General features: G+C 42.5%; 844 protein-coding genes, 19 tRNA genes, 3 rRNA genes, 2 other RNA genes, 7 pseudogenes and 1 riboswitch (1 of these 876 only partly in view). Of the genes and pseudogenes, 352 read left to right on the forward strand and 523 right to left on the reverse strand.

The window, feature by feature from the left end; translation table 11 throughout:
- A protein-coding gene (ftsH, locus tag AC30SH_RS04120) for an ATP-dependent zinc metalloprotease FtsH (protein ID WP_212510749.1) crosses the window boundary here: on the forward strand, positions 1–481 show its end. It extends 1,454 nt beyond the left edge of the window; only the last 481 of its 1,935 coding nucleotides appear in the window; the start codon falls outside the window, past its left edge; its stop codon occupies positions 479–481.
- An 82-nt stretch (positions 482–563) separates the two neighbouring features.
- Positions 564–1,100 (forward strand): elongation factor P hydroxylase, encoded by a 537-nt coding sequence (locus tag AC30SH_RS04125; protein WP_212509658.1) that lies wholly within the window; start codon positions 564–566, stop codon positions 1,098–1,100.
- Positions 1,101–1,158: 58 nt separating this feature from the next.
- Here AC30SH_RS04125 and queF read toward each other — a convergent pair whose 3' ends face one another.
- Together queF and AC30SH_RS04135 are read right to left on the reverse strand one after the other, a co-directional pair.
- A complete protein-coding gene (gene queF / locus AC30SH_RS04130) occupies positions 1,159–1,998 on the reverse strand; it encodes an NADPH-dependent 7-cyano-7-deazaguanine reductase QueF (protein ID WP_314885657.1) in 840 nt (279 codons plus the stop codon).
- An 8-nt stretch (positions 1,999–2,006) separates the two neighbouring features.
- Positions 2,007–2,789 (reverse strand): Zn-ribbon-containing protein, encoded by a 783-nt coding sequence (locus tag AC30SH_RS04135; RefSeq protein WP_314885658.1) that lies wholly within the window; start codon positions 2,787–2,789, stop codon positions 2,007–2,009.
- Positions 2,790–2,897: 108 nt separating this feature from the next.
- Between AC30SH_RS04135 and AC30SH_RS04140 the strand changes: the two genes are divergently transcribed.
- From AC30SH_RS04140 to cspD, 4 genes are all read left to right on the forward strand, one after another.
- Complete coding sequence (locus AC30SH_RS04140; protein WP_314885660.1) at positions 2,898–3,212, forward strand: YqcC family protein; 315 nt, start codon at positions 2,898–2,900, stop codon at positions 3,210–3,212.
- Positions 3,209–3,922: a tRNA pseudouridine(65) synthase TruC gene (gene truC / locus AC30SH_RS04145; protein WP_314885661.1), complete on the forward strand. Its 714-nt coding sequence runs from the start codon at positions 3,209–3,211 to the stop codon at positions 3,920–3,922. The genes AC30SH_RS04140 and truC overlap by 4 nt, the downstream gene beginning before the upstream one ends.
- A 52-nt stretch (positions 3,923–3,974) precedes the next feature.
- On the forward strand, positions 3,975–4,139 hold the full coding sequence (locus AC30SH_RS04150) for a YoaH family protein (RefSeq protein ID WP_109128630.1): 165 nt from the start codon (positions 3,975–3,977) through the stop codon (positions 4,137–4,139).
- A gap of 204 nt (positions 4,140–4,343) precedes the next feature.
- A complete protein-coding gene (cspD, locus tag AC30SH_RS04155) occupies positions 4,344–4,553 on the forward strand; it encodes a cold shock domain-containing protein CspD (protein ID WP_314885662.1) in 210 nt (69 codons plus the stop codon).
- Between the two features lie 59 nt (positions 4,554–4,612).
- Here the strand turns inward: cspD and matP are convergent, their stop codons facing one another.
- Positions 4,613–5,059, reverse strand: coding sequence for a macrodomain Ter protein MatP (matP, locus tag AC30SH_RS04160; protein ID WP_314885663.1), 447 nt, complete (start codon positions 5,057–5,059; stop codon positions 4,613–4,615).
- Between the two features lie 145 nt (positions 5,060–5,204).
- Here matP and AC30SH_RS04165 point away from each other — a divergent pair, with 145 nt between their 5' ends.
- The 11 genes from AC30SH_RS04165 to truA all read left to right on the forward strand — a co-directional run bounded on the left by AC30SH_RS04165 (position 5,205) and on the right by truA (position 18,084).
- Positions 5,205–6,989: an AAA family ATPase gene (locus AC30SH_RS04165; RefSeq protein WP_314885665.1), complete on the forward strand. Its 1,785-nt coding sequence runs from the start codon at positions 5,205–5,207 to the stop codon at positions 6,987–6,989.
- A gap of 142 nt (positions 6,990–7,131) precedes the next feature.
- Positions 7,132–7,662 carry a bifunctional 3-hydroxydecanoyl-ACP dehydratase/trans-2-decenoyl-ACP isomerase gene (gene fabA / locus AC30SH_RS04170; RefSeq protein WP_006718349.1) on the forward strand — a complete coding sequence of 177 codons (531 nt, stop codon included), beginning with the start codon at positions 7,132–7,134 and terminating at the stop codon, positions 7,660–7,662.
- 184 nt (positions 7,663–7,846) lie between these two features.
- Positions 7,847–7,923 (forward strand) — tRNA-Val (locus AC30SH_RS04175).
- 156 nt (positions 7,924–8,079) lie between these two features.
- Positions 8,080–9,390: an NCS2 family permease gene (locus AC30SH_RS04180; RefSeq protein ID WP_212509651.1), complete on the forward strand. Its 1,311-nt coding sequence runs from the start codon at positions 8,080–8,082 to the stop codon at positions 9,388–9,390.
- 2 nt (positions 9,391–9,392) lie between these two features.
- Positions 9,393–9,749 (forward strand): DsrE/DsrF/TusD sulfur relay family protein, encoded by a 357-nt coding sequence (locus tag AC30SH_RS04185; protein ID WP_212510748.1) that lies wholly within the window; start codon positions 9,393–9,395, stop codon positions 9,747–9,749.
- A gap of 69 nt (positions 9,750–9,818) precedes the next feature.
- Complete coding sequence (gene recB / locus AC30SH_RS04190) at positions 9,819–13,481, forward strand: exodeoxyribonuclease V subunit beta (RefSeq protein ID WP_489582163.1); 3,663 nt, start codon at positions 9,819–9,821, stop codon at positions 13,479–13,481.
- Positions 13,481–15,460, forward strand: coding sequence for an exodeoxyribonuclease V subunit alpha (gene recD, locus AC30SH_RS04195; protein WP_489582164.1), 1,980 nt, complete (start codon positions 13,481–13,483; stop codon positions 15,458–15,460). The genes recB and recD overlap by 1 nt, the downstream gene beginning before the upstream one ends.
- A gap of 12 nt (positions 15,461–15,472) precedes the next feature.
- Positions 15,473–16,069 carry a class I SAM-dependent methyltransferase gene (locus AC30SH_RS04200; RefSeq protein WP_489582165.1) on the forward strand — a complete coding sequence of 199 codons (597 nt, stop codon included), beginning with the start codon at positions 15,473–15,475 and terminating at the stop codon, positions 16,067–16,069.
- A 241-nt stretch (positions 16,070–16,310) separates the two neighbouring features.
- Positions 16,311–16,739, forward strand: a complete 429-nt coding sequence (gene rplM / locus AC30SH_RS04205; RefSeq protein WP_006718336.1) for a 50S ribosomal protein L13 — start codon at positions 16,311–16,313, stop codon at positions 16,737–16,739.
- A gap of 17 nt (positions 16,740–16,756) precedes the next feature.
- Positions 16,757–17,149 carry a 30S ribosomal protein S9 gene (gene rpsI, locus AC30SH_RS04210; protein ID WP_006718334.1) on the forward strand — a complete coding sequence of 131 codons (393 nt, stop codon included), beginning with the start codon at positions 16,757–16,759 and terminating at the stop codon, positions 17,147–17,149.
- 149 nt (positions 17,150–17,298) lie between these two features.
- Entirely contained in the window at positions 17,299–18,084 is a 786-nt protein-coding gene (truA, locus tag AC30SH_RS04215) for a tRNA pseudouridine(38-40) synthase TruA (protein ID WP_489582166.1), read from the forward strand.
- A gap of 100 nt (positions 18,085–18,184) precedes the next feature.
- Here the strand turns inward: truA and AC30SH_RS04220 are convergent, their stop codons facing one another.
- On the reverse strand, positions 18,185–19,642 hold the full coding sequence (locus AC30SH_RS04220; protein ID WP_489582167.1) for a DASS family sodium-coupled anion symporter: 1,458 nt from the start codon (positions 19,640–19,642) through the stop codon (positions 18,185–18,187).
- 209 nt (positions 19,643–19,851) lie between these two features.
- Here AC30SH_RS04220 and AC30SH_RS04225 point away from each other — a divergent pair, with 209 nt between their 5' ends.
- On the forward strand, positions 19,852–20,628 hold the full coding sequence (locus AC30SH_RS04225; protein WP_485861222.1) for an MmcQ/YjbR family DNA-binding protein: 777 nt from the start codon (positions 19,852–19,854) through the stop codon (positions 20,626–20,628).
- A gap of 77 nt (positions 20,629–20,705) precedes the next feature.
- On the opposite strand, the gene AC30SH_RS04230 is transcribed toward AC30SH_RS04225, so the two are convergent.
- The gene (locus AC30SH_RS04230; protein WP_485861223.1) at positions 20,706–22,190 is read right to left on the reverse strand and encodes an aldehyde dehydrogenase family protein; all 1,485 of its coding nucleotides are present in this window, start codon (positions 22,188–22,190) and stop codon (positions 20,706–20,708) included.
- 290 nt (positions 22,191–22,480) lie between these two features.
- Here AC30SH_RS04230 and thiI point away from each other — a divergent pair, with 290 nt between their 5' ends.
- Complete coding sequence (gene thiI, locus AC30SH_RS04235) at positions 22,481–23,929, forward strand: tRNA uracil 4-sulfurtransferase ThiI (protein ID WP_489582168.1); 1,449 nt, start codon at positions 22,481–22,483, stop codon at positions 23,927–23,929.
- A 98-nt stretch (positions 23,930–24,027) separates the two neighbouring features.
- Here the strand turns inward: thiI and pepE are convergent, their stop codons facing one another.
- Both pepE and AC30SH_RS04245 read right to left on the reverse strand, forming a co-directional pair.
- Complete coding sequence (pepE, locus tag AC30SH_RS04240) at positions 24,028–24,732, reverse strand: dipeptidase PepE (protein ID WP_489582169.1); 705 nt, start codon at positions 24,730–24,732, stop codon at positions 24,028–24,030.
- A 140-nt stretch (positions 24,733–24,872) separates the two neighbouring features.
- The gene (locus AC30SH_RS04245; protein WP_489582170.1) at positions 24,873–25,841 is read right to left on the reverse strand and encodes a gluconeogenesis factor YvcK family protein; all 969 of its coding nucleotides are present in this window, start codon (positions 25,839–25,841) and stop codon (positions 24,873–24,875) included.
- A gap of 226 nt (positions 25,842–26,067) precedes the next feature.
- Positions 26,068–26,229: riboswitch (molybdenum cofactor riboswitch) on the forward strand.
- On the opposite strand from AC30SH_RS04245, the gene moaA reads away from it, so the two are divergent.
- The 6 genes from moaA (at position 26,218) to AC30SH_RS04275 (ending at position 29,771) form a co-directional block, all read left to right on the forward strand.
- Positions 26,218–27,231: a GTP 3',8-cyclase MoaA gene (moaA, locus tag AC30SH_RS04250; RefSeq protein WP_489582171.1), complete on the forward strand. Its 1,014-nt coding sequence runs from the start codon at positions 26,218–26,220 to the stop codon at positions 27,229–27,231. (Overlaps the previous riboswitch by 12 nt.)
- A gap of 52 nt (positions 27,232–27,283) precedes the next feature.
- Complete coding sequence (moaC, locus tag AC30SH_RS04255) at positions 27,284–27,766, forward strand: cyclic pyranopterin monophosphate synthase MoaC (protein WP_048750414.1); 483 nt, start codon at positions 27,284–27,286, stop codon at positions 27,764–27,766.
- Positions 27,766–28,011, forward strand: coding sequence for a molybdopterin synthase sulfur carrier subunit (gene moaD / locus AC30SH_RS04260; protein ID WP_489582172.1), 246 nt, complete (start codon positions 27,766–27,768; stop codon positions 28,009–28,011). Before moaC ends, moaD begins: the two co-directional genes overlap by 1 nt.
- Positions 28,012–28,467, forward strand: coding sequence for a molybdopterin synthase catalytic subunit MoaE (gene moaE / locus AC30SH_RS04265; RefSeq protein ID WP_209362232.1), 456 nt, complete (start codon positions 28,012–28,014; stop codon positions 28,465–28,467).
- Between the two features lie 207 nt (positions 28,468–28,674).
- Entirely contained in the window at positions 28,675–29,316 is a 642-nt protein-coding gene (gene sspA, locus AC30SH_RS04270; RefSeq protein ID WP_489582173.1) for a stringent starvation protein SspA, read from the forward strand.
- An 11-nt stretch (positions 29,317–29,327) separates the two neighbouring features.
- On the forward strand, positions 29,328–29,771 hold the full coding sequence (locus tag AC30SH_RS04275; RefSeq protein WP_489582174.1) for a ClpXP protease specificity-enhancing factor: 444 nt from the start codon (positions 29,328–29,330) through the stop codon (positions 29,769–29,771).
- Between the two features lie 161 nt (positions 29,772–29,932).
- Here AC30SH_RS04275 and asnS read toward each other — a convergent pair whose 3' ends face one another.
- Positions 29,933–31,336, reverse strand: coding sequence for an asparagine--tRNA ligase (gene asnS, locus AC30SH_RS04280; protein ID WP_048750409.1), 1,404 nt, complete (start codon positions 31,334–31,336; stop codon positions 29,933–29,935).
- A 196-nt stretch (positions 31,337–31,532) separates the two neighbouring features.
- Here asnS and AC30SH_RS04285 point away from each other — a divergent pair, with 196 nt between their 5' ends.
- Together AC30SH_RS04285 and bioD (AC30SH_RS04290) are read left to right on the forward strand one after the other, a co-directional pair.
- The gene (locus AC30SH_RS04285) at positions 31,533–32,732 is read left to right on the forward strand and encodes an ROK family protein (protein WP_489582175.1); all 1,200 of its coding nucleotides are present in this window, start codon (positions 31,533–31,535) and stop codon (positions 32,730–32,732) included.
- 103 nt (positions 32,733–32,835) lie between these two features.
- Positions 32,836–33,564 (forward strand): dethiobiotin synthase, encoded by a 729-nt coding sequence (bioD, locus tag AC30SH_RS04290; RefSeq protein WP_489582176.1) that lies wholly within the window; start codon positions 32,836–32,838, stop codon positions 33,562–33,564.
- A gap of 132 nt (positions 33,565–33,696) precedes the next feature.
- Here bioD (AC30SH_RS04290) and pyk read toward each other — a convergent pair whose 3' ends face one another.
- From pyk to AC30SH_RS04405, 23 genes and pseudogenes are all read right to left on the reverse strand, one after another.
- Positions 33,697–35,136 carry a pyruvate kinase gene (pyk, locus tag AC30SH_RS04295; protein ID WP_489582177.1) on the reverse strand — a complete coding sequence of 480 codons (1,440 nt, stop codon included), beginning with the start codon at positions 35,134–35,136 and terminating at the stop codon, positions 33,697–33,699.
- A 215-nt stretch (positions 35,137–35,351) separates the two neighbouring features.
- Positions 35,352–36,158, reverse strand: coding sequence for a tryptophan synthase subunit alpha (trpA, locus tag AC30SH_RS04300; RefSeq protein WP_109858824.1), 807 nt, complete (start codon positions 36,156–36,158; stop codon positions 35,352–35,354).
- Positions 36,155–37,354: a tryptophan synthase subunit beta gene (gene trpB / locus AC30SH_RS04305; protein WP_489582178.1), complete on the reverse strand. Its 1,200-nt coding sequence runs from the start codon at positions 37,352–37,354 to the stop codon at positions 36,155–36,157. The genes trpA and trpB overlap by 4 nt, the downstream gene beginning before the upstream one ends.
- Positions 37,355–37,363: 9 nt before the next feature.
- A complete protein-coding gene (locus AC30SH_RS04310) occupies positions 37,364–37,804 on the reverse strand; it encodes a hypothetical protein (protein WP_485862006.1) in 441 nt (146 codons plus the stop codon).
- Positions 37,797–38,552: an SDR family oxidoreductase gene (locus AC30SH_RS04315; protein ID WP_489582179.1), complete on the reverse strand. Its 756-nt coding sequence runs from the start codon at positions 38,550–38,552 to the stop codon at positions 37,797–37,799. The genes AC30SH_RS04310 and AC30SH_RS04315 overlap by 8 nt, the downstream gene beginning before the upstream one ends.
- Before the next feature lie 250 nt (positions 38,553–38,802).
- A complete protein-coding gene (locus AC30SH_RS04320; RefSeq protein ID WP_489582180.1) occupies positions 38,803–40,107 on the reverse strand; it encodes a sodium ion-translocating decarboxylase subunit beta in 1,305 nt (434 codons plus the stop codon).
- Positions 40,108–40,117: 10 nt separating this feature from the next.
- Entirely contained in the window at positions 40,118–41,914 is a 1,797-nt protein-coding gene (oadA, locus tag AC30SH_RS04325; protein WP_489582181.1) for a sodium-extruding oxaloacetate decarboxylase subunit alpha, read from the reverse strand.
- 15 nt (positions 41,915–41,929) lie between these two features.
- Positions 41,930–42,196 carry an oxaloacetate decarboxylase subunit gamma gene (locus tag AC30SH_RS04330; protein WP_311352584.1) on the reverse strand — a complete coding sequence of 89 codons (267 nt, stop codon included), beginning with the start codon at positions 42,194–42,196 and terminating at the stop codon, positions 41,930–41,932.
- Between the two features lie 218 nt (positions 42,197–42,414).
- The gene (locus tag AC30SH_RS04335; RefSeq protein WP_489582398.1) at positions 42,415–42,684 is read right to left on the reverse strand and encodes a YgjV family protein; all 270 of its coding nucleotides are present in this window, start codon (positions 42,682–42,684) and stop codon (positions 42,415–42,417) included.
- Between the two features lie 120 nt (positions 42,685–42,804).
- A complete protein-coding gene (gene hybG, locus AC30SH_RS04340) occupies positions 42,805–43,080 on the reverse strand; it encodes a hydrogenase maturation factor HybG (protein WP_489582182.1) in 276 nt (91 codons plus the stop codon).
- A gap of 29 nt (positions 43,081–43,109) precedes the next feature.
- Positions 43,110–43,619 carry a hydrogenase-2 assembly chaperone gene (gene hybE / locus AC30SH_RS04345; RefSeq protein WP_489582183.1) on the reverse strand — a complete coding sequence of 170 codons (510 nt, stop codon included), beginning with the start codon at positions 43,617–43,619 and terminating at the stop codon, positions 43,110–43,112.
- A gap of 143 nt (positions 43,620–43,762) precedes the next feature.
- The gene (locus AC30SH_RS04350; protein ID WP_489582184.1) at positions 43,763–44,242 is read right to left on the reverse strand and encodes a HyaD/HybD family hydrogenase maturation endopeptidase; all 480 of its coding nucleotides are present in this window, start codon (positions 44,240–44,242) and stop codon (positions 43,763–43,765) included.
- A complete protein-coding gene (gene hybC / locus AC30SH_RS04355; RefSeq protein WP_489582185.1) occupies positions 44,242–45,951 on the reverse strand; it encodes a hydrogenase 2 large subunit in 1,710 nt (569 codons plus the stop codon). The genes AC30SH_RS04350 and hybC overlap by 1 nt, the downstream gene beginning before the upstream one ends.
- Positions 45,951–47,176: pseudogene (hybB, locus tag AC30SH_RS04360) on the reverse strand (Ni/Fe-hydrogenase cytochrome b subunit). Before hybB ends, hybC begins: the two are co-directional and overlap by 1 nt.
- Positions 47,169–48,209 (reverse strand): hydrogenase 2 operon protein HybA, encoded by a 1,041-nt coding sequence (gene hybA / locus AC30SH_RS04365; RefSeq protein ID WP_489582186.1) that lies wholly within the window; start codon positions 48,207–48,209, stop codon positions 47,169–47,171. Before hybA ends, hybB begins: the two are co-directional and overlap by 8 nt.
- Position 48,210: 1 nt before the next feature.
- Positions 48,211–49,359: a hydrogenase 2 small subunit gene (gene hybO / locus AC30SH_RS04370; RefSeq protein ID WP_489582187.1), complete on the reverse strand. Its 1,149-nt coding sequence runs from the start codon at positions 49,357–49,359 to the stop codon at positions 48,211–48,213.
- Positions 49,360–49,668: 309 nt separating this feature from the next.
- On the reverse strand, positions 49,669–51,099 hold the full coding sequence (gene trpCF, locus AC30SH_RS04375; protein ID WP_489582188.1) for a bifunctional indole-3-glycerol-phosphate synthase TrpC/phosphoribosylanthranilate isomerase TrpF: 1,431 nt from the start codon (positions 51,097–51,099) through the stop codon (positions 49,669–49,671).
- A 34-nt stretch (positions 51,100–51,133) separates the two neighbouring features.
- The gene (gene trpD / locus AC30SH_RS04380) at positions 51,134–52,135 is read right to left on the reverse strand and encodes an anthranilate phosphoribosyltransferase (protein ID WP_489582399.1); all 1,002 of its coding nucleotides are present in this window, start codon (positions 52,133–52,135) and stop codon (positions 51,134–51,136) included.
- An 11-nt stretch (positions 52,136–52,146) separates the two neighbouring features.
- The gene (locus tag AC30SH_RS04385) at positions 52,147–52,539 is read right to left on the reverse strand and encodes a tautomerase family protein (protein WP_005703192.1); all 393 of its coding nucleotides are present in this window, start codon (positions 52,537–52,539) and stop codon (positions 52,147–52,149) included.
- 57 nt (positions 52,540–52,596) lie between these two features.
- On the reverse strand, positions 52,597–53,181 hold the full coding sequence (locus AC30SH_RS04390) for an aminodeoxychorismate/anthranilate synthase component II (protein WP_479744331.1): 585 nt from the start codon (positions 53,179–53,181) through the stop codon (positions 52,597–52,599).
- Positions 53,182–53,191: 10 nt separating this feature from the next.
- A complete protein-coding gene (gene trpE, locus AC30SH_RS04395; RefSeq protein ID WP_489582189.1) occupies positions 53,192–54,739 on the reverse strand; it encodes an anthranilate synthase component I in 1,548 nt (515 codons plus the stop codon).
- 178 nt (positions 54,740–54,917) lie between these two features.
- Positions 54,918–55,472 carry a KdsC family phosphatase gene (locus AC30SH_RS04400; RefSeq protein ID WP_489582190.1) on the reverse strand — a complete coding sequence of 185 codons (555 nt, stop codon included), beginning with the start codon at positions 55,470–55,472 and terminating at the stop codon, positions 54,918–54,920.
- Positions 55,472–56,407, reverse strand: a complete 936-nt coding sequence (locus AC30SH_RS04405) for a KpsF/GutQ family sugar isomerase (protein ID WP_489582191.1) — start codon at positions 56,405–56,407, stop codon at positions 55,472–55,474. Before AC30SH_RS04405 ends, AC30SH_RS04400 begins: the two co-directional genes overlap by 1 nt.
- 122 nt (positions 56,408–56,529) lie before the next feature.
- On the opposite strand from AC30SH_RS04405, the gene rnpB reads away from it, so the two are divergent.
- From rnpB to AC30SH_RS04435, 6 genes are all read left to right on the forward strand, one after another.
- Positions 56,530–56,918, forward strand: an RNA gene (gene rnpB, locus AC30SH_RS04410) — RNase P RNA component class A.
- 162 nt (positions 56,919–57,080) lie between these two features.
- Positions 57,081–57,950 (forward strand): protease HtpX, encoded by an 870-nt coding sequence (gene htpX, locus AC30SH_RS04415; RefSeq protein ID WP_489582192.1) that lies wholly within the window; start codon positions 57,081–57,083, stop codon positions 57,948–57,950.
- 246 nt (positions 57,951–58,196) lie between these two features.
- On the forward strand, positions 58,197–59,186 hold the full coding sequence (pheS, locus tag AC30SH_RS04420) for a phenylalanine--tRNA ligase subunit alpha (RefSeq protein ID WP_006718257.1): 990 nt from the start codon (positions 58,197–58,199) through the stop codon (positions 59,184–59,186).
- 19 nt (positions 59,187–59,205) lie between these two features.
- A complete protein-coding gene (pheT, locus tag AC30SH_RS04425) occupies positions 59,206–61,596 on the forward strand; it encodes a phenylalanine--tRNA ligase subunit beta (RefSeq protein WP_489582193.1) in 2,391 nt (796 codons plus the stop codon).
- A gap of 3 nt (positions 61,597–61,599) precedes the next feature.
- Positions 61,600–61,896 (forward strand): integration host factor subunit alpha, encoded by a 297-nt coding sequence (locus tag AC30SH_RS04430; RefSeq protein ID WP_006718254.1) that lies wholly within the window; start codon positions 61,600–61,602, stop codon positions 61,894–61,896.
- A 66-nt stretch (positions 61,897–61,962) separates the two neighbouring features.
- Positions 61,963–62,445: a C40 family peptidase gene (locus AC30SH_RS04435; protein ID WP_048750384.1), complete on the forward strand. Its 483-nt coding sequence runs from the start codon at positions 61,963–61,965 to the stop codon at positions 62,443–62,445.
- Between the two features lie 109 nt (positions 62,446–62,554).
- On the opposite strand, the gene ttcA is transcribed toward AC30SH_RS04435, so the two are convergent.
- Positions 62,555–63,487 (reverse strand): tRNA 2-thiocytidine(32) synthetase TtcA, encoded by a 933-nt coding sequence (gene ttcA, locus AC30SH_RS04440; RefSeq protein ID WP_048750383.1) that lies wholly within the window; start codon positions 63,485–63,487, stop codon positions 62,555–62,557.
- Positions 63,488–63,749: 262 nt separating this feature from the next.
- On the opposite strand from ttcA, the pseudogene AC30SH_RS04445 reads away from it, so the two are divergent.
- Positions 63,750–63,848, forward strand: a pseudogene (locus AC30SH_RS04445) (ABC transporter ATP-binding protein); the annotation flags it as partial.
- Between the two features lie 187 nt (positions 63,849–64,035).
- On the opposite strand, the gene AC30SH_RS04450 reads toward AC30SH_RS04445, so the two are convergent.
- The 4 genes from AC30SH_RS04450 to purE all read right to left on the reverse strand — a co-directional run bounded on the left by AC30SH_RS04450 (position 64,036) and on the right by purE (position 67,506).
- Complete coding sequence (locus tag AC30SH_RS04450; RefSeq protein WP_006718235.1) at positions 64,036–64,245, reverse strand: TOBE domain-containing protein; 210 nt, start codon at positions 64,243–64,245, stop codon at positions 64,036–64,038.
- Between the two features lie 256 nt (positions 64,246–64,501).
- On the reverse strand, positions 64,502–65,692 hold the full coding sequence (locus AC30SH_RS04455; protein ID WP_314886242.1) for an amino acid aminotransferase: 1,191 nt from the start codon (positions 65,690–65,692) through the stop codon (positions 64,502–64,504).
- 89 nt (positions 65,693–65,781) lie between these two features.
- Complete coding sequence (gene purK / locus AC30SH_RS04460; protein ID WP_314886244.1) at positions 65,782–66,870, reverse strand: 5-(carboxyamino)imidazole ribonucleotide synthase; 1,089 nt, start codon at positions 66,868–66,870, stop codon at positions 65,782–65,784.
- A 138-nt stretch (positions 66,871–67,008) separates the two neighbouring features.
- Positions 67,009–67,506 carry a 5-(carboxyamino)imidazole ribonucleotide mutase gene (gene purE, locus AC30SH_RS04465; RefSeq protein WP_314886246.1) on the reverse strand — a complete coding sequence of 166 codons (498 nt, stop codon included), beginning with the start codon at positions 67,504–67,506 and terminating at the stop codon, positions 67,009–67,011.
- A 152-nt stretch (positions 67,507–67,658) separates the two neighbouring features.
- On the opposite strand from purE, the gene pepN reads away from it, so the two are divergent.
- From pepN to AC30SH_RS04480, 3 genes are all read left to right on the forward strand, one after another.
- Positions 67,659–70,268: an aminopeptidase N gene (gene pepN, locus AC30SH_RS04470; RefSeq protein WP_489582194.1), complete on the forward strand. Its 2,610-nt coding sequence runs from the start codon at positions 67,659–67,661 to the stop codon at positions 70,266–70,268.
- Between the two features lie 77 nt (positions 70,269–70,345).
- Positions 70,346–71,365, forward strand: coding sequence for a quinone-dependent dihydroorotate dehydrogenase (pyrD, locus tag AC30SH_RS04475; RefSeq protein WP_314886249.1), 1,020 nt, complete (start codon positions 70,346–70,348; stop codon positions 71,363–71,365).
- 8 nt (positions 71,366–71,373) lie between these two features.
- Positions 71,374–72,210 (forward strand): PHP domain-containing protein, encoded by an 837-nt coding sequence (locus AC30SH_RS04480; protein ID WP_315028081.1) that lies wholly within the window; start codon positions 71,374–71,376, stop codon positions 72,208–72,210.
- Between the two features lie 47 nt (positions 72,211–72,257).
- Here the strand turns inward: AC30SH_RS04480 and AC30SH_RS04485 are convergent, their stop codons facing one another.
- Positions 72,258–73,154 (reverse strand): LysR family transcriptional regulator, encoded by an 897-nt coding sequence (locus tag AC30SH_RS04485; protein ID WP_314886253.1) that lies wholly within the window; start codon positions 73,152–73,154, stop codon positions 72,258–72,260.
- A gap of 98 nt (positions 73,155–73,252) precedes the next feature.
- Between AC30SH_RS04485 and topA the strand changes: the two genes are divergently transcribed.
- Positions 73,253–75,859 carry a type I DNA topoisomerase gene (gene topA, locus AC30SH_RS04490; RefSeq protein WP_489582195.1) on the forward strand — a complete coding sequence of 869 codons (2,607 nt, stop codon included), beginning with the start codon at positions 73,253–73,255 and terminating at the stop codon, positions 75,857–75,859.
- 166 nt (positions 75,860–76,025) lie between these two features.
- Here the strand turns inward: topA and uspE are convergent, their stop codons facing one another.
- Together uspE and fnr are read right to left on the reverse strand one after the other, a co-directional pair.
- A complete protein-coding gene (gene uspE / locus AC30SH_RS04495; protein ID WP_212509613.1) occupies positions 76,026–76,958 on the reverse strand; it encodes a universal stress protein UspE in 933 nt (310 codons plus the stop codon).
- A gap of 112 nt (positions 76,959–77,070) precedes the next feature.
- On the reverse strand, positions 77,071–77,844 hold the full coding sequence (gene fnr, locus AC30SH_RS04500) for a fumarate/nitrate reduction transcriptional regulator Fnr (RefSeq protein ID WP_212509612.1): 774 nt from the start codon (positions 77,842–77,844) through the stop codon (positions 77,071–77,073).
- A 107-nt stretch (positions 77,845–77,951) separates the two neighbouring features.
- On the opposite strand from fnr, the gene AC30SH_RS04505 reads away from it, so the two are divergent.
- Positions 77,952–78,122, forward strand: a complete 171-nt coding sequence (locus AC30SH_RS04505) for a hypothetical protein (protein WP_212509611.1) — start codon at positions 77,952–77,954, stop codon at positions 78,120–78,122.
- 58 nt (positions 78,123–78,180) lie between these two features.
- Here AC30SH_RS04505 and ftnA (AC30SH_RS04510) read toward each other — a convergent pair whose 3' ends face one another.
- From ftnA (AC30SH_RS04510) to rplY, 12 genes are all read right to left on the reverse strand, one after another.
- Positions 78,181–78,678, reverse strand: coding sequence for a non-heme ferritin (ftnA, locus tag AC30SH_RS04510; RefSeq protein ID WP_003686798.1), 498 nt, complete (start codon positions 78,676–78,678; stop codon positions 78,181–78,183).
- A gap of 16 nt (positions 78,679–78,694) precedes the next feature.
- Positions 78,695–79,180, reverse strand: coding sequence for a non-heme ferritin (ftnA, locus tag AC30SH_RS04515; RefSeq protein WP_109858854.1), 486 nt, complete (start codon positions 79,178–79,180; stop codon positions 78,695–78,697).
- Between the two features lie 893 nt (positions 79,181–80,073).
- Positions 80,074–81,498, reverse strand: coding sequence for an exodeoxyribonuclease I (sbcB, locus tag AC30SH_RS04520; RefSeq protein WP_212509610.1), 1,425 nt, complete (start codon positions 81,496–81,498; stop codon positions 80,074–80,076).
- 14 nt (positions 81,499–81,512) lie between these two features.
- Positions 81,513–82,385, reverse strand: a complete 873-nt coding sequence (locus AC30SH_RS04525; RefSeq protein WP_212509609.1) for a DMT family transporter — start codon at positions 82,383–82,385, stop codon at positions 81,513–81,515.
- A gap of 21 nt (positions 82,386–82,406) precedes the next feature.
- On the reverse strand, positions 82,407–83,303 hold the full coding sequence (locus AC30SH_RS04530; RefSeq protein WP_212509608.1) for a restriction endonuclease: 897 nt from the start codon (positions 83,301–83,303) through the stop codon (positions 82,407–82,409).
- 70 nt (positions 83,304–83,373) lie between these two features.
- The gene (mukB, locus tag AC30SH_RS04535; RefSeq protein ID WP_212509607.1) at positions 83,374–87,867 is read right to left on the reverse strand and encodes a chromosome partition protein MukB; all 4,494 of its coding nucleotides are present in this window, start codon (positions 87,865–87,867) and stop codon (positions 83,374–83,376) included.
- A complete protein-coding gene (gene mukE / locus AC30SH_RS04540) occupies positions 87,867–88,607 on the reverse strand; it encodes a chromosome partition protein MukE (protein WP_006718195.1) in 741 nt (246 codons plus the stop codon). The genes mukB and mukE overlap by 1 nt, the downstream gene beginning before the upstream one ends.
- A gap of 93 nt (positions 88,608–88,700) precedes the next feature.
- A complete protein-coding gene (gene mukF, locus AC30SH_RS04545; RefSeq protein ID WP_048750361.1) occupies positions 88,701–90,023 on the reverse strand; it encodes a chromosome partition protein MukF in 1,323 nt (440 codons plus the stop codon).
- 136 nt (positions 90,024–90,159) lie between these two features.
- The gene (locus AC30SH_RS04550) at positions 90,160–91,038 is read right to left on the reverse strand and encodes a D-alanyl-D-alanine carboxypeptidase family protein (protein ID WP_489582196.1); all 879 of its coding nucleotides are present in this window, start codon (positions 91,036–91,038) and stop codon (positions 90,160–90,162) included.
- Between the two features lie 118 nt (positions 91,039–91,156).
- Positions 91,157–93,535, reverse strand: a complete 2,379-nt coding sequence (locus AC30SH_RS04555; protein ID WP_489582197.1) for an autotransporter outer membrane beta-barrel domain-containing protein — start codon at positions 93,533–93,535, stop codon at positions 91,157–91,159.
- Positions 93,536–93,703: 168 nt separating this feature from the next.
- On the reverse strand, positions 93,704–94,285 hold the full coding sequence (locus AC30SH_RS04560; RefSeq protein WP_489582198.1) for a lipoprotein HlpB: 582 nt from the start codon (positions 94,283–94,285) through the stop codon (positions 93,704–93,706).
- 132 nt (positions 94,286–94,417) lie between these two features.
- Entirely contained in the window at positions 94,418–94,705 is a 288-nt protein-coding gene (rplY, locus tag AC30SH_RS04565; protein WP_109128562.1) for a 50S ribosomal protein L25, read from the reverse strand.
- Between the two features lie 213 nt (positions 94,706–94,918).
- Here rplY and AC30SH_RS04570 point away from each other — a divergent pair, with 213 nt between their 5' ends.
- Complete coding sequence (locus tag AC30SH_RS04570) at positions 94,919–95,527, forward strand: DedA family protein (RefSeq protein WP_489582199.1); 609 nt, start codon at positions 94,919–94,921, stop codon at positions 95,525–95,527.
- A gap of 97 nt (positions 95,528–95,624) precedes the next feature.
- Here the strand turns inward: AC30SH_RS04570 and AC30SH_RS04575 are convergent, their stop codons facing one another.
- The 10 genes from AC30SH_RS04575 to AC30SH_RS04620 all read right to left on the reverse strand — a co-directional run bounded on the left by AC30SH_RS04575 (position 95,625) and on the right by AC30SH_RS04620 (position 111,609).
- Positions 95,625–98,090, reverse strand: coding sequence for a glycogen/starch/alpha-glucan phosphorylase (locus AC30SH_RS04575; RefSeq protein WP_489582200.1), 2,466 nt, complete (start codon positions 98,088–98,090; stop codon positions 95,625–95,627).
- Positions 98,091–98,207: 117 nt separating this feature from the next.
- The gene (gene glgA / locus AC30SH_RS04580) at positions 98,208–99,647 is read right to left on the reverse strand and encodes a glycogen synthase GlgA (protein WP_489582201.1); all 1,440 of its coding nucleotides are present in this window, start codon (positions 99,645–99,647) and stop codon (positions 98,208–98,210) included.
- A gap of 102 nt (positions 99,648–99,749) precedes the next feature.
- Positions 99,750–101,048: a glucose-1-phosphate adenylyltransferase gene (glgC, locus tag AC30SH_RS04585; protein WP_489582202.1), complete on the reverse strand. Its 1,299-nt coding sequence runs from the start codon at positions 101,046–101,048 to the stop codon at positions 99,750–99,752.
- 21 nt (positions 101,049–101,069) lie between these two features.
- A complete protein-coding gene (gene glgX, locus AC30SH_RS04590) occupies positions 101,070–103,085 on the reverse strand; it encodes a glycogen debranching protein GlgX (protein ID WP_489582203.1) in 2,016 nt (671 codons plus the stop codon).
- Between the two features lie 3 nt (positions 103,086–103,088).
- Positions 103,089–105,278 (reverse strand): 1,4-alpha-glucan branching protein GlgB, encoded by a 2,190-nt coding sequence (glgB, locus tag AC30SH_RS04595; protein WP_489582204.1) that lies wholly within the window; start codon positions 105,276–105,278, stop codon positions 103,089–103,091.
- A gap of 12 nt (positions 105,279–105,290) precedes the next feature.
- Entirely contained in the window at positions 105,291–107,384 is a 2,094-nt protein-coding gene (gene malQ / locus AC30SH_RS04600) for a 4-alpha-glucanotransferase (RefSeq protein ID WP_489582205.1), read from the reverse strand.
- A gap of 242 nt (positions 107,385–107,626) precedes the next feature.
- Complete coding sequence (locus AC30SH_RS04605; protein WP_212510720.1) at positions 107,627–108,070, reverse strand: YcgN family cysteine cluster protein; 444 nt, start codon at positions 108,068–108,070, stop codon at positions 107,627–107,629.
- A gap of 174 nt (positions 108,071–108,244) precedes the next feature.
- Positions 108,245–109,507, reverse strand: coding sequence for a cytosine deaminase (locus tag AC30SH_RS04610; protein WP_311352213.1), 1,263 nt, complete (start codon positions 109,505–109,507; stop codon positions 108,245–108,247).
- Between the two features lie 9 nt (positions 109,508–109,516).
- A complete protein-coding gene (codB, locus tag AC30SH_RS04615; protein ID WP_489582206.1) occupies positions 109,517–110,743 on the reverse strand; it encodes a cytosine permease in 1,227 nt (408 codons plus the stop codon).
- Positions 110,744–110,904: 161 nt separating this feature from the next.
- Entirely contained in the window at positions 110,905–111,609 is a 705-nt protein-coding gene (locus AC30SH_RS04620; RefSeq protein WP_489582207.1) for a DUF6882 domain-containing protein, read from the reverse strand.
- Positions 111,610–111,809: 200 nt separating this feature from the next.
- Here AC30SH_RS04620 and AC30SH_RS04625 point away from each other — a divergent pair, with 200 nt between their 5' ends.
- The 3 genes from AC30SH_RS04625 to AC30SH_RS04635 are packed head-to-tail and all read left to right on the forward strand — an operon-like array spanning position 111,810 to position 113,567.
- Positions 111,810–112,475, forward strand: coding sequence for a CsgG/HfaB family protein (locus AC30SH_RS04625; RefSeq protein ID WP_204100878.1), 666 nt, complete (start codon positions 111,810–111,812; stop codon positions 112,473–112,475).
- A 10-nt stretch (positions 112,476–112,485) separates the two neighbouring features.
- The gene (locus tag AC30SH_RS04630) at positions 112,486–112,896 is read left to right on the forward strand and encodes a DUF4810 domain-containing protein (RefSeq protein WP_489582208.1); all 411 of its coding nucleotides are present in this window, start codon (positions 112,486–112,488) and stop codon (positions 112,894–112,896) included.
- Complete coding sequence (locus AC30SH_RS04635) at positions 112,893–113,567, forward strand: DUF799 domain-containing protein (RefSeq protein ID WP_489582209.1); 675 nt, start codon at positions 112,893–112,895, stop codon at positions 113,565–113,567. Before AC30SH_RS04630 ends, AC30SH_RS04635 begins: the two co-directional genes overlap by 4 nt.
- A gap of 128 nt (positions 113,568–113,695) precedes the next feature.
- Here the strand turns inward: AC30SH_RS04635 and AC30SH_RS04640 are convergent, their stop codons facing one another.
- The 4 genes from AC30SH_RS04640 to ypfJ form a co-directional block, all read right to left on the reverse strand.
- Positions 113,696–114,259, reverse strand: a complete 564-nt coding sequence (locus AC30SH_RS04640) for an RNA 2'-phosphotransferase (RefSeq protein WP_489582210.1) — start codon at positions 114,257–114,259, stop codon at positions 113,696–113,698.
- Positions 114,243–114,629, reverse strand: coding sequence for an SMI1/KNR4 family protein (locus AC30SH_RS04645; RefSeq protein ID WP_489582211.1), 387 nt, complete (start codon positions 114,627–114,629; stop codon positions 114,243–114,245). The genes AC30SH_RS04640 and AC30SH_RS04645 overlap by 17 nt, the downstream gene beginning before the upstream one ends.
- A 128-nt stretch (positions 114,630–114,757) precedes the next feature.
- Positions 114,758–115,099 carry a stage III sporulation protein AF gene (locus AC30SH_RS04650; RefSeq protein ID WP_489582212.1) on the reverse strand — a complete coding sequence of 114 codons (342 nt, stop codon included), beginning with the start codon at positions 115,097–115,099 and terminating at the stop codon, positions 114,758–114,760.
- Between the two features lie 257 nt (positions 115,100–115,356).
- Positions 115,357–116,184 carry a KPN_02809 family neutral zinc metallopeptidase gene (gene ypfJ, locus AC30SH_RS04655; protein WP_489582400.1) on the reverse strand — a complete coding sequence of 276 codons (828 nt, stop codon included), beginning with the start codon at positions 116,182–116,184 and terminating at the stop codon, positions 115,357–115,359.
- A 137-nt stretch (positions 116,185–116,321) separates the two neighbouring features.
- Here ypfJ and lysM point away from each other — a divergent pair, with 137 nt between their 5' ends.
- Together lysM and AC30SH_RS04665 are read left to right on the forward strand one after the other, a co-directional pair.
- Positions 116,322–116,765, forward strand: coding sequence for a peptidoglycan-binding protein LysM (gene lysM, locus AC30SH_RS04660; RefSeq protein WP_489582213.1), 444 nt, complete (start codon positions 116,322–116,324; stop codon positions 116,763–116,765).
- 494 nt (positions 116,766–117,259) lie between these two features.
- Positions 117,260–117,595: a hypothetical protein gene (locus AC30SH_RS04665; RefSeq protein ID WP_032997866.1), complete on the forward strand. Its 336-nt coding sequence runs from the start codon at positions 117,260–117,262 to the stop codon at positions 117,593–117,595.
- Positions 117,596–118,637: 1,042 nt separating this feature from the next.
- On the opposite strand, the gene AC30SH_RS04670 is transcribed toward AC30SH_RS04665, so the two are convergent.
- The gene (locus AC30SH_RS04670) at positions 118,638–120,368 is read right to left on the reverse strand and encodes a hypothetical protein (protein WP_489582214.1); all 1,731 of its coding nucleotides are present in this window, start codon (positions 120,366–120,368) and stop codon (positions 118,638–118,640) included.
- A gap of 278 nt (positions 120,369–120,646) precedes the next feature.
- Entirely contained in the window at positions 120,647–120,868 is a 222-nt protein-coding gene (locus AC30SH_RS04675; RefSeq protein ID WP_048749478.1) for a hypothetical protein, read from the reverse strand.
- Between the two features lie 72 nt (positions 120,869–120,940).
- Between AC30SH_RS04675 and AC30SH_RS04680 the strand changes: the two genes are divergently transcribed.
- On the forward strand, positions 120,941–121,168 hold the full coding sequence (locus AC30SH_RS04680) for a hypothetical protein (protein WP_162541174.1): 228 nt from the start codon (positions 120,941–120,943) through the stop codon (positions 121,166–121,168).
- 481 nt (positions 121,169–121,649) lie between these two features.
- On the opposite strand, the gene AC30SH_RS04685 is transcribed toward AC30SH_RS04680, so the two are convergent.
- The 8 genes from AC30SH_RS04685 to glnS form a co-directional block, all read right to left on the reverse strand.
- Positions 121,650–122,021, reverse strand: a complete 372-nt coding sequence (locus tag AC30SH_RS04685) for a hypothetical protein (protein ID WP_006718116.1) — start codon at positions 122,019–122,021, stop codon at positions 121,650–121,652.
- Complete coding sequence (locus AC30SH_RS04690; protein WP_032997859.1) at positions 122,021–124,795, reverse strand: deaminase domain-containing protein; 2,775 nt, start codon at positions 124,793–124,795, stop codon at positions 122,021–122,023. Before AC30SH_RS04690 ends, AC30SH_RS04685 begins: the two co-directional genes overlap by 1 nt.
- Positions 124,796–125,009: 214 nt before the next feature.
- Positions 125,010–125,390, reverse strand: coding sequence for a hypothetical protein (locus AC30SH_RS04695; protein WP_006718111.1), 381 nt, complete (start codon positions 125,388–125,390; stop codon positions 125,010–125,012).
- A gap of 83 nt (positions 125,391–125,473) precedes the next feature.
- Positions 125,474–125,674 carry a voltage-gated potassium channel gene (locus AC30SH_RS04700; RefSeq protein ID WP_231957914.1) on the reverse strand — a complete coding sequence of 67 codons (201 nt, stop codon included), beginning with the start codon at positions 125,672–125,674 and terminating at the stop codon, positions 125,474–125,476.
- A gap of 174 nt (positions 125,675–125,848) precedes the next feature.
- Positions 125,849–126,214, reverse strand: coding sequence for a hypothetical protein (locus AC30SH_RS04705; RefSeq protein ID WP_489582215.1), 366 nt, complete (start codon positions 126,212–126,214; stop codon positions 125,849–125,851).
- A gap of 1 nt (position 126,215) precedes the next feature.
- On the reverse strand, positions 126,216–132,953 hold the full coding sequence (locus tag AC30SH_RS04710; RefSeq protein WP_006718105.1) for a two-partner secretion domain-containing protein: 6,738 nt from the start codon (positions 132,951–132,953) through the stop codon (positions 126,216–126,218).
- Between the two features lie 42 nt (positions 132,954–132,995).
- Positions 132,996–134,753: a ShlB/FhaC/HecB family hemolysin secretion/activation protein gene (locus AC30SH_RS04715; protein ID WP_314885714.1), complete on the reverse strand. Its 1,758-nt coding sequence runs from the start codon at positions 134,751–134,753 to the stop codon at positions 132,996–132,998.
- Positions 134,754–134,888: 135 nt separating this feature from the next.
- Positions 134,889–136,559, reverse strand: coding sequence for a glutamine--tRNA ligase (gene glnS, locus AC30SH_RS04720; RefSeq protein WP_314885716.1), 1,671 nt, complete (start codon positions 136,557–136,559; stop codon positions 134,889–134,891).
- A 267-nt stretch (positions 136,560–136,826) separates the two neighbouring features.
- Here glnS and AC30SH_RS04725 point away from each other — a divergent pair, with 267 nt between their 5' ends.
- The 3 genes from AC30SH_RS04725 (at position 136,827) to tdeA (ending at position 141,411) form a co-directional block, all read left to right on the forward strand.
- Positions 136,827–138,002 carry an efflux RND transporter periplasmic adaptor subunit gene (locus AC30SH_RS04725; protein WP_489582216.1) on the forward strand — a complete coding sequence of 392 codons (1,176 nt, stop codon included), beginning with the start codon at positions 136,827–136,829 and terminating at the stop codon, positions 138,000–138,002.
- Between the two features lie 19 nt (positions 138,003–138,021).
- On the forward strand, positions 138,022–139,953 hold the full coding sequence (locus tag AC30SH_RS04730) for a MacB family efflux pump subunit (protein WP_489582217.1): 1,932 nt from the start codon (positions 138,022–138,024) through the stop codon (positions 139,951–139,953).
- An 87-nt stretch (positions 139,954–140,040) separates the two neighbouring features.
- Positions 140,041–141,411, forward strand: a complete 1,371-nt coding sequence (tdeA, locus tag AC30SH_RS04735) for a toxin/drug exporter TdeA (RefSeq protein WP_489582218.1) — start codon at positions 140,041–140,043, stop codon at positions 141,409–141,411.
- A gap of 125 nt (positions 141,412–141,536) precedes the next feature.
- On the opposite strand, the gene AC30SH_RS04740 is transcribed toward tdeA, so the two are convergent.
- From AC30SH_RS04740 to AC30SH_RS04750, 3 genes are all read right to left on the reverse strand, one after another.
- Complete coding sequence (locus AC30SH_RS04740; RefSeq protein WP_314885720.1) at positions 141,537–141,860, reverse strand: zinc ribbon domain-containing protein YjdM; 324 nt, start codon at positions 141,858–141,860, stop codon at positions 141,537–141,539.
- A 73-nt stretch (positions 141,861–141,933) separates the two neighbouring features.
- Positions 141,934–142,815 carry a DMT family transporter gene (locus AC30SH_RS04745; protein WP_314885721.1) on the reverse strand — a complete coding sequence of 294 codons (882 nt, stop codon included), beginning with the start codon at positions 142,813–142,815 and terminating at the stop codon, positions 141,934–141,936.
- A gap of 44 nt (positions 142,816–142,859) precedes the next feature.
- Positions 142,860–143,540, reverse strand: coding sequence for a TIGR01621 family pseudouridine synthase (locus AC30SH_RS04750; RefSeq protein ID WP_212510698.1), 681 nt, complete (start codon positions 143,538–143,540; stop codon positions 142,860–142,862).
- Between the two features lie 139 nt (positions 143,541–143,679).
- On the opposite strand from AC30SH_RS04750, the gene AC30SH_RS04755 reads away from it, so the two are divergent.
- The 3 genes from AC30SH_RS04755 to AC30SH_RS04765 are packed head-to-tail and all read left to right on the forward strand — an operon-like array spanning position 143,680 to position 146,759.
- A complete protein-coding gene (locus AC30SH_RS04755) occupies positions 143,680–144,588 on the forward strand; it encodes a LysO family transporter (protein WP_212510697.1) in 909 nt (302 codons plus the stop codon).
- A 13-nt stretch (positions 144,589–144,601) separates the two neighbouring features.
- Positions 144,602–146,059 (forward strand): cardiolipin synthase, encoded by a 1,458-nt coding sequence (gene cls, locus AC30SH_RS04760; protein ID WP_212510696.1) that lies wholly within the window; start codon positions 144,602–144,604, stop codon positions 146,057–146,059.
- 58 nt (positions 146,060–146,117) lie between these two features.
- Positions 146,118–146,759 (forward strand): histidine phosphatase family protein, encoded by a 642-nt coding sequence (locus AC30SH_RS04765; RefSeq protein ID WP_489582219.1) that lies wholly within the window; start codon positions 146,118–146,120, stop codon positions 146,757–146,759.
- A gap of 62 nt (positions 146,760–146,821) precedes the next feature.
- On the opposite strand, the gene folC is transcribed toward AC30SH_RS04765, so the two are convergent.
- Positions 146,822–148,168, reverse strand: coding sequence for a bifunctional tetrahydrofolate synthase/dihydrofolate synthase (gene folC, locus AC30SH_RS04770; RefSeq protein ID WP_489582220.1), 1,347 nt, complete (start codon positions 148,166–148,168; stop codon positions 146,822–146,824).
- Between the two features lie 2 nt (positions 148,169–148,170).
- Complete coding sequence (gene accD, locus AC30SH_RS04775; RefSeq protein WP_314953539.1) at positions 148,171–149,058, reverse strand: acetyl-CoA carboxylase, carboxyltransferase subunit beta; 888 nt, start codon at positions 149,056–149,058, stop codon at positions 148,171–148,173.
- Between the two features lie 197 nt (positions 149,059–149,255).
- Between accD and AC30SH_RS04780 the strand changes: the two genes are divergently transcribed.
- The 4 genes from AC30SH_RS04780 (at position 149,256) to dxs (ending at position 153,432) form a co-directional block, all read left to right on the forward strand.
- The gene (locus AC30SH_RS04780) at positions 149,256–150,206 is read left to right on the forward strand and encodes an alpha/beta hydrolase (RefSeq protein ID WP_485861949.1); all 951 of its coding nucleotides are present in this window, start codon (positions 149,256–149,258) and stop codon (positions 150,204–150,206) included.
- Between the two features lie 139 nt (positions 150,207–150,345).
- Complete coding sequence (gene xseB, locus AC30SH_RS04785) at positions 150,346–150,591, forward strand: exodeoxyribonuclease VII small subunit (RefSeq protein WP_296026697.1); 246 nt, start codon at positions 150,346–150,348, stop codon at positions 150,589–150,591.
- Positions 150,592–150,601: 10 nt separating this feature from the next.
- Positions 150,602–151,492: a (2E,6E)-farnesyl diphosphate synthase gene (ispA, locus tag AC30SH_RS04790; protein ID WP_489582221.1), complete on the forward strand. Its 891-nt coding sequence runs from the start codon at positions 150,602–150,604 to the stop codon at positions 151,490–151,492.
- 83 nt (positions 151,493–151,575) lie between these two features.
- The gene (gene dxs / locus AC30SH_RS04795; RefSeq protein ID WP_485861947.1) at positions 151,576–153,432 is read left to right on the forward strand and encodes a 1-deoxy-D-xylulose-5-phosphate synthase; all 1,857 of its coding nucleotides are present in this window, start codon (positions 151,576–151,578) and stop codon (positions 153,430–153,432) included.
- A 387-nt stretch (positions 153,433–153,819) separates the two neighbouring features.
- On the opposite strand, the gene rplT is transcribed toward dxs, so the two are convergent.
- The 4 genes from rplT to thrS all read right to left on the reverse strand — a co-directional run bounded on the left by rplT (position 153,820) and on the right by thrS (position 157,412).
- Positions 153,820–154,173 carry a 50S ribosomal protein L20 gene (rplT, locus tag AC30SH_RS04800; protein WP_005596075.1) on the reverse strand — a complete coding sequence of 118 codons (354 nt, stop codon included), beginning with the start codon at positions 154,171–154,173 and terminating at the stop codon, positions 153,820–153,822.
- Positions 154,174–154,228: 55 nt separating this feature from the next.
- Complete coding sequence (gene rpmI / locus AC30SH_RS04805) at positions 154,229–154,426, reverse strand: 50S ribosomal protein L35 (protein ID WP_005542274.1); 198 nt, start codon at positions 154,424–154,426, stop codon at positions 154,229–154,231.
- 208 nt (positions 154,427–154,634) lie between these two features.
- Positions 154,635–155,183 carry a translation initiation factor IF-3 gene (gene infC / locus AC30SH_RS04810; protein ID WP_446053820.1) on the reverse strand — a complete coding sequence of 183 codons (549 nt, stop codon included), beginning with the start codon at positions 155,181–155,183 and terminating at the stop codon, positions 154,635–154,637.
- Between the two features lie 297 nt (positions 155,184–155,480).
- Positions 155,481–157,412, reverse strand: a complete 1,932-nt coding sequence (gene thrS / locus AC30SH_RS04815) for a threonine--tRNA ligase (RefSeq protein WP_212510689.1) — start codon at positions 157,410–157,412, stop codon at positions 155,481–155,483.
- A gap of 239 nt (positions 157,413–157,651) precedes the next feature.
- Between thrS and AC30SH_RS04820 the strand changes: the two genes are divergently transcribed.
- A complete protein-coding gene (locus tag AC30SH_RS04820; RefSeq protein WP_314885727.1) occupies positions 157,652–158,527 on the forward strand; it encodes a fructosamine kinase family protein in 876 nt (291 codons plus the stop codon).
- Between the two features lie 57 nt (positions 158,528–158,584).
- Here the strand turns inward: AC30SH_RS04820 and sohB are convergent, their stop codons facing one another.
- The gene (gene sohB / locus AC30SH_RS04825) at positions 158,585–159,643 is read right to left on the reverse strand and encodes a protease SohB (RefSeq protein ID WP_489582222.1); all 1,059 of its coding nucleotides are present in this window, start codon (positions 159,641–159,643) and stop codon (positions 158,585–158,587) included.
- A gap of 199 nt (positions 159,644–159,842) precedes the next feature.
- Here sohB and AC30SH_RS04830 point away from each other — a divergent pair, with 199 nt between their 5' ends.
- Positions 159,843–160,433, forward strand: a complete 591-nt coding sequence (locus AC30SH_RS04830; protein WP_314885730.1) for an FMN-dependent NADH-azoreductase — start codon at positions 159,843–159,845, stop codon at positions 160,431–160,433.
- Positions 160,434–160,523: 90 nt separating this feature from the next.
- Here the strand turns inward: AC30SH_RS04830 and AC30SH_RS04835 are convergent, their stop codons facing one another.
- Both AC30SH_RS04835 and AC30SH_RS04840 read right to left on the reverse strand, forming a co-directional pair.
- Positions 160,524–161,861, reverse strand: coding sequence for an NAD(P)/FAD-dependent oxidoreductase (locus AC30SH_RS04835; RefSeq protein ID WP_314885731.1), 1,338 nt, complete (start codon positions 161,859–161,861; stop codon positions 160,524–160,526).
- Between the two features lie 250 nt (positions 161,862–162,111).
- Positions 162,112–163,701 (reverse strand): glycerol-3-phosphate dehydrogenase/oxidase, encoded by a 1,590-nt coding sequence (locus AC30SH_RS04840; protein WP_212510687.1) that lies wholly within the window; start codon positions 163,699–163,701, stop codon positions 162,112–162,114.
- Between the two features lie 319 nt (positions 163,702–164,020).
- Here AC30SH_RS04840 and AC30SH_RS04845 point away from each other — a divergent pair, with 319 nt between their 5' ends.
- Both AC30SH_RS04845 and glpK read left to right on the forward strand, forming a co-directional pair.
- Positions 164,021–164,815, forward strand: coding sequence for an MIP/aquaporin family protein (locus AC30SH_RS04845; RefSeq protein WP_212510686.1), 795 nt, complete (start codon positions 164,021–164,023; stop codon positions 164,813–164,815).
- 34 nt (positions 164,816–164,849) lie between these two features.
- Positions 164,850–166,349, forward strand: coding sequence for a glycerol kinase GlpK (gene glpK / locus AC30SH_RS04850; protein WP_212510685.1), 1,500 nt, complete (start codon positions 164,850–164,852; stop codon positions 166,347–166,349).
- Between the two features lie 130 nt (positions 166,350–166,479).
- Here the strand turns inward: glpK and rsmI are convergent, their stop codons facing one another.
- Entirely contained in the window at positions 166,480–167,328 is an 849-nt protein-coding gene (gene rsmI / locus AC30SH_RS04855) for a 16S rRNA (cytidine(1402)-2'-O)-methyltransferase (protein ID WP_212510684.1), read from the reverse strand.
- A gap of 76 nt (positions 167,329–167,404) precedes the next feature.
- On the opposite strand from rsmI, the gene AC30SH_RS04860 reads away from it, so the two are divergent.
- The 4 genes from AC30SH_RS04860 to dolP all read left to right on the forward strand — a co-directional run bounded on the left by AC30SH_RS04860 (position 167,405) and on the right by dolP (position 170,735).
- Positions 167,405–169,123 carry a penicillin-binding protein activator gene (locus AC30SH_RS04860; protein ID WP_212510683.1) on the forward strand — a complete coding sequence of 573 codons (1,719 nt, stop codon included), beginning with the start codon at positions 167,405–167,407 and terminating at the stop codon, positions 169,121–169,123.
- A gap of 9 nt (positions 169,124–169,132) precedes the next feature.
- Positions 169,133–169,492 carry a YraN family protein gene (locus AC30SH_RS04865; RefSeq protein ID WP_006717984.1) on the forward strand — a complete coding sequence of 120 codons (360 nt, stop codon included), beginning with the start codon at positions 169,133–169,135 and terminating at the stop codon, positions 169,490–169,492.
- A 5-nt stretch (positions 169,493–169,497) separates the two neighbouring features.
- Positions 169,498–170,082 (forward strand): D-sedoheptulose-7-phosphate isomerase, encoded by a 585-nt coding sequence (locus AC30SH_RS04870; RefSeq protein ID WP_109432392.1) that lies wholly within the window; start codon positions 169,498–169,500, stop codon positions 170,080–170,082.
- Positions 170,083–170,147: 65 nt separating this feature from the next.
- Complete coding sequence (gene dolP, locus AC30SH_RS04875) at positions 170,148–170,735, forward strand: division/outer membrane stress-associated lipid-binding lipoprotein (RefSeq protein WP_212510682.1); 588 nt, start codon at positions 170,148–170,150, stop codon at positions 170,733–170,735.
- A 93-nt stretch (positions 170,736–170,828) separates the two neighbouring features.
- Here dolP and can read toward each other — a convergent pair whose 3' ends face one another.
- Positions 170,829–171,521, reverse strand: coding sequence for a carbonate dehydratase (gene can, locus AC30SH_RS04880; RefSeq protein ID WP_212510681.1), 693 nt, complete (start codon positions 171,519–171,521; stop codon positions 170,829–170,831).
- 211 nt (positions 171,522–171,732) lie between these two features.
- On the opposite strand from can, the gene msrB reads away from it, so the two are divergent.
- From msrB to AC30SH_RS04895, 3 genes are read left to right on the forward strand one after another with little or no spacing between them, the layout of a single operon-like run.
- Complete coding sequence (gene msrB, locus AC30SH_RS04885) at positions 171,733–172,803, forward strand: peptide-methionine (R)-S-oxide reductase MsrB (protein ID WP_212510680.1); 1,071 nt, start codon at positions 171,733–171,735, stop codon at positions 172,801–172,803.
- A gap of 3 nt (positions 172,804–172,806) precedes the next feature.
- Entirely contained in the window at positions 172,807–173,448 is a 642-nt protein-coding gene (locus tag AC30SH_RS04890; RefSeq protein WP_212510679.1) for a cytochrome c biogenesis protein CcdA, read from the forward strand.
- Positions 173,449–173,463: 15 nt separating this feature from the next.
- Complete coding sequence (locus AC30SH_RS04895) at positions 173,464–173,946, forward strand: redoxin family protein (protein WP_489582223.1); 483 nt, start codon at positions 173,464–173,466, stop codon at positions 173,944–173,946.
- Between the two features lie 73 nt (positions 173,947–174,019).
- On the opposite strand, the gene AC30SH_RS04900 is transcribed toward AC30SH_RS04895, so the two are convergent.
- Together AC30SH_RS04900 and AC30SH_RS04905 are read right to left on the reverse strand one after the other, a co-directional pair.
- Complete coding sequence (locus AC30SH_RS04900; protein ID WP_489582224.1) at positions 174,020–174,649, reverse strand: DUF1919 domain-containing protein; 630 nt, start codon at positions 174,647–174,649, stop codon at positions 174,020–174,022.
- A 58-nt stretch (positions 174,650–174,707) separates the two neighbouring features.
- Positions 174,708–175,667 carry an oxidoreductase gene (locus AC30SH_RS04905; RefSeq protein ID WP_489582225.1) on the reverse strand — a complete coding sequence of 320 codons (960 nt, stop codon included), beginning with the start codon at positions 175,665–175,667 and terminating at the stop codon, positions 174,708–174,710.
- A gap of 60 nt (positions 175,668–175,727) precedes the next feature.
- On the opposite strand from AC30SH_RS04905, the gene ybaK reads away from it, so the two are divergent.
- A complete protein-coding gene (gene ybaK / locus AC30SH_RS04910; protein WP_109103744.1) occupies positions 175,728–176,207 on the forward strand; it encodes a Cys-tRNA(Pro) deacylase in 480 nt (159 codons plus the stop codon).
- Positions 176,208–176,319: 112 nt separating this feature from the next.
- Here ybaK and AC30SH_RS04915 read toward each other — a convergent pair whose 3' ends face one another.
- Entirely contained in the window at positions 176,320–177,717 is a 1,398-nt protein-coding gene (locus tag AC30SH_RS04915) for an MATE family efflux transporter (protein WP_212510675.1), read from the reverse strand.
- 24 nt (positions 177,718–177,741) lie between these two features.
- Here AC30SH_RS04915 and AC30SH_RS04920 point away from each other — a divergent pair, with 24 nt between their 5' ends.
- On the forward strand, positions 177,742–178,356 hold the full coding sequence (locus AC30SH_RS04920; RefSeq protein ID WP_212510674.1) for a riboflavin synthase subunit alpha: 615 nt from the start codon (positions 177,742–177,744) through the stop codon (positions 178,354–178,356).
- A 100-nt stretch (positions 178,357–178,456) separates the two neighbouring features.
- Positions 178,457–178,759: a ribosome assembly RNA-binding protein YhbY gene (gene yhbY, locus AC30SH_RS04925; protein WP_212510673.1), complete on the forward strand. Its 303-nt coding sequence runs from the start codon at positions 178,457–178,459 to the stop codon at positions 178,757–178,759.
- Positions 178,760–178,826: 67 nt separating this feature from the next.
- Here yhbY and greA read toward each other — a convergent pair whose 3' ends face one another.
- Positions 178,827–179,303 carry a transcription elongation factor GreA gene (greA, locus tag AC30SH_RS04930; RefSeq protein WP_109127911.1) on the reverse strand — a complete coding sequence of 159 codons (477 nt, stop codon included), beginning with the start codon at positions 179,301–179,303 and terminating at the stop codon, positions 178,827–178,829.
- A gap of 183 nt (positions 179,304–179,486) precedes the next feature.
- On the opposite strand from greA, the gene dacB reads away from it, so the two are divergent.
- Positions 179,487–180,905: a serine-type D-Ala-D-Ala carboxypeptidase gene (gene dacB, locus AC30SH_RS04935; protein WP_249113894.1), complete on the forward strand. Its 1,419-nt coding sequence runs from the start codon at positions 179,487–179,489 to the stop codon at positions 180,903–180,905.
- A gap of 110 nt (positions 180,906–181,015) precedes the next feature.
- Here dacB and folE read toward each other — a convergent pair whose 3' ends face one another.
- On the reverse strand, positions 181,016–181,672 hold the full coding sequence (folE, locus tag AC30SH_RS04940; protein WP_111294286.1) for a GTP cyclohydrolase I FolE: 657 nt from the start codon (positions 181,670–181,672) through the stop codon (positions 181,016–181,018).
- Between the two features lie 192 nt (positions 181,673–181,864).
- On the opposite strand from folE, the gene moeA reads away from it, so the two are divergent.
- Together moeA and moeB are read left to right on the forward strand one after the other, a co-directional pair.
- Positions 181,865–183,079 (forward strand): molybdopterin molybdotransferase MoeA, encoded by a 1,215-nt coding sequence (gene moeA / locus AC30SH_RS04945; RefSeq protein ID WP_212510671.1) that lies wholly within the window; start codon positions 181,865–181,867, stop codon positions 183,077–183,079.
- 15 nt (positions 183,080–183,094) lie between these two features.
- Complete coding sequence (gene moeB, locus AC30SH_RS04950; protein WP_212510670.1) at positions 183,095–183,823, forward strand: molybdopterin-synthase adenylyltransferase MoeB; 729 nt, start codon at positions 183,095–183,097, stop codon at positions 183,821–183,823.
- A 153-nt stretch (positions 183,824–183,976) separates the two neighbouring features.
- Here moeB and AC30SH_RS04955 read toward each other — a convergent pair.
- The 4 genes and pseudogenes from AC30SH_RS04955 to yfbV form a co-directional block, all read right to left on the reverse strand.
- Positions 183,977–184,939, reverse strand: a pseudogene (locus AC30SH_RS04955) (hypothetical protein).
- A gap of 178 nt (positions 184,940–185,117) precedes the next feature.
- Complete coding sequence (purF, locus tag AC30SH_RS04960) at positions 185,118–186,629, reverse strand: amidophosphoribosyltransferase (RefSeq protein ID WP_212510669.1); 1,512 nt, start codon at positions 186,627–186,629, stop codon at positions 185,118–185,120.
- Between the two features lie 13 nt (positions 186,630–186,642).
- Positions 186,643–187,188 (reverse strand): CvpA family protein, encoded by a 546-nt coding sequence (locus AC30SH_RS04965; RefSeq protein ID WP_109127906.1) that lies wholly within the window; start codon positions 187,186–187,188, stop codon positions 186,643–186,645.
- 177 nt (positions 187,189–187,365) lie between these two features.
- Entirely contained in the window at positions 187,366–187,809 is a 444-nt protein-coding gene (yfbV, locus tag AC30SH_RS04970; protein ID WP_048750943.1) for a terminus macrodomain insulation protein YfbV, read from the reverse strand.
- Positions 187,810–188,102: 293 nt separating this feature from the next.
- Between yfbV and AC30SH_RS04975 the strand changes: the two genes are divergently transcribed.
- A complete protein-coding gene (locus AC30SH_RS04975) occupies positions 188,103–189,305 on the forward strand; it encodes an acetate kinase (RefSeq protein WP_048750944.1) in 1,203 nt (400 codons plus the stop codon).
- A gap of 71 nt (positions 189,306–189,376) precedes the next feature.
- Positions 189,377–191,512, forward strand: a complete 2,136-nt coding sequence (gene pta, locus AC30SH_RS04980; RefSeq protein WP_212510668.1) for a phosphate acetyltransferase — start codon at positions 189,377–189,379, stop codon at positions 191,510–191,512.
- 142 nt (positions 191,513–191,654) lie between these two features.
- On the opposite strand, the gene folK is transcribed toward pta, so the two are convergent.
- From folK to dksA, 3 genes are all read right to left on the reverse strand, one after another.
- The gene (gene folK, locus AC30SH_RS04985; RefSeq protein ID WP_212510667.1) at positions 191,655–192,161 is read right to left on the reverse strand and encodes a 2-amino-4-hydroxy-6-hydroxymethyldihydropteridine diphosphokinase; all 507 of its coding nucleotides are present in this window, start codon (positions 192,159–192,161) and stop codon (positions 191,655–191,657) included.
- Positions 192,154–193,443 carry a polynucleotide adenylyltransferase PcnB gene (pcnB, locus tag AC30SH_RS04990; RefSeq protein WP_390882337.1) on the reverse strand — a complete coding sequence of 430 codons (1,290 nt, stop codon included), beginning with the start codon at positions 193,441–193,443 and terminating at the stop codon, positions 192,154–192,156. Before pcnB ends, folK begins: the two co-directional genes overlap by 8 nt.
- Before the next feature lie 283 nt (positions 193,444–193,726).
- Positions 193,727–194,164: an RNA polymerase-binding protein DksA gene (gene dksA / locus AC30SH_RS04995; protein ID WP_006717934.1), complete on the reverse strand. Its 438-nt coding sequence runs from the start codon at positions 194,162–194,164 to the stop codon at positions 193,727–193,729.
- A gap of 293 nt (positions 194,165–194,457) precedes the next feature.
- Between dksA and AC30SH_RS05000 the strand changes: the two genes are divergently transcribed.
- The 6 genes from AC30SH_RS05000 to uvrC all read left to right on the forward strand — a co-directional run bounded on the left by AC30SH_RS05000 (position 194,458) and on the right by uvrC (position 202,581).
- Positions 194,458–196,887: a DNA internalization-related competence protein ComEC/Rec2 gene (locus tag AC30SH_RS05000; RefSeq protein ID WP_212510665.1), complete on the forward strand. Its 2,430-nt coding sequence runs from the start codon at positions 194,458–194,460 to the stop codon at positions 196,885–196,887.
- Positions 196,888–196,931: 44 nt separating this feature from the next.
- The gene (gene msbA / locus AC30SH_RS05005) at positions 196,932–198,680 is read left to right on the forward strand and encodes a lipid A ABC transporter ATP-binding protein/permease MsbA (protein WP_212510664.1); all 1,749 of its coding nucleotides are present in this window, start codon (positions 196,932–196,934) and stop codon (positions 198,678–198,680) included.
- 18 nt (positions 198,681–198,698) lie between these two features.
- Positions 198,699–199,679, forward strand: a complete 981-nt coding sequence (gene lpxK, locus AC30SH_RS05010; protein WP_314885750.1) for a tetraacyldisaccharide 4'-kinase — start codon at positions 198,699–198,701, stop codon at positions 199,677–199,679.
- A 6-nt stretch (positions 199,680–199,685) separates the two neighbouring features.
- Positions 199,686–199,865 carry a Trm112 family protein gene (locus AC30SH_RS05015; protein WP_006717924.1) on the forward strand — a complete coding sequence of 60 codons (180 nt, stop codon included), beginning with the start codon at positions 199,686–199,688 and terminating at the stop codon, positions 199,863–199,865.
- A gap of 1 nt (position 199,866) precedes the next feature.
- The gene (gene kdsB, locus AC30SH_RS05020) at positions 199,867–200,640 is read left to right on the forward strand and encodes a 3-deoxy-manno-octulosonate cytidylyltransferase (protein WP_006717922.1); all 774 of its coding nucleotides are present in this window, start codon (positions 199,867–199,869) and stop codon (positions 200,638–200,640) included.
- Positions 200,641–200,751: 111 nt separating this feature from the next.
- Positions 200,752–202,581, forward strand: a complete 1,830-nt coding sequence (gene uvrC / locus AC30SH_RS05025; protein ID WP_212510747.1) for an excinuclease ABC subunit UvrC — start codon at positions 200,752–200,754, stop codon at positions 202,579–202,581.
- A gap of 134 nt (positions 202,582–202,715) precedes the next feature.
- On the opposite strand, the gene AC30SH_RS05030 is transcribed toward uvrC, so the two are convergent.
- The 11 genes from AC30SH_RS05030 to AC30SH_RS05080 all read right to left on the reverse strand — a co-directional run bounded on the left by AC30SH_RS05030 (position 202,716) and on the right by AC30SH_RS05080 (position 213,682).
- Positions 202,716–203,807, reverse strand: coding sequence for an extracellular solute-binding protein (locus tag AC30SH_RS05030; RefSeq protein ID WP_212510662.1), 1,092 nt, complete (start codon positions 203,805–203,807; stop codon positions 202,716–202,718).
- 19 nt (positions 203,808–203,826) lie between these two features.
- Entirely contained in the window at positions 203,827–204,678 is an 852-nt protein-coding gene (locus tag AC30SH_RS05035; protein ID WP_109127896.1) for an ABC transporter permease, read from the reverse strand.
- Entirely contained in the window at positions 204,675–205,544 is an 870-nt protein-coding gene (locus AC30SH_RS05040; RefSeq protein WP_109860367.1) for an ABC transporter permease, read from the reverse strand. Before AC30SH_RS05040 ends, AC30SH_RS05035 begins: the two co-directional genes overlap by 4 nt.
- Positions 205,541–206,611, reverse strand: a complete 1,071-nt coding sequence (locus tag AC30SH_RS05045; RefSeq protein ID WP_212510661.1) for an ABC transporter ATP-binding protein — start codon at positions 206,609–206,611, stop codon at positions 205,541–205,543. Before AC30SH_RS05045 ends, AC30SH_RS05040 begins: the two co-directional genes overlap by 4 nt.
- Positions 206,612–206,785: 174 nt before the next feature.
- Positions 206,786–207,547, reverse strand: coding sequence for an ABC transporter ATP-binding protein (locus AC30SH_RS05050; RefSeq protein ID WP_212510660.1), 762 nt, complete (start codon positions 207,545–207,547; stop codon positions 206,786–206,788).
- A 4-nt stretch (positions 207,548–207,551) separates the two neighbouring features.
- Positions 207,552–208,529 carry a FecCD family ABC transporter permease gene (locus tag AC30SH_RS05055; protein ID WP_314885752.1) on the reverse strand — a complete coding sequence of 326 codons (978 nt, stop codon included), beginning with the start codon at positions 208,527–208,529 and terminating at the stop codon, positions 207,552–207,554.
- 72 nt (positions 208,530–208,601) lie between these two features.
- Positions 208,602–209,027, reverse strand: coding sequence for a transposase (locus tag AC30SH_RS05060; RefSeq protein WP_212510658.1), 426 nt, complete (start codon positions 209,025–209,027; stop codon positions 208,602–208,604).
- Positions 209,028–209,121: 94 nt separating this feature from the next.
- Complete coding sequence (locus tag AC30SH_RS05065) at positions 209,122–209,934, reverse strand: substrate-binding domain-containing protein (protein WP_212510657.1); 813 nt, start codon at positions 209,932–209,934, stop codon at positions 209,122–209,124.
- Positions 209,935–210,000: 66 nt separating this feature from the next.
- Positions 210,001–211,929 (reverse strand): TonB-dependent receptor plug domain-containing protein, encoded by a 1,929-nt coding sequence (locus AC30SH_RS05070; RefSeq protein ID WP_212510656.1) that lies wholly within the window; start codon positions 211,927–211,929, stop codon positions 210,001–210,003.
- Between the two features lie 89 nt (positions 211,930–212,018).
- A complete protein-coding gene (locus tag AC30SH_RS05075) occupies positions 212,019–212,963 on the reverse strand; it encodes a 2-hydroxyacid dehydrogenase (protein WP_314885754.1) in 945 nt (314 codons plus the stop codon).
- 152 nt (positions 212,964–213,115) lie between these two features.
- Positions 213,116–213,682 (reverse strand): anthranilate synthase component II, encoded by a 567-nt coding sequence (locus AC30SH_RS05080; protein ID WP_314885755.1) that lies wholly within the window; start codon positions 213,680–213,682, stop codon positions 213,116–213,118.
- Positions 213,683–213,776: 94 nt separating this feature from the next.
- On the opposite strand from AC30SH_RS05080, the gene AC30SH_RS05085 reads away from it, so the two are divergent.
- Together AC30SH_RS05085 and AC30SH_RS05090 are read left to right on the forward strand one after the other, a co-directional pair.
- Positions 213,777–214,769 carry an aminodeoxychorismate synthase component I gene (locus AC30SH_RS05085; RefSeq protein ID WP_314885756.1) on the forward strand — a complete coding sequence of 331 codons (993 nt, stop codon included), beginning with the start codon at positions 213,777–213,779 and terminating at the stop codon, positions 214,767–214,769.
- Positions 214,770–214,771: 2 nt separating this feature from the next.
- Positions 214,772–215,359: an aminotransferase class IV family protein gene (locus AC30SH_RS05090; protein WP_314885759.1), complete on the forward strand. Its 588-nt coding sequence runs from the start codon at positions 214,772–214,774 to the stop codon at positions 215,357–215,359.
- Between the two features lie 74 nt (positions 215,360–215,433).
- Here the strand turns inward: AC30SH_RS05090 and lpdA are convergent, their stop codons facing one another.
- From lpdA to aceE, 3 genes are all read right to left on the reverse strand, one after another.
- Entirely contained in the window at positions 215,434–216,858 is a 1,425-nt protein-coding gene (lpdA, locus tag AC30SH_RS05095; RefSeq protein WP_006717897.1) for a dihydrolipoyl dehydrogenase, read from the reverse strand.
- Positions 216,859–216,957: 99 nt separating this feature from the next.
- On the reverse strand, positions 216,958–218,838 hold the full coding sequence (aceF, locus tag AC30SH_RS05100) for a pyruvate dehydrogenase complex dihydrolipoyllysine-residue acetyltransferase (protein ID WP_489582226.1): 1,881 nt from the start codon (positions 218,836–218,838) through the stop codon (positions 216,958–216,960).
- 73 nt (positions 218,839–218,911) lie between these two features.
- Positions 218,912–221,569, reverse strand: coding sequence for a pyruvate dehydrogenase (acetyl-transferring), homodimeric type (gene aceE, locus AC30SH_RS05105; protein ID WP_109127883.1), 2,658 nt, complete (start codon positions 221,567–221,569; stop codon positions 218,912–218,914).
- Positions 221,570–222,004: 435 nt separating this feature from the next.
- Here aceE and tehB point away from each other — a divergent pair, with 435 nt between their 5' ends.
- On the forward strand, positions 222,005–222,865 hold the full coding sequence (gene tehB, locus AC30SH_RS05110; protein ID WP_212510650.1) for an SAM-dependent methyltransferase TehB: 861 nt from the start codon (positions 222,005–222,007) through the stop codon (positions 222,863–222,865).
- Between the two features lie 72 nt (positions 222,866–222,937).
- Here tehB and dapD read toward each other — a convergent pair whose 3' ends face one another.
- The 6 genes from dapD to sppA form a co-directional block, all read right to left on the reverse strand.
- Entirely contained in the window at positions 222,938–223,765 is an 828-nt protein-coding gene (gene dapD / locus AC30SH_RS05115; protein ID WP_048750968.1) for a 2,3,4,5-tetrahydropyridine-2,6-dicarboxylate N-succinyltransferase, read from the reverse strand.
- Between the two features lie 43 nt (positions 223,766–223,808).
- Positions 223,809–224,780 carry an HTH-type transcriptional regulator CysB gene (gene cysB, locus AC30SH_RS05120; RefSeq protein ID WP_048750969.1) on the reverse strand — a complete coding sequence of 324 codons (972 nt, stop codon included), beginning with the start codon at positions 224,778–224,780 and terminating at the stop codon, positions 223,809–223,811.
- A 34-nt stretch (positions 224,781–224,814) separates the two neighbouring features.
- On the reverse strand, positions 224,815–225,801 hold the full coding sequence (gene rluB / locus AC30SH_RS05125) for a 23S rRNA pseudouridine(2605) synthase RluB (RefSeq protein WP_489582227.1): 987 nt from the start codon (positions 225,799–225,801) through the stop codon (positions 224,815–224,817).
- Positions 225,802–225,846: 45 nt separating this feature from the next.
- The gene (locus AC30SH_RS05130; RefSeq protein ID WP_006717883.1) at positions 225,847–226,470 is read right to left on the reverse strand and encodes an L-threonylcarbamoyladenylate synthase; all 624 of its coding nucleotides are present in this window, start codon (positions 226,468–226,470) and stop codon (positions 225,847–225,849) included.
- A gap of 79 nt (positions 226,471–226,549) precedes the next feature.
- Positions 226,550–227,674: a bifunctional chorismate mutase/prephenate dehydrogenase gene (gene tyrA / locus AC30SH_RS05135; RefSeq protein WP_489582228.1), complete on the reverse strand. Its 1,125-nt coding sequence runs from the start codon at positions 227,672–227,674 to the stop codon at positions 226,550–226,552.
- 40 nt (positions 227,675–227,714) lie between these two features.
- On the reverse strand, positions 227,715–229,601 hold the full coding sequence (gene sppA / locus AC30SH_RS05140; protein ID WP_489582229.1) for a signal peptide peptidase SppA: 1,887 nt from the start codon (positions 229,599–229,601) through the stop codon (positions 227,715–227,717).
- A gap of 135 nt (positions 229,602–229,736) precedes the next feature.
- Between sppA and AC30SH_RS05145 the strand changes: the two genes are divergently transcribed.
- From AC30SH_RS05145 to AC30SH_RS05160, 4 genes are all read left to right on the forward strand, one after another.
- Complete coding sequence (locus AC30SH_RS05145; RefSeq protein WP_489582230.1) at positions 229,737–230,291, forward strand: NAD(P)H nitroreductase; 555 nt, start codon at positions 229,737–229,739, stop codon at positions 230,289–230,291.
- A gap of 247 nt (positions 230,292–230,538) precedes the next feature.
- Positions 230,539–230,730 (forward strand): YgaP family membrane protein, encoded by a 192-nt coding sequence (locus AC30SH_RS05150; RefSeq protein WP_006717876.1) that lies wholly within the window; start codon positions 230,539–230,541, stop codon positions 230,728–230,730.
- A gap of 73 nt (positions 230,731–230,803) precedes the next feature.
- Entirely contained in the window at positions 230,804–231,334 is a 531-nt protein-coding gene (locus AC30SH_RS05155) for a rhodanese family protein (protein ID WP_489582231.1), read from the forward strand.
- 113 nt (positions 231,335–231,447) lie between these two features.
- The gene (locus tag AC30SH_RS05160; protein WP_314953241.1) at positions 231,448–231,750 is read left to right on the forward strand and encodes an ArsR/SmtB family transcription factor; all 303 of its coding nucleotides are present in this window, start codon (positions 231,448–231,450) and stop codon (positions 231,748–231,750) included.
- A 73-nt stretch (positions 231,751–231,823) separates the two neighbouring features.
- On the opposite strand, the gene rfbB is transcribed toward AC30SH_RS05160, so the two are convergent.
- The 8 genes from rfbB to AC30SH_RS05200 all read right to left on the reverse strand — a co-directional run bounded on the left by rfbB (position 231,824) and on the right by AC30SH_RS05200 (position 239,349).
- The gene (gene rfbB / locus AC30SH_RS05165) at positions 231,824–232,852 is read right to left on the reverse strand and encodes a dTDP-glucose 4,6-dehydratase (RefSeq protein WP_489582232.1); all 1,029 of its coding nucleotides are present in this window, start codon (positions 232,850–232,852) and stop codon (positions 231,824–231,826) included.
- Positions 232,853–232,858: 6 nt separating this feature from the next.
- On the reverse strand, positions 232,859–233,647 hold the full coding sequence (locus AC30SH_RS05170; protein ID WP_212510645.1) for a TIGR01619 family protein: 789 nt from the start codon (positions 233,645–233,647) through the stop codon (positions 232,859–232,861).
- Complete coding sequence (gene xthA, locus AC30SH_RS05175; protein WP_048750978.1) at positions 233,647–234,450, reverse strand: exodeoxyribonuclease III; 804 nt, start codon at positions 234,448–234,450, stop codon at positions 233,647–233,649. The genes AC30SH_RS05170 and xthA overlap by 1 nt, the downstream gene beginning before the upstream one ends.
- 24 nt (positions 234,451–234,474) lie before the next feature.
- Complete coding sequence (locus tag AC30SH_RS05180; RefSeq protein WP_048750979.1) at positions 234,475–235,593, reverse strand: lytic murein transglycosylase; 1,119 nt, start codon at positions 235,591–235,593, stop codon at positions 234,475–234,477.
- 3 nt (positions 235,594–235,596) lie between these two features.
- Positions 235,597–236,400 (reverse strand): glycosyltransferase family 2 protein, encoded by an 804-nt coding sequence (locus tag AC30SH_RS05185; protein WP_048750980.1) that lies wholly within the window; start codon positions 236,398–236,400, stop codon positions 235,597–235,599.
- A 95-nt stretch (positions 236,401–236,495) separates the two neighbouring features.
- The gene (locus AC30SH_RS05190; RefSeq protein WP_212510644.1) at positions 236,496–237,377 is read right to left on the reverse strand and encodes a glycosyltransferase family 2 protein; all 882 of its coding nucleotides are present in this window, start codon (positions 237,375–237,377) and stop codon (positions 236,496–236,498) included.
- Positions 237,377–238,570 carry a hypothetical protein gene (locus AC30SH_RS05195; RefSeq protein WP_212510643.1) on the reverse strand — a complete coding sequence of 398 codons (1,194 nt, stop codon included), beginning with the start codon at positions 238,568–238,570 and terminating at the stop codon, positions 237,377–237,379. The genes AC30SH_RS05190 and AC30SH_RS05195 overlap by 1 nt, the downstream gene beginning before the upstream one ends.
- 8 nt (positions 238,571–238,578) lie before the next feature.
- Complete coding sequence (locus AC30SH_RS05200) at positions 238,579–239,349, reverse strand: glycosyltransferase family 25 protein (protein WP_212510642.1); 771 nt, start codon at positions 239,347–239,349, stop codon at positions 238,579–238,581.
- A gap of 148 nt (positions 239,350–239,497) precedes the next feature.
- Here AC30SH_RS05200 and AC30SH_RS05205 point away from each other — a divergent pair, with 148 nt between their 5' ends.
- From AC30SH_RS05205 to AC30SH_RS05220, 4 genes are all read left to right on the forward strand, one after another.
- Positions 239,498–241,021 carry an oligosaccharide flippase family protein gene (locus tag AC30SH_RS05205; RefSeq protein ID WP_489582233.1) on the forward strand — a complete coding sequence of 508 codons (1,524 nt, stop codon included), beginning with the start codon at positions 239,498–239,500 and terminating at the stop codon, positions 241,019–241,021.
- Positions 241,018–241,983: a polysaccharide pyruvyl transferase family protein gene (locus tag AC30SH_RS05210; protein ID WP_212510640.1), complete on the forward strand. Its 966-nt coding sequence runs from the start codon at positions 241,018–241,020 to the stop codon at positions 241,981–241,983. The genes AC30SH_RS05205 and AC30SH_RS05210 overlap by 4 nt, the downstream gene beginning before the upstream one ends.
- Positions 241,984–242,014: 31 nt before the next feature.
- Entirely contained in the window at positions 242,015–242,758 is a 744-nt protein-coding gene (locus AC30SH_RS05215; protein WP_212510639.1) for a YdcF family protein, read from the forward strand.
- A gap of 172 nt (positions 242,759–242,930) precedes the next feature.
- Complete coding sequence (locus tag AC30SH_RS05220) at positions 242,931–243,761, forward strand: DNA ligase (RefSeq protein WP_212510638.1); 831 nt, start codon at positions 242,931–242,933, stop codon at positions 243,759–243,761.
- Between the two features lie 36 nt (positions 243,762–243,797).
- Here AC30SH_RS05220 and truB read toward each other — a convergent pair whose 3' ends face one another.
- From truB to AC30SH_RS05255, 7 genes are all read right to left on the reverse strand, one after another.
- A complete protein-coding gene (gene truB, locus AC30SH_RS05225; protein WP_212510637.1) occupies positions 243,798–244,718 on the reverse strand; it encodes a tRNA pseudouridine(55) synthase TruB in 921 nt (306 codons plus the stop codon).
- Positions 244,718–245,104, reverse strand: coding sequence for a 30S ribosome-binding factor RbfA (gene rbfA, locus AC30SH_RS05230; RefSeq protein ID WP_489582234.1), 387 nt, complete (start codon positions 245,102–245,104; stop codon positions 244,718–244,720). Before rbfA ends, truB begins: the two co-directional genes overlap by 1 nt.
- Positions 245,105–245,251: 147 nt before the next feature.
- A complete protein-coding gene (infB, locus tag AC30SH_RS05235) occupies positions 245,252–247,741 on the reverse strand; it encodes a translation initiation factor IF-2 (protein ID WP_314886317.1) in 2,490 nt (829 codons plus the stop codon).
- Between the two features lie 15 nt (positions 247,742–247,756).
- Positions 247,757–249,253, reverse strand: a complete 1,497-nt coding sequence (gene nusA / locus AC30SH_RS05240) for a transcription termination factor NusA (protein WP_212510635.1) — start codon at positions 249,251–249,253, stop codon at positions 247,757–247,759.
- Between the two features lie 23 nt (positions 249,254–249,276).
- The gene (gene rimP, locus AC30SH_RS05245; protein WP_212510634.1) at positions 249,277–249,732 is read right to left on the reverse strand and encodes a ribosome maturation factor RimP; all 456 of its coding nucleotides are present in this window, start codon (positions 249,730–249,732) and stop codon (positions 249,277–249,279) included.
- A gap of 155 nt (positions 249,733–249,887) precedes the next feature.
- Positions 249,888–249,964 (reverse strand) — tRNA-Met (locus AC30SH_RS05250).
- Positions 249,965–250,063: 99 nt separating this feature from the next.
- On the reverse strand, positions 250,064–250,315 hold the full coding sequence (locus AC30SH_RS05255; RefSeq protein WP_048748887.1) for a YcgL domain-containing protein: 252 nt from the start codon (positions 250,313–250,315) through the stop codon (positions 250,064–250,066).
- An 84-nt stretch (positions 250,316–250,399) separates the two neighbouring features.
- Here AC30SH_RS05255 and minC point away from each other — a divergent pair, with 84 nt between their 5' ends.
- Complete coding sequence (gene minC / locus AC30SH_RS05260) at positions 250,400–251,062, forward strand: septum site-determining protein MinC (RefSeq protein ID WP_212510633.1); 663 nt, start codon at positions 250,400–250,402, stop codon at positions 251,060–251,062.
- A gap of 18 nt (positions 251,063–251,080) precedes the next feature.
- Here minC and AC30SH_RS05265 read toward each other — a convergent pair whose 3' ends face one another.
- The 7 genes from AC30SH_RS05265 to sstT all read right to left on the reverse strand — a co-directional run bounded on the left by AC30SH_RS05265 (position 251,081) and on the right by sstT (position 257,445).
- Positions 251,081–251,485, reverse strand: a complete 405-nt coding sequence (locus tag AC30SH_RS05265; RefSeq protein ID WP_212510632.1) for a hypothetical protein — start codon at positions 251,483–251,485, stop codon at positions 251,081–251,083.
- A gap of 96 nt (positions 251,486–251,581) precedes the next feature.
- Positions 251,582–252,052, reverse strand: coding sequence for a phosphohistidine phosphatase SixA (gene sixA, locus AC30SH_RS05270; RefSeq protein WP_212510631.1), 471 nt, complete (start codon positions 252,050–252,052; stop codon positions 251,582–251,584).
- A gap of 18 nt (positions 252,053–252,070) precedes the next feature.
- On the reverse strand, positions 252,071–253,405 hold the full coding sequence (glmM, locus tag AC30SH_RS05275) for a phosphoglucosamine mutase (RefSeq protein ID WP_212510630.1): 1,335 nt from the start codon (positions 253,403–253,405) through the stop codon (positions 252,071–252,073).
- A gap of 66 nt (positions 253,406–253,471) precedes the next feature.
- Positions 253,472–254,299 (reverse strand): dihydropteroate synthase, encoded by an 828-nt coding sequence (gene folP, locus AC30SH_RS05280; RefSeq protein WP_109103723.1) that lies wholly within the window; start codon positions 254,297–254,299, stop codon positions 253,472–253,474.
- A 90-nt stretch (positions 254,300–254,389) separates the two neighbouring features.
- Complete coding sequence (gene dinB, locus AC30SH_RS05285; RefSeq protein ID WP_109103722.1) at positions 254,390–255,496, reverse strand: DNA polymerase IV; 1,107 nt, start codon at positions 255,494–255,496, stop codon at positions 254,390–254,392.
- A gap of 74 nt (positions 255,497–255,570) precedes the next feature.
- Positions 255,571–256,083 (reverse strand): hypothetical protein, encoded by a 513-nt coding sequence (locus AC30SH_RS05290; RefSeq protein WP_489582235.1) that lies wholly within the window; start codon positions 256,081–256,083, stop codon positions 255,571–255,573.
- Between the two features lie 123 nt (positions 256,084–256,206).
- Positions 256,207–257,445 (reverse strand): serine/threonine transporter SstT, encoded by a 1,239-nt coding sequence (gene sstT / locus AC30SH_RS05295; protein ID WP_109103720.1) that lies wholly within the window; start codon positions 257,443–257,445, stop codon positions 256,207–256,209.
- Between the two features lie 317 nt (positions 257,446–257,762).
- Between sstT and AC30SH_RS05300 the strand changes: the two genes are divergently transcribed.
- Positions 257,763–258,212, forward strand: coding sequence for a LexA family protein (locus AC30SH_RS05300; protein WP_048748903.1), 450 nt, complete (start codon positions 257,763–257,765; stop codon positions 258,210–258,212).
- 86 nt (positions 258,213–258,298) lie between these two features.
- On the opposite strand, the gene AC30SH_RS05305 is transcribed toward AC30SH_RS05300, so the two are convergent.
- From AC30SH_RS05305 to AC30SH_RS05330, 6 genes are all read right to left on the reverse strand, one after another.
- Positions 258,299–258,811 carry an NlpC/P60 family protein gene (locus AC30SH_RS05305; protein WP_109103865.1) on the reverse strand — a complete coding sequence of 171 codons (513 nt, stop codon included), beginning with the start codon at positions 258,809–258,811 and terminating at the stop codon, positions 258,299–258,301.
- A 176-nt stretch (positions 258,812–258,987) separates the two neighbouring features.
- On the reverse strand, positions 258,988–259,842 hold the full coding sequence (kdsA, locus tag AC30SH_RS05310) for a 3-deoxy-8-phosphooctulonate synthase (RefSeq protein WP_109103719.1): 855 nt from the start codon (positions 259,840–259,842) through the stop codon (positions 258,988–258,990).
- 9 nt (positions 259,843–259,851) lie between these two features.
- Positions 259,852–260,751, reverse strand: a complete 900-nt coding sequence (gene prmC, locus AC30SH_RS05315) for a peptide chain release factor N(5)-glutamine methyltransferase (protein ID WP_109103718.1) — start codon at positions 260,749–260,751, stop codon at positions 259,852–259,854.
- Between the two features lie 44 nt (positions 260,752–260,795).
- Positions 260,796–261,878: a peptide chain release factor 1 gene (gene prfA / locus AC30SH_RS05320; protein ID WP_109103717.1), complete on the reverse strand. Its 1,083-nt coding sequence runs from the start codon at positions 261,876–261,878 to the stop codon at positions 260,796–260,798.
- A gap of 138 nt (positions 261,879–262,016) precedes the next feature.
- Positions 262,017–262,472, reverse strand: coding sequence for an outer membrane lipoprotein (locus tag AC30SH_RS05325; protein ID WP_212510629.1), 456 nt, complete (start codon positions 262,470–262,472; stop codon positions 262,017–262,019).
- Positions 262,473–262,568: 96 nt separating this feature from the next.
- On the reverse strand, positions 262,569–263,156 hold the full coding sequence (locus AC30SH_RS05330; RefSeq protein ID WP_212510628.1) for a VOC family protein: 588 nt from the start codon (positions 263,154–263,156) through the stop codon (positions 262,569–262,571).
- Between the two features lie 96 nt (positions 263,157–263,252).
- On the opposite strand from AC30SH_RS05330, the gene argS reads away from it, so the two are divergent.
- Positions 263,253–264,986, forward strand: coding sequence for an arginine--tRNA ligase (gene argS, locus AC30SH_RS05335; RefSeq protein ID WP_212510627.1), 1,734 nt, complete (start codon positions 263,253–263,255; stop codon positions 264,984–264,986).
- Positions 264,987–265,342: 356 nt separating this feature from the next.
- Here the strand turns inward: argS and AC30SH_RS05340 are convergent, their stop codons facing one another.
- Positions 265,343–266,779 (reverse strand): YdgA family protein, encoded by a 1,437-nt coding sequence (locus tag AC30SH_RS05340; RefSeq protein WP_212510626.1) that lies wholly within the window; start codon positions 266,777–266,779, stop codon positions 265,343–265,345.
- Positions 266,780–267,115: 336 nt separating this feature from the next.
- Between AC30SH_RS05340 and dnaK the strand changes: the two genes are divergently transcribed.
- The 4 genes from dnaK (at position 267,116) to dnaJ (ending at position 272,278) form a co-directional block, all read left to right on the forward strand.
- On the forward strand, positions 267,116–269,017 hold the full coding sequence (gene dnaK / locus AC30SH_RS05345) for a molecular chaperone DnaK (RefSeq protein ID WP_212510625.1): 1,902 nt from the start codon (positions 267,116–267,118) through the stop codon (positions 269,015–269,017).
- 120 nt (positions 269,018–269,137) lie between these two features.
- Positions 269,138–269,536 carry a GyrI-like domain-containing protein gene (locus AC30SH_RS05350; protein WP_212510624.1) on the forward strand — a complete coding sequence of 133 codons (399 nt, stop codon included), beginning with the start codon at positions 269,138–269,140 and terminating at the stop codon, positions 269,534–269,536.
- A gap of 75 nt (positions 269,537–269,611) precedes the next feature.
- Positions 269,612–270,880, forward strand: a complete 1,269-nt coding sequence (locus AC30SH_RS05355; protein ID WP_315027539.1) for an O-acetylhomoserine aminocarboxypropyltransferase/cysteine synthase family protein — start codon at positions 269,612–269,614, stop codon at positions 270,878–270,880.
- A 270-nt stretch (positions 270,881–271,150) separates the two neighbouring features.
- Positions 271,151–272,278 carry a molecular chaperone DnaJ gene (dnaJ, locus tag AC30SH_RS05360; protein ID WP_442541848.1) on the forward strand — a complete coding sequence of 376 codons (1,128 nt, stop codon included), beginning with the start codon at positions 271,151–271,153 and terminating at the stop codon, positions 272,276–272,278.
- A gap of 131 nt (positions 272,279–272,409) precedes the next feature.
- On the opposite strand, the gene AC30SH_RS05365 is transcribed toward dnaJ, so the two are convergent.
- Together AC30SH_RS05365 and metC are read right to left on the reverse strand one after the other, a co-directional pair.
- Positions 272,410–273,471, reverse strand: coding sequence for a porin (locus AC30SH_RS05365; RefSeq protein WP_109103709.1), 1,062 nt, complete (start codon positions 273,469–273,471; stop codon positions 272,410–272,412).
- A 200-nt stretch (positions 273,472–273,671) separates the two neighbouring features.
- Positions 273,672–274,865, reverse strand: a complete 1,194-nt coding sequence (gene metC / locus AC30SH_RS05370) for a cystathionine beta-lyase (protein ID WP_489582236.1) — start codon at positions 274,863–274,865, stop codon at positions 273,672–273,674.
- Positions 274,866–275,051: 186 nt separating this feature from the next.
- Between metC and pgsA the strand changes: the two genes are divergently transcribed.
- The 5 genes from pgsA (at position 275,052) to AC30SH_RS05395 (ending at position 278,360) form a co-directional block, all read left to right on the forward strand.
- Positions 275,052–275,609: a CDP-diacylglycerol--glycerol-3-phosphate 3-phosphatidyltransferase gene (gene pgsA, locus AC30SH_RS05375; protein WP_212510621.1), complete on the forward strand. Its 558-nt coding sequence runs from the start codon at positions 275,052–275,054 to the stop codon at positions 275,607–275,609.
- Between the two features lie 153 nt (positions 275,610–275,762).
- Positions 275,763–275,838: transfer RNA gene (locus AC30SH_RS05380), tRNA-Gly, on the forward strand.
- A gap of 1 nt (position 275,839) precedes the next feature.
- A tRNA-Leu gene (locus tag AC30SH_RS05385) sits at positions 275,840–275,926 on the forward strand.
- Between the two features lie 52 nt (positions 275,927–275,978).
- Positions 275,979–276,054: transfer RNA gene (locus AC30SH_RS05390), tRNA-Lys, on the forward strand.
- A gap of 920 nt (positions 276,055–276,974) precedes the next feature.
- Positions 276,975–278,360 carry a cytochrome-c peroxidase gene (locus tag AC30SH_RS05395; protein ID WP_489582237.1) on the forward strand — a complete coding sequence of 462 codons (1,386 nt, stop codon included), beginning with the start codon at positions 276,975–276,977 and terminating at the stop codon, positions 278,358–278,360.
- Between the two features lie 83 nt (positions 278,361–278,443).
- Here the strand turns inward: AC30SH_RS05395 and rnd are convergent, their stop codons facing one another.
- From rnd to yoaA, 5 genes are all read right to left on the reverse strand, one after another.
- Positions 278,444–279,601 carry a ribonuclease D gene (gene rnd / locus AC30SH_RS05400; protein ID WP_314886415.1) on the reverse strand — a complete coding sequence of 386 codons (1,158 nt, stop codon included), beginning with the start codon at positions 279,599–279,601 and terminating at the stop codon, positions 278,444–278,446.
- Positions 279,602–279,664: 63 nt separating this feature from the next.
- Entirely contained in the window at positions 279,665–281,356 is a 1,692-nt protein-coding gene (fadD, locus tag AC30SH_RS05405; RefSeq protein ID WP_315028423.1) for a long-chain-fatty-acid--CoA ligase FadD, read from the reverse strand.
- Positions 281,357–281,422: 66 nt separating this feature from the next.
- Positions 281,423–281,977 (reverse strand): Slp family lipoprotein, encoded by a 555-nt coding sequence (locus tag AC30SH_RS05410; protein WP_314886417.1) that lies wholly within the window; start codon positions 281,975–281,977, stop codon positions 281,423–281,425.
- 31 nt (positions 281,978–282,008) lie between these two features.
- Positions 282,009–282,731, reverse strand: a complete 723-nt coding sequence (gene tsaB / locus AC30SH_RS05415) for a tRNA (adenosine(37)-N6)-threonylcarbamoyltransferase complex dimerization subunit type 1 TsaB (RefSeq protein ID WP_314886420.1) — start codon at positions 282,729–282,731, stop codon at positions 282,009–282,011.
- A gap of 2 nt (positions 282,732–282,733) precedes the next feature.
- Entirely contained in the window at positions 282,734–284,680 is a 1,947-nt protein-coding gene (gene yoaA, locus AC30SH_RS05420) for a DNA repair helicase YoaA (protein WP_489582238.1), read from the reverse strand.
- Positions 284,681–284,753: 73 nt separating this feature from the next.
- On the opposite strand from yoaA, the gene AC30SH_RS05425 reads away from it, so the two are divergent.
- Entirely contained in the window at positions 284,754–285,572 is an 819-nt protein-coding gene (locus AC30SH_RS05425) for a D-hexose-6-phosphate mutarotase (protein ID WP_489582239.1), read from the forward strand.
- Positions 285,573–285,779: 207 nt separating this feature from the next.
- Positions 285,780–286,148 carry a rhodanese-like domain-containing protein gene (locus AC30SH_RS05430; protein WP_109127836.1) on the forward strand — a complete coding sequence of 123 codons (369 nt, stop codon included), beginning with the start codon at positions 285,780–285,782 and terminating at the stop codon, positions 286,146–286,148.
- A gap of 194 nt (positions 286,149–286,342) precedes the next feature.
- On the opposite strand, the gene AC30SH_RS05435 is transcribed toward AC30SH_RS05430, so the two are convergent.
- Complete coding sequence (locus AC30SH_RS05435) at positions 286,343–287,869, reverse strand: catalase (protein ID WP_489582240.1); 1,527 nt, start codon at positions 287,867–287,869, stop codon at positions 286,343–286,345.
- 238 nt (positions 287,870–288,107) lie between these two features.
- Between AC30SH_RS05435 and AC30SH_RS05440 the strand changes: the two genes are divergently transcribed.
- Positions 288,108–288,437, forward strand: a complete 330-nt coding sequence (locus AC30SH_RS05440) for a DMT family transporter (RefSeq protein ID WP_489582241.1) — start codon at positions 288,108–288,110, stop codon at positions 288,435–288,437.
- A 196-nt stretch (positions 288,438–288,633) separates the two neighbouring features.
- On the opposite strand, the gene ygiD is transcribed toward AC30SH_RS05440, so the two are convergent.
- A complete protein-coding gene (ygiD, locus tag AC30SH_RS05445) occupies positions 288,634–289,419 on the reverse strand; it encodes a 4,5-DOPA-extradiol-dioxygenase (RefSeq protein ID WP_489582242.1) in 786 nt (261 codons plus the stop codon).
- Between the two features lie 270 nt (positions 289,420–289,689).
- On the opposite strand from ygiD, the gene AC30SH_RS05450 reads away from it, so the two are divergent.
- Positions 289,690–290,019, forward strand: coding sequence for a hypothetical protein (locus tag AC30SH_RS05450; protein WP_489582407.1), 330 nt, complete (start codon positions 289,690–289,692; stop codon positions 290,017–290,019).
- 158 nt (positions 290,020–290,177) lie between these two features.
- Here the strand turns inward: AC30SH_RS05450 and AC30SH_RS05455 are convergent, their stop codons facing one another.
- The 4 genes and pseudogenes from AC30SH_RS05455 to AC30SH_RS05470 form a co-directional block, all read right to left on the reverse strand.
- Positions 290,178–291,200: a tetratricopeptide repeat protein gene (locus AC30SH_RS05455; RefSeq protein WP_489582243.1), complete on the reverse strand. Its 1,023-nt coding sequence runs from the start codon at positions 291,198–291,200 to the stop codon at positions 290,178–290,180.
- A gap of 76 nt (positions 291,201–291,276) precedes the next feature.
- Positions 291,277–291,936, reverse strand: a complete 660-nt coding sequence (locus AC30SH_RS05460) for a tetratricopeptide repeat protein (RefSeq protein WP_489582244.1) — start codon at positions 291,934–291,936, stop codon at positions 291,277–291,279.
- Positions 291,937–292,039: 103 nt separating this feature from the next.
- Positions 292,040–292,575 (reverse strand): annotated as a pseudogene (locus AC30SH_RS05465) (elongation factor P hydroxylase).
- Positions 292,576–292,711: 136 nt separating this feature from the next.
- A complete protein-coding gene (locus tag AC30SH_RS05470) occupies positions 292,712–293,290 on the reverse strand; it encodes an NAD(P)H-dependent oxidoreductase (RefSeq protein ID WP_489582245.1) in 579 nt (192 codons plus the stop codon).
- Positions 293,291–293,742: 452 nt separating this feature from the next.
- Here AC30SH_RS05470 and AC30SH_RS05475 point away from each other — a divergent pair, with 452 nt between their 5' ends.
- From AC30SH_RS05475 to cydC, 4 genes are all read left to right on the forward strand, one after another.
- Positions 293,743–294,600, forward strand: coding sequence for a co-chaperone YbbN (locus AC30SH_RS05475; protein ID WP_489582246.1), 858 nt, complete (start codon positions 293,743–293,745; stop codon positions 294,598–294,600).
- A gap of 53 nt (positions 294,601–294,653) precedes the next feature.
- Positions 294,654–295,610 carry a thioredoxin-disulfide reductase gene (gene trxB, locus AC30SH_RS05480; RefSeq protein ID WP_489582247.1) on the forward strand — a complete coding sequence of 319 codons (957 nt, stop codon included), beginning with the start codon at positions 294,654–294,656 and terminating at the stop codon, positions 295,608–295,610.
- Between the two features lie 95 nt (positions 295,611–295,705).
- Positions 295,706–297,469, forward strand: a complete 1,764-nt coding sequence (cydD, locus tag AC30SH_RS05485) for a heme ABC transporter permease/ATP-binding protein CydD (RefSeq protein ID WP_489582248.1) — start codon at positions 295,706–295,708, stop codon at positions 297,467–297,469.
- A complete protein-coding gene (gene cydC / locus AC30SH_RS05490) occupies positions 297,469–299,202 on the forward strand; it encodes a heme ABC transporter ATP-binding protein/permease CydC (RefSeq protein WP_489582249.1) in 1,734 nt (577 codons plus the stop codon). The genes cydD and cydC overlap by 1 nt, the downstream gene beginning before the upstream one ends.
- Positions 299,203–299,225: 23 nt before the next feature.
- Here cydC and ffs read toward each other — a convergent pair.
- An RNA gene (gene ffs / locus AC30SH_RS05495) (signal recognition particle sRNA small type) lies at positions 299,226–299,324 on the reverse strand.
- Positions 299,325–299,459: 135 nt separating this feature from the next.
- Here ffs and tesB point away from each other — a divergent pair.
- Both tesB and AC30SH_RS05505 read left to right on the forward strand, forming a co-directional pair.
- Positions 299,460–300,326 (forward strand): acyl-CoA thioesterase II, encoded by an 867-nt coding sequence (gene tesB, locus AC30SH_RS05500; RefSeq protein ID WP_489582250.1) that lies wholly within the window; start codon positions 299,460–299,462, stop codon positions 300,324–300,326.
- 15 nt (positions 300,327–300,341) lie between these two features.
- Positions 300,342–301,214, forward strand: coding sequence for a ferritin-like domain-containing protein (locus tag AC30SH_RS05505; protein WP_489582251.1), 873 nt, complete (start codon positions 300,342–300,344; stop codon positions 301,212–301,214).
- Positions 301,215–301,250: 36 nt separating this feature from the next.
- On the opposite strand, the gene AC30SH_RS05510 is transcribed toward AC30SH_RS05505, so the two are convergent.
- The 3 genes from AC30SH_RS05510 to AC30SH_RS05520 all read right to left on the reverse strand — a co-directional run bounded on the left by AC30SH_RS05510 (position 301,251) and on the right by AC30SH_RS05520 (position 302,828).
- Entirely contained in the window at positions 301,251–301,379 is a 129-nt protein-coding gene (locus AC30SH_RS05510) for a lipoprotein (RefSeq protein ID WP_006717757.1), read from the reverse strand.
- Positions 301,380–302,117 carry a lipopolysaccharide kinase InaA family protein gene (locus AC30SH_RS05515; protein WP_249113889.1) on the reverse strand — a complete coding sequence of 246 codons (738 nt, stop codon included), beginning with the start codon at positions 302,115–302,117 and terminating at the stop codon, positions 301,380–301,382. It lies immediately after the preceding gene.
- Positions 302,118–302,183: 66 nt separating this feature from the next.
- The gene (locus tag AC30SH_RS05520; protein WP_212510602.1) at positions 302,184–302,828 is read right to left on the reverse strand and encodes a hypothetical protein; all 645 of its coding nucleotides are present in this window, start codon (positions 302,826–302,828) and stop codon (positions 302,184–302,186) included.
- A gap of 83 nt (positions 302,829–302,911) precedes the next feature.
- On the opposite strand from AC30SH_RS05520, the gene AC30SH_RS05525 reads away from it, so the two are divergent.
- On the forward strand, positions 302,912–303,496 hold the full coding sequence (locus AC30SH_RS05525) for a YceB family lipoprotein (RefSeq protein ID WP_212510601.1): 585 nt from the start codon (positions 302,912–302,914) through the stop codon (positions 303,494–303,496).
- Positions 303,497–303,549: 53 nt separating this feature from the next.
- On the opposite strand, the gene nagK is transcribed toward AC30SH_RS05525, so the two are convergent.
- Complete coding sequence (gene nagK / locus AC30SH_RS05530; RefSeq protein WP_314886409.1) at positions 303,550–304,467, reverse strand: N-acetylglucosamine kinase; 918 nt, start codon at positions 304,465–304,467, stop codon at positions 303,550–303,552.
- Between the two features lie 60 nt (positions 304,468–304,527).
- Positions 304,528–305,268 (reverse strand): phosphatase PAP2 family protein, encoded by a 741-nt coding sequence (locus AC30SH_RS05535; RefSeq protein WP_212510600.1) that lies wholly within the window; start codon positions 305,266–305,268, stop codon positions 304,528–304,530.
- A gap of 75 nt (positions 305,269–305,343) precedes the next feature.
- Between AC30SH_RS05535 and ribA the strand changes: the two genes are divergently transcribed.
- Positions 305,344–305,997 (forward strand): GTP cyclohydrolase II, encoded by a 654-nt coding sequence (ribA, locus tag AC30SH_RS05540; protein WP_109127816.1) that lies wholly within the window; start codon positions 305,344–305,346, stop codon positions 305,995–305,997.
- A gap of 134 nt (positions 305,998–306,131) precedes the next feature.
- Here ribA and AC30SH_RS05545 read toward each other — a convergent pair whose 3' ends face one another.
- Positions 306,132–307,700 (reverse strand): peptide ABC transporter substrate-binding protein, encoded by a 1,569-nt coding sequence (locus AC30SH_RS05545; RefSeq protein ID WP_489582401.1) that lies wholly within the window; start codon positions 307,698–307,700, stop codon positions 306,132–306,134.
- Between the two features lie 37 nt (positions 307,701–307,737).
- Positions 307,738–308,103 carry a YbaN family protein gene (locus tag AC30SH_RS05550; RefSeq protein ID WP_212510599.1) on the reverse strand — a complete coding sequence of 122 codons (366 nt, stop codon included), beginning with the start codon at positions 308,101–308,103 and terminating at the stop codon, positions 307,738–307,740.
- 125 nt (positions 308,104–308,228) lie between these two features.
- Here AC30SH_RS05550 and prlC point away from each other — a divergent pair, with 125 nt between their 5' ends.
- On the forward strand, positions 308,229–310,268 hold the full coding sequence (prlC, locus tag AC30SH_RS05555; RefSeq protein ID WP_314886413.1) for an oligopeptidase A: 2,040 nt from the start codon (positions 308,229–308,231) through the stop codon (positions 310,266–310,268).
- A 124-nt stretch (positions 310,269–310,392) separates the two neighbouring features.
- Here prlC and crr read toward each other — a convergent pair whose 3' ends face one another.
- From crr to rsgA, 4 genes are all read right to left on the reverse strand, one after another.
- Positions 310,393–310,893, reverse strand: coding sequence for a PTS glucose transporter subunit IIA (gene crr, locus AC30SH_RS05560; RefSeq protein WP_048750187.1), 501 nt, complete (start codon positions 310,891–310,893; stop codon positions 310,393–310,395).
- Positions 310,894–310,956: 63 nt separating this feature from the next.
- On the reverse strand, positions 310,957–312,684 hold the full coding sequence (ptsI, locus tag AC30SH_RS05565; protein WP_109127812.1) for a phosphoenolpyruvate-protein phosphotransferase PtsI: 1,728 nt from the start codon (positions 312,682–312,684) through the stop codon (positions 310,957–310,959).
- Positions 312,685–312,821: 137 nt separating this feature from the next.
- A complete protein-coding gene (gene ptsH / locus AC30SH_RS05570; protein WP_006717733.1) occupies positions 312,822–313,079 on the reverse strand; it encodes a phosphocarrier protein Hpr in 258 nt (85 codons plus the stop codon).
- A 206-nt stretch (positions 313,080–313,285) separates the two neighbouring features.
- Positions 313,286–314,326 carry a small ribosomal subunit biogenesis GTPase RsgA gene (rsgA, locus tag AC30SH_RS05575; protein WP_489582252.1) on the reverse strand — a complete coding sequence of 347 codons (1,041 nt, stop codon included), beginning with the start codon at positions 314,324–314,326 and terminating at the stop codon, positions 313,286–313,288.
- A 71-nt stretch (positions 314,327–314,397) separates the two neighbouring features.
- Here rsgA and orn point away from each other — a divergent pair, with 71 nt between their 5' ends.
- The 9 genes from orn (at position 314,398) to hflX (ending at position 322,057) form a co-directional block, all read left to right on the forward strand.
- Positions 314,398–314,946 (forward strand): oligoribonuclease, encoded by a 549-nt coding sequence (gene orn, locus AC30SH_RS05580; protein WP_489582253.1) that lies wholly within the window; start codon positions 314,398–314,400, stop codon positions 314,944–314,946.
- 99 nt (positions 314,947–315,045) lie between these two features.
- Positions 315,046–315,121: transfer RNA gene (locus AC30SH_RS05585), tRNA-Gly, on the forward strand.
- Positions 315,122–315,140: 19 nt separating this feature from the next.
- A tRNA-Gly gene (locus AC30SH_RS05590) sits at positions 315,141–315,216 on the forward strand.
- Between the two features lie 164 nt (positions 315,217–315,380).
- On the forward strand, positions 315,381–315,857 hold the full coding sequence (tsaE, locus tag AC30SH_RS05595) for a tRNA (adenosine(37)-N6)-threonylcarbamoyltransferase complex ATPase subunit type 1 TsaE (protein ID WP_489582254.1): 477 nt from the start codon (positions 315,381–315,383) through the stop codon (positions 315,855–315,857).
- A 12-nt stretch (positions 315,858–315,869) separates the two neighbouring features.
- Positions 315,870–317,441: an N-acetylmuramoyl-L-alanine amidase gene (locus AC30SH_RS05600; protein WP_489582255.1), complete on the forward strand. Its 1,572-nt coding sequence runs from the start codon at positions 315,870–315,872 to the stop codon at positions 317,439–317,441.
- The gene (mutL, locus tag AC30SH_RS05605) at positions 317,441–319,288 is read left to right on the forward strand and encodes a DNA mismatch repair endonuclease MutL (RefSeq protein ID WP_212510593.1); all 1,848 of its coding nucleotides are present in this window, start codon (positions 317,441–317,443) and stop codon (positions 319,286–319,288) included. Before AC30SH_RS05600 ends, mutL begins: the two co-directional genes overlap by 1 nt.
- 2 nt (positions 319,289–319,290) lie before the next feature.
- Positions 319,291–320,235, forward strand: a complete 945-nt coding sequence (gene miaA, locus AC30SH_RS05610) for a tRNA (adenosine(37)-N6)-dimethylallyltransferase MiaA (RefSeq protein ID WP_212510592.1) — start codon at positions 319,291–319,293, stop codon at positions 320,233–320,235.
- 116 nt (positions 320,236–320,351) lie between these two features.
- Positions 320,352–320,645: an RNA chaperone Hfq gene (gene hfq / locus AC30SH_RS05615; protein ID WP_109127805.1), complete on the forward strand. Its 294-nt coding sequence runs from the start codon at positions 320,352–320,354 to the stop codon at positions 320,643–320,645.
- A gap of 14 nt (positions 320,646–320,659) precedes the next feature.
- On the forward strand, positions 320,660–322,057 hold the full coding sequence (gene hflX / locus AC30SH_RS05620; protein WP_390882333.1) for a ribosome rescue GTPase HflX: 1,398 nt from the start codon (positions 320,660–320,662) through the stop codon (positions 322,055–322,057).
- On the opposite strand, the gene AC30SH_RS05625 is transcribed toward hflX, so the two are convergent.
- From AC30SH_RS05625 to AC30SH_RS05635, 3 genes are all read right to left on the reverse strand, one after another.
- Positions 322,054–323,013, reverse strand: a complete 960-nt coding sequence (locus AC30SH_RS05625; protein WP_314885388.1) for a sigma 54-interacting transcriptional regulator — start codon at positions 323,011–323,013, stop codon at positions 322,054–322,056. The genes hflX and AC30SH_RS05625 overlap by 4 nt on opposite strands.
- A 101-nt stretch (positions 323,014–323,114) precedes the next feature.
- Positions 323,115–324,194 (reverse strand): TIGR01620 family protein, encoded by a 1,080-nt coding sequence (locus AC30SH_RS05630; RefSeq protein WP_212510589.1) that lies wholly within the window; start codon positions 324,192–324,194, stop codon positions 323,115–323,117.
- Between the two features lie 14 nt (positions 324,195–324,208).
- A complete protein-coding gene (locus AC30SH_RS05635) occupies positions 324,209–325,615 on the reverse strand; it encodes a YcjX family GTP-binding protein (protein ID WP_314885390.1) in 1,407 nt (468 codons plus the stop codon).
- 221 nt (positions 325,616–325,836) lie between these two features.
- Here AC30SH_RS05635 and AC30SH_RS05640 point away from each other — a divergent pair, with 221 nt between their 5' ends.
- Genes AC30SH_RS05640 through AC30SH_RS05660 form a run of 5 tightly spaced genes read left to right on the forward strand, consistent with a single transcriptional unit; the run spans position 325,837 to position 331,240 of the window.
- Positions 325,837–327,528: an ABC transporter substrate-binding protein gene (locus tag AC30SH_RS05640; protein WP_212510742.1), complete on the forward strand. Its 1,692-nt coding sequence runs from the start codon at positions 325,837–325,839 to the stop codon at positions 327,526–327,528.
- Positions 327,528–328,493, forward strand: a complete 966-nt coding sequence (locus AC30SH_RS05645) for an ABC transporter permease (protein WP_212510587.1) — start codon at positions 327,528–327,530, stop codon at positions 328,491–328,493. The genes AC30SH_RS05640 and AC30SH_RS05645 overlap by 1 nt, the downstream gene beginning before the upstream one ends.
- The gene (locus AC30SH_RS05650) at positions 328,483–329,370 is read left to right on the forward strand and encodes an ABC transporter permease subunit (protein ID WP_212510586.1); all 888 of its coding nucleotides are present in this window, start codon (positions 328,483–328,485) and stop codon (positions 329,368–329,370) included. The genes AC30SH_RS05645 and AC30SH_RS05650 overlap by 11 nt, the downstream gene beginning before the upstream one ends.
- A 6-nt stretch (positions 329,371–329,376) precedes the next feature.
- Positions 329,377–330,426: a peptide ABC transporter ATP-binding protein gene (locus AC30SH_RS05655; RefSeq protein ID WP_212510585.1), complete on the forward strand. Its 1,050-nt coding sequence runs from the start codon at positions 329,377–329,379 to the stop codon at positions 330,424–330,426.
- A gap of 10 nt (positions 330,427–330,436) precedes the next feature.
- Positions 330,437–331,240, forward strand: a complete 804-nt coding sequence (locus AC30SH_RS05660; protein WP_489582256.1) for a peptide ABC transporter ATP-binding protein — start codon at positions 330,437–330,439, stop codon at positions 331,238–331,240.
- 106 nt (positions 331,241–331,346) lie between these two features.
- On the opposite strand, the gene AC30SH_RS05665 is transcribed toward AC30SH_RS05660, so the two are convergent.
- The 7 genes from AC30SH_RS05665 to gloB form a co-directional block, all read right to left on the reverse strand.
- Positions 331,347–331,421 (reverse strand) — tRNA-Gln (locus tag AC30SH_RS05665).
- Between the two features lie 36 nt (positions 331,422–331,457).
- A tRNA-Gln gene (locus tag AC30SH_RS05670) sits at positions 331,458–331,532 on the reverse strand.
- A gap of 28 nt (positions 331,533–331,560) precedes the next feature.
- Positions 331,561–331,645, reverse strand: a tRNA-Leu gene (locus tag AC30SH_RS05675).
- A gap of 5 nt (positions 331,646–331,650) precedes the next feature.
- Positions 331,651–331,727, reverse strand: a tRNA-Met gene (locus tag AC30SH_RS05680).
- A gap of 234 nt (positions 331,728–331,961) precedes the next feature.
- Positions 331,962–333,185, reverse strand: a complete 1,224-nt coding sequence (locus AC30SH_RS05685; protein WP_314885392.1) for an ROK family protein — start codon at positions 333,183–333,185, stop codon at positions 331,962–331,964.
- 62 nt (positions 333,186–333,247) lie between these two features.
- Positions 333,248–334,552: a glutamyl-tRNA reductase gene (hemA, locus tag AC30SH_RS05690; RefSeq protein ID WP_489582257.1), complete on the reverse strand. Its 1,305-nt coding sequence runs from the start codon at positions 334,550–334,552 to the stop codon at positions 333,248–333,250.
- Positions 334,553–334,739: 187 nt separating this feature from the next.
- Positions 334,740–335,441, reverse strand: a complete 702-nt coding sequence (gene gloB / locus AC30SH_RS05695; protein WP_489582258.1) for a hydroxyacylglutathione hydrolase — start codon at positions 335,439–335,441, stop codon at positions 334,740–334,742.
- 20 nt (positions 335,442–335,461) lie between these two features.
- Here gloB and AC30SH_RS05700 point away from each other — a divergent pair, with 20 nt between their 5' ends.
- Positions 335,462–336,157, forward strand: coding sequence for a class I SAM-dependent methyltransferase (locus AC30SH_RS05700; RefSeq protein WP_489582402.1), 696 nt, complete (start codon positions 335,462–335,464; stop codon positions 336,155–336,157).
- Between the two features lie 70 nt (positions 336,158–336,227).
- Here AC30SH_RS05700 and AC30SH_RS05705 read toward each other — a convergent pair whose 3' ends face one another.
- Positions 336,228–337,721, reverse strand: coding sequence for a PTS transporter subunit EIIC (locus AC30SH_RS05705; RefSeq protein ID WP_489582259.1), 1,494 nt, complete (start codon positions 337,719–337,721; stop codon positions 336,228–336,230).
- A 230-nt stretch (positions 337,722–337,951) separates the two neighbouring features.
- The gene (locus AC30SH_RS05710) at positions 337,952–338,290 is read right to left on the reverse strand and encodes a YegP family protein (RefSeq protein ID WP_048749655.1); all 339 of its coding nucleotides are present in this window, start codon (positions 338,288–338,290) and stop codon (positions 337,952–337,954) included.
- A 181-nt stretch (positions 338,291–338,471) separates the two neighbouring features.
- Between AC30SH_RS05710 and manA the strand changes: the two genes are divergently transcribed.
- The 4 genes from manA (at position 338,472) to AC30SH_RS05730 (ending at position 343,678) form a co-directional block, all read left to right on the forward strand.
- On the forward strand, positions 338,472–339,674 hold the full coding sequence (manA, locus tag AC30SH_RS05715) for a mannose-6-phosphate isomerase, class I (protein WP_489582260.1): 1,203 nt from the start codon (positions 338,472–338,474) through the stop codon (positions 339,672–339,674).
- Between the two features lie 101 nt (positions 339,675–339,775).
- Positions 339,776–341,539, forward strand: a complete 1,764-nt coding sequence (gene ycaO, locus AC30SH_RS05720) for a 30S ribosomal protein S12 methylthiotransferase accessory factor YcaO (RefSeq protein WP_489582261.1) — start codon at positions 339,776–339,778, stop codon at positions 341,537–341,539.
- A 156-nt stretch (positions 341,540–341,695) separates the two neighbouring features.
- On the forward strand, positions 341,696–342,103 hold the full coding sequence (locus AC30SH_RS05725) for a Z-ring associated ZapG family protein (protein WP_109859021.1): 408 nt from the start codon (positions 341,696–341,698) through the stop codon (positions 342,101–342,103).
- 189 nt (positions 342,104–342,292) lie between these two features.
- Entirely contained in the window at positions 342,293–343,678 is a 1,386-nt protein-coding gene (locus tag AC30SH_RS05730) for a Do family serine endopeptidase (protein WP_489582262.1), read from the forward strand.
- A 75-nt stretch (positions 343,679–343,753) separates the two neighbouring features.
- On the opposite strand, the gene uvrB is transcribed toward AC30SH_RS05730, so the two are convergent.
- Positions 343,754–345,796 carry an excinuclease ABC subunit UvrB gene (uvrB, locus tag AC30SH_RS05735; RefSeq protein WP_489582263.1) on the reverse strand — a complete coding sequence of 681 codons (2,043 nt, stop codon included), beginning with the start codon at positions 345,794–345,796 and terminating at the stop codon, positions 343,754–343,756.
- A 403-nt stretch (positions 345,797–346,199) separates the two neighbouring features.
- On the opposite strand from uvrB, the gene AC30SH_RS05740 reads away from it, so the two are divergent.
- A tRNA-Asn gene (locus tag AC30SH_RS05740) sits at positions 346,200–346,275 on the forward strand.
- 138 nt (positions 346,276–346,413) lie between these two features.
- Here the strand turns inward: AC30SH_RS05740 and zevB are convergent.
- Positions 346,414–347,436: a zinc transporter permease subunit ZevB gene (zevB, locus tag AC30SH_RS05745; RefSeq protein ID WP_212510576.1), complete on the reverse strand. Its 1,023-nt coding sequence runs from the start codon at positions 347,434–347,436 to the stop codon at positions 346,414–346,416.
- A gap of 14 nt (positions 347,437–347,450) precedes the next feature.
- Positions 347,451–348,083, reverse strand: a complete 633-nt coding sequence (gene zevA / locus AC30SH_RS05750) for a zinc transporter binding subunit ZevA (RefSeq protein WP_305825888.1) — start codon at positions 348,081–348,083, stop codon at positions 347,451–347,453.
- A gap of 435 nt (positions 348,084–348,518) precedes the next feature.
- Here zevA and ettA point away from each other — a divergent pair, with 435 nt between their 5' ends.
- On the forward strand, positions 348,519–350,189 hold the full coding sequence (gene ettA / locus AC30SH_RS05755; RefSeq protein WP_212510575.1) for an energy-dependent translational throttle protein EttA: 1,671 nt from the start codon (positions 348,519–348,521) through the stop codon (positions 350,187–350,189).
- 204 nt (positions 350,190–350,393) lie between these two features.
- Positions 350,394–350,765, forward strand: coding sequence for a DsrE family protein (locus tag AC30SH_RS05760; RefSeq protein WP_212510574.1), 372 nt, complete (start codon positions 350,394–350,396; stop codon positions 350,763–350,765).
- Between the two features lie 85 nt (positions 350,766–350,850).
- On the opposite strand, the gene ytfE is transcribed toward AC30SH_RS05760, so the two are convergent.
- Positions 350,851–351,528, reverse strand: coding sequence for an iron-sulfur cluster repair protein YtfE (gene ytfE, locus AC30SH_RS05765; protein ID WP_048749641.1), 678 nt, complete (start codon positions 351,526–351,528; stop codon positions 350,851–350,853).
- 196 nt (positions 351,529–351,724) lie between these two features.
- On the opposite strand from ytfE, the gene AC30SH_RS05770 reads away from it, so the two are divergent.
- The 3 genes from AC30SH_RS05770 (at position 351,725) to parC (ending at position 357,324) form a co-directional block, all read left to right on the forward strand.
- Positions 351,725–352,888, forward strand: a complete 1,164-nt coding sequence (locus AC30SH_RS05770; RefSeq protein ID WP_212510739.1) for a cytochrome-c peroxidase — start codon at positions 351,725–351,727, stop codon at positions 352,886–352,888.
- Positions 352,889–353,012: 124 nt separating this feature from the next.
- Entirely contained in the window at positions 353,013–354,911 is a 1,899-nt protein-coding gene (gene parE / locus AC30SH_RS05775; RefSeq protein ID WP_212510573.1) for a DNA topoisomerase IV subunit B, read from the forward strand.
- 160 nt (positions 354,912–355,071) lie between these two features.
- Positions 355,072–357,324 carry a DNA topoisomerase IV subunit A gene (gene parC, locus AC30SH_RS05780; protein ID WP_249113888.1) on the forward strand — a complete coding sequence of 751 codons (2,253 nt, stop codon included), beginning with the start codon at positions 355,072–355,074 and terminating at the stop codon, positions 357,322–357,324.
- A gap of 34 nt (positions 357,325–357,358) precedes the next feature.
- Here parC and AC30SH_RS05785 read toward each other — a convergent pair whose 3' ends face one another.
- The 13 genes from AC30SH_RS05785 to seqA form a co-directional block, all read right to left on the reverse strand.
- Positions 357,359–357,793 (reverse strand): nuclear transport factor 2 family protein, encoded by a 435-nt coding sequence (locus tag AC30SH_RS05785; protein WP_212510572.1) that lies wholly within the window; start codon positions 357,791–357,793, stop codon positions 357,359–357,361.
- 13 nt (positions 357,794–357,806) lie between these two features.
- Positions 357,807–358,517 carry a tetratricopeptide repeat protein gene (locus AC30SH_RS05790; RefSeq protein WP_212510737.1) on the reverse strand — a complete coding sequence of 237 codons (711 nt, stop codon included), beginning with the start codon at positions 358,515–358,517 and terminating at the stop codon, positions 357,807–357,809.
- 4 nt (positions 358,518–358,521) lie between these two features.
- Positions 358,522–359,238 (reverse strand): YwiC-like family protein, encoded by a 717-nt coding sequence (locus AC30SH_RS05795; RefSeq protein ID WP_314885404.1) that lies wholly within the window; start codon positions 359,236–359,238, stop codon positions 358,522–358,524.
- Between the two features lie 117 nt (positions 359,239–359,355).
- Entirely contained in the window at positions 359,356–360,231 is an 876-nt protein-coding gene (locus AC30SH_RS05800) for an endonuclease/exonuclease/phosphatase family protein (RefSeq protein WP_371817620.1), read from the reverse strand.
- Positions 360,232–360,233: 2 nt separating this feature from the next.
- Positions 360,234–362,279, reverse strand: coding sequence for a DNA polymerase III subunit gamma/tau (gene dnaX, locus AC30SH_RS05805; protein WP_212510569.1), 2,046 nt, complete (start codon positions 362,277–362,279; stop codon positions 360,234–360,236).
- Positions 362,280–362,304: 25 nt separating this feature from the next.
- On the reverse strand, positions 362,305–362,916 hold the full coding sequence (gene apt, locus AC30SH_RS05810) for an adenine phosphoribosyltransferase (protein WP_212510568.1): 612 nt from the start codon (positions 362,914–362,916) through the stop codon (positions 362,305–362,307).
- A 21-nt stretch (positions 362,917–362,937) separates the two neighbouring features.
- Positions 362,938–363,894, reverse strand: a complete 957-nt coding sequence (gene lpxM / locus AC30SH_RS05815; protein ID WP_109103681.1) for a lauroyl-Kdo(2)-lipid IV(A) myristoyltransferase — start codon at positions 363,892–363,894, stop codon at positions 362,938–362,940.
- Positions 363,895–363,931: 37 nt separating this feature from the next.
- On the reverse strand, positions 363,932–364,699 hold the full coding sequence (locus tag AC30SH_RS05820; protein ID WP_212510567.1) for a TSUP family transporter: 768 nt from the start codon (positions 364,697–364,699) through the stop codon (positions 363,932–363,934).
- Between the two features lie 3 nt (positions 364,700–364,702).
- Positions 364,703–365,575 carry a penicillin-insensitive murein endopeptidase gene (gene mepA, locus AC30SH_RS05825; protein ID WP_212510566.1) on the reverse strand — a complete coding sequence of 291 codons (873 nt, stop codon included), beginning with the start codon at positions 365,573–365,575 and terminating at the stop codon, positions 364,703–364,705.
- A 20-nt stretch (positions 365,576–365,595) separates the two neighbouring features.
- Positions 365,596–366,669: a chorismate synthase gene (gene aroC, locus AC30SH_RS05830; protein ID WP_006717633.1), complete on the reverse strand. Its 1,074-nt coding sequence runs from the start codon at positions 366,667–366,669 to the stop codon at positions 365,596–365,598.
- 22 nt (positions 366,670–366,691) lie between these two features.
- On the reverse strand, positions 366,692–370,018 hold the full coding sequence (gene mscK, locus AC30SH_RS05835; RefSeq protein ID WP_489582264.1) for a mechanosensitive channel MscK: 3,327 nt from the start codon (positions 370,016–370,018) through the stop codon (positions 366,692–366,694).
- A 2-nt stretch (positions 370,019–370,020) separates the two neighbouring features.
- Positions 370,021–371,442, reverse strand: a complete 1,422-nt coding sequence (menE, locus tag AC30SH_RS05840) for an o-succinylbenzoate--CoA ligase (RefSeq protein WP_212510564.1) — start codon at positions 371,440–371,442, stop codon at positions 370,021–370,023.
- Between the two features lie 5 nt (positions 371,443–371,447).
- Positions 371,448–372,065 (reverse strand): replication initiation negative regulator SeqA, encoded by a 618-nt coding sequence (gene seqA, locus AC30SH_RS05845; protein ID WP_109103675.1) that lies wholly within the window; start codon positions 372,063–372,065, stop codon positions 371,448–371,450.
- An 86-nt stretch (positions 372,066–372,151) separates the two neighbouring features.
- On the opposite strand from seqA, the gene AC30SH_RS05850 reads away from it, so the two are divergent.
- From AC30SH_RS05850 to AC30SH_RS05875, 6 genes are all read left to right on the forward strand, one after another.
- Entirely contained in the window at positions 372,152–372,952 is an 801-nt protein-coding gene (locus tag AC30SH_RS05850; protein ID WP_212510563.1) for an alpha/beta fold hydrolase, read from the forward strand.
- Positions 372,953–373,071: 119 nt separating this feature from the next.
- Positions 373,072–373,350 carry a LexA regulated protein gene (gene ybfE, locus AC30SH_RS05855; RefSeq protein WP_109859187.1) on the forward strand — a complete coding sequence of 93 codons (279 nt, stop codon included), beginning with the start codon at positions 373,072–373,074 and terminating at the stop codon, positions 373,348–373,350.
- Positions 373,351–373,358: 8 nt separating this feature from the next.
- A complete protein-coding gene (gene fldA / locus AC30SH_RS05860) occupies positions 373,359–373,883 on the forward strand; it encodes a flavodoxin FldA (RefSeq protein WP_489582265.1) in 525 nt (174 codons plus the stop codon).
- Positions 373,884–373,902: 19 nt separating this feature from the next.
- Positions 373,903–374,343, forward strand: coding sequence for a ferric iron uptake transcriptional regulator (gene fur / locus AC30SH_RS05865; protein ID WP_006717619.1), 441 nt, complete (start codon positions 373,903–373,905; stop codon positions 374,341–374,343).
- Between the two features lie 168 nt (positions 374,344–374,511).
- The gene (gene gyrA / locus AC30SH_RS05870) at positions 374,512–377,169 is read left to right on the forward strand and encodes a DNA topoisomerase (ATP-hydrolyzing) subunit A (protein ID WP_212510562.1); all 2,658 of its coding nucleotides are present in this window, start codon (positions 374,512–374,514) and stop codon (positions 377,167–377,169) included.
- Positions 377,170–377,229: 60 nt separating this feature from the next.
- Positions 377,230–377,580 (forward strand): SirB2 family protein, encoded by a 351-nt coding sequence (locus AC30SH_RS05875; RefSeq protein WP_048749600.1) that lies wholly within the window; start codon positions 377,230–377,232, stop codon positions 377,578–377,580.
- 29 nt (positions 377,581–377,609) lie between these two features.
- Here AC30SH_RS05875 and yciH read toward each other — a convergent pair whose 3' ends face one another.
- The 11 genes from yciH to AC30SH_RS05930 all read right to left on the reverse strand — a co-directional run bounded on the left by yciH (position 377,610) and on the right by AC30SH_RS05930 (position 386,046).
- Positions 377,610–377,927 carry a stress response translation initiation inhibitor YciH gene (yciH, locus tag AC30SH_RS05880; protein WP_048749598.1) on the reverse strand — a complete coding sequence of 106 codons (318 nt, stop codon included), beginning with the start codon at positions 377,925–377,927 and terminating at the stop codon, positions 377,610–377,612.
- A 6-nt stretch (positions 377,928–377,933) separates the two neighbouring features.
- Positions 377,934–378,626: an orotidine-5'-phosphate decarboxylase gene (pyrF, locus tag AC30SH_RS05885; protein ID WP_048749596.1), complete on the reverse strand. Its 693-nt coding sequence runs from the start codon at positions 378,624–378,626 to the stop codon at positions 377,934–377,936.
- A gap of 34 nt (positions 378,627–378,660) precedes the next feature.
- Positions 378,661–379,851, reverse strand: coding sequence for a lipopolysaccharide assembly protein LapB (gene lapB / locus AC30SH_RS05890; RefSeq protein ID WP_212510561.1), 1,191 nt, complete (start codon positions 379,849–379,851; stop codon positions 378,661–378,663).
- Positions 379,851–380,147 (reverse strand): LapA family protein, encoded by a 297-nt coding sequence (locus tag AC30SH_RS05895; protein ID WP_006717608.1) that lies wholly within the window; start codon positions 380,145–380,147, stop codon positions 379,851–379,853. Before AC30SH_RS05895 ends, lapB begins: the two co-directional genes overlap by 1 nt.
- 97 nt (positions 380,148–380,244) lie before the next feature.
- Complete coding sequence (locus AC30SH_RS05900; protein ID WP_109103673.1) at positions 380,245–380,529, reverse strand: integration host factor subunit beta; 285 nt, start codon at positions 380,527–380,529, stop codon at positions 380,245–380,247.
- A gap of 60 nt (positions 380,530–380,589) precedes the next feature.
- Positions 380,590–382,236, reverse strand: a complete 1,647-nt coding sequence (gene rpsA, locus AC30SH_RS05905) for a 30S ribosomal protein S1 (protein WP_109103672.1) — start codon at positions 382,234–382,236, stop codon at positions 380,590–380,592.
- A gap of 97 nt (positions 382,237–382,333) precedes the next feature.
- Entirely contained in the window at positions 382,334–383,011 is a 678-nt protein-coding gene (cmk, locus tag AC30SH_RS05910; protein WP_109103671.1) for a (d)CMP kinase, read from the reverse strand.
- The gene (locus AC30SH_RS05915) at positions 383,004–383,852 is read right to left on the reverse strand and encodes a VirK/YbjX family protein (RefSeq protein WP_371817619.1); all 849 of its coding nucleotides are present in this window, start codon (positions 383,850–383,852) and stop codon (positions 383,004–383,006) included. The genes cmk and AC30SH_RS05915 overlap by 8 nt, the downstream gene beginning before the upstream one ends.
- Before the next feature lie 195 nt (positions 383,853–384,047).
- Entirely contained in the window at positions 384,048–384,380 is a 333-nt protein-coding gene (locus AC30SH_RS05920) for a branched-chain amino acid transporter permease (protein ID WP_212510559.1), read from the reverse strand.
- Positions 384,381–385,109, reverse strand: coding sequence for an AzlC family ABC transporter permease (locus tag AC30SH_RS05925; protein ID WP_212510558.1), 729 nt, complete (start codon positions 385,107–385,109; stop codon positions 384,381–384,383).
- A 4-nt stretch (positions 385,110–385,113) separates the two neighbouring features.
- The gene (locus AC30SH_RS05930) at positions 385,114–386,046 is read right to left on the reverse strand and encodes a LysR family transcriptional regulator (RefSeq protein ID WP_212510557.1); all 933 of its coding nucleotides are present in this window, start codon (positions 386,044–386,046) and stop codon (positions 385,114–385,116) included.
- A gap of 271 nt (positions 386,047–386,317) precedes the next feature.
- Here AC30SH_RS05930 and metE point away from each other — a divergent pair, with 271 nt between their 5' ends.
- On the forward strand, positions 386,318–388,591 hold the full coding sequence (metE, locus tag AC30SH_RS05935; protein WP_212510556.1) for a 5-methyltetrahydropteroyltriglutamate--homocysteine S-methyltransferase: 2,274 nt from the start codon (positions 386,318–386,320) through the stop codon (positions 388,589–388,591).
- 137 nt (positions 388,592–388,728) lie between these two features.
- Here metE and AC30SH_RS05940 read toward each other — a convergent pair whose 3' ends face one another.
- On the reverse strand, positions 388,729–389,442 hold the full coding sequence (locus AC30SH_RS05940) for a UTRA domain-containing protein (RefSeq protein ID WP_109859054.1): 714 nt from the start codon (positions 389,440–389,442) through the stop codon (positions 388,729–388,731).
- A gap of 199 nt (positions 389,443–389,641) precedes the next feature.
- Between AC30SH_RS05940 and malQ (AC30SH_RS05945) the strand changes: the two genes are divergently transcribed.
- The 9 genes from malQ (AC30SH_RS05945) to AC30SH_RS05985 all read left to right on the forward strand — a co-directional run bounded on the left by malQ (AC30SH_RS05945) (position 389,642) and on the right by AC30SH_RS05985 (position 400,917).
- Complete coding sequence (malQ, locus tag AC30SH_RS05945) at positions 389,642–393,415, forward strand: 4-alpha-glucanotransferase (RefSeq protein WP_489582266.1); 3,774 nt, start codon at positions 389,642–389,644, stop codon at positions 393,413–393,415.
- A gap of 9 nt (positions 393,416–393,424) precedes the next feature.
- Positions 393,425–394,216 (forward strand): endonuclease/exonuclease/phosphatase family protein, encoded by a 792-nt coding sequence (locus AC30SH_RS05950; RefSeq protein WP_212510554.1) that lies wholly within the window; start codon positions 393,425–393,427, stop codon positions 394,214–394,216.
- 10 nt (positions 394,217–394,226) lie between these two features.
- On the forward strand, positions 394,227–395,891 hold the full coding sequence (locus AC30SH_RS05955; RefSeq protein WP_212510553.1) for a PTS transporter subunit IIBC: 1,665 nt from the start codon (positions 394,227–394,229) through the stop codon (positions 395,889–395,891).
- A gap of 376 nt (positions 395,892–396,267) precedes the next feature.
- Entirely contained in the window at positions 396,268–396,930 is a 663-nt protein-coding gene (locus AC30SH_RS05960; protein ID WP_212510552.1) for a Bax inhibitor-1 family protein, read from the forward strand.
- An 84-nt stretch (positions 396,931–397,014) separates the two neighbouring features.
- Complete coding sequence (locus AC30SH_RS05965; protein ID WP_109859058.1) at positions 397,015–397,344, forward strand: TusE/DsrC/DsvC family sulfur relay protein; 330 nt, start codon at positions 397,015–397,017, stop codon at positions 397,342–397,344.
- 99 nt (positions 397,345–397,443) lie between these two features.
- The gene (gene afeA / locus AC30SH_RS05970; RefSeq protein ID WP_021616593.1) at positions 397,444–398,325 is read left to right on the forward strand and encodes an iron ABC transporter substrate-binding protein AfeA; all 882 of its coding nucleotides are present in this window, start codon (positions 397,444–397,446) and stop codon (positions 398,323–398,325) included.
- The gene (gene afeB / locus AC30SH_RS05975; RefSeq protein ID WP_212510551.1) at positions 398,325–399,215 is read left to right on the forward strand and encodes an ironABC transporter ATP-binding protein AfeB; all 891 of its coding nucleotides are present in this window, start codon (positions 398,325–398,327) and stop codon (positions 399,213–399,215) included. The genes afeA and afeB overlap by 1 nt, the downstream gene beginning before the upstream one ends.
- A complete protein-coding gene (locus tag AC30SH_RS05980; RefSeq protein WP_109859061.1) occupies positions 399,215–400,072 on the forward strand; it encodes a metal ABC transporter permease in 858 nt (285 codons plus the stop codon). The genes afeB and AC30SH_RS05980 overlap by 1 nt, the downstream gene beginning before the upstream one ends.
- Positions 400,069–400,917: a metal ABC transporter permease gene (locus AC30SH_RS05985; protein ID WP_212510550.1), complete on the forward strand. Its 849-nt coding sequence runs from the start codon at positions 400,069–400,071 to the stop codon at positions 400,915–400,917. The genes AC30SH_RS05980 and AC30SH_RS05985 overlap by 4 nt, the downstream gene beginning before the upstream one ends.
- Here the strand turns inward: AC30SH_RS05985 and AC30SH_RS05990 are convergent.
- Positions 400,892–401,164, reverse strand: a complete 273-nt coding sequence (locus AC30SH_RS05990; RefSeq protein ID WP_109432895.1) for an acylphosphatase — start codon at positions 401,162–401,164, stop codon at positions 400,892–400,894. The genes AC30SH_RS05985 and AC30SH_RS05990 overlap by 26 nt on opposite strands.
- Positions 401,165–401,320: 156 nt before the next feature.
- On the opposite strand from AC30SH_RS05990, the gene AC30SH_RS05995 reads away from it, so the two are divergent.
- The 4 genes from AC30SH_RS05995 to yccS all read left to right on the forward strand — a co-directional run bounded on the left by AC30SH_RS05995 (position 401,321) and on the right by yccS (position 405,148).
- Complete coding sequence (locus AC30SH_RS05995; protein WP_212510549.1) at positions 401,321–401,995, forward strand: curli polymerization inhibitor CsgI-related protein; 675 nt, start codon at positions 401,321–401,323, stop codon at positions 401,993–401,995.
- 73 nt (positions 401,996–402,068) lie between these two features.
- On the forward strand, positions 402,069–402,527 hold the full coding sequence (gene mgsA / locus AC30SH_RS06000; protein ID WP_021616599.1) for a methylglyoxal synthase: 459 nt from the start codon (positions 402,069–402,071) through the stop codon (positions 402,525–402,527).
- 8 nt (positions 402,528–402,535) lie between these two features.
- Positions 402,536–402,991 (forward strand): YccF domain-containing protein, encoded by a 456-nt coding sequence (locus AC30SH_RS06005; RefSeq protein WP_212510548.1) that lies wholly within the window; start codon positions 402,536–402,538, stop codon positions 402,989–402,991.
- 15 nt (positions 402,992–403,006) lie between these two features.
- Positions 403,007–405,148: a YccS family putative transporter gene (gene yccS, locus AC30SH_RS06010; RefSeq protein WP_212510547.1), complete on the forward strand. Its 2,142-nt coding sequence runs from the start codon at positions 403,007–403,009 to the stop codon at positions 405,146–405,148.
- Here the strand turns inward: yccS and smrB are convergent.
- Positions 405,145–405,651, reverse strand: a complete 507-nt coding sequence (gene smrB, locus AC30SH_RS06015) for an endonuclease SmrB (RefSeq protein WP_489582267.1) — start codon at positions 405,649–405,651, stop codon at positions 405,145–405,147. The two genes, yccS and smrB, sit on opposite strands and share 4 nt — an antisense overlap.
- Before the next feature lie 62 nt (positions 405,652–405,713).
- Between smrB and prmB the strand changes: the two genes are divergently transcribed.
- Positions 405,714–406,664 carry a 50S ribosomal protein L3 N(5)-glutamine methyltransferase gene (prmB, locus tag AC30SH_RS06020; RefSeq protein ID WP_212510545.1) on the forward strand — a complete coding sequence of 317 codons (951 nt, stop codon included), beginning with the start codon at positions 405,714–405,716 and terminating at the stop codon, positions 406,662–406,664.
- Positions 406,665–406,744: 80 nt separating this feature from the next.
- Here prmB and sucD read toward each other — a convergent pair whose 3' ends face one another.
- From sucD to proQ, 9 genes are all read right to left on the reverse strand, one after another.
- A complete protein-coding gene (sucD, locus tag AC30SH_RS06025; protein WP_109432890.1) occupies positions 406,745–407,617 on the reverse strand; it encodes a succinate--CoA ligase subunit alpha in 873 nt (290 codons plus the stop codon).
- Between the two features lie 11 nt (positions 407,618–407,628).
- Positions 407,629–408,798 carry an ADP-forming succinate--CoA ligase subunit beta gene (gene sucC, locus AC30SH_RS06030; RefSeq protein WP_212510544.1) on the reverse strand — a complete coding sequence of 390 codons (1,170 nt, stop codon included), beginning with the start codon at positions 408,796–408,798 and terminating at the stop codon, positions 407,629–407,631.
- An 86-nt stretch (positions 408,799–408,884) separates the two neighbouring features.
- Positions 408,885–410,090, reverse strand: coding sequence for a 2-oxoglutarate dehydrogenase complex dihydrolipoyllysine-residue succinyltransferase (odhB, locus tag AC30SH_RS06035; RefSeq protein ID WP_212510543.1), 1,206 nt, complete (start codon positions 410,088–410,090; stop codon positions 408,885–408,887).
- Positions 410,091–410,206: 116 nt separating this feature from the next.
- Entirely contained in the window at positions 410,207–413,011 is a 2,805-nt protein-coding gene (gene sucA, locus AC30SH_RS06040) for a 2-oxoglutarate dehydrogenase E1 component (protein ID WP_212510542.1), read from the reverse strand.
- A gap of 221 nt (positions 413,012–413,232) precedes the next feature.
- Positions 413,233–413,874: an MBL fold metallo-hydrolase gene (locus tag AC30SH_RS06045; protein ID WP_212510541.1), complete on the reverse strand. Its 642-nt coding sequence runs from the start codon at positions 413,872–413,874 to the stop codon at positions 413,233–413,235.
- A gap of 69 nt (positions 413,875–413,943) precedes the next feature.
- Positions 413,944–414,504: a peptidoglycan L,D-endopeptidase MepK gene (mepK, locus tag AC30SH_RS06050; RefSeq protein ID WP_212510540.1), complete on the reverse strand. Its 561-nt coding sequence runs from the start codon at positions 414,502–414,504 to the stop codon at positions 413,944–413,946.
- Positions 414,505–414,571: 67 nt separating this feature from the next.
- Positions 414,572–416,023: a L,D-transpeptidase family protein gene (locus AC30SH_RS06055; RefSeq protein ID WP_212510539.1), complete on the reverse strand. Its 1,452-nt coding sequence runs from the start codon at positions 416,021–416,023 to the stop codon at positions 414,572–414,574.
- Between the two features lie 74 nt (positions 416,024–416,097).
- Positions 416,098–418,155, reverse strand: coding sequence for a carboxy terminal-processing peptidase (prc, locus tag AC30SH_RS06060; RefSeq protein WP_212510538.1), 2,058 nt, complete (start codon positions 418,153–418,155; stop codon positions 416,098–416,100).
- A 72-nt stretch (positions 418,156–418,227) separates the two neighbouring features.
- Positions 418,228–418,836, reverse strand: coding sequence for an RNA chaperone ProQ (gene proQ, locus AC30SH_RS06065; RefSeq protein ID WP_006717539.1), 609 nt, complete (start codon positions 418,834–418,836; stop codon positions 418,228–418,230).
- 222 nt (positions 418,837–419,058) lie between these two features.
- Between proQ and AC30SH_RS06070 the strand changes: the two genes are divergently transcribed.
- The 3 genes from AC30SH_RS06070 (at position 419,059) to AC30SH_RS06080 (ending at position 423,450) form a co-directional block, all read left to right on the forward strand.
- Positions 419,059–420,339: a paraquat-inducible protein A gene (locus AC30SH_RS06070; RefSeq protein WP_212510537.1), complete on the forward strand. Its 1,281-nt coding sequence runs from the start codon at positions 419,059–419,061 to the stop codon at positions 420,337–420,339.
- Positions 420,305–422,947, forward strand: a complete 2,643-nt coding sequence (locus AC30SH_RS06075; RefSeq protein WP_212510536.1) for a PqiB family protein — start codon at positions 420,305–420,307, stop codon at positions 422,945–422,947. The genes AC30SH_RS06070 and AC30SH_RS06075 overlap by 35 nt, the downstream gene beginning before the upstream one ends.
- Before the next feature lie 158 nt (positions 422,948–423,105).
- Entirely contained in the window at positions 423,106–423,450 is a 345-nt protein-coding gene (locus tag AC30SH_RS06080) for a YgiW/YdeI family stress tolerance OB fold protein (RefSeq protein WP_212510535.1), read from the forward strand.
- 111 nt (positions 423,451–423,561) lie between these two features.
- On the opposite strand, the gene pepT is transcribed toward AC30SH_RS06080, so the two are convergent.
- A complete protein-coding gene (gene pepT, locus AC30SH_RS06085) occupies positions 423,562–424,803 on the reverse strand; it encodes a peptidase T (RefSeq protein WP_212510534.1) in 1,242 nt (413 codons plus the stop codon).
- A 265-nt stretch (positions 424,804–425,068) separates the two neighbouring features.
- Between pepT and potA the strand changes: the two genes are divergently transcribed.
- The 5 genes from potA to cdd all read left to right on the forward strand — a co-directional run bounded on the left by potA (position 425,069) and on the right by cdd (position 430,042).
- Positions 425,069–426,187: a spermidine/putrescine ABC transporter ATP-binding protein PotA gene (potA, locus tag AC30SH_RS06090; protein ID WP_006717532.1), complete on the forward strand. Its 1,119-nt coding sequence runs from the start codon at positions 425,069–425,071 to the stop codon at positions 426,185–426,187.
- A complete protein-coding gene (gene potB, locus AC30SH_RS06095; protein WP_314885441.1) occupies positions 426,171–427,031 on the forward strand; it encodes a spermidine/putrescine ABC transporter permease PotB in 861 nt (286 codons plus the stop codon). Before potA ends, potB begins: the two co-directional genes overlap by 17 nt.
- Positions 427,031–427,804, forward strand: a complete 774-nt coding sequence (gene potC / locus AC30SH_RS06100) for a spermidine/putrescine ABC transporter permease PotC (RefSeq protein WP_048749516.1) — start codon at positions 427,031–427,033, stop codon at positions 427,802–427,804. The genes potB and potC overlap by 1 nt, the downstream gene beginning before the upstream one ends.
- A 130-nt stretch (positions 427,805–427,934) precedes the next feature.
- A complete protein-coding gene (locus tag AC30SH_RS06105; protein WP_489582268.1) occupies positions 427,935–429,032 on the forward strand; it encodes an extracellular solute-binding protein in 1,098 nt (365 codons plus the stop codon).
- 113 nt (positions 429,033–429,145) lie between these two features.
- The gene (gene cdd, locus AC30SH_RS06110; protein ID WP_314885444.1) at positions 429,146–430,042 is read left to right on the forward strand and encodes a cytidine deaminase; all 897 of its coding nucleotides are present in this window, start codon (positions 429,146–429,148) and stop codon (positions 430,040–430,042) included.
- Positions 430,043–430,124: 82 nt separating this feature from the next.
- Here the strand turns inward: cdd and serS are convergent, their stop codons facing one another.
- A complete protein-coding gene (serS, locus tag AC30SH_RS06115; RefSeq protein ID WP_314885446.1) occupies positions 430,125–431,441 on the reverse strand; it encodes a serine--tRNA ligase in 1,317 nt (438 codons plus the stop codon).
- Between the two features lie 308 nt (positions 431,442–431,749).
- Between serS and AC30SH_RS06120 the strand changes: the two genes are divergently transcribed.
- Positions 431,750–433,417 (forward strand): anaerobic C4-dicarboxylate transporter, encoded by a 1,668-nt coding sequence (locus AC30SH_RS06120; protein WP_314885448.1) that lies wholly within the window; start codon positions 431,750–431,752, stop codon positions 433,415–433,417.
- Between the two features lie 128 nt (positions 433,418–433,545).
- Here AC30SH_RS06120 and AC30SH_RS06125 read toward each other — a convergent pair whose 3' ends face one another.
- The 4 genes from AC30SH_RS06125 to lrp form a co-directional block, all read right to left on the reverse strand.
- The gene (locus tag AC30SH_RS06125) at positions 433,546–434,886 is read right to left on the reverse strand and encodes a replication-associated recombination protein A (protein WP_314885449.1); all 1,341 of its coding nucleotides are present in this window, start codon (positions 434,884–434,886) and stop codon (positions 433,546–433,548) included.
- A gap of 12 nt (positions 434,887–434,898) precedes the next feature.
- Positions 434,899–435,516 (reverse strand): outer membrane lipoprotein periplasmic chaperone LolA, encoded by a 618-nt coding sequence (gene lolA / locus AC30SH_RS06130; protein WP_314885451.1) that lies wholly within the window; start codon positions 435,514–435,516, stop codon positions 434,899–434,901.
- 104 nt (positions 435,517–435,620) lie between these two features.
- Entirely contained in the window at positions 435,621–438,299 is a 2,679-nt protein-coding gene (locus tag AC30SH_RS06135) for a DNA translocase FtsK (protein WP_314885452.1), read from the reverse strand.
- 17 nt (positions 438,300–438,316) lie between these two features.
- The gene (gene lrp / locus AC30SH_RS06140; RefSeq protein WP_006717519.1) at positions 438,317–438,796 is read right to left on the reverse strand and encodes a leucine-responsive transcriptional regulator Lrp; all 480 of its coding nucleotides are present in this window, start codon (positions 438,794–438,796) and stop codon (positions 438,317–438,319) included.
- 373 nt (positions 438,797–439,169) lie between these two features.
- Between lrp and cspE the strand changes: the two genes are divergently transcribed.
- Positions 439,170–439,379: a transcription antiterminator/RNA stability regulator CspE gene (gene cspE / locus AC30SH_RS06145; protein WP_006717517.1), complete on the forward strand. Its 210-nt coding sequence runs from the start codon at positions 439,170–439,172 to the stop codon at positions 439,377–439,379.
- 94 nt (positions 439,380–439,473) lie between these two features.
- Here the strand turns inward: cspE and radA are convergent, their stop codons facing one another.
- Entirely contained in the window at positions 439,474–440,847 is a 1,374-nt protein-coding gene (gene radA, locus AC30SH_RS06150) for a DNA repair protein RadA (RefSeq protein ID WP_314885454.1), read from the reverse strand.
- A 4-nt stretch (positions 440,848–440,851) separates the two neighbouring features.
- The gene (locus tag AC30SH_RS06155; RefSeq protein WP_314885455.1) at positions 440,852–441,925 is read right to left on the reverse strand and encodes a CYTH domain-containing protein; all 1,074 of its coding nucleotides are present in this window, start codon (positions 441,923–441,925) and stop codon (positions 440,852–440,854) included.
- A gap of 158 nt (positions 441,926–442,083) precedes the next feature.
- Here AC30SH_RS06155 and AC30SH_RS06160 point away from each other — a divergent pair, with 158 nt between their 5' ends.
- The 8 genes from AC30SH_RS06160 (at position 442,084) to AC30SH_RS06195 (ending at position 448,954) form a co-directional block, all read left to right on the forward strand.
- Positions 442,084–442,764, forward strand: coding sequence for a TIGR00153 family protein (locus tag AC30SH_RS06160; RefSeq protein WP_006717512.1), 681 nt, complete (start codon positions 442,084–442,086; stop codon positions 442,762–442,764).
- A 25-nt stretch (positions 442,765–442,789) separates the two neighbouring features.
- Positions 442,790–444,055, forward strand: coding sequence for an inorganic phosphate transporter (locus tag AC30SH_RS06165; RefSeq protein ID WP_314885456.1), 1,266 nt, complete (start codon positions 442,790–442,792; stop codon positions 444,053–444,055).
- 77 nt (positions 444,056–444,132) lie between these two features.
- The gene (locus AC30SH_RS06170) at positions 444,133–444,744 is read left to right on the forward strand and encodes a TIGR04211 family SH3 domain-containing protein (protein WP_390882335.1); all 612 of its coding nucleotides are present in this window, start codon (positions 444,133–444,135) and stop codon (positions 444,742–444,744) included.
- Entirely contained in the window at positions 444,744–446,012 is a 1,269-nt protein-coding gene (locus AC30SH_RS06175; protein WP_109859088.1) for a multifunctional CCA addition/repair protein, read from the forward strand. The genes AC30SH_RS06170 and AC30SH_RS06175 overlap by 1 nt, the downstream gene beginning before the upstream one ends.
- Before the next feature lie 74 nt (positions 446,013–446,086).
- A complete protein-coding gene (gene lolB / locus AC30SH_RS06180) occupies positions 446,087–446,713 on the forward strand; it encodes a lipoprotein insertase outer membrane protein LolB (protein ID WP_212510528.1) in 627 nt (208 codons plus the stop codon).
- Positions 446,710–447,630, forward strand: a complete 921-nt coding sequence (gene ispE, locus AC30SH_RS06185) for a 4-(cytidine 5'-diphospho)-2-C-methyl-D-erythritol kinase (protein ID WP_315027507.1) — start codon at positions 446,710–446,712, stop codon at positions 447,628–447,630. Before lolB ends, ispE begins: the two co-directional genes overlap by 4 nt.
- A gap of 41 nt (positions 447,631–447,671) precedes the next feature.
- Positions 447,672–448,622, forward strand: a complete 951-nt coding sequence (locus AC30SH_RS06190) for a ribose-phosphate pyrophosphokinase (protein ID WP_006717500.1) — start codon at positions 447,672–447,674, stop codon at positions 448,620–448,622.
- Between the two features lie 185 nt (positions 448,623–448,807).
- The gene (locus AC30SH_RS06195) at positions 448,808–448,954 is read left to right on the forward strand and encodes a putative periplasmic lipoprotein (RefSeq protein ID WP_006717498.1); all 147 of its coding nucleotides are present in this window, start codon (positions 448,808–448,810) and stop codon (positions 448,952–448,954) included.
- 65 nt (positions 448,955–449,019) lie between these two features.
- Here the strand turns inward: AC30SH_RS06195 and pbpC are convergent, their stop codons facing one another.
- From pbpC to tldD, 4 genes are all read right to left on the reverse strand, one after another.
- Complete coding sequence (pbpC, locus tag AC30SH_RS06200; RefSeq protein ID WP_314885458.1) at positions 449,020–451,377, reverse strand: penicillin-binding protein 1C; 2,358 nt, start codon at positions 451,375–451,377, stop codon at positions 449,020–449,022.
- Positions 451,378–451,488: 111 nt separating this feature from the next.
- Positions 451,489–452,502, reverse strand: coding sequence for a YeiH family putative sulfate export transporter (locus AC30SH_RS06205; RefSeq protein WP_314885459.1), 1,014 nt, complete (start codon positions 452,500–452,502; stop codon positions 451,489–451,491).
- A gap of 149 nt (positions 452,503–452,651) precedes the next feature.
- Positions 452,652–458,408, reverse strand: a complete 5,757-nt coding sequence (locus AC30SH_RS06210; RefSeq protein WP_489582269.1) for an alpha-2-macroglobulin family protein — start codon at positions 458,406–458,408, stop codon at positions 452,652–452,654.
- Positions 458,409–458,457: 49 nt separating this feature from the next.
- Positions 458,458–459,906, reverse strand: a complete 1,449-nt coding sequence (gene tldD, locus AC30SH_RS06215) for a metalloprotease TldD (RefSeq protein ID WP_212510523.1) — start codon at positions 459,904–459,906, stop codon at positions 458,458–458,460.
- Positions 459,907–460,115: 209 nt separating this feature from the next.
- Here tldD and AC30SH_RS06220 point away from each other — a divergent pair, with 209 nt between their 5' ends.
- The gene (locus AC30SH_RS06220) at positions 460,116–460,451 is read left to right on the forward strand and encodes a hypothetical protein (protein WP_212510522.1); all 336 of its coding nucleotides are present in this window, start codon (positions 460,116–460,118) and stop codon (positions 460,449–460,451) included.
- A 64-nt stretch (positions 460,452–460,515) separates the two neighbouring features.
- Here the strand turns inward: AC30SH_RS06220 and modD are convergent, their stop codons facing one another.
- From modD to rng, 7 genes and pseudogenes are all read right to left on the reverse strand, one after another.
- The gene (gene modD, locus AC30SH_RS06225; protein ID WP_212510521.1) at positions 460,516–461,364 is read right to left on the reverse strand and encodes a ModD protein; all 849 of its coding nucleotides are present in this window, start codon (positions 461,362–461,364) and stop codon (positions 460,516–460,518) included.
- 90 nt (positions 461,365–461,454) lie between these two features.
- A pseudogene (locus tag AC30SH_RS06230) lies at positions 461,455–463,505 on the reverse strand (AAA family ATPase).
- Between the two features lie 62 nt (positions 463,506–463,567).
- Positions 463,568–464,803: a PD-(D/E)XK nuclease family protein gene (locus tag AC30SH_RS06235; protein WP_315027509.1), complete on the reverse strand. Its 1,236-nt coding sequence runs from the start codon at positions 464,801–464,803 to the stop codon at positions 463,568–463,570.
- Positions 464,804–464,822: 19 nt separating this feature from the next.
- Positions 464,823–465,458: pseudogene (locus AC30SH_RS06240) on the reverse strand (PP2C family protein-serine/threonine phosphatase); the annotation flags it as partial.
- Positions 465,449–466,159, reverse strand: a complete 711-nt coding sequence (locus AC30SH_RS06245; RefSeq protein WP_315027510.1) for an SIR2 family NAD-dependent protein deacylase — start codon at positions 466,157–466,159, stop codon at positions 465,449–465,451. The pseudogene AC30SH_RS06240 and the gene AC30SH_RS06245, both read right to left, overlap by 10 nt.
- A gap of 161 nt (positions 466,160–466,320) precedes the next feature.
- A complete protein-coding gene (locus AC30SH_RS06250; protein ID WP_315027512.1) occupies positions 466,321–467,274 on the reverse strand; it encodes a helix-turn-helix transcriptional regulator in 954 nt (317 codons plus the stop codon).
- A 181-nt stretch (positions 467,275–467,455) separates the two neighbouring features.
- Positions 467,456–468,931, reverse strand: a complete 1,476-nt coding sequence (gene rng, locus AC30SH_RS06255) for a ribonuclease G (RefSeq protein WP_314885466.1) — start codon at positions 468,929–468,931, stop codon at positions 467,456–467,458.
- A 138-nt stretch (positions 468,932–469,069) separates the two neighbouring features.
- Here rng and putP (AC30SH_RS06260) point away from each other — a divergent pair, with 138 nt between their 5' ends.
- The 5 genes from putP (AC30SH_RS06260) to yedE all read left to right on the forward strand — a co-directional run bounded on the left by putP (AC30SH_RS06260) (position 469,070) and on the right by yedE (position 474,944).
- A complete protein-coding gene (gene putP / locus AC30SH_RS06260; RefSeq protein ID WP_489582270.1) occupies positions 469,070–470,590 on the forward strand; it encodes a sodium/proline symporter PutP in 1,521 nt (506 codons plus the stop codon).
- Between the two features lie 23 nt (positions 470,591–470,613).
- Positions 470,614–471,579 carry a tRNA 5-methoxyuridine(34)/uridine 5-oxyacetic acid(34) synthase CmoB gene (cmoB, locus tag AC30SH_RS06265; RefSeq protein ID WP_314885468.1) on the forward strand — a complete coding sequence of 322 codons (966 nt, stop codon included), beginning with the start codon at positions 470,614–470,616 and terminating at the stop codon, positions 471,577–471,579.
- A gap of 86 nt (positions 471,580–471,665) precedes the next feature.
- Complete coding sequence (gene purA / locus AC30SH_RS06270) at positions 471,666–472,964, forward strand: adenylosuccinate synthase (protein ID WP_048748746.1); 1,299 nt, start codon at positions 471,666–471,668, stop codon at positions 472,962–472,964.
- Positions 472,965–473,032: 68 nt separating this feature from the next.
- Positions 473,033–473,704 carry a DUF484 domain-containing protein gene (locus AC30SH_RS06275; RefSeq protein WP_212510513.1) on the forward strand — a complete coding sequence of 224 codons (672 nt, stop codon included), beginning with the start codon at positions 473,033–473,035 and terminating at the stop codon, positions 473,702–473,704.
- Between the two features lie 178 nt (positions 473,705–473,882).
- A complete protein-coding gene (yedE, locus tag AC30SH_RS06280; RefSeq protein ID WP_212510512.1) occupies positions 473,883–474,944 on the forward strand; it encodes a YedE family putative selenium transporter in 1,062 nt (353 codons plus the stop codon).
- A 106-nt stretch (positions 474,945–475,050) separates the two neighbouring features.
- Here the strand turns inward: yedE and suhB are convergent, their stop codons facing one another.
- Positions 475,051–475,851: an inositol-1-monophosphatase gene (gene suhB, locus AC30SH_RS06285; RefSeq protein WP_212510511.1), complete on the reverse strand. Its 801-nt coding sequence runs from the start codon at positions 475,849–475,851 to the stop codon at positions 475,051–475,053.
- 153 nt (positions 475,852–476,004) lie between these two features.
- On the opposite strand from suhB, the gene trmJ reads away from it, so the two are divergent.
- From trmJ to iscX, 9 genes are all read left to right on the forward strand, one after another.
- Positions 476,005–476,730 carry a tRNA (cytosine(32)/uridine(32)-2'-O)-methyltransferase TrmJ gene (gene trmJ / locus AC30SH_RS06290; protein WP_212510735.1) on the forward strand — a complete coding sequence of 242 codons (726 nt, stop codon included), beginning with the start codon at positions 476,005–476,007 and terminating at the stop codon, positions 476,728–476,730.
- Between the two features lie 82 nt (positions 476,731–476,812).
- On the forward strand, positions 476,813–477,295 hold the full coding sequence (gene iscR, locus AC30SH_RS06295; protein ID WP_212510510.1) for a Fe-S cluster assembly transcriptional regulator IscR: 483 nt from the start codon (positions 476,813–476,815) through the stop codon (positions 477,293–477,295).
- 37 nt (positions 477,296–477,332) lie between these two features.
- Positions 477,333–478,547: an IscS subfamily cysteine desulfurase gene (locus AC30SH_RS06300; RefSeq protein ID WP_048748756.1), complete on the forward strand. Its 1,215-nt coding sequence runs from the start codon at positions 477,333–477,335 to the stop codon at positions 478,545–478,547.
- A 58-nt stretch (positions 478,548–478,605) separates the two neighbouring features.
- Positions 478,606–478,989 (forward strand): Fe-S cluster assembly scaffold IscU, encoded by a 384-nt coding sequence (gene iscU, locus AC30SH_RS06305; RefSeq protein ID WP_048748757.1) that lies wholly within the window; start codon positions 478,606–478,608, stop codon positions 478,987–478,989.
- Between the two features lie 200 nt (positions 478,990–479,189).
- Positions 479,190–479,513 carry an iron-sulfur cluster assembly protein IscA gene (iscA, locus tag AC30SH_RS06310; RefSeq protein ID WP_212510509.1) on the forward strand — a complete coding sequence of 108 codons (324 nt, stop codon included), beginning with the start codon at positions 479,190–479,192 and terminating at the stop codon, positions 479,511–479,513.
- Positions 479,514–479,524: 11 nt separating this feature from the next.
- A complete protein-coding gene (gene hscB / locus AC30SH_RS06315; RefSeq protein WP_212510734.1) occupies positions 479,525–480,046 on the forward strand; it encodes a Fe-S protein assembly co-chaperone HscB in 522 nt (173 codons plus the stop codon).
- 23 nt (positions 480,047–480,069) lie between these two features.
- Entirely contained in the window at positions 480,070–481,929 is a 1,860-nt protein-coding gene (gene hscA, locus AC30SH_RS06320) for a Fe-S protein assembly chaperone HscA (protein ID WP_212510508.1), read from the forward strand.
- 10 nt (positions 481,930–481,939) lie between these two features.
- Positions 481,940–482,284: an ISC system 2Fe-2S type ferredoxin gene (gene fdx, locus AC30SH_RS06325; RefSeq protein ID WP_212510507.1), complete on the forward strand. Its 345-nt coding sequence runs from the start codon at positions 481,940–481,942 to the stop codon at positions 482,282–482,284.
- On the forward strand, positions 482,281–482,475 hold the full coding sequence (gene iscX, locus AC30SH_RS06330; RefSeq protein WP_109127639.1) for a Fe-S cluster assembly protein IscX: 195 nt from the start codon (positions 482,281–482,283) through the stop codon (positions 482,473–482,475). Before fdx ends, iscX begins: the two co-directional genes overlap by 4 nt.
- A gap of 120 nt (positions 482,476–482,595) precedes the next feature.
- On the opposite strand, the gene metG is transcribed toward iscX, so the two are convergent.
- Positions 482,596–484,656 carry a methionine--tRNA ligase gene (metG, locus tag AC30SH_RS06335; RefSeq protein ID WP_489582271.1) on the reverse strand — a complete coding sequence of 687 codons (2,061 nt, stop codon included), beginning with the start codon at positions 484,654–484,656 and terminating at the stop codon, positions 482,596–482,598.
- A 171-nt stretch (positions 484,657–484,827) separates the two neighbouring features.
- Between metG and apbC the strand changes: the two genes are divergently transcribed.
- Positions 484,828–485,940 (forward strand): iron-sulfur cluster carrier protein ApbC, encoded by a 1,113-nt coding sequence (apbC, locus tag AC30SH_RS06340; protein ID WP_212510505.1) that lies wholly within the window; start codon positions 484,828–484,830, stop codon positions 485,938–485,940.
- A 151-nt stretch (positions 485,941–486,091) separates the two neighbouring features.
- On the opposite strand, the gene ndk is transcribed toward apbC, so the two are convergent.
- Together ndk and pepB are read right to left on the reverse strand one after the other, a co-directional pair.
- Positions 486,092–486,517 carry a nucleoside-diphosphate kinase gene (gene ndk, locus AC30SH_RS06345; protein WP_006717440.1) on the reverse strand — a complete coding sequence of 142 codons (426 nt, stop codon included), beginning with the start codon at positions 486,515–486,517 and terminating at the stop codon, positions 486,092–486,094.
- A gap of 11 nt (positions 486,518–486,528) precedes the next feature.
- On the reverse strand, positions 486,529–487,830 hold the full coding sequence (pepB, locus tag AC30SH_RS06350) for an aminopeptidase PepB (protein ID WP_489582403.1): 1,302 nt from the start codon (positions 487,828–487,830) through the stop codon (positions 486,529–486,531).
- Between the two features lie 223 nt (positions 487,831–488,053).
- Here pepB and infA point away from each other — a divergent pair, with 223 nt between their 5' ends.
- A complete protein-coding gene (infA, locus tag AC30SH_RS06355) occupies positions 488,054–488,272 on the forward strand; it encodes a translation initiation factor IF-1 (RefSeq protein ID WP_013746899.1) in 219 nt (72 codons plus the stop codon).
- 59 nt (positions 488,273–488,331) lie between these two features.
- On the opposite strand, the gene lnt is transcribed toward infA, so the two are convergent.
- The 5 genes from lnt to galT all read right to left on the reverse strand — a co-directional run bounded on the left by lnt (position 488,332) and on the right by galT (position 494,467).
- A complete protein-coding gene (lnt, locus tag AC30SH_RS06360) occupies positions 488,332–489,876 on the reverse strand; it encodes an apolipoprotein N-acyltransferase (protein ID WP_212510733.1) in 1,545 nt (514 codons plus the stop codon).
- Between the two features lie 108 nt (positions 489,877–489,984).
- A complete protein-coding gene (corC, locus tag AC30SH_RS06365; protein WP_111296679.1) occupies positions 489,985–490,881 on the reverse strand; it encodes a CNNM family magnesium/cobalt transport protein CorC in 897 nt (298 codons plus the stop codon).
- 198 nt (positions 490,882–491,079) lie between these two features.
- Positions 491,080–492,117, reverse strand: a complete 1,038-nt coding sequence (gene galM / locus AC30SH_RS06370; protein WP_212510503.1) for a galactose-1-epimerase — start codon at positions 492,115–492,117, stop codon at positions 491,080–491,082.
- On the reverse strand, positions 492,111–493,265 hold the full coding sequence (gene galK / locus AC30SH_RS06375; RefSeq protein WP_212510502.1) for a galactokinase: 1,155 nt from the start codon (positions 493,263–493,265) through the stop codon (positions 492,111–492,113). Before galK ends, galM begins: the two co-directional genes overlap by 7 nt.
- A 158-nt stretch (positions 493,266–493,423) precedes the next feature.
- Positions 493,424–494,467: a galactose-1-phosphate uridylyltransferase gene (galT, locus tag AC30SH_RS06380; RefSeq protein ID WP_212510501.1), complete on the reverse strand. Its 1,044-nt coding sequence runs from the start codon at positions 494,465–494,467 to the stop codon at positions 493,424–493,426.
- Between the two features lie 243 nt (positions 494,468–494,710).
- Between galT and AC30SH_RS06385 the strand changes: the two genes are divergently transcribed.
- The 4 genes from AC30SH_RS06385 (at position 494,711) to mglC (ending at position 499,574) form a co-directional block, all read left to right on the forward strand.
- A complete protein-coding gene (locus AC30SH_RS06385; RefSeq protein WP_048748779.1) occupies positions 494,711–495,730 on the forward strand; it encodes a substrate-binding domain-containing protein in 1,020 nt (339 codons plus the stop codon).
- A 216-nt stretch (positions 495,731–495,946) separates the two neighbouring features.
- Positions 495,947–496,939, forward strand: a complete 993-nt coding sequence (gene mglB / locus AC30SH_RS06390; protein ID WP_489582272.1) for a galactose/glucose ABC transporter substrate-binding protein MglB — start codon at positions 495,947–495,949, stop codon at positions 496,937–496,939.
- A gap of 73 nt (positions 496,940–497,012) precedes the next feature.
- On the forward strand, positions 497,013–498,545 hold the full coding sequence (gene mglA / locus AC30SH_RS06395; protein ID WP_162541378.1) for a galactose/methyl galactoside ABC transporter ATP-binding protein MglA: 1,533 nt from the start codon (positions 497,013–497,015) through the stop codon (positions 498,543–498,545).
- Between the two features lie 18 nt (positions 498,546–498,563).
- On the forward strand, positions 498,564–499,574 hold the full coding sequence (gene mglC, locus AC30SH_RS06400; RefSeq protein ID WP_006717420.1) for a galactose/methyl galactoside ABC transporter permease MglC: 1,011 nt from the start codon (positions 498,564–498,566) through the stop codon (positions 499,572–499,574).
- A gap of 83 nt (positions 499,575–499,657) precedes the next feature.
- Here mglC and AC30SH_RS06405 read toward each other — a convergent pair whose 3' ends face one another.
- On the reverse strand, positions 499,658–501,514 hold the full coding sequence (locus AC30SH_RS06405; protein ID WP_212510500.1) for an ATP-binding protein: 1,857 nt from the start codon (positions 501,512–501,514) through the stop codon (positions 499,658–499,660).
- A gap of 140 nt (positions 501,515–501,654) precedes the next feature.
- Complete coding sequence (fabB, locus tag AC30SH_RS06410; RefSeq protein WP_212510499.1) at positions 501,655–502,875, reverse strand: beta-ketoacyl-ACP synthase I; 1,221 nt, start codon at positions 502,873–502,875, stop codon at positions 501,655–501,657.
- Between the two features lie 166 nt (positions 502,876–503,041).
- On the opposite strand from fabB, the gene mnmC reads away from it, so the two are divergent.
- The 3 genes from mnmC (at position 503,042) to AC30SH_RS06425 (ending at position 511,691) form a co-directional block, all read left to right on the forward strand.
- Positions 503,042–505,060 carry a bifunctional tRNA (5-methylaminomethyl-2-thiouridine)(34)-methyltransferase MnmC2/FAD-dependent 5-carboxymethylaminomethyl-2-thiouridine(34) oxidoreductase MnmC1 gene (gene mnmC, locus AC30SH_RS06415; protein WP_489582273.1) on the forward strand — a complete coding sequence of 673 codons (2,019 nt, stop codon included), beginning with the start codon at positions 503,042–503,044 and terminating at the stop codon, positions 505,058–505,060.
- Positions 505,061–505,257: 197 nt separating this feature from the next.
- Entirely contained in the window at positions 505,258–508,416 is a 3,159-nt protein-coding gene (locus AC30SH_RS06420; RefSeq protein WP_489582274.1) for a TonB-dependent hemoglobin/transferrin/lactoferrin family receptor, read from the forward strand.
- Between the two features lie 278 nt (positions 508,417–508,694).
- A complete protein-coding gene (locus tag AC30SH_RS06425; protein WP_489582275.1) occupies positions 508,695–511,691 on the forward strand; it encodes a TonB-dependent hemoglobin/transferrin/lactoferrin family receptor in 2,997 nt (998 codons plus the stop codon).
- A 107-nt stretch (positions 511,692–511,798) separates the two neighbouring features.
- Here AC30SH_RS06425 and grpE read toward each other — a convergent pair whose 3' ends face one another.
- Positions 511,799–512,377 carry a nucleotide exchange factor GrpE gene (grpE, locus tag AC30SH_RS06430; protein ID WP_212510495.1) on the reverse strand — a complete coding sequence of 193 codons (579 nt, stop codon included), beginning with the start codon at positions 512,375–512,377 and terminating at the stop codon, positions 511,799–511,801.
- A 127-nt stretch (positions 512,378–512,504) separates the two neighbouring features.
- Between grpE and AC30SH_RS06435 the strand changes: the two genes are divergently transcribed.
- From AC30SH_RS06435 to nhaA, 10 genes are all read left to right on the forward strand, one after another.
- Positions 512,505–513,422 (forward strand): NAD(+) kinase, encoded by a 918-nt coding sequence (locus AC30SH_RS06435; protein ID WP_212510494.1) that lies wholly within the window; start codon positions 512,505–512,507, stop codon positions 513,420–513,422.
- 74 nt (positions 513,423–513,496) lie between these two features.
- Positions 513,497–515,173 carry a DNA repair protein RecN gene (gene recN, locus AC30SH_RS06440; protein WP_212510493.1) on the forward strand — a complete coding sequence of 559 codons (1,677 nt, stop codon included), beginning with the start codon at positions 513,497–513,499 and terminating at the stop codon, positions 515,171–515,173.
- A gap of 156 nt (positions 515,174–515,329) precedes the next feature.
- Complete coding sequence (locus AC30SH_RS06445) at positions 515,330–516,088, forward strand: beta-methylgalactoside transporter (protein ID WP_212510492.1); 759 nt, start codon at positions 515,330–515,332, stop codon at positions 516,086–516,088.
- A gap of 7 nt (positions 516,089–516,095) precedes the next feature.
- Positions 516,096–516,647 (forward strand): septation protein A, encoded by a 552-nt coding sequence (locus tag AC30SH_RS06450; RefSeq protein WP_212510491.1) that lies wholly within the window; start codon positions 516,096–516,098, stop codon positions 516,645–516,647.
- A gap of 3 nt (positions 516,648–516,650) precedes the next feature.
- Entirely contained in the window at positions 516,651–517,112 is a 462-nt protein-coding gene (gene yciA, locus AC30SH_RS06455; protein ID WP_021616162.1) for an acyl-CoA thioester hydrolase YciA, read from the forward strand.
- A 19-nt stretch (positions 517,113–517,131) separates the two neighbouring features.
- Positions 517,132–517,428, forward strand: a complete 297-nt coding sequence (locus AC30SH_RS06460; protein WP_212510490.1) for a YciI family protein — start codon at positions 517,132–517,134, stop codon at positions 517,426–517,428.
- 94 nt (positions 517,429–517,522) lie between these two features.
- Positions 517,523–519,760: a transglycosylase SLT domain-containing protein gene (locus AC30SH_RS06465; RefSeq protein ID WP_212510489.1), complete on the forward strand. Its 2,238-nt coding sequence runs from the start codon at positions 517,523–517,525 to the stop codon at positions 519,758–519,760.
- Between the two features lie 32 nt (positions 519,761–519,792).
- Positions 519,793–520,101 carry a trp operon repressor gene (gene trpR, locus AC30SH_RS06470; RefSeq protein ID WP_212510488.1) on the forward strand — a complete coding sequence of 103 codons (309 nt, stop codon included), beginning with the start codon at positions 519,793–519,795 and terminating at the stop codon, positions 520,099–520,101.
- Positions 520,079–520,852 carry a monofunctional biosynthetic peptidoglycan transglycosylase gene (gene mtgA / locus AC30SH_RS06475; protein ID WP_212510487.1) on the forward strand — a complete coding sequence of 258 codons (774 nt, stop codon included), beginning with the start codon at positions 520,079–520,081 and terminating at the stop codon, positions 520,850–520,852. Before trpR ends, mtgA begins: the two co-directional genes overlap by 23 nt.
- Before the next feature lie 175 nt (positions 520,853–521,027).
- Positions 521,028–522,194: a Na+/H+ antiporter NhaA gene (gene nhaA / locus AC30SH_RS06480; RefSeq protein WP_006717385.1), complete on the forward strand. Its 1,167-nt coding sequence runs from the start codon at positions 521,028–521,030 to the stop codon at positions 522,192–522,194.
- A 51-nt stretch (positions 522,195–522,245) separates the two neighbouring features.
- Here the strand turns inward: nhaA and AC30SH_RS06485 are convergent, their stop codons facing one another.
- From AC30SH_RS06485 to AC30SH_RS06510, 6 genes are all read right to left on the reverse strand, one after another.
- Positions 522,246–522,461: an excalibur calcium-binding domain-containing protein gene (locus AC30SH_RS06485; protein ID WP_111296584.1), complete on the reverse strand. Its 216-nt coding sequence runs from the start codon at positions 522,459–522,461 to the stop codon at positions 522,246–522,248.
- 155 nt (positions 522,462–522,616) lie between these two features.
- A tRNA-Leu gene (locus AC30SH_RS06490) sits at positions 522,617–522,702 on the reverse strand.
- Positions 522,703–522,717: 15 nt separating this feature from the next.
- Positions 522,718–523,068 (reverse strand): preprotein translocase subunit SecG, encoded by a 351-nt coding sequence (gene secG / locus AC30SH_RS06495; RefSeq protein ID WP_006717383.1) that lies wholly within the window; start codon positions 523,066–523,068, stop codon positions 522,718–522,720.
- Positions 523,069–523,229: 161 nt separating this feature from the next.
- On the reverse strand, positions 523,230–525,152 hold the full coding sequence (locus tag AC30SH_RS06500) for a DNA topoisomerase III (RefSeq protein WP_314885509.1): 1,923 nt from the start codon (positions 525,150–525,152) through the stop codon (positions 523,230–523,232).
- 30 nt (positions 525,153–525,182) lie between these two features.
- Positions 525,183–525,785, reverse strand: a complete 603-nt coding sequence (gene recR / locus AC30SH_RS06505) for a recombination mediator RecR (RefSeq protein WP_021615662.1) — start codon at positions 525,783–525,785, stop codon at positions 525,183–525,185.
- Between the two features lie 75 nt (positions 525,786–525,860).
- Entirely contained in the window at positions 525,861–526,190 is a 330-nt protein-coding gene (locus tag AC30SH_RS06510; protein WP_006717376.1) for a YbaB/EbfC family nucleoid-associated protein, read from the reverse strand.
- Between the two features lie 208 nt (positions 526,191–526,398).
- Between AC30SH_RS06510 and AC30SH_RS06515 the strand changes: the two genes are divergently transcribed.
- From AC30SH_RS06515 to fecE, 5 genes are all read left to right on the forward strand, one after another.
- Positions 526,399–527,469 (forward strand): metallophosphoesterase, encoded by a 1,071-nt coding sequence (locus AC30SH_RS06515; RefSeq protein WP_489582404.1) that lies wholly within the window; start codon positions 526,399–526,401, stop codon positions 527,467–527,469.
- An 82-nt stretch (positions 527,470–527,551) separates the two neighbouring features.
- A complete protein-coding gene (locus AC30SH_RS06520) occupies positions 527,552–528,445 on the forward strand; it encodes a Fe(3+) dicitrate ABC transporter substrate-binding protein FecB (RefSeq protein WP_489582276.1) in 894 nt (297 codons plus the stop codon).
- A complete protein-coding gene (gene fecC, locus AC30SH_RS06525; RefSeq protein ID WP_489582277.1) occupies positions 528,445–529,434 on the forward strand; it encodes an iron-dicitrate ABC transporter permease FecC in 990 nt (329 codons plus the stop codon). The genes AC30SH_RS06520 and fecC overlap by 1 nt, the downstream gene beginning before the upstream one ends.
- On the forward strand, positions 529,434–530,417 hold the full coding sequence (gene fecD / locus AC30SH_RS06530; protein WP_109058567.1) for a Fe(3+) dicitrate ABC transporter permease subunit FecD: 984 nt from the start codon (positions 529,434–529,436) through the stop codon (positions 530,415–530,417). The genes fecC and fecD overlap by 1 nt, the downstream gene beginning before the upstream one ends.
- Positions 530,417–531,184 (forward strand): Fe(3+) dicitrate ABC transporter ATP-binding protein FecE, encoded by a 768-nt coding sequence (gene fecE, locus AC30SH_RS06535; protein ID WP_048748836.1) that lies wholly within the window; start codon positions 530,417–530,419, stop codon positions 531,182–531,184. Before fecD ends, fecE begins: the two co-directional genes overlap by 1 nt.
- Positions 531,185–531,269: 85 nt before the next feature.
- Here the strand turns inward: fecE and epmA are convergent, their stop codons facing one another.
- Entirely contained in the window at positions 531,270–532,241 is a 972-nt protein-coding gene (gene epmA, locus AC30SH_RS06540) for an elongation factor P--(R)-beta-lysine ligase (RefSeq protein ID WP_048748838.1), read from the reverse strand.
- 322 nt (positions 532,242–532,563) lie between these two features.
- On the opposite strand from epmA, the gene frdA reads away from it, so the two are divergent.
- From frdA to AC30SH_RS06575, 7 genes are all read left to right on the forward strand, one after another.
- Positions 532,564–534,372: a fumarate reductase (quinol) flavoprotein subunit gene (frdA, locus tag AC30SH_RS06545; RefSeq protein WP_048748841.1), complete on the forward strand. Its 1,809-nt coding sequence runs from the start codon at positions 532,564–532,566 to the stop codon at positions 534,370–534,372.
- Between the two features lie 4 nt (positions 534,373–534,376).
- Entirely contained in the window at positions 534,377–535,147 is a 771-nt protein-coding gene (locus AC30SH_RS06550) for a succinate dehydrogenase/fumarate reductase iron-sulfur subunit (protein WP_048748842.1), read from the forward strand.
- Between the two features lie 11 nt (positions 535,148–535,158).
- The gene (gene frdC / locus AC30SH_RS06555) at positions 535,159–535,551 is read left to right on the forward strand and encodes a fumarate reductase subunit FrdC (RefSeq protein WP_489582278.1); all 393 of its coding nucleotides are present in this window, start codon (positions 535,159–535,161) and stop codon (positions 535,549–535,551) included.
- A 9-nt stretch (positions 535,552–535,560) separates the two neighbouring features.
- On the forward strand, positions 535,561–535,905 hold the full coding sequence (gene frdD, locus AC30SH_RS06560; protein WP_489582279.1) for a fumarate reductase subunit FrdD: 345 nt from the start codon (positions 535,561–535,563) through the stop codon (positions 535,903–535,905).
- A gap of 214 nt (positions 535,906–536,119) precedes the next feature.
- Positions 536,120–539,572 carry a bifunctional proline dehydrogenase/L-glutamate gamma-semialdehyde dehydrogenase PutA gene (gene putA / locus AC30SH_RS06565; RefSeq protein WP_489582280.1) on the forward strand — a complete coding sequence of 1,151 codons (3,453 nt, stop codon included), beginning with the start codon at positions 536,120–536,122 and terminating at the stop codon, positions 539,570–539,572.
- Positions 539,573–539,584: 12 nt separating this feature from the next.
- Positions 539,585–541,075: a sodium/proline symporter PutP gene (gene putP, locus AC30SH_RS06570; protein WP_006717353.1), complete on the forward strand. Its 1,491-nt coding sequence runs from the start codon at positions 539,585–539,587 to the stop codon at positions 541,073–541,075.
- 266 nt (positions 541,076–541,341) lie between these two features.
- The gene (locus tag AC30SH_RS06575; RefSeq protein WP_212510476.1) at positions 541,342–543,591 is read left to right on the forward strand and encodes a nitric-oxide reductase large subunit; all 2,250 of its coding nucleotides are present in this window, start codon (positions 541,342–541,344) and stop codon (positions 543,589–543,591) included.
- 99 nt (positions 543,592–543,690) lie between these two features.
- On the opposite strand, the gene rlmKL is transcribed toward AC30SH_RS06575, so the two are convergent.
- The 27 genes from rlmKL to AC30SH_RS06710 all read right to left on the reverse strand — a co-directional run bounded on the left by rlmKL (position 543,691) and on the right by AC30SH_RS06710 (position 576,387).
- Positions 543,691–545,838 (reverse strand): bifunctional 23S rRNA (guanine(2069)-N(7))-methyltransferase RlmK/23S rRNA (guanine(2445)-N(2))-methyltransferase RlmL, encoded by a 2,148-nt coding sequence (gene rlmKL / locus AC30SH_RS06580; RefSeq protein WP_212510475.1) that lies wholly within the window; start codon positions 545,836–545,838, stop codon positions 543,691–543,693.
- 138 nt (positions 545,839–545,976) lie between these two features.
- Positions 545,977–546,804 carry a 3',5'-cyclic-AMP phosphodiesterase gene (gene cpdA, locus AC30SH_RS06585; protein WP_212510474.1) on the reverse strand — a complete coding sequence of 276 codons (828 nt, stop codon included), beginning with the start codon at positions 546,802–546,804 and terminating at the stop codon, positions 545,977–545,979.
- Positions 546,805–546,870: 66 nt separating this feature from the next.
- Positions 546,871–547,494, reverse strand: a complete 624-nt coding sequence (gene nudF / locus AC30SH_RS06590; RefSeq protein WP_109103594.1) for an ADP-ribose diphosphatase — start codon at positions 547,492–547,494, stop codon at positions 546,871–546,873.
- A 262-nt stretch (positions 547,495–547,756) separates the two neighbouring features.
- Complete coding sequence (locus AC30SH_RS06595) at positions 547,757–548,437, reverse strand: M15 family metallopeptidase (protein ID WP_212510473.1); 681 nt, start codon at positions 548,435–548,437, stop codon at positions 547,757–547,759.
- 1 nt (position 548,438) lies between these two features.
- Positions 548,439–549,572: a succinyl-diaminopimelate desuccinylase gene (gene dapE / locus AC30SH_RS06600; protein WP_489582281.1), complete on the reverse strand. Its 1,134-nt coding sequence runs from the start codon at positions 549,570–549,572 to the stop codon at positions 548,439–548,441.
- A gap of 123 nt (positions 549,573–549,695) precedes the next feature.
- On the reverse strand, positions 549,696–551,651 hold the full coding sequence (locus AC30SH_RS06605) for a TonB-dependent copper receptor (RefSeq protein ID WP_489582282.1): 1,956 nt from the start codon (positions 551,649–551,651) through the stop codon (positions 549,696–549,698).
- A gap of 299 nt (positions 551,652–551,950) precedes the next feature.
- Positions 551,951–552,295, reverse strand: a complete 345-nt coding sequence (locus tag AC30SH_RS06610) for an ArsC family reductase (RefSeq protein ID WP_489582283.1) — start codon at positions 552,293–552,295, stop codon at positions 551,951–551,953.
- A gap of 84 nt (positions 552,296–552,379) precedes the next feature.
- Entirely contained in the window at positions 552,380–554,263 is a 1,884-nt protein-coding gene (htpG, locus tag AC30SH_RS06615) for a molecular chaperone HtpG (RefSeq protein ID WP_489582284.1), read from the reverse strand.
- Between the two features lie 133 nt (positions 554,264–554,396).
- A complete protein-coding gene (locus AC30SH_RS06620; RefSeq protein ID WP_489582285.1) occupies positions 554,397–555,560 on the reverse strand; it encodes a chorismate mutase in 1,164 nt (387 codons plus the stop codon).
- Positions 555,561–555,705: 145 nt separating this feature from the next.
- Positions 555,706–556,158 (reverse strand): hypothetical protein, encoded by a 453-nt coding sequence (locus tag AC30SH_RS06625; RefSeq protein ID WP_109127592.1) that lies wholly within the window; start codon positions 556,156–556,158, stop codon positions 555,706–555,708.
- Positions 556,159–556,327: 169 nt separating this feature from the next.
- Positions 556,328–557,245 carry a UDP-3-O-acyl-N-acetylglucosamine deacetylase gene (gene lpxC / locus AC30SH_RS06630; RefSeq protein WP_314885522.1) on the reverse strand — a complete coding sequence of 306 codons (918 nt, stop codon included), beginning with the start codon at positions 557,243–557,245 and terminating at the stop codon, positions 556,328–556,330.
- Between the two features lie 43 nt (positions 557,246–557,288).
- A complete protein-coding gene (ftsZ, locus tag AC30SH_RS06635; protein ID WP_109859152.1) occupies positions 557,289–558,575 on the reverse strand; it encodes a cell division protein FtsZ in 1,287 nt (428 codons plus the stop codon).
- An 87-nt stretch (positions 558,576–558,662) separates the two neighbouring features.
- Entirely contained in the window at positions 558,663–559,943 is a 1,281-nt protein-coding gene (ftsA, locus tag AC30SH_RS06640; RefSeq protein ID WP_048750686.1) for a cell division protein FtsA, read from the reverse strand.
- 22 nt (positions 559,944–559,965) lie between these two features.
- Entirely contained in the window at positions 559,966–560,733 is a 768-nt protein-coding gene (locus AC30SH_RS06645; RefSeq protein WP_006717319.1) for a cell division protein FtsQ/DivIB, read from the reverse strand.
- Positions 560,730–561,659 (reverse strand): D-alanine--D-alanine ligase, encoded by a 930-nt coding sequence (locus AC30SH_RS06650; protein ID WP_212510466.1) that lies wholly within the window; start codon positions 561,657–561,659, stop codon positions 560,730–560,732. Before AC30SH_RS06650 ends, AC30SH_RS06645 begins: the two co-directional genes overlap by 4 nt.
- Positions 561,660–561,671: 12 nt before the next feature.
- Positions 561,672–563,102: a UDP-N-acetylmuramate--L-alanine ligase gene (murC, locus tag AC30SH_RS06655; protein WP_315027536.1), complete on the reverse strand. Its 1,431-nt coding sequence runs from the start codon at positions 563,100–563,102 to the stop codon at positions 561,672–561,674.
- A gap of 59 nt (positions 563,103–563,161) precedes the next feature.
- On the reverse strand, positions 563,162–564,226 hold the full coding sequence (gene murG, locus AC30SH_RS06660) for an undecaprenyldiphospho-muramoylpentapeptide beta-N-acetylglucosaminyltransferase (protein ID WP_314885527.1): 1,065 nt from the start codon (positions 564,224–564,226) through the stop codon (positions 563,162–563,164).
- A 45-nt stretch (positions 564,227–564,271) separates the two neighbouring features.
- On the reverse strand, positions 564,272–565,462 hold the full coding sequence (gene ftsW, locus AC30SH_RS06665; protein ID WP_314885529.1) for a putative lipid II flippase FtsW: 1,191 nt from the start codon (positions 565,460–565,462) through the stop codon (positions 564,272–564,274).
- 15 nt (positions 565,463–565,477) lie between these two features.
- Positions 565,478–566,782: a UDP-N-acetylmuramoyl-L-alanine--D-glutamate ligase gene (gene murD / locus AC30SH_RS06670; RefSeq protein ID WP_314885531.1), complete on the reverse strand. Its 1,305-nt coding sequence runs from the start codon at positions 566,780–566,782 to the stop codon at positions 565,478–565,480.
- A gap of 37 nt (positions 566,783–566,819) precedes the next feature.
- Complete coding sequence (mraY, locus tag AC30SH_RS06675; protein WP_314885533.1) at positions 566,820–567,905, reverse strand: phospho-N-acetylmuramoyl-pentapeptide-transferase; 1,086 nt, start codon at positions 567,903–567,905, stop codon at positions 566,820–566,822.
- Positions 567,899–569,278, reverse strand: a complete 1,380-nt coding sequence (gene murF, locus AC30SH_RS06680; RefSeq protein WP_314885535.1) for a UDP-N-acetylmuramoyl-tripeptide--D-alanyl-D-alanine ligase — start codon at positions 569,276–569,278, stop codon at positions 567,899–567,901. Before murF ends, mraY begins: the two co-directional genes overlap by 7 nt.
- A gap of 8 nt (positions 569,279–569,286) precedes the next feature.
- Positions 569,287–570,753 (reverse strand): UDP-N-acetylmuramoyl-L-alanyl-D-glutamate--2,6-diaminopimelate ligase, encoded by a 1,467-nt coding sequence (gene murE / locus AC30SH_RS06685; RefSeq protein ID WP_314885537.1) that lies wholly within the window; start codon positions 570,751–570,753, stop codon positions 569,287–569,289.
- Positions 570,754–570,814: 61 nt separating this feature from the next.
- Positions 570,815–572,641, reverse strand: a complete 1,827-nt coding sequence (ftsI, locus tag AC30SH_RS06690; RefSeq protein WP_212510460.1) for a peptidoglycan glycosyltransferase FtsI — start codon at positions 572,639–572,641, stop codon at positions 570,815–570,817.
- 17 nt (positions 572,642–572,658) lie between these two features.
- Complete coding sequence (gene ftsL / locus AC30SH_RS06695) at positions 572,659–572,976, reverse strand: cell division protein FtsL (RefSeq protein WP_006717295.1); 318 nt, start codon at positions 572,974–572,976, stop codon at positions 572,659–572,661.
- Positions 572,976–573,944 (reverse strand): 16S rRNA (cytosine(1402)-N(4))-methyltransferase RsmH, encoded by a 969-nt coding sequence (rsmH, locus tag AC30SH_RS06700; RefSeq protein ID WP_048750675.1) that lies wholly within the window; start codon positions 573,942–573,944, stop codon positions 572,976–572,978. The genes ftsL and rsmH overlap by 1 nt, the downstream gene beginning before the upstream one ends.
- Positions 573,945–574,053: 109 nt before the next feature.
- Positions 574,054–574,512 carry a division/cell wall cluster transcriptional repressor MraZ gene (gene mraZ / locus AC30SH_RS06705; RefSeq protein WP_048750674.1) on the reverse strand — a complete coding sequence of 153 codons (459 nt, stop codon included), beginning with the start codon at positions 574,510–574,512 and terminating at the stop codon, positions 574,054–574,056.
- A gap of 279 nt (positions 574,513–574,791) precedes the next feature.
- On the reverse strand, positions 574,792–576,387 hold the full coding sequence (locus AC30SH_RS06710) for a carbon starvation CstA family protein (protein WP_212510459.1): 1,596 nt from the start codon (positions 576,385–576,387) through the stop codon (positions 574,792–574,794).
- A 262-nt stretch (positions 576,388–576,649) separates the two neighbouring features.
- Here AC30SH_RS06710 and AC30SH_RS06715 point away from each other — a divergent pair, with 262 nt between their 5' ends.
- A complete protein-coding gene (locus tag AC30SH_RS06715) occupies positions 576,650–576,883 on the forward strand; it encodes a zinc ribbon domain-containing protein (protein WP_048750672.1) in 234 nt (77 codons plus the stop codon).
- Positions 576,884–576,940: 57 nt separating this feature from the next.
- Here the strand turns inward: AC30SH_RS06715 and artM are convergent, their stop codons facing one another.
- The 17 genes from artM to gmk all read right to left on the reverse strand — a co-directional run bounded on the left by artM (position 576,941) and on the right by gmk (position 593,528).
- Positions 576,941–577,621 (reverse strand): arginine ABC transporter permease ArtM, encoded by a 681-nt coding sequence (gene artM, locus AC30SH_RS06720; RefSeq protein ID WP_048750671.1) that lies wholly within the window; start codon positions 577,619–577,621, stop codon positions 576,941–576,943.
- A 2-nt stretch (positions 577,622–577,623) separates the two neighbouring features.
- The gene (gene artQ, locus AC30SH_RS06725) at positions 577,624–578,286 is read right to left on the reverse strand and encodes an arginine ABC transporter permease ArtQ (protein ID WP_109859166.1); all 663 of its coding nucleotides are present in this window, start codon (positions 578,284–578,286) and stop codon (positions 577,624–577,626) included.
- A gap of 4 nt (positions 578,287–578,290) precedes the next feature.
- Complete coding sequence (locus AC30SH_RS06730; protein ID WP_212510458.1) at positions 578,291–579,010, reverse strand: lysine/arginine/ornithine ABC transporter substrate-binding protein; 720 nt, start codon at positions 579,008–579,010, stop codon at positions 578,291–578,293.
- Between the two features lie 19 nt (positions 579,011–579,029).
- Complete coding sequence (gene artP, locus AC30SH_RS06735; protein WP_489582286.1) at positions 579,030–579,764, reverse strand: arginine ABC transporter ATP-binding protein ArtP; 735 nt, start codon at positions 579,762–579,764, stop codon at positions 579,030–579,032.
- Positions 579,765–579,908: 144 nt separating this feature from the next.
- Positions 579,909–580,523, reverse strand: a complete 615-nt coding sequence (locus AC30SH_RS06740; protein WP_489582287.1) for a hypothetical protein — start codon at positions 580,521–580,523, stop codon at positions 579,909–579,911.
- 88 nt (positions 580,524–580,611) lie between these two features.
- Complete coding sequence (locus AC30SH_RS06745; protein WP_489582288.1) at positions 580,612–580,788, reverse strand: hypothetical protein; 177 nt, start codon at positions 580,786–580,788, stop codon at positions 580,612–580,614.
- 71 nt (positions 580,789–580,859) lie between these two features.
- Positions 580,860–581,444 carry a D-sedoheptulose 7-phosphate isomerase gene (lpcA, locus tag AC30SH_RS06750; RefSeq protein WP_048750666.1) on the reverse strand — a complete coding sequence of 195 codons (585 nt, stop codon included), beginning with the start codon at positions 581,442–581,444 and terminating at the stop codon, positions 580,860–580,862.
- A gap of 162 nt (positions 581,445–581,606) precedes the next feature.
- Positions 581,607–581,722 (reverse strand): 5S ribosomal RNA (rrf, locus tag AC30SH_RS06755).
- A 150-nt stretch (positions 581,723–581,872) separates the two neighbouring features.
- Positions 581,873–584,769, reverse strand: a 23S ribosomal RNA gene (locus tag AC30SH_RS06760).
- A 200-nt stretch (positions 584,770–584,969) separates the two neighbouring features.
- Positions 584,970–585,045: transfer RNA gene (locus AC30SH_RS06765), tRNA-Glu, on the reverse strand.
- A 101-nt stretch (positions 585,046–585,146) separates the two neighbouring features.
- A 16S ribosomal RNA gene (locus AC30SH_RS06770) occupies positions 585,147–586,686 on the reverse strand.
- The 16S, 23S and 5S rRNA genes sit together here with 1 tRNA gene alongside, the layout of an rRNA operon.
- 275 nt (positions 586,687–586,961) lie before the next feature.
- The gene (gene murI / locus AC30SH_RS06775) at positions 586,962–587,798 is read right to left on the reverse strand and encodes a glutamate racemase (RefSeq protein ID WP_212510455.1); all 837 of its coding nucleotides are present in this window, start codon (positions 587,796–587,798) and stop codon (positions 586,962–586,964) included.
- Positions 587,799–587,828: 30 nt separating this feature from the next.
- Positions 587,829–588,326, reverse strand: a complete 498-nt coding sequence (locus AC30SH_RS06780; protein ID WP_212510454.1) for a chorismate--pyruvate lyase family protein — start codon at positions 588,324–588,326, stop codon at positions 587,829–587,831.
- The gene (gene recG, locus AC30SH_RS06785) at positions 588,319–590,400 is read right to left on the reverse strand and encodes an ATP-dependent DNA helicase RecG (RefSeq protein WP_489582289.1); all 2,082 of its coding nucleotides are present in this window, start codon (positions 590,398–590,400) and stop codon (positions 588,319–588,321) included. Before recG ends, AC30SH_RS06780 begins: the two co-directional genes overlap by 8 nt.
- Positions 590,401–592,524, reverse strand: a complete 2,124-nt coding sequence (spoT, locus tag AC30SH_RS06790) for a bifunctional GTP diphosphokinase/guanosine-3',5'-bis pyrophosphate 3'-pyrophosphohydrolase (protein WP_489582290.1) — start codon at positions 592,522–592,524, stop codon at positions 590,401–590,403.
- A 46-nt stretch (positions 592,525–592,570) separates the two neighbouring features.
- A complete protein-coding gene (gene rpoZ, locus AC30SH_RS06795; protein ID WP_048748994.1) occupies positions 592,571–592,837 on the reverse strand; it encodes a DNA-directed RNA polymerase subunit omega in 267 nt (88 codons plus the stop codon).
- Positions 592,838–592,901: 64 nt separating this feature from the next.
- On the reverse strand, positions 592,902–593,528 hold the full coding sequence (gmk, locus tag AC30SH_RS06800) for a guanylate kinase (protein ID WP_212510451.1): 627 nt from the start codon (positions 593,526–593,528) through the stop codon (positions 592,902–592,904).
- Between the two features lie 236 nt (positions 593,529–593,764).
- Between gmk and gap the strand changes: the two genes are divergently transcribed.
- Entirely contained in the window at positions 593,765–594,769 is a 1,005-nt protein-coding gene (gene gap / locus AC30SH_RS06805) for a type I glyceraldehyde-3-phosphate dehydrogenase (protein ID WP_006717279.1), read from the forward strand.
- A gap of 87 nt (positions 594,770–594,856) precedes the next feature.
- Here gap and AC30SH_RS06810 read toward each other — a convergent pair whose 3' ends face one another.
- Positions 594,857–595,273, reverse strand: a complete 417-nt coding sequence (locus tag AC30SH_RS06810; protein WP_048748987.1) for an EamA family transporter — start codon at positions 595,271–595,273, stop codon at positions 594,857–594,859.
- 467 nt (positions 595,274–595,740) lie between these two features.
- Between AC30SH_RS06810 and AC30SH_RS06815 the strand changes: the two genes are divergently transcribed.
- Genes AC30SH_RS06815 through xseA form a run of 3 tightly spaced genes read left to right on the forward strand, consistent with a single transcriptional unit; the run spans position 595,741 to position 598,598 of the window.
- Entirely contained in the window at positions 595,741–596,034 is a 294-nt protein-coding gene (locus tag AC30SH_RS06815; protein ID WP_006717277.1) for an RnfH family protein, read from the forward strand.
- 23 nt (positions 596,035–596,057) lie between these two features.
- On the forward strand, positions 596,058–597,248 hold the full coding sequence (locus AC30SH_RS06820; protein ID WP_212510450.1) for a ribosomal protein uL16 3-hydroxylase: 1,191 nt from the start codon (positions 596,058–596,060) through the stop codon (positions 597,246–597,248).
- A 15-nt stretch (positions 597,249–597,263) separates the two neighbouring features.
- Positions 597,264–598,598 carry an exodeoxyribonuclease VII large subunit gene (gene xseA, locus AC30SH_RS06825; RefSeq protein WP_212510449.1) on the forward strand — a complete coding sequence of 445 codons (1,335 nt, stop codon included), beginning with the start codon at positions 597,264–597,266 and terminating at the stop codon, positions 598,596–598,598.
- Between the two features lies 1 nt (position 598,599).
- Here the strand turns inward: xseA and rapZ are convergent, their stop codons facing one another.
- From rapZ to lptC, 5 genes are read right to left on the reverse strand one after another with little or no spacing between them, the layout of a single operon-like run.
- Positions 598,600–599,457, reverse strand: coding sequence for an RNase adapter RapZ (gene rapZ / locus AC30SH_RS06830; RefSeq protein WP_212510448.1), 858 nt, complete (start codon positions 599,455–599,457; stop codon positions 598,600–598,602).
- Between the two features lie 25 nt (positions 599,458–599,482).
- Positions 599,483–600,013 carry a PTS IIA-like nitrogen regulatory protein PtsN gene (gene ptsN, locus AC30SH_RS06835; protein WP_212510447.1) on the reverse strand — a complete coding sequence of 177 codons (531 nt, stop codon included), beginning with the start codon at positions 600,011–600,013 and terminating at the stop codon, positions 599,483–599,485.
- Between the two features lie 3 nt (positions 600,014–600,016).
- Entirely contained in the window at positions 600,017–600,742 is a 726-nt protein-coding gene (gene lptB / locus AC30SH_RS06840) for an LPS export ABC transporter ATP-binding protein (protein ID WP_212510446.1), read from the reverse strand.
- 8 nt (positions 600,743–600,750) lie between these two features.
- Positions 600,751–601,269, reverse strand: a complete 519-nt coding sequence (gene lptA / locus AC30SH_RS06845; protein ID WP_048748974.1) for a lipopolysaccharide transport periplasmic protein LptA — start codon at positions 601,267–601,269, stop codon at positions 600,751–600,753.
- A complete protein-coding gene (gene lptC / locus AC30SH_RS06850) occupies positions 601,250–601,840 on the reverse strand; it encodes an LPS export ABC transporter periplasmic protein LptC (RefSeq protein WP_315028133.1) in 591 nt (196 codons plus the stop codon). Before lptC ends, lptA begins: the two co-directional genes overlap by 20 nt.
- 242 nt (positions 601,841–602,082) lie before the next feature.
- Here lptC and mlaF point away from each other — a divergent pair, with 242 nt between their 5' ends.
- The 7 genes from mlaF to murA are packed head-to-tail and all read left to right on the forward strand — an operon-like array spanning position 602,083 to position 606,763.
- On the forward strand, positions 602,083–602,880 hold the full coding sequence (gene mlaF / locus AC30SH_RS06855) for a phospholipid ABC transporter ATP-binding protein MlaF (protein WP_006717262.1): 798 nt from the start codon (positions 602,083–602,085) through the stop codon (positions 602,878–602,880).
- Entirely contained in the window at positions 602,874–603,659 is a 786-nt protein-coding gene (gene mlaE, locus AC30SH_RS06860) for a lipid asymmetry maintenance ABC transporter permease subunit MlaE (RefSeq protein WP_109128519.1), read from the forward strand. The genes mlaF and mlaE overlap by 7 nt, the downstream gene beginning before the upstream one ends.
- Before the next feature lie 22 nt (positions 603,660–603,681).
- Positions 603,682–604,188 carry an outer membrane lipid asymmetry maintenance protein MlaD gene (gene mlaD / locus AC30SH_RS06865; protein ID WP_109128518.1) on the forward strand — a complete coding sequence of 169 codons (507 nt, stop codon included), beginning with the start codon at positions 603,682–603,684 and terminating at the stop codon, positions 604,186–604,188.
- Positions 604,189–604,208: 20 nt separating this feature from the next.
- Entirely contained in the window at positions 604,209–604,847 is a 639-nt protein-coding gene (gene mlaC / locus AC30SH_RS06870; protein ID WP_212510443.1) for a phospholipid-binding protein MlaC, read from the forward strand.
- 3 nt (positions 604,848–604,850) lie between these two features.
- Complete coding sequence (locus AC30SH_RS06875) at positions 604,851–605,210, forward strand: STAS domain-containing protein (RefSeq protein ID WP_212510442.1); 360 nt, start codon at positions 604,851–604,853, stop codon at positions 605,208–605,210.
- Positions 605,210–605,467 carry a BolA family protein gene (locus tag AC30SH_RS06880; protein ID WP_212510441.1) on the forward strand — a complete coding sequence of 86 codons (258 nt, stop codon included), beginning with the start codon at positions 605,210–605,212 and terminating at the stop codon, positions 605,465–605,467. The genes AC30SH_RS06875 and AC30SH_RS06880 overlap by 1 nt, the downstream gene beginning before the upstream one ends.
- Before the next feature lie 18 nt (positions 605,468–605,485).
- On the forward strand, positions 605,486–606,763 hold the full coding sequence (gene murA, locus AC30SH_RS06885) for a UDP-N-acetylglucosamine 1-carboxyvinyltransferase (RefSeq protein ID WP_489582291.1): 1,278 nt from the start codon (positions 605,486–605,488) through the stop codon (positions 606,761–606,763).
- A gap of 64 nt (positions 606,764–606,827) precedes the next feature.
- On the opposite strand, the gene AC30SH_RS06890 is transcribed toward murA, so the two are convergent.
- Positions 606,828–607,118 (reverse strand): YfcZ/YiiS family protein, encoded by a 291-nt coding sequence (locus AC30SH_RS06890; RefSeq protein ID WP_109860052.1) that lies wholly within the window; start codon positions 607,116–607,118, stop codon positions 606,828–606,830.
- A gap of 230 nt (positions 607,119–607,348) precedes the next feature.
- Here AC30SH_RS06890 and AC30SH_RS06895 point away from each other — a divergent pair, with 230 nt between their 5' ends.
- The 4 genes from AC30SH_RS06895 to AC30SH_RS06910 all read left to right on the forward strand — a co-directional run bounded on the left by AC30SH_RS06895 (position 607,349) and on the right by AC30SH_RS06910 (position 610,847).
- Positions 607,349–608,782 (forward strand): outer membrane protein transport protein, encoded by a 1,434-nt coding sequence (locus AC30SH_RS06895; protein ID WP_212510439.1) that lies wholly within the window; start codon positions 607,349–607,351, stop codon positions 608,780–608,782.
- 70 nt (positions 608,783–608,852) lie between these two features.
- A complete protein-coding gene (locus AC30SH_RS06900; RefSeq protein WP_212510438.1) occupies positions 608,853–609,392 on the forward strand; it encodes a methylated-DNA--[protein]-cysteine S-methyltransferase in 540 nt (179 codons plus the stop codon).
- Positions 609,389–610,057, forward strand: a complete 669-nt coding sequence (gene mutH, locus AC30SH_RS06905; protein WP_212510437.1) for a DNA mismatch repair endonuclease MutH — start codon at positions 609,389–609,391, stop codon at positions 610,055–610,057. The genes AC30SH_RS06900 and mutH overlap by 4 nt, the downstream gene beginning before the upstream one ends.
- Before the next feature lie 64 nt (positions 610,058–610,121).
- Positions 610,122–610,847, forward strand: coding sequence for a TerC family protein (locus AC30SH_RS06910; protein ID WP_212510436.1), 726 nt, complete (start codon positions 610,122–610,124; stop codon positions 610,845–610,847).
- Between the two features lie 98 nt (positions 610,848–610,945).
- On the opposite strand, the gene glnA is transcribed toward AC30SH_RS06910, so the two are convergent.
- The gene (gene glnA / locus AC30SH_RS06915; RefSeq protein ID WP_212510435.1) at positions 610,946–612,355 is read right to left on the reverse strand and encodes a glutamate--ammonia ligase; all 1,410 of its coding nucleotides are present in this window, start codon (positions 612,353–612,355) and stop codon (positions 610,946–610,948) included.
- 304 nt (positions 612,356–612,659) lie between these two features.
- Between glnA and typA the strand changes: the two genes are divergently transcribed.
- On the forward strand, positions 612,660–614,510 hold the full coding sequence (gene typA, locus AC30SH_RS06920; protein ID WP_212510434.1) for a translational GTPase TypA: 1,851 nt from the start codon (positions 612,660–612,662) through the stop codon (positions 614,508–614,510).
- A gap of 137 nt (positions 614,511–614,647) precedes the next feature.
- Positions 614,648–619,189, forward strand: coding sequence for a S6 family peptidase (locus tag AC30SH_RS06925; RefSeq protein ID WP_489582292.1), 4,542 nt, complete (start codon positions 614,648–614,650; stop codon positions 619,187–619,189).
- A 59-nt stretch (positions 619,190–619,248) separates the two neighbouring features.
- On the opposite strand, the gene bcp is transcribed toward AC30SH_RS06925, so the two are convergent.
- On the reverse strand, positions 619,249–619,713 hold the full coding sequence (bcp, locus tag AC30SH_RS06930; protein WP_212510432.1) for a thioredoxin-dependent thiol peroxidase: 465 nt from the start codon (positions 619,711–619,713) through the stop codon (positions 619,249–619,251).
- 153 nt (positions 619,714–619,866) lie between these two features.
- On the opposite strand from bcp, the gene dapA reads away from it, so the two are divergent.
- Together dapA and bamC are read left to right on the forward strand one after the other, a co-directional pair.
- Complete coding sequence (dapA, locus tag AC30SH_RS06935; protein ID WP_212510431.1) at positions 619,867–620,760, forward strand: 4-hydroxy-tetrahydrodipicolinate synthase; 894 nt, start codon at positions 619,867–619,869, stop codon at positions 620,758–620,760.
- A 99-nt stretch (positions 620,761–620,859) separates the two neighbouring features.
- Entirely contained in the window at positions 620,860–621,864 is a 1,005-nt protein-coding gene (gene bamC, locus AC30SH_RS06940; RefSeq protein WP_212510430.1) for an NlpB/DapX family lipoprotein, read from the forward strand.
- A 106-nt stretch (positions 621,865–621,970) separates the two neighbouring features.
- On the opposite strand, the gene AC30SH_RS06945 is transcribed toward bamC, so the two are convergent.
- A complete protein-coding gene (locus AC30SH_RS06945) occupies positions 621,971–622,657 on the reverse strand; it encodes a YggS family pyridoxal phosphate-dependent enzyme (protein ID WP_489582293.1) in 687 nt (228 codons plus the stop codon).
- A 310-nt stretch (positions 622,658–622,967) separates the two neighbouring features.
- Here AC30SH_RS06945 and thrA point away from each other — a divergent pair, with 310 nt between their 5' ends.
- The 6 genes from thrA to hflC all read left to right on the forward strand — a co-directional run bounded on the left by thrA (position 622,968) and on the right by hflC (position 630,733).
- Entirely contained in the window at positions 622,968–625,415 is a 2,448-nt protein-coding gene (gene thrA, locus AC30SH_RS06950; RefSeq protein ID WP_489582294.1) for a bifunctional aspartate kinase/homoserine dehydrogenase I, read from the forward strand.
- A 12-nt stretch (positions 625,416–625,427) separates the two neighbouring features.
- Positions 625,428–626,372 carry a homoserine kinase gene (gene thrB, locus AC30SH_RS06955; RefSeq protein ID WP_006717206.1) on the forward strand — a complete coding sequence of 315 codons (945 nt, stop codon included), beginning with the start codon at positions 625,428–625,430 and terminating at the stop codon, positions 626,370–626,372.
- Between the two features lie 62 nt (positions 626,373–626,434).
- Positions 626,435–627,709 (forward strand): threonine synthase, encoded by a 1,275-nt coding sequence (gene thrC, locus AC30SH_RS06960; RefSeq protein WP_314886018.1) that lies wholly within the window; start codon positions 626,435–626,437, stop codon positions 627,707–627,709.
- Positions 627,710–627,766: 57 nt separating this feature from the next.
- Positions 627,767–628,486 carry a 4'-phosphopantetheinyl transferase family protein gene (locus AC30SH_RS06965; RefSeq protein WP_314886016.1) on the forward strand — a complete coding sequence of 240 codons (720 nt, stop codon included), beginning with the start codon at positions 627,767–627,769 and terminating at the stop codon, positions 628,484–628,486.
- 94 nt (positions 628,487–628,580) lie between these two features.
- Positions 628,581–629,846 carry an FtsH protease activity modulator HflK gene (gene hflK, locus AC30SH_RS06970; RefSeq protein ID WP_314886013.1) on the forward strand — a complete coding sequence of 422 codons (1,266 nt, stop codon included), beginning with the start codon at positions 628,581–628,583 and terminating at the stop codon, positions 629,844–629,846.
- Positions 629,846–630,733, forward strand: coding sequence for a protease modulator HflC (gene hflC / locus AC30SH_RS06975; protein ID WP_006717199.1), 888 nt, complete (start codon positions 629,846–629,848; stop codon positions 630,731–630,733). The genes hflK and hflC overlap by 1 nt, the downstream gene beginning before the upstream one ends.
- Before the next feature lie 153 nt (positions 630,734–630,886).
- Here hflC and tig read toward each other — a convergent pair whose 3' ends face one another.
- The 4 genes from tig to proC all read right to left on the reverse strand — a co-directional run bounded on the left by tig (position 630,887) and on the right by proC (position 635,221).
- Complete coding sequence (gene tig / locus AC30SH_RS06980) at positions 630,887–632,185, reverse strand: trigger factor (protein WP_489582295.1); 1,299 nt, start codon at positions 632,183–632,185, stop codon at positions 630,887–630,889.
- A gap of 164 nt (positions 632,186–632,349) precedes the next feature.
- Positions 632,350–633,243: a site-specific tyrosine recombinase XerD gene (gene xerD / locus AC30SH_RS06985; protein WP_489582296.1), complete on the reverse strand. Its 894-nt coding sequence runs from the start codon at positions 633,241–633,243 to the stop codon at positions 632,350–632,352.
- A gap of 2 nt (positions 633,244–633,245) precedes the next feature.
- On the reverse strand, positions 633,246–634,406 hold the full coding sequence (locus AC30SH_RS06990) for a 3-phenylpropionate MFS transporter (protein WP_489582297.1): 1,161 nt from the start codon (positions 634,404–634,406) through the stop codon (positions 633,246–633,248).
- The gene (gene proC / locus AC30SH_RS06995) at positions 634,406–635,221 is read right to left on the reverse strand and encodes a pyrroline-5-carboxylate reductase (RefSeq protein ID WP_489582298.1); all 816 of its coding nucleotides are present in this window, start codon (positions 635,219–635,221) and stop codon (positions 634,406–634,408) included. The genes AC30SH_RS06990 and proC overlap by 1 nt, the downstream gene beginning before the upstream one ends.
- A 62-nt stretch (positions 635,222–635,283) precedes the next feature.
- On the opposite strand from proC, the gene rdgC reads away from it, so the two are divergent.
- Complete coding sequence (gene rdgC, locus AC30SH_RS07000; RefSeq protein ID WP_489582299.1) at positions 635,284–636,189, forward strand: recombination-associated protein RdgC; 906 nt, start codon at positions 635,284–635,286, stop codon at positions 636,187–636,189.
- Positions 636,190–636,262: 73 nt separating this feature from the next.
- Here rdgC and AC30SH_RS07005 read toward each other — a convergent pair whose 3' ends face one another.
- The 22 genes from AC30SH_RS07005 to rsuA all read right to left on the reverse strand — a co-directional run bounded on the left by AC30SH_RS07005 (position 636,263) and on the right by rsuA (position 656,492).
- Positions 636,263–636,556 (reverse strand): heavy-metal-associated domain-containing protein, encoded by a 294-nt coding sequence (locus AC30SH_RS07005; protein WP_376922231.1) that lies wholly within the window; start codon positions 636,554–636,556, stop codon positions 636,263–636,265.
- A 10-nt stretch (positions 636,557–636,566) separates the two neighbouring features.
- Positions 636,567–636,929, reverse strand: a complete 363-nt coding sequence (locus AC30SH_RS07010; protein ID WP_485862311.1) for a mercuric transporter MerT family protein — start codon at positions 636,927–636,929, stop codon at positions 636,567–636,569.
- Positions 636,901–638,010 (reverse strand): transglutaminase-like domain-containing protein, encoded by a 1,110-nt coding sequence (locus tag AC30SH_RS07015; protein ID WP_489582300.1) that lies wholly within the window; start codon positions 638,008–638,010, stop codon positions 636,901–636,903. The genes AC30SH_RS07010 and AC30SH_RS07015 overlap by 29 nt, the downstream gene beginning before the upstream one ends.
- A gap of 239 nt (positions 638,011–638,249) precedes the next feature.
- Entirely contained in the window at positions 638,250–639,452 is a 1,203-nt protein-coding gene (locus tag AC30SH_RS07020) for a BaiN/RdsA family NAD(P)/FAD-dependent oxidoreductase (RefSeq protein WP_489582301.1), read from the reverse strand.
- The gene (gene nrfF / locus AC30SH_RS07025) at positions 639,449–640,498 is read right to left on the reverse strand and encodes a heme lyase NrfEFG subunit NrfF (protein ID WP_489582302.1); all 1,050 of its coding nucleotides are present in this window, start codon (positions 640,496–640,498) and stop codon (positions 639,449–639,451) included. Before nrfF ends, AC30SH_RS07020 begins: the two co-directional genes overlap by 4 nt.
- Entirely contained in the window at positions 640,495–641,025 is a 531-nt protein-coding gene (locus AC30SH_RS07030) for a DsbE family thiol:disulfide interchange protein (RefSeq protein ID WP_489582303.1), read from the reverse strand. Before AC30SH_RS07030 ends, nrfF begins: the two co-directional genes overlap by 4 nt.
- Positions 641,018–642,928: a heme lyase NrfEFG subunit NrfE gene (nrfE, locus tag AC30SH_RS07035; RefSeq protein ID WP_489582304.1), complete on the reverse strand. Its 1,911-nt coding sequence runs from the start codon at positions 642,926–642,928 to the stop codon at positions 641,018–641,020. The genes AC30SH_RS07030 and nrfE overlap by 8 nt, the downstream gene beginning before the upstream one ends.
- A gap of 354 nt (positions 642,929–643,282) precedes the next feature.
- Positions 643,283–644,248, reverse strand: coding sequence for a cytochrome c nitrite reductase subunit NrfD (gene nrfD / locus AC30SH_RS07040; RefSeq protein WP_290520998.1), 966 nt, complete (start codon positions 644,246–644,248; stop codon positions 643,283–643,285).
- A complete protein-coding gene (nrfC, locus tag AC30SH_RS07045; protein WP_314117295.1) occupies positions 644,245–644,922 on the reverse strand; it encodes a cytochrome c nitrite reductase Fe-S protein in 678 nt (225 codons plus the stop codon). Before nrfC ends, nrfD begins: the two co-directional genes overlap by 4 nt.
- Positions 644,919–645,575: a cytochrome c nitrite reductase pentaheme subunit gene (nrfB, locus tag AC30SH_RS07050; RefSeq protein WP_021615857.1), complete on the reverse strand. Its 657-nt coding sequence runs from the start codon at positions 645,573–645,575 to the stop codon at positions 644,919–644,921. Before nrfB ends, nrfC begins: the two co-directional genes overlap by 4 nt.
- A 72-nt stretch (positions 645,576–645,647) precedes the next feature.
- Positions 645,648–647,171, reverse strand: a complete 1,524-nt coding sequence (gene nrfA / locus AC30SH_RS07055) for an ammonia-forming nitrite reductase cytochrome c552 subunit (RefSeq protein WP_489582305.1) — start codon at positions 647,169–647,171, stop codon at positions 645,648–645,650.
- 497 nt (positions 647,172–647,668) lie between these two features.
- Positions 647,669–648,589, reverse strand: coding sequence for a c-type cytochrome biogenesis protein CcmI (ccmI, locus tag AC30SH_RS07060; RefSeq protein WP_442539870.1), 921 nt, complete (start codon positions 648,587–648,589; stop codon positions 647,669–647,671).
- Entirely contained in the window at positions 648,586–649,068 is a 483-nt protein-coding gene (locus tag AC30SH_RS07065; protein WP_489582306.1) for a cytochrome c-type biogenesis protein, read from the reverse strand. The genes ccmI and AC30SH_RS07065 overlap by 4 nt, the downstream gene beginning before the upstream one ends.
- Complete coding sequence (locus AC30SH_RS07070; protein WP_489582307.1) at positions 649,068–649,616, reverse strand: DsbE family thiol:disulfide interchange protein; 549 nt, start codon at positions 649,614–649,616, stop codon at positions 649,068–649,070. Before AC30SH_RS07070 ends, AC30SH_RS07065 begins: the two co-directional genes overlap by 1 nt.
- A gap of 29 nt (positions 649,617–649,645) precedes the next feature.
- Complete coding sequence (locus AC30SH_RS07075) at positions 649,646–651,604, reverse strand: heme lyase CcmF/NrfE family subunit (RefSeq protein ID WP_489582308.1); 1,959 nt, start codon at positions 651,602–651,604, stop codon at positions 649,646–649,648.
- Positions 651,604–652,122 carry a cytochrome c maturation protein CcmE gene (gene ccmE, locus AC30SH_RS07080; protein ID WP_109432758.1) on the reverse strand — a complete coding sequence of 173 codons (519 nt, stop codon included), beginning with the start codon at positions 652,120–652,122 and terminating at the stop codon, positions 651,604–651,606. The genes AC30SH_RS07075 and ccmE overlap by 1 nt, the downstream gene beginning before the upstream one ends.
- Positions 652,119–652,325 carry a heme exporter protein CcmD gene (gene ccmD / locus AC30SH_RS07085; protein WP_006717136.1) on the reverse strand — a complete coding sequence of 69 codons (207 nt, stop codon included), beginning with the start codon at positions 652,323–652,325 and terminating at the stop codon, positions 652,119–652,121. Before ccmD ends, ccmE begins: the two co-directional genes overlap by 4 nt.
- Positions 652,326–652,342: 17 nt before the next feature.
- Positions 652,343–653,080, reverse strand: a complete 738-nt coding sequence (locus tag AC30SH_RS07090; protein ID WP_489582309.1) for a heme ABC transporter permease — start codon at positions 653,078–653,080, stop codon at positions 652,343–652,345.
- 10 nt (positions 653,081–653,090) lie between these two features.
- Positions 653,091–653,756: a heme exporter protein CcmB gene (ccmB, locus tag AC30SH_RS07095; protein WP_006717132.1), complete on the reverse strand. Its 666-nt coding sequence runs from the start codon at positions 653,754–653,756 to the stop codon at positions 653,091–653,093.
- Positions 653,757–653,760: 4 nt separating this feature from the next.
- Positions 653,761–654,396: a cytochrome c biogenesis heme-transporting ATPase CcmA gene (gene ccmA, locus AC30SH_RS07100; protein WP_489582310.1), complete on the reverse strand. Its 636-nt coding sequence runs from the start codon at positions 654,394–654,396 to the stop codon at positions 653,761–653,763.
- 193 nt (positions 654,397–654,589) lie between these two features.
- Entirely contained in the window at positions 654,590–655,786 is a 1,197-nt protein-coding gene (locus tag AC30SH_RS07105; RefSeq protein WP_489582311.1) for a Bcr/CflA family multidrug efflux MFS transporter, read from the reverse strand.
- A 1-nt stretch (position 655,787) separates the two neighbouring features.
- A complete protein-coding gene (rsuA, locus tag AC30SH_RS07110; RefSeq protein ID WP_489582312.1) occupies positions 655,788–656,492 on the reverse strand; it encodes a 16S rRNA pseudouridine(516) synthase RsuA in 705 nt (234 codons plus the stop codon).
- A gap of 228 nt (positions 656,493–656,720) precedes the next feature.
- Between rsuA and AC30SH_RS07115 the strand changes: the two genes are divergently transcribed.
- On the forward strand, positions 656,721–658,985 hold the full coding sequence (locus AC30SH_RS07115; RefSeq protein WP_489582313.1) for an NADP-dependent malic enzyme: 2,265 nt from the start codon (positions 656,721–656,723) through the stop codon (positions 658,983–658,985).
- 146 nt (positions 658,986–659,131) lie between these two features.
- Complete coding sequence (sodA, locus tag AC30SH_RS07120) at positions 659,132–659,776, forward strand: superoxide dismutase [Mn] (protein ID WP_489582314.1); 645 nt, start codon at positions 659,132–659,134, stop codon at positions 659,774–659,776.
- A 67-nt stretch (positions 659,777–659,843) separates the two neighbouring features.
- Here sodA and plsY read toward each other — a convergent pair whose 3' ends face one another.
- Positions 659,844–660,440 (reverse strand): glycerol-3-phosphate 1-O-acyltransferase PlsY, encoded by a 597-nt coding sequence (gene plsY / locus AC30SH_RS07125; RefSeq protein WP_489582315.1) that lies wholly within the window; start codon positions 660,438–660,440, stop codon positions 659,844–659,846.
- Positions 660,441–660,534: 94 nt separating this feature from the next.
- On the opposite strand from plsY, the gene folB reads away from it, so the two are divergent.
- The 3 genes from folB to AC30SH_RS07140 are packed head-to-tail and all read left to right on the forward strand — an operon-like array spanning position 660,535 to position 662,547.
- On the forward strand, positions 660,535–660,888 hold the full coding sequence (gene folB / locus AC30SH_RS07130) for a dihydroneopterin aldolase (protein WP_048750628.1): 354 nt from the start codon (positions 660,535–660,537) through the stop codon (positions 660,886–660,888).
- Between the two features lie 23 nt (positions 660,889–660,911).
- Positions 660,912–662,432: a membrane-bound lytic murein transglycosylase MltF gene (gene mltF / locus AC30SH_RS07135; RefSeq protein WP_489582316.1), complete on the forward strand. Its 1,521-nt coding sequence runs from the start codon at positions 660,912–660,914 to the stop codon at positions 662,430–662,432.
- Positions 662,401–662,547, forward strand: a complete 147-nt coding sequence (locus AC30SH_RS07140) for a hypothetical protein (protein WP_162837158.1) — start codon at positions 662,401–662,403, stop codon at positions 662,545–662,547. The genes mltF and AC30SH_RS07140 overlap by 32 nt, the downstream gene beginning before the upstream one ends.
- A gap of 59 nt (positions 662,548–662,606) precedes the next feature.
- On the opposite strand, the gene dsbB is transcribed toward AC30SH_RS07140, so the two are convergent.
- Together dsbB and nhaB are read right to left on the reverse strand one after the other, a co-directional pair.
- Positions 662,607–663,146, reverse strand: a complete 540-nt coding sequence (gene dsbB / locus AC30SH_RS07145) for a disulfide bond formation protein DsbB (protein WP_489582317.1) — start codon at positions 663,144–663,146, stop codon at positions 662,607–662,609.
- Positions 663,147–663,170: 24 nt separating this feature from the next.
- Positions 663,171–664,712 carry a Na(+)/H(+) antiporter NhaB gene (nhaB, locus tag AC30SH_RS07150; protein ID WP_489582318.1) on the reverse strand — a complete coding sequence of 514 codons (1,542 nt, stop codon included), beginning with the start codon at positions 664,710–664,712 and terminating at the stop codon, positions 663,171–663,173.
- 187 nt (positions 664,713–664,899) lie between these two features.
- Here nhaB and fadR point away from each other — a divergent pair, with 187 nt between their 5' ends.
- The gene (gene fadR / locus AC30SH_RS07155; protein WP_489582319.1) at positions 664,900–665,625 is read left to right on the forward strand and encodes a fatty acid metabolism transcriptional regulator FadR; all 726 of its coding nucleotides are present in this window, start codon (positions 664,900–664,902) and stop codon (positions 665,623–665,625) included.
- Between the two features lie 93 nt (positions 665,626–665,718).
- Here fadR and AC30SH_RS07160 read toward each other — a convergent pair whose 3' ends face one another.
- Positions 665,719–666,933: a pyridoxal phosphate-dependent aminotransferase gene (locus AC30SH_RS07160; protein WP_048750623.1), complete on the reverse strand. Its 1,215-nt coding sequence runs from the start codon at positions 666,931–666,933 to the stop codon at positions 665,719–665,721.
- Positions 666,934–667,050: 117 nt separating this feature from the next.
- Between AC30SH_RS07160 and AC30SH_RS07165 the strand changes: the two genes are divergently transcribed.
- The 5 genes from AC30SH_RS07165 to metK all read left to right on the forward strand — a co-directional run bounded on the left by AC30SH_RS07165 (position 667,051) and on the right by metK (position 672,575).
- On the forward strand, positions 667,051–668,358 hold the full coding sequence (locus AC30SH_RS07165; RefSeq protein WP_314885971.1) for an isochorismate synthase: 1,308 nt from the start codon (positions 667,051–667,053) through the stop codon (positions 668,356–668,358).
- Positions 668,349–670,055, forward strand: coding sequence for a 2-succinyl-5-enolpyruvyl-6-hydroxy-3-cyclohexene-1-carboxylic-acid synthase (gene menD, locus AC30SH_RS07170; protein ID WP_489582320.1), 1,707 nt, complete (start codon positions 668,349–668,351; stop codon positions 670,053–670,055). The genes AC30SH_RS07165 and menD overlap by 10 nt, the downstream gene beginning before the upstream one ends.
- A 51-nt stretch (positions 670,056–670,106) precedes the next feature.
- Complete coding sequence (menH, locus tag AC30SH_RS07175; RefSeq protein WP_314885967.1) at positions 670,107–670,871, forward strand: 2-succinyl-6-hydroxy-2,4-cyclohexadiene-1-carboxylate synthase; 765 nt, start codon at positions 670,107–670,109, stop codon at positions 670,869–670,871.
- Positions 670,872–670,949: 78 nt separating this feature from the next.
- Positions 670,950–671,219, forward strand: coding sequence for a 30S ribosomal protein S15 (gene rpsO / locus AC30SH_RS07180; protein ID WP_021615823.1), 270 nt, complete (start codon positions 670,950–670,952; stop codon positions 671,217–671,219).
- A 201-nt stretch (positions 671,220–671,420) separates the two neighbouring features.
- Entirely contained in the window at positions 671,421–672,575 is a 1,155-nt protein-coding gene (gene metK / locus AC30SH_RS07185; RefSeq protein ID WP_314885965.1) for a methionine adenosyltransferase, read from the forward strand.
- 99 nt (positions 672,576–672,674) lie between these two features.
- Here the strand turns inward: metK and AC30SH_RS07190 are convergent, their stop codons facing one another.
- The 14 genes and pseudogenes from AC30SH_RS07190 to tpiA form a co-directional block, all read right to left on the reverse strand.
- On the reverse strand, positions 672,675–673,523 hold the full coding sequence (locus tag AC30SH_RS07190; RefSeq protein WP_314885963.1) for a hypothetical protein: 849 nt from the start codon (positions 673,521–673,523) through the stop codon (positions 672,675–672,677).
- Between the two features lie 63 nt (positions 673,524–673,586).
- The gene (gene purL, locus AC30SH_RS07195) at positions 673,587–677,480 is read right to left on the reverse strand and encodes a phosphoribosylformylglycinamidine synthase (protein WP_489582321.1); all 3,894 of its coding nucleotides are present in this window, start codon (positions 677,478–677,480) and stop codon (positions 673,587–673,589) included.
- A 159-nt stretch (positions 677,481–677,639) separates the two neighbouring features.
- On the reverse strand, positions 677,640–677,936 hold the full coding sequence (gene fis / locus AC30SH_RS07200; protein WP_032997766.1) for a DNA-binding transcriptional regulator Fis: 297 nt from the start codon (positions 677,934–677,936) through the stop codon (positions 677,640–677,642).
- Between the two features lie 20 nt (positions 677,937–677,956).
- Entirely contained in the window at positions 677,957–678,919 is a 963-nt protein-coding gene (gene dusB, locus AC30SH_RS07205) for a tRNA dihydrouridine synthase DusB (RefSeq protein ID WP_206540976.1), read from the reverse strand.
- A 287-nt stretch (positions 678,920–679,206) separates the two neighbouring features.
- Positions 679,207–680,088, reverse strand: coding sequence for a 50S ribosomal protein L11 methyltransferase (gene prmA, locus AC30SH_RS07210; RefSeq protein WP_489582322.1), 882 nt, complete (start codon positions 680,086–680,088; stop codon positions 679,207–679,209).
- A gap of 17 nt (positions 680,089–680,105) precedes the next feature.
- Positions 680,106–681,539 (reverse strand): sodium/pantothenate symporter, encoded by a 1,434-nt coding sequence (panF, locus tag AC30SH_RS07215; protein ID WP_489582323.1) that lies wholly within the window; start codon positions 681,537–681,539, stop codon positions 680,106–680,108.
- Positions 681,539–681,811 (reverse strand): YhdT family protein, encoded by a 273-nt coding sequence (locus AC30SH_RS07220; protein WP_485862283.1) that lies wholly within the window; start codon positions 681,809–681,811, stop codon positions 681,539–681,541. The genes panF and AC30SH_RS07220 overlap by 1 nt, the downstream gene beginning before the upstream one ends.
- 58 nt (positions 681,812–681,869) lie before the next feature.
- Positions 681,870–683,216 carry an acetyl-CoA carboxylase biotin carboxylase subunit gene (gene accC / locus AC30SH_RS07225; RefSeq protein WP_489582324.1) on the reverse strand — a complete coding sequence of 449 codons (1,347 nt, stop codon included), beginning with the start codon at positions 683,214–683,216 and terminating at the stop codon, positions 681,870–681,872.
- A 41-nt stretch (positions 683,217–683,257) separates the two neighbouring features.
- Positions 683,258–683,719: an acetyl-CoA carboxylase biotin carboxyl carrier protein gene (accB, locus tag AC30SH_RS07230; RefSeq protein WP_006717076.1), complete on the reverse strand. Its 462-nt coding sequence runs from the start codon at positions 683,717–683,719 to the stop codon at positions 683,258–683,260.
- A 147-nt stretch (positions 683,720–683,866) separates the two neighbouring features.
- On the reverse strand, positions 683,867–684,316 hold the full coding sequence (aroQ, locus tag AC30SH_RS07235; protein ID WP_006717072.1) for a type II 3-dehydroquinate dehydratase: 450 nt from the start codon (positions 684,314–684,316) through the stop codon (positions 683,867–683,869).
- A 106-nt stretch (positions 684,317–684,422) separates the two neighbouring features.
- Positions 684,423–685,424 carry an o-succinylbenzoate synthase gene (gene menC, locus AC30SH_RS07240; RefSeq protein ID WP_489582405.1) on the reverse strand — a complete coding sequence of 334 codons (1,002 nt, stop codon included), beginning with the start codon at positions 685,422–685,424 and terminating at the stop codon, positions 684,423–684,425.
- Between the two features lie 21 nt (positions 685,425–685,445).
- Positions 685,446–685,736: pseudogene (locus tag AC30SH_RS07245) on the reverse strand (nucleotidyltransferase domain-containing protein); the annotation flags it as partial.
- A 103-nt stretch (positions 685,737–685,839) separates the two neighbouring features.
- A complete protein-coding gene (gene menB / locus AC30SH_RS07250) occupies positions 685,840–686,697 on the reverse strand; it encodes a 1,4-dihydroxy-2-naphthoyl-CoA synthase (RefSeq protein ID WP_005701557.1) in 858 nt (285 codons plus the stop codon).
- Positions 686,698–686,808: 111 nt separating this feature from the next.
- Positions 686,809–687,600 carry a triose-phosphate isomerase gene (tpiA, locus tag AC30SH_RS07255; protein WP_048750611.1) on the reverse strand — a complete coding sequence of 264 codons (792 nt, stop codon included), beginning with the start codon at positions 687,598–687,600 and terminating at the stop codon, positions 686,809–686,811.
- Positions 687,601–687,774: 174 nt separating this feature from the next.
- Here tpiA and AC30SH_RS07260 point away from each other — a divergent pair, with 174 nt between their 5' ends.
- Entirely contained in the window at positions 687,775–688,218 is a 444-nt protein-coding gene (locus AC30SH_RS07260) for a GNAT family N-acetyltransferase (protein WP_109859234.1), read from the forward strand.
- Between the two features lie 106 nt (positions 688,219–688,324).
- Here AC30SH_RS07260 and hemN read toward each other — a convergent pair whose 3' ends face one another.
- The 10 genes from hemN to gltX form a co-directional block, all read right to left on the reverse strand.
- Positions 688,325–689,692: an oxygen-independent coproporphyrinogen III oxidase gene (hemN, locus tag AC30SH_RS07265; protein ID WP_212510385.1), complete on the reverse strand. Its 1,368-nt coding sequence runs from the start codon at positions 689,690–689,692 to the stop codon at positions 688,325–688,327.
- A 16-nt stretch (positions 689,693–689,708) separates the two neighbouring features.
- The gene (locus AC30SH_RS07270; protein WP_212510384.1) at positions 689,709–690,143 is read right to left on the reverse strand and encodes a DUF2489 domain-containing protein; all 435 of its coding nucleotides are present in this window, start codon (positions 690,141–690,143) and stop codon (positions 689,709–689,711) included.
- A 13-nt stretch (positions 690,144–690,156) separates the two neighbouring features.
- A complete protein-coding gene (gene yihI / locus AC30SH_RS07275; RefSeq protein WP_212510383.1) occupies positions 690,157–690,717 on the reverse strand; it encodes a Der GTPase-activating protein YihI in 561 nt (186 codons plus the stop codon).
- A 99-nt stretch (positions 690,718–690,816) separates the two neighbouring features.
- The gene (gene tadA, locus AC30SH_RS07280; RefSeq protein ID WP_212510382.1) at positions 690,817–691,344 is read right to left on the reverse strand and encodes a tRNA adenosine(34) deaminase TadA; all 528 of its coding nucleotides are present in this window, start codon (positions 691,342–691,344) and stop codon (positions 690,817–690,819) included.
- Between the two features lie 63 nt (positions 691,345–691,407).
- Positions 691,408–692,259, reverse strand: coding sequence for a thymidylate synthase (locus tag AC30SH_RS07285; protein ID WP_212510381.1), 852 nt, complete (start codon positions 692,257–692,259; stop codon positions 691,408–691,410).
- Complete coding sequence (gene lgt / locus AC30SH_RS07290) at positions 692,256–693,053, reverse strand: prolipoprotein diacylglyceryl transferase (RefSeq protein WP_489582325.1); 798 nt, start codon at positions 693,051–693,053, stop codon at positions 692,256–692,258. Before lgt ends, AC30SH_RS07285 begins: the two co-directional genes overlap by 4 nt.
- An 8-nt stretch (positions 693,054–693,061) precedes the next feature.
- On the reverse strand, positions 693,062–693,859 hold the full coding sequence (locus tag AC30SH_RS07295; RefSeq protein ID WP_109128460.1) for a sulfite exporter TauE/SafE family protein: 798 nt from the start codon (positions 693,857–693,859) through the stop codon (positions 693,062–693,064).
- 2 nt (positions 693,860–693,861) lie between these two features.
- Positions 693,862–694,461, reverse strand: coding sequence for an RNA pyrophosphohydrolase (rppH, locus tag AC30SH_RS07300; RefSeq protein ID WP_212510378.1), 600 nt, complete (start codon positions 694,459–694,461; stop codon positions 693,862–693,864).
- A gap of 277 nt (positions 694,462–694,738) precedes the next feature.
- A tRNA-Ala gene (locus AC30SH_RS07305) sits at positions 694,739–694,814 on the reverse strand.
- A 79-nt stretch (positions 694,815–694,893) separates the two neighbouring features.
- Entirely contained in the window at positions 694,894–696,339 is a 1,446-nt protein-coding gene (gltX, locus tag AC30SH_RS07310; RefSeq protein ID WP_212510377.1) for a glutamate--tRNA ligase, read from the reverse strand.
- Between the two features lie 170 nt (positions 696,340–696,509).
- On the opposite strand from gltX, the gene AC30SH_RS07315 reads away from it, so the two are divergent.
- The 8 genes from AC30SH_RS07315 to AC30SH_RS07350 all read left to right on the forward strand — a co-directional run bounded on the left by AC30SH_RS07315 (position 696,510) and on the right by AC30SH_RS07350 (position 701,955).
- Positions 696,510–696,585: transfer RNA gene (locus tag AC30SH_RS07315), tRNA-Val, on the forward strand.
- Positions 696,586–696,622: 37 nt separating this feature from the next.
- Positions 696,623–696,698 (forward strand) — tRNA-Val (locus AC30SH_RS07320).
- 37 nt (positions 696,699–696,735) lie between these two features.
- A tRNA-Val gene (locus AC30SH_RS07325) sits at positions 696,736–696,811 on the forward strand.
- 27 nt (positions 696,812–696,838) lie between these two features.
- Positions 696,839–696,914: transfer RNA gene (locus tag AC30SH_RS07330), tRNA-Val, on the forward strand.
- A 111-nt stretch (positions 696,915–697,025) separates the two neighbouring features.
- Positions 697,026–697,814: a glycosyltransferase family 32 protein gene (locus AC30SH_RS07335; RefSeq protein WP_212510376.1), complete on the forward strand. Its 789-nt coding sequence runs from the start codon at positions 697,026–697,028 to the stop codon at positions 697,812–697,814.
- A 114-nt stretch (positions 697,815–697,928) separates the two neighbouring features.
- Complete coding sequence (gene argH / locus AC30SH_RS07340) at positions 697,929–699,302, forward strand: argininosuccinate lyase (RefSeq protein ID WP_212510375.1); 1,374 nt, start codon at positions 697,929–697,931, stop codon at positions 699,300–699,302.
- Positions 699,303–699,575: 273 nt separating this feature from the next.
- Complete coding sequence (gene gdhA / locus AC30SH_RS07345; protein ID WP_212510374.1) at positions 699,576–700,925, forward strand: NADP-specific glutamate dehydrogenase; 1,350 nt, start codon at positions 699,576–699,578, stop codon at positions 700,923–700,925.
- Positions 700,926–701,124: 199 nt separating this feature from the next.
- Positions 701,125–701,955, forward strand: a complete 831-nt coding sequence (locus AC30SH_RS07350) for a class II glutamine amidotransferase (RefSeq protein ID WP_212510373.1) — start codon at positions 701,125–701,127, stop codon at positions 701,953–701,955.
- Between the two features lie 70 nt (positions 701,956–702,025).
- Here the strand turns inward: AC30SH_RS07350 and dnaE are convergent, their stop codons facing one another.
- Positions 702,026–705,502, reverse strand: coding sequence for a DNA polymerase III subunit alpha (gene dnaE / locus AC30SH_RS07355; RefSeq protein WP_314886039.1), 3,477 nt, complete (start codon positions 705,500–705,502; stop codon positions 702,026–702,028).
- Between the two features lie 242 nt (positions 705,503–705,744).
- On the opposite strand from dnaE, the gene AC30SH_RS07360 reads away from it, so the two are divergent.
- The 3 genes from AC30SH_RS07360 to nrdG all read left to right on the forward strand — a co-directional run bounded on the left by AC30SH_RS07360 (position 705,745) and on the right by nrdG (position 710,716).
- The gene (locus tag AC30SH_RS07360; protein ID WP_314886040.1) at positions 705,745–707,532 is read left to right on the forward strand and encodes an AMP-dependent synthetase/ligase; all 1,788 of its coding nucleotides are present in this window, start codon (positions 705,745–705,747) and stop codon (positions 707,530–707,532) included.
- Positions 707,533–707,813: 281 nt separating this feature from the next.
- Positions 707,814–709,940: an anaerobic ribonucleoside-triphosphate reductase gene (nrdD, locus tag AC30SH_RS07365; protein WP_314886041.1), complete on the forward strand. Its 2,127-nt coding sequence runs from the start codon at positions 707,814–707,816 to the stop codon at positions 709,938–709,940.
- Positions 709,941–710,248: 308 nt separating this feature from the next.
- On the forward strand, positions 710,249–710,716 hold the full coding sequence (nrdG, locus tag AC30SH_RS07370; RefSeq protein WP_314886042.1) for an anaerobic ribonucleoside-triphosphate reductase-activating protein: 468 nt from the start codon (positions 710,249–710,251) through the stop codon (positions 710,714–710,716).
- 28 nt (positions 710,717–710,744) lie between these two features.
- Here the strand turns inward: nrdG and AC30SH_RS07375 are convergent, their stop codons facing one another.
- Both AC30SH_RS07375 and AC30SH_RS07380 read right to left on the reverse strand, forming a co-directional pair.
- The gene (locus tag AC30SH_RS07375; RefSeq protein WP_314886043.1) at positions 710,745–711,536 is read right to left on the reverse strand and encodes a TatD family hydrolase; all 792 of its coding nucleotides are present in this window, start codon (positions 711,534–711,536) and stop codon (positions 710,745–710,747) included.
- A gap of 44 nt (positions 711,537–711,580) precedes the next feature.
- A complete protein-coding gene (locus tag AC30SH_RS07380; RefSeq protein WP_296026469.1) occupies positions 711,581–712,093 on the reverse strand; it encodes a peptidylprolyl isomerase in 513 nt (170 codons plus the stop codon).
- 99 nt (positions 712,094–712,192) lie between these two features.
- Between AC30SH_RS07380 and cysS the strand changes: the two genes are divergently transcribed.
- The gene (gene cysS, locus AC30SH_RS07385) at positions 712,193–713,572 is read left to right on the forward strand and encodes a cysteine--tRNA ligase (RefSeq protein WP_315027613.1); all 1,380 of its coding nucleotides are present in this window, start codon (positions 712,193–712,195) and stop codon (positions 713,570–713,572) included.
- Positions 713,573–713,708: 136 nt separating this feature from the next.
- Here the strand turns inward: cysS and lipA are convergent, their stop codons facing one another.
- The 10 genes from lipA to rhlB form a co-directional block, all read right to left on the reverse strand.
- Positions 713,709–714,671: a lipoyl synthase gene (gene lipA / locus AC30SH_RS07390; RefSeq protein ID WP_489582326.1), complete on the reverse strand. Its 963-nt coding sequence runs from the start codon at positions 714,669–714,671 to the stop codon at positions 713,709–713,711.
- A gap of 54 nt (positions 714,672–714,725) precedes the next feature.
- The gene (lipB, locus tag AC30SH_RS07395) at positions 714,726–715,364 is read right to left on the reverse strand and encodes a lipoyl(octanoyl) transferase LipB (RefSeq protein ID WP_489582327.1); all 639 of its coding nucleotides are present in this window, start codon (positions 715,362–715,364) and stop codon (positions 714,726–714,728) included.
- 45 nt (positions 715,365–715,409) lie between these two features.
- Positions 715,410–715,712 (reverse strand): DUF493 family protein YbeD, encoded by a 303-nt coding sequence (gene ybeD, locus AC30SH_RS07400; RefSeq protein WP_489582328.1) that lies wholly within the window; start codon positions 715,710–715,712, stop codon positions 715,410–715,412.
- A 72-nt stretch (positions 715,713–715,784) separates the two neighbouring features.
- Positions 715,785–716,972 carry a serine hydrolase gene (locus AC30SH_RS07405; protein WP_489582329.1) on the reverse strand — a complete coding sequence of 396 codons (1,188 nt, stop codon included), beginning with the start codon at positions 716,970–716,972 and terminating at the stop codon, positions 715,785–715,787.
- Between the two features lie 30 nt (positions 716,973–717,002).
- Positions 717,003–717,866, reverse strand: a complete 864-nt coding sequence (locus AC30SH_RS07410) for a septal ring lytic transglycosylase RlpA family protein (RefSeq protein WP_489582330.1) — start codon at positions 717,864–717,866, stop codon at positions 717,003–717,005.
- A gap of 47 nt (positions 717,867–717,913) precedes the next feature.
- On the reverse strand, positions 717,914–719,035 hold the full coding sequence (gene rodA / locus AC30SH_RS07415; protein ID WP_489582331.1) for a rod shape-determining protein RodA: 1,122 nt from the start codon (positions 719,033–719,035) through the stop codon (positions 717,914–717,916).
- Positions 719,022–720,959: a penicillin-binding protein 2 gene (mrdA, locus tag AC30SH_RS07420; protein ID WP_489582332.1), complete on the reverse strand. Its 1,938-nt coding sequence runs from the start codon at positions 720,957–720,959 to the stop codon at positions 719,022–719,024. Before mrdA ends, rodA begins: the two co-directional genes overlap by 14 nt.
- Complete coding sequence (gene rlmH, locus AC30SH_RS07425; protein WP_006717001.1) at positions 720,960–721,427, reverse strand: 23S rRNA (pseudouridine(1915)-N(3))-methyltransferase RlmH; 468 nt, start codon at positions 721,425–721,427, stop codon at positions 720,960–720,962.
- A gap of 48 nt (positions 721,428–721,475) precedes the next feature.
- The gene (gene rsfS, locus AC30SH_RS07430; RefSeq protein WP_006717000.1) at positions 721,476–721,784 is read right to left on the reverse strand and encodes a ribosome silencing factor; all 309 of its coding nucleotides are present in this window, start codon (positions 721,782–721,784) and stop codon (positions 721,476–721,478) included.
- A 66-nt stretch (positions 721,785–721,850) separates the two neighbouring features.
- Complete coding sequence (gene rhlB, locus AC30SH_RS07435) at positions 721,851–723,107, reverse strand: ATP-dependent RNA helicase RhlB (protein ID WP_212510359.1); 1,257 nt, start codon at positions 723,105–723,107, stop codon at positions 721,851–721,853.
- A 298-nt stretch (positions 723,108–723,405) separates the two neighbouring features.
- Here rhlB and rho point away from each other — a divergent pair, with 298 nt between their 5' ends.
- Complete coding sequence (rho, locus tag AC30SH_RS07440; protein WP_212510358.1) at positions 723,406–724,668, forward strand: transcription termination factor Rho; 1,263 nt, start codon at positions 723,406–723,408, stop codon at positions 724,666–724,668.
- Positions 724,669–724,798: 130 nt separating this feature from the next.
- On the opposite strand, the gene AC30SH_RS07445 is transcribed toward rho, so the two are convergent.
- The 13 genes from AC30SH_RS07445 to bioA all read right to left on the reverse strand — a co-directional run bounded on the left by AC30SH_RS07445 (position 724,799) and on the right by bioA (position 735,866).
- Entirely contained in the window at positions 724,799–726,025 is a 1,227-nt protein-coding gene (locus AC30SH_RS07445; RefSeq protein ID WP_212510357.1) for an MFS transporter, read from the reverse strand.
- 225 nt (positions 726,026–726,250) lie between these two features.
- Positions 726,251–726,481, reverse strand: coding sequence for an acyl carrier protein (gene acpP, locus AC30SH_RS07450; protein WP_005627318.1), 231 nt, complete (start codon positions 726,479–726,481; stop codon positions 726,251–726,253).
- 269 nt (positions 726,482–726,750) lie between these two features.
- Positions 726,751–727,479: a 3-oxoacyl-ACP reductase FabG gene (fabG, locus tag AC30SH_RS07455; RefSeq protein WP_111295745.1), complete on the reverse strand. Its 729-nt coding sequence runs from the start codon at positions 727,477–727,479 to the stop codon at positions 726,751–726,753.
- A gap of 21 nt (positions 727,480–727,500) precedes the next feature.
- On the reverse strand, positions 727,501–728,439 hold the full coding sequence (fabD, locus tag AC30SH_RS07460; protein WP_314886055.1) for an ACP S-malonyltransferase: 939 nt from the start codon (positions 728,437–728,439) through the stop codon (positions 727,501–727,503).
- A gap of 107 nt (positions 728,440–728,546) precedes the next feature.
- Positions 728,547–729,497 (reverse strand): beta-ketoacyl-ACP synthase III, encoded by a 951-nt coding sequence (locus AC30SH_RS07465; RefSeq protein ID WP_314886057.1) that lies wholly within the window; start codon positions 729,495–729,497, stop codon positions 728,547–728,549.
- 35 nt (positions 729,498–729,532) lie between these two features.
- Positions 729,533–730,567, reverse strand: a complete 1,035-nt coding sequence (plsX, locus tag AC30SH_RS07470) for a phosphate acyltransferase PlsX (protein WP_048749910.1) — start codon at positions 730,565–730,567, stop codon at positions 729,533–729,535.
- A 27-nt stretch (positions 730,568–730,594) separates the two neighbouring features.
- Positions 730,595–730,765 carry a 50S ribosomal protein L32 gene (gene rpmF / locus AC30SH_RS07475; protein ID WP_005544470.1) on the reverse strand — a complete coding sequence of 57 codons (171 nt, stop codon included), beginning with the start codon at positions 730,763–730,765 and terminating at the stop codon, positions 730,595–730,597.
- 16 nt (positions 730,766–730,781) lie between these two features.
- Entirely contained in the window at positions 730,782–731,306 is a 525-nt protein-coding gene (gene yceD / locus AC30SH_RS07480; RefSeq protein ID WP_048749912.1) for a 23S rRNA accumulation protein YceD, read from the reverse strand.
- A 71-nt stretch (positions 731,307–731,377) separates the two neighbouring features.
- Positions 731,378–732,019, reverse strand: coding sequence for a dethiobiotin synthase (gene bioD / locus AC30SH_RS07485; RefSeq protein WP_212510731.1), 642 nt, complete (start codon positions 732,017–732,019; stop codon positions 731,378–731,380).
- Entirely contained in the window at positions 732,019–732,783 is a 765-nt protein-coding gene (bioC, locus tag AC30SH_RS07490; RefSeq protein ID WP_212510355.1) for a malonyl-ACP O-methyltransferase BioC, read from the reverse strand. Before bioC ends, bioD (AC30SH_RS07485) begins: the two co-directional genes overlap by 1 nt.
- Positions 732,774–733,427, reverse strand: coding sequence for a DUF452 family protein (locus AC30SH_RS07495; RefSeq protein WP_212510354.1), 654 nt, complete (start codon positions 733,425–733,427; stop codon positions 732,774–732,776). The genes bioC and AC30SH_RS07495 overlap by 10 nt, the downstream gene beginning before the upstream one ends.
- On the reverse strand, positions 733,412–734,584 hold the full coding sequence (locus tag AC30SH_RS07500; RefSeq protein ID WP_212510353.1) for an 8-amino-7-oxononanoate synthase: 1,173 nt from the start codon (positions 734,582–734,584) through the stop codon (positions 733,412–733,414). Before AC30SH_RS07500 ends, AC30SH_RS07495 begins: the two co-directional genes overlap by 16 nt.
- Positions 734,577–735,866 carry an adenosylmethionine--8-amino-7-oxononanoate transaminase gene (gene bioA / locus AC30SH_RS07505; RefSeq protein ID WP_212510352.1) on the reverse strand — a complete coding sequence of 430 codons (1,290 nt, stop codon included), beginning with the start codon at positions 735,864–735,866 and terminating at the stop codon, positions 734,577–734,579. Before bioA ends, AC30SH_RS07500 begins: the two co-directional genes overlap by 8 nt.
- A gap of 227 nt (positions 735,867–736,093) precedes the next feature.
- Between bioA and asd the strand changes: the two genes are divergently transcribed.
- The 10 genes from asd to paeA all read left to right on the forward strand — a co-directional run bounded on the left by asd (position 736,094) and on the right by paeA (position 744,752).
- The gene (gene asd, locus AC30SH_RS07510) at positions 736,094–736,963 is read left to right on the forward strand and encodes an archaetidylserine decarboxylase (protein ID WP_162541224.1); all 870 of its coding nucleotides are present in this window, start codon (positions 736,094–736,096) and stop codon (positions 736,961–736,963) included.
- A 25-nt stretch (positions 736,964–736,988) separates the two neighbouring features.
- Positions 736,989–737,621 carry a BamJ family beta-barrel-assembly machinery protein gene (gene bamJ / locus AC30SH_RS07515; RefSeq protein ID WP_006716926.1) on the forward strand — a complete coding sequence of 211 codons (633 nt, stop codon included), beginning with the start codon at positions 736,989–736,991 and terminating at the stop codon, positions 737,619–737,621.
- Positions 737,622–737,843: 222 nt separating this feature from the next.
- Complete coding sequence (gene glnB, locus AC30SH_RS07520; RefSeq protein ID WP_006716923.1) at positions 737,844–738,182, forward strand: nitrogen regulatory protein P-II; 339 nt, start codon at positions 737,844–737,846, stop codon at positions 738,180–738,182.
- Between the two features lie 3 nt (positions 738,183–738,185).
- The gene (locus tag AC30SH_RS07525; RefSeq protein ID WP_109128422.1) at positions 738,186–739,241 is read left to right on the forward strand and encodes an AI-2E family transporter; all 1,056 of its coding nucleotides are present in this window, start codon (positions 738,186–738,188) and stop codon (positions 739,239–739,241) included.
- Between the two features lie 124 nt (positions 739,242–739,365).
- Positions 739,366–740,409 (forward strand): endolytic transglycosylase MltG, encoded by a 1,044-nt coding sequence (gene mltG, locus AC30SH_RS07530; RefSeq protein ID WP_109128421.1) that lies wholly within the window; start codon positions 739,366–739,368, stop codon positions 740,407–740,409.
- A gap of 1 nt (position 740,410) precedes the next feature.
- Positions 740,411–741,043, forward strand: a complete 633-nt coding sequence (gene tmk, locus AC30SH_RS07535; RefSeq protein WP_109128420.1) for a dTMP kinase — start codon at positions 740,411–740,413, stop codon at positions 741,041–741,043.
- Positions 741,040–742,023, forward strand: a complete 984-nt coding sequence (locus tag AC30SH_RS07540) for a DNA polymerase III subunit delta' (RefSeq protein WP_109128419.1) — start codon at positions 741,040–741,042, stop codon at positions 742,021–742,023. Before tmk ends, AC30SH_RS07540 begins: the two co-directional genes overlap by 4 nt.
- A 3-nt stretch (positions 742,024–742,026) precedes the next feature.
- Complete coding sequence (locus AC30SH_RS07545; protein ID WP_109128418.1) at positions 742,027–742,809, forward strand: TatD family hydrolase; 783 nt, start codon at positions 742,027–742,029, stop codon at positions 742,807–742,809.
- A gap of 31 nt (positions 742,810–742,840) precedes the next feature.
- On the forward strand, positions 742,841–743,365 hold the full coding sequence (locus tag AC30SH_RS07550; RefSeq protein ID WP_109103919.1) for a DUF1523 family protein: 525 nt from the start codon (positions 742,841–742,843) through the stop codon (positions 743,363–743,365).
- A 91-nt stretch (positions 743,366–743,456) separates the two neighbouring features.
- Positions 743,457–744,752, forward strand: coding sequence for a polyamine export protein PaeA (gene paeA, locus AC30SH_RS07555; protein WP_109128535.1), 1,296 nt, complete (start codon positions 743,457–743,459; stop codon positions 744,750–744,752).
- Positions 744,753–744,900: 148 nt separating this feature from the next.
- Here the strand turns inward: paeA and folA are convergent, their stop codons facing one another.
- From folA to AC30SH_RS07570, 3 genes are read right to left on the reverse strand one after another with little or no spacing between them, the layout of a single operon-like run.
- The gene (gene folA / locus AC30SH_RS07560; protein ID WP_109128417.1) at positions 744,901–745,383 is read right to left on the reverse strand and encodes a type 3 dihydrofolate reductase; all 483 of its coding nucleotides are present in this window, start codon (positions 745,381–745,383) and stop codon (positions 744,901–744,903) included.
- Positions 745,384–745,422: 39 nt separating this feature from the next.
- Complete coding sequence (locus tag AC30SH_RS07565) at positions 745,423–745,887, reverse strand: threonine/serine exporter family protein (protein ID WP_109103916.1); 465 nt, start codon at positions 745,885–745,887, stop codon at positions 745,423–745,425.
- A 1-nt stretch (position 745,888) separates the two neighbouring features.
- Positions 745,889–746,674 (reverse strand): threonine/serine exporter family protein, encoded by a 786-nt coding sequence (locus tag AC30SH_RS07570; RefSeq protein ID WP_314886072.1) that lies wholly within the window; start codon positions 746,672–746,674, stop codon positions 745,889–745,891.
- 164 nt (positions 746,675–746,838) lie between these two features.
- Here AC30SH_RS07570 and proB point away from each other — a divergent pair, with 164 nt between their 5' ends.
- Complete coding sequence (proB, locus tag AC30SH_RS07575; RefSeq protein WP_314886074.1) at positions 746,839–747,945, forward strand: glutamate 5-kinase; 1,107 nt, start codon at positions 746,839–746,841, stop codon at positions 747,943–747,945.
- A gap of 95 nt (positions 747,946–748,040) precedes the next feature.
- Here proB and mog read toward each other — a convergent pair whose 3' ends face one another.
- From mog to AC30SH_RS07670, 19 genes are all read right to left on the reverse strand, one after another.
- The gene (gene mog / locus AC30SH_RS07580) at positions 748,041–748,622 is read right to left on the reverse strand and encodes a molybdopterin adenylyltransferase (protein WP_032997757.1); all 582 of its coding nucleotides are present in this window, start codon (positions 748,620–748,622) and stop codon (positions 748,041–748,043) included.
- Between the two features lie 68 nt (positions 748,623–748,690).
- The gene (locus AC30SH_RS07585; protein ID WP_048749948.1) at positions 748,691–749,620 is read right to left on the reverse strand and encodes a phosphatidate cytidylyltransferase; all 930 of its coding nucleotides are present in this window, start codon (positions 749,618–749,620) and stop codon (positions 748,691–748,693) included.
- Complete coding sequence (locus AC30SH_RS07590) at positions 749,620–750,252, reverse strand: lysophospholipid acyltransferase family protein (RefSeq protein WP_048749950.1); 633 nt, start codon at positions 750,250–750,252, stop codon at positions 749,620–749,622. Before AC30SH_RS07590 ends, AC30SH_RS07585 begins: the two co-directional genes overlap by 1 nt.
- Before the next feature lie 10 nt (positions 750,253–750,262).
- Positions 750,263–750,871, reverse strand: a complete 609-nt coding sequence (locus AC30SH_RS07595; RefSeq protein WP_314886079.1) for a CDP-alcohol phosphatidyltransferase family protein — start codon at positions 750,869–750,871, stop codon at positions 750,263–750,265.
- A 17-nt stretch (positions 750,872–750,888) separates the two neighbouring features.
- Entirely contained in the window at positions 750,889–752,751 is a 1,863-nt protein-coding gene (locus AC30SH_RS07600; protein ID WP_212510344.1) for an SLC13 family permease, read from the reverse strand.
- Between the two features lie 39 nt (positions 752,752–752,790).
- Entirely contained in the window at positions 752,791–753,390 is a 600-nt protein-coding gene (gene rnhB, locus AC30SH_RS07605; protein WP_212510343.1) for a ribonuclease HII, read from the reverse strand.
- The gene (gene lpxB / locus AC30SH_RS07610) at positions 753,383–754,567 is read right to left on the reverse strand and encodes a lipid-A-disaccharide synthase (RefSeq protein WP_212510342.1); all 1,185 of its coding nucleotides are present in this window, start codon (positions 754,565–754,567) and stop codon (positions 753,383–753,385) included. The genes rnhB and lpxB overlap by 8 nt, the downstream gene beginning before the upstream one ends.
- 79 nt (positions 754,568–754,646) lie before the next feature.
- Entirely contained in the window at positions 754,647–755,435 is a 789-nt protein-coding gene (lpxA, locus tag AC30SH_RS07615; RefSeq protein WP_048749959.1) for an acyl-ACP--UDP-N-acetylglucosamine O-acyltransferase, read from the reverse strand.
- Positions 755,436–755,454: 19 nt separating this feature from the next.
- On the reverse strand, positions 755,455–755,865 hold the full coding sequence (fabZ, locus tag AC30SH_RS07620; RefSeq protein ID WP_048750176.1) for a 3-hydroxyacyl-ACP dehydratase FabZ: 411 nt from the start codon (positions 755,863–755,865) through the stop codon (positions 755,455–755,457).
- Positions 755,866–755,995: 130 nt separating this feature from the next.
- Positions 755,996–757,027: a UDP-3-O-(3-hydroxymyristoyl)glucosamine N-acyltransferase gene (lpxD, locus tag AC30SH_RS07625; RefSeq protein ID WP_212510341.1), complete on the reverse strand. Its 1,032-nt coding sequence runs from the start codon at positions 757,025–757,027 to the stop codon at positions 755,996–755,998.
- Complete coding sequence (locus AC30SH_RS07630) at positions 757,027–757,605, reverse strand: OmpH/Skp family outer membrane protein (protein ID WP_212510340.1); 579 nt, start codon at positions 757,603–757,605, stop codon at positions 757,027–757,029. Before AC30SH_RS07630 ends, lpxD begins: the two co-directional genes overlap by 1 nt.
- Positions 757,606–757,704: 99 nt before the next feature.
- On the reverse strand, positions 757,705–760,110 hold the full coding sequence (gene bamA, locus AC30SH_RS07635) for an outer membrane protein assembly factor BamA (RefSeq protein WP_489582333.1): 2,406 nt from the start codon (positions 760,108–760,110) through the stop codon (positions 757,705–757,707).
- Between the two features lie 26 nt (positions 760,111–760,136).
- Positions 760,137–761,471, reverse strand: coding sequence for a sigma E protease regulator RseP (rseP, locus tag AC30SH_RS07640; protein WP_489582334.1), 1,335 nt, complete (start codon positions 761,469–761,471; stop codon positions 760,137–760,139).
- Between the two features lie 10 nt (positions 761,472–761,481).
- On the reverse strand, positions 761,482–762,351 hold the full coding sequence (locus AC30SH_RS07645; protein WP_489582335.1) for a phosphatidate cytidylyltransferase: 870 nt from the start codon (positions 762,349–762,351) through the stop codon (positions 761,482–761,484).
- Positions 762,352–762,365: 14 nt separating this feature from the next.
- Entirely contained in the window at positions 762,366–763,085 is a 720-nt protein-coding gene (gene uppS, locus AC30SH_RS07650) for a polyprenyl diphosphate synthase (RefSeq protein ID WP_489582336.1), read from the reverse strand.
- Positions 763,086–763,107: 22 nt separating this feature from the next.
- Positions 763,108–764,313 (reverse strand): 1-deoxy-D-xylulose-5-phosphate reductoisomerase, encoded by a 1,206-nt coding sequence (gene ispC / locus AC30SH_RS07655; RefSeq protein ID WP_489582337.1) that lies wholly within the window; start codon positions 764,311–764,313, stop codon positions 763,108–763,110.
- A gap of 110 nt (positions 764,314–764,423) precedes the next feature.
- A complete protein-coding gene (gene frr / locus AC30SH_RS07660; protein WP_006716863.1) occupies positions 764,424–764,981 on the reverse strand; it encodes a ribosome recycling factor in 558 nt (185 codons plus the stop codon).
- Between the two features lie 38 nt (positions 764,982–765,019).
- Positions 765,020–765,742, reverse strand: coding sequence for a UMP kinase (gene pyrH, locus AC30SH_RS07665; RefSeq protein ID WP_489582338.1), 723 nt, complete (start codon positions 765,740–765,742; stop codon positions 765,020–765,022).
- A gap of 152 nt (positions 765,743–765,894) precedes the next feature.
- The gene (locus AC30SH_RS07670; protein ID WP_489582339.1) at positions 765,895–767,553 is read right to left on the reverse strand and encodes a putative transporter; all 1,659 of its coding nucleotides are present in this window, start codon (positions 767,551–767,553) and stop codon (positions 765,895–765,897) included.
- A 156-nt stretch (positions 767,554–767,709) separates the two neighbouring features.
- On the opposite strand from AC30SH_RS07670, the gene AC30SH_RS07675 reads away from it, so the two are divergent.
- The 5 genes from AC30SH_RS07675 (at position 767,710) to leuD (ending at position 774,857) form a co-directional block, all read left to right on the forward strand.
- Positions 767,710–769,494: an ABC transporter ATP-binding protein/permease gene (locus tag AC30SH_RS07675; protein ID WP_249113881.1), complete on the forward strand. Its 1,785-nt coding sequence runs from the start codon at positions 767,710–767,712 to the stop codon at positions 769,492–769,494.
- A 519-nt stretch (positions 769,495–770,013) separates the two neighbouring features.
- Positions 770,014–771,561, forward strand: a complete 1,548-nt coding sequence (gene leuA / locus AC30SH_RS07680; protein WP_315027600.1) for a 2-isopropylmalate synthase — start codon at positions 770,014–770,016, stop codon at positions 771,559–771,561.
- Between the two features lie 104 nt (positions 771,562–771,665).
- Positions 771,666–772,742, forward strand: coding sequence for a 3-isopropylmalate dehydrogenase (gene leuB, locus AC30SH_RS07685; RefSeq protein WP_212510334.1), 1,077 nt, complete (start codon positions 771,666–771,668; stop codon positions 772,740–772,742).
- Between the two features lie 77 nt (positions 772,743–772,819).
- Positions 772,820–774,229 carry a 3-isopropylmalate dehydratase large subunit gene (leuC, locus tag AC30SH_RS07690; protein ID WP_212510333.1) on the forward strand — a complete coding sequence of 470 codons (1,410 nt, stop codon included), beginning with the start codon at positions 772,820–772,822 and terminating at the stop codon, positions 774,227–774,229.
- Positions 774,230–774,254: 25 nt separating this feature from the next.
- The gene (gene leuD / locus AC30SH_RS07695; protein WP_212510332.1) at positions 774,255–774,857 is read left to right on the forward strand and encodes a 3-isopropylmalate dehydratase small subunit; all 603 of its coding nucleotides are present in this window, start codon (positions 774,255–774,257) and stop codon (positions 774,855–774,857) included.
- 97 nt (positions 774,858–774,954) lie between these two features.
- Here the strand turns inward: leuD and AC30SH_RS07700 are convergent, their stop codons facing one another.
- Both AC30SH_RS07700 and mtr read right to left on the reverse strand, forming a co-directional pair.
- A complete protein-coding gene (locus AC30SH_RS07700; protein ID WP_212510331.1) occupies positions 774,955–775,707 on the reverse strand; it encodes a class I SAM-dependent methyltransferase in 753 nt (250 codons plus the stop codon).
- Between the two features lies 1 nt (position 775,708).
- Entirely contained in the window at positions 775,709–776,953 is a 1,245-nt protein-coding gene (mtr, locus tag AC30SH_RS07705) for a tryptophan permease (protein ID WP_314885859.1), read from the reverse strand.
- Between the two features lie 154 nt (positions 776,954–777,107).
- Between mtr and ppa the strand changes: the two genes are divergently transcribed.
- A complete protein-coding gene (gene ppa / locus AC30SH_RS07710; RefSeq protein ID WP_006716839.1) occupies positions 777,108–777,635 on the forward strand; it encodes an inorganic diphosphatase in 528 nt (175 codons plus the stop codon).
- A 77-nt stretch (positions 777,636–777,712) separates the two neighbouring features.
- Positions 777,713–778,486 carry a M48 family metallopeptidase gene (locus tag AC30SH_RS07715; RefSeq protein ID WP_314885861.1) on the forward strand — a complete coding sequence of 258 codons (774 nt, stop codon included), beginning with the start codon at positions 777,713–777,715 and terminating at the stop codon, positions 778,484–778,486.
- 81 nt (positions 778,487–778,567) lie between these two features.
- Here the strand turns inward: AC30SH_RS07715 and AC30SH_RS07720 are convergent, their stop codons facing one another.
- The 5 genes from AC30SH_RS07720 to AC30SH_RS07740 form a co-directional block, all read right to left on the reverse strand.
- A complete protein-coding gene (locus tag AC30SH_RS07720) occupies positions 778,568–779,332 on the reverse strand; it encodes an energy transducer TonB (RefSeq protein ID WP_212510328.1) in 765 nt (254 codons plus the stop codon).
- A gap of 10 nt (positions 779,333–779,342) precedes the next feature.
- Positions 779,343–779,807, reverse strand: a complete 465-nt coding sequence (exbD, locus tag AC30SH_RS07725) for a TonB system transport protein ExbD (RefSeq protein WP_212510327.1) — start codon at positions 779,805–779,807, stop codon at positions 779,343–779,345.
- Positions 779,808–779,816: 9 nt separating this feature from the next.
- Entirely contained in the window at positions 779,817–780,281 is a 465-nt protein-coding gene (exbB, locus tag AC30SH_RS07730; RefSeq protein ID WP_489582340.1) for a TonB-system energizer ExbB, read from the reverse strand.
- 180 nt (positions 780,282–780,461) lie between these two features.
- Positions 780,462–781,724, reverse strand: a complete 1,263-nt coding sequence (locus tag AC30SH_RS07735; RefSeq protein ID WP_212510326.1) for an HlyC/CorC family transporter — start codon at positions 781,722–781,724, stop codon at positions 780,462–780,464.
- A gap of 75 nt (positions 781,725–781,799) precedes the next feature.
- Entirely contained in the window at positions 781,800–782,594 is a 795-nt protein-coding gene (locus AC30SH_RS07740; protein WP_048750000.1) for a cytochrome C assembly family protein, read from the reverse strand.
- A gap of 152 nt (positions 782,595–782,746) precedes the next feature.
- On the opposite strand from AC30SH_RS07740, the gene ffh reads away from it, so the two are divergent.
- Positions 782,747–784,126: a signal recognition particle protein gene (gene ffh / locus AC30SH_RS07745; RefSeq protein WP_212510325.1), complete on the forward strand. Its 1,380-nt coding sequence runs from the start codon at positions 782,747–782,749 to the stop codon at positions 784,124–784,126.
- Positions 784,127–784,250: 124 nt separating this feature from the next.
- On the opposite strand, the gene plsB is transcribed toward ffh, so the two are convergent.
- The gene (gene plsB / locus AC30SH_RS07750) at positions 784,251–786,692 is read right to left on the reverse strand and encodes a glycerol-3-phosphate 1-O-acyltransferase PlsB (protein ID WP_212510324.1); all 2,442 of its coding nucleotides are present in this window, start codon (positions 786,690–786,692) and stop codon (positions 784,251–784,253) included.
- Positions 786,693–786,904: 212 nt separating this feature from the next.
- On the opposite strand from plsB, the gene lexA reads away from it, so the two are divergent.
- From lexA to dprA, 6 genes are all read left to right on the forward strand, one after another.
- Positions 786,905–787,528 carry a transcriptional repressor LexA gene (lexA, locus tag AC30SH_RS07755; protein WP_006716824.1) on the forward strand — a complete coding sequence of 208 codons (624 nt, stop codon included), beginning with the start codon at positions 786,905–786,907 and terminating at the stop codon, positions 787,526–787,528.
- A gap of 151 nt (positions 787,529–787,679) precedes the next feature.
- On the forward strand, positions 787,680–788,057 hold the full coding sequence (rpsF, locus tag AC30SH_RS07760) for a 30S ribosomal protein S6 (protein WP_005555822.1): 378 nt from the start codon (positions 787,680–787,682) through the stop codon (positions 788,055–788,057).
- Positions 788,044–788,370 carry a primosomal replication protein N gene (gene priB, locus AC30SH_RS07765; protein ID WP_109432648.1) on the forward strand — a complete coding sequence of 109 codons (327 nt, stop codon included), beginning with the start codon at positions 788,044–788,046 and terminating at the stop codon, positions 788,368–788,370. The genes rpsF and priB overlap by 14 nt, the downstream gene beginning before the upstream one ends.
- Positions 788,371–788,382: 12 nt before the next feature.
- Positions 788,383–788,613 (forward strand): 30S ribosomal protein S18, encoded by a 231-nt coding sequence (rpsR, locus tag AC30SH_RS07770; RefSeq protein ID WP_005541294.1) that lies wholly within the window; start codon positions 788,383–788,385, stop codon positions 788,611–788,613.
- A 15-nt stretch (positions 788,614–788,628) separates the two neighbouring features.
- A complete protein-coding gene (rplI, locus tag AC30SH_RS07775) occupies positions 788,629–789,078 on the forward strand; it encodes a 50S ribosomal protein L9 (RefSeq protein ID WP_006716790.1) in 450 nt (149 codons plus the stop codon).
- A gap of 214 nt (positions 789,079–789,292) precedes the next feature.
- Positions 789,293–790,408: a DNA-processing protein DprA gene (gene dprA / locus AC30SH_RS07780; RefSeq protein ID WP_212510323.1), complete on the forward strand. Its 1,116-nt coding sequence runs from the start codon at positions 789,293–789,295 to the stop codon at positions 790,406–790,408.
- 50 nt (positions 790,409–790,458) lie between these two features.
- Here the strand turns inward: dprA and AC30SH_RS07785 are convergent, their stop codons facing one another.
- The 14 genes from AC30SH_RS07785 to priA all read right to left on the reverse strand — a co-directional run bounded on the left by AC30SH_RS07785 (position 790,459) and on the right by priA (position 806,154).
- A complete protein-coding gene (locus AC30SH_RS07785) occupies positions 790,459–790,632 on the reverse strand; it encodes an anti-sigma factor family protein (RefSeq protein WP_462804181.1) in 174 nt (57 codons plus the stop codon).
- Entirely contained in the window at positions 790,629–791,219 is a 591-nt protein-coding gene (locus tag AC30SH_RS07790; RefSeq protein ID WP_212510730.1) for a sigma-70 family RNA polymerase sigma factor, read from the reverse strand. The genes AC30SH_RS07785 and AC30SH_RS07790 overlap by 4 nt, the downstream gene beginning before the upstream one ends.
- Positions 791,220–791,374: 155 nt before the next feature.
- Entirely contained in the window at positions 791,375–791,665 is a 291-nt protein-coding gene (locus tag AC30SH_RS07795) for a hypothetical protein (RefSeq protein ID WP_048750016.1), read from the reverse strand.
- A gap of 231 nt (positions 791,666–791,896) precedes the next feature.
- The gene (locus AC30SH_RS07800) at positions 791,897–793,870 is read right to left on the reverse strand and encodes an LTA synthase family protein (protein WP_314885868.1); all 1,974 of its coding nucleotides are present in this window, start codon (positions 793,868–793,870) and stop codon (positions 791,897–791,899) included.
- A gap of 69 nt (positions 793,871–793,939) precedes the next feature.
- A complete protein-coding gene (locus tag AC30SH_RS07805; protein WP_314310920.1) occupies positions 793,940–794,599 on the reverse strand; it encodes an NAD(P)H-dependent oxidoreductase in 660 nt (219 codons plus the stop codon).
- Positions 794,600–794,717: 118 nt separating this feature from the next.
- Entirely contained in the window at positions 794,718–795,011 is a 294-nt protein-coding gene (gene yggU / locus AC30SH_RS07810) for a DUF167 family protein YggU (protein ID WP_109859314.1), read from the reverse strand.
- A gap of 26 nt (positions 795,012–795,037) precedes the next feature.
- Positions 795,038–795,598: a YggT family protein gene (locus AC30SH_RS07815; protein WP_314885870.1), complete on the reverse strand. Its 561-nt coding sequence runs from the start codon at positions 795,596–795,598 to the stop codon at positions 795,038–795,040.
- 15 nt (positions 795,599–795,613) lie between these two features.
- Positions 795,614–796,561: a magnesium/cobalt transporter CorA gene (gene corA, locus AC30SH_RS07820; protein WP_048750024.1), complete on the reverse strand. Its 948-nt coding sequence runs from the start codon at positions 796,559–796,561 to the stop codon at positions 795,614–795,616.
- Between the two features lie 418 nt (positions 796,562–796,979).
- Positions 796,980–797,780: a class I SAM-dependent methyltransferase gene (locus AC30SH_RS07825; protein WP_314310925.1), complete on the reverse strand. Its 801-nt coding sequence runs from the start codon at positions 797,778–797,780 to the stop codon at positions 796,980–796,982.
- Positions 797,781–797,927: 147 nt separating this feature from the next.
- On the reverse strand, positions 797,928–801,026 hold the full coding sequence (gene acrB, locus AC30SH_RS07830; protein WP_314310927.1) for a multidrug efflux RND transporter permease subunit AcrB: 3,099 nt from the start codon (positions 801,024–801,026) through the stop codon (positions 797,928–797,930).
- A 13-nt stretch (positions 801,027–801,039) separates the two neighbouring features.
- Positions 801,040–802,230 carry a multidrug efflux RND transporter periplasmic adaptor subunit AcrA gene (gene acrA, locus AC30SH_RS07835; RefSeq protein ID WP_212510317.1) on the reverse strand — a complete coding sequence of 397 codons (1,191 nt, stop codon included), beginning with the start codon at positions 802,228–802,230 and terminating at the stop codon, positions 801,040–801,042.
- 27 nt (positions 802,231–802,257) lie between these two features.
- Positions 802,258–802,827 carry a TetR/AcrR family transcriptional regulator gene (locus tag AC30SH_RS07840; RefSeq protein WP_212510316.1) on the reverse strand — a complete coding sequence of 190 codons (570 nt, stop codon included), beginning with the start codon at positions 802,825–802,827 and terminating at the stop codon, positions 802,258–802,260.
- A gap of 200 nt (positions 802,828–803,027) precedes the next feature.
- Positions 803,028–803,849: a cell division protein FtsN gene (ftsN, locus tag AC30SH_RS07845; RefSeq protein ID WP_212510315.1), complete on the reverse strand. Its 822-nt coding sequence runs from the start codon at positions 803,847–803,849 to the stop codon at positions 803,028–803,030.
- A gap of 106 nt (positions 803,850–803,955) precedes the next feature.
- Entirely contained in the window at positions 803,956–806,154 is a 2,199-nt protein-coding gene (priA, locus tag AC30SH_RS07850) for a primosomal protein N' (protein WP_489582341.1), read from the reverse strand.
- A 147-nt stretch (positions 806,155–806,301) separates the two neighbouring features.
- Between priA and AC30SH_RS07855 the strand changes: the two genes are divergently transcribed.
- The 4 genes from AC30SH_RS07855 to AC30SH_RS07870 are packed head-to-tail and all read left to right on the forward strand — an operon-like array spanning position 806,302 to position 809,726.
- A complete protein-coding gene (locus tag AC30SH_RS07855; RefSeq protein ID WP_212510313.1) occupies positions 806,302–807,165 on the forward strand; it encodes a glycosyltransferase family 2 protein in 864 nt (287 codons plus the stop codon).
- Positions 807,162–807,959: a glycosyltransferase family 32 protein gene (locus AC30SH_RS07860; RefSeq protein WP_212510312.1), complete on the forward strand. Its 798-nt coding sequence runs from the start codon at positions 807,162–807,164 to the stop codon at positions 807,957–807,959. The genes AC30SH_RS07855 and AC30SH_RS07860 overlap by 4 nt, the downstream gene beginning before the upstream one ends.
- An 11-nt stretch (positions 807,960–807,970) precedes the next feature.
- The gene (gene wecB, locus AC30SH_RS07865) at positions 807,971–809,086 is read left to right on the forward strand and encodes a non-hydrolyzing UDP-N-acetylglucosamine 2-epimerase (RefSeq protein WP_212510311.1); all 1,116 of its coding nucleotides are present in this window, start codon (positions 807,971–807,973) and stop codon (positions 809,084–809,086) included.
- A 34-nt stretch (positions 809,087–809,120) separates the two neighbouring features.
- Positions 809,121–809,726: a CatB-related O-acetyltransferase gene (locus AC30SH_RS07870; protein ID WP_212510310.1), complete on the forward strand. Its 606-nt coding sequence runs from the start codon at positions 809,121–809,123 to the stop codon at positions 809,724–809,726.
- Here the strand turns inward: AC30SH_RS07870 and AC30SH_RS07875 are convergent.
- Positions 809,719–810,567, reverse strand: coding sequence for a glycosyltransferase family 25 protein (locus tag AC30SH_RS07875; RefSeq protein WP_212510309.1), 849 nt, complete (start codon positions 810,565–810,567; stop codon positions 809,719–809,721). The two genes, AC30SH_RS07870 and AC30SH_RS07875, sit on opposite strands and share 8 nt — an antisense overlap.
- 254 nt (positions 810,568–810,821) lie before the next feature.
- On the opposite strand from AC30SH_RS07875, the gene rpmE reads away from it, so the two are divergent.
- The 3 genes from rpmE to AC30SH_RS07890 all read left to right on the forward strand — a co-directional run bounded on the left by rpmE (position 810,822) and on the right by AC30SH_RS07890 (position 812,807).
- Positions 810,822–811,034, forward strand: a complete 213-nt coding sequence (gene rpmE / locus AC30SH_RS07880) for a 50S ribosomal protein L31 (RefSeq protein ID WP_006716752.1) — start codon at positions 810,822–810,824, stop codon at positions 811,032–811,034.
- 61 nt (positions 811,035–811,095) lie between these two features.
- Positions 811,096–811,782 (forward strand): glycosyltransferase family 25 protein, encoded by a 687-nt coding sequence (locus tag AC30SH_RS07885; RefSeq protein ID WP_212510308.1) that lies wholly within the window; start codon positions 811,096–811,098, stop codon positions 811,780–811,782.
- On the forward strand, positions 811,779–812,807 hold the full coding sequence (locus tag AC30SH_RS07890; protein ID WP_212510307.1) for a glycosyltransferase family 9 protein: 1,029 nt from the start codon (positions 811,779–811,781) through the stop codon (positions 812,805–812,807). The genes AC30SH_RS07885 and AC30SH_RS07890 overlap by 4 nt, the downstream gene beginning before the upstream one ends.
- A 3-nt stretch (positions 812,808–812,810) precedes the next feature.
- Here AC30SH_RS07890 and mutM read toward each other — a convergent pair whose 3' ends face one another.
- The 4 genes from mutM to radC all read right to left on the reverse strand — a co-directional run bounded on the left by mutM (position 812,811) and on the right by radC (position 814,982).
- Positions 812,811–813,626, reverse strand: coding sequence for a bifunctional DNA-formamidopyrimidine glycosylase/DNA-(apurinic or apyrimidinic site) lyase (gene mutM / locus AC30SH_RS07895; RefSeq protein ID WP_212510306.1), 816 nt, complete (start codon positions 813,624–813,626; stop codon positions 812,811–812,813).
- 69 nt (positions 813,627–813,695) lie between these two features.
- Positions 813,696–813,866, reverse strand: coding sequence for a 50S ribosomal protein L33 (gene rpmG / locus AC30SH_RS07900; protein ID WP_005613503.1), 171 nt, complete (start codon positions 813,864–813,866; stop codon positions 813,696–813,698).
- Positions 813,867–813,877: 11 nt separating this feature from the next.
- Entirely contained in the window at positions 813,878–814,114 is a 237-nt protein-coding gene (gene rpmB / locus AC30SH_RS07905) for a 50S ribosomal protein L28 (RefSeq protein ID WP_005542826.1), read from the reverse strand.
- Between the two features lie 208 nt (positions 814,115–814,322).
- Positions 814,323–814,982, reverse strand: coding sequence for a RadC family protein (gene radC / locus AC30SH_RS07910; protein ID WP_048750052.1), 660 nt, complete (start codon positions 814,980–814,982; stop codon positions 814,323–814,325).
- A gap of 176 nt (positions 814,983–815,158) precedes the next feature.
- Here radC and coaBC point away from each other — a divergent pair, with 176 nt between their 5' ends.
- The 5 genes from coaBC to crp all read left to right on the forward strand — a co-directional run bounded on the left by coaBC (position 815,159) and on the right by crp (position 818,410).
- Complete coding sequence (coaBC, locus tag AC30SH_RS07915; RefSeq protein ID WP_314310942.1) at positions 815,159–816,358, forward strand: bifunctional phosphopantothenoylcysteine decarboxylase/phosphopantothenate--cysteine ligase CoaBC; 1,200 nt, start codon at positions 815,159–815,161, stop codon at positions 816,356–816,358.
- Between the two features lie 69 nt (positions 816,359–816,427).
- A complete protein-coding gene (gene dut / locus AC30SH_RS07920; protein ID WP_048750057.1) occupies positions 816,428–816,883 on the forward strand; it encodes a dUTP diphosphatase in 456 nt (151 codons plus the stop codon).
- Positions 816,883–817,482 (forward strand): nucleoid occlusion factor SlmA, encoded by a 600-nt coding sequence (gene slmA, locus AC30SH_RS07925; protein ID WP_212510304.1) that lies wholly within the window; start codon positions 816,883–816,885, stop codon positions 817,480–817,482. Before dut ends, slmA begins: the two co-directional genes overlap by 1 nt.
- Positions 817,483–817,505: 23 nt before the next feature.
- Complete coding sequence (locus tag AC30SH_RS07930) at positions 817,506–817,724, forward strand: YheU family protein (protein ID WP_308666161.1); 219 nt, start codon at positions 817,506–817,508, stop codon at positions 817,722–817,724.
- A gap of 38 nt (positions 817,725–817,762) precedes the next feature.
- Positions 817,763–818,410 (forward strand): cAMP-activated global transcriptional regulator CRP, encoded by a 648-nt coding sequence (gene crp / locus AC30SH_RS07935; protein ID WP_005715913.1) that lies wholly within the window; start codon positions 817,763–817,765, stop codon positions 818,408–818,410.
- A gap of 120 nt (positions 818,411–818,530) precedes the next feature.
- Here crp and gorA read toward each other — a convergent pair whose 3' ends face one another.
- The 3 genes from gorA to AC30SH_RS07950 all read right to left on the reverse strand — a co-directional run bounded on the left by gorA (position 818,531) and on the right by AC30SH_RS07950 (position 823,513).
- Positions 818,531–819,901, reverse strand: a complete 1,371-nt coding sequence (gene gorA / locus AC30SH_RS07940) for a glutathione-disulfide reductase (RefSeq protein WP_489582342.1) — start codon at positions 819,899–819,901, stop codon at positions 818,531–818,533.
- 109 nt (positions 819,902–820,010) lie between these two features.
- Complete coding sequence (locus AC30SH_RS07945; RefSeq protein WP_489582343.1) at positions 820,011–820,856, reverse strand: 23S rRNA (adenine(2030)-N(6))-methyltransferase RlmJ; 846 nt, start codon at positions 820,854–820,856, stop codon at positions 820,011–820,013.
- 92 nt (positions 820,857–820,948) lie between these two features.
- Complete coding sequence (locus AC30SH_RS07950) at positions 820,949–823,513, reverse strand: penicillin-binding protein 1A (RefSeq protein ID WP_489582344.1); 2,565 nt, start codon at positions 823,511–823,513, stop codon at positions 820,949–820,951.
- 110 nt (positions 823,514–823,623) lie between these two features.
- Between AC30SH_RS07950 and AC30SH_RS07955 the strand changes: the two genes are divergently transcribed.
- The 8 genes from AC30SH_RS07955 to AC30SH_RS07990 all read left to right on the forward strand — a co-directional run bounded on the left by AC30SH_RS07955 (position 823,624) and on the right by AC30SH_RS07990 (position 830,060).
- Entirely contained in the window at positions 823,624–824,445 is an 822-nt protein-coding gene (locus AC30SH_RS07955; protein ID WP_489582345.1) for a competence protein ComA, read from the forward strand.
- Positions 824,442–824,960 carry a PilN domain-containing protein gene (locus AC30SH_RS07960; protein WP_489582346.1) on the forward strand — a complete coding sequence of 173 codons (519 nt, stop codon included), beginning with the start codon at positions 824,442–824,444 and terminating at the stop codon, positions 824,958–824,960. Before AC30SH_RS07955 ends, AC30SH_RS07960 begins: the two co-directional genes overlap by 4 nt.
- Positions 824,957–825,484 (forward strand): competence protein, encoded by a 528-nt coding sequence (locus AC30SH_RS07965; RefSeq protein WP_489582347.1) that lies wholly within the window; start codon positions 824,957–824,959, stop codon positions 825,482–825,484. The genes AC30SH_RS07960 and AC30SH_RS07965 overlap by 4 nt, the downstream gene beginning before the upstream one ends.
- Before the next feature lie 10 nt (positions 825,485–825,494).
- On the forward strand, positions 825,495–825,881 hold the full coding sequence (locus AC30SH_RS07970) for a pilus assembly protein PilP (protein ID WP_489582348.1): 387 nt from the start codon (positions 825,495–825,497) through the stop codon (positions 825,879–825,881).
- Positions 825,882–825,900: 19 nt separating this feature from the next.
- Complete coding sequence (locus tag AC30SH_RS07975; protein ID WP_489582349.1) at positions 825,901–827,325, forward strand: type IV pilus secretin PilQ; 1,425 nt, start codon at positions 825,901–825,903, stop codon at positions 827,323–827,325.
- Positions 827,326–827,539: 214 nt separating this feature from the next.
- Positions 827,540–828,067, forward strand: a complete 528-nt coding sequence (gene aroK / locus AC30SH_RS07980; protein ID WP_048750075.1) for a shikimate kinase AroK — start codon at positions 827,540–827,542, stop codon at positions 828,065–828,067.
- A gap of 33 nt (positions 828,068–828,100) precedes the next feature.
- The gene (gene aroB, locus AC30SH_RS07985; RefSeq protein ID WP_489582350.1) at positions 828,101–829,189 is read left to right on the forward strand and encodes a 3-dehydroquinate synthase; all 1,089 of its coding nucleotides are present in this window, start codon (positions 828,101–828,103) and stop codon (positions 829,187–829,189) included.
- A gap of 4 nt (positions 829,190–829,193) precedes the next feature.
- The gene (locus AC30SH_RS07990; protein WP_489582351.1) at positions 829,194–830,060 is read left to right on the forward strand and encodes a Dam family site-specific DNA-(adenine-N6)-methyltransferase; all 867 of its coding nucleotides are present in this window, start codon (positions 829,194–829,196) and stop codon (positions 830,058–830,060) included.
- A 293-nt stretch (positions 830,061–830,353) separates the two neighbouring features.
- Here AC30SH_RS07990 and AC30SH_RS07995 read toward each other — a convergent pair whose 3' ends face one another.
- The 3 genes from AC30SH_RS07995 to AC30SH_RS08005 form a co-directional block, all read right to left on the reverse strand.
- Complete coding sequence (locus AC30SH_RS07995) at positions 830,354–831,751, reverse strand: hypothetical protein (protein ID WP_315027654.1); 1,398 nt, start codon at positions 831,749–831,751, stop codon at positions 830,354–830,356.
- A complete protein-coding gene (locus AC30SH_RS08000) occupies positions 831,730–833,301 on the reverse strand; it encodes a VPA1262 family N-terminal domain-containing protein (protein WP_315027652.1) in 1,572 nt (523 codons plus the stop codon). Before AC30SH_RS08000 ends, AC30SH_RS07995 begins: the two co-directional genes overlap by 22 nt.
- A gap of 468 nt (positions 833,302–833,769) precedes the next feature.
- Positions 833,770–834,246 carry a single-stranded DNA-binding protein gene (locus tag AC30SH_RS08005; protein ID WP_315027649.1) on the reverse strand — a complete coding sequence of 159 codons (477 nt, stop codon included), beginning with the start codon at positions 834,244–834,246 and terminating at the stop codon, positions 833,770–833,772.
- 169 nt (positions 834,247–834,415) lie between these two features.
- Here AC30SH_RS08005 and uvrA point away from each other — a divergent pair, with 169 nt between their 5' ends.
- Positions 834,416–837,247 carry an excinuclease ABC subunit UvrA gene (uvrA, locus tag AC30SH_RS08010; protein ID WP_489582352.1) on the forward strand — a complete coding sequence of 944 codons (2,832 nt, stop codon included), beginning with the start codon at positions 834,416–834,418 and terminating at the stop codon, positions 837,245–837,247.
- Positions 837,248–837,380: 133 nt separating this feature from the next.
- Here uvrA and pssA read toward each other — a convergent pair whose 3' ends face one another.
- Positions 837,381–838,748, reverse strand: a complete 1,368-nt coding sequence (gene pssA, locus AC30SH_RS08015) for a CDP-diacylglycerol--serine O-phosphatidyltransferase (protein ID WP_212510291.1) — start codon at positions 838,746–838,748, stop codon at positions 837,381–837,383.
- 171 nt (positions 838,749–838,919) lie between these two features.
- Between pssA and AC30SH_RS08020 the strand changes: the two genes are divergently transcribed.
- Positions 838,920–839,996, forward strand: coding sequence for a tRNA/rRNA methyltransferase (locus AC30SH_RS08020; protein WP_485861489.1), 1,077 nt, complete (start codon positions 838,920–838,922; stop codon positions 839,994–839,996).
- A gap of 59 nt (positions 839,997–840,055) precedes the next feature.
- Here the strand turns inward: AC30SH_RS08020 and AC30SH_RS08025 are convergent, their stop codons facing one another.
- Positions 840,056–840,316, reverse strand: a complete 261-nt coding sequence (locus AC30SH_RS08025) for a YfhL family 4Fe-4S dicluster ferredoxin (RefSeq protein ID WP_032997744.1) — start codon at positions 840,314–840,316, stop codon at positions 840,056–840,058.
- 66 nt (positions 840,317–840,382) lie between these two features.
- Here AC30SH_RS08025 and AC30SH_RS08030 point away from each other — a divergent pair, with 66 nt between their 5' ends.
- From AC30SH_RS08030 to AC30SH_RS08045, 4 genes are all read left to right on the forward strand, one after another.
- The gene (locus AC30SH_RS08030) at positions 840,383–841,078 is read left to right on the forward strand and encodes a ribonuclease T2 family protein (RefSeq protein WP_314885906.1); all 696 of its coding nucleotides are present in this window, start codon (positions 840,383–840,385) and stop codon (positions 841,076–841,078) included.
- A 131-nt stretch (positions 841,079–841,209) separates the two neighbouring features.
- Complete coding sequence (gene pgk / locus AC30SH_RS08035; RefSeq protein ID WP_109128353.1) at positions 841,210–842,373, forward strand: phosphoglycerate kinase; 1,164 nt, start codon at positions 841,210–841,212, stop codon at positions 842,371–842,373.
- A gap of 125 nt (positions 842,374–842,498) precedes the next feature.
- Positions 842,499–843,578, forward strand: coding sequence for a class II fructose-bisphosphate aldolase (gene fbaA / locus AC30SH_RS08040; RefSeq protein ID WP_109128352.1), 1,080 nt, complete (start codon positions 842,499–842,501; stop codon positions 843,576–843,578).
- 128 nt (positions 843,579–843,706) lie between these two features.
- Positions 843,707–844,630: an alpha/beta fold hydrolase gene (locus tag AC30SH_RS08045; protein WP_314885949.1), complete on the forward strand. Its 924-nt coding sequence runs from the start codon at positions 843,707–843,709 to the stop codon at positions 844,628–844,630.
- Here the strand turns inward: AC30SH_RS08045 and crcB are convergent.
- Both crcB and AC30SH_RS08055 read right to left on the reverse strand, forming a co-directional pair.
- A complete protein-coding gene (crcB, locus tag AC30SH_RS08050; protein WP_314885909.1) occupies positions 844,608–844,994 on the reverse strand; it encodes a fluoride efflux transporter CrcB in 387 nt (128 codons plus the stop codon). The genes AC30SH_RS08045 and crcB overlap by 23 nt on opposite strands.
- Positions 844,994–845,812: a Cof-type HAD-IIB family hydrolase gene (locus AC30SH_RS08055; protein WP_314885910.1), complete on the reverse strand. Its 819-nt coding sequence runs from the start codon at positions 845,810–845,812 to the stop codon at positions 844,994–844,996. Before AC30SH_RS08055 ends, crcB begins: the two co-directional genes overlap by 1 nt.
- 153 nt (positions 845,813–845,965) lie before the next feature.
- On the opposite strand from AC30SH_RS08055, the gene ilvG reads away from it, so the two are divergent.
- The 14 genes from ilvG (at position 845,966) to AC30SH_RS08125 (ending at position 859,554) form a co-directional block, all read left to right on the forward strand.
- Positions 845,966–847,618 carry an acetolactate synthase 2 catalytic subunit gene (gene ilvG, locus AC30SH_RS08060; protein ID WP_314885912.1) on the forward strand — a complete coding sequence of 551 codons (1,653 nt, stop codon included), beginning with the start codon at positions 845,966–845,968 and terminating at the stop codon, positions 847,616–847,618.
- Between the two features lie 4 nt (positions 847,619–847,622).
- Complete coding sequence (gene ilvM / locus AC30SH_RS08065; RefSeq protein ID WP_005715857.1) at positions 847,623–847,838, forward strand: acetolactate synthase 2 small subunit; 216 nt, start codon at positions 847,623–847,625, stop codon at positions 847,836–847,838.
- Positions 847,838–848,473: a hypothetical protein gene (locus tag AC30SH_RS08070; RefSeq protein ID WP_005715854.1), complete on the forward strand. Its 636-nt coding sequence runs from the start codon at positions 847,838–847,840 to the stop codon at positions 848,471–848,473. The genes ilvM and AC30SH_RS08070 overlap by 1 nt, the downstream gene beginning before the upstream one ends.
- A 36-nt stretch (positions 848,474–848,509) precedes the next feature.
- Positions 848,510–850,348, forward strand: coding sequence for a dihydroxy-acid dehydratase (gene ilvD / locus AC30SH_RS08075; protein WP_048750121.1), 1,839 nt, complete (start codon positions 848,510–848,512; stop codon positions 850,346–850,348).
- Positions 850,349–850,558: 210 nt separating this feature from the next.
- Positions 850,559–852,100, forward strand: a complete 1,542-nt coding sequence (gene ilvA, locus AC30SH_RS08080) for a threonine ammonia-lyase, biosynthetic (RefSeq protein WP_048750122.1) — start codon at positions 850,559–850,561, stop codon at positions 852,098–852,100.
- A 158-nt stretch (positions 852,101–852,258) separates the two neighbouring features.
- Entirely contained in the window at positions 852,259–853,179 is a 921-nt protein-coding gene (locus tag AC30SH_RS08085) for a hypothetical protein (protein WP_048750123.1), read from the forward strand.
- Positions 853,180–853,181: 2 nt separating this feature from the next.
- Complete coding sequence (locus tag AC30SH_RS08090; protein ID WP_048750124.1) at positions 853,182–854,342, forward strand: beta-ketoacyl-ACP synthase III; 1,161 nt, start codon at positions 853,182–853,184, stop codon at positions 854,340–854,342.
- The gene (locus AC30SH_RS08095; protein WP_048750125.1) at positions 854,332–854,721 is read left to right on the forward strand and encodes a DarG family dialkylresorcinol biosynthesis protein; all 390 of its coding nucleotides are present in this window, start codon (positions 854,332–854,334) and stop codon (positions 854,719–854,721) included. Before AC30SH_RS08090 ends, AC30SH_RS08095 begins: the two co-directional genes overlap by 11 nt.
- Positions 854,722–854,750: 29 nt before the next feature.
- On the forward strand, positions 854,751–855,740 hold the full coding sequence (gene darH, locus AC30SH_RS08100) for a BtrH-related acyltransferase DarH (protein ID WP_048750126.1): 990 nt from the start codon (positions 854,751–854,753) through the stop codon (positions 855,738–855,740).
- Positions 855,737–856,459, forward strand: a complete 723-nt coding sequence (locus AC30SH_RS08105) for an ABC transporter ATP-binding protein (protein ID WP_048750127.1) — start codon at positions 855,737–855,739, stop codon at positions 856,457–856,459. The genes darH and AC30SH_RS08105 overlap by 4 nt, the downstream gene beginning before the upstream one ends.
- Entirely contained in the window at positions 856,453–857,694 is a 1,242-nt protein-coding gene (locus AC30SH_RS08110; protein ID WP_048750128.1) for an ABC transporter permease, read from the forward strand. Before AC30SH_RS08105 ends, AC30SH_RS08110 begins: the two co-directional genes overlap by 7 nt.
- Positions 857,694–857,984, forward strand: a complete 291-nt coding sequence (locus AC30SH_RS08115) for an acyl carrier protein (RefSeq protein WP_048750129.1) — start codon at positions 857,694–857,696, stop codon at positions 857,982–857,984. Before AC30SH_RS08110 ends, AC30SH_RS08115 begins: the two co-directional genes overlap by 1 nt.
- Entirely contained in the window at positions 857,984–858,970 is a 987-nt protein-coding gene (locus AC30SH_RS08120; protein ID WP_048750130.1) for a beta-ketoacyl synthase N-terminal-like domain-containing protein, read from the forward strand. The genes AC30SH_RS08115 and AC30SH_RS08120 overlap by 1 nt, the downstream gene beginning before the upstream one ends.
- Entirely contained in the window at positions 858,967–859,554 is a 588-nt protein-coding gene (locus AC30SH_RS08125) for a hypothetical protein (RefSeq protein ID WP_489582353.1), read from the forward strand. The genes AC30SH_RS08120 and AC30SH_RS08125 overlap by 4 nt, the downstream gene beginning before the upstream one ends.
- 27 nt (positions 859,555–859,581) lie before the next feature.
- On the opposite strand, the gene AC30SH_RS08130 is transcribed toward AC30SH_RS08125, so the two are convergent.
- From AC30SH_RS08130 to AC30SH_RS08240, 23 genes are all read right to left on the reverse strand, one after another.
- Positions 859,582–860,826 (reverse strand): beta-ketoacyl-ACP synthase, encoded by a 1,245-nt coding sequence (locus AC30SH_RS08130; protein ID WP_048750132.1) that lies wholly within the window; start codon positions 860,824–860,826, stop codon positions 859,582–859,584.
- A 39-nt stretch (positions 860,827–860,865) separates the two neighbouring features.
- Positions 860,866–861,594, reverse strand: a complete 729-nt coding sequence (gene fabG, locus AC30SH_RS08135) for a 3-oxoacyl-ACP reductase FabG (RefSeq protein WP_048750133.1) — start codon at positions 861,592–861,594, stop codon at positions 860,866–860,868.
- Between the two features lie 49 nt (positions 861,595–861,643).
- Positions 861,644–862,087, reverse strand: a complete 444-nt coding sequence (locus AC30SH_RS08140; protein ID WP_048750134.1) for a hotdog family protein — start codon at positions 862,085–862,087, stop codon at positions 861,644–861,646.
- Positions 862,080–863,303 carry a beta-ketoacyl-ACP synthase gene (locus AC30SH_RS08145; RefSeq protein WP_048750135.1) on the reverse strand — a complete coding sequence of 408 codons (1,224 nt, stop codon included), beginning with the start codon at positions 863,301–863,303 and terminating at the stop codon, positions 862,080–862,082. Before AC30SH_RS08145 ends, AC30SH_RS08140 begins: the two co-directional genes overlap by 8 nt.
- 7 nt (positions 863,304–863,310) lie before the next feature.
- On the reverse strand, positions 863,311–863,787 hold the full coding sequence (locus AC30SH_RS08150; RefSeq protein ID WP_048750136.1) for a hypothetical protein: 477 nt from the start codon (positions 863,785–863,787) through the stop codon (positions 863,311–863,313).
- Positions 863,788–863,793: 6 nt separating this feature from the next.
- A complete protein-coding gene (locus tag AC30SH_RS08155; RefSeq protein ID WP_489582354.1) occupies positions 863,794–866,067 on the reverse strand; it encodes an MMPL family transporter in 2,274 nt (757 codons plus the stop codon).
- A 6-nt stretch (positions 866,068–866,073) separates the two neighbouring features.
- A complete protein-coding gene (locus AC30SH_RS08160; RefSeq protein WP_314311003.1) occupies positions 866,074–866,658 on the reverse strand; it encodes an outer membrane lipoprotein carrier protein LolA in 585 nt (194 codons plus the stop codon).
- Positions 866,658–867,119 (reverse strand): acyl-CoA thioesterase, encoded by a 462-nt coding sequence (locus AC30SH_RS08165; RefSeq protein ID WP_314311006.1) that lies wholly within the window; start codon positions 867,117–867,119, stop codon positions 866,658–866,660. The genes AC30SH_RS08160 and AC30SH_RS08165 overlap by 1 nt, the downstream gene beginning before the upstream one ends.
- Positions 867,112–868,032, reverse strand: coding sequence for a lysophospholipid acyltransferase family protein (locus tag AC30SH_RS08170; protein WP_314311007.1), 921 nt, complete (start codon positions 868,030–868,032; stop codon positions 867,112–867,114). The genes AC30SH_RS08165 and AC30SH_RS08170 overlap by 8 nt, the downstream gene beginning before the upstream one ends.
- Entirely contained in the window at positions 868,029–868,751 is a 723-nt protein-coding gene (locus AC30SH_RS08175; RefSeq protein WP_314311009.1) for a glycosyltransferase family 2 protein, read from the reverse strand. The genes AC30SH_RS08170 and AC30SH_RS08175 overlap by 4 nt, the downstream gene beginning before the upstream one ends.
- Entirely contained in the window at positions 868,748–870,058 is a 1,311-nt protein-coding gene (locus AC30SH_RS08180; protein WP_315028149.1) for an AMP-binding protein, read from the reverse strand. The genes AC30SH_RS08175 and AC30SH_RS08180 overlap by 4 nt, the downstream gene beginning before the upstream one ends.
- On the reverse strand, positions 870,051–870,596 hold the full coding sequence (locus tag AC30SH_RS08185; RefSeq protein ID WP_314311012.1) for a COG4648 family protein: 546 nt from the start codon (positions 870,594–870,596) through the stop codon (positions 870,051–870,053). The genes AC30SH_RS08180 and AC30SH_RS08185 overlap by 8 nt, the downstream gene beginning before the upstream one ends.
- 48 nt (positions 870,597–870,644) lie before the next feature.
- Complete coding sequence (locus tag AC30SH_RS08190) at positions 870,645–872,312, reverse strand: ApeI family dehydratase (protein ID WP_390882814.1); 1,668 nt, start codon at positions 872,310–872,312, stop codon at positions 870,645–870,647.
- Positions 872,309–872,560 carry an acyl carrier protein gene (locus tag AC30SH_RS08195; RefSeq protein ID WP_005715813.1) on the reverse strand — a complete coding sequence of 84 codons (252 nt, stop codon included), beginning with the start codon at positions 872,558–872,560 and terminating at the stop codon, positions 872,309–872,311. The genes AC30SH_RS08190 and AC30SH_RS08195 overlap by 4 nt, the downstream gene beginning before the upstream one ends.
- Before the next feature lies 1 nt (position 872,561).
- Positions 872,562–872,825 (reverse strand): phosphopantetheine-binding protein, encoded by a 264-nt coding sequence (locus tag AC30SH_RS08200; protein WP_005715810.1) that lies wholly within the window; start codon positions 872,823–872,825, stop codon positions 872,562–872,564.
- Complete coding sequence (locus AC30SH_RS08205) at positions 872,803–873,591, reverse strand: lysophospholipid acyltransferase family protein (protein WP_315028146.1); 789 nt, start codon at positions 873,589–873,591, stop codon at positions 872,803–872,805. Before AC30SH_RS08205 ends, AC30SH_RS08200 begins: the two co-directional genes overlap by 23 nt.
- Positions 873,576–874,319: a beta-ketoacyl synthase chain length factor gene (locus AC30SH_RS08210; RefSeq protein WP_489582355.1), complete on the reverse strand. Its 744-nt coding sequence runs from the start codon at positions 874,317–874,319 to the stop codon at positions 873,576–873,578. The genes AC30SH_RS08205 and AC30SH_RS08210 overlap by 16 nt, the downstream gene beginning before the upstream one ends.
- Before the next feature lie 6 nt (positions 874,320–874,325).
- On the reverse strand, positions 874,326–874,742 hold the full coding sequence (locus AC30SH_RS08215; protein WP_048750146.1) for a hypothetical protein: 417 nt from the start codon (positions 874,740–874,742) through the stop codon (positions 874,326–874,328).
- Positions 874,743–875,103: 361 nt separating this feature from the next.
- A complete protein-coding gene (gene yigB, locus AC30SH_RS08220; protein ID WP_315028142.1) occupies positions 875,104–875,817 on the reverse strand; it encodes a 5-amino-6-(5-phospho-D-ribitylamino)uracil phosphatase YigB in 714 nt (237 codons plus the stop codon).
- A gap of 10 nt (positions 875,818–875,827) precedes the next feature.
- Positions 875,828–876,718: a tyrosine recombinase XerC gene (gene xerC / locus AC30SH_RS08225; protein ID WP_111295521.1), complete on the reverse strand. Its 891-nt coding sequence runs from the start codon at positions 876,716–876,718 to the stop codon at positions 875,828–875,830.
- 16 nt (positions 876,719–876,734) lie between these two features.
- Positions 876,735–877,559: a diaminopimelate epimerase gene (gene dapF / locus AC30SH_RS08230; RefSeq protein WP_295974505.1), complete on the reverse strand. Its 825-nt coding sequence runs from the start codon at positions 877,557–877,559 to the stop codon at positions 876,735–876,737.
- A 146-nt stretch (positions 877,560–877,705) separates the two neighbouring features.
- Complete coding sequence (locus tag AC30SH_RS08235) at positions 877,706–879,550, reverse strand: ABC transporter ATP-binding protein (RefSeq protein ID WP_314885935.1); 1,845 nt, start codon at positions 879,548–879,550, stop codon at positions 877,706–877,708.
- A gap of 89 nt (positions 879,551–879,639) precedes the next feature.
- Entirely contained in the window at positions 879,640–880,557 is a 918-nt protein-coding gene (locus AC30SH_RS08240) for a cupin domain-containing protein (protein ID WP_314885936.1), read from the reverse strand.
- Between the two features lie 113 nt (positions 880,558–880,670).
- Between AC30SH_RS08240 and AC30SH_RS08245 the strand changes: the two genes are divergently transcribed.
- The gene (locus AC30SH_RS08245) at positions 880,671–881,012 is read left to right on the forward strand and encodes a carboxymuconolactone decarboxylase family protein (protein ID WP_032997740.1); all 342 of its coding nucleotides are present in this window, start codon (positions 880,671–880,673) and stop codon (positions 881,010–881,012) included.
- Between the two features lie 87 nt (positions 881,013–881,099).
- On the opposite strand, the gene AC30SH_RS08250 is transcribed toward AC30SH_RS08245, so the two are convergent.
- Positions 881,100–882,143 (reverse strand): glycosyltransferase family 9 protein, encoded by a 1,044-nt coding sequence (locus AC30SH_RS08250; protein ID WP_314311034.1) that lies wholly within the window; start codon positions 882,141–882,143, stop codon positions 881,100–881,102.
- Positions 882,144–882,230: 87 nt separating this feature from the next.
- On the opposite strand from AC30SH_RS08250, the gene AC30SH_RS08255 reads away from it, so the two are divergent.
- The gene (locus tag AC30SH_RS08255) at positions 882,231–882,956 is read left to right on the forward strand and encodes a 3-deoxy-D-manno-octulosonic acid kinase (protein ID WP_212510251.1); all 726 of its coding nucleotides are present in this window, start codon (positions 882,231–882,233) and stop codon (positions 882,954–882,956) included.
- Between the two features lie 59 nt (positions 882,957–883,015).
- Here the strand turns inward: AC30SH_RS08255 and coaD are convergent, their stop codons facing one another.
- A complete protein-coding gene (coaD, locus tag AC30SH_RS08260; protein ID WP_314885939.1) occupies positions 883,016–883,501 on the reverse strand; it encodes a pantetheine-phosphate adenylyltransferase in 486 nt (161 codons plus the stop codon).
- On the reverse strand, positions 883,502–884,785 hold the full coding sequence (gene waaA, locus AC30SH_RS08265) for a lipid IV(A) 3-deoxy-D-manno-octulosonic acid transferase (protein ID WP_212510249.1): 1,284 nt from the start codon (positions 884,783–884,785) through the stop codon (positions 883,502–883,504).
- A 97-nt stretch (positions 884,786–884,882) separates the two neighbouring features.
- Between waaA and AC30SH_RS08270 the strand changes: the two genes are divergently transcribed.
- A complete protein-coding gene (locus AC30SH_RS08270) occupies positions 884,883–885,644 on the forward strand; it encodes a glycosyltransferase family 2 protein (protein ID WP_314885941.1) in 762 nt (253 codons plus the stop codon).
- 95 nt (positions 885,645–885,739) lie between these two features.
- Here AC30SH_RS08270 and rplQ read toward each other — a convergent pair whose 3' ends face one another.
- The 32 genes from rplQ to AC30SH_RS08430 form a co-directional block, all read right to left on the reverse strand.
- A complete protein-coding gene (gene rplQ / locus AC30SH_RS08275) occupies positions 885,740–886,129 on the reverse strand; it encodes a 50S ribosomal protein L17 (RefSeq protein ID WP_048750157.1) in 390 nt (129 codons plus the stop codon).
- Between the two features lie 41 nt (positions 886,130–886,170).
- Positions 886,171–887,160, reverse strand: a complete 990-nt coding sequence (locus AC30SH_RS08280; RefSeq protein ID WP_212510247.1) for a DNA-directed RNA polymerase subunit alpha — start codon at positions 887,158–887,160, stop codon at positions 886,171–886,173.
- 28 nt (positions 887,161–887,188) lie between these two features.
- Positions 887,189–887,809: a 30S ribosomal protein S4 gene (gene rpsD, locus AC30SH_RS08285; protein WP_048750159.1), complete on the reverse strand. Its 621-nt coding sequence runs from the start codon at positions 887,807–887,809 to the stop codon at positions 887,189–887,191.
- A 29-nt stretch (positions 887,810–887,838) separates the two neighbouring features.
- A complete protein-coding gene (gene rpsK / locus AC30SH_RS08290) occupies positions 887,839–888,228 on the reverse strand; it encodes a 30S ribosomal protein S11 (protein ID WP_005701868.1) in 390 nt (129 codons plus the stop codon).
- A gap of 15 nt (positions 888,229–888,243) precedes the next feature.
- Positions 888,244–888,600: a 30S ribosomal protein S13 gene (rpsM, locus tag AC30SH_RS08295; protein WP_005548758.1), complete on the reverse strand. Its 357-nt coding sequence runs from the start codon at positions 888,598–888,600 to the stop codon at positions 888,244–888,246.
- Between the two features lie 137 nt (positions 888,601–888,737).
- On the reverse strand, positions 888,738–888,851 hold the full coding sequence (gene rpmJ, locus AC30SH_RS08300) for a 50S ribosomal protein L36 (RefSeq protein ID WP_005548767.1): 114 nt from the start codon (positions 888,849–888,851) through the stop codon (positions 888,738–888,740).
- A 24-nt stretch (positions 888,852–888,875) separates the two neighbouring features.
- Positions 888,876–890,201 carry a preprotein translocase subunit SecY gene (secY, locus tag AC30SH_RS08305; protein WP_005715771.1) on the reverse strand — a complete coding sequence of 442 codons (1,326 nt, stop codon included), beginning with the start codon at positions 890,199–890,201 and terminating at the stop codon, positions 888,876–888,878.
- A 3-nt stretch (positions 890,202–890,204) separates the two neighbouring features.
- A complete protein-coding gene (rplO, locus tag AC30SH_RS08310) occupies positions 890,205–890,639 on the reverse strand; it encodes a 50S ribosomal protein L15 (protein WP_005715768.1) in 435 nt (144 codons plus the stop codon).
- Between the two features lie 3 nt (positions 890,640–890,642).
- The gene (rpmD, locus tag AC30SH_RS08315; protein WP_005715766.1) at positions 890,643–890,822 is read right to left on the reverse strand and encodes a 50S ribosomal protein L30; all 180 of its coding nucleotides are present in this window, start codon (positions 890,820–890,822) and stop codon (positions 890,643–890,645) included.
- Between the two features lie 6 nt (positions 890,823–890,828).
- Entirely contained in the window at positions 890,829–891,329 is a 501-nt protein-coding gene (gene rpsE, locus AC30SH_RS08320) for a 30S ribosomal protein S5 (protein WP_005715763.1), read from the reverse strand.
- Between the two features lie 15 nt (positions 891,330–891,344).
- Positions 891,345–891,698: a 50S ribosomal protein L18 gene (gene rplR / locus AC30SH_RS08325; protein ID WP_048750160.1), complete on the reverse strand. Its 354-nt coding sequence runs from the start codon at positions 891,696–891,698 to the stop codon at positions 891,345–891,347.
- A 13-nt stretch (positions 891,699–891,711) separates the two neighbouring features.
- A complete protein-coding gene (gene rplF / locus AC30SH_RS08330) occupies positions 891,712–892,245 on the reverse strand; it encodes a 50S ribosomal protein L6 (RefSeq protein ID WP_005715756.1) in 534 nt (177 codons plus the stop codon).
- Between the two features lie 15 nt (positions 892,246–892,260).
- Positions 892,261–892,653, reverse strand: coding sequence for a 30S ribosomal protein S8 (rpsH, locus tag AC30SH_RS08335; RefSeq protein ID WP_005715755.1), 393 nt, complete (start codon positions 892,651–892,653; stop codon positions 892,261–892,263).
- Between the two features lie 36 nt (positions 892,654–892,689).
- Positions 892,690–892,995, reverse strand: coding sequence for a 30S ribosomal protein S14 (gene rpsN, locus AC30SH_RS08340; RefSeq protein WP_005715753.1), 306 nt, complete (start codon positions 892,993–892,995; stop codon positions 892,690–892,692).
- A gap of 12 nt (positions 892,996–893,007) precedes the next feature.
- Positions 893,008–893,547 carry a 50S ribosomal protein L5 gene (rplE, locus tag AC30SH_RS08345; RefSeq protein WP_005715751.1) on the reverse strand — a complete coding sequence of 180 codons (540 nt, stop codon included), beginning with the start codon at positions 893,545–893,547 and terminating at the stop codon, positions 893,008–893,010.
- A 17-nt stretch (positions 893,548–893,564) separates the two neighbouring features.
- A complete protein-coding gene (gene rplX / locus AC30SH_RS08350) occupies positions 893,565–893,876 on the reverse strand; it encodes a 50S ribosomal protein L24 (protein WP_005548785.1) in 312 nt (103 codons plus the stop codon).
- Between the two features lie 10 nt (positions 893,877–893,886).
- Positions 893,887–894,258, reverse strand: coding sequence for a 50S ribosomal protein L14 (gene rplN, locus AC30SH_RS08355; protein WP_005548786.1), 372 nt, complete (start codon positions 894,256–894,258; stop codon positions 893,887–893,889).
- Positions 894,259–894,555: 297 nt separating this feature from the next.
- Complete coding sequence (rpsQ, locus tag AC30SH_RS08360; RefSeq protein WP_005539352.1) at positions 894,556–894,813, reverse strand: 30S ribosomal protein S17; 258 nt, start codon at positions 894,811–894,813, stop codon at positions 894,556–894,558.
- Positions 894,813–895,004 carry a 50S ribosomal protein L29 gene (gene rpmC, locus AC30SH_RS08365; protein WP_005539356.1) on the reverse strand — a complete coding sequence of 64 codons (192 nt, stop codon included), beginning with the start codon at positions 895,002–895,004 and terminating at the stop codon, positions 894,813–894,815. Before rpmC ends, rpsQ begins: the two co-directional genes overlap by 1 nt.
- Positions 895,004–895,414, reverse strand: a complete 411-nt coding sequence (rplP, locus tag AC30SH_RS08370) for a 50S ribosomal protein L16 (protein ID WP_005715748.1) — start codon at positions 895,412–895,414, stop codon at positions 895,004–895,006. The genes rpmC and rplP overlap by 1 nt, the downstream gene beginning before the upstream one ends.
- A 13-nt stretch (positions 895,415–895,427) precedes the next feature.
- Complete coding sequence (gene rpsC, locus AC30SH_RS08375; RefSeq protein WP_005715746.1) at positions 895,428–896,135, reverse strand: 30S ribosomal protein S3; 708 nt, start codon at positions 896,133–896,135, stop codon at positions 895,428–895,430.
- 16 nt (positions 896,136–896,151) lie between these two features.
- The gene (rplV, locus tag AC30SH_RS08380) at positions 896,152–896,484 is read right to left on the reverse strand and encodes a 50S ribosomal protein L22 (protein WP_005539363.1); all 333 of its coding nucleotides are present in this window, start codon (positions 896,482–896,484) and stop codon (positions 896,152–896,154) included.
- 10 nt (positions 896,485–896,494) lie between these two features.
- Positions 896,495–896,770 carry a 30S ribosomal protein S19 gene (gene rpsS / locus AC30SH_RS08385; protein WP_005539416.1) on the reverse strand — a complete coding sequence of 92 codons (276 nt, stop codon included), beginning with the start codon at positions 896,768–896,770 and terminating at the stop codon, positions 896,495–896,497.
- A 25-nt stretch (positions 896,771–896,795) separates the two neighbouring features.
- A complete protein-coding gene (gene rplB, locus AC30SH_RS08390) occupies positions 896,796–897,617 on the reverse strand; it encodes a 50S ribosomal protein L2 (protein WP_005701883.1) in 822 nt (273 codons plus the stop codon).
- Between the two features lie 20 nt (positions 897,618–897,637).
- Positions 897,638–897,940, reverse strand: a complete 303-nt coding sequence (gene rplW / locus AC30SH_RS08395; RefSeq protein ID WP_005701885.1) for a 50S ribosomal protein L23 — start codon at positions 897,938–897,940, stop codon at positions 897,638–897,640.
- Positions 897,937–898,539 carry a 50S ribosomal protein L4 gene (gene rplD, locus AC30SH_RS08400; protein ID WP_005556240.1) on the reverse strand — a complete coding sequence of 201 codons (603 nt, stop codon included), beginning with the start codon at positions 898,537–898,539 and terminating at the stop codon, positions 897,937–897,939. The genes rplW and rplD overlap by 4 nt, the downstream gene beginning before the upstream one ends.
- A gap of 15 nt (positions 898,540–898,554) precedes the next feature.
- Positions 898,555–899,181 (reverse strand): 50S ribosomal protein L3, encoded by a 627-nt coding sequence (gene rplC, locus AC30SH_RS08405; RefSeq protein ID WP_005704440.1) that lies wholly within the window; start codon positions 899,179–899,181, stop codon positions 898,555–898,557.
- A gap of 16 nt (positions 899,182–899,197) precedes the next feature.
- Positions 899,198–899,509: a 30S ribosomal protein S10 gene (gene rpsJ, locus AC30SH_RS08410; protein WP_001181005.1), complete on the reverse strand. Its 312-nt coding sequence runs from the start codon at positions 899,507–899,509 to the stop codon at positions 899,198–899,200.
- A 312-nt stretch (positions 899,510–899,821) separates the two neighbouring features.
- Positions 899,822–900,289: an Lrp/AsnC family transcriptional regulator gene (locus AC30SH_RS08415; RefSeq protein ID WP_005715742.1), complete on the reverse strand. Its 468-nt coding sequence runs from the start codon at positions 900,287–900,289 to the stop codon at positions 899,822–899,824.
- Positions 900,290–900,384: 95 nt separating this feature from the next.
- Positions 900,385–901,914 carry a YfcC family protein gene (locus tag AC30SH_RS08420; protein ID WP_489582356.1) on the reverse strand — a complete coding sequence of 510 codons (1,530 nt, stop codon included), beginning with the start codon at positions 901,912–901,914 and terminating at the stop codon, positions 900,385–900,387.
- A gap of 110 nt (positions 901,915–902,024) precedes the next feature.
- Positions 902,025–902,957 carry a carbamate kinase gene (gene arcC, locus AC30SH_RS08425; protein ID WP_048750166.1) on the reverse strand — a complete coding sequence of 311 codons (933 nt, stop codon included), beginning with the start codon at positions 902,955–902,957 and terminating at the stop codon, positions 902,025–902,027.
- Between the two features lie 10 nt (positions 902,958–902,967).
- Positions 902,968–903,972 (reverse strand): ornithine carbamoyltransferase, encoded by a 1,005-nt coding sequence (locus tag AC30SH_RS08430; protein WP_021616560.1) that lies wholly within the window; start codon positions 903,970–903,972, stop codon positions 902,968–902,970.
- 260 nt (positions 903,973–904,232) lie between these two features.
- Here AC30SH_RS08430 and AC30SH_RS08435 point away from each other — a divergent pair, with 260 nt between their 5' ends.
- Positions 904,233–905,621 (forward strand): chloride channel protein, encoded by a 1,389-nt coding sequence (locus tag AC30SH_RS08435; RefSeq protein ID WP_489582357.1) that lies wholly within the window; start codon positions 904,233–904,235, stop codon positions 905,619–905,621.
- A gap of 2 nt (positions 905,622–905,623) precedes the next feature.
- Entirely contained in the window at positions 905,624–906,607 is a 984-nt protein-coding gene (gene dusA, locus AC30SH_RS08440; RefSeq protein ID WP_489582358.1) for a tRNA dihydrouridine(20/20a) synthase DusA, read from the forward strand.
- A 128-nt stretch (positions 906,608–906,735) separates the two neighbouring features.
- Here dusA and asnA read toward each other — a convergent pair whose 3' ends face one another.
- Complete coding sequence (gene asnA / locus AC30SH_RS08445; protein ID WP_005715731.1) at positions 906,736–907,728, reverse strand: aspartate--ammonia ligase; 993 nt, start codon at positions 907,726–907,728, stop codon at positions 906,736–906,738.
- 171 nt (positions 907,729–907,899) lie between these two features.
- Between asnA and asnC the strand changes: the two genes are divergently transcribed.
- Together asnC and udp are read left to right on the forward strand one after the other, a co-directional pair.
- Positions 907,900–908,352, forward strand: a complete 453-nt coding sequence (gene asnC / locus AC30SH_RS08450; protein ID WP_005715729.1) for a transcriptional regulator AsnC — start codon at positions 907,900–907,902, stop codon at positions 908,350–908,352.
- Between the two features lie 28 nt (positions 908,353–908,380).
- The gene (gene udp, locus AC30SH_RS08455) at positions 908,381–909,139 is read left to right on the forward strand and encodes a uridine phosphorylase (protein ID WP_489582359.1); all 759 of its coding nucleotides are present in this window, start codon (positions 908,381–908,383) and stop codon (positions 909,137–909,139) included.
- A gap of 139 nt (positions 909,140–909,278) precedes the next feature.
- Here the strand turns inward: udp and AC30SH_RS08460 are convergent, their stop codons facing one another.
- From AC30SH_RS08460 to AC30SH_RS08475, 4 genes are all read right to left on the reverse strand, one after another.
- On the reverse strand, positions 909,279–910,100 hold the full coding sequence (locus AC30SH_RS08460; protein WP_489582360.1) for an OmpA family protein: 822 nt from the start codon (positions 910,098–910,100) through the stop codon (positions 909,279–909,281).
- Positions 910,101–910,295: 195 nt separating this feature from the next.
- Positions 910,296–916,664, reverse strand: a complete 6,369-nt coding sequence (locus AC30SH_RS08465; RefSeq protein WP_489582361.1) for a YadA-like family protein — start codon at positions 916,662–916,664, stop codon at positions 910,296–910,298.
- Between the two features lie 414 nt (positions 916,665–917,078).
- The gene (deoD, locus tag AC30SH_RS08470) at positions 917,079–917,798 is read right to left on the reverse strand and encodes a purine-nucleoside phosphorylase (RefSeq protein ID WP_212510238.1); all 720 of its coding nucleotides are present in this window, start codon (positions 917,796–917,798) and stop codon (positions 917,079–917,081) included.
- A gap of 115 nt (positions 917,799–917,913) precedes the next feature.
- The gene (locus AC30SH_RS08475; RefSeq protein WP_489582362.1) at positions 917,914–919,164 is read right to left on the reverse strand and encodes a NupC/NupG family nucleoside CNT transporter; all 1,251 of its coding nucleotides are present in this window, start codon (positions 919,162–919,164) and stop codon (positions 917,914–917,916) included.
- A 236-nt stretch (positions 919,165–919,400) separates the two neighbouring features.
- Between AC30SH_RS08475 and yczE the strand changes: the two genes are divergently transcribed.
- The gene (gene yczE / locus AC30SH_RS08480; RefSeq protein ID WP_489582363.1) at positions 919,401–920,069 is read left to right on the forward strand and encodes a membrane protein YczE; all 669 of its coding nucleotides are present in this window, start codon (positions 919,401–919,403) and stop codon (positions 920,067–920,069) included.
- Here yczE and AC30SH_RS08485 read toward each other — a convergent pair.
- Together AC30SH_RS08485 and aspA are read right to left on the reverse strand one after the other, a co-directional pair.
- A complete protein-coding gene (locus AC30SH_RS08485) occupies positions 920,010–921,053 on the reverse strand; it encodes a glycosyltransferase family 9 protein (protein ID WP_489582364.1) in 1,044 nt (347 codons plus the stop codon). The genes yczE and AC30SH_RS08485 overlap by 60 nt on opposite strands.
- Before the next feature lie 146 nt (positions 921,054–921,199).
- Positions 921,200–922,618 (reverse strand): aspartate ammonia-lyase, encoded by a 1,419-nt coding sequence (aspA, locus tag AC30SH_RS08490; RefSeq protein WP_489582365.1) that lies wholly within the window; start codon positions 922,616–922,618, stop codon positions 921,200–921,202.
- Between the last annotated feature and the right edge of the window lie 128 nt (positions 922,619–922,746).

Genomic DNA, 922,746 nt, shown 5'->3' on the forward strand with positions numbered 1-922,746 from the left:
AGGTGCTTCTAACGACATTAAAGTGGCAACTAATATTGCTCGTAACATGGTGACTCAATGGGGTTTCTCCGATAAACTTGGCCCGATTCTTTATACTGAAGATGACGGGGAAGTGTTCTTGGGGCGTTCCATGGCGAAAGCAAAACACATGTCTGATGAAACTGCGCATGTGATCGATGAGGAAGTGCGTGCGATTGTGAGTCGTAACTATGAGCGCGCGAGACAAATTCTAATCGACAACATGGATATTTTACACGCCATGAAAGATGCATTAGTAAAATATGAAACCATTGAAGAAGAGCAAATTAAACAGTTGATGAATCGCCAACCGGTCACACCACCTGCTGGCTGGGAAGAACCGAGAGGTGCTAATCGCGCTGAGCCTCAACAGCCAAAAGCTGAAGATCCTAAAGCAGCAGAGACTCAACAGGCTGAAAGTGCGGTAGAAAAAAACGACGATTCTGCCTCCTCTGATAACTAAACAAAAAAGCCTTTTCGGTTCGCCGCAAAGGCTTTATTATTGCAACCCGCTTCTTTAAGCGGGTTTATTTTTGGGAGTCAAAATGGAACATCATATCGAAGATTTAATCCATATTTTTAATCAATGTTTTGAACAAGAATACAACACCAAATTAGTCAAAGGGGGCGATGAGCCATTGTATATCCCGGCAAATGAGGATTGCCCTTACAATGCCATTTATTTTGCGCGTGGTTTTTACAGCAGTGGATTACATGAAATCGCCCACTGGCTGGTTGCCGGTAAAGAACGCCGTAAATTAGAAGATTTTGGCTATTGGTATGAACCTGATGGACGTAGTGAAGAGCAACAACGTTTATTTGAAAAAGTGGAAGTCAAACCGCAAGCATTAGAATGGATTTTGGCAACCGCTGCCGGTTTTCGTTATTTTGCCAGCGCTGATAATCTCAATGGGCAACCTGGTGATACTCAACCGTTTAAACAGGCGGTCTATGAACAAGTGAAGGTCTATGCGGAAAAAGGCTTACCGAAACGGGCTGAAACTTTACGACAAGCGTTAGCTAAGTTTTACGGCACAGAAGATGGTATTGATCTAACGAAGTTTGATGTGACAAGAATTTAGTTTATAACGTAAAAGTGCGGTCATAAAATCTAGCGAATTTTGTGACCGCACTTGATGTTTATTGTCGTGCTAATCGCAGGTTTTGTGGCAACGCTTCAAAGTTTGAGCGGTACGGGTTGATATCTAATCCACCTCGACGAGTGTAGCGCGCATATACCGTCAGCTTTTCCGGTTTTGCATATTGCATGAGGTCACAGAAAATACGCTCAACGCATTGCTCGTGGAATTCGTTATGTTGACGGAAAGAAATAATGTAGCGCAATAACTGCTCATGATTAATTTGTTTACCCACATAATGAATCTGCAAGCTCCCCCAATCCGGTTGTTGGGTAATAAGGCAGTTGGACTTGAGCAAATGACTCACCAGCATCTCTTCAACCATATTATCCCCAGTACAATTTTTTAGTAATTCAGCGTTAAACGCATAATCCTGAATTTCAATATCTAACTCATCAATACATTCGCCTGATAGGGCAACAATAGGCTGTGCCGTATAGTCTGCCAGCGAATTTAATTGCACCTTGACTTCGCCTTTGGCGCAATCTTGTAAATCCTGTTGCAAAATGTGCTGTACTTCGGACGGATCAGCAAATTTTGTTTGGTTAAAACTGTTTAAATAGAGTTTAAAACTTTTCGATTCGATTAAATTTTCACTGCGAAAATCAATTTGTACATCGGCGATAGCTACTTGTGGCACACCTTTAGGATTGAGCCATGAAATTTCATACGCCGTCCAAATATCGGCACCGATGGAAAAGGGCTGCGTTTGTGTAATGCCCAACGTGTCGCGATTGAGATGGCGTGGGACAGGTTGTAATAAAGTGCGGTCATATTTTTCCGCATATTGAGTTTGCTGACCGAGTTTTAAGGCGTTCAGGCTGGGATCTTGATAATGCATAGTTTTCCTTATTGCCAATGCCATGAGAGATTTGAAACGAGGCGGCAATGATCACATTTAAAATAGAGGAAGTCAAAAAGCGGTTGGCTTAATGTCCAGTTTCGTTTACACAACGGGCAGCAAGATTGCAATTCTGCCTCGCGGCTTTCCCCCCCGATGCGATACAAATAATAGTAAGTTGGAATGCCGCTGTGACGCGCAATTTCCTGTGCTAGATGATAGCCGTGTTTAAACAGTGTACTTTGTGTGTCAGTAATTTGTGCCAAGGCGGATTCTTCTAACACAGAACCATTCATTTGCAACTGATCGCACGCCTGCCAATTTTCCTGCCATTTGATCAAATCCATTGCTAAGTGCGGTATGTTTTTTAGTTGTTTATACAATGGAATCGGCTGTAAAGTATCACCGCTTTGTAGTGGCGAGCAAGATTGCAAATAGGTGGTGTAGAGCAGCTGCCAAGAAGGTGGTTCTGTCGCCGTGATTTCTGAATTGAGATCTTCTGCCACAATCTGAAAACTCTCAAAAAATACACCGCACTTTTCTGCTGCCAGCATGGCTTCATCCACCGAGGAATTATTAAATTCCGCTAAAAGGGAGGTTTGTTCCGGGCAGGTAACGCGTACGGCTAGCCCTGTCTGATTTTCCTGTTCAGCGACAAACTGGGGAATTTCACGTCCGATAATTTGCCCATTGTAGCGCCATTGCTCAATAATTTGATTTACGCAATGACTTTGTTTTTGCAAGGGAAATTGGTCACTTTGTAGAGAGAAAAAGGCTTCGATTAGATACATAGACGGTAACGTTAAAGTTGAAAGGGCGAATTCTACACTAAATTTGCCATGGCTGGCGCAAAAACGCGAAATCTTCTACAATGAGCCGTTTTTTACGAGGTCTTTTTTATGTATCAACGAACCCGATTACATTTACAAAATTTACAGCAAACCATGGAACGTTTAGCTTTGTGGCAAACGATGCCGCCACAAGAAGAGGCCTTTTTGAGCGATCAGCCTTTTGCGTTAGATACCATGAGCCCGACAGAATGGCTGCAATGGATTTTTATTCCGCGCATGTACGCACTTTTGGAAAGTCAGGCACCGTTGCCAAGCCAAATCGCGATCAGCCCTTATTTGGAAGAAGCGCTAAAAGAAGAGGCGTATTTGGCGGAATTACTACGCCCGATCATTAAAATCGAAGAATTGTTGCAACAACAATGAGCCTAGAGATTTTATATCAAGACGAGCATATAGTGGCGGTGAATAAACCGGCAGGTATGTTGGTTCATCGTAGCTGGTTGGATCGTCATGAAACTCAATTTGTGATGCAAACATTACGTGATCAAATTGGGCAATTAGTTTATCCCATACATCGTTTGGATAGACCGACGTCCGGTGTGCTGTTGTTTGCATTAAATAGTGAAATGGCAAATTTGTTATGCCATCAATTTGAGCAAAAACAAACGGAAAAAGAATATTTGGCCGTGGTTCGTGGTTATGTGACCGGGCAGGGCGAAATTGATTATCCGTTGAAAGTTCAATTGGATAAAATTGCTGATAAATTTGCGCAACAGGATAAAGAACCTCAAAGTGCGGTGACGTTTTACAATGGATTGAAAACCGTTGAAATGCCTTATGGCGTAGGGCGCTATGCCACCTCTCGTTATTCATTGGTTCGCTTAATACCGAAAACTGGGCGTAAACATCAGCTTCGTCGTCACATGAAACATATTTTTCATCCGATTTTAGGCGATACTCAGTACGGCGATTTACACCAAAATCGTGCTTTGACAGAGCACGCGGGGTGTTCTCGTTTAATGTTACATGCGGAAAAATTAACTTTTGTTCATCCGCTCACGCAACAGCCAATAACGCTTCAGGCAGGGTTAGATGAGCAATGGCAAAATTTAATGCAGATTTTTCAATGGTAAAAAATACGTAAAAAAACGACCGCACTTTTATGCAAATAATAAAGGATAGAAAATGTTAGAGAATGATTTACTTAATTTAACGCACGAACAGCAACAACTTGCCGTTGAAAAAATTCAAGAATTAATGTCGCAAGGTGTGGGCAGTGGTGAAGCCATTGCCTTAGTGGCAAAACAGTTACGAGAACAAAATACACAAAAACAAAATAAAAATGAATAAAGTGGGAAATTATAAAAGCTGAAGGGATTTTGCTAATTAATTTTTATTATTTTTTGTGATCTCGGTTTGATTTTACAACTTTTCTTATTGCACGACAGGGAAATTTATTTGAATATAAACGCCAACATATCAAGGTGATAGGGCAATTGTCTTATTGAAGTAAACGTAGTTCTAAAAGGACGAAAACCATAAGAGGTTTAAATTATGGAAATTGGTGTTGTTAAATGGTTTAATAATGCAAAAGGATTTGGCTTTATTTCTGCAGAAGGCAGTGATACTGATATTTTTGCACATTATTCTGTGATCGAAATGGATGGATATCGCTCATTAAAAGCGGGACAAAAAGTTCAGTTTGAAGTGATTCACGGTGACAAAGGTTCACACGCAACAAAAATTATTCCGGTAGCAGAATAATAAAGATTTCCTTATTTAGTCATTGAAATAAAGACAAGCCCAATTGGACTTGTCTTTTTTTATTTGAGTAAATCTTTTAATCCGGCTTTCATTGCCGACATTTGATTTTCATATAATGCTTTTTTCTCTCGTTCATCAATCATATACATAATTGTTTCCGAGAGCGTCATTTTCATTTTGCGGGAATATTTTGATAAACGAAGCCAAACCGCATATTCCAAATCAATGGATTTTTTCTTCGTGGATTGTTTTTCACCGTTGAAGAAGCGCTTTCTTCTGGCACGAATGGCTTGGTCCATTTTCATTACCAATTCAGGGGCTAAATGCGTTTTTATCCATTCTTCAATTTTTTGTGGATAGTTTTGGCAGCCGATGAGTTGTTTAACAATGTCTTCTTGCAAACTTTTTTCTGCATAGCGCGTGACATTTTCACCTTCACGGGCTTTCTTTGTTAAATATACCCATTTCCAATGAGCTTCTTGATTTTCTAGCTTTTGATATTTCATAGGAATTCTGTTTAGTGACGTGGTAACTCTTTCACTATACGCTGTTTATCGGCATTTTTCTAGCAGATTTTTACGCGATGCGAAGAAAGACGGGAAGAAATGTGCGATAATGCGCGCAAATTAAATAGACAACACAGAGATTAATGTGACTTTATCTTCTTTATCTAATACTACATTGCCTTGGCAGGCGTTACGTCCGGAATTGACGGTGACCGACATTCCTTCACAACCTCAGGATTTTTTTGCTTTACAGCCTGGCGCAGGTGAAGCCGTGCGTCATTTCATTCGAAATTCACACCGCACTTTATTGGTGTTGAAAGCGGATGATCAAGCGGAATATGCCTCTTTATTGGAAGGTTTTATTAAAAAGCACCAACCGGAAGTGGGCGTGTGTGGGGTGCAATATATCGTGGAACAAGGGGATTCTTTCTCTTTTCCACATGTTTACACTGAGCCAGCACAATCGGTAGAAGATAATTTTGCGGCTAAAAAAGGCGTTGCTACGGCATTATATTTGGATCAGTTCCAGTTATTCGGTTCGCTTAAAGTGCATGCGTCTTCTCATGATATTCAACTTCATGCTGGGCTGGTTCACCAGCTGAACAACGGCGTGTTGATCGTGAGTGCGGGCGCATTATTGGCACAATTTGATTTATGGCAACGTTTGAAACAGATTTTAACGACAGATGTGTTTGATTGGTATTCCGCTCATCCATTTAAAACGTTACCTTGTGAAATTCCGAGTTATCCTTTGTCATTGAAAGTGATTGTGCTAGGCAATCGCACGGAATTGGCTGCGTTGGAAGAGCTGGAAGAAGCGCTGTATCATTTAGCGGATTATGCGGAAATTGAAAGCTATTGCCGTGTGGAAACGGCGGAGCAACAACAGCAGTGGATGCGTTATGTGCAATGGGTTGCTCAACAAAATCAGTTACCTGAGTTGGATCTAAGCGGTTTTAATAAACTGTATCAATTATTAGTGCGTGACAGTGAAAATCGCCATTTGATTAATGTATCACCGCTTAAATTAAAAATGATGCTCACAGAGACCGCACTTTTAACGGAATCTAATCCACTCAGTGCGGTGGATTTTGAACGTTATTTTGAACATAAAACAGCGCAATTTGGTTTTCTGCGTGAGCAAACCTACGATGGTATTTTGCAGGAACAAATTTATGTGGCGACTGAAGGCGAGATGGTGGGGCAAATTAATGGTTTGTCGATCATTGAATATCCGGGCACGCCATTGTCTTTCGGTGAGCCTTCGCGAATTAGTTGTATCGTGCAATTTGGTGATGGCGAAATTGTGGATGTGGAGCGTAAAAACGAATTGGCAGGTAACATTCACAGCAAAGGCATTATGATTGCAGAAGCCTGCTTGGCCAACGTGCTTGAATTGCCGTCACAGTTGCCCTTTTCCGCTTCTTTAGTATTCGAGCAATCTTACGGTGAAATTGATGGCGATAGTGCCTCTTTGGCGAGTTTTTGCGTCTTATTAAGTGCCTTGTCTTCTTTGCCATTGCCGCAATCTATTGCCATTACCGGCGCAATCGATCAATTTGGATTAGTCCATGCCGTGGGCGGTGTAAATGACAAAATTGAAGGTTTCTTTACTATTTGCCAACGTCGTGGACTCACAGGTAAGCAAGGCGTGATGATCCCAAGTGCGGTGCTAAATCAGCTCAGTTTGTCGGAGGCGGTAGTCAGTGCGGTGAAAAATCAGGAATTTTTTATTTATCCGGTAGAAACAGTGGATCAAGCCTGTGAGATTTTACTGCAGCGTGATTTGGTGGAACAAGAAAATAAAATGTATGATTTTGACACCTTGCCGTTGTCTCGTTTGATTCATCAACGTATTGAGCAATATTCTGAACAGCAATCTCACAAATTCAGTTTATGGGATGTGTTTTTCGGGAGAAAAAATCGCTAAATCAAAATAGCCATCAAAAATTAACTGATCGGACAAGTTTGGCGTACAAGTGTTAGCTATTTTAAATGACGTAATGCTTTGCTAGAATCCAACCCGCATTCAACATTACGTTGTTTAACCAGATTTTATAGGATGATTAATAATGAACACTTGTACTCCAAACATTAAAGACAGTTACACTTACGAAGATTTATTGGCTTCTGGACGTGGCGAATTGTTTGGCAAAGAAGGTCCGCAACTACCTGCACCGACCATGTTAATGATGGATCGTATTGTAAAAATGACCGAGGATGGTGGTACCTTTGGCAAAGGCTATATTGAAGCCGAATTAGATATTCATCCTGATTTACCTTTCTTTGCTTGTCACTTTATCGGTGATCCGGTTATGCCGGGTTGCTTAGGTTTAGATGCTATGTGGCAATTAGTTGGCTTCTTCTTAGGCTGGGTTGGCGGTAAAGGTAAAGGCCGCGCTTTAGGCGTTGGCGAAGTGAAATTTACCGGACAAATCCTGCCAAGCGCGAAAAAAGTCGTTTATCGTATCAACATGAAACGTGTGATTAACCGTAAATTAGTCATGGGAATGGCTGATGGTGAAGTGGAAGTGGATGGTCGCGTTATCTACACAGCAACCGATTTGAAAGTTGGTCTTTTCCAAGATACGTCAAGTTTCTAATTCACGTTCCTAAAAAACATTGAAATTTTTGGCCGCACTTTTCTATTAAGGAAAGTGCGGTTTATTTTTCTCCTGTTTTTTATCTTTATAATGAATTGGTTAATTTTTTTGCAGTCATCCATACAATCAAATAAAAAACTTGTTTTAGCCTGAAAAGCTAGCTATTATTAGCGCACTTTTCACTGCGACCGTAGCTCAGTTGGTTAGAGCACCACCTTGACATGGTGGGGGTCACTGGTTCGAGTCCAGCCGGTCGCACCATCTTTTTTTGCTTATTTTTCTTCTTTCTTATCTCGTTTTTTATTTTTCCAAACCCGTCGCAGTCTTTCTGATCTTTTGCTAGAATCAGCGGGAAAAACACCTTTCTTATAACCTTGTTTTTCATCGTTTTTATTTTGTCTCTGATTGGAAATTACAATGGAAAATCAATCTTTTCTACAACAATTCTTTAAATTAAAAGAAAAAGGAACCTCGTCCAAAACTGAAATTATTGCCGGTATTACCACCTTTTTCACCATGGTGTATATCGTTTTCGTGAACCCGTCTGTGTTGGGGGATGCGGGCATGGATAAGCAAGTTGTCTTTGTGACCACTTGTTTAATTGCAGGCTTCGGTACGATTGCCATGGGGTTATTCAGTAACTTGCCTATCGCGTTAGCGCCGGCAATGGGCTTGAATGCCTTCTTTGCTTATGTGGTGGTCGGTAAACTTGGCTATTCCTGGCAAGTGGGCATGGGCACCATTTTCTGGGGTTCTGTCGGCTTATTGCTATTGACTCTCTTCCAAATCCGTTATTGGTTGATGGCATCTATTCCGCTCAGTTTACGGGTCGGCATTGGTGCCGGTATCGGCTTCTTTATCGCCTTAATCGGCTTTAAAAATATGGGGCTGGTCGTTGCGAATCCTGCAACGTTGGTTGCTTTAGGCGATCTACACAGTCCACAAGTGTTATTGGGCATCCTTGGCTTCTTTATTATCGTGGTATTGGCAGCACGCAATATTTATTCCGGCGTGCTAATTTCTATCGCTACAGTGACCGCACTTGCATTGTATTTTGACGAAAGCGTGATGTTTCATGGCATCGTTTCCATGCCACCGGCATTAACTCAAGTGGTTGGCCAAGTGGATATCGCCGGCGCCTTGGATACGGCACTTATTGGTATCATCTTCTCTTTCTTATTAGTGAACTTATTTGACTCGTCCGGCACCTTGCTTGGCGTGACAGACAAAGCAGGTTTTAGCGATGAAAAAGGGCGTTTCCCGAAAATGAAACAAGCCTTATATGTTGATAGCGCAAGCGCCGTTGTCGGATCGTATATCGGTACTTCTGCAATCAGTACTTATATTGAAAGTGGCGCAGGCGTATCGGTCGGCGGGCGCACGGGTATGACGGCGGTTGTTGTCGGGTTATTGTTTTTACTGACGATCTTCTTCTCTCCATTAGCCGGCATGGTGCCTGCTTATGCCACCGCGGGCGCATTGGTTTATGTGGGTATTTTGATGGCATCCAGCTTAATTAAAGTGCAATGGGACGACTTAACAGAAGCGACTCCTGCCTTTATTACGGCTGCGATGATGCCATTTACATACTCCATCACAGAAGGCATCGCTTTTGGCTTCATCAGCTATTGTGTGATGAAAGTCGGAACGGGGCGTTGGCGCGAAGTGAATGCACCGGTGTGGGTGGTTTCCTTATTATTCTTAATTAAATTTATCTGGGTAGGTTAATGATGCAAAAACTTCTTTTTATTTTAAATGAATCGTCATATGGCACAGAAAAAAGCTTCAACGCATTACGTTTAGCCGTGAATTTACAGGAAGAACATGGCAAGGAAGTGGAAATTAAAGTGTTCTGTTTTGGTGATTCGGTGTTAAGCGGCATTGCCGGTCAGCACCCAAATGAAGGTTCTAACGTACAACAAGTGATGGAAATCTTGGTGGCACAAGGTGCGGAAGTTAAACTTTGCACAAGCTGCACCAAAGCACGCGGTTTATTTGAAGCCAAATTAATTGACGGCATTACTCGCGGCACTTTAGATGATGTTTCCAAATGGACGTTATGGGCAGATAAAGTCGTTAATTTCTAACGAGAGTATTGGGCGGATTCGGTTCCGCCCTTATTTTATTCAATATTTTTCATTCTTTTAATCTTAACCATGCAACAACTCAATCCGATCTCCATTCCATTAAATGCTGTCAGCTTAATTGAAGCCTCTGCCGGTACAGGTAAAACCTACACCATGGGTTCCCTTTATTTACGTTTGTTACTGCAAGCGGGAGAAAATACCTTTCCTTATGCGTTGAATGTTGAGCAAATTTTGGTGGTGACCTTTACTGAAATGGCGACAGAGGAGCTGAAACGCAAAATTCGCGAACGTATTTACGATGCCAAACAAAAATTGACAGCTTATCAGCAGACACAAGATTCCGCGGTGTTTAAACAGGATGATTTTTTACGCGAATTGGTTGCGAGCATCACTGATTTACCTTTGGCGATTCAACGCCTGACTTTGGCGGAACAAAATATGGATTTGGCGGCGATTTATACCATTCATGGTTTCTGTCGCCGAATGCTGATGCAATACGCCTTCAATTCAGGCGTTCATTTCAATCTAGAATTGACTGGCGAAGAAGACGAGCTGTTGTTGCGCTTGGCACAAAAAATTTGGCGTGAGTATTTTTATTCACAGCCTTATGTGGTTGTCGAATTTATTCAAAAGAATTTGGTTTCGCCAAGCAATATTGTGACAAAAATCAAAAAATTTGCCGGAACCGAATTAAAACTTCCGGAAAAACGACCGCACTTTTTTGAGGGGACTTTCGAGAAATTTCTTTCAAAACTTACCGATTACTCGCAAGCATTAATCGCTCAAACGCAGGAATTAAAGCAAAAATGGCTAGAAAAAGAGGTGGAAATTACGGAGTTGATTGAAACAGAAATCAACACCAAATATAAGAATGCGAAAGAACAAAAATTAAACCGTCGCAGTTTCACATCAGCTAATCACCCGAAATGGCTTGCCGCTATGAAGCATTGGGCGGAAAACGAAAAAGCAGATTTTCCGGATTGTTTTTACCGCTTCGGGCAAACGGCAATGGACGAACAGAAAGGCGAGGAAGCACAGGAAGCTTTGAGCCATCCGCTTTTCATCAAAATTGATGAGTTGTTAGCATTTTCCGAACAACAGGCTTTACTATCTCAAGCGCTCTGGTTTCATTATTTAGAAACGCTGAATGGGCAGCTAGCCAAATACAAACTCAATCATAGCGAAAAAAGTTTTCATGATTTATTGCGCTTGTTAAAAGACGCCTTGTACCACCCGAATAATACTGAATTCGCGCAGATGATTCGTTATCAATTCCCGTTTGCCATGATTGATGAATTTCAGGATACGGACGCGGTGCAGTATCAGATCTTTTCTAAGGTATATGTAGAACCACAGCGATTAGATCCTGCGTCGGATAACGGCTTTATTATGATTGGCGATCCAAAACAGGCGATTTATAAATTCCGTGGTGCAGACATTTTTACTTACTTTAAAGCGGCTGATGAAGCGCAGCACCGTTTCAATTTAGGAAAAAATTACCGTTCTCACCAAGATGTGGTGCAATGTGTCAATCATTTGTTTGATTTTACCGAACAACCTCCGTTTTTATATGACAAGATTCAATTCCTACCGGTCGCAGCCAAAGACGATCATCCGCAATTTTGGTTAAACGGTGAACTGGAACCTGTCGTGCGGTTTTATGTGGATGAAGCTTCCGTAAAAGAGAATATGGCGAAAGCCTGTGCCATTTCTATTCAACATTGGTTGCAAAGTGCGGTGGAAAATACCGCCGATTTTCGTTCCGATGAAAAAGGCATCGAAAAAACGCTAAAACCGGAAAGTATTGCGGTATTGGTGCGTAGTCGCAAAGAAGCTGATTTGGTAAAAAATGCGTTACGTCGTCTTGGTATTGCTTCCGTGTTTTTGTCTGAAAATAGCAATGTGTTTGACAGTAATGCAGCAAAAGATCTGTTGTTAATTTTAACGGCATGTCTGAATCCGTTTTCTGAACGCAACATTTTAAATGCTGTTGCAACGGCGATTTTTGCGCAAACGGCGGCCGATATTCAGCGTATTCGTTTAGACGAAAACCGTTGGGAATATTGGGTAGAAAAATTTATTCATTATCAAAGAACGTGGCAAAAACAAGGTGTATTGGTGATGTTGCACCAGTTATTCCTACAAGAAAAAGTTACTGAAAAATTGTATCCCACCGTGGATGGTAAACGTCTGGTGACAGATTTGCTGCATTTAGCGGAGTTATTGCAAGAAGCGGCAACGTTGAACGAAAGTGAAGCCGCATTGTTACGTTGGTTTGAAAAGCAAATTCAAGGGGAAGATCGGCAAAAAGAGCAACAAGTGCGGTTGGAAAGCGAATTGCAGTTGGTCAAAATTGTCACGATTCATAAATCCAAAGGGTTGGAGTATGATTTAGTTTGGTTGCCGTTTGTCGGTTATGCCCCCAAATTTAGGTCTGAACACATTTCCACTTATTATGACCAAAAGCGGAAGGCGGTGCTGTGGGATATTGATGGTTCTCATGAGAAGGATGTAAAACAAGAGGATTTTGCCGAACAACTTCGTTTACTCTATGTGGCGCTGACCAGAGCGAAATATCAGTTGAATATCGGTGTGCCGAAAACCTTTGAGGAAAAGTGGAGTGCCTTGTTATATGTGCTCACTCAAGGGGAAATTCAAACGAATGAGAAGCCGACAGCCTACGATAGCTTACCGTTATTGAGAAAGTTGGTTCATGATGCCTCAGAGGGAAGTATTCAGATTTCTGAAACCTCGGCATTAAAAGCGCTAGATGCACCAATGCAGTCGGAGACTCAAGCGCCATTAAACGCGGCAACATTTACCGGTCATATTGAACAAAACTGGACGGTGACCAGTTTCAGTGCCATTGAGGCAATTCATCAAAATAAAAAATACTATAAAGAACAACTGGCGGCAGAAAGTGCGGTCGCTTTTGAACCTGTTTTTGATGGTGGCAAAGATTACGATTTTAATGAACAAGCAACAGAAACAATGCTTGAAAGCGCTAGTCATGAATCTGCCTATCCTTTCGGTTATTCGCCTTTCGATTTCCCGCACGGGATTAAAATCGGTACCGCGTTGCACCGTTTCTTGGAAAAATATGATTTTACTCAGCCGTTAAACGAAGACAAGGTAGAAAAACTCTGCCAATGGCTACAGTTAGAGGAAACCTGGTTGCCATCATTGCAACAATGGATGAAGGCGATTTTAGATACGCCGTTAAGTGCAGATGATCCAACGTTGAAGTTGAACAATTTATCTCGCCAGCAATGTGTGAAAGAAATGCAGTTTTATTTGAAACTCAATCGGGTATTTGATGTGTCGGCATTTAATCGTGCGTTGCAAAAACATCACTGTTTGCCATCAGAAGCGCTGCAATTTGATGCGATTAAAGGCATGTTGCGCGGTTTTATGGATTTGGTTTTCTGCCATAACGGAAAATATTATTTGGTGGATTACAAATCGAATTTTCTCGGTGTCGAGCCGCAAAACTATGTTGGCAAAAGCCTTGAGCAAGCGATGCTAGCAAACCACTACGACTGGCAATATTTATTTTACACGTTGGCACTCCATCGTTATTTGCAACAACGTGACGCAAACTATCACTACGAAACCCATTTTGGCGGTGTGTTTTATTGTTTTTTACGCGGCATGAACGGGGAAAATCAGGACGGTGTGTTTTTTGATAAACCGGATTATGCGTTAATTCAAGCCTTGGAGAATTTGTTCTGATGTTAACTTTATTATCTCAACTCAAAGAAAAAGGCATTATTAACGCCGCCGATTATTATTTTGCCGAGTTTATTCACCGTAAACAGCAGCCGTTTGATTATGCCTCATCTGTGCAAAACTTGACGGTGCTGATGGCGGCATTGTGTAATTTCAATTATCGTCAAGGCAACACCTGTCTTTTGTTGAACCAAGCCACTGAACAGGATTTATTCGGTTTACAGGATTATTTCAACGAACGTATTTATTTAACGGAAATTCAGCAAAAAATTGATTATTTGCCGATCTCCCAATGGCAATCTACCTTGCAAAAGGCGCAACACATCGCCTTTACGGATTCGCCATTACAGCAAATTGCGCCCTTGGTGTTGCAGTTTAATTGCTTGTATTTTTATCGCGTGTGGCAAGACGAATTTCGGATTGCCGATTACTTCAAAAGTGCGGTCTGTTTTGAGCCTGTTTTTTCAAGCAAACAACTCACTCAAATTGCCTCGATTCTCGATCGCTATTTTCAGGAAGAACAGGGGATTGATTGGCAAAAAATCGCCGTTGCCATGGCGTTACGTCAGCGTTTTTGTTTAATTACCGGCGGGCCGGGAACGGGGAAAACAACGACCGTAACCAAGTTGCTTTTAACCTTGCAAGAACTGCATCAAAACGGCTTACGTATTAAATTGGTTGCGCCAACAGGTAAAGCGGCAGCGCGTTTAACGGAATCCATTGTGGATGCCGTGGAACGTTTAAAACAGACATTTGCACAGGATCCAAATCAGCGGGAAATCATCGAGAATTTAGCGATTCCGATGAACGCAGAAACGATCCATCGTTTGCTTGGTGTACGCTTTTTCAGTGAAGAAACCCGTTATCACGCGGACAATCCATTGCCGTTGGATGTGTTGGTGGTGGATGAGGCGTCCATGATCGATCTCACCTTAATGGCTAAATTGCTTAATGCGCTCAAACCGGAAACCAAACTGATTTTGTTGGGCGATAAAGACCAACTTGCTTCCGTAGAAGCCGGCGCTATTTTAGGAGAATTAGGGCGTTTCGTGAATGCGGTAAAACCGACCTATAGCCCAAGGATGGCACAATATTTGCAGGCAACAACAGGGATGACATTGCCCTCTGAGGATAAGATAAACGCCATTAGCGACAGCATTTGTTATTTACAAGTCAGTCGCCGTTTTGGGGCGAATCCGGAAGTAGGCGAGTTGGCAACGGCGGTGAATTTAGGCAATGCGCTCAAGAGCTGGCAGTTATTGCAACAATATCAGCAACATCAAGATAAGCATTGTGGCGTGTACTTAACGGATTTTGCGCATTATTTGAGTAATAAAGACGATGTGCAACAGCGCAAAGCTTGCGTGAAATTGATTGTCGATCGTGCCGCGGAAGAATACGCGCGCTATTTGCAACACATTCCGTCCGCTGGCGTTCTTCAGGAAGAGCAAGTGCGGTCAATTTTTGCCGCGTTTAACCACATCCGTTTTTTAACCGCATTACGCGTAGGCGAGTTTGGTGTCGAGCAGTTAAACCTCGCTATTGCAGAAAAATTGCGTCAAAAACGGTTGTTAAAATTTCATCAGGAACGGGAATGGTATATCGGCAAGCCAATTATGGTTACGCAAAATGACAGCAGTGTAGGCTTGTATAACGGCGACATCGGCATTTATTTAGGCCATGGGCGCGTGTGGTTTGAACAAGGACAAAATAGCTACAAAACGGTGCTGGCAAGCCGTGTGCCGGATCATGAGACTGCCTTTGTCATGACCGTGCATAAATCTCAAGGTTCCGAATTTCCACATACGTTCCTGATTTTACCGTTAGAAAATAGCCCGGTCTTATCCAAAGAGCTGGTTTATACCGGCATTACGCGCACTAAAGATTTCCTCACGGTGTTTGCATTGCAGAGCGTGTGGGAAAGTGCAGTGAAAAATCCGGTACAACGACAAAGCGGATTAGGGCAGTTATTAGCAAAATAAAAGGGGGGATATATGACAAAATGGGATGAGCGTTATCAAACGGAAGAATATATTTTCGGCACGGAACCCAATGAATTTATCGCTAGAATTCAGCCTTACTTGCCAACCTCGGGAAGAGCCTTAGATCTTGCCACAGGAGAAGGGCGCAATGGCATCTTTTTAGCCCGCCACGGCTTAGAAACGGAAGGCGTGGATATCTCTCAAGTTGGATTGCGAAAAGCGCAAGCGTTGGCGCATCGGTATCAGGTACCCTTCACGACAAGATTGGCAAATATTGCTGACATGACGATGCCTACGGCGCATTATGCAGTGATTACGTCCGTCTTTTGTCATTTTATGGAACCGGAACGAACTCAAATCATGCAACGTATCGTGAATGCCTTGCAACCAGGCGGCTTGTTTGCCGGCGTCTTTTATCATCCTGATCAACTTCGTTATGGTACCGGTGGGCCTAGTCATGTTGAAATGCTCGGCACGTTGGAGGAAATGCAACAAGCATTATTGGGGCTGGAATGGCTATTGGCAGAGCATGATGTGCGAGAAATGAATGAAGGCAGCCGTCATGTTGGCGCCAGTTCCGTGATTTGTCTTTTAGGGCGCAAACCCTAGATTTTTTATTTGATGGTGAAGAATAAAAAGACAAAGTGCGGTCAAAATTTATCGTATTTTTCCTGTAAAACCGTTAGCTTTTCGGTGAAATTTTCTGTATAATCGCCCGACCCTGTAAATGCTGCGGATTCCCACCGCGCATTATTTTGTCGAGATCGCACTCGAAGGGGTGAAGATTAAGATAACTGGTTGTGCTTTTTTAAGCACTGGGTATTAATATTATTATATTGGTAATTAATTAATGAAAACTTTTGTAGCAAAACCAGAAACGGTTAAACGCGACTGGTATGTAGTAGATGCGACAGGTAAAACTTTAGGTCGTTTGGCGACTGAATTAGCGCGTCGTCTTCGTGGTAAACATAAAGCTGAATATACTCCGCACGTTGACACAGGTGATTACATCATCGTGATTAACGCGGACAAAGTTGCTGTAACCGGTAATAAAGACAGCGATAAAATTTACTACTGGCACACAGGCTATGTAGGCGGTATCAAACAAGCGACTTTCAAAGAAATGATCGCACGCCGTCCTGAAGCAGTGATTGAAATTGCGGTTAAAGGTATGTTGCCAAAAGGTCCATTAGGCCGTGCAATGTTCCGTAAATTAAAAGTGTACGCAGGTGCTGAACACCAACACGCTGCACAACAACCACAAGTATTAGATATTTAATCACGAGGTTTTAGGATATGGCAGAGAATCAAAACTACGGCACAGGTCGCCGCAAAAGCTCTTCAGCTCGTGTATTTATCAAACCGGGCAATGGTAAGATTGTTATCAACCAACGCGAATTAGACGTTTATTTCGGTCGCGAAACTGCTCGCATGGTAGTTCGTCAACCGTTAGAATTGGTTGAATTAACTGATAAATTAGACCTATACATCACTGTTAAAGGTGGTGGTATTTCCGGTCAAGCGGGTGCAATCCGTCATGGTATTACCCGTGCATTGATGGAATACGATGAAACCTTACGCCCAGCACTTCGTGCAGCAGGCTTCGTTACTCGTGACGCACGTCGCGTTGAACGTAAAAAAGTGGGTTTACACAAAGCACGTCGTCGTCCACAATACTCCAAACGTTAATTTTTATACGTTTTTCCAAAAAGCAGAGAGCAATCTCTGCTTTTTTTATGTGTGAAATTCAGCAAAAGTGCGGTGGGTTTTTAGAATGTTTTGAGATCCGCCAAGCCTTGTTATAATGCACACCGTTTTAAGTAAAATCAGAGTAGAACATGAAAATTGCATTAGGTGTGGAATACGACGGAAAACAGTATTTCGGTTGGCAGAAACAAGAGAAAGTTGCCAGTGTACAGGCTAAACTGGAACGGGCGATTTCCACCGTTGCCAATGAAGATATCAGTATTTTCTGCGCTGGCCGTACGGATTCCGGTGTACATGCCACAGGGCAGGTGATTCACTTTGAAACGACTGCCAATCGTCCTGAAAAAGCTTGGAGTTTCGGTGTCAACGCCAATTTGCCTGATGATATTGCCGTGCGATGGGCGAAAGTGGTTGATGATGATTTTCATGCCCGTTTTAGCGCCACCGCCCGTCGTTATCGTTACATTTTATATTGCAACAAACTGCGTTCAGCCATTTTGCCGCAGGGCGTAACCCATTGCCATTTGGAACTCGATCATCAATTAATGCACCAAGCAGGGCAAGCGTTGCTCGGTGAAAATGATTTCAGTTCTTTCCGTGCCGCGCAATGCCAATCCAACACGCCGTGGCGTAATGTGCACCATTTAAACGTCAGTCGCCAAGGGCAATATATCATCGTGGATATTCAAGCTAACGCGTTTGTTCATCACATGGTGCGTAACATTGTGGGGAGCTTGATTGAGGTAGGTTGCGGCAATCAACCGGTGGAATGGTTAGCTTGGTTGTTGGCTCAGCAAGATCGTACTCTCGCGGCACCGACGGCTAAACCGGAAGGATTATATTTGGTCAATGTGCTTTATCCCGACCGATTTGCGTTGCCGAAAATGCCGATGGGGCCATTATTTCTTGCAGATTAATTTAAAAAATACTGAAAAAAGTGACCGCACTTTAGGTTGAAAAATAAAGTGCGGTCATTTTTTTATAAGATTTTTAGGTGAGCGATAAAGCGCAATATAGTTACCACCAACCTAATAGTTTCATCCATAAGCCACCGACACCAAACCAGATAATCAGTGATACGATGGAGGTGGCGAAACTAACGCCCCACCATTGGCCGGTTGAGTTATAACCGGAACCATAGAGGGCTGGGCCAGGGCCACCAGCGTATTGGGTTAAGCTCATTGAGAGGGTTGAGGTATAACCTAAGCCGAGAGCGGCAATAATCGGAGGGGTGCCAACGGCAATGGCTGCCGCAACGAATGCCAAGTACATGGCGGAAATGTGTGCCATGGCAGAAGCGAAAAAGTAGCGAGTGTAGAAATACACTAAGACTAAAATCGTAAAGGCAACCGGCCAACTGAATGCCCCCACCGAGGAGGAAATATGGCTGGAAATCCAAGCAATGGCACCGTATTTATTCAATGCATTTGCCATCATCACCAAAACTGCAAACCAGAACATGGTGTCCCATGCGGTGGTTTCAGCAACGATATTTTTCCAACTCATGATATTGGTCAGTAATAAAACCACCAAACCGATAAAGGCGGAAACTGTTGCCGGAATATGGAAGACCAAATCACCTACGGTCCATAAGAACAACAATAAGATGAAATCAAGCGCTAAAATCCATTCTGCTTTGCTCATTGGCCCCATATTATGCAATTCTTCACGCGCCATTTCTGCCATTTTGGGTGTGTCTTTGAGTTCCGGCGGGTAAATTAAATAGACGAAATACGGCAACACGATCAAACTGATAACGCCTGGTACGATGGCACCTAAGAACCAAGTCATCCACGTAATTTCAACGCCTTGACCTTTGGCAAGTTCCGCGATTAACGGGTTACCTGCCATTGCGGTGAGGAACATGGTACACACGATTGTGTCGATTTGTGATACGGCGATGGCAAGAAATGCACCGGCACGTCTGGCGGTTGGACCCGGTTTGGAATCATAGGCATCCGCAATGGATTGCATGATTGGGTACATGATACCGCCACCACGCGCAGAGGCAGACGGAATCCCCGGACCAATGACCACATCAGCTAGTGCGATACCATAAGCAACGCCCATCATTTTTTTACCGAAACGTGCGACGAAATAGAGGGCAATGCGTTTTCCCAGGCCGGTTTTGATGACCGCGCGAGATAAAAACATCGCAATGGCGATTAACCAAATGGTTCCGTTGGAAAAACCGGATAACATGCCTACTTCCCCTTTAGCAGGCGATAATGGTGTTAAGCCGGTTAAACCGCTAATGACGAGTGCGACTAATGTTGCTGCGCCCATAGGCATGGCTTTAGCGATAATTGCCACAATGGTTGCGACAAATAGGGCAACCATACCCCATGCTTTGGCAGAAAGCCCTTCCGGTATTGGTATCAACCAAATTGCCATCCCGACAATCACTGAAAGCAGTAACCCTTGCCATTTGAAGCCCATTTTCACTTCAATTGGCGCAATTGTTTTCCCTTCCATATAACTCCTCCGAGTTTATTAATTAGAGTGAGATTGCTCTCTGCGGTGAATAATCCATTATTCATATGATTAAATTGAGTCCTTTCTCAAGGAATATAATATGCCTGTTGAACTAAAAAGCACAATAATGATGTGGAAATTAATATCTTTTATTTTGAGGGCTAAGTTGGCGTAAAATGATGTTATCCAAGTAATAAGAGGAACATGGAATGGCTGAGCTAACCCAACAAGTTTGCGAGTATGTCTTCACTCAATATGGCACTAAACCGGAATATTTGTGGAAGACCCATCCAGATTATGCGGTGTTGCGTCACGCCGATAATCGAAAATGGTATGCCATTGTAATGAATGTTGAGAAAACATCATTGGGGTTAAGTGGCTCAGGGAAATTACCGGTGATGAACGTCAAATGTTCCCCTGAAATGCTGAGCATATTTTTGCCGCAAGCAGGTTTCCTACCGGCGTACCACATGAATAAAAATCATTGGCTGACGGTGTTGTTAGATGGCTCAGTAGAAAAAGACACCATATTGTTTTTATTAAATGCCAGTTTTGATCTTACTGCCACCCGACAAGTGAAAAAACAGCTTGGGATCGCCCGTTATACGGAATGGATCGTGCCGGCAAATCCAAAATATTATGATGTGGAGAAAGATTTGCGCGAAGGTGGCGAAATTTACTGGAAGCAGAGTAACAATATTGTCGTGGATGACATTGTGTATATGTACGTCACTGAACCTACAGGGGCTATTCGCTATAAATGTTTGGTGTTGGAGGTGAATATTCCGTATCACCAAAAACGTACGGATAATTTACAGGTGAAGCGGGTGATGAAAATTCGTTGCTTGAAAGAATATGATAAAAGCCTTATTCCACGCGCGAAAATGGCGCAATTCGGTGTCACTGCAGTACGCGGGCCTCGGCATATGCCGTATGCATTAAAACAGGAAATTGAGCTGTTGTGCGAAGAGTCCTGCGAAAAGTAAAAACATATGAAAAATAAACCGCACTTTGAAGGGATAAAATCAAAGTGCGGTTTGTTTTTAGACTGGAAATGAAGAGATTAATACATGCCTTCGCGTTCTTCACGAGTACTGATAAAGATATTTTTCACCTGTGTATAAGCGGCAAGCATCATTTTATGGGTTTCACGGCCGATACCGGAAGTTTTATAACCGCCGAATGGTGCGCCGGCCGGTAAACGGTTATAGCAGTTCACCCAAACACGACCGGTTTCGAGTGCGCGTGCAACCCGCAGTGCACGGTTAATGTTATACGTCCACACCGCACCGCCTAGGCCATAATCACTGTCATTTGCCATTTGGATCACATCTGCTTCATCTTTAAACTTGATCACCACAGCAACCGGCCCGAAAATTTCTTCTTGTGCCACGCGTTTTTTGTTGTCCGGCGCTAGAATTAAGGTCGGTTGGAAAAATTCGCCGCGAGCCAATGCCGGGTCGGTCGATTTGCCGCCACCAAGGATGATTTGACAACCTTCTTCTTTGGCAATATCAACATACTTACTAATCACCTTAATTTGATTTCCGTTGACTTGTGCACCCATTTGCGTGTCATCCTCCCAAGGCAAACCAACTTTAACTTTCTTAAATTCTTCTTTTAATGCCGCGATGAATTTATCGTAAATGCTTTCTTGTACGAAGATCCGTGAACCGGCACAACACACTTGCCCTTGGTTGAAGAGAATCCCTTTTTGTGCGCCTTCTAATGCTTTATCAAATGGCATATCGTCAAAGAAAATATTGGCGGATTTGCCACCTAATTCCAAGGTGGATGGAATCAACATTTCAGCGGCAGCCATACCAATTTTTCGACCGATTTCGGTGGAACCGGTGAACGCCAGTTTGCTAAATCCTGGGTGACGTAACATATATTCGCCGGATTTGGAGCCCTTGCCGGTAATGACATTGAAAACGCCTTTCGGCAACAAATGATTAATCTTTTGCGCCAAGGAAAGCAGACTCAATGATGTGGAGGAAGACGGGTGAATTACAACGGTACAACCTGCCGCCAATGCCGGCGCAATTTTCCATGCGGCCATTAAGAACGGAAAGTTCCACGGAATAATTTGACCAACAACGCCAATCGGTTCGCGTAAAATCAGGGACAAGTCTTCGTTATCCAGTTGGTTTGCCACACCTTCTTCGGAACGAATTACACTAGCAAAATAACGGAAATGATCGGATGCCAACGGAATATCTGCAGCGCGCGTTTCGCGAATAGGCTTACCGTTATCCAGCGTTTCTTGCAAGGCAAATAATTCGGTATTTTCGTCAATAATGTCTGCGATTTTATTTAAAATCGTGGCACGTTCTGTCGCACTGGTATTTTTCCAGGTTTTAAAGGCTTCTTTGGCGGCATTTACAGCAGCATCCACATCCGCATCGGTGGCGTCAATAAAAGTGGCTAATGCTTCACCGTTTGCCGGATTATGGGCTGTTAAGGTGTTGCCTTCTGAACCATCCGTCCATTCGCCATTGATCAATAAACCGTAGTGTTTGTCAAAGACATTAAGATCTTTTGTCATCTTTTCTCTCCTTTTTTCTACGTTGTGAATCAAAGTGATACCTGATTTTTTATCGTCAGGTCTTTAACATTTGTCCGTAAAAGAGGACCGTCGTTCAATTTGAGCACAATGCGAGACTTGAAACTGGGAGAACGATCACATTTTGGCGGTGATGAGGAAAGGCAGGAAAAATTAATGGCGGAGCAGAGTAGATAATTGTTCATTGTTAATAAACAACCCTCAGCATGGTAATTTCTGCGCTATCTGCTAAAATACGCCGCATTTTTCTATTGGATAAAAAGTGAATTAACATGAAATTTATCGTCAAACTATTTCCTGAAATTATGATTAAAAGCGAATCCGTGCGGAAACGGTTCGTGAAAATTCTGACCAGTAATATTCGTAATGTATTAACAAAGCATGATGATACGGTCTCAGTGGTGAAACATTGGGATTACATTGAAGTGCGGTCGAAAATTGAGGCAAATTTCCCGATGCTCATTGAGCAACTGCAACGCATTCCGGGGATTCACCATTTTCTGCAAGTAGAAGAGAAACCGTTTTCCCGCCTACATGATGTTTTTGAACAAACCTTGTCAGACGTGGCATCTCAGTTGGAAAACAAGACTTTTTGCGTGCGAGTGAAACGTAAAGGGAAACATGAATTTACGTCAATAGAAGCAGAGCGTTATATCGGTGGTGGGCTGAATCAACATATCGCCAGCGCCAAAGTGCAACTGAAAAATCCTGATGTGACGGTGCGTATTGAAATTGAAGATGACAAAATGATGTTGGTACGTGCCCGTTATGAAGGCATCGGGGGGTATCCGATTGGCACACAGGAAGATGTGTTGTCGCTGATTTCCGGCGGATTTGACTCCGGCGTGTCTAGTTATATGTTGTTGCGCCGTGGTTCTCGTGTGCATTATTGCTTCTTTAATTTAGGCGGTGCAGCGCACGAAATTGGCGTGAAACAAATGGCGTATCACATTTGGCAACGTTATGGTAGCTCCCACAAAGTGCGTTTCGTGGCGATCAATTTTGAAGGCGTGGTAGGCGAGATACTCGAGAACGTGGATAACGGGCAAATGGGAGTGGTGCTTAAACGAATGATGGTGCGTGCGGCGTCTAAAGTGGCGCAACGTTTTGACATTCAAGCGATTGTGACAGGGGAGGCGCTAGGGCAGGTTTCCAGCCAAACCTTAACCAATTTGCGTTTAATTGATGAAGCTGCCGAGGTGTTGGTATTACGCCCGTTAATTACGCACGACAAAGAACAAATCATCGCCCTGGCTAAACATATCGGTACCGATGACATCGCCAAATCCATGCCGGAATTTTGCGGCGTGATTTCCAAAAATCCGACAGTGAAAGCGATAAAAGCGAAAATTGAACAAGAAGAAGGCAATTTCAATTTTGCCGTGTTGGAAAGTGCGGTGGAAAATGCGCAATATTTAGATATTCGCCAAATTGCCGAGCAAACGGAGAAGGAAGTTGTTTCCGTGGATGCCGTGTCTGTGTTGGGTGAAAATGATGTGATTATTGATATTCGTAGCCCGGAAGAAATCGACGAAAACCCGTTACACATTGAAAATCAAGCAATGATTCTTCTGCCGTTCTATAAACTTTCCGGTCAATTTGCCGAGTTGGATCAAAGCAAGAATTATGTGTTGTATTGCGAGCGTGGCGTGATGAGTAAGTTGCAGGCACTGTATTTAAAAGAAAGCGGTTTTAATAACGTGAGCGTGTTTAAGAAATAATTCTCTTTAATCGTTCCAGTAAAAGTGCGGTCGATTTTCAAAACGTTTTTCACATCCGAAAAACAAACTGAAAACCGACCGCACTTTTTTATTCACAATCAGATTTCAAACACCGAACCGGCAGGAATGTCACGGCGCTGCATATTTTCACTGAAATGCACAATATTATGTTCACCGAGAATTTTCACCTGATTGCCGTTAATTAAAAACGCGGTTCCTTCCGGCATGGCGTAAATTTGTGCTGTTGGGTTCACCAATAAAAATTCCTCAAAACGTTCTTCACGGCTTTCCCCGTTATGCCCCGGCATTTTGCCTGAAATGAAGTGCGGGTTAATTTGATAAGGGAACAGATTCAGCGCATCAAAAGATGGTGGATAGATGATAGGCATATCGTTGGTGGTCATAATGGATTTGCTCGCCATATTGGCACCCGCGCTCCAACCGAAATACGGCGTGCCGCTTTTCACTTTTTCACGAATAATATTTAATAAATCATGCTCATACATTTGCTTTAACAAACAAAACGTGTTGCCGCCACCAATGGCGATTACATCTGCTTGTTCGATAATGGCGCGGTGCGGTTTGCCGTGATGCACCGACTGAATTTCCATATTTAAGGGCGCCAGAATTTGTTGCACTTTTTGTTCGTATTGATCGTTGGTTTGACGTACGCCTGCGTAAGGCACAAAGGCGATTTTCTTGCCTTGATATGGTGCTAAAAAATCCTGTAACCACGGAATGGCATGTTCCAAATAGTCTGTATTGCCATAGCGAGAACCGCTAAGCAGTAACATTTTTTGCATAATTCAATCTCCTGATGAAATAACCTTTACCATTATGCTGAGTTATGTGTTTTTATTAAGCAAAAAATGTGAATTTTGTGATCCGTGTAGAGATTTAAGTGCGGTGAAAATTTTCGTTGTTTTTTCACCGCACTTTTTTATTAAAGAGAAGTTGGCTCGGAATGTTCTTCTTCCGGCGATTCTAAGAGTTCGCCTAGGAGTTCGTCGATAGCGGAGCAGAGGAGTGCGCGGTCATGGCGATAGGAAATATCGTCCGCATTAAGGCGGCCCGCAAGGATTTTGATCTCCATAGGTTGGCTATTTTGTACGGCATTAAAGGGCACAATGGCACCATCGATGATAGGTTGACCAACGGTTTCATTGATCCAGTGAATGCGATCTGCAAGAGAAAGACTGGATGCTGGGCTGTGCTCAATACCTAAATTATCAATAAAGATCTTTTTTGCTTCGCTTTGTCGAAGTTGTTCGGTAATTTCCGGTAGAAGAATCGGCGGCATAATGCTGGTGAGGAAACTACCGGGGCCAAATAAAATTAGATCAGCTTCTTTTAGCGCTTGAATTGCTTCCGGTGTGGCGGTGACGTAAGGCACAAGAAAAATGGATTTGGGTAACTCGGTTAAGCTATCGACACTGACTTCACCAACAACGCTGTTGCCGCCGTTTAATACGGCCGCGAGGTGTACCGATTGTTCCGACATCGGGACAATAAAAGATTTTACATGCAATAATTCGCGAATGAGATTAACGGCTTCCGTTGGGCGAATATGCATATCTTCTAGAGCTTTGAGCATGAGATTGCCGAGGTTATGTCCTGCTAATTCTCCGTTGCCACCAAAACGATATTCAAACAATGCGGAGGCGGTGCTTGGTTCCGTGATGATTTGATTTAAGCAGTTACGTAAGTCCCCCCAGGCAATGCCACCTTGATTGGTGCGAATTCGACCGGTTGAACCGCCGTTATCGGTGGTGGTAACAATGGCGGTAAGACGCTCTTTCAAAAAACTTAAAGAAGACATCACGCGGCCGAGTCCATGCCCACCACCAATAGCGACGATTTTTTTGAGTGTGCTTAAATTTTCGTACTGTTGATATCCTTTAAAATCCGCCATCTTATTTCCCTTATCAATTTTCGTGCGCAATTATAACCTGCTTTGAAAGAGAGTACAGATTGCTAATTATTATTGGGTATGAAAATGGTTGTTTTAGGGTGTTTTATTATCGCTATATAATAGTATATATAATTGATTTTAAAGAATTTTATGAATTTATAACCTAGATCAAATTAATTGATTGCTTTTGTTTTCGTGAATCTTTTACAATGCTGCAAAATTTATTAACCGCATGTAACTCCGAGCTTACTCACCTACGTTTTGCGCACAATGTGTTGAACACAAAATAGGGTGGTAATGCCAATAATACGAAGTCGGTATTATTCAGGGATACGTTGGAAACGATTTATCCTCTCCGTTTTTAGAAAGGTGTCAAATGCAAACCATTCCAATCAAAAATGTTGGCGCGGCTCAACTTGTTGATTCGTTCCAGCGTGAATACTACTATTTGCGACTGTCGATTACCGATGTGTGTAATTTTCGTTGCAATTATTGCCTACCTGACGGTTATCAGCCTGAACCTAATAAGCCGAGTTTTTTAACCTTGGACGAAATTCGTCGCTTGGTCACTAGTTTTGCTGTGATGGGAACGGAAAAAGTCCGTATTACCGGTGGCGAACCAACCCTACGTAAAGATTTCCTGCCAATTGTCGAAAGCATTCATGGCATTGACGGTATCAAACAAATTGCACTGACTACAAACGGTTTTCGTTTGCTTAAGGATGTTGCCGCTTGGAAACAAGCCGGCGTGACGTCTATTAACGTCAGCGTGGATAGCCTAGATGCAAGAATGTTCCAGCGTATTACCGGCGTTGATAAGTTTGATGACATTATGCGTGGTATTGATCGCGCTTTTGAATGTGGCTATCAAAAAGTCAAAGTCAATTCTGTCTTAATGAAAGATTTGAATGATAAAGACTTTTCCGGTTTCTTGGCATGGATTAAAAATAAACCGATTCAAATGCGTTTCATCGAGTTGATGCAAACCGGTGAAATGAATTCTTTCTTCCAAAAACACCATTTATCGGGACAGATTTTAGAACAGAAACTCTTGCAAGACGGCTGGCAATTGCAGATAAAAAATCGTTCTGATGGCCCGGCAAAAGTTTTCCGTCACCCGGATTATATGGGCGAAATCGGCTTAATCATGCCTTATGAGAAAAATTTCTGCGCCAGCTGTAACCGTTTGAGAGTTTCTGCCAAAGGGAAATTGCACCTTTGCTTATTTGGTGAAGAAGGGATTGATTTGCGTGATTTGTTACAATCTGATGAGCAACAAATGCTTTTGCAATCAAGAATTTTCTCAGCGTTACAAGGTAAGCGTGAACACCATTATCTGCATGTCGGCGATAGCGGCGTGCGTAATCATTTAGCCAGTATCGGCGGTTAAGTTACGTCGATACTGAAAACATCAAGAAAACCAACCGCACTTTTAAATTATCATGACCACATTTACTCACATTAATGCGAATGGCGAGGCGAATATGGTGGATGTTTCCGCCAAAGCCGACACGGTTCGCGAGGCGCGTGCTGAAGCCTATATTCGTATGGCGCCGGAAACCTTACAAATGATCCTCTCTGGACAACACCACAAGGGCGATGTGTTTGCTACCGCTAGAATTGCCGGTATTCAAGCGGCGAAACGCACTTGGGAACTGATTCCGCTGTGTCATCCTCTTTTACTTTCAAAAGTCGAAGTGAGTTTGACCGCACTTCCTGAAACCAATCAAGTACGCATTGAAAGCCTGTGTAAATTAAGTGGTAAAACCGGCGTAGAAATGGAAGCCTTAACGGCCGCAAGCGTTGCTGCATTAACCATTTACGATATGTGTAAAGCAGTACAAAAAGACATGGTGATTGAAACGGTACGTTTGTTAGAAAAGAGCGGTGGAAAATCCGGCCATTTTATTGCAGGGGAGAAATAATGTTACGTGTTTTATTTTTTGCTCAAACTCGAGAATTAATCGGTTTGGATGCCATTGAAGTGAATGAAAATTTCACCACGGTAGAAGAATTACGTCAACACCTTACGGCGAAAGGGGATAAATGGGCGCTGGCGTTGCAATCGGATAAACTCTTGGTGGCCATTAATCAAACCTTAATGCCGTTAGAAAGTGCGGTCAAAAATGGTGATGAAATTGCGTTTTTCCCACCGGTGACCGGGGGCTAAATGAACGATATTCAAATTTCCGTGCAAGAGCAGATGTTCGACCAAAATGCCGTTTATCGTTGGTTGAGCGAAGAAAATTCAGTGGGTGCCACGGTGATGTTTGTGGGCAAAGTGCGTGATATGAACCTAGGGGATGAAGTCAGTAGTTTGTATTTGGAACATTACCCGGCGATGACGCATAAAGCCTTGATGGACATTGCTCAACAGGCAAAAGCGCGGTGGGATTTACAAAAGATTTCTATCATTCATCGTGTAGGTGAATTGAATACCGGTGATGAAATTGTGTTGGTGGGAACAGCTTCTGCGCATCGTGGCGATGCTTACCACGCGAATGAATTTATTATGGATTATTTGAAAACCAAAGCGCCTTTTTGGAAAAAAGAACAAACCGAAAAAGGGGAGCGTTGGATTGAAGGCCGCGACAGTGATTATGCGGCTGCAGATAAGTGGAAGTAAGAGATATCATTGATTTTACTTATTCGTATTTGAAAAAGAAAAATCCGTTTTTTATAAAACGGATTTTTTTATGCTTATTAAAAATAAAATATCATGCCTTTTCTTGGAAAAGGTATAACGCTTTATGCTAGAATAGTCGACCATTTTTCCCGATATGAGGCATATCGGTTGAATATTTCAATTATTACCAAGTCGTCGGAGGAATAGATGACAAGTTCTGCAAATAAACGTTCTGTGATGACGCTATTTTCAAATAAAACCGATATTTATTGTCACCAAGTGCGTATTGTGTTGGCTGAGAAAGGCGTAGCTTATGAAACGGAAATTGTAGATCCGCAAGCATTATCAGAAGATTTAATGGAGCTCAATCCGTACGGTACTGTGCCTACGTTAGTTGATCGTGATTTAGTGCTGTTTAATTCTCGCATCATTATGGAATATTTGGACGAGCGTTTTCCGCATCCGCCATTAATGCCGGTTTATCCGGTGGCACGTGGGAAAAGCCGCTTATTGATGTTACGTATTGAGCAAGACTGGTATCCAACGTTAGACATCGCACAAAATGCGGCTTCCGAAACTGAACGTGCGAATGCCTTAAAACAATTGAAAGAAGAAATTCTTGCGATTGCACCGATTTTTAATCAAACCGCTTATTTTATGAGTGAGGAATTTAGCTTAATTGACTGCTATGTGGCACCGTTACTATGGCGTATGCAGGAATTAGGTGTCGAGTTCAGCGGTGCCGGCAGCAAAGCAGTGAAAGCCTACATGTCTCGTATTTTTGAACGCGATTCTTTCTTGCAATCCGTGGGCGAATTAGCGCCGAAAAACTTAATGGATGAAAAATAATAGGCGATCTAATGGAATATAAATCATCTCCGAAACGTCCTTATTTGTTAAGGGCTTACTACTATTGGTTGATCGATAATGATTTCACACCGTATTTGGTGGTTGATGCCACTTATTGGGGCGTGAAAGTGCCGGTAGAGTATGTCAAAGATGGACAAATTGTATTGAACTTGTCTGCCAATGCCACCGGAAATTTACAGTTAACCAATGATTTTATTCAATTCAATGCCCGTTTTCGTGGCGTGCCACAGGATATTTACATTCCAATGGGGGCAGCATTAGCAATTTATGCGCGTGAGAATGGCGATGGCGTGATGTTTGAGCCGGAAGAAGCTTATGATGATCATCCGGCGCAGGCAGAAGAACAACCAGTTGGGTTTGAGAAAGCTGTCGATAAAACGGATAAACCGAAAAAGGCGGAGAAATCCACATCCCACTTACGTATTGTAAAATAGTTGCTCGATAATCAGATTAAAAAATATTGAAAAAAGATACCGCACTTAGGTATCTTTTTTGTTATTCAAAGCATCAAAAGTGCGGTCAATTTTAAACCTGTTTTTTAGCTATAAAAAAATCGCCTCGTTAATTCAACAAGGCGATTTTATTTACTCGTAAATTAGAAGTTTGCGTTGCGTGGTGCTCGCGGGAATGGAATTACATCACGAATGTTTTGTAAACCGGTGACATAAACAATCAAACGTTCAAAACCTAAACCAAAGCCGGAATGTGGTACGGTGCCATAACGGCGTAAATCACGGTACCACCAATAATCTTCAGGGTTTAAGCCCATTTCTGCCATACGTTTATCCAGCACATCTAAACGTTCTTCACGCTGTGAACCACCGATAATTTCACCGATTCCCGGTGCTAACACGTCCATTGCAGCAACGGTTTTTCCGTCATCGTTTAAACGCATATAGAAGGCTTTGATGTCTTTCGGATAGTTTTTCACTACAACAGGCGATTTGAAATATTCTTCTGCTAAATAGCGTTCGTGCTCGGAAGAAAGGTCGATCCCCCAAGAAACCGGGAATTCGAAAGTTTTGCCTGATTTCAATAAAATCTCAATCGCATCGGTGTAATCTACTTGGGCGAAATCGGAATGAATGAAACGTTCCAAACGATTAATGACATCACCATCAACATGTTTAGCAAAGAATTCTAGGTCATCACGGCGTTCGGCTAAAACGGCACGGAAAACGTATTTCAACATATCTTCAGCAAGTTTTGCGTTGTCTGCGAGCGTTGCGAAAGCCACTTCCGGTTCAATCATCCAGAATTCTGCTAAGTGACGAGTTGTATTGGAGTTTTCAGCACGGAACGTTGGACCAAACGTATAGATTTTACTTAACGCACAAGCGTAAGTTTCACCGTTTAATTGTCCGGATACGGTTAAGAACGATTCTTTACCGAAGAAATCTTGGCTAAAATCCACCGCACCTTTATCTGTGCGCGGTAAGTTTTCTAAATCTAACGTAGAAACGCGGAACATTTCACCCGCACCTTCCGTGTCGGAAGCAGTGATTAATGGCGTAGCAACCCAATAAAAACCTTGTTCATGGAAGAAACGATGAATTGCTTGTGCTAAACAGTGACGCACACGGGCAACAGCACCAATGATATTAGTACGAGGACGTAGATGCGCGACTTCGCGTAAATATTCGATTGAATGGCGTTTTGCTGCCATTGGATAGGTTTCAGGATCTTCGACCCAACCGGTGACTTCGACACTTTCAGCTTGTAATTCGACCGCTTGCCCTTCTGCCGGAGATTCTACAACAGTGCCGGTGACAATCACGGAACAGCCGGCTGTTAAGCGTAATACTTCAGATTCATAGTTAACGATATCATTATTTACGATAGCTTGAATGGGAGCAAAGCAAGAACCGTCATAAACGGCGAGAAAGGATAGGCCTGCTTTGGAATCGCGACGAGTACGCACCCAACCGCGTACAGTCACTTTTTCGCCAATTGCAATTTTGCCTTGTAGTACATCTACAATTGATGCAATTTTTGTCATATATACCTCAGAATTAATGCTTTTTTAGAAACCGCGTTAGTTTACCTCAAGTTCGAAAATTTTCAAAAATCTATCCGGTGGTTTTTATTTTTGTGACAGGAGGCGCAGATTTAAAGCAAATTTCTTGAGTAAAAAGAGTTAACTGGTATAACTACGTTCGTCAAATTAATTATGATAATAAATATGGACGCATTGAATGAATAAGGAAGAAAAAACACCCTCACGCCTAATTCAATTAGGCAGAATTTACCGTTTAATTGAACAATTTGAAGAAATTTCCCGTATTGAACTTTCAAAACTTTCCGGATTTGCTCCCGCGACGATTACTTCTCTTACTCGCGATCTCATCGAAAAGCATTTAATTATGGAAAAAACGGTACGTAATACAGACAATCGTGGACGACCGGCAACCGCATTATGTGTCTCTCCAATCTATTGGCAGTCCTTATGTGCCACATTGATGGAAGATCGTTTTGAAATCACACTTAGTGAGCTTAACGGTGTTATTGTTAAACAAAAGATTTTCCCACTATCAACAAATAAATTGTTAACGCTCGATGAGTTTTTAGTCAGTAGCATTGAACAATTCCTTAATAAAACAAAAGAATTATCAAATTTAATTACATTTTCAGTCACTGTCGGTGGGGAATTGGATAAAGACGGAAACCTAATAAAACTAGGAAGTCAGAGATTTAATCAATTAAATCTTAGAACGTTATTTTTGCCTTATTTTGATGTTCCAATTTTAATTTCAGAGTATTTTAAGACTTGGTTATTAGCTGAATCGACTTTAGGTAATGCAATTAATTGTGATGATGCTTTGTTTATCCAATTAGATGATGAGGTTAATTTTAACGTATTGTCAGAAGGGAATATTTTATTTAATCGAGAGCATGAGCGAATTAATATTAATTACTTAGTCGTTCCTCGATTAAATGAGTTACAAGCCCTAATTAATCGTGATTTACCGGAAGTAGAGCGTTATCAAGTACAACATCAGATTACCCATCGGGCAATTATTCAGCTCATTGATTTGCTGTATCCGAATAATCATTTTTCCACAAATGCTGAAAAAATTAAGTTCTTGTGTAGAAATATTATCCAACAAGAGAAGACGGCATTACGAATTTTGGATCATTTAACGGATTGTTTAGCCTATATTTTGATGAATCTCCTTCATATTTTCTCTGCAGAGAAGATCATGCTCAACTCTAGTATGTTAATTGTTAAAGATGTTTTACTTGAAGAACTCAATCAAAAACTCGCTACCTATTTTCCTCATGGAAAGGTTGCTGAAGTTGTGATGGGGAAATATGAATGGAATAGTCCGGTCGTCGCTGCTGCCGCAATTAAGCAAGGAATTTATGACGGAGCTTTGTTAACCAGTTTGGAATAACAGGAATAAATCGTAAATAAATTCAGCAAATTTGTTTTAGCTCAATACTACTCATTATAAATTCTCTTAGAATTCTGAAAATCATATGAAAAAGGGGATATTAATGAGTAGTTTTTTTGTCACCGGAACTGACACAAATGTAGGGAAAACTGTGGTAAGTCGGGCAATTATGCAGGCCTTACAAAAAGCGGGTGTGCAGGTTGTCGGCTATAAACCTATTGCATTTGGTCAGGATGAAATGATTTATCCGCCACATAATTTATCTGAAAATAGCGACTATGACACGAAAGATAATCCTGATGTATTAACGTTAATGGCGAGTACAGCAGAAAAAGTGACTTATGAAGAGGTTAATAGTTATACGTTTTTACACACGATACCTATCTTAACAGAGGACAGTAAGCGGGTTCATATTGAAAAATTAAATAAAGACTTGGCTCATTTACGTGATAAATATCAATCAGTTGTTGTTGAAGGTTCTTTTGGGTGGTTAACACCGATCAATAAAGATTACAGTTTTGCCGATTGGGTTGCTGAGCACCACATGCCGGTTGTTGTTGTGGTAGGTATTAAAGAAGGTTGTATCAACCATGCTTTATTAACAGTGCAATCGATTATTGATAAAGGATTGCCGTTGTTGGGTTGGGTAGCTAATCGAATTAACCCTGGATTGGGGCACTACGCAGAAGTGATCGAAACCTTGAAACAAAAAATTGATGCCCCGTTATTGGGCGAGGTTTCTTATGTTCACAAACCGGAAGAGCAAGACTTAAGTCGTTTTATTACAGACGTAGATCGTTTAACTTATATGAAAACCGAGTTAGTTGCTTAATGCATTAGAATAAAGTGCGGTCAGGAAATAAGGTATTTTTAGTGAGTTAATATTTTCTTCACGATAAAGACAACATAATTGATATAAAAAAGGCTTAGAAATGTTTCTAAGCCTTTTGTTTTATACAATCAATTATTCAACGGTCAGAATACGGCAAGTGTTTGTACCACTTTCGCTAAATTCAGCCCCTTGAGTTAATAACACGATATCACCGGCCATTAAGAAACCTTTGTCTTTTAGCACGCTAATTGCTTTTTGAGCACCTTCCATTGTACGGCTAACATCATTGTAAAAGACCGGAGTTACACCGCGATATAATGCGCACAAGTTTAATGTTTTTTGGTTACGGGATAAGGCAAAAATCGGTAAACCGGAACTAATACGGGACATTAATAACGGTGTACGGCCACTGCTACTCATCGCAATAATGGCGCTGACACCTTTCATATGGTTGGCTGCAAACATGGTTGACATAGCAATAGTTTCTTCGATGTCGTCAAATTCAACATTCATACGGTGATGAGAAACGCTTGCACCCGGCATTTTTTCTGCGCCTAAACAAACTTTTGCCATTGTCGCAACAGTTTCAGCTGGGTATTGACCTGCAGCAGTTTCTGCAGACAGCATGACCGCATCAGTACCATCCAATACCGCATTCGCCACGTCCATGACTTCTGCACGGGTTGGCATAGGGTTGCTGATCATGGATTCCATCATTTGTGTTGCAGTAATCACCACACGGTTTAATTGACGGGAACGACGAATTAATTTCTTTTGAACCGCTACTAATTCCGGATCACCGATTTCAACACCGAGGTCACCACGGGCAACCATGATAACATCAGCAGCCAAAATGATGTCATCCATCGCTTCGTTAGATTCTACGGTTTCAGCACGTTCCACTTTAGCAACGATTTTGGTATCTAAACCGGCATCTTTGGCTAATTGACGGGCGTAGTTCAAATCGGCACTAGAACGCGGGAAAGACACTGCAAGGTAGTCTACACCGATACGTGCAGCGGTAATGATGTCCGCTTTATCTTTCTCAGTTAATGCATCAGCAGACAAGCCACCGCCCAATTTGTTGATCCCTTTGTTATTTGATAATGGGCCACCAACAGTAACTTCCGTGAAGACTTTTGCGTTTTCGGTAGATAACACTTTTAATTGAACGCGCCCGTCATCCAATAAGAGGATATCGCCTGGAACCACATCTTGCGGTAAAGTTTTGTAATCTAATCCAACAGCTTCTTGTGTACCTTCACCTTTCGGTAATTCTGCATCTAAGATAAATTTATCACCGACATTTAAGAAAATTTTGCCATCTTTGAATGTAGATACACGAATTTTAGGACCTTGTAAGTCGCCTAAAATTGCAACAGTTTTGCCTAGTCTTTTTGCAATTTCACGGACACGTTCTGCACGACCAATATGATCTTCCGGTGTACCGTGAGAAAAATTCATACGTACTACGTTCGCACCGGCGGCAATAATTTTTTCTAAATTGTTACCGCGGTCAGTGGTTGGACCCATGGTACATACAATTTTTGTTCTTCTTAATTTTCTGGACATTAACATTCTCCATCTATGTTTATCTTATAAAATTTTCTTTATGTGAATGATTATTTCTTAATCACAAAAAAACTGGTCGGCATTATACGCTTAAAATAAAATTAGATCGAGATCACATTTTAGGGAAAAGTCCTTGCTGTTTGTGGGATTCCAAGAAAAGCCTTTATACATAATTGGTTACGATTTATACATTAAAAGTGCGGTCATTTTTTCCGTTATTTCGTAGCGGCTTTCATGTTGCGAACAAACTCAGCGAGTTCCGTTAAACATTGGGCGTGATTTTCTAAATTTCGCTCAATGATTTTTACGGTTGCCGAACCGGAAATCGCACCGGCTGCACCGAGTTGAAGCGCTTCTTTTACTTGTGACGGTTGGGCGATGCCGAAACCTTGCAGGATAGGCGGGGCATGGTGAGCTTTGAGTTGCTCTACAAGGGTATCTAAGTTAGCCGCGTGAGTTTGGTTTTCTGCGCTGGTCACGCCAGCACGCGAGACCAAATACGTATAACCTTCACTGCTTTCAGCCACACCTTGAATCGTTTTTTGATCCGCATTCGGCGGGCAAATAAAGACAGGTTGAACACCGTGTTTTTTGGCGGCTTGGACATAGTCTTCTTTTACCAATAATGGAATGTCCGCCACTAAAACAGTATCCACACCGACTTCCGAACAACGTTGATAAAAATTATCCAAGCCTTTTGCAAAAATTAAATTCGCGCAAAGTAATAGGCTGATGGGAATCTCCGGGTATTTTGACCGCACTTTGGCAAGCAATTTAAAGCTGTCTTCCGTGCTGTGCCCGGCGTTAAGCGCACGATTATTGGCTGCCTGAATAACAGGACCGTCCAATAGCGGATCAGAAAATGGGAAGCCCAATTCCAATGCATCCGCGCCGTTATCGACGAGGGTACAAATAATTTCAAAAGAGCGGTCAAATGTCGGATCACATAAGGTAACGAAAGGAACGAATGCGCCTTCCTTTTTTGCGTGTAATCGGGAAAAGGTCGATTCAAAATGGCTCATAATTGCATTCCTTTTTCATTTAAAATTTTATCTACGGTAAAAATGTCTTTATCGCCACGACCGGATAAATTCACTACCAAAATTTGTGCTTTATTCGGTTCCTGATGAATCATTTTTAGCGCGTGTGCCAGTGCATGAGAACTTTCTAACGCAGGAATAATGCCTTCATGTTTTGCCAGTGCTTGGAACGCATTTAAGGCTTCAGCATCGGTAATGCTCGGGTATTCCGCGCGCCCGATACTTTGCAAATAGGCGTGTTGTGGGCCGACAGAAGGGAAGTCTAGCCCGGCAGAAATTGAGTAGGATTCTTCCACTTGGCCATCTTCTGTTTGCATGAGCGGTGATTTCATCCCGAAATAAATACCCACTTTCGCATGGCCTAACGGCGCGCCGTGTTCACCGCTTTCAATGCCATGACCGGCAGGCTCTACGCCAATTAAACGCACATTCGGTTCCTCAATAAAATCCGTAAACATACCGATAGCATTTGAGCCGCCCCCCACCGCAGCAATCACGGCATCCGGTAAACGACCTTCTTTTTCTAAAATTTGGCGTTTGGTTTCTTCGCCGATCATTTTTTGGAATTCACGCACAATGGTTGGGAAGGGGTGAGGGCCTGCCGCCGTACCCAATAAATAATGGGTTGTTTCATAGTTTGCTGACCAATCCCGCATAGCTTCACAGCACGCATCTTTTAAGGAGCAAGAACCTTTTTGCACCGGCACCACTTCAGCCCCCATTAAGCGCATACGGAATACATTGGGTGATTGGCGTTCCACGTCTTTTGCGCCCATATAAATGCGGCAAGGCATATCCAACATGGCACAAGCAAGAGCTGTCGCGACACCGTGCTGACCTGCGCCGGTTTCCGCGATAATGCGGGTTTTGCCCATGCGTTTTGCCAGTAAAATTTGCCCTAGCACTTGATTAGTTTTATGAGCACCGCCGTGGAGCAAATCTTCCCGTTTTAAATAAATTTTGGCTTTCGTGCCTTTGGTTAAGTTACGGCAAAGGGTAAGTGCGGTCGGTCTGCCGGCATAATTTTTCAGGAGATCCTGAAATTCACGTTGAAATTCGGGATCGTCTTTGGCTTCAACAAACGCTTTTTCTAATTGTTGTAGCACCGGTATGAGAATCTCCGGCACGTACATACCGCCGAACTCACCGAAATAAGGGTTTAAAATCGTGTCTGACATAGGCTTTCCTTATGACATTAAAAACAGGCTATCGTAGATTTTGTAGAAATTTATGACAGCGAATAAAACAACAAATACACTTGAAATCAGTTGAATTAACCAAAAAATTGCCCAAAGTAAAAAGGTTGCCATCGGGCTAAAACCAATCTCGGCAAGGATATTTTGTTGCTTTAAGTAAAAACTCCGTAAACTGAGTAAGTAAGCCGAGAGCATAATTAACAATGGAATGGCGACAAAGCAGCGGATGACATAATAGACGATGTCGATTAAATCAGGCTCATTAATGTAGAAAAATAATCTTTTTCTAAACTCCGGATCTTTAATGTATTCCGTCATCACCATATACAGCACAAAAAACAGCAAGGCAGGCGTTAGCCCACGTAAAAAGGCTAAATAAGGCTCAGTAATTTCAGTTAAAAAGCGGGAAAGTTTGCTGGGTTGTTTAGTCATTTTTGCTCACTTTTAACGGGTTAAAGGTTTGTGCCGTCGGCATTACTTCAATGCGGTTAATATTCACGTGCTCCGGTTGTTGATTAAGCCATAGGACGATATTGGCAATATCTTGTGGCGTGACATATTGCACGTTTTCATACACTTGTGCTGCGCGGGCATCGTCGCCTTTAAATCGCACGTTGGAAAATTCCGTGCCGCCACATAAACCGGGTTCTACATTGGAAACACGCACATTGGTGCCGGCCAAATCTGCGCGGAGGTTTAAACTGAATTGTTTCACGAAAGCTTTCGTCCCGCCGTAAACGTTACCGCCCGGATAAGCGTAATTTCCTGCGATAGAGCCTAAATTAATGATATGTCCTTGATTACGCGCCACCATTTGCGGCAACACTAAACGGGTTATGCTGACTAAACCTTTCACGTTGGTATCAATCATTTTTTCCCAATCGTCTAAATCGGCTTTATCTGCGCTTTCTAAGCCAAGGGCAAGGCCTGCGTTATTCACTAATAAATCGATGGCTTGTAATTCTGTCGGCAGCGTTTTGAATGCATTTTCAGTTGCTTGACGATCCGAAATATCGAATGCAAGAGGAAAGAATTGGCTGCCGTATTCTTGTTCTAATTGCGCTAAACGTTCTTGTCTTCTTCCTGTACCAATCACTAAATAGCCCGCTTTCAATAACGTGCGACAAATGGCGTTTCCAAAGCCGGCGGTGGCGCCTGTGACCAATGCAATTTTTGTCATGTTTATTTCTCCTTGTTGTGGAATTGGGGTACGGAAAAATTCATTTAGAAAAATGACCGCACTTTCTATGATGTAGAGTATACTACTACACTAGTACGAAAAAATATAGCGCGTTAATAAAGAAATTTACAAGAGAATGGGGAAAAGTGCAGTTGTTTTTTGCAATGAATTGATGGGAAAGAAAAAAGCACGCTAGAAAATAGCGTGCTTGAACCTAAAGTGCGGTGCTTTTTTTGCCGCATTTTCAATGCTACATCATGGCACCCACATATTTCAGCATTACCCCGGCGGCGATGGCGGAACCAATCACACCGGCAACGTTCGGCCCCATGGCATGCATGAGTAGGAAGTTTTGGTTATCTGCTTCCAGACCGATTTTGTTAGAAACCCGTGCAGCCATTGGTACGGCAGACACACCGGCAGAGCCGATGAGTGGGTTAATTTTGTTTTTGCTGAATTTGTTCATCAATTTAGCCATTAATACACCGCTGCCGGTACCGATCCCGAAAGCAATTACGCCAAGAATTAAAATACCCAAGGTTTGCGGTTGTAGGAATTTATCGGCGATGAGTTTGGAACCCACAGACAAGCCAAGCACGATGGTGACGATGTTAATCAAGGCGTTTTGTGTGGTGTCGCTTAAACGTTCTACTACACCACTGACGCGCATGAGGTTACCGAAACAGAACATCCCGAGCAATGGGGCTGCATCCGGTAAAAGCAAACCAACGAGCAACAGCAAAATCACTGGGAATAACACTTTTTCACGATTGCTCACATGACGCATTTGTGTCATGCGGATCTTGCGTTCTTCTTCCGTGGTTAAGGCTTTCATGATCGGTGGCTGAATTAAGGGCACTAACGCCATGTAGGAATAAGCCGCTACGGCAATGGCTCCGAGCAATTCTGGCGCGAGTTTACTGGTGAGGTAAATCGCGGTTGGGCCGTCTGCACCACCGATAATACCGATGGATGCCGCTTGTGGGAGCGTGAATTCGATAATACCGAAATAGTTCAATGCCAATGCACCGAGTACGGTCGCAAAAATACCGAACTGTGCCGCAGCACCAAGTAACAACGTTTTCGGATTTGCCAATAACGGGCCGAAGTCTGTCATCGCGCCTACGCCCATGAAAATCACTAACGGCGCAATGCCATAACCGATAGCCACTTTATAGAATAAAGCCAAGATCCCGGCGCTGTATCCCATGTCCATTGACAAGGCTTCCAGCTGATTTACTGTAGAGCCGGAAGCTGTCGTAAGTGCAGTTTTAATGAGTGCCGGATCAGCGGCGACACCTAATTTCGCGGCAATTACGGCAATTTGCTCCGGTGAACCAAGATGAAGCAAATTCTCCAATGCGGTCATGGCAAGCCCGGCTTCAGGAATGTTTGATAATAATCCACCAAAACCGATAGGCAATAACAGCAATGGCTCAAACTTGCGTGCGATGGCAAGCCACAACAGGAGCAAGCTGATAGCGATCATCACCGCTTGACCCCATTGCAAATGGAACAGTCCCATACCCTGAATTAATGCAATAATGCTATCCATAGGTAACTCCTTAGACGAGGTTCATAACGGTATCACCCACCGCGACGGCATCGCCGGCTTTGACACAAATACCACGCACGGTACCGGCTTGTGCCGCTTTGACTTCGGTTTCCATTTTCATGGCTTCAAGAATGAATAACACATCGCCTGCAGCGACAGTTTGACCTTCTGTTGCAACGACTTTCCAAATGTTACCCGCCATTGGCGCAGTCACCGGTGTGCCACCACTGGTCGCTGCTAGTGCAGGTGCGGCTTGTGGCGCAGCTTGTGGAGTTGTTGTGGCTACGTGTGAAATGTCGCCGCCTTCACTGACTTTCACCACAAAGGCTTTGCCTTCTAATTCCACAGTATAAACGGCGGAGCCGGACGCTGCTGGTGCAGCTTTAGAAACAGGTTTATTTTCTACCGCACTTTCATTGCCGGTTGGCGCCGGTTCAAAGGCAGCCGGGTTGTTGCGGTTTTCTAAGAATTTCCACGCGATTTGTGGGAAGAGCGCCACGATTAATGCATCGTCCACCGCGTTGTCTGCTAACTTCACGCCTTTCGCCTTGGCTTGTTCAGCTACTTCCGCTTCAATTTTCGCCATTTCAGGGGCGATGTGATCAGCCGGACGGTCGGTTACCGGTGCCGCACCTTCCAATACACGAGCTTGTAATGCGCTATCTACCGGTGCAGGCGTTTTGCCGTATTCACCTTTTAAAATACCTGCGGTTTCTTTCGCGATGGTTTTGTAACGTTCGCCTGTGAGCACGTTAATAACCGATTGTGTGCCGACAATTTGAGAGGTTGGAGTAACAAGTGGAATGTAACCCAAGTCTTTACGTACGCGAGGAATTTCTTCCAAAACCAAATCCAATTTGTCGGAAGCGTTTTGTTGTTTTAATTGATTTTCCAAGTTGGTGAGCATACCACCCGGCACTTGTGCCACTAAAATACGGCTATCTACACCGCGTAGCTGACCTTCAAATTTGGCGTATTTTTTACGTACATTACGGAAATAGGCCGCGATTTTTTCCAAACGCGGAATATCCAAACCAGTGTCATATTCGGTGCCTTGTAAGGTCGCTACCATGGATTCTGTTGCCGGGTGACCGTAAGTACCGGACATGGAAGAAATCGCTGTGTCGATACCGTCTACGCCTGCTTCAATGGCTTTCAAGAGAGCCATTTCTGCCATACCGGTAGTCGAATGGCAGTGTAAATGTAATTCCACGTCGAAACGTTTTTTGATTTCGCGTACTAAGTCTGCTGCTGCCATTGGGTTCAAAATACCTGACATATCTTTAATCACTAAGCTGTCGATACCGATTTCCAATAATTGTTCGGTGGTATCGAGCCAAGTTTGCATGGTGTGTACCGGGCTGGTGGTGTAACTTAATGTCCCTTGTGCATGACCACCGAATTTACGCACGGCTTGCAATGCCGCTTTCATATTACGCGGGTCGTTGAGCGCATCAAACACACGGAACACGTCCATACCGTTTGCTACGCAACGTTCTACGAAACGTTCCACTACGTCATCGGCATAATGGCGATAACCTAGCAGGTTTTGACCGCGCAATAACATTTGCAACGGGGTTTTCGGGCAGGCTTTTTTCAATTCACGCAAACGTACCCACGGATCCTCCCCTAAAAAACGAATACAACTGTCAAAGGTTGCACCACCCCAAGCTTCTAACGACCAATAGCCGATATTGTCTAATTCTTGTGCGATCGGCAACATGTCATCAAGACGTAAACGGGTCGCGAAAAGAGATTGGTGTGCATCACGAAGCACCAGTTCGGTCATTTTAATTTTTTTAGTCATAGTAAAATCCTTAGTTTATTTGAACTGTTGGGTACGGCGATGGTGCGCGATAGCCGCTGCAATTACAGGGCGCAAACGCTCAAAATCGTCAGTAGGTGTCGCAGAAAGTGCGGTGGAATTTGAAGGCGTTTTTGGCGAGGGTTGAGGTTCAGGAAAATATTTGTTTATCAGCTTTGACATCAGCCCGATTGCCCAAATCAAAATGAGCAAAAAGACCAATACAAAACCCATCCCTGAAAACATCAGATTAATTCCTTCACCGAAAAGTTCTGCCGAAGTCATTAGTCGTATCCTTATATTTAATATGGGATTTTTATTCTACCCAAGTCATTTTCACAAAACCGTGATTGAGATCATAAATTGAGTGAAATGGGGGAGAGGGAGGGAAAAAGTGCGGTGCTTTTTAAGGGAAGTTTAGGCTTATCTAAAAATAAAAATGCGTACCTTATGACAAATTTAATAAGTCATGAGTACGCATTTGAAGAGAAATTCTATTGTGGCTATTTTACACTGACTAACGTGCTTTTCTTTTTTAAGCGCCATAACTGATAAAGGTTTACCAAAACTAAGAAGATATTCAATAACGCTACGGGATAGGAGCCTTTAAGAAGACCATAGATCACAAATAAAATTGCCCCGATGCAGTTAACGGTTCTTAAAGAAACGATGGATTTAAATAAAAATGATGCAGCCACAAAGAATGTTGCGACATAGCCTAAAAGCTCAATAGAATCGATTTCGAACATGAATGCCTCCAGGGAGTTAGATATAAAATGAGGGGAGTAATATTGTAAATAAGCGCACCTTGCAAACAAAACACAGAAAGATGAAAACAAAAAGCAAGCTGAAAGCCTGCTTTTCTTCAAATTATTGCCATTCAATATCTCGCGTTACTGCTGATTCAAACCCAAAAAATCGCCTACTTCATGTTCCAGCTGGCTCATGGCAAGCAGGGCTTCTTGAGTTTGTTTGGCTTCTTTTTCATCAATGATGCTCATTGCGAAACCAACGTGGACGAGAACCCATTTGCCAAGCAGAGGTTTAGGGTCATCGCTGCAGATAAGGGAAATATTCACATCACGTTGCACACCACAAACATCCACGGTGGCAAGTTGTAATGCGCTGTCGCCGATTTTGACAATTTGACCGGGCACGCCTAAACACATAATTCATTTACTCCGATTAAAATTTTCGCTTATTTTATCATTGCTTTAAATAAATTGCGGCGATCTGGATCAAAGGTCGCTTGTTTGGTCGGCATGGATAAAATCATGCGTAGGCAATCCTGTGTCAGTTGGATTGCTTGTTCGTTGGTAAGGTTCGGATCAAGCGGGGAATGTAAGGAACAGCTTAAATATTGCGGTACGGTTTCAATGCCACTGACCGTAAAAGTAAGGGCTTTGTAAGGCAGTTGTACAGTGAGTTTATCCCCTAACTCTCGCGGTTCCCACGTTTGTTGCGGGCCCGGCAGAATAACGACGCTAATCATCCATGGGGTTAACACCGAGCCGACCCATTGCCCTTCAAATAAAACGAATTTTGGGCAGAAACATTCAATATTGTGATGAAAGAAGGGGAGATCTTGCATTTCAGGAACAATTTTTTGCATTTCAGCAAGAAAGAGATCCGTTGGGTTTTCATCAAAGCCGGTAACGGAGGTTAAAAGTGCGGTGGTATTTTCAGGTGTTTTTTCGTGTCGGTACATGGTTGTTTGTCAATATTAATAAGATTAAAGAATGGTAGGTGAAATCTTAAAGAAAATTCCCCTCTTTCGTAAAGAGTGGTTAGGGGAGATTTAACACCTATCTCTATTATTAATTAGGTCAAATCTCCCCCAGCCACTCTTTTCTAAAGAGGGGTGTTTAAGTTCAAACCGTATTCTTTTACTACTTGATTCAAGGTTACAAAAACATTCGGTAATGCTTTTTGTATCGTTTCCGTTAATCCGATACCGGCTTCCAAAGATTCTGGCTGGATACCGATGAGACAAAGATTTTGTGGAAACTCATCTGTCAGTTTGAGGGCCGAAAGTACATCACAAATACCGAGTTGATGCGGTGAGATTTTGCGCGAGAAAAACGTCGGCACTTGTTCGTCGTGCAATACGATAATCTCGCCTGGTTGCTTATTGGCAAGCACGGCATCGATGATAATCAAATGCTCGCGCTTTGCCATGATTTCCAGCAATTCCATGCCGCAAGTGCCACCGTCGATGATGTCAAAGTGCGGTTGAATTTCAGTGCGTTTTTCAAGTTCCTGCGCAACACGCACACCCACGCCCTCATCACTTAATAAAATGTTTCCGACACCTAGAATCAACGGCTTCATTACAGCACCTTAACTTCGGTCACTTCACCATTTTCTGTGTTAACCACATGTACGGCACATGACATACAAGGGTCGAAGGAGTGAATGGTTCTCACCACTTCTAACGGTTTCGTTGGATCTGCCACCGGCGTACCAATAATGGAAAGCTCGTAAGGTCCCATTTGGTCTTGCTCGTTACGTGGACCGGAGTTCCAAGTAGATGGTACGACAGCTTGATAGTTTTCAATGCGGCCGTCTTTGATCACGACCCAGTGAGAAAGCATACCACGTGGCACTTCACCGAAACCTACACCGCGGAATTCACCGCTTGCCGGAATGTCAGTTTTGATATAAGCGGTAGTATCGCCTTTCGCAATGTTATCAATGAGCATTTGCCATTGCGTACCTAAAACGTCATTTAGCGTACAGCAATGTACGGTACGAGCGACAATACGTCCAAGGGTGGAGTGTAATTGCTCGGTGGCTAACGTGTTGCCGGTTAATTTTTCGTAAATGCCTTTTACTTCGTTAAAATGTTTAACGGTTGGTTTGTCATTGGATGCTAATCCGCAGATTAAATAGGCGAGAGGGCCTACTTCCACGACTTTTCCGTAGAATGTTGGAGCTTTTACCCAAGAATATTTACCGTCATCTTGCCAGCCTGTGTATTTTGGACGGGTTAAACCAGCCCAAGGCTCTAATGGCTCATCGTCTTCATACCAAGCGTGTTTACCGCTTTCTTTAATGCCTTTTACAACAAATTCGTCTTTTTGTTGATCAATGACACGGATGGTGGATAAATCACCATTTTCTACATAACCACCTTTCAACATGAATTTAGAATTGTCCGCATCAATCGGGTATTCCGGTACGGCTAAGTAGTTGCCGGATGTCTTACCGAGGCTGAACCATTCCGGATAGAAAACCGCAAATACAGCTGCATCGATTTTATAAACTTGATTGATAAAGTCGCCTAAACGATCAATACAGGCTTTCACAAACATGAGGCGTTCATGGTTAAGCACGGCTTGTGAATCCAAATTAATTGGGTTTGCCACGCCACCGATAGCTAAGTTTTGAATGTGTGGTGTTTTACTACCGAGCAATGCTACTACACGGTTAGCATCACGTTGACATTCAAGGGCTTGCAAATAGTGTGCTACGGCAATGAGATTCACTTCCGGTGGGAGTTTCATTGCAGCATGACCGAAATAGCCGTTGGCAAAAATACCAAGTTGTCCGCTATCGACTAATGCCTGAATTTTTTTCTGTACGTTACGGAATTCATTGGCACTGTTTAATGACCATGTGGATACGCCTTTTAGCATATCAGCCGCTTTTTCCGGATCTGCTTTTAAGGCAGAAGTGATATCTACCCAGTCCATCGCGGAAAGTTGATAGAAATGTACAATATGGTCGTGAATCGTGTGTGCCGCAAGAATCATGTTACGAATATATTGTGCGTTCACCGGCACTTTCGCACCGATGGCATCTTCGACCGCACGTACGCTGATAATGGCATGTGTAGTTGTACATACGCCACAAATACGTTGCATGATCATCCATGCATCACGCGGATCCGCACCTTTTACGATATTTTCCATCCCACGCCACATGGTGCCGGAGGACCAAGCATTGGTGACAACACCGTTTTCAATTTCGCAATCAATACGTAAATGACCTTCAATACGGGTAATCGGGTCAATTGAAATACGTTTTTTTTCTGACATTATTCTGCTCCGCTAAGTTTTTTACTGAATGCCGCTTTTTCGGCAATAATTTTTTCTGAGTCTTCGGTATGTTTTTCTTTAAATACCGGCAATACAGGGAATAAACGAATGATTAAAATATAGGCTACAACCTCAATAGAGACGAAACCGATTGAAATAAGCAATTCTTCCGCTGATGGGAAATATTGATAGCCGTTGCCCGGATTATACATGATAAGCGAGTAGTTCATACGCCATAATGCTGCACCGAGTAACATGCTTAATGCCGAAATAAATAACCAACGGGAATCTGATTTTTTCTCCCCAAGGAAGAGGGTTAGTAATGGTAATACCATCAACCAGACTTCCATCCAGAACATCCATGCTTCAAATTTAGTTAATTTATCGAAACCTACAACCATTTGCAGTTTGTCGTGATAAATCAACTCACCAAAACGCACGGCTAGGAAGCAGAAGATCAAGCCTGCAGTGACACGCGCCAGTTGAGTAAATAAATGACGCTCGTCCGGTGTTTTTCCTGCAAGACCGGCTTTCACTAAGGAACCTTCAAATATCACGATAGAGAAACCCATAATGAAAGCAGTAAGCAAGGAGAGAATCGGTAACACTTCATAGCTTTGCCATACCGGATGGACTTTGTGTCCCGCTACAATCATCAAGGAACCCATGGAAGATTGGTGCATCATCGGCAACAAGGCACCCAAGGCAATAATGAAGAACATGATTTTATTGAGTTTATTAAACCATTTCTTCAAACCGAGGAAACCAAGCCATACCGGCGCAAATTCTAAGGTGACAACAATGATATACACCGTCATACAAAATGCCGTTTCAAACAACACGGAATTGGTATTGAACTGTCCCGGAACGTAGAAATACGGTAAATGCCAATAACGTCCCATATCAATGGTGATAGATAAACCACCGAGGGAATAACCGAATAAACTAGCAAGCAATGCCGGGCGAACAAGAGCGTGATATTTCCCTTTGTTGAAAATATACACGGTCCAAGCAAGAGCCCAACCGCCACAGGCAAATCCTGTACCAACAAGTAAGTCAAAGGCAATCCATAACCCCCAAGGATAACCGCCATTAAGTGCGGTTACAGAACCGATACCAAAAACCAAACGTTTTAAAATTAATAAAACGCAAAGCACGGCAAGGGGAGCAAAAAAGAGAATGGCGGCAGAATAAGGCGACCGCCTACCGGACGTGGATTACTCATGATGCTCATCCTCCGCTTCTTCAATTTCCTTGCGTGCCTGACGCATGGCTTCTTTTTGTGCTGCAATACGCTCAGCGATTTTATCGCCATGTATATTTTTGTAAGTCATAAAGGTTAAACCAGCCAGTGCGACTAATGGCAATGCTAAACCGCGATACAAGAAGTGTTGTAAATGCGCCGCACGAGAACCTGTTGCGACTTCATCTAAGTCTGGTAAACCAAGGTTAGTAAAAGGCACACCACTTAAGGCGAGTACCTGTGTACCACCACCTTCTTTTTCACCGTAGATATGATATTGATATGCCGGCACGGTAGCACGGTATTTATCAGTGCTATTAACGTGTTGACGTGGGTAATCATATTCAGTGCCACGTAATAAACTTAAACGACGTTTCGCTTCCGCCAATAATTCTTCACGTGTACCAAAAATAATGGCACCTGTCGGGCAAACATGACAGCAACCCGGTAATTCGCCTTTATCCAATCGTTCAACACCTTTTTGGTTACAAAGTTCACATTTGCTGATTTCGCCGAACGGATTGTCGTAGTCGTATTTTGGTACATCAAAAGGACAACCCACCATACAATAACGGCAACCGGTACAAATATCAGGATCGTATTTCACGATACCGGTTTTAGGATCTTTGGTAAGGGCTTGAACCGGGCAAACGGCAACACAGTTTGGGTCAACGCAATGCATACATTGTTTTTTTACGTAAGCATAGCCGTTTTCTGTTTGGTCTTTATTTTTACCGTCACCATCGATCCACACTTGAATAATATTACGTGTGAACGGCGTAAGTTTGTCGTTATTTGACCAAGTTTGATCACCTTTTGGATTCACGGGTGTGTGGTTCACGTTTTGACATTCCGCCACGCATGCCTGACAACCTACACAAAGGGTAGAGTCGTAAAGCATTCCAAGCGCACCGGGAATGGGCTCAATCGCGTCCGATGCCTGCGCACTCGACACAGGCAAAGTGGAAGCAATCCCGCCAAGCACACCGGCTTTTAGAAATTTTCGTCTATCCATGTTATTTACCTGTATGTTGTTCTTTTTCTGCCGCTTTGGCTTCGACACGGGCTTTATGTTGAATGCTTAATTCGCGCAAAGTCACCACACTCACGCCGGCGAGTATTGCCGCAGCACCGCCTAATAAACCGATGGCTGTCATGGTCGCCCCTGAACCTTCGGTGTTGTTGACATCCGGTTTTTCAACGCGTGGTGTTGGGTTTTCTACCCCGGCTAATTGGAAAATGCCTTTGGTAAAGCCGACGCCTTTTTCGTTACAACCATAACAAGGGTGCCCAATACCGACCGGCCAGTTATTACCACCAACATCACAGAATTCTAAGGTAGAGCAGTTGCCGTAAGTTTCCGGGCCTTTACAACCGAGATGGTATAAGCACCATCCATTACGGTGACCATAATCGCCGTACTCTTTGGCAAAGCGCCCGGCATCAAAGTGTGGTCTGCGATAACAGTTTTCGTGAATTAAGCGATCGTAAGCGAATAGCGGACGATTGAGTTTGTCCATTGCCGGCAATTTCTTATAAGTAAGAATGTAAGCGACTGTTGCAAGGAAGTTATGTGGATTCGGCGGGCAGCCCGGAATGTTAATGATCGGCGTACCTTTTGGTAATACGTCAGTTAAACTGCTGGCGCCGGTTGGGTTGCCACCGCTGGATGGCACACCACCCCAGGCGGCACAGGAACCAATCGCAATAATGGCTGCAGCACCTTTTGCCGCTTCTTGAATATGTTCTACAATCGGTTTACCGGCGACCATACAATAAACACCACCGTCTTTCACCGGAATGGAACCATCGACGACTAAAACATATTTGCCATAATATTTATGCATGGCGTTGTGTTTATTATCTTCAGCTTGTTCCCCAAACGCGGCCGAAAGGACTTCGTGGTATTCTAAGGAAATCATTTCCAATACTAAATTTTCCACCGTCGGGTGAGTGGCACGTAGCAGAGATTCTGTACATCCAGTACACTCTTGTGCACCAATCCATAACACCGGCGGACGAGCAGGTGCCGTCAAGGCTTCTGTCATTTGCGCACCTGCTTTACTACTTAGCCCCATTGTTGCCGCAAGTGCGGTACATAATTTCATGAAATCCCGGCGGGAAACATCGGCTAAGGCAGAAAATAATCCATCGCTTCGTTGCATATATTCACTCCAATTCACACATTTTATATATGGTTATCGGTGCTATGATATGCTCATAAAGTGGAACATTATTTGATCGTCATCAAGAATATCCCTATTTTTTATCCGAATATAGGATGTAACCTTTTGTTTTTATAGATTAATTGCGATTAATTCTCATTTGTTAAATTATTGTAACTATAACTAGGTATTAGATTTTATTTGGAGTCAGAGAAAAACGGATTTGATCGCAGAAAAGGCTGAATTAAGAAAAGAAAAAGGCGCATATTGGATATTGTGCACCATTATTTATTGTGTGGTCTTGTGACGCTATAAAATCTTTGCAAAAACCGACCGCACTTTTTCAGCGTCTTTTATACCGGGGGCACGTTCCACGCCGGAATTCAGATCAACACCAACACAATGTTGTGCTAACGCCGCATCAATATTATTTGGATTGATGCCACCTGCCAACAGGATTTTATGTTTCAAATGAGCCGGAATCAGCGACCAATCGAAAGTTTCACCCGTACCACCTTGTTGTGCACCCGACTTGCTATCGAAAACAAAACGATCAATCGCAGAAACGTCGTCAAAAACCACCGCACTTTGATGGGTTACATCCACGGAAATGGCTTTCCAAATGCGAATGCTTTTAGGCAATTCGGCTCGAAGTGCGGTGATAAATTCCGCTGTTTCATCGCCGTGCAACTGAACGGCATAGAGCTGTAACTGCTGCGCGATTTTCACGATAAAATCAATCTCTTGATTTTGAAACACGCCCATAAAACGAAGTGGGGCGGCCGTCACCAATTCTTGGGCTTGGCGTAAACTGACACAACGTTTGGAATTTTCGACAAAAATTAACCCGCCGTATAATGCACCGCTTTCGTAAACGGTTTTTACGTCTTGCTCACGGGTTAAACCGCACACTTTGTTTTCACCGAAAATGACTTCACGCACGGCGTTGTTTAAATCTGGATTGCCCATCAAACTGCTACCAATTAAGAAGCCGTGGGCAACTTGTTGCAATTCGCGTACTTGCTGATGATTGTAAATGCCTGATTCGCTGATGATTCGTACGTCGGAAGGAATGCGGTCGGCATATCGGGTGGTTAATGCCACCACGCGGTTTAAATCTACGCTTAAATCGTGCAAATTACGATTATTTACACCGATAATTTTCGCCCCTAACGCCAAGGCGCGTTCAAATTCTTCTTCGTTACTGGTTTCGGTCAACACGCCCATGCCGAGAGAATGTGCCAAATTGGCTAAGATGCGATAAGTCTCGTCGTTCACCACCGAAAGCATAAGTAAAATCGCGTCGGCTTGGTAAAAACGCGCCAAATAAACTTGATATTCGCTGATCATAAAGTCTTTGCATAATACCGGTTGTGTGACAACGTCGCGAACTTGTTTGATGTAGGCAAAATCGCCCTGGAAGTATTTTTCATCGGTCAGCACAGAAATCGCGTTGGCATAGTGTTTATAGACCTGCGCAATTTCTGTCGGTTTAAATTCGCTACGAATCAATCCTTTGGACGGCGAGGCTTTTTTACATTCTAAAATGTACGCCGGTTTTTGGTGCGTGCCTTTTGCCAACGCATCATAAAAAGAGCGGTCGGATTTTTGAATGTTTTTTTCAAATTCACTTAACGGAAATTCCGCTTCTTTGGTTTTTATCCATTCGGCTTTATCGAGCACGATTTTTTGTAACACCGTGGCGGTTTCAAGTGGTTTGGAAAAGTCTTGTGTGATCATGTTTATGTCTTATTTTTGAAAACGGGACTTTAAATTAATAGGTCGTCAATTTCTGTAAGGTTTCAAACGGCTTGCCTTGCGCAATCACATCCAATACCCGGTGTGCATTATCTTTAATATCTTCTTGTCCGAACAGTTTTAGTAAGAGGGCAGTGTTCATGGCAACGGCTTGGTTGTGTTCCGCTTTGCCTTTGCCTTGTAAAAGTGCGGTAATCATTTGCGCATTTTCTGTCGGTTCTCCGCCACGCAAAGTTTCCAGTGGTTTGACTTGGAAGCCAAAATCCTGTGGTGTTAGGGTATAACGTTCAATCTTGCCGTTACGCACTTCCGCTACATCTGTGGCGCCATGAATTGCCACTTCGTCTAAGCCACTGCCGTGCACGATAATCGTGTGTTCGTGACCTAATTGGGCAACGGTTTTGGCGTAAATATCAATCAGTTCGGGAGAATAAACGCCGAGCAATTGACGTTTCGGACGAGCCGGATTAATAAGCGGACCAAGAATATTAAAGAGCGTACGGGTTTTTAAGGCTTGGCGTACCGGCACCACATATTTGAAGCCCGGATGATATTGCTGTGCAAACAAGAAGCTGATGCCAATGTCGTCCAATGCTTTGCGGGCTTGTTCTGTTGACATAGCGATATTGACACCCAATGCGGTTAATAAATCGCTTGAACCGGTTTTACTGGAAACGCTACGGTTGCCGTGTTTTGCTACTTTGGCACCACAAGCCGCAGCGACAATAGCGGACGCTGTAGAAATATTGATGGTATTGGCACCATCACCGCCTGTGCCGACGATATCAGCAAAGGGGTAGTCGGGTGTTGGAAACGGTTTGGCATTTTTAACGGCGGCTAATACGGCACCGTTGACTTCATCGATGGTTTCGCCACGCACTTTTAGAGCCACTAATATGGCGGCGATTTGTTCGTTGCTTAATTCTCCCAACATGATGGCGTTAAATAAGGTTTCGCTTTCCGTGGCGGTTAAGGTTTGTGCGCCATAAAGTTTTTCTAATAGAGCTTGGTTTTCCATCATCCTTGTCCTTATTTATGAATATCATAATCCAAATCGCGCGCTTCATCGCCGGTCATGCCACGGAAGCCCCAACAATGTGCCGGTTGCTCTTTGATGGTGATTTCCACGTCAAACGGGCTAATGCCTAATTTGTATTCAAATTCACTGAACAACATTTTGATTAAGCGCTTTTTGGTTTGTTCTAAACGACCTTGCATTAAATTGATTTCAATTACCATGTAATTGTCGGTACGGTTTGTGGTATGCGGATAGTAAAAATCGTCGTCTTCCAAACAAATAAAACGAAGCGCGTGCTTGCCTTTGGCAACATCTAAACCGAGTTCCAGGCAGTTATAAATCACCTCCGCTACAGCAGATTTGCGCGGGGAGAGGGTACGTTTTAAGCCATATACTGTGATCATGTTTTATCCTTTTCAGTTTAAAATCCCCCCTCTTTGCTAAAGAGGGAAAGTGGTATATTAATTCCGATTCAACAACCATTCTACCGATTGCGCCAATAACTGTGCTCCTTGTACCGTTAAAATAGATTCGGGGTGAAATTGGAAGCTACAAATGGGCAAAGTGCGGTGGCGAATTGCCATGTTTATGCCATGATAAGAGGCGTTCGGAATCAATTCATCAGGCAAATTAATGCCCATAAGGGAATGATAGCGCGCGACCGGCATCGGGTTGGTCAAACCTTTGAACATGGCTTCATTGTCATGTTCAATTTTGGACACTTTGCCGTGCAAAATTTCACCTGCGTGAACGACTTTTCCTCCGAAGGCTTCAATTAACGCTTGATGCCCCAAACAAATGCCCAACATCGGTACTTTGCCGATTAATCGCTTAATCAACGGAATCATATTCCCCGCTTCATCCGGGGTGCCCGGCCCGGGGGAGAGGGCAAGAATCGTATCCGGTTGTGCCAAGGCGTTTTTTTCTAAAATCGCTAAATCGCAATCGTTACGGTAAATGTGAACCTGATGTCCCAATCCGCGAAATTGATCCACCAAATTGTAAGTAAAGGAATCAAAGTTATCTAAAAATAAAATGGTTGCCATGATGTCACTCCTATTGATTCGCTTTCTTATTGGTTTGTACGATGGCGTTGATGACGGCACGGGCTTTGTGGCGAGTTTCATCGGCTTCCATTTGCAGGTCGGAATCCAACACCGTGCCACAACCGGCCTGCACATGGGCAATGCCGTTTTGCACGAAGGCAGAGCGAATTACAATACAGGTGTCAAAATTGCCATCAGATTGTAAATAGCCCACGGCGCCGCCGTAACTGTGGCGTTTTTGTTGTTCAAACTGATAAATTAACTGCATGGCTTTAATTTTCGGTGCACCGGTTAGCGTCCCCATGTTCATACAGGCTTGGTAAGCGTGTAACGCATCCAGTTCAGGGCGAAGTTTACCTACAACACGAGAGACAAGGTGCATAATGTGTGAATAACGATCTACTTGCATTAAATCTTTCACATGGCGGGTTTTACTTTCACACACTCGGGCGATGTCGTTACGGGCTAAATCTACTAACATCAAATGTTCCGCTTGTTCTTTATGATCCAAACGCAATTCCAGTTCCAAACGGGAATCCAATTCGGGATCAATATTGCCGTCGGCATCAAAACCTCGCGGGCGGGAACCGGCAATCGGGTAGATCTCCAACTGACGGGTAGTTTGCGAATATTTCAAGGCACTTTCCGGTGAGGCGCCGAACAGGGTGAAATCCTCGTCCTGAATAAAGAACATATACGGACTTGGATTGTTTTGTTTTAACTGACGATAAGTCGCTAACGTGTTCGGACATTCAAGGGAGAAACGACGGGACGGCACGATTTGAAATACGTCGCCGCAATAAATATGCTGCTTCAGGCGTTCAATAATTTTTTTGAATTTATCATCATCTAAATTAATGGCAACCTCGGTAGAAGCCGATTTGAGGCTCAAGTGCGGTCGAATTTCCAAGAGTTTTTTGGCAATGTCTTGTGCGTTATGTTGCAGTGTCGCCAACGCATTTTGTGCAAAACAAAAGGTTTGTAATTCCGCTTGTTGCAATTGATGGTCGCTCACCAGTAACTGTTCCGCTAAATAAAAACAATAATCCGGACAGGTAATGCCATCATCTTGCAAAGTGATGTTTTCCATCGGAATGAAATTTGCCACCAAGTCATAGGCAAATAATCCGCCTAAAAAAACAGGTAACGAGCTTGCCTGATAAAGTTCGGTGAAACAACGCAACCCGTCGAAAATGCCGTGTGCCAATAATTTGCTGTCTTCGTCCGCATTATTGTCGGCAGGTTTGAATTCCACTTGCAGTTCGGTGCTTGTTTGGGATTTTACGTTTACCTGTGCCGAAAGCTTTTGCGCAATTAACGGTAACACTGCGGCACCGTTGTCGGTCAACGCATGAAAAGTCACGCGTTGTCCCAAACAGGAAATTTTCATGGACGCGTTAACGAGTAATAAACTTTTAAGACTGTTTTTGCTGGAAATTTCGGCAGATTCTAACAGTAGCGTATTCGGTTTGTTTTCACATAAGGTGGCGAAAATGGCGGTAGGATCGCTGTGATAAGGTACGTTTTGCGTAAAAGTTTGAATAAAAGCGGAAGACATTCTCATTTCCTTAAAACATAAAATAAAGTTGCACTATTAAACTAGTGCAAGTGTTTAAAGTCAAGGGGAAATAAAAATTTTTATTTAAGAATAGTGATAACAAGGGGAGAGAAAAGTAGAGCGGGCTGCACCCGCCTACTGTATGACTTAAAAAGTGCGGTCGTTTCTCTCGGCGTTTTTATTGCGCCATCTTTTTCGACGTCTTCAAAAATCCTTGCGCTGAATTGTAAATTTCCGCTTTGCCTTGGGCGTTTAGAATCATATCGGACATTTCACGGAAGGCGCCTTTGCCACCGCCTAAGCCTAAGGTGTAATCAGCGCAGTTTTTGACATATTCCGGCGCATCGGCAACCGCGAAGGAAAGTCCACAAACAGCGAAAGCGGGGAGGTCAACGCTGTCATCGCCAATATAAGCCGTTTGCTGCGGCTCAACACCGGCTTGGCGGCATAATTCAAAACAGGCGCTTTCTTTTTCCAGCTTGCCTAAAAAAGCGAGTTTAATGCCTAAATCGGCAATGCGTTTGCGCAAAATTGCCGAATCACGCCCCGATAACACAGCGACCTGAATGCCGGCTTCCATCAACATCCGAATACCTAAACCATCGCGCACATGAAAACTTTTGAGCGCTTCGCCGTTAGCATCGTAGTGCAGTAAACCGTCCGTTAATACGCCGTCCACATCGGTGATAACGAATTTCACCTGTTTTAATTTTTCTTGTAATTCTGTTGTCATTAGCTTGAGAACTCCACTAAACCAACCACATTTTGCGCATCATCCACCACAACCAAAGAGTGAATTTTATGTGCTTTCATGTAAATTTCCGCTTCGGATAAATAGGTATCCTGATGAATGGTTTTCGGATGAGAGGTCATCAATTCTTGTGCGGTTTTGCTAAGTGTATTGGCACCATTGGCCGTTAATGCACGGCGAATGTCGCCATCGGTGATGATGCCGCGTAATTGCTGTTGCTCCATGACTAACGCCACGCCCATACGACCTTCGTTCATAATGGTTAAGCAATCGGTGAAGGAGGTTGTTAAGGCGGCAATCGGTAAACGGGTTTGCATTTGATCTTTGACACGACATAACAAACGGCGACCTAAGCTGCCGCCCGGATGGAATTTTGCAAAATCTTCCGGTTGGAAATCACGCGCGCGCATTAAACAAACTGTCAATGCATCGCCCAATGCCATAGTCACAACCACGGAAGTGGTCGGGGCAAGATTATTCGGGCAGACTTCCCGTTCTACGCTAATGTCCAACACATAATCCGCATGGCGCGCTAACGTAGAATTTTTATTGGAAGTAAGCGCAATGATTTTGTTGCCGAAGTTTTTTAGGCTTGGAATGAGTTTGTTGACATCATCAGTTTCGCCGCTGTAAGAAATGAGCATGACCACATCAATGGGTTTCAGCATGCCTAAATCGCCGTGAAAGGCTTCCGTAGGATGCAGGAAGAAACTCGGTGTGCCGGTGGAAGCAAAGGTAGCGACCATTTTTTTGCCCACTAAACCGGATTTGCCGATACCACCGATCACCAAACGTCCTTTGCAATTTAGAATTAAATCAACAACCTCAGTGAAGGTACCGTCTAATTTTTCGCTGAGTTGTCCGAGGGCTTTTTCTTCAACGCCCAGCGTTTCCCGAGCAATTTGTAAATAATCCATTGAAGTTTCCTTATTGGCACAAAAGTGCGGTGTATTTTAGGCCTGTTTTTGTGGCGTTCATTCTAGCCCAACTTTTTACTTAACACTATATTTCACCTTGAATTTAAGCTATACTGCGCGCCTGAGTTGGTCAGGCAATCGCCGGTCTATTGAAGCCTCTAACATCGCGAAAGCGTAAACTGGGGGACAAGTAGGCGGGAGGAAAGTCCGGGCTACACAGGGCAGAGTGCCGGATAACGTCCGGGAGGCGAGAGCCTACGACAAGTGCAGCAGAGAGCAAACCGCCGATGGCCCGCAAGGGATCAGGTAAGGGTGAAAGGGTGCGGTAAGAGCGCACCGTGCCGCCGGTAACGGTTGGTAGCAGGGTAAACTCCACTCGTAGCAAGACCAAATAGGAATCCAATGAATGGCCCGTTCAGGATTCGGGTAGGTTGCTTGAGCGTATGTGTAAATATGCGCCTAGATGAATGATTGTCCACGACAGAACCCGGCTTATCGACCAACTCCCTTTTCTTTTAAAAAACATTGTCAAAACCCACCGCACTTTTCTCTTTTTTCCAATAAAACAAACATTTTTCTCATTGAATTCATTGGTATACTTGATTTTCCTTTTTTTGTCGCCATTATAGCCAAGCGTGTTTTTATTACTGTTTTATTTAGGAGTTTTTCATCTATGATGCGCATTTTACTTTTTCTTGCCACCAACATGGCAGTGTTATTGGTTTTTAACATCATTTTATCGTTAACCGGCATTCAATCTCGTGATGCGAGCGGTTTAATGCTGTTTGCCGCATTATTTGGTTTTGCGGGTTCTATTATTTCGTTATTTATGTCCAAAACCATGGCAATTCGTTCTGTGGGAGCCGAAGTGATTCAACAACCACGTAATGAAACAGAACGTTGGTTGTTGTATACCGTGTATTCACAAGCAGATCGTGCCGGTTTGCCGCGCCCAGAAGTAGCGATTTATCATTCTGCTGATGTGAATGCGTTTGCCACCGGCGCAAGCAAAAACAATTCGTTAGTGGCGGTGAGTACCGGATTGTTAAATAAAATGACCCGTGGCGAAGCAGAGGCAGTTTTAGCGCACGAAGTTAGCCATATTAAAAACGGTGATATGGTGACTATGGCGTTACTACAAGGTGTTCTCAATACCTTCGTGATTTTCTTATCACGCATCATTGCCAACGTGGTGGCGAACTCCCGCAATCAAGGCAATGAAAGCTCAAGCAATTCCGGGATCTATTTCTTAGTTTCTATGGTGCTTGAAGTGGTATTTGGTTTCTTGGCAAGCATGATCGCCATGTGGTTCTCTCGCCAACGCGAATTCAGAGCCGATGCAGGTTCGGCGAATTTAGTGGGTAAGCAAAAAATGATAGATGCGCTAAAACGCTTACAAAACTTGCATGAGCCGGAAGAGCTGGAAGGTTCCACCTTGGCGGCATTTGCCATTAACGGTAAACGTGGTGGCGGCTTAAAAGAATTATTCTTAAGCCACCCGCCGTTGGAAAAACGGATTGAAGCGTTGCAACAGTTACCTTAATAATAAAATGTATTTTTAATCAATAGAGGCTTTTTTAAGCCTCTATTTTTTTATCCAAAGAAAATGGCTGAAAAGTTTCAGTTGAAATGTAAACGGAAGAATAAAGTGCGGTCATTTTTCTCGATAAATCTTCGTTTTATGACAGAATAATTTCCGCGGTCATAGATAAATCGCGTGATTTTCTAAGCAGTTAGTATTATTATTGACAGCATTTTTTAGATAGATTAATCATCACAGAGGATATTTATGCAGCATCTTAAAGAGCTTGTGGATAAAGCAAGAAATGCCATAGACAACATTGAAGATAAAAGCCTTGCCGCGCTTGATGAAATTCGCGTGGAATATTTTGGTAAGAAAGGTCACTTTACCCAATTAATGCAAGAATTGCGCAATGTGGCAGCGGAAGAACGTCCGGCAATGGGCGCGAAAATTAACGAAGCCAAACAAGCGGCATTAGATTTCTTAAATGCGAAAAAAGCAGAATGGGAACAAGCCCTGTTAAATGCACAATTAGAAAATGAACGTATTGATGTGAGTTTACCGGGACGCAAAGTGGAAATGGGCTGTTTACATCCGGTTTCTATTACCATTGAGCGCGTGACCAAATTCTTCTCTGAACTGGGTTTTTCTGTGGAGTCCGGCCCTGAAATCGAAAGCGATTATTATAATTTTGATGCCTTAAATATTCCTAAACATCACCCTGCGCGTGCCGATCACGACACATTCTGGTTTAATCCTGAATTATTGTTAAGAACGCAAACTTCCGGGGTACAAATTCGTACCATGCAAAAACAGCAACCGCCAATTCGCATTATGGCGCCGGGACGCGTGTATCGTAACGATTACGACCAAACCCACACACCGATGTTCCATCAAATCGAATTGTTGTATGTGGACAAACACGCCAATTTCACTGAATTAAAAGGCTTATTGCACGATTTCTTACGCGCTTTCTTCGAAGAAGATTTGCAAGTGCGTTTCCGTCCGTCTTACTTCCCATTCACCGAACCGTCTGCCGAAGTGGATGTAATGGGTAAAAACGGCAAATGGCTAGAAGTGTTGGGTTGCGGTATGGTACACCCAAATGTTTTACGCAATGTCGGCATTGACCCAAATGAATACTCCGGTTTCGCAGTGGGTATGGGGGTAGAGCGTTTAACTATGTTACGCTACAACGTCACAGATTTACGTTCATTCTTCGAGAATGATTTGCGCTTTTTGAAACAGTTTAAATAATTTTGAGTGAGAGATAAGTATGAAATTTAGTGAACAATGGGTACGCGAATGGGTTAATCCGGCGATTTCTACAGAACAACTTTGCGAACAAATTACCATGTTAGGCTTGGAAGTTGACGGAGTAGAAAAAGTTGCCGGCGATTTCACGGGTGTTGTCGTAGGTGAAGTGGTGGAATGTGCACAACATCCTGACGCTGATAAATTACGCGTGACCAAAGTGAATGTGGGCGGCGAGCGTTTGTTAGACATCGTGTGTGGTGCCCCGAATTGTCGTCAAGGCTTGAAAGTCGCTTGTGCGGTAGAAGGCGCTGAATTACCGGGCGATTTCAAAATCAAGAAAACCAAATTACGCGGGCAACCTTCTGAAGGTATGCTTTGTTCATTCAGCGAACTGGGTATTGAGTCTGATGCTAATGGGATTATCGAATTGCCACAAGATGCGCCTATCGGTACCAATCTACGCGATTATTTAACATTAGACGACAGCACCATTGAAATTAGCTTAACGCCAAACCGTGCGGATTGCTTAAGCATTGCCGGTGTGGCACGTGAATTGGCTGTGGTGAATAAACTTCACGAAAATCCACCGCACTTTGATGTGGTTAAACCGACCATCGCCGATAAAGTACAAATTGATGTTCAAGCTGCCGAAGCCTGCCCGCGTTATTTATTACGCGTGATTAAGAATGTCAACGTTAAAGCGCAATCACCAATGTGGTTACAAGAAAAATTGCGCCGTTGCGATATTCGTTCTATTGATCCAATTGTGGATGTCACGAACTACATTTTGCTTGAATTGGGCCAACCAATGCACGCTTTTGATATGGCAAAAGTGGCACAACCGGTACAAGTTCGTATGGCGAAAGAAAATGAAGAGCTTGTGTTGTTAGATGGCACGACAGCGAAACTTCAACCGAACACTTTAGTGATTGCCGACCAAAATGGTGCATTGGCAATGGCGGGGATTTTCGGTGGTGAAGCCAGTGGTGTGAATGTAGAAAACACAAAAGATGTGATTTTAGAAGCGGCTTTTTTTGTGCCATTAGCGATTACCGGACGTGCTCGTCAATATGGTTTGCATACAGATTCATCTCATCGCTTTGAGCGTGGTGTGGATTTCGAATTGCCACGTAAAGCAATGGAAAGAGCGACCGCACTTTTATTAGAGATTTGCGGTGGTGAAGCCGGTGAAATTTGTGAAGTGACTCATGAAGCCTATTTACCAAAACGTCAACAAGTCACATTACAACGTCACAAATTAGATGCGTTACTTGGCCATCATATTGAAACAGAAACGGTAACCGATATCTTACAACGCCTTGGTTTAGAGGTTTCTTACGCTAACAACAGTTGGACAGCCGTTGCGCCATCTTGGCGTTTTGATATTGAAATCGAAGAAGATTTAATTGAAGAAGTCGCGCGTATTTATGGCTATAACAGTATTCCAAATAATGCACCGTTAGCGCATTTGCGTATGCGTGAACATAGCGAAGCGGATATTGAATTATCGCGAATCAAAGCGGCATTAGTGAGTTGCGATTTTTATGAAGCCATTACTTATAGCTTTGTTGATCCGAAAATTCAAAGTTTGCTACATCCGGAAATTAAACCGTTTATTCTACCGAACCCAATTTCTGTTGAAATGTCCGCGATGCGCGTTTCACTATTAACCGGATTGCTAGGGGCGGTAACTTATAACCAAAATCGTCAACAAAATCGTGTGCGTTTGTTTGAATTTGGTTTACGTTTTGTACCGGATGAAAAAGCCGAATTTGGCGTACGCCAAGAGCAAGTCTTTGCGGCTGTGATGACCGGTTCTAAAGCAAATGAACAATGGAGTGAAAAAGTCGCACCTGCCGACTTCTATGATTTAAAAGGTTATATTGAAAATTTACTTTCATTAAGTTCTGCTGGAAATCGCGCAAAATTTGTAGCAAAATCATACACAGCGTTACATCCGGGGCAATCTGCTGCAATTATGTTAGACGGAGAAGAAATTGGTTTTATCGGTCAACTTCACCCGACTATTGCACAAAAAATTGGTATCAACGGCAAGGCGTTTGTATGTGAAATTTCCATTGCGCATATTTCTCGTCGTGATATTGCGAAAGCAAAAGAAATTTCTCGCTTCCCGGCTAACCGTCGTGACTTAGCCCTTGTGGTTGCGGATAGTGTTTCAGCAGACGATGTATTAGACGCTTGTCGTGTTGCAGGCGGTGATAAATTAACGCAAGTGAATTTATTTGACGTTTACCAAGGTAGTGGCGTCGCAGAAGGTCATAAGAGCTTAGCGATAAGCCTCGTGATTCAAGACAATGAAAAAACCCTTGAAGAAGATGAAATTAACGCAGTAATTTCAGCGGTATTATCTGAGTTAAAACAACGTTTTAATGCTTACTTGAGAGATTAAACTATGACATTAACTAAAGTAGAACTCGCCGAGAATCTTATTGAGAAATTCCATCTCAGTAAACGTGAAGCCAAGGATTTAGTCGAAAGTTTCTTTGAAGAAATCCGAATTGCGTTAGAAACGGGAAATGACGTGAAATTATCCGGGTTTGGTAATTTTGAGTTACGTGATAAATCCTCTCGTCCGGGGCGTAATCCGAAAACTGGTGAAAGCGTGCCGGTTTCTGCCCGCCGTGTAGTGGTGTTTAAACCGGGACAAAAATTGCGTAATCGGGTAGAGAAAGTCAAACCGAAAGCCTAATAAGTATAAAAATAAGCTATCAATAATGTCCTTGTTGATAGCTTTTTAGTTTGAGATGTTCTATCAATGCGTGTTTTAAAATCTTTATTGCTTTGTGGTTGTGTGTTGGCGTTAGCTGCCTGTTCCGGCGGATACAAATCCTCGCGCATTAATTACAAAGGGCAAATTAACGATCCCATTATGGCGATTGCTTTATTAAGCGAACAACAACATGAATGGGCGGGAACGCCTTATGTTCTTGGTGGACTTGGTCGTAATGGCGTGGATTGTTCCGGTTTTGTGCAAACCACGTTTTTTGATCGCTTTGGCATAAAATTACCGCGTCAAACCAAAGATCAAGCTAAGTACGGACAATATATCGAAAAAGCGGATATTCAAACCGGGGATTTAGTCTTCTTTAAAACAGGCTTAGGACCAAATGGCTACCATGTGGGAATTTATGTGAAAGAGGATAAATTTCTCCACGCCTCAACCAAAGGTGGTGTCGTTTATTCTTCCATGAATAGCGATTATTGGCGCAAAGCCTATTGGCAGGCAAGACGTATTTAAGCCCGTATAGAAGAAAAAAGGTGCGTATAAAGCACCTTTTTATTTGTCTTCAACTAGCCTTTTATTAGGTACCTCGCACTAAAAGTGCGGTGGTTTTTAGCCACGTTTTTTACTTCACTTCCTTAAACGCAATCATTTCTTGTTCACTAAAATCAGTCTGATCTTCATCATCAAATTGCATTGGTGTGATATTTTGCTCATCAAATGCAGTATCGCCCTCGATACCTTCAAGCGCTTGACCGTGTTTAATGCCTTTAAAGTCGAAAAGTTTCGGATCACATAAATGAGAAAGGGTAATGTTTTGCATGGCGCTAAACATGGTTTCCAAACGCCCCGGATATTGGCGATCCCAAGTGTTCAACATGTCTTTCACCACTTGTCGTTGCAAATTCGGCTGTGAACCGCACAGGTTACAAGGAATGATAGGGAATTGTTTCGCAACGGCGTATTTCTCAATGTCTTTTTCTTTGCAATAGGCAAGCGGACGAATCACAATTTGTTTGCCATCATCAGAAATCAATTTTGGCGGCATGGATTTTAATTTTCCGCCGTAGAACATGTTTAGAAATAGCGTCGCCAACATATCATCGCGATGATGCCCTAATGCGATTTTTGTGGCACCAAGTTCGGTCGCTGTACGGTATAAAATCCCGCGACGTAAACGGGAACAAAGAGAACAAGTGGTTTTTCCTTCCGGGATTTTCTCTTTCACAATACCATACGTGTTTTCTTCTACAATTTTGTAATCCACACCAATAGATTGTAAATATTCAGGCAAAATATGCTCCGGAAAGCCCGGTTGTTTCTGGTCTAAATTCACTGCCACAATATCGAAATTGACCGGCGCATTTTGTTGCAAATTGAGCAAAATATCCAATAAAGTATAGCTGTCTTTCCCACCGGAAAGGCATACCATCACTTTGTCGCCTTCTTCAATCATATTGAAATCGGCAATGGCGTTGCCCACATTGCGGCGTAAGCGTTTTTGTAATTTATTGAAATTGTAACTTTGTTTCTTTTCTGTTTGGCTTGCTGTATTCATTGTTTCTATTCAGTTATCTGGAAAGCGGCTCATTATATACGAAGCCTCAATTTTTGCATAAATGAATTGAAAAACACTGAAAAAACACACCGCACTTTAGGCTCAGAAAATACAAAGTGCGGTGCTTTCTCATGGTATTTTTGCCAATCTAAGTCAAAAATAAAGCCCTGTTAAACAGGGCTTTGTTATTAATAAAATTGTTAAGAAAGGGGTTAGAAGCTGTATTTCAAATTCGAGAAATAAACGCGTCCTTCTTCCGGATAATCCGCAACAGGCGATGTATTTAGCCGAAAATATTTTTCTACTCGATCAGCAATACAGGAGCCAACAAGGCACTCGAGAGTCCCTTTTGACTTTGTAAAACTTAGCCAAAATCTACCGTACTTCAACCACGCATTACATTTTTAATCATTTATTGATAAAACGCCCAACCACTAAAAAGGAAAGTGCAGTGAATTTTCACCGCATTTTTTTATGGAAAAAAACACATAAAAAAACAACCGCACTTTTTCAAGTACGGTTGTTTCGTTATTTAAATAAGCGAGTAATTATTCTACGCCAACCATAACGGAAGTCGCTTTGATAATTGCGTAAGCGTCTTTGCCTACGGCTAAACCTAATTCTTTTACCGCTTCAAGAGAGATGGTAGAAGAAATCACGTTGCCACCACCAATATCAAGGTGAACGATAGCGTTCACAGAACCGCTTTCGATTGAAACAACTTTACCTTTTAGTTGGTTTCTTGCACTAATTTTCATAGAAATTTCCTTGTGTTGATACCTAAAAAGTAGGTGGATGAAAAAGAGACTACATTTTATCGATAATGACAATAAAAACCAATACTACTTAAGAGGGGATAGCCCTTTTAAGATTTGCTGAGCATTTTCTTTGCTTAACGCATAACCGTAATTTATTTTTTATAAATAAAAAGTGCGGTCGGTTTTGAGACTGTTTTTCAGAAAACAAAAACGGCATCTATTTCGATGCCGTTTTCTTTTAAAGAGCGGTTAAAAATTACAACACTTTGACAATGCTTTCGCAGAGGTAACGAATATTGTCTTCGGTAATGCCGGCAACGTTGATACGGCCTGAGCGCACGGCATAAATGGCAAATTCTTCTTTCAAGCGATCCACTTGTTCTGCGGTCAAGCCACTGAAAGAGAACATCCCGTTTTGTCTGATGATGAAGCTAAAGTCTTGTTGTGCACCGTATTCTTTAAGCAGCTCAACAAAACGGTGGCGCATTTTTTTGATGCGGTCGCGCATTTCGGTGAGTTCGTTTTCCCAGTCTTGGCGCAATTTTGCATCATTTAATACTAATGCAACGGTATTTGCCCCGTGAGAAGACGGGTTGGAGTAGAGGGTACGGATAATGACTTTCACTTGAGTTAATGCTGTCGCTGCAATATCCGAATTTTCTGCCACGACAGTGAATGCACCAACGCGCTCGTTATATAAACCGAAGTTTTTAGAGAAGGAGCTTGCCACTAAAAGTTCTTTGTGGTTTTTGGCAAAGGCGCGTAAACCGTAAGCATCTTCTTCTAAGCCATGAGCAAAGCCTTGATAAGCAAAGTCGAATAATGGCAACCAGCCTTTTTGTGCAGACATTTCAGCCAGTTTGTCCCATTGCTCCGGTGTCGGGTCGATACCGGTCGGGTTGTGGCAGCAACCGTGAAGTAAAACCACATCGCCTTCACCGGCTTGGCTTAAATCCGCAATGAGGTTGTCCCAATCTAAGGCTTTGCGTTCTGCATCGTAGTAACGATATTCGCGAATGTTGATGCCCACCGCTTTGAAAATTGCATTGTGATTTGGCCAGGTTGGCGTGCTGATCCATACATTTTGGCTGTTCGTTTGGCGTTTAATGAACTCTGCGGCAATGCGTAGCGCGCCGGTGCCACCTAAACTTTGTGCGGTTCTGGCACGGTTGTTTTTCACGATATCGGAATTTGCACCGAACAATAATTCTTTGGTACGTGCGTTAAAATCAGCAACACCATCAATCGGCAAATAGTTTTTGGTATTTTCTTGTTCTAATAAGCGTTTTTCTGCTTCTTTTACTGCCTTAACAATCGGGGTATTGCCTTTGGCGTCTTTATACACGCCGATGCCTAAATTAATCTTGTTACTACGGGTTTCGGATTTAAATGCTTCGCCTAAACCTAAAATTGGATCCGCCGGTGCGGCAGTAATCTTTTCAAACATAATATTATCCTCGGATGGTGGGTGAAAAATCTCTTTAGTTATACTGCTCGGGTTTCTTTTTGACAAGCAATATGTTGCGAAAATGTTAACTATATCAACTTATTTTTTGCCCATTGCAAACCGGATTGATAGTCTTCCGGCAACTCTGTGGCGAGTTTGTCTAATTGGGCGATAATGACTTTTTTATCCGGATGGGAAAGGTTAATGTGTCCCACTTTACGCCCCGGTCGTACTTCTTTGCCATACCAGTGTAATTGTGCAAAGGCGGTGTTTAACCACTGTGAGTTGTGCTCAGTACCAATCAAATTCACCATCACGCTTGGCGCGGATACTTTTAATTCCGGCGTAGGTAAATCCAACAATGCTCGTAAATGCAATTCAAATTGACTCACAGCACAGCCAAGTTGTGTCCAGTGTCCGCTGTTGTGTACGCGTGGTGCAAGCTCATTAATTAAAAGCTGATCGCCCACCACAAAACATTCCATCGCCATTACGCCCACATAATTCAGTTCATTCATGATTTTGCTTAACATCATTTCAGCTTGCTGTTGCTGTGCATTTTGTTGTGGGAAAGTGACATCCACGACACTGTAACGTAATATGCCATTTTGTTGTAAATTGTGAGTGACCGGATAAAAACGGGTATCACCGTTACGGAAACGGGCGCCCACGAGAGACACTTCGTAATCAAAGGGAATAAATTTTTCCGCAATGGTTTCCCCGAACAGGTCTTCAGTGATTTGTGCTTTGTTTTCATCAGACACAATCCACTGCCCACGGCCGTCATAACCGCCCATACGACGTTTAACAACGACTTTTTCACCGATATCTTGAAATACTTCGTCCCATTGTGATGCTTCTTTTAATAGACACCAAGGCGAGGTCGGGAGATGTAATTTATCTAATAAGGATTTTTGGCTTAAGCGATCAGCTAATTGTGCGAAGACTTTTTGATTGACGAAATTGGCGTGATTGCCGAGGAGCGTAGTTAGAGGTGTTTTTTCCCAGCGTTCGATTTCTGCGGTAATAATGTCATTCGGCGACAAGTCAAACACCGGCGCATCGAAAGGCAACGGTTGAACGTGAATATCTAAAGGCGCGCCGGCATAGCGTAACATTCTGCCGAGCTGTCCATTGCCAAGAACATAAATAGTTGGATAGAGTGCTGATTTTTGCATAGTTTTCTCATTGATTTTTAGGGATGCACAAACGTTCAGGCTTGCGCTACCTTCAGTGATTCATTAAAAAACACGGAAAAAAATGACCGCACTTTTTACGTGTGCCAGTTTAAAGTGCGGTGGAAATTTTAGCTGTTTTTAAATTCGAGGATCCGGATTGTCCAATACGCTTTGTGTTTGTGCCTGTCTGAACTGAAGTAAGCGTTGTGCTAATTCTGCATTATTCATCGCCAAAATTTGCGCAGCTAATAAGCCTGCGTTTGCTGCACCGGCAGGTCCGATGGCTAAAGTGCCGACAGGAATCCCTTTGGGCATTTGCACGATGGAATAGAGGCTATCGACACCACTTAAAATTGAGCTTTTCACCGGTACGCCAAGCACGGGTACGATGGTTTTGGCTGCAATCATGCCAGGCAAATGGGCTGCACCGCCGGCGCCGGCAATAATCACTTCATAACCGTTTTGTTGTGCGTTTTCGGCAAATTGGAAGAGTTTGTCTGGCGTGCGATGTGCCGAAACAATTTCGACGTGATAAGGAACATATAATTGATCGAGGATCTGCGTAGCTTCTTGCATGGTTGCCCAATCACTTTTGGAGCCCATTACAATGGCAATTTTAGGAGATGTTAAAGACATTTTTGCCTCATTCTTGGAGATAAAAAACGGCGCTAGAATAGCATAATGCGCAAACGTTTGCGATAAGTTTGCCAAAGAAAATCCATTTGCAACTTAAGGCTAAAAATCATATCCTTAACGGCACTTTTTAGCCCTTAGAATTAGGTCGTTTTATGTACGCTAAAGCCAAATATAGAAAAGATTATCAAACTCCCGATTTCACTGTTACCGACATTTATCTTGATTTCCAATTGGAACCTGAAAAAACAGTTGTTGTAGCAACAAGTCAATATCAACGTCTTAACAAAGAAAGTACGACATTACGGTTAGACGGGCATGATTTTCAATTTTCATCCATTAAATTAAACGGCAAACCGTTCTCTCAATATCAGCAGGATAGCGAAAGTTTAACGTTGGATTTGGCGCTAGTAGAAGCAGACCAATTTGAGCTAGAAATTACCACTATTTTAAGCCCTGCTGCCAACACCTCATTGCAAGGCTTGTATCAATCCGATGAAGCTTTTTGTACACAATGCGAAGCCGAGGGCTTTCGTCAAATTACCTACATGCTAGACCGTCCGGATGTATTAGCGCGTTACACCACGAAAATCACAGCGGATAAAGCGAAATACCCATTTTTACTCTCTAATGGTAATCGCATTAACAGCGGCGATTTAGAGGATGGTCGCCATTGGGTTGAATGGAATGACCCATTCCCGAAACCAAGTTATTTGTTTGCGTTAGTGGCAGGCGATTTTGATGTACTGAAAGATCAATTCATCACCAAAAGTGGCCGTGAAGTCGCTTTAGAATTGTATGTTAATCGTGGCAATTTAGATCGTGCAGATTGGGCAATGCAAAGTTTAAAACGTGCCATGAAATGGGATGAAGAACGTTTTGATTTAGAATATGACCTCGACATTTACATGATTGTTGCGGTGGACTTCTTCAACATGGGTGCCATGGAAAATAAAGGGCTCAATATTTTTAATGACAAATATGTGTTGGCAAATCCACAAACGGCAACAGATGACGACTATTTAGCCATTGAAAGCGTAATTGCGCACGAATATTTCCACAACTGGACGGGTAACCGAGTCACTTGCCGTGATTGGTTTCAATTGAGTCTAAAAGAAGGCTTAACGGTCTTCCGTGATCAGGAATTTTCCTCTGACACCGGTTCTCGCCCGGTAAATCGCATTAATAACGTGAAGTTTTTGCGTACCGTACAGTTTGCTGAAGATGCCGGCCCGATGGCGCACCCGATTCGTCCGGAAAAAGTGATTGAAATGAATAACTTCTATACGGTCACTGTGTACGAAAAAGGGGCGGAAGTGATTCGTATGTTGCATACCTTATTGGGCGAAGAGGGCTTCCAAAAGGGCATGAAGTTATATATTGCGGAAAATGATGGTAAAGCAGCAACTTGCGAAGATTTTGTGTCAGCTATGGAACGTGCCAATGATTTGGATTTAACCCAGTTCCGCCGTTGGTACAGTCAATCCGGCACGCCGGAGTTAACTATCAGTGATCGTTATGATGAAAAAAATCATGTCTATCAATTACAGGTTTCTCAATTAACGCCACCGACAGCCGATCAAATGGAAAAAGTGAATTTACACATTCCATTGAAAATTGCGTTGTATGATGAAAAGGGTGCAGCACAAACGCTCTATGATGCCGATGGCGTTGTGGATAATGTGTTGAACATTACTCAAAAAGACCAAACCTTTGAGTTCCACAATATTTATACTAAGCCTGTTCCTGCATTATTGTGTGATTTCTCTGCGCCGGTCAAATTGGATTACGATTATTCTACTTCACAACTGATTACTTTATTAAAATTTGCTGAAAATGGCTTTATTCGTTGGGATGCTGCTCAGATGTTACTTGCTGTTGAGTTACGACGTAACGTTACCAACTATCAGCAAGGGCAACCGCTCGATTTATCTGCAGAAACGGCTGCAGTGCTTTATCAAGTCCTAGATAATTATCAAAAAGATATCGAGTTAACCAGTTTAATTCTCACCTTACCGAAAGCGACAGAATTTGCCGAACTATTTAAAACCATTGATCCGGATGCGATCAGTGCTGTACGGGAATTTATGGCACAAACGATTGCCGATAATTTAAAAGAATTATTACTGAAGACTTACAATCAAATTCGTTTGGATGAATATCAAATTAATCGTCAAGACATTGCCTTACGCAAACTGCGCAATGTGTGCTTAAGTTACTTGGCATACAGTAATATTGGCAATAACTTGGTGAATAAGCATTATACGTATTCCAATAATATGACCGATACGCTTGCAGCTTTAACTTCTGCAACCCAAGCTAAATTGGCTTGTCGTGACAGTTTATTGGCTGATTTTGAACAAAAATGGCAGCATGACGGTTTAGTAATGGACAAATGGTTTGCTTTACAAGCGACGCGTCCAGAAGAAAATGTATTACAAAACGTGATGCAGTTGATGGATCATCCAAGCTTTAATTTTAATAACCCGAACCGTGTGCGTTCTCTCATTGGTGCCTTTGCGGGGCAAAACTTAAAAGCGTTCCACGCCATTGACGGTTCAGGCTATCGTTTCTTAACGGATATTTTGATTAAACTGAATAAAAGCAATCCACAGGTGGCTTCTCGTTTAATTGAGCCGTTAATTCGTTTCGCGCGCTATGATGCACAACGCCAAACCTTGATGAAACGAGCGCTAGAACGCATTAGTGAGACAGAAGATTTATCTCGCGATTTGTTTGAGAAAATCGAAAAAGCGTTACAGTAAACATGAAAAGTGCGGTTAAATTTGACCGCACTTTTTCTATTCTTTTCACAGTTAACTATCCGGAGAGATAAACGAGTATGTATTCTTTCATTCGTAAAGGGATTTTTACCCTTGATCCTGAAGATGCCCATAATTTAGTGATAAAAGCCCTTGGGTTAGCAACATATCCGACATTTCATTTTCTCTTAAAACAACTTCTAAATTGCCCACAAGGCACGCCGAAAACCGTCATGGGCATTGAATTTAAAAATCCTATTGGTTTGGCAGCGGGCGCAGATAAAAATGCGGAAGCGATTGATGGGTTTGGTGCTATGGGATTCGGTTTTATTGAAGTGGGCACCGTAACGCCATTAGCGCAAGAGGGCAATGCCAAACCACGCCAATTTCGTTTGGTTGAAGCCGAAGGCATCATTAATCGTAATGGCTTTAATAATTATGGTATCGATCAGCTGATTGAAAATGTCAAAAAATCACACTATGACGGCGTGTTGGGGATCAACATCGGTAAAAATAAACTGACGCCCTTAGAGCAAGGAAAAGATGATTATCTGATTTGTTTAAACAAAGCCTATAACTATGCCGGTTATATTACTGTGAATATTTCTTCGCCTAATACGCCGGATTTGCGTCAGTTACAATATGGTGATTATTTTGATGATTTGTTGAGAAGTATTAAATCCCGTCAAAAAGAACTGGCTTCACAGTACGGTAAATATGTGCCAATCGCAGTAAAAATAGCCCCGGATTTGACAGAAAGCGAGCTAATTCAAATTGCCGATACTTTGCTGCGTCATAAAATGGATGGTGTGATTGCGACTAATACGACTATTTCTCGAGACAACGTCACAAATTTTAAAAATGCAGAACAGCAGGGGGGATTAAGCGGAAAACCATTACAACATAAAAGCACCGCTATCATTGCTCGCTTGCACCAAGAACTAAAAGGGCAAATTCCGATTATTGGCAGCGGTGGCATTGACGGCGTACAAAATGCTCAAGAGAAAATCCAAGCCGGCGCTGACCTTTTACAAGTGTATTCCGGGTTGATTTACCATGGCCCCAAATTGGTGAAAGAATTAGTTCAAGCAATTAAATAAGGAAAAGCATGATCAAATATGACCTCCATTGCCACAGTACAGCCTCCGACGGCATTTTGACGCCGACGGAAGTGGTTTTGCGCGCCCATGAAAAAGGCGTGAATGTACTGGCGTTGACGGATCATGATACCGTGGCCGGAGTTGCTGAGGCGCGACAACAGGCTGAAACTTTGGGGATGAGGCTGATTAATGGCGTGGAAATTTCCACGTTATGGGAAAATCGCTCCATTCATATTGTGGCTTTAGGGTTTGATATTTCACATGAAAAAATGACCGCACTTTTAGCTGAGCAAGCGAAATTACGTGAGATTCGAGCACAGGAAATCGGGGCAAAGTTAGAAAAAATTGGTGTAGAAAATGCCTACGCAGAGGCAAAAAAATTAGCCGGCAATGGCGAAGTGACTCGCGCGCATTATGCCCGCCATTTAGTGCAAATTGGTAAAGTCTCTAACGATGGTCAAGCGTTTAAACGTTATTTGGGGCAGGGTAAATCTGCTTATGTCAAGCCACAGTGGGTTGATATTCCAACGACCATTGACATTATCCATCAAGCCGGTGGAGTAGCCGTGTTTGCGCATCCGTTGCGTTATACCATGACTATGAAATGGGTACGAAAACTAACGGAGAGTTTTAAAGCCTGGGGCGGCGACGCCATTGAAATTTCCGGTTGTGGACAAAGTCGCGACCAGTATCAATTATTGGTAAAACTCGCGGAAGAACATCAACTTGCCGGCTCTATGGGATCTGATTTCCATTTTCCTTGTGCGTGGGTGGAATTGGGCAAACTAGCACCGTTGCCGGAGCATATTCCTTTTGTTTTAGACATAAAAAATGACCTTGCTTAATTGCAAGGTCATGTAAAACGAAAACGTCCTTAAAAAGGACCGCACTTTTACGGTTTTGTCTTACATAAATCCAGCTGAGCAATAAAATCAATGAAGGCTTTGACTTTTGCTGACAAATGACGACGGTGCGGATAAACAATGTGTAAATCCAACTCTTGTTGTCGGTAATCCGCTAAAATCTCAACCAATTTCCCCGAAGCCAATTCTTCCTCAATAAAGAAACGTGGTGTGTTAATAATGCCAACACCGTCAACGCACAATGAAGCAAGGGTTAAGCCATTATTACACACTAGTTTAGAACGCATTTTAATACGCTGAATTTTGTTATGTTTGTTGAATTCCCAATAAATTTGATTTCCTGTGGCTTTGTATAAAAGGCAGTCGTGATGTTCTAATTCTTCCGGCGTTTGTGGTGTGCCATGCGTGGCTAGATATTCCGGCGAAGCGACAAAGTGCATTGAAGAGGTCGCAATTTTCTTTGCCACTAAGGAACTGTCTTGCAGATAACCAATACGCAAAGCTAAATCAAATCCTTCGCTGACCAAATCAATCATGCGATCGTTAAACTCAATTTCCATGTGTAAATTCGGATGGGCTTTAACAAAACTCGCTAAATTCGGCGTAATAAATCGCAAACCAAAATCCCGTGGGACAGAAACGGTTAAATTCCCTTGCAGAGAGGTGGAAAGATTGCTGATGCTAGATTCAGCCTTCTCCAATTCCAATAAAATGGGCTGACAACGTTGATAATAGAGGCTGCCGGCTTCTGTTGGCACAATCTTACGGGTGGTTCGTTGTAACAAACGTGTTTTTAACTGTTCTTCTAATTGAGAAACCAATTTGCTTGCCATGGCAACGGAGATATTTTGCAATGCGGCTGCTTTGGTAAAACTTTGAGTTTCAATCACTTTGCAAAAAATTGAAATTGCGTTGAGTTTATCCATTTCTGATGCCTTTTGGAAAAAAGTAGTTGACCTACTTGAAGATAGTTAGCAATATAGCGGGCAATTTTATACAAGTTAATCGAAATTAGGTAATAATAATGACAAAATCCTTGGTTATTGTGGAGTCGCCGGCAAAGGCGAAAACCATTAATAAATATTTAGGAAACAATTATGTAGTGAAATCCAGCGTAGGCCATATTCGTGATTTGCCAACGGTGGGTTCTGCGACCGGAGAGAAAGCCAAACCTATTTCCACCAAAGGTCTTAGTGCGGAAGAAAAGCAAGCGATAAAACAACAAAAAGAACAAGATGCTTTAGTCAAACGCATGGGGATCGACCCATATCACGGTTGGAAAGCCAACTATCAGATTTTACCCGGTAAAGAAAAAGTCGTTGCTGAACTGAAATCTCTTGCCAAAAAAGCCGATCATATTTATCTCGCCACCGACTTGGATAGGGAAGGAGAGGCCATTGCTTGGCATTTACGCGAGGTGATTGGTGGCGATGATGAACGTTATAGTCGCGTTGTCTTTAATGAAATTACCAAAAACGCCATTAAACAAGCCTTTGAACATCCTGAAAATTTAAACATGGATAGGGTGAATGCGCAGCAAACACGCCGTTTTTTAGATCGTGTTGTCGGTTTTATGGTGTCACCGTTGCTGTGGAAAAAAGTGGCGCGTGGTTTATCTGCCGGTCGTGTGCAATCGGTCGCCGTGAAATTAATTGTGGAACGTGAGCGTGAGATTAAGGCGTTTGTGCCGCAAGAATATTGGGAAGTTTCCGTTCTTACCAATACACCGAAAGGCGATGAAATTCAGTTAGATGTTGCGCAATTTAAAGGCAAAAAATTTGAACCGAAAAATGCGGAACAAGCGCAAAGTGCGGTGGATTTTTTAAGTAAATCCGATTATGTCATTTCTGATTTAGAAACCAAACCGACCAGTTCTCGACCAAGAGCACCGTTCATTACGTCTACGTTACAACAAACGGCAAGTACCCGTTTGGGCTTTGGTGTAAAGAAAACCATGATGTTAGCGCAACGTTTATATGAAGCGGGTTACATCACTTATATGCGTACGGACTCCACTAATTTAAGCCAAGATGCCTTAAATATGGTGCGCGGTTATATTGAAAAACATTACGGACACGCTTATTTACCGGAAAAACCGAATTTTTACTCCAGTAAAGACAATGCGCAAGAAGCCCATGAGGCTATTCGACCTTCCGATATTCATGTTGGATTAAATGATTTAGTCGGCATGGAAAAAGATGCCGTGCGTTTATACGATTTAATTTGGCGTCAGTTTGTAGCCTGTCAAATGCCGGCTGCACAATATGACAGTACCACGTTAACAGTGACAGCAGGGGATTATACGTTAACGGCCAAAGGACGTATTTTACGTTTTGACGGTTGGACAAAAGTATTGCCGCAACAAAGTAAATCTGCTGAAGATCAAGCGCTACCGGATGTTTCTGTTAACGGTAAGCTCAATTTGTCTGTAGTGCAGCCACAACAATATTTCACTAAACCACCGGCACGTTTTTCAGAAGCCGCATTAGTGAAAGAATTGGAAAAACGTGGTATTGGCCGACCTTCCACCTATGCCGCCATTATTTCTACGATTCAGGAACGCGGTTATGTGCGTACAGAAAACCGTCGTTTTTATGCAGAAAAAATGGGCGAAATTGTGACCGATCGCTTAAATCAATCTTTTGCTGATTTAATGAGCTATGATTTTACTGCCAATATGGAAGATGTGTTGGACCAAATAGCGTCCGGCGAGAAAAACTGGAAAACCGAATTAAACCAATTCTTCAAAGATTTCTCGACTCAACTGACCAAAGCGGAATTAGACGAATTAGAAGGCGGAATGCGTCCGAATAATTTGGTCGAAACCGATATTGTTTGTCCGACTTGCGGACGCAATATGGCCATCAGAACGGCTAGCACAGGAGTTTTCTTAGGTTGTACCGGTTATTCTTTGCCACCGAAAGAACGTTGCAAAACTACTATTAATTTGATTCCGGAAGCGGAATTATTAAATGTGTTGGATGATGCATCGGAAACGAAAGCGCTAATGGAACGTAAGCGTTGTCCGAAATGTGGTACGGCGATGGATAGTTACATTATCGATCCACATCGCAAATTGCACATTTGCGGTAATAATCCAAATTGCGAGGGTTATTTAATCGAAGAGGGTAAATTTAAGATTAAAGGCTATGACGGTCCGGTTGTCGAATGTGATAAGTGCGGTGGCGATATGCACCTCAAATTAGGACGTTTCGGTAAATACATGGGCTGTACGCAATGTGATAACACCCGTAAAATTTTAAAAAATGGTGAAGTTGCACCACCAAAAGAAGACCCGATTCCTTTCCCCGAATTAAAATGCGAAAAATCGGATGCTTACTTTGTATTACGCGATGGTGCCAGCGGCGTGTTTATGTCAGCCCATAATTTCCCGAAATCTCGTGAAACTCGCGCCCCGAAAGTGGTAGAATTGGCGTTGTATCGTGAGCGTTTACCGGAGAAATTGCGCTACTTAGCCGATGCACCACAAGTCGATCCGGAGGGGAATGAGGCAATTATTCGTTTTAGCCGTAAGGAAAAACGTCAATATGTTACCTCTGAAAAGAATGGCAAAGCCACGAAATGGATTGTGGATTTTGTCGATGGAAAATGGATAGAGCGGAAGAAGTAATTTCCTTCTTCTTTATTGAAAGTTAAAAGTGCGGACTAAAAAACAGTTAAATTTTAGACCGCACTTTTCTTATTAAAAAACCACCTATAGAGGTGGTTTTTGTTTTATCAGAATACCCATAATTTTTCTGCAATAAGAAAAAATCATTAAACTGAAAGCAATTAAATTAATTTTCTTTCTTTGATGGCTTGATGGCCAATAAATTGCAGTCTAGTTTGCTAATGACATGTTCCGCTGTATTTCCTAAAAATGCGGCAGAAAGCCCCGTTCTACCAATGGTTCCTAAAATTACGAGTTCAGCTTCGATTTTTTTAGCAATTTGCGGAATCACATCTTCCGGGAAGCCTTCAACTACATGGGTATGATCGTCATTAATACCGTATTTTTGGCGCAATGCCTTCATATTAATTAAATATTGTCCACGTAAACCGCTATTGTATTCACCAGAGCTGAACTCCGGTAAATCTATAGCCATATTGATTGGCGTTGGCGGATAAGCGGTAACAAGATGGATATTGCCACGATCTAAAGATGCCGCTAAATCCATACTTAATGAGACTAATTCATCATTAAACGAGCTATGCGCTTCATTTTCATCATCAGATACGTTGACAGCGACTAAAACCCGGCGTTGGTGTTTCCAATCGCCATCTTTCACTACTAAAATAGGTACCGGACATTTACGCAGTAATTGCCAGTCAACCGGCGTCACGATTAATGATGTCAGGCTTTCTTCCGCTTTAGTGTATTTCACCACCAAATCATATCCTTGATTTTCTACTTCAGTGGCAATGGCTTCTGCCTCATTGCTGTTCCAAACAACGGTTGTAGCAAATTCAATTCCATCAGAAGCATATTTTTCAATGTAGGGTTGAATGGCTAATTTACGTTGTTCAATGACATTTTTATGCATTTCTGTACGTTCTTCCGAGGAAAGTAACGCAGACATTTCATAAGATAAATCGTAAATTGCGAGGAAAAGGGTTATTTTTACTGGGGATTGGCTTTTTTGCTCTTGAGCTAAACGAACAGCTCTAGCAAGGGCATATTGTTTGTCATTTTCAGGATTTAAAATCACCAGTATGTTATTGAATTTCATGTACAACCTCCATTTATTGGTTATAAATAGGGTAGAACATTCTTGAATAAATGACAAGGAGAGAGACTTAAAAAGGCATCCGGCGCAATTTTATGCGCCGAAAAGGGAAAGGTTAGATAACCATTTTGATTTTAGTTTTATTAGTGCCGGATAGATCGATTAACTCTGCCATATTGTTAATCGTAATGTATTTTCCTTGTACAGACAAAACACCTAGTTTTTGGAAACGGCCAAGTAAACGACTGATTGTTTCAACGGTGAGACCGAGATAATTACCGATATCACCACGTGTCATCGTTAAACGGAATTCTCGAGCGGAAAAGCCGCGTGCAGAATAGCGTTGCGATAAATTATAAATAAAAGCGGCAAGGCGTTCTTCAGCATTCATTTTTGAGAGTAATAAAATCATTTCTTGATCACTTTTAATTTCATTACTCATTAAACGCATAATTTGTTGGCGTAATTTCGGCATTTTGCCGGATAAATCATCCAAAATATCAAACGGAATTTCGCACACCATAGCGGTTTCCAGGGCTTGAGCAAAACTTGGATGTTGCATATTCATAATCGCATCAAAACCGACTAAATCTCCCGGTAAATGAAAAGAAGTAATTTGTTCTTCACCGGTTTCACTAATTGTGTAAGATTTAATCGTACCAGAGCGAATAGCATAGAGTGATGTAAGTTCATCCCCTGCTTTGAAAAGCACTTGAGATTTCTGGATAGGTTTTTTACGTTCAATGATATTATCTAATTGATCTAATTCATGTTCATTTAAAGTAAAAGGAATACATAGCTGACTAATGCTACAATTTTGACAATGGATTGCGCATCCACCAGATTGAACTCGACGTCCTAATTTTGTTTCAGTCGGTAAAATTTTCATTTATTCCCCAAATTCCAGAAAAATGGAAAAGAATCGTGTAAAATTGATCTATCTCAATAATACCACTAAATTATTAATTTAAAAAGTACAAACATTGGTGAGGAAGTATGGCTGCTGAAAAACTAACTAAAAAGCGCTTAATTCAAATTTTACTGGCGCTAGTTATTCTACTTATTGCGTTTTTTTATCGTACATTTCATTATGAAACCAACCAACAATCTCAATATCCTTCAAAAACACCTGAAAAAAGCACCGCACTTTTAGACAAAAGTAGCTAGATTTTGATATAAAAAAAGGCTAAATCGATAATGACTTAGCCTTTTTCATCAGACTTGATTAGTTGTTTGTTGTTAATGCGCCTAAATCTTTATCAACTAAGAATAAACCTTTACCATCTTCACCAAGAAGATTTAATTTATCCAAAATTCCACTGAATAATTTTTCTTCTTCATGTTGTTCAGCCACATACCATTGTAAGAAGTTAAAGGCAGAGTAGTCTTTCTCTTCAAAAGTTCTACCAACTAATTCATTGATTTTAGAGGTAATTAACTTTTCATGTTCATAAGTTAATTCAAGTACTTGTTTCAATGAGGAAAATTGATGAGGTGGTTCATCAATTTGTGTGATGATAGCCAAAGCGCCGGTCTCATTTAAATAAGTGAAGAGTTTACGCATATGCTGCATTTCTTCAGCCGCATGCTCTGATAAAAATTTTGCAGCTCCCTCGAAACCTTGTTGTTCGCACCAGGCGCTCATTTGTAAATATAAGTTAGAAGAATAAAACTCTAAATTCATTTGATCATTTAATAGTTTAATCACGCTATTTGATAACATTTTATTTCTCCTATTCTTATAAAGTTTTTAATTCACGATCAATGTAGTAGAGCGCTGTGCCACTTTCACCAAGAAGTTTGAATTTATCAACAATACTGTTAAATAATTTTTCTTCTTCATGCTGTTCAGCCACATACCATTGTAAGAAGTTAAAAGTAGAGTAATCCTTTTCTGCAAAAGTACTCTCAACTAACTCATTAATTTTAGATGTCACTAGTTTTTCGTGTTCAAGTGTTGTTTCAAAAACTTCTTTTAATGAAGCGTAATCGTGTTTAGGAGCGTCAATTTTACCTAACAAAGGCATCCCACTGGTTTCGCTCACATAAGTAAACAACTTTTGCATATGTTCCAATTCTTCATCGGCATGACGAAGTAAAAATGCTGCAGCGCCTTCATAACCATGTTTATGGCACCATGCACTCATTTGCAAATAGACATTTGATGAATAGAACTCAAGATTAATTTGTTCGTTTAATTTTGCTGTAATTGACTTACTTAGCATAACTAACTCCTTTCCTTAATATGGTTAATAGATGTATCACAATACAAAATTTGTATTTGCGGATGAATTTTACTCACATTATTGAGAATAGTCAATTTTATTTTATTGATTTTTAGTGTAACCCATTAATTTAAAATGATTTTATAAGTAAAATCATTCTCATTTGGCTAGATTTAATGAAATGAGTTATCAATATCGCCTTTGCTCAAATTCTCTAGAGAAATGATGAGGTGTTGGAAAGAGAATCGCAGATTTCCAAAGTTTTTTGCTATTACTTATTAAATCCAAAACACTGGATAAATAGAAAACATGAAAATTTAATGTTTTTTATAGAATTACGCATCAAAGCGATATAGCTTCAAAGTAGGTAGGTTATCCTTAATATCTAAATGTGACAAATACTATTTAATATTTAACATAATATGCATTATACGAAATTAGTTATAGGGTGAGCAAAAACTACGAATTAATAAGATCACAGACTTATACACAAGTCACTCTTACTAGTAAAACTAGATGAAAAGTGATTTTTCATGATATGTAACAAATATAAAAATGAAGTTATAGACTTTAAGTTTGAAATGTAAATATTTATTCAACAAAAGTAAGAGGCGGAAAATCATAGTATATTTGCTATTGTTTCCTGTATTCCTTCGTTTTTACGCCTTACTTTATTGGAAAGTAATTTTTATGAAAGGGATGAAATTTAGGGATAGATTGCGCTACGTGAAATCTAGAGTTGTTCTCAGGGGTTATTTTTGCCAAATTTTCAAAATACATAAAAATAAAAAAACACGCTGAATTTTTATCCAGCGTGTTTTCATTATTTAATATTTAGTGACGTTGTCTCTTTTCTTCTATTGAAAAAACTTTAAAAAATTTGACCGCACTTTCTAATCAATTATCTTATTGCCATATTCATAAACTTTTTGTAATAAAGTCAGCTTTTCTTCATTGTTCTCATTTTGTGCAGCTAACTCTTGAAGGCTTTGCTCAAATCGCAAAACTTCAGCCTCTAATTTTTTCCGGCGATATTTTTGCCATTTAATTTGTTCAGCTCTGTTCAATGTGCGATAAAAATGTCTGGCGCGATAATGAAACAACAATTGAGGGATTCTTGGGTCTTGAAAACTCAGATTATGTTCAGCGAGCTTTTCGGGTTCCAAAGTGCGTAAAATAGCCATATTGTTTTTATCTGCATCACTAAAAAAGCCATTATAAAGTTCAGTTTCAACATTATCAGATGTTTCAAACTTGCGATCTTGCTGAAAAATATCTATGACTTTTTGTCGAATATCCTTAGATGCCAACAAACGCTGTTGATTTTTCTCGCATAATGCTCGATCAATCCCTAAACGTTCAGCATTTTGAGGCAATAAGGTTTTTTCCGGCGCTACAATAGGACATTTATTGATATGAATGAGCTTTAACGGAACAGGAAGCATTCCGGCCTCTAACAACATTTCTTTCTTCGTATAAAGATTTTCACGCAACTCCTCTGCCGATTTTGCCAGCAAATCATCAATATTGGCGGTTAAATCGCATACTATTACCGCATTTTTATTCGTTGGGTGCCAAGCTAAAGGTGCAATTAATGTCGTATTTCCGCGGTAATTTCCTAACATTCCCGACACATGTACTAACGGCGTCATTTCTGCGGTATTAATGAGTTTTTCAATCTCTTTTTTTCCACGATTTTCAAAGAAATATTGAAATAACTTCGGCTGTTTTTGCTTAATTAATTTTGCCATTTCAATAGTGGCATATACATCGGACATGGCGTCATGAGCATTGGTATGTTCTATTCCATTCGCCTCCGTCAGTTTTTCCAAACGAAAACTCGGCATGCCTTCATCATCTAAAGGCCACTCAATGCCATCGGGACGCAAGGCATAGCATGCACGCACTAAATCCAACAAATCCCAGCGGGAATTACCATTTTTCCAGCTGTATTCATAAGGATCTATAAAATTGCGATAAAAGGTATATCGCGTCATTTCATCGTCATAACGGATATTATTGAATCCCATAACGCAGGTATGTGGTTGGCTGAATTCCTGTAAAATTCGAGCGGCAAAATCCGGTTCCGGCAGGCCTTTTTCATTACACTCCTGTGGTGTAATGCCTGTCACTAACACAGCCTCCGGAGCAGGCAAATAATCGTTGGTTTGCTTGCAATACAACACAACGGGCTCGCCTATAATGTTAAAATCGGCATCTGTACGAATACCCCCAAACTGCGCCGGGCGATCGGTTGCCGGATTGACACCAAAACTTTCATAGTCGTAAATGAAAAAGCTGAAATCGTTTTTTGCCATCATTTTTCTCAAATTTAAGCCAAGATTTTATCGAGATAATACAAACAGAAAATTGCACACAAGCTGAATACAATGCCTAACCAGTTAACTTTACTGATTTTTTCTTTAAAAATTAATGCGCCGGTAATCGTACCTAAACAAATCACCCCAATGTTCATACCGGCAAAAACCAATGTCGGATTTGCTCCAAAACTCTGATGGGCTTTTATGTAGAACAGAATATTGAAGAAATTCAGCCCCCCTAAAATAATGCCGCCAATAAAATTTGCGACATTCCATTGCGTTCGTTTGAATAACAAGTAAATAAACATAATGCAGGCAGCCAAGGAAAACGCAATGAATAGCGTCGTAGGGAATGCTCCCCCGCTTTTCGCTACTTGTTTAAACAAAATATCGATGATGCCATAACCAAACCACACACCGACTAAGCCCAAAACACCTCGAAAATCGACCACACTTTGCTCATTTGGTTTGCTTAAAAGGCAAAACAACCCGATAAATGCCAACACAATACCAACGACTTTTGATTGACTTAGGATTTCGTGGAAAATTAAAAACGCAGCGAGAATGGGTAAAAATAAGGATAAGCGTTGTGCCGCATCAGAACGTACAATACCGGCAAATTCCACAGCTTTGGACATAATGATAAACACGCTTGGTAACAAAATACCTAATGCCAAGAAAATCGGTGTATTTTCGCTTTGGACAATAAACTCACTGAATTCAAGACCTTTGAAATCCGGTTTCAATAAAAACCAACTAAGTGACAACGCCACAATATAGTTAAAGGCGATAGCTTGCTGAATAACGATATTACGCTTGCGGGCGACTTTTAATAATACAGACACCGCAACACTACAGAGAACGGCGATAATGAGGTTGTGCATAGCTAAATTTTCCTTATTAAATTATTCTTCAAAAAAATCACGATCAATTTCACAAAGCTCAATAGTTTGTTTCACATAAACGCCAACTTTATGTTTAACCATTAGATTACACAATTGATCACCATTGATTAGTATAATAACCAAATTCTGTATGTTCTTTGCATAATTAATAGCTTCTTTCGAGAAATCAGATGTTGTAATAAAAACTGCTTTTTGTGTAGGCTTATCAGAGATTGCACCTACAAATTTTTGTATTTCAGGTCGTGAAACATTATCTTTCCAGCGTTTTGCTTGAATATAAATTTTACTTAAACCGAGCTCATCTTCACTAATAATTCCATCGATTCCTTCATCAGCCCCTTTAGCTGTTAAAGATGTATAATTGCTAGTTCCATATCCCATTTTGTTTAGCAATTGCAAAACTAAATTTTCAAAAAATCTAGGATCTTTATTTGTGATTTCGTCTAATAAATTACTTTTTAATGCTGCTGTTAGTTCAAGGTAGATATCATCAATTCTTTCATTAGGTGTTTTTTCTTGAGATGTAAATTTAGCTTCCTTTTTATCCTTTGGCTTAGACTTACTTTCTTTACCATGTACTTCCTGATACCAATTCTCAAATAGTTTCTCATCCTTAGCAATTGAAAAACCCAATTCTGTTATTTGATAAATGCCACGGGATATTCTCAATAAAAGTTTCTCTCTTTCAGGTATATTATTTAGTGTAGATAAATAGGTAATTGCCCAATCTGCCCTATTTTTATAAAGTGCTTGTCCTGATTTTATTCGTTCACTTATTTGTTGTTCAGTTAAAGAAAAGTACTTTACTATGAATTGATATACATCACTACGAGAGTATTCTTTCCGATCAGAAAATAATCTTAAAATAGGAAACATCATTTCTTTATATGTTTGCATATTTGTTCCTTAACAAAAAGTGCGGTCAAAAAATACTTCATTTTTTAACCGCACTTTTTTATTTATTAAACTACTCTGTTGCGCCGAATCCGCGTAATCCGACCACATGAACGTGTTCGTGATTACCGGAGATTTTACGCACCAGTTTATAGGTGGTGCCTTTTTCCGGGCTGATGTTTTCCGGTGCAGCAATCAGTAGCTGCATATCTAGGCGTTCGCATAGCTCAAACAAAGTAGAAATGGATTTCGCATCAAGACGAGCCGCTTCGTCCAAGAACAATAAGCGGCACGGCACGATGTCTTTGCCACGAATGCGACGGCTTTCTTCTTCCCAGCTTTGTACCACCATTAAGAGGATGGACATACCGGTACCAATAGCTTCCCCTGTGGATAATGCGCCGCTTTCTGCGCGCAACCAACCATCTGCGCCACGGTAAACTTCCACTTCTAAGTCGAGGTAATTACGGTAATCCAATAATTCTTCACCGATGGTTTGCGCAGTACGTTGTCCTACATCAATATGCGGGTTGAGGCGTTGATATAGCTTCGCAATGGCCTCGGAGAAAGTCATCCGGTTGTCGCTGAACAGATCTTGATAATCTGACTGATTGCCAGATAACGCATCCAACAACATGGCATGCGTATCACGAATATTCACCACTAAACGTACCGATTTCACCTGACCAAAGGCGATATTTTGTAGGCCTTGGTTCAGCATACGAATGCGATTTTGTTCACGTTGAATGGTTTTACGCATGATATTCGCCACACTTTCAGAACTGATCGCCAATTTTTGTTCACGACCGGTCAATTCTTCCGTTAAGCGGGAAAGCTCGATTTCCATTTGTTCAATTGCATCAATCGGGTCATCGGTTTTCAGAATATCCTGACGAATACGTTCGCGCAGATGTTGATATACGGCGATAAAGAACCGCACTTTATTTTCCGGTTTACGGCTATCTTCCGACAAACGTAAGGCATCACGCAGATATTCATTGTCAGCAACCGCTGTACGCAACGCACCTAGCGCTTTATCCGACATGGAACGTAATTCATCTGCGGATAAATAGGCTAATTCACGACGATTTAAACGTTTTTCTACATCGGAATTACGGGATAAACGAAGCACCACACACCAACTCATTTTGGCTGCCGTCACCAACTCACGCTGGGTTTTATAATCACGTTCTGCTTTACGAATACGACGAATCAGATTTTCCGCTTCGCTTTCGATAAGGGTTAGTTGTTTTTCAATGTAAGAACGGCGTTGGCGATTAGTAGAAAGTTGTTGATATAACTCGTCACGACGAATTTTGGCACGTTCTTCCGCACCTTCATCAGCACGCACACCCAATTCACCAATTTCTTGCATCAATTCCTGCAACATTTGATTTTTACTGTTGAAAGAACTTTGCAATTGAATCAACACTTGATTGTACTGCGCATATTGCGCTTGAACTTGACGTAATTGTTCGCGCTGAATTTCACGTTGTTGCTGCATTTGTTCTAAACGCGCGCGTAACTGTTCGTTTAATTCAGAGGTTTCCGTTTGTACGCTTTCCGCATAATTGAAATGTGCTTTGCGTTGCACCACATCCGCCAAGGCAAAGACTTTTTGTTGCACTTGTTTTTGTAGCTGAATGGCTTGTTCATAATCGGCTTTTAAGTGCTCGTAATTTTCCGGGTCGCTTTGCAATGTGTTAGCAATCGGTTCTAATTGTGACAACGTGACACCGTGTTGACGGATAAATAATTCATCCTGCTCTGCAAAATCTAATTGCTCACGACATTCTTCAATGCGATCAGTTAAGCTATCATCAGCCAATAATGGCAATTGCGGAATTAATTTATTCAACAACTGCATTCTTTCTTTCGCATCATCTAAACGAAGACGAATTTGTTGCTCGCCGATCACCAATTGATTAAGCTCGCGCTCAATTTCATTGCGTTGTTGATTGGTCTTCGCCATCACTTGTTCTGGATTGGCTTGGAATGCCAAGGCTAAATGCAGACCAACAAACTGGCTAAAATGCTCATGTAAACGCTGGCATTTTTGCACATCAAAAGCACGTTGTGCGTACTGCTCCGCCACTTCTTCACGTTTAGCCTGTAATTCTTCTAAATGTTTTTCACGAGCCGCACGGCCGAATAACGGAATTTCAGGGAATTTGGAATAACGCAATTCACGATCGGACACCTGAACAACTACACCAAGCTCTAACTCTTGCGCGGAAAGTACGCTGTCGTCAAATGCTGCCGGATCGCCCTCGATTAAATACAAATCTTCCGGGCAATCTTCCAAATTAGCGAGTTGCTCTTTCACCGCATTCAAATCACGCACCACAATAGCGTGGCGTGCCGGGCCGTATAAGGCGGAGAAATAAGGCGCGTCTTCGATCGGCACATCATCGTATAATTCAGACAGCAACACGCCACCGAAACGTTCTGCCAGCACATTCAAACGGGCATCTTCCGAACCATCCGGCTGACTTAAACGGCTAATTTGCTCGTCTAATTGCTGACGTTGAAGTTCTAGCTGGTCGCGCTCCATGGTCAATTCGCGCTCTTTGGTCAGCTGTGATTGCATGAAATTCATCACATCCTGACTGTCTGCGAATTCTTCTCCACTCTGCTCCTGCAAGCGTTCCAATGCCGCTTGAGCGGTTAACCAAGCCGGCGCTTTACGTGCGTTTTCATCATAAAGTGCGGTTAAGTTTTCACGTTTTTGACGTAGCGTTGAACGTTGCTCAACTAAATCAGAAAGTTCGGCAGATAAATCCTCAATTAAGACTTCTTGATCGCCATAAAACGCTTCTAATTCATCCGCCGTTTCTAAGCTTTGATTCGCACGTTGATTAAAATCATTTAATAATCTCACCGCACTTTGTTGTTGATTTAAGCGCTGCTCTAACTCATGTAACTTAGCATGCAATTGCGGCGTTTGTTGTGCTTGGAGTTTTTGTGTCGGATATTCGCGTAATAATTCTTTTGCACTTTCCCATGCGGCAGAACGAGGCACTTCTCCAGCAATTTTACAAACCAACTGATAGGCTTTATCAAATTGCGTTTTCGCCGCCTCGGAAATAGACATTTTTTGCTCTAGTTCAAGCACGTTATCTGTCAACACTTCCGCTTGCGCTTCAAATTCTTCGTGATATGCCTCCACGTTTTTTACCGATAAATCGGCTAATCCACACAACGTCTTGGCTTTTTCTAAGGCTTGAATGGCTTGCTGATATTGCAATGCACGGGTTTGTTGTGCATCAAGCGCTTGCTGATAATCTGCTAATTGGGAACGCAAGTTGTCAACTTCTTGTTCTGTTTGTTCAAATTGCGCCTGACTTTCTTCCAGTTGCTCGTTAGCAGTTTCAACCACCATTTTCTGCTCTTCCAAGCGTTCGGTCAGTTCACTGACATCTTCTTGATAACGAGAGATTTTTTCCTGATGACGTAACGCATTTAACACCAAATTCAGGTGATCAAGCGCACTTTGGTGATCCACTTCCAGGATTCTTTCACTTTCGGCTAACTCAGCGGCTTCACGGCTTAATTCAACTAAACGATGTTGTGATAAATTCTGTTCAGACTTGGCTTTATACCACTCCTGACGGAAATTTAATGCGGTTTCAATGTTGCCACGACGCTCGTTGGCATTTCGCATATAATCCGCCGCCACATAATTAGTCGATTCGGTGATTAAATGTTTAAATAAATCGCGATCCGCTTGGGTGACTTTAATCGCTTCCAACGTCATGCGGTTTTCACGCAAAGCGCTTTCCATGTCTTGGAAGGCTTTTTTCACACCAAGATTTTCCGGCAATAAGTAATCACGCAAGGAACGGGTAATGGCACTGGAAATACCGCCGTATAAAGAGGCTTCGATAAGTTTATAGAATTTGCTGCGGTCGGAAGAAGAACGTAAGCGTTTTGGAATAATCCCCAAATCAAACATCATGCCATGGTAATCTGTGATGGAATGATATTGTTTAAATTGCGCGCCGCCCTGCTCAACTTTGTCTTTTAGTTCATTTAAGGTCAGTACGCGCGCTTGACGTTCGTTAATGGTTTCGGTGAAAAGTGCGGTCGGATTGACAGACAATTCTACGCCTTGAATAGAAAAGGTTTTTAAATCCACTTTTTTATCACGGCCTGCCACTTGCTGCAGACGTACACCCGCAATAATCCGTTGATGACGGGAGTTGATGGTATCCAACGCCGCGTAACACACGCCCGGACGCAATTTACCGTGCAAACCTTTATCACGCGAACCGCTTGTGGCACCGGCTTCCGTGGTGTTACGGAAGTGCAATAAGGTTAAGTCCGGAATCAACGCTGTCACAAATCCGGCCATGGTCGTAGATTTACCGGCACCGTTACCACCTGAAAGTGTGGTCACCAATTCGTCTAAATCAAAGGTACGGGCAAAGAAACCGTTCCAGTTGATGAGCGTTAAAGAACGGAACTTACCGCGTTCTACCCCACTGTTTTGATTAAAGATGACCGGCGCTACATCAGAGGATGCAATATCCATTACTTCATTTTCCAGAGATAATTCTTCAGTCATTATTCTTGTTCCTCTTCTACGAATTCGTCTTCAACGTCAGTATCGTTTTCAGTGCTTTCTGTATCGCGTTGTAATGCTGCTTTTTCAGCTTGTAAAGATTGTGGCGTTGCCGCTTCACCATCGCGAATTAAGCGTAATTGTGCTTCAATCGGATCATCACCGGCACGCACTTCTGCGCCGAAACGGAATACCGATTCAGAAATGGTAAACTTGCCACTATTCGGTTCACCTACGGTATAAATCATGCCTAAACGGCGCAAACGACCGATTGCCGCACGCACTTTTTCAGCCAATTTTTGTTTATCCAAATCAGAACCGCTAGAACGTTGATTCACCGCTTTTAGCAATTTGCCTTCATCCGCTAAATTCAGCAATTCGTCATACACTTCCTGAGTACTAAAAATACCTTGTTGAGCTAGTCGCTCCGGGCTTAAATACAAATAACACAACACCTTACCCACTAACATTTCCAATTCAGTTAACACAGAACGGGCAATGAGTGTTGTCGCTTTCGGGCGTAAATAGAAAAAACCTTCCGGCGCACGAATCAGTTCGACGTTATAGCGACGATAGAACAGATCCAGTTCCGTTTGAAAATCAAGTAAAAAAGCGTGGTTATCTAAATGCTCTGTGCCGATATGTTTACCGGAACGTAACTGGCTGTCCACGGCAGGAAATAACGGGTTGGCAATGGCAGCTGCCAATTTCGGTGAAATTACATCTTGAAGGTTGTCTGTCATTATTTTTTTCTCTAACTGAATTGCTCTGTTATTGTCTTATTCGTGCGATAGCGAAATACAACTCAAAAAACGCGTGGATTTTCGACCGCACTTTTAATATTTATCAATGATATGCGCCTGAACTTCTGCGCCGTAATCGTTAATTTCTGTCCAATGCGGATAGATACCTGCCAAGTCATCGCCTGCAATACCTAAACGCACAGCCTGATCCACGATAATTCGCGCTACATCAAAATGTTGTATCAATGGATAATTTTCTAATTGTTGCTTCAACACTAAACTTAAATTAATCGGACGATTTTGTTCGCGGTAATCAATTAATAAGCCTTGCATGTGTTCGACGATTTTTTCGCGAATATCGGCTAAAGATTCAAATTGTAATTCTTCCGGCAATTCGCCCAAGGCATCTTCTTCACGCAGCGCTAATTCCTCATCGCGCAAATCCACTAAACGCTCTGCTTGCGCTGTCCACAAGAACCAAGGGGTGTCGAAATAATGATGAATAGAATTGCGTAAACGTTGGGAAAAGACACGATTTTTATCCATATCAATGGCGGTACGGATAAATTTATGCACGTGGCGGTCATAGCCGATCCACAAATCGATGGCTTGTTGCCCCCAACTAATAATGCGGTCTAGCTTGGCTTGCAAATCAATGATTAGTTGTTCGATAAAATACAATTCTTGGCGACCGATCACACAATCTTGAATACGTAATAATTGTGCCTGTAATTTATCACCGGCTGCATTTAAGGTGTCTTGGAGTTCCCGTAAATTGCCGGAGGTTTCATCTAATAATTGTTCACAGCTGGAAATTGCGGCTTGCCAATCTTTGGTTAACAAGGCTGCAATATCTTCTTTAATGCTTTGTTGATTTTCATCCATTACGCGTTGTGATAAATCAATACTGTCAAAAATTTCTGCGACAGAATATTTCAACGGCGCAAACACATTGCGACGCCAATAATGTTCATCGCCATCTTCTTCAGCCGCATCAGAAGCACGTTGGATTTCATCGGCCACAATGGAAAGTTGAACGGAAAGACGTAAGGCGGAAAATTCACGTTGACGAATGTAATAATCGGATACACCAACCCCCAACGGCGTTAAGCGATAAATCGCTAAACCTTCGGTAAATTCACTGCTAAAACGGTTAAGAAAACGTTGTTTAACCAGTTCATTAATTGCATTATTAGCACGAACGGCAATTGTTTCTTGAGATTGTTCAAAGGCGGTGGAAATGTGACGGAAAATATCGACTAAATCAGCTTCTAGCATTTCGCCGTCAAAACGTTCATTGTTATAAATGGCAATCGCCAGTAAAAATGCCAAACGCTCTGTCGGCAAATTTAAGGAAAACTCACGTTCTTTCGCCCAGGAGACCAGTTCGGGAATGGTTTGTGATGTGTCAAGCATGAGGGATCTCACAACAGGTTAATTTCAACAAAAAATTGTGGGAATTATACAGGAATTTGCCTTTTCTAACAGCTTGAAAATGGAAAGTGCGGTCAAAAAAAACAATGGTTTTTCGGGTAAAACTTATCTTTAGAATTTAACCGGCCACTTTTTTGATTAATTCGTTCATACCCTCTTCATCATAGCCTTCTTCATATTGCATATCCTCTACGAAATCTCTCAATACTTTGCTATTTAACGCGGTACAACCGTATTTTTCCAATTTGCTTTTGGTAAAGCTGGAACGATACGCAGAGGAGATATTATTGAGGCTTATCACGCCGATGGTGGCTCGATTACAAGGCACTTTATTGACGAACACCAAATTGTATCCTGATTCACGGATATAGCCGGTTTTATTGATCGCTGCACTAAATATTTCGTCACGCACGAGTTTATTGGTGTTTTTCACAAAAATATTGCGCTTTCCTGTTTGAATATAGGTAGAAGAAATATTGGAAAGACGTTTAATTTCCGCCTTATTTAAGGAATATTTAGCCAGTTTCACCAAATCCATTACGCTGGACACATTGCCGTTAGATAAACCGGAACTGTCGATAAAACGGGTTGATGTCATACCGAGTGCTCTCGCCTTTTCATTCATTTTTTGGATGAATTGCGAACGACTCATACCGGCTGAACGGGATAAAGCGTGTGCCGCATAATTATCGGAATGTACCAGCATGGCTTTCAATAATTCATTACAAGAGATAGGCGTGTTTTTGGGCAATTTTGTACTTGTGCCTTTAATGTAGTCCGTATCTTCAGCGGTGATTGATGCCGTACAACGGGCATTTTTGTTATATTCTAAAAACACATTTGCTGTCATTAATTTGGTTACTGAAGCAATGGGGCGTACGCTATGAGCAGAGTTACTTTCCAATATTTTATTGTGGGTAAAATCATACACAACATAAGATTGCGCAGCGGCAACAGTGGGTAGCAAAAATAATAAAGGCAAGGTTTTTGATAACATAGGATGATTCAAAGAAGTAAGCAACGGCGCTATTCTAGCAGTTTTTCAAGGTGAGATTAAATAAAAAAACCACCCTCAACAGAAGGTGGTTTTTGTTTTGATATATTCGTTATTTGAATTACCAAGCGTAGCTATAACCTAATACAGCTTTCGCACCGGAACGGGTACCTTTATTGCCTAAAGAGTGTTCTAAACGAAGATCGGCATGAATAGCGTGATTACCAAATGGTACATTGAGACCTGCGCCACCTTCCAACCAAGTGCGGGCGTCATTTTCGCCATATTTTTTATCACCGATTAAAACGGATTTTGCGGTCATAAAATCATGCCATACGTTTGCAACAAAATACACGGTTGGGTTGCGTTGGAAGTCTTTACTGTGGCTTAAACGCACACCGATACGTCCACGTAAATTGTTGTCCGTACCTTGTTCAACACGGCGGTCTGCATCGTGATAGAACGATTGAAGTTTCAAGCGTTGGTAAATCAATTGGGTTTGTGGTTCAAGGCGCCAGTTGGAATTGCCTAATGCAAAGCTGTGACCACCTTCAACAGATAGTGCACCACTCCAACCATGTTGTCTTACTTCCGGATTAGATACAAAGTTGTATTTGTTAGTTAAGTAAGAGAATTGCGCCACTGTGTCCACATAAGCATCATTTACCGCTCGGTATAAGTGATATACACCGATATTTGCCGCAGTGGTTTTACCTTTACCGCTATATTTGTCTGCAAGAATCTCACCGTGTTCAGCACGATATTGGTCGTAGAAACGGCTATCTGCACGAGAGTAAGCAAAATATACACCACTTAGAGATTGTGGCAGACCATTTTGCATTTCGCTACGGTTAAAGTCGTAACCTACTTGTGCGATATATTGTGAGCTGTCAACATCTAAACGGGTACGACCCTCGGTTTCCAAACGTTTACCGGAAACTCGCGCCCACACGGCAGAATTTGGTGATTGGATAATTTCACCACGGCGTTGATGTAAGGTATCCAACACGCTATAACCTAATTCCATGTTAACACGTGGCATTTGGATATACGCAGTGGCCGGTTCGATATAAATATCATGACCAAGTACTTTTAATGTCCAAGCATAAGTTGTGCCATTTTTCTTGGCTAACTGTGCTTCATCCGCATTTCTGGTTTTTGCTGTACCTTCAAAGATAGCTTCACTATTAGGATCATCCATCTTAATCATATCTGCAGAAAAAATATTTTCTCTCGCCTGACGAAGTACATCCCCTTCAATGAAACCATTGCGAGTTGAAACAATAGTGCGACCTGTTGCTTTACCTTTAATATGTAATGTATCAGAACTACTATTGTCATTATTCCAAGTCGTTTTCACAATTAATTTACCGCCATCAGAATGATAGTCGCCTTCCACGGTAAGGGTTTTATTTGCGTTTTCAGAGGTAAGATCAAGCGTACCTTTATTATTAAGGTTGGTTACTGTTGCATTAAAGTTATTTAACTCAAATGTCCCTTTCTCACCGATATCAACATTACTTTTAACGGAAGCGTCGCCAAAAGCATTATCTCTACCAACTTTTAATGTACCGTTAGTAATATCTACCTTGGAATTCACATTACTCATGCTTTTTGGTGCAAATAGAGTTGTACCAGTACCACTTTGTACAAAATTAACTGGTTTATATGTTGGTTTATCGGCTACAATTTCAGGTGTAAACTTAAATTCGTCTGTTTGAGAAAAAGTAAAGGTGATATCTCTAAAACCGATATCCCTTTTGGGTTCAATCGAGATTTTCGATACATCGAATACTCCACCTGCACTGTTCTCACCAATTTGAACATTAGTTGCGCCATCCTCTAATCGCAATGTACCAGCACTAAATTTTCCGCCTTTGGAAATAGTCAACCTAACAGTCGTATTATCATTTGGACTATTATCAATTCCAGCAATACGAATGATAGATCTTTTATCTGTATTATAAAGAAGTTCTGAACCTTCCCCTTCAATGCGTATATCTGTGTTAAGTACTGTTCTAAGTGGAGCTTCATGCTTAAACCAACCCCAAAAATGAGGGGCTCGTTTTTGCGGTTCATCAGTGGCTAAGTAAGTTGAAATAACTTTTCCGCCATTTAAAATAGAAAGGCTTCCACTACTATAGTTACCAATTCTCAATGTACTATAGCCTGTACCATCTACTTTTAATTCACTGCCAGGATCAGTTACAGTAAGTTTACCGCCAAAACCATTATTATTTTGATTACCAATCATTACGGAACCGTTAACATGTAACTTAGAACCTTTATCAATAATCATTTCACCATTTGCTTCCCCTTTGGGTTTTGCTAGATCTCCTTCACCTATAGTCAAGGTAGGGGTTATTGTATATGTTTTATCATCTATTTTTTGGGGTAAATCCTCTGGATAAGTCCCACTTCCGTTATGATAGATACCTGCATTAACAGCAAGCGGCGCAGAAAATAGAAGCAGTGTTAATTTATTAATTTTAAATTTCATAGTTTTCTCCTCTCGTATTTTTATTACTATCGTGGCTAATTCTAGCACTCTTAATTCGTGTAAACAAATCAGCAACACGTATTGTAAGGATTCATAAAAGTACTTAATAAAAATCGCCTTACTGCGGAACAATAAGGCGATTTATTTTTAGATAAATAAGTCAGAATATTATTTTGCGTCTTGTGCCGGCGCTGTGACCGGTGCAGGATTAAATTTTTGTTCTAATTCGACACTTTGTTTTTGTAACTCAGCCATTGCATTTCTTAATGCTTCAGCTTTTTCTGCATAAGCTTTTTGTTGTTCTGGTGTTTGTGTCGGGTTAGTGAAACTCATATTAGCTTGATCAACCAATAAACCACTCGCTAAGCTTAATACATTTTTTGTTTGCTCTTTGATGGATTTAATTGATTCTGCTTTTACATCTAATGCATCTAAGCTTGTAATTGTATCTTTTACTGATTGATTAAATGTTTCAATCGCTTCTTTCACTTTTTTCTCATCTTGAGCTTGAACTGCAGCCACCAAATCTTGTTGGAATTTTTGTTGTGATTGTAACTGTGTTTGTTCTTGTGCCTTGTTCCAATCGACTAATTTTTGATAATCACCCTTTTCATCTACTTTTACTTCTGATGCGGCTTGTGTTTGTGCAGCTTCCGGTTTCGTTTCTGGTGCTTTGTCTGCCGGTTTGTCGCAAGCTGTTAAGAAAAGAGCCAATAATGCGGTCGCGCTAATTTTTGTAAATTTGTTCATGAAAAATCCTTATTAATTGTTGATGAAAATTACTCTATTACGAGCAAAAGACGGGGCATTAGACATAGCATGCAATGATTCGTTCAATATTTAAATATAAAAAAACTCCGAGAATTTCGGAGTTTTTCATGATTAAACGCGTTTGAAGTCAACGTGAACCAATTTTGGTTTGAACGGGTGACGTTGCATTGCTTGTGCTTTTACTGCAACTTCTTTACCGTCGATAACTAAAGTAATCACATCGGAATAGAATGCATCGTGTGCTTGAGCGTTGTTAACTTCATCATGATTTAAGATGATAGAAACCGGTGCTTCGCTACCACCGTAAACGATAGCAGGAATTTGACCGTTATGACGCAGGCGGCGGCTCGCACCCTTACCTTGCGCTGTACGAACTTCAGCGTTAAATTTAAATGCCATTGTTATGTTCTCTTTTGTAAAGATTAAAATTAAAAAATCGCAGGCGACCCAGCGATTTCCACAAAATTTGCTCAAAGCATGAACTTTGAAGTGCTGCATTATAATGAATTCGTGGCGCTAAAGCAAACGAAAATCTTGTTAATTTTCCTAGATATCAGGCTAAAAAACGGGCTAAAATAGAGCGTTATTTTTTATAGAGTTAAAGAGTATTCGATGGAATTTTTAATTAGCTTTTTTAGTGATTACGGTTATTTTGCCGTGCTGTTTGTTTTGATTATTTGTGGTTTTGGTGTACCGATTCCGGAAGACATTACCTTAGTTTCCGGTGGTGTTATTTCCGGTTTGGGTTATACCAATGTGCATATTATGTTGGTTGTGAGCTTGTTTGGCGTCCTCTTGGGTGATAGCACGATGTATTGGCTGGGACGCATTTATGGCACAAAAATTTTACGCTTCCGCCCTATTCGCCGCTTTTTAACCTTAGATCGTTTACGTATGGTTCGGAGCAAATTCGAACAATATGGCAATCGTGTTTTATTTGTTGCCCGTTTCTTACCGGGATTACGTGCACCGATTTATATGGTTGCCGGCATTACCCGTCGGGTGAGTTTTATTCGCTTTCTTTTATTAGATTTTTTTGCCGCTATTATCTCTGTTCCAATTTGGGTTTATTTAGGTGATTTGGGTGCAAGTAACTTGGATTGGCTACATGAGCAAATCAAAAAAGGACAATCCATTATTTATATTTTAATTGCGCTTCTTGCAATCTACTTGGTTTGGAAATGGCGTAAAGGTCGTAAAAAGGTCAACGAAAAAGCATAAAGTGCGGTCAAAAAATCAAAACATTTTTACATTTAACCTAAACCCCATAAAACAAAACCCCATTCAGATTCGAATGGGGTTTCTTTTTATCAGGAAATTATTTCTCGAGATTTAATGGTTCAATGTGCCAAATGTTTTCCGCGTATTCCTTAATGGTACGGTCGGAAGAGAAATAACCCATGTTGACGATATTTTGAATCGTGCTATCAATCCACGCATCACGATTTTTATATTTTTCATCCACCAATTTTTGTGCATCCACATAGCTGCGGAAATCAGCAAACGCTTGGTAGAAATCGTGATATTGCAAACCCTGTAATAGCTGTTGATAACGGTTCGGGTCGTTTTCGGAGAAACGGCCGTTAATGATTTGATCAACAACGTTTCTGAGTTCCACATCCTCTTGATAGAAATTAAATGGACAGTAGCCATCGCGACGTAACTTCTCTACTTGTTCTACGGTGTTACCGAAAATAAAGATATGGTCTTTGCCGACATTTTCCAAAATTTCTACGTTTGCACCATCCAATGTACCCAAGGTTAATGCGCCATTTAACGCAAATTTCATGTTACTGGTTCCGGAAGCTTCCGTACCCGCCAAAGAAATTTGTTCAGAAATATCTGCAGCCGGAATGATCAATTGCGCCAAACTAACACTGTAGTTTGGAATGAAGACCACTTTTAAGCGGCCACCCAAACGGGTATCGTGATTAATAATATTCGCCACATCATTAATTAAATGGATGGTTTGTTTGGCGGCATAATACGCAGATGCCGCTTTACCGGCTAAGATAAACACACGAGATTGCCAATCTTTTTCCGGATGCGCCAGCATCGCATTGTAACGGGCAATAATATGCAATACGTTCAAAATTTGACGTTTATATTCGTGAATACGTTTGACTTGAACGTCAAATAACGCATGTGGATCAAGATCAATGTCTAATGTTTTCTTCACGTAATTTGCCAATTTCACTTTATTGGCAAATTTAATATCGGCAATGGCGTGTTTGAAATCCGCTTCATGGGCGTATTGTTTTAATTTTTCGATTTGGCTTAAATCACAGCGCCAATCAGAACCGATATATTTATCAAACAACGACGCTAATTGTGGGTTTGCCACAGCAAGCCAACGACGCGGGGTAATACCGTTGGTCACGTTAGTGAAACGTTCCGGATAAATACGCGCGAAATCCGCGAAAGTGGATGACACCATTAAATCGGAATGAATTGCCGCAACACCGTTAACCTTGTGTGAACCAACCACGGATAACCAGCCCATACGAACTTTACGTTGATACCCTTCTTCAACTAAAGAAACGCGACGAATGAAATCTACGTCGGTAGTGATGTAGGTTTTGACGTATTCCAAGAAATGATCGTTAATTTCAAAAATCATTTGTAAATGACGCGGTAAGATTTTCGCCATCATTTCTACCGGCCAGGTTTCTAACGCTTCAGACATTAATGTGTGGCAAGTATAAGAGAAAATGCGACGGGTCATATCCCAGGCTTTTTGCCATGCAAAGCCTTCTTCATCAATTAAAATGCGCATTAACTCAGGAATCGCTAATGCCGGGTGAGTATCATTTAAATGAATTGCCACTTTATCCGCTAAATTTTCCATGCTGTCATGGGTACGTTTATGGCGACGGATAATGTCTTGCAATGAAGCGGAAACCAAGAAGTATTCTTGACGTAAGCGTAATTCACGGCCATTCCAAGTGGAATCATCCGGATAAAGCACACGAGAAAGATTTTTAATAGAGGCGCGACTTTCCACGGCAGCAATGTGTTGACCGCGGTTAAAGTCTTCTAAGTTGAAAAGTTCACCGGCATGAGCAGACCACAAACGTAATGTCGCTGCAGAGTCATTCTTATAGCCTGGAATCACTTGGTCATAAGCAAGTGCGGTCACTTCTTCGCCTTTATTCCAGATACATTTTTTGCCTTCAAAATGAATATTACCGCCGAAAGAAACGGTAAAACGTTTAGACGGACGAATAAATTCCCAAGGCGCACCTTTTTCTAACCAGGCATCCGGACGTTCAACTTGTTGGCCATCTTCAATTTTTTGACGGAACATACCGTATTCATAACGAATACCATATCCCATACCCGGTAAGCCTAAGGTCGCAATAGAATCCATGAAACAGGCAGCTAAACGGCCTAAACCACCGTTACCTAAACCCGGATCCACTTCTTTTTCAATAATTTCTTCTAAATCAACGTTTAATTCGGAAAGGGCTTCTTTGGCAATGTCGTACAACCCTTCTGCGATCATGGCATTGGATAAGGTACGACCAATCAAAAATTCCATTGATAAATAATAAACGCGGCGGGAGTCTTCTGCTCTAGCTTCGCGTGCAGTGGTAATCCAACCTTCGGTGACGAAATCACGTACGGCATATAATGTGGCGTTTAGCCAATCCCGTTGACTCGCTTCTTTTGGGGAGCGGCCAATTAAAAAAATCAGCTTATAGACAATCGTCTTTTTCAATGAATCGACATTGACTTCTGGTCGATCGTATAGGAATGGAGAATCAAAATTATCCATTATCATAAAAATAGTCCTCAGTTAATAAAAAAGCGGGTGAATTTTAATCATTCAAAATAAAAAAACAATAACAATCTTCTACGTAAAGTGTGTTTTCACTCTACGCAGAAGATAAGTATTTCATTAGTGAGATAAAATTCTTTGGTATAAATGTTGGTAATGGGTTGCAGAGATTTGCCAACTAAAATCTTGTTCCATTGCAATGACTCGAACCGTTGCCCATAAACGTTGTTTTTTCCATAAAGCAAACGCCGTTTGTAACGCTTGGCGCAAATCATCGGCCGTCGCATGACTAAAGACAAATCCGGTTGCTATTCGAGCTTGAATATTTTCCGCTGTGCTATTGACCACCGTATCCGCTAAGCCACCTGTTGCACGCACCAATGGTAACGTACCGTATTTTAAGCCGTAAAGCTGTGTTAAACCGCAAGGTTCAAAACGGCTTGGCACTAAAATGACATCACCACCGGCAACCATGAGATGTGATAAGGCTTCATCGTAGCCAATTTTAACGGCAATATTTTGCGGATAGGTTTCCGCTAATTGACGAATACCGGCTTCTAAGTGCGGTGCACCTGAGCCAAGAATCGCCAACTGTCCACCCTGTTTAACGATTTCATCGGAACTTTCTAGCAATAAATCAACGCCTTTTTGTTCCGTTAAACGGGTCACCATGACAAACAATAACGCCTCAGCTTGTTCCGGAAGGTTGAAATAAGCCTGTAAATCCGCTTTATTTTTCGCTTTACCGCCCATGTATTTCAACTTGTAACCATGTTGAATGTACTGATCGTTCATCGGATGCCAAATTTTTTCGTCCACCCCATTTAGAATACCGACTAAACGCCCTTCGTGATCAAGGGTTGAAAGTAAGCCTTGTAAACCATACGCAAATTCCGGTGTGGTAATTTCTTTCGCATAAGTCGGACTAACGGCTGTCACGGCATCTGAATAATAGAGTCCGGCTTTTAAGTAGGAAATTTGCCCAAACAATTCTAAGCCATCTACATGGAACATACTGTGCGGCAAGCCGATTTCAAATAAATGGCGATAATCAAACTGACCTTGATAGGCTAAATTATGAATGGTGAAGACAGATTTTGCCGGACGTCCTTTATTAAATAAATATGCCGCCGTTAAACCCGCATGCCAGTCATGGGCATGGACAACTTCGGCACGCCACCAACTATCTAAACCGGTGGACAATTCTGCCCCAACCCACGCTAACAATGCGAAACGTTTGTAGTTATCACCGTAATCATTGTAATGCGCATCATGATAAGGGTTGCCTTCACGGGCATATAAGTGCGGTGCATCAATAAGATAAACCCCGACACCGTTATATTCGCCATAGCGCAAAACAACATGACCGGCAAAATTATCAAATTCCGTCACAATTGAAGTATGTGGAATTCCCGCCATAATCGCCGGATAAGCCGGCAACAAAATACGCGCATCAATGCCGATTTCTTTTTGTGCAAATGGCAATGCACCCATCACATCGGCTAATCCGCCGGTTTTAAGTAAAGGATATAACTCCGAGCAAACGTGTAATACTTTCATTTATTTTCCTAATGCCCCTTGATTGATAAGGGCGTATTAAAACGCCCTATGCACTAAAAAGTGCGGTCAAGAATTATTTTTAAAACAGACCGCACTTTCACGTTAGTCTAAATGTTCTTCTGATGCGATTTCTTGTCCTTCTAATTTTTTCAACATCGAAGGAGTCACTAAAATCACTTTACCGGTCGAACTGATACGGAAGCGTTTGCTGTCCAATTCACGGTCAACACCAATTTGCATACCGTCCGGAATGACACAATGACGATCCACGATACAATGTTTCAATATGCAATTTTTGCCAATTGTCACTTCAGGCAAGATCACAGAATGATCAATCACAGAACCTTCGTTAATTTTAATCCGATCAAATAACACGGAATAGCTGATTGACGCATCGGTAATCACACAACCACCGCCGATAAGGGAATTATCCACCGGCTTAACATTGGCATTTTTATAGAAGAATTTAGACGGATACGCTTGTACCGGGTTTCCGCGAATCGGCCAAGTTTGGTCATAAATATCTAATTGCGGATGTTCAGACACCAAGTCGATATTCGATTGCCAGAAGCTGTCTAATGTCCCCACATCGCGCCAATAAATATCGCCTTCCGTGTTACGTCCCATGCAAGAACGGCTGAACGGGTGAGCATATAAGGTGCCTTCTTCCAAACATTTCGGTAATACATCTTTACCAAAGTCATGAGAGGTATATGGCGTATTCACTTCTTTATTTAACATTTCATAAAGATAATCCGCATTAAACACATAAATCCCCATGGAAGCCAATGACGTGTCAGGTTTGCCCACCATTGCCGGTGGATCTTTCGGTTTTTCCACGAACGCTTTTACTTTCAGATTTTCATTGACTGCCATCACACCAAATTCATGTGCCTCAGAACGTGGCACTTCGATACAACCCACGGTACATTTTGCACCACTGGTCACGTGGTCTAACAACATTTGGCTATAGTCTTGTTTATAAATATGGTCACCGGCGAGAATTAAGACGTATTTCGGACGGTAGTGATCACGAATAATCGCCATATTTTGATATACCGCATCAGCTGTACCGCGATACCAAGTAGAGTCATCAATTTGTTGACGCGCCGGGAGCATATCAATAAATTCACCGCGCTCTTGTGGCAAGAAAGACCAACCTTTTTGTAAATGACGTAATAAAGAGTGGGCAGCATATTGCGTTACCACACCAATGCGGTTTAAGCCGGAGTTAATACAGTTGGACAAAGCGAAATCGATGATTCGACGGTTACCACCAAAATAAAGTGCCGGTTTTGCACGTTTATCCGTTAATTCGTGCAGACGTGAACCGCGGCCACCGGCCAAAATAAGCACTAAGGTGCTTTTAACGAGATCGTGTTTATTTAGATCAGCTTTCATAGTGAACTCCATTATATTGTTTTAAGTATCCATTTTTTTCAACACACAAAACGCCATACCACCTACATCAACTTGCCGTTGTTGCTCCGTTAAGTTTGTTGTACCTGCCACGGCCTTCCAGTGTCCATCAAACGCGACGGGCAACATAAAAGACTGGGGTTCTGCTTTCGCATTGATTAAGAAAAGCCATTGCTGATCTAATACCACTTGCAGCGCTTTGCTTTCCCGATTATGCCAATCCTCGGTTCGCATTGATTCCCCCTCAATGTTGAGCCAAGTGACATTTTCATCTGACCACCAAACATCCCGTTGCAAACTTTGAATTTGTTTTCGTGTTGCAATCAGTTGCTTGGTCAAGTCAAATAATTCCTGATTGAAATCCTGCCATTTCAGCCACGTGATTTCATTATCCTGACAATAAGCGTTATTGTTACCGAATTGTGTGTTGCCGAATTCATCACCGGCAAGCAACATCGGTGTGCCGTTGCCCAATAACAAACTTGCCAATAATCCGCTTTGCGCTAAAACACGCTGATTTTCCACCGCACTTTGGTGCTCGTCATTGAGGTCTAATTGACTGCCCTCAATGCCATGGTTGTAACTGTAATTTTCATTGCGACCATCGTGATTATCTTCGCCGTTCGCCTCGTTATGCTTATGGTTATAACTGACTAAATCGCGTAACGTAAAACCATCGTGAGCGGTAATAAAATTCAGGGTGGTGTGTGGCAAACGCGTTTCTCGCTTGAACAGATCACTTGAGCCGGCAAAACGTTCGGCAAATGCGCCCACTTCCCCACTTTTCCATAACCAAAAACGACACATATCATCACGGAAGCGGTCGTTCCATTCAGCAAAATAATGGGGAAAACGCCCTAATTGATAACCGTAATGGCCAATATCCCAAGGTTCGCTGATGAATTTTACCTGTTGTAAACTCGGCTCTCGAGCGATGTCATCAAACAGTTTGGCGTGTGGATTGAAATCCGGTGACTCACGCCCTAATACCGTGCCTAAATCAAAACGGAAACCATCTACATGGCATTCTTCCACCCAATAACGAAGGCAATCCACCACCCATTTGCGGGTGATGTCATTGGCGAGGTTCAGCATATTGCCGCACCCCGTCCAGTTAATATATTCGCCTTGTTCGTTTTGCCAATAATACGTCCGATCATCAATGCCACGTTGGCTGAACGTTGGAAATGATTTTTCCGATTCTGCTGTGTGGTTAAACACCACATCTAAAATTACTTCAATCCCCGCTTCATGTAACGCTTTCACCATGCTTTTGAATTCATACAACGGGTTTTCGCGGTTCGCTTCAGAGCAATATTTGGGCTCTACGGCAAACATCGCCAACGGGTTATATCCCCAATAATTTTGTAATCCTTTTTCTTGCAAGTGCGGTTCGTTTACGTGGTAATTAATCGGCAACAATTCCACTGCCGTGACACCTAATTCTTTTAAATACGCCACACTTTGCGTGTAAGCTAAACCGGCATAGGTTCCGCGTACTGTTTCCGGTAGTTCAGCACGTAATTGGCTAAAGCCTTTTACGCTGAGCTCATAAATTACTGTCTCTGCCCAAGGTGTTTTCGGGGCTTTATCGTGTTGCCAGTCAAATGCCGTCTCAATGATTTGACCTTTCGGCGCAAATTCAGCGTTATCTCGTGGATCATTTAACTGAAAAATCGACCGCACTTCTGCCGAACTTAAATCCGGTTTACCCACCACGGCTTTAGCATAAGGATCAAGCATGAGCTTGTTTGGATTGGCCAAAGTGCGGTCATTTTCGGCGGTGATTCTAAAACCGTATTGCATACCGTTAGCCACACCGGAAAGCGCAATATGCCAAACATTTTCGCTACAATGCATGGCAAAACGCTGTTCTTTCTTACCGTTCTCAAACAAGCACAACTCCACGGCATCCGCCACAGAAGAATACAGCGCAAAGTGAGTGATTTGCTCACCGTTTTCTTCATATTGGCTATAACCGAAAGGATAAGCCTTGCCCTGATTTTTTACTGCAACCATGCCTTATCCTTGATATTTCAAATAGAGGGTTGCCAATGGCGGAATAGAAACAGAAATGGAATTATCTCGTCCGTGGCTTGAGATTGCCTCACTTTCCACTGCACCGCAATTGCCAAGATTTGAGCCTTCGTAAAAGGATGAATCCGTATTTAAAATTTCGTGATATTGACCGGCAACATTCACGCCCATACGATAATCATGGCGTGGCACCGGCGTAAAGTTACTGATCACAATAATGCGCTCGCCTTTGCTGCTACGTCGTTCAAAGGCAAATACGGAGTTTTGCGCATCATCCACCACCAACCAATCGAAGCCTTGCGGATCCGAATCCAGTTCAAAGAGCGGTGCATTTTCACGGTAAATTTTATTGAGGTCTTTCACCAACTGTTGCATACCGATGTGCCATCTTCCGCCGATGGATTCATCTAATAAGAACCAATCAAGACTTTCGCGGTAATTCCATTCGCGGCCTTGTGCGAATTCATTTCCCATGAACAATAATTTTTTACCCGGATAGCCCCACATATAACCGTAATAAGCACGTAAGTTCGCGAATTTTTGCCACGCATCCCCCGGCATTTTACCGATTAGGGAACATTTGCCATGCACCACTTCGTCATGAGAAAGTGGTAATACAAAGTTTTCGCTGTATTGATACACCATGCCGAAAGTCATTTGATTGTGGTGATATTGGCGATAGACCGGATCTTTTTCCATGTAAGAAAGGGTGTCATTCATCCAGCCCATATTCCATTTGAAATTAAAGCCCAAGCCCCCCTTTTCGGTTGGATGTGTTACACCGGCAAAAGAGGTCGATTCTTCCGCAATGGAAACCGCCCCTTGCACTTCACTATGAATTTTCCAGTTGGTGTGTTTTAAGAATTCAATGGCTTCTAAATTTTCCCGTCCGCCGTATTGGTTCGGAATCCATTCTCCCTCGGCACGGCTGTAATCACGATAAATCATGGATGCCACCGCATCGACACGAATACCGTCAATCCCGAAACGTTCAATCCAATATAAGGCATTACTGGATAAGAAGTTTTTCACTTCGTTGCGACCATAGTTGTAAATGAGCGTGTTCCAGTCTTGATGGAATCCTTCGCGCGGATCAGCGTGTTCATATAATGCCGTGCCGTCAAAGGCGACTAAACCATGGGTATCGCTTGGGAAATGCCCCGGCACCCAGTCCAAAATTACGTTAATGCCGGCTTCATGGGCGTGTTCCACTAAACGTTTAAACCCTTCCGGCGTACCAAAACGGCTAGTTGGAGAATACAGCCCTAGCGGTTGGTAGCCCCAAGAACCGTCAAACGGGAATTCGGAAAGCGGCAAAAACTCAATGTGTGTAAAGCCCATTTCTTTTACATAAGGAATCAATTCATCGCCGATTTGGTCGTAATCTAGCCAGAAATTATTTTCTAAATTACGGCGCCAAGAGCCTAGGTGCACTTCATAAATGGAAATCGGTTGATCCCATTGATTGGCTTTGCGGCGGGCTTCTGTCATTGGCACGATATCCGGCAACGCACTAATTTGTGACGCTGTATCAGGACGTAACTGCGAACTGAAGGCATAAGGGTCAGCTTTTAAGCGTAAATTGCCGTGGCAATCAATTAATTCAAATTTATACAACTGCCCTAACGACACTTTCGGTAGGAATAATTCCCATACGCCGCTTGCCGGATGTAAGCGCATCGGATGGCGACGTCCGTCCCAATAGTTGAAATCCCCCACTACAGACACCCGTTTCGCGTTCGGTGCCCACAAACGGAAGTTCACACCGGAAACACCATCACATTCGATAAAATGCGCACCTAACACTTCATACGGACGCAAGAATGAGCCTTCAGCTAAAAGCCATTCATCCAAATCATTAATCATAGGATGATAACGATAAGGGTCTTCAAGGATTTGCGATTCTTTGCCCCAATACACTTGTAATTGATAGGCAAAGAAATCACGGGTGTTCGGCACAACACCGGCAAAAAAGCCTCTGTCATCTAAACAATCCAATTCACAGACGGTGTCTTGATTTTCTTTATCAATGACGCTGACACGGCTGGCATCCGGCAATAAAGCACGAATTTCAATGCCGTTATCGGTTTCGTGCATACCCAATACGGAAAAAGGATCAGAATGTGTTCCATCAAAAAATTGATTAATCACGGATTGCGCTACTAGTTGAGTCATAATAAATCCTCGCTAAGCTTTGCGGGCTTGATTAATTAAAGAGAAAAATGCGGTCATTTGCGCATCATCAAAAATAAGTTCTAAAGATTGGCTTAATTTTTTTCGCCAATTTGGGTATTCCGTTGAAGTGCCCGGCAAATTGAATGACACTTCTTGGCTCAATAAATTTTCTAATTGCACACCCACCAACTGGCTTGCACTTTCTGCCAAATAACGGTGAATTTGACGATTCAAATTGTCGTGCATTGCCATGCTTAAAGCATCGCCCCAATAATCGGGCGGTAAATAACCGTCGCGGTGCAAGCTGTCTAATAAGGCTTGTTTATCTACGACGCGTTGATCGTACTTTTCTTTTAACACGTCGCCCTCTAAAATCCCGAGCTGACCGAACAACGCCAAATCAAGGCAATGCCAGAAACTTTGTAAAGAAGGCACATCATGGGTGCCGATAGTGGCAAAGGCATGTGGTGGGAAATCCTGTTTGAGCGGATACATTTTGTTACGTTGTGCAAAATACAACACAAAATACGAGAAAATACGAAACTCGTTTAATTTCAACCGCACTTCATCAGGCACAGTGCCTAAATCCTCACCAATCACTAAACACTGGTTGTGTTGGCTTTCAATAGCAAGAATCGCCATCAGTTCATCAAACGGATAATGCACATAAGCGCCATCTGCCGCTGTTTTATTTTCAGGAATCAGCCACAAACGGAACAAGCCCATCACATGATCGATACGCAACACGCCAAAATTCTGCATATTGGCACGCAACATCTCAATAAACGGTTGGAAACCACGCGCCTTTAACACACTTGGATTATATGGCGGCAAATTCCAATTCTGTCCGACCGGGCCCAACGGATCAGGCGGCGCACCGACAGACGCGTTCACACAATAAAGTTCAGGGTCTGACCACACATCGGCACTTCCGCGAGAGCTGTTTACAGCCAAATCGCCATAAATGCCAAGCTGCATTCCCACTTGACGGCATAACGCTTGTAGCTCACTTAATTGTTGTGATGTCGCCCATTGTAACCACGCGAAGAATTCCACTTGCGCTTCATGTTCTTTTAACAAGGCGTTGCGTTCACGCGCCGAGAGCGTTTGCCACACTTTACGCCAGCCCAACCAACCAATGGTATTTTCTTCCGCCTGTTGGTGTTTATGCTCAATGCCATCTAACACATTAAAGAGCCCTTGCAATAACAAAGCTTCACCTTGTGCTTTTTTGAAGGCATCAAAATCTTGGCGACGGGCGATGATTTGTGCAGATTTGCTACGTTTAAAGAAATCGAATAGTTGTTCAAGTGCGGTCAGTTTTAGCTGCATTATTTCGCCGTAAGCCACGGTTTTGGCTTCACGCAAGGAGGTTATTTGTTCTTGCACGGGTGCAGAATGAAACCACGTTTGTACGGAACGGGATAATTTAAATTCCGGCAAAGCTGCAACATCCAAATAAATAAAATTTAACCAACGGCGGGAGGACGAACTATAAGGGCTTGCCCATTCCGGCACGGCGGGATACATCAAATGTAACGGATTAATACCAATAAAATCCGCGCCCTGTTTTGCGCCCTGCTCGATTAAATAAGCTAAATCACCGAAGTCACCGATACCCCAGTTGGTTTGAGAACGTAAACTATATAACTGAACATTTATCCCCCAGGCTTTTTTCGTTTGCAACACCGGCGGTTGATAGGCGGTACGCGGCGCTACCAAAACACGAATCACATATTTTTGATTAGCCGTGGAAAGATTTAATTGGTAGTAACCAAATGGTAATGAAGGCAATAAAAGCAATTGGCTTGAAGAACAGGTTTGTTCAACACATTTTTTACCTTGTTCATCAAGAAGTTGAATATTTAGGGAAACAGGCTCGGAAAGGGATAAACGCGCTAAATCATAATGAATCGGCTCGTTTTCAAAGGCGGTAATCACATCATCAAACGCCCCTTTTTCCCGTTTACTCGGCGGTTGCAAAAGTGCGGTGAAATAACGCAACGTTTCCGGAGGTGCATAAATCAAATGCCCATCGATATCATAATGAGAAAGCGAAATGCCAACATCTTCAGCAAATCGTTTAAGAGAATCAGAAACTTGCATATGAACCTACAACTCAATACAACACAAAAATAACGATTTATAAGTATTGTAGTGAAGGGGCAGGTAAAAACAACGTTTTTAATCCAAATTAGTGATCTCCATCAAAATAAATCTTTCAGTATTTACAAGCATTAAGCAGTAATTTTAGCTGAGTTTTTAGCAAATAAAAAAAGCCCACTTAACCTGGGCTTTTTTAAGGAAATCATTTCTTATTGATGTGATAACTATTCCAACGCTGAAATCTATTGTTCTTCATCCACAACAAACTCAAACCAATCAATGACATCACATTCATGAATGCCGTTTTGGATTAACACGCCTGCACGTTTAACACTTTCAGGATCACCGCTAATTAACGGGTGCCATGACGGCAACGGTTTGCCTTCATAAAGTAAACGATAGGCGCAAGTCGCTGGCAGCCAACCAAATTCAGGTAAATTGTCTTTGGTCAGTTTGGTGCAATCCTCTTCCAACTCAAAACGTTTCAAATAATTACCGCACTTTCCTGTTTCTAAATCCAATAAATTGCACGCGATACGGGTGTAATACAAACGCTCATATTTGCCCTCGCCATCAATATATTTACGATAACAACACTTACCGCAACCATCACATAATGCCTCCCATTCGGCATCATTCATATCAAGCAGGTTTTTGTGGCGCCAGAAATCAGGTTCTAATTGCATAGGATTATTTACCGGTTTGGTTTTAAAAGCGGAAATTATAGTGAGGAACGCCGCCTGTGACAAATACTGAAAGAGAGGTTTAGAAAAACAAAAAAGAGCGGTCAATATTGACGATGTTTTTCAGCAGAAAAAACACATCGGATATTGACCGCACTTATCCTTAAAAAAGACAGATTAACGATAAGTGACGCGTTCGTTATCGTTTAAATGAATGGTCGTTTCAGCTAATTTGGTTTCTGCAATGACCTTGCCGTGTCGAATAGAATAACGTGTCGGCACTTGACGACGTACTGCATCAAAGCCATTCTCTGCCGGTAAAATAATAAAGTTAGCGGCATTCCCTTCTTCCACGCCATAACCTTGTAACCCTAGCGCTTTTGCACTGTTTTCAGTCACTAATTTTAAGCCGTCGTTAATTTGTCCGTAGCCCATGAGTTGGCAAACGTGTAACCCCATGTGTAACACCTGCAACATATTTGCGGTTCCCAACGGATACCAAGGGTCAAATACGTCATCATGGCCAAAACACACGTTGATCTTGTTTTTCAGCATTTCTTTCACGCGCGTCACACCACGGCGTTTTGGATAAGTATCGAATCGACCTTGCAAATGAATGTTGACGAGCGGATTAGCCACAAAATGAATTTTGGATAATTTCAACAAACGGAAAAGACGAGAGGCATAGGCATTATTGTACGAATGCATTGCAGTGGTATGGCTCGCCGTCACTTTGTCGCCCATTTCATATTTCAATGCCAATGCGGCAACCGTTTCCACAAAACGGGATTGTTCATCATCAATTTCATCACAGTGAATATCGATTTGTTTGTTGTATTTGCGCGCAATATTGAAGGCAATGTGCATAGATTCCACACCGTATTCACGGGTGAATTCAAAGTGCGGAATGCCCCCCACCACATCTGCGCCCATTGCCATCGCTTGATCTAACAACGCTTCACCGTTCGGATAAGACAAAATCCCCTCTTGTGGAAATGCCACAATTTGAAGATCCACCCAAGGAGCCACTTCTTTTTTCACTTCGAGCATGGCTTTGAGTGCAGTTAACGTTGGGTCAGACACATCCACGTGGGTACGCACATGTTGCACGCCATTTGCGATTTGCCATTTTAAGGTTTTCCACGCGCGGGATTTCACATCCTCATGGCTCAATAAAGATTTTCGCTCAGCCCAACGTTCAATCCCTTCAAATAAGGTACCGGATTGGTTCCAGTTCGGTTGTCCTGCGGTTTGTGTCGCATCCAAATGAATGTGCGGTTCAACAAACGGCGGATACACAATGCCCTGTTCGCCGTCTAAAATGTCTCCGGAAAAATCAATCTGTTCTTCGTTAGGCAGAATGCGGGCAATCTTGCCGTCTTCAATGACAATCTGCCATAAGCCTTCACGACCGTTAATATGAATATTTTTAACTAACATTTATCGCACCTATTTAAACGCCAATTTTTTACCGAATAACGACGTTAACACAAAATAAGCCGCAGCGCCGCCAATAACGGCATTTAACGGAATAATACCCGGCAAGAATTTACCGCAAGCAATCCCGATTGCCACAGAGATAATTGCCGTCCAGTTGATGGTGACAAATTTTGCTTGTTCAAAATTGGCATAGGCTTTATTACGCAAAATATAGTCGGCAATGATAACGCCCCCAATCGGTGGGATGGCGGCAGATAAAAACGTTAACCAGCCCACAAAGTTGTTGTATAACCACAAGGCGCAAAGCGTACCGATCACACCGTTTAATACTGATAATGGACGGCTACTCCAGCCGGTAATGTTAGCGAAACCCAAACCGGAGGCATAAAGCGCATTATCGTTAGTCGTCCAAATGTTTAAACCAAGTACAATAATCGCCGGCAGAATTAATCCTTGGGCAACCATCACATCAGAAATATCGGACATCCCGGTTACCGCTGCCCCGGCGGCGCCAAAGACGAACATTAATGAGTTGCCCAAGAAGAACGCAATCATACTGATTAAAATCGCTTGTTTGGCTTTGCGTCCGAAACGCACGAAGTCTGCCGTTAATGAACCGGCACTGATGAAAGAGCCCACAACCAAGGTAATTGCCATTGGTAAAGAAATGTCGTCTTTCGGCATGATATTTTCTAACACAGATAAGCCACCGGCATCCGTTACCGCCAAATACACCGAATAAGAACCAAGCACCGCAATTGCCGGCACCGCAATGGTGGAAAGAATGGTCAGCGCGGAGATACCAAAGAAAACCGTAATGGTCATTAATAAACCGGATCCGAAAATTAAATAGTTCACATCAATGCCGGTAACTTTGTTGACCGGAATCGCAAACATTGCCACCCCAACACCAAACCAGCCCACTTGGGTACCGCCTAAAATTAAAGATGGCAACCAAGAGCCTTTCACACCGAAGGAATAACGAGCCAAAACATGGGTCGTTAAGCCGGTTTTTGCACCAATGTAGCCAAGAAATGACGTGTAAATCCCTAACATTAAGTTACCGATGATCACGGCTAACCAGAAATCATGGTAAGTGAGTGATGTGCCCAGCGTGCCGCCCGTCCACATACTTGCAGAGAAAAACGTTAATCCCAGCATAACAAACGTCAGTGCCACAGCACCTTTACGTTCATGTTGTGGAACGGGCTTCAAACTAAAATTTTCAGAACTCATTTTTGTATCCTTTCAAAGTAAAAAAAATCGGCAAATTCTAATCCTTAGCCAAGCCAAAAGCAAACGTTTGCTTTGTGAAGAAAAAATAAAAGTGCGGTCAACATCCAGCGTGTTTTTTCAATTAAAAAACATCGTCAATGTTGACCGCACTTCCTCTCACACTACCCTTTCAGCTGCGACAAACGCCCTTCTTCATCAAAAATGCCGACAATTTCTTTTTCACCACGACGGGCGATTAAATGGGTTTCCGTATTTTCGATAATGCGATATTCCTTTGCCGTCACATAATTTTGTAGCACTTTTTTCTGGGCTTTAATTTCAAATAAAGAAATGAATTGTGGATAAACTGACAAGATTCTCAAATGTTCTTCTTCCAAAGAGAATGTCTTGCGTAAATTGCGATCTTTCACTGTCACCAACAATGCACCCGCACCAAAATTGCCTACGTAATAGCCGTCAGACTCAAACATGCCTAACGCGACCAAACCAAAACTATGAACGTCATTTAAGGCAAGTTCTCGATTGGGTTTTGTGAGTTCATCAATTTTGTATTTTTTGCCGTAAGCACGAAATTCTTTCGCTTGTTCCAACAACTTCGCCGGAATATTGGCGGCTTGGTTTGCCCAACTCCAAAGCCAAGTTTGACTCTCAAAAGAAAAAGAGCCCAACACCTGAACCGGATAAGTATATTGCTCGCCGAAGGTGATTTTCCCGGCTTTCAAATCCACGTTCCAATCTAAATTCTCTACTCGTTCGGCGAAATCAAGCTGCTTTTCAAACCCAATAATGGCATAGCGATCGTATAAGCCGGAAAAACTTTTATAGCCGCTAAATTGAATCATGCCGAATATTTTTTTAAATAACACAAGGTTTCTCCTGATTGGTTTAATAAAGTGCGGTGCGTTTTTAAATTGTTTTTTAGATCTGATAAAAAAACCGCTAAAAGATGATTAACTAGCATAAATTCCGCAGAAAATTCGATAGCGAAGGAACAATAAATTCTTTAAAATGCAGCGTCTTTGATATTCAGGACACTTTTTATTCATGAAAATATAAGGATTCTATGATGAAAAAATTCTATCCGGTTTTATTATCAGCAAGTATTTTAGCATTAGCAGGCTGTGCAACTGAAGGCTCCCGTACCGTAGAAGTACAAAAAGTCACCACCTACAACACGGCTTATCATGGCGTAAAAGCGCCGATTTCTGTCGGTAAATTTGACAACCGTTCAAGCTATCAAAATGGCGTATTCTCCGATGGCGATCAATTAGGAAATCAAGCAAAAACGATTTTAGTTTCTCATTTACAACAATCAGGCCGTTTTAGTGTGTTAGATCGCACCAATATGTCTGAAACTGCTGCAGAAGCGAAAATCAAAGGTAAAAAACAAACCTTAAAAGGCGCAAATTATGTGGTTACCGGCGATGTCACGGAATTTGGCCGTAAAACCGTTGGCGACCAACAATTATTTGGCATTTTAGGTCGCGGAAAACAACAAGTGGCTTACGCGAAAGTCACCTTAAACATTGTTAACACGCAAACATCTGAAGTGGTTTATTCCGTGCAAGGTGCCGGTGAATACAATCTTTCTAACCGTGAAGTATTAGGCTTTGGCGGTACTTCAGGATACGACTCAACACTCAATGGCAAAGTGTTAGATTTAGCCATTCGTGAAGCGGTAAACAACCTTGTTTCAGGTGTTGAAGCAGGTCAATGGAAACCGGCTAATTAAGGGTTAGATGATGAAGAAATTAACACTTCTCGCGTGTTTGTCTGCCGTCGCTGTATTGACGGCATGTTCATCAGGGCACAAACAACACTCGCTCTACACTTGGAATGGTGATGTTTACCCTTCTTCTGTTTATCAACACCTAATACAAGAAGGTGATCCGCAAGAACAACTGCAAAAATTAGAAGAACTGGCTCAACTGGATGGCGGCAACAAAGTGCCACCCGGTTTATACGCACAAATTGGTCTTTTATATGGACAATTAGGTAATCTGGGAAAAATGGCTGAATATTATCAAAAAGAAATGAGCCTGTTTCCTGAATCGACGCAGTACATCAATTTCTTGTTAAATAAAGGAAAAAAAGTAGAGGCAGCCCAAGAAAATCGCACAAATAAAAAAGCGAAAAAAGGAGAGAAAAAATGAGAAAAATTTCACTCTATTTAGCCATGGCTTGCGCATTTTTGCTTTCTGCCTGTTCTGCAATGAAGCCAACGCCGTATGACTATACCAACTATTTAGAGAGCAAACCGCAGTCTATCTTAGTGTTGCTTCCAACCGATACGACCAATGATGTAAAAGGCTCCCCAGCTGTGTTGGCTCAAGCCATCTCACCATTGGCTGAAAATGGTTACTATGTTTTTCCACCGGCTCTTGTTTATCAAACCTTTAAAAATAACGGGTTAACACAAGCGCAAGAAATTCATAACGTCAACCCACAAAAATTACGCGAGATTTTTGGTGCCGATGCCGTGCTCTACATTAATGTGGACGACTACGGTGTGAATTACCAAGTGTTCGACAGCGTGACCAGAGTAAAAGTGAGTGGCAAACTCGTTGACTTACGCAATGGTAAAACCTTGTGGGAAGGCAAAGGCTATGCGGACGATGCTGAAAGCAATAACAACGGCGGCGCGCTTGCTATGCTGGTGACCGCAGTCGTTAAACAGATTGCCAATAACGTGTCTGATAAAGGATATAAAGTGGCAGGATGGGCAACCGGAAACATGTTAGGTCGTTCTTGTAATGGCTGTTTGCTTTACGGCCCAAGACATCCATCCTATGGACAAGACCCGCAATTAAAGATGCCTCAATAATCCCCTTTCCATAAACCAAAGGCTGATATCGACACTGTCAATATCAGCCTTTTTTAATGAATAAGTGCGGTCGGTTTTTGAGAGGTTTTAAAACTCTTTTAAAATTAACCGCACTTTATTGGTTTCATTTAGAAGTTATCTTTAATAAATTCAGCTGGAATACCATCTGATAACCATACTTTTTCATTACCTATATAAAACTTAATGCCTTTAGATTGAGCTAATTCTGTATCAATTATCAGAAGAATTGTCTCTCCTTTTTTTCTATCCCCGACCAATTTTGCTGTCTCAACATCCTCAGATAAATGTACATATTGACGAGACATCGGCTTCAATCCATTTGATTTAATATCATATAAATAATTTATACTTGTCCCATGGTATAAATACTTTGGTGGATAACCAATTTCTTTAGAAATTTTCATTGGAATTGAATGACCATAGAAAGCTCTTATTTTTCCATTTTTAATCTCATGTCTTTTCTTTTCCGATAGGTTGATCATTTTAACTAAATCGTCTTCGGTTAACGTATTCCATTTTTCATCACTATTTCTAAATGATGAAATTAATTGTTCGACAGAAACCCAACCTTCAGAATCCAGTTCTAATTCATATTCCCATGGCGCATGACGAAGCGCATAGGAAACTTCTTTACTTAAATTTAAATAGTCCATTTTAATACTCTTTTGCATTTTTGATTTCTTCTGCTAACCACTCATCAAAATCCTTACATTCATATTTATTGGCTTCATTACCAAGATCGTGAACATAAACTCTCGGGTTTCCAGAATAATCCGTCAATTTGAAACAAGCTGCCCAATCGCCATCTCTAGCAAATGATATTAAATCAGCCACACCTGTTAGTTTTTCTATTGCTTTACTATAAAGATAAACACTGTCCTCTATCTCTGAATTCTCATAATCAGGATCTTCAAACCACCAAGGAAAATATTCCAATTCATTTATCTTTTCCATATTACTGGATAAATCAATATAAGACTGAGGAAACTTAAAGTTTTCAGGTAATTGTTCTTTAGGATATAAATTAAATTTAGTTTGCATAATCACCTCCTTTATTTTATGACTTTTGGATCATACAAGGAACCATGAGAAAACTTGGTTGACCAGTTCTTGTCAACCCTATAAAATAAAGTTATAGAATTTAATTTATTAATATTTTATAAAAATTATCATTCACCATACTTATCTTTAATATTTTTATATATTTCCTCAAAAATATTATTAATTTCTTCATCTCCGCTATGATAAAGATCCCAATCAAAATCATTTAATTCCATTGGTTGAATGTTTATATACAATCCATTACTTTCAATTCTTTTATCCCAATTTAAAATATCATTTGAATTTATTATATTAAATTGAGACAACTCCTCTAAAACAGGAGTTAAGTCTGATGGTCTCCTTATTAATACATAAATTTTATTTAAATATAAATTAATAAACAATCCAAAACCAAAATACACCTCACCAACTTTGAATTCAAAATCTGTTTTTTTAGATTCCAATATCATCTCTTATTTTCCCCCACGATGGCGCGCGTTTCCCAACGCGTGCCTAAAACATTAATTTCGTTTAATTCAGATTTATACTATTTTCATTAACAACTTCATTTTGTCTATTTTTAGTTAGATAAAAGCAAATCAAAGGCTGATTTCGACACACCGTCAACATCAGCCTTTTGATGAATAAGTGCGATCAGTTTTCAACCTGTTTTTCTGCATTGAAAAACGCTTCAAAAAACCACCGCACTTTTTGTTTCTGCCAACCGCTAAAAGGGATTACATTGTGCCGGATTGCCGCTGGTTAGGCCCACTTTAAACCATTGCAAACGCTGGGCTGACGTACCATGGGTGAAACTATCGGGAACCACATAACCTTGACTGCGTTTTTGCAAACGGTCATCGCCTACCGATTCCGCCGCATTAAACGCTTTTTCAATATCGCCGCTTTCAAATAAACCGCTTTTTACCGCTTGTGATGCCCACACGCCGGCATAGCAATCCGCCTGAAGTTCCAATTTCACGGAAAGTTGATTTGCTTCTGCACGGGATGAACGACTTTGCAGACGATGCACTTGTGTCAACGTGCCGAATAAATTCTGTACATGATGCCCCACTTCATGGGCAATCACATAAGCAAACGCAGATTCGCCGGCTGCACCCAGTTTATTTTTCATGTCGTTGTAAAACGATAAATCCAAATAGACCCGTTGATCATTTGGACAATAAAATGGCCCCATGGCAGATTGCCCCGTGCCGCACGCCGTTGGGGTTACGCCGTTGTAGATAACCATGCGAGGTTCTAAATATTGTCGGTTATTTTTGGAAAAGTATGTGGACCACACTTCCTCGGTGTCGCCTAGCACCACTTTAGAGAGTTTAAATAATTGGTCTTCTTGCTGTGATTGCAAAGGTGAACTTTGCGTAGTGCCCACCTCCATCTCACCAACCAAGCCTGATAAATCCACGCCATAATAAGCGCCGACCAAAATAATGATCAGCCCCAAAATACCGGTCGGTTTTCCGCCACCGAAACCACCGCCCGAGGAACGTCTATCCTCCACATTTGAACTTTCTCTACGACCTTGCCAACGCATAAGCTGTCCTATCTTTAAGTTAAATTCGCGGTATTCTAATCTAGAACCCTTTTTCCCGCCTAACATTTTATTCCTAGACTTATATGGCTGAATTGGGTATGTTGTGGTCCCCTTAATGAATCAATAAGGAGATGAAAATGGGATTATTTGATTTTGTCGGCGATATTGGCAAAAAAATTTTTAGCAAAGAAGAAGAGGCTTCCGCTGCAGTAACCAACCACATTAACGAAGACAACCCGGGCGTTGCGGATGTAGCGGTGAAAGTCGAAAACGGCGTGGCAAAAATTTCGGGCGTCGCCAGCTCTGCCGGCGCTTTAGAAAAAGCGGTATTAATGGCGGGTAACATCATCGGCATCAGCAATGTCAATATTGATGACGTAACAGTAAAAAACGGAGAAACCCTTGCCGGCGATGATGAATTTTATGTCATCCAAAAAGGCGATACCCTTTCGAAAATTGCTGAAAAACATTATGGCAATCGGAGTAAATACACGGCAATCGTGGCGGCAAATAAAGAAGTGATTAAAGACGCAGATAAAATCTTCCCAGGCCAAAAAATTCGTTTACCGAAAAGCCTATAGTGTTATTTAAAAACGTTTCGATAAACGACCGCAATTCACGTCTAAATTAAACGTCATCTGCACGTGGATAAGTCAATGTTAGATATAAGCGCGCGTTAGAAAACGCGCGCAATCTGGGGGCATACGTATCTGTTAAAAAGAGCGGTCAATTTTTGAGAGGTTTTAAAACTCTTTGAAAATTGACCGCACTTTATATCCCAATTCAAACTGTATGCATCTTAAGTATCAAACAGCGCTGGTATCTTTAGTCGAACTTAACATTCTTTGGGCATAGTTTTCGAAGCTGCCAAGTGATTAATATTCTCAGAAAAAACCACCTCAAACTTATCATCTTTTGAGCAAAAATTTAAGAATTCTATTGCATTATTACAGTCATCACTTAAAGAAATACAACCATACCCTTTTTCTCCCAAAAATATTGACTTTATTTTTTTTCTTCTTAGAATCGTTCTTTGGATTACAACCCTAGTACCTAGCATCAAAGGAAACTTCATATGAAATACACATTAAGTTTGTTAATGATATTAACCTTGTCCGCTTGTGGAGTAGTCGGTAATAAGACCATTTCTGACAATTCGTTAAAAAATAAAGCCGCATTTGCATTAAATGTTCCGGCTGAAAGTATTAGAATTTCTAATCGCCATGGAGACATCGATTCAGTCAAATTCGTAGCAACAACAGGTGGTAAATCATACTCTTGCTATGTAACCACTGTCATGGGAGCAGTTTCATCTGACGCCTTATGTTCCGGTTCAAATGTTCATGGCGGCAAAGGAAGTCGAGGAGGATCGAGTTGTAACGCTTTATTGAAAGCTGCTGGCCGCTGCTAATAATTGCCGTAAATCGAGCAAAAGGTCGTCTGAAACTATTTCAGACGACCTTTTTTATAAATCATATCTTGCTCTTTTACTCTTGAGTTTTCCCCCCACGATGGCGCAAGCGTCCTCGCTTGTGCCTATCAACTAAAAGTGCGGTCACAAAATCCAAAGGATTTTGAACATTGGTTCTCCCAATGTTTATGGGTAAAATTCACAATGTTTTTATTAAACAGCACAAGCGTGGACGCTTGCGCCATCAGAGGGGACCACACTTTATATCTAGATATTTAAAATTTTATGCTATTCAAGTATCCCTCTGGGTAACCAAAACACTACTAGCTAATTCATTTATCTTTCAGCATTCTTCCTAAATAAAAACAAAATAAGAGCGAGATAAATACTATAGGAAAAAAATCCAATACTTTTAATATATTAACTTTACTAAAGTCAAAGTTAAACTTTGATAATACAAACAAATATGTTATAGCTAATGTAAATATCGACATTTTAAATATATTGAAAAGATCTCTTTTATTCATTTTTATCTCCTGTTGCAATTCGCTCATACGCTTTTTCAAGAGCATTTGCCCCACGATGGCGCAAGCGTCCTCGCTTGTGCCTATCAACTAAAAGTGCGGTCACAAAATCCAAAGAATTTTGAACATTGGTTCTCCCAACGTTTATGGGTAAAATTCGCAATATTTTTATTAAACAGCGCAAGCGTGGACGCTTGCGCTATCATTGAGTCTAAGTTTTGGGGTGCAGATCACTTTATACTATATCTTTTTAAATCATTAAACCGCTATGCTAAGGTTTTCTTCTCTTCGCTTTCTTCTTGGAGAGCTTCGATTTTTGTCTATCATTTTTTTTATTCTCACCATAAATTTCTGGAGAATAGTAAGAAATCAAAAGAGCCGAAAAGCATAAAAAACCTCCCCATATTATAAGATTATAAATAAAATGATTTAAATCAGGTTCGATTTTTCCTCTTAGAATAAGAGTAAAATATATAAAACAGAAAGATAATATCGAAGCTATGATAATTCTAATAATCTTACTTGCTTTCATTTTTTGAGTCCTTAACTGATTTTTCCTGATTATTATAAATATTTTCTGTTACTTTACTCATGCTTGAAGACATCAATCTTTTAACATTTTCATCCTTTATAAATAACCCAAAGTTTTTAGAAAACCAAACCGATGTACCTGAATCTCTAACAGCCTCACCAAAAGATTTACCTTCAATTACTCCTTTTGTAACATCTAGACCAAATCCTAATCCATCACTAGCTTTATGAGTTAAACCTGAATATGTAGAATCAGCAATGACTTTCCCTCCACTTTGGAGAATATTATTGCCATTGATTTCTTTTTGACCAGTAGCATAAGGGATCGTTTCTGCCGCTGTATTAATCCCAGCCTCAATACCAAATGCAACTTTATAGGGGCGCGGGATTGCCTTATAACCAGCCGCAACATCCTTGCCTACCTCTCTAGCTACATACCCCATAGCAGATGCCATTTGATTCCCTTCTGCAACAACTTGATTACCTAATCTCGCTGTTGCCCCCAGTATTGGCTTAGCCCCCGTATATAAACTCGGTAAACTATAGACAAAATTTGCTGTTTCCGGACTTAATCCTGTCACTTGACTGAGCAATTGACCACCTAATGTATTTTGATTTTTACCGGTAAGAATCACTCTCCCGCCGGTATAAGTATTATCAGCTCCATAAGCAGCAACTGGTACGCCTGCCACGCATCCAATACCGGTTTCACAAAGACCTGTACCGACAGCCATAGCCGCAACACCTCCTACTGCTTGTACAACACCACCAGCGCGTGTTGTTACAGCATATTTCGTATCGATTCTATTCGCGTGATCTAGCGCTTTATAAGTATCGTTATATTCAAATAGTTTGTTCTGCACACCGGAACCAAAAGGATCACTAAATGTTTCAGTTTGGCGTTTTAATAATGCTCTTTCTTGGGCATATTCCGCCGTATTACCAAGTTGTTCTACTGCTCTCGCTTGTTCATACGATTTGGCATAATCCGGATCATCTGTAGGAATCTGCGCAGAACAATGCACTAACGCACAAGCCGCAATTTCTAAACGACGTTCTTTTTCTTCATCGCCATTTGCAAGCAACTTAATACGCTCTTTCTCATTTTGATGAAGCTGTCTGTTATACGTCTCCGCATTGTAAGATGTCAACGCTCCCTGTTTAATCGTTTCACTTGTCCCACCGGTCACTGCACCCGCTGCCGCACCTATCGCCAACGCGGTCATTTGTTGTGCCGCTTGTTTAAGCTTCTCCTTTTGTCCTGCATCTAACTTAAGGTCTTTCGTGTGTTCGTTTAAGTAATCTGTAACATACGTGTTCAACCACTCTGAACCTGCACCGGCTGCCGCACCTGTCGCAACATTCCCCCCTGACATCTTCGCTGCCAATGCGCCCGCAAGGGCATGCATCGCAATCTTCTCTTTGCTGCCGTCTTCAAATTCAAATGCTTTGGCTACATCACCTGTGATTTTTGAAAATAACTCACCGGCTACTTGCGCCGCTTCTTGTTGTTCTTTGATTTCCTGTAAATCAAAGGCTTTCACCTTATGATTGGCGTTCTTCGTATCACGTGAAAGCGCGGTCAAATTTTCCGGTGTTTCTGTGTCAATTTGAATATTAGACCCTATCGCTGATTGCGTTTGACTTGTAGCACTTTCATGTTTATTCCCTAAAGCACTCGCCGCGGCAGCCATCGCATTTTTAGCATTCTGTGCCATATCCGTTGAAAGCCCCGCACTCACGCTTTTCACTTCAACCTCACTGCGATTTTCAATATCAGTGTGAGTGAGCGATTTTGTTTTGAAGCGGTTTTTATCTTGGGCTGCTTCACTGTGATATCAAAATTTGCTTAAAATAAGCATCATTGAAAATACAAAAGTACGGTCAATTTTTGAGAGATTTTAAAACTCTTTGGAAATTGACCGCACTTTATTAAAGTATGCTATTCAAATATCAAATAACCTAATATTTTTACAAACATATTTTCCCCTCAACATTACCATCGCTTATTTTTAGCTTCAATGATCAAAACTAAAGTCGCCATTGCAGCAGAGCCATTTAGCCAAAAAGATGCCATTTTCTTAAAATCAGAAAAAGAATAATTATCAAGCTTTAAAAGTAGCTCAAATAAACTAAATGTGAATGTAAAAAATGTAAAACAAATAATAAATATAATTAACCAAAATATAAGATATTGAAGCAATAGCTTAATTTTCATTACTCCCCCCAATATATTTCTTTATACTCTTTTCATTATCATCAAGAATATTACCCGCTTTACTACTACCGTATGCATCAGCCCAAGCCCCACGATGGCGCAAGCGTCCTCGCTTGTGCCTATCAACTAAAAGTGCGGTCACAAAATCCAAAGGATTTTGAACATTGTTTCTCCCAACGTTTATGGGTAAAATTCGCAATGTTTTTATTAAACAGCATCAGCGTGGACGCTGGCGCTATTATTGGTGCTTGTTATGGCACAAGCGTGGACGCTTGCGCCATCTATGGGGGATATTCTTAAAGCACCTTTCATCTTCTTTTTAAATTATCTGAAATAAATATAGATAAAAAGAGTAAAGGAAATCCCTTACTAAACACATTAAAGGAAAATAAAACAATGTCTTTTATTTCACTTAAAGATATTTCTCCCCAATTTAATATATAGGATATAAGAATTAAAAATAACGAAAACCCAATAAAGCAAACTATGGATACAAAAAATGTAAAAACCAAATACTGGAATAACCTACTTAGCATCATTATCACCTTTTAACCAGCTATTTATTTTCGGCTCATTCTTCTCCAACTTATTATTTATACATTCCCCAATGATGGCGCGCATCTCCTGACGCGTGCCTAAAACATCGATTTCGTTTGATTCAGATTTTTACTATTTTCATTAACAACTTCGATTTGTCTATTTTTAGGTAGATACAAGCACGCGTTAGGAAGCGCGCGCTATCTAGGTGGGGATATCTGGGTCAATATCATTATACTACTTGCTATTCTTCAATCTCCCTATTATTTAAAATCAAATTTAAATCATAAAGAAAATCCTCTTTTTCATCTTCTTCTAAAACAGAAACTAGCTCATCAAGGTTATTATTCAATAAAATCTCTTGTATTTCATTAAAAACTATCTGATGACTCAATATATGCCTTGCTCCATTAGTTATAATAAAAATTACATTTAGCATTAACTTCTCAATTAGCAAATCAAAATGCCCATCAAAACTATCTAAAGCACCTCCCCATTCATTAAATTCTCCATGCCAACTCTTTACTTTCCCTTCAGTAAATTTACGTTGACACCAAATGTAAGCATCCTCAAAAAACCATTGTTTTAAAGTTTCATAATTAACTCGTTTTGCCATTATTTTTCTCCATTATGTTTAATTGCTTTTCCGTTATTGTCAAAAACATTTACCTTTATATTTGGATAGCGTTTGATAAATTGGTCTACTACACCTAGACAACTTAAGCAAGCTGGACGCTCAGTAAATATTGTGACCTGACCTTTTGCTTGTCTATTAGAACCTAATTGATCAGCTAAGTTAGATAAAATCTTATACTCAGAATCAACTCTTCTATCTATCAAATCTCCCTTTTTGTTAGGTAATTTTAGAGATTCAAATTTTGTTTCTCCTTGCCCAACAAAACTACCTTGTGCTTTATCTATTTGACTATGGCCAACTAATTTTCTAGTGGTTAATCCATCAATATTAATTTGAGCAACGGCTGCATTCCCACTTCTCTGCAACTTAGGTGATAAAGTTGATCTAGCCTCTGACAATTGATGACGATAATCAGGTATCATTAAAACACTACCAGTGGGTTTTTTACTTAAATCTTTAACAACTTTTTCAAACCCGGCTTTCTGCTTCATTGCTAACTCCTCTTTTAATTTAGGATACAATGCTGCATTCTCAGCACCACTTGAACGATAATCCTCATCCCCGACATTAGTACGCTTATACCCATCCATTCCCGATGTCGGATAAGCTTTATTTTTTCCACTAATTAAGCTCTTAACATTGCTTAATCCAACTCTTGCATAGCCTGTTGCTGTACCAGCCTCCATAGCATTCAAACCAAATTTTGTTGTATCCGAAAGCTTGCTAAAACTTTCTGCATTCTCACTTTCAACTAAATTAAATAATGCAGTACGATTCGCTGTATTTAAATCATTTGGATAATACACCGTCATACGACTAAAGAACCCTAAATTTCTCTCAAGCTCTTCAGCCCCAGTATTCATTTCATGTAAATGTGCCGTTTCACAAACCACATTACCCTTACACGCTATGAGTTGCTGACGATTCTCTTCACTAATCCCTTTATATTTCTCTAAAATCGGTTTAGTATCACGGCCCTCTTTTTGCGCTTTGCTCAGTTCTCGAATGAAGTTCTGAACATCTGCAATACTTAGATAATTATTCTCTACCGCCCTTTTAGCCGTCTCTGCCCCAGAGGTTGCAGTAAGGAAACTACCCCCTTGTTCTGCTGTGGTGCCATTCGCCTTCGCCGTCAATGCCGAAGCCAGTCCACCCGCCAGTTGACTTAACGTGCTAATGTTTTCCTTCTCATTTGCCGTTAATTCACTGACCGGTTTACCATAAGCTCTCGCGATGATTTCAGCGGTTGCCTCACCTGTTACCCCGGCAATTGCGCCCGTCAATGGGTCTTTGCCTGTCACTTGGAACTCCACCGCAGAAAGCAGCGCATGTGCCATCAGGTTAGTCGCTTTGTCTTTTGCCGTGTCGCCTGCCGTCATCTCGTGGATTTTTTGATTGAGATAAGGCGAAGCCAGTGCGACAAGACTGCCTGCGGTATCGTTTTGTGCCGCCGCTTGTAATGCCGCCGTCACAGCTCGAATCGCCATCCCTTTTTCACTACCTATGCCGTAAGCATCATCAATCCCTTTTTGAATGACACTAATTTGTTTACCGATTTCTTGCGCTTGCGTACTCTCTTTGCCGTATTTTTCTTCCGCTTTAAATTTTTCAAGACTCAGTTTATTAATCTTCTCTCGCTCATTATACGTGGCAATGCTTATCGCGTTGTTCGTGATGTCGCCTATCACTTTCGCCATTTCTTGGCGTTCTTGCACTTTTTGTAAATCTTGCTTTTCAACTCGTTGATTCGCATTCTTCGTATCCCGTGAAAGTGCGGTCAGATTTTCCGGTGTTTCGGTCTCTATCTGAATGTTGCCACTAATAGCTGATTTGGTGGTGCTTCGCTCTCTTTCATTCGTGTTACCTAATAAGCTCAACGCACTGCTAAGCGCCTGCATCGGGTTAATGCCTCCCGTGCCCGCACTGATGCTCGCACTTTCCGTTTTAATCTCACTGCGGTTTTCAATATCGGTATGTGTGAGCGATTTTGTTTTAAAGCGGTTTTTACTTTCATCAGCATCACTTTCGATGATGGCGGCGTTCAGTTGAGCATGGTTGTGGATGTTGGCATCCATGCCATCCTCTCCGACACGAATCCCGGCTTGTTCATTGACTTGCGCATAATCCACTTTTGCCTTGTTGTATGACGCACTCACCGATGCACCACCGCCCGAACCATACGCCACCGAGCCGCTTGCACTCGCACTCGTTTGTTTCGATTCGTATTTTTCCGTATCTTGACGGCTCGTTATCGTCAGATTTTGAATATCCGCTTCCCAACGTTTTGCTTTAAGATTCGCCGCATCAAGGGTTAAGTCGCCTTCTTCACTGTTCGTGATGATTTTATCTGCCGTTAGATGACTGTTTTGCCAACGTTCGCTATCCGAGTTCGACTTGCCCTTCGCCACATTCACCGAACCCTCTATCCCCAATCCGTAACTATTACCGTTGGTACCCACAAAAACACCGACACTACCACCGGACGATTTATTCTCCGTACGCTGATGCTCTTCGTCTTTCACCCCTTTGATGTCAATCCCCTGTTTGCCGGAAAGCGCCATTAACTTGGCATTTGCATCCACGCCTTCAAAAACGACTTTTTCACCACGGGCTTTAATATCTAGTATTCCTGTATTGATAGTTGATTTTTGATGTTGAATACTTTGGCTTTCACTGGTTTGCGTTTGTTTTTGGCTACCGTAACCAATACTAATTTTCACACTCGGGCTGGACGTGGTTCCGTTTTGTTGCATATTCCCCCCTTGATGGCGCAAGCGTCCTCGCTTGTGCCTATCAACTAAAAGTGCGGTCACAAAATCCAAAGGATTTTGAACATTGGTTCTCCCAACGTTTATGGGTAAAATTCGCAATGTTTTTATTAAACAGCACCAGCGTGGACGCTGGCGCTATCATTGGGGCATTGATTTCTACACGTTTACCTTTGTTTTGGTTGATAAGTTATATTCATCATTCATTACATAATTCTTTATCTGAAGTAGAATTCTTTCTGCCACAATCTTCCACCCATGTATAACCTTTTATTTCCATGCATTTAAAAAAAGCATCCCAATTTTTTTGTTGTAAATGGGGATCAGCTTTTGGTAAATGATCCATTGCCCAAGCACTCCTCATACTTAAATCCCCTTTTCTTAATCCGCAGCTTACCAAATCATCCATTCTTTTCACGGAATCCGTATGCCCAAAGCTATAAGGTTTTTGAAATTTAGCAATTGGGCTATATGGCTTACCAAAACAAATTGTTGTCATTCCATAATAACAATCGTCTTTTGCTGAATAACATCCTGTTATGATGGATATAAAAATTATGATAAATATAACTTTTTTCATTATCTTACCCCAAACAACAAATTCATAACTTCTATAGATAAAGTGTACAGTAAAAAGAAGATCTCATTAATTATGCGTACTTTTTACTTTCTACTTTGCCATTGTTCTTTGTTTTCATTTTCACAATAATACATGACATGTACATTTCCTTTATATTTCATGCATATTTTCTTTCCATTAGCCTCTTTGTACATTTTATTAAGATTATGCCAAGCCTCATCTGAAGAATATGAAAGACAAGATTGAATAAAAATAGTCATTAAGAATATAACTAAAATTTTCATTATTTCCATCCCCATAGCTAACGCAAGGTGCGTGAACCAAAAATTAACGCACGCTACCTTGCTGACGAATTAATTTTCTTTCTCTAAAAAAAAGTGCGGTCAATTTTTGAGAAGTTTTAAAGCTCTTTGAAAATTGACCACACTCTGTTTAAATAATAAAATAAATTCAATGCGTTATAAGTTACACTTTCCCTTATCCCACTTAGGATCTTGATAGCCACATTCAGCGGGAGAAAGATATATATACCCCTTAGTATTCATACATTCATCAAGACTTTTATATCTTTTGTCATTTATTTGATAGTTTTGCGGATAGTAGTGTAGATTTATATCACCATACTTTCCTCCACAAGAAACAAGATCTTTCCATCGTTGTTTTGAGTTTGTATGTCCTAGTAGTTCTTTTTTTTGATACCCTGCAATTAATGGATATTCTTTCCCCTTATCAACACAATTAACCATTTGTGGAGTATAAAAACATCCGTTTGAATACCAACATCCGTTTAATATAAAACAAAGAATAAATAAGGTGTATTTCATTTTATTTACCTCCTATTTTCATCAAAAGTTCAAACATATCTGATGATATTACATCGGATAAAGCAAATGGTGCGGATACCGGTATTGCAATAACAGTTGTTACACCTGATGCTACACCAGTAAGTTTATTTTTTTCTGCAGTATTTCCTTGTTTATCATACCAGCCCCATGCTTGGCCTCCTAACATGTCGTGAGTACCAGCAAAGGATTCTACCGCCATATCCGAGATAGAACCGATGCTATACGGAATTCTCGTAAAATGTAGATTCCACTCACCTTGAACAGGTTGAAAACCACCGGTTTCTCCATATAATCCACCCGCTTTTTTATTTTGTTGCGGATCAATAGCATCATCTAATGTATAGTCTTTATTACCTTTAAATGTGATTGAATTATCATCATTATAAGTACAAGTCCCCATGTTACTATTGCAAATAGCATTAACATCAATCCTTACACCACCTAATTTTACTCCATCAAAATAACCGCTATCATAACTATCATTACGAAGAATTTTCCCCGTCTTAGCATCTTTAATACCTTTAAATAATCTTGAATTAGCTAAAGTCTCCTCTCTCATCTTCGTTGCGGCCAATTGCAAAGTTCCTTGTGTTATTGCAACATCAGGCGAACCCGATACAATGCCTACCACTGTTTCAAGCAAACGTTTTTGATATTGCAATTTATAAATTTCTCCATAAAGTGCGGTCTTTTCCTCTTCAGTTTTAGCTTCCTTGATTTGTTTTCTCAATTCAGCCTGTTTTGGAAGCACATAGGCATCAATCATTGAGAAGGCATTTTTACGAAAATCTTGAGTAACTTTCACTTGAATGTTGAGCTCTTTCATCACTTTGTCTTTATCAAAATGATTTTCCAACTTGCCGGAATGCTGCTCTGCATTATCCGTAGTCACATCGGTTTTAATGCTATCTAGCGTCTGCTCAACCGTTTCACCGGTTTTCGCCAGTTGTCCTGCTTGGTCTCTAATTTCAATATTCTTGGTATTAATGCCGCTTTTCGTTGTACTGGATTGATTTTCTTTATCTGAGCCGTAGCCGAGGCCTAAGGTAGATTGCAACGAGGCCAAACCGGTTGCCGATTTCGCACGATTGGCATTGCCCTCCGTGTCGGTCGCACTGACCGTCTCCTTGCCGTTTTTATCCAAATAAACCGGATTGCCCTTGCTATCGGTCGCTTGTTTACTACTTTGCGCTTGACCCTCTTTACCCAATGGGGTGTCAAAATTCGCTGCCACACTGCCACTCACACCAAAACTACTTCCGCTGTAGTTTGAGTGGTTTTCAATATCTGAATGTGTAATCGTTCCCGTACTAAACCGGTTTTTGCCCTCATCCTCCGCCTTTTGTGTTGAGGTGATAAGACCGCCGTTTAAGTCTGTGTGTTTATTGACGTTGATGTCATACCCCTCATCCCCTGCATAGATGCCGGCTTGTTCATTGACGCTGGCATGGTCGGCATTGACTTTGGATTTATTGTAGCTTCCCCCTGCGGAGAACCCATAACCGATGGTTACACTGCCGCTGATATTCGTTTGCTTGCCATCATAGTTGGATTTATCTTGCAAACTTTTGATATTCATGTTGTCGGCATTGACTTCAACACGTTTACCTTTTACTTGGCTCCCAATAAGGTTTGTATCACCACCGCTTTGTATTGTGGTTTGGCTGTTGGCGTCACCCACATGGCTTGCCACATAAGTGGTTTCATCACCGTTGCCGTAACCTTTGCCGTAATTGCCCCCAACAGTAATCCCCGCTGCAACGCCATTGCTCACTTTTATCGCCACCCCCGCATTAAAGCCGCTCGATTTATTGGTGCTGCGCTCTTTGTGCGTTTGTTCGGCAGCCGTGATGTTGATGTCGTTCTCTGCCCCCAAGAAGGTTCCTTGTTTACCGGACACATCCGAACCGTTAATGGTGATGTTGGATGCTTTGCCTGCCCCTGTGGCAACAATATTTACTTTGCCTCCGGCATTCACTTGAGATTTGGCCGCGGTTTTTCCTTCAGTATGCGTACGTGATTCGCTCTTTTGTTGGCCGTAAGTGATTTGTACCCCCACGACGGAATCCATATTTCCATTTTCCATCGCCTCTTGCATCGCTTTTCCTGCCTGTCCCACCGCTTGTCCGGCTCGATAGGCATCCATCGCCGAGTTCGCCGCCGCCATGGCATTGACTCGGTCATTTTTGCTTTGACCGACGCGCTCAACAGATTTCACCGTCCCTTGCACGGCTTGTAGGGCGGACAGTATCGGAGAGGTGACGGCAAGGGTTACCCCTTTTTGCTCAAAGGTTTGTTTGGTGTGCATTTCATATTTATCATCTGCCGCTTTAATGTCGACTTTTTTCGCCTGAATATTGACATCTCCGTTCACCGCACTCACATGACTTGCCGTTTGTGTGTAATCATTCTCTGCGATGAGGGTAGTATTGCCATTTAAGCTACCCACTTGGCTGCCCTGTGCATAAAACTTCGTTTTATCGCTTTCTATCGTTTGCTTTTGGGCACCAAACGTAACCCCTATGCCTCCGCCCAACACGCCTGATTTTTTCTTGCTGTGAAAATCATCAGAATAAACTTTGTTTTCCGCTTCTTTGATGTCGATGGTTTTCGCCTTCACCGTTAAGCCGTTTTCTCCCACCACATTTGAGCCTTGCACCGTGACATTACCATCTTGAGAGTAAATCACAACGCTATTTCCATCAATTTCACTACCTTTACTCAAATCGTAATTATGCTTATGTTTATATTCTTCAGTAACGCTTGTAAACGCACCTCTAGATTTTTGCTTATTACGGGTATCTAAATGTTCAATATATCGCCCTTCTTCAATTCGAACATCTCCTTTAGAGGCAACCATTACTTTTCCATTAGCACTCGTTACTTCAGCTTGACGAAGTGTGGCTTCTGTTTGACCAACTAAGCGCACTCCGTCCTTGCCGCCAATAACAGAGCCAACTTCACCTTCTTTATCTAAGTGATAATGATGGTTATCGCTAAAGTCATAATGCTCTTTGCTACTTTGCTTCTCTGTACCCACTAAAAGTTTGCCTTTGGCGTTCACATCAATGGTGCCTGTCGATTTCACATTGGCGGCCTTCACTGTGATATCGCCATTACTTTGAATAGAAATCTTTCCATCTTTTCCTGTCACCATTACTTCACTTTGGCGATCGACAATCTTATTGCCGGTTTCGGTAAGAGCTAATTGGCTTTGTGTTTCCGCCGTCGTTGCACCAAGTTCTACGGATTTACCACCATAAAGCGATACACTGTCAGCCGCCATAATCTTACCGCCAAGGTTCACGAGTTTTTGCTCAGCATTAAGATTAACGTTATTAGCAAAAACTAGGCCTTTATTCTCTAAATTTTGACCGTGTAGGTTCACTAGGTTCGCCGCAAGCACCGTCCCTTCATTGGTCATATTGGTCACCGAACCTACAATGCTATCCCCCGAAATCACAGAGCCTGTTGGGGTAACTTGAGTACGATTAGAAGCCAAGTAAATTTTTGGTGTTAACACATTGAGTTTTTTACCACTTGGTAAAGTGATTTCTTGGTTCACCATCCACACTAAGTCAGTGGTCAGCTCCGACATTTGTTCTTTGGTTAAACCAACCCCCGGCACTAAATTAAATTGTTTGGCATAACGTATACCATTGTTCATCAAACCTTGATATTGCTCTAAGGCATTTTGATATCCATCAAGATAACGACGACCGGTTAACTGGTTGATTTGTTCATTCACTAAACGCAACTCATAAAAACCATCCCCCAAACGTTTCAACATATTATTTGGATCATAGCGTAGAGCATTAAACATATAATCCGAACTCAACCATTTTTGCTTATTCGCAAAACGTGGGGCAGTTTCAATCACATAGCCTTTTGGTGCATTAGGATTCACATTATAAAGCGAGGATTTATCTAGCGATTGTGTCAGACGATTTAACACCACATCCCCCACATCACCTTTATTCGCTACACCATTATTAGCAAATTCAGGGGACATATTTTCTTTATAGGCAAATACCCCTAAATCTTTCACTCTTTCATTTTGTTTGTAATAAATACCGGTATCACTTTTAGTGGTATTGTAATGATCAATACATTTACCAAATACTTTTTTACCACACGCCCGCCCTTTATAAAACGCAGTTACATGACCTGCATCCGTCACAATAGTACGACCTTTAAACTCTTTCTGATTTAATTGTCCATCCGCAATTTGAATCAGCCCACCAGCGATCACTTTACTATCTTGGTTGTCTACACGCGCATCATTAAAATCTATTCCACCACCACTTAAAATCTTACCTTCTTGGTATTTTGGTTTAAGTACCATGGTTTCATTCACTGTGCGGGTATAATCATACTCATGCCAATTATCACTTTCGATTTTGCCGTCCGGTGAAAAAATATGATAAAGATTTTTTACTTTTTTATCCAAACCACCACGACTATTCTTATCATCTTGTTTAACTTTATAAACCCCAGAGCCTTTACCGTAGATAGTCGAATCATTCCCAATTCGATACTCGAAAACTGGTGTAGACGAAGTATCTATATTTTCTGTTTCAAGGAAAAAGTGTCTATTCTCTACCGCCCCAGTATTAAAGGTAATCGCCTTGCTTTTCGCATTATCGTAGAGATTTAACGCCTCAATCACACCATTGTAGTTATGAACATACGCAGATTCACCTGTAGCCTGGTTGTTTTCATCCAGCGCTTTGCCCACATAAATCTTACCCATACTTAAAAAGGTACTTTCATTACGGTTTAAAATTTTATCCACGCCCATATCTAAACGCTTACGCGCAGCAATCACAGTGGATTTGTCCCCTTCCTCAAGGTTATTTAAACTCTCTCCTTGTAAAGCCACATGGTCACCATAAATACGACCGGTACCTAAGTTATTGATGGTCACTGCTTTTGCAACAGTCAATGAACCATCAATTAAGCCTCGGTTAGTTAAAGTATTTGCATTAATGCGTGTTTCATTACCGCTAATTTCACCATCTTTAGTGTTTTCAACATTAGCCGCTTTAACATCCGCCTTATTACCTACACGTAATTGGCTATTGTTTTTAAAATCTCCTTCGGTTTTAAAATCTAAATTACCACCAACTTGGAAAGCATTATTTAAGGTTAAACTGTCTTGTAAACGAACCATTAAATTCCCTTTGGTTTTAATATTACCTTCATTGGCTAAAGCCTTCGCTTTTAACTCAATTGATTTACTTGCTTCAATCTCACCAGCTTGATTATCAATTGTTTTCGCTACATCAAGGTTGGCATGCTCATCAGCGTAGATACCCCCTTGTTGGTTAGAAAGATTTTCAGCCGTAATAGCCACTTGAACACCACGGATACCTTGTTCCGTTTTGTCGCTAGCTTTCGTCCCGTGGTTATCTACATGCTTGGCTTTAATGATCACTTTCTCTGTTGCAACAATTAAAGAGCCTTTATCCGATTGCTTGCGGTTATCCACGTTATTCGCGTTAAGCTGAACTTGTTTACCTGCAATAACACCCTGTTTGTTATCAATGTTTTGAGCATTAAGTTGTGTCTGAGCTTTAGCATAAACGGTGCCACGGTTCTCAATATTCTTTTTCGCATTGAGTTGGGCATTTTCACTACCACCAACAAAGCCTTCATTCACAATCTTACCTTGACTATCAATTTTTACCTCACCGGCAGAGGCACCGATGTGGCCGGCGTTGCGTACACCGAGGCCTTGGCCGTTATCCACCAAATGAATTTTCTCGGCATACATACCGCCCAATTGGCTCACATCCACGCTGTAAGTTTGTGGGGTTTCTAAAGTGCGGTCGCTTTCCACAGTGTTTTTATCGCCTACATAAACCACCGAATCATTCGTGCGATCAACTTTGTTTTTACCAGTGGTGACTTTAATGGCTTTTTTCGACCACACACCGCCATCAATTTGCGCGTTTTCTGCAATGATATCGGTATAATCCGCCTGGCGGTTATCCATGCCCTTGCCGGTCACCTTAACTTTGCCGCCGTTGACCTCATAGCCTTTGAGCTCACCATTTTCTAATTGAGCTTTCCCCGTGGTCATGGTGGCGCGTCCTGCGTTAATGACACCACAACCATCGCAATGGATACCACTCGGGTTCGCAATAACAACATCGGCCTTTTGTCCGGCCACTTCTACATAGCCCTTTAACCGACTCGGAGCGGATGAATTGACTTCATTTAAAATCACCTTCGCTTCACCTGCGGCTAAATTGGGGTTGCCTTGTACCCAACCGGCCGTTTGGGTTTGTACCGCCTTACGAGCGTTGTTTAATACGGCGCCTTTTTCCGCCACATCAAATTGCGAGTATTGATTACGCGACACGCCACCTGCACTTGGTGTTTGAATGTTGACTTGTGGCAAGCCATTCGCCGTCTGTAACACCGTTGGTTGTTGATTACCCGGTGCTGATTTGTCTGCGCGAATCGCCATATCCGCATTTGCCAAAGCAGTAGGAGAAACGAAAACAAACCCCAACGCTAACATAATGCTGAAATGAACCGGTGTGAGAGTGCCGAATAAAGTAGAAAGTGCGGTAGCTTTTAACGTTGTTTTTATCTCTGCACTTTCAACATCTTCGCTCGTGGCTTTGCCTTTTGATTTGGCAAGTTCCGATACAACCACAAGTTGATTTAATACTTGGCTGAAAATAACTTTGTAATGTTTTTTATTCATGATGTTTCCTTAATAATAAAATCTGCTTATTTTAAAAAATACTTAAAAACGATAGCTGAGGTTAAACCCTGTTGTTACATGACTTGTTCTGAAACCTTGCGGTTTTTGAATTGGTGTGCCAACAAAATATTCATAATTTAGTCCCCAAAGATTACCGCGCATCCCCAATGCACCACCGGTTAAACTATTGCCTACTTGTAATTCCTCATTGCTTGAACGGACAATACCTCGGTCGAGTCCGAGATAAATCTCATGTCCTTTGTTCATCACATTCCATGCCAGTTCGTTGCGCCAAAGCCAACCGCGCTCTCCGGAAAGAGTAAGTTCACCGTCAAACCCACGTACCGTATAGCGGCCGCCAATGCTGAATTTGTCTTGTTGCACGAGCGGTGATTTATTCCATTGCGCTTGCCAATAGGTATTAAAGCGCCAAGGTTGTTTTCCAATGTTGAACGGATAACTAAAATCAAGAGAGGCGGTCAAAATCCGCATTCTTGAGGTGCCTTCATTAAATCGTTCTTCCGGTGCACGAAGGGCATTATTCGCACCGGTCCCCCGTTTGTAATTAGCGGAAATAGAAAATGTCGCTACGCCTACATAGTGCGTGTGCGTAAGACCTAGCTCCCATCCGGCTGTACGACGACGTTGAACCTCAACTTCCGTATCATTGATATAGTTGTGGGACTTTTTCGCCCATAAGGCAATATTCGTGTAAGTTTTATGTTGTGCGCCACGGCTCAATAGACGACTTAAATTGAGCTTCATTTGTTTACTTTCGCCGGAATACTCATAAGACTCAAAAGCACCCGCAACGGTTTGATGATAGGTATAGCGAGAACCGGAAAGCGTCAGCAAATAGTTTTTCCACGGAATGGAATAATATAAGCTCAGATTATGACTGCCATAATCTCCCTCAGCCGCATCACTATGTCGTTTAAAACTACGCGTACCGCTAATATAAAACATATCATTTAAGCGAAGCGGGTTATCCCAAGAAAAAGTGGCGGCTCCCTGTAAACGTCCTGTCGATTTGGAACCTGAATCATCCAACCCTAAGGTTAAATGAAATGGAATGCGGTGTTTATATGCCACCACAATATCTGTCTCACCCAAAGCCTCTCCAGGCTGAAGCTCAATATTAGCGTCAGCACTTGGTACTCTCTTAAGGTTTTCTAGGCCTTGCTCAATTTCCCGCACATTCAATAAATCCCCAACAGCCATCGGCATAGCAAACCAAAGCATGCTTCTTGTTGCAAAGGGAACAGCACTTTGGTCTTGTAATTGGATATGCCCCACTTTTCCCGGAATCACCGTTAATCTAAGCACGCCTGTACGTAAATCTTGCGGTTCTGCAACCACTCTTGTAGTCACATATCCCTGCTCAATCAAATAATTTTGAATTCGACGTAATAACACGTTAATTCCTTGAGCCCCAACACAGGTCGGTAATGCAAAATCGCCCTCAGAATAGACCGCACTTTTTGCCCAGGAAAATGAGCTGGGAGAAAAAGAGGTAGATTCTGAAACGGTGTGTTGATAATCGGTAAGAACAAGCTGATGAATAGGAAAACAGAGTTCTTCATTTTTTGGAAATCCAAGTGCATGTACCTTTTCACTTTCCAAGCGAACTGTCGTTTTTTTTACTTGTTGGGATTGAATCTCAGCATTTAAAATATTTTGTTGCTGTTGTTGGCGTGTATCGACTGCCTGCTGGGTAGCATTCTGTATTGAACTAGGTTCAGCAAACGCAGGTAAGATAGCTGTAGAAAGACTAAAAGCAGTGAAATAAGCAAATCTCATGTTTTATTGGTTCCATATATAATGAATAAAAATACTATTCCTTCTAAACGCCAATCACTATTGGCATTAACAGTTAAAAAAGTGCGGTCGAAATTCGACATGAAAAACGACCGCACTTTTTAATGAGTGATGAGGTTAAAAACCTTCTTTCAAGCTCACCGTTAAGTTAAACACCAAATGTTCCGGGTGGCTGTCTTTGCTGTCGGCACAGAAATAGCCTTCACGTTCAAATTGGTAGCCTTTTTCCGCATCCGCATTACTTAGGCTTTGTTCGACGAAACCGTGTTTCACCACTAAGGACGTTGGGTTTAGCACGCTTTCGATGTTTTCTTCTGCGCCCGGGTTTGGCACGGTGAAAAGTCGTTCATATAAACGGAATTCTGCCGGGTGGTTGTGTGTGGCGGAAACCCAGTGGATTACGCCTTTCACTTTGCGACCATCTGCCGGATTTTTACCTAAGGTTTCCGGATCATAGGTACAGAAAATGGTGGTGATGTCACCGTTGGCATTTTTTTCCACACGTTCTGCTTTAATCACATAAGCATTACGCAAACGCACTTCTTTGCCTAACACTAAGCGTTTATATTGTTTGTTGGCTTCTTCACGGAAATCTGCACGATCAATGTAAATTTCTTTGCTGAACGGCAATTGACGTTCGCCTAATTCCGGACGATTCGGGTGATTCGGCGCAGTTAACATTTCTTCGCCTTCAAAATTTTCAATCACTACACGAACAGGATCGATCACCGCCATGGCACGCGGCGCATTTTGGTTTAAATCATCACGAATGCAAGATTCTAATGCGCTGTATTCCACCACGTTGTCTTGTTTTGTCACGCCAATACGACGACAGAATTCACGCAATGACGCCGGCGTATAACCGCGACGACGTAAACCTGAAATAGTCGGCATACGCGGATCGTTCCAGCCATCTACAATGCCTTCATTGACTAATTTCAACAATTTACGTTTAGAAGTGAGCGTGCCTTCTAAATTTAAACGGGAGAATTCATATTGGTGCGGCAATGGGCGCTCAATGCTAATGTTTTCCAACACCCAGTCGTACAAACGGCGGTTGTCTTGGAACTCAAGGGTACATAATGAGTGTGTAATGCGTTCGATGGCATCGGAAATACAGTGGGTAAAATCGTACATTGGATAAATGCACCATTTGTCGCCGGTTTGGTGGTGGCTGGCAAATTTGATGCGATAAATCACCGGATCACGCATGACCATAAACGGCGACGCCATGTCAATTTTCGCACGAAGACTCAGCGTGCCTTCTGCAAATTCGCCGTTTTTCATTCGCTCAAATAACGCGAGGTTTTCTTCTACGCTACGATCACGATACGGGCTGTTTTTCCCCGGCTCGGTTAACGTGCCGCGATATTCGCGCATTTCTTCCGGTGAAAGTTCGTCCACATACGCCAACCCTTTTTTGATCAATTCAATAGCATAACCATAAAGTGCATCAAAATAATCGGAAGCGTAACGCGGCTCCCCTTCCCATTTGAAACCTAACCATTCCACATCGGCTTTGATGGAATCCACATATTCCACATCTTCTTTCACCGGATTGGTGTCATCAAAACGGAGATTACATAAACCGTTATATTCTTTTGCTAAACCGAAGTTTAAACAGATAGATTTGGCATGACCGATGTGCAAATAGCCATTCGGCTCAGGCGGGAAACGGGTGTGAACACGTTGGTGTTTACCGGACGCTAAATCTTCATCAATAATTTGGGTAATAAAATTGTGCGGACGGGCATTTTCCGTCGTTTCTAAGATAGTTTCTGTACTCATAATTTTCTCAATTAAAACGCATAAAAAAATAACCGCACTATTCTACACATTTTTCCTTGAAAGCTGAAATTTATCTAAGGAATCGCAGTGTTATTTGTTTCAGCACAAGGCAAAATCTTGCGTGGACTTTTGAAATTTCTCGTGCAAAAAATTTAATTTCCCATTAAAATGCGCCACTAAATGAACGTTCATTCATTAATAATTAAGATTTCCTTAATCGTTCTCCTGTATTCTATTTTCACTGTTTCTTTTAACTCTTAAGAAAATATGACAAAAAAACATTGGATAATGGCCGCACTGGCTGCCGCGGTGATCACCGGCGGTTATTTTTTTATGGGCGATTCCACGCCTAAAACTACCTATTTAACGGAAACCGTGCAACGTGGCGACATTGAAAAAAATGTGGTAGCGACCGGCTCAATTGAAAGTGTCAACACCGTTGATGTGGGCGCGCAGGTTTCCGGTAAAGTCACCAAACTCTATGTGGCTTTAGGTCAGCAAGTGAAAAAAGGCGATTTGATTGCGGAGATTGATTCCACCACGCAAATCAACACGCTAAACACTCGAAAAGCGGCGCTTGCAAGCGACCAAGCCCAGTTTGTCGCGCGTAAAACCGCCTATGATGTGGCGCTTTCTAATTACCATCGTTTAACCAAATTGTATGCGCAAAAAGGCACGTCCTTGGACAGCTTAAACAGTGCAAAAGCGACCTTAGATAACGCCAAAGCGGAAATGAATGTGGTGCAGGAAAACATCAAACAAGCAGAAATTGAAGTGAATACGGCGGAAACCAATGTAGGCTACACCAAAATCACCTCGCCGATTGACGGCACAGTGATTGCCACACCGGTTTCTGAAGGCCAAACGGTAAACTCCAATCAAACCACGCCGACCATCGTCAAAGTGGCGGATTTAAGCAAAATGCGCATTAAACCAGAAATTTCCGAAGGCGATATTACGAAAGTGAAAGCCGGACAAGAGGTGACCTTTAGTATTTTATCCGACAGCAAAACCCTTTATCACGCCAAAATTGAATCCGTTGATCCGGCGACAACGACGATTAGCAATAGCTCCACGTCCAGCACCACAACTTCAACGTCAAGCACCAGTAACAGCGCAGTTTATTACTACGCCAACATTATCGTAGAAAATCCCAACCGGATTTTGCGCATCGGCATGACCACGGAAAACAACATCAAAATTGCCAACGTGCAAAACGTGCTTTCCGTGCCGAATATGGCAATTCAAACGCAAAACGGTAAAACCTTTGTGAAGGTATTAAACAGCAACAACCAACCGGAACAGCGCGAAGTAGAAATCGGCGTACAAAACGATTACCAAACAGAAATTAAATCCGGCGTTGCTGAAGGCGAAAAAGTCATTGTGTCACAAGTGGCTGCCGGCGAAGCCGTCGGCAATATGCGCGGACCACGAATTTTCTAAAGTGCGGTGGAAATTTCCAATGAATATTATTGAAATGAAAAACATCAACCGCTACTTTGGCGCCGGCGAAAATCGTGTTCATATTCTTAAAGACATTTCATTAAATATCGAAAAAGGCGATTTCGTTGCCATTATCGGGCAATCGGGTTCGGGCAAATCCACGTTGATGAACATTATTGGTTGTTTGGATACAGCGACCAGCGGTTCGTACAAAATCGATGAGAAAGAAACCATCGAATTAACCGCCGATCAGCTCTCCGATTTACGCAGTCAAAAATTCGGTTTTATTTTCCAACGTTACAATTTATTGAGCAGCCTTACTGCAGCAGAAAATGTGGCATTACCGGCAATTTATGCGGGCATGCCCCACAATCAACGTTTGGAACGCGCCAAACAATTATTGGAAAAACTGGGGTTAAGCGATAAATGGCAGAATAAACCTAATCAACTCTCCGGTGGGCAACAACAACGGGTGAGTATCGCCCGCGCCCTAATGAACGGGGGAGAAATCATTTTAGCCGATGAACCCACCGGTGCGTTGGATTCGCAAAGTGGCGAAAATGTGATGGAAATCCTGCGTCAACTGCACCAAGAAGGGCATACCATTATTATGGTTACCCACGATAAACACATCGCCGCCAACGCCAATCGGATGATTGAAATCAAAGACGGCGAAATTATCAGTGACACGCAAACCCAGCCGGTGAAAAGTGCGGTCAAAAATTCAGGTGTTTTTAAAGGACGTTTCGGCTTCAGCAAAGATCAGCTGATGGAAGCCTTTCGGATGTCTGTCAGTGCCATTGTGGCACATAAAATGCGCTCTTTGCTCACCATGCTTGGCATCATTATTGGGATCACTTCCGTGGTGTCCGTGGTGGCATTGGGCAATGGCTCGCAACAAAAAATTTTGGAAAATATTCGCGGCATCGGCACAAACACCATCACCATTTTTAACGGCACCGGCTTTGGTGATCGCCGTGCGGAACAAATGCAGAATCTTACAGTTAACGATGCCAACACATTAAGCCAACAAACCTATGTGCAAAGCGTTACGCCGAATAGCGCGTCAAGCGGCACATTGATTTATGGGAATAAAGCATTTTCGACGACGTCCTTAAAAGGTGTGAGCGAAGAATCTTTTGATGTTGAAGGCTTAAAATTAAAACAAGGTCGCCTACTCTCAGCACAGGATGTGGCAGAAAATGCGCAAGTGGCATTAATTGACGAAAGCGCCAAAAAATCCATTTTCCCCAATGAAAATCCCCTTGGCAAAGTAGTGATGTTTAATAAACGCCCGTTGCGTATTATTGGTGTTGTGTCCGACCGACAAATGGGCGGTGCGAGCAGTTCACTGAATCTTTATGCGCCCTACACTACTGTGATGAACCGCATTTCAGGCAGTAAAAAAATCGGTTCGATTACGGTGAAAGTCGCGGAAGATGTGAACACAACAGCGGCAGAAAAAGGCATTACGGAATTGCTGACACTACGCCACGGTAAAAAAGACTTCTTCATCATGAACAGCGACACCATTAAACAAACCATCGAAAGCACCACCGGCACGATGAAATTGCTTATCTCCTCTATCGCCTTTATTTCCTTGATCGTCGGCGGGATTGGCGTGATGAACATTATGTTGGTATCGGTGACCGAACGCACCAAAGAAATCGGTGTGCGCATGGCAATCGGTGCAAGGCAGTCTAATATCTTGCAACAATTTTTAATTGAAGCTGTGTTGATTTGTCTTATCGGCGGCGTCACCGGGATTCTATTGTCAGGTGCCATTGGCTTGCTGTTTAACACCTTTATGACCGATTTCGTCATGGCATTTTCCGGCGGTTCGATTATTGCCGCCGTCGCCTTTTCCAGCTTAATCGGCGTAGTGTTCGGCTACACCCCGGCAAAACGTGCAGCACAATTAGATCCGATTACGGCATTAGCCCGTGAATAGATTTTGTAAAACCTAAAAATGCGGTTAAAATCGACCGCACTTTTGAGGCATAAAATAGCCCCCTTGAACCTTAAAGAAGGATAAAAAATGTTAAAAATGAAAAAATTAGCCCTTGCAGTGGTGATGGCAACCAGCCTCGCCGGCTGTGCCAATATCGGCGATTCTTATCAAGCCAGCCTCGATAATTACAAACAATATGAAGACATCACCAAGCAATACAACATTAAAGACAACTGGTGGGCGCTTTATAACGATGCACAACTCAACCGCGTGGTCGAACAAGCTTTAGCAAATAATAAAGACTTAGCCAAGGCGGCAGTTTCCGTCAACCGTGCACTGTATAGCGCTAACCTTGCCGGAGCAAACCTCATTCCAGCCTTTAGCGGTACAGCAAAATCCTCTGCCCAAAAAGACATTAATCGTGGTGGCAATTCAGCAATCACACACACCGGCGCGTTAAATGTGTCTTATACGTTGGATTTATGGCGTCGTTTAGCGGATACCGCCGATGCAGCAGAATGGTCGCATAAAGCCACCATTGAAGACATGGAATCTACCCGTCTTTCTTTAATCAACTCGGTGGTGACAACCTACTACCAAATTGCCTATTTAAACGATGCCATTAGCACCACACAAGAAAGCATCAAATATTACACCGACATCAGCAACATCATGAAAAATCGCTTGGCACAAGGTGTCGCAGACAGTGCCAGCGTAGATCAGGCGCAACAAGCGGTATTAACGGCGCGTAGTAATTTGATCACCTTGCAAACCAACCGTAAAAACGCAGAAAAAACCTTACGCAATTTGCTGAACTTAAAACCGGATGACGCATTAAACATCAACTTCCCGCATATTTTGAGCGTGAAAACTGTGGGCGTGAATTTAAACGTGCCGGTTTCCGTGATCGCCAACCGTCCTGATGTCAAAGGCTATCAAGCCCGTTTAAGCAGCGCATTCAAAAATGCCAAAGCCACAGAAAAAAGCTGGTTCCCGGAAATTACCTTGGGCGGGAGTTTAAGCCGTAATGCCACCAATCAAACCGGCGCGACTACATTCTCCTCTATTGGTGCCGGCAACGTTGGCATTACGCTGCCGTTCTTAAATTGGAACACGGTTAAATGGAACGTGAAAATCTCTGAAGCAGATTACGAAACAGCCCGTTTGAACTACGAAAAAAGCATCACCACCGCGTTAAATGACGTAGATACCAACTACTACGCATTCACTCAAGCACAAAGCCACTTTAGCAACGTGCAACAAACGTACAATTACAACCAACGCATTACACAATATTACCGCAACCGCTATAACGCGGGTGTGTCTGAATTGCGCGAATGGTTGACGGCGGCCAATACAGAAAAAGCCTCCCAGCTTTCCATTTTGCAAGCCAAATTCAATATAATTCAGGCAGAAAATGCCGTTTATAGCTCCATGGCAGGTTACTACTCTCGTTAAACAAAAATGCGGTGAAAAATCACCGCACTTAATTAAAAAAACAAAAACGGCGCTTGATTAATAAAGCGCCGTTTTTTATGAAACTTACTACGCACAAATCAAGTGCGGTAATTTTCTAGCGTGTTTTATGCTTTTTTCAAAAACTCTGATTTCAACATAATTTTGCCGCAATCCACGTTGTGGTCGCCGCGAGCAAGGCGGATGCCTTTAAATTTTGTGCCTTTTTTCAATACTTCGGAAGACCCTTTTAATTTCAGATCTTTGATTAACAACACATCGTCACCATCAGCTAATAAATTGCCGTTGCTGTCTTTGACAATAAGCGCATCATAGTCATGCTCTTCGACTTCGTTGCCGGTCCATTCATGGCCACAATCCGGGCAAACAAATTGGATAGAATCGTGATAGGTGTTTTCGCCTTTGCAAGATGGACAAATTGGATATTCCATGGATTTCCTCGTTTTCAATGTCATTTCAAAGTGCGCTATTGTAGCGGAAAATCAACTGTTTTTGGGGAATAAATTACACTTTCGTTTTCCCTTGGCCACGCATTCTAGCCAATAAACTAACAGACACAATGATCACCAAAGAGCCGAGCCAGAAATGCACTGTCGGCACATTCTGCCAAAACAGCCAGTCACAAACACTAGAAAAAATGACGCCGGTAAACGCAAAAGGCGTGATGACATTTGCCGGAGCGTATTTAAACGCACGCGTCAGCAGAAGTTGGAAAATTAAGCCAAAGCCGCCAACCAATAAAAGCATGAACAAGCCATGCACTGTCGGGAGCGTCCACTGCGCCATAAAAAATAACGGTAACAAAATAGCGCCAAGCAAATGGAAATAAAAAACGATATTCTTTGGTGAATTATGCTTATTTAATTCCTGCAAACTGATAAACGCCATGGCGGCTAAAGTCGCCCCACCCAATGCCACAAAAATATAATAGGGCTCCACCTCGCCGTGGTGATCGGTGAGCAAAATAATTGCCACGCCAATAAACCCAAGCACACTGCAGGCAATGACTTTCAGCGGCGTGCGAGTACGCAAAATAAAGAGCAATACCGGCACGAATAACGCAGAGGTATTCAACAGCAAAATAGAAATGGAAAGCGGCAAATATTTGATGGCATAAAAAGTACATAACATACTGCCGATGCCGGCAAGGTTGCGAATCACCAAAAACGGCCATTGGCGCATTTCGACTCGGAAATCACCATCGCGAATCATAAAGGGTAACAAGAAAACAAAACCAATCAGAAAGCGAGAAAACAAAATTTCACTTGCCGGTAATTCATCCGAGGCATATTTTACGAACACGCCCATCAAGGCGATACTGATATAGGCAAGCACCATGCAAATAATGGCCTTGTGGTATGAACTGGTTATGATCTTATTCGGCATTGGTAACGTTCCTTGATTCGCAGCGCCCAAAGTGCGGTCAATTCTTAAGGTGTTTTTTCATTTTCACCATGAAGATATTTTTCAATGTCCCGCCAAAAACGTTGAAAAATTTCACCGCACTTTTCGCTCTTATTAAGAGGTGTTCCCTTAATTTGAACCTTCAAACCCGAATAGTCAAATGATAATTGGTAGGCGTGTAAATAAGTACGATCAGCCTCATCTCCACCATACAATTCATCCCCTAAAATCGGACTACCTAAACTTTTCATTGCGACACGCAGTTGGTGGGTTTTACCGGTTTTTGGTTGCAAGATAAATAAACGCAAATTAGGGACCAAACTGTGTGAAACAAAATCTGTCACGGCTGGATTTTCTTTGCTTTGGCAAAGTTTCCACGCGCCTCTTCTGGCCTTTTGCATATCTCCACTGATTCTACCCTGTTTTTTCTTCGGTTTATGCGTTGCTAATGCAATGTATGTTTTCTGAATTTGATGTTGCGCGAATTTCTGCGACAACGTCACAGCTGCACGTTCGTTTAAGGCGAGAATCAATAAGCCTGAAGTAACTTTGTCCAGCCGATGCACCAGCCAAACCTTCGGTATACCAAGTTGCTGCGCCACTAATTGAGTTAACCCCACATCCGCGTCATCTTTATGTACGCTAATGCCATTAGGCTTATTGATCACAATAAAATCAGGGTGTCGAAATACAATTTGGAATGTCATAGGGAAATACTAGAGGAAAATGATGGCCGAAAGTATAGCACAATCAATGACCTTAGCTTTAGTGTTAAGGCTCACCGATAGGCGAAAATAGGGAAAAGTGCTATACTTTGCCACCTAACAGCATTTGAAGGTGACAACAGTGTACGAAGGGTTACTCATTATTTTAGTGCCGATGTTTATCGGTTACATGGTGAAAGTGAAAAATCATGCAATTTTGCAATCTTTCGGTCGCGTGACCATGATTTTGCTGTACATGATTCTCTTCACCATGGGTTTTTCACTCGGACAACTGGATGATTTAGCACAACAATTACCGCAAATCGGCGTTTATGCCCTCACCTTTATTTTGTTTATCCAAGGTCTAAATTTCATCGGCTTATTTCTTTACGACAAGCTCCATCCACAGCCACTAAAACACATTGCAGAAAAAATCCCCTCGCGTTGGCATATCATGTTGGATTCATTAAAATTATGCACGGTGGTGCTCATTGGTTTCGTGGTTGGTTGGCTGTTCAAAGGTCATTTTGCTTTGCCCCATGACGCCACCACTTATGTGCTGGTTGTCATGATTTTTTGTGTGGGCGTGCAATTGCGCAACAATGGCATTTCCATGCGAGCGGTATTTTTCAATAAACGCGGCTTAGAGATGGGCGTGATTTTCATGTTCACCTCATTACTTGGTGGCATTATCGCGGCTTTCATATTGTCAGTGCCGATGATACAAGGGTTAGCCGTGTCCTCCGGTTTTGGCTGGTATTCTTTGTCTAGCGTAACCCTCAGTAATGCTTGGGGGCCGATTTGGGGCAGTATTGCGTTTTTTAATGATTTATCGCGTGAATTGATTAGCTTATTTATTATCCCGCTATTCATGCAAAACTACCGTTCAACTGCGGTGGGTTTTCCGGGGGCAACCTCACTGGATGTCACCTTACCCATTATTCAAAAAGCCGGTGGCGTAGAAGTTTTACCGCTCGCCTTTAGTTTTGGGTTTATCACAAACATTACACCGCCGATTTTATTAATGCTTTTTACCTCGACACCTTTATAACGCGGTCATTTTTATGAATATCGAACAAATTATCGCCTACATTATTCCTGCACTTATCTGGGTTCTCACCATTGCCATTACCATTCGTTTGGTCATGAAAAAGCAATCTGTCGCCGCCATGCTATCTTGGTTGATGGTGATTTATGTGTTTCCTATCATCGGCATTGTGGCGTATTTGATCTTCGGGGAAATTAATCTCGGGAAGCGCCGCGCAACACTATTCAACCAGCTCAAACCCCAATTTATGGCGTGGTTCGACAGGCTATCGAAATGCGATAACTTGGTGAATACGAAAACCAATCTACTCTATCGTTCGATTTTCGACTTAGCCAAACAACGTCTTGGCATTCCTTGTGTTTTAGGAAACGAACTGCATATTCTGGACACTCCGGAAAACATCATGCGCAGCATCATTGAAGACATCGAACGCGCAGAAAAATCCATCAATATGGTGTTTTATATTTGGTCGCCTTCTGGTTTGGTGAACGACGTCAAAGAAGCCCTTATCGCAGCCTGTCAACGTGGGGTGAAAGTACGTATTTTATTGGATTCCGTGGGCAGTCGCCCGTTTTTAAAAAGTGCAGATTGTCGTGCTATGCAAGCCCAAGGAATTGAGATTGTTGAAACCTTACATGTGAATTTATTCCGCATGTTTTTCAGTCGAATCGATTTACGTCAACATCGCAAAATTATTGTGATCGATAACCAAATTGCTTACACCGGCAGTATGAACATGGTGGATCCGAAGTTCTTCAAAAAAGATAGCAATGTGGGCGAATGGATTGATGTCATGGTACGTATCAATGGCCCTGTGTCTGCCGTTCTCAACGGTTTGCATGCGTGGGACTGGGAAATTGAAACAGGACAATCCGTGCCATTAGATATTCCTGATTGCCCGTTATTACCTTTGGAACAAAACAATTCTCACGCAGTACAAATTCTTGCCACCGGCCCGAGTTTTCCAGATGATTTAATGGCGCAATCTCTCGCCATCGCAATTTTTTCTGCACGGAAAAGCATTGTTATCACCTCTCCTTACTTTGTGCCAAGCCATAATATTGCCGAAGCATTACGCACAGCCGCCCTACGAGGTGTGGATGTCTCTATCATTCTGCCAAAAGAAAATGATTCGATGATGGTACATTGGGCAAGCCGTACATTTTTTGATGATTTACTCGCCGCCGGTGTAAAAATTTATCATTTCAATAAAGGCTTACTGCACACCAAGAGCATGCTGATTGATAATAAATTGGCGTTGGTTGGCACTGTAAACATGGATATGCGCAGCTTTTTATTGAATTTTGAAGTGACCATGGTGGTGGAAGATGCGGCATTCGCGAACGAAATTTCCCTTTTGCATGAAAGCTACATCAAAAACGCTGAACTGCTGAACTACGACGAATGGGCAAATCGCTCCGTTTATCAACGCATTATCGAAAAACTGTTTTTCCTTTTCAGCCCGCTCTTATAAAAAAGTGCGGTCATTTTTTTCTGCGTTTTTATCTCAACAAGATTTAACAGGATAATTCATGAATAAACATCTCACGTTCTACTTAGTCCGCCACGGACGTACTCTTTGGAACGAGCAAGGATTATTACAAGGATTCGGCAACTCCGACTTAACCGAACAAGGTGTTAAAGGGGCAAAACAAACCGGTGAGGCATTACAACGCATTCCTTTTGTTGCTGCCTATTCCAGCTGTTTACAACGTACCATCGACACAGCGCAATATATTTTAGGCGAGCGCGATGTGCCGCTGTTTCAACATAAAGGGTTAAACGAGCAATATTTCGGGTCTTGGGAAGGTTTACCGGTGGAAGAATTGCGTTCTTTAGAAGAATTCAATCAAATGCTCAAAGATGCCGCAAATTATAAAGCGCAAAGCAATGGCGGAGAAACCTTTGAACAACTTGCCAAACGAGCAATGAAAGCGCTTCAGGACATTATTCAAGTACATGAACAAGGCAATATTTTGATTGTTTCACACGGACATACATTGCGTTTATTGCTTGCCTTACTTGCCGGAACAGGCTGGCAAGAACATCGTGATGAAGGCAAAAGCCAATCTTTGTTAAATTGTGCGATTAACATCGTGCACTATAAACAAAGCCATGAGACGGACGGAAAATTTACTATTGAAACAATAAATGAAGCCGGACATTTACGTTAAAAAAAGCGCCAAGGATTATTCCTCGGCGCTTTTTATATGATATTTAGTAAAATAAATTTTGATTAGGCTTGAGCCAATGTCAAAAACTCGCCAACAGTATGAAAAGATCCGAACACCAGCACGGTATCATTTTTATTAGCCATTTCTACCGCACTTTTCACGCCTTCTACCACAGAATCTAAATAACGGCCCTGCACGCTCAAATGCTGCTGAGTTGCAACCTGTTGCAACGTCACAAATAAATCCTCACCATGTTGCCCTCGATAGCCACCTAATGTGACACAACACCACTCATCCACCAACGGCAGTAAAGGCGTCAACACACCGACCGAATCTTTGTCTTTTAAAATACCACAAACGGCAATCAGTTTTCCTGGCGACTGGGCTTTAAGTGCGGTCAGTTTTTCTGCTAAATAACGTGCTGCGTGCGGATTATGCCCCACATCAATAATCATACGCGGTAGCGCTTCCACTTCACGCTGAACCATTTGCGCAAAATGCTTTAGGCTTGCCGGTTTCATCGTTTGAAAACGCCCGGTGAGTTCCACCTCAAGCAAGGATTTTTTCACGGTTTCAAGAGAAATTTCAAACGGCAATTTTTGTACCGCCGCCAATGCAGTTGCGGCATTGGCTAATGGAATTTGGCAAAGCGGTAAATCTGCTAATAAATTCCACCGCACTTTTTCGTCTTTACGCGTGGTTTGCCATGTCCAGCTTTGCTCCTGCTGGCAAAAATGCCAATCAAGATGACGACAAAATAATTGGCAACCTAATGTTTCGGCATGCGCCAACATGCTTTGCGGAATATTAGGTTCGCCAATAATCACCGGTTTATTGGCGCGGAAAATTCCCGCTTTTTCAAACCCGATTTGATCGCGCGTAGAACCGAGGAAATCCGTATGATCAATGTCAATACTGGTAATGACCGCCATATCATTGTCCACGATATTCGTGGCATCCAAGCGACCACCCAGCCCCACTTCTAAAATCACCACATCCAATTTTGCCTGTTTAAACAAATATAACGCAGACAAGGTACTGAATTCAAAATACGTTAATGATTGCGTTTTATTTTGCTCAATATACGCAAAAGAAGCCGTGTGCTGTGCATCATCCAACTCGTGATTCTGAATACGAACACGTTCGTTATAACGTAACAAATGCGGTGAAGAATACACGCCGACACGATAGCCCGCATTCAATAAAATGGTTTCTAACAAACGGCAAGTGGTACCTTTGCCATTTGTACCACCTACGGTAATCACGAAAGGTGCCGGCGTGAGCAAATCTAATTCTTGGGCGACAGATTTGATGCGTTCCAGCCCTAAATCAATCGCTTTAAAATGGCTGTTTTCCAAATAAGAAAGCCACTCGTCGAGTGGCGAAGTGGCTTTTAACATTGTGTTCATATTTATTCTTCTGTGATTAATTCGCTTTCCACAAAAGGAGATGGCTTATTCATCAGTTTGCTGACCAAACTCGCCAAGGTATTACGCATATCAGCACGTTTTACGATCATGTCGATAGCGCCTTTTTCCAATAAAAATTCACTGCGTTGGAAACCTTCCGGCAATTTTTCACGCACGGTTTGTTCAATAACACGTGGGCCGGCAAAACCGATTAATGCTTTTGGTTCAGCAATGTTGATATCTCCCAACATCGCGAAACTGGCAGAAACCCCACCTAAGGTTGGATCCGTCAATACGGAAATAAATGGCACGCCTTTTTCACGCATTTTAGCCAACACGGCACTGGTTTTTGCCATTTGCATGAGGGAGAACAGGGCTTCCTGCATGCGTGCACCACCACTGGCGGAGAAGCAGACAAACGGGCAATTTTCTTCAATGGCTTTTTCTGCGGCTTTGACAAATTTCGCGCCCACTACAGACCCCATGGAACCGCCCATGAAGCTAAAGTTAGAGGCGGCAGCCACAATCGGCATATTGTATAACGTACCGTAAAATGCAATTAAGGCATCTTTTTCACCGGTCTCTTTCTGCGCGGCACTAATACGATCTTTATATTTCTTTAAGTCTTTGAATTTCAAGATATCTTTCGGTTCTAACTCTGCCGCTAATTCTTGTACGCTGTCTTGATCCAATAAGCCCAATAAGCGTTCGCGCGCATCAATTCGCATATGGTGGCCGCATTTCGGGCAAACTTCCAAATGACGTTTTAATTCTTCACGATATAGCACCTGATCACATGAGGTACATTTTGTCCATACACCTTCAGGCACATTAGCTTTGCGGGAAGAAGACGATGTATTTTTACTAAAAATTCTATCAATCCAGCTCATATTTAACCTTTTTCTCTTGATTAACAAAAAATTGTGGGCTATTAGACCATAATTTTGAAAAATTTTATAGCAATTTATACTGATCTGATTAGTCATCAAGTGCGGTCATTTTCCCGAGTATTTTTATCTGATAAAAACGTTAGAAAAACTGACCGCACTTTGCTACGCTAGCGCAAAAATCTCAAAAAGGAAAACGTATGAAACCGTTATTATTGGCACTTTCTTGTGGCGTATTTTTTAATCTTGCCGAGGGACATCAATCGACTTCTGCCGGCAATTTAGAACCAGCGCTCATCCCTAATGCACAAGAATATGTGCTTCACAGCCAATTTACGAAAAAAGATTATCGCATTCAGGTGATGCCTGTTGGTGAAGTAAGGCGTATCGGCTACTCCGTCCTTTATGTATTAGATGGCGATGCCCTTTTCCCGGCAGCTGCCAGCATGGCGCAAAATATGATGGCGCGTGCGCAAGAAACCAATGCCGTACCATTTTTAATCGTCGGCATCGGCTACCCGAATACTCAACTTCTTAATCCGACAGAACGCGCACAAGACTATACGCCCCCCTCAGAAAGTTATGGCGATACCGGCGATAAAACCAATAAAAAATTTGGTGGTGCAGAATATTTTTATCGCTTTATTCAGGAAGAACTCGCGCCAGATTTACATCGCCGTTTTTCAATTAACGCGGCGCAACAAAACATTTTCGGGCATTCTTATGGCGGCTTATTTAGTTTATACAGTTTATTTAATCATCCGGATGGGTTCCGCAACTATCTTATCGCCAGCCCTTCAATCTGGTGGAATCAGCAACGGATTTTGCAAGATTTCCCTGCATTTTCCGAACATCTGCAAAGCATAAAAGAAAAAATTGGCGTGCGTTTCACCGTTGGGGAATATGAACAAAAATTAGCGCCCTATATGAAACAAGATCCCGAACGGCAAAAGCAGTTAGATCAGCGCGCCATGGTGACGCAAGTCAACAATTTAGCAGAAAAACTGAATGGGCTGCCTAATGATAAACTATCCGTTGTGAGTAAAATTTATCCTGAAGAAACCCATATGACCAGTGTCATGCCGGCTTTATTAGAGGGGTTGAAGTGGCTTTTTTCTCGCTGTAAAGCACAACAGGATTGTGAATTCTAACCACCAAAGTGCGGTACCTTTTTCCGTTATTTTTTAGAAGCGATTATTCACCGGAAATACTCTAAATTCGCCCTAACAATAGCAATAAAAATCAAGTACAATACGGCAATTCTATTTTGCTGCAAAAAAGGATGAGACCATGGCGCGCAAACCGGCTGAAAAAAACGAACCGGATTTTGAAAATACCTTAAAACAACTGGAAGAAATCGTCTCCCGTTTGGAAAATAACGACCTTTCTCTTGAAGAGGCATTAAAAGATTTTGAACAAGGCATCAAGCTGGCTCAGTTAGGGCAAGAACGCTTACAACAAGCGGAACAGCACATCCAAATTTTGTTACAAAAAAGCGAAAGTGCGAAACTCAGCGATTATCAAGCGGAAGAATAACGGGGCGGCAATGTATCAGTTCTCAGAAGATTTACAGCAAGTTCAGCAGCGAATTAATCACTTTTTAACAGAACAATTTGCTCATCTTGATAGTGCGCCGGCGCCTTTAGCTGACGCCATGAAATATGGCTTGTTGTTGGGTGGAAAACGTATTCGCCCCTTTTTAGTTTACGCCACTGGCAGAATGCTTGATGCCAACGATGCACAGCTCGATTACGCTGCTGCCGCCATTGAAGCCATTCATGCTTATTCATTGATTCATGATGATTTGCCTGCCATGGACGACGACGAATTACGTCGAGGTCATAAAACTTGTCACATTGCCTTTGACGAAGCCACCGCAATTTTAGCCGGTGATGCGTTGCAAGCCTTTGCCTTTGAGATTTTAACGGAGATTCCAACGCTATCGGCGGAACAAAAGCTGGCGCTCATTAAAACCTTAAGTGCCGCTTCCGGTATCAAAGGGATGTGCTTGGGACAAAGTCTGGATTTAATATCAGAACACAAAATCATCAGCCTGCAAGAATTAGAACACATCCATTTAAATAAAACCGGTGCCTTGCTCAAGGCGGCGCTCACGATGGGCTTTATTTGCTCCCCTCATTTTGCCGACAAGGCTTTAGCACAACAGTTAGAACGCTACGCCACGGCAATTGGACTCGCCTTCCAAGTGCAAGATGATATCTTAGACATTGAAGGCGATAGCGAAACCATCGGCAAAACGGTCGGTTCTGACTTGACGGCAGATAAAAGCACTTATCCGAAATTATTGGGGCTGGAAGGTGCCAAACAAAAAGCACAAGAGCTTTACGAAATGGCATTAGCCGAACTGAGAGATTTACCTTTTGATACCACCGCACTTTATGCGTTGGCGGAATTTATCATTAAACGAAGAAGCTAATCCGCCCTCAAAAGTGCGGTGGAAATTAACGCTGTTTTTAGCGTGCTGAGATAGAAATTTAACGTTGGAATTGATTACCCTTTATGCAAAATTACCCCCTTTTATCCTTAATTAATTCACCTGATGATTTGCGCTTATTAAACAAAGAAAAACTCCCTCAAGTCTGCCAAGAATTGCGTGAATACCTGTTAGAATCAGTGAGCCAAAGTAGCGGTCATTTAGCCTCTGGTTTAGGTACGGTGGAACTTACCGTTGCACTGCATTATGTCTTTAAAACGCCTTTCGATCAGTTAATCTGGGATGTGGGCCATCAAGCCTATCCGCATAAAATCTTAACCGGTCGTCGTGACCAAATGTCAACCATTCGACAAAAAGGCGGGTTACATCCCTTCCCTTGGCGTGGTGAAAGCGAATTTGACGTATTAAGCGTAGGACACTCTTCCACCTCGATCAGTGCAGGATTAGGCATTGCCATTGCCGCAGAACGAGAAAATGCCGGAAGACAAACGGTTTGTGTCATCGGTGACGGCGCCATTACGGCAGGTATGGCATTTGAGGCATTAAATCACGCCGGTGCGTTGCACACCAATATGTTGGTGATTTTAAATGATAACGAAATGTCTATTTCGGAAAATGTCGGCGCGTTAAACAACCATCTTGCCCGAATTTTCTCCGGTTCGTTCTACTCTACCGTGCGCGACGGTAGCAAAAAAATTCTCGATAAAGTGCCGACGGTGAAAAACTTTATGAAAAAAACCGAAGAACACATGAAAGGTGTGATGTTCTCACCGGAAAGTACCTTATTTGAAGAGTTGGGTTTCAACTATATTGGCCCTATCGATGGACACAATATTGATGAATTAATCGCCACATTGAGCAATATGCGCGATCTAAAAGGTCCTCAATTACTCCACATCAAAACCAAGAAAGGCAAAGGCTATACCCCGGCAGAAAACGATCCCATCGGTTTCCATGGCGTGCCAAAATTCGACCATTTAAGCGGTCAATTACCTAAATCCAATGCCACCCCAACCTATTCCAAAATTTTCGGTGATTGGTTATGTGAAATGGCAGAACGAGATCCAAAAATTATCGGCATCACCCCGGCAATGCGCGAAGGTTCCGGCATGGTGGAATTTTCTCAACGTTTCCCACAACAGTATTTTGATGTAGCGATTGCTGAACAACACGCGGTAACCTTTGCCGCCGGTTTGGCGATCGGTGGATACAAGCCTGTAGTTGCGATTTATTCAACTTTCTTGCAACGCGCTTATGACCAACTGATTCATGATGTCGCCATTCAAGATCTACCGGTTCTCTTCGCTATTGACCGAGCAGGCATTGTCGGCGCCGATGGACAAACTCACCAAGGTGCATTTGATATCAGTTTCATGCGCTGTATTCCAAACCTGATCATCATGACGCCAAGCAATGAAAATGAATGCCGCCAAATGCTTTATACCGGCTATCATTGCGGTAAACCTGCTGCCGTGCGTTATCCACGCGGAAATGCCGTGGGCGTTACTTTAGAACCGTTACACCCCTTGGAATTGGGGAAATCAAAGTGTGTTCGTGAAGGGAAAAAAATCGCGATTTTAAATTTTGGTACGCTTTTACCAAATGCCTTGATTGCCGCGGAAAAGCTGGATGCCACCGTGATTGATATGCGGTTTGTCAAACCGTTGGATGTCGCCCGTATTAACGAGATTGCCAACAGCCATGAACTCCTTGTGACATTAGAAGAAAATGCGATTCAAGGCGGCGCAGGAAGTGCGGTGGCGGAAGTATTGAATCAGCAACAACATCAAGTGAAATTGTTGCAATTAGGGTTACCGGATTTCTTTATCCCTCAAGGATCGCAAGCTGAAACACTCACCGATTTAAAATTAGATGCCGCAGGCATTGAACAGCAAATCGTGGATTTTCTGGCTGGGAAATAACTCTTCCAATCAAAAACGACGGATGATTCAACCTCTGTCGTTTTTCTTTTTGCGGTTCATCCCATTTTCTAAAAAATAGAATAAATTTTTCTTTTTTATTTGAACTATTTTAAAGATACCTAGTCTTAACAATTGCTAGTGCACTGCAAATGCAGTTGTCTTTTAACGTTTTCTTATATTTAAGACCTCCCCGCTATTCAGAAATTGGATAGCGGTTTTTTCTTTTTTGGGAAAAAGGAAAAAGTGCGGTCTATTTTAGGCGAGTTTTAAAAGAGTAAATTAAAATCTGATTCTATTTCTATTACGCCGAAAACAATAAAATCTAAAAAATAGGCATAAAAAAGGACGCCCTAAAGCGTCCTAATTTTTTACCTAAACTTTAACGAATTAAAGTGCAGATTTTGCTTTTTCAACTAATGCAGCAAATGCCACTTTGTCGAATACTGCGATATCAGCAAGGATCTTACGGTCGATTTCAACAGACGCTTTTTTCAAACCGTTGATGAATTTGCTGTAAGATAAACCATTTTGACGAGCCGCTGCGTTGATACGTGCAATCCATAATTGACGGAATTGACGTTTACGTTGACGGCGGTCACGATATGCGTATTGACCAGCTTTGATCACTGCTTGGAAAGCAACGCGATACACGCGTGAACGTGCACCATAATAACCTTTAGCAGCCTTAAGAACTTTCTTATGGCGTGCTCTTGCAATAACACCACGTTTTACACGAGCCATTATTTAATCTCCTATGTAATATTTTTAACTAAAATGAACTGACGTACGTTTGTGCTTATGCGTATGGCAAGCACGCTACTACTAATACTAAGTCGGACTTAGCAACCATGGATTTATGGCGTAGGTGACGTTTACGTTTTGTTGTTTTCTTAGTCAAAATATGACGTAAGTGAGATTGTTTACGCTTGAAACCACCGGAAGCAGTTTTTTTGAAACGCTTAGCAGCACCGCGTACTGTTTTAATTTTAGGCATTGTTAAATAACTCCGCATTTTTAAGTTTAAACAACATAATCAGGCGAACCGTTTTAAGGCGATTACTTGTAGGCACTGATTATTTCCAATCAAGGCAATTTAAAACTGCCCTTTTCAAACGTCATTAGGCTGCGTAGTGTGCCCAATGTACCGTTGTATCTTCACCGAAGTGAAAATTCCGTTATTCAGATTAAATCTGAATCAAAAATTATTTTTTCTTAGGTGCCAACACCATAACTGCTTGGCGACCTTCTAATTTCCCCGGCGCAGATTCAACCACAGAAATATCGGCTAAATCATTTTTTACACGCTCCAATACATCAAAACCGATGTCTTGATGAGCCATTTCACGACCGCGGAAACGTACAGTAATCTTGGCTTTATCACCATCTTCCAAAAAGCGGATTAGGCTACGTAACTTAACTTGATAGTCACCTTCATCTGTGCCAGGACGGAATTTAATTTCCTTCACTTGCACCACTTTTTGTTTTTTCTTCTGTTCTTTCGCTGTTTTGCTCTTTTCGTAGAGGAATTTACCGTAGTTCATAATGCGACACACAGGTGGTTCCGCATTTGGACTGATTTCTACAAGATCTAAAGCTGCGGCTTCCGCCATTTCTAACGCTTGTTGAATCGCAACAACCCCAACTTGCTCGCCGTCCTGATCAATCAAGCGGACTTCTTTTACTCTAATTTCGTCATTAATGCGATTAGGGCGATTTACTGCAGGTGCTTTTTTTACGGTTTTAATAATGATATTCCTCTATTAATTAAGCCTCAAAACTGCTGTTTTACTATACAAAAACAGAAGTTAAATTCATTTTTAATGCTCTAAGAATGAGCAAAAACGGGGTGCATTTTACAGAATTTCACCACGTTACGCAATAGCGGAAAACACAGTAATTCCGCCTTTTATTTGTATGTACACAGGATTAATTTCATTAAAAATAAACCTGCTACATTTTAGGTTCATATTAACTAGAAACATTCACTGTTTAACAAATAAAAAGTGCGGTCGTTTTTGACCGCACTTTTATGTTTTTAGGCAAGAAAACTACTCTTCACCCAACAATTTCAAGTCGCGATTTCTGACTTGTTTTTTCAGAATGTCTAAGAATTCTTCCACAGTGAATGTGCCGAGATCTTGACCTTTACGGGTACGTACCGCCACTTTGCCGGTTTCGATTTCTTTATCACCACAAACCAACATATAAGGCACACGACGTAAGGTGTGTTCGCGGATTTTGAAACCGACTTTTTCGTTACGCAAATCGGTTTTCACGCGTAAACCTGCATCAGATAACTGTTTTGCCACCTTTTGTACATACTCAGATTGAGAATCGGTGATGTTCATCACAACCGCTTGCGTTGGCGCCAACCATGCAGGGAAGAAACCTGCGTATTCTTCGGTGATGATACCGATGAAACGTTCGATAGAACCTAAAATCGCACGGTGAATCATTACCGGTGTACGGCGATCATTATCTTCCGCCACATAAGACGCATTTAAACGGCCCGGTAGTGCAAAGTCTAATTGGATAGTACCGCACTGCCATTCACGATCTAAGCAGTCGCGTAAAGCAAACTCAATTTTCGGACCATAGAATGCGCCTTCGCCTTCTTGAATTTCATATTCAAGCCCATTGTGTGCTAACGCAGCGGCAAGACCTGCTTCTGCACGATCCCACATATCATCGGCACCGATACGTTTTTCCGGACGGGTTGAAAGTTTAACGAAGATATTAGTAAAGCCAAAGGTACTGTAAATATCGTAAACCATACGAATACAGCTCGTTACTTCGCTTTCAATTTGATCTTCCGTACAGAAAATATGTGCATCGTCTTGAGTAAAACCACGTACACGCATTAAACCGTGTAAAGAACCGGAAGGCTCATTACGGTGGCAAGAACCGAATTCCGCCATACGAATTGGTAAATCGCGATAAGATTTTAACCCTTGGTTAAAAATTTGAACGTGTCCCGGGCAGTTCATCGGTTTGATAGCGTATTCGCGGTTTTCCGATTGGGTGGTAAACATCAAATCGCCGTAGTTTTGCCAGTGACCTGTTTTTTCCCACAGCACGCGGTCCATCATGAACGGACCTTTCACTTCTTGATAATCGTATTGTTTTAATTTGGTGCGTACGAAGGTTTCCAATTCACGGAAAATCGTCCAACCGTCGTTGTGCCAGAACACCATACCCGGTGCTTCTTCTTGCATGTGATATAAATCCAATGCTTTACCAATTTTACGGTGGTCACGTTTTGCCGCTTCTTCCAAGCGTTGTAAATAGGCATCCAGTTGTTTTTTATCTGCCCACGCCGTACCGTAAATACGTTGCAACATTTTGTTTTTACTGTCACCGCGCCAGTAGGCTCCGGCAATTTTTTGTAATTTGAAATGATGGCAGAAACGCATGTTCGGTACATGCGGGCCACGACACATATCAATGTATTCTTGGTGATGATAAAGCGCTGGTGTTGCAGTACGTTCGATGTTCTCATCTAAGATTGCCATCTTGTACGGCTCGCCACGTTTTTCAAACGTATCTCTTGCTTCTTGCCAGCTAACCGGCGTTTTAATCACGTCGTAATCCGTTTTCGCCAATTCCAACATGCGTTTTTCAAGGGCATCAATATCTTCTTGGGTTAAAGAGCGGTCTAAATCCACGTCATAATAGAAACCGTTGTCAATCGTTGGACCGATGGCCATTTTGACATCAGGGAATAATTGTTTAATCGCGTGACCGAGTAAGTGTGCCGTAGAGTGACGAATAATTTCCAAACCATCTTCGTCTTTGGCAGTAATAATTTCTAATGTGCTATCTTCGGTAATCAGATCGCAGGCATCTTTACGTTCACCGTTGACACGACCGGCAATGGTCGCTTTAGCAAGACCTGCGCCAATATTTTGCGCAACTTCTAAGACAGTAACAGGTTTATCGAATTGACGTTGTGAACCGTCAGGTAAAGTAATAACTGGCATAATGCATCCTTATACAGTGGTCACCCATACGCAAGGTGGCTTGTTTCATTTAATTAAAAAACGTTTTAAAAAAGCACCGCACTTTTATCATCCTTACAAACGGACAAGCCAAGTGCGGCGCGCAATTCTAGCATATTTTAGGAGGACAACCAAATGCCTAAATTTTGACTTGAGTCACAGTAATTTTTTCTTAATCTTTTACACTAGAAACATGATTAACTGAAAAGAAGGAACAGAGTATGTGGAAGTCGATTTCTCAAGTTTTAGCTGATCAATTCGGGGCCTATTATTCCATCAAAAATAAAACCAAAATTCACACCGGCGAAATGCATGAATCTTGGATCATTGATGACGGCATTCAACCCGTCTTTGTAAAAATGAATGAAAAGTCCTACCGTTCCATGTTCCGTGCCGAAGCGGATCAGTTAATCATGTTGGCAAAAACCAATACCATTCGTGTGCCGGAAGTCTATGGCGTCGGTTGTTCGCAAAATCACAGTTTTCTGTTGTTAGAAGGATTAGCAATGCAGCCGAATACGCCACAAAATATGGCGGAATTTGGAGAACAACTGGCTCGGCTACACCAATATCAAGGTTCGGAAAATTATGGTTTGTCGTTTGATACCTGGCTCGGGCCACAATATCAACCGAATGAATGGGGTTCCCGTTGGGCAAAATTCTTCAGTGAACAACGCATTGGTTGGCAATTACAGCTCTGTGCGGAAAAGAATCTGCATTTCGGTGATAAAGAAGAAATCATCAAAGCCGTAGCAACCTTGTTAGCCAAACATCAACCTCAGCCATCCTTATTGCATGGAAACTTGTGGATTGAAAACTGCGCCAACATTGACGGACATACAGTGACTTATGATCCGGCATGTTATTGGGGCGATCGGGAATGCGATTTAGCCTTTACCGAATTATTCGAGCCGTTCCCACAGGAATTCTATGAAAATTACCACCGCACTTTTCCATTAGATGAAGGTTATCAAGAGCGGAAAATCATTTATCAGCTTTATCATCTGCTTAACTTCAGTAGCCGTTTCCACGGCAACTATGTGGCGCTTGCTAATAAACTCGTACACGATGTGTTACAACGTTACGAAAACCGTTAAAGCAACATAAAAAAGAAAGGGCGCGATGCCCTTTCTTTTTATTTGTATAGCGTGATTTTACATCAGCGTTCTTTCGTTTTTCTTTAACCAACGTAACGCAATATTATCGGCGCTCTCCTCTGCTTGCTTACCCACTTTTTGCAACAACGATTTTTTCACCACATATTTCACGCCAATAAGCTGTTTTTCTTTCATGGCTTGCAACAATAAATCATCACTGGTCATAATCTCATCCACGAGATTCAAATTTAATGCCTGTTGACCAAACCAGTGCTCACCGGTTGCCACTTGGTCTACATCCAAGTGCGGTCGATTTTGCGAAACAAATTGTTTGAATAACTGGTGGGTTTCTTCCAATTCCTGTTGGAATTTTTGTTTTCCTTTTTCGGTATTTTCACCCAACATTGTCACGGTACGTTTATATTCGCCTGCCGTCATCACATCCACGTCTACATCATGTTTTTTCAATAAACGATGAATGTTTGGGATCTGAGCAACGACCCCAATAGACCCAATAATCGCAAAAGGCGCAGACACAATTTTATCGGCAACGCAGGCCATCATATAACCACCGCTTGCCGCCACTTTATCCACGGCAACCGTCAACTTGATATTATGCTGTTTTAAACGCATTAATTGCGATGCGGCTAAACCATAACCATGCACCACACCACCAGGGCTTTCCAAGCACAGCAACACTTCATCATTTGGCTTCGCCACCTGAACAATGGCGCTGATTTCTTCCCGCAATGCCGCCGTTTCTGAAGCAGAAATATCGCCTTTAAAATGCAATACATAAAGGCTTGGTTTTCGTTCGGATTCCCTATCTTCACCTTTTTTACGTTGTACTTTTAAGGCTTTTGCTTTCGCCTTTTCTGCCTTTTTCTCAGCTTTTTCCGCCTCTTTTAATTCATCTTCGCTGAGGTGAAAGTTACTCAATATTTTGCTGTTTTCCTCAAATTCTTTTGATAAATCGGTAATCACCAATTCACCGTGTAAATGCGCTTTTTTTTGTTTCATGGCAATGATCATGGCAATCACTGCCGCAACCACCAATAACAAGGTGATCACTTCTAAAATAAACACGCCATAACCAACAAAAATATCAGACCACATAATTGTTCCTTAGTAAGAATAAATAAGGTTCGGGATTATAAAGTATCGCTTATCTCAATGCCACCTTCGCGACCAGCTGAAAAATAAAGGATTATTAACCCAGCATTAATAATGCTTTTCAAAAAGCCCTATTTATCTTTCTTAAATACCCGTTAAAATGACCGCACTTTTCATTTCATGATTTCAAAAAGGAGCTAACATGAATAATGTTCTCGTCTTAAAATCCAGCATTCTGGCAGACAATTCACAAACCAACCAATTATCCGATTATTTCATCAGTAAACTTGCCGACAAAAATGTGGTTATCCGTGATCTTGCCGCAAATCCACTACCGCATTTTGATGCAACGGCAGCAACAGCATTACGCGGCCAACCAACAAGTGCTAAAGAAAATGCATTATTGGCATTATCTGATGAATTAGTGGCAGAAATCAAAAACGCAGACACGTTGATTATTAACGCGCCCATGTATAACTTTCATATTCCGACGCAACTAAAAAGCTATTTTGATTTTATTGCGCGCCCACGCGTGACTTTCCAATATTCAGAAAAAGGGCTGGAAGGTTTATTAAAAGGCAAAAAAGCCGTGGTATTAGCGGCATTTGGTGGTTTTCATCAAAACCAGCCAACGGATTTAGTCACGTCATACATGAAGGCTATTTTAGGCTTTGTTGGTATTACCGATGTGCAATTCGTTTATATGGAAGGCATTGGTTTTGGTCCGGAAGCGGTTGAAAAAGCGCAAGCGCAAGCCAAAGCAGAAATTGATAAAATGGCGACCGTACTTTAAATAACACTCAAAACAAAAAAGCACCATGAAGGTGCTTTTTTTATAGCTAAAATACAAAGAAAAGTGCGGTCATTTTTTTCCGCATTTTTCTTAATGCAGTTTTAATGACGGACGCAAGTAACGGTTCAAATGCCCTACCACAATAATTAAACCGGTTTTAAAGCAACCGTGTAATGCCGCTTGGTGCATGCGATAAAGGGACACATACATCCATTGTGCGATCTTACCTTCAATGGTCATGGAAGAACCGCCGGTAATCTTGCCCCCTAACGCGCCAAATGCGGTAAATTCAGATAAAGACACCAATGAACCTTTGTCGTTATATTTAAAATCTTTCAATGGTTTGTTATCAAATAAAGCAATGATATTTTTCGCACAACGGCTTGCCATTTGGTGTGCAGCTTGTGCTTTTGGCGGCACCGGTTTGCCATCATCTTGCATAAAGAAACAACAATCGCCCATGGCAAAAATCGTGTCGTCATTTGTGGTTTGCAAGGTTTTCTTCACCACTAATTGATTTATTCGATTGATTTCCAATCCGTCAAAACGTTTCGTAATACCCGAAGTGCGAATGCCTGCCGACCATACGATTAAATCCGCCGGAATACGTTGTCCATCTTTTGTTACCAACTGTTTTTTATTCGCTTCAACAATCATCGTATTGGTTTTTACATTCACACCCAATTTGCGTAGCTCTTCCGTGGCATCATTGGAAATACGTTCAGGCAATGCAGGTAAAATACGGGATCCGGCTTCGATTAAGGTCACTTTTAAACGGCTGCTATCAATTTGCCCATAACCATAAGAAGACAAATGCTCTGCGGCGTTATAAAGCTCAGCAGAAAGCTCCACGCCCGTTGCCCCGGCGCCCACAATGGCGATATTGATGTGGCCATCTTGCACTAATTCTTGTTTACTTTCAGTCTCACCAATATCGTCCAATGCTTGGTTTTCACGGAGTTTCAGGAAAAGCTCTAGCATTTTTTGTTGAAAACGCATGGCCTGCGCCGAGCTATCTAAAAAAATACAGTTTTCCGCCACACCTTTTGTGTTGAAATCGTTAGATTTACTGCCAATGGCAATCACTAAATAATCGTAAGGAATGCGACGAGAAACCACGATCATATCGCCATCGTCGCCATAAACCGGCGCCAGTTCCACATATTTATGTTGGCGATTTAAGCCAACCATGGAACCTTGCTCAAAGTTGAAATAATGATTGTGGGCATGGGCACGATAACTTAATGCCTCTACGCCATCATCTAATGCACCTGTCGCCAATTCATGTAACAACGGTTTCCATAAATGAGTTTGGTTGCGATCAATTAAGGTAACATTGGCACGTTTCTTACGCCCAAGTTTATTACCTAAATGGGTGGCAAGCTCAAGCCCGCCGGCACCACCACCGACAATGACGATGTTTTTCATAAATACCTCTAAACTAAAAAGTAAAAAATTAATTAACAATATTTTAACACCGGTTTTGCCATTTTTCTTAAACGCGATTTAGAAAAGTCGGAAAATACCTCATTCCTGTTATTCGAATGAAAACAAAAGTGCGGTAAAAAATGACGCTATTTTTTACCGCACTTTCCTGCCAATATTTAGTTATTCAATACTAAAAAGAAAAAGGCAACATGATGTTGCCTTTTATCTTAACTTCAGGAGAAAACGAAAATTAGTTTTGTGGCGCGTAATCCACAAGCAAATAATGTTTCGCAATGCTTAAAAACGTTTCTACTTGTTCTTTTTGCCATTGTTCATCTTTGCCTAATTCTTTTGCCATGACGCTTGCCACTTTAGCTGCACTGTCAATGGCTGCACGCGCATCAAGGAACAACAAACGAACACGACGAGCAAGAACATCTTCAACGGATTGTGCCATTTCTTCACGCACCGCCCAAACCACTTCAGCAACGCTATTCGGATGACGCGGATGAATTTTTTCCGCCATTTCCGGATGTTCAGCTTCCAATGCTTTAATTGCCGGAATGTCAGCACCGTAAATATACAAGTGATTTTTCAAGTCAACTTGTTCAGCAGGAATTTTACCGTGAATTGCCAAATCGGTCGTCACACATGGTTTTTTCGCTAATTGCGGATGCACGTTCAATGCTTCATCCACAGTGTCTTCGGACATTTGACGATAAGTCGTCCATTTACCACCGGTGATTGTCACCAAGCCACTGTCGCTAACCACAACTTTATGGCTACGAGACACTTCTTTGGTGCTTTGACCGGCTTTTTCCGGTGCGGCTAACGGACGAAGACCGGCGAAAATACTCAATACGTCATCGCGTGTTGGTTTTTTCGTTAAATATTGACCGGCAGTATCCAAAATAAATTGAATTTCTTGTTCTAAAGCAATCGGCTCATAAGACGGATCTTTAACCAACGTATCGGTTGTACCAACCACCAATCTTTCATGCCATGGCACCGCAAACAATACACGACCGTCAGAAGTTTTCGGAATCATCAATGCGTCATCACTTGGCAAGAAGGATTTATCCAATACCAAATGCACCCCTTGGCTTGGCACAACGAATTTTTTATCAGTACCGTGATCCATAGATAAAATATCATTCATGAACACACCGGTAGCATTAATCACCGCAGTACCTTGTACGCTATATTGTTCGCCACTTAATTCATCCGTAAATTTAACGCCGTTAACTTTGCCTTGTTGATCTTTGAGCAATTCGGTTACTTTCGCATAATTCAACACGGTACCGCCTTGTTCCACAACAGTTTGTGCAATATTCACCGCTAAACGAGAGTCATCAAACTGACCATCTTTATACACTACGCCGTTTTTCAAATCTGCGCTGTTTAAGGTTGGTAAACGTTGCATTGTTGTATTTTTACTGATGGCGATGGTTTTACCTAAGCTTAAATTGCCAGATAAATAATCATATAAACCTAAACCGATGCGGTATTTCACGGTATCAATAAAATTGTAGTTAGGAATGATGAAGTTTTGGTTTTTGAATAAGTGGGATGCATTTTTTGCTAAACGACCACGTTCGCGTAATGCTTCTTTTACCAATGCAACATCACCTGCAGCCAAATAACGCACACCACCATGTACTAATTTAGTACTACGGCTCGAGGTACCTTTTGCAAAGTCATAGCCTTCCAATAACAATGTTTTATAGCCACGTGATGCTGAGTCCAAAGCAATACCTAAACCACTAGCACCGCCACCAACAACAATAAAATCCCATTGTGCTGTATTTTTTACGTTTTCAAGCTGCGTATTTCTTTGCATTTTTTCACCTCAAAGATTGATATCGAATTGTTTATTTTTAATACGAAATGTTCGTTTATGCTCATTTTATCACACCAAACGAAAATAAATGAAACAAAAGAAAATATAAATTTCTAAATTTGTGATCATGATCACGATTAATGCTCAATCATTCTAAAATTTACGCAAACGTTTGCTTAAACGATTAAATATTCTGTGAACCTGCTCACAAATTAAACTATTTTTGTTTGCTTGGCGAAAATTTATTCATTAATTTGACGCCGCATTCTGTTTTAAAACGAAATGCTTCTTATCAATTCCTTCTCATTAAGGAGAGCTTATGGCTACAAATCACACACTGAAAGGCGCTTGTATTGCGGAGTTTTTAGGTACAGGACTTCTGATTTTCTTTGGTTGCGGTTGTGTCGCAGCAGCAAAACTAGCGGGTGCGGCATTCGGGCTTTGGGAAATATCTATAGTTTGGGGGATCGGGGTCGCTATGGCGGTATACTGTACTGCCGGCGTGTCGGGAGCCCACTTAAATCCGGCAGTAACCATTGCTTTATGGAAATTTGCTTGCTTTGACGGCAAAAAAGTTATTCCTTACATCATCGCACAAATGGCTGGTGCATTTGTTGCCGCCGCGTTGATTTATTTGCTTTATCAAGATCTTTTTGCCGCAACGGAAGCCGCACAAAATATCGTTCGCGGAGAAAGCATTGGTGTTGCCAATGTATTCTCAACCTATCCGCATCCACACATCACATTTTACAAAGCATTTTTAGTGGAAACAGTGATTACCGCCATTTTAATGGGCTTAATCTTAGCCTTAACCGATGATGGCAACGGCGTACCCAAAGGCCCGATGGCTCCCCTATTGATTGGCTTACTCATTGCCGTCATCGGTGGTGCAACCGGTCCATTAACCGGCTTTGCCATGAACCCTGCACGTGACTTTGGCCCGAAATTATTTGCCTATTTTGCCGGCTGGGGCGACATTGCGCTCACCGGTGGTTTAGCCATTCCTTATTTCCTCGTCCCTTTAATTGCACCAATTGTCGGTGGTTTGCTTGGCGCTTGGGGATACCAACGTTTTATCGGTAAACATTTACCGTGTAACTGCGGCGAATCCTAGTTCACCCGCTTTATTTCTATATAAGGAGAAACTCATGACTCAAGAATACATTATTGCTCTCGACCAAGGCACTACAAGCTCCCGTGCGGTTTTATTAGATAAAAACGCCAATATCGTCGAAGTGGCACAGCGTGAATTTACCCAAATTTATCCGCAAGCAGGCTGGGTTGAACATAATCCGATGGAAATCTGGGCAAGCCAAAGTTCCACATTAAACGAAGTCGTTGCTAAAGCGGGTATTACCTCCGATAAAATTGCCGCTATCGGAATTACCAACCAGCGCGAAACCACGGTTGTCTGGGAAAAAGAAACGGGCAAACCGATTTATAACGCTATTGTTTGGCAATGTCGTCGTACTGCCGATATTTGTACCCAATTAAAAGCCGATGGACACGAAAGCTATATTCGTAAAACCACCGGGCTTGTCGTTGACCCTTACTTTTCCGGTACAAAAATCAAATGGATTTTAGATCATGTTGAAGGCGCCAGAGAACGTGCTGAAAAAGGCGAATTGTTGTTTGGTACCGTTGATACTTGGTTAGTTTGGAAACTGACCCAAGGTCGAGCTCATGTGACCGACTATACCAACGCATCTCGTACTATGCTGTTTAATATCCACACCAAGCAATGGGATGACAAAATGCTTGAGTTATTGGATATTCCAAAAACCATGTTGCCGAAAGTATGCAATTCCTCTGAAGTGTATGGACAAACCAACATTGGGGGTAAAGGCGGTGTGCGGATTCCTGTAGCGGGTATTGCAGGTGATCAACAAGCCGCGCTTTACGGTCATTTATGTGTGGAACCCGGTATGGCGAAAAACACTTACGGTACCGGTTGCTTCATGCTCATGAATACCGGAGAAAGAGCGGTCGAATCTAAAAACGGATTGCTCACCACCATTGCGTGCAATGCCAAAGGCAAACCTTGCTACGCCTTAGAAGGTTCTATTTTTATGGGTGGCGCATCAATCCAATGGTTACGTGACGAATTGCGTTTAATTCACGACAGCGCCGATTCCGAATATTTCGCCACTAAAGTGAAAGATACCAATGGCGTGTATGTCGTTCCAGCCTTTACCGGTTTAGGCGCACCATATTGGGATCCATATGCACGCGGTGCGATTGTCGGCTTATCCCGTGGCGCCAATCGTAACCATATCGTCCGCGCTACCCTAGAAGCCATCGCCTACCAAACCCGTGAATTATTAGATGCGATGCAATCTGACAGTGGTGAAAAATTAGCGGCTTTACGCGTGGACGGTGGTGCCGTTGCCAATAATTTCTTAATGCAATTCCAAGCAGATATTCTTGATGTGAAGGTTGAGCGTCCAAAAGTGCGTGAAGTTACTGCACTCGGCGCCGCCTACCTCGCCGGACTTGCGGTAGGATTCTGGAAAGACTTGGAAGAATTGCGTGGCAAAGCTATTGTCGAACGGACATTTGAACCGAAAGAAACACCGGAAAAACGCACCGCACTTTATCAAGGTTGGAAGAAAGCGGTTCAGCGTGCATTGGCGTGGGAGGAGGAATAAAAAATTTAACCTTCCTACATCTTTTATATATGGGCGAGAGATTTTCCTCTCGCCTTTTTATATGGAAGAAAATGGAAACAGTATTTCGCGATTTTCAAGATAAAAAATACTTAAAAAACCAACCGCACTTTTAGCTTAAAAATTCCAAGCCGAACTGATACAACTGATTTTTCTTATAGCCATAAAGCTCCGCTACAATAGCCGCCGCCTTCTTCAATGGTAATTCTTGACTAATCAATTCAAGGGCTTTTACCGCTTGCGGAGAAATTTCATCATTGTTTTCTTCTTGTGTTTTTCCCTCAACAATCACCACCATTTCCCCTTTGGTGCGATTCGGATCTTGCACCAACCAAGCAATTAAATCGGCTAACTTGTCGCCATGAATCGTCTCCCATGTTTTGGTAATTTCACGCGCCAACACCACATAACGTTCGTCGCCAAACACGGTTTGCATATCCGCAAGGCTGTCTAAAATACGATGGGTCGATTCATAGAAAATCAAAGTGCGGTCTTCATTCTCCACGTTTTTTAGTTTATCCAAACGTGCTTTACTTTTTGCCGGCAAGAACCCCTCAAAGCAAAAACGGTCAGAAGCAATCCCCGAAGCACATAACGCGGTAATCGCTGCACAAGCCCCCGGCAACGGCACAACTTGAATTCCCGCTTGGCGGCATTGACGCACTAAATGAAATCCGGGATCGCTGATCAGTGGAGTGCCCGCATCAGAAATTAACGCAATATTCGTGCCTTGTAATAACTTCTCCAACAATGCGCCGGCTTTTTGTTGCTCATTGTGATCATGCAAAGCAAAAAACGGTTTTTTAATGCCGTAATGGCTTAACAATAGTCCACTGTGGCGAGTATCTTCTGCGGCAATTAAATCCACTTTTTCAAAGGTTTCTAGTGCCCGTTGAGTGATGTCCTGCAAATTGCCAATCGGCGTGGCGACGATGTATAAAATTCCTTTTGAATTGCTCATTTCGTGTTTCTTTTATTTGCTTTTAGTGAGTGACATAAGTAAGATCGCCCCAATTGTTTCAACAAATGGAGTAATTATGTCTATTCTATTACAACGCATTAATTTTAAAAAAGGATTAATGCCTTTTTTCTTTACGCTGTTATTAGCGGGTTGTACCACCAGTTTTTTCGGTGGTAATACGGCTAACATGCTAAAAGAGGATGCGAATGCCAGTTCAGATTTTTATATGAACAAAATCGAACAAACACAAAAAGTGGAAGAACAACAAACCTATAAATTATTGGCAGCGCGTGTCTTGATCACCGAAAATAAAATCCCTCAAGCACAAGCCTTATTAAATGAATTAAAAGATCTCAATCCGGATCAACTTGTCGATAAATCCCTTATTGAGGCACATATTGCGGCAGTAAAAAACGATAATACCAGTGCAGCAAACGTATTAAAAAACGTAAATTTAGCGCAATTAAGTCCATCTCAAACCGGTCGCTATTATGCTGTAAAAGCACGTATTGCTGAAAATAAAGCAGACATTATTGAAGCAGTAAAAGCTCGTATTCAAATGGATCAAGTGCTTAGCGATGTACAAAGAAAACAAGAAAATAACGACCGCACTTGGGCGTTATTACGCAGCGCAAATCGAGGTATCATCAATAACACACAAGATGAAGGCAACCTTGCTTTAGCCGGCTGGTTGGCATTAACCCGTGCATATAACGACAATATCAATCAACCGACACAATTAAGCCAAGCACTACAAAATTGGAAAACCTCTTATTCAAACCACTCTGCGGCTTATTTATTCCCGACAGAATTGCAAGGTTTGTTTAACTTCCAACAAACTTCTTTAACCAAAGTGGCCTTACTTTTACCTTTAAGCGGTAATGGTCAAATTCTAGGCAATACGATTAAATCCGGTTTTGATGCAGCAAGAGGCGGCGACACCTCCGTTCAAGTACAATTTTATGACACCGTGGCAACACCGGTGAATGACATTATTGCTCAAGCAAAACAAGCCGGTGCCCGTGCGATTATCGGTCCATTATTGAAACAAAACGTTGATACTCTTCTCAACAATCCATCCGCACTTCAAGATCTAAGCGTATTAACCTTAAATGCAACACAAAATGCCCGTGCAATCGGTCAAGTGTGCTATTACGGTCTATCTCCAGAAGATGAAGCGGAATCAGCAGCCAATAAAATGTGGGCTGACGGTATCCGTGAACCGATGGTTGCCGTGCCACAAAACGATTTTGGGCAACGGACCGCCACCGCGTTTAATGTACGTTGGCAACAATTGGCTGGTACAGATGCAAATATCAAATACTACAATCAATCTGCAGATGTCGGCGTTGCATTACAAGGTCAAAATCTACAAGGATTATATGTTGCAGCAAAAAGCGATGAATTGGCTGATTTAAAAACAGTTATTGATAACAGCGGTAGCAACATCAAATTGTATGCCAGCTCACGTAGCAACTCTTCCAATAATAGCCCTGAATATCGTTTATTGATGAACGGATTACAATTCAGCGATATTCCGTTCTTTAAAGATACGGATTCCGCCCAATATCAAAAAATTGCCAACAATACGAATGGCGATTACTCTCTGATGCGTTTATACGCAATGGGCGCAGATGCTTGGTTGCTTATCAATCATTTCAATGAATTACGCCAAGTACCGGGTTATCAAATTGACGGTTTAACCGGTAAATTAAGCGCAGGTCCGAACTGCAATATCGAACGCGACATGACTTGGTTCCAATACCAAAATGGTGGCATCCAAGTATTAAACTAAGTTGAACGTATGTTCTCTCTAAAACGTCAACAAGGGGCGAGATTTGAACACAAAGCTCGCCTTTTTTTAGAATCTCAAGGCTTAACTTTTCTTGCCGCCAATCAAAATTTCAAATGCGGTGAATTAGATCTCGTCATGCTAGATCAAGATACAATCGTGTTTGTAGAAGTACGTCAACGTAAAAACGATCATTTCGGTTCCGCCGTAGAAAGTGTTGACTGGAAAAAACAGCAACGTTGGATGGATGCGGCAACGCTTTGGTTAGCACAACGAAAGCAAAGCTTAGAAGATACGGATTGTCGTTTCGATTTAGTTGCTTTTGGTCATTCCGAGCATGACATTCAATGGATTCCCAACTTTCTTGATTAATCACTATGTTAAATAAACTCAATGCGTTATATGAAGAAAATATCAAAACGCATATTTACTCAAAAAGCTTACTTAGCCCACAAATCGCTGAGGCCACACAGCTATTAATCAACAGTCTCTTACGCGGTAATAAAGTTATCGCTTGTGGAGAAGGCCGTTCTTACATTAATGCACAATGCTTGGTAGCAAATTTACTCAATCGCTATGAATTAAAACGCCCAAGCTTTCCCTCCGTCCTGTTAAGTTTAGATAGTGCGGTCGGTTCTACTTTCGTTTCTGACAATACCCTAGAAAAGCTTTATCAACACCAATTCAATGCCATTGCACAGCAAGGCGATATTTTGGTGGTCTTTGCGCCATTAGGCAATGAGAGCAATATTCTCAACATTATCACACATGCCGTGAACAAAGAGATCAATGTGATTGTCTTAACGGGAAACAGTAACGATCATATTCAAGGGATTTTAACGGAAAAGGATTTACACATTTCCGTACCAAGTTCAAAAGAAAGTCGAATTTTGGAAAATCATTTATTCATTATTAACAGCATTTGCGAACTGATTGATTTCAAACTGTTCTCACATTCGTAACTTGACAGAAAGTAAGCGTTCAAGTCACACTAACGCCAATAATCAAACATAAAAAGGAGATGACTATGTTACCAAGTTCACTAAAAAAACTGGCATTCATTTTTGCTGGCGCCATGTTATTACAAGGATGTGTTGCCGCAGCTATCGGTGGTGCAGCCGTTGCCGGTGCCACCAAAGTCGCAACAGACCCAAGAACAGTAGGCACCCAAATTGATGATGAAACCTTAGAAGAAAGAGTAAAATCAGCCATCTATAAAGATCAACAAATTAAATCTGAAGCACGCATTAGTATCACCTCCTATAGCGGCCGCATCTTATTAACCGGTCAAGTACCTAACGATAATTTACGAGAAATCGCGACATCATTAGCTAAAGGTGTACAAAATGTAAATGATGTTTATAACGAAGTGCGCATCGGACCAAAAGTGAGCTTTTCTCAAATCAGTAAAGATGCTTGGATTACGAGCCAAATCAAATCCAAAATGCTCGTAGATTCCAAAGTGAAAACCAGTGATGTGAAAGTGATTACCGAAAACAATGAAGTCTTCCTATTGGGTAACGTAACGCATGACCAAGGCAATGCTGCGGCAGAAATTGCTCGTAATGTTTCCGGTGTGACTAAAGTAGTGAAAGTCTTTAATTATTTGAATTAATACCTGAAAAGTGCGGTCAAAAATGACCGCACTTTTCAATTAAACATGACTCAAACTAAAAGGGTTGAACATTTACGTTCAACCCTTTTTATATTATTCCGCCTCTCGCTCATGATCTTTTTTCAACATTTCTTCTTCGTTTAATTTCAATAAACGAGCAATCGCATTGCGATAAGAAATTTCGAGAGTTTCACGACTGGTGGCAATTACGCCTTGATCAACCAAGAAACCATCATTCACGTCATAAACCCAACCATGCAGAGATAATTTCTTGCCGTTTTTCCAGGCATTTTTCACAATGGAAGTGCGTCCCAAATTATATACCTGCTCCGCCACATTTAACTTAGTCAACATATCGGCACGTCGTTCCGGTGAAAGATTGCCAAGCAAATGACTATGTTTGAACCAAATATCTCGGATATGCAACAACCAGTTATTAATTAAACCCAAATCTTTATCATTCATTGCAGCATGAATACCGCCACAATTTGTATGGCCACAAATAATGATGTGTTCGATATTCAGCACATCCACGGCATATTGCACCACGGAGAGACAGTTAAAGTCTGTATGAATCACTTGGTTAGCCACGTTACGATGAACAAATAATTCTCCCGGCTCCAAGTTCGTCAACTTCTCTGCCGGTACACGACTATCCGAGCAACCAATCCATAAATAATGCGGCTGTTGATGCTCGGCCAATTCTTGAAAGTAAGTGGAGTTTTCCTCTTTCATTTTCGTTGCCCACGCATAATTGTTGGCAAACAGCGTTTCTATTCTTTTCATCGCTAATCCTCTTTCCTACAAAATCAAAAGGTGCTCAGTATAGCCCAATTATTTTTTCGATAAAATTTCTTTTTATTATCCCCTCTTCTTCTATTCATGATTTAATTGTGCCTAAAATTCATGAAAAATGTGTAAGAAAGCCCTAGCAACTTCGTCTAATAAATACAAAGGAATTGGCATTACACTCTTTTCAAGTTACTAAGGAGACCTTATGAAAAAATCAAAATTAGTCCTGATATTGACCGCACTTTTATCCTGTGCAGCAATCCCGACAAGTGTTATGGCAGAAAATCACATTCAACCAACCATGGAGAAAAGCAATATGTCTGAAGCAACAAAAGATCTTCACGAGATTTATTTAGCCGGTGGCTGTTTCTGGGGCATTGAAGCTTATATGGAACGTATTTATGGCGTGGAAGATGCCGTGTCCGGTTATGCCAATGGCAAAGGTGACAAAACCAGTTATCAAATGATCGGCATTACGGATCACGCAGAAACGGTAAAAGTGACCTATGATCGCAATAAAATTTCGCTAGATAAATTACTGAAATATTATTTTCAAGTCATTGATCCGACCAGTGTCAACAAACAAGGTAATGACCGAGGCAGACAATATCGTACCGGTATTTATTATCAAGACTCAGCGGATAAAGCTGTGATTGAAAAAGAACTTGCCGCACTGCAAGAAAAATACAAAAACAAAATTCAAGTTGAAGTGGAACCGTTACGCAATTACGTGTTGGCGGAAGACTACCATCAGGATTATTTAAAGAAAAACCCAAACGGCTATTGCCACATTGATTTGGAACAAGCCAATAACCTCATTATTGATGAGAAAGATTACCCAAAACCAAGCGATGCGGAGCTCAAAGCAAAATTAACCCCGTTACAATATAGCGTGACACAAAACAAAAATACCGAGCATTCTTTTAGTAATGAATATTGGGATAACTTCAAACCGGGCATCTATGTAGATGTCACCACGGGCGAACCGTTGTTCTCCTCTAAAGATAAATTTGAATCCGGTTGCGGTTGGCCGAGTTTTACCAAACCGATTGCTAAAGAGGTGGTAACTTATCAAGACGATCACAGTTTTAATATGCTCAGAACGGAAGTCATCAGCCGTAGCGGAAAAGCCCATTTAGGTCATGTGTTTGACGATGGTCCGAAAGATAAAGGCGGTTTGCGCTATTGCATTAACAGCGCTTCCATCAAATTTATTCCATTGGAAGACATGGCAAAAGAAAACTATGGCTACCTGATTAATGCGGTGAAGGAGTAAAGAATGTTTGATCAGCAGTTATTAATCGGCACGGTTTTCCTTGCCGGTCTAGCCTCCTTTTTGTCGCCTTGTATCTTCCCCATTATTCCTATTTATTTTGGCATTTTGACGAAAGGCGGCAGAAAGATTCTGAACACCTTTTTGTTCATTGCAGGCTTATCCTTAACCTTTGTGAGCCTTGGATTTAGTTTCGGTTTTCTCGGCAATTTGTTCTTTAACGACACCGTTAGAATCATTGCCGGCATTATCGTCATTATTTTAGGAATTCACCAATTAGGTATTATCAAGTTGAATTTCTTAGAAAGAACGAAAGTGGTGGAAGTGAAAACTGAAGGCAAAAGTGCCTCCTTTGAAGCCTTTTTCCTCGGGCTGACATTTAGTCTTGGTTGGACACCTTGTATCGGCCCGATTTTAGCTTCCGTGTTGGCACTTTCCGGTGACGAAGGATCTGCATTATACGGTGCGGCGATGATGATGGTTTATGTATTTGGCTTGGCGACACCATTCGTGCTGTTCTCCTTGTTTTCCCAAGAACTGCTCAAACGCAGCAAAGCACTGAATAAACACTTAGGTAAATTCAAAATTGTCGGTGGATTATTAATTATCGTCATGGGCGTTTTACTCATCACCAATAACTTACAATAAAAGGAAATATTAACTATGAAAAAAATTATTGCATTATTATTCATGGCATTCAGCGTAAATAGCTTTGCCGAAGGAGAAAACTCATTGAAAGACATTCAATTTAAGGACTTAAATAATAACGTGGTCACACTCGATCAAGTTACCACCAAAAGCAAACCGGTTTACATCAAAATGTGGGCGTCTTGGTGTCCGATTTGTCTTGCCGGTTTAGCAGAAATTAACGAACTCAGTGCCGATCAAAACAAAAACTTTGATGTGATCACCATCGTTTCACCGGGAGCCAAAGGCGAAAAGGAAACCCAAGATTTCATTGAGTGGTACAAAGGCTTGGATTACAAAAACATCATTGTGTTGCTCGATGAAAGCGGTGAAACCATTAAACGCGGCAAAGTGCGCGGTTATCCGTCCAGTTTAGTATTGAATGCCAATTTCATGCTTCAGAAAACCTTACCCGGACATTTGGGGACAGCACAAATAAAACAGTTGATGGAGAATTAAATTCTCTCACCATGAAAAAAGTGCGGTGAAAATCCACCGCACTTTTTTATTCTCTTATCTCTGCAAATTGTCTTTAAGGCTGATTAAACCAGGCTACATAATCAAATTGATCGTAATATTTTTTGCCGTTCCAACCAGAGAATGCGAATAAATCGCCCACCTGATCATCTTGCTCAAAACCACGAATATAAAACGCCGATTTCAAGTGCGGATAAGGTTTATGGGTAAACACCACTTTATTTTTAAAGGGTAAGCGATCAAAGGCTTCAAGCTCTTCTTCAATCATACCTTGAGGGCTGTCTTTATCTGTCATCATGATAAATAAATTATCCAAATTGACACGTTTTAAACGGTTTTCCCATTTTTCTTGAGCTTCCTGCTCGCTGTGGTAATGCATAAAATGAATGGGAATGTCGTCCAAACAACCGATGGGATAAGGTTTGTCACTTGGCTTAAAAACTAAGGTTTGCTGATGATAATGGGGTATATTTTGCAAGTAACGAATAAAATCCCGCGGTTTAATAAATAAATTCACAAAAGGCGAATTAAACGGCTCATTTAAATCGTGCAAAATAAACGCGCCGACACAATTACTCGACAGCACCGACATTCCGTGATTTTGTAATCGCGCTCTTAATTCACGATTAATGGCTCTTCTGTGATATTTATTGATTGCACTTCTGATTTTTGAAAATAAAAACATAATGAATACTCTGACAACAAAAAAGTGCGGTGAATTTCTACCGCACTTTTAACTTAAACTAATACCCTTTTTGATACACCAATTCCGCCAATTTCACGCCAAGCAACGCAATATCAAAGCGTTGTTCATCGGCAACCGACCAAAATTGCATACCGTTTTCGAGTGCGGTTAAGCCACCAATATGCAATTTAGGCGCTTCACCGGCTTCAGCTTCCCCGTTTGTAACCGGTGTCAATGCAGACGCTTCACGATAATCCACAAGCTCATTGGCTTGCCATGCTTGAAGCTGTGCTTGCGCGTCAGATTCATACTCCGAACGCAACGTCACCATTTGCGCCATGCCATAAAAAACCGGCACGTGCACTTGATGGAAAATCACATTCGATAATTGAGGAAAGATTTTCTCCACTTGCGCCGCAAGACTTGCAGGCGATTTCGGAGACGGGAACACATCAAACGCCAAGCGTTGTTGTTCCTCATCTAGCGGGATACGCGCCGTTTGCCCAGCCAGTTTATTCACGGTATCGCTATCAATATAAGATGCCGGCAATAAGGAGGTGACTAAAACCTGAGAAAGCGTATTTTCGCGGGCAAATTGTGACACAGAGAAAACAAATTGAGTGACTTGCGGATCTGGTAACGAAACAATGTTACGTTGTAATACAACTAACTGTTCATCATTAATACTTGGCACAATCAACGGCACATCATTTAACGAGGCACACACACCTTTCAAATCAATCACGACACAACCCGCTTGCGCCGCTTTAGCCATATGCGCTGCGTACGCGACATCGCCGGCAAAGAAAACATAATTGAAATCTGACCATTCCGTTTCGTCTAATGGACGTTGTTCGACACTTTTATTATTAAACCGAATTCCTTGTTCTTCACTAAAAGGGAAAAGCTCAACGACGGATAATTTCTCAATTTCTAAACAACTCTGCTCTAATGTCTCCGCCAACTTCTCGCATAAATCAAATTCCGCGACAAGGGCGACATTTAAACTTGTACTCATTTTTTTCTCCGCAGTAAAATAAACGGGCTACATTTTACTGAATTATCATGAGGAAATACAATGACACCGGCGATTGACTTACTGAAAAAACACAAGGTGCCTTTCACGTTACATCACTACGATCACGATCCTGATAATACGCATTTTGGCGACGAGGCCGCTGAAAAATTAGGCATCAATCCCGACCAATCTTTCAAAACCTTATTGGTGGCAGAAAACGGTGATCAGAAAAAGCTCGCCTGTTTCGTCTTACCAACCAGCCATATGTTAAGTTTGAAAAAAGCCGCAAAAGCTCTCGGGGTGAAAAAACTAGAAATGGCAGACAAAGACGCCGCCCAAAAAAGTACAGGCTATCTGGTAGGTGGCATCAGTCCATTAGGTCAAAAGAAACGAGTCACCACCGTCATTGATCATTCCGCCTTAAACTTTGATCAAATTTACGTTTCCGGCGGCAAACGTGGCTTAAGCGTGGAACTCGCACCGCAAGATTTGGCTAAGATCTTAAATGCGCAATTTGTGGACATTGTGGATGAAGGATAAAAGTGCGGTCGATTTTCAGGGCGTTTTTTATTGTCTTCCCTTAATTTATCCTAAAAAACAACCGCACTTTAGATGAAAAAAGCCTGCTACAACGGTAACAGGCGGCTTATGTTTATTTCAACTTTTCCAAGCGTGCTAGCAGCACGTCATCAGGTAATCGCTGAATTTTTCGGAGACGATAAATTAATAAAATCGCGGCTAAGGTTAAACTCACAATAAAGGCAATCCAGAACCCTTTTGCCGCAATACCACCGGTAATAATCAAATCGGTACGTGCCAACGCGTAACCCAGTGGCATACCGACAACCCAATAGCAAAATAACGTGATGTACAAAATGGCTTTGGTGTCTTTATAACCACGCAACACGCCACCGATAATCACTTGTACCGTGTCAGAAAATTGGTATAGCGAGGCAATTAATAATAAGGTACCTGCCATGGCAATCACTTCAACGTCTTTCACAAAAATGGCAGCAATATGCTCACGTAAAATTACCGTTAAAAATGCGGTGATTATCGCAACCGATAATCCGACCGCCAAGGCAGAATACGACACCAGTTTTGCCCCATGTGGCGACTTTTCGCCTAAACGTTGCCCCACTAAAATGGTGGTTGCCATACCAATTGACATGGGCAACATGAAGACAAACGAACTGGTGTTTAAAGCAATTTGGTGGCTCGCCACAACATCAGCACCAAGTGGTGATAGAAATAATGAAGTCAATGCAAATAACGCCACTTCACAACAAAGCGCCATGGCGATAGGAAACCCAAGTTTCAGCAACTTGCTCAATGTACACACATTCGGACGTTCGACAATCTTGTCGAAGACCTTTAAATCACGTTGATTTCTCGCACGCACACAATAGGTCAACATGAGAAGACACATCATCCAGTTCACGATTGCCGTTGCAATACCACAGCCCACCGCCCCAAATGCCGGAATACCGAGTTTGCCGTAAATGAAAATATAGTTAAGGGGAATGTTGAGCATTAAACCGAGGAAAGCAATCACCATGGCAGGCTTGGTTTTGGCAATACCATCATTTAAACAACGAAAATTAATCATTAATAAATAACCCGGCAAGCCCCAAATCATGGCGTGTAAATAGCCGCTTGTGATCTCCGCCAAACGAGGTTCCATATCCATGTTTTGCAACACAACATCGCTGTGATAAATCAACAAGCCGAGCGGAATACAGCTCAACACCACAATCCAAATGCCTTGACGCACCTGATGAGCAATCCGTTTACGCTGACCGGAGCCATTCAAATAGGAAATGGTCGGAGGCAAGGCGAGTAACAACCCGTGTCCGAATAACACCAACGGCAACCAAATGGAGGCACCTACGGAAATGGCTGCCATGTCTGCTGCGCTCACACGCCCTGCCATGATGGTATCCACCATCCCCATGGAATTTTGCGCAATTTGCGCAAGCAAAATCGGAATGGTAATAGCAATTAATTTTTTGGCTTCAATATGATATTCTTTGACGAAGTTTAGATTCATAAATAAATAGATGTCGAGGTCATTATGTTTACAGGCATTGTGCAAGGTACGGCACAAATTAAGGCTATTACAGAAGGGGCTAATTTTAGAACACACGTGGTGGAAATGCCACAAGAAATGCTGAAAGGATTACAAATCGGCGCCTCTGTTGCGCACAATGGCGTGTGTTTAACCGTCACCGAAATCAAAGGCAATTTGGTGAGTTTCGACTTAATGCAAGAAACCTTGAAAATCACTAATTTAGGCGAATTGCAGGTCGGTGATTTCGTGAATATCGAACGCGCCATGCAAATGGGCACAGAAATCGGCGGGCATATTTTATCCGGCCATGTGTATTGCACCGCGAACATCATTGAACGCATTCCTTCCGAAAACAACCTACAGATGTGGTTCCAGCTGCCGAATAAAACCATGATAAAATATGTGTTAACCAAAGGCTTTATTGCCGTGGACGGCATTAGTTTAACTATCGGTGAAGTCCGCAAACAAAGCTTCTGCGTCAACCTGATTCCGGAAACCATTCATCGTACGCTAATTGGCAAGAAAGAGGTGGGCAAAAAAGTCAATATTGAAATCGATCCGCAAACGCAAGCCATTGTGGATACGGTGGAACGTTATTTGACACAGAAAGAAGCCTAAAAGTGCGGTTGTTTTTAGCGGCGTTTTTTCATCAGAATTTATTGGCTAAAACGCCCGTTTTGCTTTAGAATCAGCCATCAATTTTTTCAATGAGATTATTATGTCAATTGCATTATCAACTAAACAAAAACAATATTTAAAAGGCCTCGCCCACCATTTAAGCCCGGTAGTCATGCTCGGTGGCAACGGCTTAACAGAAGGCGTGTTGGCTGAAATTGATTTATCACTCAATCATCACGAATTGATTAAAGTGAAAATCAACGGTTCTGATCGCGAAACCAAACAATTGATTATTGATGCTATCGTGCGTGAAACCGGCGCTGCGGAAGTACAAACTATCGGTCATGTATTAGTGTTGTATCGCCCAAGTGAAGAAAATAAAATTCAACTTCCGCGTAAATAAGACAAAACACAAACATGAAAAAAGGCAGTTATTTAACTGCCTTTTTTGTTATTGATTGCGAAAAAAGTTACACATACTCTACTTCAATAATTTCAAATTCAACCGCGCCGCCCGGCGTAGCAATATTGACGACATCATCCACTTCTTTCCCCACCAAACCACGAGCAATCGGCGAATTCACAGAAATCAACCCGTTTTTAATGTCAGCCTCATCATCGCCCACAATACGATAAGTCACTTCTTCATCCGTATTGGTATTAAATAACACCACCGTTGCACCAAAGATCACTTTGCCGTTATTGGGAATTTTGGTGACATCAATGACTTGGCTGTTACCGAGTTTACCTTCGATTTCCTGAATGCGTCCTTCACAGAAACCTTGTTGTTCGCGTGCTGCATGATATTCCGCATTCTCTTTTAAGTCGCCATGTTCACGTGCTTCTGCAATGGCTTTGATAATTTCCGGGCGACGTTCATTCTTCAAATAATCCAGTTCTTCGCGCAATAATTGCGCGCCACGAACGGTCATTGGAATTTGTTGCATTCTTCTTTTCCCTAAATTTAAACAAAAGAAAAACTGTGGAATCCCAGGGATTCCACAGCATAAATTAATCCGTTATAGAGGGAGAAAAGCATTTACTCCCGCGTATTCGCGTACTATTATTGTTCGCCTGAAAAAAAATAGCAACCTCAAGTCTAAATTATGTGTCAGTTTTACTCATTTCGTATGTTCAAAAAAATCTGTTTTCTCCTTGGCTTAACAGCAACCACTTCGACTTTTGCCTATGTTGATGTAAACAATTACCTCGACAAACTACCTGAGGGTGCAAATTTGGCTTTTATCGCCAAAAACATTAATCAAAATAAGATTGTCGCCGACTATCAAGGGCAAACCTTCATGTTACCCGCCAGTACACAAAAAGTGTTCACCGCGTTGGCGGCAAAATTAGCGCTCGGCGATTCATTTCAATTTCAGACCGCTCTTTTAACCAACGGAAAAGTACAAAATGGTCAACTCGACGGCGACTTAATCGTGCGTTTCACCGGCGACCCGGATCTCACCAGCGGACAATTATTCAACTTATTCGCAGAATTAAAGAAACAAAACATCAATAAAATCACCGGAAATCTGATTTTGGATACTTCTGTGTTTACCGGTCATGATCGCGGTTTAGGTTGGATTTGGAACGACCTGACCATGTGTTTTAATTCTCCACCTGCGGCGGTAAACATTGATAATAACTGCTTTTATGTGGATATTGATGCGAACCTGCCGGAAGGACAACAAGTCAAATTTAACGTGCCGTCACAGTACCCGATTCAAGTGTTCGGACAGGTTTATGTGGCCGGCAAAGAGGAAGCCGGCTATTGTCAATTAGATGCAGTGGTACACGACAATAACCGCTATCAAGTGAAAGGTTGTTTAGCGCGCCAAGCCAAGCCTTTTGGATTGAGTTTTGCTGTACAAGATCCCGATGCTTATGCTGCGGCAATCATTCAACGTCAACTAAAACGCCTGAACATTGAATTTAACGGACAAGTACAACAACCCTATCGCCAGCAACAAGGACAAGTTTTAGCACAACATCTCTCGAAACCCTTGCCAGAACTCATCAAGAAAATGATGAAAAAATCCGATAACCAAATTGCCGATGCCTTGTTCCGTACTATCGCTTATCATAAATACAAGCGCCCCGCCTCCTTCCAACTGGGGACATTAGCGATGAAAAGCGTGTTATCGCAGGTAGGCATTAAATTTGGCAACAGTATTATTGCTGACGGTTCCGGGCTTTCCCGCCATAATTTGGTCGCACCACAAACCATGTTACAGGTGTTAGATTACATTGCTAAAAATGAAGACAAATTACATTTACTGGACTCGTTCCCGATTGCCGGTGTGGATGGCACCTTGAGCGGACGCGGTTCCTTAATCAATCCGCCATTAATAAAAAATGTGATAGCGAAAACCGGGGCATTAAAAGGCGTGTATAACTTGGCAGGCTACCTCACCAACGCGCGTGGAGAAAAAGTGGCATTCGTACAATTCATCAATGGATATTCTACCGGCGATTTAGAAAGCAAAACCAAACGTGCACCGTTAGTGCAATTTGAAAGCGGCGTGTATAACGCGCTCTATCAAGATTAATGTAACCGGCTAAAACTAAACAAGAAGTGCGGTGGATTTTTCAAACGTTTTAAAACGTCATGAAAATCCACCGCACTTTTAATTGAACGACTGACTAAACCGTCGCAAAATTATTTATTAATCAAACTCAAAAATTCTTTACGGGTTTCGCGATCTTCTAAGAACACGCCACCAAAGGCAGAAGTGACTGTATAACTGTTTGCGTCTTTAATGCCACGACATTTCACACAAAAATGCGTTGCTTTCACATACACGGCAACATCGTCCGTTTCTAAAATTGTTTGGAATGCCAATAAAATTTGCTCTGTTAAACGCTCTTGTACTTGAGGGCGTTGAGCAAAAAAAGACACTACGCGATTAATTTTAGATAAACCGATGACCCATTTTTTCGGGTAATAGGCCACAGAAACCTTACCGTCGATGGTCACGAAATGATGCTCACATGTACTGGTTAATGTGACATCATTCACTAGCACCATTTCGCTAACTTTCATACGGTTAGCAATATTAGTAATCTTAGGAAAATTAGCGTAATCCAAGCCACTGAAGATTTCATCTACAAACATTTTTGCAAGACGTGACGGGGTTTCTTCAATACTGTCGTCATTTAAATCTAAACCGATTAAACGTAAAACTTCCCGCATGTGTTGTTCGATTTTTGTGCGGCGTTCATCTTTTGTTTCATTCAACACCGCCATCGGTGTTTCAATTCCTTTCTGAACCAGCGCCGTACGGACTTTCTCTGCTTCAGGTGAAATATCGTTCATTTACTGCTCCCAATAAAAATAATGCCGCATTTTAACAAAATCACCGACAATAATAAAATGAAGATAATGACTAGCCTCCATGAAAAGTTTTATTTAAAACCTGTTTCAACATGTTCTCTTGCAAGTATTTTTTGAAACATCCTAAAGCCCGAGTATAATGGGCGGACTTTTTTATTCTTACAAGGATTCCGTATGTTGCCGCTGTCTCAAGCACTTGAACAAATGTTAAATCAACTTCCTTCTCCGACTGGCACGGAAACGTTGCCGATACATCAAGCCAGTCAACGAATTTGTGCTGAAAATGTCATTTCTCCGATTAATGTCCCTTCTTTCGATAACTCTGCGATGGACGGTTATGCAGTACGGTTGGCAGATTTACAACAATCCATGACACTCTCTGTTGCTGGGAAAGCCTTTGCCGGTGCGCCTTTTGAGGGAGAATGGACGGCACAAAGTGCAGTCAGAATTATGACCGGTGCGATGATTCCCCAAGGCGCTGACGCGGTGGTAATGCAAGAAGAGGTTCAAGTGAACGATGATGGCTCGGTGACGTTCACCAGTCTGCCTAAATTGGGGCAAAACATTCGCCGTATTGGGGAAGATGTAAAAGAAGGCGATGTGGTATTACAACAAGGCGCATTGTTAAACGCGGTATCCTTACCCCTACTTGCCTCTCTAGGCATTGAAAAGGTGAAGGTTTTCCCACGATTAAAAGTGGCCGTGCTTTCTACCGGCGATGAGCTGGTTCCAGTCGGTCAACCGTTACAAGCCGGTCAAATTTATGACACGAACCGTTTCACCGTAAAACTGTTGTTAGAGAAACTCAATTGCGACGTATTGGATTTTGGTATTTTGCCGGACAACGAAGCGCAATTTGAAAAGGCCTTTTTGGAAGCCCAACAACAAGCAGATTTGGTCATCACCAGTGGCGGGGTGTCTGTGGGGGAAGCGGATTTCACCAAACATATTTTAGAAAAAGTCGGCAAAATCAACTTCTGGAAAATTGCCATTAAACCGGGCAAGCCTTTTGCTTTTGGTAAATTAGAAAAAGCCTGGTTCTGTGGCTTGCCGGGCAATCCGGTATCAGCCTTGGTGACCTTCTATCAATTAGTACAACCAGCAATCGCCAAATTGAGCGGTTACAGTCAATGGAGAGCGCCAATGCGTTTACCGGCCATTGCGGCGAGCAATCTGAAAAAAGCACCGGGACGCTTAGACTTCCAACGAGGTTTCTACCAACTCAATGCACAAGGTCAAATTGAAGTACAACCGGTAGGCTTCCAAGGCTCGCATTTGTTTAGTTCCTTTGAGAAAAGCAACTGTTTTATCGTGTTGGAACAAGAGCGGGGCAACGTTGTTGCAGGTGAAACCGTCACCATCGAACCGTTTAACGATTTATTACGCTAATACATTGAGTTTGCTATGGAATTAAGCCATCAGGAAGAATTGCGTTACAACCGTCAAATCGTGTTGAAAGACATTGATTTTGACGGACAAGAAACGTTAAAAAGTAGCAAAATGCTGATTGTTGGTCTCGGCGGATTAGGTTGTGCCGCCGGCCAATATTTAGCTGTTGCCGGTGTGGGGCATTTAACCTTACTGGATTTCGACTCCGTAGATTTATCCAATTTACAACGCCAAGTATTGCATGATGACAGTCGCCTTGGTATGCCAAAAGTGGAATCAGCGAAACTTTCCTTGCAACGTCTGAACCCGCACATTCAGGTGGACACTATCCATCAATTATTGGATGAACAACAACTTCACGACTTAGTTAGCAAATTTGATGTGGTATTGGATTGCACCGACAACATCACGACACGCAATCAATTAGATTTAGCTTGTGCCACCCATAAAATCCCACTCATTTCCGGCGCAGCTATTCGTATGGAAGGACAGGTTTCTGTTTTCACCTATGAAGACAATACGCCAACCTATCATACGCTCAGCCGCTTATTCGGCGACAACGCGTTAAGCTGTGTAGAAGCCGGCGTATTGGCACCGATTGTCGGTTTGGTTGGTTCTATTCAAGCCTTAGAAGCCATCAAAGTGCGGTTAAAAATCGGCAAGAATTTGTGTGGCAGGTTATTATTGATTGATGGAATGACGATGTCGGTAAGAGAAGTCAAATTGCCGAATAGCAGTATGTAAATAATGGAGGCACGCAACGGAAAATGCGTGCCTCCATGAAATTGTTTAAATATTCAATTATGCTTTTCTAAAAAACACATTCAAAATCCACCGCACTTTATCCCCTCTATTTCAATCATAGTTAATCAGACAATAAAAATACGTTACGTTATTTTAAAAGATGGCTTCTAAACGTAAAAATGCACCGATATGATGGCGACGATCATGGTTTTTATCATTGTAGTAATTCAATTCAGGCTGAATAAAAAACCACTGACGCAAAATCGGCTGACGCCAAGTAATAAATGGGCCGTATTGGTTAAGATGAAATTGTTTATTATCGATATCACCCCAATAAAAATGCCATAATTTAGCCGTTTATAGTTGTTGAAGTCGTGTTGACGATAAAAACTGTTCCCCCAAGAGTTTTTCTCATCAATATCATGTTCAGACTGCAAATACAGGTGATTCGCAAGAAGAGTATTCGCCGAATCCCGATACTTGTTTTCAAAGTTCGTCCGCAAATAATGTTTACTATTGGTTCCGTAGCGGTAAATTTGCTCCAATCGGGTAGAGAAACGATCAGTAATAAGCCATTCTTTTCCTGCTCTAAAGCGTAAATAAATATCGCTACCGGAACGAATAGCTAGATCGATGTCAGTATCAATGCCTAATTTTTTAATGGAGTCGGACCAGCGTAAACCGACCGAGGCATTATCTTTCCGTGTTTGACGCCGATCATAATGTTTATTTTTATTTAATGGTTGGTTATAAACCTTACCGATATAGTTTTTATCTCGCGTTTCATTATCTAAATCTTCATCACCAAAGACTAAACTCAAGTGTTTTTTTTTATGCCGGCAGGCGAATTTTCCCACGGATACGTGGTTTAATGGAAAAGTGATCATAATGATCCTATTGGCTATCCAACATGATACGCAAGCCGGCAGTCGCTAGTTGATTAGGATCTGGCTCTCCCATCCATTCATCCATCGCATGCGCCTACCTACGCAGGGTGGCTCGTATTTCTTGGTGTTGTTCATCTACCCATGTTTTTTCCTGTTCTTCCGCCAAAACACCGAAGGACGGTAACAAACCGATAAAAACAGATGCTCTTAACAAAGAGGATTTTTTCATATGTAGCTCCTTTACTTATATCGATGCCGTATTAGCCCTATATTTATGCGATTTAAGACAAACCTGTCACAAAAAATCCACATGTAAATGACGTTTCTATTAAATTTCTTATTTGCCGGCTTCTACATAAAACAAACGGCGCCTAATGCGCCGTTTGTTTTGATAAATGGAAGCTTCTCTATCTCTCGTTATGCATCTCAAGATTAGAAGAATCCTTTTCGCGTTTTTTCTTCGCAGCATCATTACGTTGTTCAGCGATGTTATCCAGATAGGCTTCGGTAATATCACCGGTGACATAACAACCTGTGAACACGGAACAATCAAATGCTTTAATGGATGGGTTTTCTTGTTGTACAGAGCCGGTTAAATCCGCTAAGTCTTGGAATACTAATTTATCCACGCCGATAAGTTTGGCGATTTCGTCAGTATTACGTTCATAGGCAATTAATTCGCTGCGCGTCGGCATATCGATACCATATACGTTCGGATAGCGAATTTCCGGTGCTGCGGAAGCAAAATACACTTTTTTCGCGCCGGCAGCGCGAGCCATCTCTACGATTTGTTCAGAGGTCGTGCCACGCACGATAGAGTCATCCACCAATAACACATTTTTGCCCTTAAATTCAGAAGCAATGGTATTCAATTTGCGACGAACAGAACTCACTCGCTGCGCTTGACCCGGCATAATGAATGTGCGGCCGACATAACGATTTTTTACAAATCCTTGGCGATAAGGTTTGTTCAACACATTAGCAATACGCAAGGCAATATCATTAGAGGTTTCCGGCACCGGAATCACCACATCAATATCCATGTCTTGCCATTCACGGGCGATTTTTTCCCCTAAACGTTGTCCCATGTGCACACGGGCTGCGTAAACAGAAACCCCGTCAATGCAGGAATCCGGGCGGGCAAAATAGACATATTCAAAAATACACGGCGTTAACACGGGATTATCAGCACATTGTTCCGCATATAGTTCACCGTCAAAGGTAATAAAAATCGCTTCTCCCGGTGCCACATCACGCATGAATTCAAAACCGACGACATCCAGTGCGACACTTTCGGAAGCCACCATGTATTCAGTTTTGCCGTTTTCTTCACGTTTACCTAACACCAGAGGACGAATACCATGAGGATCGCGAAACGCCACCATGCCGTGATCGATGATCATCGCAATACATGCATAAGCACCTCGAATATCTGTATGCGTTTGTTTCACTGCATTAAAAATATCTTGCGGTGTTAAAGCGTATTTTTGTGGTTGATCGAGGTGATAAGCAAGAATGTTCAATAAAAGTTCGGAGTCGGAATTGGTGTTCACATGACGGCGGGCAAGATTAAAGAGTTTTTCTTTCAATTCGGCAGAGTTTGTTAAATTGCCGTTATGCACCAAGGTTAAACCATAAGGCGAGTTCACATAAAACGGCTGTGCTTCCGAGACGCTGGAACTTCCTGCGGTAGGATAACGTACATGGCCGATGCCGGTATTGCCCGCTAAACGCAACATATGTACCTGTTGAAACACATCACTCACCAAACCGTTCGCTTTACGCAAACGAAAGCGGTTTTCGTCATCAATGGTGACGATACCTGCAGCATCCTGTCCGCGATGCTGTAAAACGGTTAAGGCATCATAAATTGCTTGATTTACCGGGGTTTGACTGACAATACCGACAATACCGCACATGCTCGTTGTTCCTCTACTGATTCTGAGTTGAAGTTGGGATTGGATTTGAAGCCGGCGTAGTCACTTGCTCCAAATTCAAGGTTGAATTTAAAAAACTGGAATTTGCTTGTATCTGTTGAAAGAACCAATCCACCACAAAACGAAAGTGCGGTATTAATTTTGACTCTTTCCACCAATCACTTTGATTTGACGCGGTGAACGTATCCAAGAAAAATAAAATTGCCGCCACAATGAGCACGCCACGTAATAGCCCGAAGCAAGCACCAAGTACTCGATCCGTCCCGCTTAAGCCGGTACGATCCACTAACTGACCTAATACATAATTCACGATAGCGCCAACAATCAATGAGGCAATAAATAAGATAGCAATGGCAACACCATTGCGGATATACAGGGATTCAATGGAGGTTAACAAACCCGCCAAATACACATAAAAATTGCTTGCAATAAAAAATGCCACAATCCAACTGGCTAGTGACATCACTTCGCGGACGAAGCCGCGTAATAAGCTGACAATAACGGAAAAAACAATAATGCCGATAATAATGTAATCAATCATCAAATCATCTCTAAAGTGTTGAAAAAGACACTTCTATTTGCAACGGGCGCTATTCTAGCAAAAAAAGAAAACGTTTGCGCAAAAAATTACGCACTAAAAAACGCCCTTTTGCACAAAGAAGCAAAGGGGCGTCACTATACCATTGTTATGTTTGGGAATATAGAAAAAATCGGTGGGTTAAAGCTCCTGCCAAAAATCACGGGGTAATTTTTTCTGAGCAAGATTCAATAGCTTTGCTAAATCCAAATAAGTGAGCTTGTCGGGGAAAGAAGGTAAGGTATCCTCCGTCTCTCTCAATTTTTCAAAAACGCGTTGAAAACCCACCGCACTTTGAGGTGATAATGGCGTTTGTGCGCGTTTGCCCAACCAATAAAAGCCTTGTAAAGGCAAGCATAACGCAAATAAAGCACTTAACACCGCAACAGCAAGTGCCATATTGTCGCCATGCGCATAAATTTGCTGCCACACCACAAATAATACCGCAAGAAACGGCATCATTTTCTGGGCAAATAAGGTTGCTTTAATAATGCGATTTTCGGGAAAAATAGCGCCTAACTTTGGTTCTAAAGGCCAACTATTTAAATATTGTTGCCCAACTTTTAATGTACGATAAAAACCCATTTCATGCTTATCCTTAGTTTTAATCCGAATGAAGGTTGCTCAACATAACATAAACCGAGCTATTTTTTCATTTTCTACATAACCACCTCTTCTTTGGTAGTCTCTTTTTTCGGGGAAAATGAATCACTTATCAAATGTAAAAAATTTGCTAAATTTTTTGATTCAAGTCGCATTTTTTGTCGTTGAGAATTTATTTTAAAGAGTGAAAGGTGTATCCTATCGCAGTTTAATTTTCTATTATTCGTTCAATATTTGAACGAATTTTGTTTAACTCAAACCAGTATAGGTCGCTTATGTCTGAAAAATTAGTCCTAATCCTCAATTGTGGTAGCTCTTCATTAAAATTTTCTATTTTGAATCCTGCCACCGGCGAAGAAAAATTGTCCGGCTTAGCCGAAGCGTTTTACTTACCTGAAGCCCGTATCAAATGGAAATTACACGGCGAAAAAGGACAGGCTGATTTAGGTGCCGGTGCCGCTCACGCCGAAGCGTTAAATTTTGTTGTCAATAACATTTTCTCGCTTGATCCTGAATTACAAAAAGGCGTTGTTGCTATCGGTCACCGTATCGTACACGGCGGCGAAAAATTCACTTCTTCCGTTATCGTTACCGATGAAGTGGTTAAAGGCATCGAAGATGCAATTCAATTTGCGCCATTGCACAACCCTGCACACTTAATCGGTATCAAAGAGGCATTCAAACTCTTCCCGCATTTGAAAGAGAAAAACGTGGTGGTATTTGATACTGCATTCCATCAAACCATGCCGGAAGAGGCGTACTTATACGCATTACCTTACTCTTTATATCGCGATCACGGTGTTCGTCGCTACGGCGCACACGGTACAAGCCACTATTATGTCAGCCGTGAAGCGGCAAAACGTTTAGGCGTCGCAGAAGACAAAGTAAACGTGATCACTTGCCATTTAGGTAACGGCGGTTCCGTATCCGCAATTCGTCATGGCGAATGTATCGATACCTCTATGGGTTTAACCCCGTTAGAAGGTTTAGTGATGGGTACCCGTTGTGGTGACATCGACCCGGCTATCGTTTTCTACATGCACGACACCCTTGGTATGTCCGTTGAAGAAATCAACACCACCTTAACGAAAAAATCCGGTTTGCTTGGTTTAACCGAAGTCACCAGTGACTGCCGTTATGCCGAAGACAACTATGACAAAGAAATCCCGGCAAAACGCGCATTAGACGTTTATTGCTACCGTTTAGCGAAATACATCGGTTCTTATATGGCCGTTATCGGTGAGCGTTTGGATGCCATCGTCTTTACCGGCGGTATTGGTGAAAACTCTGCGCACGTACGCGAACTCACCTTAGCGCACTTAAAATTATTCGGTTATAAATTGGATAATGAGAAAAACATGGCTGCCCGTTTTGGTAACGAAGGCGTGATTACCGCTGACAACACCCCAGTCGCCATGGTTATTCCAACCAATGAAGAATTAGTGATCGCACAAGACACCGCACGTCTTTGCATCTAAAACGTAATCTATAAACTGCCGATTTATTCGGCAGTTTCTTTTTAATCCTCTATTCCAATCGAAGGTAAATTATGTCTCGTACTATTATTTTAATTCCGATTAGCACCGGCGTAGGTTTAACCAGCGTAACGCTTGGTTTAATCAACGCGCTTGAACAAAAAGGTGCCAAAGTCGGTTTCATGAAACCTATTTCTCAACCAAATACCGGTGAAGATATTATCGACCGCACAACCTCTATCGTACGCACCAGCACCGGTTTAGAAACGGCTGAGCCGTTTATGCTAAGCGTGGCAGAATCGCTGATCGGTCAAAACCAATCTGATGTTTTATTAGAAAAAATCGTTGAAAATCATCAACGTCTTGCTAAAAACAATGAAATTGTCATTGTGGAAGGCTTGATTCCAACCCGCAAACATTCTTTCGCCAATAGCATTAACTACGAAATCGCCCAAGCACTTGATGCAGAAATCGTCTTAGTTGCGGCACCGGCCACAGAAACCCCGGCACAATTAAAAGAACGTGTAGAAGCAGCAGCTTCTCTATTCGGTGGTCAAGGCAATAAAAATCTCCTTGGCGTGATCGTGAACAAATTCAACGCACCGGTGGATGAATCCGGCAGAACCCGCCCAGATTTAAGCGAAATTTTCGATTCTTTCCAACACAGCCACAACAGCGAATCCGAGTTGGTAAAATTATTTGCACAAAGCCAGCTCAACTTACTGGCATGTATCCCATGGTCTGCTGATCTTATTGCAACCCGTGCGATTGATTTAATTAAACATTTAGGCGCATCTATTCTTAATGAAGGGGATGTAAACCGTCGTATTCGTGGTATCACTTTCTGTGCAAGAAGCTTGCCAAATATGGTGGAACACTTCCGTGCCGGAAGCTTACTCGTGGTTTCTGCTGACCGCCCTGACGTAATCGTGGCAGCGGCACTTGCGGTATCCAACGGTATTGAAATCGGCGGTTTATTATTAACCGGCGGTTACAAATTAGATCCTCAAATCAACAAACTTTGTCAGCATGTTTTTGAAAACAAAAAATTGCCGGTTTTCCGTATTGAAGGCAACACCTGGCAAACCGCTTTAAGCCTACAAAACTTTAATCTTGAAGTACCGGTTGACGATAAAGAGCGCATTGAAAACATCAAACGCTACACCAGCGAAAAATTAGATGCCGCCTTCGTTAACGGATTAGTTGAAGCTTCAAGCCGTTTACGTCGTTTATCGCCACCAGCATTCCGCTTCCAATTAACGGAATTAGCCCGTGCGGCGAATAAACGTATCGTCTTACCGGAAGGCGATGAACCACGTACAATCAAAGCGGCAATCTTATGTGCTGAACGCGGTATCGCAGAATGTATCTTGTTGGCCAACCCTGAAGAAGTAAAACGCGTTGCTGAATCTCAAGGTGTGAAATTAGTCAAAGGTATTACGGTCGTTGACCCAGCAAGCGTGCGTGAAAACTATGTCGCGCGTTTAGTAGAACTACGTAAAGCCAAAGGCATGACAGAAACCATGGCGCGTGAACAATTAGAAGATAACGTTGTACTTGGCACGATGATGTTAGAAGCCAACGAAGTGGACGGTTTGGTATCCGGCGCAGTTCACACTACAGCCAACACCATTCGCCCACCGATGCAAATTATTAAAACCGCACCGGGTAGCTCCATTATTTCTTCTATCTTCTTCATGTTGTTACCGGATCAAGTGTTGGTTTACGGTGACTGCGCTGTGAACCCAGATCCGACCGCAGAACAACTTGCGGAAATTGCGATTCAATCTGCCGAATCGGCGAAATCCTTCGGTATCGAACCGAAAGTGGCGATGATCTCCTACTCTACCGGCTCTTCCGGTAGCGGAGCAGACGTTGAAAAAGTGAAAGAAGCGACTCGTATTGCGAAAGAAAAACGTCCTGACTTACTCATCGACGGTCCATTACAATACGATGCGGCAGTGATGGAAGATGTGGCTCGTTCTAAAGCACCAAATTCTCCGGTTGCCGGTCAAGCTACCGTATTCATCTTCCCAGATCTGAATACCGGTAACACCACTTATAAAGCAGTTCAACGTTCTGCCGACCTTGTTTCTATCGGCCCGATGCTCCAAGGTATGCGCAAACCGGTGAACGACTTGTCCCGTGGTGCGTTGGTCGATGACATCGTGTACACCATTGCATTAACAGCAATTCAAGCGACACAATAAAAAAACGCTTGAAAAACCGACCGCACTTTCGTGCAAAAGAAAAGGCTTTCGTAATGAAAGCCTTTTTATTTATCAAAACGATTGAATTAACTCATCCGTTCTTTTGGCGCCAATCGCCTTTTATTTAAAGGGAAAAGTGCGGTCAGTTTTTGAGGTGAATTTCATTTTTGTGCTTCACAATCATCATTTGGTGATCGGCAAATTTCTGCACAAGCGTTTGAATTGATTGCCCATTTGGCAACGAAAGATGAGGCGCAATTTCTGCCAACGGAATAATCACAAATTCACGCTGATGCATATCATAATGTGGCACTGTCAGGCGTTCCGACTGAATAATGTGATTAGAATACAGCAAAATATCCAAATCCAATGTCCGTTCTCCCCAGCGACGCAGACGCACACGACCTTGTTCATGTTCAATGCGTTGCAATTCATCCAACAATGCAAGAGGCGCAAGTGCGGTTTCCAAACAAGCCACAGCATTCACATAATCCGGCTGATCTTGTGGCCCAAGAGGCTTGCTTTGATAAAAAGAACTCACCGCCACTAATTTTGAGTCAGACAATTCATTCATCACCTGCAATGCAGAAATCAGTTGCGCCTGAGGATTAGCAAGGTTACTTCCCAAAGCAACATACACCTTATTCATGGCTAACCTTTTTTACAGAATGATGCCGTTTACGGCGATGATATTTGCGTTTTCTCGGTTGACTCGGCAGATCTTTTACCAAATCTTGTCGTTGGGTTTCGTTGCTAAATTGATATTCATGCCACCATGCCGCTAATTCAACGGCTTCACCGCCCTCAATTTCTGCGCGCATAACCAATAAATCAAAGCCCGCACGGAATTTTGATTGCTCAATGGCACGCTGCACAGATTTTGGCGTGCGTTTTAAGAACTGCAACTGTAACGACCAAATATCGCGAATCACCGTGGTATGACGACGTGGCACGGCTAACGCATTACATAACACATCTAACAAGTCGTTAGAAGCCAAGGCATAGGCATCATTGTTATTCAAACCGCCTTCATTTTTTAGAATTTCCACTCTTTCACGCAACGGATACCAGAAAAATGCCGCAAATAAGAACGCCGGATTGATCGGTAATTTATCTGCCACACGCTCATCAGTGGAAGTCAACGCACGCAAAATCATTTTTTCTGCCATGCTGTCTTCACGCTCGGTGAAATACGTTGGCAACAACGGGAAAAGCTGTTCAAACAAACCATATTGACGTAATAAATGATACGTTTTTACGCCATGCCCGCTTTGTAATAACTTCAAGCTTTCTTCAAATAAACGTGCCGGTGGAATATTTTTGAGTAAATGTGCAAGAGATTTAATGGGCGCTTCACTTGGTTTATCCAAGAACATTTCCAATTTAGCCATAAAGCGAATAGAGCGCAGCATGCGTACCGGATCTTCCTGATAGCGGGTCACCGGATCACCGATTAAACGTAATTTACCGTTTTTTAAATCGTCAATACCGTTGAAATAATCTTTCAACGTGTTGTCTTGTGGATTGTAATACAGCGCGTTTACGCTGAAATCACGGCGTTCCGCATCTTGTTCCAAGGTGCCGTACACGTTATCACGCAACAGCATGCCCTCTTCGCTTTGCTTGGCAAGCTTTTCATTATGATGTTCTGCATGACCAGCACGGAAAGTCGCCACTTCAATAATCTCACGGCCAAACATCACGTGCGCCAAACGGAAACGACGTCCAACCAAACGACACTGACGTTGAAAAACCGCTTGGATTTGTTCCGGACGGGCATTGGTCGCCACATCAAAATCTTTTGGTTTTTTACCGAGCAATAAGTCACGCAAACAACCGCCGACCACATAGGTTTCATAGCCTTGTCGTTGTAGTTTTTCCACCACCGTCAACGCATTACGATTAAACATACGTGGCGTAATGCCATGCATGGATGCCTTAATGCTATGTCTGAAATCTTTTTTAGGTGTGTTTCTTTTATTGTGGGATGAACCCTGAGCCTTGTTTTTTACAGGTTCAGTCACTGTGATAGAGGGTCTTTTAGGTGAGGCTTTAATGTCATTTTGAGCAGCAGGATGTTTTTTGATTTTCTTGCTCAAAAGATTTTTAATATAGGTAAAGATAAGACATCTCCGTTTATCAGAAAAATAATGTGAAAGTGCGGTCGAAAAATAAGGTGTTTTTTGACCGCACTTTTATCTGTTTTGAGTCGAATTAACCGACCATTTGTTTTTCGCGAATTTCCGCTAATGTTTTGCAGTCGATACACAAATCTGCTGTCGGACGCGCTTCTAAACGTTTAATCCCAATTTCCACGCCACAAGAATCGCAATAGCCGAAATCGTCTGTATCCAATTTTTTCAACGTATTTTCGATTTTCTTCATTAATTTACGTTCACGATCGCGAGCACGTAATTCCAAACTGAACTCTTCTTCTTGTGTCGCGCGGTCAGCTGGATCCGGGAAGTTAGCCGCTTCATCTTGCATATGAGCAACGGTCCGAGATGCTTCATCTCTAATTTGATCATGCCAGGCTTGAAGGATTTTTTTGAAATGTAGCACTTGGTGCTCATTCATGTATTCTTCACCTTTCTTTTCTTTGTAAGGCTCAACGCCGGCTAAAGCCAATAAACTTAAAGACGCTTTACTCATGTGTATCTCCTAATAAAAAATTCATCCATTTCATAGTGTTAAGCCCACAATCAGTGTCGCTTAATATGATTACTACCCCAAAGTAAAACCGATTAAAAAATGGACCCAAATTTTGAAGGCGTATAAATAGCAGAACTCACCCTATTTATCAAATAATATTTGCATATCCATTCAGTTTTTTAAGGTTTTTTTTTATTTTTGTGATTTAGATTCCAATATTTTTGAAGACTTATTTTCCCTCCCTTGAAATTCTTTCATAGTCCCTGCCATGGAATAAAAGTGCGGTAAAAAATGTGGGTGTTTCGTTAGATAAATTTGCGGGAAGTTTAATTGTAAGCAGTATCACTTTGGTGTTTTTACCCGAGTCGTTTTTAGTCTCTTGGCAAACAGCACTTTATTTATCCCTTCTTTTATGTCCGCTCATTTTGCTTGCCCGACGTTTATCCTGTCATAAAACGAAATACTCGCTTCTTTGGTTGCTTTTGTTCACGCTCAATCTGGCTTATGCGCATCAGCCAGCAATACAGTTGCTAACACAAGCGGATGATATTGCCCGTTTGCCGAAAACCATTCATACCGAATTTACCGTGGAAGAGATCCTGCATCAGCAACAATATCAAACCGTAGTTATCCGTGTGAAACTTGCGGATAATCAGCCAGAACAACGTCTTTACGCCAATTGGAAACTTAAACAAAACGTGAATATTGGCGAACGTTATGTGGGAGAGTTGCGCCTTCGCCCTATTTCCTCACGGCTCAATAAAGACGGGTTTGATCGCCAACAATGGTACTTCAGCAAACGCATCACTGCGTGGGCAGAAGTGAAAAGTGCGGTCAAAATAGATCACGTTTTTTCATGGCGGCAAAGCGCACTTCATCATGCGCTCAAGCAAACAGAACCGTTATCTCAACAAGGGTTGTTATTAGCACTTGGTTTTGGCGAACGGGCATGGCTTGAAAACGCCACATGGCAAATTTATCAAAAAACCAATACGGCACACTTGATTGCTATTTCAGGATTACATATCGGTCTGGCGATGATGTTAGGCTTTGCCTTGGCGCGCTTACTCCAATTTACGTTTCCAACCCATTACATCACCCCAACCTTTCCGATTTTCTGCGGCATGATTTTAGCCCTGCTTTATAGTCAACTTGCAGGGCTTGCCATTCCTACGTTACGTGCCATGATTGCCCTCGCTTTACTCTACGCTATTCAGCATTTAAGACTGCATTGGACGGTGTGGCAACTGTTATTGCGAGTGGTCGCACTACTGATTTTTATCGATCCGCTCATGTTGCTTTCCACCAGTTTTTGGCTATCTGTCGGCGCGGTCACCTGTTTGATTATTTGGTATCAATGTTTTCCGCTGTCCTTATTACACTGGCGTGGAAAATCACTCAGCCACTCGCTTTGGGGAAAAGTGCGGTACGTTTTCGGTTTATTTCATTTGCAACTTGGTTTGCTTTGGTTATTCACGCCGATTCAATTATTCTTTTTCAACGGCATTTCCTTAAACAGTTTTATTGCTAATCTTATTGCCGTGCCACTTTATAGCTTCATTTTAGTGCCATTGGTGCTGTTTGCTGTGCTCACCCAAGGCAGTTGGAACACCTGGTGGCTTGCCAATGATCTGGCAGAAAAAATCACCGCACTTTTAGCCCCGTTGCAGGATCATTGGCTGGCTATTTCTCTTCCCCATAGTTTATGGATAACACTCGTTTTAACCTGCCTGTTTTTAGGCTTGCTTCATTACGTTTATAAACCCCAGAAACCTCTTTCTTCTACATTGGAATTAGCAAAACTCACTCGTTTAAAGGGATTTCACCTCGCTGCTGAACGCACCTTAAGTTTTCCCTTACAAAAGACAATTTACGGGTTAGGTTGCGGATTGATTGTATTTTGCGGCACCACATTGGCTTACCACTACCTTTCCCGCCCAAATTGGCAATTGGATACCTTAGATGTGGGGCAAGGGTTAGCGACATTGATCGTGAAAGATGGCAAAGGCATGCTGTACGACACCGGCTCAAGTTGGGAAAGCGGCAGTATGGTGCAGTTAGAAATTCTGCCTTATTTACAGCGACAAGGCATTCAGCTGGAATGGTTGATTTTAAGTCATGATGACAACGATCATTCGGGCGGTGCCCGTGCGATGTTGAGCGCTTATCCCGACATTCAACTGACCACCGCTTCGCAAAAACGTTATGGCGAAAAAAACACGGAAGAAAACGACCGCACTTTTTGCCTTGCCGGTAAACAATGGACATGGCAAGGATTATATTTTACTGTGCTCTCCCCAAACAACATCGTGCCCCGTGCGGAAAATCCCGATTCCTGCACACTGTTGTTAACGGACGGCAAATACAATATTTTACTGACCGGTGACGCGGATCTCAGCGTGGAATACAAAATTCTGCCAAAGCTGAATAAAATCCATGTACTACAAGTGGGACACCACGGCAGTAAAACCTCGACAGGAGAAGCATTGGTACATCACACACGGCCGGACATTGCGCTGATTTCCAGCGGGCGTTGGAATCCCTGGCACTTTCCAAACAACGAGGTTATGGCAAGGCTAAAGCAGCAAGGCACACAAAGTTACAATACGGCAGAAACAGGTCAAATCAGTTTGTTATTTCATGAAAATAAAATAGAAATTCAAACTGCTCGGGCTGAATTTTCGCCATGGTATCGCAGATTAATTGGCTTGAAGGGCAAATAAAGGTACAATGCGCCATTATTTTTGACCCAAAGACAGAAATTATTATGCAAGATCAAGATCTTTCTACTATGCAAACCTTTAAGCGTCTGTGGCCAATGATTAGTCCGTATAAAGCCGGTTTGATTGTTTCCGCTGTTGCCTTAATTCTCAACGCCCTAACCGACTCCGGCTTAATTTTCCTACTCAAACCCTTATTGGATGAGGGCTTTGGTAAAGCAGACGCATCATTTTTAAAATACATGTCTGTCTTTGTTGTGTTAATCATTATCTTACGCGGCGTGTCCAGCTTTATTTCCAACTATTGCTTGGCTTGGGTTTCCGGTAAAGTGGTGATGACCATGCGTCGCCGTTTATTCAAACATTTAATGTTTATGCCGGTCAGTTTTTTTGATAAAAACGCTGCCGGAAAACTCCTTTCCCGCATCACTTATGACTCTGAAATGATCGCCAGCGCCTCTTCCGGATCATTGATTACCATAGTGCGTGAAGGCGCTTATTTAATTTCTCTTCTTTGCGTCATGCTTTATACCAGCTGGCAACTCTCTTTGGTGCTTTTTGTTATCGGGCCAATCATCGGCATTTTGATCAGCATGGTTTCTAAAAAATTCCGCAATTTAAGCCGTAACATGCAAAACTCCATGGGGGATTTAACCTCAACGGCAGAACAAATGTTAAAAGGACATAAAGTGGTACTGTCTTTCGGTGGCCAAATTATTGAAGAAGAACGTTTCAATCACGTCAGCAATGATATGCGCCGTAAAGGCATGAAAATGACGGCAGCAGATGCCATTGCCGATCCTGTGGTACAAATCATTGCCTCGTTTGCCCTTGCTGCCGTGTTATACCTCGCGAGTTTCCCTTCCATCATGGATCAAAACTTAAGTGCGGGGACATTTACCGTTGTTTTCTCTTCCATGCTTGCCTTAATGCGCCCGTTAAAATCCTTAACTAACGTTAACGCCCAATTCCAACGCGGTATGGCAGCCTGTCAAACCTTGTTCGGCATTTTAGACATGGAAACGGAAAAAGACACCGGTACGCATAAAGCAGACAAGGTAAAAGGCGATCTTGAATTTAAAAATGTCACCTTTCGCTATGAAGGAAAAGAAGAACTTGCCTTGGACAATATTTCTTTCCACATTCCTCATGGCAAAACTGTGGCATTGGTGGGGCGTTCCGGTTCCGGTAAATCTACCATCGCTAATTTAGTGACCCGTTTCTATGATGTTACTCAAGGTGAAATTTTGTTAGATGGCGTGAATATTCAAGATTATCGTCTATCGGATTTACGCGAAAATTGTGCCGTTGTCTCCCAACAAGTGCACTTATTCAACGATACCATCGCCAATAACATCGCTTATGCAGCGAAAGATAAATATAGCCGTGAAGAAATCATTAACGCAGCAAAAGCGGCTCATGCCATGGAATTTATCGAACATTTAGAACATGGTTTGGATACCGTTATCGGCGAAAATGGCGCCAGCTTATCCGGCGGTCAACGCCAACGTTTAGCTATTGCTCGTGCGTTATTGCGTAATTCACCGGTGTTAATTTTAGATGAAGCGACCTCCGCTTTAGATACGGAATCCGAGCGTGCGATTCAAGCCGCATTGGAAGAAATTCAAAAAGATCGTACCGTTTTGGTGATCGCGCATCGTTTATCCACCATTGAAAAGGCTGACGAAATTCTTGTCGTTGAAAACGGACAAATTAAAGAACGCGGCAACCACCAAGCCCTATTGGCACAAGGCGGTGCATATAAACAATTACACGGCATGCAGTTCAGTCAATAATTAATCTAAGGAGAAAGTATGCAGTTTTGGTATTCCCGTTCGTGGATCACATGGCTACTCTGCCCTTTCTCCTTGTTATTTTGGCTGATTAGTACTCTTCGTCGAGCGCTCTTTCGCTTTCATATCTTAAAATCCTATCGCGCACCGGTTCCCGTTGTAGTCGTTGGCAATTTATCTGTGGGCGGAAACGGAAAAACACCCGCGGTGATTTGGTTGGTCGAAGAACTCCGCAAGTGCGGTCTCCATGTCGGGGTGATTTCCCGTGGTTATGGCAGCCAAGCCAAAACTTATCCTTTGTTGGTCACACCGGCCAGTGATCCGGTGCAAGCCGGTGATGAACCGGTTTTAATTGCCACACGGACACAAGCGCCCGTTTGCATTTCCCCTAATCGTCAACAGGCTATTGAATGTCTATTACAACATGCACCTTGTGATGTCATCATCAGCGATGACGGCTTGCAACATTACAAATTACAGCGTGATGTTGAAATCGTGATCATGGATGCTCAACGTGGTCTAGGCAACGGTTTCTTGTTACCGGCAGGCCCGTTACGCGAATTACCAAGCCGTTTACAATCCGTCGATTTCATTATTACCAACGGCGCAGAAAATCAATACAGCGATGCGGTGATGCTCTTAAAACCACAATACGCCGTAAATTTAGTAACCAAAGCGCAACGTCCGTTAAATGAATTTAACCACGCCACGGCTATTGCCGGTATCGGCAATCCACCACGCTTTTTTGCGATGTTAGAACAACAGGGAATCACATTAAGCGAAACCCAAGCCTTCCAAGATCATCAGGCTTTTACCGTGTCTTTGTTTGATAAATTCGATAAAAATCAACCGCTCTTCATGACCGAAAAAGATGCGGTGAAGTGTCTCGCCTTTGCGCAAGAAAATTGGTGGTATGTGCCGGTAACCACAGAAATCCAAGGGAATAAAACACAGCAACTGATTCAAAAAATCGCGCAAAAGTGCGGTCAAAAATCAAAGTAAAATACCATGAACAAACAATTATTGGATATCGTGGCTTGTCCAACTTGCCATGGACATTTGGAATACGATGAGCAACATCAACGTTTAATTTGTCGCATTGAAAAGCTTGCCTACCCGATCAAAAACGGTATTCCGATATTATTAGCAGAACAGGCAGAAACATTAAGCCAATCAGAGGAACAATAACATGACCCAATTCACTGTAATCATTCCCGCCCGTTACGCCTCCAGCCGTTTACCGGGCAAGCCATTGGCGGACATTGCCGGCAAGCCAATGATTCAACATGTTTTTGAACAAGCCAAACAATCCGGTGCTAGCCGAATTATTATCGCGACCGACAATGAACAGGTGGCTGCCGCCACCAAAAATTTTGGTGCAGAAGTATGCATGACGGCAGAAAGCCACAACTCCGGCACAGAACGTTTAGCTGAAGTGGTTGAAAAACTGGCGATTCCCGACAACGAAATCATCGTGAACATTCAAGGTGATGAACCGCTTATTCCACCGGTGATCGTCAAACAAGTGGCAGAAAATCTCGCTAACTACCCTGTCAACATGGCAAGCCTTGCGGTTAATATCGACGAGCCTGAGGAGTTATTTAATCCCAACGTGGTGAAAGTGCTAACCGACAAAGACGGCTATGTGCTTTATTTCTCCCGTGCAGTGATTCCTTGGGATCGCGATCAATTTGCGCAAATGGATGACGTAGCAAAATTGCAACTGAACACACAATACCTACGCCATATTGGGATTTATGCTTATCGAGCCGGTTTCATTAAACAATATGTGCAATGGCAACCGACCGCATTAGAACACATCGAAAAACTGGAACAGCTACGCGTGCTTTGGAACGGCGAAAAAATTCATGTAGAACTCGCCAAAGAAGTGCCGGCTGTGGGTGTGGATACCACCGAAGATTTGGAAAAAGTGCGGTCGATTTTAGCGAAAAAATCACATTAACGATGAATCTCCCCTAACCCCTCTTTACTAAAGAGGGGAATTTGCTTTAAAAAAATAACGACGATAATGTTTAAAATCATTTCAATATCAAATCCGACTTAATCATTCATGATGACTTTCGACGCCAAAAAATTCCTCGCTAACGTACCGCACTTGCCGGGCGTTTATCGTATGTATGACGATAGCAACACGGTGATTTATGTGGGTAAAGCGAAAGATCTGAAAAAACGCTTATCCAGTTATTTTCGTAAGCAGTTAAACAGCAAAAAAACGGAAGCATTGGTGGCATCAATTCATCATATTGAAACCACGATTACCACCTCGGAAACAGAAGCGCTCCTGCTTGAGCATAATTACATCAAAACCTATCAGCCGCGTTATAACGTGTTGTTACGCGATGATAAATCCTATCCATATATTTTATTAACCAAAGAAACTCATCCTCGTATTACGTCTTATCGCGGCTCGAAAAAAATCCAAGGGGAATATTTCGGCCCTTATCCCAATGCCGGCGCTGTGCGTGAGACCTTGTCTTTGTTGCAAAAATTGTTCCCTATTCGGCAATGCGAAAATTCGGTGTATAACAATCGCTCGCGCCCTTGTTTGCAATATCAAATCGGGCGTTGTCTTGCCCCCTGCGTGAAAGGTTATGTAACAGACGAAGCCTATGCGCAACAGGTAAATTTTGCCCGCTTGTTCTTACAGGGGAAAGATCAACAAGTGTTGGATCATTTGGTCAAACAAATGGAACAGGCAAGTCAGCAACTGAATTTTGAAGAGGCGGCACGGGTTCGCGATCAAATTCAGGCGGTGCGCGCAGTAATTGAAAAACAATTTGTCGCCAACGATCGCCATGATGACATTGATATTATCGCCATCGCCTACCAACTTGGTGTGGCTTGCGTGCAGGTGTTGTTTATCCGTCAAGGTAAGATTTTGGGTAATCGTAGCTACTTCCCGAAAGTACCAAGCAATACCAATCTAGCAGAACTCACTGAAACCTTTGTTGGGCAATTTTATCTACAGGCACACCAAGGCAGAACCATTCCGAACACCATTATCGTGGATCAAAAACTGGAAGAAAAAGCCGATTTGGAAACCTTGTTAAGCGACCAAGCGGGGCGCAAAGTTATCATTCAAGATCATGCCAAAGGTGATAAAAGCAAATACCTGCAGCTGGCCCAAATGAATGCCAAAGCAGCATTGGTCACAAAATTGAAACAATCTACCTTGCAACATGATCGCTATGCTGCCCTGCAAGAATTACTCGGCATTAATGCCATCAAACGCATGGAATGTTTTGATATCAGCCACACGATGGGCGAACAAACCATCGCTTCCTGCGTGGTGTTCAATCAGGACGGGCCGCTAAAATCCGATTACCGTCGTTTCAACATCAGCGGCATCACCAAAGGCGATGACTACGCGGCTATGGAACAAGCACTGTTAAAACGCTACGACAAAGATTTGGAAGAAGACAAAATCCCCGATATTATTTTTATCGATGGCGGCAAAGGACAACTCAACCGAGCGTTACAAGTGTTTGAAAATCTCAAGGTAAAATGGAATAAAAACCGACCGCACTTAATTGGCGTTGCCAAAGGCGTCGATCGTCGTGCGGGCTTGGAAACCCTGATTTTAAGCAAATGGGATAAAGAATTGCATTTGCCATCGGACAGCCTCGCACTCCATTTAATCCAACATATCCGCGATGAAAGCCACAACCACGCCATCAGCGGACACCGCAAAAAACGCCAACAGCATTTTACCCAAAGTGGCTTAGAAAGCATTGAAGGCGTAGGCGCCAAACGCCGCCAAGCCCTTCTCAAATACCTTGGCGGCTTACAAGGCGTTAAAAACGCTACCCTCGATGAAATTGCCTCCGTCCCCGGCATTTCAAAAGCACTGGCAGAAAAGATTTTTGAAACATTGCAGCATTAGATTTAAATAGAAAGTGCGGTCAGTTTTCTTGGTATTTTTCAAACGAAAAATGTTAAAGAAACTAACCGCACTTTTTAGATTAAAGGCTCGCCTAAAAAACGCGAGCCAATATTTCATATCATATTTTCATCAACTTAACGCGAAATCACCTCTTTTGTGAAAGATTCCATCTCCGCTTTACGCCATGGCGTTGAGAAGAAAATAGTATCTTTCAAGCCAGATTGACTATCTAGTGGGCGTACACCAAATTCTTCACTTAATTTTTGCTGTACTTCAGGTGACGTAATCCAATGAACAAAAACAAGTGATGCTGCTGGATTTGGCGAATTTTTCGCCACAGTCACCACATTACCACCTCCTGGCATACCAAATTTTGGTACATAGAATTTTAAGCGGTCAGTAATCGCACCTTGTTTTTGCAAACTGAATAAGTGATCTTGCCATGCAGAAACAATCACCAACTCACCGTCATTTAAGCGGGTTAGACTGTCTGCATTGGAGGCGGTACGGATTAACGCATCTTTTTTACTACTAAACCAATCCCAAGTTTTTTTCCAGTTAGCAATTTGTGCCTCATCAATTTTATCGGTGCGATAATCATAGTCGCCATTAATATAGACTAAGGCACGTTGAATAAATGCATTACCGGAGCTACCACCATTCGGATCAGAATAACCAAATTTTTTCGGATTTTTATCAATATAACTTTCCATATCAGCCCAAGACTGAGGTAACTCCTCTTCTTTAATTCGCAGCGGATCATATGCCAAACCCGTTTGATTTCCCCAATAACCTACTGCTACATCACCTAATTCTACACCTTGCAAATGATGGTTGAGTTTGTCGAAATTCGGCAAATTGTTGAGTTTGACAAGAATATCATTTTTCGCCACGTTACCTAGTCGGTCCGCATTAAGTACGATAACGTCCATTTTGCCGGTTTCCAAGTTTTTCTCAGCAATTAATTTATTAATATTGCCGTCTAGTGTCCCTTCCGGCACTTTAACTTTAATGCCGTACTGGCTTTCAAACGCTTTGACAAAATTACGGAATTGAGGTTGTAAATACCATACACTTATGGTGACTTTCCCCTCTTTTTTTGCCAAATCTTCAATTTCACTCCAAGATTTACCAGTTAAATCTGTAGCCGCAGAGGCAAGCGTACTTACAGCTAAAGCTGCTGCGGTAAGACTGATAGAAACAAATTTACGGATATTTTTTTGCATAAGATTCTCCTTATTAAAATTATGCTTTTCCTGTGGATTGAGAGAGATAATTCCCTTTCAGTAATTTTTCGATAATCATCATTAAAATGATATTCGGCACCAACAAGATAATAGACACCACGGCCGCATTCGGACGAATGAAAGAATAACCGAGGAAGGAATACAAAATCGTTGGTACGGTGATGAAATCTGGTGAACCGATAACAAAAGCAATAGCAAATTCTTCGATACTTTTCACCAAACAGAAAATAATCGATGCCAAAAAACTTGGTTTTAACATCGGCATATATACATCTTTGAATACTGTAAACTTAGATGCGCCCAAATCACGACTGGCATCAATGAGGTCTTGTGGTACGGAAGAAAAACCAGCGGACAAAATCCGAATAGCGTAAGGTAAGGTAAGTACGACGTGTCCAATAACAATACCAATAAACGGATTATTAATATTTAAATCCAATAACATACGGCTGAAAAACAACGCAATAATCATACCGGGAATAACCAACGGAATCAGTGTTAATAATTCCGCTAATTTTTTACCTCTAAATTCCATACGCCCAAAAGCATAGGCGGTTGGCAGAGAAAGTAAAATCGTGATCAGAGAAACTGTAGGCGCAATGGTATAACTGTTAAACATGGCCTCCGGTAAAGACGTGGTTTCCCATACAATTTTCCAACGTTCAAAAGATAATGATTGAGGGAAAATATCCGGATAACTCCAAGGCTTTGCCGGATCCACTAATGACCAAAGCCCCGCCATTAAAAATGGTAAAAACAACCAAATAAAATTGGCAAAAATAAAGAAAGTTAAAGAAATACGTGCGATTAATCGACCATTTTTCGTTGTGATTTGTGCGGAACTGCTCATTTTACTTCTCCACGTTTGACAGCTAATGGTTTAATCAGTAATGACACTAAAATGGTGAAAAAGGCAGAGGTCAGCATAATGGTTAACGCCATGACCGCACTTTGATTCCACTCTTCAAATTCATAGGCGGACATTTGCATTAAACGCGCCAAAGAATAAGTGCTACGCGGACCGGCGATGCTATAAAAGGCAAAATCGCCCAATGCGCCGATAAAGATCAAAATAAAGGAAACTTGCACCGCACCTAAGGTCAGCGGAAAGATCACATAACGAAAACGTTGCCAAGGGCTCGAACCTAAATTCGCAGCAGCATCTAATAAATCTGTTTTCAACGAATTGACCGCGCCACCAATAAGAATTAAAGCAAAAGGAATGTTTTTCCACATTTGTAAAATCACTACCCCCCAGCCAAACTCGTCATTTTGTAGGGTTTTGGGTTCGTTCCAAATGCCTAAATAAACGAATACTTCATTAAGAATGCCGTGATAAGAAATCATATTGACAAACAAAAAGGCTGCAACCAAACCCGGTACCAACATAGGCGCCCGTAAGATGGTGATGATCGTTACCTTGGCAGGTAATTTTTTACGCAACCACATAGCAATAGGATAAGCCACGATGATGGATAAAATCGCGCCTAATAGGGACACTTTTACGGAATAAATATACGAATTTTGAAATACAGGGCTATTTAATACCGCTTTCCAATATTCCAGACTAAATTGGCTTTCTTCACCACTCATGCTGTATAAACCGAGGCTCTGCGAAACTACAATGTAGAATGTAGACCCCATTAAAAATAGGATCGTACCTAAGCCACTACACAACAAGAGCCATGCTTTCAGATCATTTTTCAGATTTTTCATTTTACGGACTCCAAGAATGTAATCGCATTACGAGGAATCGTAAAAGTAAGTTTATCGCTTAAACTTGGGCATTTCGTCAGTTGCAAACGTAATTTTTTCTCTTCATCATTACGTTTAATAACACCTTGCACTTCCGTGATATTGCCCATAAACGCGGTGTTGACAATATCCACGGTGATTTGATTTTCCACTTCCGTTTGGGCGTTTGGTAACAATTCAATGTCTTCCGGTCGGAAGCAAATATAAATCCGTTCCGATTCCGGCTTTTTCTCAGAAAACACGGTGAAATCACCAAAAATAGAACTGACCGCATACAGGTTCTCACTGATATTTTTTACATTAGCTTCTGTGATATTCGCGATACCGATAAAATCGGCCACAAAGCGATTTTTTGGGTGATGATAAATATCTTGCGGAGAACCGATTTGCTCAATCGCCCCTTTATTTAGCACGATAATTTTATCAGACATGGTTAAGGCTTCCGCCTGATCGTGAGTCACATAAATACTGGTTAAATTGTATTGCTTGGAAAGTTGCTTAATTTCAAAACGTACACTTTCGCGCAATTTGGCGTCTAAATTTGAAAGCGGCTCATCAAATAAAATTACATCAGGGCGGGTTACCATAGCACGAGCCAATGCAACACGTTGTTGTTGTCCACCAGAAAGCTCGCTTGGTAATTTTAGTTTATGAAACTCTAAATCCATTTGTTTCAAGGCGAGGTTTAAACGTTGCTTTTGTTTTTCTATATCGATTGAACGTTGCTTTAAACCATAACAAATATTGTGAGAAACGTTGAGATGAGGGAAAAGGGCATAAGATTGGAAGCACATGGCAGTATTACGTTTTTCCGGCGGAACATCATTAACATTTTTTCCTCCGATCAGAATTTCACCTTCATCCGGCACATGGAAACCAGCAATGAGCTTCAACAACGAGGTTTTACCACAGCCACTAGGTCCCAATAAGGTGACAAACTCCCCTTCCTCGGCGGTAAAAGTAATATTATTCGCCGCGTAAAAATCGCCAAATTTTTTTGTAATATTTTTAATTTCTAACTTTGCCATGTTGACATCCTTCCTGCTTGGCTTATTTGAATTTATTGATGTATTAATAAACTTGCAGGAATTGGGTGTCAATTAAATAAGCGGAAGAATCTTGGATTCGTGATAAGGATCACATTGCCCATTGAATTTATTAACATTATTAAAACAATAATGATAATTTACAGTTAGAGCATATTACGCATAATCCGTTTTATATAACTCATTACTTAACTTCTCAATCCCCATAATCTCTTTTTTCGCTTCATCAATTTCTGCCCGAATACTAAATGCGTTTGCCAAATTCTCGGCGGTTAATACGTTTGTTGTTTCGCCGTTGGCGATGATTTGTCCTTGATTCAATAAAATTACTTCGTCGCAGAATTTATAGGCTAAAGAAAGGTGGTGGATTGCAACCACGCAGGTGTGGCTGGGCGTAAGAGATTTCAATTGTTCCATAATATCGATTTGATAAAACGGATCGAGGGCGGCAATCGGTTCGTCAGCGAGCAATAAAGGCGCATTTTTAATACAACAACGGGCAAGTTGTACACGAGCTTTTTCGCCGCCGGAAAGTTGGCGAAAGGATTTTTCTAATAAATGTGAAACGGAAAATGTTTCTGAAATCGACCGCACTTTTTCTTGTTCTTTGGCTCGATTAAGCGGATTCGGTAACCCCAACGCGATAACATCATACACAGATAAATCCCAGTGAATTTCCGTGTTTTGTGCAAGGTAAGCTAATTGTTGGCTTTTTTGTGCGGCGCTCATGGTGGTTAATCTGTTGTCATCGAACCAAATTTCACCGCTTTTGATAGGCAAAATACCGGCGATGGTTTTCAGCAACGTCGATTTACCCGCACCGTTAGCACCCATAATGCCGACCAATTTGCCCTTTGAAATAGTACAGTTAATGTCTTTTAAGCCGTAAGGTTGGGAGAGATTCTCGATTTTAATCATAAAGTTACCTTGCCAATCGCCGTTGTTCTGTCAATAAAATCCAAATTAAACACGGGGCGCCGATAATTGCCGTAAGCGTGCCGATGTAAATGTGAGAGAAAAATGGCACATATTGCACACAAAGATCTGCAATTAACAGCAATAAAGCCCCAAATAAGGCACTGGTTATGTAAAGTTGTGATGGGCGTTTTTTCAGTAGGATGCGTGCGAAGTGCGGTGCAATTAACCCGATAAAACCAATAGAGCCCGTTTGTGGAATCGTTGCGCCAACAAGTAAAGCAACGCCAAAGGTGGTGATAAAAAAACTGCGTTTCGGATCGATTCCCATGGTGCCGGCGGTCTCTTCACCGAAACTGAGTAAATCCACATAACGACGTTCTCGGTATAAACAAACTAAACCAAACAGAACGATCAGCAGTGAAATCACCAAAGTGTCAAGCTTCGCCCACATCAATGAGCCTTGCAACCAACGGTAAAGCTCCGCCAATGCCCAAGGGCTTTCGGCATTAGATAACAACAACGCAATGGCGGCGCCAAGCAACATATTCACCGCCAAACCACCAAGGAGCATCATGGTCGTGCCATGATTTTTGGCAATGGCATACACCAATAAAAAACTCGCTAATGCCCCTGCAACACCGCCAAATAGCAATACCGTAAATGGCACAGAAAAATAGTAAAGAATAAGCACACTGGCAGCAGTTGCCCCGGCGCTACTGCCGAGCAAACCGGGACTTGCCAATGGATTTTGAAAAATACCCTGCATGGCATTGCCCGCAAGGGCAAGACTGGCACCGGTTAAAATCGCCAAACCAATACGCGGTATACGGATATCCCACAGCACGAGAGAACGCATATCAGTGAGCACCCCATCCGCATTTTTAAGATGCGCAAAATCGCCAAGTTGATGATAAAGGGCGATGCCTGTTATCAACAGCAAGAATGAAAAAAGTATTGCGTTTAGACGTTTTGGATTCTTCATTATTATTCCGTAGGGACAGACTTTATGTCTGTCCTATAAATATTATGAGTAATATCAGACAGGGATAAACTCCTACGAGTTATAAAATCGATCTAATTCCCACTGCAAAGGATTATTTTCAATGTATGTAGCAATTCGTTCATAATCTTTATTTTGAGAAATCATAAAACTATGGTACTGCTTTGTTACATTTCCTTTAAATTTTTTGACAATTTCTGATAACTGCACATTATCTTGATTAAACCAAATAAAATGTAAATGGTTTGGCATAATGACAAAATCCGTAAGAATACTATTCGGATAATACTTCGTTAGACTTAATAAAATTTCTTTTAATATTTCACCAAATACATTTAATTGCATTACACCATCAATAATTTCGCCAAATACACACTGACGATTTTTAGTGCAAATCGTAACAAAATAACAACCGTATTGAGAATAATCGAAAAATGGTAATCGTAAATGTTCACGGCGGCGATAAGATGACTGAATCATGTTGACCTTTTATTTTCTCTTGCTTTTGTAGAAATAAACTTATCTCTGTTCTATCAATATTTGTTATGCCATCGGACAGACATAAAGTCTGTCCCTACGATAATTTTTTCATAAGTTTCTGACTGTGAATACTTTGATTATAAATCATCTCCGCCCCCTGCCACACGCCATGATCAAAGCAATAAGTATATTTCATCGGAATGCGAAAGTGCGGTCGATTTTCAAAGTATTTTTTTAACAGCGGATGGTCAAGCAATTCCGCCTGTTCGTTATAGCTTTGTTGGTCAGTGATTTCGATTAACCCGTTGGGTTGGGCAAGCAACACTTTTTCTAATGAAAAATTTTGTGGGGTCAATGGGTATTTTAACGGCGTTAAACCAAGCAATGCTAATAGCACGTTATATTGCGGGAAAATGGGTTCCACTACGCCGGTCTCCGATAACATTAACGTATCGGTCAAGGACACATTCAGTTTGGTCTTTTGAAATTTTAATTTTGCCACCAACTGTTCCGCATGGGCTTCATTACCGGTGATTTTCCCGAGTTGCAACAGGAGTTCAAATAATTCTTCGGCGGTTTGTGGGCTGTCATTAATCGGCACAATTTTTACGCCAAGGCGCTTTAAATCGGAAACCAATTGCGGATAAAAGGTTTCATTAATCAACAGGGTTTTATCCAAATAAGGCAACAATGCGGTAAGTTGCGGTTCAAGGATAGGTTTGTCCCGATTAATTTTATCCAACATCATGCGCGGATTTTGAGAGTAAGGCGACATTGCCGCGATTTGTTCCGGACGGGCAATTTCCGCAAGCAGTCGATCGCTGCACAAGGTGAGCGACACAAATTCCTCAGCGTATGCAGAAAAGGAAAGAAAAAGTGCGGTGAAAATAACAGATGTTTTTTTCATATAACGAAGGCGGGTTTTCAGCCCGCCATGATTAAAAAATTCGGCAGATCAAAGCCCGCCTTACGATTAGAACGATCCTCTCAAGCCAACATAAACATGACGTCCGTCTTGACCATAGCCAAGGACGTTTTCGTATTTTTTATTGAATACGTTGTTGAGGTTTGCGTAAACCGTCAAACTCTCCGCCACTTTGTAGTTCACGCCTACGTTTGCCAAGGTGTAAGATGGCAATTTCACTTTATGTGTACTGTAGCTTGGTGAATAGTAGGTATCCATGCGTTTGCCGGTGTAAGACAAATTCACATCTGCGCCCAATTTTTCAGTAATCTGATAGGCTAAGCCTGTGTTGGCTAAATGTTTCGGACGGCGTGCCAATTCAATCCCTTTGCTGTCTCGGGTTTGGGTATATGTATAGTTCGCATAAGCGGTTAATACATCTGTGATTTTACCATTGTAAGCCACTTCAAGACCTTTAACCTTGCTCTTCCCATCAAGATTGACGGCACGGCTTGCATAGGTGACGGAATTAATCACTTCGCTACTAATCGCATTTTTCACGTTACGCGTGAAATAAGTGATATCAACGCTATGGCGGTGATCATCTGTTTCAAATAAGAAACCAATATCGCCCCCTAAACTTTTCTCAGGTTGTAAATTTGGGTTGCCGATATAGCGTGCGTTATAGCCGTAATATTCCGTAATTGTCGGATTTTGAATTGCTGAACCAATGCTTGCGTGTGCTTTCATATTGTTATGTAAGCGATAAGCCCCGGCAATACGACCTGTCCATGAATTTTCGTATTCAGAGCTATCAGTGTAACGACCACTCATATTCAAACTATGATCCGCATCGTGTAATAGGCGATATTCTGCCGCGACGCTTTTCTCAATAAGCTTTTTATTACCCGCATTATTGAAATAAGACGAGTTAAAATCTGTTTTTTGATAGTCTGTTAAGAAACTTAAACCTTGCGTGATGGAGCCTTCACGATCAAAATTCACATCTAATTGATAGTTCGCATTGAGTTTTTTCGCATCGTAAGCTGAGGCATAGCCAACCGTATCGCTGTCGGTTTTGATATGGCTTACGCCAACTTTATGTTTAAGTAATTCATCGCCATTACCTAAGAAACCACTTAATTTAAATAAGGTATCACGTGTACGAGTGTAATGACCTTTTTCATCTGTTGCACTGTTATCAAAGTTAGCTGTTTGACTGCTATGAGAGGTTAAGAAATCAAAGCCTTTTTGGTTATCGTCATAGCCAAAACGAAGAGAGGCATTATCACGGTGGAATTTATCACGCTCACTTGCTCCACCGGTACTGACCGCTGTGCCATCTTGTGCCGTGTAGTTAAAACGGTCTTTGCTGAGTGCTGAAATGCCTTTGGTGTGGTGGCTGTCGCCGTGTAAAGCATAATAAAAATTGTTATTTGAACCGGAAAGGGTTAATGAACCATCAACAGTGCGGTGAGATCCTGTGCCGAAATCATAGTCAACATTGAAGGTTTTGCCTTTTTCGAGGCCTTTTTTGGTGGTGATATAAATCACACCACCCATCGCATCACTTCCCCAAAGTGCGGATTGCTCACCGCGTAAGACTTCGATGCGATCGATATTGCTTAAAGCTAATCCACCGAAATCAAAACCGTAGCCGGAAACCGGATTGGCTTTTACACCATCAATAATCACGGCAGTGTGGTTTGCATCCGCACCACGTAAAAACACATTAGTTAATGTACCACGACCGCCTGAAGCGCTTACGGCAAGGCTTGGCACGGTTTTCAACACATCGCTCACATAAGTGGCGTTGCGCTCGGCAAAATCTTTTTCAGTGAGAACCGTAACAGAGGAAGCGGTTTGATCTTGGTTCACCGGTGTGGCATACGCAGAATAAACGACAACAGGATCTAATTCGGTTTTTGTGTTTTCACCGGCGAAGGCGATCGTTGGAAGCGCAAATAACATTGCAGTTGTGATAAGATTTTTTTTCATGGTTAGGTTTCTTTAAGTTAGAAAATGTGATTTGCCATCAAAAATGGCGCTCTTTTTTAGGCGCCACATCATACCACAGGAAATAAGAATTACTTACCGTGCATCACAAAATCTTCGATATTTTGTGCGACTTTATTCACTAAGGTGGTCACTGCCGAATCACTCGCCCACGCAATATGCGGTGTGATTAACAAATTAGGTAAGCGTTTTGCCGCTTGAATTAATGGGTTGTCCTTTTCCGGTGGTTCTTTAACCAATACATCCAAGGCTGCCCCGGCAATTTTGCCGTTTTCTAGCGCCTCTAACAATGCTGCTTCATCCACCAATAGGCCTCGCCCGGTATTGATGAGATAAGCCGTCGGTTTCATTAATGCCAACGTTTCCGCATTGATTAAATTTTTGGTGGTATCGGTTAACGGGCAATGCAGCGTAACAATATCCGCTTGTTTCAATACGGTTTCAAACTCTGTGTACCCCTCACGAATGTGGCTTGCACCTTTGTGTTCCGCATACAACACGTTCATGCCCAATAATTGCGCCAAACGCCCCACTTCTGTGCCTAAGCAACCTTTCCCAAATACCCCTAACGTGGCGCCACGCACATCTGTTATCGGATAATCGGTGTAGCAGAACTGTCCGCAAGTCGCCCAACGATCGGAGGTCACTTGATCGCGATGATACCCAATAAGACTGTGTTTTAATGAGAAAATCATGCCCAAGACATGCTCCGGCACGGCCACACTGGAATAACCGGGCACATTTTTTACGGCAATACCGAGGTCTTTCGCAGCGTCTAAATCAATGTTGTTGGTACCGGTGGCAGTAATTGCGATGAGTTTTAATTTCGGTAATCGGCTTAATAATTCTCGGTCAAACACCACTTTGTTGGTCACCACAATATCGGCGTCTTTGGTGCGTTCAAAGGTTTCCTCCGGCAATGTGCGGTCATATTCCGTCCAAGAGTGTGGAAAGCTTGGGCGTGGAATATCATGGCTTGCGGGAATACTGGCACGATCGAGAAAAACAATATTCATCAAAAACTCCTTTAGTTTCACAATATTTGAATATAGCGTCTAACCTTAAAGAAGCCCTTGCGCAAAAACAAGGGAGAGCAAGGATTTTTGTGATTTGTGTGATCTCGATCTAAAAAATGCAGCAAAAAAGCACCACACTTTGATGGCGATTCTTAAGAGTCCAGCAACCAATTTCGCAAAATTTGCTCACCATATTCCGAAATATAGGATTCCGGATGAAATTGCACCCCGTAAATCGGCAACGTTTTATGCTGCATGGCCATAATGATGTTGTCATCACAACGGGCAGTGATTTGTAATGCGCTTGGAAAATTCTGCTCACTTACCGCCCAAGAATGATATAAGCCAATTTGAAAAGCCTGCGGCATATCTTTAAAGAGAAGGGATTCCTCCACACACTGCAACTGCTTGGCTTGCCCATGACGTGGGAACGGAAGATTATGTAATTCTGCGCCAAAAAATTCGCATAGCATTTGATGCCCTAAACACACGCCCAAAATGGATTTACTGTGCTGATAACGTGCTAGCAAGTCAAATAATTGCGGATAAGCGCGCGGCACATCCGGGCCGGGAGAAATCAATAAATGAGAAAAATCGTCCACGGCATCTAAATCTAGTTCTTCCACATTGACCACTTGAAATGGCACATCCAAACCACGGATGAGATCCACTAAGTTGAACGTAAAAGAATCGTGATTATTGATGATCAGTAGCGACATAAACTCTTTCTCTGAGGGCTAAGTAGGCGGTGAAGTATATAATTTTATGGCGATTTAAGCTAAAATTTTCGCCGATTTTTCACGAGATAATGTTATGTGGCAAGATTTTATTCAACAAGCAAACCGATTTGGCGAAGCGAAAACGCCCTTCTTCTTTTTAATCGATTTTGAGCAACAAAAACCGATATTGTGTTCGTTAAATGAAATGACTGAACAAGGGATTTTCGTCCAATTTCCAGACTATACCAACGTGAATTGGCTGGAAAATTTGCCGCATAAAACATCGCCAATGCCACCTTTTTATTTACATAAACAACCTATGAATTTTGCCGCATATCAAAAGGGGTTTGATTTAGTACAACAGGAACAGCGCTTCGGCAATTCCTATTTGCTAAATCTGACCTACCCGACACCGATTGAAACCCATTATTCACTGCGCCAACTGTTCCAACAGAGTCAAGCAAAGTACAAATTGTTGTTCAAAGATCAATTTGTGTGTTTTTCACCGGAATGTTTTGTCAATTTATACGACAACCAGATTTTCACTTATCCGATGAAAGGCACCATTGATGCGACGCTGCCCCATGCCCAAGCCACCTTGCTCAACAATCAGAAAGAACAGCGAGAACATTACACCATCGTGGATTTAATGCGCAATGACTTAGCCACCGTGGCAAAAAATATTCACGTAACGCGTTTTCGTTATGTGGAAGAAATCCAAACCGAACGTGGTGCTATTTTGCAAACCAGTTCTGAAATTCGTGGTGAATTGGCGGAAAACTGGCAGAAAGAAATCGGTTCTCTTCTTGCCAAACTGTTACCCGCCGGTTCTATCAGTGGCGCCCCAAAAGAAAAAACCGTACAAATTATTCAACAGGCCGAACAACAACCTCGCGGCTATTACACCGGTATATTCGGTATTTTTGATGGGGAAAAATTACAAAGTGCGGTGGCAATTCGTTTTATTGAAAACACAGAAAAAGGATTTGTTTTCCGCAGTGGCGGTGGCATTACCATTCAAAGTGACGCACAGGAAGAATATCAAGAATTGATTCAAAAAGTGTATGTGCCGTTACAGAGGGCTTAATCATGGAATTTCCTTTATTTGAAACTCTTGCCATCGAACAAGGCAAGATCCGCAACATCGCACTCCATCAACAACGCTACGAACGCAGTTTACAGGCGTTTTATGGCAAGCAAAGTGCGGTCGTTTTTCCTCGCATTTTTCAGCTTGCCGAACATATTCGTGTACCTCTCGAACTGGCTGTCGAACCGCTGATTCGTTGCCGAATCGATTACAATGCGGAGCAAATTGAATGCCGTTATTTTCCTTACCAGCGTAAACATTGTCGCACCTTTAAACCGGTTGTCTGCGACCACATTGACTACGGCTTGAAATACGCTGACCGCACTTTATTAAACGAATTACTCGCGCAAAAAGGCGATTGCGATGAAATCATGATCATCAAAAACGGACATGTCACCGATTGCACTATCGGCAACCTTATTTTACGCCAAGGCACGCAATGGTTCACTCCCGACACGCCCCTCCTTGAAGGCACCCAACGGGCGGCATTATTAGCCCAAGGTCGTATAAAAGTGCGGTCAATTTTAGCGACAGATTTGAGTTTGTTTGAAGAAATCAGGTTGATCAATGCGTTGAATGGATTGGAATAAAAAATCATCCTGCAATATTTAAGCAAGAAAAAAGCCTTTCCGTTTGGAAAGGCTTTTATGTTTAATCAAGCAAATTATTTTTTCTTCGCTTTTGGATTTGGTAAGTCGGTGACGGAACCTTCGAAGACTTCGGCCGCTAAACCGACAGATTCGTGTAAGGTTGGGTGCGCGTGGATGGTCAACGCGATGTCTTCCGCATCACAGCCCATTTCGATCGCTAAACCGATTTCACCTAACAATTCACCTGCGTTGGTACCTACAATAGCTCCACCTAATACGCGATGAGTATCTTTATCGAAAATCAGTTTCGTCATACCATCGGCACAGTCAGAGGCAATCGCACGACCGGAAGCCGCCCACGGGAAGTTCGCCACTTCATAGTTCAAGCCTTCCGCTTTACATTCTTTCTCAGTTTTACCCACCCATGCCACTTCAGGCTCGGTATAGGCAATAGAAGGAATCACTTTCGGATCGAAATAGTGTTTTTTGCCTGCAATCACTTCAGCGGCAACGTGACCTTCGTGAACACCTTTATGGGCTAACATTGGTTGACCAACGATATCACCGATAGCAAAAATGTGAGACACATTGGTGCGCATTTGTTTATCGGTACGAATGAAACCGCGTTCATCAACGTTGACGCCTGCTTTTTCTGCATCAAGCAATTTACCGTTCGGTGTACGACCAATAGCTACTAATACGGCATCATAACGTTTTGTGATGCTGCCTGCTTTTCCTTCCATAGACACATGGATGCCGTCTTCTTTCGCTTCTACGGCAGTCACTTTGGTTTCAAGCATTAAATTGAATTTTTGCTCAATACGTTTAGTGAAGATTTTAACGATATCTTTGTCTGCAGCAGGAATCACTTGGTCGAACATTTCAACCACATCAACTTTAGAACCTAACGCTTGGTAAACGGTCCCCATTTCCAAACCGATGATACCACCGCCCATGATTAATAATTCTTTTGGTACCTCACGCAATGCAAGCGCATCCGTAGAATCCCAAACTCGTGGATCGTGGTGTGGAATAAATGGTAATTCAATTGGACGAGAACCCGCTGCGATAATCGCATTATCAAATTTCACGTTAGTGACATTACCGTCTTTATCGGTCACCGCTAAAGTGTGGGAATCAGCAAATTTTGCTTCGCCTTGTACCACTTGCACTTTACGCATTTTTGCCATACCGGCTAAACCACCGGTTAAGCGGGAAACCACGCCTTCTTTACCGGCACGAATTTTATCTAAATCAATCGTTGGTTCAGCAAAAACAACGCCGTGATGTTCAACGTGTTTAGCTTCTTCAATAATTTTTGCAACGTGCAATAACGCTTTAGACGGAATACAACCTACGTTTAAACAAACGCCGCCCAAAGTAGAATAACGTTCAACGATGACTGTTTCTAAGCCCAAGTCAGCACAACGGAATGCAGCGGAATAACCTGCCGGACCTGCGCCAAGCACAACCACTTGGGTTTTCACTTCTTTACTCATTTTGTCTCCTTAAAAATGCGATTTTTTATGACCGCACTTCATTTAATCAAGCGCTAAAAATTTAAAAATGCCTCTCTCATTTGAGAGAGGCACAATAAATTACATAATTAAACGACGTAAATCTGCCAACACAGAACCGATGTAGCTAATGAAGCGTGCACCGTCGGCACCGTCAATAACACGGTGGTCGAATGACAAGGAAATCGGAATAATTAAGCGCGGTGCAAAATCTTTACCGTTCCATACAGGTTCCATTGAAGATTTGGATACACCTAAAATCGCCACTTCCGGCGCATTCACGATTGGCGCAAAGTGAGTTGTACCCAAACCACCAATACTGGAGATGGTGAAACAACCGCCTTGCATATCGGATGCCGTTAATTTACCGTCACGGGCTTTCTTAGAAACTTCAGCCAATTCACGGGAAAGCTCGATAATGCCTTTTTTATTCACATCTTTGAATACCGGTACAACTAAACCATTTGGTGTATCTACCGCCACGCCGATGTTGATGTATTTTTTCAAGATTAAGCGCTGTGCATCTTCAGTGATAGAACTGTTGAAACGAGGATACGCTTCTAATGCTTTAGCAACCGCTTTCATAATAAACACAACCGGTGTGATTTTCACGCCAAGTTTTTGTTTTTCCGCTAAGGCATTTTGTTCTTTACGGAAAGCTTCTAACTCGGTGATATCTGCTTTATCGAAATGAGTAACGTGTGGAATCATAACCCAGTTACGATGTAAGTTCGCACCGGAAATCTTATTGATACGGCTTAATTCCACTTCTTCGATTTCACCAAATTTGCTGAAATCAACTTTCGGCCATGGTAGCAAGCCTAAACCTGCGCCATTTGCAGTACCAGTAGCCGCTGAAGAACCACTTTCTAACGCTTTCACTGCCGCTTTTACATAAGCTTGAACGTCTTCTTTTAAGATACGACCTTTACGACCGGTACCCTTCACTTTATCTAAGTTCACACCGAATTCACGAGCAAGACGGCGAATCACCGGTGTGGCGTGTGCAAAACTTTTCGCTGAAGTGACATCAGCATCAGATGCAGTTGCTGCCGGCGCAGAAGGTGCGGCAGCTGGCGCAGCTACCTGTGCCGGTGCTGCGGCTTGTGATGTAGCTGCAGCAACCGGTGCAGCACCTGCCACTTCAAATTTCATAATTAATGAACCGGTAGAGACTTTGTCGCCCACTTTCACTAAAATTTCTTTAACGACACCTGCAAATGGTGCTGGCACTTCCATCGAAGCTTTGTCACCTTCAACGGTAATTAATGACTGCTCTTCGGTGATGCTATCGCCCACTTTTACCATAATTTCAGTCACGTTAACTTCGTCACCGCCGATATCAGGGACATTCACCTCTTTCACACCACCGGCAACCGGTACTGCAGGCGCGGCAGCAGGCGCAGATGCCACTGGTGCTGAAGCAGACGCACTGCCGGCAACTTCAAAACGCATAATCAATGTGCCAGTGGACACTTTATCGCCCGCTTTGATAATGATTTCTTTCACGATACCGGCAACAGGTGCTGGCACTTCCATAGACGCTTTATCACCTTCAACGTTAATAATGGATTGATCCACTTCAACACGATCGCCTACGTTGACCATAACATCGGTAACGTTGACTTCATCAGAACCGATATCCGGCACATTCACATCAACTACTTGTGCACTAGCCGGCGCAGCGGCAGGTGCTGCGGCCGGTTGAGCGGCTTGTGCAGGTGCTGCGTCAGCGCTATCTAGTACCAACATAGGCGTGCCTGTGGTCACTTTATCTCCCACTTTCACTAACACTTCTTTAACCACGCCTGCTTCAGGTGCCGGCACTTCCATCGATGCTTTATCACCTTCAACATTGATGATGGATTGATCCGCAGTAATTGTATCTCCAACTTTTACCATCACTTCGGTAACGGTCACTTCATCACTACCGATATCCGGAATTTGAATTTGTTTAGCCATTTCTTTTTACCTTTTAAACGTTTGGAAAACCAACCGCACTTTCATCAAGTGCGGTCGTTTTTTTCGTTATTTTTTATGCGTATAACGGATTCAATCTTTCAGGATCGATACCGTATTTTGCGATTGCTTCGGCAACCACTTTCTTGTCAACTGTGCCTTCTTGTGCCAACACATGTAATGCGGCAACCACAACGTGGTGTGCATCTACTTCAAAGTGGTCACGCAAGTTCGCACGGCTATCGGAACGACCGAAACCATCCGTACCCAACACATGATAATGTTTAGCCGGTACATAAGCGCGGATTTGCTCAGCAAAAAGCTTCATGTAGTCGGTTGCTGCAACGGCAGGCTTGTCGTTCATCACTTGAGCAACGTATGGCACACGTGGTGTTTCGGTTGGATGTAACATATTCCAACGAACCGCATCCGCCCCCTCGCGAGCAGCTTCAGTGAAGGATGGCGCACTATAAACATCAGAGCTGATGCCGTAGTCGTTAGCCAAGATTTGAGCCGCTTCACGTACATGACGCAAGATCGCACCGGAACCAAGTAATTGCACTTCGCCTTTACCTTTTCCTTGTACGCGTTCAAATTTATAAAGACCTTTACGAATACCTTCTTCAGAGCCTGCAGGCATTGCTGGTTGATCGTAAATTTCGTTTAATGTGGTGATGTAATAGAACACATCTTCTTGTTTTTCACCATACATACGGTTAATACCGTCTTGCATGATAACCGCCACTTCATAAGCGAATGCCGGGTCATAAGAGACACAGTTAGGAATCGTTAAAGATTGAATGTGGCTGTGACCATCTTCGTGTTGTAAACCTTCACCATTCAATGTTGTACGACCGGAAGTTCCACCAATCATGAAACCGCGTGCCAATTGGTCACCTGCTGCCCACATCAAGTCACCAACACGTTGGAAACCAAACATAGAGTAATAGATGAAGAATGGAATCATCGGTACATTACTGACGGAGTAAGAGGTTGCCGCTGCTAACCAAGAAGACGTTGCACCTAATTCGTTGATACCTTCTTGTAATACTTGTCCATCTTTCGCCTCACGGTAGTAAGCCACTAAATCGCGGTCGGATGGGACATAATTTTGACCATGCGGGTTGTAAATACCGATTTGACGGAATAAGCCTTCCATACCGAAAGTACGCGCTTCGTCTGCCACGATTGGCACAATGTGTTGACCCACATTTTTGTCTTTTAATAACGTATTCAAGAAACGAACGAATGCCATTGTGGTTGAAATCGGACGTGGTTGCGCTTCTAACAAGGCAGAGAATTCTGAAAGCTCAGGTACTTTGAAGTCCACGGTAAATTTCGGTTGACGTGCAGGCACATAACCTTGCAATGCTTTACGATGTTCATGTAAGTATTTGTACTCTTCGGAACCTTCTGGGAAGGTGACGTAAGGCAAGCTTTCCAAATCTTCATCTTTCACTGGAATGTGGAAGTAGTCGCGGTAAGCTTTGATACTGTCAGCAGACATTTTTTTGGATTGGTGTGCGGTGTTTTTACTTTCTGCTTCCGCAATTTTATAGCCTTTCACAGATTGCACTAAGATAACAACCGGTTTACCGGCATTTTGTGCTTTCTTGAATGCAGCAAACACTTTAAGCGGATCATGACCGCCACGTTGTAACGCCCAAATTTCATCATCAGTCATATCAGCAACTAATGCGGCGGTTTCCGGGTAACGACCGAAGAAGTGTTCACGTACGTAAGCACCGTCTTTAGATTTGAATGTTAAGTAGTCACCATCAACCACTTCCATCATTAATTGGGTGAGTTTACCTGTGGTGTCTTTAGCAAATAATTTATCCCAACGACTACCCCACATGACTTTGATCACTTCCCAACCGGCGCCCACGAATAAACCTTCTAATTCTTGAACGATTTTACCGTTACCGTTTACCGGGCCGTCTAAGCGTTGTAAGTTACAGGAAATGACGAAAATTAAGTTATCTAAATGTTCGCGAGCGGCGAAAGTTAATGCACCTTTAGATTCAATTTCATCCATCTCGCCATCGCCTAAGAAGGCATACACTTTTTGATCAGCAGTGTCTTTCAAACCACGATTGTGTAAGTATTTTAAGAAACGGGCTTGATAAATGGCGTTCACCGGGCCTAAACCCATAGAAACGGTTGAGAATTGCCAGAAATCAGGCATTAATTTCGGGTGAGGGTAAGAAGACAAACCTTTGCCATCCACTTCTTGACGGAAGTTGTTTAATTGCTCTTCCGTTAAACGTCCTTCTAGGAAAGCTCGAGCATACATCCCCGGCGCCGCGTGGCCTTGGAAGAAGACTAAGTCACCGCCGTTTTTCTCTGTTGCTGCTTTGAAGAAATGGTTAAAACCGACTTCATACATGGTTGCCGCAGATTGGAAAGTGGATAAGTGGCCACCTAAATCAAGGTCTTTTTTCTGTCCGCGTAATACCATCATCACGGCATTCCAACGAACATAAGAACGAATGCGACGTTCAATCTCTAAATTGCCCGGATAAGCCGGTTGCTCGGAAACTGGAATGGTATTCACATAATCGGTTGTGATCCCACTAGGTAAAGAAACGCCACCGGCGCGAGCTTGTTGCATAACTTGATCGATAATGAACTGAGCGCGCTCAATGCCTTCCTCACGAATTAACGAATCAATTGCTGCCAACCAATCGTTAGTCTCGATCGGATCTACGTCATTTTTTAACAATTCTGACATAGTTTTTTCCTTATTTTGTTAAGTTAGAAGTACGTTTAACGCTACTTTTGGTAGCAATTAAACAACGAATTGATAACTAAAAATGGTTTAATTTGCCAAAACCCCTATGTAAACTGTACAAAAAACATACATTACAAATTTTTAACAAATAATGTAAATCTTATTAGATTTTTTGAAAGAATGATAGTGATTTTTATCTCTGCAGCGGAAAATATCTTATCGCCGAGCTCTTTTAAATAACCATTTATACATAAATTTACGCGACAATCTTCAACACCCAAGAAAACACCTAAAAAAACCACCGCACTTTCTAAAATAGGTGATCGTCATCACATATTAGCCATTGAAAAAAAGAATTAAATATTGCGTATTTTGCTCAATTAACCTACCATTAGACTCAACTATTTATATCGCATAAAAATTTGGAGATAAAAAATGCAAAACGAACTTATTTGTTACAAAAAAATGCCGGTTTGGACTAAAGACAGCTTGCCAAAAATGTTTCAAGAAAAGCACAACACCAAAGTCGGCACTTGGGGAAAACTCACCGTCTTAAAGGGCAAACTCAAATTTTATGTGTTAACGGAAAATGGCGATATTGTGAGCGAACACATTTTCACCCCACAAGATGAAACACCTTTCGTTGAACCTCAACTTTGGCATCGTGTCGAAGCCCTTTCCGATGATTTGGAATGTTTCCTTGAATTTTATTGCACCAAGGAAGACTACTTCAGCAAAAAATACAATATGACCGCGACTCATGGCGATGTGGTCAATGCGGCTAAAATTATCAAACCATGTAAGGTGTTAGATTTAGGTTGTGGACAAGGGCGTAACTCTCTCTATTTGAGTTTACTTGGCTATGATGTAACTTCTTGGGATCACAATGAAAACAGTCTCCAATTTTTAAACGAGACTAAAGAAAAAGAAAATCTGAAAATTCAGACCGCTCTTTACAATATCAACGATGCAAACATTCAAGAAAACTATGATTTTATTTTGTCAACTGTGGTCTTTATGTTCCTCGATCGCACCCGCGTACCGGCAATTATTGAAAACATGCAAAACCACACCAATCCGGGTGGTTACAATTTAATCGTGGCCGCCATGTCCACAGCGGAAGTGCCTTGCCCGGTACCCTTCTCTTTCACCTTTGGTGAAAATGAATTGAAAGAATACTACAAAGATTGGGAATTCTTGGAATACAACGAAAACATGGGTGAACTGCACAAAACCGATGAAAACGGCAATCGCTATAAAATGAAGTTTGTGACCATGTTGGCAAGAAAGAAATAGTTTGCCGATTTAGAAAAGAAAAAGACCGCACTTTGCGATATAAAGTGCGGTCTTTTTTTATTGCGTTTTTAATTATTCTTCAATGGAACGTAATAATTCGTTGATACCGACTTTTCCTAGCGTTTTGGCATCCACTTTTTTCACGATAACGGCACAGTAAAGGCTGTATTTACCGCATTTTGACGGAAGGCTACCAGAAACAACAACAGACCCCGCCGGTACACGACCATAGTGAATTTCGCCGGTTTCACGATCGTAAATTTTAGTGGATTGACCAATAAAGACCCCCATAGAGATTACACAACCGTCTTCAACGATAACGCCTTCAACAACTTCGGAACGTGCACCGATAAAGCAGTTATCACCAATAATAGTTGGGTTAGCTTGTAATGGCTCTAACACGCCACCGATCCCTACGCCACCGGATAAGTGCACGTTTTTACCGATTTGTGCGCAAGAGCCGACCGTTGCCCAAGTATCCACCATCGTTCCTTCGCCCACATACGCACCAATATTCACATAAGATGGCATTAACACTGTGTTCTTAGCAATGTATGCCCCTTTACGCACAGTAGCAGATGGCACCACGCGGAAACCTTCTTGTTGGAAACGTTCTTCCGTGTAATCAGCAAATTTTAAAGCAACTTTGTCGTAGTATTTGGTTTCTGCACCATCAATGATTTGATTTTCATTGATACGGAAAGAAAGCAATACCGCTTTCTTTAACCATTGGTGAGTCACCCATTCGCCATCAATTTTTTCTGCTACGCGATATTTACCGCAGTCTAAGCCTTCAATCACTTCTTCAATGGCTGCGCGAGTTTGTGCATCAACAGTTTTAGGTGTGATTTCCGCACGTTTTTCAAAGGCGTTTTCAATAATTTGTTGTAAATTTGACATCTTGCTTCCTATATCAGTGTGAATAAAAATAAATGCGTTAAGATTACAATACTTCTAACGTGACATTACTAAATAACTTTTTCACATCGCTATTATCATGCAATCTTTCGGCTTTTTCGACATTGGTTCGAGTCAAGTGCGGTGAAAAATAATTAATAAAGTCATACATATAATTTCGTAAGAATGCACCATTCTTAAATGCAATTTGTGTCATGCTTGGACGGAATAAATGATCTGCTTTGATAGCCACTAAATCCTTATCTGCCGATGTATGTGCCATAGAAGCCATAATCCCGACGCCTAAGCCCATGCGTACATAGGTTTTGATAATATCCGCATCCGTTGCAGTAAACACAATGTTTGGCAAAATCCCCGCACTATTAAAAGCATAATCCAAATCAGATGCGCCAGTAAAACCAAAGGTATAGGTAATCAAAGGATATTTACCCAATTCTTCAATCGTGAGATGTTCACATTGTGCTAAAGGATGATCGGGTTTCACAATCACGGAGCGATTCCATAAATAACACGGCAGCAATACCACATCATCAAAGAGATATTGTGCTTCGGTAGTAATGGCTAAATCCACTTCGTCAGACATCAACGCATCATAAATTTGTGTAGGCGAACCTTGATGAATATGCAAACTTACATTGGGATAACGCTGAGAAAATTTCTCGACCACCGCAGGCAACATATAACGCGCCTGCGTATTTGTCGTTGCAATACGCAATACACCTTGTTCAGGCTTGGTATATTCATCGGCAACAGAACGAATGCCTTGCATTTTCATCATAATCTCACGAGAGATCGCCACAATTTTTTTCCCGGGCGGCGTTAATCCTTTGATGTGCTTACCATTACGCTCAAAAATCTCTACGCCTAGCTCATTTTCCAATAAGCGTACCTGTTTACTAATCCCCGGTTGCGATGTGAATAGCACATGCGCAGCTTCCGTGATATTCATATTTTGATTAGCGACTTCAACAATATAGCGAAGCTGTTGAAATTTCATAAATTCTCCTTTTAATGACAACCGTAAAGTGCGGTTATTTTTTATAACGTTTACTTAATTCTGAATAACGTTTAACTGCCTTACGGATTTTCCCTGTCTTTGGCTTACGTCGTTGCTTATTCATGTCTAATTTGGTTTCGGTTTCCGGTGGTAAACCGACCAATTCACGTAAATAATTCACGTCTGCCAGTTCCATCTCCTGCCAGCCACCACGTGGTAAATTCTTCATCAATTTAATGTTGCCATAACGAATACGAATCAAGCGGCTCACTTGGATGCCTTGCGATTCCCATAAACGACGCACTTCACGATTACGTCCTTCCATTAAAGTCACATCAAACCATTGATTCATCCCCACCCCACCAACAAATTTAATCTCTTTAAAATTTGCCGGGCCGTCTTCCAATTGAACGCCTTTTTTTAAGCGATTCAACATAGCGTCATCCACTGCACCAAACACGCGCACGGAATATTCCCGTTCAACTTCGCGGCTTGGGTGCATTAAACGATTCGCCAATTCACCATCCGTTGTGAATAACAATAAACCCGATGTATTAATATCTAAACGACCTACTGCAATCCAACGAGCACCGGTTAAACGCGGCAAACGATCAAACACGGTAGCGCGCCCTTCCGGATCATGGCGAGTGCAAAGCTCACCTTCCGGTTTGTAATACATCAATACACGACACACTTCTTTCTGGGCCTGTGTCAGGTTAACCAAATTACCGTCAATACGGACTTTCACACCGGAATTCACGTTAATTCGATCACCTAGCGTTGCGATTTTACCGTCCACACTGACTCGATTTTCCGCAATAATGCTTTCGATTTCACGACGGGAACCTTGCCCGGCTCGAGCCAATACTTTTTGTAACTTCTCGCCTTCGACTGAAGTTGCTTTCATCTCATTTTTTCCATTTGGCTTTACTGAAGTTGGACGGTTTTTCGCTACGACAGGTTGGTTTTTCTGTGTAAAGTGCGGTCGATTTTGAGCGCGTTTTTGTGTTGTGGGTTTCATAAATCCTCGTTGTCGCTTTCCCAAGCGTCTTTTTCAAAAATAGGTTTAAATAAACGGAGCGACCGAACCACTGCCTTCACGCAAAATGACCGGCGTTTCTGTCGTTAAATCAACCACAGTGGTTGGTTCTTGTCCTAAATAACCGCCGTGAATAATTAAATCCACTTGATGCTCTAGGCGGTCTCGAATTTCTTCCGGATCCGATTGGGTAATATGTTCTTCGTTTGGCAACATTAAAGAACAAGATAAAATCGGCTCACCCAATGCCTTCAATAAATCCAAGGCAATTTGATTATCCGGCACACGAATCCCGATGGTTTTTCGTTTGGACGTCATTAAGCGGCGCGGTAATTCTTTGGTTGCCGTTAAAATAAAAGTGTAACGTCCCGGCGTGTTGTTTTTAATCAAGCGATAAGCAGAATTTGTCACTAAAGAATAATTGGATAACTCCGATAAATCACTGCATACCAAAGTAAAATTATGCCCTTCCGGTAATTGGCGAATTTGCACGATACGATCCATTGCATGCTTATCCCCAATCATGCAACCCAACGCATAGCCGGAATCGGTAGGATACACGATCACGCCGCCATTACGTAAAATTTCAACCGCTTGATTGATTAAACGCACCTGCGGATTTTCCGAATGGATATAAAAAAATTGACTCATATGTTTTCACTCTCCGAGTAAAATTGCGGCGTATTATAGCAGTTTAAGCGCCTGCAGGATAACGCTTTGTGCCGTGCCATTAAACATTTCTTGCGTCACTGGCTTGCTGCAATAATTGACGGCTTTCCTGTAAAAATTGTTCTGAATAATCACCAAACCAGTCGCGAATTTGATTGAATTGATCAATAAAGCCTTGACGATCATGGTGTTTGAAAAAATCAAAGCCGACGTCATAACTGTTTTTCAGATGTTCAATCACTGCTAAGTTTTCCGGTTTATCCGCAATAATATCGGCATATAATGCCGCATCCTGTGCAAATAGACGTCCGACCATTGCCAATTCCAAACGATAAATCGGCGAAGATAATGCTAATAATTTTTCCAATTCCACCGGCTGTTGGGATAAATACAAGCCATACACAAACGTGGAAAAATGGCGCAACGCCTGAATATAGGTCATGTGATGATCATGTTCCGCGGCATCTACTTGGTAGATTTTGGCACCCCAAATTTGAATTTGTTGTAACAACCACTGATAGCGTTCGCTAAAACGCCCGTCGCAATATGCCACCACTTGTTTTGCCATGCTGGCGATATCCGGGCCAAACATCGGGTGCAACCCCACCACGGCACCTTGATGCACTTCCAGCATTTTTTGTAACGGCACTCGTTTCACAGAGGTTAAATCCGCCAACAACATATTTTCGGTAAGATAGGGTTTAAGGCGTTCAATCACTTCTGGTGTATTGGCGATAGGTACAGAAACAATCACGACATCCGCCTCTTGCAAAATGCTCTCTGCCTGAGGCCAATCCTCGTGTTCCAACACCACAACAGGATAACCGGAATCTTGCAAGTAACGACCAAACAAACGCCCAAGTTTGCCTCGTCCCCCCACAATAACAATTTTGCGAATTGCAGGATTTACGGTTTTAAAGCCGAAACGATTTTCACTGACATAAGACTCACGCATAATGCGGCGTAAAATGTCTTCAATTAAATCAGGCGACAGCCCAAGTTGCTCAGCCGCTTCACGTTTTCGTTGTAGCATTTCGATTTCCCGCTGCGGCACATAAATAGGCAGGCCATGTTGTTGTTTAACTTCACCAACCTTATGTACCACTTCCAAGCGCTTTGCCAAAAGCTGTAGCAATTCTTGATCTAATTGATCAATTTGCGCTCTTAACTCTGCTAACTGTTCCATCTTATCTCCGCTAAAAACACCCGAAAAACCGACCGCACTTTTATTTCACAGAACCGCAGGTTAAGCAATATAAATATTGCCCTTTCGGATCGTTAAACGTATTTAACAAACCAAGTTGGTTTCTAAACTGTGTCATTTCTTTTGGTAATCCGACAGTTTCTGCCATCACATGCTGTAACCAAAGACGACCTTCACCTTTGAAGTCGCGCATGATTTTCTTAATCAGCGTGCGTTCCTCGTCCACCATCCATTCCACAGAGAAACGACTTTCATCAATTTTTTCTTGCTCCGCGCGTCTTTCATTCACCAATTCCATGGCTTTTCCTAGAGCGGTATCAAGATTACCTAACTCATCCACCAATTTATGCGCTAACGCTTCGGAACCAAGCCAAACTTGACCTTGTGCAACCTTATCCACTTGGGCTTTAGTTAAATGACGCCCCTCGCTCACTTTAGTTAAGAATTGATCGTAACCATGTTCAATTTCTAGCTGTAATACATCATTTAATTCAGCGGACAACGGGCTTAAAAGAGAACCTAACGCCAAATCGGAAGTTTTCACGCCATCGGCAGAAACGCCAATTTTCTTAATGGTGTTCTCGAAAGTAGGTAACACGGCAAAAATACCGATAGAACCGGTAATCGTGTTTTTATCTGCCACAATATAATCCGCCGTGGAAGAAATCCAATAACCGCCAGACGCTGCCATGCCGCCCATGGAAACCACCACCGGCTTACCGGCTTTCTGTAAATGCGTTACTTCCTGACGAATAATTTCAGAAGCAAAAGCGCTGCCGCCCGGGCTATTGACACGCAATACCACGCCTTTTACGTCTTTATCATCGTGCGCCTGACGTAATAACATCGCAATCGTATCGCCACCGGCATTTTCTTCATCACTTTCGCCGTCTACAATCGCGCCCTCGACGTTCACCACGGCAATTTTATTGTCTGTTTCGCCGATTAAACGATCCGGTAAAGAAGCTAAATAGGTTTCAAAATCCACGGTTTTCGGCTGATGCTCTTTATCTTCACCAAAAAGTGCGGTCAATTTTCTATTTAAATCGAAACGATCCAACACATCAGTAATTAATTTACGTTTTACCGCATATGCCGTACTGTCGCCTTTCAAGGCCTTCAACTCGGTTAAATAAGTATTTGCCGTCGGCGCAACAAGCGCTTTCGGAATGTCCCGATTGGTGGCCACTTGTGCCGTGTAATTCTCCCACATGGTGTTTAACCAGCGTTGTAAATTAGCCCGTGCTTCAGGCGACATCTCATTACGCAAAAACGGCTCAACAGCTGATTTATAGGTACCCACACGGAACACATGAGGGTTCACGTCTAATTTATCCAGCATCTCTTTGTAATACAGCGTTTCCTGTGCCAAGCCCTCAATAGAAACACTGCCGATAGGATTCATGTAAATTTCATCGGCATAACTGGCGAGGAAATATTGAGATTGGTTGTAGCTGTCCGAATAAGCGATCACTTGTTTACCGCTATCTTTGAAATTCTCAATCGCTTCACCGACGTATTCAAGAGATGGTAAATCGCCTCCTTGAAAATAATTGAGATCCAGCACTAAGCCTTTCACTTTGTCATCCTGTGCCGCGGCATCAATGGCATAAATCACATCAAAGGTCGAATATTGTTGCGCAATACGTTGGTTATCCAATTCTTTTAGCATGCTTTTAAAACTGCTTTGAGCATCGCGATTATCTGCCAAATAGCCATCCAGTTGTAATAACAAAGCCCCTTGATCGCCTTTTAACACGACTTTTTCCTGTTTATCCGCCCCAACAATCAGGGTAAAAACGGAAAGTGCCAATAAAACAAAAATCAAGAAAACGATATTCATGACTAAATCACGAATAAAATTAAGGATACGCCAGGCAAACTTCACCAAAGAGACGATAAATTTCATATAACCTCGAAAAATCAACAAAATGGCGTTTAAAATACCATAAACCTACGTCTGAATAAACCTAGAGAAAAGCCTGTTTTAAAAACTGTGCTATAATCCACCGCACTTTATTTCCCCCATAAAAAGGAAGCGAAAATGGATGCATTACAACTCCTCACTGAACGCAGTTCACAAAAAAAACTCAATGAACCGGCACCAAATGAACAGCAATTAAACCAAATCTTTCAAGCCGCCTTGCGAGCGCCGGATCACGGTAAATTACAACCTTACCGTTTTGTTGTTATCGAAAAAGAAAAAATGGCCACCTTCGGCGATTTGTTAAAAAGTGCGGTGCATGAACTCAATTTGGGTGAAGAACGTTTGAAAAAAGCTGAAAACCTTGCCGGTCGCGCACCGATGGTTATCGGCGTCGTCGCGAAATTAGATCCAAGCATCAAGAAAGTGCCGGAATGGGAACAACTTCTCTGCGCCGGTTGCGCCACTTATGCGATGCAACTTGCCGCCAACGCGTTAGGCTTTAAAAACGTTTGGATCAGCGGCCCTTGGCTAGAAGGTTCGGCACTACGCAACGCTTTCCGATGTGAAGCACAAGATAAAATTATCGGTTTTATTATGTTAGGTTCCGGTGAAGAAAAATTAGAAAGAGAGAAAAAAGTACTCAGTTTAGACGATGTAGTTTCTTTCCTGTAAATCTCCTAAAAAACATCAGAAAAACAGACTGCACTTTAGATAGAATGAATAAAGTGCGGTCTGTTTTTTCATTATTTTCAGCACAGCAAACGAACATTTGCTCTGTTTTAATCTCTTTCCTTTATTTGTCGTGATAAAAAATGATGCCAAATAAATAGAAAAGTTTTGACAAAGCATCATATCATATAATACTATTTTTATATGTTAACTCTTTGTTAACTATTAATTCAAACTTAAGGAGACAAATATGAACCCAAATGTTGGTGGTATGGATAAAGTTATTCGAATCGTTCTAGGCATCGTTCTCATCGCCTTGACCTTAACGAATGTTATAGGTTGGTGGGGCTGGATTGGTGTTGTTCCGCTATTAACCGGACTATTCTCACGCTGCGGTCTTTATTCACTACTTGGCATCAACACCTGCCCATTAAAAAAATAATTCATTAACACATCATTTTCACTCGGCAGAAATGTCGAGTGTTTTTCTATTTTAAAGAAAACATAAAAATACTATGACGATTTCCATCATTTCTGCCTTAGAGGCAAAAAATAGATTAGCCTCCGGCGCCTTATTAATTGATATTCGCCAACCTGAAGAATATCAACGTGAACATATTGAAGGAGCAATGTTACAGCCACTTTCTGAATTACAACGTCAAGGTCTAGATAAAACCCTAAAACAAGGAAGTTGCCTTATTTTCCACTGTAAATCCGGTGCAAGAACCGGCAGCCAATCAGCGTTTCTCAAACAACTGGCACAAGAGCATCATTGCGAAGCATATCTTCTTCAAGATGGAATAACCGGTTGGAAAAATGCCGGACTTGCCACACGAGTTAATCTCTCACAACCGATTGATATTATGCGTCAAGTTCAAATTGCTGCAGGAAGCTTGATTTTACTAGGCTCAGTATTGGGGTGGTCTGTTTCACCTTATTTTTATTGGCTATCCGCGTTTGTCGGTGCCGGGCTCACTTTTGCCGGCATTAGCGGTTTTTGTGGGATGGCGAAACTCCTCGCACTGATGCCGTGGAATCATAAATAGTCGATTAGATCATAAAATAGCGGAAAAAAACGGTTCGGTTATTGGTTTCTCGGGGTAAGATGTGTAGAATACGCGCCCCTACCCATAATGAGTAAAGACTGAAATAGAATCTGATGAAAGACATATTGGAAAAAAGTAACGAAGCCAGCAACTTCTTAAAATTGTTAGCCAATCCGAATCGCTTAGCCATTTTGTGCTGTTTACATGAAAAACGATATAACGTCACTGAATTGACTGTCAAAATGAACATGCCACAAGCGGCGATGTCCAACCAACTCGCCCTTTTGCGTAAAGCAGGCTTAGTGGCAAGTGATGTCAAACATCGGGAACGTGTGTATTACATTAACGATCCCAAAGTCGTTGAAATGATCAAATTATTACACGGCTTTTTCTGTGACTCATCCGCTGAAAAATAAACATAAAAAAACGCAGAACCCACTTCTGCGTTTTTTCATTTTATAAAATCCATACTTGCATTTTTATCGAATTTTACGACCGCACTTTTGCACACCAATCAAGGTGCGTTAAATACCATTCAACGGTGCTACGCATCGATACGATAAAATCCGCTTGTGGTTGCCAATGCAATTCTTGACGAATTTTTGTGGCATCAAGCGCATAACGTACATCATGTCCCGAACGGTCAGCCGTATGCACAATAAGATCTTGATAATGTTTTATTCCTTTCGGCTTGTTGGGCGCAAGTTCTTCCAACATATCACAGAGTACCTGTACAATTTCTCGATTCGTTTTTTCACAATGCGCGCTAATATTGTAGCTTTCTCCAATACGCCCTTGCTGAAGAACAAGATACAGCGCATGAACATGATCCTCAACGTATAGCCAATCCCGAATTTGCTGCCCATTGCCATAAATCGGTAACGGCTCTCCACTTAATGCATTTAAAATCATCACCGGAATCAATTTTTCCGGATATTGGTAAGGTCCATAATTATTCGCGCAATGCGTGATGATTATCGGCAGTCCATAAGTGCGGTGCCAAGCACGAACCAAATGATCCGATGAAGCTTTTGAGGCTGAATAAGGGCTACTTGGCGCATAAGCTGAAGTTTCCGAAGACAAATCTGACGTCCCTGCCACATCACCATAAACTTCGTCTGTCGAAATATGCAAAAAACGGAAGGTCTTTTTCTTCTCGCCTGGCAGCTGTTGGTAATAATCACGTACAACTTCCAATAGCGTATAGGTGCCAACAATATTGGTTTGAATAAACGCCGCCGCGCCATGAATAGAACGATCTACATGGCTTTCCGCCGCAAAATGCACCACACAATCGGGCTGATGTTCTTTTAAAATGCGTTGAACCGCTTGCGCATCACAAATATCAGCCTGTTCAAAAACATAACGCGGATTAGTCACCACCTCATGCAACGACTCAAGATTGCCTGCATAAGTCAATTTATCCAAATTCACAATCTGATCTTGCGTATGATAAATACTATGACGAATAAATGCTGAACCAATAAATCCGGCACCGCCGGTGACAAGAATTTTCATAGAAGATTAATTTGCTTTCACCTGATTAATCGTATCGCTTTCCCAGCCCACATACTCACCGGAGAATTTTTCTGCCAAACGTTCAAACTGCTCTACATAACGGAAAATATCATCGTTATCCAATGTCATTTCCTGCTCTATTTTGACGATATAAAACCCTTCTTTGTCGTCTTCATCTTCGAAAATCAGCGGGGCACTGCTGTAACTCATGGAATGATAGGAAAGATCACGAAGATTGGCCTCTTCCATAAATTGGAACATCTGCTGTTCTTCTGCAAACTGAAACGTATGTTCAACAAGATAGTTATCCGCTAAATCTCTGCCATTTTGTAACAACATATCCAAAATTTCTTCTGTGACATTGAGTTTCATTTCCAGCGGCGATGGCAATAAAAAATCAAAATAAGTATCCCAGTTAGGATCCTCTTGCACCGTAATCTCTTCAATGTCTTCCTTAAACTGGTCGAGTACATCGAAAAGTGCGGTGGTTTCATCGCAATAAAAATAAAGCTTTAAATGCCCTTCAGTAAAAATATGTCCGGCATAAAGTAGCTCTGGCAATGCGGAAGCCTGTACCAAAATTTTGAATAATTCCTTCACCACCCGATGATGTTCATCTAACGTCGGCATCGTATTTTCATCCGCTTCATAAGGCAATGAAACCTGCACGATCTTGTTAAATTTATCAGGGGTAAATTGTTCAAAAATATCTAAATTAACGGTACAAGAAGCCATATTGCCGTTAATTAAGGTACGGTAATTTTGCCAATTTTGTTCAGGATTTTTTAACGGCATTATTTAAACTCCGCCCAAATCGGTGCGTGATCTGATGGCTTGTCCATGGCACGAATATCAAGCGCAATCCCGGTATCCACACAATGCGCTGCCAACGCTTTATTTGCCAAAATGTGGTCAATGCGTAAACCGCGATTATCATCAAATCCTTTTGAGCGGTAATCAAACCATGAGAATTTATCGTTTACCGTCGGGTTTAAATAACGGAAAGTGTCTTCTAAGCCATACGCGTATAAGCGTTGATACCATTCGCGTTCTTCCGGCAAGAAGGAACATTTACCGGTGCGCAACCAGCGTTTACGATTTTCTTCGCCGATACCAATGTCCAAATCAGACGGGCTGATGTTCATATCGCCCATAATAATCACCGGGTTTTGTGCATTATGGTCTTGTTCCAAATAGCGCTGTAAATCCGCATAGAATTTTTGTTTTGCCGGGAATTTGGTTGGATGTTCACGGCTTTCACCTTGTGGAAAATAGCCGTTAATCACCGTTAATTGCCCAAATGGCGTGTCTAAGTCAATCATGATAATGCGTTTTTGGGCTTCTTCATCATCGGTTGGGAAACCTTTTCTCACCAATAACGGCGCCTGTTTACTCAACAAAGCCACGCCATAATGCCCTTTTTGACCAAAATGGTTGATGTGATAGCCAAGATGATCCACCAACTCATAAGGAAAGACTTCATCCGCCACTTTAATTTCTTGCAAACCAAGGACATCCGGTTGGTATTTCTTAATAATTTCTTCTAATTGATGAGGTCTTGCTCTTAGTCCGTTGATGTTAAACGACATCACTTTCATATTCATTCCTTATTTTTAATTGCGTTACTCGCCTACACGTTGCTGAATTCTATCAGCAAACATACCGATACTCACGGCGAAATAATTCGACTTGTTCCAATGCAATAACGTGCGATAGTTGTTTGACACTAAAAACGCTCGCCCTAATTCACGATCCGGTCTCACCAACCACAAATCCGCTTGAGAAAGTGCGGTCAGTTTTTGCTGCGTTTCCGGCGTTTGGAATTTCAGGCTGACACCTCGATTTTGCCAATCGGTTAAGCGACGCTGTTTCCCCTCTTCCGTGCCGGAGAGCGCCATATCAATCGGCTGATTCACCGTGACTTCAACGCCCCAAGGGAGATTAGGGTTCCAGCCCTCGGTGTGCAAATAATTGGCGATAGAGGCAAACACATCATAGTGTTCCGTCCAAATGTTTTTCTCACCGTCTCCATTCCCATCTACAGCATAACGCAAATAGGAACTTGGCATAAATTGGGTTTGCCCCATAGCACCCGCCCATGACCCCCTCATTTTGTGGCGCTGAATATGATCCCGTTGCAGCATTTTCATGGCCGCAATAAATTCTTTACTGAATAACGCTTCGCGACGTCCATCAAAAGCCAACGTGGCCAATACGGACAACACATCATAACTGCCTTGATAATAGCCAAAACTGCTTTCCATGCCCCACAATGCCATCAAATAATTTTTCGGGACACTAAAGGTTTGGCTCGCCTTTTCCAGTTGTGGCAGTTGCTCCCAATAACGTGCAGAAGCCGTCTCTACTTTATTTTCGGTTAATACGCGATTTAAGTAATTGGTCGTGCCATTTGGGTTTATCACCGGCGGCGCATTAGGATCGCGTTTACGAATTCGTCCCGCTTGTTGATCGTCCAAATCCACGGATTTTTGGATGTAGTTAATGTTATTTTGTGCATTCAACACATCCATTGAAACGCCTTCTGCAGCGGCTTTGCCTTTCAAGAAATTCACATAATCATTAAAGTTCTCTAATGTGCGAGGCTTGCTATAAACCTCGCTTGCTGCAACAGCGTGAATACCATGAGTTCCACCACTTGAAGAGGGGCTATGAGAAGAACAACCTACCACAAAAAGTGCGGTAAAAATAACGGATGTTTTTAAAAATGAGGTAAATGTCATGGGCTATTTTCTCAAGAACGTATGATAAAGACTTTTCAATAAGGACGTTGGCAGCAATCGTGCACCGGAACGCAAAGCAAACGTAAACAAGCCGGAAAATAATCCTTGGATACCTAAACGATATTTCAATTTAAACAAACGCCACTCTGCTTTAGCTTGATTTAAACCACGACGACGCCCTACCATGCCGTTACCAACACGGGCGTACACCAAAATATCCGGCAAATTCGCCACTTTTTGACCTTGTGCCACAAGCTTGATCCACAAATAATAATCCTCTTGCAGATCTTCATATCCACCACAATTTATGACCGCACTTTTTTGATACGCCACGGTCATGTGATTGAAAGGGCAACGTTTTTGCGTGAATTTCACAATGTCTTGCGCTGTTGTCGGCACATTGCGATACGCCACGATGTCGTTAACATTGTCACCAAACTCAGCAATTTGTCCGCCGAAAATAATCGTATCCGGATGTTGTTCAATAAATGCCACTTGCTTTTCAAAGCGTTCCGGCACGCAAATATCATCGGTATCCATACGGAAAACCCAATCATGCGAACAATGTTTTAAACCTTCATTGAGCGCTTTGCCTAAACCTAAGTTTTTCGGCAACTTCACTAAGTTTAAGGGTAATTTTGTTTCGAATTCAGTGACAACCGCCTCTAGTTCCGGTGTCACCGCACCATCAAACACTAAGACGATTTCATCGGCAGGATGAGTTTGTGCCACGAGGCTTTCAAAACATTCTCTTAAATATAGTGGATTTTCCTTAACGTATAAGGACATTAAAACTGAAAATTTCATCTCTTTTCTCTTTGTCTTCGTAGGGACAGACTGTATGCCTGTCCTTATATCTTTAACTTTGGTATCGGACAGGCATAAAGCCTATCACAACGCCATTACATAAAGCGTTTCAAATTGATCGCCAGGCTCGGGGAAATCAGCACCACTAAGGCAATGATCAACTGCTTCACGCTTTTGGTCTGTTTGAAAATATCAAAATAATACACCGCCGCCTTGCGGGATAAATTCATGATATGCGGATAGGCCAAAATGTAGCTCGCATTAATATTGAAATTGCGCGCCTGTGCCTCCGTTTTCACATAATGCTGGCGGATATATTCAATGGCTTTTTGCGTATTGGTGGTATCCGTAGAAACGCTCGAACGCTTGGTATGGAAAGTACAATGGGTTAAAGGTGCGTTAATTTTATACGGCTTAAAACTTGGCTCTTGCAACAATTTCAGCAAGAAATCGTAGTCTTCCAAAGATCGAAGTGCGGTCGATAATCCGCCTATTTTTAAAAACAGATCTTTTTTCACCCCAATCATCGGCATACCGCCGATTTTATTGGCCAGTAAAATACGCTCAACGCTGATCTCCTGTGGCTCAATAGGCGAGGTTTCATAGGTAAAACCTTCGTTGACCATTTCGCATTTCGCCGGATGATAGACAAAATTAATGTCTTGGTGCGCTGCGATGGTTTCCGCCAATATTTCGCATTTATTGGGCGCAAAGCGATCATCGTCATCTAAAAACAACAACCATGCCTGCTGCGCATAGCGCGCTCCGATATTGCGGCTTTCCGCAGCGCCTTGATTGGTTTCATTACGAATTACATGCACGGGGAAAGGATACGATTGCTCCACCACTACAGGCTCTTTAGAGCAGTCATCCACGATCACCACGTCAAAATTATGGACGGTTTGTTCACTTAAACTGGCCAACAAAGCAGGAATTTCTTCTTTCCGGTTATAAGAAGGAACAATAATACTGAACATTAGTTCGCCTCCTTTTGTTTAAACAACACAAGCTGTTTCCCTTGGCTACCGAACAACGATAAAAACATCAACATCACAAACATAATGCCCGGGAAAGCAAAGGTATCGGCTTTCACGTTGCAAAGGGACAAAATCGCCAACGTGGAAAGGGTGAATTTCCAACTGCCATCAAACCAATTTAACGCCACCTTGCGCACAAAATAGAAGGTCACGACAAAACACACCAAAGCATAAGACACGCCACCGTAGAGAATTTGGCGCAAAAAGCCGGAATCGGTATGGCCGTAATAACGCCCAACCACCAATTCCCCCGTCATATACATGCCGTCACCTTGAATAAATTGTTTTAAGGTTGGCATAAACAAATGGTTTTTCATCAGCGTATCCGTTGAAGAACTCACAAAGCCTTCTCCGTGCAATAAATTAATCACCGGTTCAAGTGCATGGGCCACATACGGATTTTCCGGTAGGAAATACGCCAGTAATAACACTAACAACACAAAAGAAATTAACGCCGGAAGATACCGCACTTTGAAATACACCAAAATGCTGATCGCAGAAATGGTGAGGAAGGTTCTGCCGGAAATCAGCCCGATACATAACATGAAAAAAATCAGCACGCTCGGCAAGGTATTCTGTTTCGCGTTATACGCCAGCAAGAAATGAAACAACATCAAATAGAACAAACTTAATTGGAAAAAAGCCGCCGAGGTGAGGTTATATAAGCGATATTCTTGCTCAGATCCATAAAAACGATCGGGTAATAAGGCATTCGTGGAAAGCAAGAAATCAACGATCCAAGACACGCCAAGCAACGCCAACAAGCCCAATACAAATTGCAGAATCACGCCAATCTGTAAATCCTTCACAACGGCGAACTGCCGGTTCGGACGGGCATAAAATGCATTATAAACGCCCACGCCAAACACAAATAAAATCAGCAATTTCACATACATGGCGATCACGGAGAAATCTCGCGTGCCGTTGATAAGCAGCGGAATCAGGCTAAACACAATTAAGCCGAACAACACCACCAAGCTGTCTAACGGCAACACAATGCCCTGCGCCTGTTGCTTTTTAACATAGCGATATGCCAAAAACAGGAAGGCCACCAGCCCGACTCCCCATGACATACGTAACACATGGAATAACCAAGGATCGTAGAGATAAAAAAGGTTAAAAAGTGCGGTCATTTTTTTCGTTATTTTCCTAAATTCTTTTTAATTGCAAACAGTTTCTTTAACGGGTATTTCAATAATTTTTTTGCCAAATTATTGGATTTAGAGCCGCGAATCGCCTCTAAATTGCTCATGAGGGTTGGATTTTCAATAGCCATTAACGGGCGTACCACCTTATTATTTAGGTGAAATTGCGTTTCAAACAACAGGAAATCATCTGCCAACCAAAAAGCTTTTTCTTGTGTCAACACGTCAAGAAAACGACGGGCTGCAGACTTTTTAATGAGATACGCCACCGTTCCGGCAAAATAACTTTTATACGGATATGCCACCGTCACATCCGCCACTTTTTGACGTAAAAAAGAAAATGTCGTCGGATAATTAATTTCCAATTCCACATCATCAAAAGACTCAATTTTAGATTGCCCGATAAGAACAATATCTGCCGAGCAATGTTGGGTTAAAAGTGCGGTCGTTTTTTCCGATAAATCGGCATTAAACAGCGCATCATCTTCACATACCAAGGCATAATCCGTTTCCGCAATACGCTCATCGGCAACGATTCGGCGATAAACTTCAAGATGGCTCAATGTACAGCCTATTTCACCTTTTGTCACACTACGCCCATAATGTTGTTCAAACTTTGTCAGGTTGAACACTTCGGACAATGCATTCCATTCTTTCTGCATGGTGTTAATCGCGGAAAACACCTCAAAATCTGCCGTGTTAGGTTGAGAAAAGAACAATTCGCGACGCTGAACGTCCTTATCTAACGAAATCAAATATTTCTTCATAAAAAATCTCAATAAAATCGATTGTCTGCTGGTTTGTCTGTCAGTTGGCGGGAAACCGAAATAGTTGCATAAAAGATTGCTGATTATACTAAAGAAATCTATAATCCCCCACCTATTTTACGGTAAAAACACAAGTTCGATTTTCCCGATGTCCAACAAAACCATTGCTAAAAACACCCTCTTTCTTTATATCCGCATGTTGTTCAATATGGGCGCGATGCTGTATATCTCGCGCGTGGTGTTGCGCGTATTGGGCGTGGAAGATTTCGGGATCTACAACATTGTCATGGGCGTGGTGATTTTGTTCTCTTTCTTTAACGGCACCATGACCGCCACCACACAACGCTTCATTAACGTCGAAAAAGCCTCAAACGACAGCAAGCGCATCAATAAAGTATTTAATATCAGTATTCTCAATCACTTATTGATTATGTTAGTCGTGGTAATCTTGGCGGAAACCGTCGGGCTGTGGTTCCTTAATCATAAATTAATTATTCCTGCCGCACGTATGCAAGCGGCCAATATTGTTTATCAGGTTGCGTTGATCATTGCCTTGATTGAAATTATCAAAGTGCCCTTTAACGCCATGATTGTTGCCCATGAACGCATGTCTTTTTATGCCTGGTTGGGGTTAGCTGAAACCGCCTTTAAACTGACGGCTATCTTTATTTTGATGCATATCGAACACTACGACAAACTGATTTCTTACAGCCTCTTGTTGTTGTGTGTCAGCCTATTAGTATTTACCCTTTATTTTCGTTTTACACGCAAGGCTTTCTACACGGAAACCCGTTCCCATTTTGAGAAAGATTTACATACCACCAAAGAAATGATGAGCTTTTCCGGCTGGATGCTGGTGGGGCAACTCGCTTATGTAGGATCAACGCAAGGGCTGAATATGGTGACCAACCTGTTCTTCGGCGTTGCCGCAAATGCAGCGGTCGGCATTGCGACTCAAGTGGATACCGCCGTGTATAGTTTTGTGAACAACTTCCAAGTGGCGTTTAATCCGCAACTGGTGCAATCCTATGCGGCTAAAGACTATGAGCGAAATAAAAAGTTGATCTTGGGCACCTCAAAATATTCTTTTTATTTAATCGCGATTTTATCCGCACCGGTGCTGTATTTCAGTCATACCTTATTAACCCTTTGGTTAGGCGATAATGTGCCGATGTACACCGATAAACTGGTACAAGCCACGCTTGTTTGCTCCCTCATCAGTGCTATGGCGGGGTCATTTTGGATGACGGCGTTAGCCATAGGTTCTAAAACCATTAAACAATACAACGTTATCTTGGCGATTATCGATCTTTGTACCGTGCCGCTTGCCTATTATCTGTTTACCTTAGGCTACAATCCGGTCTATGCCTTTATCGGTAAATTCTGCACCGCACTTTTCATGCAGCTTTATCGCCTCTACTTTATTAACAAAAGAATTAAATTTAATCGCAAAGAATTTGTCTCATACTTAACAAATATCAGCCTGGTTTTCGCCTTATTATTAGGCTTAATTTATTTCTCGGACACACAGCGCACCTACTCATTCTTGGAATTTGTAGGAGAAGCGTTCCTTCTTGAAGTCGTACTCATTTCAGTCATCTTAATGGTGGGATTAAACAAAACTGAAAAAGACTTTTTATTTAGCCATTTAAGAAAAAGAGTGAAAAGATGAATCAACAACTCATTGATTTAAAAAACAAGTTAGCTCCGATTGCAGATTTAATTGAAGATAAAAACGATGTTTTTTATCTTGATTACCCGTTGCATTTAAACGTGGGCGATTTATTGATTTATCACGGAACAGAACAGTTTTTTACAGATCACAATATTCGTGTCACCTTAAAACGCAGTGAATTTGATGTGGACATTGAAGAACTGAAACAAAAAATCACTCCAAACACCACAATTTTGCTCCACGGCGGGGGTAATTTCGGCGATCTTTATCCGCAACACCAAAAAATTCGCGAAACGGTGGTGGAAACGTTTCCCCACAACCGTGTGATTGTGTTACCACAAACGTTATTCTATAAAAGCCAAGAAACGTTAGAAAAATCCGCCGCACTTTTCATGCAACATAAAGATTGTCATTTGCTGGCACGCGACGAAAGAACGGCAAACGCCTTTAAACAGTTTTCACCAAACGTACATTTATCACCGGATATGGCGCATGAACTGTACGGAACATTGCCGACCAAAAATACCCAAACAGGGCAATCGCTATATTTCTTACGCAAAGATATTGAAGCCAGCGATATCGAAAAAAATATTACAGCACAACTCCCGGCAGGAAGTCATATTAAAGACTGGGAAGATGTGTTGTCCGAACGAGATGATTTAGTCTTAGCCGTTACTTGGCGTTTAGCTAAATTCGCCAAGCGTCATCAGTTAACCGGCTTAAAAAATATTGTTCATCGCTTTTGGAAAGCATACACCAAACGCATTATAAAACGCGTTGCCAAAACCTTTTTAAGCTATGACAACATCACCACGACGCGTCTGCACGGTCACATTTTTTCCTGTTTATTGGAAATCCCAAACGTGGTTTGCGATAACTCTTACGGCAAAAACACCGGCTACGCCAATTTATGGACAAAAGAACTGGATTTTGTCGAGTTTTATACTCAACAAAAATAAGATGTTGTGCATTGATTAATGGAATGAAATCATGTTTGAACTCAAAAAACTCATCACCGCCATGATGCTACCGCCATTTAATATTTTGATTTTATGGTTATTCTCGCTTTTATTTTCATTCTTTAAATACAAAACATTAAGCCGCCTTTGTGCATTTTTCGGCATTGTGCTGCTCTATCTTGTCAGTATTCCCTACACGGCACAAACGCTAAAAGACAGCTTAGTCACCGAAGATAATCTAACCTTAAACGATTATAAACAGGCTCAAGCCATCGTTTTATTGGGCGGTGGCGTGCGTGATAGCAAAGAACTCTATGCACCGCTTGCGTCTTCTGCCACACAACTAGAACGTTTACGCTACGCGGCTTATTTGCAAAAAGAAACGCAGCTGCCCTTGTTGATTAGCGGTGTCAGCCCGACCGGTGCCTCAGAAGGCAAAGTTTCTGCAGAAGAATTACAGACGTTCTTTAATGTGCCAACGAAATGGCTAGAAGAAAAATCTTTAACCACCAAAGAAAATGCCTTATATACCCGTCAATTACTAGAAAAAGAAGGCATCCATAAAATCATTTTGGTGACGAATGAATGGCATATGCAACGGGCAAAACTCTTGTTTCAACAGCAAGGATTCGATGTCTTGCCGGCAAGCGTAGGCGAAGGCATTACACCGGACTCTTACGGATTAAACATGATGCACTTTGTGCCTCAAGCCGGTGCAATGGCAAAAAATATGCAATTACTGAAAGAGTGGATTGGCTACCTCAAAGAGAAATAATCTCTCTTTTTTCACCGCACTTTCAGTCCCCCAATTTTAAATGCGCTCTTCTTCAGGCGCATTTTTTATGTCCGTTTATTTTTTAGTTGCGATCATGCTCGCAAAATCATGAGCCTTTTTCTACAGCTCCAATGCCTTGTTTTAAGATGATTTTTATTTCAAGGAGTCCTCTATGCGTTATTTCAAACTTTGCTTGAGTCTGCTCTTTTTTAGCGTGTCTTGTTACGCCGAAAAACCTGATTTGATGTTGTTAGAAAACTATAAAGATCAAAACGTAGCCGGATGGGTGATGAGTGAAAAATTGGATGGCGTACGTGGCTATTGGGATGGCAAACTGCTTTTTACTCGAGGAGGCGTTTCTCTGGCTCCACCCGCTTATTTTCTGGAAAATTTTCCGCCGTTTGCCATTGATGGCGAATTATTTAGCCAACGTGATCAATTTGCGGAAATCTCTTCTATCGTGCGAGCTTATCAAGATAAGGGTTGGCATACATTAAAACTATATGTCTTTGATGTGCCTGATGCTAAAGGGGATTTATTTGCCCGTTTGGCAGCATTAAAGGCCTATTTAGCAGAACATCCCTCTCAATACATTGAAATCATCGAACAAATTCCTATTGAAAGTCCACAACATATCCGTCAATTTTTACAACAAGTGGAACAGCAAAAAGGCGAAGGCATCGTGCTTCGTAACCCTAATGCGCCCTACGAAAGAAAACGCAGTTCACACATTCTTAAATTAAAGACCGCACTTGATGAAGAATGCACGGTTATCGCCCACCATGCCGGCAAAGGGCAATTTGAAAATGTCATGGGATCGCTTACCTGTGAAAATCACCGAGGGCAATTCAAAATTGGTTCCGGTTTCAAATTGGAAGATCGAACAACTCCTCCTCCCATCGGTTCACAAATCACCTATAAATATCGAGGCTTAACAAACAAAGGCAAGCCCCGATTTGCTACTTATTGGCGTAGAAAAATAGAAGAGCCGAGCAAGCCATAAAACATAAAAAAGTGCGGTGAAATTTCACAGCACTTTTTATTCATACACCACTAATCGCTGTGGACGAATCACGTTATTCTCATCAATCACCGCCACGCCAAGAAAGCGATTTTCATGGGAAAATAACCGCACTTGACCTTGTAGCCTGTTAAGGTTATCGAATTTGATACGTTGACCAAATCCAATGCCTTGCGTTTGGCTTTCATTTAAGGTTAACGCCGGCAACTTCGCCACGGCAGTATCCATTGGCAATAATAAGGCATCTAACAAACTCAAATCTTGTGATTCTGCCAAAGCTTGCAACGCATTCCAATCCAACATTTTTTCTGTCGGATAATCCGCCACTGCTGTGCGACGCAACATCGTTACATGGGCGCCACAGCCCAACGCCTCTCCTAAATCATCCACCAAAGTGCGAATGTAGGTGCCTTTGGAACAATGTACTTCAAGGGTTAAATAGGGCACATTATATTCGATGAAGTTCAGTTCAAAGATCGTAATAGGACGTGCTTCCCGCTCCACCGTAATACCTTGACGGGCATATTCATAAAGCGGTTTGCCATTGTGTTTCAACGCGGAAAACATGGTGGGCACTTGTAAAATGTCCCCACGGAATTGTTCAAGTGCGGTCAGAATTTCAGGCGTTTTGACGTTCACATCACGGGTTTCGACAATTTGCCCTTCTGCATCTGAAGTATCAGTACGTTCACCCAGTTTTGCCGTGACTAAATAACGTTTATCAGCATCTAGCAAAAACTGCGAAAACTTGGTGGCTTCGCCCAAACAAATGGGCAACATTCCGGTAGCCAGCGGATCTAAGGCACCGGTATGCCCTGCCTTGTTTGCCTGAAAAATGCGTTTTACTTTTTGCATGATGTCGTTGGAAGACATGCCTTGCGGCTTATCCAACAAAAACACACCATGAATATCACGCCCACGTTTACGCGGTTTGGACATTAGTCTTTGTCCTCAACGTGTTTTTTCTCATCTTCGCGCACAACATTGGTCACCAAGTTAGACATACGCATACCTTCGACCAAAGATTGATCGTAGATAAAACGAATCTCCGGTACGATACGCAGACGCATAGCTTTGCCTAACAACGTGCGAATATAAGGCGCGGCTTTTTCTAAGCCTTTCATGCCCTGCGCAATCGCCTGTTCATCGTGTTCAAATAAAAAAGTGACGAACACTTTGGCATAAGCCAAATCACTGGACACTTCCACGTCGGACACCGTCACCATGCCAATACGCGGATCTTTCACTTCGCGCTGTAAAATCACCGCGATTTCTTTTTGGATTTCTTGTGCGACACGGTCGCTACGTTTGAATTCTCGAGCCATTTTGTTTCTCTTTAATTGTCCACGGGCAAATATACCCACGGTTAGGCCTAATGCTTCCCCTTCGGAAACGCTTGTATACAGCCATAAAGGTAACGCATTACCCTAGGCAAAAAGTGCGGTCAAATTTGACCGCACTTTCTTTTAAGATTAAATCGAGCGTTTAATCTCAACGACTTCGAACACCTCAATCTGGTCGCCGACTTTTACGTCATTGTAGTTCTTCACGCCGATACCACATTCCATACCGTTACGCACTTCAGATACGTCGTCTTTGAAGCGACGGAGAGATTCCAATTCACCTTCGAAGATCACCACGTTGTCGCGTAACACGCGGATTGGGTTGTTACGTTTCACAATACCTTCGGTCACCATACAACCAGCGATAGCGCCGAATTTCGGATGTTTAAACACATCACGCACTTCAGCCAAGCCGATGATTTCTTGTTTAAATTCTGGTTGTAACATACCGCTCATCGCTGCTTTCACATCATTTAAGAGTTCATAAATGATGGAGTAATAACGAAGATCGATATTTTCGGCTTCGATAATACGACGAGCTGATGCATCCGCACGGACGTTAAAGCCGACCATAATCGCGTTGGAAGCTGCGGCTAACGTTGCGTCAGTTTCAGAAATACCACCCACACCGGAACCGACAACTTTCACTTTTACTTCATCCGTAGAAAGCTCTTGTAACGATTGAATAATCGCTTCCACAGAACCTTGTACGTCTGCTTTCACAATGATGTTGAGTTCAGCGACATCACCTTCCGTCATATTGCTAAACATATTTTCAAGTTTCGCTTTTTGCTGACGAGCCAGTTTCACTTCACGGAATTTACCTTGACGGTGTAGTGCCACTTCACGTGCTTTTTTCTCATCACGAACCACAGTTGCTTCATCACCCGCTGCCGGAACGCCAGAAAGACCTAACACCTCAACAGGGATAGATGGACCGGCTTCCTCGATTTCTTGACCGTTTTCATCACGCATCGCACGAACACGACCATACTCAAAACCGCAAAGTACGATATCGCCTTTATGTAACGTACCGGATTGAACAAGAATGGTTGCCACCGGACCACGACCTTTATCAAGGTAAGATTCGATCACAACACCACTTGCCATACCGTCTTTCACTGCAGTTAATTCAAGGACTTCTGATTGAAGTAAGATGGCATCTAATAAATCATCGATACCCATCCCTTTCTTCGCAGAAACAGGGACGAATTGCACATCACCACCGAATTTTTCAGAAATCACTTCGTGTTGAAGTAATTCTTGTTCCACGCGATCCGGATTGGCTTCCGGTTTATCGATTTTGTTCACTGCAACTACTAAAGGCGCACCTGCTGCTTTGGCGTGCTGGATCGCTTCAATGGTTTGAGGCATCACACCATCATCTGCCGCAACCACAAGTACCACGATATCCGTTGCTTTCGCACCACGTGCACGCATAGAGGTAAATGCCGCGTGTCCCGGAGTATCTAGGAAGGTAATCATCTTACCGTCATCCATTTCTACGTGGTATGCACCGATGTGCTGAGTAATACCACCCGCCTCGCTGGCTGCCACTTTCGCTTTACGAATGTAGTCAAGTAAGGAAGTTTTACCATGGTCAACGTGACCCATAATGGTTACTACCGGCGCACGCGTCACTTTTTCAGCATTAACATCACGATCGCCTAATACTTCTTCTTCAAGCTCATTTTCGTTACGAAGAATCACTTTGTGCCCTAACTCTTCTGCCACTAATTGTGCAGTTTCTTGGTCAAGCACTTGGTTAATGGTTACCATTTCGCCCATTTTCATCATCGCCTTGATGATTTCGGTGGCTTTGGTCGCCATCTTATTTGCTAATTCTGCAACGGTAATGGTTTCACCAATGACAACATCTGTTTTCACCGCCTGAACAGGTTTTGTAAAGGCTTGTTGTAATGCAGCACCTTTCTTACCATTTTTACCTTTGCCGAATTTACCGTCTTTTAGGTTACGGCGGTTAGACTCGCGCTCGTTTTTATTGCTTTCATCATCACGTCCGCCTTTTTTCGCTTTAGCGACTTTATTTTTACCGCGACCGCGACCTTCATTACGACGTTCTTCTTCATCTTCTGCTTCTAAAGCATAACGAGAGCTTAAATTGTAATCGGTATAATCTTCTGAGGCGCTTTCATTGCTTGACGTATCAGCTTCAGCATAACGTTTCGCTTCCTCAGCCGCTTTACGCGCTTGTTCTTCCGCTTTTTGACGAGCTAACTCTTCCGCTTTACGGCGTAATTCCGCCTCTTCGGCTTTACGTTTTTCTTTTTCCGGATCAACCGATTTAGGTTTATTTTCAACCGCACTTTGTGCTTGTTTCGCTTTTTCCGCTGCTTCTTTGTCTTTCGCTGCTTTCTCTTTGGCGGCTTTTTCTCTTAGCGCTTTTTCTTCCGCCGCTTTTTGCTCAGCTTCTTGTTTCGCTTTTAATTTTGCGGCTTCTTCAGCTCTTTGTGCTGCTTCTGTTGGAATTGTACGTTTTTTACGTACTTCAACTTGCACTTCTTTACTCTTACCAGAAGCACTCGTTCCGCTCACGGTCGTTTTTGTTCTACGCTGTAAGCTCAGTTTCTTTGGGGCATTTTTTAATTCTTCTGTCATCTTTTCACTCCTTCATTACTCAGTGAACCAACAAATGTTTCGCGCTGCCATAATTAAATCTGCAGCTTGTTCGGCACTGAGTCCTTCAATGTCGGCTAAATCATCAACGCCTTGCTCAGCAAGATCTTCCAAGGTCGTGATTTGTTTTTCTGCCAATTTAAAGGCGATGTGACGATTCATGCCTTCAAGATTCAACAAACGATCTTCAATTTTTGCTTTTTTCAACGCTTCTTCTTCTGCCAAGGCTTTCGCTGTAATGGCATTTTTCGCGCGGGTTTGCAATTCCTCTACTAAATCTTCATCTTCCAAACCATCAATGGCGGTTAATTCGCTCACGGAAACATACGCCAATTCTTCTAACGTAGAGAAACCTTCATCAATTAATAATTGTGCAAATTCCTCGTCGATCTCCAAGGCATCAATGAATAAGTTCAATACTTTGTCGTCTTCCGCTTGGTGTTTTGCATTTAAGTCTTGGGTAGTCATAACGTTTAACACCCAACCGGTTAATTGAGTTGCCAAACGTACGTTTTGACCATTACGGCCAATGGCTTGCGCCAAATTCGCTTCTTCTACCGCAATATCCATCGCATGTTTATCTTCATCAACAACGATAGAACTCACATCTGCCGGCGCCATGGCATTGATCACGAATTGTGCCGGGTTGTCATCCCAAAGCACGATATCAACACGCTCACCGCCTAACTCATTGGTAATCGCTTGAACACGAGCACCACGCATCCCTACGCAAGCGCCTACAGGATCAATACGTTTATCATTGCTCTTCACCGCAATTTTAGCGCGAGAACCCGGATCGCGTGCTGCACTTCTAATTTCAATTAATTCTTCACCAATTTCCGGCACTTCCAAACGGAACAATTCAATTAACATTTCCGGTTTAGCACGTGTTACGAATAATTGTGCGCCTTTGCTTTCCGGGCTCACTTTATATAACACACCGCGTACACGGTCACCCGGGCGGAAGTTTTCACGCGGTAACATATCTTCACGTAACATCACCGCTTCTGCTTTATTACCGTCTTCACCATTCACATCTAAAATGATGCTATCGCGGTTACTTTTCTTCACGGTCGCCGTAATAATTTGTCCTTCTTTCGAACGGAATTGATCAACAATTTTGCTGCGCTCCGCCTCACGAATTTTAGTGCTAATCACTTGACGCGCAGTTTGCATCGCAATACGGTCAAAGGCGATAGATTCGATTTGATCTTCCACATAATCACCAATTTGTGCATTAGGGTCTTCAAAACGAGCTGCTTCTAAGGTGATTTCTTTTGTTGGGTTATTCACTTCTTCCACCACTAACCAACGACGGAATGTGTCAAACTCACCGGTCTTAGTATTAATCGCAACACGAACATCAACGTCATATTCGTATTTCTTTTTGGTGGAAAGGGCAATAGCGCTTTCCAACGCTTCAAAAATTTTTTCACGTGGAAGCAATTTCTCATTGGATACGGCTTCTGCCGCTAATAAAATTTCTTTACTCATGCTTTTTCTATCCTTCTTTAAATTTAAAATTTCGGAACAACGTTCGCTTTTTGAATGTTGCCAAACGCCAAAATCTGTTCTTGTTTATCAACAATCAACGTAATCATGTCATTTTCAATTTTAGCCAATTCACCTTGCCATTTACGACGATCCGCCACCGGAATACGCAAATGCACGACAATTTCCTGGCCGATATAACGGGTATATTGCGCGAAGGTAAATAGCGGACGATCTAACCCTGGAGAAGACACTTCAAGGTTATATTTATCGGCAATCGGATCTTCCACATCTAACACGGCGCTCACTTGACGGCTTACATCGGCACAATCTTCTACTGTGACGCCACCTTCTTTATCAATAAATAAACGCACGGTTAAATAACGACCAACGCGTTGGCATTCAATGCCCCAAAGCTCGCAGCCGAGATCTTCTACCGAGCCTTGTAATAAATCCTGTAATTTTTGTTCCAAAGTTGCCAAAACAACCTCCCTAAACGATAGACGTAAAAAAAGGGCTTACAGCCCAGTTTTTCAATAATTATCAACGTATTAAAAACAACGCGTTGATATTTAAACAACAAATTTATCGTATAAAAAAACCCCAAAATTGGGGTTCTTTTTACTGAACTTGTGATTGGTTGCGGGGGCCGGATTTGAACCGACGACCTTCGGGTTATGAGCCCGACGAGCTACCAAGCTGCTCCACCCCGCGTCCGAAATATGTGGCGTATTATAGTGTTCTAGAACACAAATAGCAAGATTTAATTCAGCAAAAGTCTGAGAAAAAACGGTCTGAAAATTCACCGCACTTTTAAAGACTAAACAACCAATCATCTTTTTTCGGCGTTTGTAAGTAAAATCCTTTTTCTTTAATTTGCTGCAACACTTCCGTTTTATCGGCATTTACCAACGGTTTTGTACCGGCAAGATTAAACAACATGACAAAAACCGGTTTACCAAAAACCGTTAATAACGCTTCAGGTAACGCATCAAATTGATCACGTTTTTCAATATAAAGATACATGCCAGCTTCTTTTGGGCTTTTATAAATAGCACATAGCATAATTTTGCTCCAAGACAAGGTTCAAGTTGCCGATTTTGCAATAATTCATTATCATTAAGCAACTTTTTTCCTTGGAATTTCTTTATGGCTCAAGATATTATCGAACTACGAACAGGTCAATTTTCCGCTGTATTTATCAGTATCAATAGTTCAAGCTTGACCGCAATTAAGCGCGCATTGACAAAGAAAAGCAAAACTTCCCCTTCATTATTTAAAAATATTGAAGTGATTTTGCAATTCAATCCTATGCTGGAAAAAGTGAATTTAACCGAACTAAAAGCACTGCTTGCCGAATATCACATTCACGTCATTGGGGTTGCCGACTGGCAAAATCATCTACAAAGAGAATTAATTTTAACCGCCGATTTACCGATTCTAGGCAACATTGATAATCTTTCAGAAATACTTCCTGAGCCACGCTATCTGCCGACCAAAGTCATAACCCACAATGTTATTGATAAGCAGGTTATTTATGCAAAAAATAGTGATTTGATTATTCATGGCGACGTAGAACAAGGCGCTGAAGTCGCTGCAGATGGCAATATTCATATTTATGGCGAATTATTAGGGCGTGCCATGGCGGGGGTCAACAGTAATTCCGGTGCGATCTATACACAATATTTAGATGCCGAATTTTTAGCGGTAAATAGTCGTTTCTTACACAAAGAAAAAATCCCAACTGAATTTTTATATCGTTCAGTCAGGATTTTTGCTGAAAAGGATAAATTAGTTTTCATCCCATTCTAAAAGCAGGAAATCTGCCTTTTATTTATTTTCAGTGCGTTCTTTTACGGCGTCTTTCACTTCAGCCGCTTTTTCAGATACCGCACCTGCAGCTTGACTCACTTTCTCAGCCGCTGCATCTTTCATTTCACCGGCCTTGCTTGCGATTGAATCCATTTTTTCAGAGGCAGTTTCTTTTGCTTCAGCGACTTTCTCAGCCGCAGCGTCTTTCATTTCACCTGCTTTTGTTACCACAGCGTCTTTTGTTTCTTTAACTGCTTCAACGGTTGCCGTTTTTACATCTTGCGCTGCACTGACTACCGCTTCTTTTGCTTCTGAAACACTGGCTTTAGCCTGTTCAACTTTTTGTGAAGTTTTATTGTCATCACATGCAGTAACACTTAACACTGCACCTAAGACTAAGGCGGTTAATACTGATTTTTTCATAGTAGCTCCTAACAAATAAAAAAATAAACGCCTCACAAACCTATTTTGTAAGACGTTTACAGTGTGTAACAAAATGACGTAAAAAGAAATGTTTTTTTAGTTCGTTTTACTGAAATATTTTATTTCTTTAACTTCAGCTCGCTGATTATTCAAATGAACCTCAACAATCGTAGCGGGATAAAAACTCGCCGGATTTCGACCGCACAATTCCTTCATAATATCCCCCACCAAAGGCAAATGAGAGATCAGCAGGAGGTTGCTGTGTCCTTCTTTTTCCAACAAAGCCACATAAGAACTAACCAAACCGGAATCTCCATAAGGCGTAATGCCTTCCCACACTTCCAATTTATCGGAAAGTTGTTGCTCAAAAACCTGATTAATTTCATCAAAGGTTTCTAAAGCTCGGGTATAAGGGCTCACCAAGACTTTATCGAACTCAAGTGCGGTGGATTTTAGCCACCTTCCTTGAAGTCGGGATTGTTCTCTACCGTTAGCGTTAAGATGACGTGCTTTATCCGAGTTCGCCATCAATTCTGCTTCGCCATGACGCATAATAAATAAATGCATTTATAATAACCTTAAAGATTAATTGGCTTTCACCGCTTCAGCGATTTCTTCTGCACATTGCTGAGCCAATGCGCCGTCTTCACATTCCACCATCACGCGAATTAACGGCTCAGTGCCTGATTTACGCAGTAAAATACGTCCTTTGCCGGCCAGGCGTTTTTCAACCTCTGCAGCAACCGATTTCACGGCATCGCTTTCTAATGGGTTATTACCACCGGCAAAACGCACATTAATTAATACTTGTGGGAATAATTTGACTGCATCGGCTAATTCGTTCAGCGACAAATGATGTTTTACCATTGCGGTCAACACGGCTAAAGAAGCGATAATGCCATCGCCGGTCGTATTACGATCCGCAATAATAATATGCCCCGAGTTTTCACCGCCTAAGCCCCAACCGCGTTCTTGCATTTGTTCCAACACATAACGGTCGCCCACATTGGCGCGCACAAACGGAATGGCTAATTGTTTTAAGGCAAGTTCAAGACTCATATTGCTCATTAAGGTGCCTACGACACCGCCTTGCAAACGCCCTTCGCGCAAGGCTTCACGCGCAATAATAAATAATATTTGGTCACCATCGACTTTATTCCCGAGATGATCCACCATAATTAAACGGTCGCCATCACCATCGTACGCTAACCCCACATCCGCTTGTACTTCTAACACTTTTTGTTGCAACGCTTTGATATCCGTTGCACCGCATTTTTCATTAATGTTCATGCCATTCGGATGGGTGCCAATTTCAATGACTTCCGCGCCTAATTCACGCATAACATTCGGCGCAATATGATAGGTTGCGCCATTGGCACAATCCACCACAATTTTATATCCCTCTAAACTCAAGTGCGCCGGAAAGGTACTTTTACAAAATTCAATATAACGGCCTGCAGCATCTTTAATTCGGCTGGCTCGACCTAATTCGGCAGATTCAACACAGTCCATCGGTTGCTCCAACATGGCTTCGATAGCTTCCTCCACATCATCGGGTAATTTCGTCCCTTGTGTAGAAAAGAATTTAATCCCATTGTCATAATACGGATTATGGGAAGCGGATATCACGATACCGGCTTCCGCGCGGAAAGTGCGGGTTAAATAAGCGATGGCAGGCGTCGGCATCGGGCCGGTAAATGCCGCAGATAAACCGGCTGCTGCCAAACCGGCCTCAAGAGCAGATTCAAGCATATAGCCCGAAATTCGGGTATCTTTACCAATCAGCACCACGCGAGACCCTTGTGTCGCTAATACTTTGCCTGCAGCCCAACCGAGTTTTAAAACAAAATCAGGGGTAATCGGATGACTACCGACTTTTCCACGCACCCCATCAGTACCAAAATATTTACGTTCAGCCATGTTTCAATTCCTTCTCAATAAAAATGTTATTTATTATTTTATGCCGTCATTCGTCTGACAGCACAATTACGCATTCTGTGTTGCAAGCCAAATTTTAAGGGCATCGGCAGTTTCACCAACATCATGTACACGCAAAATGCTGGCGCCTTTCATCGCAGCAATTAATGCGGCAGCCACACTACCCACTGTCCGTTGTTCTACAGGCTTATCCAACACAGCACCAATCATGGATTTACGAGAAATTCCCGCCAACACCGGATACCCTTGTTCACATAAAACAGAAAATTGTTGTAACAAACAATAATTATGTTGCACGCTTTTGCCAAAACCAAAGCCGGGATCCCAAATCAGATTCTCTTTTTTGATTCCCGAAGCCAAACATTGTTCCGTTCTCTGCTGCATAAATTTTAAAACATCCGCCACCACATCATCGTAATGCGGATTGATCTGCATTGTTCGCGGCTGCCCTTGCATATGCATAATGCACACCGGCAATGCCAAACGAACGGCAGTTTGTAATGCATCAGGTTCTTGTAAAGCGCGAATATCATTAATCAAATCCATGCCCACCTTAGCAGCCTCTTGCATCACCTGTGCTTTGGAACTATCTACCGAAATCCAGCAATCGAACCGTTTTCTCACCGCCTCAACTAAAGGAACAACCCGATCAAGTTCCTCTTCTAACGTCACCTCTTCTGCCATCGGGCGGGTTGATTCTCCTCCAATATCAATAATCGATGCGCCTTGATTCAACATCGTTTCTACTTGGAACAACGCCTTGTCTAATTGGAAAAATTTACCGCTATCAGAAAAAGAATCCGGGGTGAAATTGAGGATCCCCATAATTTTAGGGGTAGAAAGATCGAGTGTTTTATTATTTGCTGTTAATTTCATAGATTATTCGCTTACCGTTTAGGTAAAAAGTGCGGTGTATTATAAGAGAATTTCTATAGCCTGCCAAAAAGAAAGCATAAAGAAAGGAGGTTATTTATCACCCTCTTCAGAAAATCCCCACAAGCTCATTTGCCCTGAATGGTTTTCTTCCGGCAACATGACATGCAAGCCAATTAAACGAATACTTCGCCCCTGTCTACGTTGCCAAATTTGACTTAGCAGCTGTTGAAAATTTTCTCTCGAAAATACTACCGCACTTTTTTCTAGAGTCGTCACCTGAAAATCTTCAAACTTGAGTTTCACACCAATTTTTCTCAACTGTGAAAAAGGAATATTGGCAGCAGAACGTTGCACGCGTTTTACTAATTGAGCATATAACTCATCCAACACGGCAATGCCCTGTTCCAAGGCAGTAATATTCGTCAATAATGTCGTTTCAACACCAATGGATTTACGCTCTCGATGAGGCTGAATCATTCGCTCATCAATACCATGGCTGTATGACCAAATTTGTTGCCCCATCTTACCCAATGCGTTTAACAAGAGATGCCGATCAATTTTTTGTACATCTGCACAACATGCTAAGCCCATTTGCAGTAATTTTTCCGAGGTTACTTTGCCCACACCTGGAATTTTTTTAAGTGGCAAATGAGCAACAAACTCATCGACATCTTTGGGTTCAATCACAAATTGCCCGTTCGGTTTATTTTGATCGGATGCGATTTTGGCTAAAAATTTTAATGGTGCAACACCGGCAGAAGCGGTTAACCGAAGTTCATCCCAAATGGCTTGGCGAATATCTTGTGCGATCCAAGTTGCCGAACCGGAACATTTATCACAATCGGTTACATCTAAATAAGCCTCATCTAAAGAAAGAGGTTCAATGATCGTTGTATAACGCTGGAAAATTTGATGAATTTGACGGGAAACCTCGCGATATAGAGGCATGTTAACCGGCAGTAAAACCAAATGAGGGCACAATTTTAGCGCCTGTGCGGTTGGCATTGCACTGTGTAGCCCAAACTTGCGGGCGATGTAATTACATGTTGTCAGCACGCCTCGTTGCTCTGCTCTTCCACCAACAGCAACTGGCTTATCCGCCAATGTAGGATTTTCACGCATTTCAATGGAAGCATAAAAACAGTCCATATCAATGTGAATAATTTTTCTAGGCTTGCAGGAAAGAGAATCAGGCATAAAAAAGTGCGGTTAAAAAACATGTTATTTTCTAACCGCACTTTAGCATAAATCACTGGATGAAAAAACAGTATTTAATTTTTAACATTCATTTTTTGCCCATCCGCAAAAACAACATTTTCCGGTACGGCATAAATCATTAAGTTTTCTTGTACATTACTAAATAAAGAGCGATATTCATTCGGCACTTTATTAAATGGAATGCGCAAATTAATATCTGCCTTAGCTGCAGGCGCCATTGGTTGAGCAAAACTTAATGGCACGCTTTGTAAATGAACAATTTGTTTATCGTATGTATAGACACTTAGCCATTGAAGAAATTTTATTGGTTTATTGCTTTTATTTTCAACCGTAAATTTAACTAACACATAAGCCTGATTATTATCATCAACTGCAATCTCCCGTCCTTCAACACCTACAACAACATAATTTTGAAAAACGCCCAAGGAAACACTTTGCGCATTTGAGTTTTTTTTATCAACTTGTTGTTCGAGTTGATTCGGTATTCCTTGAGGCGTATTTTCTGCCGCAACAACTACATTGCTTGCAAAGAGGAACGATAAAAAAATAGAAACGAATAATTTCATTCAAATGACCTATATCTAAATTAAGAAATAATGGGCTAAAGAATATACCGTGCGACACAAAAAGTAAAAAGGATAGATGAATTTCTATCCTTTTTCATATTTTATATCATGCGATTTTATCTTCTACTTTTTCTCTTCATCCGCAATACAAGCTGCTGCGGTGAAAAGTACATCGGTAGATGAGTTAAGTGCGGTTTCTGTAGAATCTTGTAAGATACCGATAATGAAACCAACCCCGATCATTTGTGCCGCAACATCATCAGAAATTCCAAATAGGCTACATGCTAATGGAATTAACAATAATGAACCACCGGCAACCCCGGATGCGCCACAAGCACACAAGCTAGCCACGAGACTTAACAGAATTGCACTACCGAAAGAAACCTCAATGCCTAAGGTATGCACTGCCGCAAGGGTTAAAATGGTGATCGTAATCGCAGCACCGGCCATATTAATGGTTGCGCCCAATGGGATAGAAACAGAATAAGTTTCTTCATCTAAATTCAGGCGTTTCGCAAGATTGATGTTCACCGGAATATTGGCTGCAGAACTACGGGTAAAGAATGCGGTTACACCACTTTCACGCAAACAAGTCCAAACTAATGGATATGGATTGCGACGGATTTTCCAGAAAACTAAAACCGGATTCACAACAAAAGCCACAAATAACATGGAGCCGACTAACACGCTTAATAATTGAATATAGCCGCCTAATGCTACCAATCCTTTATCTGCTAATGTTTCAGAAACTAAACCGAATACACCGATTGGCGCAAATAAAATAACGACATAAACAATTTTGGAGACCGCTTCAGAAATATCGGAAATCACGGTTTTAGTTGCATCAGAAGCATGACGTAAGGCCAAACCTAAGCCGATAGACCAAGTCAATACGCCAATGAAATTCGCTTTAAATAATGCATTTAGCGGGTTGTCCACCATATTGAAAATTAAATCCAACAATACGGTTCCAACACCTTTTGGTGCAGCAGAAATATCTTCTTTTACTGATAATGCGACTTCTGTTGGGAACAAGAATCCTGCAATAACAGCAACTAATGCTGCTAAGAAAGTACCGACCAAATACAACACAATGATGGATTTCATGCTGGTTTTGGAGCCCACTTTCTTATTGGCAATTGCGGCCATAACCAAAACAAAGATCAATAATGGTGCAACAGCACGTAGTGAACGAACAAAAATTTGACCTAACACACCGACTTTTTCAGCCAAGTTAAAACCTAATGTCGGTTGTAACATAGGTGTAATGAGTGCGACCAAAATACCTAACACTAAACCAACAGCAATACGTTTGACCAAACTGCCTTGGAAGAAGAGTGAAATTAAACGAGACATATTCATAATAAGTTAACGAGAGTTATGCAATCACTTGCGGTTGATCTTAGAATCAAAACTGATTCCCCCAGGTCGATAAAGATAGCGGAATTTTTTGATAAAATAAATACGAACATTTAACTTTCATTAAGTTTATAGAAATTTTGATAAATTTCTTTAGATTAGATCCAATAAACCTAATACTTTTTTAGAAAACAATAAGTCCGACATTATCCTATCGAAAAAATAATTCAAAAATTTATTTTTTACCTGTTGACTTACTGGATATAAAAACAGTATATTTAACTGTATAAAAACACAGTTTATTTTACTGAGGAGCAGATATGAACTACCACCACAACGTTGTTGCACAAAACGATCACATGTTTTCTTATCAACCCATTCCTTTTTTTGAAGATATGAAACAAGAAAATCGTAGTTTCAATAAAAAACTTGATCTCAACTTGTATTGCATTAAACGTCCTCAACAAACATGTTTTATTCGAATGACAAATCCTAATATGCTCGCCTGGGGAATTGAAGAAGGTGATATGTTGGTCGTAGAAAATAATGAGGAATTATTTTTAGACGAATTGATCGTCCTTGAAGTAAACAATGAATTTCACGTATATGAGTTTATTGCACACAACAACGGGGAATTTATTTTCTTATCTTTGGACTCTAAAATGGAAAATATTAAAACGACCAATTGGCGAGAACTACCGATTGTAGGCACCGTAACCAATGTCATTCATCAACTACAACGTAAAAATACACTTCGCTTTGCCGCCTAATAAAAGAACTACCTGCATCTCAAATAAAAAAGCGGTCAAAAATGCTAACACTTTTGACCGCTCTTTTATGTTTCAGAAAAATAAACTTAAAGCACTCGACGAGATTGCGTATAAGTTCTTGCCCAGTAATCATCGTTTAATGACTCAATAATGACACCACGACTGGTACTGGAATGCATAAATTTATCGCCGCCAATATACACGCCAACATGCTTGTTTTTACGGAAGAAAACTAAATCACCAACTTTTAATTCACTTTTTTCAATTTTTGTGCCGACATGACGTTGTTCAGATGTAGAGCGAGGCAATGCTAAACCATAAGCTTTCAAGAAAGTCGTTTGCATAAAACCGGAACAATCAATGCCCCCTTTCGTCAGACCGCCTAAACGATAACGTGTACCTGCCCATTCTTGATATATGTTCGCAAGTTGTTTATCCATTAGCTCAGAATATTGATGCGGTTTATTCGTTTTTAGTTGCGCATGAATTAATTGGTTTAACTGTTCTTGATCTTGTACTGAAGCAGCAACATTCTTTGTAGAATTTGAACATGCCGCCAAAACAAATAAAGGAACAATCATCAAAAATTTTTTAAACATAAACATTAAATTTTTTTATTTAAATAGAGATTCATTGACAAAATTTTGCTGGATCCTAGCGTAAAATGAAGAAAAAATCCAGAAAAAGCTCAATTTAATTTCATAAAATTCATGTTTTATCGCATATATAGTGCATAAAAAGAATTTTATGCACTATATATTGAATATTGAAGAGACTAGTTAGAGGTGTCTAATTCAGGGAAGGATTTCACCAAATCATCCACGGCTTTCATTTGTGCAACAAAGGCTTCCAATTTATCTAACGGTAACGCTGACGGGCCATCACATTTGGCTTTGTTCGGCTCCGGGTGAGCCTCTAGGAATAGACCGGCCAAGCCAACAGCTAAACCAGCACGGGCAAGTTCGGTGACTTGCGCACGACGACCACCCGATGCTGCACCAAACGGGTCGCGACATTGCAATGAATGGGTCACATCAAAAATCACCGGACAACCTTTAGAGACATTTTTCATCACGCTGAAACCCAGCATATCGACGATTAAATTGTCATAGCCGAAATTCGTGCCACGATCACACAAAATCACTTTATCGTTGCCGCATTCAGCGATTTTTTCCACAATATTGCCCATTTGTCCCGGGCTTAAAAATTGCGGTTTTTTCACATTAATGATTGCACCGGTACGCGCCATCGCTTCAACTAAATCTGTTTGGCGAGCAAGAAATGCCGGTAACTGAATAATATCCGCCACCTCGGCAACCGGTTGGCATTGATAAATTTCATGTACATCCGTAATGATTTTTACGCCGAATGTTTGCTTTAACTCAGCAAAAATCTTCAATCCCTGCTCCATGCCCGGGCCACGATAAGAATGAATGGAAGAACGGTTTGCCTTATCAAAAGAGGCTTTGAACACATAAGGTACGCCCAATTTTTGCGTCACTTCCACATATTTTTCACACACTTGCATTGCCATATCGCGGCTTTCGAGCACATTCATGCCGCCAAATAAGACAAAGGGTTTATCGTTGGCAATTTGAATATCGCCTAATTGAATGCATTTATTTTGCATATGTCTTCCTTATTTATTTTCAGTTTGAGCCCAACAACCTAAGGTTACGCGCTCATTATTTCCGTAATCCCGTAAAGTTTCAATCGATGTCCAAAAATTCTCTTGGAAAATCGACCGGACTTTTTCCCTTTGTTGCCAACCGTGTTCCACCAACAGATAACCGCCTGTCCGCATAAATTTCGGCGCATTGGCAATAATATGACGTAAGTCCGCATAGCCTTCTTCTTCCGCCACTAACGCCGACAAGGGCTCAAAGCGTACATCTCCTTGGGTTAAATGTTCATCCTTTGCATCAATATAAGGCGGATTACTCACAATCAAATCAAATGTGCCTGTCACCTTGTCAAACCAATGGCTTTGTAAAAAACTGACGTCTAACTGATTTTTTTCCGCATTGGATGTCGCCAACGCCACCACATTCGGCATGACATCCACACCGATAATTTCCAGTTGAATGTGCTGTTTTTGCGCAATGGGTTTCAGTTCAGAGGCTAACGCCAAGGCAATCGCGCCCGTGCCGGTACCCAGATCTAAAATACGAAAACATTGGGAATCTTGACCGCACTTTTGTAGCTTTTCAATGGCAATCGCTAGCGCTTTTTCCACCAGAATTTCTGTATCAGGACGAGGAATCAGCGTGCCTGCCGACACATTCAGTGGCAACGACCAAAACTCTTTTTCACCGAGAAGATAAGCGATAGGCTCACCTTGCAGACGACGAGATAAAAGTGCGGTCAGTTTTTCTTGTGTTTTTTCGTCCAACAGCGTCTCGCCAAAAGCCAAAATAAATGCGCGAGATTTTTGCGTCACAAATTGCAATAACACCTGTGCATCAGTTCTGCCATTTTCCGTAGGATTCGCCTGATTTAACGCTTGCGTGGCTTGTTGCAGCCATTGTTGATAATTCATTTTCGTCAAATAAAATGAACGAGCCGTTAAGCTCGTTCTCATCGTTAATTTTGTTCGGACAATGCCGCCAACTGATCCGCCTGGTATTCGGTGATAATCGGCTGAATCAAATCATCAATTTTACCGTTCATCACTTCATCTAAGCGATAAATCGTCAAGTTAATGCGGTGATCGGTCACACGCCCTTGTGGGTAGTTGTAGGTACGAATTTTATCTGATCGGTCACCGGAACCCAAAAGGTTACGACGGGTATCCGCTTGCTCTTGCGCCAATTTTTCCTGTTCTTGTTGCACTAAACGGGAAGCAAGCACGGACAAGGCTTTGGCTTTATTTTTATGTTGTGAACGCTCATCCTGACATTCCACTACCATGCCGGTTGGAATATGGGTAATACGCACGGCGGAATCGGTTTTATTGATGTGCTGACCACCCGCACCGGAGGCACGATAAGTGTCAATACGTAAATCTGATGGGTTAATTTCCGGCATTTCAGATTCCGGCAATTCCGGCATCACCGCAACAGTACACGCAGAGGTATGAATACGCCCTTGTGACTCAGTTTTCGGTACACGTTGTACACGGTGCCCGCCAGATTCAAATTTTAATTGGCCATAGGCACCATCGCCGCTCACAAGGGCAATAATTTCTTTAAATCCGCCCTGCTCGCTTTCGTTTTCACTCAGCACTTCAATGCGCCAGCGTTTGGTTTCCGCATAACGGCTGTACATACGGAAAAGATCACCGGCGAAAATCCCGGCTTCATCACCACCGGTACCGGCGCGGATTTCAAGGTAGCAGTTATATTCGTCGTTCGGATCTTTCGGTAGTAAGAGAATTTGTAAATGCTGCTCAACTTGTTCCAGTTCGGCTTTGGATTCTTCAATCTCCATTTGTGCCATTTCTTTCATTTCTGGGTCGTCAAGCAGGAGCTGCGCTTCTTCTAAATTGGCATTAAGCTGATTCCAACGGCTAAAACTTTTCACCACGTCTTCAAGTTGCGAATATTCTTTGGAATAGGCTCTGAATTTATCTTGATCACTAATGACAGAAGCATCGCCTAACAACGCTTCAAGCTCTTCATAACGTTCTTTTAAGCTATCTAATTTATTGATAATAGAGGGTTTCATTCTTTAACCTTCGAAGGAAAATGGAAAGGGAAATAAAAAAATCGGGGCATTCTAGCACAGAATAGAAATGTTATTGAAGTTTAGGCAATAAAAAAGGCTTTCGAGCTTATCTCAAAAGCCTTTCTCATCTTATTTAAATTAAAGTGCGGAAACATTCAAACGTGAACCACCAACAATACGCACACGCGCACCTGGCACGAGATTCGCTTCGGCTTTTTGCACCACAACAATTTCTTTGCCGTCATCTTTGCGAATAACCATTTCAATGGCGCTAACTTGGCTGGCTTTTTCTTCAACCTTACTGCCGACAACGGCACCGGCAACCGCACCAACCGCAGTGGCTAACGCCCTGCCTGTGCCACCACCGATCGCTGAACCGGCAATACCGCCAATCGCACCACCACCGATCGTGCCTACTACGCCTTGATTGTCTGATTGAATTTTCACCGGACGGGTGGAAACAATAGTGCCGTAACTAATCGAACGGGCTTCTTTTGCTTGAGTACCCGAATAGACGTTACCGCCATAAATATCTTCATTGGCGCAACCAACAAGAGTTAAGCTTATTAAAATAGCTAATGCGATCTTTTTCATAAAAGCTCCTTAAACACGAAATTAACCTTTTATTTTGCTTATTTATTCTTTGATAAATAAACGATGAATCTGATTTTATTGAACCGCTTTATATCATCAAACCGCGCTTACAATTTGCTTGATGCTGTATGGGTGGAACTTGATACAAGTAGGATTCTGCGTCTTATCCACAAAACTTACTGCAATAGACAAATTGAGCAGTGTTTCACCACTCCCTTTCGGTTCGCTCGTTTTGACTTTAAAACGTTCGGGTTGGTTCCGCAAGAATGTATTTTTTATTCTTGCTAACCATTCTGCTGCGGTTTCATTGGGTAAAAATGGAACAACCACCTCAATATGCTCCCAAGTTTCCTGCGGATAATGTTTATCTTTTGGGAAAGGTAATTCCACCACATCAACCTTTTGTTGCGCCAAACGCAAAGGCTCATGTAACTGAATCAAATAAATCACTCTACCGTTAATCAGGTTATCGCTCAACACCGAGCCATGCTCTAACAATAGCGTCAGCCAAGCCTTCGCTGTTTGTTCGGTGTTTACCCGCAAAGAAAGGTGATCAATTTCATATTGAGTAAAATCGACATTAAGCTGTTGCGCCAATGCCTGAATTTTTTGCTCAAAATCCTGAAAGTCGGTAAAAAGTGCGGTCTGTTTTTCAAATATTTTATGGGGAAAGCGAAACGACATAATTTTCCTTTTTGACTTTTCTGAAAGGTGAAAGAACGGTATTATATCGAGCTATTTTATCAGCCCAAACTTATTTCAAAAAATTAAGGTTCAGCCGTGAATATTCAATCTATTTTATCCGAAAAAATCAAACAGGCGATGATTGCAGCCGGTGCCGACGCACAATGTGAAGCCCTCGTTCGCCAATCGGGCAAAGTGCAGTTTGGTGATTATCAAGCCAATGGCATCATGCCGGTCGCCAAGAAATTGGGATTAAACCCACGTGAATTTGCCCAAAGCGTATTAGACAAAGCAGAATTACAAGACATTGCAGAAAAAACGGAAATTGCCGGCCCGGGATTTATTAACATTTTTCTAAAAGAAACTTGGCTTGCAGATAAGATCAGCTGCGCTGTACAAGATCCAAAATTAGGCGTACACAATCCGAAAAAACAAACCGTGGTTGTGGACTATTCCTCCCCAAACGTTGCCAAAGAAATGCACGTGGGACATTTGCGTTCAACCATTATCGGTGATGCCGTCGTACGTACACTTGAATTTTTAGGTAACAACGTCATCCGCGCCAACCATGTGGGCGACTGGGGTACTCAATTCGGTATGCTGATTGCCTATTTGGAAAAAATGGAAAACGAACATGCCAGCGAAATGGAATTGAGCGATTTAGAAGCTTTTTATCGTGCGGCAAAAAAACATTATGACGAAGATCCGGTCTTTGCCGAAAAAGCCCGTAACTATGTTGTAAAACTGCAAAGTGGCGATGAATATTGCCGCACTATGTGGCAAAAACTGGTGAAGATCACCATGCAACAAAACCAACATAACTACGATCGTCTCAACGTGACCTTAACAGACAAAGATGTGATGGGTGAAAGCTTGTATAACCCAATGTTGCCGGGCATTGTTGAAGATCTGAAAAAACAAGGTTTGGCCGTAGAAGATGACGGCGCATTAGTAGTTTATTTGGATGAATTCAAAAATAAAGATGGCGACCCAATGGGCGTTATCGTGCAGAAAAAAGATGGTGGCTTCCTTTACACCACCACCGACATCGCGGCTGCCAAATACCGTTATGAAACCTTAAAAGCCAACCGTGCATTAGTCTTCTCCGATACGCGCCAAAGCCAACATATGCAACAAGCTTGGCTGATTACTCGTAAAGCAGGCTATGTGCCGGACAGTTTCCAGCTAGAACACAAAAATTTCGGCATGATGTTAGGCAAGGACGGCAAACCGTTCAAAACCCGTAGTGGTGACACCGTGAAACTGGCCGATTTATTAGACGAAGCCATTGAACGCGCGGGTGTATTAATTTCGCAAAAATCCACCGCACTTTCTGAACAAGAAAAAGCGGATGTCATTGAGGCCGTCGGTATCGGTTCAGTGAAATATGCGGACTTATCTAAAAACCGCACCACGGATTATGTATTCGACTGGGACAATATGTTGAGCTTTGAAGGCAACACGGCGCCTTATATGCAATATGCCTACACCCGCATTCGTTCGATTTTCAATCGTAGCCAAATTGCCCTAAGCGAAGTAGAACAAGCCCAATTAAGCATTACTGATGAAAAAGAACGTGCTTTGGCAATCAAATTATTGCAATTTGAAGAGGCCGTTCAAGTGGTTGGAAAAGAAGGTACACCGCATGTGCTTTGTGCTTATTTATATGAATTGGCAGGCGTGTTCTCTTCTTTCTACGAGCATTGCCCGATTCTGAATAACGACGATCAACAAGTGAAGCTCAGTCGCTTAAAACTGGCGTTGTTAACAGAAAGAACGTTAAAACAAGGGTTGGATTTACTCGGCATTAAAACCGTTGAGAAAATGTAATCTCATTAATCAACTACATCCCGCTTTTTATGGCGGGATTTTTTTATCCCAAAAATCATGTCATGAATAATGAGAAAAATAGGTAAAAAAAAAGTGCCTCACAGGAGGCACTACTCGGAAAGCAAAATATGTTTGGCTATTTGTATAGCACTTATTTTTGTTGGGGCTAAGGATAGCAACATGCCATTATAAAGCAAACGGTTATTTGTAATTTTGTGAACTCACTCACGGTTTTACATCAATTTATTCTCTGATAAGAAAGGCGCTATAAACAGAAAGTGCGGTCGACATTCAAAACGTTTTGTAAATCGACCGCACTTTATATGCACAATATTATCGAGGGATATTGATATAAACTACTGCCCCATTGACATCATGGCTAAAAACAGGATAGAAAACACTTGCTCTTCCGGAATCACGTTTCCATTTAATTTAAGCTCACCTTTTTCCAGCACAAGATCGAGTTTAACGGATTTTCCATCCTCAACCAGAATACCTTGCTGCACACTATTTTTAACGCCTAAATTAACTTGTTCTGTTGCCACTTTAGTTGCCTGTTCTTTATCATCAAGTCGGTCTAACTGCAATACCGTCGCAGCTCCCTCAATTAACGCTTCTTTATTGGCATCCATTTTGAAAATAAAGTGGTTAAACAAACGGAAAATCTTCCCTTGGCTAATCGCATTTTCAAAATCAGCGCTTGCCATGGAAATATCCAAATTGGAGGCTAATTTACCGGCTTTATTGTTAAGTGTCGGATTAAAGATAAACTGCGGTTGAGTATCAATGAATTTTTTCGTGATCTGCACTTCTTCACCGGTAAGCACATCATGCGGTTGTTTCGCGGATTCGTTATAAACCTGAATTAATTGGTTAAAGGTTTCACCGTCAACATGATTTAACGCCATATCAATGGTTAAATCTCCTAAATCAGCATCACGGACAGCAATGCCGTTAAATACGATTTTTGCCCCGGAATCTAAGATGTTATCTTTTCTTACCGTATCAAAATAGACTTTCCAATTCTTAAATTCAACGTGATTGTTTTTTCCTTCAGAATCTATTCCATTGAACTTCACCGCACCGCCTGACAAAGATTGTTTGCCGGTGGAAAGATACGCCCATTCCGGAATGCGTTGATACTCAGCATCAATTTTTAAATCGTTAAACTCAACAGAAGCATTTTTATCCGGCTCACTATATTGAAGTTTATTCAGCACAAAATCTAATTTATTCACACCATCGCGCTTGAAGCCCAGTTTCATATCCAAGCCATTCACAGCCAATGTTCCTTCTTCCATCACAGCTTCAAAAGGCACAAGATCCACACGAGAAGATCCGCTTTGGTTATAATCGACAGTGGTAGTCACCATAATCGGCGTTTTGCCTTTTGTTGCCTCAAACCAAGGAGTCGTTGTTTCATTTTTAGTCATCAAATCCACACTGGAAAACAGACTTGGCATGAAATTAAAATGACTTAGCTGATTTAACGGCAACGGGCCATGGTATAACGTCCCTTCAAATGGCAACGTCCAAGTTTTGCTCGGATTTTCAAGCTCAGCCACTAAAATGTCATATTTAGTTTTAGAACTAAATAAACCACGCTCGAAAGACACATGATCAAAGCGAATATCCAAACCGAGAGAATCCGCAGATTGGTGAAGATCTTTATTGACGAGATTGACTTGACGGACAAATTCTTCTTCTGCCACTTTTCCCGTGTACCATGCACCACCAACCCAGGCGGCACCTAATGCAGCAATAACACCTAACGTTAACGTTGATTTTTTCATACCCTCTGTCCTTAATAAATAAAAAGTGAAATAACTTGGCTAATCTACCATAAATTTAATTTTTTAGAAAAAAGACCACTAAATTTTTCTCTTCCTCTTGAATCTCTTACTTTTATCCTCATTTTACAAAACGAATCAGGATTGAACCACAAATGTGTCGTTCTAGCAACAAGCCTTTGGGTAAAGCTAGCACTGAAAATCCATCTGATTTTTGAACCGCACTTTTCATGCATTGAAAAAATTTTTAAATAAATGCCTTGAAATGCAAAATTCAATCCACATCTTACAATCCGTAAACCATTACACCGAATTTAAAATTTTACGAGGAGAAAAAAAATGGGAAAAATTATTGGTATTGACTTAGGTACAACAAACTCTTGTGTTGCTGTGATGGATGGCGATAAACCACGCGTGATTGAAAACGCAGAAGGCGATCGTACCACCCCGTCAATTATTGCTTATACAAATGATAACGAAATTTTAGTCGGTCAACCGGCAAAACGCCAAGCGGTGACCAACCCGAAAAACACCTTATTCGCAATCAAACGTTTAATCGGCCGTCGTTTTGAAGATGCTGAAGTAAAACGTGATATCGACATCATGCCATTTGAGATTACACGTGCAGACAATGGCGATGCATGGGTCAATGTGAAAGGCGATAAATTAGCACCTCCGCAAATTTCTGCCGAAGTGTTGAAAAAAATGAAAAAAACCGCCGAAGATTTCTTGGGCGAACCGGTTACTGAAGCGGTTATTACCGTGCCGGCATACTTTAACGATGCGCAACGTCAAGCAACCAAAGATGCTGGTCGTATCGCAGGTTTAGAAGTTAAACGTATCATCAACGAACCAACTGCAGCCGCACTAGCTTACGGCTTGGATAAAGGTCAAGGTAACAAAACAATCGCTGTTTACGACTTAGGTGGTGGTACATTCGATTTATCCATCATCGAAATCGATGAAGTGGGTGGCGAAAAAACATTCGAAGTATTAGCAACCAACGGTGATACTCACTTAGGTGGTGAAGACTTCGATAACCGTGTGATCAACTATTTGGTCGATGAATTCCAAAAAGAACAAGGCATTGACTTGCGTAAAGATCCGCTTGCAATGCAACGTTTAAAAGAAGCAGGTGAAAAAGCAAAAATTGAGCTTTCTTCCGCACAACAAACGGATGTGAACTTACCTTACATCACAGCGGATGCAACCGGTCCTAAACACTTAAACATCAAGTTGACCCGTGCAAAATTAGAATCTTTAGTTGAAGATTTGGTGGCGAAATCCCTTGAGCCGGTGAAAGTTGCCTTATCTGATGCCGGATTAAGCGCATCACAAATTGATGATGTTATCCTAGTGGGCGGTCAAACCCGTATGCCATTAGTACAACAAAAAGTAGAAGAGTTCTTCGGTAAAGCGCCACGTAAAGACGTTAACCCTGACGAAGCCGTTGCGATTGGTGCAGCGGTACAAGGTGGCGTGTTAGCAGGTGATGTAAAAGACGTATTGTTGTTAGACGTTACCCCATTATCATTGGGTATCGAAACCATGGGCGGTGTGATGACCACCTTAATTGAGAAAAACACCACGATTCCAACCAAAAAATCTCAAGTGTTCTCAACTGCTGAAGATAACCAAAGTGCGGTAACTATTCACGTGTTACAAGGTGAACGTAAACAAGCGTCTGCCAACAAATCTTTAGGTCAATTTAACCTTGAAGGCATCAACCCTGCTCCACGCGGTATGCCACAAATTGAAGTGACCTTCGACATCGACGCAGACGGTATCATCCATGTTTCTGCGAAAGACAAAGGCACCGGTAAAGAACAACAAATCACCATTAAAGCGTCTTCCGGTTTAAGTGATGAAGAAATTCAACAAATGGTACGCGATGCCGAAGCGAACGCTGAAGCTGACCGTAAATTTGAAGAATTAGTACAAGCTCGCAACCAAGCCGATCACCTTGTACACGGTACACGTAAACAATTAGAAGAAGCAGGTGATAAAGTTCCAGCCGCAGATCGTGCCGCTATCGAAAGCGCATTAAGCGACTTAGAAGCTGCAGCGAAAGGCGAAGACAAAGCAGTGATTGAAGCCAAACTTCAAGCCCTTGCCGAAGTTGCACAAAAACTTGCACAAACAGCACAACCGCAAGGCGAGCCACAACAAGCGCAAAGCAACGGCAAACCAAACGATGATGTTGTTGATGCTGAGTTTGAAGAAGTGAAAGATAATAAGTAATTTCACTCTCACTAAAATAGAAGGGCGTAGCAATACGCCCTTTTGGTGTATTCATCAACCACAATTTTTCCTGACTTTATTTAAAAAAGTGAAGTCAGGAAAAATAAACCAGGAGGATAAATGGCGTTAAAACTCTACCCCATCGTACAACAACGCTTAAATAATGACATAGCAAATGAGATAATCCCAGCCCTTTGGCAAAACAATTTCGATAAACTACCACAAGGCCACTATTGTTATGGCATTTATTTTAATTATGCGACGAATCACCAAGCAGACTATGATTTTGCGATTGCAAGTGAAGCCGTATTAGAGACCAATATCCCAGTGATTGAAGTTGAAGATTTGAGTTTCTACGAAGTTTTCCGTTGCAAAGTAGATAAAATTTATCAAACATGGCAACTGATCTGGAAAAAAGAACAACAAGGTTTGCTTAAGCGGGCTTATTCTGTGGATTTTGAAAAATACCACCCTGATGGTTTGGTAGAAATTTATATCGCCGTTGAACCACATTGTTAAGCTCAAAGTGTGTAAAATTTTATAAAAAATGACCGCACTTTTCCCCTCAAAACAAACACAACCCAAGGAAAAATAATGGAATTTGCAACAAAATGTCTCCATGCCGGCTATAGCCCTAAAAATGGTGAGCCGCGTGTTCAACCCATCGTACAAAGCACGACTTACACTTACGACTCTGCAGAAGAAATCGGTAAATTATTTGATTTGCAAGCGGCTGGCTATTTCTATACCCGTCTGGCAAATCCAACCACGAATGCTGCAGAAGAAAAAATTACCGCACTTGAAGGCGGTGTGGCGACAATGTGTACCGCCTCAGGTCAATCTGCGGTTTTTTATGCCATGTTGAATATTTTAGAAGCCGGTGATCACTTTATTTCCTCCTCTTGTGTCTATGGCGGCACTTACAATTTATTTGCACATACGTTCAAAAAAATGGGGATTGAAGTCAGTTTTGTGGATCAAGATTTGCCGCTCGAAGAACTCAAAAAAGCCATTCGTCCAAACACCAAAGCTGTTTTTGCCGAAACCATTGCAAACCCGGCGTTACGTGTGTTGGATATTGAAAAATTTGCTGCCTTAGCCCAAGCTGCACAGGTACCGTTACTAATCGACAACACCTTTGCCACCCCTTATTTTTGCCGCCCAATCGAATTTGGCGCAAACGTGGTCATTCACAGCACCTCTAAATATTTAGACGGTCATGCCATTGCACTTGGCGGATCTATTACGGATGGTGGCAACTTTAATTGGAATAACGGCAAATATCCGCAATTAAGCACACCGGACCAAACGTATCACGGGTTGGTTTATACAGAAACCTTTGGCTCTGCCGCTTATATTGTTAAAGCGCGCGTGCAATTAATGCGTGATTTAGGCGCAACACCGGCACCGCAAAACAGTTTCTTACTCAATGTAGGCATGGAAACTCTTGCATTGCGTATGCAACGTCATTATGAAAATGCTCAAACGGTCGCCGAGTTTTTGGAAAAACATCCACAAGTAGAAAATGTCAGCTATCCAGGATTAATCCGCTCTCCTGATTACACGCTCAAACAAAAATACTTACCAAACGGTTTGTGTGGTGTCATTTCTTTTGAAATCAAGGGAGGCAAAGACGCTGCGGCGAAATGGCTAAATGCCTTACAAATGACATCACGTGAAGTGCATGTGGCGGATATTCGTACTTGTGCGTTACATCCTGCGACCTCAACGCATCGCCAATTAAGTGAAGTCGAATTAGAAAAAGCAGGGATTTCCGCAGGATTAATTCGCCTTTCTTGTGGTATTGAAAGTGTTCAAGATATTTTGGCGGATTTAGAACAAGCCTTCAATGCGGCAAAATAATGGCATTCAAGGCAAGCAATCGGCCTGCCTCTTTGAACAACGACAAAATCATATCGTAACAGAAATATAGACGACTCATTTTGGTTTGTTGACTTTATTTTGGCTGTAAACAAACGAAAATAAGCCGAGCCATGCCTTAATAAATTCATGTGTTGGCTCTTGATATTTCTGCCTTTCGGTATCATTTTGTCTTTAGCGATATTGTTCATGTAATACAATAGACAATCATAAAAGTAGCATTTGATATTTTAAACGGAAAATTGAAACATTATGGCAAAACAAGACTACTACGAACTTCTCGGCGTTTCTAAATCCGCCGATGAAAAAGAAATTAAGCGTGCCTATAAAAAGCTCGCCATGCAATATCACCCGGACAGAACTCAAGGTGATAAAGAGAAAGAAGAAAAATTTAAAGAAATCCAAGAGGCTTATGAAGTCCTCAGCGATAAGCAAAAACGGGCCAACTATGATCAATACGGCCATGCAGCCTTTGAACAAGGTTTCGGTGCCGGCGGTGGTGGTTTTGGCGGTGCGGATTTCGGCGATATTTTTGGCGATATGTTCGGGGATATCTTCGGTGGTGGCGGACGTGGACGCCAACGTGTCGTGCGTGGTGATGACTTACGCTACGACCTTGAAATCACCCTTGAAGAAGCCGTCAAAGGCACAACCAAAGACATTAAAATTCATACGCTTGCCCCTTGTGAAACTTGTCATGGCTCTGGCGCTGAAGCCGGTTCAAAAGTGGAAACCTGTCCACATTGTCACGGTTCAGGTCGCTTACGCCGTCAACAAGGTTTCTTTGTAACGGAACAACCTTGTCATTTCTGTCATGGGACCGGTAAGAAAATTGAGAAACCATGTAAAACTTGCCACGGTGACGGCAGAGTGAATAAGCCGAAAAACCTTTCTGTAAAAATTCCGGCCGGCGTAGATACAGGAAATCAATTGCGCTTATCAGGCGAAGGCGCAGCAGGTGAAAATGGGGCACCGGCAGGCGATTTATATGTTGTAATCCATGTGAAAGAGCATCACATTTTTGAGCGTGATGGCAGCAACCTTTATTGTGAAGTACCGATTAGCTTCACTATGGCAGCCCTTGGTGGCGAAATTGAAGTGCCAACATTGGATGGCCGTGTTAAGTTAAAAATTCCGGAAGAGACCCAAACAGGTAAATTATTCCGTATGCGTGGTAAAGGTGTTACTTCTACGCGTAGTGGGTATGCCGGTGATTTAATCTGTCGAATTGTGGTAGAAACACCGGTAAAACTAAAGGAAGAACAAAAAGCATTGCTACGGAAGCTTGAAGAAAGCTTAGAAGGGCAAACGAAACAGCGCCCAAAATCCTCTAGCTTCCTCGATGGTGTAAAACGCTTCTTTGATGATTTAACGAAGTAAAATTAACAAAATCTACCACCAAAGTGCGGTAGAAATTCTAAGTATTTCTACCGCACTTTTTTAATCATAAAAACTCAGGAACAAAAAAAGACCGACATTATGTCGGTCTTTTTAATGAGTATTAACTCAAATTAGAAGTGTACACGTAAACCTGCACCGTAGATATTTTCGTTGGTACGTTGACCAAGGTTATCTTTTTCAGTTGCACGAGTATATTGTACATAAGGAACTACATTTTTGTGAAGTTTGTAATCAACAACCGCAATATAATGGTTTTTGATAGTTTTACCGTCATCTTGCGCTGTCGCGTTAGTATCATATTTCTTGCTCAAACGTTCCCATTGTAAACCAAATGTCGTAGGAATACCTGTAAGACCATTTAAGTCATATTTAGCTTCTAAGAAAATATACTTAGATTTGTTATTGTCATCTTGAGTTCTATATTTATGAACACCTTGACCATAAGCAGCACCTAATTTCAAGTCTTGCAATTGATAATGAGTTGCTAAGACCCAAGTATGATTTTTTTGGTTAGTTTCAGAGCTTGCTTGAGTATCATATTGATCTACTGTATAAACTGCAGCGGCATCAACTTTGTGGTTATCAGCAATTTCGTAGTTATAAAATGCACCAACTTGGTAACCATTTTTATAATTTTTTGCAGTGTGTTTCTCAGCATTACCAAACAAGTAATCTACGCCGAAACTAAAGCCACCGAATTCAGCAGAGCTGAATTTAACAGATTTGTCTGCACGAGTTGTTAATGGGTTTAATGCTCCAGAATCATAGTATAAGCTATCGCCTACAACATCATCAGCTGTGGTTGATTGACGACCAAAGCTTAATTTACCTACATTTTCAAAGCCTAAACCAACAAATAATTTACGAGTTGTTGGATCACCAAAGTCATTTTCAGCCTTTTGTTTGTTTTTAAGAGCATCTCTCTCAAAACGCAATTCATAACCTGCGAATGCAGATAATCCATTTTCTAATGCTTGAGATGCTTTGATATTAATACGGGAACCATCGTTAACTAAATTACCACGTTGGTTTTCACCTAACTTACCTAGGAAGATACGCATTGAACCGCCAAGTTCAACTTTAGTACCGTCTTGGTTATAAACTGTTGCTGCACTTGAAGTGCCTGCTGCTGCTAAAGCAGCGATTGCTAATGCGATTACTGTCTTTTTCATAATCATCATTCCTTTTTCAGAACTTACTTGTTATTAAGGTAAATTTGAACTTTTCAAATTGTGAATAGTCCAAGCTACTTCTTTCGAAGCGACTAAATGTTGCCAAAGAAAAATTAGACCGTCAATAAAAAGTTCCTTTTTTTCTGCCTATTTTCTGATACAGATCACATTTTTCCACTTCAATTTAAGAGAAAACATGTTCAAATTACGTTTAATCGTTTAAATCCAGCATTTAAATCTTCAATTAAATCATCAACTTCCTCTAAGCCAACATGAATTCGAATCAACGTTCCCTCTAATTTACGCGAAATATTCGGGCGAATTTTGGCAATTTCTTCCGGTTGATTACAAAGAATAAGCGATTCAAAACCGCCCCAAGAATACGCCATCGTAAATAATTCAAAATGATCCATAAACGCTTCTAGCTGTTGTTGAGTCAGCTTTTGTTTTAATTCAAATGAAAACAGACCACTTGCACCAAGAAAATCTCGTTGGAAAAACACATGTCCAGGGCAGCTTGGCAATGCTGGATGATATACGGCTTTGACTTCAGGTCTCTGTGCCAGCCATTGTGCCACTTTAATGCCATTTTCCTCATGTTGTTTTAAGCGAATACCCAACGTGCGTAAACCACGAGCTGTCGTATAAGCGCTATCGGCATCCACCATTTGCCCCATTAAATAGGAATGCTCACGCAATTTATCCCAACAACGGGCATTAGACACGGCGGTACCAATCATCACGTCAGAATGACCCACTAAATATTTTGTTCCCGCTTGGATGGAAATATCAATATCGTGTTCTAAAGCGTTAAAAAGAACGCCACCACCCCACGTGTTATCAATCATAATCACGATATCCGGATTCACTTTTCGCACCGCTTTCACAATGGCTGGAATATCAGGCACTTCCATGGTTAACGAACTCGGTGATTCAAGAAATAAAACTTTGCTATTCGGTTGAACTAAGCGGGCTATATCCTCGCCAATCATCGGATCATAATATGTGGTTGCTATCCCCATTTTTTGCAAAATGATATTGCAAAAATCTTGTGTAGGCTCATAAGCCGCACCGGTCATTAAGATATGATCACCGGTTTGTACAAAGGACAGAATGCTGTTTGTCACAGCGGCAGCACCACAAGGATACAAATAGCAACCTGCACCACCTTCTAATTCACACATTGCATCTTGCAAAGCAAAATGTGTTAGTGTGCCGCGTCTGCCATAAAAGAGTTCACCTTTTGCTCTATTCATTGTGGCGTGTTTTTTATCGGCTAAACAATCAAAAACCAAAGAAGAAGCACGTTGCACCACTGGATTAACGGCGCCTTGGGTATAACGTTTTTTTCTGCCCGCATGAACTAACGCGGTTGCAAGAGATTTTTCTGACATGATGACATCCTATAAAATAATAAAAAAATCGAGTAAAAGTGCGGTCGTTTTTGCCGTTAAAAATATTAACGCCAAATTCTTATCATCACTAGAGTTTCTTTTTAAATCAAATTTCTAAATTGGCATTTTAAAAGGGAAGAATCTGATTTAGAATAAGCACACTATTCACCTCTAGCAAAATGAATCATGAAACTTAATATTCCCATTTTTCTTACGATTTTTCGCGTTATTTTGATTCCTTTCTTTGTTATTACCTTTTATTTACCTTTCGATTGGGCGCCTTTCTTAACTACTCTACTTTTCTTCATTGCCGGTGTCACCGATTGGCTTGATGGCTATTTAGCAAGAAAATGGAAACAAACCACCCGATTCGGAGCCTTTTTGGATCCTGTCGCGGATAAAATTATGGTGGTCGCGGGTTTGGTCTTAGTGGTGGAATATAACCATACTTTTTGGATTACGATTCCCGCAATCGTGGTCATTTCAAGAGAAATTATTATTTCTGCTTTACGTGAATGGATGGCTGAATTAGGTAGCCGCAGTAAAGTCGCAGTATCTTGGTTAGGCAAAGTAAAAACCACATCCCAAATGCTCGCATTAGGCGGATTATTATGGCGTTATAACACCGCAATGGAAATCATTGCCATAATTCTGCTTTATGTTGCTGCCATTTTAACAATTTGGTCTATGTTGCAATATCTGAATGCGGCTAAAGACAGCCTATTAGAAGACTTACGCGAATAAAAGTGCGGTCGTTTTTGGCCGTATTTTTATTTTGAGTTTTTTCCAAAGTTGAATTTTTTTTAAGCAGTTAAATAATTTTTTAAAATTTCTATTTGACTCACAATCATAAATGAGTAAAATGCACTCCGTTGTTTAGCGCTGCTAAATGATGACGCGGGAATAGCTCAGTTGGTAGAGCACGACCTTGCCAAGGTCGGGGTCGCGAGTTCGAGCCTCGTTTCCCGCTCCAAGCCCGAGTGGTGGAATCGGTAGACACAAGGGATTTAAAATCCCTCGCCTTTCGAGGCGTGCCAGTTCAAGTCTGGCCTCGGGCACCATTTTAAAGATAATCCACCTTTTAAAAAATCCTTATTTAATATCAATCCTTTAGGGTCGTTAGCTCAGTCGGTAGAGCAGCGGACTTTTAATCCGTTGGTCGAAGGTTCGAATCCTTCACGACCCACCAAATATAAATTCCCAATTATTCGATATATTCTTTCTCTTAATCTTTATTTTCTCTTTAATGAATAAAATAAGGTGTTACCCTTATTTATTAAACGCGTACCCCTCTCCTTATGACAATTATCGAAAATAGCATTAACAGTTTTAGCTCTACTTGAAAAACAACGTTTGATTGTACGTGAGAATAAGGAATTCTATTATGAATAATTCGGAAGGGTTCGATATAGAAAGAGAATTACACACAAGATCAATTTGATAATTCCTTGGCACTCTTCAACAAGGCTATCAGCTAAGCGTAAAAGGCCTCTTCCTATTATAACTATAATGCTTCAACATGAGTGTTGGCGCTTCTTTCTTTAGTCGTTATAAAGTAGCAACAGCGGTGAAAGGGACGGAGTCAAGGCGAATATCTTAGGATTTACGTAACGAACGTTTCAGCTACCGGAGAACGGTAGCAACTATATGCATCACTAGATACATTCCCATTTGTGGCGTTCTGCTTCTCTCAAAAAGCGAGAATGAAAGGAAAGGCTTAAAATAAGTCAAGTTGAACATCAAATTGATTTTGTTAGATTGGCGTCACTCCTAGCGCATAGGAAAACCATGAACTCACCTTCGGGTGAAACTGAACCGCGTCGAATTCGGCGCGGTTCTCTTTTATAGAAAAATAATTTCCTAGCATCGTTTGCCCACCAAAATTTAGTTTTGCCTATTGATAATTCTCTTTCAATTCGATTTATTTATGGTGTTTTCAAGCCTTCTTTGTGCATTCTTTTTACTCAATTACCTATTTTTGATTAATAAAAGCGATTAAATCCATTGCTTTTTCAAATCAAATTTATTGATTTAAATCATATGGTTAGATTATGTTTTTAGCCATAATCGCCCTGCTGTTTTTACTTTTTTTAACATTGGAGCATGATTATGAAAAAATTTGTACTTAAAGCCGCGGTCATCGCGATTGCTGGTTATTTAGGCGTTGTTGGGTATATCCATCAATATGATAAGGGGCAGTCAGAAAAATTACTTGCTGAAGGAAATTACTCTGCTGAGCAACAAAAGGTTGCCAAAATCTTGTTAGATAACGGTTGTCAATATTGCCACTCCCCTAATGCTGATTTACCTTTCTATGCTAATCTTCCGTTAGCGGATTCCATCTTAAGTCGCGATATTGAATCAGGTAAACGCGTCTTTTTATTAAATAAATTACTGGATGGCTTAAAAGATCCAAGTAAATTATCTGAAGTTGATTTAGCAAAACTTGAACGCGTGATTGAAAATAACGAAATGCCGGTAGCGACATTCCGTCATCTTCACTGGGGAAGTCGTCCGGATGAAAATGAAAAAACCACGTTATTAAATTGGATTCGCGAACAACGTAAAGCCTTTTTACCGGCAAATACAGAAGGAACAAACCCTAACAGTCTGATTCAACCTATCCCGGATGCCATCATGACGGATCCGGCTCAAGTAGAACTTGGTCGTAAACTCTTTATGGATGATCGCCTCTCTCAAGATGGTACCGTTCAATGCGAAACTTGCCACCAACTCGACAAAGGTGGGGTTGACCACTTAGATGTCTCTATCGGTATTGAAGGCAAAAAAGGTGGCATCAACGCGCCAACTGTATTTAACTCCGCATTTAACTTCGTCCAATTCTGGGATGGTCGTGCAATCGATCTTGCTGACCAAGCAGGTGGACCACCAGTAAACCCTATCGAGATGGGCGCCCACACATGGGATGACATTGTAGCGAAATTTAAACAGGATGAAGAATTCAAAAAAGAATTCTTAAAAGTTTATCCTGAAGTGAGCCAAGCCACATTAACCCACGCTATCGGTGAATATGAAAAAACCTTAATCACGCCAAACAGCGATTTTGACCGTTACTTGAAAGGCGATAAAACCGCATTAAATGAGCAGCAATTAAAAGGCTACGAATTGTTTAAGAAACATAAATGCGATACCTGCCATACCGGCGTAAATATGGGTGGCCAATCTTACGAATACATGGGTATTTACGGTGATTACTTCAAAGATCGCGGCACACCAATCACTGAAGCCGATCAAGGTCGTTTCGCACAAACCAAGGATCCGTATGATATGCATCGCTTTAAAGTGCCGTCATTGCGTAATATCGCATTAACTGCGCCTTATATGCACGATGCTTCTGCAAAAGACTTGAAAGAAGCTGTTCGCATTATGTTGCAATATCAAAGCAACGTGAAACCGCAACAACAAGACATTGATGACATTACGTCTTTCTTAGAAAGTCTCACGGGTGAGTTTGAAGGTAAGAAATTACAATAATCACCATCAATAAAAAGTGCGGTGGATTTTTGTAACGTTTAAAAACGTCGTAAAAACTCACCGCACTTTTTTATTTAAATATCTTATGCATCAAATGCTTTTAAGGATTCCAACAGGCTTTCACCAAAGGGTTTACGCCAACCACTTAATAATTCCGGCGGTTCATCCTCCGTTTCTTTTCGCCAGTGCCACTTCATCAGACTTTCTAAATGACGCTTACTGGCAATCATTTCTTTCGGTAAATTGGCTGGAGCAATCTGAATTAATTGTTGCTGCAATGCCTTCAATGCGGCTTTATAACGCGAATCATCCGCCAGACGTTGAATTGGCTGCGGATAATCATTCTCTGGAATGCGTTTCACCTGATCAATAATTTGCAACAATTTCTTACCGTGAATACGAACTTCAGCCGTACTCAAACCGAGTTCTAATAAAGCCGATGTATTCTTCGGATTGTATTTTGCCACTTGCCATAAATTTTCTGCACGTACCACAAAATTTAACGCTAAATCCCGTTTCATGGCTTCTTCCATGCGCCATCTTGCAAGTAATTTTAAACGCATTAATTCTAAGCGATTTAATTTCCAGGCATTAGGAATAGCAAAATAAGCCGTATCAGGATTTTTAACAGCATGAGCCCGTTTGTTCAGTAAAAATTCACATTCATTTTTCACCGCACTTTGCCATTCGGTTTGTGCCAGTTGTATCTGCATTTGTGCATATAAAGGCAATAAGTACCATACATCCGCAGCGGCATATCGTAACTGTATCTCTGATAATGGACGTGCTAGCCAATCAGTGCGTGACGCCCCTTTATCAATTTCAATGTGGAAATAATGTTGTACCAACGTAGCAAAACCGGCAGAACCGGTAAAACCAAGAAAATTCGCCATCACCTGCGTATCACACATAGGCTGCGGTAATTGCTCGAAATAATGCTGAAAAACTTCCAAATCCTCACCGCAAGCATGCAATACTTTTAATACGCTTTCATCGGCAAGTAAGGCAATAAAAGGGGAAAAGTCCTCAATCGTTGTCGGGTCAATTAACGCCACCTCATCACCGGCATATAATTGAATTAAGCCCAATTTAGGATGCAGGGTTCTGATTCGAATAAATTCCGTGTCTAATGCCACCGCACTTTGCGCTCTCGCCTGTTCACAAACCTCAAGCAAGGCATGGTCATCGGTAATTAATTTAAAGTTTGGTGGGGTGTTACATTCTTTTATTTGATATGTCATAGAAATAAAGGAGAGAATGCGCTGTGAGGCGACATTCTCTCTCGAATAGATGAATAAAATAATTTAGGCAGTTGTCGCATGTTTCGCAATTTCTTCATCACGTAAAACACGACGTAAAATTTTACCTACGTTGGTTTTCGGCAATTCCTCACGGAACTCAATGTCTTTTGGAATTTTATAGCCGGTTAAATATTTGCGGCAGTGTTGTCGTAATTCATCACGGGTTAAACTTTCATCTTTCTTCACGACGAAGAGTTTGATGGTTTCCCCGGACACGTCATTTGGCACACCGATTGCCGCGACTTCAGCCACTTTATTGTTTAACATCGCCACATCTTCGATTTCATTCGGATACACGTTAAAACCGGACACCAAAATCATGTCTTTTTTACGATCCACAATGCGCAAGCTGTAACTTTCATCCATGATCACAATATCACCGGTTGCCATCCAACCGTCTTTGATCACTTCTGCGGTGGCTTCCGGGCGTTGCCAATACCCTTGCATCACCTGTTCGCCTTTCACCCACAACTCCCCGGCTTCACCGAGAGCTGCTTCAGAACCGTCTTCTTTCACAATTCGAATATCGGTGTTCGGCACCGGCACACCAATACTGCCGTTATGCTTCACCACATTCACCGGGCATGCCGCAATTAGCGGAGAGCATTCTGTCATGCCGTAACCTTCAATAATGTTACAACCGGTCAATTCATGCCAACGAGTGGCAACGGATTGGTGAATCGCCATACCACCGCCCACAGAAAGTTTTAAGGCAGAGAAATTCACGTTCTTCAACTCGTCATTGTTTAACAGGGCGTTAAACAAGGTATTCACGCCGGTAATCGCCACAAACGGATATTTTTTCAGTTCTTTCACGAAGCCCGGAATATCACGCGGGTTCGTAATTAATACGGCAGTCACCCCCAATTCAATAAACAGCAAGCAGTTCACGGTGAGGGCAAAAACGTGATACAACGGCAAAGCTAGAATAGCCAATCGTTCACGACTACGATCGCCCACAAAAGGATGGGCAATCCACTTAGCTTGGAACACATTCACGATAATATTACCGTGCGACAACATCGCGCCTTTCGCGACGCCTGTAGTTCCGCCGGTGTATTGCAAAAATGCCAAATCATTGCGTTCCATTTGCGGACGCACATATTGACGATATTTCCCCACACTCAACACTTCACGGAACGTGACCGCATTTGGCAACTTATATTTTGGCACGAGTTTCTTCACGTATTTCACTACGAAGTTCACTAATGTGCGTTTACCAAAAGACAACTGATCGCCCATACGGGTCAAAATCACATGTTTCACGGAAGTGTTAAAAACAATTTTTTCTAACGTAGAAGCAAAGTTAGACACCACCACAATGGCTTTGGCGCCACTGTCTTGCAACTGGTGTTCCAACTCGCGTGGTGTGTAAAGCGGATTCACATTCACCACCACAAGGCCGGCACGTAAAATACCAAACAAGGCGATTGGATATTGCAACAAATTCGGCATCATTAATGCCACACGCTCACCACGCTCCAACTTCAATTCATTTTGCAAATAGGCCGCAAAAGCACGGCTGCGTTCTTCTAATTTACGAAACGTTAACACTTGTCCCATATTAATATAAGCAGCGCGGTCGGGATGTTCACGAATCGCTTTATCAAACATATCTAAAATCGAATCATATTCTGAGGTATCCAACTCACGCTCAGAACCTTCCGGATAATTTTGAAACCAAGGTTTAGTCATGATGATTCCTTATCTTTTTTCTTTATTTTTATAAAATGAGGCGGAATTCTAACATTCCGCCCAAACTTAATACAAATTATAGCGAAGGCGTGGTTCGGCCCACATAAATCTCGGCGCCCACCAGCCGTATGGATAAAACGGCCCGTAATCATACATGTCGTCCGGATCGTAATAATATTCTTGCACAAGCTTCCAAAGACGATATTGATGGGCTTGCACCACCGGATAGCTGTAATCCGCTTGATCAATTTTGCCCGGCTCTTTGCCACTTAGCACACCGGCAACGGTAATGTATTGATCTTTTAAGTTTTCCGGATCCACAAAGCCGTTTAAGTAGGCAATAAATCGCCCATTGCTGTGGCTATCAATCATCGGTTTTGCGGAGAAATACGCGACAGTTTGATTTAACACTTCCACTTTTGTCTGATTTTTTAACGCAGTGGCAGAAATCACTTTGCCGCCCAGACGTACTTTCACACAACGACAATCATAATCTTGCTGTTGAATGTTATTTAAATTTAACGCATCAAATTGTTTTGGCTCTAACCCTTGCGGCGCCGACACACAACCGGTTAAAACAAGAGAAAGTGCGGTTAATATTAAGCCTATTTTTTTGCTCATTTTAATGCTCCTCTCAAAAGATGATTAAAATCTATTCTCGCCCCGGCAATTTCTTCCACGTCACTTCATTACGTAAGTAAATCGGTTCAATCTCCAACGGGCTGATGGTCTCGCCGGCAAACCATTTTGGCAATGCCAAATCCAGCATATATAAAGCAGAAGGTAAGGTGATCTCTGTCGCTTTACCAAAATTTGCGTCGCTTAATTCAGGATAAGCCGCCCAGCCGGTTCCTGCTAAAACGGCATTTTCATGATGTTGTTGAACCACCTGCTCAATGGCTTTTGACGGGCTGCACACCTGCTCGGCAATAACCGGTTGCCAATCTAAAAACTCGCCGAAATCTGACCGCACTTTTTGCGCCTGCCATTGGGCGAAATACACTTCATTCATACGCGCATCAATCGCCGTTAATACATTTTCCGCCTGATATTGCGCATAGGCAGCTTGTGCCATGGCGGCCAAATTGGACACCGGAATCACCGGCAAATCAGCCCCAAAGGCTAAGCCTTGGGCAATACCAGCGCCAATACGCACACCGGTAAAACTGCCCGGACCACGTCCAAAAACCAAGGCATCCACTTGATGTAGCGTAATGCCTGCTTGAGCCAAAATTTCATCCACCATCGGCAAAATATGTTTGGTGTGTTCACGCTGTGCAAATTGCGCTAAATGTGTTTTTTCACTGCCGCGTAACAAAGCAACAGAACAAGCCTCTGTTGCGGTATCCAAAGCTAATAATGTGACATTTTTCATATTTATATTGATTCGTTGTTATCATCTGTCTTTAAAGTTGTTAAGAATTGTACCACTTTGTGCAAATCCCGCGTACGTTTAAAATTCGGCAAACTGCGTAAAAAGGTTTCTCCATAAGGCCGCATCACCAAGCGGTTATCGCAAATAATCACAGCACCGCGATCGGTCACATCACGAATTAACCGCCCTACGCCCTGCTTCAACGTAATCACCGCTTCGGGAATTTGAATATCATGAAACGGATCACCGCCCTGCAAACGACAATCTTCAATACGGGCTTTCAGTAAAGGCTCGTCAGGCGCAGTAAACGGCAGTTTATCGATAATCACCAGCGACAAGGCATCGCCCCGCACATCCACGCCTTCCCAAAAACTGGAGGTGGCCACCAGCACGCTATGCGATTGCGAAACAAATTGTTCCAATAACGTCGTTTTTGCTGTTTCGCCCTGCAATAAAATCGTCAGTTCACTGTTTTCACGAAAATAGTCCGCCAGACTGCGCATCATGGCGTACGACGTGCAAAGCACAAAACAACGCCCTTGGTTGGCTTCGATAATCGGCAGTAACATTTTGCCTAATTGAGTGAACGTGCCGCTGTGATTGGTTGCCGGCAGATAACGTGGCACGCATAGCAAGGATTGCTCCGCATAATTAAAGGGGCTTGGCAGAATTTTCTGCGCCGCATCTTGAATGCCTAAACGCTGGCAAAAATGCGCAAAAGTACCGCCCACTTCCAAGGTGGCTGAGGTGAAAATCCAAGCGCATTTTTGTTTCGCCATTTGCTCACCAAACTTGTCCGCCACAGTAAGTGGCGTAATGTGTAGCCCAAACTGGCGACCGATACATTCAAACCAATAGCAATAGCCGGTGATTTCCGTTTCCGTCAGGCGTTTAAGTAGATTTTGTAACTGCGCAATACGCTCAAAAATGCTGTCCAGCGTTTGCGAACGCCCTAAGCCCAATTTCACCACCTCAGCAGTGAAATTCAGTTTTTCCAATAAAAAATCAAAAGCTTTTTTGACCGCACTTTGTTGCAGCATTTGCCGCCAGTTACCGCGCAAATTGCCTTCACCCAACATTAAACGAAAATCCTGCACAATTTTTAACAGTTGATCCGCCGCCACACCAAGCTGTTTCATGTCTTTCACTTCAGTGCGGTAGGTAATTTGAATGTCTTTACATAAATCAAAAAGTTGGCGGGATGTCACCGATTGACCGAAATATTGGCTGGCGATATCAGGCAGTTGGTGCGCTTCATCAAATACAATCACTTCTGCATTCGGGATCAATTCGCCGAAGCCATTTTCTTTCACTGCCATGTCGGCAAAAAATAAGTGATGATTGACCACCACCAAATCCGCATTCAACGCTTTTTTACGCGCCAATGCCACAAAACAATCCGCATAATTCGGGCAATCACTCCCCAAACAACTTTCGGCCGTGCTGGTGAGCTGGGGCAAAATCGGGCTGTCTTCAGCAATTTCAATACATTCGGACAAATCCCCGGTCTTCGTGGCGTTGCGCCATTTTCGCACTTTGGATAAATCGTGCAGCACACTGCGGTCACCCAGCACGCCTTGCGCAATCACCTGTTCTAAACGTTCTAAACATAAATAATTGGCACGCCCTTTGAGCAAGGCAATTTTGCCGCTGTACCCGAGGGCTTTTTGAATGGCGGGCAAGTCGCGATTGAACAGCTGATCTTGCAAATTTTTGGAACCGGTAGAAATGATGGTTTTCTTTTTCGCCAATAACGCCGGCGCCAAATATGCAAAGGTTTTGCCCGTGCCCGTACCGGCTTCCACCACTAACGCGCCATGCTGTTCAATGGCATTGCCTACTGCCGTCGCCATGTCGACCTGTTCCGCGCGGGGACGAAAGCCCTTGATATGGGCGCTCAATGCACCCTCTGGGGAAAACGCCTTGCTAATTTGTTTTGAATACGCCATTATTTTTCACCTGTTAAAAAGTCGGCACAGTATAGCAGATTTCCCCTCTTTCTGAATCAATAAGGACAAGACGATGAACATTCAATTACAACAACAAATCACGCCGGAATTGAGCTTATATGCTTACAACGACATTCCCGTTTTACATTTACACCACGCCGTCGGCACCGCCAAAATCGCCTTGCAAGGGGCGCATTTATTCAGTTGGCAACCGGCGCACAGCAAGCAAGATGTATTGTGGTTAAGCGACATTGAGCCGTTTAACGCCGGCACGGCAATTCGTGGCGGCATCCCGATTTGCTATCCATGGTTTAATAATACCGGCACACCTGCGCATGGTTTCGCCCGCACCAGCCTGTGGCAACTAAGCGACTATGAGATTGGCTGTGATAAAGTACGGTTAGTTTTTTCGTTGTTTTCAAAACACCACCTCATTTTGGCTAAAATTGAAATGCTGTTCACCGAACATTGCGACCTGCGCTTTACTCACTACGGCGAAACCGGCATGGAAAAGGTGCAACTGGCGCTACATAGTTATTTCAAGATTAGCAACATCGCCAACACGACGATCGTCAACCTACCAACAACCTGTTTTAACTCCCTGACCCAATCGCAGGAAACCGTGCCTTCACCACGCACTATCAATGAAAACGTAGATTGCATTTATACTGCCCCACAGCAGCCAACGGAAATTCACGACCAAGTCAACCAACGTACCCTATTTGTGGCACATCAAAATGCCAGCGATGTGGTGTTATGGAACCCATGGCACAAAGCCACAAGCAGTATGGCTGAAAACGGCTATCAAACCATGGTGTGCGTAGAAACCGCACGAATCCATCGCTATCTTCAGTCTGGCGAAACCGTGGCGGTGAGATTGAGTGTGAAATAGTTCAAAGTGCGGTCAGATTTTTAGATGTTTTTCAACACTCAATATCTGATCGCTTGAGATCTGCCTAAATCCCCTAAAATTCCTATCAAAACGATTCATAAAACATCTCATTTTTGGCCTAATTTGCCATTTATTACAGCCGTGTTTGTGAGTAACATAATGGGCGATTCAAAACACATAACCATCCATATAAAAGGAGATTAAATCGTGAAAAAATTAATGACTGCAGTCGTTTTCGCTGCTGCGATGACAGCGCCCTTAGCTGCCTCAGCAGCTTCTATGCCAGAAACAGAAAAAGCGATGGCGCAACAAGCAAACACAAAAGGTGTTTGGATTGATGTTCGCTCTGCCGAAGAATTTAACGCAGGCCATTTACAAGATGCGATTAACATTCCGCACGATCAAATCCTTGAACGCATCCAATCCGTTAGCCCGGATAAAGACGCACCTATCAACCTCTACTGCCGCAGCGGTCGCCGTGCAGAAGTGGCGTTAAACGCACTGAAAAAAGCAGGTTACACCAACGTTACCAACCATGGCGGTTATGAGGATTTGGTTAAGAAAGGCATGAAATAATCACATATCATTAAAAACAAAAATCCCCTAAATGTTTAATTTAGGGGATTTTTTATAAGTAATTTTTGACTGAGCTCTATCGAAAAATTGCACATCACGGCTATTAAGATTTCAGGTGATTTTTTTATGATAAAGTCCAATCCGTTTTTCAGGTGTTTTTTTGTCGCTCAACCTATATGCATTAAAACCTGAAATTACAACAATCCTGGTTGACCTAAAGCAGGATCTACTTCACGTGCTTTTAAAGCATCTTCAACAGTTAAGCCTAATGCGTTGGCAACACCTTCACCATACGCCGGATCACACCAATGACAGTTGCGAATGTGACGATATTTGATGAAATCAGGTGCATCCCCCATTGCGGCTGCTGTGTTATTGAATAACGCTTGTTTTTGCTCCGAATTCATTAAGTTAAATAATGCACGCGGTTGGCTGAAGTAATCGTTATCATCGTTACGGAAATCCCAGTGCGCAGCATCACCATTAATACGAAGTGGTGGTTCGGCAAAATCCGGTTGTTGTTGCCATTGATTAAAACTATTCGGTTCATAGTGCGGTAAGCTACCGTAGTTACCGTCCACACGACCAAAACCATCACGTTGGTTGCTGTGTACCGGACAACGTGGACGATTTACCGGAATTTGACGGTAGTTCACTCCTAAACGATAACGTTGTGCATCTGCATAGTTGAATAAACGCGCTTGCAACATTTTATCCGGGCTTGCACCGATCCCCGGCACTAAGTTACTCGGTGCAAAGGCAGATTGTTCCACATCAGCAAAGAAGTTTTCCGGATTGCGGTTAAGTTCAAACTCCCCTACTTCAATTAATGGATAGTCTTTTTTCGGCCATACTTTAGTTAAATCGAATGGGTGGTAAGGCACTTTTTCCGCATCGGCTTCAGGCATAATTTGTACGTATAACGTCCATTTCGGGAAATCACCCCGTTCAATCGCTTCATACAGATCGCGTTGATGACTTTCACGGTCATTTGCGATGACGGCAGCCGCTTCTGCATCGGTTAAGTTTTTAATGCCTTGTTGGGTACGGAAGTGGAATTTCACCCAAAAACGTTCGCCCGCTTCGTTCCAAAAACTGTAAGTATGTGAACCGAAACCGTGCATATGGCGATAGCTTGCCGGAATACCGCGATCACTCATGACAACAGTGACTTGGTGCAATGCCTCAGGCAATAATGTCCAAAAGTCCCAGTTGTTTGTAGCTGAACGCATATTCGTGCGCGGATCGCGTTTTACCGCTTTATTTAAATCAGGAAATTTACGCGGATCGCGCAAGAAAAATACCGGCGTGTTGTTACCCACTAAATCCCAGTTTCCTTCTTCGGTATAGAATTTTAAAGCAAAACCACGAATATCACGTTCCGCATCCGCAGCACCACGTTCACCGGCAACGGTCGTAAAGCGTGCAAACATTTCCGTTTTTTTGCCGACTTCACTGAAAATTTTGGCACGGGTGTATTGAGTGATGTCATTCGTCACAGTAAAGGTGCCGAATGCACCGGAACCTTTCGCATGCATACGACGCTCCGGAATCACTTCACGCACGAAATCCGCTAATTTTTCGTTAAGCCATAAATCCTGCGCAAGTAACGGACCACGTGGGCCGGCAGTTAAACTGTTTTGGTTATCGGCAACAGGCGCGCCGTTACCCATCGTTAAAGGCGTGCTGGTTAAATGAGAAAAAGGGCATTTAGCACTCATAGAAAACTCCTTAATAAATAGTATTAGCTTGAAGTAAATATCGCCAAGCATAATATAGAAAGGTTTTACCGATTGAAATCTATTAAATCAATTCAAAAACCCTATCTAAAAAAGAATTGCGACGGCGTAATGCAAATTTGCTATATTCCGTTCAAAATTGTCGTTTTTTCATCGACGGTTCAATCGCATTCTAAAGTGCGGTCATTTTTTAGAAAGATTTTACAAACAGAGAGAAAATATGAATCCTTGGCTTTTACTGGGTGGCTCTATCGGCTTGGAAGTCATCGCCACCAATTTGCTGAAATTAAGCAATGGTTTTACCAAACAGCTTCCTACCATAAGTGCGTTATTGATTTATGCCTTATCGTTTTATTTGGTCTCCATCGTCTTCCGCAGCCTGCCTGTCGGCTTGGTCTATGCCGTTTGGTCCGGCGCAGGGATCATTTTGACAGCGATGGTTGCCTTCTTTGCCTTTGGACAAAAACTCGATATGCTCGCTATGTTAGGAATTGCCCTGATTATTTCCGGCGTGCTGGTGATTAATCTATTTTCAACAACAAATCACTAATTTTCAGAACATAACGTGATTGTTGTCACCTTCAAAGCAAGAAGCGCTCTCATTGTGTTTTCTCATGTTACTTTACCGGGCGGATCCGTGCGTGAACGGTGCCTCAAACTCGGCAACTGAAAGCGAAATGCTCGCCACCACCCCGCCCTATTACAACACCAATTTATAGATTTCAACATAAAGTGTTGCGTTCATTTCATTCCACCAACACAGAGGTCATACTCAATGAACCCGCAATCAAATTATCATTGAAAAATGCCACTTTTTCATTAGGCTCTCGTAGCGCCATTACATACAAGAGTGGCAAATAGTGATCAGGTGTGGGTACGGAAAGTACCGCACCTTCACCAAATTGCTCATAATGCACCAATTCATCGTTATTTTGTGTGGTCATGGCGTGATTAATATGATCACGGAACGCATACGCCCAGTCATAACCTGCACCGATTTGATCAATATGTTCCCAGCTTATGGCTCTCAGATTATGCACAATATTGCCGCTGCCGATAATCAAGACACCCTGTTCACGCAAAGCAGATAATTTTTTCGCTAAATTAAAATGCCACTCTGCCGGTTGCAAACGGTTAAGACTCAGTTGCACGACGGGAATATCGGCATCGGGATAGAGAAACTTCAACACCGCCCAAGCGCCATGATCAAAACCACGCGTTGAGTTCAGCTCAACATTTTCCGGCTGCAATAACAACCGCACTTGTTCCGCCAGCTCAGGCGAGCCGGGCGCCGGATATTGCACTTGGCTGAGTTCTTCAGGAAAGCCGTAGAAATCGTAAATCATTTCAGGACGTTCACTTGAAGTTACCTGCAAACGGCCGCTGTACCAATGCGCCGAAATCATCAAAATAGCTTTTGGTTTGGCAAACTTTTGCGTAATTAGGCTGAAATTCTGATTGAATGGGTTTTCTTTATCTAAAACATTCATCGGGCTACCATGCCCGACAAACAATACAGGCATTTTTTTCATCATTGCCTCCTTAAAATATTTGATGAGGCAGATTGTACGGATAAATGATTAAGCAATAAATCTCAATTTATGAACAACATATTTTCCCAGTAGGAGATGATGAAATATTCTTTCGCTTTGCTGCAAAGTTAAAAATGAGGTTGTCTGAAAGTTAAGTTTCAGACAACCTTTTTTCTTCCAAAGTGCGGTCAGATTTTCAGGTGTTTTGGTAAATAGTCTTGAAACCTTTTTACAAGTACATTTTTTCTACGCCATTCAGAGCAACAATAAATGTTAATAGATACCTTAATTCAAGTGCTCGGAAACCGTTTCATTCATTGTCTCATAGACTATATTTTCCAAATTAGCAAAACTAATTTTATTATCCGTTGCTTTTTTAGCAAAAAACAAGCCCGTAATATAGCGAGCAACAAAACTCAGAAAGTTAATACGGAAAATAAAATGAATCCTAAATATGCCCCCTTATTTACCCCTTATACCTTTAACAATGGTGTGGAAATCAAAAATCGTCTGACGGTTGTACCGTTGACGATTTATGATTCAGGCGAAGATGGTGAAATCACCGACGCATCACCTAGCAATGCCTCTAATTCTTCATAACGTTCTTTTAAACTTTCAAGTTTTGCAATAATAGAATCTTTCATATCTTTCTAAAGTTAAATCAAAAAATAAAATCGGCCTGTTCTAGCCGATTTTAGGGAGAATTGACAGCGAAGAGGAGATTAAGAATCTCAGGTGCTTTGTTGGTGACTTACTCACTATTTATTAGTCTCTTGTTTTTGATTGAGCTCACGATATTTATCACACCCTTCTTGACTGCGTAAATCGCAAGCATCACCAAAGTATTTTTGGGCTTTGGATTTATCTTTTTCCAACTCGCCTAGCTTAATTAACACTTTCGGATCTTTGCTTAACACCAACTCTTCTTTAATCGCTTCGATTTTTTCTTGAAGCTCAGGTTGATTTGGTAAATCATCCCGACTAAGAATACTCAGTTTTAAATCGGTAATATCCGTAATTTTTTTATCTTTGCAAGCCGAATGTTCTTTACATTTATCCAACAATTCTTCAACCATTTTTTCATTCTTTGGCGTACCCAAACCTAATAAATAAAGCGTAGCTAAATCTTGGTAAATATCAAAATCTTTACGTCCAAGTACTAGTGGAAAAAAATCAAATGAACTATTTATTTTTATATTTTTGTAAGCTTCACTATACCAATAAAATGCTTTCTGCCAATCTTGTTGCACACCATCACCATAAAAATAGGCATTTCCTAAATTTGCTTGAGCCACTGGGAATCCTGCTTCAGCATTTTGGGTCCATAACATTATTGCACTTAACTTATCTCCGTTAACAAGCAAGTGGAATGCCTGGTGACCTTTCGCATGATAACTTCCTAATTGAACAGCTTTTTCACGATATTCATCTTTTCTTTGCTCATCTAAATTGGATAATTGATAATAAGCCTCAGCATAATTCTGAGCTGCTGCTTTCTCATACCATTTTTTAGCAAATTCTTCTTGTTTATTACTTTCATATATTTCGGCTAACTGAAATTGTGCAGCTGGATAACCTTTTTCTGCTAACACACGCAAACGCTCAGCAGGGAATTGGCTTAATTCATTACTCGCTTTTTTATCGTTATAATGCTGTTTACGCTCTAATAAACGTTCTAACTTCCGAATTTCTGTCTGTTCTGGGTAATATTGGGTAAAATACACTGCTCCGCCACCAATCATCGCCAATAATAAAACAGCTAAGGTTAATTTTTTCTTCATTATTTTGCATCCTTATTAAACTTATAATTAAATAAAACACAATTTCTACTCGCCAATATGAGCTGTAAACGTGTTATTACATCTCTCCTCTATTTAACTTGCCATAATATTCACAACCCCGTTGTTCACCATTATTGCAAGCCTTACCAAACCATTCTTTAGCTAAAGATTTATTTACTTGAATACCTTTTCCTAAAAGATATGAGAATCCCAACATAAATTGAGCCTGTGCATCTCCCTGTTCCGCCGCTTGGCGATACCACCTCACCGCTTCAACATCATCTTGTTTTACGCCGAGTCCCTTATTATACACCAAGCCCAATTGCAATTGAGCCAGTGCAAATCCTTGCTCCGCCGCTTGGCGATACCACTTCACCGCTTCAACATCATCTTGTTTGACGCCACGTCCATCTTCATACATCGCGCCCAATTTCAATTGAGCAGCTGCATCTCCCTGCTCCGCCGCTTGGCGATACCACTTCACCGCTTCAAAATAATCTTGTTTGACGCCAAGTCCATTTTCATACGCATTTCCCAAAAGAACTTGGGCGATCGCATCACCTTGCTCCGCCAGAGGTAACCAAAGTTTAAAGGCGGTTTGATAATCGCCCCTTTCTGTAGCTTCAAGACCTTGTTGGAATTGCTGTTCCGGCGTACCCGCCCAAGCGGTAGAATGAAAAGAAGCAAGTGAAAAGCCTAGAATGGCAGTAGTGATAAGTGTTTTTGGAAATTTCATAGAAATTAGTCCTTTATTTTTGTAAAAAATTATAAAACAAACTATTGTTTAGTTGATAATATTGATTACACTCCCTGTAAACAGGGTAAAAAATAATATTACTTTAAATACGCGTCACATCAAATTTACTTAAATCAATACGATCTTCTGTGCCATAAAAAATAGCAAGAGCATAACGTAACGTTTCCGCTCGTTTTGGTAAACCTTTTTCCGCGTAGATTTTCACTTGTTCATACACGTCTTGTTTAAAAGGCTGTGTATCGCCCGGATTACCATTCAAATTATCCGCACTGGCAAAATAACGGAAACCTGCCGCTGTCGCCAAAATCCATTCTAATGCTTGCGGTTTCACTTCCACCTTTTAAAATCACGCTGGCGTTCTTCAGAACGACCATCCGGCTCATACCAATAGCCAAAATCGTCTAATTTACGGCGCTCTTTCCCCGCCACTAACCAATGGGCAATTTCATATAATGCACTGCTGCAAAAGCCTCTCTCAAAGTAAATGGCGTTATAAGGCACCTCATCATTTGCAGGAATATAAATCGGCTCATCCCCACCTTTAACCAATCTCGTATTATATTCTTCTTCAAAACATTGATTAAAAATCGCAATGATGTCCTCAAGTTTATGTTCCATGCTTTCTCCAAATATTTTTATAAATAAAGTCTCTTAAAATGTTTAATAATTATCACATTTTTAATGTCTTTCACAAAATCTAGTTGAATAAAAAAGGTGAGCTAAAATGCTCACCTTCTAAACTAATATTTAGTAATTAACCAAACACTTTTTCCAAATGTGCTTGGTAGTCTGCTAAGTATTGTTCTACTTGTGGATTTTTAATCACGTCGTTACATAAGAATGTCGGCAGACAGGTCAAGCCGATGAATTCGTTGAGTTTATGGAAGTGCATGTATAACGCATCTACGCCTTTTCCTTCAAAGAAATCGCCTTCACGGGTGAAGGCTTCAATCGGGGCATTCCAAGTAAGTGAGAGCATGTGTTTTTTGCCTTGCAACAAACCACCTGTGCCGTAGCCTTCTGTCGGATTGACACGATGACGACCATCACTGTGGTAAAGCTTGCCGTGTCCGCTGGTTAATACTTCGTCTATGTATTTTTTCACTGTCCAAGGTTCGTGCATCCACCAACCCGGCATCTGCCAAATTACGGCATCCATCCAAACAAATTTTTCGATTTCTGCCTCAACATCATAGCCGGCATCAATCACGGTTTCTTTTATATTGTGTCCAAGTGCGGTCAAAATTTCTTTTGCTTTTTTATGAAGTGTATGGTTCAAATCACCATGTGAATGTCCGAAATCTTTGCCACCATCCAATAATAAAATATTCATCTTTTTGCTCCTAAAATAAATAATTCGAAAAACTAGAGCCGCAATTATGCCTTCTTACTCTATATTTTAAAAGTGCAGTTACTTGCCACGCTATTTCCAGACCATAAGGGGAAATTTCTTGTACGCCATCGATTACGGCTAATCGGTAGTATCGGCATTCACTATTCTTCTTTAACAAACAAAACCGACATTTTTTCATGATTTTCTCCTTGTTATTTGATTAAGCAATAAGCCACGCTTTATGAACAACATTTTTTACTAATAGGAAATGACATGAAAAGTGCAGTCAATTTTTCGGATGTTTTGGGGGTTTAAACCCTATCCGAATCTCCTTTATGCGAATCGTCAATCTTGCAAGCCTTTAAGAGGCTATACCCTGAAAAACACTAAAAAATCCTACCGTACTTTGCTATAATGCGCGCCATTCATTTCATTCAAAACAAGAGAAGAATATGACGGATTTTCCTGCCATTCGTGACCTCAACGAGCAAAATCTCAACGAAATTTTACAGCTTTCACAACATCATCCTTTGGTGATCACGTTTTATGCGCCAAGCCATGCAGATTCGGTGGCGTTTGTGAAAACCTTGGAAAATTATGCCAACCAATACCAAGGGCAATTTGTGTTGGCAAAAGTAGATTGTGAGAAAGAACAAATGGTGGCGGCGCAGTTTCGTATTCAAGCCTTGCCGACCACTTATTTGTTTAGAGATGGGCAAGCGTTGGATGCGTTTCAAGGCGCGTTGGATAACACCACCTTGCAACAGCGTTTGAGTGTGATTTTGCCGAAAGAGGAAGAAATCAAATTTAATCAGGCGTTGGATTTGCTTGCGGTGGAAAACTATGAGCAGGCGTTGCCATTGTTGAAAGAGGCGTGGGAGTTGTCTGATCAGAAAAATAGCGATATCTCACTGCTCTATGCGGAAACCTATATCGCCATGAAAAAAACTGAGCCTGCACAGCAGATTTTGAACAAAATCCCCTTGCAAGATCGCGACAGTCGCTGGCAAGGATTACAAGCACAAATTGACTTGTTGATTAAAGCCGCCGATACGCCGGAAATTCAACAATTACAGGAAGAATTTGCAAAACGGGCAACCCATGATCTTGCGTTAAAATTGGCCTTGCAATTACACCAAGCCAACCGCAACGAAGAGGCGTTGGACTTGTTATTTACCATTTTACGTCAAGATTTAGGCGCAGAGGACGGCAAAATTAAGCAGGAATTTTTATCCATCTTGGTCGCCATCGGCAACAACGATCCGGTAACCAATAAATACCGCCGATTGCTCTATTCGTTGTTGTACTGATGGGAAATCTTCTATAATAGCGCCCACAAATTTCAAGTTGATAAGGATTGATTATGTCGGATATGAAACACGCTCAATTACTCATTTTAGGATCAGGCCCTGCTGGTTACACTGCGGCTATTTATGCGGCGCGCGCTAATTTGAAACCGGTGCTCGTCACAGGATTACAACAAGGCGGACAACTCACTACCACCAGTGAAATTGAAAACTGGCCGGGTGATTTCGGTGAAACGACCGGTCCGGAATTAATGCAAAGAATGTTGCAACACGCAGAAAAATTTGAGACCGAGATCGTCTTCGATCACATTAACCGTGTAGATTTATCTTCTCGCCCATTCAAATTATACGGCGATGCACAAACCTTTAGCTGCGATGCGTTAATCATCGCCACCGGTGCTTCCGCCCGTTATTTAGGCTTACCTTCCGAAGAAAACTTCAAAGGTCGTGGCGTTTCCGCTTGTGCCACTTGTGACGGTTTCTTCTATCGCAACAAACCGGTTGCCGTCATCGGTGGCGGTAACACCGCCGTGGAAGAAGCGCTTTATTTAGCCAACATTGCTTCTGAGGTGCATTTAATCCACCGTCGCGATAGTTTCCGCGCAGAGAAAATTCTTATCGACCGCTTATACAAAAAAGTGGAAGAAGGCAAAATTGTGTTGCATACCAACCGCACTTTAGATGAAGTGTTGGGCGACAACATGGGTGTGACCGGCGTACGTTTGAAAGACGTGCAATCTGAAGCAACAGAAGAAGTCGTATTAGACGGCGTCTTCGTGGCCATCGGCCATGCACCGAATACGGAAATTTTCCAAGATCAGCTGGAATTAAAGAACGGCTATATCGTGGTGAAATCCGGTTTAGAGGGCAATGCAACCGCCACTTCTGTGGAAGGTGTTTTTGCCGCAGGCGATGTGATGGATCACAACTATCGTCAAGCCATTACCTCTGCTGGCACCGGCTGCATGGCGGCATTAGATGCCGAGCGTTATTTGGATGCGCAAAAAGCATAACTGTTCGGTCATCGCACCGAGACAACACATTGTGCAATACAGGGTGGGCAATAACGCCCACCTTCCGTTTTTCTGTTTCTGATACAACATAACTTATGGATAAATCTCGTCAAAAATATTTGCAACAATGGCTTCGCACACAGCAAAAGCCGATTAAAAAATATTTAAATCTCAACATTCTGCTCGCCACGTTCTCCTCGGTGATTTTAGTGGGGCAGACTTATCTCTTGGCCTCTTTGCTGCATAAGCTCATTATTCTGGGCGAACCGGTCACCGGTTTAGCGCCTTACTTTATCGGCTTAGTCGTCGGCTTTGCGCTACGTGCGCTGATTTTGTGGCTCCGAGAAAAAATCGGCTTCAAGTGCGGTCAATTATTACGGAATATTATTCGTCAGCAAATTTTGGATAAAATCCATCAAGTTGGCCCTGCAACGATTAACAATAAACCTGCCGGCAGTTGGGCAACCATCATGTTGGAACAGGTGGAAAACCTGCACAATTTCTACGCCCGCTATTTACCGCAACAAGCGCTTTCCGCCATTGTGCCGATGATTATTCTGATTGCCGTGTTCCCGTTGAATTGGACAGCCGGTTTGATTTTAATGGGCACCGCGCCGCTGATTCCTATCTTCATGATTTTGGTGGGCAAAGCGGCAGCAGACAGCAGCCAAAAGAACATGGATACCCTTGCTCGGTTAAGCGGTCAATTCCTCGATCGTCTGCGCGGTTTGGAAACCTTGCGTTTATTCGACCGCACTTCCGAGCAAACCCGCCATATTGAAAACAGCACGGAAGATTTCCGTGAAACTACCATGGATGTCTTGAAAATGGCATTCCTCTCCTCTGCCGTGTTGGAGTTTTTTACCTCGATTTCTATTGCATTAATGGCAGTGTATTTCGGTTTCAGTTATTTAGGGCAAGTGGAATTCGGCAGTTACGGCACGCCGATTACACTCTTTATCGGTTTCTTCTGCCTTATTCTTGCACCGGAGTTTTACCAACCCTTACGCGACCTCGGCACCTATTATCATGACCGTGCCGCCGGTATCGGTGCGGCAGATGCCATTGTAGATTTCTTGGAAGAAGATTATTTAATCGCTCAAGGCAACAGCAAAGCGGCATTTGAAAGCCAAAGTGCGGTGGAAATTTCAGGTGAAAATGTGGTGGTCTTGTCGCCACAAGGTAAACCGCTGACAGAGGCGCTGAATTTTCATATTCCGGCGCAGAGCCACATCGCGATTGTGGGACAAAGCGGCGCCGGAAAAACCTCGCTGATCAATGCCATTTTAGGCTTTTTACCTTATGAAGGCAGCCTGAAAATCAACGGGCAAGAATTGCGCAATGTCGATTTAGCCCAATGGCGCAAACACATTGCATGGGTCGGACAAAACCCGTTGTTGTTGCAAGGCACGATTAAAGAGAATTTATTATTGGGTGATATTCAAGCTTCTGCGCAAGAAATTGATCAGGCGTTGGCATTAGCGCAAGCGAAAGAATTTACCGACCGTCTCGGCTTAGAGGCAGAAATTAAAGAAGGTGGCATTGGCGTGTCCGTGGGGCAAGCACAACGTTTGGCCGTTGCTCGTGCGCTACTGCGTAAAGGTGATTTGTTATTACTGGATGAACCGACTGCTAGCCTCGATGCGCAATCGGAAAATCAAGTGTTACAAGCCTTGCAACACATCAGTCGCCAACAAACAACCGTGATGATCACCCACCGCATTGAAGATCTGAAACAATGCGACACCATTTTAGTGATGCGCCACGGACAAATTATTCAGCAGGGGCATTTTGACCAACTGCAACATCAAGGTTTCTTCGCCGAATTATTGGCACAACGACAACAGGATATTAACTAATGCGTGCTTTATTGCCTTTTATTCGTTTATTTAAATTTGCCAAACTGCCGTTAATTTTCGGTGGTTTATTAATGATTTTAGGACTTGCCTCCAGCATCGGGTTGCTTACCCTTTCCGGTTGGTTCTTGGGGGCGACCGCCATTGCCGGTTTAGGTTCATTGTTTAACTTTTTCTATCCGTCTGCCAGCGTACGCGGTTTAGCCATCGGACGTACCGTGGCACGCTATTTTGAAAAAGTTGTTACTCATGACGCCACCTTCCGCGTGCTAGCCAAATTACGCGTGCAAGTGTTTAGAAAAATTATCCCGTTAAGCCCGGGTGTACTTAATCGCTATCGTAACAGTGATTTATTAAACCGTTTGGTTGCCGATGTGGATACCTTGGACGGTCTTTATCTTCGCCTGATTGCACCATTTATCAGCTCCATTGTGGTGATTATATTTATTACCCTTGGATTAAGTTTTGTTCATGTGCCACTCGCCCTATTCCTTGGCCTCACGTTACTGACATTATTATTGGTGATTCCAACAATCTTTTACCATCTGGGCAACAAATTCGGCGCAAAATTAACCCAATCCCGCGCGCTTTACCGCACACAATTTGTGGAATTTATTCAGGCTCAAGCAGAACTGTTGTTATTTAACGGGGAAGAAAAACTAAAAGGGAAATTGAGCCAAACCGAACAGCAATGGCAAGCCTATCAACAACAGGAAGCGAATTTATCGGGATTTTCCACCGCACTTTTGTTGTTCGCCAACGGCTTGGTGTTATGTATTGTGATGTGGTTTGCCGCACAAGTGGATTTGGGCAGTGATGAATATCGCGCAGCGTTGATTGGCTTGTTTGCTTTTGCCGCCCTCGCCTCGTTTGAAATTCTGATGCCTATCGGTGCAGCATTTTTGCACATTGGGCAAATGGTGGCGTCAGCTGAACGGGTAACAGATATTATCGAACAGCAACCACTTGTAGATTTTTCCGGCACGCAACTTGTTGAAAGCCAAACTCAAGTGCCGTTATTGCAAATTAATCAAGTTCATTTCACTTATCCGCAACGTGATAATCCGGCATTAGTGGACTTAAATCTCCATATTCAAGCCGGTGAAAAACTTGCCATTTTAGGAAAAACCGGCAGCGGCAAATCGACGCTACTTCAATTATTGGTACGCAATTATGATGCCAATCAAGGGGAAATCTTATTCGCCGGTAATCGCATTCAAGCCTATAGTGAAAGCAGTTTACGCCAACAATTTTGTTTCTTAACGCAACGCGTGCATGTGTTTAGCGATACGTTGCGTAACAACTTGAAACTCGCTACCCATGCGCCATTAAGCGATGAAAAAATGGTTGCCGTGCTACAACAGGTGGGCTTGGAAAAATTGGTGAATCAAGAACAAGGATTAGATTTATGGCTGGGAGACGGCGGTCGTCCGTTATCAGGCGGAGAACAACGTCGTTTAGGCTTGGCACGCGTGTTATTAAATGATGCGCCTATTTTACTCTTAGATGAACCGACAGAAGGTTTGGATCGCGAAACCGAACGCAATATTCTGCAAGCGATTTTGGCTCACAGTGTCGGTAAAACCTTGATTATGGTGACGCACCGTTTAACCGCCATTGAGCAATTTGATCAACTTGTGGTGATCGATAACAGTCGATTAATTGAACAAGGTTCGTACAGCGAATTGGTCAATAAAGAAAATGGCTTTTTCAAGCAACTGACACAACGTATTTAAAAAGAAGGGCTGGAAAGGTGGAAACCTTTCCGGCTTAGTCTCGGCACACGAAAATTCTGACTTTGGCTGCTTTCTTCCGAACCTGACCTGGTAAACCAGACTTCATTGCGAGGGACCGAAAAGGTTTCCATTGAATTAACCGCAAGATTTGATAGCGCGATTAAGGTTTCGCATTATGCAATAAGCCCTATTGAATTGCAAATGTTATCTCCGGATCACATCAGAACAGCCTGAACTTTAAACAAACGAGGAAAATCATGACCGCACTTAACCAACTTATCGAACTGTTAAAACTGGAAAAAATCGACGATTTACTTTTTCGCGGCGCAAGCCAAGATCTCGGGTTTCGCCAAGTGTTCGGTGGTCAAGTCGTGGCGCAAGCGCTTTCTGCTGCAATTCAAGTCGCCCCTCAAGATCGTTTTTTACATTCTTGCCACGCCTATTTTCTCTCGCCGGGCGACAGTCAATATCCGATTATTTATGATGTCGAAATTTTACGCGAAGGCAGAAATTTCACGGCGATGCGGGTAAAAGCCATTCAACATAAATCACCGATTTGTCACATTACCGCCTCTTTCCAAACGCTGGAACAAGGCTTTGAACACCAAAGCGAGATGCCAAAGATAGAAGCCCCTGATGCCCTCATGTCAGAAAGCTCGGTCATTCAGCAAATGGCGCAAACCATTCCAGAAGCCGTGCGTGATAAATTTACGGCAGAGCGTCCATTTGATATTCGCACCAAATATTTAAATAACCCGTTCCGTGGACACAAACTGCCACCGCAACAATACTCTTGGGTACGTACCAATGGCGAAGCACCGACAGACTATCGCATTCAACAATGTCTGCTTGCCTACTTCTCCGATTTTCATTGCATTTTGACCGCACTTCATCCCCATGAAAAAGGTTTTTTACAAAAAGGCATGAAAGTTGCCACCATCGACCATTCTATTTGGTTCCATCGCCCGTTTGATATGAATGATTGGTTGCTCTATGCCATTGAAAGTAATAACGCCTATGCTGCCCGCGGCCTTGCACGTGGTCAATTTTTTGCGGCAGATGGCAGATTAATTGCGACCACCCAACAAGAAGGGTTAATTCGTTACGTTCCGGAAGAACAATAAAAAATGAGGGAAAAAATGACCGCACTTTATGCCGCTCAAGATTTTTGGCATGCCGTTACCACAGCTCTGCAAACCACAGATCCGTTAGAAAAATGCCGCTTAGTGAATCATCTTTATGATGAGCTATTACCGCAGATTAAATTGGCGGAATTATCCGATTTTCCGGAAATAACACCACAAATGGATCTTGCCGGTATTCCGGAGAAGCCGCTGCTCGTTGCACCGAAAGATGTACCGAAACGTTCTTTCGCCACAGAAGAAGGTTATGCCGCAACGTTGCATGCTATTGCCCATATTGAATTTAATGCCATTAATTTAGGCTTAGATGCTGCTTGGCGTTTTGGCCGAAATGCACAACAAGAATTAGGCGAGGGCATGGCATTTGTAAAGGATTGGCTACGCGTCGCACGTGAAGAAAGTACACACTTTTCCTTAGTCAACGCGCATTTGCAGACCCTTGGATATCAATATGGCGATTTTGAAGCCCATGCCGGTTTATGGGAAATGGCGCAGGCAACCGCGCACGATATTTGGGAACGAATGGCATTAGTACCACGTGTACTGGAAGCGCGCGGACTGGATGCCACACCTATATTGCAAGAAAAGATTGCACAACGAAAAGATATGGCCGCCGTCAAAATTTTAGATGTGATTTTAACGGATGAAATCGGACACGTTTATATCGGCAATCATTGGTATCATGCGCTTTCCGCCAAACGCGGATTAGATGCCATGAAATGCTTTACCGAATTGCTGCATAAATATCGAATTGTAATTTTTAAAGGGGTAATCAACACAGATGCCCGTTTACAGGCCGGGTTCACGCAACATGAATTAGATTGGATTTATGAAGTGGAACAGACATTAAAGTCGTACGTTAAACATTAAAAAATGCCCGATAAGAAATATTATCGGGCATTTTTTTTAGAATCGAACGCCAGTGCCAACACCAACGCCTACGCCGACACCATTAGAACCGCCACCAACACCGACACCGACGGAACAGGCGCTGAGACTCAAAACAATAAATAATGTCATGATGATTTTTTTCATTTAGTCCTCTTTTTTCACTTGTTCAACATTCTCATATAGCCGATAAACCCCGATAAGATCGCGCTTGGCGATAGATTTAAAGGGCAACAATAAATAATAAATGAAACGATAATGTTCTACAGATGCCAACATATCCAGCCACTCCTGTGGCTCGCAACATTCACGGTATTTTCGCATAACATCGCAAATGATCTCATCGGATAATTCATCTTCACGACATAAATTATAGATAAACAGCAACAAATCACGCGCTTTTTGCTTACTTAAAGTTCGCTTGGTCGCATTCACTTCAAAATCAATAAACAACACTTGACCATCACGCCATAGAATATCGCGAATTGCCGGACGTCCGTGCACCAACCCTTGTTGATGTAAAGTCGCCAATGCCACCGCCGCATCCAATAAAATAGCGCGTTTTTGTTGTTCGGAAAGATGAAGCCCCATCCAATGGGCCACACTGTTCCCGCCGTCTTCCAACACCAAAAAATCCTCACCAAACATTTCAAGGCGCGGCACCGGCGCATCATGTTCCGCAAGATATTGCAAACTTTGAATTTCGTTTTTAAACGCTTGTTTCGGTTTCGGCTTCAAAAAATGCCACACACCGTGTAATTGTTCCGGTTGTTTTAACCAAAACTCTTTATCGTTATAAGTAAAATGATATACGCGCTCACCTTTATGCTCAGCAAGGATTTGCTGAACATATTCCTCAAAGGATAATGCGGATAATTGCGACATATTTTCGTTCCCCACAAACATAAAGTGCGGTCAAAATTAACCGCACTTTTAAGCCAATAGCCCGTGCTATTTTTTAATTAAACTTAATTTAGCCACACGATCACCGGCTAATTGACAATCCATTTTATAAAATTGGTTGCCGTTTAAACGAACATCCGCGGTAAGACGCGAATCACTGTTAGCATGATTCGCTGAACTGCGGAATACCCGTGAGGTTTGTGCAACCTGCTGAATTTTTGCAATGCAAAGGTAATTCAATTTAGCATCATTACCGGTTTTTATGTTGGACGCCCCTTTATCTGCGCTGTTGGTTCCCAACATTTTGTACAATTTAGCCCCTTCGGCGACGAACGCTTTATGCGATTCATTGGCATCATTTACGCTGTAAACTTTACCGTTTTCTTGCACAGCAGACACTTTCCCGGCTTTATAGAAAAATAATTTATTCTCGCCTTCGTGCGTAACTTTAATCAATTCCGGTTGTCCATTAAGATACGCAACATAATGGGTATTGTTATGCGTATATTCAAAGCGCGGCAATGTTTCCGCTTTTTGCACAAAAGCATTAACATCAAATTTTGCTGTGGATGTTGAGCCGGCCTCAATAACCGCCCCCGGTTTGTGAGTGTTGCTCGACGGAAATAAAGATCCGCACGCAGAGAGCAATAGAATTGAAGAACATAGTGTCGCTTTGATGATATATTGACGCATAAAAACTCCTGAAACCAATAAAAGTGCGGTCTAGTTTAACCGTTTTTTGATTTTTTTTAAACCTTACGCATTGGAGAACATCTATGTTTACATGGTTAAAACAAAAAGGCATGACTTTCATTTGTGCCTGTTTACTGACATTCACATGCTCAACTTCCGCTTTTGCCCTGGCTATCGGCGAAAGTGAAATTAACCAATTACTCAAACAACACAATCATTATAAAAACAGTTATGGCATTTCGGGACTCGCCGGCGTGGACTACAACCTGCATGATTTCAGCGCCAAAATTGGGCAAACGGGAGAAAAACGATTGGAATTAAACGGCATTATCGATGGCTTATTTCAACTCCCTACCGATAAATTTTCTGCCAAATTGAATCTCACCTTCGACACCGTGCCATATTATGATGCACAAAAAGGCGCCGTCTATTTGAAAGATATTCGTGTGCTTCGTTGGTCCGGCTCGCCACAACAGTATATGGGGCAAGTGCAAAATCTTATTCCCCTACTTGCCAGTAATATTTCCGCTTACTTGAGCAGTACACCGATTTATACGCTGGATGAAAAGAATCCTCGGGATAAAATGATCAAGCAAATCGCCAAAGCCATTCGTGTAGAACAAGGCAGACTGGAAGTGGAAACCATTGATAATTTGTTAAAACCGTAATCTTGAAGAAAAAAGAAAGGCTGAAATAAATTCAGCCTTTTTATTTTTAATCATCATTCGCGGGATAAAAACAATGCTGCCGCCCCACGCACGCCGCCGGAATCACCGTATTTAGCTTTTTTAATCACCGGTACTTTAGCGCTACGCATTAAATGTGGCGGTAGCGCTTTTGGTAACGCTTCGTATAAATAATCGAAATTGGATAATCCCCCGCCCAGCACGACAAGATGCGGATCGAAAGCCGTAATAATGTTGCCGATAGAAATCGCAGCAAGCTCCACAAAAACGCCGACAAAATCCACCGCACTTTTATCGCCCGCATAGAAACGTTGAATGATGTCTTTCGCCGGTAACGCTTCACCTTTCAAATCACGGTATAGCATTTCAAAACCACGACCGGATAAATAGGTATCCAGACACGCTTTGTTGCCGCAACCGCAATCATAAATCGGCGCCTTATCCCAGCCGAGTAATTTCAACGCGTGGTAGTTCAGTTGCAAATGCCCCAGTTCCCCCGCCATGCCTGTTTGTCCTGAATGAATTTTGCCATTCAATACAAATCCACCACCAAAACCGGTGCCTAAAATCAAGCCTAACACCGAAGGATATTGTGCATTTTCAGCATCCCAAGCTTCCGATAACGCAAAACAGTTTGCATCATTCTCGGCGCGAACTTCACGGTCTAACAGCGCAGATAAATCACGCAAAATGGGTTTATTGTCTGCCACGCGAATATTAGTAATTTCAGCAATGCCGGTACTTTGGTTCACAAACCCCGGAATCCCCAACCCCACAGCCCCTTTACAACCAAATTTTTCATCGGCTTTCTTCACTAAATTGACAATGGCATTCAACCAATCTTCATAGCTGTTTTTCGGTGTTTCCACCCGCTCGCTATATTGCTTCTCCAACTGAGAATTAAACACCGCCAATTCAATTTTAGTGCCCCCAATATCAAGCCCGTATAACATACGCTTCTCCTTTTACACGACTTAACAAATACCTGAAAAACCTACCGCACTTTTAGCCACTTATTCCGTTTTTTGGAAATACTGTTTTTTCGCTAAAAATGCAAAAATCACCCAATGCACCAACCACGCAATTAACACGGAAATCAATAAATCAATCGGATAATGCATGCCGAAACGCAAGCGACTGACTAACATCAACACCGCCCAACAGCTCATAAATGCGATTAATAATTTTGCGCGCCCTTTTCGGTTACCGATTAATTGCACGAAACCCACCGTTAACATAAGCCAGCTGGCGGCAAAAATCGTATGTCCGGATGGAAAAGAATAGCCCACTTCGCTCGCGTAATGACCTTTGATCCAGTCCGGTACAGCGTCTTTCATTTGATAGAATTGCTCAACAAATTGCGCCCGTGCTTTACGATCTTGCGCATAAAAAGCCTCGGTGCTTATGCCGGTCTGCTCGGCGACATACGTCACGAAAGGTCGTGGTTCGGTAAATGCATTTTTCAATCCGGATTTCAGCCCTTGCGTCACAACCATTGAAAAAGCCATTACAGCAACAGCTAAAATCCATTGTTTTCGCTGAGGAAATAATGGTAAAAAAAGCAACGCAAAAACGCCGCAAGTGATAATGGCGTAAGGCACACTCCCACTTTCTGTCAACCAATATAAAGGATGCTCGTAGTCTTCAAAAATGAGACTGCCACTCCACTGCCAAGAGAACAACCAGACAAAAAGAGGGACAAGACAAAGCAATAGTGTATATAATGACAAACTTTTTAACATATTCATAACCATAGATAAAATTGAGCCGTCATTTTATCACCAGAACCCGGCAAAAGAAAAAGAATAAGGACAAAATAAGGACACGTTATGGCAAAAATTGAACTCGTTGCCCAAGCCAATTTACCTACAGAATTCGGGCTATTTAAAATTGTAGGATTTGAATTTCCCGACACGAAAAAAGAACATGTTGCTTTAGTCTTGGGCGATATCAGCCATTCAGAAGAACCCGTTTTAGCACGCATCCATTCCGAATGTCTCACCGGCGATGCCTTGCATAGTTTAAAATGTGACTGCGGTTTCCAGCTTGCCGCGGCATTACGCCAAATTCAACAAGAAGGTCGCGGCGTATTGATTTATCACCGTGAAGAAGGTCGCGGCATTGGCTTAATTAATAAAATTCGCGCTTATTCCTTACAAGATAAAGGCATGGATACCATCGAGGCAAATTTGGCTTTAGGGTTTGCTGCGGATGAACGTAATTTTAGCGTATGCGCAGACATTTTCGATTTATTGGGTGTCAAACAAATTCGCTTACTCACCAATAACCCGGAAAAAATCGAAACAATGAAACAATCCGGCATCAATGTGGTAGAACGAGTGCCGTTGAATGTTGGGGAAAATCGCTATAACACCGCTTATTTGGATACCAAAGCTAAAAAAATGGGCCATTTTATCGTGCATAACGGCGAACAACATTTAATGGAATGCCCGTATTGCCAAGAAGAAGTGCCGAAAAAATAACAGACTCACATTAAATAAAAAAGCACAAACGTTCATTGCGTTTGTGCTTTTTGTTTTTCTAAGGCAGCTATCTCAAATATCTATCCAAGCATACTTTTAACACTTAAATAAACGTTCCTATTTTCAACCGCACTTTACTCAATCCGTCTAAACAAATCCTTGCTGTAAATAGCCTCTGTTGGATTGGCTGAGTCGTAACCGTTTAAGGTTGGATGAAGATAAACAGGAAGCCGAGACTGATATAGTGGCAACACCACATTTTCTTCCTGCAAAATTTGCTCAATTCGGCTATAAAGTGCGGTGCGTTCCGCCGATGGAATCACCTTCAAGCTTTGCTCAAACAAACGATCCACTTCTTCGTTACGATAACCGCTTTTATTATCTGGACTATGACTATAAAACAAACTTAAAAATGCGGAGGGTTCGTTATAATCAGCACACCAACCGGAACGGGCAATATGGAAATTGCCTTTGGCAATATTTTCTAATAACTGTGATTTCGGCATGCCTTCGCCAATAATTCGGATCATATCTGACTGTGACCACATACGAATCACCCCTTGCACTAACTGATTCTGCAATTCAGATTGTTCGTAACTCAAGGTCAGTTTTAACGGCGCTTTTTCGCTAATTTGACCTTGGCTCAATAATTGTTCTACCGGTGTTTGTTCCCAGTGACTTTCCGCCGTTTGCATAGACTGCGGTAAAAAATTATCCGTTAAATAGAACCGACTTGGGTTTTCAGGCAATAAGCGACGAGGAGATGTCAGCATCGCCAAGGCTTTACGCACGGAACTTTGTGCCAATTGTGGCATGTTGAAATTAAACGCATAGAAATAAGTACAGAGTTGCGGGAAATATTGTGTCCGTTCAACGTATTGTTGCGGTTGCCACACAATATCTAATGCGCCCACTTCCTGTTGTGAGGTGATTTTTTGATAATCCACGTTTTTGAAGGAAACTTTTTCTTTCGCCCAATAGTGTGGATTCTGTTCTAGATGAATAAGCTCACCTTGCTGACCGCTGACTTGATACGCCCCATTGGTCACGATGCCTTCATGAGGTTGCAAATATTGCGGCAACAAGCTGCTATGAGCCAGCATGTGTGGCAAATATGGCGTTGGTTTATCTAAGGTTAAGCGTAAAGTGCGGTCGTTTTCCGCCACGACTCCCAGCTCCTCCGGTGGCAGTTCTTGCTTCAATACTTTCTCTGCATTGAGCAGATTCATGTACGCCAGATAATCTTTTAACGGGCTATTAGATTTCGCCAATGCCTGCCAGCTTGCCACGAATTGCTGAGCCGTCACGGACTCACCATTGGACCATTTAGCGGTTTCGCGTAACGTAAATTGCCACGTTTTATTGTCTTGAGTTTGCCAATTTTCCGCCATCGCCGGCACGATATTGCCTTTGGCATCGTAAATCACCAATCCTTCAAAAAGATCACGCAGAAAAGCAACTTGATCAATGTTAGACGCTTGTTGTGGATTGAGAAATAAATCGGAATAAACACCGCGAACTAATCGTTGGCGACGGGATTGAGAGAATTCCGGTGTTGCAGATGCATCAACTGTTAGAGAGGTTTCGGCGGGCTTTTGAGCGTTTTTATCACATCCGTTGAGAAAAAAAACACCTAAAAAAAGCACCGCACTTTTAAATTGAAAAAGACGAAAAGCAGAAAGTGGAAAGTGAGCAACACGCATAGGAATCAATTTATGAAAAAGTGAGTGCATTATACACCTATTCTTCTTCCAGCGTTTTAATCCAGAAAAAGAAAAACCAATATTTAATCAATAACACGGTAATAATAACACTTTTGCCAATCCAACTCGGAGTGAAATAAAACCCGGCTAGCAACATTGATGTAGAAAGCATCAAAATAGAAATTTTGGTCTTCATAGTCAGCGCTCGCTGTTCATGAAAATCTTTCAAATGCTTTTGATAGATCTTAGATCCGACAAACCACCGATGTACTCGCTCGGAACCTTTGGCAAAAAAGAAGACGGTTAATAATAAAAACGGCGTAGTCGGCAAATATGGCACAATAATACCAATAATACCGACGGCTAAAAAGAAAAAACCCAATCCGGTATAAAAATACTTCATGTGAAATCCTCAAAATAAAAATTATTCGCAATTATCCCTGAATGGCTAGATTTTTCAACCTTGAAATCATAAAATCGAGCCCAATTTTACTCACTACGTTTATTTATATTATTAAGGATAGCTTCATGACAAACCCATTACTGACGCCAACCGCACTTCCTGCATTTTCTAAAATTGAACCGCAATACATTGAATCCGCCATCAAACAACTTATTCAAGAAAACCGCGAAACCGTAGAACGCGTGGTAAATCAACCGCACTTTACTTGGGAAAATTTCATTCTACCGTTAACCGAAGCCGGTGATCGTTTAAGCAAAGTATGGTCGCCAATCTCTCATTTAAACTCAGTGAAAAATAGCCCGGAATTACGTGAAGCCTATCAAGCCTGTTTGCCATTATTAGCCGAATACAGCACTTGGGTCGGTCAACATCAGGGGTTATATGAAGCCTATTTACAATTAAAAAATAGCCCTGAATTTGCCGGCTATACTCAAGCGCAAAAGAAAGCCATTGAAAACAGCTTGCGCGATTTCAAATTATCGGGCATTTCCTTGCCGGCAGAAAAACAAAAACGCTATGGCGAGATTGCTGCCCGCTTGTCCGAACTGAATTCACAATTTAGCAATAACGTATTAGACGCCACCATGGGCTGGGAAAAGATCGTTGAAGATGTCAACCTGCTCAAAGGCTTACCGGAATCCGCACTGGAAGCGGCCAAACAATCCGCGGAAAGCAAAGGTGTCACAGGTTATCGCTTCACCTTGGAATACCCAAGCTATATTCCCGTAATGACGTATTGTGAAAACCGTGAATTACGCGAGGAAATGTATCGCGCCTTTGCCACCCGCGCGTCCGATCAAGGGCCAAATGCCGGTAAATGGGATAACTCGGCGATTATGCAAGAGATCCTCACTCTACGCGTGGAATTAGCCAAATTATTGGATTTCAACACCTACACCGAATTATCCCTTGCCACCAAAATGGCGGAAAATCCGCAACAAGTGTTGGATTTCTTAGAAAATCTCGCCACACGTTCTAAAGCCCAAGGCGAACGTGAATTGCAAGAATTAAAAGACTTCTGCAAAACACATTATAATTTGACCGCACTTGAGCTTTGGGATCTGTCTTTTTACAGCGAAAAACAAAAGCAACATTTATATGCCATCAACGATGAAGAATTGCGTCCGTACTTCCCGGAAGATCGCGTATTGAGCGGTTTATTTGAATTGATTAAACGCATTTTTAATATTCGCGCGGTGGAACGCCATGGCGTCGAAACCTGGCATAAAGATGTGCGTTTCTTCGATTTACTTGATGAAAAAGATGACGTACGCGGTAGCTTCTATTTAGACTTATACGCTCGTGAACATAAACGCGGTGGCGCTTGGATGGACGATTGTATCGGTCGTCGTAAAACGATTGACGGCAGCCTACAAAAACCGGTGGCGTACTTAACCTGTAACTTCAATCGCCCACTTGGCGACCAACCGGCCTTATTCACGCATGATGAAGTCACGACGCTATTCCATGAATTCGGTCATGGATTGCATCATATGTTGACACAAATTGATGTGGCCGATGTGGCCGGTATTAATGGTGTGCCTTGGGATGCCGTGGAATTGCCAAGCCAATTTATGGAAAACTGGTGCTGGGAGGAAGAGGCGCTACAGTTCATTTCCGGTCATTATCAAACCGGCGAACCGCTACCAAAAGAGAAACTCAGCCAATTACTTAAAGCCAAAAATTTCCAAGCTGCGATGTTTGTTTTGCGTCAGTTAGAATTTGCGCTGTTTGATTTCCGCTTGCACCACACATTTGATCCGAACAAGCAAAATCAAGTGTTAGCGATGTTACACGAAGTGAAAAGCCAAGTTGCCGTCATCCCTGGCGCAGAATGGGGAAGAATGCCACATAGCTTCAGTCATATTTTTGCCGGTGGCTATGCGGCAGGCTATTACAGCTATTTATGGGCGGAGGTTTTATCGGCAGATGCCTACTCGCGTTTTGAAGAAGAAGGGATTTTCAATGCCCAAACCGGCCAATCCTTCTTGGATGAAATTCTCACCAAAGGCGGCTCTGAAGAACCGATGACCTTGTTCAAAAACTTCCGTGGCCGCGAACCACAGTTAGATGCGTTGCTGCGTCACAAAGGTATTGCAAACTAAAAATGCTGAAAAAAATGACCGCACTTTTGCGGCAATCAAAGTGCGGTCATTATTCAATGTGTTTTTGAACTTATAAAAAAGGCTTACTCATAACAAGTAAGCCTTTCGCTTCTTTAAAATCTATTTATTTTTTCAACACCAACACAACGGAATCTCCGGCAACCACTTCACCGGATTTTTTCTCCATATTGGTGATTTCATCCATGTTGGAAATCACCACTGGGGTTAACACAGATTTCGCTTTGGCTTCCAATAAGGCTAAATCCAATTCGATAATGGTGTCACCACGTTTAACGCTTTGACCTTCTTGCGCCACGCGAGTAAAACCTTCACCTTTTAATTCAACGGTATCAATACCAAAGTGAACGAATAACTCAACGCCTTCTTTGGATTCCATAGAAAACGCGTGATTGGTTTCAAAGATTTTACCGACAACGCCATCTACCGGTGCAACCAGTTTGTTACCGGTTGGACGAATTGCAATACCGTCGCCAACAATTTTTTCGGAGAAAACAACATCCGGAACATCTTCAATATTCACGATTTCACCAGAAAGCGGTGCATAGATTTCTACATCAACCGCTTTCTTATCTTTTGAGCCAAATAGTTTGTCAAATAAACCCATTTTTTATCATCTCCTGAAGTTTAAAATCTGGTCTTATTCTAGCTTAAAAAGCGAAAATTGTATCTAATTTAATGCTTTTTCTGCTAAAAAATCAGCAACTAAGCGCTCAATTTCGGCAGCCGTTGGTTGCTGTAACGCTTTTTCAGCCAAGAGTTTTGCATCTTGATAATTGACGTTACGAATTAATTTCTTAATGCGTGGCACAGAAATTGCACTCATACTAAACTCATCCAAGCCCATACCTAATAGTAAAATAGTGGCATTTTCATCACCGGCTAATTCACCACACATGCCGGTCCATTTTCCTTCCGCATGAGATGCATCAATAACCTGTTTAATTAAACTCAGCACAGACGGACTCATTGGGTTATACAAATGAGAAATGAGTTCATTGCCACGATCCACGGCCAACGTATATTGGGTTAAATCGTTCGTACCAATACTGAAGAAATCGACCTCTTTTGCTAAGAATTTGGCATTCACCGCAGCGGATGGCGTTTCCACCATCACACCGATTTGAATATTTTCATCAAAATCTTTGCCTTCATTGCGTAATTCAACTTTTAATTCTTCAATCACAGATTTAAGCTCTCGAATTTCTTCCACAGAAATGATCATCGGAAACATAACGGCTAATCGACCGTAAGCAGATGCGCGTAACACTGCTCTTAATTGCGCATTTAAAATTTCACGACGATCCAACGCAATACGAATAGCACGCCAACCGAGGAATGGGTTCATTTCTTTCGGCAAATTCAAATACGGCAATTCTTTATCGCCACCGATATCCATGGTACGCAATATCACCAAGTTACCATTCATGGCTTCCACTACTTCTTTATAAGCAATAAATTGCTCTTCTTCGGTTGGTAGCTGATCGCGATCCATAAACAAGAATTCAGTACGATATAAACCCACACCTTCTGCACCATTACGCTCTGCCCCTTCAACATCGCGAATGGTCCCAATATTGGCCACCACATCCACACGGTGTCCATCTAACGTCAATGCCGGTAAATCTTTTAATTTTGCCAATTCGGCTTTTTCTTCCGCTAACTTCGCTTGCAATGTTTTTAGACGTTGGATTTCGTCTTGGGAAGGGTTAACGTAAACCGCATTATTTAAGGCATCAAGAATTAAGAAATCACCGGTGTTCACCAACTCGGTAACATTGTTCGTCCCCACAATTGCCGGTAATTCAAGAGAACGTGCCATAATGGACGTATGTGATGTGCGACCGCCGATATCCGTCACAAAACCTAACACTTTATCTAAATTTAACTGTGCCGTTTCAGAGGGCGTTAAATCATAGGCAACTAAAATCGCTTCTTCATTAATTTCGCCTAAATCAACAATGTGCATCCCTAAAATATTTTTAATCAATCGATTGCCAATGTCGCGAATATCACCGGCACGTTCTTTTAAGTATTCGTCATCAATTTCAGACAACATGGCGACTTGCTGATCAATAATTACATTGGCAGCTACGGCAGCATTCACCTTATTTGAACGAAGATAATCAAGAATTTCTTCCTCTAACTCCTCATCTTCCAGAATCATCAAATGGCCTTCGAAAATCGCCGCTTTTTCTTCCCCTAAAGAAGCATAAGCACGATCTTTTATTGAATTTAATTGTTCAACTGCCGCACTGCGCCCTTCATAAAAACGCGCGATTTCGGCATCAATTTGGCTCTCTTTAATTTTTTGCGTATCCAGAACAATTTTTTCTTCTTTAAGGACAAGCGCTTTACCAAAAACAATGCCTGGAGAGGCTGGAATTCCTGAAATCATAATGACCTTCTCTATTATCTAAATTCATTGATGTAAATTGAACAAAAATCAATCACCGAACAAATAAAACAAAGCCATAACTCACGGCTCTCCATGCTTTTATTAAAAACATAAGAACGCAAATTATGGCGAAAGAATTATTCTAACGTAGGAATTAATGCAACAAGATGCTCAACTGCTTTTTCCGCATCTTCACCTTCAGCAGAAATCGTAATCACCGTCCCTTGAGTTAAGGCTAATGTTTGTAATTTAAATAAACTTTTTGCACTTGCACTTTTCCCTGCAGAAGTAACGGTAATATCTGCGGCAAATGCTTTTGCTTCTTTTACAAATTGTGCCGCCGGACGAGTATGCAAGCCGTTAGGTGCTGTGATTTCAACATCTTTTGAATACATATGATTTTCCTCTGGAAAAAGTGGATAGGATTCGTTAAACATTTATTTAAATAATAAAAATAAATATAATGCAGTATCAGACTAACACAATGAATGCGCAAGGCGATTTGCTGTAAAATTTGAATTAGATCACAAAAAAAATAGAAAATCAGTTAATCCATTAACCAATAATTAACATTTCATACCTAAAAAACGGTAAATGACTTTTATTCGGCAGAAAAATGGCGCTGCGACTTCATTTCTTTTTTACTGGTTAACAAACGGTGGTAGTTTTCATAGCGAACAGCACTGATTTTGCCTTCTTCTACTGCCTGACGTAAGGCACATCCCGGATCATTTAAATGCTTACAATCACGAAACTTACAGGTGCCCAGCACAGTTTGGAATTCTCGATAACCTTTTGTAATCTGCTCATCTTCCAAATGCCACAAACCAAATTCACGGATACCCGGCGAATCAATTAAACTGCCACCTTGCGGTAAATGATATAAACGAGAAGAGGTCGTGGTGTGTTGCCCAAGACCTGAGGTTGAACTAATTTCCCCGACCAGCGCCGCCACATTCGGCAAAACGGCATTAATCAAACTGGATTTTCCCACACCGGATTGCCCCACAAAAATAGACACGCCATCCGCTAAAAGTGCGGTCAGTTTTTCCAGATTTTTTTTATTCTGCGCGGAAACCATCAGTGTTTGATAGCCAATATCACGATAAATTTTCAGTTGTGAATCCACCTCTTGCCATTGTTGTTCCGTCAGCATATCGGCTTTATTCAACACAATAATCGGTTCAATGTTGGCTTCTTCGCACACCACCAAATAACGATCAATAATATTCAACGACAAACTCGGCAATACAGAAGAAATGATGATAATACGATCAATATTGGCAGCAATCACTTTAATGCCGTCATAATAATCCGGACGGGAAATTTCATTTTTGCGCGGATGAACCCCTTCAATTACCCCACTCACTCCTTGCAACTGTTCATTGCCTTGCCGCCAAATCACGCGATCCCCGACGACAACGCTCACTAATGTGCGACGCAAGTTACAACGAAAAATCTCACCTTGCGCATTTTCCACATCCGCATGACGGGCATAGCGCGTGACAACCAAGCCATCTTGCGACTCGCCCAGCATCTCATCCTGCCAATCCACGTCTTTCTTCTGATGGCGATGTAATACCTTATGATTATTGGACTGAATTCGGCGTTTTTGATTTTGCGTTAATTTGGGTTTACTCATATAAGTGCGGTCGTTTTTTCTCGCGTTTTTCGCTAGAATAAGGAAAATTTTTGCATAGGATACCTTATATAATGGCATTAGATAAACAAAATCTGATCTGGATTGATCTTGAAATGACAGGCTTAGATCCGGAAAAAGAACGCATCATTGAAATCGCAACCATTGTGACCGATAAAAATTTAAATATTCTTGCCGAAGGCCCTGTTCTAGCCGTCCATCAATCTGACGAATTACTCAATAAAATGAGCGACTGGTGCGTAAAAACCCACACCGCCAATGGGCTGGTTGAACGTGTTAAAAACAGCAAATTGACCGAACGCGCGGCAGAATTACAAACCTTAGATTTTCTCAAGAAATACGTTCCAAAAGGAGTATCCCCCATTTGTGGCAACAGTGTGGCACAAGACAAACGCTTTCTCTTTAAATATATGCCGGAGCTTGCAGACTACTTCCACTATCGCCACCTTGATGTCAGTACATTAAAAGAATTAGCCGCCCGCTGGAAACCGGAAATTCTGGACGGCTTTAGTAAACAAAACACCCATTTGGCGTTAGACGATATTCGCGAATCCATCAAAGAACTCGCTTACTATCGCGAACATTTTTTAAAGATGGACTAAAATCGACGAATATATAAACAAGCGCATCATTTTCATGATTTTATACTTGCACTGCCTAAAAATATTCGTATAATGCCGTCTCATTCATTTGATGTGAATGCGGGAATAGCTCAGTTGGTAGAGCACGACCTTGCCAAGGTCGGGGTCGCGAGTTCGAGCCTCGTTTCCCGCTCCATTCTCAACATCAACTCTCTGCGGGAATAGCTCAGTTGGTAGAGCACGACCTTGCCAAGGTCGGGGTCGCGAGTTCGAGCCTCGTTTCCCGCTCCAAATTCACAATCCCTCGCTTTTGCGGGGGATTTTTTTATGCTTAACAAGTAACTTTCACGATGACATTTGTGCCCTCACTCTTGGCAAGCTTACGTAATCATAAAACTACATAATTCCCTCAAAGTGCGGTACAATCCTGCCTTATTTTTCAACCGGCGAAGAAGATGACTGAAACATTAATTCAATATATTTCTGATGAAAATGCCATGTGTAATTTTGGCAAAAAACTCATTGATGCCATTTGCCAAATGCCAAATCATAAAGGCATTACACTCTATCTAAACGGAGAACTCGGTGCGGGGAAAACCACATTAAGCCGTGGCATGATTCAAGCGTTGGGTTATCAAGGCAATGTAAAAAGCCCTACTTATACGCTCGTGGAAGAATATAAAATTTCAGGAAAAAATATTTATCATTTTGACTTATATCGCCTGTCTGATCCGGAAGAACTTGAATTTATGGGCATCCGCGATTACTTCGCAGAAAACACAATTTGTTTAATTGAGTGGGCTGAAAAAGGTGCCGGTTTGCTCTCTGCACCGGATTTACTCGTCAATATTCATTACGCCGAACATGCCCGCAATATTGAATTAATTGCTAAATCTGAAACCGGTCGACACATTATTGAAAAACTGAATTAACCTTTTATCACAATGAAACCCAAAACGATGTTTAGATTTCTTTTGATTAACAGCCTTTTCTTTTTTGCGCTCTCAGCGTTTGCAAATAATACTTGGACGATAGCGATCGACCCGGGCCATGGCGGAAAAGACCCCGGCGCAATCGGACACAATCTCAAAATTTATGAAAAAAATGTCACACTTTCCATCGCCAAAGAATTAAAAGCATTACTGGATAAAGATCCTCACTTCCGTGCAGTACTCACCCGTAACGGCGATTATTTTATTTCCGTGCCGCAACGTTCCGAAATTGCTCGCAAATACAAAGCAAATTATTTAGTTTCTATCCATGCCGATTCCTCCGAAACCCCGAATTTACGCGGCGCTTCTGTGTGGGTTCTCTCCAATCGCCGTGCCAATGATGAAATGGGGCAATGGCTGGAAGATCATGAAAAACGTTCAGAATTACTCGGCGGCGCCGGTAACGTGCTTGCTTCACATAACGAAAAATACTTAGATCAAACCGTATTGGATTTACAATTTGGTCATAGCCAACGCGTAGGATATGAGTTGGGCAATATCGTTTTACGCCATTTTTCCCAAATTGCCTCTTTAAGCCGTCCAACACCACGCCATGCCAGCCTTGGTGTTTTGCGCTCACCGGATATTCCCTCCATTTTGGTAGAAACCGGTTTTCTATCGAATCAAGAAGAAGAGCTTAAATTAAGTACGCCGGCATACCGTAAAAAAATCGCCCAAGTTATTTACAACGGCTTAGTGGAGTACCACCGTAAAAACTATAAAGACGAACCTGAAATTGCCACGGTAAAAACGCCTGAAAAATCTACCGCACTTGAGACAAACGATAGCGCTTTACGCCACACCGTAAAATCTGGTGAAAGTCTAACAAAACTTGCGGCCAAATACGGCGTAAAAGCAGCGGACATTCTTACGTTGAATAAATTAAAACGCAAAGAATTGCGAATCGGCGAAACCATTAAAATTCCAAGTAACGGCAAAAATAACGTCAAGGAAAGCGTTGAAGAAAAAGAGAGTCAAACACAAGTTTCTCAGGAAAACCCCCAAGAGATTAAATCTGTCGACATTAAAGATAGTGGTATTCGTCATACCGTAAAACGAGGCGAATCCTTAGGTAAATTAGCCTTAAAATATAAAGTTTCCTCTGCTGACATCCTTACGTTCAATAAACTCAAGCGAAAAGAACTCTTGGTGGGTGAAACCCTGAAAATTCCGGGAGACGCCAAAATAGAAGAAGTAAAAACAGAAAAAACACCAAAAACAAACGCTCCAAACGCTAAGGAAACCAAATCGACAGAAACTAAGGCTGCGGATAAAAGTAAAAAACAAGAGAAATCCAATAACAGCCCTACTAAGCCGAAAGAGCAAAGTAAAAATAAGGTGGAAGTCAAAGAAGCAATACCGAAATTCCATACGGTGCAAAAAAATGAAACTCTTTACTCCATCGCGCGAGAATATAAAGTTTCACCGAATAAACTGTTGAAATTAAACCCAAAATTAAAAGATGGCAAAGTGTTAAGCGGACAAAAAATCCAACTGCTTGACGATAATCCAGGGAAAAAATAATGACCATACGTATTTTATCGCCACAATTAGCCAACCAAATTGCTGCCGGAGAAGTGGTGGAACGCCCTGCTTCGGTGGTAAAAGAATTAGTGGAAAACAGCCTGGATGCCGGTGCCGATAAAATTCAAATTGATATTGAAAACGGCGGCGCCAGTCTTATTCGGATTCGCGACAACGGCATTGGTATTGCCAAGGAAGAATTGGCTTTAGCACTTGCCCGTCACGCCACCAGTAAAATCGCTGATCTTGCCGATTTGGAAGCCATTTTAAGTTTGGGATTCCGTGGCGAAGCCCTTGCCAGCATCAGTTCTGTTTCCCGTTTGACTCTAACCTCTCGTACCGCAGAACAAAATGAAGCTTGGCAGGTATATGCCCAAGGCCGCGACATGGAAACGACTATTCAACCCGCATCCCATCCAGTGGGAACGACAGTTGAAGTGGCAAATTTATTTTTTAACACGCCCGCCCGTCGCAAATTTTTACGTTCCGAGAAAACCGAATTTTCTCATATTGATGAAGTCATTCGTCGTATTGCCTTGGCCAAATTTAATATCAGTTTTACCCTCACGCATAATGGCAAAGTATTACGCCAATACAAAAGTGCGGTCACGAATGAACAAAAATTAAAACGTGTTGCAGCGATTTGTGGCGATGATTTTATTCAGAATGCATTGCAAATTGATTGGAAACACGATGATCTGCATTTATCCGGCTGGGTAGCTACGCCATACTTTCACCGCCCGCAAAATGATTTAAATTATTGTTATGTGAATGGGCGGGTGGTGCGCGATAAAATCATTACTCACGCTATCCGTCAGGCCTATGCAGACTATTTAACCAACGATCAGTACCCTGCTTTTGTGCTGTTTATTGATCTTAATCCAAATGATGTTGATGTGAACGTACATCCTACCAAACATGAAGTGCGTTTCCAGCAATCTCGTTTGGTACATGATTTCATCACTCAAGGCATCAGCAATGCATTAGCCTCCGAGCCAATGCCGTTGAATACACCGCCAACAGAATGTGGCGTGGAAGAACCTGCCGGTGCATGGGAAGTTTCAACGCATACGAAACCTAATCGTTCGGCTGCGGGACAAAATATATTTGCCCAACCGATGGTTCATTCTGCCAATACCTACATAGGAAATAGATATCACGAACCACCAAAACAGCAGCAAAATCCACCGCACTTTTATGGTAGCTCGTTCCCTCGTGAGCCGATAACACCGAAGGTACTCGAGGCGCATAACGCATTGTGGGCGTCTTCGGAGAAACACGTGCAAAGCAACGTAACCGAAGTCAAAAAGCCAAATACCAATTTCTTGCACGCCCTTGCATTAATTCAACATAAAGCCTTGTTGTTACAGCAAGAACAACGTTTTTACTTGCTCTCGCTTGCGTGTTTGCAACAACTCAAACAAACGCTGAATTTAACTTTAGCGCCAACCTCTCAACCATTGTTAATTCCAATTATTTTCCGTTTATCGGATGCGCAATGGCAGGCATGGCTTCAACAAAAAGCCTTTTTCGAGCAAATCGGCTTTGTTTTTATGGAAGAAGCGGCACAACATAAAATCACGTTACAAAAAGTATCGGCACATTTGCGCCAACAAAACTTACAACACATGATTGTGTCGTTATTGAATCAATCTTTCGAAAATTTACCTGAATTTTTGACCGCACTTTTGGCACCTTTAGCCTCCCCGCCAATCACCGTGCTTGCCGATGCGGTAAATTTACTGACTGAAACAGAACAATTACTCGCGAAACAGCAGCAAATTCGCCTGTTAGATTTACTCGTCGAAATTGACTGGCAGCCTTATTTAACTCAATTAACCCGCTAACTATGCAGCATTCAGAACACAAACCTTTAGCGATTTTTTTAATGGGGCCTACCGCCTCCGGCAAAACGGATTTGGCAATCCAGTTGCGCCAACAATTGCCCGTGGAAGTTATCAGTGTGGATTCTGCCCTGATTTATCGCGGCATGGACATTGGCACGGCGAAACCCTCAAAAGCCGAACTGGCACTGGCACCTCATCGTTTAATTGATATTTGCGATCCGTCAGAAAGTTATTCTGCGGCAAATTTCCGCACAGATGCTTTACGCGAAATGCAAGAGATTAGCGCACAAGGCAAAATCCCCTTATTGGTGGGCGGCACAATGTTGTATTACAAAGCCTTATTGGAAGGTCTGTCGCCCCTCCCCTCCGCCGACGAAAAAGTGCGGTCGGAAATTGAGGCAAAAGCAGCACTTATCGGTTGGGGTGGATTACACCAAGAACTCAGTAAAATCGATCCGATTTCAGCACAACGCATTAACCCGAACGACTCGCAACGGATTAACCGCGCATTAGAAGTCTTTTATTTAACTGGTAAGACCTTAACGGAATTAACGGCACAAAAAGGCGAGGCCTTGCCGTATGACATTCTGCAATTTGCGATTGCACCGGAACAACGAGAGGTCTTACATCTTCGAATTGAGCAACGTTTTCACAAAATGATTGAACTTGGTTTTCAGCAAGAGGTCGAAAAATTGTGCCGTCGTCCCGACTTAAACGAGAACCTGCCGTCTATTCGCTGTGTGGGTTATCGACAAATGTGGGAATATTTACGCGGTGATTATGACCACGATGAGATGATTTTTCGTGGTATCTGCGCCACCCGCCAATTAGCAAAACGCCAGATCACTTGGCTACGTGGTTGGACATCACCGATTCAATGGTTGGATAGTTTGCACCCGGCTCAAGCCCTTGAAAAAGTATTAACATCGGTTTCAACGAAAGCGTAAAACACAGATTGCGCCTAGTGACTTTCAATATAATTGTTGCTATATTGATTTGCGGAGGCATACAGCTTGCTGTATTGTTTTAATTCATCATTTTTTACAAAAAGAAGGAAAGAAAAATGGCAAAAGGACAATCTCTACAAGATCCTTACTTGAATGCATTACGTCGTGAACGCATTCCCGTTTCAATCTATTTAGTAAACGGTATCAAATTACAAGGGCAAATCGAATCGTTTGACCAATTCGTGATTTTATTGAAAAACACGGTAAATCAAATGGTTTATAAACACGCAATTTCAACTGTTGTTCCGGCACGTTCTGTCGCACATCACAATGCGAACCAACAGCAACAACACCAAGTACAACAGGAAACTCCTTCTGTAGAAAACAATATTGATGCTCAAGCAGAATAACAAAGCGGAAAATATTGGCTAATTTACTCGATAATTTAACTCAACAACGTTTAACTGAAAGTGCGGTGGATTCTGCGGAAATTTCCACCGCACTTTTTGCGTCTGAAAATCCCCAAAAAAATGAACATCACGCATTGAACAATGCCATTATCGTGCACTGTTTTTTTGAAGGACAGAAAAATGTAGACGATTTAAACGAATTTCAACTCCTTGCCAAATCTGCTCAAGCACATATTCTCACCGTCATCACCGGTAGCCGCAGTTCGCCACAAGCCAAATATTTTGTTGGGCAAGGCAAAGCGGAAGAAATTGCCGATGCGGTCAAACAATACCAGGCCGATTTAATTTTAGTAAACCATACCTTAACGCCTGCACAAGCCCGAAATCTAGAAAGCTTGTGTGATTGTCGCGTAGTCGATCGCAACGGCTTAATTTTAGATATTTTTGCTCAACGCGCCCGCTCTCACGAAGGGAAATTACAAGTGGAACTGGCCCAGTTAAAACACCTCGCCACACGTTTGGTGCGTCGTAAAACCGGGCTAGATCAACAAAAAGGTGCGGTGGGCTTGCGTGGCCCCGGTGAAACTCAACTGGAAACCGACCGTCGTTTAATTAAAGTGCGTATCAACCAGTTACAAAATCGCTTGGAAAAAGTCGCCAAGCAACGTAATCAGAATCGTCAAACGCGCCAAAAAGCAGATATCCCGACTATTTCTTTAGTGGGTTACACCAATGCCGGAAAATCTACCCTGTTTAATTTATTGACCTCTGCCAATGTGTATGCGGCGGATCAGTTATTTGCTACGCTCGATCCCACATTGCGTCGACTCAGTTTAAAAGATGTCGGCACAACGATTTTGGCGGACACGGTTGGCTTTCTACGGGATTTGCCCCACGATTTAATTTCCGCCTTCAAATCCACCTTACAGGAAACCACCGAAGCCGCATTATTGCTCCATGTGGTTGATTGCGCCGATCCCCGCAAATTAGAAAATATCGAGGCGGTGAATCACGTTTTGGAAGAAATCGGGGCGCAAGATGTGCCACGATTGTTGGTGTACAACAAAATTGATCAATTAGAAAATGTGGTATCGCATATAGAATACGATGAAAAACATCACCCAAGTGCGGTCTATATTTCGGCTAATTCTGCAGATGGCCTTGAACTTTTATTGGACGCGATTCGTGTTCGTTTAACAGATTATATTCTCCAATTCCCGCTTCAACTGTCACCGTCGGAAGGCAAAATCCGTCATGCGCTGTATGAACTGAATTGCGTGGAAAAAGAAGAAATCAGTGAATATGGTGAGTTTTTATTGAGTATTCGTCTTGAAAAAACAGAATGGCTGAAACTGGTGAAACGTTTTCCTATACTTGAAGCATTTAATCCAATTCAGCCGGAAGAAGACTAGGTTTTGCCAATTCCATATTGACGTAATTTATTGGCGATTGCCGTGTGGGAAACACCCAAGCGAGCGGCAAGTTTTCGGGAGCTCGGGTATTGGGCGTAAAATTTGGTCAGCACTGCCGCTTCAAATCGCCCTACCATTTCCTCTAAGGTTGTACCTTCCATCATCAATCCCTCCATCTCTTGCGATGCAGAGACCGATGTTTCCAAACCTAAATCCTCAATATGCAACTGATTATCTTTTGTTAAGGAAACCGCGCGGTACAAGGCATTATAGAGTTCACGAATATTGCCGAACCAAGGATATTGTTGAAGATAATGTAAAAATCCAGCATCAAAGTGCGGTGCAGAAATGGCGAGTTTTTCACTGATTTCTCGGATAAATTGACGAGCTAGTGGCTCAATATCTTCCACGCGATCGCATAATCGAGGCAAGTTTAACGTCAGCACATTTAATCGATGAAACAAATCACTGCGCATTTTGCCTTGTTCTACATAATGTTGCAGTGGCTGTTGTGTGGTACAAATGACGCGAACATTGGCGTAATGTTCCTCTTCCTCACCCACACGACGAAAAGTGCCGTCACTTAAAAAACGGAGTAGCTTTGCCTGTAAGGTTAAGGGCAACTCCTCCACCCCGTCCAACAACACCGTGCCGCCATCCGCATATTCAAAAAAACCGATAAACTCGCCGTCTTTATTGCGTCGCCCGAACATTTCCGTTTCCGCATCTTCTCCCGGAATACCGGCGCAATTCACCGCAAGAAATTCCTTATTTCGACGCGTACTAAAATCATGGCAAGCTTTGGCGATCACATCTTTTCCCGTGCCGGTTTCACCTTGAATCAATAATGGCGCATCCAATAAAGCAAATTTTTTCGCTTTGGCGATAATGTCCTGCATTTGCGGATTTCGCGTCACGATATGAGAAAAAGCATCAATATTTGGGGACGTTGCCATAAGAAGCCTCAAGAAATAAAAAGCACATTCGGTAGAAAACAGCAGTTATGATACCGTTACAACAAAGAATCGCAACCATTTTGGCAAGTTTTATTTACAGTTTACACCTTGTCTTTTTGCTTTACTTTCAAATTATCAAAAATACTCGCGCCAAGATGACTCAATAATTCTTTATGAATATGAGATAAACGCGGTTTTTCATTCGACTCAAATGCCAACGGACGACAAAATTCCATGGCTTTAATGCCCAATCGCGCCGTCAACAATCCAACGCCAATGCCCTGTGCGGCACGGGCAGAAAGTTTAGCGGTGAGATCTTGCGAAAGCCAATTCACACCAAGATCTTGAATCAATTCTGTCGCTCCGGCAAAGGCCATATTCACCAACACCATGCGCAACAAACGAAGGCGGCTGACATAGCCCAATTCAATGCCATAAAGCCGTGCAATTTGGTTGACCAAACGAATGTTGCGCCAAGCAATAAAAAACATATCTGCCAACGCCAGCGGGCTAATTGCTACCAATGCGGCCGACTCTGTCGTTGCTTTGTTAATGAGTTTTTTGGCCTGTTTATCAAATGGCTGCAACACATTTTGACTGAACAAATGCAATACTTCCGGCACGGAATAAGATTCGTTCATTTGCTGACGCCACTTCGCCAAATCGCTTTGTTGCGCGTCCAGTTTCATTAATTTGCCCATTTGCTCACACAATTCAATCGCTTGTTGATGGGTTGCCGCAGAAAATTCACCGTGAGAAACGACCGCACTTTCCAGCCATTCACGGCTTTGATGCTGCATTTCACCCCGCTTACGCAAGTGCACCAAACGTCGCCACTCACCAATGATGGCAGAAATGCCAAGTAACACCGCCAAACATAACACCAAGGAAAAGGCAAAATAGATCCATTGATTTTGCTGCCAAGTATCCACCAGCCATTGTACGGACTGCGCCACTGTCGCCGTAAAAAATAAAAGTGCGGTTCCTATCAGGGCTCGGTTCCACCAACGCGGTGGCGGTTGAACACTTTGCTCAAATTGCACTTCTAACAATTCACCTTCCAAAGGCACATTGTCTGCATCCGTATCCGGCACAGCCTGTTCTTCATGAAATTCCTGCTTGGCGATGAAAGCTTCCTGTTGTTCAACCTGCTCCTGTTGACTAAAAATCGTTTTTTCCATTCTGCTTGCTCCTGTTATAACTTATCGCCCAGCAAAAATTGCAACACGGCATCCATTCGTAAGTGCGGTATGTTTTCACCCTGTTCTAAACGGCGCGGTTCAAACTGATCAAATTCAAATTTTTGATCTTGCCAAAAATCAGCACTCGGCAATTTACTCGGCACACTGCCGGGATAAAGCGTGACTTTTTGCAAATCGCTACTCCGCACGCCTTGAATGGCTTTAAATTGACGACCATGTTGATTTACCACCATCTGTTGCGTTGCCCGAATAGACGCAATGGCGGTGTAATCGGTAGCAATATCGGCAAACTCCACGTAACGCCCGCCATCCTGTACTAACTGACGCATGAGGCTGACCAAATTCGGTAACTGATCGGTGGTGATATGATCTGCTTTGGTGGCGATAAACATCAATTTATCGATTTTCGGCGAAAAAAGGCGGTTCAAGAAATTACGTTTGCCGTAATGAAAATTGCGAAACAGTTGATGTAACGCTAATTGCATGTCCTCAAACGCTTCGCGACTGTGATTCAACGGCGTTAAGCAATCCGCCAAAATCACTTGCCGATCAAAAGTGGAAAAATACTGTTGATAAAAATCTTTCACAATGTGCCGACGGTAATAATCGTAGCGTTTTTGCAACACCGCAAAATAACTGTTTTCTTTCGCTTCATTTTTCACTTGTTGCCATTGTGATTCGGTTAAATGCAACAAGGGGAAAAATTGCAAAGCCGGTGCCCCCTCCAGCTCACCGGGTAACACAAATCGCCCCGGCTGAATAAAATGCAATCCGTGCTGTTTACATTGCCATAAATAATCGGTGTAATCCTTGGCTAGTTGCGCCAAAATATCCTCATCCGCCGGCGCAGTTAAATTCACGTTTTGAGCTTTTTCCAACCAGCTTTGTGCAAATTTCAAATGTGTCGAATTAAGCTGCCGCTGCAATTCTAGCGACCATTGCTGAAAATCCAAATCCAACAACGGCAAATCCAACAGCCATTCTCCCGGATAATCAAAAATATCCAGATACAACGTCCCTTTTTCTTTCACATGACGCAATAAACCGCTACTGCGCTGATAACGAATCGCCAGACGTGTTTCACTTACGCCTTTGGTGGACTGTGGCCACTTCGGTGGTTGTTGAGACAATGCGTTAAGATTGCCTTCATAATCAAAACGAGGGACGGACAAATCCAATTGCGGAATACGTTTTACCGCAATAATGCCATGTCGGCGTGCCGCATCAAACAAGGGAAGATGGCTATTATCGACGCGATTAATATGTAACAACTGATTAATTAAACTCGTAATAAACGCAGTTTTTCCACTTCGACTTAGCCCTGTCACAGCAATGCGTAATGTACGATCCAAACCGCGATTAACCAGTTCATTTAATTCTTTTTGCAGATGATTTAGCATAATTTCCGTTCTTTTTAATTAAGGGAAAATGACATAGATAATGAGCGATATTATACCGAAAAAATGAAGAGGCGCTTAATTTGCTTGGGATTAAGGAAATAATGGAAGAAAAGTGCGGTCATTTTGGGCGACAAATTTTCAGAACTGGCAGATTCGCTAGAATATCCACGGAATATATCTTACAATTTGGCATTCATTTTTAGCCTGTTGATCCGTTTATGATGTTGTATAAAAAATTAATTGTGCCTGTTTGTTTGTTTGCTTTTGCGGTGGATTCTGCAACGGCGGCACCACGCGTGCCTGAAGAACTGACAGACAACGGATTGATTTATTGCACGCACGCCTCCGGCTTTTCCTTTAATCCGCAAACGGCGGATGCGGGAACCAGTATGAACGTGGTGACAGAGCAGATTTACAATAAACTGTTTGAAATTTCGAACACCGCTGCCGAGCCAATCCCCGTATTGGCACAATCTTACTCGCTTTCGCCCGATGGCAAAGTGATCACCATTCATTTACGCCGTGGGATTAAGTTCCACCAGACCGATTGGTTTAAACCGACCCGTGATTTTAATGCGGATGATGTCGTGTTTTCGCTCAATCGGGTATTAGGTTATGAGACGTATTTACCGACGTTAGAACAAACTTCCGTCAGCTATAAAAATCCGCAATATCGTATTTTCCATGAACAGGCGAAAAAGGTGCGCTTTCCTTATTTTGAAAGCATTAAGCTAAACCAAAAAATTGAATCGGTGAAAGCCATCAATCCGCATACGGTAGAGATTACCTTATTCAAACCTGATGCTTCCATTTTGTCTCACTTAGCAAGTCAATACGCGATTATTTTCTCGCAAGAATATGCGGTGCAGCTTAATGCAGACGATAACTTAGTACAACTAGACACCTTGCCTGTCGGCACCGGCCCGTATAAAGTCAAAAACTATTTCCGCAATCAATATGTGCGTTTAGAAAAAAACGAAGAATATTGGAAAAAAGAAGCTAAAATTCATGACATTCTGATTGATTTATCTGCAGATCGTACCGGGCGCTTGGTGAAATTCTTTAACGGTGAATGCCAAATTGCTTCCTATCCGGAAGTTAGTCAGTTAGGGTTACTGAAGGAAAATGACGCACGCTATTATATGAAAAGTGTTGAAGGCATGAATTTGTCGTATTTGGCGTTTAATTTCCAAAAGACAGCAATTCAAGATCCGGCATTGCGACACTCAATCTCACAAGCCATTAATCGTAAAAGAATCATTAAAACGATTTATCACAACACAGCAACGGTGGCGAATAACATTATTCCGAATATTTCGTGGGCTTCAAGCGTGAATACGCCGGATTTTGAGTATGACTTCATGCCATTGAAAGCCAAACAAGTGTTACAAGATAAAAAATTAAGCTTGACGATGTGGGTGATTAATGAAGAACAGGTATATAACCCGGCTCCGCTTAAAATGGCAGAATTAATTAAATCAGATCTTGCGAATGCCGGCGTTGACGTGAAAATTCGCCCGGTTACACGAACATTTTTAATTGAGCAATTACATAATAAATCTGAAGACTACGACATGATTTTAACCGGTTGGCTCGGGGGAAATTTAGATCCCGACAGTTTTATGCGCCCGATTTTAAGTTGTAGCACCTCAAACGAAATCACCAATTTATCCAACTGGTGCAACGAACACTTCGATAACATCATGGATAGTGCATTAGATAGTTCCAATCAACAGATTCGCTCCGAAGCCTACAACCAAGCGCAAGAATTAATTTTATCAGAATTGCCGATCATCCCTATTGCAAACGTCAAACGAGTTTTGGTCGCTAATGGTCGCGTACAAAATATTGAGATGAGCCCCTTCGGCACCTTGAACTTCTCGACGCTATCACTACGAAAAGGACACAAGTAATGTTTAATTCTCTGATTCGACAATGTGTTTTTCTCGTTTTGACATTTCTTATCCTGACATTAATCAGTTATCTGATTTTGATGCGGGATCCACTGAATGCCGAATTAATGACACCGCACTTTTACAATGGGTATTTTCATTATTTGGTGCGCCTTATCCAAGGCGACTTAGGTATCAGTTATAACGGTGGTGAAGCCCTTAAATCGACAATTTTTACCGTGCTCCCACCAACATTAGAACTCTGTTTTTGTGCGATTTTACTGGCAACATTGTTCGGTATTCCCCTTGGGCTCATCGGTGCAACTTATCCTGCTAATTTTATCGGAAAAACCATCCGAACTTTATCTGCTGTCGGTCTCTCCTTGCCGGTATTTTGGATTGCGCCGATTTTATTGTATTTTTCCGCCATTAATTCGTGGGAAATTTCTGCTATCGGGCAATACAATTTACTTTATGAAATCAAGCCGATTAGCGGTTTCCCAATTATTGATGTTTGGTTTGTTGAAGCGCCTTATCGGATTAAAATCATCCAAAACGTTTTGCAACACTTGGCGTTACCGACTTTAGTTTTAACCATTTTACCTACCATGGAAATCGTACGTTTAGTGCAACAACGAGCTGAATTTATCTTCCAACAAAACTACGTTAAAGTCGCTTCTACACGAGGTTGGTCGAAATTTAGCGTGTTACGTAAATACATTTTGCGCAACACCTTGCCTTTGTTAATTCCTCACACCACCCGTTTATTTACGTTGGTGATTACACAATGTATGTTGGTTGAAAATACCTTAGGTTGGCCGGGAATCGGACGTTGGTTAATTGATGCCGTCACACAGCAAGACTACAACAGTATTTCAGCCGGCATCATTACTATCGGGCTTTGTATTATTATCATTAAAGTGGCATCTGAAAGCTTAATCTTTATTTTGGATCCGTTAAATAAGAAGGGTTGGCATGCAAGATAGAGAACCTGAAGATTTTCGCGAAAGCGATTCGTTAAAGCATATTTGGGCACTCTTCCGAGAAGATCGCATTGCGCTTTTCAGTTTCTATGCTCTTTTAGTGCTGATTTTGACCGCACTTTTTAGTCCATTGATTGCCCCTTACTCTGCTGAAATGCAATTTATCGGGCAAGAACTTATGCCGCCTTCTTGGGCCAATAACGGCCAGATCGCCTATTTTTTAGGAACCGATGATATTGGTCGGGATGTGCTCAGTCGTATTATTATCGGCACGACCTACACCGTTGGTGCTGCCATTATTGTAGTAATTCTGACTGCACTTATCGGTGGCGGACTTGGTATTTGGGCGGGAATGTCGCAAGGTATTAAATCTCGTGTGCTTGGCCATTTTTTAGATGCCTTCCTCACTATTCCGGTGTTATTAGTGGCAATCATTATTGCCACTTTAATGGAACCAAGTTTAATTAACGCCATGTTGGCAATCACCTTAGCATTGCTACCTTATTTCGTACATGAAATTTATCGCAGCATTCAAGCAGAGCTCAAAAAAGAATATGTATTGATGTTACGCTTAGACGGCATCTCTAATAGCGTGTTACTGAAAGAAACCATCTTACCCAACATTGCACCACAATATATTCAAGAAATCTCCCGTGCATTTACGATTGCTATTTTGGATATTAGTGCCCTCAGTTTTATTTCTCTTGGCGCACAACGCCCAGCACCGGAATGGGGGGCGATGATAAAAGACTCCTTAGAATTAATTTATTTAGCCCCTTGGACGGTTATTCTGCCGGGACTTGCAATTATCATCAGCGTACTAATCGGCTTGGTGTTTACCAATGGGCTATGCCGAGCGATTACCAAATATTATGAGTAGATAACTATGGCTCTCCTAGATATTCGCAATCTTCGCATTGATATCCAAACCCCAAATGGGTTAATCCGCATTGTCGATAATGTGAGTTTTACAATCGATGAAGGGGAAATTTGTGGCTTGGTCGGTGAATCCGGTTCAGGCAAAAGCCTCATTGCTAAAGTTATCTGTAATGCCTTTAAAGATTCTTGGATTGTTACCGCTGATCGTTTCCGTTTTAATGATATTGAATTGCTAAAACTCAAACCGGCACAACGTCGCAAACTTGTGGGTAAAGAAATTTCGATGGTGTTTCAAGATCCGTTAACCTGTCTTGATCCTAGCCAGAAAATTGGTAAACAACTTATCCAAAGCATCCCCGGATGGACATTTAAAGGTCGTTGGTGGCAGCGTTTATTTAATTGGAAAAAACGTCGCGCCATTGAGTTACTGCATCGCGTCGGAATCAAAGAACACAAAGATATCATGCGCAGTTACCCTCATGAATTAACCGAAGGAGAAGGGCAAAAAGTCATGATTGCCATTGCCGTGGCAAACCAACCTCGATTACTGATTGCCGATGAACCGGCAAATTCGGTGGAATCCATTACAAAAGTGCAAATATTCCGTCTGCTTTCAAGTATGAATCAAAACCAAGGCACATCCATTTTACTTGCCAGTAATGACATTAACACTATCAGTGAGTGGTGTGATTCATTTATTGTGCTATATTGCGGACAAAATGCAGAATCCGGCCCTAAAGAGAATATTTTAGAAACCCCACATCACCCCTATACCCAAGCCTTGTTGCATTCCATTCCGGATTTCACTCAACCTTTGCCTTTTAAAAGTCAACTTGGCACACTCAAAGGTTCGGTTCCCCTACTGGAACAAATGCCGATTGGCTGTCGTCTTGGCCCCCGCTGCCCATTTGCGCAGAAAAAATGTATCGTAAAACCGACCGCACTTCGTATTAAACAGCATGAATTTTTCTGCCATTTTCCCATCAATTTACGGGAAAAGAAAATCAAAGAAAAAGAATTGATTCAACCGCTCACTTTAAGTTCCGATCAAGAATAAAGGAAAGAAAATGCCATTATTACAAGTGGAAGATCTCACAAAATCATTTAAAAATACACTCGGTCTGCTTAACCCCGGTTATTTTCGCGCAGTAGAAGAAATCAGTTTTTCCCTCGAAGCGGGCAAAACATTGGCGATTATCGGACGTAATGGCTCAGGAAAATCTACCTTGGCAAAAATGATCGTAGGCATCACCGAACCCACTTCAGGCAAAATCCTATTCAAAGATAAACCACTCACTTTCGGTGATTACAACTATCGCTCCAAACATATCCGCATGGTGTTTCAGGATCCGAATACGGCGTTTAATCCACGCCTCAATGTGGGACAAATTCTTGATACGCCATTGCTATTGGCCACACATCTAAATGAGCAAGAACGCAATCAGAAAATTTTTGATATTTTGAAATTAGTGGGAATGCATCCTGATCAAGCCAATATTAAAATTAATACGCTTTCCGTGAGCCAAAAGCAACGTATTGCCCTTGCACGCGCGTTAATTTTAGATCCACAAATTATCATTATTGATGATGCGGTTGGGTCATTAGATACCACGGTCAAAACCCAACTGACCAATTTAATGCTCGAATTACAAAACAAGCTAGGACTTGCCTATATTTATGTTGGTCAGCATTTAGGCATCATTAAGCATATTGCCGATGAAATTTTAGTGATGGAAGACGGCGTGATGATTGAATACGGTGAGACGCATTCAATTTTCACGGACCCACAAACGGATATTACTAAACGGCTAATTGAAAGCCATTTCGGTAAAATTTTGGATGACTCTTCTTGGGAGAAATACCAAGACTAAAAAATCCAATGCATTCAATAAGAAAAAAGTGCGGTGGATAATTACGATAAAAAATTTTCATTAAATGAATTCAAGTCGAATTAACTGATAGGGAAGACAAAAAAGGTGGCTGGGGTACTAGGATTCGAACCTAGGGATGCCGAGATCAAAACCCGGTGCCTTACCGCTTGGCGATACCCCAATAGATTTTTATTATAAGTAGAAACTGAGAATAGTATGGCTGGGGTACTAGGATTCGAACCTAGGGATGCCGAGATCAAAACCCGGTGCCTTACCGCTTGGCGATACCCCAACAACTATATTGATATCAATGAAATAAATGGTGCGGGACGAGGGACTTGAACCCACACACCTCGCGGCGCCGGAACCTAAATCCGGTGCGTCTACCAATTTCGCCAGTCCCGCAAATATGGTGGCTATGACGGGATTCGAACCTGTGACCCCAACATTATGAGTGTTGTGCTCTAACCAACTGAGCTACATAGCCATTTCTTTGCAATCATCTCATTGACTTTGCGGGGCGTATTATGCGGATATTGCCCCTACTCGTCAACCATTTTTTTGGGAAAATAAATAAAATTAGATCATTCGGATAGAGATTAAACAAATCGCATTAATTTTATTCAACGCTTAGTTTACTCCTCTCTCAACCTAAATGACTTTTAGTCATTCCGGCTCTCAAAAATATTCTTTTTGAGGGCCGCACTTTTCTCTTGAAGATTTATTCTTCAATTAAACGGCGCAGTAAACTGCCATCAAACAAGGCTCTTTTTACTAAAGCAAAAGCACCTATCACATCTTCATTGCTAAGCTCCGATGCGACTAATGGCGTATTTTGGACAAACGCCGGTAATGCATGACTTTCCAAGGTGCGACGAATTGCGGCAAATAAGACATTTTTGGCTTGGGTTATTTCACCGGAAATCACAATTTTTTCCGGATTAAACATATTCACACTCATTGCCAACACACGCCCGATTTGTGTACCAACGTGTTCAATTAACTCTGTGGCTACCACATCTTGCTTATTGCTGGCTTTGCAAATTGCCTCAATGTCATGGGCTTCCAAAGAAAGCCATTTACTTTGGTAACCATCTTCCAATAACTCCGACATTTTATTTTCAATTGCTGAATTGCTGACCACCGTTTCCAAGCAGCCCACATTGCCGCACATACAACGTTTTCCTAACGGATCCACCTGAATATGCCCAATTTCGCCTACATTCTTTTTATAGCCGGAAAAGAGTTCGTGATTAATCACAATTCCCGCACCAACACCGCGATGAATACGCAATAGCAACGAATCGTAACAATCTTTCGTGACACCAAAATAGTGCTCCGCAAGAGCTAAACTACGCACATCATGCCCGATATAGGTAGGTAAATTAAAACGTTCGGCAACGTGATTTGCCAAGTCCCAAGGCGTGCTTAGGTCAAAGTGCGGAACCTGTTCAATCATGTTGCTTTTAACATCCACAAAGCCGGGAACAGTGATACCGATAGCAATAAACTCACTGCTACGCTTTTGGTTTTCTTGAATAAATTCATCCAAGCGTTGAAATAAAAACTGTTCAAATGCTTGTGGCGTTGGGTAATTCTCAAGCGTAAAGACGGATTTATTTACTAATTTAGCGGACAAATCCATAATGGCTAACGTTAAATGCTCACGTCCAATGCCCACTAAAATAGAACGAAAATGTTTATGCTCTGCCACAATCGAGGTGGCACGACGCCCGCCGGTAGATTCTTGTTGCTCAACTTCTTTAATTAAACCGCGAGCAAGTAAATGACGGGTGATTTTAGTCACACTTGCCGGGGCAAGTTGGCTTATTTCAGAGATTTGAATACGGGAAATAGGACCTTGCTGATCGATGAGCTTATACACCACCGCACTATTCATTTGTTTTACTAGATCAACGTTCGCGATTTGAGGACTTTCTCGCATTTTTTTCTCCCGTAAAAGTAAATTGACTGATTTTAAACGGCATTTAAATATATTCGGAACGACTATTCATCGTCCATTCCCAAGGCTTTGGAAAAGGTTTGCAGCCCCACCGCATTACCGTTTTTCACCATGGTTTGCATGGCTTTTGTCGGCGAATGGATCAATTTATTCATTAATTTATAACTTAATTCTTGTAGCACTTGTTCCGCCTCTTCGCCTTGTTGTAAGGAAGCTATCGCTTTTTCCAGCAAATCCTGACGAGTAAGCTCCGCCTCTTCACGATAACGACGGATCAAATTAGAAAACTGATGGACTTTCAACCACGCAAAGAAATCCGCGCATTCCGCCTGAATGATTTCCTTTGCCTGCGCAGAGGCTTGTTCCCGTTGGCTTAAATTATGTTGAATGATATTTTGTAAATCATCCACCGTATAGTGATAAACACTGTCTAATTCCGCTGCACTTTCTTCAATGTCACGCGGCACGGCAATATCCACCAACAACATCGGACGATAGCGACGCATGATTTGCGCCTTTTCAACCATGTTGCGGCTCATCAGAATATGCGGGCTGCCGGTAGAGCTAATCACAATATCCGCTTGATTTAAACCTTGCTGTAAGTGTTCTAGCGGCAGGATTTGAATATCCACCGTTGTATCTAATTTCTCCACGAGGGCTTCTGCACGGGCTAAAGTGCGGTTGGAAATCACCATGTTTTTTACGCCATGACGCAATAAATGACGGCACACCAATTCAATAGTTTCCCCTGCGCCCACTAATAAAATGGTTAATTCGCTCAGCGATTCAAAAATTTGGCGCGCTAAACTGCAAGCAGCGTATGCCACAGATACCGCACTTTCACCGATATTGGTTTCTGTACGCACGCGTTTTGCCGTGGAAAATGTTTTTTGAAATAAACGAGATAATTCGCCGGAAATAGCTTGCTGTTCTTGTTGATAGTGCTGCTCGCTCATTTGATAAGCTTGCTTCACTTGTCCCAAAATTTGCGGCTCGCCTAAAATCAATGAATCCAAGCCACATGCCACTTCCATTAAATGATTGACAGCCGGTAGGTTTTCATAAGTGTAAAGGCAACGCTGAAGCTCGGTTAAGTCCAGTTGATGAACTTCGGCAAACCATTGTATAGCTTGGCGAATCCAATGTTGCGTTTCTTGTGGTGGGACAGTTTTATTGTGAAGATAAACTTCAGTTCGGTTACAAGTGGACAAAATCACCGCACTTTCGGCTAATTCAATTTGCCGAATATGGCGCAAAGCAAAAGCACGTTTTTCGTCAGAAAAAGCAACTTTTTCCCGTAGGGCAACAGAGGCGGTTTTGTGATTTATACCAAGAACTAAAATCGTCATAAAAAATACATAAAAAATTACCGCACTTTATTATGTTGACACAACAAATACGGCAACATTTATCCCACTAAAATATAAAAAATAGACATAAAAACGGGCTATATTCTAGCTGAATTGCCCCTGTTTGGGCAAATTAGCGCAAGAAAAAAGCCATTAATCTGCAATTTTATTGCGAAGCATCAAATTTCTAAAACGTATCTTTTGCTTGGCGTAATTGCGTGAATTGCGCCAAGTTGGTTGCCGTTAAAAACGGATTAATGCGCTTTTCTAAACCGATTGTGGTGGGTAGGCTTGGTTTATTTTCAGCACGTAACTGCGCCACCAAAACGCGATGATTTTCCACCGCACTTTTGTTTGCCCAAACGCGTTGCACAAACGCTAAATTACTTAACGTATATTCATGCCCCGGGCAAACAATGGTGTCATCAGGCAACGCTGCAAAACGCTGCATGGTAGCGAACATTTGCGCATAATCACCGGTAAACACTCGACCGCAACCGGCGGAGAATAAGGCATCACCGCAAAACAAATGCCCATCCACCCAATAACTCACATGCTGCGCCGTATGCCCGCCAGTGGGCAATACTTGAATTCGATAATGTTCGGTGATAAGGTCGCCTTCATTAATCACCTGAGTCAGCCCATAAGCAGCGCACTCTGCCGGGCCATAAATCGGTACTTGCGGGAAACGTTGTTTAAACGCCGCAACACCCTCTGTGTGATCTGCATGGTTGTGCGTGAGCAACAATGCTTCAACGGAAAAATGTTGTTCTTCCAACAAGTGAAACAGCTTGTCGGTTTCGGGCAAATCAACAATGAGCAACGGTAAATTTTCCCGTGCATAAAGCCAAATATAATTATCGTTTAACGCAGGAATCGGAATTAACATAGGACCTCGGAGTTACCATGATGTGGCGTGCTAAATATGAAAAGTCACTGGCGATGCCCACCGGTTGGCAACAACTGCCAAATGGGCGCGCTTATTGTAACGCATTAAACGCTTATTTCGCCCCTTGGTTTACAAAAATTTGTGGTTATCAGATTCTGAAAATTGGCGGACTTAGCGCAGAAATTCAATGTAATTTGCCCTTGCGCCACCAAATTAGCCTCAGCGAAAAAATAACGGAAAATTTGACCGCACTTTTAGACGCTCATCATTCAGTTGTACAAGCCAAGCTCACCGAACTCCCCTTTATTCAACAGCAGTTGGATGCTTGTGTGTTGGCCAACACGCTGAATTTTGTGCAAGATCCCCATCAAGTGTTGCGTGAAACTCACCGCGTTCTTAATGATGACGGCTATTTATTTCTCAGTCTGTTTAATCCGCTTAACGGCCTATTTTTTAAATCCAAAACGGGAGACTTTCCTGCGCGTCATTATTGCATTTGGCGGATCATTGATTGGTTGGAATTATTAAACTTTGATATTTTGGAACAGCGGAATTTGGCGCTATCCCATCAAACCGCCGGTTGGTTTGCCCCGTTAACGGTTATCGTAGCGCAAAAACGCACCTACCCATTAACACTTAATCCGCAAAAAGTGCGGTCAAAAATTCCGGCGTTTTTACAACCGGCAGAAGCGTTAAAACAAGCGGAAGATCTTTAGTCTTTGAAGAAAAAATAACGGTCAGAAATAAATCTATTTCTGACCGTTCACATTCATAGCGAAGAAAAAATTAATCTTCTTTACCTAAAATCTGGTTAATCTCGCTTTTATATAATACCGCTTTAGCTCCATAAACTGCTTGTACGCCACCACCGACTTCTAATACTTCAACAGCACCTAACGCTTTTAAGCGTGGTTTATCCACTAATTTGACGTCTTTCACCGCCACCCGTAAACGGGTAATGCAAGCATCCACGTTTTCAATATTTTCTGCGCTACCTAGCGCGCTGATGATCTCGTGGGCGTTTTCCGTTAAAGAAGAGGTTTGTTGCTCCACGCTGTCTTCTTGCTCTTCTGCACGTCCCGGGGTCATCACATTAAATTGGGTAATTAAGAAACGGAAGCTGAAATAATATAACGCGGCCCAACATACGCCTACCCAAATTACCGTAAACCAGTTGGTATTTTCATTGCCTTGCAAGATCCCAAACAACAGGAAGTCAATAAATCCGCCGGAGAACGTGTTACCGATGGAAATATTCAAAATGTCGGCAATGTAGAAGGAAACGCCGTCTAAAAAGGCATGGAAAACATACAACCAAGGCGCAACGAATAAGAACATAAATTCGATAGGCTCAGTGATCCCTGTAATAAAAGAGGTCAACGCCGCACCAAGGAATAACCCGCCAATGGTTTTACGACGCGCTTTCGGCACACAGTGATACATCGCCAAACAGGCTGCCGGCAAGCCGAACATCATGGTATCAAAACGGCCTGCGAAGAAACGTGTGCCTTCGGTAAATAAGCCTTGGTGATTCGGATCCGCCAATTGGGCAAAGAAGATTTTTTGCGCCCCGATAATAGTTTCACCATTCACAATTTCCGTACCACCTAATTCGGTGTACCAAAATAAAGGATAAATCATGTGGTGCAAGCCGACCGCACCACATAAGCGCATGAGGAAGCCATAAAAGAATGTTCCGATTGCGCCCATGGAAGCAATATGTTCACCGGCAGACAACAACCAATTTTGAAATGTCGGCCAAATTAAAAAGAAGATAGCACCGACAAAAATCGCCGCAAAAGAGGTGACAATCGGCACAAAACGTGAACCGCCGAAGAAGCCTAAAATTTGAGGCAATTGAATATTATGATATTTATTGTGCAATTTGACGGTAATCAAGCCCATCACTAAAGCACCGATCACGCCCGTATCAATTCCTTTGGTTTCCGGTGAAAACAATGGAATCAATGCCGCAATCGTACCGGTCATAATCAAATAGCCGACGGTTGCCGCCAACGCCGCAACCCCTTTATCCCGTTTGGCTAAACCAATGCCCAAACCGATACAAAGCAATAATGCCAAATTGCCGAACACCACCGAACCGGCTGCAGACATGATCTGAAACACACCTTGCAAAACAGAATGATCCAATAATGGATAGGCTTGCACAGTGGCTTTGTTAGATAATGCGCCACCAATCCCTAGTAGCAAACCGGCAGCAGGTAAAATGGCAATCGGCAACATAAATGCCTTACCAACCTGTTGAAGCTGTTTAAACATAAGTTTTCTCCTTAATTGACGACATGGTTTATGCCCCAAATACCACACTTGCCAGACTTGGTGCTTTCCCTTCAAAGGCAAAGTGCTTTGTGGAATATTACTTCAATAAATCAGTAAAAAATATGATGAAGATCGCATTTTAAAAAGAAAACCTGTTTTCTAATTAACGCCCTGTTTTAGATAAAAAAATCGGCACCTAAGTGCCGATAATGTTCATTTATACTTGCATGTTATGCCGTAATTTCACGAATATCCTCAGTTGAGGCATTATTCATCACGGATTCCACACCTTTTTGTGCAGCCGCCTGTGAGGAATAATATTGGCTACGACCGATTTCTTGATGGTTAGCCGCTTTCAACACGAAATACGGTTGATCGCTTTTTGTCGTGCGAAACTCAAAATTTTTCTCATCTACGCCGTTTTTCTGTACGGAAGCAATGCCGTTTTGCGCAGAGGCTTTGGTTTTGTAAAGCTCGCTGGTTAAAATCACTTGTCCGTTAGTAGCAATCAAATTGAACATAAATTGACCGTCTTTCGCGACTTTTAATTCATAATGTCCTTGTGCCATGTTTATTCCTCCTAGGGTTCATTCAATGGTCCGAAACGTCTACATTTAATTTGGTTAAAGAAGAAATGTTAGACGCTGCTAAATGTATAAAAAAAGCCTTTCTATAGCAACAGCCAAAGGTGAGAATATGCTAGAATGCGACCCGATTTTATAGAACAGCAAATCTAATAGAGAGCAAATTATGGCAGGTATTTATCCGCTGAATGGTCGCCTTCAACATTATGTGTGGGGTGGTGAACGTTATATTCCTCATTTATTGCATATTGATAAAACTGAATCTCACTATGCCGAATACTGGCTTGGCGCTCACCCATCGGCACCGTCACAGGTTATTGGCACAAAAGAGGAAATATCATTAGACGATTTTTTACACCAAAATCCCACCGCACTTGGACAACAAAGCCGCCAATTATTTGGGGATAATTTGCCTTATTTGCTGAAAGTTTTAGATGTTGCCAATCCGCTTTCCATCCAGTTACACCCAACCAAAGAACAAGCTGAAATTGGCTTTGCGCAGGAAAATGCCGCAGGCATCCCGTTAAATGATCCGAAACGCACCTACAAGGATGATAACCATAAGCCGGAAATGATGATTGCCTTATCCGATTTTTGGCTTTTACATGGTTTTAAAACCAAAGCCCAAATTCTCGATACCCTACGCCAACGCCCGTCACTTGCGGAACTGGCAACAAAATTGGCCTCGCAGAATTTAGCGGATTTTTATGTTGACATTATGTTGGCAACACAAGATCAATTAGCACAATGGCTCTTGCCGATTATTGAGGGTCAACAGAAGGCTTACGAGCAAAATCAACTTGCCATGCAGGATCCTGATTACTGGGTGCTTTACACATTGCACGCCATGCAGATTTCGCGAGACAAGTTAGATGCAGGTTTAATGAGTTTCTACCTGTTCAATATTGTGAATTTGCAGGTTGGCGAAGGTATTTTCCAAGCGGCCGGCGTGCCGCACGCTTATTTACGCGGGCAAAATATTGAACTAATGGCCTGTTCCGACAACGTGATTCGTGGCGGGCTAACGCCGAAACACGTCGATATCGAACAATTGCTAAAAATCATCGATTGCAGTGAAATTGTCCCTCAGATTATCGCGCCGGCACCTAAAAATCAGGTTTACACCTACCCGACGCCCATTGCCGATTTTGCCTTGAGCAATATGCCTTACGCCAAAAACACCGAGATTTCCGACCGCACTTTAAACGGCACGATTCTCTTAGTGATGGCGGGTGAAATCACGTTGGAAGCCGCACAACAAAAAATGACATTAAAGCAAGGACAAGCAGCGTTCATTGAAGCAGATACAGACTATCGCGTGCATGGCATGCAAGAAGGTTATGCCGTACTCGCGGGGCTACCGCTTTAAATTCAATTTATCTTCTCCTCGCCTATTTACGGGAGAGAAGGAGGGGAAAACGCCTATTTTTCTGGGCGATTCAAGAAAAAACACGTCAAAACAGGAACATTATGACTGAACAAACTTTTATTCCCGGCAAAGATGCCGCCCTTGAGGAAAGTATTGAAAAATTTCAGCAAAAACTGACCGCACTTGGCTTTAATATTGAAGAAGCCTCGTGGTTAAATCCCGTGCCAAACGTGTGGTCGGTACATATTCGCGACAAAGACTGCCCGCAATGTTTTACCAACGGCAAGGGCGCCAGTAAAAAAGCGGCATTAGCTTCCGCATTGGGCGAATATTTTGAGCGTCTTTCCACCAACTATTTCTGGACAGATTTCTATTTAGGGCAAGACATTGCCAACAGCGATTTTGTGCACTATCCAAACGAAAAATGGTTCCCGATTGAAGACGAGGCGTTGTTGCCTCAAGGCATTTTAGACGATCATTTATTTGAACATTTCGATCCGAATCAGGAGTTGACTCCTGAACTTTTAGTGGATTTGCAATCGGGCAACTATGAGCGAGGTATTGTCGCGCTGCCTTATGTACGCCAATCAGATCAACAGACGGTGTATATTCCGCAAAATATTATCTCTAACCTTTATGTTTCCAACGGGATGTCTGCCGGCAACAGCCAATTTGAAGCCCGTGTACAGGGATTGTCGGAAGTGTTTGAGCGCTATGTGAAAAACAAAATTATTGCGGAAGCCATTAGCCTACCGTTAATTCCTCAGGAAGTGATGGCGCGTTATCCTTCCATTCAAGCCTCTATCGACAAACTGGAACAGGAAGGTTTCCCTATTTTGGCATATGACGCTTCTCTTGGCGGTCAATACCCGGTGATTTGTGTCATTTTGCTCAACCCGACCAATGGCACGTGTTTTGCCTCTTTCGGGGCACATCCAAACTTCCAAGTGGCATTAGAGCGTACCGTTACCGAATTATTACAAGGTCGCAGCCTAAAAGAGTTGGACGTTTTCGCCCCGCCGTCATTCAATAACGATGATGTGGCAGAACACGCCAATTTGGAAACCCATTTCATTGATTCCAGCGGTTTAATTTCTTGGGATTTATTCAAAGACACACCGGATTATGAGTTCGCCGATTGGAACTTCTCCGGCAAAGATACCCATGAAGAATATGATAACCTCATGACGACTCTCCGCGAGGAAAGCAAAGAGGTTTACATCATGGATTATAACCACTTAGGTGTTTACGCCTGTCGTATCATTGTGCCGAGCATGTCCGATATTTATCCGGCGGACGACTTAATTTACGCCAACAGTAACATGGGCATGGACTGGCGCGAAATCCTGCTGGACTTACCGCACTTCCACCACGACCAAGAAACCTATCAAGAACTCTTGGATGAACTGGATGAACAAGGCATTGACGATGCCACCCGTGTGCGTGAATTTATCGGCATCGTAGCACCGAAAGCCAGCGGTTGGACGACCTTGCGCATCGGTGAATTAAAATCCATGCTTTATCTCGCTTTAGGCGACTTGGCCATGGCATTAGACTGGGCGAACTGGACATATAACATGAACAGCTCCGTGTTCACCGCCGAACGCGCCAACTATTATCGTTGCTTAATCAGCAGCCTTGAATTGTTTATGGATGAACACCGCGAGCCACAACAATATCGTCCGGTGTTCGAGAAGATGTACGGCAAAGATGCAGTGGAATTTGCGTGGGGCGCAATTCAAGGCGGAAATCCGTTCTATAACCTGCCAGCCAGCGACGAAACCCTCGCTAACTTTAGCGAACACCAAAAATTATTAGCAGCCTATGCTAAATTGCAAAAGGCAAAACGTGAAAATTGGCAGTAAAGTGCGGTCGTTTTTAAAAACATTTTTGAAGGGCGAAAAATATTCGCCCTTTTATTTTCCGAAAAATTTTCGTTCTGTGATCTAACACATAGAAATAAAACCCTGTTCAGGCTATGATTTAATCAATTGTTTCACATAAATTAGAGGAGGTTATTTATGCAAACTTGGACAGCTGAAATGTGGCAAGCAGCGTTAATCGGTTTAGTGGTGGGTTTTGTTATTGGTTATTTCTTATTACGACTCACAAAAGAGTCTGCCAAAAAACAAGTGAAAACTGAAGCGGAATTGCGAGTCGCAAAAGAGCAATTGGAAAGCCAAAAACAACAATTGGAAAAACATTTTGCGGAAAGCGCCGATTTGTTGAAATCTCTTGCGCAAGATTATCAAAAACTGTACCAACATCTTGCTCACTCCTCGACTCAACTACTGCCGGAACTGAACGACAGCACCTTGTTCCAACACAGTTTATTGGATGAAAAAGGCAACGTTTCCCCGTCTAAAACAGAAGATCCACCGAAAGACTATTCCGAAGGTTCTTCAGGTTTATTCAAAGCAGAAAGATAATTCAACAAGCGCCCTTCAATTGAAGGGCGTTTTATTGTTTGAACATTTATTAAAAAAACTCACCGCACTTTTCTTTTTCCTCATGAATTAAATAAAAAACCAAGAACATTCAACCATTTTACTTGTCATAGTCATCACCGAAACTCATTGAGATTTCGTTTTTTATTTTTTTTGATTGGAGAACATTTAATGAAAAAACGTCATTTTGTTTTAACCGGCATTGCTCTCGGATTAAGCATTTTAACAACCCCAATGATGAGCCAAGCAGAAACACCAGTTTCCATCGTAGCAGGACAGCAACTTCCAAGCTTGGCACCAATGCTGGAAAAAGTATTACCTTCCGTGGTGTCTATTTCCGTCGAAGGAAAACAAAAAGGCAGTTCAGCTGAAATGGATGATGATATTCCGGAAGAATTTAAATTCTTCTTTGGCCCGGACATGTTCGATCGCAATCGCGCACCGCGTAATTTCAAAGGTATTGGTTCCGGCGCCATTATCAATGCGGAAAAAGGTTATGTATTAACAAACAACCACGTGATTAAAGATGCCGACAAAATTACCGTGCAATTACACGATGGCCGCGAATTTAAAGCGAAAGTGATCGGTGCTGACGAAATGTCTGATGTAGCCTTGATTCAAGTAGAAAATCCGAAAAATTTGACCGCACTTAAACTCGCGGATTCCGATAAATTACGCGTAGGCGATTTCACGGTTGCTATTGGTAATCCGTTCGGTTTAGGACAAACCGTGACCTCCGGTATCGTGTCTGCTTTAGGTCGCTCCATGGGCTCTGACAGCGGCACATACGAAAACTATATTCAAACAGATGCTGCCGTAAACCGTGGTAACTCCGGTGGTCCGCTCGTCAATTTAAACGGGGAACTCATTGGTATTAATACCGCCATTATTTCCCCAAGTGGCGGCAATGCGGGTATTGCATTTGCGATTCCGAGCAACATGGCGAACAATCTCGTACAACAAATTCTTGAATTTGGTGAAGTTCGCCGCGGTATGTTAGGTATCAAAGGCGGAGAATTAAATGCCGATTTAGCTCAAGCTTTTGATATCGAAGCGAAAAAAGGCGCTTTCGTGAGCGAAGTGATGCCGGGCTCTGCTGCCGATAAAGCCGGCTTAAAAGCAGGCGATGTCATCACAGCAATGAACGGTCAAGCGATTTCTAGCTTTGCGGAAATGCGTGCCAAAATCGCCACTTCCGGCGCGGGTAAACAAATTGAGCTAACCTATTTACGCGATGGCAAATCCAATACCGCCAAAGTTACGTTACAATCAGACGAACAAACTCAAACCACCGCCAATAGCCTATTACCGGCATTAGATGGCGCAGAATTAAATAACTACGATGAAAAAGGCGTAAAAGGCGTATCTATTGGTAAAATCAAACCAAATTCCTTAGCAGAACAACGTGGTTTGAAAAATGGCGATGTCATCATTGGCATTAACCGCCAAAAAGTCGAAAACTTAGGTCAATTGCGCAAAGCATTAGATAGCAAACCGTCCGCCATTGCATTAAACATTATCCGTGGTGACAGCAACTTCTATTTGTTAGTGCAATAAGCATCTTTAAAAAACAAAAAAGGCGAATTGATTTCGCCTTTTTTATTAAAAATACCGGAAAAAACGACCGCACTTTTACTCGCCTGATAGCATAAAACTTTCCCGCAATTGCTGTAATTGATCCCGCACCGCAGCGGCTTTTTCAAATTCCAAATCTTGCGCAAATTTATACATTTGCTGTTCCAGTTTCTTGATTTGTTGTTGATATTCTTTCGGTGAGGTTGGTACCGTATAAAGTGCGGTCGGTTCTGCCACCATTTTTCCGCGTTGTTTATTGGCTTTTGCTTTTTGATTGGCGCCCTGACCGATATCTAACAATTCACCCACTTTTTTATTTAACGCCTGCGGCACAATGCCGTGTTCTTCATTATATTTCGTTTGTTTTTCACGGCGGCGATTGGTTTCCGTAATGGCTTTTTCCATAGACTTAGTGATGCTGTCCGCATACAAAATCGCTTTACCATTCAAGTTTCGCGCGGCACGTCCGATGGTTTGAATTAAGGAACGTTCGGAGCGCAAAAAGCCCTCTTTGTCTGCATCTAAAATCGCCACGAGGGACACTTCGGGAATATCCAAGCCTTCCCGTAATAAGTTAATCCCGACCAATACATCAAATTCGCCTAGGCGCAAATCACGGATAATTTCCACACGCTCCACCGTATCAATATCGGAGTGCAAATAACGCACACGAATCCCGTGTTCATCCAAATAATCCGTTAAATCTTCCGCCATTTTTTTAGTCAGCGTTGTCACTAAAACGCGCTCATTTTTATCCGCTCTTTGACGCGCTTCAGAAAGCAAATCATCCACTTGAATAGACACCGGACGAATTTCAATTTGCGGATCCAGTAAGCCCGTTGGGCGCACTACCTGATCGATAATTTCTGCACCGGATTTTTCTAGCTCATAAGGCCCCGGGGTAGCCGAAACATAGATGGTTTGCGGAGCCAAACGTTCAAATTCCTCAAAACGTAACGGGCGGTTATCCAACGCCGAAGGCAAACGGAAACCATATTCCACCAACGTTTCTTTACGGGAACGGTCGCCACGATACATCCCACCGATTTGCGGTACCGTGACGTGAGATTCGTCAATAATTAAAATGGCGTCAGACGGCATATAGTCAAATAAGGTCGGCGGCGGTTCACCTTCATTTCTGCCCGACAGATAACGTGAGTAGTTTTCAATCCCCGAGCAATAGCCCAATTCGTTCATCATTTCAATATCAAATTGAGTACGTTGGCTAATGCGTTGTTCTTCTAACAATTTATTCTCTTTAATGAAATATTCCCGTCGTTGCGCCAGTTCCACTTTGATTTTTTCAATGGCATCTAAAATGCGCTCGCGCGGTGTGACGTAGTGCGTTTTTGGATACACGGTGAAACGTGGCACGATACCAAAGCTGCTTCCTGTGAGTGGATCGAAAAGACTCAAGCGCTCAATTTCATCATCAAATAATTCGATACGTACTGCGCGCTCATCGGATTCTGCCGGGAAAATATCGATAATTTCCCCGCGCACACGAAATGTACCGCGCTGAAACGCCTGGTCGTTACGCGTATATTGCAATTCTGCCAACTTCGCCAAAATCTGACGCTGATTGATTATCGCCCCTTGCTGCAAGTGCAACATCATTTGCAAATAAGAATCCGGGTCGCCCAAACCATAAATAGCGGAAACCGAGGCAACCACAATGGTATCTCGCCGCTCTAAAAAAGATTTAGTCGCCGACAAACGCATTTGCTCGATTTGATCGTTAATAGACGCATCTTTTTCAATGAAGGTGTCGCTGCTCGGCACATAGGCTTCCGGCTGGTAATAATCATAGTAAGAAACGAAATATTCCACCGCATTTTCAGGGAAAAAAGCTTTCATTTCCGCATAAAGCTGCGCCGCAAGAGTTTTATTTGGCGCAAGCAACATGGCCGGTCGGTTTAACTGCGCAATCACATTGGCAATCGTAAAGGTTTTTCCGGAACCCGTAACGCCCAGTAAGGTTTGGTGCGCCAAGCCGTCTTCTAAATTTTCGGCAAGCTTGGCAATGGCTTGTGGTTGATCACCGGAGGGCTTGAAATCGGAATGAAGAATGAAAGGTTTGGTGTTAATTTTCTCTGACATAAAGTGCGGTCATTTTTTACGGTATATTCTAAATGCTGCGCATTTTAACACATTTATCACGCCACATTGAGTGATAAAAAATGAAGTTTTACACAGAGTTATATTTGTCAAGTGGCCTAAATCACAAATTTATAAAAAAATTTTAAAAAATTCTCTAGATTTTTGTTAACTATTTGAAAAATAAAAAAATGTTATTTTACAATCAATTTTATATCGAATTTCAATAAAGCCTGATTTTATCGGGAGCGGGGTGATTTTTAAAATAATAACTCACAAACTTATCCACAGAGTTTGTGGATAGAAATATCACACTAAAAACGGGGAAATATTTTTTATTTTAGGTGTTGACAACCTATAGAGGGATAAGTAACATACGCGGCCTATCTTTTGATACCAAATTTATTCCTCCTTAGTTCAGTCGGTAGAACGGTGGACTGTTAATCCATATGTCGCTGGTTCAAGTCCAGCAGGAGGAGCCAGTTTTTTCTTTTGGATAGTTTTTATTTGTCTCCTTTTATAAAAACTAAAGCATACCGAAAGAATTTGAGCCCATAGCCTCCTTATGGGCTTTTATTTTTTTCTGCTGAATCCTTTTTATTCTCGCCTCTTTTATCTCGTTATCTCGCAAATAATGTCGCGCCTCCGCTTACCGGCAAGGTCGTCCCATAAAGCAACGCTAATGCAAAGAAAATCAACATAAGACCGGCAAAACATTTCGCCACAGTTTCAACATTGATCTCTGCAAAAGGTCGACGATACCATTGGCCGATTTTAATCGCCGTTGAGCGAGCATAGCGCACCAGTAACGCAAATGCAGATAACGTGATTCCCGTCCCCAGCGACATCGCTAATGTTGCCGCGATGCCCCAAGGGAACAAATCCAACATATAAGCAAGGAACAAAACAAAAATCGCACCGGAGCAAGGTCGCATACCGATACTCAAAATAATCAATACGCTTTCTTTTATATTTGTGCTTTGATTCAAAGCGTCAGGATCCGGAATATGTTGATGACCACAACCACAGTTGGCATGGTGTTCCGTATGTGTTTCTGCAAAAACAGTTGAAATTCCTACCGCACTTTTTTCAGCAATTCGCATCTCATTTTTGATAGGGCGTTGAATCGTATTAATGTGTAATTTTTGTTTCTTCTGTCGATGCTGTTTATACAGCGTTTTCCCGCTCTTCCAACACCAACTCAGCCCAAGCAAAATCACCATAACATAAGCCGTTCGTTCCAACCATAATTGGCTTAAATTGAAGTAGGCGGAGGAAAGCTGCAAAATCAACACCACCACAGACACCGCCACAATGGCAACGAAACCTTGCGCTAAAGAAGAGAAGAAAGTGATTTGCATGCTACGTGCAAGCTTCGTCTGGTGAGTTGCCAAATAGCCGGCAATAATAAACTTGCCATGCCCAGGACCTAAGGCATGAAACACACCATATAAAAAACTCACTAAAATGAGCAAACTGCCGGCATAAACGGGCTGCAGTTCTATAGCATGTAAATAGGCAGAAATGAGCTGATTAAATTCCCGTTGCCAGAGTACAACATGGGAAAATAACCACGGAAACAAATAAATACAGGCAGCTAGCAATATGCCTAACAACAGGAAATAAAATAAACGGGATTTCATGAATTTCTTAAAAACTATTTGCAAATTAACCGCACTTTTTGTGCAAACTGCGCGCCAAGGGTGTCATCTTCGTTGCGTTGAGACTGATCTAACGAGGAAGCATAGGCTTTGAGCTTTTCATTAACATCAGGCTCCAGCACTTCGCCATGACAATTTTCCGGTAATTGAGAAAAATCGACAGCCGAATGAAAAGGCTGATCGTAATACATAGAAACATAATAAGTCGGATCGTAAGTACTTAATGTAAATTCGTTATCCTGCAAAAGCTGCGGTTTTGACAACATAAAATCAAAATAATACAACACCTGCGCTCCACTGCTCTTCATCCCGTAATTTTGTGGTTTCGCACTGTATTTTACTTTATTGCCTTGTTTATCAAATAAATAGCTAAAGTAATGCTCATTGACCACATTGCCGATAACCTCATCAATTAATTTTTGCAATGCTTTCTTGTCACCTTTTGCTTGTTTTACATCATATAACACAGCGGCTGAACTGGGCTCATCTAAAATCCATTGCATCGAAAACCCGACTAATTGTTGTTTGTCCACCAACACCTTCATTTTCATGTCAATAAACGCATGAGGATGCGCAAAAAGCGTTTGGGCACAAATTAAGGTTATAAAAAATAAGCTTATTTTTTTCACTGGATCACCTTCCCGGTAAATTTGACTTCATTATTTTAGCATAAATAAAAATGCACCACAGTGCGCTCAAAAAAGCATCCATCATGAAAAAATCACCCGTTTTTTCTGATTTATATCAAACAAACCTAATTTTGCATTTTGCTTCTCACTGAAAAATCGATAACATTCAACACCATCAAGTGATTGCTTGATATTCATAAAGTTCCTAAATAAAATAATCATAAATAGCTAAACTACTTTCCTACCTCTCTTCGGAGAGGTTTTTTTATGCCTAAAATTTTACTGCGATAAATTGGCACAACGGCAAACATCAAGTAGAATGAGCCGCCTGAATCATGACAATGATTTTTATGCTTTATTGTTTCTTTAGGGTCATTCCGCATGTAAAAACATCGACAAAAATGACCGCACTTTTCCCTTAACCAGAGAAAAATTATGTCAACACAATTCGTTTACACGATGCACCGAGTAGGCAAAGTGGTTCCGCCGAAACGTCATATTCTAAAAGATATTTCCCTAAGCTTTTTCCCAGGAGCCAAAATTGGTGTGCTCGGTTTAAACGGCGCAGGTAAATCCACGTTGCTTCGCATTATGGCGGGCATTGATAAAGAAATCGAAGGGGAAGCACGTCCGCAACCCGGTATTAAAATCGGTTATCTTCCTCAAGAACCAAAACTTGAACCGCAACAAACTGTGCGTGAAGCGATTGAAGAAGCGGTGGGTGAAGTTAAACGTGCGTTAACGCGTTTAGATGAAGTTTATGCCTTATATGCCGATCCTGATGCAGATTTCGACAAACTTGCCGCGGAGCAAGCGGAGTTGGAAGCCATCATTCAAGCGCATGACGGGCATAATTTAGATAACCAATTAGAACGCGCCGCCGATGCATTACGTTTGCCGGACTGGGATGCCAAAATCGAACATTTATCCGGGGGGGAACGCCGCCGTGTGGCACTTTGCCGTTTATTGCTCGAAAAACCGGATATGTTGTTATTAGACGAACCGACCAACCACTTGGATGCGGAATCCGTGGCATGGTTAGAGCGCTTCTTGCACGACTACGAAGGCACCGTGGTGGCAATTACCCACGACCGTTACTTCTTAGATAACGTTGCCGGTTGGATCTTGGAGCTTGACCGTGGTGAAGGCATTCCTTGGGAAGGCAACTACTCTTCTTGGTTGGAACAAAAAGAAAAACGCTTGGCGCAAGAACAGGCGCAAGAATCTGCCCGCCAAAAATCCATTGAGAAAGAATTGGAATGGGTGCGCCAAAATCCAAAAGGTCGCCAAGCGAAAAGCAAAGCGCGTATGGCTCGTTTTGAGGAACTTAATTCCGGCGAATATCAAAAACGTAATGAAACCAACGAACTCTTTATTCCACCTGGTCCACGCTTAGGCGATAAAGTGATTGAAGTGCAACATTTAAGTAAATCTTACGGCGACCGCACTTTAATCGATGATTTGTCTTTCAGCATTCCGAAAGGCGCTATCGTTGGGATTATCGGAGCAAACGGTGCGGGTAAATCGACCTTGTTCCGCATGCTTTCCGGCAAAGAACAACCGAATTCGGGTTCCATCACCTTAGGTGAAACCGTCGTGTTGGCTTCCGTAGATCAATTCCGCGATGCGATGGACGACAAGAAAACCGTGTGGGAAGAAGTTTCTAACGGACAAGATATTTTAACAATCGGTAACTTTGAAATTCCAAGCCGTGCTTATGTAGGACGCTTCAACTTCAAAGGCGTGGATCAGCAAAAACGCGTAGGCGAACTTTCCGGTGGTGAACGTGGCCGTTTGCACTTAGCCAAACTGTTACAAGCCGGCGGCAACGTGTTGTTACTGGATGAACCGACCAACGACCTTGACGTGGAAACCTTACGCGCATTGGAAAATGCGATTTTAGAATTCCCAGGCTGTGCTATGGTCATTTCCCATGACCGCTGGTTCTTAGACCGTATCGCTACACATATTTTAGACTACGGTGATGAAGGCAAGGTAACCTTCTATGAAGGCAACTTCTCCGATTATGAAGAATGGAAGAAGAAAACCTTCGGTGCTGAAGCCCTTCAACCACACCGCATGAAATATAAACGTATTGCGAAATAAGCCTTTGTCGTTTAACCCTTAACCCCAGACTTTATTGAATCTGGGGTTATTTTTTATATTTCCTCACCATATTTACAACCACATTTCACTTATTTCTCATTTTGTGATTTTAATCACAGCCAAATGAAATAAAACCCTTTAAAATCAAAAAATATAAATATATAAATTATTTTATTTAACAAACCAAAACGTAGAGGAAACATCATGAAAAACATTGATTTATTAATTACATTAACTGCCCATGAGCGCGATTCAAATAATGTTACTATTGCTTTTACTGTCGGAATAAACGCCCTAGAAAAAGGCAAACACACTGTCATTTTATTGCTTTCCGATGCCGTTCATCTCGGCGCTAAAAATTACGGCGATAAAATCGACATTGGCGCACCATTCAAACCAGTTCGTGAACTCATTGATACCTTTATTGCAAAAGGTGGTAGAATTGCCGTGTGTTCTTCCTGTATGCAACATAACGGCGTATCCGAAGAAAGCCTTTATCCTGAAGCAGAAATTGTAACTGCCAGCTTTATTACAGAATCCTTATTTGCTTCACAAAGACAACTTCAACTGAATTAATCTTTTTATATCGTTACAAATAAAAAGCCATTAAACATCGCATTTAATGGCTTTCTTTATATACTTCAAATTGTTAAAACAGGATTTATCTGCTGCCTTCCTCAATCACGCGTGGAAACAGAATATTATTTTCCGTATGAATGTGCATCATTAAATCATCCATAAATTCTTGAATCCCACTATAGAGGGCACGCCAAGTATTACACGCATCTGCCGGCGGTGTTAAGTTATTGGTCAGCGCTTTCAATACATCCAAATGCTCACCGTGTTCAGCGTGTTCATGTTCCATAACTTGAATCGGCATTCTTGCCATCGCATAGTTACCCATTTTGATCATCGGGAACAAAATTTGCTCTTCTTTCATCATATGACTGGTTAAATCACTATAAATATTTTGAATTTCAGCAGCAATGCCAATCGGACAATCATCACGATCGCCGTGAACGGATTCTACTCGCTCAGCCAAGACAAAAAGTTCAGAAAGCTGTTGTTTGTGACGTTCATGATAACGATGAATAATGTGCTCGATGATGTCTGCGTAAGGTGCTGTCAACCAACGTTGCTCATCGTCCTGTTTTTTACTATTTTGCAATTCTGTTAAACGAGCTTCAATTTCCGCTAAATTTAAATTTTTCTCTGCAACAGCTGCGCCTAATGTATCGGCGCCACCACAACAAAAATCTAAATCATATTCACGTAAAAGTGCGGTTGATCCTGGAATTGAAATCGCAATTTCACTTAATTTTTTATCGGCAAAAGACATGATAATTTCCCCCATAACTGTGGATAACAAAAAAAACTGAGTAAAATGGTAAACTATTTTGTAGGAAGATAAAGCACTTTTTCAAAAAAAATGATTTTGTATGATTCAGGTCAAAAGTCATACCTTAAAAGAGTGAGACAGAAAAAAGGGAAAAAAGGGTATGCTAAAGAACATCATTTTATTACCAGGACAAACCATGAACCGTTTATTTACAATGCTACTTGCCGCATGGCTGCCGATGTCTGCCTTAGCGCTAGAAAAAGAAGCCCGTGAAATGCCGAAAGGCGGAATCGATAAGGCATTATTGGGACAAATTTTATTTTTTGATAACAACCTCTCTCTACACGGCAACCAAAACTGTTCCAGTTGCCACAGCCCGGATACCGCCTTTGTTGATTTACGAGAAAACAGCGCAGACAAAATGGTCTCTCAAGGTGATGATCCGACGCGGTTCGGCACACGAAATGCGCCAACCATGCTTTATGCAAGCTATGCACCGGAATTTCATTACGATGAAAAAATTCAGGATTATGTGGGTGGGCAATTCTGGGATGGGCGAGCTAAAAACTTAGCAGAACAAGCCGGCGGGCCGCCGATCAATCCGGTGGAAATGGGCATGCCGGACAAACTTTCCGTTGCTAAACGAATTTTCAATACACCAATGTATCTCACGCTCTTTACTCAACATTACGGTAAAGAAACTTGGGAAAGTGTAGATCGTGTTTATTCTGCCATGGAAGATGCCCTTGCCGTATTCCAAAAAGAAAAACGTTTATTGCATCCTTTTGATGCCAAATACGATAAATCGCTACAAGGCAAATATGCGATGACGGCACAAGAAGAACGTGGTAAACAATTATTTTTTGATAACACCAAAACCAACTGTAGCAACTGCCATCAAGCGCAAGATACCGAACATAAGGAAGAAACTTTCACCAATTATCGCTACTACAACATGGGCGTGCCTAAAAATCAGCGTTTAATCGCACATAATCAGCTCAGCCAGGATTTTATCGATAACGGTTTGTTGGATAACCCAATGGTCAACGGCGATCAACGCCAAAAGGGAAAATTCAAAGTACCTACCCTGCGCAACATTGCCGTCACCGCACCTTATATGCACAACGGCGTGTTTAAACATTTGCGCACCGTGTTGGAATATTTCGATCATTTCAACAACCCTGCGCGTAAACTTAATCCAGAAACTCAGAAACCTTGGGAAGCACCGGAATACGCCGCAACAATGAATCTTGAAGAACTCAAAGCGCCACCGTTAAGCGACGAACAACTGGATGACCTTGAAGCCTTTCTGAAAACCTTAACGGACGAACGCTACGAAACGCTACTCAAACAACAATAAAAACGCTCGCCAAAATGACCGCACTTTTCTCTTCTCTCAGCACGAAAAGTGCGGTTAAAAATCCCGTTGTTTTTTGCTATAATCCTGCGCAATTTTGCTTCCAAGATTTTATTAATGAATGACTATGACAACGAATTATTCCGCCAACGAAATTACCGTTTTAAAAGACCTTGAACCGGTACAACTCCGCCCGGGCATGTACACCGACACTACCCGCCCAAATCACCTCGCACAAGAAGTTATCGACAACAGCGTGGACGAGGCCCTTGCCGGTTTTGCCACGAAAATTGAAGTGATTTTGCATAAAGATCAATCCATTGAAGTGACCGACAACGGACGTGGTATGCCGGTGGATATTCACCCGGTGGAAAAGATATCCGGCGTAGAAGTGATCATGAGCAAACTGCACGCCGGCGGTAAATTTTCTAATAAAAATTACACCTTCTCCGGTGGTTTGCACGGGGTGGGAATTTCTGTGGTGAACGCCTTATCCGAGCGAGTTGATGTCACCGTTAAACGTAACGGTGAAGTGTATAAAATCGCCTTTGAAAATGGTCAAAAAGTGGAAGACCTCACCGTTATCGGTACCTGCGGTCGTCGCACGACCGGTACCACCGTGCATTTCAAACCGAATCCGAAATATTTCGACAGCGAAAAATTCTCCGTCAGCCGTTTGCGTCATTTACTCCGAGCCAAAGCCGTGTTGTGCTCAGGGCTAGAAATTAAATTTATCGATAAAGTGAATGGCACCGAAGACACTTGGCTTTATCAAGACGGCTTGAACGACTATTTAATGGAAGCGGTAAACGGTTTAGTCACCTTGCCGGAACAACCGTTTATCGGTGAATTTAAAGGCGAAAAAGAAGCGGTATCTTGGGCGTTATTATGGTTGCCGGAAGGTGGCGAACTCATTGGTGAAAGCTATGTAAACCTGATTCCGACCGCACTTGGCGGCACACATGTCAACGGTTTACGTCAAGGCTTATTGGATGCCATGCGTGAGTTCTGCGAATTCCGCAATTTATTGCCGCGCGGCGTGAAACTCACCGCTGACGACTTATGGGATCGTTGTGCTTATGTGCTTTCCCTTAAAATGCAGGACCCGCAATTCGCCGGACAAACCAAAGAACGACTTTCCTCCCGTCAAAGTGCGGTGTTTATTGGCGGCGTTGTGAAAGATGCCTTCAGTTTGTGGCTCAACCAAAACGTTCAAACTGCCGAATTGTTGGCGGATATGGCTATTAGCTCAGCCCAACGCCGTTTGCGTGCAGCGAAAAAAGTGGTGCGTAAAAAACTGGTAAGCGGCCCTGCGCTACCGGGCAAACTCGCCGACTGCAGCTCACAAGATCTCAATTTAACCGAATTATTCCTCGTGGAAGGAGATTCCGCCGGCGGTTCTGCCAAGCAAGCTCGAGAACGTGAATACCAAGCGATTTTGCCGTTGCGCGGTAAAATCTTGAACACGTGGGAAGTCTCACCGGAGCAAGTCTTAGCCTCACAAGAAGTGCATGACATTGCCGTGGCACTGGGCATTGACCCCGACAACGATGACTTATCCCAGCTACGCTACGGTAAAGTCTGTATTCTCGCCGATGCGGATTCGGATGGTTTACACATTGCCACCCTACTTTGCGCCCTCTTCCTACGTCATTTCCCGAAACTGGTAGAACAAGGCCATGTGTATGTGGCGATGCCGCCGCTCTATCGAATCGACTTAGGCAAAGAGGTGTTCTATGCCCTCGACGAAAGCGAAAAAGACGCTATCTTGGATCGTCTGAAAGGGAAAAAAGGTAAACCAAACGTCCAGCGTTTTAAAGGGTTGGGTGAAATGAACCCAATGCAATTACGCGAAACCACAATGGATCCGAACACCCGTCGTTTAGTGCAACTCACCTTTGAAGCACAAAGCGAAGAAAGCCAAGAAACAATGGAAACCATGGATATGCTACTGGCCAAAAAACGCGCTGAAGACCGTAAAAACTGGTTACAAGCGAAAGGGGATCAAGTGGATTTGGCTGTGTAAAAAGAAAAGTGCGGTGAAATTTTCAAACGCTTCAAAACATTTCAAAAATTAACCGCACTTAAAAGCTCCCCTCGCCCCTCTTTACAAAAGAGGGGAAACTTGGCGAAAGCCAATAAATTAAACGAATATTATCGACATAAATAAAACGCAAAAATAAATCATGACTGACTCCATCAACTACGAAGGCATCGAACAAATGCCACTACGCCACTTCACCGAAAGGGCGTATCTCAACTACTCCATGTACGTCATCATGGATCGCGCCTTGCCGTTTATCGGTGATGGTTTGAAGCCGGTACAGCGACGCATTATTTATGCCATGTCCGAGCTAGGGCTGAATGCGGCGGCAAAATATAAAAAATCTGCCCGTACTGTGGGGGATGTGTTGGGTAAATTCCACCCGCACGGTGATAGCGCTTGCTATGAAGCCATGGTGTTGATGGCGCAGCCCTTCTCTTACCGTTACCCATTGGTTGACGGGCAAGGCAACTGGGGCGCGGTGGACGATCCGAAATCTTTCGCGGCGATGCGTTATACGGAATCCCGTTTATCTAAAATTTCAGAAGTGCTATTGGCGGAGCTCGGTCAAGGTACTGTGGATTATCAACCAAACTTTGACGGTACCTTAGAAGAACCGCAATATTTGCCGGCACGTTTGCCGCATATTTTACTCAACGGTACGACAGGGATCGCGGTGGGGATGGCAACGGATATTCCTCCGCACAACATTAATGAAATCGCCGATGCTGCAGTGATGTTGTTGGATAATCCAAAAACCACCTTGGATGACTTGTTGACTGTGGTGCAAGGCCCGGATTTCCCGACAGAGGCGGAAATCATTTCACCGAAAGAAGAAATTCGCAAAATATATCAGCAAGGTCGCGGCTCTATCAAAATGCGTGCAGCATGGAAAAAGGAAGACGGGGAAATCATTATCAGCGCCCTGCCGCATCAAGCGTCGCCATCCAAAGTGATTGCGCAAATCGCCGAGCAAATGACCGCGAAAAAACTGCCGATGGTAGAAGATATTCGTGATGAAGCAGATCATGAAAATCCGGTGCGCATTGTGATCGTGCCGCGTTCGAATCGCGTAGATACCGATGCCATGATGGCGCATTTATTTGCTACCACCGATTTGGAAAAAAGCTATCGTGTCAACATGAACATGATTGGTTTGGATTACAAACCGGCAGTGAAAAATCTGTTAGAAATCCTCACCGAGTGGCTGACTTTCCGTCGCACCACCGTGACTCGACGCTTGCAATACCGCTTAGACAAAGTGCTTGCACGCCTGCATATCTTGCAAGGTTTGATGATTGCCTTTTTGAATATTGATGACGTCATCGAAATCATCCGTCACGAAGATGAACCGAAAGCCGAATTAATGGCACGTTTCAACTTAAGCGATGCACAAGCGGAAGCCATTTTGAACTTGCGCTTGCGTCATTTGGCGAAACTGGAAGAACATCAGTTGCAAGCGGAACAAGCAGAGCTGGAAAAAGAGCGGTCATCTTTGGAAGAGATTTTAGGCTCTGAACGCCGTTTAAATACGCTGTTGAAAAAAGAAATTCAACAGGATGCCAAAACATACGCTAGCCCACGCCGTTCGCCGTTGATTGAACGAGCGGAAGCCAAAGCTATTGCAGAAAACGAAATGCTGCCGACAGAACCGGTGACGGTGATTTTATCGGAAATGGGTTGGGTGCGTTGTGCGAAAGGGCATGACATTGATCCGCAAGGCTTAAGCTACAAAGCCGGCGACAAATATTTGGCGCATGCCTACGGTAAAAGCAATCAACCGGCGGTGTTTATCGACAGCACGGGACGCAGTTACGCCCTGGATCCGCTAAGTCTGCCGTCTGCTCGCTCCCAAGGCGAGCCGCTCACCGGTAAACTTACCCTGCCGGCAGGCGCTACTGTTGATCAGCTCCTCATTGAAAATGAAGATCAGCCGTTGCTCATGGCATCTGACGCCGGATATGGCTTTATTTGTAAATTCGCCGATTTAGTCGCTCGTAACAAAGCCGGTAAAGCGCTCATTTCCTTACCGGAAAATGCCAAAGTGTTACCACCGTTAACACTGAAAAATCCGACCGCACTTTTGGTGGCACTCACATCTGCCGGCAGAATGCTGATTTTCCCTGCACAAGATTTACCGGAACTGTCCAAAGGCAAAGGCAACAAAATCGTCACTATTCCGTCCGCCAACGCCAAAGCGCGTTCTGAATTACTGGTGCGGTTATTGTTGATTGAAGAAAATTCCAGTCTCATCTTCCATTCCGGGAAACGTAAAGTAACCTTAAATCCGGAAGATTTACAGAAATTCCGAGCCGAACGGGGTCGCAAAGGGACGCAGTTACCGCGAGGGTTGCATAGCAACGTGGACATCGAAGTGGTGACACCACAGGAATAAAAAAGATAAGGGTGCCAATGGCACCCTTATTTTTTTAGGTTGAAGAACTTTTTTGATTTTCCTGCAATCTCGCTAACCCCTGACTAATCAGCAAACATCCTTTCCAGCCCCAATAGATTCTATGTTGTTGAATGAGCCCGTTTTCGATTTCCATCAATTCTAGAATATCAATTTGTTCACCCTCATCGGTTTGCCTTGGATATTCCCAAACTAATAAACGCCCATTTGTGAGATAGTCACCACGCCGAAACCATTTGACCAACTCATTAGGACGACGCTTTGTCCCTTCCTGTAAGAAAAATTTAATCTCATCCTTGCTATTCAGTACGCCATTTGTCCTATCTAAGATAGCCGGAACCAAAGGACTTTCAAATACCGCATGATCCGCGTATAACGCAATTAACGCCTCAACATCGCGCTCCTTTGCATACTGGTGCCATTTTTCGTATATGTATCGAATCTCATCCATTTATTGTATCCACTTAACCTTCTAATAACGCTAGACGCTCTTTTGCTTCTTCAGAAAAACGGCTTTTTTGTGCGATTAAATCTTTATAAATAGAAATCGCCATCGGTCGATTACGTTTTGTGCCTTCGCCTCGTTCATACATTAACGCTAAGCGGAAAATAGCCTCTTCATTACCTTGTTTAGCCCCTTTTTCTAACCACTTGAAGGCTTTATTAAAGTCTCTAATTTTAATTTCGTTATAGTACAGAGTGCCTAAAACGAGCATCGCCTGTGAGTCATTAGCTGATGCGGTTTTCTCCAGCAAAGAAATGCCATGATTAAGATTCTTTTTGACGCCATAACCACCGGCGTAAAGAATACCTAAATTGGTTACCGCAATTCTGCTTCCTTGTTCTGCGGCTTCGCTGAACCACCAATAGGCTTTTTCATAATTTTGTTCGACACCTTCTCCACGAAAATAAAGTCGCCCAAGATCCAACTGTGCGCGTCTATCATCTTTCAACGCAAGAAGATACATCACATTAAACACGGAGGGCATATCATTGCGTTGAAGAAAAGCACGCCCCCAATCTCTTAGCTGATCATTCGTAAGTTCATTACGCAACAGTTTCCCGCTTTCTTCCACGGTTTGAACCATGGGAAAAACCGGCGTTTCCACAGCAAGAGCAGAAAAACTAAATAAGCCAAGGCCAATTGCAAAATGCTTTAAGCGTTTTTTCATCATCTTTTTACAAAGTGGCATAAAGCAAATTAGCAAAAAACAACAGGGAAATACCGATTTCGGTGAATCCCACTTGTTTTACCGACATTTTTTTCTGCGGTAGCCAAATGGCTCGAATGAATGGCGGCACAAATGCTAACGCCATGAGATATTGTTCTACAAAAACAAATCCAAGAATACAAAGCGCGTGAAAACCGATGGATAATTTTAAATACAGCGGATTTTTACGCTCGCGCATAACGGATTTCACATATAAGGTCGTACCGATAAAAAATAAGCTCGGATACAGCGCTACCAGCCAAATTTTGTCATCAAAAGTGCGGTCAGGAAAATAATAGGATCCCATGCCGGCAATGGCAAAAATCACAATACCCGCTAAATCATTTAAAAAAGCGCGCTCATCTTTTTGCTTAACGTAATAAATACTGACCAACACGAACGGCAACATAGCCGCCACAAATAACGCCGTATGCCAGTTATAAATCAATACCGGAATGGCAAAAATGACACAGGCAAAGAAATAAATCCACGACCATTTAATATACAGTTCCAAATTTCTGCCTTTAAATAAATTCAGAAACGGATAGGTCATTAAATACAAGGAAAACCATGCCAGCAAAAAGAAAACGTGTTGCCAAATCGGGTTGCTGAGCAACATCCCATATAAAAATGGCATGAGCGCCATGACGATGGCACCGTGTTGATTCGAAATCAATAGTTTCATAAATAAGACGAGTGATTGGTTAATAAGTTTAAGAATTTTAGAGGTTTTTCATTTAGATGAACATAGCTCTTGCGAATTATTTTTATTACGAAAAACAAACTAACTTGCATTCAATGTTTAATCGGCTAATTCCACATCCAACAACAAAGGTGCATGATCAGAGCTTTCCGTTGGTTCTGTTGTCGCATTTAATACGTTCAGCCCACGCACAAAAACATGATCCAACGGATTGCCTAAAAAACGTAATCGGTGATCTTGTGCAAAAGAAACTTCAATCAAACCGAATTCCTTTATCAATTCTCGGATGATCCGCATACGATAACCGTTCCAAGAATTAAAATCACCGGATAACACAAGCGGGCCTTGATGTTGCGAAACTAACTGCATCAGTGTGCGAAGTTGTTCTTCATAAGCCGTCGGATTCATTTCAAAATTAATCAAATGCACGTTGACCAATAACAGCGCTTGCCCGTGGGACAGAGGCAAACTCATCGCCGCGCCCACTTTGGGAATACGAATCCAAGGCTCAGATTTTGAGCCGGCACAGTAAAAGTGCGGTGCAAATTGAGAGAGAATTTCAATGCCGGATTGTTGTTGTAAATAAGCAAAGGCGCTGACATAAAGTGCGGTAGGAAATCGCGATGAATATTGCGCAGCCAATTCTTGTGTGTTTAACACTTCCTGTAATAACAACAGATCACGTCCCTGCGCCAAACGATTCAGCGCCTCTTGCCAACCGGCATCTTGTCCTTTATGCAAATTCCAAATCAACAAGCGAAATGTCTTCTGTGTGATTTCGGGGAGAGGCTGTTCTGCTTGATAACAAATTAACTCATCCTGTTTTTTTATCGGATGATAGGTGAGATTTGGCGTCGTGGTAAAGTGAATGTTGACGGGGGAGAAAATCGTTAAGCTATAAAAAAGATAACCGGCAATCGCCGCTATAAGGAAAACGAGAAAGGCGATAAGTTTAAAGGCGTGTTTTCTAAACATCATTACACCGGACGAATGCTTTTCACATCAACGCTACAATCAAATTCGCGTTCTAATAATTGCAATTTTTGATCCTGCAATAAATCCTGTTTCGCCTGCTCCCGTAATTGAGCATAAATTTTGCGGCGATAATCCGTCGGCGTTAAATACTGTTCGTCATCGTTAATTTCAACGGTCAATGCAATGGTTTTCCCTAACACATGTGAAACCGACTGCTGCAGCAATTTGCAATGTTTATCTTGATTCAAATGTGCATGGCTGGAACGCACACCCAATTTAAGCGAATCTTCGCTTTCCGTCCAAATAAAGGTATTTAACGCGAATTCTTTGGTGAGATTTTCCACGCCACTTTGTTCAATCAACTGTGCCCAGCGATCTTGTTCTTCCGTTAAATGGACAATTTTTTGCTGTAATTCAGGGGTGATGTCTTGCAGAATGGCGGCCTTGATGTCCGAAGGTTTGGGACCTTGTTCAACGTATGCCAGTTCAGGATTGCTCCACTCCCAACGGTAATCTTCGCCTAGCACATCTGAATCGTTTTCTTCGCTCTCCGATTCATTCGGATTTTCTACCGCACTTTTAGCATCCAAGGTGTCAGAAGCGTGAGAAAGTGCGGTCAGTTTTTCAGAGGAATGTTGTGCTAGGCGCTCAGACTTTTTTTTTTCTTGAGAAGGGCTGCTCGGCATGGCATCCAGTTGGTCTAACCCGTTTAATGCGCCAAGTACAGGCGAGCTCACCAAGGTTTCTGCCGATTGCGTGGATTGAGGTTGCGCGCTTTTTGCCACGGTTTCATTCGTAGTGGATTTTTTACGATCTTGATAATGGGCTTTTATCGCCTGAGAAACGACCGGCATTTCAATCGCCGCTGAAGCAGTTTGACCAGAAGATTTAACACGATTTTCCACCGCACTTGATGTATTTTTTGGTGAGCTTTCTTGCGTACTACTTTCAAGGTTTAGTGGTTGACCAATGAATTTCGGATGAAACGCCAACGCACGCAATAACACCATTTCTGCGCCCATGCGCGCGGTTGGTGCCAAACTTAATTCTTTCCGACCACTCACCACCACTTGGTAGAAAAACTGTACATCCTGTGGTGCGATATGTTTCGCTAAAAAGCTAATGTGATCCGCTTCCGTTAACGAGGCTTGTGGTAATAATTGCTGCATCGCAATCTTGTGCAGATTTTCTGCAACTTCACGCAACAGCTCATCCCAATCACCTGCTTTATTCGCCACCTCACTCACAACTTGCATGAGCTTTTCGCCATTGCCTTGTTGCAAGGCATAAATAATTTCAATGGCTTGGGTTTCATCCAATAAACCAAGCATTTCATTGACAATATTGAGCGTGACATTGCCGTTACTCATTGCAATAGCTTGATCTGTCAAACTGAGACTGTCGCGGATACTGCCTTGTGCCGCACCGGCAAGTTTATCTAATGCTAAAGACTCAAAGGGAATCTGTTCCTGATTTAGGATGTATCCCAAATGCTCGGCAATTTGGGATTGCTCCAAGGCTTTCAAATGGAACTGCATGCAACGAGATAAAATCGTCACCGGCAGTTTATGAGGATCAGTGGTCGCCAACAGGAATTTCACATATTCCGGCGGCTCTTCCAAGGTTTTTAAGAGCGCATTGAAAGAATGGCGTGAAAGCATGTGCACTTCATCGATAAGATACACTTTATAACGCCCCAACACCGGCTTGTATTGCACGTTATCCAACAGCTCGCGTGTATCTTCCACTTTGGTGCGGGATGCCGCATCGATTTCAATTAAATCGATAAAATTGCCTTCTTCAATGGCTTTACAGTGTTCACATACACCACAAGGCTCGGCAGTCACACCGTTAACACAATTCAGCCCTTTGGCAAATAAACGGGCAATGGAAGTTTTCCCCACGCCGCGCGTGCCAGAAAATAAATAAGCATGATGCAGGCGATTTTCACGCAAGCCGTTAGCAAGTGCGGTCAAAATGTGTTGCTGACCGACAACCTCGGCAAACGTTTTTGGTCGCCACTTTCTTGCTAATACTTGATAACTCATGCTTTATCCCTGTCCATTTGGAAAATTAATGGCCGGCAAAATTAACTAAAGTATAAGGTTCTACGCCTAAATCGCGTAAGCGTTGTTCGCCGCCGAGATCCGGTAAATTGATCACGAATGCCGCATGCTTCACTTCGCCGCCCAAACGTTGTACTAATTTGACCGTGGCTTCAACGGTTCCGCCTGTTGCCAATAAGTCATCAATAATCAATACGTTATCACCTTTTTGAATGGAATCTACATGAATTTCCAAGGTGTCTTGTCCATATTCCAATTCATAAGATTGCGCAATGGTTTCACGTGGCAATTTACCCGGTTTACGTACCAACACGAAAGGCACATTTAATGCCAATGCCACCGGTGCACCAAAAATAAAGCCACGGGATTCCGTCCCAATGACTTTATTAATGCCTTTATCTTTGCAATGTTGCACCATCAAATCGATCGCAGCGCGAAATGCCGTCGGTTGTTCTACTAAGCTGGTAATATCACGAAAAATGATCCCCGGTTTCGGATGATCAGGAATGGATTTAATTGAAGAAGCAATAAGTGCAAGTTGTTTTTCCATTTTTTTACCTAAAAGTGCGGTTGTTTTTTCACACAAATTAAAATTATAAATCGGCGCGCATATTATCATAAATCGACAGATTGCCGAACATTAATCATAAAGATCTTCGCCATTTTTTCGGGTGCGCAGAAGCTGCAAAATCCACACGTATTGTTCTGGGGTTTCGGTAACAAAACTTTCGATTTCTGCGTTCATGGCACGAGCAGATTGCTGCGGATCATCACTCAGTGTCATTGCCGGATGAATTTCCATTTGGTATTTACCCAGCTGCGCGTTATAGCGTGGAAACATCGGGATCACAACGGCTTTTGCCAACTTCGCCATTTTATTAATGCCCGGTAAAGTCGCTTTGTAAGTCGCGAAGAAATCCACATACACGCTTTGTTCTTCCCCAAAATCTTCGTCCGGCAAATAATAACCCATTTGTCCTTGTCGAATGTGGCTCAAAAACGGTTTGATGCCATTTTGACGGGCGTGCATTTTGCCGCCGAAACGTTGGCGCGCCAGCGTCCAAAGCCAATCCACCAGAGGATTGCGATGCGGGTTATACATGGATGTCATCGGAATGCCATGGGTGTGCAAAATAATCCCTGACGCATCAATTGCCCAACCGTGCGGCACCAGCAAAATCACATTTTTGCCCTGCTCTTTTGCCTGTTTAATATGTTCAATGCCAATAAATTCACTGCGCTGTTGCAAATGTTTTTTTGAACGCACCGCAATTTCGCCGATCCCTAACATCACTTGCGCCAATACAACAAACATGTCATCAATCACCTGTTCGCGGTGTTGTTCCGACCATTGCGGAAAGCAATATTGCAAATTAATTTGAGCGCGTTTGCGTTGCTTTTTCGCTTTATGTCCAACCAACAGACCAATCTTGGCGGCGAATTTATCGCGCAAACGAAAAGGAATAAACGCCAGCAACAGCAAAACCAAAATACCGAGCCAAATGCCCCAATATTTAGGCTTTAAATAGGACCACGAGAAATGCGGCTCATAGCCGACACGTGCCGTTAAACGAATATTTTGTTGAGAATCTGTCATAAAAAAACGTTGCGGAAATTCACCGCACTTTATCCCGTTAGAAATTAAACCAGCCTTGATCAAAAGCCATTTTTATCGTCATGATAAAAGACATAACCACCACCATTGGGCGAATCAACGTTTTGCCTTTGGTCATCACCATTTTAGCGCCTAAATTGGCGCCAATAAATTGGCCCGCCATCATAGCCAAACCGACCGTCCATAAAATTTGCCCGCCAATAAGGAAAAAAATTAAGGAAGCCAAGTTAGAGGTAAAATTCATGACTTTGGCATGCGCAGTGGCCTTGGCTAAATTAAAACCCAGTAATGTCACACATGCCAAGCTCATAATCGAACCGGTGCCCGGCCCGAAAAATCCGTCATAAAAACCCATCCATGTGCCGATACAAAAAGCGAAAATCGGATAAGACAGACGTTGTTTACGATCTTCATCGCCCAGTTTAGGGGTGACTAAAAAATAAATCCCGATCGCTAAAATTAAAAATGGCAGCATTTTTTTAATGACGGAGGCATCAATCAGCTGAATTAAAATCGTTCCGGCGACAGATCCAAAGAAAATCATCAGCAAAATTAGCCAAACTTCCGAAAAATTGACCGCTCTTTTGCGCAAAAAATAAAGACTGGCGGAAAAGGAACCACCACAGGCTTGTAGCTTGTTAGTCCCTAGTGCAACCGCAGGCGGGATCCCCGTCATCAGCAACGCCGGAATCGTGATTAATCCGCCACCGCCGGCAATGGCATCAATAAAACCGGCAACAAAAGCGACCACAAATAAAATGGCTAAAATATCAAGACCGAATTCCATCCCTTACTCCAACCATTCACTCCGATTTGGTGAGTTCAAGATTTGTTGACACAAAAAAGGTTCTGGCGGTGTGACTTTGGGCTTACTTGGTGTTGCCCCGGGTTTTGGCGGTTCAAACCAAGAATAAAGTTCGCTATCACAGCCATCCTCAGCAGGCACCGGTGCTTGGTTTTCGCAGTGTTGTGCTCCCGGCGGACAAGTGAGGCGCACATGGAAATGCGAGTCATGCCCAAACCACGGACGGATTTTGTGTAACCAAGCACGATCCGAACCTGCAGTTTCACAGAGTTTCAACTTAATCGCCGGATTAACAAAAATACGCGTCACTTTCGGATCTTCCGCGGCTAACTTAATCAGTTTTGCGTGATTTGCTGTCCAAATGCTTTCGTCCACCCGTTGTGCTTTGCGATTCACCACCAACAAACCTTTTCCATCTGAATTCAAGGCATCAGTGTCAGACATACTGCCCATGCGCAACCAAATGTCAGCATCTAAGCCCATTTGATGACTGGCGTGCCCCGTCAAAAAACGTCCGCCCCCCGGCATAGCAATATCCCCAACCAACATCGTTGGTAAACCAGCCGCTTTGACGCGTTGCCCAAGACGTTGCAAATAACGAATCATGTCCGGATGACCATAATAACGGTTTTTATTCATACGAATGACTTGATAGCCTTCGCCTTTATAAGGCAAGGGTTCCGCACCGATAATACAGCCGTTGGAATAGCTGCCAATCGCCTCGGCTTTGCCGTTTTCTGCCGGAATCGGGCGTTTGATCTGTTGCCAATCTTGTGGTGCAGCAAAAGTGGAGGTCGCAAAAAAAACGCTGCTAAAAATGACCGCACTTTTGATGAGTTGATGAAAAATCTTATTCATTATGGTGTCCCTGTTGCAAATTATCGACACTGCGCCTGAAATCGTAATAAATGATCTAATAGCACAATCGCCATCATCGCTTCGGCAATCGGCACGGCGCGAATCCCCACACAAGGGTCATGACGACCTTTGGTCACCACCTCTACGGGTTCGTTATTAAGATTGACTGAGCGCCCCGGAAGGGTGATGCTAGAGGTAGGTTTTAACGCAATGGTCGCAATAATCGGTTGTCCTGAGCTGATACCGCCCAAAATGCCGCCCGCATGATTGGAAAGAAAGCCCTCCGGTGTCATTTCGTCACGATGTTCACTGCCCTGTTGTTCTACGACGGCGAAACCATCGCCAATTTCTACGCCCTTTACCGCGTTAATGCTCATCAGAGCGTGGGCTAAATCCGCATCCAATCGGTCAAATACCGGTTCGCCTAAGCCCACCGGCACATTTTCGGCAATGACAGTTAATTTGGCGCCGATGGAATCACCTTGCTTTTTCAAGTCACGAATTAATTCATCGAATTTTTCCACCGCTCTTTTATCCGGACAGAAAAACGGATTACTATTCACTTCCGCCCAATCAATGTTTTCAAGGGATTGTGGTGCAATTTTCACTTTGCCGATTTGGCTTAAAAAGCCTCGCACTTCAATGCCGAATTGTTCACGTAAATATTTTTTTGCAATAGCGCCTGCCGCCACACGCATGGCGGTTTCACGAGCAGAAGACCGACCGCCACCGCGATAATCACGAATACCGTATTTTTGCTGATAAGTGAAATCAGCATGCCCCGGGCGAAAACGATCTTTGATTTCGCCATAATCCTGCGAGCGTTGATCGCCGTTTTTGATGATCATGCCAATGCTGGTACCGGTGGTTTTGCCCTCAAAGACGCCGGACAAAATTTGCACTTCATCGTCTTCTCGACGTGGCGTCGTGTAACGAGAGATACCCGGTTTACGGCGATCTAAATCCGGCTGAATATCTGCTTCCGAAAGCGCCATATTTGGTGGCACACCATCAACAATACAACCTAATGCGATGCCATGAGATTCACCAAAGGTGGTGACGCGAAACAATTGCCCAATCGTATTTCCAGCCATAATCTTCTCTCTTTAATTCGATTTATGATTTCACTTCCACCAACGGCATAATCGCGCCGGTATCTTGATTTTTGATAAAGACATCAAGCTGATTGAAAGCGATCTCAATGTTATTTTCCGCAAACAATTCGTTAATACGGCGGTTTAACGCATCAATGGTATTGGTGCGCTCAGAGACTTGAGAAACATAAACTCGTAATTCATGATCCAAAGTGCTAGCGCCAAAACTGAGGAATAAGGCGCGCGGTTCCGGATCTTTCATAATATTGGCTTGTTCTGCTGCCGCTTGTAACAATAAGCGTCTGACCAAGTCTAAATCGGAACCGTATGCCACGCCAATGGAAATCACCACACGAGTAATCGTGTTAGACAATGCCCAGTTAATGACCTGTCCGGTCACGAAAGATTTATTTGGTACAATGACTTCCTTACGATCAGGATCGATAATCGTAATCGCACGAATACGGATTTTCGCTACCGTGCCGGTCACATCGTTAATGGTCACGGTATCACCAACCCGAATCGGACGTTCAAATAAGAGAATGATACCCGACACGAAGTTCGCAAAAATTTCCTGCATACCAAAACCGAGACCTACAGAAAGTGCGGCGAATAACCACTGCAATTTTGACCATGACATGCCCAAGGTGGCAAAAGCCCAAGCCCCACCAATGGCAACTAACGTGTACGTCAATAACGTGTTGATAGTATAAGGCGTACCTTGTGATAACTTCACGCGGGAGAAGATCAACACTTCTAAAATCCCCGGCAAGTTGCGCACTAAAATGTAAGTAATACCGATAATCACTAACGCAACAAGTAAGTTAAACAGCGAAATACTTTCGGTTACCACACCGGCTTCTGTTGTCGTTGTTTGCTGCCATAAGGTAATGTCGCGTAAGTAACTTGCTACGGTGACTAAATCCGACCACACATAATAGAGAATCGCAAACAATGCCGTCCAAATGAATAAATCGGCAAAACGTAACAACTGACTGCGCACTTGGTTGACCGCCATGCCTTCTTCTTGCTCGCTCACCACCACAACATCATCGGAAGGCGAACCATCATTCAACTCAGCCGCTTTTTGCTGACGTTTTTCTTGTAAACGACGATAAGCCAAACGCTGAGAAGATACTGTGATCGCACGGTATATCGTATGGCGCGCCAACGACCAAACCACCCAAGCGATGTAGGTGTTAATCATATGATTAATTAAGTTTAGTGCCGTGTAGTAATAACCGAGAACCACCAATACGATTAACCCGACCGGCACTAATTGCAACAAGATGCGGACAATTTTTAAAAGCAGTTTATCGCGATGATCGTGGCTTGTTTGACCAAAGGCTTTTGACGCTTTGCTAAAACGTGGTGCAATGATGACGATACAGAAAACTAATGCGATGATGGTATTCACTTCTCCAAGCACATCATCCGCCAAACCGCTTTCCATTACGTCACTAAATACCGAAGTATTCAATAACAACACCACGGTAACAATGATGCGTTTTGTAATGGCTTGCAGTTTTTCAGCCGCATCCTGCGTGAAACCGAAGTGGTGTACCAAAATGCCATTTGGACGTAACACCGCAAGGACAAAAGTAAAAAACCACCAATACGCCGCCATACTCAACGACCACTGCCAAAATTCCGCAGGGTTTCTCACGAAGAAGAAACCAAACAACTGACAAACGGCCAAGAACCATAATGTTGACGATAACGAAATAATGCCGGTAAACAATAACGCCATAGGGGTGTGCCACTGGCTATCGGTTCTAAGGCGATTAATTTCACTGTTGATAGAGGCTAATTTTTGTTTAATAAAGGTTTTAAATCTAAAGATAATGCCACCAATAAGCACTAAAATCGCCACATAGGTCAGCAAATAAGGCAAATTATCAAAATTACTCGGAAAACCTAATTTTTTACTGATTCCCTCAAGTTGCTCGCCAAGCGACATAGGTAAATTCTTAAACCACGCTAAATTAATCGGGTTATTGCTTTTTACCCAAAAGCTTTGTTGATCCAATTTGGCTTGAATTTGATCACTGATTTGCGTAATTTGTTGCTGTGTCAATTCTAAAGAAATCGCTAAATTCAGCTGATTATTTAAGGACTTAATCACATCTGAAGCAATTTTACGGCGCTCTGTCAACAAATTGATGAGCTGTGTTTTTTCCGCCTCAGTAAAGGTTTGATTCTGATCCGCTTGAACTTTCGCTAAGTAAGCATCTAAATCGTATAACTCATTACGGCGTTGGGTCATATCAAAAATTTGTACACGCAAATCGGCAATTTGTTTTGATAATTCTTGGATATTCAAGTTTGTCGGTAATTTTTGTTTTTGTTGTTGAATAATCCGTGATAGCACTAATGTGCCTTGCAACGCACTAATTTGCTCATCAATGGTGCGCTGCGTTTGGGTTAAGCTATCCAACACACTACGCATACGCAATTCATCTTGCGTCAAGGCGTTGGTTTTTTCCGTTTGTTCCAATAAAAATTGGCTCAGTTGCGCATTACGCTCCAATTCTTTCTGAATATAATTATTTTTGACCGCACTTTGACTTTGTTGCTGTACTTGATCAACCTGATTTTGTGTTTGTGCCAAATGCTGTTGATTAATCGCCTCTTGAATGGCCGCAATCTGTTGTTGTAGCACTTGCGCACGAGCGTTTAATAAGTCATAACGGCTTTGATATAACACCGTCAGCTGATCGCTGTTTTTCAACAAAATTTGATTGTAATTATTTTTCAGCTCAATCAGTTGTAACTCTAACTGAGCCTGCTGTTTCAATGCTGCTGAAGTCGTACTATCGCCAAGCTTTTGATTAAGCTCTTGCGCACGCTTCAAATTGGCGGTTAATGTGGCTTGCGCCCGCTCGGATACTGAGCTTTGCCCCGCCAATTGGCTATTCACTGTCCCTAACGCCGATTGCGTTTCCTGTTGTTGTTCGATTAATTTTTCAAGCTGAGCTTGTAAATCCGCTAAGCGGCGAGATTGATAATCCGCAGCTGTGGCGGTATTTAACTGTTTTTTCAGCGTTTGTAATTCGGCATTATTCTTCTGAATCTCAGCATCCGCCCCATTCAATGTGGCTTGTAGCGCCTCATTGGTCTTTTGCTGCGCTTGAATTTGTTGCAATAAATCCAAAGAGGTTTGAATGTCTGTGACCAACGTTTGTTTTTCATCACCATCCGGCATTTTTTGTGCGGCGGCGAGATCTGCCTTGAGACTTTTTTCTGTTGGCAAAGACAGGGTATTTTGATCGGCAAAGGCACTTTGTGACACCTCCATATTTAAAAATAAGGCAGCACAAAGTGCGGTTAAAAACGCGTTTATTTTCATATTTATCCTAATTGTTTCGCTAGCCAGCCTGCTAACGTTTTCCGAGAAACTTTGATTGCACCGTCGCTTAAATTTAACGGCAATTCATAATAGGCAACAGGTTGTTTAAAACGTTCCAATCGCCCTTGTAAAAATCCGTTCAGATTTTCCACCGCACTTTTTGTCGGCTCCCGCCATTCCACAATGGCTACCGGTCGTTGACCAAACTCCTGATCGGTGACAGGCAATACAAAAACCTGTTTGACTAAATCAGACTGTAAAATCAGTTTTTCAATTTCTTCCGGCTGGATGTTTTCCCCACCGGAAATAAACATATTATCAATTCGCCCTGAAATCACAAGTTCGCCATCGTGCCACACGCCTTTGTCTTTCGTTGCAAACCAACCTTGTTCGTTAAGAAGAGAAACGATGCGGTCCTGTTGCCAATAACCTAACGCTAAGCCTGCACCGCGCAACCAAATTTCCTCATTGTGCAAACAGTATTCACGTCCGGCTAAGGGCTGCCCTACCCCGTTTTTTTCATCGCTTTGTTTAGCAAACACCGTAGAAGCCATTTCTGTCATGCCATAACCGGAATAACTTTTCACGCCAAGACGCTGCAAAGCTTGCGTCAGTGCTAAAGGAATATGTGCCCCGCCAAGCAATACGGCGCGTGTTTGTATCGCCGTTGGTTTTTCCTGCAAATACTGTAACCAGCGTTGCACTTGCGTCGGCACCAAAGAAACGTGGGTCACCTGATTGACTGCCGCATAAAAATCTTCGCCAGGTAACACTAAAGTTGCCCCTGTTGTCAACCAACGCCACACAATGCCCTGACCGGAAACATGATATAACGGTAATGAAAGCAACCATGAATCTGCCGCACCAAATTGCATTAAATCACATACGCCTTGTGCGTTTGCCAAATGTGCTTGCACATTATGCACAACGGCTTTTGGCAAGCCCGTAGAACCCGACGTAAGCGTCATAGTAGCTGGTTGCGTCAAATTAACGGGAAAATCACCGAAAAAGTCTATTTTCTCTGCCTGCTTTATGGCATCCGAAAAAGTAAAAAAACACCTGAAAATCTCACCGCACTTTTGGGATTCAGCAACACATTCTGCATGATCTGAGGTAAAGAAAAAATCCACATTATAGGCTTGACAAAGTGCAATACGTTTTTCCAGAGGAAACATGGGGTTGAGCATTAAAACACGGGCACCGATTTGAATCGCGGCTAAATAAAACAGCACCAGTTCTAGGCTATTTTTCCCACACAAAGCGATGCCATTTTGGGGCTTCACACCGAGGTGTTGCAAATAAGTGGAGATTTGCTGTGTTTTTTCGAGAAGTTGTTGCCATGTAAAAGCGTCGCCTTGCAAAACTTGCAAGGCGATTCGCTTGGAAAATAAGGGAGATTGTGCAAATTGACGACCAAGTGCCATAAGATTTAATTTGCCGTAAAAAATGGCCGCACTTGATCAATTAAATATTCCGGCAAATGCATGGACTGCATAGCCCCTTCCAACATGAGCATTTTACGACCACTGTTGGTGTTCGTGATCACCCAATATGGCGTATCAGGAATTTGTTTCGGTTTGGTGTGATTACCCGCCATCAGCAAAGTCCCTTCATCACGGGCAAAGTAAACGCGGGTGCGCCCTTGTAACGATTCCGTTGCGAGGGCAAAACCTTCCGGATTGGTACGGTATAAAATCGTTAAAATATTTAAGAAACGAATGACCGCTTTATTCTCTTGTTTAAATTCTTCAGAATTGAGCAAAGCCTCCAATCGGCTAATGGTTTTTTGCATGACTTCGTCAGATTGCTTTTTAAGCACCGGTTTATTGATTTCTTCATCAAAAACAGGTTGTTGCTCAGTTATCTGCGGTTGCTCATTAGAAGACGTGGTTGCCATCGTTGATTGATTTTCCGGAAGGCTAAAATAAGCATTACGCGGAGAAAGATTTAATAAACGGCGTAAAATATCCGATGCACTTTCGCCAATAGATTGCGTGTTGCCGGCAATGTATTGATAAAGTTCTTCGTCCACTTCGATAATTTTCATTTTCTTTCTCCACTTGCTTGATCTATTTAAGCTTTTCGCACATTATAGCGAGCTATTAGCAAATTCTCTAGCCCCAAATTTAGCCGATGAAAAAATTACTCAATTTTCAATTTAATGAATTAAAACAAGCAATTAACAAACCTGTTTTGGTGTTTATTCACGGTTTGTTCGGCGATATGAATAACTTGGGTGTGATCGCACGCGCATTTAGTGATGATTATTCTATTTTACGGGTGGATTTACGTAATCACGGCTTGAGTTTTCATAGCGAAGACATGAATTATGATTTAATGGCAAAAGATGTAGTTGACGTGATTCATTCTTTGGGCATTCGTGAAGTGATTTTAATCGGGCACTCCATGGGGGGAAAAACCGCTATGGTTTGTGCAGCAAATTATCCTGAATTAGTAAAACGCTTAGTGGTCATTGATATTGCACCTGTCGCTTATGGCGAACATGGACATGATGATGTATTCAACGGTTTATTTGCCGTAAAAAATGCACAACCCCATACCCGTCAAGAGGCTAAGCCCATTTTAGCGCAACATATTCGCGATGAAAGTGTACAACAATTTATGTTGAAATCTTTTGATGCCTCAAGTGACAATTATTTTCGCTTTAATTTAACCGCACTTAAGCGCAATTACCCCCACTTAATGGGCTGGGAATCTTGCCATATCAAACAACCTTGTTTGTTTATCAAAGGCGGCAATTCATCTTATATATTGCCCGAATATACCGATCGCATTTTATTCCAATGCCCACGGGCGACCTCCTTCACCATCAACGGCAGCGGGCATTGGGTTCACGCAGAAAAACCGCAATTTGTTATCCGTGCAATTACGCATTTTTTAGATAGAATTAATAGCTCAGATGAATCCAAATAGAATTTCATTTGGTGTTGAATCTATGGTATAGTTCACAACAAATTTCGTTGTGGCTTATCATTATCACTTTCTGAATAATTCTTTATTCAACGTGATGAACACGCCAGTGGTTAATTAAAATGGCAAAACAAGATTCTGACTGCATTACTTTAGATTTATTTAGTGAAATTCGTAGAGTTGGGCGTCCGAAAACCAATCCACTGAGTCGGGAGCAACAAATTCGTATTAATAAACGCAATCAATTAAAACGTGATAAATCCTGTGGATTAAAGCGTGTCGAATTGAAATTGCATGCGGATTTGGTTCAACAACTAGAAGATTTAGCATCCACTCGAAACGTGAATCGTTCCGAGCTAATCGTAGCAATTTTACAAGATTATTTTAACGTTAAGAAATAGGTAACAAGATGGCTGTTGTCGGCTTATTTTATGGTAGTGATACAGGCAATACTGAAAACATTGCCAAAATGATTCAAAAACAATTAGGTAGCGAATTAGTTGATATTCGTGACATTGCAAAAAGTAGCAAAGAAGATATCGAAGCGTATGATTTTCTTCTGTTTGGTATCCCAACTTGGTATTACGGTGAAGCGCAATGTGACTGGGATGATTTTTTCCCAACATTAGAACAAATTGATTTTACCGATAAACTTGTTGCGATTTTCGGCTGTGGCGACCAAGAAGATTACGCCGATTATTTCTGTGATGCGATGGGAACAATACGCAATATTGTTGAACCTCACGGTGCAATTATTGTTGGTCACTGGTCAACCGAAGGTTACACATTCGAATCATCACGAGCATTAGTTGACGATAATACCTTTGTCGGATTATGTATTGATGAAGATCGTCAACCGGAATTAACGTCTGAACGTGTCAACAAATGGGTTAAACAAGTTTATGACGAAATGTGTTTAGCTGAGTTAGCTTAATAGCAAAAAAGGAGCTGTTATGTCTGAAGAAAACATCAAATTATTAAAAAAAGCAGGATTAAAAATCACCGAACCCCGTTTGACGATTCTTGCTTTAATGCAAAAACACAGTGAACAGCATTTTTCTGCGGAAGATGTTTACAAAATGCTATTAGAAAATGGTGCAGACATCGGTTTGGCCACGGTATATCGTGTTTTAAACCAATTCGATGAAGCAAAAATTTTAATTCGTCACAACTTTGAAGGGAATAAATCCGTCTTTGAATTAGCACCAACACAGCATCACGACCACATCATTTGTACCGATTGTGGAAAAGTGTTTGAATTCAATGACGAATTAATTGAAAGTCGCCAAAAAGAAATCAGTAAACAACATGGCATTGAGCTTTCCAGCCACAGCCTGTACCTTTACGGAAAATGCAGCGATATCCATCAATGTTCAGAAAATAACAAAAAATAATTACAAATAAGGCGGTCTTTGAACCGCCTTATTCATATTAAAAACATATCAAAAACCGACCGCACTTTTCTCGTCTAAAAACAAGATTTTCCTTAGGGGAAAATGCCTTGTTGTGCTATAATTACGCCAATTTTTTCACTATTAAATTTAATGATTAGGAAGTTCTAAATGTCTGATTTCGTCCAAGATATTACGCCGGTCAGTATTGAAGAAGAGCTGAAATCTTCATACCTCGATTACGCCATGTCCGTTATTGTAGGACGTGCCTTGCCTGATGTACGTGACGGCTTAAAACCGGTACACCGCCGCGTGTTATTTGCTATGCACGAAGGGGGCAATGCCTACAATAAACCTTACCGTAAATCTGCCCGTATTGTGGGTGACGTTATCGGTAAATACCACCCACACGGTGATAGCGCGGTATATGATACCTTGGTGCGTATGGCGCAACCTTTCTCCTTGCGTTATATGTTAGTGGACGGTCAAGGTAACTTCGGATCTGTAGATGGCGATGCGCCGGCGGCGATGCGTTATACGGAAGCCCGTATGACCAAAATCGCCCACGAATTATTGGCAGATCTCGATAAAGAAACCGTCAATTTTGTGCCAAACTATGATGGTTCGGAACAAATTCCTGAAGTATTACCAACCAAAGTCCCAGCCTTATTGGTCAACGGTTCTTCCGGTATTGCGGTAGGGATGGCGACCAATATTCCACCACACAACCTAGGCGAAGTATTAGACGGTTGCTTGGCTTATATCGAAAATAACGACATCACCATTGATGAATTGATGAGTCATATTCCCGGCCCGGATTTCCCAACAGCCGCATTGATTAATGGTCGTAAAGGTATTGAAGAAGCCTATAAGACCGGTCGTGGTAAAATTTATGTCCGTGCCCGTGCGGAAATTGAAACCGATGAAAAAGGCCGTGAAACCATCATCGTTAACGAAATTCCGTATCAAGTCAATAAAGCCAAATTAATCGAAAAAATTGCGGAATTCGTCAAAGAGAAAAAAATTGAAGGCATTAGCGGTTTACGTGATGAATCAGATAAAGACGGTATGCGTATCGTCATTGAAATCAAGCGCGATGCCGTGGGTGAAGTGGTATTAAACAACTTGTATGCCCTCACGCAAATGCAGGTCACTTTCGGGATTAATATCGTAGCATTAGACCACGGTCAGCCGAAACTCTTGAATTTAAAACAACTCATTGAAGCGTTTGTGTTACACCGCCGCGAAGTGGTGACCCGCCGTACCATTTTTGAATTACGCAAAGCCCGTGAACGCACCCATATTTTGGAAGGTCTTGCTATTGCGTTAGCCAATGTGGATCCAATTATTGAGCTAATTCGTCAAGCACCTAATCCTGAAAGCGCCAAACGTGAATTACTTGCTCGTCCATGGCAACTTGGTCATGTGGCAGAAATGTTGGCAGCAACAGGTGTAGATGCCGCTCGCCCAGAAGATTTAGACGAGCAATATGGCATTCGTGACGGTTTATATTATTTAACCGAAGTCCAGGCCCAAGCCATTTTAGATTTACGTTTACAAAAATTGACCAACTTAGGTCATGACGAAATCCTAGACGAATACAAAAAATTACTGGAAGCCATCGGCGAATTGCTCTATATCCTACGCAGTCCCGAACGCTTAATGGAAGTGATTCGTGAAGAGCTGGAACAAATCCGAGAACAATTTAACGATCCGCGAAGAACAGAAATTACCGCCGCTTCCGGTGACATTAATTTAGAAGATTTAATCGCCCAAGAAGATGTGGTGGTGACACTTTCTCACGAAGGCTATGTGAAATATCAGCCAATTAGCGATTACGAAGCACAACGCCGCGGTGGCAAAGGTAAATCGGCAACGAAAATGAAAGAAGAAGATTTCATTGAGAAACTCTTAGTTGCCAATACTCATGACACCATTCTCTGTTTCTCCAGCCGTGGACGCTTATATTGGTTGAAAGTATACCAACTTCCGCAAGCCAGCCGAGGATCACGCGGACGACCAATCGTCAATATTTTACCGCTCAATGAAAATGAACGTATTACCGCCATTTTACCGGTGACCGCTTACGAAGAAGATAAATTCGTCGTCATGGCAACCGCCGGCGGTATTGTGAAGAAAATTGCGTTAACCGAATTCAGCCGTCCACGTTCTAGCGGTATCATTGCGCTGAACTTACGCGACGAAGATGAATTGATCGGTGTAGATATTACCGACGGCAACAATGAAATCATGTTGTTCTCTTCCCAAGGTCGCGTGGTCCGCTTCAGCGAATCCGCTGTGCGTGCAATGGGGCGTTTGGCGACAGGGGTACGCGGTATCAAACTCGCCTTAACCAATGATCTGAATGACGATGAAAGTGCGGTTGAAATTGAAGATGTTTCTGACGATAACACAGAAGAAACCTTAGATCTCAATATCGATAAAGTCGTTTCTTTAGTCATTCCAAAAAACGATGGCGAAATCCTGACTGCGACACAAAACGGCTACGGCAAACGGACGAAGTTAGAAGAATATCCGACCAAGTCCCGTAATACTAAAGGGGTGATTTCAATTAAGGTGAGCGAACGTAATGGCAAAGTCGTTGCGGCAACACAAGTGGTTGATACCGACCAAATCATGTTAATCACCGATGCCGGTACCTTAGTTCGTACCCGCGTAAGCGAAGTCAGTATTGTCGGACGTAACACGCAAGGTGTTCGTTTAATCCGCACAAGTGAAAATGAACATGTTGTGAGCCTAGAACGCATCTGCGATGTTGATGACGAAGAAGGCGAACAAGAAAGTGCGGTAGAAAATACCGAAGAATAACAACATAAGAGCATTTTAAGGCAGCAGTGTTTTATTGCTGCCTTAAATATTGGGGGATAAATGGATATTTATTTAGTTTATTTGCACATTATTTGTGCCTTCGTCAGCCTCGGATTACTCATTATTCGTGGTGCTATGCAGTTAACGAAGAAAGACTGGCGAGCAGTCAAATCGTTGAAAATTCTACCGCACTTAATAGATACCCTATTGGTTTTAAGCGGTATTATCATGCTATTTATATTTAACTACGGCTTACCGGTGTGGATTATTGCGAAGACGGTATTATTGATCGGTTATATTGTCTTCTCGGCAAAATTTTTCAGCAAAAAACAATTGCAAAATCAACCGCACTTTTTCTTCTTGGCGCTTGTATTACTGATAGCCACGATCCTAATCGGTTATTTTCACTAAAATAAAAAAGTGGGTATCAAACCCACTTTTTATCCCCCGGCTAATTTCACCTTGTAGCCTTTCTGCTCCAGTAGCTGTTTCAGTAAATCACGTTTTTCACCCTGAATTTCGATGGTATGATTTTTTACTGCTCCGCCACACCCACAACGTTTTTTTAGTTCCGCGGCTAAGGTTTTCAATTCGGTTTCGGCTAATCCAAGCCCGGTAATAATGCTCACACCATTACCTTTACGACCACTTTTTTGCAGTTGAATTCGTACGATACCATCACTTTGTGGAATCTCTTCCTGCGGTTTATCGGCTTTAATCCGTCCTACTTCAGTAGAATAAACTAATTGATTTGTCATAATAAATTACGCGATAGAAGCGTTAATCGCTTTCAATACCTCTGCCGGATTTTCAGCCTGCGTAATTGGACGTCCAATGACCAAATAATCAGAACCTGAACGAATAGCAGCAGCTGGTGTCATCACACGGCGTTGATCACCAAAATCGGCGCCAATCGGACGAATGCCCGGTGTTACAAGCAAGAAGTTTTCACCACAGTTACGACGTAAAATTTCCACTTCCTGCGGAGAACATACCACGCCATCTAAACCTGCACGTTGGGTCAAATGCGCTAGACGAATCACCTGTTCCATTGGAGAGGCATTAATGCCAATTTGCAATAAATCCAAATCTTCCATACTCGTTAACACGGTCACCCCAATTAATAATGGCGCATCTTTTCCATAAGGCTCAAGAATTTTTTTCGCTTCCTCCATCATACGCAAACCACCGCTCGCATGTAAATCCACCATCCAAACACCTAAATCAGCCGCAGAACGTACCGCTCTTGCCACGGTATTCGGAATATCATGAAATTTCAAATCAAGGAAAACATCAAAATTACGCGAATGTAATTGCTTCACAAAATTTGTTCCAAGAGTGGTAAACATTTCTTTCCCGACTTTTAAACGACAATTTTGTGGGTCAAGCTGATCAACTAACGCTAAAGCATCGGCTTCTTTTTCATAATCTAATGCGATGATGACTTTATTTGTCATAGTTTTCTCCTTACAGATAAGCAATGTTAGCGGCTTAATCATGTTCAATCGCGCTAACCGGTTTAATCGTTTCCCACTGACGACAAGAGGGACAACACCAAATTAATTTATGGGTTTGATAACCGCAATTACTACAACGATAATCAAAAGTTTGTTTAATGCGCTCTCCCACCATTTTATGTAGCAAAATTAAACTATCCTTCCCTCTTCCATTTTCCGCATCATCAATTTGATATTGAATAAAGCGGTGAAAAATAGGCGTAGCCGGATTTTGTTGAAGTTGTTGGTAAAGCTTAAGTTGTGCCGCAGCAAGCCCATCTTTTTCTTCAATAAGATCAGCTAACATCAAGGATACTGCACTATTATGATTTTTTTGATTGGCTTTGATGAGAAATAACTCAAAATTATCTAACTGATTTAATTTTTGGTAGCAGAATTTCAAGGTATTTAAAACTTCACCTATATAATCAGAATTTTGTGTCAAAATATTTTCTAAAATATCGACCGCACTTTTATAGTTTTCTTGTTTAATCGCTAAATCAGCAAGCATTATGGATGCCCTAGCACAACTAGGAGAAACCTTTAAAGCTTGTGATAAAATCTGTTGAGGATTTTCTTTGCTATCTTGGGGTAAATTGCGCACGTATTCACAATAATAGTGTGCCAATTCGATATGATTTTTTTTAGGAGAGATTTTTGCAAGCTTTTCAGCAACATTAATGGCTTTTTTCCATTCTTTCGTTTTTTGATAAATAATCGCCAGCTGTTGTAATGCCGCCTCGGCAAATTCGGGCTCATCAACCATTAAAATATAAAGATGTTCAGCACGATCAAAAAAACCTACTGCCATAAAATCTTTTGCAAGTTGTTGTTTAGCAAGCAATTTTTGTTCAAAGGTATAATGTGGGCTATTATCTAATGCTTGATGAATTCGTAATGCACGATCCACCTCACCTCTCGAACGAAAAAGATTTCCTAATGTTAATTCGGCCTCAAATTGTGATGAACTATTAATTTCATTTTCACTTTCTTGTTTTTGGAGCATATCCAAAAATAAATCAACTGCTTTATCTGTTTGATTAGCTAGTAAGAAATTAACCCCAGTTACATAATCACGGGAAAGTTTATTACTTATGTCCTCCTGATCCCTTTTAGCACTACGATGCCCCATATACCAGCCATAAGCGGCAGCAATAGGTAAAAGAAGGAAAAGCAATTCAAGCATTATTGAGAAACCTTATCTCTGCTATTTGTTAATTCATTAATTTGCAGAGTTTGTCGTTTAATCTGACGATTTAATGCAATATTTTTAAGTTTTAGTTTGATGTAGAAAAAACCGGTAATAAACCAACCAAGGATAAGCCCCAAGCCGAATAAAATAGCAACCAAGGTAGAAAGTTGGAATTGACTTTGTGCGACAATATAATTGAAGGTGATCACTTGATCATTATTTGCACCTACGGTGACAGCAACCAGCACAATAGCTAACACGATGATTAATCCGAAAATATATTTAATCATTTTCTTTCTCCTTAAAATAAAGTTGCCTTCATTATGCCAAAAATGAGCATAAAAAACGACACTTAAAAGTGCCGTTATAAAAAGTTAGTCAAATAAATTATGCGTAAACATCAACGCGTTCTCTTAGCTCTTTCCCTGCTTTAAAGTAAGGTACACATTTTGCATCTAATTTTACTTGTTCACCGGTTTTAGGATTACGACCTAAACGAGGTTGGCGACAATGCAAAGAAAAACTACCGAATCCACGTACTTCGATACGTTCACCACTTTCTAATACATATGACATTTGTTCTAAAATCGCTTTTACTGCTTCTTCCACAGATTTAACAGGTACACTGTGATTTTTCTGTACTAAAAGTTCAATCAGCTCTGATTTAGTCATACTATTCTCCTAACTCTTTAAACCGGCATATTGCTATGCCGATTTTATTAACAAAGCGAATTATTCACCTTTTGCTGCTTTGAAAGCTTCAGCCATTGCATTTGGAATAGCAACATCTTCTTGCTTATTCACGGTTGCAACGGCTGCCGCTTCTTCAGCTTGATCTTTCGCACGAACAGATAAGTGAACAATACGAGCTTTACGATCTACACCAGTGTATTTTGCTTCAATTACATCGCCTGCAGCAACTTCATTCGTTAAATCTGCTGCGCGGATGTAACCTTCCACACCACCGTCTAATTCAACTTTAGCGCCTTTCGCATCAGCTTCAACAACTTTAGCGTTTAATACAGTGCCTTTTTTGTTGATAGCAACGAAGTTATTGAATGGATCTTCTTCAAGTTGTTTGATACCTAAAGAAATACGCTCTTTCACTGCATCGACTTGTAATACAACTGCGGCAACTTCATCACCTTTTTTGTAATTACGTACAGCTTCTTCACCTTGAACATTCCAAGAAATGTCAGATAAATGAACTAAGCCGTCAATACCGCCATCTAAACCGATGAAGATACCAAAGTCAGTGATAGATTTGATTTTACCAACAACTTTGTCACCTTTGTTGTGAGTTTCAGCGAATTGAGCCCATGGATTTGCTTTGCATTGTTTTAAGCCTAAAGAAATACGACGACGTTCTTCATCGATTTCTAATACCATCACTTCAACTACATCACCTAAGCTAACCACTTTAGATGGGTGAATATTTTTGTTAGTCCAATCCATTTCAGAAACGTGAACTAAACCTTCAACACCGTCTAAAATTTCAACGAAACAACCGTAGTCAGTTAAGTTAGTTACTTTACCGGTTAATTTGCTGTTTACTGGGTGATTTTCAGCGATTGCAGCCCAAGGATCTTGACCTAATTGTTTTAAGCCTAAAGATACACGAGTACGATCTTTATCGAATTTCAATACTTTAACGGTGATTTCATCACCAACATTAACGATTTCGCTTGGGTGTTTAACACGTTTCCAAGCCATATCGGTAATATGTAATAAACCGTCAACACCGCCTAAATCAACGAATGCACCGTAGTCAGTTAAGTTCTTAACAGTACCTTTAACTTCTGCACCTTCAGACAAGTTCGCTAATACTTCTTCACGATCTTGGCTGCTTTCAGATTCGATTACTGCACGACGGGAAACAACAACATTGTTACGTTTTTGATCAAGTTTGATTACTTTGAATTCTAATTCTTTACCAAGTAAGTGATCTGCATCACGAACTGGGCGGGTATCAACTAATGAACCCGGTAAGAATGCGCGAACACCGTTTAACTCAACTGTGAAGCCGCCTTTCACTTTACCGTTAACTAAACCAAGTACAGTTGCTTGTTCGTCGTAAGCTTTTTCCAATACAATCCAAGCTTCGTTGCGTTTTGCATCAGCACGGGAGGCAACAGTTTCACCGAAACCATCATCCACAGCTTTAAGCACAACATCAACAACATCACCAACTTGAACTTCCAATTCACCTTGTGCATTTAAAAATTCTTCGGAAGGAATTGCAGACTCGGATTTAGAACCGGTATCTACAAGTACGAAGCCTTTTTGGATAGCAACGATGGTACCTTTAACAACTGCACCTTGACGGGTTTCAAGGTCTTTTAATGATTCTTCAAAAAGTTGAGCAAAAGATTCTGTCATAATTAATCTTCAATTTAAGTAAATAACGTCCACTTCTAATCCATAAAAAGTGGGGCTGATAACAAAGTTTATCCATCCTTGAATAAACCGTAAAAATTTAAGCTTTAATACCAATACGCTGCTGAATATAGTCTAAGGCCTGACCAATCACTTCATCGATACTCAATGTCGTGCTGTCAAGTAAAAACGCATCATCAGCGGGTTTTAAAGGGGCGACTGCTCGATTTCTATCGCGCAAATCACGCTCTTTTATCTCGGCTAAAATCTGTGCAAAGTTACCACTAATCCCCTTATTTTGCAACTGGTTATAGCGTCTTTTTGCACGTTCTTCCGCACTCGCATCTAAAAATAATTTCACTTGCGCATCAGGAAACACCACCGTTCCCATATCACGACCATCCGCAATTAAACCGTCATTTTTGGCGAAATCCTGCTGAAGTTGTAATAATGCCGCACGAACTTGCGGGAAAACAGCAACTTTTGATGCGGCATCCGCCACTTCTTGCGTACGGATTAAATGACTGACATCCATGCCACCTAATAATACATTCACTTCGCCATTTTTCGGCACAAATTGAATATCCAAATGACGAGCAAGGTCAGCCAATGCCGTTTCATTGGTTAAATCAGCATTTCGTTTTAATGCGGCTAATGCTGTCACGCGATAAATTGCGCCGGAATCCAACAACGCAAAACCTAGTTTTTCTGCCAATGCGTAACATAAAGTGCCTTTACCGGCACCACTTGGTCCGTCTACTGTAATAATTTTATTCATGATTTTTCTCTGTCAAAAGGGATTGAATCTCAACCGTCATCTTGTCAAACATGTCATAACGTTTGCGATACATAGAACGTTTTTTACTTTGAATGTCTTCTAAAGGACGACGCTCAAGTGCGGTCGGAATTTGCCAATAATTTTCCGCCAAATGCCCCTCGTTTTCCTGCCAAAATTCATCGTAGTTAAACAATAATTTTGCCGAATCATTCCAGCGATATTTTGCCTGACGTTTATGCGGAATGCCTTCCAAACGACAATTCAACGTCTCCGCAAAAATTTTAAACGCATTCACCAACATAAACATCGGGCGCACACCATGTAGCAATTTTGTCGCCTGACGCACTAAATCCTGTGCTTCATCGCCCTTTGGCCCTTGAATTGAGGCGATCAATAAACGGTTATCCGCTAAAAACGTAAAGCTGGCAGAATAAATCGTACGTTGATTAGCATCGGTTAAAGCGATAGCAAAAAAGCCTTCATAAGGATCGATATGGTTGAGCGTTAAATTTAATGTCAATTCATCCGTTAACTGTGCCAACAGTACCGGCTGTTGTGAGATTAATGTCTCGCATAACGACACACCAAAGTGTTTTTCCGCCATGGCAAAATTGGTCTTAATAGCGTCTAAACGCTGTGTCGCATTAAAGTGTTTATCACAGTACTGGCTTAATAGCGTATTTACACGATAAGGATACTGAGCAAAAACCGGCTGCCACAAGGGATTTTCATGAATAAAATCGACTAACGCCTGACATTGCACTGCAAAAACCAAACGGCGCGCCCGATAACGTAGCCATTCCCGCAACAATTTTAATTTGCGTTTTTCTACGGGAAACATTTCATGAAATGTTGGAAAATGGAATTTCGTCACCACAAACCTCAAAAAGAATTCAATAAATTAAGTGTAAAATTATAGCAAAAAGGCGGTTGCTTTTAAATGCGCCGATAGGCTGTAAAAACGTAGAAAAAAACGACCGCACTTTATAGTTTTACCTTTTCGAAGAGAAAAAGTGCGGTCATTTTCACGGGTATTTTATGCAACAAAAACCTGTTGCACTAAGAACATATACAATAAAGTACCGGTGGCAATGGACAAAAACATATTCCGTTTCCAAAAATGCAATACCAGCACCACTGCGCCTGCAATAAACTCAGGTAAGCCATGAAAACCGCTCAATACATCAATATTTTTATAGCAATAGACCACCAGCATGCCAAACATCGCCGCAGGCAACACTCGCCCTAAATAACGAATATATTCAGGAATCGGACGGTTGGCTGGGAAAATCCAAAACGGCAGCCAACGCGTAATTTGCACGGCCAATACGGCAATTGCAATAGTGAGGATTTGTTCCATCAAGCTCATTTATTGCACCCTCTCTAATTTCGTGGTCAGTTTCGGACGACGGAATGTTAAGACCATCCAAATGCCTATCAGGGTTGGCAATAAGAAATAGTCATGACCAAAAATTAGCAGTGAAATAAATGCAATCGCCAGGCCTAACAAGGAACTTTCGTGAGATTTTTCTTTCGTCCAATTTTCCGCAAAAATCACGAGAAACAACGCAGTCATTGCAAATTCTATCCCTTTCAAATTAAATGGAATGATATTGCCAAACAGGTTGCCCAAGACCGCCCCGACCACCCAATACATATGCAGGTAAAAGCTGACAAAAAACAGATACCAGCCACGATCCAAGTGCGGTGGGATTTTTGCCATATAATTAAGAGAAAAAGATTCATCGACTAACGTTGCGATAAGATACGGGCGCTTTTTACCTAAAAATTTACCGTATTTTTCCAACATGGAAATACTGTAAAAAATTTGCCGTCCGCTAACCATCAAGGTAATCAGCAAAGCATTGAGGGGCGCAAAAGACAAGGTGAGCGCACCGGCAATAATAAACTCGACAGAACCGCCATAAATCAACAATGCCATTAAAAATGGGTACCACACGCAAAATCCAAGGGCTTTCATATAAATGCCGTAGGCTATACCGAGGAATAAAAAACCGGCAATCATCGGTGCGCTATACGGCAATGCCGCTTTGGCTGCGGCAAAAATAGGATGAGGCGTTGTCTTAACATCAGACATACAACTAATTCTCGTCTAATACAGATAGTTCAGGTAAGGTTGAAAAGCTTTGTGCTTTCACGGTTTCATAGAAATCATCCACGAAAGCAACTTGTGCATCCGCTTCACGAAAAGCCGCGTATAAATTGCTGTGCAAACCTTGGTCGGTAATTTTGCGCGCCACAATATAACCCCGATCCAAATAAGGTTTCGCTGCCCAAAACGGCAATGCGGCGACGCCACGTTTACTTGCCACCAGTTGAATAATGGCAATGGTGAGCTCACTGGTTCGACGGGTCGGATTAATGCCTTTCGGATGCAACACTTTACGCAGCAAATCCAACATATCATCCGGTACCGGATAAGTAATCAACGTTTGATCGATAAAATCTTCCGCTTGCCAAATATCCTTCGCGGCAAGTGGGTGATCTTTCGCACATAGCCCTACCATTTCATAGGAAAACAACGGCTTATACACAATGCCCGGATTTTCTTCCACTTCTTGCACCACCGCCCAATCGGCACGATGACTTAATAACAAGCCAACCGCATCCGTGTGGAAACCGGACACAATATCCAGTTCTACCAGCGGCCAATGTTTACGGAAAGAATCCATTGCCGGCATCAACCAATCAAAACAAGTATGGCACTCCACCGCAATGCGTAATTCCCCCGCATCACCTTGTTTTACACGTGCCAGATCGCGTTCTGCTTCAATCACTTTCGGCATGATTTCGTTAGCAAGCTGAATCAAGCGCTCCCCTGCGGCAGTGAAATGCAAGGGTTGGGTTTTACGTTCAAATAACGGCAAGCCGTATTGATCTTCTAATAATTTAATTTGGTGGGACAAGGCTGACTGGGTGAGATAAACCCGTTTGGCCGCCAACGAAACGCTGCCGGTTTCTTTTAGGGCTAACAAGGTTTTTAAATGTCTGAGTTCAAGGAAGATTGGTTTCATGAGAAAGATTCATACTTATGAGAAAAATGATGAAACCCTATAATACACGAAAATGCCCTGTACTTTAATGTTACCTGGGAGAAAAGTGCGGTGCGTTTTCACTGTATTTTTTGCTTGGCACATATATTAACGCCATGAATCACAAGATTATTAAAAATTTTCATCAACTTTCAGAAAATTATTAATTTGCATAATGAACTTGATTCCGTCATTCTAGCCTCGTACAGACGTTTAGCCGTCTAAATCATTTAACACAAAACAAGGAATTATGATGACAACATTTCATTTATCGGGTTTCCCACGCGTAGGGGCAAAACGTGAACTTAAATTTGCCCAAGAACGTTACTGGCGCGGTGAAATCGCTGAAGCTGATTTATTAGACATTGCAAAAAAATTACGCGAAATTAACTGGCAACATCAAGCTAATGCGAATGCGGATTTTGTGGCGGTTGCTGATTTCACTTTCTACGATCATATTTTAGATTTGCAAGTGGCAACAGGCGCCATTCCTGCACGCTTTGGTTTCGACAGCCAAAACTTAACCTTAGATCAATATTTCCAATTGGCGCGTGGCAACAAAACACAATTCGCCATTGAAATGACCAAATGGTTCGATACCAACTACCACTATCTCGTGCCGGAATTCCACAAGGACACCCAATTTAAAGCCAACCCGGCGCACTATGTGCAACAAATCCGCGAAGCTAAAGCCCTTGGTCACAAGGTAAAACCCACCATTGTTGGTCCATTAACCTTCCTTTGGTTAGGGAAAGAAAAAGGTGCCGCATTTAATCGTTTCGATTTGTTAAACAAACTCGTGCCGGTTTATGTGGACATCTTAAACGCGTTAACCGCTGAAGGCGTGGAATACATTCAAATTGATGAGCCTGCTTTAACCTTAGATTTACCGGAAGAATGGATTGCCGCTTATAAAGCAGTTTATGCCAGTTTTGCTGCGCAAGTTAATGCCAAACTCTTGCTTGCCACGTATTTCGGTTCCGTGGCGGAACATGCGGATTTATTGAAATCCTTACCGGTAGCCGGTCTCCATATTGATTTGGTGCGTGCACCGGAACAACTCTCCGCCTTTGCCGATTACGACAAAATCCTTTCCGTAGGCGTGATTGACGGTCGTAACATTTGGCGTGCGAACTTAAACCAAGTGTTAGATGTGGTTGAACCATTAAAAGCAAAATTAGGCGAACGTTTATGGATTGCGCCAAGCTGTTCCCTACTCCATACGCCTTATGATTTAGCGGTGGAAACCCAACTGCAAGCCAACAAGCCGGAGCTTTATCAATGGTTGGCGTTCACCTTACAAAAAATTCAAGAATTACGCGTCATTAAAACCGCACTTGAGCAAGGCAGAGCAGCTGTGCAAGCTGATCTTGATGCTAGCCAAACGGCAGCTGATGCGCGTAAAAACTCTCGTGAAATCCACCGCACTTGTGTGGCGGAACGTTTGGCAAATCTGCCGAAAAATGCCGATCAACGTAAATCGCCATTTGCAGAACGGATTAAATTACAAAATGCGTGGTTAAATCTACCGTTGCTGCCAACCACCAATATTGGTTCCTTCCCGCAAACCACGGAAATTCGTCATGCCCGTGCCGCCTTCAAAAAAGGTGATCTCAGCTTGGCGGATTACGAAACGGCAATGAAAAAAGAAATTGAATTTGTGGTACGTGAACAAGAAAAATTGGATTTAGACGTGTTAGTGCATGGCGAAGCGGAACGTAACGACATGGTGGAATACTTCGGCGAATTGCTTGATGGATTTGCGTTCACCAAATTCGGTTGGGTACAAAGTTACGGTTCCCGCTGCGTAAAACCACCGGTCATTTACGGTGATGTGACCCGCCCGGAACCGATGACCGTGCGTTGGTCGCAATATGCCCAAAGCCTCACCAACAAAGTGATGAAAGGCATGTTGACCGGCCCGGTAACGATTTTACAATGGTCTTTCGTGCGTAACGACATTCCACGTTCCACGGTGTGTAAACAAATTGCCGTAGCGCTTTCTGATGAAGTGTTAGATTTAGAAAAAGCAGGCATCAAAGTCATCCAAATTGACGAACCCGCTATCCGCGAAGGCTTACCGCTCAAACGTGCCGATTGGGATGCTTATTTACAATGGGCAGGCGAAGCTTTCCGTTTAAGTTCAATGGGTTGTAAAGATGATACGCAAATTCACACACACATGTGTTATTCCGAATTTAACGACATTCTACCGGCTATTGCCGCCCTGGATGCCGACGTGATCACCATCGAAACCTCCCGTTCCGACATGGAATTGCTTACCGCATTCGGTGATTTCAAATACCCGAACGACATCGGCCCGGGCGTGTACGACATCCACAGCCCACGTGTGCCGACCGCAGAAGAAATTGAACATCTTCTTCGCAAAGCGTTGCAAGTGGTACCAAAAGAACGCTTATGGGTCAACCCAGACTGCGGCCTAAAAACCCGTGGCTGGCCGGAAACCATCGCCGCATTAAAAGTGATGGTAGATGTCACGAAGAAATTACGTGCAGAATTAGCCTAATTCACAGATAATTGTTCACAGGTAAAAAGAAAAGCTGAATCTCGAGAGAGGTTCAGCTTTTTTGTTTTACGGAAGAGAAAAGTGCGGTTTTTTTTAAAAGAGTTTTATTCAACAAAATACGGAAAAGTGCTCTTTTTTTAAACATGTCGCTTAGCTGTGGAAGCAAAGGTAATTTTATCAGGGCGATAACTAATGCTACCGTACTGAAATAGACGTCCGTCGGCTAAATAAGTGGTGCTGGTAACATTCACTACCATATTATATTCACCGAGATCCATAGTACTTTTTTCTTCTTCATTGGCATAACGAAACGCAATTTCACGCTGTGAATAACTAATTTTTAGACCTAGTTCACTTTCTAAATAGTGATAAATGGAGTGTTCCGCAATCTCACGATTAATAAAAGGAACAATACGACGATCAAAATAAGAAACTTCATATTCCACCGCCTCCCCGTCAATTTCACGAACACGACCTATACGGTAAAAATCAATTTGATCATTTACGTTAAAGATCTGCATTAATTCCTCTTCCCCTTGCACAATATACAAGCTGGTCAAGGTTGTTTTCACTTGATGGGTTAAAGGGCGATTCAGCTCTCCAACGGTTTTGATTTCGGAAAGCTGTTGAGGCGTTGATAAATTATGCTCGAGAACAATAGAAGTTCGCCCCTGTTGTTTCTGAATGTAACCGTCCATTTCGAGCAGAGAAAGAGCTTTGCGAATAGTGTCTTTAGAAAAACCATATTCTTGCATAAGCTCACTTTCACTGGGTAATTCTTGCTTGGGAGATAAAATTCCATCGGTTATTTTTCTTTTTATATCATTATAAACCGCTTTGTATTTACTCACTTTTCCACTCCATTTTTGACTTTTATTCCCTCAATTCAAATATTCAATAGAATAACACAAACCTTTCTTCTTATACGTATAATTTTTGTGATCAAAATCACGCTTTTACGTTAATGTTTAAACTTTTACGTAAAAGTTATTGCGTAAAATAAAATTTAGATTAGAATCTCTACAACTTTTACTTCTGAAGGAAAAAATTATGCTTACTCGGTCAAGTGGTGTTTTAATGCACATTACCTCATTACCCAATGCATTTGGAATTGGTAGCTTTGGGCAATCTGCCTATGATTTTGTAGATTTTTTAGTTGAAACGAAACAAACCTATTGGCAAATCCTTCCATTAACCACCACCAGCTACGGTGATTCCCCCTATCAATCCTTCTCTGCGATTGCAGGTAACACACATTTAATTGATTTTGCTTTACTCACCCAAATGGGTTTATTGCAAGAAACGGATTATGCTTCGGTTAATTTTGGCAATGATCCGACAAAAGTAGATTACGAGCGCATTTTTTATGCACGCCGCCCGATCTTAGAAATCGCAGTCAAACATTTCCTTGCCGATAAAAAACACCAAGCAGACTTCAAAAACTTTGAAAAAAACAACCGCACTTGGTTGGAAGACTATGCGGAATTTATGGCAATCAAAGAGCATTTCGGCAATAAGGCCCTACAAGAATGGGAAGATAAACAGGTTGTTGCCCGTCAACCCAAAGCACTTGGGAAATACCGTACGATGCTGAAAGAGCAAATTCAGTATTTCAAAGTAACGCAATATTTCTTTTTCCAACAATGGTTGGCATTAAAAAATTACGCTAATCAAAGAGGAATTAAAATTATCGGCGATATGCCGATTTATGTGGCGGCGGATAGCGTCGAAGTATGGACTATGCCGGAACTCTTTCAATTAGATAAAGAACGCAATCCGCTTTTCGTTGCCGGTGTTCCTGCCGATCAGTTTAGCGCCACCGGACAGCTTTGGGGCAATCCGCTTTATGACTGGGCTGAACATAAGAAACAAGGCTATGCTTGGTGGATTCATCGTATTGAGGAAAGCTTTAAAATTTACGATGTACTTCGTATCGATCATTTCAAAGGTTTCTCCGATTATTGGCAAGTGGATGGCAAAGCAGACATTGCAAAATACGGTAGCTGGCAACCCGGCCCGGGATATGATTTGTTTAAAGCGGTAAAAGCACAGCTAGGCGATTTGCCGATTATCGCTGAAGATCTCGGCAATATTGATGAAAAAGCGAAGAAATTACTGGTTGATTGCGGTTATCCCGGCATGAAAATTTTGCAATTTGGTTTTGAAGATGTGAGTGGTGAAAGCCTGGATAGCTCACATTATTGCATTCCGCATTGTATCGCCTATACCGGCACACATGACAATGATGTCACAAACGGTTGGTATGACGGATTAACGTCGAAACAGCAACAATATATCAATGCTTATACCCATCGTGCTGCAAATGAATCTGTTTGTCAGGCAATGATTCGACAATTATTTGCTACCGTAAGTAATACGGCGATTGCCACCATGCAAGATATTTTAGATTTACCTGCCAGCTCAAGAATGAATATTCCTTCTACTATAGGTGGAAACTGGGAGTGGCGAATGCAAGAAAGTGATTTAACCAACGCCAAAAAAGATTTCTTAACCCAAATAACCACGTTATATGGACGCGCCAATAAGGAAAAAAGAATGATTAAATTTAGTGAATTTGTACAGCAAACAACAAACAAAAAACTTGAAAAGTTAAGTGATCACGCGATTTACGTACAGTTATTAAACTATGTTAAAACCCTTGCTGCGAATAAGGAAAAAAATACGGCTAAACGTAAGGTCTACTATATTTCTGCAGAGTTTTTGATTGGCAAATTGCTGTCTAACAATTTAATCAATCTTGGCGTATATCAAGAAATCAAAGATGAATTGGCGCAGGCAGGAAAATCACTCAGCCATATTGAAGATATTGAGCCGGAACCGTCTTTAGGGAACGGCGGATTAGGTCGTTTAGCGTCCTGTTTTATTGATTCCATGTCCACACTCGGGCTAAATGCGGAAGGTGTAGGCTTGAATTACCATTGCGGTTTGTTTAAACAAGTCTTTAAAAACAATGAGCAACATGCAGAACCAAATGATTGGATTGAAAAAGAGTCTTGGTTAATCCCGACAAATATCCGTTATGAAGTACCATTTAAAGACTTCACGTTAACCTCTAAATTAGATCGCATTGATATTCTTGGTTACAAAAAAGACACCAAAAATTATCTCAACTTATTTGATATTGAATCAATTAATCATAAATTGATTAAAAAAGGTATCACCTTTGATAAAACAAAAATCAAAGAAAATCTGACTTTATTCCTTTATCCGGATGACTCCGATAAAAACGGTGAATTATTACGTATTTATCAGCAATATTTTATGGTCTCCAATGCGGCACAGTTATTAATTGATGAAGCCATTGAACGTGGCAGTAATTTACATGATTTAGCCGATTATGCCTATGTGCAAATTAATGACACCCACCCATCCATGGTGATTCCGGAATTGATTCGCTTATTAACGGAAAAACATCGTATTAAATTTGCAGAAGCGGTAGAAATCGTGCGCAATATGGTGGGTTACACAAACCATACGATTCTTGCTGAAGCCTTAGAAAAATGGCCTTTAGCTTATTTAGAAGAAGTAGTTCCACATTTAGTGAAGATCATCAAAAAACTAAATAAATTAGTGCAGAAAGAATATTCAAATCCTGATGTACAAATTATTGATAAGCAAAAACGCGTCCATATGGCGCATATGGATATTCATTTTTCAAACTCTGTAAACGGTGTCGCGGCATTGCACACGGAGATTTTGAAAAATTCCGAACTCAAAGCGTTTTATGAAATTTATCCCGAGAAGTTTAATAATAAAACTAACGGAATCACCTTCCGTCGTTGGTTAGAATTTTCTAACCAAGCGTTATCCGCTTATATTAAACAACTTATCGGCGATGAGTACTTACATGATGCAACTCAATTGGAAAAACTGCTTGCCTTTAAAGATGACAAAAAAGTACATCAAAAATTAGCTGAAATTAAATTCCGGAATAAATTAGCTCTGAAGACTTATCTTAAAGAAAATAAAGGCATTGAATTGGATGAAAATTCCATTATCGATACGCAAATTAAGCGTTTCCACGAATATAAACGCCAACAAATGAATGCACTTTATGTGATTCATAAATACCTTGAAATCAAAGCAGGCAAACTGCCGAAACGTAAAATTACCGTGATTTTTGGTGGGAAAGCCGCACCGGCTTATGTGATTGCACAAGATATTATTCATTTAATTCTTTGCTTGTCTGAGTTAATCAATAATGATCAGGATGTGAATCAGTATTTAAACGTCTATTTAGTGGAAAACTACAATGTTAGCGTGGCGGAAAAATTGATTCCGGCAACGGATATTTCAGAGCAAATTTCCCTTGCCTCAAAAGAAGCTTCCGGAACGGGCAATATGAAATTTATGCTGAATGGCGCATTAACCTTGGGCACGATGGACGGTGCGAACGTAGAAATTGCCGAACTAGCCGGTGCGAAAAACATTTACACCTTCGGTAAAGATTCGGAAAGCATTATTAAACTGTATGAAACCGCCGGTTATGTTTCAAAAGATTACTATAAAAAGGATAAGCACATTAAAAGAGCGGTCGATTTTATCCTTGATTCTACGCTGGTGAAACTGGGTAATGAAGAGCGTTTAAAACGCCTGCATGATGAGTTGCTCAATAAAGACTGGTTTATGACCTTAATTGACTTTGATGCTTATGTCACAGCGAAAGAACAGATTTTGGCGGATTATGAAGATCAAGATAGCTGGAACAAAAAAGTGATTCATAACATCGCCAAAGCCGGTTTCTTCTCATCGGATCGCACCATTGCACAATATAATACCGATATCTGGCATTGTGAGGATTAAAGGGAACGTATGAAACTACTCACCCTCAACGTACACGCTTGGTTGGAAGATAACCAAGCGGAAAAAATCGACATTATTGCCGACACCATTGTTGAAAAGGGCTACGACATCGTTGCCCTACAAGAGGTGAACCAATTAATGTCAGCACCTGCGATTTCACAAGCATTAAAGCAAGACAACTATGGCGTTGTGTTGCTGAATAAAATCAATCAACGGGCGACGCAAAAATATTCGCTGTTTTGGAGCAATTCGCATATTGGCTACGATAAATATGACGAAGGCATCGCCTTTTTAACCCGCTTGTCGGTTTATGAAGTGGATGCTTTTTATTGCAGCCAACATCAGCGCCTCAATTCTATCCTCTCGCGCAAAATTCTTGGCTTAACCGTGGAATATCAAGGCCAACTTGTAGATTGTTATTCCTGCCATATCAACTTGCCGAATTGCGCGGGTGAAAATCAACTGGACAACATTCGCAATATCGTGGAGCGCAGCCAAAGCCGAAATCTTAAAATTTTGATGGGTGATTTCAATACAGATGCAATCAGCGATCCAAACGCTTATCAGAAAATTAAATCTCTCGGTTTACTTGATACTTTTGAGATTGCGGAACAGAAAGATAGCGGGATCACCGTTGAGAAAGCGATTGATGGCTGGAAAGGCCACAGTGAAGAAAAACGATTAGACTATATTTTTTTAAATCAAGCAAAAAGGGTTTTATCGAGTCAGGTGGTTTTTAATGGCAAAAATAAACCGGTAGTTTCCGACCATTTCGGTTTGGAAGTCGATCTTACATTGTAGGAGAACATACATGAAAAAATTGCTCAGTTTTGAATTTTGGCAAAAATTCGGCAAATGCTTAATGGTGGTAATTGCCGTTATGCCTGCCGCAGGTTTGATGGTAAGTATCGGTAACTCGTTACCGTTAATTAGCGATGCCGAATGGCTGGCGCGCGTGGGTAACATCATTGCGCAAATAGGTTGGGGCATTATCGGCAATCTGCATTTGTTATTTGCTTTAGCCATTGGCGGCAGTTGGGCGAATGAGCGTGCGGGCGGTGCGTTTGCCGCAGGTCTTGCCTTTATTTTAATCAACTTAATTACCGGTCACTTCTTCGGCGTAAAAATTGAAATGTTGACCGATCCGAATGCCCATGTCAGCACCATCTTGGCAGGCGACATTCCGGTGGCCAACTACTTTGTGAATATCCTCGGACAACCTGCATTAAATATGGGGGTATTCGTAGGAATCATCGCCGGTTTTGTAGGGGCAACCACCTTTAATAGTTACTACAATTTCCGCAAACTGCCTGAAGTGCTTACTTTCTTTAACGGTAAACGCTTTGTGCCATTCGTGGTGATTTATCGTTCCGTTTTAGTATCGTTAGTGTTGGCGGTGTTCTGGCCAGTGGTACAAACCGGGATCAATCATTTCGGTGAATGGATTGCCAACTCTCAAGACTCCGCGCCTATCCTTGCGCCTTTTGTTTACGGTACATTAGAACGTCTTTTACTACCTTTCGGTTTACACCATATGCTCACCATTCCGATGAACTACACCTCATTGGGCGGTACCTATGAATTCTTAACCGGTATGCAACAAGGCAAACAAGTATTCGGACAAGACCCGTTATGGCTCGCTTGGATCAGTGATTTAATCAACCTGAAAGACGCGGGCAATATGACGCAATATAACGAACTCCTCTCAACAGTGACACCGGCGCGCTTTAAAGTGGGTCAAATGATCGGTTCAAGCGGTATTCTAATGGGCATTACGCTTGCCATGTACGTGAACGTTGATCCAGATAAGAAAACCATCTACAAAGGGATTTTCCTTTCTTCCGCCCTTGCCGTGTTCTTAACCGGCGTAACAGAACCGATCGAATATATGTTTATGTTCGTTGCACTACCACTTTACCTTGTGTATGCGGTCGTCCAAGGTTGTGCATTTGCCATGGCGGATATTGTGAACTTACGCGTTCACTCCTTCGGTAACATTGAGTTTTTAACCCGTACGCCAATGGCGATTAAAGCGGGCATCGGCATGGATCTCATCAACTTCATTTGGGTATCCGGTGTGTTTGCGGTCGCTGCCTTCTTAATTGCAAATTTCATGATTAAGAAACTCAACTTAGCCACCGCCGGTCGCAACGGCAACTACGATGCAAAAGGCACTGACGAAGCCCCGGCAGAGGAGAAAAAAGTCGCTAATGCCAGTGCGCAAGTGATGCAAATCATCAATCTTCTCGGTGGACGCAACAATATTGCCGAGGTAGATGCTTGTATGACCCGTTTACGTATCACTGTGCATAATCCTGAATTAGTGGGCGATGCAGCGGCTTGGAAACAAGCAGGCGCAATGGGTTTCATTGTTAAAGGCACAGGCATTCAAGCCATTTACGGACCAAAAGCAGATGTACTGAAATCGGATATTCAAGACCTACTCTCTTCAGGCGTTGAAATTCCGAAAATGTAACAATATGCAAACATAGATAAACTAAAAGAGCGGTTAAAATGATCTGACCCCAAAAGAAAAGCTGAATCTCGAAAGAGGTTCAGCTTTTTATTTTTATGAAAAGAAAGTGCGGTGGGTTTTGAGCATATTTTTGAAATGTAAAAACGTCAGGAATAAAACTTAATATTTTTGATATGCCGGATTACCGACAGGTTCAAAATAAACAAATCTGTTTTGCTGAATTGCAAATAAAACAACCGCACTTTTCTGTCTTTCACTTTTAATCATCCATCAGTAAAAAATATTTTCCTTGTAATAATTGACTTTTCTCCCCTCTGCCCTTACCTTACAGCAACGTTATAACCTTTCATTTCTCTTTAAATTTAAAGGAGTTTTTATGCAATCTCGTATTATCGTTGACAGCAGAGAAGAATCGTTGCTTAGCACACACAAAGTGTTACGTAACACCTATTTCTTGTTAGCGTTAACATTAGCCTTTTCCGCTGTGGTGGCTTATGTGTCCATGGCGATGAATTTACCAAGACCGGGGCTTATCATCATGCTTGTGGGTTTCTATGGGCTGCTTTTCTTAACTAATGCCCTAGCAAATAGCGCATTAGGGATTTTATCTGCTTTTGCCTTCACCGGTTTCTTAGGTTACACCGTAGGACCGATTTTAAATGCCTATGTGAGTGCAGGTTTGGGGGATGCCATCGTGTTAGCCTTAGCGGGCACCGCAGCCACTTTCTTCGCTTGTTCCGCTTATGTCTTAACCATGAAGAAAGACATGTCTTTCTTATCCGGTACGATTCTAGCCTTATTCGTGGTGTTATTACTTGGCATGGTCGCGAGTTTCTTCTTCCAATTCCCAGCACTTTATGTGGGAATTAGCGCGTTGTTCGTGATTTTCTCCACTATGGGAATTTTGTATGAAACCAGTAACATTATTCATGGCGGTGAAACCAATTACATTCGTGCAACGGTCAGCTTATTTGTGTCTATCTACAACCTGTTTATCAGTTTGTTAAACTTACTTTCCTTCTTCTCTTCCAGAGATTAATTATTAATTTGATAGATAAATTCAACGCCCCTTCTTTGGGGCGTTTTTATATAATCCGTCCTCATAAATACTAAGGTTATTATCATGCTTGAAGTCAATAATAAACACATTGAAACCGATGCTTCGGGTTATTTACTCAATATTGATGATTGGGATGTTGAAGTCGCGCAAGCCATTGCGAAATTAGAGAATTTGGAATTAACTGACGCTCACTGGGAAATCATTCATTTTGTACGCGCGTTTTATCAGGAATACAAAACCTCACCGGCGATTCGTATGCTGGTGAAAGCTACCGCACAAAAACTCGGTGAAGACAAAGGGAATAGTCGTTATTTACAACGTTTGTTTCCTGACGGTCCGGCAAAACAAGCCACAAAATTAGCCGGATTACCCAAACCAGCAAAATGCTTATAATTTATTTGATAATTATTTGCATTTAAAAAATAAAAGAATATAATTTACCCCGCAACTTATGTTGTTATTTTTTACTAAAACTTTTCAAAGGAGAAAAACATGCGTTTATTCGCGACATTAATCAGTGTGCTTGCACTAAGTTTAGGCAGCAGCTTCGCTTATGCAAAATTTAAAGTTGTTACCACCTTCACCATCATTCAAGATATGGCGCAAAATATCGCCGGTGATGCGGCTACCGTGGAATCAATCACCAAACCGGGAGCAGAAATTCACGATTATGAGCCAACCCCAAAAGACATCGTGAAAGCCCAATCTGCCGACCTCGTATTATGGAACGGTTTAAACCTTGAACGTTGGTTTGAAAAATTCTTCCAAAACGTGAAAGATAAACCGGCGGTTGTTGTAACTGAGGGTATCGAGCCAATGTCTATTAATGAAGGTCCTTATACCGGCAACCCAAATCCGCACGCCTGGATGTCCCCTTCCAATGCATTGATTTATATTGAGAACATTAAAAATGCGTTGGTAAAATACGATCCACAAAATAAAGAAACGTATGAAAAAAACGCCGCACTTTATGCACAAAAAATCAAAGCGTTGGATAAACCGCTTCGCGAAAAATTAGCACAAGTGCCGGAAGCTCAACGTTGGTTGGTCACCAGTGAAGGCGCTTTCAGCTATCTCACTCGTGACTATGGTTTTAAAGAAGCCTATTTATGGCCGATTAACGCAGAACAACAAGGTACGCCACAACAGGTTCGCAAAGTGATTGAAACCGTAAAAGCCAATAAGATTCCGGTCGTTTTCAGTGAAAGTACCATTTCACCGAAACCGGCAAAACAAGTGGCAAAAGAAAGTGGCGCGAAATACGGTGGTGTGCTTTATGTAGATTCGCTTTCCAATAAAAATGGCCCGGTGCCGACTTATGTCGATTTGTTAAATACCACCGTGTCCACTATCGTAAAAGGATTTGAAAAATAATGTCATCGAATATTGCCTCGATTTGTGTTGAAGACGTTACAGTCCGCTATAACAACGGCCATACCGCCATCCATAATGTCTCCTTTCACTTGGAAGGAGGCACCACCTGTGCCCTCGTGGGCGTCAATGGTAGCGGAAAATCGACCTTGTTTAAAAGTCTCATGGGATTAATTCATCCACAACGAGGCAATATTACGTTGTGTCATTTGCCAATTAAACAGGCATTAAAACAAAACTTGGTCTCTTATGTTCCCCAGTCGGAAGAAGTTGACTGGCAATTCCCGGTGTCTGTTTATGATGTGGTGCTCATGGGACGCTACGGCTACATGAATTTCTTACGCCGCCCAAGTGAAACAGATAAGCAAAAAGTGCAAGAAGCCATGCAACGGGTGAACATTGAGCACCTTGCCCACCGTCAAATTGGTGAGCTTTCCGGTGGACAGAAAAAGCGCGTATTTTTAGCTCGTGCGCTTGCGCAACAAAGTAAGATTATTTTACTGGATGAACCTTTTACCGGCGTTGATGTGCAAACAGAAAATGCCATTGTCGATTTACTTGGGCAATTACGTAGCGAAGGTCATCTCATTTTGGTTTCTACCCACAACTTGGGGGCGGTACCGGATTTCTGTGATCAGGTGGTAATGATTAATCGCACTGTCATTGCGACGGGTTCAACAGAAACCACCTTCAACCAACATAACTTAGAACTCGCCTTTGGTGGCGTATTGCGTCACATTAAATTGCTCGGTACAGACCTACACGATGATGAAGATCCGCGCGCAGTCACCGTACTTACCGATGATGAACGGGCGGCGGTGTTTTATGGTAAAACCAAAGTCGATCCTCCGGCACCAATTGTGAGACAGTGCAAATCAGAGGAAAAACCCTAATGCTAGCGCTCTTACTGGAACCTTTTTCCTATGATTATATGGTGAAAGCCATCTTGCTCAGTTCTGCCGTCGGTGGCGTTTGTGCTTTCTTATCAGCTTATTTAATGCTAAAAGGTTGGTCTCTCATTGGGGATGCCCTTTCCCACTCGGTTGTTCCCGGTGTTGCCATCGCTTATGCGCTTTCCCTGCCTTATGCACTCGGCGCTTTCTTTTCCGGTATCTTAGCCGCCGTGTCTATTTTATGGGTGAAATCCATTACCAAACTGCGGGAAGATGCAGTTATCGGCTTCATTTTTACCACTTTTTTTGCGCTTGGTTTGTTGATCATTTCCCTCAATCCGACTTCTGTCAATGTGCAAGATATTGTGTTAGGTAACATCTTGGGCATTGCAGATGAAGATATTCTTCAAGTGGCAATCATCATTGGCATCAGTCTAATTTTATTACTCATTTTCTGGAAGGATCTGTTATTAATTTTCTTTGATGAAGTTCATGCCACTTCCGTAGGACTCACACCAATTTATTACAAAGTGCTGTTTTTTACGCTACTCAGCGCATGTGTCGTCGCCGCATTACAAACCGTCGGTGCGATTTTAGTTATCGCCATGGTAATCACACCGGGCGCTACTGCCTATTTACTTACCGATCGTTTTAAAACCCTTGCCATGATCGCCGTTATTCTAGGCATTCTTTCCAGTGCGATTGGCGTGTATATCAGTTATTTCTTAGATGGCGCAACGGGTGGCATTATTGTTTGTATTCAGACCGCACTTTTCCTATTGGCTTTTATTTTCTCGCCAAAATACGGCTTAATCCGCCAGCGTAAACCAATCACGAAAGAAGAGGTGCAACAATGAATGCTATTTATCAATGGCTCACCGAGCCTTTCGCGTATCCCTTTATGCAAAATGCGTTGATCACGGCGCTATTGGTCTCCGTTATTTGCGCCATGCTCTCCTGCTATTTAGTGTTGAAAGGTTGGTCGTTGATGGGGGATGCAATTTCTCATGCTGTTCTGCCGGGCATTGTGGTGGCTTTCTGGTTAAGTTTGCCTTTAACCATCGGTGCCTTTGTCGCCGGATTGCTCTGTTCTGTCTGTGTGGGATATTTAAAAGAAAACAGTCGTATTAAAGAAGATACCGCCATGGGCATTGTCTTTTCAGGGATGTTTGCGCTCGGGATTGTCTTGTTTAGCAAAATTGAAACGGATCAACATTTAACCCATATTTTATTTGGTAATTTGCTTGGCGTGAGCGATGCAGAAATGTTGCAAACGCTAGTCATCAGTGCGGTCGTTTTTTTGGTTGTTTTTTTACGTCGAAAAGATTTTTTACTTTATTGTTTTGATGCTACGCAAGCCAAAATCGTTGGCTTATCGCCTCGACTCTTGCATTACAGTTTACTGATTCTTCTCGCGTTAACCATCGTCAGTGCCATGCAAGTGGTAGGCGTAATCTTAGTCGTTGCGATGCTTATTTCACCGGGTATTACCGCGTTTATTTTAAGCAAGCGCTTTGATCATATGATTGTCATTGCCTTGGCAACATCTATCAGCACCAGTATCTTCGGAACGATTATTAGCTACCACATTGATGGCGCCACAGGCTCTTGCATTATTTTGTTACAAGCGGCGGTATTTTTAACCGCACTTATTTATAGCAAAATCAAACTGCGTTTCAGTGTAGCACTTGAAACGCCGTAAATTCTTTGTCGCCAAGATAATCTTCTACAAATACATCGTCCACGATGGCAGTGCGAGGCCCCTCTTGTAACCAAGCATCTAACGCTTCAATTTGACTTTCCGAACCGACGGCGATCACTTCCACGGTGCCGTCGGCAAGGTTACGTACAAATCCCGTTACGCCGATTTTCAGCGCTTGCTTCCACGTAAAATAACGAAACCCAACGCCTTGCACATAACCGTGAACACAAAAACGTTTTTTGACCATACAATTTCCTCTTAAAATTGAATAAAAACAAAAAACTAGCGCTTAAATACAATTTTCTATTTTCATTTTTCCCAATTTGGAATAGCATACAAACTACGCTTTATTCCATAAAGTGTCATCTAATTTTAATGAATGTCCTTCAAAACAGGAGTAAATATGAAATTTCGTTTTGCTGTCTTAACTGCAACACTTTTAGCCAGTACGGCGAGCTTTGCCGGCATGGTAACCAGCTCATCTAATATTGATTTTTTAGCCATTGACGGTCAAAAAGCAAACAAATCTTTATTGAAAGAAACTAACGCATTTAATATCAACGATACACAAAAACACCAAGTTGTGGTTCGTGTATCCGAAATTACTCAAGTGGGTTCCGATCGCTCCTTATTCGAATCAGATCCGATTGTTGTGACATTCCAAGGTTCAAATGAAGATATCGTAATTTCAGCCCCACGTTTACAAAATGAACGTGATGTAAGTAACTTCAAACAATCTCCTGTCATTACCGTAAAAACCCAATCCGGTAACAACGTAGAAAATAAACAAGAATATTTAAAACAAGAAGGTTTATTCCCGGGCATGAACCTTATCAAAGACTTAAACGAATACAACGCGTCTGGCGCACCGGCCTCTTTACCTTCTTTAGCAACAATCACCACCTCAGCTGCAACAGCGGTAGTCGTTGGCGGTCCTGCTGCAACCGGTAAAGTCAACAAAGGCAAGGTGACATTACAAGGTGAAAATGTGGCAGAGCAAATGTTGCAATATTGGTATCAACAAGCCGATAAAGAAACCCAAGCACGTTTTATTGATTGGGCGAAAAAACAAAAATAATCGGTGATTTCTTCTCATTCATTGATGTCCGAAAAGTGAGCTTGTTCGCTCACTTTTTATTTTAGGAGCACTTATGCAAACGACCTATCGCACATTGTCGGCGAATAAACACATTGCCTTAGTGGCGCATGACCACTGTAAAGCGGATTTGATAAACTGGTGTAAAACCCACCGCACTTTATTAGCCCATCATACCCTGTATGGCACCGGCACCACAGGGAGTCTCATTCATCGTGAAACCGGTTTAATTGTGAATAGCTTACTCAGTGGCCCTATGGGCGGCGATCAACAACTCGGTGGCTTAATTGCTGAAAATAAAATTGATTTAATGATTTTCTTTTGGGATCCGATGAATGCTGTGCCACATGATCCGGATGTCAAAGCGTTAATGCGCATTGCCACCGTTTGGAATATTCCGGTTGCTATGAATATGGCAAGTGCCGATTTTCTGATTTCTTCGCCATTTTTTAATGATACCTGCGATATTCGTATTCCGGACTATCAAGGTTATTTAAACGAACGCTTAAAATAGACATTGCTATGAATTGGAGCTTGATTCTTAATATTCTCAATTTTGTCCTTGGTGGCTTCGTAACAACGTTAGGGTGGTTATTCGCCACCCTCATGAGTGCCGTATTGATCGTCACATTGCCTTATACGCGTAGCTGTTGGGAAATTTGTAAAATGTCATTGGTTCCCTTCGGCAACGATTTAATTCATGTGAAGTATTTGGAACCTAAAAGTGCGGTGGGAAATTCCCTCGGATCAGTGCTCAATGTCGTCTGGTTTATCCTTTTCGGTTGGTGGTTGTTTCTTGCTCATGTTTTTTGTGGCATTTCTCAATGTCTAACTATCATCGGTATCCCAACCGGCTTGGCAAATTTCCATATCGCCAGAATTGCGTTATTTCCGGTGGGGCAACGGGTTGTTCCTAAAGCAATGGTGGATTTAATTCGTCAACAACACGCAACGCAATACGATCGTTTTTATAAGTAGTCTTAAGGATTTCGCATGAATCACTGGTTTAATGCAAAAGTGATTGCCTCCATTCCGATTTTTATTGCCGTCAATTTGGCGGTGATTGCCATTTGGTATTTTGATATTTCCGAGCAAAGTATGCCGTTGGTATTAGGCATTATTGCCGGCGGTTTGGTGGATTTAGATAACCGATTAACCGGCCGAATCAAGAATGTGCTTTATACGCTGCTCGCATTTTCTGTTTCTACGATCAGTGTGCAACTGAGCATCAACCATAATTTCCAATTTATGGTGTTGATGACGGCGATGACCTTTGTTTTCACCATGATTGGGGCAATCGGACAACGTTATAGCACCATCGCGTTCGGTACGTTGGTTGTGGCGCTATACACCACACTGACTTATTTGCCGGAAACCGTGTGGTATATGAACCCTCTGATGATTCTTTGCGGCACCTTGCTTTACAGTATCACCACATTATGCGTGCATTTATTTTTTCCGAATCGCCCTGTGCAGGAAAGTGTTGCCAGATCCTTTCTAGCGCTTGCCAATTACCTTGATGCGAAAGCCACTTTTTTTGATCCTGACGATATTGAGCAAATTGAAAATAAGCATATCGCCATGGCAATGAAAAATAGTGAACTGATAAGTGCGTTTAATGAGACGAGAACGGCGCTGTTTTATCGTATCCGAGGACAACACCGCCACAGCCGCACAACTAAAATGATTCGTTATTATTTTTCTGCGCAAGATATTCATGAGCGCATTAGTTCCAATCATTTTGACTACCAAACCCTTGCGGAACACTTAAAAAATACTGATTTAATTTTTCGTATTCAACGCTTACTGGAACTCCAAGCCCAAGCTTGCCGTGATATTGCGCTAAGTTTGCAACAAAATAAAACCTACCGTTATGACCTGCGTTTAGAAAAAGCCATTAACGGGCTAAATCAATCGTTCGAGCTTTATAGTAATGGCCATATTGAAGAAACCGAAAATCTTATCAATCTCCAAACCTTACTGGATAATTTAAAAAGCGTTGACTATCAATTACGCCATATTGATCAAGAAGTGAATGAGTTGGAACAAACCGATACGGCTCAAATTTATACGGAGCAAATTACCGGTTTAAACAATATCCTACTTGCCCTGCGTAGCCACTTTAATTTCAATTCGCAACTCTTTCGCCATGCGGTACGTTTGTCGATTGTGGTGTTTATTTGCTGTACTATCGGCGAGTTTTTGCCGTTAGATCGGGCTTATTGGGTTTTATTAACCGCTGTTTTTGTTTGTCAGCCTAATTACACGGCCACCAAACTGCGTCTAAAACAGCGAATTGTCGGCACCATTCTCGGTGTGATTATCGCCTCGCTTCTGCCTTATGCGAATCCGACACTGGAATTACAATTAGGCTTAATCGTTCTCACTAGCACCCTGTTTTTCTTTTTCCGTACCAATAATTACAGCTTTTCCACCTTCTTCATTACCTTACAGGTGATTTTCAGCTTTGATGTGATGGGCTTTAATGTGGAACAAGCGCTTTATTCTCGCGTCATTGACACCCTGATCGGCGCGACCATTTCTTGGTTTGCCGTGTCTTACTTATGGCCGGATTGGAAGTATTTGCAGTTGGATAAAGTCAGCCGTCAGGCAATCAAAAGCGATGCGAAATATTTGTTGTATATCATCAGTCAATTACAGTTTGGCAAAGGCGATAACTTGAAATACCGCATTGCCCGTCGCTATGCCCATGAATATGCTTCGGCATTAAGCGCCACCATTTCCAATATGAACCATGAGCCGAAAAAATATCAGGCATATTTACAGGCTGGATTCGAGCTTTTAAAAATTAACTATTCTCTACTGAGTTACATTTCTACGCTAGGAGCTTACCGCAGTAAAATGAAACAAATGCAACAAAGCACTTTTTTCTTGGCGGAATTTTATCCGGCAGCGAAGAAAATTATTTACATTTTAGAGCATATTGAACAGCTTACACCGATGGTTTTCGAGAAATTACAAAATAACATTGAAGTGAGTTTAAAACAGGCACAAAGCCATTTAGAAAAAAATCATAAAGCGGCACAGCTGCAAGGACACATTCCAATGCAGCAACTTAGCATGATCAACCAAATTTTACCGCCGCTTTACCATGCCGTTCATAAATGTTGTTAAACATCAATCAGGATCAAAATGGCTGCTTCACCGCCCCATTCCTTTGGGGCTTGGTGCAATGCTCGTACTTTCGGATGCTGCACTAACCAACGGGGAATTTGGCGTTTTAACGTATAAGTGCCATAACCTGTCATCACACTGGCACAATAAAGATGTTCTTTCTCGCAGGTTTGAATTAATGCCGCCAGCTCTAATTTTGCCTGTTCACGCGTTAAGCCATGCAAATCCAAAAAAATCTCCGGTGAAAAATCTCCACGCCGTAATTGTTTCAGCAAATGAGAATCTTCATTTTCACGCAAATATTTGACCGCACTTTCCTCATTTAACAACGGCTCATATTCATCAGAAAAATAAAATAACGTGTCTTGTTGTTCACGCTGTTCCTTTATCGTGGATTGCATTTTCTTTTTATGGGACCTAGCAGCCACAAAAGTATCCTGTTTTAACGGTTTCACGCCTCTCATTTCAGCACGAAACAGGGAAATTGCTTCCTCATCTAACATTTCGTTTCCTATCTCAAATATGGTATAACTACGCGTAATTTTAACATTGATACGAGCAAATCATGAACCAAATTACCTTTAATCAGGAACTTATTGACGATATTTATTCCGCCAACGTGCAAGAAGAACTGCACACGATCAAAGATTTCCTACGTTGGTGCTACAGCACCTTCAATCGTGCCGACATTTACTACGGACACGGCTATGACAATGCTTGGGATGAAGCACAACAATTGGTCTTAGCTACCTTGCACCTCCCAGCTGATTTCCCAAGTGAATTGTATGACACCCGTCTCACTACGGCAGAAAAGCTTGAAATCATCCGTTTGGTCATCATCCGCATTGAAAAACGCATTCCTGTTGCTTACTTAATTCACCGTGCTTGGTTCTGCGGCTTAGAGTTTTATGTGGATGAACGCGTGATTGTTCCTCGCTCTCCCATCAGTGCCTTGATTGAACAAGGATTCGCCGGCTTATTAACACGTGAACCGCAACGTATTTTAGATATGTGTACCGGCAGCGGCTGTATTGCGATCGCCTGTGCGGAGCGCTTCCCTGAAGCCGATGTGGATGCGGTTGATCTCTCTTTTGATGCATTAAATGTTGCCGAAATCAACATTGAACGCCACAAATTAACTCACCGCGTCTTCCCGATTCAGTCGGATTTATTCTCCCGTTTATTGGAAGAACAGTATGATCTCATTGTCACTAACCCTCCTTATGTAGATCTAGAAGATCTCTCCGATATGCCGGAGGAATTTCACTACGAACCGGAAATGGCTCTCGGCTCCGGCAATGATGGGTTAACTATCACCAAAGAAATCCTGCGCCTAGCACCAAATTACTTAGCGGATGATGGCGTATTGGTGTGTGAAGTGGGTAACAGCATGGTGCATTTAATAGAACAATTCCCACAAGTGCCGTTCAACTGGCTTGAACTCGCCAATGGCGGTGTGGGTGTATTCGCCTTAACCAAAGCGCAATTAATTGAACATCAACATGCGTTTCAATAAACGGAAATAATAAAAAGAAAAAGTGCGGTCGATTTTAAAAACGTTTTTAAAACCAACCGCACTTTTTTCATTCAAGGCAATTATTTATTCAACATTTCTCTTAACGCTGAACCGATTTCTGCCAAACTTCTCACGGTTTTCACACCGGCAGCTTCCAGTGCCGCAAATTTTTCATCAGCAGTCCCTTTTCCGCCACTGATAATGGCACCGGCATGCCCCATGCGTTTGCCTTTCGGCGCTGTCACGCCGGCAATGTAGCTCACCACCGGTTTGGTCACATGTTCTTTAATGAACGCTGCCGCTTCTTCCTCCGCGGAACCGCCAATTTCGCCGATCATGACAATCGCTTCCGTTTGCGGATCTTCTTGGAATAATTTCAAAATATCCACAAAGTTGGAGCCTGGGATTGGATCGCCGCCGATACCCACGCAAGTCGATTGACCAAAACCTTCGTCCGTGGTTTGTTTCACGGCTTCATAGGTCAACGTACCTGAGCGAGAAACAATACCGATTTTCCCTTTTTTATGAATGTTGCCCGGCATGATACCGATTTTGCATTCTTCCGGTGTAATCACGCCCGGACAGTTTGGCCCAATCATGCGCACACCTGTTTGGTTCAAACGTTGTTTCACCACCAGCATATCCAAGGTTGGGATGCCTTCGGTGATACAAATAATCAATTTAATCCCAGCATCAATCGCCTCTAAAATCGCATCTTTACAGCCCGGCGCCGGCACATAAATCACCGTTGCTGTGGCACCGGTTGCCTCGACTGCATCGCGTACGGTGTCAAACACAGGCAATCCTAAATGGGTCGTGCCACCTTTATTTGGTGAAACGCCTCCCACCAGTTTAGTGCCATAAGCTAATGCTTGTTCGGAGTGGAATGTACCTTGACCGCCGGTGAAACCTTGGCAAATTACTTTCGTATCTTTATTAATTAAAATTGACATACTATTGCTCCTTATGCGTTAGCCTTTGCCGCTTTCACCGATTCTACCGCCGCATCAGTCAACGTTTGGGCAGCAATAATATTCAAACCGCTCTTCGCTAAAATTTCACGGCCTAACGGGGCATTATTACCTTCTAAACGCACCACCACCGGCACGTTGACACCCACTTCGTTCACAGCCGCCACAATCCCTTCAGCAATCAGATCGCAGCGTACAATGCCACCAAAAATATTGACGAGTACCGCTTTTACATTTTTATCGGAAAGAATAATTTTAAACGCTTCTGCAACGCGTTCTTTGGTTGCACCGCCGCCCACGTCCAAGAAGTTCGCCGGTTGACCGCCGTGTAACTTCACAATATCCATAGTACCCATGGCAAGCCCTGCGCCGTTCACCATGCAACCGATATTGCCGTCTAATGCCACATAGTTAAGTTGGAAACTTTCCGCTAAGGCTTCGCGCGGGTCTTCTTGGCTTGGATCTTGCATTGCGGCTAAAGCCGGTTGACGATATAGCGCATTGCCATCCACCACGATTTTGGCATCTAAACAAAGGAGGTTCCCCTCTTTTGTAACCACCAGTGGGTTCACTTCTAATAGAGACAAATCTCTTTCTACGAACATTTTTGCCATTTGGGTAAAAATATGAGCAAATTGTTTCACTTGATCGCCTTTTAAACCTAATTTAAACGCCAGCTCACGCCCTTGATATGGCATACCACCGGTAAGCGGATCAATCGCCATTTTGTGTAATAAGTGCGGTGTTTTTGCCGCGACTTCTTCGATATTCATCCCCCCCTCAGTGGACACCATGAACACCACACGTTGAGAAGCACGATCGAGTACCGCGCCTAGATACAATTCACGTTCAATTTGTGAGCCTTCTTCTACATAAATCGTGTTTACCGGCTGACCATTGGCATCCGTTTGGAAAGTGACCAAACGTTGCCCTAACCATTTATTCGCAAACTCTCTGACTTCCGCTTCGTTGCGTACAAGTTTCACGCCACCCGCTTTACCGCGTCCACCGGCATGCACTTGACATTTCGCCACCCAAGCATCACCGTCTAACTGTTTAATCGCCTCTGCCGCTTCATCTGCGGTTTTACAGGCAATGCCTTTGCCCACCGGCAATTTGTATTCGGCAAAAACTTGCTTACTTTGATATTCATGTAGATTCATAGAAAATCCTCTGTTAAATGCCCTAATTTTTATTGTCTGTTGAAACAAAGAACCGCCTGCCTTACGCACACGCGGTTCTTCTTTCTTTAGATTTCTAGCAATAATCTTGTTGGGTCTTCCAACAATTCTTTCACGGTGACCAAGAAACCGACAGACTCACGGCCATCAATTAAACGGTGGTCATAACTTAATGCCAAATACATCATTGGACGAATCACCACTTGACCATCCACAGCAACCGGACGCTCTTTAATGGCGTGCATACCCAAAATCGCGCTTTGCGGTGGGTTGATAATTGGAGTGGACATCAAAGAACCAAACACACCACCGTTAGTAATCGTAAAGTTACCGCCGGTTAAATCTTCCACAGTCAACTTACCATCACGTCCTTTTTCCGCTAAGGCTTTAATCGATTTTTCAATGTCTGCCATAGAAAGGTTGTCGCAATCACGCAATACCGGGGTCACCAAACCACGTGGCGTGGAAACCGCTATGCTCACGTCAAAATAATTGTGATAAACCACATCGTCACCGTCAATGGAGGCATTCACTTCCGGATAACGTTTTAAGGCTTCTACCACCGCTTTGATGTAGAAAGACATAAAACCTAAACGTACGCCGTGTTGTTTTTCAAATTTTTCGCCGTATTGTTTACGCAAATTCATGATCGGTTGCATATCCACTTCATTGAATGTGGTTAACATCGCTGTATTATTTTTGGCTTCCAACAAACGTTCGGCAATTCGTTTACGTAAACGGGTCATCGGCACGCGTTTTTCACTGCGTGCGGAATATGCCATCGTGCTGACGGTCGTTTCTGCCGGTTTAGGCGCAGCTGCACGTTTTGCGATAACCGCTTCGACGTCTTCGCGGGTAATACGACCGCCCACGCCAGTGCCTTTCACGTCAGATGCTTGAATATCATGTTCCGCCAATAAACGACGAACTCCCGGACTTAACGCATCCGTGGTATGAGGCTCATCCGGCACTTCGGTACGACGATCCGCTGGTGTCGGTTCTGCCGTTTTTTCCATGGCTGCTGCAGCGGCTGTTGCGGAAGCTTCCAATTTACCCAACAACTGCTTGCTCACGACTGTGGCGCCTTCATCCTGTACAATTTCACTGATCACGCCGTCTGCTTGAGCCGGCACTTCAAGCACCACTTTATCTGTTTCAATTTCCACAATTACTTCATCGCGTTTCACCGCATCGCCTGCTTTTTTATGCCAAGTGGCGACTGTTGCATCAGCAACTGACTCAGGCAAATCCGGGACAAGAATTTCAATAGTCATAATTTCATTCCTTTTTTCTATTCATTTAGCTAAGTATCAATGTTGTTAAGCATAAAGTGCGGTCGTTTTTCAAGGTGTTTTTAAAACAAGCGAAAAATACACCGCACTTTAACGGATTAAAGCGTCAATGCATCTTCCACCAATTGTTTTTGCTGTTTGGCATGCAATGACAAATAACCTACCGCCGGTGAAGCAGAAGCCGGGCGGCCGGCATAAGACAATTTGGCATTGTCCGGAATCACTGCCTCAAAGTTATGTTTACTGCAATACCAAGCCCCTTGGTTCAGGGGCTCTTCTTGACACCATACAAAATCCGTTACATGTGAATAAGGTGCTAAAGCGGCTTTCACATCGTCATGCGGGAACGGATAAAGTTGCTCAATACGAATGATAGCCACGTTATCCTGTTCATTTTTACGGCGTTGCTCCAATAAATCGTAATATACTTTACCGGCACACATCACCACACGTTTCACATTTTTCGGATCAAGGTTGTCAATTTCACCAATGACCGTTTGGAATGTGCCGTTAAGCAATTCATCCATACTGGACACCGCTAACGGATGACGTAACAAGGATTTCGGTGAAATACCAATTAACGGACGGCGCATTTTACGAATCGCTTGGCGACGTAACATGTGATACACCTGCGCCGGCGTTGAAGGCACACAAACTTGCATATTTTGTTCTGCACAAAGCTGCAAATAACGCTCCAAACGGGCAGATGAGTGTTCCGGGCCTTGTCCTTCGTAACCGTGTGGTAGCAACATCACTAAGCCACACATTCTACCCCATTTTTGCTCGCCGGAGCTGATGAATTGGTCAATCACGATTTGCGCCCCGTTGGCGAAATCACCAAACTGCGCTTCCCAAATGGTTAAGGTTTTCGGATCCGTGGTGGCATAGCCGTATTCAAAGGCAAGCACCCCTTCTTCGGTTAAAACGGAATCCCATACTTCAAAGCGACCTTGATTGGCGTGTAATTGGGTTAATGGCACATAGCCGGTACCGTCTTTTTGATTATGTACGACGGCATGACGATGGAAGAACGTACCACGACCGGCATCTTCACCGGATAAACGCACATGAATGCCTTCATCCAATAAGGTGGCGTACGCCATGGTTTCCGCCATCCCCCAGTCCAATAATTTTTCGCCTCGACCCATTTCTTGGCGGTCGGCATAGATTTTTTCAACACGAGGATGCGGTTGCACGTAATCCGGATAGTGAGAGACACGTTTTGCTAAGGTTTTAAACCGCTCTTCCGGGAATTTACTTTCATACGGCGCCGTCCAGTCATAGTTGAGATACTGCAACCAGTCCACTTTTGCCATATCCATAGGGCGCCATTCCGGCACGACACATTCGCCGTTATCCAAGGCATCACGGTATAAATTGGAAATTTCAGTGGCATCTTCTTCTGTAATCACGCCTTCTTGAATTAAACGATTGGCATACACCTTCGGTGGTGTTGGATGTTTTTTGATAATGCCGTACATCATCGGCTGAGTCGCCAATGGCTCGTCTGCTTCGTTATGACCATGACGACGGTAGGAAATCAAATCAATGAAAATATCCCGTTTAAAGACCGCGCGATATTCCACCGCCATACGGGCAGCAAAAGCAACCGCTTCTGGGTCATCGCCGTTCACGTGAATAATCGGCGCTTGAATCATTTTCGCGATGTCGGTACAAAATTCGGTAGAACGGGTGTCCGTCGGGTTAGAGGTGGTAAAACCAATTTGGTTATTGATCACAATACGAATCGTGCCGCCCACTTTATAACCACGCGCATTGGACATGTTTAAGGTTTCTTGCACGATACCTTGACCGGTAACCGCGGAGTCACCGTGCACCGTTACCGCCAACACTTTATTATGTTCGGTGTCTTGTTTACGGGTTTGTCTTGCGCGGACAGAACCAATCACAACCGGGCTCACAATTTCCAAGTGAGACGGGTTAAAGGCAAGTGTCAGATGTACTTTTTTATCATCCACAGCAAAATCAGAGGAGAAACCTTGGTGATATTTCACGTCACCGGTGCGATTATCTTCCGCATGTTTACCGGCAAACTCATCAAATAAGTCGCTTGGGCGTTTACCAAACACGTTGACTAACATATTTAAACGACCACGGTGCGCCATGCCCAAGACCACATCGTCCATCCCATTACGGCTAGCATGACGGATGATCTCTTTCATCATCGGAATAAACGCATCGCTTCCTTCCAAAGAAAAACGTTTCGCACCCGGGAATTTCGCCCCTAAATAACGTTCTAAGCCATCCGCTGCCGTTAATTCTTTCAGCAAATTGATTTTTTCGTCTTTAGTGAAAAGCGGTTGTTGAATCCATTTTTCTTGTTTGCTTTGCAACCAATTACGCTGTTCCATATCATGAATGTGCATAAACTCAAGCCCGATATTACCACAATAAGTGGCTTTCAAATCGCGGGCTAAATCACGGAGCTTCATGCTTTCTTTGCCATAAACGGCATAGTCGATATTGAAACTTTCGTCCAGATCAGCGTCGGTTAATCCATGTTGGTGATAATCTAATTCAGGCACCGAGGAAGTTTTCCAACGATAATAATTGAGAGGGTCGAGTGTGGCTTCAATGTAACCACGAGAACGGTATGCGTTAATGAATTGTAAAACTTTGACTAATTTGGCGCTCGCTTCCGGATCAATCACGGTCACGCTCTGTCCATGATTTTCTCGCGCTAAACGGCGAAAATAATCGCGCACCGTTGAATGGGGTTGCTCAAGTGCGGTGGATTTTGGCAGCGTTTTAAAAATTTCCTGCCAACTGGCATCCACACTGTTCGGATCCTCAAGATAACTTTCATAAAGATCCTCAATATAAGACTGATTTGCCCCACCTAATGCACTGGAGGAGAGCCATTCATGTAAAGAATGCTGCATACATACCACCTTAAGATTTAAATACGCTAACAAACAACGTAACGGTAAATAAAATACAGAAGAATTTTCTGCGCTTTGAATGCTCGCATTATGCCAAAAGCATTCATTTGATACTGTGATCTAGGTTTGAATTTTTACAAAAAATTAACTTTTGTGTAAAAAAAGAGCAGTGAAAATATTTTTATTTCTCACCGCACTTTCTAAAAAATTAATGAGGTAATTTACTCGCTCGCTTTGACATAAGGGTTGGTTCGTTTTTCTTCACCAATAGTGGTATAAGGCCCATGCCCGGGTACAACAATCATATCATCTCCCAAAGGGTATAATTTATTACGAATCGACGCCAGAATTGCCTCATAGTTGCCCCCAGGGAAATCTGTTCGTCCAATGCCATTTTTGAACAACACATCACCGGTAAAAGCAATACGTTTTTGATGTTCTATAAAACCGATATGCCCTGGCGTATGTCCCGGCAAGTGTAAAACCTCAAACGTGAAATCACCGATATTGAGCGTTTCACCATCCTGATCTAACCAACGATCCGGTTCAAAAGCAGACACCTCAAACAGCATGCCAAATTTTTCTGACTGTTGTGGCAAGTTTTTAAACCAATAATCATCTTGCGAATTAGAACCCCAAATTTGGACATTAAAATGCTGTTTTAATTTTTCTGCCGCCCCCAAATGGTCTAAATGGCCGTGAGTTAATAAAATCACTTGTAAATTCAGCCCAAGTTCTTCAATCCGTTTAATCAGTTTTTCCGCTTCTCCACCCGGGTCGATAATTGCCGCTTTTTTTTCATCGTCCCAAATTAAAGAACAATTTTGTTGAAATGCCGTTACAGGAATAATTTCAATGTTCATACGATACTCGCCATATTTTTCGGTAAAAAAACCGCACAAAAGTGCGGTCTAAATTTCAGATGTTTTTTACTAACTACCGCGCCAAGTACGCACCGGGCCGGTATCCATGTGCACAAAATTACTGTGCGGATAAAAACCGACACCACCATTTTGTAGCGCATCAACCGCATCACGTACTTTCGCTAACGGAACACCATCAATGCGAAAATCAATGGCTTGTCCACGAATATGGTAGCTATTACTTGCTACTCCACGGCTACGACGATGCATTGCCGCATTGCTGGCAGCAGAACGATAGCCACAAATAATTTGAATTTCCGTGTTACGTAAACCAAGATTCTGCTGTACCTGATAAAATTTAGTGAACAGATTTGGATCCATTTGATGAACCTGATTGGTACGCTTATCACGTAGAAGGTGGTCTAACAATCGCAACGTGGCGTTACTGAAACCACGTCCAAGCGCAAATTCTGCACTCAGTTTCTCACCGGTATTAATGTTACGAAAACTTAGTAGGCGTGGTTTTGGCGTTGATACAGCCGCTAAAACCGTATTCGGTAAAAGCGAAGCGCCTAATACAATTCCCCCTAGCGATAACCATTTACGTCGACTATGGTTAATATGACTCATTATGTATTTCCTAAATATGATCGCAATCCGTTTACTTGATTAAAGTTACCAAGCTAAATCCCACGGATTAACGTTGAATATAGTGTTTTAAAATATCCCAATTAATATAACTTAAATCAGGCGTTTTGTCATAACCGTAAATATCCGGCAAAGTGTGAACTTGATCTTTATCCACCCATGCAGTGATATAATATAAAAAGACCGGATTGTCGGATTTAATACCCGCTGAGGTTGTTTTTTTACTTTTCAGCACATTTTGTTTTCTTTCATCTGTCCAACCCGCTTCTTTCAATAGAATAGTGGCCAACTGATCGGATTTTTCCACACGGACACAACCAGAACTTAACGCACGGTTTTTATTGCCAAATAAATTACGTTTCGGTGTATCGTGCAAATAAATCGCCTCAGAACTCGGCATGTTGAATTTATAGTTCCCTAATGCACTGTTATCACTTGGAGCTTGGCGTAAACGATATGGGAATCTTTTCGCCGACATATTTTCCCAATCGATAGTATAAGGATCGATAGTATTGCCACTACCATCAATAATCGTATAGCCATGGCGATAAATATAACTCGGATCTTTACGTACTTTGGGAATAATGTCTTCGTTAATCAAACGGGTTGGCGCATTCCAAGGCGGGTTCACTACCACATTACTCAAACGACTAGACATCACTGGTGTTTTACGGCTGGATTGCCCAACAATCACACGGGAACTTAAAACCACTTGTCCATCGCGATAATAATTGAGTTCGTAACTTGGAATATTCACGAAAATACCATCTTGGAAAGCCGGTAAAATGCGTAAACGTTGAGCATTAATCGCCAAACGATGCAATTCAACCACATTATGCTGATCAACACCCGCTTCAATCACATGAGCAACGCGCGCCGATGTTTGCTTAAAGAGCGCATTTTCGCCGGAAAGATTTTTCACAAAAGTAAAATTATCATTATTTTTGACCGCACTTAACCATGCAGACACTTGCTCATCACTTAACTGACCGGCTTTATAGCTATTGCCTGCATATAACCATTTTTGTGCGGATTTCGCTACATTGGTGGCATAAAACAAATAATCTAAAAATGCATCGGTTAACAGAACATCTTCAATTAACTCGCCTTTTCCAGCGGCTTCATGGATCGCATTTAAAGCATTTGCTGAGCGTTTTGAAATTCCCCCGGCAATAGCTAAGGCATAATCGTGTAAAAATTGCTGCTTGGCCTGATTATCTGTCCAAATTGGAGAAAAATGATTCTCAACATAAATTTTGGCAATTAAAGGTTTAAATTGAAGAGAGATATCACCAAAACGCTCAGAGAAAAGTTTTTCAGCCTCAAGCGCCAAGCGTTTTTTCTCTGCCGCTAAACGCGCTTCCTCGACCTTATTTTCGAGCTCCAACTGCTGTGTGGCGAGAGTTAAATCACTTTGCTGTAATTCTTCTGCAGCGACATTCCCCACATAAAGCGCGCTTATCATCGCGAGAGTAACTACTTTAAACGTTCGAGTATTCATCAACTTACCTTAATTTTTATAAACTTTCTTAAAAACGACCGCACTTAGAAAAGTGCGATCCAAAAACAAGAGATTTATTGATTTGCAGACTTATCAGCCTGTTTTATTTCAGCCTTTTTCTGCTCAAATTTAACCATATCTGCCGCAATTGCAGCTGCCTCTTTCAAGAAGAAATCCGGCGCTTCATAATCTTTCGGCAAATCATCAATATCTTTCAATGGCTTTTTACCTTCACGTTTGAAACGCTCATTAATGTCTTTCAAACGTTTCTCGTCATCTTTATCATTTTCCGCTTTGCGTTTTTGATAATTTAACGACAAGAACTTACGTTCACGACGTTCATTACGCACTTTTAAATCTTCGTTAAGTGCAATAAATTCCGGATTTTTCGCCATTCGGTCATTATGTTTTTGCACCAATTCAGAGACTGGTTCGCGTGCTTCGCTCACCTCAGAATAATTCACTGACGGAATTTTATCCCATGGCAACGCATTATCTTCTTTTTCTTCACCGTATTCTTTACTATCAATGACATCTGGGAATTGAATATCCGGCGCAACACCTTTCAGCTGTGTACTACCGCCATTGATACGATAGAATTTTTGAATCGTATATTGCAATAAACCCAGTGGCGTTTGATCCAAATCATAAACAAAATTCAAGGAACGACTTTGTTGAACGGTACCTTTTCCATAAGAATTTTGCCCGATAACAACGCCACGGTTATAGTCTTGGATTGCTGCTGCAAAAATTTCAGAGGCTGATGCACTAAAACGGTTGATCATCACCAATAACGGACCGGTATATTGCTGCGCATTATCCGGATCTTCATGTACACGAATGCGTTGATAAGCATCACGAACCTGAACAACCGGGCCATCACTAATAAATAAACCGGTTAAACCAACAGCTTCTGTTAAAGCACCACCGCCATTTTCACGAAGATCAACAATTAATGCAGACGCTTTTTTCGCTTTTATGTCGTTAAGTAATTTTTTGACATCTTCTGTTAATCCCAAGTAAAAACTAGGAATCTTAATCACAGCAACATCAACGCCATCCATTTTCTCAATCGTTAATTTTGCTGCTTGGTCTTCAATACGAATTTTGTCACGTACCAAGGTAACAATACGAGACTTGCCACCTTTAGCCGATTCAACTTCCAAACGAACTTTAGACCCTTTTTTACCTTTGATCTTGTCAACAATGTCCTCTAAGCGCCAACCGACTACATCTTCAATTTCACCTTTTTCTTGGCCTACACCAATAATTTTATCGCCAGCTTTAAGTTTTTTGCTACGTTCTGCCGGCGCGCCAGGCACTAACGATTTAATGCTGGTTTCATCGTCTTCAGACTGTAACGTAGCGCCAATACCTTCCAAAGAAAGATTCATACTTTCATTGAAGCTTTTTGCCGTACGAGGCGCTAAATAACTGGTATGTGGGTCGATTTCACGGGCAAATGCGTTTAAGTAGGTTTGTACCACATCATCCGCTTTGGTTTGAGTCAATCGACGAATGGCCAAGTTATAGCGTTTAACTAATTTCTCTTTAATTTCAGGCCATTTTTTGTCTTTTAATTTCAAATTGATGATGTCATTTTTAACACGGGCTTCCCATAATTTATCGGCTTCCGCTTCCGTTTTAGGCCATGCGGCTTTTTCACGATCAATTTCAATTTGCGTATCGTCATTTAAAGCAGGTTCTTTATCCAACAAAGACAATGCGTAACGATAACGCTCATAACGACGTTTCATCATTAAATCATAGATATTAAACGCAATATCCAAGTTGCCTGCATTCAATTCATCATCAATTTTTTTGCTATATTTTGCGCGTAAATCATCAATATCCGACTGTAAAAAAGTATTACGGTTAAAGTCTAACCCTTTGAGATAACGGTCAAAAATTTTCTCAGAGAATTCGTCATCTAATTGAAATTTACGATAATGAGACTGCGTCAAACGTGTTGTCGCCCGCTTCGTGGCAAACATATTCGCTTCAGAAGGTTGCAGTGCAACAATATCTGAAGGCTTTAACTTAGGTTGTACCGCGTCAACAACACCCGCATTAAGAAACAACGTTCCTAATACAAGTGCGGTCAAATAATTTTTCGTTTTACTCAATTTCATTCAAACTTTCCTAATATATACGGCAAAAACAAAATGAAGTTATCTGCACAGATAACTTCATTAAAAGTTGGTTTAAGCAAATAAGCGATCTGCTGTGACGTTTACGACCAAACCGTTATCTAATTCTACGCGGGCGGCCTCGTTGGAGAATTCCAACACTTTAGCATTTTGCGCTCTGTCGCCCACTTTGACCTTCACCAGCTGACCTTCTTGTAACTCTGCCATGTTTACGCTGGTCAGCGCTAATTTAGGTTTACGTGCCATTTTTTCACCCTGTTTTGGAGTACGACGCGCCGGGCGCTTTTTCTCCGTTGCCGGCTTGGCGGCTTTTTCCGCTGCGCGTTTTTGTGCAACCAATGCTTTAGCTTCCGCTAATTGTTGAGCAGCATGATCCGCATGTTCCTGTTCTAATTCACCAGCCGGATTACCTTGTAAATCCACACGCACGGCACCCACTTTACAACCATGTAAATAGCGCCAGTTAGACGTATATTGACGTAAAGCATGACGTAATTGTGTTTTACTTACGCGTTCATCATCTTTTAATGCTTCACTTAAATCTTGGAACAAACCGATTTTTAATGGTTTTGCTTCGCCCTCAAGAGAAAAACAGAGCGGAAATTTTTCCGCCAAATAAGCAATTATTTCTTTATTATTAGTTAATTTTTGTACTTCTGTCATGACGAAATCCTGTAGACATCCTATATAGATTTTGAATAGAAAAAACTTGCCACATTTTAGCCACTTTGGCTAAAAATGACAATGAATAATCAGTTTTAGCGTGGAGAAATCATAAACGCCGGCAAAAACGACCGCACTTTTTTATGCCATCTTCAGCAAATCCGTGCCAAAAGAAAAGAACCAGTATAAAATACGCGTTTCTTTAATGAGGAATAACAATTCATGACAGGCAAGTTACAAACCGATTTGACCAAGGCAAATTACTCCCGCATAGCCCGCTGCGGCGATTGTAATGCCGTGATCAAAATTCTGCCCTTACAAAAAGGCCAACGCGCTGTCTGTCCGCGCTGCCATAATGTGTTGTACTCAACCAACCGCTGGAGCCTTAAACGCTGTTCCATTATAGCCCTTTCAATTTTGATACTCATGCCCTTTGCGCTCACCTACCCGCTGTTGAGCATTCACCTGCTCGGTGAAAAAATTAATGCTTCGGTATGGCAAGGGGTTTGGAAAATGGCAACACAAGGCTTCTCTTATACGGCATTTTTAATTTTTATTTGTGCTGTTTTTATGCCTATTGCCTTTGCGCTTTTAGTCATTTTGTTGCGCTTAGCGCAAATGGTCAAAGCCAAACCTCGCAACCTTTTAATCTCCTTAGGCTACATTAAACCGTGGGTCATGTTTGATGTATATTTAGTGGCGCTGGGGGTGACGATGTTCAAAGTAAAAGAATACGCCACGTTAGAATTGGATATTTATTTAATCGCCTTTATTTTTACTGCACTTTTAACCACGTTATTATTTATCAAAATTAACCCGGCAGAAGTGTGGAATGATTTTTACCCACAAAGTAAGGCGGTCAACGACATCACCAAAGCAGAGGATTTGCGCTACTGTCATTATTGCCAATACAGTTTCCTCAATCCCTTGACGGATAATAAAGGCAAAGAAATTTGCCCCCGTTGTTATTCGCAAATTGATATTCCTTCTGCCATAAAATTACAACGGACTTGGGCGTTATTGTTAGCCGGTATTATCATGCTCTTTCCGGCAAACCTGCTGCCCATCTCGGTAATTTATGTCAATGGAGCACCAAGTGCCGATACGCTAATGTCCGGCGTGCTAAGTTTTATTGACATGGGAAGCTATTTCATTGCCTTTGTCGTTTTCACCGCCAGTATTTTCGTCCCCGTCAGTAAGGTATTGATTATTTTATATTTACTGATTTGTGTACATTTTAAGCTGAGACATTCCATCCGCTGGCAAATGGGTTTATTGCATGCGGTCCATTTTGTCGGTCGCTGGTCGATGTTGGATTTATTCGTTTTAGCACTCATGATGTCCTTAGTAACCAGAGGGCAAATTATTGATTTTTCTGTAGGCACTGCTGCGCTGTATTTTGGCGCTTCAGTTTTCTTAACAATGATTGCGGCGGAACAATTTGATAGCCGCTTAATTTGGGAAATTTATGACAGACAACACAAAACACACAACACACACTGAAGTCGATACCAACGTCACTCAAAATAGACGTATTTCGCCTTTTTGGCTTCTTCCTTTCATTGCGCTTTGTATTGGCGCTATCTTGTTCTTCCAAATAATTCAGGAACAAGGCATTAGCGTTCGTATTACTTTTGCAAATGGTGAAGGTTTAGTCGCAGATAAAACTCAAATCCGCTATCAAGGTTTACAGATCGGTGTTGTAAAAAAAGTGAATTTCACCGATGACCTACAAAAAGTCGATGTGGTGGCTAATATTTACCCAGAAGCAAGAAGCGTGCTGCGTGAAAACACCAAATTCTGGTTAGTCAAACCAAGTGCTTCTTTGGCAGGGATTTCAGGGCTAGATGCCTTGGTGTCAGGTAACTACATCACATTACAACCGGGTGATGGCGATGCCAAAAACGAATTTATTGCAGAAACAGAAGGTCCGATTGCACAATTAAACCCTGGTGATTTATTAATTCATTTAATCGCCGATGATCTGGGTTCTATCTCCATTGGTGCCTCAATTTATTACAAAAAAATGCCCGTGGGGAAAGTTTATGACTACCATTTCACCGAAGACGGTAAAAAAGTCGAAATTGATATTGTCATCGACAAACCTTATGCAAAATTTGTGAAAAAAGACAGCCACTTTTGGAACATCAGCGGCATTAATGCCAACATCGGTGTTTCCGGTTTAAATGTGAACGTTGATAGTCTGAATGCGGTGGTGCAAGGCGCTGCCGCTTTTGATTCACCACACGACAGCCCGATTGCGGAAATGAATGAAACCTATACGCTTTATTCCAATTTACAAGCGGCAAAACGCGGCATTAATATCAGCGTGAATATTCCGAATGTCGCCGGCTTAGAGGCAGGCAAAACGCAAGTGTATTACCAAAATACGGAAATTGGTGTGCTATCCAAATTAAGTGCGGTAGAAAATAACGATGAAATGTTAAGTGGTACATTGCTCATTGATCCGAACCTAACCAATTTATTTAAAACTAATACCCACATTGTATTGCGAGCGAAAAAAAGTGGCTTAGGCGATTTAACCGATATTCAAAAACTTTTACGCGGTCAATATTTTGAAGTTCTGCCGGGCGATGGTGATAATCAAACCGTCTTTAATGTAATTAAAGAAAGTGAGTTACTGCTCAAACAACCGAACACCTTGGTGCTCACTTTGAGCGCACCGGAAACCTACGGCATTAGCGAAGGACAACCACTAATTTATAACAACATTCAAATTGGTGAAGTGGTTGCGCAACATGTCGCTTCCGATGGGGTGCAATTTAAAGTTGCCGTTGCCGCTGATTATCGCTATTTGATCCACAGTGATACGTTATTTGTTGCCGCATCCAATTTTGATGTGAGTATTGGCGTTGATGGCTTACGCTTTGAAGCTGCCACGCCAGAACGATGGTTACAAGGCGGCATTCGAGTTATTGCAGGCAAAGAACAAAGTAAAGCAAAAGAAAATTATGTACTTTATCGCGATTTAACCAGTGCAGAGGCCGGTATTACCGATAATAGCCCCAATCCGACAACCACCCTGACAACGTCCAATTTGCCAAGTATTAACAAAGGGTCATTGGTACTTTATCGCCAATATGAAGTGGGCAAAATTTTAGATATCCGTCCACAACAGCAAAACTTTGCAGTTGATGTATTTATTTATCCGAAATATCAACACTTATTAACTGATAAAAGCCTGTTCTGGGTGGAAAGTGCGGCGCAAATTGACATTACGCCGAAAGGTATCAGCATTCAAGCAACACCGATTACCCGTTCACTAAAAGGCGCAATCAGTTTTGATAACAGTGGTAGCAAACATAATCGCACCCTTTATCCGAATGAACTTCGAGCAAAATCTGCCGGACAACAAATTATCCTCACGGCAGAAGATGCGACGAATTTAAGTAAAGGCATGGCGCTACGTTATTTGGGTTTAACGATCGGCGAAATTGACAGCGTTCAATTAGATCAAAAAAATAATAAAATCATCAGCAAAGCGTTGATTCATCCGAATTATATGGCATTAATTGCCAAAGAAGGCTCCCGTTTCAAAGTGATTTCACCGCAAATTTCCGCGGGTGGTATTGAAAATATCGACAGCCTATTACAACCGTATATTGATGTAGAGATTGGTTCCGGCAAAACGAAAACCCAATTTACCTTAACCCAATCCATCAGCAATAACATCAAATACACCAATGGCTTGCCGCTTGTCTTAGAAACGACAGATGCGTTAAACATTACTACCGGTTCGCCGATCATGTATCGTGGTGTAGAAGTAGGTACAATTAAAAATTTAGAGCTAAACTCCCTCGGCGATCGCGTATTAATTCATATTGTCATTGCGTCAAAATACCAACATTTAGTCCGCAAAAACTCTGAATTCTGGATTGCTTCGGGCTACGATTTCAACCTGAGCTTGTCTGGGGCACAATTTAACACCGGCAGCGTACAGCAATTGCTCAAAGGAGGAATTTCTTTCTCTACGCCATCCGGCACAGTCGTTCAGGAACCAGCGAAAGCGAATCAACGTTTCTTATTGCAAATAAAACGTCCGCAAGATAGCCAGAAATGGAATCAGGGTGCATTGCCGCCAAGCCATTAAAGTGCGGTCATTTTTCCAAGCGTTTTTTATTTTAAATATTGAATAAAAATATTTAATATTTTAAGAATTTCTTAAGAAACACCACTTATAATGCGCCACATCCGACACAAACAGCGATGTGGCGTGACTATTCCATCTGATATTATTTAGGAGTCTTTATGAAAAAAATCGTAACCTTAGCAGCATTATTAGCCATGTCTTCTACCGCATTTGCCGGTTTTCAAGACACTAACGCAAGTAACAATCTAACCACCGTGCAAGCGGCACAAAAAATGGCTGATCACGCCCCAGTTACTTTAGAAGGCAACTTTGTTCGTCAAATTGATGACGATGAATTTGTTTTCCGTGATAGCACGGGTGAAATCAAAGTGGATGTTGATGATCACGCGTGGAAAGGCGTCAATGTCACGCCAAACGATCGCGTTCGCATTCAAGGTTCCGTTGATAAAGATTTTGGTGAACCGACAAGCATTGAAGTACATCAAATTCAAAAAATTCAATAATTCACTCAAGCACCGCCTTTACGGCGGTGTTTTTTATATATAACAAACACACCAAAAACAAACCGCACTTTGACTAAAAAAGCCAAAGTGCGGTTTGTTTTTGAAATGAATTTATTTCTTCGTTGCTAATTCAAGTAACTTCACAATCACGTTCACGGCATCTTTCATGCCTTCCAGCGTAATCAATTCATGCTTGCTATGGAAGTTATAACCGCCGGTAAAAATATTCGGACAAGCCAAACCCTTTTCCGCCAACCACGCGCCGTCTGTACCACCACGAATCAATTTATGATTAGGGGTAATATTACATTGTTTCATGGCTAAATCGGCTAGCTCAATGGCTTGCGGAACCTGTTTAATCACCTCATACATATTTTTATAGTTTTCCGTTAAAACCAATTCAACCGGTTTTAACAAACGTTTTTGTCGGTTAAATTTTTCCACTAAATCACGGATAAATTGTTTACGTTTTTCAAAATGAGCGCTGTCAAAATCGCGGATTAAATACTGTAATTCCACTTTTTCAATCGTCCCGTCAAAGTGGTTCAAATGGAAAAAACCTTCTCGTGCGTCCGTTTGTTCCGGCACTTCCGTCGCCGGGAACGCATTTTGAAATTCGCAGGCCAACGCAAGCGCATTAATCATTTTGTGCTTTGCATAACCAGGATGAATATTGCATCCGTAGAAAGTGATTTTTGCGGAAGCTGCATTGAAATTTTCATATTCCAATTCACCGACTGCGCCACCATCTATCGTATACGCCCAATCACAAGAAAAACGCTCAAACGGGAAAAATTGCATCCCTAAACCAATTTCTTCATCCGGGGTAAACGCCACCCGAATATTGCAGTGAGGTAAATTCTCGGTTTTCAAGCGATAAAGTGCGGTCATAATTTCCGCTATTCCGGCTTTGTTATCTGCACCCAACAACGTTTTACCGTCTGTGACGATTAAGGTTTTGCCGACCAGTTGGTGTAAGAAAGGATAATACACCGGGCTGATAAACTCTTCCCCGATACCCAAAGCAATATCGCCACCACGATAGTTATCAATCACTTCAGGTTGTACATGTTTGCCGCTACAATCCGGCGAGGTGTCGAGATGGGCAATTAAACCAATTGTCGGCGCGTGAGGATCTACGTTGGAGGGTAAAAATGCGGTTAATACAGCGTGTTTATTGAGCTCGATTTCTTGCAACCCGAGTGCCACCAACTCTTGCTGTAACAGTTTGGCTAAGGCTAATTGACCAGCTGAACTAGGAGAAATTTTAGCACCAAGTTTTGCTTGCGTATCATAACTCACATAATTAAAAAAACGCTCCAACACCGGTTCTCGAGATAATAAATCCTGCATTCTTTTTCTCCCTTATTTTTATCTAATTTGACTTTCCGAAAAAACAATAAAAAATTGTGTTAAGTCTAGCTAGAAATAGGGCCAAAATCCTTGATATATAACAACTATTTTAGTTTTTATGAAAAAACCTGATTAATTCCTTTTCATTATCTCCCGTTCACTATATCATTAGCGCTTATTTTACAGTCGCCGCCTACATTTTTGTGGGCATTTGTTTCTAATTTTTACCGAAAATTTCGGTACATTAGGGAGAAAACCAAAGAAAGTGGAAAACTCGGTTCAAAACAAGCCAATTATTGAGCTTCGTTCAATCAAAAAATCCTACGGTTCCAATACCATTATTAACGATTTTAATTTAACCATTAATAACGGTGAATTTGTCACCATTCTTGGCCCATCCGGTTGTGGTAAAACTACCGTGTTGCGTTTATTGGCCGGATTGGAGGAATTAGATTCAGGCAACATTATTTTGGACGGTGAAGACATTACCAATGTGCCGGCAGAAAAACGTCACATCAACACCGTATTCCAAAGCTATGCTTTGTTCCCGCACATGACGATTTTTGAAAACGTGGCTTTCGGTTTGCGCATGCAAAAAGTGCCGGAAAGCGAGATTAAACCTCGTGTGTTAGAGGCATTGCGTATGGTGCAATTGGAAGAAATGGCGGAACGTAAACCAACCCAGCTTTCAGGCGGACAACAACAGCGTATTGCGATTGCTCGTGCGGTCGTCAATAAACCTAAAGTCTTATTGCTTGACGAGTCTCTTTCTGCATTGGACTACAAATTGCGTAAAAAAATGCAATACGAGTTAAAGCAATTACAACGCCAATTAGGTATTACCTTTATTTTCGTTACGCACGACCAAGAGGAAGCAATTACGATGTCTGATCGTATTGTCTTATTGCGTAAAGGTAAAATTGCACAAGACGGCTCTCCACGTGAGATTTATGAAGATCCGGCAAACTTGTTTGTGGCGCGTTTCATCGGCGAAATTAACGTTTTTGATGCGACTGTCATTGAACGCAAATCAGACAACGTGGTGCTTGCTAATGTAGAAGGCCGCATTTGCGATATTTATACGGATATTCCAGTCGAAAAAGATCAACAACTTCAAGTCTTGCTTCGCCCGGAAGATATCGTGATTGAAGAATTAGATGAACACGAACAATCCAAAGCCATTATCGGTCATATTATCGACCGCACTTATAAAGGCATGACATTGGAATCTACCGTGGAATTCGAACATAACGGCAAACGCGTGTTGGTCAGCGAATTCTTTAACGAAGATGACCCGCATATGGATCACAGTGTCGGTCAACGCGTAGGCATTACATGGCACGAAGGTTGGGAGGTTGTACTCAACGATGAAGATAATCAATAATAAATTCCAAAAAATTACTGTTGCGATTATCTTCAGCTGGCTAATCTTCTTCGTGCTGATCCCAAACTTATTGGTATTAGTCGTAAGTTTTTTAACCCGAGATGGTAGCAACTTTTATGCCTTGCCATTTAACTTTGATAACTACATCAACCTGTTTAATCCGCTTTATGCGCAGGTGGTTTGGAACTCATTGTATATGTCGGGCATTGCCACCATTATTTGCTTACTCATTGGCTATCCGTTCGCCTTTATGGTCAGCAAAATCCACCCGAAATATCGACCGCTCTTATTGTTCCTTGTGGTGTTACCCTTCTGGACAAACTCGCTGATTCGTATTTACGGCATGAAAGTGTTCCTCGGTGTGAAAGGTGTGTTGAATACCATGTTGATGGACATGGGCATTTTGAGTGAGCCGATTCGCATTCTAAACACCGAAGTGGCGGTGATCATCGGTTTAGTCTATTTGCTTCTACCGTTTATGATTTTGCCACTCTACTCCGCGATTGAAAAATTAGATGGACGCTTATTAGAAGCGGCAAAAGACTTAGGTGCAAATGCTTTCCAACGTTTCTTCCGTGTGATTCTACCGTTAACCATGCCGGGCATTATTGCCGGTTGTTTATTGGTATTATTGCCGGCAATGGGTATGTTCTATGTCGCCGACTTACTTGGCGGTGCGAAAGTGTTGCTGGTGGGTAACGTGATTAAGAGTGAATTCTTAATTTCCCGCAACTGGCCGTTCGGCTCTGCAATCAGTATCGGATTGACCATTCTGATGGCATTGTTGATTTTCGTGTACTACCGTGCAAATAAATTATTGAATAAGAAAGTGGAGTTAGAATAATGAGCCGTTTACTACGTAATATCTTTATGTTTGTGGTATACGCTTATTTGTATATACCGATTATTATTTTAGTGACCAACTCCTTCAACGAAGACCGTTATGGTTTAAGTTGGAAAGGCTTTAGCTGGAACTGGTACGAGCGTCTTTTCAATAACGACACGCTTATCCAAGCAGCGATACACTCGGTGACAATTGCCTTCTTTTCGGCAACATTAGCAACAATTATCGGTGGCTTAACGGCTATCGCCCTTTACCGCTACCGTTTCCGTGGTAAACAGGCGGTGAGTGGCATGTTGTTTATCGTGATGATGTCGCCGGATATCGTGATGGCAGTTTCTTTGCTCGCCTTATTCATGGTAGTTGGTATTTCTTTAGGTTTCTGGTCGCTATTGCTCGCCCACGTCACCTTCTGTTTGCCGTATGTCACCGTCACCATTTTCTCTCGCTTAAACGGTTTCGATGCAAGAATGTTAGAAGCCGCGAAAGATTTGGGTGCCAGTGAAGTAACGATTTTACGCAAAATCATCCTGCCGCTTGCATTACCAGCGGTGGTATCCGGTTGGTTGTTAAGCTTTACCATCTCGCTCGATGATGTTGTGGTGTCCTCTTTCGTGAGCGGTGTAAGCTATGAAATCCTACCGCTGCGTATTTTCTCCTTGGTGAAAACCGGTGTGACACCGGAAGTAAACGCCCTTGCAACCATCATGATTGTGCTTTCATTATTACTCGTAGTTGCTAGTCAATTTATCGGCAGAAAACACAAAGACATCTAGCCGTAATAATGTTTCACAAATAATTTAATATCACATACAATACGCCTTGACGCACAATCAAGGCGTTTTTTTATACCTGCATTTTATGCAGGTGGTTTTTTTTCACCTCTTTTACGGAGAACAAACAAAAATGAAAAAATTTGCTGGTTTATTCACCGCAAGTATGATCGCTGTTGCCCTTACAGGTTGTAACGAGAAAGACAACAAACAAGCGCAAACCGCGCCGGAAGCCCCTAAAGCTGAAGCGCCTGCAAATGATACCGTGTATCTTTATACATGGACTGAATATGTACCGGATGGTCTTCTCGATGAATTCACCAAAGAAACCGGTATTAAAGTGATTGTTTCCAGTCTCGAATCCAACGAAACCATGTATGCAAAAATCAAAACCCAAGGTGCAGCCGGCGGTTATGATGTTATTGCGCCTTCTAACTACTTCGTGTCCAAAATGGCGCGCGAAGGGATGTTAAAAGAACTTGATCACAGCAAATTACCTGTCATTAAAGAATTAGACCCTGATTGGCTCGACAAACCTTACGACAAAGGCAACAAATATTCCCTTCCGCAATTATTAGGCGCACCGGGTATTGCCTTTAACACCAATACTTACAAAGGCAGCGATTTCACCTCCTGGGGTGATTTGTGGAAACCGGAATTTGCCAACAAAGTGCAATTATTAGATGATGCCCGCGAAGTATTCAACATCGCGTTATTGAAAATCGGCGAGGATCCGAACACACAAGATCCGGCGATTATCAAACAGGCTTATGAAGAATTACTAAAATTACGTCCAAACGTGCTTTCTTTCAATTCCGACAACCCGGCAAACTCTTTCATTTCCGGTGAAGTGGAAGTCGGTCAATTATGGAATGGTTCCGTACGTATTGCGAAAAAAGAACAGGCACCTTTAGACATGGTATTCCCGAAAGAAGGTCCGGTCCTTTGGGTAGATACCCTCGCGATTCCGGTTACTTCTAAAAACCCAGACGGCGCACACAAATTAATTAACTATATGTTGGGCGCAAAAGCGGCGGAAAAATTAACCTTAGCTATCGGCTATCCAACCGCAAACCTTGAAGCGAAAAAAGTGTTACCGAAAGAAATTACCGAAGATCCGTCAATCTATCCAACGGCTGAAATATTGAAAAATAGCCACTGGCAAGATGATGTAGGTGATGCGATTCAATACTACGAACAATATTATCAAGAGCTGAAAGCAGCGAAATAATTTGTTCTCATAGCCATCACAAAAGTGCGGTCGAAATTTATATTAATTTTCAACCGCACTTTTTTTATCCGGTGCTAAGATAAGGACATTAAAAAACGAAAAAGGAGAGGATTATGACAACACCAATTTCAGACAAAATTCACCACGCGTTGTCCCAAATTGATAATGCACTGTTAGCTCAGGATATTTGGCTTATTTTACAAGAGCAAAAATTTGTGGGATTCCTACCGCACTTTGTCGTACAGCACTTATGCAACAAACATCAAATCACTCCTCAACAACTCTCCCTTCAACTGCTCCCTATTGCCGCTTGTTATGCCACCACGCCTATCTCACATTTTAATGTCGGCGCAATCGCCACAGGGGTGAGCGGTAATTTTTATTTCGGTGCGAATCAAGAATTTTGCCAAACGGATATTCAACAAACCATCCATGCCGAACAAAGTGCGATTAGTCATGCTTGGATGCGCGGAGAAAAACAAATCACCGATATTAGCGTCAACTACACGCCATGTGGTCATTGTCGTCAGTTTATGAATGAATTAAATAGCGCAGAAAAATTACAAATTCATTTACCGCATAGCCAGAATAATCCGTTGCACCAATATTTACCTGATGCTTTCGGGCCAAAAAACTTAAACATTCAGCTACATTTGCTGGATCAACATGACAATCAATTATCCTTAAACAGCAACGACCAGGTGATTTCACAAGCCCTTACGATGGCTAACCAAGCGCATGCGCCTTATTCAAACTCCTTCCATGGCATTGCATTACAAACGCAAGATCAACACATTTATCACGGTAGTTATGCGGAAAATGCGGCATTTAACCCTAGCCTACCGGCTATGCAGGTTGCGCTGAATTATCTTATTTTAAGTGGCGAAACGGTAGAAAATATCACCCGTGCGGTGATGGTCGAAAAATCGCATACCTTAAACTACAAAGCAATGGCGGAAGCCCTACTCGCCAGCGTATGTGAGGTGAAATTAGAATATTTTAAGGTATAAAAGTGCGGTGAATTTTCAGTGCGTTTTTAAGAGAAAAAAATGGGTGCGTATAACCGCACCCATATTTATTTTTTTAAGTAATTTAGTTTGCAGATTTACCAATCACCTCTAATCCGCCCATGTAAGGACGTAAAACCTCCGGTACGGTAATCGAACCGTCTGCATTTTGATAGTTTTCCAAAACTGCCACTAAGGTACGCCCCACGGCTAAACCGGAACCATTAAGGGTGTGTACCAAACGGGTTTTCTTGTCGCCTTTTGAACGACAGCGTGCTTGCATACGACGCGCTTGGAAATCCCACATGTTAGAGCAAGAAGAAATTTCACGGTACGTATTTTGCGCCGGTACCCAAACTTCTAAGTCGTAAGTTTTGCAAGATCCAAAGCCCATATCACCGGTACAAAGCAACACTTTACGATATGGCAAGCCAAGTAATTGCAAGACTTTTTCCGCGTGACCTGTCAGTTCTTCCAGTGCATCCATGGATTTTTCCGGTTCCACAATTTGAACCAATTCCACTTTATCAAATTGGTGCATTCGAATTAAACCGCGTGTATCACGGCCGTAAGAACCTGCTTCAGAACGGAAACATGGCGTATGTGCGGTCATTTTTAACGGTAAATTTTCCGCTTCTAAAATGTCACCACGTACCAAGTTAGTGACCGGCACTTCCGCTGTCGGGATCAACGCATAAGTGCGTTGCACTTCATTTGGATCTTGCCCTTCTAGCGGTTTCGTGTGGAATAAATCTTCACTGAATTTAGGTAATTGACCTGTGCCATAAAGCGTATCGTGGTTCACTAAATAAGGCACATAAGCTTCCGTGTAGCCATGTTGCTCCGTGTGTAAATCCAACATAAATTGCGCGATGGCACGATGTAATTTAGCAATTTGCCCTTTCATCACCACAAAGCGGGAACCGGTTAATTTGACCGCAGAAGCGAAATCCAAGCCTTGTAAATTTTCGCCTAACGCAACATGATCTTTTACCTCAAAATCAAATTTGCGTGGTTCGCCCCAACGGGAAACTTCCAAATTTTCACTGTCATCTTTCCCCAAAGGCACTTCATCTGCTGGAATATTCGGGATGTTCAAGGCAATGTCATTTAAGGCATTTTGTACTTTTTCTAACTCAACTTTACCCTGTTCTAACTCTGCGCCCATGTGATCAACTTCTGCCAACAACGGCGCAATGTCTTCTCCGCGGGCTTTTGCCGCACCGATCGCCTTAGAACGCGCATTACGTTCAGCTTGTAACGTTTCGGTTTTTACCTGTAAGGCTTTGCGTTGTTCTTCTAATTGCGTGATATTTGCCACATCAAGCGTAAAACCACGTTTAATTTTTAATTTTTCTGCGACTTCTGCCAAATTATTACGGAGTAAATTCGGATCGATCATACTTTTACCTTTCTTCTTCTGTTTATTAATACCGTGTTAAAAATTGCGTTTATTCTATATCGTATTCAACCAATAAACTAGCAAAAACATGGACTAAAGTGCGCTCAGAAATCGCCGTGTTTTTTCGTCCAGCCCAATTTTCTACTCAAAAAGAGGTCATCGAATACTCCCTATGAGTTTAAAACAAGGCAAATAAAACTTTGATGTAACGCAACAATTTTCCTAGTTCTACTACTTAATAAGTAATCTTAATGTTAGACTAGCACCGATTTTCTCATCACCAAATGAAATTATTTTCTGGAGTATCTATGGAATTTCTAATGAACTTAAGTGAAGGATCGCAATTTGCTATTCAACTTGCGATCGTCTTAGTCTGTTTATTCTACGGCGCCAAAAAAGGTGGTATCGCTCTCGGTTTGTTAGGCGGTATCGGTCTTATTGTCTTGGTGTTCGGTTTCGGCATTGAACCGGGTAAACCGGCAATCGATGTGATGTTAACCATCCTTGCGGTGGTGGTAACATCTGCAACGTTACAAGCCAGTGGCGGTTTAGATGTGATGTTGCAAATCGCAGAAAAATTACTACGTAAAAACCCGAAATACGTCAGTATCCTCGCCCCATTCGTTACTTGTACCCTCACTATTCTTTGCGGTACCGGCCATGTGGTTTATACCATGTTACCGATTATTTACGATATCGCGATTAAAAATGACATTCGTCCGGAACGCCCAATGGCAGCAAGTTCCATCGCCTCACAAATGGGTATCATCGCTTCCCCGGTTTCCGTTGCAGTAGTCACCTTAACAGCTTTCTTGGTGAATGCACAAAACCATTTAGCCGGCTTTGACGGTTACTTAGATTTATTAAAAATCACTGTGCCATCCACCCTTTGTGGTGTTTTAGCTATCGGTATCTTCAGCTGGTTCCGTGGTAAAGATTTAGATAAAGACCAAGAATTCCAAGAAAAATTAAAAGATCCTGAATTCAAAAAATATGTGTATGGTGACAGCGCTTCCCTACTCGATAAAAAATTACCACAATCCAGCTGGAACGCGATGTGGATTTTCTTCGGTGCCATTTTAGTGGTTGCCTTATTGGGTTATTTCAAAGAATTGCGCCCATCTTTTGAGAAAAGTGCACCGGCACAAGTCGTTGAAGTGCTTTCTGGCGATAAAGCAGTCAAAAGCTTTAACGTAAAAGACGGTAAAATTCTTGCCGTAGCCAAAGACGGTAAAGTTGCGCTTGATGTTAAAGACAACAAAGCTAAAGCAAAAACCGCTTATGACAGCGTTGAGATTTACGACAACGAAGGTACATTAACCCAAACTGTTGCTTTACAAGATAACAATGTGGTCATTACTGCCGGTGATAAAACAGAAACCATTGAAAACGCAACAATCGGCTTAAAAGATACGGCGAAGAAAAAAGTCACTTTAGGCATGGTTCACGTTATCCAAATCTTCATGTTATTGGCCGGTTCATTAATCATCATCTTTACAAAAACCGATGCCGGCAAAATTAGTAAAAATGAAATCTTCCGTTCCGGTATGATTGCATTAGTGGCAGTATTCGGAATTTCTTGGATGGCAGAAACCATGTTTACCGTTCATACACCGATGATGAAAGCGGCCTTAGGGGACGTAGTAAAAGCTCATCCTTGGACTTATGCTGTGATGCTATTATTAATCTCTAAATTCGTTAACTCCCAAGCTGCTGCATTGGTGGCATTCGTACCACTTGCATTAGGTATCGGTGTTGACCCGGCGATTATTCTTGCTTTCGCAGCGGCTTGTTACGGTTACTACATTTTACCAACCTACCCAAGCGACTTGGCAGCGATTCAATTCGACCGTTCCGGTACGACCCACATCGGTAAGTTTGTAATCAACCACAGCTTTATTTTACCGGGCTTAATTGGTGTAATTACCTCCTGTATCTTCGGTTATATTTTCACAACCCTGTTTGGATACTTGTAATTTAGATTAAATTTAATCAGATGAAAAAAAGGCTACTTCTCATGAAGTAGCCTTTTTATGTGTTAATAAATCAAAAACAATTCTAAAATCAACCGCACTTTTATCTGGTTCGAATGCCAATAGAAACCCTACTTATAACGTTTCTTCTGGCTTTCCTGATCCAATCCTTTTAACCAGTCCAATTTCTCTTTCATCTTAATTTCCATCCCTCTTGTAGTCGGAAAATAAAATTGTGCGTCTTTAAGTTCTGGCGGGAAGTAATTTTCACCGGCAGCATAGGCGTTGGGTTCATCGTGGGCATAGCGATATTCAGCACCGAAACCGAGGTCTTTCATGAGATTGGTTGGCGCGTTGCGTAGGTGTTCCGGCACATCAAAATCAGCAGATTCCGTCGCCAATTTTTTCGCTGCTTTAAAAGCAAGGTAAACCGCATTGCTTTTCGGTGCAACGGCTAAATACACGATAGCTTGTGCAATGGCGCGTTCGCCTTCAGCAGCACCAACGCGGGTAAAACAATCCCAGGCGGCAAGAGCGACTTGCATTGCGCGCGGGTCAGCATTTCCCACATCTTCCGAAGCGATTGCCAACAAACGGCGTGCCACATAAAGGGGATCTCCGCCGGCAGTGATAATGCGGGCATACCAATAAAGTGCCGCATCCGGTGCAGATCCGCGAATGGATTTATGTAGCGCAGAAATGAAATCGTAGAATCGGTCGCCTTGTTTGTCGAAGCGCGCTTGGCGTTCACCTAAGACTTCCGTGAGTAAAGTGCGGTCTAAAATTTTGCCGTTTTTCGATTCGGCCGCCATGTCCACCATCATTTCGAGGCAATTCAACGCAAGGCGTGCATCGCCATTGACATATTCCGCCAAAAGCGACAACAAATTTTCCTGCAAACCTAACCGCACTTTGCCCAAGCCATTTTCCGGATCATCAATGGCTTGTTGCAACACGCGCTCAATTTCCTGCGTGGAAAGCGGTTTGAGAATATAAACCCGTGCGCGGGAAAGCAGCGCGTTATTTAATTCAAAGGAGGGATTTTCTGTGGTGGCGCCGATAAAAATAATGGTGCCATCTTCAATATGAGGTAGGAACGCATCTTGCTGGCTTTTGTTGAAACGGTGAACTTCGTCCACAAACAAAATGGTGCGCAAACCCGCCAATTTATTTTGTTTGGCTTTTTCGATAGCTTCGCGAATTTCTTTAATGCCGCTGGTGACGGCGGAAATACGCTCCACTTCCGCCTGAATGCGTTGCGCGATAATTTCCGCCAAGGTGGTCTTGCCGGTGCCGGGTGGCCCCCAGAAAATCATGGAATGAACATAGCCTGCCTCAATCGCTTTACGCAACGGTTTACCTTCGCCCAACAAATGAGACTGGCCACAATATTGCGCCAAGGTGGTTGGGCGCATTCTGGCCGCTAAAGGGCGAAAGTCATTTTCGTTGAAATCAAAGCTAAAGTTAGACATGGTTCAATTCGCTTATTTTTTACGTTGGTCGTCCAATTCTACGCCTTTCGGTACGCTAAATTTAAACAAACCACCATCTAAATGTTGATTGGTAATATTGCGCAAAATATATTGGTTAGACTGCCCGTCTTTTTCAATGGTGCTAAAGCCCTTTAGTACGCCGTTTTGATCGATACGAATATCAAATTGCTTGATATTGCTGTTTTTGGCTTTCGGTTTTAACACGAACGTGTCATCTTTTTGTTCTACCGAATATTGCGCCCAATGGCTTTTGTCATTGCTGGTCAACAACACAAATGGCGTATTATTTACCGCCTCTTTTACCAAATTGGCCGTCACTTGTTCAACAAAGGGATCATAGAACCAAAGGGTTTGACCATCGGCAATAATTTGGGTTTCTTGTGGTGATTTGGTGTCCATACGAAACAAATTCGGACGCTTGATTTGTAACTTTCCGTTGCCTTGTTGCACATTTTTACCATTTGCCGAACTCACCGTTTGTGCAAAATCGGCACTCAACGTATCCACTTTATTTAAGCGATTCTGCAACTCAATATCGGCATTTGCCCAAGCAAGGGTCGCCATTGCCAAAAGAGAAAGTGCGGTGAGTTTTTGAAACGTTTTTTTCATGTTATTCAATTCCTTATTCAGATTGCCTTTCGTCGCCTCATTTATGAATCGATTAAACAGCAAAAAATACAGTAACCCTTTGACCTCAAAAGGTGAGATTTATCCTAATAATCTGCCCCACGCGCCAAAATCTCACGTTTGCCGTTTTGCAATGGCGAGACGATACCCTGCTCTTCCAGTTGATCCATGATATTCGCGGCACGGTTAAATCCCACACGGAAACGGCGTTGAATCGCAGAAATTGAGGTGGTACCTGTACTAACAACAAACTCGACCACTTCATCAAACAACTCATCGGTCTCGCCCGAGCTATCACCTAACCGTTCTAAGGCGTCTTCATCCTCGTTGCCGTCTAAGATGCCATCAATGTAATTTGGTTTACCACGCGCTTTCCAATCATCTACGACACGGCCTACTTCCTCGTCGGTCATAAAGGCACCGTGAATACGGACTAATTCGGTAGAACCTTGCGGTGAATACAACATGTCGCCCTTTCCTAGCAAGGATTCGGCACCACCCGCATCGAGAATCGTACGTGAGTCAATTTTCGTTGCCACAGTGAACGCGATACGGCTCGGCACATTGGCTTTAATCAAGCCTGTAATCACATCCACAGAAGGACGTTGCGTTGCCAAAATTAAGTGAATTCCCACTGCGCGGGCTTTTTGCGCCAAACGAGCAATCAGTTCTTCCACCTGTTTGCCGGCAACCATCATTAAATCGGCAAATTCATCCACGACGACTACAATATAGCTGAGTTTTTCCAACGGAGGCGGAAGCTGATCCATAGAATCGCCCGGACGCCACAATGGATTTGGAATCGGCATTTTCAACGCATCATATTCATCGATTTTTTCATTAAACCCTTCAATGTTACGTACCCGTAAAGCAGACAATAATTGATAACGACGTTCCATTTCATCCACGCACCAACGCAACGCATTGGCAGCTTTTTTCATGTCGGTCACCACTTCCGTCAACAGATGAGGAATGTCGTTATAAATAGAAAGTTCGACAACCTTCGGGTCAATCATGATGAACTTGACCTCTTCCGGTTTCACGCGATAAAGCAAGCTTAAAATCATCGTATTCACACCAACGGATTTTCCGGAACCGGTGGTTCCCGCCACCAATAAGTGAGGCATTTTAGCCAAGTCCACGATCATAGGTTTACCGCTAATATCTTTACCTAATGCCATGGAAAGCAACGCTTTGGCATTACGGAATTCATCGCTATCCAGCACATCGCGAAGCGGCACCATTTGACGATGATCATTCGGCGTTTCAATGCCGATATAAGGTTTACCTGGGATGACTTCCGCCACACGAATTGAGCGGAACATCAAAGCGCGCGCCAAGTCTGTATCCAAACTGGTGACTTTGGCGGCTTTTACGCCAGGGTCTAATTCCAATTCATAACGGGTTACCACCGGACCAACCAACACATCTTTCACTTTGGCTTTCACATTGAAATTGCGTAACTGTTGTTCAATACGTTGCGAGGTTTCCACAATTTCTTCTTGAGTAATATTTTGAGCTTTGCTTTGGTGACGCTCCAATAAATCCAAGCTCGGCAATGGTGTGGTCGGTTTTTCTACATTAGCTTTATGCTGCTGAAATGCCGGATGCACAAGAGAATCACCATAAGGTTTATATTGTGGCGTAATGTGAGGTACGCCTGCTTCGACTTCTTCTGTGTCACTCACCGACGGAGTAACTACGGTTGTTTCATGATGAATTTGAGTCGGTTGTGACGTCTCTTCATGCGCATTCGCATATGGCGATGCTAAAGACACCGTTGGCATCATTTCCCGTTCTGAAAAATCATGGGAAAAATCCACCGCACTTTGGATCTCAGTCTTTGGCTCAACAGGTACTTGTGTCAGTGGTAGAGCGTCTTGGGCAGGTGTAGCAATGGTTACATTCGGTAATACCTCTTGCTGCTCAAAGTCATAAGGAATGAACGTGTTAGAAGTATCACCCTCTTTTTCCACAGCAATAGTCATATTGTCGGAAGAAACAGATGGCGTTTCTTCTGATAAACCACTGATATGAAGCTGATGATTTGATTCAGTGCCTATTTCTGCTGAATTTTCTTCAGGCACAGCTTTTGCCTGCGTCATTAGGCTTTCTTGAGAAACCAAAATAATTTCTTCTTTTGCTTCAGCAGGAGCATTTTCTTCTGCTTGCGGTTGCGTTTCTTCCGCTGGTGGCGTTTGCATGGTTAACCATTGATAAAAACGAAGCAACAGGCGAATAAACGAAGCGCCGGAGCACAAAATAAAGCCAGCGAGGGCAAAAATGCCCGCGAAGACAAGCAATCCGAATTTTCCAGCCGCTTCATAGAACGTTAAAGTGAGCCAGCCGCCTAACACGCCACCGGATAAATAATTTGCCGTGTTGTTAAAAGACAATGTACAAATGACCGTTAACCCGCAAAGCAATAAAATAAAACCGAATGTCCGCAAACTAAATTTCGTCCATGTCAGCGAAGTCACTCGTTTAGTACGAATTAAATACGCGGGAATAAAACACAACATGAACGGAATAACATTCCCCACGTAACCGAAGAGTACAAAAAATAGATCCACAAACCACGCCCCGAATGCGCCGGCTTTGTTGATGGTATCTGGTGCAAAACTGGAGGTCGCCCAGGAGTTATCCAACGGCGTGTATCCCGACCAAGCAATGATCAGATAAAACCCGAAAAGTGCGGTCATACCTAGCAACAAATTTAATAAATAATATTTCGGGGAAAAATGTTCGGTAATACGTTTAATCATGCTTTACGACTTTATCTCTATTTCAACTGTAAAAAATTGGTTTGTTTGACTTCTTCCATCACCACATAAGTGCGGGTATCATTTACGCCGGGTAAACGTAACAAAGTGGTCCCCAGCAATTTACGGTACGCTGCCATATCCGCCACTCGGGTTTTCAATAAATAATCGAAATCACCGGAAACCAAATGGCATTCTTGAATTTCATCCAACTGTTGTACTGCCAAATTAAATTCTTCAAAGACATCCGGTTTACCACGGACTAACGTAATTTCTACGATCACTAACAATGGCGAATCTAATAATTCCGGATTCAGTAAGGCGCGATATCCCATAATCACCCCTTGTTTCTCCAAACGTTTTACACGTTCTAAACAAGGCGTTGGGGATAATCCCACTTTTTTTGACAAATCAATGTTGGAAATTTTGCCGTTGCGTTGTAATTCATTGAGTATTTTTATATCAATGGCATCTAAAGCTTTTGTTAATTTCTTTTCCATGTGTGACGTTCGTATGAATGAGAGAAAATAGTGATTAATTCTAGCCTATTTGACCCAATATTGCAGTAAGAAAGTAGAAAGCTCTCCAATATTCATTTAATGCAAAATTTAATTTGTTTAACTCTATTTTGCATTCAATCAAAGAACCATGCAGATCTTAGCAAAAAGAGATTGTTTTCATTCCCTTTGCGTGTTCTAATGAGCACCCGCTAGACAATCACTTCAGTAAGTTAGTTATTTCGGTTCTTCCTCATTCAAGTTTTGAATTTGTGCTTTGAAGATTCAATTTATCCATCTCTATTTAAGTTAAATCGCTAGCAATTCGTGCTGAACATAAGCACACAATTTCATTATTTAAAATAAGGAAGACAACATGTCTAAATTAAACGGCACCGTAAAATGGTTCAATTCAACAAAAGGTTTCGGTTTTATCGCTCCAGAAGATGGTTCTAAAGATGTATTCGTACACTTCTCCGGCATCGTGGGCAATAATTTCCGTACTTTAAACGAAGGCGACCGTGTTGCTTTTAACGTACAAGATTCCCAACGCGGTCCAACAGCCGTTGACGTTGAAGTGATTTAAGAAACATTTCTACATAAAAATAGCCCTTCTCAAAAGGGCTATTTTTTTATCTATCGTTTTTATTCATCCGCATTTTCAAAAGTGCGGTCATTTTTTAAAGCGAATCTAAGATCCCTAGCGCATCAACAAGTTTTTTCACGGTAAACACTTGCATGTTTTCCACCGCATGTTTCGGCTTATTTCCGAAGGGGACAATCGCGCGTTTAAAGCCATGTTTTGCGGCCTCACTAATACGTTCCTGCCCACTTGGCACAGGGCGAATTTCACCGGCTAATCCCACTTCGCCAAACACCACAAGATCTTGTGGTAACGGACGGTTACGGAAGCTGGAAATAAGTGCCAGAAGCAACGCCAAATCAGCACTGGTTTCAGTCACTTTGACGCCGCCAACGACATTTACAAACACATCTTGATCCGCCATTTGCAATCCCCCGTGGCGATGTAACACAGCCAGTAATAAAGCAAGACGGTTTTGCTCCAACCCTACGGCAACACGACGTGGATTAGCGAGCATAGAATGATCCACCAGCGCTTGAATTTCCACCAGCAACGGGCGCGTACCTTCCCATAGCACCATCACTGAGCTGCCTGGCGTTTGTTCATCACCGCGACTTAAAAAGATCGCTGATGGGTTTTTCACTTCACGCAAACCTTGTTCTGTCATGGCAAATACGCCTAACTCATTCACGGCACCAAAGCGGTTTTTGTGGCTACGCAAGGTGCGGTAGCGAGAATCTGTTTCGCCTTCCAATAATAAGGAACAGTCAATGGCATGCTCTAACACCTTCGGTCCGGCAAGGGTGCCATCTTTGGTGACATGCCCCACCATGATGATTGCTACTTGTCGAGTTTTTGCGTAACGCGTTAAAAAAGAAGCACATTCACGCACTTGTGCCACACTACCCGGTGACGATTGAATATCCGCCAAATGCATCACCTGAATAGAGTCGATCACGATAATTTGCGGTTTTAATTGATCCGCCAAATTACAAATCTGCTCGACGGAAGTTTCCGACAGCATATTCAGTTTTTCCGATGGCAAACCGAGGCGTTTGGCACGCATAGCAACTTGCTGCAAGGATTCTTCACCGGTCACATAAAGTGCGGTCATTTTTTGCGACAAATGACACATCACCTGCAACAATAATGTACTTTTCCCTGCACCAGGATGGCCCCCAATCAGAATGGCACTGCCCGGTACTATCCCACCGCCTAGCACGCGATCCAGTTCATAAAAACCACTGCTAAAACGCGGTGTTTCCTGCAGGCTGATTTCACTTAACGTTTGAATTTTAGCGCGGGTTTCACCGGCATAGCCACTAAACCGATCCGCTTTATTATTTGACGTAGAAACCAACCGCACTTCGGTGATGGTATTCCAAGCTTTACAGGCGCCACACTGCCCTTGCCAACGGGAATATTCCGCACCGCAATCGTTACAAACATAAGCCGTTTTTGTTTTCGCCATAGGGTTATCCGCCGATCGTTAACGTCATCAGGTGAAGCATGCGTTGGGCATACTGTGGTGTTTGAATCACATCGAGTAATTTATTCATCGCCAACGCATTATCTTTCGTCTCACTGTGCAAACGAATGATGTCATGCAGTTTCGCCAAAACATCCGCGTTCGCTTCGGTTAAATCGTTCAACACATTTTCTTGTGCATAATGTTGGTTTGCTGCTAGCTGTTCATTCAACGCTGCTTCTAACAAAGATTTATTGTCTTCGTAATAATGATACAGGTTGAAAAAAGCCCCAACGCGCTCTACGGTTTTAATAAAATCCGCCGAAAAGAAATTAGCCCCTAAAGCCAATGTTTCTTCCACTAAAGACTGTTCATAAGCTAAAAGTGCGGTCAATTTTTCCGTTGTTTTTTGCATCCGTTTTTCCGAATACAAAAAGCCGCGCCACTGTTCAATCCAATCACTGGCTTTCGTCGTTTTATTTTGGGCTAATTGATATCCACGTTTTGCTTTACTGACGGAATAAAAATGTACCTTGTCTGCATAATGGGTTAAAAAATCAGCGACAAAGGCAAAAAATGGCCCCAATTCAGCAGACTTCACTTCAAACTCAATTTCACGAATAGGCTGTTGTTTGTCGCCCGCAATAACATTTCCCTGATCAAAAGCCACTTCAATTTGGCAATCGGGCGTATATTGAACCAGCCATGTTTGGCGCATAAAGTCGGTGCTAAAAATCGGCTGCAACGACTCATCAATATTTTCTAATACAAGTCCATGCTGGCGAATTAACGCCGCTAAATTAGGTTCTGATGTCGGTAATTCCACATTATATTCCGGACGCACATGCAACCCACCGGATACTTTGCCATCGGTTTTTAATGTCAAGGTGTAATGGTCATCTTGCTGACGTACACGCAAGCCCATTTTCTGCTGAGTGAAATAGTTATCGGCAGTGTCGTAATAAGTATTGGCTAAAAAGGCTTTTTGCTGATCGATAATATGGAAATGATGTAGCAGGGTATTGAGCTGTTCCTCATGAATATCACCGACCGCTAATTTCAATTCAATTTCGTTTGCCATGATAAAATCCTTTAAGATCATAAAGTTTTGTATTTACTCTGAATTCATGGGTTTTATTATCCAATAAAAGCCTGATTTTTTCGATTAAAATCGTGAATTTTTCATTTACATCAGGTAATATGCGCGTGAATTATTAACCTTAATTAGGAGTCATCTTCATGGCAATGAATAACATCCTTGGATTATTTGCCCACTCCCCTTTAAAGCCGTTACAAAAACACTCCAATAAAGTCACTGAATGCTGTGAATTATTGGTTCCTTTCTTTGAAGCGATCTTCCGTGAAGACTGGAATGCCGCTGAACAATTCCGTTTAGATATTTCCGCCCATGAGCGTCAAGCCGATGCATTAAAACGTGAAATTCGTTTGAAATTACCACGCGGTTTATTCATGCCGATTGAACGTACCGATTTATTAGAATTGGTCACACAACAAGACAAATTAGCGAATTACGCAAAAGACATCGCCGGTCGTATGGTTGGACGCCAATTTGGTATTCCGCCGGAAATGCATGATGAATTTATGAGCTATGTGAGACGCAGCTTAGATGCTACCGAACAAGCCCATAAAGTGATCGAAGAAATGGATCAGTTGCTAGAAACCGGTTTCAAAGGCCGTGAATTAAACTTTGTTAATCAAATGATTAACGAGTTAGATATCATTGAAGATGATACCGATCAGATGCAAATCAAATTAAGAAAAATGCTTTATGAGGTTGAAGGTCGTTACAACCCAATCGATGTCATGTTCTTATATAAAATTATTGAATGGGTTGGCGTGCTTGCCGACCAAGCACAGCGAGTCGGTTCACGCATTGAATTAATGCTGGCTCGCTCATAATTTCCATTTACTTAGGTATTTTTCAATGGAACTACTTCATCAATATGGCTCGTTATTGATTTTCATTACAGCCGTTTTTGGCTTTTTCATGGCCTTTGGCGTAGGAGCCAACGATGTTTCAAATGCAATGGGAACATCCGTTGGCTCAGGAACAATCACAGCAAAACAAGCCATTATTATTGCAATGATTTTTGAAGCAGCAGGTGCTTATCTTGCCGGTGGCGAGGTCACCGAAACCATCAAAAGCGGCATTATCGACACCATGCAATTTGTTGCCGAGCCGGAAGTGTTGGTCTTTGGTATGATGTCAGCTTTATTCGCTTCAGGCGCATGGTTATTAATTGCCTCCCGCATGGGCTGGCCAGTATCCACAACTCACTCTATCGTCGGTGCGATCATCGGTTTCGCCTGCATTACCGCCGGTCCACATTCCGTTGACTGGAGCAATATTAAAAATATTGTAGGTAGCTGGTTTATCACCCCTTTACTTGCCGGTTTACTCGCTTACGCTATTTTTATCAGCACACAAAAACTGATTTTCGATACAGAAAGTCCTTTTAGAAATGCACAAAAATACGGCCCTTACTACATGGGCATCACCATTTTTATTTTGTGTATCGTGACCTTAAACAAAGGGTTAAAACACGTTGGATTGAATTTAAGTAGCACAGAAAACTTACTGATTTCTTTTGCTATAGGCATTATTTCCATTATTTACAGCCACTTTTATTTCCGTAGCATCAAATTTAAATACAAAATGTTGGAAGGCGGCTCCTTCGGTGGCGTAGAAAAAGTCTTCAGTATTCTGATGTTGATGACCGCTTGCGCCATGGCGTTTGCCCATGGTTCAAACGATGTAGCCAATGCGATTGGCCCACTTTCTGCGGTTGTTGCCATTATTGAAAGCGGCGGTCAGATTGTTAACAACGTTCCCCTTGCTTGGTGGATTCTACCTTTAGGTGCCGCAGGGATTGTTGTTGGTTTAATTGTTATGGGTTATAAAGTGATGGCAACCATCGGTACCGGCATTACAGATCTGACCCCTAGCCGTGGTTTTGCCGCCCAGTTTGCAACAGCAACCACCGTGGTGATTGCTTCCGGCACCGGATTACCGATTTCTACTACGCAAACCTTGGTTGGTGCGGTATTAGGTATCGGTTTTGCGCGCGGTATCGCGGCCATTAACTTAAACGTTATTCGTAGTATTGTTGTTTCTTGGGTGGTCACGCTACCGGCCGGTGCGTTCTTCTCCATTATTATTTATTACCTCTTAACAACTATTTTCCATTAATCCTGTCTGAAAAAGTGCGGTCAATATTTACGTTAAAATTTCACCGCACTTTTCGTTTTTTTATAAAGGATTTCCCTATGCAAAAAGCTTTATCTACACTGCTTGCGCTATTTTGCTTCACTGTTGGCATGTCTGCCGCACAAGGAGAAACAAAATACGTCACAGAAAACCTCTCCACGTTTTTACGCAAAGGCGCCGGTGAACAATTTAAAATTGCCGGTACCATTCAAGCAGGCGAAGCCGTTACCGTATTAGATAAAAAAGATCGTTACACACTGGTTCGCGACAGTAAAAACCGTGAAGCTTGGATTTTAAGCAGTGAACTTAGCACTAGCGCCAGTAGCAAAGATGAAAATCCGAGATTAAAAAATCACATTCAAGAGTTGAGTTTAAAACTCAATCGGTTAGATGATGATTGGCAAAAACGCACGGTAGAAATGCAACGCCGTACCAAACAGGCGGAGCAACAAAGTAGCGAATTATTAGAACAAAATTCCCAACTCAAACGGGAATTGGAAATGACCAAAAATAAAAATCGTGATTTAGAAGCCATGTTAGATGCCGGCAAACGCGAAATTGCCATTCAATGGTTCATCTACGGCGGTTCGGTACTTGGCGTGGGATTGGTTCTCGGCTTAGTATTACCGCTTATTATGCCTAAACGCCGTCGTCGCGATAGTTGGTCATAATGGCGGAAAAATTTCACGTCTATTTAGTCGGCGGAGCAGTTCGCGATCAGCTCCTCAACCTCCCCGTCAAAGATCGGGATTGGGTGATTGTGGGCGCCACGCCACAAGATTTGTTAAATCAAGGCTATCAACAAGTCGGCAAAGATTTCCCGGTTTTTCTCCATCCACAAAACAAAGAAGAGTATGCTTTGGCGCGTACTGAACGCAAAGCGGGCAAAGGTTACACTGGCTTTATTTGCGATTTTTCAGCTGACATCACGTTAGAACAAGATTTAGTTCGTCGCGATCTTACCATTAACGCCATTGCGCAAGATTTAGCCGGCAATTTATACGACCCCTATCATGGCGTGGAAGATCTAGAAAAACGTGTTTTGCGCCATGTTTCCCCCGCATTTTCGGAAGATCCTTTACGCGTTTTGCGGGTCGCCCGTTTTGCTGCTCGCTATCATTACTTAGGCTTCAACATCGCTGATGAAACCCTACAATTAATGACCGCACTTAGTGCGCAAGGCGAGCTACAGCATCTGACAGCCGAGCGCGTTTGGGCAGAAACTGAAAAAGCCTTAAATGAAAAAAATCCTGAAATTTACTTTGAAACCTTGCGTCAAGTTGGTGCACTCAAAGTACTCTTTCCCGAATTAGATGCCCTTTATGGTGTGCCAAATCCGGCAAAATATCATCCGGAAATCGATAGCTTCGTGCATACAATGATGGTACTACAACAGGCAACACAGCTTTCAGAACAGGTCGATTGTCATAAAAGTGCGGTGCGTTTTGCCGCCATTTGTCATGACTTAGGCAAAGCCTGTACCCCAAAACAAAACTGGCCCCATCACCACGGACACGAAAAACTGGGCGTTGCACCGACAAAAAGCCTGTGTAAACGTTTAAAAGTACCGACATATTATCAACAACTGGCAGAACTCACCTGCGAATATCATTCACATGTTCACAAAGTATTTGAGCTACGCCCGGAAACCATTGTAAAACTGTTTAATACTTTTGATGTATGGCGTAAGCCATTGCGTTTTATGGAATTTCTTCTTGTTTGTTTTGCGGATACGCGAGGTCGCAAAGGATTTGAACACATTCAATACCCTCAACAGGAATTTGCCATCGCCTTGTATCAAGCCGCATTAAAAGTAGATATTCAATCAATTATCGCTGCCGGTTTTGAAAACAAAGCCATTCGTGATCAACTTAATCGCGGACGTATTTTTGCCGTCAAACAAAAACGCCAAGAAATCTTACCGCACTTTAAACCCTAAACCGGCGTTGAATGCTTTACGCCATAAAAATCGAACCGTAAAATCAGCGTTATTTTTTATCAAACAGGTCATATATGAAAACCATTAAATTTTCTCTTTGGATTCTCTTCGCCGGACTGTTATTGGGCGGCTGTACCGTCGATCAGCAACGCCCTACCGATGTAAAATACATCGAAAAAACGGATCCCACATGGCAACAGCATTTAAAACAGTTACAACAAATCAAAAGTTACCAAGCTTTAGGCCAACTGGGTTATATCAGCACGAAAGAACGTTTCTCTACCCGTTTTGACTGGCAATATCACCATCCACAAAATTACACGTTGAAACTTTATTCCACGCTCAGTAGCGAAACGCTACAAATTGAAATGCACCCACAAGGCATGACAATTTCCGACAATAAAGGTCGTCAACGTTCTGCGACCGATGCCAAAATGCTACTTAGAGAAATTATCGGCATGGATTTCCCATTGGATGAATTTGTCTTTTGGCTAAAAGGTCAACCGAAAGATAACAGCGACTATTTAGTGGCAGAAAATCACTTCCTCGGTTCTTTTACCCATCGCGTTGACGGCAAAACGTGGACGGCGGATTATCTGTCCTATCACCTCAATCGCCAGCCTCCAATGCCGGAAAATATCTTGCTGAAAACCGAAGGGCAAACCCTGAAAATTCGCGTGGATGAATGGAACTTAAAATGAAAACATACCAATTTTCCACCGCACTTTTAGTGCCAGAAAGCTTAAATAATGAAGCCGGCCTGCGTTTCCCTTGCCCGGCGAAATTAAATCTGTTCTTGTATATCAACGGAAAACGCCCGGATGGTTATCACGAATTACAAACCCTATTTCAATTTGTGGATTTTGGCGATTGGCTATCGATTAGGGTAAGAAATGACGGCAAAATCAATTTAATTTCGCCAATCGCTGATTTAGCACCTGAAGATAATTTGATTTATCGTGCAGCACATTTATTACAGCAAAAAACCGGTTGCTCACTCGGCGCGGATTTGCAATTAGATAAAATTCTGCCCATCGGCGGTGGCGTGGGTGGCGGTTCTTCTAACGCGGCAACGGCTCTTGTTGCCTTAAATCATTTATGGCAAACCCATTTAGACACCGAGCAACTTGCCGCTCTTGGTTTAAGCTTAGGTGCGGATGTCCCCATTTTCGTGCATGGCAAAGCCGCATTTGCCGAAGGCGTAGGCGAAAAAATCACCTATTGCGAACCACCGGAGAAGTGGTATCTCGTGATCAAGCCAAATGTGTCTATTTCTACTGCCGTGGTTTTTTCCTCTCCTGATTTACCGCGAAATACCCCGAAAAAATCACTACAACAATTATTGTCCGAAGAATACATAAACGATTGCGAAAAAGTTGTACGAGATCACTATTCAGAGGTTGAAGAAATACTGAACTGGTTGGTAGAATATGCTCCGGCAAGATTAACAGGAACCGGCGCTTGTGTTTTTGCGGAATTTGACGATGAAAAATCTGCTCAATCCGTGCTCAACGACATGCCAAAAGCGTATTTTGGATTTGTTGCTAAAGGATTAAACGTTTCACCGTTACGCACCATGTTGGAACAGCTTAAAAGTGAAAATCCGTTTCTCCGTTAACCCCCTAATTTTATCATCTAACACCTGAGGTCAAACTTACAATGCCAGATATTAAACTCTTCGCCGGTAACGCTACACCGGAACTCGCCAAGCGTATTTCAATATGCTTAAAAACGAAATTAAGCGATGCAACCGTTGGTCGTTTCAGCGATGGTGAAGTACAAGTGCAAATCAATGAAAATGTTCGCGGTAGCGATGTATTTATCATTCAATCAACCTGCGCACCAACAAATGACAACTTAATGGAATTATTGGTTATGGTTGATGCATTACGTCGCGCGTCTGCCGGTCGTATTACTGCCGTAATCCCTTATTTCGGTTATGCCCGCCAAGACCGCCGCGTTCGTTCTGCTCGTGTACCGATTACAGCAAAAGTAGTTGCCGACTTCTTATCCGGCGTTGGCGTTGACCGTGTGTTAACCTGCGATTTACACGCAGAACAAATCCAAGGTTTCTTTGATGTGCCGGTAGATAACGTATTCGGTTCTCCTGTGTTAATCGATGACATTTTGAAAAAAACCGACTTAGTGAATCCAATCGTTGTGTCTCCGGACATCGGTGGTGTCGTACGTGCCCGTGCTGTGGCGAAATTATTAAACGACACCGACATGGCGATTATCGACAAACGCCGTCCACGTGCCAACGTTTCTCAAGTAATGCACATCATTGGTGATGTGGCAGATCGTGACTGTATCTTGGTTGATGACATGATCGACACCGGCGGCACCTTATGCAAAGCGGCTGAAGCCTTAAAAGAACGTGGTGCTAAACGTGTCTTCGCTTACGCTACACATGCGGTATTCTCAGGTTCTGCCGCGAAAAACCTTGCCAGCGATGCGTTAGATGAAGTTGTCGTAACAGACACCATTCCGTTGACTGACGAAATTATCGCATTAGGTAAAGTTCGCTCATTAACATTATCCAAAATGCTTGCAGAAGCAATTCGCCGTATCAGCAACGAAGAATCCATCTCTGCAATGTTTGATGAATAAGCGAAAAATATGCGTTAAATCAACCGCACTTTAAACGACAAAAGGCTTAGTTTTCTAAGCCTTTTGTTTTTTTATATTAAATCAATCTTCCCACTTTTAATTATTGGTTTCCTTGTTTCGCCACCTTAAATCTGCCTTCCCTATGCTATAATTACAAACATATTTTTGACACATAGAGGTATCACATGAAAAAACTTATTTTAGTCTTTACGGCAATTTTAACCATCACCGCCTGTTCCCAGCCAAAAGATATTTATTTTAATGGCTCCGAAGGCTCTCACTCCGGTTTAAAATTCGATAAAAATACCAAAACGCTGGGTATTAACAATTAATCCCAAACCCTATCTCAAAGTGCGGTAGAAAATTTACCTATTTTTTCGACCGCACTTTCCTTTTCCTAGCGAGTTATTTTCACCGTCACATTCATTGTCGTCCGATAACCAGCCTCATCAACAACGGTAATTTGATATGTACCGATATTTGTCGGTTTCCATAAAAATGTTTCGTCTGCTCTGCTCTCACCTAAATACGCGTTATTCACAAACCAATAAAGATGCTGAACTTCGCCTGATGTCGTGGCAATTAACGGAATGTGCTCTTCTACGCTATTCGTATTAATAAAATAAGTCCGATTTTCCAGTGGTGAGGTAATTTTCAGCGGATTATGCGTAATCTGTTGTAAAGATTGAGTTTGCTGTTCATAAGGGCATTCGGCATTGACCATCGGGCTACGTTTCATAATTCCGGCTTGAGCAAACAATTTTTGATAGTCACTGCTCCAGATCTCATAAATTTTTTGTTCTGTTTCCTCACTCGGATCTGTTGCACAAGCTAAAACATCTGAGCCTTTACGTACGCGTAACTGCTGATAGATATTGCTTACTTGAATCGGCGATTTACCGGGAATAAAAAGAGTATTGGTAAGTTGCTGGCAATGTCTATTCGGTAAGTTGCCGTCAGCGGCACATACCGGTACATCTTTTAAAGTTAACTTTTCACGGCTAAGCGGATCTTGCATCGTCGGAGATTGCGCAATAATCGCATCTGCCAGCTGTAAAAATAACGGTGCAGCAAGGCGACGCCCGATAAAGTGCGGGTTGCTTTTATTGTTAAAATTGCCAAACCACACGACCAACGTGTAATTGCCGAAGTAGCCGGCTGTCCAAGCATCGCGCAATCCGTTAGATGTGCCGGTTTTCCAATAAATCGGTAACTTGGTTTTGATGGCTTTGTTATAAATATCGGTGCGAATATTTTGCGATAAGATGTCACCCAACATATAACTGCTTTCCGGACTTAATAACGAGACAGGTTGTTCGGAGGAGGCGTCTTTCAAGGATTGCAAAGGTTGCCATTTTCCCCCATTGGCAAGAGAGGCATATAAGCCTGCCAGTTGTTGCATGGAAAGCTCTGCACCGCCTAATACCAACGACAAACCATAATGGGCTTTTTCCTTCGGCAAAATAATTTCCGCTTGTTTCAGCAAATCATAAAGATCAGGATATTTAAGACGTTGTGCCATCTCAACTGCTGGAATATTGCGACTTTGTAATAATGCCTGTGTAACGCTCACCGGTCCGAGGAAATTACCTTCATAATTCTCCGGTTGATAATCGGCAAAATTCGTCGGCAAATCTTTTAAGATCGTTTTAGGATGGGCTAGCCCTTGATCAAAGGCTAAGCCATAAATAAACGGTTTCAAGGTCGAACCATAAGAACGTTTTGCCAGCGTACCGTTAATTTGCCCGCTGATTTGCGGATTAAAATAATCACCGGAACCTACCAAAGCTTTAATTTGCATGGTGCGATTATCCACCAACAATACCGCCAGATTATTCACGCCATAGCTTTTTTGTTGTTGCAAATAACGCTGGCTAATTCGCTCAACCAAACGTTGTAAGCCGCTGTTTAAACTACTGACAAGACGTCCATTTTGCGTTTCCTCTTTTTCTGCATATTGTTGCAACACTTGGTCGGTAAAGTGCGGTGCGAAAAAAGGAAGTTTTTCAATGGGGCGTAAAGGATAATTTAATTTGAAATGGGATTGCCATTGGCGATCTTGCGGATGAGTTTCTACCCAACGGGCATACAATTTATTACGGGCATTGAACAGTTGCGGATTCAGTTGCTGATTATTCTGTTGAATATAGCCGTTCGGATTTTTCGGCAAAATCGCCAATGTCATGGCTTCCGCTAAATTCAAGTTTTTGTTGGCACGGTTAAAATAAATCAGGCTTGCCGTCCCGGCGCCTTCAATGTTTCGTCCATAAGGTGCAAAGTTGAAATAGGCTTCTAAAATATCCTGTTTGGAATATTGCAACTCTAATTGAACGGCACGGAAAATTTGCTCGATTTTCCCGTGGATAGTGCAGCTGTCAATATTCCATAGAATCCGCGCCAATTGCATGGTGATGGTAGAACCGCCCTGCGGTGAGCCACCTAACAGATAGGTTTGTGCTGCGCCACGCAACAAACCGTAAGGGTTCACTCCAAAATGGTAATAAAACCATTCATCTTCCTGAAAAAGCACGGCATCCACTAATTGTGGTGAAAGTTCCTTTAGTGGCGTCCAAAGGCGATATTTCTGATCTTTCGCTGTAGTTAGGCGTAATAAATTCTGCTGTTCGTCATACACTGCGACAGAATAGGGAAAACGTTGTTTCAAAGGCTCATGAGGTAAAAAATGAACCACTACGGCCGTAAGCAGTAAACCGCATAAAACAACATAGAAACATTGACGAAATTTCTGTGACATAACCATCAAACATGACTAAAAACAAAAAAGTGCGGTAGATTTTCAATGTGTTTTATCGCCAAAACACCTCCGCCCTTTTTACTTAACTTACGAATTAAATTCCTTTTCTACCTATGACAAAAAGAGACCTGCTTCATAATTGACTAACAAACCACCGACAATTAACCAAAGGTAAACCAAAGTGCCGAGGATCAGCGGTTTAAAACCCGCCTGTTTAATGGCGCCGATATGTGTTGTTAACCCCAAGGCCGCCATCGCAGAAACAAGTAGAAACGTATCAAGCTCCACCAAAAATGTCACTAACGCTTGCGGTAATAAATTAAACGAATTGAACACGGCAACAGCAATAAACCAAAGGGCAAACCATGGAATAGTAATTTTCCGTGGTTCTCCCTCTTGCGCCTCTTTAGTCAACAGCCAAGACAGCCCTAATAAGAAAGGCGCCAACATCATGACCCGAATCATTTTGGTAATCACTGCCGTGTCCGCAACAACCGGGCTGATATTGCCGCCAATGGCATAAACCTGCGCCACTTCATGAACGCTGGAGCCCACATAAATACCGAATTGGTGTGGTGTCATTAATGTGCTCACCCAAGGATAAAATAGCGGATACAGGAAAATGGACAGTGTGCCGAAAATCACCACCACCGCAATCGCCACCGAAACTTTATGCGATTCTGCCTTTGTTACCGGTGCGGCTGCCATCACGGCAGCAGCCCCACAAATACTGCAACCGGACGCAGTGAGATAAACAAGTTGTTTATCCATTTTGAGATAACGAATACCAACAAAACAGGTCAGCAAGAAAGTGGAAAGTAACATCAGGCCATCGGTCAGAATCGCGTTTACTCCCACGTCGGTAATATCCTGCAGCGTCAGGCGAAAACCATACAACACGATCCCGGCACGTAAAACCGGCCCTTTAGCAAATAAAACGCCTTTTTCAATATGGCTTTCATAACGTTTATAAACACTATTACCAAAGAGCATCCCCAGCAAAATGGCAATAATGAGCGCGCTTAAATGCGCCTGCTGAGCAAATGGTGTTTGACTTATTTGTTGTGCGATAAATGCTAAAAACGCCACACAAATCAGTCCGAAATAGAATGATCGATTTTTCATTGGATTTGTCATGAAAGGGAAATGAGGCTTCATTATACGCTGAGAACAGCGAAAAATGGAGTTGATTCTGACCGCACTTTAGGCTTGTAAACCGTTAACAATAAAAAACTCTCCATCAAACGAGGGAGAGTTTTTTATTTTTTAAGCGATTATTGAATCACTTCAATATCCCCTTTCGCAGCAGATTGCGCATTAACCGCACGGTTATACATGTTTTCTGCATAAGCTTGTGGAATTTTGAATTTACCCACGTTCACTGCTTTTAATTGATATTGAATGACGGTGGTGGTCTCACCCACGGAACCGTAGCTCAACATACGGTCTTCACGCAAATCACGGTGTACCCAGTTAAAACGTTGTTGAGTTTCCTCTTGTGCGCTCATGTCACCATCCCCCGTTACCACTTCAAATCCAGCCGGATAAAGGTCGGTAATCACCATGTTGTCTTGCACATTTTGTAATGAACGTACATTGACTTGTACGTTAATGATGTCGCCAAGTTTCACAGAAGTCACCGGTTTGCCGTCTTTATCTAAGTAAGTGCGGTCGATTTCCACACCGTTTTTAATCGCCTCAGCAGGCGGCTGTTGTACATAGCCGGATTGGCTAATGGCATACCAGGCTCTTTGCGTACTTTGGTTAACAAAGTTAAGCACAGCTTTGTCTGCATTGATATTGGCTAACACAAAAGCACCTTGTACACTGCCGATATTTTGACCTTCTTGTTGAATATGTAATTTTTCAAGTTGGTCAGGGTATTGCTTACCGTAAGCCTCTAAGGCTAAAAGCACCATTGCGGAAGACAAGCTGTTATAACGGTCGTCGTTTAAATCTTGCACAATGCCTTCAAACAATCCGTTAGATAATAGCGCTGCCTGTTTCGGGAAATGACGTGACAACACATACAACACCGAACTTTTCTCAATCAACGGATCTAAATAATCGCGGTAGAACCATTCGCTTTTCGCCTGCGGATGAGCAAAGTTTGCCATCAGATTGTTCATCAGCGTGTTTGCATCTTCTTCCTGTTTCACCAACTGATAGGCACCAGCCAACCAAGCAGTTGTTAAATCAGATTGCCATTCTTCCGCTTTGAAATGACGCTCCAATAGACTACGAATAGACATTAAACTGTCGCTTGGCACTTGACCTAAACGCGCCAATAAGTACGTCGCATAAGCGCGTTGACGCAGCATGGCTAAATCATCTTCACTTTCCGGACGACTTAAACGTTCTAACGCCGCGATAGTTTGATTAAACAAGCCGTTTGGCGCGACCCATGCTGCCGGTAATTGCACGTTGTGCTCTTGCGCTTCAATGAGGAAATGCGCCACATAAGCTGTTAAGAAGGCATCATCTTCATCTAAACCGGACCATACACCAAAGCCTTCATTCTCAGTTTGGCGCGCCGGTAATAAATTAAAGACACGATTCAAGTTGTTGTGTAATTGCTGTTTAGTGGCTTCAATAGCTTGCTTGTCGCCCGCTTGTGATAAAACGCCAAGTAAACTTTGGTACTCAGGATTATTCGCCAATAACAGATTAGGCATTGCCGCACTAATAATTTGTTCCGTACAGAAGTTGTCATAGTTGCCTAAATAACTTGTGATGCCTTTCGCTAAGACCAACGGAGCGGAAGAGATCAGCGCGTATTGCTCACGGCGTTGTGGGAACAACAGATTCGGTAATTCGCCTTGTACCTGTTGATTTACCGCCACATCCCCCACTTTGATGAATTGCTGTTTCGCCGTCAGTGGACGCACGGAAATACCGTATTTGCGTTCAACCTGTGCCGGTTGTTGCTGTTCATCTAAGTAAGCCGCAGTGAAATATAAAATGCCGCTACCAAGCAAATCTGTTGCTTTTAATTGGAAATCCACCACGCCTTCGCTCATCGGAGCTAATACAATGGAGGTTTGCGCATTGCTTAATACTTGGAACTGCGGTGCAACATTGAGCTGAACAAGCACATTTTGTTTACTCTTCGTATTATTCGAAACGGTCAAACTGACTTTACTTTCATCATTTGGTGCCAAGGTTATCGGCGCACTGGGCGATAAAATCATGTCATCACGCACCAAAGTTTCCGCTTGTGCGATATTCATTTGTGAACCGTCATTTGTTACGGCAACCGCCATGACTTTCAAATTACCATTAAAGCCCGGTGGAATTTGGTAAGTTACCGTTTTGCTTCCGTCCACATCCACAATATTTGACCAGTACACTGCCGGTTTATCGGTTTTACGTTTAAATGGATTGGTATTGGCCGCCAAGGCTTTTTCCAACATTGCCATTTCTTCCGAGTCACCACCGGTTTGTGCAAACTGCAACACTTTACGAAATTCCGGCAGAATCAAATCCAGAATCTGCAAGGTTTCCACTTGAAGGGCATATTTCGGGAAGAAAAACGCCAACGGATCTTCTTGTTTATGTCCTGCCACTTGCAAGATGCCTTCATTCACCGCATAAATCACCGCTTTACTTGGTTTATCCGCAGATAACGTAAACTGAACTTTATCACCGGATTTCACTTGCTGCGGTGCACTTAACGTCACATTCAGACGATGGTTATCCACATTGACGCTAAACGGCGCAACGCCATAACTTAGCGGACTGGTGAAAATATCATCGGATTGCATATCACGAGAGAATTGCACGTTAATATAGCCACTTCCCTCAAAATTCTCAGGAATTCTGATTTTTTGTACAGAACGGTTAGTCGTGGATTTAAACCATTGATGGGCATATACACGATCACGTTCAATGGTGATTAATCCACTTCCCGCATAAGGTGCGTTAATCGCCACTTCAATTTCTTCACCCGGCATAAATTGTTTTTTATTCAAATTCAATTTAAGTTCAGTGTTTTTATCCATGGCGACAGAGACGTTGCTGTTACCGATCACCGTATAAGGAATGCGATTGACGGTTTCACCGTATTGGTTATTAATCACCAATACAAAGTCACCACTACGCTCAGTATTCAAAACAAAATCAGACCCGCTTGGATCGATATCCAACGGTTTTTCATCAATTTGATTTTCCACCAGTTTAGATTCGTACTTATAAGCACCGGAGCGTTGTTCGGTCAGCACGGAAACATATTTACGTTCCATTAAGACCGCACTTAGCCCTTGCACGGAGATTTTTTGCAGACTTGGATTAATCGCAATTAAGTTCACCTGGCTTACGCCGTTTTCTCTTAAATAATTCAAGTCTTGCGCACTGCTGTAGCCCACTAACCAAGGTTGCGCAGAAACCAACACCGATTGCACTTTAGATACGCCACGACCGCTGTTATTTTCATAGCCGTCCGCCGTGAAATACAACATTTGTACGGTATTTTCCGCTTCTTGCGCTAAATTCAAGGCAAAAACGGCATCACCGTTATTATCCGTGGTTTGATCCTGTAATTCGGTTTCCAACAAAATCGCATTTTTATTGCGTTGATTATCATAGAACTGATAGTTCTTGTATTCAGGAAAGCTCGGGAAGAGAGAATGCAACATGATGTTTGCACTCACTCGGCGTTTTTGCGCCGGCGTACCAAATAAATTCGTTAAATGGATAGTCGCCTTTAAATCCTGTGGCGAAACCCAACCGGCTTGTTGGCTACGATTAAACATCGTATTGATTTTCAACGTATCCGGTTCAAATTCCTGCACTTGGAACGTCATAGAGCCAACATCAATTTGTTCTTGTTGTTGACCAATAGAAATATGTGCCGTCCATTCACCGGTTTCTGCATTTTCCGACAACGGATACGTCAAATCATTAAAACCACTTTCACTCACACGGATCGTTTTTTGCCATTGGGTTTTACCGGACGGTGACGTGATTTCTAAAGTGAGTGGCACATTGGCCAAGGATTTTTTCCAATCCAACGCCTTACTGATCATGCCGATATACACGGACTCACCCGGACGATAAATACCACGGTCATTAAACAAGAACGTCTTAATGGCGTTTTGTTCCGGCGAAATTTCTTGGCCACGAATATCAAAACGGGAGAAATCTAAAGTGCGGTCTGATTTATCAATCGGCAGGAAAGACTGATCCTGCCCGCGTGTGACTAAATACATAACCGGCTCAAGTTCTTGCTTGAAATTCTCTAAAGATGGAAGCTGAGCCACCCCGAGTTTGTTAGTAAATTGACTGGCAATCACTGTGTTATTGCGGGAAATCACTTTCACTAACGCATTCGACACCGGTGCGCCACTGGCAATAGATTGCACGAAAACAGATTGCGTACCATCCGCAGCTTTTTTCGCAATAATGCCCAAATCCGTTAACACGATTAAACGGTAATCACTGGTTTGTGAATTCGGATCGGAATCCCAATAATAGTAGCTGTCTTCATCTTTGCTATCTTTTAAATTATCGCCGTCAGATTCACTGCCAGAAGTCACCGCACTTGCTTTTACCCAGAAGATCCCTTGCTTCGGCAAACCTTTTTGCGATAAATCCACACTGAGATAGTCCGATTTACGTGGATTATCGTTAGCAACAGTAAGGGTTTCCGTTTTAAACGTCGCAATATCATCAAATTTTAAATTGCCTAAATCCGGTTTTTGGAAACTATTGCTGTTTAAATTTGCTACATGGCGAAGTTGCTCAGCCTGAACGCGGCCAATATCCAGTTGCACACTGTCAGCGTTACGTACAGCAAGGGTTAATTTGCCGTCGCCATATTGAGACAATAAAGAACCTTTGCCCACAAAACCGACATAGGTCGGATAATTCGGTGCACATTCTAAGCTGCCAATCGGTTTTTTCAGTTGATAACCGCCTAAGGCTGTGAATTTATTATTCAGTTGCAAATACAGGCAACGTCCTTCCGGAATATCAAAACGGAAAGATTGTTGAGCCGAGTAAGGATGTTCGCTTGGAATCAATTCCGGCTGGACGCGTTCACCACGTCTCACCGCCGCTTCCGTTAATTTTTCCGACTCCCAACTTTGCCCTTCCGGTAAGGAAGGTAACAAAATCGCAATAAGATTCTCGGCAATGTCTTTTCCTTTCACGCCGTAATTGAAATTAAAGGTTAAAACTTGCTCTGCTTCATTTTGCTGATTGTTAATCACCCTAAAACTATTATCCTCGTTTTGCAGACTGTATTTCGTCGGCACCGGCACGAGCTTAGTGATGTCTTTTTCTAAGGTATTCACACCGGTCTTCGCCCGCAACGTTTGGCTAATTTTGGTTTGCACAAATTGATTCGGTTGGGTCGATAAAGACAGGTCATCCGAGCTGATCCATGCTTCCAATTTATTGTCGGAATAACGAATCTTAAATTTCAACGGATTAATCAAATTGAGCGATTGATCCTGATTTTTGCGAACTAAATTTACTTCAACCGCACTTTCTAAAGCTTTCGGATCAACCGGATTAGAAAACACCAAATGCGTTAATGCATGACGAACATGAAAGACATTTGGATCCTGATAAAAGTCCGCATCGGAATCCACAACACTAAAAGGCTGGGTTTTCACGGAATGAGGCGTAGTGACCGATTTCTCATAAGCCAAACTCGGATTTAATACTGTTTTATCTAACGTAATTTTATATTCTTGCCCTGTTGGCCAATCCTGCGCAGGGGTAAAACTCAATAAATTATCACTCGCCCAAACCCATTTCCCTTCAAGGGCAGGTTCCATTTTAATGCCTTGCGTGATTTCAGTTTTCAGTTTATCAATCGGTGCGGCTGCTCCGTTAAATTCGATGTTCAGTGGATAAATGGTATTGGATACGCCTTCTTCCCCATAATAGGTCGGCTCAATAGGGTTAAATTTCACATGAACCGCATTGCGCTCGTTTCCCTTTTGTTGCTGATACCAATAACTACCACCAGCTGCTACGGCTAACGCGAGTGCACCAAGCACTAAAAATTTTATTTTGCCCTGCATTAGATGTTCCCCTGATTAACTTTAAAATTGAGGCTGTCATTTACCATCATTAATTCGTTCCGCCTACTGTAATCTGATCGATTTTCAATGCCGGTTGCCCTACGCCCACCGGCACGCTTTGTCCTTCTTTACCGCAAGTGCCTACACCATGATCCAATTCCACTTCATCGGCAACCATGGACACATTTTGCATCACTTCAATGCCGCTGCCGATTAAGGTCGCGCCTTTCACCGGCTTGGTGATTTTGCCTTTTTCGATCAAATAAGCCTCTGAAGTAGAGAATACGAATTTGCCGGAGGTAATATCCACTTGGCCACCACCAAAGTGCGGTGCAAAAATGCCGTGTTCTACGGACGCCACTAAATTCTCAAATTTATCTTTACCCGCCAGCATATAAGTATTGGTCATGCGTGGCATTGGCAAATGGGCATAGGATTCACGACGTCCATTGCCTGTCGGTTGCACGCCCATCAAACGGGCATTCATTTTATCTTGCATGTATTTTTGTAAAATACCGTCTTTAATTAATACGTTATATTGACCTGGCACGCCCTCGTCATCCACGGTGACCGAGCCGCGGCGATCCATTAAAGTGCCGTCATCCACGATCGTGCATAAAGGCGATGTGACTAATTCACCGATTTTGCCGGTAAATAAGGAACTTTCTTTACGATTAAAATCGCCTTCCAAACCGTGCCCTACCGCTTCGTGTAATAACACCCCCGGCCAACCTGCGCCTAACACCACCGGCATTAATCCTGCCGGTGCCGCTACTGCGCCTAAATTCACTAATGCTTGACGCACCGATTCTTTCGCAAAATAGACCGCTCTTTGCTCGCCTTTATAGTTTTCAAAGAACCATTCCAAGCCAAAACGACCACCTGCGCCCGCACTACCACGCTCGCGCTTACCGTCTTGTTCTACCAATACGGAAACCGATAAACGAATGAGTGGGCGAATATCAGCTGCCAAGGTGCCATCTGTGGCTGCGACTAGCATTTCTTCATACACCATGCTCAATCCGGCATTCACCTGTACCACTCGCGGGTCTTCCGCACGAGCCGTTCTATCCACTAAACGCAATAACTCAATTTTTTGCTCTTGGCTTAAACTGTATAGCGGATTAATCGGCTGATAACGCAAAGGCGCATCCACCGGATTAAATCTCACCGGCAGAATAAAATTACCTTGAGAAGGTTGAGCAATGCCACGCACCGCTTGAGCACATTGTTGCAAATTGGCTAGATTAATTTGGTCAGAATAGGCAAATCCGGTTTTCTCGCCACTGACTGCACGCACGCCTACTCCGCGATCAATATGAAATCCGCCTTCTTTAATAATCCCGTCTTCCAATACCCAGTTTTCATCCTGACTTAGCTGAAAATATAAATCGCCATAATCCACGTTGCGTTGCGCTAACGTATCAAATACGTTGGATAAATCGGATAACGCCAAATGACTGCGGGTTAATAAAGACTCGGTAACTTGTTTTAACATGAAAGATTTACTTATATCGAAAAATAGATTGATAAAAAATACGCAAATTATAGCGAATTCGAGCTCTCGGGGAAAGGCTAATCACTTTTTGATATGATTGGTGTAGATCTGTTTTGTCATCAGCTTTCAGATTACCGTCTTTGTAGTATGGCTCATTTTTTATAGGGGATTATACTGAACCCCTTATTTTTCCAATTAAGTAACAGATTATGCAAAATCCATTTAAAGCCGAATGGACGGCAAAAGGGCATACGCTCTGCTTAGGACATTGGGATATTCGCTATAACGACATTCCTCTCGTCCTCCCCGCTGAACGCCGTGATAAAGATATGGGCACCAGAAATATCTATAATTTTATTGATCCCGAAGATGAGCTTTATTTAGAAGGCTTGGATGAAAACGACTGGATTTTAGCCAACATGGATTGGCTGTCAGATTTATTTATTCAATACGACATTCCCTTGGAAGAAGACTACATGCGGGCGTTTTATCAAGCAGTGAATCCGGAAGACTGGCGTTGTGGCAGTTGTGGCGGTTGCATTTAACCGTCACAGATTGAATACAGAATGAGACTTTTAATCAAAAAGTGCGGTCGTTTTTTACGGTGTTTTAAGACTGTCGCTCAATCACCACTTTAATATCTTCCGGTGGGGCGTAATAAGGGGCGGAGGTGATAAATAAATGAATGCCCAACTTAGCATAATCAGCAACATTATGTTTATTCACACCACCGGCAACAGAAAGAGTGATTTTTTTACCGCTCGCCGCCACCAAAGACAATGCCCGTTTCACGTCATCCACCGACCATTTATCCAACTGAATAATATCCGGTTCGGCATCCAACATTTGTTCAAATTGACTGAAATTATCCGCTTCCAAGGTAATTTTATTTTCCGGCGCTTCCCGTCTTAAACGTTCCACGATTGCCGACCAATTATCGGGTTCCACAAGCAAGTTGCGATGATTGGTAAACACCAGCAGCGTTTCGCTAATGCCTTGCCGATGAATATGCCCGCCTGCTGCCAATACCGCATTGGTCGCTAACTTTCGGGTATTCGGAATGCTTTTGCGGGTGCAGGCGACCACCGCATGAGGATTGATGGCTTTGGCATTGGCGATCATGTCCGCCGTGTATTGCGCCACGCCACAAGACCACTCCAACACGAGCTGAACCACTTTCCATGCCTGATGTAATTTGTCGCCAAAACCCACCGCACTTAACAGCACCGTGCCGGCATCAACGGTTTCACCTTCCTGCCCATAAACCTGCGGTTCAAGCTCCAGTTTTCTCAGCAATTTTTCTGCCACGCTAATGCCCGCCACAATACCGGCATTTTTACGTTTAAATAAAATCGTCGCCGGCACGTTGTCCAAACCGAGCGCGCGCGTCGTCAAATCGCCACGATAGATATCCTCCAATAAAAAATCGTCTAATTCTTTATCTGAAAAATAAATCATGTGTTCTCCTTAAATAAATCGTCCTAAATACAATGGTCCCAAATAACGGGATTTAGAATATTGTCTATATAAATCAAAATATAGCAACGATTAAAAACCGACCTTTTTACGGGAAAACGCCGGTTTCACACGACATTCGCCACACAAGGCTTCTAACCAATCTTCTAGATTCTCAAAGGGGGAAAAATTGTGTCGTCTGGCAACGGCGGCAAAATCGCCCGGCGTGAGTAAATTCAACTCAAGGAGGCGTTTTGAATGGGTTTCAGCCCATGCGCCCAAATTCAATTTTTCTGCTTGTTGTTTAGCAAAATCCAAACGCTGTTGTGGCGTTAAATAATCAAATTTTAGCTTTAAATCAAAACGCCGTAATGCTGCCGGATCCAGCACATTCATCAAATTCGTTGAAACCACCATTACGCCTTCAAAACGCTCAATTTGTGTCAACATCTCATTAACTTGGGAACGTTCCCAACTACGTTCTGCACCGTCGCGTGAAAACAGAAACGAATCTACTTCGTCCAGCACTAGCAAACAATTATCACGCTTCGCCGATTCAAATGCCTCCGCAATTTTTTGTTCTGTTCCGCCAACATAAGGATCGAGCAAATCAGACCCTTTGCAAAGCAACAACGGCATATCTAACTGCTCGGCAAGCCAACCTGCCCAAGCGGTTTTCCCTGTGCCCGGCGGACCATAACAACAAATTCGACCTTTCTTGGTTCGCATTAATCCTTCACTGATTTTATGAATATTGTCATTGCAGGAAACCCAGTCAAGCTGATAACTCAGTTTGCTTTCCACTAACGGCTCAATTTTCTTTTTACCTTGTGCCTGTAAGGTTTCATTAAGTAGCGTAAGCAAAACCTCAGAAAAGGCTTTTTTGCCGTTATCAACCGCATTTGCCACATTGAACACGCGCGTTAAAATCGCCGGTGAAAGTGACCGCACTTTGGCAAAATGCTGCACGTATTCCGCCGTTAATTTACCGCCTGCCAGCTGCGAAATTAACGCCGATTTATTTTTTAGCGGCAAATCCGGCATTTCAAACACAAAATCAAAGCGACGCAAAAAAGCCGCATCTATGCTGTGTACCGAATTGGATAACCAAATCATCGGCACGTTATTGTTCTCCAGCAACTGATTTGTCCACGCTTTATTTTTTGTGCAACAGAACGCTCCATAAACGAGCCGTTAAACACATCTTCAATTTCATCAAAAATTAAAAGCGCCTGCTTGCCGTTTAATAACGTTTGAGCAAGGCGACTGTAGTTCAGGCGTTGCTCTGCCTTCACAACATCTCCGTCAGAATCCATATAAGTAATGTTATACGCCGAAATCCCTAATGCTTGTGCAAGCAATCCGGCAAATTCGGTTTTACCGGTGCCGGGCACGCCATAAATTAAAAGATTTACGCCTTTCTGATAATGTTTTAGTGCCTGTTGTAAATAGGTCAACATCATCTCTTTCATGCCGGCAATATGGGCAAAATCATCCAGTTGCAGACTTGGCACTTGAGCGACTTCCGTACAAGATTTTAATAGGACGTTTTCGTTTAATGGTTGTGTCACAAATTCATCAAAATCTAAGGTTTCGCCCCAATCTAAATAATCATGCACACTATCGGGGCGATAATCGCGATCAATCAGGCCATAAGCATCGAGTTTACTGCCTTTCTTTAAGGCAGATAGAATCTGATTTTTCGGCTGTTTAAGTAAATCCGCCATGATCGCAGCCGTTCTTTGTAAATCCGATTTCGGCAAGTACTCAAACAAATCTCGCATAGGCCCTTCACTGCGTAAATGCATGGCAAAGCGAAGAAGTTCCTGTTCAACGGGATTCAGCTGCAAAAATTCTGCCAATGTTGCCAAATTTTCATACGCCTGTTTCCATAACTCCGGTAAAAGTGCGGTAGATTTTTGGAGTGTTTTATACCGCGCTTTTAAAAGCCGACGAGCAACCGTGCGTAAATTTTTATCATTCTCTAATTCTTCAGGCAGCCCAAACGCACCGGCGATTTCATCACTTCGCCAACTACCCTCCCGAAATACTTCGGAAAAGCCTTTATGTTCAAATAAAATTTTGAGCATCATATTTTCAGTATAAGAAGACACTGTCGGTGGGTTTAATTTATATTCAGACATAAAAAATACTCCTTACTGGTTGGTAAGGAGTATTTTAGTGAGGGGTGCGACAAAAGGTGTCGTTAGAATTTTTTAATATCCAGTTGTTTTATTTTATCTAGATTATCTGTAATGATATCTAATAAAGGTTTACATAAATCAAAAATTTGTTCAGCTAATTCTCCATTAGGAATTTTTTTTAGAATTTCTGAATCCCAATTTATCAACTGACCATCTAGCCATTGCCACATAGCCCAAGACCTTGTATATTTAAAGTGAGTTCTTAGTTTGGCTTTATCAAAAATATTCCATATTAGATCATATAGCTCCTCATTTTTATCTTTATGACAATACACTCCATAATATCCATCTCTCAAATCAGCTGTATCAAATTCAATGCCAACTCCCCAAGATGTATCGCCTTGATCTATAAAAATACCAAAATATTTAGCATCAATATCACCATTGGAGTTACATTTCCACCCATAATCTTTTAGTTTATTGTAATTAGATTCAAATCTGGTTTGTAATTGTTCTACCAACACAGTCATTAATTTTTCATAAAGTTGTTCACGTGAAGCAATAACATTTAATGCCGAATATAAAACATCATTATTTTTCATTAAATAATTAACCAATTCATTATTAGTTTCAGTATTTCCCATAAGTTCCTCACTCAAAAATTTTTTTAAATCCTGACTAAATTGTTTAACAGCTGGTGCTATGATTAATGTGTTATCTAGCCAATCAACCAAATCTTTCGCTGACAGTAAGATAGCTTTTTTAGCACCAATTAGCTCTTCCCATTTATCTTTTTCAATGGAGTTTTCGGAAGGAGGTTCCTTAAAAACAGGTAAATAAATAAGACAGTATTCAACTTCTCTATATCTCTCCAAATCATCTCGATAATCTTTTAACTGTTCTTCTTGGTCAGTGGCAAATCTCAACTTATTTTCAATTGAAACGATCCAACGACGTTTATTATTTAAAAATCCCTCAATAAAAATATCATGACGACGATTTTTACTTGTAGCTTTTTCAACACACACCTGAATATTGTCGTATGCTAGGAAGTTATGTTTTTCAATATACTTCAGAAAACTATTTAAAAACAAATCCCCTTGCCCATGAGCTTCTTTAGGATCTAGCAAAAAGGCAAGAATTTTTGATAACCCCATTTCATCCGTTCGCATAAACTGAAACGGATTAAAACGATTCGAATCGTATAGTTCAGTCTTTTCACGTTGTAATCTAAAATTTTCGATCACCTGACCAATAGAAATTAAAGAATCTACAACCTGAGTAATATTATTTGCCATAGAGGCTCCTTCATTTAAGTTAAAACGCGCAGATTATAACCGACAAATCATCCGAAAACGATTGCTTCTCAATCATCTTGCGGCAAACCGTGAGGCGAGCTTTATCATCGGCATATTTCAGCCAAATTTTTTCGCGCATTTCATCTGAAAGCCCATCAGTCAAACCGTCAGAACAAAGTAATAGGCTTTCACCCTGTTTAATTTCAATTTCCTGATAAAAGATTTTATCTTGAAATTCGGAATAATCCGCGACTAAACAAGAAGAAACGCCGCCATAAATTGTGGCGAAATCCTCTTCTTTTTGGTGAGGAGATAGTTCTAACAATTCGGACAAAATAGAATGATCTTTTGTAATTTGTCGCCATTTTCCTGCTTCATCAATAAGATAAGCTCTGCTGTCGCCCACACTGACTATTTTGGCTTTTTGATTGAGTTGATCAATTTCTGCCGCGACGAATGTGGTTGCCGAACCAAAATAGGGGTCTGCCAACTGTTCCGATAATTTATCTTGTAAATAGGGAATGGTGTTTCGACTTAATGTCTGAATCTTTTGCAACGCCGACATGACACACTTACTGGCTTTTTCCGCGTGATTGCTATTGGAAATACCATCGGCAATGCCAATGATAAAGTGCGGTCGTTTTTCTATGTGTTTTCCACGTTCTCCAATAACTCTGCCACTACCTTCGGCACTCCCTCTCCTGCCCTTTCTTTTATTGCAATCACTTGCTTGCGTACAAAGCCTGTATTGGGATTCGGATCAATTAAGTAAATCGGCGTATTGCGTGGAGCTTCATTAACCAAACCATTCGCTGGATACACCTGCAAAGAGGTGCCAATCACTAATACTACATCCGCTTGTTCGACAATCTCAATGGCTCGTTCTAGCATCGGCACCATTTCACCAAAAAAGACGATATAAGGGCGCATTGGATGTCCGTTTGGATCTTTATCTTCTAATTTCTGATCACCAAAACAATCCACGATATAACTTTCATCAAAACTACTACGCGCTTTGTTTAATTCGCCGTGTAAATGCAACACATTTGAGCTTCCTGCTCGCTCATGTAAATCATCCACATTTTGCGTGATGACTCTCACATCATAGGCTTTTTCCAATTCAACTAAGGCAAGATGCGCAGCGTTTGGCTTAGCTGCGGCGGCATTTTTACGGCGTTGATTATAGAAATCGAGTACTTTCGCGCGGTTCTTTTGCAAGGCTTCAGGCGTACAAACTTCTTCCACTTTATGCCCAGCCCACAATCCATCTTCTGCTCTAAAAGTAGGAATACCACTTTCAGCACTAATCCCCGCACCGGTTAATACGACGCAAATTGGTTTATTTTTCGCTGCCATGCTTTTTCTTTCCTCTCACTTTTAGAATCTCATCAATCGCTCTATCTCTTCCCATCATGCCCGAAAATATTTCTGCTTGATCAGGTGATTGATAAGGATTCATCTTAATGTACTCTCTGTTGATGGCTTCATCATAAAACATAAAGCGACAATGTGTGTCGTTAGGAAATGTCCTCTAGATATACACGATCAATTTCTTGATAATTTTCGCCAAAATGCGCAATCCACCAGTTCAACATTTCACTCTCAATGACCGTGGCGGAAATTTCATATTCACAGCCACAATCTTTCACCGTTTGATCAACCGATAACGGCGTTTCTGTCAAAAATCCACCAATCGCTTTATCCACTCTAAACGTTAAGCGAATTTTTCTGCCATAACTAAAACCGAATTTTTGGCTTTCAACATAAGCTTTCAAATTAAAATCCGGACGCTCAAATTGCATGGTACTCATAGTAACCTCAAGCAAACGATGCAAAGCAAGATGCAAAATATCACCATGTTCATATTGCGCGACGAGATAGCTACTCGGGCCTTGTTGCACCAAAGCAAGAGGTTTCACTAAAGCCTTATGTTCTTTACCGTGAATACTTCGGTAATGCACCTGTAGAAATCGGTTTTGATAAAGTGCAGTACTGATTTGAGCAAAAATTTCGGGATCAATTTTGGCGGGCAATAACGGTTGACTGGTTGGCGCAATCGCCACTTTGTTCAGCCATTCGGAACCGGATTTTTTATTGGCATCATAGACCAAGTTATATTCTGCCTGCTTAAAAAAGGATTCCATCGAATTCAGGATATTCGCAGGCAAAATGCCTTTTAAATATTGCTTCGCCAGCATCAATACCAAGGATTGTTGCTCATTTAAAATCGGCAAATCGAGTCCTTTAGCATTTTCTTTCCTGCGATAACTGTAAGGCTTGCTGAGGGTATTACATTCAATATCAAACTGCTCAGCCAGGCTTTTTAATTGACGTTGAATGCTACGAATATCGCGAGAAAATCCCATATCTTCCAGCTTCTGTTGGATTTCATGGCTGCTGATGTAACTACGTTTGGGAATTAAACGTAAAATTTCTAATTGTAAATATAAGGAATTGGATTCTTTTGCCATATTATTTCTCAGCGTTGTTATGTAAAAATCCCCAACATATTGTCGGGGATGAGAATTAAATTGCGTTATCCCAATACAACGATACGTTGCTCAGGACAGTTATTGTCGGATGGAAAAAACAACATTCGATGACGTAAAAGCTAACACGTTCAAAAAATAGATTGTTTTCCCACCGCACTTTTTACATCACCACCACATCAAACTGCTCTTGGGTGTAAAACGGTTCGGTTTTTACTTGGATTTGTTTGCCAATAAAGACTTCCAACTCGGCTAACAAACCGTGGGATTCTTCGTTAATTAAGTACTCGGCAACCGCGTGAGAGGCGTAAACCACAAATTGTTCGCTGGCGAATAAATGGTGCACGCGGATAATTTCGCGCATGATTTCGTAGCATACGGTTTCCACGGTTTTTACTCGTCCGCGACCTTGGCAGGTTGGGCATTCGCAACACAATACATGTTCCAAACTTTCCCGAGTACGTTTGCGTGTCATTTCCACCAAACCTAATTGTGTAAAGCCATTCACGTTTGTTTTCACCGGATCACGCGATAAGGCATCTTGCAAGGATTCCAACACACGATTACGGTGTTCTTCACTTTGCATATCGATAAAATCAATGATAATCATGCCGCCGAGATTGCGCAGTTGAAGTTGTTGCGCGATGGTTTTAGTGGCTTCGATATTAGTGTTAAAAATGGTTTCTTCTAAATTACGATGCCCCACGAATGCACCGGTGTTGATGTCGATGGTGGTCATGGCTTCTGTTTGCTCAATGATTAAATAACCACCGGATTTGAGATTCACTCGTCTATCTAAAGCATGATGAATCCCCTTTTCCACACTGTACACATCAAAGAGCGGTTGATTTCCCGTGTATAAAATCAGTTTGTCGGTGAGGTCGGGGATGAACTCTTCGGTGAATTGCTTCACTTCATTGAAACAAAGTCGGGAGTCAATGTGAATTCGATCCAATTTACCGCCGATAAAATCCCGCAGAATACGCTGTGTCAGCGCCAATTCGCCGTAAAGCATAGAACGAGTTGGGTATTTCGCACGGCGTTCTAGCACTTTTCGCCACAAGCGTTTTAAGAAATCGGCATCTTGTTGTAAATCCAGTTCAGTCGCGCCTTCGGCCGCAGTACGGATAATAAAACCACCTAATTCATCACATAAAGGCAAGGTGAGTTCTTTCAAGCGATTACGTTCTTCCTCGCTTTCAATGCGTTGTGACACGCCCACATGGCTATTTTCAGGCATGAATACTAAATAACGGGAAGGCAAGGTAATATCTGTGGTGAGTCGTGCGCCTTTCGTGCCAAGCGGATCTTTTACCACTTGCACCACAATATCCTGCCCTTCGTGTACCAATTGGGAAATGTCTTTCACCACAAATTGCTTTTGTTCACTTTCTTCCACACATTCGGTGTGCGACACAATGTCTGAAGCGTGTAAAAAGGCGGCTTTTTCCAGCCCGATATCCACAAATGCCGATTGCATTCCCGGTAATACACGGGTGACGCGGCCTTTATAAATATTTCCGACAATACCGCGTTTGCCTTGGCGTTCAATATGCACTTCTTTGAGCAAACCGGTTTCCACTAAGGCAATGCGCGTTTCGCTTGGTGTCACATTGACCAATAATTCAACAGAATCCATAAAATATCTTATCCAAAATGTCGTTGTTATTGATTTTGCCGATTAGTCTAACGAAAAGGAAAATAGAATAACAGGGGCAAATAAGGTAAAATGCTCCCCTTTTTTTGAATATAAGAACTATTTTTTAGGGTTGATAGGATGTTTGGTTTAGATCCGACAATTGTTACATTTACTATTTATATTTTCGGCATGATTGGCATTGGGGTTGCCGCCTATTATTACACCAAAGATTTATCCGATTACATTTTGGGTGGACGTCGCTTAGGCAGTTTCGTCACAGCGATGTCTGCCGGTGCCTCGGACATGTCCGGTTGGTTATTGATGGGATTGCCGGGCGCCGTGTATTTATCCGGTTTGGTCGAAGGCTGGATTGCCATCGGTCTAACCTTGGGCGCTTATTTAAACTGGCTCTTCGTTGCCGGACGTTTACGGGTTTACACTGAATTCAATCATAATGCCTTAACCCTGCCCGAATATTTTCATCATCGTTTTGGTACGCGTCACAATGCGTTAAAAATCGTTTCCGCCTCCATTATTTTGGTGTTTTTCACCATTTATTGCGCTTCGGGCGTGGTTGCCGGTGCAAAATTATTCCAAAATCTCTTTTCAATCGACTATTCCACCGCACTTTGGTACGGCGCGCTTGCGACAATCGCCTACACCTTTATCGGTGGTTTCCTTGCGGTGAGTTGGACGGATACCATTCAAGCCACGCTAATGATTTTCGCCTTATTGCTCACACCTGTTTTTGTGGTGATTTCTATCGGCGGCGTTGATTATCTACAAAATATCGTACAACAAGCGGAAATAAGCGCACAAAAAGAATTTACCGACTTATTCCGTGGTACCACCATTATGGGCTTGTTAAGCCTTGCGGCTTGGGGCTTAGGTTATTTCGGGCAACCGCATATTCTCGCTCGTTTCATGGCGGCAGACTCTGTGCGTTCTCTCAATAAAGCCCGCAAAATCAGCATGACCTGGATGGTGCTTTGCTTAGCAGGTGCCGTTGCCATCGGTTTCTTTGGTATGGCCTATTTCTATGCAAATGCAAACACCGCTTCCGCCGCTTTGGTAAACTATGAACCGGAACAAGTTTTTATTGAGCTATCCCGCATACTATTTAATCCGTGGATTGCCGGTATTTTACTTTCCGCCATTCTTGCTGCGGTGATGAGTACCTTAAGTTGCCAGTTGTTAATTTCTTCCAGTGCGATTACCGAAGACTTTTACAAAGGCTTTATCCGACTGAAAGCGTCTGAAAAAGAATTAGTTTGGTTAGGTCGCATCATGGTATTGGTGATTGCCGCCGTTGCCATTTGGATTGCGCAAGACCAAAACAGTAAGGTCTTGAAACTTGTGGAATTTGCTTGGGCTGGGTTTGGCAGTGCCTTTGGTCCGGTAGTTTTACTTTCCTTATTTTGGAAACGCATGACCTCTTCCGGTGCCATGGCGGGTATGCTTACCGGTGCAATAACGGTATTTGCTTGGAAAGAGTGTTTACCGCAAGAAAGCGAATGGGCGCAAGTGTATGAAATGATTCCGGGCTTTGTGTTCGCCGCTATCGCCATTATTATTGTGTCACTGCTGTCCGCAAAACCGGATGCCGCGATTACCGACACCTTTGAGAAAGCCCAAAAAGCGTATCATGATGCGCTGTAACCTTAATTCACCGAGATAACGATATGATCGATTTTCGCCCTTTTTATCAACAAATTGCTACGACCCATCTTTCCCCTTGGTTGGAAACCTTGCCATTACAAATGAAACAATGGCAACAGCAAACCCACGGGGAATATGCCAAATGGGCAAAAGTCGTGGAATTTCTACCGCACTTGGCGGCTTCTCGTATTGATCTTAAAAGTGCGGTCAAATCTGAGTGCGATTCTGCGCTTTCTGATGGTGAACGCCAGCGTATTACTCACCATTTAAAACAACTCATGCCATGGCGCAAAGGGCCTTATCATTTACTTGGCATTCATGTGGATTGCGAGTGGCGCTCTGATTTCAAATGGGATCGCGTGCTACCGCATTTAGCGCCATTGCAAGACCGCACGATTTTAGATGTGGGTTGCGGCAGTGGGTATCATATGTGGCGCATGGTGGGCGAAGGCGCAAAAATGGTGGTGGGCATCGACCCGACAGAATTGTTCTTATGCCAATTTGAAGCGGTTCGCAAACTCTTAAATGACGATCGCAGAGCTAATCTGATTCCTCTCGGCATCGAGCAAATGCAACCCCTTGCCGCGTTTGATACGGTGTTTTCTATGGGCGTGTTATATCACCGAAAATCGCCGCTCGATCACCTTTCCCAACTGCGTGCGCAACTGGTTAATGGCGGTGAATTGGTGCTCGAAACCTTAGTGGTGGACGGTGACGAAAATACGGTGTTGGTGCCGATGGATCGCTACGCCAAAATGAAAAATGTGTATTTCATTCCATCTGTCGCTGCTTTGATTCATTGGTTACAAAAAACCGGCTTTAAAAATGTGCGTTGCGTGGATGTCGCCGTTACCTCATTAGAAGAACAGCGTAAAACCGATTGGTTAGAAAATGAATCCTTAATTGATTTTCTCGATCCGGCGGATCACAGCAAAACCATCGAAGGCTATCCTGCACCGAAAAGAGCGGTTATTTTAGCCAACAAATAGTCATAAATCTCATTGAGATCAAAGGTTAAAAAGAGTAAAGTAAGCAACCGTTGTTTTATAAACTAGCTTAAAAAAGGCGGAAAATTATGGGTAAAAGTGTTGTTGTTCTCGGCGCGCAATGGGGCGATGAAGGAAAAGGAAAAATCGTTGATTTGCTCACCGACCGCGTCAAATATGTGGTTCGTTATCAGGGCGGTCATAATGCCGGTCACACCTTAATCATCAATGGTGAAAAAACCGTTTTACGTTTAATTCCATCAGGTATCTTACGCGATAACGTCACCTGTTTAATCGGTAATGGCGTTGTACTTTCCCCAACTGCCCTCATGCAAGAAATGGGCGAATTAGAAAACCGTGGCGTGAACGTACGTGACCGTTTATTGATCTCCGAAGCTTGCCCATTAATTCTGCCTTACCACGTTGCGATGGACCACGCCCGTGAAGCGGCACTTGGCAAAAAAGCCATCGGTACCACCGGTCGTGGTATCGGCCCGGCTTATGAAGACAAAGTCGCTCGTCGTGGTTTACGCGTAGGTGACTTATTTAATCGTGAAGCCTTTGCCGAAAAACTCAAAAACATCCTTGATTACTACAACTTCCAATTGGTGAACTACTACAAAGTCGAACCGGTTGATTATCAAAAAACCTTAGATGATGTGTTCGCCGTTGCCGATATTATCACCGGCATGGTTGCTGACATTACCTCTATCTTGGATACTGCCCGCAAAAATGGCGACAACATTTTATTCGAAGGCGCACAAGGCACCATGTTGGACATTGACCACGGTACCTATCCGTATGTGACCAGCTCCAACACCACTGCCGGTGGCGTTGCTACCGGTTCCGGTTTTGGTCCACGTAATTTGGATTATGTGTTGGGTATCATCAAAGCCTATTGCACCCGCGTGGGTGGCGGCCCGTTCACGACAGAATTATTCGATGAAGTTGGCGCAGAAATTGCCCGTAAAGGGAACGAATTTGGTGCGGTCACCGGGCGTCCTCGTCGTTGTGGTTGGTTTGACGCGGTAGCCATTCGTCGCGCGATTCAATTAAACTCTATTTCCGGTTTCTGCATGACGAAATTAGACGTGTTAGACGGTTTCGATGAAGTGAAAATCTGCGTGGGCTACAAAATGCCAAACGGCAACATTGTAGAATACGCACCGCTTGCGGCGAAAGACTGGGAAGGTGTTGAGCCGATTTATGAAACCATGCCGGGTTGGAAAGAAAACACCTTCGGCGTCACCGATGTGAATCAATTACCACAAACTTGCCGTAATTACATCAAACGCATCGAAGAAGTCACCGGCGTACCGGTTTCTATCCTATCAACCGGACCGGATCGCGTACAAACCATGATTTTACAAGATCCGTTTGCTGCGTAAAAATGCATAGAAAAATGACCGCACTTTTGAGCCATCAAAGTGCGGTTCTTTTTTGGAGAGTTTTTTTTATGAATGAACAGGAAAAAAACGTCGTCGAATACCTAACCGAACACCCTGATTTTTTCACTACCCACCCTGAATTGCTCGCCAAACTGTCCGTGGTTCATCCGCAAAAAGGCACGCTATCTTTAGTAGAAGCACAGCTAGAACAGCAACGCCAACAAATCAAAACTCTCACAGCGTTCTTAGAAAAATTTCATCAGCTTGCCTATCAAGAGGCAGATATTTTCTATGCGCTTATGCCCTTACAAAAGAAATTGTTTCAAGCGGAAAATTTCCAACACGGTGATGAAAAACTGAAACAATGGGCGCAATCCTACGAGCTAGACGGTGCAAAAATATTGCTGTTTCGAGATGCGTGGCCAAAAAATGAAACCATTCCCGAACAATATTGGATTGATCGCAAGGCGTTTGAACTGATTCGTTTAGAACGTCTCGGCTTGCGCCAATTTTACTTGGGCGATTTAAGCAACAAAGAAAAACATCTGATGTTTCTGCCGGAAGAATTTCCCATTGGCTCCGTGGCAATTTGCTTGCTCGGCGCAAAAACAAGTCATAAACCGACCGCACTTTTATTATTTACCTCTAGAGATACCGCCCGTTTCCATAATGGGCAAGACACTACATTCTTAAAACACATCGTGGATATTGTGGAATTGCATTTAACACGTTGGCTGTGAATCCATTTAGACTAGAAAGTGCGGTGCATTTTGCCTTGTTTTTGCAAATCCTTGATCCGGCTCACGAACTGAGAAAAAGTCGGTTCTTTTATGTTGGCAACTTCTCTACAATGGGGCCGTTTTTAGCGATTAAAAACACACAATTCAATTTAACTTCAGATATCACAAAGGTCTCATTATGAAAATTTTAACTTGGCCTGTGGTTGCAGGTGCTGCACTTGGTATCGTTGCTCCACTTCTAACCTACAATGGCAATCCCGGCAATATGGGTTTCTGTGCGGCGTGTTTCTTACGCGATACCGCTGGTGCATTAGGACTCCATCGCGCCGCTCCGCTACAATATATTCGTCCCGAACTTATCGGCTTAGTTTTAGGTGCGCTTGCCAGTGCCTATTTTTCCAAGGAATTCCGACCTCGTGGCGGCTCCGCACCATTGGCTCGTATCATCCTTGGGTTCTTTGCCATGATCGGCGCACTGATTTTCTTAGGCTGTCCGTGGCGTGCTTATTTGCGTCTAGGCGGTGGCGATCTCACTGCCATTACAGGAATCGTTGGATTATTCGCCGGCATATTGGGTGGCATTTTCTTTGCAAATCGCGGTTTTTCCCTAGGAAAATCAAGTGAACAAAGCAAATCGTCTGGGCTCATTGGCGTGCTGTTTACTTTGGCATTGCTCATCTTGCTTTTAACTCAATTTAAATTTGGCGAAAATCTGGCGATTTACTTCTCCGAGAAAGGCCCGGGTGCACAACACCCAGCCGTTTGGATGTCGCTTGCCGGCGGTGCATTGCTTGGTGTGTTAATGCAAAAATCCCGCTTCTGTACGATTGGCGCATTCCGTAACTTCGTATTATTCCGCGATACACAGCTATTAAATGGAGTCATTGCTCTTGTTGTCTTCGCTGCAATCACTAACAGCTTGCTCGGACAATTCCATGTGGGATTTGAACAACAACCTATCGCACATAACCAATACATTTGGAACTTCTTTGCCATGGCGTTATGCGGATTGTGTTTCGCCCTTGGTGGCGGTTGCCCAGGTAAACAATTGGTGAATATCGGGGAAGGAAACAATGACGCAGCATTGTTTGTATTAGGCATGCTATTAGGTGCAGCTGCGGCACATAACTTCGGTTTAGCGGCTTCGCCTGCCGGTGTTACCGCTTATACGCCGCATGTTTTAGTACTTGGCTTTGCCGCCTGTGTTTACATTGGCGTAACCAATAAATCAAAAGCCTAAATCCTCCATAGCGAGATAAAAAAACGCCCGTAATAAACGGGCGTTTTGTGTTTCTGAAATTCGACAACCTTTAAAACTCAATACAAAAGTGCGGTCGATTTTCGTCTTATTTTAAATCTTCGGCTAAGCAAGGCTGAATTTTATTCAACATTTCTTTTAACACGCGTGGTGCTGCGGCAACAATATGACCGGCTTTTAAGTAGCTATGACCGGCATTGTAGTCAGTCACGATACCGCCAGCTTCACGAACGATTAAATCGCCTGCCGCCACATCCCAAGCTTTGATACCGTATTCAAAATAACCGTCTAAACGACCAGATGCCACATAGCAAAGATCCAACGCAGCAGAACCGGTGCGGCGGAAATCAGCCGCCTCTTCAATTAAGCTTTGCATCATATTGAATTGCATTGGCATGTATTTCGCTTGTTTGAATGGGAAACCGGTAGCAAGTACTGCGCCGGATAAATCACGTTTGTTTTCAACGCGTAAACGCTGTTCGTTTAATTTTGCGCCTTCACCACGTACAGCAGTAAATAATTCATTGCGAATAGGATCGTAAACCACGCCCACTTCGGTGCGGCCTTTAACACGAATAGCAATAGAAACGGAGAAATGAGGCAAACCTTTTACAAAGTTTGTGGTGCCATCCAGTGGATCAATCACCCATTGAACATCGTTATCACTGCCTTCTAATGCACCGCTTTCTTCGGTGATGATGGTGTGGTCAGGGTAAGATTTTTTAATGACTTCGATAATCGCTTCTTCTGACGCTTTATCCACATTGGTTACATAGTCATTTTTGCTTTTTTCCATGGTGACGATGTCGTCACGACGTTCGTAGTTTTTAGCAATAATATTGCCTGCTTTTCGTGCTGCACGAATCGCGATATTTAACATAGGATTCATAGATTCCACCGGATTTTAAAGAACAATTTAGGTGTGAAATTATAAGAGATTTAAAAGAAAATAGCTATCAGAAAAATTTTTAGAATTGTTGACTAAAAACAAGGGGTATTTGTGATAGAATACACCCCGCTATTGAATAAGATAAAAATGAGCATGTTGAAAAATATTCGAATTGTTTTAATTGAAACCTCGCACAGTGGCAACATCGGTTCTACCGCACGAGCAATGAAAACAATGGGATTAACAGATTTAGTGTTAGTGGCGCCGAAACAAGGTGTGGATGATCAAGCGATTGCCCTTGCTGCCGGTGCAGAAGATGTGGCGAAAAGTGCGGTTATTGTAGAAAACTTTTCCCAAGCCGTTGCCGATTGCTCGTTAGTGATTGGTACCAGTGCAAGATTACGTCATTTGCAAAACTCACTCATTGAGCCACGCGAATGTGGGGAAAAAGCCATTAATCATGCGATGAGTGGAAAAGTGGCGATTGTATTTGGACGTGAGCGTGTCGGCTTAACCAATGAAGAATTGCTCAAATGCCACTATCATGTGACGATTCCTACAAATCCCGATTATGCCTCGTTAAATTTAGCCATGGCGGTACAATTAATCAGTTACGAAATACGTATGGCTTACTTGGCAACACAGCGTGAAGAAAATCAGACAATGACACAAACGCAGCCTGATATGTATCCCAAAATGCAAGAATTAGAGTATTTTTTTACGCGTACCGAGCAGCTTTATCAATCCCTTGGCTTTATTCAAAATCAAGGTGTCATGCAAAAACTCCGACGCTTATATGGTCGTGCTGAAGTCGAAAAAACAGAACTTCACATTTTACTCGGCATGTTAAGTGCGGTTGAAAAAAAACTTAAATCGTAAAAGAATAATAGTTGACTGTAAAAGTCAACAATGTAAGATTTCTTCGCTTAATTGATTATTTTTTTATTTAGGAACATAAAAGATGAAATTAACCTCGAAAGGTCGTTATGCAGTCACCGCAATCTTAGATATTGCTATTCATGCCGATAATGGTCCCGTAAGTTTGTCCGATATTTCCGAGCGACAACACATTTCCCTTTCTTATTTGGAACAACTGTTTGCAAAACTGCGCCGCAATAATTTAGTCAAAAGTGTGCGCGGACCGGGCGGCGGCTATAAATTAGGTCATATGCCGGAAGACATTTCCATCGGTATGATCATTGCTGCAGTAAATGAAAATATTGATACGACAAAATGTTTAGGGAAAGGCAATTGCCTAAACGGACAGGAATGCTTAACGCATACCTTATGGGACAAGCTGAGCCAACGTATTGCAGATTTCTTAAATGAAATCACATTGGCTGAGTTGGTTTCTCAACACAAACAAAACAAGCCATCCCAGCACAAACATCAAGATTTAGAAAATCTTCTCGTGATAAAAACGAATAACGCACAACATAGCTAAAAGTGCGGTTTAAAATAAAACTATTTAGGAGTGAATGATGAAATTACCTATTTATTTAGATTATGCGGCAACTTGCCCGGTGGACGAACGCGTCGCGAAAAAAATGATGGAATACTTGACCATCGATGGCGTTTTCGGCAACCCGGCATCGCGTTCCCATAAATTCGGTTGGCAAGCCGAAGAAGCGGTTGATATTGCGCGTAATCAAATTGCCGATCTTATCGGTGCCGATTCCCGTGAAATTGTTTTCACTTCCGGCGCAACAGAATCGGACAACCTTGCTATCAAAGGTGCTGCGCATTTTTATCAAACCAAAGGCAAGCACATTATCACTTGTAAAACCGAGCACAAAGCGGTGTTGGATACGTGCCGTCAGTTAGAACGCGAAGGTTTTGAAGTTACTTATTTAGAACCGGAATCCGATGGTTTAGTGGATTTAGAAAAATTCAAAGCGGCACTTCGCCCTGACACTATCGTCGTCTCTATTATGCACGTGAACAATGAAATCGGTGTGATTCAAGACATTCAAGCGATTGGCGAATTATGCCGTGCAAACAAAACCATTTTCCATGTGGACGCCACCCAAAGTGTCGGTAAAGTGGAAATCAATCTTGCTGAATTACCGGTCGATTTAATGTCTATGTCCAGCCACAAATTATACGGACCAAAAGGCATCGGTGCATTGTACGTTCGCCGCAAGCCACGTATTCGTTTAGAAGCGATTATTCACGGTGGCGGCCATGAGCGCGGTATGCGTTCCGGTACATTACCTGTCCACCAAATCGTTGGTATGGGTGAAGCCTATCGTATTGCGAAAGAAGAAATGGCAACAGAAATTCCACGCATTAAAGCCCTTCGTGATCGTTTATACAACGGTTTAAAAGACATCGAAGAAACCTATGTTAACGGCTCCATGGAACACCGTGTTGCCAACAACCTCAACATCAGTTTTAACTACGTGGAAGGCGAATCCTTAATGATGGCATTACGCGACATCGCGGTTTCTTCCGGTTCTGCTTGTACTTCCGCGAGCCTTGAGCCATCTTATGTTCTACGTGCACTCGGCCGTAACGATGAATTGGCACACAGCTCCATCCGCTTCAGCCTAGGTCGTTTCACCACGGAAGAAGAAATCGACTACACCATCAATTTGATGAAAGGTGCGGTGGAAAAATTACGCGCATTGTCTCCGCTTTGGGATATGTTCAAAGAAGGTATCGATTTAAACACCATTGAGTGGGCTGCCCACTAATTTTGACGGGCGGTGCAAATCGCCCAATCAGTACATTATTTTAGGAAAGGAACAAAAAATGGCATACAGCGAAAAAGTTATCGATCATTACGAAAATCCACGTAACGTGGGTTCTATGGACAAAAAAGACAGCTCAGTCGGCACCGGCATGGTGGGCGCACCGGCGTGCGGTGACGTGATGCAATTACAAATCCGTGTGAACGATGAAGGCATTATTGAAGATGCAAAATTCAAAACCTACGGTTGTGGCTCTGCTATTGCCTCCAGCTCTTTAATCACCGAATGGGTGAAAGGTAAATCCTTGGAAGAAGCGGGCGCGATTAAAAACAGCCAAATTGCTGAAGAACTTGAATTACCGCCGGTAAAAGTACACTGCTCTATTTTGGCAGAAGATGCCATTAAAGCGGCGATTGCCGATTACAAAGCGAAAAAAGGTTCTTAATGTCATAAAAGTGCGGTCGTTTTTCTAAGCGTTTTTAAACGCAGAGAAAACGGACCGCACTTTGCCTTTTCCTCGCTGAGTAAAGGTGATAATTATTAATATATTCATCATATTATTTTTGATATCCCGAGTGTTACTTCTTTCTACTTTATAACACTGCGAAATACCTAAGTAGCTATTTGATTTTGGAGAAATAAAACATGTCAATCACACTCACCGAAAGCGCAGCTGATCGCGTCAAAACATTTTTAGAAAAACGCGGAAAAGGAATCGGTTTACGTTTAGGCATTAAAACCTCCGGTTGCTCCGGCTTGTCTTACATGCTGGAATTCGTGGATACATTAAACGAAGACGATCACGTGTTTGAACAACATGGCGTGAAAGTGATCGTGGACACAAAAAGCCTGGTGTATTTAGACGGCACCCAATTAGACTTTGTCAAAGAAGGCCTAAATGAAGGCTTCAAATTCACCAACCCGAACGTCAAAGACGAATGCGGTTGCGGTGAAAGTTTTAACGTATAATTGAGACGATGATGAACAATCCCTTTGCATTATTTGATTTGCCCGTAGCCTTTCAGGTAGACAGCGCGTTATTAAATGAGCGTTATTTAGCGCTGCAAAAGTCTCTTCACCCGGATAATTTTTCAGCAGCCTCTGCGCAAGAACAACGCCTTGCTATGCAAAAATCAGCGGAAATTAATGATGCTCTTCGTATTTTAAAAGATCCGATTGCACGCGCCGACAGCATCATTGCCCTCAATACCGGCGAACAAGAAAACCCAGAAGAAAAAAGCAACAAAGACATTGGTTTTCTGATGCAGCAAATGGAATGGCGTGAAACCTTAGAAAATATCGAAAACCGTAAAGACACGGATGAATTAACCGCATTTACCAAAGAAATTGACCAAATCCGTCATGCCATTTTAAGCGAATTATCCACCGCACTTGGTGAGCAACAATGGGATATCGCACGGGCAATAACAGATAAATTACGTTTTATTAAAAAACTTCAAGCAGAAATTGAGCGAGTTGAAGAAACTCTTTTAGATTTTTAATGTAAAGCATATCGAGAGACAACATGGCGTTACTTCAAATTGCAGAGCCGGGACAAAGTGCCGCACCCCATCAACAAAAACTTGCCGTGGGCATCGATCTCGGCACCACCAACTCCCTAATTGCTACCGTACGCAACGGCCACAGCGACATTTTATTAGACGAACAAAATCATCCGTTATTACCTTCTGTTGTGCATTTTGGCAAAGATGAAAACGTGATTGTCGGTTACGAAGCCGCCGAACTTGCCACGCAAGATCCGCAAAATACGGTGGTTTCCGTCAAACGTTTAATCGGTCGCAGTCTTGCAGATATTCAACAACGTTATCCGAATTTGCCTTATCAATTTGTCGCCAGTGAAAACGGTTTGCCTTTATTAGCAACACGCCAAGGTGTGCGTAGCCCGATTGAAATCTCCGCAGAAATACTGAAAAAATTGACCGCACTTGGTGAACAACGCTTGGGCGGCGATCTTGTAGGCGCAGTGATCACCGTGCCTGCCTATTTTGATGATGCTCAACGCCAAAGCACTAAAGACGCAGCGAAATTAGCCGGCCTTAATGTGCTACGTTTATTAAACGAACCAACTGCGGCAGCCATTGCGTACGGTTTGGATAGCGGACAAGAAGGCGTGATTGCCGTGTATGATTTAGGCGGCGGCACCTTTGATATTTCTATTTTGCGCCTCTCCCGTGGTGTGTTTGAAGTGTTGGCGACCGGTGGCGACACGGCGCTAGGCGGTGATGATTTCGATTTGGTCTTAGCCGATTGGATTATCGAACAATCTGCGGTAAAACCGGAAAATGACAGCCAATATCGTGAACTTATTGAATTAGCCAATCACGTTAAAGTGGAATTAACTAACGTAACGGAAGCTAAAATTCAGTATCGCAATTGGCTTGGCAACATCAGCCGAGAACAATTTAACGAACTGATTCAACCGTTAGTTAAACGTTCTTTACTTGCTTGTCGCCGCGCCTTAAAAGATGCCGGCGTAGAAGCGGAAGACGTGAATGAAGTGGTGATGGTGGGCGGTTCTACCCGCGTGCCTTATGTGCGCGAACAAGTGGGTGAATTTTTCCAAAAACAACCACTGACCTCTATCGATCCCGATAAAGTGGTCGCTCTTGGCGCGGCCATTCAAGCCGATATTCTCGCCGGCAACAAACCGGATTCCGAGCTATTGTTATTGGACGTCATTCCGCTTTCACTGGGCATTGAGACCATGGGTGGTTTGGTGGAAAAAATCATTCCGCGCAACACCACCATTCCTGTGGCGCGAGCGCAAGAATTCACTACCTTCAAAGACGGACAAACCGCGATGTCGGTGCATATTGTACAAGGTGAACGGGAACTAGTTAACGATTGTCGTTCTCTCGCCCGCTTCACCCTGCGCGGCATTCCACCGATGGCGGCGGGTGCGGCACATATTCGCGTCACCTACCAAGTAGATGCCGATGGATTGCTCAGCGTCACCGCCATGGAAAAAACCACCGGTGTGCAATCCTCAATTCAGGTGAAGCCATCTTACGGTTTAACAGACGATGAAATCGCCAACATGCTGAAAGCCTCCATGGAAAATGCCAAAGAGGATATTCAAGCACGTTTATTGGCGGAACAACGCGTAGAAGCGGAACGTGTACTGGAAAGTGTGCGCTCAGCTCTCGCACAAGATTATGATTTATTAGATGACGACGAATTAAGTGCGGTCAAAAACGCGATTATTTCGTTGGAACAATTAAAACAGCAGGATGATTCCCTTGCCATCAAACAAGGTATCAAAGCGCTGGATTTAGCAACGCAGGAATTTGCGGCTCGTCGTATGGATAAATCCATTCGCAGCGCATTAGCAGGTCACTCCGTTGATGATATTGTAGGAAAGTAAGGATGTTAAAATGCCAAAAGTGATTTTTTTACCCAATGAAGAATTTTGCCCGGAAGGCATGGTGGTTGATGCCGCTGCCGGCGACAATTTGCTTGAAGTGGCCCACAACGCCGGCGTAGAAATTCACCATGCTTGCGATGGCTCTTGCGCTTGCACCACATGCCATGTGGTGGTGCGTGAAGGAGGCGATTCTTTAAATGAACCAAGCGATCAAGAAGAAGATATGTTAGATAAAGCGTGGGGCTTAGAAATGGACAGCCGCTTATCTTGTCAATGTATTGTCGGTGATGAAGACTTGGTCGTTGAAATCCCGAAATACAACATTAACCACGCAAATGAGGCGGCGCACTCATGAAATGGACGGACGCCCAACTCATTGCCGAAGCGTTGTATGACAACAATCCGGAGCTAGATCCAAAAACTGTGCGTTTTACCGATTTGCACCGCTGGATTTGTGAGTTAGAGGGTTTCGACGATGATCCGCAAAAATCAAACGAAGGGATTTTAGAAGCTATTTTGCTGAAGTGGTTGGAAGAGTACGAGTAGAAATTCTCTCAGAAAAACAACCGCACTTTAATCGTAGGGACAGGCTTTATGCCTGTCCTGTTCGTATCATCAGATTGTCGGACAGACATAAAGTCTGTCCCTATAAATGTGGAATGATGCTTACTGCACCTGCATTCCCGCTTTCACCCCCGCATCCGCAGACAACAGGAACAAATCAGCGCCGCCAGTGCCCGCACTTAAAATCATGCCTTCGGACACACCGAATTTCATTTTGCGTGGCGCAAGATTTGCCACCATAATCACAAAGCGACCTTCCAGCTCTTCCGGCTTATCGTAAGCCGCCTTGATACCGGAAAAAACTTGGCGTTTGTGATCGCCCAAATCCAGTTCAAAGCGCAATAATTTATTGGATTCCGGCATGGCTTCGCATTTCAACACTTTCGCCACACGCATATCTAACTTAGCGAAATCATCAATCGTGATCGTCTCCGCAATCGGCTCAATAACTCCCGCAGATTCATTGGCATTTTGAAGCGCACTTTTCGCAGCAGGTGCGGCATTCACTTGCGCATTTTCCGCTTTAGACGCCTCAATCATTGCTTCAATTTGTTTACCATCCAAGCGAGAGAACAAGGCTTTAAACGGTGCAATTTGATGATTTAATAAAGGCTGCGCTAAATTTTCCCACGTTAATTCCGCCAGCAAGAAGGCCTCTGCACGTTCTGCCAGTTTTGGTAACACCGGTTTCAAATAGCCCATCAGCACGCGGAATAATTGAATCCCCATAGAACACACCGCTTGCAACTCTGCGTCTTTGCCCTCTTCTTTCGCAATCACCCAAGGGGCTTTATCGTCGATATATTTATTGGCTTTATCGGTTAATGCCATGATTTCACGAATGGCTTTGCCAAATTCGCGATTTTCGTAATACGTAGCGATTTGCTCAGATTGTGCGATAAATTCATTAAATAAAGCCTGATCATCTAATGCTGCCGCCAACTTGCCATCAAAACGTTTTTGGATAAAACCGGCGTTACGGGAAGCCAAATTCACCAATTTATTCACCAAATCCGTGTTCACGCGCTGAACGAAATCTTCTAAATTCAAATCCAAATCGTCAATGCGATTACTTAATTTCGCCGCGTAGTAATAACGCAAACATTCCGGATCCAAGTGTTTCAAATAGGTTGCCGCTTGAATGAATGTACCGCGGGATTTTGACATCTTCTCGCCGTTCACCGTCACATAGCCGTGCACAAAAATATTGCTCGGTTTGCGGAAACCGGCACCTTCTAACATGGCAGGCCAGAACAGGCTGTGGAAATACATGATGTCTTTGCCAATGAAGTGATAAAGCTCGGCATCGCTGTCTTTGCGCCAAAAACTGTCGAAATCAATATGGCTTTCGCGTTTGCACAGATTTTTGAAAGAGGCCATGTAACCGATAGGCGCATCCAACCAAACGTAGAAATATTTGCCTTCCGTATTCGGAATTTGGAAACCGAAATACGGCGCATCGCGGGAAATATCCCATTGTTGAAGACCCGCTTCAAACCATTCCTGCATTTTATTCACCACTTCCGGCTGCAAAGATCCGGAACCCAACCAGTTTTTCAACATGGCTTCAAAACTTGGCAAATCAAAGAAGAAGTGCTCGGAATCTTTCATGACCGGCGTTGCGCCTGACACCACAGAACGCGGGTTAATGAGTTCTGTCGGGCTATAGGTTGCTGCACACACTTCGCAGTTGTCGCCATATTGATCCAGCGATTTACATTTTGGGCAAGTGCCTTTCACAAAACGATCCGGTAAGAACATGCCTTTTTCAGGATCGTATAGTTGGGAAATGGTACGGCTTTTAATAAAACCGTTTTCTTTTAAACGGTTGTAAATGAATTCTGAAAACTCGCGATTTTCTTCGCTGTGTGTGGAATGGTAGTTATCAAAACTGATGTTAAAACCGGCAAAATCCGCCATGTGTTTTTGGCGTACATCGTCAATAAGCTGTTCCGGCGTAATGCCCATTTGATCCGCTTTTAGCATAATCGGCGTACCGTGAGCATCATCAGCACACACAAAGTGAATGTCATTGCCGCGCATCCGTTGAAAACGCACCCAAATATCCGCTTGAATATGCTCCAACATGTGGCCTAAATGAATCGGGCCGTTGGCATACGGCAAGGCACAAGTAACTAAAATTTTACGCTTGGAATTCGACATATTATTGACCTTTAAAAGACTTGAAAAACAGAAAAAAATTGGGGGTTATGTTACCTTATTGAGGGTATTTTTTCTAGTTTAATCATGATTTAGGCATTTTTAACTTAACAGATAAAGGCGCTCATGATTAAATAGAGCCCGACGAATTTACTACATTAAAAAGGAAGCATTATGGCGACATTATTTTCCGAGAATTTAACGGAACAACAAAAGGAACAGATTGTTCAGCTATTCAAAAACTTTCAACATCCTACTCTGCAAAAAGATCTCATTTCTCTTAATACATTGAAAAAAGTCGAAAAAGGCGGAAACACTTTACGCGTGGAATTATCCATGCCTTTTGCCTGGAACACCGCGTTTGCCGAATTAAAAGATGCGTTAACTGCACCATTAAAAGACGCAGCAGAAGTGGAAAATATCAAATGGCAGCTTAACTACCAAATCGCGACCCTTAAACGTGCCAACAATCATCCTGCGGTGAAAGGCGTTAAAAATATTATTGCGGTGAGTTCTGGTAAAGGCGGGGTGGGTAAATCTACCGTTTCTGTTAACCTTGCCATCGCGTTACACCAACAAGGCGCCCGCGTAGGGATTTTAGATGCGGATATTTACGGCCCCTCCATTCCACACATGCTCGGTGCACCGCATCAACGCCCGACATCACCGGATAATCAACACATCACGCCAATTGAAGCGCACGGCTTGTATGCTAACTCCATCGGTTTCTTAATGGACGAAGACAACGCCACCATTTGGCGTGGTCCAATGGCAAGCAGCGCATTAAGCCAACTATTACAAGAAACCCTATGGCCTGACTTAGATTATCTTGTGATCGACATGCCTCCGGGCACCGGTGATATCCAACTTACCCTGTCCCAACAAATTCCGGTGACAGGCGCCGTGGTTGTTACAACACCACAAGACATCGCCCTATTGGATGCTGTGAAAGGGATTTCCATGTTTGAGCGTGTTTCCGTGCCGGTGTTAGGTATTGTGGAAAATATGTCCATGCACATTTGCAGCAACTGTGGTCACCAAGAAGCGATTTTTGGTACCGGTGGTGCAGAGCGCATTGCAGACAAATACAACATCAAAGTATTAGGTCAACAACCGTTACACATTCGCCTTCGTCAAGATTTGGATCGCGGCGAACCGACTGTGGTTGCGGCACCGGACAGCGAAATTGCACAAGGTTTCTTAAAATTAGCGGAAAAAGTTGCGACCGAACTTTACTGGCAAGGTTCTGTGATTCCGAGCGAAATTATGTTCCGCGAAGTGAAGTAACGGCGTTACTTAAATTATCCCGTATAAAATAGAAGTGCGGTGGATTTCCAAGATGTTTTAAAACATCCGAAAAATCCACCGCACTTTTTGCTTATCGTAATAAAAAAGCCACGTTGTTTTGACAAAATGGCTTTTTGTTTAAATCGCAATCTTAATAATCGCAAATCTCATCATCAACGAAGAAATAAGCAATCTCTCGTGCCGCGCTTTCCGGGCTATCGGAACCATGCACGGAGTTTTCCCGTTGACTTAATGCAAAATCACGACGAATCGTGCCTTCTGCCGCCGTTTCAGGATTCGTCGTACCGATTAAAGTGCGGTAATCTTGCACCGCGTTTTCTTTTTCTAACACACTCACGAATACCGGTGCAGAAATCATGTATTCCACCAAAGGTGCAAAAAAGGGTTTGCCTTGGTGTTCCGCATAAAAACCTTCCGCTTGTTCTTGGGTGAAGTGCACCATCTTAGCGGCAATCACTTTGAAGCCTTGTTGCTCAAAGCGTGCCAAAATCGCGCCGATTAAATGACGCTTTACGGCATCCGGTTTAATAATAGATAACGTTCGTTGTAAGCTCATTTCACATCCTCTTACTGTTGTTTTGCTTTAGCTAATAATAAATTGGCAAGGGTTTGCACACCGATACCGGTCGCACCGGTCGCCCATAAGTCGCTTGGGGTTTTGCGATACGTGGCGGAACAATCAATGTGTAACCAATGTTGTTGATAATTTTTCACGAAATAAGATAAAAACGCGGTTGCCGTGCTGGCACCTGCGCCCACGGGAACCGTGCCGGTATTGGCAATGTCAGCGAACGCTGTTTTAATTTGTCCGCGATGTAATTCCGCAAACGGCAAACGCCAAAATGGCTCTTGTTCTTGCTCGGCAGAACGGAATAAATCGGCGACCAACTGATCATCCATGGATAGCACGCTATGATAATCATTGCCCACCGCGACTTTTGCCGCACCGGTTAAGGTCGCACAATCCACGATAAATTGAGGTTGTTGTGCGTCCGCATCAATTAAGCCATCCGCCAACACCAATCGCCCTTCGGCATCCGTATTAAGAATTTCTACGCTGACACCGTTACGATATTGGATAATGTCACCCAATTTAAAGGCGCGACTACTCACCAAGTTTTCTGCACAGCAAAGGAATAATTTCACCCGTTGATTTAAACCACGCAAAATCGCCAAGCCTAACGCTCCCGTCAATAATGCTGCGCCACCCATATCAGTGCGCATAGTACTCATGCCATCGCTCGGTTTAATACTGTAACCGCCACTGTCAAAGGTAATGCCTTTGCCCACCAAACAGGCCAACACCGGTGCGTCCGAATTACCTGTCGGGTTGAAATCCAACTGCAACATCGCCGGCAGATTTTGCGAGCCTTTCCCCACCTGCCATAAACCGTGGTAACCACGTTCTAGCAATGCTTCTCGAGAAACGATGGAAAAACTGACCGCACTTTGTTTAGCGGCTTGCTCTGCCGTCTGCCCGATAAACTTCGCGGCGCGTTGGGCAAGCTCTTCCGGCGTTAAAATGGCTGCCGGCAGATTAATGATTTCACGCACGAAATTGCCACATTGAATACGGTGATTCAGTTCTTGTTGTTGCTCCGCAGATAATGTCGGAAACTGCAATTTAAACTGTTTCTTCGCATTGTAAAAACCTTGATAAAACGCCCAGCAATTTTCCAACTGCCACCCTTCTCCGCTTAACGAAACATCAGAAATTCCCTGATTTTGTAACTTCCGCGCCGCTTTTTGTATGGAAGTGCGGTCGGAAAAATCAGTTAAATGAAGGGTCGCTTTATCTTCATTAAAACTGACGAGTGCCTTTTCACCCCAAACTGCCGAGGCCGGTTGGTTTGAAAGCAAAACCTGCATAGACATAATTTCTCCTTTAAATATTGAGAATAACGGCTTGTAATATATCAGTTTTATTGGGCTTTCTCATCATGAATCCAATAAAAAAGCGCTTCCTACGGGCATCTGCGTTAAAAAACTTTCTTGCCACCGACAAAAACGGTATAATCCGCACCGACTTTTTGTATGAGATTCCGCCCAAAGTAGCCGGCGGAAAAACCGATTAATTATTTTAGAGGATCAAATGGCAAAAGAAGATTCCATTGAAATGCAAGGCACTATCTTAGAAACCTTGCCAAACACCATGTTTCGCGTTGAGTTGGAAAACGGCCACGTGGTAACTGCACACATTTCCGGCAAAATGCGTAAAAACTACATTCGTATTTTAACCGGCGACAAAGTAACCGTAGAAATGACACCATACGATTTAAGCAAAGGCCGCATCGTATTCCGTAGCCGTTAATTTCGCTTTATTGCATAAACAAAAACACCGGATAATGTCCGGTGTTTTTGTTTTTAGCATCAATCTTTTCTTACCCGTTTCAAGATCAGGCGCTGAAGCCACATGCCTAACAAATGCAACAAGAAAAAGACCGCACTTAAGACATATAACGGCATATCACCAAAAACGCTGTAAGGGGTTTTACCTTGTGTCGGCGCAATACGATGCGTCAACACCGTTTCCACAAATTGCGGGGCTTGCGCCACAATTTTACCTTGCGCATCAATAAATGCCGTCACGCCTGTATTCGTTGCCCGAATCACCGGTTTGCCGAGTTCCAACGCACGCATTTGTGCCATTTGTAAATGTTGCCACGGGCCGATGGAATTACCGAACCAGGCATCATTAGAAACCGTGAGAATAAAATCGCTATTTGCCGTGAGATTTTTCTGCAACTGCGCACCGAGAATAATTTCATAACAAATTGCCGCGGTGAAATTCAGGTTCTTGGCTTGTAATGCTTGCTGTACAGGCGCTCCGCTTTGAAAAGCTGACATAGGTAAATTAAACACCGAACCAAGCGGGCGTAAAATACTCTCTAACGGAACATATTCACCAAACGGTACTAAATGATGTTTGTTATAACGGTTTGCCGTTTGCATCTGATAAGGTGCCGTTTGATTCCCCACCACCACAATAGAATTGAACAATTTGCCTAATGTTTCATCTTGATAAATCGTACCGACCATCACTTCCGTATTGGCTTTTTCCGCCAAGGATTGCAACATTTGAAAAAACGGTTGAATGCTATTTTCATAGGTAGGAAACGCCGCTTCCGGCAAAATGATTAAATCCGTTTTTCCTAGATTATCGCCAATTAATCGCCCATAATTTTCCATGGTTTGATACAAATAATTTGGATCCCATTTCAAATTTTGTTCAATATTGCCCTGCACTAAAGAAACATTCAGCGCTTTTTCAGGATTTTCTTTTACATAATTGATCTGCGATGTGTAACTTGCCGCCCCACCAATAATCACTAAAATGAGACTATTTGCCAAGATAACATTCCATTTTTTCGGTGAATTCCATAACGCAGAAACGATGTTAAAAACGACCGCACTTAAGAACATAGCCAAGAAGGTTAAACCGGTAACGCCAAAAATCGGCGTAATCCCAGCAAACGGGCTATCAATTTGCGTATAACCGAATTGTAACCAAGGAAAACCGGTAAAAACCCAACCGCGCAGGAATTCGGTAAACGTCCACAGTACCGGATACATGACGGCTCGCTGCACCTGTAAACGGCGTACCAAATATGCAAATAAGAGCGGATATAGCGATAAGTATGCCGCCAACAGCACCACTAAGAAATAACTCACCAGTAAAGGCGCATCTCCAAATTGATGAATACTAACATGCAGCCAGTTCACTCCAAACGTAAAGAAACTCAAGCCCCATAAAAAAGCAGATAAAAGTGCGGTGGATTTTTGCGGTGTTTTTACCACCCAAATCAAGCCAAATAAAGAGACATAGGACAAGACCCAGTAATGAAAAGGCGCAAAGGCGAATACACCGATGGCACCCGAAATAAGCGCAATAAGGTAAGTTAAATATTTGTTCATCATAAAATAGTGAAGCAGGCAAAATGCCTGCTTTTTATCCTTTTAAATATTGGTATTCCATTCCGCACATTGCCAAAAGAAGCAACTTAACGGTTTTAAATGGAAAAGCTACTCAGCCACGTTCTCAACGTTCTCCATTTCAGGCAAATACTCGTCCGGCACGGTAACGCGAAGTTGAATAATGCGACGGCTGTCTGCAGAGGTCACTTTAAAGTGCAGATTTTCCAGTGTAATTTCTTCACCACGTTTTGGTAAATAACCGAATGCCTGCATAATCAAACCACCAACAGTGTCCACCTCTTCGTCATTAAATTGGGTGTTAAATTGTTGATTAAAATCTTCAATATCCGTTAAGGCACGCACCGCGTAAGCATGGCGAGAAAGTTGGCGAATATCCGCCACATCCTCTTCATCAAATTCGTCTTCAATGTCTCCGACGATTTGCTCCAATACATCTTCAATAGTCACCAAACCGGACACAGCACCAAATTCATCTACCACAATCGCCATGTGGAAGCGCTCGGAACGGAAATCTTTTAGCATTCTGTCCACACGTTTACTTTCCGGCACGATCATGGTCGGACGAATCATATGTAACAGATTAAATTCTTCCGCATTCGCACGCAGGTATTTCAGCAAATCCTTCGCATGCAAAATCCCCACGATATTGTCGCGGTCGTCTGCATCGGCAATCACCGGGAAACGGGAGTGAGCAGATTCAATGATGGTGTCCAAACAAGAATCTAAATCCTGATCGGTTTCAATGAAAACGATTTGAGAACGCGGAATCATAATATCGCGCACACGCAATTCAGCGATTTCCATCACGCCCTCAATCATTTCACGGGTATTTTGGTCGATGAGATCGTTTTGTTCAGAATCTCGGATCACTTCTACTAACTCATCGCGATTTTTAAGTTCGCCTTGAAAGAAACGTCCGAAAAGAGATTGGAAAAAAGATTTTTTAGTAACTTCAGATTGGTTGGTCGAGTGTTCTTCGTTCATAAAAATAAAAAAAGTTGCCGTCGGATTGACAGCGGAGAAAGTACCATATTTGCCACGAAAGCGCAAAAGGAAGAACGGAAGTGCGGTCTGTTTTTCTCTTAAATTTTGTGGCATATCACAAAATTATTAATCGCTTAATGAAGTGCCATGAGATATTTCAAACAAAAAAATGCGGCGAATATTCACCGCACTTTTGGTTTAATCATTCCCTTTAAAGCGATATTCCGTCCATTGGTAATACGCTTCACCTGCTTTCACAATGCCGCCATAATTTTGCCATTCGGGGTGATTTGGCGTGTCGGGCAAACATTGAGTTTCCAACGCAACACCGCTGTAATCCGCGTATTGCGTGCCATGTCGAGTTGGTGTACCTGAAAGATAATTTCCAGTATAAACCTGCAATGTCGCTTGTGAAGTCAACACTTCCAAATGCAAATCGTCATTTGGTGAACTCAGCAAAACGCAAGGTTTTTGCCAGGCTTTATTGACGACAAAAGAATGATCGTAGCCCTTGGTAGCAAGCTGTTCGCCTTGCATAAAATCCTGTTGAATCGGCTTGGCAACGCGAAAATCAAAACTTGTGCCTACCACGTGTTTTAACGGCGAATTTGGAATGCCTTCGCTATCTACCGGCAAATAGAAATCCGCATTCAGGCGCAAGCGGTGATGGCGAACATCTGTCCCCTGCTCAGCGTTTTCTAAATTGAAATAAGCGTGGTTGGTTAAATTCAATGCCGTATCCTGATCGCTTTTCCCTGCATACTCGATTTTTACCGAATTCTCTTCCGTTAAGGTATAAGTCACCGTCACATCCACATTGCCGGGAAAGCCTTGATCGCCGTCGGCAGAATGCAAGGAAAAACACACGAAATTTTCACCGCACTTTTCTAATGCCCAACGGCGTTTATCAAAGCCGTTTACACCACCGTGAAGTTGATGCTTTCCTTGGTTGGCGGTTAAGGTCACGGTTTTATCATTAAGCGTAAATTGGGCATTGGCAATACGGTTGGCATAACGCCCGACACTCGTCCCCAAATAGGCTTGCTGAACCGGATACGCTTCCAACTTGCAGCCCAGCAAGACTTCACGCAATTCTCCGTTGACCGGCACGCAGCAAGACGTCCAAGTTGCGCCCCAATCAGTAAATTGCACACGCATTCCCTGTGCATTTTGCAACGTGAAAAGCTGAAACGGCAAGCCGTCCGGCGCAGTGCATTGCGCGTGTTGTTCTAGCATACACGTACTCCTTGTGAAGCCGTGCAAACATAAAAGTCTTCTTTCAAACCTGTTTGTTTTTCGTAATTGTCTGCCACGATTTTGCGTACGGCTTCCACTTTATCGTGTGGCGCAAGAGCAACGATACAACCGCCGAAACCACCTCCGGTCATGCGTGCACCACCCTGCTTACCGATGACCAATTGTGCCAATTCCACTAAATAGTCAATTTGTGGCACGGTGATTTCAAAATCGTCTCGCATGGAATCGTGCGACTGTCCCATTAATTCGCCAAGACGGGTTAAGTCGTTATGTTTCAAGGCCTCTACCGCATCTAACACCCGTTGATTTTCCGTGACCACATGGCGGGCGCGTTTTGCCACCAGCGGATCAAGTGCGGTCAATTCTGCTTCTTTTTCTTTAAACTGTGCCACAGACACATCACGCAAGGCTTTCACGCCGAAAAATGCCGCTGCGCATTCACATTGCTGACGACGGGTGTTGTATTCGCCGGTAACTAAATCATGCGGCACATTAGAGTTCACGATAATTACCGCCACATCCTGCGGCACGGGCGTTGGTTGCGTTTCAAGACTACGGCAGTCAATCATCAATAAATGATCTTGTTGTCCGAGCGCAGAAATCAGCTGATCCATATTGCCACAGTTGGCACCAACAAATTTGTTTTCTGCTTTTTGCCCGATAAGCGCAATGTCTGTATGGCTTAAAGGCAAATCGCTCAGCTGCTGACAGAATTTTCCTGTTGCCACTTCCAACGCGGCTGAAGAACTCAAGCCGGAAGAATGCGGCACGTTACCGGAAATCACCAAATCCGCTCCTTGTTTAAAATCAGGGCAACGTTCCTGAATGAATTTCACCACACCACGCACATAATTCGCCCATTTTTGTTCACTTTGTGGGATTTCTTTATCTAGTGAAAACTCATCAGACAAATCCAAATCGGCGGCATACACATTCCAAACATGATCGTTGCGTTTCGCGCCGGCAATCGCCGTACCGTAGTTAATGGCGCATGGCATCACAAAGCCATCGTTGTAGTCGGTATGTTCGCCGATGATATTGACTCGACCCGGCGCATACACGGTCAATTCAGGCTGTTTGTTGTATTTTTGGCTGAAAATGTGTTGGGATTTTTGGATTGGGGTCATGTTTGTATCCTTTATATTCAAGTATTGCTCAATCAGCTCCCCTCTTTTATAAAGAGGGGCGGGGGGAGATTTCGACGTATAACTTTACGCATGAAGTTGAATTTTATTCAGCCAAATCTCCCCTAACCCCTCTTTGCTAAAGAGGGGAATTAGGTACATTATTTCAGTTTATAGTGAATTTCACTCAACGCACGCAGTCTTTCTGCTGCCTGTTCCGCCGTTAAATCACGTTGGCTTTCGCCGAGCATTTCATAGCCCACCATAAACTTGCGCACGGTAGCAGAGCGTAAAAGCGGCGGGTAGAAATGGGCGTGCAATTGCCAATGGTCGTTTTCCTCGCCATTAAACGGTGCAGCGTGGAACCCCATGGAATACGGGAAAGAGGTTTCAAATAGGTTGTCGTATTTGGTCGTGAGTTTTTTCAATATCACCGCCAAATCTTTCGCTTGCGCATCACTTAATTCCGTCAAACGTTTAACGTGCACTTTTGGTAACAACAACGTTTCAAACGGCCAAACTGCCCAATACGGCACCACAGCAACCCAATGTTCTGTCTCCACAACGATGCGTTCTTTGCGTTCCAATTCTTGTTGAGCATAATCCACTAACAGCACGGAACCGTGTTTCTCGTAATATTGGCGTTGTGCTTTATCTTCTCTTGCCACTTCGTTCGGCAGGAAGCTGTTGGCCCAGATTTGTCCGTGTGGATGTGGGTTAGAACAGCCCATTGCCGCCCCTTTGTTTTCAAAGATTTGTACCCATTGGTATTTTTGTCCGAGCTCACGGAGCTGTTCCTGCCAGACTTTAATGACCTCTTCGATCTCAAGTGCGGTCAATAATGGCAACGTTTTACTGTGATCCGGCGAAAAACAAATGACGCGACTTTCACCTCGAGCTTGTGAACTTTGGAATAACGGATTGTCATTCTGCTGCGGTGCAGGCGTGTCTTCTAACAGCGCGGAGAAGTCGTTTTTAAACACATAAGGTTTGTGATAATCGGGATTCGGTTCACCGGTAATGCGTTTATTACGCGGGCAAAGATAGCAATTCGGATCGTGACTTGGCTTTTGTTCTTCATTGACTTTCTCTTGTTGTCCTTGCCATGGACGTTTAGCGCGATGAGGAGAAACTAAAACCCATTGGTCGGTTAACGGATTATATCTGCGGTGCGGATGATCGGTAGGTTCAAAAACAGTTGTCATAATGTACCTATGTTCGGTTGTATTTAATTTATGAAAACGATTACAAAAATATGGCATAAAATAGCATATTTAACAAATTAAACTGTTAGCAAGATCACAAAAATGAATTTCTATTTGTTTAAGCCATAAAGCGATGAGAAAAACTGTGACAGAAACGACACTTTTAAAAGTAAGCGTTTCCAAAAAGTCTTTTTTCCGATTATGATTCCTTAGGTTTTAGTCACACATAATGAAGGGATATCTATGGTTACTATTCGAGATGTTGCTAAACAGGCTGGCGTTTCTGTCGCGACAGTATCTAGGGTGTTAAATAATCACCCTTGTGCGAAAGAACACACACGTGCCGCTGTATTGAACGCCATTGAACAATTAGGCTACCGTCCAAATGCCAATGCGCAAGCCTTGGCTTCGCAAAGTTCTGATACATTAGGCGTCGTGGTGACCGATGTAACGGACGCTTTTTTTGCAATTTTAGTGAAAGCAGTCGATCACGTCGCCATGGAACATGGCAAAAATATTTTGATCGGTATGGGGTATCACCAAGCGGAAAAAGAAAAAGAAGCCATTGATACCCTACTGCGTAAACGTTGTAATTGTTTAGTCGTGCATTCCAAGGCATTAGATGATCAAACTTTAGCGGATTATTTAGAAAGTGTGCCGGGAATGGTGATTATCAACCGTTGTATTAAAGGTTATGAATCCCGCTGTGTCGGATTGGATAACCAAAAAGGCACTTATATTGCTACCAATACACTAATTAACGCAGGACATCGCCATATCGGTTATATCGGCTCAAACCATAGAATTAACGACGAAGCTGAGCGCAAACAAGGTTATTTGAATGCGCTTACAGAACATGGTATTCCCGTTGTCGAAAATGCCATCGTACATAGCACACCGGATTTCGAAGGTGGTGAAGAAGCCATGATTAACCTATTGAGTTATAACGATAATTTAACAGCCGTTGTTGCCTACAATGATTCCATGGCTGCGGGTGCGTTATCCGTACTCAATGAAAATAATATCAAAGTACCGAAACAGTTCTCTATTATTGGTTTTGACGATATGCCAATTGCCCGTTATTTGGTGCCTAAACTTACAACAATTCGTTATCCTATTGATCTTATGGCAAATTATGCCGCAAAACTGGCACTAAGCTTGGTTGATAAAAGCCTTTCTTTACCTATTAATCCGCAATTTAATCCGACATTAGTCAGACGTTTTTCAGTGGAAAGCGCCTATCCAAAGGAGGAAAAACGTTAAAATTGCATTATTTTTGAGCGAGAGATGTAATCGTTTTCATAAATGTGAATATGATCACATTCTTTCCCCAAAAAACAAGGTATCCTTACTGCCAATTACCCGAGTAGCGATTGCAGTGTAAAAAGGTAAGATTTTGATAATAATGCTTTAATGAATTATCACTGAAATAAACCCCTCTTTATTCTTTATATGAACAATTAATGGAGAACATGCATTATGAAAAAAACAGTATTAAGTGCAGTTGCTTTAGCAGTAGCTTTCGGTGCCGGCATCAGTGCAGCACAAGCAGAAACCCGTATCGGTGTGACAATCTATAAATATGACGACAACTTTATGTCTTTAATGCGTAAAGAAATCCAAAAAGACGCAGATCAATTAAAAGACGTGAAATTATTAATGAATGACTCTCAAAACGCACAGTCTATTCAAAACGACCAAGTTGACGTATTACTTTCAAAAGGCGTAAAAGCGTTAGCGATCAACTTAGTTGACCCATCTGCGGCACCAACCATCATCGGTAAAGCAAAACCGGACAATATTCCTGTTGTGTTCTTCAATAAAGACCCGGGTGCAAAAGCAATCGCTTCTTATGATAACGCTTACTTTGTAGGTACAGATCCGAAAGAATCAGGCATTATCCAAGGTGACTTAATTGCAAAACAATGGAAAGCAATGCCGGCATTAGACTTAAACAAAGACGGTAGAATCCAATTTGTTTTATTAAAAGGTGAACCGGGTCACCCAGATGCTGAAGCACGTACAAAATATGTAGTAGAACAACTACATGCTCAAGGTATTCAAACTGAACAACTCTTCATTGATACCGGTATGTGGGATGCCGCATTAGCAAAAGACAAAGTAGATGCATGGTTATCCAGCTCTAAAGCAAATGACATCGAAGTGATCATTTCTAACAATGACGGTATGGCATTAGGTGCATTAGAAGCAACCAAAGCTCACGGTAAAAAATTACCAATCTTCGGTGTTGACGCCCTACCTGAAGCATTACAACTGATCAAAAAAGGTGAACTTGCTGGTACTGTGTTAAATGACGGTGTAAACCAAGGTAAAGCCGTTGTTGAGTTATCTAATAACTTAGCAAATGGCAAACCGGCGACCGAAGGCACTAAATGGGAACTTAAAGATCGTGTTGTACGCGTTCCTTATGTTGGTGTAGATAAAGATAACTTATCAGAATTCTTAAAATAAATTTGTTTTATTAATGTAAGGGGAAGCGTAGGACAACACTTATGTCCCTTCCCCTTTATTTATGAGGTTGGATATGACAGAACAAATTCAAAGTCAAAGCGGAAGCCAAAATGGCGAAGTCCTGCTTACCATGACTAATGTCAGCAAGTCCTTTCCGGGCGTAAAAGCCTTAGATCACGCAAACTTAAGCGTCCGTTCGCATTCTGTACACGCATTGATGGGGGAAAACGGTGCGGGTAAATCCACGTTGTTAAAATGCTTGTTCGGCATTTACGCTAAAGACGAAGGTGAAATCTTGTTTTTAGGCAAACCCGTGAATTTTAAAACCTCAAAAGAAGCCTTAGAAAACGGCATTTCCATGGTGCACCAAGAACTTAACCTTGTGCGTCAAACCAGCGTAATGGATAACCTATGGCTAGGTCGTTACCCGCTTAAAGGGCCTTTTGTAGATCACGCGAAAATGTACCGTGATACCAAAGCTATTTTTGATGAATTGGACATTGATGTTGATCCAAAAGAAAAAGTAGCCAAACTTTCCGTTTCACAAATGCAGATGATCGAAATTGCGAAAGCGTTTTCTTATAACGCAAAAATTGTGATTATGGATGAACCGACATCCTCACTTTCCGAAAAAGAAGTGGAACATCTGTTTAAAATCATTCAAAAATTAAAAGATCGCGGTTGCGGTATTATTTATATTTCTCACAAAATGGACGAAATCTTCAAAATTTGTGATGAAATCACCATTCTGCGTGATGGAAAATGGATTAATACCGTGCCGGTAAAAACCTCCTCCATGGAAGAAATCGTCTCCATGATGGTAGGCCGTGAACTCACCCAACGCTTCCCGGAAAAAACTAACGTACCAAAAGAAATCACCTTAGAAGTAGAAAATCTGACGGCATTAAACCAACCTTCTATTCAAGATGTATCTTTCAATTTGCGTAAAGGGGAAATTTTAGGGATTGCAGGTCTCGTCGGCGCGAAACGTACAGATATTGTTGAAGCCATTTTCGGCGTGCGCGAACTGAAAAGCGGCACCATTAAGCTCAATGGAAAAACAGTAAAAAATCATACCGCACTTGAGGCAATTAACCACGGTTTTGCGCTCGTGACCGAAGAACGCCGTTCAACAGGGATTTACTCTAACTTAAGCATTGAGTTCAACTCTCTGATTTCCAACATGAAATCCTATTTAACCCCTTGGAAATTGCTCAGTAATAAGAAAATGAGCAGTGACACCCAATGGGTAATTGATTCCATGAATGTCAAAACGCCATCACACAAAACAACGATTGGCTCACTTTCCGGCGGTAACCAACAAAAAGTCATCATCGGTCGTTGGTTATTAACCCAACCTGAGATTCTGATGTTGGACGAACCGACCCGCGGGATCGATATCGGTGCAAAATTTGAAATTTATCAATTAATTCAGGAACTGGCGAAAAAGGATAAAGGCATCATAATGATTTCTTCCGAAATGCCTGAACTCCTTGGGGTAACCGACCGCATTCTCGTCATGAGTAACGGTAAAGTTGCCGGTATCGTTGAAACTGCAAAAACCTCTCAAGAAGAAATTTTGCAACTTGCCGCAAAATATTTATAAATAACAAAGGAACAAATTATGAGTGCCTTAGAAAAAAATAAATCATTCGATTTCCTAAAACAAAATGCGATTTATTTTGTGTTGTTGATTTTACTTGGCATCATCATCGCACAAGATCCAACATTTCTTAACTTGGTCAACTTCAGTAACATTCTGACCCAATCCTCCGTGCGTTTAATCATCGCTCTTGGGGTTGCCGGCTTATTGGTGACACAAGGTACCGACTTGTCCGCCGGTCGTCAGGTTGGTCTCGCCGCGGTAATCTCTGCGACCATGTTGCAATCCATGGAAAACATGAATCGTGTTTTCCCTGACCTCGGTGAAATTCCAATTCCGGTAGTTATCCTTGCCGTTTGTGCTGTGGGTGCAGTCATCGGTTTAGTCAATGGTTTAGTTATCGCTTACTTAAACGTAACGCCGTTTATCGCCACCATGGGTACCATGATCATCGTTTACGGTTTCAACTCCCTTTATTACGATGCTGTAGGCGGCTCCCCTATCGCCGGTTTCAGCGAAAACTTCTCTGTTTTTGCTCAAGGCTTCATCCGTCTAGGTTCGTTTAAGCTCTCCTATATCACTATTTATGCCGCTATTTGTGCTTTCTGTGTGTGGGTGATGTGGAATAAAACACGCTTTGGTAAAAACATTTTTGCTATCGGTGGTAACCCTGAAGCGGCAAAAGTTTCCGGTGTAAACGTTGCTCGTAACCTTGTTGTCATCTACATGATTGCCGGTATGTTCTATGCATTCGGTGGTATGTTAGAGGCCGGTCGTATCGGTTCTGCAACCAATAACCTCGGTTTCATGTATGAATTGGATGCTATCGCAGCCTGCGTGGTGGGTGGCGTGTCTTTCGCCGGTGGTGTGGGTACGGTTATCGGTGTTATTACCGGGGTAATCATCTTCACCGTCATTAACTATGGTTTAACGTATATCGGTGTGAACCCTTACTGGCAATACATCATCAAAGGTAGCATCATCATCCTCGCGGTAGCTATCGACTCCTTGAAATACGCGAAGAAAAAATAATCTTCCGATTCATGAAACATTGAAAAACGCCATAAAAAACGACCGCACTTACCAAAGTGCGGTCGTTATTTTTTGTATTTTAACTACATTTCACTGAGCTTGAGGCGTAATTTATTAACATCTAACTGCCACTCTTGCGCCAAAATATCCACCCAATGCGCAATATTCTCCTGCCAATTTTCCGCGTCACCGTTCTGTGCCAACGCAGCAATTTGTTGCAAGCGTTTTAACCCCACCGAAGCTAAAGCGCCTTTTATTTTATGCGAGGTTGAAAGCAACTCAGCTTGCTGTTCCGGCGCCTTCTCATACGCTTGGTAAGCCTGTTGTAATTCAATCACATAACCGCTCATTGCCTGTTCAAATAAAGTGAGATTATCCTGCACAAACTTCACCCCCAGCATTTCAATTAACTCGCCCAGCATTTTCGTGTCAAAGTCTGTAGATTCCTGCAATGGTTTCTTTTCCACCACATCAAAATGTTTGATTTCTTCGCCAAAATAATCCAACAAACATTGATTTAATTCATCGAGAGATAACGGCTTATGAATGACATCATCCATGCCTTGTTCCAAATACGCTTCTTTCTTTTGCACCACATTCGCTGTCAACGCAATCAATGGCGGAAGAAAATCATAAATGCCATTTTCATAGTTTTCACGCAGATGATGGGCAATATCAAAACCTGACATATCCGGTAACTGAATATCCAAGAAGACGAGGTCGTAATAGTTCTCCTCAAATTTTTGAATGGCTTCCGCCCCAGTCATAGCCACATCAATTTGGTAACCGAGTTTTTGCAACATAGATTTTGCGACAACGATATTCACTTCAATGTCTTCCACCAACAAAATGCGCAATTTTAACGGCACTTTATTACCACTTTCTACCGGCTGTTGAGCCTCTTTAGCTTTAAAGGTCAGTAAGAAGGTTGAGCCTTTTCCTAATTCACTACTTACCGTCAAATCGCCCTCCATTAGCTGTGCTATAGTTTTAGAAATTGATAAACCAATCCCACTGCCCAAAGATTTGTAGTGATGAGAATCTACTTGATAATACAGTTCAAAGACTTTTTCTAAATCCGCTTCCGCAATACCGATGCCGGTATCCGTCACACGAATAGCAAATTCATCTTCAGCAGTTTGCTCAATAGATAAGGTCACACTTCCCTGCGGAGTAAATTTCACCGCATTCGTAATCAAATTCCATAAAATCTGGCTTAATCGCACCCCATCCAACATCAACCAATTCGGTAATGTCGGTGGACAAATTAAGCGAAATTCTAAGTGTTTTTCTCCCGCAATGAGCACAGCAAAATTACTGATATCATTCAGCAACGCATACAAATCCGTTTCTTTACGATTTAACTCAATACGACGCGCATCAATTTTTTCTAAATCGATAATATCGCTGAAGATATGAGAAAGGGAAATTGCACTGCTGTTGATGGTTCGTAAATAACTACTCTGGCGTGCTGTCGGCTGTTCTTCCAATAAAATGCGACTTAACCCAATAATGCCATTTAACGGCGTACGTAATTCATGGCTAATTGTGGTCATTAATGTGGTTTTATCTCGGCTGATTTTTTCCACTTTATCCAATGCCGCCGATAAGCGTTTTTCCGCTAACAGTCGCTCTTGCACTTCATTTTGTAGTTTCACCACCGAACGAGACAATGCTTGGCGAGAACGTTCTAATTTTTCCACCAATAAGGTAAAGAAATAAATCACAAAAGGCGCAGAAATCATCCCGAATACAATGGAACGTAAAAGATCTTGCCAATAGATTGTGCCAACAAAAATCAGGCTTAATACCATTTGTGTACATAACGCCAAGATGGCCAGAATTAACACACCTAAAATAGAAAAACGGATTTTCCCCAGGCGGACGACCCAATCCACATAACGACGCGCAAAACTACCGAACTGTTTGATATTCTTCATAGGATTCCATGGAAAGAGAGAAATAATAAATATTGTACCTTAACTGTACAAAGGATGTTGAGGCGTTTTAAAGACAAAAAAGTGCGGTCGAAAAACATATTGAATTTCGACCGCACTTTTAAGAGAAATAACTCGACGGATTAACCGTTATAACGTTTAAACACGAGTGTGGCGTTCGTGCCACCAAAACCAAAGCTATTTGACATTACAGTTTGTAAACCGGCGTTTTCTTTAATTTCAGTGACGATGTTGCAACCTACAGCTTGTTCATCTAAGGTTTCGATGTTAATGCTTGGTGCAATGAAATCGTTATCTAACATTAACAAAGTGTAAATCGCTTCATGCGCACCCGCGGCCCCTAAAGAGTGACCTGTCATAGATTTGGTGGAAGAAATCGCCGGGATTTTATCGCCGAATACGTTTTTAATCGCACCCAATTCTTTCACATCACCAACTGGCGTTGATGTACCGTGCACGTTGATGTAGTCGATTGGTGTGTCAATGTTTGCCATGGCTTGTTTCATACAACGTTCTGCACCTTCACCGCTTGGCGCCACCATGTCATAACCGTCAGAGGTTGCACCATAACCGACGATTTCCGCATAAATTTTCGCGCCGCGGGCAAGCGCGTGTTCCAATTCTTCCACAACCACCACGGCACCACCACCGGCAATGACAAAACCATCACGGTTTGCATCATACGCACGAGACGCTTTGGTTGGGGTTTCATTATATTTGGTGGACACTGCGCCCATTGCGTCAAATTCAGTCGCACATTCCCAAGATAATTCTTCTGCACCACCGGCGAAAACGATGTCTTGTTTACCTAATTGAATAAGTTCTAATGCGTTACCAATACAGTGTGCTGAAGTGGCACAAGCGGAACTGATACTGTAACTCACACCCTTGATTTTGTATGGAGTCGCTAAGCAAGCGGATACGCTGGATGCCATAGTTTTAGTGACGGCATAAGGACCGATGGCTTTCACGCCGCGCGGACCACGCACAGCATCACAAGCCACCAACTGGTTGTGAGCAGAGCCTGTGCCAGCGCCGATAACCAAGCCGGTACGTTCGTTAGACACTTGCTCTTCGGTTAAACCCGCATCTTCAATCGCTTCTTTCATAGAAAGATAAGCGTATGCCGCCGCATCGCCCATGAAGCGATACACTTTACGATCGATTAACTCGCTCGGGTCCAATTTAATGGTACCAGCCACATGGCTGCGCATTTTCATTTCAATAAATTCAGGTACGATTTCAATACCGGATTTACCGGCTTTTAATGAAGCCAATACTTCTTCTTTGTTGTTACCAATACTGGAAATAATACCAAATCCGGTGATTACTGCTCTTTTCATTCGTTCTTCCTTATGAGTTGGGAAAATCATTTCGACTTACATTTGTTAGCTGAGCGCAATTTACTATGAAACCAAAATATTGCAAGCATTAATTATAACGTTCGACCAGTTAGGCCAAATCAGCGTATGATATCGCCCAAATGAAATTAGCCAAGGAATGAAATCAATGCGCGTTATTAGCCATGCCGACATCAGTTTTAACCAAGAAAACACGCCTGTTTCCAATCAATTTGACGATGTTTATTTTTCTAACCAAGACGGTTTGGAAGAAAGCCGCTACGTTTTCCAACAGGGCAATCAACTGTGGCAACGTTGGCAACAACACCAACAAAGGCACTTCGTCATTGCAGAAACCGGCTTCGGCACAGGGTTGAATTTTTTTGCCGTCACCACGCTGTTTCGTGAGTTTCGCCAACAATTTCCACAGGCAACATTACAACGCCTATTTTTTATTTCCTTTGAAAAATATCCGCTAACCGCAGAAGCCCTATCGCGTGCTCATCAACATTATCCGCAATTTGCCTTTCTCTCCGCACAATTACAACAGCATTGGTTGGATCCCATTGAAGGTTGCTATCGTTTTCATTTTGAGGAAACCACGCTCGATCTGTGGTTTGGCGACATTCACGACAATTTGCCACAGCTCGGCGATTATATGCGTGACAAAATCGATGCGTGGTTTTTAGACGGATTTGCTCCGAGTAAAAATCCTGATATGTGGAATGACGCGCTTTATACGCAAATGTACCGTTACACCAAACCGCAAGGCACGTTCGCCACCTTCACTGCCGCAAGCGCGGTGCGTAAAGGTTTAGAAAATGCCGGTTTCAGCGTACAAAAGCGCAAAGGTTACGGTAAAAAACGTGAATGCTTGGCGGGTGAAAAAACACTTGAAAAAACCACCGCACTTTTCACCCCATGGTACCTGCCACAACCCGCCCAGTTTGAGAGTGTGGCGGATGTTGCCATTGTGGGTGGCGGCATCGCCTCCTTATTTACCGCATTCGCCTTAATGCAGCGTGGCGCGAACGTCACCCTTTATTGCGAAGATCCACAGCCGGCGATGAACGCCTCCGGCAACAAACAAGGCGCGTTTTATCCGCAACTGAGCGACGATGACGAACGCAACATTCGCTTTTACATACAGGCTTTCGCTTACGGCTTACAACAATTACGTAACGCCGAAAACCTCACTGAATTTGAACATGAATTTTGTGGTGTGGCACTGTGCGGCTATAACGAAAAAAGTGCGGTCAAATTACAGAAAGTTTCGCAACTTCAGTTGCCGAAAAGCCTTTATCAACGCCTAAACCAAGCTGAATTAAGCGATAAAGTCGGTCTCCCATTGCCTTGTGACGGCGGATTTATTCCACTGGGTGGATGGCTTGCGCCACAGCAATTTGTGCAGAATCTGTTTGCTTATTTGCAACAGCGTGGGCTCAGTATAAAAACATCGCAAAAAATGACCGCACTTTCCCCACAAAAAAACGGCTGGCTGGTGACAAATGCTGAAAACGACAGGTTCCATCATCAAATCGTCGTCCTCGCCAACGGTCATCAACTGCATGAATTTCCTCAAACGCAGTCGCTACCGCTTTATGCCGTGCGTGGGCAAGTCAGCCAGATTCCCACGTCAAAGCATCTGCTGAAACTAAAATCCGTGCTCTGTTATGACGGCTACCTCACACCTGCCGATTTAGCAAAAACCAGTCATTGCATTGGTGCCAGCCACGTACGGGACTGTGCTGACCGCGCTTTTAGCGAGCAGGAACAGCGGGAAAATCAGGAAAAAATCCAAAAGAACCTAGAGGATATGCCTTGGGTGAAAGAGGTGGATACTTCTGTCAATTTGGCGCGAATCGGCGTGCGTTGCGCCGTGCGGGATCGTATCCCAATGATCGGCAATGTACCGAATTTTGAACAGCAATGCGTAGATTATAAAAATCTGTTTAACTTACGCCGTCGCAAACACCCCATTCCACAGGCTGCCGTGTTTCCGAATTTATATCTCATCGGCGCACTCGGCTCACGCGGCTTAACCTCCGCTCCGATACTGGGCGAAACACTCGCTTCGTTAATCTACAACGAACCACTTCCGCTCAGCGAAGACCTTATTCATCACCTATCTGCAAACCGAAGTTGGATAAGAAAATTGTTGAAAGGAACTTCTGTCGCAGATCTTTAAGCCCACCTTCCCAAGACCTATTTGAAAAAATAGGTCTTTTTTTCATCAATCCGAAAAATGAAATGTGATGTATATCAAAAAAATTAAAAACATATTGTTTTTAATGCTTTGCACAAAATAAAAGTCCACATAAAATAATGCGAACTATTATTATTTGTATAATAATTATTTTTTGATTTACTAGGAGCCATAAATTTATGCGTAAATTTAAACCAAGCTATCTTTCCCTTTCCATTCTTACAGCACTAAGTATTTCTTCTGTGACTTCTGCAGAGACAAGCAATCAACCGACAGAACAACTCAACGAAATCGTGGTTTCGGGCGATTCAAATGGTAACGGAAATGCTGCAGACAAAACCCCACCTAAAATTGCGGAAACCGTTAAAACAGCAAAAAAATTAGAAAAAGAACAAGCCCAAGATGTGAAAGATCTTGTGCGTTATGACACCGGTATCACAGTAGTTGAAGCTGGTCGATTTGGGAACAGTGGCTTTGCCGTTCGTGGTGTAGAAGAAAACCGGGTTGCTATTCAAATTGATGGATTAGCCCAAGCACAAACAATTTCCTCACAAGGCTTCAAAGAACTGTTTGAAGGCTATGGCAATTTTAATAACACACGTAACAGCGCAGAAATAGAAACGCTTAAACAAGCAACGATTCGTAAAGGTGCAGATTCTCTTAAATCCGGTAGCGGTGCATTGGGTGGCTCAGTCAGTTTTGAAACCAAAGACGCCCGCGATTATCTCATGGAGAAAAATTACTATGCCTCTTACAAACGCGGGTACAACACAGCAGATAATCAAAACCTGAATACATTAACACTAGCAGGGCGTTACAAATGGTTTGATGCCATTGTTGTGGCAACGTCTCGTAAAGGGAATGAGCTCGAAAACTTTGGCTATAAAGACTTTAAAGACAATATCCAAGGTAAAGAAAGAGAAAAAGCAGACCCTTATCGTCGTACGCTAGACAGCACATTAATGAAATTCGCTTTCCAACCGACGGACAATCATCGTTTCTCGGTAATGGCCGATTTATATAAACAAACCTCTAAAGGTCATGATTTCTCTTACACGTTAAAAGCGAATACACAATACCAAAGTTATGATGAAGTCGAGTTACGTCATACAGATGATAAAGTCGAGCGTAAAAATGTTGCCTTTACCTACGAAAACTTTTCCTCAACACCGCTTTGGGACACATTAAAAATCACCTACTCCCAACAAAAAATCACCACTCGTGCGAGAACTGATGACTATTGTGATGGAAATGATAAATGTGCTTTGGCCGGTAACCCACTAGGAATGAAATATAACGACGAAAACAAACTTGTCGGTAAAGATGGTAAACCTGTTGTTTATAAAGACACGACAGCAAAACCTGCAGTGACTAAAACAATTATGGTGGATGTGCCAGTTGCGCCATACGACGGAAGAAATAGTGTATTCCGTTATAAAAGAGCCAAATGGGATCACCTAGAAAGTTTATATCCGGGAATTCAAGTTAATAAAGATTATTCAAAATCTTGTGATGAGGAATTTAGTAGCTGGAACCCTAGAAATCAACCAGCTATTGGTGATACCTCAACTTGTAAAGTTGAAGTAAGACTGCCTGATAAAACACCGAAAGAAAAATCTTTAGAAATTGACGGACGTAAATATGATTTATTAGCTGAAGGTAGTAAAGTTATTGATAGTGAACAAACCCTACCAACCAACGTTCATCACATCTTTAGCTGTGAGGCATTTAATTGTAATAAACCAAACATTACCGGCTTTCAAAAAGATGGAACACCTGTTGATATTCCTATTGAGGTCTTCGAAAAAGATGGCAAAAAATATGCCAAAACAGCCATCATGAGTAATAACCAATTGAGCGGGCCTATGTTTTTCATGCCAAATAAAAAAGGCTATCAAGACAATTTATGGTCACAACGCGATCTAGTCAGCAAAACCAAACAAGTTAACCTCGATCTCACCAAACATATCGACTTAGGTAATACTCAACACGAGCTATCCTATGGTGCATTGTGGGCTGAGATGGAAAAATCCATGGTAAATACGTCAGGGGTCAGCCCGCGTAACCTGAAATGGTGGGCAGAATATCCTGCAAACTGCGATACATTCTTAAGTCCGACAGAATTAAATCCGGACAGATCACATACTCTCTGTAACAAACAAAATGTATTTTCTTTCTTAATTCCGGTTAAAACCAAAAGTGGCGCATTGTATTTTATTGATGACTTCCGTGTGAACGATTATTTTGCCTTCAATGCGGGCTATCGTTATGACCGCGTAAAATATCAACCTGAATACATTCCGGGTGTCACACCGAAAATCCCTGATGATATGGTGACAAACCTCTATATCACAGAACCTAAGTTTGATCCAAATCGCGCCGATACGGATATGACGGAATTAGCTAAGAAAGAAGCCAACGCAATTGCCAATATTAAAGAAATTGCGCAACCTAAAAAATTCTCAGCAAGTTCTTATTCCTTTGGCACAACAATTGATCCGTTAGACTGGTTACGCCTACAAGTTAAATACAGTAAGGCATTCCGTGCACCGACAAGTGATGAAATTTATTTCACCTTTAAACATCCAGATTTTTCTATTTTACCAAATAAAAATCTTCAACCGGAAACAGCAAAAACAAAAGAACTCTCTTTGACTTTCCATAATGACATGGGGTACATCACAGGGTCTGTTTTTGATACCAGATATCATAACTTTATTGATTTATCCTATAAAGGAAATTACAACTTTAAAGGGCATTCTAAATTATTGCCATTTAGCGTTTATCAAAATATAAATCGCCCAAATGCGAAAGTAACCGGTTTTGAAATCTCATCTCATCTGGAATTAAGCTATCTTGCTAAATTCCTCAATGGATTTAGCCTAAGTTATAAATATAGTCAGCAAAAAGGAAGAATGGATGGCAATATTCCAATGAATCCAATTCAACCGAAAACAGCAATCTATGGAATTAGCTATGCTCATCCTGATGAAAAATTTGGATTAGATTTATATGTTTCTCACGTATCCGCCAAAAATGCGGAAGATACTTATAATATGTATCACAAAGAAGAAGGTAAGAAAGAAACAACGCTTAAATGGAGAAGTGATTCTTACACAACCCTAGATTTATTGGGCTATGTTAAACCAATTAAAAATCTCACATTAAGAGCGGGTGTCTATAACCTAACCAATCGTAAATACATCACTTGGGATTCGGCAAGATCAATACGTCCATTTGGAACAAGTAATATGATCAATCAAAATACCGGATTGGGTATTAACCGCTTCTATGCACCGGGTAGAAACTATCGACTCTCTATGCAATTGGAATTCTAACCAACAAAAAAGGAGAAGTTTCAAACTTCTCCTTTTTCTTTCTTCTAAAGTGCGGTCGCTTTTTATCACAAATTTTATCCATGTTTCCTATGAGCTAAATTCTTTCTTAGCGACCTATTTTACATAAGGTTACAAACAGAAAAAATTTGGTGATATACATCAAATAAATCACAAAATTCTCACACACCTATTTTACGTCCATCCCTTTCTTTGTATAATAATAAGAATTATTTTTATTTGTATAAATTATATTTTTATTTACTAGGAGCCATAAATTTATGCATAAATTTAAACCAAACTATCTCACCTATTCCATTCTCGCTACTCTCACTATGTCTACTACCTATGCTGAAAACAGTACGACTCAAGATCAGCTCAATGAAATTGTCGTTTCAGGCAATACCTCCGAGCCCAATGTACAAGAGAAAAAAGTGGGTGAAACACAAATTACTTCTCATAAACTAAGTAAACGACAAGCTGCGGATAGCCGAGATTTAGTTCGTTACGAAACAGGTATCACTGTTGTTGAAACAGGAAGAACCGGTTCAAGTGGCTATGCCGTGCGAGGTGTTGATGAAAACCGTGTGGGCATTATGGTTGATGGCCTTCGCCAAGCTGAAACATTAAGCTCTCAAGGATTTAAAGAACTCTTTGAAGGTTATGGTAACTTTAATAACACCAGAAATGATGTTGAAATCGAAAACGTTAAAATGGCAACCATCACTAAAGGCGCCGATTCCATGAAATCCGGTAGCGGGGCGTTAGGTGGTTCTGTAGCCTTTGAAACAAAAGATGCGCGTGATTTTTTGCTGAATAAAAATTATCACATTGGTATTAAACGTGGTTATCAAACTATGAATAATCAAAACCTAACTTCCGTCACTCTCGCTGGAAAATATAAATGGTTTGATGTGCTATTCATTAATACCGAACGAAAAGGTCATGAAATAGAAAACTATTATTACGATATTTATCCAAATGAGGAAGCCGATCATGCGGCGGTTGGGCGTACTCGTGAAAAAGCGGATCCCTACCGTATTACCCGTAATAGCAATTTGATCAAAATTGGCTTTCAACCAAACGATGAACATCGTTTCAGCGTGGCATTAGATGATTCCAAATTAAAATCCAAAGGCGCTGACCTGTCTTATAGCTTAAGAGCGCACTCCAGAACAGATACTGAACGCTATGGAGAACGTTTAACCAACGATAAATCCCAACGCAAAAATACCCAATTTACCTATGAAAACTTTACCCAAACACCACTTTGGGATCATTTTAAGATTTCCTATTCCTCACAAAAAATTACAAATAACGCAAGAACAGATGAGTATTGTTATACGTCAAAATGTATTCAAGTCGAAAATAAACAAGGATTGCATTTAGACGATAGCAATGGTGTTTACAAAGTCGTTGATAAAACCGGTGGAGAAATCACAGGAAAAGGAATTGAAAGCGGTTGGAGCACAGAAAGTGAATATCGAAATGCCAAAGGTGAAAAACTCTCCGGGTTTGATTATAAAGAACAATCTGTGGAATCGACATTGATTGACTGTGAAAAATTAGATTGCTCTAAAAAATACAGAGTATTTGTTAAAAACAATGAGAAGTATGAAAGTAAATACCATTTTGAAGATCGTCAAATCGAAACTAAAACATTACCAAATGGAAAAAAATATGGTTATATCCCATTAAAATCTATCCCAAATGCTTGGGGAGGATTACAAGAGGAAGAACTGTCTTATTTATTCCCACGCTCCGCAGGCTATAGCCGTAATGACTATAACGATCGTGATTTAAATACAGATACCAACCAAATCAATTTAGATTTTGATAAAGAATTTGAGCTTGGCAAAACTAACCATAGTTTGAAATATGGTGGGTTATATTCCAAAACTGAAAAAAGCATGGTTAACAAAGACGGCTATCAGGGTGGAAACGTGCAATGGTGGGCTGATAATTTCTTCTGTAATGAAGCAATTGAGGGAACTTATCCGGTTGAACGCAAACCTGCACCAGATAAATGGCCTTCCGGTTCATGTACAGGTAATTACCGAGCCAAAACAGGAAACTTATCCAGTTACTTAATCCCGGTCACCACCAAAAACCATGCGTTCTATTTAGGTGATAATATTAAATTTACTGATTGGGTGGGGCTTGATTTAAATTATCGCTATGACCAGATCAAACATCTTCCAAGCTATAATCCAAATATTCCTGTACCAAAAGGTCTTATTGCCGGGATTTTTGTTCCTTTCCCTGACGGTGCGATTCCTTACGGCCCTGGTGCAAACTGCGGTTATAACACAGACTGTATGAACAAAAATTTTGCTCAAAATCTAGAGCAACTCTTGCGTACTACATCCTATAAACACCATTCTTATAACATTGGACTCAACTTAGATCCACTTGATTGGATGCGGGTACAATTTAAGTATTCCAACGGGTTCCGTGCACCAACCTCAGACGAAGTGTATATGACCTTTAAGCATCCAAGCTTTTCAATTACCCCAAACACCAAGTTGAAAGCAGAAATTGCTAAAACTAAGGAAGTCGCGTTTACATTTTATAAAGATCGTAGTTATTTCACACTCAGTGCATTTAGAACCGATTATGATCACTTTATTGATTTAGTCTTTATGGGAGAAAGAGCCATTGAGCAAGGCAGCGCATTAACTTATCCGTTCTATCAAAACCAGAACCGCGACGGCGCAAAAGTAACCGGTGTTGAAGTAAATTCACATGTTGAACTAGGCGATCTAACACCAATTTTACAAGGATTTAGAATAGGCTATAAGTTGACTCACCAAAAAGGTAAAGTTAACGGCAATATTCCAATGAATGCTATTCAGCCAACCACATCTGTATATAATCTAGGCTACTCTACTGAAGGTGATCAATATGGGATCGATTTATTTATCACGGATGTTGCACCGAAAAAACGCAGCGATACCTACAATATGTATTGGAAAACACAAAGTGAAGACCCAAATAGACTCGTTCAAGGTAAACGGGTTACTGACAGTACATTAGCTTGGCGAAGTGGACACTACACTATCTTAGATGCCATCGTTTACGCTCGACCAATTAAGAATCTCACCTTAACGGCGGGTGTATATAACATCACTGATCGCAAATACATCACTTGGGATTCTGCACGTTCTATTCGCGCAATCGGAACGCTTAACTTAATCGATCAAAATACCGGCGCTGCAATCAAGCGCTTCTATGCTCCAGGTAGAAACTTCCGCTTCAATGCAGAACTTACCTTTTAACCCAACAAAAAAGGAGAAGTTTCAAGCTTCTCCTTTTTCTTTCTTCTAAAGTGCGGTCGGATTTCAAAACGTTTTAGAAACTGACCGCTCTTTTATCTGTAATTAACTTACGCCGCGACCATCACCATTGCCGGGCGAATCACGCGACCGTTAAGCAAGTAGCCTTTTTGTAACACAGTGGTGATTTGGTTAGTTTCAAAGCCTTCCATCGGTTGCATGGAAATAGCTTGGTGGAGATCCGGATTGAAAATCTCACCGACAACGCCTACAGGCTCAACGCCGAAACGGGCAACCGTTGCCAATAATTCTTTTAACGTTAACTCTACGCCGTTAAATAAAGCTTTAACGGATTCGTCTTCCATGTTTGCCGGCGTGGCTAGAGCGCGTTCTAAGTTATCAATGGTGTTTAAAATGTCTTTGGCAAATTTTTCTAACGCAAATTTATGCGCTTTTTCAACATCTTGTTCTGTACGACGACGAATATTGTCGATTTCAGCACGAGTACGTAACAATAAATCTTGTTCTTTTTTTGCAGTTTCCGCTAATTGCGCTTCTAATTCTTGTACGCGTGCAATCGCTTCTTCCAAAGGATCTTCCGTTTGTTTTTGTTCTTCAACATCCACTTCTTGCGATTGAAGATCTTGTTCTAATTCTTCGTTTTGTTCTTGTTTTTGCTCGTCTGCCATTGTCATTCTCCGATTAATAAAAGTTGGGCGATTATAACAAAAAATGCTGCATTTACCACTTGAGTAAAAGGCTTTCTGTTGTAATATAATGCCCAATTCATTGAATTCAAGTTAGTGTAAAAACAATATGGACACGTTAAATTCGGCAAAACCGCAAACGTTGCATACCTCGTTTCAAACCATTGCATTAGTTGGTAAACCGAGAAATGATATCAACCTACAAATGCATAAAAACCTGTTTTTTTGGCTAATTGAACGCGGTTATCACGTGTTGGTTGAGCAAGACATCGGTAAAAAAATTGACCTTCCGCCAAAACATTTAGCTAGCCTAGAGGAAATCGGCCAATCCGCCCAACTTGCCATTGTGATTGGTGGCGATGGCAATATGTTGGGGCGTGCCCGCATTTTAGCCGAATATCATATTCCGCTTATTGGCATCAACCGTGGCAATTTAGGTTTTTTAACGGACATTGACCCCAAAAACGCCTATTCCCAATTACAAGCTTGCTTGGAAAACGGCGAGTTTTTTGTGGAAGAGCGCTTCCTCTTGAAAGCCTGCGTGGAACGCGACAATGAAATCATTGTCAGTAGTATTGCCGTCAACGAGGCGGTGATTCACCCGGCAAAAATTGCGCATATGATTGATTTTCATGTGCATATCAACGATCAATTTGCGTTTTCACAACGTTCCGATGGTTTAATTATTTCAACGCCTACCGGTTCAACCGCCTATTCTCTTTCCGCCGGTGGCCCGATTTTAACCCCGCAATTAAATGCCATCGCATTGGTGCCGATGTTCCCGCACACCCTGTCTTCACGCCCGCTCGTAGTGGATGGCAACAGCAAAATTTCTATTCGCTTTGCGGAATACAACACCTCTCAATTAGAGTTAGGTTGTGACAGTCAAGTTGCCCTCCAATTCGGACCTGATGATATTATCCACATTCAAAAATGTGACTATCCTCTCCGTTTACTGCACCTCAAAAGCTACAATTATTACAAAGTATTAAGCTCCAAATTAGGTTGGCTACGTAACTTTTCTTAAAGATTAACAAACCCTCTTTACTGTATATTAAAACAGTAATATACTGATAAACATACAGTAAAGAGGATTTGCTTATGTTGACCCAACTCACTATTAATAATTTTGCTATCGTTCGTCAGTTAAATATTGAATTATTACAAGGAATGTCCGTCATCACCGGGGAAACCGGCGCGGGAAAATCCATTGCCATTGATGCACTAGGTGTTTGTCTCGGACAACGAACAGAAGCCTCCATGTTACGGGAGGGTCAAGAACGCGCCGATATTTGCGCGACGTTTCATCTAAACAGTAACAACCCGGCTTTCCAATTTCTACAAGAAAACGAATTGCAGGATCCTGACAATCCTGAAGACTGCATTTTACGCCGCATTATTAATCATGACGGACGCTCTAAAGCATTCATTAATGGCATTCCTGTGTCGGCCGCCCAATTAAAAGAGATCGGGCAACATCTCATTCAAATTAATGGGCAACACGCCTCGCAACGTTTACTGAAAAACGACTACCAACTGCAGTTAGTCGATAATTTCTGTCAACATACCGCACTTTTACAACAAATGAGCCTTGATTATCAAACATGGCGCAATTTGCAACATCAAGTCAAAACCTTCCAACAAAAATGCGCGGAAAACGAAGCGAGAAAACAGCTTTTACAATATCAAGTAAGTGAACTGGATGAGTTTAATTTAAAAGAAAATGAATACGAGGAATTAGAAGCGGATCATCTTCGTCTCTCCAACAGTGAAGAACTAACGCAGCTTTCCCAATCAGTTTTGCAATTATTAAGTGAAAATGAAACGGTCAGCGTAGATTCGCTACTTTATCGCGCTGTGCAACATTTAAGTGAACTCTGCGAGTTAGATAATCGTTATACTAATGTGCAAAATCTATTAAATGAAGCATTGATTCAAGTGCAAGAAGCCACCAATGAAATTCAGTCGTTAAGCAGCAATATTGAGCAAGATCCAACGTTATTGGCAGACATTGAACAACGCCTAGGACAAACTGTGCAATTAGCGCGCAAGCACAATGTAAAACCACAAGATTTAGTGGCATTACACCGTCGTCTCAAAGCGGAATTGAATGAATTGGAAGATTTTTCCGGCAGTGAAGAAATGCTCATTCAACAAGAGCAAGCAGCTCACGAAAAAATGCTTGCCACCGCGACCGCACTTCATCAAAGCCGTCAATTGGGTGCACAAAAGCTGGCACAGCAAGTAACCAAATCCATCAAACAATTAGCGATGGAACACGCAGAATTCTTTATTGAATTGCATAGTGACTATGACAAGATAAGTGCAAATGGCGCAGATAATGCGATTTTTACCCTACAAAGTAACTTAGGCCAAAGCGCTCAACCACTCGCTAAAATTGCTTCCGGCGGTGAGCTTTCCCGCATTGCCTTAGCCATTCAGGTACAAGGATCTAACCAAACCGCCATCCCAACATTAATTTTTGATGAAATTGATGTCGGTATTAGCGGTGCCACTGCAAATGTGGTCGGTAAATTATTAAGAAAACTCAGCGAAAAATGCCAAGTCATTTGTGTTACTCACTTGCCGCAAGTCGCCTGCCACGGAACACATCATTTTTCTGTTGAGAAATCGACCGTCGATCAAAAAACGGAAACAAAAATGACCGCACTTTCTCCTCAGCAACGCGTCAAGGCATTAGCCAAATTATTAGGCGGAAGCAAAATTACGGATGCCGTCTTAGCCAATGCACAAGAAATGCTAGATGCTGCAGCATAAGTGAAGAAGACAAAAAAATTGGGCGAAAATAACGCCCAATTTTTATATGGAAAAAACAATAAAATCGTTTTGATACAAATTTCTTTTTTTTATGTTTTTATCCTGAAAGGCCAGTATAATTAGGCTCTTTCTTTCACTCTTAATTAAGTAAATGAAATGCCAATAAACTTTACCCAAATCATTAAAGATAGCTTTCATTTCATGCAAAATGAAAAGCGAAATATTATCGTCTTGTGCGCACTTTACTTTTTTGCCGACATCATCATGGTGTTGTTGCAATCAGCGATGTTGCCAAATGAAATCGTTGTTTCTCTGTCAAACAACCAAATTTCTTCCGCTATCTCAGAAGAACAAGGCATCAATTTGGTGACATTCTTTTTTCTTAAACAGTTTATTTATATTTTTATCAGTGCATGGTGTTTAGTCACCATTCATCAAATTAGTTTGCGACAGTTCAATACCGTTCTGCAGAGTTTCGCCTCAACATTGAAGCGTATTTGGGGCGCCCTTTTACTAAGCTTCTTGATTTTTACCCCAATTCTTGTGGGACTTACAGAAGCCATGATCGCCATTCAACAAAAAGTACAGCCTTCTATTATTTCGTTATTTGCGATTATTATCGGTATCGGCTTATATATTCGTCTTTGTTTGGCGCCGGTGCATTATTTATTAACTGATGCCGGCATAAGTACTTCCGCTAAAATTACTTGGCGCGCTGCGATGGGACGTGTTTCATCCTTATTTATCTTCAGCTTACTGATTTATGTTCTTGTGCCTTTGGCTGAAAGTTTTCTGATCAGTTTTTCAAGCAATGCCATCATGGCTGTCATTACCGGTATCATTGCGGCATTAATCAACGTGTTTGCATTGGTTGTCACTTACCGTTTTTATACGTTATTCATTGCAAAGGCATAACATCAATATGAAACAATTACTTGAGTTTATTCCCTTAGTTCTTTTCTTTGCAGTATATAAATTAGTTGGGATTCGTGAAGCGGCAATGACATTGGTCATTGCCACCATCGTGCAATTTATTATTTTGAAAGTGAAATACGGCAAAGTTGAAACGCAACAAAAAATTGTTGCGGGTGCTGTTATTTTCTTTGGTACGTTAACCGCCTATTTTAACGATCTTGAATTTTTAAAATGGAAAGTCACGATTATTTATGCGGTTTTTGCGCTGGTTTTGCTTATTGCTCAATTTGGTTTCAAAAAAATGTTGATTAAACAACTCCTTGGAAAAGAAATCCAATTGCCGGAACATGTTTGGAAAAACCTAAATCTAGGTTGGAGCGGCTTTTTTATTTTATGTATGTTAATCAACATTTATATCAGCCAATATTTATCCGATGATATTTGGGTCGATTTTAAATCCTTCGGCATCATCGGCATGACCTTTGCCGCCACGCTCATTACCGGAATTTATATTTATCGCTATTTACCTCAAACACAACAAGAAAAAAACAAGGAATAATCAATGTCACCTCAATTAATTGATAGCAAAACCGGACAACAATCTCACGGCACCCTTCTGCTTAGAACGTTAGCGATGCCCTCAAACACCAACGCTAACGGTGATATTTTTGGTGGTTGGATTATGTCTCAAATGGACATTGGCGGTGCTATCTTAGCAAAAGAAATCGCTCATGGACGCGTTGTGACTGTCGCCGTTGAAAGCATGAATTTCATTCAACCGGTTTCTGTTGGAGATGTAGTTTGTTGCTATGGACAATGTTTACACGTTGGACGTAGCTCAATTAAAATCAAAGTGGAAGTGTGGGTTAAAAAAGTTGCAAGCGAACCTATCGGTGAACGCTATTGCGTGACAGAAGCGCAATTTACATTTGTTGCTGTCGATCAGGAAGGCAAACCTCGTGCTATTCCACGCGAAAATAATCACGAATTAGATGCCGCTTTGGCACACATGAAAACGCCATAAACTAAAAAGAGGACTCAAAATGTACTACGTCATTTTTGCTCAAGACAAACCGAACACGTTGGCTCAACGCTTAGCAGTGCGTGAACAACACCTTGCTCGTTTGAAACAACTCCAAGCGGAAGAGCGTTTATTAACCGCAGGCCCAAACCCAGCTATTGATGATGAAAATCCGGGTGAGGCCGGTTTCACCGGTTCGACCGTCATTGCCAAGTTTGATAGCTTGCAAGCAGCAAAAGACTGGGCAGCTCAAGATCCTTATGTAGAAGCCGGCGTGTATGGCGATGTCATCATTAAGCCGTTTAAAAAAGTATTTTAATTTTCAAACGGTCATCACGGAAACATGTTGAACTAATGATAACAAAGGCGGATCTAAGTATCCGCCTTTGATTTATGACTAATGGAAAATAGCCATGCGATACTTGCAACGAACCTCAATTTCTCTGTTAATTTTAACCGCACTTTCTTTCTCTGCCTTGGCAGCAAAAACCGAAAGCGCCGTACCCCACGAAATCAATTTAGCGCAAGAACAAGCAAAGTGGGCACAACAGCAACATGATTCGGAATTGCTTTTGATTAAGCAACGTTCAACGTTCCTTCAATTGGAAAATCTGCTTAAAAGTGCGGTGAAAAATAACAACGTTTCTGATAATGCTGAGTTATATCTTAACCTCATTGAGTCTTTAAAAGGCTATCCATTGCAAATGGATGCGACAACCACCTACATTGATGCCCGCATTAAAAGCGTTAGTAAAGATACGCTACCTGAAGAGGTAAAGGCATTAAAACACGAAATCGAACAAGTTATCACGCAAAATCCTACGCATTTTTTACGTAATCGATGGGAACAAGGCATTTTCACACTATTAATAAATGCTGATGATACGGAAGGATTAGTCCATTATGCACAACGTGTTAAGCCAAGTTCCTTGGAGATGCAAATAGCCGTATTAAATGCCGAACTTCAGCTTGAACGCACAAAAAACGAAACAAATAAAAAACAAAACTCCAACAGCGACTCAAACATTATTTCCCGCTATGAACAACTTTGGTTAGCCAACAGCAAACTTCCTAATGACGCGCAACTCTGGGCAAAATGGTATTCCGATGGCAAACGGACACAAGATAAAATCTACCAAAAAGCCGAGGAACTCTTTGCCCAAAATGATGCGAACGGGATGGCGTTGCTATCATCGGAATTAAATAAAATTGATAGTGCGAAAGAAGACGAAATGGTTTTGGCAAATTTAAAACGCTTTGAATCCCTATTAAAAAATCCGGCAACCCTGCCTGAATTGGCCGATAGACTACCACTCATTGAAGAAAATAATAAAATCGTCACAAAATTTGCAGTGGTGCAGACCTTTCCGCGTTATTTACGCACTCTATCGGAAACAATGAAAGAGCCTAACTTTGCCCCCTATCAACAATGGGCAAAAAATTGGCAATTAACAGATGCGCAAATTCGTGAGTGGGAAATTGCTTTTCTTGGTCGTTTTTTTGACAATGAAAGCCCGAATTTCCAACAATGGCGGGATGCAGAAATTCTCAAATTAAAAGCAGATAACCTTACCGAACGCCGTTTGCGTATGGCCATTTGGCAAAAGACCGATTTAACCCCATGGCTCAACGCACTTTCAGAAGAAGGTCAGCAAAAACAGGAATGGCGTTATTGGCAAGCCAAAACAATAGCAAAACGCGATAGCAAAAAAACAAAAGAAATATTGACCGCACTTTCTGACGAACGCGGTTTTTATCCAATGTTGGCAGCCGCCAAATTACATCCGAAAACCCGTGGCAACGGTTATGATTTCGGCCAACCAGAATTACTTATTGCCCCGAGTATCTCCGATCCTTATTGGGCTGATGAATTCAAAAAAGTAAAACCGGCATTGGAAGAAATTGCCGAACTACGTCAACTCGAAAGATTTGGCCCGGCTAAACAGCGTTGGCGTTTCTTGTTGGAAAATCTGTCCGGTGATGCCAAAAAAGAGAAACAAATGGCGCTTAGTCAATATGCCAACCAACAAAACTGGTTTGATTTAGGTGTGGATGGCTCCATTATTGCTAAAGCGTTTGATTACATTCAGTTGCGCTTACCAATTGCTTATAGCGATTATTATGATATTGCACTCAAAAGCCGCTCGGCGTTAAGCAAAACCAAACCGCAAGCCGCGCTAAATACCAATGTCAGTAAAAGTTTCGCCATGGCGATTTCTCGTCAGGAAAGCGCGTGGAACCCACAAGCACAATCTTCCGCCAATGCACGCGGATTAATGCAATTGCTACCAAGTACTGCCAAAGCAACAGCAGACAATGCCAAATTGCCTTATGCAGGCGAGGCGGACTTATTTAAGCCGCTCAATAATATTTTGTTAGGCACGGCACATTTAGCGGAGCTAAACGCCAAATATCCGAATAATCGCATTTTGATTGCTTCCGCTTATAATGCAGGTGCTCATCGTGTGGAAAAATGGTTGGCGCGTGCCAATGGCAAGTTGGAAATGGATGAATTTGTGGCATCTATTCCGTTCTATGAAACCCGTGGTTATGTTCAAAATGTGCTAACTTACGATTTTTACTATCAAATATTGCAAGAAAAAGAAGAACCACAAACCTTTAGCAAAGAAGAATTTGATCGGCTATACTAGCCAGACTAGTTTAATAGTATAGGATTGTTGATATGTATATTAGTCGCGATTTAGAACAATGGAATGCCTTCCTCAATATGTTGCAAACCGCTTTTGAACAAGGTAAGGCTCAAGAAGTATTAACCTTATTGCTTACCCCTGATGAGCGTGATGCATTAGGGCTTCGCCTACAAATCATCGCTCAACTACTCAATAAAGAGCTGCCTCAGCGTGAAATTCAACAAAATCTGAATACCAGTGCGGCAACCATCACTCGGGGATCTAATATGTTAAAAACCATGGATCCTGTTTTTATTGATTGGATAAAAACGCAACTCAATGCGCAAGAAAAAAACCATTAAATTTCCATTCAAACTAAGTAACCTGCGCAATCTATCCTTGCGCAGATTACCGCTTTTCAGGAAATTTCCCACTCAAAGTGCGGTACGTTTTTTATATCGTTTTTTACTTGCTACTTTAGTAGTCACCTTTGCCTTTCGTTTTATTCCCATTCCTTATTCAAGTTATATGCTGGAACAAAAAGTATCTCATATTTTGTCCGGTGATTTTACTTATCAAACACGCTACGATTGGGTGAGCTTAGAGGATATTTCTTGGCAAATGCAACTGGCGGTGATTGCGGCTGAAGATCAGAATTTCCCCGAACACTACGGCTTTGATTTCACCGCAATTAAACGGGCTTTTCTGCATAATCAAAAAAGCAATCGAATCCGTGGTGCCTCCACCATTTCTCAACAAACTACCAAAAATCTCTATTTATGGCATGGACAAAGTTGGTTACGCAAAGCAATCGAAGTGCCGGCAACCTTAATGTTAGAAACCTTGTGGTCCAAAAAGCGTATTCTCGAAGTGTATTTAAACATCGCGGAATTTGGCGAAGGCATTTATGGCGTAGAGGCTGCCAGCCGTTTTTACTTCAAAAAACCGGCCAAAAATTTATCGCAAAATGAAGCCGCACTTTTAGCCGCCACGCTGCCCAATCCGCTCATTTATAAAGCCAATGCCCCGAGTGCTTATACCAAGCGCAGACAGCTTTGGATTCAACGTCAAATGGAACAATTGGGTAAATCATACTTAGAAACGCTCAATTAGTTCCGATTTATTTCAAAATCAAAAATAAATAAATTACTCAAAAAACCTTAATTAAATACTTTTTGATTAATAAATTCGCCATTTTCTTGAAAAAAATATCAAATTAAGGTAACTTCCTTAATCCTTATCTATATTTTATTTTTAAATTATTTATCTATTTTGGGGAGTATTCACATTGATTAGGCGTATTCAAACATTTTTCCAATCAGAAGCAGCAGGCGGCATACTATTATTACTTTTTGCCTCAATGGCTATCCTGCTTGCCAACACCTCTTTTAATCAACATTACTTCGGTTTCCTCGATACACCGGTCAGCGTTCAATTCGGTGCTTTCAGCATTGCTAAACCTTTATTAATGTGGGTCAACGACGGCTTTATGGCAGTCTTTTTCGTTTTGGTTGGTATGGAAGTCAAGCGTGAAATGTTGGAAGGTTCACTATCAAGCTATCAACAAGCGATTTTCCCTGCTATTGCGGCAATTGGTGGGATGGTGGTACCGGCATTAATCTATTTTATGGTTGCCCAAGGTACACCGGAAATCTATTCCGGCTGGGCAATTCCTATGGCCACAGATATTGCCTTTGCCATTGGGATCGTTGCTCTTTTAGGTAAGCGCGTCCCTTTACCACTCAAAGTATTTTTATTGGCACTTGCCATTATTGACGACCTTGGTGCTATTATCGTCATTGCGATCTTCTACTCACATGAACTCAGTACCCCGGCACTGATTATCGCTGTGGTAACCATCAGTATTTTAGTCACCATGAATCGCTTTAAAGTCAGCGCTCTTTGCGCTTATATGGTCGTCGGCTTGATTTTATGGGCATCCGTATTAAAATCCGGCGTACACGCGACTCTCGCTGGCGTCATTATTGGTTTTTGCATTCCAATGGAAGGTCGTAACGGTTCAAGCCCATTACACCAATTTGAACATATTCTGGCGCCTTGGTGCTCTTATTTAATTCTACCGTTATTTGCTTTTTCTAACGCGGGAGTTCCTTTAGAAAACGTGGGCTTATCCAGCCTTAATTCGCCTCTTACTCTTGGTATCGCACTCGGATTAATCGTTGGAAAACCATTAGGCGTATTTCTATTTAGTTACCTATCGGTCAAATTACGTCTTGCCCAGTTACCACAAGGGGTTAATTTCGCTCAAATTTTTGCTATTGCAATACTCTGCGGCATCGGTTTTACCATGTCGATGTTCCTAGCAGGTCTTGCTTTCGGTGAAGCGGCATATAACAGCTTTGATACGCTATCTCGATTAGGGATTTTATTGGGATCAGGTGTGTCCGCTGTTGTTGGCTATGTTTTATTAAGAAAAACAACCGCTCAAGCTTAAGCGGCAAAAAGAAAGCCTTGCTAATCAGCAAGGCTTTTTTATATCGATGAACTATCTGCGACAAACATTTTCACAAGGAATCCCATCATTATCCCGATCAAGACGCCCCTCACCACAGACATTAAAGTGGTATTTCGCTTCAGCACAAGAACGCATTTCTTTGCAATACTTCCGCTCATCACAACTGAACTCCTCATGATGATTTGATTTCGCAACGGCAAACTGTACCAGACCAAGTGCAACAAAAATGAAAAATATCTTCTGCATAATAAATTCCTTTATTAGGATTTTAAGATGAAATCAGAATACAGACTCAATTAAAATCAGTGACTGCAAGCACAATTATAGGTAAATCACTTCAGAAAGGAAATTTTAGAAAAGGAGAAAAAAGAAAACCTAGCATTTCTGCTAGGTTCTGTTTTTGGTGCTCTGAGCGAGACTTGAACTCGCACGACCTACGGTCACTACCCCCTCAAGATAGCGTGTCTACCAATTCCACCACCAGAGCTTAATTTGATAAATTTTATTGTTGAGGAATATCGCTATTTTTTGTGTCTAACACAGCAGGTGCTTTTTGCTGTTGTTGCTGAATTTGTTCAGCAGTTCCGGATAAGTCATCAAATGCGCCCTGTTTTGCATTGTTTTTGTGCGAATTGATGTTACCGATAACGATACTAATAACAAAGAAAATAATCGCTAAAACAGCTGTTGTTCTAGAAAGGAAGTTACCTGCACCGGCAGAACCAAAAACGGTACCGGATGCGCCACCACCGAAAGATGCACCGGCATCCGCACCTTTACCTTGTTGTAACAGGATAAAAGCGATAAGGGCAATGGAAACGACCAAATAAATGATTAACAACGCTGAGTACATTTTATCTTCTCTGATTTAGCAAATTCTAATGAAAAATAACGGCGCAGATATTAGCGGATATCTCGGCGCTCCGCAAGTTGTTTTATGTATTTTTACGCTGTTTGGTGCAAATTCGATCAGTAAAAAAACATTTTGAAAAACGACCGCACTTTTAGGCCTCATTAACTTTTCTTTGCCCTCGGTACGGTCTTGTTCACACCTGGATTATGCCGACTCAACTCGCGTAAAGCGGAAAAATTAATGTAGTGCAATAATTCAGGCAAAAGCTGGGTGAGGTTTTGCATGAATTGCTGATAACTTGCTTGTTTACGGCTAATGCCATCAAGCTGTGACTCCCAATGTGCCGTCATGTCAGGCTGCGTTGCCATATCTGGTAAGGCGTTAATTAAAATTCGTCCCGCCTCGGTGCTGTGAATATTACGGCCTTTTTTATAGAGAAAACCACGCTTAAACAATAATTCAATAATTCCTGCACGCGTCGCTTCCGTGCCTAACCCATCGGTTTCACGCAAAATTTTTTTCAATTCTTTGTCTTGCACGAAACGAGCAATGCCTGTCATTGCAGAAAGCAAGGTCGCATCTGTAAAAGGTTTTGGCGGTTGCGTTTTTTTACTGATAATTTCACCCTTTTCGCAATGCAACATTTGCCCTTTTTTGACGACCGGCAGCAGCGTATCTTGCTGTTCATCGTCGCTGTCTTCTTTACCCCAAAGCTGTTTCCAACCGGCAATTTGCAAATTACGCGCCTGCGCGATAAAAGTTCCTCCGGCAATATTCAAGGTGATTTTACATTTACGGTATTCTGCATCCGGGCAGAACTGCATGAGGTATTGTCGAGCAATCAGAAAATAAATATTTTGTTCCGCCGGAGTCAAACTCACCGGGCGGTTCTTTGCCGTCGGGATGATGGCATGGTGCGCTTCGACTTTTTTATCATTCCAACAACGATTTTTTTGTTCAGGATCAATAATTTCCGGCAAAGGTTGAAATTGCGTTAAATGGGTAGAAATAGCATTCATCACCGCCATGCGATCCGTAAAATGTTCTTTTGGCAAATAACGACAATCAGAACGTGGGTAAGTGATCAATTTATGGGTTTCATACAAACGTTGACAGGTATCCAGCACTTCCTGTGCGGACATCCCGAACCGCTTGGCAGCATCAATTTGCAACGCTGACAAGGAATAGGGCAACGGTGCTGTTTCTTTTTCCCGTTTATCCGAATAATCCGTCACTTCCGCCGGTTGGTCGGTAATGCGCTTCACCACATTTTCTGCCAGTGCATGAGATAATACGCGCCCATCCTCGTCCAGATAATCTTCACAGGCTTTGCTCGGCTGCCACAACGCAGAAAAAAGTGCGGTCGATTTCTTCGGTGTTTTTTCCTCTTTTGGGTCACGCAACCAAGCCAACACCTCAAAGAAATCCTTTGGTTGGAAATGTTCAATTTCCAAATCACGGCGTACGATAAGGCCAAGTACGGGCGTTTGTACCCGCCCAACGGAAAGCACGCCGTTATAACCAGCCTGTCTGCCTCGAATGGTATAAGCCCGTGTCATGTTAATGCCATAGAGCCAATCGGCGCGCGCACGTGCCAACGCGGAGGTGGCAAGTGGCACAAAATCACGATTCGGTTGCAATTTTTTGATGGCTTTTTCTACCGCACTTGGGTTCAAGTCGCTGATTAAACAACGCTGAATCGCATTGCGCTTTTCTGCTGGTAAATTGAGATAACTGAATACTTCGTCCACCAGCAACTGCCCTTCACGATCCGGGTCACCTGCGTTAACGAGGATGTCCGCTTGTTGCACCAACTTTTCAACGGTTTTTAGCTGTTTATAGGTTTCTTTTTTCGGGATCAACTGCCACTTTTGCGGCACGATAGGCAAATCCTCTAAGCGCCATTGTTTGAAACGGGCATCATAGGCATCGGGTTCTGCTTGTTCCAGCAAATGCCCCACGCACCACGTCACGCAGTCGTTATCACCACATTTAATAAAGCCGTCACCGCGTTGGTGCGGTTTCGGCAAAACATCAGCGATAGCGCGTCCAAGGCTCGGTTTTTCTGCTATAAAAAGTCGCATAAACAAGAAAACGCAGAGGAGAGAAAGAGGTTAGCCGATTTCGCGGCGACCTAAGAAAGAATGGGTCAGTGTGGTGCCATCCACCATTTCCAATTCACCGCCTACCGGAATGCCGTGGGCAATGCGGCTGACTTTGACGTTTTGTTGCAAACACAATTCTGCAATGTAATTCGCCGTAGCATCGCCTTCGACAGTGGGATTTGTCGCCAAAATCACTTCCTTGAAGGATTCTGTTTGTAAACGTTTTTGCAATAAATCCAAGCCGATCTCCCGTGGGCCAATGCCGTCCAATGGCGACAAATGCCCCATAAGCACAAAATAACGCCCTGAAAATTGCCCGGTTTGCTCAATGGCAAGAATATCTGCCGGCATTTCCACCACACAAAGCAACCCCGAATTTTGACGGCGAGGATTGTTGCAAATATGGCAAACCTCTTCTTCCGTGAACGTACGGCAATGTTCGCAATGGCCTATTTTCGACATTGCTTCAGTCAGCCCTTGTGCCAAACGCATACCACCACTACGGTTACGTTGCAATAAATGATACGCCATACGTTGTGCGGATTTAGGACCAACGCCCGGTAATACACGTAAACTTTCGATCAAATTTTCTAACAAGGGACTAGTTTGCATAAGGTTCTCGGTGAATTGACTGAAAAAATAAACCGCACTTTAGTCATAAAGTGCGGTAAGTTTTACGGACGTTTTTTAGAATGGCATTTTGAAACCCGGCGGCAATGGCATGCCGGCGGTGACAGACGCCATTTTTTCTTTTTGTAACTCTTCAGCACGGCGTACTGCATCATTAAATGCAGCGGCGATTAAGTCTTCCAGCATTTCTTTGTCGTCTTCCATTAAAGAAGGGTCGATGTCAATACGACGGCAGTTATGCGCACCGTTAATCGTGATTTTCACTAGCCCTGCGCCTGACTCGCCGGTCACTTCTAATTGTGCAATTTCTTCTTGCATTTTTTGCATACGATCTTGCATTTGCTGGGCTTGTTTCATCAAGTTGCCCAAACCGCCTTTTCCGAACATAAATTTTCTTCCGTTATTAAAAAGTTGAGTAAAAAAAGTGTGGGCATTTTAGCGAAAAAATTGCCGATTGGGAACGATCAATTTACCGTGTCGTTGCGCAGCGCCTTTATCCATATTATTATCCGAGCCCTACCCTCTTCTGATAAAAAAGCACTGCTTTTTGAAGATAAACGCACAATAAAACAACCGCACTTTTAACAGAAAAATGATGGAAACCCGACACTACATCACCATGGCCATTGCCGTGCTGGCCTTACAACTCATGCTATTCGGTTTTAGTCGTACACTCGGCTGGCTTTTTAATCTCAACCCCAAAACACGCACTAAGCTGACCATCACCCTCTTTTTGCTATTCAATATTTTGGTTTCTACTGCGCCATTGCGTCTTTATACCGAAAGTTTTCGAGTAAGCGCCTTGCTTCTCACTCTATTGTTGTTTTCAACATTTAGCAGCCTAATTGTGGCTTTTCTTTACCTGCTTCGCAAACAATGGCGTAATCAAATAAAATGGCTTTATCCTGTGATTTTTCTCAGTTTCATCGCCACCGCCTGTTACAACGCTTATGTGCCGACCATTCGCCATTTTCAAGTGAAATTAGATAAACCTATGCAACCTTTACGCATTGGTATGGCAAGCGATTTGCATTTAGGGCGTTTGTTTGGTTCAACACAGTTAGATACGTTGGCTGATATCATGCGGCAGGAAAAAGTAGATATTATTTTGCTCCCCGGCGACATTATGGATGATAACGTCAACGCCTATTTAGCAGAAAAAATGCAACCGCACTTTGCCAACCTACAAGCCCCACTTGGCGTATATGCCACCCTGGGAAACCATGACTTCTTTGGCGATCAACAACGCATTGAAGCGGAAATGCGCAAAGCAGGGATCATTCCCGTGATGGATGAAAGTGTCGTGATTGATGGACGTTTTACCCTCATTGGTCGCAATGACGACCTTGTTAAAAACAGACCAACGGCGGCGCAATTACTAAAAGGTGTCAATACGGCATTACCAGTGATTTTAATGGATCATCGTCCAACAGAGATTGAACAACACGCCAATTTGCCCATTGATATTCAGCTTTCCGGGCACGCTCATAATGGACAAATTTTCCCGGCAAATTTTGTTGTAAAACTGATTTATCGCTTAAGTTACGGCTATGAAAAAATCAATCAAGGACACTTTTTTGTCACGTCAGGTTATGGCTTTTGGGGCGTGCCGATGCGTTTGGGCTCACAATCGGAAGTGATGATCATTGACGTGGTCGGACATTAAAAAAGAACTATTCTCAATACCGAATCCTGTGTATAATCCAACCTCCTACGCTTATGTTTTTATGATGACAGAGGACTCGAAAATGAAAAAATTCGTCAACGCAACTCTTACTTCTCTTTTCCTTATGGCTTCTGTGACGGCAAATGCTGTGACCGTCACAGATGCTAAAGGTGAATTCACTATAGATAAAACCCCAAGTCGCATTGTCGCGTTAGAATATTCTTTCGTTGATGCCCTTGCTCAAGTTGGTGTTAGCCCGGTCGGCGTTGCCGATGACAACGATAAAACCCGCATTTTGCAGGAAGTGCGAGATAAAATACAACCTTGGCAATCTGTCGGTACCCGTTCGCAACCAAGTCTTGAAGCGATTGCCGCATTAAAACCTGATTTAATTATCGCCGATCCTTCCCGTCACACCGCAGTGTATGAAGAATTGAAAAAAATCGCCCCGACCATGATGTTTGATTCCCGTCATGAGAGCTATCAGGAGAATCTTGATACGGCACAAAAAATCGGCGATGTTGTCGGCAAAGGCGGTGAAATGAAATTGCAAATTGATAAACACAATAAAATTATCGAAAGCATTGCGCAAAATATCAATGTGAAAGGCAAAAAAGCAATTTTCGGCACCTCACGCGAAGACAAATTCAATTTACAAAATGACAGTGGTTATGTCGCCAGCTTCCTTGGTGTTCTAGGTTTTAACTCGCCAAAATTACCAAACGCCACTCAAGCCTTTGCTGAAATCAATCTTGAGCAATTAGTGATGGAAAAACCGGACTATATGTTTATCGCCCACTATCGCCAAGAAAGTATCGCCCGCAAATGGGAAGCAGAACCATTATGGCAAGCCATTCCTGCCGTAAAAGCCAAACATGTATTTAGCGTCAATGCCGATATGTGGGCGCGCGGACGCGGCATTACGGCCAGCGAGATCATGGCAAAACAAGTTGAACAATTCGTTAATCAAAAATAATGTTTGGTACGGCTTTTCGTTGGGGCTTCCCCCTGATAGGACTGGCTTTCCTGTTGTGGGGAAGCCTGTTTTTATACTACCCTATTGAAATTTCACCATTAGATGCGCTAAACGCCTTTTTCCCCAATGGCGATGAATTGGCCAAGATCACCGTGGTCGATTTACGTTTCCCTCGGGCGTTAGTGGCGATCGCATTAGGCGCCAATTTGGCGGTAGCCGGGGCATTATTACAAACCATCACCCGCAACCCACTAGCCTCACCAACGCTACTAAGCGTCAATTCCGGCGCAAGTTTGGCTATGGTAACGGCGAGTGCCATTAGCCCGGCCTTATTATCAGGCTATAGCATTGCCTTGGTGGCAAGTATCGGCGGTGGAATCAGTTGGTTGGTTGTAATGTTGATCAGCAACGCGTGGAAAGACAGTAGCGGCGATCGCAGCCGCGTGATTTTGGCAGGGATTGCCGTCTCCTTATTATGTACTGCCCTCACCAAATTAGTGTTAATTATGTCGGAAGATCATGCCTTTGGCGTAATGAGTTGGCTTGCCGGCGGCATTTCTCACGCCCGTTGGAATGAATGGCACGCTATTTGGCCATTCCTGCTATCGAGCGCTCTCTTTTGCCTCTTCTTTGCCAGCCGCTTAAATTTACTCAATTTAAGCGACGAATCCGCTCAATCCTTGGGAATTAACCTGTTCCGTCTGCGTTGGTATGCCAATATCATGGCATTATTAATTGTGGGTTCTGCCGTTAGTGTAGCCGGCCCGGTCGCCTTTATCGGTTTGTTAATTCCACACTTAGCGCGTTATTGGATCGGCTATGATCTACGAAAATCATTACCCATGTCCATGTTATTAGGTGCTATTTTAATGTTGGGGGCTGATACCGTTGCCCGTGCTGTTGATTTCCCAAGTGAAGTACCTGCCGGCGCCATTTTGGCCTTAATCGGTGCGCCAATCTTTGTATTATTTGCCAGAGGAAAACACTAATGCGCCGTTCTCATTCAGGATTCCGTGCAATCGGCTTTTACTTATCGGCACTCTGTACGGTCGCGCTATTATTTGTATTAAGCATTCGCTACGGCACTTACACGCTATCCTTTGATGAAATTAGCCAGGCTTTTCACCCTGACGATAAAAACTATTTCACGTTAATGGAATACCGTCTGCCACGCGCGCTACTTGCCATTATTATCGGCGGTGCATTGGCCATTTCCGGGGTATTGGTGCAAAGCGTTGTGCGTAATCCGTTGGCCTCTCCTGATATTTTAGGAATCAATAACGCCGCCGGTTTGGTCGCCGTCACCGTATTAATCTTCCTACCGAATTTAGCCTTTTACTGGCTACCGATTTTTGCCTTTATCGGCGGTGTCCTGTCTTTCATTTTGTTATGGATGATATGTGGTTTTAACTTTCGCCCGATCAAAATGGCCATTATCGGCGTAGCGCTTTCTGCCCTATGGGCGGCAATCAGCCATTATTTAATGCTAACCAATCCGGTAGAAATCAACACAGCTATGCTTTGGCTCACCGGAAGTTTGTGGGGCAGAAGTTGGGCTTATGTCAATGTCGTTTTGCCTTGGTTGTTGGTGTTATTACCGTTACCGTTTATTTTCTGTCGAGATTTGGACACCTTAGGTTTAGGTGAAAACAAAGCGGCCACCTTGGGAGTAAGCGTAAATAAAACGCAAATCTTGGTATTAGTGCTGGCTGTTGCGCTTTCCACCACCGCCGTCGCCATTTGCGGCCCCATCGCATTTCTCGGCTTAGTTGCACCGCACTTAGCACGCAAATTGGTCGGTGGACGTCACCGCACATTATTGCCGGCGGCCATGCTAATCGGCACGTTGTTGTTACAAATTTCCGATATTTTAGCACGGGTTATCGATCCGCCGACAGAACTGCCCGCCGGTATTCTCACCGCCATTATCGGCGCCCCTTACTTCTTCTATTTATTGATGAGAACGAAATAATGAGCATTGAGATCAATAAGTTACAATTAGGCTATCAAGATAAAACTATCGTACGGGATTTATCTCTCAGCTTTCCGAGCAACCAAATTATTGCCTTAATTGGCCCGAACGGGTGTGGCAAATCCACAACACTGAAAGCAGTGGCCCGTTTGCTCAAGCCTCGCCTAGGTACAATTACGCACAAAGGCAAAGATATTTGGCAAAGCACCCCGAAAGAATACGCTAAACAATTAGCGTTCTTGCCACAACAACATTTGGTGCCGGAAGGCATTAAAGTATGTGAATTAATTGCTTACGGCCGTTCGCCTTATTTGAATTTGTGGGGCAAATTAAGTGATAAAGATGAGCAATTAGTGGCTTGGGCTATGGAACAAACCCACACCACAGAATTAGCGGAACATTTGGTATCGGATTTATCCGGCGGGCAACAACAACGGGTTTTCTTAGCCATGACATTAGCGCAAGATGCAGAGCTTGTTCTGTTAGATGAACCCACAACTTATTTGGATCTCAACCGACAAGCGGAACTCATGGGCATGATGCGTCAAATGCAACAAAACGGCAAAACCGTCATTACAGTACTCCATGATTTAAATCAGGCTTGTCGTTATTGTGATTATTTAATCGTTCTCAAAGACGGCAACCTTATGGCCCAAGGGACGCCTGACGAAGTGATGACAGAGGGGTTGTTAAAAGAGGTGTTTGATTTAGAAGTGGTGATTCACCGCGATCCGATTAGCCAAACACCAATGTTTATTTTGAAGTAAATAAAGTGCGGTCATAAAAAACATTTTATTTTTCGACCGCACTTTTAACATTAAAAAAAAAACATCGCCATTGATGACCGAACTTTTAAGCGTTATCTATCGCAAAAGAAATCACCTCTTTAATACTCTCCGCGCCCATGGCAATCATGAGCAAGCGATCCACACCGAGAGCGACGCCTGAACAATCCGGAATTCCGGCTTGTAACGCCCCCAACAACCGCTTATCAATATCACGCACCGGCAGACCGGCTTTTTCCCGTTGACGATTATCCAACTCGAAGCGATGTAATTGTTCCCGCACATCCGCCAATTCATGGAAACCATTAGCAAGCTCTAGCCCTTTGTAATAAAACTCAAAACGCTCTGCAACACGCAGATCCTCCGAGCTAATTTGCGCCAACGCCGCTTGGCTTGCCGGGAAATGATATACCACGACCGGGCAGTCATGTCCGATTTGTGGTTCCACCACCGTACTGAAAAGAAATTGCAACAACGTATCGCGATTCTCTTTTTCAGCATCAACCAACTGATATTTTTTCGCTTTTTCCACAAGTTCGGATAATTCCGCCGACAACGGATCCAATCCGACATATTGTTGAAAAGCGAATTGATAGCTCATGCTTTCTGCCGGTGGACACTCCAATATTTGTTGTAATAAATCATCTACTTCATTAATTAAACGGTACATATCAAAGTGTGGTCGATACCATTCCAGCATCGTAAATTCCGGATTATGGCGATTACCCGCTTCTTCGTTACGAAACACTTTGCCAATTTGAAATATCGGACCACTGCCGGCGGCCAACAAACGCTTCATGTGATATTCCGGACTGGTGGAAAGCCACAACGTTTTAGATTGTTCGCCAAAAGGAGAAATAAATTCGGTACTGAAGGTAGCCAAATGAAGATCTGTTACGCCAAATTCGCTTAATACCGGTGTTTCTACTTCCAACAAACCGCGATCAGTAAAAAATCGACGAATTTCTGCAATTAATTTTGCACGGTCAAGTAAGTTTTTGATGGATGCCGTTGGTTGCCATGCTTCTTGTTCAAACATAAATATCCCTTTGCTAAAGATCATTTGAAAAATTTGTCCGTCATTCTAAAACAAGTGAATCAAAATTCATAAATGAATCCTTTTTCCACCGCACTTTTATGCACTTTTTAGTTAATTCAACGTTAATGACTTGTTAACAATAAGACAAAATGTAAACAACTGGTTCTGTTTGTTAACTTTTTTGAGGTAGATCACGAAATCGCGACAAAGTTTGAGAAAAAAGGTTCTAATCACAAAAAATAATGGCAAAATGACTTCACCCTAACAGTACCAAAAATCTATTTGGTGTTTTTATTATCATCCCTTTACTTGGAGGAATATCGTGCAAACTGTTAACGTCGATATCGCCATTGTTGGCGCAGGTGGCGGTGGTTTACGTGCGGCGATTGCTGCAGCCCAAGCTAATCCAAATCTTAAAATTGCTTTAGTATCAAAAGTTTACCCAATGCGCAGTCATACTGTTGCGGCTGAAGGTGGTGCTGCGGCAGTGATTAAAGAAGAAGACTCCTACGATAAACACTTCCATGATACCGTTGCCGGTGGCGACTGGTTGTGTGAGCAAGATGTCGTGGAATATTTCGTGGAACACTCTCCGGTGGAAATGACTCAACTTGAACGCTGGGGCTGCCCTTGGAGCCGTAAAACCGATGGTGATGTAAACGTACGCCGTTTCGGTGGGATGAAAATCGAACGTACTTGGTTCGCTGCCGATAAAACCGGTTTCCACTTACTTCACACGTTATTCCAAACCTCCATTCAATACCCACAAATCATTCGTTTCGATGAACACTTTGTATTAGACATTTTAGTGGATGACGGTCATGCACGTGGTATGGTTGCCATGAACATGATGGAAGGTTCTTTAGTACAAATTAATGCTAACGCCGTTGTTATCGCCACCGGTGGTGGTTGCCGTGCATTCCGTTTCAACACTAACGGCGGTATTGTTACCGGTGACGGTTTATCAATGGCTTATCGCCATGGCGTACCATTGCGTGACATGGAGTTCGTTCAATATCACCCGACCGGCTTACCAAATACCGGTATCTTAATGACCGAAGGTTGTCGTGGTGAAGGTGGTATCTTAGTCAATAAAGACGGCTATCGCTATTTACAAGACTACGGTTTGGGACCGGAAACGCCAATCGGTAAACCGGAAAACAAATACATGGAATTAGGTCCACGTGACAAAGTATCCCAAGCATTCTGGCAAGAATGGCGTAAAGGCAACACATTGAAAACAGCCAAAGGCGTTGATGTGGTGCACTTAGACTTACGTCACCTTGGTGAAAAATACTTACACGAACGTTTACCATTCATTTGTGAATTAGCAAAAGCTTATGAAGGTGTTGATCCGGCACAAGCGCCAATTCCTGTACGCCCGGTAGTTCACTACACCATGGGTGGTATCGAAGTTGACTTCAACAGCGAAACCCGCATTAAAGGTTTGTTTGCGGTGGGCGAATGTGCTTCTTCCGGTTTACATGGTGCTAACCGCTTAGGCTCCAACTCCTTGGCTGAATTAGTGGTATTAGGTCGTGTTGCGGGTGAATACGCGGCACAACGCGCAATTGAAGCCACACCGGCGAACCAAGCCGCACTTGATGCACAAGCACAAGACATTGTAAAACGTTTGACTGATCTCTATAACCAGGAAGGTACTGAGTCTTGGTCTGAAATTCGTGACGAAATGGGTCAAGCCATGGAAGAAGGTTGCGGTATCTATCGTACCCAAGAAAGTATGCAACAAGCTGTTGATAAAATTGCGGAACTCAAAGAGCGTTACAAACACATTCGTATTACTGACCGTTCTAGCGTATTTAATACAAACTTATTATATACCGTTGAATTGGGTTACATTTTGGACGTGGCACAATCTATTGCGAACTCTGCAATTGAACGTAAAGAGTCTCGTGGTGCGCACCAACGTTTGGATTACACCGAACGTGATGATGTGAACTACTTGAAACATACCTTGGCGTTCTATAACGAAAACGGTGCACCACGCATTGAATACAGCCCGGTGAAAATCACTAAATCACAACCGGCAAAACGTGTTTACGGTGCAGAAGCAGAAGCAGCAGAAGCAGCCGCCAAAGCAAAAGAACAAGCTCAAGCGGGTAAGGAGTAATAATATGGCCGAACAATCAATCATGAACGTTGAAGTTCTACGTTATAACCCCGAAGTTGATAAGGAACCGCACTTAAAAACCTATCAAGTGCCTTATGACAGCCAAACATCCTTACTTGATGCCTTAGGTTACATTAAAGATAAACTTGAACCGGAACTTTCTTATCGCTGGTCATGCCGTATGGCGATCTGTGGTTCTTGCGGCATGATGGTAAATAACATTCCAAAATTGGCATGTAAAACCTTCTTGCGTGACTACAGTGGTCATATGCGTATTGAAGCCTTAGCAAACTTCCCGATTGAACGCGACTTGATCGTGGACTTAAGCCACTTTATCGAAAGCTTAGAAGCCATCAAACCTTATGTGATTGGTAACAAAGCGCCTGAGTTAGATGGTAAACCGCATCCATCAAAAGAATTAGCGAAAAGCCGTACCAAACAAACCCCGGCACAATTGGAAAAATATCGCCAATTCTCGATGTGTATCAACTGTGGTTTATGTTATGCCGCCTGTCCACAATTCGGTTTAAACCCGGAATTCGTTGGTCCAGCCGTATTAACCTTAGGTCATCGTTATAACTTAGATAACCGCGACCACGGTAAAGCAGAACGGATGAAAATCATGAATGGTGAAAATGGCGTTTGGTCTTGTACCTTCGTAGGTGCCTGTTCAGAAGTGTGTCCAAAACATGTAGGCCCGGCAACCGCCATTAACCAAGGCAAATTAGAAAGTGCCAAAGATTATCTCATTTCCATGCTTAAACCGAAGGCGTAAGGGGAAAGATTATGACTACAACAGTAAGTAAACGTAAAAAATACGTTCGTGAAATCACCCCGACTTGGTGGAAAAGTTGGGATTTCTACAAATTCTACATGCTACGTGAAGCGACTGCCGTGCCAACCGTTTGGTTCAGCTTAGTATTGCTTTACGGTGTGATTTGTTTAGGCAAAGCAGATGGTTTTGTCATGAATTTCATCCCATTCTTACAAAATCCACTTGTTGTTATTCTTAACATCATTTCATTGGCCGCTTTATTGCTCCATGCTATCACATTATTTGATATGACAGGCGAAGTGATGTCGGGTACTACCGGTTTGCCGGCAAAACTCATTAAAAATGCTTTACGTGGCGCGTTTGTCGCCGTCACCGTATTGGCTTTAGTGTTAGTATTTATCTAGGGGGAAGTCATGGTTAATCAAAATCCAAAACGTTCAAACGAACCACCTGTATGGTTAATGTTCAGTGCGGGTGGCATGGTAAGTGCTTTGGCTTTCCCGGTGTTAATTCTTATTCTCGGTTTCCTATTACCTTTCGGTATCGTTAGTCCGGAGAATATCATTGCCTTTGCACACCACTGGCTAGGGAAATTAGTTATTCTCGTTCTCACAATTTTCCCAATGTGGGGAGGCTTACACCGCGTTCATCACGGTATGCATGATATTAAAGTTCATGTACCGGCCGGCGGATTTATTTTCTACGGTTTGGCAACACTTTATAGCATTATTGTGTTATTTGCCGTGTGCAATCTATAATCTCCCATCACGAATAAAAAACTCCCTCACTGTAGGGAGTTTTTTTATTTCTAGCTTCTCTTTCAGTATATAAAACATTCAATTCGTACATATTACGAACAACAAAACCTTATTTTTTATGTGACTTCAATCACAGTTCATCAAAAAAATCATTTACTAATAAACACGCCATCTATATTTTGTTAACAATTATATAACAAAAGGAGGTTTTATCATGCAATTCACACTATCAAAACAATATAGTCCTATTCGCCAAGCGATCACTGCAAACTATCGTTTAGATGAGAAAAGTGCAGTCGATTCTTTAGTGAAAACATTAGATTTTTCTCCAGAACAAGAACAACGCATCACAGAGAATGCTATTAAGTTAATTAAAAAATTACGCCAACTGAAACAAAAACAATATGGCGCAGATGCCTTAATGCAAGAGTTTTCATTAAGCAGTGAAGAAGGAGTCGCGTTAATGTGCTTGGCTGAAGCCTTGTTACGTATTCCTGATGCACAAACCCGCGATGACTTAATTTATGAGAAATTGCAAGAAGGGAACTGGAAATCTCACATTGGCAATTCCAATTCGTTCTTTATCAATGCAGCCAGTTACGGTCTACTGTTTGGTAAAAAAATCAGTGAAAGCTTGGATGAAAACAGTTTATCAAACGCACTCACCCGTAGTTTCTCTCGTTTGTCTGCGCCTATTATGCGTATGGCAATTATCAAATCTATGCAGATTTTGGGTAAACAGTTCGTTACCGGCGTGACCATGCAAGAGGCATTGCAAAACATCAAACCACGCTACGAAAAAGGGTTTACCTTCTCTTTTGATATGTTAGGTGAAGCTGCAATGACTGAAGCCGATGCACAACGCTATTTCAATGACTATTTACACGCCATTGAAGAAGTGGGCAAAGACGCAGCCGGTAGAACCATTTATAACGGCAACAGTGTTTCCGTTAAACTTTCTGCGATTCACCCGAAATATAGCCGTTCCAAATATGATCGTACCATCAATGAGCTTTACCCTCGCTTAAAAGAACTCTTCTTATTAGCGAAAAAATACAACATCAGTATCAATATTGATGCGGAAGAGGCCAATCGTTTAGAGCTTTCCCTCGATCTTGTGGAAAAATTATTAGATGAACCGGAATTACAAGGCTACAAAGGCATTGGTTTCGTGGTGCAGGCGTACTCCAAACGTTGTCCATTTGTGTTGGATTATTTGATTAATTTAGCTCGAGAAAAACAAGGCTATTTGATGATTCGTCTTGTTAAAGGCGCTTATTGGGACAGCGAGATCAAATGGGCACAAGCAGATGGTTTGGACGGTTTCCCACTTTACACACGTAAAAATCACACCGATATTTCTTATATTGCTTGTGCGAAAAAATTATTTGCTGCACAAGATGTCATTTATCCGCAATTTGCCACCCATAACGTGCAAACCATGTGCACGATTCACGAATTAGGCCAAGGTAAAAACTTTGAATTCCAATGCCTACACGGCATGGGGGAATCTCTTTATGACAATATTGTGGGGAAAGACAATCTGAATCAACAAGTGCGTGTCTATGCTCCGGTGGGTACACACGCTACCTTGTTAGCCTATTTAGTCCGCCGCCTCTTAGAAAACGGTGCAAACTCCTCTTTCGTTCACCAGCTGGTTGATGAAAACATTCCGGTCGAACAACTTGTGACACCACCATGGAAGCTTTATGCAAAATCTCATGGCGAGCCGAATAAGTCGGTTCTCAAACCGTTAGAATTATTTAAAAACCGTAAAAACTCCGCCGGTTTCGATCTGAGCAATGAATTGGAATTAGCAAGATTAGAACAAGCGCTGAATGTGGCAACCATCGAAAACGCTACCTCTTTGGTTGCGTTTGACAATGCTGAAAATGCACCGGCACATCAAGTCACCAATCCGGCCAACCTCAATGAAACGGTTGCAGAAGTGGCCTTTTTAGCCGTAAATCAAGCGGAAAAAGCGTTTACCGCTGCCGACAATACCCAATGGAAAGCTAAAAGTGCGGTGGAAAAAGCCAATGTTTTACGCAATGCTGCCGACTTATATGAAGAACATTTCGGCTTATTGATGAAACTCGCTGTGGTTGAAGCGGGTAAAACCTTGCCAAACGCCATTGCCGAATTGCGTGAAGCCGTGGATTTCTTACGTTATTACGCCGTTCAATTAGAACAACTGGCAACACAAAATCACCTTGCCGAGCCCCGTGGAAAAGTGCTTTGTATTTCTCCATGGAACTTCCCATTAGCCATCTTTACCGGCCAAATTGCCGCCTCTTTAGCGGCTGGCAATGCTGTGATTGCAAAACCGGCTGAACAAACCTCATTAATTGCGTATGCCGCAGTGAAACTCTTACACCAAGCCGGTATCCCGAAAGAAACCCTACAACTGGTGTTAGGTGCCGGAGATTTAGGAGCAGCGTTAGTCCAACAAGCTTTTGATGGCGTCGTATTTACCGGCTCAACCGAAGTGGCCAAACTCATTGAGCAACGTCTGACATTAGCAGATAACGATCCTGTGTTGATTGCGGAAACTGGCGGTCAAAACGTGCTTGTTGTTGATTCTTCAGCCTTACCGGAACAAGTCGTTGCTGATGTTCTCAGCTCCGCCTTTGACTCGGCAGGTCAACGTTGTTCCGCATTACGCATCTTATTATTACAAGAAGATGTGGCAGATCATTATTACAAAATGATCACGGAAGCCATTAAAGAATTAAGTTTAGGCGACCCACGTCTATTGGCTACCGACATCGGTCCTGTGATTGATGAAGAAGCTAAACAAAATCTAGAAAACCACAAGGCAGCCATGCGCAAAGTCGCCCGCGCTTATGCGGAAATCGACACGCCGACTCAAGGGCATTTTGTGGCACCAAGTGTGTATCTGTTGGATAACCTCGATCAAGTACAGCGTGAAGTCTTCGGTCCGATTCTACACATCGTACGTTATAAAAAAGATAACTTACTCAATGTCCTCAAAGCGGTAAATGAAAAAGGTTATGCGCTGACCGGTGGTTGCCATACCCGTATCCGCAAACATATGGATATTGTGGAACGCCACTTAAACTGCGGCAACTTCTATATCAACCGTAATATTGTAGGCGCGGTAGTTGGTGTTCAACCGTTCGGCGGACATGGATTATCCGGCACAGGGCCGAAAGCCGGCGGTGAGTTCTATTTGCAACGTTTAACCCGTACGCCTCGCTATTACAGCCAATTTGGCGATGAAAATACGCTAGGCACAACCAAACCGGTATTAGAAAGTATCACCGGTGAACACAACTCCTTAGCTTATCTGCCTTGTGAAGTAGCCATTCTCAACGGCGACTTAGCGGCAGCAGAAAAAGCGGCAGAAAAATTGCTTGCCAAAGGTTTTAGCATTTTGGTGGAACCACAGCATCCATTAGCCGCCAAAGCCAAACCGGGCATTCGTGTGGATACGAAGTTAGGTTATTGTCAAAAAGGCATTTATTTGACCGCACTTGATAAAGCTAAACGTCAATGGTTGGCTGAAAACAGTCAAGCTATTTTCAAATGTTACGACTGGCAAGATACCCAAGATTTACTGCCATTGTATGATGAGTTTTCTCGCAGTTATAACACCACTGCGGCAGGTGGAAACACCTCATTAATGTCCTCTCAAGAAGAATAAAAGGAGTGTTTTATGCAAATCTACATCACCTTTGGCCTCTATTTGGCAATTATTTTAGGCATTGGGTTATACGCCTATCGTTCCACCAAAAATTTTGATGATTACATTTTGGGTGGACGAAAAATGGGAAGTTTCGTGACCGCCATGTCAGCCGGTGCTTCCGACATGTCCGGTTGGCTATTAATGGGGTTACCCGGCGCGATTTTCTTATCAGGCCTTTCCGAAGCATGGATTGCTGTCGGCTTAACCGTTGGCGCCTATCTGAACTATCGCGTTGTGGCAGGACGCTTGCGGATTTTCACTGAGAAATATAGCAATGCGCTGACCTTACCTGAATTTTTTGCACAACGTTTTCCGCGTCAGAAAAAAGCGTTAAAGATTATTTCTTCAGGCATTATTCTCTTCTTCTTTACCATTTACTGCGCTTCCGGCGTGGTAGCGGGAGCGAAGTTATTCCAAAGCTTATTGGGCTTAGAATATTCCACCGCACTTTGGTTAGGGGCATTAGCGACCATTACGTATACCTTTATCGGTGGCTATTTAGCGGTTTCATGGAGCGACACCATCCAAGCCTCATTAATGATTTTCGCCTTGATTTTGGCACCGGTCATGGTATTGCTCAACATCAGCTGGGATGAAATCACGATGTCTTTGGAAGCCAAATCTGCTGTCACCGGCATTCCTTACAGCAACTGGCTGCACAATGTTTCCGGTATCGGCGTTGTCTCTGCGTTGGCTTGGGGCTTGGGTTATTTCGGACAGCCACACATTCTTGCCCGTTTCATGGCAGCAGACTCTGTCGCCTCTCTCGAAAAAGCCCGTCAAATCGGAATTTCTTGGATGTTCCTCTGTCTTGGCGGCGCCGTTGCAGTAGGGTATTTCGGATTGGCCTATTTCACCACCCAAAATATTCAACTATACAATGCAGAAGCGGTTTTCATTGAGTTAAGTAAAGCAATGTTTAACCCTTGGATTGTCGGTATCGTTTTATCCGCGATCTTAGCAGCGGTGATGAGTACCTTGTCCGCCCAATTATTAATGTGTTCCGCAGCAATTACAGAAGATTTCTATAAAGGTTTCTTCCGTAAAGGCGCTTCCAGCCTTGAATTGGTCTGGGTCGGTCGTTTAATGGTATTGTTAATCTCGGTGGTTGCCATCGCTATCGCACAAGATCCAAACTCTAAAGTAATGGGCTTGGTTTCCTATGCATGGGCGGGCTTTGGTGCCGCATTCGGTCCGGTTGTTATCCTCTCTTTATTCAACCGCAATATTAGCTCCAAAGCGGCATTATGGGGAATGTTATCCGGCGCTATCACCGTGGTGGTCTGGAGTCCACTAATGAAATACTTGGGCTGGGAAGATTTGTCTCACCTCTATGAAATCGTCCCAGGTTTCTTGGTATGTTCTTTCATCACCATTACCTCTTCCGTGTTCGCACCGGTACATCCGAAAGTGATGGAACAATTCGATGCTGCTTTAGCTGAATTTGAAGCAAGACGCTAAAAAAGTGCGGTCATTTTTAAATGTAAAATAGGGCGGAATTTCCGCCCTTATCTTTTTCTATTCTCTTTAGGTTATTCCTATCTAAATAGCATTGCTTAATTTATAGCCATCATTTTCCCCTTTATATTTACTCACTATTCGGTAATATACTGCCTCTTTAAATCCGATATAATTAGTCGGGTATTTTACTTTCAATCGTAAAATCTGAATGTGTTTGACACAAATAATTAAGTTATCTACCTCTAATTTTCTCAAGGAGTGATCAAATGGGACAATATAAGAAGTTCTGGTACCTATTAGTCGCCGTATTAATAGGGGCGTTCTCTATTCTCGGCTACTATGGCTTTGAAATCTATCGTGAAGCACCGCCAATTCCAAAACAATACGTGACGGAAAAAGGCGAACCTGTTATCACACATGACAATATTTTACACGGTCAAACCGCTTGGCAAACTACTGGTGGTATGCAGTTAGGTTCCGTCTGGGGCCATGGCGCATATCAAGCACCGGACTGGACCGCCGACTGGTTACACCGCGAATTAACCAACTGGTTAGACATTGTTGCAAATCAAGAATACGGCAAAAACTTCGTCGATTTAAATGATGACCAACAAACCATCTTAAAAAGCCGTTTAACCAAAGAATACCGCGGCAGTAAAGTTGACGAAAACGGCACAGTAGTGCTTTCCGCCAACCGTTTAGCGGCAATCGATAAAACAGCACAATACTATATTTCTTTATATGGTGATGATCCGGCGAGCAAAGCAACGCGTGAACACTTCGCCATGAAAGACAATACCTTGCCGAGCTTAGAAGCCCGTCAAGATTTAGCAAAATTCTTCTTCTGGACAGCATGGACTGCCTCCGCAGAGCGTCCGAATACCCATGCCACTTACACTAACAACTGGCCGCATGAGCCGTTAATCAATAACGTCCCGACACCGGAAAACGTCATGTGGTCTATCGCCAGTATCGTCTTCCTCATTGCCGGTATTGGTTTCGTGGTGTGGATTTGGTCATTTAAACATCGTGAAGATGAAAAAGATCCGATTTCCCCGGAAGTTGATCCGCTAACCAAATTGCAATTAACGCCATCACAAAAAGCCTTAGGTAAATATTTATTTACCGTACTTGCGCTTTTCTTCGTGCAAGTGAACTTAGGTGCCGTTGTGGCGCACTACACGGTTGAAGGTCAGGAATTTTATGGTTTGGATATTTCCCAATATCTTCCATATTCTTTAGTACGTACATGGCACATTCAAGCGGCATTATTCTGGATCGCCATGGCATTCTTGGCCGGTGGTTTATTCCTTGCACCGATTATCAACGGTGGTAAAGATCCGAAATACCAAAAACTTGGCGTAGATGTTCTCTTCTGGGCGTTAGTCGTCTTGGTTGTTGGCTCCTTCACCGGTAGCTATTTGGCCATCGCGCATATCATCCCTGAAGAATGGAGCTTCTTGTTCGGTCACCAAGGTTATGAATTCATCGACTTAGGTCGTTTCTGGCAAGCAGTTAAATTCGCCGGTATCTTGTTCTGGTTGGTATTAATGCTACGCGGCACCGTGAATGCGTTCAAACAACCGGGCGACAAAAACTTACTTGCCTTGTTCTTCGCCTCCGTTATCGCCATCGGCTTATTCTATGGTCCGGCATTATTCTACGGCGAACATACACACTTATCCGTGATGGAGTACTGGCGTTGGTGGGTAGTTCACCTTTGGGTAGAAGGCTTCTTTGAAGTATTCTCCGTGGCGGCACTATCCTTCATCTTCGTAAGTTTAGGTTTAGTTTCCCGTCGCACAGCGACTGTGGCGACCATCACCGAAGCGGCATTGTTCTTAATCGGCGGTATTCCGGGAACCTTCCACCACCTATACTTCGCCGGTGCGACAACCCCAATTATCGCTGTGGGTGCATCCTTCTCCGCGCTTGAAGTTGTGCCATTAGTTTTACTTGGTCATGAAGCCTGGGAACACTGGGAAATGAAACAAAAAGCGCCGTGGATGGATCGCTTAAAATGGCCTATTTACTGCTTCGTTGCCGTTGCCTTCTGGAATATGTTGGGTGCGGGTGTGTTTGGTTTCTTAATCAACCCACCGATTTCCCTCTACTACATCCAAGGACTAAATACCACCGCAGTACACGCCCACGCAGCATTGTTCGGGGTATATGGTTTCTTGGCATTAGGTTTCGTGTTCTTAATTGCACGTTACTTACGACCAAACACACCATTCAACGACAAATTGATGAAATGGGGCTTCTGGTTGCTTAACGGCGGGTTGGTCTTAATGATTGCCTCCAGCCTATTACCAATCGGTATCATTCAAGGTTACGCGAGTATCTCTGAAGGCTTATGGTATGCCCGCAGCGAAGAATTCATGCAACAACCGTTATTCGACACCTTACGCTGGGTGCGTTTAGTCGGTGACGTTGTATTCATCTTTGGTGCGCTTGCATTCTTCTGGCAAATTTTCACCATGGTTTTCTTCAAACCAAAACATATTGCCAATTAAGTAAATTGAGCAAAAAACAAAGCTGCTGATTTTAAATCAGCAGCTTTTCATATAAAGATATACAAAAACAGGGCGAAATTTCCGCCCTGTTTTGTTTTCTTATTTCAACGTCACCAGCCAACAATTATGAATTTGCTTATTGCGTTCAAAGTCCAACGGCAAGGTTTTGTGAGAAATTTCCACCGCACTTAAACCTAATTCTTCCAACTTAGCAAAATCCATTTTGAAACCGCGTTTGTTGTTAGAGAACACAATGGTGCTGTTCGGGCGCAGAATGCGTTTTAAATTCGTCATTAACTTAATATGATCCCGCTGTACGTCCCAACTGTCTTCCATACGTTTGGAGTTAGAGAATGTCGGCGGATCAACAAAAATCAAATCAAACTGCCGATCGCATTTTTCTAACCACTGCAGGCAATCTGCTTGAATCAGTTTATGTTGTTTGCCTTCAATGTCGTTCAACAACAAATTCTGTTCCGCCCAGTTGAGATAGGTATTTGACATATCCACGGTAGTGGTAGATTTTGCCTTACCCAACGCTGCATGTACCGTTGCCGAACCGGTGTAAGCAAACAAATTGAGGAAATCCTTACCTTGCGCCATTTCACCCAACATTTTACGGGTCAGGCGGTGATCCAAAAACAAGCCGGTATCCAAATAATCCGTTAAATTCACCCACAACTTCGCGCCGTATTCGTTCACATAAAAATACTCGCCTTTGTTTGCCAATTTTTCATATTGATTAGTGCCTTTTTGTTTTTGGCGCACTTTCAGAATCAACTTATTGGTTTCAATGCCGGTCACTTGCAAGGTAGCATTCACCGCATCCAACAACCGTTGGCGGGCTTTATTTTCATCAATATTTTTCGGCGCGGCATATTCCTGCACCACAATGTGATCGGCATAACGATCCACTGCCAAATTGTATTCCGGCAAATCCGCATCATATAAGCGATAAGCGTCTAGCCCTTGCTGCTTCGCCCATTTCTCAATTTTCTTGATATTTTTTTGCAGGCGATTAGCGAAATCCACCGCGACTTCAGACGTTACCGAAGAAGTGCGATCAAATTCTAGGGCATTTTCTACCGCACTTTGCTCTGTGCGCTCGGCAATTTGATAATTTTTCTGGACACAATCTAACGGGCCGTTTTTCGCTTTAAACTGACGGTGAGAACGTAAACGCAAGCAATCTAATAGACTTGGTTCACCGCTAAAAATGGACGCATTCCAGCCGGCAAATTGTTGTTTCAAGCGTTGCCCAAACACAGAATATAAGGCAATCAGCGCCGGTGTTGTGCCTAAACGTTCGCCGTACGGCGGGTTACAAATCACCGTGCCTGCTACGTTCGGACTTGGATTTTTTATCGCCGCCACATCGCCCTGTTGCCATTGCATCAGATGCGCCACGCCCGCATTTTTGGCGTTTTGTTTGGCTTTTTGCAATACACGATGATCCAAATCGAAACCATAAAAGTGCGGTGGGTTTTCACGTTGTTTTTCGGCTTCCGCCAAGGCTAAAGCCTCTTCTTTCACCTTTTCCCACGCTGCCTGATTATGCCCTTGCCAAAAATCAAAGCCCCAATGCAGACGATATAATTGCGGTGCAATTTGCGCTTCCATCTGTGCGGCTTCAATCAATAGTGTACCCGAACCACACATCGGATCCACCAACGGCGTACCTTTTTGCCAACCGGAACGCAACACAATCGCGGCAGCCAAGGTTTCACGCAACGGCGCTTTGCCCGTGTCTTCACGATAGCCTCGCATGTGCAACGCATCGCCGCTCAAATCAAGCGACAGCACCACATCATCACGATTCAAATACGCATGAATACGAATATCCGGTTGCTCTTTATCCACGTTAGGACGGGCGCGACCATGACGCTCAAAATAATCCACAATACCGTCTTTCACACGCATCGCGCCAAATTGGGTATGGCGAATTTCTTGGTTCGTACCATTAAAATCCACGAAAAAATGGACTTTTTCATCAAAATAATCCAACCAATTCACACCCACCACAGCAGAATATAAATCCAAATCGCTAAAGACTTTCGCTTGCACGATAGGCAATAAAATGCGTGAACTCAAACGGCTCCAAAGCAAAGTGCGATATAGGGTTTCGTCATCCGCCCAATAATGCACGCCGCCTTGCGCGACTTTAGCATCCTGTGCGCCTAATTCGGTCAATTCGGATTTCAAAAGCTCTTCAAACCCACGGGCTGTCGTGGCAAAAAGTTGTTTCATAAGGTCTCAATGGTTGGAAAAAATTGGCGGGAATTATAGCAGTTTTAAACGACCAAGTGCGTTGAAGTGCGGTGGATTCTAATAAAAAATAAAGGGGATAAAAAATCCCCTTTAAAAAATGACCGCACTTTTCAACAATTAATAACCTTCAACCTGCATATTCGGTAAAAAGGATGCCTGTTGAATACGTTTTACACGGGTTTCAATATGCCCGTCAGCATGTAAATCAATTTCGCGCCAGCCGGGTTGTGCAACATCCAGTGCAAAAGTGTTGCTGTCCGCTTTAAATTGGATACACGTAGAAGGCGTTGCCATCACTTGATAACCAAGCCATTCACTATCCACTTGTTGGTGAATGTGTCCGTATAGTAAGGCTTTGACATGCTTAAATGGCGCTAATACTTCCACCAATTCATTGGCATTACGTAAGTTATGTTGATCCAACCAAGCAGAACCGGTGGAAAGAAGATGATGATGCAATACAACCAAAGAATAGCGTTCAGGATATTCCTGCAATTTTAGCTTTAACCAATCCAGCTCTTCCGCTTCTAATTGTCCGTGTGGCACGCCCTGCACTTGGCTATCCAAAAGCAAAATTTGCCACTTATCCCCTAACAAAATATGTTTTTTCGCGCTGACAGTCTCTTCCTTTAGAATTTCAAACATTTTCGGCTGAAAATCATGATTCCCGGGGATCCAAAAGACCATTTTGTTGTTGAGCGCTTTCACGTCTTGACGAAAACGCAAGTAGCCCTCATCACTATTATCCTGTACTAAATCGCCTGTTGCTAACACAAGATCATAGTCGTATTGCTGTTGTTGAATTTCACTTAAAACTTGGGAAAAACTTGCTTGCGTATTGATGCCCAACAATTCACCATTAGTGTCTTTAAAAAGATGCGGATCCGTAATTTGAACAATACGGAACACGTCTTGTTGGGTGTTATATTGATAGGTATTTAACAAAGTAAACTCCTACTACTTAATATGAAACTTAGTCTAAATTACCTATGTCGTCAGATAATAAAATGCTTACAGCCATTGCTCTTTCAATTTTCGGTAATTTAACTCTAGCCATTGTAATCCGATTACCGCAATGCCATTATCAATCTTACCCTCACAAAGCCATTGATATGCTGTTTCCCTACTCACGACATGAACACGAATATCTTCATTCTCTTCTGCCAAACCGTGTAATCCGCCGACTGTGGTGCTATCCACTTTACCGACAAAAACGTGAATACGCTCAAGCACGCCACCCGGGCTATCCCATACGCTCAAACAATGTTGCATATGAGAAATTTTCGCGCCGGCTTCTTCTTCACTTTCTCGTAATGCCACAGATTCCGGGGTTTCACCTTCCTCCACCATGCCGGCAATAAGTTCTAAAAGCCAAGGTGATTGAGTTGACGTTGGATCATAAGCACCGATACGCACCTGCTCTACCAACACCACGTTATCTAACACGGGGTCGTAGGCCACCATGGCAGATGCAGCACCTTTGATGAGCAACTCACGGGTCACCGTACCGCTCCAACCGCCGGCAAAAAGTTTATGTTTGAATTGAACTTTATTTAGCTTAAAAAAACCTTGATAAATCGTTTCATTCTTCAAAATTTCAATATCTTTTTGAGTAAACTGCTGAAACTGATACATCTTTATCTCCCTAAATTACAGCTAGCGAGTAGGATACTTTCATTCAGTGCAAAAAAAAATGTAATTCTTTGTAAAATTTCCGGATTTTTGAAGTAGCTCACAAAAGTCTAAGAGAAGAAAAGAGAAGAAAAGAGAAGAAAAGAGAAGAAAAGAGATGTGATAGAAATGTAACAACACATAAATCCAAAAAGTGCGGTGTGTTTTTAACGTATTTTTCACTGCTGAAAAGTTCACTAAAAACACACCGTACTTTTTAATCAATCTATACAAAATACTGTTCAAAAATTTGAGGAAAATGCTGCTGTAATGTAGCCTTGCCAGCAATTTCTTCTTTTTCCCATGCCTGTAGCAACAACTCTGCGGAAAAAAGTTGTTTTGCTTTCTCCGCCAATGGTATGTAGCTGATATGCCAAGGTTCACGCCCGATTTTTTTCTCTGCCGGCATTTGCATAAAAGGCAAACTAAAATCAAAGTGCGGTAGATTTTCAGTGAGAAATTCACTCAGTTCAAAGAAATAACCGCCTTTTTCATATTCCCAAGGCTCAAGCTGCAAGGATTGACCTTGAGGCAAAAGATCAGGATCGAAAATGTCAATTTCCGTGCCCCAATGATGGCGACTTGCCCCCGGTAGCGCCGACCAACGTAAAATAGCTCGCGCTTTTTGCCAATCGTCCAAGTGGGTCAAATCTAACGCATTGCCTGCATCATCATGCACTTTACGTTCACCGTTAAATTTGCCGTTCCAGATAAGTTGTTGGCGCGCAAAATCACGAAAGCTGCTGGCGGGTTGTAAATTAAAGCCATTTTTGGCCGCACTTTGTTGCAGCCCTTGAAAGGCGTTCATTGCCTGCGCCTGCAAAAAATGATGAGGCGAATGCGGTGTCGGCAAATTCACCAAATGTTCTCGCGATTTGCCGGTCAAGATGTCAGGGGTTAATTTCATCTTATTTGCCCAATAAATTGACTAACATTTGATGATAAATCTGACCGCACTTGGCGAGATCCTCTACGTTCACACACTCATTGACTTTATGAATGGTCGCGTTAAGCGGCCCAAACTCCACCACTTCTGCGCCCATCAACGCAATAAAGCGCCCATCAGAGGTGCCACCACCGGTTTCCGTTTCTGGCGTAATGCCTGTGGTTTGCTCGATAGCTGCGGTTAACGCATCTAATAATTTACCCGGTTTGGTTAAAAACGGTTTGCCGGAAAGATTCCACTCAATGCGATATTTCAATCCCTGTTTTTCCAGCATTTCAGCGACTTTCTGTTTGATGATTTCATCGGTAACTTCCGTGCAATAACGCAAATTAAATTGCACGTAAAGCTCGCCCGGAATCACGTTATTACTGCCCGTACCGGCATGAATATTGGCGATTTGCAAACTGGTCGGCGGGAAAAACTCATTGCCGTTGTCCCACTGATAGGTTGTCAATTCCTGTAGGAAAGGCGCGGCTTTATGAATCGGATTTTCTGCTAAATGGGGATATGCCACATGGCCTTGAATGCCTTGAATATAGAGGTTGCATGTAATCGAACCGCGACGACCATTTTTGACCACATCGCCCAAAGTTTTCGAACTGGACGGTTCGCCCACCATGCAATACGTGATTTTCTCACCGCGCGCAATTAAGGTTTCTACAACACGTACCGTGCCATCTTTCGCTGCAGCCTCCTCATCGGAGGTAATCAATAAGGCCATCGTACCGTCGTGATTTGGATTGGCTTTCACATATTCTTCCGCTGCCACAATCATTGCTGCCAGCGATCCTTTCATATCGGCAGCACCGCGACCATAAAGCATATCATCTATAATTTCTGCAGAAAACGGCGGGTAAGTCCATTGGCTTTCATCCCCTGTTGGCACCACATCCGTATGCCCGGCAAAGGCAATCACAGGCTCATCAGAACCATGCTTTGCCCACAAGTTTAAGGTGTCGTTAAAAGGCATCCATTCAATTTGAAAGCCTAATTTTTCTAAACGCGCCGCAATCAGTTGCTGACAACCTTCGTCATTCGGGCTAATCGAGGATCGGCGGATAAGCGATTGAGATAATTGAATAATATGGTGTTTCATAGCATTGAGGAAATTGGCAGAATAAGTAAAAGTGCGGTGTAATTTAACAAAATTTCTTTTTTATTGAAATCTTATTGAACAAAAAATGGATAGCTAAGCTATCCATTTTTTATTTTCTCGACATCAGAATTGAACTTGTAATCGCATCCAATATTGGCGACCCGGTTCATTCACTCGTGTGGTTTGCACTCCGGCAGAAGGATCGGCGCCTTTGCTGACGAATTCGGCATAGGATTTATCAAAGAGATTATCAATACCGCCCTGTAAGATCACATATTTGTTAATCTTCCATCCTGCGTTTAAAGACAGAGTACCAAATCCGGCTGATGGGCCAATGTCTTGCCCAACAATATTACCTTGCCCTTTGGCATAACGTTTTTGGGCGGAAACCACTCGCCATAACAAACCTGCGCTCAAGGTGTCGTTATCCCAAGTTAATGAGTTTTTCCATTCTAACGGAGGCGTTTGAGCCAGCGGGCGATCATCGGTACGGTTTTTACCGTAGGTGTAAGCAAGGCTACTGCCGATTTCCCAATGTTCGGCAAATTTCCATTTACCCTCAACCTCACCACCTAAACGGGTCGCTTTCACATTGCGGGCTGTCGTATTGTTATTTATGCTTTCTAACATAATAAAATTATGCACATCACTGCCAAAAAACGAGAGGGAAAGATCAAAAACATCATTTTTCCAAATCAGTCCCGTATCAATTTGACGGTTCTGTTCTTTATTCAACACTTGGCTTACACGACGCTCCCAATAATCCGGCGCACGCTCGGCAACGCCTAAACCGGCATAATATTTAATGCCATTGATTTCTTCTTCCCAACGGAAGAAACCCGCGTGTAAATCATAGGTGCGTTTTTTATTCGGATGATTTACCATCAAGGTGTCGTATTCCGCCTTCACTTCATCATAACGATAACCTGCTATGAACTTACGGCTATCATTAACCGTCCATGCCCCTTCTGCAAATCCGCCCCATTGGGTAAAGTTTTGTTGCGGCTGATAAGGTTTATGCGTATAGCCTTCACCGCGCATTTCCATACGAGCAAGGTGTTTGTCACGCATATAATCAATTCCGGTCTGCAAATTAATATCCGCCCAATCAAAGGTCGCTTTTAGGTGTCCGGTGTCTGTTTCACGTTTTGGATTCATTGCTTTTTTGACTTGATTTCCCATCATACGCAAATAGCGCAGGCTATAAGTATCCATCACATGATCGATCTTGCTTTGACCGTAGCGCAACTCAAGCTCGGTAAACCATGGCGCAATATTACGTTGCACAAAACGCACATTCCATGCATCGCGGTCAAATTTGCTACCGTCCATCATACGATCCGCATAAGCCGCTTCACCTCGGCTACGCTCATAGGTTCCTGTCAGCAATGTATTTTCTGTCGGAGTAAGGCCAAGTTGTAGCATTTGGTTACGGCGTTCAAAGGAAGAATGAATGCGATTACCGTCACCATCTTTGTAATTGCCTGCTTCATTATGTGACACACTGGTACGTAAATAACCATATTTGCCACCGGCCATCGCATCAAAATAAGCATCACGACGTTTATTTCCACCAAGGGTTAGGCTGCCGTTTAAATAAGTATTTTGCGTATCAAATTCAGGTTCTTTCCGCACAAAACGCACCGCGCCTGCAACCAACCCCGTCCCTTGGGTCACCGTTTGCGGCCCTTTGGTTACGACCACTTCATCATAAGCCGATGGGAAAATATACGCTGTTGGGGGATCCATTCGGTTACTACAACCGCCGTGAATAAATTGATCATCCGCCTGAATACTCAAACGGGAGCCGCCCAATCCACGAAATAAAGGATCACCGGAGCTCCCGCCTTTACGAATCACACTCATATTTGCAACAGATTGCAATAAATCTGCCCCATCACCGGCCGGCAACGGTTGAAGCGTCGTTTTAGGATTAAGTTTTACCGTATTCGCACTCTTTTGTGACACGCCGGTCACTACAATCGGGGCAAGTGAGGTGGTAGATTGAGGCTCCTCCGCAAACGCATTGGATAAAAAGAACGGAAGAGGAAGAAGGGCAAAATAAGATTTGTTATTCATAAGCAATCCTTTGTTTCTTTAATTCACGGGAATGGATTCCAAAATCCAAGCATATTAAATATTTCAAACAACCAAGCTACATGAAACATTTATCACATCAATAATCGATGTCTGTAACAATACGATAACAAACCTTATTCCCATTAGTAACAAAAAGCAAGATGATAAAACGCCTGCAAAAATAACCGCACTTTCGGTCAAGCAAATCCCTGCCACAAAAAAGTGAGCGACAATGCCACAATCAAAGTAATAATTACAACAGCTATAAACGGTTAAAAATAGATTTTCTTCAGGTCACATTATTTAAACTCGGCTTCATACTCTTTTGTATCAAAACCAATTAACGTTTTGCCGTCCTGTAAAATAATCGGGCGTTTAATCAATGTAGGATTCTCGACAAGCACAGAAAGTGCGGTCGTTTTTGATAATGAATTTTTCACGCTTTCATCTAAATTACGCCAAGTCGTGCTACGTTTATTGACCAAGTTTTCCCAACCGAATTGCGCTTCGGCTTGCTGTAAAAAAGCGATATCTAAACCGTCCACCCGATAATCATGGAGTTTATGTTCGATGTTGTGATCCGCAAGCCATTTCAACGCTTTCTTCACGGTGTCACAGTTTTTAATGCCGTAAACGGTAATCATATTTTCACCTCAAAAAAAATAAAAAATCCTCAATCTTATTCAGACTGAGGATTTTAACCATTACATTAATCCATCACAAATAGATTAACCCAATAACTTATTGATGCGCTTAATAAACGCCGCCGGATTTTCTAATGAACCGCGCTCTGCAAGCATAGCTTGCTCTAGCAACAATTCCACCCAATCGGCAAATTCCGTTTCATCGGCAGTGTCAGCCACTTTTTTCACCAAGTGATGTTCCGGGTTAAGTTCAAAGGTGTATTTCACTTCTGGCACAGGTTGACCTGCCGCAGCAAAAAGTTTTGCCATTTGCGTGGTCATTTGGTCATTACCGGTAGAAACCACTGCCGGCGTGTCGGTTAAGCGGTGAGTTAAACGTACCTCTTTCACGCGTTCGCCCAGCAAGTTTTTTACGCGCTCAATAAAACTATCAAAGGCTTTATCTTGTTCTTTTTGCGCTTCGGTTTCTTCTTTATCCGCCAAATCGCCTAAATCCAAATCCGCTTTCGTGATAGTTTGAAGCGATTTGCCATCAAATTCCGTTAAGTAGCTTAACATCCATTCGTCAATACGATCGGAAAGCAATAAGACTTCAATGCCTTTTTTATTGAACAATTCCAAGTGTGGGCTGTTTTTTGCCGCCACATAGCTGTCTGCCGTAATGTAATAAATGGCTTTTTGCCCTTCTTTCATGCGGGCAACATAGTCTTCTAATGACACGGTTTGTTCACTGCTGTCGTTATGTGTAGAGGCAAAACGCAATAATTTCGCAATGGCTTCTTTATTGCCAAAATCTTCCGCAGGGCCTTCTTTTAGCACTAAGCCAAATTCTTTCCAGAACTGCTGATATTTGTCAGCATCCTCTTTCGCCAATTTCTCTAACATTTGCAACGAACGTTTGGTTAAAGCTTTACGTAACGCCGCCGTGGTTTTGTTGTCCTGCAAAATTTCACGGGACACATTTAACGGTAAGTCATTGCTGTCGATTAAACCACGCATGAAACGCAGATAATTCGGCATGAATTGCTCCGCATCATCCATGATAAACACGCGTTGTACATAAAGTTTCAAGCCGTGTTTATGTTCACGGTTGAATAAATCCCAAGGCGCTTTCGACGGCACATAAAGCAAACTGGTGTACTCTTGGTTACCTTCCACTTTATTGTGCGCCCACAATAACGGGTCCGCAAAATCATGGCTTAAATGTTTGTAAAACTCCTTGTATTCCTCATCGGAGATGTCGTTTTTAGAACGTGTCCAAAGGGCATCCGATTTATTGATTTTTCCCCATTTTTCACCGATTTCTTTGCCTTCGTCATCATATTCTTTGGTAAGCATTTCCACCGGCAGACCAATATGATCGGAATATTTACCGATAATTTCACGCAAACGCCATTCGTTTAAGAATTCTTTTTCGTCCTCACGTAAATGTAAAATCACGTCAGTGCCACGGGATTTTTTCTCAATATCCGCTACGGAATACTCGCCTTCGCCGGCAGATTCCCAAAGCACGCCCTTATCCGCTGCCTCGCCTGCCGCACGGGTTTTCACCGTCACTTTATCGGCAACGATAAACGCCGAATAGAAACCCACACCGAATTGACCGATGAGCTGACTGTCTTTCGCTTGATCTTGCCCAAGTGCGGTCAAAAATTCTTTTGTTCCGGATTTGGCAATTGTGCCCAAATGATCGATCACTTGTTCACGGGTCATCCCAATCCCGTTATCGCTGATAGTGAGTGTCCCTTTATCCGCATCAAAACTAACGCGCACACGCAATTCGCCGTCACCTTCATATAAAGCTGGATTAGACAGGGCTTTGAAACGCAGTTTATCCGCCGCATCGGAGGCATTTGAAATCAGCTCACGCAAGAAAATTTCTTTATTGGAATATAAAGAATGAATCATTAATTGGAGAAGTTGTTTGACTTCTGATTGGAAGCCACGGGTTTCTTGATTTGTACTCATATTCTTCCTACTTATGTTGAATAAATTGAAAACGTTATGGATATAAGTGCGGAAGGTGAAATTTCAAGAGCAGGAAAGAAGAAAAGTGCGGTGGAAAATTTATCTGTTTTTCCATCGCACTTTCTTTAGATATTTATTTCGACAAGGTTGTTGGCTTCACGATTTCACTAGGATAACAACCAAGAATTTTGAGATAGTGACTAAATTGTTTTAATTCTTCCAACGCCGATTGCGTATCAGGATGATGAATATTGGCTTCAATTTCCAAATAAAACATCTCCTCCCAAGGCTTGCCATAAATCGGACGTGACTCCAACTTTGTCATGTTAATATGGTGTTTTTTAAATACCAACAACGCATCGACCAAAGCGCCCGCCTGTTGCCCCGTACTCATTAACAATAGGGTTTTTGTATGGATTTGCGGTGAAACACTGTGCGGTTTTTTAGCAATGACAATAAAGCGTGTAATATTATTTTCCTGATTGGCAACATTACGCTTCAGCACGTTCAAACCATACAACTTGCCACCATCCTCATTGCCCAAAGCGGCAATATTCGGTTTATTCAAGCCTGCAACTAATTGCATGGCGTGCGAGCTACTTTCGCAATATTCAATATGCACACGTTCTAAGCCGTGAATAAAGTGGCTGCATTGCTGAATCACTTGGGGATGACTGTATAACGTATCGATTTTACTTAAATCATCTTGCCCATTCACCAAGACACAATGTTGAATGGGGTAAGCCAATTCACCTACCAAAAACAAATCGGTGTGCTGCAATAGGTCATAAACTTCGTTTATGGCACCGGATGTCGTATTTTCTAATGGAAGAACCCCATAATCGGCTTCCGCGTTTTGTACTTTAGCAAAAACCTCATCAAAACTGGCACAACTTATTTCCACTAATTCTTCTTGATATCGAGTAGCATAATTACGCGCCGCCAAATGAGAATAAGATCCTCGCTTACCTAAAAAGGCGATATGAATATTCTGTTCACGTTGCGCATTCAGTTTTTTCTGCAAATACACTTGTTGCGTCAGCACCGAATCTTCAATAATTTTTTGGAAAATTGAGGTGATGTATTGCGGTTCTAATTGGTAATTTTCATTTTCGGCAAATTGCACCAACTCTTGTAGTAATTGCTCCTCACGCTCTGCATCACGCAACGGTTTCTGGGTAAGTTCCTTGCTACGAACAACATCAAACGCTAAACGATGACGCTCAGAAAGGAGCTTTAATAAACTGCGATCAATTTGGGTAATTTGTTGTCGAATTTCACTTAAATCCAATGACATAAGCTTTCCTTTATTTAAATACTAAGACATCTTTCTCTATTCACATTTAGTGATGTCAATAAAGCCCGTATTCATTCATAAACGACTTTTTTATTCTGAAATGGGCATAGGAAACATTGCTATTTTTAACCGCACTTTAAACCCATTATTGATTCATTAAGCTCTCAATATTTTCAGGCACGTCCCTACCATCTGTGGCAAACTCCATCAACATGGAAGAAATCGTTTCTTTTTTACATTGATAACGTTTAATCAATTTTCCACTCTGATCTTGACGAATATCCAAAGAAACGTTGGTATAGCCTGTTTTATCCGAAGCATCTTCCCTAACCAGAAACCAACGATTATCACCGGACTTAGGAGGAAAATATATTGTACTTTGCGTTGCATAGGGTTGAAGGTAAATCTTATCTATTGTTGTTTCAACCACTACGGCATTATCAAGAGATAAACTAAACAACTGACTTTCCGGAGCAAAAATAAGTTTTAAATCCTTCCCTTCAAATGTCTTGCAAGTAACGGCATCAACAATCACATCACTTGCTGCAAAAGTCACATTGGATAAGCTTAATAGAAATAGAAAGAAGAATTTTTTCATTTGGATTTCTCTGTTAGGTTATGGATTATTGGTATTCATTAAATCAAAAGACAAATAAAAACATTTTAATTTCTGACCGCACTTTTTATAAGCCACACTAATAAAATGCCTTTTAAAGGATAAAAAAAAGCTACATTTCATTGAAATATAGCTTTTAAGAAAATATTTTTTAAATCAAAACTTGAGCAGGAGCAACATAACCTTCCGGAACTTGTTGTTTGTCTTCAAAGGTGACAAATTCCCAAGCGTCTTGATTATCTAATACCGCTCTTAATAATTTATTATTCAAACCATGACCTGATTTATAGGCTTTGAAATCACCAATAATGTTATAACCACACATATATAAATCGCCGATGGCATCTAACATTTTGTGACGAACTAATTCATCTTTAAAACGTAAACCATCTTCATTCAAAATGCGGTAATCATCAAGCACGATGGCATTATCTAAACTTCCGCCCAACGCCAAACCTTGTGATTGAAGATATTCGATATCTTTCATGAAACCAAAGGTTCTAGCGCGACTAATTTGTTGAACAAAAGCCTGCGCAGAAAAATCCATCACATAGTTACGTACATTTTTACTAATTGCCGGATGGTTGAAATCAATAGTGAAATCTAAACGGAAACCGTTATAAGGGGAGAACTCAGCCCATTTATCACCGTCTTCTACACGCACTTTTTGCTTAATACGAATGAATTTCTTCGGTACATTCTGTTCTTCAATGCCGGCATCAAGCAATAAATAAATAAATGGACTTGCACTACCATCCATAATTGGAATTTCAGGTGCATCAACCTCAATAATTACATTATCAATACCCAAACCCGCTAATGCCGCGTTTAGGTGTTCAACTGTTGAAATGCGCACACCTTGTTCATTCACTAAGCAAGTGCAAAGCATAGTATCGCGCACCGAATTAGCATTCGCAGGGAATGTAACAGGCGGATTCAAATCAGTACGGCAATAAACAACACCAGTATTTGGCATTGCAGGGCGTAAAATCAATGTCACCTTATTGCCACTGTGTAATCCCACACCTGTTACTTTTATGCTTTGTTTTAAGGTTCTTTGCTTAATCATAATCTGTCTCTTAACGTATTGTTACACAACAAAATAATTGTCGTTATTTGTCGTTATTACGCATAAATCCTTGAACGTTAAATAAATTCGTATCTTTCAAGCGTTCAGTAATTGGGGTATCTAAATCATCTCTACGATGATTTTGAACATTCTGTTGATGATTTTCATCTTGGGAGTTTTGACTATAACTTTGCGGACGAGTTCCTAAACCACCAAAAGAAGTATTTACCGGTTGAAGTCCTGGTTGTGAATTTTGTACAACTTGTGGTCGTGGTGAAATTTGAATTTCAGGTGCATCAGGCTCACCAATACCAGTTGCTACAATAGTTACTCGAATTTCATCGACCATATCCGGTACGAGCGTTGTACCAATAACAACCGTCGCCTCTTCAGATGCAAACGCTTTAACCGTATCACCAACAGCGTAAAACTCAGATAATCCTAAATCCATTCCGGCAGTAATATTGACTAACACACCTTTTGCCCCGGACAAGTCAACGCGTTCTAATAAATCACTTTTCACAGCAATCTTAGCCGCATCCTCTGCACGACCTTCCCCCGGTGCGCTTTTAGCTGAACCAAAACCGATCATGGCTTGCCCCATCTCAGACATGACAGTGCGCACGTCAGCAAAGTCCACGTTAATTAACCCCGGAGAGGTAATCATATCTGAAATACCGGTAACAGAATTACGAAGAACATCATTTGCCGCAGAAAAGGCTTGCATGAGCGTTGCATTTTTAGGCATGACCTTGGCTAACTGCTCATTCGGAATGATAATCAAGGAGTCTACATGTTTTGATAATTCTTTAATTCCCATTTCAGCGAACATCATTCGTTTTTTACCTTCAAAGGAAAACGGTTTTGTTACGACTGCAACAGTAAGAATACCTAATTCTTTTGCAATTTGAGCAACAATTGGAGCGGCACCAGTACCTGTACCACCACCCATACCGGCAGCGATAAATACCATGTCGGCACCCTCTAGCATCTTACGAATAGCATCTTGGTCATCTTCAGCCGCTTTACGTCCAACATTAGGGTTTGCACCTGCCCCCAGCCCTTTTGTCGTTTCTGCTCCAATCTGAACTGTTTGCTGGGCTTGGCTTTTACGAAGAGCTTGAGCATCAGTATTTACTGAATAAAATTCAATCTTGCCATGTTCATCCGTATTTATGATGGATTCATCAATTAGAGTACCGCCAACTTCTTTTTCTAAAACACTGGCGACCATGTGGTTAATAGCATTACCACCGCCACCACCAACACCGACAACTTTAATCAGCGCGCCACTCATTTCACCAAGATCGTACTCTACTGGCTCAAACATAATTATCTATTCTCCGTTAATGCCGACATACCATCAGCATAAATTAAAGCCCAAATTTTGCATATTGTAGATGAAAAATCAAAATTCTCAAAATTCTGACCGCACTTTATTAAAGATTTTTTTCAGTACATTACCGCAGGAATTTAGGAAATTACTTCCAGAATTTTCCTCATGAATCAGTCCATCATCTTCATTGCTATGTTCATACTGAAGCAAACCAATAACAGTTGAATATTGCGGTTTATTTACATAATCCGTCAAACCGGTAATATTTAACGGACTACCTATTCTTACTTGATGATTAGAACCAAAAACCTCTTCGGCACATTCTTTTAAGTCTTCAATTTGAGCACCACCACCAGTAATAACAACTCCTGCGATAAGCTCACATTTCATATTTTTGGATTCTAAATCTGCTTTTAAACGCAACCATTCGTTTTTAACTAAACCAAGTAATTCTTTGTAACGTGCTGATGTTACAAATGATAGTTGTTCTTTTGTTAGTACGCGAGGCCCACGCCCACCAATGCCAGAAACTTCAATTTTCTTATCTGCATGATATTTTGGAGGCATTAATGCACTACCGTGGTTAACTTTAATGCTTTCCGCTTCCATTCTCGAAGCAGCACAAGCATAAGCTATGTCATCAGTAACACGATTTCCGGCGTAAGGAATCACCTTACTAAAGCGCAAAGCACCATTGATATACACCATGATATCCATTGTACCGGCACCAAAATCGACTAAACAAACCCCTAAATCTTTTTCATCTTCCGTTAATACGGAATAGCTCGAAGCCAAACCGGAGAACACAATTTTATCGACTTTTAATTTACAGCGTTCTACTGCTTTTTTTAGATTATTTAACCAATCCTGATGACAAGCAATCAAATGAGTCTGTGCTTTCAAACGAACACCTTGTAACCCCAATGGATTTTTAATATTCATTTGTTTATCAACAGCAAACTCTTGTGGAATTATGTGAAGCAAAGACAACCCTTCCGGCATTTTTACCGAACTTGCCGTATGAATAGCAGAATCAATTTCATCTTGCGTCACTTCGCCTTCTGCAATAGGCACAAAACCATTTTCATTAAGGCTCTGAATATGCTCCCCTGTAATAGCTAAAGTCACACTCATGATACGACAGTCAGCGACTGACTCCGCCGCTTCAATTGCGCGTTGGATAGAGGTGACTACCGCATTTAAATCGGTAATACTTCCTTTATCAATCCCCTTTGAAGGACAACTGCCGACGCCAAGGACATTTACCACACCGTCAGGCAATACCTCACCAACGACTGCAACAACTTTAGACGTCCCAACTTCTAAACCGACAATGGTCTTTGATTCCACAATTTTAGACATATTCTAACTTCACACTTAATAATTAATTTAAATCAACCATACCCACTGTAGCACCGGAGGCATAACGCAAATCGACATAGGAGATTTTCTTATTTTCAGGCACTTCAATTTGGGGATAAATTGTGACAAAACGATCCAGTTTTGTTTTCCATTCTCCACGTCCTAGCTTCAGTACCACATCATTATCCAGCACGACTTGCCAAGCACCACGTGCATCAATGGCTACCGCTTTAAGCGTTAAACCTTTCTGTTTTAAATCAGCATAAATTCTATTCCATGCATCCAACACTTTTTCACTTTGGAAATCAGGACCGGCTAAACGAGGTAAATGAGTTTCTTTTAATTTACTCATTGGTAACTGAAAAACCGCACCATCTTCGGACAAAAAGTCACTTTCATTCCAAATAGCAATCGGTTTATATTCCGTTACCCAAATGCTCAATCTGTTCGGCCACATTTTGCGAACAACCGCCCCTTTTACCCAAGGCATTGTTTCAATTTGTTCACGAATGGCATCAATATCTTGACCAAAAAAACCTTTTAAATCGCCCATTTTTAATAAAGCATCGCGCACATCAGCATCTGTCGTGAAATTGGGCGAGCCAACCAACGCAAAAGCACTGATAGGCTTACTATCTAATTTTTCTAGGAAATTTTGCCAATTTGAATAAGAATAGAACAATATGCCAACGCATAATAGCACAAGTAATAATTTAATTTGCACAAAAACTTTGGGTTTCGGCTCACCATATCTTATATTTTGTGTGGTTTTGCGTTTTAGTAAATTCATTCCGCACTCAACTCTAAAATTCTCTCAACCAACTGCTCAAAAGAGTAACCGACTGTTGCCGCTGATTTTGGGAATAAACTATGGCTAGTCATGCCCGGATTCGTGTTTACTTCCACTAAACGGAAGTTTCCTTCCGCATCCGCAATCACATCAATACGACTCCAACCACGGCACCCCACTACATCATAGGCCTGCTTAACTAAATGGCGAAGCTCCTGCTCACGTTCATCACTTAACCCAGCCGGACAAAAATACTGTGTATTATCAGAAATGTATTTTGCATCATAATCATAGAACTCACCTTCAGGCACGATTTTAATGGAAGGTAACACTTCGTTATCCAGTACCGGCACAGTGAATTCATCACCGGCAAGCCATTCTTCAATGAGTACGGTGCGATCAAATTTAAGTGCAAAATCCACCGCACTTTCCAACTCTTCAATCGCTTTCACTTTGGTTAACCCCACACTAGACCCTTCTAAAGAGGGTTTCACCATCAACGGTAAGCCGAGTTTTTTGACCACTGACTCAGGGGTTAAGTTTGCTCTATTTTCCACGGTAACGATTTCCATTTCAGCAACCGGCAAACCAAAGGCTTTCCACAACATTTTGGTACGCATTTTGTCCATGGTAAGCGCAGAAGTCATCACGCCACAGCCGGTATAAGGAATGCCGATTTGCTCCAGCAACCCTTGCATCGTGCCGTCTTCACCACCGCGGCCATGCAAAATATTAAAGACACGATCAAACCCTTGCTCTTTTAATGTCGCCACCGGAAATTCTTTCGGATCAATTGGGTGAGCATCATACCCTTGTTTACGCAACGCGTTTAATACTGCAGTTCCTGAATTTAAAGACACCTCACGTTCGGCTGAAGTTCCGCCCAATAATACGGCGATTTTTTCTTGTTTTAATGTTTTACTCATCTTGCTATCCACTTATTCTTTTGTCCAACGTTCGACTAACTGGCGTGAAAGCTTACTCACGCTGCCGGCGCCTTGCGCCAAAATTAAATCACCATCTTGAATGAGATGATCAAGCACCTCACCTAATTGTGCTGTATCAGACACCAAAACCGGGTCCACTTTGCCAAGATTGCGAATAGAACGACATAATGCTTTACTATCAGCGCCCACAATCGGTGCCTCGCCGGCGGGATACACATCCAACATAATCAAGGCATCGACCTGAGATAAGACTTGCACAAAGTCATCAAATAAATCGCGGGTACGGGAATAACGGTGCGGTTGGAAAATCATCACAATCCGCTTATTCTCCCAACCTTGACGCGCCGCTTGAATGGTAACGCCCACTTCCGTCGGATGGTGTCCATAATCGTCCACCAACATCACTTTACCGTTCGGGCGAATAAATTGGCCCAACTGATCGAAACGACGCCCCGCACCTTGGAAGTCGGCTAACGCAGCTAAAATCGCTTCGTTTTTAATACCTTCTTCTTTCGCTACAGCCAATGCAGCCGTTGCATTTAAGGCATTATGCCGCCCCGGCACATTCAGCAAGACATCAATCCGTTCACCACTCGGACAAATCACGGTGTAATGTCCTTGGAAACCGGTTTGTTGATAATCTTCGATGCGATAATCGGCATTCTCGCTGAAACCGTAAGTAATCACCTGACGCCCAACTTGTGACACCAAGCTCATTAAATCGGCATCATCAGCACATAACACAGCTAGGCCATAAAACGGCAAATTATGTAAGAAATTCACATAGGTTTGCTTCATTTCATCAAAATCACCGTGATAGGTATCCATATGATCCGGCTCAATATTCGTCACGATAGAAATCATCGGTTGCAAATGCAAGAAAGAGGCATCACTTTCATCGGCCTCGGCAATCAAATAACGGCTACGCCCTAAATGCGCATTCGTCCCGGCCGATTTCACCAAACCGCCATTCACAAAAGTCGGATCCAAACCTGCTTCCGCATAAATCATAGAAACCATCGCGGTGGTCGTCGTTTTACCGTGCGTACCGGCAACCGCAATGCCATGACGAAAACGCATTAATTCCGCCAACATTTGCGCACGTTGAATCACCGGAATGCGCGCTTCTTTTGCCGCCACCACTTCAGGGTTATCATCACGAATCGCAGAAGAAATCACCACCACACTGGCACCGATAATATTTTCTGCTTTGTGCCCAATAAACACTTTGGCGCCGGCACAAGCTAAACGCTGAGTCACCGCACTTTCCGCAATATCAGAACCGGAAATATGATATCCCTCATTCAATAAAATTTCGGCAATACCACACATCCCCGCGCCACCGATACCGATAAAATGAATTTGCTTCACTCGGCGCATTTCCGGAATGATGTCTCTAATCTGTTGATGATAGTTATCCATGAATATGTCCTTTTTACTCAGTCGTTCAAAACAGTTGAAAAAACGACCGCACTTATAATTTAATTTGCCACGTCTTCAATCACATCAGCGACCCGCTTAGCCGCTAACGGTGTTGCCTTACTTTTTGCCTTTAACGCCATGGCTAATAATGTTTCACGATCTGCCAACAGCGGAGTTAACGCATTCAAGAGACGCTCTTCGGTAAATTCCGGTTGCTCAATGATCAGCGCAGCCCCCGCATCCGCTAAATATTTAGCATTCAAAAATTGCTGACGGTCTTTATGTTGGAAAGGCACGAAAATAGCCGGTACACCTACTGCCGCCAATTCGCACACCGTCAATGCGCCCGAGCGACAAATCACAATATCCGCCCAAGCATAAGCTTCTGCCATATCATCGATAAATTCAGTCGCCACGCCATTTTGATTTGCCTGATAGATTTCCTCGATACCCGCAAGATTGCCCTTGCCTACTTGGTGACGCACATAAATCTCCAAACCTTGGGCACTGAGTTTCTCTGCGACTTTTGGCACAGTTTGATTTAACACTCGCGCCCCTTGGCTACCACCGACCACTAAAATACGCAAGATTTTATCACGCGTGGCAAAACGTGTTTCCGGGGCTTCTGTTTGGAATAAATCACGACGTACCGGATTTCCCACCACTTCGGCATGAGGAAAGGCATTTGGGAACGCTTGCAACACTCGAGCAGCAATTTTCGATAACCAATTGTTAGTTAATCCTGCTATAGCATTTTGTTCATGCAATACTACCGGCACACCGCAAAGTTTTGCCGCAATACCGCCCGGGCCCGAAACATAGCCTCCCATGCCTAATACCGCATTGGGTTGGTATTGTTGAATAATTTTACGCGCCTGACACACCGCGCGCAAAATAGCAAAAGGCGCCAATAATAAACTCTTGATGCCCTTGCCGCGTAAACCTGAAATTTGGATAAATTCAATGGGAATGCCATGTTTTGGTACGAGTTGGGCTTCCATACGATCTTTGGTGCCCAGCCAGCGAATTTCCCAACCTTGCTGTTGTAATTCTTGTGCAACGGCAATGGCAGGAAAAACATGTCCGCCTGTTCCACCTGCCATCACTAATAATTTTTTACCCATATCTTTTCTCTAAAAATACTCAAAAAACCGACCGCACTTTAGGCTTTAATCGTCTCGCAATCTCGCTTGGCCACCACGCATTAAACGATTTTCATGATCAATGCGCAATAATATGCCGACAGTGACCGACATAATGATAATACTGGAGCCACCATAACTGATCAGTGGGAAGGTTAAGCCTTTCGTTGGCAACATGCCGAGAGCCATACCAAGGTTTACAAAACCTTGGAAGAAAATCCAAAAGCTAATACCGAAAGCCAAAAAGCCTTTAAAACGTTGCTCTAATATTAGGGATTCTCGTCCAATTTTCATGGCGCGGAAAACCAATAAACCAAGCAAAATAATAATTACTAAAATGCCGAAAAAGCCAAATTCTTCACCCACAATCGCCATAACAAAGTCAGTATGCGCTTCCGGTAAATATTCTAGTTTCAGTACGGAATTGCCTAACCCTTCGCCGAAAAATCCGCCTCGACCGAATGCCATTAAAGAGTTGGATAATTGGAAACCGGTGCCGTAAGGGTCTTTGAAGGGGTCCATAAAGCCGGTGATACGTTTAAGACGATAAGCAGAAGAAAGTACCAGCCACACGAACATCAATGCAGCAAAACCAAATAGAAGAAGGAATTGTCCAAATTTTGCACCGATAATAAATAGCAAACCGAAGGTAATGACAAATAAAACGACGGTGCTACCTAAGTCTGGCTGCATCAATAAGAAACAACCTAACAATCCCATGACCAAAAATGGCTTAACCGCACTTAACTTGCGACTACGCACCTCATCATAACGACGGGTAAAATAACTGGCGAGGAAACAAGTTAAGGCTAACTTAGCAAATTCTGCCGGTTGAAAATTGAATAAAACCATTGGGATCCAACGACGAGCACCATTCACCTCTCGCCCAATTCCTGGAATCATCACAAGGAAAAGCAAAACCAACGCGATGCCAAACAATCTAACATGCCATTTTTCCCATTTATCCATAGAAATTTGCAAAGTGAAATAACAGGTTAGGCACGAAAGAAAAATATAAATCATATCCCGCTTGGCAAAATAAAACGGATCGCCATATAAGCGTGTTCCTACCGGAATAGAAGCGGAAGACACCGCCAGCAAGCCAATAAGCAGTAGCACGAGATACAACCACAATAACGCGCGATCATATAACAAACTCGCCGGCGTAATCGTCGTCGTTTGTTGCCAAGTTGTTTTCAGTTTAGCCCAAAATTCCATGAATAAAATCCGTCTTTAACTTAAACGAGCCAAACGTGTGAACTCATCGCCACGTGCTTCAAAACAAGGGAATTGGTCCAAGCTTGCACAGGCCGGGGATAACAAAACCATATCTCCCGCTTGTAACTGCGGACGAATTGCTGCAATGGCCTGTTCCATGGTGTCGAATAATTGACTTTGTGACGAAAGTGCAGCTAACTGTTTACCATCCTGCCCAAAGCAATAACAAAAAATATGCGGTTGATTAATTAATGTCGCCAATTCAGAAAAATCTGCGCCTTTACCATCACCACCGAGTAATAAATAGAGTTTCCCGGCAACCTGTAAACCGGTTAATGCAGCAACCGTACTACCGACATTGGTTGCTTTTGAATCATTGATCCAACGCACGCCGTCGGCCATATGCGCCACCTGGAAACGGTGTTCCAAGCCACCGAACTCGCGAAGTACGGTCTGAATTCCCAACAAATTAATGCCTGCAGCTTGCGCCAATGCAATCGCTGCCAACGCATTCATGTAATTATGACGACCGGTTAATTTCATTTCATCACAAGCTAAAATCACCTCATCACGCGCCATTAAATAGGTTTTCCGATTTTCATTTTTCAGCCAATAATCCGCATGATGTTCCGCAAAACTCACTTGTTTTTCCGGGTGTTGAGTGGTTGGAAGGGTGAGCGGGTCTTCTCCGTTAACCACGGCCGTTTGGCAATTGTCGTAGATTTTTAATTTCGCATGGCGATAATCCTGTAAATCTACATAACGATTCATGTGATCTTCGGTCACATTCAACACCGTTGCTGCCACGGTTTTTAATGAATAGGTGGTTTCTAACTGGAAGCTGGAAAGCTCCAAAACGTAAATGTCATGTGATTGATTTAATAGAGAAAGCGCAGGAATGCCAATATTTCCGCCCATGCCAACGCTCAAACCGGCAGCTTTTGCCATTTCTGCGACCAATGTGGTTACAGTACTTTTCCCATTCGAACCGGTAATTGCCACAATCGGTTTATCCGCTTCTCGACAGAACAGCTCAATATCGCCGACGACTTCAACACCGGCTTGAAGTGCGGTCTGAATTTCTGGCGTTTTTACCGCAAGCCCCGGGCTAATCACGATCAAATCGCTTTCTAAGAGCCATTGCTGGTTTAAACCGCCGGTATGCAGAGGAATGGCTTTATCAAGTTGTTCTGCTCCTGCCGGTGCATTGCGCGTATCAATGACACGAACATCAGCATGTTTAGCGCGCAGAAAATCAACACAGGACAACCCTGTTTTACCAAGTCCGATAACAGTGACTTTTTTATCTTGATATTGCATGAAATTCTCTCTCAAAAATGACCGCTCTTTAGGGGGACTAACGTAGTTTTAAGGTCACTAAACCAATTAATACCAGCATTAAGGAAATGATCCAGAAACGCACAATAACACGAGGCTCCGGCCAGCCTTTTTTCTCGAAATGGTGATGAATCGGAGCCATCAGGAAAATGCGTTGTTTGTTACGCAATTTGTAGGAACCTACTTGTAAAATCACGGACAGGGTTTCCATGACGAACACGCCGCCCATGATCAGTAATAAAAATTCTTGGCGCACCAATACGGCAATCACACCTAACGCGCCGCCCAACGCTAATGAGCCGACATCGCCCATAAACACTTGCGCAGGGTAAGTGTTAAACCACAAGAAACCAAGACCTGCGCCGACAATCGCAGTACAGAACACGGTCAGTTCCGCGCTGAATTTTAGGTATGGAATGTGCAAGTATTCTGCAAAATTGATGTTACCTGTCGCCCACGCCACCAATGCAAATGCGCCTGCCACCATCACGGTCGGCACAATCGCTAGACCATCTAATCCGTCTGTTAAGTTCACGGCATTACTGGAACCGACAATAACAAAGTAAGCCAATACAATATAAAAAATGCCCAGTTGCGGCATAAATTCCTTAAAGAATGGCACAACCAAGCGGGTTGCATCGGTGTCTTTACCGATCGCATACATGCCGAAAATCGCCACTAAGGCAATAACGGAAAGCCAAAAATATTTCCAGCGGGCAATTAAACCGTCTGTACTTTTACGGGTAATTTTGCGGTAATCGTCCACGAAGCCGACAGCGCCGTAGCCGAATAAAACGAACAAGCTAAACCAAACATACGGATTGGTTAAATCCGCCCATAATAATGTGCTTACACCGATGGCGAAAAGAATCATGACACCGCCCATCGTCGGCGTACCTTTTTTGGAGAAGTGACTTTCAGGACCGTCATTGCGTACGACTTGGCCAAACTTCAATAGTTGTAAACGACGAATGACTTTCGGTCCAATCCATAAGGACAATAAAAGTGCCGTGAGCAACGCTAAAATAGCACGCACGGTAATATAGGAAATCACATGGAAATCAGAATTGTATTTGGTGAGAAACTCAGCAATCCAAACTAACATAAAAAATTACCCTTTAATAAATCGATCACGTCTTCCATTTTCATACTGCGTGACCCCTTCACCAAAACAACAACTTTTTGTTGTGTTAATTGTTGTTTAATAATTGGCGTTAAATAAGCGACAAGTTCTGTTTTATCAGTAAAATGGCGTCCAAAATTGACCGCACTTATAACTGAGCTGGAACGTCCAAAAGAAATCACCAAATCCAATTTGGCTGCCTGAGCAAACTCGCCCACTTCTTGATGACAAAGCGGTGTATTATCGCCTAATTCGCCCATATCACCAACAACAAAGACGCGAAAAGCCGGATATTTTTGCAATACGGAAATCGCGGATTTCATGGAGCCTACATTGGCATTATAGGTGTCGTCTAATAATAAAAGATTGTCGCAAGGATGAATTGGGAATAAACGCCCTTTTACCAAGGATGGCGTTTCCAATCCTTTTTTTACCTGCGCTAACGTTGCGCCCACATTCATTGCCAGCGCAGTCGCGGCTAAGGCATTAGATACGTTATGTTCGCCTAAATACGGTGAATCAATCTGCACATTGCCTTGTGGCGTGTGCAATACAAAAGACGCCCCCTCTTCGGAGAACTGAATATGTTCTGCATAAAAATCAGCTTGTGGATTGTCATAGGCAAAATATTGAACGGCATGTTGCCCAATCTCTTTTTGCCATTTTTGTTGATAATTATACGATTGGTTGATGATGGCAACGCCATGATGAGTTAATCCGCGGAAAATTTCGCCTTTCGCTGTTGCAACGCCGTCAAGAGAACCAAAACCTTCCAAATGTGCCGCCATGACATTGTTGACTAACGCCACATCAGGCTGCGCCAAGGCCGTGGTATAGGCAATTTCACCAATATGATTGGCACCAAGTTCAATCACTGCAAATTTATGTTTTTCGGTTAAACGTAATAACGTCAGCGGAACACCGATGTCGTTATTAAAATTGCCTTGGGTAAATAAAACGTCGTCAAAATCCACCGCACTTTGTTGCAAGATAGAGGCCGTCATTTCTTTTACCGTGGTTTTACCAGAAGAACCGGTCATCGCCACTACTTTCGGATTGATTTTTTCACGCAACCATTTGACAAGCTGCCCTAAGGCAAGACGGCTATCTTTCACAATTAGTTGCGCAATATTGCCCTCTGTCGGATGTTCAACGACAGCGGCAACACAACCTTGTTCAGCCGCTTTCATAACGTAGTCATGCGCATCAAAATTTTCGCCTTTCAACGCAAAAAACAACCCATTGTTGACGACTTTACGGCTGTCCGTACTCACGTTTTCAACAGTCAAGTTGCCATCACCGATAAGCTGTGCCTCTAAAATGGAGGCGATTTGAGAGAGAGATAATGTAATCATATTTTTTGTTACTGAGATAAATAATGACGGGCAACTTCCTGATCGGAAAAATGATGCTTCGTTTTGCCAATAATTTGATAGTCTTCATGCCCTTTGCCGGCAATTAAAATCACGTCATTTTCCACCGCACTTTGAATCGCAGTGGCAATGGCCTCTTCACGTTGGTGTATCACTTGCACGGCTTGCGGATGAATAAACCCTTTTAAAATATCCGCCATAATTTGCGTATGATCTTCTGTACGGGGATTATCATCCGTAGCAATGACCTTATCCGCCAACTGTTCGGCAATTTTCGCCATAAGTGGACGTTTACCACTATCGCGATCACCACCGCAGCCGAAAATACACCAAAGCTTACCATGGCAATGTAACCGTGCTGCCTGTAACGCCTTTTCCAACGCGTCCGGTGTATGAGCGTAATCGACGATAACGGTCGGTTTATGCGGAGCATGCAGCATTTCCATCCGACCGCATACGCCGGTTAATTTATGTGCACTACAAACAAGTTCGGCTAAGTCATAGCCAAGCGCCAACAACGTTGCCATGACCAACAATAAATTACTGACATTGAATGCACCGATAAGCGCGCTTTGTAATTCACCGTTTCCCCAAGAGGATTCAAATTGAATAGTGGCGCCTTTGTGATTAAAGGAGACATTCACCGCTTTCAACCATTTAGCTTGTTGGGGAACAAAATCTGCCTTGCTACTGACCGCAACCGCCTCCTGCATCTCACTTAACCATGCTGCCCCAATAGGGTCATCCGCATCAATAATCTGATGACAGCTATCCAATTCGCTGAATAAACGTTTTTTTGCTGCGGCATAATTTTCCATCGTGTGATGGTAATCAAGGTGATCACGACTTAAATTAGTGAACACCGCGGCACTGAAATGCACAGACTCTACGCGATGTTGTACCAAACCGTGAGATGACACTTCAATCGCCGCAAAATCTGCGCCTTGTGCGACAAACGCCGCCAGTGATGCTTGGATTTCCACCGCAGAACCTGTGGTATTCGTTGCTTCTTTGACTCGGCCGAATAATCCATTACCGATGGTGCCCATCACAGCACTGGTATGTCCTAAAATCTGTGTCCACTGTGCCAATAATTGCGCGGTTGTTGTTTTGCCATTCGTACCGGTAACCCCAACCAAGGTTAAACGCTTGGAAGGTTGCCCATAAAACACATCGGCAAGATGTGATAGATGTTCGCTTAAGCGGTAAAAAGCAATCAGCGGAACCTGTTGTTCGTAGCGCACCTGAAGATGTTGCGCCTCAGAATCAGCCTCAAAAATGACCGCACTTACGCCATTTTGCAACGCTTGCGGAATATATTGACGACCGTCGGTTTGATGCCCTTTAATTGCAACAAAAAGACAGCCGGCCTTTGCAGTTCGACTGTCTAATGTCATTTCGGTGAGATTCACATTTTCTGGCATGTGAATCCCGAGAAGATGAGTTAATCGATACATAATGTTTTCTCAATGAATGAGTGAAAAACGCTTTATTTACGCACCGCACTTTATGTCTAATTTAGTTGACTTCACTTGATTTTTTGCTACTCAAACGAACAGTGCGTTTTGTTGTTTTATCCGTTTCAACGCCATCCGGCGGTACATTATTGCTACGCAACGCATAGCTCATGATGCTGGAAAATACCGGTGCGGAAATTGCACCACCATAGTACTGCCCTGCTTTCGGATCATTAATCAGCACCACCAAAGCATAACGTGGGTCGGTAATGGGTGCGATACCTGCGGTATAAGCCACATATTTATCTACATAGCGACCATTTTCCAATTTCTTCGCTGTACCGGTTTTGATGCCTACACGATAGCCTTCGACCATCGCACGGCCATTTTTAATCGCAACTTTTTCCATCATGTTGACGACTTCACGCGTGATTTTTTCAGAGAACACACGTTGTCCCACGACCGGTGGATCCACTTTAGTAATAGAAAGCGGGCGATAAATACCAAAGCTGCCTAAAGTGACATAAGCACGAGCAATTTGTAATGGCGTTGCATTCAAACCGTAACCATAAGCGACGTTAGCACGCTCAATATCAGACCAACGAGCACGGTTAGCATTCAACAAACCGGATTGCTCCCCAATCAAACCTAAATCTGTCGGTTTGCCTAAACCGGCATTTTGATAGGTTTCCATTAAAGCACTCGGCGGCATACGTAACGCTAAACGGCTCACACCGCGGTTACTGGAGTTTTCTAAAATGCCATCTAAACTTAACTGATCACGTGGTGCGACGTCTTTTACTTCATGGCCGTTCAAGATGAGCGGGCCAGTATTAATAATTTCATCACGACGTACTGCCCCACGTTGAAGTGCGGTCAAAACCACGAACGGTTTTACAGTAGAACCCGGCTCAAAGGTATCGGTAATCGCGCGGTTACGCATTAACTCGGATTTTACTCCCACTCGATTATTTGGGTTATAAGAAGGAGCATTGGCCATTGCTAATACTTCACCGGTACGCACATCCACTAATACGGCCGTGCCGGATTCCGCTTTATTCTCGGCAACCGCTTTCTTAATTTCACGGTAAACCATGGATTGTAATTTTTCATCAATGCTCAATGTCACGTCTTGTGCATCATATTTCTTCACATCAGAAATATTTTCAACAATGTTACCGAATCGGTCTTTACGATATGTCATGGAACCGGATTTACCCACTAACATGGAATCAAAGCTTTTTTCAATGCCTTCAATACCTGCGCCATCAATATTGGTATAACCAATCAAATGGGCTGTTTCTTCCACGCGAGGATAAAAGCGGCGCGCTTCCATTTTTAGGATAATGCCGGTAATTTTTAATTCTTTAACATACTGTGCAAGCGTTGGTGAAATTTGACGAGATAAATAGACAAAACGGGATTTCGGATCTTTTTCAACGCGCTTAACCAAATTGCTATAAGAAATCCCTAACGCTTCCGCCAATTTTTGCCAACGTTCTTTGTCTTTTAACGAATTTTCATCAAAAATAAATTTTGGATCCGCTACCACAGAATACATCGGCACACTCACCGATAACAGTTGGCCATTACGATCTAAAATAGAACCGCGAACAAATTGAATTTCTTGTGTGCGTAAAGAACGTTTATCCGCCTCCCCCATCAAAGAGTCAGCATTGATAATTTGCATATAAGCCGCTTGAGCAACCAATGCCATCAAGCCCAAGAAAACACTGGTTAACGCCCACAAATAACGCCCTTTTAAGAAACTTCTTTCATAAACCATTTTAGGCTTATTCGGTTTTACCGAAGAAGTATTTTGTGCCGACGGTTTAGGGTTATTCTTTTTCGCTTGTATCGGCTTAATTGATTTATTAAATTTAACCATATTTGTGATTTCCGCGTTTATTCAAGAATAACAACTTCTTGTTCTGGGGTTGCTCGTTGCATGCCGAATTGCTTGGCAATAGCTTCTATGCGTGTATTATCGCTGAGGGTTGCTTCTTCTAATCTTAAATTAAGATATTCATTTTCAAGCGCTTGATGTTGTAAAACCAAATCACCTTTCTCTGCCACTAATCCACGCGTTTGATGAGTAAGCCAAACCGTTCCTAATGCACTTAGCGTAATCGCCAGTAATAAAATCAACACCAATTTGTTTGATGTAAATAAATCTTCGAGAATAATGTTTCGCAAAGGGAATCTATCGTTATTTTCTAACATTAGCTTAATCTCTCCGCAATTCTTAAGACGGCACTACGTGCTCTTGGGTTTTGGGCAATTTCCTCATCACTTGGCATAATCGCTTTGCCAATCACTTTTAAGGTTTGATTACGTTGAATTTGGTCTTCGCGCAGTGGCAAACCTTTAGGAATATCTTCGCCTTGGCTTTGCTTACGCATAAAATGCTTCACCATGCGATCTTCCAATGAATGGAAACTGATAATTGATAAACGCCCGCCCGGGGCTAACACAGTTAATGCGGACTGCAAGACTTTTTCCAGCTCATCTAACTCTGAATTAATAAAAATACGAATGGCCTGAAAGCTTCGTGTAGCAGGATGTTTATGTTTATCTTTAAATGGCACAGTCTGTGCAATTAATTCAGCGAGTTGTAACGTACGTGTTAAACATTCGCCGCCATTTTGCACCGCACTTTTATTATAATTCACGATGGCCGAGGCAATTTTCTTTGCAAAACGCTCTTCACCAAACGTTTTTAAAACCCACGCCAAATCTTGTTCAGAAACATATTGTAACCATTCCGCTGCGGACATGCCTTTACTATCATCCATTCGCATATCCAACGGGCCGTCTTTCATAAAACTAAAACCGCGCTCAGCATCATCCAATTGCGGAGATGACACACCAAGATCAAGTAAAATACCATCAATCTTGCCGACTAAATTTAACTTCTCACAAATAGGTAAAATATCTGAAAATGCGCTGTGTTCGATATGAAATCGTGAATCTTGAATTTTTTGGGCTTCAGCCACAGCTTTAGGGTCTCGGTCAATGGCAATTAATCTACCGTTAGCCGATAACTTAGAAAGGATTAATCGGGAATGCCCCCCGCGACCAAACGTACCGTCAATATAAATGCCGTTTTCTTTTAAAGCCAAGCCATCAACGGTTTCATGTAACAAAACCGTCGCATGTTCAACTGATGAAAATGCATTTAAATGACTCATAAATTATTACCGGTGATATTTAAAAATAAAAATATAATTTAAAGATAAGATAGAGCGGCATAATTGCCGCTTATCTTTTGCTAGTGCCGCTGTTCGGTGAGTTTTACTCTTATAATGACAGCGTTTTTAATTCTTCTGACAGTGCAAAGCTATCTGTTGCACCTAATGCCATGTCTTTTTCAATTTGAGCCTGCCACTCGGCCTCGCTCCAAATTTCAAATTTATTTAATTGTCCAACAAGCATGATGGATTTTTCTAATTTAGCGTGCTGGCGTAAAGGACTACTAATTAAAATTCGTCCAGCACTGTCCAATTCACACTCAGTGGCATAACCCAGCATCACTCGTTGTAAGGTACGTTGTAATGGATCAAAATTAGAAAGCCCGAGCAATTTTTGCTCAATAGTTTCCCATTCTTTTAACGGATAAAGCAATAAGCAAGGTTGACGAATATCTACGGTACAAACCATTTGTCCCTGGTTCTGTTCCAAAAGCTCGGCACGATAACGGGTAGGAATAGAAATTCTTCCCTTCACATCCAAATTAATCGTTGCCGCACCACGAAACATTTTTTCTCACCTTAGTTGTTCTGTTTATTTCAATTTGGGAGTTCAACCCCAAAATTTTCCACAAAAAAACACTTTTTACCACTTTTGATTAATTTTATTATTTGTGTGTATAAGTTGCAAGCAATTTAATGAGATGTATCAGGAAAGTTTTATCTATTTTTAAGTTGAATATACATTTAGATATGAAGGAATCATCAGATAAAAAATACCCTGTTAATCTTCATCAACAGGGTATTTTATTTTTAGTCTTTACCGCTAAAAGTGCGGTCAATATTTTTGCTATTTCGCAAGGCTATCTACTAAAGATTCCGGGTCAGCTTCATTAGAACGTTTAACTAAAGCGAAGAACAACGCGACACAAACAATTGTTGTCGCAAAGCCTAGGTAAACTGACAATTGATAGTCTAAACCGAAACCGATTTTGTTGTAATACAAATAGGTTGCACAGACAGTAGTAATAAACCATGCAGGGATAGATGCCACCCAGTGGAATTTATGATAGCGGTATAAATAAGCTGCCGCTGTCCATAACATTACCATTGCAGTCATTTGGTTTGCCCAAGTGAAGTAACGCCATAATACGCTGAAGTCGATGGTTGAAACAAAATAACCTAATACGAACAATGGCACTGCAATTAATAAACGTTTAGGAAGTGAACGTTGATCAATTTTGAAAATTTCCGCTAATTGTAAACGTGCTGCACGGAATGCCGTATCCCCAGAAGTAATTGGAAGTACAACAACACCTAATACCGCAAAGATACCACCAATGAAACCTAAGAAGTGTAATGAGCTGTCATATACTACTTTAGATGGTGAACCTGCGGCGATCGCATCTTGTAACGCTTGCGGGTTCTCATAGAATGCAAGACCTACCATACACCATATTAATGCAATAATACCTTCAGTAATCATCGCTCCGTAGAAAATGAAACGACCTTCTTTTTCATTTTCAGCACAACGCGCCATTAATGGGGTTTGTGTTGCGTGGAAACCGGATAATGCACCACAAGAAATGGTTAAGAACAATAATGGCCAAATTGGCACATCACCTTTCACTTGGAAGTTTTGAGTGAATTTCTCTAATGTTAAACCTTGACCGTCTGCATCAACCGTACGGAAGAATTCGATAGGATCTACCGCACTGAAATGCGCGGATACTAAACCGTACACCATACCTACAGACATAAAGAGTAATAACGCACCAAAGAGTGGGTAAATACGGCCGATAATTTTGTCAATTGGTAACAAGGTTGCAAGAATATAGTAAGCAAAAATAATCGCAGTCCATACGGAAACCACTGTTGCTTTATCCATTCCCCATACGGTTAAACCACCGGCTTCAACAGCTTTATGAACCGCTTCGGCATCACCTAATTGCAATGCGCCTTGAGATGCACCCATGACGTCCATAGTGATCGTACCCATTAATTGAGCCGGGCTTGCAACGAAAACAACGCCAACTAATAAAAGAAGAACAAGCGCTAAAACGTTGATAAAGACTTTTACTGGACGACCTAAGAATTTACCGGCTAAGTAAGGCATGGTTGCACCACCATGACGAATACTTAACATACCGCAGAAATAGTCATGTACCGCACCGGCAAAAATACATCCGATAACAATCCACAACATCGCCACAGGTCCGTATAAGGCACCAAGAATCGGACCAAAAATCGGACCGGTACCGGCAATGTTTAATAATTGAATTAACCAAATTTTGGTTTTAGACATCGGCATGTAGTCCACACCGTCATTGACTTGGTAGGCAGGTGTTTGACGTTTAGGGTTAATGACAAAGATTTTTTCAATAATTTTGCCATAAACTGCATAACCTAAAATCAACACCAGAACACAGAAGAAGAACCACAACATATGAAAATCCTATGGAAAGAACACATAACGTGTTCGGGTTAATATTTAACTATTACTCCTATATGAGTAAAGCCGCGCTATTTTAGGCTTCTGCTACAATGAAGTAAATAAACGACAATCTATCGATTCAGAATATCTTTGCAAAATGTGATATCAGTCACGTTTTTAAATTGAACTAAAAAGTGCTGTATAAATTTCTTGCGTTTTAAACAAAAATCACTACATTGTGCTTTTCTTAAAATTTGATCTCATCGGAGAAGTCATGTTACACCGTTGCCCGGAATGCCGTAAAAAAATCAGCGAAAGTGCAGAATCCTGCCCAAACTGCGGTTTTTCCTTTAAACCGGAGAATCTTGAAACTTACAAGAAAAAACTGGAAGAACGCCGTTTGCAGAATGAAGAAATTAATCGCAAGAGCGTGAAGCTACACTTAGTTTGGGCCGCAATTTTTGCGGTGGTTTTACTCGTAGCAAGCTGGATAACAAACCATGCATAAAAAATCCCAAATAAATTTGGGATTTCAAAACATTCGAAAAAATAACCGCACTTAATTCTAGCTGCGCATATCCAACCGTTCAAAAGCAAGCACTTGGTTTTCCAGCTTACGCAATAACAACGTCGCAATACCGGTAATCACGAGATAAATACCACCTGCAATGCCATAAATGGTGAGCGCATCATATTCTGTGCCGTAAAGCTGACGAGCGTAACCCATGATGTCCATAATAGTAATCGTGGAAGCGAGAGCCGTTCCTTTAAACACTAAAATGATCTCATTAGAGTATGAAGGCAAGGCCCGTTTTAATGCATATGGAAGTAAAATTTTCAAGGTTTGCAAACGGCTTAGCCCAAGTGCTTCACAACTTTCCCATTGGCCTTTAGAAATCGCTTTAACCGCGCCATGGAATAATTGGGTAGAATAGGCCGCACTATTTAACGCCAATGCTAACGCAGCACAGAACCAAGCATTCGAAAACAGCAACCACAACGGGCTGTCCACAATCCACTGAAATTGGCCCGGACCAGCATAAATGAGGAAAAACTGCACCAATAAAGGTGTGCCGGTAAATAAAGTAAGATATAAATTGACCGCACTTTTCACCACTTTATTACCAATAGAAAGTAGTATGGTAAACAACAGTGCCAACGTAAAAGCAATTGCCAATGAAACAACCGTTAATAGCAAGCTGGTAGGAATACCTTGTGCAATCACGCTTAAATATTCTTGAAACATAATTACACTTCCCTTTCAAAACGAGTAAAACGCAGTTCTAATTTACGAATACCGACTTGACTCACTAATGTCACTAAAAGATAAATCAACGCGGCAATACCATACCAAGTGAAAGGTTGGTGTGTATTCGTATTAATCAGCTGTGCTTGACGCATCAGATCATCTACACCAATTAAAGAAATCAACGCTGTGTCTTTCAACAATACCAACCATTGATTGCTCAACCCCGGCAATGCATGGCGCCACACTTGTGGCATGATAATATGAAGGAAAGTGTAGCCTTTACTCAATCCTAATGCTGTTCCAGACTCCCACTGACCTTTAGCAATCGCCTGAATAGCGCCACGGAGTGTTTGTGAAGCATAGGCTGCAAAAATTAAGGACAATGCGAATACACCGCAACCGAATGCACCGAATTCGACGTATTCGCCGGTGAGCAATTCAACCAATTCGCTAGAACCAAAATAAACCAACAACACGACCAGAATTTCCGGTAAGCCTCGCAATAAAGCAATAAATACCGCTGTAGGTTTACCAACGAAACGATTAGCTTCTAACACGGCAAATAGCATGCCTAAAAAAAGCCCTAACACTAACGAACAAACCGCAAGCCCTAAGGTCATCAGGGCCGCGGTCAACATTAAAGAAAAATAATCAGAAAACATAGGATTATTTGGTCATCCATTTATCGTAGATTTTTTGATATTCGCCATTGGCTTTAATTGCCGCTAAACCTTTATTGAAGCTTTCTGCTAATTCTTTGCTAGATTTATTCAATGCAATACCAAAGCCATTACCAAAATATTTTTTATTATTCACCTTATCGCCAATAAACTGGACGTTATCTTCTTTGGAAATCATATCCGCAAGCACTGCTGTATCACCAAAGATAATATCAATACGCCCATTTTTTAGATCCAGTACCGCATCTTGTAAGCTGGCATAGGATTTCACACTGTATTGTTTTGTTTCCGCTACTGTATATTGCTGATAGGTCGTCCCATTTTGTACACCAACATTTTTCGCATTTTCTAAAGTAGCTTTGCCTTTTAATGCAACATAGCTGGCTGTGCTGTCGTAGTATGGGTCAGAGAATAATACTTGTTTACCACGAGCCTCAGTAATATCCATCGCAGAAATAACCGCATCAAAACGTTTTGATCTTAAATTAGTAATCAAAGAATCAAATGCCTCGCCTTTAAAATGGCAGGTAGCTTGAATTTCTTTACAGATAGCGTTGGCAATATCCACATCAAAACCGATGATTTCACCTTTTTCATTGGTGGATTCAAAAGGCGGATAACTTGGCTCCATAGCAAAAGTTAAGTCTTGTGCATTAGCTGCCATGGCGGAGCCTAATAAAATTGCGCTTAAAAGTAATTTTTTCATTCTATTTTCTCCTTTCAGATTAAATGTTGTGTGAGAGATATTGTTTAAAACGTTCTGTTTGTGGTTGTTCAAAGCAGGTGCTGTCACCGGTTTCGATAATATGCCCCTGTTCCATATACACCACTTTGGTCGCTACTTTCTTCGCCACATTCACTTCGTGAGTAACAATAACCTGAGTAATTCCGGTTTGTTGCAATTCTTCAATAATAGAAACGATCTGAGCAGTAATTTCCGGATCTAATGCAGCTGTAGGTTCGTCAAATAACAATACTTGCGGTTTCATCATTAACGCGCGAGCAATCGCCACCCGCTGCTGTTGACCGCCGGATAAATGTAGCGGGAAACGCTCCGCGTGTTCTTCTAAACGCAAACGTTGCAATAATTCCATCGCCTGTTGTTTGGCTTCTGTCTCGCCCACACCGAGAATTTTCATCGGCGCTTCAATGAGGTTTTCCAACACCGTCATGTGCGGCCATAAATGATACTGTTGAAACACCATTCCTACATCACGACGCAATTGGCGAATTTGTTTCGGATCAGTATTGGCAGACAAATCAAATTGATTGTTGGCAATGCTCAATTCGCCCGCTTGTGGTACCTCCAGCAAATTTAGGGTGCGAATTAAGGTACTTTTACCGGCACCACTTGGTCCCAATAACACCACGACATCGCCATCATTGGCGGTTAAGTTAATATTAAATAAGGCTTGATTGGCGCCATAAAAAAAATTCAGATTTTTAACACTAATTGTCATTGTTACTTATACTCTTACATCAAGTTACGGTTAAATTGAAAACATATTATGCTTTTATGAATAATTATGCAACTCAAAGTATTAAAAAATCCCAAATAACATTGGGATTTTAAAAAACATATAAAAAAATGACCGCGCGTTAAGTTAATAATACTCATATTTATAGGTCGTCTTGGTTACCCACTCACCTTTCTCATTATACATGACACTTTCAATCACATTGCCCTGTTCATCGAATCGGTGTTTAGTCTTGTAGCTCTCATTAGACACACGACCATCCTTATCAATAAACTGACGCTTGATTTCATGATGATTTTTATCATAGGTGATTTCTACCCTAAGATCATTAAATGAACCATTTTTAACAAAAGAATCATCATCAAAATAACGATATGTCTCGCAATCTTCAATTTTCTCTTTCTCACTTATGTCGCAAACTTTGCTTAATCGCGCATCATCATAAAAATAGATCAAAACCTGATTGGCATTATTGGTTTTAGGATAATACATTTGATCTTTCAACAAATTGCCTTTCGCATCATAAATCATTTGATGATGTCCATCTTCCCAATCCGGTAACATCGGTTTTTTATAAACATAAACCAACTCTTTCTGTATCCCCGTCCCATCATCATTTTCCTGATATTGATAGAGCGCTCCAAAATAAGATGGACCAGTATCATCTTTGTTCTCGGTAGAGAGCACCACCTCTTCGCTATTCCGCTCTATCAAACGATTTTTATCATCATAGTGATACATATGAAACCGCGTACTTTGGTTATAACTCTCTTCAGTATCCCGCTCTTCCTCTTTGACTAAAAAACCCTGCGCATTATAAAAAGACTTTTTATAATTCGTAAGCGGATCCTTCTTCTATGGCTTCGGGATTATCTTCGGAATAAGACTCCACCCATTTTACCTTACCCTGTAAATGATTTTGTTCCCAATCTGTCCGTACCGGAAACAATGCTAATGCCGAACCGGCCAAAGAACATAACAAGACAACCAACAATAATCTACGCATAATACCCCTTTAAGAAAAAAGTGCGGTCAAAAACCCTCTTGTTTTTTGACCGCACTTTATACGTGAATACCTTATTCCGCTTTTACCATTTCAAATTCAATTAACATCATCAAAATATGAATAACTTTAATGTGAATTTCCTGAATGCGATCGGCATAACCGAAATGTGGCACGCGAATTTCCACATCGGCAAGTCCCGCCATTTTCCCGCCATCTTTACCAGTCATAGCAATGACTTTCATGCCTTTTGCTTTTGCCGCGTCGATAGCATTCAACACGTTTTTAGAATTACCGGAAGTGGATAACCCAAACAATACATCGCCCTTTTGTCCCACGGCTTCCACATAACGGGAAAAGACATACTCGTAACCGAAATCGTTACTTACACAGCTTAAGTGGCTCACATCGGAAATGGCGATTGCCGGGTAACCGGGGCGATTTTCGCGATAACGACCGGTTAATTCTTCCGCAAAATGCATGGCATCACAATGGGACCCGCCATTACCACAAGACAGCACTTTACCACCTTGTTTAAAACTCTCTGAAATCAATAACGCTGCTTTTTGGATTAATTTGATATTATTCTCATCGGCTAAAAACTTATTTAATACATCAGCCGCTTCAGTAAGTTCAGCTTTAATTTTATCAAAGTACATCTGCTTCTCCTTTAAAGTAAAATTCGCTAGATTGTATGAAAAAACACAAGATCTCTCAACGTAAATTAGGTTCTAATTTAAAATATTCCGCTTTACTTTCTATTTTCCAATACCCCCAAAAGCAAAAACCCCCGATGCTCTCACATCAGGGGTTCATATCAGGCTTGGCGGTGACCTACTCTCACATGGGGATGCCCCACACTACCATCGGCATTACGGCGTTTCACTTCTGAGTTCGGTATGGAATCAGGTGGGCCCACCGCACTATCGCCGCCAATATTCTTTATGATTTCTATCTCTTCTTATTCGCGTCTTCTTAATCTAAAAACAAGCCTTCTCTCAACTCTCTCTTCTACGTCCATTCTCTTAACTGTTATCCTTCCAACTCGCTCATGTCCAGAGTAACCCCAAAAACACTTGAGCGTTGTATGGCTAAGCCTCTCGGGCAATTAGTATGCGTTAGCTCAATGTATCACTACACTTACACACCGCACCTATCTACGTCTTAGTCTTAAACAACCCTTACACACTTAATGTGTGGGAGAACTCATCTCTTGGCAAGTTTCGTGCTTAGATGCTTTCAGCACTTATCTCTTCCGCATGTAGCTACCCAGCAATGCCTCTGGCGAGACAACTGGAACACCAGTGATGCGTCCACTCCGGTCCTCTCGTACTAGGAGCAGCCCCAATCAATTCTCCAACGCCCACGGCAGATAGGGACCGAACTGTCTCACGACGTTCTAAACCCAGCTCGCGTACCACTTTAAATGGCGAACAGCCATACCCTTGGGACCTACTTCAGCCCCAGGATGTGATGAGCCGACATCGAGGTGCCAAACACCGCCGTCGATATGAACTCTTGGGCGGTATCAGCCTGTTATCCCCGGAGTACCTTTTATCCGTTGAGCGATGGCCCTTCCATGCAGAACCACCGGATCACTATGACCTACTTTCGTACCTGCTCGACTTGTCTGTCTCGCAGTTAAGCTTGCTTATACCATTGCACTAACCTCACGATGTCCGACCGTGATTAGCAAACCTTCGTGCTCCTCCGTTACTCTTTGGGAGGAGACCGCCCCAGTCAAACTACCCACCAGACACTGTCCGAGACCACGTTTCGTAATCTTCGTTAGAACATCAAACGTTAAAGGGTGGTATTTCAAGGACGACTCCATAATCACTGGCGTGACTACTTCAAAGTCTCCCACCTATCCTACACATCAAAATTCAATGTTCAGTGTCAAGCTATAGTAAAGGTTCACGGGGTCTTTCCGTCTAGCCGCGGGTACACCGCATCTTCACGGCGATTTCAATTTCACTGAGTCTCGGGTGGAGACAGCCTGGCCATCATTATGCCATTCGTGCAGGTCGGAACTTACCCGACAAGGAATTTCGCTACCTTAGGACCGTTATAGTTACGGCCGCCGTTTACTGGGGCTTCGATCAGGAGCTTCTCTTTCGATTACACCATCAATTAACCTTCCAGCACCGGGCAGGCATCACACCCTATACGTCCACTTTCGTGTTTGCAGAGTGCTGTGTTTTTAATAAACAGTTGCAGCCAGCTGGTATCTTCGACCGGTTCAACCTTCGCCCGCAAGGGACTACAATCTACGCCGGCGCACCTTCTCCCGAAGTTACGGTGCTATTTTGCCTAGTTCCTTCACCCGAGTTCTCTCAAGCGCCTGAGTATTCTCTACCTGACCACCTGTGTCGGTTTTCAGTACGGTTTAGATAAACCTGAAGCTTAGTGGCTTTTCCTGGAAGTGTGGTATCAGTTACTTCAGCTCCGTAGAGCCTCGTCATCATCTCTCAGTGTTAAGGAAGTCCGGATTTGCCTAAACTTCCCACCTACCAACTTAAACGTGCATATCCAACAGCACGCTAACCTAACCTACTCCGTCCCCACATCGCAGTTTATCCAAGTACGGGAATATTAACCCGTTTCCCATCGACTACGCTTTTCAGCCTCGCCTTAGGGGCCGACTCACCCTGCCCCGATTAACGTTGGACAGGAACCCTTGGTCTTCCGGCGAACGGGTTTTTCACCCGTTTTATCGTTACTTATGTCAGCATTCGCACTTGTGATACGTCCAACAGCCCTCTCGAACCATCTTCATCCGCTTACACAACGCTCCCCTACCCAACAGACTTACGTCTGATGCCGCAGCTTCGGTGCTATATTTGAGCCCCGTTACATCTTCCGCGCAGGCCGACTCGACTAGTGAGCTATTACGCTTTCTTTAAATGATGGCTGCTTCTAAGCCAACATCCTAGCTGTCTAAGCCTTCCCACTTCGTTTCCCACTTAATATAGACTTTGGGACCTTAGCTGGCGGTCTGGGTTGTTTCCCTCTCCACGACGGACGTTAGCACCCGCCGTGTGTCTCCTGAGTATCACTCTTTGGTATTCGTAGTTTGCATCGGGTTGGTAATCCGGGATGGACCCCTAGCCGAAACAGTGCTCTACCCCCAAAGGTGTCCGCTCAAGGCTCTACCTAAATAGATTTCGGGGAGAACCAGCTATCTCCCGGTTTGATTGGCCTTTCACCCCCAGCCACAAGTCATCCGCTAATTTTTCAACATTAGTCGGTTCGGTCCTCCAGTTAGTGTTACCCAACCTTCAACCTGCCCATGGCTAGATCACCGGGTTTCGGGTCTATACCTTGCAACTAGCCGCCCAGTTAAGACTCGGTTTCCCTTCGGCTCCCCTATTCGGTTAACCTCGCTACAAAATATAAGTCGCTGACCCATTATACAAAAGGTACGCAGTCACCCTTTCGGGCTCCCACTGCTTGTACGTACAAGGTTTCAGGTTCTATTTCACTCCCCTCACCGGGGTTCTTTTCGCCTTTCCTTCACAGTACTGGTTCACTATCGGTCAATCAGGAGTATTTAGCCTTGGAGGATGGTCCCCCCATCTTCAAACAGGATATCACGTGTCCCGCCCTACTTGTCGTTAGCTCAGTACCACAAAAGTATTTTCGAGTACGGGATTATCACCCTCTACGATTCGGCTTCCCAGCCAATTCCTCTAATACTTCCGCTATCACTAACAGGCTCCTTCGCTTTCGCTCGCCGCTACTCACAAAATCTCGGTTGATTTCTTTTCCTCGGGGTACTTAGATGTTTCAGTTCTCCCGGTTCGCCTCATTATCCTATGGATTCAGATAATGATAGTAGGTTCTTCACCCACTGGGTTTCCCCATTCGGACATCTTGGATTAAACGCCTCTTATCGACTCATCCAAGCTTTTCGCAGATTAGCACGTCCTTCTTCGCCTCTGATTGCCAAGGCATCCACCTTGTACGCTTTGTCACTTAACCATACAACCTCAAGTATTCTTACCTTATTATTTAAATAATATTAAACAACAACTTTCAAACACTTCAGCTACGATTAATAACAGTTAATTAAGAGCAATCGCCTTTTATCAATCACTCTCACTCAGACTTTCTTGAAAGTCTCGTTTTCAGCTTGTTTCCAGATTTTTAAAGAACAGTAAAGATGAAAAATCATCTTTAAATGGCGTCCCCACGGGGATTCGAACCCCGGTTACCGCCGTGAAAGGGCGATGTCCTAGGCCTCTAGACGATGGGGACAGCATGTAAAGATGCTCTCTTCTCTTTGATATTGTTGTTCTTTCCTTGTCTACAACCATCAAACAAACTGTGTGAACACTTAAAGTCGAGTCTATCTTTGGTAAGGAGGTGATCCAACCGCAGGTTCCCCTACGGTTACCTTGTTACGACTTCACCCCAGTCATGAATCATACCGTGGTAAACGCCCCCCCGAAGGTTAAGCTATCTACTTCTGGTACAACCCACTCCCATGGTGTGACGGGCGGTGTGTACAAGGCCCGGGAACGTATTCACCGCGACATTCTGATTCGCGATTACTAGCGATTCCGACTTCATGGAGTCGAGTTGCAGACTCCAATCCGGACTTAGACGTACTTTGTGAGATTCACTCCACCTCGCGGCTTCGTCGCCCTCTGTATACGCCATTGTAGCACGTGTGTAGCCCTACTCGTAAGGGCCATGATGACTTGACGTCATCCCCACCTTCCTCCGGTTTATCACCGGCAGTCTCCTTTGAGTTCCCGACCAAATCGCTGGCAACAAAGGATAAGGGTTGCGCTCGTTGCGGGACTTAACCCAACATTTCACAACACGAGCTGACGACAGCCATGCAGCACCTGTCTCATGGTTCCCGAAGGCACTCTCATATCTCTACAAGATTCCATGGATGTCAAGAGTAGGTAAGGTTCTTCGCGTTGCATCGAATTAAACCACATGCTCCACCGCTTGTGCGGGCCCCCGTCAATTCATTTGAGTTTTAACCTTGCGGCCGTACTCCCCAGGCGGTCGATTTATCACGTTAGCTTCGGGCACCAAGCTTAAAGCCCAATCCCCAAATCGACAGCGTTTACAGCGTGGACTACCAGGGTATCTAATCCTGTTTGCTCCCCACGCTTTCGCACATGAGCGTCAGTACATTCCCAAGGGGCTGCCTTCGCCTTCGGTATTCCTCCACATCTCTACGCATTTCACCGCTACACGTGGAATTCTACCCCTCCCTAAAGTACTCTAGACTCCCAGTCTGAAATGCAATTCCCAGGTTAAGCCCGGGGATTTCACACCTCACTTAAAAGTCCGCCTGCGTGCCCTTTACGCCCAGTTATTCCGATTAACGCTCGCACCCTCCGTATTACCGCGGCTGCTGGCACGGAGTTAGCCGGTGCTTCTTCTGTATTTAACGTCAATTTGTCGTGCTATTAACACAACAACCTTCCTCAATACCGAAAGAACTTTACAACCCGAAGGCCTTCTTCATTCACGCGGCATGGCTGCGTCAGGGTTGCCCCCATTGCGCAATATTCCCCACTGCTGCCTCCCGTAGGAGTCCGGGCCGTGTCTCAGTCCCGGTGTGGCTGGTCATCCTCTCAGACCAGCTAGAGATCGTCGGCTTGGTAGGCTATTACCCCACCAACTACCTAATCCCACTTGGGCTCATCCTATGGCATGCGGCCTTGCGGTCCCGCACTTTCGTCTCTCGACTCTACGCGGTATTAGCGACAGTTTCCCGTCGTTATCCCCCTCCATAAGCCAGATTCCCAAGCATTACTCACCCGTCCGCCACTCGTCAGCAAGAAAGCAAGCTTTCTCCTGTTACCGTTCGACTTGCATGTGTTAAGCCTGCCGCCAGCGTTCAATCTGAGCCATGATCAAACTCTTCAGTTCAAAAAGTTTAATCGCTCAATACTGCTAGCCAAGTAATCTATCTATAAATAAATAAACGTTTTTCGTAGCACTATTCAGTTCAATTTTAAAATCTTTAATGATAAAAACGAATCTTCAAGTGCCCACACAGTTTGTCTGATTGATTGTTAAAGAACAAAAAACGACGCGCGGTTTTATGCTTTACAACGGCGCGTCGTTGTGGGGGCGTATTATAGGCATTTATCACGACCTTGCAACCCCTTTTTGCGATTTTTTGCAAAATATTTTTTAACTGATTATTTTTTGTTAAATTCGAACAAAATTTCGCTATCAAAATCCAATAAAGTTAATTTTTCAAAGCCCAATGAATGAATAAGCTCTAATAGGCTATCTTCTTTTACAAGCGGCTTAGTACAAAACACTTGAGAATTTATTTGATTTTTTGACCGCACTTTTACGTCTTTAAGTAAAGATTTCACCCGTTTCGCAATTGCCGCGCCGGAATCAATAAAATACTTAACTTGCGGTAAACATTGCTGAATTTCAGATTTAATCAGCGGGAAATGCGTACATCCCAGTACGACAGCATCCAAATCAGGTATATTTTCCCATTCGCTCAATTCTGCTTTTATCTCATTTAAATCAATAGGATATCCATGCAACTTGAGCTCTGCCAACTCCACTAATTTTGTACTGCCAATTTTCTCGACCTGACAAAAAGAGGCATATTTATCAATTAAATCCGATAAATATTGACGTTTTACCGTTCCCTTAGTAGCAAGCAATCCAATATGCTTGCTTTGCGTTTGTTCTGCCGCAGGTTTAATCGCCGGTACCGTACCAACAATAGGAATGGAAAAATGTTTACGCAATACCGGCAAAACCACCGTACTTGCTGTATTACAGGCGATAACAATAAGATCTAAAGGGTGCATATTGTCGATACGTTGGCAAATCTTTAGCGTACGCTCAACAATACCGTCTTCAGGCTTTTCAGAATAAGGAAAATAAGCGTTATCAAAACAATATAAATAATGATAATCTGGCAGAAGCTGTTTAACTTCCTGATATACGCTCAAGCCTCCAACGCCTGAATCAAAAAAAAGAATGGTGGGTTTGGATTGAATATTCATGGGTCATTTTATATAAAAATTTGCGTAATTTTATTCGCTTATCAAGCTGTTCTCAAGGAAAAGCTCGCTAATGAGCAACGGCATTTCTTGCACTAAGAATAGCGAACGGCGTGCATATAAACCACCTGCCGAATCTTGTGCCCATTGAGTCCCCAACCGTTGCGGCGACAATGCAAAAAGCCATTCCCCAATCGGCTTATCGCCTAATGTGGACAGTGATTGATAATGGGTAAATAACCCTTTAGAAATTAACGTACGCGCTGCCACCCAAGGTTTTCCATCACCATGCAATACCACTTCACGACACCAGTAAACTCCCTCGGACAAAAGTACGGTCTCATTTTCAAATGTTTTTTCTATCCATTTTTCCGACCGCACTTTCACCTCAAATTGATGGCAATGTTGCTTCAACTTAGCAGTCAGCGAGCCTTTTTCAAATAACCAATGCTGAACGTAAAGGGGAATGTTCTGAACCTCTGGCGCCTCTTCGGGTTGCCAAGTAAAACGAGCAAAAATCGAATCAGGCATTGCTATAAATCTCTCGATTATTAAGCCATCGGCGAATGAGCAATTCTGCTGTTTGCGGATATTTGAGTACCAATTGTTTAGCATAAAATTGGACGGTTGGGAGCATTTTACGATCACGCATAAGGTTTGCCACTTTGAATTCGGTTATGCCGGTTTGTTTCGTACCAAGCACTTCGCCCGGACCACGAATTTCGAGATCTTTTTCCGAAATAACAAAGCCATCTTGCGTATCCCGCATGACTTGCAGGCGTTTCTGCGAAATTTTGCCAAGTGGCGGTTTATACATCAAGACACAAAAAGAGGCTGTACTTCCTCGCCCCACTCGCCCGCGAAGCTGATGAAGCTGGGAGAGTCCTAAACGCTCAGCATTTTCAATGATCATTAAACTGGCATTTGGCACATCCACGCCGACTTCAATCACTGTAGTGGCAACTAACAAATCTAGCTCGGCAAGCTTGAATTGCTCCATGACGGCTTGTTTTTCACTTGGTTTCATCCGCCCATGGACTAAGCCAATACGCAAGTGCGGTAAGATTTTATGAAGATCTTCTGCTATCGCCTCCGCAGCCTGAGCTTCCAGCACTTCCGATTCATCAATCAGGGTACAAACCCAATAAGCCTGCCGTTTTTCCTGTGCGCAAGCTACATTAACCCGCTCGACAATTTCCGCACGACGCTCTTCAGAAATGGCAATGGTCTTAATCGGTGTACGCCCCGGCGGTAGTTCGTCAATAATTGAGGTGTCTAGATCAGCATACACGGTCATGGCAAGCGTGCGTGGAATCGGTGTAGCGGTCATAATAAGTTGGTGAGGATAAACGCCTGCTTGATTACCTTTTTCACGCAGCATTAAACGTTGGTGTACACCAAAACGGTGTTGCTCATCCACAATCACCAAACTCAGATTATGAAATGCAACTTCATCTTGGAATAGGGCGTGCGTCCCCACCAGCATTTGAACCGTACCGTTTTTTATTTTTTCCAGCTCGGCAGTGCGTTGCTTCCCTTTGACTTTTCCAGCCAACCAACCTACTTGAATACCAAGCGGCTCAAACCAACGACGGAAATTCGTGGCATGCTGTTCCGCCAAAATCTCCGTTGGCGCCATCAATGCCACTTGTTTGCCATTATCGATTGCCGTCAACGCCGCCAGTGCCGCGACCAATGTTTTACCTGATCCCACATCGCCCTGTACCAAGCGCATCATCGGATAAATTTGCGCAATGTCTTGTTCAATGTCTTCCGTCACCCGTAGCTGCGCCTTCGTTGGCTGGAAAGGCAACTGGGCTAAAAAACGTTGTTTTAAATTGGAGCGAGGTGTTAAAGACTCGGCTAAATTTGCTTGAATTCCCGACCGCACTTTTTGCATCGCGAGATTGTATGCCAACAATTCTTCAAAAATCAGGCGCTGTTGTGCTGGGTGTTTGCCTTCTTCTAAGGTAGCCAACGAAACATCCGGCGGCGGATTATGCAAAAATTGAATCGCCGATTTCAAATCAAAAGGATGCGGATTAAACTCCGTTGGCAATAATTCCGCTAATGGTGTTTTTTCCAATACCTGTAGAGCCTGAGCGATAAGTTTACGCAATGACGTTTGTTTTAATCCTTCTGTGGCAGGATAAATAGGCGTTAGCGTTTCCGCCAAAATGAGAGGCTTATTATCATGAATAATTTGATATTCCGGGTGATGGATCTCTGCCATAAAACGCCCACGACGTACTTCGCCAAAAGCTTTCACCCGAGCGCCAGGCTGTAGGCTATTTTTCATGCCAGCATTAAAGTTAAAAAAACGTAATGCTAATTTGGATGTGCCATCAGAAAGATAAACCATCAGCATGGGGCGACGGCCAAATTGCACCTCTGCGCTTTGGACTACGCCTTCAATCGTGGCGTACTGGTCAGCCTGTAAATCGGCAATAGGCGTGATTCGGGTGCGATCTTCGTAACGAAGGGGAAGGTGAAATAGCAAATCCTGTAAATTAAAAATACCCAATTTGCCTAACTTTTCCGCTATCGCGGCACCAACACCGGAAATGGCTGTAAGCGGAATCGCGTCTAATAATTGGGTATTCATTTATTGATTAATGTTGCGTTCAATACTGATTAATTCAGGAATAGCTTTAATTTTACGAATAATTTGTTCGAGATGTTTTTTATCTTTAACCGTCAAAAGCACGACGATTTGATACAAACGCCCTTCCTGCTCTTCCGTCCAAATACTTTGAATGTTGCTATCCATAGACGAAATGGCAGACATCAGATGGGGTAATGTGCCTTGTTGATTGAGCATTTCAATGCGAAGTTCCGCTTCAAATTCAAGTTGAGCGCTACTTTTTTCCCAATCAACAGACATATAATGTTTTGGATTATCTTTGCGATCTTTCAGGTTTGAGCAAGCTTCATGATGAATAACCAAGCCTTTACCCGGACTGGCGTAAGCAATAATCGGGTCACCCGGCACCGGATGACAACACTGTGCAAACGTGGTCAATAAACCGCCATTCGCATTGATTTCTAATGGACTGCTATTGTTGTCCGGATTGCCATCCGTATCAATTTCGATAGATTCCCCTAACAAGCGGTGCGCGATCACGCTGCTCATTTGGTTACCTAAACCGATTTCCATAAATAAATCATCCAAATCGGCTAATTTAAGATCGATCAATACATTTCGTACATATTCAGGGTTGAGATCATCTAATTTGATTGGACTCAAAGCATGTACGAGTTGACGTTTACCGGATTCAACGGCTTCATCATGACGTAAATTTTTCAATGCATGACGGATACTTGAACGGGCTTTGGCGGTAACCACAAAATTCAGCCATGCGGCATTCGGTTTCGCATCCGTTGAAGTCACAATATCAATGGTTTGTCCGGATTCCAGCGCTTGGGATAGCGGATACGGCTTGCGATCCACATTTGCAGCAACACAGTTTTTGCCTATATCCGTATGCACCGCGTAAGCAAAATCGACCGGTGTTGCGCCTTTCGGCAATTCAACAATACGCCCTTTCGGAGTAAAAACATAAATTTCTTTCGGGAAGAATTCGGATTTTACACTTTCAATGAACTCAAACGAGTTACCCGCACTTTGTTGTAGCTCGATTAAACTTTGTAGCCAGCGTTGCGCTTTAATTTGTGCCGTTGTGCTATCGTTACGTCCACCTTGTTTATAGGCCCAATGTGCCGCCACTCCCATTTCAGCCATTTGATCCATTTCTTCGGTACGAATTTGCACTTCCACCGGTACGCCGTGTGGACCAATCATCGACGTATGCAAAGACTGATAACCATTGGCTTTTGGTACAGCAATGTAATCTTTTACCCGCCCCGGACGCGGTTTGTAAAGGCTGTGCATTTGCCCCAAGACGCGATAGCAAGTATCCAAATTATCTACGACGGTACGGAACGCATAAATATCCATAATGGAATGAAACTGCTGATCTTTTAAGCGCATTTTTTGGTAAATGGCATAGAGATGTTTCTCACGTCCAAACACGCGTGCTTGAATGCCCACATCGTCTAATCGGCCTTTAATTTCTGCCGAAATACGCTCAATCATATCTTTGCGATTACCGCGTGCGATTTGCACAACTTTTTGCAGAACGGCATAACGCTGCGGATGCATGGCTTCAAAGCCAAGATCTTCCAGTTCATTTTTGATGTGTTCGATACCCAAACGATGCGCTAGAGGGGCGTAAATTTCTAACGTTTCTTTAGCGATACGACGACGTTTATCAGGACGCAATGCGCCAAGCGTGCGCATATTATGGGTACGGTCGGCAAGTTTGATAAGAACAACGCGAATATCCTTGGTCATTGCCAGGATCATTTTGCGGAAGTTCGCCACTTCCGCTTCTTGACGCGTTCTGAATTTGAGTTTGTCGAGCTTTGATACACCTTCAACAATTTCGGCCACACTAGCGCCAAATTCATCTTTCAACTGTTCTTCGGTATAAGGCGTATCTTCAATGACATCATGTAACAAAGCCGCCATAACAGCTTCATGATCTAATCGCATTTCAGCAATGATAGACGCCACGGCGACAGGATGGGTGATATAGGGCTCACCGCTAGAGCGTGCTTGTCCTTCGTGTGCATCGCGAGCAATCACAAATGCACGTTTAACCAATTCAATTTGCTCAGGTGGCAAATACCCCTGAATAATATGATGTAAACCTTCGAATAAATACAAAACACACCCGCCTAATTAAAAAAACGTGGTTAATTTTGACCGCACTTTATTCGGATAATAAAGAAACGGCGTTCACTTCAGCTCTTTCCATCGCCAAATGTTCTTGGCGTTCTTGAGCATCTAAAATTTCGTTATTAATCAAGCCTTTTTCAATTTCACGCAACGCAATTACGGTTGGTTTGTCGTTATCTTCCGGCACCAACGGTTCGCGCGCATGTAGCTGTAATTGTCTTGCACGACGAGCAGCGGTTAAAATTAAATCAAAACGGTTACCAATTTTTTCTACTGCATCTTGCACGGTTACACGAGCCATAAATTACTCCAGTTTGCTAAATCTAATATGAATCTAAAGGGCGGACATGATACTAAAACATGCCTTATTTTTCCAGCAATTGTTCGATCAAGCCTTGATTTTCTTGCTGCTGATGCGTCAAGGTTAATCGCTCTGCGCGCAAGATTGCCTGTAAGTCAGCCAGCGCCTGCTCAAAACTATCGTTCACGATGACGTAATCGAATTCATTGTAGTGGGAAATTTCACTGATGGCTTTTGCCATTCTGTCAGCAATCACTTCCGCACTGTCTTGTCCGCGCCCAATTAAACGTTTTTCTAGTTCGTTTAATGATGGAGGCAAAATAAAAATACTTTTTACATTAGGAACTTTTTCACGGATTTGTTGAGCTCCTTGCCAATCGATGTCAAGAAACACATCAATCCCTTTGGCTAAATTTTCTTCAATCGCAAACAAAGAAGTGCCGTAATAATTGCCACCAAAAACTTTGGCATATTCTAAGAATGCATTTTGTTCGATTAAATTTTCGAACTCATCATGAGAAACAAAATAATAGTGTACGCCCTCCTCCTCACCCGGACGGGGTTGTCTGGTAGTATGAGAAACGGACACCATCATTTGATGCAGATTGTTTTGTTTCAATAGCGCTGCGATTAACGATGATTTTCCGGCACCACTCGGCGCGGAGATAATATATAAATTGCCTTGTAACATAATGATTCTCTCGTCAATAATTTTGTTTATTATGCCTCTAACCCAATAAAAAATCAGCAAAAGTGCGGTCATTTTTTACAGAATTTTTGAGCGTGTTTTTCTATTTATCTGAGAACAGATACTTTCTCAAGGTTGGGAAAGCGTGCTATAATCTCACACAAAATTGGTAGGCGGATATTTTCATTTCTACCGAATTTAACCTTTTCGTTTAACTTAAAAATATAAGGTGAAATCTTATGGCTATTAAAATTGGTATCAATGGTTTCGGTCGTATCGGCCGTATCGTATTCCGCGCAGCACAACATCGTGATGACATCGAAGTTGTAGGTATCAACGACTTAATCGACGTTGAATACATGGCTTACATGTTGAAATACGATTCAACTCATGGTCGTTTCGATGGCACTGTCGAAGTGAAAGACGGCAACCTAGTGGTAAACGGCAAAACTATCCGTGTCACAGCTGAACGTGATCCGGCAAACCTTAACTGGGGCGCAATCGGTGTTGATGTTGCAGTTGAAGCAACCGGTTTATTCTTAACAGATGAAACTGCTCGTAAACATATCACTGCAGGTGCGAAAAAAGTGGTGTTAACCGGTCCATCCAAAGACAGCACACCAATGTTCGTACGTGGTGTAAACTTTGATGCTTATAAAGGCCAAGACATCGTTTCTAACGCGTCTTGTACAACGAACTGTTTAGCGCCATTAGCAAAAGTTATCAACGACAAATTCGGTATCAAAGACGGTTTAATGACCACTGTTCACGCAACCACAGCAACACAAAAAACTGTTGACGGTCCGTCTGCAAAAGACTGGCGCGGTGGTCGTGGTGCGGCACAAAACATCATCCCATCTTCTACCGGTGCAGCAAAAGCTGTAGGTAAAGTTATTCCTGCATTAAACGGCAAATTAACCGGTATGGCGTTCCGTGTTCCAACTCCAAACGTATCTGTTGTTGACTTAACCGTTAACCTTGAAAAACCGGCAACTTACGCAGAAATCTGCGCAGAGTTAAAACGTGCTTCTGAAAACGAAATGAAAGGCGTTTTAGGCTACACGGAAGATGCGGTTGTTTCTACCGACTTCAACGGTTGTTCATTCACTTCTGTGTTTGACGCCGCTGCAGGTATCGCATTAACCGATACTTTCGTAAAACTTGTCTCTTGGTACGATAACGAAACCGGTTATTCACACAAAGTATTAGACTTAGTTGCCCACATTTACAACTACAAAGGCTAATCCTTTACACTCAACATAAAAATAGCTCCCAATGGGAGCTATTTTTTTATGAATCATGCTAAAAGTGCGGTCGTTTTTCAGGGCGTTTTACAATGCTAACACCAACACACCGGAAAGAATTAACCCTGCGCCAACAAGCAATTTCATACTAAGTGGTTCACCTAAAAGAGTTACCCCTAATATAATCGCAATTACCACGCTTAATTTATCAATAGGCGCAACCCAAGAAGCCGGCGCAAGTTGTAAAGCTCGATAATATAGAAGCCAAGAAAGCCCGGTAGCAACACCGGACAACACGAGAAAAATTACCGGTTTAGTAGCAATATGTTGAGGTAATTGCCATTCATTTCGTATTGAAATAATTGTTATGACAACAAATAAAATTACTACGGTACGAATAAATGTGGCTAAATTACTGTTTAATCCTTCAACACCTAACTTTCCTAAAATCGCGGTTAATCCTGCAAAAAATGCGGAGCCTATCGCAAACCAAATCCAATTCATTTCAATCTCCTCATGTTTTCTCAACACTCTGCCTATAATATAGTGTCTTTTTTTATATACCAATTTTCCTAATAATTCTTGTTAATTTCTAGGCATTCATAACACAAGAAATTTATTGAGTTATAGACAATTGATATCTTCTCAAATTATTGCTTCAATAACATCAACGAACACATGTCATATTAAAGTGCGGTGAAATTTGGCAGTGAATTGGAAATAGACACCGTAGACATTCGACAAAAGTTTACGACCTGTAATACAATGGGGGGAAATCAATCAATAAAATGCAGTGAATTGACCATCATTTGAATTTGCCATAAAGCAAAAAGCCCCAGCAACATAGAATGAAAAAATTAATTTCCACATGATCGAATTTTCAACTCCATCAGTAACATTTTCTTTCGGTCAAATTTTCACCCATTTATCTATAATGATTGATATCTTAAAACCAAGAGCAAAATAAATTTATGGCTAATAAAATTAATATTCAAATTACCTATGCCTTCCCCGATCATCATTATCTAAAAACCTTTAGCGTCGATGAGGGCACAATGGTACAAACAGCAATTGTGCAATCCGGCATTTTGCAGCAATTCAATGACATTGATTTACGCACCAATAAAATTGGTATTTTTAGCCGACCTGTAAAACTAAACGATCAATTAAAAGAGGGCGATCGCATTGAAATCTATCGTCCGCTTTTAGCTGATCCAAAAGAAATTCGGCGCAAACGTGCAGAAGAACAGGCCAAGAAAAAATAGCACAACACAAAGAAGGAATGTATATGAGCAAATTCTGCTTACCCCAAGATATTACCCCAGAAATTTTCTTACGTGATTACTGGCAAAAAAAACCACTCTTAATTCGTGGCGGATTGCCAGAAATTGTCGGTCAATTAGAACCTGATGACATTTTAGAACTCGCCCAAACAGAAGAGGTCGTTGCTCGTTTAATCAAGCAACATAGCGAAGATAATTGGGAACTGTTTACCAGTCCGTTATCCGATGAAGACTTTAAAAACATGCCGGAGAAATGGTCCGTTTTAGTCCAAAACTTGGAGCAATGGTCACCGCAACTTGGCAATTTATGGAATAAATTCGGTTTTATCCCACAATGGCAGCGCGATGACATTATGGTTTCCTTTGCGCCGCAAGGCGGATCCGTTGGGAAACATTACGATGAATACGATGTTTTCCTTGTGCAGGCTTACGGGCATCGCCGCTGGCAATTAGGTAAATGGTGCGAACCAACAACTGAATTTAAACCTAATCAACCTATTCGTATTTTTGATGATATGGGTGAATTAATTTTAGATGAAGTAATGGCGCCGGGAGATGTACTTTATGTGCCTTCCAGACTCTCCCATTACGGTGTGGCACAAGATGATTGTTTAACGGTTTCTTTCGGTTTACGTTACCCAAACACGAGCGAATTAATTGACAACTTAGAACGTAACCTTTGTCATCCAAATCTAGACGTGAGTGAGCTGAATATCCCATTCCGTTTAACACCTGAAATCCAAAATACCGGTAAACTCGACACAGCAACAGTGCAGGAATTAAAACACCAATTCTTGCAACAACTGTCTCAATCGAAACAATTTGATCAACTGTTCCAGCATGCTTTGGCAACCACAGTAAGTCAAAGACGTTATGAATTACTGGATGTAGGTGAATTCACCGATCTTGATGATGTGGCTGAAATCTTTAAACTCGGCGGCAAATTGCAACAAGATAACAACTGCAAATTAGTTTATACGGAAAACCCGTTGCGTATTTACGCCAATGGCGAATGGCTTGATGAGTTAAATCAGGCTGAGGCTGAAATACTGAAAAAATTAGCCGATGGCGAAAACGTTGATTACACTTTCTTAACTCAATTGATTGAAAAAGACGGAGAGCTTTCTCTTCATGCGCTCTTTGACAGCATTTGTAACTGGCTGGATGATGGCTGGGCACTATTGCACGAGCACTAAAAAACGATAAAGAGAATGAGCGATAATATTTATTCCGTCAGTCAGCTAAACCAATCCGTTCGCTTGATGTTAGAAAATCAACTTGGGCAGGTTTGGCTTACCGGGGAAATTTCTAATTTTACCCAGCCGGTTTCCGGTCATTGGTATTTGAGTTTAAAAGACGAAAATGCCCAAGTGCGTTGCGCCATGTTCCGCATGAAAAATCTTCGCGTGAGCTTTCGTCCAACCAATGGCATGCAAGTGTTGGTTCGTGCTTCCGTCAGTTTGTATGAGCCACGCGGTGATTATCAACTGATTATCGAAAGCATGCACCTCGCCGGCGATGGCCTGCTTATGCAGCAGTTTGAAGCCTTGAAAGTAAAGCTGGCGGCAGAAGGATTATTCGCTCAAAATCACAAAAAAAACCTACCGCACTTTAGTAAAGCGGTAGGTATTATTACCTCTCAAACCGGTGCGGCGCTGCAAGATATCTTACATATTTTGCAACGTCGCGACCCAAGCTTGAAAGTCATCATTTACCCAACGGCGGTACAAGGTAAAGGTGCAGCAACTGAAATTACGCAGATGATTCAACTTGCTAATCAACGGCAAGAAGTCGATGTACTCATTGTTGGGCGTGGTGGTGGCTCCTTAGAGGATTTATGGTGTTTCAACGAAGAAAAAGTGGCGCGCGCCATTTTCCATTCTGCCATTCCCATCATCAGTGCAGTAGGGCATGAAACTGATGTGACTATCGCTGATTTTGTTGCCGATTTACGCGCGCCAACCCCTTCTGCAGCGGCAGAACTCGTCAGTCGCAACCAAACCGAATTGATGCAACAATTACAATATCGTCAGCAACGAATTGAAATTGCTTTAGATCGAATCTTTGCCGAGAAGAAGCAACAATTACAACACCTCTCCTTGCGTTTACAGCATCGTCATCCGCAATCACAGCTCCGTATTCAACAACAATTAATCACACAATTACGCCATCGTTTACAACAAAGTTTGTACCATCGTTGGCAAAAAACGGCGGAAAATCTGACCGCACTTTCTACCAGATTATATAAAAATCCGCTGCCACTACGGATACAACAGCACGAACAACAATTGGCACAACTCAAAGTGCGGTTAAATTCTGAAATGAATTTGAAGCTGGGACTTCAGCAAAAACAACTGGCACATTTATGCGGCAAGCTAGATAGTTTAAGTCCGTTAAAAGTATTGGCGCGTGGCTACTCGATCACGCAAAACGCTAAGTATGGCACAGTTAAATCGATTAATGAGGTCAAGATTGGGGAGCAAATAAGAACACGTTTGACTGATGGTGAAATCATCAGTCAAATCAGCCAAATCGAAAAAAAATAATTTATTGTTTTTTATGTTTTTCCAAAGAGCGGTGCAAAATACTGACGTTTTTGCCTTTATCTTGGAAATACTTACCTAATTGCTCGGCAACATAAACAGAACGATGTTTACCGCCGGTGCAACCAATTGCAATGGTCAAATAACTGCGGTTATTTTGCTCCAACATCGGCAACCAAGTTTCAATATAAGAACGGGTTAAATAGATAAATTGATGCACTTCATTGTGTTTTTCGAGAAATTCCGCCACCGGCTGATCCAAACCTGTCATTGGTCTTAGTGCATGATTCCAATGGGGATTAGGTAAAAAACGGACATCAAAAACATAATCCGCATCCAACGGAATGCCGTATTTAAAACCAAAGGACTCCACTACAATTTTCAATTCGGTATCGGAATGCCCACGCAAAAATTCGCGTAAACGCTCGGCCAATTCATGTGTGGACAATGATCCTGTATCAATGATGATATTTGCCTGTTGAATCAGTGGTTCAAGATGTTTACTTTCTTCGTCGATAGCGGCTTCCAGAGAAAGATCTTGCGTGGATAAGGGGTGTAAACGGCGAGAATCGCTATAACGGCGAACCAATGTCGTTTTATCGGAATCCAAAAAAATGATTTTAACGTTATGTTCTTGTTGAATATGCGCAATCGTCTTTTCCAATACTGCAGGTGACGTTGGCAAATTACGAATATCCAAACTAATCGCAACAGCGTGTTGATTAACAGAAAGAATATTGATTAATTGCGGAACCAAATCTAATGGTAAATTATCTACGCAATAATACCCCATGTCCTCTAAGGCTCTTAATGCAACGGATTTTCCACCACCGGAACGACCGCTAATAATGATAATTTCCATAATTTCCTCGTTAAACCATTTTTCTTTATTCTTCAGAACCGGATTCCGGTGCTAATGAAGCAGAATCTTCCTCATCAGCCTCTATTTCTTCCGACTCGCATTGATCATAATGTGAAAAAACGCCCCAAATTTCATCCGCACTTTTAGCAGCCCGAAGCTGTTTACATAAGGATTTGTCCACTAAATTCTCGGCCAATGTCGGCAAATGCTGAATGTAATCGCCACACATATTTTCAGGGACCAACACTGCGAAAATTAAATCCACTTCACGTTTGTCTGCAGCGTCATAGTCAACGGGACTTTCTAATTGAATAAATACACCTATGGGTTTGCCACTATTAGGGAGTCTCCCTTTCGGCATGGCAACCCCACCACCTAAACCGGAATTACCTAATTTCTCACGGGTAAACAAACAATCAAAACAGCATTGCTCGCCATTTTCCATGTGTAATTGTTCTTCCACGATACGCGCAATAGACTCAAAAACCCGTTTTTTGCTGGAAGAAATCATTCCTTGACGAATGGTTTCTGGCGTTAATAACTCAGTAAATTTCATAGGTTACAGCTGGAAATCGGCGCCTAAATAAACGTCTTTCACCAATTTGTTATTCATAATTTCAGTTGGTGTGCCGGTTGCAATCATCTTGCCAGCACTCACAATATAAGCACGTTCGCACACATCTAAGGTTTCACGTACGTTATGATCGGTAATCAACACGCCAAGACCACGATCGCGTAAATCTTTAATAATTTTCTTAATATCAATCACGGAAATTGGATCGACGCCGGCAAAAGGCTCATCTAACAAAATGAATTTAGGATTGGCGGCTAAAGCACGTGCGATTTCTACGCGGCGACGTTCACCACCGGATAAAGATTGCCCCAAACTATCGCGAATATGTCCGATGTTAAATTCTTCAATCAGCTCATCTGCTTTTTCTTGGCGTTGAAGTGCGGTCAAATCTTTACGTATTTCCAATACCGCCATCAAATTTTCATACACGCTTAAACGGCGAAAAATAGAGGCTTCTTGCGGCAAGTAACCAACACCTTTTTGTGCGCGGTTATGCATTGGCAACAGACTGATATCCTCATCATCAATGCGAATCTTGCCTTGATCATGATTCACCAATCCCACCACCATATAGAAAGTTGTGGTTTTACCGGCACCATTCGGACCTAATAAGCCAACGATTTCGCCTGAATGCACCGTTAAACTGACATCAGAAACCACTTGGCGGTTTTTATAGCTTTTCGCTAAATTTTCAGCATACAGAATCGGCATCTTTTATCCTATTTGCCACTGGCACGATTTAATTGGGTGGGAATTAATACGGTTTTTACGCGCGCACCGGAATTGGCATTCGCTTTCAGCTGCTGTTTGGCTACATCATAAGTAATAACACTGCCGTTAATTTTGCTATCTAATTGTTTTAATTCTGCATCACCGCTCAACGTTAAAAATTCAGTGCCGAGGTCATAAACCACTTTATTTGCTTTACCATCCACCGGTTTGCCGTCATCCATGACTTGATGAAAGGTCACCGGGTTGCCAAACGCCTCTACTTTATCTTTTTGTTTAGAATTCTCGTCCGGGCGGGTAATCACCACTTTGCTTGCTTTGACAATGATTGAACCCTGAGTGATCACCACGTTATCCGTGAAAGTAACGACACGATTATTCATATCCAAAGATTGATTATCGGACACGATGTTAATCGGTTGATTGGTATCTTCTTTTAACGCCAAGGCGGAAAAAGACATCAAAACCAATGTGGAAGCAAGCACAATTTTACTGCTTATTAATTTCATAATGTGTTTTTACCTGTTCTTTTAAAGTAGCCACTTGTTGTTGTAAGTTGCCTGTCAATTTTAAACCTGTCGAACTAAAATCTTGTCCGTTTAATTTCACCATGTTATCGGAAGTAATGTCTTGCGTGGTTAGATTCACTACCGCACTCTCGGTTTCAATACGTTGTAAACGAGATTGTGCAGAAAGGCTTTGTGCCACGACATTGCCCTCTAAATACAACATGTTGTTCTTCGTTAAGGTGGCCTTATTCGCACTTAACTCCCAACTTTCCGTGCCAGCATTATCCGTACCAGAACCCGGAATTTCGAGCTCCAATAAACGCACCGTCGGATTCATAAAATTCGTATGCCCGTCTGAGGTGTAATACTCTACTTTGTCGGATGTGGCCAAATACTGTTTTTTGCCGGTCGGTGCGTACACCACCGTATTCATTTTCTGCCCGACATATTCCGGCGCGTCTGCCACCTTAACAAGCGCATTCAGCCCGTCATCTTCTTGATTCAAGCTATAAAACCAAGCTAATAATCCCAATGCGATTACCGCCAACACAATATTCCAACGAATATTCATAACTCTATTTTAAGCCATAACAATTAATAATAAGGTGCAATAATAGCACAACTTTATTGAAAAAATCTAAAAGTGCGGTCAGATTTCAGCACGTTTTAATGGGAACATTTTTGCTAAAACGGAGTCCAAGGCGGGGCATGAATGCTACGTAATTCTATTTGACATTCACGTGGATTTCATAGACTATCGCAACTCATTTTTATTCACTCAAGGCGCTCAAGCCTTCTCATAATTAAGGTTTTATGAACGACGCTTTAATTGAAGTTAAACACCTGACGTTTAAACGTGGCGAACGTGTGATTTATCGCGATCTCAATTTACGTGTACCACGCGGTAAAATCACAGCCATTATGGGCCCTTCCGGCATTGGTAAAACCACGTTATTAAAACTGATTGGTGGACAACTCATCCCTGATGAAGGGGAAATCCTGTTTGACGGGCAAGATATTTGCAAACTGTCTAACAGCGAACTTTATGAAGTGCGTAAACGCATGGGCATGCTATTCCAATCCGGTGCGTTATTCACAGATATTTCCACCTTCGATAATGTGGCCTTTGCCATTCGTGAACACACGAATCTGCCGCCCTCATTAATTCGTCAAATAGTATTAATGAAATTAGAAGCGGTGGGATTACGCGGTGCAGCCGATTTAATGCCGTCCGAACTTTCCGGAGGGATGGCTCGCCGAGCCGCACTTGCCCGCGCGATTGCATTAGATCCGGATTTAATCATGTTTGATGAACCGTTTACCGGACAAGACCCAATTAGCATGGGCGTCATTATTAGTTTAATCAAACGCTTGAACGAGGCCTTAAATCTCACGTCTATCGTGGTTTCTCATGATGTGCAAGAGCTTTTGAGCATTGCGGATTATGCCTACATCATTGCGGATAAACATGTGATTGCCGAAGGAACATCTGCCCAATTACTGGCAAGCCAAGATCCGCAAGTTACCCAATTCTTGCAAGGACATGCTGATGGCCCGGTGCATTTTCATTATCCGGCACCGAATTACCTTGAGGAGCTGTTCAAATGTTAGGAAATTTAATTTCAACGTTTGGCCGTCATGCCATTAATTTTGGACGAGCACTTGGACGTGCCGGTTTTTTACTGTTCGGCGCATTAATTGGCAAACCGCAAGTTCGCAAGCATTTTCCTTTGTTTATTAAACAATTACATGTGCTTGGCGTACAGTCTTTATTAATCATCATGCTTTCCGGTTTATTTATCGGTATGGTCCTTGGTTTACAAGGGTATGTGGTATTAGTGGATTTCTCCGCGGAAACCAGTTTAGGGCAATTGGTCGCCTTATCCCTGCTTCGAGAATTAGGCCCGGTTGTGACCGCACTTTTATTCGCCGGACGCGCAGGCTCAGCATTAACCGCTGAAATTGGTTTAATGAAAGCCACGGAACAATTATCTAGCTTGGAAATGATGGCGGTCGATCCGTTGCGTCGCGTCATTGCACCACGTTTTTGGGCGGGAATTATTGCCATGCCGATTCTTTCTATCATTTTTATCGCCATCGGTATTTGGGGCGGTTCTTTAGTCGGTGTTGATTGGAAAGGCGTGGATGCCGGTAGCTTCTGGTCCGTGATGCAAAGCTCCGTAACCTGGAGCCATGATATTTTAAACGGTACGATCAAAAGTGTATTTTTCGCCATTGCGGTCGTTTGGATTGCGTTATTTAACGGCTACGATTGTATTCCAACCTCCGAAGGCATCAGCAAAGCCACCACCAGAACGGTAGTGCATGCTTCATTAGTCGTCCTCGGTTTAGACTTTGTGCTGACCGCCATTATGTTCGGCGCAAATTAATCTCTGTTTGTAAGGAAATCTTATGCGACAAACTATTAAATATGAATTCTGGGTGGGTTTATTTTTACTGCTCGGTATCGGTTCACTGATTTTTTTAGGCTTAAAAGTAGCCAATGTGCAAGGGTTTAGCGAAACCAAATCGTATCGTATATATGCGACTTTTGATAATATCGGTGGTCTTAAAGTCCGCGCTCCGCTTAAAGTAGGTGGTGTTGTTGTGGGGCGTGTTTCCGAAATTGAATTAGATCCGCAAAGCTATTTGCCCAAAGTGACCATTGCTATTAACCAAGAATACAATAAGATCCCAGAAACCAGCTCGTTATCCATTAAAACAGCCGGCTTATTGGGTGAGCAATATATTGCCCTCAGCATTGGCTTTGATGATGGGGAAATTGCAATGTTGAAAGACGGCGATAAAATTGTCGATACGAAGTCTGCCATGGTATTAGAAGATTTGATTGGTCAATTCTTATATGGCGATAAAGAGAAAAAAGAAGCAGCCGAAACCTCGGAAGCGACGAATAAATAACGTGATAGGAGAAACTCTCAATGTTGAAAAATGTAAAATACTGGTTAGCAAAAACGCTAGTCATTTTCACCGCACTTTTTGCTGTACAACAAGCCATCGCGGAAGATACGCCCTATGATTTAACACAGAAAGTGTCCGACAAGCTGTTTAACGACATCAAAAGCAATCAAAACAAAATTAAACAAGATCCGAACTATTTAAAAACCATCGTACGTCAAGACTTAATGCCTTACGTTCATGTAAAATATGCCGGATCTAAAATTTTGGGACAAAACTATCAAACCGTTACGCAAGAACAGCGTGATCGTTATTTCGCCGTATTAGACAAATACATTGAACAGGTTTATGCGCAAGTATTAACCCTGTATAGCGATCAAAGTATTCAAATCGGCAAAATGAAAGAAGAATCCGGTAGCCTTGCGATTGTGAATGTCAAAGTAGCACAGCCGAATAATCAACCACCGTTAAATGTTGATTTCTATTGGTATAAAAACAGCAAAACAGGACAATGGCAGGTGTATGACATGACCGCAGGCGGTGCGAGCATGGTAAATACTAAGCAACAAGAATGGAGCCCGATCATTCGTAAACAAGGATTGGATGCCCTCAGCGCACAACTACAAAAAGCTGCTGATACGCCAATTACACTGAGCAAATAAGCCATGCAACAGACACAAAGTTTACGTTGGGCATCACAAGTAAATAATGATAGAATGACGCTCCAATTATCAGGAGAGTTATCTCGTAACACGTTGTTGCCATTATGGCAGCAACGTGCTTCTTTTTTATTGGGAAAACCATCGGCAGAGCAAGACATCTATTGGGACTTAAGCCAGGTTACTCGCATAGATTCTGCCGGTTTTGCTTTATTGTGTGACTTTTTACAACACAACCAAACCCGATTGCTTAAAGGTCGTGTACAAGTTTTACAGTGCCCACCTTTGGAATTACTGACATTGGCAGATCTTTTCGGCCTATCCGATTGGCTTACTCAATTTATCCCACAAGATGGAAATATTTAATGGAAACTCAAGAAATTGAAAGAATTTTAAAAGAAGCGCTTAATCTTGACGAAGTCTATGTGCAAGGTGAAAACGCACATTATGGTGTCATCGCAGTCAGCGATCAATTTGAAGGGCTCTCCAAAGTCAAACAGCAACAAATGATTTACGCACCACTTATAAATCACATTTCTAGCAATGAAATTCACGCGCTTTCTATCCGCACTTATACTGTTGAAAAATGGAAACGTGAACGCTTACTTAATCAACCGGCTTAATTTCCACAGGATATTCTCATGCAAAAATTTCGTGTTTATGGACAATCATGTTTGAAAGGCACCGTTGATATTTCTGGTGCTAAAAATGCTGCATTACCTATTCTTTTTGCTGCAATTCTGGCTACCGAGCCTGTGACGTTAACCAACGTACCGGATCTTAAAGACATTGAAACAACACTAAAAATATTACGCCAATTAGGTGTAGAGGTTGAGCGTAACGTACAAGGTGTCGTACATTTAGATGCCTCCAAAATCAATCATTTCATTGCGCCATACGAATTGGTAAAAACTATGCGTGCCTCAATTTGGGCGTTAGCGCCATTAGTTGCACGTTTCAATCAAGGCCAAGTGTCTTTGCCGGGTGGCTGTTCCATTGGCGCTCGTCCGGTAGATTTACACATCAGTGGCTTGGAACGCCTTGGCGCCAAAATTGTGCTTGAAGACGGCTATGTAAAAGCCTATGTCGATAGCCGTTTAATCGGGACTCATATCGTTATGGAAAAAGTCAGCGTGGGTGCAACTCTTTCCATCATGATTGCCGCGACCTTAGCTAAAGGTACAACCGTTATTGAAAATGCTGCACGTGAGCCTGAAATTGCGGATACGGCAGAATTCCTAAATAAAATGGGTGCAAAAATCAGCGGTGCAGGTTCAGACGCCATTACTATCGAAGGTGTAGATCGCTTAACCGGTTGTGAGCACAGTGTTGTGCCGGATCGTATTGAAACCGGAACATTCTTAGTCGCTGCAGCTATTTCCGGTGGACGTATCGTTTGTAAAAACACCAAAGCCAACACCTTAGATGCTGTGATCGATAAATTACGTGAAGCCGGTGCCCAAGTTGATGTCACTGAAGACACAATCACCCTAGATATGCTTGGTAATCGTCCAAAAGCGGTCAATATTCGCACCGCACCTTATCCTGGTTTTCCAACGGATATGCAAGCACAGTTCACCTTATTAAACATGGTGGCAAACGGTACGAGCATCATCACCGAAACTATTTTTGAAAATCGTTTCATGCACATCCCTGAATTGATTCGTATGGGAGGAAAAGCAGAAATTGAAGGCAATACGGCGATTTGCCACGGTGTTGCTCACTTGTCCGGTGCCGAAGTCATGGCAACCGATTTACGTGCCTCCATTAGCCTTGTTCTTGCTGGTTGTATCGCCACAGGTGAAACAATCGTGGATCGTATCTATCACATCGATCGTGGTTATGAACGTATTGAGGAAAAACTGCGCGGCTTAGGCGCACGAATTGAGCGTTTCTCAGAACAAAGCGAAGAAGCGTAATTAAGACTCCAAGTAAAAAGGCTTAAGTTTGTGAACTTAAGCCTTTTTATTTTTATACGATAGATTAACGAGTAGAAAGTTGGAAAATCATCGATTCTGCTTGGCAGCTAAATTCAAATGTTGCTTTTAATTTAAAGCCATTTTCGACCGCACTTATTTCACTGTTAATATTGCACGGTTCGCTTTCAGCAGCTCTCGCTTTTTCAGTTAAATACACTAATGCTTCTTTTGCCTGCGCTTCCGTTGCATAAACCTGTTCAAAATCAATGGTGCAATCGGAGCCGTCAATGACTGTGCCGACATCAACACAACAACACACTTTAGCTTCTTCAGCTTGGCATTTTAACGAACTCATATTCTCTCCTTTATAAAATCAGTTGAAACTTTCAATTATTTTAGCATTATTAAAATACAATACAAAATTTGACCGCACTTTTCCTGTCTGACTGGTCTGAACACTTTACAAAAACCGAAAAGAACGTTGCTCCGCCTCCCTGCCTTTCTTAGAATGACCAACTTTTGAATAACAATCAATAAACTTTGACCAGACGTCACCTTCGGGCTGGCGCAGAAAAAGGTAACAAAATGACAACGAGCAAATTGACAAAAACACTCCTCTCGACTCTTCTTCTTGGTGCTGCAACCGGTGCATCCGCTGCCGCATTCCAATTAGCGGAGGTTTCTACCTCCGGTTTAGGCCGCGCTTATGCAGGTGAAGCGGCGATCGCTGATAACGCCTCTGTGGTCGCCACCAACCCGGCATTAATGAGCCTCTTCAAACAAAAAGAATTTTCTGCAGGCGGTGTTTATGTAGACTCACGCATTCATATGTATGGCCCGGTAACGGCTACCACCGCAAGCGGATTAAAGCTTGCGACCGGAAACGCAAATGCAAATAGCGTTGTTCCAGGTGCCTTTATCCCTAATATGTATTTTGTTTCTCCGATCAATGACAAATTTGCTTTAGGCGCGGGAATGAATGTTAACTTTGGTTTAAAAAGTGAATATTCTCGTGACTACGATGCCGGCATTTTCGGTGGCGTAACCGATTTAACAACAATTAACTTAAACCTAAGCGGTTCATATAAAATCACCGATAATTTAACTGCCGGTCTAGGAATTAATAGTGTTTATGCCAAAGCTGAAGTTGAACGTACCGCAGGGATTGCCATTACCGGTGTTAAAAATATGCTCGCAGTCATGGGCGAAAGCAATGTAAGAAGCCGATTAAGTGGGGCAATTCGAGCTAAAAATCCAACTGTTCCACAAGCAGTAGCCGATGCTTTAGCCCAAAAAACCATCAATAACTTAAAAAGCTTAGATAAACAGGACTCCCTCGTACATTTAAAAGATAATGCTTGGGGATTTGGTTGGAATGCCGGTTTAATGTATGAATTTAACCAAGATAACCGCCTTGGTTTAGCTTATCATTCCAAAATCGATATTGACTTTACCGATCGCAATGCGCTTAGCTTACAACAGCATCAAGGTGCATTAACGCCTTATGTCGCTGAAGGTAGCTTAACCTTGAAATTACCAGCCTACTGGGAATTCTCCGGTTTCCATCAACTAACCGATCACTGGGCGGTTCACTATAGCTATAAATATACGGAATGGAGCCGTTTCAAAGAATTACGTGGTACATACCAAGATGGTTCCGGTTATGAAGCTTTTGCGAAGAAAGAAGAATACAAAAACAATTCTCGCTTTGCTGTTGGTACAACCTATAACTTCAGTGATGCGCTCACCTTACGTGCCGGTTTAGCATACGATCAAGCAGCAAGCAAAAAACATTTATCTGCGTCAATTCCTGACACGGATCGTATGTGGTATAGCTTAGGTGCAACCTATAAATTCACACCGGATTTATCTGTTGATGTAGGTTTTTCTCATTTACGAGGCAAGAAAAAACACTTTGTTGAAACACAAAATATTAAAGGCTTGCTCGTTGTTGAAGCCGATTACACAACAAAAGCATCAGCCAACCTTTACGGTTTAAACCTTAATTACCGTTTCTAATCAGAATAAAAATTCCGCATAATATAAGCGTACTTCGGTACGCTTTTATTTTTGTGAAACAGAGAAAAATATGACCGCACTTTTTTACCGTTATTATCCCTCGCCTATCGGCAAATTGCTGATGCTATCCGATGGCAAGTATTTGACGCATTTGGATTTTGAGCAGGAACAATTTGCGCCCAATCCAAAATGGCAGGAAAACAATGATTTACCCCTGTTTACGCAGGTGTGTTCCGCTCTTGAGCGGTATTTCAACGGAGAAGCGGAACGTTTTGATGACATTCCGCTAGCACCGCAAGGCACGCCGTTTCAGCAACGCATTTGGCAAGCGCTACGCCAAATCGACTATGGCGAAACGACAAGTTATGGCGAGTTGGCCAAACGCATTGAGAACCCCAATGCGGTGCGTGCGGTGGGTGGTGCAGTCGGGAGCAACCCGATCAGTATTATCATTCCTTGCCACCGCATTCTAGGCAAAGACGGAACACTGACCGGATTCGGTGGCGGCTTAGTCGCTAAACGTTTTCTGCTCCAGCTGGAAAATATCCCTTATATTGATAAAGGCAAAGAAACGGTTAAACCTCGTTTTTTCAAGAAATATCACCAATGACCCCAAAAACGACTGAAGAACTTCTTTCCCGTGCGCAAGCCATTGCCGGACTGAGTTTTGGCGACTTAGCGACACAACTTGGCACTCCCGTGCCACCGGATTTAAAACGTGATAAAGGCTGGGTGGGTATGCTACTTGAAACAGCACTGGGGGCAACGGCAGGCAGCAAAGCTGAACAGGACTTCCACCATTTAGGTATTGAGTTAAAAACGATCCCCATTAACGCGCAAGGCTATCCTTTGGAAACTACGTTCGTGAGCCTTGCCCCTCTCATTCAAAATAGTGGCGTAAATTGGCAAAATTCCCATGTGCGCCATAAGTTGTCCCGCGTGCTTTGGATTCCTATTGAGGGAAGCCGTTCTATTCCCTTGGCAGAACGACACATCGGTACGCCGATTCTCTGGCAACCTAGCGAACAGCAAGAACGCCAACTGCAACGAGACTGGGAAGAACTCATGGATTACATCGTGCTAGGTCAACTGGATAAAATCAATGCACGATTAGGCGAAGTCTTGCAACTCCGCCCGAAAGGCGCGAATAGTAAGTCCTTAACCAAAGGCATCGGCAAAAATGGCGAAATTATCGATACCCTTCCTCTCGGTTTTTACTTGCGTAAAGCATTTACCCACGAAATTCTGCAACAATTTGTGCAGCAGAGCATTTAGCCTCTTTTCATTTCATCGTCAAAGCTATATGATCGCGCACCCATTTGTACTTTAAGGAAACATTATGTTTGAATGGCTATTAAGCCCTGAGGCGTTAGTCGCCTTATTTACCCTCACTGCTCTGGAAATTGTGTTGGGTATCGACAATATTATTTTAATCAGCATTCTCGTTGCCAAGTTGCCTCACAAACAACGACAACCGGGACGTATTATCGGCTTAAGCCTTGCCATGGGGACTCGAATTTTACTTCTATTGACCCTTTCTTGGATGATGCACCTGACAGAGCCTCTGTTTGAGCTCTTTGGTAAAGGTGTTTCCGGCCGAGATTTAATTCTGTTTTTTGGCGGTTTGTTCTTAATTGTTAAAAGCACCAATGAAATTCGTGAAGCCATGACACCGCATACAGAAGAAGAACACCATGAAATCAGCAAAAAAGTGAGTTTTATCGGTGTGCTAATTCAAATTGCCTTGCTTGATATCGTGTTCTCACTGGATTCTGTGATTACGGCGGTGGGCATGGTCAATCAAATTGAAATTATGGTCACAGCAATTATTATTGCCGTCGGCATGATGATGTTCGCTGCGAAACCGATTGGCGATTTTGTAGAAAGCCACCCGATGTTCAAAATTCTAGCACTCGCCTTTTTGATTCTTATCGGTATCACGTTGATTATCGAAAGCTTCGGTTTCCATGTACCGAAAGCTTATATTTACTTCGCTATGGGCTTCTCTGTCTTTGTGGAAGTGCTGAATACAAAAATGCGTAAACGATTAGGCATGAAACTCTAAATAACCTAAGTGCGGTCAAAAATTCATTCGTTTTTTTGACCGCACTTTTTAAGTAAAAATAAAGGCGGTATCAAACCGCCTTTTCTTTGCTCTCGCTATTAGTAATACATTTCAAATTCCACCGGATGCGGTGTCATGTTTAAACGTGTCACTTCTTTTCGTTTTACGCTAATAAATGCCTGTACAAATTCTTTGGTAAACACATTGCCTTGTGTTAAGAATTCAAAATCGTTTTCTAAGGCGTTTAACGCTTCTTCTAAAGAACCGGCGACAGAAGGAATATCTTTCAATTCTTCCGGTGGTAAATCATAGAGGTTTTTGTCCATCGCATCGCCCGGATGAATTTTATTCACCACACCATCCAAGCCCGCCATTAATAACGCTGCAAACGCTAAATACGGGTTAGCTAACGGATCCGGGAAACGGGCTTCCACACGAATGGCTTTCGGACTGGTCACGGCAGGAATACGAATGGACGCCGAACGATTGCTTGCGGAATATGCCAATAATACCGGCGCTTCAAAGCCCGGTACCAAACGTTTATAAGAGTTAGTACTCGGGTTGGTAAAGGCGTTTAACGCTTTCGCATGTTTGATGATACCGCCGATGTAATAAAGTGCGGTCTCTGAAAGGCCCGCATATTTATCCCCTTGAAAAATATTTTTGCCGTCTTTGCTCAAGGACATATTACAGTGCATACCCGAACCGTTATCACCGGTAATCGGTTTCGGCATGAAACAGGCGGTTTTGCCGTATTCTTTTGCCACGTTATGCACGATATATTTATAAATTTGGGTTTCATCCGCTTTCAACGTTAACGTATTGAACTTAGTGGCAATTTCATTTTGTCCGGCAGTAGCGACTTCGTGGTGGTGCGCTTCAATCACCAAGCCCATTTCTTCCATTAACAAACACATCTCGGAACGAATATCATGTGCCGTATCAATCGGTGCCACCGCACAATAGCCGCCTTTTTTCAGCGGGCGATAGGCATTATTGCCGTTTTCATAACGCTTGTTGGTGTTCCACGCCGCTTCAACGTCATCCACTTGGTAAGTGTTGCCATTCATCGATACGTCAAAACGCACATCATCAAAGAGGAAAAATTCCGGTTCCGGTCCGAAGAAAGCTTCATCTGCCACACCGGTGGAACGCATATAATTTTCTGCGCGAAGTGCGATTGAACGCGGGTCACGATCATAGCTTTGCATGGTGGTCGGTTCAAAAATGCTACAACGCAAAGAAAGGGTTGGGATTTGTGCAAAAGGATCTACTACGGCAGTTTCGGCAATCGGCATTAAAAGCATATCTGCTTTATTGACCGCTTTCCAACCTTCCACGGAAGAACCGTCAAACATTTTGCCGTCTTCAAATAAATCCTCGTCAACCAAACTCACCGGTAAAGAAACACCATGCTCTTTTCCTTGAATATCGGTAAAACGAAGTAACACAAATTTGATGTCATTTTCTTCAATGAGTTTAAACACATTGTCAATCGCGTTAGACATACTAGTAAATCCTCTAAAACGTGGGTTAATTAAGATAAAATGGGGAAAAAGAATGCGTATAAAAATAACATATTCTAGCCTGATTTCATAAAAGTATTTCATTTATTCACTTGAATTTCCTTCATCAAACGCCTTTTTTATTTTTCATTAAACCACCGTTTTTATTGTTCAAATTTTCTCCCATTTATTCATAGCAGACCCTCATAAAAAGTTGTATAATCTGCGCCTTTCGCATTTTTGGCACTAAAAGTGCGGTCAGAAAATCACCTATTTTTTATTATTAGTTTAGGCTTAAGAATTCTCAATGACAGATCAAATAGACATTAACAAATTGCGTAATATCGCAATCATTGCCCACGTTGACCATGGCAAAACCACATTAGTCGATAAATTATTACAACAATCCGGTACTTTCGATGCCACCCGCGGTGATGCGGATGAACGCGTTATGGACTCTAACGATATCGAAAAAGAACGCGGCATTACCATTTTGGCAAAAAATACCGCCATCAATTGGAACGGCTACCGTATTAACATTGTAGACACCCCGGGACACGCGGACTTCGGCGGCGAAGTAGAACGCGTCTTATCCATGGTGGACTGCGTATTATTAGTAGTGGATGCCTTTGACGGCCCGATGCCACAAACCCGTTTCGTAACGCAAAAAGCGTTTGCCCACGGCTTAAAACCGATCGTGGTCATCAACAAAGTTGACCGCCCGGGCGCACGCCCTGACTGGGTCGTGGATCAAGTGTTCGATTTATTCGTAAACCTTGGTGCCACTGATGAACAATTAGACTTCCCGATTATTTACGCCTCCGCCTTAAATGGAGTTGCCGGCTTGGAACACGACGATTTAGCTGCTGATATGACCCCATTATTTGAAGCCATCGTTAAACACGTTGAACCACCAAAAGTGGAACTTAACGCACCGTTCCAAATGCAAATTTCCCAATTAGACTACAACAGCTATGTGGGTGTTATCGGTGTTGGCCGTATTAAACGTGGTACGGTAAAACCAAACCAAAGCGTGACTATCATCGACAGTTTCGGAAAAGCCCGCAACGGTAAAATCGGGCAAGTGTTAGGTCACCTTGGATTACAACGCTACGAAGAAGACATTGCCAGCGCAGGCGACATCGTGGCGATTACCGGCCTTGGCGAACTCAACATTTCTGATACCATTTGCGACATCAACAACGTAGAAGCCTTGCCGGCATTAAGCGTTGATGAACCAACCGTGACGATGTTCTTCTGTGTTAACACCTCACCATTCTGCGGTAAAGAAGGCAAATATGTAACATCCCGTCAGATTTTGGAACGCTTAAACAAAGAGCTTGTACATAACGTGGCATTACGTGTGGAAGAAACCCCAAACCCGGATGAATTCCGCGTTTCAGGCCGTGGTGAATTGCATTTATCCGTGTTAATCGAAAATATGCGCCGCGAAGGCTACGAATTAGCCGTCTCCCGCCCAAAAGTCATCTTTAAAGAAGTGGATGGACACAAACAAGAACCGTTTGAACAAGTCACCATCGACATTGAAGAACAACACCAAGGCGCGGTAATGGAAGCCTTAGGTATCCGCAAAGGTGAAGTGAAAGACATGGTGCCGGATGGTAAAGGACGTACACGTTTAGAATATGTGATCCCAAGCCGTGGCTTAATCGGTTTCCGTAATGAATTCATGACCATGACTTCCGGTACCGGATTGCTCTACTCCAGTTTCAGTCATTACGATGATGTGAAACCGGGTGAAATCGGTCAGCGTAAAAATGGCGTATTGATTTCCAATGCCACCGGTAAAGCCTTGGCTTATGCCTTATGGGGCTTGCAAGAGCGTGGTAAACTGATGATCGATCACGGTGCCGAAGTGTACGAAGGGCAAATTATCGGTATTCACAGCCGTTCCAACGACTTAACCGTGAACTGTTTACAAGGGAAAAAACTCACCAATATGCGTGCTTCCGGTAAGGATGACGCCATTGCGTTAACCACACCAATTAAATTCAGCCTTGAACAAGCCATTGAATTTATTGATGATGACGAATTGGTGGAAATTACTCCGCAATCTATCCGCATCCGTAAAAAATTATTAACGGAAACGGATCGTAAACGTGCTAACAGAACAACAACCAGTACGAGCACACATTAATTCGTTTAAAATCTAAAAAGTGCGGTGCGTTTTTCAAAAGTTTTGTAAAACGCACCGCACTTTTATATGTAACTCCCTAAATTTTTCTCATATAAAAACGTATAACGACCATTATTAAACTTATATCTAAGGCTTTTATGAAAAAATTATTAAAACCGCTTTGTCGCACTCTTACTGCATCATCTATTGCTCTGGCATTACACCCATCCGCCTTTGCTGCCATTGTACGCAGCGATGTGGATTACCAAATCTTTCGTGATTTTGCCGAAAATAAAGGTAAATTCCATGTCGGCGCAACGAATGTGGAAATCCGGGATAAAAACGGCAATGCGTTGGGTACCCTTTTACCGAATTTACCGATGATCGACTTTAGCCCTGTTGATGTACAAATGCGTGTCGCAACTCTCGTTGATCCGCAGTATGTCGTAAGCGTAAAACATAACAGCGGTTACAAAAATGTTCGCTTTGGTATAAAAACCGGTCATAGCGACATTCCAGATGACACTTACAGATTAGTGGACAGAAATAATGACGGTCCTCCAGATATTTGGTGGAAATACGATCGTCGTCATGAAGACTACCATTCGCCTCGCTTACACCGTTTTGTCACTGAAGTTGTTCCAATGCCTACGACAACAGCAGGAACAGATCCGAATACCTACATGGATACAGCACGTTTCCCTTATATTCTTCGTGTCGGTGCAGGAACACAATTCCGTGAAAGCGCCAATAAAGACCGTGAAGAATTACAAGGCGCTTATAACTACGCCATCGGTGGACAATCCTATGACTTACAACCTAAAAAACAAGGTTTCCTCGATTTATACGGCAACTTATTTGATAAACCACTAACAAACTATGCTGTTCCAGGAGACAGCGGCTCACCGATTTTTACCTTTGATAAGCAACAAAATAAATGGGTCTTTTTAGGCACTTATACCTATTGGGGCGGGTATACAAACACCACTTGGCAAGAATACATTATTTATCGCAATGATTTTAACCAACAGCGATATGCTGAAGATATTGCGGGTCAAATTACTGCTGATGACAATGAAGAGTTCATTTGGGAAGCAACAGATAAAACCAGTACGATTCGTAGTACAAGAAATAACAATAAAACCTTAGTCGTTGATTTAATTGATGCTTCTTTAAAAACAGCAGAAGAACAACTTAACTATGGTAAAACCGCTTATTTAAACGGAAATAATGGTTTATTAAAACTCCAAGGCGACATCAATCAAGGCGCTGGTGGGCTTTATTTTAACGGAAATTATACCGTCAGCGGAAAAAATGCAAACACCACATGGACTGGTGCAGGAATATCCGTTGCTGAGGAAAAACAAGTTAATTGGCAAATTCGCAATAACGACATTTTATCTAAAATTGGCAGCGGTACATTGCATGTTAATGGAACCGGGAAAAATGACGGTAAAATCAGCGTTGGTGACGGCACCGTGATTTTAAACCAAACAGCAGACGAAAATGGCAATAAACAGGCATTTAAAGAAGTCGGTATTGTGAGTGGTCGCCCAACGGTTATTTTAAATGATGCCGAACAAGTCAATCCGGATCGTATCTATTTTGGTTTCCGCGGTGGTCGTTTAGATCTTAACGGCAATAACTTAACGTTTAAGCGCATTCGTAATGTTGATGAAGGTGCAATGATTGTCAATCATAATGCGAATCAAGCATCAACGCTTACACTAACAGGTCAAAACTTATTTTTACCGGAACAAGTTACGATCCGTGAAGTTCATAATTCAAATCGCCCCGCAGGATATCACTTATATCATTGGCAAAATGGATGTGAAAATCGTTACTTTGTCTCTAAGCACGACAATATGAAAGCTTCATTCCCTTGTAAACCTGGACAAGGTAGTACAGACGATTGGGAAATCGTAGCAACGGATCGTGAAGAAGCAATCAATATTGTTACCCAACGTGAAATACAACGAAAAGATGTGACGATTAATGCTTTCGATGGTTATTTAGGCGAAACAAATGCCGCTCTCCATAACGGGAAATTGAACGTTAATATCAATGCCGTAAACAACCAATCAACTTTCCTGTTTACCGGTGGTAGTCAACTTAATGGTGACGTCACATTAAATCAGGGGATCGCGATGTTCTCCGGCAGACCTGTTCCTCACGCCAATGATTATTTAAATGGTAACAAAGGAAAAGATGTCGTCTTTGATGATGAATGGATTAACCGCACTTTTAATGCCAACAACATTAATGTAAACAATAATTCTGTCTTTTATAGTAGCCGTAACGTTGCACAAGTTAATGCCAACTTCAATGCAAGTCAGAATGGTCAAATACATTTAGGCTATAAAAGCGGTGATCCTGTTTGTATTCGCTCTGATTACACAGGAAAAGTCACTTGTAGCAATGAGGTTATTTCAGCCAAAGCGTTAAATAGCTTTACGGCAACTGAAATCCGTGGCAATACCCAACTCACTGACCATGCCCAACTGATCTTAGGTAAAGCACATTTATTCGGTACAATTAACGGTACAGGCAATAGCCTAGTAAGATTGACAGAAAATGCGAATTGGACACTGACAGGTGATAGCCAAACTGCCCGCTTAAATTTAGAGAAAAGCCATATTTTCTTAAATAGCCAAGAAAACCCTACAGTCTATAATCACTTAACAATTAATGCGTTAAACGGAGAAGGAACATTTCATTATGCTTCTGCACTTACCAATCAACGCGGCGATAAAGTGACTGTAACAAATCAGGCAAGCGGCAATTTTGTGCTAGATGTTAAAGACAGTGGTGGCGAAGCTAAATATGAAAAACTTGATTTACTGGATGCATCTAAAGCAACCAGAGATCCGGCATTAAAAGTATCATTAGCTAGAAATCATGTAGATCTTGGTGCCTACGTTTATAGTTTGATTGAACAAGATGGTATTTTCCGTCTTTACAATGCCAAGTTAGAAAACGAAAAAATTGAAGCAGAACGTATCGCGAAAGAAAAAGAAGAGGCTCGTTTAGCGGAAGAAGCTCGTCAACGTGAATTGGCACGTTTAGAAGCAGAGCGTATTGCCAAAGAGAAAGCAGAACAAGCTCGTCTCGAAGCAGAACGTATCGCGAAAGAAAAAGAGGAAGCCCGTTTAGCGGAAGAAGCTCGCCAACGTGAATTAGCGCGTCTTGAAGCGGAGCGTATTGCGAAAGAGAAAGCAGAACAAGCTCGTCTCGAAGCAGAACGGATTGCGAAAGCAAAAGAAGAAGTTCGTTTAGCCGAAGAAGCTCGTCAACGTGAATTGGCACGTTTAGAAGCGGAGCGCATTGCTAAAGAGAAAGCAGAACAAGCACGCCTTGAAGCGGAACGTATCGCGAAAGAAAAAGAGGAAGCTCGTTTAGCGGAAGAAGCTCGCCAACGTGAATTAGCGCGTCTTGAAGCGGAGCGTATTGCGAAAGAGAAAGAAGAGCAAGCTCGTCTCGAAGCAGAACGCATCGCCAAAGAAAAAGCAGAACAAGCGCGCCTTGAAGCGGAACGTATTGCGAAAGAAAAAGCAGAGCAAGCCCGTCTCGAAGCGGAACGCATTGCTAAAGAGAAAGAAGAGCAAGCGCGCCTTGAAGAAGAACGTATTGCGAAAGAAAAAGAAGAGCAAGCTCGTCTCGAAGCGGAACGCATTGCGAAAGAGAAAGAAGAACAAGCTCGTCTCGAAGCAGAACGTATTGCTAAAGAGAAAGAGGAACAAGCTCGTCTTGAAGCAGAACGTATCGCAAAAGAAAAAGAGGATGCTCGTTTAGCGGAAGAAGCTCGCCAACGTAATGCAACAACAAAACCGGTAACATACAAACAAAAAGAGATCATTAGTGCAAATACCAATGCTGTGCTATCTGATACAGCGATGTTGACCGCACTTAATCTTGAGTTAGCCTCACGTTTAGATCGTACAATTCTGACTCAACGTTCCGGTATGTGGCTTTCTCATAACAATAGCGAGCATAAATATCATTCTGATGATTACAAAAACTTCCACAGTAAAAGTAATCAAGTTGCGTTAGGGGCTGAAACACCAGAAATGGCAAATGGTGTTGTATTAGGTGCGATGGTAACTCACGCTCAAACTAATAATGAGTTTTCATCATTAAGTGGTAAAAACACCCTCTCCTTAGCAACCCTATACGCTAAACAACAAATTGATCAATTTAGTTGGGCTATTGATACAAGCTATGGTTGGTCGCGCAGTAAAATTGATGGAGAGCACAAATTTGATCGCAATATCGTAAATGTTGGTCTTAATATGGCTTATGATGTCATGATAAATGGTCTGCAAATTACACCAATGCTCGGCGTTCGTTATCATCAAATCAGTTCAAGCGAAGGCGAGTTAAATGGCGTTATTGTGAAAAACCCAGTAATCAAGTTGCCGACCTACCACACAGGTGTAAAAGTAGGCTATCACTTTAACGTCAACGGTTGGGAAATTACGCCGGAGATCTCAACTTACTACGTTTCTACAGGAAATAAATCTTATAGCCAACGTATTAATGAGCAAGAATTTGAGCAAACATTTGGTCATTATACTTACCATGAGGCAAACCTCAGCTTTGGTTATAAACCTTGGAAAGTCTCGATGTATGCTGGCAATACCCGAGGTAAAAACAAAGAGAAACAAAACCAATTTGGGGTAAAACTCAACTATAGTTGGTAAAACACTTAAAAAAACGACCGCACTTTTATGCGGTCGTTTTATTTTAACGTTATGAAAAATCACTTTTTCAAATAATCCAACACCACCTGATGATGATCTGTGGTTTTAAATTTATCAAAAACCTGTTCAATTTTACCCTGTTCATCAACAAGAAAACTGATACGGTGAATACCATCAAAAGTACGCCCCATAAATTTCTTTTCTCCCCACACGCCAAATTGCTCAGCCACTTGATGCTCTTCATCGGATAACAATGTGAAATTTAGCGCTTTCTTTTCAATAAACTGTGCCAATTTTTTCGGGCTATCCGGACTGATTCCTAAAATCACTACGCCCAGGTTTTCCAATTCTGATTTACTATCCCGTAAACCGCAGGCTTGTGTCGAGCAGCCAGGGGTTAACGCTTTTGGGTAAAAATAAACCAACACTTTTTTACCTTTAAACTGTTCCAAAGAAACTAATTCGCCATTTTGATTCAGTAAAGAAAAGTGCGGTGCGTTTTCGCCGACTTTTAATGTATTCATTTAAAAAATCCTCTTAAAAAAATAAAAAATTTCTTGCAAATTCAGGGTATTTTAGCGATCTTAAACAACTATTAGCAAGCAAACACAACTCTTTTTCCGGCAATGTAATTTCTTATTTAAACCGGAATCCAATAACAAAAAATGGAGGCTTTTATGTCAAATCATCCTTTATTTCAGGGAAGCATCGTTGCATTAGTGACACCAATGGATAGCCATGGCGAAGTGGATTTTGAAAATTTGAAAAAGCTGGTTGAATTTCACATTAATGCCGGCACGGATGCGATTGTTTCCGTTGGGACAACCGGTGAATCCGCCACCCTCAGCATTGATGAAAATGTAAAAGCCATCTTAAAGACCGTTGAGTTTGCCGCCGGCAGAATCCCGGTTATTGCCGGTACCGGCGCCAATGCCACCAGCGAAGCCATTACCATGACAAAATTATTAAATAATAGTGGTATTTCCGGTTGTTTATCTGTTGTACCTTATTACAACAAACCTACGCAAGAAGGCATGTATCAACACTTTAAAGCCATTGCTGAATGTACCGATATTCCGCAAATCCTGTATAACGTACCAGGACGTACCGGAAGCGATTTACAACCGGAAACTGTTGGCCGTTTAGCTAAAATCAAAAATATCGTGGGTATTAAAGAAGCCACCGGTGATGTTTCCCGAGTGCAAAAAATCAAACAACTTGCCGGGAATGATTTCATTGTATTAAGTGGCGATGATGCGACCAGTTTGGAAGCAATGAAACTGGGTGCGGAAGGAGTCATTTCAGTCACAAATAACATCGCACCTGCAGAGATGGCGAAAATGTGTCATTTAGCTCGTGAAGGTAAATTTGAAGAGGCCGAAAAAATTAACCAACGTTTAATGCCGTTACACAAAAATCTCTTTATCGAATCTAACCCAATCCCCGTGAAATGGGCCTGCTATAAGCTCAGACTTATTCAAGAACCTACTCTTCGTTTGCCTCTTACAGTACTCAGTGAAAAAGCCCAACCGGCTGTATTAGAAGCCTTAAAATTTGCCGGGCTACTTTAAATTGATATCGGGATCTACACATAGATCCCGAACTTTTCTCTTTCTCTTCTGTCGAAAGCAGACTTTCTCACTCTTGATTACACGCCAAAAGGATATGTTATGAAAAAATGGTTACTAACTGCAGCAATGGTTGCCCTATTAAGTGCCTGTTCTGCCAGCAATGAAAGTAAGCAACAAGCGGGCGATAACTACCAAAAATCAAATCCCGAATTGCCATTTTTCGCTCCACTCGCCAGTGGCGGTGTCAATTTACCGACACAAAGCGTAGAATATCAATTACCTCAAGTCAAAATTGCGAAAACAGAAAACGTGGATATTCGCCCACCATCAATTCCATTAGCCATTATCAACGGTTCTATCACCCAATTTGACGGTGAACGTGCATTAATTGTTTATGAATCCAATAAAAAACAGGTGTATAACTTAAAACAAATTGAACGTTTACTGAAAGAACAAGAGATCGGTTATCACTTAGAAGGTAAGAAATTAGTGACTGATTGGACAGAGACCGGGCGCGTGGATGACTTAAAAAATACCCAAATACGCTATCAAATTGAAGAAGTGAATGCCCGACAAGCCAATGCATTAATGGTTTCAGTGCTGCAAATGAAACGCGATGGCACGGTTTTCACACCAAGCCTTGCGGATAAACAACGTTATGCTTCTGACCGATTAAATCAATTCGTTGGAGAGCTTAACAGCACATATCAAAAACAACAGCAAGAACTAAGAGGGGTACAATCCTCACCAATTCAATCCGCCATTGCAACGGATTCTAATGGTCGTATCGCTTTGGTTTTAAATGCACCGTTTGAAAAAGCATGGCACCGTTTAGCTTCTGCATTACCAACCTTAGGATTTGAAATCAGCGAAGAACAAGGCGCGCGTGGCATTCGGGAATTGGCTTATAAACCGTTATCTCAGGAAGAATGGTTGCGAATCGGTACACAACTTCCTGAATTAGAAAAAGGGGATTACCAAATGCAACTTGCCGCCGCCGGCAAACAAAGTGCGGTAGTTATTTCTGATGAAAAGAAAACCGCACTTTCCGGAAAACAAGCGCAGATTATTTATCAAGCGTTACAAAACGTCTTAGCAAAATAATTAACTACCCCATACAAAACGCCACTTTCTATTGAAAGTGGCGTTTTTCTAGCCCTAAACATTGGTATAAAAAACGCGATCAAAAACGACCGCACTTTTATGCAAATTACACTCGCTTGCCAAAAATCGCCGTGCCTACGCGCACCATCGTAGAACCGCATTTAATGGCGCTTTGCATATCATCGGTCATGCCCATGGATAAAGTATCAATTTGGGCATGAGGCAGCGCCTGTTGCAAGGTTTCAAACAAGGTTCGCATTTGGTGAAACGTTTGTTCCTGTTGCGCCACATCATCAGTAGGTTCAGGAATCGCCATTAAACCGCGTAAACGTAAGTGCGGTAGATTTTCCACGTGTTTTGCTAAAGGCAAAATATCATCGGGTTGTACGCCGGATTTACTGGTTTCATTGCTGATATTAACTTGAATTAGCACATTTAATGGTGCCTTGTGCGGTGGGCGTTGCTCATTTAAACGGTCAGCGATTTTTGCACGCTCAAGAGTTTGCATCCAGTCAAAATATTCCGCCACTAAGCGGGTTTTGTTAGATTGTAATGGCCCGATAAAATGCCATTCCAATTCAATCTGCTGTTGTTGGAAAAATTGAATCTTTTCAACGCCCTCTTGCACATAGTTCTCGCCAAATGCCCTTTGACCCGCTTCGTACGCGGTTAAAATATCTTCAATCGGTTTGGTTTTAGAAACGGCAAGTAATTTGACCGCACTTTGAGTCTCAGAATGGCATTCGCATTGTTTAATTTGTTCCCGAATATGAGCAAGATTTTGCACAATCATAAGGCGTCCTTGTAATAAAAATGGTGATTTATTTTACACCAACTAAAAAAGTTAGAAAATAATGCAAAATTCTCCGATTTCCGTTTGACAAGGATATGAAATTTCGGTATTTCTATATCCAATTTTTCACCATGTAAAATAAATTATGCGTCAACTTAACCGCACTATTATTATGTCAACCACCATGATTACCATTACGATGATTAATGGGGCGGGCTAGTGCGTTAAGAATAAGATTAATGAACCCGCTTCCTCTATAAAGCGGGTTTTTTTATGCAACTATTTTAAAGATCATACTCAGGAGAATATCATGCGCGTATTAAAATTTGGCGGCACATCATTAGCCAACCCGGAACGTTTTTTACAAGCGGCAGAGCTTATCGAAAAAGCTCATTTGGAAGAACAAGCCGCAGGTGTTTTATCCGCACCGGCTAAAATCACCAATCACCTTGTCGCCCTCTCTGAAAAAGCTAGTTTAAACCAACCTACCGATTCCCATTTCAACGAAGCATTAGATATTTTCTATACCATCATTAACGGCTTACATGCCAAAAACAATAAGTTTGATCTTGCCGGCACCAAACAACTGATTGATCAAGAATTCCAACAAATTGCCTCTTTATTAGAACAAATTCGTGAAGCCGGTAAAGTGGAAGACGCCGTAAAAGCCACCATTGATTGCCGTGGTGAAAAACTCTCTATTGCGATGATGAAAGCCTGGTTTGAAGCCAACGGTTATCGCGTATATGTGATCGATCCGGTGAAGCAATTATTAGCGCAAGGCAGTTATTTAGAATCCTCCGTAGATATTGAAGAATCCACCAAACGTGTGAATGCCAAAGCTATTGAAAAAGATTGTGTAGTGTTAATGGCAGGCTTTACAGCTTGTAATAGTAAAGGCGAATTGGTTTTATTGGGCCGTAATGGTTCTGACTACTCCGCCGCTTGTTTAGCCGCCTGTTTAGGTGCCAGCGTCTGCGAAATTTGGACAGACGTTGACGGCGTTTATACCTGTGACCCACGTTTAGTGCCGGATGCTCGTTTATTGCCAAGCCTGTCTTATCGTGAAGCCATGGAGCTTTCTTATTTTGGTGCTAAAGTAATTCACCCACGCACGATTGGCCCGTTGATGCGTCCGAACATTCCATGCTTAATAAAAAATACCGGCAATCCAACTGCGCCGGGTTCCATTATTGCCGGCAATATCAAATCCGAAGAGTTGCAAGTTAAAGGTATCACTAATTTAGATAATGTTGCTATGTTCAACATCTCCGGCCCGGGCATGCAAGGCATGGTTGGTATGGCGGCGCGTGTCTTTTCTGCGATGTCACAAGCCAATGTGTCAGTGATCTTAATTACCCAATCCTCTTCCGAATACAGCATCAGTTTCTGTGTACCGATTAAATCGGTGGATGTGGCATTAAAAGTATTAGAAAACGAATTTGCACAAGAATTAGCTACACACCAATTAGATAAAATTGATGTGATTAAAGATCTCTCCATTATTTCTGTGGTTGGGGACGGTATGCGAAAAGCCAAAGGCATTGCCGCGCGTTTCTTCTCAGCTTTAGCTCAAGCGAATATCAGTATTAATGCCATTGCGCAAGGCTCTTCCGAGCGTTCCATCTCCGCTGTGGTACCACAAAATAAAGCCATTGAAGCCGTAAAAGCGACCCACCAAGCGTTATTTAATAATAAAAAAATCGTGGAAGTATTTCTCGTTGGCGTCGGCGGTGTCGGCGGCGAATTAATCGAGCAAATCAAACACCAAAAAGAGTATTTAGCAAAGAAGGACATTGAAATCCGTGTCTGTGCATTAGCCAACTCCAATAAAATGTTGCTGAATGAAAACGGCTTAAACTTAGACCATTGGAAAACCAATTTGGAAAATGCCACTCAGCCATCTGATTTTGACGTGTTGTTATCTTTCATTAAATTACATCACGTTGTGAACCCGGTATTTGTAGATTGTACATCGGCAGAATCTTTAGCCAGCTTGTATGAACGCGCATTGGCAGAAGGTTTCCATGTGGTTACTCCGAATAAAAAAGCCAATACCCGTGACTTAACTTACTACCACAAACTGCGCGAACTGGCCCATAAAAACCAACGTAAATTCTTATACGAAACCAACGTAGGTGCAGGCTTACCGGTCATTGAAAACTTACAAAACTTATTAGCCGCCGGCGATGAAGTGGAACGTTTTGACGGGATTTTATCCGGTTCCCTTTCTTTTATTTTCGGCAAATTGGAAGAAGATTTAAGCCTTTCCCAAGCGACCACACTTGCCCGCGAAAAAGGCTTCACCGAACCGGATCCACGCGATGACTTATCCGGTCAGGACGTTGCCCGCAAATTGTTAATTCTTGCTCGAGAAAGCGGCTTAGAACTAGAGTTGTCAGATGTCGAAGTCGAAGGCGTTCTTCCAAAAGGTTTTGCCGAGGGAAAATCTACTGAAGAATTTATGGCGATGTTGCCACAATTAGATGCCGAATTTGCTGCACGTGTCGAAAAAGCCGAAGCGGAAGAAAAAGTTTTACGTTATGTTGGACAAATTGAAAACGGCAAATGCAAAGTGTCTATCATTGCCGTAGGCAAAGATGACCCGCTATACAAAGTAAAAAACGGTGAGAATGCGCTGGCATTTTACACTCGTTATTACCAACCGATTCCGCTATTATTACGCGGTTACGGTGCAGGCAATGCTGTCACTGCTGCCGGCATTTTTGCCGATATTTTAAGAACCTTAAAGCACTAAACGGAGAATGTTATGCTAAGAGTCTATGCGCCGGCCTCCAGTGCCAATATCAGCGTCGGTTTTGATACCTTAGGTGCGGCAATTTCCCCGATTAACGGTTCATTATTAGGCGATGTGGTGCAAATCGAACCTATCGCCGCCGGCTTCGAGTTAGAAAGTGCGGGTTATTTTGTGCGTAAATTACCAAAGGAGCCGCAAAAGAATATCGTTTATCAAGCCTATGTGTTATTCAGTGAACAGCTCAAACTACGTAACACAAAAGTCAAACCGCTGCGCTTAACCTTAGAGAAAAATATGCCTATCGGCTCAGGCTTGGGTTCTAGCGCCTGCTCTATTGTTGCCGCCTTGGTCGCGCTGAATAAATTCCATGACGAACCTTTTTCTAAAATGGAATTGTTAGAAATGATGGGCGAATTGGAAGGACGCATTTCCGGCTCCATTCATTACGACAATGTGGCACCTTGCTACTTGGGTGGCGTGCAATTTATGGTGCAATCGCTCGGCAACATTTGCCAAACCCTGCCGTTTTTTGATCATTGGTATTGGGTCTTGGCGTACCCGGGGATTGAAGTGTCCACTGCGGAAGCCCGAGCAATTTTACCGAAAAGCTATACGCGTCAAGATGTTATTGCACATGGTCGTCATCTGGGTGGTTTCGTGCATGCTTGCCACACACAACAGGAAAATTTAGCCGCCATGATGATGAAAGACGTCATTGCCGAACCTTATCGCGAAGCCTTGTTGCCTAACTTTGCCGAAGTGAAACAAGCGACGCGTGATTTAGGTGCGTTAGCCACCGGAATTTCAGGCTCCGGTCCGACAATCTTTTCCATCGCACCGGACTTGCATATTGCCGGCAAACTTGCCACTTACCTTGAAAATCATTATTTACAAAACAACGAAGGCTTTGTGCACATTTGCAAAGTCGATAATGCCGGCGCAAGAGAGCTTGATTAAAACACCGGAAAAAATCACCGCACTTTTGTCTTAAAGGTGCCAAACAAAAGAACAGGTTTCACATGAATTTATACAACATCAAACACCTCGAAGAACAGGTTAATTTTGCCCAAGCCGTACGCCAAGGGTTAGGCAAAGATCAGGGCTTATTTTTCCCTGAAAACATACCGCACTTAAGCAATATCGATGAACTGTTGGCATTGCCACTGGTTGAACGCAGCCAAAAAATTCTTGGTGCCTTAATCGGTGAGGAAATCCCTCAAGCACAGCTTGAACAAATGGTACGCAACGCCTTCACTTTCCCTGCACCGGTTGCCAACGTGGAAGACAATATTTATGCCTTAGAATTGTTCCACGGCCCAACCCTTGCCTTTAAAGACTTCGGCGGACGCTTTATGGCGCAAGCCCTTGCGACCGTACGCGGTGACGGCAAAATCACGATTCTCACAGCAACGTCCGGTGACACTGGTGCGGCAGTTGCCCATGCGTTCTATGGTTTAGAAAATATCGAGGTGGTGATTTTATACCCGAAAGGCAAAATCAGCCCGTTACAAGAAAAATTATTCTGCACCCTCGGCGGCAATATTCGTACCATCGCAATCAATGCCGATTTCGATGCTTGCCAAGCTTTAGTAAAACAAGCCTTTGATGATGCAGAACTACGCCAAGCCATCGGCTTAAACTCGGCGAACTCCATCAATATCAGCCGTTTATTGGCGCAGGTGTGCTATTACTTTGAAGCGGCGGCACAATTACCAAAAGAACAACGTGAAAACTTGGTGGTTTCCGTGCCAAGCGGCAACTTCGGCAACCTCTCAGCCGGATTAATCGCTAAAACCCTCGGCTTACCGATTAAACGTTTTATCGCTGCCACCAACGCCAACGACACTGTGCCGCGTTATTTACACAGCGGAAACTGGTCACCAAATGCGACCGTCGCCACCCTTTCCAACGCCATGGACGTTTCTCGCCCGAACAACTGGCCTCGCGTGGAAGAATTGTTCAAACGTAACGGTTGGGCATTGACCGAGTTACATTCGGCTGCAATTTCCGATGCACAAACAGAAGATACCTTACGCGCTATGAATCAACTGGGTTATTTATGCGAACCGCATGGCGCTGTGGCCTATGAAGTGTTAAAACAGGATTTACAACCAGGCGAAACCGGCTTATTCCTGTGCACTGCGCATCCGGCAAAATTTAAAGAGTCCGTCGAACGTATTCTGGATTTAACGTTGCCGTTACCGGAAGCGTTGGATAAACACAACAAACTGCCGTTGTTATCCGATGAAATGGAAAACGATTTTGCGCAGTTAAGAGCTTATTTATTGAAATAAGGCGAAAAAGTGCGGTGACAAAATTCAACGGATTTTGGCCGCACTTTTCTTACCACGATGACAACGCTGATCGCTTGGGGAAATATTCACACCCCCTTCCCCTTTCATGACATCCCAGCCGACCTGATTCCGGCAAATTTGCTGACGTTAGGCCACGGCAACCCACGTATGCAGCAACGTTGGCAATGTCGTCGTTTAGCGCATTTCTTGCTGTGGCAATTACTCAAAACAGCAGAAAAACCGACCGCACTTTTAGGGCAAATTTCGCGAACAGAAACTGACCGACCGCAATTTCCCTTTTCTGATTTCGATTTCAATATCAGCCATTCCGGTGATTGGGTGGCAGTGATTTTGCACATCAGCCAACCAGGCGAAAAAAGTGCGGTAGGAATTGATATTGAATCTCCCTGCAAAGAACGTCCTTATTTAGCCCTGCTGGAACATTTTGCTAGCACGGAAGAAATCGACTGGTTTCAACAACAAACTGAACCCCAATCCGCTTTTTACCGCATCTGGTGTTTACGCGAAGCCGTGTTGAAATCCCAAGGCGTGGGCATCGCAAAATTATCAGAAGTCACACATAAGCCGGAAACCTTACACATTTTCTCGGCCCACTGCCCCCGTGGACAGCTGTGTTTTACCGATAAACTTCCTTTTTATCTCGCCTATTTTGTTAACCAAGCACCTATAAAATCGCCCTGTTTTTGGGCTTGGGATGGCGAGCATCTTCAACCTCAAAGGCTTGTGCATAAAATTCACTACAACGTGAATAATTAACCCTTTAAAATCGATAGACTTTCCCATTAATCGTTAGACTTAACACGCGATTTTGTTTAGACTTGCAACAATTTTTTGACAAATGGAGAAAGCAATGTCTTTAAATGGTTCAGATCAAGATCCTTGGGGCAAACCAAAGCAAAACGGGCAATCCTCTGGAAATCAGGGTTCCGATAAAAACGAAGGTCAATCTAACTGGGATCGTTCTTCCAACTCACAAAAAAAGAACGAACAATCACCACCGGACTTAGAAGAGATTTTCAATAACTTATTGAAAAAAATGGGTGGTAAAGGGGCTAAAAACAATCATTCCGGTGCGTCTAACCTACCTTCCGGCTTAGGTAAATTATTACCGATTGCAATTGCAGCCGGCGTAATTATATGGGGCGTCAGCGGTTTCTATACCATCAAAGAAGCAGAACGTGGCGTCGTGCTACGTTTAGGACAATTCCATTCCATTCAACAACCTGGCTTAAACTGGAAACCGACTTTTATTGATCGAGTGATTCCGGTCAACGTTGAGCGTGTACTTGAATTAAGAACACAAGGTTCCATGCTCACCCAAGATGAAAACATGGTGAAAGTGGAAATGACCGTGCAGTATCGAATCCAAAATCCTGAAAAATACCTGTTTAGTGCAATCAATGCCAATGACAGCTTGAATCAGGCTACCGATAGTGCATTACGCTATGTTATCGGCCATATGACAATGAACGATATTTTGACGACAGGTCGTTCCGTCGTACGTGAAAATACTTGGAAAGCGTTAAATCAAATTATTGAACCATATGATATGGGTTTAGAAGTGATTGATGTGAACTTCCAATCTGCACGTCCACCGGAAGAAGTGAAAGAAGCCTTTGATGATGCGATTAAAGCACAAGAAGACGAACAACGTTATATTCGTGAAGCAGAAGCCTATGCGCGTGAGAAAGAGCCAATTGCTCGTGGTAATGCACAACGCATTTTAGAAGAAGCGACAGCCTATAAAGACCGCGTGGTGCTAGATGCTAAAGGGGAAGTGGAACGTTTCCAACCGCTCTTACCTGAGTTTAAAGCGGCACCAACCGTCTTCCGCGAACGCTTATATATTCAATCCATGGAAAAAGTCATGGCAAATACACCAAAAGTCATGTTGGATTCCGGCAATGGAAATAACTTAACCGTATTACCTTTAGAACAATTGTTAAAAGGTAAAAAGTCCACTGGCTCGAACGGTAGTGCTAATGTAAGTGAATCCAATGAAACACAACAAAGTGCGGTAACTTCTGTACCTGTTTCACGCACGCATGAGCAAACAGCACCACTTAGACCAATGGAATCGCGTACCGACAATGGTCGCCAAGGGAGGATTAACTAATGCGTAAATTTTTATTACCTGTCATTTTCGTGCTTATCGCGGTGCTTTATTCCAGCATTGTGGTTGTCAGTGAAGGTACGCGTGGCATTATGTTACGCTTTGGCAAAGTGCAACGCGATGCCGATAATAAAGTGGCTATTTATACACCGGGATTACATTTCAAAATCCCTTTTATTGATAATTTGAAAGCGCTAGATGCCCGTATTCAAACCCTAGACGGACAAGCGGATCGTTTTGTCACCGTAGAGAAAAAAGACCTTTTGGTAGATTCCTACGTGAAATGGCGTATTAACGATTTCGGTCGTTTCTTTACCACCACCGGTGGTGGCGACTACGCACAAGCAGCCAATTTATTACGCCGTAAAGTTAACGATCGTTTGCGTTCTGAAATCGGTTCCCGCACCATTAAAGACATCGTTTCAGGTACACGTGGTGAACTCATGGCTGGGGCTAAAAATGCGCTCAATAGTGGACAAGACAGCACTGCTGAATTGGGAATTGAAGTACTAGACGTACGTATCAAGCAAATTAACTTGCCGGATGAAGTGTCTTCTTCTATTTACCAACGTATGCGTGCAGAACGTGATGCAGTTGCTCGCGAACACCGTTCACAAGGTAAAGAAAAAGCAGCCTTTATCCAAGCTGATGTAGATCGTAAAGTCACATTGATCATTGCCAACGCAGAAAAAACAGCGCAAGAATTACGCGGTGAGGGCGATGCTACTGCAGCCAAAATCTTTGCAGATGCCTTTGGTAAAGAACCGGAATTTTATAGCTTCATTCGTAGTCTTAAAGCCTATGAAAGCAGCTTCTCTAATTCTGATAACTTGTTGATTTTAAAACCGGACAGTGATTTCTTCCGTTTCATGCAATCACCAAGTAAGTAATGTTCTAATAGAAAAAAGGGTATCTGAAGATACCCTTTTTTATTGCCTCAAAGCCTAATGCTAATATTCATAAGGCAAAAAAATACCCCGACTTTCATCGAGGTATTCAACTAAAAAACACTTAAAAGATTAACCGCACTTCGCGGAGAATCATTAAGCTTGTGGATTCATGATCTCATCGAAAGTCGCCGCTTTTTCGGTCACTTGTGCTTTCGCTAACACGGCATCAACCGCTTGCTCTTCTAATACTACGTTACGAATGTTATTCATTAATTCGTTGTTTTTGCTGTAGTATTCAACCACTTCCGCCGGTTGTTCATAAGCAGACGCGATTTCTTCGATCATCGCTTTAGCGCGTTCTTCATCTGCTTTTAATTCGTTAGAAGAGATAACTTGCGCTAATAATAGACCAACTAATACGCGACGTTTAGCTTGTTCTTCAAACAATTCGCGTGGTAATTGTGCTGCTTGTTGTGCATTGCCACCAAAACGTTGTGCTGCTTGTTGACGCAATACGTCAATTTCTTGTTCAACTGCAGAACTTGGCACATCAATTTGGTTTTGTTCTACTAAACCGTCAATCACTTGAGTTTTCACACGAGTGGTTAACGCGTTTTTCAATTCACGTTGCATGTTTTTACGAATTTCATTGCGTAAATCTGCAACGGATTTGGTATTTGGACCAAATTTTGCAACAAACTCATCGGTTAATTCCGGTAATACCATCACTTCAACTTTCTTCAACGTAATGTCAAATTTCGCCGCTTTACCTTTTAAGTTTTCAGCGTGATATTCTTCCGGGAAAGTCACATCAATAGTGAATTTGTCACCGGCTTTGTGGCCAACGATGCCCTCTTCAAAGCCTGGGATCATACGACCTTGACCCATGAATAAAACAAAATCGGATGCTTTGCCGCCTTCAAATTCTTCGCCGTCAACAGAACCCACGAAGTCAATAGTTACGCGATCTTCTGCTTTCGCTGCGTCTTGGGTTTCAGTCCAAGTTGCTTGTTGTTTACGTAACACTTCAACCATCTTGTCAACATCTGCTTCAGAGATTTCAACAACCGGTTTTTCTACTTTGATATTTTCTAAGCCTTTTAATTCAACTTCAGGGTACACTTCAAAGGTTGCGCTGAATTTTAATTCTTTGCCTTCTTCAAATTGTTCAACAGTGAAACTTGGACGACCTGCTAGGTTAATTTTGTTTTCGATAACCGCTTGGAAGAAATGGTTTTGTAATAAATCACCTAAAATGTCTTGACGAACAGAAGCGCCGAAACGTTTTTCAATGATGTGTGGAGGGACTTTACCTTTACGGAAGCCGTCAACACGTGCGTTTTTAGCAACGCGTTTTAATTCTTCGCGGATAGCTTGAACAACGGTTTCAGCCGGAACGGTGATGGTTACACGACGCTCTAAACCTTGAGTCGTTTCAATATTTAATGACATTATGATGTTACCTCAAATTGATGCACTCGGCGAATGCTCACACCGAACACGTTATTAATAGAAAATAAGACGATGAATTATAACGGGACAAAGCCTTTCAGTCGAGGAAATGCAGGATAAAAGCGCATAATTGATTAAAAAACGCTCGATTTATCTACACAAAATTAACCACGTGGATGATAGCGTTCGTGCAAACGTTTCAAGCGCTCTTTCGCCACATGGGTATAAATCTGTGTCGTCGATAAATCGCTATGCCCCAACAACATTTGTACCACGCGCAAATCTGCACCGTGATTCACCAAATGGGTGGCAAAGGCATGGCGCAAAACGTGTGGCGACAACATATCGCTGTCAATTTCCGCCAGCACCGCATAATGCTTGATCCGATGCCAAAAAGTCTGCCGTGTCATTTGCGTACCGCGGCGGCTAGGAAATAGCACGTCGGAACTTTGTCCATCCAATAGAATCGGCCGGGCAAACAGCATAAATTGCTTCACCCAATGGGTTGCCTCCTCTCCCATCGGCACAATACGTTCTTTATTACCTTTGCCGATGACCCGCACCACGCCTTGATTCAAACTAATGCTATCGGTATGCAGTGAAACCAATTCCGTCACCCGCAATCCCGTGGCATACAACAACTCCAACATCGCCTTGTCGCGTAGTTCAATCGGCTGTTCCAAACTTTGCACATTCAGCAAATCCGTGACTTGTTGTTCGGTTAAATACTTCGGCAAACGGCTTGGTAATTTGGGCGAACTTAACACCGCACTTGGATCGTCGGTGCGGTATTTTTCTTGATACAAATATTGGAAAAGCTTTCGAATAGCACTCAATAATCGCGCCGTGCTGGTGGCTTTATACCCTTGCTCTACCCGCTCACCGAGAAACGTTTGAAGATCGACCGAATCCAAACCGAGCAGTGACAGTTTGCGCTCACCAATCCAATCACAAAGTGCGGTGAGATCCAAACGATAAGATTGCACGGTATTGGGCGACAAGCCTTTGCCTATCCATAATTCATTCAAAAATAAATCGAGCAAAGTAAGATCATTCATGTTTAGCCCCGATGCAGTAAAAAGGCTTCCACTTTACGTGGCGTCACCACGAACGCCAATGCCGCAATGATCGCCATTAAGACAAAGGTCATTGAGGGGGAATACGGGTAAATCACACCGCTCAATGCAGTCAAAATCGCCACCATGGCGCTGTTTGAAATGCCGTTATACAACGCTTGTAGTTTGGAAATGTGCGACTGCGGTTGCGTGGTGATATAGCGCACCATGCCGTAATGCGCCACCGCGTACGTTAGACTGTGAAGTAATTGCAAAAGCCCGATGAGCCAAACCTCACTTGTGCCAGCAAGCCCCGCCCAGCGCACAATGCACGCCAAGGTCGCCAAATGAAAAAGAGTGCTGACCTTCCAGTTTTGCAGTAAACGGCGAGAAAAGAAAAACAGCAAAATTTCGGCAATCACACCTAGGCCCCATAGTAAGCTGGTCTGCGAAACGGAAATCCCAAGACTTGTCCAATACAACACACTATAAACATAATAGGCGGCATGTGAGCCCTGAATTAAAGACGAAGCCAACAAAATCCGCAAGGTTGTTTTGTTTTTTAATAAATCCCAATAACCTACATTCGTGGTAGCCTGTTCCGAGAGTTCATCTTGCGGGGGAATTGTTGGTGTTACGCACTGCATCACCGAATATGCCAATAAAAGTGCGGTCAAAATCCAGACAATATTTTGCTCACCGAAAAAGCCAATCACATTGCCAAATAAGGTTACGCCCACCACAAAGGCAAGGGATCCAATGAGCCGAGCCTTACCGTAATCCAACTGAATTTGTCGTTGCCAAGTACTTGCTAAAGAATCCGTAATCGGCATGCCTGCCGCATTGACCATGGCAAATAAGCCGATAGCAGAAAATAACAACCAAAAATTCTCCGCGACAACACTTAAACCGGCCATAATCAATGCACTGGCAAGCGCCAAGACACGCAAAGAATTGATCAACTGTGAAGAGCGTTTAATTAAACCGGAAAAAAACAAACCGCCGACAAAGCGAAAGACATAAGCACTTGCCAACACCATGCCGATAAGCTCTTCGCCATAATGTTGCGACTTCAACCAAACAGGGAAAAAGGGGATAAAAACGCCATACGCGCAGTAATACCCGAAAAAGCTCAAAGCGAGCCAAGTAAAAGGACGAACAAGCATTAGAATAAGGTTTCCATTTCTTTAGAACGTGCGACACAAGCTTGCATAGCCCGTTGCACGATGTCATTAAATTGATGTTGATTCAACACATTCAGTGCAGCTGCCGTTGTGCCGCCTTTGGACGTCACATTTTGGCGCAATGTCGATAAATCTACCTGCGGATTTTCCACCACCATTTTGGCTGAACCTAACATCGCTTGCTGTACTAATTCGCGAGCATTGTCTGCAGACAATCCCATGTCAATCAGGCTTTGTTGCATGGCTTCTAAAAATTGAAAAAAATACGCTGGACTACTGCCAGACGCGGCTGTAACCGCATGCATGTGCTCTTCCGATGCCACCCAAAGGGTTTTGCCTACGGCAGACAACAAATCTTGCGCAAAAGTGCGGTCGTTTTCTGAGGTGTTTTTTACCGCAAATAATCCTGCCATGCCCTCGCCTACTAAAGCCGGTGTATTTGGCATCGCACGCACAGTAGATTGGGAGGTTGGCAAAAGCGCAGTCAATCTTGCCACGGAAATACCCGCAGCAATCGAAATGAGTAATTTATCAGAAAAATCCACCGCACTTAAAGGCGCACAAACGTCGGCTAATACTTGCGGTTTTACGGCTAACAATACGACCTCTGCCTGCGCGACGGCGGCGACATTATCCGTTGAAGTGTGTACCCCTTTTTGCGCAAATAAAGCACGTTTTTCTTCATTCGGATCGCACACAATAATTTTATCGGCAGGATAAGCTTGTTTTAATAAGCCGAACACGATGGCTTGTGCCATATTGCCGCCACCAATAAAACACACCAATTTATGTTGCATATTTCACCTTTAAGTAAGTTACAATAGCGCACATTTTACCTGATTAAGCATAAGGATCTACCATGTTTTGGTTCAAAAACGCCATGATTTACCGTCTGACTAAATCCCTTGATTGGTCGGCACAACCCCTCTCCACCGCCCTTGGAAACAATCAATATCACCCTTGCCATCAATCAGAACAAAGCAAATTTGGTTGGTCTGAACCGCTCAAAGGCAGTGAACTTTTATATTTTGTCGTCGGAAAACAGATTTTATTGTTGGCCCAAAAAGAAGAGAAAATTTTACCCTCTCATGTGGTGAAACGTGAATTAGACGCACGCGTAGAAAAACTCGAACAGGCGGAAAATCGTAAGCTGAAAAAAGTAGAAAAACAGACCTTAAAAGACGACGTGATTGCGACCTTATTGCCGCGCACATTCAGCAAATATCAACAAACCGCCATTTGGATTGATTCGGAAAAGAATTTGGTTTATGTGGACGCTGCCTCAGCAAAACGTGCAGAAGAGGTGCTAGCGCTGTTACGCAAATCCTTAGGGTCTCTGCCGGTGGTGCCGCTTACTTTTGCCAATGATCCGGCGCTTATCATGCAAAACTGGATCGCCCAGGAAAATACACCGGAATGGCTCGTACCGTTGGAAGAGGCGGAATTACGCGATAGCCAAACGAACGGTGTCATTCGTTGCAAACAACAAGCGTTAGACAGTGAAGAGATTCTTTCCTTGGTTCATTCTAAATTCGTCACCAAACTGGCACTGGAATGGGAAGAGCGTCTGTCATTTGTATTAAACGAAGATTGCAGCCTGAAGCGCTTGAAATTTGCTGATCAAATTCGAGAGAAAAATGACGATATTTTGAAAGAAGACTATGCCCAACGCTTTGATGCAGATTTTGTATTAATGACCGGCATTTTGAGTCAACTCACAGAAAATCTATTGCACGACTTCGGCGGAGAAAAAGAGCGGTTGTAATTCACAGAGAATTAACTCGCTGATTGCAGAAATCATAGAATCAAAAAGGGCTATTTAAACTAGCCCTTTATTTTTATTGAACAACTTCTGCCGTGTAATTTAACTTATGAATCGCGTTAATCAACTGTTCATCGGTCACTTTAGGATCTTCTACCACAGTAACCATGCCATCTTTAATAGAGGCTTTGGTGGAAATCACGCCGTCAATATTACGCAATTCTTTGTTCACCAAATAAGCACAAAGCTGGCAATTCATTTCTTTCACTTTCAGGACAATTTTCTTTTCTGCTTGTACGGGCGCTTCTTCTGCGTGCGCAAAAGACAGGGCAAATAAAGAGAGCAAAAGTGCGGTACATAATTTTTTCATTTTTTCGTTCCTAATCAGTTAACGCTAATATCCACGGTAAAACCGTTGGGTAGGTTAAGAAAAACAGCATAATGATAAACACAATCCAATACAACACTATGAGCTTTTTACGGGAAATGTATTTGCTGCAAATGATTTTTTTAGAAAACATTAACAACCAAAAGCCGTAAGCAAAAGCACACAATGACACAATAAGCATAGGTATGCGTAAATAATCATACTCACCAAAACCAATAAGCCAGGTAGATGACACGCCAAAGAGCAAATAAATCAAAGGTGCGATACAGCACAAGGTGGAAGCCACCGCAGCACTCAACGCGGTGGCAATCGCAACCCAAAAAGATTTATTGGAGTTTTTTGGAGACGTAGTCATATTTAAATGCTTTCGGATCAAAGGAATCTAGCGGATCGCCACCCACTTCAGCATACGGATAGCCAAAGTTGTTGATTGGTGCCAATTCCGGTTGTGGATATAACTCGAAGTCGCGTGCGTGATTAAAGCCGACCCAATTGGCTTCCCAGTTACCGAATAAATATTTCGCGACCGCTTGAGTGTCTTTATCTTCCACGGATTTTTTCTCTGCTAAACGCATTTTTGCCACATCAGCAGAATCTACCGGCACCCAACCGAAGCCGGCAAGATAAAATTCTGCACGACAGTGTTGACCGCCACTCACATTCGCCACACCATGTTCATCTGCGCTGCCGAATGCACCTTTGGAATATTTCCCCATTTTCTCCGCCGCACCTAAACGAATGCCGAAAATTTCACGGGCTGGAATTCCCGCGGCGCGAGCAAGTGCAACAAAAACAGAGTTAATGTCAGTACATTTGCCTTTTAAGACACCGGTGGTTAAGATTTTTTCCACATCGCCATCACCGCAACCTAAAACGGAATTATCACGTTCCATGTTAGCCACAATCCATTGATGAATTAATTCTGCCTTTTTCAGCGGATTGGTTTCAGAACCCACGATTTTATCCGCAAATTGTTTCACAATACCGTCAATTTTAATGTGTTGTGTTGGTTTTAAATATTCTTGTACATCGACGGAATACTGAATGTCTTTCGGTGGTATGTAGTTATCCAAAGCACCTTTTACCATCGGCTCGCGATCTTTAGTTTCAATCACCATGGTGACTTTCAAATCACGTTTTTGCGCCTCTTTATCCCATGTGGCAAACAAGGTTTTTGCGCCGTATTTGTTGTTTTCAGTCACATAGGCATCTAAATAATTGCCTTCAAAGTGAAGGGATTTAACCTGTTGATATTCGCCGTTAAATGGCAATGGCACCCACAAATTTGCCTGTCCTTGCGAACCTTTCGGCGCAATTAAGTCGTAAGTTTGGGTGAATTCATACAGATGAGAATCGGTATTATAATTAGGTAGAGAGGTATTGGCGTAAGCCATTGCGCTGCAAGAAAGCACTGCAGTTGCGATAAGATGCTTCATCCAGAAGACTCCTTAAATTAGATTGGAAGTTAAACTTAACATAAATCCACCGAAGTGAATGTGAACTATACTAATGAATTTCAGTAGGAAGCTCAATGCAAACTTAGATTATTTTTAAAAAGGGAAACTGAGGTGAAAATTTATTCGCAATTAAAAATTCAAACGTATTGAGGCATTCTAGTTGCATTGGCAACATTCAAAACATTATTTTTTGCGACCGCACTTTAGAAGGAGCAACGTCATTCTTTTGATTTTGCCGCAATTCCTTGCGCACAGGCATAGGCAGAACTCCACGCCCACTGGAAATTGTAACCGCCAAGCCAGCCGGCAACATCTAATACTTCGCCGATAAAATACAAGCCTTGCACTTTATTGCTTTCCATGGTTTTGGAGGAAATGTCATGAGTATCCACGCCACCCATGGTCACTTCTGCAGTACGATAGCCTTCTGTGCCATTCGGCACAAACTGCCAGTGGTGGATTAAATTCACCAAATTTTCTAACCGCACTTTACTTAATTGGGCAATAGCTTCGTCTTGTATAAAGCCTTTTTCAAGCCATAATTCCACCAATTTTTTGGGTAATAAACGGCTTAATACGGTTTTTAACTGTAATTTCGGTGAAGATTGGCGCAGTTCGTTTAAATGATGATGAATATCGTTATAAGGCAATAAATCAAGATGAATGCTTTCGCCCGGTTGCCAATAGTTAGAAATTTGCAAAATCGCCGGTCCGGATAAACCACGATGGGTAAAAAGCATTTGGTGGGTAAAGGTTTTGTGTTGATTGGTCGCGGCAACATCTAAGGAAATACCAGATAACGCCGCATAAAACTTATCGCATTCGCGCCAAGTAAAAGGCACTAAACTCGCACGTGGCGCAATCACGCGAATGCCGAATTGCTCGGCGATTTGATAACCCAAAGGCGTTGCGCCCAAGCCCGGCATAGATAAACCTCCGGTGGCAACAACTAAATGCGTACAATGCAAGGTTTCTCCGTTTGCCACGACAGAAAATCCGTTTTCCGTTTTTGCCACAGCAGAAATGCTTTGCCGTAAGGCAATCTCCACGCCGTATTTTTGACATTCCGTCAGTAGCATATTGACGATATCTTCTGCCCCGTTATCACAAAACAGCTGGCCGAGCTCTTTTTCGTGATAAGGAATGCCATACTCCGCCACTAAACCGATAAAATCCCATTGAGTAAAGCGTTTTAAAGCGGATTTCACAAAATGCGGATTTTGGCTGAGATAACGACCTGAAGAAAGCTCCATATTGGTGAAATTACAAAAACCACCGCCGGACATTAAAATTTTCCGCCCTGCTTTTTTGCCGTTATCTAAAATTCTGACTTTGCCACCGCACTTTGCCAGTTGTGCTGCACAAAACAAGCCTGCCGCTCCGGCTCCGATAATGAGTGTTTCAATGGCATGGTGGCTCACTGCAACTCTCCTTTTTGCATGAAATCGACCATTTTCATTTTCTGAATGGTGGCGCGACGATCCACTGCAGAATTGCCGGAATCCAAAATTTGCTGCCAATAATCAAGTGCGGTGGAATAATCGCGCATTTTGAACGCTTCTGCTGCCAACAACGATAAGGCAGAAACTTCTTTTGGATCTTGTGCTAACGCCTCATCCAAGAATTGTTGAACTTGTGGTGTAATCTGTTGATTCGCTTGAAGATATAATGCTGTCGCCATCAGCCCTCGCGTAGTCGGCTTACGACCATCAATTTTTTCGGCGTTGCCATAACAAACCAGAGCGCTGTCGAAATCGTTATTTTGCATATATGCGTCACCCAGCTTCACCCAGTTTTCTGCACTATTCGGATCTTGGCGTAATTTATCCTGAATTTTGCCGATAATCACCTCGGTTTTATTTTCTTCCGTCGTTTCAAGTTGCTGATTATGTTGTGCAATTTGTTCCTGTTCACCTTGCTGTACACGAGAAAAGCGTTCCAAAGAAAAATAATACGCAAAAGGAATGGCAAGCAATAAAGCAAAAACGATCAATGCCGATTTAAGTTCAAATTTGACCGCACTTTTCTCTTGTAAGGTTTGAAAGTGCGGTCGATTTTCCACCTGTTTTTCCGGTTCAAGCGGTGATGAACCACGACTGGAAACCCAAATCAACCCAAATGCTGCCAGCAACAAGCCTATCGGTAATAACCAAAGCAATGCGGTATTCCATTGGAACGGCGGCTTATAATTGACGAAGTTCCCAAAACGCGATGTCATGGAATCAATAATTTGCTGATTGGTTTTGCCTTCATTCACCATGTTATACACTTCAATACGCAAGTCGTAAGCAATCGGTGAATTAGACTCTACTAAATTTTGGTTTTGACATTGCGGACAACGCAAAGATTTCGCTAATTCCACGGCGCGGGTACGCTCCGCCTGGTTATGAAATTCAAAGGTATCCACCATTTCAGCAATGGCATTGACACTGATAAATAAAAAAATTAACGCGAAAAATCGTTTCATGGTTGTAATAGCTGGTTAAGTTGAGGCACGAAAGTTTTTTGCCAAGTTTCCCGATCTAATAAGCCGGAATGACGGTAACGGATAATGCCGTTGGCATCCACTAAATAGGTTTCCGGCGCACCATCCACACCGAGTTTTAACGCCAATTCGCCACGGCTGTCATCAATGACTAAGGTGTAAGGATTGCCCATATGTTGCAACATCGCAATACCATTTTGTGGTTTGTCGCGATAGTCCACGCCCACGATAGGAATCTCTTTTGCTAACTCAAGCAATAATGGGTGCTCTTGCTGACAATAACTGCACCAGCTTCCCCAAATATTAAGTAAAAATGGGCGTTTCGGAAAATCTTTTGGGCTAAGCGTTTGACGATTATCCAATAAATTTGCCTGATAAAACTCAGGCACAGGCTTATCAATTAACGCAGAGGCGATTTTTTTCGGATCTTGGTGCAACCCTGCTAACAATAAAACACATACGCCAAGTAACAATACTAACGGCAGGAAGAAAATCACTTTTCTATTCATCACGTTTTCCTCTTCGCTTCGTGGTCAATACAGAACACAATGCACCCAATGCCATCAATATACCGCCAAACCATAACCAACGAATCAGCGGTTTGTAATGAAGACGGAACGTAAACTCACCCTTGCCAAGCGGATCGCCCATAACAATATATAAATCGCCCCAAAAACCGCCAGACAGCCCTACTTCACTCATGGTCATGGTACGCACATCATAATAACGGCGTTCCGGCTGTAATTCGGCATACGGCTTACCGTTTTCTGCCACGCTAAACGTTGCCACTTCAGCCGTAAAATTCGGGCCGATTTCATTGGAAAATCGTTCATAGTGAAAATTAAATGCACCGAGTTGTTGGCTTTGTTGCGGCGATAAACGTACACCAATTTCACTACCGAAATAACTGCTCATGACGGCGCCCATTGTGGCAATGGCCACACCGCTATGCGCAAAAATCATCGCATAGTGAGAAAGGCCTAACTTTCGCCAATTTTGCCACAACGTCGCCAATAACAACCAAATCGCTAAGGTGAGTAGGAAATAGGCTGTCCATTTGAACTGTAATGCACTGTCATTTTGCATAACGTGGCGAATGGCTAAATAGGCAAGCAACAAAGAGGGCAACAATAACGCCGTACGTTTTAATAAAATGCGTTTATCCGCCTTTGCCCAATGCAAGCCGAGCGAAATCACCATGGCAATTAACACCAAGGCAATCAGCGGAAGGAAAATACTGTTGAAGTAAGGCGCACCAACAGAAATAGAGCCCCAATTCATGGCTTGGAATAACATTGGATAGAAAGTGCCGAGAAACGTGCTGACAGTAGCGATGCTCAATAAAACATTCAAAAAAAGCACCGCACTTTCCTTGGAAAGCAAGGTTAATTTCACAGCTTGTTGCTGCATATTGGCTTTGAAAGCAAACAAACCGAGCGCCCCGACAGTCAACAGGAAGAAAATCACAAGCAATGCGGTGCCTCGCTGGCTATCGACTGCGAAAGCATGTACAGATGTCAATGCACCTGAGCGCACGATAAAGGTGCCGAGTACACTGAACGCGAACGCTAACAATGAGAAAAGCGTTGTCCAATAATTAAAGATGCCCCGTTTTTCACTGACAATTAAACTATGTAACAACGCTAAACCTAATAACCAAGGCATTAATGACGCGTTTTCTACCGGGTCCCAGAACCACCAGCCGCCCCAGCCGAGTTCGTAATATGCCCACCATGCCCCTAGCACGATGCCTAAGGTTAAAAACAACCAAGAGACCAATACCCAAACTCGCATCACGCGGGCAATTTGGCTTTCTAAATGTTGATGTAACAAGGCGCTAACACTCAGGGCAAAATTTACCGCGAAGCCAACATAGCCGAGATACAACAACGGTGGGTGAAAAATCAGCCCCACATCCTGCAACATCGGGTTCAGATCACGCCCTTCCAAGGGTGCGGGAAAGAGGCGTCCATACGGATTAGAAAAGAAAACGATAAAGACAGCAAAGCTAAAACAAATTAAGCCTAAAATCACCAAGCTTTGTGCCACAAAAGTGCGGTCATTTTTTCGATTAAATAATGCAAACAGCACAACCCAAACGGAAAGTGAAAAAAGCCAGAACAACATGGATCCTTCATGCCCGCCCCAAGTTGCCGCAATTTTAAAGAACGTTGGCAATTGAGAATTCGAATGGGCGGCAACATATTCCAAGGTAAAATCATCGACCGCAAAGGAATACGCCAAGATAGAAATCGCGGCTAACGTAAATAAGCCAAAGCAATAGCTTAATCCCCAAGCTAATTGAGTCAGTGCCGGCTTACGCAGCCAAAACCCAAGTTGTGGAACAACGGCAAGCAGCAACGCGCTCATCGTAGCAAGAAGAAGAGAAAGAAAGCCTAGTTCGGGGATCATAAAATAATCTCGTGTTTTAGATTGTCATGTTGGTTTTGTGGATGAGCACTTCAGGTTTCGCTTGCATTTTATACTGCCTCTTTAATAAAGAAGAAGTTAAGAGGAGATATTGACGATATTAAACAACCCATAAGGTTGAAATCACTTCTGCCAAATCTCCCCTTTTCCTCTTTGCTAAAGAGGGGAAAGTGAGATAAAAACGTTTAAAATGTTAACCGCACTTTACTCGTAGAAAAAACAAATCAGATTTCCTTCTTTGACCCGCCTTTCTTTTTTATTTTTCTTTGCCAAAGAAAATAACACCAAACAAAAAGGCGTATTTTACTACGCCTTTTGATACAAACAAAAACCTTATCATGCGGTTGTAAGCTGTCCTGCGTACAGAATAAAGTAACGCAAGCATAACACGCCAATCAAGTCGAAAATCGACACAAGGATGATAAAATTCTTGTTGAATTTCAAACGATCGCTAACAAACATATTGGCAATCAACGGAATTAAGATACCGATAAAGAATACCCCAATCCAGAAGACTGCGCCCCAGAAGCCGGATAACGCATTATGTAACGCCACCACTTTTTGTCCGCCGCCGAAGTAGAGTCCCACGAAGAAACAGATTAATAGACCTAGCTCGGTTACCATAATCGGCACTTCAAATTTATGAATGAAGTGTGATTCGTGGGAATCGCCTTTTAATTTACCTGCAATCAGGATAAATAAGAAGGTCGCAGCGATACCGGAAGAGGTTCCGGAGGCTAAGAAGAGCGCCGGTAATACCGGGTTATTCAACATCGGATAGCTAATCAACGCAGAAAGTAAGAAACCGGTATAAGCCCCTAGCACCGCAGCTAAGATGAAGAGAATAACTTCAACAGGGGAGATTACGCGTTCTAATACATTGATAATTTTACCGACAAAGCTAAGTTTTGGCATAAAACGTTGGATCAATGCCATAATATCTTCTTTGAAGATAACGACACACCAACAAACCAAGAACAGCATATACACTTGGAATAACATAACCCCCATAGACATCACAGAATTAAATTGATAGTTAAACATCAATTTCCAGAATGTCCAAGGACGCGCCAAGTGGAAAATCAACAAGGTTAAACCGATTAATGTCGGCACACTCCCCAATACGGCAGCGGCACGAATAATCCAGTTTTTGTTTGGATTTTCAAGTTTGTTACTACGTTTATACGCAATCGCTAATTGTACCGCACCGGAAGAAATACCAAGTAAGAACAAGTAGATAGCGATTGTTGAATCCCACACCAAATTAGGTGTGTGAAACGGAACAGGATAATCTAATGTCATCTTCTTGGTTCTCCGTGTTGGAATGGAATATGGTAAAGATTCGGTTGTGTACCTAATTCCACTTTCGTGCGGTAAACAGGACTTTGTTTTACCTTGCGTGCCACTGCGCTTGTCGGATCATTCATATCACCAAAGGTTAATGCTTTGGTTGGACAAGCTTCTACACAAGCCGGTTGTTTACCAGCTGCTAAGTTTGTATCACGACAGAAGTTACATTTATCCGCAGTACGGTGTACCGGATGAATGAAACGTACGCGATATGGACAGACGGCAATGCAATATTGGCAACCGACGCAAAGATCTTTATTCACATCCACGATACCGGTTTCAGAATCGATGAATGATGCCCCGGTTGGACAAACCGCCACACAAGGTGCATTCGTACAATGTTGGCAAGATTGACGGAAAAACTCGTACTCTTGATTCGGGAATTCCCCATAAGGTTCGCTACGTAGGATTTCCAAACGTGAAACGCCTTCAGGCACGTGGTTAGTTTCACGACAAGCATCCATACACGCAGTACAGCCAATGCACGCGGTTTCATCGTGCACCATCGCGTAGCGTTTCGGTTTATCCGCCTTTTCCTCTTTCGCTAAAGAGGTCACTGATGTTCCCGTCATAAGGATCAACGCCCCCATGCCGGAAACAAAGTTTCGGCGTGAGCAAGTTGTCATTGTTTATCCTTTTGTTCGGTTGATTGAGTTTGTTCTTTTTGCGCTTTACGTTTTTGTTGTTCACCGTGGCAATCCACACAAAGTTTCACACGATTTTTCGGTTGAATACCTTTCATCGCATCATCTTTCGGGTGTAATGTGTGGCAACTTGCACAAGGCAATTTCATTGCATGAACATCATGCGCCCAAAGTTTTTCACGAAGTTTGTCCGGTTGGTGGCAAGAGAAACAGACTTGGTTTTGTTCTTGTGCGCTATACATCGGTTTTTTCTCACCGAAAATATCGCCGTCAAAACGCATCACGTCTTTTGCACCACGACGGTGATCTTCAGAAATATTGCCATGGCAGTTCACACAATTAATTGGTTTACCGTTATTCGGGTTTTTCTGATTTAAGTGCGCACCATGAAACTTACCGAAGTGTAATTCACCACCGGATTGATCCAAGGTTTGATTTTTATCGACTTTGTCAAATTTATGGCATTTAGCACAATATTGGTTTGGATCGCGTTGATTATCCAATTGCGGTTCGTAAGTAAACTTGTCCGCAGCAGACGGCTGACCTTCTGCTTGTGCAAGCATTGGTGCGGCGACCAATACTGCAAGCAATGCAAGGGCTTTTGCCGGTTTGCGGAGTAGAGACGTTAAATTCATTCTGATTACCTCAAATTTGTTTTTGAAAATGACCGCACTTTTATAAAGTGCACAAAAGTGCGGTACGTTTTTCTATTGTTTTGTTGCGGAATCTTCAGCTAATTTGCCATTGGCTTTAGCTTCTTTGACCCATTGAGGTACAACAGTTTCTAAGAATTCTTTTTTCGCTTTACGTTCTTTCTCAATATCAATACCCATAACTTTCCATGCTTTATCAGCTGTAGAAATATCTGGTACTTCAACCGGAGTTTTCACGCCATGTTTAGTTAAGATAGCGGCAAGTTTAGCGCGCGCATCTGCAGCTCTATCAAGACCAGAGCCTAACACACGAAGCATAACATCAGGTGCGTGCATATGACCACCATGGCTTGCTGCAGCGTAGTCCCAACGCCATTGCGCGTGACGAATATCCATTAAAGCCGGTTCCATTTCTTCTTTTGTTGCGCCGGCATCCCATGCGGCTTTCGCTTCAAAGTGGGCACGAACAACTTGATCTTCTAAACGACCCATGATGTCTTTCACTTCTTTCTTACGGGAGGCAACAATGTCTTTTAACTTCTCTTTGCTTTGATCGTGACAGTTTGCACAAGTGGTATCAAAGGCATCGAATGGGTTTTGGATTTGGTGGTCGGTGTAAACTTTACCGTCTTTACCTTGTACTTTAGGCATGTGACAGTCGATACAAGTTACGCCGTTTTTACCGTGCATACCTAAAGACCAAATTTCAAAGTCAGGGTGTTGTGCTTTTAACATTGGTGCTTTAGAAAGAGAGTGAGTCCAGTCACTGAAACCGATGTCATCGTAGTATTTTTCGATATCATCCACAGTTTGACCGTTATCCCATGGGAAGGTCACTTGTTTTAGATCGCCTGCGAAATAGTATTCAACGTGACAGTTAGCACAAATTTCAGCGCGTTTTTCAGTACGTGCTGCTGTATTGAAACTTAAATCGGCTTGCTCTTTGCCTGCGGCTTTCGCTTTGGCTTGAAGCGCATTATTTAGGTGATCCAACGCACGAAGTACGTGTGGACGCGCAATACGTAATGCCGGTTTACCTTCTGCAAAATCTTTGGACGTTGTATCGTGACAGTCGGCACAACCGATTGAGTTGACCACTTCAGGTCCACCTTTAGCCCATTTTGCACCAAAGTAACCATCTTCACCCCATTCTGCAATTAAACGAGGAACGTCTGGACCTTTACAAGTCCAACATGCCATTGGTTGAGGGCCATCATTTGCATTTTTGGGCGCACCAGTACGTAAAATATTACGTACATCTTCTACTGCATAAACGTGACCACGAGGTGCGTTATATTCTTTTGCGAAAGAATAGCCCCCCCATAACACGATTAAACGAGGATCTTGTTCATCAGCATAGATGATTTTGTCGCCTTTTTCAGTCGCTTTCCACGAATTGAATTGGCTAGGATATTTCTCAGCAAATTTTTCATTCACCGCTTCAATTTTTAGATTTGGGTTAGGGGCTTCAACCGGCTGCTCAACCGGTTTATACACCAATTCTGCCATCGCCGAATTACATACGCCGAAAGCTGCGAAAGAAGCTGCTACGAGTAGGCTTTTTCTCAATGCGTTCACGATAATCACTCCAATAAGGTTATAAAATGGCTTCTACTAGAATTAATAGAAGGTTACAAAAACATCTGTTATCAACTCATTACTAATGAGAATTTTTATCATTAATAACAATATGATAGAAGACATAAACGACTTAAAATCAGTGGTAAAATAGCGAAATAATCATGCTTTTTCTATGGATATTTGCACTTTTCTTGTTCTTGATCAATTTTTCAAATTTGAGTCTTAATTTTGTTTATTTTTGTAGCATCATTATTAATACCCCAAAGCTCCAGTAATACTTATTTATAGGTATTAAATTAAATGCTCACTATAAAATGGCTATTTCATAAATAACTACAAATAGGTACCAAATTTAATATCACGTGCTACATTTATGTGAACAAAACAAAAAGGCTAAATTCCGAGAAGAATTTAGCCTTTTTTTAAAAATAAGTGCGGTCAAATTTTAAAAATAAGTGCGGTCAAAAATTGAGTTATTTTTTCTAAAAATGAAATCAATTTTCCTTATTTGGTGTCACTTGCTGATGTTTCTCTTTTTCCTGACCTTCTAATGCATCACGCGCAGAACGAATGCTACGCTCAATAATTGGTGCTCTAGGGTCATCTTTCGGTAACAGTTTTAACATCATTGCCCATGTGACGGCTGCCATTTTGTAATCTTCCGTTTCAAAATAACTAAACGCCAGCAAACTTAAGGCTTCAATATTGCTATGATCCTCACGAATCACTTCGCGTAATAAATTATTGCCTTTTAACTTGTCCGTCGTGTCTTCTGAAAACATTAAAACACGAGCATACCCGAGCTTATACTGGTTATTATCCGGTTCTAACTTATTCGCACGGGCAAAGCTATCCAACGCCATTCTTGGTTGTTGCAAATTCATGCCAAGTTGTCCCAATAACCACCAGTTTTTCGCATTATTTGGGTTTTTCTGTAAATCAACCCGAAGTGCGGTCGCAAACTGTTGCATTTCTGCTTCATCTAGCGGGTTGGTGCTCTCACTTTTTATGCGCTCATAAAAGTACGGTAGTTTTTCTGCCGTTTTTTCTAACATGATTTCCGATTGCCAAGAACCCACTGCAAAATATGCGGCGCCCGACAAAATAGCTAATGCTAAGAAACCTGAAACAAACCATAACTTGCCGTAATTTTTCTCACTGAGAAAAGTACTTTCAGCCTGCTGAGGAATATCCTCCAAAAGGGATTGCTGTAATTCTAATTTAAGCTGTTCGGTATTTTCTAATAAGCCTTGATTTTCATCTCGTTCCAGCTCTTTTAAACGCTCGAAATAAAAGGCTTTATTGAGATCATCACGTTTTATAGATGTACTTTTTTTGGCTTTTAATAACAAAGGGAAAAAACAAATTAACGCTGCCACCAACGTTAAAATGAGAATGCTTAACCATAAATTCATCTATCATTCTCCTTGTTTAATAACGTATTCAAACGGTTTTGTTGTTCTTCGGTTAACACATTGTTGGCGTTTTCCGCTGTCTGACTCACTTTCTCACCTTGCGAACGTTTGCGACGGAAAAGTACCAAAACGCCAAGCAAAATGAAAAGAATCGGCGCACACCAAAGAATCATCGTAACGGGTGTTAACGGCGGATCATAAGTGACAAAATTACCGTAGCGATCCACCATGTACTGCACAACATCTTGTTTGGATTTGCCTTCTTGCAATAACTCAAACACTTTGCCACGCATATCCACCGCGATCACTGCGTTGGAATCGGCAATGTTGTTATTCTGACATTGCGGACAACGTAATTCCTGCGTTAACGCGTGGTAATCATCTTCCTGTTGCGGTGAACTGAAATTCAATGCATCAATCGCTGCAGAAGCACTAACGCTAAACAAAAGTGCGGTAGAAAATAAAAGTGTTTTTATCATTACTCTTTCCCTCCGCCTAATTTTTGATAAATCGGCTGTAAGGTTTCCTGCCAAACTTTTTCACTCACATCACCGGCATAGCGATAATGAATCACGCCATTGCCATCAACAATAAAGGTTTCCGGCGCACCATACACCCCTAAATCTAAAGCAAAAGACCCTTTTTCATCTTTCAACACAACTTGATAAGGGTTACCAAGATCCTTCAGCCATTTCATTGCTTTCGCGTTATCATCTTTATAATCCAAGCCAATGATCGTGACCCTTTGTTTCGCCAATTGATTCAGATATTGGTGTTCAGCATAACAAGTAGGACACCAGGTCGCCCATACATTGAGCAAAACCGGTTTGCCTTGCTTAAACAAGGATTCATCATAGGTTTTATCTGAAAGCAAATCCGGTAACGTTTTTGCCGGAACAGGTTTACCCACTAACGCAGATTCTAATGTTTTCGGATCATCACCTTGTGAATTACGTTGCAACTGCACCAGAAATGCCGCTGCTAAACCTAAAAAAATGATTAAAGGTAAATATAATTTTTTATTCATTATCAATACTCTATTATGCCAATGAAGATTTATTGCGCATTTTCACTGCTTAAAATTTTGCTAAAGCGATAACGACGGTCAAACATACACAATAAACCGCCCAGCGCCATAAACAATCCGCCTAGCCAAATCCAACGAATAAACGGTTTATAATATAAGCGTAATGCCCAGGCGTTATTCTCTAATTTTTCACCTAATGCCACATATAAATCACGGGTAAAGCCCCAGTCGATAGCCGCTTCAGTCATCGGCATTTTGCTTACGGTATAAAGACGTTTTTCAGCAAATAATGTCGCTTCCGGTTTACCATGATAGGTGATATCAATTTGTGCTTTTCCACCGATATAGTTAGGCCCGTTAGCATCACTAATGCCTTTGAAGGTGAAATCATAGTCAGCAATTTGTACGGTATCCCCCACACTCATGCGGACATCGCGTTCAACACTGTAGTTTTGACTGAACGCAATTCCCCAAACGGTCATCGCCACCCCTAAATGCGCGAATACCATGCCCCAGTGGGAACGGGATAATTTTGTAACCCCTTTCAAGAAACTTTCCCGATGGGTGGCACGTTGATGCATTTCATAAAGACTAAGCAATACGATAATCACCGCCATCATCGTACCTAATACAGCACTGACGGTGAGTTTGTCTTGCAACAAATAAGGCAGTGCAAAACCGGCAATAAGCATGATAATCAAACTGACAATCACCGGTGTGCGAATTGCAGAGAATTGGTCACGACGCCACTTCACAAGCGGGCCAATACCTAACAACAAAGCAAACGGTGTCATAATAATCAGGAACATTTGATCAAAGAACGGCGCACCAATAGAAATAGAGCCTAAGCCTAACTGTTTGTGTACAAGAGGCAACAATGTTCCCAACAATACGACACAAAGTGCGGTCATTAATAAAATATTATTTAACCACAACAGGCTTTCACGGGAATAACGCTCCGCATTATCACGTGAACGAATTTGGCTTCCTTTGTAAGCGTACAAGGTCAGGGAGCCACCAATCACCACGATTAAATAGGCTAAGACATATAAACCACGGGTTGGATCAGATGCAAAGGCATGCACAGAAACCAAAATACCGGAACGAACCAAGAATGTGCCAAGCAAACACAAGGAGAACGCAGAAATTGCGAGCAACACCGTCCAGGCTTTAAAAGAACCGCGTTTTTCCGTTACTGCTAAAGAGTGCAATAACGCCGTTCCCGCCAACCAAGGCATAAAGGAGGCATTTTCTACCGGGTCCCAGAACCACCAGCCACCCCAGCCGAGTTCATAATATGCCCACCAAGAACCAAGCACGATACCGAGTGTTAGGAAAACCCATGCAGCCATTGTCCAAGGACGTGACCAACGAGCCCACGCGGTATCAAGTTTACCGGTCATCAAAGACGCGATGGCAAAAGCAAAGGCGACAGAAAAGCCTACATATCCCATGTATAACAATGGCGGATGGAAAATCAATCCGACATCCTGCAATAACGGGTTAAGTTCTTTTCCGTCCACCGGAAATTCAGGGAAAGTGCGGTTAAATGGATTGGAGGTAAATAACACGAAAAGCAAGAAGCCGATACTGATAATCCCCATAATACCAAGCACGCGAGCAGTGGCTTCTTGTGGTAAGTGTTTGCTAAATAACGCGACCGCTGCACTCCACAAAGACAGCAACCAAATCCATAATAACAATGAGCCTTCATGGGAACCCCATACCGCAGATAAACGATAGTAAATCGGCAATGTCGTGTTAGAGTTATTCACCACATATTGCACGCTGAAATCGTTAACAGCGAACAAATAAAATAAGGCGCCAAAAGAAAAAGTTAACACGACAAACAAACCATATGTCATTGGACGCGCCAAGGACATCAGTTGTACACTCCCTTTTTCCGCACCCCATAAAGGGAAAATCGCCAATAAAATGGCGATTGCTAAGCTTAGTGCTAAAGCATAATTTCCTAATTCTGCAATCATTACTGACCTTCTTTCATTTTTTCTTGACGATCGCGTTCACTCTCACCTTTCAGATCAGAAACACCCATCGGCTTATGAACTTTTTGCATTTGTTTTTCTAAATCCGGCGGCACATAGTTTTCATCGTGTTTCGCCAACACTTCGCTTGCTTCTAACAAGGTTGGTTCTTTTAAAATACCTTGTGCAACAATGCCTTGCCCCTCACGGAATAAATCGGGAAGAATCCCTTCATATTCAACGCTGATAGATGGACCAATGTCGTTCAAATCGAAACGGACTTTTAAGCTTTTTGGATCACGTTCTACCGTACCGGCAACAACCATGCCACCGACACGAATACGTTGTCCTACTTCCGGTTTTTGATCGGCATTATCATTTTTACCGTAAACCACTTCTGATGGTGTATAGAACAGGTCGATATTTTGGCGTAACGCGTATAACACTAAAGCAGAAGCCACAGCCACACCTAACAGTACGAATAAGACCACGGATAAACGAGATTTACGTCTCGGGTTCATAGCGTATCTCCTTTTTGTTTCATTTGTTGTAAACGGGCTTCACGTTGTTGTTCGCGTTTGATAGATTTTAGCACCGCACTTTTGCCTGCAAGGCTTTGCACGATAAGCACCACAATCGCCAATAAGCTCAGACCATAAGAAAGCCACACATAAAAACCGTAGCCTCCCATATCCAGTAATTCACTCCAAGATTCAAAAAACATAGTTCCCCCGATTCAAACTAAAATTTTTCAGCCAATGCTTTTACCCACGGGCGTTTAGCATCTTCTTTCAATAATTCGTTGCGGTAACGCACCAACGTCAACCAAATGGATAACGTCATGAAACCAAAGATACATAAAATCAACGGCAGCAACATCGGTGTAGCAATAGATGGCCGTTCTAATTTTGTAATACTTGCACCTTGATGTAAGGTATTCCACCATTCCACCGAAAAGTGAATGATCGGCAAATTCACCACACCAACGAGGCACAAGACAGAAGCGGCTTTTGCACCGACATTGCGATCTTGAAAAGCAGAATACAATGCCAACACGCCTAAATATAAGAAAAACAGAATTAACTCAGCAGTTAAGCGGGCATCCCATACCCACCAGGCACCCCACATTGGTTTTCCCCAAATCGCACCGGTCACCAAAGCCAAGAAGGTAAATAATGCCCCAATAGGCGCCATGGCAATCATTGCCAATTGTGCCTGCTTAATTTGCCACACAAGTGCAACTAATGCCGCAACCGCCATGGAGCCATAAACCCCCATCGACCAAATTGCTGTCGGCACATGCACATACATGATGCGGAAGCTATTGCCCTGTTGATAATCCGCAGGCGCAAATGCGATACCCCACACGATACCGATGACTAATAACAGCGCCGTCAGACCCGCAAAATAAGGACTGAACTTACCGCATAATTGATATTGAGTTTCCGATTTTGCATAAGGATGCAACCACTTCCACATAAACTATCCTCTATTGATCTAAACTAATCCGTAATGCCGTCGCAATAGCAAAAGGAGATAATGTCACCACCGCGGCTAAAATCGCACCAAGAATGGCTAATTGCCCGCCGTAAGGTAAATTTAATCCGGCGGCATCTAACACCGACGCAGAAAAAATAAGCACAGGAATAAACAACGGGACAACCAGTAAACTCAACAGCACGCCGCCTTTGCGTAATCCCACCGTAAGCGCCACACCAATAGCACCAAGACAACTCAATACCGGTGTGCCCAATAATAATGTCAGAACTAGTGCCCACCAAATTGATATTTCCAATGACAGCAATAATGCTGCGATAGGCGACAATAAAATTAATGGCAAGCCTGTTAACAACCAATGCGCTAACACTTTCGCCAGCGCGGTTAATACCAATGGCTGAGACGTCAACATCACCTGTTCCAAAGAACCGTCAATAAAATCATCACGAAACAAACGTTCAAAAGACAATAACGCTGACAACAATGCTGCCACCCAAGCCACACCGGGCGCAATACGGGAAAGCAGTTTCGGATCAGGCCCAATAACCAATGGAAACAAGGTAATCACGATAAGAAAAAACCACAACGGATTAAGAATCTCCGCCTGTTTGCGCATGGCAATTTGTAGTTCGCGTTTAATAATATTCCAAAAGATCATGCCGTCACTCTATACACTTAAACTGTTCTAAATTGATTTTTTTCAACCGAGCACTCGGCACTTCCTGATGGCTGGTTAATATCACGATACCGCCATTTTGTGCGTGTTGCTCAAAAAGTGCGGTCAAAACCGCCACACCTTTTTTATCGATAGCGTTAAATGGCTCATCTAAAATCCATAACGGCGCTTTTGATAACCACAAACGAGCCAACGCAATACGTTTTTGCTGTCCGGCAGAAAGTTGTGCAGCAGGAATATCTTCTCGACCAAGCAAACCGACCGTTTGTAATACCTCCCACAACAAATCATCCCCCTGATGGCAATGCCCGATTTGCTGATAAAAGCGCAAATTTTCCCAAGCAGTCAATTCAGGTTTAATGCCGCTCTGATGCCCCAAATACAACAAATCATAATGGAAAATTTCACGCTGTTTAGTAATCTCTTCAGAATTCCACCGCACTTTTCCTTCCAGTGGTGAAGCAAGGCCTGCAACAATGCGTAGCAAACTGGTTTTACCAATGCCGTTATGCCCTTCAATTTGCACGAAATCTCCCGCCTGAATTTGTAAATTCAAGTGTTGGAAAAGGACTTTATCGCCACGTTGGCAAGCGAGATTTTCGAGAATTAATTGATTTACCATAACAGATTGTTTCACAGACTTATTTTTGCGGGGCATTCTATCATAAGGAAATTAAATGGCAGGGTTAAATCACATAACTATTTAGTGGTAGTTTAACCACTTTTTGACTTAGAACAAATTTCGTTCTTTGTTACAAATACGAATACCTCTCATAATGTGCGAAACCCTTGATATAACTGAGTTAATTCGTGGGTTATTCCCGATATTTAACCGTTAACGTAACGTAGCAAACGACCGCAATCACAGAACAAAGCACCATGGCGAATAACATTGGCGCCGCCGAATTGATCGGCAATAAAGACACCAAAGATCCCATGCAAGCGCCAATGCCAAACCGTACGCTCCCGACCATAGAATTCGCCGATCCTGCCGAATTGGGGAACTTTTCTAAAATAGAGGCCATCGCATTAGAGGAAATCAATGGATTTTGTCCCACAAACACTGCTACGCCCAGCGCCATTGACCAAAAACCCAAATCTAATAACGCCACAAGCAACAACCAGATGCCCGCCAAACCTTGTATCCCAAGCCCCAAACGGAACATGGTCTCCGCCCCCCATTTAGCCACTAAACGCCCATTTAAGAATGAACTAAAGGTCATCACGCCAATGTTCAACATAAAGAAATAGCCGAAATTTTCAGGCTTGATGCCGTAAATCCCGATATACACAATCGATCCTGCCGTTAAAAACGCAAATAAGCCGGCAAAGGCAAAGGACGTTGAGAACATATAACCTAACACCGGTTTTTGTTTCCATAACGCCATAAAATTACGGGCAATAATATTCAAGCGTAACGGAATCCGATTTTCTTTATGATGCGTTTCCGGCACCACAAAAAAGACCAGCAAAATACTCAATAGTCCCATGAAAGCAGTCACATAAAAAATGGCGTGCCAATGGAAAAAATAGACAATATAACCGCCGACAACCGGTGCGATCAACGGCGCAATCATAAACACCAGCGTAATTGTCGACATCATTTTGGAAAGTGCATTCTTGTCAAACAAATCACGCAACAATGCGCCAACCAATACCACCGGCGCCGCACCAAAAAAGCCCTGAACAAAACGAAGTGCGGTGAAATTTCCGATAGAATGGATTTGCGTTAAAATCAATGCCGCTATCGCAGAAACCGTTACGCCTAACAAAATAATTGGCTTGCGTCCGAAACTGTCACCGAACGGCCCCCAGAATAATTGCCCCAGCGCCAAACCATAAGCAAAAGCGGTTAGCGTATGTTGCACCTGATCGTTTGTGACCTGTAAATCCTGCGCAATATTCAAAAACGCCGGCAGGTACATATCCACACCCAATGGCGGCAACATGGACAAAATACCCAACGCCACCACAAAAATAAAATTTGTTTTGACTGTTTTATTTGAACTCAAACTAGGATTCTCCACCTAAGTATGCGATCTCTTCCTCAGTGAGATGACGAAATTCCCCTTCGCCTAAATCATCATCTAGCACCAAATTACCGATTTTCCAGCGATGCAACCCGACAACTTTATTCCCTAAAGCAGCAAACATCCGCTTTACTTGATGATAACGACCCTCGCTGATCGTCAAATTGACATTGTAATCATCTAAAATTTCTAATGCAGCAGGTTTGGTCGGCTCCTTTTCCCCACGCAATAAAATGCCCTCGGCACAAGCCTGCGCATAGTTCGCCTCAACGGGATCTGCCAAGGTCACTAAATAGGTTTTCGGGTAATGGTGTTTCGGTGAGGTAATACGGTGAGACCACTGTCCATCATCCGTCAACAGCACCAAACCTGTGGTATCCACATCCAACCGCCCGGCACTGTGCAAACGGGTAGATAAAGGATAATCAAAAAATTGATAAATAGTCGGATGATCGCCATCTTCATGGGAGCAAATGTAACCTTGTGGTTTGTGCAACATAATGTATTGCCCGTTTTCTACCCACGTTAAACGCTCACCATCATAATAAATTTCATCATCAGGGCTCACTTTCGCCGCCCCGCTCTTTTCAATTTTACCGTTAATCGTGACCGCACTTTGGCGTAATACTTTTGCTGCCTGTGAACGGGTTAAACCGGTTGTTTCCGCTAAAAACTTATCTAAGCGCATAAAAATTCCTTATAAAAATCCTCACGTATTATAGCGCTAATTTTCGCCCTTCGCCCACGGAAAAACACGACAAGAAGTGACCGCACTTTATTAAAACACCATAGACCAACATTTCATACTTCCGACAAATTGTTAATAATGTGTGAAATGTCACAGAATTCTTTTCTATTTTAATTATAATGCGGGGTACTTTTTTCTAACTGAATTTATTCAACAGAGGATATTTTTATGGATGAACAACTTAAAAAAGCAGCATTAGATTTCCACGAATTCCCAATTCCGGGAAAAATTGAAGTGACACCAACCAAATCGCTTGCCACCCAACGCGACTTAGCCTTGGCTTATTCCCCCGGTGTTGCGGCACCTTGTTTAGCCATTCAGGCAGATCCGGCAGATTCCTATAAATATACCTCTCGTGGCAATTTGGTGGCGGTAATTTCGAACGGTACCGCGGTGCTCGGTTTAGGCAATATCGGTGCTTTAGCAGGTAAACCGGTGATGGAAGGGAAAGGCGTGTTGTTTAAAAAATTCGCCGGTGTCAACGTATTCGACATTGAAGTGAATGAACACGACCCAGACAAACTCGTCGATATTATCGCGTCTCTTGAACCAACCTTCGGTGGGATTAACTTAGAAGACATTAAAGCACCGGAGTGTTTTTACATTGAACGTAAATTACGTGAAAGAATGAAAATTCCTGTCTTCCACGATGACCAACACGGCACCGCAATTATTTCTGCCGCAGCGGTGTTAAACGGCTTACGTATTGTCGATAAAAAAATAGAAAACGTGAAACTGGTTGCCTCCGGTGCCGGTGCTGCATCGATTGCGTGCTTAAACTTATTAGTTTCCCTCGGTATGAAACGGGAAAATATTACCGTATGCGACTCCAAAGGCGTGATCTACAAAAATCGTGATGATCGCATGGATGAAACCAAAAAACTGTATGCGATCGATGATAACGGCAAACGTACCTTAGCCGAAGTGATTCCGAATGCAGATATTTTCTTGGGCTGTTCCGCTGCGGGTGCGTTAACACAAGACATGGTAAAAACCATGGCGGCACATCCGTTAATTTTGGCACTCGCCAACCCGGAACCGGAAATCTTACCGCCATTGGCAAAAGAAGCCCGCCCGGATGCCATTGTGTGTACCGGTCGCTCCGACTATCCGAACCAAGTTAACAACGTACTTTGCTTCCCATTCATTTTCCGCGGGGCATTAGATGTCAGCGCCACCACCATTAACGAAGAAATGAAACTTGCCGCGGTGCGGGCCATTGCCGACTTGGCATTAGCCGAACAAAGCGATGTGGTGACATCGGCTTACGGTGACAGCGAATTGTCTTTCGGACCGGAATATATTATTCCAAAACCATTCGATCCTCGTTTAATCGTGCGTATCGCCCCTGCTGTGGCGAAAGCCGCGATGGATTCCGGCGTAGCAACCCGTCCGATCGAAGATTTTGATGCTTATATAGAACAACTCACCCAGTTCGTTTATAAAACCAACTTGTTTATGAAACCGGTGTTTGCGCAAGCGAAACAAGACAAGAAACGTGTGTTATTAACCGACGGTGAAGAAACCCGAATTTTACACGCCGTACAAGAAATCTCGACCTTAGGCATCGCTTATCCGATTTTACTCGGACGCCCAAGCGTGATTGAACAACGCATTAAAAAACTCGGTTTACATATTCAAGCGGGACGTGATTTCGAGTTAATTAACATTGAAAATGACGCACGTTATCAAGAATGTTGTAAAACTTACTATGACATGCTCAAACGCTCGGGCGTCACACCAAGCATTGCCAAACGTGAAATGTTTAACAACCCAACCGCTATCGGTGCCGTGTTGTTACATTTAGGTCATGCCGACGCCATGTTGTGTGGTTTAGTAGGACATTATGCTGATCATTTAAAAACCCTCAAAAACGTCATTGGTTTGCAAGAAGGCGTACATACAGCCGCTACCGTTAACGGTTTGGTGCTACCGGCAGGCAACTTATTCCTTGCCGATACCTTCGTGAACAACGATCCAACAGAGGAAGAATTAGCGGAAATTACGCTCATGACAGCGAAAGAAGTCAGCCTGTTTGGTATCGAACCGCAAATTGCCTTAATTTCACATTCTAATTACGGCAGCAACAACACCCCAGGTGCGGTCAAAATGCGTAACGTTTTACGTTTAGTGAAAGAAAGAGCACCGGAACTCTCTATTGACGGCGAAATGCACTGTGATGTTGCTTTATCACAACAACTCCGTGATGACGTGATGCCGGACAGCCCACTCAAAGGCGCGGCAAACGTGTTAGTGATGCCAAATATGGAAGCTGCGCGTATCAGCTTAAATCTATTACAAGGCACGGCAACACCGACAACTGTTGGGCCAATCTTAATGGGCTTGAAAAAATCAGCACATATTTTAACGTCAGTCGCTTCTGTTCGCCGTATTATTAATATGGTGGCGATTGCTGCGGTAAAAGCACAATAATGTGCATAACAAAAAATAAAGAAGATGGCTAGTTGCCATCTTCTTTTTTATGCATCAACCATAGCATTTAATGATCTTAATCAATTTTTGTGCTATCATTTTCCCGTTTTTTAAACATGAATTTACTCTAACAAAAGGAAAAAATTATGGCTTATACTTTACCTGAATTAGGTTATGCCTATGACGCATTAGAACCTCATTTCGATGCGCAAACTATGGAAATCCACCATACTAAACATCACCAAGCTTATGTCAATAACGCTAACGCTGTGTTAGAAAACTCCCCGGAATTACAAGAACTTGCCGATGGTTGCCCGGGTAAATTATTGGCGCACTTACATGAAGTTGCACCTGAAAAACGCCCAGCATTACGCAACAATGCAGGTGGTCACTTAAACCACAGCTTATTCTGGAAAAGTTTGAAAAAAGGCACAACATTACAAGGCGCACTAAAAGATGCCATCGAACGTGATTTTGGTTCCGTTGAAAACTTCAAAGCGGAATTTGAAAAAGCGGCAGCGACCCGTTTTGGTTCCGGTTGGGCATGGTTAGTGTTAGAAAATGGCAAACTTGCAGTGGTTTCTACAGCAAACCAAGACAACCCAATTATGGGTAAAGAATTTGCCGGCTGTTCAGGCACACCAATCTTCGGTTTAGACGTTTGGGAACACGCTTACTATTTGAAATTCCAAAACCGCCGTCCGGACTACATCAAAGAATTCTGGAATGTATTGAACTGGGATTTTGCTAACGAACGCTTTGAAAAAGCATTAGCCGGTGTTCACCACTAATTAAGACTTATAAAAACAAAAAGTGCGGTCAAAAATGACCGCACTTTTTTATTCTTACTTTTCACTGCTACTTTTTAAACTTATTCCACATTTTATCTTCTTCTCCGCGCCATAAACGTTGAATGTTCTCATGGTGACGATAAATGAGAAGACAACAAACTAAAGCAACAGGAAAGGTGAACTCCGGTTTAAACCACCAAACATAGAGCGGAACTAATAACGCGCTAATCACTGCGCTGAGCGAGGAATAACCGCTAATAAGGAAAACGAAAACCCAAGTTCCCAAAGTTGAAAATAATACCCCCCAACCAATTGGTGCAATGGCACCGAAAGCCGTTGCAACACCCTTTCCTCCTTTAAACTTGAAGAAAATAGGAAAAATATGCCCTAAACATGCACCTAACGCTACCATGCCTAATTCAAATTGGGTTAAGCCTAAAGAGTAACCGAGCCAAACCGGCAACATACCTTTTAAGAGGTCACAAATTAAAACCCCAAGCGCAATCCAACGTCCACCAATACGCAATACATTTGTTGCACCAGGATTATTCGATCCTGCCTTTCTTGGATCCGGTAAGCCGGCAATACGACATAATAAAATCGCGCTAGAAATAGAACCAAGTAAATAGCTCAATAACATGTAGAAAAGGGCGAAAAGGCTCATAGGACTTCCTTGGAATGGAAAAATTGTTCGTCTATTGTACCCAAAGTTGATAGTATAAGCCCACAAAAATTTAAGTGATAACGATAGGAACATCATGAAAGATCTCATTTTTATTGAAGGATTGAGCGTATTTGCGCAAATTGGCGTTTATGATTGGGAACAACAAATTAAACAAAAACTGATCTTTGATGTCGAAATGGCTTGGGATACGCGTCAGGCTGCGATAACTGATGATGTTCAATACACGTTAAATTATGCCGAAATCAGCCAATTTATCATTGATTATGTGCAATCCAAGCCATTCTTGTTAATTGAGCGGGTTGCCAATGAAGTGGCAGATCAATTACAACGTCAATTTAACATTAGCCGACTTCGACTCAAATTGAGCAAACCTAAAGCCGTTGCACAGGCCAATAACGTTGGTGTCATTATTGAGCGGAATCGCTAATATTTTTTAGAGAAAGAGATCATTTGAAAGGTTTATTTTTACGTATTATTGCAGGCATATGCTTGCTCTTATGGGCACTAGATATGGTATTTCCATGGCGGCAAGTCATGTCATCAGAAGAAAACCCTTATCACGCCATTCAAAGTCGTGGGAAATTAATTGTAGGAACCATTAATAATCCCATTTCTTACTTTATCAATGCTGAAGGCCAATCCGGTTTAGAATACGAACTCAGCAAAGCGTTTGCAGATTATTTGAATGTCGAACTGGAAATCAAACCTTTAAACAACAGTGAAGAACTTTTCACTGCCTTAAATGAGCATGCTATTGATATTGCGGCGGCAAACCTTTTTTATCAGCCCAATAAAGTTGAACATTTCCAATTGGGACCGTCATATTATTCTGCTTCTTGGCAAATTGCTTATCGAAAAGGTGAAAATCGACCGCATTCTTTAGCCCAAATTAATAGCCAACTCGTCATTCCGGATAATGCAGAATTGGAACATATTCTGAAAGAAGCCAAACTAAAAAATCCTCATCTAACCTGGATGGTCGATAAAAAACAAACGCAAGAAGAACTGTTATTACAAGTTGCTGATGGCAAAATTGATTATACGATTGCTAATTCTTTAGATATTTCAGCCGCACAACATATTAAGCCACAAATTGCTGTGGCCTTTGACTTAACCGATGAAATGGGCGTGCATTGGTATTTAGCGAACAACGCATCTAATGAATTGCAATCAGCTTTATTAGATTTCATGAATGGCGCTATAGATTCCGGCTTAATTGCCAAGATTGAAGAAAAATATTTTAGCCATTTTCGTGACTTTGACTATGTTGACGCAAAATCTTATTTAAATGCGATAGAAACAATTCTTCCAAAATTTGAACCGCTCTTTACTAAGCATAAAGGTGATTTAGACTGGCGCTTATTAGCAGCGATCGCCTATCAGGAATCCCATTGGAACCCTGATGCCACCTCACCAACAGGTGTTCGAGGCATCATGATGCTGACGAAAGATACCGCTGAACATATGAAAATTCATGATCGAACGGATCCCGAGCAAAGTATCAAAGCCGGTTCAGAATATTTACATTGGTTGCTTGAACAAATGCCTACCAGTATCAATGATGAAGAAAGAATTTGGTTTGCCCTTGCCGCTTATAACATGGGGCTAGGCCATTTGCTGGATGCCCGCCGTCTCACCAAAAATTTAGGGGGCAACCCGGATAACTGGGTTGATGTCAAAAAGAATTTACCTTTATTAGCCGAAAAACGTTACTATTCAAACCTTAAATACGGCTATGCAAGAGGCTATGAAGCATTTCAATACATCGAAAATATTCGTCGTTACATGAATAGTATTGTGAATTATTATCGCGTTCAGCAAAACCAAAGCGAGAAATTAACGCAAGAATCTGATAATGAGATCAAAAATGCAGAGAAAGAACATTCCGATTTGAGTGAAAATAAACAACATGAAAATCGACAAACAGAGGAAAATATCAATGAACAAGAAAAGATTTCTCAAACCAACTAAGAAAAAATTCATTCATCAACAACAAGCACGTACTTTGCGTTTAAAGCATTTAAAACAACGTAAAGCGAAATTGTTTGCCCGCCATGCGTTACAATTCGTGGTGCAAGATATATAAAATAAAAAAATGGTGTTGTTTTATACAACACCATTTTTTACATCTTTCAATAGAAAACGTTACTTGAATAAACGTCTTCTCCCTCTCGTATCAAGACGCTTGAATTGACTAATTAAAACAACTAACAACACAAGTAAATAAACGGCAAACATGACTACAATCCATTGCGCCATTGAAAAGCCAAGGAATGACCAAGCCACATCCTCACAAGAGCCTGTAGGTTGAAATAGCACTGGAAACCATTTATCTAATGGTAGAGTTTGTGGAAATTCCGGCAAATAAGAACACTGGTTCCAAGGTGCAGGATGAAGTTGGTAGTCTACATGTTTGAGAGAAAGCAACAGCCCTTTAACCACGCTGACAAAACCAATTAATAGCGCCAATAAACGGACTATTAAAAAACGTGGTGCGATTAAACCGAAAAGTCCTGCAAAGGCTACTCCAAATAACGCCACTCTTTCATAAACGCACATCACACAAGGCTGCAATTCCATGCCATATTGGAAATAAAGTGCAATCCCTTCCAACACCAATGCTGAGATTATCAATAACAACCAACCGCTACGTTGTACGGAAAGTGTTTTGAAAAACTTTAGCATAGCACTCTTTCTCCCTAAAAAATGTTAAATTGGCATGATTAGGCCTAAATTCGCCAACCAAATTGTCATTGGCGGTAAAATATATTCCACAGCCAAGAAACCTACCAACGATAACACAATGGTGTAAGGCAATGCCATGTAAACCATTCTACCATAGGAAAGGTTAATAAGCGGTGCAAGCGATGATGTCAATAAGAATAAGAAAGCCGCTTGTCCATTTGGTGTTGCGACGGAAGGCAAGTTAGTCCCCGTATTAATCGCCACAGCTAATAATTCAAACTGATGCGGTGGAATAATATTCGCAGCCAAGGCATTTTTTGCTTCGTTAATATAGACTGTCGCCACAAATACGTTATCGGAAATAGCAGAAAGGATACCGTTGAAAGCGTAGAATAATGTGAGTTGAGTACTTTCTTCCGCAGACAAAACATAGTGCACGATCGGTGCAAAAAGTTTTTGGTCAATAATCACTGCAACAATCGTAAAGAACACCACTAAAAGTGCGGTAAATGGTAAAGACTCTTGGAAAGCCTTACCTAAGGTATGCTCACTTGTGATACCACAAAATGCAGTACATAAAATGATAATACTTAACCCGATCAACCCTACGGAAGCTAAATGAAATGCTAAACCGATAATCAACCAAATGCCGACTATTGCTTGCACAATGAGTTTCAGACGTTCTTGTTTACTCATTTTTTTCATATTGGCGCGATCAAAATCGGCCAATACTTCCCATACCTTTTGCGGTAATTTTGCACCGTATCCGAACAAATGAAATTTCTCTAATGCAACACAAGTTAGCAAGCCCAAAACAAAGACTGGAACAGTCACCGGCGCCATGCGAAGGAAAAACTCAACAAAATTCCAACCAGCTTGATCCGCGATAATCAAGTTTTGCGGTTCACCAACCATCGTCATTACGCCACCCAATGCAGTACCAACCCCGGCATGCATCATTAAGCTACGTAAAAAGGCGCGGAATTCTTCTAAAGTTTCATGGTGAGTGCCGATTTTCTCGTCATTCGTAATATCGGTAGAATCATAGAATGTGCCACCGGAAGCGACTTTGTGGTATACGCCATAAAATCCCATTGCAACGCTGATGATTACCGCAACCACAGTTAACGCATCCAAAAATGCCGATAAAAAAGCTGCACTGAAGCAAAACGCCAAGGAAAGCACTAATTTAGAATGGATGTTAAGAAGCAGTTTAGTGAACACAAACAACAATAATTGTTTCATGAAGTAAATACCCGCCACCATAAACATCAATAGCAAAATCACTTCAAAGTTAGCCAACACTTCTGCTTTAATGTGCTCTGGTGTTGTCATGCCAATAAAAATCGCTTCAATAGCAAGTAGCCCGCCGGGTTGTAGTGGATAGCATTTTAGTGCCATCGCCAAGGTGAAAATAAATTCAATGACTAATAACCACCCAGCCCAGAAAGGCGAAATTGAAAATAAGATAGGGTTAATAACAAGAAAGGCGACAATCGTTATTTTGTACCAGTTCGGACTCGAGCCCAAAAAGTTTTTTAGAAACGCCTGTTGATAATTGTCCATACAAATTGACCTTAATTCTTTTAATTAACAATATTTTAACCTACGCTATTGGAGGCAATTCCGCGTTCAACTCTGTCAAAAATCGCAAATATTGTCAATGAATTTAAAAAATAATTATCTAATTGTAATGTATAGGCGTTTCTACGATAATAACGGCGAATTTACCCTCTATTTATACTGAACAATTATGCATAATGACTCGACTCTTCTAAAGGCACAAAGTCCTGCCGCTTTAGCTGAAGAATATATTGTAAAAAGCATTTGGAATAATTATTTTCCCCCAGGTTCTGATTTACCTGCCGAACGTGAACTTGCCGATAAAATTGGTGTAACCAGAACAACGTTACGTGAAGTATTACAACGCTTAGCTCGTGATGGTTGGCTCAGCATCCAACATGGTAAACCAACAAAAGTAAATGATATTTGGGAAACCTCCGGTCTTAATATTCTAGAGACCATGATTCAGCTCGATGGCACAAGATTGCCTTCGCTTATTGCCAACATGCGCTCGGCGCGTACTGACATTTCAATGATTTACATTCCCAAAGCCTTTAAACGCGCAAAGGAACAATCACTCAGTATTTTGCAACCGCTCAATAACTTACAAGATACAGCTGAAGATTACACAAAATTCGACTACGATGTATTCCGTAATTTGGCATTTGCTTCAGACAATCCAGTTTATGGCTTAATTTTAAATAGCTTCAAAAGCTTATATTCCCGCATCGGCTTATTTTATTTCCAAAATCCGGAAGCTCGCGCACTTGCCAAACGCTTTTACACTAAACTTCAAGATATTTGCCAACGCGAGGCTATTGATGAAGTGGCCCCTTGCGTGTTTCAATACGGAAAAGAAAGCGGCGTCATGTGGACCAATATGCAGGCGTTTTTACCGGAAAATTTTAGTGAATAACACGAAGCTAAAAATCATTCAAAAAAATGACCGCACTTTATGCTAAACAAAAAGCCCCGAATGGATATTCGGGGCTTTTTCTTCGGGAAGTCATTACTGATGATAATGCGACAAGAACCTCGCAAATTTGCCCAAAGCTTCTTCAATTTGATGAACATACGGCAATGTTACAATGCGGAAGTGATCCGGTGAATGCCAGTTAAAACCGCGACCATGCACCAATAACACTTTTTCCTGCGCCAATAAATCAAACACCATTTTTTCATCGTCATACATATTAAATTTTTTGATGTCGATTTTCGGGAACATATACAACGCCCCCATCGGCTTGGTACAACTAATTCCCGGGATTTGGTTGAGCAATTCATAGGCTTTATTGCGTTGTTCTAACAAGCGTCCGCCCGGCAAAATGAATTCGTTAATGCTTTGATAGCCACCAAGTGCGGTCTGAATCGCATGTTGCATCGGCACGTTGGCACACAAACGCATAGACGCCAACATATCTAAGCCTTCAATGTAACCTTTGGCGTGTTTTTTTGGCCCATTTAAAATCATCCAACCTTGGCGGAAACCGGCTACACGATAAGCTTTTGATAAACCGTTAAACGTGACCGTCAATAAATCAGGCGCTAACGCAGCGATATGGTGGTGTACCGCACCATCGTATAAAATTTTGTCGTAAATCTCATCGGCAAAAATGATTAAATTATTCTGACGTGCCACTTCAGCGATTTCTAACAATAATTCTTTGCTGTAAACCGCACCGGTCGGGTTGTTCGGGTTGATTACCACAATCGCTTTCGTGCGTGAGGTGACTTTGCTTTTAATGTCTTCTACATCCGGGAACCAATCCGCCTGTTCATCACACAAATAATGTACCGCTTTACCGCCGGCCAATGTCGCCGCGGCAGTCCATAATGGGTAATCCGGCATAGGAATTAACACTTCATCACCGTCATTCAACAGTGCTTGCATCGCCATCGTAATCAACTCTGACACGCCGTTTCCGATGTAAACATCATTCACTGTAACGCTACGAATATCTTTCGACTGATAATATTGCACAATCGCTTTGCGGGCAGAATAAAGCCCTTTGGAATCACAATAACCTTGGGCAGAAGGAAGATTGCGTAAGACATCAACGAGAATTTCATCAGGCGCTTCAAAACCAAAAGGCGCGGGGTTACCGATATTCAGTTTTAAAATTTTATGCCCTTCTTCTTCAAGGCGTAGTGCCTCTTTGTGCACGGGTCCGCGAATATCGTAACAAACGTGCTCTAATTTATCTGATTTGGGAAAGCGTTCCATAGTTTTGACCTTGAGTAATTAAGAAATGAAATATTTTGTGAAAAATTCCCGTAAAGTGCGGTAGAATTGCGGTTCATTTTTAACTTATTTTCCTGTTAAAGACAATGCTTTTTCAAAATGGATAGTTTGCAATCACTTAAAACGCAATTAATCAGTCAAATTAATGCATTACAATTAAATCAATCTCATCACATTGCGGTCTGTTCAGCACAAGCCGAATGCGAGGTTGATTTATTAAGTTGGCTAAAAGCACAACCGCACTATCCGCAATTCTATTTTCAATTACAGCAAACAACACAATGCTTTGCCACGCTTGGCGTCGTTCGTACATTTCAACACTTAGATGCAGCGCAAGATTTCGTGAATCAACACAATTTGCCTCTTTTCGGCGGCATTCAATTTTACGGGCAAACCACCTTTTTTCTGCCACAGTTAGTGTTAGAACAGCGCGACAATCAGATTCAAGTCACCGTTTTTATTGACCAAGATGATTTTATTCACAATAAAGACAAGGCGTTGCAGGTTTTAAAAACATTTGAAAAAACGACCGCACTTTTACCGCTTCAAAGCCAAGCGGATTTGATTGAGCAGCAAGCGAATCCGATACAATGGACAAATTGGGTAGAAAAGGCACTTACGCAAATTCATGAAAAATCGGTCACCAAATTGGTGTTGGCCAATAAAAGCACCTTTGCCCTCAATCAACCACTCAATCCCAAGGATTTTTTAGCGCAAAGTGAAATTTACAATAAAGGCTGCTACCACTTTCTTTTCGCGCAAGATGACAAAACTAGTTTCCTTGGTTCTTCGCCGGAACGGTTGTATGCACGTCATGAGCGTCATTTAAAAACAGAGGCTCTCGCAGGCACTGCGCCCATGAGCGAAGACCATGAAGCCAATCGTAACCAAGCCGATTGGTTACTTAACGACAAGAAAAACATTCATGAAAACCAATTGGTGGCGGATGGGATTTGCACCAATTTAGCCCCTTTTACTCAACACATTGAAGTCGGCAAGCTCGGCATCAAACAGCTACGTCAAGTACAACATTTACGCCGAGAAATCACCGCACTTTTAACCGATACCTGTACCGACTTAAACTGCTTGCAAGCCATTCATCCAACGGCCGCTGTTGCCGGTTTGCCACAACAAAATGCGAAAACATTGCTACAGCAAATTGAACATTACGATCGCAGTTGGTATGCGGGCACATTGGGCTTTTTTAATCAACAACAAGCCGAGTTTTGCGTAGCGATTCGTTCTGCCTTTATTGAAGCAGACAAAATTCATGTGTTTGCCGGCGCCGGTATTGTTGAGGGCTCAGTTCCCTTGCTAGAATGGCAAGAAATCGAGCGCAAAGCCGCGGGATTAATCTCATTATTAAAAATAACGAAATCTGAAAACGGAGAGCAAAAATGTCAGTAAGCGTCTTTAATCGTTGTTGGTCGAAAGTGATCTTGGAAACCCTTGTGCGTCAAGACGTAACCCACTTTTGTATCGCGCCCGGTTCGCGCTCGACCCCACTGACATTGGAAGCCGTACGTTTACAAAATGCCAATCGTGCCCTTTGCCATACGCATTTTGATGAACGCGGTTTAGGTTTTTTTGCCCTTGGCATCGCAAAATCCACCAAAAAACCCGTTGCCGTTATCGTGACTTCCGGCACGGCTGCCGCCAATTTATATCCGGCAATCATTGAAGCCCGTCAAAGCCGCGTCAATCTGATTGTGCTGACTGCGGATCGTCCGCCGGAATTGTTAGAGTGCGGTGCGAATCAGGCGATTTTGCAAGAAAATATGTTTGCCGATTATCCGCTTGCCAATTTAAATCTTCCGCGCCCAAGCCAAGATTATGCAGCAAGCTGGTTGATTTCAAAAATTGAGCACGCCTGCCATAAACAAGCGGAAGAAGCGGGCGTAATTCACATCAATGTGCCTTTCGCCGAACCGTTATATGATGCCAATGCAGAAGAAATTGACGTTCATCCTTGGTTAGCGCCCGTTCAACGTTGGCTAAGCCAAAATAAAAGTTGGACATCCTACCCTGCGCCACATCAAGAAGTATTGATTCATGAACATTGGGATCAGTGGCGCACCAAACGCGGGATTATTGTGGCGGGCAGAATGCCGGCAGAACAAGCCATGGGCATTGCTTCCTGGGCAAATACGATAGGCTGGGTGTTACTGACCGATATTCAATCCGGCGTGGAAGCCAGTTTGCCTTATGCGGATATTTGGCTTGCGAATCAAACGGTGAAACAAAAAATGTTGCAGGCAGATATTGTCATTCAGCTTGGTAACCGTTTTATCAGCAAACGCATTAACCAGTTTTTAGCCGAATTTAAAAACGAATATTGGATTGTGGATGAAAACCCGCAAGCGGTGGATCCTTACCATCATTCCCACACCCGTTTTGTTGCCAAAATTCATCATTGGTTACGCGCCCATCCACCGTTAAGACAAAAACCATGGTTATTGGAAGCCTTGGCGTTATCCAAATTCTGCGCCACCTTTATTGAGCAGCAAGTGGGCGGCAATTTAAATGAAGCTTCCTTAGCCCACCACATTGAACGTTTATTACCAAACAACGGTACCCTTTTCCTCGGCAACAGCTTATTTGTGCGTTTAGTGGATGCACTCACCAAATTGCCGGAAGGCTACCCGATTCATACCAATCGCGGCGCAAGCGGCATTGACGGTTTAGTTGCCACCGTTGCCGGCATTGGTATTGGTTCTAATCAACCGGTCGTCGCCTTAGTAGGCGATACCTCTGCGCTTTATGATTTAAACTCGTTGGCATTGTTCAAAAAACTTACCCAACCGACCATTTTGTTTATTATCAATAACAACGGTGGAGCAATTTTTGATATGCTGCCGGTGGATGCCGAAGTGAAAGATAAGTTCTATCGTATGCCACACCATACCGAGTTTTCCCAAGTGGCATCCATGTTCGATTTAAAATATGCCCGTCCTTATACCTGGGCGGATTTAAGCTCCGTGCTAAAACAGGCCTATTCACGCCGAGAAGCCACTATCATCGAAATTAAAGTGGCACCGAATGACGGCAGCACCATTTACAAACGCCTCATCGACCAAATCAGCTATGCGGTTGTTGGCGAATAAACGGAAAGATCAAAAGCAAACTCGCACACGCCAGTTTGCTTTTTTCATGTGATGAAACCTTACCTCATTTTTTTACACGGCTTACTCGGCACTCAAGCCGACTGGCAAAAACTCACGGAAAATCTACCGCACTTTCATTGCGTTGCCTTGGATTTGCCTTTACACGGCAGCGCGAAAAATCACTCTGTACAGGATTTTGATGACACCTGCGCTTATGTGGCACAACGCATCCAAAGTGCGGTAGGAAATCACCCGTATTTTTTAGTGGGCTACTCCCTCGGTGGCAGAATCGCGCTTTATTACGCCCTTTGCAGTCAACAGGACAAATACAACCTACAAGGACTGATTATTGAAGGTGGCAACCTTGGATTAATGAATGACGCAGACAAAAAAGTGCGGTGGGAAAATGATGTATTTTGGGCGCAACGTTTTCGCCATGAAACCGCGACTTCCGTACTGAATGATTGGTATCAACAACCTGTCTTCGCCCATTTAACGGAAGACCAACGCAAGGGATTGATCGAAAAACGCCAAGCCAACTGCAGCGACAATATTGCCAAAATGCTGTTGGCAACGTCTCTTGCCAAACAACCGGATTTACGCCCTTACGTCAAAAACAGTCCTTATCCGATCGAGTATTTCTGTGGAGAAAAGGATCATAAATTCAAACAAATGGCATTAGACAATCAGTTAAACCTAACACTGATTCCGCACGCAGGACATAATGCGCATCAAGAAAATCCAACGGCATTTGCCGAGCAATTAAATGCGTTATTACAGGATAAATTCGTTGCTTTTTCGCCGCGCAATGGCTAAAATCTGCTCTCCTTTGTCGTCGCTGAATTAGAGATCGGCGAACGATGTATCATTAACCACTTCATATTAGGAGTTATTATGTCTCTAAGTACTGAACAAAAAGCAAAAATCGTTGCTGAATTTGGTCGCGATGGTAAAGACACCGGTTCTTCCGAAGTTCAAATCGCTTTATTAACCGCACAAATCAACCACTTACAAGCACACTTTGCTGAACACAAAAAAGACCACCACGGTCGCCGCGGTTTATTACGCATGGTTTCCCGTCGTCGTAAACTTTTAGATTACTTAAAACGTACTAATCTTGAACTTTACAGCAGCTTAATCGCTCGTTTAGGTTTACGTCGCTAATCTTTTTAGTTGTGTTAATCGAAAACCCTCAGCGTTTGTTGAGGGTTTTTTCTTTTTTACCGATGCCATTATTAATAGCAAATGGACAAAATCCCTCTGACAAGTTGCATTTTTGGCCTAAAAGCGTATTATAGCCGTCCAGATGGAAATACTTCCAAATACCCTTACATTTATTCTGTATAAAATTATGCCGGAGAAACAATGAGCCAATATTTATTTACATCCGAATCCGTTTCTGAAGGACATCCGGATAAAATCGCCGATCAAATTTCTGATGCGGTATTAGACGAAATTCTTAAACAAGACCCAAAAGCCCGCGTTGCCTGTGAAACCTATGTGAAAACCGGAATGGCATTGGTGGGCGGAGAAATCACTACTTCTGCTTGGGTCGATATTGAAAATTTAGCCCGTGAAGTCATTTGCGACATCGGTTACACCAGCTCCGAAATGGGCTTTGACGGCCATTCCTGTGCCGTGTTAAACGCGATTGGCAAACAATCTTCCGACATCAACCAAGGCGTGGACCGTGAAAATCCGTTAGACCAAGGCGCAGGCGACCAAGGCATTATGTTTGGTTACGCCACCAATGAAACCGATGTATTCATGCCAGCCGCCATCACTTATGCCCACCGTTTAATGGAACGCCAAGCACAAGTACGTAAAAGTTGCAAATTAGATTGGTTGCGTCCGGATGCGAAAAGCCAATTAACGTTTAAGTATGAAGATCACAAGATTGTCGGTATTGATGCCGTGGTGCTTTCCACCCAACACGCTGAAACCGTCAGCCAAAAAGATTTGCATGAAGGCGTGATGGAAGAAATCATCAAACCGGTATTGCCGGCGCACTGGTTATCCAAAGACACCAAATATTTCATCAACCCAACCGGTCGTTTTGTTATCGGTGGCCCAATGGGTGACTGCGGTTTAACCGGTCGTAAAATTATCGTGGATACTTACGGCGGCGCAGCACGCCACGGTGGCGGCGCATTCTCCGGTAAAGACCCATCGAAAGTTGACCGCTCCGCCGCCTATGCTGCCCGTTATGTGGCAAAAAACATCGTTGCAGCCGGTCTTGCTGATCGTTGTGAAATTCAACTTTCCTACGCTATCGGCGTTGCCGAACCGACGTCCATCATGATCGAAACCTTCGGCACAGGCAAAGTCGCCAATGAATTATTGGTCAGCCTCGTGCGTGAATTCTTTGATTTACGTCCGTACGGCTTAATTAAAATGTTAGATTTAATCCAACCGATTTACCGCCAAACAGCGGCTTACGGTCACTTCGGTCGCGAACAATTCCCTTGGGAAAAAACCGATCGTGCAGCAGAATTACGCGCAGCTGCCGGATTAAAATAATCTTGAATTAAAATGAAAAAGGATAAGTCGAAAGGTTTATCCTTTTTTGTTAAAAAAACAGAGTACTTTTTTATCGTTCTTTATTAACAATGAGGCTTATCATTTGAATAATTCTATTAATCCAATAAAAATACCTAACATTGTAAATAACATATTCCATTTCTCCTGCCTTTTAATTTTCAAATCCTCAATATTTTTTCTTTTTTTATCATCATCTAGATTTAAAATATAATGCACACTAGATAATTGCTCTAATAATTCATCTGAAGCAGAATTTATGTCAAATACTTTATCTAAATATTTCCATGTTTCAATAAGACTAACATTTTTCATCAAAACTGGCTGATGAAATAAAAACACTGCTTTAAACTTTGTAGCTTCAATATAAAGCTGTCTTAACTTTTCAATATTATCACTCTGGCAACAAATACATTCTGAAAGCCTATTGCTTATATTTTCAATAGCTCCTAAATAAGCATAAGCCAAAGCTAATAGAATTAGCCTACGACTGAAATTATATTCTTGCTCAGGAATTCTAGAATAGAATCCCATTCCTCTACCATCAATATGCTCATAATGAGATGGATACTCTATAAAATGATGCTTCCTTATTGCTTTTGATTTTCTAATTTCAAGAGAAATCTCTTCAGCAAGAAGATCATCAAAAGCAGAATCATCAATGATCAATTTAGAAAGAGATAAAACCTGAAGATTCTTATAACTCAATTCTTTTTGAGAGAAATCAATAAATATAACTTGCTCATATTGCTCCCCTAAAAAAAATTTTAATAACCAATTGCCATTTTTATCCTCGTAAAAAGAATTATTAGATAACAAAACAGACCTTAAAAAAAGAATATTACTGTTATTAATCTTTAATTCATGAAATTTATTAGGTTCCTGACATTCAGTGACTTTATACATTCTAGCAGTAATGCGTTTCTTCATATTTCATTCCTTTAATAAAAGAATAGCGTTCCTTATGGAACGCTATTTCATAATTACACTATATTATTTAAAGACAACCCTCGCATTCCTAAACACCCGCATCCAAGCCCCATCTTCTCCCCATTCTTCCGGATGCCATGAGTTGCTCACCGTGCGGAAGACGCGTTCCGGGTGTGGCATCATGATGGCGACACGACCGTCCGTGTTGGAAAGCGCGGTGATGCCCTGGGCGGATCCGTTCGGGTTGGCCGGGTACACTTCTGTTGGGTTGAGGTTGTTGTCGATGTATTGCGCCACAATCAAGTTTTGCGCTTGAAGTGCGGTTAAATTTTCAGGCGTTTTGAATTCCACTCTGCCCTCGCCGTGGGAAACGGCAATTGGCATGTGGGAACCTGCCATGCCTTGGAACCACAGGGAGTTGCTTTCATTAATGCGAATCAAGGCGGCGCGGGCTTCAAAACGTTCGGATTTGTTGCGCACGAAACGCGGCCAGTTTTCCGTTCCCGGGATGATTTCCGCTAAGGTGGAAAGCATTTGGCAGCCGTTACAAACGCCAAGTGCGAGCGTATCTTCACGTTCAAAGAATTGGCTGAATTGATCCCGTAAGTGCGGATTAAATAAAATGGATTTCGCCCAACCGCCACCGGCGCCGAGTACATCACCGTAAGAGAAACCACCACAAGCTACTAGCGCATTAAAGTTTTGCAAATCATACCGACGATTATGCAAGTCGCTCATGTGAACATCGATAGCCTCAAAGCCGGCGCGGTCAAATGCCGCCGCCATTTCAACATGACTGTTTACGCCTTGTTCACGCAATACCGCCACTTTCGGGCGTTTGCCGGTGGCGATATAAGGCGCCGCAATGTCTTCGCTTGGGTCGTAGGTTAAATGCGCGGAGAAGCCTTTGTCCTGCGGATTTTTCTTCGCGGCAAATTCTTGGTCGGCACATTCCGGGTTGTCGCGTAAACGTTGCATTTGATGGGTTAATTCCGCCCAAATACCGCGCAAGTCAGAACGTTTTTCACTGAGCAATATTTTGTTGCCGCGGGTGATTTCGATTTCGTCGTCTTCAGTCACGGCGCCCAATTCTTTCACTAAGTGCAACACGTTATGTTTAGCAAAGACATCGCGCACGAGACTCAAATCGCTGTCGAGCACTTGAATCACAGCGCCCAATTCTTCGTTAAATAACACCGCTAAGTCGTTGTCGCCCAAGGCGCTGATATCCACAGCTACGCCACAATGTCCGGCAAATGCCATTTCCGCCAAGGTGACGATTAACCCGCCGTCGGAGCGGTCGTGGTATGCCAATAATTTTTCTTGCGCCACCAATTCCTGCATGGCGTTAAAGAAGTTTTTCAGTGTGTCGGCGTTGACCACATCCGCCGGCTTGTCGCCAAGTTGGGCATAAACCTGTGCTAACGCCGTAGCGCCCAAGCGGTTGTTGCCTTCTCCCAAATCCACTAACAACAAGCGGGATTGTCCTTTGTCGGTGCGTAATTGCGGGGTGACGGTTTTGCGCACGTCTTCCACTCGGGCAAAAGCGCTGATAATCAAAGAAAGCGGCGAAGTCACAGTTTTTTGCTCGCCGTTTTCCTGCCAAGTGGTTTTCATGGACATTGAGTCTTTGCCCACCGGAATGGTTAAGCCTAATTGCGGGCAAAGCTCCTCGCCCACGGCTTTCACCGCCGCGTATAAGCCGGCGTCTTCGCCTTTGTGGCCTGCGGCGGACATCCAGTTGGCAGACAATTTAATGCGTTTAATGTCGCCGATGTTCGTGGCTGCAATGTTGGTAATGGATTCTGCCACGGCTAAACGGGCAGACGCAGCGAAATCAAGCAATGCCACCGGCGTGCGTTCACCCATAGACATAGCTTCGCCGTAGTAGCTGTCTAATGTCGCTGTAGTCACCGCGCAGTCACCCACCGGCACTTGCCACGGGCCGACCATTTGATCACGTGCCACCATGCCGGTCACCGTGCGGTCACCGATGGTGATTAAGAAGGTTTTTTCTGCCACCGCAGGCAAACGAAGCACACGATGTAACGCCTCTTTTAATTGAATTTGGCTTTGTTCGAGCGGTTCGCCGTTAACGCTTGCCGTTTGCACATCGCGGGTCATTTTCGGGGTTTTGCCGAGCAACACGCCCATTGGTAAATCGATCGGATTGTTGTTGAAATGCTCGTCGTGTAAGGTTAAATGTTCTTCTTCCGTGGCTTCACCGATCACAGCATAAGGCGCGCGTTCACGGCGGCACAGTTCCTCAAAGTGCGGTAGTTTTTCCGGGTGAATAGCAAGCACATAACGCTCTTGCGATTCGTTACACCAAATTTCCAACGGGCTCATTTCGCGTTCGTCGCTTAAGATTTTGCGGAGTTCAAATTTACCGCCACGGCCGCCGTCATGCACCAATTCCGGCATGGCGTTGGATAAACCGCCCGCGCCTACGTCGTGAATAAAGGCAATCGGGTTGTCATCGCCCAGCTGCCAGCAACGGTCGATCACTTCTTGGCAACGACGTTCCATTTCTGGGTTGTCCCGTTGTACGGAGGCAAAATCCAAGTTTTCTTTAGATTTGCCGGATGCCATCGAAGACGCTGCACCACCGCCCAAACCAATATTCATTGCCGGGCCACCAAGCACAACCAGTTTTGCGCCCACCGGGATGTCGCCTTTTTGCACGTGTTCGGCACGAATGTTGCCGATACCGCCCGCCAACATGATCGGTTTGTGGTAGCCACGCACTTCTTCGCCATTGAAGCTATTCACTTTTTGTTCGTAAGTACGGAAATAGCCGAGCAATGCAGGGCGACCAAATTCGTTGTTAAACGCCGCGCCACCCAAAGGGCCTTCCAACATAATGTCTAAGGCGGAAGCAATACGGTTCGGTTTGGAAAGCGGTGCTTCCCAAGGTTGTTCAAAGTTTGGAATGCATAAGTTGGATACAGAGAAGCCCACCAAACCCGCTTTTGGTTTTGCACCGCGACCGGTCGCGCCTTCATCACGGATTTCACCACCGGAACCGGTTGCCGCGCCTGGGAATGGGGAAATAGCGGTTGGGTGGTTGTGGGTTTCCACCTTCATTAAAATGTGGGTGTCTTCATTGTGATAACGGTATGTGCCGTCTTGATCCGGAAAGAAGCGTCCCGCTTTGGAACCTTCCATCACCGCAGCGTTGTCTTTATACGCGGAAAGCACAAAATCAGGAGTTTTCTCAAAGGTATTCTTGATCATTTTGAACAGGGATTTATCCTGTTTTTTACCGTCAATAATCCAGTCGGCATTGAAAATTTTGTGGCGGCAGTGTTCCGAGTTGGCTTGTGCGAACATATACAGTTCGATGTCGTGCGGATTGCGTCCAAGTGCGGTGAAATTTTCCATCAAATAATCAATTTCATCTTCCGCCAACGCCAATCCAAGTTCCACGTTGGCACTTTCTAAGGCACTGCGTCCACCGTTTAAAATATCCACGGTTTTGAACGGTTTTGGTTCTTGTTGACGGAACAACACTTCCGCCTCGTCTGCCTTGCGTACGACGGTTTCCATCATGCGGTCATGTAAAAGTGCGGTCAGTTTTTCCGTTGTTTTTTCATCTAACGGCTGTGTCAATTCAAAGTAATACGCCAAACCACGCTCAATACGTTCCACTTCGTTTAAGCCGCAGTTGTGGGCGATATCGGTAGCTTTGGAGGACCAAGAGGAAATCGTGCCGACACGCGGAATCACAATAAAACTTTCCCCTTTGGCTTCATGTTCTGCCAAGGTTGGACCGTAATGCAACAAGGCTTTCAGTTTGGCTTCCTGTTCAGCAGAAAGTGCGTCATTTAATGCCACAAAATGCACATATTCCGCATACACGGATTTCACCGGTAATTGTTGCTGTTGGAATTTTTGCATTAAGCCATTGATACGGAATTCGGAAAGGGCAGGAGAGCCACGGAAAGTTTGGAACATGAGGATTACCTTTGAGGTTGAATTGAAACAAAAATTGCGGGCTATTATAAAGGAAATCGGGAGAAACGAAAACGTTTGCGCAAGAAAAACAAACGGGAAAAAACAATAAAAAAGCCCTTGTCATAAGGACAAGGGCGAGAATGAAAAATGAGCTAAAAACTAACCCATACCGTATTTTTTTAATTTTTTACGCAATGTACCACGGTTAATGCCTAGCATTGTCGCTGCACGGGTTTGATTACCACGGGTATATTGCATAACCATATCCAACATCGGATGTTCAACTTCTGCCAATACCAACTCATAAAGATCGTTGACATCTTGACCGTCTAATTGGGATAAGTAATTTTTTAAAGCCTGTTTTACAGAGTCGCGTAATGGCTTGTTGGTTACTTGAGATTGAGAATTTAGCACAGAAACAGTTAATGCTTCCGCCGGATTACGTTGTTCTAACATTGTTCTATCCATTAATTAAATCAAATTAAACGAAAAAATTGTTCTAATGCGTCTAACTGCGCCGAAGCGGAAGTGATCGCATTAAAATCTTGTTTGAAAACAGAATGAGGTTGAATATCCTGTAAATACCAAGCGATATGCTTACGTGCGATTCGGTAACCTTTTTCATCACCGTAAAACTGATGTAGCTCACGGATATGTTGCAAAATTACACCGCACTTTTCTTCTAAGCTTGGTTCGTTCACGATCGAATTGTGTTCCACCAACCCCACCATGGTTTGAAACACCCAAGGTCGGCCTAATGCCCCTCGGCCGATCATTACGCCATCTGCCCCCGTATAATCGAGCACAAATTTGGCTTGTTGTGGGGAAATCATATCGCCATTGGCAATCACCGGAATGGAAACAGCTTGTTTTACCGCTTTAATCGAGTCATATTCCGCGACGCCCTCAAATTTACAGGCGCGCGTGCGACCATGCACGGTTAACGCTTGAATGCCACTTTGCTCTGCGATTTTAGCAATTTCGACACAATTTCGATTTTCCGTATCCCAACCGGTGCGAATCTTCAACGTTACCGGAACATTGACAGATTTCACGACGGCCTCAAGAATCTGTTGAACTAAGTCGGGATATTGCAAAAGGGCGGAGCCCGCCATTTTACGATTCACCTTTTTCGCTGGACAGCCCATATTAATATCAATAATTTGAGCGCCGTATTCCACGTTCACTTGAGCGGCTTGCGCCATTTCGTCGGGATCGGAACCCGCAATTTGTACGGCATTGATACCGGCATCTTGGTGGTGCGCTAAGCGCAATTTCGATTTTTCGGTATGCCACACTTGCGGATTGGTTGACATCATTTCTGAAAAGGTTAAACCCGCCCCGTAATGGGCGCAGATTTTACGGAAAGGTTGATCGGTAATTCCCGCCATGGGTGCCAATAAAATGCGATTTTTTAATTGATAATGACCAATGCGCATTATGACTCCGCGACTTTCCAACAACTTGACCAAACTCGGCTGCCAACCGACAAGGTGCGCTATCATACGCACTTTTAATGCGTTTGCAAAGGGTAATTTTTATACAAATTATAATTTTTTTAGATCCAATTCAATTTGCCAAATTTCTGCAGAAATTTGCTATAAAAGAATTGACTTTGATGGGGAAATTGTCTCGTTCATTGAGCGCCGTAAAACAAAAAGTGCGGTGAAAAAACGTGATATTTCTCCACCGCACTTTTCTATTATACTTTGAGGCTTATTGTGCGTTATGCCTTTAGCTTACCGGTAATTCGACACCATTCTTCGCGTTCTGCCACCGGCGCCAACACAAAGCGCTCTGCATAGGCATCACACACGGATTGCGCTTGTGTCGCCAGAATACCCGACAAGCCCAAATCCCCGTATGGTTTCACCAACTGACTAATCACCGGGTAAAGCTCTTTTAACGGCCCCGCCAAAATATTCGCTACCACCACATCGGCTTTCAAGTCCGACGGTTTTTCATCGGATAAAAACAGTTGCAAGCGATCCGCCACGCCGTTTTGTTCCGCATTGTTGCGGCTGGCTAAAATCGCTTGAGGATCAATATCAATACCGACCGCACTTTTTGCGCCCAGCTTCAATGCCGCAATGGCCAAAATGCCGGAGCCACAACCAAAGTCGATCACCGTTTTATCTTTTAAATCTAAACTATGCCATTCCAAACAAAGCGCTGTGGTCGGGTGTGTCCCTGTACCAAACGCCAAGCCCGGATCAAGCATCACGTTCACGGCATTCGGATCCGGCACATCACGCCAGCTTGGGCAAATCCACAAACGCTGACCAAATTGCATTGGATGGAAATTATCCATCCACTCGCGCTCCCAGTCTTTGTCTTCGATTTGTTCGATTTTATAAGCGGTATGTTCATCCAAATGCTTCGCCTGTTTAAGTGCATCCACCACCACATTCATATCGGTTTCTGCATCAAACAAAGCAATCACATCGGTGTTGCCCCACAAGCGGGTTTCTCCCGGTAACGGTTCAAAAATCGGCGTATCTTGGCTGTCCATAAAAGTAACGGACACTGAGCCGATTTCTTCTAAAAAATCACTGATTTGCTCTGCCTTTTCGTTAGTACTGTTTAGGCGAATTTGAATCCAAGCCATGTTTATTCCTATATATTTTATGATGAATGGCGCTTCTCGCCGATTTTATTCCCAATCAAAAATGCCGCTAAGCCAAAGACGAGAGAAGGCACAATCGGGTTGAAGCCAAAGAGTTTAATGCCAAATTGGGTAAATAAAATAAACGAAACCAAGCCGACCAACATGGAGCTAACCGCACCATAAGCATTGGCTTTATCCCAGTAAAGTCCGAGAACGATGACCCACAAAAATGCAGCTTCAAGTCCACCAAAGGCAAACAGGTTCAGCCAAATGATCATATCCGGCGGATTCAGAGACGCAAAAATTAAAAGTGCGGTCAAAATTAACGTAATGATTGAGGAGATTCGACCAATCCGTTTTTGATTTTGCACTGCCTGCGGTTTTGCCGCCAAATACAAGTCTTTCACAAAAATAGAAGACGACTGAATAAGCTGCGCATCCACCGTGGACATAATCGCTGACATTGGTGCTGCAAGGAAAATCCCAGCCACAATCGGTGGCAACACTTGCAACATCAGGCTTGGAATCACTTTATCCGACACCGTTAAATCCGGCACGATGGCGCGCCCCAATGCACCCGCCAAGTGCATACCGAACATGATAATCGTCAACACGATCGTGCCGATTAGCATACCATTGTGCAGGGCTTTGCTGTCTTTAAACGCCATGCAACGCACGGCTGTGTGCGGCAAACCAACTACACCGAAGCAAACCAAAATCCAGAAAGACGCCATAAATTGGAAATCCAACATCTCATTCGGTCCGTACGGGCTGACGAGGCTTGGATCAATTTCAGTTAATTTTTTGACCGCACTTTCCACGCCGCCTACCTGATAAATCACGCCGACCAATAACACAATCGTGCCAAGAATCATCACGGTACCTTGGATTGTATCCGTTAACACCACAGCACGGAAACCGCCGATGAAGGTATAAATCCCCACGGTTAAAGCGAAAATCAGTAAGGCTTGAGTGTAAGGAATGCCGATGGTCGTTTCCAATAAACGGGCACCACCGATAAATTGCACGGTCATCGCCGCAAAGAACGCGATCAACAACGCGACACAGGCAATCCACACTAAATATTTGTTTTTATAGCGATAAAGTAATAAATCGTTGATGGTCAACGCATTGGTCTCACGGGAAAGCAAAGCAAATTTTTTCCCTAACGCACCAAGCGCCAACCACACTGCCGGCACTTGGATCATAGCAAGCAGAACCCAGCCCAAACCATACTTATAAGCCGCACCGGGGCCACCGATAAAGGAACTGGCACTGGCATAGGTAGAGGCGGTCGTCATGGCAAGCACGAAGCCTGTCATAGAACGATTGCCAACATAGTATTCGGAAAGAAAATCCCCGCCTTTCTGACGTTTGACATAAGCATAAATCGCTGCACCAAAGACAAAGGCTAAATAGATGACGAGTGGAAAAATAATCCCTAGGTTCATTAGTGACGCTCCGTTGTCGAATGTTGTTTTTTCTCTTCCACATCCAGCGGAATATCCTGAAACACAATTTTAATCAGCCAATACGCGACCACAATAAACAGAATCGGCAGGTAAATACAGGCCAGTTCAAACCACAGAGGAAAACCAATTGGGCCTTGTGTACCCTTTGGCAAGTAAGCACATAAGCACCAACCAATCACATAAAGTAAAGTTAAACCCAATGCCCAACGGGCTTCTTTAGTCGCTTGTTTATAACGTTGTTGTAAGTCCATATATCATTCCTAAACAAAAAAAGTGGATAAAATCCACTTTTTCTATTAATGCCACGTTTTATTCGTGCATACCTAATTTTTTCTCCAAATAGTGGATATTTGTACCACCTTTTTGGAAGTTTTCGTCTGCTAAAATCAGATCATGCAACGGAATATTCGTTTTAATCCCGTCAATGATGGTTTCTGATAACGCATTTTGCATACGACGGATTGCAACTTCACGGGTATCGCCGTAAGTAATCAATTTCGCAATCATGGAATCATAATGCGGAGGAACCGTGTAACCTGCGTAAACATGAGAATCCCAACGCACGCCTAGACCACCTGGGGAATGTAAATGCGCCACTTTACCCGGTGAAGGCAAGAAGGTTTTTGGATCTTCCGCGTTGATACGACATTCCATCGCATGGCCTTTCACTTTAATGTCTTCTTGTTTAAAAGAAATCGGCAAGCCCGCTGCAATACGCAATTGCTCTTTCACCAAGTCCACACCGGTAATCATTTCCGTCACAGGATGTTCCACTTGAATACGGGTATTCATTTCAATGAAATAGAACTCACCGTTTTCATATAAGAATTCAAACGTACCCGCACCACGATAGCCAATTTCCACACAAGCCTTCGCACAACGGGAACCAATATCGCGACGTACTTCTTCGCTAATGCCCGGTGCCGGTGCCTCTTCCACGACTTTTTGGTGGCGACGTTGCATAGAACAGTCACGCTCTGCCAAGTAAACCGCATTGCCGTGGGTGTCTGCTAATACTTGGATTTCCACATGGCGTGGGTTTTCCAAATATTTTTCCATGTAAACCATGTCGTTGTTGAAAGCCGCTTTCGCTTCTGCTTTCGTCATGGCAATAGATTCTTCTAACGCCTCTTCGCTACGGACTACACGCATACCACGACCACCGCCGCCACCGGAGGCTTTGATAATGATCGGATAGCCAATACGTTTCGCGATTTCTTTGTTTTTCGCGATGTCAGAGGTTAATGGGCCATCAGAACCCGGAACGCAAGGCACACCGGCTTTTTTCATGGCGTTAATCGCGGACACTTTGTCGCCCATCAAACGAATCACATCGGCAGTTGGTCCGATAAACGTGAAACCGGAGCTTTCTACCTGTTCGGCGAAATCCGCATTTTCGGAAAGAAAACCATAGCCCGGGTGAATAGCATCAGCGCCGGTCACTTCAGCTGCGGCAATAATTGCCGGAATATTTAAATAACTTTTTGCAGATTGAGCAGGACCGATACACACGGTTTCATCTGCAAGCAGAACGTGTTTTAACTCACGGTCGGCGGTGGAATGAACCGCAACAGTTTTAATGCCCAATTCTTTGCAGGCGCGCAAAATTCGCAGTGCAATTTCACCACGATTGGCGATAACAACTTTTTCTAACATAATAAATCCATTCTTGTTTAAATTATGGTCTGCTATGTTAATTATTCGATAATAATCAACGGCTCATCAAATTCGACAGGCTCACCATCATTTACCAAAATAGCTTTTACTACACCTGCTTTATCCGCTTCAATACGGTTCATCATTTTCATCGCTTCAACGATGCAAAGTGCATCACCTACTTTTACGGTTTGCCCCACTTCAACAAACGCTTTCGCTTCAGGGCTTGGACTACGATAGAACGTTCCTACCATCGGAGAGCGGATCTTATGACCAGAAACTTCTTCAGGTGCAGCAGCAGGGGCTGCCGGCGCGGCAGCTGGTGCAACAGGAGCCGCAACCGGAACCGGTGCAGCTGCTGGAATGGAATACTGAACATTTGCCGGCGCGGCAACAGTGGCACGACTAATACGTACAGAACCCTCTTCTTCTGAAACTTCGAGTTCCGTAATACCGGATTCTTCCACTAATTCAATCAGTTTTTTAATTTTACGAATGTCCATAGTTTTTTCCTAAAATATGCTAGATTTTCACCGCACTTTTGAAAAAAGCACGGTATGGATTAAGATAAATTTTCGCCCGAGAGATTACCTCAAAATCATTATTTTGGCGATAAAATTCTGCGATTTTTTGCTAAATTTCGCCGATCTTCACTTTTTTGAAAGATAATTTACGGCAAACTGTAATGCAAAATCATACCCCTGCGCACCACAGCCACAAATCACACTTTCCGCCACATCACTAAAATAGGAATGATGACGAAACGGTTCTCGTTTATGAATATTGGATAAATGCACTTCAACGAAAGGAATGCCAACGGCAAGTAACGCATCACGCAACGCCACGCTGGTGTGGGTATAGGCCGCGGGATTGATGATAATAAAATCCACTTTTTGAAAGCTTTGGTGAATTTTCTCAATCAATTTTTCTTCACTATTGGCTTGAAAACAATCCAGTGCCACTTGCTGTTTTACCGCTTGTTGTTGCAAATGCCGTTCAATTTCCGCTAAGGATAAATGTCCGTAATGACCTGGCTCACGCACACCCAACATATTCAAGTTCGGGCCATTTAACAGCAAAATGTTGTATTTTGATGACATATCACATTCCTTTTTATTGCGCGCATTATAATGATTTTTCGCTTTTGGCTGGTCTAATCTGTAAAAAACCGCACTATAAAAAATAATCGAAAAAACGACCGCACTTTTAATCTAAAATGACTTCGGTAATGAATTCCGAATCGAAGTCAACGACAGGTAACTCCGACCCTGGCCAGGTTCTGACGACTTGATAATCCATTAAATCGAGTGTGTCTAATCCCGGCGTGACATTTGGCGTATATTGTTGCGCCATGCGTGCCAGTTGGGTTAAACCGAAGCTACTTTCAATGCTGGAACTGATAACGGCTTTCATACCTAACGCGTGCGCCTGAGCAATTAACTCGGCACAACGTTCAATAGATCCCACCAAGGTCGGTTTAATCACAATCGCCACCAAGTGCGGTTCTTTTTCCACACGAAAATCAGGTTCACGTACGCTTTCATCCCAGGCAATGTTAATGCCGGTTTCTGCTGCAAATTGACGACTTTCCTCACGGGTTTTGCAAGGCTCTTCAATAAATTGAATGCGCGCACGGTGTTCCGGTTTCACATATTTGGCGAACATTTGCGCTTTAGCCGACGTCCAGCTACGGTTGGCATCTAGCCGTAATTGCAAATCCGGAATGGCTTCTAACAACATATCGGCAATAAGGCCATCACGATTGGCTTCATACATCCCCACTTTCACTTTTGCCACTTTTTCGCCCTGCATTTGATCCAGCGGTTCATAAAGCTCATCAGGATCGCCATAACATAAAGGCGCGGTTTGATAGTTGCCTTCGTCACCCAAACGTCCTTTCATTTCCATCAACGCACAACTGAGCCCGAACGCCACAGAAGGATATAAATCCGCCGTCAAATCCAGTTTTACATTACAACTGCGGGATTGATCCCATTTTTCCAGCCATTCGATGGCTTGGGCTTGGGCTTGGGCTAAGGTTTCATGACTAAATTCCGGCAACGGCGCAATTTCGCCCCAGCCTTCATTTTGCCCACAGCACACTTTCACTAAAAGGCCTTCACGCTTTTTCAAAAAGCGATTACGCAAAATCAGTTGCGAATCCACCGGAATGGAATAACGGAAAAGTTGGTAACGACGATGTTGAATGGAGCAATTTTTCTTTTCATAGAAGATTTTGCCCACCCGTTGAATATGTGCCAGTAAATCAGGATCGGTAATCTTGTCATGAATGACTAAATCAAATTTATACGGAATGGTAGTTTGCGACAGAGTTTGCTGTATATCATGCAACATGTCATTGGTAATGCCATCGCCTTTTAAGGCTAAATCAATGTCTGAGTCTTCACGAAAATTTCCCTTCCCACGTGAGCCAAACAAAATCGCTGTTTCAACATTGGGAAAATGGCGCAAATGCCAACCGATGTTTTTAATCATTGTTTCTGTTAAACCGAAATCCATTGTCTTTACCTATATCAATTACAGAGAAGAAATTGCTGTGTGCGAAATGGCAAAAGTGCGGTCGATTTAAAAAACATTTTTAAAAACGACCGCACTTTTTATCTTAAGGATTGCGCTTAAATTTACCGAAGTCCGGCGCGCGTTTTTCATTGAAGGCGTTGCGACCTTCTTGGCCTTCTTCCGTCATATAGAACAACATGGTGGCGTTACCGGCAAGCTCTTGAAGACCGGATTGACCGTCACAGTCTGCATTTAATGCCGCTTTCAAACAACGTAAAGCAATCGGGCTATTGCGTAGCATTTCACGGCACCAACGTACGGTTTCTTTTTCTAACTCAGCGTAAGGCACTACTGTGTTCACTAAGCCCATATCTAAGGCTTCTTGTGCATTGTATTGACGGCATAAGAACCAAATTTCGCGCGCTTTTTTCTGACCAACGATACGTGCCATATAGCTTGCACCCCAACCGCCATCAAAAGAACCTACTTTCGGGCCTGTCTGACCGTAAATCGCGTTGTCTGCGGAAATGGTCAGGTCACACATCATGTGTAACACATGACCGCCGCCGATGGCATAACCTGCCACCATCGCCACCACCGGTTTCGGGCAAGTACGAATATCACGTTGGAAATCCAACACGTTAAGATGATGTACGCCGCTGTCGTCTTTATAGCCGCCGTAATCGCCACGGACTTTTTGGTCACCGCCGGAACAGAACGCTTTTTCACCTTCACCGGTTAGCACGATAACACCGATTTTTTCGTCAAAACGGGCATCGGCAAAAGCGGTGATCATTTCTTTAACAGTTTGCGGACGGAAAGCATTGCGCACTTCCGGACGATTGATGGTGATTTTGGCAATGCCGTCGGTGGATTTGTGATAACGAATGTCGGTGTAGCCCGCGCTGTGGTCAACCCACTCAACCGGCGCATATAAAACATCATCTTTTGGATTTTGCATGATAAATTCCTTGAATTTAAGGTTAAAAAAGTGCGGTCATTATAGCGGAAGTTTCTGAAATCTGAAAACGAAAAGGGTCGGTATTCACCGACCCTCAAAGACAAAATGAAATTAGTTTTTCGCTTTTGCCGCAGCTTTCACGATCACCGCAAAGGCAGGCGCTTTTAAGGACGCGCCACCCACTAATGCACCGTCAATATCCGGTTGGGTGAACAATTCTGCTGCGTTAGCATCGTTAACAGAACCGCCGTATTGAATGATCACTTGATCAGCAACCGCTTGGGATTTTTTCGCAATATGACCACGGATGAATGCATGCACAGCTTGCGCTTGTGCCGGAGTCGCAGATTTGCCGGTACCGATAGCCCAAATTGGTTCATACGCAATCACCGCACCGTTGAAGGCTTCTACGCCCAATAGGTTTATGACGGCATCAATTTGACGCGCACAGACTTCTTCAGTTTTACCTGCTTCGTTTTCCGCTTCGGATTCACCGATACATAACACAGGCACCAAGCCAGCTTCTTTTAACGCACCAAATTTTTTCGCCACAAATTCATCACTTTCTTTGTGATAAGTACGACGCTCGGAGTGACCAATAATGATGTATTTCGCGCCAAAATCTTTCAACATTTCAGTGGAGATATCACCAGTGAATGCGCCTTTCACATTCACGTCCACGTTTTGCGCGCCTAATTGGATGATATTTTGACCGCCACAGCTGCAGCCGCAGCCTGATAATAATTTTTCAGCTTCTGCCAAATACATGACCGGTGGGGCAATTGCCACATCACAACCGGTCACACCGTGCAATTCTTCTTTTAAGCCGGTGATCAATTCACGAGTGAAGGCTTTGCTACCGTTTAATTTCCAGTTACCCATAACTAAAGGACGACGAGCCATTTTGTTTCTCCTTAATATGATTGAATAAAAACTGCGCCTACTATAACAAAAAACGCCTACTTTTTTTGGTAAAAAATCACAGTTCTAAAAAATTTTCTTTGTAACAGATGATTCTTTTGGGCTAAAAAGATACAATCTACTGTATAAATTTAACAAAAAATGACCGATCGCCTCATGATTAAAATTTTTAAAGCTGAACAATGGAACCTGGAAACACTCCTACCGCTATTTGAAGAATATCGTCTTTCTCAGGGCATGACAGAAAATCCGGAGCGCACGCTCACCTTTCTTTCCAACCGTATTCGTTTTAGCGAAAGCATTTTTTTCCTTGCGCTCGACCAATCCCAACAAGCGCTCGGTTTCATTCAACTTTATCCTCGTCTTTCTTCGCTACAATTACAGCGCTACTGGCAATTAACAGACATTTTCGTGCGCCAAGGCAATCAATCAAACGATATTTACACCGCACTTATTGCCAAAGCCAAAGAATTCGTCAGCTACACGCAATCCACGCGATTAGTGGTAGAACAAGATCGACAGCAACATCATTTACTGGAACAAGAAGGTTTCCGCTTAAACCCGAAAAAATCTGTGTTTGAATTGAATTTAGTGGGGTAATGATAAACGAAAAGTGCGGTTGAAATTTCCGATGAATTTCAACCGCACTTTTTATTTTAGAAAACAGGCGCAGAGATAGGCATAAAACCTACCCAGACATTTCAAATTAAATAATCCGCGAAAATTGCTGTTGTTTTGCTTGTGCGCGTGAATACGTGTCGAAACACAAACAAATATTACGAATCAACAAACGTCCTTTTGCGGAAACCGTGATTTGCGCCTCACCGATATCCAATAAACCATCGGCAGCCAAAGGTGCGAGCAAGGCCAAATCTTCAGCAAAGTGTTGTTTAAAATCAATATTGTACTGTTTTTCTAATGGGGCATACGCTAATTTAAAATTACAAATCAATTGCTTAATGACATCCCGACGCAAACAATCTTCTTCTGACATGGCTAAACCTTTATGCAAGGCAATGCCGTTGGTATCCACCGCGGTATAATATTCCTTCAAATCTTTCTGATTTTGCGCATAGGTATCCCCCAATAAGCTGATTGCCGACACACCCAGCCCCAACAAATCACATTCTTCCTGCGTCGTATAGCCTTGGAAATTACGGTGCAACACGCCATTTTGCTGTGCAATAGCAAGTTCATCGTCCGGTTTGGCAAAATGATCCATACCAATAAACTTATAACCTGCACTGCCCAGTGTTTCGATGGTTTTTTGTAAAATTTCCAGCTTCGTCTCCGGTTTCGGTAACTGCCAATCTTTTATTTTTGCTTGTCCGGCGAAACGGCTTGGCAAATGGGCATAGTTAAATACGCTCAATCGATCAGGGTTGAGTTCAATGACTTTTTTCAAGGTGAACATAAAGCTCTCAACACTCTGGAATGGCAAACCATAAATCAAATCTAGGTTAGTCGATTGAAAACCCAGCTCACGAGCGCGCATCAACAGCGCATTGACAAATGCCTCATCCTGTTCGCGATTCACCGCTTTTTGTACGTCTTTATTGAAATCTTGTACGCCCATACTGATGCGGTTAAACCCGATGTTATGCAAATGTTCTAACATCGAAAGCTCAATTTCACGAGGATCCATTTCAATACTGATTTCTGCGTTATCGGCGATATTAAAATGGTCGCGCAACATTTGCATTAAACGGGCAGATTGTGCTTCCGTTAAATACGTTGGCGTGCCACCGCCCCAATGCACTTGCGTTGCCACACGATTTGTAAATAATTTCGACCGCTCTTTTATTTCTCGTTCCAGAAAATCCAAGTAAATGTCGGCTTTGTGCTGATGGCGCGTAATGACTTTATTACAGGCGCAGAAATAACAAAGTTTATGGCAAAACGGAATGTGAACATATAATGACAACGGACGTGTTGGATAACGTTGTGCCGCGGCAATAAAGTCCTCATTCGTATACTGTTCGTTAAACTCAAGCGCTGTCGGATAGGATGTGTAGCGCGGACCGGATTGATTATATTTTTGAATTAATGCTAAATCCCAAATGATCTCAGACATTCAATTTCCCCCACGTTTATAATGTTTGGATATCCGTTAGAAGTCGGTTTAGTTCTAACTTAATCTTACTTTCAAGCTCGGCTTCTGTGCTTTCACGCTGTAAATCCAAACGCATTCTTTCGTTCTTTTTTAATTCTCTGCGAGCCTCATGGGTCGGCATATCTTCGACCGTTTCATACAATCGCCACATGGCAGAATAATGTTTTAGGCTCATGCCCACCGGTTCGAGTAGCATTTTCAAACGCAATACACCTTCTGATAAATTGCAATCACCGTTCAACATGGCTTTCGCAATAATCTCAAGGCTTTCTTTAATGCGATGAATACGGTTTCGGCGTGCTTGCAACAGTGCTTTTTTCTGCTTTTGCAACGCCAGCAACAAATACGCGGCATAACCGACCATACCGGCAATGATGATGACAGCTGCAATGAGTAAAAACGTTTTCCACATAATTTAAAGATACTTATTTAAATTGGTTGATGTCGATTCGTTCAAAAGTGCGGTATAAATCTTCATCGTTTTCTTCATCATCCACAATGCCTAACTCGTCCATTAATTGCGCGACACGCGCCAAACAGGTATCCACAAATTTTTGATCTTCGGCAGACAATTTTTTACCTTCATCCAATTGATCCAACAACTGATTCAAACATTCGTTATTTTCTAACTGTTCTAATTCTACCATCGGATCCAAGGTTGCTTTTGGCTCAGATTTTGCAGCTGATACTGCTTGCGCTTTTTGCGGTTTATTCACAAATTCCACCATCAACGGCACTTTTTTACGGCTACCGATTCGTGGATCCTGAATTTCTTTTACTTGATTCGCGGCTCTATTTTCCGGCGCACTATGACGAGAACCGGAATCCAATCCTTTATGCTTACGTTTTTTCTTCTCTTCACGGGCTTTCGCATCCAGTTCATAACGTGTCGCTTTGCGGCCGGAAAGGGGTTGTTCCGGTTTTTTATCGGATTTGCGGGCCGGCATGATATCTGTAAGGCGGCGAGTCTTTTTCTGACGGGACATAACTTATCTCTTGACTAATAAAATTGAGCGGCGATTGTATCACTCCGCAGGAAATTTAACGAGGGATATTAAAAAATGCTGAAAAAAATGACCGCACTTTTAATCATCAGACTTCGCTTCAGTCATCAACTGTTGCGCTAATTTCGCTTCTTTCTGCTGCGCGCGGCGTTTTTGAAAAAACGCACTGAGTTTTTCACTGCATTCCTGTTGCAACACGCCAGCGGTGATTTCGATGGCATGGTTCATTTTATAATCATCAAAAAAATGAAAACGAGAACCTACCGCACCGGTTTTATAGTCTGCCGCGCCAAACACCAAGCGGTTAATACGGCTGTGCAAAATCGCACCGGCGCACATAGTGCAAGGTTCCAACGTGACGTATAAGGTTGCATTCAACAAGCGATAATTTTGTAAGGTTTGTCCGCCTTGACGCAACGCGACAATTTCAGCGTGCGCAGTGGGATCAGAATCAATGATCGATAAATTCCATCCCTCACCAATAATTTCACCCTCTTCGCTCACTAACACGGCACCCACAGGAATTTCACCCAAGGCTTCTGCTTTGTCCGCCAACATTAAGGCGTGGCGCATAAATTGTTCATCCAGTTGCTGTTGAGATTCAGTCATGAGGCTATTCAGATAAAAAGTGCGGTGGATTTAAAAAACGTTTTTAAAACCGACCGCACTTTGTTAGACGGAAAACGGATATTTAATCGGTTCGTGGCATTGATAACCCGTGACTTTGAAATCATCCATGGTGACCCAGGTTTCCAGGTCTTCTAAAGATTTAATGTCCGGGTTAATTTCCAACTGCGGTGAAGGGAAAGGCTCACGTTTTAATTGCACATCACGCATGAGTTCCAACTGGTCTTCATAAATATGTGCATTCACAATGTGATGGAATACCTGCCCTGCTTTTTTACCGGTAATTTGTGCCATTAATGCTAAGAAAGTGAATACTTGGATTTGGTTGAAATTCAAGCCAAGCGGGACATCACAAGAGCGCTGATAACTGGTGAGATATAACGTATCACCCAGCAAGGAAAACGTATGTGTGTGCATGCAGGGACGCAAACAACCCAAATCAAATTCACCCGGATTATAGAACGTCAGAATCTCACCGCGGTCATCAATGCCTTTGCTGAGGTTATTGACGATTTTACGCAACTGATCGAGATGTTCACCATTTGGCTTGCGCCAGCTTCTGCCCTGCACGCCATACACGCGTCCCATGTCATCCGTGCCTTTGCGGTGCGGATTATTGAGCCAAGCCTGATTTTCATTGGCATTGGCATCCCAGGTTTTGGTGCCAAGATTGCGGAAGTCTGCTGCATTGTCATAACCGCGAATATAGCCTAAAAATTCTGCAATAGCCGCTTTCCAATAACTTTTACGGGTGGTAATCAACGGAAATTGGTTGTTTGCCACATCGTAAGTCAAACCGGCGTTAATCACGGTCAAACAACGTTTGCCGGTACGTTCGTTTTCTACCCAAACGCCTTCGTTAACAATGCGTTGGCACAAATCTAAATATTGTTTCATTTTTTCACCGCACTTTTGTTGTATGCCCAAAGCATAATGAAAACACCGCCAAGCATCATTGGCAGACAAAGAAGTTGGCCTCTTGTGATCACACCAAGAAACAGCTCTACATCGGGTTCGCGCACATATTCAATCATAAAACGGAAAACGCCATAACCGATGAGGAAGAGGCCGGCAACCGATCCCATTGGACGTGGTTTACGAATAAACCAATTCAAAATAAGGAACAACACTAAACCTTCTAACACAGCTTCATATAATTGAGATGGATGGCGTGGTAATAATAGCGGATCTGTCGGAAAAATCATTGCCCAAGGCACGTCCGTTGCACGCCCCCATAATTCTAAATTAATGAAATTACCAAGACGCCCCATTCCTAAACCGAAAGGAATGAGAGGTGCAACAAAATCTGCCGTCGCCCAAAAGCTGCGTTTTTGTATTTTAGAAGTAATGACCATGGCAATAATCACGCCAATTAAGCCACCATGAAAAGACATACCGCCTTCCCAAACTCGGAATAAATACAGCGGGTCCTGTAAAAAACGATCAAAATTATAAAAGAAGACATCACCAATTCGACCGCCTAAAAAGACGCCCATGAAACCATTAAAGAGTAAAGAATCGACTTGATCTATCGTCCAACCACTGTTGGCTTGTTGAGTACGGCGTACACCTAACCAACGAGCAAAAATAAAGCCAAGCAAATACATTAATCCATACCAGCGCAAACCGATGGGACCAAATTCAAAAATTGCCGGATCGAAATGCGGTAATACAAGGTAATCTGAATTCATAACGTTCCTTATTTCAATAACATATTAATCGCCACCACAATTAAAAAGGCGGCAAAGGCTTTCTTCAAGGTCGGCACCGGGAGTTTATTCGTTGCGTTGGCACCAAGTTTAGAAGTGAAAAATGAGGTGACCGTGATGCCTAATACAGCCGGGAAATACACGAAGCCGATCGAATAAGGTGGCATACCTTGCACATTCCAACCGCTCACCATAAAACTCAACATCCCCGCAATCCCCATCAACATGCCGCAGAACGCCGAAGTACCGATAGCTTTTTTAATATCTACGTTGCGAGAATTTAAAAACGGCACAATAAATCCGCCACCGCCAATACCGGCAACACTTGATGCCATGCCAATCAAAGCACCGCCAATAATCGAGGATAAAGGCGTAATTTTTTTATTCGGATCGATGTTTTTCGGCTTAATAGACAAAATCATTTTAGCGGCTAAATAAACAACTAAGCAGGCAAACAACTTGCTGGAAATGTCATGAGGCAATTTACTGATGTATTGTCCTGAAATGAAGGCACTAATCATTAATGCGGGGGCAAAATACTTTAAGGTGGACCAAACAACATTGCCAAGTTTGTGGTGTCGTTGTGCGGAAGAAAAAGCGGTAACTACGATAGTCGCGAAGGAGGTGCCAAGTGCGGTGGACATTAAGAGCGAATCCGGTACGCCGACAATTGGCAATAAATAAACCATCATCGGCACAATCACCATGCCGCCACCAATGCCGAATAAACCGGCTAAAAAGCCGGCGACACAACCGGCAAGCAAACAAAATAGGAAGAAGGTTAACATAATTATCTCTTATACTTTTGTGATGAATGTTTAGAATGCTTTGAATGGGTCTGTTTTGGCGTTGAAAAGGTATTCTTTTTCTCTTCTACTGCGCTAGAGTCAGCCCGCAATAACAAGTCTTTGTTATTTTCATCAAATAACACCGTAGCAAACTCTTTCATCGCTTTACGATAGACATCTCTTTTGAAAGAAACCACTTGACGCACCGGATACCAAAAACTCACCCAACGCCAACCATCAAACTCCGGTGTTTTACTGCATTGCATATTGATGTTTTTGGTGTCGCTGACTAACTGCAATAAAAACCAGCGTTGTTTCTGTCCGATACAAATAGGTTTGGAATCATAACGTAGCAGGCGTTTTGGCAATTTATAACGCAGCCAATGCTTAGAGGCATAGAGCACTCGCACATCTTTGCGTGTTAATCCTACTTCCTCAAATAATTCTCGGTACATCGCTTGTTCTGGCGTTTCATTATCATTAATCCCGCCTTGCGGAAATTGCCAGGAATTCTGTCCGTATCTTTTCGCCCACAGCACTTGCCCTTTGTCGTTGCAAATAACAATGCCTACATTCGGACGGTAGCCATCGAAATCGATCACTATCGTATCCTTAAAATTCAGTTAATTTTTTTAAATTGGAATAGCGACAAATTGTTTCATAAACTCCCCCTTCGGGCAACTCATTTAGCAAGAAACAGGGAGCTATAGAACATTTAAGAAATGTTTAAATGCTCTTTTTAAGCATAAATTTCACATTAGATGAGATAACTTTAGAGGCAAGAACTTAATAGCATTTGCGTTGATAACGCATGAAGCACAACGCTAAAAAATAAAAAAACCTTACCAACTAATAACTAATTGATAAGGTTGTAAAATTTGGTGGAGATAATCGGGATCGAACCGACGACCTCTTGAATGCCATTCAAGCGCTCTCCCAACTGAGCTATATCCCCGTATAGTGGCGGCTATGATAAATTCCGCCCCTTGGTCTGTCAATATTAAATTTTTAATTCATTGCCATCAGATTAAATATTAAACGTTTTGTGCGTGAATAAAATCAATGGCTCGTTGAATACGATTTAATACGCGATCACGCCCGATACCCACAAGGGTGACGTCCATAGACGGCGATTGCCCCGCGCCAGTCACGGCCACACGCAACGGCATCCCCACTTTACCCATGCCAACCTCTAATTCGGCAGCAGTTTGTTCAATGGCTTCATGAGTAGAATGCAAATCCCAAGTGGAAAGTGCGGTCAGTTTTTCTTTTACTTTTTTAAGAGCTTCTGCCGCACCCGCTTTGAAATGTTTTTTCACCGCGGCTTCATCAAAATCGTCAAACTCTTCAAAGAAATAACGGCTGGCAAGCGCCATTTCACGTAACGTTTTACAACGATCCGCCAGCATGGTGATGATTTCCGTTAATGCCGGGCCGTTGGACGTGTCAATGCCTAAATCCTGATATTGCCATGCTAAATGTTTCGCGACGTAGTCCGCTGGCAATTCACGAATATAGTGATGGTTCAACCACAATAATTTTTCGGTATTAAAGGCACTGGCAGATTTACTCACGGAGTGTAAATCAAATAAATCAATCATTTCTTGGCGGGTGAAAATTTCCTGATCACCATGGCCCCAGCCTAAACGCACTAAATAGTTAATGAGCGCTTCCGGCAAATAGCCTTCATCACGATATTGCATCACGCTCACTGCGCCGTGACGTTTAGACAGTTTTTGACCATCGTCCCCGTTAATCATGGAAACGTGTGCATATACCGGAATCGGTGCGCCAAGGGCTTTTAAAATGTTAATTTGACGCGGGGTGTTATTAATATGGTCTTCACCGCGTACAACGTGGGTAATACCCATATCCCAGTCATCTACCACCACGCAGAAGTTATAGGTCGGTGAGCCGTCGGTACGGCGGATAATCAAGTCATCCAATTCGCTGTTGCTGATTTCAATGCGTCCACGCACCGCATCATCAAATACCACAGAACCCTCAGTTGGATTTTTAAAACGCACAACATGCGGTTCATCGGCAGAATGTTCAGCGTGATCATGTAAACAATGGCGGTCATAACGCGGTTTTTCTTTATTTTGTTCTTGTGTATGACGTAATGTTTCCAAACGTTCTTTGGTACAGTAACAACGGTATGCCAAACCTTGCTCAATCATTTGATCGATAACTTGGTTATAACGGTCAAAACGCTTAGTTTGATAATAAGGGCCATGCTCCCAAGCCAAATCTAACCATTCCATCGCTTCTAAAATGGCTTGCGTGGCTTCCGGTGTGGAGCGCTCCAAATCGGTATCTTCAATACGCAACACAAATTCGCCGTGATTGTGTTTAGCGTATAACCAGGAATAAAGTGCGGTACGCGCGCCGCCAACGTGCAAATAACCGGTTGGGCTTGGTGCAAAACGGGTACGCACCTTAACGTTTGGATCTAAATTAAACAATGCTTCTAATTTCATTTTATAACCTTTTTCTGTGCAAATAATTATGCGGTATTGTACTACGAGTTGTTTGAATTCATAAGGAAAAATCTGTTTTTATGCCTATTTTTAAAACAACCAACGGATTTTTGGCAAAAATTTGTTGACTGAAATCATTGAGCAATTATAATGCACGCTCACAACATTGAGGGCGATTAGCTCAGTTGGGAGAGCACCTCCCTTACAAGGAGGGGGTCACTGGTTCGAGACCGGTATCGCCCACCACTTTCAAGGTTTCTCAATGTTGTCAATGTAACGACGTGGGCGATTAGCTCAGTTGGGAGAGCACCTCCCTTACAAGGAGGGGGTCACTGGTTCGAGACCGGTATCGCCCACCACTTCTTTACATACTTCCCTATTTTAAGATTCTAACGTGGGCGATTAGCTCAGTTGGGAGAGCACCTCCCTTACAAGGAGGGGGTCACTGGTTCGAGACCGGTATCGCCCACCACTTAAAATCTTAAAATACCGATTCGTCGGGCGATTAGCTCAGTTGGGAGAGCACCTCCCTTACAAGGAGGGGGTCACTGGTTCGAGACCGGTATCGCCCACCACTCTACTTTTCATGTAATGTTTTCTCTTTCAAAGCCTTCCTGACGTTTATTCTTTTTGTGTAAAGTGATAAAGTACAGCCTGTTTTTCAACAGAATAAACGGATTCATTTAATGCAAAAAACAATAAAAAATCAGACCGCACTTTTAATTTCAAACGGTCTATTACGCTTAACCGGGAACATTGTCAAAATCCTAAGCTACCCTTTCCATGCGCTTTTTCCGAAAAAACGCTTTACGATCCCCGAATTCAGTCCGGCTAAACGCCAATCCGGCAAACCAAGCAAAATTAATCGCGTGATTTGGCAAACCAACTACAGCAATAAAGTGACGTTGCCAATTTACTGCAACTATTTGGTCAACCGTTTATTTTCGTTAAGTTACGATTACCGCTATGTCAGCACTGAAGCACGTAGCGAGTATATTGAAAAATATGCTGATCCACGCACGTTTGCCGCTTACAGCCAACTGACTGACGGTGCCGCACAAGCGGATTTTTGGCGCTTATTCACACTCTACCAAGACGGCGGTATTTATATGGATATTGATGGTCATCTTGTCGGCTGCTTAGATGCGATGATTGACCCGGAGGATGACGAAGTCCTCATCACCCGTCGTGGACGTTACACTAACTTCTTCTTAGCCAGCCGCAAAGGCAACCCATTTTTAAAGGAAACGTTGGATATTATCGTAGACAACATTGAACATCGTCGCGTTGACGGCGGCGTATTTGTTCTTACCGGCCCGGAAACATTAAACAAAGCACTGGAAAACAAAGACGTAAATACGCGCCGTGATAAATTTACCTGTGCCCAAGGCACGTTCGCTAACGAGTATTTTCAATACATGGATAAAAAACGTGGTAAATGGATTCACGCAAAAAACGAAGATTTATTAAAATAACGGTCAATGACACAAAAAGTGCGGTCACAAAAAGCAAATTTTTTGTTGATCGCCTTTTTTGTTTCTGTGATATATTTTTTAACCAATGACATCAATCACAAATTAGAGGATTCTATGGCACTTTGGGGTGGACGCTTTACGCAGGCGGCGGACAAGCGTTTTAAAAATTTTAACGATTCATTACGCTTTGACTATCGTCTTGCCGAGCAAGATATTGAGGGCTCCATCGGCTGGTCGAAGGCTTTGGTTTCCGTCAATATTTTAAGCGTACAAGAACAGCAACAATTAGAACAAGCATTGAACGAATTATTGATTGAAGTGCAGTCAAATCCGCAAGCGATTTTGCAAGACGATGCCGAAGACATTCACAGTTGGGTGGAAAGTAAACTGATCGACAAAGTGGGCAATTTAGGTAAAAAACTGCACACCGGTCGCAGCCGTAACGACCAAGTAGCGCTCGACATCAAAATGTGGTGTAAAGAGCGTGTAGCCGAATTGCAACATTCCATTCGCGAGTTACAACGCAAATTGGTGTTTACCGCAGAAAATAACCAAGATGCTGTGATGCCTGGCTACACCCACCTACAACGTGCCCAACCAATTACCTTTGCCCATTGGTGCATGGCTTACGTGGAAATGTTGGATCGCGATTATTCCCGTTTAGCCGATGCTTACCGCCGTATGAATAGCTGCCCACTAGGCAGTGGTGCCCTAGCCGGCACAGCGTATCCTATCGATCGCGAACAGCTTGCCAAAGATTTAGATTTCGCATTTGCAACCCGTAACAGTTTGGACAGCGTCTCCGATCGCGATCATATCGTCGAACTACTTTCTGCCGCCTCGCTGAGCATGGTGCATTTATCCCGTTTCGCCGAAGATATGATTATTTTCAACAGCGGCGAATCTAACTTTGTGGAACTCTCCGATCGCGTAACCTCCGGTTCCTCCCTCATGCCACAGAAGAAAAACCCTGATGCCTGCGAATTAATCCGCGGCAAAGCAGGACGTGTTATCGGTGCATTAAATGGGATGTTAATGACATTAAAGGGATTACCGTTGGCGTATAACAAAGATATGCAGGAAGACAAAGAAGGCATTTTCGATGCATTGGACACTTGGCAAGATTGCTTAGACATGGCGTCATTAGTATTAGACGACATCAAAGTGAACGTGAAACGCACCCGCGAATCGGCTCTTAAAGGCTACTCCAACGCCACCGAACTGGCCGATTATTTGGTTGCCAAAGGCGTACCGTTCCGTGATTCCCATCACATTGTGGGCGAAACCGTGGTGTATGCCATCAAGCAACACAAGGCCTTAGAAGATCTGACGATTCCTGAATTTCGTCAATTTTGTGAAAAAGTATCGGACGATGTGTATGACATTCTTTCTTTACAATCCTGCTTAGACAAACGCGCCGCCAAAGGTGGAGTATCACCGTTGCGTATCGCAGAAGCCATTGCAGAAGCAAAAGCAAGATTTGCCTAACATCTCTTCTAAAGTGCGGTCATAAAAAATCTTATTTTTATGACCGCACTTTTGCCATCACCCTCCCGAAAAAAATAAATCCAATCTAACAAACAAATCTATTTTTTAGATAAAAAATAAAATAAGTTAAAAACACAAAACAATTTAATTATTTTTCGTAAAAATATTTGAAAACATATGATTTCCTGTTGCATAGTAATTCCGACTTAGCAATATAGCCAAGCGAAAATAAATAAAGCAAACACCAACATACTATCCACAGGAGAAATTCTTATGTCTCACGCAGTTGCCTCACTCGAAGAATTCTTAGCAAAAGTCGAACAACGTGACGGAAACCAACCGGAATTTTTACAAGCGATACGCGAAGTTTTCACGTCTATTTGGTCATTCCTTGAGAAGAATCCGAAATACTGCTCTGAAGCCTTATTAGAACGTTTAGTTGAGCCGGAACGCATTATTCAATTCCGCGTAGCATGGACCGATGACAAAGGCAAAGTGCAAGTCAACCGCGCTTTCCGCATTCAATTTAACAGCGCTATCGGCCCTTTCAAAGGCGGTATGCGCTTTCACCCGTCCGTCAACCAATCCATTTTAAAATTCTTAGGCTTTGAACAAATCTTCAAAAATGCCTTAACCACCTTGCCAATGGGCGGTGCCAAAGGCGGTTCAGACTTTGATCCAAAAGGTAAAAGTGATGCGGAAGTCATGCGCTTCTGCCAAGCCTTAATGACTGAACTTTATCGCCACATCGGCCCGGATACAGATGTGCCGGCAGGTGATATTGGTGTCGGCGCACGTGAAGTAGGTTATTTAACCGGCATGATGAAAAAACTTTCCAATCAAACCGGCTGTGTCTTTACCGGCAAAGGCTTGAGTTTCGGCGGAAGCTTAATTCGTCCGGAAGCTACCGGTTATGGTTTGGTCTATTTCGTCCAAGCCATGCTGGCAGAAAAAGGTCAAGATTTGAAAGGCAAAACCGTCGCAGTTTCCGGCTCCGGCAACGTGGCACAATATGCGATTGAAAAAGCCCTGCAACTAGGTGCAAAAGTCATTAGCTGTTCCGACTCATCCGGCACCGTTGTGGATGAAGAAGGCTTCACTCAAGAAAAATTAGCCGCTTTAATGGACATCAAAAATGTCAAACGCGGTCGTGTAAAAGATTACGCCGATCTCTTTGGATTGAAATATGTCGCCGGTGCTCGGCCGTGGCATTTAAAAGTCGATATTGCACTCCCATGTGCCACTCAAAACGAATTAGCATTAAGCGATGCACAAGCCTTGATTGCCAATGGCGTGCAAGTCGTAGCCGAAGGTGCCAATATGCCAACCACCATTGAAGCGACCAACGCCTTTATTGAAGCTGGCATATTATTTGGACCAGGCAAAGCAGCAAATGCAGGCGGCGTCGCCACTTCCGGTTTGGAAATGTCACAAAACGCACAACGCTTAAGTTGGACAAGAGAAGAAGTCGATGCAAAATTGCATCGCATTATGTTAGACATTCATGCTAACTGTAAAAAATACGGCAGTGATGCGCAAGGTAACATCAACTATGTCGTGGGTGCGAATGTCGCCGGTTTCGTTAAAGTGGCCGATGCCATGTTGGCACAAGGCGTGTATTAATCGACACGAAAAAACACCTCGAAAAACGACCGCACTTTTGATAGCAACAAAAAGTGCGGTATTTTTTAAGCTAATTTTGTTATGAGACAGCACATTTTGTTCTAAAAATGAGGTCGGTGGAATATTGAAATTAGCGAAATTATAGTGTTAAATCTGCACTTATTCTATGGTTATTCTACACAAGGGTTAAAACAAATTTATGTGCCAATTATTGGGAATGAACTGCAATACGCCGACGGATATTGTGTTTTCATTTGAAGGATTTCGTCATCGCGCCGGACTTACTGATTCCCATTCTGACGGATTTGGTATCGCTTTTTTTGAAGGCAAAGGCGTGCGGATTTTCCGCGACAATAAACCGGGGCATATTTCCCCTATCGCGGATTGTGTAAAACAATACCACATCAAATCCCTCAACGTCATTTCCCATATTCGCAAAGCGACGCAAGGCGATGTAAATCTTGAAAATACCCACCCCTTTATCCGTGAGATCTGGGGAGAAAATTGGGTGTTTGCCCATAATGGTAACTTAACCGAACTGCCCGACATGAGCGAATCTTTCTGTCAACCTATCGGCAGCACAGATTCAGAGACTGCTTTCTGTTACATGGCAGAACAATTAAAAAACCGCTTTAGCAAAAAGCCAAGTGAAGAAGAAATTTTTCAAGCCGTTCAAGATATCAGCAATAAACTCGCAGAACATGGCACCTTCAATTTTATCCTGTCTAACGGCGAATGGATGATTGCCCGTTGTTCCACCAATTTGCACTATCTCACCCGTAAAGCCCCATTTGGCAAAGCACAACGTGTTGATGATGACGGTGTCATCGACTTCAATGAATACGCCAAAGAGGGCGATAAAGTCACGATCATTACCACCGTACCGCTCACCAAAGACGAAGTCTGGAGAAAAATGGAAAACGGTGGATTTGTTTTCTTCAAAAACGGGGAGAAAGTGTGGGAAATTATCGGCACGCCGAGAACAGAAGTGATTGATGATGGGACGTTAGGCACGGCTAAAGTAGCCTAACCCAGCCCATACAAAAAGTGCGGTCGAAAAAAATAATTTTTTTCTGACCGCACTTTTTTATCTCTATTATCTATTCAAACTCCAATTCCACCGCACTTTCACCGAGCAATGTCACAAGTTCGGTCAGCAATTCATCGGTTGGGTTGACCGACCATTGCACGCCCATTTTGACTAAGGCTCTGCCTTCTGGGCTTTGGTAATAAATATGTACCGGCAGGGAATTGCCGCTGTAAGGCTGTAAAATCCGTTTAAATTGCTTAATGAATTGCGGTGTAATTTGTTCTTGAGACAGGCAAATCGCAAGGCTTTTCGCATAACGTGCACGCGCTTCATCAATCGTCATCAAATCCCGCACAGACATACGCAAGCCTTGTGAAAAGTCGTCAAAACTGACCTGCCCTGACACCACGATCACTGTGTCTTTTTGCAGTTTCTCACCGAATTTATCTAGCGCTTCGCCAAACAACGTTAAATCTAAACGACCGGATCGATCATCAATGGTGGCAATGCCGATATGGTTACCTTTTTTGGTCATGGCAATGCGCGTATTAACCACCAAACCGCTGGCGGTGCTCATTTGTCCGCGATAATTCGGCGTTAATTCTTTTAGACGCATTGGGCTGTAATGGGATAATTCTTTTAAATAACGACTCACAGGATGGCTACTCAAATACAATCCGAGAGTTTCCCGTTCACCGTCTAAAATCGTTTTTTCCGTCCAAGGCGCAATGTTGGCATAAGAATGTTCCACTTCCTCGTTGGTTTCTGTCAACACGCCGAACATATCCGTCTGCCCTAAAGCCTCGTCTTTAGCGTGTTGATCGGAGGCACGTAGCGCATCTTCCAGATTTTGTTGTAACGCCGCACGATGTGGTCCAAGTTTATCGAAAGCACCGGATTTAATCAGGCTTTCAAACGTGCGTCGATTGATTTTCTTTAAATCCACGCGGGCACATAAATCAAATAAGTTTTTGAAAATACCGTCTTTCTCACGAGCTTCTACCAAGGCGGCAATCGGCCCTTCACCCACGCCTTTAATGGCACCGATACCATACACAATTTCGCCGTTTTCATTCACGCTAAAATGATGTTTCCCGGTGTTAATGTCAGGCGGAACGACTTTCAAGCCCATGCGCATACATTCGTCATACAAGCCAACGATTTTGTCGGTGTTATCCATTTCCGAAGTCATTACTGCGGCCATGAACTCTGCCGGATAATGGGCTTTCAACCACAGGGTCTGATAGGACACCAAAGCATAAGCAGCTGAGTGGGATTTGTTAAAGCCATAACCCGCAAATTTTTCCACCAAATCGAAGATTTTCATGGAAAGATCCCCGTCGATGCCATTTTTGATGGCCCCCTCTTCAAATACGGAACGCTGCTTCGCCATTTCTTCCGGTTTTTTCTTACCCATCGCACGACGCAATAAGTCCGCGCCACCCAACGTATAACCCGCCAACACTTGGGCAATTTGCATGACCTGCTCTTGATACAAAATAATGCCGTAGGTTGGTTCTAAAATCGGCTTAAGGGATTCATGTTGATAGTTAGCATCCGGGTAAGACACTTCTTCTCGCCCGTGTTTACGGTCGATAAAGTTATCCACCATACCCGATTGCAACGGGCCGGGACGGAACAAGGCTACCAACGCGATAATATCTTCAAAACAGTCTGGCTTAAGACGCTTAATCAAATCTTTCATGCCGCGTGATTCCAACTGGAACACTGCCGTGGTTTCGGCATTGAGCAACACTTCAAAAGATTGATGATCATCCAATGGAATGGCATTGATATCCACTAACGGTTTGCCTTCTTTTTCCATGCGCGCGTTAATCATGTCCAACGCCCATTTTATGATGGTTAAAGTACGTAAGCCTAAGAAGTCAAACTTCACTAAACCCGCATATTCCACATCATTTTTATCGAAGTGAGTGACCGGATGTTTCCCTTCCGAATCACAATACAACGGCGAGAAATCTGTAATTAACGTCGGCGAAATCACCACCCCACCGGCATGCTTACCGGCATTACGCGTAACGCCTTCCAGCTTGCGTGCCATGTCAATAATGGCTCGGACTTCTTCATCGGCATCGTAAATTTCTTGCAGTTTTGGCTCGGCTTCAAACGCTTTCGCGAGCGTCATACCGGGATCCGGCGGCACCAACTTAGAAATGCGATCCACAAAGCCATAAGGTTGTCCCAGTACGCGCCCAACATCTCGAATCACCGCTTTTGCCGCCATGGTTCCGAAGGTAATAATTTGCGATACCGCGCCGCGCCCATACATTTCAGCGACGTGTTCAATCACGCGGTCGCGCCCGTCCATACAGAAGTCCACGTCAAAATCAGGCATGGAAACCCGTTCCGGATTGAGGAAACGCTCAAAAAGCAAATCGAATTCCAACGGATCCAAATCGGTAATTTTTAACGCATAAGCCACCAAAGATCCTGCCCCGGAACCTCGCCCCGGCCCCACAGGGATATCGTTATCTTTTGACCATTGGATAAACTCCATCACGATCAAAAAGTAGCCCGGGAAGCCCATTTGGTTGATTACATCCAGTTCCACCTGCAAGCGTTCATCATATTCTGGGCGGCGTGCTGCACGCTCGTTTTCATCAGGGAATAACACCTTGAGACGTTCTTCCAAGCCCTCTTTGGCGCGTTTCACAAGGTAATCTTCGGTGCTTAAATCCCCGGTTGGAAATTTCGGTAAGAAATATTCGCCCAATCGAATGGTCACGTTACAACGCTGAGCAATTAACAGGGTATTTTCCAAGGCACTTGGCACATCGGCAAAGAGCTCGCACATTTCTTGCTCGGAGCGAAAATATTGTTGACTGGTATAATTTTTAGGACGTTTCGGATCGTCTAACGTGAAACCGTCATGAATCGCTACACGAATTTCATGGGCTTCAAAATCTTCTGCCTGTAAAAAGCATACATCATTGGTCGCCACCACCGGCAATTGTTCGCGTTCAGCCAGTTCTAACGCGGCTTGAATATAACGTTCTTCATCAGGGCGACCGGTACGGGTAAGCGTCAGATAAAAATGGTCAGGGAAAAATTCGTGGTAAAAATCCACCGCACTTTTGAGTTCGTCAGTATTGCTGCGCAGTAATTTTTTACCCACATCGCCGTTCACACCGCCGGATAAAACAATCACCCCGGCACGATGTTCTACTAGCCACTGCTGATCAATATACGGCACATCCGAATAACCGCGCTCATAGGCTTTGGAAAGTAACAAGGTGATATTTTTGTAGCCTTCATTATTTTTTGCCAATAAGGTTAAACGGAATCTTTCCTCGCCACACAGATCGCTTTGCACCAGCACATCGGCACCGATAATCGGTTTCACGCCCGAAGACAATGCCTCACCATAAAACCGCACCAAACCACAAAAGTTGGTGAAATCCGTCAACGCCATCGCCACCATGTTATTTTCCACACAGGCTTTCACCAACGGTTTTACCTTGGCGATACCGTCAATCATGGAAAAATCACTGTGAACCTGTAAATGAACAAAACGTGGCGGTGACATAAACATCCTTAAAATAACAAAAAGTGCGGTCAAAAAATCCAATGGATTTTGAGCGTTGGCTTGAGCAACAGTGGCGAAGCCATAATGGGTAATTTTAGCGGTATTTTGCCGAGAATTATAGGGATAATTTGTCTAGTGGCATCAACACAATAAATCCCCACAAAACGCAGTTTTATTGCTAGAGTTTTGAGCCTCAATCCGCTATATTAGCGCACAACTGTTAGCTGACTTTGGATTTAACCATGGATCTCAATTTTCATTTTATTCACCGTGTGCGTAGTCAAGCAAAAACGTTGGCAAATCGCACCGCACTTCGTTACTTCAAAGACAACAACTGGTTGTCTATTTCTTGGTCAGAGTTTCAACAACAAATTGACCAAATTTCATTAGCGTTATTAGCAAATCATATTGATATTCAAGATAAAATTGGTATTTTCTCGCATAATATGCCGCGTTGGACGATCACTGATATCGGTGCATTGCAAGTGCGTGCCGTCACCGTGCCGATTTATGCCACGAATACCGCCAAACAAGCCCAATTTATTATTAACAATGCAGATATGAAGATCATTTTCGTGGGCGACCAAGAACAATATGATCAAGTGTTGGAAATCGTCGATGAATGCCCGAAACTGGAAAAAATCGTGGCGATGAAAAGTACGATCCATTTGCATGAACACGCCAAAGCCTGCCACTGGCAAGACTTTATTGAGATGGCAGATGAGCAATATCAGGCGGAATTACAACAGCGATTGGATGGCAAGTGCTTGGAGGATTTGTTTACGCTGATTTACACCTCCGGCACGACCGGTGAGCCGAAAGGCGTGATGTTGGATTACGCGAATTTAGCGCACCAACTCAACGCACACGATCAGGCGCTGAAAGTAGATGATACCGATGTATCTCTTTCCTTCTTGCCGTTATCTCATATTTTTGAGCGCGCTTGGGTGGCTTATGTGCTTCATCGCGGCGCGACCAACTGTTACATTGAAGACACCAATCAAGTGCGGTCGGCTTTGACGGAGATTCGTCCAACCTTAATGTGTGCCGTGCCACGGTTTTACGAAAAGATTTATACGGCCATTTTAGACAAAGTTCATAATGCGCCAAAACTTCGCCAACGTATTTTTCATTGGGCGATGGACGTTGGAAATCAGCATTTCGATGCCCTTGCCAAAGGGCAAAAGATCGGCTTTTTATTAAAACAACAGTATGCCCTCGCCAACAAACTGGTACTTGGCAAATTACGTGCGCTGCTCGGTGGACGCATTCGCATGATGCCTTGCGGCGGTGCTAAATTAGAACCGACGATCGGCTTATTTTTCCACAGCATCGGCTTGAACATTAAACTGGGCTACGGTATGACGGAAACCACCGCGACGGTTTCCTGCTGGGATGATCTCCACTTTAACGCTAATTCCATCGGTAGCTTAATGCCGGGGGCGGAAGTCAAAATTGGCGAAAATAACGAAATTCTCGTACGCGGTGGCATGGTGATGAAAGGGTATTACAAAAAACCACAGGAAACGGCCGATGCTTTCACTGCAGATGGTTTCTTAAAAACCGGTGATGCTGGCGAATTTGATGCCGAGGGGAATTTATACATCACCGACCGCATTAAAGAATTAATGAAAACGTCCAACGGCAAATATATCGCACCGCAAGTGTTGGAAAGTAAAATCGGCAAAGATAAATTTATCGAACAAATTGCAGTCATTGCTGATGCCAAAAAATACGTTTCCGCCCTTATCGTACCTTGCTACGCTGCCCTTGAGGAGTACGCCAAACAGGTCAATATCAAATATCAAGATCGGTTGGAATTACTCAAAAATTCTGAGATTTTGCAAATGCTAGAACAGCGAATCAATGAATTACAAAAAGAGCTTGCCGGTTGGGAGCAAATCAAACGTTTCACCCTGTTGCCTCAGGCATTCAGCACGCAGCTGGAAGAAATTACCCCTACCTTAAAACTACGCAGAAAAGTTATTCTGCAACGCTATAAAGAGCAGATTGAAGCGATGTATAGTTAAGTTTTTTACATAATAAGTGCGGTCAAAATTGACAATAAATTTTGACCGCACTTTTTTATTTTGAACACAAAACGTCCAATTTGTGATCAAAATCACAAAACAATAAAATTCTTTTATTTTTCTTTTCTACTAAATTTTCAACAAAACCAATGACTAACTTGCCTCACGACATTTAATACATTCCAAATACACAAAAACACTACATATTGTGTGTTGAATTTAAAAAAATATCTATATATAGTATCGCCACTTTGATAACACTCTAAATATAGGTGGCTGACATGGGGACATTTTTCGTCATTAAGCGTGATGGTTCACGCATCGGGTTTGAAATTCAACGCATTATTAATGCCATTAAAAAGGCAGCCCAAGCGGTGGGTATTCAAGATGAACGTTTTTGTCATGATATTGCGCAAAAAGTCAGCAATGACATTTTTGCGCATCATCAACAAGAAATTGACATTAGCCACATTCAAAAGATTGTCGAAAATCACCTGATGGCCAGCCAATACCCGCAAATTGCGCGCGCTTATATTGAGTATCGCCACGAACGTGATATGGCACGTGAAAAGCGCAGTCAATTAACCAAAGAAATCGAGGGGTTGATTGAACAAAGTAACGTGGAGTTACTCAATGAAAATGCCAATAAAGATGCCAAAGTGATCCCAACACAACGGGATTTATTGGCCGGTATCGTGGCGAAACATTATGCTAAACGTTACATTTTGCCACGCGATGTCGTCGAAGCGCATGAAAAAGGTGAAATTCACTATCACGATTTAGATTATTCACCGTTCTTCCCGATGTTTAACTGTATGTTAGTCGATTTAAAAGGCATGTTGACCCATGGTTTTAAAATGGGGAATGCTGAAATCGAACCGCCGAAATCCATTGGCACCGCGACAGCCGTCACCGCCCAAATCATCGCCCAAGTGGCTAGCCATATTTACGGTGGCACCACCATTAACCGCATTGATGAAGTGCTTTCGCCTTATGTGCAGTTAAGCTATGAGAAACACTTGAAAAATGCGGAACAATGGCATATTCCGGATGCACAAGGATATGCGCAAGCCTTGATTGAAAAAGAATGTTTCGATGCCTTCCAGTCCTTGGAATATGAAGTAAACACGCTACATACTGCCAATGGACAAACACCGTTTGTTACCTTTGGTTTTGGCTTAGGCACAACGTGGCAAGCACGTTTAATTCAAAAATCCATTTTACAAAATCGGATTCGCGGTTTAGGCAAAAACCACAAAACACCGGTATTCCCGAAACTGGTCTTCACTCAACGCAAAGGCGTAAATTTGGAGCCAAACGATCCGAATTACGATATCAAACAACTTGCTTTGGAATGTGCCAGCAAACGGATGTACCCGGATATTCTGAATTACGACCAAGTCGTCAAAGTCACCGGCTCCTTTAAAGCCCCAATGGGCTGCCGCAGTTTCTTGGGCGCTTACGAAGAAAATGGCGAACAAATCCATGACGGACGTAACAACCTTGGCGTAGTGAGCCTCAATTTGCCACGTATCGCCATTGAAGCCAAAGGCGATGAAAAACGATTCTATGAAATTCTGGATCAACGCTTGGCTTTAGCGAAGAAAGCCTTAATGACCCGCATCGCTCGTTTGGAACACACCAAGGCCCGCGTCGCGCCAATTCTCTACATGGAAGGTGCCTGCGGCGTGCGTTTGAAAGCAGACGATAACGTGGCACAAATCTTCAAAAATGGTCGTGCCTCCATTTCCCTTGGCTACATCGGTATTCATGAAACCATCAATGCGTTATATCACCAAGGGCATATTTATGACGATGAAATGCTACGAGACAAAGGCCGTGCCATCGTAGAGCATTTAAGTAACGCGGTTAAACAATGGCGCGCCGAAACAGGCTATGCCTTCAGCTTATACTCCACCCCGAGTGAAAACCTGTGCGACCGTTTCTGCCGTCTCGACACTAAACAATTCGGGGTTATCGACGGCGTGACCGACAAAGGTTACTACACCAACAGCTACCACTTGGATGTTGAGAAAAAAGTGAACCCGTACGACAAGTTAGACTTTGAAATGGTGTACCCACCATTGGCTAACGGAGGATTTATTTGCTACGGCGAATACCCAAACATTCAACATAACTTGAAAGCATTGGAAGACGTTTGGAATTACAGCTACGACCGCGTGCCTTACTACGGCACCAATACGCCAATCGACGAATGTTATGAATGTGGTTTCACCGGTGAATTTGAATGCACCAGCAAAGGTTTCACCTGCCCGAAATGTGGTAACCACGACAGTGAAAAGGTTTCTGTTACTCGCCGCGTCTGCGGCTACCTCGGCAGCCCGGATGCCCGTCCGTTTAATGCTGGAAAACAGGAAGAAGTGAAACGTCGGGTTAAACACATGTAATCTTAAGGCGTTACCAAATCTCCTCTAAGCCCTCTTTTACCCCCTCTTTGCTAAAGAGGGGGATTTTAGGTGCATTATCACGATAAAGTGCGGTTATTTTTTGGGGAGATTTTTAGTTAGAAACATGAAAAAATCTGACCGCACTTTTGCAACGCTCAAATAAAATGGGATTCCCGTATAAGACGCCTGAGCGGCTTATTCGGGGCACTTTTCTTTGCTCACTTTCTTTCGTGCAAGCAAAAGAAAGTAAGTCGCCGTCGGCGAAACCCGATATTTAAAAAAGCAAATTTAATTTAAACAAAACGAAAATGAACTATCTCCAATACTATCCTGTTGACATCGTCAACGGCGAAGGCACACGTTGTACGCTGTTTGTCAGCGGTTGTACCCATGGCTGCAAAGGGTGCTATAACCAAAAAAGCTGGTCGTTTAGCGCCGGGGTGCTCTTTGGTATTGAGATGGAAGAACAAATTCTTAAGGATCTCAAAGACACGCGCATTAAGCGACAAGGATTAACCCTTTCCGGGGGAGACCCTCTGCATCCGAGAAATGTAGAAGCCCTTCTACCTTTGGTTCAACGGGTCAAACAAGAATGCCCCGACAAAGATATTTGGGTTTGGACAGGTTACAAATTAGAGGAATTGGATGAATATCAACGGCAAATGCTGCCTTATATTGATGTTCTCATTGATGGTAAGTTTATTCAAGAACAGGCGGACCCAAGTTTAGTTTGGCGTGGCTCGGCGAACCAAATCATTCATCGTTTTAAGATTTAGTATTCCTGCACAAAAGTGCAGTGCTTTTTCACGCAAATTTACTCAGGCTATTTTGCCAAATTGTCTCGGCAATCATCTCCGGCGTTTCACGTCTTAATTCACACAACACCTTAAAAACCTGTTGCACTCTTTCCGGGCGATTCGGTTGACCTTGAAAACCAAATACCGGCATGTCGGGCGAATCCGTTTCTAACAGCAAGGCATCCAGTGGTAATTTTGCGATAGTTTGACGGGTTTTATTGGCACGTTCATAGGTAATCGTGCCGCCTACACCAATAGAATAGCCCAAATCCACAAAGCGTTTTGCCTGAGCGTAACTGCCTGCAAAACCATGTACGACGCCACGTTTCGGCACCTCAATGCGTTTGAGAAAAGAGAACAGCTGATCGTGTGACTTGCGGGAATGCATGTTCACCGGCAAATCGTACTTCTTCGCGAAATAGAGTTGCGTTTCAAAAAAATCACATTGCTTGCGCCATAGCTCATCAGTTAATAATTCCGGCACGGCACGTTCCAAACCGATTTCCGCCACAGCTGTGCAATTTGGCGAACGCGTTGCCAATGCCTGTTCCAATAAATCCAAATCCTGCGCTTGGTGCTCCTTGATATACAACGGATGTAGCCCCAAGCCGTAATACAAGTGTTCAGGATAAAGTGCGGTCATTTTTTCAATCGTTTTGAAGTCCCGCTGTAACACGGCAACAATCAAGATCTTTTGCATGCCAGCTGCACGCGCATTTTGCATAAGCTGCGCTAACGGCTCACCGGTGGCTTGCTGCAAATAATCGAGGTGGGTATGTGTGTCGAAAAATGAATACATATCAATCTAAAAAAATCAGGCAACTCAATGAGTTGCCCATAGTCTTATTCGTCAATAGTAACAGAGGTAATCACCACGTCTTCATTCGGCACGTCTTGGTGGAAACCTTTATTACCGGTTTTGACACCTTTGATTTTATCCACTACATCCATGCCTTCAACGACTTCACCAAATACCGCGTAGCCCCACTCTTGCACGACTTCTTTACCAAACATTTCTTTTGAGCGGTAATCCAAGAAGGTGTTATCGGCCACGTTAATGAAGAATTGCGCCGTCGCCGAATGCGGATCGGAAGTGCGCGCCATGGCGATGGTGCCGCGTTTGTTGCTTAAACGGTTGTTGGCTTCATTTTTAATCGGCGCGTTAGTCGCTTTCTCACGCATACCGCTTTCCATGCCGCCGCCCTGAATCATAAAACCGTCAATCACGCGGTGGAAAATTGTGTTATCATAAAAACCGTTTTTACAATAAGTTAAGAAGTTTTCTGCCGTTACCGGTGCTTTTTCATGATTTAAGGCAATTTTAATGTCGCCGAAATTGGTGTGTAGTGTAATCATTGTGCTTTTCCTATACGAATTAAAGAGCGTCATTATTTCATAATCCGCCCCAAATCGCTATAAAGTGCGGTGCGTTTTCAAAAAGATTTGGATTCCAATATGTTAAAACTTTTCAATACCCTCACTCGCGAAAAAGAAATTTTTAAACCGATTCACGCCGGCAAAATCGGCATGTATGTTTGCGGTGTGACCGTTTACGATCTCTGTCATATCGGGCATGGACGTACCTTTGTGTGTTTTGATGTTGTCGCACGTTACTTACGCTATTTAGGCTACGATTTAACCTATGTACGCAATATCACTGACGTGGATGACAAAATCATTAAACGGGCGTTGGAAAACAAAGAAACTTGCGATCAATTAGTCGATCGCATGGTCGTGGAAATGTATAAAGATTTTGATGCCTTGAACATTTTGCGTCCTGACTTTGAACCTCGTGCGACCCATCACATTCCTGAAATTATTGCTATTGTCGAAAAACTGATTCAACGCGGACATGCTTATGTGGCAGATAACGGCGATGTGATGTTTGATGTGGAAAGTTTCAAAGAATACGGCAAATTATCCCGTCAAGATTTAGAACAATTACAGGCGGGCGCGCGTATTGAAATCAATGAAATCAAGAAAAACCCAATGGATTTCGTGTTGTGGAAAATGTCCAAACCAAACGAACCAAGCTGGGATTCCCCTTGGGGCAAAGGCCGTCCGGGCTGGCACATTGAATGTTCCGCCATGAACAGCAAACAACTTGGCGAGCATTTTGACATTCACGGTGGCGGCTCTGACCTGATGTTCCCACACCACGAAAATGAAATCGCTCAATCCTGCTGCGCTCACGGTAACCAGTATGTGAACTACTGGCTGCATTCCGGCATGATCATGGTGGATAAAGAAAAAATGTCGAAATCCCTCGGCAACTTCTTCACGATTCGCGATGTATTAAGCCACTACGATGCGGAAAGCGTACGTTACTTCCTACTCAGCGCCCACTACCGTAGCCAATTAAATTATAGCGAAGAAAACCTCAATCTCGCCCATGGTGCATTAGAACGCCTCTATACCGCATTGCGCGGCACCGATAAAAGTGCGGTGGCTTTTGGTGGTGAAAATTTTATGGACGCCTTCCGTGAGGCAATGGATGATGATTTCAATACGCCAAATGCCCTTTCTGTACTATTTGAAATGGCGCGCGAATTGAACAAACTGAAAACCGAAGACATGGCCAAAGCCAACGGACTTGCCGCGCGTTTACGCGAACTTGCCGGCATTCTCGGTTTACTCCAACTCGATCCTGAACAATTTTTACAAGCCGGTTCCGATGATGACGAAATCACCAAAATTGAAGGTCTCATCAAACAACGCAACGAAGCCCGCGCAGCCAAAGACTGGCCGGCTGCAGATGCAGCGCGCAACGCCTTAATGCAAATGGGCATTGTGTTAGAAGACGGCCCGAACGGCACCACTTGGCGAAAACAATAAGTCGATAAGTAAAAAACAAAAAGGAAAGTGAATCACTCACTTTCCTTTTTTCTTATTGAAAGCCATAAAGTGCGGTTGTTTCTAGCAACATTTTTCACCTTGAAAAAGGCCAGTGAAAACCACCGCACTTTTCAGATTATTTCACCAGCCCACCGCTTGCTTGCAAATCAGCGTGGTAAGAAGAACGTACAAACGGACCACAAGCCGCATGTTCAAAGCCCATGGTTTGTGCTTTTTCGCGGAACATATCAAATTCTGCCGGCGGTACATAACGCGCTACCGGTAAATGGTGGCGACTTGGTTGCAAATATTGTCCGAGAGTCAACATGGTTACACCATGGTCGCGTAAATCCTGCATTACCGCCAAAATTTCTTCGTTCGTTTCGCCTAATCCCACCATTAAACCGGATTTGGTCGGAATATGCGGGAACATGACTTTAAACTCTTTCAGTAAACGCAAAGACCATTCGTAATCAGCACCAGGACGAATTTCACGGTATAAACGTGGCACGTTTTCTAGGTTGTGGTTAAACACATCCGGCGGATTCGCTTTTAATTTTTCCAACGCCAATTCAATGCGTCCACGGAAATCCGGGACTAAAATTTCAATTTTAATGTTTGGGTTTAAGGCACGAATTTCGCGTACGCAATCCGCAAAATGCCCGGCACCGCGATCGGGTAAGTCATCACGGTCAACGGAAGTAATCACCACATACCGTAATTTCATGTCCTGAATAGTTTCTGCCAATTTACGCGGTTCTTCAGGATCCGGTGGTAATGGTTTGCCGTGCGCAACATCACAGAATGGGCAACGGCGGGTACAAATTGCGCCAAGAATCATAAAGGTTGCCGTACCGTGATTGAAACATTCATGCAAGTTAGGGCAAGAAGCCTCTTCACAGACGGAATGCAAACCATGACGACGCATACCGGATTTAATACTTTGAATACGGGCTCCGTTTGCCGGAATTTTGATTTTCATCCATTCCGGTTTTTTCAGTAGCTCTTGCTCAGGATCGATATTTTTCACCGGGATAATGGAGGTTTTAGCTGCATCGCGATATTTAACACCGCGCTCCATTTTAAAAGGTGTTCCCATTGATATTCCTTAATTTTTCATGAAGATAATGAGATGAAATGCTGTTTATTGATGTTAACAAGTTGTTACATTATACCCTAACTGCTCGGCGAAATGCTTAACTAATTGTGGTGAAACCTTGTCGCAATCGGCGTCTTGAGCCGGAATAAAGTCCGCCAGCTGGCACATTTCTAACCCGGCATAGCCACAAGGGTTAATTTGATGAAAAGGGCTCAAATCCATGTTGATATTAAACGCTAAACCGTGAAATGAGCGCCCATGCCGAATGCGCAAACCGAGAGAACAAATTTTTCTACCATCAATATACACACCGGGCGCATCCGGTTTTGGATAACCTTCAATACCATAATCCGCTAGCGTTTTCACCACGGATTGCTCAAGTGCGGTGACTAATTGGCGCACATTTAAATTTTCATGGCGCTTCACATCAATCAGCACATACATAATTTGCTGGCCTAAACCGTGATAGGTAATCTGCCCACCACGATCCGATTGCACCACAGGAATAGCGCTTTGCTGCAACAAATGCTCCGGTTTGCCCGCCTGACCTTGAGTAAATACCGATGGATGTTGCACCAACCAAATTTCATCAGTGGTATCTTCCGTACGATTATCGGTAAACGACTGCATCTCGTGCCAAACGCTCTCGTAATCACGAATGCCAAGCTGACGTACAATTAATTCGGGTTGCATGATGATTTCCTAAAAACGCTATAAAAAATAACCGCACTTTGGTGATTACAACACCATTCTCACGCCGTTGATTTCTGCCAACTCTTTGTAGAGTTTCTCGATTTGCTCAATATTTTCGGCTCGTACTTTGATGGATACCGAATGATAAGTGCCTTTACCACTTTCTTTGGTGCTTGGCGTGTAATCGCCTTTAATGGTTTTATGAACCGTTTGAACCACATCATCCACTAAATCCGGGCGAGCGGCTCCCACCACTTTAAAAGTAAAATCACAAGGAAACTCAAGAAGATCTTTTAATTTTTTATCATGTGCAAGGTGGGTTAAATTTACCGTTTTTTTATCGTTCATTTGTCTTTTCCTAAAAAATTTAACCGCACTTTCCTAAAAAGTGCGGTCGGTTTTCGAAATGTTTTTTAAAGATTAACTAAAGAGGCTTTTAACCGTGAGTACTAACCAGTCCCAGATTTTACCGAAAATACCGCCCTCTTTGACTTCTTGCATAACTTGCAAATTCACGCTGGCAATGTCTTTACCATCAAGTTGATAGACCACTTTGCCAACGACTTGACCTTTTGCTAATGGTGCTTCGAGGTATTTTTTCTCTAATTCATAACGCGCTTTTAGCTCACTACTTTTACCTTTCGGAATGGTAATGAACGCATCCTGTAACACGCCTAACTGAATGTTGCTTTCATCACCGTAATAAACTCGTTGTTCGGAAATAGATTTGCCGGCTTCAAAGGTTTTAAAGGTTTCAAAATTAGCAAAGCCCCATTGTAATAATTTTTTGCTTTCCACTTCGCGGCCTTTGTAGGTTGGCACCCCCATCACGACGGAAATCAAACGCATATTATTTGGATTGGTAGCAGAGGCGACAAGGTTATAGCCAGCTTTATCTGTATGACCGGTTTTCATGCCATCCACATGAATGGTTTTATCCCACAATAAACCGTTACGGTTCGGTTGCTTGATTTTATTAAAGGTAAACTCTTTTTCTGCATAAATTTTATATTCTTCCGGTAAATCACGAATAATATGCGCTCCAATAATTGCCATATCCCGAGCAGAAGAATATTGATTCTCATCATCCAAGCCATGAACAGTTGTGAAATGAGTGTTCTTTAAACCAAATTGTTCTACATATTTGTTCATGGTCGCAACGAAGTTCGTCACCGTGCCGGAAACATGCTCTGCCATCGCCACACAAGCATCATTACCGGATACGATGACAATCCCTCTATTCAAATCAGCAACAGAAACTTGTTGGTTTAAGTTTAAAAACATTTTGGATGAGCCAGGGAAATTTTGCCCCCAAGCGCTTTCACCGATCGTGACAACATCCGTATCATGAATTTTACCTTGTTTTAATGCTTGTCCTGTGACATAACTGGTCATCATTTTCGTTAATGACGCCGGATATTGGCGCTGATCCGGATTTAACGCCGCCAATACAGCGCCTGAGTTATAGTCCATTAAAATATAGGTTTGGGCATTAATTTCCGGTACGGCAATATTAAATTGAATATCGTCTGCCACTGCACCAAATGATGCAGTTAAGGCACCGGCAATAAATGCCATTTTTGTGTGTTTTACTACTTTATTAAACATAAGATTGAACATCCTAACATCATGTAACGGTTATTTATTATAAGAATACACAACAAGCGGTTCGGAATGATTTAATCGCTTTAATTGTGTTTTCAAATCAGCCACTTGAGCCTTCGAGTTTAACGGCCCCAAATGAATATTATACTTTTGCCCATTTGCAGCAATTTCCGCTTTAATATTCTTTAGTGCAAGTTGATTAATCACCTCTTCAGCATGTTTTTTGCTGGCTAAATTAATCATTCTCAACTCGTAACTTTCATCTTGAATATGAGGTACTTTAACGTTTTGTAATGCTTCCTTATCAATATCAAGATCGTCCACCGGCAAACGGTTTAAGCCCTCTTCATTGTTACTGGTTTTCACCAACGTAGACGCGCCCGCGCCGGAAAGTTCGCCTTTTGAATCCACATGTAACGCTTCAATCTTTACCATGCCCATGCCGCTGCCGATAATACCGATTTCTTTTGCTGCCGCATGAGACAAATCAATAATACGACCTTTAGAAAAAGGACCGCGGTCATTAATACGAACAATCACTTTACGTTGGTTATTCATATTCGTCACAACCGCATAGGAGTTCAGTGGTAAGGTTTTATGCGCAGCGGTGTACAAAGTGGAGTTATAGAGCTCTCCGCTGGAAGTGCGACGTCCATTAAATTTATTATGGTAATAACTGGCAATACCTTCTTTGCTATAATCCTTCGCATCCTGATGCGTTCTTGTTGTGTAAACCTCCCCTTTTACTTGGTAGGTTTGCGTTGTATTAGAAAGAGGACGATGCGTCAACTTTGGCCCTTCTACACCATAAAGCTTTTTCGTTTCTGCTTGCACTGAAAGTGCGGTCAAAAATGAAAATAAAATAAAAACATATTTTACAGTTTGCTTTAAATTCATTAAATTTCTCCCTCTCTGCAGAGATGACTATTAAGAAAACTGAAAACTTAATTAGTTCCCTTCAGAAAGTGTTCTTTGTGAGTATGGACCGACATGATCAAGCCAAAGCCCGCCATAATTGCTACATAAGATGTGCCGCCATAACTCACCAATGGCAAAGGCACGCCCACCACAGGCAAAATACCACTCACCATTCCAATATTAACAAAGACATAAACGAAAAAAATTAACGTTAATGCCCCGACTAAAATACGCCCAAATGCGGTTGGTGCGCTGACGCCAATCATTAAACCGCGAGCAATAATAAATAAATAAATGGCTAATAAAATCAAGAAACCGATCATGCCATATTCTTCGCTTAATACGGCGAAGATAAAATCCGTATGAGGTTCAGGTAAAAATTCCAATTGGGATTGCGTGCCTTGCATCCAGCCTTTTCCCCACATGCCGCCGGAACCGATAGCAATCTTAGATTGCCAAATATGATATCCCGCACCCAATAAATCTTTTTCCGGATCAAACAAAGTTAAGACTCGGGTACGTTGATAATCGTGCATTAAATAAAACCACATAATCGGCAAAAATGCTGCCAATGCGAGAACTGCCGCTAAAATCAACCACCAACTCATGCCGGATAAAAATACCACAAATAGGCCTGAGCCGCTAACCAAAATTGATGTGCCTAAGTCCGGCTGAATTGCCACTAACAGCGTTGGAACAAGAATAATTACCAACGCAATCATGGTTTCCTTTATCTTGATCGGTTGAGGTCGATTCCCTAAATACACCGCCACCATCAACGGCACGGCCAGTTTGACGATTTCAGAGGGCTGAAAGCGCACAACCCCCAAGTCTAACCAACGTTGTGCCCCTTTACTGGTTGTCCCGATCAGATCCACTAAAACAAGCATGACGATACCAAGTGCAAATAAATAAGGCGCAATTCGCTGATAAAATTTAGGTGGAAATTGTGCCATCAGCAGCATAACGGCAAAACCAAGCCCAACCTGTACAATACGGTTATGAAACATAGCCTCATTTGCACCGGATGCACTATACAATACCAACATACCATAACCGGTAATGACGACGAGCCCGATAAACAACCACAAATCAATATGCAAACGACGCCATAATTCCAACCAAATATTACGATCATTCATTTTCATTTGGTGCCCCCGGCATTGTTGGCATTAACATTTCTTCCGTCGTTTGTCCGTTACTTTGCTTAAAATAATAGTCCATAATTTTTCTAACGACCGGCGCCGCATTACTGGAACCCCCGCCCGCATTTTCCAAAATCATTGCTACCACGATTTGTGGCTTATCATAAGGCGCAAAAGCGGTAAACCAAGCATGGTCATGTAATTCTTTTTTTAACGCTCCAGCGTTATAGCTCTGATTCTCTTTTAAACTGAACACCTGCGCCGTTCCCGATTTACCCGCTACACGATAAGGCGTTCCGGCAAATGCTTTACGCCCGGTTCCTGCTGCAGAATTCACAACGTTATACATACCGCGCTTGGCCACATCCCAATAGTATTGTTTTGGTTCGGTAATATCTTCATATAGCAACGGATCTTTATAAGGTTCGACTACCGCCCCCTCAATATTTTTCATTAAATGCGGTGTATTAACTTTACCGTTATTCACTAACACGCTCGTGGCTTTTGCTAATTGTAAAGGGGTTGCCGTCCAGTAGCCTTGCCCGATGCCCACAGAAACCGTATCGCCTTGTACCCACGGTTTTTTGTAGCGTTTTTGTTTCCACTCTCGGGTCGGCATATTCGCAGCAGTTTCTTCCTGAATATCAATACCGGTCGGCACACCAAACCCAAAGCGTTTCATCCAATCAGACAAGCGATCAATCCCCATGTTATAGGCGGTTTGATAAAAATAGGTATCGGAAGATTCGGTAATGGCTTTATTTAAATCCGTCATGCCATGCCCGCCTTTACGCCAATCTCGAAAACGTTTCGCGGTATTCGGCAAAACCCAATAACCGGGATCAGAAATCGTCATTTCCGGTGTGATCACATTTTCCTGCAACGCTGATACCGCAATGAATGGTTTCACCGTTGACGCCGGTGGATAAGCCCCTTGTGTCACACGGCTGTATAAGGGACGGTTCGGATCGTTTAACAAACGACGATAATCCTCACCGGAAATGCCATCCACAAACAGATTATTATCGTAACTCGGTACAGATACCATGGCTAAAATGCTACCGTCTCTCGGATCCATCACCACGACGGCACCTTTTTGGCCTGCCAATAGGTCGGTAACATAAAGTTGCAAATTCAAATCAATGGTTAAATGAATACTTTTTCCTGCCACTGCCGGCTGTTCGCGTAATTTACGAATCACTTTGCCACGGCTATTTACTTCTACTTCTTCAAAACCGGTCGTGCCGTGCAAGGCTTCCTCATAATAGCGTTCAATGCCTAACTTGCCTAAATCATGGGTCCCGGCATAGTTAGCCAACTTTTCCTCTTTCTTTAAACGCTCTACATCACGATCATTAATCTTCGACACATAGCCCAAAATATGGGTCAACGGCTCGCCATAGAGATAATGTCGTTTAAAATAAGGCTTCACATCCAAACTTGGGAAATTATATTGATTCACCGAAAAACGAGCGATTTGTTCTTCGGTTAGATTTGGTTTCAACAAAATTGGCGTATAGCGCGAAGAACGTTGGCGCTCTTTTTTGAAATTCTCAATATCCGTATCCGTTAAACCAACCAATACTTTCAATTCCTCAAAAGTGCGGTCTAAATTTTCCACCTTTTCCGGCACGATATATAACCCAAAAAAGGTCAAATTTTCTGCCAATAAGTGACCGTTACGATCGTAAATCAACCCGCGTGTAGGCGGCAACGGCAACAATTTAATGCGGTTTCCGTTAGAGCGGGTTTGATAGCTGTCGTAATTGACCACCTGTAAACCATAGAGATTCAACACTAAAATTGCCGACAAAGCCAAAACGCCGATAAATGACACCAAAGCGCGACGAGCAAATAAATTGCGCTCGGCTTTTTTATCACGAATCGGATCGTATTGCGGCTGAGACAGTAATTTCTTTAAGTTCATTTATTCTCGATGATAAGGATGATTAGTGGTTAATGACCAGGCACGATACAAGCTTTCTGCCACCACCACGCGTACTAACGGATGTGGCAAGGTTAAAGGCGATAGCGACCAACTTTGTTCAGCGGCCATCTTACATTCAGGTGAAAGCCCTTCCGGTCCGCCGATAAGTAAACAGACATCACGTCCGTCATTTTTCCAACCTTCCAGCTGTTGCGCTAATTGTTCGGTGGTCCACGGCTTACCGGGAATATCCAATGTCACGATTTTACCCTTTCCGGCCGCCGCCAACATGGCTTTACCTTCCTGTTCTAAAATCCGTTTAATATCGGCATTTTTACCCCGTTTACCGGCAGGTATTTCAATCAATTCAAAAGGCATATCTTTGGGAAAGCGACGTTGGTATTCCTCAAATCCCGTGGTCACCCACGCCGGCATTTTGGTTCCAACGGCAATTAACTGAATTTTCATTCTCGCGCCTCAAAAAACATCGTGAAAAACGACCGCACTTTATGTGCCCTATGCCCAAAGTTTTTCTAATTGATACATTTCGCGACTTTCCGCCTGCATGATATGCACGATAGCCTCGCCCAAATCGACAACCACCCAATCGGCCGTTTCTTTGCCTTCATCGCCAAACACGTCAATGCCGGCAAGTTTACATTCAGTAATTAATTTCTGTGCCAAAGAAGACACGTGACGAGAAGAAGTACCGGTGCAAAGAATCATGGTATCGGTGATGGACGATTTTCCTTTCACGTTTAAAGGCAGAATATCAGTGGCTTTTAAATCATCTAACTTATTCACCACGAAATCGACTAATAACATTATTTTTCCTCAATTGACAAAAGGCGCGAATTTTAACACTGAATAAAATACCCGCCAATCTTTTGACTAGCGTTTCGCGCGAAACGGCTTACGACGTTGATTGTTCGGCGCGCTAAAATTACCTTCCCGTTTTAACCGATAAGGCTTCGGAATATCCTGTAACAATGCATTCGGATCATATTGACTCACCGGAATACTATGCCCGATATATTCTTCAATTGCCGGTAAATTCATAGCGTATTGCTCACAAGCAAAGCTAATGGAAATCCCGCTTTCGCCCGCGCGTCCGGTACGCCCTATACGGTGCACATAATCTTCCCGATCATCCGGCAAATCATAGTTAAACACATGTGTCACCTCTGCAATGTGCAAGCCACGCGCTGCCACATCAGTGGCCACTAAAATATCCAAATCGCCATCGGTAAATTGTTTCAACAAAGAAAGACGTTTTTTCTGCGCCACATCGCCGGTTAACAAACCAACACGGTGTCCATCCGCGGCTAAATAGCCCCAAATCGCCTCACATTGATGTTTCGTGTTAGCAAAAATAATGCAACGCTCCGGCCATTCTTCTTCTAACAACGTGAGCAATAGCGGAATTTTATCTTGGTTAGACGGGTAAAATAATTCTTCTTTAATTTGCTGCCCGGTTTTTTGTTCCGGCTCAATTTCCACGTATTCCGGGTCATTCATATCTTCAAAGGCAAGTTCGCGCACTTTGTAAGACAGCGTGGCGGAAAATAGCATTGTCAGACGTTGTTGCGCTGGAGGACATTTGCGCAGTAAATAACGAATATCGCGAATAAAACCTAAATCAAACATCCGGTCCGCTTCATCCAACACCACCGTTTGAATCTGATCCAAGCGGATAATGCCCTGCTTCACATAATCAATGACCCGTCCGGTTGTGCCAATAAGCACATCCACGCCATTTTCGATGGCTTTTAATTGCTTATCATAGCCATCCCCACCATAAGCAAGTGCGGTCTTAAATTTCGTTGTTTTTAAGAAAACCTGCGCATCATGTTCAATTTGCACCGCCAATTCACGGGTCGGCGCCAAAATCAACGCACGCGGTTGATTCTTAGCCGTCTCAGTTGGGTGAGTTAATAAATGGTGAAAAAGTGCGGTCAAAAATGCGATTGTTTTTCCCGTGCCGGTTTGGGCTTGCCCTGCGACATCTTTTCCTCGTAAAGTCACCGGCAATGAAAGCGCCTGAATCGGTGTACAAAACTCAAATCCTTTATCGTTCAACGCCTGTAACACCAAGGGATGTAGCGGAAAATCGGCAAAACGTGCCGAACTCAAATAATTCTGTTGCATAATCTCAAATTCATTATAAAAAATTGCCGCTAAGAATAGCACGAACCAAGCAAATCCACCAAAAATTCATCCGCATGAATTACAGAAAATAAAACAGGAAAAATTAAAGTCCGCGCTAAAAACACTGTGAAAAACCGCCGCACTTTTGCTATACGGTTTGAAACCAATCAACCAAAACAAGAAAAACTCAGCTAAAAACTAGACAGTGCTTGAATTTAATGCTAATTTACGCGCCAATTTCAAATACCCCATTCATTTATTTCTAATTCATCTAATCTAAATAACTTTCAAATTAATTATGCATCTTACAGAACTTAAAAATATGCCCGTTTCCGATCTCGTGAAACTCGGCGAAGACCAAATGGGTTTAGAAAATTTAGCCCGTTTACGCAAACAAGACATTGTTTTTGCCATTTTGAAACAACACGCGAAAGGCGGAGAAGATATTTTCGGTGGTGGCGTTTTAGAAATTTTGCCGGACGGTTTCGGTTTTCTACGTTCAGCAGACAGTTCCTATTTAGCCGGTCCCGATGATATTTACGTCAGCCCAAGCCAAATTCGTCGTTTCAATTTGCAAACCGGGGATAAAATCGAAGGGAAAATTCGACCGCCAAAAGAAGGCGAACGCTACTTTGCCCTCCTTAAAGTTGACCAAGTCAATGACGACAAACCGGAAGTCTCCCGCAGCAAAATCCTTTTCGAAAACTTAACGCCATTACATGCCAATTCCCGTTTAAGAATGGAACGTGGCAACGGCTCTACCGAAGATTTAACCGCCCGAATTTTAGATTTAGCCGCCCCTATCGGGAAAGGCCAACGTGGTTTGATCGTCGCGCCACCGAAAGCGGGTAAAACCATGTTGTTGCAAAATATTGCGCAAAGCATTACCCACAACTACCCTGATGTAGAACTTATCGTGTTACTGATCGATGAGCGCCCGGAAGAGGTTACGGAAATGCAACGTTCCGTCAAAGGCGAAGTCATTGCCTCTACTTTCGATGAACCGGCAACCCGTCACGTTCAAGTGGCTGAAATGGTGATCGAAAAAGCCAAACGTTCTGTAGAACACAAAAAAGATGTGGTGATTTTACTCGACTCTATCACCCGTTTAGCGCGCGCTTATAACACCGTCACACCGGCATCCGGTAAGATTTTATCCGGTGGTGTGGACGCCAACGCATTACACCGCCCCAAACGTTTCTTCGGCGCAGCGCGTAACGTGGAAGAAGGCGGCAGCTTAACGATTATCGCCACCGCATTAGTCGATACCGGCTCCAAAATGGACGAAGTGATCTTCGAAGAATTTAAGGGCACAGGTAACATGGAATTACATCTTTCCCGTAAAATCGCGGAAAAACGTGTGTTCCCGGCTATTGACTTTAACCGTTCAGGTACCCGAAAAGAAGACTTGCTGACCACCCCTGACGAGCTACAAAAAATGTGGATCCTCCGCAAAATCCTTAACCCAATGGGAGAAGTGGAAGCGATGGAATTCCTTATCGATAAACTCGCCGTGGCGAAAACCAACGAAGAATTCTTTGAGATCATGAAACGCTCATAATTCTCACCGCACTTTCAACGAAAAAGCCGCTTTTGACATAATCAAAAGCGGCTTTTTGTTTACAACCATTTTATGAATCTAAAAAATGCGATGAAAAAATATTTCATTTTTCAACCGCACTTTCATCACATTAATGCAATTCTTTGCCTTTTAATTCCGGCACTAAACACACTGTTGCTAACATATCGATGACATAAATCACCGCTAAAAAGGCAATAGCAGTTTGGAAAGAATACGCGGAAACCACGGCACCCACCGCTACCGGGCCAAAGCCGCCCACCGCACGCCCCAAGTTAAACAACACGTTTTGCGCAGTAGCGCGTGCTTGAGTTGGATAAGCTTCTGCCATTAAAGCACCGTAGCCGCCCATCATGCCGTTTACAAACATCCCTAAGAACGCACCAGCAATTAACATGGTATTCGGATCTGTTAATTGAGAATAGGCGATGATACTGACCACAGCCCCAGCTTGGAACAATAAGAAACTCGGTTTACGTCCAATATGATCGGCCAAACGCCCGAAAATCCAAATGCCCGCCATCATGCCGCAAACGGTCACTGCCGTCCATACGCCTGATTTCGTCAAGCTAAAACCAAGTTGTTTGGAGAGAAAATTCGGCATCCAAATCATAATGCCGTAATAACCAAAGTTTTGTACGGAGGTCAAGATAACCACACCCAAACTGACTTTGGCTGTGGCTTTATCTTTCACTAATAACTTGAATGACTCCAATTTAGATGCCCAACGATTTGTTGGTTTTGGAAGTTCGGTCTGTTTTTGCACAAAAATTTCAGGTTCATGCAAACGGGCGCGTAAATACCACGCCACAAATGCCGGGAAGATGCCCACCACAAACATGCCACGCCAACCAATTTGCGGCAATAGTAACGGAGTTAACAATGCTGCCCCCAACACGCCGACCTGCCAACCAAGCGCCACATAGGAAGCAGCCTTGGCACGATGGCGCGCAGGCCAAGCCTCCGCCGCTAATGCCATGCCGATCCCAAATTCTCCGCCTAAACCGATACCGGCAATGGTGCGATAAATCAGCAAATCCCAATAACCTTGCGCCAATGCACATAAACCGGTGAATACGGCAAAAAGAATGATCGTCCAGGTTAACACGCGCACACGGCCATATTTATCACTTAATGCACCGAAAACGATGCCACCAAAAACAGCACCAATCAATGTCCAAGTTACTAAAGAACCGCCTTGCGCCGGGGTTAACCCCAAATCGGCAGAGATGGCACTTAACATAAAACCGAGAATAAGAAGATCGAAACCGTCCATCGCATAGCCGACGGCAGAGCCTAGCAAGGCCTTCCAGCCATAGCTATTTACTTTTGTAGTCATGTTGAATTGTCCTTCTGTTACTCACAGGTAACATTTAAAGTTTATAAAGAAGTGATTTTTTAGCTTGCATAAAATAAGGCCAAAAAATTGTGCGCTAGTTTACTGATTTCAAGAAAAATTTCAATAAAGTGCGGTAAGTTTTTACGGAGTCTTTTATGAGGGGGATAAGGTAACGCGAGATAAAATTTAGGCGGTTATAAAAACCGCCTAAATTTAGAAAATCAATTATTGATTGTTTTGAACGTAATCAATTGCTGATTGAACTGTTGTGATTTTTTCAGCTTCTTCATCTGGAATTTCGATATCGAATTCTTCTTCTAAAGCCATAACTAATTCAACAGTATCTAAAGAATCCGCACCTAAATCTTCAACGAAAGACGCTTCAGATTTTACATCTTCTTCTTTCACGCCTAATTGTTCAACGATGATTTTTTTTACGCGTTCTTCAATGCTCATTTGTTTCTTCCTATGTTTAAGTTTACGCTCATTGCGATAAGTTAAGTAGTGTATGTATTTGTAAAAAATTTGCAATATTTCCGGTGAGAGGTCAAACCTCAAAAACATTGAATTTTCACAAAACCATACAGTGAAAAAATAGTTACGTCTTCCACGAACCCTTGAATGACCTAACCAAGTTACATTGCGAGGGGATTTTAACACTAAGCCACACGTTTGGCTATTGCTTTTATCCGCTTTGCTGCGAGTAACCTTTTGCTAAATAGCGGTTAGCTCATGTACATGCCGCCATTAACATGCAACGTTGTACCGTTAATATAAGACGCATCCTCAGAGGCTAGGAATGCCACGGCTTTGGCGATATCTTTCGGCTCACCTAAACGGCCTGCGGGGATTTGAGTTAATAAGTTATTTTTTAACTCTTCACTTAATACGTCTGTCATATCGGTCGCAATAAAGCCTGGTGCCACAACGTTTACCGTAATACCACGGGAAGCCACTTCTTTTGCCAACGCTTTACTGAAACCGATTAAACCGGCTTTTGCTGCACAATAATTCGTCTGACCGGCATTCCCCATGGAGCCCACGACAGAACCAATGTTGATGATACGCCCGAAACGTTTTTTCATCATGGTGCGAAGCATCGCTTTAGAAAGATGATAAACAGAACTCAAGTTAGTTTGTAAAATATCAAACCATTCTTCATCTTTCATGCGCATTAACAAATTATCACGGGTAATACCGGCATTATTCACTAAAATATCAATGTCGCCAAACTCTTGTTTGATCTGTTCCAATACCGCATCAATGGAAGCTTGATCGGCAACATTTAATACCAATCCTTTTCCTTTCTCACCTAAATAGGCAGAAATACTTTCAGCGCCTTTCTCTGACGTCGCCGTACCGATAACAAAAGCGCCTTTTGATACTAATTCTTCGGCTACTGCACGACCAATACCACGGGTTGCACCTGTCACTAATGCAATTTTACCTTGCATAACTTTCTCTCCTTTTCACTACTATGCTAATACTTCTTCGACGGAATCGAGGGATTTCACATCATTTACAGAAATCGCTTGTAAGGAATCCACGATGCGTTTCGTTAACCCGTTTAACACTTTACCCGGACCCACTTCCACTAACACTTCGACGCCGTTTTGTGCCATTTTTTCTACGGTTTCTGTCCAACGTACCGGGCTATAAAGTTGGCGAACTAAGGCATTTCGAATCGCATCGGCTTCAATTTCATTTTTTACATCTACGTTATTTAAAACAGAAACGCTGGCTTCTTTTAATGTGATACTTTCTAAGGAAACGGATAATTGATCTGCTGCCGGTTTCATTAAAGCACAATGTGAAGGCACGCTCACCGCTAGCGGTAATGCACGTTTAGCCCCGGCTTCTTTACATAATGCAGCCGCACGTTCTACCGCCGCTTTCGCACCGGCAATCACGACTTGTCCCGGTGAATTGAAGTTCACGGCGGAAACCACTTCGCCTTGCTCCGCTTGTTTGCAGGCGTTAATAATGGCGTCATTGTCTAAACCGATAATCGCATACATAGCCCCGGTACCTTCCGGTACCGCTTGTTGCATAAGCTTACCACGCAATTCCACTAATTTAACCGCATCTTGGAAATCTAACACACCGGCACACACCAACGCAGAATATTCGCCCAAGCTATGCCCAGCCATCACTTCCGGTTTTAATTCTGGGTATTTTTGTTGCCATACACGATAAACAGCCACAGATGCGGTTAATAACGCTGGCTGTGTTTGCCATGTTTTGTTTAATTCTTCCGCAGGGCCTTCCTGCACTAATTGCCACAAGTCATATCCCAATACTTCTGAAGCTTGTTTAAAAGTTTCTTGTACAATTGGGTAGTCGCTGGCTAATTCCGCTAACATTCCCACCGTTTGTGAACCTTGTCCTGGGAAAACCATTGCAAATTTTTTCATGTGTCTTACCTATATTAAAAAATAAATCAATTTATTCCGATATGCGTTACAGTCGAAAAGTGCGGTCAAAAATAACCGCACTTTTTTCACGAATGATAACAGATTATCTAAAATCTCACTAAAGCCGAACCCCAAGTCCAACCACCGCCAAAGGCTTCAAGAAGGAGCAACTGCCCACGCTGAATACGTCCATCACGCACCGCTTCATCCAATGCGACCGGCACAGTTGCCGCACTGTTATTCGCGTAACGATCTAACGTGACCACCACTTGCGACATATCCATATCTAATTTTTTCGCGGTCGCAGAAATAATACGTAAATTAGCTTGGTGAGGCACCAACCAATCAATGTCTTTTTTATCTAAATTATTGGCGGCAAGGGTTTCTTCCACCACATTAGAAAGTTCACGCACAGCCAATTTGAAGGTTTCATTGCCTTGCATTTCGATATAACCGGATTTTGCCATGCCACGCTCAGGCTGAGGAAGTAACAATGCGGCATTTTTATCTGCTGAGGCGTGTAAATGGGTAGAAATAATTCCTTCTTGTTCCGATGCTTCCAAAATAACCGCACCGGCGCCATCGCCAAACAACACGACCGTGCTGCGATCTGTTTCATCTAACTTACGGGAATTTAAATCAGAACCGATCACGAGCGCTTTTTTCACTTTGCCGGTACGAATAAATTGATCAGCGACTCCTAACGCATACACAAAGCCGGTACAAGCCGCCGCTAAATCAAACGCAATGGCATCATCAATCTCCAACATACCTTGAATTTGGCAAGCTGCGCTTGGATAAGCATGAGAGTTGCTGGTTGTCGCCACTAAAATAAGATCAATTTCCTGTGGATTGATGTTTGCCGCTTCAATGGCTTTTTGGGCTGCTTCAAATCCCATGGTAGAGACGGTTTCATCCGGTGCTGCAATGCGACGTTCACGAATACCGGAACGGGTAACAATCCACTCATCTGAAGTATCTACCATTTTTTCTAAATCGGCATTGGTACGAATATGTTGGGGTAAATAGCTACCTGTCGATAAAATTTTGCTAAACATAGTCATCTCGTTAAAAATAATAGCGAGGGAACTCACTACTTCATTAATATTTCATTTTTATTTAAGCCCGCCAAAATTTTTTGTGGAATTTGACGTCGAGCTTGTAATGCCGCATCGGCAATAGCATAAGCAAATGCCTCTATATTTGCACTTCCGTGACTTTTCACCACAACAGAAGTCAAACCGATAAGCGATGCGCCATTATATTGATCAGGGTTGATTTGCTTTAATCGTTGGTATTTATCTTTGAAAAGATATTTAATTAAATACCCAAAAACGTGACTTAATATACTCTTTTTCTTATCACTTTTCAGTAGAGAAATCACGTTCTTTGCCGCGCCTTCCAAGGTTTTCAGCGCAACATTGCCGGCAAAGCCATCTGTCACAATCACATCCGCCTTGCCATTGAGTAAAAAATTGCCTTCAAGGAATCCAATGTAATTAAGTGCGGTGTCTTTTTTCAGTAAATCTGCCGCATCCCGGATGGATTTGTATCCTTTCACTGCCTCAATACCAATATTCAATAACGCAATACGCGGATAAACTAAATTGAGGGTATTTTCTGCAAAAATGGCACCCATCAAGGCAAATTGATACAAGTTTTCGGCATCGCACTCAACATTCGCCCCCAGATCCAACATAATCGAACGCTCACCTGTCACTGTTGGGATCGTAGAAATCAGTGCCGGACGATGGATACCTTCCAGAGGTTGCAATAAGATTTTCGATAAGCCCATCAAAGCTGCTGTATCACCGGCACTCACACAGGCCTGCGCATCCCCTTTTTGTACTGCTTCAATTGCCAAACGCATAGAGGTCTCTTTGCTATGGCGCAAGGCGTAGGAAATACCCTGACGACTATCAATCACACGAGCACAATGAACAATGTCACAACGTTGACGAATACTGTTGGGAGCAGAGGATAAAAGCGGAAGAATTTGTTGGCGATCGCCAAACAATAAGAGAGAAAGCGTTGGATCTCGTTCCAAGGCTAAAATGGATGCTGGGATAGTAATACGGGGACCAATGTCCCCGCCCATCGCATCTAACGCAAGGGTTAGACGACTCAAGTGATTACCTTTATGTAATTGAGATAATTACTTGTTAATCACTTTACGACCACGATAGTAACCGTCAGCGGTTACATGGTGACGCAAATGAGTTTCACCACTTGCTTTATCAACGGATACTGCAGCAGTTGTTAACGCATCGTGAGAACGACGCATATCACGACGTGAACGGGATTTTTTATTTTGTTGAACAGCCATTGGCTATACTCCTAAATTATTTTTGCTTTAAATTAGCTAATACAGCGAACGGGTTCGGTTTTTTTGCCAATTCTTCCGGCAATTCGCCAAAAACCTGTTCAGCCACGGACACTTCACAGTGTTCAGATGAATGCATTGGCACAATCGGCAAACTCAAAATGAGTTCATCTTCAATTGTTCCAAGTAAATCTATTTCACCGAATTCATTGAATTCAACTGGCTCATAGATTTCCGGCAATACATCAATTTGATCCAAATTAGCCACCGGACTGTAACAAAACGCACAATCAACGGTTTGAACGAAAGGTTCGCCACAACGCTGACAATTTAATTCAACATCAACCTTGGCATGACCTTTCATGACAACCAATTTTTGCGGATCAACAAAGAACGATAATGTAACCTGTGCATCGCTGAGCACTTTACTGACCGATTCGGCAAGACGACTTAATTGATTAGCGGAGTAATAACCCTGATAATCCAATCTTCGTTGCGCGTCCTTTACCGGATCAACAGTTAGGGGTAGTTTTACCTTTTGCATAGGGAGCGCATATTACCCTTTGAAAAAAAAATAGTCAAAGGAAATTATCGTTCCAAGCGTGAAAATCAGCGCTAAAAATCGATTTTCTCCATCAACATAAATTTTGTCTCCGGAAAGCGTTTGGCTAAGTAACTGCGCAGATATTGTTGTGTATCTTGAGTAATCAATTCGTCAGCCGGCGGATACAGATTATAAATCAATGCCTCTACGCTAATTTTTCGCTGAGCGCACGCCTCAAGGCTGAGCAAAGTGTGATTAATACTCCCCAGTCTGCCGGAAGTCACCAGAATTAACGGATACCCATGCGCCGCAAGGTAATCCAACGTGGTTTTCTCCTCGGAATAAGGCACCATCAAGCCGCCCGCGCCCTCCAGCAAAACATAATCATAGTTTTGCGCCAAAAGTGCGGTGGATTTTTCAATGATTTTTTCATCAATACACGTCTGTTGCAAACGTGCGGCCATGTGAGGCGAGCAGGGATAATCAAACAAATAAGGACATGTGATGCCCTGACGATCTTCCTCAGTTAACGCAATGCCTTGAATTTTTCGGTGCACGACAATATCTGCCGATATCTCCTGACAGCCCGTTTGCACCATTTTCTGTGTAATCACCGAATATCCTTGCTGCATTAAATGCTTAGCGTAATACCCTGTCGCGATAGATTTACCGATGTCCGTATCAATTCCCGAAACGAATAATACCTTTCCCATCATCTTTCCTCTTTTTTCTGCGCCAACATTAAAATCGGCACATAAGTTAACGAGACATAGCCTTGCTCGTCAGCATACTGTTGTCGATATTGCTCACAAAATTGGGCAACTTTCTTGTAATTCCAAATTTGATTATTGGTGGCCGTCACACCGGTCTCTTTCAAATGTTTAAGTACCGATAACGGCGAATCAAATTTCAACTGAATTTCTTTTTGCTCTAAATGCAATACGGAAAAATCTGACGTTAATGTCTCCTGCCATTGTGCTAAATCGGGGTAATCCAAACCGACGCCCGTTAATGCTCTAACTTCGTGTAAATTGGTCGGGGCAAACGTACCAAATAAAATCATGCCGTGAGGCGTTAAATAATTTGAACAACGTTGAAGAAACGCCAGCGGATCAGCAAACCATTGAATGGTCGAGGCAGAAGCAATCAAATCATATTGATGCGCAAAATCAAGACGCTCGCCACAACCTTGATAAAAACGATAATTTTTCTGTGGCAAATTACATGCCAAGTGGTTGACGACATCGCATAAATCGTTGCAATCCCAATGCGTTGCGTTGATATGTTGCATGAGCAAACGGGTAAAGCCGCCCGTACCACAACCAATGTCCAGCACTCGTTGAAATTGATTTCCGCCTTTCTCCAATAGCAACTGTAATAAATCTTCGGTGATTTGCTTTTGAGCAATGGCATTTTGTTCATAGGTTGGTAAGGCGGCGCTGAAACATTGCATCACCCGTTGTTGCGTTATTGCCATAGCTGTTCCCAAGTTTGTAGCAATGGGAATAGATAATGTCCACCACCCATTTCACTCACCTCACAGCGTTCATGCCAATAATTTCGTTGATTTTGTGTAGGGAAAATACGATCTTGTGTACCAATAATCGCTTTCGTCCAAGGTAACGCCGTATGTTGATGTTCTGCCGATAACGCATCATAAAGTGCGGTCAATTCTACGTGTATTTCTTCAATTGAACGCCGTCCTTCCAAGGATTGATATTGCTGCAACAACTGTTTGTCACCACACATACGACGCTCGAATTTGCCTTGATTGATTTCATCTAGCGTATCCAACGTGCCTTGAAAAACGGCGCATGGAATACCGTAGTCATCATGCATGGGCAAGCCTGTGCCATTTATTGCGGTTGCAGAAAGCAAAGGGATTTGTCTCATCACACGTTCAGCTACCCAAACGCCCATCGACCACGCCACCAAACGCACATTTTCATAACGGGAAAAATCAAACTCCAACGAAAAATCCCGATAGTCATAACACAGCAATAGATCATACGCCGGTGGAATAGCTAAATGTTGCACGACAGAAGGCGGTGTGCCCCAACCGGCAAAATAAACGATCAAATTCCGGCTTGGTGGATTTTGGCTAATTAATTGATATTGCATAAAAATAACTGTTCTATAAATTGCTCAAGTTCATCATGCGTAATGTCGGCGGTGAGAGACAAACGAATGCGCGAGGTGCCGACAGGCACTGTTGGCGGGCGAATCGGCAAGCAGTAATATCCTTGCTGTTGCAGACATTGCGCCGTTTGCACGGTACGTTGGTTGTCGCCCAGAATCAACGGCACGATATGACTTTCGCTTGGCATGGGCATATTTAACTGTTCAGCCACGACTTGCCGTAAGCGCGCACTTAATTGCATAAGATGTTGCCGTTTCGCCTGAAAGTGCGGTCGTTTTTCAAAAAGAAATTCTGTCCACGCCACATTAAACGGGGGTAATGCGGTGCTAAAAATCAACGGGCGCATGGTGTTAATTAAATAATCTTTGATCACTTGATCGCAAACCACATAAGCTCCCATCGACGCCAGTGCTTTGCCGAATGTGCCGACCAAGAAATCAATGTACGGAAGGCAATTCATCTGCTCGGCAACGCCTAAACCCTGTTCGCCGTAAACCCCAATGCCGTGCGCTTCATCCACATACAACATAACATTGTCGAATTGCTGTTTAAATGCCACTAATTGAGGCAAATCAGCAAAATCGCCGTCCATGCTAAACAGACTTTCCGTCACCACAATAATGCGTTTGTAGTTGAGATGCTGTTTTTGCAAAATCTCGTACAAATGGGCGTAATCATTGTGGCGATAACGCACAAACGGCGCATCGCTCAAACGGATGCCGTCAATAATACTGGCATGCACCAGTTTATCCGCCACGATCAACGTCTGTTTATTGGCTACCGCAGGCAAAATACCGATATTGGCGTGATAACCGCTGTTAAACAACAAACTGGCCTCACGCTGAAATGCCTCCGCCATTCGTTGCTCAAGGCTTTCGTATTCAGGAAAATTCCCGGTTAATAAACGGGAGGAGGATGAGGTAAAGTGCGGTCGTTTTTCCGCGAGTTTTTCAAGAAACGCTTGCTGCAAGGTGTCGTCATTCGCCAAACCTAAATAATCATTAGACGCCAGATTTAGCATTGAAAGCCCGTTCTGCTCTACGAACTTTCCCTTATGCACAATTTGCGGAAAACGACGATATTGTTCTTTTTGACGGAGTTTTTCCAACTGCGCGGCAAAATAATCTGACTTACTCATGGTATTCCTCTTTAATTGCCGCCAGCATACCAGCGGTTAATGCGGATAATTGGGCTGAACTGATAATAAACGGTGGCATGATATAGACAAGCTTGCCGAAAGGGCGCACCCAAACACCGTGCGCCACCAGACGTGCCTGCAAACTCGCCAAATCTACCGGTTCGTGCATTTCCAATACGCCGATGGCGCCAAGAACACGCACTTCTTTGACGGATTTAAAACTTTCTGCGACCTGTAACTCGGCTTTCAGTTGGGCTTCGATCCGTTGGACATTACCCAGCCAATCACTTTCCAACAACACATCAATGGATTCGGCGGCAATGGCACAAGCCAACGGATTCGCCATAAAGGTCGGGCCGTGCATAAAACAATGCGCTTCACCCTGACAAATGGTTTGTGCAATAGCGCGTGTGGTAATAGTGGCGGACAGGGTTAAATAACCACCTGTAAGTGCTTTGCCGATACACATAATATCCGGCGAAATGCCGGCATATTCAGCGGCAAACAATTTTCCCGTGCGCCCAAAACCGGTGGCAATTTCATCAAAAATCAGCAAGATGCCGTATTGTTCGCACAGCTGCTTGGCTCGGATCAAATACATCGGCGAATAGAAATACATTCCCCCCGCCCCTTGCACCACCGGTTCCAAAATAAGTGCGGTCAGTTCTGCGCCTTTTTTTTCTAATAAATCTGCTAAGGGTTTTATATCGTCTTCGTTCCAAGGCTGCCCAAAAGGCGTTTGCGGCTGCGGGAGAAAATATTGCACCGGCAAACTTTTCGCAAACAGCCCGTGCATGCCGGTCACCGGATCGCACACCGACATCGCATGCCAAGTGTCGCCATGATAACCGGAACGAATGGTGGCGAATTTATGCCGTTGGGTTTCGCCTTTCGCGTGTTGATATTGAATCGCCATTTTCATCGCCACTTCTACGGCGATGGATCCACTATCGGCAAAGAAAATTTGCTCCAAATCTTGCGGCAATAAAGGCAATAATTTTTGCGCCAATTTGACAGCAGGTTCGTGCGTTAAACCGCCAAACATAATGTGGCTCATGTGTTCCAACTGTTTTGTCGCGGCCGCATTTAACCGCGGATGATTGTAGCCATGCAACGCTGCCCACCAAGAGGACATGCCGTCAATCAGTTGGCGACCATCTTTAAGCGTAATCATCACACCGTCGGCACGCTCAACGGCATAAATCGGTGTGGTCGGTGGAAGAGCGGCATAAGGATGCCAAATATGTTCACGATCAAATTGCAATAACTGTTGTTGGTTCATAGGGTTAGCTTCAAAAATTAAGAAGTCGTAATTTTACCTTAGAAAATAAGGCAATTCTAAAGCTTTGCACTTCCCCATCCGATTTTTTGTGTTTTTTGAGGCATTTGCCACAATTTTGATGATTTTCACCGCGGAATAAAGCGGCGAATCCGCCGATACATTGCACAAGCCGAATAAGTTGTTATAATCACCGACTTCTTTTTGACACTGTAGAAAAAATAACCATTATGAATAAATTCACTTATTGGCAACGTGCGAAAGTTGCTTTTCAATACATTATGCCGCAACTGTATTTAACCCAATTAGCCGGTTGGTTTGCCCAACAAAAATGGGGTGCGGTAACACATTTCGTGATCAAGGTTTTCGCAAAGAAATACAACGTGGACATGAGCGAAGCAAAAAAAGAGAACTTTAGCGATTATGAAAGCTTCAACCAATTTTTTATTCGCGAGTTAAAAGACGACGCGAGAAAAATCAATGAAAATCCGACCGCACTTTGCTTACCTGCTGACGGTCGTGTGAGCCAAATCGGGCATATTGACGATGAACGTTTATTGCAAGCCAAAGGACATTTTTTCAGCCTATCTGATTTATTAGCCGGCGATGAAGAATTAGTTAACACCTTTAAAAACGGCGAATTTGCCACGATTTATTTATCTCCGCGTGATTATCACCGCGTCCACATGCCGTGCGATGCGACCTTGCGCAAAATGATTTATGTGCCGGGCGATTTATTCTCGGTCAACCCGTTCTTAGCGGAACACGTACCAAACTTATTCGCTCGCAATGAACGTGTTATTTGTGTTTTTGATACAGCGTTCGGCCCAATGGTACAAATCCTCGTGGGCGCGACCATCACTGCTAGCATGAGTACGGTTTGGGCTGGCGTCATTAATCCACCGCGCACCGGTGAAATCAAAGTCTGGACATATCAAGGAGACAACGCCATTAAATTAACTAAAGGCCAAGAGATGGGCGCATTCCAATTAGGTTCAACCGTCATTAACTTATTCCCGGCGAATTCCGTGACCTTAGCTGAACATTTAGAGGTGGACGTTCCGGTAAGAATGGGTGAAATCTTAGCCACGATGAAATAGTTTTATCAACAGAAAGGAAAACAACATGACAGCAGAATTTTTCAATCAAGTGACATTAGACGATACCGAAGCCAAAGGCAGTTACGGTATCGGTTTGCAAATCGGTCAACAATTATTGGATAGCCAATTGGCGGTGAAAGCAGAAGCGGTAGCAAAAGGGATTTACGATGTGTTAAATCAACATGCACCGGCATTAGATTTCAATGAAATCAGCCAAGCGTTGCAACAATTGCAACAACAAGCTGCGGAAGCCCAACAAGCGCAATTCAAAGAAATTGAAGCCGCAGGCAAAGCCTTCTTAGAGGCGAACAAACAAAAAGACGGCGTGAAAGTCACTGATTCCGGCTTACAATATGAAGTGTTAGTTGAAGGTAACGGCAACGTGCCATCCACAACCGATAAAGTACGTGTTCACTACACCGGCACATTACCGGACGGTACCGTATTCGACAGTTCCGTCGCACGCGGTCAACCGGCTGAATTTCCGGTTAACGGCGTGATCAAAGGTTGGATCGAAGCGCTTTCCATGATGCCGGTCGGTTCTAAATGGCGTTTGGCAATTCCACACGAATTAGCCTATGGCGAACGTGGCGCAGGCGCAGCCATCCCGCCATTTAGTCCATTAGTCTTTGAAGTAGAATTACTAGAAATTCTTTAATCGGATAACTTATCTCACCCAAAACGGCGTTAATCATAGCGCCGTTTTTTTATATAAAAATCTCCATGCTATTTAATTTCCTCAGCAAGAAAAGTGCATAAAAGTGCGGTCGTTTTCTAGGATGTTTTTTCATGCGTTCCAGTGTTTTTCACTCTCAAGATCTGATAAAGTCTGCGCTCACAACAGGCTAATTTTTAATGACCATTTTCAGGAGCAACAAGAATGAAAAAAATCGAAGCAATCATTAAACCGTTTAAATTGGATGATGTGCGCGAAGCCTTATCCGACATTGGCATTACCGGCATGACCGTCACCGAAGTCCGTGGTTTTGGACGCCAAAAAGGGCATACGGAATTGTATCGTGGTGCCGAATACATGGTGGATTTTCTGCCGAAAGTGAAAATGGAAATTGTGGTACCTGATGATTTATTAGAACAATGTTTGGACGCTATCGTCGATACGGCACAAACCGGCAAAATCGGAGACGGCAAAATTTTTGTGTATGAAGTGGAACGGGTGATTCGTATCCGTACCGGCGAAGAAAACGAGGATGCGATTTAGTTAATGGAAAAACACGCTTCTTTAGTAAAAGCACTGGTCGCCTGTGCTGCTATCGTGATTATTTTAGCCGGCATTAAGGCAGCTTCAGAAATTGTCGTGCCATTTTTACTGTCGCTGTTTATTGCGATTATTTGCTCGCCGTCACTCAATTACTTAACCAAGAAAAAAGTGCCCTACGGTCTCTCCATTGGTTTGTTGTTAGCATTGATTTTAATCGTCTTTTTCTTTCTGTTCGGCTTAATTAACAGCACAATCCAAGAGTTTAGCCAATCTATCCCGCAATATCGCCAATTATTGGGCGAACGCGTTAATAGTCTAGTGGCACTTTCACAAAGTCTGAAAATCCCGTTGGATATTTCCGAAAAAAGCATCATGGAGCATTTCGATCCAAGCGTGATCATGAATTTTGTGCGTCGTGTTTTTCTCAGCTTTTCCGGCGTAGTCACCAATATTTTCGTGTTGGTGTTAGTCGTTATTTTCATGCTCTTAGAAGCGCCTTATGCTAAACACAAATTTGCCGTGGTATTTAGCAGTGATTCGAAGGAAATCAGCCAACAAGAACGTTATTTAGATCGTATTCTACAAGGTGTTATCAGCTACCTTGGTGTAAAAACCATGATGAGTTTATTAACTGCTATTTGCATTTGGCTTTTATTGGAAATTGTCGGTGTGCAATATGCGATTTTGTGGGCAACACTGAGTTTCCTGCTCAATTACATTCCCAATATCGGCTCAATTATCGCTGCTGTTCCGATTATCGTGCAGGCATTATTACTCAACGGTTTTGTGGTGGGCTTGGAAGTCATTATCGGTGTCATTGCCATCAACATGATTATCGGCAATGTGCTTGAACCTCGATTAATGGGTAAAAAATTGGGGCTTTCCACGCTGGTGGTCTTCCTGTCTTTGTTGTTCTGGGGATGGTTGCTAGGAACAGTAGGAATGTTGCTGTCTGTGCCACTCACCATGGCACTCAAAATTGCCTTAGAAGCCAGCCCAACAACCGTGAAGTACGCCTTGTTGCTCGGCGATTCCGACAGTGCCCATGAAAGTAAATAATCCCGCGTATCAGAGCCTTGTTTCGACAAGGCTCTTTTTCGATAAAAAACACAATTTCGTGCTATAATCCCGCCACTTTTATCATCATTTTTACAACGTCTTTCACGACGCCACGATCACGCATATGAAAAAATTTTTCTTCCTTCTTTTGTTCCTCGTTGTCTTATTGGCAGGCGCCGGTTTTTGGGGATATCAACAACTACAACGATTCGTGCAGCAACCGGTGAATGTGCAAAACGATCAATTATTGACCATAGAACGTGGCACAACCGGTAATAAATTAGTCACGTTGCTAGAGCAAGAAGGTATTTTGGACAGTGCCGCATTATTGCCTTGGGCCTTAAAATTACACCCTGAATTGAGCAAAGTGAAAGCAGGCACATATTTATTGGATGATGTGAAAACCGTAGAAGATTTGCTGAAATTACTCAACTCCGGCAAAGAAGCACAATTTAACGTGCAATTTATTGAAGGCAACACCTTTAAAAATTGGCGAAAACGTCTCGAAAACGCACCGCACTTAAAGCAGACCTTAAAAGACAAATCCGAACAAGAGATTTTCCAGTTATTGGCACTGCCAAAAGTCTCAAAAGCCATTGATGAATGGATGAAAATCGACGGTTGGTTGTATCCGGACACCTATAATTACACGCCGAACTCTACCGACTTAGAACTGTTGCAGCGTGCAGCAGAACGCATGAAAAAAGCCTTGGACAAAGCCTGGAATGAGCGCGATAAGGACTTACCCTTAGAAGATCCTTACGAGATGTTGATTCTTGCGTCTATCGTAGAAAAAGAAACCGGCATCGCCGCAGAACGTCCTCAAGTGGCTTCAGTATTTATCAATCGTTTGAAAGCCAAAATGAAGCTCCAAACCGATCCAACGGTGATTTACGGCATGGGTGAAGATTACAACGGCAATATTCGTAAAAAAGATCTCGAAACGCCAACCCCTTATAACACCTATGTGATTGACGGTTTACCGCCAACGCCGATTGCCATGCCAAGCGAAGATGCATTGCAAGCCGTAGCCCATCCTGCGCAAACGGAATTTTATTATTTCGTTGCCGACGGCAAGGGCGGTCACAAATTCAGTCGAAACTTAAATGAACACAATAAAGCGGTGCAGGAATATTTACGCTGGTACCGCCAACAAAATGGGAAATAATATGGCAGGCAAATTTATCGTGATTGAAGGCTTGGAAGGCGCAGGCAAAAGCACCGCCCATCAATGTGTCGTGGATACCTTAAAGGAATTGGGGGTTAATGATGTCGTCTTCACCCGTGAACCCGGTGGTACACCGTTAGCAGAAAAATTACGCCACCTCATTAAACATGAAACAGAAGAACCAGTCACAGACAAAGCCGAATTGTTGATGTTATATGCTGCCCGAATTCAATTAGTGGATAATGTCATTAAGCCCGCCCTCGCCCAAGGCAAATGGGTCGTTGGTGATCGCCATGATATGTCGTCACAAGCCTACCAAGGCGGTGGCCGCCAGTTGGGAGAGGCTTTGTTAACTAACTTAAAACAAACCGTTTTGGGCGATTTTGAGCCGGATCTGACATTGTATTTAGACATTGATCCAGCCGTCGGTTTAGCCCGCGCCCGAGGACGTGGTGAGCTGGATCGTATCGAACAACAACATCTGGATTTTTTCCACCGCACTCGTGCCCGTTATTTAGAACTGGTAAAAGACAATCCGAAAGCTGTGATGATCAATGCGGAACAATCCATTGAGCAAGTGCAGTCAGACATTAAAAGTGCGGTCAAAAATTGGTGGGTTTCGCTGTCAAAATGAGCCTTTTAACCCCTTGGCTGACGCCAACTTATCACAAAATCACACAGGCTTTTGATGAGGCTTTAGGGCACCACGCTCTGCTGATTCGCGCGGATGACGGTCTCGGTGTAGAGCAACTTTGTTCCGCGTTGGCAAAACGTCTGATGTGCTTAACGCCCAAAGGGGCGGAGGCTTGTGGCGAATGCCATGCCTGCCATTTAATGCAAGCCAACAGCCACCCGGATTTCCAGCCCATCTCGCCTATTGAGAACAAAGACATCGGCGTGGATCAAATTCGTGCCATGAACGAACAAGCGACGCAACATGCGCAGCAAAACGGCAATAAAGTCGTTTATATCGAACAGGCACATCGTTTGACGGAAGCCGCTGCCAACGCCATTTTAAAAACACTGGAAGAGCCTCGTCCGAACACCTATTTCATTTTGCAGTGCGATATGCAAAAGGCGTTGTTGCCAACCATTTACAGTCGCTGCCAAGTGTGGAACCTCTTACCACCGAACACCGACAGGGCATTACAGTGGTTGCAATCACAAACGTCCGCTGAAACATCCGATATATTGACCGCACTTCGGGTGAATTATGCTCGACCACTGCTCGCGCTTGCCATGTTAGAGCAAAATTTACTGGCACAACGGCGGGAGTTTTTACGTCAATTTTGGTTGTTTTATCGCCGTTGTTCGCCTTTGGAATTACTGCCATTTTTTAATAAAGAAATTGTCTTACAGCAACTGGATTGGTTGTCGGCTTTTTTAAGCGACAGTTTGAAAAACAAACTGAATATTCGCGAAGATTGGGTTTGCCAAGACATTGAACAAGGCGTCATTCAATTTAGCCAAGGACTGTCTGCCCCGGCATTATTAAAAGCGACACAAATTGTTGGCAAAGTGCGGTCGGATTTATCGGCGAATTCGGCGTTGAATTTAGAATTGATTTTACTCGACGGGCTGACCCGTTTAATTACTGAAGTATTTGAAGGATAAAATATGTTTATTGTTGATTCCCATTGCCATTTGGATGCCTTGGATTACGAAACATTACATCAAAATATTGCCGATGTTGTGGCAAAGGCAAAAGCGAGTGATGTGAAACATTTATTGGCGATTGGCGTGACCTTGAGCCGTTTTGAAAAAGTGTATCCGGAATTAGCCAAATTCGATAACGTCTCTTTAGCCTGCGGCGTACACCCGCTGGATTTTGAAGAAGAACCTTATGATGCAGCGCGTTTGTTACGCTTGGCGCAAGATCCGAAAGTCGTTGCCATCGGCGAAATCGGCTTAGATTATTATTACAGTGCAGAAAACAAAGCCACCCAACAAGCCGTGTTTGCCAGCCAAATTGACGTGGCCAACCAGCTCAATAAACCGGTGATCATTCACACGCGTGAAGCACGCGAAGACACGATTCGCCTATTGCGCGACAATCAGGCAGAAAAGTGCGGTGGCGTTTTGCATTGTTTTACCGAAAACTATGATATGGCAAAACAAGCGTTAGACTTGGGTTTTTACATTTCCATTTCAGGGATTATCACCTTTAAAAATGCGGAAGAACTTCGGGATGTGGTGCGTAAACTGCCGCTGGATCGTCTGTTGGTGGAAACCGATTCGCCTTACTTGGCACCGGTGCCTTATCGCGGTAAACAAAATCAACCGGCATATACCCGCGAAGTGTGTGAATATGTTGCTGCGTTGAAAGGCGTGTCAGCCGAGGAAATGGCACAAATCACCACACAAAACTTCGAGCGTTTATTTAAAATTCAGGTACAATAATTAACCAATCTCATTTCAATAGGACAAAAAGATGAGAAAATTTCTAAAATATTTTTTTATTTCCGTCATTTTTATTTTTCATTTATGTATTGCCGCGGCGATAAATTATTCCATGCCGAGCTATGATGTCACCAAAGTGACCGGCGTTGAGGTGAAACGGGTGGATAAAGACGGACCGATTACAAAAGCCAATCCGGCAGACGGCCCGACCCGCGATGTGTATTTTATCAATACGCAACATGAAAACGGCAAAGTGATGGTATATCGCAATGAAGATACCCGTTGGGGTTTTCCGTTCTATTTCAAATTCGGCTCAGCAAATTTACAGGCATTGGCGCAAGCCTTGGGCAATGAAGAAAAAACCGTGGAAATCAAATATTACGGCTGGCGTCTGACTATGTTTGATGAGTTTCCAAATGCGTTATCCGTAAAAGAAGTAACGGAAACCAATACCCCAAGCCACCCGATTTTTAGCTATATTCTTTACGTACTTTTATTCTTTACCTTCTTCTTTGCCGTGCAGTTTATTCGCGGCTGGTTTGATAGCGAAAATTAGGTTTCTTTTTTCATTTCTTTTGTGCGGTTAAAAACACAGTCAAAATTAACCGCACTTTATGTCTCGTTTACATCAAGTTATTGAGAACCTTATGAGTTTATTCAGCGCAATTTTAATTTTAATCTTACTGATTATTGTCAGTGCCATCGTGTCCTCTGCCGAAATTTCATTGGCAGGCGCGCGTCGTATTAAGTTACAAAACATGACTAACGAAGGGAATACTAAAGCGGCCATGGTGCTCAAATTACAGGAGCAGCCGGGGCGTTTTATTACGGTGGTGCAAATCGGCTTAAACATGGTTGCCGTCTTGGGCGGGGTCATTGGCGAAGCGACTATTAGCGTGCATTTACAAGCATTTCTGCAACAATATACCGATGCACCTTGGGTTGACAGTGCCGCCTCTTGGCTTGCCTTTATCATCGTCACCGCTTCGTTCATTTTATTAGCAGATTTAATGCCAAAACGCCTTGCATTAATCAATCCGGAAGCGGTGGCACTACGCACGGTGCGCATTATGCAACTGTGCATTATCCTATTAAAACCGATTGTGTGGATTTTTGATTCATTGGCGAATGTGATGTTCCGCCTGTTCAGAATTTCCACCGTACGGGTTGAAAGCATGACATCAGAAGATATTGTCGCTGTCGTAGATGCGGGCGCAGAAGCCGGTGTGTTAAAAGCACAGGAACATTATTTAATCGAAAATATCTTCGATATGCAGCAACGCACGGTCACCTCAACCATGACCACGCGTGAAAACATCATTTTTTTAGACCGCACTTTTACCCGTCAACAAGTGCTAGACACGTTAACGAAAAACTCCCATTCTAAATTATTGATTTGCGATCAGGGCTTGGATCATATTTTAGGGTATGTGGAGTCCCACAGTTTGTTGACCTTGTTTTTAAAAGAAGAACAAGTGCAATTAACCGATAATCGCTTATTGCGCAAGTTGTTGTACGTGCCGGACACGTTGTCTTTATATGAAGTGTTGGAGCTGTTTAAATCCACCGGTGAAGATTTCGCCGTTATCGTCAACGAATATGCGTTAGTCGTAGGGATTGTGACCTTAAACGATGTGATGAGCATTGTGATGGGCGAATTGGTTTCCAGTGAAGAAGAGCAAATTATTCGCCGTGATGAAGATTCTTGGCTGATTGATGGCGCCACACCGTTGGAAGACGTGAAACGCGCCTTGGATATTGAAAGTTTTCCGCACGATGAAAATTATGAAACCATCGCTGGTTTTATGATGTATATGTTGCGTAAAATCCCGAAGAAAACCGATTTCGTGCTATACGACCGCTATAAATTTGAAATCATTGACACCGAGAATTTTAAAATCGATCAGTTGATGGTGTCTTTTAGAAAAGACTTGGCGGAATAAGGATTCTTTTCACTTGGGTAGGCGAGCGTTCCGTTTTTCTCCCGCTCGCCACCCCCATTCCAAGCATTCTTCCTCCCCCTACATCAGATCAAGGAGGAAGAATATCAAAATGCACGGAAAACCCACCGCACTTTTACTTACGCAAAAATCACTTTCTTACCAAAATCAAAAAACGGCAATCATAAGGATTCTGCTCATCGGCTGGACGGTATTGTTCAAATTCAATCGACCAGTCATGCCAATCGATTGGAGGAAAGAAAGTGTCGCCGTCTAATTCTGTTTGAATTTCAGTGAGATAAAGACGACTCGCCTGCGCTAGGTACTGCTTAAAAAGCTGTCCGCCACCAATCAACATAATTTCCTCTGAATCACGGACAAAATCCACCGCACTTTCTAGACTCGCTTTCCACACAACACCTTCATGCATGAAGGGTTGACGTGAAAGCACAATATTCGTGCGTTTCGGCAACGGGCGACCAATACTTTCAAAGGTTTTTCGCCCCATGATCACCGGCTTGCCGGTCGTGTTTTGACGAAACCAAGCCAGGTCCGCGGGCAAATGCCACGGCATTTGGTTATCTTTACCGATAACGTGATTTTTCGTCATGGCGACAATCAGGCTTAAATTCATGTATTTTCCTAAGTTATTTAATGGCTTAACATACGGTTACTATACCACAGGTTTTCCGCGATAGAACAATAAGCCCGGTAACGCCAAACCGAAAACCAAGGCGCCAAGAATAAACGTTGTATTAATAAAGGAATTGATCATTTGTGCAAACAATTCATCAGAAAAACCGTAATGGTGAATCTGCACAATCGCAATCATGGCTTTGTAAGCATGCACGCCGGGAATCATTGGAATAATTGCCGCCACGGTGAAGACTTTCGGATGGGCTAAATAACGGTGAGAAAGATGCACACCAATAAAGCCGATAAGTGCTGCCCCAACCAGCGTGGCAAAAATAATCGGCATATCCCAATGGAGCAACAAGGTACGGGTTACATGCCCTAACGCGCCAAGCATCGCGCAATATTTCAGTGCTTTAGCCGGCACATTAAACAACAGTGCAAAGCCCACGGCAGGAATCGCTGCAAAGAACATATCATCGAGTAACCAAAATAACCAATCCATCTTAATTCCCCCAGGTCGTGATATTCAGCACACTGAGCGCAAAGACAATGCCCAAACAGGCCCCAAAAGTGAGAATCGTCGCTACCGCCCAACGACTAATACCCATGTTAACGTAGCCTTTTAAAATATCCGCCAGTGAATTGATTAACGGGAATCCCGGCACCAGCAACAACGCGCTGGACGCCAAAGCAATTTGCGGATCATTGCCGATTTGATATTTCAGGCTCATGCCCGCAATCAATGACGCTACAAAGGCCGTAATACAAAAAACAATCATGGGGTTGTAATGGCGTTTCGATAATTCCTGCCGCACATACATCGCTACGGAGGAAGCCAAGAAAGTGATGAGACTAATTAATGCATCACCTCCGGATAAATGCGCAAAGGAGGCACAAGATAACCCCACCATCAATATAACAAAATAACGGTTATATTTTAATGGTTTGAGGTGGTCTAGTTTTTTCTTCACCAGGTGTAAATCGTATATACCATGTTCCGCAGAAATAATAATGCGTTGAACATCCGTGACCATTTGCATATTAATGCCTTTGTCGGCACTTTTACGGGTCGTCGTAATGCAATGTCCATTGGTGAGTGTGGTAAGAATCACTGCGTTGGCGGTTAATGCGCATTCCACGCTGGCAACCCCAAGTGCAACACCAAGTCGTTGCGTCATTTGCACGACCACCGCACTTTCCATGCCATGTTGTAATAACAACAATGCCGTTTCTACGCACACACGGGTCACCTCCCGTTGGTATTCCTGAGTAATCTGTTGAGCTTTCATTATACTTTTACCTAAATTAACTGTGCCGCCCATTATAAAACTTTCTAAAAGGAACAACAGTATTTCATCTTGCCACATCAAAGTGCGGTGGATTTTCCCGATAAATTTAATGCTTTTTGCCACGCTTAATGCTAACTTAAACGCATTTTTGACAAGGAGTCAGTATGCAACAGAATAACAAAACCATTGTGGTGAAATTCGGCACCAGCACCTTAACCCAAGGTGCACCAAAATTAAATTTAGCGTACATGATGGAAATCGTTCGTCAGTTAGCACAATTACATCGCGCCGGCTTTCGTTTGGTGATTGTCACTTCAGGCGCCATTGCCGCTGGTCGACATTATTTAAATCACCCGCAATTACCGCCCACTGTGGCATCCAAACAATTATTGGCGGCAGTGGGTCAAAGCCAGCTGATTCAAACGTGGGAAAAACTCTTTGCCATTTATGATATTCATATCGGACAAATGTTGTTAACCCGTGCGGATATTGAAGATCGCGAACGCTTTCTCAATGCACGCGATACATTGCATGCGCTATTAGATAATCACATCATCCCCGTTATCAATGAAAATGATGCTGTCGCCACAGCAGAAATTAAAGTGGGTGATAACGACAATTTATCCGCCTTAGTGGCAATTTTAGTGCAAGCGGAACAGCTCTATTTATTGACCGATCAACAAGGCTTGTTTGACAGCGACCCGCGTAAAAATCCTCAAGCAAAATTGATTCCGGTCGTGGAGAAAATCACCGATCATATTCGTTCTATCGCGGGCGGTACCGGCACGAATTTAGGTACCGGTGGCATGTCCACCAAAATCACTGCGGCAGATGTTGCCACTCGTTCAGGCATCGAAACTATTATTGCACCGGGTAATCAACCTAACATCATCATCGATTTAGCATACGATCAAGCTATCGGCACCAAATTCAAGGTACAAGCGGATCGCTTGGAAAGCCGCAAGCAATGGCTCTTCGCTGCGCCTTCTGCAGGCGTGCTAACGATTGATGATGGCGCGCAAAGTGCGGTGTTAATTCAGCACAAATCCTTACTGCCGGCGGGTATCGTTGATGTCAGTGGGCGTTTCTCCCGTGGTGAAGTTGTGCGCATTCGTAACTCTCAAGGCAAAGATATTGCTCTCGGCATGCCGCGTTATAACAGCGATGCACTGGAATTAATCAAAGGCAAACAGTCTCATGATATTGAACAACTGCTTGGTTATGAATATGGCGCCGTCGCCATTCATCGGGATGATATGATTGTGCTATAAACAAAAAACGGTATTCCATCAAAACAAGGGAATACCGTTTTTGTTTTAGTGCCCTCTAAAAATGCCGTCAAAAATGACCGCTCTTTCCTCCACGTTTAACTACGACGTGCAGATTTTGGGCGGAAACTGGCAATAATTTCCGGTTTGGTATCAATATATAATCCGTTGATGAGCTGCAAGCAATACGGCACGGCACTAAAAATCCCCTTCACCAACACATTGCCGTTTTCATCTTTTACGCCTTCTAACGTTTCTTTAATAGCCTTCGGCTGCCCCGGTAAATTTAAAATCAAACTGTCTTTGCGGATCACGCCCACTTGACGGGAAAGGATGGCTGTCGGCACAAAATGTAAACTGACTTGACGCATTTGCTCGCCAAACCCAGGCATTTCACGATCAGCGACAGCAAGTGTCGCATCCGGTGTAACATCCCGCTTTGCCGGCCCGGTACCGCCGGTGGTGAGCACCAAATGACAATGTTCTTCATCCACTAAGTTGCACAGCGTGCGCTCAATTTCCGGTTGCTCGTCCGGAATCAGGCGTTCGACTACCTCAAAAGGCTCCACCAACGCCTGTTCCAACCAATGTTTAAGTTCCGGAATGCCTTGATCCGGATATACGCCTTGCGATGCCCGATCAGAAACGGACACTAACCCAATCTTTAAAAGTGCGGTCATTTTTTCTCTCATTTTTAAGGTTTGTTAATCAATAAATCCGGCTAGAAGCCGTTCTCACAAAAATCCTACTAAGCCCAATAATATCTCACCACATGGAAGAAAATCGGCGCAGCGAAGCAAAGGGAATCCATGCGATCTAGCATACCGCCGTGGCCACTAATCATATTCCCCCAGTCTTTTACCCCCATGCTGCGTTTCATAGCGGACATCACTAAGCCACCTAAAAAGCCCATGAGGCAGATTAATAAGCTCATTAACACCGCTTGTACCGGGTTAAACGGCGTAAGCCAATAGAGCAAGCCTCCCAGCACACTGGCGCTGACGACACCGCCTACAAAACCTTCCACGGTTTTGGATGGCGAGAGTTTTGGCGCAATTTTGTGTTTGCCGAATAACTTGCCCCATACGTATTGCAACACATCACTGGATTGCACCACTAAAATCAAGAAAATCATCAATAGCAGTTTTTTACCTTCAAAACCTTCAATATCTAATGTCAGGATTGCCGGGATGTGAGAAATACAGAAGACGCTGATCATCAATGCCCATTGTACTTTGGTGGAACGATCTAAGAAATGCGCCGTATCGCCCAACAAGGCGGAGAGGATTGGCAAAAATAGAAAGCCATACACCGGAATGAAGATGGTGAACATACTGAACCAGTCAATTGCCACTAAAAAATATTGAAGAGGCAGTATGACGTAGAAACAAGCGGCAAGTGCGAGATGATCGCCACGACGAATATAAAGCAAGGATAAAAATTCACGTAATGCCATGAAAGAAATGATAAAAAATAACCCGATCACGCCATAAAAACCCAATGCCGCGGCGGCAAAGATGATCAGAATCATGACCCACCAGGCATTAATTCGCGCGTTAAGATTATCAATTACCGCATGAGGGGTGGAAAAACCGACTTTGAATTTCAATCCATAACCGATTGATGACGCAATAATTAAGGTGATAATTAAACCACCAAACAGTTGCCATATTTCCATTATGCTTTCCCTTTTTCGGTTAAATTTAGACTTAATAGTGCCTGTTTGGCTCGGTTCAAGAAATCGGTTTTGTCTTCCGCTTCACGGTAGAAGAGCGGCTCTCCCATGTATAAATCGCACAACAGCGGAATTGGCACCACAAAACCCTTCGGCAAAACATTATGCATATTACTAATCCATACCGGCACAAGTTCTAATTGCGGGTTTTGCTTTGCGATGTAATACAAACCGCTTTTGAAAGGTTGTAGCGCCACATCGTCGTCCATTTTACGGGTGCCTTCAGGGAAAATAATCAGAGAATGATGTTGCAGGGCATCGCTAATTTGTTGGGTAATGGCTTGTGGATTGTCGCCTCCCCGCTCAATCAGCAACATATTGAACACGTTGTACGCTAAGAAACGACGAATCGGCCCTTTTGTCCAATAATCCGCGCCGGCAACCGGGCGAGTGTTTTTGCGCACTTGATAAGGCAAAGAGACCCACAACAAAATAAAATCACCGTGGCTATTATGGTTGGCAAAATACAAACGATGTTTATCCGCGGATTGCTGTTCCACATTTTTTTGCGGGCGCACACCGGTGATAAAGGAGGTGAAACGACATAAGAGAAAATCAATCAATTTGGCTAACATAATCACGCTCCTATTCATTACCCACTTCGACCAAGCCAGATTTCACACGTTTGACACAAGTGACAATTAATAGAATGATGACAACCCAAAGCAACCAATAGAGAAAATCCGGTAAAGTAGGGACAAAAACATAAACCAAGCCTAACACGCCAAACAAAAACGCCCGGTCGCTTTTACCTAACGGACCATCATAACGACGTGTTTTTCCTTGCACTTGCCCGAGCACACCACAAAATTCCGTCAATGCCGACAACCAAATGATCAAGCCGATTTGTAACGCATCAAAAGGATGGACAAAAGCAAAAGGCAGATATAACGCGGCGTCAGACACGACATCAGTGATTTCATTCAGGTATCCGCCCAAACGGGATTTTTGGTTAAATTCACGCGCTAACATACCATCAATGGCATTAAGTGCCATGCGCACGAACAACCAAATAGGAATCAGCATAAAAAGCCAGTGATAACCAGAAAGTGCGGTCAAAATTAGCCCTAAAATGACAGAAATGGCACACGCGGTTAAGGTGACTTGATTGGCGGTCACACCTCGTTGTTCCAGCTTTATCACGAGAGGTCGTAATAGATTTTGGAATTTGGGTTTCAGATCATAAATACTCATCACATTCTCCTTAAACCTTAAAAAGGAAAGAGTAAAGGAATAAGAAACACGCTCACCAACATAACCAAAAGAGTGAACGGCACACCGACTTTGACAAAATCAGAAAATTTATAACCACCGGGGCCAAAAACCATGGTATTTACCGGTGAAGATACCGGCGTCATGAACGCGGCAGAAGCGGCGATAGCCACCACCATTGCAAATGGCATCGGGGATAAATTGAGTTGGTGCGCCATCGTAATGGCGATTGGGGCAATCAAAATTGCAGTCGCCGTGTTAGAAATGAATAAACCAACAACGGCAGTGAGAATAAATAGGCTAATTAAAATCCAATGTTTGCCCATGCCTCCTACTAAATTCAGCATTAACTCGACAATCACCGACACCCCACCGGTTTTCTGTAAAGCCAACGAAAATGGCATCATGCCCACAATCAGGACAAGGCTTGACCAGTGAATTGAACCATAAGCACTTTTGCTATCTACACAACGGAAGTAGCCTAGCATTAAGCAAGCAATGAGGGCGGCTACCACATTTGGCACAACACGGGTCACCATTAACAGCACCATCACTAAAATACTCAACAAGGCATAAGGCGCTTGGCTTTGCGCCGGCACGGCACGGGTGATTTCAGTCGGGTAATTCAACACAAAGAAATCTTTGCTGTGGCTACGCATTTGCTGGATGAGTTTCCAATCGCCAATCACCAGCAATAAATCCCCGGCTTTATACGGCGTTTCGACAAAATGCCCACCAAGCACTTCTCCGTCACGCTTAATGCCTACAACGTTCAAGCCGTATTTAGAACGGAAAGCAAGTTCTTCAGTCGATTTTCCGATACAGTCGGAATCCGGCACTAAAATCAATTCCGCCATACCAATAGAACTGGCTTGTTCAGAAAAAGATTGCGCACGAATTTCCGCCCGTTCTAGATTATATTCCTGACAAAATGCTTTCAAATTGAGTTCAGGATCGCTGCTATCCATCAATAAAATGTCTTTCTCTCGGACTTCTGAGGAACCAAGCGCAGCAATAAATATCGGGCGAAAACGTTTCCAACGTTCAATCGCCAACACGTTCAAACCAAATTTAGAACGTAAATGTAATTCATCCAGATTTTTACCAATAAGCGGTGAGCCTTTTCTTACCACAAAACGCTGCGTGCGTTGTTGCAAACCATATTCATGAATCAAATCACTCATGGAACGTTTATCCATGCTGTTGGTTTCATTTTCTTTATCGGACTTTAACCAACGACGGGCAACCAGCATATAGCCGATCCCCATAAACAAAATCACTAAACCAATAGGCGTAAAATCGAAGAATTTCAAACGCATATCCGTTTCGCGTACCAACTCGGCATTCACCACTAAGTTGGGCGCTGTCGCAATCAACGTCAACATGCCACTGATAAGCCCGGCAACGCTCAGTGGCATCATCAAACGTTTCGGAGAGATATTCATTTGGCGACAAATCATCAGCACCACAGGAATGAAAATAGCCACGACCCCCGTGGAACTCATGAAAGCCCCCAGACCTGCCACGGCTAACATCATGAAAACTAATACACGTGCTTCACTGTTATGAGAAGCTTTTAACAACCATTCGCTCACTTGATACGCCACACCGGTGCGTACCAAGCCTTCCCCGACGATGAACAATAAAGCAATCAGAATAATATTGGGGTCACTAAAACCGGCAAACACTTCTTGTACGGTTAAAATGCCACTGAGGCTGAACGCCAGCATCACCAAAATAGCGACGACGTCCATGCGAATGCGGTTACGAATGAAGAGAATCACGGAAGCAATGAGCAACAACAGCACCCACACCCAAGGTTCTGGACGGAAAGAATCAAGTAAGCTGGTGAATTGGTTCATGGCGCCCTCCGTGCTAAAAATGTTCAAATGCAGGTTAAATTATAGCGATTCTAATAATTTTTTAACAGGCGCAAAACTACGGCGATACTGTGGTAAAAGGCCAAATTCGGCGATTTTTTCCAAATGCAATTTCGTTGGGTAGCCTTTGTGTTGCGCAAAGGCATATTGTGGATATTGTTGATCCAATTCCAACATTTCTTGGTCTCGTGCGACTTTTGCCAAAATAGACGCCGCGCTAATTTCCGCGACTAAAGCATCCCCTTTAACAACCGCTTGGGCCGGTATCGACAAATTCGGTGGAATCTGATTGCCATCCACCAACACAAAGTGCGGTTGAATTTTCAAATGTTTTATCGCCCGTTCCATAGCAAGCATGGAGGCATGCAAAATATTTAACTCGTCAATCTCATGTGGTTCCGCTCGCCCAAGCGCCCACGCCAAGGCTTTTTGCTTAATTTCTTCCGCCAACAATAAACGTTTTTTTTCCGACAGTTTTTTAGAATCGGCAAGTCCCTCAATGGGCTTATTCGGATCTAAAATCACTGCAGCTGTCACCACGGCCCCCACTAACGGCCCACGTCCCACTTCATCCACGCCGGCAATGAGTTCATAGCCTTGTGGGTATACAAACTTATCCATGGGATGGCTCCAATAAATCAATCACTGCTTGTGCGGCTTGCTGATCGGCATTGCATTGAATCATTTGGTGCAACTCAGCAAAACGCTGTAATAAAACGTGGCGATTTTGCACCGCACTTTTGTCCTCACTTAAATACAGGGACAATTTTTCTGCCAAATTCGTTGGGTTGCAGTCTTCTTGAATTAATTCCGGCACTAACATTTCGTCTGCCAGCAAATTTGGCAAAGAAACATACTTAGTTTTCACCAAGCGTTTGGCTAAGAAATAGGTGAAAGGTTTCATGCGATATCCCACTACCATCGGGGATTTACATAACATGGCCTCTAACGCGGCTGTGCCGGAAGCGAGCAAGGTTGCCTCGGCCGTAATCATTGCGGCACGCGCATTGCCATCCAATAAAATCATGTCCAATTCCGGCGCAACGCGTTGTTTGATTTGTTCAAATTGCTGACGACGTTTTTGATTAATTAACGGCACAAGAAATTTAACATCCGGATAGCGTTCATGTAGCAGTTGCGCAGTTTGTAAGAAAGGTTCGCTAAGAAATTCCACTTCAGAACCACGACTGCCCACTAACATCGCCACATAACATTGAGTTGGATCTAAATTGAGTAATTGGCAGGCTTCATCACGATTCGGTTTCAACGGAATGGCATCCGCCATGGTGTGCCCAATAAAACGACAAGGCACATTGAAACGATCATAAAAGGCTTTTTCAAAAGGCAAAAAGGCAAGGACTAAATTGGTGGCCGCTGCGATTTTATACACGCGTTTCTGACGCCATGCCCACACGGACGGACTCACATAATGAATGGTCTTAATGCCCTGCTGTTTGAGTTTCAGTTCTACGTCCAAATTGAAATCCGGTGCATCAATGCCAATGAAAATATCCGGTTTTAAGGCCGATAATTGCTCAATGATACTGCGGCGAATTTTGAGTAAGCGTGGTAGATGTTTCAGCACTTCCACCAATCCCATCACGGATAACTCTTCCATATCAAACAGAGTTTCAAATCCTTCGGCAATCATGCGTTCACCGCCAATACCGATAAATTTAGCGTTCGGGTAACGCGCTTTCAGGGCGTGAATTAAACCCGCACCGAGAATGTCACCGGAGACTTCGCCTGCGATGATTGCAATGGTTGGAGAATGATTGAGGGATATTGAATTTGGCATAGTCAAAACTCTGAAAAAAACGACCGCTCTTTTAGTCATAGAAAAGAGCGGTCGGCAATAGATGAATTTATTAAAAGGATTAACGGATAATGCCGCGGGTGGAACGCTTAAAGAAATCCAAGAAGAAACTGATCGCTGACTCTGTGGCAGCAATTTGTTCAATTTCCGGCATCACTTCATCTAGCGTTTTACCGCTACGATAAATCATTTTGTAAACGTTACGAATCGCATGCATTGTCGGTTTATCAAAACCGCGACGTTTTAACCCTTCAATGTTTACCCCGAACGGTTGAGCATGATTGCCTTGCGCCATGACATATGGAGGCACATCTTGGCTGACCATAGACCCGCCGCCCAACATCACATGAGCGCCTACAACAACGAATTGGTGAATTGCAGACATTCCGCCGACAATCACAAAATCGTCCAATTCCACGTGTCCGGCAAGGGTGGCGTTATTGGCTAAAATACAGCGGTTTTTAATCACGCAGTCATGTGCGACATGGACGTTAATCATGAATAAGTTATCATCACCGATTTTCGTCACTCCGCCACCTTGTACGGTACCACGGTGAATAGTCACACTTTCACGAATGCGGTTACGGTTACCAATCACAACACGTGTTGGCTCACCTTGATATTTAAGATCTTGGTTCACCTCACCAATGCTGGCAAATTGATAAATTTCATTATCTTCGCCGATTCGTGTATGCCCATTAATCACAACATGGGAGTGAACAACAGTACCTTTGCCGATTTCAACGTCTTTACCGATGATGGTAAACGGGCCGATAACCACGTTTTCACCAATTTTTGCACCTTCTTCAACAATGGCCTGCGGATGAACTTTGGCTGTTGGGTGAATCATATTTATCCCCTTGTCTGAATTATGCTGCACGACGAGCACACATTAGTTTCGCTTCACAGGCCACTTCACCGTCAACGGTTGCTGTAGCGGTAAAGGCAGTAATACCACGACGTTCTTTAATGACTTCAACGTGTAATACCATTTGATCGCCCGGAACAATCGGACGCTTAAAGCGGGCTTCATCAACACCGGCGAAATAGAAAATCTCACCACCGGCTAACTCATGGGTTTTGAAAGCTAAGATACCCATAGCCTGCGCCATGGCTTCAAGAATTAACACGCCCGGTAAAATGGGATTTCCCGGGAAATGGCCGGTAAAACAAGGCTCATTCACACTGATATTTTTAATCGCGGTCAACCATTTTCCTTCTTCAAAATTGATCACACGATCCACTAACAAAAATGGATAGCGATGTGGCAATAATTGCATGATTTCGTGAGATTCGATAATTCTTGAGGTTTGTTCAGTCACGGGATTACCTTTCAATATTAAATAAGAAACAAAAAATACGCATTAAATTATACGTTATTTAACGCATCAACACAAAATGAACGAAACATCACTCATCTGATTTCAGTTTTTTCTCAAGGGCTTTAATGCGTTTATTTAAACCATCAATGCCAAGCGTCAATGCCGCCGTTTTGCGCCATTCTTTATTGGTTTGGAGCGGAATACCGGAAGAATACACACCAGGTTCGGTAATCGGGCGCATCACCATCCCCATGCCGGTGACGGTCACTTGATCACAGATTTCCATATGCCCGTTAATCACGCTCGCGCCGCCAATTAAACAATAACGTCCCACGGTTAAACTGCCTGCCATAATCACCCCGCCGGCAACCGCGGTACCCGTGCCGATATGCACGTTATGGGCAATCTGACAAAGGTTGTCGATAATCACGTTATCTTCAATTACGGTTGCATCTAATGCGCCACGGTCAATACAGGTACAAGCGCCAATTTCAACGTGATTACCAATAATCACTTGTCCTACTTGCGGGATTTTGATCCATTTACCGCGCTCATTGGCATAACCAAAACCATCGCTACCGATGACTGCACCGGATTGAATTAAGCAATGCTGGCCAATTTCGACCTCATGATATACGGATACATTCGCCCAAAGTTGGGTGTGCGCGCCAATTTTAGTATTTTTACCAATAAAGCAATTTGCGCCAATCACCACGTTGTCTCCAAGCACAACGCCGGATTCAATGACACTGTTTGCACCGATAGAGACATTTTCACCTAACAAAACGTCGTCAGAAATGACCGCACTTTTTGCAATTCCACTTGCCGCTTTTGGTGTGGTATCCATATATTGTGCTAATTTTGCATAGGCAACATAAGGATCTCTCACGATAAGCAAATTACTTTCCGGTGAACAAAATTCCACATCCGCTTCGGATACTACCAAAATACCCGCCTTTGACTGTGCCAGTTTTTCACGGAATTTGGCATTAGAAATAAATGTTAGCTGATGTTTATCTGCTTTATCTAAGGGAGCGATATTACTCACAACAACATCGGCGTTACCACGAATGGTAGCGCCGATTTGTTGTGCTAATTCCAAGAGGGAATAGGTCTTCATTATTTAGCCTGTGTAGGAATTGCTTTTAATACATCTTCAGTGATGTTTTTACCGTCAACAGCAAAAACAACGGAACGATCATCAAGCACTAAAGTGTAATTTTTTTGTTTCGCTACATTATTAGTGGCGGTTTGAATGCTCGCAATCATTTTTGTTGTTTCTTCATTTTCACGTTTTGCATAACTTTCTTGGAAAGCTTTTGCTTTTTGATCGTGCTCAGTAATCAATTTATTAATAGCGTCTTGCTCATCATTAGCAAATTTATTAATTTCATCTTCGCGTTTTTTGATGTCTGCAGAACGTAATTTAGGCGCCTCTTTCTGTAAAGCAGTCACTTTTGCTTCCACTTTCTTTTGAACATCCGCAATTTTTGCATCAATCTGTTTTTTGTTTTCTGCTAATTTATCTGCGGTTGGTTTGAATTCAGCCTCTAATTTTTCAGCAACAACTTTACGATCCGGATGATTCTGGAAAAGGTAATCTGCGCTTACAAAAGCGATATTTTCTTCTGCCATTGCTAAAGAAGAAGTGAATGCTAAAGCTAAAGAAAGTGCGGTTAATTTTACAGTTTTTTTCATTTTTTTATTTTTCCTTTTAGTAAGTTAAACATTAAACTCTTCTGTGCCAATGTCTTGGCACAGATATCTCTTTATATCAATTGGATTAGACTGTTCTGTTTAGAACGATCCACCAATACTGAACTGGAATTGTTCAATATCATCATTTTCATATTTTTTGATTGGTTTAGCATAAGAGAACACTAATGGGCCAATCGGAGACTGCCATTGGAATGCAATACCAGCAGAAGCTCGAACACGAGAAGGATCGCCATAATCAGGTAAATTACTATTAAACTTGCCTTTCTCTGATTTCCAGTGTGTATCCCATACGCTCGCTGCATCAACGAAGAAGGATGTACGAACAGAATTTTGATTTTTCTCTGCAACAAACGGCGTTGGTACAATTAATTCCACGCTAGCTGTGGCCATCGCGTTACCGCCAACCACATCACCATTTAACTTATCGTCATTATAACAGCTAGGGGTTGTACTAACGCCACGACAAGCTGCTGAGATTGGCGTTTTAGCGTAAATCGCTTGTGGACCAATCGCGCCATAAGAAAAGCCGCGTAAACTACCAATACCGCCTGCGGTATAAGTTTGATAGAACGGTAGACGTTTACCTCCAAAACCATCAGCATAAGATGCGCCTAAACGTCCAGATAATACCCATGTCTGATCACGGTTAAGCGGGTAAAATCCTTGAACATCAGCATTGAGTCTATAGTACTTATTATCAGAGCCTGGAATCGTAACTTTACCACCGATAGACGCTTTCACCCCTTTAGTTGGCAAGAAACCACGGTTCAAGCTATTATAATTCCAACCAAATGAAACATCATAATCATGAGATTTGAACACCCAGTCATCAAAGTTCATAGAGGCTAAATACAAAGCTCGATTATATTCAGGGGTAATATTTTTTAATTTGTTATAGGCGTAACCAACACCAAGATAGTAGGCATTGTTTTCATTGACCGGGAAACCTAAGGTTAGGTTACCACCATAAGTCGTACGCGCATAAGCAGCTGATGTTGAATTTTTTGAGTTATCAAAGCTTTCAAAGAAAACATTTCCGCCTAAACTGACACCATCTTTAGTGAAGTATGGTTCTGTATAACCTAAATTTACGCTTGTACCGTAATCATTACGGGAGCCGGCCAAACTAAGAGAAGACCCCATGCCCAAGAAGTTATCTTGCTTAATACTGGCTTGGTAACTTAAACCGCTTTCCGTACCATAACCGATACCAAAATTAATACTACCGGTATTACGTTCTTTTACCTTATAAATAACATCAACTTGGTCATTGGTTCCTTCAACGGCTTCGGTACGGCTTTCAACGGTTTCAAAAAAGCCTGTACGATCCAACCGCACTTTACCTAATTCAACTAAATCAGTAGATAACCAACTCCCCTCTTGCTGACGCATTTCTTGACGCAAGGTGCTATCCGCACTCACGGTATTACCTTCAAAACGAATTTGACGGACAGAATAACGTTTACCGGCATCAACAACAAAACTTAAACCAACCGTTTTATTCTCATCATTAAAATCAGGCTGTACGTTCACTTGCGCACTACCATAACCACGTTCGCCAAGTGTTGCTTTAATACTTTCTTCAACTAACTGTACATCACTACGACGAAACTCTTCGCCAACATGAATTTGCTTAAGTAATGGCGCCAATTGTTCCGCCATACCGCCTACATCACCCACAATACGCGTGCCATTAACGGTATATTTTTCACCTTCAACAATATCAATTGTTACTCGAGCTTCCGTCTTTTCATCGTTTAGTTTCACGTCGGTATTGGCAATTCCGGCTTTAGCATAACCACGGTCAAGATAATAATTTCTAATTGTTTCAAGATCTTTAGTGAATTGGGTAGAATCAAATTTGTTACCAAAGAACTTCCACCAAGCATCCGGTTGGAGCTCCATTTGATCTTCTAAGCGATCACTATCAAAGGCTTGATTACCGACAAAAGTAACATCTTTCAACAATGCCACATCATTTTCGGTTACTTGAATCTTAATTTCCGCACGGTTATTGGGTAATGGGTTAACAATCGTTTCGACTTTTGCATTATAACGACCAACACTATGATAGTGCTCCTCTAAACCTTTACGAAACTCTTCTAATTTTTCACGATTCAACACATCGCCTTTACGAAAACCATTGGAATCTAAGTTTTGCTTTAATGCATCGTTTGGAACAGATTTATTCCCCTCAAACACCACATCAGAAATAATCGCTTTCGGCATAACCGAAATAACCAACGTACTTCCTTGCTGTGATGCTCTTACATCATCATACTGACCCGTTAGGAACAAATTACGGACGATATTAGAAATATTGGCATCATTAATTTTTTGGCCAATCTTTACCGGTAACGAGGCAATAATCTGACTTTCACTACCAGCCTGAACACCGTCAACACGAATATCTTGAACTACAAAAGGCCCCGCAAGCGCGGCGGTAGAACCAAACAACAAACTTACAAGTAAAAGTTTTTTCATCGTAATTTCTATCCTGTATAAAAATACTAATTTAAACGTAAAAAATCATTAATCAGTCCAAATCCCATTAACATCAACAATAAGATGGCACCGATTCGATAGCTGATATTCTGAACATGTTCGGAAACCGGCTTTCCTTTAAGCGCTTCTAATCCTAAAAAAACTAAATGTCCCCCATCAAGCACAGGCAATGGGAAGAGATTCATGATCCCTAAATTTACACTAATAAGCGCAAGAAAACTGAGGTAATAAACTAAGCCTAATTCAGATGACGCGCCTGCACCTTGCGCAATAGAAATCGGACCACTTAAATTATTCAAAGACAACTCGCCAACCAATAATTTCCCGATTATTTTTATGGTTAGCCAAGAGAGTTGAAACGTCTTCTCAGCTCCCTTCTGTAAGGATTCAAACATATCATACTTTAATTCAGTACGATATTCATCAGGCACAGGGGAAAAAGTCGGGGAAATACCAACAACTAAACGCTTTTGGTCATTCAGTTCTGGCGTAATAGTCTTCATCAACCACGCCCCATTACGCTCGATCTTCACAGATAATGGATTACCTAATTCCACTTGCTCAATAAAATCCTGCCATCGTATCGGCTGACCATCTGCCCAATATAATTTATCACCGACCAATAATCCCGCTTTTTGTGCAGGGGAATTCTCGACAACCTTAGACAAAGTCATATCGACTTTAGTTCTAACCGGTAACATACCAAGAGAACTAAAAGCTGTTTCTTTTTCAGGGTTAAAATTCCATTGAGATAAATCTAAGATTCTATGCTGTTCAATATTCGAACCGAATTCAACTAAGGTTAACTCTACTCTACTTTCACCAATTTTAGTTGCCAAAAGCATATTGATGGTTTCCCAATCAGGCGTAGCAACACCATCAATTTCAGTAATTTGCGTTTTTGGCTGAACCTGCGCCAGCTCTGCAATAGAATGAGGTTTTATATCATCAATAACCGGTTTAACGCTTGGAATTCCGATGGTATAAATCAGAAAATAAGCAAAAATCGCAAACAAGAAATTCGCGAGCGGACCGGCGGCAATAATAAATGCGCGCTGAGCGACCGTTTTATGGTCAAAGGCCTGTGATTTTAAGGTCTCAGGCACCTCTTCATTGCGTCCGTCCAGCATTTTGACATAGCCCCCAAGCGGAATGGCTGACACCGCAAATTCCGTTCCTTGTTTATCGGTGCGCGACCAAATGACTTTGCCAAAACCAATAGAAAAACGATGGACTTTCACACCGCACTTTCGTGCCGCCCAGAAATGGCCATATTCATGCACCGTCACTAAAACGGCAATCACAATCAAAAATGAAACGGTTGACCACAAAAATGACATATCGCCAATCCTATAAGACAAAGAAATAGAAGTAGGCAAAGAATGGAACCGCTGCCGTTAAGCTGTCAATGCGATCCAAAATACCGCCATGCCCCGGAATTAAATGACTGCTATCTTTGATACCGCTTTGGCGTTTAAACATACTTTCCGTTAAATCGCCTAAAATAGAAATGGCAACGGTTGCCACTGACAAAGCAATAAAGGCTTCGGACGAGACATTCGCAGTCAAACGTTGTTGTGCTATATTCACAAAAATGGCTGCAACAATGCCTGCCATCACTAAACCGCCAATCGCCCCTTGCCAAGATTTTCCCGGAGAAACTTTTGGTGCCAGTTTGTGTTTACCAAATTTACGACCGACAAAATAAGCACCGGAATCTGCCACCCAAACCAAAACAAACACATACAACAACAGCATAATGCCGTGGTAAGGCTCTGTCACATAATGCTCTAAACGTAACAATAATACGCCGATTAAAAATGGGATAAGGGTAAAGAAACAGAAAAAGAATTGTAAGACGGAATGTTTGCCCCAAATAACACTACTTTTCGGGTAAGTCACCACAAAAAATAAGGCCACCAGCCACCAAATAACTGCGCCCAATAAAATCGGCTGAGCATACAGTTCAAATACACGACCCGCGTCTAAATAATTGCCTTCCCCATAGATCCAGAGAAATAAAAAGGCAGCACTTAAACCTGTGATGGCATAGCGCCAAAAAGTGGGTTGCTTGAAATTAAAAAACTGCGTCCATTCCCAAACGCCTAACACGACGACAACCCCTAAGGCGAGGGCAAAATAATAAGGTGAAAATAAAAATAATGCGATAAAGACAAGGGCAATTAACACAATTGCCGAAATAACTCGTTGTTTAAGCACAATATATTCCTCAATTATTCGGTCCCGCCAAAACGGCGATGACGTTGTTGATAAGATAAGATCGCCTGATGAAACTCGGCTTCATTAAAATCCGGCCACAGTACATCAGAAAAATATAATTCCGCGTAGGCTGTTTGCCACAATAAGAAATTGCTAATGCGTTGTTCACCACTGGTACGAATCAATAAATCCACTTCAGGCTCATCTTTTGTCACCAAATGCTGTTGCAATAAAGCTTCATTAATGTCTGCGACGTTAAGCTGTTGCGCTTGAACCTGTTCTGCCAACTGCTGTGCAGCCTGAACGATATCCCAACGCCCGCCATAATTAGCGGCAATATTTAACGTAAGTGCGGTGTTATTTTCCGTTAATTTTTCCGCTTTTTTGATTTTTTCCTGCAAGCCTGCACTAAAGCGGGAAATGTCGCCTAAAATTTTCAAACGAATGTCATTTTTATGCAGTTTTTTCACTTCAAAATCAAGCGCTTGCATAAACAAACTCATCAATGCGCTCACTTCCTGCTCGGGGCGATTCCAGTTTTCGCTACTAAACGCATATAAGGTTAAATATTTCACCCCAATTTTGCGAGCATAAGACACGGCTTTACGTACTGCCGCCACGCCGTTTTTATGTCCAAAAACGCGCATTTTTCCTTGTTGCTTCGCCCAACGCCCGTTGCCGTCCATGATAATCGCAACGTGTTGCGGAATATTATTCCGATCTAATTCTGTCATTATCCCTTCTCAATGCAAAATATCAGTGTGACCAATATGCCAATTGTTGTCGCGCATAGTCACGAGCGGCACGATCCACCTCCAACACATCATCAATCTGTTTGATTTGTTGCGACGGCATTTGTTCCACGACAGTCTGATTCAGTTTGGCAATATCCGTAAATTTAATTTGGCGATCTAAAAAGGCTTGTACCGCCACTTCATTTGCCGCATTCATGGCAGTAGTCGCATACTGTCCTGCCGCAAAAGCCTCTATCGCCAGTTTCAAACAAGGATAACGTTGATAATCCGGCGCTAAAAAAGTCAGCCCATTTAATTGGTAAAAATCTAACGGAGCTACGCCGGAAAAAGTGCGGTGCGGATACGCCATAGTTTCTGCAATCGGTGTGCGCATATCAGGATTCCCCATTTGCGCAATAACGCTGCCATCAATATAGCGTACCATGGAGTGAATAATGGATTGCGGGTGAATAATGACTTCCATTTCATCGGCTGTCGCATTAAACAACCAACGGGCCTCAATATACTCCAACCCCTTGTTCATCATCGTTGCGGAATCCACAGAGATCTTCTTGCCCATAGACCAGTTAGGATGTGCTACCGCCTGTTCCGGTGTAATACCGCCAAATTCGCTTAAATCCGTATAACGGAAAGGCCCACCCGAACCGGTCAGCACGATTTTACTAATGCCCAAATCTGCCAACGGGCAAAATCCGATGTGTTGTTGCGCCTGCGGAGGCAACGATTGGAAAATGGCGTTATGTTCACTGTCTACCGGCAATAATTGCGCGTCATAGCGTTTTACCGCATCAATAAAAATCTGCCCGCAAGTGACCAACGCTTCTTTATTTGCCAGCAGAACTTTTTTGCCGGCTTTCACTGCCGACAGCGTTGGCAACAATCCGGCTGCACCAACAATCGCCGCCATGACCATATCCGCATCAGGATGTGCGCTTAATTCGCAAATGGCTTGTTGACCGGCAAATACTTGCGTCGGAAGCTGATGTGCTACCAATTTTTCACGCAAAATTTTCGCCGCACTTTCATCCGCTAAAGCAACAAAGTGCGGTCGAAATTTCACGCATTTTTCAAACATCGCATCCACATTGGAACCCCCGACTAAAGCAAACGCTTCATACTTTTCCGGATTGTGTTCAATCACCGAAAGGGTGCTATTACCGATGGAACCTGTCGCGCCAAGAATCACGACCTTTTGTTTTTTTTGCATAAAATTTCGACCGCACTTTGTCAATTTTTCGGGCAGTATGAAAACCTCATCCGCCCATATAAGAAAAGACGCAGTAAGGCACTGCGTCTGATGTTAACCTGTTTTTATGATTAGAAATCGAGTAATTCTTTTTCTTTTTCCGCTAACACTTCATCGACTTTTTTGATGAATTTATCGGTAATTTGTTGAATTTCGGTTTCAGCTTTGTGCTGATCGTTTTCACTGATTTCTTTATCTTTTAACAAGGCCTTGATTTTATCATTAGCATCACGGCGAACGTTACGAATCGCTACTTTGCCTTGCTCACCTTCTGATTTCACAATTTTAATCAAATCACGGCGACGTTCTTCTGTTAATGGTGGAAGTGGCACGCGAATCGTTGTACCGGCAGAAGACGGATTCAAGCCTAAATCAGAGGTTAAAATGGCTTTTTCTACCGCTTGAATCAATGAACGATCAAACACAGTCACCGCTAAAGTACGGGCATCTTCCGCCACCACGTTGGCTAATTGACGTAATGGTGTCGCAGAGCCGTAATAATCCACTTGAATCGCATCCAACAAACTTGGTTGTGCACGGCCGGTACGAATTTTTGCAATATGGCCTTTTAACGCTTCAAGGCTTTTTTCCATGCGGTCTTGCGCATCTTTTTTAATGTCGTTAATCACGATAATTCCTTCTCTATTAAATAAATCAAACCGTTAAACTAGTCTTTTGCACAAATCAATGTGCCTTCTTGTTCACCGACAATCACGCGACGTAGCGCGCCCGGTTTCCCCATATTGAACACGCGAATCGGCATACCGTGGTCACGAGCCAGTGTGAAAGCTGCTAAATCCATCACTTGTAATTCTTTGTCGATCACTTCGGCATAAGAAAGGTGCGAATAAAGCATGGCATTTGGATTTTTTGCCGGATCACAATCATAGACACCATCGACTTTGGTTGCTTTTAACACGACATCCGCTTCAATTTCGATGCCACGTAAGCAGGCGGCGGAATCTGTTGTAAAAAACGGACTGCCTGTACCGCCGGAGAAAATGACAACGCGTTTTTCACGCAACATTTTGATCGCTTCAGACCAGTTGTAAGTGTCACAAATGCCGTTTAATTGAAATGCTGACATTAATTTTGCATTCACATCCGCACGAAAAAGCGAATCACGCATCGCCAAACCGTTCATGACCGTAGCTAACATTCCCATATGGTCGCCGACCACACGGTTCATTCCCGCTTTGGCCAATTTAGCACCGCGGAATAAGTTGCCACCACCTAAGACGACACCCACTTCAACACCCATTTCAACCAGTTCTTTGATTTCTAACGCCACTCTATCAAGAATAGACGCATCAATGCCGAAACCTTCATCGCCTTGTAAGGCTTCTCCGCTTAGTTTTAACAAAATTCTTTTATAAATCGGTTGACTCATCTTATTTCCCTTTTGTCTTCACAAAAATTGGCTCATTTTAATAGATCTTATCTACCCTGTGAAGTCAACATAAAGAAATAGCGCCCTTAAATAAGGAAAAAAATGACCGCACTTTTAGACAAAGTGCGGTCATTTTTAAACGCGTTTTCTGGTTATGTAAAACTCCAGAGTAACAATGCCAGCAATTGTGGAGAAACAATACGTAAGAACATCGCCAACGGATATACTGTCGCATAAGAGAGAGAAGCTGCCCCGCTACCTTCTTTAATAGCATTAGCAAATGCCAATGCCGGTGGATCGGTCATCGAACCGGCAAGTACGCCGCACAGTGAAAGGTAATTCAATTTGCTGTATAAACGTGCGATAACTGCGGTAATGAGTAAAGGCACTAACGTGATAACGATACCGTAGCCCATCCATTCCAACCCGCTTCCGTTTAATAAAGTGTCCATAAAACTGCCGCCGGATTTCAACCCAACGACGGCCAAGAACAAGACAATCCCTAACTCACGTAACGCCAAGTTAGCACTTGGCGGCATAAACCAATACAGTTTACCGATGGTACCAATACGCGCCAAAATCAATGCAATGACTAATGGCCCGCCCGCTAAACCTAATTTTAAGGCAACAGGGAAACTTGGAATATAAAAAGGAATAGACCCAAATAACACCCCTAAACCAATCCCGATAAAGACCGGTAACATTTGCACTTGTTGCAATTTTTGCTCGGCATTACCGATCACAGAAATGGCGTTATTCATCATGTCTGTGCGACCAACCATGTGCAGTACGTCACCGAATTGTAAGGTCGTATTTGCTGTCGGAACCAATTCCACACCGGCACGGTTTAAGCGAGAAATCACTACGCCGTATTTTTGATGGATACCAAGCGATTTGATTTTTTTACCTAAGACTTTTTCACTCGTCACCACAACACGTTCTGAACGAATCTCTCCGCCTTTGGTGGAAACAGGCACATCCAACTCATCACCAATAATTAAGCACATTTTTTTCAATGCGCTGCCATCACCGACCAAATGCAACACATCATCCAAATGGATTTCTGAGCTGGCTTTTGGCACACAAACATTGTTGCCACTTTTCAAACGGGAACACACAATATCCCCTTCACCAAAGCCCGGGATATCGATTAGGCGTAAACCATCCAAGTTTTTATTGGTGACTTTTACGTCCATGGTGGTTAACGTTTCTTTATCTTGTCCGCTTTCATGTTGGAAATGTTGTTCTTCTTCATCTACCTTAATTTTAAAGAACAAACGCACCAACCACATGGAAAGTAAAATACCGCAGATCCCAAACGGATAGGCCATGGCATATGCCATCCCCATGGTGGAAGTGGCACTTTTTAGCCCAAGCTCCGCTAAAATTTGTTGCCCCGCCCCCAACGATGGCGTATTGGTTACCGCCCCGGAATAAATCCCCAGAATAATGTCTAACGGCACATCGGCAAGCTTATGAATAAGAATCACCGAAATCCCGCCAAGCAACACAATCAAAAAGGCAAAACCGTTAAGTTTTAACCCCGAACGGCGCAAGGAAGAGAAGAACCCCGGCCCCACTTGGATCCCAATAGTGTAAACAAACAGAATCAAGCCAAACTCTTGCACGAAATGCAATGTGTGCGTGTCTAATGCCAATCCGTATTGATTGGTAAAATGCGCCACAATGATCCCACCAAAGAGCACCCCGCCTACACCAAAACCGACACCTTTGATCTTCCAATGACCGATCCATAAACCAATCACGGCGACCAGGGCGAGTAGGCTAATCGTAATAGCAATATCGCTCATATTTACCTCAAATAAAATTAACTGTGGCAAATTATAGCAACTTCATTTTTTTTAGGGAAAACAAACACAAAAAGTGAAACCTCTATCACATTTTTTCTTGCCTAATAGGGAAATCTTTTTAAAATGAACCGCACTTTTTTATTAGCGGATTACATAATGGACTACTCTCAGGAAGCGATTACCTCCCTACTTTGGATTGCAAAAACCTTAGCAATCACAACCGTTGTTTTTAGCCTCAGCATCTTTTTGTTGGTGCGTTTCACCCACTGGGGAAAACAATTTTGGATGTTTGCCGGCGGCTACCTTTCACCGAAACGTAGCGTTAAACCATTGTTATTTTTCGTTCTGATTGTCGCTTTAACCTTGTTTAGCGTTCGTCTTGGGCTGGTACATTCCACTTGGTATAACAATATGTACACCTCGCTACAAGAGTTCAATCAGCCGGTCTTTTGGGAACAAATGATCCTGTTTTGTTTTATCGCCGGATTTTCCGTACTTTCTGCCTTAATTAGCTACTACATCAGCCAGCGCTTTTCCATTAATTGGATTGAATGGTTAAACCAAGAAATGTTGGAAAAATGGATGAGCCACCGCGCCTACTATAAAAGCCAATATACCGCCCAACATTTGGACAACCCCGATCAACGGATTCAACAAGACGTGCAATCCTATGTCAAAACAACGCTTTCCTTGAGTACCGGCGTCATTGATGCGGTCACCTCCATGATTTCTTACACGATTTTATTGTGGGGATTAGCTGGGTCAATGAGTTTATTCGGCGTCGAAATCCCACACATGATGGTCTTTTTAGTGTTCGCTTATGTGATCTTCACCACACTTATCGCCTTTTGGCTTGGTAAGCCGTTAATTCGCCTCAATTTTACCAACGAAAAATTAAACGCGAATTACCGTTATTCTTTAATCCGTGTAAAAGAATACGCTGAAAGTATTGCTTTCTATGCCGGTGAAAAAGTTGAAAAAAGCCAGCTTTATAAACAATTTCGCGCTGTTATCGACAATATGTGGGATATCGTCTTCCGAGCCTTAAAATTCTCCGGTTTTAACTTAGTGGTCAGCCAAATTTCCGTAGTGTTCCCTTTACTCATTCAAGTGGGACGCTATTTTGAAAAACAAATTAAACTGGGCGATCTGATGCAAACCTTGCAAGTCTTTGGCAAATTGCATTCCAATCTTTCTTTCTTCCGTAACACGTACGATAGCTTTGCCGAATACAAAGCCACTTTGGACCGTTTAACCGGCTTCCATTACAGCGTAGAAGCCGCACAGAAAGAAAGCAAAACCCAGATCACCGATCACCCAACCGATGTTATTTTCCAACATCTGAATGTGAAATCGCCACTTGGCAAAACACTGATTAACGATCTCAATCTCACGCTGCCGAAAGGGGATTCTTTGCTAATCCAAGGTCAATCTGGAGTGGGAAAAACCACCTTGTTACGCACCGTTGCCGGTTTATGGTCGTATGCGCACGGCGAAATCTTCTGTCCGCAACAAAACAGCCTTTTCCTTTCACAACGCCCTTATTTACCTCAAGGGGATTTGCTCACCGCACTGTATTATCCCAACACCACGGAGCAGGCTGATTTGACGAAAGTAAATGACGTATTACAGCAAGTACAACTTGCCCATTTACAAGAACGTTTGGAACAAGAACAAGACTGGAGCCGCATTTTATCCCTAGGCGAACAGCAACGTCTCGCCTTCGCGCGGCTTTTGCTCCATAAACCGCAAGTCGCCTTTTTAGATGAAGCCACCGCCAGCCTGGATGAAGGACTTGAAGATGCCATGTATCGGTTAATTCGTCGGGAATTGCCGAATACCACCATTATCAGCATCGGGCATCGTTCAACCTTAGTGCCATTACATGAAAAGCGTTTAGAATTGAAGACGGATGGGCATTGGGAATTAAGTACTCATTAAGCTTATTGCGCATGAAAGTGCGGTGGATTTTCATAACGTTTTTTTAAATATTTAAGAAAATTTACCGTACTTTTCTTTTCTGTCCTGTAAAAAAAGTAGAACTATTTATCAAATAAATTTTTCCTAGAATAAAAATTCACAGCAAAAAACAAATAAAGAACATAAATCCAACAAACTCAAAAATATCAGACAATAAATCCAAAGTTATTTCTAAAATAACGCAAAAATCAATATAAAACACTAAGCAAACGTTTGACAGAAGAATTTAAATCCGTAATATGTGACGCACTTTTACAGATTTTATGCATTAGGATTTTTCATGTTTATCACTGTTTCTTTATCCCTCAACCTGCTGCTCTCACATTCTTTGTGCGGCTAAGTTGTGGATGAAAAACAGTCAAATGTAAAACCCTCAAGATTTAAACCCGCACTCTAATTTGCGGGTTTTTTCGTTTGTACACGAGCAAAAACAACTGAAAAAGCGACCGCACTTTGAGTGATTGAAAGAAGGAAAATGTTATGACAGATCGCGTTATTATTTTTGATACGACCTTGCGTGATGGGGAACAAGCGTTAAAAGCAAGCCTTACCGTAAAAGAAAAATTACAAATTGCCCTTGCTTTAGAGCGTTTAGGCGTGGATGTCATGGAAGTGGGCTTTCCGGTCTCCTCGCAAGGGGATTTTGAATCCGTACAAACTATCGCACGCCATATCAAAAATAGTCGAGTTGCGGCACTTTCCCGCGCCGTAGATAAAGACATCGACGCGGCGTATGAAGCCTTAAAAGTGGCGGAAGCTTTCCGTATTCACACCTTTATTGCCAGTTCCGCATTACACGTGGAAGCCAAATTAAAACGGACATTTGACGATGTGGTTGAAATGGCCGTAGCCGCGGTAAAACGCGCGCGTAACTACACCGACGACGTCGAATTTTCCTGCGAAGATGCAGGACGCACAGGTATCGACAATATCTGCCGCATTGTCGAAGCAGCAATCAACGCCGGCGCCACTACCGTCAATATTCCGGACACTGTGGGCTACTGCTTACCGATGGAGTACGGCAACATCATCGCTCAAGTGCGCAATCGCGTACCAAACATCGACAAAGCGATTATTTCCGTGCACTGCCACAACGACTTAGGCATGGCGACCGCCAACTCTTTAACCGCCGTACAAAACGGCGCGCGCCAAATTGAATGTACCATCAACGGCATCGGTGAGCGCGCGGGCAACACTGCTTTGGAAGAAGTGGTCATGGCAATTAAAACCCGCCAGGCACTATTCGGCGTGGACACGCGAATTAATACCCAAGAAATTCATCGTGTCAGCCAAATGGTGAGCCAACTTTGCAATATGCCAATTCAACCGAACAAAGCTATTGTGGGTTCCAATGCTTTTGCACACTCTTCCGGTATTCACCAAGACGGTATGTTGAAAAACAAAAACACCTACGAAATCATGTCGCCGGAAACCATCGGTTTGAAGAAAGAGAAATTGAACTTAACCGCGCGTTCCGGCCGTGCGGCGGTGAAAGGCCACATGACCGACATGGGCTACACCGAACAAGATTACGATTTGGATAAATTGTACGATTCCTTCTTAAAATTGGCGGACAAAAAAGGCCAAGTGTTCGATTATGACTTGGAAGCCTTGGCGTTCATTGATATGCAGCAAGGCGATGAAGATCGTTTGGTGTTAGATAAACTTTCCGCTCACTCCACCAAGGAATATCCGGCGACTGCCTTTGTTCAATTACAATTAGACGGTGAGAAATTAAGTACTTCGTCAATCGGCGGTAACGGTCCGGTCGATGCGGTTTACAACGCCATCTTAAATTTAACCGGTTTAGAGATCAAAATGTCTCACTATAACTTAACCGCCAAAGGCGAAGGCGCTGAAGCCTTAGGTCAGGTGGATATTGTGGTAGAACACGAAGGCCGTAAATTCCATGGTGTAGGTTTAGCGACGGATATCGTTGAATCTTCTGCGCTTGCCTTAGTGCACGCCATCAATGCAATTTATAGGGCGCATAAGGTGGCAGATATTAAAAATCATAAACATCATTAATCCCTTCGTAGGGACAGGCTTTATGCCTGTCCAATATTAATGAGTAATCGGACAGGCATAAAGCCTGTCCCTACAACTAAATAACAAATAAAGGATAATTCAATATGCAATCATACAACATCGCTGTTCTACCGGGAGACGGTATTGGCCCGGAAGTCATGGCGGAAGCCATTAAAGTATTAAACAAAGTCCAAGAAAAATTTGGTTTTAAACTTAACTTCAACGAGTTTTATGTGGGTGGTGCCGCAATTGATCACTGCGGTTGTCCGTTACCGGCAGAAACCTTAAAAGGTTGTGATGACGCAGATGCAATTTTGTTTGGTTCTGTGGGCGGCCCTAAATGGACAAATTTACCGCCGGATCAACAACCAGAACGCGGTGCATTGTTGCCATTGCGTAAACATTTCAAATTATTCTGTAACCTTCGCCCGGCAATCCTTTACAAAGGATTGGAAAAATTCTGTCCGTTACGAGCAGACATCGCGGCAAAAGGATTTGATATGGTGGTTGTGCGCGAATTAACGGGCGGGATTTATTTCGGTCAGCCTAAAGGTCGCGAAGGCGAAGGCGCACAAACCAAAGCATTCGATACGGAAGTTTATTACAAATATGAAATTGCACGCATTGCTCATGCGGCTTTTGATGCGGCAATGAAACGTCGGAAACATGTGACTTCTGTGGATAAAGCCAACGTATTACAAGCGTCGATTTTATGGCGTGAAACCGTGACCGAAGTGGCGAAAGACTACCCTGAAGTGACCTTAGATCATATTTATATCGACAATGCGACCATGCAGTTAATCAAAGCACCGGAGTCTTTTGATGTACTCCTCTGCTCTAATATTTTCGGCGATATTATCTCTGATGAAGCAGGGATGATCACAGGTTCTATGGGCATGTTGCCATCTGCCAGCTTAAATGAAGAAGGTTTCGGCTTATATGAACCGGCTGGCGGTTCTGCCCCTGATATCGCAGGCAAAGGCATTGCCAACCCGATCGCACAAATTCTTTCTGCCGCGATGATGTTGCGTTACAGCTTCAACTTAAACGAAGCAGCGGATGCGATTGAAAATGCAGTACAAGAAGTCTTAGCAAATGGTCACCGTACCGGCGATTTAGCCGATGACTCCACCCCTGTTTCAACGGCAGAAATGGGTACGTTAATCGCTAACGCAATCTAATCAAAAACAATTAAAGTGCGGTTTAAAACACTGTCAAATTTAACCGCACTTACTACTCTAATGAATTGAGAAAAATTATGGCAAAAACACTTTACGAAAAATTATTCGATGCCCACGTGGTGTACGAAGCGGAAGGCGAAACGCCGATTTTGTATATTAACCGTCATTTAATCCATGAAGTGACCAGTCCGCAAGCTTTTGACGGTTTACGTGTTGCGGGTCGTCAAGTACGCCAAGTAAGCAAAACTTTCGGTACCATGGATCACAGTATTTCCACTCAAGTACGTGATGTGAACAAACTTGAAGGCCAAGCGAAAATTCAAGTATTGGAGCTCGCAAAAAACACAAAAGCGACCGGTATTCAATTATTCGACATGACCACCAAAGAACAAGGTATCGTGCATGTGATGGGGCCTGAACAAGGCTTAACTTTACCGGGTATGACTATCGTTTGTGGTGACTCTCATACCGCCACTCACGGTGCATTCGGTGCTTTGGCATTTGGTATTGGTACATCTGAAGTAGAACACGTATTAGCCACACAAACCTTAAAACAAGCTCGCGCAAAAAATATGAAAATTGAAGTGCGCGGCAAAGTAGCGCCAGGCATTACCGCAAAAGACATTATTCTTGCCATTATCGGTAAAACCACCATGGCGGGCGGTACAGGCCATGTAGTGGAATTCTGCGGCGAAGCGATTCGTGACCTTTCTATGGAAGGCCGTATGACCGTTTGTAATATGGCGATTGAAATGGGCGCGAAAGCGGGCTTAATCGCACCGGATGAAACTACTTTCGAATACTTAAAAGGTCGTCCACATGCCCCGAAAGGGAAAGATTGGGATGATGCCGTTGCTTATTGGGAAACCTTAAAATCCGATGATGATGCGAAATTTGACACGGTCATCACATTAGAAGCGAAAGATATTGCGCCACAGGTAACTTGGGGAACAAACCCAGGCCAAGTAATCGGTATCGATCAGCCAGTGCCAAACCCAGCAGAAATGACCGATCCGGTGACTCGTGCCTCAGCAGAAAAAGCATTGAATTATATTGGCTTAGACGCTAACACTGATTTAAAAAATATCCCTGTAGATCAAGTCTTTATCGGTTCTTGTACTAATGCGCGTATCGAAGATTTACGTGCGGCAGCGGCTGTGATGAAAGGTCGCAAAAAAGCCGATAACGTAAAACGGATTTTAGTGGTGCCGGGTTCCGGCTTAGTGAAAGAACAAGCAGAAAAAGAAGGTTTGGATAAAATCTTTATTGAAGCGGGAGCAGAATGGCGCAATCCGGGCTGTTCCATGTGTTTAGGGATGAATGATGACCGTTTAGGCGAATGGGAACGTTGTGCTTCCACTTCAAACCGTAACTTTGAAGGTCGCCAAGGCCGTAACGGACGTACCCACTTGGTGAGCCCAGCCATGGCAGCCGCAGCGGGAATGTTCGGTAAATTCGTTGATATTCGTGAAGTGGCATCAAATTAAGGCCCAAAGAAGAGGAAAAAGAAAAATGGCAGGATTCAAACAACTTTCAGGCTTAGTAGTGCCATTGGATGCCGCGAATGTGGACACAGATGCGATTATTCCAAAACAATTTTTACAAGCCATTACCCGCGTAGGTTTCGGCAAACACTTATTCCATGAATGGCGTTATTTGGATGTAGAAGGCACCAAATCGAATCCGAAATTTGTGCTGAATTACCCACAATATCAGGGGGCGACTATTTTATTAGCACGCAAAAACCTCGGCTGTGGTTCTTCGCGTGAACACGCGCCTTGGGCATTAGCCGATTATGGTTTCAAAGTGATGATCGCACCCAGCTTTGCAGATATTTTCTATAACAACAGTTTAAACAACCACATGTTACCGATTCGTTTAAGCGAAGAGGAAGTGGAAGAAATCTTCCAATGGGTGTGGGCGAATGAAGGTAAGCCAATTCATGTGGACTTGGAAGCCATGACCGTGACCGTAGGTGACAAAGTGTATCACTTTGAACTGGACGAATTCCGCCGCCATTGTTTGTTAAACGGCTTGGATAATATCGGTTTAACCCTTCAACACGAAGACAAAATCGCAGAATACGAAAGCAAGATTCCGGCGTTCTTACGCTAACTTTTTATCACTCGGAAAGCAGATATTTTCTGCGCTAAAAGGCGGACAAATTGTCCGCCTTCTTTTTCTCAAAAACACGTCAAAAACCGACCGCACTTTATGTGTTTTTTCTCGCCTTAACAAACAACAATACCGGGCGATGTTGTAAATCTTTAAACTCATCCTGCCATTGCGGTTGGTCTGCAAGCATTGGCTCCGCCATTTGCTCAATGTGAAAACCAGCAGAAATCAAATTGTTGATGATGGTCGCAGTGGTGCGGTGATAGGTAGTGAAAGGCTGTTTAAACCAGTTGCGTTGGCGTTCGCCTTCATCACGATAGAAATTGAGACGATAGGCGAGTTGGCGTTTTTGTGCGTCTTTTTCCCAACGCTCACCGCCTTGATAACAGGTCACAATGGGATGCTCTTGAGAGAAAACCAATTGTCCGTTTGGTTTCAGTTTGGCATGAATTTTTGCTAATAAGGCAGGAAAATCCTGCACATAATGAAAAGCAAAAGAACTGGTGATTAAATCAAAACCTCCCTCATTTAACTGATCTAAACGCTCCATGGGAGCTTGCTCCAGTAAAAAGTGCGGTCGAAATTCTGCAAGATTTTTTGCTGCCTGTTGCAACATGGCTTGGGACAAATCTATACCGGCAACAAATGCGGCACCCCGTTCTAAATAGCGCTTGAGATGTTCTCCGCAACCACAGCCTAAATCTAAAATACGCTTATCTGACACGTCGCCGACTAAGCCCAACATGGTGGGCTTTTCGACGATTTCATTTAAGCTGTTCGGGTTACTGCGCAGTTTCTGGTACAGGTCGAAAAAACCGTCCTTGTCATACACGCTTTGCTTGTCTTGCATATTATCCTTTGAAATCAGCAATCCAACCGAGCTGCAATGCTACTTGCGCAAAGATGTTTAATAAACCGAATAAAATCACAAAATACACCATGAAGTTACCGCCATGTACGCGATAGGTGGCATTCGGGAATTTTTTACGGCTCGCTTTTGCCAACAATGCCGGCACAATGGCAGCCCAAATCGTGGCGGCTAAACCCGCGTAACCGATAGCAATAACGAAGCCGAACGGGAATTGCAAACTCAGCAATAACGGCGGCAGGAAAGTGACTAATGTCGTTTTCGTGCGTCCTAAGCGGCTGTCATCGAATTTACATAAGTCAGCGATGTAATCGAATAAGCCTAAGGTGACACCAAGGAAAGAACTGGCGATAGCCATGTAGGCAAAGAAATTCAAAATAATCCCAATGTAATCCGTTTGGATGTATTTGTTCAAAGCTTCTAATAAGGCCGCTACATCACCGCCTTTGGCGATGACCGGTGCAAACTCGGCTCGCGGTAAGTTACCTTGAACGGCAAGCTGCCATAAAATATAAATAATCAACGCCAAACCGGTACCAAGGAAAATGGATTTCATCACGCGCTTGCCGTCACGATCATAGTATTTCACCAAACTCGGGACGTTGCCGTGGAAACCAAATGACACCAAACACACCGGAAGTGCGGTCAAAATATAAGGTAAATATTGCTGTTCGCCCTGTGCCACTGTATTAAGCAACACATCGGCTTTCACCGAACTCAACAAACCGGAGGTAGAAAGGAAGAAAGAAATGATCATACCGGCAATTAACACCGTACTAAAACGGTCAACCGCTTTGGTAGAGAACCACACAAACGCCGCCAACACAAAACAGAAAATCAAGGAGCCTGCAGTGCGCCCCACTTCCACGTTTTCACCTAACTGATTCAGGAAACTTTCCGTGATGCTGCCACCGGAAGTGATGTAAGCATAAGTAAGTATGTAAAGCACAAAGGCGACGGACAAGCCGTTAATCACATTCCAGCCTTTGCCCAATAAATCGGTCACAATCGTATCGAAACTGGCACCGGTCGGATAATGTAAATTGGCTTCTAAAATCATTAAGCCCGACGTAGTCATACAAAACCAGGTGTAAATCAGAATCGCAATTGAACCAAAAAACCAAACACCGGCAGTGGATGTTGGGTTGGCAAGCATACCGGCACCAATTGCCGTACCTGCAATAATCATTGCGCCACCGAGTAAGGAAGGGCGTTTTTGTGTTGTCATTGTAAAGTCCTCTCTTTGAAATTTTGGACTATTATAATAGTACAAGAATAAAAGACAACCGGATTTTATTATGTCATTTTCCCTCAACTCGACAAATGAAGCCGATTACCGCTATAATTGCGACGTTTATTTAACTCACAAGAAGGAATAACAAATGGGCTTAGAAAGCGTACCAGCAGGTAAAGAATTACCAGATGACATCTATGTTGTTATTGAAATCCCTGCAAACTCCGATCCAATCAAATACGAAGTTGACAAAGAAACCGGCACATTATTTGTAGACCGTTTCATGGCAACCGCCATGTTCTATCCGGCAAACTACGGTTATGTGAACAACACCTTATCTTCTGATGGCGACCCTGTTGACGTATTAGTGCCAACACCGTATCCGTTACAACCGGGCTCCGTTATTCGTTGCCGTCCGGTAGGTGTGTTGAAAATGACCGATGAAGCCGGTGGCGATGCGAAAGTCGTTGCGGTACCGCACACTAAATTAAGCAAAGAATACGACCATATCAAAGACGTGGGCGATTTACCGGAATTATTAAAAGCACAAATTAAACACTTCTTCGAAAGCTACAAAGCGTTAGAAGCAGGTAAATGGGTGAAAGTCGAAGGATGGGAAGGCGTTGACGCAGCGCGTAAAGAAATCCTTGATTCATTTGAACGTGCGAAAAAATAATAAAAACAATCTCAAAACAGGACCGCACCTTTAAAAAGTGCGGTCTTTTTTACACACGAATCCACGAGGGAAAATCTATGTTCAAATTTGGTAAAACATTAGCATTCATCTCCATCATCGGTATTTTAAGTGCTTGTGCCGACTCCGCTTCAATCAACCAACAAGCGGCAATGGGCTATCGTCAAATGATCACTGAAGCAAAAGCGAAAGGACAATTGGATAGCCAATCTAGAACCGCTCAACGCGTACACAAAATTTTCAACAAAATGGCACCTTATGCCAATGAGGAAAATCACACCGGTCAGCCGTTTAACTGGCAAATCGAAGTGATTAAATCGAAAGAACTGAATGCTTGGGCAATGCCGGGCGGTAAAATGGCGTTTTATACCGGTTTAGTAGAAAGCTTGAACCTCACGGATGATGAAATCGCGACAGTGATGGGGCATGAAATGGCTCACGCCTTAAAAGAACATGGTAAAAAGAAAGCCAATATGGGGCAATTCACTGACGTACTTGCCGGCGTTGCACACGTTGCGTTATCCACTCAGATCGGTTCTGATGGTAGCGCTATTGTCGTTGGTTTAACCAAAGACTGGGCGTTAGATAAACCTTATTCCCGTAGTGCCGAAACAGAAGCGGATGAAGTCGGTTTATTATTAATGGCCAAATCCGGTTACAACCCACAAGCAGCACCGGGATTATGGGACAAAATGCAAAAAGCGTCTAAAGGTTCACAAAGTGTGTTGGATAAACTCAGTTCCACCCACCCAAGCGACAAAGATCGCCAAGAAAACTTATTACGCCTCATGCCGGAAGCAATGGCGCTCTATCAGAAAAGCAAACACAGCTAATTTTCTGCATTAAGAGGCAATAAAAAGTACGGTCAAAAATTTATTTATTTTTTGACCGCACTTTTATTTGTAAGAAAGAAATTATCTCAGATTGAAACTGATCGGCACCGTAATACTGGAAGAAACACCTGCAGGACGAGGGCCGATAGAACGAGCACTGCCCACAGCTTTTAATGCGGCACTATCCAAATCCTCAACACCGGAGCTTTTCACTACACTAGCACCGCTGATACTACCATCGGCTGCAATTGAGAAGGACACGGTGACAACACCTTGTTTACGCATCATTTGTGCACGTGCCGGATAACGTTTATGTTTTTCAATCTCACGTCGAACGGCTGACAAATAAGCATCTCTCTCACTGCCGCCCACGCCATTACCAACCAAATTCGGATTGGTCGTATTTGCCGGACCAGTAGTGGTTGCCTTAGAGTTAACGGACGCATTGGATTCAACAGTTCGATCACCTACCACCGCATCAGTTTTTGGTTTCGGTTTATCCTTTGGCTTCTCTTTTGGTTTTTCTTTCGGTTTTTCTTTTGGTTTCTCTTTCGGCTTTTCAGGCTCTTTCGGTTTTTCAACCTTAGGTGGTTCCGGTTTTAATGTTGGGTCTTCCACCATTTCCTGTTTTTCCGGCTCTGGTGCTTTTTCCACCACCGGTGGCGTGTCCGCTTCCACCATCGCCATAAGCATCTCCATAGAAATACTGGTAGAAATTTCGCCGGTTGCGCTATTTGCCGTTGTATCTGTTTTCGTTAAATGGCTCCAAAACAACACAAGGACAATAATGGCATGAATAACAACAGATAACAGGAAACTTAACAGCGAACGTTTGGCATTCTGCATTCAGACTCTCCTACTGCGCTGCCGATTTTGTTTCTGCATTGCCCTTTTGTGGAGCGGCAGGTGTTGCCAACGGAGCATCTGTCGATTTTGATTTTTCGCCGCCTTTAGTTGCCACAATGGCAACATCTTTAATCTCATTTTTTGCCAATAAATCAGTTACTGACACGAAATCTTGGAAAGTAGCGCCAGCGTCAATTTTCAACGTCACTTTTTGGGTTTTATCCCAAGCAGAAATTTCTGTTTCTAACGATTCCAAGCTGGTCGGTTTGTCGTTAAAGAATACTTCCCCTTCAGCAGTCACCGTCAATAATTTCGCCAACTCACTGGATTTAAATGCCACAGAAGAACTGGCTTTCGGCACATTCACTTGGATTTTCCCTTGAGAAATGAAAGACGCCGTAATCAATACGATGGCAAGCAACACCAACATAATATCAATGAACGGGATAATGTTGATTTCATCAAACTTTTTCACGGTGATTCCTTATACTTCGGTATCTTCTTTATTCTTTTGAGAATGTAATACTTTCCATTTCAAACGGTTAACTTCTACTTTACGACCTAAGGCGTTATAGAAAATCATGGAAGGAATTGCCACAAGAATCCCAAGTGCGGTCGCTTTTAACGCTAAAGATAAGTGCATCATGATTTCGCCGGCATTGACATCACCACCGGATTGACCAATTTGGTAGAACGTTAAAAGGATCCCAATTACCGTTCCCAATAACCCCACGTAAGGCGCATTCGCACCAACGGTGGAAATCACAGTAAGGTTGCGATTTAAATCAATTTCAAGAGCGTGAATCGTAGAATATTGGTTGACTTTAACACGAGATAAAAAGAAGAAACGCTCGATTACCATGGCGAGCATTAAGATGCTCATAAATAACAATAAACCGATGATGATGTAATCACTGTAATTGTGTAAAAATTCAAAAATTTGTGGCATTTGTTTTCCCTTAGACGAGGTGCTTAAAATATAAAAAAGAAGGAGATAAATCACACTCCTTTTACAACTGATAATGAATCGCATTAATTATAAGAATCTTCCATCGTTTGTAAATTAAAATTTAGCAATAAAAAAAGCGATGAAGACACTTCATCGCTTTAATTTGATTTAAGTCAGATTTTAGAGCTTAACTACTTTCGCTTGTTTAATCATGTTGTCACTCACTTCCAAAATAGTCACTCGCAATCCATTCACTTCACAAACAGTGCCTTCTTCAGGAATTTCTTCCAAATGCTCCAAAATCAAACCGTTAAATGTACGCGCATCTTCGGTGTCTAAATTCCAATTAAACATTTTATTTAAATCGCGCAAATTGGCAGAACCCTCAATAATCATCGAACCATCAGATTGCTGTACAACTTCTTCATCAATTGTCGGCGCGTTAGATGTGGTGAAATCTCCCACGATTTCTTCCAAAATGTCTTCCAAGGTAACCAAACCTTTAATATCGCCATATTCATCCACCACCAAGCCGATACGCTCTTTTTTATTACGGAAATTAGCTAATTGTGTCTTCAAAGCCGTGCCTTCAGGAATGAAATACACTTCATCGGCAGCACGGATCAAGGTTTCTTTGGTAAATTCATTTTTTTCCAGTAACAAACGAAACGCTTCACGCACACGCAAAATACCGAGCACGTTTTCGTCCATACTGCCTTTATACAACACCACGCGGTTATGTGCCGCATGATTGAGCTGGCGCATAATAGATTTCCAGTCATCATCAATATCAATGCCGCCGATTTCATTGCGTGGCACCATGATGTCATCCACGGTAACGGTTTCCATATCCAAAATAGACAGCAACATTTGCGGATGTTGCTCATCCGGTGTCGCTTCCCCCGCTTCGGAAACGATGCTGCGCAATTCTTCGCGGCTAATGACTTGTTTTTTCAAATCCGGTTTTAAGCCCACCAAACGCATTAAAAATTTGGTTAATACATTCATCACCCAAACTAAAGGAGCAAAAACTTTGAGTAATGGGGTTAATAGATGGCTCGAGGTCAACCCCACTTTTTCCGGGTGCATCGCTGCCACCGTTTTGGGGAAAATTTCAGAGAAAATCAACATCACGAACGTTAATGCACCGGTGGCAATCGCCACACCGGCATCACCATATAATCGCATCCCAATCACGGTCGCAATCGCCGAGGCACTAATATTCACAAGGTTATTAAAGATAAGAATAAAACTCAGTAGTTTGTCCGGTTTGGCAAGCAACATCTCCGCTTTTTTGGCGCCTTTATTGCCCTGCTCTGCTAAAAAACGCAGGCGATATTTATTTAAAGAAAGCAAACCTGTTTCAGAACCGGAAAAATAGGCAGAAAGGACTAAACAGGCAATTAAAATGATAAATAACGTACTAAGGGGAATACTATCCAAAGTGAAATCCTTATATTGACTTAAAAATAAAAAAGGCGGGAAAAACTCACCGCACTTTTTTCTCATTTACTGATATTACACAATCAGACGACTACCGAAATAAGCAATCGTGAGCAAAATCATACCTGAAATTGCATAAATAATCATCTTTTTTCCACGCCAGCGGTAGTGCTTATAGCCTAAAATCGCAATGCCGAATACAATCCAGCCGAATAACGAAAATAAACCTTTATGAATATTATCCGGCGTCATGGCGTTAACCAAATGAAAGGTGCCGGAGATGAGGGTGAATGTCATCAATACTTCGCCACTGACCAATAAACGGAAAAAATGACGCTCTACTGTCATAAGCGGCGGCACCATTGGTGAAAAAGTCATCTTTTTGCTTTTCAAACGACGATCAAGCCAGACCAATTGAATCGCATACAGAGTCGCGATACAGCACACGGCATAAGCAAAAATCGATAAGCCGATATGAAAAAGCATAGACGTATTTTGGTTCAATAATTGAATAATGTGGCTTGGAAGAAAAGTGGCATAAATCAAATTAATAATGGAAAAACAATAAACAATCGGTAACACAAACCACATGGTGTTGACGCGCAACATGGCTAACGTGGCAAGTATAGCAATCATGACACTCATCAATGAAGCCACTTCCATAATGCTGAAATTCTGCCCTTCTGCCAAGTTTCCCAATAGCGGGAAAGTGCTAATAAGGTGAAAAACCACCGCCAAAAGTGCGGTCAAAAAAAACTGTGTTTTTTTAGTTTTAACATCGGCTCCCGCCACTTGCGAGGTTAATAAAATGGGAGCAATGCGTAACACACTGATGAGGTAAAAAAGAATTGATAAAACAGCAAACCACATAATTGTTCTTCCTTTGTTTTGTTGGCGTTTTATTCTAACGAGATCAAGCTAAAATCGCCACGACTTTATTTGACGTGAAAATGCGCGGAATTTCAGTATAATGAACGGCATTTTACCGATGATACCTTTCCGATTTAACCACAGGAAATATTATGTTTGAGAATTTATCCGATCGTCTTTCCAAAACCTTACGCAATATTAGCGGTCGAGGTCGTTTAACCGAAGATAACATTAAAGAAACCTTGCGCGAAGTTCGCATGGCATTGTTAGAAGCTGATGTGGCGTTGCCGGTCGTGCGCGATTTTATTAACAATGTAAAAGAACGTGCCATTGGGGTGGAAGTCAATAAAAGCCTTACCCCGGGACAAGAATTCGTCAAAATCGTCCAAGCCGAATTAGAAGCGGCGATGGGTGAAGCCAACGAAAGTTTAAATCTGGCTACCCAACCGCCTGCCGTGATTTTAATGGCGGGTCTGCAAGGAGCAGGGAAAACCACCAGCGTGGGTAAACTGGCCAAATTTCTGCGTGAACGTCATAAGAAAAAAGTGCTTGTTGTTTCTGCCGACGTCTATCGTCCGGCGGCGATTAAGCAATTAGAAACCCTCGCTCAAGGGGGTAATGTCGATTTCTTCCCGTCAGATGTGAAACAAAAGCCGGTAGATATTGCGAAAGCCGCGTTGGCAGACGCGAAATTAAAATTCTACGATGTGCTGATCGTGGATACCGCCGGTCGTTTGCACGTTGATAGTGAAATGATGGATGAAATCAAGCAGATTCACGCAGTGTTAAATCCAATTGAAACACTCTTCACCGTGGATGCTATGACCGGTCAAGATGCCGCGAATACGGCAAAAGCCTTTAATGAAGCCTTACCGCTTACCGGTGTCATTCTCACCAAAGTGGATGGCGATGCTCGTGGCGGTGCCGCACTATCGATTCGTCAAATCACCGGCAAGCCGATTAAATTCCTCGGGGTGGGTGAAAAAACCGATGCATTAGAACCCTTCCATCCGGATCGTGTGGCGTCACGTATTCTTGGCATGGGTGATGTGCTTTCCTTAATTGAAGATTTAGAACGTTCCGTTGACCGTGAAAAAGCGGAAAAAATGGCGCAAAAATTCAAAAAGGGCGACGATTTCACCTTAGAAGATTTCCGCGAACAATTACGCGAAATGAAAAAAATGGGTGGCATGATGTCCATGTTGGAAAAATTACCAGGCGCTAAAAACCTGCCGGATCATGTGAAAAATCAGGTGGACGACAAAATGTTCAACAAACTCGAAGCCATCATCAATTCCATGACCTTAAAAGAACGCGCGAATCCGGACATCATCAAAGGCTCTCGCCGTCGTCGCATTGCTCTTGGTTCCGGCACGCAGGTGCAAGATGTAAACAAGCTACTCAAACAATTTGACGAAATGCAACGCATGATGAAGAAAATGCGTAAAGGCGGTATGGCCAAAATGATGCGTGGCATGCAAGGCTTAATGGGCGGCGGGCTCGGCGGATTAGGCGGAATGTTTAGACGTTAACTCAGACGCAAAGAAAAAGCCATCTAAAGGAAGATGACTTTTTTATTAACAAATAATTTAAGAAACCAAAGTGCGGTCGAGAAAAATAATGTTTTTTATGACCGTACTTTTATTATTCTGTTTCTTAACTTTCGTTGTGTTCTTTCTCTTCTACTTTTGTCACGGCACCGTTAATCGTTAAGCAAATTTCCGTTGAAATCAGATGGGTTAGAATCTCTGCTAATACATGCAATTTTTCGGTATTTGCACTGCCGCTTTCATTGAAATAGCCTTGGTCTTTTAAACTATTCGTAAAGGCTGAGAAAACCGCTTTATCAAAGAATTCAGGTGCATTAATGCCATGTAGGACAGACAACCGTTGTGCCACAGACTGACTTTCTTTTTCCAAATCTGCACGGGAAATCAATGGATTATTTTGCAGTAAATTCACTGTAATGTAATAGCGTTGTAAGATTTCACGTACACCGGCAGACCAAAGTTGCAACATCCGAATATTCGGCTTATTGATTGTCAGCATATTCTCACTGTGCTTAATAATATTTTGGCGTTGAAATTCGTTAATGATTTGCTCTACACGCTGTACGATCTGATTTTCTTCCGTAAAATGCAAGAATAATTCGCTACGCAAGAACGGGTAAATCTTAAGCACGGCATCTAACACTAAATCCTTTTGAATACCTTCGTAATGCAACACAATACTTGCGACCAAGGATGGCAACACAAATAAGTGTTGAATGTTATTGCGGTAGTAGGTCATTAACACGGCTGAAGAACGTTCCAAACGGACAATTTCACCGAAGTTGTCTTTCTCCACCAAAATACCGACTCGATCCAGACTTAACACATGATCCAGCATAATTTCCGGTTTTTCAGCCGGAACAACAATATCGTCAGAATATGGTACGTTTTGCAATAATTGTTGATAACTGGAAAGTTGCTCTAACAATTGCTCACGAGAAAGTGCACGTTGACGGGAAGACAATAATGCCGTGCCGGTTAAGTTCATCGCATTCACTGCTGCGGCTTTATTAATGTTCACCATTACTTGATGAGAAACCGCATCGACAGCTTTGTTAAACCATTGCGGGCGATCTTCCGGTGGCTCTTTCCATTCCGGGAAGTTTTGATTTAAATAAGCATTTAACGTAATAGGCTCACCAAAATTCACATAGCCTTTGCCCAAATTACGCAATTTTTTAATCACACGTAATACCAAGCCGGCATTTTCTTTTTCTTTCGCCGCACCACGTAATTCTTTGGCGTAAGTGTCCACTTCTAAAACGTGTTCATACCCCACATACACCGGCACAACCGTAATCGGTCGGCTCTGTTGTTGCTGTAATGCCTGTAATGTCATGGACATCATACCGGTTTTTGGTGCAAGTAAACGCCCCGTACGTGAACGCCCACCTTCAATAAAGTATTCCACCGCATACCCACGATGGAACAACTCCGACAAATATTCACGGAAAATCGTAGAATATAAGCGGTTACCTTTAAAGGTTCGACGAATGAAAAATGCCCCACCACGGCGGAACATCCCACCAACCGGCCAGAAATTAAGGTTAATTCCTGCGGCAATATGCGGAGTCACCAAACCTTGGTGATATAACACATAGGAAAGCAATAAATAGTCAATGTGGCTACGATGACAAGGCACGTACACGATTTCATGGCCTTCTAACGCCAGTTTACGCACGCGATCCGCATTCTCTACTTGAATTCCTTGATACAATTTGTTCCACAACCAACGCAAGAAACGATCCGCTACACGTAAACTTTCATAGCTCACATTCGCCGCAATTTCATCCAGAATCTTTTCAGCTTCTTTATACGCTTTCTCTTTACTGATGTTCTTACTTTTCGCTTCGTCTTCGATTGCCGCTAAAATCACCGGCAGTTGCAATAATTTATTGAACATGGCTTGGCGATTTGGCAAGCGCGGACCGGTCGCCGAAATTCGCTGCTTAGCAAAATGCATTTTGGCTACACGAGCTAATTTTTGTGCAATTTTCTGATCAAATCCATGTTCACGAGTCATATAACGTAAAGACACCGCTTGAGAGAAACGCACAAAGGTGTCACGTCCAAACCATAATGCCGCGACTGTTTTTTGTAGCCCGTTTAACAAACGTAAGTTTGGCAAGCCCGTTTGATCTTCACGCCCCGGAGCTCTTCCCCATAACACCGAAACAGGAATTAACTGCACGTCTAAATCCGGTGAAGTGCGGTGCAATTCCAAATATTTATTGAAAACAGTGATCGTTTCTTTTTTGGCGCCTTTCGATTTAAAAAAACGGCGACCTTCATCTAAAAAAACAAAGCGAGGTAATAAATTGCCATTAATTTCATTTTGTTCTAAAGGATCCGGCAAGCCCACACTCAAACAGTTTTTACGGAAAATCACAAAATCGGTTTGTGATGTATAAGGCAACACATAAACGATAGGTTGGGAAATATTTAGTTCTAGTTCTTCAATAGGATGATGAGGAATCGGATTATTTTTTACTAAAATCGACAATGGCAATTCAAGTAATTTCCGGTAAGCATTCAGAAAACCAGCCATAATAAATGTCCTTGTATAATTAACGTTATTTCACATACTTTGTGCAAAATTGGCGCTAGTTTAGCATAAAAACTTCATAGAATTAGTGACGAACAACACAATTCTAGGATAAGCCTCTGATTCGATTTATATTTCAACAAAAGAAAGGTTGCGCCCCAAGTTTTTCTGTATATAATACCAGTTAATTATGTATAAAATAACAGGGTGATTTTATGAAACCACTTACAGCTCGGCAACAGGAAGTTTATGATTTTCTGAAACACCATCTTGAAACAACCGGCATGCCACCAACTCGGGCGGAGATCTCTAAAGAATTGGGATTTCGCTCTCCAAATGCGGCTGAAGAACATTTAAAAGCATTGGCAAAGAAAGGCGTGATTGAAATTGTCTCCGGCACATCCCGTGGTATTCGCTTATTGCTTGAAGATAATGGGCAAGAAGAACCGGGATTACCGTTAATCGGGCGCGTAGCCGCGGGTGAACCGATTTTAGCGGAACAGCATATTGAAGGCACATATCATGTTGATCCGACTATGTTTAAACCACAAGCGGATTTTCTACTCAAAGTTTATGGTCAATCCATGAAAGACATCGGCATTTTGGACGGTGACTTATTAGCCGTCCACAGCACCAAGGACGTACGCAACGGACAAGTTGTCGTTGCCCGCATTGAAGACGAAGTCACAGTAAAACGTTTGGAGCGCAAAGGTTCAACGGTTTATTTACATGCCGAGAACGAGGAATTTGCCCCGATTGTCGTGGATTTGACTCAACCGACGCAATTCGAAATTGAGGGTATCGCTGTCGGCATTATTCGTAATAATGCTTGGATGTAAAAACACCGGAAAAATCGACCGCACTTTTCTTGCAAAAACCAGCTTTCCGTGTATAATTTGCGCCCTCAGTCACATCCGAATTAGTTCCTTGCTTCCACAAGATTGGTGACTGGTCTTACGTTGGAGGCTGATTAACCCGTAAGGAGCAGTAATGCGTCACTACGAAATCGTGTTTATGGTTCATCCGGACCAAAGCGAGCAAGTACCGGGCATGATTGAACGTTACACCGGTTCTGTAAAAGAAGCCGGCGGTCAAATTCATCGCCTAGAAGATTGGGGTCGCCGTCAATTAGCATACCCAATTAACAAATTACATAAAGCACACTATGTGCTTATGAATGTAGAAGCGCCTCAACAAGTAATCGACGAGCTAGAAACGACTTTCCGTTATAACGATGCTGTATTGCGCAGCCTTGTTATTCACACTAAGCACGCCGTAACCGAAGCGTCCCCAATGGTTAAAGCAAAAGATGATCGTAAAGCTTTAACTGAAGTTGAATCCAACGATTTTGAGGATGCTGAAGAGTAATTTGAACATTGAAAACCGTTTATCCATTATTGGTATCGTTACCGGTAATCTTAGACGGCGCAAAAGCCCAAACGGAATCGAACATTGCCAATTTTTATTGGAACATCGTTCAAACCAAGTGGAAGCCAATTTAAGCAGACAAGCTTGGTGCAAAATTCCGGTTCAGGTAAGCGGCAATCAATTAGTAGAAAAAACTCAAGGCATTACGGTCGGCAACAAAGTCTTAATTCAAGGTTTTCTAACCACCCATCAGTTAAATAATGGGTCAACGCAATTAGTCTTACATGCCGAGCAAATCGAATTTATAGATTAGGAGACCAGCCAAATGGCACGTTATTTCCGTCGTCGTAAGTTCTGCCGTTTCACAGCGGAAAATGTTGTTGAAATCGATTACAAAGATATCGCTACATTAAAGAACTACATTTCTGAAAGCGGCAAAATTGTACCAAGCCGCATTACCGGTACTCGTGCGAAGTACCAACGCCAATTAGCTCGCGCAATCAAACGCGCTCGTTATTTAGCGTTATTACCTTACTCTGACACGCATCATCACTAAGAAGGGGAAGGTCAAATGCAAGTAATTCTTTTAGATAAAATTGCACACTTAGGTAAAGTGGGCGATCAAGTAAATGTTAAATCCGGCTATGCACGTAACTTCTTAATCCCACAAGGTAAAGCAGTTATGGCAACCGCAGCTAACATTGAACACTTTGAAGCACGTCGTGCAGAATTAGAAGAAAAAGCAGCACAAGCATTAGCCGCTGCTGTTGACCGCGCAGCACGCTTAGAAGCATTAGGTTCTGTAACCATCGCGTCTAAAGCAGGTGACGAAGGTCGTTTATTCGGTTCTATCGGTACCCGTGACATCGCTGATGCAATCACTGCAAAAGGCGTTGAAGTGGCGAAAAGTGAAGTTCGTTTACCAAACGGTTTAATCCGTACTCTTGGTGAACATGAAGTAACTTTCCAATTCCATGGCGAAGTTTTCTCTCACTTGAACGTGATTATCGTTGCTGAATAATTCAGTGCGAAAAGAAAAACCCGGCTATCCTGCCGGGTTTTTTATTTGACACTAAAAAGTGCGGTAATAAAAAATAATATTTCTCCCCCACCTCTCCTAATTTTTATCCTCTTTCTTTTTAAATTACGATCCTGATCGCAAAACTTATTCCCTTTTTATCTTCCTTATTTCTGTTCTTCGTATAATTTTGCTTTAAAAAGAATCACAGAAGAACATGAAGAACCATTTACCTCTTTTACTTCGCCTATTACAAATTCCGAAACTAGGCCCAACCTCAATTCAAAAAATACTTGATCAAGTAAATTTATCTGATTTACAAGATTACGATGTTACCGCATTCAAACATATAGGTTGGAATGCCCAACAAATCCAAGCGTGGTTCAATCCTGAAAAACGCTATATTGAACCGGCACTTTTATGGAGAGAAAAAGAAGGAAATCATATTCTTGATTATTATCATCCGGACTATCCTGAGCAATTAAAACAAATTGACAGCGCGCCACCTGTGTTATTCGTCAAAGGTGAAACATCCACCTTATCTCACCCACAGATTGCTATCGTTGGCAGTCGCCAATGTTCTAGTTATGGGGAATACTGGGCAAAGTATTTTGCCTCAGAACTAACAACCAATGGTTTGATCATTACCAGTGGGCTCGCCTTAGGCATTGACGGATTTTGCCATCAAGCCGCTGTAGATTTGAGACAGCCGACTATCGCGGTATTAGGGAGTGGTTTGGAAGAGGTTTATCCGGCGAAACACCGTAAATTAGCACAACACATCATTGAGCAAGGTGGTTCGTTAGTTTCTGAGTTTTTCCCGTTGCAACCGCCTATCGCAGAAAACTTTCCCCGCCGTAATCGCATTATTAGCGGATTATCTCTCGCAACGTTAATTATCGAAGCCACTGAACGTAGCGGATCTTTAATCACCGCTCGTTATGCTCTGGAACAAAACCGAGAAATTTTTGCTCTACCCGGCAATATCCAAAGTCAATTTAGCCAAGGCTGCCATAAACTTATTAAACAAGGCGCGATGCTAGTAGAAAATGTAGAAGATATTTTAGAAAACCTTGCACCACAAATGGCATGGGAAAAACACCTGAAAAATAGACCGCACTTTTCTTCCCCAACGGCCATTTCTCCGCAACAAGAGGAAAAGGTACCACCTACTTATCCTGAACTTTATCAAGCGATTGGGTATACGCCAATCAGCATTGATTCCCTCTCTAGCACACTCAATTTGTCGGTGGAGCAACTTCTTATTCAGCTTTTAGAATTAGAACTTCAAGAACTGATTTACAGTGAAAACGGGTTATACCGCCGCACTTAATTTATCCCTCAAAAGACATCAAAATCCTCAGAATAAGAAACAATCGATGCTTATTGTTCAGAGAAATCATGCATTAACTTATGCATTTTTTTACAATTTTTAGCAAATGCGCGACAGTACGGACAAATAGCCAAATGCAGATACACCCGACCTTGTGTTAATAAGGACAGGGGTTTTTCTTGGTGCATTGAGATAAATTTGGTGACTTGATTACATTTCATCATTTCTCTCCTGCGTTATCCGTATGATCAAACCAATGGCGGGACAAGCATGCTTGTAATTGTAAGCGGGCGCGGTATAGCAACACGTGCAAATTAGAGATGGATAAATCACATTCTTGGCAAATTTGTTCACTTTGCATATCAAAATATTCTCGCATCATAAAAACACGCGCTTGCTGTGCCGGCAGATGATCCAGGCATGCTTCAAAAATAATCCAAAACTCTTTTTTATATGCCTGTTCTTGAGGTTCTTCCCAAGTTGAGGGTAAAAATCGACTACGATCCCAGTGCCCTTCTTGATCAAAAAACGCATTCGGGTCATCGTCATCACTGACTTCCGAAACGGTAAGTACACGCTGCCGATACTTCAACAAATCAATAATCTGATTTTTCAAAATGGCAAAAAACCACGTTTTTAATGCTGCCACACCTTTAAATGACGCAGCATGCTGATACGCCTTTGTCAGGGCTTCTTGCACCACATCTTCCGCCAAATCCTTGTCGCGCAACTGCAGCAGTGCAAATTTTAACATTTGCTCCCGAATCTCTTGTATTTGCTGAGATGAAATCAATTGAAAAGCCAACGGCATCGTTGAAGACATAAGAAAATCCGTTTTATCTGTACTTGCAGGCATTCATCATAATCCTCCCTCTTTCACAAAGAAAGCCATACCGCAGAATTCATAGATATGAATGATGTGCTTTTTGAAAAGGCTTGTTTAGCACAAGCCTTATCATTTAAAAGTTACATTTTTGGCTTCATTGCTTCAGCTTCTTTCATGCCCTGGTTCATTTTATTTTCCATCATCTTTTTACCTTCTTTCATCTTTTTCTTCATATCGTGTTTCATCGATTTTCCCTCTTTCATATCATCCATTTTCTTGTCCATCATCGGCTTGGCATCCTTCATGCTGTCCATTTTATGTTCCATTTGCTGTTCCATTGGTTGCATACTTTTCATTTCAGCAAAAACTTGAAAAGCCATTGCCATGCCAAGAACACCGGCTAATGTTACGAATGATGTCATTTTTTTCATAAGAAACTCCTTTAATCCTATTAAGATGTGTTGAAATTTTTTGATTAAGAAAAACCGTAAGAAAACGAATGCTTTCCTACATGCTGATTAGACGGAACTCGCCGACAATTTCTTACAAAAATTTTTATGAAAAAAGAGGGGATGGGAAGAGGAAATAAGCTGCGATGACAGAAAACAAAAAAGTGCGGTTAAAATCCATCGTGAATTTCCACCGCACTTTTCCTCTTAAAATCAGCGCTTACTTTCCGCCTGTTTAATTTCCGGCGTTGTGTATAAACGATGTTTATACAAGTAGCTGCCTAACAGCGCGTGCGCCAAGGCTTCTTTGACCATACTTTGCGGCACTTCCGCTTCCGTTAAAGTTTCAGTAGCTTTGTCGTAACGATAAGTTTTGGCACCGACTTTTGGGAATTGAATTACCACGTCATTGCCGCGCATCAGTGCCTGCACTTGGTCGTACTGCATAATGGCGCGGTTTGGATCGTTCGGTTTGGTGAGGTCATAACCGATCATTGGGTAGTCGCCACTAATACCAGCCAAAGAAAGCAAGGTGGTCGGCATATCGAATTGGCTGACCAAACGGTTATCGCGACGCGGTTCGATGCCTTCGCCCAAAATCAATGCCGGAATGTGGAAATGCTTAATCGGCATCAAGCTGGCACCGGCGACACGAGAGTCGTGGTCGGCAATCACTAAGAAAATCGTGTCTTGCCAATAATTGGAGGCTTTCGCTAGCTTAAAGAAATGCCCAATCGCATAATCCGCATATTTTGCCGCGTTGTTGCGCGTGGCTTTTGGCTGTTCGTACAGATCGATTTTGCCATCCGGGAATTCAAATGGATCGTGGTTGCTGGAGCTGAACACGAGGCTAAAGAACGGTTTGCCTTCTTTGTGTAATTGGGTAAAGGTCTCATTGGCTTTGGTGAACAAGTCTTCGTCACTCACGCCCCAAGTCCCGGTGAAGCTTGGGTTTTGATAATCCATTTGGTCGATAATACGTTTAAAACCATTACCGTAGAAAAAGCCCGCCATGTTATCAAAATGCTTTTCCCCACCGTAAATAAAGGACGTGTCATACCCCCGTTGGCTTAATAGTTGTGCCAAGGTAAAGAAACCATTTTGACTGTTATTCAATTTCACAACTGCACGAGCCGGTGTCGGGGTAAAACCGGCGGTAACGGCTTCAATACCACGCACGGAACGGGTACCGGTGGCATATAAATTATCAAATAACCAGCCTTGCTGTGCCAACTTGTCAAATTCGGGCGACAATGGCAAACCACCTAGCGTACCGATAAATTGCGCCCCAAGGCTTTCCTCCAATACAATCACGATATTTTTCGGTTTGCCTTGGTAAGTGGCTTGGTTACGGGTCAAAGTTGGAATATCTTTGGAAATATAGGCGTCTGCCGGGCGACTGCCGCTGTTTTTCACAATGGAAAGCATTTCTTCCACCTCCATTTTGCCATAGGCTTCGGAAGACGTACCTTCGTCTTTAAATTGTTGCGCCGCATAAATGACGGAATAACCTGAATTTAGCACCAAAGAGTTCACCATGGCATCAGAAGAAAACGCCACCATGGCCGGGTTGATTCCGCGGTGTTGAAAACTGGAACGTGCGCCAAGAAAACTCAAGGCAATCACCAATAACGCCACCACAGGTCGCCACGTCCAACGCATTGGCGTGATATTGCGCACCGCCCAACCGGCCAGTTTCCAATACACCACCACAGCAATAAGGGTAAAAATGAGGCTAAAAATGACCGCACTTAGATGCCCTTCCATCAACATGGAGAACACTTCTTTCGGGTAAATCAAATATTCGATGAACAGACGATTCGGGCGGTAATCATAGGTTTCAATAAATGCCGGTGTCGCCAGTTCCATAAACACAATAAACACACTGCCTGCCGTCAACCAGAAACGCAAAATACGCTGCCAAATGCGCCCTAACGCGTTTTGATGATATAGCAACACGGTCAATAACGCCGGCACGCCAAATAAATAACACAAAGATACTACGTCCATGCGTAGCCCTTGCAAAAACAACTCGCCCCAACCATTAACGGCACTGACCCGTTCTTGTTGCCATAAAGACAAGCCGAGGCGAGACAGGGTAAATACGATGAGATTAATCAAAGAAAAGAAAAAAATCGGAAAGAGCAACGAACGAGGTCTGCCTTTCGTAAATAAATATCGTGACATGTCAGTCTCCAAAACATAAAAAACCCGCTCTTTTAAGCCATGACAACAAAGAGCGGATTTGAGAAAAAATTATTCGATCCAATGAACAATCTCATTGAGTGGCTTGCGGGATTTCGGACGAATGTCTTTGGCACGATAACCGAAAGTCACCGCAACGGACACCGCATATTTTTCTGCGTCATACGCACCGGTTTGCGCCAAAATACGGTTGACTTCGGCATAGTTAAACCCTTCGATCGGGCAACTGTCGATACCGATTAAGGCGGCGCCCGTCATCATGTTGGCAAGGGCGATATAGGTTTGTTTGCTTGCCCAGTCAAATAAAGTGCGGTCGTTTTCCAACACGTTTATGTGTTCTGTTTGAAAGCGTTGATAGGTTGCCATATTGGCTTGCATTTGCTCTTCCGTTAAGCCGCGACGTGCAAGGTTTGCGCGAAAATCCTCAGAATCGTAACGCATATGTTTATTCGCCAAAATCACCACCACATGGCTGGCATCATCTAACTGCGTTGCCATGCCCCAACTCACCGGTTTTAAGGCTTGGCGTAATTCGGGATTTTGTACCACTAAAAATTGCCATGGCTCGGATCCGACGGAACTTGGCGACAGGCGACCAAGTTCTAAAATATAGTCAAAATCTTCTTTGCTGATTTTGCGCTCGGGATCGTAATAACGCGTTGCGCAGCGAAAATGGAAGGCATCTAATACTTGTTGTTTAGTGATGCTCATAAATGTCTCCTTTACAATAACATAATGAGAAATAAGAATAAGTTGCAATTTGCTTGCTCATTCTCCGCTTATTTTGATATTTGTCCAGTAAAAAACATATGGATTTTTGACCGCACTTTTACACGGTTAAATAAGCTTCAATTTGTGGCGGAATCGCCTTAGGGCAAGGAATGAGAACCTGCTTATGTCGATTAAGCTCCCCTTTTTCCAGCATAATGCTACTTTTGGGCACTTTGAAAAGTTTACTGAGGAATTTGAGTAAATGGGCGTTGGCTTGTCCATCCACAGGAGGTGCGGTAATGCTGATTTTTAATTCATCATCATGCAAACCGACAATCTGATCTTTGGCGGCTTTGGGTTGTAAAAAGATTCTAAGGCGCAAATCATCGCCGTTTCGTTCTACTGCCGCCATATTGATATTCCTAAAATGTCGTTAGCTTAAAACGCTGCCACAGCCCAAAGACCACCGAAGATGTCATAGAGTACACGATTGAGTAAATACAAGATAAAAACTACCACCATTGGTGAAAAATCAATCATACCGGCATTAGGTAGAACTTTACGGATCGGACGAAGCACTGGTTCACTTAATTGGTACAACAAATATTGTGTTTGACCGGCAGCACGATTAAACCAGCTTAAAATGGCCCCTACTAACAACACATAGAAAATAGCCTCACCAATGCTGTGCACCACACTTAATACACCAATCACGGCATATTCAAATAAGGAAGCGCCTGCGATAGTCCCAAAAAAGTTTAATAAAGGAAATTTTACCCATCCCAAAATCAAACATGCCAATAACGCAGCAATATTCACACCTTTCACTGTTGGCGCGAACCGACTGAGAGGCGCGACAACAGGTTGTGTCGCTTTCACTAAAGCTTGTGACAAAGGATTATAAAAATCTACTCGCGCTAGCTGGAACCAAACACGTAAGATTAAAATAAAGCTATAAACACTGATCACAGTCGCAATCAAAAATTGAATTGAATTCATGCTTTTTCCTTAAAATTATAACCAGCCTTTGCGTTTGAAATACCAATAGGGTGCAAACGCCGCCAATGCCATTAACCCCAACGCCATCGGATAGCCAAATTTAAACCCAAGTTCCGGCATATCGTTGAAGTTCATGCCGTAATTGGAAGCCACCAATGTTGGCGGGAGGAAAATGACCGACACAACGGAGAAGATTTTAATAATACGGTTCTGCTCAATATTAATGAAACCCATCGCAGCTTGAAGCAAGAAGTTCACTTTTTGGAACAAGGATTCATTATGCGGTTGCAAAGACTCAATATCTCGTAAAATTTCACGCGCCTGTTCTAACTGATTTGCCGGCAAGCGAGTTTTACGCACTAAGAAACTAAGGGCGCGCTGCGTATCCATCAAACACAAACGTACTTTAGAGCTAGTATCTTCTTGTTCTGTTAAAGTTGCCAAAGCCTCATCAAAAGCTTCCCCTTGAGTGCCGTCTAATACCACGCGACTTAATTTTTCCAAATCCGCATACACGTTTTCAATCACATCAGCCAGTTGCTCGATTTTTGTCTCAAATAAATCCAACAACAATTCATAGGAGTTACATTCGATTAAACGCTGATTACGAGAACGCATACGATATAAACGGAACGCCGGTAATTCGCGGTCACGCAAAGTAAACAAACGCCCGTCACGAATGGTGAACGCCACGCTGGCTAAATCCGCATAGTCATTTTCATCTTCACAATAAAAGAAGGAGTGCAAGTGCAAACCGTCTTCGTCTTCAAAAAAACGCGCAGATGCTTCGATGTCTTCCAATTCAAGAAAAGAGGCTAAACTCTGACCTAGATTTTCTTGCAAGGTCTCACGTTCTTCAATGGTTGGTTCAATTAAATCAAGCCAAATCGCGGTGTTTAACGGCTCGGTGGTTTCATCAATACGAACCAAGCGAGCGTCCTCAAGGGCAAAAGCATTTATCATTTTGTCATACTCCCGTATTGGACTATGCACATGGCAGTGAACGACGGCAAACGAAAGGAATATTACAAGCAATCACGATCAAAAGTGCGGTCGTTTTTAGATGCGTTTTTTAACGACAAGTAAAGAAAGCTGTAATGAAAGAATATGTTGCAAATTTCGTTTGACGAAAAGATGCCGAAAAAGAGAAGGTAAAAGAAACTTACCAACGAAACCATCGCCGATAAGTGAGAAAGGCGATAGTTACAGTGAAAACTCCGTTCGGTATCGACTGTGACTGTCCAAAGTGTGTGTCCTCATGTTACTAAATCGCGCGCAATGTTACGCCTGAAAGCCTGATTCGTCAAGGCGAAGGCGAAAAAATCCCCTTCGCCGAATAACCTTTTAAAGTGAAAAAACACCTCAAAATTGCACCGCACTTTTAAGCCACATTCCACCAAATTAACGCCCATTTGCGTTGCCCGTGTTCGATGGCTTCGTTGTTCTGTTGTTTTTGACGATAAAATGCAAATAATCCTTGTTTTTCTTTGTCGTTCAACGGACCAAGTGAAAATTCCACGGAATTCAACAAATCTTCATAGGTTTCGCCCATAAAACGGCCGGATTCCGTTTCAATGAAACTGAGGTTGGCTTGAATGCCTTTTTGGTAAAGCCGATTGAGCAGGTAAATATAGGTCGGGAAACCAATATCATCACGCCCGATGGCGGAAAATACGCCTTCATCTAAGAAATGGCGCTGCGTCACGGAAGTGAGATACACCCGTTTTTTCGCTTTAGCGCAAAGTTTCTCGATCATGTCATCTAAATCATCCACTAAGGTAGAACGTGATGCCAAAATCACATCCACTTGTGGCACATCGTCCCAATTCTCCGCCCAAGAACGACGAATCAGATTTAAATTTTCCAGCTGCAATTTTTGTTTATATTCCGCCAACACATCCAACATCCCCGTGCTGTAATCCAAGGCATACACTTGACTGCCTTGCTGTGCCAAAGGAATGGCAAAGGTGCCCGGGCCACAACCGATATCGAGAACGCTTTCGTCAGGTTGCACCTGCATGGTTTCCAGTAATTGTTGGTTATAACGGCTGGCTTTCCCCACCAGATTTTCCGCCATTTTGACGGCTTTCTTGTCCCATTTCTCCGGTGGTAAATTGTAATGGTTGCAAGCAATAAGATGTTGTTTGTAGAGGGCATTAAAATCAATATCGTAGAAAGTCATTGTATTTTCCTAAAGTACGGTGGATTTTGGCGATAGATTTTACTGCATTGCTATATTCTTTGAAATATAACGCATGCAAGATTTAACGCAAAAAGAAACCGCACTTTGATTGCTCAACAGTGCGGTTTGTTTTACAGATGATATGAATTAGTGATTAATCTCACCTTCAATCGGTTTGATATTTTCATCAAATTCCGGAAGCGGTTTGTGTTCACTTGCCACGTAAGAATAAATCACCGGCAACACGAACAGGGTAAACAACGTACCAACCGCCAAGCCTGAAACGATCACAATCCCCATACTGAAACGGGAGACTGCACCGGCACCGGTCGCATAAAGCAATGGAACCAAGCCGGCAATCATCGCCGCAGTGGTCATCAGAATTGGACGTAAACGGACTTTTGCCGCATGCGTAATCGCATCAATACGGGAACGTCCGTGGTTCAACTGTTCTTCTTTTGCCACTTCGCACATCAAAATACCGTGCTTGGTGATCAAACCGACCAGCGTAATTAAGCCGACTTGAGAGTAAATATTCAGCGTTGCTCCTGCCGTGCCAATGAAGCCAAAGAAGTTCAAAGCAAGCAATGCCCCACTGATCGCCAACGGTACAGAAATCATGATCACCATTGGGTCACGAATGGACTCAAACTGAATCGCCAACACCAAGAAAATAATAATGACTGCCAACACGAAAGTCACCGCTAAGGCATTACCTTCTTGTACCAACTGACGGGCTTCGCCTTTGAAGTCATAGTTGTAGCCTTGTGGTAACAATTCTTTTGAACTGTCTTCAAGCCATTGAATCGCATCTCCAATGGAAGAACCCGGCATCGGCACCGCGCTGATCACCGCTGAGTTCAGCTGGCTGAAACGCGGCAAAGAGCTTGGTTGCGGTTCTAATGACACGCTGATCAAACTGCTTAATGGAACTGATTCGCCATTTGCAGCTGAAACATAATAATTATTCCAGCTTTGCGGGGATAAGCGATTATCACGTTTTACTTGGGAAATAATCTTATAAGCACGACCATCAATATCCACACGTTCAACGGTAGCGGCAGATAAGAAGCTGCCTAACGTTGCACTGATTTGTTTCATCGTAATGCCGTAAGTGCCGGCTTTTTCACGATCAATTTTGATGTGCATTTGTGCCGTGTCGAATTTCAAGTCTAAGCTTGAGTAAACGAACTTACCGGATTTCTGCATCGCTTCTAAGAATTTGCCTGCCACATTCGCCAAATCTGCATAGTCTTGAGAAGTACTGATCACAAAGCCGATTGGTGGCCCTTGCTCCCCGGTTTCAATTTCAGGGAAGGCAAAACCACTGACAGACACTTCAGGAATACCTTTGGCTTTGGTGTTCAATTCTGCCAAAACCTGTGCCTGACTTCTGGAACGATCTTTCCAGTCTTTTAACGTCACTACGTTTAAGGACTGGTTAGTGCTTGGCACCCCTGAAATGGTCATCGCAAATTGTACTTCTTCCGTATCTGTTAAGATTTTTTGATACGGTGCCATGGCCGCTTGTACATAATCTACGTTCACGTTAGACGGCGCAGAACCAATCGCCAAGAATGCGCCTTTATCTTCCGTCGGGGTCAATTCACTGGAAAGGGATTTGAACATAATCGGCAAGGTCGCAAAAATAATGGCAGCGAAAAACACCATGCATTTACGATTTGCCATCACCAAATCCAAGACATAAGCGTAAGCGTTATTAATTTTGGTTAAAGTGCGGTTAACACGCTCTTCCAATTTGCTTGGTACTGAATGATCTTTAAGTAATTTACTGGTCATCATCGGAGAAAGCGTCAACGCCACGATACCGGAAATAAATACCGCACCGGCGAGCGTTAGCGCAAATTCTTTAAATAACGTACCGGTAATTCCCCCCATTAACGCCATCGGGGAATATACTGCAATCAACGCAATCGTCATGGAAATGACCGGCACTGCAATTTCGCGCGTACCGATAATTGCCGCGCGGAATGGCGTTTCACCGAGCTTAATATGGCGGTCAACGTTTTCTAGCACCACAATGGCATCATCCACCACCAAACCGATCGCTAAAATTAAAGCCAGCAATGTCATCAGGTTGATGGAGAAATCCAAGGTTTGCAGCATCATGATCACCCCAATAAGGGAAATCGGAATGGTAATGACCGGAATCAAAATCGCACGGAAGGAACCAATAAACATGGTGATCACCACCAATACGATAAGCGTTGCTTCAATGATGGTTTTTACCACTTCTTCAATGGAGTTGTTAATGGCAACAGTGCGGTCATATAAAATGTCTGTTTGAATGGCATCCGGCAAATTATTTTTAATGCTTTGATACAACGGCAGGATTTTTTCCGCCACCGTTAACGGGTTTGCCGAAGACGTCGGATTCACTGCCAACACCACCGAATCAGAACCGTTTGCCACCGCACGGGCATTATCGCTGGATTTATTCAATTCAATATCTGCAATATCGCGTAAACGGACAAGTTTATCGCCATTGGAATACACAATCAGTTTGCTTAACTCATCAACGGATTTTGTGGTGGTATCCACTTTGTTTTTGTACACCACGTAAAAACCGTTGTCGTTACCCGCTGCCGTTTGCACGTTGTTTGCCGATAAGGCAGACATCACTTGCGTGGCAGAAAGGTTTTGTGCTGCCATTTTTTGTGGATCCAACCAAATGCGCAGAGCATATTCGGATGCACCGAAAATATCGACGCTTGCCACCCCTTCCACGGTAAAGAACTGCGGTTTTACCACACGTTGAATATAGTCCGTCACCTGGCTTGCATCTAACTTATTGGAACGGAAACTAATATACATAATGCCCGAACCACCGGTCGAAGAAGTCACCGTCGGATCTTCAATCCCACTTGGCAATTCTGAACGCACGGAATTCACCTTCGCCAACACATCGGCAAGCGCCGCATTCGGGTCAGTATTTAATTTCATTTTCACCGTGATCGAAGAACTGCTCGGTCTACTGGAAGAAGACATATAGTCCACGTTATCCGCCTGCGCGACCGCTTCTTCAATTTTCGAGGTCACAAACGCCTGAATCAAGTTCGCATCTGCGCCGGGATATGCCGTTGTCACGGTGATCACCGTAGTTGTCATTTTAGGATATTCACGCACCGCCAGTTTGGAAATCGCCTGTAATCCCAAAATAATGATTAACAGACTAATCGAAACCGCAAGCACCGGGCGACGAATAAATATATCGGTAAATTTCATTCGTATTTCCTAATTAAAGATTGGTTTTCGATGCAGGTTGTGTGGTGCCTACGCCTTCTTTATCCGCCACAAGCACTAACGCACCGTTACTTAAATTTTGCTGACCACCGGTCACGATTTTATCGCCGATTTTCACTTCATCACCTTTTAGCTGAGCATAGATACCTTGGCGATCTTTGGTAAACACCGTGATTTGCTTCGCACGATACATTTTGTTCACATCGCCTTGGCTAGCAAATTTCTCTTTTTCCTCATCAGAAAGTGCGGTCAAAATATAAAGCGATTCGCCATACATGTTGTAGCTCACGGCGACTTGTGGCACGACAATTTGGTCATACTCCGTTGCCAATGCCACGTTTAAACGGGTGAACATACCGGATAACAGTTTTTCGCCATCTTCCGGATCAAACGTGGCTTGCACGTCAATTAACCCGGTGGAAGAATTAATCGCCGGTTCAATCGCAGAGATCGTTGCCGAGAAGGTTTCGCCTAAACGGGCATCTGCTGTCGCGGTGACTTTTTGACCGATATGCAATTTTTCCAATAAATTCTGTGCAATCGCAAAATCTACTTTCATAGAACTACGATCTTCCACACGCACGATTTCTGTGCCGTTCGATACATACTGTCCCACATTAACTTTCACGATACCCGCTTTGCCATCAAAAGGTGCAACAATCTGACGGCGCGCAATTGTGGCTTTTAAGGATTCCACATTCGCCACTTGCGCATCATACGCCGCTTTGGCATTGTCTAATTCTTGCTGAGAAATGCCACCACTTTTCGCCAAATTCGCATAGCGTTGATACGTTTGACGTAATGAAATCACTTGTGCTTCAGCCGCTTGTAAGCTTGCTCGCTCCACGGAGCTGTCTAATTCCACCAACAAATCGCCTTTTTTCACGCTTTGTCCGTTAGTGACTAACACTTTTGAAATCGTCCCCGCACTTTGCGCACTCAACATCGCCCCTTGATTTGGACGAACCAACCCGGTGGTCTCAATCACCGGCGTCCATTGCTGAGCAGAAACGGTCATTGCCGTCACCGGAACAGCTCTTTCTCCTTGATTAGCCAAGAAATCCGCAATGCCTTTCGCTTTCATCTGATTCATCACAATCATTGCGATGAAAATTAAAACAAATATTCCAAGCGTCAGTTTTAACAAGAAAACGTGCAAGCGCTTTGGTTTGATGGTTTCGGTCATACAAACTCCGTAATATCTCTTGAGTGATTATTGATTTTTAACAGCCCGCCAAGCCCGTTCAATCACAGACTCCAGCATTTCTGTTGAAACTTCTTTGATAAAATGTTGGCATTTGAAGGCGATATTAATCGCGCTTTCCAACGAGATGGCAAATAAAATATGGGTTGGCAAATCTGCCACTTCGCCCGCCTCTTTTGCCTTGTTACAAAAGTGATGCCACAGGCTATCTTGCTCCCATTCCCGACAAATATCAGTAAATCCCGGTAAAGATTCATATTGGTGCATATTACTCATGATCGTCGGATCACTTTGCAAAAACGTCCAAATATTCCACCACATTTTCCGATACTGCTCGGCAAAAGATTGCGTTTCATCGTGATCTTTTTCCATCGCACGTTGAAATGAGAGGAAAATATGACGAGCGAATTGGGCCAACAATTCTTCTTTATTTTTAAAATAAATATAAATGGTCCCCGGCGAAATTTTTGCAGCCTTTGCGATTTTATGCATCGACAAATTCGGCAAGCCTTCCACCGCCATCAAGTTGTCCGTTGCAGAAAAAATCCGCTCAATCATATCCATTTCAGATTGATTCATAGTCATTCGTAAACATTGAGTAAATCGTTAAGAAGTGCGGTGAAAAATATTTTCACCTCGCACATGGGGTAGGTTACATACAGTAAATACATTACCACTGAATGAACGTTCGTTCATTTTATTGATTTTTTGTTTTTTGGCAAGTTAAAAATAAAAAAAGTGCGGTGAAAAATCACCGCACTTTTTTGTTATTTCATTCATTACATGGCAATCACAACACAGTTAATTACGCTCTTAGCTTTTTCCTGCATCTTCACTGCGGCGTTGCGATCCCCTGCCGGACCAACCACAACACGGTTCCAATCCGCACTTTCTTTCACTCTCGCCGGCAATCCGAGCAAGCTTAAACGCGCCTGTAAACCTTCTGCCTGTGCTTTATTTTTAAAAGCGCCACACTGTAAGCCATATTTTCGCTCACCACTATTACTTGTCGGTGTTTGTTGCGCTGGCTCCGTTTTTTTCTGAGGTTCAGCCTTCACTGTTTGCTCAGCTTTTTTCTCTTCTTTTGGCATTGTAGCCTTCTTCGCTTCTACAACCTGAGGTTGCGGCTTCGATTGTACTTGAGGCTGTTGTGTTGCTTGTGTAGTAGCCGATTGAACCGATTGTTGCGTAGCTACTTGTGCAGTTTGTTGGGTTTCTGCCGCTTTCGTTTTTGCCAATTCAGCTTGTTTTTGCTCTTCTTCCATCGCAGCTAAAATCTTGCGTTGTTCTTCTGTTAAACGCATATTTTTATCCAACGATTTTGGATTATCATCAATCGGTACCGTGCGTGTTTCCAATGCTTTGATATAACTCCACACTTCTTCCGGGCGATTCGGTAAAACACTTTTCGGCTGTGTTTTTTCGACAGTTTCTTGCGGTTGTACTACATTTTCCGGCGCTTTTTCCTTCAACAAATACAATCCAAATGCAAATGCCGCCACAATCATGATTGCAAGCATTAACAACATCGACTTATTACTTTTGCGCTGCTTCTTCTTTTTCTTTGCGCCGCTACGGGCGGCGTAATCACGTTGAGCCACGATAAAACCTGTTTAATCTAACTAAAATAATCAATAACTATATGACAATAAAAAATTCTGCTAATTCTACTGAAAAATTACTTTATTGACTACAAAAAAGCCGAAACTAGCTTAAATCCAACGGATCCACATCTAAAATCCACCGCACTTTTGTTGCTTGATCGCCTTGGTCGCGTCCAAATGCCGTCAAGACCTGATGCAAAGTTGCACGAGAAGGATGCTGCAATAATAACTGCCAACGATATTGCCCTGCTTTTTTGCTGAATGGCGCGGGCATTGGACCTAATATTTGTAATTCTGGGGCAATATCTCGTTTCACCTGCTGTAAATATGCCGCAAACTGCGCCAACAAATGCTCTGCGTCTTCGCTATGGCGGCTTTGCGCTTTGAACAAGGCTTGCGAACTGAAAGGTGGTAACCCCATCGCTTTACGCAAGGCGAGGGCATTGAGGGCAAATTGGTTGTAACCTTGTTGCAACAGACTTTGTAACAAAGGATGTTCCGGGTAATGGGTTTGTAAAAGCACTTCACCTTGTTGGGTGCCACGCCCCGCACGGCCTGCCACCTGCATATAAAGTTGAGCCAGCCGTTCTTCCGCACGGAAATCCAATGAAAATAACGCACTATCCACATTTACCAACGCGACTAAGGTGACATTAGGGAAATGGTGTCCTTTCGCCAACATTTGTGTCCCGATAAGAATTTGGCTTTTACCCTGTTGAATATCTTCTAAATAACCTTCTAACTTACCTTTGCGCGCCGTCGTGTCACGGTCAATTCGGGCAATGCCGTAATTTGGGAAAATTGCTTTTAAGGAATCTTCTAGCTGTTCCGTACCTAAGCCCGTAGTGATTAATTGGGTGGAACCACAATTTCCGCATTGGCGCGGAATCGGCTTTTGTGCACTGCAATGATGACAACGCAACACATTGTGTTGTTGGTGATAGGTATAAGGTTTATCGCAATGGCGACATTCCGCCATCCAGCCGCATTCATGGCACAGCAACACCGGTGCAAAACCGCGTCGATTCAGAAATAACAAGACTTGATTGCCTTTTTCTAAATGCGCCTGCATACGTTTTATCAGGATTTCAGATAAACCATTGCGCATTGACTGATGTTTTAAATCAATGATGTGTTGCTGAAGTGCGGTGGACTGATTGGCTTTTTCTGATAGGCACAAGCGCTGATATTTTCCCTGTTGCACGTTATTCAAACTTTCCAAACTGGGCGTTGCCGACCCCATTAAAACGGGAATATTCAGTTGTTTTGCATACACCACCGCCAAATCGCGAGCATGATAACGCCAACCGTCTTGCTGCTTAAAAGACGCGTCATGTTCTTCATCGATAATAATCGCGCCTAAATCGGCAAATTGTGTAAACAGCGCAGATCGCGTACCAATAATGACCGCACTTTGCCCACTGCGCGCACGTTGCCACACGTGTAATCGTTGCGTGTCATTTAAATTGGAATGCAACACATCAATCGCCACGTTAAAACGGGCTTGGAAACGACTTACCGTTTGTGGCGTCAACCCAATTTCCGGCACCAAGACCAACACTTGTTTGCCTTGATTTAAAATCTCTTCAATAAATTGCAGATAGATTTCTGTTTTGCCGGAACCTGTCACGCCGTCCAACAGCCAAGCCGTAAAGCCTTGAGTAAATTTCAATTGGCTAAACACCAACGCTTGTTGTTTGTTAAGTGTTAATCGATCTGCTTTATTGACGATTGTCTCGCCAACTAATTGCTGTTGCCAGGTTTGAATTTCCGATTCTTGGGAAACTTCAGTAATGTATTCTTTGGCTTTCAACACCGACCAAATGCCACTGCCAAAGGGATTGTTGCCTTTTTCCATCCCCTCCTTTGCCGCCTGCAATGCTTCAAGTTGTTTTTTCGAGCGTTTTAGTAAGCCTTGCGCCAACGCTTGATCGCCAAGTGCGGTCGGTTTCCAAAAAACTTTTTGTTTTTCCACCGCACTTTCACCTTGGCGCAACTTCACCGGCAATGCTTGCGACAACACTTCTCCCAAAGGCGCATGATAATAATTTGCCGCCCAACTTAAGAACTGCCAACTTTCCGGAGAAAACAGAGAAGTATCATCAAGACAGGCTAGCACAGGCTTCAACTGTTCTTCAGGCACATCCGTCTGTTCCACCACGTCAACCACGACGCCAACCAGCTTCTGCGTCCCAAACGGCACAAGCACCCGCGCCCCAACGACAACCTTCATCGACGCAGGGAGGACATAGTCAAAATAGCGATGTAGCGGCACCGGAAGTGCGATTCGGGCAAATGGCATGAATGGAAATTAAGTGAACTAAAATGGGCTCGGAATATAGCATTTTGGGGGATTATTGTCTATTTAGGGGCTTTCACATCTTGAAGATTTAACTGTTTTAGGTAAAATCGCCCAACAAATCTAACTTTATCTAGGGTATTACTTATAATGATCTCCATCATTCTACCAACATATAATTGTGCTGATTATCTCGATAGGTCAATAATGTCAGTAATTAGACAAACGTATAATAATTGGGAATTATTAATTATTGACGATGGCTCAACAGATAATACTAAAGAAATATGTAATTATTATTGTAACATTGACAAAAGAATAAAATATATTTACCAAATAAACCAAGGTGTTTCAGTAGCTCGGAATAATGGAATAAACTTAGCTCAAGGGCAGTATATAGCCTTCTTAGATGCAGATGACCTTTACACTTCCAATTTCTGCTCTGAGTTAATATACAAAATATATAATTATGATATAGCTTACTCAGGATTTACATATAAAAAAGAAGATAATACTAATAAAAGTAAAATACTAAAGGAAACCGGAAATATATTAATACCTTACTTAAACTCTATCTCCAATCAAGAACACCCATTACACATATGCTCCATGCTTATAAAAAAAGATATTCTGATTAAAAATCAGATATTATTTACTCCTCATGTAAAGAATTGCGAAGACACTGAATTCATTATAAAAGTCCTATATGTAGCAAATGCCAACTACTTTAACGGACACCTATTCACCTATCTACAAGGAAGAGCTGGTTCAGCAACATCTAACACCCCTATAATAAATCAAATAACATCAATATTAGAAAGCTTTAAAAGAATTTATATATCATCTCCTGATAATATAAAACCACATATTAGATATCTAATTAAAAAAGAAATTAATTTCTGGCTGAAGACATTACTCAGTAGAAAGTTAAGAAAAAACATCAAGACTATTTTATCTATAAAAAAATGGGAAATATATAATAGAAATATATTAAATATAAAGGATAAAAAATGACAATACCTAAAAAAATACATTATGTTTGGGTAGGAACAAAAGAAAAACCTCAACTTGTTATTGATTGTATAAATTCTTGGAAAATTATTTTACCTGATTATGAAATAATAGAATGGAATAATAACTCTTTACAAAACATAAAAAATGACTATGTAAGTGAAGCTTACAAGAATAAAAAATGGGCTTTTGTTTCTGATTACCTAAGATTATATGCGTTATATCATGAAGGTGGAATATACCTTGATTCAGATGTTGAAATAACACAAAAAATAGATCAATTTCTTCATTTAGATTTTTTTAGCGGATATGAAGTATATGGTGAAAACAAAAGATTCTTCCCTATTACTGCATTAATGGCCGCCCAAAAACACAATGACATCATTAAGGATTTGTTAGATGAATATAGCAATATTCACTTTGAAACAAAAGCGGGATTAGATCTAACACCAAACACATTTAGAATAAGTGAGTATTTTAAAAATAAATTTGACATCAAAGAACCTTATAATGGTGAAAGCACAACCAAGATAAATGAGAAATCTATAATATACCCATATTATTATTTCTGTACTCCTAGAGATAACTTTGATAATTTTTCCATTCACCATTTTAATGGCTCATGGAAGCCTTCTCATGAAAGAAAAGATAAATTCAATCTATTTAATAGATTTATAATTTCTAGATTCAAGAAAAAAGGAATAGGAGATCTACCAATAACACAAAATGAAAAAATACTCTTTTCAATAAGAGTATCCAATCTAAAAAGTTATGTATTAATAAAAATAAAGGACTAGAGAATATTATTATGAAGAGATATCTTATTGTATTTGGAACTCGACCTGAAGCTATTAAAATGGCACCTCTTATAAAACAGATGAAATATAATAATCTAAACTTCAGAGTTTGTGTCACTGGGCAACATAGAAAAATGTTAGATCAAGTCCTAGAAATATTTGAAATTAAGCCTGATTACGATCTAGACATTATGAGTAATCAACAAACATTATCTACTATTACCTCTAGTATCTTACAAAAAATACAACCAATTATAGAGGAATATAAACCAACCTTGATTTTTGTTCATGGCGATACAACAACAAGCTTTGCAACTAGTCTAGCAGCTTATTATAACAGAATAGATATAGCTCATATTGAAGCTGGCCTAAGAACTAATAATATTTATTCTCCTTACCCAGAAGAAGGCAATCGAAAATTAATAGCTGCAATCACAAAATACCATTTTACCCCAACACAAACATCAAAAGATAACTTATTAAAAGAAAACATACCTGATAAAAATATTTATATTACAGGAAATACTGTAATTGATGCTTTATTTACAGCTCGCAATAAAATAAATAAAAATATTACACTATTGAATAAATTAAAAAGTCAATTCGACTTCCTAAACTCAGATAGAATTATTCTAATTACAGGTCATCGAAGAGAAAATTTTGGAGAGGGTTTTGAAAACATATGCCGAGCGATTTCGGAATTATCATTGCTTCATCCAGAAGTTCAATTTGTATATCCAGTACATCTAAACCCTAATGTCAAAGAGCCTGTTAACCGGTTATTAAGCAACAAATCTAATATTCATTTAATTGAACCATTAGACTATTTATCTTTTATCTATTTAATGAATTCTTCATATTTAATTCTCACTGACTCAGGAGGAATCCAAGAAGAAGCACCATCTCTAGGAAAACCTGTATTAGTAATGAGAGAAACAACTGAAAGACCTGAAGCTATAAAATCAGGAACTGTAAAATTAGTTGGAACATCTAAAAATATGATAATTGAACAAGTTAATTTATTACTCACTAATGAACTTGAATACAATAAAATGTCTCAAGCACACAACCCATATGGAGATGGTTCTGCGGCAATGCAGATAATATCTATATTACAAAGAAATTAATATACAAATAAGTTATACTTTAATAGTGGGCAATATGAAATTAAAAGAATGGTTCTATAAAATACTAAAACATAATAAAAAAGAAAAATTTAAAGATGTAAAAAAAGGAAATCAAGTTCAATTTTTTATAGAAGATGATCTCATTATAACTGATGATTGTGAAATTGGAGATTATTCTTACCTACATAAAGGTATGTTTAAAAACACCAAAATTGGACGTTATTGTTCAATTGCTACAGGAGTTAAAATTGGTTTAGATAATCATCCTATAAACTGGCTATCAACACATCCATTCCAATATGCTGACTCTTATACAAACTTTCTACCTAAAAGAACTCATATTGGCAATGATGTTTGGCTAGGGGCAGATGTTATAATTTTAAGTGGCTTAACTATTGGTGACGGCGCAATAATTGGAGCAGGAAGTGTTGTTACAAAAGACATTCCACCATATGCAATAGCAGTTGGTGCTCCTGCAAAAGTTATTAAATATCGTTTTGAGCAAGATATTATTAGCAAACTACTAAAATTAAAATGGTGGGAATTAGGTTATCAAGATTTACAAAATGTAGATTTTGATAATATTTACACTGCTATTGAACAAATAAAAAGAATTAAACAAGGAATTGATATCAAATAAATGGTACAACATCCTTTCCCAAATTCTCTTTAAGGCGTTGTTGTTCTTTCCATTTTTCTTTATTGAGTGCCCGTATAGTATTATCTTTTATTCGATCTAAACGCTGTCTTAGTGTTTTTTTTAGTTGTATTGCTGTATTCTTCTTTCGATCTTGCTGGAGCCCACTCGTCAATGTGCTACTTTCCTGATTCAATTGCAATTCTTGTACACAAATTGCAGGGTTAAGTTGATACACCTGATAAAGATCAATATTTATCCATTCATTGAACATGATTTCATCAATCGCCTTAACTTCTTCTACAGTAAGTTTTTCAAATACATGAATAAAGTATCTCGCAGCAGCATTAGAAATAATATAGCCTGCCGTGCCAAAGTGTTTAGATTTTAAAATATCAATTTCTCTTTGATGGTAAGGCAATATCTTTTCCTGTTTTTCAAGCTTAACAGGCATCAAAAAGGTTTCTAAACGCAAGACAAAAATCTCTTGAAAATTGAACCGCACTTTTAACCACTCATCTTCTGCAAGAAACCGTTCTGCATTCTCACCAAGCAAAATATCGTCCTCAAAAAGCGTGATGAAATCTAAATCATCATCAACACACTTTTTCCACAACATGAAATGACTCATCAAACAGCCCTTCTCTCCCATGGTTAACTTAGGAGTGGCTGCAACATTGGGAAGATAACGCAGTAAATGATCAGTGAGACGCTCAGAAGGTGTAAACGCATCAAAAAATTCAAATGGGATGTTCTGTTGACCGAATTGTTGGATGATGTGATTTCGACGTTTATCCGCAGTGGAAATGCTGATAACAAAGTTTTTATTTTCAATGAAATGCATACGGAGATATGAAGTTAGCCTTAAGTTACCGATTATCTTACTATTTTGAGGCAATGAAATGAATCTTAATATGCACAAAAAATCAAAGTGGCAGATCGGCTCACAGCTTGAACTATGCTAATTTTTTCTGTAAAATTTGCACCCTTACACACAAGCGTGCCATTTATAATGGCGTAATATTAATCTCATGCGGTGTCAGGGATTGCTTTTGCGATTGGCTTGATAGCGGCATGGCTTCAAATTTGAGGTTTTCTATGAAACAAGGTATTCATCCTGAATATAAAGAAATTACTGCAACTTGCTCTTGCGGTAACGTGATCAAAACTCGTTCTACCTTAGGTAAAGACATCAACCTTGATGTGTGCGGTAAATGCCACCCATTCTACACAGGTAAACAACGTGTTGTTGATACCGGCGGTCGCGTTGAACGCTTTAACAGCCGTTTCAAAATTCCAGGTACGAAGTAATCTGAATCTTAGCCCTCGCAATTGCGGGGGTTATTTCTATGTAGTTCAAGGTGATATGTTTATGAGTAATGCTTACAATCTTCCCCCAATTTTTGTTATTAGTTTGAAAAACTCTTCCCGCCGGGAATTTATCACAAAACGCCTAAAAGGACTTGGACTGCAATTTGAATTTTTTGATGCGGTTTATGGAAAAGAGTTAAGTAAAGAAGCGCTTGCTCAAGTAGATTACCATTTTTATAAAACATATAACTCTCTTCCACTGACCCTTGGAGAAATCGGATGTGCAACTAGCCATATCAAGGTTTATGAGCATATGGTAGAAAATAATATACCATCCGCTATCATCCTTGAAGATGATGCAATTATTTCTCAATTCTTTAAGGAAATCATAGAAGATATGCTTGGTAAAATTCATCATAGCTATGAATTGATTTTCTTAGATCATGGCAAAGTCAAATCATATCCTTTTAAAAAGAAATTAATTGAAGGATATCGATTAGCCCATTACCGTAGCCCTTCAAAAAACTCGAAACGATGCATAATATACGCAACCGCCTATTTAATAACACTTTCCGGCGCTCAAAAATTATTAAAGTATGCTTATCCAATAAGAATGCCGGCGGATTATCTAACCGGGTTAATACAAAAAACCAAAGTAAATGCTTATGGAGTTGAGCCTCCATGCGTTTTCAGAGGTCTTGATGCAGATTCGGAAATTGATCAAATTGAAGATAGACATAACAAATGAACATTAAACTAATTCTTCAGACTATACGTCTATCAATAGGGAAACTTATCTTAGATAAAAAAACACCTAAAAACGCTACCGCACTTTCACCTAAGAAAATTCTTTTCTTACGACAAGATGGGAAGATTGGCGATTATATCGTGAGTTCTTTCGTTTTCAGAGAAATTAAGAAATTCAATCCTGAGATTAAGATTGGCGTAGTTTGTACGACAAAAGGCGCCTATTTATTCAAACAAAATCCTCATATTGACCAACTTTACTTTGTGAAGAAACGTAATATTTTTGACTATATAAAATGTGGTTTATCTCTTGCAAAAGAAAGCTATGATGTTGTTATCGATCCAACATTATTAATAAGAAACCGTGATTTACTTTTGTTAAGATTAATCAATGCTAAAAATTATATTGGTTATAAAAAACAAAATTACAAACTATTTAACTTCAGTATTAATCAGGAGCAATTACATTTTTCTGAAGTGTACGCAGAAGCAATAAAATTGTGTGGTATAGAGAATATTGATATTAGTTATGACATTCCAAATCACAGTGATAAAAAAGAAGATATCGCACATTTTATTAAAGAAAATCATCTTGCTAACTGTATTACTATCAATTTCTTTGGTGCCGCTAGTTCTAGAAAATTCAAAGAACAAAATATTTGTTTATTTATTGAAAAACTTCAATCAGAGAATAAAAGAGTTTTGCTGTTAACTTATCCTGAAGTCACACCTTTATTAAAAAGCATTTCAGAAAAATACGCTAACGCATTTGTTTATGAAAAAACCGAAAATATTTTTGATACCATAGCATTACTTCATCATTCTAGTCTGGTTATTTCACCTGATACTTCTATTGTTCATATTGCCTCAGGCTTAAATAAACAAATCATTGCTTTCTATAAATTAGCTGATAAAGAGAATTTTGCCCACTGGAATCCGAACTGTAAAAACAAAACTCACATTATTAACTTTGTTGAGAATGTTAATGAGATATCTCCAGAGGACGTATTGGAAGTTATCAGATAATACCTATCCTTTCTTCTGACACATCGGGCAATAAAAGCTGTTTCGTTGTCCGATGATTAAACTTTCAATTTTTGTACCGCACGTTGAACAAGGTTTGCCTTTATTCCCGTAAACCAACAATTCTTGGGCGAAATAACCCGGTCTGCCATCAGGTTGTAAGAAATCTTTGAGTGTCGTTCCGCCTTGTTCAATGGCTTTGGCTAACACGGATTTGATGGTATCTACCAAGCGTTCACATTGCTTACGCGTCAGATTGGCGGCAAGTTTCATAGGATGCAGACCACATAAAAATAAACTTTCGTTGGCGTAAATATTACCAACGCCCACCACCACAGCATTATCCATTAAAAAGGTTTTAAGTGCGGTCGTTTTTTTGCGAGATTTTTTGAAAAGATAGTCGGCGTTAAATTCCTCTGATAGCGGTTCCGGCCCCAGTTTCAAAAATAAATGAAACTCATCTAATTTTTCCGTCCACAACCAAGCCCCAAAACGTCGCGGATCGTTATAGCGTAATAATCTGCCGTTATTCATCACAATATCCAAATGATCGTGTTTATCAATCGGGCTGTCATGCGGTACGATTCTTACGGTTCCTGACATCCCTAGGTGTCCGATGATATAGCCTTTTTCGGTATGAATGATAAGGTATTTAGCACGGCGGCTCAGCTCTAGAATTTTTACTTGATGCAATGTCGCTAATTCCGGTGATACTGCCCAGCGGAGTTTCGGCTGACGTACCTCGATTTTTTCAATCGTGTAATCTTTTAGATAAGGGCTTACGCCACGTAGTGCGGTTTCGACTTCAGGTAGTTCAGGCATTCTCTTTCTCCGATAGCCACTGGATATAAAAAAACCCGAACAATGTCGGGTTTTTCAATTCGTGCAAAATTATTTGATTTTTGCTTCTTTATAAATAACGTGTTTACGCACAACTGGATCAAATTTTTTGATTTCCATTTTTTCAGGCATATTACGTTTGTTTTTGTCAGTTGTGTAGAAATGACCGGTTTCTGCGGTAGAAACTAAACGGATTTTCTCACGAGCACCTTTTGCTGCCATTTGTTAGCTCCTTAGATTTTCTCGCCACGAGCACGGATTTCAGCTAAAACTGCATCAATGCCTTTTTTATCAATAATACGCATACCTTTTGCAGTTAAGCGTAATGTTACGAAACGGTTTTCACTTTCAACCCAAAAACGGTGAGTGTGAAGGTTAGGAAGAAAACGACGACGAGTCGCGTTCATTGCGTGAGAGCGGTTGTTACCCACTGCCGGACGCTTGCCTGTTACTTGACAGACTCTAGACATATTAATCTCCAATAATGAAATTTAAGCTCGAGCTTACGGTTCGGAATACTTCAAAAATAACTTTTGAATGACCTCGTCAGGTCGTATAACCCGACCCGCATACTATATTAAAGGTCGTGCATTATACTCACTTTATATTGCATTCTCAAGCCTAAATCCTGAATTTGCTGACATTAAAACTAAAATTTATCCAAAAGTGCGGTCAGTTTTAGAGAAGATTTTGTTCCGCAAAGGAAAAATAATCGCCTTTGCCAATCACAAAATGATCCAGCACTCGAATTTCCACCAACTCCGCCACCTGTTTGATAGTCTCCGTAATTTGTCGGTCGGAAAAGCTTGGTTCCGCTACGCCGGAAGGATGATTATGTGCCAAAATAATCGCCGCAGCATTGCACGCCAACGCCTCTTTGATCACTTCGCGCGGATAAACCATCGCTTTATTAATTGTGCCAAGAAACAAGCGTTCCTGCTTAATCAAGCGATGCTGGTTATCCAAGAACAGCACTAAAAAAATTTCTCGCTCTGTATTTTCCAACTCTGTTTGTAAGTACATTTTCACTGTCTCTGACGAGCTAAAACAATACCCTTCTTTAAGTTCCGCCAATAAATAACGACGGGTCATTTCCGTGCAAGCTTGCAATTGAATAAACTGCGTAATGCCAATGCCTTTCATGGCACAAAACTGCTTTTGATTGGCGTTAATAAGCCCACGCAACGACCCAAAATGTTGTAACACATTTTTCGATAGCTGCATCACCGGACAATCTTTAATCCCCGTACGCAAGAAAATGGCCAAAAGTTCAGCATCTGTCAGTGTGGCGACTCCATATTTTAAGAGCTTTTCCCTTGGCATTAAGGCCTCATTCATTTCTTTAACCTCGCAAAAAATAACAGATTCGCTATTCATTCACAGGGCGTCGTAAAATCCAAAAAGTACATTCAAAAGATGGGATTGCGATCGCAAAATAAGATTTTTGATTAAATCATAATTCAAGTAGAATAAGCGAATTCATCTCCGAGTCAGTCAATTCATGGGATTCAAGCATGATTAATCTAGAAAATAAACGCATTGTTGTGGGTATTACCGGCGGCATTGCCGCGTACAAAACCATCGAATTAATTCGTTTATTACGCAAAGCCAATGCGCTGGTTCGCGTAGTGCTCACGCCTGCTGCCGCAGAATTTGTGACCCCACTCACCTTACAAGCGATTTCCGGCAATGCTGTGGCGCAATCGTTATTGGATCCGCAAGCAGAACTGGCAATGGGACATATTGAATTGGCGAAATGGGCGGATGTCGTATTAATCGCACCTGCCAGTGCCGATTTTATTGCGCGCTTAACTGTCGGTATGGCGAACGATTTACTGTCCACGATTTGCCTTGCCACCAGTGCACCGATTTTTCTTGCGCCGGCGATGAATCAGCAAATGTATCGCCAAGCCATAACGCAGCAAAATCTGACCGCACTTTTAAGCCGTGGCATACAACTTATCGGCCCGAACAGTGGCGAACAAGCCTGTGGTGATGTGGGCGCAGGGCGGATGTCCGAACCATCGGAAATTTTCACCGCACTTTGCCATCATTTTACTGTGCAGCAAGATTTACTCAGCATCCATGTTGCCATTACGGCAGGCCCAACGCGTGAAGCCATCGATCCGGTGCGTTACATTTCCAATCACAGTTCCGGCAAAATGGGCTTTGCCATTGCAGAAGCCTTTGCAAAACGTGGGGCAACTGTGACGTTAATTGCCGGCCCGGTGAATCTCACCGCCTCACCCAATATTCATCGTATTGATGTCACTTCCGCGCAAGAAATGTGGAAAACCGCCTTAGAAAGTGCGGTCAAAAATCACATTTTTATTGGTTGTGCGGCGGTGGCAGATTACCGTATTGCGGATATCGCTGATCAAAAAATCAAAAAATCGGCTGAAGAAATGACGTTAAGGCTCGTTAAAAATCCGGACATTATCGCGGATGTGGCGCATCTTACGGAAAAGCGCCCTTTCACTATTGGGTTTGCGGCTGAAACGCAGAATGTTGCCGATTACGCGAAAGATAAATTGATGCGCAAGAATTTGGATATGATTTGTGCCAATGACGTTTCCGGCGGGCAAGTGTTCGGACAAGATCACAATGCGCTACACCTCTTTTGGAAAAACGGAGAGAAAGCCTTGCCGCAGGCGGATAAAAATACATTGGCAGAAGCATTAGTCAGTGAAATCATGGCGCGTTACCGTCAATAAAAAAACACAGCAAAAACCAACTGCACTTTATCAAAAACATAAAAGATTTCGTTAAAGGAAAAGATCACAATGAAAAAAATTGACGTTAAAATTTTAGATAGCCGTCTTGGCAGCGAATTTCCTCTGCCAACGTATGCCACCGAAGGATCCGCAGGATTGGATTTACGTGCACTCATAGACAATGGCATTGAAATTCAACCGGGTGAAACCAAATTAATTCCAACGGGACTTTCTATTTATATTGCCGATCCCAATTTAGCCGCAGTCATTTTACCTCGTTCCGGTTTAGGCCATAAACACGGCATTGTGTTGGGCAATTTAGTCGGTTTAATTGATTCTGATTATCAAGGACCGCTCATGGTTTCCGTGTGGAACCGTGGCAGTGAGCCGTTCAAAATTGAAGTAGGCGATCGCATCGCACAATTAGTCTTTGTGCCCGTTGTGCAAGCGGAATTTAATATCGTCAACGAATTTCATGCCACAGAACGCGGCGAAGGCGGTTTCGGCCATTCAGGTAAACACTAATGGAACAAACCAATAAACGCAGTATTAAAGAACGCCGCCAACAAGTGTTGACGGTGCTCACGCATATGTTGCATTCCGAACGCGGCATGGAGCGTATGACAACGGCGCGTTTAGCCGCAGAAGTGGGCGTGTCAGAAGCGGCGTTATACCGTTATTACCCAAGCAAAACCAAGATTTTTGAAGCCTTAATTGAGAATATCGAAAGCACATTGCTTAATCGCATTTCACAATCTATCAAAAATGAAACCAACACCATGCAACGGGTAAAAGACATCCTGCAGATGATCTTGGATTTTGCCCGTAAAAACCCCGGTTTAACCCGTGTGTTAACCGGCCATGCGCTGATGTTTGAAGATGCCAAACTACAAGCCCGCGTTGCCACCTTTTTTGACAGGCTGGAATTGCAGTTTGTGAATATTCTGCAAATGCGAAAATTGCGCGAAGGACGCGGATTTAACGTGGACGAACGCATTATCGCCGCACACCTCGTCACCCTCTGTGAAGGGCAGTTTATGCGCTATGTGCGTTCCAACTTCCGACACTCACCAAATCAAGGGTTTAGCCAGCAATGGCAGCTCATTGAAAGCTTATTTGCATAATTTATTTATTTAGGTAATATGTCGTGATTATTCCTTGGCAAGAACTGGCGGAAGACACTTTAATCAATATTGTGGAAAGCGTCATTTTACGTGAAGGAACCGATTATGGTTCACATGAACAGACTTTCGAACAAAAAAAGAAAGCGCTACTGAACAGAATCCGCCAAGGAAGTGCGGTGATCGTTTGGTCTGAGTTACATGAATCTATCGATATAAAAAATAAAACGGAATTTTTTAAATAAACTTTTTAGTTTTTTATTGTTAGCTGGAGGTTTTCAACGTGCAGGAACAAAACGCACAAGTTACAACTCAATCAACGGATCCAACCCTTGATTGGTTTTTATCTCACTGTCATATTCATAAATATCCATCTAAAAGCACATTAATCAATGCCGGTGAAAAGGCTGAAACCTTATACTATTTAATTCAAGGTTCCGTTTCCGTTTTAGTGAAAGATGAAGATGGCAAAGAAATGATCCTGACTTATCTAAGCCAAGGCGATTTCTTCGGGGAAGCCGGTTTATTTGAAGAAGATCAGCGTCGTTCCGCCTGGATAAAAGCCAAAGCAGCTTGTGAAGTTGCTGAAATTTCCTACCGTAAATTCCGCCAATTAATTCAAGTTAACCCTGAGATTCTGATGCTCCTTACCGCACAGTTGGCACGTCGTTTACAAAACACCTCACGCCAAGTCAGTAACTTGGCTTTCTTGGATGTTACCGGGCGCATTGCTCAAACCTTGTTAAATTTAGCCAAAATGCCGGAAGCCATGACACATCCTGACGGAATGCAAATTAAAATTACGCGTCAGGAAATCGGCCAAATGGTAGGCTGTTCCCGTGAAACCGTTGGACGCATTCTCAAAATGCTGGAAGATCAACATCTCATTTCAGCCCATGGCAAGACCATCGTTGTTTATGGAACCCGTTAAAAACACGATAAAATAAGATCGCACTTTAGTTAAAGTGCTAAAGTTTGCGTCTAACATACAGAATAAAGAATACAAAAAAGGTCTGAAAACTCAGACCTTTTTTTATTTAATAAGTGTTAATTAACGCATTGTGACAAACTCTTCCGAGCCTGTTGGGTGAATAGCCACTGTGTTGTCAAAATCCGCTTTTGTCGCGCCCATTTTAATAGCGACAGCAAAACCTTGGATCATTTCGTCCACGCCAAAACCAATGCCGTGTAAGCCCACAATTTTTTCCTCTTTACCAACGCATACCAATTTCATGCGACAAGGTTGACGATGCTGGGTGACAGCCGTGTACATAGAAGTAAAAGAAGATTTATACACTTTTACATTTTCCGCACCATATTGTTCAATGGCTTGTGGTTCGGTTAATCCGACAGTGCCAATTGGCGGATGACTGAACACCACGGACGGCACGAGATTATAGTCTAAATGCTCGTTCGGTTTATTGTTAAACAGGCGTTCGGATAAACGACGTCCGGCTGCAACCGCCACCGGTGTGAGTTCAATACCGCCTTCAATAATATCGCCTACCGCATAAATCCCCGGCACATTGGTGTTTTGGTATTTATCTACCTTGATGAAGCCACGCGCATTCGCTTCTACGCCGGCAGCTTGTAAATTAATTTTATCAGTCGTCGGCTCACGTCCAATGGCCCAAATCAAGCAATCCACGGTTTGCTCGCGACCATCCTCTAATTTAAGGGTCACAGAACCATCTGCATTTTTTACCACCTCTTTTGGAATGGCATGAGTATGCAGCGTAATGCCGTCTTGTTGCATGGATTCCACTAAGGTTTCCACCATCATTGGATCAAAATTACGCAACGGCGCGTGTTTACGCACAAATAAATGGGTTTCCACACCGAGGCTGTTCAAGACACCGGCTAACTCCACGGCAATATAACCTGCGCCAACAACAGCTGTGCGTTTAGGCAGCTCGGTTAACGCAAAAACGCCATTAGAATCAATACCGTATTCCGCGCCTTTTATTGCCGGAATACTTGGACGTCCGCCGGTAGCAATCAAGATATGATCTGCTGTCACTTGTTCGGTGGAACCATCGGCGAAAGTCACTTCAAGGGTATTTTTATTGACAAATTTGGCAAAACCGCGAATCACATCCACGTTATTTTTTGCCAACACGTTATCGTATGAAGTATGAATGCGGGAAATATAGGCTTGACGGCTTTCCACCAACTTAGCAAAATCAAATTTTTTGACGTCCACATCAAAACCGTAATCCGGTGCATAATGATGGATGGCTTCCGCAATTTGTGCGCCGTAGAACATCACTTTTTTCGGCACGCAGCCCACATTGACACAGGTTCCACCTAAATGTTTTGCTTCAATAATGGCACATTTTTTGCCATAACTTGCTGCACGGTTGATGGAAGCAATTCCACCGCTGCCACCACCGATGGCAATGTAATCATAATGTCTGGTCATACTCTTTTCCTTATTAATAAATTGGGCGCTATTCTGCCCAAAGGATGTTCACAAATCAAACAAATAGGATAAATCGGTCTAATCGGTATTATCTTATGCTGGCGTCATCTTATTCAGGTGTAATCCAGTTTACCGACCAACTGCCGGTGCCTTCCGGCACAAGTGCGGTGGTTAAATACGGCAAAATGGATTTCATCTGTTGTTCCAACATCCAAGGTGGATTCACCACAATCATACCGCTCGCCGTCATGCCACGTTGATCAGAATCCGGGCGCACCGCCAATTCAATTTGCAAAATTTTACGAATCCCCGTGGCCTCTAAGCCTTTTACAATACGTTTAGTTTGCTGACGTAACACCACCGGATACCAAATCGCATACACACCGGTTGCAAAACGTTTATAACCCTCTTCAATGGTTTTCACCACCAAATCATAGTCTTCTTTCAGTTCATAAGGGGGATCAATTAGCACCAAGCCACGACGCTCTTTAGGCGGCAATGTGGCTTTGACTTGCTGAAAACCATCGCCGATTTTCACCGTCACATTTTCAAATTCTTTGAAATTATTGCGTAACAAAGGAAACTCGCTTGGGTGCAATTCCATCATCAGCGCACGATCCTGTGGGCGCAATAAATTCGCTGCCAACAAAGGGGAACCAGCGTAATAGCGCAATTCTTTGCCGCCATAATTGAGTTTTTTAATCAGTGCCACATAGCGTGCCACTTCAGGCGGTAAATCCTCACGCCCCCACAAACGACCAATGCCATCCACATATTCAGCCGTTTTCTCCGCTTCTGCGCTAAATAAACGATAACGCCCTGCGCCTGCATGGGTATCTAAATAATAAAAACCTTTATCTTTCTGTTGCAGGCTTTCGATAATCAGCATTAACACGATATGTTTCAACACATCCGCATGGTTGCCCGCATGAAAACTATGACGATAACTGAGCATAATTCCTACTTATAAAACATTAAATAAAATGACCGCACTTTTCCCCAAAAAGGAAGCCCGACAGCTACCGGGCTTCAAAAACAAGTCTCGGTCTAGAATAATTCTTCCCGTTGTCCACCCGGTGCGCCGCTTTCCTGCAGATCGCTAGGCACATAATAACCACGTTCTTCCACATAAGCTCGGGTCGGCTCGGTGCCTTTAATGAAGTATTCGACACGTCCACCACCAGATAATAATCCGGAACGCGGATCAATGTTTTTCTCGACAATATTCGCCGGGGTTGGCAAGGTACGTTCAGGCACCTCTTTCAAAATGGCCTTCATGTAACTAATCCATGCCGGCATCGCACTTTTCGCACCGGCCTCTCCGCGACCTAAATCGAATTTATTGTCATCAAAACCAATATACACAGCCGTCGTTAAGTTTGCGCCAAATCCGGCATACCACGCCACTTTGGAGTTATTGGTCGTCCCGGTTTTGCCACCAATATCCTTACGCTTGATCTCATTTGCCATGCGCCAACTGGTGCCTTTCCAATCCAATCCTTGTTCACCATAAATCGCCGTATTTAATGCGCTACGAATTAAGAACGCCAATTCACCGCTAATGACACGTGGTGCATACTCGACTTGCGAGCTGTTGGTTTTTGCTTGCGCCATGAAATTTAAATTTTCTTCTTTCACAGCATCAATGCGTGGCTGCAATTCCGGAATATCCGGCACAGTTTCACCTTGATCCACTTCTTCGCCGTTCGTGGAATCATCGCTGCGTTTCAAATCGTCAGCCATGGTCAAATCGGTATTCTTGAAACCATCTAATTTTTCCGTTTCGCCGTAAATGACAGGAATACTGTCGCAAGTTAGGCAGGCGACTTTAGGGTTGGCCACAAAAATTTCCTTGCCGGTATTATCTAAGATTTTATTGATAATATAAGGATCAACTAAATAACCACCGTTATCGAATACTGCGTAACCACGCGCCATTTCAAGCGGCGTAAAGGAAGCCGCTCCTAATGCAAGTGCTTCACTAGCAAAATACTGATCTCGTTTAAAGCCAAAACGTTGCAAGAAATCCGCAACAAACTCGACACCGGCCATTTGCATGGAGCGAATGGCAATCATGTTTTTAGATTGGCCTAGTCCCACACGTAAACGTAAAGGACCATCATAACGATCCGGTGAGTTTTTCGGACGCCATTCCTTTTGACCAGGCTTTTTCAACACAAGAGGCGTATCTTGTAACACACTAGATAAGGTCAACCCTTTTTCCAATGCTGCCGCATAAATGAACGGTTTAATGGAAGAACCCACCTGCACTAATGATTGTGTTGCACGGTTAAACTTACTTTGTTCAAAACTGAAACCACCCACAATCGCTTCAATGGCGCCATTGTCACTATTTAAAGAAACCAACGCCGAATTGGCACGTGGAATTTGCCCTAAGATCCATTCGCCTTTGTCGTTTTTACGTAGCCAAATTTGCTCACCTATTTTCACCGGAGCAGACTGTCCCGTCCAGCGCATCGCACTGCTTGGCAACGTTATTTTCTCACCGGATGCCAATAAAAGCTCTGCACCGGATTTAGATACATTCATGACAGCAGCCGGAATAAACGGCTCAGAATTTGGTAACTTTTTCAAAAAACCAATAATGGTGTCATTATCCCAAGAGGCTTCGCCTTTTTTCCATAAGGGTTCACCACCACGATAACCATGACGCATATCGTAAGCGATTAAATTATCGCGCACCGCTTTTTGTGCCGTTTCCTGATCTTTGGAAAGCACCGTGGTGTACACTTTATAGCCTTTGGTATAGGCGTCTTCTTCACCGAAACGTTTTACCATTTCCTGACGCACCATTTCTGTGACGTAATCAGCACGAAAATCCAATTGCGCACCGTGATAGCTGGCGACAATCGGTTCTTTCAACGCAGCATCATACTCTTCTTGAGAAATATATTTTTGATCCAACATACGCCCCAATACTACATTACGGCGCTCTAACGCACGTTTCGGGGAAAAAAGCGGATTCATCGTAGAAGGGGCTTTCGGCAAACCTGCAATCACCGCCATTTCGGACAAAGTCAGTTGATTTAATTCTTTACCAAAATAGGTTTTTGCCGCGGCTGCCACACCATAAGAGCGGTATCCCAAATAAATTTTATTTAGGTAAAGCTCAAGAATTTCATTTTTATCCAGCGCATTTTCGATCTCTATAGCTAAAATCGCCTCTTTGGCTTTACGAATCAAACTTTTTTCCGGCGTTAAGAAGAAGTTACGCGCCAACTGTTGCGTGATGGTACTCGCCCCTTGGGAAGCGCCACCTTTACTGATCGCCACCATCACGGCACGGCCGATCCCGATCGGGTCTAGCCCATGGTGTTCATAAAAACGGCTGTCTTCCGTCGCCAATACCGCATCAATTAACTTTTGCGGCACATCATTTAATTTCACCGGAATACGACGCTGTTCGCCTACTTCGCCAATCAACTTCCCGTCAGAAGTATAAATTTGCATTGGCTGTTGCAACTCAACCGTTTTCAATGTTTCCACATCCGGCAAATCGGATTTTAGCTGCACATAGACAACACCCACAGCGATACAACCCAAAATGAACAACGTTAATAAGGAACTTAATATTAATTTTGCGATCCGCATCGAAAAATTCTCACTTAGTTAAAGGCAATAAAAGGAATTAAAAATATAGTGGCTAAGTATAAAGACTACGCAACAAAAACGACAGTAAATATTGCAAACAAGGATACTTCATGTTCATCAGACATCAGTCAGCCATTCAAGTCGGCCTTTGCTACCACCCACAACATATTGATGTTCTTTGGTTCGATTCACAAAACCAAGCCCAGTTCTTACAATGTAGCGAACTGGATTTACTGACGCTCTCCTCCACGTTAAATCAGAAATTAAATCAATCACCGAGAAGAGCAAACTATAAATACATCACCGCCATTATGCCGCAGCATATCTGGCAAAAGAGTCTTATTCTGCCGCAGAATCTAAACACCCAAGAATGTGAACAACAGTGTCATTTTACCCTTACCCATGAATTACCGATTCCACTTGATGAGGTTTGGTACGACTATACCGCCACACCACTAAAACAAGGATTTCGTTTAGATATTTTCGCCATTAGACAACAAATTGCGAAAAACTATTTAAATCAATTTATTCCCTTGCAAATTGATGTGTTAGATAGCGTTGCCAAAGCTGTTTTACGCGCCAGCGAATATATTTTAGAGCAACCATTACCGATCGACGCCTTAGTGTTGTACCAAGACGAAAGCGGCGCATTAGCGATTCACCAAAAACGACAACAAACCCAAACACTGTTTCAAACGGACGGAAATTTGACCGCACTTTTTGAGCAATATTGCCAGCGTTATGATGAAAAACCGGAAAAAGCGTTCTATTACAGCACTGAATCTACGCCACACATTGGATCAGACTGGGTGGGAATAAACACCTCCCTTCCTTTTATCGCCCTTGGCAATGCTCTATGGCAACAAGAAACGTTACAAAAATCCACCGCACTTTTTGATGTTAAAGCGCCATCTTTAGAGAAAATGACATGAAAAAAGACATGAATTTGTTGCCTTGGCGCATTAAACAGCTGCGACAGAAAAATCGGCGTTTGTTCGTTACCCTATTTATTGGGGCAACCTTGTGTACGATCGGCACATTATTACTCACCCATTTTGCGCAAAACTATACCGACAATGCAGGCAAAGCACAGTTGCAATACACCACTCACCAACAAGAATTACAGGCGACACAGCAACAGATTCAACAATTTCGCCACAGTTATGCGCAATTGGAAACCCTTCAGGAAATCCCAAAAGAAACACTTTTTTCTTTGTTACATCAATTAGCTGAGTTTCCACTTACACAAGGTGAATTAACGGAGTTACACCTCAATAGCGAACATCTTATGCTCAAGGGATATGCTGAAAATCAAGAAGAATTTTCTCACCTCAATGGATATCTCTCCGCACAACCGTTATTTCGCGAAGTTAATCTGGTGGAATTTAAACCACAAGCCCAAGAACTACGTTTCCAATTTGATGTAAAGATAAAAACAACACCATGAATTTCAGAGAAAAACTTACCGAGACATTGGCCCATTGGCACCGATTACATCCCTGGAAACAACACTCCACGTTATTTTTCCTCGGCGGATTTATCCTCTCTTTCCCCTTGCAGCATTATTGGCAACAACGTGCTCACATGACACATATGGAGCAACAATTACAAACGCAACGGGAAAGTTTGGCACATCAACAAAAACTTTTAGCAACGCTAAAAGAGAAAGCGGCAACGCAATTACTCACACCGGCGCTGGCTGCCAAACTGCCGCCGATAAATCAACAAATCCAACAACTTGCTCAACGTTTGCAAATCGTACAAAGCCAATGGGATTTCCATCAAAAGCCCTTACTCAGGCTACAACTTCAAGGTCATTTCAAAGATTTACATTCATTTTTGACCGCACTTTTAAACGCGAACATAGAATTGGAACTCGTGGAATGGCAAGTGCTGCAAAGCGATGAAGCCAATGAAACATCATCCATTCAAACAGCACTTTTATTTCAATTAAATAGCAAAGGAAACTAAGGAAAAACGAATGCGAGAACCACTTTTATGCTTAATATTGGGCATTTTGCTCAGCTTACCCGCAGCAGCGAATGATCCTTTTGATAAAACACAACGCCATCGCACCAAATCAGAACATGTCCAAAAGCAAGGTCAAGTGCTTGAGCATTCATGCCAAACAGGGCTTTTCCCAAATACGCCTTTTGCTCAAATTCAGATTGTCGGCATCATTCAGCAACAAAAAGATTGGCAACTTATTTTACAAGTCGATCAGCTGGTTCATTTGGCTAACGTTGGTGATGTCATCGCCACAGAAGCAATCAAAATAAACCATATCACCAAACAGCAAATTTCGTTTCTGCGCAGAGAAAACAATCAACATTGTGAACCGACTCTCCCGTTTAATGTGCAGTTTTAAATCATTGTAAGGAAATATCATGCAATCGCTTTTTCTCAAGATCTTAAAGTGCGGTCTGTTTTTCGGATGTTTTTTCACGTTCACCGTGCATGCCGAACAACATCAAACCTTTTCCATTCAACTCAAACAAGCGCCTTTAGTGCCAACCTTACAACAACTTGCGCTGGCGCAAAATGTTAACTTGCTGATTGACGACGAATTACAAGGCACACTGACATTAAAGTTAGATAACGTAGATTTAGATCAGCTCTTTCGTTCCGTTGCCAAAATCAAACAATTAGATTTATGGCAGGAGGACGGCATTTATTATTTAAGTAAACGTGATACCGCCGCCAAATTTGCCGGCAATATCACAGAACCTCAACCCATTGCAGCCCTACCATCGGAGGAAGAAACCTCGCTCGCGACGGCCACCATTAAACTGCACTTTGCCAAAGCCTCTGAAGTGATGAAATCGCTTACCGGCGGTAACGGGTCGATGTTATCGCCGAATGGCAGCATTACCTTTGATGACCGCAGCAATCTCTTACTGATTCAAGATGAACCGAAATCTATCACCAACTTGAAGAAATTGATCAAAGAATTGGATAAGCCCATTGAACAAATTGCCATAGAAGCACGCATCGTCACCATCAACGCGGAAAGTTTGAAAGAATTAGGTGTCCGTTGGGGAATTTTCAACCCAACGGAAAACGCCCACAGAATCGGGGGAAGCCTGGCAGCGAACGGATTTGACAATATTGCGAATCAATTAAACGTGAACCTGCCGACCGCCACGACACCGGCTGGGTCTCTCGCGTTACAAGTGGCTAAAATCAACGGACGACTTTTAGACTTAGAATTGACCGCACTTGAACGGGAAAACAATGTGGAAATTATCGCCAGCCCACGTTTGCTTACCACTAATAAGAAAAGTGCCAGCATTAAGCAAGGGACGGAATTGCCTTACATTATGGTGAATGAAAAAAGTGGCACGCAAAGTGTGGAATTTCGCGAAGCCGTATTAGGGTTGGAAGTCACACCGCACATTTCCTTGGATAAGCAAATTCTGTTGGATTTAATTGTCAGTCAGAATGCCCCGGGCAGCCGCGTGGCATACGGTTTAGGCGAGGTGGTTTCCATTGATAAACAAGAAATTAATACGCAAGTTTTCGCCAAGGATGGTGAAACGATCGTACTTGGCGGGGTCTTTCACGACACCATTACCAAAAGCTTGGACAAAGTGCCATTACTGGGAGACATTCCCGGCATTAAGCATTTATTCAGCAAAGAAAGTGATCGCCACCAAAAGCGGGAATTGGTGATCTTCGTCACGCCACATATTTTGCGCCAGGGTGAGACATTGGAAAACTTGAAGAGCAAGCAGTCAACAGAGAAAAAGAACAAGAAACAAGAGAAATCCAAGACCGCACAAAACAAACTGAAAAAGGAAAGAAATCCGTAGTTTATTTTGCCTTTAACGCGGGATAAACGAAATAAATCGCCTGTTTATGTTGAAAAGAATGGCGATTTATTGAGATAATCTCGAGCAATTTTGGGGTGATCTTTTCAATTTTATTCAAAACTTTCACACGACCACATGAATCATGACTTGCGGTCGTTTCTTATTTTCTAAAAGATCACATTCTTTACGACGACATAAATTTAAGATTATAGCAATGGCAGAAAAACGTAATATTTTCTTAGTGGGCCCTATGGGTGCAGGTAAAAGCACCATCGGTCGCCAACTCGCACAATTACTCAACATGGATTTCGTCGATACCGATGCGGAAATTGAAGAACGCGCCGGTGCCGATATCGGTTGGATTTTTGATGTTGAGGGCGAAGAAGGGTTCCGTAAAAGAGAAGAACGTCTCATTAATGAATTAACGCAACGTCAAGGCATCGTATTATCGACCGGTGGCGGCGCTGTGTTATCAAAAGACAACCGTAATCACCTTTCCGCTCGTGGCATCGTGATTTATCTCGAAACCACCGTGGATAAACAATATCAACGCACACAGCGAGACAAAAAACGTCCATTATTGCAAGATGTGACCGATCCACGCCAAGTGTTGGAAGACTTAGCTAAAGTTCGCAATCCACTTTATGAAGAAGTGGCGGACATCACCCTGCCGACTGACGAACAAAGTGCCAAAGTCATGGCGACACAAATTATCGACCTGATTGACAACTACAACGGTTAATACGAACGGTTAAACACCTCAAAGGTAAAGTAAATGTTGTGTGTAAATGTTGAATTGAAAGAAAGAAGCTACCCGATTCATATCGGTGCCGGATTACTCACGAATACCGATTGCTATCCGTTGGAATCCGGCAATAAAGTCATGATCGTGACCAATCCAACTGTTGCACAACATTATCTTTCCACCGTGACGGACACCTTAGAAAAAATCGGTTGTCTTGTTGAGCACGTGTTATTGCCGGACGGCGAACAATACAAAACCCTGGATTCTTTGAACCTGATTTTCACCGCACTTTTAAAAGCCAACCACGGACGCGATACCACGATCGTGGCATTAGGCGGCGGTGTCATCGGTGACGTGGCAGGCTATGCCGCAGCAAGCTATCAACGTGGCATACGTTTTATTCAAATCCCGACGACGTTATTAGCCCAAGTAGATTCTTCCGTGGGCGGTAAAACTGCGGTAAATCACGAATTAGGCAAAAACATGATCGGCGCGTTTTATCAACCGAGTGCCGTCATTGTCGATACGCTCACCCTAAACACCTTACCAAAACGTGAAGTCAACGCCGGCCTAGCCGAAGTCATAAAATACGGTGCGATTTTAGATTTCCCCTTTTTCCAATGGCTAGAACAACACATCGATAATTTAGTCGCCCTTGAGCAAAACGCATTACAACAATGTATCGCCCGTTGTTGCCAATTAAAAGCAGATATTGTGGCGCGTGATGAAACGGAAAAAGGCGATCGTGCGCTATTAAATCTGGGCCACACATTCGGCCACGCCATCGAGACCCATTTAGGTTACGGCAACTGGTTACACGGCGAAGCGGTATCCGCCGGCTGTATGATGGCTGCTGCGTTATCAGAAAAATTAGGCGATTTAACCCCGCATGATGTCGCACGTTTAGAAAAACTTTTAGCGCGCGCCAATTTACCAACCGTTTCACCGGATGGCATGATCGCACAAGATTACTTGCCGCTAATGATGCGTGATAAAAAAGTGCTCAATGGCAAATTGCGTTTGGTGCTCCTCAAAGCGCTTGGACAGGCTTATGTGGCGACGGATATCCCACAAGAACAGGTGATTGAAGCCATCAATCGTTGTACGCAAGTTGACTAACCCCATGCCTAAACCCGCTAACCCCACAACAAAAACCAAAAGCCGCCCCTTTCTTAAATGGGCGGGCGGTAAATATCGTCTGACAGACGAAATCAACCGCTTATTGCCAAAACGCAAACAATGTTTGGTCGAACCGTTTGTCGGCGCCGGTGCGGTATTTCTCAACAGCCATTTTGAACGCTACATTCTGGCAGACATCAACCCTGATTTAATCCACCTATTCAATATCGTCAAACAGGATGTAGAAGGCTATATCCAAGCATGCAAACCGGTTTTCTTTCACCCCGATGCCAATACGGAAAGTTACTACTACAGCAAGCGTCAAGAATTTAACCAAAGCACCGATGTCTTCCAACGTGCCGTATTATTCCTGTATTTAAACCGTTTTGGTTTTAACGGCTTGTGTCGCTACAATTCCAAAAACGAATTTAATGTGCCTTTCGGTGCTTACAAAACCCATTATTTCCCGGAAGAAGAACTCCGTTTTTTCTCAACGAAAGCACAAAGTGCGATCTTTATTTGCACCGATTTTCAACAAACCTTCCAAATGGCGGATGAAAATTCAGTCATCTACTGCGATCCCCCTTACGCCCCTCTTTCACAAGACAGCAATTTCACCAATTATTCCGGCAATGAATTTTCCATCGCCCACCAGCGTGATCTTGCCAACCTTGCCAAAGACACCGTAAAACAACGCAACATCCAAGTGGTCATCTCCAACCACGACACGCCATTCACCCGTGAAATCTACCAAGGCGCGAAAATCCGCCGTTTAAAAGTACAACGCTCCATCAGCCAAGCGTCACATAAGCGAATTAAAGTACGGGAGCTGATCGCAATATTTAAAGCAGAAAAACACACAGAAAAATGACTGCACTTTTACGTTAAAAATACACCGACTTTATGTTATAAAAAAACAAAGGGTCTGACATAACGTCAGCCCTTTATCATTTTTGTACTTTTTTGTTAACAAAAGCAGTTTGTTGAGCATATTCCTCCTCAAAAACAAAACACCACCGACCTAGCATTTACCCATGATTACGTAGCCTGAAGCGATTCGAATGCCAGTGAATAATCAAAAATCATCTGAAAATAAAAATTCGGACGATTTTTTTTGATTGTTAGGTTTCACCCAAACTCTCAGTTTGCAACTTGTCATTTGTCTTAATAAAATTTATCCAAATCAATCCAATTTCTCCACCTTAAATCATTGTCAAATTGAGCAGGAAAATAAACACGCTTCTGAATATCTTCAAACGATAGTGATGCGTCTTTTTCTAATTCTTCAGCAATACAAGCTTGTTGCATTCGGGATAAATGCAGATAAACAAATTTATCTAGCGCTACAATCGAAGCAAACCATTGCTGTTGGAAATTCAGGATTTGATTAATTTCGTTTTGAATGAAATTTTCTCTATCCTGTTTAGGAAGCATTATTTGGAAATATTTCACTAAAGCTCTATCTAGGACACTTCTAGCAATTGAGTAAGGATTCCCAAAATCCCAGTCCTTCCACTTCTCAAAAGCTAATTTGCATAAATACTGAACCCTATTTTCATCAGCATGAGCAAAAAAATACTCCAAACATTCTTTGATAGTTGCCTCATCTTGATTTAATTGTAAACTGTCAATATAAATGCGGATTTTTTCATCGGTAGCATTAGTCAAAAACGCACCGAATCCTAGCTGTAAAGAAGGGTATCTGACCGGATATTGGTTAAAAATATCAAACCATTCATTAGGGCAATCTTCCCAAATATCTGATAATTGGATTTGCTCGTCTTTCATCTCATTTCTAGATAAATGATCTAATTCAAACAGCAAAAGAAATTTAGCTAAATTTTTAGTTGTTTGCAGCACAAAAGGCTGGCGATATTTTTCTGGTAGTAAAGCAAGCCAATATAAAAGATTAAAAACCTTCATTTCCTGATTAATCAATGACAAGATTTCGCAGTCATAGTGTTCGGATATAAATGAATATGATTGATGAAAATTTAAAGACAGGTGATTATATAATTCATTTAAATGCCATTTATCTTCTGCGAGTTCTTTCCATCGTTCATTTTCTAAATTTTCTGTTAGAGAATCCATTCTCTCATTGTCATTAATTGATGCATTTTGGAGAGTAGACAACTCAATTTTCAGATGAGATAAATATCTCATCGCTAAATTTTTAGAGGATTGAGAGAAAATAATTCCTTCTTCGTAGCTGATTGCCCAAAATTTAGGAAGAAGAAAAGTCAATTCAAAAGCGATCTTTTGATCTTTCTCACTAGAATGCTCATCTTGCAAAGTGTTAATCAGCCATGAAATACTTTCTATCAGCCTATTTTTCTTATCAAGATTATCAATATAAATAACCGCATCATGGTAATTAATGCTTGATGGATAAAAATTATTATAATATTGCCAGAAATGATCTTTCTCCTTCCATTTCCAATTGGCAAAATCAAAATGCTCACCAAATAAAGAAAGTATTTCATCAGGAATGCCGGTATCATAATCAGAGGATTGCACGAGGCAAAGTATTTGAGCTGTAGTTAATTGTTCTTGGATTTCCATAGGATATTACTCTCGTTGCAAATTGATTGTTCCCACATTTCTTCAAAAACATCAGCAATAATCTGCCCATCTTCAACTTCTTGAATAATGTGATGACTTTTCCCTAAGCTATTCACCGATGTTCCCAATGACCAAGCTCTTACGGGTTCATCTATAGCTTGTGGAAAAATAATAAAACGGTCATGAAAATCGCCAACCTTAGAACGGTCAGCGTTGACAAAGATCAGATTTAACCAGCTAACTTGACGAATTGCTTGGTTAATTTCGTTTGCAAGGTCGGCTTTATAAGATGGTGTTTTATTTTCTTGTGGAGCAATTTTTAAGCCTGTTAGTGCTTTGATTGGCGAATTAGCATACGGGCTAAAAAATACAGTTTCCAATAAATCTTTTGCATTCAAATAGGGATCCCAAAGATAAATACCATTTTTTCCATATTTTTCAATCAACTCTCTAATAAAATCCAACGCTTCTTGACGCATATCCCGCTTAAATTGTCTCAATTTTAAAGTATCATGTAATTCTTGTTTTTCTATTTTAAGAAATCTATTTCTAACCCAATTTCGATAATCTTTAGTCTTATTGCCAATTTGACTTTGTGATGTCGGGGTAAAAATATTAATTCTTTTCTCTTTTCCATTAGGTAATTTGAATATTCGTTGATTATACTCATGCAGGTTCATAGAGGAATTTACAATCTCGACGAAGGAGGGTACTTGGCCGCCATTGCAAATTATCTGATTATTTTCATCCCAAATTACATAATATCCACTTCCATTAATTTGCTGAAAAGGGATGATATTTTCTCCTATAACCAATGAAATTTTTTGAAAATCAACAATACTGCCATGTTGTTCCCGCCAAAAAATACCTGAAAAGTTTATCTCTCCTGAAAAATGAGGACTAACTGCTAAATTAGATAATAACTGATGACTGTGTTTATCTCTTCTTTCTATTGTAAACACCGTCGCAGCACAAGAAATTTGTACGACGATATTGCCCAATCTATCAGAATGAGTACCGATTTTAACGGGTAAGTATTCCTGTAGTTTTTCAGAAAATTCGTCTAAGGCAGCGAAATTGTCTATCAGTGGCGCAACATACTCTTTGCTTTCATCAAACCATTCAAAAAGATGTGAACCACCAAAAAAATTATTCTTGAGTAAACCTAAAAACTCATTCCTTCCTCGCTCTAAGGCTGGAACATAAACTGGAGGAATACCTTTTAACTGGCCATAACAAAGTTTATTACCATTATCTCCATTCGAACCTGGAGTAACTAAGTAAGAAATGATATTAAGAAAATCTTCTATAGAAACAATCCTTTTAAAAACTCCAAACTTTAGAGATTTATCAGCCTTTAATTTAATAAGATTTGGTGTAATTTTCTCTTTCTCTGTCAAAGGCAAATCTGTCTCATGAGCAACTGCTAGTGAGAAAATATTAAAAGGCGGGTTATTATCTTTTATACCAATCACTTCAAAAAGCTCAATACATTTAAAATTACCGATAGAGGGCATTGCTAATATTCTTTCCATCGATTCAACAGTCATTTAATTTCTCCATACAATAATCCGCAAAGAAATCCCTTCATCTATTTACCTTTCCATCAAAATCTTAACCTTATACGGGCTAGTCCTAAATTTAATTATTACTGTCTTGATGCTATTTTACTATACTTACCCCTAACCAGCTGTACTTTGCTGCTCAGGTATCGTTCTATCCCCTCCGATGGCGCAAGCATCTATGCTTGTGTCAATTTTCCTAAGGATTAATCAATGAATAAACGCCTTACAAAAAACTCTTACGTTGGAAATGTCGTAGTATCCAGTAATTGCGTTCTAAAATGTTCTATTTTCTTATCACGATAAAAAAAGTGTGGTCAAAATTTGCAATATTTACAGCAAAAAACGCCAAGAAAAATGACTGCACTTTTACGTTAAAAATACACCGACGTTATGCCACAAAAAACAAAGGGTCTGACATCACATCAGACCCTTTTTAATTTTGCACTGTGTTCCTTAGAATGGAATATCATCATCAAAGTTATCCATCGGTGCTTCGGCTGCCGGTTTGCTTGCAGGGGTTGCACGTGGTGCGCTCTGCGCTTGGCTTGGATAAGTTGGTTGAGCGGTTGGTGCATAACCACCGGATTGGCGATCAGTGCGACTGTCTAACATTTGTAAAACGTCGCCTTGAATTTCTGTGGTGTAGCGATCTTGGCCGTTTTGATCTTGCCATTTACGGGTTTTTAAACGTCCTTCAACATAGACCTTAGAGCCTTTGCGTAAGTACTCACCTGCCACTTCTGCTTGACGGCGATAGAACACAATGCGGTGCCATTCAGTCACTTCACGGCGTTCGCCGGTGTTTTTATCATTCCAGCTTTCACTGGTGGCAACCGTGATGTTGGCAACCGCTTCGCCATTTGGCATTGTACGGATTTCAGGATCGTTACCTAAATTACCAACAATAATTACTTTATTTACTCCAGCCATAATATCCTCTTTTTTATTCAATCTTAGGGGCAAAATTTTTGCCTTATTCTGCCTGAAAATAACAAAGAAATCCATGCCTTCAATAAAATTAACTGGATATTTGCACAGTTATTTAGGAATGTGCGATAATCGCCGCAAATTTACACTTCTTTCATTTATAAAATCTATTATGGATACCATCGATATTCGTGGTGCAAGAACCCACAATCTGAAAAATATTAACTTAACCATTCCCCGTGATAAATTAATCGTCATTACCGGCTTATCCGGCTCAGGTAAGTCTTCTTTAGCCTTTGATACGCTGTATGCCGAAGGGCAACGCCGTTATGTGGAATCCTTGTCCGCCTATGCACGTCAATTTTTGTCATTAATGGAAAAACCCGATGTAGACCATATTGAAGGGCTTTCACCAGCTATTTCTATTGAGCAAAAATCTACCTCACACAACCCGCGTTCAACGGTGGGTACCATTACCGAAATTCACGATTACCTGCGTTTGTTGTTTGCCCGCGTGGGCGAGCCGCGCTGTCCTCATCACAATGTGCCACTCACGGCACAAACCATCAGCCAAATGGTGGATAAAGTGCTTTCCCTGCCTGAAGAAAGCAAAATGATGTTGTTGGCGCCGGTGGTAAAAGAGCGCAAAGGTGAACACGTTAAATTATTACAACAAATTGCCGCGCAAGGCTACATTCGCGCCCGTATCGATGGTGAGATTTGTGATTTATCCGATCCGCCAAAACTGGAATTACAGAAAAAACATACCATTGAAGTGGTGGTGGATCGCTTTAAAGTGCGGTCGGATTTAGCCACAAGATTGGCGGAATCCTTTGAAACCACGCTCGAGCTTTCCGGCGGCACGGCGGTTGTCGCTTATATGGACGATCCGAAGGCGGAAGAACTGGTGTTCTCTGCCAACTTTGCCTGTCCGCACTGTGGCTATTCCGTACCGGAACTGGAACCTCGTCTGTTTTCCTTTAATAACCCTGCCGGTGCGTGCCCGACTTGTGACGGTTTGGGCGTGCAACAATATTTCGATGAAAAACGCGTGGTGCAAAATCCGAGCATTTCCCTTGCCAATGGCGCCATTAAAGGGTGGGATCGTCGCAATTTCTATTATTACCAAATGCTCACGTCCCTGGCGAAACACTATCATTTCGATATTGAAACGCCTTTTGAAGAACTGCCGAAAAAAATTCAACAGATTATTTTGCACGGTTCCGGCAAGGAAGAAATTGAATTCCAATACATGAACGATCGCGGCGATGTCGTGTTGCGCCACCATGTCTTTGAAGGCATTTTGAACAACATGGCGCGCCGTTATAAAGAAACGGAATCCATGTCAGTACGGGAAGAACTTGCCAAACACATTAGCAATCGCCCTTGTGCCGATTGCGGTGGTTCGCGTCTGCGTCCCGAGGCACGCAATGTTTATATTGAGCAAACCAATCTGCCTGATGTATCGGAGAAAAGCATCGGCGAAGCCTTGAGCTTTTTTGGAGAGCTACAACTGAGTGGACAAAAAGCACAAATCGCCGAGAAGATTCTGAAAGAAATCAAAGAGCGGTTACAATTTTTGGTGAATGTGGGCTTGAATTATCTTTCCCTTTCCCGCTCCGCTGAAACGCTATCTGGTGGTGAAGCACAACGCATTCGTCTTGCCAGCCAAATCGGTGCCGGCTTGGTCGGTGTGATGTATGTGTTGGATGAGCCGTCTATCGGGTTACATCAACGGGATAACGAACGCTTGCTCAATACCTTGATTCACTTACGAAATCTCGGCAACACTGTGATTGTGGTGGAACACGATGAAGATGCGATTTTAAGCGCCGACCACATTATCGACATCGGCCCAGGCGCAGGTGTGCATGGTGGCAATGTTATTGCGGAAGGTACGGCGCAACAAATCATGCAAAATCCAAATTCATTGACAGGTAAATTCTTATCCGGTGCGGAAAAAATCGAAATACCGAAAAAACGTACCGCACTTGATAAGAAAAAAACACTCAAGTTGTTTGGCGCATCAGGTAATAACCTGAAAAACGTCAACTTAGAAATTCCGGTCGGCTTATTTACCTGTATCACCGGCGTGTCCGGCTCAGGCAAATCCACGTTGATTAACGATACCTTATTCCCGATTGCTCAAAACGCATTAAACCGAGCGGAAAATGCCGAAGCAGCGCCGTATAAATCTATAGATGGTTTGGAATTTTTCGACAAAGTCATCGATATTGACCAAAGCCCAATTGGTCGTACTCCGCGCTCTAACCCAGCAACCTACACGGGCGTATTTACCCCGATTCGTGAGCTGTTCGCCGGCGTACCGGAAGCCCGTGCACGCGGCTACAACCCGGGACGTTTCAGTTTTAACGTACGCGGCGGACGTTGCGAAGCCTGTCAGGGGGACGGCGTGATCAAAGTGGAAATGCACTTCCTGCCGGATGTGTACGTGCCTTGCGACCAATGTAAGGGCAAACGCTACAACCGCGAAACCTTAGAAATTCGCTACAAAGGCAAAACCATTCATCAAGTGTTGGATATGACCGTGGAAGAAGCGCGCGAATTTTTCGATGCTGTTCCGATGATTGCGCGCAAACTACAGACCCTCATAGACGTGGGATTGTCTTACATTCGCTTGGGCCAATCTTCCACTACCCTCTCCGGTGGTGAAGCGCAACGGGTAAAATTGGCAACGGAACTCTCTAAACGGGATACGGGCAAAACGCTGTATATTTTGGACGAACCTACTACCGGGCTACATTTTGCCGACATCAAACAGCTGCTTTCCGTGTTGCACCGCTTGCGCGATCAAGGCAATACCATCGTGGTCATTGAGCACAATTTAGACGTGATTAAAACCGCTGACTGGATTGTGGATCTCGGCCCGGAAGGCGGTAGCGGCGGCGGACAAATTATCGCCACCGGTACGCCGGAGCAGGTCGCTAACGTAGAAGGTTCGCATACCGCGCGCTTCCTGAAAGGGATTTTGGCGAAAGGTTAAAAACGTTTTATTTTTCCACCGCACTTAAACAACTCAAAGTGAGGTCTCTTTTCACGACGTTTATCACGAAAAAAGGATTGTCATTCACTGACAATCCTTTTTTATATTGAGTGTAAATGCACTTACAATGTGATTACAAAATCATCTTCACTAATTTGTCCGCTTTAATACGGGCAAATTTTTTCAATAATTTTTGCACCGGTGTCGGGTATTGCTTCATTTCTTCCAACTCGGTGTAATGTTGAAGCACCGTGGTATGTTGGCGAATACAATCTAATTCCTGAACCACTTGAGGCAAAAGTTGTTGTTTCGGGTCATGGATAAACAAGCCATTTTCCGCATCCAATCGCCACGCGCGCGGATTCAGATTATTACCGGTCAACAAAATATAATTATCGTCAATCCAAACGCCTTTTAGATGATAGGTATTCGCACCGTCTTTCCAGGTCCGAATGATCAGCTGACCTTGTGCCATTTCATGTTCAAACTTTTTGCTGAAGCGGCGTAAATTGTTTTCATACAAATAAGGCAATGCCCCCACCATTTTGAAGGGCTGTTCCGGTGGAATGTAGAAATCATTCGCCACTTTATCGCCCACGATAATTTCAATTTTTTTGCCTTTACGTAGCAAATGGCGGATTTTTTGTTGCAATGTCCGCGGGAAATTAAAATACGGCGTACAAATAGTGAGCTTTTCATCGACCAGCTGGAATAAATCTTCGATCGTGCAATTCAATACATTGCCCGCGCCGCCTAAACCAAACAACGGCGTTACCGTCAATTCATTGCCAAAATCAACCGCACTTGACAGCTTATATTGCCCATTAAGTGCAAGATTTTTTCTAAAATGGCGGATATTTTGTCGAATTTCTTTGGTTTTCGGGCGATTAACGCTATCCAACGGCAACACCACATCGCTATTCAACAAAAAGTCGCGAATGAAGGCCACCATGCTATCAGCCAACTGCGGATGGGTGATTTTCTGATAACGGTCATAACGGTATTTTTCATTTTGTTGTAAATACACGTTATTGATACTAGCACCGCTGTAAAGCACGGTATCGTCAAAAACAAAGCCTTTGATGTGCAACACGCCAAACACTTCGCGCGTATTGATTGGCACACCGAAAAATAGATTCGGGTCATCGGCAAGTTGATATTTTTGACGTTGTTCACAATACCAATCGGCATTGGTTGCACTCTTTTCCGCCCCTAATAAATTGCGCTGTGCACGATGCCAGTCAATTAAAATTTTCACTTCAAGTTCAGGCTTATCTTGTTTCGCACGGTAAATTTCATCGAGAATTTCTTGTCCGGCTTCGTCATTTTGCCAGTAAAGTGCGGTCACAAAAATACGCGTTTTCGCCTGTCTGATCAGTTGAATAATTTCATTTTTGAATGCCATTGGGCTGTAAATAAATTCAACTTGTTCCGCCTGTAAAGCTAAACATGGCAGGCTTTCAAGACGCTTCTGAGCCCGTTTTGTCTTATCTCTAAACATAAAATTTGTTCTCTGTTGTACTCAATGAGTCGGAACCTAATTGGGGCGATAGTTTACAATATTTATCGCCCCCCTTGGTAGAAAAAAGGCTGGTTTTCGTTATAATGCTCACAAATTTATTGCCTACAGCGCAAATTTATTCCATTCATCCACCCTATCGGCAACACAACTATGAACCAAAATTCAAACAAACCGACTTTCAAATCAAACAACCGTACTTTTTCCGAACGCAGTGTCGGTGACGACCGTCAAAAACGCGATAAAAATCGACCGCACTTTACCTCCTCAAAAACCGATTCTCGCCAAGAATTTCGCAGAGAGCGAGATAACGACAGAAATACTAAGCCGAAATTTAAACGCGCTGAAAGCCAAGAAAAAACCTTACATATTGCCGAAAGCACTATGAAAAAAGCCGGTGGTGCGGAAGGCAACGTGAAAGTGACCGTCAAAAGCAGTCGTTTCGATGATAAGCCGAGAGAGAAAAAAACCGGCCCATTGTCACCACGCGCACCGGAAAAAATCAAAAAAAATCGTGCAGAAGAAATGAAAGTGTATGGTGAAAATGCGTGTTTAGCCTTATTCCAACAACGCCCGGGAAGCATTGTGCGCTTGTGGGCAACCGTACAAATGGCGCATAAAATTGGGGATATTTGCAGTTATTTAGCTACCAATAAAAAGGTGTATCACATTGTAGACAACGACGAGATGATCAAAGTCAGCGGTACAGAACACCACGGCGGCATTTGTATGTTGGTGAAAAAAGCCCATCCATTTACGTTGCAAGGCTATTTGGATGTGCCGCATCAAGAAGATTGCTTGGTGTTGTTAGATAATGTGAACAACGCACAAAACATTGGCGGTATTTTACGCACTTGCGCCTTTTTCGGGGTGAAAAATATTGTGGTGGAAAACGCCGAAAGCCTCAATTCAGCTGTGACGTTACGTGTCGCAGAAGGCGGCACGGAATATGTGCGTGTATTGGAAACCAATGACACCCGCAATGCGCTTTCTCAATTACGCCAAGCCGGTTATCAAATCATTCACGTAAGTAGCGATGAAAACGCAACAGCATTGGATAAAGTGCGGTTAAAAAATAAGACGGTTTTTGTGCTGAGTGAAGGCGTGACAGAGGCTTTATCAGAGAAAAACGATGAACAGGTTCGTTTGGCATTTGCCAGCCCACTGAAAAATGGCTTAAACGTATCGGTCAATGCCGGCATTTTACTGGCAAAATGGTATTTTAGATAAAACGAGAAAAGTTAGGGCGGGTAAAAACGCCCTCTTTTTTCACCGCACTTTCAAATGCGTTACAGTTTATCCCCGTGGTGAATTAACACAAAACGTTCCCACAGCTGTTCTTCACTTTCCACGTGATCTGGGTCGGTGATAATACATTTGCTGATAGGGCAAACTTTTTGACAGGTGGGCGTGTCGTAGTGACCGACACATTCGGTGCAGAGTTCAGGATCGATGACATAGATCTCATCGCCGATTGAAATTGCTTCATTCGGGCATTCCGGCAAGCACATATCGCAATTCGTGCATTTGTCAGTGATGAGTAGAGCCATAGCGTCCTCGGGGAAAATGAAAGGGTCGGATTATAATCAATACGTTAACAAAGTGAAAGGAATTTTATGAACGAGAAACGTATGTTGCTACTGTCTTTTTTTGTGGTGGCATTTTTAATGTTTTTACTTGCCGGTTGGTATTATTTTTCTCAACAGAAACAAGCGGCGGAGGTGGTTGTTGATCGTAATTACGATTACGTCATGAAAAACGATCCTATCGGGCAAAATAAACAGGCACAAACCGATTATTACACCCTCGTGTTATCTTGGTCGCCGGCATTTTGTGAACGACAACGTCAACAATACGGCGATAATTTGCCGACCTCTTTGCAATATCAATGTGGCTTAACCCAACAATTCGGTTGGATTGTGCATGGATTATGGTCACAAAACAAACAAGCCCGAAGAGTCGCCGATCACCCGCGCTTTTGTCAGGGCGATTTGCCAAAATTACCGCAAGACCTTATTGAACGCTATTTGCCTGAAGTACCGAGCGCCGGATTATTACAAGGCGAGTGGGAAAAACACGGCGCGTGTATGTTTAACAATGCGCAGGATTATTTTGAAAAGATCAAAATTTTATACCGCACTTTGAAGCTACCGAACTATGAATTAAGCCGTACCGAACTGTTTAAATGGATGCGAAAAAACAACCCGCAATTAAGGGATGTTTATCTTGGTGCCGCACGTAACGAGCTCTTTATTTGTTACGATTTAAACTGGCAAATTATGGATTGCCCAAGCAGTCGAACCGGTTATTAATCCAATAATTCGACATGGATCAATGAAATGTGTAATCCTGAATTTGAGCCCTTGAATTCAGGTTACAAGCTACTCAGTTACGGGTATAATGCCAACAGTTTTTAATTTTAACCAGTAAAAAGAGGTAAATTATGTCAGTAATTAAAATGACCGATTTAGATTTGAATGGTAAACGCGTATTTATCCGTGCCGACCTAAACGTGCCGGTAAAAGACGGTAAAGTCACATCCGATGCGCGTATCCGTGCCACCATCCCAACCTTAAAATTAGCCTTGGAAAAAGGCGCAAAAGTAATGGTCACTTCTCACTTAGGTCGTCCGACCGAAGGTGAATTCAAACCTGAAGATTCCCTCCAACCTGTTGTTGATTATTTAAACGAACATCTTGATGTCCCGGTACGCTTAGTACGCGATTACCTTGACGGTGTTGAAGTGAACGCCGGTGAAATCGTGGTATTAGAAAACGTGCGCGTCAACAAAGGCGAAAAGAAAAATGATCCGGAATTAGGTAAAAAATACGCCGCACTTTGTGATGTGTTCATCATGGATGCCTTTGGTACAGCACACCGTGCACAAGCCTCTACTTACGGCGTTGCAGAATTTGCACCGGTTGCCTGTGCAGGTCCATTACTTGCAGCAGAATTAGATGCGTTAGGTAAAGCGTTAAAAGAACCTGCACGTCCAATGGTGGCTATCGTAGGTGGTTCTAAAGTTTCTACCAAATTAGAAGTGCTAAACTCACTTTCTAAAATTGCCGACCAAATTATCGTGGGTGGCGGCATTGCGAACACCTTCATTGCTGCCGCAGGCCATAACGTGGGTAAATCCTTATACGAAGCCGATTTAATCCCGGTTGCTAAAGAATTAGCGGCAAGCACAGACATTCCTGTGCCAGTAGATGTTCGCGTAGGGACTGAATTCTCCGAAACTGCACCGGCGACAGAAAAATCCGTGACCGAAGTGAAAGATGACGAATCTATTTTCGACATCGGCGATAAATCTGCAGAACAATTAGCAGAAATCATCAAAAATGCGAAAACCGTTTTATGGAACGGCCCGGTGGGTGTATTTGAATTCCCGAACTTCCGCAAAGGAACAGAAATCATTTCTCACGCCATTGCTAACAGCGATGCGTTCTCCATTGCAGGCGGTGGTGATACGCTTGCTGCTATCGACCTATTCGGTATCGCAGATAAAATTTCCTACATCTCTACCGGTGGCGGTGCTTTCCTAGAATTCGTCGAAGGTAAAGTGTTACCGGCAGTAGAAATCCTCGAAAAACGTGCGAAAAACTAACCGCACTTTTTCTGCGTAAGATCGTCATAGCACGTGTCGCCTGATGCGTGCTATCAATCAAAAACGTAAAACAAATTCTTCAAATGGTGGGTTCAACCCACCCAACACAAAAGGAAAAAACGAAAATGGCTAAATTATTAGATATCGTCAAACCGGGAGTGCTTACCGGTGAAGATGTTCAAAAAGTATTCGCATACGCAAAAGAACACGGCTTCGCACTTCCTGCCGTAAACTGCGTCGGCTCCGACTCCGTGAATGCCGTATTAGAAACGGCTGCCCGCGTGAAAGCGCCGGTAATTATTCAATTCTCTAATGGCGGTGCCGCATTCTACGCAGGTAAAGGCATCAAACCGACCAGCGGTGCTCGCCCTGACGTTTTAGGTGCGATTGCAGGCGCAAAACATGTTCATACTTTAGCCAAAGAATATGGCGTACCGGTCATTTTACACACCGACCACGCAGCGAAAAAATTACTTCCATGGATCGACGGCTTACTTGAAGCCGGTGAAAAACACTTCGCTGAAACCGGTCGTCCACTATTCTCTTCCCACATGCTTGACCTTTCCGAAGAGCCGATGGAAGAAAACATGGCAATCTGCCGTGAATACCTTGCCCGTATGGACAAAATGGGCATGACCCTTGAAATCGAAATCGGTATCACCGGTGGTGAAGAAGATGGCGTGGACAACTCCGGTGTAGATGAATCTCGTCTTTACACCCAACCGTCTGATGTGCTTTATGTTTACGACCAATTAAATCCGGTTAGCCCGAACTTTACCGTTGCAGCCGCATTCGGTAACGTACACGGTGTGTACAAACCGGGTAACGTAAAATTAAAACCATCTATCTTAGGTGCAAGCCAAGAGTTCGTTGCCAAAGAACGCAACCTTCCGGCAAAACCAATTAATTTCGTGTTCCACGGTGGTTCCGGTTCTTCCCGCGAAGAAATTCGTGAAGCGATTAGCTACGGCGCAATTAAAATGAATATCGACACCGACACCCAATGGGCGGCTTGGAATGGTATTCTCAACTTCTACAAAGCGAACGAAGCGTATTTGCAAGGTCAATTAGGTAACCCAGAAGGTCCTGATGCACCGAATAAAAAATACTACGATCCACGCGTTTGGTTACGCAAAATGGAAGAGTCTATGTCTAAACGCTTAGAACAATCTTTCGAAGACTTAAACTGCGTTGACGTTTTATAATTTAAAAACACGCTGAAAACCGACCGCACTTTAGATGCACTTTTTGAGATGTACTTTAAAGTGCGGTTATTTTTTTCTCTTTTTATTTTGAAGCCTTTTGCCTCAACAGCTCATTTACCATGCACAACATAGAGAATACCCCATTACACCAATTTGCCGAACAATTTCCCCTACAATACCTTGAGGGGCAACGTGGATGCCGATTGGCTTATCGACATTGTGTTCACCAGCCGGCTGCCGATAAGTTGGTCATTTTGGTGAATGGACGAGTAGAAAACATCCTGAAATGGACGGAAATTGCACAGGATTTCTATGCGCAGGGATATGATGTGTTGCTGTTTGATCATCGCGGTCAAGGCTATTCACAACGATTATTGTCGGACAGCGAAAAAGGACATTTGGACGAATTTCGGTTTTATGCGCAGGACATGGCAAAAATCATCGAAAATCTGACCGCACTTTATCCTTACGCACAACAATATTTGCTCGCCCATTCTTTAGGGGCGTTGATTTCGACCTACTATTTAGCCAATTTTGATCACCAAATTAGACGTGCAGTTTTTTCCGCACCCTTTTTTGGCATGCCGTTAAGCCACCCTATTCGGGATGAAATCGCGCTGAATTTCATGATGTTATTTGGACAAGGAAAACATTATGTATTCGGCAAAGGGCCTTATAAACCGGTGGATGTGCAGGAGAATTTGTTAAGCCATGACAGCACGCGTATGCAAAGAATGAATGAAATTAATTTAACTAACCCGGAGATTCGTTTGGGCGGACCGACTTTCCGTTGGGCGTATTTGTGTCTGATCGCCATTAAGAATTTGCCAAAAATTTTGCCACGCATCGAAACACCGGTATTGGTGTTAGAAGCGGAACAAGAACAAATCGTCAATAATAAAACGTTGGAAAAACTCACCGCACTTTTGATGTGTGGCAGTCTGAAAAAAATCGCCGGGGCAAAACATGAAATTCTGTTTGAAACCGATGCTATTCGTTCACCGGTGTTACAGCAAATTCAGGCATTTTTTACTTCAACACATAACGCATAAGCCACACGCCAAAAACAGTAAAAAGCAAACTGCCAAAAACATGGGCGGCAATTAATCCAATGCCGATAGAAAATTTGCCGTTCAACAAATTTTCCACAACTTCGATCGAAAATGCTGAAAAGGTAGTCAAGCTGCCAAGAAAACCGGTGACTAAAAAGAGTTTCCATTCAGAAGGAAGAGAGGGAAAAGACCAAAAAACGGCAAACAACACACCAATAATAAAACAACCTAAATAATTGGCGATCAACGTGCCGAAAGAAAAAGCTGTAAACCACGGATTGAGCAACAGCCCTAAGCTCCAACGCAAGCAAGCGCCGAGCACGGCACCACCGCTAATCCAGAGTAAAGAAGATAATACCGGCATCAATAAATCCCAAAAATCGCGCGAAGGTAAGACGCAACGGCTTCATGTCCATGGCGACCGATCACTTCTAGCTGTGGACACGCCTGCACTAAGCGCGGATCGGCATTTCCCATAATGCATCCCTTGCCGACTTCTGCCAGCATTTCGACGTCATTCATACCATCACCAAAGGCGATACAATCTTGCAAACCGTATTCCCGTTGCCCAATTACCTGCGCAAGTGCGGTGGCTTTTGACACATTTTTATTCATCACTTCCAAGCAAATCGGCGTGGAATATGTCAGGCTGATTTTCTCGCCGAAGTCCTGACGAAGACGTTGTTCCAATTCCACCAAATCTGCCGGCGTGCGGGCAATGAAAAACACTTTCTCAGTATCTCGTCCGTGATGTTGCTTAAAATCCACCACCTCGTACACAAAACCGGAATCTTTGTGATACTTGTAAAGTTCAGGAATATCTTTGTTGATAAACCAGCCATCCGCCTGATAGCTGTTCACACAGACTCGTTTATCGTCAAAGGGCAAATTCATCACTTGATACGCAATCTCTTCCGGCAAGGAATTATTTAGTAATAACCCCCCTTGTAAGTTATGTGCTTGTGCGCCATTTGACGTAATCAACACTGCCTCTTTCACTTTGGTTTTCTTTAAAATACTGGATACATCAAAGTAATTACGCCCCGTGGCAAGGATAATATCGACTTTGTTGTCATACAGATGTTCCAAGGTTTGCGCAGTAAAATCACCGATAACATGATGTTCGTTCAGTAAGGTTCCATCCATGTCCGACACGATGGCGCGATAGGGACGTTTTTGCATAATTTTTCACCTTAAATGACATAATGGCTAATGGTAGCAAATTTTGCATAAAAATATTGGCGGTTTTCTTGAATTTTTTTAGGAAATGTAATAAAAGATTAAACCTTTCACATGAAAAAATCGCGTCCCTAACAATTGAACACAGCTACGAATATGAACGGTGCAAATTTAATCATCGAGTGCTTAAAAGCACATCACGTGGATACCATTTTCGGCTATCCCGGCGGTGCCATCATGCCGACCTATGATGCAATTTACGATTCCGGCTTAGACCATTTACTTTGCCGTAACGAACAAGGTGCTGCCATGGCGGCTATTGGCTATGCGCGTGCCTCCGGCAAAGTTGGCGTATGTATTGCCACTTCCGGCCCAGGCGCAACCAATTTAATCACCGGTTTAGGCGATGCCTTAATGGATTCCATTCCTATCGTTGCCATTACAGGCCAAGTTGCCTCTCCACTTATCGGTACCGATGCCTTTCAGGAAGCGGATGTGCTAGGCTTATCCCTTGCCTGCACCAAACACAGTTTCATCGTGCAAAACATCGACGAATTACCGGAAATTATTGCCAAAGCCTTTGAAATTGCCAAAAGTGGCAGACCAGGCCCGGTATTGATCGATGTGCCGAAAGACGTACAAGTTGCGCCAACCAACGCAAAACCTATCGTGAATCCGCCGCCAAAAACGACCGCACTTTGCGACAAACAATTAACGCAAGCCCTTGCCTTATTAAAACACGCCAAACGCCCGATGGCGTATATCGGCGGCGGTGTAGGTATGGCAGGCGCCGTGCCGGCATTACGTTATTTCTTACATACGACCCAAATGCCAAGTGTCGTCACCTTAAAAGGGCTTGGCGCGGTATCACCTGACGATCCTTATTATCTCGGCATGATCGGCATGCACGGTACCAAAGCCGCCAATTATGCGACGCAAGAAGCCGATTTATTACTCGTGTTCGGCGCACGTTTTGATGACCGCGTGACCGGTAAACTCGACACCTTCGCGCCACACGCGAAAGTGATTCATGTGGACATTGATGGCGCTGAATTAGGTAAATTACGCCGCCCTGATGTGGCATTACGCGGCCATTTAATCACCACGTTGGAACGCCTGAGCGTGCCGCTTGATATTGCCCCTTGGCAACAAACCGTCGCGCAATATAAACAACAATTTGCGTTCAGCTACGGTGAACATGGCGGCGAACAGCTCATTAATCCGTTATGGTTGCTCAACAGCATTTCACGCCAAAAAACACCGGAAACTATCGTCGTCACCGATGTGGGACAACATCAAATGTGGTCGGCATTACACGTGCAACATCACGCCCCGGAAAACTTCATCACCTCCGCCGGTTTCGGTACCATGGGTTTCGGCTTGCCTGCTGCCATCGGTGCGAAAAAAGCCCGCCCGGAAGATGACGTGATTTTAGTCACTGGCGATGGCTCTATTATGATGAACATTCAAGAGCTCGGCTCCATTGGTCGCGGCAAAGCCCCAATTAAAATCGTGTTATTGGATAACCAACGTCTCGGCATGGTGCGCCAATGGCAATCCCTCTTCTTCAATGCGCGTCACAGTAGCACCATTCTGGACGACAACCCGGATTTCGTGGTACTCGCCTCAGCGTTCGGCATTAAAGGAGAACGCATTGATTCCGCCCACCAAGTGGACGCCGCACTAGAACGCTTATTCAACAGCCAAGAGGCTTATTTATTGCATATTTGCATTCATTCCGATGAAAACGTGTGGCCGCTAGTGCCGCCGGGCGCGTGCAACGCAGATATGTTGGAAAGTATGGAGTAATCACATGGAACACCAAATCGACCTCACCGCCCAACACCGCCCCGAAGTATTAGAACGCATTCTCCGTATAGCCCGCCACCGTGGTTTCACCGTGACTCAAATGGATATGCAACTGATTGACGACAAAGTGCGGTTAAAATTCACAGTAAAATCCGACCGCACTTTGGATTTGTTGGTCAGTCAGTTAGAGAAAATTTATGATGTGGTGGAGATTAAATAATGAAAAATATACGTTTGTTATTGGGGTTACTTATTACTTTCGTACTATTTGGATGCACTTCATTACAAGATAAAGAACTATCTTCTCAAAAAGAAGTAATACACTCTTTCTTTATAGCAGAAGACAACATTTATGCTATAGGGCAACTTAATAGTTATCACTTTGCCGGTTCAGAATATAGTGAAACTGGAGATTTAATTCGTATCTTACGATCACCTTACGTAAAAAACATATCATCTGTGGAAATTCATTCTATCGCCAAAGATGTTGAAAAAAACAAAGTGAAAGCTACATTAACATTATATTTTAATGATAAAGAGCTTACTCAAAAGCAATCTAATGAGCTCTATGGACAAAAATATTACTATATGCATGAACATAATATATTTTTTATAATGAAAGATGGTGAAATTGTTGATATTAAAAATAAAAATGAGATTTTGAAAAAAGCCAAATTGATTAAACCTTTAGAAACTAAGTACTTAGAATATCGTCAAGAAAAAAGATTCAGTGCTGAAGCAACAGAGGATAACGTTACAGTAGCTGGACGAGCATCAGCGGCAATGATTATTTTTGTACCGTTAGCAATTATCTCATTACCTTTTTATGCAATTCAGTCTTTATCTGGAAAATAAAAACAAACCCTAAAAATTTACTCGGAGAACTTATTTATGCCAAAACTACGCTCAGCGACCAGCACTCAGGGTCGTAATATGGCGGGTGCACGTGCCTTATGGCGTGCAACAGGGATGAAAGAAAATGACTTCGGCAAACCCATTATTGCGGTAGTGAACTCTTTCACCCAATTCGTGCCGGGACATGTGCATTTAAAAGACATGGGACAACTGGTCGCGGCGGAAATTGAAAAAGCCGGCGGCGTGGCAAAAGAATTTAACACCATTGCGGTGGATGACGGTATTGCCATGGGACACGGCGGGATGCTTTACTCCTTACCAAGCCGTGATTTGATTGCAGACAGCGTGGAGTACATGGTCAATGCCCACTGCGCCGATGCCATGGTGTGCATTTCCAACTGTGACAAAATCACCCCGGGAATGTTAATGGCGGCAATGCGTTTGAATATTCCGACCATCTTTGTTTCAGGCGGTCCAATGGAAGCCGGCAAAACCAAACTTTCCGATCAACTCATCCGCTTAGATTTAGTCGATGCGATGATTGAAGCAGCGGATCCTAATGTCAGTAATGAGCGTATTGATGCCATTGAACGCAGCGCTTGCCCGACTTGTGGCTCCTGCTCAGGGATGTTTACTGCCAACTCCATGAACTGTTTAACGGAAGCCCTTGGTTTGAGTTTACCGGGCAACGGTTCTATGCTTGCCACACACGCCGACCGTAAAGACTTATTCTTAAAAGCCGGTCGCCAAATTGTCGAACTGTGCAAACGTTATTACGAACAAGATGACGAAAGCGTATTGCCACGTTCCATCGGCACTTTTGACGCCTTTGAAAACGCCATGAGCTTAGATATCGCCATGGGCGGTTCCAGTAACACCGTTTTACACTTACTTGCCGCAGCGCAAGAAGCCGGCGTAGATTTTAAAATGGCCGATATCGACCGTTTATCTCGCAAAGTGCCTTGCTTAAGTAAAATCGCCCCGAACACTAACAAATACCACATGGAAGACGTACACCGCGCAGGCGGGATTATGGGCTTATTGGGCGAATTGGATCGCGCTGGTTTAATTCACCGACACACCAAAACCGTGTTGGGCATGAGGTTGGAAGAACAATTAAATCAATACGATATTATTCGCAATAAAGACGAAGCATTGCACAAATTCTTCCGTGCCGGCCCTGCAGGCATCCGTACCACCCAAGCTTTCTCACAAGATTGCCGTTGGGACAGCGTGGACGATGACCGTGTAAACGGCTGTATCCGCAATAAAGAAAATGCCATTTCCGAAGAGGGCGGATTGGCCGTATTATTTGGTAATCTAGCCGAAGACGGATGTATCGTCAAAACCGCAGGCGTGGATGAATCCATCTGGACATTCACCGGTCGTGCCATCGTATTTGAAAGCCAAGAAGACGCTGTTGCCGGGATTTTAGGCGGCAAAGTCAAAGAAGGTCATGTCGTTGTGATTCGCTATGAAGGCCCGAAAGGCGGCCCGGGTATGCAAGAAATGCTCTATCCGACCAGCTATTTAAAATCCATGGGCTTAGGCAAAAAATGTGCCTTGTTAACGGACGGACGTTTTTCTGGCGGCACATCCGGCTTATCTATCGGCCATGCCTCGCCTGAAGCGGCTTCCGGTGGCGCTATCGGTTTAGTACAGGATGACGATATTATCGAAATCGACATTCCAAATCGCACGATTAACCTCAACATCAGCGATGAAGAATTAGCCAAACGCCGCGCCGAGCAAGATGCCAAAGGTTGGCAACCGGCAAACCGCCAACGTGAAGTGTCTTTCGCCTTAAAAGTATTTGGCCACTTCGCCACATCCGCAGATAAAGGTGCGGTGCGTGATAAAACCTTATTAAAATAAAAATTGTAGAGACAGGCTTTATGCCTGTCCTTATCAATATCGAACAGGGACAGGTATAAAACCTGTCCCTACAACAAAATTCAATAAAGTGCGGTCATTTTTCTGAGTGTTTTTTAAATGGTTAGAAAAATAACCGCGCTTACAAGATGGGATTTATCCCAGCCCTTAACATAAATGAATAACCTGGCGAGCTAAACGTACTACGATATTATGAAAACCCTACTCACCAACCCACAACCCACCCAAAGCGACTACATCAACGCTATCGTGAAACTTGGCGGACGCGTTTATGAAGCGGCTACAGTCACGCCGTTACAAAAAATGGGCAAATTATCCGACCGTCTGCATAACAACATTTGGATTAAGCGTGAAGACCGCCAACCGGTTAATAGCTTCAAACTGCGTGGCGCTTATGCCATGATTTCCAGTCTTTCTTCTGAACAAAAGCAAGCAGGGGTGATTGCCGCTTCAGCAGGCAACCACGCGCAAGGCGTGGCATTATCGGCAAAACAACTCGGTTTAAAAGCCCTTATCGTAATGCCACAAAATACCCCAAGCATTAAAGTGGATGCAGTACGTGGTTTTGGCGGCGAAGTGTTATTGCACGGTGCTAATTTCGATGAAGCCAAGGCTAAGGCTATTGCACTTTCCAAAGAAAAAAACATGACGTTTATTCCGCCTTTCGACCATCCGTTAGTCATTGCCGGGCAAGGCACATTAGCGATGGAAATGTTGCAACAAGTGGCAGATTTGGATTATGTCTTCGTGCAAGTGGGCGGTGGCGGTTTGGCCGCCGGTGTGGCAATTTTACTGAAACAATTCATGCCGGAAATTAAAGTCATCGGTGTGGAATCCAAAGATTCAGCCTGCCTGACAGTCGCATTAGAAAAAGGCGAACCGACGGATTTAGCACACGTTGGCTTATTCGCCGACGGCGTCGCGGTAAAACGTATTGGTGATGAAACTTTCCGCCTGTGCCAACGCTATTTAGACGACATGGTGTTAGTGGACAGCGATGAAGTCTGTGCCGCGATGAAAGATTTGTTTGAAAACGTCCGTGCCGTATCCGAACCCTCAGGAGCCTTAGGCTTAGCCGGTCTGAAAAAATACGTCAAACAGCACAACATTCAAGGCAAAAACATGGCGGCGATTTTGTCCGGTGCCAACTTGAATTTCCATACCCTTCGCTATGTGTCCGAACGTTGCGAAATCGGTGAAAATCGCGAAGCCTTGCTTGCTGTCACCATGCCTGAGAAACCCGGCAGTTTCTTAAAATTCGTCCATGTACTGGGTAGCCGCGCGGTGACGGAATTCAGCTATCGCTATGCTGATGACAAACGCGCCTGTGTCTTCGTGGGGGTTCGTACGGCAGATGAACAGGAAAAAGCCGACATCATCGCCGATCTCACACAAAATGGCTTTGATGTGGAAGATATGTCCGACGATGATATCGCTAAAACCCACGTTCGTTATTTAATGGGCGGGCGGGTCGCGAATCACGGCGAACGCCTGTACACCTTTGAATTCCCGGAACAAAAAGGCGCATTGTTGAAATTCCTTGAAACGCTGCAAAACCGTTGGAATATCTCACTCTTCCACTATCGCGCCCACGGTGCCGACTACGGCAACATCCTCGCAGGATTTCAGTTGGAACAATGCGATGTTGCCGAGCTTGAAAACGCCTTAGAAAAACTGGACTACGTCTATCAAGACGTCACCGACACCAAGTCATATCGTTATTTTTTGCGTTAAAACCCTTAAAAAAAAAGACCGCACTTTGATCTTAAATCGTCAAGTGCGGTCTTTTTTATTGAGGATTTTCTTATAACGTCTCTTTGTAATAGCAATTAAAAATTCATCAAAATTAGGATAAAATCTAACCTTTATATTTAGTCCAATATTTCTAACCTATGTCAGACGCTCAAAAACATATTTTAGTAGTTTCTTACTCTCAAACAGGACAGCTTGACGCGCTGGCCAGTCATTTTCTTCATCCATTAAAACAACAAGAAAACACCGTGATCGAAGAATATAAAATTCGTCCGCTTCAACCTTATACCTTTCCTTGGAAATTTATTCCGTTTTTTAATCAATTTCCGGAATCGGTACACCTAAAGCCGGCACCAATAGAAACACCCGAATTACAACAAAAACACTATGATTTAGTCATCATTGCTTATACAGTTTGGTTCTTGTCACCTTCACAGCCCATCACCGCCTTTTTGCAATCAGAGCAAGCCAAGATTTTGAAGAATACACCGGTGATCACACTTATCGGCTGTCGTAATATGTGGTTAATGGCACAGGAAAAAATGAAAAAAATGCTGACCGCACTTGACGCAAACTTGATTGGCAATGTGGTGAAAACCGATCAATCCAATTCTTGGGCGAGTTTTATCACCACACCCGCTTGGATGTTAAGTGGAAAGAAACGTTATTTTTCATGGCTTCCCAGTGCCGGCATTAGCGATGATGAACTGCATGACATGCAACGCTTTGGCACCAAATTGGCAGAAACCCTGAATGAAGACCAACCGCTCAATAACGCGCTCTTTCGTCACATGGGTGCAGTCAAAATTGACGAAAAACTGATGATGAGTGAGAAAGTCGGTCACCGTAGTTTCTATTTGTGGGGCAAATTGCTGTTAAAGTGCGGTCAAATTTCACCGCGTTTTCGCCGTGTTGTGCTCTATTTTTATATTCTCTTTTTAATTATACTGATTCTCACGGTCGTGCCGCTCTCTGCGGTCATCAAACGCTTACTTAAACCATTATTAAAAGAAAAATTAGCGCGTCAAAAACGCTATTTTGCCGAACCATCAGGGGAATAATCTTGACTGCATTAGCCGATGTTTACATTAACCGAGTCGCTGCTTTTTTACCCAATACGCCTGTGGATAACGATCATATGGAACACGTATTGGGCATGGTAGGCGATACGCCGTCCCGTGTACGCAAAATGATTTTGCGTTCCAATGCCATCAAAACCCGTCATTACGCAATTGATCCAACGACACGAGAAACCACACACACCGGCACAGAATTAGCGGTTGAAGCAATCAACGGGTTAATTGCTCAAGGGATGGATGTTAATGATGTCAGCTGTCTTGCTTGCGGCACCTCCTATCCTGATCAAGTCATGCCCGGTCAAGGTGTGATGGTGCATGGTTTAATCCCAAATGCACCAGCTTATGAAGTGCTCACGACAGCAGGAGTTTGCGTGGCGGGCATGGCTGCGATGAAACATGCTTATAACGCCATTCGCACAGGCGAGCATCAAGGCGCCATTGCCGTGGCATCCGAAACGGCTTCCGCCATTATGCGGGGTGAACATTTCCAAGCGGAAATCGACCAAAAACAATTGGAAGACACCAAACCTGAAATCGGTTTTGAAAAAGATTTCTTACGTTGGATGTTGTCTGACGGAGCTGGGGCGGTGCAATTAAGCCATCAACCAAACGCGCAAGGCGTGAGTCTGAAAATTCACTGGATTGACCTGATTTCCTATGCCAACGAAATGCCGGTGTGCATGTATGCCGGCGCAGAAATTCAAGATACGCGATTTATTAGTTGGAAAAACGTCACTAAGGACGAACGCGACGCACGCAGTCTCATGTCGGTCAAACAAGATGTCAAATTGCTCAACGAAAATATTGTGCGTTGCACGGTGGAAAACGCCCTGTTACGTTTAATCGAAAAACATAACTTGAACGCCGAAGATATTGATTATTTTTTACCACATTATTCTTCCGGTTTTTTCCGTGACAAATTGTTGGACGGGCTGAAAAATATCAATTTCGTTATTCCACAAGAGAAGTGGTTTACCAATTTGGAAACAAAAGGGAATACCGGCTCAGCCTCCATCTACATCATTCTTCAAGAATTTTTAGAGAAATACCCGCTTAAAAATGGACAAAAAGTATTGTGTTATATCCCGGAAAGCGGGCGTTTTTCCTCCTGTTTTATGTTGCTTGAGGTCGTCAATGGAAATTAACGATATCCCGCAAGACAACAGCAAAATCTTTCGCGGGCAACGCAAAGTAGTCTATGCTACCAAAGACGGCAACTACCAAACCGCTACCACTAACGGCTGGGAAACGGAAGAATTCGCGACAGAACAAGCGGTAGAAGAACTCAACCAACTCACCGTTGAAGCGTTAGACGCCGTAAAACGCGGTGAAAAGTCACCGCTCTTTTATTATATGTACCGTTATCGTTTCGACCTCCCCTGCCTCGCCCAAGCCACCGGCTTTTGGCAATGGCAAATCAAACGACATTTTAAACCAAGTGTCTTTGAGAAACTGTCGGATAATGTATTGGCTAAATATGCAGAAGCATTTGGCGTATCAACTTCAACATTAAAAACGATCTAAATAAAAATCACAGTTATATATTAATTCCTATGAACAATTTCCAGCATCAGCACACGGCTCACTGCGAAAGTGGTGTTATGTCCACTATGTTGAAAGCGCAAGGTGTCGATTTTAACGAAGCGATGGTATTCGGTTTGGCATCGGCGTTGACCTTTGTTTATATTCCGTTGGTTAAAATTAACGGATTGCCGCTGATTTCCTATCGAATGCCGCCACGTTCCATTATCAAAAGGCTATCAAAGCAGTTGAAAGTGCGGTTGAAAATGCAAAAGTTTCGTTCGCCACAAGCCGGACAGCAAGCGTTAGATCAAGCACTTACCGAAGAAAAATTGGTCGGTTTACAAACCTCTGTTTTCTGGTTGCCTTATTTCCCGCCTGAAATGCGTTTCCATTTTAATGCGCACAATTTAATTGTGTACGGCAAAGAACAAAATGACTATTTAATTAGCGATCCCGTGTTTGAAAGCGTACAACGTTGTACTGCAGAAGATTTGCAACGGGCACGTTTTGCGAAGGGCGCATTAGCGCCGAAAGGGTTGATGTATTATTTTGAAAATCAACCTGATTTAACACAAATTGACTTACCAAACCTCATCCGTAAAGCCATTCGTAAAAATGCCAAACAAATGTTGGCTCCGCTCTTTTTCGTAGGTGTAAAAAGCATTCGTACCGTTGCCAAGCAAATTGAAAAACTGGCAACGCATCCTTCGGAAAAATACAAACGCTTATACCTCGGTCATATCGTGCGTATGCAAGAAGAAATCGGCACCGGCGGCGCAGGTTTCCGTTATTTATACGCCTATTTCCTTGAACAAGCTGCCAATATCTGCCAGGAGCCTAAATACAAACAAGCCTCCGAACACATGACGGAAATCGGCGATATGTGGCGCCAATTTGCAGGCTTATGTGTGAAGCAATGCAAAAAACCAACAACGGAAGGCTATAAAACGGTGGCGGACTATTTGCGGGAGATTGCGGATAAAGAACAATACATTTGGCAAACCTTACGTAATTTATGATTCAAATAAACCATCTTAGCCATCACTACCCCAACGCAGAAAAGAACGCATTAAGTGCGGTCAGTTTTCGCATTGAATCGGCTTCCACCGTAGGCCTACTTGGCCCTAATGGTGCGGGAAAAACGACATTAATGTCCCTGCTTGCAGGTCTGCAATCCGTACAACAAGGAGAGATTTATTTTGATGGCGTGCCTTTGGCGAAATTGAGCAAGAAACAACGCCATCAGATTTCCTTGGTTCCACAGGATTTTGCTTTTTATCCGTTGCTGACCGTTTGGGAAAATATGACATTTTTTGCATCATTGTATGATGTTCGGGATAAAAACTATTTGTTGGAATTATTAACCAAAGTAGATTTAATGTCGCATAAAAACAAGCTGGCGAAGCATTTATCCGGCGGGTTAAAACGCCGTTTAAATTTTGCTATTGGCTTAATTAATCGCCCAAAAGTGATTTTTCTCGATGAAATCACCGTGGGGATTGATCCGCAATCCCGTCAGTTTATTTTAGATAGCGTAGCGGCGCTGAAACAGCAAGGCGTGACGGTAATTTATACCTCTCATTACTTGCAAGAAATTGAGCAATTATGTGACAAATTAGTGTTGTTAAATGAAGGCAATCTCATTTATCAAGGCGCGGTGCAAGGCATTTTAGAAGAAGGGCAAAGTCTGGAACGTTTTTATTTAGATTTTTTAAATAAGGCGGGAAAAACATGTTAATTGCCTCGATTATCAAAGAAATGCGTCTATTAAGCCGCGATCTGCATGGCGTTGCCGTATTATTTATTATGCCGATTTTGTTTATGTTAATTATGTCGGCAGCCTTGAGTAACGATAATGCGTTAAGTAATCGCTCAGAAATCGTGTTGTTAAGTGAAAAGAATCAACTAAATGATGATTTCTTAGCCAAACTCAAACAAGAAAACCTCGCCGTTAAACAAGCACCACGGTCAGAGTTAACACAATATCAAGCCGAGCTACAAACGGGTAAGTTTGATTTATTAATTTTAAATCCGAATGAAAAACAGACCGCACTTTCTGAAGAACAAGCTTTGCAGCTTTGGTTAAATCCGAGTGTAGATCGCAGTTGGCTACTGGGTGTGAAAGGTGTGTTGCAAAAGCATTATTCGCAACTGCGTTTAAACGATTATTTGGCAGACAATCACATTACGTTAGAAAATAACAAACGTAAGCCAATCAAAGAGATTCAAAATAAAGTCAATCAAGAACTGGACAGCAAATTCGCGCAAATTAACGATTATCTTGCGAAAGATTTGTGGCAAGAAATTTATGTAAATCGACAAGGAAAAGAGGTTTCTAAACCTAATTCTGTGCAACACAGTGTTCCGGCATGGCTGATTTTTGGTATGTTCTTTATTATGATTCCGCTTTCCAATGTGATGGCGATGGAACGCCAAACCAACACTCTGACTCGGTTGCGTATGGCGCGAGCTTCTGCATTGAGTTTGATTATTGCCAAGCTAATTCCTTATTTTTTGATCAACCAATTACAATTTGTCGGCATGGTGGCACTAGGTTATTTTGTATTGCCTGCGCTAGATATGCCTGCGTTTACGCTTTCCGGAAGTTGGTTGCCTTATTTTGTCTTATCCGCTGCGGTAAGCCTTGCCGCACTAGGCTACGGATTGTTAATCAGTGTGCTGGCAAGAACGACCGAACACGCCGTCGTATTGGGCGGTGGCGGTATTATTATCATGGCGGCCATTGGCGGTATTATGGTGCCGGTTTATGTGATGCCGGAAATCATGCAAACCATTGCTCAATTTTCCCCTATGGGATGGGCATTAAGCGGTTTCCAAAATTTATTGTTAAACCAATATCACCTCAGCCAAATTCAACAACCGCTCTATTTATTAAGTGGCTTTGGTGCGATAACGTTACTTTTTGCCACGTTAACTTATCAACGACAATTAACCAAACAAGCGAGATTCTAATGGCTTATCTTTTCACGCTGGAATACCCGGCATTAGAACAAGAACTCAAAAAACTGATTATCCAAGAAACAGAAAAAGACGAATTTGACCCAATGGAAATCAGCGATGATGAATGGCTCTTCGGTGAACAAAGCCGCATTCAGTTGGATTCTTTAGATGCTTTGCAGGTCGTTGTAGCATTACAAGCACATTTTGGCGTGCGATTACAGGGAGATCGCATGGTGCGCAAACACATGATGAACATACACGATCTTGCCTCCTTTATTCGTGAACAACACCAAAAAGCCTAATGAACGTTTATCTCACCGCGGCTTCTGCCAAATTTGCCAATCATCTCGGGCAACGAACCTCTCATATGTTGGGGCAACCGCTTCATTTTCCTTATTTCAACGCGTTTGATGAGGCGTTGCTCTCTCTTGAACAACTCTATGCCTATTTTGATGTAGAAATCGACCGCACTTTACAACTGGCAGGCTGGGATAAAAGCGAATTAAAAAACATCCCCATTTTGCTCGGTTCAACAGCCTATGTGATCAGTGATTGCGAGGCCCGTTTAGCTAATCATCTTCCTTTGCCGGAACAACACAGCCTAGCAGTCATTGCCGATGATTTACGCCGACGTTATCAAACGGAGGTCTTTAGCTTCGCAACCTCTTGCACCTCCTCTGCGCAAGCGATGGGATATGCTTACAAAATGCTACAAAACGGTCTGTATGAAAAAGCCTTGGTCATCGGGTTTGAAACATTTAATCGCCTGACATTTGAGCATTTTCAAGCAATGAATTTGTTATCACAGGACGCACAATATTTGCCGTTAATCCAGCCAACAGGCATTATGCTAGGCGAAGGCATCGGTTGTGTCGCCTTATCTGTTCAACCGAATCCGCAATGCTTTTGTGAACTATTAGGCGTGGTCACGCTAACCGACAATGAAAACCTAACGAACAGTAGCGAGTCCGCATTACGTCACCTGATTCACGCCTGCTTAAACAAAGCCAATTTATCTCCTACACACATTGATGGGGTAAAGGTACACGGCGTTGGTGGAAATAGCGATGAAATGGAGATCCGCGTTTTACAAGACCTCTTCCCGCGCGCGCAACAGCTTTCACTAAAAGCACGAATGGGGCACACGCTCGGCGCCAGCGGTGCATTAGAAAGCGCATATTTATTCGAGCAATTTACAAACAATGAGCAAAAGTGCGGTTATTTTTTAAATTATTTCTTAGGCTTTGGCGGCAGCAATATTGCTTGGGTACTTAAGGTGAAGCAATGACGTATTATATTCAGCAAATCCATCACTTCAGAGGCAATCACAAAGATGACAAGTCCTTGCGTCAAGAATTGAAAACCTACGGCGTAGATGCTCGTCGTTTAAGCCGGTTTACGCAACTTGCCTTACTTGGCGCCCTTCCCCTCAAGGCTTATTTAGCAGAAAAAAGTGGGATTTACTTAGGCTCTCCGTTTAATTCGCCAAGCAAATTCGACAAAATATTCCACCAACTGACGGCACAAAACCTGCCAAGTCCGTTAGATTTTATGGCGAACATTAACAATGCAGCGACCTTCCAACTGGCGCAAACCTTACAAATTAACGGGAATTCGCTCTTCTTAGCGGTCAATCAACACACTATTTGGCAACCGCTACAACTGGCATTATTGGATTTAGAACAGGACACAATACCATCAGCTCTCGTCGGTTGGGTATTAGAAACGGATGACGAGCAACAAGAAGGCGCATGTTTTTGGGTGATATCGAAAGACGCTAAAAGTGCGGTCAAAAAATTAGCTGTTTTACCTAGCACTGATAACATGAAAGAAAAAGATTTTTTATCTCTAGTGCAAACGGCACTTTACTAGGTCGGGCGCAAAACCCGACCTTACACATTAACCCTGCCAGCGTTTAAAAATTAACGATGTATTCACACCGCCAAAAGCAAAGTTATTGTTCATGACATAATCCGTGTCAATATAACGACCATCACCTTGAATATAATCTAGCTTGCCGCAACGCTCATCGATATGATCTAAATTAATGGTTGGCGCAAACCAGCCATCACGCATCATTTCAATGGAAAACCAAGACTCTAATGCGCCGCAAGCCCCAAGTGTGTGACCTAAATAACTTTTTTGTGAACTTAATGGAATGTGACCGAATATAGCTTCTGTCGCGAGCGTTTCTGCAATATCACCTTGTTCTGTTGCCGTACCATGTCCATTCACATAACCAATATTTTCCGGAGATAAACGAGCATCCTTTAATGCCAATTCCATGCAACGTTGCATGGTGTCTTTTTGCGGGCGGGTCACATGCGCACCATCACTATTCGCCCCATAGCCCACGACTTCAGCAATAATATTAGCGTTACGGGCAAGCGCGTGCTCCAGCTCCTCGAGGACAAAAATCCCTGCCCCCTCACCAATGACCAAACCATCACGATCTTTATCATAAGGACGTGGTGTTTTGTCCGGATTGGCATTATTGCGGCTGGCCGCATATAAAGAATCAAACACATAGACTTCCGACGGGCAAAACTCCTCCGCACCGCCAGCCAACATCATGGGAATTAAACCATATTTTATAGATTCATAAGCGTAGCCGATACCTTGGCTACCGGAAGAACAGGCACTAGAAGTAGGAATAATTCGTCCGGTCAAACCGAAGAAAATACCGATATTGGCGGCGGCGGTATGCGGCATCATGCGCACATAAGTATTCGCATTAAAACCATCGGATTTACCGGTCATAAGCAACTCTGCCGCGTCACGCACATCATTAGTAGAGCCTGTCGAAGAACCACAAGCAACGCCCATTCTGCCATCCTTTAAATAAGCCAGAATTTCGCCGTTTTCATCCAATAATCCCGCATTTGCTAACGCATTTTCAGTGGCTTCCACAGCAAGTTGAGAGACGCGTCCTAAACTGCGTAATTGTTTGCGATTCCAATGTTTCGGTGGCTCATACCCTAAAATTTCGGCGCCCAGATTAGCGCCCAACTCAGGGTAACGTTCTGCCCATTCTGTTTTTGCCTGCACTGCATTTTGTTTGCGTTGAAAAGCCGCTTTGACAGACGACCATTCTTTACCAAAGGCAGTAACGGCGCCGATTCCCGTAATCACAACTCGTTTCATTTATTTATCTCTTTGACGTCTTCATGGTTTCTAGATGCGTTAGCATAAACCGCCATTCACGGCGATCACTTGGCGGGTGATGTAAGCCGCTTTTTCATTCATGAGAAAATCTACCGCATGTGCCACTTCTTCCGGCTCGCCCATTCGCCCTACCGGAATCACTTTTAGAATTTCATCAATAGGCACATTTTCATCCAGAATATCCGTATCAATTAATCCCGGTGCCACACAGTTTACCGTAATTTTACGTTTTGCTAATTCCACTGCAAGCGCCTTCGCCGCACCGATAATCCCGGCTTTGGAAGCACTATAATTGACCTGACCACGATTGCCGATTAAGCCAGAAACCGATGTAATACAAACAATACGCCCTGCTTTGCGGCGGCGAATCATAGGCATCATAATCGGATGTAATACATTGTAAAAACCATCCAAATTCGTACGCAATACTTGATCCCAGTCCTCTTCGGTTAAGGCTGGAAATGCGTTATCACGGGTGAGTCCTGCATTCAGCACCACACCGTAATAAGCGCCGTTCTCTTCCACATCAGCAAGTAGCTTTTCTGCGACCTCCGCGCGATGACTGACATCAAACTGCAATACGCGAGCACGTTGCCCCAATTCACGAACAGCCTGAGCAACCTCTTCCGCCTCTTCCACTCGACTACGGCAATGTACCACAATATCAAAGCCTGACTGCGCTAACTGTAAGGCAATCGCCTTGCCAATACCTCGGCTAGAACCTGTGATTAAAACTGTTTCACTCATATAAATTCCTTAGATTAGATAAAAAGTGCGGTGGTTTTTAGCGATGAATTTACGCTTGCGGTCTGAAGACATTTAATGCGCCTTCCACGATAATCTGTTGACTGTTAACATCAATTAATTGGCAATCGAACACGCCGAAACCGGAAGCATCTTCAATGGAAAGCTTAATTTGAATACGTAATTTACTGCCCATAGCAATATAAGGCTGATGAATACTTAATTTACGCGAACCCAGCCAGTACCCTAATCCGATGGGTTTTCCGAGTTGCGCACATTTACAGCCATCCCAGGCGGCAACGCCTTGCGCCATAATTTCCGCCCCTAAAAAACTCGGCAGTCTCTCCCCCTGGAGAAAAAGGTTATCCGGTCGAACCTCCATCTCGGCAATCAAAAAATCCGTACCAAAATCAAGAATTTTGTCCAGCATAATCATTTTGCCACTGTGCGGCACCAAAGGTGCAATGTCTGTTATCGGACAGGTTAAATCAGGCATGTCGTTCCCCTAAAATCAATACGGTATTATTTCCACCAAAAGCAAAAGAACTGCTCGCGCCAATGCGTTGTGACTTAGCCCACTGGCTTTGTTCATGGGTGATATTTATTACCGGCAATGCGGCATCGGTCTGATGATCCCACAATTGTGCCGGCAACTTACCTGTTGGATTTAATGTACGATCGATAATGCCCCATACAATCGCAGCCTCTACAGCCCCAGCCGCGCCAAGAGTATGCCCTGTGTAGGGTTTGGTCGTGGTACATGGCGTGTCATCGCCAAATACCTGATGAACCGCTAAGGTTTCCATTTGGTCGTTATGTACTGTGCCCGTGCCGTGTAAATTAATCCAACCTATTTCATCCGCTGCTAATTTGGCTGAGTTCAGTGCAGCACGAAACGCAGCAATCGCGCCCTCACCTTCAGGATGCGGAGACGACATATGATAAGCATCGCTGCTTGCGCCGTAACCTAACAACGCAATGTTGCTTTCTTCTAATTTTTCTCGTGTCATGATAAAAACAGCGGCGCCCTCACCAAGATTGATGCCATCACGATTAACCGAAAGCGGGTTAGAACGTTTATCGGACAACACAGACAAAGAGGAAAAACCGCTGATTGTGAGCGGGGAAAGTGCATCCACACCACCGCAAATCACCGCATCACACAAGCCGGCATTTAACAAACGCGCGGCACTGATTAAGGCTTTTGCGCCGGAAGTACAGGCAGTAGAAATACCGTAAGTTAGCCCTTCCAAACCATATTGGTAGGCGACAAAATCAGCTGGTGCGGAAAAATATTGTTGCTGTTGTTTAAAGCGTTCACTCGACCAATCATGATGCTGTGCCGCATATTTAAACACCGGAATATTTTCATCAACGCCTGTTGTCGATGTGCCAATTACTACGGCAATACGATGTTTTCCAAAACGTTGAATGACTGACGCGATCTGATCTTCTATCTGCGCCAAACAATGCCACAGTAATTGATTGTTACGGCTCACATGAATTTCCGGCAAATCCTTTGGGAAAGGACGTAAAGAAACATTCACTTCACCAAAGACACGTGATTTTCCTTCTAGCCCATAAATATGAAAAGCACGCTCGGAAAGTTTTAGTGGCGAATCCTCGGCATTCAGTAAATGTTGAACATGTCTCTCGATACCTTCACCTAAACTACTTAGGATTGCCGGTTTGCTTAAATAAAGTGCGGTCATTTTTCTCTTAATTTAGTTCCTCGATTCGCCAATGACTATGATCCGACAAATCGATTTCAATCATGGATGGCAATTGTCTGATTTGCCATACTTTTTTCTGTTTAACAAAATAATCTGCGCCGTTTGAAATAGGCTGAACAGCGCTAAAATCAAATAAAGGTTGCTGCGGGTTTAACGCCGTAGAAAGGGCAGAAAAGAGCTGACGAGCCTGTTGATTCGGCATAACAAAACCGTCATTTTGCCACCCTTGTTTAGTTAAAATCACTCTCGCTAACGGTGCACCAAGTGGATCTGTCTGCACCCAACGCCACTGTTGCGCATCCATTTGTAAAGTTAACAAACTGGCTTGCTGTAATTGATTTTCAGCCGTCACTTGTTCGACTTTAAAGATTCGAATGCCTTGATGCGCCGGCAACTGTTTTACCGTGGGCAATGTGCTACACGCCGTTAGCATGGCAAAAAAGAGAATTAAACAATATTTCATACTTCCTTACCGCAACATTTTAAACGTAATGATAACACTGAATAACACACCAAGACTGACGCTTAAACCAAAAGAGGCGACAGCAGGTGTCGAGCTTAAGCCCAGTAAAACAAAGGAAATGAGCGTTGTGATTGCCGCCAATAATACCGCAATGTACTTACCGTATAAAGGTTCATTTGCCGTTTGCATATAGGCGGTATAATCAATCCCGATGGCAGACACCAATAACAAACCGAACATCGTAAATAAACTGATTGGCCAGCCTACCCAGCCGAAAATGGCTATCGTCAACACAATGGCACACAATGGTGGCAATAACATGGTCACCGTCTTTTTCACACCAAAGAAACGCCATAACAATAAACCGGCAAACAAAAATGACATTGCTTTAAGCCAGGCTGCCTGATCACGAGTGGCTTGAAATGCTTGATTCAAATGCGATCGTTTATCCGTCCAAAAGATATCTTGCTGATTGGCCAAATTTTCTAATGGAAAGGCCGATTGACCGACAATCTGAACGATACCTGCAACATTCCCAGGCACCAAATGACCTAAATATAATGTTTGCCACGTCTGCCCGATTTGTTGCTGCAAGGCAGAAGATAAAGATATAGGCATTTCTGTACCTAATGCCACCAAAGCGGTTTGGATGGTTTCCGGCGGAATCCCAATATCCTGCAACACAGCATAATCTTGCGGATGAACTGTCGCAGCAAGCTGCTGAATAAATTGCTGCTGTTGGTTTGTGGACATAAGCCATTGAGATAAGGCTCGGTACGGAATATTTTGCGCCTCTAGTTGCTGAGTCAAGACAGTCTCTTTTTCCAGTAATTCATCATCATGCTCCGCAAGCACTAAGAAATAACGATTACCCAAGTCAATTCCGGTTAAATCAGCGATTTGTTTAGCTTCCATCAGCATGCCTTGCGGCATAGCAACCCATTCGCGAATATCATCGCGCCAACTTGATTGAAACAACCCTGCCGCAACAAAAAGCAAAGCGATGCTTTTCGCAAAAATGCCGAATTTGTAGTGTAAAAACAGCGTAAAAATCGACCGCACTTTAGGGCGGAAAGGTAAAGGTTTAGCCTGATAATGACGAAATAGTGGCGGCAAAAAGAGCAAGGTCGCTAACATAGCAGCAATCAGCGCTACGGCAGAAAAAAGTGCGGTTTGTTTTAATACCGGAAGCACCGTAAAACCCAACAAGCCATAGCCAAGCAACGTCACCAATAGGCTAATCAAAAAGGTAAAACGCAATTTCCGCATGGTCTGCGCGGCGTTCCAGACAGGATGAGAAAGTGAAGATGAAAGCCAATGAAGCGGAAAATCAATGAGCACACCGATTAAGCTGGTGCCGATAACAAGGGTTAAAATATGAATTTGCCCGAATGCGTACACCGTTGCCGTCACGCCACTTAACATACCGGCTAAGATCGGCAAAAACAACCACAGCACACGAAAGGTTCGAAACGTAAATAGCAACAACAATAAGGTCAGACTAATGCCCAAGATACTCATGAAAGTGCTTTCTTGTTCGGCTTTCACTTTGGCATGAGCCGCAAATAACGGCGCACCGGCAGCACGCATCTGCCCTTTATTTTCTTCAATTTGAAGACGATTTTGCGCCAAAAGTGCGGTCAAATTAACAGATGGATTAATCAAACTACTCTGTCGCAATACGCCTCGTAACAACACCCATGTTTGATCATTTTCCGTCACATAAAGCATGCCATTTGCCGTATTCCATTGAATACGACTTTGTATTTGCGCCTGTGGCAAAACAAAACGCCCTAATCCCAACCAATCTTGCTCTAAAGACAATAAATTGTTTTGCGTAAAAGGATTGAGCAATTGTTCCGCATATTGTTGGAAGTAAACTTGGGGTGCCGTTAATAACTGCTGACGAATCTCTTGAGACAAGGTGGCTAAACGTAGATGTTTGATTTCATTACGTAGCGCATCGATATCCGGTTGCATTCGGTCATTGACCTGAGCAAACAACCCACTTTCCCGCCATTGCTGTGCCACCGACGCATTCAGTTTAAAGGCCGTTTGTGCATCAGCGTGTCCCACAAGTAAAATCACTTGTTGATTGAGTTGTTCTTCTTGATGTTGATCCGCCTTCACTTGCCAAGATGACCAGCCTTGTTCTTGCGGCAATAAAGCGCGCAAATCCGTTTGTAGCCAATGGCCTTGCTTCACAGCGTAGCCAAACAGCCACAAGGTGATCAGTAAAAATGAGGCATAAAGAAAGGCAAGTGCGGTGGATTTTTTCATCGTTTTTTATTCCAACGCCGCCTGAGCGAACGCCGTTAATGATTGGTTTTGCTGAACATTGTCAAAATGAATCCGGGTTTTATCTCCTTGTTTTTCATCTAACACAATGGTTTTCACCACGCTATTACCTTGAATTTCAATATGATTAAAAATCTGTTTCATCAGCAACGAACTTGGCGTTAACGTTAAAGACCAATTTTTCGCTTCACCAACCAGCGTCGCATCAAATTGCGTTTTTAACCCGGAAATATCCCCTGACAACAAACCGAGGAACAAGCTAATTTGTTCCGCCTGTCCCATTTTTCCATTTGCCACCCATTGCTTCCCGTCCCATTGCATAATGCCGTCTTTTTTTACACGGAGCTGATTGGTAAAGGGTTTTTCCATTTGCCATAAAAGCCCTTTCTGTGCCAATAAGACAAATTTACCTTGGGTGGTAATTGGCTTATTTAAAGATTTCAGAAAACGCTGTTGGGTAAAATCACCTTGCACGTTTTGCGGGGTTTGTAACAAGGTAATGAGTTCATTTTCAGAAAACGCCCAACTCAACAGACTCAGCCACAATAAACAAATAGCCAATAAAATGCGCATTATGTGTTCTCCTGTTGAAAACTCGGATGATTTTCCACCGCACTTCGCCAACAAGGCGGTGTCTGCAATTGCATCTCTCTGCTTTTAATTTCTACCGCGACTTGCGTTGTGCTACCCGCAGTGAGTTTCTCATTGGTTGCGACATCACGAATAATGTAATCAATACGAATACAGGTTTCATATTCCACCAATGAAAGCTCCACGCGAATTTTTTGGCGAAACAACGCCGGTTTCACATATTTCAAATTCAACTGGACGATAGGCCAACCGTAGCCTTTTTCTTTCATTACGTCGTAGGTGTAATGAATTTCGTCCAAAAATGCACAGCGTGCCATTTCCAAATATTTCACATAATGCCCATGCCACATAATATTCATGGAATCCACATCAAAAAACTGGATTTCATATTCAGAGGCATGGTGACAATAAACGTGTTTTTTCTTTCTCAACATTTTAATCATCTTCCCAAAAATCGTAAAAATTGAACCAATACAAGGGGTTTTCTGCACATTCTCGCGCTAATAAATCCGCATAGCGTTGCATTGCCTGTTCAATATTGTCAGCTCGTTGCTTTCCACGCCCCTCGATAGAGTCGGAAAAATGACGCAATTTTAAATGATAGTCGCCCCATTTTTTTAAGCAAAAGATCGTATTAATCGGTGCTTTCAGTAAACTTGCCATTAGCCAAACACCTTGCGGAAAGGATGCCTGCGCACCTAAAAAATCCACTTTTTGCGTTTTATCGCCACGTACCGGCACGCGATCGGCCGCAATTGCAATCCACTCGCCACGTTCAAGCCGTTCATGTAATTCCAACATTTTCTGCGCATCCAAATCCTCCACTTGAATTAATGGCAAGGAGGAAGCGCCCGCCTTTTCGAGAGATTCATTAAAGGCTTGTGCATGACGGTTATGCACCAAAATGTTTAGCTTAAAATTGCTATGATTTGGGTTATCGACCAACGCACGACAAATCTCGATATTGCCAAAATGAGAACAGACCAAAATTTGTCCACGACCTTCTGAACGAATGGCTTGATAGACGTTATCCGTGTCATCGTCAATTAAATCGGCATAACGAATTTTTTTCTGCCAGACGGCGAAACGATCGGTGATCGCCTCACCAAAGGCTAAAAACTGACAAAATACGGGATAACGAGGCAAATGAACCTGCGGAAAGGTTTGTTGTAGCCGTTGTTGATAGCGGTGAATATTGCGGCGAGCCTTTTGAGACGTCAGGAAAAAATAGCTCACCACAAAAAAAGTGACCAGTTTAATCACCCACAACGGGCAGTACTGCACAATAAGGCGGGTTAAATTTAAGGAAAGCTTACTCCCGCGCTCATTTTGCTCCGCCCAATGCTGAGAGCTCATACTTTTCGCCCCGTTAATACACGAGCCAACATGCCAAAAAATAAACGACTGTGCATTTTACTGATGCCCCAGTTATCCGCGAAACCACGGAAATGGGATATGCCGTCCTGTTGATAACGCACCGGCGTATCGACCCAAATTAAAGGGATTTGATGCCAATGGGCTTTCACCACAATATCAATATCGAAATCCATACGACTTCCTAACGACTCCGCTTGCATCAAATCCAAAATCGGCGCTAAAGGATAGAGACGAAAACCACACATACCATCTTTAATATCAAGCGAAAGCGTATGAATAGCATTCCAAAAATCTGTAATTTTACGTCCGTATAAACGCGCTTTCGGTGCATCCTCGCCATAAATCGGTTTACCGCAAATAAGTGCGGTCGGATTTTTTTGCATTTCGAGCAACATTTTTACCATATCTGGAAGGTGGTGCTGACCATCGGCATCTACTTGAATACCATGTGTAAACCCCATTTCAGCCGCTTTCATGAAGCCGATTTTCATTGCAGCGCCTTTTCCCCCGTTCAGCGGGCAATAATGTATAAAGACGTTAGGCGCGTGTTGCAATGTTTTTAAGACGGGCAGGTGAGTTTCGGCAGAGCCATCGTCGACAATCAACACCGGGAGATGTTGTTTCAACACCTGCTGAACAACATGTTCTATCGTGTTGGAATGGTTGTAGTGAGGAATAATGACAATGACCTTGTTCATAGAGCATCCTCTTTTTCTGCTAAAAAGGCTTGCTCAAAGTCAGGCTTACTAATTTTGGATTGGCTATTACGAGGCAATGTTTCCACAAAGCGCCAAAAACGTGGCAACCCTGAATGTTCTTGAGTTTTTATTAGAAAGTGACGTAACTGACTTACAAAGGCACTTCGTCCAAGTTGCTGATAGGATTGTATACCATCGAGATTTAACGCGACCCAAGCCGCCGGTCGAAAATGCACCGGATGCTGTGCGATATAGCAATCCGCCACCCAAGGATGTCGCAATAAATCCTGTTCGATTTTTACTAACGAAATACGTTTATCACCAAATTTCACAATGCGATCGATACGCCCTAATAAATGAAATTTGTCCTCAAATAATTCTGCACCATCTGCCGTTTGTTCCCGCTGATTTAACCAGGCAGAATCGACCCACAAAGCCCCTTCGCTATTCAGCCCGACCTTGGTCATTGTAGTCGGCTGCCACAAACCATCATCGGCACGGAAAGCAATTGCACCGGTTTCCGTGCTACCGTAGCACTCAATCACATCAGCTTTCAATTGTTGTCGAATGGCATTGCCGATATCTGCCGGTAACACACCGCCGGAGGAAATCATTCCCAGCAAAGGACATTGGTGTAACTTCGCATCATCCAGGTTTAAGCGGGTCAAAAGCGTTGGGCTGCTAATCCAAATACTTGCCGGCGCAGCAAAACTTTCTTCAATCAAACCTTCAGGGTAAGGCTGTTGCTGACGTGCAATCGTCCACCCCATAATAAGCGGCAACATAATACGATACGAGAGACCGTAATGATGTTGTACAGAAACACTGGAGACTAAATGAATATGGTTCCCCTGCGGGAAAGGAAGAGATTGATGGATGGCTTCCGCCTCTAACCACATTTGCCGGGCGGTTTTAACTAATATTTTCGCCTGTCCGCTACTGCCTGAGGTTTTTAACCAAATTTCTGTCGAATCGTGGCAATCAAAGTGCGGTGGATTTTCAGGGTGTTTTTGTGCAATACCGTAATGATTAAACAGAGTGTCATCAAACAGAAAATCCGCATTTTCTTTGATCCATTGTTGATTTTCCGAAAGCAAATTAGGAGGAAGTAAAATACGCGTACCGGAATGAAAACACGCTAGCATAGCGCATGCGAACAATGCCGCATCATCAAACCAAAAAGCCACCGACTTAATTTGTTCTTGCTTTAATTGTGCTGAAATTTGGCATGCTCTTGTCAAAAAATCTTGCCATTGCCAGTCAGGATGGCGGGCAATTAGTGCATTAGGATCCCGTAGATTATTCATAATGTTTTTTTACTTTTTGTCTGACCAACCATTCACCGGCCATCACAATCGCCATAATGCAATAGGAAATCACACCGGTGTAGAGTGCCCAGAAATCATAATATTCCAATCCAATGGCTGTCGCAGTAATCAAGATATTTACAATAAAAACCCCACACCACAGTTGAGTGACTTTTCGGGTATAACGAACACCATGCTCATTTAAATCCGGTGTTTGAAGACGCGCTAAACGCTCCACTACCGTTTGCCCACGCAATAGGCTCCCGCCAAATAACGAGAGCATTAACACATTAATGATGATAGGGTACCAAAACATGGTTTCAATGGAGCGGGTTAGCGCCACCACGGCTAAAATAAACGCCATACACCAGGCAAAATAACGTTGTCCCTGCTGTTGAAAAGCCCCTTTACATGCCCAAAGCAACGCCATAATCCAAGGTAAATGAAACAGCATTTGCTGATTATCGGCGAATAACCAGAGTATCGGATAAGCGATACCGGTTAACATTAGTAAAAGGTTGATAATAATCTTAATCATATTCACAAGAGGCAACACAATTTATGAGGCAAACAAGTGATAACATGGTTAACGATACGATAACACTGCGACGCCGCTACAGCACATATCATTTTCTACTTTCAGTTGGAAAGTGACTTTATCCCGTTTCTCGGCGACGTTTAATTCAAGAGAAAAACGGTCATTCGGACGTAAGAATTTTTGGAATTTCAATTTATCCAAACGGCTAAATTCAACATCCTGCGCCACCAACGCTTTAATCTTGTCACTAATCCATTGCAATTCAATTGCGCCCGGTACTAAAGGGAAATTTGCAAAATGATCTTTAAGATACAACAAATCTAATGGCACTTTGCCGGTTGCCTGATAATGATGTTCAGTTTGCTGTTCGGTTAACCAAATCGGTTCACGCTGCGGCTCAATACAAGTGCGGTTAAATTCCAGTTTGTTTATTTTAGATTGGCTATTGCGCGGCAATTTATCCGTAAAACGCCAAAAACGTGGAATCGCTGTCTTATCCTGTGTTTCAGCCAAATAGGCTTTAAGTTGATCTATCAAATGACGTCGACCATTCTCTCTTAAAATTTCAATCCCTTGTGCATTTAAGCCGACCCAAGCAGCCAATCGAGGTTGTTCAGGATGTTGCGCAATATAGCAATCCTCAACCCAAGCATGTTGGTTTAACTTGGTTTCAATACCGGCTAATGAAGTACGTTTATCACCGATTTTGACGATACGATCACTGCGCCCTAATAAACGGAATCCACCATCAAGAAACTCCACCACATCTGCCGTTTGCTCACGTGTCGAAAGCCAACATCCCTCGATCCATAGCGCACCATCTTCATTACAGCCTAAACGACTATTCGGCAAGGTTTGCCATAAATGAATATCATCACGAATCGCAATCGGGCCGGTTTCCGTACTGCCATAAATTTCAATGACAGGCTGCTGCAATAAATGGCGCATTTGTTCTGAAGTTTCTTCCGGCAATGCACCACCGGAAGAAATCACACCGACGATATTTTTCGGCATTGTCATATTAAACCAGTCAATACGGGTTAGCATGGCGGGGCTACTGACGATCACTGTCTGTTCAGTATTCCGTGCTTCAGCAAGCATACATTCCGGATAAAATTGTTGCTTACGTCCAATTTGCCAGCCATTGACCAAGGACATCATGATGTGTACGGTTAAACCATAAATATGTTGAATACTGACCGTACTAATAGCCGTCACATTATTCTTTGCTTTAAACGGCAAGGCTTCCGCCAAGACTTCCGCACCAAGCCACATTTGCTCTGCGGTTTTAATGATTGTTTTTGCCTCACCGGTACTGCCGGAGGTCTTCAGCCAGATTTCCGTTTGGTTGTCATAATCAAAGAGCGGTCGATTTTCAGCGTGTTTTTGGCAAGACTGTTGTGCACCAAAATCATCAAAACACACCACCAAGGAAGAGTGAATCTCCACATCGGTTAGCCACAAACCCGCATGGGCGCTCACCCATGCTACACTTTCCGGCGTAACATTTGGCGGGAAAAGCACCCGCACTTTGGCATGCCAAGCGGCTAAAAGCGTACACGCCAATTTGGCGCCGTCTTCAAACCATACTGCAACAGCTTGAATCTGACGGTGTTGAAATTCTGCGGATATTTGATACGCTTTTTGTTCGAAATCCGAATAGCACCATACAGGGTCGAGTGAAATGAGATCGGTTGGGGCATATTTACGCATTATTGAACGCTCTGACTAATTTTTAGCACGGCTTTGACCACATCATCTACGGTACGGACATTACGAAAATCTTCCGCTTGCAATTTGTGGCCTGTTTTACGTTTAATGTGATCAATCAAATCAATCGCATCAATGCTATCAATTTCTAAATCTTCATACAGATTGGTTTCCGGCTTAATTCTTTCCGGTTCGATTTCAAATAAAGACTCAAGCGCCTCAGTCAATAAATCTCGAATTTCTTGTTCGGTCATATTACGCCTCACCTTTTTGACTACGAATAAAACTTGCCAAGGTCGCTACACTTTCAAAGTGATTACGTACTTGGGTTTGTTCACTATCCAGTTGCAAATGAAATGTTTTTTGCACTGCCAAGCCCAGTTCAAGCGCATCAACAGAGTCCAACCCTAAACCATCATCACCAAAAAGTGCGGTGTCATTTTCAATATCTTCAACACTGATATCTTCTAATGCCAAACTATCAATAATTAATTGTTTAATTTGCTGTTCCAGTTCCATTTTTGTTGTCCTTTGTGTGTAAATTAAAATAATCTTCTAAATATTTAGTCAATCGACGGGAAGCCATTGGTAAAGATTGGGTTTGTAGCCAGTCTTGAGGATCGATATCTTCCCCAACAATAAGCTCATATTGAATGAGTCTTTTCGGAATTTGATACCACGGTTGACCTTTTTTCAAATTTAACGGAAGCATTCGAATGATAACCGGAGTAATCACTTTAGCGCTACGTAAACCGATAGATACTGCACCTCGGTTAAGTTTAACCACCCCATCCCAACCGGTTCGCGTTCCTTCTGCAAAAAGCAACAAGGCTTGTTCTTTGAGTACTTCGTCGCTTTGTTCTAATAATTCGACAGACTCTGTATTGGGTAAAAAACCACAAGCCAATATCTGATTTCGCATGGTAGGGTTATTTAATAAATCTTTTTTAACAATACAGTTAAGCGTTGGCACTTTACCTAAAATTAATACTACATCCAATAGAGAAGGGTGATTTGGCAGTATTAATTGTCCAGGACGACCAAGCTTTTCAAATCCTTTATAAGTGACTTGTAATACACCAACAAAAGATAAATAACGAATAAAGTAATACCAAATCCGACCAACAAAACGGCGCGTCTTTAATTGATTTTGTAGCGAGTCAGTTTTGCGAGTAAGCATGTAGGGATACAAAACCAACTGAAGTAACACGCCTGCCGTCCCCCAAAAGAAAAAACCAATTGCTGTCCCGATAAATCGTCGAAGCCAATCTAGTTTTTCTGCCATGTCCAAACGCCTCCCGTACTATTTGGCGTTTGCCATTGTGTGCAGTTTAAATGCTGATTTTTAACCCATTCTAAGGCCGAATCCAAAACAGGTTCCATTTCAAAAGCGCTATTAGAAAGACTTAATTGGTATTGCTCCCCAGCTTCCACCACCAATGCCAACGCATAGCTAAAAGGCTGACGCATAACCGGATGAGCGTTGTATTCCAGGGCAAGAGGTGATTCTGCGACAACCACAAGAACCTGCTTTTCACCTTCCCGTAACAGGAGATAGGCTTCCAATAATGCAATCTCCAAATTGTCTTTGTTAGCAACCAGCGCTGTGGTTTCTGCTTTCACTTGACGCAATTCAGACCATTGCCCGATTAATGCATTGTGTACTGATAAACTGAAGGAGGTTGGGTATACATCCCCTTCCGTTAATAAAGCATGCCATAAACTAAAGTTGCGATTAATTTCACTATTTGCTGACGCATAAACCACCGGTAAATTGGTTTTCTCCTCAACCAGATTCCAAGCCGCCTCAAAAATTAAACGGGCGGAATCGCTTAAACGGCGACGTTTTAATGGCGCTAAAAACTCAAGTTTAGGAACAAAATCAGGAAAACTTTCGCTGTTTTTTTGCCAATGCGTATATCCCAGAGCCCAATCACTGTCGGACAAAGTCTTATTACAAACGATTTTCCACGCTGAAATATTGCAAGAAAACTGACAAATTGTCTTAGTCATTATGGCTTATTGAAACAGTTGGTTAATCATTAAATCCGTTTGACCTTGTAAACCAACCTGATCAACACGTTCTTTCTCATCACCGCGACGTTTATACGATAATGATCCCAAAGATTGTTTTGTTCCCATCTCTTTCAACTCAAATTTAGCACGGCCAATAATATGATTATTTCCTCTTACGTTAAAAAATAAGACGTAATCACAATCCGCTTTATTTCTCATTAATTCAGCTGAAATATTTTTATTTTTTAAGCTACGCGTTAATGCATCAATAAAATTATCCGGCGCAGCTTTAATACTGCCTTTTAAACAAATATGCTTAATGTTCTGAGTCGCACTAACAGGTTTTAAATCAACAACACCGGAAGAACAAGCAGTCAAAGCAAATGCGGCTAAACTCATAGATAACAATAATTTTTTCATGAAATGATCCATTTAATTAAATTTAAAATATCAAAATGCAAATTTTGTCAATTTTACCTACCCGACCTAATTAAAGCAATCGCAACCCAATAAGAAAGACAATATGTTAATTCGTAACTAAAATAAAAATGCTATACTCAATCTGATTGTATTCACGATCTCAATTTATTCACTACCCAAGGAGAGGTTTATGAAACTTACTATGAAATTAAGCGTTGTCTTAGCCAGCATCTTCATCGCCGGTGTTGCACTAAAAGGCGATATTGTAAAATAATCGGAAATATTCATTCATAAAATAAAAAAGGCATAGGTTGACTATGCCTTTTTCTTTATCAAAACACGGTAAAAAAGGACCGCACTTTTAACAACACAACGACAACAGCGCCGATAAATCTGACATTTCTACCGTTGGTAACAGACGAGCATCGCTGAATTGGTGAATATGCTTTGGGGTTAAGTTTAACCAAACTGCTTGGCAGCCGGCTTGGATGGCGCCTTGCACGTCTGTTTGTAAATTGTCACCTACGTGCAAAAGTTGGTGTGGCAAAATATTAAAATGACGCGCGGTCTGCTGGAATAAATCCTCATGAGGTTTAGCTCTGCCATGCTCACCGCCGCGTAATATTAAACCAAAGTGGTGAAAGCCAATACGTGCCGGTTCTACATTGCCGTTAGTTATCGCCACAAGTTTATAGTGTTGTTTGAGTTGTTTTAGAACCTCAAAACTTTGTGGTGGCACGTCGATTTGATGGCGCCAGTGTAAAAAATACGACATAGCTTTTTCAGAAATAGCGGAAATATCCACCGCACTTTTTTGTCGTTTTGCTAATAGCGCCTGTAAACTTTGCGTTCGCCATGCGGTAACATTTTCTTGTAGGAGAGGATTTTCTCGCCCAACCGTTTCTTTCCAAAACACCCATTCAGCATGTGTCACGTCTTGAACGCCGTCATATTGGCGTAAAAATGTCAAAAATTCACTTTCCGCTTTAATCATCACCTGTGAGTTATCGTATAAGGTGTCATCCAAATCAAAACTGATCACCTGAAAAGGCTGTAAAGTGCGGTAAAATTTCATGACGTTTCTCTTATTTTTTCCGTTTGGCTCGCGGATGCGCCGCATCATACACGTCTGCTAAATGTTGAAAATTTAAGTGTGTATAAATTTGCGTTGTTGATAAATGACTGTGTCCGAGCAATTCTTGTACCGCGCGTAAATCCGAACTGGCTTCCAACATATGGGTGGCAAAAGAGTGGCGGAGTTTATGCGGATTCAAATGGCTATTCAACCCTTGTCGAATGCCCCAGCGTTCCAAGCGCATTTGAATCGTGCGCGTGGACATGCGATTCCCCAACTGACTGACAAACAACGCATCATCTTTGGGGTTAAATAACAACCGCACTTTGAGCCATTGTTGAATCGCATGGGAAGCATAACGCCCCAGTGGCACAATGCGCTCTTTGTTCCCTTTACCAATCACCCGGACTTCACGCACGCGAAGATTAATGCTGTTTAAGTTCAATCCTTGCAATTCCGACAAACGCAAACCTGAGCTGTAAAACAATTCAATCATGGCGCGATCGCGGATATCAATGGGCTCTTTGCTGTCGTTGGCAAGTAATAGCTGAATTTGATCCCTATCGATATTTTTGGGTAAGTGTTTGGGTTGCTTAGGCGCGGAAACCCCCACAGCCGGATTCACTTTAAGCTGCCCTTGATACACCAAATAACTCAAAAAGCGGCGCAACGCAGAAAGGCGTAATGCTAAGCTTTTTTCTTTTAGGCCATCCTGTTTACTGCTTTGTGCCAACACATAGCGCACAACACTTGGTGTGACTTGTTGCCATTGTTGAATTCCGGCGTCCTGCAAAATGGCGATAACGCGCACCAACTGATGTTGATAGTTGGTCAGCGTATGAGGACTCACTTGACGTTCAATGCGCAAGTAAGTCAGGTATTTTTGCAGTTCGTTTTGCATCGCAGATGATCGAAAATTAGAGATAAATCACACCGTCATAGACGTGGGTGGCGCTACCGGTCATATACAGCGGATGCCCTTCGCCTTGCCATTCAATCAGCAAACTGCCGCCAGGCAAATCCACCTGCACTTCATTATCCAATACGCCTTGTATAATCCCCACAGCGACTGCCGCACAAGCACCGCTACCGCAGGCTTGGGTTTCGCCCGCGCCACGCTCATGTACGCGTAATTTAATATGTTTGCGGTTCACCACCTGCATAAAACCAGCATTCACCCGTTCCGGAAAACGCTCATGGTTTTCAAGTAATGGTCCGAGCTGCGCCACGTTGGCGGTGTGAATATCGTCCACCTGCACCACACAATGTGGATTGCCCATGGATACCGCGCCACAGAGTACCGTTTGAATTTCCGTGCGCAGAATATAATTTTTCTCGAATTTATTGGCGGTAAACGGAATTTTATTCGGCTCCCAAATGGGTTCGCCCATGTTCACACGCACATTGTCGTCTTCTTTAACGGTTAACACCATTTTGCCGTTTTGCGTGCTGACGGCGATATCCTTTTTGTTGGTTAGGCCTTTGAGCGTCACAAAGCGGGCAAAACATCGAGCACCATTACCACATTGCGCCACTTCACTGCCATCCGCATTAAAAATACGATAATGAAAATCCAATTCGGGATCATAAGGCGGTTCCACCACCAACAGCTGATCAAAACCAATGCCACGATGACGATCGGCTAAACGTTTAATGGTGTCGGCAGGAAAATAAACGTTCTGCGTAACCGCATCCACCACCATAAAATCATTGCCGAGTCCGTGCATTTTAGAAAATTGCATGTATATCCTTAAAATCGTTTAAATCATGCCAAGCATTATAATCAGCCCTATCCGTTGAGTAAATCTATTGCTTCTATGCTGAAAAAACACCGCAAAAAGAAACCGCACTTTGCCAAGCAAAAGTGCGGTCGTTTTAGAAGGTATTTTTAATCTGTGTGCCCACTCAAGAAGCCACCACTTTGGTGCTGCCATAATTTGGCATAGAGACCGTTTTGTGCGAGTAATTCGGCATGTGTGCCTTGTTCTACGATTTGTCCGTGATCCAACACAATCAGACGATCCATCGCGGCAATCGTGGATAAACGATGAGCGATAGCAATAACGGTTTTGTTTTCCATCATTTTATCCAAACTTTCCTGAATCGCCGCTTCCACTTCAGAATCCAACGCACTGGTGGCTTCGTCCAATAACAAAATCGGCGCATCTTTTAACATCACGCGGGCGATGGCGATACGCTGGCGTTGTCCGCCTGAGAGTTTCACGCCACGTTCGCCAACGTGCGCATCATATCCCTTGCGTCCCTGCGCATCGCTTAAAAATGGAATAAAATCCGCCGCTTCGGCACGCTCCGCCGCATCAAACATTTCCTGCTCGGTGGCACTTGGTCTGCCGTACACGATGTTATCACGCACGGAACGGTGCAATAACGACGTATCTTGCGTCACCAAGCCGATTTGACTGCGCAGACTTTCCTGTTGCACGTCCATGATATTTTGCCCGTCAATGGTGATAGTGCCTTGCTGCGCTTCATAAAAGCGTAAAAGCAAATTCACAATGGTAGATTTACCCGCGCCGGAACGCCCAATCAATCCCACTTTTTCACCTGGTTTAATGGTCAAATTGAAATGGCTCAACAAAGGTTTTGCCGGATCATAGGCAAAACTTAGGTCGTTAAATTTAATCTCTCCACGCGTGACATTTAACGGTGGGCAATTTGGTTTATCCAAAATGGTCTGTGGCTTGGTCAGCGTATTCATACCATCATTTACCGTACCGATATTTTCAAACAAGCGTGCCGATTCCCACATAATCCAACGGGACAAACCGTGAACGCGCAATGCCATTGCCGTAGATGTAGCAATCGCACCAACACCGACTAAACTTTGTTGCCATAGCAATACACCAATGATCGCCGTACTTAAAATCAGCACGACATTATTGATGTAGGTTAAGCTGTCTAGCGAGGTTGCCAAACGCATTTGGGCGTGTACCGTGACCATAAATTCTTCCATGGAACGCTTAGCGTAACCCGCTTCACGAGCACCATGAGAAAACAATTTTACGGTAGCAATATTGGAATAGGCGTCAGTGATTCGCCCCGTCATTAATGAACGGGCATCTGCCTGACGCTGAGCCGTTTTGGAAAGACGGGGAATTAACAAACGCAAAATGGTGATAAACAGCACAATCCAAACAAAGAACGGCACGAGGAACCAACTATCCAATGATGCCAACACTAAGCCTGAGGTCACAAAATACACCACTACATAAACCAACATATCGGCGATAGTGAGCACCGTATCGCGCACCGCAAGAGCGGTTTGCATCACTTTCGCGGAAACGCGTCCGGCAAATTCGTCTTGGTAAAAACTTAAACTTTGTCCCAACATCAGACGATGGAAATTCCAACGCAGGCGCATTGGGAACACGCCTTGTAAGGTTTGCAGACGCACGGAGGAGGCTAAAAACAACCAAAGAATGCTGAAGACTAACAAGCCGCCCATCCCCATGAGTAAATGGCCTTTTTCCTGCCATAAGGTTGCCGGTGTATAAGCCCCCAACCAATCCACCAACAAGCCCATAAATTGGAACAACATGGCTTCCATCACGCCGTTGCCAATCGTCAGTACCGCTAACAGTAAAATCCAGCCTTTCATGCCGTCGATACTCGACCAAATAAAGCGGAACAAACCGTTTTCCGGAGTTTTCGGCGATTGGTCGGGATAGGGGTTCAAGCGATTCTCAAACCAACTAAAAATTTTATTTAACATATCATCTTTCCTTAAAAACAAAGGGCAACCTTATTCGATGTTGCCCACAAACTGTGGCATCTTATAGCCTAAATTGTCTTCAACCCATACTAAAGGGAGACACGTTTACGGTATTGGCTTGGACTCATACCGTAGGCGCTTTTAAAAGCCTTGCTAAAATGCGCTTCCGATTGATAGCCCACGTCCAACGCCACCGCCAATACACTTTTCTGGCTTTGGTTTAATAATAACGCCGCTTGTTGAAGACGAAGCTGAGTTAAAAATTTACCCGGTGCCATACCGATTTTTTGCTGAAATACCCGCATAAAATTCGCCCGCGACATTGCCGCCAACTCGGCCAAAGAATCCATATTCCATGCTTGTTGCGGTGCACTTAATAACTGTGCCAGCACATGACTCAAGCGTTTATCTTGCAACCCCGCCAACACCCCTTGATTTAACTGAGTTGATTGCAATCCGTGGCGCAAAATATAAATAAACAGCACCGTGACCAGTGAATCAATCAAAGATTTCGCCCCACTTTGCGTTTTGTCCGCCTCCTGTTGTAGCACCTGAATCAATGCTAACAACGGTGTATCATGCAAAGACAAATGCAAGTATGTCGGCAACGCCTCTATTAACAACGACGGACGACTGTAATACAACATGCCGCAAAACATTTTCAAATCCGGTGAATTCCGCCCAATATGATAAACCTTAAATAAATCTGTCTGGTTTTCTTGCGGTGTTGCCAGAATTGACGATGCTTGAATTGCCGCCTGTGGTGAGTGGCTGGTAATCAAGTGCGGTCGATTTTGTGGAAGAAAAAAGACATCGCCCGCTTGCAAATGAATCTGTTGATTTTCCAAACTCAACCAACAATTCCCTTGTTCAATCAAATGAAAAATGCCGACATATTGATTTTCACCAATGTCCTGCTGCACCTGCCAATCACCCTGAAATAAACAACGGACGTTCACTTCTCCGCTGACCTGCGCTAACTGAATAAGTTTATCTAAACAATCCATAATGAGATTTTAAGTATAAAAGTTAAGACGAATTGGCAAGTATGATACAAGAATTCGCCTATAATTTGTTCCGAAATTCAGAACACATTTTAAACATATTTAAGGAGAACAAGATGTTTGCAGATTGGAAAAATGATGTTGCCCATGTAAAAAAATCATTCGGCGAATTAGGTAAAAAACACCCTAAAATGTTACAAGCCTACGGCGCACTAAGCGCAGCAGCGGCAGAAGGCGACGTGTTGGATGCTAAAACCCGCGAATTAATTGCCCTTGCAGTGGCCGTCACCACGCGCTGTGAAAGCTGTATCGGCGTACACGCCGCGGAAGCGGTAAAAGCCGGTGCAACCGAAGAAGAAGTAGCCGCAGCCTTAGCGATGTCAATCGCACTCAATGCCGGTGCCGCCTACACCTATTCTTTACGCGCATTAGAAGCTTATAATACACAAAAAGACTAACTTTATTTATTAGGAACTTTATATCATCGGCACCTTTTATAGGTGCCGATTTTTTTATAAAAAACAAGATGAAAAACCACCGCACTTTTACGGCAAGAGAAGGGCTTCCATTTGTTTAACCACCTCTTTCACTTCAATTTGCGCCATTAAATTTTGCCCTTTTAACTTGGTTGCCCAAGGTAATTGCGCTGAAGGTTTGCCGTATTCTTTTTGTACATTTTGTTCATACACAGAAACCACATTGTCTAAATTGCAGTAAGGTCCCGTGCGGAGCGGATTATGGTAGGCGTATAGCCCAATAACAGGCGTCCCTTGTGTCGTGGCAATATGCGCTGGACCGGAATCCGGTGAAATCACTAAATCTACTTCACGAATTAATGCGGTAAGTTGGGTTAACTCTAACTTACCGGCCACCTCTACTGGAGCAAAATTGCATAAGGTTTTTATTTCCTCAATCATTGCTAATTCACGTGGCGCGGGTGAGCTGCATAAAATCACATTGATATCATGTTGATGTGCCCAATTTGCCACTGCAGCATAACGTTCCACCAGCCAGTCTTTTTCTTTTTTGCTGGAACAAGGTGAAATCAGCAGATTTTTGCGATGCGGATCAAGATATTCTCGCACGGCTATTAAATCCGCTTCCGTCACCGGTAAATCCCACTGAGGTTGAGACGAGGGAACACCAAGATAGTCGGCAAATGCCATAAACCCGTCTAATACATGCGGCTTAGCAGGATCATGAATTCGTTGATTCGTAAACAACCACTGCCCTTCTCGTGCCCGTTGCTTGCCGAAACCAATACGGTATTTTGCATGGATTCCGAGAGATAAAATGGAGGCTCGAAAGGCTGTTTGCATATTCAAAAGTGCATCAAATCGACGATGTTTCAATTGCCGCCATAAATCCCACACACCACGCCAACCGCTCTTTTTATCGTACACAAGAAATTCAATGCCCGACACATGGCGAAATAACTGCGCTTCAGTTTTGCCAATAATCCATGTAATTTGGGTGTTCGGCCAATAACGTTGAATATGTTGCACTGCCGCTAACGCATGACAAACGTCACCGATAGCGGATAAACGTAGAATGCAGAGAGATTGAGGTGCTTGGGAGAAAAGTGCCATGGGGATTTGTTATCTCGGTTAAACTTGGGAATCGGCTTATTTTAAAGTAGAATGCGCCTATCTGCTATCTCATTTTCATCACTTAAAATGCTTGAATTTCAACTCAAAAACGACTTTTTTCTCTTTAATTTTGATCAACAGCTGGCAAACCAAGATCTGTTTTTTAATCCAACATTTTGGCAACAACACCATCGCATTATCGGCTCCGCCAAAGGGCGTGGTACTACGTGGTTTCTCCAAACCGCAGATTTATTTGGCGTAAACACGGCATTACGACATTATTATCGTGGTGGCTTGTGGGGAAAAATCAACAAAGATCGTTATCGCTTCAACGATTTGAACCATACTCGCAGCATGGCGGAATTCAACCTACTCAATCAATTACATCAAGCTGGTTTACCGGTGCCGAAACCGATTGGGGCTCGGGTGCGTAAGGGTAATTTAGGTATTTGTTATCAAGCCGATTTATTAAGTGAAAAAGTAGAAAATGCCCAAGATCTGACCGCACTTTTACAACATCATGCCCTTGAACCCAAACAATGGCAAGAAATCGGTAGACTTATTCGCCGCTTACACGATTTGCAAATCTGCCATACTGACCTCAATGCCCATAATATTCTGTTTCAACAAAACGAAAGCGACAACCAATTCTGGCTCATCGACTTCGATAAGTGCGGTGAAAAATCCGGAAGTTTTTGGAAAGACGCAAACTTACAACGATTACATCGTTCCTTTACTAAGGAAGTGGAACGAATGCACATTCAGTTTGATGAACAGAATTGGCGGGATTTACTCAAGGGATATTCAAGCTAAGGAGAAAATGCTAGTGCCGGCAAAATGCATGCACTAGTGACATAGCAAGTTACAGATGCCTACACACCTAACTCTCGTTTATGCTGCAACGCCTTTAACACGGCCGGCGGAACAAGTTGGCTCATGTCGCCGTTATGAAGATAAATTTCTCGAATCATCGTAGAAGACACATAAGACCATTGTTCGACCGGCGGAAAAAATAGGCTCTCAACACCATGCGTCAACAAACGGTTAAGATGGGCTAACTGAACTTCATATTCAAAATCTGTCGTACTACGCACACCGCGAATAATCGCTTTGACATGATATTCCGCAATGGTGTCCGCTAATAAATTATTAAACCCAATCACTTCAACATTTGGCAAATGCGCTGTTGATTGACGTACCAACTCTACCCGCTCCGCCAAACTGAATAACGGTTTCTTACTTGGGCTTTCGGCTACGGCTACCAAAACGTGAGAAAAAAGCACCGCACTTCGCTCAATAATATTTAAATGGCCATTAGTTAAGGGGTCAAAAGTACCGGGATAAATTACCGTTGTCATTTAGTTTGCCTCATTCAAATAAGGTTTTAACAAATCCATCACTCGTTGCAACGCACCGCGATTTTCATTTAATACGGCATAACCCGCATTACCATAACGTTGGCTAAGCGTCGGTGATTCTAAAAACTGTGCGACAGCCTCTGCCACGGCTTGAGGATTTTCTTCCGTCATTAACACACCTTGACGTTGTTCCAACTTAGTAAAGATTTCAGGAAAATTAAAGGTATGTTTACCACTAATTACCGGCAACTTAAACGCTAACGGCTCCAACGGATTATGCCCGCCATGTGCTACTAAACTCCCGCCAACTAAGGCAACATCTGCCATGGCGTATAGCAACATCAGCTCACCCATCGTATCACCGAGTACTACTTGCGTTTCTGCCTGTGGAATCAAATATCCGCTACGACGTGTATAATTAAAACCTTGTTGTTCAATAAGCTGTGCAACAGAATTAAAACGCTCAGGATGGCGTGGCACTAAAATCAGCAATAAATCGGGAAAGCGCTGCAGTAAAGTGCGGTGGCTTTTTAAGATGATTTCATCCTCGCCTTCATGGGTACTCGCCGCAATCCAAATAGGACGACCAGTATTCCATTGGTTTTTTAATGCCGAAATGTTAACCAATAAATCGTCTGTTAAATTTAAATCGTATTTAATGTTGCCGGTCAATTTTAAGCGTTCTGGCGCAATCCCTAATTGAGCGTAACGCGATAAACTCACCTCATCTTGCGGAGCAATTAAAGTAATATTCTCTAAAAGCGGTTTTAATGCCTTTTTAAACCAACCATAACGCTTGGTAGAACGTGCTGATAAGCGAGCATTCACAATAACAAATGGAATTTGTTTTTTCGCCAGTTGGTGAATCAGATTAAACCAAAGTTCCGTTTCAATCACCACGACTAAACTTGGCTGCACAAAACGAATAAAGCGTGCAACGGCATCAGGTAAATCATAAGGCAAATAAACATGAGTAACACTTTCTCCAAAAACCGCTTTAACGCGATCAGAACCGGTAGGTGTCATAGTCGTGACGGTAATCGGCAAATCCGAATAATCGTGCTGAATACGCTTAATCAGTGGCACTGCAGCGATGACCTCTCCCACAGAAGCGGCATGAATAAGCACACCATTAGGTTTAGGCGAGGAGAACTTACAATACAAGCCATAACGTTCACTCAAACGTTTACGGGAATTAGATGCTTTCATACTACCAACCAGCAGTGACAACCACAAAAATGGCTGGGCAAGATACATTACACAGGTATAAAAAAAACGTAACATAGAAAATACGCCGGCTTATGATAGAATTGCGAAAATTAATAATGATAAACAAGCGCTTAGTATAAGCGTTTGCAACAGATTCACAAAGGATAAAAACATGCCTACTATCAGTGTTGCAATGATTGTCAAAAATGAGGCCCATCACCTCACATCTTGTTTAGATACGGTGAAAGATTGGGTAGACGAAATCATCATTTTAGACTCAGGCAGTACAGACGATACACAACGTATCGCCGAGCAATACGGCGCAAAATTTTACCAGAATATTGATTGGCCTGGCTTTGGTAAACAACGCCAATTGGCTCAACAACATGTCACCAGTGATTATGTACTATGGTTAGATGCAGACGAACGAGTCACACCAGAATTACGCCAATCTATTCAAAATGCAATAGCACAAGATGCACCAAATACAGCATACAAAATCCCGCGTTTAAGCGAAGTGTTCGGTAGCCAAATTCGCTACTCCGGCTGGTATCCCGATTATGTCATTCGTCTTTACCGCACAGATTTCGCCCACTATGGAGATCAATTAGTGCATGAAAAAGTTGAATTGCCTGCCAATGCCGAGATTCAAAAATTAAATGGCGATTTGCTTCATTACACTTATCAAGATATTCATCATTACTTAGTCAAATCTGCCGGCTATGCCAAAGCATGGGCAGAGCAACGAGAAAAAGCGGGTAAAAAAGCCACCTTATGGCAAGGCATAACCCATGCTATCGGTTGTTTTGTAAAAATGTATTTTATTCGATTAGGTTTCTTGGATGGCAAGGCAGGATTATTATTAGCAATTCTTTCTGCACACTCTACTTTTGTAAAATACGCAGATTTATGGGTTAGAAAGAGAACTAAATAAGAGTGATATATTACGATATTTTAAGCCTATAACTCTTTAAAAATAAAAAAGGTCGAATGTTGCCATTCGACCTTTTTAGTTAATAAATTAAAATCTTATTCCGCTACAGCTTCTTCAGTAGAAACTTCCGGACGATCAACTAACTCAATGTAAGCCATTGGTGCATTATCGCCTGCACGGAAACCACATTTAAGAATGCGGGTGTAACCACCAGCACGCTGAGCAAAACGTGGACCTAATTCATTAAATAATTTTGCAACAGTTTCAATATTGCGTGTACGAGCAAAAGCTAAGCGGCGATTTGCCACAGTGTCTACTTTTGCTAAAGTAATTAACGGCTCAACTACTCGACGTAATTCTTTTGCTTTAGGCAAAGTTGTTTTAATGATCTCATGACCAATTAAAGAACTTGCCATATTACGGAACATCGCTTGACGATGACTGCTATTACGGTTTAGTTGACGACCACTCTTACGATGGCGCATAACCTTATCCTTCTCAGAAAAATCTTTAACCTACGACCAAACTAGTCTTCAGCAATACTTGCTGGTGGCCAATTTTCAAGGCGCATACCTAGTGATAAGCCTCTTGAAGCGAGCACATCTTTAATTTCGGTAAGTGATTTTTTACCCAAATTAGGTGTTTTTAACAACTCAACTTCTGTACGTTGTACTAAATCACCGATATAGTGAATTGTTTCTGCTTTCAAACAGTTAGCAGAACGAACTGTCAACTCTAAGTCATCAACAGGACGAAGCAGAATCGGATCGAATTCAGGCTTCTCTTCCTTAACTTCAGGCTGACGAACATCACGCAAATCAACGAATGCATCAAGCTGTTCTGCTAAAATTGTTGCTGCACGACGAATCGCATCCTCAGGATCAATAGTACCATTTGTTTCTAGCTCAATAACCAACTTATCCAAATCGGTACGTTGTTCAACACGTGCTGCTTCAACATTGTAAGCAATACGGTCAATTGGGCTATAACAAGCATCCACTAATAAACGTCCAATTGGACGATCCTCGTCTTGATTCTGAGTACGAGCAGATGCTGGAACATATCCTCTACCACGTTGGACACGAATACGCATATTAATTGACGCATTCTCATCTGTTAAATGGCAAATGACATGTTCAGGATTTACAATTTCAACATCACCATCATGGGTAATGTCTGCAGCAACAACAGGGCCAATTCCAGACTTACTAAGTGTCAAAAGAACATCATCTTTATTTTGTACCTTTACAGCTAAACCTTTTAAGTTTAATAGCACTTCGATAATATCTTCTTGTACACCTTCTTTACTACTATATTCATGCAGTACACCATCAATCTCTACTTCAGTAACAGCACAACCTGGCATTGAAGATAAAAGAATTCGACGTAATGCATTTCCTAGAGTATGACCGAAACCACGCTCTAAAGGCTCTAAGATCACCTTAGCTTGAGTTGAGTTAGTTTGCTCAATGTCAACTAAACGTGGTTTTAAAAATTCTGTAACAGAACCCTGCATTTTATCCTCTCTTTGCTTCTAAGCTCTATTATTTAGAATAAAGCTCAACGATCAGATGTTCATTAATGTCTGCTGATAAATCAGAACGCTCAGGAACACGTTTGAATACACCTTCCATTTTAGCAGCATCAACTTCTAACCAAGTTGGTTTTTCTTTCTGTTCTGCTAATTCTAATGATGCTTTAATACGTGCTTGTTTTTTAGATTTTTCACGAACAGCGATCACATCATCAACTGAAACTTGGAAAGATGGGATGTTTACCACACGACCATTAACAACGATAGCTTTATGGCTCACTAACTGGCGAGCTTCAGCGCGAGTTGCTGCAAATCCCATACGATAAACTACATTATCTAATCGACCCTCAAGTAATACTAATAGATTTTCACCTGTATTACCCTTTAATCGATTTGCTTCTTTGTAGTAATTACGGAATTGACGTTCTAAAATACCGTACATACGGCGAACTTTTTGTTTCTCACGTAACTGACTACCATAGTCAGATAAACGTGGCTTACGTGCACCATGTTGACCTGGCGCAGTATCAATTTTACATTTTGAATCAATCGCACGAACGCCTGATTTAAGAAATAAATCAGTACCTTCACGGCGGCTTAGCTTGAGTTTAGGACCCAAATATCTTGCCATTTTCTTTCTCCAACTATCCTATAACGTCATTAAACACGACGTTTTTTCGGTGGACGACAACCGTTATGAGGAATCGGAGTCACATCAGTAATATTCGTAATACGGAAACCTGCCGCATTTAATGCACGAATAGTTGACTCACGACCAGGACCAGGTCCTTTTACCATAACTTCCAAGTTTTTCAAGCCGAATTCTTTTACAACTTCAGCACAACGTTCAGCAGCAACCTGTGCAGCAAACGGGGTGGATTTACGAGAACCACGGAAACCTGAACCACCTGCGGTAGCCCAAGCGAGGGCATTACCTTGACGATCAGTTATAGTAACGATTGTGTTATTGAAAGATGCGTGAATATGTGCAACGCCATCTACAACTTGTTTTTTTACACGTTTACGTGCACGAACTGGTGTTTTTGCCATCTTAATTTACCCCGACTATTTTTTGATCGGCTTACGAGGACCCTTGCGGGTACGCGCATTAGTTTTAGTACGTTGACCACGTACCGGTAAACTACGACGATGACGTAAACCACGATAACAACCTAAATCTAATAGGCGTTTAATGTTAAGTGTTACTTCACGACGTAAATCCCCTTCGACGGTAAATTTACCAACTTCGTCACGCAGTTTGTCAATCTGCTCTTCAGACAATTCGCTGATCTTAACATCTTCAGCAATACCTGCAGCAGCACAAATGCTTTTTGAGCGGGTTTTGCCAATACCGTAAATTGCAGTTAAAGCGATTACAGCGTGTTTATGATCAGGAATGTTAATGCCTGCAATACGGGCCACTATGCACTCCTATTGTTAATTAGTTGACACTCTGATCTTGAAAAGCCCGTTTTCAGGATACTCAAACAGAGCGTCAAGGAAATAAATGAGTTGGGTAGTATATATACCCAACCTGTTCTTTGCAAGAAAAATATCAACTAACCTTGACGTTGCTTATGCTTAGGATCGCTACAAAGTACACGAACAACACCTTCGCGTTTAACAATCTTACAGTTACGACATAATTTCTTAACGGAAGCACGAACTTTCATTGCTTATCCTTTTTAATAATTGGACTATTGTCCAAAACCTTTGAGGTTTGCTTTTTTCAACGCAGATTCATATTTTGTAGACATCAAATGACTCTGAATCTGAACGATGAAATCCATAATGACCACCACAACAATTAGCAAGGAGGTACCGCCAAAATAAAACTGCACATTCCAAGCTGATGTCATGATATAAGGAACTAAACAAACAAATGTGACATATAGACCACCAATAAGAGTTAATCTAGTCATAATTTTATCGATATACCGAGATGTTTGTTCCCCAGGTCTAATTCCAGGTATAAATGCACCTGATTTTTTCAAGTTATCTGCTGTATCTCTAGGATTATATTGCATTGCAGTATAGAAAAAGCTAAAGAAGATAATTGCAGTAGCATAAACAATCAAGTATAAAGGTTGTCCAGGATGCAATAACATTGATAAATCAGTTAGCCATTCTAAGCTTGACCCTTGCCCAACCCATTGAGTTAATGTTGCTGGGAAAAGAATTATACTTGATGCAAAAATTGCTGGGATAACACCTGCCATATTCACTTTTAATGGAAGATGAGTCGTATGCCCCCCCAAGATTTGTCTACCTTGTTGGCGTTTAGCATACTCAATTTTAATTCTTCTTTGCCCTCGTTCTACGAAAACAACAAAATAAGTAACTACGAAGACAATTACAGCAATTAATATAAGAACAAGAAAATGCATCTGACCAAGACGAGCTTGCTCAATTGTTTGACCTACAGCAGCAGGCAATCCTGCCACAATACCAGCAAAAATAATTAAAGAAATGCCATTCCCAATACCACGCTCTGTAATTTGCTCGCCTAGCCACATTAAAAACATAGTTCCTGTAACTAAACTAATCACGGCAGTAAAATAGAACCCAAACCCAAGATTCGGAACTAGGCCTGGTAGCATGTTAGGTAAACCCGTTGAAATACCAACCGCCTGCAAGGTAGCAAGAACAACCGTAGAATAACGGGTATACTTACTAATTTTACGACGACCAGATTCACCTTCCTTTCTTAACTCAGCAAGTGCTGGATGAACCGATGCTAACAACTGAATAATAATTGATGCCGAGATATAAGGCATAATGCCCAAAGCAAAAATAGAAGCTCGGCTCAATGCACCACCAGAGAACATATTAAACATATCAATGATGGTGCCTTTTTGCTGTTCAATTAATTGAGCTAACACAGCTGCATCTATACCAGGAACCGGAATGAACGAACCAATACGGAAAACAATAAGCGCTCCAAGAACAAATAATAATCTGCTTCTCAGTTCACTTTTACCGTCTTGAACACTTCTCGTTTGATAGCCTGGTTGCTTAGCCATTAATTATTCCTCAATTGAACCGCCAACAGCCTCAATAGCTGCTTTAGCGCCTTTAGTAACACGTAATCCACGAACAACTAACTTAACTTTAACTTCACCAGCTAAAATTACCTTAGCAAACTGAATATCCTTAGTTAAAATATTAGCTGCTTTTAGTGTCTCTAAAGTTACAATGCCATTTTCAATTTTGTTTAAGTCATCTAAACGAACTTCTGCTGTTACTGCAGACTTCATTGAAGTAAAACCAAATTTAGGTAAACGACGATATAAAGGCATTTGACCACCTTCAAACCCGCGACGAACACCGCCACCGGTACGAGATTTTTGACCTTTATGACCACGTCCACCGGTTTTACCTAAACCAGAACCGATACCACGACCAAGACGTTTAGCACTATGCTTAGCACCTTCAGCCGGAGATAGAGTATTTAAACGCATCTATTACTCCTCCACTTTAACCATATATGAAATCTGGTTAATCATTCCACGTACTGCCGGAGTATCAATTAACTCAACAGTATGATGCATATGGCGAAGACCAAGACCACGTAGCGTAGCTTTATGCTTCGGTAAACGAGCAATAGAACTACGAACTTGCGTTACTTTAATAGTTTTAGCCATTATTAATTACCCCAAAATTTCATCAACTGATTTACCACGTTTAGCAGCAACCATTTCTGGTGATTTCATATTTGCTAAAGCATCAATAGTTGCACGAACAACATTGATTGGGTTAGTTGAACCATAAGCCTTTGACAATACGTTACGTACGCCAGCAACTTCTAACACAGCACGCATTGCACCACCGGCAATGATACCGGTACCCTCACTAGCAGGTTGCATAAATACTCTAGAACCTGTATGGACACCCTTAACAGGGTGCTGCAATGTTCCTTCAGTTAAAGTTACATTGATCATATTACGACGCGCCTTCTCCATTGCCTTTTGAATAGCTGCAGGAACTTCACGCGCTTTGCCATATCCAAAACCGACACGGCCATTACCATCGCCCACTACGGTCAACGCAGTGAAACTCATGATACGACCACCTTTCACAGTTTTAGATACGCGGTTTACCGCAATTAGCTTCTCTTGCAGTTCACCAGCTTGTTTTTCGATGTTTGACATCTCAAATTACCTCAATTAGAACTGTAGACCAGCTTCACGAGCAGCATCCGCCAAAGATTGGACACGGCCATGATATTTAAAACCAGAACGATCAAAAGCCACGTCTTTAACGCCTTTTGCTAATGCTCTTTCCGCAACAACTTTACCGACAACAGCGGCTGCTTCTTTATTTCCGGTATATTTCACTTGCTCACTAATTACTTTCTCAACAGTAGAAGCAGCAGCAAGCACTTCCGAACCGTTTGGTGCGATAACCTGAGCGTAGATATGACGTGGAGTACGATGAATAACTAAACGAGTTACTCCCTGTTCTCTCATCATATGACGCGCACGAGCCGCACGACGGATACGAGCTGATTTCTTATCCATAGTGTTACCTTAATTATTTCTTCTTAGCTTCTTTAATACGTACCACTTCATCAGCGTAACGTACCCCTTTACCTTTATACGGTTCAGGGCGACGATAAGCACGAATATCTGCAGCAACTTGACCAATCAACTGTTTATCTGAGCCTTTCAAAACAATTTCAGTTTGAGAAGGACACTCAGCAGTAATTCCTGCAGGTAAAACATGCTCAACAGGGTGAGAAAATCCAAGACTTAAAGCAACAGCATTTCCCTTAATTTGAGCTCTATAACCTACACCTACTAATTGTAGTTTTCTTGTAAATCCTTCAGTCACACCGATAACCATGGAATTAACTAATGCTCTAGCAGTACCTGACTGAGCATTACCACCTTCAATACCTTCGCGAGGTGAAAATGTTAATTCATTATTTTCATGCTTAACTTCTACTGAATGATGAATAGAGCGAGACAACTCACCATTTTTACCTTTAATTGTTAGTAACTGTCCGTTAAGTTTTACCTCAACACCGGCAGGAATACTAACAGGTGCTTTTGCAACACGAGACATTTTCCTACCTCTCCATTAAGCTACATAACAAATGATCTCACCGCCTAAACCCGCTTGACGAGCTGCACGGTCAGTCATTACACCTTTAGATGTAGATACTACAGCAATACCTAAACCACCCATTACTTTCGGTAATTCGTCTTTACGTTTGTAAATACGAAGACCTGGGCGACTTACACGCTGAATACTCTCTACAACCGGTTTATTTTGGAAATATTTTAATGTAATTTCCAATTCAGGTTTTACACCTTCAACTACTTTAACGCTTTCGATATAACCTTCGCTAGCTAATACATTGGCAATTGCAACTTTTAGCTTGGATGAAGGCATACTGATCGCAACTTTATTCGCAGCTTGACCGTTACGAATACGGGTCAACATATCTGCGATAGGATCTTGCATACTCATTGTGCTTTTACTCCGATTCCAAATTAAAGTGGCATACTACCAGCTAGCTTTCTTAAGGCCTGGGATTTCACCGCGCATAGCAGCTTCACGAACCTTAATACGGCTTAAACCAAACTTACGAAGAACGCCGTGAGGACGTCCAGTTTGACGACAACGGTTACGTTGACGACTAGGGCTAGAATCACGTGGTAAAGTTTGTAACTTCATCACGGCATTCCAACGATCTTCGTCAGAGGCATTAACGTCAGAAATAATTTTTTTCAATTCTACGCGTTGCGCATAAAATTTTTCAGCCAATTTGACGCGCTTTACATCGCGTGCTTTCATTGATTGTTTAGCCATTTGCAACCTGCCTTACTTACGGAATGGGAAATTAAAGGCAGCCAATAGTGCTCGACCTTCTTCATCATTCTTAGCTGTTGTGGTAATAGTAATATCTAAACCACGTACACGATCTACTTTATCATAGTCGATTTCAGGGAAGATGATTTGCTCACGCACACCCATACTGTAATTTCCACGACCATCAAATGATTTCGCGCTTAAACCGCGGAAGTCACGAATACGTGGAACAGCAATTGTAATTAAACGTTCTAAGAACTCCCACATACGTTCACCACGTAGTGTTACTTTACAACCGATTGGATATCCCTGACGGATTTTAAAGCCTGCAACAGACTTGCGAGCTTTAGTAACCAAAGGTTTTTGACCGCTAATCGCTGCTAAATCTGCTACTGCATTATCTAGCAATTTTTTATCGGTCAATGCTTCACCCACACCCATATTTAGGGTTATCTTTTCGATTCGTGGGACTTGCATGACAGATGAGTAGTTGAATTTAGTTTTCAATTCATTTACTACTTGATCTCTGTAGTAATCATGCAGTTTCGCCATCGCATTACTCCAGTTTGTTAAATAATTTCATTGTTAGATTTGAAGAAACGTACTTTTTTGCCATCTTCGAATCTAAAACCTACGCGGTCAGCTTTATTTGTTGTTGGGTTGAAAATTGCAACGTTTGATACATCAATTGCAGCTTCTTTCTTCACTAAACCACCTTCTTTACCTAAAGCAGGTACCGGTTTTTCATGTTTAGTGATGATATTTACGCCTTCAACAATCACTTTACCGTTAGATAACACTTTTGTTACCTTACCGCGCTTACCTTTGCTTTTGCCGGTAAGCACAATTACTTCATCATTTTGACGGATTTTTGCAGCCATTACATTCTCCTTACAGTACTTCTGGAGCTAAAGAAATGATCTTCATGAATTTCTCAGAACGAAGTTCACGAGTCACCGGTCCAAAAATACGAGTACCGATTGGTTGCTCGGTGTTATTATTTAAAATTACACAGGCATTACCATCGAAACGAATAACTGACCCATCTGGGCGACGAACACCCTTCTTGGTGCGCACAACAACTGCTTTTAACACATCACCTTTTTTCACTTTACCACGTGGAATTGCTTCTTTTACGGTAATTTTGATGATGTCGCCAATAGCAGCATAACGACGGTGCGATCCACCTAGAACCTTGATACACATTACGCTACGAGCCCCTGAGTTATCAGCAACATCCAGCATAGTCTGTTCTTGGATCATATTAGTGCTCCGTTAAATTAAAAAACCACCCTTGCGGGACGAACCTTCCGAAAATACACATTAAATAAATGTATATGACGGAGAGGTGGCGGAGTTTAGCAAAATTAGATACAAAAAGCAACGGGATTTTATTTCTAAAAATTTACTTATAGGAAAAAATTCCAGTTAGTAAAATCTCATCTCACTCTTATACTTATGTGAGAAAACAGAAGTGCGGTCAGAATTTCAAGCGTTTAAAAAATGAAAAGCCAATAACTTTACGCTATTGGCTTTTATTTTATTACTTTTTGTTGTTAATTAAGCAATCACTGCTTTCTCAACTACACGAACTAAAGTCCATGATTTAGTTTTAGAAATCGGACGACATTCGCGAACTTCTACTAAATCACCTAATTTAGCTTCGTTATTTTCATCGTGCACATGTAGTTTAGTTGTGCGACGGATAAACTTACCATAAAGTGGGTGTTTAACCTTGCGTTCAATAGCAACAACGAAAGATTTCTCCATCTTGTCACTTACTACACGACCTTGCACGCTACGAATTTTATCAGTCATTACTCACCCGCCTTTTCGGTTAGAACAGTTTTAATTTGTGCAATACTACGACGCACTTGTTTTAACTGATGGGTTTGTTGAAGCTGACCGGTGGCTGCTTGCATACGCAACTTGAATTGCTCACCTAACAAGTTAACCAATTCAGCATTCAGCTCTTCAACACTTTTTGTACGTAGTTCTTGAGCTTTCATTACATCACCGTCTTAGTTACGAAAGTGGTCTTAATTGGCAATTTAGCAGCTGCTAAAGCAAATGCTTCTCTTGCGATCTCTTCAGACACACCATCCATTTCATAGAGAACTTTACCCGGCTGGATTAAGGCTACCCAGTACTCAACGTTACCTTTACCTTTACCCATACGGACTTCTAATGGTTTTTCAGTAATTGGTTTATCCGGGAATACACGAATCCAGATTTTACCTTGACGTTTTACTGCACGAGTCATCGCACGACGAGCGGCTTCAATTTGACGCGCAGTTAAACGACCACGACCAACTGCTTTTAAACCGAAAGTACCGAAGCTAACTTCTGTACCACCCGCGATACCGCGGTTACGGCCTTTGTGAACTTTACGGAATTTTGTACGTTTTGGTTGCAACATTTAGCGATTCTCCTTACTTACGACCTTTACCGCGCGGAGCCTTTTTAGGCTTGTCGGCAGGTTGTTGTTCCGGTTGCGCTAGCGCAGCCATTCCACCAAGAATCTCACCTTTGAAGATCCATACTTTAACGCCGATTACGCCGTATGTAGTATGAGCTTCTGCAGTGTTATAGTCGATGTCCGCACGCAATGTATGTAGAGGCACGCGACCTTCACGATACCATTCAGAACGAGCAATTTCAGCACCGCCCAAACGACCGCTAACTTCAACTTTGATACCTTTAGCGCCTAAACGCATTGCATTTTGTACCGCTTTCTTCATAGCACGACGGAACATAACACGACGTTCTAATTGTGAAGCGATGCTGTCTGCAACTAATTTTGCATCTAATTCAGGTTTTTTCACTTCAGCGATGTTGATTTGAGCAGGAACGCCGGCAATTTTTGCCACTGCATTACGCAATTTTTCAACATCTTCACCTTTTTTACCAATTACGATACCCGGGCGAGCTGTGTGAATAGTAACACGAATACTTTTCGCAGGACGTTCAATAGTGATACGTGAAACGGAAGCATTCGCTAATTCTTTATTCAAGAATTGACGTACTTTGAAATCGCCTTCAAGATTGTCAGCGAAGTCTTGTGTATTCGCAAACCAAGTAGAGCTCCAAGGTTTTACAATACCTAGGCGAATACCATGTGGATGTACTTTTTGACCCATTGTTATTCCTCTACGATTAACGATCTGACACAACCACAGTAATGTGGCTTGTACGTTTTAAAATACGATCTGCACGACCTTTAGCACGTGGCATAACACGTTTCATGCTTGGACCTTCATCTACGAAAATCTTCGCAACTTTAAGATCATCGATATCTGCACCGTCATTGTGCTCCGCATTAGCAATCGCTGACTCAAGAACTTTCTTCACTAAAGCAGATGCTTTTTTATTCGTGTAAGTAAGAATTTCTAGAGCTTGAGCAACTTTCTTGCCACGGATTAAATCCGCAACTAAGCGAGCTTTTTGCGCTGAAGTGCGAGCGTAACGATGTTTTGCAATAGTTTCCATCTTTTACCCCTTACTTCTTAGCTTTCTTGTCCGCAGCGTGACCGCGGTAAGTACGAGTCGGTGCAAATTCACCTAATTTATGACCGATCATTTCATCAGAAACATAAACAGGAACATGCTGACGACCATTATGGACTGCGATGGTCAATCCAATCATTGATGGAATGATCATTGAACGACGGGACCAAGTTTTAATTGGTTTTTTATCCCCGCTTTCCACCGCCTTCTCTACCTTCTTCAACAAGTGTAGGTCAAGGAAAGGACCTTTCTTGAGAGAACGTGGCATGGCTTATCCTCTTATTTAATTAAAATTATTTACCACGACGACGTACGATATATTTATCAGTACGTTTGTTATGGCGAGTTTTCTTACCTTTAGTTTGAACGCCCCAAGGTGTTACTGGGTGTTTACCAAAGTTACGACCTTCACCACCACCGTGTGGGTGATCTACTGGGTTCATTGCTGTACCACGAACTGTAGGGCGTACACCTCTCCAGCGGTTAGCACCGGCTTTACCCAATACGCGAAGCATATGCTCTGAGTTGCCTACTTCACCAATGGTGGCAGAACATTCAGCTAACACTTTACGCATCTCGCCAGAACGGAGACGTAAAGTCACATAATTACCTTCACGGGCAATGATCTGTACATAAGCACCGGCCGAACGAGCAATTTGACCGCCCTTGCCTGGTTTTAATTCAACGTTATGTACGGTAGAACCAACCGGGATATTACGCATTGGTAATGAGTTACCAACTTTAATTGGAGCATGTGCACCCGCTTGGATTTGATCACCTGCAGCCAAACCTTTTGGTGCTAAGATATAACGACGTTCACCATCTTTATACAGCACTAAAGCAATATTTGCAGAACGATTCGGATCGTATTCTAAACGTTCAACAACACCAGGAATGTCTAATTTATTACGTTTAAAATCAATTAAACGATAGTGTTGTTTGTGACCGCCACCGATGTGACGAGTAGTAATACGACCATAGTTGTTACGACCACCGGTTTTAGATTTAGTATCTAAAAGCGCAGCAAAAGGTTTACCTTTATGCAACTCAGGGTTAACAACTTTAACAACATGACGACGACCAGCGGAGGTCGGCTTACATTTAACGATAGCCATTATCTTCTACTCCTCCGTAATTACTCTGCTGCGCCTTCAACGAAGTCCAAAGATTGTCCTTCTTGAAGTGTAACATAAGCTTTTTTCCAGTCACTGCGACGTCCCATCTTAGCACCACGGCGTTTAGTTTTACCTTTCACCACAACGGTACGAACAGAATCCACTTTCACTTCAAAAAGTTGCTCTACTGCATTAGCAATTTCTACTTTATTCGCATCTAAAGCGACTTTAAAAACGATTGTGTTTGACTTCTCAGCGTTATTTGTTGCTTTCTCAGAGACATGTGGTGCTTTAAGCACTTTTAGCAAACGTTCTTGACTCATGCTAACATCTCCTCAATTTGCTTCACAGCATCCACAGTTACAACTACTTTATCGAAAGCAATTAAACTTACCGGATCGATACCTTGAGCATCACGAACATCTACTTTGTATAAGTTGCGTGCTGCCAAGAATAGATTTTCATCTAAACTTGCTGTGATGATTAACACATCTTCAAGTGCTAATTCTTTTAATTTTTGTACTAATACTTTGGTTTTTGGTGCATCAATTTCAAATTTATCAACAACAACTAAACGATCTTGACGAACAAGCTCGGAAAGAATGCTTTTGATTGCACCGCGGTACATCTTCTTGTTCACTTTTTGACTGTGATCTTGTGGTTTCGCTGCGAAAGTGACACCACCAGAACGCCAAATTGGTGATTTAATATCACCGGAACGAGCACGACCTGTACCTTTTTGACGCCAAGGTTTTTTACCTGAACCAGACACTTCAGCACGAGTTTTTTGTGCACGAGAACCTTGACGAGCACCTGCTGCGTAAGCAACAACAACTTGGTGAATCAACGCTTCGTTAAACTCACGGCCGAAGGTAGTTTCAGAAACAGTGAGTGCATTAGCACCAACAACTTGTAATTCCATCTCTATCTCCTAGACCTATGCTTTAACTGCCGGCTTAACGATAACATCACTACCAGTAGCACCCGGAACGGCACCTTTTACTAATAGCAATTTACGCTCAGCATCTACACGAACAACTTCAAGGGATTGAACGGTTACACGCTCAGCACCTAAGTGTCCTGCCATTTTTTTACCTTTAAACACACGACCCGGAGTTTGGTTTTGACCAATAGAACCGAGAACACGATGTGATAAAGAGTTACCGTGGGTAGCATCTTGAGTACGGAAGTTCCAACGTTTAACACCACCTTGGAAACCTTTACCTTTAGAAGTACCGGTAACATCAACTTTTTTAACATCTGCAAAGATGTCAACGTTAATTTCTTGACCTAAAGTGAATTCTTCACCTTCAGTACGAAATTCCCATAAACCGCGACCAGCTTCAACGCCAGCTTTCACGAAATGACCCGCTTCAGGCTTCGTTACACGACTTGCTTTTTTAGAGCCAGTGGTAACTTGAACTGCAGTATAGCCATCGTTTTCAAGAGTTTTAACTTGAGTTACGCGGTTGGCTTCGATTTCGATAACGGTAACCGGTACAGACACGCCATCTTCATTGAAGATACGGGTCATACCGACTTTACGACCGACTAAACCAATCATTGTAATAACCTCTTAATTAACCTAGGCTGATCTGCACGTCAACGCCGGCAGCCAAGTCTAAACGCATTAAAGCATCAACAGTTTTTTCTGTTGGCTCAACAATATCAACTAAACGTTTGTGAGTACGGATTTCATATTGATCACGCGCATCTTTGTTTACGTGTGGAGAAATCAATACTGTGAAACGCTCTTTACGAGTTGGTAAAGGAATCGGACCACGCACTTGCGCACCGGTACGTTTAGCTGTTTCAACGATCTCCGCTGTGGATTGATCGATCAAACGATGATCAAACGCTTTAAGGCGGATACGGATTCTTTGGTTCTGCATGAGACCAGAGCTCCAATAAATTTAGCTAATAAAAAAACTAACACCATCACAATTCTTACATCAAAACAACAAGAAAAGGAGGTGCAAGCTACCTGTTATATAGTCTCCAAATCGGAGACATTGTTAGTATTACATATCGTAATACCCGTTTAATAAATGATTACATTAAACGGCTTCTATAATTAAAGCCCGTGAATTCTACTAAAACCTCGTCTTCACTGCAAGCCTTTTCTTACTTTTTACATCAATAAAGTGCGGTGAATTTCAAAAACGTTTTCTAAAACGACCGCACTTTATTGATGAAAAAGTGAATTACAACGGCAATTCGGTAGTAGATTTAATGGTTTTTAGCGATACTTCGGACTTTAACGTTTTAATGCCGATCTCTTTGGTTAAATATTTGGTTTTTATAGCGTGAAATTCATCCAAATCGGATACCAGCATTTTTAAAATAAAATCATAACTTCCTGCCATCAAATGACATTCTGTGATTTGCGGAATCAATTTCACTTCAAAAATGAACCGCTCTTTGAGGGCAGGATCTTCTTCAAAAAATGTACCCTGCACATAAACAAGTAAATTGCGGTTTAATTTTTTAGGATTCAATAACGCCGTATAACCATCGATAACACCGCTTTCTTCTAAATGGTTTACTCGACGCAAACAAGCGGAATTTGACAGCCCGATTTCTTTGGCGAGCTCATTATTTTGCAAGCGCCCGTTGCGCTGTAAAGCCTTTAAAATGCGCGTATCAATGTTATCGAATAATTTCTTAAACATAAAAAATCCCTTTTTTAGGAAAGAAAATGCGTGCGCATTATAACAAGGCCACCTATAAAAAACTGTGATATAGGTGGCCTTTATTAAAATTGATGTTAAACACTATATAAGGAGACTTGAACAACCAGTAGGATTGCCCCGATGACCAATAAGCAGCCAATCATCGGCATCACAAATTTCACCCATTTATTAAATGGAATGTGCAACATTTGTAATGTCACCAACACCAAACCGGTCGGTGCCAAGAACAACATAGCGTATTGACCCCAGTTATAGGCAGAAACCACGATGTCACGCGGAATACCCACTGCGTCCGCAAGCGGTGCCATAATTGGCATGGAAAGCACTGCCAAACCGGAAGAAGATGGTACGATAAGACCTAAGAAGATGAAGACTACTAATTGACCGAGGATAAAGACGCTACCCGGCATACCACTTACAAGGTTAGACATGTAATCCAAAATGGTGTCGGAAATCATACCTTGTTCAAGCACTAAGTTTACACCACGAGCCAAACCGATAATCAAAGATACACCAACCAATTCGGAAGCCCCTTCGGTAAAGGATTCCACAATATCTTTTTCTTTCAAGCCACTGATAAACATAATGATAATCGTGATGGACAAGAAAGAAGCAGCCATTTGTGGGAACCACCAACCGCCCGCCATTACCCCCCAAATCATGATTGGGAAAGCAATACAGAAGAGGATTAAGATCAGTTTTCTTCTTAAGGTAAATTCAAGCACGGTATTTGGGTCAAAGTTTTTCATATAACGATGATAAAACTCTTCTCTATCTTCATAAGTATAGGAAAAACTCGGATCCGCTTTTACTTTCTTACCATACCAATATAAGTACGAAATCACGCAAGTTGCCCCTAACACGAGACCAATCGCACGGAAACCAATCCCTTCAGTAAATTGAATACCCGCCGCATTAGACGCGATAACCACTGAGAATGGGTTAATCGTGGAAAATGCTGTACCCATGGAGGAAGCTAAGAAAATTGCCCCAACACAGATGATGGCATCATACCCCAGCGCTAAAAATACCGGCACCAAGATAGGGTAAAACGCAACGGCTTCTTCTTCGATACCGCAAGTTGTACCACCTAACACCATCAACACGGAAACACTAAATACAATCATAAATTCATTGCCTTTCGTGCGCCGTGCCAACGCCATGAGCCCTGCGTTAAATGACCCTGTTCTGTTAATCACACCGATCATACCGCCCAGCACGAAGATGAACACCATCACATCTACCGCTTCGATGGTTCCTTCCACCATGCTGATAGGAATATCTTTGATACCTTTGTAATGTTGTTCAATACGTTGATAAGTGCCCGGAATGGCAATCGGTTTTTTGATCACCCCTTCGGTGAAATTGGAGAGTTTAATTTTGATATTAAGATTATTTAAGGTTTCTTCCGTAGCAGGATAGGTTTTATCTTGCTCACCATAAGCTTTTACTACAAAGACTTTTTCGGTCGTATTATAGGTCAACTTAGAATAGGAACCGGAAGGAATAACCCATGTTAATCCCACCGCAAGGATTAAAATGAAGAATAAAATCGTGAACGCTGATGGGAAATTAAAGACCTTTTTTTTATTAGACGCTTCCATAGCAGACTCCTCGTCAATATCGAAGTTAGCAGATCGGCATAATCATTCATCAACCATGCCGACCGCACATTCTACTTTGAACTGCTAAAATACTCAAAGTGAGTTTATTATTATGAATAATAAGAAATTTCTTTCACTTTATTCGTGATACGTGTGCCGGCTTTACCTTTCACAATATCAACGATATCAGAAAGTGATCCAATCACGGCATCTTTACCCGTACTACGTGCAAAATTCACTGCAGCCTGTACTTTTGGTCCCATCGAACCGGCAGCAAAGCCCATTTTTTCAATTTCATCCGGTGGTGCTGATGCGATAGCTTTTTGTGTTGGTTTGCCCCAATCCACAAAGGTAGCTGACACATCAGTCGCGATAATGAATAAATCTGCTTCCAGATTATCGGCAAGTAGTGCAGAACATAAGTCTTTATCGATAACCGCTTCTACGCCACGCAAATTATGTTGCTCATCGTAGTAAGTCGGAATACCGCCACCACCGGCGCAAATCACGATACTGCCTTTTTCTAACAACCATTTCACCGGGTTGATTTCAAAAATGCGTTTTGGTAACGGACTCGGCACCACGCGGCGATATTTGTCACCATCTTGTGCAATGCTCCAGTTTTTCTCTTTTGCCAAGCGTTCGGCTTCCTCTTTGGAATACACCGGACCAATTGGTTTGGTTGGATTTTTAAATGCCGGGTCATTAATATCGACTTCCACTTGTGATAGCAATGTGGCGAACGGCACTTCAAACGGCACTAAGTTACCTAATTCTTGTTCAATCATGTAACCAATCATACCCACAGATTCTGCACCCAATACATCTAACGGATAAGGAGGCACTTCTTTATAGGCTGCACTTTGTAATGCTAACAAACCTACTTGTGGACCATTACCATGTGCGATGACCAATTCGTTGTTTGGATAAATCTTCGCAATTTGTTCACAAGCGATACGCACGTTTAATCGCTGATTCTCAGCGGTGAGCGGCTCGCCGCGACGCAACAAGGCATTTCCACCCAATGCAATAACAATTCTCATACGCCACCTCTTAAATTAAGCTGGAATAAAGTACGGCTTTAATGGTATGCATGCGGTTTTCCGCTTGCTCAAAGGCCACATTCATTGGAGACTCAAAGACATCTTCGGTCACTTCAATACCATTGGCTAATTCAGGATATTTTTCAGCAATTTGGCGGCCCACTTTGGTTTCGCTGTTATGGAATGCCGGTAAGCAGTGCATGAATTTCACACGCGGATTGCCGGTGCGTTTCATCAATTCAGGAGTGACTTGATACGGTAATAATAATTTAATCCGTTCGCCCCAGGTTTCTAATGGTTCACCCATGGAAACCCATACGTCAGTGTGCACGAAATCAACGTCTTTCACGGCTTTATCAATATCATCGGTCACCGTAATGCGTGCGCCACTTTGTTTTGCAAATTTTTCGCACATATCCACTAACTCTGCATCCGGTAATAGGGCTTTTGGTCCGCAAATACGTACATCCATACCCAATTTGGCACCGATTAATAACAAGGAATTCCCCATATTGTTGCGCGCATCACCGATGTAAACATATTTGATTTCACTTAATGGTTTATCGCAATTTTCAATCATGGTTAACACGTCCGCCAACATTTGTGTTGGGTGGAATTCATCGGTTAAACCGTTGAACACCGGCACGCCGGCATATTCGGCTAATTCGTCCACAATTTCTTGTTTGAAACCACGATATTCAATAGCGTCATACATTCTGCCTAATACGCGGGCAGTATCTTTCATACTTTCTTTATGGCCAATTTGAGATGAGTTTGGATCGATGTAAGTGACTTGGGCGCCTTGGTCATAAGCAGCAACTTCAAAAGCGCAACGGGTACGGGTAGAGGTTTTTTCAAAAATTAGCGCAATATTTTTGCCTTTTAATTTTTGTTGTTCGGTACCGGCATATTTTGCTCTTTTTAAGTCTCTGGATAAATCTAATAAATATTTGATTTCACGTTCTGAGTGATTAACAAGACTTAATAAGTGTCTGTTTTTAAGATTGAAAGCCATAATAATCTCCTTGATTTTTGTTTATTGACTTAATCCGAATAGCCAAGCTATTCACAAACTATTTATTCGACATACAACCTACTCCTTGCGAACGTCTTTATTCTAAAAGAAAGGCAAGTAAATATCGTTTCGAATTTCCGCTCGTAATGTAAAGATTTTGAACAAATTTCTAACAAAGGGCTTTTTATTGGTATAAAATTCGAACAAAAAATTTTCTATGTGAAAAAATTTTAACCTCATCACCCAACATTAATCTCATCATGAACACTGTGCTTCTTTTTTTACGTCATAACGCCATTAAAGTGCGGTATGTTTTACACAAGAAATTACGTCAAACCTATCGAATTTCACACAAAACCCTCGAATTTACCTGTTTACTGATAGGCGCCAGCTTGGTCTCTCTGTTTTCCCTTGGCTTTGCCAAACTTGCGGATTTGGGCTTGGAATGGAACGCCCATTGGACACAACAATATCCCCTTGCTGTCTGGTTTATTTTGCCCGGCGGTTTGGCGCTCTTAACCTGGTTCGTCGCCAAATACACACCTTATGTCGGTGGCAGTGGCATCCCACAAGTGATTGCCTCCCTTAGCCTGCCCCATCAAGCCAATAAAAACCGTTTAGTCGCCTTTGGACAGACTCTATGGAAAATTCCACTCACGTTTTTAGCAATGCTCATCGGCGCCTCTGTTGGACGGGAAGGGCCGTCCGTACAAGTCGGTGCAGCCGTGATGTTATGGTGGGGCAACTTGTGCCGAAAATATGGCGTGGCATTTACCGGATTGAGTGCGAATGAACTGATGGCAACCGGGGCAGCCGGTGGTCTCGCCGCCGCATTTAATGCGCCTTTAGCCGGTGTTATTTTTGCCATCGAAGAATTGGGTCGTGGTGTGCTATTGCGTTGGGAACGACGCGTATTGTTAGGCGTACTCGCGGCTGGTTTTATTTTAGTGGCTATTGAAGGCAACAACCCCTATTTCCCCACATATCGTGGCGTAACCGATATGCCTTATTTATGTTTATGGGTTTTAGTTTGTGGTGCGGTAAGTGGTGTCAGTGGGGGAATTTTCGGCCGTTTGTTAATCAAAGGCGCAGCCGGCACCTTCCCTTTCTGCCGCCATTGGATACGCAAGCACCCTATTTTCACCGCCATTATTTTAGGCCTAATTTTGACCGCACTTGGCGTTTACACCAACGGCCAAACTTACGGCACCGGCTACCAAGTCGTCACCCAAGCGCTCGATGGCCAAGCGGTACAAAGCGACATTGGTATTCTGAAACTGTTCGCCACAGTAGGCACATATTGGACGGGCATTGCCGGCGGTATTTTCACCCCTTCACTCACCATCGGCGCAGGACTTGGCGTACAAGTTGCCGCCTTTACTGACGGTTCAGTCGACCAGCGCTTGCTGGTGTTGTTATGTATGGCGGCATTTCTCGCAGGTGCGACCCAATCGCCGGTCACCGCCAGCGTTATCGTGATGGAAATGACCGGCTGCCAACCCGTATTGATTTGGCTATTGATTTGCTGCCTGATTTCCTCCATTATTTCACGCCAATTTAATCCGAAGCCGTTTTACCACATGGCAGCAGGGCGTTTCCGCCAACGGATCAAAGAAGAAATGCCAAAAGACATGAAGGAAAACCCATAAAAATGTCCCAACATCAACCGCACTTTTACCGCGGCCGCTTCGCCGTTGCCCCGATGCTCGATTGGACAACGCGCCATTGCCGTTATTTCCATCGCCAATTTTCCCGTCACGCCTTGCTTTATACGGAAATGGTGACCACCCAAGCCATTATTCATGCCAAATATAATCACCTTGATTTTGATACGGCAGAAAACCCGGTGGCGTTGCAACTGGGCGGCAGCGATCCAAAACAACTTCAACATTGCGCTCAATTAGCGCAACAGCGTGGTTACCAAGAAATCAATTTGAACGTAGGTTGCCCATCCGATCGCGTACAAAACGGTATGTTTGGTGCGTGTTTAATGGCAAAAGCGGAACTGGTTGCAGAGTGCGTACAACAAATGCAAAGTGCGGTGCACATTCCCGTCACCGTAAAAACCCGCATCGGCATTGATGATTTTGACAGCTATGATTTCCTGTGTGATTTCATCCAAAAAGTGCAGCAAGCCGGCTGTCAGGAATTTATTGTGCATGCCCGTAAAGCGTGGTTATCCGGTTTAAGCCCGAAACAAAATCGTGAAATTCCGCCGCTAAATTACGAACGTGTGTATCAACTAAAACAGGATTTTCCCCATTTGCTCATCAGCATCAACGGTGGCATTAAAACCACTGAAGAAATGCAACAGCACTTGAAGTATGTGGATGGTGTCATGGTAGGTCGCGAAGCTTATCAAAATCCCGCTTTGCTCGGTCATATCGATCACGCATTGTTTGACGCCAATGCCCCGATTATCCCCCCACGCCAAGCGGTGGAAAACATGTTTCCATACATCGAACAGCAACTCAGCCAAGGCGTCTATCTGAATCATATCGTGCGCCATATGCTCGGTGCCTTCCAAAACTGCAAAGGCGCACGCCAATGGCGTCGTTATTTAAGCGAAAATGCCTACAAAGCCGGCGCCGGCATTGATGTAGTCGAAACCGCATTAGGGTTTGTGGAAACGTAAAAGTGCGGTCAGTTTTAGATGCAAAAAAGCACGCATGAGAAAATGCGTGCCATCAATAAATCAGTTATAAAACAAAAGTGCGGTGGATTTAAAAAACGTTTTTCAAACCCACCGCACTTTTTCATCTATTACAGAATATGTTGATATTCTTCTAACATTTCTTTCGGCCAAACGCTGGATTGCACTTCGCCGATATGTTTTTTACGCAATAACAACATCGCCAAACGAGATTGACCGATACCACCACCAATACTTAACGGCAATTTGCCTTGCAATAATTCTTGGTGCCAATCCATGTTGAGACGGTCTTCATCACCGGTTAAGCTCACTTGTAAACGTAACGCTGCTTCATCTACACGAATCCCCATAGAAGACAACTCAAAGGCTTTGCCAAGTTGGTCGTTCCAAACCAAGATATCACCGTTCAAGCCTTTGTAGCCGTTTTCTGACTCTGTTGTCCAGTCATCGTAATCCGGTGCACGTCCATCATGTGGTTTGCCATCAGACAATTTACCGCCGATCCCCACTAAGAAAACCGCACCGTATTCTTTACAAATCGCATTTTCACGCTCTTTGCCGCTCATGTTTGGATAACGTTTCACAAGGTCTTCACTGTGAACGAAAGTAATGTGTTTTGGTAGTACGGATGGAATATCAAAACGGGCTTCCACTGCCAATTCTGTTAAGCGAATCGCACGATAAATCGAATTCACGGTTTCTTTTAAATAGGCGAAATTGCGACGACCTTCCGGAATCACTTTCTCCCAGTCCCATTGGTCCACATAAACGGAATGGGTCGCATCTAACGAATCTTCGTCCGGACGCAACGCTTTCATGTGTACAAACAAGCCTTCACCTTCTCTAAAATGAAAACGAGCCAATGTATGACGTTTCCATTTTGCCAAAGAGTGAACCACTTCAAACACCGCATTTGGAATTTGTTTTACATGCACTTGAACCGCTTTTTCAATACCGGAAAGGTTATCTTGCATGCCATTACCAACCTGACTTAAGATTGGGCCTTGAACTTCGATGATGCCTAATTGCTCGATGAGGTTTTGAGTAAATGTATTTTTTACAAAACTAATCTCTTGTTGTTGCAAAATAAATGTCTTTTTCATTGTTTTTACCCTATATTATTTAACGTTTCTACATGAATGCGGTAGATTCTCCCTATTCTTTAGGGTTAATGCAACACAATTTAGCCAGAATTAAAGAAACTTCATCATTATTTAAATAACATCTAAAAAATAATATAATTATTTAGAGTTTTTAAAACAAAGGAGTGTGTTATGCACAATATCGACAATTTAGATCAACAAATATTGCGTGTATTAACCAAAGATGCCCGAACCCCTTATGCAGAAATGGCGAAAAATTTTGGTGTTAGCCCCGGCACCATTCATGTTCGGGTGGAAAAAATGCGCCAGTCAGGCATTATTGAAGGGACAAAAGTGAAAATCAATGAACGCAAACTAGGTTATGATGTTTGCGGTTTCATCGGCATTATTTTGAAATCGGCAAAAGATTATGACAAAGTGATCAAAAAGCTAGAGGCCATTGATGAAGTAGTAGAAGCCTATTACACCACCGGCAATTATTCTATTTTCATTAAAGTCATGACACACACCATTGCCGAACTGCACTTAGTCTTATCGGCTAAAATTCAGTTAATCGACGAGATTCAATCCACAGAAACCTTAATTTCCATGCAGAATCCGATTTTGCGTGATATTAAACCGTAAAAAACAACGAATAAGAAAGGAGGATGTTATGTCTGAAGTCTTTCACCTTGGCTTAACGAAAGCCATGTTAGATGGGGCTAAATTAGCCATCGTCCCGGGCGCACCGGAGCGTGTGGAACGCATTGCACGCTTATTGGATCGCCCAAAATTCCTCGCCTCTACCCGCGAATTTACCTCTTGGCTCGGTTATATTGAGGAGCATGCCGTGGTCGTATGTTCCACCGGTATTGGCGGCCCATCGGTTTCCATTGCAGTAGAAGAATTAGCCCAGCTCGGTGTGCGTACTTTCTTACGTATCGGCACAACCGGCGCCATCCAACCGCACATTAACGTCGGTGATTTATTAGTGACAACCGGTGCTGTACGTCTCGATGGCGCCAGCCGCCATTTCGCCCCATTGGAATATCCGGCGGTAGCAAACTTTGAATGTACCGAAGCCCTTTACAAAGTCGCTAAAGAAGAGGTCGGCGATGCCGTCCATGTGGGTATCACAGCTTCTTCCGACACCTTCTATCCGGGACAAGAACGTTATGACACTTACACCAGCAAGATTTGTCGTCATTTCCAGGGTTCATTAAAACAATGGCAAGAATTGAACGTGATGAACTATGAAATGGAGTCTGCCACCTTGTTCACCATGTGCTCCGCACTGGGTTTGCGTGCCGGCATGATCGCAGGTGCTATCGTCAACCGCACCCAACAAGAAATCCCGAATGAGGCGACCATTCAATCCACGGAAGAAACCGCCATTCACGTAGTAGTGAAAGCGGCAGGCTTGTTAGTGTAATTGACGTAAGCACACAGACACAGCTTATCGCATAAAAAGAGCGGTCGAAAAACACCATGAATTTCGACCGCTCTTTTTATTGTCTGTATCAAATCAATGGCAATAAAAAAGCCTCCGTTAAGAGGCTTTTTTTAGCATTTTATTTTGAGTATAACGGTGCAGGACCTGTTTTACCCATCGTTTTCGTGCCTTCAGCTTTTACTAACGCGCCGGAAGAGGAAATCTCTACACGACGGTTAGGTGCTAAGCAATCTTTTAGTGCTTGACCACTGCCATCACAAGCTTTCACTTGGTTTGCTTTACCGTGTCCGATAGCTACGATGTGCGCTTTCAAGCCTAACTCAGCCAAACGCGCTTTCACACGGTCTGCACGACGTTGTGATAAAGCTAAATTATAACGATCAGAACCTAAGCGATCGGTATAGCCGTCAACAGTGACTTCTTTTGCTTTAGCAGATTTTAACTGCTGTGCAATATTGTCAATCACTTCTACACCTTGTGCAGTCAATGTGTCCTTGTTAAAATCAAACAAGAAATCGCCGGACAAACTGAAAGAATAGTTGCTGTTACAGCCGTTTGGATACCAATAGAAATTTTGTGCGTTCATCTCAGAATCGAACAATACTTTAAATTGGCATACTTTATTTGCACCGTTTTCACGGTAGTTAAACACGTAATCCCATTCGCGCACGCCGAATAAGCCTTCCGCAAAATGCGGGCGGCCGATCAAATAATAGAGTTGATCTTTATTCATGCCTTTTTCAATCATTCGAACGTTATCCCAGTTCGGCCAAGAACCGTATTGGCTACCGTCATGATTAAATGTGGAATCTTCAACTTTAGGCCACACTAATTGGGTGTTCTCCACCGGTGCGCCATCTTTAGATACGTGACTTAAGTTACCGCAAGCAACCAACATAGTTGCAGCGATAGTTGATAATAACATTTTTGCTAAGGTCATCTCTTCACCTCGTAGAATTCATAAAATAGTTGTTTGTTTCAACCTTGGGTTGCTTCTCTTTGGTTACCAAGGGAAATCACATTATTTAACCGGATTGCACATAAAAGTGCGGTCGGTTTTTATCGTGAAATTCACCTTGGTATGCCTTCAAAAATAGGAAAGCTATCGCTTCCCTATTTTATTAGGCGAACGGTATTACCATTGGTAGCCCGCACCTACACCAGCACCAAAGTTGCCACGGGTGTCGCTGTTACCAGTCAATTTCACCACAACTTTACCGTTATCAGAAACGCGGGATACACCTAGGGCAATCGCGCCTTCACCACGGTAAGTACCGGCAGAAACAGCAACCATGTTTTTACCCGGCAAGTAAGCTTGCGGTAAAGATGCTGCTGCGTTAGCACCCGCTACACCGGCACGCAGATTTCTGTCAACACGGTTAACCTTGCCTTCAAGAATGCGCAATTGTCCAACATTCGCTGCATCGGTATTGTTCACGCCTGGTGCAACATTTTTGATGGTCATATTGTTAGCATCGATACCATTGCTCTTCGTCATGCTTGGGCCATCTTTAATGGTTACGCCATCATTGGTGATTTTGGTAGTACCACCAACAGTTACGTGTTCAGTTGCAGTGACGCTATTGACATTAACATCGTTTGCCAAGCCTACAGTCACGGTGTTTCCTTCGACTTTGGTCATAATATTTTTACCGCCATCAAATTTAGTCCAATCCGTGTTTGTTGCAGCACCTTTAATATCGACTTGAGTATTCAATTTGGCATTATGAACTGTGCCGTCATTTGCACCAAATTTTAATCCGTCATTTAAAGTTGCTACATATTCACGTGCACCACCGTCAACATCGTAAACGATACGAGTTTTCTTCTCACCCGCTGCACCATTTACGTCAGTTGCACCTTGAGCAACAGTGACCTTGCCTTTAGCATCTTCACCATCAATACCAATAGAACCATCTTTGCCGTTTAAAGTAACGCTGTTTTGATCGTCTTTACTTTTCACCGCTAAAGTTCCATCTTGGTTACCCTTAGTTGTACCGCCAAGAGTAATCTCGTTATTTAAGCTAACTGTTAATTTCGCAGTTTTCTTGCCATCAACTTGTTGCTCTTCAACTTTAGTATTGATGTTGTCATCACCGGTAATTTGAGCTGTAGTACCTAGGTCTTGTTTAACCTCGTTATTGTTTTTGTCTTTCAAACCGAAAGCATCTGTCGCTACTGTTTTCAAATCACCAACATTAACAGCATTTTTTAGTTTAGTGTCTGGTGCTTTAGTGACATCTGTAACACCATCTAAACCACTTGCAAGTCCAGTAATTGCTTTGTCATTCATCGCAATACCGTTCTTAGTTATGCTTGGACCACCTGTGATGGTAACACCTTGGCTGTCTACCGTAGTACTATCGTTACCCTTAACGAACTGAGCGCTTGTTAAGTCTTTCAACTCTTTGTTCAACGTCACCTTAACATCACCACCATCGGCTTTTGTTGTGATGTTGGTATCGCCTTTCACACCAACTGTGTCACCCAGCTTACGTACGCTGGTATTACCACCATCAGTTGCGAAGGTTAAACCTTCATTATCGACTTTAGTTTTAGCATCAACACCTTTTTGAATATCGGCTTTAGCTTTGTCAGATAAGTCAACTTTATAGTTTGTTACATGAACAGTGCCTTTTTTCGCTTCTGCTTCAGCTTCAACTTTAATCATGTCAGAACCGTTTGAAACAGAGGCTGAAGTATCTTTAGCAGAGACGGTGTAAATAGTCTGTTTACCAGCACCTGTTTGAGTAGTAACGGTAACATTTTCACCCGCTTCAACTTCTGTCTTCGCAGCTGTAACCGCAGTCTCAAGATCGGTTTTCACTTTATGCAACTGACCACCGTTAACAGCATCTTTACTGTCTGCTGCAATTGTGCCATCAGCCACATTGGTGATTTTCTCGTTGCCTGCGTTGATACCATCAGTTGTCACTGACACCTTACCAGCAGTTAGCCCTTTGTCAGTCACTTTTACATTCGTACCAACAGCTAAACCATCTTTATTCAAGGTAGTTTGGTCAATTTTGACACTTCCTGCATCACCAAGGTTAAGATTTTTGTTTAATGCAACTTTTACGTTACCAGCATCGTGAGTTACAGTGATATTGTCATCGCCACTAATGTTGACTTCACCCTCAGGCTTAACAACATGCTTGTTGGTATCGCCTGTACCGGTACTGAGCGTCCAGCCTTTGCCTGCTGTTGCTGCTGCATTTTTTACTTCATTCAACTGAGCAACATTTACTGCATCAGTATCAGCTTCACCTGCTTTAACATTAGTGATTTTCTTATCACCTGCATTGATACCGTTAGTAATTGTCATACTTGGACCATTGTCGATGGTGACACCATCTTTAGTCACTTTAGTAGCACCAACTTTAACGCTTCCATCTTCGGTGAGATTAAGATCCTTGTTTAATTCAAGTTTTACGTTGCCTTGATCATTGCTTACAGTAATATTTGCATTAGCAGAGCTAATATCGACATCACCACCCGGCTTAACGTTGTGCTTATTACCAGATTTAGCCGTAGTAAGATTCCAGCCTTTTTCTGCGGTTTCTTTCACTTCGTTTAATTGGCTACCGTTAACCGCATCTGTACTGTTTGCGTTAACATCACCAGCTGCCACTTTAGTGATTTTGTTACCATTAGCATCGATAGAGGTCTTAGTAAAGCTTGGACCATCTTTGATAGTTACACCAGAACTATTAACGGTTGTATTGGCATTATCATCACCGAACTGAGCACTTGTTAAGTTTTTCAGCTCTTTGGCTAATTTGATATCAACTTGGTTTGTACCATTTACAACAGTACCGATATTTTCATCAGAAAGCGCCCCTTTGGCACCACCGTTAAGTTTAAGTGCTTGTCCGGCTGCGCGTTTAACCATAGTGATACTTGCATCATCAATTGCTAAGCCATTCAGATCTTTTCCATCTGCACCTGAATTATCCGCAACAAATCCCATTGGACGGGTGTGTGCATACAATTGGCTACCATTGATTGCATCAGTACTATGCTCTGCCACTAAACCAGCCGCAACACCTTGAAGACGACGAGTCTCAGCCTTATTACCGATCGTAACAACACCTACCGGTGCGCCACCTGCGTACTGATAAGCTGGGAAGCCATTAGAAACGAACTGACTGTAATTACCCTTTCCTGCAGATACTGTAGCTTCATCAATAAAGGCAGAGCTTGTACCTAAGTAAACAGAGTTTTGCAATTTTGCATCAACGTTGTTACCTAAGATGAAATAACCTTTACCGATCTTAGCTTTTTGACCGGCAGCAGCTGGATCAGATGGATCCTCAGCGTTATCGAGTAGGTCATTTGATTCATTAATGGTGTTTCCGGTACCAATAACATAGGAATCAGTAATGTTTAATCCCTTAGTAGCAGGCGACGTACTACCAATAGTATTGCCCGCCCCCATTACAAAAATATTTTTGCTATCTTCTAACGGGTTATTAGCGGTATCAATGGTATTGCCGTGACCGGTAACATAGACATTTTTCACTGGCAATGCATCGGCATCTTTTGCCGCAAGGTTACCAATTTTGTTGTTATTCCCCATAACACGCATATTTTGAGAACCACGTACTAAGTTATTATTACCGAATACGCCAGACTCATTAGAAGGAATTTCACCATTCATATTACCGATAGAGTAAGTACCACTACCGCGTACTCGCGTTGCTCCTGGACCATAGTCACCTGACAAAGAAGCTCCGATACTTTTATTGGTAAATGTTCCTGCATAACCAATACTACCAGAGTTTTCACCAACAACCTGTTGATGTGAACCAATAGCGATTGAGTTTGCGCCTGCCGCCATAGCAGCTGTACCGATCGCATTTGCTGATTGTGCTAATGCTTGTGCTTGGCTACCAAATGCGTTAGCTTGTAGGGAATTTGCTCGAGCACGTTCACCAATCGCATTCGCTTTAGCTCCTGAAGAAACAGCGTAATAACCAAGTGCAATTGCGCGATCAATGCCACCTTCCGCAAGATTTTGAACTGAGGTTGCAGCTAAGCTACCAATAGCAATTGAATTATTACCTTGAGTCTGAGAACCAGCCCCCAAAGCGATACCGTATTTATAACCTTCGTTTTGTTTAGATACGGCAGTTGTGTTGTCAGTTTTTTTACCATCATCCAGTTCATCACTACCAACATATTCTGTCCCGATAGCAATACCACCCTCATCATAGTTAGTCACTTTATTACCTAAAGCAACGCTATTGTTGGCATATGTAGCTGCTGAGGTTCCGATTGCCATTGAGCGTTCACCTTTCGCGCCCATATTATCGTAGTTAGCGATACCTGTTTTCTTAGCATCATTGACACTAAAATAATGGTGAGAATTTTGAGCAATTTCATCTTTCAATTGTTTCACATTTACAGCATCAGTATCACTGTTTCCTGACGCAACATTTTGTAAACGTGTAAGTTTTGCTGGACTACCAGCCGGTCCACCAAATGTAACACTGTTTGTCTCAGGATCATTATCGCCATCATCAGTGTCATAAAGAACTGCACCGGCAACGGATGCACTGGTATTCCTAGCAACAGTAATTGTTTTTCCTAATTCTACTTCTAGCTTTTTCAATTGTTTTACAGTTACTGCATCTTGATCATCTGCGCCATCTGCAACATTAACTAGACGACGATAAAGCTTATCGTTACCAACATCGTTACCAACAGATACCACCGATGTAGATTTCATTCCAGTATATACACCAGCACCATCTTTATCATTAGCAACTGAATTAGCACCTAAAGCCACGCTACCACCATGAGCTTGCGCGGCAGAACCAATTGCAACTGACTCTTCCCCTTCTGTCGCAGACTCATTACCAATCGCTACAGATTTAGATTTTTTAGCTTTAGCGCCATAACCCACGGCAGTTGCCATATCTTCAGCTTGCGTTTGAGAACCTAAAGCCGTTGCTTTCACGACAGAAGACTGACCATCACGGGCATTTGCTTGGTTACCAATAGAAACGTTCTCAATCATCGCCTCAGGACTAGAACTCGAACTGATATTCTTACCAGCACCTAAACCAATTGCGACACTAGCCTTACCTCTAACATACTGGCCAGCTTTCTCGCCCAAAGCCACATTAAACTGACCAACTACATTCGTACCTGAGTCAACACCAATATTAATATTTGAATGTTTTGTTCCTGTAACATCAGCTTCTTGTCCAACACCCGCATTTAAACCAATAGAAATTGTTTTATTTTGGTTTGCTGAAGCCGACTTACCAATAGCAATCCCATTCGTGGTTGAACTAGCTAACTCACCTAATGCGACACCCGCTTCAGATGATTTTGCAGTAGTACCAATCGCTAAACCGCCTTTCTCTGCGGAAGCTGCATGACCAATTGAGATTGTATTAGCATCTTTAGATTCTGCAGCTTGTCCCATTGCGATAGAAGAATCAGCTCCCCAATGATTCATAGCCCCGTTACCAAAAGCAATCGCAGAATTTGAACCAATGCTCCGCGCTCCAGAACCAATTGCGATACTATTAGAAGCTAATGTCTCCGCTTTGTCTTTATTTGTTGTTAATGCACCTTTACCAATTGCGATACTCTGATCACCTCTGCTGACAGCGTGATCACCAATCGCAATACCACTTTTACCATCACCAAGCATAATCTGCTGAGCGTTGTCATATTTAGTATCCTCAGTTTTAGTACCTACTTGAGCACTATGACCTAATACAACTGAAGAGGTAGAACTTCCTAACGCAGCTGCTCCATGACCAACAGCAACAGACTCTGCGCCATTAGAAGAAGCATTCACACCCAATGCAACAGTATTATTCCCACCGGCTTTAGCCTCTGGGCCAATTGCAACAGCGTCAGTTCCACCGGCTGTAGCATCAGGTTTTGTTGAATTTGCACGGAAATATTTAATACCGTTATAGGTTTCACCAATACCTAATTTTTCTGTAGAAGTTTTTAGCTTTTCAAGTTTATCGTCAGTAGTAGTTTTATAGTTACCAAAATCAGTTTTTAATGTATTTAGATCATCTTGGCTAGCTTTACCATTAACGGTAGTTGTTAATGTATTTAGAGCATCTTGACTAGCTTTACCATTCACTGTGTTTTGTAATGTAGTTAAATCAGCTTGGCTAGCTTTAGTTGCTACATCATCGGTGGTTGCTAAATTTTTACCATTCAATGTAGCAGTACCATGTAATGTTGTTGTACCTGTTGCTGAACCACCAGCGGCAGCTGCAGCACCAACAGTTAATGATGTTGTTGCGGTAACATTCGAAGCATTAACATCAGCAGCAAATACTGAAGATGCGCCGAAGCAGAATGAAAGAGCGACAGAAAGTGCGGTTAATTTTGTGCGTACTTTTGCAGTGTTGCTTGATGCCGCTGTTGAATTGCGTCCTGATACCCCTTTAGAGCGCGCTAATTCGGATACAACGACTAATACGTTAGTTACCTTACTCCAGATAACCTTGTATATATTATTCATGGAAGTTCTCCTAATGGTTAAATTTAATCAAGATATATTGATATATAACTTTAATGGATAAATGCTTTACTCTTCATAACGAAGATGGATATGTAATGCATAAACAAAAAATATGTTGAGCAATGACTATTGCACAACATAGGAAAAAGTGAATGCATCACTAGTAGGCCTAATAGATACCCATAACTCTAAGGCCTTCTATCAAAACACCTACGGAATCGCTAAAAACAGACTCCTCGCCTCGAGACAACATCATTGACAACGCCCATACATTTGAACAACTAAACTACACAAATAAATTGTCGCCAATGATGCTGTCGCCACAGGTATAAATTTAAAACAGCTCCTATTCTACTTATTCAATAAGTAACATATACAAAATTATGCCTATGGCATGGCGCGTGAATTTTAAAGCTAATTCGATTCATCGTCAATTAATACTGCTTCTAATGCAATTTTAATCATTTCATTAAACGTTAACTGACGTTCTTCCGCACTGGTGAGCTCGTGGGTACGAATGTGATCAGATACGGTACAGATGGTTAATGCGCGTGCACCATATTCTGCGGCAACACCGTAAATACCGGCGGCTTCCATTTCCACACCAAGAATGCCGTATTTTTCCATCACATCAAACATGCTGACATCCGGCGTGTAGAATAAATCGGCAGAGAATAAGTTCCCAACGCGAGCTTTCACACCTAACTTATTGGCCGCTTGCACGGCTGCTTGCGTTAAACCAAAATCCGCGATGGCGGCAAAATCGTTATCTTTAAAACGGATACGGTTTACTTTGGAGTCGGTACATGCACCCACACCGATAACCACATCACGCAATTTCACATCCATACGTACTGCACCGCAAGAGCCAACACGAATCATTTTTTTCACGCCGTATTCAGTGATAAGTTCTTTTGCGTAAATGGAACAGGAAGGGATCCCCATACCATGTGCCATCACGGAAATGCGACGACCTTTATAGGTACCGGTGAAACCTAACATATTACGTACGTTAGTCACTTCCTGTGCGTTTTCCAAAAAAGTTTCCGCAATATACTTCGCACGTAGCGGATCACCCGGCATTAATACAGCATCAGCAAATGCACCGGCAGGTGCGTTAATGTGTGGAGTCATAGTTTTTCCCTCTTGTTGACATGATGAAGCAAACGTTTCCGTTGCTTATAAACGACAACACCACGAACGTTGTCGTGGTGTCATCATAAAAAACATGGCGAAATCATACCGCACTTTATAGCACGGCACCACTTAAACCAATAAATAAACCTGCAATTGTTGCGCTCATTAAGTTAGATAATGAACCCGCAACTACGGCTTTTAAGCCTAAACGCGCAACATCACCGCGACGATTTGGTGCCATACCGCCTAAGCCGCCGATTAAGATTGCAATGGAGCTGAAGTTAGCGAAACCACAAAGAGCAAAGGTAATAATTGCTTTGGTTTTATCACTTAGCACAACAGCAGAATCCGGTTGTAAATATTTAGCAAATTCTAAATACCCCACAAATTCATTCACCGCTAATTTTAAACCAATCATTTGGCCGGCAATGGCAGATTCTTCCCAAGAAATCCCGATTAAGTATGCCAATGGTTTGAAAATCCAACCTAAAATCACTTGTAAAGTTAAGTTTGGTTCACCAACAATGCCACCCAAACTACTTAAAATCCAGTTGATTAAGGCAATCACAGAAACAAACGCAATTAACATCGCGCCTACATTCAGTGCCAAATGCATACCGTCACGCGCACCATTTGCTAAGGCTTCAATCGCGTTGGACGGTTTTTCCACATCAGCTCCCTCTTTTAACATATCATCGGTTTTTTCCGTTTGTGGAAACATGATTTTAGCGAATAATAAACCACCCGGTGCAGCCATAAAAGAAGCCGCAATTAAGTAAGTTAACGGCACGCCCATTCCGGCATAACCTGCCATCACAGAACCGGCGATAGAAGCCACGCCACCCACCATCACAGCGAATAATTCAGATTGGGTCATACGACCGATAAATGGCTTAACAATTAACGGCGCTTCCGTTTGCCCCACGAAAATGTTTGCTGCTGCAGACATGGATTCCGCTTTTGAAGTACCTAATAATTTTTGTAACCCACCACCGATAAGTTTGATAATCCATTGCATCACCCCGATGTAATAAAGCAAGGAAATGAGTGCGGAGAAAAAGATAATCACCGGTAATACTTTAATGGCGAAGATAAAACCAAAACTTTGGCTTGGGTCAGTCAATCCACCAAAAACAAAACTAATCCCTTCATTACCAAAACCGATAACTTTACCGATAAAATCGGATGCCGCTTGTAATGCGTGACGGCCGGCCGGCACATAAAGCACGAAAGCACCGATAGCGATTTGAATGGCCAGTGCGCCAAACACAGTACGTAAATTGATCGCTTTGCGATTGTTAGAGAATAAAACGGCAATCCCTAACAGCACCAAAATACCGACAACACTAAGTAAAATGTCCATAAATACCTCAAAAGTCATTGAATAAAATTTCGCGTATTCTACTTGGTTTCCATAAAAAAGGAGAGTGAATTTTATTAATTAATATCATAATTAGTGCAACGCGATATCAATAGAAGCAAAATCTGCCTTAAAAAGGAATAAAGTGCGGTCAAAATTCAATGTAATTTATTTAGACAGCATGACTAAAGCTTGGGATAATGCACACAAATTATTAACAAATGATGGATTAAAGATAAATGAAGCAAGCACAGGTTCTGCCGCATACACTTTGGGCAGCAAAATCCCTTTGGGCATTTGAGCCTAAATCCTTTTGCGTGTTGCTTTTATCTTTAAGTGTCATGGGATTTGGCGAAGCGTTATTGCTTCTTTCTGATTTAGGCTCTGCACCTTGGACCATATTATCGCAAGGCGTTGCACTACAAGGACAATTTAGTGTGGGTTGGGCATCATGGATAATCAGTTTAATGGTGATGTTAGCATGGTTTCCATTAAAACTGAGGCCGGGGCTTGCCACTGTCATGAATATTTTTGTGATCGCCCTCTTTCTCGGGTTAACCGTTTATTTGCTGGAAAAACCTACCGCACTTTATCTGCGTTTCACTTACGCTGTCGTTGGTATCTTACTCTTCGGCATCGGTAATGCCTTTTACCTGACCTGCCACCAAGGTCCCGGACCACGTGACGGCTTAATGGTCGGCTTATGCTATCATTTTCACTGGAAAATCGGCATTGTGCGAACATCCATTGAAGTCTTAGTCTGCCTCTTCGGCTATCTGCTCGGTGGCGTGCTCGGAATCGGCACGCTTATGTTTGCACTGGGAATTGGCTGGGTAGTCCAATACACCTTATTTCTTATCCATCGTCGCGTGCCACACCCGAGTGATAAACCGCGCGATCTCCTCTAATTTCTCGCCAATATGAATTTTGCTTAAATCCGTTTGACTCGCTTTGTCGTTTGGCGGACAAAATGCCAAATGTTTATCAACCTCATTAATCGGCTGCCAACGCAACGGTGTTGCAGAACGACGGCTCGGATAAAAACCGATGGTCGGGACATTCAATGCCCCACTTAAATGCAACGGCCCGGTGGAACCTGCAATAAACAAATCAGCACACGCCAGAGATTGGGCAAAATCCACCATGCCGTTATTTTTGTCATAAACGACCACCCGCGAATCCTGCACCAAATTTGCCAGTTCGCGGGCTTTTTCACTTTCATTCGGCCCTGCCGTTAAAATCACATACGCATCAAACCGCGCTAATAAGCCACGAATGAGCTCCGCATATTGCGCCAAGGATAAATTATTAGCAGACCCACCCGAACCGCTGTGCACAAAAATCCATTTTTTCTCAGCATCAATGTTCAACTGATGGCACAAAGATTCACGCTGAAAATCCACCGCACTTTTAGGGAAAGTGAGATATGGTGGGCATGGCTCGACAATAGCAATGCCTTGGTCACGTAAAAACGTACGGGCCAAATCCAAGTTATATTCAAATTCAGGCTTAGCCGATTGGGAACGGCGTTGCGTTAAACGATGATTATAGAAAAATTGCACCCATTTTGTTGCCGGCGCTAAACGGTAAGGAATGCGACATTTCCACGCCAATTTGGCGTTATGTGTATTGGAAAAAAAGCTAATCATCGCGTCAAACTGCTGTGCTTTGATCTCATTTATGACACGCTGAAATGCGGCCTTATCATCTTTTGGCGCGTCAATAATAACGTCATCTACATAAGGGCATGCCCGAGCAATATCTGCTGTGTAAGCAGGCACAAGTGCGGTCAGTTTTAGCAATGGTTCAGAAGCTTTTAACATGGCAAAGGATGGCCATGCCAACATAAAATCGCCCAATTTATCGTTACGAATCACCAATACGTTTTTCATTATTACCACCCTATGCAAATTCTTTTCCAAAATGAGACGTTATTCTAGCCTGACCAACCGCCATTAAAAAGCGACAAATAAAAAATCAGCGCCTTAATCCCTTAAGACGCTGATGTTGAGCTAAATAAACAAGTCAATCTTGAATTTTATTTATTCAATTTCGCTTTATAGGTCGGATTCATCAAGTTTTCTACGGAAAGGATGTCATCCAATTGTTCTTTGGTTAACAAGCCTTTTTCCAAGACGACTTCACGCACACCTTTACCGGTTTGCGCACAGATTTTACCCACTAAGTCGCCGTTGTGGTGACCGATAAATGGGTTCAAGTAAGTGACAATACCGATAGAATTGTAAACGTAGTTTTCACACGTTTCTTTGTTGACGGTGATGCCATCAACGCATTTATCGCGTAAGTTCACACAAGCGTTGCCTAAAATCTCAATAGATTCAAACATAGCTTGTACAATTACCGGTTCCATCACGTTTAATTGTAATTGACCTGCTTCTGACGCAAAGGTGACGGTGGTGTCGTTACCAATCACTTTGAAGCACACTTGGTTCACCACTTCAGGCACAACAGGGTTTACTTTTGCCGGCATGATGGAAGAACCGGCTTGTAATTCAGGCAAGTTGATTTCTTTAATACCCGCACGAGGGCCGGAAGAGAGTAAACGTAAGTCGTTACAGATTTTTGACAATTTCACGGCAGTACGTTTTAACGCGCCATGTACGGAAACATAGTCACCACAGTCAGAAGTGGCTTCAATTAAGTTCTCTGAACCGGTGCAATGTAATCCGGTGACGTTGGATAAATGTTTCACGATAGAAGGCACATAACCTTGTGGGGTATTTAAACCGGTACCGATAGCGGTTGCGCCCATGTTCACTTCAAGCAAGTGTGCTGCAGCGGCTTTTAAATGTTTCACTTCTTCCGCCATTAACACTGCAAACGCTTTGAATTCTTGCCCCACAGTCATTGGCACTGCATCTTGTAATTGGGTACGTCCCATTTTCAAGACTTTCTCAAATTCTTTCGCTTTATTTTCAAAACCTTGTTGTAAATAAGCGACTTTTTCGAGAAGTTTGATTACGCTGTTGTACACGGCAATGTGGAAACCGGTAGGGTACGCATCGTTGGTGGATTGGCTGGCGTTCACATGATCCATTGGGTCGAGGTATTTATATTCACCTTTTTTGTGACCTAAAATTTCTAACGCTAAGTTAGCAATCACTTCATTGGTATTCATGTTGACGGAAGTGCCTGCCCCGCCTTGATAAATATCAGATGGGAATTGATCCAAACATTTGCCATTCACCAACACTTCATCACAAGCTTTTACAATGGCTTCTGCAATTTCTTTTGGAATGGCACCCAATTCACCGTTCGCCAATGCCGCTGCTTTTTTCACCATCACCATGCCGAGAACAAATTCCGGCACATCGGAAATGGTGACATTCGAAATATTAAAATTTTCTACCGCTCTTAAGGTGTGAATACCCCAATACGCGCCTGCCGGGACTTCACGTTCACCTAACAAATCCACTTCCTTTCTATATTGTGTCATTTGTGTTCTCCTTTATGCTTAACACGTTTGGTTGAATTGTCTAAATTATAGAAATTTCGATTAAAATTAAATTGATCCAAGTCACAGATTTTTATACGCATTTAAGAGTTATTTTTATTTTTCAGATT

This window comes from Aggregatibacter sp. HK296 (assembly GCF_980469475.1).

Bases quoted from the DNA above. Each gene is read 5' to 3' on its own strand.
- AC30SH_RS07720 (WP_212510328.1), bottom strand. From the start codon at position 779,332: ATGCAGAATGCCAAACGTTCGCTGTTAAGTTTCCTGTTATCTGTTGTT.
- xthA (WP_048750978.1), bottom strand. From the start codon at position 234,450: ATGAAAGTGATGTCGTTTAACATCAACGGACTAAGAGCAAGACCTCAT.
- AC30SH_RS05065 (WP_212510657.1), bottom strand. From the start codon at position 209,934: ATGAAAAAAACATCTGTTATTTTCACCGCACTTTTTCTTTCCTTTTCT.
- AC30SH_RS06125 (WP_314885449.1), bottom strand. From the start codon at position 434,886: ATGTCTAACTTTAGCTTTGATTTCAACGAAAATGACTTTCGCCCTTTA.
- AC30SH_RS06745 (WP_489582288.1), bottom strand. From the start codon at position 580,788: ATGCGTAGATTATTGTTGGTTGTCTTGTTATGTTCTTTGGCCGGTTCG.
- lnt (WP_212510733.1), bottom strand. From the start codon at position 489,876: ATGAACAAATATTTAACTTACCTTATTGCGCTTATTTCGGGTGCCATC.
- rpsS (WP_005539416.1), bottom strand. From the start codon at position 896,770: ATGCCACGTTCTCTCAAGAAAGGTCCTTTCCTTGACCTACACTTGTTG.
- nrdD (WP_314886041.1), top strand. From the start codon at position 707,814: ATGGGGACATTTTTCGTCATTAAGCGTGATGGTTCACGCATCGGGTTT.
- yoaA (WP_489582238.1), bottom strand. From the start codon at position 284,680: ATGGCGTATTCAAAACAAATTAGCAAGGCGTTTTCCCCAGAGGGTGCA.
- parC (WP_249113888.1), top strand. From the start codon at position 355,072: ATGACTGACTCCATCAACTACGAAGGCATCGAACAAATGCCACTACGC.
- AC30SH_RS07190 (WP_314885963.1), bottom strand. From the start codon at position 673,523: ATGAAGAAACGCATTACTGCTAGAATGTATAAAGTCACTGAATGTCAG.
- AC30SH_RS06610 (WP_489582283.1), bottom strand. From the start codon at position 552,295: ATGATTACCGTTTACGGCATTAAAAACTGTGACACCGTGAAGAAAGCG.
- AC30SH_RS07990 (WP_489582351.1), top strand. From the start codon at position 829,194: ATGCCTAAACCCGCTAACCCCACAACAAAAACCAAAAGCCGCCCCTTT.
- pyrF (WP_048749596.1), bottom strand. From the start codon at position 378,626: ATGACAAATAAAGTCATCATCGCATTAGATTATGAAAAAGAAGCCGAT.
- AC30SH_RS05850 (WP_212510563.1), top strand. From the start codon at position 372,152: ATGAAAAAATTACTCAATTTTCAATTTAATGAATTAAAACAAGCAATT.
- prmC (WP_109103718.1), bottom strand. From the start codon at position 260,751: ATGAATTATCAACAATGGCTGCAACAAGCCACGCAAGCGTTAAATCAG.
- ttcA (WP_048750383.1), bottom strand. From the start codon at position 63,487: ATGAATACAGCAAGCCAAACAGAAAAGAAACAAAGTTACAATTTCAAT.
- metE (WP_212510556.1), top strand. From the start codon at position 386,318: ATGACAACATTTCATTTATCGGGTTTCCCACGCGTAGGGGCAAAACGT.
- AC30SH_RS07165 (WP_314885971.1), top strand. From the start codon at position 667,051: ATGGATAGTTTGCAATCACTTAAAACGCAATTAATCAGTCAAATTAAT.
- gloB (WP_489582258.1), bottom strand. From the start codon at position 335,441: ATGTTAATTCCGATTCCTGCGTTAAACGATAATTATATTTGGCTTTAT.
- rnhB (WP_212510343.1), bottom strand. From the start codon at position 753,390: ATGGATAAGTTTGTATACCCACAAGGCTATGAACTCATTGCCGGCGTG.
- AC30SH_RS06925 (WP_489582292.1), top strand. From the start codon at position 614,648: ATGAAAAAATTATTAAAACCGCTTTGTCGCACTCTTACTGCATCATCT.
- murE (WP_314885537.1), bottom strand. From the start codon at position 570,753: ATGTATCGATTAACTCATCTTCTCGGGATTCACATGCCAGAAAATGTG.
- AC30SH_RS05365 (WP_109103709.1), bottom strand. From the start codon at position 273,471: ATGAAAAAGACAGTAATCGCATTAGCAATCGCTGCTTTAGCAGCAGCA.
- AC30SH_RS06155 (WP_314885455.1), bottom strand. From the start codon at position 441,925: ATGGCAAACGAAATTGAATTGAAATTAGCGGTCGGTGATATTCATGAG.
- tsaB (WP_314886420.1), bottom strand. From the start codon at position 282,731: ATGAAAAATGTCACATTATTAGCTTTGGATACCGCAACAGAGGCTTGT.
- bioD (WP_489582176.1), top strand. From the start codon at position 32,836: ATGAGTAGTTTTTTTGTCACCGGAACTGACACAAATGTAGGGAAAACT.
- AC30SH_RS07795 (WP_048750016.1), bottom strand. From the start codon at position 791,665: ATGAAAAAAATGACATCATTCGTAACATTAGCCGGTGTTCTTGGCATG.
- parE (WP_212510573.1), top strand. From the start codon at position 353,013: ATGACAACGAATTATTCCGCCAACGAAATTACCGTTTTAAAAGACCTT.
- AC30SH_RS06190 (WP_006717500.1), top strand. From the start codon at position 447,672: ATGCCAGATATTAAACTCTTCGCCGGTAACGCTACACCGGAACTCGCC.
- folK (WP_212510667.1), bottom strand. From the start codon at position 192,161: ATGAATAAGGTGTATGTTGCTTTGGGAAGTAACCTTGCTAATCCTCAG.
- AC30SH_RS08485 (WP_489582364.1), bottom strand. From the start codon at position 921,053: ATGAAAAACGTATTGGTGATTCGTAACGATAAATTGGGCGATTTTATG.
- AC30SH_RS06715 (WP_048750672.1), top strand. From the start codon at position 576,650: ATGTTACACCGTTGCCCGGAATGCCGTAAAAAAATCAGCGAAAGTGCA.
- AC30SH_RS08105 (WP_048750127.1), top strand. From the start codon at position 855,737: ATGATTCAAATAAACCATCTTAGCCATCACTACCCCAACGCAGAAAAG.
- AC30SH_RS08025 (WP_032997744.1), bottom strand. From the start codon at position 840,316: ATGGCTCTACTCATCACTGACAAATGCACGAATTGCGATATGTGCTTG.
- rpsO (WP_021615823.1), top strand. From the start codon at position 670,950: ATGTCTCTAAGTACTGAACAAAAAGCAAAAATCGTTGCTGAATTTGGT.
- AC30SH_RS05080 (WP_314885755.1), bottom strand. From the start codon at position 213,682: ATGTCGCTACTGATCATCAATAATCACGATTCTTTTACGTTCAACTTA.
- AC30SH_RS08175 (WP_314311009.1), bottom strand. From the start codon at position 868,751: ATGAACAAGGTCATTGTCATTATTCCTCACTACAACCATTCCAACACG.
- murA (WP_489582291.1), top strand. From the start codon at position 605,486: ATGCAAAAATTTCGTGTTTATGGACAATCATGTTTGAAAGGCACCGTT.
- rpmC (WP_005539356.1), bottom strand. From the start codon at position 895,004: ATGAAAGCTCAAGAACTACGTACAAAAAGTGTTGAAGAGCTGAATGCT.
- AC30SH_RS04330 (WP_311352584.1), bottom strand. From the start codon at position 42,196: ATGACTTCGGCAGAACTTTTCGGTGAAGGAATTAATCTGATGTTTTCA.
- AC30SH_RS07785 (WP_462804181.1), bottom strand. From the start codon at position 790,632: ATGATGAAATGTAATCAAGTCACCAAATTTATCTCAATGCACCAAGAA.
- AC30SH_RS05725 (WP_109859021.1), top strand. From the start codon at position 341,696: ATGCAAACTTGGACAGCTGAAATGTGGCAAGCAGCGTTAATCGGTTTA.
- AC30SH_RS05770 (WP_212510739.1), top strand. From the start codon at position 351,725: ATGAACCGTTTATTTACAATGCTACTTGCCGCATGGCTGCCGATGTCT.
- moaE (WP_209362232.1), top strand. From the start codon at position 28,012: ATGAACGATATTCAAATTTCCGTGCAAGAGCAGATGTTCGACCAAAAT.
- rodA (WP_489582331.1), bottom strand. From the start codon at position 719,035: ATGAAAATGAATGATCGTAATATTTGGTTGGAATTATGGCGTCGTTTG.
- AC30SH_RS05515 (WP_249113889.1), bottom strand. From the start codon at position 302,117: ATGTCGCAATTATCCGCATTATCCTTTGAGGAATATGTTCAGCAAATC.
- AC30SH_RS07630 (WP_212510340.1), bottom strand. From the start codon at position 757,605: ATGAAAAAAACTGTAAAATTAACCGCACTTTCTTTAGCTTTAGCATTC.
- AC30SH_RS07670 (WP_489582339.1), bottom strand. From the start codon at position 767,553: ATGAGCGATATTGCTATTACGATTAGCCTACTCGCCCTGGTCGCCGTG.
- AC30SH_RS04710 (WP_006718105.1), bottom strand. From the start codon at position 132,953: ATGAATAAAAAACATTACAAAGTTATTTTCAGCCAAGTATTAAATCAA.
- AC30SH_RS07740 (WP_048750000.1), bottom strand. From the start codon at position 782,594: ATGTGGTTTGCTGTTTTATCAATTCTTTTTTACCTCATCAGTGTGTTA.
- hflK (WP_314886013.1), top strand. From the start codon at position 628,581: ATGTCTTTAAATGGTTCAGATCAAGATCCTTGGGGCAAACCAAAGCAA.
- pepB (WP_489582403.1), bottom strand. From the start codon at position 487,830: ATGCAGGTTTTGCTTTCAAACCAACCGGCCTCGGCAGTTTGGGGTGAA.
- AC30SH_RS05760 (WP_212510574.1), top strand. From the start codon at position 350,394: ATGAAAAACATTGATTTATTAATTACATTAACTGCCCATGAGCGCGAT.
- AC30SH_RS06625 (WP_109127592.1), bottom strand. From the start codon at position 556,158: ATGAAAAAATTCTTCTTTCTATTTCTATTAAGCTTATCCAATGTGACT.
- AC30SH_RS04400 (WP_489582190.1), bottom strand. From the start codon at position 55,472: ATGACAACAGAATTACAAGAAAAATTAAAACAGGTGAAATTCGTTATC.
- lptA (WP_048748974.1), bottom strand. From the start codon at position 601,269: ATGAAATTAATAAGCAGTAAAATTGTGCTTGCTTCCACATTGGTTTTG.
- AC30SH_RS05550 (WP_212510599.1), bottom strand. From the start codon at position 308,103: ATGAAGTATTTTTATACCGGATTGGGTTTTTTCTTTTTAGCCGTCGGT.
- ffh (WP_212510325.1), top strand. From the start codon at position 782,747: ATGTTTGAGAATTTATCCGATCGTCTTTCCAAAACCTTACGCAATATT.
- rpmG (WP_005613503.1), bottom strand. From the start codon at position 813,866: ATGGCAGCAAAAGGTGCTCGTGAGAAAATCCGTTTAGTTTCTACCGCA.
- AC30SH_RS07565 (WP_109103916.1), bottom strand. From the start codon at position 745,887: ATGGATTGGTTATTTTGGTTACTCGATGATATGTTCTTTGCAGCGATT.
- rplM (WP_006718336.1), top strand. From the start codon at position 16,311: ATGAAAACTTTTGTAGCAAAACCAGAAACGGTTAAACGCGACTGGTAT.
- AC30SH_RS05340 (WP_212510626.1), bottom strand. From the start codon at position 266,779: ATGAAAAAATCAACGTTAACGTTAGGTGTTATTGCTGCATTAGGTGCC.
- ilvA (WP_048750122.1), top strand. From the start codon at position 850,559: ATGAAAACCCTACTCACCAACCCACAACCCACCCAAAGCGACTACATC.
- deoD (WP_212510238.1), bottom strand. From the start codon at position 917,798: ATGACTCCACACATTAACGCACCTGCCGGTGCATTTGCTGATGCTGTA.
- sucA (WP_212510542.1), bottom strand. From the start codon at position 413,011: ATGCAGCATTCTTTACATGAATGGCTCTCCTCCAGTGCATTAGGTGGG.
- glnA (WP_212510435.1), bottom strand. From the start codon at position 612,355: ATGTCTAACGCGATTGACAATGTGTTTAAACTCATTGAAGAAAATGAC.
- artQ (WP_109859166.1), bottom strand. From the start codon at position 578,286: ATGTTTTCTGATTATTTTTCTTTAATGTTGACCGCGGCCCTGATGACC.
- proC (WP_489582298.1), bottom strand. From the start codon at position 635,221: ATGCAACATAAATTGGTGTGTTTTATTGGTGGCGGCAATATGGCACAA.
- rsuA (WP_489582312.1), bottom strand. From the start codon at position 656,492: ATGCGCTTAGATAAGTTTTTAGCGGAAACAACCGGTTTAACCCGTTCA.
- AC30SH_RS05070 (WP_212510656.1), bottom strand. From the start codon at position 211,929: ATGAAAAAAAATCTTATCACAACTGCAATGTTATTTGCGCTTCCAACG.
- ftnA (WP_003686798.1), bottom strand. From the start codon at position 78,678: ATGTTATCAAATAGCGTGATTAAACTATTAAATGATCAAATGAATTTA.
- matP (WP_314885663.1), bottom strand. From the start codon at position 5,059: ATGAAATATCAAAAGCTAGAAAATCAAGAAGCTCATTGGAAATGGGTA.
- minC (WP_212510633.1), top strand. From the start codon at position 250,400: ATGGCTCAAGATATTATCGAACTACGAACAGGTCAATTTTCCGCTGTA.
- AC30SH_RS04705 (WP_489582215.1), bottom strand. From the start codon at position 126,214: ATGAAATACACCTTATTTATTCTTTGTTTTATATTAAACGGATGTTGG.
- AC30SH_RS07825 (WP_314310925.1), bottom strand. From the start codon at position 797,780: ATGACTTTCTACGATATTGATTTTAATGCCCTCTACAAACAACATCTT.
- AC30SH_RS04920 (WP_212510674.1), top strand. From the start codon at position 177,742: ATGTTTACAGGCATTGTGCAAGGTACGGCACAAATTAAGGCTATTACA.
- AC30SH_RS07285 (WP_212510381.1), bottom strand. From the start codon at position 692,259: ATGAAACAATATTTAGATTTGTGCCAACGCATTGTTAACGAAGGCGTT.
- AC30SH_RS04405 (WP_489582191.1), bottom strand. From the start codon at position 56,407: ATGGATTATTTACAAATTGCTCGGGAAACGCTGGGCGTTGAAGAAAAA.
- bamJ (WP_006716926.1), top strand. From the start codon at position 736,989: ATGACAGCAGAATTTTTCAATCAAGTGACATTAGACGATACCGAAGCC.
- lpxD (WP_212510341.1), bottom strand. From the start codon at position 757,027: ATGAAGACCTATTCCCTCTTGGAATTAGCACAACAAATCGGCGCTACC.
- yedE (WP_212510512.1), top strand. From the start codon at position 473,883: ATGAAAATTTTAACTTGGCCTGTGGTTGCAGGTGCTGCACTTGGTATC.
- AC30SH_RS04915 (WP_212510675.1), bottom strand. From the start codon at position 177,717: ATGAATCTAAACTTCGTCAAAGAATATCATATTGAAGCCAAAAAATTA.
- AC30SH_RS04185 (WP_212510748.1), top strand. From the start codon at position 9,393: ATGCAAAAACTTCTTTTTATTTTAAATGAATCGTCATATGGCACAGAA.
- leuC (WP_212510333.1), top strand. From the start codon at position 772,820: ATGGCAAAAACACTTTACGAAAAATTATTCGATGCCCACGTGGTGTAC.
- thrS (WP_212510689.1), bottom strand. From the start codon at position 157,412: ATGCCAGTTATTACTTTACCTGACGGTTCACAACGTCAATTCGATAAA.
- AC30SH_RS04225 (WP_485861222.1), top strand. From the start codon at position 19,852: ATGGCTGAGCTAACCCAACAAGTTTGCGAGTATGTCTTCACTCAATAT.
- seqA (WP_109103675.1), bottom strand. From the start codon at position 372,065: ATGAAAATTATCGAAGTGGACGAAGAACTTTATCAATACATTGCCGGC.
- AC30SH_RS07860 (WP_212510312.1), top strand. From the start codon at position 807,162: ATGACAATACCTAAAAAAATACATTATGTTTGGGTAGGAACAAAAGAA.
- AC30SH_RS07600 (WP_212510344.1), bottom strand. From the start codon at position 752,751: ATGAACCAATTCACCAGCTTACTTGATTCTTTCCGTCCAGAACCTTGG.
- AC30SH_RS07570 (WP_314886072.1), bottom strand. From the start codon at position 746,674: ATGAAAGCTCAACAGATTACTCAGGAATACCAACGGGAGGTGACCCGT.
- pyrD (WP_314886249.1), top strand. From the start codon at position 70,346: ATGTATTCTTTCATTCGTAAAGGGATTTTTACCCTTGATCCTGAAGAT.
- lpxA (WP_048749959.1), bottom strand. From the start codon at position 755,435: ATGATTCACCCAACAGCCAAAGTTCATCCGCAGGCCATTGTTGAAGAA.
- AC30SH_RS04315 (WP_489582179.1), bottom strand. From the start codon at position 38,552: ATGACAAAAATTGCATTGGTCACAGGCGCCACCGCCGGCTTTGGAAAC.
- xerC (WP_111295521.1), bottom strand. From the start codon at position 876,718: ATGCAAAACGAACTGCAAAAATACCTGACTTACTTGCGCATTGAACGT.
- AC30SH_RS06645 (WP_006717319.1), bottom strand. From the start codon at position 560,733: ATGAATTTACTAAAACGCAAAACCACACAAAATATAAGATATGGTGAG.
- AC30SH_RS04575 (WP_489582200.1), bottom strand. From the start codon at position 98,090: ATGATAATGGATAATTTTGATTCTCCATTCCTATACGATCGACCAGAA.
- dnaJ (WP_442541848.1), top strand. From the start codon at position 271,151: ATGGCAAAACAAGACTACTACGAACTTCTCGGCGTTTCTAAATCCGCC.
- cmoB (WP_314885468.1), top strand. From the start codon at position 470,614: ATGATCGATTTTCGCCCTTTTTATCAACAAATTGCTACGACCCATCTT.
- kdsA (WP_109103719.1), bottom strand. From the start codon at position 259,842: ATGCAAAATAAATGCATTCAATTAGGCGATATTCAAATTGCCAACGAT.
- yccS (WP_212510547.1), top strand. From the start codon at position 403,007: ATGAATCACTGGTTTAATGCAAAAGTGATTGCCTCCATTCCGATTTTT.
- udp (WP_489582359.1), top strand. From the start codon at position 908,381: ATGTCTGAAGTCTTTCACCTTGGCTTAACGAAAGCCATGTTAGATGGG.
- ftsL (WP_006717295.1), bottom strand. From the start codon at position 572,976: ATGTTAGAAAATAACGATAGATTCCCTTTGCGAAACATTATTCTCGAA.
- AC30SH_RS04870 (WP_109432392.1), top strand. From the start codon at position 169,498: ATGTTAAATAAACTCAATGCGTTATATGAAGAAAATATCAAAACGCAT.
- fecE (WP_048748836.1), top strand. From the start codon at position 530,417: ATGAGCATTGAGATCAATAAGTTACAATTAGGCTATCAAGATAAAACT.
- AC30SH_RS06900 (WP_212510438.1), top strand. From the start codon at position 608,853: ATGACCGCACTTTTTTACCGTTATTATCCCTCGCCTATCGGCAAATTG.
- afeB (WP_212510551.1), top strand. From the start codon at position 398,325: ATGTCATCGAATATTGCCTCGATTTGTGTTGAAGACGTTACAGTCCGC.
- dapE (WP_489582281.1), bottom strand. From the start codon at position 549,572: ATGAAACACCATATTATTCAATTATCTCAATCGCTTATCCGCCGATCC.
- AC30SH_RS08170 (WP_314311007.1), bottom strand. From the start codon at position 868,032: ATGAGCTCTCAGCATTGGGCGGAGCAAAATGAGCGCGGGAGTAAGCTT.
- AC30SH_RS05625 (WP_314885388.1), bottom strand. From the start codon at position 323,013: ATGGCAACGTCCCCAAATATTGATGCTTTTTCTCATATCGTGACGCGA.
- yfbV (WP_048750943.1), bottom strand. From the start codon at position 187,809: ATGGGTTTTTATCGTACATTAAAAGTTGGGCAACAATATTTAAATAGT.
- AC30SH_RS07115 (WP_489582313.1), top strand. From the start codon at position 656,721: ATGGATGAACAACTTAAAAAAGCAGCATTAGATTTCCACGAATTCCCA.
- gap (WP_006717279.1), top strand. From the start codon at position 593,765: ATGGCTATTAAAATTGGTATCAATGGTTTCGGTCGTATCGGCCGTATC.
- tadA (WP_212510382.1), bottom strand. From the start codon at position 691,344: ATGACTGAATCTCAACAGCAACTGGATGAACAATTTATGCGCCACGCC.
- AC30SH_RS06275 (WP_212510513.1), top strand. From the start codon at position 473,033: ATGAATGAACAGGAAAAAAACGTCGTCGAATACCTAACCGAACACCCT.
- purE (WP_314886246.1), bottom strand. From the start codon at position 67,506: ATGTCTTTAACATCTCCTAAAATTGCCATTGTAATGGGCTCCAAAAGT.
- apbC (WP_212510505.1), top strand. From the start codon at position 484,828: ATGGCGACATTATTTTCCGAGAATTTAACGGAACAACAAAAGGAACAG.
- mltG (WP_109128421.1), top strand. From the start codon at position 739,366: ATGAAAAAATTTTTCTTCCTTCTTTTGTTCCTCGTTGTCTTATTGGCA.
- tyrA (WP_489582228.1), bottom strand. From the start codon at position 227,674: ATGGAACAGTTAGCAGAGTTAAGAGCGCAAATTGATCAATTAGATCAA.
- pbpC (WP_314885458.1), bottom strand. From the start codon at position 451,377: ATGTCACAGAAATTTCGTCAATGTTTCTATGTTGTTTTATGCGGTTTA.
- AC30SH_RS04965 (WP_109127906.1), bottom strand. From the start codon at position 187,188: ATGATTGATTACATTATTATCGGCATTATTGTTTTTTCCGTTATTGTC.
- dsbB (WP_489582317.1), bottom strand. From the start codon at position 663,146: ATGCTAAAGTTTTTCAAAACACTTTCCGTACAACGTAGCGGTTGGTTG.
- cdd (WP_314885444.1), top strand. From the start codon at position 429,146: ATGACAACACCAATTTCAGACAAAATTCACCACGCGTTGTCCCAAATT.
- pssA (WP_212510291.1), bottom strand. From the start codon at position 838,748: ATGTTTAGAGATAAGACAAAACGGGCTCAGAAGCGTCTTGAAAGCCTG.
- AC30SH_RS07995 (WP_315027654.1), bottom strand. From the start codon at position 831,751: ATGGAAATCCAAGAACAATTAACTACAGCTCAAATACTTTGCCTCGTG.
- ccmA (WP_489582310.1), bottom strand. From the start codon at position 654,396: ATGGTAAATCAATTAATTCTCGAAAATCTCGCTTGCCAACGTGGCGAT.
- mepK (WP_212510540.1), bottom strand. From the start codon at position 414,504: ATGAGTCATATTAACCATAGTCGACGTAAATGGTTATCGCTAGGGGGA.
- pyrH (WP_489582338.1), bottom strand. From the start codon at position 765,742: ATGAGTCAACCGATTTATAAAAGAATTTTGTTAAAACTAAGCGGAGAA.
- tesB (WP_489582250.1), top strand. From the start codon at position 299,460: ATGACCGCACTTAACCAACTTATCGAACTGTTAAAACTGGAAAAAATC.
- asd (WP_162541224.1), top strand. From the start codon at position 736,094: ATGAATAAATTCACTTATTGGCAACGTGCGAAAGTTGCTTTTCAATAC.
- yggU (WP_109859314.1), bottom strand. From the start codon at position 795,011: ATGGCGGCAGTAGAACGAAACGGCGATGATTTGCGCCTTAGAATCTTT.
- xseB (WP_296026697.1), top strand. From the start codon at position 150,346: ATGGCGCGCAAACCGGCTGAAAAAAACGAACCGGATTTTGAAAATACC.
- AC30SH_RS08430 (WP_021616560.1), bottom strand. From the start codon at position 903,972: ATGGCTTTCAATCTTAAAAACAGACACTTATTAAGTCTTGTTAATCAC.
- ccmE (WP_109432758.1), bottom strand. From the start codon at position 652,122: ATGAACCCGAGACGTAAATCTCGTTTATCCGTGGTCTTATTCGTACTG.
- asnA (WP_005715731.1), bottom strand. From the start codon at position 907,728: ATGAAAAAGACATTTATTTTGCAACAACAAGAGATTAGTTTTGTAAAA.
- AC30SH_RS08070 (WP_005715854.1), top strand. From the start codon at position 847,838: ATGAAAAATATACGTTTGTTATTGGGGTTACTTATTACTTTCGTACTA.
- AC30SH_RS04670 (WP_489582214.1), bottom strand. From the start codon at position 120,368: ATGGCACAGAATGCTAAAAATGCGATGGCTGCCGCGGCGAGTGCTTTA.
- AC30SH_RS05900 (WP_109103673.1), bottom strand. From the start codon at position 380,529: ATGACTAAATCAGAGCTGATTGAACTTTTAGTACAGAAAAATCACAGT.
- codB (WP_489582206.1), bottom strand. From the start codon at position 110,743: ATGAGTTCTGAAAATTTTAGTTTGAAGCCCGTTCCACAACATGAACGT.
- moaC (WP_048750414.1), top strand. From the start codon at position 27,284: ATGACCACATTTACTCACATTAATGCGAATGGCGAGGCGAATATGGTG.
- ettA (WP_212510575.1), top strand. From the start codon at position 348,519: ATGTCAACACAATTCGTTTACACGATGCACCGAGTAGGCAAAGTGGTT.
- AC30SH_RS06210 (WP_489582269.1), bottom strand. From the start codon at position 458,408: ATGCAGGGCAAAATAAAATTTTTAGTGCTTGGTGCACTCGCGTTAGCC.
- AC30SH_RS07295 (WP_109128460.1), bottom strand. From the start codon at position 693,859: ATGTTAACCTTCTTCCTATTTTGTTTGCTTGCCGGTTGTGTCGCCGGC.
- ptsN (WP_212510447.1), bottom strand. From the start codon at position 600,013: ATGAAATTTACTGAGTTATTAACGCCAGAAACCATTCGTCAAGGAATG.
- rsgA (WP_489582252.1), bottom strand. From the start codon at position 314,326: ATGAGTAAACCCAAATTAACGCAAAATCAAAAACGCCGAATTCAGTCC.
- wecB (WP_212510311.1), top strand. From the start codon at position 807,971: ATGAAGAGATATCTTATTGTATTTGGAACTCGACCTGAAGCTATTAAA.
- AC30SH_RS04135 (WP_314885658.1), bottom strand. From the start codon at position 2,789: ATGTATCTAATCGAAGCCTTTTTCTCTCTACAAAGTGACCAATTTCCC.
- AC30SH_RS04385 (WP_005703192.1), bottom strand. From the start codon at position 52,539: ATGATCACAGTATATGGCTTAAAACGTACCCTCTCCCCGCGCAAATCT.
- rplF (WP_005715756.1), bottom strand. From the start codon at position 892,245: ATGTCTCGTGTTGCAAAAGCACCTGTTAGTATTCCTGCCGGTGTTGAG.
- AC30SH_RS08130 (WP_048750132.1), bottom strand. From the start codon at position 860,826: ATGAAACGAGTTGTGATTACGGGAATCGGCGCCGTTACTGCCTTTGGT.
- lpxC (WP_314885522.1), bottom strand. From the start codon at position 557,245: ATGATTAAGCAAAGAACCTTAAAACAAAGCATAAAAGTAACAGGTGTG.
- lpcA (WP_048750666.1), bottom strand. From the start codon at position 581,444: ATGTACTTTGATAAAATTAAAGCTGAACTTACTGAAGCGGCTGATGTA.
- AC30SH_RS05355 (WP_315027539.1), top strand. From the start codon at position 269,612: ATGGAATTTGCAACAAAATGTCTCCATGCCGGCTATAGCCCTAAAAAT.
- AC30SH_RS05050 (WP_212510660.1), bottom strand. From the start codon at position 207,547: ATGATTAAAATCGAGAATCTCTCCCAACCTTACGGCTTAAAAGACATT.
- AC30SH_RS08465 (WP_489582361.1), bottom strand. From the start codon at position 916,664: ATGAATAATATATACAAGGTTATCTGGAGTAAGGTAACTAACGTATTA.
- AC30SH_RS05795 (WP_314885404.1), bottom strand. From the start codon at position 359,238: ATGAAACTATTGATTTCGAATCAACACGGTGCCATCGTCATGGCGCTC.
- leuB (WP_212510334.1), top strand. From the start codon at position 771,666: ATGCAATCATACAACATCGCTGTTCTACCGGGAGACGGTATTGGCCCG.
- sspA (WP_489582173.1), top strand. From the start codon at position 28,675: ATGACAAGTTCTGCAAATAAACGTTCTGTGATGACGCTATTTTCAAAT.
- ftsW (WP_314885529.1), bottom strand. From the start codon at position 565,462: ATGGAATTTTGGGCTAAACTGAAAACAACTTGGCAACAAACGACGACG.
- rplW (WP_005701885.1), bottom strand. From the start codon at position 897,940: ATGAGTCAAGAACGTTTGCTAAAAGTGCTTAAAGCACCACATGTCTCT.
- AC30SH_RS05440 (WP_489582241.1), top strand. From the start codon at position 288,108: ATGAATCCTTGGCTTTTACTGGGTGGCTCTATCGGCTTGGAAGTCATC.
- hscA (WP_212510508.1), top strand. From the start codon at position 480,070: ATGGCGTTACTTCAAATTGCAGAGCCGGGACAAAGTGCCGCACCCCAT.
- AC30SH_RS05015 (WP_006717924.1), top strand. From the start codon at position 199,686: ATGAACAAACAATTATTGGATATCGTGGCTTGTCCAACTTGCCATGGA.
- AC30SH_RS05300 (WP_048748903.1), top strand. From the start codon at position 257,763: ATGAACTACCACCACAACGTTGTTGCACAAAACGATCACATGTTTTCT.
- prfA (WP_109103717.1), bottom strand. From the start codon at position 261,878: ATGAAACCCTCTATTATCAATAAATTAGATAGCTTAAAAGAACGTTAT.
- AC30SH_RS07585 (WP_048749948.1), bottom strand. From the start codon at position 749,620: ATGGAAATATGGCAACTGTTTGGTGGTTTAATTATCACCTTAATTATT.
- crr (WP_048750187.1), bottom strand. From the start codon at position 310,893: ATGGGTTTATTTGACAAACTATTTGGCTCAAAAGATAAGAAAGCGGTT.
- AC30SH_RS06965 (WP_314886016.1), top strand. From the start codon at position 627,767: ATGACAACGCTGATCGCTTGGGGAAATATTCACACCCCCTTCCCCTTT.
- panF (WP_489582323.1), bottom strand. From the start codon at position 681,539: ATGAACCTAGGGATTATTTTTCCACTCGTCATCTATTTAGCCTTTGTC.
- AC30SH_RS04150 (WP_109128630.1), top strand. From the start codon at position 3,975: ATGTTAGAGAATGATTTACTTAATTTAACGCACGAACAGCAACAACTT.
- ispA (WP_489582221.1), top strand. From the start codon at position 150,602: ATGTATCAGTTCTCAGAAGATTTACAGCAAGTTCAGCAGCGAATTAAT.
- dinB (WP_109103722.1), bottom strand. From the start codon at position 255,496: ATGCCTGATTCTCTTTCCTGCAAGCCTAGAAAAATTATTCACATTGAT.
- lpdA (WP_006717897.1), bottom strand. From the start codon at position 216,858: ATGAGTAAAGAAGTGAAAACCCAAGTGGTTGTGCTTGGCGCAGGTCCG.
- AC30SH_RS04635 (WP_489582209.1), top strand. From the start codon at position 112,893: ATGAGAAAAATTTCACTCTATTTAGCCATGGCTTGCGCATTTTTGCTT.
- sstT (WP_109103720.1), bottom strand. From the start codon at position 257,445: ATGAATATGTCTCGTTTAATTTCACTCTTCTTCCAAGGCAGTTTGGTC.
- AC30SH_RS05350 (WP_212510624.1), top strand. From the start codon at position 269,138: ATGGCGTTAAAACTCTACCCCATCGTACAACAACGCTTAAATAATGAC.
- rpmD (WP_005715766.1), bottom strand. From the start codon at position 890,822: ATGGCTAAAACTATTAAAGTAACGCAAGTTCGTAGTTCTATTGCTCGT.
- AC30SH_RS05535 (WP_212510600.1), bottom strand. From the start codon at position 305,268: ATGGTTATGAATATGTTAAAAAGTTTGTCATTATATACACTATTGCTT.
- AC30SH_RS05265 (WP_212510632.1), bottom strand. From the start codon at position 251,485: ATGAAAAAATCAGTATTAACCGCCTTAGTCTTAGGTGCAGTGTTAAGT.
- fis (WP_032997766.1), bottom strand. From the start codon at position 677,936: ATGTTAGAACAACGTAATCCGGCGGAAGCATTAACTGTTTCTGTGCTA.
- rpsR (WP_005541294.1), top strand. From the start codon at position 788,383: ATGGCACGTTATTTCCGTCGTCGTAAGTTCTGCCGTTTCACAGCGGAA.
- truA (WP_489582166.1), top strand. From the start codon at position 17,299: ATGAAAATTGCATTAGGTGTGGAATACGACGGAAAACAGTATTTCGGT.
- AC30SH_RS05950 (WP_212510554.1), top strand. From the start codon at position 393,425: ATGAAACTACTCACCCTCAACGTACACGCTTGGTTGGAAGATAACCAA.
- putA (WP_489582280.1), top strand. From the start codon at position 536,120: ATGCAATTCACACTATCAAAACAATATAGTCCTATTCGCCAAGCGATC.
- rnd (WP_314886415.1), bottom strand. From the start codon at position 279,601: ATGACATATCAAATAAAAGAATGTAACACCCCACCAAACTTTAAATTA.
- AC30SH_RS06875 (WP_212510442.1), top strand. From the start codon at position 604,851: ATGCAACAGACACAAAGTTTACGTTGGGCATCACAAGTAAATAATGAT.
- fadR (WP_489582319.1), top strand. From the start codon at position 664,900: ATGCATAATGACTCGACTCTTCTAAAGGCACAAAGTCCTGCCGCTTTA.
- ispC (WP_489582337.1), bottom strand. From the start codon at position 764,313: ATGCAAAAAAAACAAAAGGTCGTGATTCTTGGCGCGACAGGTTCCATC.
- AC30SH_RS05640 (WP_212510742.1), top strand. From the start codon at position 325,837: ATGTTGTATAAAAAATTAATTGTGCCTGTTTGTTTGTTTGCTTTTGCG.
- dapD (WP_048750968.1), bottom strand. From the start codon at position 223,765: ATGTCAAATTTACAACAAATTATTGAAAACGCCTTTGAAAAACGTGCG.
- thrC (WP_314886018.1), top strand. From the start codon at position 626,435: ATGAATTTATACAACATCAAACACCTCGAAGAACAGGTTAATTTTGCC.
- sodA (WP_489582314.1), top strand. From the start codon at position 659,132: ATGGCTTATACTTTACCTGAATTAGGTTATGCCTATGACGCATTAGAA.
- fdx (WP_212510507.1), top strand. From the start codon at position 481,940: ATGCCAAAAGTGATTTTTTTACCCAATGAAGAATTTTGCCCGGAAGGC.
- rpsF (WP_005555822.1), top strand. From the start codon at position 787,680: ATGCGTCACTACGAAATCGTGTTTATGGTTCATCCGGACCAAAGCGAG.
- AC30SH_RS07550 (WP_109103919.1), top strand. From the start codon at position 742,841: ATGAGAAAATTTCTAAAATATTTTTTTATTTCCGTCATTTTTATTTTT.
- yciH (WP_048749598.1), bottom strand. From the start codon at position 377,927: ATGACAAATCAATTAGTTTATTCTACTGAAGTAGGACGGATTAAAGCC.
- rseP (WP_489582334.1), bottom strand. From the start codon at position 761,471: ATGTCATTTTTGTGGTCAACCGTTTCATTTTTGATTGTGATTGCCGTT.
- rng (WP_314885466.1), bottom strand. From the start codon at position 468,931: ATGGATTCTGTTGAATTATTGGTCAATGTGACACCAAGCGAAACGCGC.
- leuA (WP_315027600.1), top strand. From the start codon at position 770,014: ATGACAGATCGCGTTATTATTTTTGATACGACCTTGCGTGATGGGGAA.
- prmA (WP_489582322.1), bottom strand. From the start codon at position 680,088: ATGGCTTGGATTCAAATTCGCCTAAACAGTACTAACGAAAAGGCAGAG.
- AC30SH_RS07945 (WP_489582343.1), bottom strand. From the start codon at position 820,856: ATGCTCAGTTATCGTCATAGTTTTCATGCGGGCAACCATGCGGATGTG.
- nagK (WP_314886409.1), bottom strand. From the start codon at position 304,467: ATGTTATACGGGCTTGATATTGGGGGCACTAAAATTGAATTGGCGGTG.
- AC30SH_RS08235 (WP_314885935.1), bottom strand. From the start codon at position 879,550: ATGTTAAATAAAATTTTTAGTTGGTTTGAGAATCGCTTGAACCCCTAT.
- rplC (WP_005704440.1), bottom strand. From the start codon at position 899,181: ATGATTGGTTTAGTCGGTCGTAAAGTCGGTATGACCCGTATCTTCAAT.
- ilvG (WP_314885912.1), top strand. From the start codon at position 845,966: ATGAACGGTGCAAATTTAATCATCGAGTGCTTAAAAGCACATCACGTG.
- exbB (WP_489582340.1), bottom strand. From the start codon at position 780,281: ATGCCACAAATTTTTGAATTTTTACACAATTACAGTGATTACATCATC.
- AC30SH_RS07160 (WP_048750623.1), bottom strand. From the start codon at position 666,933: ATGGAACGCTTTCCCAAATCAGATAAATTAGAGCACGTTTGTTACGAT.
- sbcB (WP_212509610.1), bottom strand. From the start codon at position 81,498: ATGGCAAAAAACGATTTCAGCTTTTTCATTTACGACTATGAAAGTTTT.
- ygiD (WP_489582242.1), bottom strand. From the start codon at position 289,419: ATGAAAAAAATGCCTGTATTGTTTGTCGGGCATGGTAGCCCGATGAAT.
- iscX (WP_109127639.1), top strand. From the start codon at position 482,281: ATGAAATGGACGGACGCCCAACTCATTGCCGAAGCGTTGTATGACAAC.
- murC (WP_315027536.1), bottom strand. From the start codon at position 563,102: ATGGATAACTATCATCAACAGATTAGAGACATCATTCCGGAAATGCGC.
- AC30SH_RS05915 (WP_371817619.1), bottom strand. From the start codon at position 383,852: ATGTTTCCCGTAGAAAAACGCAAATTAAAATTGTTGCGGGAATGGCTA.
- rplE (WP_005715751.1), bottom strand. From the start codon at position 893,547: ATGGCGAAACTGCATGATTACTACAGAGATCAAGTAGTAAATGAATTG.
- cysB (WP_048750969.1), bottom strand. From the start codon at position 224,780: ATGAAATTTCAACAGCTTCGCTATATTGTTGAAGTCGCTAATCAAAAT.
- ybfE (WP_109859187.1), top strand. From the start codon at position 373,072: ATGGCAAAACAAGATTCTGACTGCATTACTTTAGATTTATTTAGTGAA.
- oadA (WP_489582181.1), bottom strand. From the start codon at position 41,914: ATGACTAAAAAAATTAAAATGACCGAACTGGTGCTTCGTGATGCACAC.
- rpsD (WP_048750159.1), bottom strand. From the start codon at position 887,809: ATGGCAAGATATTTGGGTCCTAAACTCAAGCTAAGCCGCCGTGAAGGT.
- menH (WP_314885967.1), top strand. From the start codon at position 670,107: ATGAAACCTTACCTCATTTTTTTACACGGCTTACTCGGCACTCAAGCC.
- dusA (WP_489582358.1), top strand. From the start codon at position 905,624: ATGTCCCAACATCAACCGCACTTTTACCGCGGCCGCTTCGCCGTTGCC.
- AC30SH_RS07070 (WP_489582307.1), bottom strand. From the start codon at position 649,616: ATGAATAAAAAATTATATTTACCTTTAATCATTTTTTTAGGTTTAGCA.
- infB (WP_314886317.1), bottom strand. From the start codon at position 247,741: ATGACAGAAGAATTAAAAAATGCCCCAAAGAAACTGAGCTTACAGCGT.
- hemA (WP_489582257.1), bottom strand. From the start codon at position 334,552: ATGACGATTTTAGTTCTTGGTATAAATCACAAAACCGCCTCTGTTGCC.
- mlaD (WP_109128518.1), top strand. From the start codon at position 603,682: ATGCGACAAACTATTAAATATGAATTCTGGGTGGGTTTATTTTTACTG.
- putP (WP_489582270.1), top strand. From the start codon at position 469,070: ATGTTTGGTTTAGATCCGACAATTGTTACATTTACTATTTATATTTTC.
- tsaE (WP_489582254.1), top strand. From the start codon at position 315,381: ATGACTGAAACATTAATTCAATATATTTCTGATGAAAATGCCATGTGT.
- moaD (WP_489582172.1), top strand. From the start codon at position 27,766: ATGTTACGTGTTTTATTTTTTGCTCAAACTCGAGAATTAATCGGTTTG.
- AC30SH_RS07405 (WP_489582329.1), bottom strand. From the start codon at position 716,972: ATGTTTAATAAAGTAGTAAAACACACAAAAATGGCATTTATTGCCGGT.
- galM (WP_212510503.1), bottom strand. From the start codon at position 492,117: ATGCTAGAACAACACGCGCAATGCACTGCGCCGGACGGCTTGCCGTTT.
- ppa (WP_006716839.1), top strand. From the start codon at position 777,108: ATGGGCTTAGAAAGCGTACCAGCAGGTAAAGAATTACCAGATGACATC.
- zevB (WP_212510576.1), bottom strand. From the start codon at position 347,436: ATGAAATCCCGTTTATTTTATTTCCTGTTGTTAGGCATATTGCTAGCT.
- nrfD (WP_290520998.1), bottom strand. From the start codon at position 644,248: ATGACATTAGATTATCCTGTTCCGTTTCACACACCTAATTTGGTGTGG.
- dapA (WP_212510431.1), top strand. From the start codon at position 619,867: ATGTCAAATCATCCTTTATTTCAGGGAAGCATCGTTGCATTAGTGACA.
- AC30SH_RS08200 (WP_005715810.1), bottom strand. From the start codon at position 872,825: ATGGAACTGGAACAGCAAATTAAACAATTAATTATTGATAGTTTGGCA.
- AC30SH_RS04245 (WP_489582170.1), bottom strand. From the start codon at position 25,841: ATGGCGGATTTTAAAGGATATCAACAGTACGAAAATTTAAGCACACTC.
- AC30SH_RS04845 (WP_212510686.1), top strand. From the start codon at position 164,021: ATGGCTACAAATCACACACTGAAAGGCGCTTGTATTGCGGAGTTTTTA.
- lapB (WP_212510561.1), bottom strand. From the start codon at position 379,851: ATGCTTGAATTGCTTTTCCTTCTTTTACCTATTGCTGCCGCTTATGGC.
- AC30SH_RS06005 (WP_212510548.1), top strand. From the start codon at position 402,536: ATGAATTGGAGCTTGATTCTTAATATTCTCAATTTTGTCCTTGGTGGC.
- glmM (WP_212510630.1), bottom strand. From the start codon at position 253,405: ATGGCTGAACGTAAATATTTTGGTACTGATGGGGTGCGTGGAAAAGTC.
- AC30SH_RS04645 (WP_489582211.1), bottom strand. From the start codon at position 114,629: ATGCAAACTAAATTTAATTTATATCCTAAAGAACAATTACCTGAAAAC.
- rpmB (WP_005542826.1), bottom strand. From the start codon at position 814,114: ATGTCTAGAGTCTGTCAAGTAACAGGCAAGCGTCCGGCAGTGGGTAAC.
- lgt (WP_489582325.1), bottom strand. From the start codon at position 693,053: ATGAATTCAGATTACCTTGTATTACCGCATTTCGATCCGGCAATTTTT.
- ybeD (WP_489582328.1), bottom strand. From the start codon at position 715,712: ATGAACGATAAAAAAACGGTAAATTTAACCCACCTTGCACATGATAAA.
- AC30SH_RS07815 (WP_314885870.1), bottom strand. From the start codon at position 795,598: ATGAATTCAATTCAATTTTTGATTGCGACTGTGATCAGTGTTTATAGC.
- AC30SH_RS04525 (WP_212509609.1), bottom strand. From the start codon at position 82,385: ATGCACAACCTCATTATCGCCGTTCTCTGTAGTGTTGCGGTGTCTGTA.
- rpsK (WP_005701868.1), bottom strand. From the start codon at position 888,228: ATGGCAAAAACACCAGTTCGTGCACGTAAACGTGTAAAAAAACAAGTT.
- fabG (WP_048750133.1), bottom strand. From the start codon at position 861,594: ATGAGTGAAACAGTTTTAATCACAGGTTCTAGCCGAGGTATTGGCAAG.
- pgk (WP_109128353.1), top strand. From the start codon at position 841,210: ATGTCAGTAATTAAAATGACCGATTTAGATTTGAATGGTAAACGCGTA.
- rhlB (WP_212510359.1), bottom strand. From the start codon at position 723,107: ATGCAACAGAATTATTTGAGTTCGGCACGTTTTGCCGATTTTCCGCTA.
- rluB (WP_489582227.1), bottom strand. From the start codon at position 225,801: ATGAAACCCACAACACAAAAACGCGCTCAAAATCGACCGCACTTTACA.
- hemN (WP_212510385.1), bottom strand. From the start codon at position 689,692: ATGTCTGAGATCATTTGGGATTTAGCATTAATTCAAAAATATAATCAA.
- mscK (WP_489582264.1), bottom strand. From the start codon at position 370,018: ATGAAAATAAACGCGTTTTTAACCGCACTTTGTGCTGCCTTATTTTTA.
- rplD (WP_005556240.1), bottom strand. From the start codon at position 898,539: ATGGAATTACAAGTTGTTGGTGCTAATGCACTCACTGTTTCTGAAACT.
- radC (WP_048750052.1), bottom strand. From the start codon at position 814,982: ATGAATGAGGCCTTAATGCCAAGGGAAAAGCTCTTAAAATATGGAGTC.
- htpX (WP_489582192.1), top strand. From the start codon at position 57,081: ATGATGCGCATTTTACTTTTTCTTGCCACCAACATGGCAGTGTTATTG.
- AC30SH_RS07805 (WP_314310920.1), bottom strand. From the start codon at position 794,599: ATGAGCATCACTAAACAACAAGTATTAGATGCCTTCCATTTTCGCTGC.
- pheT (WP_489582193.1), top strand. From the start codon at position 59,206: ATGAAATTTAGTGAACAATGGGTACGCGAATGGGTTAATCCGGCGATT.
- sucC (WP_212510544.1), bottom strand. From the start codon at position 408,798: ATGAATCTACATGAATATCAAAGTAAGCAAGTTTTTGCCGAATACAAA.
- AC30SH_RS08205 (WP_315028146.1), bottom strand. From the start codon at position 873,591: ATGGCAGAAAAACTAGATTGGCTTCGACGATTTATCGGGACAGCAATT.
- AC30SH_RS05170 (WP_212510645.1), bottom strand. From the start codon at position 233,647: ATGCCGTTAAAAAATCCTGAACAAAATTGGCAAAATTACCGTACCTTA.
- ybaK (WP_109103744.1), top strand. From the start codon at position 175,728: ATGACACCGGCGATTGACTTACTGAAAAAACACAAGGTGCCTTTCACG.
- tmk (WP_109128420.1), top strand. From the start codon at position 740,411: ATGGCAGGCAAATTTATCGTGATTGAAGGCTTGGAAGGCGCAGGCAAA.
- mrdA (WP_489582332.1), bottom strand. From the start codon at position 720,959: ATGAACTTAAAGAAATTACTGTCTCAGCCGCAATACGATCCGATTCGT.
- AC30SH_RS05425 (WP_489582239.1), top strand. From the start codon at position 284,754: ATGAACATTCAATTACAACAACAAATCACGCCGGAATTGAGCTTATAT.
- nrdG (WP_314886042.1), top strand. From the start codon at position 710,249: ATGAACTATCTCCAATACTATCCTGTTGACATCGTCAACGGCGAAGGC.
- uspE (WP_212509613.1), bottom strand. From the start codon at position 76,958: ATGAAATTCAATAACATACTGGTGATTTTAAATCCTGAAAATGACAAA.
- AC30SH_RS07700 (WP_212510331.1), bottom strand. From the start codon at position 775,707: ATGCAAGACAAGCAAAGCGTGTATGACAAGGACGGTTTTTTCGACCTG.
- AC30SH_RS06465 (WP_212510489.1), top strand. From the start codon at position 517,523: ATGCGATACTTGCAACGAACCTCAATTTCTCTGTTAATTTTAACCGCA.
- AC30SH_RS06605 (WP_489582282.1), bottom strand. From the start codon at position 551,651: ATGAATAACAAATCTTATTTTGCCCTTCTTCCTCTTCCGTTCTTTTTA.
- gmk (WP_212510451.1), bottom strand. From the start codon at position 593,528: ATGTTACAAGGCAATTTATATATTATCTCCGCGCCGAGTGGTGCCGGA.
- AC30SH_RS07375 (WP_314886043.1), bottom strand. From the start codon at position 711,536: ATGTATTCATTTTTCGACACACATACCCACCTCGATTATTTGCAGCAA.
- AC30SH_RS06820 (WP_212510450.1), top strand. From the start codon at position 596,058: ATGAGCAAATTCTGCTTACCCCAAGATATTACCCCAGAAATTTTCTTA.
- AC30SH_RS07010 (WP_485862311.1), bottom strand. From the start codon at position 636,929: ATGACTACGTCTCCAAAAAACTCCAATAAATCTTTTTGGGTTGCGATT.
- uvrA (WP_489582352.1), top strand. From the start codon at position 834,416: ATGGATACCATCGATATTCGTGGTGCAAGAACCCACAATCTGAAAAAT.
- frdD (WP_489582279.1), top strand. From the start codon at position 535,561: ATGGTTAATCAAAATCCAAAACGTTCAAACGAACCACCTGTATGGTTA.
- dolP (WP_212510682.1), top strand. From the start codon at position 170,148: ATGTTACCAAGTTCACTAAAAAAACTGGCATTCATTTTTGCTGGCGCC.
- rpsI (WP_006718334.1), top strand. From the start codon at position 16,757: ATGGCAGAGAATCAAAACTACGGCACAGGTCGCCGCAAAAGCTCTTCA.
- menE (WP_212510564.1), bottom strand. From the start codon at position 371,442: ATGGCACTTGGTCGTCAATTTGCACAATCTCCCTTATTTTCCAAGCGA.
- purL (WP_489582321.1), bottom strand. From the start codon at position 677,480: ATGTTCCAAACTTTCCGTGGCTCTCCTGCCCTTTCCGAATTCCGTATC.
- AC30SH_RS07015 (WP_489582300.1), bottom strand. From the start codon at position 638,010: ATGAAGCATCTTATCGCAACTGCAGTGCTTTCTTGCAGCGCAATGGCT.
- AC30SH_RS05645 (WP_212510587.1), top strand. From the start codon at position 327,528: ATGTTTAATTCTCTGATTCGACAATGTGTTTTTCTCGTTTTGACATTT.
- rsmH (WP_048750675.1), bottom strand. From the start codon at position 573,944: ATGAGTCATTTAAATGCATTTTCATCAGTTGAACATGCGACGGTTTTG.
- AC30SH_RS05090 (WP_314885759.1), top strand. From the start codon at position 214,772: ATGGAATTTCCTTTATTTGAAACTCTTGCCATCGAACAAGGCAAGATC.
- cspE (WP_006717517.1), top strand. From the start codon at position 439,170: ATGTCTAAATTAAACGGCACCGTAAAATGGTTCAATTCAACAAAAGGT.
- kdsB (WP_006717922.1), top strand. From the start codon at position 199,867: ATGACCCAATTCACTGTAATCATTCCCGCCCGTTACGCCTCCAGCCGT.
- fadD (WP_315028423.1), bottom strand. From the start codon at position 281,356: ATGACTAAACCTTGGTTTCAAAATTATCCGGAAGGTTCTGAGCGTGAG.
- AC30SH_RS05600 (WP_489582255.1), top strand. From the start codon at position 315,870: ATGAAACCCAAAACGATGTTTAGATTTCTTTTGATTAACAGCCTTTTC.
- recG (WP_489582289.1), bottom strand. From the start codon at position 590,400: ATGAATACCCAATTATTAGACGCGATTCCGCTTACAGCCATTTCCGGT.
- aroQ (WP_006717072.1), bottom strand. From the start codon at position 684,316: ATGTCATCAAAATACAACATTTTGCTGTTAAATGGCCCGAACTTGAAT.
- rpoZ (WP_048748994.1), bottom strand. From the start codon at position 592,837: ATGGCTCGTGTAACCGTGCAAGATGCAGTAGAAAAAATTGGTAACCGT.
- AC30SH_RS08145 (WP_048750135.1), bottom strand. From the start codon at position 863,303: ATGACCGCACTTTATTTAAGCAAACCGGCAATCCTAAGTAGTTTAGGT.
- AC30SH_RS04450 (WP_006718235.1), bottom strand. From the start codon at position 64,245: ATGAAAATTAGTGCAAGAAACCAACTAAAAGGTAAAGTTGTTTCAATC.
- prmB (WP_212510545.1), top strand. From the start codon at position 405,714: ATGAACCAAATTACCTTTAATCAGGAACTTATTGACGATATTTATTCC.
- serS (WP_314885446.1), bottom strand. From the start codon at position 431,441: ATGATCGATCCGAATTTACTCCGTAATAATTTGGCAGAAGTCGCAGAA.
- accD (WP_314953539.1), bottom strand. From the start codon at position 149,058: ATGAGCTGGATTGATAGAATTTTTAGTAAAAATACATCGTCTTCTTCC.
- AC30SH_RS06435 (WP_212510494.1), top strand. From the start codon at position 512,505: ATGGACACGTTAAATTCGGCAAAACCGCAAACGTTGCATACCTCGTTT.
- thiI (WP_489582168.1), top strand. From the start codon at position 22,481: ATGAAATTTATCGTCAAACTATTTCCTGAAATTATGATTAAAAGCGAA.
- AC30SH_RS04230 (WP_485861223.1), bottom strand. From the start codon at position 22,190: ATGACAAAAGATCTTAATGTCTTTGACAAACACTACGGTTTATTGATC.
- AC30SH_RS07090 (WP_489582309.1), bottom strand. From the start codon at position 653,080: ATGTGGAAGTGGTTGCATCCTTATGCAAAATCGGAAACTCAATATCAA.
- AC30SH_RS05330 (WP_212510628.1), bottom strand. From the start codon at position 263,156: ATGTCGTTTCGCTTTCCCCATAAAATATTTGAAAAACAGACCGCACTT.
- AC30SH_RS06195 (WP_006717498.1), top strand. From the start codon at position 448,808: ATGAAAAAACTTATTTTAGTCTTTACGGCAATTTTAACCATCACCGCC.
- galK (WP_212510502.1), bottom strand. From the start codon at position 493,265: ATGACCCCAATCCAAAAATCCCAACACATTTTCAGCCAAAAATACAAC.
- AC30SH_RS08240 (WP_314885936.1), bottom strand. From the start codon at position 880,557: ATGGATTGTTTAGATAAACTTATTCAGTTAGCGCAGGTCAGCGGAGAA.
- msbA (WP_212510664.1), top strand. From the start codon at position 196,932: ATGCAAGATCAAGATCTTTCTACTATGCAAACCTTTAAGCGTCTGTGG.
- rpsA (WP_109103672.1), bottom strand. From the start codon at position 382,236: ATGACAGAATCTTTTGCTCAACTTTTTGAAGAATCATTAAAAGACCTT.
- cmk (WP_109103671.1), bottom strand. From the start codon at position 383,011: ATGAATAAAATTATTACAGTAGACGGACCAAGTGGTGCCGGTAAAGGC.
- proQ (WP_006717539.1), bottom strand. From the start codon at position 418,836: ATGACAGAAGTACAAAAATTAACTAATAATAAAGAAATAATTGCTTAT.
- fabD (WP_314886055.1), bottom strand. From the start codon at position 728,439: ATGAAAAAATTTGCAATGGTTTTCCCAGGACAAGGTTCACAAACGGTG.
- AC30SH_RS07445 (WP_212510357.1), bottom strand. From the start codon at position 726,025: ATGACTACAAAAGTAAATAGCTATGGCTGGAAGGCCTTGCTAGGCTCT.
- AC30SH_RS05875 (WP_048749600.1), top strand. From the start codon at position 377,230: ATGGATATTTATTTAGTTTATTTGCACATTATTTGTGCCTTCGTCAGC.
- AC30SH_RS04860 (WP_212510683.1), top strand. From the start codon at position 167,405: ATGTCTATTCTATTACAACGCATTAATTTTAAAAAAGGATTAATGCCT.
- infA (WP_013746899.1), top strand. From the start codon at position 488,054: ATGGCAAAAGAAGATTCCATTGAAATGCAAGGCACTATCTTAGAAACC.
- AC30SH_RS07870 (WP_212510310.1), top strand. From the start codon at position 809,121: ATGAAATTAAAAGAATGGTTCTATAAAATACTAAAACATAATAAAAAA.
- AC30SH_RS06880 (WP_212510441.1), top strand. From the start codon at position 605,210: ATGGAAACTCAAGAAATTGAAAGAATTTTAAAAGAAGCGCTTAATCTT.
- folE (WP_111294286.1), bottom strand. From the start codon at position 181,672: ATGAACGATATTTCACCTGAAGCAGAGAAAGTCCGTACGGCGCTGGTT.
- AC30SH_RS06650 (WP_212510466.1), bottom strand. From the start codon at position 561,659: ATGAGTAAAACATTAAAACAAGAAAAAATCGCCGTATTATTGGGCGGA.
- rplV (WP_005539363.1), bottom strand. From the start codon at position 896,484: ATGGAAACTATTGCAAAACATCGTTACGCTCGCACTTCAGCGCAAAAA.
- bioC (WP_212510355.1), bottom strand. From the start codon at position 732,783: ATGGCAATAACGCAACAACGGGTGATGCAATGTTTCAGCGCCGCCTTA.
- rpmF (WP_005544470.1), bottom strand. From the start codon at position 730,765: ATGGCTGTTCAACAAAATAAAAAATCCCGTTCACGTCGTGATATGCGT.
- AC30SH_RS06500 (WP_314885509.1), bottom strand. From the start codon at position 525,152: ATGCGACTTTTTATAGCAGAAAAACCGAGCCTTGGACGCGCTATCGCT.
- AC30SH_RS07335 (WP_212510376.1), top strand. From the start codon at position 697,026: ATGCAAAAAACAATAAAAAATCAGACCGCACTTTTAATTTCAAACGGT.
- AC30SH_RS08435 (WP_489582357.1), top strand. From the start codon at position 904,233: ATGAACACTGTGCTTCTTTTTTTACGTCATAACGCCATTAAAGTGCGG.
- AC30SH_RS08160 (WP_314311003.1), bottom strand. From the start codon at position 866,658: ATGCGCATTTTATTGGCTATTTGTTTATTGTGGCTGAGTCTGTTGAGT.
- AC30SH_RS08180 (WP_315028149.1), bottom strand. From the start codon at position 870,058: ATGAATAATCTACGGGATCCTAATGCACTAATTGCCCGCCATCCTGAC.
- trmJ (WP_212510735.1), top strand. From the start codon at position 476,005: ATGTTGAAAAATATTCGAATTGTTTTAATTGAAACCTCGCACAGTGGC.
- AC30SH_RS05960 (WP_212510552.1), top strand. From the start codon at position 396,268: ATGCAATCTCGTATTATCGTTGACAGCAGAGAAGAATCGTTGCTTAGC.
- fabB (WP_212510499.1), bottom strand. From the start codon at position 502,875: ATGAAAAGAGCAGTAATCACCGGATTTGGTATTATTTCCAGTATTGGT.
- mtgA (WP_212510487.1), top strand. From the start codon at position 520,079: ATGCGCAAGAAAAAAACCATTAAATTTCCATTCAAACTAAGTAACCTG.
- purA (WP_048748746.1), top strand. From the start codon at position 471,666: ATGGGTAAAAGTGTTGTTGTTCTCGGCGCGCAATGGGGCGATGAAGGA.
- mutH (WP_212510437.1), top strand. From the start codon at position 609,389: ATGACCCCAAAAACGACTGAAGAACTTCTTTCCCGTGCGCAAGCCATT.
- AC30SH_RS06895 (WP_212510439.1), top strand. From the start codon at position 607,349: ATGACAACGAGCAAATTGACAAAAACACTCCTCTCGACTCTTCTTCTT.
- mglC (WP_006717420.1), top strand. From the start codon at position 498,564: ATGAGTGCCTTAGAAAAAAATAAATCATTCGATTTCCTAAAACAAAAT.
- accB (WP_006717076.1), bottom strand. From the start codon at position 683,719: ATGGACATTCGTAAAATTAAAAAACTGATTGAATTAGTGGAAGAATCC.
- yciA (WP_021616162.1), top strand. From the start codon at position 516,651: ATGTCACCTCAATTAATTGATAGCAAAACCGGACAACAATCTCACGGC.
- AC30SH_RS06235 (WP_315027509.1), bottom strand. From the start codon at position 464,803: ATGGCAAATAATATTACTCAGGTTGTAGATTCTTTAATTTCTATTGGT.
- topA (WP_489582195.1), top strand. From the start codon at position 73,253: ATGACAAAATCCTTGGTTATTGTGGAGTCGCCGGCAAAGGCGAAAACC.
- nhaB (WP_489582318.1), bottom strand. From the start codon at position 664,712: ATGGACAATTATCAACAGGCGTTTCTAAAAAACTTTTTGGGCTCGAGT.
- AC30SH_RS06445 (WP_212510492.1), top strand. From the start codon at position 515,330: ATGCCAATAAACTTTACCCAAATCATTAAAGATAGCTTTCATTTCATG.
- uvrB (WP_489582263.1), bottom strand. From the start codon at position 345,796: ATGTCAGAGAAAATTAACACCAAACCTTTCATTCTTCATTCCGATTTC.
- AC30SH_RS05155 (WP_489582231.1), top strand. From the start codon at position 230,804: ATGACGATTTCCATCATTTCTGCCTTAGAGGCAAAAAATAGATTAGCC.
- AC30SH_RS06045 (WP_212510541.1), bottom strand. From the start codon at position 413,874: ATGAACATTGAAATTATTCCTGTAACGGCATTTCAACAAAATTGTTCT.
- dut (WP_048750057.1), top strand. From the start codon at position 816,428: ATGAAAAAAATTGACGTTAAAATTTTAGATAGCCGTCTTGGCAGCGAA.
- lrp (WP_006717519.1), bottom strand. From the start codon at position 438,796: ATGGAAAAGAAATTAACAAAAGCTTTAGATGCCATTGATATAAAAATA.
- AC30SH_RS06160 (WP_006717512.1), top strand. From the start codon at position 442,084: ATGGCAATGAATAACATCCTTGGATTATTTGCCCACTCCCCTTTAAAG.
- AC30SH_RS06075 (WP_212510536.1), top strand. From the start codon at position 420,305: ATGACAGACAACACAAAACACACAACACACACTGAAGTCGATACCAAC.
- AC30SH_RS07465 (WP_314886057.1), bottom strand. From the start codon at position 729,497: ATGTTTAGCAAAATTTTATCGACAGGTAGCTATTTACCCCAACATATT.
- AC30SH_RS04180 (WP_212509651.1), top strand. From the start codon at position 8,080: ATGGAAAATCAATCTTTTCTACAACAATTCTTTAAATTAAAAGAAAAA.
- AC30SH_RS04695 (WP_006718111.1), bottom strand. From the start codon at position 125,390: ATGAAAAAAGTTATATTTATCATAATTTTTATATCCATCATAACAGGA.
- AC30SH_RS07855 (WP_212510313.1), top strand. From the start codon at position 806,302: ATGATCTCCATCATTCTACCAACATATAATTGTGCTGATTATCTCGAT.
- AC30SH_RS05455 (WP_489582243.1), bottom strand. From the start codon at position 291,200: ATGAAGAAAAAATTAACCTTAGCTGTTTTATTATTGGCGATGATTGGT.
- tpiA (WP_048750611.1), bottom strand. From the start codon at position 687,600: ATGGCTCGTCGTCCTTTAGTTATGGGTAACTGGAAATTAAACGGTAGC.
- AC30SH_RS08150 (WP_048750136.1), bottom strand. From the start codon at position 863,787: ATGAAATATTGTTTAATTCTCTTTTTTGCCATGCTAACGGCGTGTAGC.
- AC30SH_RS06485 (WP_111296584.1), bottom strand. From the start codon at position 522,461: ATGCAGAAGATATTTTTCATTTTTGTTGCACTTGGTCTGGTACAGTTT.
- dprA (WP_212510323.1), top strand. From the start codon at position 789,293: ATGAAGAACCATTTACCTCTTTTACTTCGCCTATTACAAATTCCGAAA.
- ilvM (WP_005715857.1), top strand. From the start codon at position 847,623: ATGGAACACCAAATCGACCTCACCGCCCAACACCGCCCCGAAGTATTA.
- AC30SH_RS08055 (WP_314885910.1), bottom strand. From the start codon at position 845,812: ATGCAAAAACGTCCCTATCGCGCCATCGTGTCGGACATGGATGGAACC.
- AC30SH_RS05990 (WP_109432895.1), bottom strand. From the start codon at position 401,164: ATGGTCAAAAAACGTTTTTGTGTTCACGGTTATGTGCAAGGCGTTGGG.
- AC30SH_RS05255 (WP_048748887.1), bottom strand. From the start codon at position 250,315: ATGCTATGTGCTATTTATAAAAGCCCAAAAGAAGCTGGCATGTATCTT.
- tldD (WP_212510523.1), bottom strand. From the start codon at position 459,906: ATGTTAAAACAAGTTACCGAGTCTTTATTAACCCGCAGTCATTTGGCG.
- AC30SH_RS04840 (WP_212510687.1), bottom strand. From the start codon at position 163,701: ATGCAAAGAAATACGCAGCTTGAAAACGTAAAAAATACAGCACAATGG.
- fbaA (WP_109128352.1), top strand. From the start codon at position 842,499: ATGGCTAAATTATTAGATATCGTCAAACCGGGAGTGCTTACCGGTGAA.
- AC30SH_RS08085 (WP_048750123.1), top strand. From the start codon at position 852,259: ATGTCAGACGCTCAAAAACATATTTTAGTAGTTTCTTACTCTCAAACA.
- fabA (WP_006718349.1), top strand. From the start codon at position 7,132: ATGAACACTTGTACTCCAAACATTAAAGACAGTTACACTTACGAAGAT.
- AC30SH_RS08185 (WP_314311012.1), bottom strand. From the start codon at position 870,596: ATGATTAAGATTATTATCAACCTTTTACTAATGTTAACCGGTATCGCT.
- rlmH (WP_006717001.1), bottom strand. From the start codon at position 721,427: ATGAAAATTCAGTTAATTGCCGTTGGAACCAAAATGCCGGCGTGGGTG.
- rpsC (WP_005715746.1), bottom strand. From the start codon at position 896,135: ATGGGTCAAAAAGTACATCCACATGGTATTCGCCTAGGTATTGTAAAA.
- yhbY (WP_212510673.1), top strand. From the start codon at position 178,457: ATGTCAATTGCATTATCAACTAAACAAAAACAATATTTAAAAGGCCTC.
- AC30SH_RS04625 (WP_204100878.1), top strand. From the start codon at position 111,810: ATGAAAAAATTCTATCCGGTTTTATTATCAGCAAGTATTTTAGCATTA.
- AC30SH_RS05185 (WP_048750980.1), bottom strand. From the start codon at position 236,400: ATGAAATTTTCAGTTTTAATGTCCTTATACGTTAAGGAAAATCCACTA.
- glgB (WP_489582204.1), bottom strand. From the start codon at position 105,278: ATGACTCAACTAGTAGCGCAATCCGTGATTAATCAATTTTTTGATGGA.
- AC30SH_RS05305 (WP_109103865.1), bottom strand. From the start codon at position 258,811: ATGTTTAAAAAATTTTTGATGATTGTTCCTTTATTTGTTTTGGCGGCA.
- AC30SH_RS08420 (WP_489582356.1), bottom strand. From the start codon at position 901,914: ATGGAAGCGTCTAATAAAAAAAAGGTCTTTAATTTCCCATCAGCGTTC.
- grpE (WP_212510495.1), bottom strand. From the start codon at position 512,377: ATGGCAGACGAGCAAAAACAAGAACAAAACGAAGAATTAGAACAAGAT.
- AC30SH_RS04675 (WP_048749478.1), bottom strand. From the start codon at position 120,868: ATGAAAATTAAGCTATTGCTTCAATATCTTATATTTTGGTTAATTATA.
- smrB (WP_489582267.1), bottom strand. From the start codon at position 405,651: ATGTTAGATGAGGAAGCAATTTCCCTGTTTCGTGCTGAAATGAGAGGC.
- yczE (WP_489582363.1), top strand. From the start codon at position 919,401: ATGAAGCAAGCACAGGTTCTGCCGCATACACTTTGGGCAGCAAAATCC.
- mukF (WP_048750361.1), bottom strand. From the start codon at position 90,023: ATGCTTGACACATCACAAACCATTCCCGAACTGGTCTCCTGGGCGAAA.
- AC30SH_RS04640 (WP_489582210.1), bottom strand. From the start codon at position 114,259: ATGCAAAAGAGTATTAAAATGGACTATTTAAATTTAAGTAAAGAAGTT.
- AC30SH_RS04680 (WP_162541174.1), top strand. From the start codon at position 120,941: ATGCATCAGCCCAAGCCCCACGATGGCGCAAGCGTCCTCGCTTGTGCC.
- artP (WP_489582286.1), bottom strand. From the start codon at position 579,764: ATGACAATTAGTGTTAAAAATCTGAATTTTTTTTATGGCGCCAATCAA.
- AC30SH_RS04700 (WP_231957914.1), bottom strand. From the start codon at position 125,674: ATGAAAATTTTAGTTATATTCTTAATGACTATTTTTATTCAATCTTGT.
- AC30SH_RS07220 (WP_485862283.1), bottom strand. From the start codon at position 681,811: ATGGACTTACAACAACGTTATAAACAAGCGACTAAAGAAGCCCGTTGG.
- AC30SH_RS04900 (WP_489582224.1), bottom strand. From the start codon at position 174,649: ATGTTTTTATTTTCAAAAATCAGAAGTGCAATCAATAAATATCACAGA.
- dapF (WP_295974505.1), bottom strand. From the start codon at position 877,559: ATGCAATTTTCTAAAATGCACGGACTCGGCAATGATTTTATGGTGGTG.
- AC30SH_RS08030 (WP_314885906.1), top strand. From the start codon at position 840,383: ATGAACGAGAAACGTATGTTGCTACTGTCTTTTTTTGTGGTGGCATTT.
- rpsH (WP_005715755.1), bottom strand. From the start codon at position 892,653: ATGAGTATGCAAGATCCTATCGCAGATATGTTGACCCGTATTCGTAAC.
- AC30SH_RS07950 (WP_489582344.1), bottom strand. From the start codon at position 823,513: ATGCGGATCGCAAAATTAATATTAAGTTCCTTATTAACGTTGTTCATT.
- AC30SH_RS05210 (WP_212510640.1), top strand. From the start codon at position 241,018: ATGAATCAACAACTCATTGATTTAAAAAACAAGTTAGCTCCGATTGCA.
- dnaK (WP_212510625.1), top strand. From the start codon at position 267,116: ATGGGAAAAATTATTGGTATTGACTTAGGTACAACAAACTCTTGTGTT.
- AC30SH_RS06105 (WP_489582268.1), top strand. From the start codon at position 427,935: ATGAAAAAATTTGCTGGTTTATTCACCGCAAGTATGATCGCTGTTGCC.
- glnS (WP_314885716.1), bottom strand. From the start codon at position 136,559: ATGAGTACAGAAACTATCTTAGAAACGACGGAAAATGCCCGTCCGCAC.
- fur (WP_006717619.1), top strand. From the start codon at position 373,903: ATGTCTGAAGAAAACATCAAATTATTAAAAAAAGCAGGATTAAAAATC.
- AC30SH_RS04125 (WP_212509658.1), top strand. From the start codon at position 564: ATGGAACATCATATCGAAGATTTAATCCATATTTTTAATCAATGTTTT.
- AC30SH_RS07875 (WP_212510309.1), bottom strand. From the start codon at position 810,567: ATGCATTTCATTGAAAATAAAAACTTTGTTATCAGCATTTCCACTGCG.
- AC30SH_RS07500 (WP_212510353.1), bottom strand. From the start codon at position 734,584: ATGAGTAAGTCAGATTATTTTGCCGCGCAGTTGGAAAAACTCCGTCAA.
- pheS (WP_006718257.1), top strand. From the start codon at position 58,197: ATGCAGCATCTTAAAGAGCTTGTGGATAAAGCAAGAAATGCCATAGAC.
- AC30SH_RS05785 (WP_212510572.1), bottom strand. From the start codon at position 357,793: ATGGATGAGATTCGATACATATACGAAAAATGGCACCAGTATGCAAAG.
- pcnB (WP_390882337.1), bottom strand. From the start codon at position 193,443: ATGCATGGCATTACGCCACGTATGTTTAATCGTAATGCGTTGACGGTG.
- leuD (WP_212510332.1), top strand. From the start codon at position 774,255: ATGGCAGGATTCAAACAACTTTCAGGCTTAGTAGTGCCATTGGATGCC.
- AC30SH_RS06405 (WP_212510500.1), bottom strand. From the start codon at position 501,514: ATGAAGAATATCAAACAGTTCGGTAGTTTTGCGCGTCGTTATGTGGAT.
- AC30SH_RS05930 (WP_212510557.1), bottom strand. From the start codon at position 386,046: ATGAAACCAATCTTCCTTGAACTCAGACATTTAAAAACCTTGTTAGCC.
- rpmI (WP_005542274.1), bottom strand. From the start codon at position 154,426: ATGCCTAAAATTAAAACAGTACGCGGTGCTGCTAAGCGTTTCAAAAAA.
- AC30SH_RS05700 (WP_489582402.1), top strand. From the start codon at position 335,462: ATGTGGCGTGCTAAATATGAAAAGTCACTGGCGATGCCCACCGGTTGG.
- ypfJ (WP_489582400.1), bottom strand. From the start codon at position 116,184: ATGCGTTGGCAAGGTCGTAGAGAAAGTTCAAATGTGGAGGATAGACGT.
- AC30SH_RS04570 (WP_489582199.1), top strand. From the start codon at position 94,919: ATGGAATTTTTAATTAGCTTTTTTAGTGATTACGGTTATTTTGCCGTG.
- AC30SH_RS06205 (WP_314885459.1), bottom strand. From the start codon at position 452,502: ATGAAAAATCGATCATTCTATTTCGGACTGATTTGTGTGGCGTTTTTA.
- hybE (WP_489582183.1), bottom strand. From the start codon at position 43,619: ATGTACCGACACGAAAAAACACCTGAAAATACCACCGCACTTTTAACC.
- moeB (WP_212510670.1), top strand. From the start codon at position 183,095: ATGGAATTAAGCCATCAGGAAGAATTGCGTTACAACCGTCAAATCGTG.
- gorA (WP_489582342.1), bottom strand. From the start codon at position 819,901: ATGACCAGACATTATGATTACATTGCCATCGGTGGTGGCAGCGGTGGA.
- sucD (WP_109432890.1), bottom strand. From the start codon at position 407,617: ATGTCAATTTTAATTAATAAAGATACGAAAGTAATTTGCCAAGGTTTC.
- AC30SH_RS07715 (WP_314885861.1), top strand. From the start codon at position 777,713: ATGTTCAAATTTGGTAAAACATTAGCATTCATCTCCATCATCGGTATT.
- AC30SH_RS07270 (WP_212510384.1), bottom strand. From the start codon at position 690,143: ATGTGGAAAACGTTTTTACTCATTGCAGCTGTCATCATCATTGCCGGT.
- rbfA (WP_489582234.1), bottom strand. From the start codon at position 245,104: ATGGCTCGAGAATTCAAACGTAGCGACCGTGTCGCACAAGAAATCCAA.
- ftnA (WP_109858854.1), bottom strand. From the start codon at position 79,180: ATGCTAAGTAAGTCAATTACAGCAAAATTAAACGAACAAATTAATCTT.
- ilvD (WP_048750121.1), top strand. From the start codon at position 848,510: ATGCCAAAACTACGCTCAGCGACCAGCACTCAGGGTCGTAATATGGCG.
- lpxB (WP_212510342.1), bottom strand. From the start codon at position 754,567: ATGCCAAATTCAATATCCCTCAATCATTCTCCAACCATTGCAATCATC.
- AC30SH_RS08460 (WP_489582360.1), bottom strand. From the start codon at position 910,100: ATGACCTTAGCAAAAATGTTATTATCAACTATCGCTGCAACTATGTTG.
- AC30SH_RS07380 (WP_296026469.1), bottom strand. From the start codon at position 712,093: ATGATTACACTACACACCAATTTCGGCGACATTAAAATTGCCTTAAAT.
- AC30SH_RS04820 (WP_314885727.1), top strand. From the start codon at position 157,652: ATGTGGAAGTCGATTTCTCAAGTTTTAGCTGATCAATTCGGGGCCTAT.
- AC30SH_RS04630 (WP_489582208.1), top strand. From the start codon at position 112,486: ATGAAGAAATTAACACTTCTCGCGTGTTTGTCTGCCGTCGCTGTATTG.
- putP (WP_006717353.1), top strand. From the start codon at position 539,585: ATGCAAATCTACATCACCTTTGGCCTCTATTTGGCAATTATTTTAGGC.
- pgsA (WP_212510621.1), top strand. From the start codon at position 275,052: ATGAAACTTAATATTCCCATTTTTCTTACGATTTTTCGCGTTATTTTG.
- aspA (WP_489582365.1), bottom strand. From the start codon at position 922,618: ATGACACAATATAGAAAGGAAGTGGATTTGTTAGGTGAACGTGAAGTC.
- rplP (WP_005715748.1), bottom strand. From the start codon at position 895,414: ATGTTGCAACCAAAACGTACAAAATTCCGTAAAGTTCACAAAGGCCGT.
- AC30SH_RS05035 (WP_109127896.1), bottom strand. From the start codon at position 204,678: ATGAGCAGTTCCGCACAAATCACAACGAAAAATGGTCGATTAATCGCA.
- aroC (WP_006717633.1), bottom strand. From the start codon at position 366,669: ATGGCTGGAAATACGATTGGGCAATTGTTTCGCGTCACCACCTTTGGT.
- AC30SH_RS04560 (WP_489582198.1), bottom strand. From the start codon at position 94,285: ATGAACAAATTTACAAAAATTAGCGCGACCGCATTATTGGCTCTTTTC.
- AC30SH_RS06385 (WP_048748779.1), top strand. From the start codon at position 494,711: ATGGTTACTATTCGAGATGTTGCTAAACAGGCTGGCGTTTCTGTCGCG.
- thrB (WP_006717206.1), top strand. From the start codon at position 625,428: ATGCTAAGAGTCTATGCGCCGGCCTCCAGTGCCAATATCAGCGTCGGT.
- msrB (WP_212510680.1), top strand. From the start codon at position 171,733: ATGAAAAAATCAAAATTAGTCCTGATATTGACCGCACTTTTATCCTGT.
- AC30SH_RS08120 (WP_048750130.1), top strand. From the start codon at position 857,984: ATGAACGTTTATCTCACCGCGGCTTCTGCCAAATTTGCCAATCATCTC.
- AC30SH_RS07065 (WP_489582306.1), bottom strand. From the start codon at position 649,068: ATGATAAAAACACTTTTATTTTCTACCGCACTTTTGTTTAGCGTTAGT.
- AC30SH_RS07975 (WP_489582349.1), top strand. From the start codon at position 825,901: ATGCAATCGCTTTTTCTCAAGATCTTAAAGTGCGGTCTGTTTTTCGGA.
- AC30SH_RS05965 (WP_109859058.1), top strand. From the start codon at position 397,015: ATGCTTGAAGTCAATAATAAACACATTGAAACCGATGCTTCGGGTTAT.
- AC30SH_RS05220 (WP_212510638.1), top strand. From the start codon at position 242,931: ATGCGTTATTTCAAACTTTGCTTGAGTCTGCTCTTTTTTAGCGTGTCT.
- AC30SH_RS06780 (WP_212510454.1), bottom strand. From the start codon at position 588,326: ATGCCTGATTCGATTTTTGCTCGTTTTACTTGGCAACCCGAAGAGGCG.
- typA (WP_212510434.1), top strand. From the start codon at position 612,660: ATGACAGATCAAATAGACATTAACAAATTGCGTAATATCGCAATCATT.
- apt (WP_212510568.1), bottom strand. From the start codon at position 362,916: ATGATAATATGCGCGCCGATTTATAATTTTAATTTGTGTGAAAAAACA.
- AC30SH_RS06245 (WP_315027510.1), bottom strand. From the start codon at position 466,159: ATGGCAGCGAAAAATAAACCAATTTGCGTCGTATTAACCGGTGCGGGG.
- AC30SH_RS06550 (WP_048748842.1), top strand. From the start codon at position 534,377: ATGGCCGAACAATCAATCATGAACGTTGAAGTTCTACGTTATAACCCC.
- AC30SH_RS05925 (WP_212510558.1), bottom strand. From the start codon at position 385,109: ATGTCTGATGTTAAGACAACGCCTCATCCTATTTTTGCCGCAGCCAAA.
- plsB (WP_212510324.1), bottom strand. From the start codon at position 786,692: ATGGCTGGTTTTCTGAATGCTTACCGGAAATTACTTGAATTGCCATTG.
- folB (WP_048750628.1), top strand. From the start codon at position 660,535: ATGAAAGATCTCATTTTTATTGAAGGATTGAGCGTATTTGCGCAAATT.
- AC30SH_RS04685 (WP_006718116.1), bottom strand. From the start codon at position 122,021: ATGGCAAAACGAGTTAATTATGAAACTTTAAAACAATGGTTTTTTGAG.
- AC30SH_RS08000 (WP_315027652.1), bottom strand. From the start codon at position 833,301: ATGACTGTTGAATCGATGGAAAGAATATTAGCAATGCCCTCTATCGGT.
- argH (WP_212510375.1), top strand. From the start codon at position 697,929: ATGGCACTTTGGGGTGGACGCTTTACGCAGGCGGCGGACAAGCGTTTT.
- uvrC (WP_212510747.1), top strand. From the start codon at position 200,752: ATGACTTTCGACGCCAAAAAATTCCTCGCTAACGTACCGCACTTGCCG.
- coaBC (WP_314310942.1), top strand. From the start codon at position 815,159: ATGATTAATCTAGAAAATAAACGCATTGTTGTGGGTATTACCGGCGGC.
- malQ (WP_489582205.1), bottom strand. From the start codon at position 107,384: ATGCAAGTTTCTGATTCTCTTAAACGATTTGCTGAAGATGTTGGCATT.
- gdhA (WP_212510374.1), top strand. From the start codon at position 699,576: ATGTCTCACGCAGTTGCCTCACTCGAAGAATTCTTAGCAAAAGTCGAA.
- AC30SH_RS06080 (WP_212510535.1), top strand. From the start codon at position 423,106: ATGAAAAAAATCGTAACCTTAGCAGCATTATTAGCCATGTCTTCTACC.
- AC30SH_RS07495 (WP_212510354.1), bottom strand. From the start codon at position 733,427: ATGCAATATCAATTAATTAGCCAAAATCCACCAAGCCGGAATTTGATC.
- AC30SH_RS04830 (WP_314885730.1), top strand. From the start codon at position 159,843: ATGAATAATGTTCTCGTCTTAAAATCCAGCATTCTGGCAGACAATTCA.
- pepT (WP_212510534.1), bottom strand. From the start codon at position 424,803: ATGCAGGATTTATTATCTCGAGAACCGGTGTTGGAGCGTTTTTTTAAT.
- fecC (WP_489582277.1), top strand. From the start codon at position 528,445: ATGTTTGGTACGGCTTTTCGTTGGGGCTTCCCCCTGATAGGACTGGCT.
- iscU (WP_048748757.1), top strand. From the start codon at position 478,606: ATGGCATACAGCGAAAAAGTTATCGATCATTACGAAAATCCACGTAAC.
- corC (WP_111296679.1), bottom strand. From the start codon at position 490,881: ATGAACGAAGAACACTCGACCAACCAATCTGAAGTTACTAAAAAATCT.
- menB (WP_005701557.1), bottom strand. From the start codon at position 686,697: ATGCAAAATCCAAAAGATGATGTTTTATATGCGCCGGTTGAGTGGGTT.
- AC30SH_RS05685 (WP_314885392.1), bottom strand. From the start codon at position 333,185: ATGCGAGAAAGTCCTCAAATCGCGAACGTTGATCTAGTAAAACAAATG.
- AC30SH_RS05190 (WP_212510644.1), bottom strand. From the start codon at position 237,377: ATGTTCAGTATTATTGTTCCTTCTTATAACCGGAAAGAAGAAATTCCT.
- rplX (WP_005548785.1), bottom strand. From the start codon at position 893,876: ATGGCTGCAAAAATCCGTCAAAATGATGAAGTAATTGTGCTTACCGGC.
- rplB (WP_005701883.1), bottom strand. From the start codon at position 897,617: ATGGCTATCGTTAAATGTAAGCCGACCTCCGCTGGTCGTCGTCATGTT.
- hybA (WP_489582186.1), bottom strand. From the start codon at position 48,209: ATGGATAGACGAAAATTTCTAAAAGCCGGTGTGCTTGGCGGGATTGCT.
- gyrA (WP_212510562.1), top strand. From the start codon at position 374,512: ATGTCTGATTTCGTCCAAGATATTACGCCGGTCAGTATTGAAGAAGAG.
- AC30SH_RS05075 (WP_314885754.1), bottom strand. From the start codon at position 212,963: ATGAATATTGTTTTTCTCGATCGTGCCAGTATTCCCGCAAGCCATGAT.
- afeA (WP_021616593.1), top strand. From the start codon at position 397,444: ATGCGTTTATTCGCGACATTAATCAGTGTGCTTGCACTAAGTTTAGGC.
- AC30SH_RS07840 (WP_212510316.1), bottom strand. From the start codon at position 802,827: ATGAATCAATCTGAAATGGATATGATTGAGCGGATTTTTTCTGCAACG.
- corA (WP_048750024.1), bottom strand. From the start codon at position 796,561: ATGATAAATGCTTTTGCCCTTGAGGACGCTCGCTTGGTTCGTATTGAT.
- nrfC (WP_314117295.1), bottom strand. From the start codon at position 644,922: ATGACAACTTGCTCACGCCGAAACTTTGTTTCCGGCATGGGGGCGTTG.
- rho (WP_212510358.1), top strand. From the start codon at position 723,406: ATGCATCTTACAGAACTTAAAAATATGCCCGTTTCCGATCTCGTGAAA.
- AC30SH_RS05195 (WP_212510643.1), bottom strand. From the start codon at position 238,570: ATGACCGCACTTTTTAACCTTTTTTATCTCTACGATCCTTGGTTATTC.
- AC30SH_RS04485 (WP_314886253.1), bottom strand. From the start codon at position 73,154: ATGGATAAACTCAACGCAATTTCAATTTTTTGCAAAGTGATTGAAACT.
- AC30SH_RS08095 (WP_048750125.1), top strand. From the start codon at position 854,332: ATGGAAATTAACGATATCCCGCAAGACAACAGCAAAATCTTTCGCGGG.
- AC30SH_RS05395 (WP_489582237.1), top strand. From the start codon at position 276,975: ATGAAAAAATTTGTACTTAAAGCCGCGGTCATCGCGATTGCTGGTTAT.
- AC30SH_RS07970 (WP_489582348.1), top strand. From the start codon at position 825,495: ATGCGAGAACCACTTTTATGCTTAATATTGGGCATTTTGCTCAGCTTA.
- glnB (WP_006716923.1), top strand. From the start codon at position 737,844: ATGAAAAAAATCGAAGCAATCATTAAACCGTTTAAATTGGATGATGTG.
- ytfE (WP_048749641.1), bottom strand. From the start codon at position 351,528: ATGTCTTTTGCCGATAAAAAATTAAGTGAAATTGCGATTTCAATTCCA.
- truC (WP_314885661.1), top strand. From the start codon at position 3,209: ATGAGCCTAGAGATTTTATATCAAGACGAGCATATAGTGGCGGTGAAT.
- rdgC (WP_489582299.1), top strand. From the start codon at position 635,284: ATGTTTTGGTTCAAAAACGCCATGATTTACCGTCTGACTAAATCCCTT.
- AC30SH_RS07005 (WP_376922231.1), bottom strand. From the start codon at position 636,556: ATGAAAAAATTATGTACCGCACTTTTGCTCTCTTTATTTGCCCTGTCT.
- AC30SH_RS04745 (WP_314885721.1), bottom strand. From the start codon at position 142,815: ATGCCGAATAAGATCATAACCAGTTCATACCACAAGGCCATTATTTGC.
- AC30SH_RS06815 (WP_006717277.1), top strand. From the start codon at position 595,741: ATGGCTAATAAAATTAATATTCAAATTACCTATGCCTTCCCCGATCAT.
- AC30SH_RS04690 (WP_032997859.1), bottom strand. From the start codon at position 124,795: ATGCAACAAAACGGAACCACGTCCAGCCCGAGTGTGAAAATTAGTATT.
- mutL (WP_212510593.1), top strand. From the start codon at position 317,441: ATGACCATACGTATTTTATCGCCACAATTAGCCAACCAAATTGCTGCC.
- AC30SH_RS06450 (WP_212510491.1), top strand. From the start codon at position 516,096: ATGAAACAATTACTTGAGTTTATTCCCTTAGTTCTTTTCTTTGCAGTA.
- AC30SH_RS04430 (WP_006718254.1), top strand. From the start codon at position 61,600: ATGACATTAACTAAAGTAGAACTCGCCGAGAATCTTATTGAGAAATTC.
- AC30SH_RS08165 (WP_314311006.1), bottom strand. From the start codon at position 867,119: ATGATTAAAATGTTGAGAAAGAAAAAACACGTTTATTGTCACCATGCC.
- AC30SH_RS06165 (WP_314885456.1), top strand. From the start codon at position 442,790: ATGGAACTACTTCATCAATATGGCTCGTTATTGATTTTCATTACAGCC.
- AC30SH_RS05130 (WP_006717883.1), bottom strand. From the start codon at position 226,470: ATGAGTCAATTTTTTTATATCCATTCGGAAAATCCGCAGGTGCGTTTA.
- AC30SH_RS08140 (WP_048750134.1), bottom strand. From the start codon at position 862,087: ATGCCTGATTTAACCTGTCCGATAACAGACATTGCACCTTTGGTGCCG.
- AC30SH_RS05545 (WP_489582401.1), bottom strand. From the start codon at position 307,700: ATGCGTGTTGCTCACTTTCCACTTTCTGCTTTTCGTCTTTTTCAATTT.
- AC30SH_RS04320 (WP_489582180.1), bottom strand. From the start codon at position 40,107: ATGGATAGCATTATTGCATTAATTCAGGGTATGGGACTGTTCCATTTG.
- slmA (WP_212510304.1), top strand. From the start codon at position 816,883: ATGGAACAAACCAATAAACGCAGTATTAAAGAACGCCGCCAACAAGTG.
- AC30SH_RS04435 (WP_048750384.1), top strand. From the start codon at position 61,963: ATGCGTGTTTTAAAATCTTTATTGCTTTGTGGTTGTGTGTTGGCGTTA.
- aceE (WP_109127883.1), bottom strand. From the start codon at position 221,569: ATGTCAGAATTGTTAAAAAATGACGTAGATCCGATCGAGACTAACGAT.
- AC30SH_RS04905 (WP_489582225.1), bottom strand. From the start codon at position 175,667: ATGAGTACAAGTTTAAATGTCGCCCTTGTCGCGGAATTTGATTTATGC.
- secY (WP_005715771.1), bottom strand. From the start codon at position 890,201: ATGGCTAAGCAACCAGGCTATCAAACGAGAAGTGTTCAAGACGGTAAA.
- moeA (WP_212510671.1), top strand. From the start codon at position 181,865: ATGTTGCCGCTGTCTCAAGCACTTGAACAAATGTTAAATCAACTTCCT.
- rplO (WP_005715768.1), bottom strand. From the start codon at position 890,639: ATGCGTTTAAATACTCTATCTCCGGCTGAAGGTGCTAAGCATAGTGCT.
- AC30SH_RS05505 (WP_489582251.1), top strand. From the start codon at position 300,342: ATGACCGCACTTTATGCCGCTCAAGATTTTTGGCATGCCGTTACCACA.
- tehB (WP_212510650.1), top strand. From the start codon at position 222,005: ATGCAAAACGAACTTATTTGTTACAAAAAAATGCCGGTTTGGACTAAA.
- lptC (WP_315028133.1), bottom strand. From the start codon at position 601,840: ATGAATATTCGTTGGAATATTGTGTTGGCGGTAATCGCATTGGGATTA.
- AC30SH_RS05790 (WP_212510737.1), bottom strand. From the start codon at position 358,517: ATGATGAAAAAACGCTTAAAGCATTTTGCAATTGGCCTTGGCTTATTT.
- dnaX (WP_212510569.1), bottom strand. From the start codon at position 362,279: ATGAGTTATCAAGTATTAGCAAGAAAGTGGCGACCAAAAACGTTTGCC.
- AC30SH_RS05450 (WP_489582407.1), top strand. From the start codon at position 289,690: ATGTTAATAGATACCTTAATTCAAGTGCTCGGAAACCGTTTCATTCAT.
- asnS (WP_048750409.1), bottom strand. From the start codon at position 31,336: ATGACAAAAATTGCATCAATTGTAGATGTACTACAAGGCAAAATTGCA.
- ptsH (WP_006717733.1), bottom strand. From the start codon at position 313,079: ATGTATTCAAAAGATGTTGAAATCACAGCACCTAACGGCTTGCATACT.
- hybO (WP_489582187.1), bottom strand. From the start codon at position 49,359: ATGCAACGAAGCGATGGATTATTTTCTGCCTTAGCCGATGTTTCCCGC.
- AC30SH_RS05820 (WP_212510567.1), bottom strand. From the start codon at position 364,699: ATGGAATTCGGTCTTGATATTTTAGCCATTTTATTTGTGGTCGCTTTT.
- AC30SH_RS04285 (WP_489582175.1), top strand. From the start codon at position 31,533: ATGAATAAGGAAGAAAAAACACCCTCACGCCTAATTCAATTAGGCAGA.
- radA (WP_314885454.1), bottom strand. From the start codon at position 440,847: ATGGCGAAAACAAAAACGGCTTATGTTTGTAACGATTGCGGTGCGGAA.
- sohB (WP_489582222.1), bottom strand. From the start codon at position 159,643: ATGTGGTCTGATATTTTTGTTGGTTATGGCGTGTTTATTTTAGAAGTG.
- rplY (WP_109128562.1), bottom strand. From the start codon at position 94,705: ATGGCATTTAAATTTAACGCTGAAGTTCGTACAGCGCAAGGTAAGGGT.
- AC30SH_RS08280 (WP_212510247.1), bottom strand. From the start codon at position 887,160: ATGCAGGGTTCTGTTACAGAATTTTTAAAACCACGTTTAGTTGACATT.
- ribA (WP_109127816.1), top strand. From the start codon at position 305,344: ATGGCAAAAATTGAACTCGTTGCCCAAGCCAATTTACCTACAGAATTC.
- menD (WP_489582320.1), top strand. From the start codon at position 668,349: ATGTCAGTAAGCGTCTTTAATCGTTGTTGGTCGAAAGTGATCTTGGAA.
- AC30SH_RS08245 (WP_032997740.1), top strand. From the start codon at position 880,671: ATGTTTGCAGATTGGAAAAATGATGTTGCCCATGTAAAAAAATCATTC.
- AC30SH_RS05410 (WP_314886417.1), bottom strand. From the start codon at position 281,977: ATGAGCAAAAAAATAGGCTTAATATTAACCGCACTTTCTCTTGTTTTA.
- AC30SH_RS05650 (WP_212510586.1), top strand. From the start codon at position 328,483: ATGCAAGATAGAGAACCTGAAGATTTTCGCGAAAGCGATTCGTTAAAG.
- glgA (WP_489582201.1), bottom strand. From the start codon at position 99,647: ATGAAAGTATTACACGTTTGCTCGGAGTTATATCCTTTACTTAAAACC.
- waaA (WP_212510249.1), bottom strand. From the start codon at position 884,785: ATGTTACGTTTTTTTTATACCTGTGTAATGTATCTTGCCCAGCCATTT.
- aroB (WP_489582350.1), top strand. From the start codon at position 828,101: ATGTTGTGTGTAAATGTTGAATTGAAAGAAAGAAGCTACCCGATTCAT.
- hscB (WP_212510734.1), top strand. From the start codon at position 479,525: ATGAACAATCCCTTTGCATTATTTGATTTGCCCGTAGCCTTTCAGGTA.
- AC30SH_RS08155 (WP_489582354.1), bottom strand. From the start codon at position 866,067: ATGAAAAAATCCACCGCACTTGCCTTTCTTTATGCCTCATTTTTACTG.
- AC30SH_RS06890 (WP_109860052.1), bottom strand. From the start codon at position 607,118: ATGAGTTCGTTAAAATGCCAAGCTGAAGAAGCTAAAGTGTGTTGTTGT.
- AC30SH_RS06135 (WP_314885452.1), bottom strand. From the start codon at position 438,299: ATGATTAAACGTATTACCGAACATTTTTCCCCGAAATATTATTTATTA.
- bamA (WP_489582333.1), bottom strand. From the start codon at position 760,110: ATGAAAAAACTTTTACTTGTAAGTTTGTTGTTTGGTTCTACCGCCGCG.
- glgC (WP_489582202.1), bottom strand. From the start codon at position 101,048: ATGAAAGCTGATCTAAATAAACACGATCTCGTTAAAAGCACCTTAGTG.
- recR (WP_021615662.1), bottom strand. From the start codon at position 525,785: ATGCAAACTAGTCCCTTGTTAGAAAATTTGATCGAAAGTTTACGTGTA.
- lipA (WP_489582326.1), bottom strand. From the start codon at position 714,671: ATGGGAACACCTTTTAAAATGGAGCGCGGTGTTAAATATCGCGATGCA.
- bioD (WP_212510731.1), bottom strand. From the start codon at position 732,019: ATGGGAAAGGTATTATTCGTTTCGGGAATTGATACGGACATCGGTAAA.
- AC30SH_RS05325 (WP_212510629.1), bottom strand. From the start codon at position 262,472: ATGAAAAAGATCGCATTAGCTATTTTAATAAGCTTAACTCTTGTTGGT.
- acpP (WP_005627318.1), bottom strand. From the start codon at position 726,481: ATGAGCATTGAAGAACGCGTAAAAAAAATCATCGTTGAACAATTAGGC.
- AC30SH_RS04750 (WP_212510698.1), bottom strand. From the start codon at position 143,540: ATGACATTCCAAATTGTATTTCGACACCCTGATTTTATTGTGATCAAT.
- hybG (WP_489582182.1), bottom strand. From the start codon at position 43,080: ATGTGTTTAGGCGTGCCCGGTCAAATTGTCAAAATCGGCGACAGCGCA.
- prc (WP_212510538.1), bottom strand. From the start codon at position 418,155: ATGAAATTGAGTAAAACGAAAAATTATTTGACCGCACTTGTATTAGGA.
- AC30SH_RS04550 (WP_489582196.1), bottom strand. From the start codon at position 91,038: ATGTTATCAAAAACCTTGCCTTTATTATTTTTGCTACCCACTGTTGCC.
- paeA (WP_109128535.1), top strand. From the start codon at position 743,457: ATGAGTTTATTCAGCGCAATTTTAATTTTAATCTTACTGATTATTGTC.
- greA (WP_109127911.1), bottom strand. From the start codon at position 179,303: ATGCAACAAATTCCAATGACCGTTCGTGGCGCGCAATTATTGCGCGAA.
- dacB (WP_249113894.1), top strand. From the start codon at position 179,487: ATGTTCAAAAAAATCTGTTTTCTCCTTGGCTTAACAGCAACCACTTCG.
- AC30SH_RS07075 (WP_489582308.1), bottom strand. From the start codon at position 651,604: ATGATTGCAGAATTAGGAAATTATGCTTTAGCACTAAGCTTAGCAATC.
- mtr (WP_314885859.1), bottom strand. From the start codon at position 776,953: ATGACAACACAAAAACGCCCTTCCTTACTCGGTGGCGCAATGATTATT.
- AC30SH_RS07140 (WP_162837158.1), top strand. From the start codon at position 662,401: ATGAACAAGAAAAGATTTCTCAAACCAACTAAGAAAAAATTCATTCAT.
- yigB (WP_315028142.1), bottom strand. From the start codon at position 875,817: ATGAAATTTTACCGCACTTTACAGCCTTTTCAGGTGATCAGTTTTGAT.
- ccmD (WP_006717136.1), bottom strand. From the start codon at position 652,325: ATGTTTTTTGAATCTTGGAGTGAATTACTGGATATGGGAGGCTACGGT.
- AC30SH_RS06220 (WP_212510522.1), top strand. From the start codon at position 460,116: ATGCAAAATCCATTTAAAGCCGAATGGACGGCAAAAGGGCATACGCTC.
- trpA (WP_109858824.1), bottom strand. From the start codon at position 36,158: ATGAGCCATTTTGAATCGACCTTTTCCCGATTACACGCAAAAAAGGAA.
- AC30SH_RS04890 (WP_212510679.1), top strand. From the start codon at position 172,807: ATGTTTGATCAGCAGTTATTAATCGGCACGGTTTTCCTTGCCGGTCTA.
- AC30SH_RS06575 (WP_212510476.1), top strand. From the start codon at position 541,342: ATGGGACAATATAAGAAGTTCTGGTACCTATTAGTCGCCGTATTAATA.
- AC30SH_RS05635 (WP_314885390.1), bottom strand. From the start codon at position 325,615: ATGCTAAATCATCTGCAAAAAGAATTAAATGAACTGGTTAATCGCGGT.
- metC (WP_489582236.1), bottom strand. From the start codon at position 274,865: ATGTCAGAAAAATCTCTTGCAACCGCGTTAGTTCATGCGGGCAGAAAA.
- lysM (WP_489582213.1), top strand. From the start codon at position 116,322: ATGGGATTATTTGATTTTGTCGGCGATATTGGCAAAAAAATTTTTAGC.
- AC30SH_RS04650 (WP_489582212.1), bottom strand. From the start codon at position 115,099: ATGATATTGGAATCTAAAAAAACAGATTTTGAATTCAAAGTTGGTGAG.
- nudF (WP_109103594.1), bottom strand. From the start codon at position 547,494: ATGTATCAGTTTCAGCAGTTTACTCAAAAAGATATTGAAATTTTGAAG.
- AC30SH_RS06070 (WP_212510537.1), top strand. From the start codon at position 419,059: ATGACAGGCAAGTTACAAACCGATTTGACCAAGGCAAATTACTCCCGC.
- AC30SH_RS07360 (WP_314886040.1), top strand. From the start codon at position 705,745: ATGGATCTCAATTTTCATTTTATTCACCGTGTGCGTAGTCAAGCAAAA.
- ndk (WP_006717440.1), bottom strand. From the start codon at position 486,517: ATGAGCTTACAACGAACGTTATCTATTATTAAACCGGATGCCGTAAAG.
- rpsQ (WP_005539352.1), bottom strand. From the start codon at position 894,813: ATGACTGATAAAATTCGTAGCGTGCAAGGTCGTGTAGTAAGTGACAAG.
- AC30SH_RS08110 (WP_048750128.1), top strand. From the start codon at position 856,453: ATGTTAATTGCCTCGATTATCAAAGAAATGCGTCTATTAAGCCGCGAT.
- AC30SH_RS07540 (WP_109128419.1), top strand. From the start codon at position 741,040: ATGAGCCTTTTAACCCCTTGGCTGACGCCAACTTATCACAAAATCACA.
- AC30SH_RS08005 (WP_315027649.1), bottom strand. From the start codon at position 834,246: ATGGCTGGAGTAAATAAAGTAATTATTGTTGGTAATTTAGGTAACGAT.
- rsfS (WP_006717000.1), bottom strand. From the start codon at position 721,784: ATGTTATTAGTCGATTTCGTGGTGAATAAGTTAGATGATTTAAAAGCC.
- AC30SH_RS08215 (WP_048750146.1), bottom strand. From the start codon at position 874,742: ATGAAAAAATTATTGTTATCTATGAGTTTAGCCGCATTTGCTTTGACT.
- sppA (WP_489582229.1), bottom strand. From the start codon at position 229,601: ATGAAATTTATCGTCTCTTTGGTGAAGTTTGCCTGGCGTATCCTTAAT.
- queF (WP_314885657.1), bottom strand. From the start codon at position 1,998: ATGCATTATCAAGATCCCAGCCTGAACGCCTTAAAACTCGGTCAGCAA.
- AC30SH_RS04765 (WP_489582219.1), top strand. From the start codon at position 146,118: ATGAATAAACATCTCACGTTCTACTTAGTCCGCCACGGACGTACTCTT.
- rfbB (WP_489582232.1), bottom strand. From the start codon at position 232,852: ATGAAAATTCTTGTCACCGGCGGTGCCGGATTTATTGGTTCAGCATTT.
- AC30SH_RS06300 (WP_048748756.1), top strand. From the start codon at position 477,333: ATGAAATTACCTATTTATTTAGATTATGCGGCAACTTGCCCGGTGGAC.
- AC30SH_RS06990 (WP_489582297.1), bottom strand. From the start codon at position 634,406: ATGCTTGTTCGTCCTTTTACTTGGCTCGCTTTGAGCTTTTTCGGGTAT.
- AC30SH_RS06250 (WP_315027512.1), bottom strand. From the start codon at position 467,274: ATGGCAAAAGAATCCAATTCCTTATATTTACAATTAGAAATTTTACGT.
- folP (WP_109103723.1), bottom strand. From the start codon at position 254,299: ATGAAATTAACAGCAAATAATAAAACACTCGATCTTTCTACCCCTAAA.
- AC30SH_RS07525 (WP_109128422.1), top strand. From the start codon at position 738,186: ATGGAAAAACACGCTTCTTTAGTAAAAGCACTGGTCGCCTGTGCTGCT.
- AC30SH_RS06910 (WP_212510436.1), top strand. From the start codon at position 610,122: ATGTTTGAATGGCTATTAAGCCCTGAGGCGTTAGTCGCCTTATTTACC.
- AC30SH_RS05040 (WP_109860367.1), bottom strand. From the start codon at position 205,544: ATGAAAAATCTGAAAAATGATCTGAAAGCATGGCTCTTGTTGTGTAGT.
- trxB (WP_489582247.1), top strand. From the start codon at position 294,654: ATGTCGGATATGAAACACGCTCAATTACTCATTTTAGGATCAGGCCCT.
- AC30SH_RS07350 (WP_212510373.1), top strand. From the start codon at position 701,125: ATGTGCCAATTATTGGGAATGAACTGCAATACGCCGACGGATATTGTG.
- uppS (WP_489582336.1), bottom strand. From the start codon at position 763,085: ATGACAGAATTAGATCGGAATAATATTCCGCAACACGTTGCGATTATC.
- lolA (WP_314885451.1), bottom strand. From the start codon at position 435,516: ATGAAAAAAACGTTTCAAAAACTCACCGCACTTTCTCTTTTGGCAATG.
- AC30SH_RS06510 (WP_006717376.1), bottom strand. From the start codon at position 526,190: ATGTTCGGAAAAGGCGGTTTGGGCAACTTGATGAAACAAGCCCAGCAA.
- AC30SH_RS05525 (WP_212510601.1), top strand. From the start codon at position 302,912: ATGTTTACATGGTTAAAACAAAAAGGCATGACTTTCATTTGTGCCTGT.
- galT (WP_212510501.1), bottom strand. From the start codon at position 494,467: ATGACAACTGTTTTTGAACCTACCGATCATCCGCACCGCAGATATAAT.
- AC30SH_RS05520 (WP_212510602.1), bottom strand. From the start codon at position 302,828: ATGCGTCAATATATCATCAAAGCGACACTATGTTCTTCAATTCTATTG.
- AC30SH_RS06740 (WP_489582287.1), bottom strand. From the start codon at position 580,523: ATGTATCACTATGATGATAAAAATCGTTTGATAGAGCGGAATAGCGAA.
- murF (WP_314885535.1), bottom strand. From the start codon at position 569,278: ATGATTACATTATCTCTCTCTCAAATCGCCTCCATTTTAGAGGCACAG.
- pta (WP_212510668.1), top strand. From the start codon at position 189,377: ATGTCTCGTACTATTATTTTAATTCCGATTAGCACCGGCGTAGGTTTA.
- hybC (WP_489582185.1), bottom strand. From the start codon at position 45,951: ATGTCAGAAAAAAAACGTATTTCAATTGACCCGATTACCCGTATTGAA.
- AC30SH_RS06730 (WP_212510458.1), bottom strand. From the start codon at position 579,010: ATGAAAAAATTACTTTTAAGCGCAATTTTATTAGGCTCCGCCATGGCA.
- iscR (WP_212510510.1), top strand. From the start codon at position 476,813: ATGAAATTAACCTCGAAAGGTCGTTATGCAGTCACCGCAATCTTAGAT.
- priA (WP_489582341.1), bottom strand. From the start codon at position 806,154: ATGCCATTTGCCCGAATCGCACTTCCGGTGCCGCTACATCGCTATTTT.
- AC30SH_RS08195 (WP_005715813.1), bottom strand. From the start codon at position 872,560: ATGACCGAACAAGAAATTCGAGATTTATTGACTGAGGCGCTTGAGTCT.
- AC30SH_RS06515 (WP_489582404.1), top strand. From the start codon at position 526,399: ATGGAAACCCGACACTACATCACCATGGCCATTGCCGTGCTGGCCTTA.
- murI (WP_212510455.1), bottom strand. From the start codon at position 587,798: ATGAATATTCAATCCAAACCCACCATTCTTTTTTTTGATTCAGGCGTT.
- ycaO (WP_489582261.1), top strand. From the start codon at position 339,776: ATGACTGAACAAACTTTTATTCCCGGCAAAGATGCCGCCCTTGAGGAA.
- ccmI (WP_442539870.1), bottom strand. From the start codon at position 648,589: ATGAATTTATGGTTAAGCATTCTCATTTTAACGTTGGTGGCAGCGTTA.
- mukB (WP_212509607.1), bottom strand. From the start codon at position 87,867: ATGACTGAAGAATTATCTCTGGAAAATGAAGTAATGGATATTGCATCC.
- AC30SH_RS08115 (WP_048750129.1), top strand. From the start codon at position 857,694: ATGGCTTATCTTTTCACGCTGGAATACCCGGCATTAGAACAAGAACTC.
- AC30SH_RS08255 (WP_212510251.1), top strand. From the start codon at position 882,231: ATGCTTGAATTTCAACTCAAAAACGACTTTTTTCTCTTTAATTTTGAT.
- asnC (WP_005715729.1), top strand. From the start codon at position 907,900: ATGCACAATATCGACAATTTAGATCAACAAATATTGCGTGTATTAACC.
- rpsJ (WP_001181005.1), bottom strand. From the start codon at position 899,509: ATGCAGAACCAAAGAATCCGTATCCGCCTTAAAGCGTTTGATCATCGT.
- lolB (WP_212510528.1), top strand. From the start codon at position 446,087: ATGAAAACCATTAAATTTTCTCTTTGGATTCTCTTCGCCGGACTGTTA.
- trpD (WP_489582399.1), bottom strand. From the start codon at position 52,135: ATGGAAAACCAAGCTCTATTAGAAAAACTTTATGGCGCACAAACCTTA.
- potB (WP_314885441.1), top strand. From the start codon at position 426,171: ATGAAGATAATCAATAATAAATTCCAAAAAATTACTGTTGCGATTATC.
- AC30SH_RS05895 (WP_006717608.1), bottom strand. From the start codon at position 380,147: ATGATTAAATATATTTTCGGATTAATCATCGTGTTAGCTATTGTGCTG.
- ftsA (WP_048750686.1), bottom strand. From the start codon at position 559,943: ATGTCTAAAATTGTGGAATCAAAGACCATTGTCGGTTTAGAAGTTGGG.
- AC30SH_RS04725 (WP_489582216.1), top strand. From the start codon at position 136,827: ATGACAAAAAAACATTGGATAATGGCCGCACTGGCTGCCGCGGTGATC.
- nrfB (WP_021615857.1), bottom strand. From the start codon at position 645,575: ATGAATTTAACGTCTCTACTCCGCAAACCGGCAAAAGCCCTTGCATTG.
- rsmI (WP_212510684.1), bottom strand. From the start codon at position 167,328: ATGAGCAATTCAAAAGGAATTTTATACATCGTCGCCACGCCGATTGGC.
- AC30SH_RS06170 (WP_390882335.1), top strand. From the start codon at position 444,133: ATGCAAAAAGCTTTATCTACACTGCTTGCGCTATTTTGCTTCACTGTT.
- AC30SH_RS05180 (WP_048750979.1), bottom strand. From the start codon at position 235,593: ATGACATTTACCTCATTTTTAAAAACATCCGTTATTTTTACCGCACTT.
- AC30SH_RS04715 (WP_314885714.1), bottom strand. From the start codon at position 134,753: ATGAGATTTGCTTATTTCACTGCTTTTAGTCTTTCTACAGCTATCTTA.
- AC30SH_RS04895 (WP_489582223.1), top strand. From the start codon at position 173,464: ATGAAAAAAATTATTGCATTATTATTCATGGCATTCAGCGTAAATAGC.
- recN (WP_212510493.1), top strand. From the start codon at position 513,497: ATGTTGACCCAACTCACTATTAATAATTTTGCTATCGTTCGTCAGTTA.
- epmA (WP_048748838.1), bottom strand. From the start codon at position 532,241: ATGTTTGAACAAGAAGCATGGCAACCAACGGCATCCATCAAAAACTTA.
- AC30SH_RS05980 (WP_109859061.1), top strand. From the start codon at position 399,215: ATGCTAGCGCTCTTACTGGAACCTTTTTCCTATGATTATATGGTGAAA.
- cydD (WP_489582248.1), top strand. From the start codon at position 295,706: ATGGATAAATCTCGTCAAAAATATTTGCAACAATGGCTTCGCACACAG.
- darH (WP_048750126.1), top strand. From the start codon at position 854,751: ATGAACAATTTCCAGCATCAGCACACGGCTCACTGCGAAAGTGGTGTT.
- tig (WP_489582295.1), bottom strand. From the start codon at position 632,185: ATGTCATTAAATATTGAAACGACTCAAGGTTTAGAGCGTCGTGTAACC.
- AC30SH_RS04835 (WP_314885731.1), bottom strand. From the start codon at position 161,861: ATGAAAAACATCGTCATTGTCGGTGGTGGTGCCGGCGGGCTTGAGCTT.
- AC30SH_RS04350 (WP_489582184.1), bottom strand. From the start codon at position 44,242: ATGAAGCCGTTGATTCTAGGTGTCGGAAACATTTTATTAAGTGATGAG.
- metK (WP_314885965.1), top strand. From the start codon at position 671,421: ATGAGCCAATATTTATTTACATCCGAATCCGTTTCTGAAGGACATCCG.
- lexA (WP_006716824.1), top strand. From the start codon at position 786,905: ATGAAACCACTTACAGCTCGGCAACAGGAAGTTTATGATTTTCTGAAA.
- AC30SH_RS05435 (WP_489582240.1), bottom strand. From the start codon at position 287,869: ATGAGTGCTAAATGCCCTTTTTCTCATTTAACCAGCACGCCTTTAACG.
- rplQ (WP_048750157.1), bottom strand. From the start codon at position 886,129: ATGCGCCATCGTAAGAGTGGTCGTCAACTAAACCGTAATAGCAGTCAT.
- malQ (WP_489582266.1), top strand. From the start codon at position 389,642: ATGCTTACTCGGTCAAGTGGTGTTTTAATGCACATTACCTCATTACCC.
- AC30SH_RS04530 (WP_212509608.1), bottom strand. From the start codon at position 83,303: ATGCAAACATATAAAGAAATGATGTTTCCTATTTTAAGATTATTTTCT.
- AC30SH_RS07260 (WP_109859234.1), top strand. From the start codon at position 687,775: ATGATTAAAATTTTTAAAGCTGAACAATGGAACCTGGAAACACTCCTA.
- dxs (WP_485861947.1), top strand. From the start codon at position 151,576: ATGCAAAATTACCCCCTTTTATCCTTAATTAATTCACCTGATGATTTG.
- murG (WP_314885527.1), bottom strand. From the start codon at position 564,226: ATGGGTAAAAAATTATTAGTGATGGCAGGTGGAACAGGCGGACATGTT.
- AC30SH_RS07675 (WP_249113881.1), top strand. From the start codon at position 767,710: ATGGACTACTCTCAGGAAGCGATTACCTCCCTACTTTGGATTGCAAAA.
- AC30SH_RS04390 (WP_479744331.1), bottom strand. From the start codon at position 53,181: ATGGCAACCATTTTATTTTTAGATAACTTTGATTCCTTTACTTACAAT.
- mlaF (WP_006717262.1), top strand. From the start codon at position 602,083: ATGAACGACGCTTTAATTGAAGTTAAACACCTGACGTTTAAACGTGGC.
- trpB (WP_489582178.1), bottom strand. From the start codon at position 37,354: ATGTCAGACACGATTTTAAACCCTTATTTCGGTGAGTTCGGCGGTATG.
- AC30SH_RS04200 (WP_489582165.1), top strand. From the start codon at position 15,473: ATGACAAAATGGGATGAGCGTTATCAAACGGAAGAATATATTTTCGGC.
- rplN (WP_005548786.1), bottom strand. From the start codon at position 894,258: ATGATCCAAGAACAGACTATGCTGGATGTTGCTGATAACTCAGGGGCT.
- dusB (WP_206540976.1), bottom strand. From the start codon at position 678,919: ATGCGCATTGGTCATTATCAATTAAAAAATCGCATTTTATTGGCACCC.
- iscA (WP_212510509.1), top strand. From the start codon at position 479,190: ATGTCAATCACACTCACCGAAAGCGCAGCTGATCGCGTCAAAACATTT.
- gltX (WP_212510377.1), bottom strand. From the start codon at position 696,339: ATGAAATTAGAAGCATTGTTTAATTTAGATCCAAACGTTAAGGTGCGT.
- priB (WP_109432648.1), top strand. From the start codon at position 788,044: ATGCTGAAGAGTAATTTGAACATTGAAAACCGTTTATCCATTATTGGT.
- AC30SH_RS07410 (WP_489582330.1), bottom strand. From the start codon at position 717,866: ATGAATTTAAAGCAAACTGTAAAATATGTTTTTATTTTATTTTCATTT.
- recD (WP_489582164.1), top strand. From the start codon at position 13,481: ATGTTAACTTTATTATCTCAACTCAAAGAAAAAGGCATTATTAACGCC.
- orn (WP_489582253.1), top strand. From the start codon at position 314,398: ATGGCATTAGATAAACAAAATCTGATCTGGATTGATCTTGAAATGACA.
- AC30SH_RS07965 (WP_489582347.1), top strand. From the start codon at position 824,957: ATGAATTTCAGAGAAAAACTTACCGAGACATTGGCCCATTGGCACCGA.
- AC30SH_RS07590 (WP_048749950.1), bottom strand. From the start codon at position 750,252: ATGTTAGCCAAATTGATTGATTTTCTCTTATGTCGTTTCACCTCCTTT.
- ftsZ (WP_109859152.1), bottom strand. From the start codon at position 558,575: ATGTTTGAGCCAGTAGAGTACGATCTTGGTGAAATGAGTGGCGCGCTG.
- AC30SH_RS04665 (WP_032997866.1), top strand. From the start codon at position 117,260: ATGAAATACACATTAAGTTTGTTAATGATATTAACCTTGTCCGCTTGT.
- AC30SH_RS05055 (WP_314885752.1), bottom strand. From the start codon at position 208,529: ATGAAGAATCCAAAACGTCTAAACGCAATACTTTTTTCATTCTTGCTG.
- bamC (WP_212510430.1), top strand. From the start codon at position 620,860: ATGAAAAAATGGTTACTAACTGCAGCAATGGTTGCCCTATTAAGTGCC.
- AC30SH_RS05160 (WP_314953241.1), top strand. From the start codon at position 231,448: ATGAAAGACATATTGGAAAAAAGTAACGAAGCCAGCAACTTCTTAAAA.
- AC30SH_RS05200 (WP_212510642.1), bottom strand. From the start codon at position 239,349: ATGAAGAAATATTTGATTTCGTTAGATAAGGACGTTCAGCGTCGCGAA.
- plsY (WP_489582315.1), bottom strand. From the start codon at position 660,440: ATGAGCCTTTTCGCCCTTTTCTACATGTTATTGAGCTATTTACTTGGT.
- AC30SH_RS06425 (WP_489582275.1), top strand. From the start codon at position 508,695: ATGCATAAATTTAAACCAAACTATCTCACCTATTCCATTCTCGCTACT.
- potC (WP_048749516.1), top strand. From the start codon at position 427,031: ATGAGCCGTTTACTACGTAATATCTTTATGTTTGTGGTATACGCTTAT.
- prlC (WP_314886413.1), top strand. From the start codon at position 308,229: ATGACAAACCCATTACTGACGCCAACCGCACTTCCTGCATTTTCTAAA.
- AC30SH_RS04730 (WP_489582217.1), top strand. From the start codon at position 138,022: ATGAATATTATTGAAATGAAAAACATCAACCGCTACTTTGGCGCCGGC.
- AC30SH_RS05060 (WP_212510658.1), bottom strand. From the start codon at position 209,027: ATGATTCAGTCATCTTATCGCCGCCGTGAACATTTACGATTACCATTT.
- AC30SH_RS04275 (WP_489582174.1), top strand. From the start codon at position 29,328: ATGGAATATAAATCATCTCCGAAACGTCCTTATTTGTTAAGGGCTTAC.
- AC30SH_RS05145 (WP_489582230.1), top strand. From the start codon at position 229,737: ATGGATGCATTACAACTCCTCACTGAACGCAGTTCACAAAAAAAACTC.
- acrB (WP_314310927.1), bottom strand. From the start codon at position 801,026: ATGAAATTTACCGATATATTTATTCGTCGCCCGGTGCTTGCGGTTTCG.
- AC30SH_RS05630 (WP_212510589.1), bottom strand. From the start codon at position 324,194: ATGGAAAAAACGATTTTTAGTCAACAGGAGCAGGTTGAACAACAGGAA.
- fldA (WP_489582265.1), top strand. From the start codon at position 373,359: ATGGCTGTTGTCGGCTTATTTTATGGTAGTGATACAGGCAATACTGAA.
- rpmJ (WP_005548767.1), bottom strand. From the start codon at position 888,851: ATGAAAGTTCGTGCTTCCGTTAAGAAATTATGTCGTAACTGTAAGATT.
- dnaE (WP_314886039.1), bottom strand. From the start codon at position 705,502: ATGTCACCGCCACGTTTTGTTCATTTACAGGTTCACAGTGATTTTTCC.
- cysS (WP_315027613.1), top strand. From the start codon at position 712,193: ATGTTAAAACTTTTCAATACCCTCACTCGCGAAAAAGAAATTTTTAAA.
- mog (WP_032997757.1), bottom strand. From the start codon at position 748,622: ATGACCGCACTTTTAAAGATTGGGTTAGTGTCCGTTTCTGATCGGGCA.
- AC30SH_RS05470 (WP_489582245.1), bottom strand. From the start codon at position 293,290: ATGAATATTTTATTATTGGATGGTGGCAAAGATTTCGGACATTCACAT.
- ccmB (WP_006717132.1), bottom strand. From the start codon at position 653,756: ATGATCTTTTGGAATATTATTAAACGCGAACTACAAATTGCCATGCGC.
- AC30SH_RS05705 (WP_489582259.1), bottom strand. From the start codon at position 337,721: ATGTTTAAACAGCTTCAACAGGTTGGTAAGGCATTTATGTTGCCGATT.
- rapZ (WP_212510448.1), bottom strand. From the start codon at position 599,457: ATGGAAATTATCATTATTAGCGGTCGTTCCGGTGGTGGAAAATCCGTT.
- AC30SH_RS05215 (WP_212510639.1), top strand. From the start codon at position 242,015: ATGTTTGAACTCAAAAAACTCATCACCGCCATGATGCTACCGCCATTT.
- mraY (WP_314885533.1), bottom strand. From the start codon at position 567,905: ATGTTAGTTTGGATTGCTGAGTTTCTCACCAAATACAATTCTGATTTC.
- pepN (WP_489582194.1), top strand. From the start codon at position 67,659: ATGTACGCTAAAGCCAAATATAGAAAAGATTATCAAACTCCCGATTTC.
- rlmKL (WP_212510475.1), bottom strand. From the start codon at position 545,838: ATGAAACAACTTTTTGCCACGACAGCCCGTGGGTTTGAAGAGCTTTTG.
- rpmE (WP_006716752.1), top strand. From the start codon at position 810,822: ATGAAACAAGGTATTCATCCTGAATATAAAGAAATTACTGCAACTTGC.
- moaA (WP_489582171.1), top strand. From the start codon at position 26,218: ATGCAAACCATTCCAATCAAAAATGTTGGCGCGGCTCAACTTGTTGAT.
- cls (WP_212510696.1), top strand. From the start codon at position 144,602: ATGAATATCGAACAAATTATCGCCTACATTATTCCTGCACTTATCTGG.
- AC30SH_RS08475 (WP_489582362.1), bottom strand. From the start codon at position 919,164: ATGGACATTTTACTTAGTGTTGTCGGTATTTTGGTGCTGTTAGGGATT.
- crcB (WP_314885909.1), bottom strand. From the start codon at position 844,994: ATGCCGGTATTATCTTCTTTACTCTGGATTAGCGGTGGTGCCGTGCTC.
- AC30SH_RS07790 (WP_212510730.1), bottom strand. From the start codon at position 791,219: ATGCCGTTGGCTTTTCAATTGATTTCATCTCAGCAAATACAAGAGATT.
- AC30SH_RS08210 (WP_489582355.1), bottom strand. From the start codon at position 874,319: ATGACTAAGACAATTTGTCAGTTTTCTTGCAATATTTCAGCGTGGAAA.
- AC30SH_RS05150 (WP_006717876.1), top strand. From the start codon at position 230,539: ATGAACCCAAATGTTGGTGGTATGGATAAAGTTATTCGAATCGTTCTA.
- proB (WP_314886074.1), top strand. From the start codon at position 746,839: ATGCAACAGAATAACAAAACCATTGTGGTGAAATTCGGCACCAGCACC.
- AC30SH_RS05985 (WP_212510550.1), top strand. From the start codon at position 400,069: ATGAATGCTATTTATCAATGGCTCACCGAGCCTTTCGCGTATCCCTTT.
- bcp (WP_212510432.1), bottom strand. From the start codon at position 619,713: ATGAATACATTAAAAGTCGGCGAAAACGCACCGCACTTTTCTTTACTG.
- AC30SH_RS05475 (WP_489582246.1), top strand. From the start codon at position 293,743: ATGACGGATTTTCCTGCCATTCGTGACCTCAACGAGCAAAATCTCAAC.
- AC30SH_RS06945 (WP_489582293.1), bottom strand. From the start codon at position 622,657: ATGATTGTGCAAAATCTTGCTCATATTCGGGAACAAATTAAACAATGC.
- coaD (WP_314885939.1), bottom strand. From the start codon at position 883,501: ATGACAACGGTAATTTATCCCGGTACTTTTGACCCCTTAACTAATGGC.
- yihI (WP_212510383.1), bottom strand. From the start codon at position 690,717: ATGTCCCGTCAGAAAAAGACTCGCCGCCTTACAGATATCATGCCGGCC.
- truB (WP_212510637.1), bottom strand. From the start codon at position 244,718: ATGTCCAAACCGCGTAAACGTGGGCGTGATATTCATGGTGTGTTTTTG.
- AC30SH_RS06595 (WP_212510473.1), bottom strand. From the start codon at position 548,437: ATGAAATTAACCCCTGACATCTTGACCGGCAAATCGCGAGAACATTTG.
- recB (WP_489582163.1), top strand. From the start codon at position 9,819: ATGCAACAACTCAATCCGATCTCCATTCCATTAAATGCTGTCAGCTTA.
- ispE (WP_315027507.1), top strand. From the start codon at position 446,710: ATGAAAACATACCAATTTTCCACCGCACTTTTAGTGCCAGAAAGCTTA.
- murD (WP_314885531.1), bottom strand. From the start codon at position 566,782: ATGCAATATCAAGATAAAAAAGTCACTGTTATCGGACTTGGTAAAACA.
- AC30SH_RS05920 (WP_212510559.1), bottom strand. From the start codon at position 384,380: ATGAGCTTGATGGAACAAATCCTCACTATTGCAATTGCCGTATTGGCC.
- rplT (WP_005596075.1), bottom strand. From the start codon at position 154,173: ATGGCTCGTGTAAAACGTGGTGTTATTGCAAGAGCACGCCATAAGAAA.
- AC30SH_RS06460 (WP_212510490.1), top strand. From the start codon at position 517,132: ATGTACTACGTCATTTTTGCTCAAGACAAACCGAACACGTTGGCTCAA.
- ptsI (WP_109127812.1), bottom strand. From the start codon at position 312,684: ATGATTTCAGGAATTCCAGCCTCTCCAGGCATTGTTTTTGGTAAAGCG.
- AC30SH_RS05660 (WP_489582256.1), top strand. From the start codon at position 330,437: ATGCCATTATTACAAGTGGAAGATCTCACAAAATCATTTAAAAATACA.
- nrfE (WP_489582304.1), bottom strand. From the start codon at position 642,928: ATGATCCCCGAACTAGGCTTTCTTTCTCTTCTTCTTGCTACGATGAGC.
- rplI (WP_006716790.1), top strand. From the start codon at position 788,629: ATGCAAGTAATTCTTTTAGATAAAATTGCACACTTAGGTAAAGTGGGC.
- AC30SH_RS06420 (WP_489582274.1), top strand. From the start codon at position 505,258: ATGCGTAAATTTAAACCAAGCTATCTTTCCCTTTCCATTCTTACAGCA.
- AC30SH_RS05955 (WP_212510553.1), top strand. From the start codon at position 394,227: ATGAAAAAATTGCTCAGTTTTGAATTTTGGCAAAAATTCGGCAAATGC.
- glpK (WP_212510685.1), top strand. From the start codon at position 164,850: ATGACTCAAGAATACATTATTGCTCTCGACCAAGGCACTACAAGCTCC.
- AC30SH_RS04610 (WP_311352213.1), bottom strand. From the start codon at position 109,507: ATGTTAGTTAAAAATATTCATATTAACGGTCGTGAAGGCTTATGGCAG.
- AC30SH_RS04140 (WP_314885660.1), top strand. From the start codon at position 2,898: ATGTATCAACGAACCCGATTACATTTACAAAATTTACAGCAAACCATG.
- frdC (WP_489582278.1), top strand. From the start codon at position 535,159: ATGACTACAACAGTAAGTAAACGTAAAAAATACGTTCGTGAAATCACC.
- AC30SH_RS06620 (WP_489582285.1), bottom strand. From the start codon at position 555,560: ATGTCATTGGATTTAAGTGAAATTCGACAACAAATTACCCAAATTGAT.
- pepE (WP_489582169.1), bottom strand. From the start codon at position 24,732: ATGCAAAAAATGTTACTGCTTAGCGGTTCTCGCTATGGCAATACAGAC.
- AC30SH_RS04505 (WP_212509611.1), top strand. From the start codon at position 77,952: ATGGCTGCTGAAAAACTAACTAAAAAGCGCTTAATTCAAATTTTACTG.
- AC30SH_RS05085 (WP_314885756.1), top strand. From the start codon at position 213,777: ATGTGGCAAGATTTTATTCAACAAGCAAACCGATTTGGCGAAGCGAAA.
- AC30SH_RS04310 (WP_485862006.1), bottom strand. From the start codon at position 37,804: ATGACTAAACAACCCAGCAAACTTTCCCGCTTTTTAACTGAAATTACT.
- odhB (WP_212510543.1), bottom strand. From the start codon at position 410,090: ATGACTATTGAAATTCTTGTCCCGGATTTGCCTGAGTCAGTTGCTGAT.
- AC30SH_RS04220 (WP_489582167.1), bottom strand. From the start codon at position 19,642: ATGGAAGGGAAAACAATTGCGCCAATTGAAGTGAAAATGGGCTTCAAA.
- htpG (WP_489582284.1), bottom strand. From the start codon at position 554,263: ATGAGTACAAATCAAGAAACCCGTGGCTTCCAATCAGAAGTCAAACAA.
- AC30SH_RS05460 (WP_489582244.1), bottom strand. From the start codon at position 291,936: ATGAAATTTCCAAAAACACTTATCACTACTGCCATTCTAGGCTTTTCA.
- lpxM (WP_109103681.1), bottom strand. From the start codon at position 363,894: ATGACAGATTCTCAACAAAATATTCGTTTAACGGCACGTGTCGGCTAT.
- fnr (WP_212509612.1), bottom strand. From the start codon at position 77,844: ATGAAAATTTTACCGACTGAAACAAAATTAGGACGTCGAGTTCAATCT.
- mglA (WP_162541378.1), top strand. From the start codon at position 497,013: ATGACAGAACAAATTCAAAGTCAAAGCGGAAGCCAAAATGGCGAAGTC.
- AC30SH_RS04455 (WP_314886242.1), bottom strand. From the start codon at position 65,692: ATGTTTGAAAAGATTACTGCCGCACCGGCGGATCCAATTTTAGGTTTA.
- AC30SH_RS07955 (WP_489582345.1), top strand. From the start codon at position 823,624: ATGTTCATCAGACATCAGTCAGCCATTCAAGTCGGCCTTTGCTACCAC.
- AC30SH_RS08415 (WP_005715742.1), bottom strand. From the start codon at position 900,289: ATGTTTAAGAAATTATTCGATAACATTGATACGCGCATTTTAAAGGCT.
- AC30SH_RS07885 (WP_212510308.1), top strand. From the start codon at position 811,096: ATGAGTAATGCTTACAATCTTCCCCCAATTTTTGTTATTAGTTTGAAA.
- secG (WP_006717383.1), bottom strand. From the start codon at position 523,068: ATGTACTCAGCGTTGTTAATCATTTATTTGGTCGTTTCCATTGCCCTT.
- AC30SH_RS04780 (WP_485861949.1), top strand. From the start codon at position 149,256: ATGAAACCGTTATTATTGGCACTTTCTTGTGGCGTATTTTTTAATCTT.
- miaA (WP_212510592.1), top strand. From the start codon at position 319,291: ATGCAGCATTCAGAACACAAACCTTTAGCGATTTTTTTAATGGGGCCT.
- mepA (WP_212510566.1), bottom strand. From the start codon at position 365,575: ATGAATAAGATTTTTCATCAACTCATCAAAAGTGCGGTCATTTTTAGC.
- folC (WP_489582220.1), bottom strand. From the start codon at position 148,168: ATGAACACAATGTTAAAAGCCACTTCGCCACTCGACGAGTGGCTTTCT.
- AC30SH_RS05030 (WP_212510662.1), bottom strand. From the start codon at position 203,807: ATGCAAAAAAATATCCGTAAATTTGTTTCTATCAGTCTTACCGCAGCA.
- aroK (WP_048750075.1), top strand. From the start codon at position 827,540: ATGGCAGAAAAACGTAATATTTTCTTAGTGGGCCCTATGGGTGCAGGT.
- nusA (WP_212510635.1), bottom strand. From the start codon at position 249,253: ATGAGTAAAGAAATTTTATTAGCGGCAGAAGCCGTATCCAATGAGAAA.
- AC30SH_RS06175 (WP_109859088.1), top strand. From the start codon at position 444,744: ATGGCGGAAAAATTTCACGTCTATTTAGTCGGCGGAGCAGTTCGCGAT.
- manA (WP_489582260.1), top strand. From the start codon at position 338,472: ATGGCAGGTATTTATCCGCTGAATGGTCGCCTTCAACATTATGTGTGG.
- AC30SH_RS05205 (WP_489582233.1), top strand. From the start codon at position 239,498: ATGTCCAACAAAACCATTGCTAAAAACACCCTCTTTCTTTATATCCGC.
- rplR (WP_048750160.1), bottom strand. From the start codon at position 891,698: ATGGATAAGAAATCAGCTCGTATCCGTCGTGCGGCTCGTGCGCGTCAT.
- yceD (WP_048749912.1), bottom strand. From the start codon at position 731,306: ATGCAAAAGGTAAAACTACCCCTAACTGTTGATCCGGTAAAGGACGCG.
- AC30SH_RS07800 (WP_314885868.1), bottom strand. From the start codon at position 793,870: ATGTCACGATATTTATTTACGAAAGGCAGACCTCGTTCGTTGCTCTTT.
- artM (WP_048750671.1), bottom strand. From the start codon at position 577,621: ATGTTTCAAGAATATTTAAGCGTGATTGCACAAGGTATTCCTACCAGC.
- AC30SH_RS08250 (WP_314311034.1), bottom strand. From the start codon at position 882,143: ATGGCACTTTTCTCCCAAGCACCTCAATCTCTCTGCATTCTACGTTTA.
- trpR (WP_212510488.1), top strand. From the start codon at position 519,793: ATGTATATTAGTCGCGATTTAGAACAATGGAATGCCTTCCTCAATATG.
- fabG (WP_111295745.1), bottom strand. From the start codon at position 727,479: ATGCAAGGTAAAATTGCATTAGTGACAGGTGCAACCCGTGGTATTGGT.
- AC30SH_RS08020 (WP_485861489.1), top strand. From the start codon at position 838,920: ATGAACCAAAATTCAAACAAACCGACTTTCAAATCAAACAACCGTACT.
- can (WP_212510681.1), bottom strand. From the start codon at position 171,521: ATGAAAAGAATAGAAACGCTGTTTGCCAACAATTATGCGTGGGCAACG.
- AC30SH_RS08270 (WP_314885941.1), top strand. From the start codon at position 884,883: ATGCCTACTATCAGTGTTGCAATGATTGTCAAAAATGAGGCCCATCAC.
- AC30SH_RS06810 (WP_048748987.1), bottom strand. From the start codon at position 595,273: ATGAATTGGATTTGGTTTGCGATAGGCTCCGCATTTTTTGCAGGATTA.
- AC30SH_RS05290 (WP_489582235.1), bottom strand. From the start codon at position 256,083: ATGAAATTATTCGTTTCTATTTTTTTATCGTTCCTCTTTGCAAGCAAT.
- AC30SH_RS05995 (WP_212510549.1), top strand. From the start codon at position 401,321: ATGAAATTTCGTTTTGCTGTCTTAACTGCAACACTTTTAGCCAGTACG.
- mlaE (WP_109128519.1), top strand. From the start codon at position 602,874: ATGTTAGGAAATTTAATTTCAACGTTTGGCCGTCATGCCATTAATTTT.
- AC30SH_RS06520 (WP_489582276.1), top strand. From the start codon at position 527,552: ATGAAAAAATTCGTCAACGCAACTCTTACTTCTCTTTTCCTTATGGCT.
- purF (WP_212510669.1), bottom strand. From the start codon at position 186,629: ATGTGCGGTATTGTCGGTATTGTCAGTCAAACCCCGGTAAATCAAGCA.
- mlaC (WP_212510443.1), top strand. From the start codon at position 604,209: ATGTTGAAAAATGTAAAATACTGGTTAGCAAAAACGCTAGTCATTTTC.
- trpE (WP_489582189.1), bottom strand. From the start codon at position 54,739: ATGTCTTCCGCTTTTATTCAAACTTTTACGCAAAACGTACCTTATCAC.
- mukE (WP_006718195.1), bottom strand. From the start codon at position 88,607: ATGACAGACAACCTTCAAGATGTAATTTCACCGAAATTGGCAGCTGCC.
- AC30SH_RS04975 (WP_048750944.1), top strand. From the start codon at position 188,103: ATGTCTGAAAAATTAGTCCTAATCCTCAATTGTGGTAGCTCTTCATTA.
- fabZ (WP_048750176.1), bottom strand. From the start codon at position 755,865: ATGCAATTATTGCCACATCGCTATCCATTTTTGTTAGTGGATCGTGTG.
- cydC (WP_489582249.1), top strand. From the start codon at position 297,469: ATGCGTGCTTTATTGCCTTTTATTCGTTTATTTAAATTTGCCAAACTG.
- xerD (WP_489582296.1), bottom strand. From the start codon at position 633,243: ATGAATGATCTTACTTTGCTCGATTTATTTTTGAATGAATTATGGATA.
- purK (WP_314886244.1), bottom strand. From the start codon at position 66,870: ATGCAAAAATCAGCACTCTATCCAACTATTTATGTTCTTGGCAATGGA.
- AC30SH_RS05800 (WP_371817620.1), bottom strand. From the start codon at position 360,231: ATGTTTAGAAAACACGCCTTTAAACTTATCGCCTTTCTCGTTTTCCTT.
- AC30SH_RS05655 (WP_212510585.1), top strand. From the start codon at position 329,377: ATGGCTCTCCTAGATATTCGCAATCTTCGCATTGATATCCAAACCCCA.
- mgsA (WP_021616599.1), top strand. From the start codon at position 402,069: ATGCAAACGACCTATCGCACATTGTCGGCGAATAAACACATTGCCTTA.
- tdeA (WP_489582218.1), top strand. From the start codon at position 140,041: ATGTTAAAAATGAAAAAATTAGCCCTTGCAGTGGTGATGGCAACCAGC.
- rpsN (WP_005715753.1), bottom strand. From the start codon at position 892,995: ATGGCTAAACAATCAATGAAAGCACGCGATGTAAAGCGCGTCAAATTG.
- sixA (WP_212510631.1), bottom strand. From the start codon at position 252,052: ATGCATTTATTTATTATGCGTCATGGCGAAGCAGAATTGATGGCGAAC.
- folA (WP_109128417.1), bottom strand. From the start codon at position 745,383: ATGAATTTAAGCCTGATTGTCGCCATGACGAAAAATCACGTTATCGGT.
- AC30SH_RS05045 (WP_212510661.1), bottom strand. From the start codon at position 206,611: ATGGCAAAGTTAGAAATTAAAAATATTACAAAAAAATTTGGCGATTTT.
- cspD (WP_314885662.1), top strand. From the start codon at position 4,344: ATGGAAATTGGTGTTGTTAAATGGTTTAATAATGCAAAAGGATTTGGC.
- acrA (WP_212510317.1), bottom strand. From the start codon at position 802,230: ATGACCGAAACCATCAAACCAAAGCGCTTGCACGTTTTCTTGTTAAAA.
- AC30SH_RS04605 (WP_212510720.1), bottom strand. From the start codon at position 108,070: ATGCAATTAGAACCTGATTTCTGGCGCCACAAAAACCTGCTTGATATG.
- AC30SH_RS04740 (WP_314885720.1), bottom strand. From the start codon at position 141,860: ATGGAATATCCAATTTGTCCATCTTGCAAAGGCGAAAACACCTATCAC.
- lipB (WP_489582327.1), bottom strand. From the start codon at position 715,364: ATGCAACCCGAATTAATTGTACGTCAGCTTGGCATTCGTGATTACGAG.
- arcC (WP_048750166.1), bottom strand. From the start codon at position 902,957: ATGAGAATTGTTATTGCATTGGGTGGAAATGCCTTGTTGCGTCGCGGC.
- mutM (WP_212510306.1), bottom strand. From the start codon at position 813,626: ATGCCTGAACTACCTGAAGTCGAAACCGCACTACGTGGCGTAAGCCCT.
- glgX (WP_489582203.1), bottom strand. From the start codon at position 103,085: ATGGTTGCAGTAAAAAATCAGGGCAAGGCTTATCCTTTCGGTTATAGC.
- AC30SH_RS07960 (WP_489582346.1), top strand. From the start codon at position 824,442: ATGAAAAAAGACATGAATTTGTTGCCTTGGCGCATTAAACAGCTGCGA.
- AC30SH_RS07545 (WP_109128418.1), top strand. From the start codon at position 742,027: ATGTTTATTGTTGATTCCCATTGCCATTTGGATGCCTTGGATTACGAA.
- lptB (WP_212510446.1), bottom strand. From the start codon at position 600,742: ATGCCGATTCTGTATGCTGAAAATTTAGCGAAAAGCTATAAAAACCGC.
- mraZ (WP_048750674.1), bottom strand. From the start codon at position 574,512: ATGTTTCGTGGTGCGGCAACGATTAATTTGGATGTGAAGGGAAGAATT.
- aceF (WP_489582226.1), bottom strand. From the start codon at position 218,838: ATGGCTAAACAAATTCAAATTCCGGATATCGGTAGTGATGAAGTGACC.
- rpsE (WP_005715763.1), bottom strand. From the start codon at position 891,329: ATGTCAAACATCGAAAAACAAGCTGGTGAACTGCAAGAGAAGCTAATT.
- AC30SH_RS05510 (WP_006717757.1), bottom strand. From the start codon at position 301,379: ATGAAAAAAATCATCATGACATTATTTATTGTTTTGAGTCTCAGCGCC.
- fecD (WP_109058567.1), top strand. From the start codon at position 529,434: ATGCGCCGTTCTCATTCAGGATTCCGTGCAATCGGCTTTTACTTATCG.
- thrA (WP_489582294.1), top strand. From the start codon at position 622,968: ATGCGCGTATTAAAATTTGGCGGCACATCATTAGCCAACCCGGAACGT.
- bioA (WP_212510352.1), bottom strand. From the start codon at position 735,866: ATGAACCAACAACAGTTATTGCAATTTGATCGTGAACATATTTGGCAT.
- AC30SH_RS07030 (WP_489582303.1), bottom strand. From the start codon at position 641,025: ATGAATAGAAAAGTGATTTTCTTCCTGCCGTTAGTATTGTTACTTGGC.
- hflC (WP_006717199.1), top strand. From the start codon at position 629,846: ATGCGTAAATTTTTATTACCTGTCATTTTCGTGCTTATCGCGGTGCTT.
- AC30SH_RS06120 (WP_314885448.1), top strand. From the start codon at position 431,750: ATGGAATTTCTAATGAACTTAAGTGAAGGATCGCAATTTGCTATTCAA.
- mglB (WP_489582272.1), top strand. From the start codon at position 495,947: ATGAAAAAAACAGTATTAAGTGCAGTTGCTTTAGCAGTAGCTTTCGGT.
- suhB (WP_212510511.1), bottom strand. From the start codon at position 475,851: ATGAATCCTATGTTAAATATCGCGATTCGTGCAGCACGAAAAGCAGGC.
- AC30SH_RS05710 (WP_048749655.1), bottom strand. From the start codon at position 338,290: ATGGCACAAGGACATTATGAATTAAAAGTCGCGAAAGACGGTCAATTT.
- pyk (WP_489582177.1), bottom strand. From the start codon at position 35,136: ATGTCCAGAAAATTAAGAAGAACAAAAATTGTATGTACCATGGGTCCA.
- nrfF (WP_489582302.1), bottom strand. From the start codon at position 640,498: ATGAAACGATTTTTCGCGTTAATTTTTTTATTTATCAGTGTCAATGCC.
- AC30SH_RS04555 (WP_489582197.1), bottom strand. From the start codon at position 93,535: ATGAAATTTAAAATTAATAAATTAACACTGCTTCTATTTTCTGCGCCG.
- dksA (WP_006717934.1), bottom strand. From the start codon at position 194,164: ATGAGTAAAGCGTCTTTAAGTTTATTGGCTTTAGCCGGCGTTGAGCCT.
- AC30SH_RS06055 (WP_212510539.1), bottom strand. From the start codon at position 416,023: ATGAATACTCGAACGTTTAAAGTAGTTACTCTCGCGATGATAAGCGCG.
- xseA (WP_212510449.1), top strand. From the start codon at position 597,264: ATGAGCGATAATATTTATTCCGTCAGTCAGCTAAACCAATCCGTTCGC.
- AC30SH_RS08125 (WP_489582353.1), top strand. From the start codon at position 858,967: ATGACGTATTATATTCAGCAAATCCATCACTTCAGAGGCAATCACAAA.
- mnmC (WP_489582273.1), top strand. From the start codon at position 503,042: ATGCGCGTTATTAGCCATGCCGACATCAGTTTTAACCAAGAAAACACG.
- lpxK (WP_314885750.1), top strand. From the start codon at position 198,699: ATGCAGTTTTGGTATTCCCGTTCGTGGATCACATGGCTACTCTGCCCT.
- AC30SH_RS07595 (WP_314886079.1), bottom strand. From the start codon at position 750,871: ATGAGTATTTATGATCTGAAACCCAAATTCCAAAATCTATTACGACCT.
- AC30SH_RS05730 (WP_489582262.1), top strand. From the start codon at position 342,293: ATGAAAAAACGTCATTTTGTTTTAACCGGCATTGCTCTCGGATTAAGC.
- trpCF (WP_489582188.1), bottom strand. From the start codon at position 51,099: ATGATCACACAAGACTTTTCCAAACCACTTGAAACCGCCACGGTGTTA.
- AC30SH_RS07890 (WP_212510307.1), top strand. From the start codon at position 811,779: ATGAACATTAAACTAATTCTTCAGACTATACGTCTATCAATAGGGAAA.
- ftsI (WP_212510460.1), bottom strand. From the start codon at position 572,641: ATGGTTAAATTTAATAAATCAATTAAGCCGATACAAGCGAAAAAGAAT.
- modD (WP_212510521.1), bottom strand. From the start codon at position 461,364: ATGATTTATTTTTCAGATAAAGAATTAGACGATTTTTTATTGGAGGAT.
- AC30SH_RS04480 (WP_315028081.1), top strand. From the start codon at position 71,374: ATGATCAAATATGACCTCCATTGCCACAGTACAGCCTCCGACGGCATT.
- accC (WP_489582324.1), bottom strand. From the start codon at position 683,216: ATGTTAGAAAAAGTTGTTATCGCCAATCGTGGTGAAATTGCACTGCGA.
- hfq (WP_109127805.1), top strand. From the start codon at position 320,352: ATGGCAAAAGGACAATCTCTACAAGATCCTTACTTGAATGCATTACGT.
- AC30SH_RS04865 (WP_006717984.1), top strand. From the start codon at position 169,133: ATGTTCTCTCTAAAACGTCAACAAGGGGCGAGATTTGAACACAAAGCT.
- AC30SH_RS06710 (WP_212510459.1), bottom strand. From the start codon at position 576,387: ATGTTGTGGTTCTTCTTCTGTGTTCTGGTGTTGATTTTAGGTTATGCA.
- metG (WP_489582271.1), bottom strand. From the start codon at position 484,656: ATGTCGAATTCCAAGCGTAAAATTTTAGTTACTTGTGCCTTGCCGTAT.